Annotated in this window: 771 protein-coding genes, 3 tRNA genes, 1 other RNA gene and 2 pseudogenes (2 of these 777 cut by a window edge); 472 read left to right on the top strand and 305 right to left on the bottom strand. The window is 51.0% G+C overall.

Going from position 1 to position 922,746, the window contains the following annotated elements; all coding sequences use genetic code 11:
• The 7 genes from K7P01_RS06750 to K7P01_RS06725 form a co-directional block, all read left to right on the top strand.
• Nucleotides 1-1,124, top strand: partial view of an error-prone DNA polymerase gene (locus K7P01_RS06750; protein ID WP_267291160.1) — the end only. 2,110 nt of this gene lie to the left of the window's left edge; only the last 1,124 of its 3,234 coding nucleotides appear in the window; its start codon lies beyond the left edge, outside the window; its stop codon occupies nucleotides 1,122-1,124.
• Nucleotides 1,125-1,267: 143 nt separating this feature from the next.
• Nucleotides 1,268-2,374: an ABC-three component system protein gene (locus tag K7P01_RS06745; protein ID WP_267291158.1), complete on the top strand. Its 1,107-nt coding sequence runs from the start codon at nucleotides 1,268-1,270 to the stop codon at nucleotides 2,372-2,374.
• Nucleotides 2,359-2,844 carry an ABC-three component system middle component 2 gene (locus tag K7P01_RS32070; RefSeq protein WP_397310894.1) on the top strand — a complete coding sequence of 162 codons (486 nt, stop codon included), beginning with the start codon at nucleotides 2,359-2,361 and terminating at the stop codon, nucleotides 2,842-2,844. The genes K7P01_RS06745 and K7P01_RS32070 overlap by 16 nt, the downstream gene beginning before the upstream one ends.
• Before the next feature lie 3 nt (nucleotides 2,845-2,847).
• Nucleotides 2,848-4,686 (top strand): hypothetical protein, encoded by a 1,839-nt coding sequence (locus tag K7P01_RS06740; RefSeq protein ID WP_267291156.1) that lies wholly within the window; start codon nucleotides 2,848-2,850, stop codon nucleotides 4,684-4,686.
• A 61-nt stretch (nucleotides 4,687-4,747) separates the two neighbouring features.
• The gene (locus tag K7P01_RS06735; protein WP_267291154.1) at nucleotides 4,748-6,388 is read left to right on the top strand and encodes a hypothetical protein; all 1,641 of its coding nucleotides are present in this window, start codon (nucleotides 4,748-4,750) and stop codon (nucleotides 6,386-6,388) included.
• A 97-nt stretch (nucleotides 6,389-6,485) separates the two neighbouring features.
• Nucleotides 6,486-7,121, top strand: a complete 636-nt coding sequence (locus tag K7P01_RS06730) for a hypothetical protein (protein ID WP_267291152.1) — start codon at nucleotides 6,486-6,488, stop codon at nucleotides 7,119-7,121.
• Between the two features lie 153 nt (nucleotides 7,122-7,274).
• Nucleotides 7,275-8,168, top strand: a complete 894-nt coding sequence (locus K7P01_RS06725; protein WP_267291150.1) for a DUF4365 domain-containing protein — start codon at nucleotides 7,275-7,277, stop codon at nucleotides 8,166-8,168.
• Between the two features lie 538 nt (nucleotides 8,169-8,706).
• On the opposite strand, the gene K7P01_RS06720 is transcribed toward K7P01_RS06725, so the two are convergent.
• From K7P01_RS06720 to K7P01_RS06710, 3 genes are read right to left on the bottom strand one after another with little or no spacing between them, the layout of a single operon-like run.
• On the bottom strand, nucleotides 8,707-9,141 hold the full coding sequence (locus K7P01_RS06720) for a hypothetical protein (RefSeq protein WP_267291148.1): 435 nt from the start codon (nucleotides 9,139-9,141) through the stop codon (nucleotides 8,707-8,709).
• Nucleotides 9,098-9,523: a hypothetical protein gene (locus tag K7P01_RS06715; RefSeq protein ID WP_267291146.1), complete on the bottom strand. Its 426-nt coding sequence runs from the start codon at nucleotides 9,521-9,523 to the stop codon at nucleotides 9,098-9,100. Before K7P01_RS06715 ends, K7P01_RS06720 begins: the two co-directional genes overlap by 44 nt.
• Nucleotides 9,524-9,577: 54 nt before the next feature.
• A complete protein-coding gene (locus K7P01_RS06710; protein ID WP_267291145.1) occupies nucleotides 9,578-10,042 on the bottom strand; it encodes a thermonuclease family protein in 465 nt (154 codons plus the stop codon).
• Between the two features lie 902 nt (nucleotides 10,043-10,944).
• Here K7P01_RS06710 and K7P01_RS32065 point away from each other — a divergent pair.
• Together K7P01_RS32065 and K7P01_RS06705 are read left to right on the top strand one after the other, a co-directional pair.
• Nucleotides 10,945-11,388, top strand: a complete 444-nt coding sequence (locus K7P01_RS32065; protein ID WP_397310888.1) for a MauE/DoxX family redox-associated membrane protein — start codon at nucleotides 10,945-10,947, stop codon at nucleotides 11,386-11,388.
• Complete coding sequence (locus tag K7P01_RS06705) at nucleotides 11,385-12,461, top strand: hypothetical protein (RefSeq protein ID WP_267291143.1); 1,077 nt, start codon at nucleotides 11,385-11,387, stop codon at nucleotides 12,459-12,461. The genes K7P01_RS32065 and K7P01_RS06705 overlap by 4 nt, the downstream gene beginning before the upstream one ends.
• Before the next feature lie 426 nt (nucleotides 12,462-12,887).
• Here the strand turns inward: K7P01_RS06705 and K7P01_RS06700 are convergent, their stop codons facing one another.
• Genes K7P01_RS06700 through K7P01_RS06690 form a run of 3 tightly spaced genes read right to left on the bottom strand, consistent with a single transcriptional unit; the run spans nucleotide 12,888 to nucleotide 18,759 of the window.
• Complete coding sequence (locus tag K7P01_RS06700) at nucleotides 12,888-14,234, bottom strand: TlpA family protein disulfide reductase (RefSeq protein WP_267291141.1); 1,347 nt, start codon at nucleotides 14,232-14,234, stop codon at nucleotides 12,888-12,890.
• Between the two features lie 23 nt (nucleotides 14,235-14,257).
• Nucleotides 14,258-15,613 carry a RagB/SusD family nutrient uptake outer membrane protein gene (locus tag K7P01_RS06695; RefSeq protein ID WP_267291139.1) on the bottom strand — a complete coding sequence of 452 codons (1,356 nt, stop codon included), beginning with the start codon at nucleotides 15,611-15,613 and terminating at the stop codon, nucleotides 14,258-14,260.
• Nucleotides 15,614-15,624: 11 nt separating this feature from the next.
• On the bottom strand, nucleotides 15,625-18,759 hold the full coding sequence (locus tag K7P01_RS06690) for a SusC/RagA family TonB-linked outer membrane protein (RefSeq protein WP_267291137.1): 3,135 nt from the start codon (nucleotides 18,757-18,759) through the stop codon (nucleotides 15,625-15,627).
• A 1,773-nt stretch (nucleotides 18,760-20,532) separates the two neighbouring features.
• Between K7P01_RS06690 and K7P01_RS06685 the strand changes: the two genes are divergently transcribed.
• Together K7P01_RS06685 and K7P01_RS06680 are read left to right on the top strand one after the other, a co-directional pair.
• On the top strand, nucleotides 20,533-24,411 hold the full coding sequence (locus K7P01_RS06685; RefSeq protein WP_267291135.1) for a PIN domain-containing protein: 3,879 nt from the start codon (nucleotides 20,533-20,535) through the stop codon (nucleotides 24,409-24,411).
• Nucleotides 24,412-24,635: 224 nt separating this feature from the next.
• Entirely contained in the window at nucleotides 24,636-24,767 is a 132-nt protein-coding gene (locus K7P01_RS06680; RefSeq protein ID WP_267291133.1) for a hypothetical protein, read from the top strand.
• A 680-nt stretch (nucleotides 24,768-25,447) separates the two neighbouring features.
• On the opposite strand, the gene K7P01_RS06675 is transcribed toward K7P01_RS06680, so the two are convergent.
• Both K7P01_RS06675 and K7P01_RS06670 read right to left on the bottom strand, forming a co-directional pair.
• Nucleotides 25,448-26,035, bottom strand: a complete 588-nt coding sequence (locus K7P01_RS06675; protein ID WP_267291131.1) for a hypothetical protein — start codon at nucleotides 26,033-26,035, stop codon at nucleotides 25,448-25,450.
• Nucleotides 26,036-26,116: 81 nt separating this feature from the next.
• Nucleotides 26,117-27,067, bottom strand: a complete 951-nt coding sequence (locus K7P01_RS06670; RefSeq protein WP_267291129.1) for a Cthe_2314 family HEPN domain-containing protein — start codon at nucleotides 27,065-27,067, stop codon at nucleotides 26,117-26,119.
• 1,076 nt (nucleotides 27,068-28,143) lie between these two features.
• Here K7P01_RS06670 and K7P01_RS06665 point away from each other — a divergent pair.
• The 3 genes from K7P01_RS06665 to K7P01_RS06655 are packed head-to-tail and all read left to right on the top strand — an operon-like array spanning nucleotide 28,144 to nucleotide 30,048.
• A complete protein-coding gene (locus tag K7P01_RS06665; protein WP_267291128.1) occupies nucleotides 28,144-29,403 on the top strand; it encodes a site-specific integrase in 1,260 nt (419 codons plus the stop codon).
• Nucleotides 29,404-29,413: 10 nt separating this feature from the next.
• Nucleotides 29,414-29,875, top strand: coding sequence for a DUF6934 family protein (locus tag K7P01_RS06660; RefSeq protein ID WP_267291126.1), 462 nt, complete (start codon nucleotides 29,414-29,416; stop codon nucleotides 29,873-29,875).
• Nucleotides 29,872-30,048: a hypothetical protein gene (locus K7P01_RS06655; RefSeq protein ID WP_267291124.1), complete on the top strand. Its 177-nt coding sequence runs from the start codon at nucleotides 29,872-29,874 to the stop codon at nucleotides 30,046-30,048. The genes K7P01_RS06660 and K7P01_RS06655 overlap by 4 nt, the downstream gene beginning before the upstream one ends.
• 73 nt (nucleotides 30,049-30,121) lie before the next feature.
• Here the strand turns inward: K7P01_RS06655 and K7P01_RS06650 are convergent, their stop codons facing one another.
• The 5 genes from K7P01_RS06650 to K7P01_RS06630 all read right to left on the bottom strand — a co-directional run bounded on the left by K7P01_RS06650 (nucleotide 30,122) and on the right by K7P01_RS06630 (nucleotide 32,102).
• A complete protein-coding gene (locus K7P01_RS06650) occupies nucleotides 30,122-30,511 on the bottom strand; it encodes a helix-turn-helix domain-containing protein (protein ID WP_267291123.1) in 390 nt (129 codons plus the stop codon).
• A gap of 2 nt (nucleotides 30,512-30,513) precedes the next feature.
• Complete coding sequence (locus K7P01_RS06645; RefSeq protein ID WP_267291121.1) at nucleotides 30,514-30,807, bottom strand: type II toxin-antitoxin system HigB family toxin; 294 nt, start codon at nucleotides 30,805-30,807, stop codon at nucleotides 30,514-30,516.
• 139 nt (nucleotides 30,808-30,946) lie between these two features.
• Nucleotides 30,947-31,204 (bottom strand): type I toxin-antitoxin system SymE family toxin, encoded by a 258-nt coding sequence (locus K7P01_RS06640; RefSeq protein ID WP_267291120.1) that lies wholly within the window; start codon nucleotides 31,202-31,204, stop codon nucleotides 30,947-30,949.
• The gene (locus K7P01_RS06635; RefSeq protein WP_267291118.1) at nucleotides 31,194-31,649 is read right to left on the bottom strand and encodes a hypothetical protein; all 456 of its coding nucleotides are present in this window, start codon (nucleotides 31,647-31,649) and stop codon (nucleotides 31,194-31,196) included. The genes K7P01_RS06640 and K7P01_RS06635 overlap by 11 nt, the downstream gene beginning before the upstream one ends.
• A gap of 27 nt (nucleotides 31,650-31,676) precedes the next feature.
• Nucleotides 31,677-32,102, bottom strand: coding sequence for a hypothetical protein (locus K7P01_RS06630; protein ID WP_267291116.1), 426 nt, complete (start codon nucleotides 32,100-32,102; stop codon nucleotides 31,677-31,679).
• Nucleotides 32,103-32,331: 229 nt separating this feature from the next.
• Between K7P01_RS06630 and K7P01_RS06625 the strand changes: the two genes are divergently transcribed.
• From K7P01_RS06625 to K7P01_RS06595, 7 genes are all read left to right on the top strand, one after another.
• On the top strand, nucleotides 32,332-32,760 hold the full coding sequence (locus tag K7P01_RS06625) for a helix-turn-helix domain-containing protein (RefSeq protein WP_267291115.1): 429 nt from the start codon (nucleotides 32,332-32,334) through the stop codon (nucleotides 32,758-32,760).
• Nucleotides 32,761-33,013: 253 nt separating this feature from the next.
• Nucleotides 33,014-33,400: a hypothetical protein gene (locus K7P01_RS06620; protein ID WP_267291113.1), complete on the top strand. Its 387-nt coding sequence runs from the start codon at nucleotides 33,014-33,016 to the stop codon at nucleotides 33,398-33,400.
• A gap of 101 nt (nucleotides 33,401-33,501) precedes the next feature.
• Nucleotides 33,502-34,728, top strand: a complete 1,227-nt coding sequence (locus K7P01_RS06615) for a hypothetical protein (protein ID WP_267291111.1) — start codon at nucleotides 33,502-33,504, stop codon at nucleotides 34,726-34,728.
• 555 nt (nucleotides 34,729-35,283) lie between these two features.
• Nucleotides 35,284-35,619, top strand: a complete 336-nt coding sequence (locus tag K7P01_RS06610) for a helix-turn-helix domain-containing protein (protein WP_267291109.1) — start codon at nucleotides 35,284-35,286, stop codon at nucleotides 35,617-35,619.
• A complete protein-coding gene (locus tag K7P01_RS06605) occupies nucleotides 35,616-36,509 on the top strand; it encodes a hypothetical protein (RefSeq protein ID WP_267291107.1) in 894 nt (297 codons plus the stop codon). The genes K7P01_RS06610 and K7P01_RS06605 overlap by 4 nt, the downstream gene beginning before the upstream one ends.
• 7 nt (nucleotides 36,510-36,516) lie before the next feature.
• On the top strand, nucleotides 36,517-37,230 hold the full coding sequence (locus K7P01_RS06600; protein WP_267291105.1) for a P-loop NTPase family protein: 714 nt from the start codon (nucleotides 36,517-36,519) through the stop codon (nucleotides 37,228-37,230).
• 92 nt (nucleotides 37,231-37,322) lie between these two features.
• Nucleotides 37,323-37,511 carry an AlbA family DNA-binding domain-containing protein gene (locus K7P01_RS06595; RefSeq protein WP_267291103.1) on the top strand — a complete coding sequence of 63 codons (189 nt, stop codon included), beginning with the start codon at nucleotides 37,323-37,325 and terminating at the stop codon, nucleotides 37,509-37,511.
• 180 nt (nucleotides 37,512-37,691) lie between these two features.
• Here K7P01_RS06595 and K7P01_RS06590 read toward each other — a convergent pair whose 3' ends face one another.
• The gene (locus K7P01_RS06590; RefSeq protein ID WP_267291101.1) at nucleotides 37,692-38,513 is read right to left on the bottom strand and encodes a class I SAM-dependent methyltransferase; all 822 of its coding nucleotides are present in this window, start codon (nucleotides 38,511-38,513) and stop codon (nucleotides 37,692-37,694) included.
• Nucleotides 38,514-38,796: 283 nt separating this feature from the next.
• On the opposite strand from K7P01_RS06590, the gene K7P01_RS06585 reads away from it, so the two are divergent.
• The 4 genes from K7P01_RS06585 to K7P01_RS06570 all read left to right on the top strand — a co-directional run bounded on the left by K7P01_RS06585 (nucleotide 38,797) and on the right by K7P01_RS06570 (nucleotide 42,353).
• The gene (locus tag K7P01_RS06585; RefSeq protein WP_267291099.1) at nucleotides 38,797-39,663 is read left to right on the top strand and encodes a sigma-70 family RNA polymerase sigma factor; all 867 of its coding nucleotides are present in this window, start codon (nucleotides 38,797-38,799) and stop codon (nucleotides 39,661-39,663) included.
• Between the two features lie 75 nt (nucleotides 39,664-39,738).
• Complete coding sequence (locus tag K7P01_RS06580; RefSeq protein WP_267291097.1) at nucleotides 39,739-39,933, top strand: cold-shock protein; 195 nt, start codon at nucleotides 39,739-39,741, stop codon at nucleotides 39,931-39,933.
• A gap of 809 nt (nucleotides 39,934-40,742) precedes the next feature.
• On the top strand, nucleotides 40,743-41,000 hold the full coding sequence (locus tag K7P01_RS06575; protein WP_267291095.1) for a hypothetical protein: 258 nt from the start codon (nucleotides 40,743-40,745) through the stop codon (nucleotides 40,998-41,000).
• Nucleotides 41,001-41,213: 213 nt separating this feature from the next.
• The gene (locus tag K7P01_RS06570; RefSeq protein ID WP_267291093.1) at nucleotides 41,214-42,353 is read left to right on the top strand and encodes a fatty acid desaturase family protein; all 1,140 of its coding nucleotides are present in this window, start codon (nucleotides 41,214-41,216) and stop codon (nucleotides 42,351-42,353) included.
• A 554-nt stretch (nucleotides 42,354-42,907) separates the two neighbouring features.
• Here K7P01_RS06570 and K7P01_RS06565 read toward each other — a convergent pair.
• The 3 genes from K7P01_RS06565 to K7P01_RS06555 form a co-directional block, all read right to left on the bottom strand.
• Nucleotides 42,908-43,975, bottom strand: a complete 1,068-nt coding sequence (locus tag K7P01_RS06565; protein WP_267291091.1) for a 3-oxoacyl-ACP synthase III family protein — start codon at nucleotides 43,973-43,975, stop codon at nucleotides 42,908-42,910.
• Between the two features lie 245 nt (nucleotides 43,976-44,220).
• Nucleotides 44,221-44,628 (bottom strand): response regulator, encoded by a 408-nt coding sequence (locus K7P01_RS06560; RefSeq protein WP_267291089.1) that lies wholly within the window; start codon nucleotides 44,626-44,628, stop codon nucleotides 44,221-44,223.
• Between the two features lie 614 nt (nucleotides 44,629-45,242).
• On the bottom strand, nucleotides 45,243-45,542 hold the full coding sequence (locus K7P01_RS06555; RefSeq protein WP_267291087.1) for a hypothetical protein: 300 nt from the start codon (nucleotides 45,540-45,542) through the stop codon (nucleotides 45,243-45,245).
• A 140-nt stretch (nucleotides 45,543-45,682) separates the two neighbouring features.
• Here K7P01_RS06555 and K7P01_RS06550 point away from each other — a divergent pair, with 140 nt between their 5' ends.
• Nucleotides 45,683-46,138, top strand: a complete 456-nt coding sequence (locus K7P01_RS06550) for a response regulator (RefSeq protein WP_267291085.1) — start codon at nucleotides 45,683-45,685, stop codon at nucleotides 46,136-46,138.
• Between the two features lie 128 nt (nucleotides 46,139-46,266).
• Here K7P01_RS06550 and K7P01_RS06545 read toward each other — a convergent pair whose 3' ends face one another.
• The 3 genes from K7P01_RS06545 to K7P01_RS06535 all read right to left on the bottom strand — a co-directional run bounded on the left by K7P01_RS06545 (nucleotide 46,267) and on the right by K7P01_RS06535 (nucleotide 48,745).
• Nucleotides 46,267-46,752, bottom strand: a complete 486-nt coding sequence (locus K7P01_RS06545; protein WP_267291083.1) for a response regulator — start codon at nucleotides 46,750-46,752, stop codon at nucleotides 46,267-46,269.
• 787 nt (nucleotides 46,753-47,539) lie between these two features.
• Nucleotides 47,540-47,974, bottom strand: coding sequence for a response regulator (locus tag K7P01_RS06540; RefSeq protein ID WP_267291081.1), 435 nt, complete (start codon nucleotides 47,972-47,974; stop codon nucleotides 47,540-47,542).
• A 282-nt stretch (nucleotides 47,975-48,256) separates the two neighbouring features.
• Nucleotides 48,257-48,745 (bottom strand): response regulator, encoded by a 489-nt coding sequence (locus tag K7P01_RS06535; protein WP_267291078.1) that lies wholly within the window; start codon nucleotides 48,743-48,745, stop codon nucleotides 48,257-48,259.
• A gap of 721 nt (nucleotides 48,746-49,466) precedes the next feature.
• On the opposite strand from K7P01_RS06535, the gene K7P01_RS06530 reads away from it, so the two are divergent.
• Nucleotides 49,467-50,324, top strand: a complete 858-nt coding sequence (locus K7P01_RS06530) for a hypothetical protein (protein ID WP_267291076.1) — start codon at nucleotides 49,467-49,469, stop codon at nucleotides 50,322-50,324.
• 682 nt (nucleotides 50,325-51,006) lie between these two features.
• Nucleotides 51,007-51,417: a DUF6943 family protein gene (locus K7P01_RS06525; protein ID WP_267291074.1), complete on the top strand. Its 411-nt coding sequence runs from the start codon at nucleotides 51,007-51,009 to the stop codon at nucleotides 51,415-51,417.
• A 31-nt stretch (nucleotides 51,418-51,448) separates the two neighbouring features.
• Here K7P01_RS06525 and K7P01_RS06520 read toward each other — a convergent pair whose 3' ends face one another.
• From K7P01_RS06520 to K7P01_RS06505, 4 genes are read right to left on the bottom strand one after another with little or no spacing between them, the layout of a single operon-like run.
• Complete coding sequence (locus tag K7P01_RS06520; protein ID WP_267291072.1) at nucleotides 51,449-51,643, bottom strand: hypothetical protein; 195 nt, start codon at nucleotides 51,641-51,643, stop codon at nucleotides 51,449-51,451.
• On the bottom strand, nucleotides 51,618-51,860 hold the full coding sequence (locus K7P01_RS06515; RefSeq protein WP_267291070.1) for a hypothetical protein: 243 nt from the start codon (nucleotides 51,858-51,860) through the stop codon (nucleotides 51,618-51,620). Before K7P01_RS06515 ends, K7P01_RS06520 begins: the two co-directional genes overlap by 26 nt.
• Complete coding sequence (locus K7P01_RS06510; RefSeq protein WP_267291069.1) at nucleotides 51,857-52,261, bottom strand: DUF5675 family protein; 405 nt, start codon at nucleotides 52,259-52,261, stop codon at nucleotides 51,857-51,859. Before K7P01_RS06510 ends, K7P01_RS06515 begins: the two co-directional genes overlap by 4 nt.
• Nucleotides 52,261-53,025: a hypothetical protein gene (locus K7P01_RS06505; RefSeq protein ID WP_267291068.1), complete on the bottom strand. Its 765-nt coding sequence runs from the start codon at nucleotides 53,023-53,025 to the stop codon at nucleotides 52,261-52,263. Before K7P01_RS06505 ends, K7P01_RS06510 begins: the two co-directional genes overlap by 1 nt.
• 1,126 nt (nucleotides 53,026-54,151) lie before the next feature.
• Here K7P01_RS06505 and K7P01_RS06500 point away from each other — a divergent pair.
• The 8 genes from K7P01_RS06500 to K7P01_RS06465 all read left to right on the top strand — a co-directional run bounded on the left by K7P01_RS06500 (nucleotide 54,152) and on the right by K7P01_RS06465 (nucleotide 63,336).
• Nucleotides 54,152-54,997, top strand: coding sequence for a helix-turn-helix domain-containing protein (locus K7P01_RS06500; RefSeq protein ID WP_267291067.1), 846 nt, complete (start codon nucleotides 54,152-54,154; stop codon nucleotides 54,995-54,997).
• Nucleotides 54,998-55,199: 202 nt separating this feature from the next.
• Complete coding sequence (locus K7P01_RS06495; protein ID WP_267291066.1) at nucleotides 55,200-55,562, top strand: VOC family protein; 363 nt, start codon at nucleotides 55,200-55,202, stop codon at nucleotides 55,560-55,562.
• Between the two features lie 150 nt (nucleotides 55,563-55,712).
• Complete coding sequence (locus K7P01_RS06490) at nucleotides 55,713-56,135, top strand: DoxX family protein (RefSeq protein WP_267291065.1); 423 nt, start codon at nucleotides 55,713-55,715, stop codon at nucleotides 56,133-56,135.
• Between the two features lie 237 nt (nucleotides 56,136-56,372).
• Nucleotides 56,373-57,722: a TolC family protein gene (locus K7P01_RS06485; RefSeq protein WP_267291064.1), complete on the top strand. Its 1,350-nt coding sequence runs from the start codon at nucleotides 56,373-56,375 to the stop codon at nucleotides 57,720-57,722.
• Nucleotides 57,723-57,732: 10 nt separating this feature from the next.
• Entirely contained in the window at nucleotides 57,733-60,858 is a 3,126-nt protein-coding gene (locus tag K7P01_RS06480) for an efflux RND transporter permease subunit (protein ID WP_267291063.1), read from the top strand.
• Between the two features lie 8 nt (nucleotides 60,859-60,866).
• On the top strand, nucleotides 60,867-61,946 hold the full coding sequence (locus K7P01_RS06475) for an efflux RND transporter periplasmic adaptor subunit (protein ID WP_267291062.1): 1,080 nt from the start codon (nucleotides 60,867-60,869) through the stop codon (nucleotides 61,944-61,946).
• A 51-nt stretch (nucleotides 61,947-61,997) separates the two neighbouring features.
• The gene (locus K7P01_RS06470) at nucleotides 61,998-62,828 is read left to right on the top strand and encodes a helix-turn-helix transcriptional regulator (RefSeq protein WP_267291061.1); all 831 of its coding nucleotides are present in this window, start codon (nucleotides 61,998-62,000) and stop codon (nucleotides 62,826-62,828) included.
• A 64-nt stretch (nucleotides 62,829-62,892) separates the two neighbouring features.
• The gene (locus K7P01_RS06465) at nucleotides 62,893-63,336 is read left to right on the top strand and encodes a DUF6223 family protein (protein ID WP_267291060.1); all 444 of its coding nucleotides are present in this window, start codon (nucleotides 62,893-62,895) and stop codon (nucleotides 63,334-63,336) included.
• Between the two features lie 155 nt (nucleotides 63,337-63,491).
• Here the strand turns inward: K7P01_RS06465 and K7P01_RS06460 are convergent, their stop codons facing one another.
• On the bottom strand, nucleotides 63,492-64,154 hold the full coding sequence (locus tag K7P01_RS06460; RefSeq protein WP_267291059.1) for a YoaK family protein: 663 nt from the start codon (nucleotides 64,152-64,154) through the stop codon (nucleotides 63,492-63,494).
• Between the two features lie 354 nt (nucleotides 64,155-64,508).
• Here K7P01_RS06460 and K7P01_RS06455 point away from each other — a divergent pair, with 354 nt between their 5' ends.
• The 5 genes from K7P01_RS06455 (at nucleotide 64,509) to K7P01_RS06435 (ending at nucleotide 70,037) form a co-directional block, all read left to right on the top strand.
• Nucleotides 64,509-64,964, top strand: coding sequence for a hypothetical protein (locus K7P01_RS06455; RefSeq protein ID WP_267291058.1), 456 nt, complete (start codon nucleotides 64,509-64,511; stop codon nucleotides 64,962-64,964).
• Nucleotides 64,965-64,976: 12 nt separating this feature from the next.
• Nucleotides 64,977-65,798 (top strand): universal stress protein, encoded by an 822-nt coding sequence (locus tag K7P01_RS06450; protein ID WP_267291057.1) that lies wholly within the window; start codon nucleotides 64,977-64,979, stop codon nucleotides 65,796-65,798.
• Nucleotides 65,799-66,145: 347 nt separating this feature from the next.
• Nucleotides 66,146-68,530: a phosphoenolpyruvate synthase gene (gene ppsA, locus K7P01_RS06445; protein WP_267291056.1), complete on the top strand. Its 2,385-nt coding sequence runs from the start codon at nucleotides 66,146-66,148 to the stop codon at nucleotides 68,528-68,530.
• An 11-nt stretch (nucleotides 68,531-68,541) separates the two neighbouring features.
• Nucleotides 68,542-68,970 (top strand): hypothetical protein, encoded by a 429-nt coding sequence (locus tag K7P01_RS06440; protein ID WP_267291055.1) that lies wholly within the window; start codon nucleotides 68,542-68,544, stop codon nucleotides 68,968-68,970.
• Nucleotides 68,967-70,037, top strand: a complete 1,071-nt coding sequence (locus K7P01_RS06435; protein ID WP_267291054.1) for an AI-2E family transporter — start codon at nucleotides 68,967-68,969, stop codon at nucleotides 70,035-70,037. The genes K7P01_RS06440 and K7P01_RS06435 overlap by 4 nt, the downstream gene beginning before the upstream one ends.
• Nucleotides 70,038-70,048: 11 nt before the next feature.
• Here K7P01_RS06435 and K7P01_RS06430 read toward each other — a convergent pair whose 3' ends face one another.
• Complete coding sequence (locus tag K7P01_RS06430) at nucleotides 70,049-70,501, bottom strand: OsmC family protein (protein WP_267291053.1); 453 nt, start codon at nucleotides 70,499-70,501, stop codon at nucleotides 70,049-70,051.
• 208 nt (nucleotides 70,502-70,709) lie between these two features.
• Here K7P01_RS06430 and K7P01_RS06425 point away from each other — a divergent pair, with 208 nt between their 5' ends.
• From K7P01_RS06425 to K7P01_RS06390, 8 genes are all read left to right on the top strand, one after another.
• Nucleotides 70,710-72,032, top strand: a complete 1,323-nt coding sequence (locus K7P01_RS06425; protein ID WP_267291052.1) for a TolC family protein — start codon at nucleotides 70,710-70,712, stop codon at nucleotides 72,030-72,032.
• Nucleotides 72,019-73,242, top strand: a complete 1,224-nt coding sequence (locus K7P01_RS06420; protein WP_267291051.1) for an efflux RND transporter periplasmic adaptor subunit — start codon at nucleotides 72,019-72,021, stop codon at nucleotides 73,240-73,242. The genes K7P01_RS06425 and K7P01_RS06420 overlap by 14 nt, the downstream gene beginning before the upstream one ends.
• A 2-nt stretch (nucleotides 73,243-73,244) precedes the next feature.
• Complete coding sequence (locus K7P01_RS06415) at nucleotides 73,245-73,982, top strand: ABC transporter ATP-binding protein (RefSeq protein WP_267291050.1); 738 nt, start codon at nucleotides 73,245-73,247, stop codon at nucleotides 73,980-73,982.
• Complete coding sequence (locus K7P01_RS06410) at nucleotides 73,979-75,220, top strand: ABC transporter permease (protein ID WP_267291049.1); 1,242 nt, start codon at nucleotides 73,979-73,981, stop codon at nucleotides 75,218-75,220. Before K7P01_RS06415 ends, K7P01_RS06410 begins: the two co-directional genes overlap by 4 nt.
• A gap of 82 nt (nucleotides 75,221-75,302) precedes the next feature.
• The gene (locus K7P01_RS06405; RefSeq protein WP_267291048.1) at nucleotides 75,303-76,802 is read left to right on the top strand and encodes a L,D-transpeptidase family protein; all 1,500 of its coding nucleotides are present in this window, start codon (nucleotides 75,303-75,305) and stop codon (nucleotides 76,800-76,802) included.
• An 870-nt stretch (nucleotides 76,803-77,672) separates the two neighbouring features.
• A complete protein-coding gene (locus K7P01_RS06400) occupies nucleotides 77,673-78,035 on the top strand; it encodes a response regulator (RefSeq protein ID WP_267291047.1) in 363 nt (120 codons plus the stop codon).
• Between the two features lie 276 nt (nucleotides 78,036-78,311).
• Nucleotides 78,312-79,499: a hypothetical protein gene (locus tag K7P01_RS06395; protein WP_267291046.1), complete on the top strand. Its 1,188-nt coding sequence runs from the start codon at nucleotides 78,312-78,314 to the stop codon at nucleotides 79,497-79,499.
• A gap of 174 nt (nucleotides 79,500-79,673) precedes the next feature.
• Entirely contained in the window at nucleotides 79,674-80,039 is a 366-nt protein-coding gene (locus tag K7P01_RS06390) for a hypothetical protein (RefSeq protein ID WP_267291045.1), read from the top strand.
• Nucleotides 80,040-80,111: 72 nt separating this feature from the next.
• Here the strand turns inward: K7P01_RS06390 and K7P01_RS06385 are convergent, their stop codons facing one another.
• From K7P01_RS06385 to K7P01_RS06375, 3 genes are all read right to left on the bottom strand, one after another.
• Nucleotides 80,112-80,591 (bottom strand): pyridoxamine 5'-phosphate oxidase family protein, encoded by a 480-nt coding sequence (locus tag K7P01_RS06385; protein ID WP_267291043.1) that lies wholly within the window; start codon nucleotides 80,589-80,591, stop codon nucleotides 80,112-80,114.
• 12 nt (nucleotides 80,592-80,603) lie between these two features.
• On the bottom strand, nucleotides 80,604-81,185 hold the full coding sequence (locus K7P01_RS06380; protein WP_267291041.1) for a DUF4136 domain-containing protein: 582 nt from the start codon (nucleotides 81,183-81,185) through the stop codon (nucleotides 80,604-80,606).
• An 83-nt stretch (nucleotides 81,186-81,268) separates the two neighbouring features.
• The gene (locus K7P01_RS06375; protein WP_267291039.1) at nucleotides 81,269-81,943 is read right to left on the bottom strand and encodes a BON domain-containing protein; all 675 of its coding nucleotides are present in this window, start codon (nucleotides 81,941-81,943) and stop codon (nucleotides 81,269-81,271) included.
• A gap of 228 nt (nucleotides 81,944-82,171) precedes the next feature.
• Between K7P01_RS06375 and K7P01_RS06370 the strand changes: the two genes are divergently transcribed.
• Nucleotides 82,172-82,426 (top strand): YtxH domain-containing protein, encoded by a 255-nt coding sequence (locus K7P01_RS06370; RefSeq protein ID WP_267291037.1) that lies wholly within the window; start codon nucleotides 82,172-82,174, stop codon nucleotides 82,424-82,426.
• Between the two features lie 105 nt (nucleotides 82,427-82,531).
• Here the strand turns inward: K7P01_RS06370 and K7P01_RS06365 are convergent, their stop codons facing one another.
• The 3 genes from K7P01_RS06365 to K7P01_RS06355 all read right to left on the bottom strand — a co-directional run bounded on the left by K7P01_RS06365 (nucleotide 82,532) and on the right by K7P01_RS06355 (nucleotide 85,708).
• Entirely contained in the window at nucleotides 82,532-83,635 is a 1,104-nt protein-coding gene (locus K7P01_RS06365; RefSeq protein WP_267291035.1) for a baeRF3 domain-containing protein, read from the bottom strand.
• Nucleotides 83,636-83,750: 115 nt separating this feature from the next.
• Nucleotides 83,751-84,191: a DUF302 domain-containing protein gene (locus K7P01_RS06360; RefSeq protein ID WP_267291033.1), complete on the bottom strand. Its 441-nt coding sequence runs from the start codon at nucleotides 84,189-84,191 to the stop codon at nucleotides 83,751-83,753.
• 119 nt (nucleotides 84,192-84,310) lie between these two features.
• The gene (locus K7P01_RS06355) at nucleotides 84,311-85,708 is read right to left on the bottom strand and encodes an MBL fold metallo-hydrolase (protein WP_267291031.1); all 1,398 of its coding nucleotides are present in this window, start codon (nucleotides 85,706-85,708) and stop codon (nucleotides 84,311-84,313) included.
• Nucleotides 85,709-85,830: 122 nt separating this feature from the next.
• Here K7P01_RS06355 and K7P01_RS06350 point away from each other — a divergent pair, with 122 nt between their 5' ends.
• The 3 genes from K7P01_RS06350 (at nucleotide 85,831) to K7P01_RS06340 (ending at nucleotide 89,562) form a co-directional block, all read left to right on the top strand.
• Nucleotides 85,831-86,682 (top strand): universal stress protein, encoded by an 852-nt coding sequence (locus K7P01_RS06350; RefSeq protein WP_267291029.1) that lies wholly within the window; start codon nucleotides 85,831-85,833, stop codon nucleotides 86,680-86,682.
• Nucleotides 86,683-86,853: 171 nt separating this feature from the next.
• Complete coding sequence (locus K7P01_RS06345; protein ID WP_267291027.1) at nucleotides 86,854-88,095, top strand: PAS domain-containing sensor histidine kinase; 1,242 nt, start codon at nucleotides 86,854-86,856, stop codon at nucleotides 88,093-88,095.
• A gap of 429 nt (nucleotides 88,096-88,524) precedes the next feature.
• Nucleotides 88,525-89,562, top strand: coding sequence for a hypothetical protein (locus K7P01_RS06340; RefSeq protein ID WP_267291025.1), 1,038 nt, complete (start codon nucleotides 88,525-88,527; stop codon nucleotides 89,560-89,562).
• A 335-nt stretch (nucleotides 89,563-89,897) separates the two neighbouring features.
• On the opposite strand, the gene K7P01_RS06335 is transcribed toward K7P01_RS06340, so the two are convergent.
• Nucleotides 89,898-91,181: an acetyl-CoA hydrolase/transferase family protein gene (locus K7P01_RS06335; protein ID WP_267291023.1), complete on the bottom strand. Its 1,284-nt coding sequence runs from the start codon at nucleotides 91,179-91,181 to the stop codon at nucleotides 89,898-89,900.
• Nucleotides 91,182-91,833: 652 nt separating this feature from the next.
• On the opposite strand from K7P01_RS06335, the gene K7P01_RS06330 reads away from it, so the two are divergent.
• Nucleotides 91,834-92,289: an Hsp20/alpha crystallin family protein gene (locus K7P01_RS06330; RefSeq protein ID WP_267291021.1), complete on the top strand. Its 456-nt coding sequence runs from the start codon at nucleotides 91,834-91,836 to the stop codon at nucleotides 92,287-92,289.
• Between the two features lie 75 nt (nucleotides 92,290-92,364).
• Here K7P01_RS06330 and K7P01_RS06325 read toward each other — a convergent pair whose 3' ends face one another.
• Nucleotides 92,365-93,210: a universal stress protein gene (locus K7P01_RS06325; protein WP_267291019.1), complete on the bottom strand. Its 846-nt coding sequence runs from the start codon at nucleotides 93,208-93,210 to the stop codon at nucleotides 92,365-92,367.
• A 206-nt stretch (nucleotides 93,211-93,416) separates the two neighbouring features.
• Between K7P01_RS06325 and K7P01_RS06320 the strand changes: the two genes are divergently transcribed.
• The 5 genes from K7P01_RS06320 to K7P01_RS06300 all read left to right on the top strand — a co-directional run bounded on the left by K7P01_RS06320 (nucleotide 93,417) and on the right by K7P01_RS06300 (nucleotide 97,425).
• Nucleotides 93,417-94,478, top strand: a complete 1,062-nt coding sequence (locus K7P01_RS06320; protein ID WP_267291017.1) for a response regulator — start codon at nucleotides 93,417-93,419, stop codon at nucleotides 94,476-94,478.
• Between the two features lie 104 nt (nucleotides 94,479-94,582).
• Nucleotides 94,583-94,765 (top strand): hypothetical protein, encoded by a 183-nt coding sequence (locus K7P01_RS06315; protein WP_267291015.1) that lies wholly within the window; start codon nucleotides 94,583-94,585, stop codon nucleotides 94,763-94,765.
• 38 nt (nucleotides 94,766-94,803) lie between these two features.
• On the top strand, nucleotides 94,804-95,490 hold the full coding sequence (locus K7P01_RS06310; RefSeq protein ID WP_267291013.1) for a glycosyltransferase: 687 nt from the start codon (nucleotides 94,804-94,806) through the stop codon (nucleotides 95,488-95,490).
• The gene (locus K7P01_RS06305; protein ID WP_267291011.1) at nucleotides 95,465-96,715 is read left to right on the top strand and encodes a glycoside hydrolase family 57 protein; all 1,251 of its coding nucleotides are present in this window, start codon (nucleotides 95,465-95,467) and stop codon (nucleotides 96,713-96,715) included. Before K7P01_RS06310 ends, K7P01_RS06305 begins: the two co-directional genes overlap by 26 nt.
• An 83-nt stretch (nucleotides 96,716-96,798) precedes the next feature.
• On the top strand, nucleotides 96,799-97,425 hold the full coding sequence (locus K7P01_RS06300) for a CHASE3 domain-containing protein (RefSeq protein ID WP_267291009.1): 627 nt from the start codon (nucleotides 96,799-96,801) through the stop codon (nucleotides 97,423-97,425).
• Nucleotides 97,426-97,789: 364 nt separating this feature from the next.
• Here K7P01_RS06300 and K7P01_RS06295 read toward each other — a convergent pair whose 3' ends face one another.
• Nucleotides 97,790-98,311: a DUF892 family protein gene (locus K7P01_RS06295; protein WP_267291006.1), complete on the bottom strand. Its 522-nt coding sequence runs from the start codon at nucleotides 98,309-98,311 to the stop codon at nucleotides 97,790-97,792.
• Nucleotides 98,312-98,421: 110 nt separating this feature from the next.
• On the bottom strand, nucleotides 98,422-98,892 hold the full coding sequence (locus K7P01_RS06290; RefSeq protein ID WP_267291004.1) for a DUF302 domain-containing protein: 471 nt from the start codon (nucleotides 98,890-98,892) through the stop codon (nucleotides 98,422-98,424).
• Between the two features lie 455 nt (nucleotides 98,893-99,347).
• Between K7P01_RS06290 and K7P01_RS06285 the strand changes: the two genes are divergently transcribed.
• The 9 genes from K7P01_RS06285 (at nucleotide 99,348) to K7P01_RS06250 (ending at nucleotide 105,703) form a co-directional block, all read left to right on the top strand.
• Nucleotides 99,348-99,743, top strand: a complete 396-nt coding sequence (locus tag K7P01_RS06285; RefSeq protein ID WP_267291002.1) for a hypothetical protein — start codon at nucleotides 99,348-99,350, stop codon at nucleotides 99,741-99,743.
• 84 nt (nucleotides 99,744-99,827) lie between these two features.
• Complete coding sequence (locus K7P01_RS06280) at nucleotides 99,828-100,262, top strand: thioredoxin family protein (RefSeq protein ID WP_267291000.1); 435 nt, start codon at nucleotides 99,828-99,830, stop codon at nucleotides 100,260-100,262.
• Between the two features lies 1 nt (nucleotide 100,263).
• Nucleotides 100,264-101,202, top strand: coding sequence for an FAD:protein FMN transferase (locus K7P01_RS06275; protein WP_397310852.1), 939 nt, complete (start codon nucleotides 100,264-100,266; stop codon nucleotides 101,200-101,202).
• 6 nt (nucleotides 101,203-101,208) lie between these two features.
• A complete protein-coding gene (locus tag K7P01_RS06270; protein WP_267290998.1) occupies nucleotides 101,209-101,424 on the top strand; it encodes a DUF4266 domain-containing protein in 216 nt (71 codons plus the stop codon).
• An 11-nt stretch (nucleotides 101,425-101,435) separates the two neighbouring features.
• Nucleotides 101,436-102,611: a DUF3570 domain-containing protein gene (locus K7P01_RS06265; protein WP_267290996.1), complete on the top strand. Its 1,176-nt coding sequence runs from the start codon at nucleotides 101,436-101,438 to the stop codon at nucleotides 102,609-102,611.
• A gap of 423 nt (nucleotides 102,612-103,034) precedes the next feature.
• A complete protein-coding gene (locus K7P01_RS06260; protein WP_267290994.1) occupies nucleotides 103,035-103,637 on the top strand; it encodes a YceI family protein in 603 nt (200 codons plus the stop codon).
• 38 nt (nucleotides 103,638-103,675) lie between these two features.
• On the top strand, nucleotides 103,676-105,055 hold the full coding sequence (locus K7P01_RS06255; RefSeq protein ID WP_267290992.1) for a hypothetical protein: 1,380 nt from the start codon (nucleotides 103,676-103,678) through the stop codon (nucleotides 105,053-105,055).
• 196 nt (nucleotides 105,056-105,251) lie between these two features.
• Nucleotides 105,252-105,440, top strand: a complete 189-nt coding sequence (locus tag K7P01_RS32060; RefSeq protein WP_397311096.1) for a hypothetical protein — start codon at nucleotides 105,252-105,254, stop codon at nucleotides 105,438-105,440.
• Nucleotides 105,441-105,523: 83 nt separating this feature from the next.
• Nucleotides 105,524-105,703 carry a hypothetical protein gene (locus K7P01_RS06250; protein WP_267290990.1) on the top strand — a complete coding sequence of 60 codons (180 nt, stop codon included), beginning with the start codon at nucleotides 105,524-105,526 and terminating at the stop codon, nucleotides 105,701-105,703.
• 4 nt (nucleotides 105,704-105,707) lie between these two features.
• Here K7P01_RS06250 and K7P01_RS06245 read toward each other — a convergent pair whose 3' ends face one another.
• From K7P01_RS06245 to K7P01_RS06225, 5 genes are all read right to left on the bottom strand, one after another.
• The gene (locus K7P01_RS06245; RefSeq protein ID WP_267290988.1) at nucleotides 105,708-107,222 is read right to left on the bottom strand and encodes a phytoene desaturase family protein; all 1,515 of its coding nucleotides are present in this window, start codon (nucleotides 107,220-107,222) and stop codon (nucleotides 105,708-105,710) included.
• Nucleotides 107,223-107,734: 512 nt separating this feature from the next.
• Nucleotides 107,735-108,736: an MlaD family protein gene (locus tag K7P01_RS06240; RefSeq protein ID WP_267290986.1), complete on the bottom strand. Its 1,002-nt coding sequence runs from the start codon at nucleotides 108,734-108,736 to the stop codon at nucleotides 107,735-107,737.
• A gap of 3 nt (nucleotides 108,737-108,739) precedes the next feature.
• A complete protein-coding gene (locus K7P01_RS06235; protein WP_267290984.1) occupies nucleotides 108,740-109,477 on the bottom strand; it encodes an ABC transporter ATP-binding protein in 738 nt (245 codons plus the stop codon).
• A 4-nt stretch (nucleotides 109,478-109,481) separates the two neighbouring features.
• Nucleotides 109,482-110,252 (bottom strand): MlaE family ABC transporter permease, encoded by a 771-nt coding sequence (locus K7P01_RS06230; protein ID WP_267290981.1) that lies wholly within the window; start codon nucleotides 110,250-110,252, stop codon nucleotides 109,482-109,484.
• Between the two features lie 87 nt (nucleotides 110,253-110,339).
• Nucleotides 110,340-111,158 (bottom strand): universal stress protein, encoded by an 819-nt coding sequence (locus K7P01_RS06225; protein WP_267290979.1) that lies wholly within the window; start codon nucleotides 111,156-111,158, stop codon nucleotides 110,340-110,342.
• Between the two features lie 168 nt (nucleotides 111,159-111,326).
• Between K7P01_RS06225 and K7P01_RS06220 the strand changes: the two genes are divergently transcribed.
• Nucleotides 111,327-111,866, top strand: a complete 540-nt coding sequence (locus K7P01_RS06220) for a flavodoxin family protein (protein WP_267290977.1) — start codon at nucleotides 111,327-111,329, stop codon at nucleotides 111,864-111,866.
• Between the two features lie 35 nt (nucleotides 111,867-111,901).
• Nucleotides 111,902-112,072: a GrpB family protein gene (locus K7P01_RS32055; RefSeq protein ID WP_397311095.1), complete on the top strand. Its 171-nt coding sequence runs from the start codon at nucleotides 111,902-111,904 to the stop codon at nucleotides 112,070-112,072.
• Nucleotides 112,073-112,196: 124 nt separating this feature from the next.
• Here K7P01_RS32055 and K7P01_RS06215 read toward each other — a convergent pair whose 3' ends face one another.
• Both K7P01_RS06215 and K7P01_RS06210 read right to left on the bottom strand, forming a co-directional pair.
• Nucleotides 112,197-112,880 carry a response regulator transcription factor gene (locus K7P01_RS06215; protein WP_267290975.1) on the bottom strand — a complete coding sequence of 228 codons (684 nt, stop codon included), beginning with the start codon at nucleotides 112,878-112,880 and terminating at the stop codon, nucleotides 112,197-112,199.
• Nucleotides 112,877-114,424, bottom strand: a complete 1,548-nt coding sequence (locus tag K7P01_RS06210; RefSeq protein WP_267290973.1) for a sensor histidine kinase — start codon at nucleotides 114,422-114,424, stop codon at nucleotides 112,877-112,879. The genes K7P01_RS06215 and K7P01_RS06210 overlap by 4 nt, the downstream gene beginning before the upstream one ends.
• 283 nt (nucleotides 114,425-114,707) lie before the next feature.
• Here K7P01_RS06210 and K7P01_RS06205 point away from each other — a divergent pair, with 283 nt between their 5' ends.
• From K7P01_RS06205 to K7P01_RS06195, 3 genes are all read left to right on the top strand, one after another.
• The gene (locus K7P01_RS06205) at nucleotides 114,708-115,436 is read left to right on the top strand and encodes a GLPGLI family protein (protein WP_267290971.1); all 729 of its coding nucleotides are present in this window, start codon (nucleotides 114,708-114,710) and stop codon (nucleotides 115,434-115,436) included.
• A 105-nt stretch (nucleotides 115,437-115,541) separates the two neighbouring features.
• On the top strand, nucleotides 115,542-118,337 hold the full coding sequence (locus tag K7P01_RS06200; protein WP_267290969.1) for an outer membrane beta-barrel protein: 2,796 nt from the start codon (nucleotides 115,542-115,544) through the stop codon (nucleotides 118,335-118,337).
• Nucleotides 118,338-118,713: 376 nt separating this feature from the next.
• Nucleotides 118,714-119,262, top strand: coding sequence for a dihydrofolate reductase family protein (locus tag K7P01_RS06195; RefSeq protein ID WP_267290967.1), 549 nt, complete (start codon nucleotides 118,714-118,716; stop codon nucleotides 119,260-119,262).
• A 449-nt stretch (nucleotides 119,263-119,711) separates the two neighbouring features.
• Here K7P01_RS06195 and K7P01_RS06190 read toward each other — a convergent pair whose 3' ends face one another.
• Both K7P01_RS06190 and K7P01_RS06185 read right to left on the bottom strand, forming a co-directional pair.
• The gene (locus K7P01_RS06190; RefSeq protein ID WP_267290965.1) at nucleotides 119,712-121,301 is read right to left on the bottom strand and encodes a tetratricopeptide repeat-containing sensor histidine kinase; all 1,590 of its coding nucleotides are present in this window, start codon (nucleotides 121,299-121,301) and stop codon (nucleotides 119,712-119,714) included.
• A 323-nt stretch (nucleotides 121,302-121,624) separates the two neighbouring features.
• Complete coding sequence (locus K7P01_RS06185) at nucleotides 121,625-121,957, bottom strand: hypothetical protein (RefSeq protein ID WP_267290963.1); 333 nt, start codon at nucleotides 121,955-121,957, stop codon at nucleotides 121,625-121,627.
• Between the two features lie 497 nt (nucleotides 121,958-122,454).
• On the opposite strand from K7P01_RS06185, the gene K7P01_RS06180 reads away from it, so the two are divergent.
• Nucleotides 122,455-123,315 carry a hypothetical protein gene (locus tag K7P01_RS06180; protein ID WP_267290961.1) on the top strand — a complete coding sequence of 287 codons (861 nt, stop codon included), beginning with the start codon at nucleotides 122,455-122,457 and terminating at the stop codon, nucleotides 123,313-123,315.
• A 20-nt stretch (nucleotides 123,316-123,335) separates the two neighbouring features.
• On the opposite strand, the gene K7P01_RS06175 is transcribed toward K7P01_RS06180, so the two are convergent.
• From K7P01_RS06175 to K7P01_RS06160, 4 genes are all read right to left on the bottom strand, one after another.
• A complete protein-coding gene (locus tag K7P01_RS06175) occupies nucleotides 123,336-123,872 on the bottom strand; it encodes a Crp/Fnr family transcriptional regulator (RefSeq protein ID WP_267290959.1) in 537 nt (178 codons plus the stop codon).
• Nucleotides 123,873-124,131: 259 nt separating this feature from the next.
• Nucleotides 124,132-124,617 carry a hypothetical protein gene (locus K7P01_RS06170; RefSeq protein WP_267290957.1) on the bottom strand — a complete coding sequence of 162 codons (486 nt, stop codon included), beginning with the start codon at nucleotides 124,615-124,617 and terminating at the stop codon, nucleotides 124,132-124,134.
• 137 nt (nucleotides 124,618-124,754) lie between these two features.
• A complete protein-coding gene (locus K7P01_RS06165) occupies nucleotides 124,755-125,669 on the bottom strand; it encodes a helix-turn-helix domain-containing protein (protein WP_267290955.1) in 915 nt (304 codons plus the stop codon).
• Between the two features lie 20 nt (nucleotides 125,670-125,689).
• The gene (locus K7P01_RS06160; RefSeq protein ID WP_267290953.1) at nucleotides 125,690-126,583 is read right to left on the bottom strand and encodes an SDR family oxidoreductase; all 894 of its coding nucleotides are present in this window, start codon (nucleotides 126,581-126,583) and stop codon (nucleotides 125,690-125,692) included.
• A 193-nt stretch (nucleotides 126,584-126,776) separates the two neighbouring features.
• On the opposite strand from K7P01_RS06160, the gene K7P01_RS06155 reads away from it, so the two are divergent.
• The 6 genes from K7P01_RS06155 to K7P01_RS06130 all read left to right on the top strand — a co-directional run bounded on the left by K7P01_RS06155 (nucleotide 126,777) and on the right by K7P01_RS06130 (nucleotide 136,830).
• Nucleotides 126,777-127,457, top strand: coding sequence for a hypothetical protein (locus tag K7P01_RS06155; protein ID WP_267290951.1), 681 nt, complete (start codon nucleotides 126,777-126,779; stop codon nucleotides 127,455-127,457).
• Between the two features lie 404 nt (nucleotides 127,458-127,861).
• On the top strand, nucleotides 127,862-131,086 hold the full coding sequence (locus K7P01_RS06150) for a SusC/RagA family TonB-linked outer membrane protein (protein WP_267290949.1): 3,225 nt from the start codon (nucleotides 127,862-127,864) through the stop codon (nucleotides 131,084-131,086).
• A 3-nt stretch (nucleotides 131,087-131,089) separates the two neighbouring features.
• Nucleotides 131,090-132,877 carry a RagB/SusD family nutrient uptake outer membrane protein gene (locus tag K7P01_RS06145; protein WP_267290947.1) on the top strand — a complete coding sequence of 596 codons (1,788 nt, stop codon included), beginning with the start codon at nucleotides 131,090-131,092 and terminating at the stop codon, nucleotides 132,875-132,877.
• Between the two features lie 16 nt (nucleotides 132,878-132,893).
• A complete protein-coding gene (locus tag K7P01_RS06140; protein WP_267290945.1) occupies nucleotides 132,894-134,465 on the top strand; it encodes a fibronectin type III domain-containing protein in 1,572 nt (523 codons plus the stop codon).
• A 63-nt stretch (nucleotides 134,466-134,528) separates the two neighbouring features.
• Complete coding sequence (locus K7P01_RS06135; RefSeq protein ID WP_267290943.1) at nucleotides 134,529-135,866, top strand: pectate lyase; 1,338 nt, start codon at nucleotides 134,529-134,531, stop codon at nucleotides 135,864-135,866.
• Entirely contained in the window at nucleotides 135,853-136,830 is a 978-nt protein-coding gene (locus tag K7P01_RS06130; RefSeq protein WP_267290941.1) for a pectinesterase family protein, read from the top strand. Before K7P01_RS06135 ends, K7P01_RS06130 begins: the two co-directional genes overlap by 14 nt.
• 7 nt (nucleotides 136,831-136,837) lie before the next feature.
• Here the strand turns inward: K7P01_RS06130 and K7P01_RS32050 are convergent, their stop codons facing one another.
• Nucleotides 136,838-137,047, bottom strand: a complete 210-nt coding sequence (locus tag K7P01_RS32050) for a PLD nuclease N-terminal domain-containing protein (RefSeq protein WP_397310840.1) — start codon at nucleotides 137,045-137,047, stop codon at nucleotides 136,838-136,840.
• Nucleotides 137,048-137,231: 184 nt separating this feature from the next.
• Nucleotides 137,232-138,056, bottom strand: coding sequence for a zinc-dependent metalloprotease (locus K7P01_RS06125; protein WP_267290939.1), 825 nt, complete (start codon nucleotides 138,054-138,056; stop codon nucleotides 137,232-137,234).
• A gap of 225 nt (nucleotides 138,057-138,281) precedes the next feature.
• On the opposite strand from K7P01_RS06125, the gene K7P01_RS06120 reads away from it, so the two are divergent.
• Nucleotides 138,282-140,849 (top strand): S8 family peptidase, encoded by a 2,568-nt coding sequence (locus K7P01_RS06120; RefSeq protein ID WP_267290937.1) that lies wholly within the window; start codon nucleotides 138,282-138,284, stop codon nucleotides 140,847-140,849.
• 21 nt (nucleotides 140,850-140,870) lie between these two features.
• On the opposite strand, the gene K7P01_RS06115 is transcribed toward K7P01_RS06120, so the two are convergent.
• The 5 genes from K7P01_RS06115 to K7P01_RS06095 all read right to left on the bottom strand — a co-directional run bounded on the left by K7P01_RS06115 (nucleotide 140,871) and on the right by K7P01_RS06095 (nucleotide 144,979).
• Nucleotides 140,871-141,362: a hypothetical protein gene (locus K7P01_RS06115; RefSeq protein WP_267290935.1), complete on the bottom strand. Its 492-nt coding sequence runs from the start codon at nucleotides 141,360-141,362 to the stop codon at nucleotides 140,871-140,873.
• A 99-nt stretch (nucleotides 141,363-141,461) separates the two neighbouring features.
• On the bottom strand, nucleotides 141,462-142,199 hold the full coding sequence (locus K7P01_RS06110) for an SDR family oxidoreductase (protein WP_267290933.1): 738 nt from the start codon (nucleotides 142,197-142,199) through the stop codon (nucleotides 141,462-141,464).
• A 67-nt stretch (nucleotides 142,200-142,266) separates the two neighbouring features.
• Nucleotides 142,267-143,157 (bottom strand): AraC family transcriptional regulator, encoded by an 891-nt coding sequence (locus tag K7P01_RS06105; RefSeq protein ID WP_267290931.1) that lies wholly within the window; start codon nucleotides 143,155-143,157, stop codon nucleotides 142,267-142,269.
• A 26-nt stretch (nucleotides 143,158-143,183) separates the two neighbouring features.
• Nucleotides 143,184-143,897: a LytR/AlgR family response regulator transcription factor gene (locus tag K7P01_RS06100; RefSeq protein WP_267290929.1), complete on the bottom strand. Its 714-nt coding sequence runs from the start codon at nucleotides 143,895-143,897 to the stop codon at nucleotides 143,184-143,186.
• Between the two features lie 11 nt (nucleotides 143,898-143,908).
• Nucleotides 143,909-144,979, bottom strand: coding sequence for a sensor histidine kinase (locus K7P01_RS06095; protein ID WP_267290927.1), 1,071 nt, complete (start codon nucleotides 144,977-144,979; stop codon nucleotides 143,909-143,911).
• Between the two features lie 243 nt (nucleotides 144,980-145,222).
• Here K7P01_RS06095 and K7P01_RS06090 point away from each other — a divergent pair, with 243 nt between their 5' ends.
• The 9 genes from K7P01_RS06090 (at nucleotide 145,223) to K7P01_RS06050 (ending at nucleotide 168,164) form a co-directional block, all read left to right on the top strand.
• Nucleotides 145,223-147,628 carry an ABC transporter permease gene (locus tag K7P01_RS06090; RefSeq protein ID WP_267290925.1) on the top strand — a complete coding sequence of 802 codons (2,406 nt, stop codon included), beginning with the start codon at nucleotides 145,223-145,225 and terminating at the stop codon, nucleotides 147,626-147,628.
• Between the two features lie 175 nt (nucleotides 147,629-147,803).
• Entirely contained in the window at nucleotides 147,804-152,453 is a 4,650-nt protein-coding gene (locus K7P01_RS06085; RefSeq protein ID WP_267290923.1) for a hypothetical protein, read from the top strand.
• Nucleotides 152,454-152,457: 4 nt separating this feature from the next.
• The gene (locus K7P01_RS06080; protein WP_267290921.1) at nucleotides 152,458-154,524 is read left to right on the top strand and encodes a fibronectin type III domain-containing protein; all 2,067 of its coding nucleotides are present in this window, start codon (nucleotides 152,458-152,460) and stop codon (nucleotides 154,522-154,524) included.
• Between the two features lie 15 nt (nucleotides 154,525-154,539).
• Entirely contained in the window at nucleotides 154,540-158,214 is a 3,675-nt protein-coding gene (locus K7P01_RS06075; protein WP_267290919.1) for a SprB repeat-containing protein, read from the top strand.
• A gap of 73 nt (nucleotides 158,215-158,287) precedes the next feature.
• Nucleotides 158,288-163,192 (top strand): fibronectin type III domain-containing protein, encoded by a 4,905-nt coding sequence (locus K7P01_RS06070; protein ID WP_267290917.1) that lies wholly within the window; start codon nucleotides 158,288-158,290, stop codon nucleotides 163,190-163,192.
• Entirely contained in the window at nucleotides 163,189-164,169 is a 981-nt protein-coding gene (locus K7P01_RS06065) for a hypothetical protein (RefSeq protein ID WP_267290915.1), read from the top strand. Before K7P01_RS06070 ends, K7P01_RS06065 begins: the two co-directional genes overlap by 4 nt.
• Nucleotides 164,166-165,104, top strand: coding sequence for a hypothetical protein (locus tag K7P01_RS06060; protein WP_267290913.1), 939 nt, complete (start codon nucleotides 164,166-164,168; stop codon nucleotides 165,102-165,104). Before K7P01_RS06065 ends, K7P01_RS06060 begins: the two co-directional genes overlap by 4 nt.
• Complete coding sequence (locus K7P01_RS06055; RefSeq protein WP_267290911.1) at nucleotides 165,079-166,437, top strand: PKD domain-containing protein; 1,359 nt, start codon at nucleotides 165,079-165,081, stop codon at nucleotides 166,435-166,437. The genes K7P01_RS06060 and K7P01_RS06055 overlap by 26 nt, the downstream gene beginning before the upstream one ends.
• Complete coding sequence (locus K7P01_RS06050; protein ID WP_267290909.1) at nucleotides 166,434-168,164, top strand: hypothetical protein; 1,731 nt, start codon at nucleotides 166,434-166,436, stop codon at nucleotides 168,162-168,164. Before K7P01_RS06055 ends, K7P01_RS06050 begins: the two co-directional genes overlap by 4 nt.
• 47 nt (nucleotides 168,165-168,211) lie before the next feature.
• Here K7P01_RS06050 and K7P01_RS06045 read toward each other — a convergent pair whose 3' ends face one another.
• Together K7P01_RS06045 and K7P01_RS06040 are read right to left on the bottom strand one after the other, a co-directional pair.
• The gene (locus K7P01_RS06045) at nucleotides 168,212-169,084 is read right to left on the bottom strand and encodes an energy transducer TonB (RefSeq protein WP_267290907.1); all 873 of its coding nucleotides are present in this window, start codon (nucleotides 169,082-169,084) and stop codon (nucleotides 168,212-168,214) included.
• 157 nt (nucleotides 169,085-169,241) lie between these two features.
• The gene (locus tag K7P01_RS06040; protein WP_267290905.1) at nucleotides 169,242-169,499 is read right to left on the bottom strand and encodes a VOC family protein; all 258 of its coding nucleotides are present in this window, start codon (nucleotides 169,497-169,499) and stop codon (nucleotides 169,242-169,244) included.
• Nucleotides 169,500-169,665: 166 nt separating this feature from the next.
• Here K7P01_RS06040 and K7P01_RS06035 point away from each other — a divergent pair, with 166 nt between their 5' ends.
• From K7P01_RS06035 to K7P01_RS06025, 3 genes are all read left to right on the top strand, one after another.
• Complete coding sequence (locus K7P01_RS06035) at nucleotides 169,666-170,340, top strand: succinate dehydrogenase cytochrome b subunit (protein ID WP_267290903.1); 675 nt, start codon at nucleotides 169,666-169,668, stop codon at nucleotides 170,338-170,340.
• Nucleotides 170,341-170,843: 503 nt separating this feature from the next.
• On the top strand, nucleotides 170,844-172,244 hold the full coding sequence (locus K7P01_RS06030) for a hypothetical protein (RefSeq protein ID WP_267290901.1): 1,401 nt from the start codon (nucleotides 170,844-170,846) through the stop codon (nucleotides 172,242-172,244).
• 9 nt (nucleotides 172,245-172,253) lie between these two features.
• Nucleotides 172,254-172,829 carry a cadmium resistance transporter gene (locus tag K7P01_RS06025; RefSeq protein WP_267290899.1) on the top strand — a complete coding sequence of 192 codons (576 nt, stop codon included), beginning with the start codon at nucleotides 172,254-172,256 and terminating at the stop codon, nucleotides 172,827-172,829.
• Nucleotides 172,830-172,871: 42 nt separating this feature from the next.
• On the opposite strand, the gene K7P01_RS06020 is transcribed toward K7P01_RS06025, so the two are convergent.
• The 4 genes from K7P01_RS06020 to K7P01_RS06005 form a co-directional block, all read right to left on the bottom strand.
• Nucleotides 172,872-173,858 carry a helix-turn-helix domain-containing protein gene (locus tag K7P01_RS06020; RefSeq protein WP_267290897.1) on the bottom strand — a complete coding sequence of 329 codons (987 nt, stop codon included), beginning with the start codon at nucleotides 173,856-173,858 and terminating at the stop codon, nucleotides 172,872-172,874.
• Between the two features lie 18 nt (nucleotides 173,859-173,876).
• Nucleotides 173,877-174,278 carry a TIGR03067 domain-containing protein gene (locus tag K7P01_RS06015; RefSeq protein ID WP_267290895.1) on the bottom strand — a complete coding sequence of 134 codons (402 nt, stop codon included), beginning with the start codon at nucleotides 174,276-174,278 and terminating at the stop codon, nucleotides 173,877-173,879.
• 25 nt (nucleotides 174,279-174,303) lie between these two features.
• Entirely contained in the window at nucleotides 174,304-175,164 is an 861-nt protein-coding gene (locus K7P01_RS06010; RefSeq protein WP_267290893.1) for a helix-turn-helix domain-containing protein, read from the bottom strand.
• 120 nt (nucleotides 175,165-175,284) lie between these two features.
• Nucleotides 175,285-177,669 (bottom strand): ABC transporter permease, encoded by a 2,385-nt coding sequence (locus tag K7P01_RS06005; protein ID WP_267290891.1) that lies wholly within the window; start codon nucleotides 177,667-177,669, stop codon nucleotides 175,285-175,287.
• Nucleotides 177,670-178,077: 408 nt separating this feature from the next.
• Here K7P01_RS06005 and K7P01_RS06000 point away from each other — a divergent pair, with 408 nt between their 5' ends.
• Entirely contained in the window at nucleotides 178,078-178,914 is an 837-nt protein-coding gene (locus tag K7P01_RS06000; RefSeq protein ID WP_267290889.1) for an energy transducer TonB, read from the top strand.
• 9 nt (nucleotides 178,915-178,923) lie between these two features.
• Here K7P01_RS06000 and K7P01_RS05995 read toward each other — a convergent pair whose 3' ends face one another.
• Together K7P01_RS05995 and K7P01_RS05990 are read right to left on the bottom strand one after the other, a co-directional pair.
• The gene (locus K7P01_RS05995) at nucleotides 178,924-179,262 is read right to left on the bottom strand and encodes a PadR family transcriptional regulator (protein ID WP_267290887.1); all 339 of its coding nucleotides are present in this window, start codon (nucleotides 179,260-179,262) and stop codon (nucleotides 178,924-178,926) included.
• A 20-nt stretch (nucleotides 179,263-179,282) separates the two neighbouring features.
• Nucleotides 179,283-181,919, bottom strand: coding sequence for an ABC transporter permease (locus tag K7P01_RS05990; protein WP_267290885.1), 2,637 nt, complete (start codon nucleotides 181,917-181,919; stop codon nucleotides 179,283-179,285).
• A 187-nt stretch (nucleotides 181,920-182,106) separates the two neighbouring features.
• Between K7P01_RS05990 and K7P01_RS05985 the strand changes: the two genes are divergently transcribed.
• The 3 genes from K7P01_RS05985 to adhP all read left to right on the top strand — a co-directional run bounded on the left by K7P01_RS05985 (nucleotide 182,107) and on the right by adhP (nucleotide 184,812).
• The gene (locus K7P01_RS05985) at nucleotides 182,107-182,970 is read left to right on the top strand and encodes a helix-turn-helix domain-containing protein (protein ID WP_267290883.1); all 864 of its coding nucleotides are present in this window, start codon (nucleotides 182,107-182,109) and stop codon (nucleotides 182,968-182,970) included.
• Between the two features lie 55 nt (nucleotides 182,971-183,025).
• Nucleotides 183,026-183,631 (top strand): short chain dehydrogenase, encoded by a 606-nt coding sequence (locus tag K7P01_RS05980; protein WP_267290881.1) that lies wholly within the window; start codon nucleotides 183,026-183,028, stop codon nucleotides 183,629-183,631.
• A 143-nt stretch (nucleotides 183,632-183,774) separates the two neighbouring features.
• Entirely contained in the window at nucleotides 183,775-184,812 is a 1,038-nt protein-coding gene (adhP, locus tag K7P01_RS05975) for an alcohol dehydrogenase AdhP (protein WP_267290879.1), read from the top strand.
• Nucleotides 184,813-184,889: 77 nt separating this feature from the next.
• Here the strand turns inward: adhP and K7P01_RS05970 are convergent, their stop codons facing one another.
• From K7P01_RS05970 to K7P01_RS05955, 4 genes are all read right to left on the bottom strand, one after another.
• Nucleotides 184,890-185,354, bottom strand: a complete 465-nt coding sequence (locus tag K7P01_RS05970) for a hypothetical protein (protein WP_267290877.1) — start codon at nucleotides 185,352-185,354, stop codon at nucleotides 184,890-184,892.
• A gap of 12 nt (nucleotides 185,355-185,366) precedes the next feature.
• Nucleotides 185,367-186,308: a heme-binding domain-containing protein gene (locus K7P01_RS05965; protein WP_267290875.1), complete on the bottom strand. Its 942-nt coding sequence runs from the start codon at nucleotides 186,306-186,308 to the stop codon at nucleotides 185,367-185,369.
• Nucleotides 186,309-186,318: 10 nt separating this feature from the next.
• The gene (locus tag K7P01_RS05960; protein WP_267290873.1) at nucleotides 186,319-187,500 is read right to left on the bottom strand and encodes a peroxiredoxin family protein; all 1,182 of its coding nucleotides are present in this window, start codon (nucleotides 187,498-187,500) and stop codon (nucleotides 186,319-186,321) included.
• Nucleotides 187,501-187,586: 86 nt separating this feature from the next.
• Entirely contained in the window at nucleotides 187,587-188,039 is a 453-nt protein-coding gene (locus K7P01_RS05955; protein WP_267290871.1) for an organic hydroperoxide resistance protein, read from the bottom strand.
• Nucleotides 188,040-188,355: 316 nt separating this feature from the next.
• Here K7P01_RS05955 and K7P01_RS05950 point away from each other — a divergent pair, with 316 nt between their 5' ends.
• The 4 genes from K7P01_RS05950 to K7P01_RS05935 all read left to right on the top strand — a co-directional run bounded on the left by K7P01_RS05950 (nucleotide 188,356) and on the right by K7P01_RS05935 (nucleotide 196,675).
• Nucleotides 188,356-189,375, top strand: coding sequence for a sensor histidine kinase (locus K7P01_RS05950; protein WP_267290869.1), 1,020 nt, complete (start codon nucleotides 188,356-188,358; stop codon nucleotides 189,373-189,375).
• Entirely contained in the window at nucleotides 189,356-190,117 is a 762-nt protein-coding gene (locus tag K7P01_RS05945) for a LytR/AlgR family response regulator transcription factor (protein WP_267290867.1), read from the top strand. The genes K7P01_RS05950 and K7P01_RS05945 overlap by 20 nt, the downstream gene beginning before the upstream one ends.
• A gap of 141 nt (nucleotides 190,118-190,258) precedes the next feature.
• Nucleotides 190,259-194,320 carry a two-component regulator propeller domain-containing protein gene (locus tag K7P01_RS05940; protein ID WP_267290865.1) on the top strand — a complete coding sequence of 1,354 codons (4,062 nt, stop codon included), beginning with the start codon at nucleotides 190,259-190,261 and terminating at the stop codon, nucleotides 194,318-194,320.
• A 153-nt stretch (nucleotides 194,321-194,473) separates the two neighbouring features.
• Nucleotides 194,474-196,675: a cellulase family glycosylhydrolase gene (locus K7P01_RS05935; RefSeq protein ID WP_267290863.1), complete on the top strand. Its 2,202-nt coding sequence runs from the start codon at nucleotides 194,474-194,476 to the stop codon at nucleotides 196,673-196,675.
• Nucleotides 196,676-196,747: 72 nt separating this feature from the next.
• On the opposite strand, the gene K7P01_RS05930 is transcribed toward K7P01_RS05935, so the two are convergent.
• From K7P01_RS05930 to K7P01_RS05890, 9 genes are all read right to left on the bottom strand, one after another.
• A complete protein-coding gene (locus K7P01_RS05930) occupies nucleotides 196,748-198,049 on the bottom strand; it encodes an alpha/beta fold hydrolase (RefSeq protein ID WP_267290861.1) in 1,302 nt (433 codons plus the stop codon).
• 85 nt (nucleotides 198,050-198,134) lie between these two features.
• Nucleotides 198,135-198,464, bottom strand: a complete 330-nt coding sequence (locus K7P01_RS05925; protein WP_267290859.1) for a hypothetical protein — start codon at nucleotides 198,462-198,464, stop codon at nucleotides 198,135-198,137.
• A 191-nt stretch (nucleotides 198,465-198,655) separates the two neighbouring features.
• Nucleotides 198,656-199,429 carry a helix-turn-helix transcriptional regulator gene (locus K7P01_RS05920; RefSeq protein WP_267290857.1) on the bottom strand — a complete coding sequence of 258 codons (774 nt, stop codon included), beginning with the start codon at nucleotides 199,427-199,429 and terminating at the stop codon, nucleotides 198,656-198,658.
• Nucleotides 199,430-199,496: 67 nt separating this feature from the next.
• Entirely contained in the window at nucleotides 199,497-199,808 is a 312-nt protein-coding gene (locus K7P01_RS05915; RefSeq protein WP_267290855.1) for a DUF3817 domain-containing protein, read from the bottom strand.
• A 9-nt stretch (nucleotides 199,809-199,817) separates the two neighbouring features.
• Nucleotides 199,818-200,282: a hypothetical protein gene (locus K7P01_RS05910; RefSeq protein WP_267290853.1), complete on the bottom strand. Its 465-nt coding sequence runs from the start codon at nucleotides 200,280-200,282 to the stop codon at nucleotides 199,818-199,820.
• Between the two features lie 56 nt (nucleotides 200,283-200,338).
• Entirely contained in the window at nucleotides 200,339-201,253 is a 915-nt protein-coding gene (locus K7P01_RS05905) for a helix-turn-helix domain-containing protein (RefSeq protein WP_267290851.1), read from the bottom strand.
• Nucleotides 201,254-201,290: 37 nt separating this feature from the next.
• Nucleotides 201,291-203,882: an ABC transporter permease gene (locus K7P01_RS05900; RefSeq protein WP_267290849.1), complete on the bottom strand. Its 2,592-nt coding sequence runs from the start codon at nucleotides 203,880-203,882 to the stop codon at nucleotides 201,291-201,293.
• On the bottom strand, nucleotides 203,882-204,208 hold the full coding sequence (locus K7P01_RS05895) for a PadR family transcriptional regulator (RefSeq protein WP_254085550.1): 327 nt from the start codon (nucleotides 204,206-204,208) through the stop codon (nucleotides 203,882-203,884). Before K7P01_RS05895 ends, K7P01_RS05900 begins: the two co-directional genes overlap by 1 nt.
• Nucleotides 204,209-204,364: 156 nt before the next feature.
• Nucleotides 204,365-204,730 (bottom strand): DUF1987 domain-containing protein, encoded by a 366-nt coding sequence (locus tag K7P01_RS05890; protein WP_267290846.1) that lies wholly within the window; start codon nucleotides 204,728-204,730, stop codon nucleotides 204,365-204,367.
• Between the two features lie 495 nt (nucleotides 204,731-205,225).
• On the opposite strand from K7P01_RS05890, the gene K7P01_RS05885 reads away from it, so the two are divergent.
• The 7 genes from K7P01_RS05885 (at nucleotide 205,226) to fucP (ending at nucleotide 212,533) form a co-directional block, all read left to right on the top strand.
• Nucleotides 205,226-206,503, top strand: coding sequence for a hypothetical protein (locus K7P01_RS05885; protein WP_267290844.1), 1,278 nt, complete (start codon nucleotides 205,226-205,228; stop codon nucleotides 206,501-206,503).
• 56 nt (nucleotides 206,504-206,559) lie between these two features.
• Nucleotides 206,560-206,898 (top strand): hypothetical protein, encoded by a 339-nt coding sequence (locus K7P01_RS05880; protein WP_267290842.1) that lies wholly within the window; start codon nucleotides 206,560-206,562, stop codon nucleotides 206,896-206,898.
• A gap of 86 nt (nucleotides 206,899-206,984) precedes the next feature.
• Entirely contained in the window at nucleotides 206,985-208,199 is a 1,215-nt protein-coding gene (locus tag K7P01_RS05875) for a DUF1624 domain-containing protein (protein WP_267290840.1), read from the top strand.
• A gap of 396 nt (nucleotides 208,200-208,595) precedes the next feature.
• On the top strand, nucleotides 208,596-208,808 hold the full coding sequence (locus K7P01_RS05870; RefSeq protein WP_254085545.1) for a helix-turn-helix domain-containing protein: 213 nt from the start codon (nucleotides 208,596-208,598) through the stop codon (nucleotides 208,806-208,808).
• Nucleotides 208,809-209,147: 339 nt separating this feature from the next.
• Complete coding sequence (locus K7P01_RS05865) at nucleotides 209,148-210,128, top strand: helix-turn-helix transcriptional regulator (RefSeq protein ID WP_267290835.1); 981 nt, start codon at nucleotides 209,148-209,150, stop codon at nucleotides 210,126-210,128.
• 488 nt (nucleotides 210,129-210,616) lie between these two features.
• Nucleotides 210,617-211,054, top strand: a complete 438-nt coding sequence (locus K7P01_RS05860; RefSeq protein WP_267290833.1) for a helix-turn-helix domain-containing protein — start codon at nucleotides 210,617-210,619, stop codon at nucleotides 211,052-211,054.
• Nucleotides 211,055-211,258: 204 nt separating this feature from the next.
• A complete protein-coding gene (gene fucP / locus K7P01_RS05855) occupies nucleotides 211,259-212,533 on the top strand; it encodes an L-fucose:H+ symporter permease (protein ID WP_267290831.1) in 1,275 nt (424 codons plus the stop codon).
• Here fucP and K7P01_RS05850 read toward each other — a convergent pair.
• Complete coding sequence (locus K7P01_RS05850; RefSeq protein WP_267290829.1) at nucleotides 212,520-212,921, bottom strand: DoxX family protein; 402 nt, start codon at nucleotides 212,919-212,921, stop codon at nucleotides 212,520-212,522. The two genes, fucP and K7P01_RS05850, sit on opposite strands and share 14 nt — an antisense overlap.
• Before the next feature lie 85 nt (nucleotides 212,922-213,006).
• Here K7P01_RS05850 and K7P01_RS05845 point away from each other — a divergent pair, with 85 nt between their 5' ends.
• From K7P01_RS05845 to K7P01_RS05835, 3 genes are all read left to right on the top strand, one after another.
• A complete protein-coding gene (locus K7P01_RS05845) occupies nucleotides 213,007-213,552 on the top strand; it encodes a hypothetical protein (protein ID WP_267290827.1) in 546 nt (181 codons plus the stop codon).
• A gap of 63 nt (nucleotides 213,553-213,615) precedes the next feature.
• Nucleotides 213,616-215,901 (top strand): GH92 family glycosyl hydrolase, encoded by a 2,286-nt coding sequence (locus K7P01_RS05840; RefSeq protein ID WP_267290825.1) that lies wholly within the window; start codon nucleotides 213,616-213,618, stop codon nucleotides 215,899-215,901.
• Nucleotides 215,902-215,945: 44 nt separating this feature from the next.
• Nucleotides 215,946-218,285, top strand: a complete 2,340-nt coding sequence (locus tag K7P01_RS05835) for a glycoside hydrolase family 3 N-terminal domain-containing protein (protein WP_267290824.1) — start codon at nucleotides 215,946-215,948, stop codon at nucleotides 218,283-218,285.
• Between the two features lie 70 nt (nucleotides 218,286-218,355).
• On the opposite strand, the gene K7P01_RS05830 is transcribed toward K7P01_RS05835, so the two are convergent.
• Nucleotides 218,356-219,543, bottom strand: coding sequence for a hypothetical protein (locus K7P01_RS05830; protein WP_267290822.1), 1,188 nt, complete (start codon nucleotides 219,541-219,543; stop codon nucleotides 218,356-218,358).
• Between the two features lie 730 nt (nucleotides 219,544-220,273).
• Between K7P01_RS05830 and K7P01_RS05825 the strand changes: the two genes are divergently transcribed.
• Together K7P01_RS05825 and K7P01_RS05820 are read left to right on the top strand one after the other, a co-directional pair.
• The gene (locus K7P01_RS05825; protein WP_267290820.1) at nucleotides 220,274-222,658 is read left to right on the top strand and encodes a cellulase family glycosylhydrolase; all 2,385 of its coding nucleotides are present in this window, start codon (nucleotides 220,274-220,276) and stop codon (nucleotides 222,656-222,658) included.
• 494 nt (nucleotides 222,659-223,152) lie between these two features.
• On the top strand, nucleotides 223,153-224,745 hold the full coding sequence (locus K7P01_RS05820; protein ID WP_267290818.1) for a hypothetical protein: 1,593 nt from the start codon (nucleotides 223,153-223,155) through the stop codon (nucleotides 224,743-224,745).
• 75 nt (nucleotides 224,746-224,820) lie between these two features.
• Here the strand turns inward: K7P01_RS05820 and K7P01_RS05815 are convergent, their stop codons facing one another.
• The 3 genes from K7P01_RS05815 to prfB form a co-directional block, all read right to left on the bottom strand.
• Nucleotides 224,821-225,474 (bottom strand): HAD family hydrolase, encoded by a 654-nt coding sequence (locus K7P01_RS05815; RefSeq protein ID WP_267290816.1) that lies wholly within the window; start codon nucleotides 225,472-225,474, stop codon nucleotides 224,821-224,823.
• 6 nt (nucleotides 225,475-225,480) lie between these two features.
• Nucleotides 225,481-226,749, bottom strand: a complete 1,269-nt coding sequence (locus K7P01_RS05810; protein ID WP_267290814.1) for an MFS transporter — start codon at nucleotides 226,747-226,749, stop codon at nucleotides 225,481-225,483.
• Nucleotides 226,721-227,819, bottom strand: a protein-coding gene (prfB, locus tag K7P01_RS05805; protein ID WP_267290812.1) for a peptide chain release factor 2 whose coding sequence is annotated in 2 segments (ribosomal slippage) — nucleotides 226,721-227,758 and nucleotides 227,760-227,819 — 1,098 coding nt in all. Because the reading frame shifts where the segments join, the coding sequence is not laid out codon by codon here. Before prfB ends, K7P01_RS05810 begins: the two co-directional genes overlap by 29 nt.
• 448 nt (nucleotides 227,820-228,267) lie before the next feature.
• Between prfB and K7P01_RS05800 the strand changes: the two genes are divergently transcribed.
• The 27 genes from K7P01_RS05800 to K7P01_RS05670 all read left to right on the top strand — a co-directional run bounded on the left by K7P01_RS05800 (nucleotide 228,268) and on the right by K7P01_RS05670 (nucleotide 251,384).
• A complete protein-coding gene (locus K7P01_RS05800) occupies nucleotides 228,268-228,615 on the top strand; it encodes a hypothetical protein (protein WP_267290810.1) in 348 nt (115 codons plus the stop codon).
• 130 nt (nucleotides 228,616-228,745) lie between these two features.
• On the top strand, nucleotides 228,746-229,393 hold the full coding sequence (locus K7P01_RS05795) for a DedA family protein (RefSeq protein WP_267290808.1): 648 nt from the start codon (nucleotides 228,746-228,748) through the stop codon (nucleotides 229,391-229,393).
• A 101-nt stretch (nucleotides 229,394-229,494) separates the two neighbouring features.
• Entirely contained in the window at nucleotides 229,495-230,325 is an 831-nt protein-coding gene (locus tag K7P01_RS05790) for a MotA/TolQ/ExbB proton channel family protein (RefSeq protein ID WP_267290806.1), read from the top strand.
• A gap of 31 nt (nucleotides 230,326-230,356) precedes the next feature.
• Nucleotides 230,357-230,962 (top strand): ExbD/TolR family protein, encoded by a 606-nt coding sequence (locus K7P01_RS05785; RefSeq protein ID WP_267290804.1) that lies wholly within the window; start codon nucleotides 230,357-230,359, stop codon nucleotides 230,960-230,962.
• A 22-nt stretch (nucleotides 230,963-230,984) separates the two neighbouring features.
• Complete coding sequence (locus K7P01_RS05780) at nucleotides 230,985-231,497, top strand: ExbD/TolR family protein (RefSeq protein WP_267290802.1); 513 nt, start codon at nucleotides 230,985-230,987, stop codon at nucleotides 231,495-231,497.
• Nucleotides 231,494-232,300 (top strand): energy transducer TonB, encoded by an 807-nt coding sequence (locus K7P01_RS05775; protein WP_267290800.1) that lies wholly within the window; start codon nucleotides 231,494-231,496, stop codon nucleotides 232,298-232,300. Before K7P01_RS05780 ends, K7P01_RS05775 begins: the two co-directional genes overlap by 4 nt.
• Before the next feature lie 2 nt (nucleotides 232,301-232,302).
• Nucleotides 232,303-232,530: a hypothetical protein gene (locus K7P01_RS05770; RefSeq protein WP_267290798.1), complete on the top strand. Its 228-nt coding sequence runs from the start codon at nucleotides 232,303-232,305 to the stop codon at nucleotides 232,528-232,530.
• A 3-nt stretch (nucleotides 232,531-232,533) separates the two neighbouring features.
• Nucleotides 232,534-233,472, top strand: a complete 939-nt coding sequence (locus K7P01_RS05765) for a PstS family phosphate ABC transporter substrate-binding protein (RefSeq protein ID WP_267290796.1) — start codon at nucleotides 232,534-232,536, stop codon at nucleotides 233,470-233,472.
• Between the two features lie 96 nt (nucleotides 233,473-233,568).
• Nucleotides 233,569-235,194: a tetratricopeptide repeat protein gene (locus K7P01_RS05760; protein WP_267290794.1), complete on the top strand. Its 1,626-nt coding sequence runs from the start codon at nucleotides 233,569-233,571 to the stop codon at nucleotides 235,192-235,194.
• 146 nt (nucleotides 235,195-235,340) lie between these two features.
• On the top strand, nucleotides 235,341-236,054 hold the full coding sequence (locus K7P01_RS05755; RefSeq protein ID WP_267290792.1) for a MotA/TolQ/ExbB proton channel family protein: 714 nt from the start codon (nucleotides 235,341-235,343) through the stop codon (nucleotides 236,052-236,054).
• Complete coding sequence (locus tag K7P01_RS05750; RefSeq protein ID WP_254085830.1) at nucleotides 236,051-236,449, top strand: ExbD/TolR family protein; 399 nt, start codon at nucleotides 236,051-236,053, stop codon at nucleotides 236,447-236,449. Before K7P01_RS05755 ends, K7P01_RS05750 begins: the two co-directional genes overlap by 4 nt.
• A 271-nt stretch (nucleotides 236,450-236,720) precedes the next feature.
• Entirely contained in the window at nucleotides 236,721-237,092 is a 372-nt protein-coding gene (locus K7P01_RS05745; RefSeq protein ID WP_267290789.1) for an NADH-quinone oxidoreductase subunit A, read from the top strand.
• Between the two features lie 12 nt (nucleotides 237,093-237,104).
• Nucleotides 237,105-237,662 carry an NADH-quinone oxidoreductase subunit B gene (locus K7P01_RS05740; RefSeq protein WP_254085828.1) on the top strand — a complete coding sequence of 186 codons (558 nt, stop codon included), beginning with the start codon at nucleotides 237,105-237,107 and terminating at the stop codon, nucleotides 237,660-237,662.
• Between the two features lie 54 nt (nucleotides 237,663-237,716).
• Complete coding sequence (locus tag K7P01_RS05735; RefSeq protein ID WP_267290785.1) at nucleotides 237,717-238,220, top strand: NADH-quinone oxidoreductase subunit C; 504 nt, start codon at nucleotides 237,717-237,719, stop codon at nucleotides 238,218-238,220.
• 14 nt (nucleotides 238,221-238,234) lie between these two features.
• Nucleotides 238,235-239,455 carry an NADH-quinone oxidoreductase subunit D gene (locus K7P01_RS05730; RefSeq protein WP_267290782.1) on the top strand — a complete coding sequence of 407 codons (1,221 nt, stop codon included), beginning with the start codon at nucleotides 238,235-238,237 and terminating at the stop codon, nucleotides 239,453-239,455.
• A gap of 47 nt (nucleotides 239,456-239,502) precedes the next feature.
• Nucleotides 239,503-240,036 (top strand): NADH-quinone oxidoreductase subunit NuoE, encoded by a 534-nt coding sequence (nuoE, locus tag K7P01_RS05725; protein WP_267290780.1) that lies wholly within the window; start codon nucleotides 239,503-239,505, stop codon nucleotides 240,034-240,036.
• 2 nt (nucleotides 240,037-240,038) lie between these two features.
• Nucleotides 240,039-241,397, top strand: a complete 1,359-nt coding sequence (gene nuoF / locus K7P01_RS05720; RefSeq protein WP_267290778.1) for an NADH-quinone oxidoreductase subunit NuoF — start codon at nucleotides 240,039-240,041, stop codon at nucleotides 241,395-241,397.
• A 28-nt stretch (nucleotides 241,398-241,425) separates the two neighbouring features.
• Nucleotides 241,426-242,424 carry a 2Fe-2S iron-sulfur cluster-binding protein gene (locus tag K7P01_RS05715; protein ID WP_267290776.1) on the top strand — a complete coding sequence of 333 codons (999 nt, stop codon included), beginning with the start codon at nucleotides 241,426-241,428 and terminating at the stop codon, nucleotides 242,422-242,424.
• A 4-nt stretch (nucleotides 242,425-242,428) separates the two neighbouring features.
• Nucleotides 242,429-243,481, top strand: a complete 1,053-nt coding sequence (gene nuoH / locus K7P01_RS05710) for an NADH-quinone oxidoreductase subunit NuoH (protein WP_267290774.1) — start codon at nucleotides 242,429-242,431, stop codon at nucleotides 243,479-243,481.
• Between the two features lie 40 nt (nucleotides 243,482-243,521).
• Nucleotides 243,522-244,088, top strand: coding sequence for a NuoI/complex I 23 kDa subunit family protein (locus K7P01_RS05705; RefSeq protein ID WP_267292368.1), 567 nt, complete (start codon nucleotides 243,522-243,524; stop codon nucleotides 244,086-244,088).
• 12 nt (nucleotides 244,089-244,100) lie between these two features.
• Nucleotides 244,101-244,607, top strand: coding sequence for an NADH-quinone oxidoreductase subunit J family protein (locus K7P01_RS05700; protein ID WP_267290772.1), 507 nt, complete (start codon nucleotides 244,101-244,103; stop codon nucleotides 244,605-244,607).
• A 33-nt stretch (nucleotides 244,608-244,640) separates the two neighbouring features.
• Nucleotides 244,641-244,949, top strand: coding sequence for an NADH-quinone oxidoreductase subunit NuoK (gene nuoK / locus K7P01_RS05695; RefSeq protein ID WP_267290770.1), 309 nt, complete (start codon nucleotides 244,641-244,643; stop codon nucleotides 244,947-244,949).
• A 2-nt stretch (nucleotides 244,950-244,951) separates the two neighbouring features.
• Nucleotides 244,952-246,856 (top strand): NADH-quinone oxidoreductase subunit L, encoded by a 1,905-nt coding sequence (nuoL, locus tag K7P01_RS05690; RefSeq protein ID WP_267290768.1) that lies wholly within the window; start codon nucleotides 244,952-244,954, stop codon nucleotides 246,854-246,856.
• An 18-nt stretch (nucleotides 246,857-246,874) separates the two neighbouring features.
• Nucleotides 246,875-248,350: a complex I subunit 4 family protein gene (locus K7P01_RS05685; protein ID WP_267290766.1), complete on the top strand. Its 1,476-nt coding sequence runs from the start codon at nucleotides 246,875-246,877 to the stop codon at nucleotides 248,348-248,350.
• Between the two features lies 1 nt (nucleotide 248,351).
• Complete coding sequence (locus K7P01_RS05680; RefSeq protein WP_267290764.1) at nucleotides 248,352-249,737, top strand: NADH-quinone oxidoreductase subunit N; 1,386 nt, start codon at nucleotides 248,352-248,354, stop codon at nucleotides 249,735-249,737.
• Between the two features lie 116 nt (nucleotides 249,738-249,853).
• Nucleotides 249,854-250,291, top strand: a complete 438-nt coding sequence (locus K7P01_RS05675; RefSeq protein ID WP_267290762.1) for a CBS domain-containing protein — start codon at nucleotides 249,854-249,856, stop codon at nucleotides 250,289-250,291.
• Nucleotides 250,292-250,691: 400 nt separating this feature from the next.
• Nucleotides 250,692-251,384 (top strand): NUDIX hydrolase, encoded by a 693-nt coding sequence (locus K7P01_RS05670; RefSeq protein WP_254085815.1) that lies wholly within the window; start codon nucleotides 250,692-250,694, stop codon nucleotides 251,382-251,384.
• Nucleotides 251,385-251,465: 81 nt separating this feature from the next.
• On the opposite strand, the gene K7P01_RS05665 is transcribed toward K7P01_RS05670, so the two are convergent.
• Both K7P01_RS05665 and K7P01_RS05660 read right to left on the bottom strand, forming a co-directional pair.
• The gene (locus K7P01_RS05665; RefSeq protein WP_267290758.1) at nucleotides 251,466-252,107 is read right to left on the bottom strand and encodes an MgtC/SapB family protein; all 642 of its coding nucleotides are present in this window, start codon (nucleotides 252,105-252,107) and stop codon (nucleotides 251,466-251,468) included.
• A 91-nt stretch (nucleotides 252,108-252,198) separates the two neighbouring features.
• The gene (locus K7P01_RS05660) at nucleotides 252,199-253,017 is read right to left on the bottom strand and encodes a head GIN domain-containing protein (protein ID WP_267290756.1); all 819 of its coding nucleotides are present in this window, start codon (nucleotides 253,015-253,017) and stop codon (nucleotides 252,199-252,201) included.
• Between the two features lie 132 nt (nucleotides 253,018-253,149).
• On the opposite strand from K7P01_RS05660, the gene K7P01_RS05655 reads away from it, so the two are divergent.
• The 3 genes from K7P01_RS05655 to K7P01_RS05645 all read left to right on the top strand — a co-directional run bounded on the left by K7P01_RS05655 (nucleotide 253,150) and on the right by K7P01_RS05645 (nucleotide 255,530).
• Nucleotides 253,150-253,779, top strand: a complete 630-nt coding sequence (locus tag K7P01_RS05655) for an IMPACT family protein (RefSeq protein WP_267290754.1) — start codon at nucleotides 253,150-253,152, stop codon at nucleotides 253,777-253,779.
• Nucleotides 253,780-253,832: 53 nt separating this feature from the next.
• The gene (locus tag K7P01_RS05650; protein ID WP_267290752.1) at nucleotides 253,833-254,204 is read left to right on the top strand and encodes a hypothetical protein; all 372 of its coding nucleotides are present in this window, start codon (nucleotides 253,833-253,835) and stop codon (nucleotides 254,202-254,204) included.
• Between the two features lie 69 nt (nucleotides 254,205-254,273).
• Entirely contained in the window at nucleotides 254,274-255,530 is a 1,257-nt protein-coding gene (locus tag K7P01_RS05645) for a TCR/Tet family MFS transporter (protein WP_267290750.1), read from the top strand.
• A gap of 22 nt (nucleotides 255,531-255,552) precedes the next feature.
• On the opposite strand, the gene K7P01_RS05640 is transcribed toward K7P01_RS05645, so the two are convergent.
• From K7P01_RS05640 to K7P01_RS05620, 5 genes are all read right to left on the bottom strand, one after another.
• Nucleotides 255,553-256,296 (bottom strand): LytR/AlgR family response regulator transcription factor, encoded by a 744-nt coding sequence (locus tag K7P01_RS05640; RefSeq protein WP_267290748.1) that lies wholly within the window; start codon nucleotides 256,294-256,296, stop codon nucleotides 255,553-255,555.
• Entirely contained in the window at nucleotides 256,293-257,348 is a 1,056-nt protein-coding gene (locus tag K7P01_RS05635; RefSeq protein ID WP_267290746.1) for a sensor histidine kinase, read from the bottom strand. Before K7P01_RS05635 ends, K7P01_RS05640 begins: the two co-directional genes overlap by 4 nt.
• A gap of 15 nt (nucleotides 257,349-257,363) precedes the next feature.
• On the bottom strand, nucleotides 257,364-257,708 hold the full coding sequence (locus K7P01_RS05630) for a DUF4288 domain-containing protein (RefSeq protein ID WP_267290744.1): 345 nt from the start codon (nucleotides 257,706-257,708) through the stop codon (nucleotides 257,364-257,366).
• A gap of 38 nt (nucleotides 257,709-257,746) precedes the next feature.
• Nucleotides 257,747-258,568, bottom strand: coding sequence for a cell wall-active antibiotics response protein (locus tag K7P01_RS05625; RefSeq protein WP_267290742.1), 822 nt, complete (start codon nucleotides 258,566-258,568; stop codon nucleotides 257,747-257,749).
• 146 nt (nucleotides 258,569-258,714) lie between these two features.
• The gene (locus tag K7P01_RS05620) at nucleotides 258,715-259,095 is read right to left on the bottom strand and encodes a LiaF transmembrane domain-containing protein (RefSeq protein WP_267290740.1); all 381 of its coding nucleotides are present in this window, start codon (nucleotides 259,093-259,095) and stop codon (nucleotides 258,715-258,717) included.
• Between the two features lie 540 nt (nucleotides 259,096-259,635).
• Between K7P01_RS05620 and K7P01_RS05615 the strand changes: the two genes are divergently transcribed.
• Complete coding sequence (locus K7P01_RS05615; protein WP_267290738.1) at nucleotides 259,636-260,181, top strand: hypothetical protein; 546 nt, start codon at nucleotides 259,636-259,638, stop codon at nucleotides 260,179-260,181.
• 49 nt (nucleotides 260,182-260,230) lie between these two features.
• On the opposite strand, the gene nudK is transcribed toward K7P01_RS05615, so the two are convergent.
• From nudK to K7P01_RS05600, 3 genes are all read right to left on the bottom strand, one after another.
• Nucleotides 260,231-260,821: a GDP-mannose pyrophosphatase NudK gene (nudK, locus tag K7P01_RS05610; RefSeq protein ID WP_267290736.1), complete on the bottom strand. Its 591-nt coding sequence runs from the start codon at nucleotides 260,819-260,821 to the stop codon at nucleotides 260,231-260,233.
• A 63-nt stretch (nucleotides 260,822-260,884) separates the two neighbouring features.
• Entirely contained in the window at nucleotides 260,885-263,578 is a 2,694-nt protein-coding gene (locus K7P01_RS05605) for a glycoside hydrolase family 78 protein (protein ID WP_267290734.1), read from the bottom strand.
• Between the two features lie 210 nt (nucleotides 263,579-263,788).
• The gene (locus K7P01_RS05600; RefSeq protein ID WP_267290732.1) at nucleotides 263,789-264,433 is read right to left on the bottom strand and encodes a 3'-5' exonuclease; all 645 of its coding nucleotides are present in this window, start codon (nucleotides 264,431-264,433) and stop codon (nucleotides 263,789-263,791) included.
• Between the two features lie 189 nt (nucleotides 264,434-264,622).
• On the opposite strand from K7P01_RS05600, the gene K7P01_RS05595 reads away from it, so the two are divergent.
• Both K7P01_RS05595 and K7P01_RS05590 read left to right on the top strand, forming a co-directional pair.
• On the top strand, nucleotides 264,623-266,314 hold the full coding sequence (locus K7P01_RS05595) for an amino acid permease (RefSeq protein WP_267290730.1): 1,692 nt from the start codon (nucleotides 264,623-264,625) through the stop codon (nucleotides 266,312-266,314).
• A 50-nt stretch (nucleotides 266,315-266,364) separates the two neighbouring features.
• On the top strand, nucleotides 266,365-268,671 hold the full coding sequence (locus K7P01_RS05590) for a DUF7619 domain-containing protein (protein ID WP_267290728.1): 2,307 nt from the start codon (nucleotides 266,365-266,367) through the stop codon (nucleotides 268,669-268,671).
• Nucleotides 268,672-268,725: 54 nt separating this feature from the next.
• Here K7P01_RS05590 and K7P01_RS05585 read toward each other — a convergent pair whose 3' ends face one another.
• On the bottom strand, nucleotides 268,726-269,856 hold the full coding sequence (locus tag K7P01_RS05585; RefSeq protein ID WP_267290726.1) for a saccharopine dehydrogenase family protein: 1,131 nt from the start codon (nucleotides 269,854-269,856) through the stop codon (nucleotides 268,726-268,728).
• A 56-nt stretch (nucleotides 269,857-269,912) separates the two neighbouring features.
• On the opposite strand from K7P01_RS05585, the gene K7P01_RS05580 reads away from it, so the two are divergent.
• The 4 genes from K7P01_RS05580 to K7P01_RS05565 all read left to right on the top strand — a co-directional run bounded on the left by K7P01_RS05580 (nucleotide 269,913) and on the right by K7P01_RS05565 (nucleotide 272,771).
• A complete protein-coding gene (locus K7P01_RS05580) occupies nucleotides 269,913-270,428 on the top strand; it encodes a DUF4442 domain-containing protein (protein ID WP_267290724.1) in 516 nt (171 codons plus the stop codon).
• Nucleotides 270,429-270,490: 62 nt separating this feature from the next.
• Nucleotides 270,491-270,970 carry an Mpo1 family 2-hydroxy fatty acid dioxygenase gene (locus K7P01_RS05575; protein ID WP_267290722.1) on the top strand — a complete coding sequence of 160 codons (480 nt, stop codon included), beginning with the start codon at nucleotides 270,491-270,493 and terminating at the stop codon, nucleotides 270,968-270,970.
• On the top strand, nucleotides 270,967-271,905 hold the full coding sequence (locus K7P01_RS05570) for a GNAT family N-acetyltransferase (protein ID WP_267290720.1): 939 nt from the start codon (nucleotides 270,967-270,969) through the stop codon (nucleotides 271,903-271,905). Before K7P01_RS05575 ends, K7P01_RS05570 begins: the two co-directional genes overlap by 4 nt.
• Nucleotides 271,905-272,771, top strand: coding sequence for a glycosyltransferase (locus tag K7P01_RS05565; protein ID WP_267292366.1), 867 nt, complete (start codon nucleotides 271,905-271,907; stop codon nucleotides 272,769-272,771). The genes K7P01_RS05570 and K7P01_RS05565 overlap by 1 nt, the downstream gene beginning before the upstream one ends.
• Here the strand turns inward: K7P01_RS05565 and rsgA are convergent, their stop codons facing one another.
• Both rsgA and K7P01_RS05555 read right to left on the bottom strand, forming a co-directional pair.
• Nucleotides 272,772-273,701, bottom strand: a complete 930-nt coding sequence (rsgA, locus tag K7P01_RS05560) for a ribosome small subunit-dependent GTPase A (protein ID WP_267290718.1) — start codon at nucleotides 273,699-273,701, stop codon at nucleotides 272,772-272,774. It lies immediately after the preceding gene.
• Nucleotides 273,698-274,948 carry a 3-deoxy-D-manno-octulosonic acid transferase gene (locus K7P01_RS05555; protein ID WP_267290716.1) on the bottom strand — a complete coding sequence of 417 codons (1,251 nt, stop codon included), beginning with the start codon at nucleotides 274,946-274,948 and terminating at the stop codon, nucleotides 273,698-273,700. The genes rsgA and K7P01_RS05555 overlap by 4 nt, the downstream gene beginning before the upstream one ends.
• Nucleotides 274,949-275,136: 188 nt before the next feature.
• On the opposite strand from K7P01_RS05555, the gene K7P01_RS05550 reads away from it, so the two are divergent.
• The 3 genes from K7P01_RS05550 (at nucleotide 275,137) to K7P01_RS05540 (ending at nucleotide 278,335) form a co-directional block, all read left to right on the top strand.
• Nucleotides 275,137-276,165, top strand: coding sequence for a DUF6588 family protein (locus K7P01_RS05550; protein WP_267290714.1), 1,029 nt, complete (start codon nucleotides 275,137-275,139; stop codon nucleotides 276,163-276,165).
• Nucleotides 276,166-276,293: 128 nt separating this feature from the next.
• Nucleotides 276,294-277,382, top strand: a complete 1,089-nt coding sequence (locus K7P01_RS05545) for an MBL fold metallo-hydrolase (RefSeq protein WP_267290712.1) — start codon at nucleotides 276,294-276,296, stop codon at nucleotides 277,380-277,382.
• A 113-nt stretch (nucleotides 277,383-277,495) separates the two neighbouring features.
• Nucleotides 277,496-278,335 carry a TerC family protein gene (locus tag K7P01_RS05540; protein WP_267290710.1) on the top strand — a complete coding sequence of 280 codons (840 nt, stop codon included), beginning with the start codon at nucleotides 277,496-277,498 and terminating at the stop codon, nucleotides 278,333-278,335.
• 75 nt (nucleotides 278,336-278,410) lie between these two features.
• Here the strand turns inward: K7P01_RS05540 and K7P01_RS05535 are convergent, their stop codons facing one another.
• Together K7P01_RS05535 and K7P01_RS05530 are read right to left on the bottom strand one after the other, a co-directional pair.
• Nucleotides 278,411-280,816, bottom strand: coding sequence for a TonB-dependent receptor (locus tag K7P01_RS05535; protein ID WP_267290708.1), 2,406 nt, complete (start codon nucleotides 280,814-280,816; stop codon nucleotides 278,411-278,413).
• A gap of 145 nt (nucleotides 280,817-280,961) precedes the next feature.
• On the bottom strand, nucleotides 280,962-281,870 hold the full coding sequence (locus K7P01_RS05530) for a LytR/AlgR family response regulator transcription factor (protein ID WP_267290706.1): 909 nt from the start codon (nucleotides 281,868-281,870) through the stop codon (nucleotides 280,962-280,964).
• A gap of 167 nt (nucleotides 281,871-282,037) precedes the next feature.
• Here K7P01_RS05530 and K7P01_RS05525 point away from each other — a divergent pair, with 167 nt between their 5' ends.
• Nucleotides 282,038-283,051 (top strand): DUF4421 domain-containing protein, encoded by a 1,014-nt coding sequence (locus K7P01_RS05525; protein ID WP_267290704.1) that lies wholly within the window; start codon nucleotides 282,038-282,040, stop codon nucleotides 283,049-283,051.
• Nucleotides 283,052-283,056: 5 nt separating this feature from the next.
• On the opposite strand, the gene K7P01_RS05520 is transcribed toward K7P01_RS05525, so the two are convergent.
• Nucleotides 283,057-283,830 carry an enoyl-CoA hydratase-related protein gene (locus K7P01_RS05520; protein ID WP_267290702.1) on the bottom strand — a complete coding sequence of 258 codons (774 nt, stop codon included), beginning with the start codon at nucleotides 283,828-283,830 and terminating at the stop codon, nucleotides 283,057-283,059.
• Between the two features lie 236 nt (nucleotides 283,831-284,066).
• Here K7P01_RS05520 and K7P01_RS05515 point away from each other — a divergent pair, with 236 nt between their 5' ends.
• Entirely contained in the window at nucleotides 284,067-284,549 is a 483-nt protein-coding gene (locus K7P01_RS05515) for a low molecular weight protein-tyrosine-phosphatase (RefSeq protein ID WP_267290700.1), read from the top strand.
• 214 nt (nucleotides 284,550-284,763) lie between these two features.
• Here the strand turns inward: K7P01_RS05515 and K7P01_RS05510 are convergent, their stop codons facing one another.
• Nucleotides 284,764-286,005, bottom strand: coding sequence for an aspartate kinase (locus tag K7P01_RS05510; protein WP_267290698.1), 1,242 nt, complete (start codon nucleotides 286,003-286,005; stop codon nucleotides 284,764-284,766).
• A 50-nt stretch (nucleotides 286,006-286,055) separates the two neighbouring features.
• On the opposite strand from K7P01_RS05510, the gene fbp reads away from it, so the two are divergent.
• On the top strand, nucleotides 286,056-287,087 hold the full coding sequence (gene fbp / locus K7P01_RS05505) for a class 1 fructose-bisphosphatase (protein ID WP_267290696.1): 1,032 nt from the start codon (nucleotides 286,056-286,058) through the stop codon (nucleotides 287,085-287,087).
• On the opposite strand, the gene K7P01_RS05500 is transcribed toward fbp, so the two are convergent.
• Nucleotides 287,084-287,515 (bottom strand): DUF5606 family protein, encoded by a 432-nt coding sequence (locus tag K7P01_RS05500; RefSeq protein ID WP_267290694.1) that lies wholly within the window; start codon nucleotides 287,513-287,515, stop codon nucleotides 287,084-287,086. The genes fbp and K7P01_RS05500 overlap by 4 nt on opposite strands.
• A gap of 78 nt (nucleotides 287,516-287,593) precedes the next feature.
• Entirely contained in the window at nucleotides 287,594-288,211 is a 618-nt protein-coding gene (yihA, locus tag K7P01_RS05495; RefSeq protein WP_267290692.1) for a ribosome biogenesis GTP-binding protein YihA/YsxC, read from the bottom strand.
• A gap of 247 nt (nucleotides 288,212-288,458) precedes the next feature.
• On the opposite strand from yihA, the gene K7P01_RS05490 reads away from it, so the two are divergent.
• From K7P01_RS05490 to K7P01_RS05475, 4 genes are all read left to right on the top strand, one after another.
• A complete protein-coding gene (locus K7P01_RS05490) occupies nucleotides 288,459-290,570 on the top strand; it encodes an OmpA family protein (RefSeq protein ID WP_267290690.1) in 2,112 nt (703 codons plus the stop codon).
• A 64-nt stretch (nucleotides 290,571-290,634) separates the two neighbouring features.
• The gene (ubiE, locus tag K7P01_RS05485) at nucleotides 290,635-291,357 is read left to right on the top strand and encodes a bifunctional demethylmenaquinone methyltransferase/2-methoxy-6-polyprenyl-1,4-benzoquinol methylase UbiE (protein ID WP_267290688.1); all 723 of its coding nucleotides are present in this window, start codon (nucleotides 290,635-290,637) and stop codon (nucleotides 291,355-291,357) included.
• Nucleotides 291,306-292,058: a type IX secretion/gliding motility protein PorT/SprT gene (porT, locus tag K7P01_RS05480; protein ID WP_267290686.1), complete on the top strand. Its 753-nt coding sequence runs from the start codon at nucleotides 291,306-291,308 to the stop codon at nucleotides 292,056-292,058. Before ubiE ends, porT begins: the two co-directional genes overlap by 52 nt.
• A gap of 14 nt (nucleotides 292,059-292,072) precedes the next feature.
• Nucleotides 292,073-292,828 (top strand): SDR family NAD(P)-dependent oxidoreductase, encoded by a 756-nt coding sequence (locus K7P01_RS05475; RefSeq protein WP_267290684.1) that lies wholly within the window; start codon nucleotides 292,073-292,075, stop codon nucleotides 292,826-292,828.
• Here K7P01_RS05475 and K7P01_RS05470 read toward each other — a convergent pair.
• The 12 genes from K7P01_RS05470 to cdd form a co-directional block, all read right to left on the bottom strand.
• On the bottom strand, nucleotides 292,825-293,478 hold the full coding sequence (locus K7P01_RS05470; RefSeq protein WP_267290682.1) for an alpha/beta hydrolase: 654 nt from the start codon (nucleotides 293,476-293,478) through the stop codon (nucleotides 292,825-292,827). The two genes, K7P01_RS05475 and K7P01_RS05470, sit on opposite strands and share 4 nt — an antisense overlap.
• Nucleotides 293,479-293,558: 80 nt before the next feature.
• Nucleotides 293,559-293,978 (bottom strand): hypothetical protein, encoded by a 420-nt coding sequence (locus K7P01_RS05465; RefSeq protein ID WP_254085774.1) that lies wholly within the window; start codon nucleotides 293,976-293,978, stop codon nucleotides 293,559-293,561.
• 27 nt (nucleotides 293,979-294,005) lie between these two features.
• Complete coding sequence (locus K7P01_RS05460) at nucleotides 294,006-294,908, bottom strand: hypothetical protein (protein ID WP_267290680.1); 903 nt, start codon at nucleotides 294,906-294,908, stop codon at nucleotides 294,006-294,008.
• Nucleotides 294,909-294,990: 82 nt separating this feature from the next.
• A complete protein-coding gene (locus K7P01_RS05455) occupies nucleotides 294,991-298,077 on the bottom strand; it encodes an ATP-binding cassette domain-containing protein (protein ID WP_267290678.1) in 3,087 nt (1,028 codons plus the stop codon).
• A gap of 130 nt (nucleotides 298,078-298,207) precedes the next feature.
• A complete protein-coding gene (locus tag K7P01_RS05450; RefSeq protein WP_254085771.1) occupies nucleotides 298,208-298,570 on the bottom strand; it encodes a DUF1987 domain-containing protein in 363 nt (120 codons plus the stop codon).
• Between the two features lie 38 nt (nucleotides 298,571-298,608).
• Entirely contained in the window at nucleotides 298,609-299,157 is a 549-nt protein-coding gene (locus K7P01_RS05445; protein WP_254085770.1) for a SiaB family protein kinase, read from the bottom strand.
• 102 nt (nucleotides 299,158-299,259) lie between these two features.
• Nucleotides 299,260-302,751 (bottom strand): PAS domain S-box protein, encoded by a 3,492-nt coding sequence (locus tag K7P01_RS05440; RefSeq protein ID WP_267290674.1) that lies wholly within the window; start codon nucleotides 302,749-302,751, stop codon nucleotides 299,260-299,262.
• A gap of 19 nt (nucleotides 302,752-302,770) precedes the next feature.
• On the bottom strand, nucleotides 302,771-303,538 hold the full coding sequence (locus K7P01_RS05435) for a GAF domain-containing protein (RefSeq protein WP_267290673.1): 768 nt from the start codon (nucleotides 303,536-303,538) through the stop codon (nucleotides 302,771-302,773).
• On the bottom strand, nucleotides 303,535-304,128 hold the full coding sequence (locus tag K7P01_RS05430) for a chemotaxis protein CheB (RefSeq protein WP_254085767.1): 594 nt from the start codon (nucleotides 304,126-304,128) through the stop codon (nucleotides 303,535-303,537). The genes K7P01_RS05435 and K7P01_RS05430 overlap by 4 nt, the downstream gene beginning before the upstream one ends.
• Before the next feature lie 19 nt (nucleotides 304,129-304,147).
• Nucleotides 304,148-304,969: a CheR family methyltransferase gene (locus tag K7P01_RS05425; RefSeq protein ID WP_254085766.1), complete on the bottom strand. Its 822-nt coding sequence runs from the start codon at nucleotides 304,967-304,969 to the stop codon at nucleotides 304,148-304,150.
• A gap of 261 nt (nucleotides 304,970-305,230) precedes the next feature.
• Entirely contained in the window at nucleotides 305,231-307,156 is a 1,926-nt protein-coding gene (locus tag K7P01_RS05420; RefSeq protein WP_267290672.1) for a GAF domain-containing protein, read from the bottom strand.
• Nucleotides 307,157-307,232: 76 nt separating this feature from the next.
• Complete coding sequence (cdd, locus tag K7P01_RS05415) at nucleotides 307,233-307,697, bottom strand: cytidine deaminase (RefSeq protein WP_267290671.1); 465 nt, start codon at nucleotides 307,695-307,697, stop codon at nucleotides 307,233-307,235.
• 261 nt (nucleotides 307,698-307,958) lie between these two features.
• Between cdd and K7P01_RS05410 the strand changes: the two genes are divergently transcribed.
• Nucleotides 307,959-309,290: a saccharopine dehydrogenase C-terminal domain-containing protein gene (locus K7P01_RS05410; RefSeq protein WP_267290670.1), complete on the top strand. Its 1,332-nt coding sequence runs from the start codon at nucleotides 307,959-307,961 to the stop codon at nucleotides 309,288-309,290.
• Here the strand turns inward: K7P01_RS05410 and rnhA are convergent.
• From rnhA to aroQ, 9 genes are all read right to left on the bottom strand, one after another.
• Nucleotides 309,287-309,748, bottom strand: coding sequence for a ribonuclease HI (gene rnhA / locus K7P01_RS05405; protein WP_267290669.1), 462 nt, complete (start codon nucleotides 309,746-309,748; stop codon nucleotides 309,287-309,289). The genes K7P01_RS05410 and rnhA overlap by 4 nt on opposite strands.
• Nucleotides 309,745-310,317, bottom strand: coding sequence for a MarC family protein (locus tag K7P01_RS05400; protein ID WP_267290668.1), 573 nt, complete (start codon nucleotides 310,315-310,317; stop codon nucleotides 309,745-309,747). The genes rnhA and K7P01_RS05400 overlap by 4 nt, the downstream gene beginning before the upstream one ends.
• Nucleotides 310,318-310,428: 111 nt before the next feature.
• The gene (locus tag K7P01_RS05395) at nucleotides 310,429-311,172 is read right to left on the bottom strand and encodes a porin family protein (RefSeq protein ID WP_267290667.1); all 744 of its coding nucleotides are present in this window, start codon (nucleotides 311,170-311,172) and stop codon (nucleotides 310,429-310,431) included.
• 87 nt (nucleotides 311,173-311,259) lie between these two features.
• Nucleotides 311,260-311,883 carry a porin family protein gene (locus K7P01_RS05390; protein WP_267290666.1) on the bottom strand — a complete coding sequence of 208 codons (624 nt, stop codon included), beginning with the start codon at nucleotides 311,881-311,883 and terminating at the stop codon, nucleotides 311,260-311,262.
• A 321-nt stretch (nucleotides 311,884-312,204) separates the two neighbouring features.
• The gene (locus K7P01_RS05385; RefSeq protein WP_267290664.1) at nucleotides 312,205-313,596 is read right to left on the bottom strand and encodes a hypothetical protein; all 1,392 of its coding nucleotides are present in this window, start codon (nucleotides 313,594-313,596) and stop codon (nucleotides 312,205-312,207) included.
• A gap of 52 nt (nucleotides 313,597-313,648) precedes the next feature.
• Nucleotides 313,649-314,188: a carbonic anhydrase gene (locus tag K7P01_RS05380; protein WP_267290662.1), complete on the bottom strand. Its 540-nt coding sequence runs from the start codon at nucleotides 314,186-314,188 to the stop codon at nucleotides 313,649-313,651.
• Between the two features lie 141 nt (nucleotides 314,189-314,329).
• Complete coding sequence (locus K7P01_RS05375; protein ID WP_267290660.1) at nucleotides 314,330-314,689, bottom strand: hypothetical protein; 360 nt, start codon at nucleotides 314,687-314,689, stop codon at nucleotides 314,330-314,332.
• Between the two features lie 142 nt (nucleotides 314,690-314,831).
• The gene (locus K7P01_RS05370; RefSeq protein ID WP_267290658.1) at nucleotides 314,832-315,887 is read right to left on the bottom strand and encodes an aminotransferase class V-fold PLP-dependent enzyme; all 1,056 of its coding nucleotides are present in this window, start codon (nucleotides 315,885-315,887) and stop codon (nucleotides 314,832-314,834) included.
• Nucleotides 315,884-316,315, bottom strand: a complete 432-nt coding sequence (aroQ, locus tag K7P01_RS05365) for a type II 3-dehydroquinate dehydratase (protein WP_254085755.1) — start codon at nucleotides 316,313-316,315, stop codon at nucleotides 315,884-315,886. Before aroQ ends, K7P01_RS05370 begins: the two co-directional genes overlap by 4 nt.
• 84 nt (nucleotides 316,316-316,399) lie before the next feature.
• On the opposite strand from aroQ, the gene xerD reads away from it, so the two are divergent.
• Nucleotides 316,400-317,308, top strand: coding sequence for a site-specific tyrosine recombinase XerD (gene xerD / locus K7P01_RS05360; RefSeq protein WP_267290655.1), 909 nt, complete (start codon nucleotides 316,400-316,402; stop codon nucleotides 317,306-317,308).
• A gap of 96 nt (nucleotides 317,309-317,404) precedes the next feature.
• A complete protein-coding gene (locus tag K7P01_RS05355; RefSeq protein ID WP_267290653.1) occupies nucleotides 317,405-317,944 on the top strand; it encodes a DUF4136 domain-containing protein in 540 nt (179 codons plus the stop codon).
• A 56-nt stretch (nucleotides 317,945-318,000) separates the two neighbouring features.
• Here the strand turns inward: K7P01_RS05355 and K7P01_RS05350 are convergent, their stop codons facing one another.
• Nucleotides 318,001-318,522 (bottom strand): porin family protein, encoded by a 522-nt coding sequence (locus K7P01_RS05350; protein WP_267290651.1) that lies wholly within the window; start codon nucleotides 318,520-318,522, stop codon nucleotides 318,001-318,003.
• A gap of 96 nt (nucleotides 318,523-318,618) precedes the next feature.
• On the opposite strand from K7P01_RS05350, the gene K7P01_RS05345 reads away from it, so the two are divergent.
• The 13 genes from K7P01_RS05345 to K7P01_RS05285 all read left to right on the top strand — a co-directional run bounded on the left by K7P01_RS05345 (nucleotide 318,619) and on the right by K7P01_RS05285 (nucleotide 335,218).
• Entirely contained in the window at nucleotides 318,619-319,659 is a 1,041-nt protein-coding gene (locus tag K7P01_RS05345) for a quinone-dependent dihydroorotate dehydrogenase (protein WP_267290649.1), read from the top strand.
• A gap of 67 nt (nucleotides 319,660-319,726) precedes the next feature.
• Nucleotides 319,727-322,204: an FtsK/SpoIIIE family DNA translocase gene (locus K7P01_RS05340; protein ID WP_267290647.1), complete on the top strand. Its 2,478-nt coding sequence runs from the start codon at nucleotides 319,727-319,729 to the stop codon at nucleotides 322,202-322,204.
• 30 nt (nucleotides 322,205-322,234) lie between these two features.
• The gene (locus K7P01_RS05335; protein ID WP_267290645.1) at nucleotides 322,235-322,876 is read left to right on the top strand and encodes a LolA family protein; all 642 of its coding nucleotides are present in this window, start codon (nucleotides 322,235-322,237) and stop codon (nucleotides 322,874-322,876) included.
• A 9-nt stretch (nucleotides 322,877-322,885) separates the two neighbouring features.
• Nucleotides 322,886-323,707 carry an orotidine-5'-phosphate decarboxylase gene (gene pyrF / locus K7P01_RS05330; protein ID WP_267290643.1) on the top strand — a complete coding sequence of 274 codons (822 nt, stop codon included), beginning with the start codon at nucleotides 322,886-322,888 and terminating at the stop codon, nucleotides 323,705-323,707.
• Nucleotides 323,708-323,939: 232 nt separating this feature from the next.
• On the top strand, nucleotides 323,940-325,535 hold the full coding sequence (locus K7P01_RS05325) for a hybrid sensor histidine kinase/response regulator (RefSeq protein WP_267290641.1): 1,596 nt from the start codon (nucleotides 323,940-323,942) through the stop codon (nucleotides 325,533-325,535).
• Between the two features lie 56 nt (nucleotides 325,536-325,591).
• On the top strand, nucleotides 325,592-329,197 hold the full coding sequence (locus tag K7P01_RS05320) for a response regulator (RefSeq protein WP_267290639.1): 3,606 nt from the start codon (nucleotides 325,592-325,594) through the stop codon (nucleotides 329,195-329,197).
• A gap of 6 nt (nucleotides 329,198-329,203) precedes the next feature.
• The gene (locus K7P01_RS05315) at nucleotides 329,204-329,581 is read left to right on the top strand and encodes a response regulator (RefSeq protein WP_267290637.1); all 378 of its coding nucleotides are present in this window, start codon (nucleotides 329,204-329,206) and stop codon (nucleotides 329,579-329,581) included.
• Nucleotides 329,582-329,588: 7 nt separating this feature from the next.
• Nucleotides 329,589-330,422, top strand: a complete 834-nt coding sequence (locus tag K7P01_RS05310; protein WP_267290635.1) for a CheR family methyltransferase — start codon at nucleotides 329,589-329,591, stop codon at nucleotides 330,420-330,422.
• Nucleotides 330,423-330,429: 7 nt separating this feature from the next.
• Nucleotides 330,430-331,008 (top strand): chemotaxis protein CheB, encoded by a 579-nt coding sequence (locus K7P01_RS05305; RefSeq protein WP_267290633.1) that lies wholly within the window; start codon nucleotides 330,430-330,432, stop codon nucleotides 331,006-331,008.
• 75 nt (nucleotides 331,009-331,083) lie between these two features.
• Nucleotides 331,084-332,379 carry a DUF2851 family protein gene (locus K7P01_RS05300; RefSeq protein WP_267290631.1) on the top strand — a complete coding sequence of 432 codons (1,296 nt, stop codon included), beginning with the start codon at nucleotides 331,084-331,086 and terminating at the stop codon, nucleotides 332,377-332,379.
• Nucleotides 332,376-333,647: a hypothetical protein gene (locus K7P01_RS05295; RefSeq protein ID WP_267290629.1), complete on the top strand. Its 1,272-nt coding sequence runs from the start codon at nucleotides 332,376-332,378 to the stop codon at nucleotides 333,645-333,647. The genes K7P01_RS05300 and K7P01_RS05295 overlap by 4 nt, the downstream gene beginning before the upstream one ends.
• Before the next feature lie 51 nt (nucleotides 333,648-333,698).
• Nucleotides 333,699-334,337, top strand: coding sequence for a NeuD/PglB/VioB family sugar acetyltransferase (locus tag K7P01_RS05290; RefSeq protein ID WP_267290627.1), 639 nt, complete (start codon nucleotides 333,699-333,701; stop codon nucleotides 334,335-334,337).
• Between the two features lie 17 nt (nucleotides 334,338-334,354).
• A complete protein-coding gene (locus tag K7P01_RS05285; RefSeq protein WP_267290625.1) occupies nucleotides 334,355-335,218 on the top strand; it encodes a nucleoside phosphorylase in 864 nt (287 codons plus the stop codon).
• 4 nt (nucleotides 335,219-335,222) lie between these two features.
• On the opposite strand, the gene K7P01_RS05280 is transcribed toward K7P01_RS05285, so the two are convergent.
• The gene (locus K7P01_RS05280) at nucleotides 335,223-335,477 is read right to left on the bottom strand and encodes a hypothetical protein (RefSeq protein WP_254085738.1); all 255 of its coding nucleotides are present in this window, start codon (nucleotides 335,475-335,477) and stop codon (nucleotides 335,223-335,225) included.
• A gap of 184 nt (nucleotides 335,478-335,661) precedes the next feature.
• Between K7P01_RS05280 and K7P01_RS05275 the strand changes: the two genes are divergently transcribed.
• The 8 genes from K7P01_RS05275 (at nucleotide 335,662) to K7P01_RS05240 (ending at nucleotide 344,692) form a co-directional block, all read left to right on the top strand.
• Nucleotides 335,662-336,894, top strand: coding sequence for a M16 family metallopeptidase (locus tag K7P01_RS05275; RefSeq protein ID WP_267290623.1), 1,233 nt, complete (start codon nucleotides 335,662-335,664; stop codon nucleotides 336,892-336,894).
• 24 nt (nucleotides 336,895-336,918) lie between these two features.
• Nucleotides 336,919-337,560: an O-methyltransferase gene (locus tag K7P01_RS05270; RefSeq protein WP_267290621.1), complete on the top strand. Its 642-nt coding sequence runs from the start codon at nucleotides 336,919-336,921 to the stop codon at nucleotides 337,558-337,560.
• Between the two features lie 23 nt (nucleotides 337,561-337,583).
• Nucleotides 337,584-339,536 (top strand): LysM peptidoglycan-binding domain-containing protein, encoded by a 1,953-nt coding sequence (locus K7P01_RS05265; protein WP_267290619.1) that lies wholly within the window; start codon nucleotides 337,584-337,586, stop codon nucleotides 339,534-339,536.
• Nucleotides 339,537-339,678: 142 nt separating this feature from the next.
• A complete protein-coding gene (locus K7P01_RS05260; protein WP_254085734.1) occupies nucleotides 339,679-340,092 on the top strand; it encodes a response regulator in 414 nt (137 codons plus the stop codon).
• A 51-nt stretch (nucleotides 340,093-340,143) separates the two neighbouring features.
• The gene (locus K7P01_RS05255; protein WP_267290614.1) at nucleotides 340,144-341,076 is read left to right on the top strand and encodes a DUF3078 domain-containing protein; all 933 of its coding nucleotides are present in this window, start codon (nucleotides 340,144-340,146) and stop codon (nucleotides 341,074-341,076) included.
• A gap of 99 nt (nucleotides 341,077-341,175) precedes the next feature.
• On the top strand, nucleotides 341,176-342,741 hold the full coding sequence (locus K7P01_RS05250; protein ID WP_267290612.1) for a DUF853 domain-containing protein: 1,566 nt from the start codon (nucleotides 341,176-341,178) through the stop codon (nucleotides 342,739-342,741).
• Between the two features lie 20 nt (nucleotides 342,742-342,761).
• Complete coding sequence (locus K7P01_RS05245) at nucleotides 342,762-343,223, top strand: hypothetical protein (protein WP_267290610.1); 462 nt, start codon at nucleotides 342,762-342,764, stop codon at nucleotides 343,221-343,223.
• A 224-nt stretch (nucleotides 343,224-343,447) separates the two neighbouring features.
• Entirely contained in the window at nucleotides 343,448-344,692 is a 1,245-nt protein-coding gene (locus K7P01_RS05240; RefSeq protein ID WP_267290608.1) for a 7TM-DISM domain-containing protein, read from the top strand.
• A 32-nt stretch (nucleotides 344,693-344,724) separates the two neighbouring features.
• Here K7P01_RS05240 and K7P01_RS05235 read toward each other — a convergent pair whose 3' ends face one another.
• A complete protein-coding gene (locus K7P01_RS05235) occupies nucleotides 344,725-345,159 on the bottom strand; it encodes a hypothetical protein (protein WP_267290606.1) in 435 nt (144 codons plus the stop codon).
• A 239-nt stretch (nucleotides 345,160-345,398) separates the two neighbouring features.
• Complete coding sequence (dnaX, locus tag K7P01_RS05230) at nucleotides 345,399-346,520, bottom strand: DNA polymerase III subunit gamma/tau (protein ID WP_267290604.1); 1,122 nt, start codon at nucleotides 346,518-346,520, stop codon at nucleotides 345,399-345,401.
• Between the two features lie 162 nt (nucleotides 346,521-346,682).
• Between dnaX and ssrA the strand changes: the two genes are divergently transcribed.
• From ssrA to K7P01_RS05190, 8 genes are all read left to right on the top strand, one after another.
• Nucleotides 346,683-347,074: a transfer-messenger RNA gene (gene ssrA, locus K7P01_RS05225) on the top strand.
• Nucleotides 347,075-348,136: 1,062 nt separating this feature from the next.
• Complete coding sequence (locus K7P01_RS05220; protein ID WP_267290602.1) at nucleotides 348,137-348,823, top strand: sensor histidine kinase; 687 nt, start codon at nucleotides 348,137-348,139, stop codon at nucleotides 348,821-348,823.
• Entirely contained in the window at nucleotides 348,820-349,575 is a 756-nt protein-coding gene (locus K7P01_RS05215) for a LytR/AlgR family response regulator transcription factor (protein WP_267290600.1), read from the top strand. The genes K7P01_RS05220 and K7P01_RS05215 overlap by 4 nt, the downstream gene beginning before the upstream one ends.
• Before the next feature lie 280 nt (nucleotides 349,576-349,855).
• Nucleotides 349,856-350,782: a DUF6268 family outer membrane beta-barrel protein gene (locus K7P01_RS05210; RefSeq protein WP_267290598.1), complete on the top strand. Its 927-nt coding sequence runs from the start codon at nucleotides 349,856-349,858 to the stop codon at nucleotides 350,780-350,782.
• The gene (locus K7P01_RS05205) at nucleotides 350,779-351,654 is read left to right on the top strand and encodes a lysophospholipid acyltransferase family protein (RefSeq protein WP_267290596.1); all 876 of its coding nucleotides are present in this window, start codon (nucleotides 350,779-350,781) and stop codon (nucleotides 351,652-351,654) included. The genes K7P01_RS05210 and K7P01_RS05205 overlap by 4 nt, the downstream gene beginning before the upstream one ends.
• A gap of 580 nt (nucleotides 351,655-352,234) precedes the next feature.
• Nucleotides 352,235-353,290 carry a fatty acid desaturase gene (locus K7P01_RS05200; protein WP_267290594.1) on the top strand — a complete coding sequence of 352 codons (1,056 nt, stop codon included), beginning with the start codon at nucleotides 352,235-352,237 and terminating at the stop codon, nucleotides 353,288-353,290.
• Nucleotides 353,291-353,510: 220 nt separating this feature from the next.
• Complete coding sequence (locus K7P01_RS05195; protein WP_267290592.1) at nucleotides 353,511-354,659, top strand: helix-turn-helix domain-containing protein; 1,149 nt, start codon at nucleotides 353,511-353,513, stop codon at nucleotides 354,657-354,659.
• 152 nt (nucleotides 354,660-354,811) lie between these two features.
• On the top strand, nucleotides 354,812-355,537 hold the full coding sequence (locus K7P01_RS05190; protein WP_267290590.1) for a DUF2306 domain-containing protein: 726 nt from the start codon (nucleotides 354,812-354,814) through the stop codon (nucleotides 355,535-355,537).
• Here the strand turns inward: K7P01_RS05190 and K7P01_RS05185 are convergent.
• Entirely contained in the window at nucleotides 355,444-358,134 is a 2,691-nt protein-coding gene (locus K7P01_RS05185; protein WP_267290588.1) for a tetratricopeptide repeat protein, read from the bottom strand. The two genes, K7P01_RS05190 and K7P01_RS05185, sit on opposite strands and share 94 nt — an antisense overlap.
• A 313-nt stretch (nucleotides 358,135-358,447) precedes the next feature.
• On the opposite strand from K7P01_RS05185, the gene K7P01_RS05180 reads away from it, so the two are divergent.
• Nucleotides 358,448-358,930, top strand: a complete 483-nt coding sequence (locus K7P01_RS05180; RefSeq protein WP_267290586.1) for a hypothetical protein — start codon at nucleotides 358,448-358,450, stop codon at nucleotides 358,928-358,930.
• A gap of 220 nt (nucleotides 358,931-359,150) precedes the next feature.
• On the opposite strand, the gene K7P01_RS05175 is transcribed toward K7P01_RS05180, so the two are convergent.
• The gene (locus tag K7P01_RS05175) at nucleotides 359,151-359,864 is read right to left on the bottom strand and encodes a LytR/AlgR family response regulator transcription factor (protein WP_267290584.1); all 714 of its coding nucleotides are present in this window, start codon (nucleotides 359,862-359,864) and stop codon (nucleotides 359,151-359,153) included.
• Entirely contained in the window at nucleotides 359,861-360,877 is a 1,017-nt protein-coding gene (locus K7P01_RS05170) for a sensor histidine kinase (RefSeq protein WP_267290582.1), read from the bottom strand. The genes K7P01_RS05175 and K7P01_RS05170 overlap by 4 nt, the downstream gene beginning before the upstream one ends.
• A 267-nt stretch (nucleotides 360,878-361,144) precedes the next feature.
• Here K7P01_RS05170 and K7P01_RS05165 point away from each other — a divergent pair, with 267 nt between their 5' ends.
• Nucleotides 361,145-361,891, top strand: coding sequence for a DUF3108 domain-containing protein (locus K7P01_RS05165; RefSeq protein ID WP_267290580.1), 747 nt, complete (start codon nucleotides 361,145-361,147; stop codon nucleotides 361,889-361,891).
• 79 nt (nucleotides 361,892-361,970) lie between these two features.
• Here K7P01_RS05165 and K7P01_RS05160 read toward each other — a convergent pair whose 3' ends face one another.
• The 4 genes from K7P01_RS05160 to K7P01_RS05145 form a co-directional block, all read right to left on the bottom strand.
• Nucleotides 361,971-362,444 (bottom strand): DUF6644 family protein, encoded by a 474-nt coding sequence (locus K7P01_RS05160; protein WP_267290578.1) that lies wholly within the window; start codon nucleotides 362,442-362,444, stop codon nucleotides 361,971-361,973.
• 3 nt (nucleotides 362,445-362,447) lie between these two features.
• On the bottom strand, nucleotides 362,448-362,822 hold the full coding sequence (locus K7P01_RS05155) for a DUF6152 family protein (protein ID WP_267290576.1): 375 nt from the start codon (nucleotides 362,820-362,822) through the stop codon (nucleotides 362,448-362,450).
• A gap of 20 nt (nucleotides 362,823-362,842) precedes the next feature.
• Nucleotides 362,843-363,355: a thioredoxin-dependent thiol peroxidase gene (bcp, locus tag K7P01_RS05150; RefSeq protein ID WP_267290574.1), complete on the bottom strand. Its 513-nt coding sequence runs from the start codon at nucleotides 363,353-363,355 to the stop codon at nucleotides 362,843-362,845.
• A gap of 199 nt (nucleotides 363,356-363,554) precedes the next feature.
• Nucleotides 363,555-364,634 (bottom strand): hypothetical protein, encoded by a 1,080-nt coding sequence (locus tag K7P01_RS05145; RefSeq protein ID WP_267290572.1) that lies wholly within the window; start codon nucleotides 364,632-364,634, stop codon nucleotides 363,555-363,557.
• A 284-nt stretch (nucleotides 364,635-364,918) separates the two neighbouring features.
• Here K7P01_RS05145 and K7P01_RS05140 point away from each other — a divergent pair, with 284 nt between their 5' ends.
• The 3 genes from K7P01_RS05140 to K7P01_RS05130 all read left to right on the top strand — a co-directional run bounded on the left by K7P01_RS05140 (nucleotide 364,919) and on the right by K7P01_RS05130 (nucleotide 368,517).
• Entirely contained in the window at nucleotides 364,919-366,361 is a 1,443-nt protein-coding gene (locus tag K7P01_RS05140) for a hypothetical protein (protein ID WP_267290570.1), read from the top strand.
• Nucleotides 366,362-366,614: 253 nt separating this feature from the next.
• A complete protein-coding gene (locus K7P01_RS05135; protein WP_267290568.1) occupies nucleotides 366,615-366,935 on the top strand; it encodes a Bor family protein in 321 nt (106 codons plus the stop codon).
• Nucleotides 366,936-366,957: 22 nt separating this feature from the next.
• Nucleotides 366,958-368,517 carry an FAD-binding protein gene (locus tag K7P01_RS05130; protein ID WP_267290566.1) on the top strand — a complete coding sequence of 520 codons (1,560 nt, stop codon included), beginning with the start codon at nucleotides 366,958-366,960 and terminating at the stop codon, nucleotides 368,515-368,517.
• A 71-nt stretch (nucleotides 368,518-368,588) separates the two neighbouring features.
• Here K7P01_RS05130 and K7P01_RS05125 read toward each other — a convergent pair whose 3' ends face one another.
• The gene (locus K7P01_RS05125) at nucleotides 368,589-370,970 is read right to left on the bottom strand and encodes an ABC transporter permease (RefSeq protein WP_267290564.1); all 2,382 of its coding nucleotides are present in this window, start codon (nucleotides 370,968-370,970) and stop codon (nucleotides 368,589-368,591) included.
• Between the two features lie 380 nt (nucleotides 370,971-371,350).
• Between K7P01_RS05125 and K7P01_RS05120 the strand changes: the two genes are divergently transcribed.
• The 6 genes from K7P01_RS05120 (at nucleotide 371,351) to K7P01_RS05095 (ending at nucleotide 377,826) form a co-directional block, all read left to right on the top strand.
• Nucleotides 371,351-371,893 carry a YceI family protein gene (locus tag K7P01_RS05120; RefSeq protein WP_267290562.1) on the top strand — a complete coding sequence of 181 codons (543 nt, stop codon included), beginning with the start codon at nucleotides 371,351-371,353 and terminating at the stop codon, nucleotides 371,891-371,893.
• Nucleotides 371,894-371,904: 11 nt separating this feature from the next.
• The gene (locus K7P01_RS05115; RefSeq protein WP_267290560.1) at nucleotides 371,905-372,123 is read left to right on the top strand and encodes a tautomerase family protein; all 219 of its coding nucleotides are present in this window, start codon (nucleotides 371,905-371,907) and stop codon (nucleotides 372,121-372,123) included.
• Nucleotides 372,124-372,209: 86 nt separating this feature from the next.
• A complete protein-coding gene (locus tag K7P01_RS05110) occupies nucleotides 372,210-372,590 on the top strand; it encodes a nuclear transport factor 2 family protein (protein WP_267290558.1) in 381 nt (126 codons plus the stop codon).
• Between the two features lie 102 nt (nucleotides 372,591-372,692).
• Nucleotides 372,693-375,074 (top strand): alpha-L-rhamnosidase-related protein, encoded by a 2,382-nt coding sequence (locus K7P01_RS05105; RefSeq protein WP_267290556.1) that lies wholly within the window; start codon nucleotides 372,693-372,695, stop codon nucleotides 375,072-375,074.
• A gap of 245 nt (nucleotides 375,075-375,319) precedes the next feature.
• Nucleotides 375,320-376,813, top strand: a complete 1,494-nt coding sequence (locus tag K7P01_RS05100) for a LamG-like jellyroll fold domain-containing protein (RefSeq protein ID WP_267290554.1) — start codon at nucleotides 375,320-375,322, stop codon at nucleotides 376,811-376,813.
• Between the two features lie 77 nt (nucleotides 376,814-376,890).
• Nucleotides 376,891-377,826 carry an alpha/beta hydrolase gene (locus K7P01_RS05095; RefSeq protein ID WP_267290552.1) on the top strand — a complete coding sequence of 312 codons (936 nt, stop codon included), beginning with the start codon at nucleotides 376,891-376,893 and terminating at the stop codon, nucleotides 377,824-377,826.
• A 9-nt stretch (nucleotides 377,827-377,835) separates the two neighbouring features.
• Here the strand turns inward: K7P01_RS05095 and K7P01_RS05090 are convergent, their stop codons facing one another.
• Entirely contained in the window at nucleotides 377,836-378,900 is a 1,065-nt protein-coding gene (locus K7P01_RS05090) for an NADH:flavin oxidoreductase/NADH oxidase (protein WP_267290550.1), read from the bottom strand.
• 75 nt (nucleotides 378,901-378,975) lie between these two features.
• Here K7P01_RS05090 and K7P01_RS05085 point away from each other — a divergent pair, with 75 nt between their 5' ends.
• Nucleotides 378,976-379,347, top strand: coding sequence for an SMI1/KNR4 family protein (locus K7P01_RS05085; RefSeq protein WP_267290548.1), 372 nt, complete (start codon nucleotides 378,976-378,978; stop codon nucleotides 379,345-379,347).
• Here the strand turns inward: K7P01_RS05085 and K7P01_RS05080 are convergent, their stop codons facing one another.
• The gene (locus K7P01_RS05080) at nucleotides 379,348-380,232 is read right to left on the bottom strand and encodes a helix-turn-helix domain-containing protein (RefSeq protein WP_267290546.1); all 885 of its coding nucleotides are present in this window, start codon (nucleotides 380,230-380,232) and stop codon (nucleotides 379,348-379,350) included.
• Between the two features lie 84 nt (nucleotides 380,233-380,316).
• On the opposite strand from K7P01_RS05080, the gene K7P01_RS05075 reads away from it, so the two are divergent.
• The 3 genes from K7P01_RS05075 to K7P01_RS05065 all read left to right on the top strand — a co-directional run bounded on the left by K7P01_RS05075 (nucleotide 380,317) and on the right by K7P01_RS05065 (nucleotide 382,206).
• On the top strand, nucleotides 380,317-381,003 hold the full coding sequence (locus K7P01_RS05075; protein WP_267290544.1) for a hypothetical protein: 687 nt from the start codon (nucleotides 380,317-380,319) through the stop codon (nucleotides 381,001-381,003).
• Nucleotides 381,004-381,046: 43 nt separating this feature from the next.
• Complete coding sequence (locus K7P01_RS05070) at nucleotides 381,047-381,730, top strand: DUF4386 domain-containing protein (RefSeq protein WP_267290542.1); 684 nt, start codon at nucleotides 381,047-381,049, stop codon at nucleotides 381,728-381,730.
• Nucleotides 381,731-381,801: 71 nt separating this feature from the next.
• On the top strand, nucleotides 381,802-382,206 hold the full coding sequence (locus K7P01_RS05065; RefSeq protein WP_267290540.1) for a GlcG/HbpS family heme-binding protein: 405 nt from the start codon (nucleotides 381,802-381,804) through the stop codon (nucleotides 382,204-382,206).
• A gap of 63 nt (nucleotides 382,207-382,269) precedes the next feature.
• On the opposite strand, the gene K7P01_RS05060 is transcribed toward K7P01_RS05065, so the two are convergent.
• Nucleotides 382,270-383,316, bottom strand: coding sequence for an Ig-like domain-containing protein (locus K7P01_RS05060; RefSeq protein ID WP_267290538.1), 1,047 nt, complete (start codon nucleotides 383,314-383,316; stop codon nucleotides 382,270-382,272).
• A gap of 277 nt (nucleotides 383,317-383,593) precedes the next feature.
• Here K7P01_RS05060 and K7P01_RS05055 point away from each other — a divergent pair, with 277 nt between their 5' ends.
• Together K7P01_RS05055 and K7P01_RS05050 are read left to right on the top strand one after the other, a co-directional pair.
• Nucleotides 383,594-384,247 carry a DUF1349 domain-containing protein gene (locus K7P01_RS05055; RefSeq protein WP_267290536.1) on the top strand — a complete coding sequence of 218 codons (654 nt, stop codon included), beginning with the start codon at nucleotides 383,594-383,596 and terminating at the stop codon, nucleotides 384,245-384,247.
• A gap of 168 nt (nucleotides 384,248-384,415) precedes the next feature.
• Nucleotides 384,416-384,778 (top strand): DUF1987 domain-containing protein, encoded by a 363-nt coding sequence (locus tag K7P01_RS05050; RefSeq protein WP_267290534.1) that lies wholly within the window; start codon nucleotides 384,416-384,418, stop codon nucleotides 384,776-384,778.
• A gap of 69 nt (nucleotides 384,779-384,847) precedes the next feature.
• Here the strand turns inward: K7P01_RS05050 and K7P01_RS05045 are convergent, their stop codons facing one another.
• Nucleotides 384,848-386,770, bottom strand: a complete 1,923-nt coding sequence (locus K7P01_RS05045; RefSeq protein WP_267290532.1) for a vWA domain-containing protein — start codon at nucleotides 386,768-386,770, stop codon at nucleotides 384,848-384,850.
• A gap of 110 nt (nucleotides 386,771-386,880) precedes the next feature.
• Here K7P01_RS05045 and K7P01_RS05040 point away from each other — a divergent pair, with 110 nt between their 5' ends.
• The gene (locus tag K7P01_RS05040; protein WP_267290530.1) at nucleotides 386,881-389,322 is read left to right on the top strand and encodes an ABC transporter permease; all 2,442 of its coding nucleotides are present in this window, start codon (nucleotides 386,881-386,883) and stop codon (nucleotides 389,320-389,322) included.
• Nucleotides 389,323-389,330: 8 nt separating this feature from the next.
• Here the strand turns inward: K7P01_RS05040 and K7P01_RS05035 are convergent, their stop codons facing one another.
• Nucleotides 389,331-390,143, bottom strand: coding sequence for a hypothetical protein (locus tag K7P01_RS05035; protein WP_267290528.1), 813 nt, complete (start codon nucleotides 390,141-390,143; stop codon nucleotides 389,331-389,333).
• Between the two features lie 229 nt (nucleotides 390,144-390,372).
• On the opposite strand from K7P01_RS05035, the gene K7P01_RS05030 reads away from it, so the two are divergent.
• Nucleotides 390,373-392,793, top strand: a complete 2,421-nt coding sequence (locus tag K7P01_RS05030; RefSeq protein WP_267290526.1) for an ABC transporter permease — start codon at nucleotides 390,373-390,375, stop codon at nucleotides 392,791-392,793.
• Between the two features lie 237 nt (nucleotides 392,794-393,030).
• Here K7P01_RS05030 and K7P01_RS05025 read toward each other — a convergent pair whose 3' ends face one another.
• Nucleotides 393,031-393,900, bottom strand: a complete 870-nt coding sequence (locus K7P01_RS05025) for a helix-turn-helix domain-containing protein (RefSeq protein WP_267290524.1) — start codon at nucleotides 393,898-393,900, stop codon at nucleotides 393,031-393,033.
• A 122-nt stretch (nucleotides 393,901-394,022) separates the two neighbouring features.
• Between K7P01_RS05025 and K7P01_RS05020 the strand changes: the two genes are divergently transcribed.
• Nucleotides 394,023-396,509, top strand: coding sequence for a glycosyl hydrolase family 95 catalytic domain-containing protein (locus K7P01_RS05020; protein ID WP_267290522.1), 2,487 nt, complete (start codon nucleotides 394,023-394,025; stop codon nucleotides 396,507-396,509).
• Nucleotides 396,510-396,528: 19 nt separating this feature from the next.
• On the opposite strand, the gene K7P01_RS05015 is transcribed toward K7P01_RS05020, so the two are convergent.
• Nucleotides 396,529-397,695: a hypothetical protein gene (locus tag K7P01_RS05015; protein ID WP_267290520.1), complete on the bottom strand. Its 1,167-nt coding sequence runs from the start codon at nucleotides 397,693-397,695 to the stop codon at nucleotides 396,529-396,531.
• Nucleotides 397,696-398,375: 680 nt separating this feature from the next.
• Here K7P01_RS05015 and K7P01_RS05010 point away from each other — a divergent pair.
• From K7P01_RS05010 to K7P01_RS04990, 5 genes are all read left to right on the top strand, one after another.
• Nucleotides 398,376-400,814: a tetratricopeptide repeat protein gene (locus K7P01_RS05010; protein WP_267290518.1), complete on the top strand. Its 2,439-nt coding sequence runs from the start codon at nucleotides 398,376-398,378 to the stop codon at nucleotides 400,812-400,814.
• A gap of 342 nt (nucleotides 400,815-401,156) precedes the next feature.
• Entirely contained in the window at nucleotides 401,157-403,463 is a 2,307-nt protein-coding gene (locus K7P01_RS05005; protein ID WP_267290516.1) for a sensor histidine kinase, read from the top strand.
• 30 nt (nucleotides 403,464-403,493) lie between these two features.
• Nucleotides 403,494-405,431, top strand: a complete 1,938-nt coding sequence (locus tag K7P01_RS05000; protein ID WP_267290514.1) for a sigma 54-interacting transcriptional regulator — start codon at nucleotides 403,494-403,496, stop codon at nucleotides 405,429-405,431.
• A gap of 237 nt (nucleotides 405,432-405,668) precedes the next feature.
• Nucleotides 405,669-406,700, top strand: coding sequence for a GntR family transcriptional regulator (locus tag K7P01_RS04995; protein WP_267290512.1), 1,032 nt, complete (start codon nucleotides 405,669-405,671; stop codon nucleotides 406,698-406,700).
• 106 nt (nucleotides 406,701-406,806) lie between these two features.
• The gene (locus K7P01_RS04990) at nucleotides 406,807-407,409 is read left to right on the top strand and encodes a Crp/Fnr family transcriptional regulator (RefSeq protein WP_267290483.1); all 603 of its coding nucleotides are present in this window, start codon (nucleotides 406,807-406,809) and stop codon (nucleotides 407,407-407,409) included.
• Between the two features lie 14 nt (nucleotides 407,410-407,423).
• Here the strand turns inward: K7P01_RS04990 and K7P01_RS04985 are convergent, their stop codons facing one another.
• Complete coding sequence (locus K7P01_RS04985; RefSeq protein ID WP_267290481.1) at nucleotides 407,424-408,215, bottom strand: SDR family NAD(P)-dependent oxidoreductase; 792 nt, start codon at nucleotides 408,213-408,215, stop codon at nucleotides 407,424-407,426.
• Nucleotides 408,216-408,384: 169 nt separating this feature from the next.
• On the opposite strand from K7P01_RS04985, the gene K7P01_RS04980 reads away from it, so the two are divergent.
• The 14 genes from K7P01_RS04980 (at nucleotide 408,385) to K7P01_RS04915 (ending at nucleotide 433,431) form a co-directional block, all read left to right on the top strand.
• Complete coding sequence (locus K7P01_RS04980; RefSeq protein ID WP_267290479.1) at nucleotides 408,385-409,059, top strand: hydrolase; 675 nt, start codon at nucleotides 408,385-408,387, stop codon at nucleotides 409,057-409,059.
• Nucleotides 409,060-409,232: 173 nt separating this feature from the next.
• Nucleotides 409,233-409,835: an NADPH-dependent F420 reductase gene (locus K7P01_RS04975; RefSeq protein WP_267290455.1), complete on the top strand. Its 603-nt coding sequence runs from the start codon at nucleotides 409,233-409,235 to the stop codon at nucleotides 409,833-409,835.
• Nucleotides 409,836-410,433: 598 nt separating this feature from the next.
• Nucleotides 410,434-413,565: a SusC/RagA family TonB-linked outer membrane protein gene (locus K7P01_RS04970; protein WP_267290453.1), complete on the top strand. Its 3,132-nt coding sequence runs from the start codon at nucleotides 410,434-410,436 to the stop codon at nucleotides 413,563-413,565.
• Between the two features lie 11 nt (nucleotides 413,566-413,576).
• Complete coding sequence (locus tag K7P01_RS04965) at nucleotides 413,577-415,487, top strand: RagB/SusD family nutrient uptake outer membrane protein (protein ID WP_267290451.1); 1,911 nt, start codon at nucleotides 413,577-413,579, stop codon at nucleotides 415,485-415,487.
• 33 nt (nucleotides 415,488-415,520) lie between these two features.
• A complete protein-coding gene (locus tag K7P01_RS04960) occupies nucleotides 415,521-416,690 on the top strand; it encodes a DUF5000 domain-containing lipoprotein (protein ID WP_267290449.1) in 1,170 nt (389 codons plus the stop codon).
• 23 nt (nucleotides 416,691-416,713) lie between these two features.
• A complete protein-coding gene (locus tag K7P01_RS04955) occupies nucleotides 416,714-417,844 on the top strand; it encodes a DUF4998 domain-containing protein (RefSeq protein WP_267290447.1) in 1,131 nt (376 codons plus the stop codon).
• A 320-nt stretch (nucleotides 417,845-418,164) separates the two neighbouring features.
• The gene (locus K7P01_RS04950) at nucleotides 418,165-418,773 is read left to right on the top strand and encodes a sigma-70 family RNA polymerase sigma factor (protein ID WP_267290445.1); all 609 of its coding nucleotides are present in this window, start codon (nucleotides 418,165-418,167) and stop codon (nucleotides 418,771-418,773) included.
• 75 nt (nucleotides 418,774-418,848) lie between these two features.
• Complete coding sequence (locus tag K7P01_RS04945; RefSeq protein ID WP_267290443.1) at nucleotides 418,849-419,970, top strand: FecR family protein; 1,122 nt, start codon at nucleotides 418,849-418,851, stop codon at nucleotides 419,968-419,970.
• Nucleotides 419,971-420,188: 218 nt separating this feature from the next.
• Complete coding sequence (locus tag K7P01_RS04940) at nucleotides 420,189-423,629, top strand: TonB-dependent receptor (protein ID WP_267290441.1); 3,441 nt, start codon at nucleotides 420,189-420,191, stop codon at nucleotides 423,627-423,629.
• Between the two features lie 11 nt (nucleotides 423,630-423,640).
• Nucleotides 423,641-425,554: a RagB/SusD family nutrient uptake outer membrane protein gene (locus tag K7P01_RS04935; protein ID WP_267290439.1), complete on the top strand. Its 1,914-nt coding sequence runs from the start codon at nucleotides 423,641-423,643 to the stop codon at nucleotides 425,552-425,554.
• A 31-nt stretch (nucleotides 425,555-425,585) separates the two neighbouring features.
• Entirely contained in the window at nucleotides 425,586-426,776 is a 1,191-nt protein-coding gene (locus tag K7P01_RS04930) for a DUF4959 domain-containing protein (RefSeq protein ID WP_267290437.1), read from the top strand.
• 7 nt (nucleotides 426,777-426,783) lie between these two features.
• A complete protein-coding gene (locus K7P01_RS04925) occupies nucleotides 426,784-428,007 on the top strand; it encodes a DUF4998 domain-containing protein (protein WP_267290435.1) in 1,224 nt (407 codons plus the stop codon).
• A 109-nt stretch (nucleotides 428,008-428,116) separates the two neighbouring features.
• Nucleotides 428,117-430,390, top strand: coding sequence for a glycoside hydrolase family 3 N-terminal domain-containing protein (locus tag K7P01_RS04920; RefSeq protein WP_267290433.1), 2,274 nt, complete (start codon nucleotides 428,117-428,119; stop codon nucleotides 430,388-430,390).
• Between the two features lie 83 nt (nucleotides 430,391-430,473).
• Nucleotides 430,474-433,431, top strand: a complete 2,958-nt coding sequence (locus tag K7P01_RS04915; RefSeq protein ID WP_267290431.1) for a discoidin domain-containing protein — start codon at nucleotides 430,474-430,476, stop codon at nucleotides 433,429-433,431.
• Nucleotides 433,432-433,836: 405 nt separating this feature from the next.
• Here the strand turns inward: K7P01_RS04915 and K7P01_RS04910 are convergent, their stop codons facing one another.
• Nucleotides 433,837-436,446, bottom strand: a complete 2,610-nt coding sequence (locus tag K7P01_RS04910; protein WP_267290429.1) for a Kelch repeat-containing protein — start codon at nucleotides 436,444-436,446, stop codon at nucleotides 433,837-433,839.
• Nucleotides 436,447-436,588: 142 nt separating this feature from the next.
• Between K7P01_RS04910 and K7P01_RS04905 the strand changes: the two genes are divergently transcribed.
• The 3 genes from K7P01_RS04905 to K7P01_RS04895 all read left to right on the top strand — a co-directional run bounded on the left by K7P01_RS04905 (nucleotide 436,589) and on the right by K7P01_RS04895 (nucleotide 441,967).
• The gene (locus K7P01_RS04905) at nucleotides 436,589-438,871 is read left to right on the top strand and encodes a GH92 family glycosyl hydrolase (protein ID WP_267290427.1); all 2,283 of its coding nucleotides are present in this window, start codon (nucleotides 436,589-436,591) and stop codon (nucleotides 438,869-438,871) included.
• 108 nt (nucleotides 438,872-438,979) lie between these two features.
• Nucleotides 438,980-440,284: a glycoside hydrolase family 71/99-like protein gene (locus K7P01_RS04900; RefSeq protein ID WP_267290425.1), complete on the top strand. Its 1,305-nt coding sequence runs from the start codon at nucleotides 438,980-438,982 to the stop codon at nucleotides 440,282-440,284.
• Nucleotides 440,285-440,290: 6 nt separating this feature from the next.
• Nucleotides 440,291-441,967, top strand: coding sequence for a family 43 glycosylhydrolase (locus K7P01_RS04895; RefSeq protein WP_267290423.1), 1,677 nt, complete (start codon nucleotides 440,291-440,293; stop codon nucleotides 441,965-441,967).
• Between the two features lie 104 nt (nucleotides 441,968-442,071).
• On the opposite strand, the gene K7P01_RS04890 is transcribed toward K7P01_RS04895, so the two are convergent.
• From K7P01_RS04890 to K7P01_RS04880, 3 genes are all read right to left on the bottom strand, one after another.
• Nucleotides 442,072-445,329: an AsmA family protein gene (locus K7P01_RS04890; RefSeq protein WP_267290421.1), complete on the bottom strand. Its 3,258-nt coding sequence runs from the start codon at nucleotides 445,327-445,329 to the stop codon at nucleotides 442,072-442,074.
• A 274-nt stretch (nucleotides 445,330-445,603) separates the two neighbouring features.
• Nucleotides 445,604-446,701 (bottom strand): Gfo/Idh/MocA family protein, encoded by a 1,098-nt coding sequence (locus tag K7P01_RS04885; protein ID WP_267290419.1) that lies wholly within the window; start codon nucleotides 446,699-446,701, stop codon nucleotides 445,604-445,606.
• 204 nt (nucleotides 446,702-446,905) lie between these two features.
• Complete coding sequence (locus tag K7P01_RS04880) at nucleotides 446,906-447,949, bottom strand: NAD(P)-dependent alcohol dehydrogenase (RefSeq protein WP_267290417.1); 1,044 nt, start codon at nucleotides 447,947-447,949, stop codon at nucleotides 446,906-446,908.
• 281 nt (nucleotides 447,950-448,230) lie between these two features.
• On the opposite strand from K7P01_RS04880, the gene K7P01_RS04875 reads away from it, so the two are divergent.
• The 16 genes from K7P01_RS04875 (at nucleotide 448,231) to K7P01_RS04800 (ending at nucleotide 475,335) form a co-directional block, all read left to right on the top strand.
• Entirely contained in the window at nucleotides 448,231-448,584 is a 354-nt protein-coding gene (locus K7P01_RS04875) for a winged helix-turn-helix transcriptional regulator (RefSeq protein WP_267290415.1), read from the top strand.
• 441 nt (nucleotides 448,585-449,025) lie between these two features.
• A complete protein-coding gene (lgt, locus tag K7P01_RS04870) occupies nucleotides 449,026-449,838 on the top strand; it encodes a prolipoprotein diacylglyceryl transferase (protein WP_267290413.1) in 813 nt (270 codons plus the stop codon).
• Nucleotides 449,839-449,940: 102 nt separating this feature from the next.
• Nucleotides 449,941-451,695, top strand: a complete 1,755-nt coding sequence (locus K7P01_RS04865) for a RagB/SusD family nutrient uptake outer membrane protein (RefSeq protein WP_267290411.1) — start codon at nucleotides 449,941-449,943, stop codon at nucleotides 451,693-451,695.
• Nucleotides 451,696-451,712: 17 nt separating this feature from the next.
• Nucleotides 451,713-452,150: a DUF5004 domain-containing protein gene (locus K7P01_RS04860; RefSeq protein ID WP_267290409.1), complete on the top strand. Its 438-nt coding sequence runs from the start codon at nucleotides 451,713-451,715 to the stop codon at nucleotides 452,148-452,150.
• Between the two features lie 12 nt (nucleotides 452,151-452,162).
• Nucleotides 452,163-453,185 carry a DUF4961 domain-containing protein gene (locus K7P01_RS04855; RefSeq protein ID WP_267290407.1) on the top strand — a complete coding sequence of 341 codons (1,023 nt, stop codon included), beginning with the start codon at nucleotides 452,163-452,165 and terminating at the stop codon, nucleotides 453,183-453,185.
• Nucleotides 453,186-453,221: 36 nt separating this feature from the next.
• Nucleotides 453,222-456,356: a SusC/RagA family TonB-linked outer membrane protein gene (locus K7P01_RS04850; RefSeq protein WP_267290405.1), complete on the top strand. Its 3,135-nt coding sequence runs from the start codon at nucleotides 453,222-453,224 to the stop codon at nucleotides 456,354-456,356.
• Nucleotides 456,357-456,369: 13 nt separating this feature from the next.
• A complete protein-coding gene (locus K7P01_RS04845; RefSeq protein WP_267290403.1) occupies nucleotides 456,370-458,082 on the top strand; it encodes a RagB/SusD family nutrient uptake outer membrane protein in 1,713 nt (570 codons plus the stop codon).
• Between the two features lie 33 nt (nucleotides 458,083-458,115).
• Nucleotides 458,116-461,211, top strand: coding sequence for a SusC/RagA family TonB-linked outer membrane protein (locus K7P01_RS04840; RefSeq protein ID WP_267290401.1), 3,096 nt, complete (start codon nucleotides 458,116-458,118; stop codon nucleotides 461,209-461,211).
• 17 nt (nucleotides 461,212-461,228) lie between these two features.
• Nucleotides 461,229-462,665 carry a DUF5005 domain-containing protein gene (locus tag K7P01_RS04835; protein WP_267290399.1) on the top strand — a complete coding sequence of 479 codons (1,437 nt, stop codon included), beginning with the start codon at nucleotides 461,229-461,231 and terminating at the stop codon, nucleotides 462,663-462,665.
• Between the two features lie 15 nt (nucleotides 462,666-462,680).
• The gene (locus K7P01_RS04830) at nucleotides 462,681-464,975 is read left to right on the top strand and encodes a GH92 family glycosyl hydrolase (protein ID WP_267290397.1); all 2,295 of its coding nucleotides are present in this window, start codon (nucleotides 462,681-462,683) and stop codon (nucleotides 464,973-464,975) included.
• 48 nt (nucleotides 464,976-465,023) lie between these two features.
• Nucleotides 465,024-466,562 carry a sialate O-acetylesterase gene (locus K7P01_RS04825; RefSeq protein ID WP_267290395.1) on the top strand — a complete coding sequence of 513 codons (1,539 nt, stop codon included), beginning with the start codon at nucleotides 465,024-465,026 and terminating at the stop codon, nucleotides 466,560-466,562.
• A gap of 1 nt (nucleotide 466,563) precedes the next feature.
• Nucleotides 466,564-469,119 carry a glycoside hydrolase family 38 C-terminal domain-containing protein gene (locus tag K7P01_RS04820; protein ID WP_267290393.1) on the top strand — a complete coding sequence of 852 codons (2,556 nt, stop codon included), beginning with the start codon at nucleotides 466,564-466,566 and terminating at the stop codon, nucleotides 469,117-469,119.
• A gap of 4 nt (nucleotides 469,120-469,123) precedes the next feature.
• The gene (locus tag K7P01_RS04815; protein ID WP_267290391.1) at nucleotides 469,124-470,524 is read left to right on the top strand and encodes an SGNH/GDSL hydrolase family protein; all 1,401 of its coding nucleotides are present in this window, start codon (nucleotides 469,124-469,126) and stop codon (nucleotides 470,522-470,524) included.
• Between the two features lie 8 nt (nucleotides 470,525-470,532).
• Nucleotides 470,533-472,869, top strand: a complete 2,337-nt coding sequence (locus K7P01_RS04810) for a GH92 family glycosyl hydrolase (RefSeq protein WP_267290389.1) — start codon at nucleotides 470,533-470,535, stop codon at nucleotides 472,867-472,869.
• Between the two features lie 76 nt (nucleotides 472,870-472,945).
• Nucleotides 472,946-473,956 carry a LacI family DNA-binding transcriptional regulator gene (locus K7P01_RS04805; RefSeq protein WP_267290387.1) on the top strand — a complete coding sequence of 337 codons (1,011 nt, stop codon included), beginning with the start codon at nucleotides 472,946-472,948 and terminating at the stop codon, nucleotides 473,954-473,956.
• A 53-nt stretch (nucleotides 473,957-474,009) separates the two neighbouring features.
• Entirely contained in the window at nucleotides 474,010-475,335 is a 1,326-nt protein-coding gene (locus tag K7P01_RS04800; protein ID WP_267290385.1) for a sugar porter family MFS transporter, read from the top strand.
• A gap of 3 nt (nucleotides 475,336-475,338) precedes the next feature.
• Here K7P01_RS04800 and K7P01_RS04795 read toward each other — a convergent pair whose 3' ends face one another.
• From K7P01_RS04795 to K7P01_RS04775, 5 genes are all read right to left on the bottom strand, one after another.
• Complete coding sequence (locus K7P01_RS04795; RefSeq protein ID WP_267290383.1) at nucleotides 475,339-476,370, bottom strand: LacI family DNA-binding transcriptional regulator; 1,032 nt, start codon at nucleotides 476,368-476,370, stop codon at nucleotides 475,339-475,341.
• Between the two features lie 160 nt (nucleotides 476,371-476,530).
• The gene (locus tag K7P01_RS04790; protein WP_267290381.1) at nucleotides 476,531-477,148 is read right to left on the bottom strand and encodes a hypothetical protein; all 618 of its coding nucleotides are present in this window, start codon (nucleotides 477,146-477,148) and stop codon (nucleotides 476,531-476,533) included.
• 256 nt (nucleotides 477,149-477,404) lie between these two features.
• Entirely contained in the window at nucleotides 477,405-477,767 is a 363-nt protein-coding gene (locus tag K7P01_RS04785; protein ID WP_267290379.1) for a VOC family protein, read from the bottom strand.
• Between the two features lie 17 nt (nucleotides 477,768-477,784).
• Nucleotides 477,785-479,584: a response regulator gene (locus K7P01_RS04780; RefSeq protein ID WP_267290377.1), complete on the bottom strand. Its 1,800-nt coding sequence runs from the start codon at nucleotides 479,582-479,584 to the stop codon at nucleotides 477,785-477,787.
• Nucleotide 479,585: 1 nt separating this feature from the next.
• A complete protein-coding gene (locus K7P01_RS04775; RefSeq protein ID WP_267290375.1) occupies nucleotides 479,586-480,728 on the bottom strand; it encodes an FIST signal transduction protein in 1,143 nt (380 codons plus the stop codon).
• 725 nt (nucleotides 480,729-481,453) lie between these two features.
• Between K7P01_RS04775 and K7P01_RS04770 the strand changes: the two genes are divergently transcribed.
• Nucleotides 481,454-484,669: a VCBS repeat-containing protein gene (locus K7P01_RS04770; RefSeq protein WP_267290373.1), complete on the top strand. Its 3,216-nt coding sequence runs from the start codon at nucleotides 481,454-481,456 to the stop codon at nucleotides 484,667-484,669.
• Between the two features lie 13 nt (nucleotides 484,670-484,682).
• Here K7P01_RS04770 and K7P01_RS04765 read toward each other — a convergent pair whose 3' ends face one another.
• The 5 genes from K7P01_RS04765 to K7P01_RS04745 all read right to left on the bottom strand — a co-directional run bounded on the left by K7P01_RS04765 (nucleotide 484,683) and on the right by K7P01_RS04745 (nucleotide 491,869).
• Nucleotides 484,683-485,078 carry a hypothetical protein gene (locus tag K7P01_RS04765; RefSeq protein WP_267290371.1) on the bottom strand — a complete coding sequence of 132 codons (396 nt, stop codon included), beginning with the start codon at nucleotides 485,076-485,078 and terminating at the stop codon, nucleotides 484,683-484,685.
• A gap of 87 nt (nucleotides 485,079-485,165) precedes the next feature.
• On the bottom strand, nucleotides 485,166-486,635 hold the full coding sequence (locus K7P01_RS04760; protein WP_267290369.1) for a RagB/SusD family nutrient uptake outer membrane protein: 1,470 nt from the start codon (nucleotides 486,633-486,635) through the stop codon (nucleotides 485,166-485,168).
• Between the two features lie 18 nt (nucleotides 486,636-486,653).
• Nucleotides 486,654-490,103, bottom strand: a complete 3,450-nt coding sequence (locus K7P01_RS04755; protein ID WP_267290367.1) for a TonB-dependent receptor — start codon at nucleotides 490,101-490,103, stop codon at nucleotides 486,654-486,656.
• 26 nt (nucleotides 490,104-490,129) lie between these two features.
• Nucleotides 490,130-491,146 carry a FecR family protein gene (locus tag K7P01_RS04750; protein ID WP_267290365.1) on the bottom strand — a complete coding sequence of 339 codons (1,017 nt, stop codon included), beginning with the start codon at nucleotides 491,144-491,146 and terminating at the stop codon, nucleotides 490,130-490,132.
• A gap of 135 nt (nucleotides 491,147-491,281) precedes the next feature.
• A complete protein-coding gene (locus K7P01_RS04745; RefSeq protein ID WP_267290363.1) occupies nucleotides 491,282-491,869 on the bottom strand; it encodes an RNA polymerase sigma-70 factor in 588 nt (195 codons plus the stop codon).
• Between the two features lie 247 nt (nucleotides 491,870-492,116).
• On the opposite strand from K7P01_RS04745, the gene K7P01_RS04740 reads away from it, so the two are divergent.
• Nucleotides 492,117-493,019, top strand: a complete 903-nt coding sequence (locus tag K7P01_RS04740) for an archaemetzincin (protein WP_267290361.1) — start codon at nucleotides 492,117-492,119, stop codon at nucleotides 493,017-493,019.
• 51 nt (nucleotides 493,020-493,070) lie between these two features.
• Here K7P01_RS04740 and K7P01_RS04735 read toward each other — a convergent pair.
• The 3 genes from K7P01_RS04735 to K7P01_RS04725 all read right to left on the bottom strand — a co-directional run bounded on the left by K7P01_RS04735 (nucleotide 493,071) and on the right by K7P01_RS04725 (nucleotide 494,313).
• A tRNA-Leu gene (locus K7P01_RS04735) sits at nucleotides 493,071-493,152 on the bottom strand.
• 76 nt (nucleotides 493,153-493,228) lie between these two features.
• Nucleotides 493,229-493,522: a putative quinol monooxygenase gene (locus tag K7P01_RS04730; RefSeq protein ID WP_267290359.1), complete on the bottom strand. Its 294-nt coding sequence runs from the start codon at nucleotides 493,520-493,522 to the stop codon at nucleotides 493,229-493,231.
• A gap of 17 nt (nucleotides 493,523-493,539) precedes the next feature.
• Nucleotides 493,540-494,313, bottom strand: coding sequence for an SAM hydrolase/SAM-dependent halogenase family protein (locus K7P01_RS04725; RefSeq protein ID WP_267290357.1), 774 nt, complete (start codon nucleotides 494,311-494,313; stop codon nucleotides 493,540-493,542).
• Nucleotides 494,314-494,439: 126 nt separating this feature from the next.
• Between K7P01_RS04725 and K7P01_RS04720 the strand changes: the two genes are divergently transcribed.
• The 5 genes from K7P01_RS04720 to K7P01_RS04700 are packed head-to-tail and all read left to right on the top strand — an operon-like array spanning nucleotide 494,440 to nucleotide 500,952.
• The gene (locus K7P01_RS04720; protein ID WP_267290355.1) at nucleotides 494,440-495,399 is read left to right on the top strand and encodes a PhoH family protein; all 960 of its coding nucleotides are present in this window, start codon (nucleotides 494,440-494,442) and stop codon (nucleotides 495,397-495,399) included.
• 24 nt (nucleotides 495,400-495,423) lie between these two features.
• On the top strand, nucleotides 495,424-497,505 hold the full coding sequence (locus K7P01_RS04715) for a ComEC/Rec2 family competence protein (protein ID WP_267290353.1): 2,082 nt from the start codon (nucleotides 495,424-495,426) through the stop codon (nucleotides 497,503-497,505).
• A gap of 21 nt (nucleotides 497,506-497,526) precedes the next feature.
• Nucleotides 497,527-498,303, top strand: a complete 777-nt coding sequence (locus K7P01_RS04710; RefSeq protein WP_267290351.1) for an enoyl-CoA hydratase/isomerase family protein — start codon at nucleotides 497,527-497,529, stop codon at nucleotides 498,301-498,303.
• A gap of 33 nt (nucleotides 498,304-498,336) precedes the next feature.
• On the top strand, nucleotides 498,337-500,247 hold the full coding sequence (locus K7P01_RS04705) for a RecQ family ATP-dependent DNA helicase (protein ID WP_267290349.1): 1,911 nt from the start codon (nucleotides 498,337-498,339) through the stop codon (nucleotides 500,245-500,247).
• An 18-nt stretch (nucleotides 500,248-500,265) separates the two neighbouring features.
• Nucleotides 500,266-500,952 carry a YdcF family protein gene (locus K7P01_RS04700; protein WP_267290347.1) on the top strand — a complete coding sequence of 229 codons (687 nt, stop codon included), beginning with the start codon at nucleotides 500,266-500,268 and terminating at the stop codon, nucleotides 500,950-500,952.
• Nucleotides 500,953-500,963: 11 nt separating this feature from the next.
• Here K7P01_RS04700 and recN read toward each other — a convergent pair whose 3' ends face one another.
• From recN to K7P01_RS04660, 8 genes are all read right to left on the bottom strand, one after another.
• Nucleotides 500,964-502,619: a DNA repair protein RecN gene (gene recN, locus K7P01_RS04695; RefSeq protein WP_267290345.1), complete on the bottom strand. Its 1,656-nt coding sequence runs from the start codon at nucleotides 502,617-502,619 to the stop codon at nucleotides 500,964-500,966.
• Nucleotides 502,619-502,843: a hypothetical protein gene (locus tag K7P01_RS04690; RefSeq protein WP_267290343.1), complete on the bottom strand. Its 225-nt coding sequence runs from the start codon at nucleotides 502,841-502,843 to the stop codon at nucleotides 502,619-502,621. Before K7P01_RS04690 ends, recN begins: the two co-directional genes overlap by 1 nt.
• 19 nt (nucleotides 502,844-502,862) lie before the next feature.
• The gene (gene porD, locus K7P01_RS04685) at nucleotides 502,863-503,756 is read right to left on the bottom strand and encodes a type IX secretion system protein PorD (RefSeq protein ID WP_267290341.1); all 894 of its coding nucleotides are present in this window, start codon (nucleotides 503,754-503,756) and stop codon (nucleotides 502,863-502,865) included.
• Entirely contained in the window at nucleotides 503,749-504,948 is a 1,200-nt protein-coding gene (gene coaBC, locus K7P01_RS04680; RefSeq protein ID WP_267290339.1) for a bifunctional phosphopantothenoylcysteine decarboxylase/phosphopantothenate--cysteine ligase CoaBC, read from the bottom strand. The genes porD and coaBC overlap by 8 nt, the downstream gene beginning before the upstream one ends.
• 86 nt (nucleotides 504,949-505,034) lie before the next feature.
• Nucleotides 505,035-505,358, bottom strand: a complete 324-nt coding sequence (locus tag K7P01_RS04675; RefSeq protein WP_267290337.1) for a DNA-directed RNA polymerase subunit omega — start codon at nucleotides 505,356-505,358, stop codon at nucleotides 505,035-505,037.
• 4 nt (nucleotides 505,359-505,362) lie between these two features.
• A complete protein-coding gene (locus K7P01_RS04670) occupies nucleotides 505,363-506,175 on the bottom strand; it encodes an outer membrane protein assembly factor BamD (protein ID WP_267290335.1) in 813 nt (270 codons plus the stop codon).
• A 244-nt stretch (nucleotides 506,176-506,419) separates the two neighbouring features.
• Nucleotides 506,420-507,127, bottom strand: coding sequence for a T9SS type A sorting domain-containing protein (locus tag K7P01_RS04665; RefSeq protein WP_267290333.1), 708 nt, complete (start codon nucleotides 507,125-507,127; stop codon nucleotides 506,420-506,422).
• A gap of 90 nt (nucleotides 507,128-507,217) precedes the next feature.
• A complete protein-coding gene (locus K7P01_RS04660) occupies nucleotides 507,218-508,972 on the bottom strand; it encodes an OstA-like protein (RefSeq protein WP_267290331.1) in 1,755 nt (584 codons plus the stop codon).
• A 63-nt stretch (nucleotides 508,973-509,035) separates the two neighbouring features.
• Here K7P01_RS04660 and tilS point away from each other — a divergent pair, with 63 nt between their 5' ends.
• Both tilS and mdh read left to right on the top strand, forming a co-directional pair.
• Nucleotides 509,036-510,361 carry a tRNA lysidine(34) synthetase TilS gene (tilS, locus tag K7P01_RS04655; RefSeq protein ID WP_267290329.1) on the top strand — a complete coding sequence of 442 codons (1,326 nt, stop codon included), beginning with the start codon at nucleotides 509,036-509,038 and terminating at the stop codon, nucleotides 510,359-510,361.
• 182 nt (nucleotides 510,362-510,543) lie between these two features.
• On the top strand, nucleotides 510,544-511,473 hold the full coding sequence (mdh, locus tag K7P01_RS04650; protein ID WP_267290327.1) for a malate dehydrogenase: 930 nt from the start codon (nucleotides 510,544-510,546) through the stop codon (nucleotides 511,471-511,473).
• 70 nt (nucleotides 511,474-511,543) lie between these two features.
• Here mdh and K7P01_RS04645 read toward each other — a convergent pair whose 3' ends face one another.
• Complete coding sequence (locus tag K7P01_RS04645; protein WP_267290325.1) at nucleotides 511,544-512,023, bottom strand: hypothetical protein; 480 nt, start codon at nucleotides 512,021-512,023, stop codon at nucleotides 511,544-511,546.
• Between the two features lie 152 nt (nucleotides 512,024-512,175).
• A complete protein-coding gene (locus K7P01_RS04640; protein ID WP_267290323.1) occupies nucleotides 512,176-514,617 on the bottom strand; it encodes a YfhO family protein in 2,442 nt (813 codons plus the stop codon).
• 140 nt (nucleotides 514,618-514,757) lie between these two features.
• Here K7P01_RS04640 and K7P01_RS04635 point away from each other — a divergent pair, with 140 nt between their 5' ends.
• Genes K7P01_RS04635 through K7P01_RS04625 form a run of 3 tightly spaced genes read left to right on the top strand, consistent with a single transcriptional unit; the run spans nucleotide 514,758 to nucleotide 516,739 of the window.
• The gene (locus tag K7P01_RS04635; RefSeq protein ID WP_267290321.1) at nucleotides 514,758-515,090 is read left to right on the top strand and encodes a hypothetical protein; all 333 of its coding nucleotides are present in this window, start codon (nucleotides 514,758-514,760) and stop codon (nucleotides 515,088-515,090) included.
• 12 nt (nucleotides 515,091-515,102) lie between these two features.
• Nucleotides 515,103-515,420: a hypothetical protein gene (locus K7P01_RS04630; protein WP_267290319.1), complete on the top strand. Its 318-nt coding sequence runs from the start codon at nucleotides 515,103-515,105 to the stop codon at nucleotides 515,418-515,420.
• An 8-nt stretch (nucleotides 515,421-515,428) separates the two neighbouring features.
• On the top strand, nucleotides 515,429-516,739 hold the full coding sequence (locus tag K7P01_RS04625) for a 2OG-Fe(II) oxygenase family protein (protein ID WP_267290318.1): 1,311 nt from the start codon (nucleotides 515,429-515,431) through the stop codon (nucleotides 516,737-516,739).
• A gap of 15 nt (nucleotides 516,740-516,754) precedes the next feature.
• Here K7P01_RS04625 and K7P01_RS04620 read toward each other — a convergent pair whose 3' ends face one another.
• Together K7P01_RS04620 and moaA are read right to left on the bottom strand one after the other, a co-directional pair.
• On the bottom strand, nucleotides 516,755-517,507 hold the full coding sequence (locus K7P01_RS04620) for a sulfite exporter TauE/SafE family protein (RefSeq protein WP_267290316.1): 753 nt from the start codon (nucleotides 517,505-517,507) through the stop codon (nucleotides 516,755-516,757).
• Between the two features lie 8 nt (nucleotides 517,508-517,515).
• Nucleotides 517,516-518,508 carry a GTP 3',8-cyclase MoaA gene (moaA, locus tag K7P01_RS04615; protein WP_267292364.1) on the bottom strand — a complete coding sequence of 331 codons (993 nt, stop codon included), beginning with the start codon at nucleotides 518,506-518,508 and terminating at the stop codon, nucleotides 517,516-517,518.
• Nucleotides 518,509-518,623: 115 nt separating this feature from the next.
• Between moaA and K7P01_RS04610 the strand changes: the two genes are divergently transcribed.
• On the top strand, nucleotides 518,624-518,866 hold the full coding sequence (locus K7P01_RS04610; RefSeq protein WP_267290314.1) for a MoaD/ThiS family protein: 243 nt from the start codon (nucleotides 518,624-518,626) through the stop codon (nucleotides 518,864-518,866).
• Between the two features lie 24 nt (nucleotides 518,867-518,890).
• A complete protein-coding gene (locus tag K7P01_RS04605; RefSeq protein ID WP_267290312.1) occupies nucleotides 518,891-519,301 on the top strand; it encodes a molybdenum cofactor biosynthesis protein MoaE in 411 nt (136 codons plus the stop codon).
• Between the two features lie 596 nt (nucleotides 519,302-519,897).
• Here the strand turns inward: K7P01_RS04605 and moaC are convergent.
• Nucleotides 519,898-520,374 (bottom strand): cyclic pyranopterin monophosphate synthase MoaC, encoded by a 477-nt coding sequence (gene moaC / locus K7P01_RS04600; protein ID WP_267290310.1) that lies wholly within the window; start codon nucleotides 520,372-520,374, stop codon nucleotides 519,898-519,900.
• 39 nt (nucleotides 520,375-520,413) lie between these two features.
• On the opposite strand from moaC, the gene K7P01_RS04595 reads away from it, so the two are divergent.
• From K7P01_RS04595 to K7P01_RS04565, 7 genes are all read left to right on the top strand, one after another.
• Nucleotides 520,414-521,607: a molybdopterin molybdotransferase MoeA gene (locus K7P01_RS04595; protein WP_267290308.1), complete on the top strand. Its 1,194-nt coding sequence runs from the start codon at nucleotides 520,414-520,416 to the stop codon at nucleotides 521,605-521,607.
• An 82-nt stretch (nucleotides 521,608-521,689) separates the two neighbouring features.
• Nucleotides 521,690-523,021 (top strand): signal recognition particle protein, encoded by a 1,332-nt coding sequence (ffh, locus tag K7P01_RS04590; protein WP_267290306.1) that lies wholly within the window; start codon nucleotides 521,690-521,692, stop codon nucleotides 523,019-523,021.
• Nucleotides 523,022-523,214: 193 nt separating this feature from the next.
• On the top strand, nucleotides 523,215-523,718 hold the full coding sequence (locus tag K7P01_RS04585) for a DUF2911 domain-containing protein (RefSeq protein WP_267290304.1): 504 nt from the start codon (nucleotides 523,215-523,217) through the stop codon (nucleotides 523,716-523,718).
• Nucleotides 523,719-523,822: 104 nt separating this feature from the next.
• Complete coding sequence (locus K7P01_RS04580; RefSeq protein WP_267290302.1) at nucleotides 523,823-524,272, top strand: ATP-dependent zinc protease family protein; 450 nt, start codon at nucleotides 523,823-523,825, stop codon at nucleotides 524,270-524,272.
• Between the two features lie 24 nt (nucleotides 524,273-524,296).
• Entirely contained in the window at nucleotides 524,297-525,208 is a 912-nt protein-coding gene (gene rimK, locus K7P01_RS04575) for a 30S ribosomal protein S6--L-glutamate ligase (protein ID WP_267290300.1), read from the top strand.
• Nucleotides 525,209-525,317: 109 nt separating this feature from the next.
• Nucleotides 525,318-526,292, top strand: coding sequence for a succinylglutamate desuccinylase/aspartoacylase family protein (locus tag K7P01_RS04570; RefSeq protein WP_267290298.1), 975 nt, complete (start codon nucleotides 525,318-525,320; stop codon nucleotides 526,290-526,292).
• 1 nt (nucleotide 526,293) lies between these two features.
• On the top strand, nucleotides 526,294-526,857 hold the full coding sequence (locus tag K7P01_RS04565) for a DedA family protein (protein ID WP_267290296.1): 564 nt from the start codon (nucleotides 526,294-526,296) through the stop codon (nucleotides 526,855-526,857).
• Between the two features lies 1 nt (nucleotide 526,858).
• Here the strand turns inward: K7P01_RS04565 and K7P01_RS04560 are convergent, their stop codons facing one another.
• Nucleotides 526,859-527,800 (bottom strand): Ppx/GppA phosphatase family protein, encoded by a 942-nt coding sequence (locus K7P01_RS04560; RefSeq protein ID WP_267290294.1) that lies wholly within the window; start codon nucleotides 527,798-527,800, stop codon nucleotides 526,859-526,861.
• Nucleotides 527,801-527,890: 90 nt separating this feature from the next.
• Between K7P01_RS04560 and K7P01_RS04555 the strand changes: the two genes are divergently transcribed.
• The 3 genes from K7P01_RS04555 to K7P01_RS04545 all read left to right on the top strand — a co-directional run bounded on the left by K7P01_RS04555 (nucleotide 527,891) and on the right by K7P01_RS04545 (nucleotide 531,465).
• Nucleotides 527,891-529,462, top strand: coding sequence for an acyl-CoA carboxylase subunit beta (locus K7P01_RS04555; protein WP_267290293.1), 1,572 nt, complete (start codon nucleotides 527,891-527,893; stop codon nucleotides 529,460-529,462).
• Nucleotides 529,463-529,525: 63 nt separating this feature from the next.
• Nucleotides 529,526-530,494 carry an isoaspartyl peptidase/L-asparaginase family protein gene (locus K7P01_RS04550; protein WP_267290291.1) on the top strand — a complete coding sequence of 323 codons (969 nt, stop codon included), beginning with the start codon at nucleotides 529,526-529,528 and terminating at the stop codon, nucleotides 530,492-530,494.
• Nucleotides 530,495-530,724: 230 nt separating this feature from the next.
• Nucleotides 530,725-531,465: a copper homeostasis protein CutC gene (locus tag K7P01_RS04545; protein ID WP_267290289.1), complete on the top strand. Its 741-nt coding sequence runs from the start codon at nucleotides 530,725-530,727 to the stop codon at nucleotides 531,463-531,465.
• 71 nt (nucleotides 531,466-531,536) lie between these two features.
• Here the strand turns inward: K7P01_RS04545 and K7P01_RS04540 are convergent, their stop codons facing one another.
• On the bottom strand, nucleotides 531,537-534,461 hold the full coding sequence (locus K7P01_RS04540) for a TonB-dependent receptor domain-containing protein (RefSeq protein ID WP_267290287.1): 2,925 nt from the start codon (nucleotides 534,459-534,461) through the stop codon (nucleotides 531,537-531,539).
• Nucleotides 534,462-534,731: 270 nt separating this feature from the next.
• Here K7P01_RS04540 and K7P01_RS04535 point away from each other — a divergent pair, with 270 nt between their 5' ends.
• The 4 genes from K7P01_RS04535 (at nucleotide 534,732) to K7P01_RS04520 (ending at nucleotide 538,792) form a co-directional block, all read left to right on the top strand.
• Nucleotides 534,732-535,775, top strand: coding sequence for a sensor histidine kinase (locus tag K7P01_RS04535; protein ID WP_267290285.1), 1,044 nt, complete (start codon nucleotides 534,732-534,734; stop codon nucleotides 535,773-535,775).
• The gene (locus K7P01_RS04530) at nucleotides 535,772-536,500 is read left to right on the top strand and encodes a LytR/AlgR family response regulator transcription factor (protein WP_267290283.1); all 729 of its coding nucleotides are present in this window, start codon (nucleotides 535,772-535,774) and stop codon (nucleotides 536,498-536,500) included. The genes K7P01_RS04535 and K7P01_RS04530 overlap by 4 nt, the downstream gene beginning before the upstream one ends.
• A gap of 318 nt (nucleotides 536,501-536,818) precedes the next feature.
• Nucleotides 536,819-536,892: transfer RNA gene (locus K7P01_RS04525), tRNA-Ala, on the top strand.
• A gap of 172 nt (nucleotides 536,893-537,064) precedes the next feature.
• Entirely contained in the window at nucleotides 537,065-538,792 is a 1,728-nt protein-coding gene (locus K7P01_RS04520) for a DEAD/DEAH box helicase (protein WP_267290281.1), read from the top strand.
• A gap of 59 nt (nucleotides 538,793-538,851) precedes the next feature.
• On the opposite strand, the gene K7P01_RS04515 is transcribed toward K7P01_RS04520, so the two are convergent.
• Nucleotides 538,852-539,781 carry a S1C family serine protease gene (locus K7P01_RS04515; RefSeq protein ID WP_267290279.1) on the bottom strand — a complete coding sequence of 310 codons (930 nt, stop codon included), beginning with the start codon at nucleotides 539,779-539,781 and terminating at the stop codon, nucleotides 538,852-538,854.
• Between the two features lie 652 nt (nucleotides 539,782-540,433).
• On the opposite strand from K7P01_RS04515, the gene pafA reads away from it, so the two are divergent.
• From pafA to K7P01_RS04485, 6 genes are all read left to right on the top strand, one after another.
• Nucleotides 540,434-542,077, top strand: a complete 1,644-nt coding sequence (pafA, locus tag K7P01_RS04510; RefSeq protein ID WP_267290277.1) for an alkaline phosphatase PafA — start codon at nucleotides 540,434-540,436, stop codon at nucleotides 542,075-542,077.
• A gap of 112 nt (nucleotides 542,078-542,189) precedes the next feature.
• On the top strand, nucleotides 542,190-543,260 hold the full coding sequence (locus K7P01_RS04505) for a M42 family metallopeptidase (protein ID WP_267290275.1): 1,071 nt from the start codon (nucleotides 542,190-542,192) through the stop codon (nucleotides 543,258-543,260).
• A gap of 105 nt (nucleotides 543,261-543,365) precedes the next feature.
• Nucleotides 543,366-543,881: a YfiR family protein gene (locus K7P01_RS04500; RefSeq protein WP_267290273.1), complete on the top strand. Its 516-nt coding sequence runs from the start codon at nucleotides 543,366-543,368 to the stop codon at nucleotides 543,879-543,881.
• Nucleotides 543,882-543,968: 87 nt separating this feature from the next.
• Nucleotides 543,969-544,481 (top strand): YfiR family protein, encoded by a 513-nt coding sequence (locus K7P01_RS04495; RefSeq protein ID WP_267290271.1) that lies wholly within the window; start codon nucleotides 543,969-543,971, stop codon nucleotides 544,479-544,481.
• Between the two features lie 42 nt (nucleotides 544,482-544,523).
• Nucleotides 544,524-545,588, top strand: coding sequence for a PAS domain-containing sensor histidine kinase (locus tag K7P01_RS04490; RefSeq protein WP_267290269.1), 1,065 nt, complete (start codon nucleotides 544,524-544,526; stop codon nucleotides 545,586-545,588).
• A 251-nt stretch (nucleotides 545,589-545,839) separates the two neighbouring features.
• Nucleotides 545,840-546,613: an ABC transporter substrate-binding protein gene (locus K7P01_RS04485; RefSeq protein WP_267290267.1), complete on the top strand. Its 774-nt coding sequence runs from the start codon at nucleotides 545,840-545,842 to the stop codon at nucleotides 546,611-546,613.
• Here K7P01_RS04485 and K7P01_RS04480 read toward each other — a convergent pair.
• Together K7P01_RS04480 and aroB are read right to left on the bottom strand one after the other, a co-directional pair.
• Nucleotides 546,600-547,820 (bottom strand): 3-phosphoshikimate 1-carboxyvinyltransferase, encoded by a 1,221-nt coding sequence (locus K7P01_RS04480; RefSeq protein ID WP_267290265.1) that lies wholly within the window; start codon nucleotides 547,818-547,820, stop codon nucleotides 546,600-546,602. The genes K7P01_RS04485 and K7P01_RS04480 overlap by 14 nt on opposite strands.
• Before the next feature lie 274 nt (nucleotides 547,821-548,094).
• Nucleotides 548,095-549,138, bottom strand: a complete 1,044-nt coding sequence (gene aroB, locus K7P01_RS04475; protein WP_267290263.1) for a 3-dehydroquinate synthase — start codon at nucleotides 549,136-549,138, stop codon at nucleotides 548,095-548,097.
• Nucleotides 549,139-549,249: 111 nt separating this feature from the next.
• Between aroB and K7P01_RS04470 the strand changes: the two genes are divergently transcribed.
• A complete protein-coding gene (locus K7P01_RS04470) occupies nucleotides 549,250-550,437 on the top strand; it encodes a proline dehydrogenase family protein (protein WP_267290261.1) in 1,188 nt (395 codons plus the stop codon).
• Between the two features lie 51 nt (nucleotides 550,438-550,488).
• Nucleotides 550,489-552,216 carry a lysine--tRNA ligase gene (gene lysS / locus K7P01_RS04465; protein WP_267290258.1) on the top strand — a complete coding sequence of 576 codons (1,728 nt, stop codon included), beginning with the start codon at nucleotides 550,489-550,491 and terminating at the stop codon, nucleotides 552,214-552,216.
• Nucleotides 552,217-552,268: 52 nt separating this feature from the next.
• Here the strand turns inward: lysS and K7P01_RS04460 are convergent, their stop codons facing one another.
• A complete protein-coding gene (locus tag K7P01_RS04460; RefSeq protein WP_267290256.1) occupies nucleotides 552,269-555,049 on the bottom strand; it encodes a putative LPS assembly protein LptD in 2,781 nt (926 codons plus the stop codon).
• An 88-nt stretch (nucleotides 555,050-555,137) separates the two neighbouring features.
• On the opposite strand from K7P01_RS04460, the gene K7P01_RS04455 reads away from it, so the two are divergent.
• Nucleotides 555,138-555,887 carry an N-acetylmuramoyl-L-alanine amidase family protein gene (locus K7P01_RS04455; RefSeq protein ID WP_267290254.1) on the top strand — a complete coding sequence of 250 codons (750 nt, stop codon included), beginning with the start codon at nucleotides 555,138-555,140 and terminating at the stop codon, nucleotides 555,885-555,887.
• Nucleotides 555,888-555,953: 66 nt separating this feature from the next.
• Nucleotides 555,954-556,925 carry an MlaD family protein gene (locus K7P01_RS04450; RefSeq protein WP_267290252.1) on the top strand — a complete coding sequence of 324 codons (972 nt, stop codon included), beginning with the start codon at nucleotides 555,954-555,956 and terminating at the stop codon, nucleotides 556,923-556,925.
• Nucleotides 556,926-557,007: 82 nt separating this feature from the next.
• Here the strand turns inward: K7P01_RS04450 and K7P01_RS04445 are convergent, their stop codons facing one another.
• Nucleotides 557,008-557,352 carry a hypothetical protein gene (locus tag K7P01_RS04445; RefSeq protein WP_267290250.1) on the bottom strand — a complete coding sequence of 115 codons (345 nt, stop codon included), beginning with the start codon at nucleotides 557,350-557,352 and terminating at the stop codon, nucleotides 557,008-557,010.
• Between the two features lie 214 nt (nucleotides 557,353-557,566).
• On the opposite strand from K7P01_RS04445, the gene K7P01_RS04440 reads away from it, so the two are divergent.
• From K7P01_RS04440 to K7P01_RS04425, 4 genes are all read left to right on the top strand, one after another.
• Nucleotides 557,567-559,198 carry an acyl-CoA carboxylase subunit beta gene (locus tag K7P01_RS04440; protein WP_267290248.1) on the top strand — a complete coding sequence of 544 codons (1,632 nt, stop codon included), beginning with the start codon at nucleotides 557,567-557,569 and terminating at the stop codon, nucleotides 559,196-559,198.
• Between the two features lie 339 nt (nucleotides 559,199-559,537).
• Nucleotides 559,538-560,578: a FecR family protein gene (locus tag K7P01_RS04435; protein WP_267290246.1), complete on the top strand. Its 1,041-nt coding sequence runs from the start codon at nucleotides 559,538-559,540 to the stop codon at nucleotides 560,576-560,578.
• Between the two features lie 27 nt (nucleotides 560,579-560,605).
• The gene (locus K7P01_RS04430) at nucleotides 560,606-560,863 is read left to right on the top strand and encodes a hypothetical protein (protein WP_267290244.1); all 258 of its coding nucleotides are present in this window, start codon (nucleotides 560,606-560,608) and stop codon (nucleotides 560,861-560,863) included.
• Between the two features lie 112 nt (nucleotides 560,864-560,975).
• The gene (locus tag K7P01_RS04425; protein ID WP_267292362.1) at nucleotides 560,976-562,196 is read left to right on the top strand and encodes an alkaline phosphatase family protein; all 1,221 of its coding nucleotides are present in this window, start codon (nucleotides 560,976-560,978) and stop codon (nucleotides 562,194-562,196) included.
• A 70-nt stretch (nucleotides 562,197-562,266) separates the two neighbouring features.
• Here K7P01_RS04425 and K7P01_RS04420 read toward each other — a convergent pair whose 3' ends face one another.
• Nucleotides 562,267-564,483 carry a T9SS type A sorting domain-containing protein gene (locus K7P01_RS04420; protein ID WP_267290242.1) on the bottom strand — a complete coding sequence of 739 codons (2,217 nt, stop codon included), beginning with the start codon at nucleotides 564,481-564,483 and terminating at the stop codon, nucleotides 562,267-562,269.
• Nucleotides 564,484-564,500: 17 nt separating this feature from the next.
• Nucleotides 564,501-565,481 carry a tail fiber protein gene (locus tag K7P01_RS04415; protein ID WP_267290240.1) on the bottom strand — a complete coding sequence of 327 codons (981 nt, stop codon included), beginning with the start codon at nucleotides 565,479-565,481 and terminating at the stop codon, nucleotides 564,501-564,503.
• 653 nt (nucleotides 565,482-566,134) lie between these two features.
• On the opposite strand from K7P01_RS04415, the gene K7P01_RS04410 reads away from it, so the two are divergent.
• The gene (locus K7P01_RS04410) at nucleotides 566,135-566,569 is read left to right on the top strand and encodes a MauE/DoxX family redox-associated membrane protein (protein ID WP_267290238.1); all 435 of its coding nucleotides are present in this window, start codon (nucleotides 566,135-566,137) and stop codon (nucleotides 566,567-566,569) included.
• A gap of 1 nt (nucleotide 566,570) precedes the next feature.
• Nucleotides 566,571-567,677, top strand: coding sequence for a hypothetical protein (locus K7P01_RS04405; protein WP_267290236.1), 1,107 nt, complete (start codon nucleotides 566,571-566,573; stop codon nucleotides 567,675-567,677).
• Nucleotides 567,678-568,304: 627 nt separating this feature from the next.
• Here the strand turns inward: K7P01_RS04405 and K7P01_RS04400 are convergent.
• Nucleotides 568,305-568,378: transfer RNA gene (locus K7P01_RS04400), tRNA-Arg, on the bottom strand.
• A gap of 130 nt (nucleotides 568,379-568,508) precedes the next feature.
• Here K7P01_RS04400 and K7P01_RS04395 point away from each other — a divergent pair.
• Nucleotides 568,509-569,234, top strand: a complete 726-nt coding sequence (locus K7P01_RS04395) for a PorT family protein (protein WP_267290234.1) — start codon at nucleotides 568,509-568,511, stop codon at nucleotides 569,232-569,234.
• Between the two features lie 77 nt (nucleotides 569,235-569,311).
• Here the strand turns inward: K7P01_RS04395 and K7P01_RS04390 are convergent, their stop codons facing one another.
• From K7P01_RS04390 to K7P01_RS04370, 5 genes are all read right to left on the bottom strand, one after another.
• Nucleotides 569,312-570,106 carry a hypothetical protein gene (locus K7P01_RS04390; RefSeq protein ID WP_267290232.1) on the bottom strand — a complete coding sequence of 265 codons (795 nt, stop codon included), beginning with the start codon at nucleotides 570,104-570,106 and terminating at the stop codon, nucleotides 569,312-569,314.
• A 6-nt stretch (nucleotides 570,107-570,112) separates the two neighbouring features.
• On the bottom strand, nucleotides 570,113-571,354 hold the full coding sequence (locus K7P01_RS04385; RefSeq protein WP_267290230.1) for a vanadium-dependent haloperoxidase: 1,242 nt from the start codon (nucleotides 571,352-571,354) through the stop codon (nucleotides 570,113-570,115).
• Between the two features lie 197 nt (nucleotides 571,355-571,551).
• Nucleotides 571,552-572,004 carry a hypothetical protein gene (locus K7P01_RS04380; RefSeq protein ID WP_267290228.1) on the bottom strand — a complete coding sequence of 151 codons (453 nt, stop codon included), beginning with the start codon at nucleotides 572,002-572,004 and terminating at the stop codon, nucleotides 571,552-571,554.
• Nucleotides 572,005-572,224: 220 nt separating this feature from the next.
• Nucleotides 572,225-573,493 carry a serine hydrolase domain-containing protein gene (locus tag K7P01_RS04375; protein WP_267290226.1) on the bottom strand — a complete coding sequence of 423 codons (1,269 nt, stop codon included), beginning with the start codon at nucleotides 573,491-573,493 and terminating at the stop codon, nucleotides 572,225-572,227.
• A gap of 12 nt (nucleotides 573,494-573,505) precedes the next feature.
• Nucleotides 573,506-574,333 (bottom strand): helix-turn-helix domain-containing protein, encoded by an 828-nt coding sequence (locus tag K7P01_RS04370; RefSeq protein ID WP_267290224.1) that lies wholly within the window; start codon nucleotides 574,331-574,333, stop codon nucleotides 573,506-573,508.
• A gap of 563 nt (nucleotides 574,334-574,896) precedes the next feature.
• On the opposite strand from K7P01_RS04370, the gene K7P01_RS04365 reads away from it, so the two are divergent.
• The gene (locus K7P01_RS04365) at nucleotides 574,897-575,937 is read left to right on the top strand and encodes an NAD(P)-dependent alcohol dehydrogenase (RefSeq protein ID WP_267290221.1); all 1,041 of its coding nucleotides are present in this window, start codon (nucleotides 574,897-574,899) and stop codon (nucleotides 575,935-575,937) included.
• Nucleotides 575,938-576,160: 223 nt separating this feature from the next.
• On the top strand, nucleotides 576,161-577,090 hold the full coding sequence (locus K7P01_RS04360) for a TerC family protein (RefSeq protein WP_267290219.1): 930 nt from the start codon (nucleotides 576,161-576,163) through the stop codon (nucleotides 577,088-577,090).
• A gap of 4 nt (nucleotides 577,091-577,094) precedes the next feature.
• On the opposite strand, the gene K7P01_RS04355 is transcribed toward K7P01_RS04360, so the two are convergent.
• Together K7P01_RS04355 and K7P01_RS04350 are read right to left on the bottom strand one after the other, a co-directional pair.
• Nucleotides 577,095-577,733: a DUF4136 domain-containing protein gene (locus K7P01_RS04355; protein ID WP_267290217.1), complete on the bottom strand. Its 639-nt coding sequence runs from the start codon at nucleotides 577,731-577,733 to the stop codon at nucleotides 577,095-577,097.
• An 873-nt stretch (nucleotides 577,734-578,606) separates the two neighbouring features.
• A complete protein-coding gene (locus K7P01_RS04350) occupies nucleotides 578,607-581,057 on the bottom strand; it encodes a TonB dependent receptor (protein WP_267290215.1) in 2,451 nt (816 codons plus the stop codon).
• A 137-nt stretch (nucleotides 581,058-581,194) separates the two neighbouring features.
• On the opposite strand from K7P01_RS04350, the gene K7P01_RS04345 reads away from it, so the two are divergent.
• On the top strand, nucleotides 581,195-582,328 hold the full coding sequence (locus tag K7P01_RS04345; protein ID WP_267290213.1) for a helix-turn-helix domain-containing protein: 1,134 nt from the start codon (nucleotides 581,195-581,197) through the stop codon (nucleotides 582,326-582,328).
• 3 nt (nucleotides 582,329-582,331) lie between these two features.
• Here the strand turns inward: K7P01_RS04345 and K7P01_RS04340 are convergent, their stop codons facing one another.
• Both K7P01_RS04340 and K7P01_RS04335 read right to left on the bottom strand, forming a co-directional pair.
• Nucleotides 582,332-582,991: an RluA family pseudouridine synthase gene (locus K7P01_RS04340; RefSeq protein WP_267290211.1), complete on the bottom strand. Its 660-nt coding sequence runs from the start codon at nucleotides 582,989-582,991 to the stop codon at nucleotides 582,332-582,334.
• A gap of 30 nt (nucleotides 582,992-583,021) precedes the next feature.
• Nucleotides 583,022-584,062 carry a carboxylesterase family protein gene (locus K7P01_RS04335; RefSeq protein ID WP_267290209.1) on the bottom strand — a complete coding sequence of 347 codons (1,041 nt, stop codon included), beginning with the start codon at nucleotides 584,060-584,062 and terminating at the stop codon, nucleotides 583,022-583,024.
• 200 nt (nucleotides 584,063-584,262) lie between these two features.
• Here K7P01_RS04335 and K7P01_RS04330 point away from each other — a divergent pair, with 200 nt between their 5' ends.
• The 5 genes from K7P01_RS04330 to K7P01_RS04310 all read left to right on the top strand — a co-directional run bounded on the left by K7P01_RS04330 (nucleotide 584,263) and on the right by K7P01_RS04310 (nucleotide 591,846).
• Nucleotides 584,263-586,815: a TonB-dependent receptor gene (locus tag K7P01_RS04330; RefSeq protein WP_267290207.1), complete on the top strand. Its 2,553-nt coding sequence runs from the start codon at nucleotides 584,263-584,265 to the stop codon at nucleotides 586,813-586,815.
• A gap of 209 nt (nucleotides 586,816-587,024) precedes the next feature.
• Nucleotides 587,025-589,376: an ABC transporter permease gene (locus K7P01_RS04325; protein WP_267290205.1), complete on the top strand. Its 2,352-nt coding sequence runs from the start codon at nucleotides 587,025-587,027 to the stop codon at nucleotides 589,374-589,376.
• A 92-nt stretch (nucleotides 589,377-589,468) separates the two neighbouring features.
• Nucleotides 589,469-590,638, top strand: coding sequence for a site-specific DNA-methyltransferase (locus tag K7P01_RS04320; RefSeq protein WP_267290203.1), 1,170 nt, complete (start codon nucleotides 589,469-589,471; stop codon nucleotides 590,636-590,638).
• A gap of 11 nt (nucleotides 590,639-590,649) precedes the next feature.
• A complete protein-coding gene (locus K7P01_RS04315; RefSeq protein ID WP_267290201.1) occupies nucleotides 590,650-591,363 on the top strand; it encodes a hypothetical protein in 714 nt (237 codons plus the stop codon).
• Between the two features lie 87 nt (nucleotides 591,364-591,450).
• Nucleotides 591,451-591,846 (top strand): iron chaperone, encoded by a 396-nt coding sequence (locus tag K7P01_RS04310; RefSeq protein WP_267290199.1) that lies wholly within the window; start codon nucleotides 591,451-591,453, stop codon nucleotides 591,844-591,846.
• Here K7P01_RS04310 and K7P01_RS04305 read toward each other — a convergent pair whose 3' ends face one another.
• Nucleotides 591,847-593,091: an RNA polymerase sigma factor gene (locus K7P01_RS04305; RefSeq protein ID WP_267290197.1), complete on the bottom strand. Its 1,245-nt coding sequence runs from the start codon at nucleotides 593,089-593,091 to the stop codon at nucleotides 591,847-591,849.
• Nucleotides 593,092-593,147: 56 nt separating this feature from the next.
• Nucleotides 593,148-593,483: a YciI family protein gene (locus K7P01_RS04300; RefSeq protein ID WP_267290195.1), complete on the bottom strand. Its 336-nt coding sequence runs from the start codon at nucleotides 593,481-593,483 to the stop codon at nucleotides 593,148-593,150.
• 164 nt (nucleotides 593,484-593,647) lie between these two features.
• On the opposite strand from K7P01_RS04300, the gene K7P01_RS04295 reads away from it, so the two are divergent.
• Complete coding sequence (locus tag K7P01_RS04295; protein WP_267290193.1) at nucleotides 593,648-594,133, top strand: GyrI-like domain-containing protein; 486 nt, start codon at nucleotides 593,648-593,650, stop codon at nucleotides 594,131-594,133.
• Nucleotides 594,134-594,139: 6 nt separating this feature from the next.
• Here the strand turns inward: K7P01_RS04295 and K7P01_RS31995 are convergent, their stop codons facing one another.
• From K7P01_RS31995 to K7P01_RS04280, 4 genes and pseudogenes are all read right to left on the bottom strand, one after another.
• On the bottom strand, nucleotides 594,140-594,814 hold the full coding sequence (locus K7P01_RS31995) for a DUF6596 domain-containing protein (protein WP_317987611.1): 675 nt from the start codon (nucleotides 594,812-594,814) through the stop codon (nucleotides 594,140-594,142).
• Nucleotides 594,815-594,883: 69 nt separating this feature from the next.
• Nucleotides 594,884-595,378 (bottom strand): annotated as a pseudogene (locus K7P01_RS31990) (sigma factor); the annotation flags it as partial.
• A gap of 42 nt (nucleotides 595,379-595,420) precedes the next feature.
• On the bottom strand, nucleotides 595,421-595,774 hold the full coding sequence (locus K7P01_RS04285) for a YciI family protein (RefSeq protein ID WP_267290189.1): 354 nt from the start codon (nucleotides 595,772-595,774) through the stop codon (nucleotides 595,421-595,423).
• 98 nt (nucleotides 595,775-595,872) lie between these two features.
• On the bottom strand, nucleotides 595,873-598,470 hold the full coding sequence (locus tag K7P01_RS04280) for an ABC transporter permease (protein ID WP_267290187.1): 2,598 nt from the start codon (nucleotides 598,468-598,470) through the stop codon (nucleotides 595,873-595,875).
• A gap of 206 nt (nucleotides 598,471-598,676) precedes the next feature.
• Here K7P01_RS04280 and K7P01_RS04275 point away from each other — a divergent pair, with 206 nt between their 5' ends.
• Nucleotides 598,677-599,225, top strand: coding sequence for a GNAT family N-acetyltransferase (locus tag K7P01_RS04275; RefSeq protein ID WP_267290185.1), 549 nt, complete (start codon nucleotides 598,677-598,679; stop codon nucleotides 599,223-599,225).
• Nucleotides 599,226-599,232: 7 nt separating this feature from the next.
• Here K7P01_RS04275 and K7P01_RS04270 read toward each other — a convergent pair whose 3' ends face one another.
• Nucleotides 599,233-601,365, bottom strand: coding sequence for a response regulator (locus K7P01_RS04270; RefSeq protein WP_267290183.1), 2,133 nt, complete (start codon nucleotides 601,363-601,365; stop codon nucleotides 599,233-599,235).
• A 196-nt stretch (nucleotides 601,366-601,561) separates the two neighbouring features.
• Nucleotides 601,562-602,284 (bottom strand): DUF5020 family protein, encoded by a 723-nt coding sequence (locus K7P01_RS04265; protein ID WP_267290181.1) that lies wholly within the window; start codon nucleotides 602,282-602,284, stop codon nucleotides 601,562-601,564.
• Between the two features lie 117 nt (nucleotides 602,285-602,401).
• On the opposite strand from K7P01_RS04265, the gene K7P01_RS04260 reads away from it, so the two are divergent.
• The 7 genes from K7P01_RS04260 (at nucleotide 602,402) to K7P01_RS04230 (ending at nucleotide 607,502) form a co-directional block, all read left to right on the top strand.
• Nucleotides 602,402-603,613 (top strand): hypothetical protein, encoded by a 1,212-nt coding sequence (locus K7P01_RS04260; RefSeq protein WP_267290180.1) that lies wholly within the window; start codon nucleotides 602,402-602,404, stop codon nucleotides 603,611-603,613.
• Nucleotides 603,614-603,677: 64 nt separating this feature from the next.
• Complete coding sequence (locus K7P01_RS04255) at nucleotides 603,678-604,427, top strand: arylamine N-acetyltransferase family protein (RefSeq protein ID WP_267290178.1); 750 nt, start codon at nucleotides 603,678-603,680, stop codon at nucleotides 604,425-604,427.
• A 113-nt stretch (nucleotides 604,428-604,540) separates the two neighbouring features.
• Entirely contained in the window at nucleotides 604,541-605,074 is a 534-nt protein-coding gene (locus K7P01_RS04250) for an SRPBCC family protein (RefSeq protein ID WP_267290176.1), read from the top strand.
• A gap of 128 nt (nucleotides 605,075-605,202) precedes the next feature.
• A complete protein-coding gene (locus K7P01_RS04245; RefSeq protein WP_267290174.1) occupies nucleotides 605,203-605,832 on the top strand; it encodes a peptidase E in 630 nt (209 codons plus the stop codon).
• 29 nt (nucleotides 605,833-605,861) lie between these two features.
• Nucleotides 605,862-606,146: a hypothetical protein gene (locus K7P01_RS04240; RefSeq protein WP_267290172.1), complete on the top strand. Its 285-nt coding sequence runs from the start codon at nucleotides 605,862-605,864 to the stop codon at nucleotides 606,144-606,146.
• 53 nt (nucleotides 606,147-606,199) lie between these two features.
• Complete coding sequence (locus tag K7P01_RS04235; RefSeq protein WP_267290170.1) at nucleotides 606,200-607,063, top strand: AraC family transcriptional regulator; 864 nt, start codon at nucleotides 606,200-606,202, stop codon at nucleotides 607,061-607,063.
• A gap of 187 nt (nucleotides 607,064-607,250) precedes the next feature.
• On the top strand, nucleotides 607,251-607,502 hold the full coding sequence (locus tag K7P01_RS04230; RefSeq protein ID WP_267290168.1) for a helix-turn-helix transcriptional regulator: 252 nt from the start codon (nucleotides 607,251-607,253) through the stop codon (nucleotides 607,500-607,502).
• A 776-nt stretch (nucleotides 607,503-608,278) separates the two neighbouring features.
• Here K7P01_RS04230 and K7P01_RS04225 read toward each other — a convergent pair.
• The 5 genes from K7P01_RS04225 to K7P01_RS04205 all read right to left on the bottom strand — a co-directional run bounded on the left by K7P01_RS04225 (nucleotide 608,279) and on the right by K7P01_RS04205 (nucleotide 615,412).
• Nucleotides 608,279-609,712 carry a RagB/SusD family nutrient uptake outer membrane protein gene (locus K7P01_RS04225; protein ID WP_267290166.1) on the bottom strand — a complete coding sequence of 478 codons (1,434 nt, stop codon included), beginning with the start codon at nucleotides 609,710-609,712 and terminating at the stop codon, nucleotides 608,279-608,281.
• Between the two features lie 19 nt (nucleotides 609,713-609,731).
• A complete protein-coding gene (locus K7P01_RS04220) occupies nucleotides 609,732-612,977 on the bottom strand; it encodes a SusC/RagA family TonB-linked outer membrane protein (RefSeq protein ID WP_267290164.1) in 3,246 nt (1,081 codons plus the stop codon).
• 480 nt (nucleotides 612,978-613,457) lie between these two features.
• On the bottom strand, nucleotides 613,458-613,844 hold the full coding sequence (locus K7P01_RS04215; RefSeq protein WP_267290162.1) for a hypothetical protein: 387 nt from the start codon (nucleotides 613,842-613,844) through the stop codon (nucleotides 613,458-613,460).
• A 51-nt stretch (nucleotides 613,845-613,895) separates the two neighbouring features.
• Nucleotides 613,896-614,681, bottom strand: coding sequence for a ferritin-like domain-containing protein (locus K7P01_RS04210; protein WP_267290160.1), 786 nt, complete (start codon nucleotides 614,679-614,681; stop codon nucleotides 613,896-613,898).
• Between the two features lie 11 nt (nucleotides 614,682-614,692).
• The gene (locus K7P01_RS04205) at nucleotides 614,693-615,412 is read right to left on the bottom strand and encodes a ferritin-like domain-containing protein (protein ID WP_267290158.1); all 720 of its coding nucleotides are present in this window, start codon (nucleotides 615,410-615,412) and stop codon (nucleotides 614,693-614,695) included.
• A gap of 309 nt (nucleotides 615,413-615,721) precedes the next feature.
• On the opposite strand from K7P01_RS04205, the gene K7P01_RS04200 reads away from it, so the two are divergent.
• Entirely contained in the window at nucleotides 615,722-616,222 is a 501-nt protein-coding gene (locus K7P01_RS04200; RefSeq protein ID WP_267290156.1) for a YdeI/OmpD-associated family protein, read from the top strand.
• Nucleotides 616,223-616,258: 36 nt separating this feature from the next.
• A complete protein-coding gene (locus K7P01_RS04195; RefSeq protein ID WP_267290154.1) occupies nucleotides 616,259-616,879 on the top strand; it encodes an FMN-binding negative transcriptional regulator in 621 nt (206 codons plus the stop codon).
• Between the two features lie 4 nt (nucleotides 616,880-616,883).
• Here K7P01_RS04195 and K7P01_RS04190 read toward each other — a convergent pair whose 3' ends face one another.
• Entirely contained in the window at nucleotides 616,884-618,719 is a 1,836-nt protein-coding gene (locus K7P01_RS04190; RefSeq protein WP_267290152.1) for an alkaline phosphatase, read from the bottom strand.
• 309 nt (nucleotides 618,720-619,028) lie between these two features.
• Between K7P01_RS04190 and K7P01_RS04185 the strand changes: the two genes are divergently transcribed.
• From K7P01_RS04185 to K7P01_RS04170, 4 genes are all read left to right on the top strand, one after another.
• Nucleotides 619,029-622,088 (top strand): SusC/RagA family TonB-linked outer membrane protein, encoded by a 3,060-nt coding sequence (locus K7P01_RS04185; RefSeq protein ID WP_267290150.1) that lies wholly within the window; start codon nucleotides 619,029-619,031, stop codon nucleotides 622,086-622,088.
• A 13-nt stretch (nucleotides 622,089-622,101) separates the two neighbouring features.
• A complete protein-coding gene (locus K7P01_RS04180; RefSeq protein WP_267290148.1) occupies nucleotides 622,102-623,787 on the top strand; it encodes a RagB/SusD family nutrient uptake outer membrane protein in 1,686 nt (561 codons plus the stop codon).
• Nucleotides 623,788-624,255: 468 nt separating this feature from the next.
• Nucleotides 624,256-627,309 (top strand): SusC/RagA family TonB-linked outer membrane protein, encoded by a 3,054-nt coding sequence (locus K7P01_RS04175; RefSeq protein WP_267290146.1) that lies wholly within the window; start codon nucleotides 624,256-624,258, stop codon nucleotides 627,307-627,309.
• A gap of 20 nt (nucleotides 627,310-627,329) precedes the next feature.
• Nucleotides 627,330-629,135: a RagB/SusD family nutrient uptake outer membrane protein gene (locus tag K7P01_RS04170; RefSeq protein ID WP_267290144.1), complete on the top strand. Its 1,806-nt coding sequence runs from the start codon at nucleotides 627,330-627,332 to the stop codon at nucleotides 629,133-629,135.
• A gap of 51 nt (nucleotides 629,136-629,186) precedes the next feature.
• On the opposite strand, the gene K7P01_RS04165 is transcribed toward K7P01_RS04170, so the two are convergent.
• The 6 genes from K7P01_RS04165 to K7P01_RS04140 form a co-directional block, all read right to left on the bottom strand.
• Entirely contained in the window at nucleotides 629,187-631,028 is a 1,842-nt protein-coding gene (locus K7P01_RS04165; protein ID WP_267290142.1) for a glycoside hydrolase family 15 protein, read from the bottom strand.
• Between the two features lie 120 nt (nucleotides 631,029-631,148).
• The gene (locus tag K7P01_RS04160) at nucleotides 631,149-631,292 is read right to left on the bottom strand and encodes a hypothetical protein (protein ID WP_254083349.1); all 144 of its coding nucleotides are present in this window, start codon (nucleotides 631,290-631,292) and stop codon (nucleotides 631,149-631,151) included.
• 49 nt (nucleotides 631,293-631,341) lie between these two features.
• Nucleotides 631,342-631,716 carry a sensory rhodopsin transducer gene (locus K7P01_RS04155; protein WP_267290138.1) on the bottom strand — a complete coding sequence of 125 codons (375 nt, stop codon included), beginning with the start codon at nucleotides 631,714-631,716 and terminating at the stop codon, nucleotides 631,342-631,344.
• A gap of 47 nt (nucleotides 631,717-631,763) precedes the next feature.
• Nucleotides 631,764-634,379: an MGH1-like glycoside hydrolase domain-containing protein gene (locus tag K7P01_RS04150; protein ID WP_267290136.1), complete on the bottom strand. Its 2,616-nt coding sequence runs from the start codon at nucleotides 634,377-634,379 to the stop codon at nucleotides 631,764-631,766.
• Nucleotides 634,380-634,405: 26 nt separating this feature from the next.
• Nucleotides 634,406-635,212 carry an SDR family oxidoreductase gene (locus K7P01_RS04145; protein ID WP_267290135.1) on the bottom strand — a complete coding sequence of 269 codons (807 nt, stop codon included), beginning with the start codon at nucleotides 635,210-635,212 and terminating at the stop codon, nucleotides 634,406-634,408.
• Nucleotides 635,213-635,480: 268 nt separating this feature from the next.
• Nucleotides 635,481-638,825: a DUF5107 domain-containing protein gene (locus tag K7P01_RS04140; protein ID WP_267290133.1), complete on the bottom strand. Its 3,345-nt coding sequence runs from the start codon at nucleotides 638,823-638,825 to the stop codon at nucleotides 635,481-635,483.
• A 96-nt stretch (nucleotides 638,826-638,921) separates the two neighbouring features.
• Here K7P01_RS04140 and K7P01_RS04135 point away from each other — a divergent pair, with 96 nt between their 5' ends.
• From K7P01_RS04135 to K7P01_RS04100, 8 genes are all read left to right on the top strand, one after another.
• Nucleotides 638,922-639,806, top strand: a complete 885-nt coding sequence (locus K7P01_RS04135; RefSeq protein ID WP_267290131.1) for an AraC family transcriptional regulator — start codon at nucleotides 638,922-638,924, stop codon at nucleotides 639,804-639,806.
• A gap of 102 nt (nucleotides 639,807-639,908) precedes the next feature.
• Nucleotides 639,909-641,240 carry a sugar porter family MFS transporter gene (locus tag K7P01_RS04130; RefSeq protein WP_267290129.1) on the top strand — a complete coding sequence of 444 codons (1,332 nt, stop codon included), beginning with the start codon at nucleotides 639,909-639,911 and terminating at the stop codon, nucleotides 641,238-641,240.
• Between the two features lie 175 nt (nucleotides 641,241-641,415).
• The gene (locus K7P01_RS04125; protein WP_267290127.1) at nucleotides 641,416-644,487 is read left to right on the top strand and encodes a SusC/RagA family TonB-linked outer membrane protein; all 3,072 of its coding nucleotides are present in this window, start codon (nucleotides 641,416-641,418) and stop codon (nucleotides 644,485-644,487) included.
• 37 nt (nucleotides 644,488-644,524) lie between these two features.
• Nucleotides 644,525-646,069, top strand: a complete 1,545-nt coding sequence (locus K7P01_RS04120) for a RagB/SusD family nutrient uptake outer membrane protein (protein ID WP_267290125.1) — start codon at nucleotides 644,525-644,527, stop codon at nucleotides 646,067-646,069.
• 91 nt (nucleotides 646,070-646,160) lie between these two features.
• Nucleotides 646,161-648,350 (top strand): alpha-galactosidase, encoded by a 2,190-nt coding sequence (locus K7P01_RS04115; protein ID WP_267290123.1) that lies wholly within the window; start codon nucleotides 646,161-646,163, stop codon nucleotides 648,348-648,350.
• 9 nt (nucleotides 648,351-648,359) lie between these two features.
• Nucleotides 648,360-650,330, top strand: a complete 1,971-nt coding sequence (locus tag K7P01_RS04110; RefSeq protein ID WP_267290121.1) for a glycoside hydrolase family 97 protein — start codon at nucleotides 648,360-648,362, stop codon at nucleotides 650,328-650,330.
• A 9-nt stretch (nucleotides 650,331-650,339) separates the two neighbouring features.
• On the top strand, nucleotides 650,340-651,380 hold the full coding sequence (locus K7P01_RS04105; protein ID WP_267290119.1) for an aldose epimerase family protein: 1,041 nt from the start codon (nucleotides 650,340-650,342) through the stop codon (nucleotides 651,378-651,380).
• Nucleotides 651,381-651,404: 24 nt separating this feature from the next.
• Nucleotides 651,405-653,621, top strand: coding sequence for a glycoside hydrolase family 97 catalytic domain-containing protein (locus K7P01_RS04100; protein WP_267290117.1), 2,217 nt, complete (start codon nucleotides 651,405-651,407; stop codon nucleotides 653,619-653,621).
• 153 nt (nucleotides 653,622-653,774) lie between these two features.
• Here the strand turns inward: K7P01_RS04100 and K7P01_RS04095 are convergent, their stop codons facing one another.
• The 8 genes from K7P01_RS04095 to K7P01_RS04060 all read right to left on the bottom strand — a co-directional run bounded on the left by K7P01_RS04095 (nucleotide 653,775) and on the right by K7P01_RS04060 (nucleotide 665,856).
• Nucleotides 653,775-654,341, bottom strand: coding sequence for a TetR/AcrR family transcriptional regulator (locus K7P01_RS04095; protein WP_267290115.1), 567 nt, complete (start codon nucleotides 654,339-654,341; stop codon nucleotides 653,775-653,777).
• 144 nt (nucleotides 654,342-654,485) lie between these two features.
• On the bottom strand, nucleotides 654,486-655,100 hold the full coding sequence (locus K7P01_RS04090) for a helix-turn-helix domain-containing protein (protein WP_267290113.1): 615 nt from the start codon (nucleotides 655,098-655,100) through the stop codon (nucleotides 654,486-654,488).
• 21 nt (nucleotides 655,101-655,121) lie between these two features.
• Nucleotides 655,122-656,447 carry a TolC family protein gene (locus K7P01_RS04085; RefSeq protein WP_267290111.1) on the bottom strand — a complete coding sequence of 442 codons (1,326 nt, stop codon included), beginning with the start codon at nucleotides 656,445-656,447 and terminating at the stop codon, nucleotides 655,122-655,124.
• A complete protein-coding gene (locus K7P01_RS04080) occupies nucleotides 656,428-659,556 on the bottom strand; it encodes an efflux RND transporter permease subunit (RefSeq protein ID WP_267290109.1) in 3,129 nt (1,042 codons plus the stop codon). Before K7P01_RS04080 ends, K7P01_RS04085 begins: the two co-directional genes overlap by 20 nt.
• A 40-nt stretch (nucleotides 659,557-659,596) precedes the next feature.
• Complete coding sequence (locus K7P01_RS04075) at nucleotides 659,597-660,613, bottom strand: efflux RND transporter periplasmic adaptor subunit (RefSeq protein ID WP_267290107.1); 1,017 nt, start codon at nucleotides 660,611-660,613, stop codon at nucleotides 659,597-659,599.
• 103 nt (nucleotides 660,614-660,716) lie between these two features.
• A complete protein-coding gene (locus K7P01_RS04070; RefSeq protein WP_267290105.1) occupies nucleotides 660,717-661,637 on the bottom strand; it encodes a helix-turn-helix domain-containing protein in 921 nt (306 codons plus the stop codon).
• A gap of 1,598 nt (nucleotides 661,638-663,235) precedes the next feature.
• A complete protein-coding gene (locus K7P01_RS04065) occupies nucleotides 663,236-664,666 on the bottom strand; it encodes a hypothetical protein (protein ID WP_267290103.1) in 1,431 nt (476 codons plus the stop codon).
• A 329-nt stretch (nucleotides 664,667-664,995) separates the two neighbouring features.
• A complete protein-coding gene (locus K7P01_RS04060; RefSeq protein ID WP_267290101.1) occupies nucleotides 664,996-665,856 on the bottom strand; it encodes an alpha/beta fold hydrolase in 861 nt (286 codons plus the stop codon).
• A gap of 173 nt (nucleotides 665,857-666,029) precedes the next feature.
• On the opposite strand from K7P01_RS04060, the gene K7P01_RS04055 reads away from it, so the two are divergent.
• From K7P01_RS04055 to K7P01_RS04030, 6 genes are all read left to right on the top strand, one after another.
• On the top strand, nucleotides 666,030-666,308 hold the full coding sequence (locus K7P01_RS04055) for an ArsR/SmtB family transcription factor (protein ID WP_267290099.1): 279 nt from the start codon (nucleotides 666,030-666,032) through the stop codon (nucleotides 666,306-666,308).
• A gap of 133 nt (nucleotides 666,309-666,441) precedes the next feature.
• The gene (locus K7P01_RS04050; RefSeq protein WP_267290097.1) at nucleotides 666,442-667,521 is read left to right on the top strand and encodes an efflux RND transporter periplasmic adaptor subunit; all 1,080 of its coding nucleotides are present in this window, start codon (nucleotides 666,442-666,444) and stop codon (nucleotides 667,519-667,521) included.
• A gap of 40 nt (nucleotides 667,522-667,561) precedes the next feature.
• Complete coding sequence (locus K7P01_RS04045) at nucleotides 667,562-670,684, top strand: efflux RND transporter permease subunit (RefSeq protein ID WP_267290095.1); 3,123 nt, start codon at nucleotides 667,562-667,564, stop codon at nucleotides 670,682-670,684.
• An 18-nt stretch (nucleotides 670,685-670,702) separates the two neighbouring features.
• Nucleotides 670,703-672,040, top strand: a complete 1,338-nt coding sequence (locus K7P01_RS04040) for a TolC family protein (protein ID WP_267290093.1) — start codon at nucleotides 670,703-670,705, stop codon at nucleotides 672,038-672,040.
• Between the two features lie 54 nt (nucleotides 672,041-672,094).
• Nucleotides 672,095-673,024, top strand: a complete 930-nt coding sequence (locus K7P01_RS04035; RefSeq protein ID WP_267290091.1) for a cation diffusion facilitator family transporter — start codon at nucleotides 672,095-672,097, stop codon at nucleotides 673,022-673,024.
• Between the two features lie 445 nt (nucleotides 673,025-673,469).
• Complete coding sequence (locus tag K7P01_RS04030) at nucleotides 673,470-674,309, top strand: hypothetical protein (protein ID WP_267290089.1); 840 nt, start codon at nucleotides 673,470-673,472, stop codon at nucleotides 674,307-674,309.
• Here the strand turns inward: K7P01_RS04030 and K7P01_RS04025 are convergent.
• Nucleotides 674,301-674,660, bottom strand: coding sequence for a response regulator (locus K7P01_RS04025; protein ID WP_267290087.1), 360 nt, complete (start codon nucleotides 674,658-674,660; stop codon nucleotides 674,301-674,303). The two genes, K7P01_RS04030 and K7P01_RS04025, sit on opposite strands and share 9 nt — an antisense overlap.
• 121 nt (nucleotides 674,661-674,781) lie before the next feature.
• Here K7P01_RS04025 and K7P01_RS04020 point away from each other — a divergent pair, with 121 nt between their 5' ends.
• The 4 genes from K7P01_RS04020 (at nucleotide 674,782) to K7P01_RS04005 (ending at nucleotide 681,078) form a co-directional block, all read left to right on the top strand.
• Nucleotides 674,782-676,743, top strand: coding sequence for a sialate O-acetylesterase (locus tag K7P01_RS04020; protein WP_267290085.1), 1,962 nt, complete (start codon nucleotides 674,782-674,784; stop codon nucleotides 676,741-676,743).
• 159 nt (nucleotides 676,744-676,902) lie between these two features.
• Complete coding sequence (locus tag K7P01_RS04015; protein WP_267290083.1) at nucleotides 676,903-677,616, top strand: DUF4197 domain-containing protein; 714 nt, start codon at nucleotides 676,903-676,905, stop codon at nucleotides 677,614-677,616.
• Nucleotides 677,617-677,941: 325 nt separating this feature from the next.
• Nucleotides 677,942-678,691: a DUF4382 domain-containing protein gene (locus K7P01_RS04010; RefSeq protein ID WP_267290081.1), complete on the top strand. Its 750-nt coding sequence runs from the start codon at nucleotides 677,942-677,944 to the stop codon at nucleotides 678,689-678,691.
• Between the two features lie 140 nt (nucleotides 678,692-678,831).
• A complete protein-coding gene (locus K7P01_RS04005) occupies nucleotides 678,832-681,078 on the top strand; it encodes a GH92 family glycosyl hydrolase (protein ID WP_267290079.1) in 2,247 nt (748 codons plus the stop codon).
• 72 nt (nucleotides 681,079-681,150) lie between these two features.
• Here the strand turns inward: K7P01_RS04005 and K7P01_RS04000 are convergent, their stop codons facing one another.
• Nucleotides 681,151-682,572, bottom strand: coding sequence for a S41 family peptidase (locus tag K7P01_RS04000; RefSeq protein WP_267290077.1), 1,422 nt, complete (start codon nucleotides 682,570-682,572; stop codon nucleotides 681,151-681,153).
• A 187-nt stretch (nucleotides 682,573-682,759) separates the two neighbouring features.
• On the opposite strand from K7P01_RS04000, the gene K7P01_RS03995 reads away from it, so the two are divergent.
• The gene (locus tag K7P01_RS03995; RefSeq protein WP_267290075.1) at nucleotides 682,760-683,404 is read left to right on the top strand and encodes an START domain-containing protein; all 645 of its coding nucleotides are present in this window, start codon (nucleotides 682,760-682,762) and stop codon (nucleotides 683,402-683,404) included.
• Nucleotides 683,405-683,413: 9 nt separating this feature from the next.
• Here the strand turns inward: K7P01_RS03995 and K7P01_RS03990 are convergent, their stop codons facing one another.
• A complete protein-coding gene (locus K7P01_RS03990) occupies nucleotides 683,414-683,863 on the bottom strand; it encodes a response regulator (protein WP_267290073.1) in 450 nt (149 codons plus the stop codon).
• 227 nt (nucleotides 683,864-684,090) lie between these two features.
• On the opposite strand from K7P01_RS03990, the gene K7P01_RS03985 reads away from it, so the two are divergent.
• The 16 genes from K7P01_RS03985 to K7P01_RS03910 all read left to right on the top strand — a co-directional run bounded on the left by K7P01_RS03985 (nucleotide 684,091) and on the right by K7P01_RS03910 (nucleotide 704,614).
• Complete coding sequence (locus K7P01_RS03985) at nucleotides 684,091-684,405, top strand: hypothetical protein (RefSeq protein WP_267290071.1); 315 nt, start codon at nucleotides 684,091-684,093, stop codon at nucleotides 684,403-684,405.
• 125 nt (nucleotides 684,406-684,530) lie between these two features.
• On the top strand, nucleotides 684,531-684,878 hold the full coding sequence (locus K7P01_RS03980; RefSeq protein WP_267290069.1) for a hypothetical protein: 348 nt from the start codon (nucleotides 684,531-684,533) through the stop codon (nucleotides 684,876-684,878).
• Nucleotides 684,878-685,903, top strand: a complete 1,026-nt coding sequence (locus K7P01_RS03975) for a CBS domain-containing protein (protein ID WP_267290067.1) — start codon at nucleotides 684,878-684,880, stop codon at nucleotides 685,901-685,903. Before K7P01_RS03980 ends, K7P01_RS03975 begins: the two co-directional genes overlap by 1 nt.
• A gap of 153 nt (nucleotides 685,904-686,056) precedes the next feature.
• Entirely contained in the window at nucleotides 686,057-686,449 is a 393-nt protein-coding gene (locus K7P01_RS03970; protein WP_267290065.1) for an alpha-amylase family protein, read from the top strand.
• Nucleotides 686,450-686,483: 34 nt separating this feature from the next.
• Entirely contained in the window at nucleotides 686,484-686,831 is a 348-nt protein-coding gene (locus K7P01_RS03965; protein ID WP_267290063.1) for a hypothetical protein, read from the top strand.
• A gap of 208 nt (nucleotides 686,832-687,039) precedes the next feature.
• The gene (locus tag K7P01_RS03960; RefSeq protein ID WP_267290059.1) at nucleotides 687,040-687,342 is read left to right on the top strand and encodes a DUF1801 domain-containing protein; all 303 of its coding nucleotides are present in this window, start codon (nucleotides 687,040-687,042) and stop codon (nucleotides 687,340-687,342) included.
• 26 nt (nucleotides 687,343-687,368) lie between these two features.
• Complete coding sequence (locus tag K7P01_RS03955) at nucleotides 687,369-687,809, top strand: NUDIX domain-containing protein (RefSeq protein ID WP_267290057.1); 441 nt, start codon at nucleotides 687,369-687,371, stop codon at nucleotides 687,807-687,809.
• A 13-nt stretch (nucleotides 687,810-687,822) separates the two neighbouring features.
• Nucleotides 687,823-688,278 (top strand): GNAT family N-acetyltransferase, encoded by a 456-nt coding sequence (locus tag K7P01_RS03950; protein ID WP_267290055.1) that lies wholly within the window; start codon nucleotides 687,823-687,825, stop codon nucleotides 688,276-688,278.
• Between the two features lie 15 nt (nucleotides 688,279-688,293).
• Complete coding sequence (locus K7P01_RS03945) at nucleotides 688,294-690,618, top strand: glycoside hydrolase family 95 protein (RefSeq protein ID WP_267290053.1); 2,325 nt, start codon at nucleotides 688,294-688,296, stop codon at nucleotides 690,616-690,618.
• Between the two features lie 186 nt (nucleotides 690,619-690,804).
• On the top strand, nucleotides 690,805-692,181 hold the full coding sequence (locus K7P01_RS03940; RefSeq protein WP_267290051.1) for a glucoamylase family protein: 1,377 nt from the start codon (nucleotides 690,805-690,807) through the stop codon (nucleotides 692,179-692,181).
• A gap of 11 nt (nucleotides 692,182-692,192) precedes the next feature.
• Nucleotides 692,193-694,094 carry a 7TM diverse intracellular signaling domain-containing protein gene (locus K7P01_RS03935; RefSeq protein ID WP_267290049.1) on the top strand — a complete coding sequence of 634 codons (1,902 nt, stop codon included), beginning with the start codon at nucleotides 692,193-692,195 and terminating at the stop codon, nucleotides 694,092-694,094.
• A gap of 318 nt (nucleotides 694,095-694,412) precedes the next feature.
• A complete protein-coding gene (locus tag K7P01_RS03930) occupies nucleotides 694,413-697,394 on the top strand; it encodes a SusC/RagA family TonB-linked outer membrane protein (RefSeq protein WP_267290047.1) in 2,982 nt (993 codons plus the stop codon).
• A gap of 13 nt (nucleotides 697,395-697,407) precedes the next feature.
• Nucleotides 697,408-698,922 carry a RagB/SusD family nutrient uptake outer membrane protein gene (locus tag K7P01_RS03925; protein WP_267290045.1) on the top strand — a complete coding sequence of 505 codons (1,515 nt, stop codon included), beginning with the start codon at nucleotides 697,408-697,410 and terminating at the stop codon, nucleotides 698,920-698,922.
• Between the two features lie 48 nt (nucleotides 698,923-698,970).
• Complete coding sequence (locus tag K7P01_RS03920) at nucleotides 698,971-700,194, top strand: LamG-like jellyroll fold domain-containing protein (protein WP_267290043.1); 1,224 nt, start codon at nucleotides 698,971-698,973, stop codon at nucleotides 700,192-700,194.
• Nucleotides 700,195-700,283: 89 nt separating this feature from the next.
• Nucleotides 700,284-702,293: a glucoamylase family protein gene (locus K7P01_RS03915; protein WP_267290041.1), complete on the top strand. Its 2,010-nt coding sequence runs from the start codon at nucleotides 700,284-700,286 to the stop codon at nucleotides 702,291-702,293.
• A gap of 101 nt (nucleotides 702,294-702,394) precedes the next feature.
• Entirely contained in the window at nucleotides 702,395-704,614 is a 2,220-nt protein-coding gene (locus K7P01_RS03910) for a glycoside hydrolase family 3 N-terminal domain-containing protein (protein ID WP_267290039.1), read from the top strand.
• Here the strand turns inward: K7P01_RS03910 and K7P01_RS03905 are convergent, their stop codons facing one another.
• Genes K7P01_RS03905 through kduI form a run of 5 tightly spaced genes read right to left on the bottom strand, consistent with a single transcriptional unit; the run spans nucleotide 704,615 to nucleotide 710,161 of the window.
• Nucleotides 704,615-706,036, bottom strand: a complete 1,422-nt coding sequence (locus tag K7P01_RS03905; protein WP_267290037.1) for a tagaturonate reductase — start codon at nucleotides 706,034-706,036, stop codon at nucleotides 704,615-704,617.
• Between the two features lie 19 nt (nucleotides 706,037-706,055).
• Complete coding sequence (gene uxaC / locus K7P01_RS03900; RefSeq protein ID WP_267290035.1) at nucleotides 706,056-707,459, bottom strand: glucuronate isomerase; 1,404 nt, start codon at nucleotides 707,457-707,459, stop codon at nucleotides 706,056-706,058.
• Nucleotides 707,460-707,492: 33 nt separating this feature from the next.
• Complete coding sequence (locus K7P01_RS03895; protein ID WP_267290033.1) at nucleotides 707,493-708,518, bottom strand: LacI family DNA-binding transcriptional regulator; 1,026 nt, start codon at nucleotides 708,516-708,518, stop codon at nucleotides 707,493-707,495.
• A gap of 27 nt (nucleotides 708,519-708,545) precedes the next feature.
• On the bottom strand, nucleotides 708,546-709,334 hold the full coding sequence (locus tag K7P01_RS03890; RefSeq protein WP_267290031.1) for a gluconate 5-dehydrogenase: 789 nt from the start codon (nucleotides 709,332-709,334) through the stop codon (nucleotides 708,546-708,548).
• Nucleotides 709,331-710,161, bottom strand: coding sequence for a 5-dehydro-4-deoxy-D-glucuronate isomerase (gene kduI, locus K7P01_RS03885; RefSeq protein WP_267290029.1), 831 nt, complete (start codon nucleotides 710,159-710,161; stop codon nucleotides 709,331-709,333). Before kduI ends, K7P01_RS03890 begins: the two co-directional genes overlap by 4 nt.
• Nucleotides 710,162-710,471: 310 nt before the next feature.
• Between kduI and K7P01_RS03880 the strand changes: the two genes are divergently transcribed.
• The 8 genes from K7P01_RS03880 to K7P01_RS03845 all read left to right on the top strand — a co-directional run bounded on the left by K7P01_RS03880 (nucleotide 710,472) and on the right by K7P01_RS03845 (nucleotide 723,197).
• A complete protein-coding gene (locus tag K7P01_RS03880) occupies nucleotides 710,472-713,588 on the top strand; it encodes a SusC/RagA family TonB-linked outer membrane protein (RefSeq protein ID WP_267290027.1) in 3,117 nt (1,038 codons plus the stop codon).
• Between the two features lie 5 nt (nucleotides 713,589-713,593).
• Nucleotides 713,594-715,264: a RagB/SusD family nutrient uptake outer membrane protein gene (locus K7P01_RS03875; RefSeq protein ID WP_267290025.1), complete on the top strand. Its 1,671-nt coding sequence runs from the start codon at nucleotides 713,594-713,596 to the stop codon at nucleotides 715,262-715,264.
• A 104-nt stretch (nucleotides 715,265-715,368) separates the two neighbouring features.
• A complete protein-coding gene (locus K7P01_RS03870) occupies nucleotides 715,369-717,699 on the top strand; it encodes a glycosyl hydrolase family 28 protein (protein WP_267290023.1) in 2,331 nt (776 codons plus the stop codon).
• Nucleotides 717,700-717,814: 115 nt separating this feature from the next.
• Complete coding sequence (locus K7P01_RS03865; RefSeq protein WP_267290021.1) at nucleotides 717,815-718,942, top strand: glycoside hydrolase family 88/105 protein; 1,128 nt, start codon at nucleotides 717,815-717,817, stop codon at nucleotides 718,940-718,942.
• 19 nt (nucleotides 718,943-718,961) lie between these two features.
• Complete coding sequence (locus K7P01_RS03860) at nucleotides 718,962-720,209, top strand: DUF4861 domain-containing protein (protein WP_267290019.1); 1,248 nt, start codon at nucleotides 718,962-718,964, stop codon at nucleotides 720,207-720,209.
• Between the two features lie 54 nt (nucleotides 720,210-720,263).
• Nucleotides 720,264-721,847, top strand: coding sequence for a glycoside hydrolase family 43 protein (locus K7P01_RS03855; RefSeq protein WP_267290017.1), 1,584 nt, complete (start codon nucleotides 720,264-720,266; stop codon nucleotides 721,845-721,847).
• A 3-nt stretch (nucleotides 721,848-721,850) separates the two neighbouring features.
• A complete protein-coding gene (locus K7P01_RS03850) occupies nucleotides 721,851-722,837 on the top strand; it encodes a pectinesterase family protein (protein ID WP_267290015.1) in 987 nt (328 codons plus the stop codon).
• A 24-nt stretch (nucleotides 722,838-722,861) separates the two neighbouring features.
• Nucleotides 722,862-723,197 carry a cupin domain-containing protein gene (locus K7P01_RS03845; RefSeq protein ID WP_267290013.1) on the top strand — a complete coding sequence of 112 codons (336 nt, stop codon included), beginning with the start codon at nucleotides 722,862-722,864 and terminating at the stop codon, nucleotides 723,195-723,197.
• Between the two features lie 28 nt (nucleotides 723,198-723,225).
• Here the strand turns inward: K7P01_RS03845 and K7P01_RS03840 are convergent, their stop codons facing one another.
• The 5 genes from K7P01_RS03840 to K7P01_RS03820 form a co-directional block, all read right to left on the bottom strand.
• The gene (locus tag K7P01_RS03840) at nucleotides 723,226-724,002 is read right to left on the bottom strand and encodes a LytR/AlgR family response regulator transcription factor (protein ID WP_267290011.1); all 777 of its coding nucleotides are present in this window, start codon (nucleotides 724,000-724,002) and stop codon (nucleotides 723,226-723,228) included.
• Entirely contained in the window at nucleotides 723,999-725,054 is a 1,056-nt protein-coding gene (locus tag K7P01_RS03835) for a histidine kinase (RefSeq protein ID WP_267290009.1), read from the bottom strand. Before K7P01_RS03835 ends, K7P01_RS03840 begins: the two co-directional genes overlap by 4 nt.
• The gene (locus K7P01_RS03830; protein ID WP_267290007.1) at nucleotides 725,051-726,133 is read right to left on the bottom strand and encodes a sensor histidine kinase; all 1,083 of its coding nucleotides are present in this window, start codon (nucleotides 726,131-726,133) and stop codon (nucleotides 725,051-725,053) included. Before K7P01_RS03830 ends, K7P01_RS03835 begins: the two co-directional genes overlap by 4 nt.
• A 30-nt stretch (nucleotides 726,134-726,163) precedes the next feature.
• On the bottom strand, nucleotides 726,164-727,618 hold the full coding sequence (locus tag K7P01_RS03825) for a hypothetical protein (RefSeq protein ID WP_267290005.1): 1,455 nt from the start codon (nucleotides 727,616-727,618) through the stop codon (nucleotides 726,164-726,166).
• A 179-nt stretch (nucleotides 727,619-727,797) separates the two neighbouring features.
• Nucleotides 727,798-729,447: a UxaA family hydrolase gene (locus K7P01_RS03820; RefSeq protein WP_267290003.1), complete on the bottom strand. Its 1,650-nt coding sequence runs from the start codon at nucleotides 729,445-729,447 to the stop codon at nucleotides 727,798-727,800.
• 220 nt (nucleotides 729,448-729,667) lie between these two features.
• On the opposite strand from K7P01_RS03820, the gene K7P01_RS03815 reads away from it, so the two are divergent.
• From K7P01_RS03815 to K7P01_RS03795, 5 genes are all read left to right on the top strand, one after another.
• The gene (locus K7P01_RS03815; protein WP_267290001.1) at nucleotides 729,668-730,723 is read left to right on the top strand and encodes a Gfo/Idh/MocA family oxidoreductase; all 1,056 of its coding nucleotides are present in this window, start codon (nucleotides 729,668-729,670) and stop codon (nucleotides 730,721-730,723) included.
• A 25-nt stretch (nucleotides 730,724-730,748) separates the two neighbouring features.
• Nucleotides 730,749-731,747, top strand: coding sequence for a sugar kinase (locus K7P01_RS03810; RefSeq protein ID WP_267289999.1), 999 nt, complete (start codon nucleotides 730,749-730,751; stop codon nucleotides 731,745-731,747).
• Nucleotides 731,748-731,751: 4 nt separating this feature from the next.
• Nucleotides 731,752-732,420, top strand: a complete 669-nt coding sequence (locus K7P01_RS03805) for a bifunctional 4-hydroxy-2-oxoglutarate aldolase/2-dehydro-3-deoxy-phosphogluconate aldolase (RefSeq protein WP_267289997.1) — start codon at nucleotides 731,752-731,754, stop codon at nucleotides 732,418-732,420.
• Between the two features lie 62 nt (nucleotides 732,421-732,482).
• Nucleotides 732,483-733,793 carry an MFS transporter gene (locus tag K7P01_RS03800; protein ID WP_267289995.1) on the top strand — a complete coding sequence of 437 codons (1,311 nt, stop codon included), beginning with the start codon at nucleotides 732,483-732,485 and terminating at the stop codon, nucleotides 733,791-733,793.
• Nucleotides 733,794-733,893: 100 nt separating this feature from the next.
• Complete coding sequence (locus K7P01_RS03795; protein WP_267289993.1) at nucleotides 733,894-735,693, top strand: glycoside hydrolase family 9 protein; 1,800 nt, start codon at nucleotides 733,894-733,896, stop codon at nucleotides 735,691-735,693.
• 51 nt (nucleotides 735,694-735,744) lie between these two features.
• Here the strand turns inward: K7P01_RS03795 and K7P01_RS03790 are convergent, their stop codons facing one another.
• Nucleotides 735,745-736,188: a peptidylprolyl isomerase gene (locus tag K7P01_RS03790; RefSeq protein WP_267289991.1), complete on the bottom strand. Its 444-nt coding sequence runs from the start codon at nucleotides 736,186-736,188 to the stop codon at nucleotides 735,745-735,747.
• Between the two features lie 50 nt (nucleotides 736,189-736,238).
• On the opposite strand from K7P01_RS03790, the gene K7P01_RS03785 reads away from it, so the two are divergent.
• Both K7P01_RS03785 and K7P01_RS03780 read left to right on the top strand, forming a co-directional pair.
• Nucleotides 736,239-736,496 (top strand): hypothetical protein, encoded by a 258-nt coding sequence (locus tag K7P01_RS03785; protein WP_267289989.1) that lies wholly within the window; start codon nucleotides 736,239-736,241, stop codon nucleotides 736,494-736,496.
• On the top strand, nucleotides 736,493-737,497 hold the full coding sequence (locus K7P01_RS03780) for a bile acid:sodium symporter family protein (RefSeq protein ID WP_267289987.1): 1,005 nt from the start codon (nucleotides 736,493-736,495) through the stop codon (nucleotides 737,495-737,497). Before K7P01_RS03785 ends, K7P01_RS03780 begins: the two co-directional genes overlap by 4 nt.
• On the opposite strand, the gene K7P01_RS03775 is transcribed toward K7P01_RS03780, so the two are convergent.
• Nucleotides 737,484-738,086, bottom strand: coding sequence for a DUF4202 domain-containing protein (locus tag K7P01_RS03775; protein WP_267289985.1), 603 nt, complete (start codon nucleotides 738,084-738,086; stop codon nucleotides 737,484-737,486). The two genes, K7P01_RS03780 and K7P01_RS03775, sit on opposite strands and share 14 nt — an antisense overlap.
• A 118-nt stretch (nucleotides 738,087-738,204) precedes the next feature.
• Between K7P01_RS03775 and K7P01_RS03770 the strand changes: the two genes are divergently transcribed.
• Nucleotides 738,205-738,840 carry a hypothetical protein gene (locus K7P01_RS03770; protein ID WP_267289983.1) on the top strand — a complete coding sequence of 212 codons (636 nt, stop codon included), beginning with the start codon at nucleotides 738,205-738,207 and terminating at the stop codon, nucleotides 738,838-738,840.
• Here the strand turns inward: K7P01_RS03770 and K7P01_RS03765 are convergent.
• The 3 genes from K7P01_RS03765 to K7P01_RS03755 all read right to left on the bottom strand — a co-directional run bounded on the left by K7P01_RS03765 (nucleotide 738,805) and on the right by K7P01_RS03755 (nucleotide 742,168).
• Complete coding sequence (locus tag K7P01_RS03765) at nucleotides 738,805-739,131, bottom strand: flagellar basal body-associated FliL family protein (RefSeq protein ID WP_267289981.1); 327 nt, start codon at nucleotides 739,129-739,131, stop codon at nucleotides 738,805-738,807. The two genes, K7P01_RS03770 and K7P01_RS03765, sit on opposite strands and share 36 nt — an antisense overlap.
• On the bottom strand, nucleotides 739,124-739,684 hold the full coding sequence (locus K7P01_RS03760) for an RNA polymerase sigma factor (RefSeq protein WP_267289979.1): 561 nt from the start codon (nucleotides 739,682-739,684) through the stop codon (nucleotides 739,124-739,126). The genes K7P01_RS03765 and K7P01_RS03760 overlap by 8 nt, the downstream gene beginning before the upstream one ends.
• A gap of 99 nt (nucleotides 739,685-739,783) precedes the next feature.
• Entirely contained in the window at nucleotides 739,784-742,168 is a 2,385-nt protein-coding gene (locus K7P01_RS03755; RefSeq protein ID WP_267289977.1) for an ABC transporter permease, read from the bottom strand.
• Nucleotides 742,169-742,303: 135 nt separating this feature from the next.
• Here K7P01_RS03755 and K7P01_RS03750 point away from each other — a divergent pair, with 135 nt between their 5' ends.
• From K7P01_RS03750 to K7P01_RS03710, 9 genes are all read left to right on the top strand, one after another.
• A complete protein-coding gene (locus tag K7P01_RS03750) occupies nucleotides 742,304-745,300 on the top strand; it encodes a ligand-binding sensor domain-containing protein (protein ID WP_267289975.1) in 2,997 nt (998 codons plus the stop codon).
• The gene (locus tag K7P01_RS03745; protein WP_254086646.1) at nucleotides 745,284-745,916 is read left to right on the top strand and encodes a response regulator transcription factor; all 633 of its coding nucleotides are present in this window, start codon (nucleotides 745,284-745,286) and stop codon (nucleotides 745,914-745,916) included. Before K7P01_RS03750 ends, K7P01_RS03745 begins: the two co-directional genes overlap by 17 nt.
• A gap of 437 nt (nucleotides 745,917-746,353) precedes the next feature.
• The gene (locus tag K7P01_RS03740; RefSeq protein ID WP_267289972.1) at nucleotides 746,354-749,530 is read left to right on the top strand and encodes a SusC/RagA family TonB-linked outer membrane protein; all 3,177 of its coding nucleotides are present in this window, start codon (nucleotides 746,354-746,356) and stop codon (nucleotides 749,528-749,530) included.
• A 21-nt stretch (nucleotides 749,531-749,551) separates the two neighbouring features.
• Nucleotides 749,552-751,030: a SusD/RagB family nutrient-binding outer membrane lipoprotein gene (locus tag K7P01_RS03735; protein ID WP_267289970.1), complete on the top strand. Its 1,479-nt coding sequence runs from the start codon at nucleotides 749,552-749,554 to the stop codon at nucleotides 751,028-751,030.
• A gap of 26 nt (nucleotides 751,031-751,056) precedes the next feature.
• Complete coding sequence (locus tag K7P01_RS03730; RefSeq protein ID WP_267289968.1) at nucleotides 751,057-751,710, top strand: DUF5011 domain-containing protein; 654 nt, start codon at nucleotides 751,057-751,059, stop codon at nucleotides 751,708-751,710.
• A gap of 20 nt (nucleotides 751,711-751,730) precedes the next feature.
• Nucleotides 751,731-752,264 (top strand): lipid-binding protein, encoded by a 534-nt coding sequence (locus tag K7P01_RS03725; RefSeq protein ID WP_267289966.1) that lies wholly within the window; start codon nucleotides 751,731-751,733, stop codon nucleotides 752,262-752,264.
• A gap of 75 nt (nucleotides 752,265-752,339) precedes the next feature.
• Nucleotides 752,340-753,023: a hypothetical protein gene (locus K7P01_RS03720; protein ID WP_267289964.1), complete on the top strand. Its 684-nt coding sequence runs from the start codon at nucleotides 752,340-752,342 to the stop codon at nucleotides 753,021-753,023.
• 169 nt (nucleotides 753,024-753,192) lie between these two features.
• Complete coding sequence (locus K7P01_RS03715; RefSeq protein WP_267289962.1) at nucleotides 753,193-753,336, top strand: hypothetical protein; 144 nt, start codon at nucleotides 753,193-753,195, stop codon at nucleotides 753,334-753,336.
• Nucleotides 753,317-753,718 carry a hypothetical protein gene (locus K7P01_RS03710; protein WP_267289960.1) on the top strand — a complete coding sequence of 134 codons (402 nt, stop codon included), beginning with the start codon at nucleotides 753,317-753,319 and terminating at the stop codon, nucleotides 753,716-753,718. The genes K7P01_RS03715 and K7P01_RS03710 overlap by 20 nt, the downstream gene beginning before the upstream one ends.
• 8 nt (nucleotides 753,719-753,726) lie before the next feature.
• Here the strand turns inward: K7P01_RS03710 and K7P01_RS03705 are convergent, their stop codons facing one another.
• The 7 genes from K7P01_RS03705 to K7P01_RS03675 form a co-directional block, all read right to left on the bottom strand.
• Nucleotides 753,727-754,194: a hypothetical protein gene (locus tag K7P01_RS03705; RefSeq protein ID WP_267289958.1), complete on the bottom strand. Its 468-nt coding sequence runs from the start codon at nucleotides 754,192-754,194 to the stop codon at nucleotides 753,727-753,729.
• A gap of 4 nt (nucleotides 754,195-754,198) precedes the next feature.
• Nucleotides 754,199-755,143, bottom strand: coding sequence for a diacylglycerol/lipid kinase family protein (locus K7P01_RS03700; protein ID WP_267289956.1), 945 nt, complete (start codon nucleotides 755,141-755,143; stop codon nucleotides 754,199-754,201).
• 18 nt (nucleotides 755,144-755,161) lie between these two features.
• The gene (locus tag K7P01_RS03695) at nucleotides 755,162-755,404 is read right to left on the bottom strand and encodes an acyl carrier protein (RefSeq protein WP_267289954.1); all 243 of its coding nucleotides are present in this window, start codon (nucleotides 755,402-755,404) and stop codon (nucleotides 755,162-755,164) included.
• A gap of 89 nt (nucleotides 755,405-755,493) precedes the next feature.
• On the bottom strand, nucleotides 755,494-756,855 hold the full coding sequence (locus K7P01_RS03690; RefSeq protein WP_267289952.1) for a sensor histidine kinase: 1,362 nt from the start codon (nucleotides 756,853-756,855) through the stop codon (nucleotides 755,494-755,496).
• Nucleotides 756,845-758,188 (bottom strand): sigma-54-dependent transcriptional regulator, encoded by a 1,344-nt coding sequence (locus tag K7P01_RS03685; RefSeq protein ID WP_267289950.1) that lies wholly within the window; start codon nucleotides 758,186-758,188, stop codon nucleotides 756,845-756,847. Before K7P01_RS03685 ends, K7P01_RS03690 begins: the two co-directional genes overlap by 11 nt.
• Before the next feature lie 271 nt (nucleotides 758,189-758,459).
• The gene (locus K7P01_RS03680) at nucleotides 758,460-759,851 is read right to left on the bottom strand and encodes an NHL repeat-containing protein (protein WP_267289948.1); all 1,392 of its coding nucleotides are present in this window, start codon (nucleotides 759,849-759,851) and stop codon (nucleotides 758,460-758,462) included.
• Nucleotides 759,852-759,974: 123 nt separating this feature from the next.
• A complete protein-coding gene (locus K7P01_RS03675; protein WP_267289946.1) occupies nucleotides 759,975-760,772 on the bottom strand; it encodes a hypothetical protein in 798 nt (265 codons plus the stop codon).
• Between the two features lie 231 nt (nucleotides 760,773-761,003).
• Between K7P01_RS03675 and K7P01_RS03670 the strand changes: the two genes are divergently transcribed.
• A complete protein-coding gene (locus K7P01_RS03670; RefSeq protein WP_267289944.1) occupies nucleotides 761,004-761,873 on the top strand; it encodes a hypothetical protein in 870 nt (289 codons plus the stop codon).
• Nucleotides 761,874-761,912: 39 nt separating this feature from the next.
• Here the strand turns inward: K7P01_RS03670 and K7P01_RS03665 are convergent, their stop codons facing one another.
• The 3 genes from K7P01_RS03665 to rsfS all read right to left on the bottom strand — a co-directional run bounded on the left by K7P01_RS03665 (nucleotide 761,913) and on the right by rsfS (nucleotide 765,292).
• Complete coding sequence (locus K7P01_RS03665; protein WP_267289942.1) at nucleotides 761,913-762,689, bottom strand: UDP-2,3-diacylglucosamine diphosphatase; 777 nt, start codon at nucleotides 762,687-762,689, stop codon at nucleotides 761,913-761,915.
• 101 nt (nucleotides 762,690-762,790) lie between these two features.
• Entirely contained in the window at nucleotides 762,791-764,857 is a 2,067-nt protein-coding gene (gene ftsH / locus K7P01_RS03660; RefSeq protein WP_267289940.1) for an ATP-dependent zinc metalloprotease FtsH, read from the bottom strand.
• 63 nt (nucleotides 764,858-764,920) lie between these two features.
• The gene (gene rsfS, locus K7P01_RS03655) at nucleotides 764,921-765,292 is read right to left on the bottom strand and encodes a ribosome silencing factor (protein WP_267289938.1); all 372 of its coding nucleotides are present in this window, start codon (nucleotides 765,290-765,292) and stop codon (nucleotides 764,921-764,923) included.
• 48 nt (nucleotides 765,293-765,340) lie between these two features.
• Here rsfS and K7P01_RS03650 point away from each other — a divergent pair, with 48 nt between their 5' ends.
• The 7 genes from K7P01_RS03650 (at nucleotide 765,341) to K7P01_RS32045 (ending at nucleotide 771,067) form a co-directional block, all read left to right on the top strand.
• Nucleotides 765,341-766,099, top strand: coding sequence for a biotin--[acetyl-CoA-carboxylase] ligase (locus tag K7P01_RS03650; RefSeq protein WP_267289936.1), 759 nt, complete (start codon nucleotides 765,341-765,343; stop codon nucleotides 766,097-766,099).
• Between the two features lie 153 nt (nucleotides 766,100-766,252).
• Nucleotides 766,253-767,455, top strand: coding sequence for a THUMP domain-containing class I SAM-dependent RNA methyltransferase (locus K7P01_RS03645; protein WP_267289934.1), 1,203 nt, complete (start codon nucleotides 766,253-766,255; stop codon nucleotides 767,453-767,455).
• Nucleotides 767,456-767,544: 89 nt separating this feature from the next.
• Nucleotides 767,545-768,186, top strand: a complete 642-nt coding sequence (locus K7P01_RS03640; RefSeq protein WP_267289932.1) for an ABC transporter ATP-binding protein — start codon at nucleotides 767,545-767,547, stop codon at nucleotides 768,184-768,186.
• Nucleotides 768,187-768,203: 17 nt separating this feature from the next.
• Entirely contained in the window at nucleotides 768,204-769,469 is a 1,266-nt protein-coding gene (locus tag K7P01_RS03635; protein ID WP_267289930.1) for an ABC transporter permease, read from the top strand.
• Nucleotides 769,470-769,506: 37 nt separating this feature from the next.
• The gene (locus tag K7P01_RS03630) at nucleotides 769,507-769,950 is read left to right on the top strand and encodes a hypothetical protein (RefSeq protein WP_267289928.1); all 444 of its coding nucleotides are present in this window, start codon (nucleotides 769,507-769,509) and stop codon (nucleotides 769,948-769,950) included.
• A 37-nt stretch (nucleotides 769,951-769,987) separates the two neighbouring features.
• Entirely contained in the window at nucleotides 769,988-770,398 is a 411-nt protein-coding gene (locus K7P01_RS03625) for an OsmC family protein (RefSeq protein WP_254086667.1), read from the top strand.
• Between the two features lie 3 nt (nucleotides 770,399-770,401).
• Nucleotides 770,402-771,067, top strand: coding sequence for an alpha/beta hydrolase family protein (locus K7P01_RS32045; RefSeq protein WP_397310664.1), 666 nt, complete (start codon nucleotides 770,402-770,404; stop codon nucleotides 771,065-771,067).
• Nucleotides 771,068-772,111: 1,044 nt separating this feature from the next.
• On the opposite strand, the gene K7P01_RS03615 is transcribed toward K7P01_RS32045, so the two are convergent.
• The 7 genes from K7P01_RS03615 to K7P01_RS03585 form a co-directional block, all read right to left on the bottom strand.
• Nucleotides 772,112-772,435 (bottom strand): HPP family protein, encoded by a 324-nt coding sequence (locus K7P01_RS03615; RefSeq protein ID WP_267289921.1) that lies wholly within the window; start codon nucleotides 772,433-772,435, stop codon nucleotides 772,112-772,114.
• The gene (locus K7P01_RS03610; protein ID WP_267289919.1) at nucleotides 772,432-772,620 is read right to left on the bottom strand and encodes a hypothetical protein; all 189 of its coding nucleotides are present in this window, start codon (nucleotides 772,618-772,620) and stop codon (nucleotides 772,432-772,434) included. The genes K7P01_RS03615 and K7P01_RS03610 overlap by 4 nt, the downstream gene beginning before the upstream one ends.
• A 41-nt stretch (nucleotides 772,621-772,661) precedes the next feature.
• A complete protein-coding gene (locus K7P01_RS03605; RefSeq protein ID WP_267289917.1) occupies nucleotides 772,662-773,216 on the bottom strand; it encodes a TetR/AcrR family transcriptional regulator in 555 nt (184 codons plus the stop codon).
• Between the two features lie 118 nt (nucleotides 773,217-773,334).
• Entirely contained in the window at nucleotides 773,335-773,622 is a 288-nt protein-coding gene (locus K7P01_RS03600; RefSeq protein ID WP_267289915.1) for a hypothetical protein, read from the bottom strand.
• Complete coding sequence (locus tag K7P01_RS03595; RefSeq protein ID WP_267289913.1) at nucleotides 773,619-777,179, bottom strand: NACHT domain-containing protein; 3,561 nt, start codon at nucleotides 777,177-777,179, stop codon at nucleotides 773,619-773,621. Before K7P01_RS03595 ends, K7P01_RS03600 begins: the two co-directional genes overlap by 4 nt.
• 138 nt (nucleotides 777,180-777,317) lie before the next feature.
• Nucleotides 777,318-777,698, bottom strand: a complete 381-nt coding sequence (locus tag K7P01_RS03590) for a hypothetical protein (RefSeq protein ID WP_267289911.1) — start codon at nucleotides 777,696-777,698, stop codon at nucleotides 777,318-777,320.
• A gap of 45 nt (nucleotides 777,699-777,743) precedes the next feature.
• On the bottom strand, nucleotides 777,744-779,975 hold the full coding sequence (locus K7P01_RS03585; RefSeq protein ID WP_267289909.1) for a patatin-like phospholipase family protein: 2,232 nt from the start codon (nucleotides 779,973-779,975) through the stop codon (nucleotides 777,744-777,746).
• 205 nt (nucleotides 779,976-780,180) lie between these two features.
• Between K7P01_RS03585 and K7P01_RS03580 the strand changes: the two genes are divergently transcribed.
• From K7P01_RS03580 to K7P01_RS03455, 26 genes and pseudogenes are all read left to right on the top strand, one after another.
• The gene (locus tag K7P01_RS03580; protein ID WP_267289907.1) at nucleotides 780,181-781,722 is read left to right on the top strand and encodes an HAL/PAL/TAL family ammonia-lyase; all 1,542 of its coding nucleotides are present in this window, start codon (nucleotides 780,181-780,183) and stop codon (nucleotides 781,720-781,722) included.
• Between the two features lie 11 nt (nucleotides 781,723-781,733).
• Nucleotides 781,734-782,483 (top strand): 3-oxoacyl-ACP reductase FabG, encoded by a 750-nt coding sequence (fabG, locus tag K7P01_RS03575; RefSeq protein WP_267289905.1) that lies wholly within the window; start codon nucleotides 781,734-781,736, stop codon nucleotides 782,481-782,483.
• A 154-nt stretch (nucleotides 782,484-782,637) separates the two neighbouring features.
• Nucleotides 782,638-783,858, top strand: coding sequence for a beta-ketoacyl-[acyl-carrier-protein] synthase family protein (locus tag K7P01_RS03570; RefSeq protein WP_267289903.1), 1,221 nt, complete (start codon nucleotides 782,638-782,640; stop codon nucleotides 783,856-783,858).
• 5 nt (nucleotides 783,859-783,863) lie between these two features.
• Nucleotides 783,864-784,121 (top strand): acyl carrier protein, encoded by a 258-nt coding sequence (locus K7P01_RS03565; RefSeq protein ID WP_267289901.1) that lies wholly within the window; start codon nucleotides 783,864-783,866, stop codon nucleotides 784,119-784,121.
• A gap of 3 nt (nucleotides 784,122-784,124) precedes the next feature.
• Complete coding sequence (locus K7P01_RS03560) at nucleotides 784,125-785,006, top strand: LpxL/LpxP family acyltransferase (protein WP_267289899.1); 882 nt, start codon at nucleotides 784,125-784,127, stop codon at nucleotides 785,004-785,006.
• Nucleotide 785,007: 1 nt separating this feature from the next.
• The gene (locus K7P01_RS03555; protein ID WP_267289897.1) at nucleotides 785,008-785,439 is read left to right on the top strand and encodes a 3-hydroxyacyl-ACP dehydratase; all 432 of its coding nucleotides are present in this window, start codon (nucleotides 785,008-785,010) and stop codon (nucleotides 785,437-785,439) included.
• Nucleotides 785,436-786,080, top strand: coding sequence for a hypothetical protein (locus K7P01_RS03550; protein WP_267289895.1), 645 nt, complete (start codon nucleotides 785,436-785,438; stop codon nucleotides 786,078-786,080). The genes K7P01_RS03555 and K7P01_RS03550 overlap by 4 nt, the downstream gene beginning before the upstream one ends.
• A 9-nt stretch (nucleotides 786,081-786,089) precedes the next feature.
• Entirely contained in the window at nucleotides 786,090-786,500 is a 411-nt protein-coding gene (locus K7P01_RS03545; RefSeq protein WP_267289893.1) for an acyl-CoA thioesterase, read from the top strand.
• Nucleotides 786,488-787,612, top strand: a complete 1,125-nt coding sequence (locus tag K7P01_RS03540) for a beta-ketoacyl synthase N-terminal-like domain-containing protein (protein WP_267289891.1) — start codon at nucleotides 786,488-786,490, stop codon at nucleotides 787,610-787,612. Before K7P01_RS03545 ends, K7P01_RS03540 begins: the two co-directional genes overlap by 13 nt.
• Entirely contained in the window at nucleotides 787,609-788,673 is a 1,065-nt protein-coding gene (locus tag K7P01_RS03535; protein ID WP_267289889.1) for a methyltransferase, read from the top strand. Before K7P01_RS03540 ends, K7P01_RS03535 begins: the two co-directional genes overlap by 4 nt.
• Before the next feature lie 18 nt (nucleotides 788,674-788,691).
• The gene (locus tag K7P01_RS03530; protein WP_267289887.1) at nucleotides 788,692-789,942 is read left to right on the top strand and encodes an NAD(P)/FAD-dependent oxidoreductase; all 1,251 of its coding nucleotides are present in this window, start codon (nucleotides 788,692-788,694) and stop codon (nucleotides 789,940-789,942) included.
• Between the two features lie 4 nt (nucleotides 789,943-789,946).
• Nucleotides 789,947-790,564, top strand: coding sequence for a beta-ketoacyl-[acyl-carrier-protein] synthase family protein (locus K7P01_RS03525; protein WP_267289885.1), 618 nt, complete (start codon nucleotides 789,947-789,949; stop codon nucleotides 790,562-790,564).
• Nucleotides 790,552-790,809: a phosphopantetheine-binding protein gene (locus tag K7P01_RS03520; protein WP_267289883.1), complete on the top strand. Its 258-nt coding sequence runs from the start codon at nucleotides 790,552-790,554 to the stop codon at nucleotides 790,807-790,809. The genes K7P01_RS03525 and K7P01_RS03520 overlap by 13 nt, the downstream gene beginning before the upstream one ends.
• Before the next feature lie 2 nt (nucleotides 790,810-790,811).
• Nucleotides 790,812-792,053, top strand: a complete 1,242-nt coding sequence (locus K7P01_RS03515; protein ID WP_267289881.1) for a beta-ketoacyl-[acyl-carrier-protein] synthase family protein — start codon at nucleotides 790,812-790,814, stop codon at nucleotides 792,051-792,053.
• On the top strand, nucleotides 792,050-793,126 hold the full coding sequence (locus tag K7P01_RS03510; protein WP_267289879.1) for a beta-ketoacyl synthase N-terminal-like domain-containing protein: 1,077 nt from the start codon (nucleotides 792,050-792,052) through the stop codon (nucleotides 793,124-793,126). Before K7P01_RS03515 ends, K7P01_RS03510 begins: the two co-directional genes overlap by 4 nt.
• Nucleotides 793,108-793,878 carry a polysaccharide deacetylase family protein gene (locus K7P01_RS03505; RefSeq protein WP_267289877.1) on the top strand — a complete coding sequence of 257 codons (771 nt, stop codon included), beginning with the start codon at nucleotides 793,108-793,110 and terminating at the stop codon, nucleotides 793,876-793,878. The genes K7P01_RS03510 and K7P01_RS03505 overlap by 19 nt, the downstream gene beginning before the upstream one ends.
• The gene (locus K7P01_RS03500; RefSeq protein WP_267289875.1) at nucleotides 793,871-794,521 is read left to right on the top strand and encodes an outer membrane lipoprotein carrier protein LolA; all 651 of its coding nucleotides are present in this window, start codon (nucleotides 793,871-793,873) and stop codon (nucleotides 794,519-794,521) included. The genes K7P01_RS03505 and K7P01_RS03500 overlap by 8 nt, the downstream gene beginning before the upstream one ends.
• A complete protein-coding gene (locus K7P01_RS03495) occupies nucleotides 794,502-795,122 on the top strand; it encodes a hypothetical protein (protein WP_267289873.1) in 621 nt (206 codons plus the stop codon). The genes K7P01_RS03500 and K7P01_RS03495 overlap by 20 nt, the downstream gene beginning before the upstream one ends.
• Nucleotides 795,123-795,491 carry a hypothetical protein gene (locus K7P01_RS03490; protein ID WP_267289871.1) on the top strand — a complete coding sequence of 123 codons (369 nt, stop codon included), beginning with the start codon at nucleotides 795,123-795,125 and terminating at the stop codon, nucleotides 795,489-795,491.
• Nucleotides 795,488-796,306 carry a glycosyltransferase family 2 protein gene (locus K7P01_RS03485; RefSeq protein ID WP_267289869.1) on the top strand — a complete coding sequence of 273 codons (819 nt, stop codon included), beginning with the start codon at nucleotides 795,488-795,490 and terminating at the stop codon, nucleotides 796,304-796,306. The genes K7P01_RS03490 and K7P01_RS03485 overlap by 4 nt, the downstream gene beginning before the upstream one ends.
• 2 nt (nucleotides 796,307-796,308) lie before the next feature.
• Nucleotides 796,309-796,677, top strand: a pseudogene (locus tag K7P01_RS03480) (DUF2062 domain-containing protein); the annotation flags it as partial.
• Between the two features lie 19 nt (nucleotides 796,678-796,696).
• A complete protein-coding gene (locus K7P01_RS03475) occupies nucleotides 796,697-800,548 on the top strand; it encodes a trifunctional MMPL family transporter/lysophospholipid acyltransferase/class I SAM-dependent methyltransferase (protein WP_267289865.1) in 3,852 nt (1,283 codons plus the stop codon).
• A 25-nt stretch (nucleotides 800,549-800,573) separates the two neighbouring features.
• Entirely contained in the window at nucleotides 800,574-802,073 is a 1,500-nt protein-coding gene (locus K7P01_RS03470) for a phytoene desaturase family protein (RefSeq protein WP_267289863.1), read from the top strand.
• Nucleotides 802,066-803,730: a C45 family autoproteolytic acyltransferase/hydolase gene (locus tag K7P01_RS03465; protein WP_267289861.1), complete on the top strand. Its 1,665-nt coding sequence runs from the start codon at nucleotides 802,066-802,068 to the stop codon at nucleotides 803,728-803,730. Before K7P01_RS03470 ends, K7P01_RS03465 begins: the two co-directional genes overlap by 8 nt.
• Entirely contained in the window at nucleotides 803,727-804,101 is a 375-nt protein-coding gene (locus K7P01_RS03460) for a holo-ACP synthase (protein WP_267289859.1), read from the top strand. The genes K7P01_RS03465 and K7P01_RS03460 overlap by 4 nt, the downstream gene beginning before the upstream one ends.
• Nucleotides 804,098-805,405: a phenylacetate--CoA ligase family protein gene (locus K7P01_RS03455; RefSeq protein WP_267289857.1), complete on the top strand. Its 1,308-nt coding sequence runs from the start codon at nucleotides 804,098-804,100 to the stop codon at nucleotides 805,403-805,405. Before K7P01_RS03460 ends, K7P01_RS03455 begins: the two co-directional genes overlap by 4 nt.
• 71 nt (nucleotides 805,406-805,476) lie before the next feature.
• Here K7P01_RS03455 and K7P01_RS03450 read toward each other — a convergent pair whose 3' ends face one another.
• Both K7P01_RS03450 and K7P01_RS03445 read right to left on the bottom strand, forming a co-directional pair.
• Nucleotides 805,477-806,214, bottom strand: a complete 738-nt coding sequence (locus tag K7P01_RS03450; RefSeq protein WP_267289855.1) for a coiled-coil domain-containing protein — start codon at nucleotides 806,212-806,214, stop codon at nucleotides 805,477-805,479.
• Between the two features lie 267 nt (nucleotides 806,215-806,481).
• On the bottom strand, nucleotides 806,482-807,078 hold the full coding sequence (locus tag K7P01_RS03445; protein ID WP_267289853.1) for a hypothetical protein: 597 nt from the start codon (nucleotides 807,076-807,078) through the stop codon (nucleotides 806,482-806,484).
• 128 nt (nucleotides 807,079-807,206) lie between these two features.
• Between K7P01_RS03445 and K7P01_RS03440 the strand changes: the two genes are divergently transcribed.
• Entirely contained in the window at nucleotides 807,207-808,451 is a 1,245-nt protein-coding gene (locus K7P01_RS03440; RefSeq protein WP_267289851.1) for a sialidase family protein, read from the top strand.
• Here K7P01_RS03440 and K7P01_RS03435 read toward each other — a convergent pair whose 3' ends face one another.
• The gene (locus K7P01_RS03435; protein WP_267289849.1) at nucleotides 808,452-809,153 is read right to left on the bottom strand and encodes a DsbA family oxidoreductase; all 702 of its coding nucleotides are present in this window, start codon (nucleotides 809,151-809,153) and stop codon (nucleotides 808,452-808,454) included. It lies immediately after the preceding gene.
• 146 nt (nucleotides 809,154-809,299) lie between these two features.
• Between K7P01_RS03435 and ahcY the strand changes: the two genes are divergently transcribed.
• Both ahcY and K7P01_RS03425 read left to right on the top strand, forming a co-directional pair.
• Nucleotides 809,300-810,607: an adenosylhomocysteinase gene (gene ahcY / locus K7P01_RS03430; RefSeq protein ID WP_397310651.1), complete on the top strand. Its 1,308-nt coding sequence runs from the start codon at nucleotides 809,300-809,302 to the stop codon at nucleotides 810,605-810,607.
• Between the two features lie 109 nt (nucleotides 810,608-810,716).
• Entirely contained in the window at nucleotides 810,717-811,004 is a 288-nt protein-coding gene (locus K7P01_RS03425; protein ID WP_267289847.1) for a hypothetical protein, read from the top strand.
• A 7-nt stretch (nucleotides 811,005-811,011) separates the two neighbouring features.
• On the opposite strand, the gene K7P01_RS03420 is transcribed toward K7P01_RS03425, so the two are convergent.
• Complete coding sequence (locus K7P01_RS03420; RefSeq protein ID WP_267289845.1) at nucleotides 811,012-811,548, bottom strand: anti-sigma factor family protein; 537 nt, start codon at nucleotides 811,546-811,548, stop codon at nucleotides 811,012-811,014.
• 4 nt (nucleotides 811,549-811,552) lie between these two features.
• Nucleotides 811,553-812,107 carry a sigma-70 family RNA polymerase sigma factor gene (locus tag K7P01_RS03415; protein WP_267289843.1) on the bottom strand — a complete coding sequence of 185 codons (555 nt, stop codon included), beginning with the start codon at nucleotides 812,105-812,107 and terminating at the stop codon, nucleotides 811,553-811,555.
• 192 nt (nucleotides 812,108-812,299) lie between these two features.
• Between K7P01_RS03415 and K7P01_RS03410 the strand changes: the two genes are divergently transcribed.
• The 4 genes from K7P01_RS03410 to K7P01_RS03395 all read left to right on the top strand — a co-directional run bounded on the left by K7P01_RS03410 (nucleotide 812,300) and on the right by K7P01_RS03395 (nucleotide 816,951).
• Nucleotides 812,300-812,665 carry a DUF6249 domain-containing protein gene (locus K7P01_RS03410; protein ID WP_267289841.1) on the top strand — a complete coding sequence of 122 codons (366 nt, stop codon included), beginning with the start codon at nucleotides 812,300-812,302 and terminating at the stop codon, nucleotides 812,663-812,665.
• A 191-nt stretch (nucleotides 812,666-812,856) separates the two neighbouring features.
• Nucleotides 812,857-813,165 carry a hypothetical protein gene (locus K7P01_RS03405; RefSeq protein WP_267289839.1) on the top strand — a complete coding sequence of 103 codons (309 nt, stop codon included), beginning with the start codon at nucleotides 812,857-812,859 and terminating at the stop codon, nucleotides 813,163-813,165.
• A gap of 82 nt (nucleotides 813,166-813,247) precedes the next feature.
• Nucleotides 813,248-814,606 carry a sigma-54-dependent transcriptional regulator gene (locus K7P01_RS03400; protein ID WP_267289837.1) on the top strand — a complete coding sequence of 453 codons (1,359 nt, stop codon included), beginning with the start codon at nucleotides 813,248-813,250 and terminating at the stop codon, nucleotides 814,604-814,606.
• Between the two features lie 32 nt (nucleotides 814,607-814,638).
• A complete protein-coding gene (locus K7P01_RS03395) occupies nucleotides 814,639-816,951 on the top strand; it encodes a histidine kinase dimerization/phosphoacceptor domain -containing protein (protein ID WP_267289835.1) in 2,313 nt (770 codons plus the stop codon).
• A gap of 9 nt (nucleotides 816,952-816,960) precedes the next feature.
• Here the strand turns inward: K7P01_RS03395 and K7P01_RS03390 are convergent, their stop codons facing one another.
• The 3 genes from K7P01_RS03390 to K7P01_RS03380 form a co-directional block, all read right to left on the bottom strand.
• On the bottom strand, nucleotides 816,961-819,486 hold the full coding sequence (locus K7P01_RS03390) for an ATP-binding protein (protein WP_267289833.1): 2,526 nt from the start codon (nucleotides 819,484-819,486) through the stop codon (nucleotides 816,961-816,963).
• Nucleotides 819,487-819,617: 131 nt separating this feature from the next.
• Nucleotides 819,618-819,881 carry an RNA recognition motif domain-containing protein gene (locus K7P01_RS03385; RefSeq protein ID WP_254086714.1) on the bottom strand — a complete coding sequence of 88 codons (264 nt, stop codon included), beginning with the start codon at nucleotides 819,879-819,881 and terminating at the stop codon, nucleotides 819,618-819,620.
• A 176-nt stretch (nucleotides 819,882-820,057) separates the two neighbouring features.
• Nucleotides 820,058-820,210: a lmo0937 family membrane protein gene (locus K7P01_RS03380; protein ID WP_267289829.1), complete on the bottom strand. Its 153-nt coding sequence runs from the start codon at nucleotides 820,208-820,210 to the stop codon at nucleotides 820,058-820,060.
• A gap of 254 nt (nucleotides 820,211-820,464) precedes the next feature.
• Here K7P01_RS03380 and K7P01_RS03375 point away from each other — a divergent pair, with 254 nt between their 5' ends.
• Nucleotides 820,465-820,677 carry a hypothetical protein gene (locus tag K7P01_RS03375; protein ID WP_267289827.1) on the top strand — a complete coding sequence of 71 codons (213 nt, stop codon included), beginning with the start codon at nucleotides 820,465-820,467 and terminating at the stop codon, nucleotides 820,675-820,677.
• A gap of 1,455 nt (nucleotides 820,678-822,132) precedes the next feature.
• On the opposite strand, the gene K7P01_RS03370 is transcribed toward K7P01_RS03375, so the two are convergent.
• Both K7P01_RS03370 and K7P01_RS03365 read right to left on the bottom strand, forming a co-directional pair.
• Nucleotides 822,133-822,576 (bottom strand): hypothetical protein, encoded by a 444-nt coding sequence (locus K7P01_RS03370; protein WP_267289825.1) that lies wholly within the window; start codon nucleotides 822,574-822,576, stop codon nucleotides 822,133-822,135.
• 14 nt (nucleotides 822,577-822,590) lie between these two features.
• Complete coding sequence (locus tag K7P01_RS03365) at nucleotides 822,591-823,058, bottom strand: hypothetical protein (RefSeq protein ID WP_267289823.1); 468 nt, start codon at nucleotides 823,056-823,058, stop codon at nucleotides 822,591-822,593.
• A gap of 422 nt (nucleotides 823,059-823,480) precedes the next feature.
• On the opposite strand from K7P01_RS03365, the gene K7P01_RS03360 reads away from it, so the two are divergent.
• A complete protein-coding gene (locus K7P01_RS03360; protein WP_267289821.1) occupies nucleotides 823,481-823,933 on the top strand; it encodes a hypothetical protein in 453 nt (150 codons plus the stop codon).
• 64 nt (nucleotides 823,934-823,997) lie between these two features.
• Here K7P01_RS03360 and K7P01_RS03355 read toward each other — a convergent pair whose 3' ends face one another.
• The 4 genes from K7P01_RS03355 to K7P01_RS03340 all read right to left on the bottom strand — a co-directional run bounded on the left by K7P01_RS03355 (nucleotide 823,998) and on the right by K7P01_RS03340 (nucleotide 828,335).
• A complete protein-coding gene (locus tag K7P01_RS03355) occupies nucleotides 823,998-825,182 on the bottom strand; it encodes a phosphoglycerate kinase (RefSeq protein ID WP_267289819.1) in 1,185 nt (394 codons plus the stop codon).
• A 275-nt stretch (nucleotides 825,183-825,457) separates the two neighbouring features.
• Nucleotides 825,458-826,231, bottom strand: coding sequence for a type I methionyl aminopeptidase (gene map, locus K7P01_RS03350; RefSeq protein ID WP_267289817.1), 774 nt, complete (start codon nucleotides 826,229-826,231; stop codon nucleotides 825,458-825,460).
• Between the two features lie 17 nt (nucleotides 826,232-826,248).
• Nucleotides 826,249-827,349 carry a 6-phosphofructokinase gene (locus K7P01_RS03345; RefSeq protein WP_267289815.1) on the bottom strand — a complete coding sequence of 367 codons (1,101 nt, stop codon included), beginning with the start codon at nucleotides 827,347-827,349 and terminating at the stop codon, nucleotides 826,249-826,251.
• Between the two features lie 35 nt (nucleotides 827,350-827,384).
• Nucleotides 827,385-828,335 carry an L-threonylcarbamoyladenylate synthase gene (locus tag K7P01_RS03340; protein WP_267289813.1) on the bottom strand — a complete coding sequence of 317 codons (951 nt, stop codon included), beginning with the start codon at nucleotides 828,333-828,335 and terminating at the stop codon, nucleotides 827,385-827,387.
• An 81-nt stretch (nucleotides 828,336-828,416) separates the two neighbouring features.
• Here K7P01_RS03340 and K7P01_RS03335 point away from each other — a divergent pair, with 81 nt between their 5' ends.
• Complete coding sequence (locus K7P01_RS03335; RefSeq protein WP_267289811.1) at nucleotides 828,417-828,578, top strand: hypothetical protein; 162 nt, start codon at nucleotides 828,417-828,419, stop codon at nucleotides 828,576-828,578.
• 2 nt (nucleotides 828,579-828,580) lie between these two features.
• Here K7P01_RS03335 and K7P01_RS03330 read toward each other — a convergent pair whose 3' ends face one another.
• From K7P01_RS03330 to K7P01_RS03315, 4 genes are all read right to left on the bottom strand, one after another.
• Nucleotides 828,581-829,120 (bottom strand): NUDIX hydrolase, encoded by a 540-nt coding sequence (locus tag K7P01_RS03330; protein ID WP_267289809.1) that lies wholly within the window; start codon nucleotides 829,118-829,120, stop codon nucleotides 828,581-828,583.
• Nucleotides 829,121-829,200: 80 nt separating this feature from the next.
• On the bottom strand, nucleotides 829,201-829,548 hold the full coding sequence (locus tag K7P01_RS03325; protein ID WP_254086822.1) for a hypothetical protein: 348 nt from the start codon (nucleotides 829,546-829,548) through the stop codon (nucleotides 829,201-829,203).
• 138 nt (nucleotides 829,549-829,686) lie between these two features.
• A complete protein-coding gene (locus K7P01_RS03320) occupies nucleotides 829,687-831,330 on the bottom strand; it encodes a beta-N-acetylhexosaminidase (RefSeq protein ID WP_267289806.1) in 1,644 nt (547 codons plus the stop codon).
• Nucleotides 831,331-831,507: 177 nt separating this feature from the next.
• Nucleotides 831,508-836,817, bottom strand: coding sequence for a PKD domain-containing protein (locus tag K7P01_RS03315; protein WP_267289803.1), 5,310 nt, complete (start codon nucleotides 836,815-836,817; stop codon nucleotides 831,508-831,510).
• Between the two features lie 312 nt (nucleotides 836,818-837,129).
• Between K7P01_RS03315 and K7P01_RS03310 the strand changes: the two genes are divergently transcribed.
• The 13 genes from K7P01_RS03310 to K7P01_RS03250 all read left to right on the top strand — a co-directional run bounded on the left by K7P01_RS03310 (nucleotide 837,130) and on the right by K7P01_RS03250 (nucleotide 852,248).
• A complete protein-coding gene (locus K7P01_RS03310) occupies nucleotides 837,130-838,173 on the top strand; it encodes a PorP/SprF family type IX secretion system membrane protein (RefSeq protein ID WP_267289801.1) in 1,044 nt (347 codons plus the stop codon).
• Between the two features lie 501 nt (nucleotides 838,174-838,674).
• On the top strand, nucleotides 838,675-839,487 hold the full coding sequence (locus K7P01_RS03305; protein WP_267289799.1) for a GNAT family N-acetyltransferase: 813 nt from the start codon (nucleotides 838,675-838,677) through the stop codon (nucleotides 839,485-839,487).
• An 83-nt stretch (nucleotides 839,488-839,570) separates the two neighbouring features.
• Nucleotides 839,571-840,776, top strand: coding sequence for an argininosuccinate synthase (locus K7P01_RS03300; protein ID WP_267289797.1), 1,206 nt, complete (start codon nucleotides 839,571-839,573; stop codon nucleotides 840,774-840,776).
• Nucleotides 840,766-841,743, top strand: coding sequence for an N-acetyl-gamma-glutamyl-phosphate reductase (gene argC / locus K7P01_RS03295; protein WP_267289795.1), 978 nt, complete (start codon nucleotides 840,766-840,768; stop codon nucleotides 841,741-841,743). The genes K7P01_RS03300 and argC overlap by 11 nt, the downstream gene beginning before the upstream one ends.
• Before the next feature lie 39 nt (nucleotides 841,744-841,782).
• On the top strand, nucleotides 841,783-842,904 hold the full coding sequence (locus tag K7P01_RS03290) for an aspartate aminotransferase family protein (protein ID WP_267289793.1): 1,122 nt from the start codon (nucleotides 841,783-841,785) through the stop codon (nucleotides 842,902-842,904).
• Nucleotides 842,901-843,854, top strand: a complete 954-nt coding sequence (locus K7P01_RS03285; RefSeq protein ID WP_267289791.1) for a Rossmann-fold NAD(P)-binding domain-containing protein — start codon at nucleotides 842,901-842,903, stop codon at nucleotides 843,852-843,854. The genes K7P01_RS03290 and K7P01_RS03285 overlap by 4 nt, the downstream gene beginning before the upstream one ends.
• Nucleotides 843,851-844,639 (top strand): acetylglutamate kinase, encoded by a 789-nt coding sequence (gene argB, locus K7P01_RS03280; RefSeq protein WP_267289789.1) that lies wholly within the window; start codon nucleotides 843,851-843,853, stop codon nucleotides 844,637-844,639. The genes K7P01_RS03285 and argB overlap by 4 nt, the downstream gene beginning before the upstream one ends.
• A gap of 43 nt (nucleotides 844,640-844,682) precedes the next feature.
• Entirely contained in the window at nucleotides 844,683-845,741 is a 1,059-nt protein-coding gene (locus tag K7P01_RS03275) for a M20 family metallo-hydrolase (protein WP_267289787.1), read from the top strand.
• Nucleotides 845,742-845,744: 3 nt separating this feature from the next.
• Nucleotides 845,745-847,079 (top strand): argininosuccinate lyase, encoded by a 1,335-nt coding sequence (gene argH / locus K7P01_RS03270; protein WP_267289785.1) that lies wholly within the window; start codon nucleotides 845,745-845,747, stop codon nucleotides 847,077-847,079.
• A gap of 126 nt (nucleotides 847,080-847,205) precedes the next feature.
• Nucleotides 847,206-848,369: a Gfo/Idh/MocA family protein gene (locus K7P01_RS03265; protein WP_267289783.1), complete on the top strand. Its 1,164-nt coding sequence runs from the start codon at nucleotides 847,206-847,208 to the stop codon at nucleotides 848,367-848,369.
• An 11-nt stretch (nucleotides 848,370-848,380) separates the two neighbouring features.
• A complete protein-coding gene (locus tag K7P01_RS03260; protein ID WP_267289781.1) occupies nucleotides 848,381-848,881 on the top strand; it encodes a hypothetical protein in 501 nt (166 codons plus the stop codon).
• A gap of 208 nt (nucleotides 848,882-849,089) precedes the next feature.
• Nucleotides 849,090-850,322, top strand: a complete 1,233-nt coding sequence (locus K7P01_RS03255) for a M48 family metallopeptidase (protein ID WP_267289779.1) — start codon at nucleotides 849,090-849,092, stop codon at nucleotides 850,320-850,322.
• Nucleotides 850,323-852,248, top strand: a complete 1,926-nt coding sequence (locus K7P01_RS03250) for a rhomboid family intramembrane serine protease (protein WP_267289777.1) — start codon at nucleotides 850,323-850,325, stop codon at nucleotides 852,246-852,248.
• 90 nt (nucleotides 852,249-852,338) lie between these two features.
• Here K7P01_RS03250 and K7P01_RS03245 read toward each other — a convergent pair whose 3' ends face one another.
• Nucleotides 852,339-853,319: a pyruvate dehydrogenase complex E1 component subunit beta gene (locus tag K7P01_RS03245; RefSeq protein ID WP_267289775.1), complete on the bottom strand. Its 981-nt coding sequence runs from the start codon at nucleotides 853,317-853,319 to the stop codon at nucleotides 852,339-852,341.
• 111 nt (nucleotides 853,320-853,430) lie between these two features.
• On the bottom strand, nucleotides 853,431-855,203 hold the full coding sequence (locus K7P01_RS03240; protein ID WP_267289773.1) for a tetratricopeptide repeat protein: 1,773 nt from the start codon (nucleotides 855,201-855,203) through the stop codon (nucleotides 853,431-853,433).
• Between the two features lie 191 nt (nucleotides 855,204-855,394).
• Here K7P01_RS03240 and K7P01_RS03235 point away from each other — a divergent pair, with 191 nt between their 5' ends.
• Complete coding sequence (locus K7P01_RS03235; protein WP_254086840.1) at nucleotides 855,395-855,622, top strand: PspC domain-containing protein; 228 nt, start codon at nucleotides 855,395-855,397, stop codon at nucleotides 855,620-855,622.
• 64 nt (nucleotides 855,623-855,686) lie between these two features.
• On the opposite strand, the gene K7P01_RS03230 is transcribed toward K7P01_RS03235, so the two are convergent.
• From K7P01_RS03230 to hisS, 5 genes are read right to left on the bottom strand one after another with little or no spacing between them, the layout of a single operon-like run.
• Nucleotides 855,687-856,694, bottom strand: a complete 1,008-nt coding sequence (locus tag K7P01_RS03230; RefSeq protein WP_267289771.1) for a glycosyltransferase family 2 protein — start codon at nucleotides 856,692-856,694, stop codon at nucleotides 855,687-855,689.
• Entirely contained in the window at nucleotides 856,691-857,026 is a 336-nt protein-coding gene (locus K7P01_RS03225; RefSeq protein WP_267289769.1) for a YbaB/EbfC family nucleoid-associated protein, read from the bottom strand. The genes K7P01_RS03230 and K7P01_RS03225 overlap by 4 nt, the downstream gene beginning before the upstream one ends.
• 59 nt (nucleotides 857,027-857,085) lie before the next feature.
• Nucleotides 857,086-859,056: a gliding motility-associated C-terminal domain-containing protein gene (locus K7P01_RS03220; protein ID WP_267289767.1), complete on the bottom strand. Its 1,971-nt coding sequence runs from the start codon at nucleotides 859,054-859,056 to the stop codon at nucleotides 857,086-857,088.
• Complete coding sequence (gene hutH / locus K7P01_RS03215) at nucleotides 859,053-860,552, bottom strand: histidine ammonia-lyase (RefSeq protein WP_267289765.1); 1,500 nt, start codon at nucleotides 860,550-860,552, stop codon at nucleotides 859,053-859,055. The genes K7P01_RS03220 and hutH overlap by 4 nt, the downstream gene beginning before the upstream one ends.
• 35 nt (nucleotides 860,553-860,587) lie before the next feature.
• Nucleotides 860,588-861,982 (bottom strand): histidine--tRNA ligase, encoded by a 1,395-nt coding sequence (gene hisS, locus K7P01_RS03210; RefSeq protein WP_267289763.1) that lies wholly within the window; start codon nucleotides 861,980-861,982, stop codon nucleotides 860,588-860,590.
• A gap of 148 nt (nucleotides 861,983-862,130) precedes the next feature.
• On the opposite strand from hisS, the gene K7P01_RS03205 reads away from it, so the two are divergent.
• Nucleotides 862,131-862,289 (top strand): hypothetical protein, encoded by a 159-nt coding sequence (locus tag K7P01_RS03205; RefSeq protein WP_254086846.1) that lies wholly within the window; start codon nucleotides 862,131-862,133, stop codon nucleotides 862,287-862,289.
• Between the two features lie 114 nt (nucleotides 862,290-862,403).
• Here K7P01_RS03205 and K7P01_RS03200 read toward each other — a convergent pair whose 3' ends face one another.
• The gene (locus tag K7P01_RS03200; RefSeq protein WP_267289759.1) at nucleotides 862,404-862,730 is read right to left on the bottom strand and encodes a DUF6169 family protein; all 327 of its coding nucleotides are present in this window, start codon (nucleotides 862,728-862,730) and stop codon (nucleotides 862,404-862,406) included.
• A gap of 117 nt (nucleotides 862,731-862,847) precedes the next feature.
• Nucleotides 862,848-863,009: a hypothetical protein gene (locus K7P01_RS03195; protein ID WP_267289757.1), complete on the bottom strand. Its 162-nt coding sequence runs from the start codon at nucleotides 863,007-863,009 to the stop codon at nucleotides 862,848-862,850.
• 267 nt (nucleotides 863,010-863,276) lie between these two features.
• Here K7P01_RS03195 and K7P01_RS03190 point away from each other — a divergent pair, with 267 nt between their 5' ends.
• On the top strand, nucleotides 863,277-864,047 hold the full coding sequence (locus K7P01_RS03190) for an exodeoxyribonuclease III (RefSeq protein WP_267289755.1): 771 nt from the start codon (nucleotides 863,277-863,279) through the stop codon (nucleotides 864,045-864,047).
• Nucleotides 864,048-864,069: 22 nt separating this feature from the next.
• On the opposite strand, the gene murA is transcribed toward K7P01_RS03190, so the two are convergent.
• From murA to K7P01_RS03175, 3 genes are all read right to left on the bottom strand, one after another.
• Nucleotides 864,070-865,383, bottom strand: coding sequence for a UDP-N-acetylglucosamine 1-carboxyvinyltransferase (murA, locus tag K7P01_RS03185; protein WP_267289753.1), 1,314 nt, complete (start codon nucleotides 865,381-865,383; stop codon nucleotides 864,070-864,072).
• A 22-nt stretch (nucleotides 865,384-865,405) separates the two neighbouring features.
• Nucleotides 865,406-866,134, bottom strand: a complete 729-nt coding sequence (locus tag K7P01_RS03180; protein ID WP_267289751.1) for a DUF4290 domain-containing protein — start codon at nucleotides 866,132-866,134, stop codon at nucleotides 865,406-865,408.
• Nucleotides 866,135-866,337: 203 nt separating this feature from the next.
• The gene (locus K7P01_RS03175) at nucleotides 866,338-868,599 is read right to left on the bottom strand and encodes an ATP-dependent helicase (RefSeq protein WP_267289749.1); all 2,262 of its coding nucleotides are present in this window, start codon (nucleotides 868,597-868,599) and stop codon (nucleotides 866,338-866,340) included.
• Between the two features lie 43 nt (nucleotides 868,600-868,642).
• On the opposite strand from K7P01_RS03175, the gene tcmP reads away from it, so the two are divergent.
• A complete protein-coding gene (gene tcmP / locus K7P01_RS03170) occupies nucleotides 868,643-869,494 on the top strand; it encodes a three-Cys-motif partner protein TcmP (protein WP_267289747.1) in 852 nt (283 codons plus the stop codon).
• A gap of 61 nt (nucleotides 869,495-869,555) precedes the next feature.
• Complete coding sequence (locus K7P01_RS03165; protein WP_267289745.1) at nucleotides 869,556-870,149, top strand: DUF3109 family protein; 594 nt, start codon at nucleotides 869,556-869,558, stop codon at nucleotides 870,147-870,149.
• 42 nt (nucleotides 870,150-870,191) lie between these two features.
• Here K7P01_RS03165 and K7P01_RS03160 read toward each other — a convergent pair whose 3' ends face one another.
• The 9 genes from K7P01_RS03160 to pdxA all read right to left on the bottom strand — a co-directional run bounded on the left by K7P01_RS03160 (nucleotide 870,192) and on the right by pdxA (nucleotide 877,999).
• The gene (locus K7P01_RS03160) at nucleotides 870,192-871,556 is read right to left on the bottom strand and encodes an FAD-binding oxidoreductase (protein ID WP_267289743.1); all 1,365 of its coding nucleotides are present in this window, start codon (nucleotides 871,554-871,556) and stop codon (nucleotides 870,192-870,194) included.
• 174 nt (nucleotides 871,557-871,730) lie between these two features.
• Nucleotides 871,731-873,080 (bottom strand): acetyl-CoA carboxylase biotin carboxylase subunit, encoded by a 1,350-nt coding sequence (gene accC / locus K7P01_RS03155; protein WP_267289741.1) that lies wholly within the window; start codon nucleotides 873,078-873,080, stop codon nucleotides 871,731-871,733.
• Nucleotides 873,081-873,181: 101 nt separating this feature from the next.
• Nucleotides 873,182-873,673 (bottom strand): acetyl-CoA carboxylase biotin carboxyl carrier protein, encoded by a 492-nt coding sequence (gene accB / locus K7P01_RS03150; protein ID WP_267289739.1) that lies wholly within the window; start codon nucleotides 873,671-873,673, stop codon nucleotides 873,182-873,184.
• Nucleotides 873,674-873,772: 99 nt separating this feature from the next.
• Nucleotides 873,773-874,336 carry an elongation factor P gene (gene efp, locus K7P01_RS03145; protein WP_267289737.1) on the bottom strand — a complete coding sequence of 188 codons (564 nt, stop codon included), beginning with the start codon at nucleotides 874,334-874,336 and terminating at the stop codon, nucleotides 873,773-873,775.
• Between the two features lie 107 nt (nucleotides 874,337-874,443).
• Nucleotides 874,444-875,439: a beta-ketoacyl-ACP synthase III gene (locus K7P01_RS03140; RefSeq protein ID WP_267289735.1), complete on the bottom strand. Its 996-nt coding sequence runs from the start codon at nucleotides 875,437-875,439 to the stop codon at nucleotides 874,444-874,446.
• A 171-nt stretch (nucleotides 875,440-875,610) separates the two neighbouring features.
• Complete coding sequence (gene rpmF / locus K7P01_RS03135; protein WP_254086858.1) at nucleotides 875,611-875,802, bottom strand: 50S ribosomal protein L32; 192 nt, start codon at nucleotides 875,800-875,802, stop codon at nucleotides 875,611-875,613.
• Between the two features lie 13 nt (nucleotides 875,803-875,815).
• Nucleotides 875,816-876,364, bottom strand: a complete 549-nt coding sequence (locus K7P01_RS03130) for a YceD family protein (protein WP_267289732.1) — start codon at nucleotides 876,362-876,364, stop codon at nucleotides 875,816-875,818.
• A gap of 134 nt (nucleotides 876,365-876,498) precedes the next feature.
• Nucleotides 876,499-876,888 carry a TerB family tellurite resistance protein gene (locus K7P01_RS03125; RefSeq protein ID WP_267289730.1) on the bottom strand — a complete coding sequence of 130 codons (390 nt, stop codon included), beginning with the start codon at nucleotides 876,886-876,888 and terminating at the stop codon, nucleotides 876,499-876,501.
• Nucleotides 876,889-876,979: 91 nt separating this feature from the next.
• Nucleotides 876,980-877,999, bottom strand: coding sequence for a 4-hydroxythreonine-4-phosphate dehydrogenase PdxA (pdxA, locus tag K7P01_RS03120; protein ID WP_267289728.1), 1,020 nt, complete (start codon nucleotides 877,997-877,999; stop codon nucleotides 876,980-876,982).
• A gap of 93 nt (nucleotides 878,000-878,092) precedes the next feature.
• Here pdxA and rsmA point away from each other — a divergent pair, with 93 nt between their 5' ends.
• The 6 genes from rsmA to K7P01_RS03090 all read left to right on the top strand — a co-directional run bounded on the left by rsmA (nucleotide 878,093) and on the right by K7P01_RS03090 (nucleotide 883,085).
• Nucleotides 878,093-878,905 (top strand): 16S rRNA (adenine(1518)-N(6)/adenine(1519)-N(6))-dimethyltransferase RsmA, encoded by an 813-nt coding sequence (rsmA, locus tag K7P01_RS03115; protein WP_267289726.1) that lies wholly within the window; start codon nucleotides 878,093-878,095, stop codon nucleotides 878,903-878,905.
• A complete protein-coding gene (gene mgtE / locus K7P01_RS03110) occupies nucleotides 878,880-880,238 on the top strand; it encodes a magnesium transporter (RefSeq protein WP_267289724.1) in 1,359 nt (452 codons plus the stop codon). The genes rsmA and mgtE overlap by 26 nt, the downstream gene beginning before the upstream one ends.
• Nucleotides 880,238-881,182 (top strand): NAD(P)-dependent oxidoreductase, encoded by a 945-nt coding sequence (locus K7P01_RS03105; protein ID WP_267289722.1) that lies wholly within the window; start codon nucleotides 880,238-880,240, stop codon nucleotides 881,180-881,182. Before mgtE ends, K7P01_RS03105 begins: the two co-directional genes overlap by 1 nt.
• 43 nt (nucleotides 881,183-881,225) lie before the next feature.
• Nucleotides 881,226-882,071: a pentapeptide repeat-containing protein gene (locus tag K7P01_RS03100; RefSeq protein ID WP_267289720.1), complete on the top strand. Its 846-nt coding sequence runs from the start codon at nucleotides 881,226-881,228 to the stop codon at nucleotides 882,069-882,071.
• A 114-nt stretch (nucleotides 882,072-882,185) separates the two neighbouring features.
• On the top strand, nucleotides 882,186-882,662 hold the full coding sequence (gene greA, locus K7P01_RS03095; RefSeq protein ID WP_254086866.1) for a transcription elongation factor GreA: 477 nt from the start codon (nucleotides 882,186-882,188) through the stop codon (nucleotides 882,660-882,662).
• 12 nt (nucleotides 882,663-882,674) lie between these two features.
• On the top strand, nucleotides 882,675-883,085 hold the full coding sequence (locus tag K7P01_RS03090) for an HIT family protein (protein ID WP_267289717.1): 411 nt from the start codon (nucleotides 882,675-882,677) through the stop codon (nucleotides 883,083-883,085).
• A 4-nt stretch (nucleotides 883,086-883,089) separates the two neighbouring features.
• On the opposite strand, the gene K7P01_RS03085 is transcribed toward K7P01_RS03090, so the two are convergent.
• On the bottom strand, nucleotides 883,090-883,326 hold the full coding sequence (locus K7P01_RS03085; RefSeq protein ID WP_267289715.1) for a hypothetical protein: 237 nt from the start codon (nucleotides 883,324-883,326) through the stop codon (nucleotides 883,090-883,092).
• Nucleotides 883,327-883,344: 18 nt separating this feature from the next.
• On the opposite strand from K7P01_RS03085, the gene K7P01_RS03080 reads away from it, so the two are divergent.
• The gene (locus K7P01_RS03080) at nucleotides 883,345-883,941 is read left to right on the top strand and encodes a GNAT family N-acetyltransferase (RefSeq protein ID WP_267289713.1); all 597 of its coding nucleotides are present in this window, start codon (nucleotides 883,345-883,347) and stop codon (nucleotides 883,939-883,941) included.
• Here K7P01_RS03080 and K7P01_RS03075 read toward each other — a convergent pair.
• Nucleotides 883,883-885,145 carry a Pycsar system effector family protein gene (locus tag K7P01_RS03075; protein WP_267289711.1) on the bottom strand — a complete coding sequence of 421 codons (1,263 nt, stop codon included), beginning with the start codon at nucleotides 885,143-885,145 and terminating at the stop codon, nucleotides 883,883-883,885. The genes K7P01_RS03080 and K7P01_RS03075 overlap by 59 nt on opposite strands.
• 172 nt (nucleotides 885,146-885,317) lie before the next feature.
• On the opposite strand from K7P01_RS03075, the gene K7P01_RS03070 reads away from it, so the two are divergent.
• From K7P01_RS03070 to K7P01_RS03020, 11 genes are all read left to right on the top strand, one after another.
• Nucleotides 885,318-889,031, top strand: a complete 3,714-nt coding sequence (locus tag K7P01_RS03070) for a BamA/TamA family outer membrane protein (RefSeq protein WP_267289709.1) — start codon at nucleotides 885,318-885,320, stop codon at nucleotides 889,029-889,031.
• 254 nt (nucleotides 889,032-889,285) lie between these two features.
• A complete protein-coding gene (locus tag K7P01_RS03065) occupies nucleotides 889,286-889,669 on the top strand; it encodes a hypothetical protein (protein ID WP_267289707.1) in 384 nt (127 codons plus the stop codon).
• 74 nt (nucleotides 889,670-889,743) lie between these two features.
• Nucleotides 889,744-889,935 carry a 30S ribosomal protein THX gene (locus tag K7P01_RS03060; protein WP_254086873.1) on the top strand — a complete coding sequence of 64 codons (192 nt, stop codon included), beginning with the start codon at nucleotides 889,744-889,746 and terminating at the stop codon, nucleotides 889,933-889,935.
• A gap of 140 nt (nucleotides 889,936-890,075) precedes the next feature.
• Nucleotides 890,076-891,473: an anthranilate synthase component I family protein gene (locus tag K7P01_RS03055; protein ID WP_267289701.1), complete on the top strand. Its 1,398-nt coding sequence runs from the start codon at nucleotides 890,076-890,078 to the stop codon at nucleotides 891,471-891,473.
• 35 nt (nucleotides 891,474-891,508) lie between these two features.
• Entirely contained in the window at nucleotides 891,509-892,075 is a 567-nt protein-coding gene (locus K7P01_RS03050) for an anthranilate synthase component II (protein ID WP_267289699.1), read from the top strand.
• A 12-nt stretch (nucleotides 892,076-892,087) separates the two neighbouring features.
• Nucleotides 892,088-893,074, top strand: coding sequence for an anthranilate phosphoribosyltransferase (trpD, locus tag K7P01_RS03045; RefSeq protein WP_267289697.1), 987 nt, complete (start codon nucleotides 892,088-892,090; stop codon nucleotides 893,072-893,074).
• A gap of 12 nt (nucleotides 893,075-893,086) precedes the next feature.
• Nucleotides 893,087-893,893 carry an indole-3-glycerol phosphate synthase TrpC gene (gene trpC, locus K7P01_RS03040; protein WP_267289695.1) on the top strand — a complete coding sequence of 269 codons (807 nt, stop codon included), beginning with the start codon at nucleotides 893,087-893,089 and terminating at the stop codon, nucleotides 893,891-893,893.
• A gap of 1 nt (nucleotide 893,894) precedes the next feature.
• Complete coding sequence (locus K7P01_RS03035; protein WP_267289693.1) at nucleotides 893,895-894,518, top strand: phosphoribosylanthranilate isomerase; 624 nt, start codon at nucleotides 893,895-893,897, stop codon at nucleotides 894,516-894,518.
• Entirely contained in the window at nucleotides 894,515-895,696 is a 1,182-nt protein-coding gene (trpB, locus tag K7P01_RS03030; protein WP_267289691.1) for a tryptophan synthase subunit beta, read from the top strand. The genes K7P01_RS03035 and trpB overlap by 4 nt, the downstream gene beginning before the upstream one ends.
• Before the next feature lie 56 nt (nucleotides 895,697-895,752).
• Nucleotides 895,753-896,541 (top strand): tryptophan synthase subunit alpha, encoded by a 789-nt coding sequence (trpA, locus tag K7P01_RS03025; protein ID WP_267289689.1) that lies wholly within the window; start codon nucleotides 895,753-895,755, stop codon nucleotides 896,539-896,541.
• A complete protein-coding gene (locus tag K7P01_RS03020) occupies nucleotides 896,538-897,548 on the top strand; it encodes a bifunctional 3-deoxy-7-phosphoheptulonate synthase/chorismate mutase (protein ID WP_267289687.1) in 1,011 nt (336 codons plus the stop codon). Before trpA ends, K7P01_RS03020 begins: the two co-directional genes overlap by 4 nt.
• A 25-nt stretch (nucleotides 897,549-897,573) precedes the next feature.
• On the opposite strand, the gene K7P01_RS03015 is transcribed toward K7P01_RS03020, so the two are convergent.
• Complete coding sequence (locus tag K7P01_RS03015; RefSeq protein ID WP_267289685.1) at nucleotides 897,574-898,230, bottom strand: hypothetical protein; 657 nt, start codon at nucleotides 898,228-898,230, stop codon at nucleotides 897,574-897,576.
• A gap of 35 nt (nucleotides 898,231-898,265) precedes the next feature.
• The gene (locus K7P01_RS03010; protein ID WP_267289683.1) at nucleotides 898,266-900,173 is read right to left on the bottom strand and encodes a M1 family metallopeptidase; all 1,908 of its coding nucleotides are present in this window, start codon (nucleotides 900,171-900,173) and stop codon (nucleotides 898,266-898,268) included.
• A 46-nt stretch (nucleotides 900,174-900,219) separates the two neighbouring features.
• On the opposite strand from K7P01_RS03010, the gene K7P01_RS03005 reads away from it, so the two are divergent.
• From K7P01_RS03005 to K7P01_RS02980, 6 genes are all read left to right on the top strand, one after another.
• Nucleotides 900,220-900,567 (top strand): ArsC family reductase, encoded by a 348-nt coding sequence (locus K7P01_RS03005; RefSeq protein ID WP_267289681.1) that lies wholly within the window; start codon nucleotides 900,220-900,222, stop codon nucleotides 900,565-900,567.
• A gap of 423 nt (nucleotides 900,568-900,990) precedes the next feature.
• Nucleotides 900,991-901,617: a DUF4047 domain-containing protein gene (locus tag K7P01_RS03000; RefSeq protein WP_267289679.1), complete on the top strand. Its 627-nt coding sequence runs from the start codon at nucleotides 900,991-900,993 to the stop codon at nucleotides 901,615-901,617.
• Between the two features lie 3 nt (nucleotides 901,618-901,620).
• Complete coding sequence (locus K7P01_RS02995) at nucleotides 901,621-902,604, top strand: coiled-coil domain-containing protein (protein ID WP_267289677.1); 984 nt, start codon at nucleotides 901,621-901,623, stop codon at nucleotides 902,602-902,604.
• 53 nt (nucleotides 902,605-902,657) lie between these two features.
• Entirely contained in the window at nucleotides 902,658-904,424 is a 1,767-nt protein-coding gene (locus K7P01_RS02990; protein ID WP_267289675.1) for an OmpA family protein, read from the top strand.
• Between the two features lie 13 nt (nucleotides 904,425-904,437).
• Nucleotides 904,438-905,226, top strand: a complete 789-nt coding sequence (locus K7P01_RS02985; RefSeq protein ID WP_267289673.1) for an ABC transporter permease — start codon at nucleotides 904,438-904,440, stop codon at nucleotides 905,224-905,226.
• Nucleotides 905,223-906,023: an ATP-binding cassette domain-containing protein gene (locus tag K7P01_RS02980; RefSeq protein ID WP_267289671.1), complete on the top strand. Its 801-nt coding sequence runs from the start codon at nucleotides 905,223-905,225 to the stop codon at nucleotides 906,021-906,023. Before K7P01_RS02985 ends, K7P01_RS02980 begins: the two co-directional genes overlap by 4 nt.
• 120 nt (nucleotides 906,024-906,143) lie before the next feature.
• Here the strand turns inward: K7P01_RS02980 and K7P01_RS02975 are convergent, their stop codons facing one another.
• Nucleotides 906,144-906,866 (bottom strand): tetratricopeptide repeat protein, encoded by a 723-nt coding sequence (locus K7P01_RS02975; RefSeq protein WP_267289669.1) that lies wholly within the window; start codon nucleotides 906,864-906,866, stop codon nucleotides 906,144-906,146.
• 348 nt (nucleotides 906,867-907,214) lie between these two features.
• Between K7P01_RS02975 and K7P01_RS02970 the strand changes: the two genes are divergently transcribed.
• Both K7P01_RS02970 and K7P01_RS02965 read left to right on the top strand, forming a co-directional pair.
• Nucleotides 907,215-907,826, top strand: a complete 612-nt coding sequence (locus K7P01_RS02970; RefSeq protein WP_267289667.1) for an RNA polymerase sigma factor — start codon at nucleotides 907,215-907,217, stop codon at nucleotides 907,824-907,826.
• Nucleotides 907,827-907,985: 159 nt separating this feature from the next.
• Nucleotides 907,986-909,071 (top strand): hypothetical protein, encoded by a 1,086-nt coding sequence (locus K7P01_RS02965; RefSeq protein ID WP_267289665.1) that lies wholly within the window; start codon nucleotides 907,986-907,988, stop codon nucleotides 909,069-909,071.
• Between the two features lie 26 nt (nucleotides 909,072-909,097).
• Here K7P01_RS02965 and K7P01_RS02960 read toward each other — a convergent pair whose 3' ends face one another.
• From K7P01_RS02960 to K7P01_RS02940, 5 genes are all read right to left on the bottom strand, one after another.
• Nucleotides 909,098-909,376, bottom strand: a complete 279-nt coding sequence (locus K7P01_RS02960; protein ID WP_267289663.1) for a helix-turn-helix domain-containing protein — start codon at nucleotides 909,374-909,376, stop codon at nucleotides 909,098-909,100.
• Nucleotides 909,377-909,458: 82 nt separating this feature from the next.
• Nucleotides 909,459-912,899, bottom strand: coding sequence for a tetratricopeptide repeat protein (locus K7P01_RS02955; RefSeq protein ID WP_267289661.1), 3,441 nt, complete (start codon nucleotides 912,897-912,899; stop codon nucleotides 909,459-909,461).
• A gap of 78 nt (nucleotides 912,900-912,977) precedes the next feature.
• Complete coding sequence (locus K7P01_RS02950) at nucleotides 912,978-913,496, bottom strand: hypothetical protein (RefSeq protein ID WP_267289659.1); 519 nt, start codon at nucleotides 913,494-913,496, stop codon at nucleotides 912,978-912,980.
• 614 nt (nucleotides 913,497-914,110) lie between these two features.
• Nucleotides 914,111-914,611, bottom strand: a complete 501-nt coding sequence (locus K7P01_RS02945; protein WP_267289657.1) for a hypothetical protein — start codon at nucleotides 914,609-914,611, stop codon at nucleotides 914,111-914,113.
• A 289-nt stretch (nucleotides 914,612-914,900) separates the two neighbouring features.
• Nucleotides 914,901-915,257, bottom strand: a complete 357-nt coding sequence (locus tag K7P01_RS02940) for a hypothetical protein (protein WP_267289655.1) — start codon at nucleotides 915,255-915,257, stop codon at nucleotides 914,901-914,903.
• Here K7P01_RS02940 and K7P01_RS32040 point away from each other — a divergent pair.
• The 6 genes from K7P01_RS32040 (at nucleotide 915,217) to K7P01_RS02915 (ending at nucleotide 919,258) form a co-directional block, all read left to right on the top strand.
• Entirely contained in the window at nucleotides 915,217-915,540 is a 324-nt protein-coding gene (locus K7P01_RS32040) for a thermonuclease family protein (RefSeq protein ID WP_397310616.1), read from the top strand. The two genes, K7P01_RS02940 and K7P01_RS32040, sit on opposite strands and share 41 nt — an antisense overlap.
• 201 nt (nucleotides 915,541-915,741) lie before the next feature.
• The gene (locus tag K7P01_RS02935) at nucleotides 915,742-916,629 is read left to right on the top strand and encodes a helix-turn-helix transcriptional regulator (protein ID WP_267289653.1); all 888 of its coding nucleotides are present in this window, start codon (nucleotides 915,742-915,744) and stop codon (nucleotides 916,627-916,629) included.
• A gap of 234 nt (nucleotides 916,630-916,863) precedes the next feature.
• A complete protein-coding gene (locus K7P01_RS02930) occupies nucleotides 916,864-917,343 on the top strand; it encodes a MauE/DoxX family redox-associated membrane protein (protein WP_267289651.1) in 480 nt (159 codons plus the stop codon).
• A 371-nt stretch (nucleotides 917,344-917,714) separates the two neighbouring features.
• The gene (locus tag K7P01_RS02925) at nucleotides 917,715-918,392 is read left to right on the top strand and encodes a hypothetical protein (RefSeq protein WP_267289649.1); all 678 of its coding nucleotides are present in this window, start codon (nucleotides 917,715-917,717) and stop codon (nucleotides 918,390-918,392) included.
• 88 nt (nucleotides 918,393-918,480) lie between these two features.
• A complete protein-coding gene (locus K7P01_RS02920) occupies nucleotides 918,481-918,822 on the top strand; it encodes a hypothetical protein (protein WP_267289647.1) in 342 nt (113 codons plus the stop codon).
• An 88-nt stretch (nucleotides 918,823-918,910) separates the two neighbouring features.
• Complete coding sequence (locus K7P01_RS02915) at nucleotides 918,911-919,258, top strand: DUF6520 family protein (RefSeq protein ID WP_267289645.1); 348 nt, start codon at nucleotides 918,911-918,913, stop codon at nucleotides 919,256-919,258.
• A gap of 38 nt (nucleotides 919,259-919,296) precedes the next feature.
• Here K7P01_RS02915 and K7P01_RS02910 read toward each other — a convergent pair whose 3' ends face one another.
• Both K7P01_RS02910 and K7P01_RS02905 read right to left on the bottom strand, forming a co-directional pair.
• Complete coding sequence (locus K7P01_RS02910; RefSeq protein WP_267289643.1) at nucleotides 919,297-922,128, bottom strand: M16 family metallopeptidase; 2,832 nt, start codon at nucleotides 922,126-922,128, stop codon at nucleotides 919,297-919,299.
• A 66-nt stretch (nucleotides 922,129-922,194) separates the two neighbouring features.
• Nucleotides 922,195-922,746 carry the end of a RagB/SusD family nutrient uptake outer membrane protein gene (locus K7P01_RS02905; RefSeq protein ID WP_267289641.1) on the bottom strand. It continues 867 nt past the right edge of the window, so the window shows 552 of its 1,419 coding nt (coding positions 868-1,419); its start codon lies off the right edge, out of view; the stop codon is at nucleotides 922,195-922,197.

The raw sequence follows: 922,746 nt of genomic DNA, 5'->3' as shown, positions 1-922,746 counted from the left end.
CCAAGGGCTACACGAAGGAATATGCCCAGCGTGTATTTAAACAACTCGAAGGCTTCGGTTCCTACGGTTTCCCGGAAAGCCACGCTGCATCATTCGCACTGTTGGTGTACGTTTCTGCCTGGATCAAATGCCATCTTCCTGATGTCTTTGCCACAGCACTGCTCAATAGCATGCCCATGGGCTTCTATCAACCCGCCGAAATCGTCATCGACGCGCGTCAGCATGGCGTCGAAGTCCGCCCTGTGGATGTTAATTATTCTCAATGGGATAATGTGATGGAGGAACGGGATGAAAAGTATCACGCCGTACGCCTGGGCTTCCGGCAAGTCACGGGCATGCGGCAGGAAGATGCTGAGGCGCTCATAAAGGCCCGTAAAATATCTTTTGCCACGGTAGATGATCTTCGCATCGCTGGCATCCCCGCGGCCTGCCTGGAGCGGCTGGCGGACGCCGATGCGTTTAACTCGTTGGGCTTGGACCGTCGGCAAGCATTGTGGGCACTTACCGTAAAGGACCAGCCACAGGAAATGTTCCATGGCAGGTCTTCCCATAACGTAGAGAGCAATGATGTCAAGCTTCCAAAGATGACGGTCTCCGAGCATGTCGTACACGACTATGTGTCAATGTCCCTGTCTTTAAAGGCTCACCCGCTAAGTTTTATTCGCAAAGAGCTGGACCTATTACGAATCACACCCGTCTCAGTACTTCCCAGCCTAGCCAATGGCGATAAAGTAACGGTGGCTGGGCTTGTCCTGGTTCGGCAGCGCCCGGGTACAGCAAGCGGTGTTTGCTTTATTACCATACAGGACGAGACAGGGATCGCAAACTTGGTTGTCTGGCAGAGCCTTTTTGATAAGTACCGGAAGGAAATCCTTCTGTCGAGGTTGCTTATGATCGAGGGCACCCTGCAACGCGAGGGCCAAGTCATCCACGTCATCGCTAAAAAGTGCAGTAACCTCAATCGGCTGCTCGGAGAGCTCGTGCCAAAGACTGAGTCATCAGTTAATCTCGGCCCACTGTCAAGGGCTGACAAGGGGGAGTCTGTAAAAGACGTCAAGCCCGGCAGTGCGCAGCGAGACGTTATACAGGGTAAAATATTTCCAGACGGAAGAAATTTTAGGTAATCCGGAAAATATCATTTTGGTAATGTGTTAATTTTCAGGCAGATGTAAAATATCCGAAGGGTTAATCAAACTGACGTAGTAAAAAAGTACTATAGATATGACGCGTTTTTTCCCCAAATTAGCTTTGATAAGCTCTATCGAAAATGATACCGGACATAGAAATTTCGGATGTAACTGAGCCCGTATTTCCTGAAAAGCGACTTTCAACGCTACAAATGCTTACGGGAGCGCCGATCAATAAGTTAGACCGAGTGAGAGTGATGTCTCCTGACGAATTCGAAGATTTTGTGAGGCAATGGGTTTGGGGGCATTTAACGAGAAAATATCGCAAGGTGCGCAATATTGGCGGCGCCGGCGATAAAGGTCGTGATGTCATCGGGTACATTAATGATACGGAATTTGAAATGTATCAGTGTAAGCACTACGTTTCAACACTTGCTCCTTCCCACATTCTAGTAGAGCTTGGTAAGCTCTGTTACCATACGTTCCAAAGTGCGTATAGCATTCCGAAAAAATATTTTATTGTCTCACCACATGGTCCAGGTCCATCGCTAACCAATTTACTGGAGAACCCTCAAGAAATAAACGACGAGCTTATTAAGAATTGGGAGAAACAATGTAAGGGGAAAATCACAAATGTGCCGGTGGAATTGACAGGTGACTTTCTGGAGTATGTTAAGAAGTTCGACTTTTCAATTATAGAAGACGTTGATATACTGACCGTAATTGCCGAACATTCTAATACAATATACCATGCCGCTACTTTCGGTGGCGGTCTTAAACGTTTCCGGGAAGTTGTCCCAGAACCAGCGGAAACAATCGAACCCCGCGAACTTGTTTATGTTGGTGAATTATACAAAGTGTACTCCGAAACGCTAAATACTGAAATAAAAGACGCAGAAAGTCTAAAAAATCTAAACGAAGATTTACATAGTCACTTTTACGACCAACGTAAAAGTTTTTATTGTGCCGAATCACTCGAAGTCTTTAGCCGGGAGAATTTTTCTCAATACGAAGTATCACCATTTGACGAATTGAAGTCTGATGCATTCTTTATCATCAAAAATGAGTTGACATTCATGACCAGCCATCCGGGGTCAGAAAGGCTAACAAAGTCGATCCAGGCTGTTAGTAAAGCTGATTTCTCAAGCAATCCGCTAACAATGTGTTTAGAGTTAAGAATGCCAGACCGTGCAGGAATGTGCCATCACATGGCAAATGAAAATAAAGTACGATGGACAATCAAATAACGAAGCCACGACTATACAACACCGCAATGGAGGTGGGATTGCGATCACTTGTAATCTTAAATAAAAGTAAAAAATCCCTTGATGTGGAGAGGTTGATGTATTACGACTTTATAGCGTTAAACACTAAAGATTTTCAAGGCCCTCCAAGCCTACATGCGCCGATAAGTAATCGTGGTATTCAGATATATTCACGTAGAGAACTCATAAAAAAAGGCTTGACGTTTCTACTATCTAAACAACTGATTGAATTTCGAAATGATTCTTCTGGCTTCACCTATTCTATTAGTGATGCTGGTACATATTTTCTGAAATATTTTGCGTCGAAGTACTTTACCGACTTAACTGAACGCGTGTCCTGGACGATGTCCACATTCGGTGACATGTCGACCCAGGAAATATCTCGCACATTAAATACTTCTTTACTAACCTGGGGTGGCGAGTTCGCATCAGACGATAATCTTACAAATTAACCCATGGCCGGATTCTATATTTCAAAAATTAGTGTTGGTGGACCAAATAAGAAGCCAGCGGAAATAGTCTTTAAGCCCGGCTGTAATGTTGTGACCGGCGCATCCGATACAGGCAAATCTTACATCTTCGCGCTCATCCACTACCTCTTCGGTAAATCTGAACTTCCGAAGAATATACCTGAAAGTGCGGGATACGAGTTTGCTATGGTAGAGATTAGAGCATTCGATGACGATTTTGTTACAACCCTTTACAGAGCGTTTGGCAAAAATATTGTCTACGCAAAGTATTGTGGTTTAGATGTGTTCTTTAAATCGGATGCAGTAAGCAAAGAATTTAAAACAAAGGGCGATGTCTCAGGCGCCTCACACATATCCTCATTCCTGATGCATTTATCGGGATTGGAAAACAAAAAGGTTCTTCGAAGCAAAAGTAAAGGCAAAACCGAGAATTTATCATTTGCAAGCCTCAGAAATCTACTGTGGATCGACGAGGAAGAGATCATACGACAATCCTCTCCATTCTATTTTTCCGGAGATTACAGCAGCTATACCCGTGATCAATCCACACTTAAAGTGCTTCTTAGTGGAGAAGACTTCAACAACGTAAAGCCTAAAGAAGACAAGGTTATAAAAGAGAAGAAAATAACCAGCAAGATTGAGTTTGCATTGAGTCGAATAAATGCGTATACAGTGGAGAGGAAACTTGCTGTCGATACATTAAATAGCGCCACTGGCGGTAATCCGGATTCACTGACGAGCCTTAATTCGAAACTCGAAATTGATCTCGTTGAGCTTGACCGAATAACAAATGAGATCTATTTATTTCAAAGCAAAAAAACAGGGACATTAACGGAACTTGCCTATACCAACGAACTTTCCCGACGATTTAAGGTATTGAGTCAGCAATACAAGAGTGATTTTGAGCGATTGGAATTTATTCTCGAAGCTGACATATTATCGTCTCAACTTGGCGACACCGCTTGCCCAGTTTGTAGCTCTAAAATCAATGAAGCGGCATTCACTCACATGCGGGAAGTGGATGATTTTCGCCAAGCTGGTAAAACTGAAATTCAGAAATTAAGCGATAAACGCCACGGATTAGAATCAACCATTATTGATGTTATTCGCAAACAGCTGGATTTGGAGGATGAACTCTTGGGCATCGATGAAACCATTACTTACCTGACGAATTTGTCCGATCAAATGCAACCGAGGATCGAGGATACGAAAGGAATACTCACCGAGTTGCTAGCACAACAAAAAATCGCCAATAAAATTGAATTTATTGATGATGAAGTTCAAGGATACTACAAGGAACTTGATCGTCTGCAAAGACATCTTCAAGCGAAGGAAAAAGAAGAGGAACTAACCGTAATAGATTACTTTTATTTAATCGACTTATCCAAATTTATCGAAGAACGGTTGCGGTTGTGGAACTACGATACAAATCTTTCAGTGGTTTTCAATCCACACTACACCACTTTTGACATCGTTATATCGGGTAAAGAGCGTCGAAGCTTTGGAAAAGGTAAAAGGTCGATTTCATTTGCGGCGTGCGTTCTAGGTCTACTTGATTATTGTATGGCAAAGGAACGCCCTCTTCATAAATTAGTTATCCTCGACTCTCCTTTGACAACTTTCGAAGAAAAAACATCTGAGACGAAAAGTGAACTCGCTAACGCAATTCAGTCTGCGTTCTTCAAAGACCTTTCTCGTACACCCAAAGACTGTCAAATTATCATCTTTGACAACAAAAGACCTGCGCCTGAGTTGCATAGAAAATTGAACGTGCAAGAATTTACAGGAAATCCGAGCATTGGACGGAACGGATTTTTCCCCTAGTAGGGTTGCTTTATAAACAACCAAACCCGATCTGTATTGTGATTTAAAAATTAAAGGTACCGTGTCATCATTTGAGATTTATCGTCGCATAGTTTCAGGCGATCTTAGACCCAATCTTAAAATATATAATGCTAGGAAGGGTCTTAATCAGCTAGAAGCGTCCTTTTTTTCAAAACCTGTAAAAGTAGGCGACCGAAACGAGGTTATTAAAGAGGTGGAAGATTTTCTTAAAACGAGCCCACGTTATAAAGAGGGTGATACAGTTAAAATTCGGATAGACAACAAAAATAGGAAAATAACGGTCGAAGTTTCAAATGCTCCAGGCGAAGAGGATCTTATCAACATCGACATTTGTCCACCTTGGGATTTCAGAGGCGAACTATTTAGCCGTATTATCGAAGACGTGCATCTAAGATTTAAAAATACAATAAAGGAAAAACTTAGAAACTCGGATAATTCCGACGACCTTGAATTCTTTGCAAATCATAGCATATCAATACTTAAACAAATTGCTATCGACGCACATTTGTTCGAAAAGAGATTAAGTGCGTCAAATACAAAAGATTCGAGAAGTTCGCGATACGTTCTCATGGTTTTAAAGAAGCATCTCCTGTACGCAATCATTGAAATTGAAATTTCCTTAAAGGCTCTTATCAAGATTCCTCTACAGACCGAATTTGAACTGGAAGACGAGCTTTACGAATTTTCGGCATCGAAAATGGAGGAAAGGGTAAAGAAAAACATTAAAGAAATGGATACTAAATATATCCAGAGGTTTTACGGCGAACTTGGAATCAAGGCTACTGAAGAAGCGAAGATGACTTTCTTTCGGAACAAAGTCGTTGACATGGAGAATTACATTCAGACAGCCGAACAAGTTTATCCTTTTAATATCCACCATCGGGACCTGCTTCTCAACGAATATGGCAGGTTGTTGTCAAAAGAATTCATCTCTAAAATATTCAGCGTTCTTACTGGTACTACTGAGGACCTTCCGTTTCTTATTCAGGAGAGAACTAGATTACTTGAAGACAAGAACTCTATAGAATGTAGAGCATTGTCAACCACTGATTTCTTTCATCGGATTGAACTCCGGATAAATGCTATCAAAGAATTAACAACTACCGTGACAGCCGATCCCGATCAACTTTTAAAAGACATTATCTCCTTCTGTATTAACCTTCAGGGACGAAAGGGAAGGAATTACAAAGAAAATGACCTGAATACAGATCTTGCTGACCTATTGCGGGCAAAGGGATACAATATTTCGGATCAGACTCTTCACGGCCGATCTGGTGGCGGCAATAACAGCAGTATCCCGGGAGAACTCGACATTGCGATCAGAGACCCAAATAATAATGGAATCATCATGTCCATCGTGGAGTGTTTCATCATCGACTCCTGTGGACCGGAAAATAAAATCATTGAAGAGCACATCCATAAGCTACTAAATCGTTACGATACAGCCGGAAATAGACACAACTTTGCCGTCATATTTGCAAAGGCCAAAGATTTCCACGGCCTGTGGAGGAACTATCAAGAGTACATTAATCACCAGGTTTTCAAATCAAGGCTAGACACCACGGAATTAAATATTAACGATTTAACTTACGAGTATGCCAAAGTATGCGTAACGGACTTGCAACGGCGCGACTCTCAAAGACGACTGTTTCATATTTTTATCAATATGTACAATTCGTAAACAATTCTAATTTAAATTGATATCGTTCATCAATTTTAGGTGAATAATAAATCCAGCAGATTGAAGTTACATTTGTTGACAGAAAATGGCGTTTTCTGTGGAATGGACAAAGGACATAAAAACTCTTAGTGAGATTTACGAAGATTGTTGCAGGGTCGGCGGTATTAAACCGCACTTTAGTAAGAATGATTTTGTACGTCGTTTGACAGACGAAAACGAAGAGCTTCGGGCGCGACTCGGCCGAGCTGTACACGTCTTTGATACAGGTATCGGAAATTACGGAAGTGAGCATTTTTTGAAACTATGTTTCGAGCGAAATTATCTTGATCGTAAGTTATTTTCAGGTTTGTATTTGACAGTACACACTAATGCGAGACCCTACAGATATTTGACAAAACAAATGATCACAGATATGCTTAAAACTATAGAAACTCCTCTACTTTGTGACGAAGCAAAAACGAAATATCCCGAACTGCCTTCGGAATTCAGAGTCTACAGAGGTATGCGGGAAAGACCAGTTGACCTCGACGGATGCGGATATTGCTGGAGTTTGGACGAGAGAATTACCCATAACTTTGCAACTGGGGATGACAAAATTCATGGCTTCTTGATTACCGGTCAAGTGATCAAAGTTGACATCTTCGGTTACATTCTATGTCGCCGCGAAAACGAAATTGTTATCGACCCACGTAAGGTTTCTAAGAAGACTATTGCTGAGGTGAAGCCACTGTGACTCGACTAGCTGAATGAAATGTCACGAACAATATTTGAATTACTTCAAATATCTAACAATCAAACAATAAAAATAGACCTGATAGATTTAATAAGTATTGGTATTTTAATATATCTTGGTAAATTAGTATAAGTCCATATAGCAGCATCCGTTATGAAAATGCCACAGCGTGTACCTCAACATGTATCGGAGACAGAATCTTTTGTGATTTTCTCCGAGAAGTTGCCGAAAAATTGGATTATAAGACAGGTAACAGAACGCGACTATGGAATTGATTGTTACTTAGAATTAGTCAGCGATAATAATGAATTAACAGGTGAACTCGCGCTAATCCAGCTTAAATCACGGCAAGAGATTATATGGACAAAAGCGGATTACTATACAATTTCTGATGTTGATATTGCGACTTCAAACTATTGGTTCAGGTTCCAGGTTCCAGTATTTCTTTTCATAGCCGACATAACAAATAAAGAACTCTATTTTGTGGGTGCAAGAAATTGCATAAAACGTAATTTTCAGGAGTATCTCGCACAAGGCCAGTTCAGTTATCGAATATTGAAAACTGCTAAGTTTGAAGGGCAAAGGGGCGCCGATCTCTTTAAGTATGCCTTTTATTACGACTATTTTGGAAGGCGCTTTGACGATGAGCTGGTATTCTTCTTTTCGAATGTTCAACAGCAAAAAGATTTTTTTGAAGATCATTGGGGCAGGGATATTTTTTTAGGGGTTGAATCGGATCAACTGGTTGTAGCGGAATCTATCTACAGAAACTATAAATTCTTATGCGGTTATCTGGGGATCGATTGGGAGATAATACAGATCAATGATTTTAAAAGTTCCAGGAGAAAGAGATTCGGGAACGATTATGATATGTACGAAGGTGATTTGGCTGAACTTGTAAAGCAACTTCATCCATTACAAAGAGTCATTATAAAAACCGTAAAGGGATATCTCAATGAAGAACAGTACTATTGGTACGTTGTAAACAAATCGCTTTCAGAATTTCTAAGCAACCTTCACGAAGACGGAAGTTATTCAGAATTTTAGCAATACGACATCATCAGCCTGACGTTTGTCAACTCCGATACGGATTTTACGTTTTAGCTTACACTCTCGCAAAGCTGTTTAACGGGTTATTGGCAGCAATCCAAAACGATGACGCTGCCATTGGTAATTGCGTAGGAATTACTTCACCTCATTTTCTGGCGTCGGAAATCCCCTGATCTTGCTTTGACCAAAAGCATCCGACAATTGGCCCATCAGGAGTTTCACGGATGACATAAATGGAAAGGCGTGCGGTATAGAAATGTACTTAGGTGTCGATGTACTTACAAAAAATGGTTCTTTAATCCCTATTCGTTGGACCAATTTCAATGAAAAGGAGAGCAGATATCAGGGATATATTTCCGATAAGCAGTTGGTTCATGAGTCCTTTAGGAAAAAGCTATTGGCTGATAGTCCAGGAGACTTCGCTAGTTTAGAATTGATATTCGATACAATTTTTGGTGCGTTTCGGTGATTCGCTGACTGTACCGGTATCATCTGACCCACCCTACCGGGAATCATCTGATTCGCTGAAAGCTGGTTACCCGGCTAATTCCGCGGCAAGCTTTACAAGCAGTTCCAGTTGCGGAACACCCGGTGTTAGGTGAGCACTTATATCATGTATCACGATCGTCGATAAAAAAAGAAGCATTAGAGACAGGACTGGATTGAATGGGACATAGTCTGGATTTTTGTAAAAATTGTAGGCTCTACCTGAGAAGTGCTGAAATTGCGAAAGGTATTTGTACGATATTTGAATCCGTTCTGTGTGTTGATCCTTTACAAAATGCATCTTACCAGCCTCAGTATTATAATTTAGCGTTGGATCGATGCCGTTTTTTTCAAGATACTCACGCACCGCACTCGAAGTTGAGGCTCTCCGAAAGTCAGCCTCCCTTTTTAGCTCCGTTCCTTTATAAAAATCAGCAAAGTTAGCTTGTACCGCTTTGCTCAATCCTTTTATTAACTTCATCATCGCCTTTAGCCATTTCTATTTCGCTTCTTACCATGGCTTTATACTCCTTAATAAACGACAGATCCAAAATATTAGTCTCATCTTGCACTGCGTCTGGACCGGCAATTTCATTAATTTTCACAAGGTATCGATAGTTAATAATATCGGACACCATTCCCCTGAGGATCAATCCAAGCGACAAGAAGTTTAATTCACTTTTTTCAGTTTGAGGATAAAAGAAAATGCAATTCTCTATGTTGATTCTGAATTTTTCCAATATGTGCAAACCCATGTTCTGAAGGCTAGTTTCGGGTTTAGCGGATTTAAGACCATCCTTTTCATACTCTATTAAAATCGACAACGCAGTATGGTATCCGTCAATACATTTCTTCCAGGTAGTCATGATAATATTTCCCTTTTAGTTATTGAAAATGCAGAGCTAATATTTTTTTTCTATTTATTGTCTTTTTTTTGCAGTTCTATACTCCCACGGGGCGATGGAACTCGGTTGCGACCACAATCCCCTTTTTGCTTGACTGGCCTCTTCGTCGAGTCGCGCCCATGTTGGATTCTGGTCATACTTTTTGTAGTGCCAAGCTAATCCCGCCTTCAAGAGCGCTTCGTTTACATTGATTCCATCGATCGTTACCATTCCGATCGTTCGGCCATAACGGTCGACATCCATCTCCCTCACATTGACAGATTTCTGAAAAATCATGTCAGAGAGGAACTGCTTTGCTTTTGCTCCAAAGTCTTGCTTCTTTTCTGGGCAGTCAATGCCATGTAGACGAATGCGTATCTGTTCATTCTCAGAGGTTAAAAGCGTGAAAGTGTCGCCGTCTGCTATGGACACGACGTTCCCAGTAAGCTGCGCAAAAGCGGCATTCGTGAATAGTATTGCAATGATGAATAGCGACTTCATTAATGCTAGGGCTTAAATTGTGGACTGACTGAAAAATATTCTGCAAATATGAACGGTATGTCACTAAAAGTTGTGATAAATATGCAGAAAGTTGATTAGAATTTATAATACGAGAGTTTCGTTTTTATAACCGGATATCGCGAGACGACAAAGTGCTGAATGTTTTAATGCACGTCTTTTGTTTGATTAAATGCTCTCTCTTCTCTTCCTTCACCAAAGCCTTTCCATCGTAATTACATAACCTACGGTTCAAACTGTAAGTTATAGACTTTACTATTTTTTGTATTTATTAAATCAAATTTCTTGTGATTTATTCGGGTAATTCCGGTTGGGAAAAATCCATTCGTTTTAAAGATATCTTCAATTTTATCTTCAAATATAAACCCGGAATTTATATGAAAGGATTTGTTTTTCGAAAGTGATAGCGATCGATAAATAAAACAACTTAACAAAAATACTGTCGAATAGTACTTTCTTTTAAACTTTTGTAATGCTACATAGGAATTCTATTATCGAAGTAGCCTGAGTACGCTTGACTTAGAATAATTGAGCATCATATTTTGGCTCGTCCTTATCAAAATTATAATCTTCAATCATGTCATTCTGAAAACATATTAAGGCGTCGTAAATCTGCGGACTAATTTTCCTAAGTTGGATGATTTGGAATAGATCATTTCTTTTGCAACTTCAAACGACACGATTTCTTTTAAATATTTGATTATAGCAATCCAGAGTCATATTAGGATTTCCCCAAATTGAATAAAATTTACGTTTACCGGATTATTTTTTCCCAAGACCGAAATATAACTTCAAGCCTTTTGTTTTTTGAATTGATTTTCATTTGGAGATATCAATTCCTATGAGTGATATTTATATCGTTAATACGACGTACCACCAACGTTATGAAAAGAAGAGCCTTATTTATCGAAATAGTCATTTTCCTGTTCGTATTACTTTTTTTATATGCGGCTGGTAGCAAGCTAATACAATATAAAGAGTTCGTAGGGCAAATGGGAAAATCGTTCTTGGTGTCCGCCTATGCGCCTATATTGGCATGGCTTGTGCCTGTCATTGAGATCGCAATTTCTATTTTGCTACTCATCCCTCGATTTAGGCTATACGGTTTGTATGGTTCATTTTTTATTATGTTTCTGTTCACGTTATATATATTGGTTATACTGAACTTTGCTCCGGAGGTACCATGTTCATGCGGAGGAATACTATCAAATATGGGTTGGAAACCGCATCTTCTGTTCAATGTGGTTTTCACCATTCTGGCTGTAATCTCCATATTCATACATAATAAGGAGTTTGTATCATTCAGAAACAATCCCTCAGTCACATGAATCGAATTATCATCACGATATTAAGCCTTGCAGGAGTCGGATGTCTGATTATGGCGGTGTTATTTTATGCATCTGCAAAAGATATCAGGTATACTCAGGAATTTGTTAGACTAACTCCAGGGATATCGATCAGTAAAGAGGCGGAAAGCGAACTCAGCTTTAACGACTATTATCTCGCCGGGATACTATCTGATAAAATATATCTAGCCAGAAAGGGCCAGGTAGATCGGATATTTGAATATGATAGTTCACTGATCTTTCTCTCAGAGATCGCGCTTGATATTGATACGGGAGCGACTAGATTTACTAAAAATGCGATTATAAAAATTGATTCACTGAATTTCATAATTCAAGATGGTGCTGTTCCATGTATTATGAAAGGCCGGATCGGCTATTGGAAGGCAGAGCCGTTAAAGTTGGGCAGCGACTATTTTGATTTCGCTGTTCCGATATCTAATAATACCTTCGTGGTTCAAATCACGGCCGGTGAGATAGGACGAAACTCGCCAAAGAAAATGCTTGGCATTATAAAGACGGATTCTTCAATCTTACGTCTTGCGCCGTCTGTTCTCGAAGGTCAGATCGACGAATATTTTAGCAATGTGGGGTTTCTTAGATATAGCAAAGATCTTAAGTGTTCTGTATTTACTTATGCTTATAGAAATCAATATATTCTTTTAGATTCGATGCTTTCTGTTATTGGTTCCGGGCGCACTATCGACTCGATTAGTAAGGTTAAAATAAATCCAATAGAGATATCAGAGGGGAAATATACGCTGGCCTCTACAGCCGCGATTGTAAACATTAATACACAGGTCTGGAATAAACTACTAATGGTTCACTCGAATCTGATGGGCAATCTGGAGTTCAGGGACATTTTCGACAATGGATCGCCTGTCGATCTCTACGACCTGGAAACAAAGAGATATATGGCTAGTTTCTACGTGCCGCATCTTGACAACGAAAAAATGCAGAGCTTTATGGTTGGTGAAAACAACAATCTATTGGTTATTTATGGCAATAAAGTTGTTAAGTATAGGATTGGGTTTACAAAACATTATGGGCGAATATAGACGCCGCATAAAATGGGGATGCCGAAAACCATTAAAAGAGTAGGCGGAATAAAAATCAACAAGTTATGAAAAAGGTTAGAATTATGTTGGCCACATGTGCCATCACTTTGGCAGGTGCTGCAGTCTATGCAAGTTCACTTGTCGTTCCTGTTTTTTACTATTCAGCTTCCAGTACTACAAACGCATGTGTAGTTGCTGTAACGCAGACTTGTCCTCTTACCGGATCAGTTCGTTGCACCGTAACTCATCCAAATACAGGTGCTCCTGGATTTATGACTTACAAAAACACAGATGTGTCGACCCAATGTCTCCCCGCATTCAGAACGAACTAGGGAGTAGTGAACATTGTTGAGGGGGTATCTTAGAAATTGAGAGATGCCTCCTCTCTTTTTTTGCGTGTTGACTCTGGGGTCGCGACCGAGTTGTTCAATTATTATGATCGTCTACATGCCGATCGGTGATCACAAGCACCTTGAATTTTCTTTCTTCTTTATCCATAGTAATCCCATTTTCTTGAAGTGCTTTTTTTACTTCTTGCGCGTTTTTCATGAATGCATTGACAGTTATGTCTATGTTGTCGGTAATTCCGGTGTCATCAAAGTACGGGGTACCTTGGTTGTCTACAAATCGCGTTATGTACGATAATACCTCGTGGATAGAGTGATTAACAGCCTTAAACCCTGCAATTGGACTTGCTCCATCCAGGTGTCGCTTGGTGCCTTTCGTTTTCAGACGTTTTTTAGCCTGGTCGTTTGCTCTGAACACCCACGCTGGCATTGATCGCGTTTCAAGATGCACCTCATATCCAAACGCGTCACGAAGGTCCCGCTGCATGATTTCCATTACTTTAGCCGTGTTCGCCTGGGAAGCGGGAATCAATAGCCCATAGTTGTATGTTCCTTTTCCGACGTCGATCGAATAGTCGTATTGAAATTGGCTTGTATCCCGCAGGTTTATGATCGGTTTGGGATAAATAAGACCGTAGATGGAATCGTCCGGGCTTGTTGGTGCAAGGCGTCCCAAGTAGGCATAGAAATACAACCATTCCAACGGAATCATTGATACGTTAAGGCTTTCCAGCTGCGAGCGTGCTACCAAATTAACAGGTTCCTCTAATAGCTGATATACCTGTTGAGCTTCACCATCCCATCTGGTTATTACTGATCGATAAACTACCTTCTCCGGCTTTATGCCTTCACCTGTGAAACGTTTAATGGGTAATCCGGTAGAGTATAAATGAATATCTTTGCCGTCAATCAAATCTTTTACTTTATCAACGGAAAGATCCCTTCCATCGGTTATGAATTTCAGTACACCCTGTGGATTGATAACAAAGATATGAGGCATTGACGTGATTTTCCATCTGGAGGCTATCACAGAGTCATAGGCCGAGATCAGTTGTAGGTCGTAATGTGTTCGTAGTTTCTCATAAAGGGTTTCGATTCCCCGATTATATTTTTTGTCATTTGCGCCCACCATCACGTAGTTAATCTTGTCTCTAAATCGGGTTTGAATCTCGTTTACCTTTGGAAGGTCGTTGATGCACACAGTGCATTTGGTAAACCAGAAATCAAGGAATAGCCATTTCCCTCGGAAGTCCGACAGCGTCGCGGTACTTGATGAAAAATGAGTCACCTTTGCTAATTTAAAATTCGGCATCTCATGTCCTATCGTCGGCAGATGTTCGCGATCTGTTAAATTTTGGCTTAATCCGAAATGGCACACTGCTACAATATTCATTGTAATCAGCGTGCGTAAGATAAGTTTTCTCATTACTGTCAATGCTGTCTTTATATTTAGTTAAGATTCGGATTAAGAAGTACCTCGGCTCTAGGTATCGGATATATTTCGTCGGTTTCGTTCCATCCAGGCTTGACTGCTGAAAGAATTTCGTCGACCGTTTTCGTTCGCTTCAGGTCAAGCCAACGATGTCCCCATTCGGTGAATAATTCCCGGCGTCTTTCCTGTCCTATTTCGGCCAGGAATTCCCCAACTGTACTAATTTCAATTCCTTCCAGTCCGGCTCTCAAACGTATCGGATTTATGTCTTCTTCCGCTCCGCCGGCTCCGAGAATTTTATTCTGATGTGCTCTGGCCTCCGCTCTGATCAGGTATAGCTCAGCTAGTCTTAGGACCATGGAATACTCGTTTACGGTGCCTGTATTTGTCGGCGTGTCCTTGTATTTGTAAGGCGAGTACTGTTCTAGTCCACCGATGTTACGTTGAATCGTCCATTTCGTCAGTCTTTGGTCGGTGGGATCAAAAGAATCCATTAATTCCTCTGAGAGGTAAGAAAATGGCGTGTTTAAAAACATATTGGCGTCGTTCGTGTATTTTGCGCGTCCGGAAGGCGGCAATTGAAGAATGGCTTCACTGCTATTTCTTTTGAATACGTTATCCAATTCAGTTTCTAGGCTATATAATGAAGTTTCGTTAATGACTTCAGTTGACTGAGCTTCAGCATTAACCCAATCCTCATTAAATAGGTATACTCGTGATAATAGGGCAGCTGATACAAATTTATTTACTCGTGTTTTTTCGCTATTTGATACGCTTAAATCTCCTGCCAGTAGTGATTTCGAATCTGATAGGTCAGCTATCATTTGTGAGTATATTTCTGTTCTTGTGTTTTTTGACGGCATGGCGGTAACACTAATATCCGTGGTTTTAATATATGGAATGTCACCAAAGAGATTTGCGAGGTAGAAATGACAGAAAGCTCTTATAAAAAGGGCTTCACCTCTTAGTTGATTCTTGAGAGACGTTGATAGGCGGCGTGAGGTTTCAATTCCTTGCAGTATGGAATTTGTATAATAGATTGTTATGTAGTTGAAGTCCCATAGTTCTTGTAGTCGGGCATTCGTATCTTGCAGTGAATTGTTATAATATTGTGACATATCGCTATCTGTTCCTATGGACGTACAAACTGTTTCGTCCGAACTAAACGCTGATAAAAATGTCACACTCGAAACGTTTCCAGAGTTGTTTGCAAGTCGGGCGTAGACTGCGGCAATCGCTGATTGTGCCGTTGTTTCGTCTTCGAATACAGTCGAGCTGATAAGTTGATTTTCCGGTACACCAACTTCTACAAATTCCTGGCAAGATAAAATAGCTTGTAATGCAAGAAGTAGGGATAATATTTTTACCTTCATAAGATTTTACTTTATAGTGTAATATTTATACCGAAAACTATCGTTCTTAATGGAGGAAGAATGCTCGACGTTGCGGTTTCTGGATCAAGTCCTTTGTATTTGGTGAAGGTGATCAGGTTTTGTCCCTGTATATAAACCCTGCAGCCTATACCATTGATCCATTTAGGTGATAAGGTGTATGAAATTGAAACGTTTTTTATTCTGACGAAGGATGCATCGACAATTGTTTGATCGCTTGATAGAAAGTTATTATATGCGTTGTTAGCATCGCTGTTTATTACGGTATATCGTTGAGTGGTTGCTGTTGGATTCTCCGGGGTCCATGCGCCAAGGATGTCCGACGGCTGGTTAGCAGGATTTCCTGGTGCAAAGAATGATGACAGATGACTGGATGCATTTTTTTTAACGAACTGTAAGAAAATATCCAGGTTGAATCCTTTATATGAGATCGAATTGTTAAGTCCGCCGTAGTATTTAGGATATATTTCGACTGCTTTCTCCATGTCGGCGGCGGTAATATCACCGTCGCTGTTTTTGTCTTCAAACTGATAAATTCCTGTGGTGGCATCAATACCTTGATAGGCGAATCGCTTGATTAGCGAAAGGGATTTACCTACGACATATATATTTGCGTAACTTGATGATTCGAGATTAGTGAATTCAATTAGCTTGTTTCTGGTAAACGAAATATTGAATGAAGTTGTCCATCTGATTTTTTTGTTCACGTTAACTGTGTTAAGATCAAACTCAAACCCCGAGTTTTCTATTTTAGCAGGAAAATTCCTAATGATGGAGTGAAATCCTGTTGTTATAGGGACCTTGTAATCAACAAGCTGATTTGATGATCTATTGCTATAATATGAAGCTATCAGGAATATTCTGTCGTTTAAAAATCCTGTCTCTAATGCTATTTCGAATTTGTTTGTTGTTTCCCATGCATAGTCCGGATTAAAGAGGCGTGTAGGAATCAGTGCGGATATATCTTGATATGCAGATCCACCTAGTGACGAGTAGGTGTTTAGGAATTTGTAGTCTCCTATCTGATCATTCCCTGTTACTCCAAAACTCGATCTAATCTTTCCGAAACTCATGAAATTCCATTTCATGAAATTTTCAGATGAAAAAATCCATGCGAATCCGGCCGCGCCGAAATTGGTAAATTGTTTTCCAGGACCAAATCGGCTTGACCCATCTCTTCTTCCGGTTAGGTTAAGTATGTATTTTTCTTTGTAGTTGTAATTGACCCTTCCAAATATTGCCGCATATCTATATTCAGATGGATTATACGCAGATACTTCTACTGATGCAGCTGAATTAAAATCACCTAACAGGTTATTCGATGGATATCCGGTGTACGTGGTTGTTTGACTTGTCTTGTCTTGGCTTTGGAATGATCCACCTAGCAGTAACTGAATTTTGTCTCTTCCAGAGAATATTTGCCGGTCGTATATGGCTTGTGGTTCTACGATCCATGATTTATTTTCTGAGCTTGTTAAAATGACCTGAGATTCAGCGGATGTGACCATGTAGGCTGGATCATATATTGTTGATGGAAGAGTTCTCTTATCGGTGTTTTGCAATTGATTGAGACCGCCTGAAACTTTAATTTTCAATCCGTTTAGGATATCATACGATACTATTCCGTTGGCAAGAAAATTAGTCACTCTTGAATCAAATCCTGCTTCGAGGGCCGAAAGGGGATTCTCCCATGTTGAGTTCTCCCAATTCAAAGTTCCGTCTTCGTTGTACAGCCTGGGCGCATTGGGGGCCAGCGTCATTGCTGTTGCCGTAAAATCACTTCCTACATAATCTGATCTACTATTAATATAGTCGGTTGTGAAATGCATGTTTAGTTTGCTGTCTTTTGACCGGTTGTTGACGGACAAATGTATTGCGCCACGTCCCGTGGTATTCTCACCTGGAAATACTGTTGTTTGCCGCTGAAATGATCCGCTGACATTGTATTGAGTCATCTCCGTTCCTCCTGATGCGGCCACCTGTAGATTCGTCATTTTTGCATTTCCCCCAATGAATTTTTTTTGCCAGTTAGTATTCCTAGTGGTGTCCCATTGACCATTAACATCAAAATTGTACGGTTCAATGGTGAGTTCGTCATTTTTAAAGGCCTTTCTCCTGACAGCTAGGTATTGTTGGGTATTCAACAGGTCTTCGTAATGTGCCACGTTGCTTATACCAGAGTTGAAATTGATATCAATTTTTGTATTTCCTGGTTTTCCTTTTTTCGTCGTTATCAGGATTACTCCATTTGCACCCCTTGAGCCGTAAATGGCGGTTGCGTCTGCATCTTTAAGTATTTCGATGCTTAAGATGTCCGCAGGATTGATGTTGTTTAGCGGACTTGCTCCAACAGTTGCGTAGAATGATGAACTTGAACGTATGTCTGACATCGTTTCGGAGGTGAATGGAACTCCGTCGATTACTATCAGTGGAGTTGTTCCATTCTGGAGACTATTTTTCCCTCTGATTTGAAGACTTACATTTGATCCCGGTATACCATTAGCTTGTTCTACATATAGCCCTGAAACTTGACCTTGCAGAGCTAGAAGAGGATTTGCAATTGGCTGTCTCGAAATGGTTTTTTCAGATATCCTGACTATGCTTCCGGTTTTTTCTTTTTCAGTCACATCGTAGTATCCTGCGTTTATCACAACTTCTTTTAATTCACGTACATCAGATTCCAACGAGACGTCAATACGAATTCGTCCATTAACGGCTATTTCGTATGTCTTAAAACCTATGAATGAAAAAATCAATATTTCATTGTCATTGTCTACCGTCAAGGAGTAGACTCCGTTTGCATCCGTAGTGACTCCAGTCTGTGATCCCTTCACAATTACATTTACCGCGGGTAGCGGTTCGCCTGAGTGAGAGTCGGTTACCTTCCCGCTAATGGACAGTTTATCAGTTGTGTCGATTGTTGGCTTATCGGTGTTATTGACACTCAGCGCGGTGGTGATCTCAACGGTGTTCCTTTCGTCGCTATTAAAGGCAAAAAGGCTAGAGCCTGTCGCTGTCGCAATGCAGACGAGGAAAGGTGTTTTTAAAAAAAAAAAGTTCTGACGGATGAACAGGGAATAGAACCACTCCCTTATTTTTAGGGACGCCGGAAGTAGAGATTGTTTCATGGTATGATGCTTTTCATGTATGTTAGTTGTATTGTGCTTTTGAAGCAATTGGAATTATGCTCGTTAGATTTGGTGTTTGTCTTGATTCCAGGTTTCAATATTTTTTGACTTGTAACCGCGATTCGTGAGTTCGTTCGGTTTTTAGAGTGGCTGGATTCTTTTGGAGATCTATATGCTTGTAATTTGTTTTTTGATTTCGTTTTCAGCCGACATTCTTCCTGGTTTGAGGATTTTTGTTCTTCTAGTTTATGGTTTTAAAGATTGAGCAGTGTTTCCGGTCGTTGTGGCGTTATCCTGAAAGCATGATGTATATTCTAAATGATCAGTTTGGATAATTTTTGTTGACTTAACTCAGATTTAACATAGGCTTTATAGTTAAGACCCGTAATATGGATTTGGTATAAGGTTGAAATCCGAATTTAATTTCGTGCAATGTCTATCGCCAAACATTCTATTTGATAAATGACCGTCGCTTCAATATTTTTACACTGTCAGGAGGATTCTTGCGTGGATGACTAGGTCTTCGATGTAACCACTCGGCTACTTGACGTAGAGATTTGGGATGCAGGGAAAATTTTGTAGAGTAAACTGGCCGCGATATTTTACTTAATGTATTGCTTATCAGTTTTTTTACCCGTCTTCATATTCTGCGACTTATTCCGAACACGGCACTCATTGGAGCTGGGTCTACGTCGAGGAGATTGCGTTCATCTACGATACTGAGTCATCTGAGTCCAAACATCTTAGTTATGGAGCGTGGGGCGGTATTTTTTTACAACTTCTATTATACCTACTGGCAATCTAGATGTCTTATTTAAATGAGGCTCGCTGTTTCTTATACCGTATTGGACCTATGTTGTCTTATGAGATTTTCAGTCGCCCTAGCATAATAAAGCCTCGCCGACCGGTGAACTTTGTTGACGGTTCGAAAATCGCTCTTGCAGATTTTCAATGAATTTCGAAGTTTAACCCCGCAAGGCACTTCAAGCCTGTGATCCTGCCCCTCCGACAATTCAGGACAAGTAAGATTTGCTCGGGTTCGTCTTTATTTTTAGCTCGTAATTCGTTGTTAATATGATAGATATGAAACGTGAGGTGGTTAAGCCGAGTGGCTCGAACTTCACCAATCTAAATTACACTACCACAGACTGATCTGACACGATATGGAAGAACCTAACAGCACGGAGAAAGGGCGAAATCGGTGAAAAATTCGTGAATCAATTCGCTTTTGCATCCTTTCTTAATTATTGGTGTTTTCCTGGTCCGTTGGATATTCTCAAAGACAACAAGGAAATATGTGATTTGCTCATTGTCTTTGACACCGCTTGCATTATTGTGTCTGTAAAGAATTATTCCCTCGGAGGCAACTACGATCGTTATTTTAATGGCACTACGGAGAAAGCAAAACGTCAAATTCTTGGAGCGGAAAGACGTCTGTTTAGAGGCGGCCGCCGTGGATGTCGCTCACGAAGTTGCTGGGTTCAGAAAAATGTTCGTAAAAGCGCTGACAAATTTACAGTTTGTTGATTCTACGACTGTATTCCAGTTCTAGATTTCATGCTTCAAAAAGCAAAAATGTCATTTAGTGACATAGGCGCTGGCATTTATAAGCCCCTTTAAAAAGGGAATTGCGGGAAAGATTTCAACAGCTATACCGATGATGTTGCGGAATTTTTGAGATTCATTCGCGATCAAATAGGGGATCTGTAGAAACCTTCCGCGCCTGCATCTTTGGTCTTCAAGTTTTAAGTAATAAATTAACGTTTTTTGATCATGCTATACCTTTCCCTTGACTCCGACATCTGGCTGAACTCGCTTAATGAGGTTCGTGATGGAGATAGTTACTTTGATTCCCTGGAATATTGGATCGAGGGCGGCCACGTGACGATCCTGTTGCCCAATATTATCATTGAAGAATGGGAGCGAAACAGGGCAAATAAAATACAGATCATGGAGAAAGAATGGAAGTCTTTTTTTAACCGCGCCAAAAAGTATCTTCCACCTGAATCGTTCCGAATGCTTATGACGCCCGAGAAATTGGCCGAGCGCGCTGAGGAATCGATTAAACGGGTGGAAACCATCTTCGAACATTATGCCATTAAGATCCCGATCACAACCGATCACAAACTGCGAGCGGTAGAAATGGCAGAAAAAAAGCTCGCGCCGTTCGGCCAGAGGAACAGCATTGGTGACGCATATATTTTTCTAAGCTTGACTGACTATATTTCATTCAATGGCCTTACGAACTGCGTCTTTATCACGAATAATCACACGGATTTTAGCCGTCAGGGCGAGAACGGTAGGATCCATCCCGACTTGGAATCCGTCTTCACAAATTTAGCCATAGGCTATTATGTAGAACTTGGAAAATTTTTCCGTGAATATGGCAGCCGGCTCCCGGCTGTACCGGATCATGAGAAACGTATACTGCTGAAGGACGAAGATAAAAAGCTGGCACAAGCGGTCCGGAATCCGCAAACGGTGGCAAGCCTGACCGGGCTTAGAGATTCTTACATAGACAACACCAACCATTTAGACTTAATATGTAAGTCTAAGAATCCCACACAGCATCAAGTTGCATTTGCTTTAGACCTCGTTCGATCTGATACCAGCTACGAGCAGTATTTTTATCAACGACTCGAAAGCCCAGTCTGGTTCAAGATTCTCGCCATACAGGGCGCGTTTGATCCGAATCGCAACCCCGCTCCAGTAACCGTTGCGCAGGGCGTTCAGTTTCCATTGTGGACGCCCTTGTTATACCTGCAGAAACTCTCTCAGCAAATCAGAGACGGGAATGGCATGGAGCTCGCCAATGATCTCATCGCCATCGTAAACGCTGTGTCCGTAAAACCGGTGGATAATTTTCGTACATGGTCTTTCCTTATTCGGATTCTTGTTAATCTTCCGAATGAGAGTATTCCGGCGTCTACGTTGGAATACGTTCCAGCGTGGCTTAGCGGCAAGTTCGACACGATGATGCAGAGCCAGGCAATCACAGAAAACTTGCTCCCCAAATTTCTACCGGAACAACCCACCGCCCAGGATGCCGGCAAAGCTGAGATAATCCTAATGCATCTCTTTTCGCTCCAGCGCAGGAATTCGGAGAAAGATGATTCTGAAGACGTCGGCAGCTACGGTTCTCGCGTCTACATGCATTATCTGGCGGACGCACTGGTAAAGCGCAAGCTCACGTCAAAAATTGCAGCGCATTGTTCAGACCGGGTTATTATTACGCTGGCTGACAGTATTAAGAAGCTACGTGTGGATTTTCCGAACGGTATTCCTGCTAGGGTGCGGGTGGGCGCTTTAGAATATACGTTGCGAATCGATCTGGACAATTTGGATTTATTACTATCCATATCGATCGAAGATGCTCCGGATAACACCTTCCCGCAACAACGTATTACGGGATTCGGGGAGTTAAATGACGGAGAATTGCGCGACGCCGTGATCGCGCTGCTAAAAGATGTTGGCATTTCCTACGAAGACAGCGAGGCGAACGATTCCGAGCTAAAGCAACTTGCAAGGTGGCTTGAGATTGGTACTTACCGTGTCACCTTTGACGAAGCAATAAGCAAGGCACAGAATCGGTCATATACAGGGGAGAAAGTTACGGAGACATTTTCTTTCATTTTTAAGGACTTGGTCACCGAGAAAGTTATATACGACCCAGTTGCCGGACTATCGTTGTTAAAGACATTTGCGTTTGATGCTAAGTACCGGTTGCCTTACTTCCGTCGAGTAGTTCTTTTTGTAGTGGGCGAGAAATGGGCTGACTGTAAAGCCTTGTTTTGGGATATGGTCGGAGACAACGATCCGATGTTTCTTTTCTCACGGTATGAATATGAAAAAGACCTGTACGAACTATTGCATAAGGTGCAGCATGCGTTGACCGCCGGTGAGATTGAAAAGCTCCGGGCAATCATTGAGCGTGGCCGCCAGGACGAAGGCAAGGAGCACACGGAAAATTATCGCAACTACTGGAAAATGCGCTGGTATGCTGCATTGCGAAATACACCTCCGTTTTCGGAGTATTACAGGGAACTGTCGCAATCAGCGAATATCACATACGAACATTTTGAGAACGAGGGCAAAATCGTTATGCGGGGTGGCTCCGAGTCGCCGCTCACCCGGGAAGATCTGCTACGGCAAAGCAACGCTGACATTGCGAGTTTCATCCAGAATTTCAAGCCTACAGACCGATGGGACGGCCCGTCAATCGACGGACTCGCTAGCGTGCTGGGTTCTGCCATCAAGGAAGCACCCGAAAAGTTTGCCGATGAAATCGACCATTACCTGGGTACATACTATCTCTATGCGTATCACATCGCGCTTGGGTTTCGTGATGCCTGGCAAGCCGGTCGTTCGTTTAACTGGGAGAACGTGCTGGCTTTTTTCACGAAATATCTGATCGATCGACAGTTTTTGTCAGGGGATTTACGGCTGGAAAACGATGGGTGGGGGGCTTCGGCGGATTGGGTGACAGGCGCCGTCGGAAATCTATTAACAGCTGGTATGCAATCTGATGAGCGCGCCTTCGATGTGTCGTTGCTTCCCGAGGCAAACGCGATTGTAAAAACATTGGCATCGAACCTGGGCAAGAGCGAAGAATTGAAGGGCCCCAATGTAGATTATCCCACCTATTCGCTTAACTCTACCGGAGGAAAAGTCTTGCGCGCCGCGCTTGACTATTCGTTGCGCCGGGCAAGAACACTACCGGCGGAAAGTGATCAGCCGCGGTGGGAGCCGGCGATGATAGAAATTTTTGAGCACGCCCTTCAGGTGGGTGTGATTGATGCCAGCATATTGACGGGTTGGTATTTCAGCTTGTTTTATTATCTCGACAAGCATTGGATAACGGATAAAGTAAAGGCTTATTATAATGCGGATGAATATACGTGGCTTGCCTTTATGGGCGGTTATACTTATAGCAATCCGCTTTCGGATTTGACGGTATATGAGCTATTTCGACCGCACTATCAGCGTGCCATTGATACGAACGCCCACGTCAACGGCCGTTACGAACATGGCACCATTCGGCACATCGTCGCATACTATTTTTGGGGCATAGAGGACCTCGGCGAGAACGGAATGCTTGCCCGACTCATTAATGCGAACGACCACGAAAACACCTTGGACCTTGTAAATTTTGTATCTCGGCAGAAAGATTACCTCGTCGGATTGAGCGAAGAAGATGCGGGCAAGGTCGAGCGCGCTATTTTTGAATTATGGCGCTTATTGGCAGCGAAATACGCTCGCCCCGCAACCGAATCGGAGCGAAGGGTGTTGGCTGGTCTTATCGTTTTGCTAGTCTTCGTCCCTGAGCTGAATGATGCCAATACGGATCTGGCGGTGCAGTCCTGCAAGATGGAAGGAGAGCTTTATCTCAGTCATTATCTGATCGAAAACCTACTCACGCTTATAGGCAGGGGGAATACAAGCGCCACAGCGAAACACATGGGAGTTATCCTACTGGCTACAAGCCTGGCGCATCTTGTCACATCCGCCGAGGAAAACGACGTCATCGAATTGATTCAGTTCCTGTATGACCATGGCCAGCACATGGCCGCAAACGAATTATGTAACCGCATGGTGAAAGCAGGCCATGAGTTTTTGAGGCCCCTTCATAGGAAATACTCCCAGGAAAATTAATTCGCATGATTTAGCATTCGCCCATTTTTTTACCGCAATACTCGGTCCTTTGGCTTGCGTCCACCAATACGCGCAGTGCATGAACCGTTTACGCCTTCGTCCAGGCGCCACTATTAACGTACCACGCGTTTTGGTGCATCCGCTATAGCTTCCCGCGTGCCGCGCACGCCAAATGACCGGTTAGATCGAGCATTCAAAAGATGTTCAATCTAAATCATCAAAACATGGAAGCGAAAGCAAGCAAATCGAAGTACTTCACTTCACTGGACTATTACAGCAAACGCGAGGCAAAGGTAAACCTGTGCGAAGCCCTACGGGCCGCCGGGTGGAAAATCTACGGCTACCACGAAAATTAAAGCGATTCAATGACCGACTACTACTCCCCGGAATATTGGAATGGCGTCGCCTTGAAAGATGGATACGTACTTTGTGTTGACATCAGCTCACCATCCGACAGCGGCAGGGCCATTACCCAAACTCGTGAAAGCTGGACGCGTGCTTAATCTGTAATAATACCGGCCAGGAGCAGAACGGTTGGGCGTTACAGGATGCCCGAGAACGGCCTCATGAATATCATCTATACCGGATGTTAGAGCAATACACCCGTTGTATAGCCATTTCGAACAATGAGATCGTCACCACTGATGGACATCGGGTAACGGCTGGGCTGAATCGAGTAGTCAGTCCGATACCGTTCAAAAATGGTTATGAGAAATGAGGTACATGTAAGGGTAGGGGAGAGGTGCTGTAAAAAAAAACCACCAGAGTGCCAGTTTTAGCTGGCGCTTTGATGGGCTCATAGGTAAATATAGTATGATTTTCTTTTTTGGAAGTGGATGTCTGACCTTATTTTAAAATATCGGCGGCTCTTGCGCTTCCGATTCGGCCGCGTTTGCACCAATCTTTTGGAAGCAGTTGTCTTGGTACGACGCGTTTACCTTTCCGCGTGTGAAATGGGTGATGGAGTCACTGATTTATGCGCACTATAAAGTCAGGCCAGTCGCTGCGCTTAGCAAAATTTACACGGTCCGGGCCCCTATGCGCTTAGACTTTTATAATAGTAAGCACTGTTCGCTGTTAGGAAAGAATTCTGCGGTTCAAGCGAGTAAGTAGTATATTGAATATTCACTTTCTTTTTTTCGGATAGGCTGAATACTTGTGTATAGTAGTACAAGGTGGTTAGCAATAGCGCGCCGACTGCATTGATCGTGTTCTGGAGATTTGCTTTGTTAAAATGAATGTTACGTTGATGCTTAACCTTGTTGTAACTGCGCCACCAGTCCGGGTTAACGTCGTTGCTCCAAATTTCCCACGGCTTAAATTCTAACCCGTATCGGCTGATGTACACTGGCTCAGCAATCAAATTGGCCAGTTGTGCTCTGATTGTTGGACGATAATGGTCTATCGTCTCAGCTGGTCGTTCAGGGGCGACCAATTCACAAAGTTGTTTCATCACTACGTCCACTTCGGACGATGCTGAAAGCAGGATGTGCGCCAATTCAATTGAATACGTTCCCAGGTTGTCCTGTGTGAACTCGATGTAGCGTGATACTTGTTCGAGGTCACGTTCGATTGCTAGGAAGTAGTTCCAATGATGCTTTGGAACGTTAATGATATTAATCATAGCATTTATCTTGGCGTAGTTTGTCGATAATGGATAGCGGGCCAGCTGCGGCGAACCCGACGCAGCACGGTCGCTTACCTATCATTGTGGTTCATCATAGACGATAATTAGCCTTTTGCTGACAGGCTTAACATGGTCTGCGACCACGTCAATGATATCCTCTTCCGAGTAGGTTGCATTCATGTCAAAGGCCGTTATTAAATTGGCTCCCTCAAAAACTCTAGCGGACTCCACCCGGTATTTTCCGTTAGCTTCCAATACTTTGCTAGAGAATACTAGGACCCGATCCGGGAGTTGATCGATCAGTTTTAGGGCTAATTCGAACCCTTGGAAGAATAGCTCCAGGTGCTTTTTAAAAAAATCCGGGTATCGTTGTTTTGTTGTGTTAAGGTCCACATTTCTAGGGTCATTCCGGTACTCCAAATTTCCCCAATAGTGCTGCGCCTCAAGCTGAAAGTGGTGAACGGCGTTGTTTCGCTCCTTTAAGATTGCCTTTAAATCAGTGTCATACAAATCCTTTAGCTGTTTATAGATGGGGTCATTGAGAATATGGCTAGGATCGCTGTTGTACGGGTCTTTGATCTGTGACAAAATCTTTCCAAAAATAACGTTGGTTATTGGGAAACTCGTGTCGAAGTAAAGATGTAATAGGTCCCCTATCCGATCCCAGAAATTGTAGATGATTTGAAGACCGAAGTTTGCGTATTCGAGATACCTCCTGTCCTCTAATGTCTGATGGTATGTACCACCACTTGCCTGTGTGTTTACGATAAATGGTCGTAAAATGTAGAGGATGCCTGTGACGTATTTAAGATCATTTGAGATAAAGTTAAACTCGTCGTGGATCTTAAAATAAGAGTAAGGGATGGCATGGAGCGGTCGTTTTCGTCTGAGTATATCGGAAAGAAAAACCGCCGTGTCCTGTCCGTCGAATTTGTTGTCGATTAGGCTTTGAAGCGCGAATTCCTTGTAGGTCGCGAAAATTTGCTCGTTGAATTCTCTGAAATGATAAAGGGGGTGTTGTGTATCCATAGACGTCATTGCTTAAAATATAAACTTCGTCAACGACTACGCAGTCTTTTTGCGCAGTTGGTCCCCTACTGAATATTATGTGATTTTTTTTTAACCCCGTATTTACACTTTCCCGTCGCAAACGTTGGCGCTGTTATCTCAGAAAACCGTTTGGTGAGTAGTTCATTTTTCTCTCGTTCGAGCGCGTTTTTATCCCGTTCTGACTGCAGGAGAATCGGCAGCAGGAGGACGAGAGATAATGGTTTAAAATTCATGGTAAGGTTTGGCAAGGGGGGAAAAAAGCCCATCTATGCCTCACTTTGCAGCGAGGCCATAGATGGGCTCTCACGAATATACAGAAAGAATTATGTAGCACAAACGAGCTGGTGACATGATTCCCTTAGATGGTCGGCTTGTGACGATGCTTGCGATAGGTAGGGACTCTACTCGCCAAGTCCGGCCTGCTGCCGGCCGCGCGCTTCGGGCTTTCTGTTTCGATCCCTATCGCGGCTGGATACCGATGCCGTTGAGGATACCCGATTTTGACATGCAAGGTTAGATGGTAAGGTTGTATGGGGCTCTGGCCCATTTAAATCTCTGGCACCGCCGCTTTTAGCCGTATTGCCCGAGTGGAGGCCTGCAAAATACTACGGGTAGTCGTTTTATAGCATTTCCAACCGGCAGCACAGAAGTCCGTCCGCATAAGAGACCTTACCCGATTTCGAGTTCCCGATGGTTCGAAAATTGTACTGCCTGGTTGCATCGCACTTGACGCTTAATACCATGAATATCATGCCTATTCATACGTAATTTAGCATGTAACAATTTGGTATTCAGTTTTTTAAGTTCGCTATTAGCTTTAAGTCATGTAGGAAGTGGTTCGAAAATTGTACTGTAGGGTCGACTAGTACAGCATCAAACAAAGTCAAGGCCCCTTAAATGCTATAATTTAAGGGTTTTTTCATTTTTAATCCCTCAAACAAGCACTTATAAACTCAATGGTTCTGTGCCCTATTTGTGCCCTGGCTGCCTTGCGGTAGCTTGGGGCACAGAAGGACGGCAAATGATCAACGCGCATCATTTCAAACCAAAAATCCATGAGTTCTTCAAATCTCCTGCGCATCCGTTTTATCATCAAAAAAGACAAAGCAAAAAACGACTCCGCTCCGGTCTATGCGCGCCTCACCGTCGGTGCAGAATCAGTTGACATCTCACTCCGTCGCGACTTCGACATTCAAAAATGGGATCCTCAAACAGGCCGGGCTAAGACTACCCGCGACGAAGGTCGTGCCTTCAACAACTTTCTCGACCAGGTGCGCGCCGAGCTCACCAACCACTACAACGAGTTAAAATATCAGAAAAAGGAAATTAGCGCCAAGGCGGTCCGTGATGCCTTCTATGGTGTGGTCCAAAAAGAGCGGACATTGCGCGAACTCGTCGACTACCACAACAATCACCTCAAACACACACTCGAATGGGGCACCATGAAGAATTACATGACCACCCAGAAGTACCTGGAGATGTTCGTAGCGCAAAACTTTAAGGCAACAGACGTGCCGTTGTCTCGTCTTTCATACACCTTCCTGGTCGACTTCGAAATATTCCTGCTCGCGCATCGTCCGAAAGATCATCACAAGCCCTGCAAGCACAACACTGTCCTCAAACATATCGAGCGCCTCCGCAAAATGGTCAATGTTGCCATTAAGAACGAATGGCTGGAACGAGACCCATTCGCGAAATTCCAGGGAAAGTTCATCCGAAAAGACCGGCAATTCTTGAATGAGGAGGAGATCGACGCGCTTGAACAGAAGGAGTTTCCCATCGAGCGTTTAGCCTGGGCGCGCGATCTCTTCGTCTTTAGCATATACACCGGTCTCGCTTACTGTGATGTCATGAGCCTTACCTCGCAAAACATCACCAGGGGCATAGACGGAGAGTATTGGATCATCACCGAACGCAAGAAAACGCACCAGTCAGTCCGTTTCCCCATCTTGCCCAAGGCCCTGGAGATTATACAGAAATACAAAGACGATCCACGCGCCGCTACCACGGGTACAATTTTCGCACGTCTATCCAACCAGAAACTAAATGCCTATCTAAAAGAAATCGCTACCATCTGCGGCATAGACAAGCACTTAACCTTTCACCTCGCGCGCCATACATTCGCCACGACCATAGCCCTGTGCAATGGCGTGCCCATAGAAACAGTGTCGAAGATCCTCGGCCACACATCCATCCGCACCACGCAGATTTATGCCAAGGTTGTCGAAAAGAAAGTGAGCCAGGATATGAGCGCACTGCGTACTAAACTTGCTTCCAGCAAAGGGGTGAAGGAGTTTAGAACGGCAGCAAATTAACCCGCTGCCTATGAACGCCAACAGATATACCGACTTAATTGTCGGTAAAGATCTCGCGCTCTTTGATTTCGTAAGCACGGGGCCTCGCGGGGCAATAAGAAAACGTATCGCCTTTATGTCGACGAACGACACGCGTGTTGTTCAACTCGCATTCGGCGATCTGATCGATGGAAGCCTATTGAATGATCGTGTTATCAGCAACAACGGCGATCGCGACAAAGTCCTGGCGACCATCATCGGCGTCGTAGATATTTACACTAACGCATACCCGCAGCGGTGGGTATATTTCGAAGGGAGCACCGACGCACGAACGCGGTTATATAGAATAGTTGTTTCTCAAAATATACATGATCTATCTACGCTGTTCGAAATACAAGGCTTACTCGGTCATTGGTCGATGGAACCCTTCCAGAAAAACCAGCCCTACCGCGCATTTTTGATTAGAAGAAAAAACACTAACTTTAAAGTATGAAAGAGCAGAATACACAACCGCCCAAAATGAAGCTGCGGTATGATCGTAGCCTGGATAATGTCGACCTGTCCAAACTTGCGCCCGAAAAGCAAGCAAAAGCGAACGAAGCCTTAAGACACATAAAATTGCCGGGTAGAGAGTTGCCAGAAGTACCACAATCCCAGGAATCGTAAGTAAACATTGCCACATCAATAATAAAAAAGGGATCGCAACGCGCGATCCCTTTTTGTTAGCGAAAAAATTATCTTAAACGTGCGTTAGCAAAAACTCGGCATCAATGTTAAGTTTCTTATGCACAGCCTTCAAGAAAACTACATCGGGGGCACGTTTGCCTGTTAATATCTGCGATAGCTTAGGTGCCCCGATTCCCAACTTCTTAGCGAGCTTCTCTTGGGTAAGCTTCTTTTCTGCCATCTTAAACTCCACCGCCTCTTTTAGCGACTTTGGTTTAATAGGCATAAGTTGTAAGATCCCATCTTCATACGTTTCAGCCAGTTTGGAAAGATCGCCCAACATGGTTGCCTCTTCAGTCGTCAAATGATGAAATCCGCCCGCCTTCGTCGCCTTACTCAAAAGCGACTCAATGGTTTTCATCACCAACTTGTATTCGCGTTCATTTCGGATTTTAGCAAGCATAGTTATACAGTTTTGCAGTCGATTCTATTGTACTCGGCATGGGTGCCAATAAAGCGGATAAACAGGGTGCGTTTATCCAAGAAAATCATGGCAACAATTCGATACTTTTTCCCTTTAATATTAAAAACGTAACGCTCATTTCCCACATAATCAACAGAGTTGAATGTCTGTTTAATGTCCTGTAGGCTCGTCCAGTTGGCCGCTTTTGTCTTGTCGTACCACTCATTCACCGCATCTACCGCGTCTGCATGGTCACCGACAAAACCGGTAAGTATTGTCTTAGAGATAACTACCATCGGGTTCTAAAGGTTTCAAATTTAAAAATAAAATTTCATTATTCGAAATCAAAGAAAAGGGGGACTTTTAATCCCCCATTCACTCCAAAACCATCGTGGGCGGGCAACAACCAAAGCCGCTCCGATGGCACCAGCCAGTCTACCCCGCTTCCTTCAAACACACCGGCTGTCCTGGTGAAAGTGAAATCACCAGCTTATCATCAACATAATCCACCACTACCCGGGCACCGGCTTCAAAGCCTGCCCGCTTAAGCCATAACCCTTGCAAGCGCAGCTCTGGCACCCACACACCCCGCGTCATTTCACGCTCCTGGTGTCTCTCACTTACCGTCAATGTTCGCTGTTTGAAAGCCCTCACTTCATTACCTACAACTTGTTCCATACTTTCAATAAGCATAATTATCAACGTTGTCGTCCCACGATTCTACACTACTGTCCACGCCCATCGCCTTGTCCAAAACTCCGGAAGTAGCCGCCGCCCGCCACTGGCCTCGCCGTACCTCAATCTCCTGATGGACCTCTTTAGCCACCTCGCGGTAATTACTCAAATCCGCCTCCACCCGCACAACGTACTCCTGCAATAGTTCCAAATACTGTTGCCATACATTAGGCCGCAGCTTTAACACTGCGAATCCGGTGTAAAGAGCATAGCCCAATTGGTAGTCCAGCACTTTCATTTTATCATCATGCTCGCGCCTTGCCTCCTCACAGCCTAAACCGTACGGCCGATGCCCCCGTCGTATGATATTTTTCTTATAGGCTTTCAAAACTTCACCAAGCGCGTGCAGGGGCGATCCCTTCTCGGGTTCGAGCACAACATCCTTCCATTCTTCAAATTGCATGTCTTTAAGGGGTTAATATCACATAACTTATTGCCGCTTTGCCTTCAACTCTTTGCGGAACTCCTTTCGTTTGCCGGCATAGGTATTATCCCCTGGCTTATCACGTCCACCGGTCTCTTCAAGCCTCATGCGAGCATCCGTCGCCGATTCATTGCGAATAAAATATTCCTCCTTCCGCAACCCCATATAGACGTTAAACGCCGCCCGAGTGAGTTCCTCCGGGCTGTCGCCTCCTCTAAGCGCATACTCGTCCACCAGGGTGAGATAAGCCTGCACCGTCGAGCGGTCAAACTCTCCCGGCCTCAAACCGCACGGTCCCATACTTTCATCGCGCTCTATACTTCGCTTACGCCTCGTGTCCTGTTGTGTGATCCTGATATCCTCCCGAACCACACAAAGCCCCGCTTCTATGTCAGCCGGTAGCCTGATGCCTCCAAAATCTGATTTGTTCACTGTCATGTTTTTACTGGTTACTTGTGATTAACTAACATCCAACGGTTACGTGCGCACATTTCCTTGTTGGTGATATTAAATTACGGAGTGGCTATTGTATATTTCTTCCCGTCAACGTTCTCTTTTAACCAACCTTCGTGTGTATTTAACAACGCATTGGATATACTTTTCCTAAAAATTGATTTGAAGAAACCTATTGCAGAATCGTTTAAAAGTATATATTTGTGATATGACCGATGCACAAAAACCGAGCAGGGCCGTCCACCACGGCAAGAACCTAAAGCGCTTCCGCGAAATGTTGGGTTATAAACAAGAAGCCTTTGCAGACAAGTTAGGAGGAGACTGGACCGTCAGAAAAATTTCCTACTATGAGAACAAGGAAGTGATCGAGGCTGAGCTGATCGAGGAGCTGGCCAAAGCACTAAGTGTACCGGCAGATGCGATCTTAAATTTTGACGAAGAGAAGGCCGTGTACAACATCCAGCATAACTACGATAATACCAGTGGTTCACAACAGAATTATCAGCCGACATTTATTCCGCTCGACAAGTACGATCAACTGATGGATGAAATCAGAAAACTCTACGAAGCACTGCTGCAGTCAGAGCGAGAGAAGAACGCCTTACTCGAAAGGCTTCTTTCCGAGAAATCAAAATAGCCCATCCGCCACCGAAAGGTGGCTTTTTTATCATCAATACCGTGCCCGCACACGGAAATACCCAGCTGCATTTTAGTATATACATCTGGCTGTTTCCCAAATAGCTATACTTTTTGGGGAAATATGGTTGCCCCACCCACGCCCCAAACTCGCCTCCCAACTCGGCACATTTAGAATACATTTCCCAATTTGGTATAACATTTGGGGAAACTTCCCGTTTGTACAATATACTATACTAATCTACCCCGAGACGATGAAAACGTTGCACGAAGCGAGTAACCTTGAGATCATCCATTTACTCCAACCAAACATTCTTTACTGTAACTGGACCGGCCCACAAACAACCGAAGGCATCATGCAGTCAGGCGCCATTATACTCGACCTCCAGGCACGCCATGCCTTCCGAGACATCCTGAACGACAATAGTCAGGTCGTTGGACCCTGGCACCTAGCCGCCCGTTGGACTGCCGACGAATGGTTTCCCGCCATGGTCGACGTCGGCCTATCGCAATTTGCTTGGGTATTATCTCCAAACATATTCGCCGAAGCCTCCGCGAAGCGCGCACTACCAGCCGGCGACCTTGTCACGACATTTAAATCCTACGAAGAAGCCTTCGCTTGGCTGACGCACAAGCCGTAGGACCAGACCATTTTTTTATTTCGCTAATCCTGCCAGTGGTCACACACCACCGGCCTGGGCTCGCTATGAATTTTTTTATCTCCCCGATACTGATACTGTTAATGAAAACGATAGTCAAACAAAAATCCCGATACGAGCTGCAACGACTCGAAAATATAATCCTCGAAGACCTCGCCGACTTCTTCAAACGCACTCCGGACCTGGAGTATGAATTTCTCCCCGACGTCTTCGCTATTGTCAACGAGGAGGTTCAGAACATCAAAGAAAACCTTTCATTAAGCCCTCTTGCCTTTGACGATCCGGGCGACCTCCGGCGCCATGTCCAGAGCCATCAACATGCCCTCTTAACCTTAGCCGGTTACTTGCGCAAATACGCCGCGCCCAGCCATCTGGATTATACTCGACTCGAGGCCGCTCCTGAAACGTTCAGCCAGATTCTCTACCAGGCTATTGAAGATCTTCTCGACTTCCTTCACACACGCTTTCCTCAACACTTCGACCACGATGCGTGGATCCCACCTTCTTACCAACAAATCGTCCGCCACCACCTTTGCGGTGACCTCTCTGCACTACGCACCGAGTTGCTACAGCGCGGCATAAACCTGTACCTGGTCGCCATCGCCATGGTTCCCCTTACACAATTCGCCGTCGACAAGCCTTCTAACCGTGTCAGCTACCGCACCATAGCCTACCTCCAGCAGCTAAGGGCACGCCTATCCCATCTGGCCACTACGTTGGTACCTAACCCGACCAAGCAGTTACTACAACTGCTCTGCGAGCTGAATTTCAATTCCCCCGATTTTGTCACCTATTGTATTTCCTACATGAAATACGATCTGCACAACACTGCGCTTATTACCGATGGAGGCCCCATGATACTATACCGGTTTCGGAAACTTTTACTGCAAATGCGACCGGCCGCCAACATGGCACTCAATCCCTCGCTGCCGCCGCTACAGGACACACTTTGTACCTGGATCGACACTGAACTTTGGTACTGCGAGTCAATCCAGCGATCGCACAGCACTCCACCGACGCCTGCTGCCTCCAGCGTTATTTCGAAGATCTTCACTTCACTCACCGGTGCCGAACTCAGCTACCTTTTCAGCATTATGCTTAGTGTGGGCATTGTGATCGCTAAAAACAAACGTGCTCTCGGCAACATCCTGGCCGCCGTCTTCCAAACCGCGAATGCCGGCGACCAGGGCGACAGCTATCGCCAGCAGCTCTACCGCGTAGACATGCGAGTCAAGAAAGCCATCGAGTCGTTTTTAACCAAAATGCTCAAGTATGTCCAGAATGATATCGCCACCAATACTTTGAAATGATTTATCAGAATGACCTCTCATAACCCGCCCGGTTCTTCATTTGCCTACGTGACCTAAACGGTCTACATACTTGCATGTTCAACACTAAAATACCCCCTAAGGGACACGCACCAACAGAACCTGGCGTCGATAGGAGGGGCGGTATGAATTTAGAATAGATAGTTACGGGATCAGGATTTTTTCCTAATCCTACCGGACAGCGGGGGCCGACCTTCGCTGTTTTTTTATTTTCATAGTTGCGCCATTCGACCAAATTCATACCCATCAGCCCGACCGTGTTGGCCCCAATTCCAGTAAAACCAAGGAGTCCATTCTCGCTAAAATGCCCGGGCACTTTCAGAATTACATCGCCGCCGACCGTCTGGTGTAAAATATTTTCAAAAAAAGTTACTACTCATTTTCGCGCAAAGAGGTATAAACTCTCTCCGTCTGTCATTTGCTTTAATCATTTATACCTGTTTTTGAGCAATACACACTCTATACACACTTTTGTGTGTATGGATTTCCATTGCGCTATCGCTTTCATTTGCCACTGTCAAACCCTAAAAGTTACGTATGGCAACAGCAAACATTGTTACTCTGGAAGACCTCGAAGTCTTCAAAAAAAGTCTCCTCCACGACCTGGTCGACATTATCAGCGAGCGCAAAAACAACCCTTACCGGGAGTGGCTAAAATCCCGCGACGTGCGGCGCATACTCATGATCTCTCCCAACACCCTGCAGCAGCTGCGTGAGCGCGGCAAACTATCGTTCACCAAGATCGGCAGCATCTACTATTACGCGTACGCCGACATCGCCAGGATGCTTGAAGAAAACAAAGCACCTACACGTGATGAATACGCAACCCAATTCGACGATGAGGTGCCAGTAAAACCACGCAGGAAGTCATGAACTTCATCCTGCACTTCAAGGCATCTATAAGACGCATCGCAGACGACGACAGGCCTAAAACACAACACCTGGCGCTATACATGGTGCTATTCAACGAGTGGAACTCAAACCTCTTTCGCAACCCAGTCATCCTTACCCGCTCGGACATCATGCGCATGTCCAAGATTGGCTCCGCCCACACCTACACACGTTGCCTAAAGGATCTATCCGAATGGGGCTACTTTGAGTACCACCCATCCTACGATCCGCAACGCAGCAGCACGGTGGTCATGTACAGATTTGACACCGGCACCTATGCCAAAAGTGGCAAAGGTACCTATGCTAAAACTGGCAAAGGTACCTATGCTAAAACTGGCAAAGGTACCTATGCTAAAACTGGCAAGGGTGGTGGCAAAGGTAGTGGCAAGGGTACTGGCAAAGGTACTGGCAAAGGTGATGGCACCATATATAAAAACAGTACAAACCTTCAAAACACTATAAACGATATAAACGGACATGGCACAAGCAATGAAGATTCAAATTTTGTTAACGATCGGGGGACGGACGCGAACCCGCAAGCAACTGATACCGGTAATCATCGTCGGAAAAAACAAACTTCCGGGGGGCGGGGGGGCGGCCGCGCCGACGCCATCCCGGCCACGGTCCAGGAAGCGCAAGAATACTTCCTCGCCCAGCAGTCCACTGCCGACGAAGCCGAAAAATTCTGCAACCACTACCAAGCCAACGGCTGGCTAATCGGCGGCCGCTCGCCTATGCAAGACTGGCGCGCCTCCGCCCGTAACTGGATTAAAAACTCTAAAAAATTCGCCCATGAAAACCGACAAGCCCACTCCAAACCCAAACCAGGTCCCCTCGATACCGGCCCCAAAAATTACGGAGAGCCATACTGACCCACCCATGCCGCCCAGCAGCTCATCCCGACCCGTCACGGTTCCCCCCTCCGGGGGAACCGCTCCCGGTGCGGCTCTGCCACCCGCCGGCGCCGCGGAACTACTGGATACTATCGGCGGCTACAGCTTCTCGTGGCTCATCGTAAACCTAGAGCACCATGGACGCAAACAGTTCGGTCGCCACTTCACCATCCGCCGTGCCGACTATGACCTGGTGCGACGCCTCCTGGTATACTTCCTTGCCGACGCCTCTCAGGCCGCGCAGCTGGGCATAGACCTGTGCAAAGGCATTGCCCTAACTGGCCCCATCGGTTGCGGCAAAACCAGCCTCATGAGCCTCATGCGTCTGATTCCTGGCCCCGACCGAAACTTCACTATGAAACCCACGCGTGACGTCAGCTTCGAGTTCATCCAGGACGGCTATGAAGTCATACACCGCTACAGCCGCCTCTCGTTCCACGCCAATGGTCCACGCACCTATTGCTTCGACGACCTCGGCGCCGAACAAGCCCTAAAATACTATGGCAATGAGTGCAATGTCATGGCGGAGGTAATACTCTCTCGGTACGAATTTTACACTGCGTTCAAAATGCGAACCCATCTCACCACAAACCTCAAGGCCAGCGAGGTCGACGATATGTATGGCCCGCGTATACGCAGTCGCATGCGCGAAATGTTTAATCTCATAGCTTTCACCACTACATCCGACAAACGAATTTAATATACAAATCGTATCTTGAAAAGGTAATCATCGCAACTACCACGAGGTAACACTTGAATGTTCTAACTTAAAGGAAATTCCACCAGCGGAATATGAATAACTTTTTCGACAAAACGGATTTCTCATTCGACGATATCAGATCTTTAATTAACAATGAAGTCGAAGAGTCGATTCATCTTGACTTCAAAGATGCTGCGGCTCTCGACAAAAGCGACAGGAAGAAGGACGAGATATCAAAAGACATATCCGCTTTTGCTAACTCCGACGGTGGCATTATTTGAAAGAATATGATTTACTATGTACGAGAGCAACTCTTTAAGCCAGATGGTTAAGCGAAACAGAGATGTAATTTATAATCGTGCTATAAATGACAATTCTTATCGAACCAAGTCATTTAGCGCTCCGCGGCGTCGCCGTATTCCACATCGCACCGGGCCGGCATTTGTTATTATTCCATGTCTTTAGAATCCCTTCCTCAACACAAACCGATAGTAGGGCCTGGAACCATTTTTCAGGGTTAGGTAAAACCTTGATCCTACAACGCCTGCAAAATCACAAAATAATTTTTGGTACTTCCGGGGGACGAGCGATGCAATTTTCTTTCTCTTGGACTCATCCTCAGATTCAATGGCTTTAACCACGTTCGCGCTGATGTCCTCTTTGCTGACGATAACCATACCTGAATCAATTAATTCCTGCCAGAATAGTTCCATATTCTCTACCGAGTTCCGGAAGTCGACCAGCAAAAGGTACCCGCCAGGCCTGAGTACACGGGCAACTTCGCGCAGGAATTTTTTCACGTCGCCGTACCCATGACATGACTCAACATTGATCACAACATCAATGGAGTTATCTTCCATCGTTAGTGACTCGCCACTACCCTGCACGAACGATAAGCCGGGGTAAGGGTGAAGTTTACGTGCCAGTTCAATCGCATTTTTTGCTATATCGAGGCCAATATATTGCGCCGGACTGAAGGTGCGCACGATATAGGCCGCGCCACCCCCACGTCCACTTCCTACCTCGAGGACTTTTTTTTCTACCAATGGTACTTTGCAAGCCAGGTAATGATACATGTTGGCGGAATGCCACTGATCCTTTACCCCAGATGGTGGCGGACTGCTCTCAACTTCGGCGGCACCCGGGATGTACCCGTAATTCATAAAATGCCAGTCGGCAGCAGGAATATATTTCGCTAAGACCTCATATGTGACTCTGGCATTGAACCTTTTGAACCAGGCGAATTTCTTAAATACAGAGATAACCTTGTTGACAACAAGCATAATCGATGTAGTTTTTGATAAAAATTTGGGATGCAAAAGTCGAATGAAGGAAGTAATTGGACAATAGATTTGCTCAATTTCTCAGTAAATCCATTTAGTATGACTACTCGGCCAGAAGTTAGTTTGAAAATAATCACAGATATGTCGTTGAAAATGACTATCTTGTGCCCACATCAAGAGTTTTCTTATCAATTACCCACCATAAAATTTTATTTTTTCATTAATGCTTCAGCCACTTTCATGCTGAGACGGCATACTATTATTATTCACCAACCCATTTTACATGCGTCAACTTAAGATCAGTAAGCAGATTACAAATCGGGAGAGTCAATCCCTGGATAAATATTTACAGGAAATAGGGAAGGTAGATCTGATTACCGCTGAAGTTGAAGTAGAACTTGCCCGGAGAATACGTGAAGGCGACCAAGGAGCACTGGAAAAACTCACCAAAGCTAACCTTCGCTTTGTCGTATCGGTAGCAAAACAATACCAGAATAACGGTCTCACCCTTGGGGATCTGATCAATGAAGGCAACCTGGGACTGATCAAAGCAGCAGGGAGGTTTGATGAGAAACGGGGATTTAAATTTATTTCCTATGCCGTATGGTGGATTCGCCAATCCATTATGCAGGCCTTGGCGGAACAATCACGAATTGTACGATTGCCATTAAACCGCATTGGCTCACTCACGAAGGTTTCTAAAACATTTGCTGAGCTTGAACAGAAGTTCCAGCGCGAACCCTCTACCGAAGAAGTGGCTGAAGTTATCGGCGTTACTACGGAGGAGATCCTGGATAGTTTAAGAATAGGAGGTCGCCATGTTTCCGTCGATGCACCGTTTTCCCAAGGAGAAGATGGTAGTTTACTCGATGTTCTTTCTGATGCCAATGAATCCAATCCGGAATCTGCAATGATAGCCGAATCGCTTGTCCAGGAAGTACAGCGATCGCTGGCAACATTAACAACGCGGGAAGCAGAAGTAATAAGTTTGTATTTCGGCCTGAACCGGAAACAATCGATGACCCTGGAAGAGATCGGTGATAAATTTGATCTGACGCGTGAGCGTGTACGACAAATTAAGGAAAAAGCAACTCGGCGCTTAAGACATACATCCAGGAGTAGGACGTTGAAATCCTACCTTGGCCAGTAGGGCACACTGGAATTACTACACACACAGCATAGTCCCGTCTGTAAAACGAATTTTTTTTAATTTTTAATTTATACAATGCAAGGAATCGTAAAGTTTTTCAATGAAGCCAAAGGATTTGGTTTTATTACCCCGTCAAATTCAAAAACTGACATTTTTGTTCACATGTCAGGTCTTGTCGATGAAATCCGTGAGAACGATGAAGTTACTTATGATGAACAAGTCGGAAAAAAGGGCATGAATGCCGTGAATGTTACAAGAATCATGGATTGAGAATTTCTTTTTTATAACATAGAAAAGCCGACTTGATCAAGGTCGGTTTTTTTGTTTTATAGCCGCATTAAAATTGATAAACGATCGCATTGATATTCATTCCCGCGCCGACAGAGGCTATAAATATTCTATCTCCTTTGCGGAGGCGATGGCCTTCCAGTTTCCCCCTTCAACAGCAGATCTAACAAGGTAGGTATCGTAGCCACGGAACTGTTGCCGATTTTGCCATCGTCATTGGCATAATACCCGTGGGAATCGTGTCGATGTTATACGCTTTAAAAAGGCACACCAAAATGGCGTTGTCCATTTTTTCGTTTGCTTGGTGAATAAGAACTTTCTTGATATATGTGATCGGCACCCGTGCTTTATCTAGTGCAAACTGGATCACCTGGGAACATGGTTCCGTGCGAATTCATATACCTCCCGGCCATTCATTTTCAAATACCGGTCAGGGGGTGTGGCTCCATCCCGTGGATCATGGAATCCCGTAAAGCGTTTCCGTACCAATCACCAGGCAGCGCCTCGCATGGCCCGATAGAATATAAAAATTGGCTTGGATCAATCCTTCCAGCCCCATCCGGGGCAACCAAAGACAATATCCTAGGCAACGCAATCGGGATTCTGAATTTGAAGAGATGCTTTAATCTGGGGAGCAATAGGGGGAACCATATTTACCCGGTTGGTCTCGTATTCAACGTCACCAAAATTGTGAGCAACAATGATGTAATCATTTGTCTCCCGGTCGGCGGATAAATTTTCAATGGCTTTATGTGCCGCCGATACTCCGATCCGAAGCCAGTCGATCTGCTATGCGTAGCATGCTCCTGTATGCCAGTGATCTCGGCAAACTTGTCGATGATCTCCCGGCTGCTTTTAAAAATCCGGCTACCATCGACCTCAAAGAACTCCCGAGTTCCGAAAGCCTTGTTCATGACCTGCATTTCTGGAATGCAACTTCCGGGTCCCGTAACCACCAGGGAAAAATTTACGCCGATGCCGATGCCAGTGTCAATGCCGGTGCCGCTTCACATTGTACTCGCCGTGCAACAGAATCTCTCATCGAATGAAGGATAATGTGTACGTTATCCATTCCTAAGTCCTCAATCATAAGGTTAACGGTGGCTTCTTTTCCAGTCCTTTTATTTTGATTGTCAATTAAATGCATTAGCATACTAAACTGCATCCACAAATTTTGAGTCCACATCGTAGATTTTTTGGCACAAATTATTGACTTGTAGAAATCGGGAAAATAATTTTGCGCGAAACCGATTAGGAATTCGATGGCGACCACCAGAAGTTTAACGTTTGCAGCGACCTCTCGTGATTTTGTAACGACGCTCAATAAACGGGTGAACGACTATTTTAAAACCCATGACATTAGCCGTCATGCAAACATTGAAATGGCAATCAAGACCATCTTTATGTTCGGACTTTATTTTGGCCCTTATTTCCTCGTCATTACCGGGGTGGTAACCGACATGGCGTGGCAGATCGGGCTTGTTATTATTATGGGACTCGGCCTGGCCGGTATTGGTCTGTCGGTAATGCACGATGCCAATCATGGGGCGTATTCAAAACGGCAATGGGTAAATACCACCATCGGCTACTCCTTGAACCTGATTGGCGCAAATGCCTTCAACTGGAAAATCCAGCATAACATGCTGCACCATTCCTATACCAACGTCCATGAGGAGGACGAAGACATAAGCCCAAGGGGTGTCCTTCGCTTATCCCCGCATTCCGAGTGGAGGTACATGCACCAGTTCCAGTTTATCTATGCCTGGTTTCTATATGGATTAATGACCCTTGTATGGATGGTGGCAAAGGACTTCGTGCGCATTATTCGTTATCATAAAAACGGTTTGGCCAGGAAGAGCAATGCCGATATAAAGGAAGAATGGATGATCCTGTTGGGAACAAAAATACTTTATGTAGGATACATTTTTGCGCTTCCAGTATGGCTGACGGATTTATACTGGTGGCAGGTTCTGATCGGTATTTTTATCATGCAATACATAGCAGGGTTCATCCTGGCGATTATCTTTCAGCCAGCCCACGTCATTGAAGGAACGGAATATCCGCTTCCGGATGAAAACAGAATGCTTGAAAATAACTGGGCTGTGCACCAACTTCTTACTACTACTAACTTCGCCACCACCAGCCGCTGGTTTTCTTGGTATGTTGGAGGACTCAATTTTCAGATTGAACACCATTTGTTCCCCAACATCTGCCATGTCCACTACCGAAACATTGCACAAATCGTGAAGGACACTGCATTGGATTTTGGATTACCGTACCATTGTAAGAAAACATTTTGGGAGGCTATCGCAAGCCATGCAAGACTGTTAAAACAACTCGGCAAGAGACCCGCTCCGTTCACCACACCATTGACCTCTGACAATCCGGTGAAACTCTATTGATAATTTGGAAGGCATGATTGGAGTTCTGAAATTTTTTTCTTCCGTTAGCTCACGCTCCGCATGCCCGGATCATGATAATGTATTACCCTCCTTTGAAGTCACTATTTAAAATAACTACAAAGCCAGTATCTAACCTGGACAACGACCGTCATTAAAGCCCTCAACGCAGAGCAGGGGGTCATTGTTCCTGACGATAACTGGCCGAAAACGACCGTTGATGTCAACTTCTTTAGTCGTAGGCTGCAGATGCCTAACATTGATCCGCCGCCGTTTGGCAGAGGGTTTCCATCCCCTTGCGCAGTCGGTCAATCGGACGGAATCCCGGCATGATCAAACCTTTGCCGTCGGGCTTCACCAGCGTCAGCGTAGGAAATCTTTCGATCTTATGGAATGCAACTTTTTGCAAGTCCTGGTGCGCTCTCGCGTATCGCGGCCTTTGCGTTCATTGACTACAAAAATATGCTAATGGCATTAGTATTGTTAACAGCCCCATCCGTGTTGTTTCAAAACACGTAACCCTGTTTTCGCCAGATCATTTTTTTACCAGCACATTGTCAGAACTGATATACCAGTGCATTGATATTCATGCCAGCTCCAACGGACGCAAATACCACTCTGTCGCCGTCAGTGATCCTATGGTTTTGCAGTTTGCCCTTCAGAATCAAGTCCAGCAATGTGGGTACCGTTGCGACAGAGCTGTTCCCAAGAAAATCAATTGTCATCGGGACTACACCTTCCGGTATTGAGCTCAAATCATAAAGTTTAAAGAGCCTTTCCGTAATAGCAATATCCATTTTTTCATTTGCCTGATGGATAAGTATTTTGTTGATGTCTTTCAGGTGTAAGCCTGCTTTGTCCAGGGCAGTTTTGATTAACAAGGGCACATAACTCAGCGCAAACTCGTAAACCCTTCTTCCGTTCATTTTTAGGAACAGATCGGACCTAATTTCATATTCTAAGTTGTTTGAGGGCCCCATACTTAGCAGGTTAGCGTGTTCGACGGCGTAGGTCTGAGTCTTGTGCGATAGCACTCCTCGAAAGTCGTCTTGAGAAACTTCAAGTATTATGGCGCCGGCGCCATCGCTGAAAATCATTGAATCCCTGTCGTGCTGATCGACCACCCGCGAAAGTGTTTCGGTCCCTATGACGAGGCAGCGCCGTGCATCACCTGACTTTATGAAATAGTTTGCCTGAATAAAACCTTCGATCCACCCAGGGCACCCGAACGGAAGGTCATAAGCGATACAATCCGGGTTTTGAATCCCGAGTAACGCCTTCACTTTTGATCCAAGGGAGGGAACCATAGTTACCCGATTGCTTTTTGATGCCACATCGCCAAAATTGTGAGCGACAATGATGTAATCAAGCGTTTCTTTATCAATAGATGCGGTCTCAATAGCTTGCTGGGCAGAAAGATACGCAAGATCGGAGGCGAGTTGATCTTCTCGCGCGTAACGTCTCGCGTTAATACCGGTAATCTCCGAGAACTTTTCAACGATGGTTTCATTTCGCTTCCCAACTCTGGTACCGTTGCTTTCGAAAAAGACCGCGTTTAAAAAATCAGAGTTCTGTATCTGAATGTCCGGAATATAACTTCCAGTGCCAATTATGATTGAAGTCATTATGTCCAAGATAAAATGTCACGATGTACTGATTCGTGAGGCAAAACTACAATCGCGGCTAATTTGTTTATCAACACGCAAATAAAAAAATTCGTGTAGTTGAATTAACATTTGTTAGGGGAGCAGGCAACGCGTATGATTTTGGAAATCCGATTGTGAAGCATGCAAAGTAAAAACCAAACTCCGAAAAGTTTGTTCTTAAATCGAGAATGGTCTTTACGGAAATCGATTCTTACACGGTGTAGCTAGATGCAAGGAATGGCCGCCTCTACAAGTCTCTTTAGCATGTCAAAAGTTGCAGTGTAGGTATTTGCTTTTTTAAGGAAATTGTCGGCGCCGGCTTTCATCCCTTTGTAAGACTCTAGTTCGCTTGACGTGGTGGAATATAAAATCATCGTTGCCTTCTTGAAGCGATCCAGTCGCCTTAGCGTTGCCACGCATTCGATCCCTGACATCGCAGGCATGTTAACATCAAGGAAAATCATATCAGGGACGGCTGGTAACTCGTGGAGTCTCTGGATCGCTTCCATGCCATCCGAAGCAAGGAAAACCTCAATGTCCGGATTGATCTCAGTTATTACATCTGCAAAAATTTCGCGGTCTTCCGGATCATCGTCAGCGTATAGTATTGTCATAACGTCATCACCCATCATGTGAGTAATGTCCTGCCTTTTTAGCCGACACCACCACACAACTATTTAGGAAAGGGGTGAAATCAAATATCCACAAAATAAACGGCTTTCGTCAGGACTTGGTCTAAGAATAATCCCGGATTATTCCACAACAAAATCGTTATCAAACACGACTGGCTCGGACAGATTAGCTGTCGATATCCTGGTGACGATTTCTCGGAGGCGGCTAAAGCTGTCTGGCTTTTGCACGGCTAACTTAGCGCCTAGTTTGAAAATGCCTCTTCCCTACGACTTTCAGTTAAGCCAGTGGACCAAATAATCGCAGCCAAAGAACTGAACTTCGGGTTGCTCCTAATTTCGGACAGACAATCCACCTACGATCCATCAAGCCGTCCGATGTAGCTGATGCTTGCGCATTCGCGGCCCGCGCACAGTCTACCCCGTTTGACCTCCTGTTGATGCCAAATAGTCTCCACATGGAAACATTTGTGCCTTTAATAACGCCAACGCCATCCGCCGTACATCCCACCCGCCCAGGGCGGGCGTAGCGCCCATCGCACATCATGCCGCCCAAAGCCAGTAACCATTCGTCTCTCAAGTTTATATGGATCACCGGTCAGCCTCGATCTTCTTTCTCAAATGCTCCCAAGAAAACCTGTCAGCGCATCGATATCAGGTATCTCCTTATAGACTATGACCGGAAGGTTACTGTATACAGGTTCACTCCGCAAACGCTGTAAAAGCAGCATGTAACCTTGGTCGACTGAGCCCAGGTAGATAACCATGGCCGAAAAATTGGTCAATCTGAGCTTTCTCAAAACCTGGCCTACGTCGGAGCAAAAATCAAACTCAAGCTCGGGAAGGCGCCGAGCAGCGGCCGTTACAGTTGGAAGTAATTGAGGCAAATCATCTGAAAACAAAAGGACCGGTTTCATACATGCAGTATAACGAGGCGATCAATGTAGAGAAAATTGCCCATCCGGCCTAATAAGTGCGTTTTTTTACCTGAAAACCCTGATTTTTTCAACCCCTGAATGGCATGGTTTATTATATTACAGCGCTATCCGACGTACTTATGCCAAGAGACAAGGCCACCCCTACTGAGACAAACGTCCTTCTTGCTGACGACGATGATGATGATTTTCTGTTTTTTACCCTGGCTGTCGCCGACACTCAAATTGCAGTGGCACTGACAAGAGTGGAGGATGGGGAAATGCTTATGAAAGCATTGGAGGAGAACATACCCGATGTGCTCTTTTTAGACCTGCACATGCCCTGTAAAAATGGATGGCAGTGCCTTCGGGAAATAAGATCGAACAGGCGATACGACAATCTCCCAATCATTACCTACACGTCATTCGATGACTTGAAAAACATAGACTATTGCTTTAGGGAAGGGGCAAATTTGTATTCGGTCAAGGCAACCAATCTCGCCTCGCTAACGGAAATCCTGAAACGCGTTTTGTCAATCGAGTGGAAAAGAACCATGTATTTTCCACCTCGCCAGGAGTTCGTGCTCCAGCCCAGCTAAATAAGCATCCGTCCACTTGTATTTTGGCGATTCGGCCGAAGCGCGCGCATTTTAATCGCATGCGGTTGATACCTGATATACCGCTGCAGCTTTCGAATAGATTTAGGCCTTACGATTGGTGAATTTGCCTACACAATGGGGCGCGCCCTTCGATATTCATTTCCGACAATCCTCACCCAGTCGGGCCTTCTGTACAGGCGAAAATATTCTCTTTCGACACTTTTAGCTAAATCCATGATTAGCACCTTTTGTATGATTTCTCTGAACTTTGTAAAAGAAGAAGGTTTCTGAATGAAGAGCCGTGCGCCTAACCTAAAAGCTTCCGTTACATCGTCGTCGACGCCTGAGGTCGACCAGATGACGACCGGCAGATGGTTTAGCTGGGGGGCGCTCTTAATCTCTCGAAGGCAGCTCAGACCATTTTTTAGAGGCATATTAATGTCAATAAAAAGCAAATCGGGAAGGGAGAAGCCTGTCATTAGACGATTTATCAAATCGACGCCGTTAGAAATGCAAGTAACCTTTGTTTGGTCGGTTAATTCGTTTACAGCCTCATTGAATACTATGCAATCATCATCATCATCGTCGGCTAACCAGATTGTTCGTATTGGCATAGACATAAATTTACAGAACCCCATTTAGAAATTCATGCCAATATAGTTAGGGGATATGGCCTTATAAGGAACTTACCCCTTGTTCGAACCTGTTGTGATAAAACTTAAAGTAAGTTATAGACCCATGAAAGGGTAATTTATACACGTAGTGTCAATTTGTTACTTTGATGTCATTTTGTTGCCGTTGAGCATACGGTTCGGACCATACCTGGCTATCATTATAGGTTATCCAACATTTATAGCTTATTCATACCGAAACGCTTCGCGAATAAAGAACTCGAGAAATCATTTGCAAAAATTTATAAACTGGCATCCTTACAGTTTGCACCGACCGAAGCTTGGTGTGACTAGGGCGGCAGCGTATAAGTCAATGATGGGCATAAACGCCATTCCGATTGCCAACTGTAAAAGTTAGTATGAAAAATCCGCGTTCGACCATATCGCGTAATCTGGATTTAGTGCGTTAGACCCGGCGAAGCGCTAGAGACGAAAAACAGCAGCAGTAACTCGTATTTAATGAAAGCGCAGAGCGCTATCAGTAACGCGACGTTGTGGCTCTTACGCGGGGTCGATACGCAACTTACTAAATTAATAGGGGAGAAGACTTCCTTTGTCAAACACCGATCTATCATGACAGCGGTCAAACACTGTCTCGGGCAAGGAGCGCTGATTGATGTGACCAAGATGTAAGACTGTTGAAGGGAATTTCAGAAGTTCGTGACCTTCACGCGTAGCGCTCTAATTTGTGCCAGGTACTCTTGCAGACTTCGGTGTTGGATACCTTGGGCTATTCAATCAAGAATTCGTTATCATAGGTATACGGATCGGACAAATTAGCTGTTAGTATCTCTCGGGTAATTGCTGTTAACCTGGTAAAAGTATCAGGTTTTTTCACGAATAATCTGGCCCCAAGTTGAAATGCCTGTTCGGCATGATTGGGATTTGCGGCAGTGGACCACATAATTGTCGCCAGGGAACTGAGCTTTGGATCTCCTTTAATCTCGGACAGACAGTCGAAACCGTTTTTCTTAGGCATGTTGATGTCGAGCAAGACGACGTCAGGCAGTGTCGGCGATGAACGTAGTTGATTGATGATTTCTGATCCATTCACGAATGAAACAAGTTCGACATCGGGAGCAACATCCAACAACGCTTCCTTGAAAAGCCCCAGATCATCCTCGTCATCATCCGCTAGCCAGATCGTGTGTATAGACCCAAGCATTGATTCCTGTTTACAAATTTCGCTTTAGAAAGTCAAAAATAATGATTCATGTGAACGCGCCCATCATTTGGCTTAATTACCAACGTGTGGAACATTTGCTTCTCTAATAATCATTGAGCGCTTTGTTACGATCAAACCTCGAAAATTGACTGCGGCTTGTCGGGTAGCACGTTCATGGTGATTTGAGGCGAGGAATCCATCATCGGCCTCGGTAACAGGAGGTACTTGCTGAATCCGGCTTCGAACCGGAATTTATGGTAACATTTTGAATACCAGTGGGTTTCACTGTCCATTGGTGACTGTCGTGTTTGAATATCTTTGCATCGCTCCAGGACTTATCGCTGGTATGCGATGCAAAACCTTTATGTCCAACACGGTATTGAGAGAGCTATTTGAGACGAGGTCAAGCGCCTCCCTGAGCTGGTCTATCATTTCGTGGAGGAAATTCGCCTTCACAAAAAGCTTGTCCGCGCCCGCACTAAGTGCCATTTCAACCTCTGTCTTTTCTGACGTTGTCGAATAAAGGAAGATGGGCGTACGTTTATACGGGTCCATGGCGCGCAATTCCCTTAGGCACTCCAGGCCGTTCATCAGCGGCATGTTCAGGTCAAGGAATATTGCATCAAAACGCTCGGTCGTATTCGATAATATCGCTATTGCCTCGTTACCATCCCGTGCTGTCACGAGTTTTACATCTGGATGGAGGCTACTAATCAACATGGCAAATACTTCGTGATCGTCTGGATCATCATCCGCATAAAAGATCGTCATCACTCCAGGGTTTACGTTACAGAATCGAGGATAAAATTCTGTGCCCATAAACCGGGGTAAGACGCACTGCTGCTTCCCTTAAGGACCGACCGAAAGTTAAGAGTGTCGAGTGTTTGGGTAATGCCCCATTGAACCTCCTGTTGATCGCCAAAATAGTCTCCACATGGACCATTTGTGCCTCTAATACCGCCAACGCCACTCCGCCGCACATCCCCGCCCGCCCAGGGCCGCCTTCGGCCGGCCTCAAGGTTGATAAGGAGCGCTTGCGCGCGGTTGGTTGTGGGGCCGGCACAAAAGGCCCGCCAGGCGCTCCACTTCGTTCCGCCCCTGTCATGCCTTTTGTCCGTCCCCGCTGATTGTATTTATATGGCGCCGCTTCGCTCCGCCTAACGCCAAGGCCAGCTTTGACACAACCACCCGTGCTCGCGCGGTATTGGCCCGCCTTTATTTTTTGCGGGGGGATAGCGGAGGCGGGCCAATACCTGTTGTTGGTGCGCGCCTTGAACCTCGCCGGCTCCCCCCGCGCCCCCCACACGCCGGCTCGGGCGCGCGAGAGACCAACCGCGGCGTACCTAAAGTCCCGACGCCGCTAAGTAACCATGTCATTCATAAAGAATGGCAGGTGGAGTTTTACTTGGTGCAGGCAAGGGTTGGTTTAGCAACGAGATGTTCACCTGTCTTATGCAAACTGCTATATTGCATACGCACGAATATTCCAAGCATGATTTCTATCCGCGACGCCGTTTCTGACTTTTTTACCCGCTACCCTTACGCAGTCGAAATGGGGCGATTTACAACTGCCACCGAGCTGGATTCGATCTCCAGTTCCGTGCGTAAAGTTATACCCCGCTGGTATCAAGAATTATTGCGGGAGTTTCCGCTGGTAGATATGGAAGTGGGTATACCCTACCACTTTGGGCAGGAGCAATTACAAGCGAAGAAGTCTCAAGCCAGGCCGCTGTTCCCGCTCCGAATTCTGTCGGTCGGTGAACTGGCACAGCATGCGCTAGAGACGCATCCTGGTATGTTGCTGTTAAAGCGGCATATACCCTTTCAGTCAAAGTATATACCATTTGCCAATGATGATTTCTCCACGGGAGAAACAATTTTTATCGATGCTGGTCATCCCAATCCAGCACCCATGCTGATTATGCACGACATGGGTCATAGTGCCAGGCAGTTATTGAAACAAGCCGAAGTTCTTACGCCGTCATTCTCCGACTTCTTCTTGCATGGTCGCCTGACTAACTCGCTCATTCGGCTGAACGATGGCAACCGCGCTGAAGCCGTCGCGCGTATCAGGGAGTTATTTACATTTACGGATGCCGGTATTGCGGCTACCCCGGTCAGCAAATTCGACAAAGAGATGCTGACGGATCGTATCATACAGCGCGACAATGCATGGACTGCAGGCGAATACCTCAAATCTTTAAGTCTTCTGGAAAACGCATTGTACGATTCTAATTTTCCCATCACTACCCAACACCTGGAAAGACTACGTGAGATTTATGGGGTCTGCGGCCTCCATCTGCCCGAGCTTTCTTTCCTTGAAGACCGCCTGCCATCCGAACAAGCCTGAAAGAACTTTTCTAAACCAATGAGTTAGAATTACATTAAACACAGACCAAAGTTACGGGCATGCGGATCAGAAAGCTACAAGGGTCCGCTGGCGCCCGCTCAAAAGAAAATCTCCACCTTCCGCCCGACCCACATACTCGCCCTTCCTCCAGGTAGTATTTTCTTTTGGCGGCCCTTGCACCTTTCTGCCCGGTCCCGTGGTCTGGGCCTATGTTTAAATACTTCTTTCGTGTACCGATTGGCTCCCGGTGGTTGCTGGTCGGCGTTGCCCCTCGTCGTTGGGCTTCATTCAGTTTTCACTTTGGGCCTTCGCGTCGTTACCGCAAGGAGGTGTTCATCCTCCGCGTGTTTCGTCTCGAGTTTTGCCTTTCAGAGCTCCCTTTCTAAAGGGGGCTCTGCCCTTCTATTTACCTGATCCCACGGAAAGAAATCAAAGAGCCGCCAAAGGTGTGCCTGCGGGAGGGCGGAAGTCAAGGTCAGGCCCTCCGGGTTTTGATAAAAAATAGTTTTCGGAGCCCGGCTGCTTCGAACGACAACCATCCTGTTTCAAAAACTATTTTTTATCAAAAACCTTGACTTCCGCCCTCCCGCAGGCAGTGAATCGGCTTCTCTTTTCTTTTTTTCCTTTTTCTTTTCTCTGGAATTATGTGCGGGCCCGCGGCAAAATTTAAATGCCGCAATCCGTGAAAATTAAAACACACCGAATGACGAGGGAATATTCTGGAGAGTATTTCTTCATCCTGTCCAAAGGAAACAATGCTGGTAAACCACTTGTGAAACCCTGTCCTAATTGCTTCGTACTCTTGGCGAGCGATGCAGTTGAAAAGGAACAATGTTACTGGCTTTGTTACGGCCTTTGGGAGGGAGGTTTCTTCCGCCAATTTTTAACTGGCTCCGTAATTTCGTTTATCCATGTCGATGATCTTCGACAGGTGATTACAGCAGCCGCTGAGAAAGTAGCCGGTGAGGCTGAAAGCCTCAATAAGATTGTGAATATGTTGACGCTACTCACAAAGCACCACGACGCGCTACACGAGCAGTTGAATTTGATTAAGCGAGCCAAGCGCAGTTTGATGTATAAGATTCTGAAATAAAAAAAGCCTCCCGTTTGGGAGGCCTTTTCATTTAACGCGAGCGGGTCTTTTTTCTGATCCACTCCAACGCTAGCGACACCATGAAACTTACGATAGCTCCTATGGCCGAGAGCACGATCGTTTCAACGGCGTTCACCAGGTGAAGCGTGGACAGGATGGAGGAGAGGGTTCCACCGATCACGCCCGCCACGGCACTTTCGCTAAGGCCCGTCATCGTCGTGCTCACTCTCTTCGTCACATTCTTTGCTGACGGCCGTCTGGCTTACGGCGGTCACCACCGTTCCCGCCACTGCCAGGTAACCCGCAAGGGTGACAACAGCCGCCGGTAGCGCTACGGGTGCAGCCAGCAGCGCGCCGCTTGCTGCAGCCAGAGCCAGGCCAATGTTCCGCAGTACTTTGAAAAACTTCGGCGTCGGTGCCTGCATTCTTTGAATTACATTCATTGTTCTTTCGATTTAATCGTGATAAAAACTTTTTCTTTCCGGTCCAGGGCTGACGTTACCAGCGCTTTCAACTTCTCGTTTGCCGCCCGCGATTGGATGCCACGTCCTGGGCCGGTGATGGTCGTCACCGGCGCGATGCAGCCGAGCAGGTCCCTTTGTGCGTCGTTTGCCGGGTGGATAAGTATTCCGCTCCGGCCAGGTACGTCTACTACCAGGAGATGCTGACCACGCTTTTGCGTATACCGTTTTCGCAATTCGTACCGGCCTTCCGGTATACATGAAATGCTCCGCCGGTTTTCCCGCCAGGGTAGCTCAATAGAGGGGCAGACCAGCTGCCCCTCATGTTGAATATGGCCGTTCGTTCCTTCCGGATGATATACCCGGTTCAGCTCAAGCTCCATTATACACCTCCGTCTACTGCCACCAGGGTCAGGGCGTTGTACGCACCGTTTTTCAGGGTGTACATCGCGCCGTTAACGTTCTGATAGAACTCCACGCCAAACGCCAGGAAGAGCGGTCGCCCGTCTGTTTCGCCAAACGACATTTCCAGCGAAAGTGCAGGCAGTGGCGCGATGCTACTCAATGACTGCTCCGCGCTTGTTGCGTTGTCTGTCGCGTAGTCTTCGCCCTGGAAGTCTATCGAGGCGCAAGCAGCGACCAGCCGCACGTGCGTAGCGCCCTGCGGTGCTGCGATCATGTTGGCCGGAATGAACGCCGGTATTTCTATCGTCGCTCCGCCGCCAGTACGGTCGATGTTTGCCGTATAAGGCGCAAAAAATGTCCGGTTCAGCTTCGCGTTCTCGTTAAACTCAAACCCACGCAACAGCTCTGCCTCCCCGTCGATCACATTGCGCTCACCGCGCAAGTTGGTCGCATCTGCCTTAATAACCTTCATCATCGAAGCCGTCAGGCGGCTCGCCATCCGGCTATCCGATGTGTTGATTGTAAGTGCTCGGAACGCGGTGCGAAGCAGCTTGCCGGCTGTGCCGGCCCTGCCGAACTCGGCGCCGTTTTCGCGTGTACGCTCAAAGGCCGCATCGGTCTTGATGCGCTCTCCGTCCACGCCACCTTTTGTCCGCGCCAGGAACCCGTCCTGGGCGGTCTTGTAGAAGCTCACGCCTCCCATTTGGCCTGTTAGTTTAATCAGGCCTTCTTGTCTTGCCATTCATTATTATTTCGTTGTCCGTCCTGTTTACATGCCCAGGTCGGTTTGGCCGTAGTTGCAACCACCGGAACAAAAGAATAATGAAAGGAGCGGTCCTCAAAAGAGCAGGTTCCGGATCAGGTCATGTTGTGCCAATTCTTCCTAAATCTTCCACGTGCTATATTTACCGACACAACGCCCAGGATGGCGTATACCAACAGTATAGATAAAGTATCATGGAACTCAAGCGCGCAGTTATATACTCAAAAGATATAGAGCTTATCACCGGCAAAAGCGGCCGATATGCCCGTAAGATCATGTCCAGAATGCGTAAGAAGCTAGGGAAGGAGAAACATCAATTAATATCGCTTGGCGAATTTTGCGCGTATATGGGCCTGCCAGAACATGAAATCCAGGAGTACCTATGTACTTATACGCGTTGATATTTTCTAGTCATGTTTGATACAATTTTCCAGAAAAATGCTATATAAATAGGGTTCAAATCGTATCAATTTCGTATATTTATACCGTCATATTTCGGGAAGGTAATAGGGTGAAAAAGCGTGTGCCCTATTTGTGCCCCAAGACCAGACGTTCTTATAAGTATTTGATATATAGCATAATATGGGTAGGGTTAACATCCTGTCGCCCCGACACTAGGGTTTCCAACCCCTTTCAAAAGCCACTGAATCACAAGATTTTGTGGCTTTTTTACTTCCAAAGCTTGTAATCAATTACAACGAATTTCAAGGGTGTCCGTGACCTATTCCGTGACCTCAGTTTGTGATCTAATTTAGGTCACGGAATTGGCTCGAAAGCCATTTCAAACCCTTGTATATATGCGTTCAAAACAAACGTTGTGGCATCTATTCTTATAGCTCACTACCACTCACGCTTCGTGATGCAACTCTACTTTTTCAAACAACCGTTGTTTAACTACGACAAGCATTGATCCGGCTAATTCCACGCCCTATATTCAGTGTCAAAAATTTAATAATTAAGAACGTTAAAAAAATGCGCACAAAAAAAGTATGGCTGGTAACAGGAACTCCAAAAGGACTGGGATTATTCTTAGTAAAAAAACGCCACCGCCGCCTAGGTTTATCAGCTTTGTTGCGTTGCCTTTTTCAACTAAATTGACACAAATGTGCTTCATCTGGAAAACAAGACTGACAACATAGCGATTAAGAACAAGCTTGAGCAGCAACTATTTAAAATTTCGCCTTTCAAAGAGGTCATTAAAAGAACAAAGCCGCACAAGCATGACGCTTACTTCGAGATCATATATCTTTCTGAAGGAGCTGGCTTTCACTGGATCGATACGCAGAAATTTCAGATCAATCCTCCGGTAGTTTATTTCTTGTCGGGTCAGCTTCACTACTGGGAGATGACGGCCATTCCAAAAGGCTTCGTGCTTCTTTTTAAAGAAGACTTCTTTGACTTTTTCAAACAGGGAGAACTTTTAAACCTCATCCGGAATTTTGCAGGAACCGTGACAATCAATCTATCGGATACGGCGAATCTTGACTTTATATTCTCTGAAATGGTGAAGGAATATAAAGAGCCTTCTATCAATTCAGCTGAACTCATACATGGCTATCTGCAGGTGGCCCTGGTTAAACTACTTAGGAATAAACAACTCCATGAATCGCCTATAGTCGTCGGAAATGATTCTGTTTACAGGAGGTTTCTACACGTGATCCAAAATACCCAGCCAGTATCCAATCTGAAAGTGAATGAAGTAGCCTCTGCGCTGAATATAAGTCCCCAGCACCTGAATGCTATCTTAAAAAAATCCAGCGGTAAGTCGGCCAGTGAATTAATTAACGAGCAGGTGCTTCTAGAGGCTAAGCGATATCTTCTCCATACCGATAAAACTGTGAGCGAAATTGCCTTTGTGCTGAGCTTTACGGACCCATCCCATTTTGTAAAGCATTTCAAGAAATCAACTGGCGAAACGCCGCAAGCCTTCCGAACCAGATATTTTCAATGATACCATACTCCGCGCAAATTATACCATAGTTGGCACAAGCCACACGCTACCTTTGTTGCATCGATCAACGCACAACCGTTGATGGGGCTGTTTTGGGTAAGCAATCGAGTTTATGAAAGACCACTCGGCATTGCTTTTATAGTATTGATTCTGGCGACTATTTCAGATGGATAATTAATAAAGGAAGAGCATGGGCATTAATGTGAGATACATAGTAACCAACGTAAAGGACGCTATTGCTTTCTATACGGAAAAGCTTGGGTTTAAAGTTGACATGCACCCTGCGCCCGGATTTGCAGCGCTTTCGAAAGACAATATAAAGCTGTTTCTTAACCAGCCAGGCGCTGGCGGAGCCGGACAGGCGATGAACGATGGCGCTATGCCCACACCAGGAGGATGGAATCGTTTTCAGCTTGAAACCGACAATTTGGAAAGCCTTGTTACGGAGCTCAAGGGGAAGGGCGCTTCCTTTCGAAGTGAAGTAATGGTCGGCCAGGGTGGTAAACAAGCACTCCTGCAAGACCCCTCAGGGAACCTGATTGAACTGTTTGAACCTAAAAAGTAGACAATTTGCTGAGACGATAAGGTTAAAGTGCAGGTATTCGCTGGTACATTCCATTTATACCATACTTCCAGCGAATTATACCATATTTAAAGACGTCAAGAGCATAGATTTGAAAGTCATCTACCACCAGGGTGATTTTCCAGATCATCCATGAATTTTAAGAAGATCGTATCGACCGATAACGCATCAAGCACCTTTTTAATACGGCTAATGGTGGGTGCAGTTTTCCTCAGCGAGGGAATTCAGAAGTTTTTATTTCCGGATAAGCTTGGTTCCGGTCGTTTTGAAAAAATCGGGCTTCCTGATCCAGAATTTCTTGGGCCATTCGTTGGGATGTTTGAGGTCTTTTGTGGCGCATTCATCCTGATAGGCCTGGCTACACGTCTGACGTCCATACCGCTGATCGTCATTATGCTCGTAGCAATAGCGACCACCAAGGGGAAAGTGCTCGCCAATGATGGCTTCTGGGAAATGATGCACGGCAGCCGTACCGACTGGGCGATGCTCCTCGGAAGCATTTTCCTTCTGATCAAGGGCGGAGGACGATGGTCTATTGACGGAACTTTATCGTAAGTCGATGGAACTCATTATCCTTTGTCTGACAGCACTGATAGCCTCATTGTTTACTTTTTTTTCCAGCTTTGGATTAGGGACGGTTCTGCCCCAGCATTTGCTATCTTTTTTTCGATTGAGATTTCCATCGCGCTTACCGGTGTGGTTCGCCCTCTCAATAACATTTGAAGCTGGCGCTGGTGGAAGTCGTTCCCCTTATGTTGATCATTTTACAATTTCACTTGGGCTTGTTTAAAAATGAAAAGAATCATAGTCACAACGATCGGTATTTTGCTATTATTCGTCGGTGCTTCTCAGGCACAGGCATTGAAAGATTTATTGGAGAAAGCGAAAAGCGACTATCCGCTACTCAAAGCAAAACGGTTTGAGTCCGCTGCCAGGGAAGATCAGGTGCGTTATGCAAAAAGTACGGCTATACCTTCGATTGACGCAGGATATCAGGTGAACTATGCTACGTACAACAACATTACGGGGATGGCGACGGCGCAACACTTTGTTCCCATCAGTGGACCTCCTTCAGTATCCAATAGCAGCGAGGCTGTTTTGGGATCAGCCGGCGGATTATTGTTGAATTGGGATCTGTTCACGTTTGGACACCGTAAATCGAAAGTAGGTTCAGCGAAAGCCTCGCTCGATTATCAGCGGGCCGATGAACAGAATGAAGTCTTCCAACACCAGATAAGGACGGCGAATGTATACCTCGACCTATTGGTCACTCATGAACTGGTAAGGGTGTATCGGCGAAATCTTTCGCGGTCGCAAAATAATGTAAGGATCGTTCGATCGCTTTCGGGAAGTGGTCTGCGTCCAGGCGTAGACACTGCCCTGTTTCAAGCCGAGTTAGCCAGGGCAAAAGTCGAACTTTTGAACTACGAAAGACTTTGGCAGGCACAACAACTTCAACTTTCTGAGCTATTAGGTGACAATGATGTGACACAATTCCCGGTGGACAGCAGCTACTTTTCACGACTTCCCGTATTGCCTGATTCCCTGGGGTCAATCTCGCATCCATTGGTCAATCTCTCCGCCGGTAAACTCAAAATTTCTGAGTATGAACGAACTTCTTTGCAACGCTCACTATACCCCAAGCTTTCGCTCTGGGGCACCGCTTACGGACGGGGCTCGGGCATTCGTTACGATGGTTACGTTAATTCCGAAGATGGTCTGTCGTTTAGCCGATACAACTATGGAGCTGGGCTTGTGCTGAGCATACCGTTGTTGCAATTCACGAGAACCCAATACCAGATTCGTTCGCAAAAGGCACAGATCCAAGCTGACCAGGAGCGACTGAATGCGACGACCCTACAGCTCAACAAACAAAAACAGCTTGCCGAAATAACGCTCGTCAATTCACTAAAGATCGCTCGCGAGACCCCTGCATTCTTTACGGCATCGAACTATGCCTACAAGGGTTTGCTCAGCCGCTATAATTCGGGTCTGCTAAACTACACGGAGTTAATCCAGGCGCAATACGCACTGGTGCAATCCGAGGCTGACCTAAAAAGAGCGTATGTGGAAACCTGGAAAGCGTTGTTGTATATGGCAGCCGTCAGCGGAGACCTTTACGTATTTATCAACCAATTATAATTTGTAAGACATGAATTTGCTGCAAGGAGCGTTGAGAAACCCCTTCACGGTTGTCGTGGCTGTGCTGGCGATTGTTTTCTTTTCAGGGCTCACGATCCGGAACATGAAGGTTGATATCTTCCCGACATTAGGTCTTCCCACGATATACGTTGCTCAACCTTATGGCGGTCTTTCTCCTGATCAGATGGAGGGATTGATCACATCGTATTATGAGTATCACTTCCTTTATGTAACCGGTGTAAAGTTCGTTGAATCCAGGTCGATACAAGGTGCTTCTCTCATCAAGATCCAGTTTCAGGAAGGGACTGATATGAGCCAGGCGCTAGCCGAGATCGTGGGATATGTAAACCGGTCGAGAGCCTTCATGCCCCCTGGAACAGTGCCTCCCTTCATTACGCGGTTTGATGCAGGCAGCGTGCCTGTCGGCCAACTCGTATTCACATCCGAAACCCATTCTCTGGGAGAAATATCAGATCTTGCGTTGTTCAAGGTGCGACCGATGTTTTCGACTCTTCCAGGGGTTTCGGCACCACCGCCCTTTGGAGGGAACCAAAAAACAGTGGTGATCAAAGTTGATCCGGAGCGGATAAAGAATTACAGGTTGTCACCCGACGAGGTAGTTCAGGCGATCGCAAGCGCCAACACGATCAGCCCGGCGGGTAATGTTAGGGTGGGCGATCAAACACTATTAACTCCTCAGAATACACTAGTTGAAAATATCAAGGAGCTGGAAAGCGTTCCGATCACGCTCGGCGCTGGCCCTGCGGTATATGTTCGGGACATTGCCAGTGTGCAGCTTGGCTCCGATGTAACAACAAGCTATGCACTGGTGAATGGCAAAAGATCGGTATATATCCCAGTGACCAAACGCGCTACGGCCTCGACCTGGGAAGTCGTCAATAATGTAAAAGCGGCGTTGCCGGATATGCAAGCTGCGATCCCGGAAGACATCAAGGTGACCTACGAATTTGATCAGTCGGGGTATGTTATCAACTCCCTGAAGAACTTGCTCTTCGAAGGCGGATTGGGTGCGATCTTAACGGGCTTGATGGTACTACTCTTCCTGGGCGACAGGAGAAGCGCATTGATCATTGTTCTGACCATCCCGCTGGCGCTGTTGAGCGGCCTTGTTCTGCTATTCCTTTTTAACCAGACCATCAATATTATGACGTTGGGTGGTCTCGCCCTGGCCGTGGGCATTCTTGTCGATGAAGGCACAGTGACCATTGAGAACATTCACCGTCACCAGGAAATGGGAAAGAAAAAATCCAGGGCGATCCTCGATGCCTGTAAGGAGATTGTCTGGCCCAAGCTATTGATATTATTATGCATCCTGGCGGTATTCGTTCCTTCCATCTTTATGAGCGGGGTGCCGCGTGCGATGTTTCTCCCACTTTCGCTGGCGGTTGGATCTGCCATGATTGCCTCCTTTATTCTGTCCAATACATTTGTCCCTGTTTTCGCGAACTGGATATTGAAAGAAAAGATCGATCACGGTGCTTCTCGAAGATTTGTTAGGTTCCGGGATCAGTATTTAAAAACGCTTGACCGGGTTCAACATCGATCGGCATTTTACCTCGTGATTTTCGGAATCGTAAGTATTGTTCTCATCGTGGTGATCTCTTCGTTCATTGGAAAAGAGATATTCCCCAAAGTTGATGCTGGACAGGCTGTTGTAAGAGTAAGGCTGCCGGTGGGTACAAGGCTTGAGCGTACCGAAGAAGTAACACAAAAAGTTCTTGCGCTTGCAGATAGTATTTCAGACAACGCGGTTGACATTACTTCCGCCTTTGTGGGAACACAGCCACCGAGTTTTCCCGTTAACCTGATCCACCTGTGGACCTCCGGTCCGCATGAAGCTGTTATCCGCATCAACCTGAAAAGAGGAACGTCGGTAGGCATCGAGACGTTTAAGGAACGCTTGCGAAAGGCCGTTAAAGACCAACTGCCGAAGGTCAGCATTTCGTTCGAGCCGGGTGACCTGGTGGAGCAGGTCATCAACCTGGGCTCTTCAAACCCGGTAGAGATCGCCATCACCGGCAGGGACCTGAAGCAGACGCGGCAGCTTTCGGAGAAGTTAGTATCAAAGCTCAAGGGCCTTGATTATCTGAGAGACGTTCAGATTGCCACACCGCTCGACTACCCAGGTGTTAAGATCGACATTGATCGCGTAAAGGCAGGCCAGCTTGGACTCTCCGTAGACGACATCGCCAAATCCCTGGTAACAGCAACTTCATCCAGCCGCTTCACACAACCTAACTACTGGCTGGATAAGACCACGGGAACCGCCTACCAGGTCCAGGTAGAGTATCCACAGTCCCGTATGAACTCAACCGATGAGATTGAAATGATTCCGGTTTCCGGAAAATCAGGAGTGTTTTTGCGAGACGTCGCTCAATGGAAACCACTGCTCAGTCCCGGCGAATACGACCGGCTTAACCAGCAACGGTTCATCACACTCACGGCGAATATATACCGGCAAGATCTTGGCACGGCGATCAACGATGTAGAGAAAGCCATTAAATCCCTGGGGGCGTTACCAAAGGGAGTTAAGATAATCGTGAAAGGACAAGCTGATCTTTTAAAGGCCACGATGTCCGAATTGCAAACTGGTCTGCTTATCGCTGTGGTTGTTATCTTTCTTTTGATCGCAACCAATTTTCAATCCTTTCGATTGTCGCTGATAACACTCTCAATCGTTCCTGCGGTGATTGCAGGTTCTTTTCTTCTGCTGATCCTTACAGGCAAAACGTTGAATATCCAATCCTATATGGGAACGATCATGGCCGTTGGCGTGGCGATAGCAAATGCCATTCTCTTTATTACCAATGCAGAGCAGCTACGGAAAGAGGGAAATCGGAACGCATACCGCGAAGGAGCGTTTAACCGTTTGCGTCCAATTATCATGACCAGCCTGTCCATGATCGCTGGTATGATTCCCATGTCATTGGGGTTGGGAGAAGGTGGAGACCAGGTAGCACCTTTGGGAATTGCTGTAATTGGCGGGCTTCTTTTCTCCCTGATCAGCACATTGCTTTTTCTTCCCCTGGTGTATAACCATTTTGAAGGCAAACGAATCTATACAAATGCTTCGCTTGACCCTGATGACGAGAACAGTAAACACTTTAATGAATAATTTCAACTATGAATAGATTCGCGTCATTTTTTCTCCTGGCCGCCATCGCGCTGTCGTGCTCGGAAAAAAAAGAAACCTCCCGTAAATCCGCAGGTGTGGAACAGGCAGATTCCATTAAGGTTTTCGCTTTGAAAAAAGATTCAGTTTCAAAAGTCCTGAAACTTCCCGCAGAGCTCCATCCATGGGAAAGAGCAGAAATCTATGCGAAGGTGGAAGGCTATGTAAAAGAGCTTAAAGTCGATATTGGCGATAAGGTCAAAAAAAATGATGTGCTGCTCATCCTGGACGCTCCCGAAGTAACGGCAAATTATGCAAAGGCGTCGGCAGACCTGCAAGCAGCGCGCGCTAAATACCACACTAGCCGCGATACGTACAAACGCTATGTGATTGCCTCAAAAGAGAAAGGTGCAATCTCTGATAACGAAATGGAGCGGACCCATAACCAAATGTTAACCGACAGCGCTAACTACATGGGCGCCCAATCCAGCGCCGGTGCCTACAACCAGTTAAAGAATTATCTGGTGATACGCTCCGCGTTTGACGGAATTGTAACACAAAGAAACGTTGATCCGGGTACACTCGTGGGGAAGGGCCAGAAACCACTTATCGTCGTGGAGAACCTTAGCAAGTTAAGATTGCGCGTATCGGTGCCGGAAGCCTATACCACAGCCATACTCGCAACAGAATCTGTGCAGTTTACGGTCGACGCGCAGCCGTCAAAAAAATATCATGGTAAGTTGTCGCGAAAGTCAAATCAAATTGATCAAAATACCCGTACAGAGCTTTGGGAGTTTGAAGTGCCCAATATCAACCTGGAACTGAAATCTGGTATGTATGGCAGTGTCAACTTCACGGTGCTTAGGAGTGAAGAATCTTTTGTTGCTCCTTATTCGGCGATAGTAACCAACCTTGAAAGAACTTTTGTGATACGGGTGACAAATAATCAGACGGAATGGGTAGATGTCCGTACTGGCATTAATATGAAGGACAATGTCGAGATTTTTGGTCATTTGAACGAAGGTGATCAACTTACGCTTAAGGCTAATGATGAGATAAAACCAAAAAAGAATGTTGTTTCTTTTCAATAGTGTAATTCGAAAACGTCAGATTTCTTTCGCAAGAATTAAGCTAAGGACGAAATGATAAATTATCGAACGCATAAACCACAGGGAGTTCTCGCTGAATATGTGAGGTTCTTCTGGAGTTTGGAAGCACAAGTCGAATTAATGAATGAACCTTTCGCTCACCGTGCGTTGCCCGACAACTGTATAGAACTAATTTTTTATTGCAAAGGGAGTTTGTCGATTAGCGCTTCAGGAGGGGAAGAGGGAAATACATTCGCATCAGGAGTTTTTGGACAGACTCAAAAATTCAGACAATTCAGGACCAGGAGTAACTTTACTCTTTTTGGTGTTTACCTGTATCCCTACATATTCAAAGCTCTTTTCAATCTACCAGCACATTATCTGTGCAATGAAAAGGTAGACAGTGAGACACTTTGGGGAATCGAGGGTAGGACCCTTGAGGAACAAATAATATCGGCTCATACGAATGAACAACGCATTCAACTCGTTTCAATCTTTCTACTTGAAAGGGTCAAAACGATTAGAAATCAAGATAGGGCATTTGTGCGACACATTAAATCTGTGGTTGACAACAACAGCCTTTTCTCCATTTCGTCATTTGCCCATGACTGCAATCTATCCCGAAGACAGTTTGAGCGGAAGTTTAAAGAATTTTCAGGCTTTAGCCCCAAGGATTTTTTCGATGTTATCCGCTTTAAGAAAGTTTTGTATGAAATAGAACAAAGGCATAAGTCACTCGCGCAGATTGCCATTGATACCGGTTATTACGATCAATCCCATCTTACGAACGAATTCAAGAAACTTTCAGGATACACTCCTAAAGAACTCTACATAAATTATCAAAACGAAATCGATACGCGGGCTACTGTCGATTTTAAGTTGTAGTATGTCGCAATTTTCCAAGACTACGTTTTTCATATTTTGCTTTTTGCCAGCAAAAACATATTGAATGAAAAATTCCATTTCTCAACTTATAGTGATCTGGGTAACTATTGCATTTTCTGTTTCAGCCTTGCAGAATGCCTTTGCACAAGCCGATCATGAAAATAGCGTCGAAGCTACAAGCGACAATAGTGACGTGAAACCCACCTATGTTACTGGCCTCACTTCCGCACGGGCCCAATCCCTTGTTGGCGGAGTAGTAGGGCTGATAAGCCTGGTTATTGGCTGGCGGGTCAAAAATCGACAATCTGTCCGAACAGGAAGTGGCCGGTCATGCGCCGTCATGGCGCTGGCGCTTGGGGCCATTGCAATTATTCTAAGTTTGGTGCATCTGGCGAGTATTACCGGAGGTTTCGGAACTGGCGGAGGCAAAGCCGGGGCGATCGTATCGTTGACCTTGGGACTTATCGGGACAGTCGTGAATAGCCTTGTTCTTCGAAGGAAAAGATAATACGCTTGCTGCATGATCCAGTCGATCCGTCAATTCGCGGGAATACACCGATACCAGGATTTACAACAATGGCACGTCCCGGCAGATGCCTCGGTATCGATGTTGTCAGTACGGAGCAGCCTCTCCTTTCGTGGGCAATGTGAATCAACCTTGGCTTATAGTTTGGATTTAATTTTCCGAATGGAATAATGAAACCCCAAACGAAGACTGTCATACGCCAGCGCTGTTAATAGGCCCGCTGCTGCCAGGAGGAGAGTATAGAGTCGTATTTTCGTATACAGAAATCCACCGATCACCCCGCCCAAAAAGAAGAATGCTATAATGGCAAATCGCAGGTAGATGCTTCTGTATAACTTTTGGGTGGAGGGTGTATTCCAGTAAAAGAACAGCTGAGATAGTTCGATGCCAAGGTCTGTAAACAGGCCTGTCAGGTGCGTGGTACGTACTGTCGCCTGTGAAACTTTCGTGACAAGGGCGTTCTGCAAGCCCATCGAAAACAGTAATAAACGGGCGAGCCATTCGGTGGGGATTGATGCATGCGCAAAGGCTGTGATAGTCAGGATCCCTGTCTCCAACAGCATCGGAATGGTGTGCGATATAGCCGGCTTCTTTTGCAAGAGTATTTCTACTAAAAATCCGCAACTAAACGCTCCTAAAAGGAAAGCGGCAATGTAGCTTACATACTCCAATGCAATCTGATACTCGCCTTGTACAAAGTATTCTGAAAAGAAGGCAAAATGTCCCGTGATGTTGGTTGTCAATGTGTGAATTGACAATACACCTGCGATATTCACAACACCGGCAACAAACGAAAGCATCGATGCCAATCTAAGGTTATGAATAAATGCCCTTGGTTTTCCCTGACGAAACATTTTAGAATAATATGGTTGCCAATTTAGCCATTCCTTGGGAAACAGCGGTTCCTTTTATAAAGGGGTTCAAAAACTACTCCATTCGCCCTTTTCGATTACGACCTCGGCTCTTTTGCCGTTCATTTCTCTGTGCCGTTGCCGAGGGATACAACGTAATCATGTCTGATCGAATAACGGTCTCTACCGCATTCATCATTGTCTTTTTTGCTACCATTGACAGAAATCATGATTTAAGGCGACATTGGTCATCGCAGTACCCATAAAGAAATGCCATTTTGCAAGAGGTAAAAAATAAACGCTATGGTCTCAGTAACATCTGTAACCGACAAATACATTCTGCAACCTTCTCTGCTGACAAAACACAGACGGACGTTGGATGCTATTTCTGCCGCTGTTTTATGGAAACTTGAGCTTACATTCTTTCAACGATTGCTGGATCGGTATGCTCCCGAATTCTCTGCGGAGGAGGATAAGAAACTTATAGATCACTTTCAAAGTATATTTTTATACTATCGGAGTGAGTTGATAGATTCCTTTATCACAAAACTTCGCCTGCTTGAAGCAAGCCTGGCGGTTGCGCTGGAGACTCACAACGAAACAAAACTCGAGTATTTCCGCGTACACGACAGCTTGTTGCAAGAGATTGATGCATTGCGTGATCAATATGCAGTGTATAAGGAAGAGTTTTTCAAGTTTATACAGAGGGGAATGTCGTCGGATGTCACGACGCTCGCCGCAGGTGAAGAATTGAAATAAAACAAACCTGATATGAAAAGAATATTAGTTCCATGCGACTTTTCGAAGCCGGCAGAAGAGGCCTTCAAGTTTGCTGTGATGATCGCCGAACGCAGCGGCGGAGAGATTCATGTACTTAATGTCGTCGACATTACCGCCGTGGGTAGCGTTCCGTCTATAGCGGATAGCTATGTGTTCAATCTCGACTTTCTGAAAGAACGAGAGCTAGAGGTGGAGGCGAAGTTTAAAGATATGCTGTCCCGAAATGCGGCCTGGTTTCCAAGGGTTGTATTCAAACACGTCGTAAGCTCGCTGGAGGCGGAAATAAAAGACTACATCAAACGCCAAGAGGTCGACCTTATCGTCATGGGCACACGCGGAAACGCCGGTGCGTTCTTTGGTTCTAATACCCAACGGGTCGTGCGACATGCAACCGTACCGGTCATTGGCATTCATACTGCTCCTGAGAAGATAGAGCAAATTGTTTTTCCCATCGGTTCCGACGTCATTGATGACGCATTGGTTGCCGAAGTAAAAAAACTGCAGGAGCTGTTTGACGCCACACTGCATCTGCTGCATATCAATACGCCGATGCTTCTGCGGCCCGATCACCTGGTGTTGAAAGATCTGCAGCAGCTGGCAACACGCCATCATCTTCATTACTACCGGCTGAGCGTTCGCGCGGATTTTAACGTCGAAAGTGGCATTGCCCGATATGCCAGGGATGTCGATGCTCAGCTTATTGCCATGGGTACCCACGCGTGGAAGGGCCTTCTGCGGCTGGTATTAGGCAGCGTAACCGAAGATGTTGTAAACGACCTTTCGCTGCCGGTGTGGTCTTATGCTATGAAGTAACACATCAGGATGGTTGTTTGCCGCTACATACGAATCCTATTCTCGCGCTGAGATATGACAGAAGATAGGAAACGGTGGATATTCTTGATACATGGACTGGCTATATTATTACTTGTACTTACTGTTGTGGTTTCTTCGCCATGACCTTTGCTTAAGTTTACAAATCCGTTATTGCCTGTCTATATCTTATGGATAAGCAAATCTGCTGTAAAGCCTTTGGCGTTTTTTGTCATGCTGTTGTTGCGTGATTTCTATCCCACCAAGCGGTGATGTTCATCATCGATAGCGGTGCTGCCACCACGTAAGTTTGTTTACCTGCCAGTTAATCCCCAAAAACGCAGCCAATCATGAAACAGCTCATTCGACCCCTCAATCAGGTAGCGATGGCCGATGTGGCCATTGTAGGTGGTAAAAATGCTTCACTCGGTGAGATGATGGCCGCACTGAAGCCTTTGGGAGTCGCGGTGCCGAATGGCTTTGCTGTAACAGTGGACGCTTATACCTCCTTTTTGACTGTCAACGATTTGGAGCCGGCGCTGCGTGCGACGCTAAAGACGTTGGATCGTGAGTCACTGGGAAACTTATGTGATGTCGGTGATGCTTGCCGGGCACTTGTTCGAAAGGCTTCATTGCCATTGGCCGTAGAGGAGGCCATACGCAAGGAATATCAGGCACTGATGATGTCCGATATTATTCATTCGGTTGCTGTACGAAGCAGCGCCACGGCCGAGGATTCGCCGAGCGCCAGTTTTGCCGGGCAGCATGAGTCTTATTTGCATGTGCAAGGTATTGACAGTGTATTGGTGGCGGTGAAAAAATGCTATGAGTCGCTTTTTAATGATCGTGCGATCAAATATCGCATTGACAATGGTTTTTCGGACTTCCAGGTGTTGCTCTCCGTTGGCATCCAGCATATGGTCCGCTCAGACCTGGGAAGTGCGGGAGTCGCCTTCACGATCGAGCCTGAAAACGGGAACCAAAATCTGATCTACCTAACAGGTGCGTGGGGTCTGGGCGAGAGTGTGGTGCAGGGAGCTGTCAACACGGATGAGTTTTATCTCTTTAAGCCGGCGCTTGAAGGTCATGGCATGGCGATCGTACACCGGGTGCTGGGCAGTAAGGAACAGAAGCTGGTATATTCGGAGATGCCCGACAAAACGATCGAATGGAAAACCACGACCCCCGCCGAGCGCGATCAGTATATTCTTTCTGATGATGAGCTTGCGGTATTGGGACGTTGGTCAATGGCGATCGAAAAGCACTATAAAATGCCGATGGATATTGAATGGGCGAAAGATGGGACGACCAACAAGCTCTACATCGTGCAGGCACGTCCGGAAACAGTACTGGCCCGCGCCAGGAAAGTCTCCGTAAAGGAATATGAATTAAAGACTACGCAAACACCAATACTTCTGGGAAAGGCGGTCGGACGGTCCATTGTCAGTGGACGAGTTTGCCTCGTTCGTTCGCTGGTAGATTCAGATAAGGTACGACCCGGCGATATCATTGTAGCAGACATTACCAACCCGGATTGGAATGCGCTATTAAAGAAGGCGGTTTGTATCGTGACAAATAAGGGCGGTAGGACCAGCCATGCATCGATCATCGCCCGGGAGCTCGGTATTCCGGCGGTCGTCGGGACAACATCCGCCACGGAGTTTCTGGCAGATGGCCAGGAGATTACCGTATGTTGTGCCCATGGCGACGTAGGGGAGGTATATATCGGAAAGCTCCTTTGGGAAGAGAAGGAGACGAAGCTCGACCAGCTACCGCCTACAAAAACGCAGCCCATGCTCATCCTGGCCGATCCCGAAAAGGCATTGCTATACGCATCGTACCCCAATCAGGGTGTTGGATTATTGCGCATGGAGTTTATGATCAGTAATACGTTGCAAATCCATCCCATGGCGCTGGTGCGCTATGATGTGTTGCCGGAAGGGGCTGAGAAAAAGCAGATCGCCGCGCTCACCCGTCATTATGCAGACCGGAAGCAATTTTTCGTGGATAAGCTAGCCGAATCAATTGGTCTGGTGGCAGCGGCATTCTATCCCCGGGACGTGATCGTGCGTATGAGTGATTTCAAAACAAATGAATACGCAAAGTTGTTAGGTGGAAAGATGTTCGAGCCCGAAGAAGAAAACCCGATGTTAGGCTTTCGGGGCGCGAGTCGGTACTATCACGAACGGTACACTGAAGGTTTTGGGCTGGAATGCGCGGCGATCCTGAAAGTACGGCAGGATATGATGCTTTCGAATGTCAAGGTTATGATACCCTTTTGTCGCACGCTGGCGGAAGCCGAACAAGTACTGGTCGTGATGCAACGGCACGGCCTCACCCGCCATGAGCATGGACTGGAGGTATATATGATGGCTGAGATTCCAAGCAACGTTTTGCTGGCAAAGCAATTTTCGCATCTCTTCGATGGATTCTCAATCGGTTCGAACGATCTGACGCAGCTTACGCTAGGCCTGGACCGCGACTCAGCGATTGTCAGTGACCTGTTCGATGAAAATAATGAGGCGGTAAAAATGTTGATCGCCAGTCTGGTGGAGACAGCGCACGATAACGGTGTCAAAGTCGGGCTGTGCGGACAGGCGCCCAGTGATTACCCTGCGTTTGCCCGTTTCCTGGTATCGCTGGGTATCGACTCAGTTTCCTTTAATCCGGACGCGCTGATTCGTGGCATACAGAACATTCACCAGGCGGAAGAAAAAGAATTGCTTACTATCTAACAAACAACAATATGAAAATCGAGAATCGAGACATCTTCGAACAAATCGGCACCATCTTCTACGCCATTGCGGCTGAACAGCATGTGAAGCCGCTGGAGGTGGCTGAGTTAAAAATGCTCATCAGCCGCGACTGGCTACCCCGTAACCATGAAAAAACCAAATCCGTTGTCTCGGATGAAACGCATTTTATCCTGACCACCCTGGATGCGCTGCAGGGCGCGGAGACGACGGCACGCTACGCCTTTGATCAGTTTGTACATTTTTACAAGCTTCATTCAGAATTGTTCTCTGTGGACCTTGCGCAACGTATCGTTGCCACGGCAACCGATATTACACGTATCTTCCAGGCGGATAGTCCACTTGAAAATAAATCTCTGGTCGCGCTGAAGGCGCTCATTCTGCCGGAGAACGTTCGAATGCACCAGGATCAGGTCGGATGAGAACTATCGTGCCCCATCGACCGCTGGCTGTAAGTGTATTGCAATACATTGTTTACGGTAGTGTCATTCTTTTTTTCGGAAAGAGTATTTTTATACCTGTCAGTTTTGCGCTGCTGATTAGTTTTGTATTATACCCCCTATGCCGCTGGCTCGAGGACCGAGGTCTTCATACGATGACGGCAATCATTCTTTGCCTGACGGGACTTATGCTGGTTGGCTTGCTCCTGGTTGGCTTGCTGGTGTATCAATTTGTTGAATTTCTCGACGAGTGGCCAGTCATTCACGCAAAGGTCACTGCGTCAATAACCGAACTGATGGTTTGGCTGGAAACACTGGGGCTGTCCCGCCAGGAACAGCAAGCATGGTTGTCCGGCTTGTCGGATCAATCGCGTGGTAGTGTCGTCGGCGTTATCGGTCGCATGCTATCGGCGTCTGCTTCGTCCGTTGTGTTGTTGATTCTGGTTCCAGTGTACGCTGCGCTAATTCTGTACTACCGACGATACTGGATGAAAATTTTAGTACGCATATTCCCGCATACACGCGTGGAAGATCTTCGCCATATGATAACGCTCACAATCGAGACATATTATCGCTTTATAAAAGGTATGGCGATCGTATACCTGGTTGTAGGTGTACTGAACAGTGTCGGTCTTCTGTTGCTTGGCGTGCCCCATGCCGTGCTATTTGGATTTATAGCCTCCATTCTTACTTTTATACCGTACGTTGGTATCCTGGTCGGCTCGCTGTTGCCCATGGCGATGGCCTGGATTACCTATGACTCCGTCTGGTATCCATTGGGCGTCGTAGGAGTTTTTGCATTCGTACAATACCTGGAAGCCAATATTATTTTTCCGGTAGCGGTCAGCAGCCGGCTTAATGTTAACACGTTGGTTATGCTGGTGGCTATTTTTGTGGGTGGCGTCCTGTGGGGCGTGGCGGGCATGATTCTCTTTGTCCCGTTTGTAGGGATTGCGAAGCTGCTCGCTGATCACAACGTGCGCTGGAAAACGTTTTCAATGATCCTGGGCACTGATCCAACAGGAGGAAAGCGTATCAACCCTGACTAGGGAAGATTTACTTACGGTGTCTCTACTACCATCTTAACATTTACCGTTGCTTTAAGCGAATGCGTGATGGGACAAGCCCGCTCGGTCTTTTCCAGTACGCGTACCGCCTTGTCGCGATCGTCGGCCGAATCCAGGCAAATGGATGGAACTAGTAGCACCTCCGTAATCTGCAGTTTCCCGTCGACTGTATCAAGTGTTCCTTCTGCGTGGCAGGAAAAGGATATAAATTCGAGTTTTGATTTTTCGGCGATTGCCAGAAACGTTGTCATAAAACAACTGGCGACAGCCCCCGTCAGCAGGTGCTCGGGTGACCATACCCCGGCAACGCCCCCGGGAAATTCAGGTGGCGTGGCCACTTCAATACGATTTCCATTGCCGCCATGAGATTCAAAATCCGGCGACCACATCATCCCGCGGCGGTCTCTGTTCCAGGCGACCTTGACTGTGTAATTGTGTGCATCCATGCTACGAAAGTGCAACGTTCTGTGCCGGGCATGAATGATATTGGTCAGCTTACACATTGATCATAGTCATGTATTACAAGCCAACGCGCGTAGCCCGTGATGCAGTACGGGAGAAGTAACGACGAAGGTCCTTATTGCGGAGGATGGTTATCATTTCAGTATCCCTTCTATAAGTTCAATTTCGATCCATATTCTGATGACCAGCTTTATGCAACAATTCGTTTTTCTTTTGGCAGCATTTTGTTTGATGGCTTCGGGTTTGCAAGCACAAACCTCGCCATTGGCGCTTTCGTTATCAGAGAACGACGCCGTGGTATTGGCGTTGCGGAATAATGCTGACATATCGGTGGCGTCAGATCAGGTTCGGCGTGCCGATTTACAGGTACGGGAAGCAAAGGGTAATTTTATGCCGCGTCTTACGCTAACCGGAAACTACACGCGCAACATCGACAGGCCGGTTATTTTCTTCCCAGAAAGCTTCGGCCTTGGTGGAGCTACCAAGATCGGTGCGGACAATAATTTTAATGCGTATTTAGATCTAACGGTACCCCTGTATTCTCGTTACAATATCTTTGCGCGGAGTTACGCGCAGCAGAACTTCCCCTGGCAACGGGAGCAACTCAGGCAAATCCGCCAGACCGTTACCGCCGATGTAAAGAAAGCATATTATGTCTGTTTGCTGGCAACGGAGACTGTGCGGGTCCGCGAAAAGGCACTACACCATGCCGAAAATAATCACCTTCTGATCGTTGAAAAAACTGCAAGAGGTGTGGCGACCGAGTTTGATGAAACGTCGGCGCGCGTGCGTGTGGCGGTGTTTCGGAATGACTTATTGGATGCCCGCGATCATGTAGTGCCGGCGCAGAATGCGTTAAAGCTGTTATTGGGGGTTCCTCCTGAAACAACAATAAGCCTGATCGATTCGCTTTACCTGCAGGATTACGAGCTCATGCTCATTCCCGACGCCAGTGAACTAACGAACAATAGCGTTTTACGACAAAGGGAACAACAGGTACTGCTAGCACAGTGGCAGACCGGTATGGCGCGTGCTGCTTATTACCCGGTGTTGAGCGGCACGGGCACGTATCAATATCAAAGCCAGCAAAACGACTTTCGCTTTTCGCAATATCAGTGGGTGCTGACAAGTGCGGTAGGGCTGCGGTTACAGGTGCCTCTCTTTAACGGGATGATCACACGAAGTCGTGTGCAACAGTCTCTTCTTGCAGAAGGAATTGCACGCATTGAACTCAATCACGCCTGCGGTTACAACGAGGCGAGGTTTGCAGAACTGGTGTCGCGATTAAATTATTCAAAAGAGCGTATTGCCGTGCAAAGGGACAATATCCAATTGGCCGAAAAAGCTGTAAAGCTGGTCAAAGAGCGGTATCACTACGGCAGGGCAAGCTTGCTGGAAGTAAATAGTGCGGAGCTTGATTACGTCAGCGCGCGCCTGAGTTATTTTCAGTCTATTGCAGACTATAAATCGAAGTATTGTGATATACAATTATTAGTTGGACATGAAAACCCGTAATTTTTTTTGGTTTGTCATCGGCATAGTAATCCTGGCTGCTGGATATTTTTGGTATGTAAAGCCGACTATTGATGCTAAAAAGCGCAGCTACACGTTCGTCTCACTTGAACATGGTGATATCGAATCTTCTGTCACAAGTACCGGTAAATTAGAAGCCATTAATACGCTGCAGGTTGGCACCCAAATCTCGGGCACGATCCGGAAAATCTATGCAGATTACAACGACACCGTGCGAGCAGGGCAGTTGCTGGCCGAAATTGATGTGCGGCTCCTTGATGCTGCGCTGGCGAACGCACGTGCCAGTTTCTCCATAGCGGATACCAGGCTGGCACAGGCGGATGAAGAATATACCCGAAACCGGGCGTTGTTCGAAGGCAAAGTAATAACGGAGAAGGAACTAAACGATTCTAAGTTTACCTACCAGCAGGCTCTCGGTAGCAAAAAGGCTGCAGAAGCGGGCGTTCGAACGGCGGGCGTTAACCTGGCCTATGCGCGGATAACTTCACCTATCGCCGGTGTTGTCACGGGCCGGTCCATTGAAGAAGGGCAGACCGTAGCCGCCAGCTTTGCCACGCCCACGTTATTTATCATCGCGGAAGACCTCGCCAAAATGCAAATCCTGGCGGATGTCGACGAGAGCGATATCGGATACATTCAGAAGGGCATGCCCGTTCGATTCGTTGTACAAACCTATCCCGACAAAAAATTTTATGGCACGGTGAGTCAAATCCGTCTGGAGCCCGTTGCGATCAACAATGTCGTGAATTATAAAGTGGTGGTCGATGTAGACAACGCCAAGGGTTTTTTATTGCCGGGTATGACCGCCAACCTGGAATTCATAACTGAAGTAGCCCGTGACGTCATGATTTTAAACAACGCTGCGTTGCGCTTTCGTCCGGATGTTACGATGAGCAAGGAAATCCGTCCGATCGTGCGCAAGAAGGCCGAAGCACTTCCTGATTCGGTACGACGCGCGTTTGTTGCATCGCTTGAAAACGAGGGTGCGTTGAGCACTGGCGGATTTCGTAAAGCACTTCCTGCAAAGCTAGGGGCTATATTTTTTCAGGTGCGCGGTAAGCAAGTGGATTTCGCCTTTGTGAACTTGGGTATCACCACCGGTTTACGGTCGCAAATCGTGTCGGTTGTTGGAGGAAACGCATTGCCCGAAGGAGCTACGATCATCGGAGGGGTTAATGAAGAAAAGAAATAGATATGGCTGCCCCCAATGTAATTGAAGTGAAGAAATTGTCTCGAATATTTCGAAACGGGGACATTGAAGTCCATGCGCTGAAGGACGTCGACTTAGTTATTGGGCCGGGCGAGTTCGTGGCCATTATGGGCGCTTCAGGCTCGGGGAAATCAACGCTGCTCAGTATTCTCGGATGTCTGGATAAACCCACTACCGGAGAATACTTTTTAGACGGTGTTCACGTGACCGGATTGGATAAGAATGAGCTCGCCGATGTGCGGAATCAAAAGATCGGTTTTATTTTTCAAAGCTATAATCTTCTGCCGCGAACCACTGCGCTTGAAAATGTCGGGTTGCCGCTGGTTTACAATCGCTCGTCGCTTTTCGGTAACCCACGGGAAATTGCTACCAAAGCACTACAGCAGGTTGGGTTGGGCGATCGACTGCATCATAAACCCAACCAGATGTCGGGTGGTCAACAGCAGCGCGTAGCCATCGCACGTGCGCTGGTCAACGATCCCGCCATCATCCTCGCCGATGAGGCAACCGGAAATCTGGATAGCAAGGCGAGCATTGAGATTGCCGAGCTTTTCGTACGACTTAACGACGCAGGGAAGACCATCATCATGATTACGCATGAGCCCGATATTGCGCAATATGCCAAACGGATTGTCACGTTCCGGGATGGAATCATTGCCGCCGACCAGACGGTTGCGCAAAGAACCCCCGTACACCTACCTACATCCAACAAGACGATATGAATACTTTGAAGGGCACAAAAACCTCGCTTGCCTTTGTCGCGAAGATCGTTCACATCGCATTGGAGGCCATCGTTAAAAATCGCAACCGAAGTTTTCTTACGACACTCGGGATTATTATCGGGGTCGCTGCGGTGATCATGACAATCTCTGCCGGGGAAGGTGCACGGCTCGAGATCGAAAAGCAGATTGAAGGCCTTGGCGTAAACATGGTCATGATTCGCGCCAAACAGGAACCAAGAGGAGGGATCGTCGTTCGCGTGGGCAAGCCCATCACGGTGAAGGATTATGAGATGTTGCAGCAAAATGCCGTTTGGATAAATAGAGTATCACCGGTTGTAGGCCTGGGCGTCCGGGTGATCAGCCCGTGGGGGAATAAAAATTCGTTTGTCTACGGTGTATCCGATCAGCATTTTGATATTATGGCCTTACAAGTAATTTCAGGCGAAGGGTTTACACTGGCCGACGTAAAGGCGGCGAAGAAAGTATGCCTGATCGGCGAAACGATCCGTGAGGAGCTCTTTCCGAACCTGGATCCAATCGGACAGGAGGTCCGGATCAATACAGTGCCCTTTACGATCATAGGGTTACTGGAAGAGCAGGGTCAGTTTATGGGGCAGGACCAGGACGATATGGTGGTCGCACCTTATACCACCGTGGTGAACAGACTTTATGGCGATGTAAATTTTAACAGTATGCTGGCCAGCGCAATCGCGGAAGATCATGTCGAAGATGCCAAACAAGAGACAATAGCCTTGCTGCGGGAGTCGCATAAGCTTCTGCCGGACGAACCGGATGACTTTGAGGTTATGACACAGTTGGAGCTTATGGAGATTACCGGTCAGATCACCGGCATTCTGACAATTCTGTTGGCGGCGATCGCCAGTATATCCCTGCTGGTAGGTGGGATCGGAATTATGAATATTATGCTGGTGTCTGTGACGGAGAGAACGCGCGAAATCGGCATTCGCCTGGCGTTGGGGGCGCGGGAAAGTGATATTCTAACCCAGTTCCTGATCGAGGCGGTGGCCCTCAGCGCTGCCGGCGGCGTGGTCGGTATTGGCCTGGGGGTGCTGGGTAATTTTTTAATCTATAAGTTTACGGGTTTTTTCATTCCTACCTCCTATACTTCCATTGTGATCGGCTTTGGTTTTTCTGCCATGATCGGCGTCGGCTTTGGATATTTTCCAGCCCGTAAGGCAGCCAGGTTGAACCCAATCGATGCGCTGCACTACGAGTGACAATCTGCGCGGCCATTGCATGACGATATATTGCCTGAACGATGATCCGGAGTGCAGTCACGGCCGCCCTTTGATATTTCCTATGCTTCTGATGGAAGTCACTTGTCATCCTGACGGGCATCATAAGGTAAAAAAGAAAAACTGCGGATATTTCTGGCGCAAGATCACCCGCAAAATGTGGATCAACAGACCTATACATCTGGCTTTTTTATTGGCGATATTTTCGTTCCTCAGCTTAAAAACAATGGCGCAGGGTACGCTCCGCATGGAATCGGACACGCTTCATCCAACGTATCACGGCGTAACGGCACGCACCATTCGACAGTTTTACGGACAGCGAGAAGATCATTTGTTTTGGACTGTCAGTCAACTCGGGACTGAATCCGCGGACTCACTGTTGCAATTTATCCGGAATGTTCGGTACTATGGTTTGCAGCCAGCGTGGTATCATTATTCTGAAATTGCATCGCTGAAACAGCAGGGCGTACGATCGGAAAATGTATGTCGTTTCGAAGCGTTACTCACGGATGCTTTTGTGTTATTGGTTGGCGATTTACGATACGGTACCACAGGCGGCATGCGATCCAAGGCCGATTCGCTCGCCCTTTTGCTGTTGGGGGACATTGCCGCGCATGGCGCGCTGAACACCTCCCTTGCTACCGTTGAGCCGTCCTATGCTGGATATAGGGCGCTGAAGGTTGGATTAAAAATGCTAATTGATTCGATGCCTGGAGATAAATCGTTGCTTTTGACGAATTCTGTTCTGGTGCCACCTGAAATTGTTCAACAAGTCAACAGTATTGAAGTCAATTTAGAGCGGTGGCGATTGCAGCGGTCGCCCTTTGCGGATCGCTACATCCTTGTCAATATTCCCGAGTTTGTGGCCTATGTCTTTGAACATGATTCCGTTATTATGACATCCAGGGTGATCGTTGGTAAGCGTGATAAACCGACTCCAGAGCTTTCGAGTACGATCGAGTGCTTTGTAACGTATCCGTATTGGCATGTACCTCGGAAAATTGCTATCGAAGAATATTTGCCACTGATACAGCAGGATGTCAGTTTTCTAAATAAGAACCGTTTTGACGTGATGGACGCCGATGGGAATATTGTTGTGCTGGATAGTCTGGCCTGGTCAAAATTTAACAAACAAAATTTTCCCGTCCGGCTGCGCCAGCGTGAGGGAAATGATAATGCGCTGGGGATTGTAAAATTTGAATTTGATAATCCGTATGGGATTTATCTGCACGATACTAATGCACGGGGCCTATTCCGAAAAAGCAAGCGGGCTTTCAGCCACGGATGTATTCGCATGGAAAAGGCTGTGGATTTTTCACACTACCTGGTTACGGGGAACTGTTCCGATCGGTCTGCTCAGCTGGATTGGTACTACAGTGAGGCAACGAAGCACGTGGTGCAGTTGAAACAGCCCATTCCAATTTACGTTCGATATTTTACCTGTACCGCCCGGGACGGTAGGGTAGCTTATTATCCAGACCTCTACCGTAAAGACCTGAAGTTGCATCGTAAGTTCTATAAAGCGCATCTCGCGGTCGATCTGGAAAGTAGCGCTGCCGAGTAGCCAGCTTGTACGTGGGCGTCAAAAATAATAGCGTAGCCCGCCACGAAAGAACACGCCGCCTCCATACGTTGGCTGCCCTTCAAGTTTACCAGCCCGCGCTCGTGAAGATGCATACCCGGCGGACATGATAAATCCAAAGTGACTTTGTTTAACATCGAGGGAATACAACTCGACCCCGCAGGCCGCATAGTATCCGGACCACAGATGCCTTTTTGAAAATTTTGCGTTTCCAGCCACCACAAATGAACCAGTCTCTACGGTGCCCCGGACCTGGTTCGACAGCCGCATAGTAAATATCAGTCCAGTGGACGCTGTGGAATATGCCGCCGAATGATCGCAGGCTGCTTTATAGGCTTCCAGCCACGTCCGGCTCAATCGGATATGTGCACGTAGATTTTTTGTCAGCAGGGTAGGGGTGAGTAGCTCCAGACTGATTGAAGGATCATCCCCGACTTGCCCTATGGATATGCCGGCGGCCAGCTTTTTTTCATCCGACCTGCCGGCCGGAGCTTGGGCTGCAGCTTGCGGGCCAACACTCAGCAGCAAGAGTATAGTCAATCCAGAGATGAGGCATCGGACGAAAGGCATGGCGTGTATAGCAATATGTACTGTATTTTATATGAACCAGGGGGTAAGATAGTACCATGCTTTCCAGCATGACATGAGGCGGATTGACTTGCAAGGCGATTGTCGTCATCAATAGTGTAATCTTTTTCGTTTGTTGGCAGCGTTTCTCTTAAAAAAAAATGTAGATTTCATTACTCATACGCCCTAGTCAAAATATGCACACGGACCGTCATCGGCTCGCTGGACGATGAAACGGTGAATCGTAGCCGGCCCAGATGGATAACTCTCTTAAAATGAAGATGTATGAAAACTATCCTGGTTATTGAAGACAATCCCGAAATACGTGAGAATACCGCGGAAATTCTTGAGTTGTCAGGATTTAAGGTAGTAACCGCCAGCAGCGGACAGGAAGGGCTTGCGATGACATATGATCCCATGCCGGATATTATATTGTGCGATATTATGATGTCACAAATTGATGGATATGAGGTAATACGGCAGTTAAAAAGAAACCCACTGACGGCTTCAATACCCTTTGTATATCTTACGGCAAAGGTCGAAAAGGATGAGCTGAAACTCGCGATGGATCTCGGCGCCTGTGCGTATATCCGTAAGCCGTTTGATGCGGACGACCTGGTGCGGACCGTTAACCACTGTCTTCTGTAAACGCATCGTGTTACTTACAATCCTTTCTTATTATCACATCACGTGTCCCACTGTGCGATCGCTGAGCGCTCATCTAACACGCAAACGATGACAATCCTGGATCTTGCTGATGGCAGTCATCGTCGTATCATGAGGTTCGTTTTACTTTTAAGCATGCTTCACGCGAATTGCTAGCGAGTACTGAGGACGCACATAGGCGTCTGTAGTTGGCGGAAAGGCGGATTGTATCCGCCTTTCTTTTAGACTTATTTCCCTCGAACTATAACCCCATATACGATGACAAACACGGATGTATTGTCCCTGAGAGACCTGCAGCAGCAGATCAGATTACAATTGCTGTACCCGCTGGAGAGAAAAGTATTTGTTGGATTCGATGGATTTATCGACAAGATTAAGAAGGCCGTAAAGGAGCGACAGAATACACGAACAGAGTATTTTGAAACGATTCGCGACTTTACAGACCGGCTGTTGATGGCATGCGGAAAGAGTGGTCAGGTGCAGATGGATACGCAACGTATTAAAATCGGCGGCAATGCCCCAATACTGGCGCAGGAACTGGGGCAGTTGGGCGTGAAAAGCTACTGCCTGGGAGCCATGGGCTATCCACAACAACACGAATTATTTTCAATAATGACTCCTTTGTGTGAGGTGATCAGCGTGTTGGACCCTGGCATCAGTGATGCCATCGAGTTTTCCGATGGCAAATTGATTTTTTCAGAACTGGAAGTGTTTGACGGGTATACCTGGTCCTACATTAAAGATCATGCCGGTCTGGATCGTATTGTAAAAGCAGTCACAGATAGTTCACTTATTGCCTTCGTGGACTGGGCGAACCTGCCGCATGCCAGCGACATCTGGCAAGGTGTGTTGGATGATGTTATTAAGCCCCTGAAGCGCAAAGACTTTTTGTTTCTCTTTGATCTTTCCGATCCCTCCAAAAAGACAACACAACAAATCGACGAAGTACTGGATATCATGAGCTGCTTCTCGTCGTATGGCCGGGTCACTGTGGGATTGAATGAGAATGAAACCCTAAGAATTTGGGCGGCGCTACGCGGGATGGATTTCGTGAAGGATCGGGCGAAGCTTCCGCCCGTGTTAGAAGCCGGTAAAGATGTATACCAGTCGATGAAGGTTGATACCTTGCTAGTGCACCCCGCCGATCGGAGTATAGTTTACCATCAAGACCAAGTTATAGAATTATCCGGGCATTATGTAGCTAATCCAACGGTTTTGACGGGTGGTGGAGATAACCTGAATGCTGGATATTGTTTTGGACTACTGGGCGGACTCCCACTGGAACAGTGCATGCTCCTCGGAATGGCAGCGTCCGGCGCGTATGTTGAGCATGGCGTAAACGCGGGTCTGGCCACCATCCTGGAATATCTTGATAGATGGATACACGAGATGGAGCAGCTGCAGGTATTACCCGGCCAGCCCATGTTCGCGCATCGGCACGAATGAAGTATAGCAACAATGGCGACTATGAAATGCTTGTTTTTTTTGGCGGTTACGAATTCGGAAAGACGCATATTGGTCTACTGGGGGGAGGGATGGCTGAAACAAATCGTAGACGAATAGTGATGGGAATCTTTCAGGAATTCTCATTTTGCTGAACGTTATGTTTCTAATGAATTTATGGAAAATTCAAGAGCACTTGCAAAAGTAATTGGACCTACACTGTGTGTCATGGCAACATCTGAAATGGTGAACCTGCACATCTGGTCTGAAGTAGTTGCTTCGTTGATTTATCTAAATGGTATCATACTGTTTACAACCGGACTTTATATTATCCGCATTCACAATTCATGGAAAATTGACTGGACTATTTTTATAACCCTCACGGCTTGGTTAGGTATGACTATAGGCCTGTTCAGGGTATTTTTTCCTGAAACAAAACAACTAGCCGCCAATCCTTTCACCTACGCGATTTTACTAGGACTAATTATTGTTGGAATGATATTGACGTGGAAAGCGTACACCTCAGCAAAGCACACTGGTTAACACTGGCAGTCGGCGGGACTGGCTTTTCAAGACAAATCACTCTGGGTAGTTGTTACTCGGAATTACTTCAGATTAATAATTACGCTGATCGATGTCAGCCGCAGCCGCTTTTTCAAAGCGGCCGGAGGTCTTTTGTATCTTGATACGATAGACAACGGCCTTACGTTCTTTTTCAATGATCTCCGGTGGATGTTGGAGACTGTGTGGCCGAACAGTTTCACCGGTAGCGAATGGTGTCAGGCGTTCTCGCAGGATCTTCATTCCGGCGTCGCGCTCCGTCTCGGAGGCCAGTTCCTCATATTCACCCCAGACAATTACGCTCCGCCAGTTGCACATATTTTCGATAGCGTCGACCTGGAAGCAAACGGCCCTATTCTTTCGCATCAGCTGCACTTTTTGCCCTTCCCGCGAGTGTGCATAGATATAGTTGTCGTGGTAGGCGTACGTTACGGGAACAACATATATTTGGCCGTCAGCACAGCAGCCAATGCGTCCGATCAGCTGCGCGTAAAGCAGGTGTCGTATTTGATCTTCAGTGAGTGTGCCAGTCATATGAGTGCGTGTTTAGTCACGGTCTTGTGGATCTTTTGATGCGTCTACGACCGCTGGTATCGATTGGCTCGAGTGCGGAAATTCTTTGAACATTTTTGCTACCGCCCGATAGATGATCGGTTCTACTTCGTTTTCAGTGATCATGTCCAAGGCAGCCGTCGCCCAACTCCGCCAAACGAGATTCTTTGTTTGTGGATCCAGCATGTCGATGATCAATGTTCCTTCTCGATACGTGTGAACATGGAGTCGTGCACGCATCCAGTACGGTCCGTAGAAGTACCCGTAAGGCTCGGGTGCCAACACCGATTCTTCTTCAACGACAATGTGGTAATGAATCACCCGGTCGGGATTTTTTGTCGTGCGTGTGTATCCGCGGGAAAAAAGTTCTTTTTCTACAGCCGCCTTGATTCGCCTGTCATTCAGGTCACTGTAGTAGAGTGGGTTTTTGCCGTTTTCAACATCAGTTTTTTCGGCCCAGTCAAAGGTGCCAAAATTGGACAGGTCGTACGCGGGGTCGCGATCTGAATAGACCATGATGTCGGCCGCACAGGCCGAAAGCAGTATGGAAGAGAAGATGATCGATAGGAATTTCATAACGCTGTGACAGGGTTGTTTGAATTGTTCACGCGGGAATGAATGGGCGGAAGTTGTTCCGCCCATTTCTCCCAAGCATTGAATTAGGCATACACGGGCAGGTCGATTTCTATTTTGTTGTCCACGGTGAGTACGCCCGGGGCAGACCATGCGACCGTTTCGGCTTCTTTTTTTTCTGCCCACGACCGCACGCTACCAGTCAGGGTTACCTTGCTGCCGGACGTTTGCACGTGTATCGTGTGTGCGTCAATATTCGCACTCCTGTGGTAAGCTGCGGTGATCTTACGCTGAATATCTTTTGTATCGATGGGTTGATGTTTGATCGTAATGTTGTTTGTCACGCCGGCTACTCCCACCAGATCTTCGATGTAAGATTGTGCATATCGTTTCTGGAACGCATAATCGACCGCGCCGTCGAGTGTGACCCAACCGTTGTCGACCATTATTTCAATTTGGTCTTCATTGATCGCACTGTTCCAGCGTAAAGCATTGCGAATAGCATCCGCCACTTCACTGTCACTGTGTTTACCCCAGTTGCTAAGTTTAACTTCGATGTCGCTCGCCACGACTTTGACGCCCGCTACGCGCTTCGCGGCATCTTCGGCAGCGCGCTTTTTCCAGTAGCTGTCGACTTCCCCCGTCAATGTAATAACACCATCTTTCGATGCCACGCCAATCTCGGTGGCGATATTTGTCAACTGAGGGTCCCATTTGATCTCATCCATAACATCTGTCCGAAGTTGTTCATTCGTTTTCATACATATAGATATTTTGTTGTAAATAGATTTTCACGCTTTCAGGCGCTCAGCTAAAATACCCTATACTGATGGGGCGCACGATGATATTGATCGTGGTGTGGCCGGATTTTAGTCGCTTTCAAATGCTCGATAAGGATCACAGCTGGTTGATGATCCGGGTCATTTGCGCGGCGAAGGACTCCCGGTAGATTTGTAACATAAGGAGTATTTATTGATAACCCGACAAAGATGAAAAAGGAAAAGGCAATTTTAGCGGTGCTTGCGGGCGTCGCTGCGGGCGCTGTGCTGGGCGTATTGTTTGCACCCGATGAGGGACGGTATACCCGTAAAAGGATCATTCGGAAAGGTGGAGACCTTGCTGACGCGCTGAATGACACAATCGATGAGAAGTTTTCGGACCTCTGCACTGCGGTGACGGCCCAGGTGAAAAATGCGTTGGCACATAACGACAGCCCGATGCGTGAGAAGCAATTCACCGAGTGAGATATCGATGCTGTAGCGTTAACGGATGATCGTATGATGGTATGAAGAAAAAAGAGGGCAGCTCTCGGCTGCCTTTTTACCTGATGGATTCCCCGAAAAAACGGATCAGGTGATACCTCCATCATCTACCAATACAATATGATTAAAAAGTTCAAGCAGCCCATTTTCTGTGAGAATTACTTCCCCATTTTTTACGCGAATCGAAGCAATCAGTTCGTCTTCAACGTCATCTATTGTGAAATATGGTTTTTTCGGTGGTTGTAGATAGAGTGTATTTTTTCCTGGGGTTTGGTAACCTCGGTGGTGTACGTCTTTTTCAACAAGCAATACAGAACCCTTTCCTTTGTTGACGGCAGACCAAGCCTCTGTAATGCCTGTCGCCAAAAAATTACCTTTTTTGAGCTCTAGGTTGGCTATTTCTGCTTCTATGTCTTTTTTTCTCGTACGGTCAAATGCCAGCCAGGCTCTGTCACATAATGATCCAACGTTGGTATCATGGAAAGTGCCTGTGATTTTTCCGGCGATAGGTATGTGTTCGCCCATTTCCTGGAAGGTTTGAATCATGTCTTGTGTACCGGCCAAAAATACTTTGTCGTCCAGCCCGGTACGCGCCGCTAACTGACCGGATGCGTCGCGGAAAATGGCCTGAAGCCGTGACTTGAGAATACCGCTCTTATCGGCGTTGGCTTTGTTCTGAGTACGGGCGCGAAGATCGGGTGAAACGGACTGGTATTCGAAACAGTCACTATACGGCATGGGGAAGTGATCGTCCATGATTTCCTGAAGTATGTTGAGATGCCCCACAAATAGATGTACCCCTTGCTTTGCGAGGTGAAGGACATAATAGGGAATCGCGTGCTGGCGTAGGTATAATAGATCACGCGACGCGAAAGTCTTTCCTGCGACGACCTTACCGATAACCTCGAATGGAAAGGTGACAGTCTGGTACTGGCCCGGGGAGATAAAAGCGCCCCATCCGACGAAAGGGCCTGCCGGTATTTTGGTGAACGAGTCTTCCAGTTTAAATAGTAAGGCCTTCTTTACTGCGTCGGGTATTGCATAGGACCTTATCATGGCCTCCGCTCGTTTTATTTCTTTCTTGCAGGTGTCGTACGTCTTTCGAATGTCGCTCTTATTGCCAGGAATCAGTATCGAGACACACGGGGGTTGATTCTGACCTATCAGGGCGTCGATATCATTTGTGATCATGGTGCACTGCGTTGGATGTATTTCTTTTTTACCGGCGCGATAGATAGAAGCTTCCTCACGTCTCAAACCGAATCACTGAATAGAACAATGGCGCGCACAACGTTTTATACAAAGCTTAGGTTGTTGTCGGGCGTTTCGGTATAGGAAAACTAGGTGCTTCTGGCGTGCGCGCAATGAAGTCGACAGATGCACGTAACCGAATGCCGATCTCCTGCGCTACCGCATGAAGCGCTGGCGATTGTTGGTCCGGGGCGATAGCCTCCAGGGGGTTGAGAGCCGATACTTCTACCTGACCCTCTGGGAGGTCCTGGATTACAACATTGCATGGAAGCATAATGCCTGCATGGGATTCCAGGTAGATCGCTTTTAAGGCCAGGGTTGCATTATATACACCTAATATGCGGTATTTTCGGAAGTTGCGGTCGAGATTCTGCCGAAATATATCTTGCATATCGAGAGTAGTAATGACACTGAAACCCTGCCGGGTGAGGTTTTCTGTCACCTTATTTAGCACGTCTTCAAAAGGCATGGTAAGTTTGCGTGAGTAGAATGTCATTTTTTTTATAAAGATAGTGCTGTCGACGTGGCTTTGTGAAGGGCAAACGTCAGTGTTGAGCGGTGATGATTATCATTATACAGGGAAATCGCGGTCTGTGTTTTATTTTTGATTTAATGTTATATTCCTTTAAAAAGCTGGATGGATTCCAGATATACCGGCTGTATTACATTCCAGTTGAATCGACGGGTAATCTCGCTGGCGTATAGCTTTATATTATCTTTTTCACCGTGTACGGCGAAGACGAATTTAGGCGATTGTTTGAAGTGGCTCATCCAGTTAAATAGCTCCTGCCTGTCGGCATGACCAGAAAGCGAGGTCATGTTTTCGATCGTGCACTTTACCGGTACTTCTTCGCCGAAGATGCGAATGGTCGGCCGTTGTTCGATCAGATCACGGCCACGCGTACCTTCTGCCTGATAGCCACTAACTACGATGGTATCCTGCTCGTTCGGTAGTCGATGGTATAAGTGATGCAGTATTCGCCCACCTGTCATCATACCGCTGGAGGAGATGATAATGGCGTTGCTTTTAATTTTATTCAGACTTTTAGAGTGTTCGGAAGTTTTTACAAACATCAACATATTTGTTTCCAGTTTCTGCGCGAATTCCGTTTGATTGAATTCAACCTTATGATATTTCGGATAGCGATAGTACAGATAGGTAGCGGAGATGGCCATGGGGCTGTCGATATATACCGGTATGTCGGGGATTCTACCAGACTCCATCAACTGGTGGAGATGGTATAATAATAGCTGTGTTCGTCCGACGGCAAATGCCGGTATGAGCACTACGCCTCTTTTGGCTAGTGCGCCCTTGACAATCCGCTCCAGATCAGCCTCTGGATCGGCCGCAGGATTATCTTTGTTTCCATAGGTTGATTCGACAAGTAAAACATCTGCCGTCTCGACGGTAGTGGGCGGATGGAGTAGCGCGTCATTGTTTCGGCCGAGGTCGCCCGAGAACACGATTTTTTTGGTCTGGGTATCGCCCTGAATGATAAGTTCGGTAATGGCCGAACCGAGGAGATGCCCGGCGTCTTTGAAGGCGAAGTAGATGTTGTTTGTAACGTTCACTTTCTCACAATACCCGTATTCGTGGATCAGGGGGAAGACGGCGGCTGCGTCTTCGGTTGTATAGAGCGGTTTGGGTGGATTATGTTTCGAATATCCCTTTTTAAGCGCAAACAGCGCTTCTTCCTCTTGCAGCTTTGCCGCGTCGAGCAACATGATCTCTAACAGGCTGGCGGTGGGAGGTGTGCAGTATATGGGGCCTTTGAACCCTTCCTTTACGAGCCGCGGCAAATACCCACTATGATCAATATGGGCGTGACTTATAATTATAGCGTCGATGGATTCGGGCTTTACGGGAAACGGCTCCCAGTTTCGCAAGCGGAGCTCCTTTAGCCCCTGAAAAAGGCCACAATCAAACAGTAATCTGAAATTGCCAATGTCGAGCAGGTAGCGCGAACCGGTTACCGTACCAGTGGCGCCTAAAAATTTTATTTGTACGTCCATTTATAAAGGTCACCTTTGCCCGCCGCTCGGCGGATGATAAGAATCACGTCGTTCAATGACCTTGCTCAATCGAACCCAGGGTATGACGCGGTACATTCGAATTGCCAACAAACATTATGTTTATGAAGAAAATACTGGTTCCATACGATTTTTCAAAGACGGCTGAGCATGCACTCCGGTTTGCCGTGGATGTAGCAGGCAAGGCAAAAGGCACGCTATACCTGGTGACCGTCATCGAGCTTCCTGTGCTGCATGATTCGGTGCTGATGCCCGTACTTGATTTTGAGTCGCAGTTGCTGAAGGACCTACAGGAAAAGGCTGAAAAGCGATTAGGTGCGGTGGCTGAAAAGCATCAGGAGGGCGGGGTAAAGATCGTAAAACAGGTTTTGTTTGGGGCGATGGTGCACACTATCCGTGACTATGCCCGGGATGGAGGAATCGATTTAATTATTATGGGATCGCACGGGGCCTCAGGGGTTCGCGAATTTTTTATCGGCTCGAATGCTGAAAAAGTTGTTCGCCTGTCATCTGTGCCCGTGCTGATTGTAAAGGATTTCATTAAAGGGTCTATCAAAAATATCGTGTTTCCGAACACGCTCGATGACAAGGGACAAGAGGAGCTCGTAGCGAAAGTGAAGGCGTTACAACACTTCTTTCATGCACATCTTTATCTTGTCTGGATTAATACGCCCTTCAACTTTTCTTCAGATACGGAGACCCTGGCGAAGCTTCATGCCTTTGCCAAACGCCACATGCTGCGGGATTATTCTGTTCACGTCTTTAATCATAGTGACGAGGAGCAGGGAATCCTCGAATTTTCAGTAACGGTCGGAGGAAATCTGATTGCGATGGGTACCCATGGTAGGAGAGGCATCGCGCGCCTCTTTAACGGCAGTCTAGCCGAGGACGTTGTCAATCATAGTCACCAGGCAGTATGGACCTATAGTCGGCAGCCGGAACCGGAAAAAGCGTAAAACGAAGATCAATTTTCGCGAGTGCTGTTGCGGGTAAAGATAAAAAGGTCCTAAATACTGCGATAAGCGGCATTCCGGACAAGATTACCCCGTTGACATCGCTATGGATTTCGTTGTATCTTGGCAGGCTGGCCTCATCGGCCACGGAGAATTTGAAACCTGCTGATTGTTATGGATTTTTCACTTGTGACTAGCGAGGCTTACCGGGAAATATTTCAGAGTATGTCTGAGGGCATTATCATGGTAAATGAATCTGGTGAGATCGCGCTTGCTAACCCGGTAGCGGAGCAGCTCTTTGGGTTTGGCCGGGGCGAGTTGACGGGCGTGACCCTGGAGTCACTGTTGCCCGAGCGGTACAGAAAGGGGCATGTTAAGTTTCGGCAAGCATTTAACGGCGATCCCCATCCGCGGCGTATGGGCTTCGGCCGCGACCTAATGGCATTACGTCGCGACGGAACTGAGTTTCCGGTAGAAATCAGCTTGAGTTATACGCAAGTGCAGGGAGATATCCTGGTCATGGCGTTCATCAGCGATATTTCGCAACGCAAGTTAGTGGAGGACGCACTCCGTAAGAGCGAGGAGCAATTAATAGTGTATGCCGCGGAACTCGAGAAGAAAGTGGAGTTGCGCACGGATGCGTTGAATCAGACCATCGTGAAGCTGGAACAAGAGGTTAGTGAGCGAAAGAAGGCGGAGGAAGAGGTCCGGCGTTCCTTCGAGCGCGAACGCGAACTCAATGAATTGAAATCTAAATTCGTATCCATCGCATCACATGAATTCCGTACGCCGCTTAGTACTGTCATGAGTTCTGTGTCACTGATCAAGCAATACAAAGATCGGCAAGAGTATGATAAGCAGGATAAACACATTAATCGTGTGAAGTCATCGGTTAATCAACTCACACAAATTCTGAATGACTTCTTATCGCTAGGCAAATTGGAAGAGGGGAAGGTGGAAATCCAGTCTGATCCCATTATCCTACAGTCGTTCCTGGATGAGATCAAAGAAGAAGTTCAGTCTTTTTTGAAGGACGGTCAAACCGTCACGACCGCTTGCCCGCCGGACCTGGATGAGATCTGGACCGATACCCGTACTCTACGGAACATCTTGTATAACCTGATTTCGAATGCCAGCAAATACTCTGATGCCGGCAAGCAGGTTCATGTCTCGGCAGAGAGTAAAAACAGCCGCGTGTTTTTTTATGTAACCGACGAGGGAATAGGAATACCAGCGGATGACCAGAAACATCTATTTGATCGCTTTTTTCGTGCGAGCAATGCTGGGAACATCCAGGGAACAGGCTTGGGGCTACATATTGTTAAACGGTATGTGGATTTGATTTCTGGTGAGGTGTCGTTTACAAGCACGTATGGTAAAGGAAGTACATTTTACTTCAGTATACCACAAGGATAACGGGTAATACGCGTTACGTGACGCGGTGATCAAACCCGCCCAGTGGGCGGTTGATTTTGCAGCACGTATTTCTCGTATCTCGAAGAGCAAAATTATATTGTTGCATATCGTTGATCGGCCTGCCGGTACCACGTTTGGAGGACAGGCTCTTTGGGTGTAAGTTGATTGAGAAGAGTAAACAGCAGCTGCAGCACGCGGTTAAATCGTTGGAGGGTTACAATGACCGAAGCGAGGAAGAAGGAATTATCAACTCTGCGGCAACCATCGGTGTAGATCTCATTGTCATGTGTCGTGCCCGACGCTTCCCTGTAGGGGTAGCGCGCAGATAGTATACTTTTTATTTGTTTTACGCTCCACGCAACTGGTCGTTCGACCGGGATTCATTGTACGTTCCGTTTCATTTTTTCTATAAATTAAAAACTAATTCGGATGAAAAGAATCGCCTTTATTATTGGTATTGGCCTGATGGCCGTATTGTTTGAACAGTGTATACAGGAAGACGTCGAATCGACCTCTCTCCAAACCGTCCAGTTTGTGCTGGCTTCTGTTGACGAGTCTGTCAAGTCGCCCGTGTCTATGTTATCGCCAGGCATGACAGCGATCGTGACATTGGAAACTGCAAGTGGTGAACCATTCGTAGCCGATCATTCCCTGAAGCTTGTTCCGACTGGCTCGGGATATCTGACAGAACCGCTCAGGCTTCCGCCTGGAAGGTACGTCGTTTCGCGCTTTGTTGTTTTTGGCAATGATTCTGAAGCATTGTTTGAGGCTCCTGATATGGTAGAAGGAACTATCAGCGACGCCGGGGTGAAATCATCGGCACAGATTGTTATACATCTCCTGCCATGTCATGGCGGTCCTGCTGGGAAAGGACGGCTGAAGGAGTTTGTTTTTGGCGAGAGGCATTATAATCTGTTCTATAACTGGCGCGGGACGGTGGATTCAGTTGTTGCGACCGATGTGTATAATAACTATGTATATCGCGTGGCGTATACCCGTGGTCGTATTGATTCTGTCGGTATTTACGATCATGGTCAATACGTGTCCGTGAACAGAGATTTTAAGTTTAATCGTCGTGGTCAGATTGTATCTTATAATTACGTTTTCTTTACTCCGGTCGGACCCTATGTACAGCCGGTGAATCTCAACTACGATCATCGCGGGCGTATAGTTGCGGTTCGTGGCGCGTCCGTTCGTTATAATCGATTTGATAACGTTATCTGGTTTCAAAATGGGGTTAGTTCCTATTTCACCTACACCTATCACTGGGGAAAAAATCCACTAAGGGAGGTCGATAACCTCGGGGCGATGATGGTCGAGGAAAGTTGGATTTGGCAATACGTATTAAGCAAGAGTAGCACGTTATCCAGAACGAACGAAAATGGTGATACCTTTACTTTTACGAATGTGTATGATTCTAAAGGCCGCTTAATATCGAATGGTGAAATGTTATTTTCTTACTACTAATGCATTATCGAAATATGATGAACAGTAATAGATTATAGACAAGATAATCACAACTGCCATGAGTTGAATATTATTGTGCCGGCGACATTTCCGTTCTTTGTGCGAGCGAAAGACCGGTGTTTCCGGCACAAATGGTCTCTTTGCTCTGGGCCTGGTGTACACAGTGTTAGTGGATGGTTACTGTTGAAAAATAATCACCGGATAACTGCTGATAGCCGTAATATTCCGAATGATGCTTTTATGGAAGATCCAGCCAGGAGACGGTCGGCGGCCATGGGTATGGCCTGGATTCGTAGTTGAGGATTACTGTGGTCACGGAGCTCACACTGGCCATTCTAATATGATCGTTCGAATTGGTAGCTATGGAATCTTTCAAAGGCGTTTCGTTCGAGCTCTTCCCGATGGTTAGGATGAGCGATTTCAATAAGCGCCTTTGCACGCTGCCGCATATTTTTGCCGTAGAGGTAAGCCACGCCATACTCGGTAACAATATAGTGTGCATGTGCTCGCGTAGTGACCACACCCGCGCCAGCCTTGAGAACGGAGACGATTTTTGATTCATTTTTAAGGGTCGTCGATGCGAGCGCTATAATCGGCTTTCCACCTTCCGACAGTGCCGCGCCACGCATAAAGTCCATTTGGCCGCCGACACCAGAATAATGATAGGCGCCGATGGAGTCAGAGCATACCTGTCCGGTAATATCAACCTCAATGGCGCTATTGATAGCGGTCACCTTCGGGTTTGTGCGGATGACGGACGTGTCGTTAACGTAGTCGATGCCGAGCAGGATGACCGACGGATTGTCATCGATGAATTCGTACAGCTTTCTACTGCCGAGAACAAACGAAGCCACGGTTTTTCCACGATGCTTTTTTTTGTATTCGTTCGTCACGATACCGTTTTCGATCAGTGGTATAAGACCGTCCGAGAACATTTCGGTATGAATTCCAAGCCCTTTGTGCGTATAGAGGCTTGCCAGGACAGCATCGGGAATAGCGCCAATACCGATCTGCAGGGTTGCGCCGTTCTCTACCAAGGCAGCGCAATGGCTGGCAACACGGGCCGCAATTTCCGTAGCCGTAGTTACGACCTCCGGAAGTTCATCACACACGTCAATCATGGCGTGGAATGCGCTTTTGTGAACCAATCCGTCGCCGTGGCAGCGCGGCATATTGGGATTGACCTGGGCAATGATAGTCCTGGCCGTCCTCACTGCCGCCAGCGCGATGTCAACAGACGTTCCGAGCGAGCAGTAACCATGCTTATCGGGGGGAGAGACGTGGACGAGCGCCACATCGAGCGGAAGAACATTATTCCGGAATAAGAGTGGTATCTCACTCAGGAATATCGGTACATAATCCGCTCGGCCGTCATTTACGGCGGTCCGGATATTTTCGGATACAAAAAGAGAGTTTATCCGGAAGTTGCTTTTATACCGCTTGTCGGCAATAACGGCGTCACCTTGGAGGCTGATGCTGACCAATTCAACATCCCACAAGCGACTCGATTGATTAGCCAGCTCCTGTAACAGGGAATGCGGGGTTGCGGCGCCTCCCTGAATAAACACCCTGTCGCCAGGTTGTATCTGTGCCACGGCGGCTTTTATGTCTGTGATCATCGTTTTTTTGTTATAAAGTAACCTTCATGCCGTGTCAATTTCGATGAGCAAGGTCATGAAGGCACATGACTTCTATCCTCTATCATTTGAATAGCTTATAGGCTTCAATCCACACTACCGAATAAACGCAGCCGGGAAGCAGACGGAAAATTGCTGCCGACTCAAAAATACAAGGTGAAAGAAGTTGCGGGCTACAGGTATTGTGAAAATCATATGTACCAGCAGGAGGGATGCCATGATGACGCGTAGTGTGAGAAAAACCATTGATGTGGTTAATTCCTGGGACGCGTCATCGTTGATATTCCTTCGGCGTAAGACCCCGTGGTAAAGTATAACGCGGATGCGATCGTGAGCAACGCCAGCATCGGCTCTTTTCGTAAACGCCTGAGGAGGGAGATGCCTGGGTTGCTTTCGGGTTTAGTCCACCCATAGCGCGCCCGCGCCGATTGTGCCCGGTCTGCGTCAGTCCCGAAAAATGTTGGATGGTAGTATACATAGGTACAATATATTCTTACTGCTGCTGGCTATGAATGATGGCGGTCACGTTCGCCCGCTGGTCCCGGCGACGAGAATCCAGCGAATTGCTGATGGTTGTCATCGTGCTACCTTCTGGCCACGGGTACTTTTGGTTATTACTAAAACATAAACACATATGAACTTAACACTTAGAAAAAATGGAGGACTTCCTTCATTACTTTCCGATTTCTTTGGTTCGTCACTGGTTGATCGGGATTTTTTTGATCTCGACAGTGATATGTTCGCATCGCGTTTGGGTATAAATGTTCCCACAGCAAACATTGTTGAAACACCTAAAGAATTTACGCTGGAGCTTGCTGCTCCTGGACTCGAGCGAAAAGATTTTAATGTTGTGATCGAGAATCATATGCTTAAAATCAGCGCCGACAAGAAAGAAGAAAAAAGTGAAAAGCACGGTGGCTACTCGAGACAGGAGTATTCCTTCAACTCCTTCATTCGGACATTCGCATTACCGGAAAATGTCAAGGAGGGTAACGTAGATGCCAAGTACGAAAATGGCGTGCTGCGGGTGTCGATCCCGAAGTCTAAAGAATCAAATGGCGCACCGGTACACAAAGTAGCTGTCTCCTAGCAGAAATAATAGGGATACGACTGGTTTTCATGGTTTTGAGAAGGGCGGATAATCTCCGCCTTTTTTCTTGTTATATCATTCCAGTTTTTTCAGGCAATATGTCCAGATAGGGCTTTCTATGTGGTTTACAATATTTTCTGTCACGCTGGAGTTGAACAAATGTGCGAAGCCCTTTCGGGCGTGGGTCGGCATGGAGATCAGGTCCATCTTCTCGGTATGGGCAAAAGTCATGATGCCTTCTTCTTCCTGGTAAAAACTTTTGAAATGTAATTTATAGTTGGTCAGCTGATAATGATGGGCGAACTCCGTCAGCGTCTGGTTGGCATCCCTGTTCTGTCTAAAATGTACGGGTGTGTTGACCAGTAGCACATGGATGGTAGCGTTGAAGAATTGTTGTAGTTTTTTGAGTTCGCGCATGAAGTCGTGTTGATTCAGACCTAGCGTCGAGGGAAGAAGAATATTCTGAATTGACGTCGAATCGAAGGCTGTGCGAACCGATAGCACAGGAACAGGGGAGAATCGAACTACTTTTTCGACATTCGAGCCGATCAGGATTTCCGCGATGCCGGAACTTCCGGAAGTCCCCATCATAATGAGGTCTATGTTCTCCTCTTTTACGGTTTTGGTTATGCAGGATACCAGCCCGCCCACCTGCACGTCCGTCGTCACGGAAACGTGGTGTTGCTCTCCCTTTGTCTTTAATTTAGCAAGCTCTCGGCTGATGTCTGTTTCCATGCGCGAATAGTAGGCAGTGTCATATATGGCTGGTTCACCCGCGAATCCAGCCGCGTAGAAGGTCGGTAATGTAACGACATGAAGAAGGACTATTTCGCCTTGAGAGCGGCCGGCAATGTTCAGGGCAACTGTATACGCCTCTGTAGCGGGCGGCGAAAAGTCGCAGGGTACCAGTATTTTTTTCATGCGAATATTGTTTGTACCAAGTTATCGGCTGCCCGATTTGAATGGGATGACACGCATTTACGCAATAAATGATTTGCATCATCAAGGACCGAATCCTGAGAAAAGTCACTCTTCTTATATGACTTGGCTCAGGGTCATCCGGGGCATTCCGGAGTACTTTAGTGTAGTCTATTGTTGGTCACGAATGTCCCAAACCTTATCCTCCTATGCATTACAAAATTCTTTTGATTGAAGACAATGCGGAAATGGCCGAGAACATTTCATGCATTTTACAGCTGGCGAAGTACGACGTTACTCACGCGGCAGACGGCAAGATTGGTGTCGACCTTGCCCAGCGGCTACAGCCGGACCTGATTCTGTGCGACATTATGATGCCGGAACTTGACGGATACGGCGTGTTGCATATCCTGAACAAAGATGTTGAGACAGCCAGTATACCGTTTATTTTTCTGACGGCAAAAGCCGACAAGAGTGATTTTCGGGCAGGTATGAATCTGGGTGCAGACGACTACATCACCAAACCTTTTGATGGCGTAGATTTGTTGAAGGTTATTGAGATGCGGCTCAAGAAAAGCGAGTTGATGAAAACAGCCTTCGGTAACAATTCTTCCGAAGTTAGCGCATTTTTCAGCAAAACGCGTGAGCTGAGGGATTTCCAGAAACTGTCCGAGAACAGACCCGTAAGGTCTTTCAAACGGAAGGACCTGATTTTTATGGAAGGGCAGACGCCCAACGATCTATACTTTATCGAAAAAGGACAGGTGAAAACCTACAAGGTGAACTACGACGGAAAAGAATTGATCACGGGCATTCTTAAGGAGGGCGACTTCTTTGGATTTGTGCCGCTTCTGGAGGATAAAATTTATAGCGAGAGCGCCGAAGTGATCGAAGATGCTCGTGTGACGATCATCCCGAAAATGGACTTCATCACCCTAATCTATTCAAGCAAGGATGTCGCCCGGAAGTTTATTAAAATGCTATCCAACAATCTGGAGGAAATCGAGGAGCGGTTGCTGGATATCGCGTATCAGTCTGTTCGACAACGCGTGGCAAATGCGCTGCTAAAGATGGGCGAGCGATTTGCCTGCGATCGAAAGGACGGCCTGATTACAATCGCCCGAAAAGATATTTCGAACATTGTGGGAACGGCGACGGAATCGCTGAATCGCACGTTGGCAGACTTTAAAGATGAAGGACTTATCGAAATCTCGGGTGACGGACTGAAAGTCATTAACAAAGCAAAATTGGAAAAGTTAGTTCACATCTAAGGATCAGATGAAGAACCGCGCTGAATGTATTCGAAAGCAATGACGTTCGTCACTGCTTCTTAGGCTGCTGCGGTATTCCTTTGGATTACAAAACGCTGAGGATTATGACTAAAAATCTGGAAACAGCGGATACGGTAGTGAAACTCACACTCGCCGTATCGGTTGTCGTATTTTATTCCTGTCGGGTGATTACCGGACCCATCGCCAGAGGATTAGTAATCCTGGCTGTTCTGGTACTCATGCTGTTCGCGATGAAGGTCGTTCTGGCGTTTTTTACGCGTGACTAACGCGCAATACATAGTGAGTCGTACTAAACTGACGATGCATGGGAGGTTTGATGTTCGGATGGGAGTTTCCATCACATATATCCGGTGGACTTGGTACGGCGTGTTTATGCCTGGCGACAGCCTTGAAAGACCAGCGGGTTGAACTTCTTTTTGTCGTGCCTCAAGCACGAGGTGATGAGTCGATCCCATTGATCAATGCTTCGGTCGTTGTGGTTGATGCATCTCAAAACACGGCACGGGTCACCGAAGAAAGGTGGAATCCGGCGGTAAAGATCACTGCTGTTCCCGCGGAAATAAAGCCATACAGCATCGGTGAAAACACGGTGTGTTTTCCTGATGCACACTTTATTGTTGCCGGGTCAGGTGACCTGCTGCCGCAGATGATGGAGCGTGCAGCGTATCGGAAGATATCGTCCCGGATGCATTTCACGGGCCTCCTCAAAGCAGAACAAATGCGTCAGGTGTTGTCCGTTACCCAGGTATATGTGATGCCGTCAGTGTCAGACCCCTTTGGCATCACGCCACTGGACGCGGTTCAGGCAGGCGTGCCCGTAATTGGGGATATCGATGCGTTGCCGGATGCGATCATTAATCTTTTTAGGCACAATGTGCTGACGAACGCATCACGCGGCAACAGCAAGCGGGAAACTAAATCACTCATCTGGAAACGTGCAGCAACGTCCATAAACCAGCTCTATCATGAACTCGGATCAACGCTATCTTAATTTGTATTTTCAGGTGCATCAACCGCGTCGACTGCAGAAATTCCAGTTTTTTGACGTAGGTTCCGGGCAGAGGTATTTTGATGATGATCTCAACCGGGACATTGTCTGCCAGGTGGCGAAAGATTGTTACCTGCCTGCAAACACTTTGCTGTTGAACCTCATTGCCAGGCACCCTGATATCCGCGTTACGTTCTCCATATCCGGTACAGCGTTGGAGCAGTTTGCGCTGTATGCACCGGAGGTATTGCTGAGCTTTCGGCAACTGGCCGATACCGGGGCGGTAGAATTCCTCGGAGAAACCTATTATCATTCACTAGCCTATTTTAAGAGCCAGGAGGAGTTTATTCATCAGGTCGGTCTACATAAACAATTACTCCGGGATGTAATCGGTTTTGATCCCACGTTTTTTCGCCATACCGAACTGATCTATTCCGACGCAATCGGAAAGCTGGTATCGGAACTTGGTTTTTCCGGAATGTATGTCGAAGGTGCGCCCGCTTTCCTTCAAGGAAGAACGCCGAATGGATTGTACACGCACCCGGAGGCGTCGTTTGCGCTTATTCCAAGAAATCATCGGATGAGCGATGATATCGCGTTTCGTTACGCTGACGAAGCCTGGGCCGAATGGCCGCTCACCGGCAAAAAGTTTGCATCTTGGATCGATCGTCTTCCGGCACATGAAAAGCTGGTTTGTTTGGCGCTGGACTATGAGACGTTCGGTGAGCATCAGAAGCACAGTTCGGGTATTTTTACATTCCTGCAGGAATTTATTTTAGCGCTGCAACGATCTGGCCGGTTCATGTTTGCTACTCCCTCGGCTTTGTGTGATTTGATGCCCGCCGGGCCGGTGGTACAGTGTGTCGGGGCGTCATCGTGGGCAGACCAGGCCCGCGACCTGTCGGCCTGGTTAGGCAATGACATGCAACGCGACGCCTTCGAAACACTGTATAGGTTTCAGGATTTGGTTATGGAAAAGGACGACATGGCCTTGACTAAAGACTATCGACACTTACAGACAAGTGATCATTTTTATTACATGTCAACAAAAGGCGGCCCGGACGGTGGTGTTCATCAATACTTCAGCCCATACAGGTCGCCATATGAAGCGTTCATGAATTATATGAATGTGCTCGCTGACCTGGAGTTCCGTCTCCGGGGTAAGAGACGTGGGCTATGGCCGTCAATAGAAAAATCTGCCGTAGCCGTTGCGGCGGAGCCCCGCTAACCATGCATGTCTTCCAGGAGGTGACAAACGTCGTGGGGTGCGAGCGCGCCCGATGGTATCTTGCTATTTAAGTATCGCTACTTATGATTTCTTTCAAAGCCGTTTTAGGCTTGTTATTTATATCGTTGATTACTGCCATTGCTATTCTTGGATCCGTGTGTTACCGGGACAACCTGGAAATCCGGGAGGCTGTAGATTGGGTTGACCACACCCACCGCGTAATAGGAAAAGTTGATGCAATTTCGGCCGCGTATAAAGATGTCCAGCTACTGAAACACGGCCGGGCAGAACCGCAGCATGGCCAATATAAAGGTGATGATCAGGCGGAGCGAATCTTGTTTACGCGATTGAACGATCTAAAAGATTTTACGCGGGATAACATTGAGCAACAGGCGAGCATCGATTCGCTGGAACGGGTGATACGGGATTGGATCAACGTTGATTCCGTCCTGATGGGATCCAACAACAAAGAAAATTTGCGGGATGCCGTGTCACATCGTATCGAGAGGATCAAAAACACCGAGGAAGTTCTTTTAGGAAGACAAGATTATGACAGCGAAAAATGGGCGGCTTCTTTTCGAAGTACCCTTATACTGTTGTTTATTTGCATTGGAGCCCTACTCGTGTCAACTTTCTTTGCGATCTGGTATAATTTCAACAAACGGGTGCGCGTACAAGAGAAGCTCAGACGAAGCAACGTCTTTGTTTGAGAAAGTATTTTATGAAAGTCCCATTGCCATTGTGATCAGTGAATTCGAAACGGGCAAGATTTTAAATTGCAATAGTGTCTTTGCATCCGCTGTAAATTACAGCATCGAGGAGCTCATACGCAAGACCGCGGCAGATCTTGGTATTTTCCGTAATGCCGAGCAACGTAGGGATATTGTGGCAGGGAGGAGCGTTCTATACGACATACTGAGGTATACATACAACCGCGTGGACGTGAGCCGATTTATATATCCATCCATGCGCACATGGTTCCTTTATACGATCGCAATTGTCTGCTGACGGCTATCATGGATCTATCCAGTCACAAACGCGCGGAAGAGGAAAGCGGCACCACCGTAAAGGGGACTACTGCAAATCGCCCTTGACGTTAACAGAGTCGTTTAGTTTGTTGAATTCATGTATGGAAAGATCAGTGAGCTGCTTGCTCGTCACAAGTTCCCAACTCAGAATTTGCTGTAGTAAATCCGCCACGGTGTCGAGTTCCAGTTCTATCGCCATGAGGTAGGCCGTTTGAAGCGCACTGGCTTTATAAGCATTAATATTTTCCAGGCACCCGATCATGACGATATCCTTTAGGTAGGATGGAGCCGTGTATGTCAGCAGATACTCGGTTTCATCAATCATCTTATCGACAATTTCATTCTTCCGGAAGACGGGCTCAGTCATGAGGTAGTTAAAGGCCCGGTCAAGCTTGCACGTGACATTGTCGGTATTCCTGACATATGCCCCTGTTAATTCCTTCACCTCGGCGGAGCTGATGTACGGACTGAACGTCTTAAAAGCTTCGCCAACTTTGCGCTCTGCCTGTAAAAGACCTTGAATTTGGTAGGTCAGTGCATCTTGCAGGGTTTTTATTGGTTTGTCCATGGTATTTTCTTTGTATAAGAAATATAGGGCTGAAAATGAAACGTGAGATATGATAGGTCCAGTTCTTTAATTGATCGTGCCGCCATGTACGACCTGTATTTTTGTTTACGTCAGCCGTGTACGGGTGCAGCCATTTCTGACTGTCGCTCGGTGGGCAAGGCATCGGGTTGGTCGGGTTGAGTTTTTGTGCGATGCAGGTTGTCGACTGCGGCGCGCAAGCTATTGCTTACTTCCTCGGCGATTGCCGTTAGCTGCGGAGTAATGGTGGTTTTATCAATGGTTTCGAGCGGGTTAATCGCGGACACTTCAATTTCTCCGTTTTCATGTTCCTGGACTACGACGTTGCAGGGGAGCATAAGCCCAATATGCGATTCAAGGCTTATCGCTTTGTACGCAAAGTGGGGATTGCATGCTACGAGAATACGGTATTGTCTGAAGTCGATGTTTAACTTTTGCTTCAGTGTCTCTTTGAGATCGATGGTTGTTATGACCCCAAAGCCTTGTTGTTGCAAACTTTGTATCGCCTTTTGAACTGCTTCGTCAAAAGGTATTTTTAGGTTTCTCGAATAGAAGTAAGTCATAGTGGTAAGTCGTTGCTTGATAAGCGTAAGTACGCACATTACGGGGGCCTGTGCCGATGATGAGAATCACAATGTCAATAGATTTTCGGCAGCGACGACAAGGGGTTATTTTGAGCATATTTTTTAGCTTGAAGGATCGAGTTCAGGCCAGTTCAAAAAAGCATGTTCTCGATGTTCCGGTAGTTTCAACTTGATCCGATAGTAAAGAGAACTAAAAAGGTGTCACTCCGATATGTTTGTTTATGTTTCTGTAGATGGATTAAGATTCTCCGGCGTGCGAGGTCACCAGTGGAAATTTATTCGTATTATGGTTATGGACTGGGATGAACCTTTCGTCCTGGATTACCGTTCGGGTAGACGACGACGTTTAAAAAAAAATATCCCGTCTTTTGATACAAATAGAAAATAAAAGACGATTTTTTCTGTTAAATAGTTCTGAGAATATAGCGCGAAAGATGGTGAGACGCCTGGTAATCATATTACTTTCCTTCGTTTTCGTAGTGGAAACCATTTCGCCGTCGACGAACCTGTCGGAACTTTCCCATGCTGCTGATATTTGGACTCATTTTAAAGAACACCGCCACGACCATCCCAAAATTACGCTTCTTGAATTTCTTAGTCTCCACTATTTAGACTCAGACCACATAAAGAAAAAAAGCCTGGCGCATCAAAAGTTACCGTTTTCCAAGCGCGTGCATCACTTCAATGCTTCTTTACAGAGCGTGCCGGACGCAACACGCGTATATACAATACCGTCGCGTGCATTGGTCATGACCATTACCGGGGTTATCTATAGCGGTGGTTGGACCCCCGCCGTTGCAAAGGCCGTCTGGCAGCCACCAAAGATCTAACAAGAAGCCCATTTTACTTTCCGTATCCCCGTATTCGGGAGCCGATATCCTTTTTTAAATTTTACATCTTAAACTTTATTCGCTATGAAAGCAATTGTTTTCGTTGTGGCATTTGTGCTAGGTACGTCACCCATCTGGATGAACGACTTCGAACAGGCTAAGACCCTGGCGCGTGAGCGCGATAAATTGATCTTACTGAATTTTTCCGGATCGGATTGGTGCGGTCCGTGTATCAAGATGAAGCGCGAGGTATTTGAAACTCCAGAATTTCAATCCTATGCCGACGAAAATCTGGTTCTTGTGCGGGCGGACTTTCCGCGGCAAAAAAAGAATCAGCTGGATGCCAAACAACGTGAGCATAATGAGAAGCTCGCCGAACGGTACAATCCTACCGGTAAATTTCCTTTGACACTTTTAATGACTGTCGACGGTAAGGTAATTCAGGAATGGAATGGCTACAGCAACGGATCGGGTACAGAATTTGTCGGACAACTGCGCGCACATGCTCATGGGAAATAACGTGCTTTTAACAGCTCAGGAGACCTTGCACCGCAGGACGTGTAAGCTCATGGGCAATATGTTTAACCTGGCGGTCGTGGCCGAGGATGCTGCCTGGGCCGAGCATTGCCTGGATCGCGCAATCCAGGAAATTAGGCGCATTGAATCCCTGCTCACCACCTTTCGTGACGACAGCCAGACACAAGCCATCAATCAGCAGGCAGGTGTTCGGCCAGTTAAGGTTGAACGCGAGGTGTATGACCTGGTCGCCCGCTCAATACGGATTTCCGAACTCACGCAGGGCGCGTTCGATATTACCTATGGGTCCGTGGATAAGCGCCTGTGGAATTTTGATCAGTCCATGACCAGTCTCCCCGATCCGGCAGTTGCGCGCCAGTCTGTCCGGCTTATTGACTATAAAAACATCGTCCTCGACGAGGCAAATAGCTCGGTGTTCCTGAAACACGCAGGCATGCGGATAGGCTTTGGTGGCATCGGAAAAGGCTACGCTGCGGATCGTGCCAAACAACTTCTCGTTAGCCTTGGTGTAGGTAGTGGCGTGGTGAACGCAGCAGGGGACCTCGCCGTGTGGGGAACGCAAGCGGATGGTAAACCCTGGACGGTTGGCATTGCTGATCCCGATTCAAGAGTTCCTTTTTCATCTCTTACACTAACCGACAGTTCTATTGCTACTTCCGGCAACTACGAAAAATTTGTAGTGATCGGAGGGAAGCGATACTCGCACACCATCGATCCCAAAACCGGATTACCGGTGGCAGGTATAAAAAGCGTCTCGATCATAAGCCCCATGGCGGAGTTATCGGATGCGCTTGCTACCCCCGTCACGGTCATGGGAGTGCGTGCCGGTTTAGCGATGATCAATCAGATGAAAGGCGTTGCCTGCATCATCATCGACGACGACAATCAATTATTCACGTCGAAAAATATCTCACTTCATTAACCATCTATGAAACGAAAAGTTCTCTGGGTCGCAACGGTGTGCCTGATACTGGCTACATCCTGCAAGCCCGTCAAAGAATACCAAAAAATGTACCTCAACGACGCCGATATGGAATTGTCGATGCGCAAGGGACAAAAGTTTGAAAATAATTTTGGGCTATACCGCGAAGGATCCGCCGGGGCGAACGGTGGAAAACCGGGAGGTGGATGCGGCTGTAACTAAATCTTACGAATATGCTTCGAATACCTTTAACAATATTGGCGCTATACGCGTCAATCCTCAGTGCATTTTCGCAAGGAAGTGATACTACCCGCTATGAAGACCGAAAACTCAAAGTCGACGAGGTAAATTTTGTCTCCAGCTATTATCGCCAGGACGGCAACAATGCTGCGGTGACCGGAGGCGTCGGCTCTGAAAAGCTTACTGATTTTGCGACCACGATTGATGTCCACCTCCTTAAGACGGATCGGAAACATCGCGTCAACACCTATACTTTTGAATTGGGAATCGATACCTACACGTCCGCATCATCCGATAAGATTGATCCTGCTACCGTTTCGTCGGCATCCTCAGGTGACCAACGGATTTATCCCAGTATCGTCTGGTCGCGGTTAAACGAGACCAAAGGCAGCACCATCGGTGCTAATTTTTCGGTGTCCTCTGAGTATGACTATTTCTCCCTGGGCGGCGGCATAAATGCATTCAAAGACTCGAAAGATAAGAGCCGGCAGCTGGGTGTTCGTTTGCAAACATTCCAGGATGTTGTTACCCTAATCTACCCGATCGAGCAACGTGCAGGGAAGAAGGGTGGAACGGAAGCACGTAATACATATAGTGCTACTCTGTCCTGGTCGCAAATTGTTAACACCAGACTACAGCTGTTGTTTTTGCTCGACTTTGCCTATCAAAAGGGCTTCCTGAGCCTGCCATTCAACCGAGTCTACTTTAATGATAATACAGTCAGTATAGAGAACCTCCCGGGGAGCCGGTTCAAGATTCCTGCGAGCGTCCGCCTGAGCTATTTTCTGGGCGACCGCGTCGTGGTCAGGGCTTTTTACCGCTACTATCAGGATGACTGGGGCTTGAAGAGCAATACAGCGGAAATTGAAACACCCATCAAGATCACGCCCTTCTTTTCCATCAGTCCGTTCTATCGTTACTATAACCAGTCAGCCGTGGACTACTTTGCCGCGTATAAACAACACGCGGTGACGGAGACGCATTATACGAGTGACTATGATCTGTCGAAGTTTGATAGTCATTTCATAGGAACTGGACTTCGCTTTAATTCCGCGGACGGGATTTTAGGAATTGGCAGGTTCAATACGATCGAGATTCGGTATGGCCACTATACACGCCAGACGGGATTAGTTTCTAATATAGTCTCCTTGCAGGCGAAGTTTAAATAGAACGGTCCTTTCCTGAGCACTTCGTTTTTGCTGGCGCATTCAGCTCAATCGTTGGGCCAGGTCCGGAATACAACACGGTGAAGCGCGACCGCTGCGTCAACCGCTTAGCATGAAGAGCCTTCGAGGATAACCTTGAGGGCTCTTTTATTCTATATAGTAAACCGGCACCGGCCGGCCTTTCTGCTTGTTGATCGGGTGTCCTCAAAATGCCGGCTGCTGCAGGGATGCCGTACGTATCCATCTGCCCAGCCTGTAGTTTGTCGCATATTGTGGCATAAGTAGCCCGTTGAAGGGAAAAAATACAGCCTGCCCTGATTATTGTCAGTGGACACTAGTGTTGAAAATCATTACAGTAGCCGACGTCCGTCAGATACGTTGTTAGTCATCCGCTATACTTTAGCATCACATTTAACGCATATCGCTATGAACTCAAAACATTCGATTATCACCCTCGTGGTGCTGTTGGCGATCTTCCTGTATTATCCTCTACATGCACAGAATACACTCTCTGTCAAGTCCGTAAAGGCCTCTATTCAAGGTACCTCGACCTTGCATGAATGGGAGTCGGAGATTACAAAGATCAACTGTCTGGGCAACTTCCAGTCGGAAGGTAGCCGGCTAAAGAACCTGGACGATATAAACGTCAGGATTCCGGTGGCGGGTATCAAAAGCTCCGAGGGACGGATGATGGACAACAAAACCTACGAGGCATTTAAGTCTGATGATCATCCCTATATTCTCTACACAGCGTCGCACGCCCAGATTACCGTAGACGCAGCCAACCTTACGACGATTAAGGTCTCGGGTAACCTTACCATGGCGGGCACAACAAAACCCATCACTGTGGAAGCCAGGGGTAAATTACTGGCAAACGGAGATATGGAAATATCGCTCTCCCGCAAACTGAAAATGACTGAATTCAATATGAAACCCCCAACGGCGATGATGGGCACCATCAAGGTCGGTGACGAAGTGACCGTCACCGTGAACCTGGTGCTTTCCCAAAGCCCGACGGCTTCCCGCTAATACAATAGTACCTCTATCACCTTTAAACAATAACTAGTATGAAAAATTTCAGCCCCACAGACCTTTTGAGAAGATTCTCCGGTCTGTTCCTGCTCATCACGATGGTGCAGGTGGCCGTTGCACAGGCCCCCATTCAATACTTCCGCCACTACGACCAACGTGGCGTAAACGTATTCGAAACATCAAAGACCGATACGATCGGCTACGACGGACTAAAGTTGCGTGTAGGTGGAAACTTTACGCAAAGCTTCCAGTCGCTTAGCCATAGCAACGAAAGCGGCGTGCCGCTTTATGACCTGGGCAATGGTTTTCCTCTTGCTCAAGCGAACCTGAACCTTGACTTTCAATTAGCCGATGGTGTACGTGTAAACCTGATCTCCTATATGTCCTCTCACCACCACAACGAAATGTGGGTGAAGGCAGGATACTTCCAAATAGACAAAGTAGGGTTTCTCAACAGTGAATTGCTGAATAACCTCTGGAAAAATCTTACGCTGAAAATCGGTCATATGGAGATCAACTACGGCGACGCGCACTTCCGTCGCAGTGATGGCGGTAATGCCTTCTGGAATCCCTTCATAGAAAACAACACGATGGATGCCTTTGCTACGGAAATTGGCGCGGAGCTATACTGGCAAAAGAACGGCATCTTGCTGATGGGTGGTATGACCAATGGTGAGATTCAGGGCAGTGTTACGGCACAGGAAAAAAGAAGCCCTTCCGTATATGGTAAAATTGGCTTCGATAAGGTGTTGGCGGAAAGAACGCGTGTACGTCTTACCGGCTCATACCTGCAAAAGTCTAGCTCGATAAACAGCACCCTGTTCCGCGGTGACCGCACGGGGTCAAACTACCAGTTTGTCATGGAACCGGCTGCGGCCACGGTAACAGGCAACGCTTTCTCCGGGCGCCTTAGTCCGAATTTCACAGACAATGTATCGAGCTTTGTGGTGAACCCCTTTGTTCAATTTCATGGACTGGAATTGTTCGGAACGGTTGAGTTTGCTGAAGGAAATAGTGCAGTCGAAAATGGAGAAATACAGTATGCAAATTCTGTGAGCGACGCACCGAAGTTTAACAAGCTTGAAAAACGCAAATTCGACCAAATGGCGGTGGACCTGCTTTACCGCTTTGGCAAAGAAGAAAAGTTCTACGTCGGCGCACGCTATAATAAAGTGAGCGGCACACAGGTCTTCGGTACTGCGACCAACGCTACCGTTGCTGGTGGTATATCACAAGGCACTCGCGCAGATGTATCACAGGAACGCACGGCATTTGGCGGCGGTTGGTTTATCACCCGCAACATCCTACTGAAAGGTGAGTATGTGACACAGAAATACAAAGATTACCCTGCAGGCGATATCCTGCAAGGTGGTAAGTTTGATGGATTTGTGTTCCAGGGAACCATCGCCTTCTAAAACAACACCGGTCGTCCCTCCGACAGGACCGGTTGCCAGCCGACTTCTTAACGACAAGAAGCGGCTGGCTTCTTATTTGCAGGCTGATTTTTCCTTGTTAATAGCCACATGCAAGATGTGTAAATACCCGACACGGTCAGGGGGTACTGGAGTTTATGGATGAACTGGTTGTCATGCCGGATATCATTTTTTTGATATAAATATGCCGACGATAGATGGAAAGTCTTGCATCAAATGCATTAAGAACGACAGTCGCTTTGCCGGTATTCCTGTTATTGTTTACACAACATCAGCAAATGAAAAGGACAAAGAACAATGTTTGCAACTGGTGTTGAACAATATCTCATCAAGCCTTTTTGCCGATCGTCGAATGAGGAATAGATGATCACGAGCCTTTCGTCATATTGATTATAAGCCCTAATGTCTGTGAAACACTGGAGGCCATCTTTACAGAGCATATGAATGTCCATGAAAAAGATGTCCGGTATCTTCTCACTTAGCTTCTTCGTGAGAATTTTCCCGTCCTCTACCCTGTCACGGGCGACGGCCATCTCTTCTCGTTTACCGCAAAAGAAAAATAAAAAAATCTCGTCGTCGAAAGGCCAGGAGAGCGAGTTTCTCGTCATGCCGCCTACCTGGCAGGCCTAATGGGTCAGGCAATAACTAAAGTTTTGTCAGCTTCAAATCTCAGTCCATCTTTATGGCAAATGATTTGCGCTGTATCGCGGCCGGAAAGTAACACACCGGGAAGTCCACCACCGACAGCGACCCATTGACCGCACATGTAGAAATTTTGGAGTCCGGGAAGCGTATGAGAGAGATGTTTGAGCCCTGTTTCCGGGGTCATGAGCCAACCTTCAAAACTTCCGTTCCAGTTACCGGAGAAATTCCGAAAAGAAACCGGGGTGGCTACGTCGGTCATTTCAACGTACCGGGCAACGTCGCCCACCCTTTTTTCCAATACCTGTATAACTTCGGCCAGGATTCTTGCTTTTTCATTATCGTAACGGCGCTTATCATGCCGGTGCAGGTCGTTCCAGTAATCATAGTTGTATGTCTCCAGCATAAACGTTAGCAATGTGCTGCCTGCAGGGGCGAGTGTAGGGTCATAATTATGCGTATGGATAATCAGATCATTGACGGATGTCTCCGGATCCACGATAATGGGTTCCGGTAGCGGGATTAAGGTCATATTCGGTAACCTGGACAGTTTTCTTCTGACGCCAATCGATATAAAGATCAGGGAGGGGAAGCGTTTGGCTGTTCGGTAAAACTTTAGGAGCTCTGCATCAGTATACCTTCCTTCCAGCATCTCAAAAATGGTGGCATGACCGTCCGCTGCAGAAATGGTGTAGTCCGCGGTGTGTCGCTGGCCGTTTACCAACTCAATCCCCAGGGCCGTGTTGTTTGCTGTCAATATCTTGTGGACGTCGGCGTTGAAAACAATCTTGCCTCCGAGCTGTACATAAGCTTCCAGAATTCTTTCCGAAAAGGCCAACGATCCGCCAATCGGATACCCCGCTGTTTTGTTATGGAACCAGGTAAGCGTGATCATGCCGAAAATGATGCCCATGTCTGGTCCAGGCAGATTTTGCATAACCTTTTTTAGCAATGGATTCTTGAAACGCTCACTATACTGCCGGCAGGTCAAATTCATGTATTTTTGAAATGTTCCCAAGTACGGTATCAGTCGTATAAACGACTTTAGCCTGTCCCAAAGGTTGGCCAATTCGGGTGCCTTTTCTGTTTGCATGTCGAATGTTGCCAGGCACCGGAGGCCATGCGTGAACATACGAATCTCGTCTTCGTCTTCCGGCGCACGTAATAGAAATTCATGCTCGAGCCGCTCAATGTGGGAGAATACACGGATGTAGTTGCCGTGCTCGTCTTCTACCCGGAAATACTCGTCGCGATTGACGAATTTAACTTCATTCAAATCGATCAGCTCCGACCAGCGCTCATAAAAACTGCTGGCGGGACCGCTACCGACCAGCCAGTGAATACAAAGATCGATGGTGTAGTTTCCTTTTTTCCAGGAGGTGCAAACACCTCCCGCCGTGCTGTTCTTCTCAAAGATAGTAACGTCGTAGCCGTTCATTTGCAAGTACGCGCCGGCACACAATCCCGCCATGCCGCCACCGATGATGATAATTCTCTTCCGATCCATAGCTGTTGGGGTTATTAAGCATGCAAAGATTTTAGCGCCTCATATACCAGAAATGCCGGCCATACGAGTGCTTTCAAAAGACCGAGTGCTCCCAGCCAAAAGCTGGTGGCATGAGAGACGTAATAGATTGCCGCACCCACAACACCGAGTCCATACAGTGCGCTGTGCGGAGCATGTGGAGGAAATTCTGTTTTCATTGTTTTTAATCGAATATCAGGGTATTACCCCTGTATGTGCCGTGACGGGGATCATGCATGCCGTAGATTGTCATTATCTACTGTTGTTAGCTTCGCGTTAACGCTATTTTGAGGCTTCAGGTGTAAGCTCCGGGCATCTCTTCAGTCGTCAGGGGTGGCCAATTCACGGACCACCGCAGCTTTTATTTTCTTGGGTGGCATACTAGTGCAAGTATGCTGTTGATAGGGCTTTAGTTATCTGTGAACAACGTAGAGCCTCCAGCCCCGGGGCGACATGTATTTGTCATGGGTGTGGCAGGCAGACTAATTTCATTATTAGGGATTGCGTTGCGCCACGCCGGATGTGTCTTTGATGTCTCGGTGTTTTTTTTGCTGCCTCCGGAAATAGCCTCGAAAAAGGAAGTTGGATTTTAACGCCTCCATGTTTTCGTTGAAGCGCCCTGCGCCCTGCTCGATGCTCTGCAAGCTGTGCAGCAGGCTCTGGCGGGCCAGTGTGTCCGCCAGGACGAGTCCTGCGGCGCCGTCGCCCTGCTTTAGCCCCCCCACGATCTGATGGAGGTTTGCCATCATCGCCGATGTCTCCAGGCTTGCTTGCTGGATCTGACGCAGCGAATTATCAAGCTTGTTGGACAGGCTGGTGTCGGCGAACAGTCGGTATGAGATCCCCCGACCGGCGTGTAGTTCCTCGACGATATTTTTGGCAGTCTGCGTCATTTGGGCCGTGTTTGCCCCTGCGGTTTTAAAGTCGCCGACGGCGCCTTTCAGATTTTGCGCGAGTACGCTGTCGGAGAGCAAACTCCATAGTGTTTCGCTCGTTTTGAGCCGTGTCGTGATCTCATACAGGTCGGCCGATATTCGCACAACGTTATTATTGGTTGCGTTTAACGTACGAAGCATTTCTTCGGTCTCAACCGGCGTCAACGAAGAGATGGTGTCGTTTTCTTCGATCGGTCCGGCGGGCCCGGCAATTGGGTTCAGGTTAATGAGCTTGTCGCCCATTAGACCGTCCGTGCCGACCGACGCCATCACGTTTTCTTTAATATAGGGCTTCATCGCCTGGTCAATATTCAGTATTACTACAATGCCCGTGTCGCTGTTTAGCCGAATGCTGCTGACCGTTCCGACGTTAATTCCTTTGAACCTAACATTGTTTCCGGGCACGAGTCCATTGACATTGGTTAACACAGCGTTAATGGTGAACGTGGCGCCGAATAAATTTCGGTTTCTTCCGATCATGTACAGGGTAAACACCAGGAATACCAGACCGGCCATAACCAGCGTTCCAACTTTTGTATTATCAAGTGTTTTATTTCTCATAGTTTAATCAAAAAAATCTTTTATCCTGGGATCATTGGAATTCCTGAGATTTGCGTACGTGTCGTTCGCATAGCCGGTGCCGTCGATGAGTATAACCACCCGGTTGGAAGTAATGTTGATACAATTGATGTCGTGCGAGATAATCACCGACGCAGTGTTATACTTTTGCTGCACGTTGACGATCAGGTGACTGATCTCCCGTGAGGTAATGGGATCAAGTCCGGTTGTAGGCTCGTCGTATAAGATAATGGATGGACGGAGGATGAGCGTGCGCGCCAGTGCGATGCGTTTGCGCATACCGCCCGAGAGTTCAACAGGCATCATGTTCACCGTATGCGGCAGGCCCACATCAGTCAGGGCCTCCAATACCACCGCCTCCGCACCTTTTTTGCGTTGGTCAGCGTTCCAGTGGCGCCGCAGTGAGAACTCGAGGTTTTCCCGTACGGTCATCGAATCATACAATGCATTGCTTTGAAAAAGAAACCCAACACGCGCGCGCAGCACATCGAGTGCATCCAGGTCGAGGACATTGACATCTTCACCCAACACCTCGATGGTGCCATGGTCGAAAGGAATAAGTCTGACGATACATTTAATGAGCACAGATTTTCCAGATCCCGATTTACCCAGGATCGCTAAGTTTTCTCCTGGTGCAAGCGTCATGGAGAAATCCCGGAGTACATGGTTTTCTCCAAAAGACTTATGCACGTTGTGCACATCGATGACCGGCCCGTTTTTCATAGCATCAGGTTAGCCCAAGTAAATCCGTCACCTGCACGGCAATAAGGTCGATGATAAATACCAGCAAGGAGGCCACCACCACGGCGGAATTAGCAGATCGACCGACTCCTTCGGTGCCTTTGCTCGAATGATATCCCTTATAACAGCCGATGATACCGATCGCAAAACCGAAGAAGAATGTTTTGATCAGCGACGGGATGACATCCCCGAAACTCAGGGCATTGAAAACCTGTGTCCAATACAAATGCCAACTGACAGTCCCCCGGATATTCACGCCCAGGTAGGCACCATACAACCCGATGGCGTTCGAAAGGTTTGATAGTACCGGTAGCATGATGGTCGTCGCGAGCACACGGGTCACGACAAGGTATTTGAAAGGATTTGTGCCAGAGACATCCATGGCGTCGATCTGCTCGGTAACGCGCATGGAACCAAGCTCTGCTCCAATACCAGAACCGATCTTGCCCGCACAAATCAGGGCCGTGATTACCGGTGAGATTTCGCGCACTAACGAGACGGATACCATCGCAGGCAATAGGGACTGCGCGCCAAATTCGACCAGCGTTGGGCGCGACTGAATAGTCAGTACCAGGCCCATGATAAGCGCGGTGATACCTACCAACGGCAACGATTTATACCCGATCCAGTAGCATTGGCGGAAAAACTCTTCCAGCTCCTGGTTGCGTTTAAAAAGCTCACGAAAGAATCGAAGCGTAAAACGCGTTGTATCGCCTAGTTCGTTCAGGAATTTAGTATATGTTCTATCCTGTGCCATATGCTGATGTTGTATGCCAAAGATGACGGCTATTGAAAATGTAAAGGCTGATGTTTGTCAAGCGTTGGAGTGATCCGTATCAGTAACTTATTTCACGTGAAGCGTCCATACCGGTGTTTTGAGGAGATTTATAAGGTCTTCCGCCACGCTGCCGACAACAAGGTGTAGAAGGCCCTTCCAACCATGTGTACCCATGGCAATCAGGTCCGCTTCTATTTCCGTTGTGAAATTTGCTATTCCTGTCTCTACCGTGTAGTCGGATCGTATATGCAGCGTATAATTCGAAAACACACCACTGGCGAACTTTTCCAGGTCCCGCATGGCCTCTGGATCATTTCTGAAGTATAGCGGCGTGTTGATAGAGACGATATACAAGTGCGCGTCAAAGAATTCTTGTAGGTTCTTTACCACATCGACAAACTTGCCGTCCGGTTTGACCTGCATTACCGGAAGTATGATCTTTTGGATTTGTTTAGGATAGGATCGAATCGAAAAAACGGGAACCGGAGAGCGTCGAACCACTTTGTCGGCATTCGATCCTACTATGGCGTTGCCTTTGCCGTGCGTGCCCATGATGACGAGGTCGATATTGTATTCTTTAATGTATTTATCGACTTCCGGAACCAGGGAGCTGATCACATGCCGGAAACCTACTTTCATTGTAAAAGGTGCATAGCGTGACCAAATCACGCGAAATTTTTCATCGGATTCTCGCTCGATGTCTTTCAGAAAGTTCACGTTGAAGGCATAGGCGTTTGAAAGGGTAGGATGTCCGTTTAAGAATGTCATATCAATTACATACAACACGTGCACTTCACCGCCACTCTGTTTTGCTATGTCGATGGCAAACCGGAACGCATCTTCGGCGGGCTTTGAGAAATCGCAGGGGACGAGAATATTTTTCATATGCTTTTTGAACAATTTCGTGACTGGAGGCCTGGTTTGATATGATGGTGCTCGGGACAGGTGATGATTTCGCTCACGGCGAACAAGCGTCATAGTTCTCTCTGACCGCGGTCATAGGAAGTAGCGTTCTCCAAACCTACTTTAGCCGGCACAACCATACTCACTCTTATGAAAAACGTGATCGTGTACTACTCCTTTACGCATAACAATGAAAAGCTGGCGCGATTCTTAAGTGAAAAGCTTCAGTGCGAAAAGCTCGGGATTGAAACGGTGAAACCCAGGAACGGATTTTCTGTTTTTCTCGATATTTTCTTTAAGCGCACGCCAACGGTAAAAGACCTGGGAAAGTCGCTGGCGGCATACGACCATGTCACATTCGTTTCGCCCATCTGGGCTGGTAAGATTGCAACTCCGATGAAGTCATTGCTGCAAAAGGAACGTGGGATGGTAAGTCATTACTCATTCATCAGTTTGTGTGGCGGTGCACCAGGTCAAGAAGAAAAAATTGAGCGCGAACTCGTGTCACTGCTTGGCAAGCAACCAGACGCACATGTGGAATTGACCGTTCGCGATGCGATCGCTGTACATGAGAATGGTAAGATTCGGGCGACCGCCAGCCAGTACCGGGTGGAATCAGACGAATTGGAGCTTTATGAACCCCAGCTCAGGCAGTTTATTCTTGATCACAGTGTGGTGGAGGTGGAGTAAGGGAATCGAAAGATTGCGTCTCACTCGCCTGAGACATCGGCTCTACCAGTGTGTTAGAACTGGCCTCAAAAAATGTAATAGATATACAAGTAACTGTTTCCTATCTGCAGGCACCTGTTCGACAACAGATGGAAGAGGCTGGATTTATTTTTCATACCGGTATCGCCAGAGATCGGAACCTATTATCATCGCCAGTGCAGCAATAATTGGATTGTCACCAAAACTCATTCTATGAACAGATCAGAATTTTTAAAAACATCGATGATTTGGAGGCAGGATGGTGTATACCAACAGTTAGATAAAGTACCAGGGAACTCAAACGCGTCGTCGCTACGCGGCAAAATGATAACCGATGCCCTTGATAGTGATAATCTGGACCGATGGATCTTCCTTTAGGTAATCGCGCAGCTTGGTAATGTATACATCCAGGTTGCGCGAGTTGAAAAACGAATCGTCTCCCCACAATTTCATGAGAATATCTTTGCGGAGCACGGTGGCGTTCTTGTTGTCGATCAGGGTTTGCAGAAGGGTAGACTCGCGATGCGAGAGTTTTTTTACCGTCGTCTCATACCGCAGCTCATACCGCAGTGGCAGGAACTCGTAGCGGCCAATGGTAATGTTCTCGTGTGTCGTGGTCTTTTGTGATTGTGTAAGTTGTAGCAGGTTTGTAACACGAATAATAAGCTCCTCCATGCTGAACGGCTTGCGTATATAATCATTGCCGCCGGCTTCAAAACCTTTCAGCAGATCTTCTGTCTGTATCTTGGCCGTAACGAAAATGATCGGTAGTGATGGCGCCAGCCGGCGCATTTCCCTGGCCAGCGTATAACCGTCTCTGCTGGGCAGCATAACGTCGAGTACACAGATGTCGGGCTTCAGCGACAGGAACCGGGGTATGGCATCTTTGCCGTCGTCCACCATCGTTACTTCAAAATCGCGGCTTTCCAGGCTTTCTTTTACGATGCGCGCCAGGAAAGGCTCGTCTTCCACGTAGAGTATTTTGATCTTGCTCATGATGTCACGGCTGTTGTGCCTTGCCGCGGAAGGGTAATGGTAAAACAACTGCCTTTGCCAAGCTCGCTCTGCACGTCGATACGACCCCCGTGGGTGCGGACTACGCTCGCCACATAATTGAGCCCCAGTCCATAGCCCTTTGTATTGTGAACATCGCCTGTAGGTACGCGGAAAAATTTCTCGAAGATCTTTTTCTGGTATTCCGCCGCGATACCCAGTCCCTCGTCCTTTACAGACAGGCTTACGGAATCTGCCGCATTTTTTAATGACACCGTAATCATCGGACTTTTAGGGCTGTATTTCAACGCATTGTCAATGAGGTTGTAGATGACATTCGTGATGTGTATGACGCCTCCGCGCAGCACGAAGTTGTTTCCCTCTTTGATATAATGTATTGTAGCCCCGCGTGTTTCAAACCCCATCTTCATCGAGGCAATGATCTGTTGTGTGGCAGTGTCCAGGTCTATGTTCTCGGGGCGGTAGTTTACACCGTTGCTTTCAAACACCGAGGTTTCCAGGATCTTATCCGTCATCATCGCCAGCCGGCTCAGTTCGTGCTGCGCAATGTCCAGGTATGCCTGCGTGAGCGTGGGGTTGTCGATGGCATGAAAGTTCCGTAAAGCCTCGAGCGCCACACTTACTGTGGCTACCGGCGTTTTGAGTTCGTGCGTAACGTTGCTGATAAAGTTGTTCTTGGCTTCCATGAGGCGTTGCTGTGCCCGGAGGTTCCGGAACATTACCAGAAATGCGGTAGCCGTGAGTAGTGTCAGGAAAAGAACGAATAGAATTTGTGGTGTTATCTGTGCCAGGACAACGCCACGGACACTTGCCAGCGACGCCGTGTAACGGCTCACCGGGCTGATGCGAACGGCATCCAGCGTGAGCGAATCGCCGTACAGGGTGTTTTCACTCCGTTGCCCGGCTTCCTGCGTCAGCTCGAACTCCTTGGCAAATACGAAAGGGCCCGGTTGCCGGCCATGTTCCGTGGGGGGCACAACAGCATAGCGTATATTGAAAGGGACGTGTATGTTGGCGTTGGCAAGTGCCTGGCGATATTGCATACGCAGTGTGTCCATATTCAGGGTGTCGGCAGCCAGACGCACGATGAAACTCTTGCCCTGCCCGGCCATCATTTCACCACGGATCGTCTGGAGGCGCCCGGCAATCGGCCGAAGCATGTCCGGGCTGATAGAGTCGTTGGGTGAAATGGCCGTATAGACTTCTACCGAGCCGCGCTCATCATTGTCGCGAAGATGCTTTAGATGATTCGTCCGGAACGCGAATGCCGGCCGCGCTGAGTCAGTCGTTAAAACAGTTCCCACCGAATGTGGCAGCGAATCTGTCGGAAGAATCTCTACGCTGCGCATAAAGGTAGTGTCCCGAAGTGTCATGACGGTGGTCCGGAAGATCATACCGCTTTCGCGCCGCAGGCTATGAAATGCTTTTTCATACGAGCTCTGCAACCATAAAAATTGCAGCACGACCAGCAGCGCAAGACTGCAGATCATCAGCGTTACGGTTACGATGTTGTTGTTTCGCTTCATGTTTTTTGCGCTCCCTGTTCCATGACCAAAGTTTTTTTCCTGCACTCGGCACACCGCACGTGAACGTTGTTTTGTATCTGATACCAACCGTTGCATCGTGCCGTCGTAATACCTTAAAGCGGCGACGCACCGGTTATACAAAGGTAATGCGATCCGCCGGCGCAACGAGCCGCTTTAACCTTAATTAACAATCCTTTCAGATCTATTAACCGTGCAGAACCCTTTCGCGCGGTAGTTTTATCATTGAATTAACGAATCAGCCAACGCAAACACATTGGACGGTATGAAAAAAATAATCATTATCGGTAGTATCCTGGTATCGCTTGCCGTAGCGCACGTCGTTTCCGGCCAGATTCCTGCCGGTGTAATACGATATGAAGTAAAAATAAACCTGCATCGCCGCCTGCCGCCCGATCGTGAAGCCGTGAAAGATGCAATTCCAGAATTCGACGTACACCAGGAAGAACTCTTCTTCAACGAAACCACTTCGCTCTATAAACCTGTGGAAGAGGATGAAGACGAGTTTGAAGCCGACGGTGGCGGCATGCGCATGCGTTTCAGAAGACCACAAGGTGAATATTATACCGACCAGGCATTGGCCGTTTCCATCGTTCAGCAGGATGTTATGGGGAAGAAGTACCTGGTACAGGATTCGTTGTCCGTACTGCCTTGGAAATTAGGCGCCGAAACGAAAACAATCCTTGGTTATACATGCCGGCAGGCGGGCTATTATAGTGAAGAACGCAAACAGGAAATTGTAGCCTGGTATACAGACGCACTACGGCCGTTTCTCGGTCCGGAGCGCTTCAATTCATTACCTGGTGGCGTGTTGCAAGTAGATATGAATGCCGGCGAAATAGTCATCACTGCGCAGCAGGTGGCGCCGCGCCCGTTGAAGAAGCATGAGCTGAAAGCACCCACCGGTGGCGAACGCATTACGGAAGCGGAATTTCGGAAAATATCCCGGGAGCAAATGCAGCGTATGGGCAGAGGTCCCGGTCCCAGACCCTGATAGTATAACGATAAAAGACCGGCAATAAGCATGTCTACGCGCCGCGGCGCGTGCCGGCAATACTACTCCTTTTCACAAGCCATTGCTTAATGAAAAACCTATACAATGAAATGGTTTCTATACCTGCTTTTTTTTATTAGTCACATCGGTATCGCCCAGAAGCTCACGGTAACCGGGCACCTGAAAGATACCACAGGCACAGCCCTGCCATCGGCAACAGTTATGATACTGAGTGCAAAAGATTCTTCGCTCGTAAACTTCGGCATGACCGTTGCTGACGGCGCTTTCGAAATACGGAATCTAGCCCGCCAGGAATATATACTCAAGATCACCTACCTGAGCTATGCAACACTCATGCAGAGGATATCGCTCCCCGCCGACGACCAGGTGGATGTCGGTGATCTGCGTATGCAGCCACAGGCGCGACAGCTAGGGGAAGTAACGGTGGAAGACGATGCGCCTGTGCGTGTAAAGCGCGATACGATAGAATTCAACGCCAAAGTCTTTAAAACGAACGAGAATGCTGTTGTAGAAGATTTGCTTAAAAAGCTGCCAGGCCTGGAGCTTGACAACGATGGAACCATACGCGCACAGGGCGAGCAGGTAAAACGCATTACGGTTGACGGCAAGGAATTCTTCGGCACGGACCCCAAGCTCGCCACACGAAATCTGCCTGCCGATGCCATCAGCAAAGTGCAGGTGTTCGATAAAAAATCCGACCAGGCCGTATTCTCCGGCGTGGACGACGGTCAGCGTGAAAAAACCATAAACCTCGAGCTCAAAGAAGAAAAACGGAATGGCGCCTTCGGTACCCTCATGGGCGGTGTCGGAACAAACGACTGCTACCAGGCGAGGGCAAGCCTCAACCGCTTCCGAAAGCAGGAGCAACTGTCGTTTCTGGGCATGGCCAACAATATAAACGAACAGGGCTTCGGCATAGACGACTATATGAGCTTTACCGGCGGTTCACAGCAAATGGCAGCAGGTGGCGGGGGCATTGTGCGCATGACCATCGGCTCCAATAATCAGTCCGGCGTATCGCTCAACCAGGGAGGACGCAACAGCGGCATCATGACGAACTATGCCGGTGGAATAAACTACAATAAGAACCTTACCAAAAAGACCGAGCTAAGCACCAGCTACTTCTATAATCACCTGAATCACAACCTCCGGCAGACTACCGAACGTATCAACTTCGCACCCAGCGGCGACCTCACCTTCAACCAGAACAGCCGCCAGAACAATACGAACACCAACCACCGGCTGAACGCTATTATTGACCATAAGATCGACTCCCTGAATTCGCTCAAGTTCACAACGAATGTGACATACAACGAAACCGATACGGACGAAACCAGTGCGAGCGAGAACCTGGCCACGGGAGGAAGCCTTTTGAATGACAACGAAAAACGAACCATTGCCGACGGCGCGTCACTGACGGCAAACAACTCACTGTTATGGCGACATCGTTTTGCAAAGAAAGGACGTACCTTGTCGGTAAACGCGCAGCTGAACGTAACAGAAACGGATCGCAAGGGGAGCATCGATGCCCTTACCAACTATTATACACAGTCGGAGGGCGGTGTGCAGACGTTGCAAACCAACGACCAGGCCACCAACACCCTTACCTACAGCGGTACATTGTCGTACACGGAACCGTTGGGCGGTCGTAAATACCTGGAAGCGAACTACAGCTACCGCGCCAACGAGAACGACGTAGAGAAAAACGTATACGACATAAACAGTGGTGAGCCCGTATTCAACGATAGTTTGAGTAACTTGTATAAGAGTAATTACCAATATCACCGCGGCGGACTCAACTTTCGTATCAACCGGTCTAACTATACAGTAACCGTAGGGGCGGGCGTGCAGCAAACATTTCTCGATGGCGAGCTGATGCTGTCCGACGCTACGATATCCAAGTCGTACCGCAACGTGCTACCCGTAGTGCGGTTTAATTACGACTTCACATCTACACGGCACTTGCGCTTCGACTATGAAACGTCGGTAACGGAGCCGACCATACAGCAGCTTCAGCCCGTGGTGGATAATAGCGATCCGCTGAACCTTTCCGTGGGTAACCCCGGCCTGCGACCGGCCTATGCGCATAACGCACGCATCAACTACATAATGTTCAACCCGGCATCGTTCGTAAACTTCTTCGGCTTCGCGGATATTACGTATACAAAAAATGCCATCACTAACTCGCAATCGTATACAGAAGAGAGTGTTCGTATATCAAAACCCGTAAACGTAAACAACACACTGCATCTGAGCGGAAATGCAACCTTCGGCTTCCCCATCCAAAAGCTCAACAGCCGCTTCAGCATAACGGCCATGGCTTCGCAGCAGAAGGGCGTGAATGTCATCGACGATCTTCAAAGCACCATCGCCCAAAACACGCTCGGCGGACGCTTTCGCTACGATTACCGCTTTAAGGAAATGTTCGATATAAGTCTCAGCGCAAACATCAGCCGTCAGTCCACAATCTATGAGTTCGACGCCGCATCCAACCAGCTGTATTATAACAATACCTACACCACCGAAGGAAACCTTCACCTGCTCGATAACATGTATTTGCTGAGCTCGTCCCTCGAGTATCTTACCTACGAAAGCAAAACCAGCGATTACAGCCAGACAATACCCTTTCTCAATATATCCATATCCCGCTATATCCTTAAAGCCAAAAGCGGCGAGCTCAAACTATCCGTCAACAACGTGCTCGACCAGAGCACCAGCGTATCCCAGACAGCCGACGCGAACTACTTCCAAAGACAGGTCACCAATTCTCTCGGTCGCTACTATATGCTAACGCTCATCTATTCCCTCAATAAACAGTTCAACCCGATGGGAGGCATGCGTCCGCCCCCAGGCGGCGGTATGAGAATCATCAGACCTTAAATGTCTGAGGGCTTTTGTTTGCTATCAGTAATCCAATTGATGTCAAATGGCTTCGATTGGTTAAAATGAATATAGAAACATGCGTTAAGACTTCCATGGTAAGTATCCATGCGTGAAAGTATCCGTCATTCCTCCGTAGCATGTCTTTTGCTTATAAACAGATCTTGTCACAATTCATCCCCTAAGTTGTCGCTTTTACACCGCGTCAAATGCTGAAGTGAATTCTAATTTTGTATTGTCAAACGGGCAACAAATCAAATCTTTCAAGAGTGATTATGTACCTGGTAATGGCATTAAAGTTTAGGGTCACAAATTTCAATTAAAAAAAGTATATGAGAAGAATAATTGTTTTATCGATGATTGCAATAGATGTGTAATGCAAGCACCCGGCGGTCCCGGAGAAGATACATCAGGAGGCTTCAACTATGGCGGCTGGACTGCATCTTATGGTGACGAGGTTTTTACCAATATCTTGGCAGAAGAGTTGAAACCTGCAGATTATATTTTGGGTAGAAAAACATTTGAGATTTTTGCGTCCTACTGGCCTCAACATGCTGACTTTTGGCCAGGTATCAATGATGGCGCCAAATACGTCCTGTCGGAGACTATAGAAAAATCAGATTGGAAAAATACCAATTTCCTCAAAAGCCTGGATGACATCAAAAAGCTTAAGAATTCGGAGGGTTCTGACCTTCAAGTTTGGGGTAGTGGTAAGCTCGTTCAACTGCTGCTTAAGCATGACATGGTGGACGATCTCCGGCTCAAAATTTATCCCTTGATTCTTGGTGGAGGAAAAAAGCTGTTCGAAAGCGGCGCGATCCCGGCAGCATTTACATTAACAGAAAGTCATGTTACATCAAAAGCGGTTATTATAGCCAATTACAAGAGAGCCGGAGAAGTCCGCACAGGCAATGTTGGATCTTAAGGGAACAGGGACGGCGACACTGGAGTTTCCAATCCTCTTTAAAAGGCCGCTAAATCATAAGATTTGCGTTTTTTTGTTTCCAGAGTTACTATTACAGTGAATTTCAAGAGTGTCCGTGACCTCAGGTATCGATTATAACACGGTCGTCCAATTGATCGCCCGATTCAGGTAGTTCACATGTACATTCAACTGGTCAGCAAATCCAGAGGCCGAACGTAGATGGACACGCCGGAACGGTATAGCTTTTAGGATTTTAAGGATCGTGAAGCAGAACCTTCACTTTTGATTTTCTTCCAGTGTTGCATTCCCCATTCCGTTGGAGAGGCGACAACCGTAACTTGTTAGCCACTAACCTTTATGTAACAACTGATAAAATGTCAACAAACATAACCTAATTTCGGCTTATCTATTGGCATCCAATTGTTCAATGGCGAGTTAATGGGCAAGAATCACTGACGGGGATAGGTGAGGAGCCTGACAAAAAAACTTGCGCCGTCTCCTGGCTCGCTTTCACACCAAATCTCCCCGCCCATTGCATCGACAAATTTCTTTACGATCGATAGCCCCAGGCCGGTGGACGATTCGTTACTCGTTGGCGTAGCACTCAATTTCTGATACTTTTTGAATAACTTCTTCTTATCACTTTCACTTATGCCAGGCCCTTCGTCCCGAATCTCGCACAATGCCGTCGTGTCGTGATGGGTAATTGTAATATAGATATTCTTTCCCGGTGGCGAAAATTTGATGGCATTCGAAAGTAGATTATCAATAACCTGGTCGGTATAGCGCAGGTCGGAATTTACTATGATATTTTCCGGGAGGGAGGTCTGGATCTGTATTTGTTTTCGGCTTACTTCCACAATGGATCGATTCACGTTCGCCCTTACGACGTCTGAAAAATTAACCGGCTCGAGGATTACATTCAGCTGTGTTGCCTCGATCGCTTCAACATTCAGAATTTTGTTGATCATATCGCTAAGACGTACGCTACTTTGCTCCATCATATCAAAGTAAGTAGCAGATTCTTCATCGACCTTGCAGGTCATCTTGACCAATGAAATCATGCCTTTGATCTGGTTGACGGGACTTTTTAAATCATGCGCCACAATGCTAATCAAGTTGTTCTTTTCTTCGTTTAGCGAGATTAAGTCTTTGTTTTTACGTTCGATCTCTTCTTTTTGCTCGGTAACTTTTTGATTCGTTCGTTGTTGATTTTTGAAATTCCGATACGTTAGCGCCGCTAAAAAAATCATAACGAAAAATGCAGCGATGAGCGCATTCCGAATCCATTTTTCTCTGGCCAGCATTTCTTCTTTCTCAAATAACTCCAGTTGCTTTTGAGAAATTTCATATTCCGTGCGCAGATCCGCCATGTTCTGTACGGCTTCCAGATTATTGACGCTGTCCCGGTAAACAATGTGATTTTTGTAGTGCCTGAAAGACTCGTCGGCGTTGCCGGCGTGCATATACAATTCTGAAAGCTTTAGACTGGATTCACTGATTTGTTCTTTCAGCCCGTATTGCTTGGCAAGTAGCAGGCTTCTCGTAGCGTAATGCAACGCTGCTGGTTGATCACCTTTTTGGTGATGTATATCCGACATCGAAAGGAGATAGACACAAACGGGATAATAGTCTCCTAATTCCTCCAATATATGGGTTGCCTCTTTTATTTTCTGTTCGGCCAGGTTGTCTTCTCCCATACTGGCGAGCACCATACCAATATTGCCCGAACTATAGGCCTTTCCGATTAAGTAGTCGGTCTTTTGGAAAATGATCTCTGCTTCCCTGAAGTACAGTAATGCAGAGTCATAAATCTTGATGGTGAGGAATTCATCGCCGGCATTTAAGATGGCAGATGCCAACGAAACAGAATCATCCGATTGCCGTAGTATCGAAATAGCCTTGTTGAAATAAATCATCGCGTTACGATGATTACTGGCGCTACTGTAAATGCCGGCGATTGCCCCATAGGCATTTGCTTCACCCTGAAAATTCTGAGCTTTACGGGCGGCATCTATACTTCTGAGATAGGCCTCCAACGATTCTTCCAGATCGCCCAGTAGCTTCTTGGTATTGCCCTTCAGAAAAAAACCTCTGAACAGGTACAGGTGGTTGCCTGTTGCAGCGGATTGGCTGATGAGCTCTTCAGCATAGTGTAGCGCCAGTTTGAGGTCTTTGACCTCGTTAAACGCGAGGTGCCTCAGTAATTCTAACTTTGCAGTGTCTTGCAGGGTACCTTTTTTGTAAATCTTCGCCAGACTGTCCGCTATTTTTGACTCTGACCGGAAACGTCATAACAAACGAGACAAGAGAGAAAAAACAAAAAAGAGTACGCAATCCTTCTGCTGGGCATGGCAGTTGGCTATGGATTTACCCTGATTTTTGGGTCGGAGGTGTAAATGGTAGCGTCGCCTACTTTCAGGTAATTGATGGTATAGGTTTCGGTCACTTCGCTGGCAGGTGGAACGGGATTAATGCTTCCCTCCCAGCAAGTGGAATTCAGGGGGGTGGGGTTAGGGGTGAATACATCAACTCCATCAATTTCGGTGATGGCGGTAATCGAGGCTACGCCGGAATTGCCGTTGATCAGCCATGTTACGGTATCGCCGGCCTCTGTCGTGGTTAATCCGTCGTCCGACAGTATCAGATCATTGTTGCTCTCAATTCCTGTAATGGTAATGATGTGGTTTGCCATTTCTCTTATTTGTTGCTGGTAAAAAAAATATTTCCAACAAGTTATCCATCCCCTGGCAATTTCCAATTTCGAGTGGCAGGAATATACTGTATATTTTCCGTGACGTTGCTGAAATCAGAGACTTCCCAAAAAGCCATCGACATCCCTCAATGGCAAGGGTTTGTGTTGGAAATCAAATACTTACCTCCTGCCGCTTCGGTCACTTGTTAAGGTGATAGAGGGCATAGAGCTTGTCGATTGGAAAATCGGCGAGTACTTTCCATCTGGAGAGTCTTGAGCGCCCAGTATTTTACCACGCTCCAGATAGGCGACAGTGTACCTTCCATCTGCCTTAGGAATGACATGATCGTCGCCGACGATTCGTCGCTGGTCGTCATAAGAGGGGAGGCCGTTACACCACAAAATACTGAAATCAGGCTTGTATACCCAAATAGGGCATTGCGTAAGGTAGGCACATGCCCGTGCTTTAGGGTTTTGTACCCCAAGACAAAGACCCTATGAAAATCCCTCAATCTTGCGTATTATTTTTTACACTACTGGCCCTTTTTTCGGCCGCTTGTAAGGACGATAAAGATTCTACCCCCACACCGGCGGGTGCCGTGTGCGCGCTTACCGGCGAAGCAACGACGTTATCCGGCAACGAGAAATCGTGGACATATGAATACAATGTCCAGGGCCAGATCACGCGCATCAATCGATTCAATGTCTACGGAACCTTAAGCCACGTTGGCGATATTTCTGACAACATCGTAAAATATGCCACCGTTCCTTCGTCGGCCACGCAAGACGTCACGCAGGGGTACGAATATGGCGGCGGCAAGCTGATCGACGCGAAACCTACAACCGTCTCGGTATCCATTAGCATCGACAATGAAATAAGTCAGGACTATATGACACTCTTTTTCTTCTATGATGCCCATGGCCGTCTGGAACGGGTAAGGGAGCAAACCGGCCATGTCAATGGCGACCTGGAATGGGACCTGCATATTTATTACAACGATCAGGACAATGTCACCGGCTTGTACTACGAAATTACAACCAGTCCGGCAGGTACCGGCTCGACAGTGAGCGTAGAGGCATACGACAATAAACCCACCCCGTATGCCGGCATCGTAAACTGGAAGTTCCTGATGAATAATTTCGCGTGGAACAACTACGATCCCGAGCCAATTCTGACGGCCCTAAGCAAGAATAATCCCCTGGACTATGTCCTCAACGAAGGCAATCCCGCGCAATACGCCCGAACCATGACGTATGAGTACAATGAAAATGGCTACCCGACAAAGCGGACGAATACTAACAAAAATGCGTCGGGAGAATACACATTTACACAAACCTTTATATACGAGTGTCCCTAAAACGCAATAGCGGCGTAACTCTAACGCTGTATACGCTTCCTGATCCGGCTCAGTGAAGGATTAGTGATGCCCAGGTAAGATGAAATATGATAGGCCGGAATGCGCTCTACGATATTCGGATGTTCTTCTAATAACCGGATGTAACGCTGTTCATGCGAAAAGAAAACAAATTCTTCGGTACGTGTTTGCGCGTAGGAAAAGAATAACTCGGCTAGCAACCTACCAAATTTACTCCAGTTGGGATTGGAGTCGTAAAGGCCATTCAGATCGTTATACGAAATGGATACGATTTCAGAATCTTCCATGGCTTCTATAAAGTACCAGCAAGGATTGCGTGAAATGAAACTCCGGAAGGACACAACAAATTGATTTTCTGAAAAGAAGAAGAGGTTTTTATCCTCTTGCTTATCCTGGTCATGATAATAAATACGGAATATTCCCTTCACCACCAGTCCCAGGTCGCTGCAAACCATGCTTTGCATGTTGAAGAAGTCGCCTTTGTTGATTTTCCGGGATTTCCAGAATGGCAGACCCTTGTTGATGTCCTCCTCTGCCATTGCTGCGAAATTTCTCAGATACTGGGATAAGGTTTCATTTTTGTTATCCATTTGATTGTCGTATCAGTTTGTAAATAGCGGGCAAAACAGAACGAATTTCGTCAATCACCCGCGGCCTGATTTTAACTTAAGTTAAAATTCTGAAATATTTTTTAATACAGCAGGCTCACGGATGTGCTATTGTCAATGAGCCCTGTAAAAATTTTTGGTATACGACGTAATCTTACGTTTGCCTTCCATAGGCAGAGCGGAGTGCGCGTCAGCCTTTGTTGATTTTTCTTTGTTGTATTAGCTGGTAAACAGCCCCAGCCACAAATAGAACGAGAAGGACAAGCAAGGTCTTACCAATCAATGGGTCGCTTGCATCTTTGGCTAACGGGTTGCCGACTGGAACCCGGGTGAATGTTTCGTTTACAGTGGGAACCAAAGAAAGGAAAAAGCTGAACGAGAGGCAAAAGGTCTCAAAATAGCGTGCTTTAGTGTTTCCTTTCTTTTGTGCGTAAAGAAACAAAGCTACCAGTACGAGCACAAGTACCAGCAACGAAAACAGATGTCCTGGGTTAAAGCCTCTATGTTTGCTCAAACCCAGCGCCGTTACAGACGTGATGACCGTTCCGACGAAATAAATAATCCCACTTTTACCTGCGAGATTTATTTTTCGATACTTAACATACGATACTAACGCTGCACCAATGGCAATGATACCGATTGCGGTATGGAAAATGCCTAAATTTGATAATCCCATTTCAGTTTATTTTCTGCAAAGTTTCACAGAAATCGCGTAATGCTTTTTCACTTAAGTTAATTCCATAGCGTCGGAACCGTGACTAATAAATTTAGTTGCGTGGCTAGAGGAGAATCAGGGAGCAAAATGAAGTTAGCTCAGTTAAACGATCTTCGAAACTCCAACGGTGAGAGGTTGGTCTTTGTCTTGAAAAGTTTGCTGAAGGAAGCCAGGTGTTCGAAGCCCAGCTGATAGGCAATTTCACTGATCGATAAGTCAGTGGTAGATAGTTTTTCTTTGGCCAATTCAATCAGTTTATTGTGCAAATGCTGTTGTGTACTTTGCCCGGTCAGTGATTTTAGCAGGCTGCTCAAATAGTCGGGCGTAATGTGTAGCGATTCGGCAATGTCGACAACGGTCGGTAACCCTTTTTCTATCAGTGCACCGCTATTAAAATGGTGGTCGAGCAATTCCTCCAGTCGGTTGAGTATATCGTGGCCGGACATCTTGCGCGTAATGAATTGGCGCTGATAAAATCGATCTCCATAGGTTAGCAGTAACTCCAGCTGTGCAATGATCACGCTTTGGCTAAACTTGTCGATCGCACTGTGATACTCTTGTTGCATACTTTTGGCAATGGCAGTGATCATCGTCTCTTCTTTGTCGGAAAGATGCAAGGCCTCGTTTGCTGCATAGCCGAAATATTCATATTGTTTGATCGTTTTGGCCAACGGTGTATTCCACAACAGATCCGGATGGAATAAGATCATCCATCCGGAAGGGCTGTGTACGTAATCTTTTTCAACCTGTATTGTTAGCACCTGACCCGGTGCCATAAAATGCAGCACACCCTCGTCAAAGTCATGCGGCTGTTGTCCATACAACATTTTTAGGTAAAAGTTCTTCTTTAAGGAGATTGAATAAAAATCGAACACCCTACTATAGGAACCCTCCACCGGCGGCCCCAGCGCCTCCAGGTCGATGATCGTGATAAGCGGATGCTCAGGTTTTTGCAGCCTGAAAAGTTCATGGAATTCGCTGATGGACCTGACGCGTATGACCTGTTTGTTCATGCTACCACAAGGTAACGCAATTATTTGACGTAAATTTTCCCAGTCAGGTCGTCGGCAAGCGACGCGTGCGATGGCTGCCATCCTAATTGCTGCTGCGTAATCTTGCTCGAGGCGGGACAGTCTATGCCGACAAAATGAGCAAACGTTCCAAAGTGAGCAGATGCTTGCTCCGGAGCGATAGACGCCACTGGCATGTTGAGTTTTGCGCCTATTGCCTCCGTGATGGCTTTGAGCGTAATCGCTTCGTCGCCGACAGCATGATACCGCGCACCTGCCTCGCCGCGCTCCAGTGCTAACCGGTAGAGTCGGACAGCATCCAGACGGTGGACGGCATTCCAGCAGTTTAGGCCTTCGCCAATATAGGCAGCCACACCCTTTGCACGTGCCGTGTTGATGAACATCGGCACGAAACCATGGACGTCGCCTTCACCATGGACGGAAGGAGAGAGCCTCATGACCATAGCACGTACACCCTGCGCTACGAAGGCCAGCCCTGTATCTTCGGAAACACGCGGGAACTTTTCCCGATCGTGTGCGCTGACCATATTTTCGGTGGCCAGGCGGCCTGGGCTGACCAGCGCTGTGCCAGAAGTAACAATGAATGGCCGGTTCGAGCCAACGAGCACCGAGCCGATGGCTTCAATCGCGCGGCGATCTATCTCGCACACCTCTTTGAATCGAGAAAAATCATGAACGAAACCAGCATGGATCACGCCATCTGCGGTGGCGGCTCCTCTTTTTAAACTTTCCAGATTTTCAAGATCGCCCCGGTGAACCTGGGCGCCTGCCGCGAGAAGCGCCTGAGCAGAAGCCTCTGACCGCGCCAGTCCCAATACCTGATGGCCGGCATCTGTTAATTCCCTAACAAGGGCAGAACCAATGAAGCCTGTAGCTCCTGTGACAAATACTTTCATGTTTGTGTTTTTTTACAACACAAAGATCGCGCAGTGTACCAACGCAGATTTAGCCAAATCTTGGATTGATTTAGCTAAATCTTGGATAAGGAGGTAATGGATTAACGAGAATAAAACTGAACCTAAAATCACGGACCGGCTGTGGCTAAGTCGACAGAATTGAAGTAGATTTGGATAGCTACGATTGACTATTATGAACTACGAAGAACACTTTGATCGCTCGGTAAAGTTACGGAATGAATTTTGGGCCGGGATTGGCAAGGTGCATGAAGACGTAGTGGCGCATTTCATTAACCCTGCCTTTATGGGCGGACCTGCCTGGCCTTCCATCCGGCAGGCTTTTATAAAAATAGATACACCACAAGGCACCATCGTCGCCAGCGACGGATTGAGTGATCCCTACAGCGACTTCGATGCTAATCCAAACAACCAGGCATACAACGGGATAGGCTGTGAATTTTACCTGGAGTGCGACGAGGTGATCGAAGATTTCCAGGCGTTCCAAAGTTCCTGGCAGTTCCAGGTGTTATATCAGATGGCGCAACAAGCCGCCAGCAATCCAAACATTGTAGGCATCATCGAAGAGTATACCTATATTTCGACTGAGCTCTACGACTGTAACGGCGTACCCGAAGAACTTGTCAACGAGGAGGGGCGCATAGGCGTACTCATCGGACTGCCATCAGCCACCATTCCTTCCAGGGTTCAGTTAAGCATAGAAAATATACGCATGGTCAACGTAAAGCTCTTGACGCTTCCAGAATTGAGCTACATCGTACAAAACGGCCCCGAAGGAAGAATCAAATTAGGGGAGCTATTGCTCCAGCAGGAGAAATCCAGCAAGTCGTTTCTGGAACGACAGTCAGTAATTTGATCCGTAGCCGGCTATTATATCATACTAATCCCAAGATTGCCAGCACAGGTTGTCGTTGTAACCCGCCCGAAGGGGCAGACCCGTGTCGAAACCCTGTCATATTGCGCGCCCATACGCAGGGAATTCCTCCATCCAGGGCCCGCTGCCGCGCGAGCGTTAAGCCGGGAATACATATTTGGCAGACTGCGTAATCGGTTGCGCATAAATACCCGTGGTTCCGCACACACACTATTACAAAGAGGTATCAGGATCAAAAGAGCGACTGAATAGGCCAAATATACGTTTATCGATCGTTTGCATAAATAGTAATTGTTTGTTTGAAATGTCTGATCGGAATCGTAAATATGCAATCGATTGCGCATAATGATGCGTATTTCACCCAATTTTCAACCAATCTAACCTATATGAATCCATATCCACATGTTAAGCGATGGGTGTCGAGGGGTTCCGGTCTTATCCTGTTGTGCCTTGTCGTAACCTTGCACGGCAACGCACAGAACAAGGTCGTGACGGGAACGGTCAAAGACACCGACGGCGTGCAAATGCCCGGCGTTTCGATCTTTGAAAAAGGCACCAGCAACGGCACGACTTCCGACGTCGACGGCAAGTTTTCCCTCTCCGTGTCACCCGGCGCAGTGCTGACATTTACCTTCATCGGCATGGCCGTAAAAGACGTAGAGGTCGGCAATCAAACCTTCCTGGACGTTGTGCTGGACCACGACGTTAGTCAGTTAGACGAAGTAGTCGTTATCGGTTACGGTACCGCCAAGAAATCCGATCTGACAGGCTCTATTGTTTCCGTCACCGGCGATGCCCTGCGTAAAGTTCCTGTTTCAAATGTAGCCGAGACGTTAACGGGGCGCCTGGCAGGTGTGCAAGTGTCCTCCGCAGAAGGCTCTCCTGATGCTAACATTCGAATCAGGGTGCGCGGAGGGGGTTCCATTACACAGGATAATAGTCCGCTTTATATTGTCGATGGGTTTCAGGTTAATGCTATCTCAGACATTTCTCCTTCCGACATCCAATCGATTGATGTGTTGAAAGACGCCTCTTCCACCGCCATCTACGGATCACGTGGGGCCAACGGCGTAATCATTATAACTACTAAGAGCGGCAAGCCCGGTAAAGTCTCCGTGAGCTACAATACCTTTTACGGCGCCAAGCGCATCGCCAAAACGTTGGACGTACTGCCCGTAGAAGACTATGTTAAATGGCAATACGAATATGCGGTACTGAAAAATGATCCGAAAGGCCTGGCGTCGTACGAAGATTACTTCGGCACGTGGGCCGACCGCGACTTGTTTAACGGCATGAAAGGTAACAATTGGCAAGAGCAGGTGTACGGTCGTACCGGTCACGTCTTTAGCCACGATCTCAGCGTACGCGGCGGCGGCGATAAATTCTCTTACTCCGCCAACTATGCGTTATACGACGAAAAGGCGATCATGATCGGCTCCGACTTCCAGCGGAATAACCTCACCATGAAGTTTAATAGCAAGCCCGTAGAGCCTGTCGAAATCATGTTTTCCCTGCGCTATTCAGATACAAAAATTAATGGCGGCGGTACGAACGAACAAAACGAAGCTTCTGCGTCTGACTCCCGCCTGAAGCATGCCGTAACCTATGCGCCTATTCCGTTAGGTGGTATCACAACCGACGACACCAACGAAGAAATAGCCAGTTATATGATCAATCCCATCGTCGCTACCAACGACAACGATCGTGAGCAAAACCGCAAAAACTATAATATGGTGGGCAGCGTATCGTGGAATATAATTGATAACCTGCAGTTCCGGTCAGAAATTGGCTTGGATAATGTACGCACCCGCGACAACAGGTTTTATGGGTTGACGACGTATTACGTGCAAAATACGCCCACCAGCGAAAACCAAAATCATCCGGCTGTTATTATGACGCAGACCGAGCAGCAACGGTTTAGAAATGCCAACACCCTGAACTATAACTTCAAAGGCCTGCTCGGGCAGGATCATAACCTGAATCTGTTAGTAGGCCAGGAAATGATCCATACAAAGAACTCAGCCTTTGCCTCCGTCGTACATGGCTTCCCGACATTGTTCAACGCCAGCCAGGCATTTAAGCTCACCACACAAGGAAAGTCGCAGAGTACGAACAACTTTTTAAGTCCCGATGACAACCTGTTTTCGCTCTTCGGTCGTGCCAACTATGAATTTAAAGGCAAGTATCTGCTCTCGGCCACATACCGTGCTGACGGATCCAGCCGCTTTCTCGGTGACAACAGTTGGGGATACTTTCCTTCTGCCGCCGCCGCCTGGAAAATCTCAAGCGAAGAGTTTATGGCGGGTACCAGTGGCTGGCTCGATCAGTTGAAGCTCCGGGTGAGCTATGGAATAGCCGGTAATAATAATATTCCGGTTGGGCAGACGGCGCAAACTTTCGAATCAAGCGTCAATACATGGATGAGCGGTTTCACGAGTTATTGGGCTCCGTCAAAAATACTGGCCAATCCTGATCTGCGTTGGGAAGAGACAAATACCCGCAACATCGGGTTGGACTTCAGCACCCTGCAGGGGCGTGTCACGGGTACATTCGATGTATACCTGAACAACACGACAGGCCTGCTGGTAGAGTTTCCCGTGCCGGGAACGGGCTACACCAGCCAGTACCGAAACCTGGGCGAAACCGAAAATAAAGGACTTGAGGCCTCGATGAAATACATCGTAGTAGAGAAACAAAATTATGGGTTCGATGTAAGCGTCAACGTAAGCTTCAACCGGAACAAGGTCAAGTCACTGGAAATGATGAATAACTTTGGCCGGAATACAAACTGGGCCTCGACCGAGATCGGCGACGACTATATGGTGGAGACAGGACAGCCCGTGGGCATGATGTACGGCTACCTGTCCGACGGTCGGTACGAAGTGTCTGATTTTGAAGGTTACGATGTCACCAAAAAAGCCTGGATTCCCAAAGAGGGCGTGGTAACGGCAACCGACGTTGTCGGCGCGGCTGCCCCGGGCATGATGAAATTGAAAGACAACACCGGCGATGGCGCCGTGAAAGCCGAAGATCGCGTAATTATCGGTAACGCTAACCCCAAGCACACCGGCGGTATCATCCTGAACGGTTATGCCTACGGATTTGATTTGTCGGCCGCCGTCAGCTGGAGCTATGGCAATGACATTTACAACGCCAATAAGATTGAATATACATCGTCCACACCACGCTATCAGTACAGAAATCTCAGCGCGATCATGGCCGATGGCAAGCGCTGGACGAACATCGACCCGAATACCGGCAGTCGTGTAACAGATCCAACGGCGCTGGCAGCCCTCAATGCCAATACCACGATGTGGTCACCCTACATGGCCCGCTATGTGTTCAGCGACTGGGCGGTAGAAGATGGCTCGTTTCTGCGACTGAATACGCTGACACTGGGCTATACCGTTCCCTCGTCGTTCACCAGTCGCGTGCACATTCAAAGCTTGCGCCTTTTCGCCACGGCCTACAATGTGTTTATACTCACCAACTACAGCGGATTTGATCCCGAAGTGTCGACACGAAGGAATTACGCGGTTACACCCGGCGTTGACTACTCCGCGTATCCCCGCAGCAGACAGCTCGTTTTTGGTTTGAACCTTAACTTCTAAGCCATGAAATCAATGATACAAAAAACACTCTATACCATTTCCGTGGCGATCGTCGGGCTCGTGGGCACATCGTGTAGCGATTACCTGGAAACACCCACGAAATCATCTCTTGGAGAGTCGGTCATCTTTTCAGATCCTGACCTGGCCAGGGGGGCCGTGGATGGCATCAAGGTTCCCTTAGGCGAAACGAACTCCTACCGCGGCCGTTTCCTGCCCTGGTATGGCATGAACACCGATGTGGAGTGGTATAACTCGTCCCAGACAGCGGGTGAGAATGCCGACCTGGCGGTATATAATGCCAAACCTAATAATACCAACATGAACACAGAGAACAATGCATGGGCCATGATGTACGCCGGCATCGAACGGGCAAATCTATGTATTCGCGGTCTTCGTTTATATGGCGATCCGCTGCCCGGTACCGAATTGGGCTATCTATTGGGTGAGTCATTAACATTGCGGGCGATTATATACGCAGACCTGGTCAAAACATGGGGCGACGTGGTAGCACGCTTTGAGCCGATCACCACGGAAACCATATACCTGCCGAAGTCAAGCCGCGACGTGATCTATAAGCAGCTTCTCGCCGACCTGGAAGAAGCCGCAACGCTGGTGCCCTGGCCCAATGAAACTACTGCTACATCCAGTGTCGAGCGCATCAACAAAGCCTTTGTGAAAGGACTCCGCGCCCGCCTTTGTCTGGCGGCCAGTGGCTATTCGCAATATCCGGATGGTATTCACAGAAGCACCGACCCGGCACTTTCCGTCTCCACGTTATACCCCATCGCGCGCCAGGAGTGCGAGGACGTGATCAACAGCGGTACGGCCATGTTGGAGCCGCTGTTTGAGACAGTGTTCAAGAAAAACAACCAGGACAACGTAACCGCTGGCGGCGAAACACTGTGGGAGCTGCCGTTTGCAGATGGCCGGGGACGGATGCTGTTTACCTTTGCTGTACGCCACCTGAGCGCAGATCAGCATACCGACCAGGCGCGTGGTGGGCAGGCTGGTCCCGTGCCCTCGCTGTTTTACGATTATGACCTCAAAGACACACGACGTGACATTACCTGTGTCCCGTATCAATACGGAACGGCAGACAAAGACACCAAATTTGCCAGGCAGGAATTGGTAAACCTCAATACATGGTTCTTTGGCAAATACCGTTACGAATGGATGGGCCGCCACGTTACATCCACGAACGACGACGGCGTGAACAAGCTCTACATGCGCTATGCTGAGATATTGTTCATGGCTGCTGAAACAGCCAATGAATTGGATGGTCCCGCTGCCGCCGCGCCCTACCTGAAGCAGATTCGTCAACGCGCCTTTGTTGCAAGTGACTGGCCAACAAAGGTAGATGCCTACATCAACGCGCTGAATACAAAAGAGGATATGTTTAAAGCCCTGGTAGAAGAGCATAAGTTTGAGTTCGCCGGCGAAATGGAGCGCAAGCAGGCCCTGATTCGTTGGAACCTGCTGAAAACGAAGCTCGACGAAGCAAAAGCCGACATGCATGCACTCCAGGATAAAACAGGTGACTATGCAGATGTACCTGGCGCGTTGTATTTCACATACGCAGCAGATAAGGAAACGCTGGTGGTGTATGGATTAAATCGCGGCGAGTCAGGCAGTGCCCCGTCGGGCTATACGCTGAAGGACTGGACCGAACTGGCAGATACCAAGATTGAGTCGCTCTACACCGGCGATCCGAATACCCGACAGTACTGGCCCATCTGGCAGATTTTTCTCGATGGGAGCAATGGTAAACTGGTAAATGATTACAATTATTAATCCAATCACGCAGTATATGAAAAACAGATATATACAGAAGGCTCTTTTTTCGAGTCTCTTTGCCTGCGCGTGTATGGCATGCGGTGACCTCGCAGACCCGGTCATGGAGGAGCTGGACTTAGATAGGGCCTATACGCCCACCGAGCTGACTGCCAAAATACGAAATTTAACCTCTATCGAGCTGGCGTGGAAAACGCGTTCGGACGTTGATCATTATGTCGTGGAATTCAGTCAGGACAGCCTGTCCTTTGGATCTATTATCCGCACAGTAACAGTGGAACCGAACGAACTGCCTTTACTGGAAACATTCGACAGCGAGACGCGCTACTCTGCCCGTGTTAAGGCGGTAAGTGCCATCGGCGCGTCAGATTCAAAATGGGCGGGAATTTCCATAGCGACAGCCATGGAAAATATCTTTCTGCCAATTGAAAATGGTGCGATCGATCAAAATAGCGCCAGATTGCGATGGCCCGCCAACAGTATGGCAACGCACATCCTGGTCAAACCTGGCGACATACGGCACGATATAACCGAAGCCGAAGTGGCGGCCGGAGCGGTCACGGTAACCGGGTTGTCGGAGGCGACCCGCTATACTGCTACACTCTATAATGCCACCAAACAACGTGGGCAGATAACATTTGAAACATTAGTGGATGGCACGCCGGTGCACCCGGAAGATGATTTGAGCGCAGTCGTCGCGGCCGCGGCCTCCGGCGATGTGCTGGTGCTATATCCGGGTGAGTACAAAGCGTATACAGGCGTAATCAATATCGACAAGGCCATCGCTATCCGGGGGCTTTATCCATACGACAAGCCTGTGGTGCATACGCAGTTTGCATTGCAGCCGGGTAGTGGTAACGTAATCGTGACCGACCTGAGTATGGATGGAAAGTATCTCACGACAGAAGGCAGCCCCGAAACATCACTGGACTATGCATTCGTTTACAGTGCTTCGGGCACCTATGGTACACTGACAGTAAAGGGATGTGAAATACATGACTATACTAAATCGCTTGCCTCGGGTTCCTCGTCGGTAGTGACTGAAATTCCGGGTATTACTTTTGATAATTGCATCGTGAGTGACATCCTAACGGTGTCGGCAGATTTCATTGACTTCCGTGCGGCGTATGTAGCTAACCTGACGCTAACCAACAGCACATTCAACTACTGTGCGCCAGGCAGGGACTTTGTTCGGCTCGATGCTGCGGCCGGACTTTCCGGCACCGGAAAAACGTCTGCGGTATTGATTGATCACTGCACGCTCTACGGCGTATCCAATACACAGGACCGGATCGTGTACGTACGCTTCGCGACCAATACACTGGAGATTCGCAATACGCTAATCGCCGCGACAGACGGATACTATACGAACCAATCCGGTTCATCACAACCTACTTGTAGCAATAATAATTATTTTAATGCCGCAGGTTTTTATACAGAGGCATATGTTGCCGGCGCGAAGACTGATATATCTGGAACCCACACCACGTTGGATCCAGGCTTTGCCAATGCCGCTACGGGAGACTTCACCATTAGCAATCAGGCGTTGATCGATAGAGAGGTGGGAGATCCACGCTGGAGGGACTAAATCATGGAAAAGAGGTGTGTTTGTAAAACACACCTCTTTCCTGTACTATTGAAGAGAGAATATATGAAGGTTCTAAAAATGGTCATCGTAGCCTTGGTCGTGCTAACGTATAGTGCCGCTTTGGCGCAGCAAAAGACACTGGCGTTTCCTGGGGCAGACGGTTTTGGAAAGTTTACCAGCGGCGGGCGTGGTGGGAAGATCTATATCGTTACAACATTGCAAGATGACGGGCCTGGCAGCTTTCGCGAAGCCGTCAAGGCAAAAGAAAAGCGGATCATTGTATTTGCCGTCTCAGGCAATATCGAATTGAAGTCACCCATCACCATTCATCATGGTGAGGTGACCATCGCTGGTCAGTCGGCGCCCGGCGATGGCATTTGCATTCAAAATCAGTCTGTATCCATCCAGGCCAACAACGTCATCATTCGTTTCCTTCGCTTCCGGCTGGGCGATCTGGCGGGTCAGGAAACCGATGCTTTTGGAGGTGCAAAGTATTCGGAGCATATTATCATCGATCACTGCTCTGTTAGCTGGGCGACCGACGAATGTGCTTCGTTCTATCGAAATCGTAACTTTACGCTGCAATGGTGCATTATATCCGAAAGCCTCAATAAGTCGGTGCATACGAAAGGCGAGCATGGCTACGGCGGCATTTGGGGCGGAATGGGTGCATCGTTTCATCACAATTTGCTGGCACACCATACCAGCCGTCTGCCGCGGTTCAGCGGATCGTCTACAACGCCTAATCCCCCCGACGAGCTTGTTGATTTTCGAAACAACGTTATTTACAACTGGGGCGGCAACAACACCTACGGGGGCGAGCGTGGTAAATACAACGTAGTAAATAACTACTATAAAGCAGGACCCGCCACCAAACCAAAGAGCAACTGGATGCTCAATCCCAGTGCGCCCTATGGTCGCTTTTATGTTGAGGGCAACGTCTATCACGGAAACGAAACGGTATCGGCCGACAATTGGAAGGGCGGTGTAAAAGCCGAGCATCCCGACTCAACACGCGTCGGGACTCCATTTGAGGTGGAGGCTATCAAAGTACAATCCGCACAGGCGGCGTTCGCCGATGTGATAAAATACGCCGGCGCCAGCCTGAAGCGTGATGCGGTGGATAAACGCATTGTACAAGAAGTGAAAACCGGTACAGCCACCTTCGGCCAGGCCCACGACGGTATTATTGACTCGCAACGTGATGTAGACGGATGGCCGGTGTTGCAATCAGCGCCCGCATGTAAAGATACCGACGCCGACGGACTGCCCGATGCGTGGGAGAAAAAACATCGCCTCAATGCCACCGATCCTTTGGACGCAATAACGACAGCTGCGGACTCGACGTATACGTATATAGAATGCTATCTTAACGAGCTGGTGAAAGATGTTATTCCGTAACACGATGCTGACGGCTGGCATGCGAAAGCTCGTGCTGGTATTCGGAATGCTGATTGCGGTTCTATTGCTGCATGCGCAACAACAAGTGGTGAGCGTAGCACAGGACGGCACCGGCAATTTTCGTACCATCCAGGAGGCCGTCAACGCCTCGGCCAATCATTCGCAAACCCGCATCGTAATCCTGGTAAAGAAAGGTACCTATAACGAAAAGCTGGTGATACCTTCCTGGAAGACAAACATCATGTTAAAGGGCGAGGATAAAGAGCATACCATCATTATCTGGAATGACTATTCCGGCAAAGGTGAGATCAATACCTTCACCTCGTACACGGTGTTGGTGCAAGGAAACGATTTCCGGGCGGAGAACATCACGTTCGAGAACTCGGCGGGTACCGGGGTAGGGCAGGCCGTCGCGTTACACGTGGAGGCAGACCGCTGTGTGTTCGTAAACTGCAAGATAGTCGCCAACCAGGACACGCTATATGCCGGTGTCGACAACAGTCGTCAATACTATCAAAACTGTTACATAGAAGGTACCACCGATTTTATCTTCGGCTCAGCCACCGTAGTATTTGATGGATGCCATATTCATGGAAAGAAAAACTCGTACATCACGGCAGCCTCTACGCCACAGCGACAGCGTTTTGGCTTTGTGTTCAGAAATTGCACCATCACGACATCGCCTGAAACAACAAAGCTTTACCTCGGCCGGCCCTGGCGCCCCTATGCAAAAACTGTTTTTATCGAGTGTAACCTGAGCGCGAGCATTTTGCCGGAAGGCTGGCATAACTGGAGTAAGCCAGATGCGGAGGGCACATCATTTTATGCCGAATATAAGTCTACTGGTGCCGGCGCCAGCCCGACGACGCGCGCTCCCTGGTCGCACCAGCTTACAGCAGCAGAGGTCAACGTCTATACGCTGGAAAATATCTTTGGCGATTGGAAGGCCGCCGCGCTGGATTGAAGTACCGTTATCTCGGTACTTTCGTCGTGCGCCCCCAGGCCCAGTAGAGAAGTACACCCAACCCGGGAATAAACAGGACGAAGAGAAGCCACAGGATCCGGTTAGACTGCTCTCTGAAGGATCCGCTAAATATGTCGATAATCGTCAAGATAAAGAAGGCCACCCAGGCTAGTGCCAAGGTGTACGCAAAATAGTTGTTTCCGATGTATGCTATCATATTTTGACTTATTCAGGATAATCAGCCGGCCGGCGCAACAGCAATCACAATTCACACAAGTGCAGCCAATACAATAATAGTAAATGAAACTCGCGGATACCCTAAATCCCCATAAAAAAATAGGAAAGCACCACGAATTACTCGTGGCGCTTTCCATAGGCTCTGAAAAGTCGGCAATGTTTAATTAATAGAGATACTGCAGCGCGATTTTATCGGCCGGGTTGAATGGTCTGTCGCTGCCATCGGTACAGGCCAGCATGTATGATCTGGCTGCCGCCGTCGCGCCTGTCGGCGTATTGGGGATGTGGTTAGCACCCACACCGGCAGTGCCTTCATTAGAAGCCGAGCCGCCGCAGCTGATCGCACGGTTGAAATAATCTGTGTGACGTAAACCAATGCAGTGGCCCATCTCATGCGCAAGGATGGTGGCGATGCCATTGGCAGACAGTCCATAGGTGCTTTGCAGAATACCACTCATTTGAATGGCGCTGTACGGATTTCCCGAAGACGTCGGGAAACCAGCCGAGCCCAGCACACCACTGTTTTCCTGTGACGACGACAAACGTGTGATGCGGATCGTAGCACCATTGCTGCTGGTTGTCCTGGAGAAGGTAAGTCTCAAACCTTCTGCATTATAGCGCGCAATGGCTGTATTCAACGCCGTTACATAGGTAGAACTAAAGTTTGTACCGATATAAACCGATATGTTACGGCTGCCGCTTACCAGGTTGTTGGTACTGTATTGCTCTGCGGTGGGCAGCGACTGGCCGGGTTTCATCTCGGCCAGGTCTGCCTGGGTCAGGTAAATATCACCCTCGACCAGGTAACCGTCTTCAAACTTAAAAGGAGCTTTATCGGTAACATCAAAGCCGAGCTCGACAAGCTTAGCCAGCACCTCTTTGGATACTTCGCTTTTTTTTAGCGGAGCTTCGTTTTCAGACTCCTGGCAGGAGTCAACGGTGATTAGCAGGGCCAGTAATAATGGGGTAATTGAAAGATACTTTTTCATTGGTTTAAAATTTAGGTTAACGAATAATGCGCCGACTCTAGAGCGCAATTGAAAGTATCATTAATCTGTCACTTATGAAAATAATCACCATGACTCTTTGTCGAATTATCGAAAGTATATAATTTTTGATCTGTTATATATATTGGATACCGGATATATGAGGTATTTATGATTTGCTAATACCGGATATGTAAGGTTGGTAGTTATGTATTATATTTATTCACTATGAGTCGCTGCAATATTTGTCTGTATTTGATTTTTTTAGCGTTAAATATCAATTCATTATATGCTCAGCCTAAGCTGTCGCCAAAATTCATCAACCAGAGTACGCGTATTGGTAATCAGGAAATCATCTTTTCGGTCACGTGTAAAGACAGCGCGGTCTTTAAACAGAAATATGCTGCCAATGCCAGGCTGCTGTATCATTATCCGGCAACAAACACATTTCGAATAAAGACTCGCTATGCAGTGGCGAAAGCGATGGAGGCAGATGCAAACGTTGTCTTTGTGGATATTCAGCAAATGCCGAAGACTGAAGCAGGAACCGACTACGCCGATCAAGCTTATAATAGAATAGAGAAAGCGCATAGAGTTTTCCCGGACTTGCGTGGAGAAAGTATCTCTGTCTCGATCAAAGAACAACGCTTTGATACGGCCGATATCGACCTTGCAGACCGCTCGTTCGAAACACCATTGACATCATCCTCCATGTCGCAGCATGCCACAACCATGGCAACGCTCATCGCAGGTGGTGAAAACACCGGCCCAACCGGGAAGGGAGTAGCACCGGCGGCGCGCATTACATCCGCGAACTTTGAAAATCTACTTCCGGATCCCGATGCGATCTTTACCGAATACAACATCCGCCTGCAGAATCACTCCTATGGCGTGGACATTGAAAACTACTACGGAAACGAAGCCGCCGCATACGATCAGCAAATGATGGTAAATCCGGAGCTTATGCATTTGTTCTCCGTGGGAAATCTGGGTGCACAGTCGCCCGACCACGGAATCTACAGCGGCATGAACCTGGCTAACCTTTCCGGAAATTTTAAACAAGCCAAGAACCCGCTCACCCTAAACGCCGTGGATACGACCCTTACCGTAAACGTATTAAACTCGCGCGGCCCGGCATACGACGGCCGCCTCAAACCCGAGCTCACTGCCTTCGGTCAGGACGGAACGTCCGATGCCTGCGCACTCGCCACGGGCATAACGGCCTTGTTACAGCAAGCATATTACGACGTCTACAACACCCACCCATCAGCCGCCGCCCTCAAAGCGATTCTCCTTGCCAGCGCCGACGACACAGGCCCGAGAGGAATCGACTTCACCTATGGCTACGGAAGTATTAACACCTACCAGGCATTGCAAACTATTTATGCGAAACAAACCCACACGATAACACTCGATAGCCGGCAACAACATACCATATCCATTACCGTTCCACCAAATACCACGACACTGCAAATCGCAGTCACGTGGAGTGATCCCGCCGCAAAACCCGGCAGCCCCCAGGCCCTCCTAAACAACATAGATGCTTACCTGTCGCGCGCGGATAATATATGGTATCCCTGGGTACTAAATTCATATCCTCACGCCGACTCACTGGCGGCTCCCGCCAAAAGGAAAAAGGATTCTCTCAACACGGTGGAGTACATCACGCTCGCCGCCCCCCCCGAAGGGTCATACGACCTAGTCATTACCGCGCCGCTACTCACGGCCGGCCAGCCGGTCGCCATAGCATACTGGTGGGAAAAAGAAAAGACATTTGAATGGGATTATCCTGTGGCAGAGGAAATCCTGCAGTCGGATAAGAATATAAAAATTTTCTGGAAAGGGAATAGCACACTCGCGGGCACCCTATCGTTACAGATAAATCACGGCGACTGGAATGTTATACAACAAAATGTTATTCTCCAGGGTGACTTCTCATGGCATGTGCCCGATACGTTGGGCACCGCGCGGTTAAAGATGACCGTGGGCGCCGAAGACTTTATATCCGATGAATTTACAATATCTCCCCAGCCGCGAATGAAGGTAGCCTTCCATTGCAATAACGACTTTGCCCTGACGTGGAACCCAATTCGTGGCGCGCAGCAATACGAACTCTATACCATGGGCGAACGATATCTTGAAAAGCTCCTCATTACAACCGACACCCTTGTCATACTTACCAAAACATCTGCGGGGAAGTTCTTTGCCGTGGCTCCTGTGTTGGGCAACACGACATCTCTGAAAAGTCAAACGATAGACTACACCCTACAGGGTGTACAATGCTACATCAATCTCTTTGAAGCGACCCGATACGATGCCGAGCACGTAAAGATTCGGCTCGACCTCGGCACAGTTGTCAACATCGATCACATTACGATCTATAAGACGACAGATCAGGAGCAGGTATTAGCCACCCAGGTGCCGGGTAGTTCCCTGGACTTTCAATGGTTTGACGATCAGCTCATCGCGGGCACCATGCAGTATCAAGCAGAGGTTGTATTACAAGACGGTACTGCGATCTTGTCCGATCCGTCGACTCTAAACATCGAGACAAAAGGAAAGGCGATTCTTTTTCCCAACCCCGTTTCTGCGGGCGAGCCACTTACTATACTCTCCGAGGGTGCTGGATTTACAATCACAATATTCGATAACATGGGCAGCGCTGTGCATAGCCAGAGACTGCTGGATGTCCTCGATGTTATTAATCTTCCCGCGCTTCGTCCGGGTTTATACCTCTACCAGTTTCAGGACCCGGCGGGTAAGATTGTATACGGGGGAAAGTTTATTAAACGCTGATACGCAGCGGGGCGCAAAAAATTAGACTATGTCAAATGCCCGCAACAACCGATAAACAATATATCCCAATGCCAACCCCCTTACAATCCAACTAAAAGTGGAGACCTTCAATTTTGCTTCTTCGATCGCCAGAGGAAGAACATCCTGGTTTATCCACTCCGGATTAAATTGCATACCGAATTGATAATACTGACTGTCGTTAGTCTGGATCTTTAGTATTTGCCCTTGTCCGAATAGAGAACCGATTTTTAAAAGATTCGCAGTCTTGATCGTATCCAACAAAATATTCCAGTCTCCGCATTTTATTCTTTGGTCCGTGAGCATCACCACGGCTCTTTTGGCCCCAATCCATTGTGCGCCGGTCTCGATCTCTTTATCGCCTTGCGTTTTAATTCCTTTTGCGCCGTCGGCAGCAAGTACTTTCTCCGAAGGATTTAGTCGTTGATAATTTTTCTTTGCTCGGTTAACGCCATAGAATAGGTCAACGACGGCTTTTTGTAGGTTGCTTATCATAAGATGCTGCTGTAATCACGTACTCGTGAGCGCTGTGAAAATCAGCAGCAAATATATTCCGTGCCTGGGTATTGTCAAAATAAATAGGCCAAACCGATATTACCAGGGGCTGATACCCGTTTCCGGCGAATTGTCATCACTAAAGAACTGCCCCGTTGGGCCGTCTGGCTCAAGCGTAGCGGCTTTCACCACGCGGATAGCTGCATCCGGCACAGTGCCCGTCCCGGAGTGATGGTTAAAGTCCGTCGCTGTATAACCCGGGTCTACCACGTTTACCTTAAAGGCGGTATCGCGCAAGTCATAAGCCAATACAATAGTATACGCATTGAGCGCGGCTTTGGAAGACGTATAAGCAGCGCCCTTCACGTGGTAATATTTCCAGGTTGGATCGTTGTGAAGTGTCAGAGAGCCCAAACCCGAGGTAACGTTCACAATACGAGGCTCCGGTGACTGCCGTAGCAGGTCAATGAAAGCCTGGGTGGTATTAATCACACCAAAGAAGTTAGTCTCAAAAACTTGTCTAAAGACCTTGGGATCGGTATTCAGCGACGTTTGCGGAAAGCTGCCGCTAATGCCCGCGTTGTTGATCAGTACATCCAATGACTTCGTTTTGGTTCCCAATATTTTGCGTGCTTCCTGGATAGAGTCCAGGGTATCGACGTCAATGATGATCGGTTCTGTGTGCTGCAGCCCTTCGGATTTTAGCTGGTCAACTGCTTGTTGGCCTTTCTGCAGATCGCGGCAGCCCAGGTATACATAATATCCTTGCTGCAGCAGTTGTCTGGCGGTTTCGAGGCCAATGCTTTTGTTTGCCCCTGTTATCAGTACTGTTTTCATAATTTGAGTTTGTAACAGTACAAAAGTACAAGGCTCTGCCAACCCGGCAGTGACACATTCGTCGGTGTTAATGGTACATTTTCCGGATGTTGGTCCGGTAGCCCGCGGGTGTCACACCGGTTTCCCGCTTAAAAAATCGATTGAAGTAAGATGCGTCTGAAAAGCCCAGGTCGAAGGCAATCTCTTTCAGCGGGTGGTTGGTGTGCACCAGCATGCGCCGCGCCTCCATTACCAGGCGGTCGTGGATGTGTTTGATCGCCGGCTTACCACTCTGGTTCTTTACTACCTCGCTCAGGTGTCCGGCGGAAATATTCAGGAGCGACGCATAATCGCTCACTTCGTGCAGCTGTTGAAAACGCTCATTGATCTTTGCCTGGAACTGCGCAAATAGTTGTTTGTCGATTGTCACGGTATCGTCTTCCTGAAATTGCTCGGTATACAGACGACTTAAATAGGTAAGCAGTACCGTAAGGTGTGCGGCCAGCATTCGCTGTTGCCACTCACCGGGGTGCAGATATTCTGTGTGGATCTTTTGCAATGTATCCTCTACTATAAGCGCATCGGCAGGAGCGAGCTGCAGCGCATGCCTGTTATGATAATCCTGAATGAGCGGCAGCGTGCTTATAGAAGCGTTTTGCAACGACAAGAATTCGGGAGTAAAAGCTACGCCCGTACTCCATACTTGTTTTGCTTCCTCTTTGACAATGATCTGGCCCGGGCGTAAAAAGTACACAGCATTCTTTTTGAGCACATACGGCGTCATGTCTACCCAATGACGGCCCGTGCCACGCTTGACAAAGACAAGCAGGTAGTGATCCTTGCGATGAGGAATCAGAAACTCCGCCGGATTGGGAAAGTTACCCTCGTAATTATACACCCTGAACTGTTTGTTGCCGGTGATCTCGTCCGGTTCCAGCGGAAGTACCGGTATCGCCAGATTGGCCTGGATTACTTGCATACCCAAAGCTATGACATTTTTTACCGTTATTCTTTAATGTTTAAAGCCGCCGCAATAACCTTCTTATAATTCGTCCCAATCGGCAATTCCACCGCATTAATCTCAATATCACTGGCAGTAAAAGCCGTGATCTTATCAACGTTCACCAGATAAGAACGATGTATCCGAAGAAACCTTTTTTCATCGAGCATACCTTCCACTTCCGAAATAGGCTGCTTCACAACCAGCTCCCGCCCCGTCATGTGCACCGTGATATAATCCTTATTACTTTCGATATACAAGATCTCCGCTACATCCACCTTATGGTGCTTTTTGTTCGATCGCAAGTAGACAAAATCCAGCGCCGGTTTTTCGGGCACCCGCTCAATGACCTTCACCGGACGTGCCAATTGCAGATACTTTTCAATAGCCTTGAGAAATCGTTCAAATGTAATGGGTTTTAGTAAGTAGTCAACCACGTCAAGATCAAACCCATCAATGGCGTAGTGACGAAAGGCAGAAGTGATGATGACTTTCGGCGGGCTTTTTAAATTCCGGATAAAGTCGAGGCCCGTGATCATAGGCATTTGGATGTCGAGGAACATCAGGTCGATGTCCTGGCTATTGAGAATGCTAAAGGCTGCCAGCGCGTTGTTACATGACGCCGTATGCTCGAACTGATCGAGCTTGGCCAGATGACTCTCTACCAACTCGCGGGCAAGGGGCTCGTCATCCACTACCAGGCATTTTACTGTATCCATCCGTCTCGGTTTTAGTGTAGTATGATCTGTAACTCGACCTTGTACTGATTTGTGTTATCGTCGATCGATAAGGTGTGTTTCCCGGAATACATAAGCTCCAGCTGCCGGCGGATATTTTTTAAGCCAATACCGGGTGGAGTGTTGTCGCCCAGGGCAGCAGCCTTGGTATTGCTCACCGAAAAGGTCAGTTTCGATTCAATCACTTGCAGGTCGATATCGATAGTAGCCTTTCCGATGCCTCTGCTCACACCGTGCTTAAAAGCATTTTCGACAAGTGAAAGCATAATCAAAGGGGCTACTGTAGCAGTACCGGAGTTAGCAGGCGCGTTGAATTTTATGCTTACATCATCGTTTATCCGTAGCCTTTCGAGGGCCAGGTAGTTCTCGATCAGTTGTACTTCACCCTGTACCGGCACAGCATGGTCGCTACACCGGTATAGCATGTAATCGAGCGTTTCGGATAGCCTCGCGACGACCTCGGGCGCCTGCGGCGATGCCTTTAGCGTGAGCATATACAGGTTGTTCAACGTGTTGAAGAGGAAGTGCGGATTCAACTGGTTTTTCAGGAATGTCATTTCGGCTAACAACATCTGCTTTTCGATCGCCTCGCGTTGTCGTTCTTTTTTGTGTTGTATCCGCACGAGCTTGATCAGGCCCATGATGACAGCCGGTGTGTAGAAGGACGTGATGTACATCAGGAATTTCGAAAAGGAAAGATACATGGTCGCCGAGTGCACCGTATGACTTCTATAATAGGTGGGATATTTCGGTTCGGCGTAGAACGCCCTGTAATACGAATTCCCGATCGATACGATGTAAGCAGAGACGAGTAGGATGACAATAAACGGAATGTATTTCCCCCGCATCAAAAATCGTGGCAGCAGGAAGTAGGTGACGAAATAGGCAATGAGGATTTGTACGGGTAGCTTGGTGAGGTACACCTCCAGGATCGCATCTTTGTTTTCTGAACCGGTCCAGTTTTCCACAAGACCATATACCAGGACGGCGACCCAAAAAAGGCTGTGCCATACAATCCGGGGGACCACGATACGGCCTGTGATGGAAGGAATTTTGTCAAGCATAGATCTGATTCAAAGATAGTATTTACGATCGGTTTGTGGCACCCGGCGCACCACCGGCCATCAAAGCGTGACAACGAAGGACGAATTGAATGCAACGGTCGACGAATGATAGGAACAGGCAGGCCAACCCATTCGTCGATGGTTGGCATCCAATACCAGGCCGTTACCGGGTAAACGTCGCCTGAAGGCAATAGCAGTAGGGTACACCCCGTATACTTGAATAGTATACCATTCTGACAGAAGATGCTAAAAAACTACCTAACCGCCGCCTGGCGCAATTTCAGTAAACGGCAATTTTATTCCCTCATCAATATGGCGGGGTTGGCCGTCGGTCTTGCCTGTGGCGCACTCATCTATTTGTACGTGCGCTACGAAGTGAGCTACGATCGGTTTCATCAAAAGGCAAAACGCATTTATCGTGTAAACGAGTTTTTTGCAACAGGAGGTGTGGTGAGTGAACGCTCCGCCAGCATTCCCTTTCCCATGGCCGATGCATTAAGGCTCGACTATGATAACCTGGTAGAGGAAGTCGTGCGGTTGTATAATTTTCAATCGCCGATACTCACCGTAGCCCACGAGCCGACCGATCGGGTCTTCAATGAGCGTAATTTTTTCTTTGCCGATTCAACCTATAGCCGTGTTTTCGACCTGATCATGCTCGCAGGAAATAGCAGCACAGCCCTGAACAACTCCCATGCGGTTATGCTGTCGGCATCCACCGCCCGCAGGTATTTTGGAGAGGAGGCACCGCTGGGAAAGCTGCTGCTGTTTCAGAACCGCGAGAGCCTGATCGTGACTGGAGTATACCAGGATGCGCCCTATAATGCCCACATGCACCCCGATTTTATAGCATCGTTTTCAACACTCAAGAGCTTTTATGAAGGAGACTATCCGCAGAGCTGGCACTGGAATCCATGCTGGACGTACGTGTTAGTAAACGATAACGTTCAACCGAAAGTCCTCGAAGCACACCTGCCGGCATTCGTAAAGAAACACCTTCCCGAAAGTTTTCGCGACGAAGTAAGCTTACGCTTGCAGGCGCTAACAGACATTCACCTGAAATCACACCTCGAATTTGAAATAGAAGCCAATGGAAACGCAGACGATATTTATATTCTCGCCGGCATCGCCTTATTCGTGTTGCTGATAGCGTGTATCAATTTCATGAACCTTTCCACCGCGCAGTCGGTACGGCGTGCCAAAGAAGTAAGCCTGCGCAAAACCATCGGCGCATCACGAGCCCAGCTCATCGGGCAGTTCATGATTGAATCGGCCATGATCGGTATACTGTCCGTTGCCATGGCTGTGGCCCTGATCGTATTCGCTTTACCATACTTCAACCATTTCACCGGAAAGAAGCTGACGTTCAACATACTGGATCCGCTGCTGCTGGGAGGATTGTTTATAACAGGAGCGATGGTGGCCTGGTTGTCGTCCATACATCCCGCGTGGATCCTCAGCTCCTTTCAGCCGGCAAAAGCCATGAAAGCCGGTAAGACACTTGGGAAGGGAATATCGCTTCGCGAAGTACTGGTAACGTTTCAGTTCGTCATCTCCATTGTATTGATTATTGTTACCGGCGTGGCTGTGAAGCAAGTCAACTTTTTGAGGGGTGGATCACTCGGGTTTGCAAAAGACAATGTCGTGATGATTCCGGTCATTCGCACACCCATCGCGCAACACTATCAAACTATGGTAGAAGAGGCTCTGCGGCAGTCGTCTATCGAGTCCGTTACGGCCGTAGAGGAAATAGTGGGAGCCAAGCACCAGGGGGGAAGTTATAGGTTTGAAGGCATGGAGAAATCACAGCTCTTTCCGCGTCTCAAGGTGCGGCACGACTTTACAAAAACCTTCCAAATTCCGCTGCTGGCCGGGCGGGATTACATCCTCGACAATCGCGCTGACGATACCGTGTCCGTTGTAGTGAATGAAACACTCGTAAAAAGATTTAAATGGACGCCCGAAGAAGCCATCGGCCGGTTCTGCCAGGTAGGCCGTTTTCGTGCGCAGATCATTGGCGTCGTACAGGATTTTAACTTCACCTCAAAACAACAACCGATTGCGCCGCTCGTACTTCAGTTAAACAATGCCCCCACGGCCTTTGACCTTAGCCTGAAATACCTTGCCGTGCGCATCAAGCCCGGTACACAGCAGCAGTCGCTTGCCGCGCTAGAGGCGCTGTGGCAAAAATTTCTACCCGGCCGTCCATTCGAATATTTCTTTTTGGACCATACCCTCAACAATAGCTATGCCTCAGAAGCCAATCTTATTAAAGTATCCACAGCCTTTTCACTGTTGGCCGTAGCCGTGGCGTGTTTGGGGCTGTTCGGGCTGGCGTCTTTTCACACCGATCAGCGCAAGCGCGAAGTATCGATTCGCAAAGTGCTCGGGAGTTCGACCGGCCAGGTCGTTGCCTTAATGCTTTCCTATTACCTGAAATTACTGGGCGCGGCGGTGCTGGTAGCCCTTCCGTTTGCGTGGTTTACGATGACGCGGTGGTTGTCGGGCTATGCGTATCGCATTAACCTGCCCTGCGGAATCTTTTTGCTGGCCTCGTTACTGGTTACGGCGGTGGCGGTGGTTGCCGTGGGCTACAAATCCTACGCAGTGTCAAGAATTAACCCCGTGCAGTCTCTCCGCTCAGAATGACGTTCGGCGACAGGGTGTCTACAAAACCCTCAATTCAATTCAAAAATGCATCTACAATTTTAAGCAACGGCGTTTCAGACACTTCTGTAGACCATTTGTAGTACCGCCGCGCCACAAACCGTACCGTCCATATCCCATCTTTGTGACGTAGAAAAGCAGGTCTTTACCTCTCATTATGTGTTTAACTTCTCCCGCGAAACGCAGGATCTTGTATCTGTTAGGGCTTTGCCTTGCGTTGGTTGTTTGTTCTCTTCCCGCGTATAGCGTTGCATCCACCGATCCTACGGATTCCACCGCCGCCGATGCGCCCGTCCCGTCCGTTGGCGATATCAGAAATTTTCCACAACTCAATCAGTTGTTGTCACAAGAATTTCTGTTCGACAACCATACCAGCGAGCTGACACAGGAATATCTTCAGCACTATGTAGGCCAGCAAACCGCAGCCGAGTCGTTGAAGCAGCGCGCACAGGACGTGATCGAAAAGCTGATCGACATCAACAACTTTGTCGGTGAGCTTCGCCCCGATGGATTGTTTCAGCTTCCGCTGGGAATGAAAAAGGAGGTCAATGGCCGGAACATTATTATCGCGATCAGCCAGGTAAAGTTTCAGGCGACATATGCCGAGCTCACCGCCTTTGCCCGCATCGAAATACCACAAGAACCGAAAGAGCTCTTTTTTGGCCTGGAAGGTATCAAGCTCTCGTATGATGGGGGAATCGTAGGCGATGCGAAATTGGTGTTGCTGGGCGATATACCCGTGCGCATCAACGGTGGCAGCAGTGCACTCTTATTAAAAGGAGAGAATAACCTGGCCGGGTCCGCTTCCACGGGCTCGCGCACATACCTGACCTTTGATTGCAATGGTTTTAAAGAGTTGGGCATTGCCGCGGATGTGGAGTTTCCCCGAAGCCTTCTGATTCCCGTAAACGCAACAGGCGAGCGTATTGAAGATCCCAACAAACGCGTAAAAGGGTCGTTTGCCACGGTGGTAGCCGACTGGAGCGATATGCTCATCGAGTTGAACCTTCCCGATTTTCAAATACCGTACTTAAACGACATCGTCTTTCAGCTTCGCGGCGCAGTGCTCGACCTGAGCGATATACGCAACAGTCCCAATATAATTTACCCGCGCAACTACGAGACGAATTACATGACGCCGGGCAGTCCCGAGCTTTGGCGTGGTGTATACGCAAAAACGGTAGGCATCACGTTGCCGAAGCAGTTTGAAGATAGCGCAGATCCTGGCAAACGCATTTCGTTTACAGGCATGAACATGCTGATCGACAACAACGGATTGTCGGGTTATTTCGCGGAGAAAAGTGTACTGCCCATTGAGAATGGAACGGCATCGGGATGGAAATTCTCCGTGGATGAAATCGGCATTGCCCTGGAGGCAAACAACCTTACCGGTGCATCCTTTAAAGGATTGATCGGCCTGCCCGTAGCCGAAGACGATCTGTTTGCCTACACGGCTGTCATGATGCCCGACGACTACATGCTGCGGGTAGAAACACGCAACAAACTCGACTTCACGTTATGGAAAGCCAAAGTCGAGATAGATCCCAACTCGTGGGTACAGCTTCACCTCAAAGACGATCACTTCCGCCCGGAAGCCATGCTGCACGGGCGGATGAGCATGGGCATCAGCAGCAGCGACGGTGGTGGCAGCTCCCTCGGAAAATTTGATGGCCTTGAATTTCGCTCCCTGCACATCATGACCGAAGCGCCCTACCTCGAAGTAGAATACTTTGGCTATGCCGGCGAAGTAAAGTTTGCCAGCTTTCCCGTGTCGCTGGAAAATATTGCTGTTACCGCGCAGAACGGCAAGGCAGCACTGGGCTTTACCATCAAACTGAACCTCATGGAGTCGCAGTTTGGCGCCACCACCCGGCTACAGGTAAAGAGCGCGTTGCGGCGCGATGAGCACGGCAACCAGTCGTGGAAGTACGATGGTATCGGCATTAGCGCCATTACTATACACGCCACGATCAGCGGCACGCTGAAAATCGACGGCTCGATCGTCATCATGGAAGACGATCCGATATACGGCAATGGCGTGGCTGGTCAGTTGCAGGCAACCTTTATTCCGATTAATGTAGAAGTAAAGGCTCGGGCCATGTTCGGCTCGAAAGAATTCCGCTATTGGTTTGTAGACGGCTCGGTGTCGTATGGCGACGGTATACCCGTGGTGGGCCCGTTGCGCATCCACGGCTTTGGTGGCGGTGCGTCGTACCACATGAAGCGAAGCATAGCCAATAACATGAGCTACGTGCCCGATGCCAAGACCTACTTCGGCATTAAAGCCGCTGTATTGTTTAACATCGCCACCCGCAGCCTGATCGATGGCGAAGCCTCATTCGAAATAGGCTTCAATAAAAATTTTGGTATCAACTACATCGGCATCTTTGGCGACGCCAAGTTCATGGGTAAGATACCCGGTACGGAAAATATAGAAGAGTTTGTCAACGAACAAAAAGAGACGCTGGCAAAATATGAAGAAGCGTATCTGAAAGACAACCCGTTGCTAGCCAAACAGCTGGACCGCATGAAGATGGAAGAGCCCTCGCGTGCTGCCCAGGCAATCATGGGCGATTTGAACAAGATCGGTTCCAGCGGCATGATATCGGCACACGTCGGCATGCTCATGGATTTTTCGGAAAAAACATTCCACTCTACGTTTGATGTATATGTAAACGTAGCCGGCGGTTTGTTACGCGGCACCGGTGCCAACAACCGCGCCGGCTGGTCGGTTATGCACATCGGTCAGGGCGAGTGGTACGTACACATGGGTACGCCCGTCGACCGCATGGGCATACAATTTGGCCTTGGCAGCATGAGCATGAAGACCGGTGCCTACTTCATGGCGGGCAGCAAAGTGCTGGACGCACCCCCGCCACCCAGCATGGTGGCCGACATCCTCGGCATCGAACTTAAAAAGCTCGACTACATGCGTGACCTCAACGCACTGGCCGATGGCCGCGGCTTTGCATTCGGTACAGACTTTAGCGTCTCCACCGGCGACATCAACTTCCTGATACTCTACGCAAACTTTGAAGCAGGAGCCGGTTTCGATATCATGCTGCGCGACTATGGCTCCGCTCATTGCGAAGGGTCAAACGACCCCATCGGTATCAGCGGCTGGTATGCCAACGGGCAGGCTTATGCGTATTTACAGGGTGAAGTGGGCGTATCGATTCGCCTGTTTGGTATCAAGAAAAAGTTCTCGGTCATGAGTGGCGGCGCCGCCGTGCTGCTGCAAGCCAAGTTGCCCAATCCCACCGCCTTTAAAGGCTACCTGGCCGTGCGTGTGGATGTGCTGGGAGGATTGGTCAGCGGTAGCTTCCGCCTGAAGATATCACTGGGTGACGATTGCCATATTGTAAACGATTCGGGCAGCCCGCTGGTACTGAACGTAATCTCCGACCTCAAACCGGTGGATCAATCTAAAGCAGTAGACGTATTCGCCGCGCCACAGGCAGCTTTTAACATGCGCATGGAGCAACCATTCTACATCGACGACGACGAGGGCACGAAGACCTATCGCATCCGCCTGGAAGAATTTACCGTAACCGAAAACGGTCAGGCTGTGCCCGGCAAGCTGGTGTGGAATAACAACCAGGACATTGCCACCTTCTATTCTACCGAAGTACTGCCGCCGCAGAAAGAGCTGAAAGCACGTGTGCGGGTAAGCTTTGAAATACAACGCGGTGAAACGTGGCAACAAGTAATGGACCAGGGCCAGAAAGCCGTCGAGTCAAAAGAGGTAACCTTTGTGACCGGTACAGCACCCGACAACATTCCGTTGTCCAACGTCGAGTATGCCTACCCGGTGGTGGACCAACGTAACTATTACCGCGATGAAAGCCCGGCGGGGTATATCCAGCTGAAACGTGGTCAGTCCTATCTGTTCCCGACCGATTGGAACTACGAAATCCGCATGGGCCAAACCGGCAAAGTATATGGTAAACAGACGGTAGTCTATAACGTTGCTGAGAAGCGCATTGACTTTACCATCCCCACACTGGAATTGTCGAATACCTATTTCATGGGCCTTGTCGCCGTGCCGACCGACCCGGGCAAGGCACAGCAGCCTGGTGCAACACCCGAGCAACGCATTCAAACAGAAGACGGCGACCTGACCGTTAAAAACAACCAGGCGGCCGACGTGTTGCAGGTAGGCTTAGGCAAAAGCCTGATCGACTACTCGTTCCACACCAGCAAGCACACGCGCTTTGCCGACAAGGTAAAAGGCCTGTCGATTCGCGAGCCGTATGTAGGCAAGGTTTCGTCGGATGTCATCAACCTGCAGCCCCTCATGGCCAGCTACGAGCCGTTCGATGTGCATGAGATTACCGGTACAAGTTATACGCATGAGTCGCCGCTGGTAATTGTCAACGCCATTCCCGACGACGAGCATTACCGTCAGGATATTTACCCGCTGTTGTACAGATACTATCCGGTGGCGCAAAACATTGTGCTGACCAACCGCGATACAACCGAGCTGGGCTTATACCCGCGCCGTGCTCTGCCGGTGCAGCAGTTCTATGTAAACGCACTGAGCGATGAGTCGAGTCCACACCCGGCCACGCGTATGCCGTATACCTACGACCTCACGCGCACCTACCAGCGCGACTTCATCGACCTGCAGGCACAGATCGTGAACAGATTCCTGGGCACATCGCAGCAAAGCCAATACGCCTATATCATTATGGGCACCTATCCCATGATGCGCTATGGGCCCTACAAGGTACACTTCCAGTATATGCTGCCCGACGGTAGCAAAGGTTCATCGGGAGTGTTCTCGTACTTTAATCCGATCAAGTAACAACATGCGTCCCCTCTCTAAGATAATAGTTCTTCTCTTGCTGGCCCTGCTGTGTACACCTTCGTTTGCACAGCGGGTGGCCGCCGTGCGTGCAGTCGGCCGGGCACAACCGCGACAAATCCTGATCCGCTGGGGCGTGACGAACGCACAAGCATGGAAACTGTCAAACCGCTACGGGTTTGAAGTAACACGCTTTACGGTAATTCGGGACAAGGCCATGCTGAAAACCCCCGAACCGAAAAAGCTCGGTGTGTTTAAACCGGCGCCGCAGGCGTCGTGGGAAGCCGCCGTAAACCGCGACGAATACGCCGCCATCATTGCCCAGGCCCTCTATGGTGAAAGCTTCGAGGTGTCGGGTACAGATCAGAAGGGTATACTGTCTGCCGTCAACCAGTCCCAAGAGTCAGAGCAGCGCTTTACGTTGTCCCTATACGCCGCCGACCGCAGCTTCGACGCCGCGCTGCTGGCGGGGTGGGGGCTTGTCGACACCGACGTAAAGACCAACGAAAAATACCTGTATCGCATTACCTCGGCTGCCCCCAACGGACAAATGCCGATCGACTCGACGGGTGTATTTATAGGCCTGGAAAATCATCGGCCGCTGCCGGCTGTGTCAGACCTAAACGTGGCCTTTACCGACAAGAACGCCATGTTAAGTTGGGACTACGACGGACTGAAAGATTATTACAACGCTTATTTCATCGAACGTTCTTCTGACGGACGAAACTTTTATCGTGTTACCGAGCGTCCCGTGGCGCAAATCGGCGAGCCGCCTACAAAGAATATGCCCTCGCGCGTGCACTACATCGACACCGTGGGTATGCGAAACGTTACATACTATTATCGTGTAGTGGGTGTTACACCCTTTGGAGAGACAGGTCCCCCTTCGGCAGAAGTCTCCGGCGTCGGTAAGAAATTGCTGGCATACGTTCCGCACATCAGTCGGGCTTTGATGACCGAGGCTGGTAGTGTAGAACTGAGCTGGGAGTTTGAAGGCGCCGGCAACGCATTGATTAAAGGGTTCACAATAAATCAGTCGCAGACGGAGCGGGGGCCCTTCTTTCCAGTGATAAAAGCCATTGCCCCGGGCCAGCGCTCGGTGCGCTATGATAAATTATTCGAAACAAACTACTTCACCATTACCGCCGATGCGCGCGAAGGTGAATCACGCACGTCTATGCCCGTGTTGGTACAACCGGTGGACAGCATCGCACCCGCGCCGCCCACAGGCCTGAAGGTGATGATCGACTCGGCCGGCGTGGTGAAAGTGTCGTGGACGCCAAACGCTGAAAAAGACCTGCTGGGCTACAAGGTGTTTCGCGCCTATGTAAAAAATGCGGAGCTTACGTCCCTCACGGACTCCGTGTTCTTCGGTACATCCTATACCGACACCGTTAGCATGCGCATGAGCAACCGCAAGATTTTCTATGCAGTTACCGCCCTGGACAAACGCTATAACCAGTCGGCATTCTCACCGCGTCTGGCGGCCCTGAAGCCCGATGTCGTGCCCCCGACGTCGCCGCTCATTACGCGCTACGAGCTGGTGGACTATAAAATAAAACTTACGTGGGCCGATGCACGCGATGCCGACGTTGCCGCCCACACGCTTTACCGCAAAACCGATAACGAACAAAACTGGCAGGCCGTGCAGCAATACAAAGCCACAACGCCGGGGCAGTACACAGACAGCGATGTGCTGCGCGGACATGCCTATACCTACACGTTGATTAGCCAGGACTCCAGCCGCCTGGAATCAAAACCGGCCCACCCGGTTACACTGAAGATACCCGGCAATCCTGACGATCTGACGGTAAACATTTTCAACGCCTACGTCGATCGGGAAAAACACATCATCGACCTGTTCTGGACGGACAACCTCAAGAACGTAGAAGAATATCAGCTCTACAAAAAGAAAGCCGGCGAGCCTGCCACCCTGTGGAAGATCGTTAAAAACGAAAAACATCTTATAGACAACGCACCCACCATCAACACGGAATACACATATGGTATTCGCGTTGTAACGCGCACCGGCGAAATGAGCCGGGTAAAATGGGTCGTCGTAAATTATTAATGGTTGAATACTATCATGATGAAAAAACTGGTTGGAGCATTTCTGCTGGTAGCATTGATTACCACGCAGGCTGTATCACAGAGTGATTTTTCGAGTCAATACCTGATCAGACTTCGGGGGTTCGCCCTGTATAACGGCGACCTTAGCGAGGGCTGCGGAAGTCGCATTGATATCTATGTAAATTATCAGGGCGGCCAGCGCAGGCAAGTCTATGGAGGTCAGCACGGGGGCGGTCAGCACAACTTTGCCATCGACCTCCCGTTCGATAGTAAAAACAAGATCAAAAGCGTCGAGTGCTTCGCGCGGGCACACCGGCAAGGCAACTGGACGCAGTCTTGCCGTCGTCGAAAGATTGGAGAGGGCACGGCGTTTATCCAACTGGATACCACCGCCAGCTATCCGTGTCACAAGCAAAAATACCTGGGGAAGTTTCCGTACCTGGATGGCCGTTCGGAAGTCAACGTCGAGATCATCCCCTTCAGCAAAAGCAGTGTGCGGCTGGTGGTCGATTCCGATCTGCGGAATAACAGCAACGAGAACCTGGCTAACGATCCGGCGATCGATCTGAACGATCCGCAGGGCCTGCGCCTGAGTCCTGCCAAAACAGACTTTCGGTATACCATTACAGCCGTAGGCCCGCAAGGTAATTCGCAGCTGCTGGCGGAAGCCTACGATGGCTATACAGAAATTGGCCCCGACCCGATCGTAAGGCAAACGATTATATACGACGGCGCGTGGAAAAAACCAACGTCGATCAACGTTAGCGCCAGTGGCAATGCCTGGCTGGGCCAGAACTGGACCGACGAAAATGGCAACAGTTACTTCATACCGATTGCTGCACGACCCCAGGCGGCTTCGATCGATATACCACTACCCGATATTCTGGTGCCCGGCACCGTCTCCGTTCCGTATGTGTTGTTCCCCGGTGCCACGACCAGTCAACTTAGGATCACTACTACAGGATATTCATTTCCCATTAAATATGGCCCGGACAATACAAACATTCTACCGTACGATTCGCGCGTGACGGTGCTGGCGCCCGCCTGGAACCCGGCCTCTTTTTACCATTGGGTATATAGTTTGGATGGCATCAACTGGAAAGATTTTCCCGCGCAGTTTCAGGGCAAACACCGGTTACAAATTTCGGGCTATGACCTGGAAGGTGAGGAGTTCATGAAAAACCCTGTAGCCAATCGCTTCATTAAACTGATCATCGACTGTAACGGCGGCGAGTCAAGCGTGCTGACGCTTTCGGGTAGAATCTCTGCGCCGCAGATCGTAGGCGTAGCACCGCTGCACGATCGTTGTTTTGACAGACCGCGCGACGGCGCCTTTACCATTACATTCCGTCGCCCGTTGTTGGTGGATGAGAATGGCAACCGTGAGCAGCTCACCATTCTTGTACGCGACTTGAGCAATACCAACCCGCCCGACCAGGTTATCGACGTAACACTCGATGCGCAAAACAGCTTCACCTGGCCACGCCGTCTGCAATCGGACAAGGAATATGAAATCACCCTGCTCGATACCTACCTCGGTACATTTGGTTATACCGGCAACCGCCAGTTTCACTATGCCAACGTAGCGCTTGTCCGACCCCAGCCGGTTTCTTCGGTCGTTGCGGCAGAGGATGTGCATTGTTATGGTGGCAGCGATGGTAAGATCAACCTCCAGGCACGTGGGGGAGTGGGGAACTTTGTTTTTGATTATGTCGTGGCGGGAACGGAAGACTCCCTTCACCTCTCACTGGGAGTTGAAACGGAAGCAGTACTGTCGCTGCTTCCACCCGCTACATACTATGTCATGCTGCGCGATGCCAATCGGTGTAAAGACCAGAACGGTGTCAAGACCATGGTCGTTCACCAACCCAACGCGGCCCTGCGCATAGGCTACTCGGCCATAACCCATCCGCTGGGCTATGGCTATGAAGACGGCTACATCGAAACGATTCTGACCGGCGGCACGCCGTATCCGGATAAGCACTATACCACCGAGTGGTACAACCCGACAGACCTCGTGTCGGATGTCCTGTATAACAATGCGCCATTGTCCGAAGGATATAAAGCCAACCTGGATAGCATTGGCGATGGATCATATATCCTCAGGGCCTTCGACAGCCAATACACCCTGGCACATCCTGATCATCGCGCGGGCTGTTATGTGGCGAGTGAAATCTTTCACGTTATCCAACCGCCGCCGATTGTGGTAACCCTCTCGGAATATCACTACGTAACCTGTAACGGCTTTGACGACGGCGAAGTACTGGCAAGTGCGCAGGGCGGCGTTCAGATGACCGGCCCCCTGCCGTACCAGTATGAATGGTTGATTGTCGAAGATGCCGGCACACGCCCCATTAACCAGGACGATAGTATCGCCATAAGGTTGCGTTCGGGCACATACCGCATCCGGATCACAGACAAGAACCGCGTACAAAAACTTTCGAGTCCCTTCTTCCTCGTGCAACCCGATGTACTCGCAGCACAGATAACCGGAACACCCGTGAGCTGCGACTCTGGCGCGGATGGTACCGCCCTGGCTACCGTGCAAGGTGGAACTCTGCCTTACGTGTATGAGTGGTCGGACGGAACAACCCTGCAGCAAACCGGCAACCTGGCGGCAGGTACCTACTTTGTGTTTGTGGCCGACGTCCGTGGTTGTACTACCACCGCCTCCGGCAAAGTGGAATCACCGTTCCCGATACAGGTAGACAGCGTGCTGCGCGCTCCCCAATGCTTTGGCTATAACAATGGCGCCATCGACCTGACCGTTGCCAACGGCACAGCGCCATATCAGTATGCCTGGAGCACCGGGGCCACAACCGAAGATATGGCAGGACTGACGGAAGGAACCTACGAAGTCGTAATTACCGACGGCAATAACTGCAAGAGCGTACACACCTATACACTCGTCGATCCCGCGCCGGTCTTAGTTGATCTGGGGCAAACGCGCTTCCTCTGTAACAGCCAGCACTACGAAGCAGACGCTTCGTTGAATGACGAAGGAGCACAGTATCAGTGGACCGGCCCTGCCGGATTTACCGCGACCACGGGCATCATCACGATCACACAAGCCGGCACCTACCACGTATTGGTCACCGATGCGAACGGCTGTGACGGAGAAGATGAACTGGTTGTACAGCGTCAGACATTGGATATTAACGCCGAGTTTGTCGTTAGTACACAAGGCTTTTCCGCCACCGACGTTACGCTGCTGAACATCAGCAGTACGCCTTCCGACAGTGTACAGTGGTGGACCTCCGATCCCCTCGCCGAACAATTCTCGCTGCGGGAAGATAATAAAGCAGTAGTAGCATTCTCCGAAGAAGGTGTTTACACACTCTATATGAAGGCGTACCGCCAGGGTTGTGAAGCGGTGTTTTCCAAGACCATTACCGTGCTGGGAACTTCCTTTGTGGTCAACCCGCCAACGGCAACATCGTTCATCGAAACGTTCACGGCATCGCCGGTTCCTTCGAACGGACCCTTTACGGTAACGGTGAAGATGAAGGAGTCGTCGCGGATCCAGTTGCGGCTAATTGCCCTGGGCGACAATAGACTGGTGGACGAACGTACGGCGCAGGGCAGCAATGAATATGTGTTGCCTTATATGGTGAACCTCGCAGCCGGTACGTACCTGTTATTGTTGGAATCGACAAACGGAGATGCACTGTTGAAAGTGGTAATCCAGTAAATGTTAGCAGCCGCGAGCGGTACTGCCCTGGTAAAAGGGCTGATCTAGTAAGAAACGTGTGAATAGAATTTTCATGAAGAAGAATCTCTTGTTGTGTGTCTTTTGCCTGGCGGGCCTTGCGGCCTTCGCCCAGCAACCCGTGCAGGTTACAACATTATTGCGACCGCCCTATACACTGCAACTGAGCGACTACTATGCTTCGACGCAAGAGAAGCTTGTCGTGGTGTTGACCAACCGCGACCTGAACAAGCCCGTGTTGCAGGTGCGTCTGCGCATGAGCATCGAGAGCCAGACCGTACAGCTGCGCACGCGTGACTATGCGGCGTTTCCCATCCTATCGCTGGAAGCAGGGGTGCCGTTGCGCCTGTCGTTAAGCGACCTGGCGCCGTATTTCAACCTGGAGAACCTCGACTTCGCCGGCATCTCGCGCGCAGAATACATGATGCAGGCAAAACTGCCGGAGGGCTTTTATCAATTCTGCTTTGAAGCCATCGAAGTTTCGACCAGCCAGGTAGCCAGTGCGCGCAGCTGCGGCATGGCCTGGATGAGCCTGAGTGACCCGCCGCTGTTGAATGTTCCGCGCAAGGGCGAAGCCATCGCGCAGAAGGAACCGCAGAATATCATCTTCCAGTGGACACCCCGGCACCTCAACTCGCCCAACGCTGCTTTCGTTACCGAATATGACTTTCAACTGGTGGAGTTCTGGGATAACACCCTGGCGCCGGAAGTAGCCTTTCAGTCCGCGCAGCCTTTGTATGAAACGACGACACGTACCACTACGCTGCTATACGGTCCGTCACAGCCATTGCTGTTGCCCGGCCATCGGTATGGCTGGCGGGTGCGCGCCCGCGTGCAGAATGGCGTCGATGCTTCAGATGTATTTCGAAACCAGGGCTATAGCGAAATTTACTGGTTGACCTTCCAGGATGTCTGTCCGGCACCCACGGGTGTTTCGGCCAGAAACGGTACGTTTGGTAACCTGGAGTTTTCGTGGGTACCTAACAGCCGCCACACCGGCTATATGGTTACGTACCGCGAGAAAGATAAAGACGGCGCCGTGTGGTTTGACCAGCAATCGGCAACAACCTCGGCCCTGGTGTACGACGTACAAGCCGGCAAGACCTATGAGTATCGCGTCGGCGGATTTTGTAAAACAGATCAGCCTGTACTCGGCGAAATACACACCGTTACCCTCCCGGCACGCGAGTCAGACAACTTCGTGAATTGCCGCATCGTGCCCGACCCGCAGATTACCAATCGCACAGCGCTCACCGTGTTGCAACAGAGCGACGTCATTACGGCTGGTAGCTTCCCTGTGAAGCTTTCGAACGTAAGTGGCTCAGGCTCCTTCAGCGGTCGCGGCTATGTAACCGTACCGTTTTTAGGCAGAGCGAAGGTGCAGGTAACCTTTGAAAATATTCAGGTGAATACCGACAAACAGCTCATCGCCGGCGCGGTCATCACGTCATACAACACAGGCGAGGGCAGTGTCATCGACATCGACGAAGGGCTCGACATCTTCAAGGGGTATCAGGGCATCGTATCGCGCTTGCAGGGAATGACGGCCGATACAGATCGCGACGATCTTGACAAAGTACTGGACAGAGTAGTGGAAAATGCTGAGAAGGAATTGCCACGCGAGGAGGCGGACAAAGTTAAAAATGACGCGAAAGATCTGTTAAATGCCAAAGACACATACGATAAAGCCAAAGATGCCTACAACGTGCTGCCGGAAGGTGATCCGAAGAAAGAGGAACTGAAAAAAGAAGTAGAAGAGGCGAAGAAGAATTTTGACGAAATAAAGAGCCGTTTTGATGGCGCCGATAAGGATGCTGTGATGAACGACCTGTACATACTTCGGTTCGACAAGCTGGCCAATCAAACACAGTACGGGTTGGATGCGTACACCACGCCCCTGGATCCTTCCGACTATGAAAAAGTAAAGCAATCGATAGACGATTATTATATACCCTGGAAATCAGTACCACTTGGAGAGTCCGATCGGGTACGGGCGGTGCCGATAAACCCGGCAGACCCGCTGCCGGATAGCATGTTCGTGCGTTCGGATACGGGGCCGCTCACGACCCAGAAAGTGCCCCCGACACACTATGAGGTAAAGGTATATGGCTATGCGGAAGGAGAAATCAATCCGGTTATTGCCTATGAGAAACGGAAAATGAATGGTAAAGACGTGCCCGTCGCCCGCGGCAAATTGAATGTAGTAAGCTACCCGCGTGTATACCGTAAGTTGATTATCGTACCGGTCAACGGCGAAACCATGCCTTGCACGGTCGCAGATGTTCAGAAACGCATGAATGAGATTTACCGTCAGGCCGTTGTGGAATGGAGTGTGGAAATGCAACCATCGCTCACAAGCCACTATGACCTGGATAAAAACGGCATGCAGGATAATTTTGATCAGGTTAATTATCTCTATACAACGGAAATGACCCTGGTGCTGCAAGACTATGCCGCCCGGCAGCCGTTCGACCCCGAGGCACACTATGCTTTCCTCGTGTCGAAGGCGGAGACCGACAAGGCGTCGGGTTACAATCCCTATAAGCGTCAGGCTGCATTTATCTTTATGCATGATGACGCCAAAAAGAATGCTGGTGATTTTACCCACACCATCGCCCACGAGATCGGCCACGGTGCTTTCCGGTTGCTGCATACATTCGAGGAAGGGCTGCCCATGAACGGAACCGATAATTTAATGGATTATGCTGGTGGAGAGACACTCAGTAAAGCCCAGTGGGACCTCATTCACAACCCACCGTTTATGCTGACACTGTTCCCGAAGACCAATGTGGAAACAGATGGCGACCAGCCGACCGGGGTTGACGCCCCACCTGAGGTGAAGCCCGAAGATCTAATTGCAGCGAAAGTGCTTATGCTTTTAAAAGGATATCAGGTCAATATTCAGGACTTTGTCTCCGGTAAAGGCGTTTTGAAAGACTGTTTCGAATCGCAGGAAAAACAGGCGGCCGGTATCGAGCGTGTCATTGACAATATTCTGGCAGACAACGATACCCTGGAGGCATTTGTACAAACTGTTAAAGATGAAGTATTCGACCTGACGGACGAATCGATACTGGAAGGTGTTGTCTGTCTGAAAGTAATAGAAAGATTTGCATCGTTCGACCTACTGGTTGTCTACAACAATGTTCAATATAAAGACGGCGAATGCATTTATGTAACCGACGCGGAAGACGAGCTGGCGTTGCGCGTGGTCTGTGATGTGCCTTCTGTAGCACTGGATGCGGAAAATGTTACCTGGCAGGGTGCGGAAGGTACCGGTACGAATGCCGTCGTGGATATGGATGATACAAGGCCGGACGAAAGAGTTGTGACAGTGGCGGCGGGTCCAGCCAAAGCCAAAGTGACAATCAAAACCGCATATATTAAACTGACGACCGACAAATTCTTTGCCCCGTCGGAAGAAAACCTGGATATCACCTACGATGTTACCCCCGGCAAGTCCGGCGAGTGGAAGTATGCCAAGCTGGAAGTATTTGCTAAGGGAGGCTCGGTACCGGTATACGTGGATACGAAGATTGCTGCGAAAGGAAAGAACGTGAAGATTTCCTGGGATGGCAAGACGAATGGCAGCAGCTATAGTTCTTATATTGATATCGTTGACTCACCCTATAAAGTGAAACTGACCGTGGGCATGGATGAAAAATTCAGTACGAGCTATTCGGATGAAAAGGAAGTTGGTGTAGAGGTCGAGTCGGTTACGCTAACGCCGGGTGGTGCGCTGAGCATCGTCAAGCCGGACCGTAATGCCAAAGAGATTCTGACAGATGTCCAGGCATTGGTTAGGATCCGGAATAAAAAAGGGCAGGGGGTAGCCACAGCGTTGCCACTTACAGTGCAGTGGCGTTTTGAAGATCCTGACGATGTTGCCAACGACGCAAAACGAATCATTGACCGCAACGGTCCGGAAGGTAATGACAATACGAGTATATCGGATGGTGGTATTGCCGCGGGCTGGAAGCTACCGCAGGGTTCAGGATATGGCCTGCTAACAACCCAGGAAAAGCAGTGGGCGACCACAGCCGGTGATGGTGAGAACAAAGGCAAAAGTCTCAAGAAGTTTGTTTCGTCTGCCATTGCCGGCGATAACTATATCGTCGTGGCGGAAGTAGTGGGTAAAAATGCTAGCGTGTTGAAGAGCGGCCGAACGGGTATCTGGACCGTGCGGAAGAACGTAACAAACGATTATGTTTACGAGATGCCCGGTTCGCTGAATATGACGCAGGTCATGAGCAAGGCAAGCATTGACCCGGCGTTCTCGAAAGATGGATGCACCGATTACACTGCGGCAAAGAGTGTCGTCAAACTAGCGGCTACCAGCGCGAAAGAATTTGTAGCCACGCTGTTGGATCCGACGCCCGAACAGCTTCCCTCCAAAGCGGACCTGGATGCTTTCACAACGTATAACAAACCGGCGCAGGACGCTGCCGAGAGCCGCATGAAAGTGAAGGCGCAGGCATGGTATGATGCCAACCAACGCCATATTGACGTGCAACTGGAAAAATTTGCAAAGGACAATGGTATCCAGCGGCCATCCAGCGTTAGCGTCCGGTACTTGCATCCCAAACATGATGGTGATGAGACCACGGGGAAAACGAACTATTATCCTCCCTTTATTCTGATTAATGTTGGCACGTCTACACAACCCATCAGCATCAGTGCCGATGGAGATTGGGGCGCGATCGACGGATCGGAACAGTTCAATATCGCATGGTTTTTCAAGAATACGGCGAAGAAAGGTGAAAAGCGACTTCAAATCGCGGGAAGGCATGAGATCGGCCACCGTAGTGATCACACTAATTTTGGTGTTTTCAAAGCCGGTGAGGATCATGCCGAAGAAGGACTCATGAGTCCCTCCGGGGGGATGACATTTTTTAACCAGATAGGAAATCCCGAGTTCAGCGCAGAAAGTATCAATAAGCTTCGGGGAAGAGAACGATGAAAAGAGTAGTGTGTATTTTTTCGGCTGTTATACTGTCGGGTGTAACAGCCCTGGCGCAGGAACTGAAGTCAGCACTGACATTGACGGGCGGAGACCTGCATCTGGAGGTCAAACTGTCCAATACCCGTGCTGCCTTTGGTGATGCCATTCCGCTCACGGTCACGCTGGAAGCAAAACGCAATGTGGAAACATTCGACCTGGAAACTGGCTGGCTCTTTTTTCAACTGAAGAAGTATGAAAAGGGTCGGTACGTGGCGATTGAAGAGCAAGGCTGGTACCGTGCACTGGGCGGTACCTATCGCTATAGCATGAGTGCGTCGGGCCAGCTTCGGTTGGACCAGTTCACCCAAACAAAAACCACCCTGCATACCGGCGATACGCGTACCCGTAAATTCGAACTCAACGACCTGCTGGAAGAATTTACCTATCCCGGTAAATACATGCTGTGTGTAGCCTACGAATGGCAAATCAAAGACTCGGTAAAGTTCGATGTAGTGCTGAACTATGAAAGCGTCGTTCCGCGCATGCTCGACTATATGCAGAACAGCAATACCCAGCATGGACATATCTCGCCCTTTCAGATCATTACCTACCTCACGGGAGATCGCGTAAAGGATCGGTTGGTGCGGCCGGCAGACGAACCGCAGCTGGCGCCCTCGATCCGCAACTGGTGGAATGGCAACAAAGACGTCATTCTAAAAGTGGAGGCAACCTTACAACGGCCGGAATACCGTAACCTAGACTACAGCCGGCGCATCGCCGCCATCCTGAAGGCGCTGGACGGTAGCGACATCACCCGCCGCACGCAGGCCGGCGAAGAGTTTCAGCGGATTACGGGCATGATCCTCACCAAACCGCCCGCGACGGAAGACGAAGCCATCAAGAAAAAGAACGTACAAATCGTTCGCCAATGGTGGGAGCAAAACCGGGAGCTGGTCCTGTGGGTGAACCGTGTTGTTATCGAAAATTACCTATGATAAAAATATCCTCTCTGTCGTTGCTACACACGACGACCATATTACTACTTGTCCTCGGCTTGCAGGCTTCCGCACAAAAGCGTGAAGTCGATGCCCACTTTACGGCCATGCGCGACAAGCAGGCGGTAACGTCACTTTCCTTTGAAGCAAAAAAAGAAGATCAGTATATCGCGCCACTGACCGCCTACTTGCAGGACACGGTTTCATCGCTGCGTGCAGAGGCCTATTATCTATTGTGCCAACTGGGAACGAAGACAAAGCAAAAGAGCACCCGCAAGCGCGTTGTGAGTGTTTTAATCCGCGGCTGGCAGGATAAGGACAAAGGCATTCAGCGTCTGGTCGACAACGGACTGGCACGTTTTCAATCCCAGGACTTTGACCGCGCTGCGCTCGATTCTGTCCGCAGCCGGGTGCGAAGACTTCCTTCCAGCCCCGGCGCCTTGTTTAGGCTCGTGGGCTATTTGCAACTACAAGATCTTGCACTGAAAATCAAATCCTATGTGGAAGAAGAAGCGCCGGCGCTGCGCGCTCAGGACCGCTGGGCAGGCTATATCGCCCTGGCACGCCTGGGCGATCAGCAAGCTGTTGACGTGATTCTGAACCGCGTCCGCATGTTTGGCGTAAACGACGATGCTGTCTATGAGCTCTTTCCCGACCTGGTCTATACCCGCAGCTACCGCGCCATACACTACCTGGAAGAAGTTCTGTTCAGTGATGAACGGAAGTGCGGCGCGCCGAGCGCCGAGTCACGTCAGAAAATGACGTGTGCCTACCGCGTCATGGAGTTGCTGGCACCGGTCATCAAAGATTACCCGGTAGCAGCCACCGCCGGTGGTGGTGTAGCTACGAACAATTATCCCCAAGCCCTGGAAACCACGCGGGCCTGGTTTAAACAGCAGAATGGAAAGTATGAAATCATACGCGATGCATTCTAAGATCCTATCATACTATATCTTCGCGGCATTGCTGCCGCTGGCCTCCTGTTTTCACGAAGAAGCCATACCGGCTGCGGTGAGCTTTGCCTACCAGGTGGTAAACGAAGACTATTCCATACCCGTGGAAGTAACCTTCGAGAACAAAACCACCGGCGCTGAGCACTACCTGTGGACTTTTGAAGGCGGCGACCCCGAGACGTCCGACAAGTACAATCCGGGCGCTGTGCGCTATACCGCCAGCGGTACCTACACCGTACGCCTGGAAGCCTGGAACGGCGATGACCGCCAAACGAAGGAAATTTCCCTGCGCATTCTGGGTACGTTCTCGCCCGACTTTGAAACAAGTATTGCCACCAATAGCATTTCACCTGTGCAGGTAACGCTCACCAACACCACGATCGGTGGCACCGCCTATCACTGGACGTTTCCGGAAGGTATGCCTGCGTCGTTTACCGGCCACGATCCACCGGTAGTAGAATATACTATACCCGGCGAACACACCATCACGCTGGTAGTAGAGAACGGCGATGAAATAGATTCCATCGCCAAGACCATTACCGTATTGCCCGCGTTGGCCATGGACTTTGCCATCGAGCCGTCGTTCCAGGACGAAGACTACGAAGCGCCGCTCACCGCATCGCTGATAAACAGCACCATCGGCGGCCTTACCTGGAAGTGGACCAGTACCGGCGGCGACATTCAGCAATCAACGGCAGAGCAGACGTCCGTTCATTTTGCACAGCCCGGTACATACACCATAACACTCACCGCCGACAACGGCAAAGTGACGCAAAGCATTAACCGGGAGATTGTCGTGAAGCCCAACACCGGCTTGCGCACGCACCACGACATCATGCTGGGCGTCAACACCGCGCACAGTACCGTGGGCAGCTTCTATTCTACATTTCTGAGACGTGTTATGCACAAGGATGATCCCGATTCGATCGACCAGTATGTGGACATCGCCTTCTTCGGCTTGAATGCAACCTTTGCATTCAATCGCTTTGTCTCACCCGACTCAGTACAGCAGTATACGTTCGAGGCACTCACACAGGCACAGACCACACATTTCATCAATACACAAGAAACGTGCGGCTGTGGTATAACCTTTACCGAAGCCGACTTCGACCAGATGGAGACCGATGTACCGTTGCGCAATTTGAACATCACATCGCGGGCTACCGGGCTCAAGCCTTTTACCGACAGCCAGCTTCCGCGCATCGTGCTCTTCCGAACGAAAGACGACCGCAAGGGCGCCATCAAAATCAAAGAGTTCCACCGCGACGCGCTCCAATCGTATATCGTCGTTGATATCAAAATACAAAAACCTTGAGACCACTTCTACGCATCCTCTCTGCGCTACTGTTGATCCTTTTGCCCGGCATTGTGTTTCAGGCAACAGCTCAATCGGTCCGGCTAGACAACCTCAAAGAACAATTCGGCAACGGCAAGCCCATTCGCTTCAGTGGAGGCCTGGCCGCCAACGGCATATTCTATGATGGTAACGGAGGGTATGGACGAAGCCCGTTTTCCTATTTTGTAAACGGAAGCATCAACATGAACCTGTACAATGTCGTCAATCTGCCGTTCACGTTTACCCTGTCGGACTTTGGTGGAAACTACACCTACCCCATTCCATCTAACCGGTTCAGCATACACCCATCCTATAAATCCGTAACCGGCCACATCGGCGACATCGCTATGACCTTCTCTCCCTATACACTCAACGGTTATCTGTTCCGCGGAGCAGGAGTGGATGTCGAGCCCGAAGGGCCCTTTAAAGGCAGCGTAATCCACGGACGGTTGCAGAAGGCAAATGAATATGATACGGCCAATCACACTGTGCCTGCGGCGTATGAACGCAAGGGATTTGGAGCGCGCCTGCAATTTCAGCAAGGGAAATACCGCGCCGGCCTGATCGTCTTCCGGGCGTGGGACGACCCACACTCCCTCCGGAATGCCCCGGATAGCCTCGGTATCTATCCCATGGAAAATACGGTAGTCAGCGTAAACGGAGGCCTGGAGGTCGTGAAGAACCTCGACCTGTCGGTGGAGTATGCTACCAGCGCCCTCACGCGCGACATTCGCGCGGAAGATGCTACGGGCAGAGGAATCCTCGGTCCGCTTGTTGATAGTAAGGCTTCGACAGGATTTTACAATGCATTCAAAACAGCGCTGCAATACACCTTGCAGAACACTGTCCTCGGCGTGGGGTACGAACGTGTTGATCCCGGGTACCAGACCCTGGGCGCCTATTATATCAACAATGATCTGGAGAATATCACCGTCAATGCAGCCCAGCCGTTGTTCAACGGAAAAGTACAGATCGCCATGAATGCAGGCTTTCAGCGTGACAACCTGGATGGTAATAAGTCCGGTTCTTCGACCCGGGCCATCGGCGCCCTGAATGTTTCATATATACCGACGACTAAAATATCGGCTGTGCTGAACTACTCCAACTTTCAGACCTTCATGCGTATCCGGCCGCAGTTCCAGACCATCAATCAACTCGACAACTTCCAGCAGCTGGATACACTGGACTACACACAGACATCGCAAAATGCCAGCGGCACACTGAGCTACACCCTGAAACAAACCGATGCAGTCATGCGCATGTTGACGTTTGACGTCAGCTTCCAGGAGACCGGCGACAAACAGGGCGGTGTTGTACGCAACGGCAACGGCTCACGGTTTTACAATGGCTCCGTACAATATAACTTTATGCAGCTTGCCCAGGGATTTAATGTTTTAGCTGCCTTTAACGTTACCTATAACACCATCGGTAGAAACGACTTTATTACACTGGGGCCTACCGTGGGAGCAAACGCGAAGCTATTCAAGAAAAAGCTTACGACCGGCACCAGCATATCGTACAATGCGAGCAAGACCGATAATGCGTGGGATACCCGAGTACTAAACATCCGGTGTAACGCCGTGTACAATGTGCTCAAGCGGCATGCGCTTATGCTGAATGTATTGAATCAGCTGAGAAACAGTTCGGAGCGTGCGTCTACGCACGATCTTACCGTGACTGTGGGATATAATTTTAACTTCGGTTAGCGATAGAGCGCCCGTATTCGCCCTCGCTCCCACACGCACACTGTCTTCTAGCGTCTGCTGCCGGTCGAGAGCTTGAATTTAATCGGCAGGACAAAACGGCTTTTTACAGCTTTGCCCCGTACGCGGGCGGGTTGCCATGGGGGCATGGCGGTGATGACGCGGAAGGCTTCGGCATCAATATCCGGACTTACACCTTTTACCGTTGTCAAGTCAGAAATCTTGCCTTTTTTGTCGACGTCAAACGAGGTAAAGACGCTCCCTTGTATGCCGCTCTGCCGGGCATCGGCAGGATATCTGACCGTGCTTTGAAGATATTGCATCATCGCTTTCATACCGCCCGGATACTCGGCAGGCTTTTCTACTACCGTATATACGGTATCACCCGCTTTTACACGGTAGCTGTTCACCAATATATAATCCTTGATCTCCGAGTTAGAAGTCTCGCCGGTTTCAACGACGGTACTGATAAGTCCGTTGCCATTTGATAATTGCTCCTGACCGTCAGGGGTATAATATTGAAGAATGAGCTCTTTGTCACCGGACTGATACTCCTTACGTTGGCGTATGCCCCCTGTTTCATAATACTCCACAAAGACGCCGGTAGCATAATCGTCGTCGTATTGCCCTTCTTTCTGTAGCGTACCGCTTTCGTAGTAGTGTTTTACCTTTCCGTGATAGATGATATCGGGTTCATATTCGAGGCATTCGGCAATCAGCCGCACCTTGCCGGAAGGCATGTAATACTCGCGCAAGATAAAGCCTTCGCCAGCTTCTTGTATCGTGCGATAAAAGGCAGCGCCGTTCGAACCATAAACCACCTTGCGGTCTTTTGATAGATAGGCAATCCTCTTTTCCTGCAACTGAGCGTGTGTAAAGTGGATGCTTAGTATGATAAACAGGAGCAAGACAGATGTTTTCATGGGCGGCAATTCAAACAAAATTAGCAATAAATTATGCTCTGGCAATGGTAGGAAAAACGAGGCTGCCCCAACACGACAGTCTCGTTTCTATATAGAAATGGTAGAACGGTTAGTTCAACACAATAAAGTCGTCATCGCTGTGTTTGCGGCAGCGGAACTACACCTCCGCATGAAGCCCAACCTTATTCCCCTCCGAATCCAATATCATCGCAATAAACCCCGCCGGTATAGCAATCTTCCCCGTTAAAATCTTTCCACCTGCCTTCTCCACCCTATCGAGTACCGTTTGAAGCGATAGGCTCGTATTAATATATACTACCGTTCCATTCCCCGAAGGACTATTCTTATCCGACTTCGACAACACCCCCGTCACACGCCCCGAAGTAGCCTGCACCACGTTGGGAATGTCTGGCAATGCAGCCCATTTTTTGCAAACGCGTGGAATTTTTTGTCAAATACCCCATCGCTTGCCGCAGGTACCCCATTGCCCTTGCGCCGGGTGAAGTAGATCGGCGTAAAAATAGTTGCCCCGGAACGTCCAATATAGGAAATTCGATTGTTCTCTTTAAAACGTATGAATTATGAACTGGTTTTCCCGCGCTTTAACAAGCTCTATTGGCAAGAAAATCGTGATGGCGCTGACGGGGCTATTCCTGATCAGCTTTTTAGTGGTGCATGCCGCTATTAATGCCATGATCTTTATCGATGACCGCGGCGCCACCTTCACGCACTGGGCGCATTTTATGGCGACCAATCCCATTATCCGGACACTGGAGATTGTACTGGTGCTCGGCTTTTTGTTCCATATTGCACAAGGCTTATTGTTGTGGAAGCAAAACCGGACGGCACGGGGCGCGGTGCGATATCACGTTGTGACACCGCCCCAGCAAAGCCGTTGGTATAGCCGAAGTATGACCTTGCTCGGGACGCTGATCCTGCTTTTTTTAGTGATCCATACATCTAACTTTTGGATTCCGAACCGAAAGCATCAATTTATGACAGGCGAGGAGTTGCCATTGTACCAGATGATTTTGGTCACGTTTCAAAATCCAGTCGAGGTGATAATTTATTTGCTCGGATGCTTTTCGCTCTTTTGGCATTTGTTGCATGGGTTTCAAAGCTCCTTTCAGTCACTGGGGTTAAAGCATGCAAAGTATGACAAGCTGATTGTGGTGAGTGGGGTCGTGTTCTCCGTTGTGATATCACTGCTTTTCGCGATGATGCCGGTCTCGGTTTATTTTCATTGGCTAGGATAGGTTGCTTCCGGCCTGTCGGTTGCATTGCGAAAGGCGCAATACAACATCGGACCAGAGGGGCTTCCGGTATGAAATTAAAAAATAGAGAAGGCCTTTTAAGGAAACAGTGTTTAGCCTACGGTTCGGGTCGTGTGAACAACAGCAGGTGAACTGGAGGGAGTCCTTTGGGTAAAAAAATTGGTTCGGTCTTCATAAATACTACAATGGTTATGGGTATAACGTTTATACTGACACACGATAACTGTTACGGCAATTCGAACAATGTTATAGCATACACAATTTACAACACCGCGGGAATATGCAAAGTATATTGTACGAAAAAATGTTGTTTTTGCGGATAAATGGTAGCACACTACGGTGGGGCTCGTGGTACAGGCGAGGAAATTAACGGACCGGTCTTTTTGGTTAATTGCACCAGGTTGCATTGTTTGGGGACAGAGTTTGACAAGTATCATGATTGTCCGGATATTGAGGCCCCATAATAAAAGATTGAACAGTATTTTATGTCAACATACGAGATCCGGCAAGAAGCCGTTAAGCCCACAGTACCAACTCTATTTATTGATTTGATGACCTTTATTGGCACACAGCCTCACGGAAGCCTGGGCTGGTTCGATACCTTCGGCCCGCGCGAAATTCCGCCGCAGTGGGAGCCTGCCGCAGCTGAGCGTCTGAATACCCATGGATTTTCATTCTTGGAATTGGCGGATGGCTCGATGGTAGTGTTATTAAACACGGATGTAACGGGCGCGCCACCGGCCGTGGTGTTTCTGGGCTCGGAAGGTGAGCATCATACAATTGGCAACAGCCTGGAAGAATTTCTGGTATTGTGGTCGAAAGGCGAAACAGATGTCTACGACCTCGATGACGAAGAGATTGAAGGGCGTGCTAGCCTGGCTGCCTGGATCAAAAGCCGCAAGATAAAGACTCCCAAAGCGGCAGACTTCGATTTTGGAGCCTGGCTTGCCGGTGACACAGCTAGCGCTGCGCCCGCGGCTGAAGCCGCCCACCGTCAGCCTACTGCTGACTACGAAAAACTTGGGCCTCATGTGCGCAAGCTCGTCGACATGATGGGGCGCCGGGCCGATGACGAGGCGCTGATCGACTGGGTAACCAACACGCTTGGTAAAAAAGCGCCCAAGCATACTTCTTCCGATAGCGTGAACGTTTCGGCGCCGAAGGTCGGTATTGAACTGGTTTTCTCGCACAACGTACGCAATGAAAAATATCCGCCCATCAGCAAGAGCGCACGCTCGTTTATACCGTATCTGTCGTACGCGTGGATCCGCGAGAAGATCGGCGAGCCGGTGTTTGGTATCGACGTCAAGAAAGGTACAGAAGCCGATGTTATTAAATTGCTCGGCGATCCGGATGGCTATGAGCCTGCCTTTATGAGCGACAACGATCCTACGGTGGCGTATTGGCACCGCGTGGTAGACGCTGCTGCGGATGTTGTCGTAGAAATAGAATCTGATGATGGACTGGGCTTCGTAGTCAGGGTGATGTCGTCGCTGGCACTGCAAGAATATCCCGTGGTCAGCACACATCTCTTCCTCGGCTGGGCGGCCACCCGCGGCCTGCTGGACGAAATACGCTTCGCGCAACACGCAGACCTGCTGGCGAAAGTAAAAAGCCGTCAGGCACTGGGTTCGGACCTACTGAAGGCTGCACTGCCGCGCGGCCTGTGGGATAGCCACCTCATAGATAAACCCGGTTTGCGCCGTACGGCCTATCAGTGGTCTCACAACATGGCGGGCCTCTGGATTACCGCCGACCTGATCAAGATATTTGGTTCACATCGTGGGCCTTTCGGTCACGACGATCCCACGGTGGACAACGACAGCTGGGAGAATGTTGACAAGGCGGCGCCGGCGTTTGAAAAGGTGTTTGCCCAATGGTTGTAACGGCCATTCATGCTCGAAAACATCATAACATCTCTATTGGCTTTTGTTTCGACGAACATCGATGACATCTTTATCCTGATGTTGTTCTATGGTCGGCGCAAACAAAAGCCTATCGATATCGTGCTGGGGCAATACCTGGGCATTGGCACCCTGGTGCTGGTGTCTTTTGTCGGCGCGGCGATTGGAAGTTTAATTGATCAGAAGTATATCGGACTGCTGGGGTTATTTCCAATATACCTGGCCCTGAAGAATGTGCAGCAGCAGGGGAATTGGAACGATGAAGTCCCCCTGCGGACCGGCGCGGGTATCATCGCCATCGCCGGCGTAACCATCGCCAACGGAGGTGACAATATCGGCGTATATGTACCCTTGCTCACAACCATGACGGTAGTAGCGAAGGTGTATATGGTTGTTGTCTTTGCTATGATGACCTATGTATGGTGTATGGCGGCGCGTTATCTGGCCCGCCATCCCGTGGTTGCCAGCTACCTGGATCGGTTTGGGAATATTATTACGCCGCTCGTACTGTTTGGGCTCGGTATTTTTATTCTGTGGGAAAGCGGGTCATTTTTATTGTTTTTTTAAATAGTATCTTAGTAAGCGCCCCAATAACTTTCAGTCTTGTGATCAAACTGACTTGCGATACTGCGACGGCGTCATTTGCGTAGTCGATTTGAAGGCTATGTTGAAGGCGGTCACCGTGCCAAAGCCGCAGTCGTAGGCAATGGTCTCAATCTTTTCTTGCCCATACTGCGGGTCCGTGAGGAGTGCTTTCGCTTTTGCAATCCGGTAGTGATTTACAAATTCTGAGAAGTTCATCTGTGCTCCCTCGTTGATAACCTGCGACAGCTCGCGGGGACTCGTTGACAAACTGTTGGCGATGCTCTTCAGCGTAATGGTGCTCTCGAGGTATACTTGCTGCGTTTCAAATAGATCTTTCACTTGTTGCAGCAGTTGCCTTGCCGTGCCTTGGCTTATCGGCGAACTGCTGTATTTCTCTAATGCAAAGACGTGTCGCTTTAACAGGAGAAACGAAAAAATATAGATCAGGAAGGAGAAGAATACTGCACCCAGGATATAGACCGGAATAATGCCCGTAAAGATTCCCGCATAGACTGCCCAGATGCAGGTGACGCCGATCGTGATGTTCCGGTACCATGGCTTTAACCGGGCGTCTTGCAGACGTGTGGCGATGTAGTGCCAGCAGAGGGTGAGGTATAGGGCCAGGTGCAGAAAGATCAACGTTGCGATGGCGTAGGAGAACAGGTCGGCGCCGTTTGGGATGATCCAACATAATAATGCGACTAGCGCGAAGGGAATGACGTGTAGATGCGCGCGACGGTCGAAATCTTTCTTCTCGAATAATGCCTGGCCGTATAGCCAGAGGAATGGGCCTGCCAGTAGTTTGCCGGAAATACCCAGTACGCGTAGCCATGACGGTAGCCAGGCGTAGTTATCGATCACGGACTTGCTGGTTAGAAGGATCAGTGCCACCAGTAGCCATGCCAGGAAGATATTGCCTCTTTTGTCGCGCAGGGAAAAGAGGTAGGCACACAGGAAGAGCGCTTGTACGATACCCAGGCAACTGAGAACAAATACAACATTTTCGAGCATGTGGCAAAATAGCGAATTTTACTGTTGTCGCTGAAACACGCACAAGAAAAACAGCGCATTGCCTTGTGTTTCAAAGTTTTCGGGGTAACGGTCGCCGGCAAGGTTGTAGCAAACGGTTAACTGGTTTTCCTCCAACGTATAGATGGCTTTAAAATGTTTTCCTTTGTTCGCGCCTTCGCGGCTATAAATGTCCATTTTTCCATCGCCGTAGGTTGCTTCGCCCTGGTCGGTGGCATGTGCGGTTTCAAAGGTATACGTGCCACCCTGTATCGTGAGTTTGCTCTGGGGATCCGCCGGCAAGGGTTGTCCGTTCAGCTCTTGTTTGACGGGAATCCAGACGCCTTCGAAACTTTGTGCGGTGGAGGAGATGGCTGTGCTCATAGTATAAAGAAAAAAGAAGGTTAAGAGTAATTTTTGCATGACAGTGTTTTTTGTTCAGGCAAAGCTAAAGCACCCCCGTATAGTAAAATTGTAAAAATGTTTCCTTGTTAATTGGAATAAAATTCGGGTGACGGCGGATTTGGGTATAGTGGTTACACAGTAGCCGATATTGGTTAGGCGTTAGCCGTGTGCGGCTTTTGAAGTCATGAATGAAATGTGCCTGGTCGTAGAAAGTATGCAGTGCGCTGAAGTTTTTTTGGGTATTTTCTGATATGGCCTTTAGATGATTGTCAAACCGGATAATGCCTTGCATTTCCTTTATCGACGAGCCAAAGTGTTTTAATACTTCCTGCCAAAGGCGTTTTCGGGTATAGCCGGTGACATGGCATAGTTGTGTTACTGTATGGGTCGGCAGCGCGTCTGCCAGAAAGGCTATTTTTTTTAGCACCCCGGCGGAGGGCTCTGGGACTTCATGTGTAAAATGGCGTTCGATGGCGGCAAAGTTGGAGGCCACGTCATTAGACATTTGCAGTTCTTGCTGCAACGCGATGATTGATGTCGGGCCCCACACTTCTGCCGGTAGTGCCGTTTCGTTTGTGTCACGGACGGGCACGGAGGTGAAAAATGGAAGCATGCCCTGTTTTACCGCCAGAATATAAAACTCTGGTGTGCCGTTGTGGCCGAGATAGAATGGCGTCTCATGCTTTCCGTTGATCCAAACCGTTGCCTTGTTCTCTGTCGGTGTGTCGTCTTCAAAGGGACTGGAGGTGTGGAAATTGCCGCCTACGTTAATAATAATATTTTGATACACCCGCTGCAACGCCAATCCGGTGCCCAGCCCGCGCACGTATAGGATAGCATATACAAGCTCCTTCAGCGGCCCGGTGGGCACATACGATTGAATGACCGGCAGCGTAGGATCCATATGTTGGGGAATCCGGGAATATATTTCCGGAATTCTGGAAATATACTACTATTCGGACTTTTTGAAAAAAGGATGCCGCACCGGTCTTCAACGTAACACGGCACCCTCTGGCCCACAGATCTACTCCTGTCGCAACGCGTCGCTGGGATTAGCGGTGGCTGCGCGGAAGGAGAGAAAGCTTACCGTACACCAAGCTAACGCCAATACCGATACGCCGGCGATAATAAAGCTCATGGGACCTATATCGATGCGCTCGGTGAAGTTGATGAGCCAACGTGATACCAGATAATACGTGATCGGGATGGAGACTGCAAAGGCAATCGCAATCAGTGCAATAAATTCGCGCGAGAGGATCAGGATGATTTGGCTCACAGAGGCGCCCAACACTTTGCGGATGCTCATTTCTTTCACACGGCGGGCGACGGCAAATGATGTCAGGCCAAACAAGCCCAGGCAGCCTACAAAGATAGCCAGGCCACTAAATACGCCGGCTACTTTTCCCAGCTGTGCATCTGCCTGGTATAAGTTATTATAGTCTTCCTCCAGGAAGGAGTAAGTGAATGGATAGGCGGGTGCGATCTGCTTCCACAATTTCTCGACGTCCGATACCAGCGCCGGGGTATTTTCCGACTGGACCTTCAGGGAGATCGTGTTATATGCCTGGCGTCGCAGGGTGAGCAGCAATGGCTCGATGGTTTGGTGTAAGGAGCGGTAGTGAAAGTCTTTGCATACGCCGATGACCGTGCCCTTCTTGCCACTGTGCTCGATCCGTTTGCCAAGGGCAGTCTGCAAGGTCCAGCCAAAATCTTTCATGGCTGTTTCGTTGACGATAAACGCGATAGTGTCGTCGGCCGGGAAGTCGCGCGAGAAGTTACGACCGGTTACCATCGGTATACCATACGCCGGCAGGAAGTCGTGGTCGATAAAGTTGGTGTTGATGTTGGTAGGGGATAGGTTCCCTTCTTTGGTTTCCAATTGTCCGAACAGGTTGGTCGTGGCTTCACCTGGAACGCGGTTGGACGCGGTAACCGAAACAACGCCGGGAAGTTTCGAAAACTGATCTTTTACGACGTCTATGCGTTCGCGTACGTCATTGTTGCCATTCAGGCGCACCAGCAACGTGGCATCCTTGTGAAAGCCCAGGCTGCGGGTACGGACCAGCTCGAGCTGACTAAACACCAGCAACGTACCCGCGATCAGCGTAATTGAAATGACAAACTGTACCGATACCAGCACGCGGCGGAAAAACTGGTGGCTGAAGAAACCGCGCAGCGAAGGGCGAAAGATTTCCAGCGGCGAGAACCCCGAAATGATCAACGCCGGATATATGCCCGAAACAATACCCAGCAATACGGTCAACGCAGCGAGACCTCCAACAATATAATACGTCGGTACCATGGACAGGCTCAGTGTGGTATCCAGCAGGGTATTGAATAACGGCAGCGCTGCCCAACCGATGCCCACGCCCAGGACGGTGGCAAGCAAGCTCACAATCAGGGACTCGCTGAGAAATTGTGCGATCAGTGAGCGGCGATGAGCTCCCAAGACTTTGCGTAGTCCTACTTCTTTCAACCGCCTTGACGCACGCGCCGTGGCCAGGTTTACATAATTGAAGCAGGCAATCAGCAGAATAAACAGCCCGATGAACGAGAGGATATACAGGTTGCTTAGGCTGCCGCGTTTGCCTCTTTCCCACGAGCGAGGGGTTTCTTTCATATAGATGTCGGTTAGCGCCTGCAACGGGAGGTCTTCATAATACATGGCGCCCTTTTCGACGTTGCGGTCGATGAAGTCTTTCATCTTGGCGCGCAGGCCGGTGACGTCGGCACCTTCGCGCAATAAAAGATAGGTGTTAAAACTGTTCCAGAACCAGGCAGTGCGTTCGGCGCCTTTATTATCGATACTCCACGTGCTAAACGACATCAGCAAGGTGAATGGAAAATGCGAGTTTTCCGGTACATCTTCCATCACACCCGTGACTTTACACATGTCGCCGTCTACGTCCAATGTTTGGCCGATGGGATCATCGTTCCCGAAGTAACGTATAGCAGTCTCACGGGTTAATACTACACTCTTTGGTTCCGTGAGCGCGGTGCGTGCATCGCCGGCAATCAATGGCCAGCTAAATACCTGAAAGACCGTAGAGTCAGCAAGGAGGCATGTAGATTCTATAAAAACCACATCGCCGCGTCGTACCACCATGTCACCGCCCACAAATCGCACATAGGACTCTACTTCCGGAAAATCACGTTGCATGGCCGGTCCCATCGGCGGCGAGCTCGCGGCCTGGAATAACAGTTCATTTTCGGTCTTTAAGTTCTCAACGATGCGGTAAATGCGGTTTGCATTCTTGTGATAGCGGTCAAAGCTGCTCTCGTGGTATACATAGAGCGCGATCACCATAAACGAGGCCAGGCCAATGGAGAGTCCCAGAATATTGATAATGGAAAACCCCTTGTTTTTGTACAGGTTGCGGATAGCGGCAACGAAGTAGTTTTTGAGCATAGGTGTAATGGGTAGGGTATGGTAACAATATACTCCGGATTTTTCTGTTGGTCACAGGGATGGAAATATATTTTTTTTGCGATCTTAGCGGCTATGAGACGTTGTTTTCTGCTCTTTCTAAGCGTGTTGTCAATGGTATCGGTCTATGGACAGAAAAAATCGGAAGATTCCGCGGCATTGGCACCCGGGGACTTGTTCCCCTTGGGCGGGATGAGCAAGGAAATCCCAATATATATAGAGGATACCTTTACCGATACCGACTTTAAAACAATGGCCAGACTTACGGGTGGACGCTATTATCATGCGAACAATGCGGAAGAGGTGTATAGCATCTCGCAAAAGATATTCAGTCGACCATAGCGCCACTACCGATGTTTTAGTAAAGTTCTATCTTTGAAAAATTACTCTATGATGATGTATAAAAAAATCTTCTTTTTGGCGTTGATGCCGTGGTCTTGTGCTGTTTCTGCACAGCAAACGATCTATTATGATAAATTTTTTCAGGCAGTTTCGGAAAAGCCGACAACGTATTCCCGGACGCTGGAGAAGGATGGGGCAGCGGTGGTTTTCATCGACATGCGCCGTGATACAGTCCTTGCAAAGGGACGTGTCAATGTGGGTGAGCATCCGGATCTGGCCCTCAAAATGGTCGAGTTTGTGAAGGGTGATTGTAATCCGTACAAGTTCAAAGAGGAATTTAAAAGTATGCGGTGCGACATTGACGTTTATAACGGTGGCAAGCTGTATAGGAGGATCATTTCGCATGACGCGAAAATGTTTTATGGGCAAATTTGGGATGATGCGGGTACACCCGTGTTAACGAATGGCAATGGTATCTATACCCAGCAATTGGCCGAATGCAACGTGTACGAATACTATGCTGACAGCGTGTTGTCTGAGCAATATACTGTGAGGCTTGCCGAGAAAGACACGATCTATGGCACCTATGATAAGGCAGCGATGCCGGAGGGCGGTTACCAGAGGTTTGTACAAGAGCTGACAAAATATATCAAATATCCGGGCGCAGCGCAGATTAACCGAAGGGAAGCGCGTATATACATACAATTCGTGGTCGACAAAACCGGAAAGCTGACAGAGTTTAAGCCGCTGAACAATACCGGCTATAATTTTGAAGAAAAGACGGTCAAGCGGATGGAGAAGTTAAGCGCCTGGGAGCCTGCCGTGTTTCGGGGGAAGCCGGTAAAAACTAAGTTTGTGCTGCCGATTCATTTTAAGTTGAGTTAATCCTTGACGCTACGCCAGTTTAAACTGCAGCGCTACTTTCGGAATCTGATTAAACAACTGGTTTCGCAGTGCATTCGCTTCTTCCAGTTCCCTTTTGCCGGTGGCGGTCAGAAAGAAGATGCGTTTCCTCCGGCCACCGCGTTCCTGGGTGGGGTCGCTCATTTGGGAAGTGACGAGACCTTTTTCTTCAAGGCGTTTGAGGACGGCATGGACGGCGCTGATGTTGAGGCTGCGGCCGGTTTGGCGTTCGATCTCGTCCATGACGGCTACGCCGTAGGCTTGCTTGTAGAGGATGCCGACGGTTAGGAGGATCAGTTCTTCGAGTTCGCCGATGTAGGTTCCTTTCATGATCGTATAAACTTCAGGGCTTATTCATTCTTTAATACTTCGGCCGGGTTGCTGTGCGCGGCACGCCAGGCCTGGTAGCCGATGGTGACAAAGGCAATCGCTGCCGCCGCGCCTCCGGCCAATACAAATAGACTAAAATCAATGTTTACCTGGTAGGCAAATCCTGCCAGCCATTGCTTCAGCAGGAACCACGCCAGGGGAAATGCCAGGACGTTGGCCAGCAAGATGAGACTGAAGAACCGCTTTGAGAACAGCAGGAAAATCTGTGTGTTGGAGCTGCCCATGACCTTGCGGATGCTCATTTCTTTTTTACGCTGCTCGGCGGTAAAGGTGGACAAGCCAAACAAACCCAGGCACGCTACGAGCATCGAGAGGCCTGAAAAGATCAGCGTAATCGTGCTCATTTTGCTTTCGGCGTGGTATAATTTTTCCAGGTTGTTGTCGAGAAAGAAATACTCGAACGGCCAGCCGGGTATTTGGGCTTTCCATTGTTGTTCCAGGGAGGCAATGGTCCCTGGGACATCGTTGCCGGTGATGCGTACGGCCATGTATTTCATAAAGATCTCAAACGCCTTGCTGTTGAGATTCAGGTCCATGACCAGGGGGCGGATGGACTGATGCCGCGAAGCAAAGTTGAAATCTTTTACCACGCCAATGATGGTACGGTTGGGGCGGGTTCCGAATTTCTTGCCGACAGCTGCTTCGTTGGAGCCCCATCCCATTTGTTTCACCAGCGTCTCGTTGACCAGCAATGAGAGCGTGTCGTCGGTGCCGACCTCTTCCGAATAGTCGCGGCCTGCGACGATGGGTATATCGAATGTTTTAAGAAAGTCGTGCCGCACATTCATCCGGGGAAACGGTTTAGACTCGGGCATCCCCTCGAATATAAAATTACCCACCTGATGTTTAGAGCCGAGTATTTCTTCCATCGCAGTAACACTGATGACATTCGCGTTTCGACGGAACTCGGTGCGCAGGGCTTCATACTTTTCGGCGACAGGCGTGAGCATGACGGGTACCATGATCACATTCTCGCGTGCAAAGCCGGTGTCACTTTTTTGCAGCATGTTGAGTTGATCAATCGCTACACCGGTGCCGATCAGCAGCATGATCGACAATGTAAATTGTAAAGTTACCAGTGCCTTGCGAAATATAGCACCCTTCTCCCGGCTTACGTTGGCCTTCAGCGCGGTGATCGGTAAAAACGATGATAATACCACGGCCGGGTACAGGCCGGCCAGTATGCCGACGCCCAGCGGCAGACCCAAGAACAACGCCAGATAGAAGGACTCCAGCAGCGTGTGCGTGGGAATTGCTTTTTCGGCAAAGGCATTAAAGAAGGGCAGCGCAATAACGACCAGTACCACGGCGAACATAGCTCCCAACAAACACAACAAGATCGATTCCATCAGGAACTGCGTGACCAATTGGCCGCGTGGACTGCCCAGCGTTTTACGCATGCCCACTTCTTTGGCGCGCTTCGCTGCGCGTGCCGTACTGAGGTTAATGAAGTTGATACAGGCGATTAGCAATACAAACACGGCAATGGAACCGAAGATATAGATGGTAGACTCGCGGCTATTGGGCTGGATCTCATAGTCCATGTGCGAGTGCAGGTGAATGTCTGGCAGCGCCATGAATTCCATCGTAACGTCGTTACGCACCATGTCGGGGAAATATTTTTGTACAAAGGCCGGCATCGCAGCATGCAGCGTGTGTACGGAACCGGGGTCTTTTAAGAGCAGGTACGTCCAGCACGGATTCCAATACCAGCTCTGGGGCAAGTGTCCCTCGTAAAATGACTTGAGCGTTTCAAAGGATACGAGGAAATCGAATTGGAAGTGCGTGTTGGGTGGGATATCTTTTAGTACGCCGGTGATTAGCAGGTTGGTGTTGCCCTGGAATTTCAGATACTTTCCAACGGGGTCTTCATCTCCGAAATATTTGCGCGCCGCGCTTTCGGTCAGCACCATGGTGTGCGTATCGTCTAGGGCCGTATTACGATTACCTTTGACCAATGGAAAGTCGAAGACATCAAAGAAGGAAGGTTCCGTAAAAAATAATCGCGTTTCGTTAAATTCTTTTTTGTTTTTGTCGTCGATCGTCGCCACGGCTAGTGTGGGGGCTTGAAAGTTGTAGAAACGCACGGCTTGCTCGATCTGTGCACCGTAGTCGTTCAACAACGCTTCGCCCACAGGAAATGGCTGACTCGCTGAGCGCTCCCCAATGCCGTCCGACTCGAAAATCTCATGTATGCGATAGATGCGATCCGCCTTGCTGTGCATCCGATCAAAACTATACTCGTCGCGGATATAGAGGCTGATCAGGATAAAGCAAGCAATCCCAATCCCCAATCCGAAAATGTTGAGGAAGGAATATCCTTTTTGTTTAATGAAGCCCCGTTTAAATACCGAGAAGTAATTGTGTAGCATCATAAGCGAGGAGGGGGAAGAGGTTCGTGAACGTTTAATATTAGACCAGCGGAAGAAGCGGAGGACGTTCCAGGTAAACTGGAGGTTCGCCAGCGTACGGCTGTGCATCTTCCGCGTGCGGAAATACATTTCATAGGCATCGCCCTGGATTTCTTCCAGCAGGGCGGGATTGCAGTACCACTCCAGGAAGCGGTTGGGCCATTTGGGCGGAGATGTTTGTGCCATGCTTGTTCTACAAACGTGAAAGTAATTGATATGTTTCATGTTTGTAGAATGTGATGGGTCGGATAACTGGTTATTGTTGTAAAGTATTGGTTATCAGGTGCTAGATTGGTAGATTCCACGAACGATCTCCCCGCTTTCTGTAGGCAATGGTCGGTAACTTGGCCAAAATATTCCGACCTTTGCCCCGATGCTGTATCGCTTTCCACCGACGCCGGCCGAAGCTGCCCAGGATAATTCCTTCCTGACGGGAAAGCACGAGGTGTTTGCCAAGCTGAAGCGTGAACGCAAGCCCGGCCAGCGCACGGTGCTCATGACGGAGCATACGCTGATCTTTGTGCTTAAAGGTATGAAGCTGCTGCACTTGCCGGATCAAACCGTTACCGCCTCGCCGGGCGATGTGGTGCTGCTGCGAAAAGGCATTTATGTCATGGCAGAGTATATTGAAGAAGGCGTGGACTTTGAAGCCATGATGTTATTCCTCTCTACTAAATTACTGCAAGGCTTCACCCATCACGGACGCAAAGGTTATACGCCTACCAACGATCATTGCGTCGTCTTTCCGGCCACAGGCTGGATCGACGGCTTTAAGGAAGGCTTCTATAAATTCTTCCAACAACGTCCAGCTCACGCGGACCAGCTGTTGCCACTCAAACAACAGGAAATCTTACTGCTGTTGTTGTCCGGTCCCCATGGCACTAAAGTGCAGGAGTTTATTTATACCGCCGCCAGCCAGGAGCCGGGCGATATCGACTTCATCGTCCAGCAATACTTACTCCAGCCCGTTACCATTGCTGAGCTGGCCGCGCTTTCCAACTGCAGCCTCGCCAAGTTTAAGCGCGACTTCCAGCAACGTCACCAGTGTGCGCCGCGTACATGGATCAATCAGCAGCGCCTGAAACATGCCCGCATGCTGCTGGAAAACACTGACCAGCCCATTGCCACGGTCGCCGACGCCTGTGGCTTTGACAACACCTCGTACTTCATCCGCCTCTTTAAAACCGAATACGGCGCCACCCCCGCTTCCTGGCGAGCCAAAATTGTTATCGAATGAGCCATTACGGCTAACCCTGCTGCTACCGCTACCGCGACCTTTGTATAAAAAACACATGAAGATCTTAGTGATCGGTGGTAGTGGCACCATCGGAAAAAAAGTCGTCACCACTTTTGGGGCACGTGGACACGAGGTTGTTGTTGCCGGCAGAAACAGTGGTGCGATATCCGTGGATATCGCACAGCATGCCTCTATCGTCGCGATGTTCGAGCGCGTGGGCGTAATCGATGCTTGTATCTGTACCGCGGGCACCGGCTATTACGGTCCCTTTGCTACGATGACAACGGAGATGATGATGCCGGGCATTCAAGGGAAGTTGTTGGGACAGGTAGACCTGGTGTTGACAGGTATGCAATATCTAAATAGAGGAGGTTCGTTTACACTCACGTCAGGCATTGCTGCCCAACACCCGGCGCGCAATGGCACATGTGTGGCGATGATCAATGGGGCGGTGAATAGTTTTGTATTGGGTGCTGCGCAGGAAATGACAGAGGAGCGACGGGTGAATGTCGTGAGCCCCGGGTTGGTGGAGGATAGCCGCGAGCGGTATGGGGCATTCTTTCCTGGGTATAATTTGGTGCCGATGGACAAGTTGGTGAATGCTTATGTTTTGAGTGTGGAGGGCGCAGTGAACGGGAGGATCTTGAAGGTGTATTCGTGAGGATTTGGTGTAGTGATGAGGGGATATCCTGATTAAAGTCATTCCGCGTACTGACGATTCGCAAGCCTGTTGTTTTCAACAGGCGTTACTTTAGCATCACGCGCTCGACGTACGAGCTACGAGTAATTTAACTGCTATTGTCTATGCTACCAAACAAAATGAAGGCCGCCGTCGTACGGGAATTCGGCCAACCCCTTACCATCGAAGAAATGCCGGTGAAACGTCCCGGTAGAAATGAGATCCTGGTAAAGATCATCACCAGCGGCGTGTGTCATACGGATCTGCATGCCGCCAGTGGCGACTGGCCGGTTAAGCCCAAGCTGCCGCTTATACCGGGTCACGAAGGATTAGGGTACGTCGCCGCGGTAGGAGAGGGCGTCGACTATATAAAGGAAGGAGACATTGTCGGCGTGCCCTGGCTCTACAGCGCCTGCGGTCACTGTGAACATTGTATTACCGGCTGGGAAACGTTATGTGAAAGTCAGCAGAATGGAGGTTATAGTGTTGACGGAAGCTATGCCGAATACGTGGTGGCAGATGCCCGGTATGTGGGGCACCTGCCTGCGGGGATTAATTTTACCGAGATGGCGCCCATCCTGTGTGCGGGAGTAACAGTATACAAAGGACTAAAAGAGACTGAAGTTAAACCCGGACAATGGGTGGCTATTTCGGGCATCGGAGGACTGGGCCACGTCGCCGTACAGTACGCCAAGGCTATGGGCATGCACGTTGCTGCGATCGATATAGCAGATGACAAGCTGTCGCTGGCGAAAAAGCTAGGTGCGGACATCGTTGTCAATGCGCGTCAGCAGGACCCTGGCGAATATATCAAAAAGGAAACGCAAGGCGGCGTACATGGCGTGCTGGTAACCGCGGTGTCAACCATAGCTTTCAAGCAAGGGCTGTCTGTTATGCGCCGCAAGGGCACGCTGGCGCTCAACGGCCTGCCGCCAGGCAGCTTCGAGCTTCCTATCTTCCAAACCGTCCTGAACCGTCATACCATTCGGGGCTCCATTGTAGGTACGCGTAAGGACTTGCAGGAGGCGCTTGAGTTCGCGATCGAAGGAAAAGTTAAAGCTACGGTGGATGCGTCGCGATTGGAGGATATCAATACGATCTTTGACGATATGAAGAAAGGCGAGATTGAGGGGCGTCGTGTGTTAGAGATTGCTGCACCATAGGCAAGGGTGATCGCGCCAGTCCAAGGCTGTAATGGTTGCAGTCTTGGACGGCCGCCTCACGCCGCAAGCGTGCTATGTCAGTTTTGTTCTACTGACGGAAATTCTAGTCCCCTCAATGTCAGAATGAATTGTACCCGTTTCTCGAAAGCTTCGGTCATATTCCCCATTACCACATCATACCGCATATCCACCGCGCTGCCGAGAGCTACCGCACGTACGCGTTCCACCACTTGAATACTATCATTGATATTTCCACCAAACCACAGCGGGTTTCCTTTTTGTCGCCAGGTCACTAACCGGTACTCTTCCCCTGGCTGATGTACTCCTACAGCATCGTGTGCAGCAGCCACCGCCAGCGCATTGCCATACAGCACTGACGTTGTCTGTGCCTCTGTATTAAATAATGTGGTAATAATCGCCATACCGGGTTCCGCATAAATAGCTTCGGGGGCCAACACCGGCCTGTCCGAAGAGTTGCATGCCTGTAACAAAAGGAAGGGAAAAAGAAAAAGTATAGTTCTCATCTTTAGTAAATATCGCATACTATATCCGGATTATTCTTTCGTAGGAATGTCGAACACAAAACCATTCGAAGACGCCAGCTTGTGGCACTCGTAACACTCGACCGCGAACGTCATCGCCCTGCCATACGGAATCAGTTGCGGTGTGTTGAACCGTGCAAAGCCCCAGCCGCCGGTTTCCCGGAATTTCTTGCTGTCGTGAATCATTAGCTGCACGTTGTTAAACTTGCCCGCATGTACATTTCCAACGCTGTCCACCGGCTGCTTATCCCATACGACCTTCACAATCTTCGCACCGTCCGGCCACGGATTAATGGCATTCTTTTCGAGGGCCTTGACGGCAATGTCGTTGCCATAGATCAATCGCATGGTGCCGTTGTCGAACCGGTTAGTAGACGCAATCACTTTCCAGCTTTTGTAGTCGTCAAAGTAGGCAATGCCATTGATTGATGTTGGCGCGGCTGACTTCGCGGAGCGTGTGGCAGTAGTATGCGCTACCGGCTTTATCACGGCCGGTTTCGGCTGACTGGTCAATGCAGTCACATAGCGTTTAAGCGTATTGATCTCCTCATCGGTTACGCGGGCCGAGGGGTGTACCGCTGTATAGCTTGGCAGCGGCATGCGGCCCTGGTCGACCATGTTGACGATATACCACAGTTTACTGAGCTGCTCGCCGTGGGAGAGACTGTCCCACTGCGAAAAGTTGAGGTGTGCGCGGGCTTCGGCAACATCGGCGGCCACCTTCCAGGATATCGGGGCGATCTTGTCGTACCAGCGGACGTTGCTTTCGTTGGAATGACAATCGTAGCAGGCATGTTGAAAGATAGTCGTGACAGAATCGGGGCCGGCGAACGGGCCGGTAACCGGTGGGTTGACAATCTCCGGCGTGGTGAATTGCAGCAGGAGGATTGTAACCGCTATCAACGGACCTGCCAGGAGCAGGGTTTTAGAACGTGAGCGGGTGATGCGTTTCATGGGAACGGAATTACAGCGTCTCGTTTAGCAACGCGTTGATGGCGGCTTCAAAGGTTGCTTTATACCGGGTGTGGTATTCGCCCGCGCCGGGACCGTAGAAAGAAGTTTGAATGTCGCGCACCACGCCGTTTTTGTCGAGCATGATGGTGGTGGGAAATGTCTTCAGGTCGGTTAATTGGGGTAATGTTTTTTGTGTGCGTTGCGGGTCGTTCGCAGTAGCGCCGGTGATCAGCAGCGGGTATTGTACATCAAACTTTGTTTGGAACTTACGCAGGCTCTTTTGTGAGCGGACCGGGTCGGTGCTTAGCTCATACGCAAGGGCTACGATCTCGACACCGCGATCGCGGTTGCGTTTGTAGTAGTCGCTTAAGAACGCCATCTCGTCCATACAGTTCGGGCACCACGAGCCTATGATCTGGACGATCACTACTTTACCTTTGAAGCGGTTGCTGGGCAGCGATACCGTGTTACCGTCCAGGTCCCGGAAGCTGAAGGCCAGCTTGCCGTCATTGCCTTTCTTGACAGTGGTCACGTGTGGCGTAAGCGCTACGTTGGCATCTTTTACCGCCAGCCAGGTTTCGGCAACAGCGTCACCGTTGTAAAACACACCGGCCATGTGGTCAGAGTTGATCTTGGCGCGCAGCAGTAACGCGTGACTGCCGTCGAAGGTCGAGAGGAACAGCGAGTCGCCGGAGACAACACCGTCGAGGTAGCGATAGTCGGCTGAAGGTGTTAGCACCGAACCAGCCAGGGCATTGCCCTGTTGCGTGAAGTCGCCGATAGCGTGACGTTTTGTTTGGTTGGCACGGGTGAACTCGATCTTCCATTTCCCCTGGGCTGGACGCAGTGCTGCCGTGGCTACGGGAAAGCGACTGCCGCCGGCTGATGCCGTAAACGGCATCGTCGTTTCTCCCGTCGCACTCCCTGACACCCAAACGCCGCGTAGGCTCTCGCGTTGTGTTACACGGGCTTTGAAGTACGACTCAAACACCGGCATTCGGATGACCACCGAGTCTTGCGTGAATACCGGGTCTTCGGTTTTGATGCGCTCGGTGCCGTTTACAATGTAGAGGCTGGTTTTGTTTGATTGGCGAACGACTTCGAATAGGAACGGTATGGTGCGGCCGTCTTTGCGTTGCAGTGTGGCGCGCCAGTGGCCGGGTTTGAGGTCGGTTTGGGCGAGCGTGGTCAAAGATAGGCTTAACAAAAGTCCAAGGAATATTGCGTGACGGATCATGGTAGCAGGTTTGTGATGGTTAATATACTTTTCGGCGTCCGTTATACTAATTCGATGGTTACGGCGATGTTGCCGCGTGTAGCTTTAGAGTAAGGACATGTTTGGTGAGCAGCTTCGATCAGTTGTACGGCAGTTTCTGTTTCCAGGCCGGGCAGGCTTACGTATAATCGTGCTTGCAGGAAGAATGCATTGTTGGCGGTGCCGAGGTCTACTTCTGCGTCGACGGCAACGTCTTTTGGTAAGGCGATGTGCAGGGTACGGGCGGCGTGGCCGATGGCACCGATAAAACAAGCGGACCAGCCGGCGGCGAATAACTGCTCGGGGTTTGTGCCCAGGCCTTTGCTGCCGGGAGGTGACAGTTTAATGTCCAGGTGACCGTCGTCGCTGTGTGCTGCACCGTCACGGCCGCCAGTGGTGTGGGTCTTGCCGGTATAGAGTACGTTTTCAATGGGGGTGATACCCGAAGAGAGTGAATAATGTTTAATGGTTTCCATAAAGTGTATAAGTTAAATTGTATTTTTTTGGTTCTGTTACCGTCGCTTATTGCGTTGGTGCTGCAAAGAGAACGCGCCGGCGCTGCCCAGGTTGATAGAATTCCCGTGGGGTAGGCAAATCGGGGGGTGAGTTAGACAACGACCTGCGGCAAGCTGGCCTGCTCCAGACCTGTCCGGTTGGCGGTAATCCACGCCGGATTCGCCGTTGATATTGCCGGATCCGGCCCCGCGCATGTTGAATAATGGTGCTCTGTACGGTATTTTTAGCAAATATTTGCAGGTCCGGGCCTACGGCACCGCAGGTACAACCATCCGAATGAATACAAAGTCTTTTAAGATATCGCACAAAGTTATCTGGCTCAGCTCCATCTGCCTGGGTATACTGACGTCGGTGCCCAAGTTTGCCGAGCATCATTTTAATCCCTACGAGGCGCTGATCAACGCCGTCATCACGGCCCTGTTTGCCATCTTTATATGGTATTACAACATCGCGACCATGCCGGCGTACACGTCGAGCGACGTGGCCCACGGCTTCTCTGCTATGCGGTTGATCAAAAGCCTGGGAGTGGGCATGGTGGTGATGTTCCTGCTCGCATGTGCACAGCAATATTTATTGTCGCACCTGCACTTTGGCTCCATGATGCTGATGATCGAAATCCGTGGCATCCTGGTCAACCTGACCTTCTATATGTTCCTGCACATGGTGCAGCAAAGTTACCAGAACCAGCAAGTAGGTACCGAGTTGGAGCGCATTAAAATGGACAACCTTGGTGCTCAGTACGAGTTGTTGCGCCAGCAGGTAAACCCGCACTTCCTGTTCAACAGCCTGAATACATTAAAGTATATGGTCGAAACCGGCGACCAGCATGCCGGCGACTTTATCCTGAAGCTGTCGGATTTCTATCGCTTTACCTTAGAGAACCGGAAACTGGATCTCATTCGCCTGTCCGAAGAATTGGAAATATTGCAGGCCTATATGTTCCTGCTCAAAGCCCGCTTTGAAGAAGGAATAGACCTGGAGATGCGTATTGCCGATGAGCACCGGGCCTCGCTCGTGCCGCCGTTCACACTCCAATTGCTGGTGGAGAACTGTATCAAACACAACGTCGTGTCACTGGACAAGCCCTTGCAGATTAGCGTCTACTCGGAGGGGGATTGGCTGGTCGTCGAAAACGGCTTGCAGCGCAAGCGTGCACCCGAGTCGTCTACGGGCGTAGGCCTGGAAAATATCAATCAGCGGTATATGCACCTGTTAAATCAAAAGATAGAGATCCAGGCTACCGATACTACTTTCCGAATCAAACTTCCTGTCGTGCATGAAAATCCTCATCGTTGAAGACGAGCTCAAAGCGGCCAAGTCGCTGGCAGCGCTCATCACTGCACTGCGGCCCAACGCTGTTGTTGTGGGGCAGCTGCAGAGCGTCGAGCGCGCTATCGACTACCTCACACACAATTCCCAACCTGAATTGATCTTCATGGACATTCAGCTGGCCGATGGGTTGTGCTTCGAGATCTTCAAAGCCGTGCGCGTACAATGCCCCGTCGTCTTTTGTACTGCCTTCGGCGAATATACCATGGACGCCATCAAAGCCAACGGCATCGACTACCTTCTGAAACCCTTCTCCCGTCAGGACCTCCAACTGGCCTTCGAGAAGGTAGAAAGCTTCCGCAACTTCTTTCAACAACACGGCCAGCTCGACCTCGAAGGCCTGCTGAAAAAGATCGGCGTAGACGAAGGAAAGAAAAGTTTCCTGGTATTTAAGAGTAACAAATATACCACGGTCCAGACGGATCAGATCGCCTTCCTTTACATCCGCAACGAGCTGTCGACCATCGTTACCTTTCAAGGTCAAGAGTTTACAATTGATCAGTCGTTGGATCAGCTGCAGGCGTCGCTTTCGGCGAATCAGTTTTATCGGCTTAACCGGCAGTACTTGGTGAACTTTAGCGCTATTAAAGAAGTGGAGCACTACTTTGCGCGGAAGCTGTTTGTGAAACTGGCTGTGCCTACGCCGGATAAGCTGTTGATTGGGAAAGAGAAGACCAGTGGATTTTTGGCGTGGTTGGAAAATCGTTAATCGGGCTTTTTATTCCAATCGCGTAGGCGCCACCTGAGCCGCTGGTATCGGTTAGCGGCATTTCAAACGATTGAAACTGGTATTTCTCCTGTAAATTCCCGTAATTCCACGGACCGCGATTCCAGTTAAACCGATCTTGCCGTGCTGTGTTACCGTAAACCGATTTCCAGGCTCCTGGCCTTGTTTTACCTGCTGTTACCGGCGTGGGGTTGGGCGCAGCAATCGTATCACTTCCGTCACATCGGGCGCAGCGAAGGGCTTTCGCAAAGCAACGTCACCTGCATCTTACAAGACCACAAGGGGTTTATGTGGTTCGGTACGCGCGACGGCCTCAATCATTACGATGGCCATACGATCACTGTCTACCGCCACGATCCCGCCAACCCGCGCAGCCTTTCGCACAATTATATTCGCGCGCTGTATGAGGACAATCAGCATCGTCTGTGGATCGGCACCGACGAAGGACTGAATCTATATAACCGTACTACCGACGACTTCACCCGGTTCTTACCCGATCCGCAAAACCCCGCGGGCATCAGTTCGAGTAATATACGGGCCATTACGCAAGACAGGCACCAACGGCTCTGGATCGGTACCGGTGGTGGCGGGCTCAACCGCTTTGATCCCGAACAAAATACTTTCTATACGTACCGCCATGATCCGCGCAACGGCCGCTCCATTAGTAGTGACCAGATCGAAGATATATTGGAAGACCCAGGTGGTTCACTGTGGGTTGCGACGTGGAATGCCGGCCTGAATAAACTTGACCCCGCGACAGGCATCTTCGAACGGTATGTGCACATCCTCACCTCCGATAAGCTCAAGAAACTCTACTTAGACCGGCGGCAAGACCTTTGGATCGGCACCACCGAAGGTGGACTTAACCGCTATGACCGTCGCACGAATACCTTCGTCGCCATTCGCGCTACCACGTCGACAGCAGGCCTCAACAACAATGATGTCTTATCTATCGTGGAAGACACGCGCGGCAACTTATGGGTAGGCACGCAGAACGGAGGTATTAATATACTCGATACAAATCGTCATAACCTGCATTATATCCACGAAGGCCCTAACCCCGAAGACCTCAATAACGGCTCCATCTATACGCTCTACCGCGACCGTCAGGGCGACATTTGGGTAGGTACTTTTAGTGGTGGTGTAAATTACTACAACAGCACGCCACCACGCTTTCACCATTTGCCCGCCGGTAATATCCTTTCGGTGTACGAAGACCCACGTGAAACGCTATACCTCGGTACCGACGGCGACGGCCTGACCGTCTACGATCGGCATCAACAGGTCACCCACCTGCGCCACCGCCCGGATGACAAACAAAGCATCGGCAGCAACTACCCCTTGTGCTTGTTTGAAGATCATGCCGGTCAACTGTGGGCTGGGTGCTTTTACGGAAAGGCTTCTGTGCTCCGCACGGACTCACGCACTTTCTACACGCCGCCCTTTACCGTCGATGTCAAACACGTTGCTGTAATCGGCGAGGACGCTATCACGGGTAAGATTTGGATGGGCACCTGGGGCGAGGGCCTGGTAGTATATGATCCGCGCATAAACGCGTGGAAACAATATCTGCCCGAAGCGGGCAACGACAAAAGCATCAGCCACACGCTGATCTTTGCGATCTACCAGGATCGTCGCGGCGATCTTTGGATTGGCACCGAAGGAGGTGGCCTTAACCGCTACAACCGCGTGACCGATGACTTCACACACTTTGCTGATAGTCGCCCGCACCATGGCAGCATGGGCAACAACATTGTCAATGTGATCTATGAGGATGCGCGTGGTAACTTGTGGGTGGGTACGCAAGGTGGGCTTAACCGCCTGGATCGTGATACCGGTCAGTTTGAAAATTATACTACCCGCGACGGATTGGCCAACGATGTGGTGCAGTCGATCGAGGAGGATCACCACGGCCGTCTGTGGCTAGGCACCAACAAGGGCATCTCCCGGTTTGATCCTGACACTAAAACCTTTCGCAATTATGAAATAGCCGAGGGTACACAACACAATGCTTTCAATCGGCAGTCGTCGTGGAAGAACCCCGCCGGCAGGCTGTACTTCGGTGGTATCAATGGACTCAGTTATTTTCACCCCGATAGCCTGACCGATAGTCCTGTGCATCCCCCGGTGTATTTCACCGAGTTGCAGGTCTTTAACAAACCCGTCAGCTTTCGTGAGAAGGATGCCCCCCTGGCACAACCCTTGCCGGAAGCTCAGGTGGTGACGCTGTCGTACGATCAGTCCGTCTTCTCGTTTGAATTTGTTGCCCTCGACTATACCGCACCGGGTAAAAATCAATACGCCTATACGCTGGAAGGCTTTGATAAAGTCTGGAATGAGACCGGCACGCAACGCAAGGCTACCTATACCAACCTGGATCCGGGCGAGTATACCCTGCATATAAAAGCCACCAACAGCGATGGCGTCTGGAATACGGAGGGCAGCTCCCTGCGCATCATCATTACGCCACCGTTTTGGCAAACGTGGTGGGCGCGTGCGGTATATGTATTGCTCCTGGCAGGAGCGATCTTCGCGCTGCGCCTGATCGTGATCCAGCGCCTGCGTGTCCGTAATCAGTTGGAGATGGATCAGATCAAGTTGCGCTTTTATGCCAACATCTCGCACGAGTTTCGTACGCCGCTCACACTCATGCTGGGACCGCTCAGCCAGGTGATGGCGTCGACAGAAGAAGGCTCGCGTAATCACCAGATGTTGCAGTTGGTGCAGAAGAATAGTCAGCGCCTGCTCAAGCTGATTAATCAGTTGATGCACATCTATAAGCTCGACGCGGGTTTTATGAAGCTGGCGGTCACAAAGGGCGATCTCGGGGCATTTGTCCGCAGCCTTTGCGAGACATTTCAATTCGATTCGGAGAAACGCAACATCCAATTTACCGTGACGGCGCCGGCGCACGAAGAATATTACTTCGATGCCGACAAACTGGAGAAGATCTTGCTCAACGTACTCTCCAACGCTTTCAAACATACACCCGATCAGGGACATATTACGCTGACGTTACGGTTACATGATACCGACCCCCGAGGCACCCGGAAACGCCAGTCCTACGCGCACATCGCTATAACCAATAGCGGCCGCGCGATACCCGAAAGTTATCGTGAAAAGATCTTCGACCCCTTCTTCCGCATCGAGCATGACGAGCATAGTACACCGGGTACCGGCCTCGGGCTTTCCCTGGCGCGCCAGTTGGCGCGCTTGCACAAGGGCGATATCGTACTCGCCAACACGGGTGACAATTGTACAACCTTCGCGGTATGGCTACCGGTCGACGCGGCAGCGTTTGACCGGCACGAATATGCCCCGCAAGATCGTCTCGTGGAGCCGTCCGAGGCAACGATCACCCCGGAAGGCCTATTGACTGCCATACCGGGTGCTCCTGCCGGAACGCTTCCCGTGCTACTGGTCGTAGAAGACAATCCAGACATTCGTCGGTTTATCCGCCTGCATTTTGAAAATGCCTTCCAGGTGGAGGAGGCTCACCATGGCGAGGAAGGTCTGGTGCAGGCGCGTAACCTGCTACCCGACATCATCCTTACCGACGTCATGATGCCGGTCATGGACGGTGTCACGTTGTGTACGCGCATCAAGCACGATATACTGACGAGCCATATCCCCGTCGTGCTGCTCACAGCCCGTGGCGACGAAGCCCTGCAGCTCAGGGCCTTCCGCGAGGCCCTGGCGGACGACTACATTGTCAAACCCTTTCAACCGCACGTACTGCTGGCGAAGCTCGTCAACATTCTCACGTTGCGCGAGAATCAAAAGCGCAGATATTACCGCGACTTCATCACCAACCCGACAGCACCCGCTACGCTCGACGACGACTTCCTGCAAAGAGCGGTGGCGGTTGTCGAGCGACACATCGACAACCCCGACTTCGATATTGAGAAATTCTGCCGCGAGCTCGCCCTCAGCCAGACCAATTTGTACCGCAAATTGCAAAGCCTGTTGGGGGTGTCGGGCAACCAGTTCATTCGTGACATCCGCATGAAGCGTGCGGTGCAATTACTGGCAACAGAACAGTATGCCGTGCACGAGGTCGCCACGCAGGTGGGTTTTGCGGATGCGAAGTATTTCAGCAAAGCCTTTAAGAAACAGTTTGGTGTGTTGCCCTCTGCGTACCGCAACATAGGTCAGTCTGTCCCTACTTCCCTGGAAATGCAATAGCGAGGTAAATTGGAAGGTTTTTCCACCTTTAATACCGGTTTTTCTCCCCGCCGCGGTCGCGCCCTGCCTTACTTTTAATGAGTCGCCGCGGCCGCTTATAGACGCGTTGCCCGGCGCTACCAACACTCTTTGTTTCACTAAATATTCAGTACGATGACCAGACGACTGTACACACTTCATGCATGCCTGTTTGCGCTTGCCCTGATGGCAAGCGTAGTAAGCGCCCAGGCGCAAAAGCCCTGGCTGCACGTCGACGGCAACCAGATCAAAGACCCGGCCGGAAACCCCGTCACGTTGCGGGGCGTATCCGTATTACCGAGCGAGCACCACAACGAGTGCACCACCTGCAACAACAAACCCCTGAGCGAAATGATCGCCTGGCAGGCCGATGGCAGCCGGGGTTGGTATTCGCGTGTGTTGCGACTGCCCGTCACCACGGCCAAGGTAAAAGACCCCGCTACCAGCTTTGCCACGCACATCGACCCGTATGTGCAGCAAGCGATCGCCCTCAACCAATATGTTATTGTCGACCTGCACCTGGTCAGCAATTACGATGTCAACGGTTCGGGTGGTGTGAAGCAACAATTTGTGATGGACTTCTGGAAGTACGTGGCGCCGCGCTATGCCAATACCCCAAACGTGATCTTCGAGATCTTCAACGAGCCGGTCAACCCCGACAACTGGACGTCGTGGAAAAACTATATCCAGCCCGTGATCGACAGCATTCGCGCAGTGGCCCCGAACAACCTCATCCTGGTAGGCAGTCCGCAGTGGAGCACACGTGTAAACAGCGCCGTGACCAATCCACTCACCGGTGGCAACCTGGTCTATGTATACCACATTTATCCCAATCAGGGTGCGGCCACGGCGACGAACCTGAACACCAAGTTTGGCAATGCGGCCAATACCATCCCCGTGATGCTGACGGAGTTTGGCTGGAACCAGGATCCCAACTATTCCGACGGCGTGACGTTTGGTACGACCGGCGGCTGGGGTACACCCTTTCGGAATTATATCGACGCTCACCCCTGGATCAGCTGGCAAGGATGGATCTTCGACAACTTCTGGAAGCCTCAATACTTTGACTGGAACTGGAACCTGATGTCGGGTGAGAATCAGGGACGCTTTATGCAGAACTGGCTTTTTGAATTACAAAACCACAACCAACCCGGCGGTGCGGGCGGCATCGGCACACAAACGCCGTACGCTACGCACACCATACCTGGCCGCATTCAAACCGAAGATTTTGACATCGGCGCCCAGGACGTAGCCTACCACGACTCCGACCTTGGCAACAATGGGAATAGCTACCGCAGCACCGACGTAGACCTCGGTACCACGACCGATATCGGCGGCGGCTATGTCGTAGGCTATACTATAAACGGAGAGTGGCTGGAATATACCATTGGCTCGGTCGCTGCCGGCAGCTACAATATCGGTATACGTTCAGCCAGCGCCAGCAGCAATGCCGGCAAAAACATTACGGTAAAGCTGGATGGCGTAACGCTGGGCACCGTCACGCCGAACAACACCGGTGCCTGGGAAACGTGGGAGACGCTTGCGTTGAACAACATCAGTATAGCCGGCGGCAGCAATAAAGTATTGCGATTGGAAATTGCCGGTGGTAGTTTTAATCTCAATTATATCGAATTTACGCCGGTGGGTCAGGTGTCGACGCGCTACGAAGCGGAGACGACAAGCCGTTGGTCCAGTGGTGCTTCGAACACGGTCGTCGCCCAGGCGCAAGCCAGTGGTGGCAACCTGGTACGTGTATCGGCCGATGGTGTGGGCGACTTTGTAGAGTATACATACGCCCATACTGGCATGAAAAACTATGATGTATACCTGGGCTTCCGCGCGGGGCCTGATCAGGGGACTTGCCAGGTTTACAAGGATGGTGCTGCGTATGGAACCGTCTTCGATCTCTACAGCGCCACCACAGTGTATAAGGAAGTCCTGGTTGCTAATCTCACGTTTTATACCGGGCAGCAGAAGATACGTTTTACAGTGGCCGGGAAGAATGCCAGCAGTACGGGGTATCAGCTCACGCATGACTACGTCAAGCTGGTGGATCATGCTACGACGTTAAATGCCGGTAGCGCTTTGCGTCAGGAAGCGGCGGGGCAGTCGTTGATTCAGGTGTTTCCGAATCCGGCAACGACGGTGCTGAAGGTAAAGGGCGTGCCGGAAGATGCGGCGATTACAATTCGGGATGCCACGGGGATTTTGAGGTTGTCGCAGCAAGCAGCGGGAAGTGAGACGTCGATCGATGTTCAGCGCTTACGGCCGGGGCTGCATATACTCCGGGTTGTGTATGGGGGTGAGACGTTTACGTATACCTTCTTGAAAGAATGACGTGACCCTTATTTAAAAAAGGGGCCCGTCTTTACGTGAAGATGGGCCCCTTTTTTTAAATAATTTTAGTATTTAAAACCAACTCTTCGTATCCGGCATTGTAAATGGCTCCAGGAAGAATGTGTTCAATAAATCCAAGAACAGCTCACGCTTCTCCCACGACCCGCCATGCGTGCTGCCCGGTAGAATACAAAGTTGTGATTTCGGAATAGACTGAAATATCTTCAGCGTATGCTCGGGTCGGATTATATCCCGATCGCCGGCCATCACCAGCACGGGCGCCTGGATCGTCTTCAACCGCGCATATGGAATATGCGGATAATCAATCATCAGCTTGTTCAGTTTCTTTTCGTGGCCTGTTCCTTCGCGAAGGCTTTTTTCGATCGCCTGAATACCCCAATAAAATATAGCGGAACTATCAGGTTGCACGTTGGAGCCGTATGCCAGCACGCGTTTTACTTTGCGCGGATAGTCCATTGCCAGGATGAGGCCCAGAATGGCGCCGTCGCTTTGCCCCCAAATAAAGGTCGAGTCGATCTGGAGTTGGTCCAGGAGCGCGTTGACATCGGCTGCCATCTGTTCATAGGTAAGGGGGGCGTCGGTGTCGGTGGATTTGCCGTGTGCCCGGCTGTCGACGGCGATGACTTTGTATTTTTTGATCAGCTCCGGATAATGCGTCGCAGCATTGGCAATAGAGCCGCCGTTGCCGTGTAGCACGACAAGCGGAGCGCCGGTTCCGTACACTTCGTAGTATAGTTTAATGCCATTGACATCGGCGTATTTGCCAGCCGTGGGACTGGATCCATAGTTTGGAACATCTTTGCCTGTGACAACAATTGCCTGGTGGCCTTTGCGTCCCTGCGTGGGAGTCACCGCCTGGCTGTACAGGGTGTTGATACCCTGCTTGGCTTCACCGATACCGGGTTTTAAGAGGGGGGCTTTTCCTTCGAAGTCGTTTTGATAAATGGTGCGCCACTTGTTACGGCCGGACTCTACCGATATCTGGAAATCGTCGAAGTAAAAGGTGCCATTGTATTGTACGATCAGGCCGGCCATCAGTGTGTCGGCGTCGGGATCGAAGGTGCCTTCGAGGAAATACGATTTCCATTCGCGGGAACGCATGGGGTTATCGTTGTCAATCTTAAAGAAGCCGTATTCATCGTTGGTGCGGTATACCCGGGCCCACAGGGCGGCGCTGGCGTCATCCTCTACGCCTTCAATCAGCGCTGAAACCTGTACACGGAACTTCTTGCCGGCATAGGCCTTTACGGGCACGGCGTGTACATACGAGCCCCAGTTCTCCTGCGCCTGTGCGGTCGGCGGGAGTACGATTACGAAGCTCAACAGTAAAATGCATAATCCTGGATATTTCATACAATAGGTTTTCCGCAAAGTACGGAAAAAACCAGTGTGAGTGTGGGCGCGGGAGCGAACAACCAAACCCGCGCCCGGTACTTCGTTAATTCAGTTTTTCCCGTATCTCTACGGTGCCACCGTACTCAAGTAAGGGAACTATCCTGGCAAGCGCCGCGGCTTCCTCCAGCGAGGCGGCGCGGATGTTGATGGTGCTGACAATGCGCAGACCATCGCTGGCAACAGAGCCCGGACGCGCTGTACCTTCACGACCGCTCACCACGACACCCTCTTGTACGATCTGGTTGCTGGTAACAAAAATTTCGCGGGCTGTCCAGTCGTCGACAATTTTTTTCCACTTTGCACGCACGTCGGTCAGGTCGTCAGGAGCGAGGGGTGCGGGGTTGATCCGCATGATCAATACATATTCTTTCATCGTGTTAGTTGGTTTTGTTGTGGACGAAGGGGAAGTTTTTTGGGCGAACAGTGAAAAATGCGCAAGGCATATCACGCCCCACAAAGTCGCTGTGCGGATGATCGTTTTCATATACCGGAATTGTTTTTGTTTATGGCATCAAAACTACCGTCGGGGAGACGGCGGCCATTGTAAAAAATCAGTGATGTTCGTTACCAGAATTTTTTGGTGGCGAAGAATGCGCCGGGAGTCTGTCCGGTAAAGGCGGTAAAGTCTTTGATGAAGTGTGCCTGATCGAAATACCCGGCGCGATAGGCTGCGTCGGTCAGACTGTCGTGGTCAACGTATGTATCGATCACATGGCGTAGGCGGACGACAATGGAGAATTGTTTTGGCGAGGTGCCCACCAAACGCCGAAAGCGTTTTTCAAAGGCATCGCGACTCAGGGGAAGCTCTTTTATTATATCGCCGATGCGCGCAGTGCCCTGGGCGGCGCGGATCTGTCGCAACGCCTCGCGTACGATGTCATCTTGTTCAGGCTTTTGCAACAAGGAGAGTAAGAATTGCTCAGTGAGGGCGACGCGCTCCGCATGCGAGGCCGCCGCACAGAGTTGATCCTCCAACGCTGTTACGGCGTCGGGGGGCAGGAGGTCGCTTAAGGCTACACTTTGATCGGACAACACATGCAGCGGCTGCCGGAAGAATGCTGCTGCACCACCGTCGTGAAATTGCACCAGCAGCATTGCCGTCTGCTGCGCATAGTGCACCATGCGCGCAGCATGGCGTAATCCCGTCAACGCCGTGGCCGGCATATTCTCGCGCTGGATACGATCGGTAAAGGCAATAGTACCCTGAAAGCGTAATGCCATGACCAGGGCCGTGTCCGGCAAAATGCGATTGTCCATGCCGTGCTCGCTGGCGATGACCAGGTAAGCCTTTACAAAAGGCTTCAAACGGTCGGTAGGAATGAAACGCTCGAGGTTCACATGCCAGTATACGCAAACGTAACGGCAGAGGTTATAGGGTTATATTCGCTCTCAGGCTCACACTGTTTCATCGGGGTGTTATCTTCGACAGAATGCGTCGGTCGATGTAAAACGTTCCGAAGGGTATCAGGCACGCTACCAGCACTTTCCATGTTGTTGTTGAAAACTTCCACCGGTAATCGATTCCCACACTCAAGGTGTTGATCACGAACATCAAAAAAAGCAGCCCATGTACGGGTCCCATGATCCTGACGAGCAACGGCTCATCCAAAGCATGTTTTAACGGCACGGCGATGCCGATCAGAACAAGCAACGAAATGCCTTCCAGTATACCGATCAGGCGCAGCCGGCCAATCTTGGTGGTCAATAATGAAAACATACAAAGGAGTTAGAAATGACGTATATAGGGACGGTTGGCCAACGGCGAAAAAGGCCACGGCACGGCCACGAGGATCACGATCAACCCCAGCAAGAACCAGATGGCCATGGTTTTAAATTTACCATGATCTGTCTGCTGCCGCTTGGCCATCGCGGATCCGATGGTGATCAGCACGACGGCGACCGTCATCAGGAGGATATGAATTAATCCAAAGAACCGGAACTCATAAGGCAAGTCGGTTTCGTTTGCATGATCACGGAAGTATTGAATCACCGGGCTGTTAAAATATAGCGTATAGCCGATCATCAATTGTATGTGTGCGATCGTAGCGGTGCTGTGGCGCAATGTATTGTCCCAGCCGTCGAATGGTATGGGCTGTTGCCAGCCGCGCAGGCCGCGGTATAGGGCATAGAGCAAGCTGGCCAAAACAAACCAGCGTGTGAGCGAGTGCAGAAAAAGTAGCGATGTGTACATAACGTCGCAAATCTCCGGATCAAAGCCTCGCGCCGCTAGGACAGACAGCGGAAACGTCAGGACTTTTCAATCCTCTTACGGAATGCCGTCGGCGTGGTGCCGGTGTGCTTGCGGAATAAGCGTGCGAAATAGGAGGCATCGTCCAATCCTACGGCGAGCGCTACTTCGCTGACCGAGAGCGGGCTTTGGCTGAGCAGCACTTTGGCTTCGAGTACGATGGCCTCGTCGATCCACTTGGTAGGCGACTTTTGGGTGGCGGCCTTGACAGACTTGTTGAGATGGTTGGGGGAGACGTGCAGCGCGGCGGCATAGTCAGACACGCGGTGCAGGGTACATACATTGGCGAAGAGCAACGCGCGGAACTTGTTGGCCAGCGTTACCGCCGCCGTCTGTTCCTGGACCACGGCCGGTATATACACCCGGTTAACTTCACAGAGTAGTGTGATGAGATAGGGTTGCAGCACATTGACGTGCTGCAGCGCGTGCTCGGTATATTCCTGGTGCAGGCGTTTGAACAGGTGAAGGACAAAACGTGCCGTTTGGTTGTCCAGCTGCAGCCTGGGATTGCCCCATACCTGCAGAAACTCAAATTCTTTCAACAGGGAGAGCTTACCGTATTTGCCGACCAGCATGTCGCCGTGAAAGAAACAGATATAGCCTTTGTTGACATCCTTCTCGCCAAACGAAAATACCTGCCCGGCGGGTACCACCAGCATTTCGTGCCGGTGTATGGTATACTGCTCGCTGCCGATCTTCATGGTGGCCTCTCCTTCGGTCAGGTAAAGGCAGATGTGGATGGTAGCGCGTGTAGCCGGCACGGCGCGGGTCACGTGCCGGTACATTTCTTCCACCCGTACGATCAGGAATTTGTTGAAGTCGCCCTTGAGCAGCGCCTGCAGCGCGCGGGAGGGCATAAAGCGCGCTGTAAAGGCAGCTGGGTTGTATACCTGGATGTTGTCCTTTCCGGCCATGCGGCAAGATACACATCACGCCGGTTTGAAGACACATTTACTCGCGCTTCAACGCCTGCACCGGGTTGAGCCTGGCCGCGCGAAGCGCCTGGAGGCCCACCGTGATCCACGTAATGGCCAACGCCACTACGCCGGAGAGAATGAAGTATGCTGCGTTCAGGTCGACGCGGAACGCAAAGGAGCTAAGCCAGGAATTTGTGAGATAGTAGCTTAGCGGCAGCGCCAGCACAATGGCCAGCAAGACCATTTTTGTAATGTCGCGCGAGAGCAGCAGCACGATCCGCAGCTCGCCAGAGCCCAGTACCTTGCGAATGCCAATCTCTTTTTCGCGGCGCTCTAACGTGAACGCTGTCAGACCAAACAGCCCCAGGCAGGAGATCAGGATGGCCAGACCGGCAAAGTAGCGCGAGAGGACGGCCACCCGCTGCTCGGCGCGGTATTGGCCTTGATAGTCGGCATCCAGAAAACGGAAGTCGAAGGTGAAGCCCGGGTTATAGGTTTCATAGAATTGCTGCAGGCGCTGAACCGTTGCCTGCTCCTGACCGGGCTCGATCCTGGCCATGATGCGTGATGTGTTTTCCGGGCTCAACCGGAAGAATAGCGGACGCACATTTTCGTGCAGCGACTCGAAGTGGAAGTTTTTTGCTACTCCCACAATTTCCATGTCCTCGCCCCAAAGCTTGATCACTTTACCAATCGGATCTTTTAATCCCATAAAAGCAATAGCGGCCTCGTTGAAGATGATGCGGGCGGTATCCGACGGGAAGTCGCGAGAGAACGAACGTCCTTCTGATAGTTCGAAGCCCAGCGTTTCCAACATGTCGTAGGCTACCGTCACATTCTCAAACTCGGTCCGGTCGTTGGGGTCTTTGCCCTCCCATGCTACACCAGATGTGCCACTGACGTGGCCGGTCAGCGTGGCGGAGGTGGCGGATGCATTCATTATGCCCGGCACCTCGCGCAGGGCGGCCAGGAACGATTCCAGGTTTTCGCTCTCTACGATCTTCCCCTCGCGCTCAAAAACAATCATATTGTTCTTTGAATACCCCAGGCTGCGCGACTGGATATACTGGGTCTGCCGGTACACCACGATCACAGCAACAATAAACACCACCGAGCAGGTGAACTGGAAAACCACTAGCCCCTGTCGTACCCACAGCTCGCCCGTGGCACTGGTGAGCTTGCCCTTCAGGATTGCCGCCGGATTGAAGCCCGATAAATACAGTGCCGGGTAACTGCCGGCCAGCAGACCGGTGAAGACAATAACACCCAGCATTCGTCCGACAAAGACGAGGTTGAAGGGCAGTGTCAGCTGTTTTTCGGTAGTGACGTTAAAGTAAGGCAGCAGCAACACAACCAACCCAATGGCTATTAGCATAGACACGAGGCTCAGCAACATGGACTCGCCCAGATGCTGCCACACGAGCGTATTCCGACGGGCGCCAATCGCTTTTTTAATGCCGATCTCTTTCAGCCGGCGCGCAGCCCGTGCGGTGGATAAATTCATGAAGTTGATACACGCGATAACGAGTATAAAGATTGCAATGGCCGAGAAGAGCCTGACATACGTAATACGCCCACCGGCCTCGACGCCGTTCTCATAGCGGCCATACAGGTATTTTTCGGTATAAAGTTTCAGAAACATGGTGCGGTGTTTAACCTCACCGTTGGTCTTTTTCTGCACATATGTGGCGATCTTGGCATTAAAGGCATTGACATCGACGCCTTCTTTCAACATCACATACGTGTTCGCGCCTGTACTAAACCAGGTAGAGACCCAGTCAGGATGGTCGGCGCGAAACTCTTCAAACGATCGTACAAAGTCTGGTTTTTCTGTAGCCTGATGGGGCTGATCTTCATATATACCCGAAATGGTATATTGTCTGGCGTGGTCGATCTCGACGATCTTTCCTAACACTGTCTCGTCCGCGCGGTTAAACAACTTCCGCGCAAGCGACTCCGACAACACGATGTTATTTTTTTCTTTCAGTAGGTCGCTTTTTCGTCCGTGCAACAGGTGGAAAGTAAAGATCTTAAAATAATCCTTCCCCGCATAGAGGCCGGCGGCTTTGAAAGGGCGCTCGTCAACGGACATCGTATGCGCATCGATGTGCGTGGTGGTTATTGCGTACTCTACCTCGGGCATATCCGCTGCCAGGGCATCGGCAGTAGGGCCTGACGAGCTTTCGGCCGTCCAGATGCGGTCAGCTTGCACACGGTTTTCGAGTACTTTATAGAGGCGTGTTTTGTTTTCGTGGAACTGGTTTACGTGCAGCTCGTCATTTACCCAGAGATAGATTAAAAGTACGCATGCCAGTCCCGTGGAAAGGCCCGTGAGATTGATCAGAAAAGAGCTTTTGTGCCGACTGAAACTGCGGAGTGTGATCAGGAGGTTGTGCCGTAGGATAGACATGACGTTGGTAGAATAAAGTGGTCGGAAATTTTTAATAAACCGGGGTCGGAAATACCGCAATACACTCCAGGTAAAGATGCGTCGCGCCTGGCGGAGCGAAACTGCGGCCTGTTTCTCGAATACTTCAATAAGATCACCCTCGACCTCTTCCAGATAATCTTCGCGGCAAAACCAGCGTAGAAATTTCAAAGGTCGTTGTGGCGGGGGCAGCTTCATCAGCTAAAGGATATTTTCGGAATCTGTTGATAAATAGCCGTGCGCAGGGCATACTGATCATCGAGCATCCGTTTGCCCAAGGCGGTGATCACGTAAAACTTCTTGCGCCGGCCGCCGCGGTCGTTGGTGATACCGCCAAAACGCGACTTGACAAATCCTTTGTCTTCGATTCGCTTCAAGGCTACGTGCACTGCGCTGATGTTGAGCTTCTTTGAGAGCTTGCCCTCCAGATTTTCCAGGATCGAAACACCGTATGCTTCGTCGTGAAGCGCCGCTACCATCAGCAACACCAATTCCTCAAATTCGCCGAGTGATTGATTACTCATATTCCGGTCTTAATTACCTTAACGAACGTAAAAGTAATGGATTAGTTTTAGTTTTGTTAAGTAAATAACAAATTTCCTCTGAAATACCTGAATTATAAGTGTTTAGAAATGAAAAAAGGCCGCGGGCGGCCTCCTGTGGTATGTCGGAACTGTCCGTTATTGCAGCACCTTAAATTCAAACGGTATTTCTACCTGCTCGGCATATTCGTGGCCTGCTTCGTCCATGGACTCGTCCTCCTGGTGATAATGCCAGAATACGGTAATATTTTTGATGTGTTTTAGCTCGTGCAGCAGGTCCAGGATGAGCTTGGATGAAGAGGTGTTGAAATACTCGAGTTTAAAATGAAAGGCTGTGGCCGGGTTAGGAGCCTTGGCGTATTCGCGGATCCATTGTAAAACGGGGGCATAAAATTCAACCGAATCTTCCGGCAGTGAACGGCCCACCAGTTCAAAAACGCCGTCATTTTTGTTTAAGGTCACCTGGGGTGTATCCTGTGTCTCAGTCAGGTATAGTGTGTTCATAATGCTGTACGGTATGTCTTTCGTATATACTCTTCCCACTAAATCCCATCGCAATACTGTACTCTGGAAAAGGACGAATCGTGATGGATAACGTCTTAGCCGACCCGTCTGGTATCCTCGGCGTCGTCTTTAATTCAGGGGGTAATATGCAAAATGTTTCGAACCTTCGCGCGCTAATTCTCGGTGAAAAGTTCTGCCGTACAATGTACCGGGAGCGATCCCCGTTCTTCGCAAACTTGCGGTGTGCCATTGACAGCTTTTTTTCTGCGTCATACCTCAAAATCCGACCGTTTGGCACATTGCGACAAGGAGTTCTCAAAGATTTGTGCTGTTGCCGATAGAAGGAAATGTTCGACGAACCCGAAGTTTTTCAAAAACGGTTATGATATATCGCCTTGCCGGTTCAGTATATATACTTATTTATGAGTAATACGGGAGTATTCCGGGCATTAGACGTGGAACGGGCACGGAATTTGCCACCTTTTGCAATGATCTATGAAAGCTTTTATCTGCGTACACCGCATCCGTCGACGCATGGTTGGTATCATACCGTGTATTCTACTCTATCTGTTGCTTGCTTGTAGCGATGACGAAGGTTCCCGCCAGCTACTGGTTACTTGGAAGGTTCCTACCGATTATCAGTTATTGAACTCCAATTATGATCGGGGGTTCTTACTTGCTTCCGACGCCGAAGGGAATGTGCTGGCAACGACTGAGCTGTACGCTGGTAAGTCTGTGGCATTATTTTCCGACGATGTCGACGCGATCGAAACCTGCACGTTTACGGAAATATACATCCAGGCATATCCTTCCGCGGGGATAAGGGTCCAGGCGTTTTCGTACACGGACATACCCCGCGGCGCTTCGTGGCCCGCGCGAGAATTTGTCGATACGCACGACCAGGAAAAACCCTCGCAGGGTAATGTAACGCTTAACTTGCTAAATCCGACGGGGGAACAGTTCGTTATGTCCGCCAATGCAGGCACAGCGGAAAGATCGTGGTCTACGCCGGCAGTGGTGACGGTTCCCCTGGGGCACCTACCGGGATTGGTATACGTCCTGAAACAGTATCCGAATCCCATGCAGTTTGCGGTATTCGAAAACCTACAGCCCGGACAGACGCTCGATGTCGATGTTCACGCGTTGGAGGGCCGTCTGTCTGCTGAAGCGGCCACTATTCCAGAAGGCATTGACGATTACAACGTAGAGCTTTGGGGATTCCCTGTGCGCGATAACTATGCTCAGTACTGTTGGTTGGGGTATGGGGGTAAAGAAACGGCCCCCTGGATTTATTATCCCGATGTTCCGGCCTTTGCAAGATTTGGATCCCATACGTCTATTAGCCACAACAACATTCACTATCAGAATTACAATAAGTCGGCGAAGTATGACTTTACCATGATTGACCCAGAATTTGTTGTGATGTCCGAAAAGGCGTCCGACATCAGCTTCTCTTCATCCGATAAAGAATATGATCGGGCGATAGTGGCGTTAGGGTGGGCCGACGAGAATTTCTCCACCAGCTGGCTTGTACACACGGCCCCTGGCGCCGATCGTCATATAGTGTTGCCGACGTTGCCAACGTCGGTGAAAGAGGTGATTCCTGTGGACTTTCCCATGGAAAACCTTCTGGTTGTGGCGGGGATGCTGGAGGCATTTGAAGGTGTGGAGGGCTACTCGCAATGGGTTCGTGCATTTAGCGAATCGGAGACGGGTGAACAGAGCTTTCGCGGATTCGATCGAAACTGGAATGCTGCCGTGGTGGATCTATAGTGAGTTCCAACCTTTCCGGCCGGTAGGGTGTCTAAGGGCCAACTAACAACAAACGCATGACCTTTATACGCACCGCCGTAGTAATACTTTTTGTAACTGCCCTCACTTTTACCGCTTGTAAACAACAAACTTCTGCTCCTGCCTGTGAAGGCGGTGTGGACGCTACCGTTGTAGACCTGGAGGGACTGGACGGATGCAAGTATGTCTTTGAACTGAGCGACGGCGCGCGCCTGCTGCCGCAGATCCCCGCGGAAGGTACTACGGGCGACCCGCTGAGCAACTTCATCTTTGGCGCCGGTAAAAAAGTGACCATTACCTACGAAGCTGTGGACGGTATGACCACGTGCATGGCCGGTAAGTTGGTGAAGATCAACTGCCTGGTCGAGCATCCATAAATTTTCTCAAAAAAGCAGGAACCGGGTTGGCCTGAAGCCGTTTGAACGGGTAGTTTCGCCCCTTATTTCTTAACGACCTGACTCCTGTGATTACCCGTTCCGCTTCTGTCGCCGCCGTTCCGTTGACCGGTCGCGCCTCCCGTATTGAATCGATCGACCTGTTGCGTGGCCTTGTCATGATCCTCATGGCCCTGGACCACGTGCGTGACTACTTTCATGCCGACGCGTTTCTATATAACCCCGTCGACATCAGCAAAACCGACGGCGTGGTGTTTTTCACACGCTGGATCACGCACTTCTGTGCGCCCGTCTTCGTTTTTCTCGCCGGCACCTCCGCGTTTCTGGTTGGCAGCCGTCGCGGTAAACGCGAGCTCTCGGCCTTCCTGCTCAAGCGCGGGCTGTGGCTGATCGTGCTGGAAGTCACCGTCATCAATTTTGCGTGGCTCTTTAATATACATTTCCAGCTGATCCTGTGCACGGTCATCTGGGCGCTGGCGATCGGCATGATTTCGCTGGCTGCGTTTATTCACCTGCCCTTGCGGGCTATAATTGCTGCCGGTATTCTCCTGATCGTCGGCCACAACGCGCTCGACGCAGTACACGTGGCCGGTGAAGGTGCCGACGCCGTGGGGTGGGCGTTGTTACACGAAGCGCGCGGCTTTGCGTTCCCGGCTTTCTTCCTGTACATCGGTTATCCCGTTATCCCGTGGATCGGCATCATGCTGCTGGGCTATGCCCTCGGCACACAATTCCAGGCTGGCGCAGATGCCGACAAGCGCCATCGCTTACTGGCAACGGCCGGCATCGCCGCCATTGTATTGTTTGTCGTATTGCGGTGGACCAATGTCTATGGCGACCCAGTGCCCTGGACGACCCAAGCCGACGGTCTGCACACGTTCCTGTCGTTTATGAACGTAGCCAAGTATCCGCCGTCATTGTTATATATACTGGCAACCCTCGGGCCGGCCATGCTCTTTTTAGCATTTGCCGAAAAGTATAAAGGCCGCATAGCACAGTATATGATCGCACTGGGCCGGGTGCCGATGTTTTATTATATCCTGCACTTGTATCTCATTCACCTGCTGGCCGTTGCCGCCGCGCTGGCCACAGGCTATGACTTCTCCGATATGACCTTTACTACTTGGGTAACCGACTCGCCAAACCTGAAAGGTTATGGCTTCTCGCTGGGTGTTACCTACCTGGTATGGATCGGTGTTGTGCTGGCGCTATTCCCGTTATGCCTGTGGTACGACCGGTATAAGTCAACGCACAAAGACCAGTGGTGGCTTAGCTACCTGTAGCAACCAGTAAGCCCGCAAAAGGTACATACCGATAACCTTGTTTCGTTGACAAAGCAAGATAGCATGCCCTGATGGCATGCTATCTTCGTTTATGGGTATTCGTGATGGCACGTCGTCATGATGGCAGGCAGGGCGATTTCCGGAAGTAAGAATGGTCGGTGCGTAGAGATATTTTATACTGCATGAGTCGCTATAGATGGTATAAATGGTTAAATACGGGTATAGGCGTGTCATAATAAACGTGACTGGGGTGTAAGTTTTTACCGGCCTTTGTCATTATTTTTAGCCAGAGGGTATTAATCCTTTTAGCAGAAATATTAATCCGTTTGGCAGCCAGCGGAGAGACCTGCAACATATAAAATCGCCGTGTTTTCCCAATTGTATCTATAGGAGCTTATGAATTTTACAGAACAACTAAAAAGATTGAAGCGCGTCGACTATTATATTCATAGCGGTAGCGGCACAGCCGACTTCATCGCTTCGAAAATGGGTATATCCCGCCGCACATTCTTTAATGACCTGCAAAAGCTGCGCGACATGGGCGCGGAGATCGGCTTTGATAAAAGCCGTAAATGTTACCGGTACGACAACAATTTTACCTTGCGATAGGGCAAGGGTAATGGGTATGCGCGCGGTTCTTTAGAAGAGCCGCGTGATGCCCCAGATGACTGTAGCCAGCAAACCGACGACGGCTAGTATCAGCGTGATTAGAACCGCCGCAGTCATTGCCACACTCCGTATTTCGTCCTGAGTTGCTTCCTGCTCTTTTTCGTGGGGGGAGTATTTACCCATATACTGGCGTGAATAGTAAAGTATATTAACCAGGGCAAAAGTATCGGTTTACCATGCAATAAGTATGCACGCGATATTTTTTAACAACGCCATCGTGCGGGAGCCGTTTCGCACAACGCATCGTGTATACTCATTAATTACGTTGAATCATTTTCTGTGAATGCATTGCGTATACAACTTTCCGGACACCCGCACCGAGATGTTATCTGGGAGCAGCAATACGCTGGGGATCCCACGCTCGAGCGTATCGTGGAAGAAAGCGAACTGGTGATCCGGCATCCGTTCCTGGAAGTGAATGCTGTACACACGCGGTTTCGCGGCGTGCACATCGTAAGTGGTGAGGTATTCTTTCCTCACCCCGTACATCTGCGTGCCTATACGACGCCGGCCATGTATGAGCTCACTTTTTTTCCGGAGCATGACATCTGTTATTTCTACCGATCGTATACCGAACGGCCTATCCAGATCACGCGCCACCAGGCTGCGTACTCCATCGTCACCATCCTGTTGTCGGAGTCTTTTATGCAACAGGTCATTGCGCCCTTTGCGGGCACACTCGCAGACTGGCTCATCACACAAGGTGCTGCTGCAAGACAGGTATATACCATGCCCCTGACGCCGTCCATGAAGATCGTGCTGTATAAGATCCGTACCTGCCGGTACAATGGGCTGCTCAAACGCATGTTACTGGAGAGTAAGGTGCTCGATCTGCTCGTACTGTTGCTCAAACAGATCACCCCCGAAAAACCGTTCAAGAGCCTGACCGTGCGGCTCGACGACGTCGACAAGCTCTACGAAGTCAAACGCGTCGTGGAACAACACCTCACGCATCAACATTCGCTGCGTGAGCTGGCCCGCCAGGTAGGGCTCAATGAATTTAAGCTCAAGAAAGGTTTTCGTGAATTGTTTGGTACCACGATCTTTTCCTATCTACTCGACCTGCGCATGGAGCATGCACGCCAATTATTGATACAAGGCACCATGACGATAGAAGAAGTAGCCGAAGAGGTGGGCTATAGATACGCCAAGAACTTTATGACCGCGTTTAAAAAGAAGTTCAATATGCTCCCCGTAGAAATCGGTCCGGGAAATGATAAAACCAGGGAGGGCCCGTTTAGGAAGCGCGGTCGTCTCTAACGCATAGAACCAAAAAAGGATTTATAATTGATGGGGTAAATTTTCCTCTACTCGCATTATCTACCTTTTTCAGGGTAGTAAGCACGCTGTGCCGGGGCGTTGTGTGTAGGATTGGGGAAATGTTGGATACCTTATTTTTCAGGTATACATGCTGTTGTTCACCGACGTTAATGATACGTTGAACGGAATTTCCCCTCTGAAAAATCAGGTTCACAGCAAATTTTTCGATTTATAATGGTTTGTTAACAGACTTGCTAACGTCTATATCCGTATATTTGAGAATCTCGTCTGGAGGTCATCACAAGTATACCTTCATCACGAATCTCAAACGACACAAACATTGCTCTTATTCTCAAGCACGGGCTCGATGCCTGGTCGTTGTCGGTAAAAGTGCATTTCGACGGGCTCCAATTAAATAAACCGGGCATCGTCTCCTGTGCTGAGGATTAGAGTTGTATAAATCAGTAGTATAGAAGCAGCTATAGTGTATGCAGGCAGCGCCAACCACAACCTTCTATCATCAGCAAATACTGAAGATTCGCGCCGAGGTCTATCCGGATGACACGGTGATCCGGCAGATCGTGCAAGCGAAGGCGTTTATTGATCGTCACTTTTCGGCTGCCATCGACTTGAATGATATCGCCGGCAAGACATTCAACTCCAGACTTCATTTCATCCGACTGTTCAAAGCTTTCTATGGGCGCACGCCGCATCAATATCTGGTGGCGGTGCGCATCATTGCCGCCAGGAAGTTGTTGGGGAAGGGGTTGTCTGTTAAGCAGGCTTGTGTGGCGGTCGGGTTTGCCAGTGCGTATGCGGTTTCGGGGCTTTTGAGGAAGATGGCAGGCAAGGCTCCTGCGAACCGCGCCACCGGAGAGACTGCTGTGCGGCGGATGAGTCGACGTTCGCCGGGTGGCAATAAATAATATACTTTTCGCCTTCCCCTCGTTTCTAACCCTCATTGTTTAACCTTTTAGCATCGAAAACCCAATTTTCGTGTAAACGATTGCGTTATTTCGGTAGAAAATGCGGTTGAAACCGATATAAACAATAATTTAGGCGTTTCAAACGATTGCCACCGCTGCCGTTTGCACGGAAGTGCGGTCTTTTGCCAAACCTTAAACAACAACATGGAGACAGTGGACGTAGCATCCCAACGCCCGAACAACGCGGGTACGACTTCGGCGAAGCCGGCTTTTACCAGGAAGGAATATCTGGTCGTTTTTATTTTCGTCACGTCTCTCTTTATGTTGTGGGGCATTGCGATCACCATGGGCGATGTATTGAATCGCCACTTCCAAAAGGTATTGCATATTTCCAAGGCCGAGTCGGGCCTGGTACAGTTCTCGATCTTTGGCGCATACGCCGTCATGGGTATCCCCGCCGGCCTGTTCATGAAACGCTTTGGTTATAAGAACGGCGTGTTGTTGGGCCTGGCACTGTACGCCATCGGAGCATTCCTCTTTATACCGTCTGCCAATGCCGAGTCGTTTGCAGCCTTCCGCGGCGCATTGTTTGTGCTGGCCTGTGGTCTGGCAACACTCGAAACAGTCGCCCACCCGTTCATGGCTGCCCTTGGCGACCAGCGGACAAGTGATCAGCGTATCAACTTTGCACAGGCGTTTAACGGCGTCGGCGCCATCATCGGTCCCTTTATCGGAGGATACTTCATTCTGCGTGTAGGCCACGGGGAACTAAACGACCTGACATCGGTCAAAGTGCTCTATGCCATCATCGGCGCGTTCATTCTATTAGTAGCGTTCTCGTTCTCCCTCGTAAAAGTTCCACCCCTGGCGGATCCGCACGCCGAAGCAGACGGTGCGGAAGACCTGCGTCATATTCAGCGCTCGAGCAAGACGCTCTTTCAACACAAACACTTTGTATGGGCGGTCATCGCACAGTTCTTCAACGTGGCAGCGCAAGGAGGTACCTGGGCATTCTTTATAGTATACGGCGCAGAGAAGATGCCCGGTATGACAGACGAGCGTGCCTCGTACTTCTTTGGTATGAGTATGTTTTTGATGATGATCGGTCGTTTCATCGGCGTATTCCTGATGCGGTATATCACTCCGAACATATTGTTGGCCGCCGCAGCGGTCGGTAATATTATCATGGCGGTGATTGTAGCGCAGAGCGCAGGCTGGATTTCCTTTGGCGCACTGATGATGATGAATTTCTTTATGAGCATCATGTTCCCGACCATCTTTAGCCTGGGGCTCAAGAACCTGGGCAAACATACCGAGCGCGGTGCATCGTTTATCGTGATGGGTGTAGTAGGCGGTGCGTTGTTTCCTCCGCTGATGGGGTTGATTGCCGACCACGACGTGGCGGTGTCCTATTATCTACCGATCATCTGCTATATCGTGATCTTCTTCTTCGGTGCGCGCTTCTCTAAAGTGGAGTAGCGTGACGCCGCGGGACGCTGGTGGAAGCATGCCATAACCGCCCATAGGCGATGATGACGCTGGCAAGCAGGATAAAGATATTTACCCAGATGGCCCCGAACTCATAGCGGTCGATGTGTAACACCATGGCCGCAATCATGAGCACGGCTATGCCGATGGCGGTATACCCTGTGATGCGGGGGTAGATGGCCAGCAGGCCCGGAAGGATCAGGCCAAGGCCGCCCAGGATGTCGATCATGCCGATGTAGCGCACAAACACTTCCGTGTAGGCACCCGTCCACTCGGCGGCTTCCGCCACCTGTTCGTGCGGCAGGAAAAGTTTCGTGTAGCCCGATACTAATAAAATAACGGCTACGGTGATCTGTAAGGTCCACAGTAAAGCTTTCATACCCGTTGGATGCATAAATTACTGTGCCCGCTGACGGCGGCGGGGTGGCAGGTTGCGGTATTTCATTACATTTGGACCGCAAAAAATGAAACAGATCATGACGCTTACCAAATTATTTCCCGGTGCCCTGGTGGCATTGATGCTGGCCGCCTGTGGCGGCGGTACCAAAAACGAAGCGGCTTCGGCCGATACGACGGCTACTGTGCCGGCCGATGCTACCGCACCCGAGGCTGTGCCCGATGCCAAAGCTGACACCACTGCGGTGACAGCCCTCGCGTATGTGACCACCTTCAAGGTCGCCGTCCCCGAGAAAATTGTATTGGAACAATATGCTTCCATCTCGGCAGAAGGTGCCAACGAAGCACCGCAGAAGACGGTGGAGATTACCGACGCGGCAGCCCTGACGGAGATTGTTACGCTGGTCAACAAACTGCCGGACTCCGGTCAAATCATGGTGAAGTGGGCGGAGGTACCCGTGCTTCGTGTGAAGCTGGTATACCCGGAAGGTCCCCAGTATTTTTCCTTCTTCCAGCAGTCGGTGAAAACACCGGCAACGAACTTCTACGCGGGGAAGAAGCCCGTGGAAGAAAAACAGCTGTACGACCTGCTAGCCGCCAAGCTGGCACACTAATCACAACAGCCGGCCCCTCTCTGTGGCCGGCTGTTTTTTTTAATTCTATAAATTACAATAGCCATGTATAGAAGAATCGTAGCAATGTTTGCGTGCGCCGCGGTCTTGTCTGCTTGCAGTACAAAGGACACACCGCCGTCACCTTCCGCCGTGCAAAAGACCGACCTGGTCAACCCGTTCATTGGCACGGGCGGTCATGGACATACTTTTCCCGGGGCCACGGTGCCGTATGGCATGGTGCAGCTCAGCCCCGACACGCGTCTGCAAGGGTGGGATGCCTGCTCCGGCTATCATGCTTCGGACAGTGTGATCCTGGGTTTCTCGCATACGCACCTGAGCGGCACGGGCATTGGCGACTACGGCGATATACTCTTCCAACCTGTTACGGGAGACTACGACTATCTGCTGGAGCAAGGCGATGCGACGAAGCCGGGCTACCGGTCATTTAAGACCGCCGGCTCCGAAAGCGCGACCCCCGGGTACTATACGGTGCAACTGGCTGACTATGGGGTGAAAGCCGAATTGACAGCCACCGCCCATGCCGGCATGCACCGCTATACTTTTCCCGCCGACAGCATACCGGGCGTAATGCTTGACCTCAGCCATCACCTGCAAACACAACAAAATCTTATGAACCGCCTCATCAAGGTCAACGACCACGAGCTGCGCGGCGTCAAGATCACCCGCGGCTGGGCGAAAGAGCAGCGTGTATATTTTCATGCTGTCTTTTCGGAGCCCTTCGAGATAGAAATCATTACGGAGCCGCTGCCGCCCGGTGGGATAGATGACCTTCCCACGAAGGCTATCAAAGCTCTGCTGCACTTTAATAAGCTTGCCGGCAAGCCGCTGCTCGTCAAGGTGGGAATCTCCGCCGTGGACTACGAGGGTGCGAAGAACAACGTGATGAAAGAAATTGCCGACTGGAACTTCGACGCGGTGAAAGACAACGCCCGTCAGCAATGGGAGGAGTGGCTCAACCGCATTGACATAAAAGGCGGCACCAACGATCAACGCAAGATCTTTTATACGGCACTGTACCACACCGCCATTAGCCCCAACCTATACACCGACGTCGACGGCCGTTACCGCGGCATGGACCGGAAGCTTCACCAGGCCCCTGCGGGCCAGGAAGACCACACTGTCTTTTCACTGTGGGATACCTTCCGTGCATTCCATCCGTTGATGACCCTCGTGAATGGTCCACGCAACGAGGCCTGGGTTCGCGCCCTGTTACAGAAGTACGACGAGAGCGGTACGCTGGCCATGTGGGAACTGTCGTCGAACGAGACAGGTACGATGATCGGCTACCACGCGGTGCCGGTAATCGTCGATGCCTACATGAAAGGCTATCGCAACTTCGACGCCGAGAAGGCCTATGCGGCCATTGTACAAGCCTCGACGTATGACACCACGGGTGTCTTCTTCCCCGGCAAGGACGTGCAACGGGCGGTCATGCCGCTGGCAAAATATTACAACGAGACACTCGGCTTTATACCGTGTGACAAAGAGAACGAGTCGGTGGCCAAGGCGTTGGAGTATGCGTACAACGACTGGTGTATTGCTCAAATGGCCAAAGCGCTGGGCAAAACAGCCGATTATGAAAAATATACGGAGCGCGGTAAACGCTATGCGAAATATTTCGACAAAAGCACCGGCTTCATGCGCGGTGTGAATTCCGACAAGTCCTGGAAGAAACCGTTTAGCCCGCGGTTCTCCCACCACGGCAAGAGTGAATATGTAGAAGGCAATGCGTGGCAGTGGTCGTGGTTTGTACCCCACGATGTCGAGGGACTGGTTGCGCTGCAGGGCGGCAAGGAGCTTTTTATTAAAAAACTGGACAGCCTGTTCTCGATCACGTCGGAGATTGAAGGTGAACATAAGTCGGATGATATTTCCGGCCTTATCGGCCAGTATGCGCACGGCAATGAGCCAAGCCACCACATTACCTACTTCTATAATTACGTAGGCCAACCGTGGAAGACGCAGGAGCTGGTGGACAAAATCCTCACCACGCTATATTTCAATAACGAAAACGGCCTGTCGGGCAACGAAGACTGCGGGGCGATGTCGGCCTGGTATGTCATGAGCGCCATGGGCATTTACCAGGTTGCGCCGGGTGACCCGCGCTATACCCTGGGGCGTCCGTTATTCGATGAAGTAACGCTGCGCCCCGAAGGTGGCAAGCCCTTTACCATCCGTGCTGTGAACAACGGCCCGGCCAACAAATACGCCAGCCGGATTACCCTCAATGGCCAGGCACTCACCACACCGTTTATAACCCATGAAGATATTGTCAAAGGCGGCACGCTGGAGTTTACCATGACAGCGACGCGGCCTGCGGCAGAGTAAGTAGTTTTTTTAATTAACCGATCAATCCCCAATCAACACCCAACATGTATTTGTACAGTAAGCGAAAAATGCTCAGCATCACCGGCCTTTCGGTGATGCTTTTGTTTGTGTTCCAGGCACAAGCCCCCGTTCGACCGCGCACCATCCAGGACACGGTAGAAGCACTCCTGGCGAAGATGACGTTAGAGGAAAAAGTCGGCCAGATGGCACAAGTCACCCTGGACGTGATTACCAAAGGTCCGAATGAATACGTCAGCGACGAGCCGCTACAGCTCGACCCCGCCCTGGTGAAAAAGGCGCTGGTGCAGTATCACGTAGGCTCTGTATTAAACACCGCCAACAACCGGGCGCGTACGCCGGAGAAGTGGTATGAAATCATCAGCCAGCTGCAAAATGTAGCCACGAAGGAAACACGGTTGAAGATCCCCCTGCTGTATGGCATCGATGCTGTGCACGGCGCGACCTATACCGCGGGTGCCACGTTCTTCCCGCAGCAGATCGGCCAGGCCGCGATGTGGAACCGTGCGCTGGTGCGCCGGGGTGCAGAGATCTGTGCCTATGAAACCCGGGCATCGTCCATTCCGTGGGCGTTTGCACCCGTGCTGGACATGGGCCGCGACGCGCGCTTTCCCCGTCTGTGGGAGACCTTCGGCGAGGATGTATACCTGGTGTCGGCCCTCGGCAAAGAGATGGTCGACGGCCTGGAAGGCGAAGACAACAACGTTGCGGGTAGCCGCCGCGTCGCCTCTTGCCTGAAACACTTCCTGGGCTACCAGGTGCCGCAGTCGGGTAAAGACCGCACGCCGGCCTTTATTCCTGAAACAGAGCTGCGCGAACGCCACCTGCCGTCGTTTAAAGCGGCTATCGATGCCGGCGCCAAATCGATCATGATCAACTCCGGTATCATCAACGGTATTTCCGTGCACGCTAACCACGACATCCTCACGAAGCTGCTCAAGGAAGAGCTTGGCTTTAAAGGTGTGGTGGTGACCGACTGGAAAGATATCGACAACCTGCACGAACGCGATAAAGTGGCGGCTACTCCCAAAGAGGCTGTAAAGCTGGCCATAAACGCCGGCATCGATATGTCGATGATTCCCTATAACTTCCGTTTCTGCGACTACCTGGTTGAGCTCGTCAAGGAAGGACAAGTGCCCATGACGCGTATAGACGATGCGGTACGCCGCATCCTGACGCTGAAATTTGAGCTCGACTTGTTTAAGACGCCTGTCACATCGTTCAAAAATTACCCGGAGTTCGGTAGCAAGGCCTTTGAGCAAAGTGCATATGACGCCGCGGGCGAATCAATTACCTTGTTAAAGAACACCAACAACATCCTGCCCTTGAAGAAGGGCGCAAAGCTCCTGGTGACCGGCCCCAACGCCAATTCGATGCGGTCACTGAACGGCGGCTGGTCGTACTCCTGGCAAGGCGAAAAGGTAAGTGAGTTCGCCGACCGGTATAACACCATCCTCGAAGCGCTGCAGAAAAAAGCCGGCTCTGATGCCGTGAAGTTTGTTCCAGGTGTTTCCTATAAAGATGACGGCAAATATTGGCAAGAGAAAGATGTTAACATCGACGCCGCGGTACAAGCGGCGGCGGGTGTCGACTACGTGATCTTGTGCGCGGGGGAAAACTCCTATACCGAAAAGCCCGGCGACCTGCACGACCTGTCGCTTTCCGCCAACCAGGTGGCGCTGGCCCAAGCCCTGGTGAAGACGGGCAAGCCGGTGATCCTGGTATTGAACGAAGGTCGCCCGCGGCTGATCAGCGCCTTTGAGAAGGATGTTCAGGCCGTGGTGCAAACCTACCTGCCCGGCAACTTTGGCGGAGACGCATTGGCCGCCATTCTCTTCGGAGAAATAAACCCCAGCGGCAAGCTGCCCTATACCTACCCCATGTACGCCAACACGCTGGTGACGTACGACCACAAACCGTCGGAAGAGCAGAACAAGATGCAAGGCATGTATGACTACGAGTCGGACTTCGCGATTCAATACCCGTTTGGCTTTGGCTTGAGCTATACCACCTTTGAGTATAGCGACCTGCAAGTAGACAAAGCTGTTTTGAATCCGGAGGAGTCGTTTACGGTTTCTGTTACGGTGAAGAATACAGGCGCCCGCGCGGGTAAAGAAGTTATTCAACTGTTTACTTCCGATCTCTATGCGTCGATGACGCCCGATGTAAAACGCCTGCGTGGTTTTGACAAGATCCTGCTGACCCCGGGCCAAAGCCAGAAGGTAACATTTACCGTAAAGGCCCGCGACCTGGCATTTGTCAATAAAGACCTGCGCTGGACCGTAGAGGCCGGCGATTACGAAGTATCAATCGGTACGCTGAAAACAAAAATCCAGCTGAGCAAAACGCATGCGTTTGCTAACTAGTTTCTATTGATTGTCGGGGCCGAAGTCCTTTGTGCAAAACCACTGTATGCCATAGCGTACAGTGGTTTTTTTATACAGAGGTTACGGCCCCCGGCGTCACAAGCACTTTTGCCGCGTTGACGGAGTACAATGGGTATTCTCCAACGTCAGACGTTATCGTGTACGAATACGTAATGCCCGCGTTCAAATTTGTGGACGTAACACCCGTCACCGCATAGTGATACATATAGGATTGTACCGCAGGAAGTTGCGTCTCTTCGCGTAACGGATGTATTGGCCCCGGATCGCTCGTTAGCGGAGGAGTAACCCGGAGATGACGCAGGGTTGGGCGTTGCGAGGTCGTGGCTCGTTGGGGTGCGGTCTCAACAGGGTCGGGGCGTATGTCTGCCGACGTAACATCCTGAGCATTATCATTTATTGTGTCATCCATGGCAAGATCAGCGTCCTGTGCTTTGCCGGTGACAATCCCCAAAATCTTCGCCGCCCCGGCGCGTTTGATCTGTTTCACCTCGCCATCATCCAGCGAATCCCCAAAACAAATCCCAATTCCCAACATCAGGCTATACCCGCCTTCCGGCGGCAGCTGGTCCAGCGACAGCTCCAGCGTAGTGGCCGGTGAGCCCTTTAAAGCCGAATGCCACTCCGATGAGGTATAATCACATCCATACATTGTATCATACCACTTCGGCGCTGTAAATTTGCCGGTCGCCTGATTGAACTTAAAATCCGGTACAACGCCCAGGGAGATCGTGATGTTAAACTTCGAATGGCGGTTATTGGGAAAGAAATTGATATCGCGTACCAGGGCCGGGATCTCGACTTTCGCAGAACCTTTTTCCACATCGATCGACCAGTTCAGTGTGCTACGCACCATGGAGTCGAATGTAGTATATTTGTTAAGTTGAAAACCTTCCAGTAATTTGGGGTGTTTCGAAAGCTCGATCGCACGTTGGCCTAATTTGCTGGTGGAGTCTTGTTTTTGAATAAGTTTGAGCGATTTGTTGATGAACCCACTGAAATTATAGTCCGCCAGGGCGCGCATCGGGTGCATCATAAAACGGACTTCTTTGCCCATGGTGGAGCAGCCGCCAAATTCGCTCATGTACAGTCGTGGAAGGGCAAATTTTGGTGATTTTTTGATCGTCTCTTTTGAGGCGCCGCCTTTACGCCGCACCACGATCTTGTCTGTACCGCGCATGCGGTAAAAAGAGAGGTCACCGAGACTACCGGTGAATTGCAGTTCTTCTAAGAATGCCATATTGTTTGGGTATGTTGGTTAACGAAATAACTAGCTAACGTCGTCAGGGTCGCAACGACTTTGGGCCATACTTCTACGAACAAGATAGCTACTTCCTATATACTGCCAATAATAAGAAGACACAATTTACGCACAATGTATTCACAAGCAAAAGATGACCCAGACCTCTATAAGTCTGGGTATAGAGTGGGTGATTTGTACTATATCAGTAGGTTATCTCTTGAATATAAAGGAAGTTGCCGTGCAGTTACTATACTGTTGCCGTACAGTTAAGAGCGGCCTGATGAACCGAATGGATATCGAGTAAGCGATTGAAAGTGACGCCGGATGCGGGTTCCTCTGCAGGGACAGCTTAAAGCCTTTTCAACCGCGGCGATACCCTGAAAATTCCGGATCGCCTTTTTTGCCCGTGTATACCGGATTAATCCGGTATAAATAACCGACTACTCGGTCTTTTTTTACCACTGCTATAGATTCTCCGGAAGGCTTCTTCCGTTTAACGGATTTATTGAAAAAGCGTACACCAGGTATAGCGTTATAACGGCAAATATAACGATTAGTCCAAAAGATTGATCATCACCCGGTGCGATGGTCGGTATATACTATATCAATATTGACACTTTTCTTTCTCGCACAGGAGCACCGTTCGGTCGCGGCGGCTAAAAGATTAGCGGGACGGTTTCTTGCCACGATGCGTCATATTCGCCTCGTAAATTAAAATAAACATTCTATGATGGCCATGTTTTTACAAAAACGCGTGTGGGTGCTACTACTACTGGTACTCACGAGCCTGGCGCAGGCAAATGCGCAGCTAAGCCGCCTACGGGCGGATGGTACCCGCATCGTCAACGAAGCGGGACAAGAAGTAATCCTGAAAGGTGTCGGCCTGGGCGGCTGGCTTTTACAAGAAGGGTACATGATGAACCCCGAAGGCGGCGGCACCCAAGGGTCCTTTAAAAAACGTCTGTACGACCAGGGACAGAGTGAAGCGCAAGTGGAAGCGTTCTACCAGGCGTGGCGCGACAACTTCATCACGCCGGCCGATATCAACTGGATTGCTGACCAGGGTTTCAACTGCGTGCGGTTGCCGATGCACTATGATCTATTCCTGACACCGGCACAGCGTACGGTACGCCACAACGTAATCCGCAATCCCGGCAACTACCAGACGTATGTGAACTCTCTCACGACCTGGTATAACAACAACGAGCTGTTTGTCGATCCGAACCTGGAAGGCTTCCGCACGTTGGAGAACACGCTCAACTGGTGCGCCGCCCGTGGTATGTATGTAATTGTCGACCTGCACGCCGCGCCGGGTGGCCAGGGTAAAGACGCAAACATCGCCGACTTGTTGGTGGAGAACGACCTGTGGAACCGTGCGATCTTTCAAAACATGACCGTGCGTCTGTGGGAGAAGATCGTAAGCCGCTACATCAACAACAACACGGTAGCATTCTGGGATCTGATCAACGAGCCGAACGCCGTGCCGCAGAACCAAATGATCCACGCGCTTAAAAACCGTCTTGTCAACTCGATCCGTGGCCTGGGTGATACCCATTTGATCATGATCGAAGGCAATGGTTTTGGTAACAACTACGACTACCTCGAGCCGTTTACGTTCACCAATCGCTCGAACCTGGTGTACAATGCGCACCGGTACTGGATTCCGCCTGGCGACGACAATATTCGCGATGGCAATCCCAACCAGATCAATCGCCTCATCAACCTGGTCGAGTTTCGCACGCGTCACAACGTGCCGGTGTGGGTGGGAGAGACCGGTGAGGACAGCGACGAGTGGCTGCGTCAGAACGTAGACAAGCTGAATGCCAACGGCATTGGCTATGCGCACTGGACGTATAAACGCACGAGCTCCGGCCCCAACGCCGCGCTGCGTCGCATCGTCGGCCCACCGTACCTGACGTCGGGTGTATCGGCCATGAGCGGCGTTTTGAACAACATCAAGTTTGCCAATACGGTTATCAACAATGGTCCGCTGGCCGCGGTCGATCCGCGTCGCACGCCGTTGTCGACGGTGTGTAGCGGTGCTTATACAACGGTGCCCGCGACGCTTCAGGCAGAAGGCTTCTGCGCCGCCCAGGGTATTCAGGTGGATGTTACAACCGACACCGGCGGTGGCCAATATGTAGGCTGGACCGAAGTAGGGGACTGGCTGGGGTACCGCATCAACGTACCGGCTGCTGGTACGTATACCATCGAATACCGCGTGGCCAGCCTGAATGGCGGCGGCGCACTGCGCCTGGAGCGTTTTGGTGGTAGTGCTACCTATGGTACGTTGTCGATTCCGGCAACGGGCGGCTGGCAAACCTGGCAGACACTGTCGCACACCGTGCAGCTGCCGGCGGGTCAACAAGAGCTTGGACTCGCAATAACTGGTGCGGGCTTTAACCTGAACTGGATCCGCGTGGTAGGTGACACCAACAACCCGACGCCTACAGCACCGATTGGGCAGACCATCTGGCTGCGTGGCTTTAACGGTCAATACGTGAGCGGTGAAAACGGCACACAAGCCATGCAGTGTACACGGCCTGTAGCCGATGCGTGGGAGAACTTCACTGTCGAGGACGCCGGCAATGGCAAAGTTGCCCTGCGGAGCATGAGCAAATATGTATCGTCTGAAAATGGCGTGCAGGCCATGACGTGCAGCCGTCTGACCATCAGCGACTGGGAGCGTTTTGACTGGATTGTCAATGCCGACAACACCATCTCGTTGCGTGGCAACAATGGTTTGTATGTATCGTCTGAGAACGGCGAGCAGGCAATGACCTGTACCCGTCCGACCATTCAGGGTTGGGAGTCTTTCAACTGGGGCGTTGTGGGCGTGGCCCGTCTGGCGGCCGCGGCGCACGTACCGGGAGAGATACAGGCTACCGAGCAAGAGCTTTCGGTATACCCGAATCCTTCGGTGGGTCAGATCACCCTGAAGGTGGGTAAGCCGTCGCACGTGGAGATTCGCAGTGTGGCCGATGGCAGCACGGTGTTTAGCAGCGAAGTAAAAGAAACTACGCTGGTGAAAAATCTTCCGGCGGGTATCTATACGGTAACCCTGAAAGAGGGCAACCGCACGCGGGTACGACGCATTGTTGTTGCACCGTAAACTATTGATAGAGGTTAGATTACGGGCGCAGGTCTTCGTCCCGCCTGCTTGCCTGCCGGCAAGCTTCGGGGCAAGACCTGTGCTTTTTACAACTCTTTACTTATCCCACCGATTTATACAACGCGTGGTTTTCCAAGCCGGCGTCGTTTTTAGCATCTGCTTTGTTTCCTGTAAGATCACAGGCAACAATTCTTGAATTTCTGCTTTCTCCGCGGTGCAGCATGCGCCAGTATCTTCCGATCCGGCTTTTAGTAGGACGGCATTGACATCGACGCCGTTACATCGATGTAAGAAAACAGACTGAATCGCTGTATCGACAACGGTTTCGATTATTTTTCGGGTTCTCTCTACGAGTGGACATTAGGTGTCGGGAGCGGCGTTAGGCGGCGCTGTGAGGCTTTTTTATACTTTTGTCCGCCATCCGTTTTTGGCGGGCGTGTATACTATATTTTTTTAAATCACTGCTTATCTAACCCTTTTACCAACTATCCCTCATGTTACGATTACGCGTATTCGTTTTTCTACTTAGCATTTGGTCTTTTACGGCCTTTTCGCAAGCGAAGATCACCGTCGGCGATCCCTACGACGTGGTTGATGCACAAAGCAAATATTACTTTACTGAGAACGGTGAGATCATGACCGTGAAGGTCGACAAGAAAGAGATCATTATTCAGAAAATGAGCGCCAAGACGCTGAAGTTTCTGAAGGTACGCGCGTACGATGACCTCCCGAAGGACTTCATGCTGGAGTCGGTTCTGCAGTTTAAGGATCGTTACTATGTGTTCTATTCGTTGTGGGAAGACAAGACAGAACAACTGTTTGCCCGCGAGATCGACTTTGCGGCGGGTTCTTTTAAAGGTGAGGCGAAGAAAATTATTACTGTGGCGGACAAGATCGCCGGCACGATGGTAAAGACCGGCTTTATGAGCGTGGGCACTGCCGACAAGTTCAGCTTCTTCTTTTCGTATGACAACAGCGCGCTGATCATTCAGTACCGCCTGGTGCCTGAAAAGAAACGCGACAGCAAGAGCTACGACATCATTGGTATGCACGTGTTCGACCCCTCGTTGAAAGAGAAGTGGGGCAACAAGGTGACGATGCCGTATACCGAAAAGAAAATGGACAATCTTGACTACTCGGTGGATGCCGCAGGCAACGTATACATGGTCGCCCGGGTTTACAATGACGACTCCACCGATAAGAAAGACAATGAGGACAATCCTAACTACAAGATCGAGATCATGAAGATCGCTGCCGGTACCGGCAAGATCACCTCGAGCAAAGTAGACCTGGCCGACAAGTTCATCCAGCGCTTCTGGTTGTATGAGACGGCGCAAGGCCCGATGATCGGTGCCGGGTATTATAATAAAGGCAATGCGGCCAGCAGCGTAGACGGCATGATCCTGTTTAAGTTCAACACGGACGGCCGCGTGACGGATATGAAAACGATCGAGATCCCGGTAGAGATTCTGAACGAATATGTCAGCAACAAGACCCGTCGTAAGAACGAGAAGAAGGAAGACGACGACGAGGCCGAAGCTACCAACATGGTGTTGAAAGAGGTGAACGTACAGGACGACGGCAGCGTGCTGATGGTAGGTGAACAAGACTATTACACAGTACACTACTCACGCTCGGGCAACATGACCACGACGTACTATGTTTATCACTACAACGATGTGCTGGTATCCAAGGTGGATGCTTCGGGCAAATTGGCCTGGATGAAAAAGATTCCGAAGCGTCAGCAAGGAACTGCCGGTCAGGGAGGTATGTCGTACCGCTACCTGTCGGGTGCGGGTAGTCACTACTTCCTGTTCCTGGACAACGAGAAGAACCTTAATTTGCCGAAAGACGAATTGCCGGCTCGCCACATGGACGGTGCAGGTGGCTTCCTGATGTGCTACAAGCTGAACGACAAGACCGGCGAGGTAAAGAAGACACAGATTCTGGACACCCGCGACGTAGAAGGCATGGCGCTGCACCAATTCAGGCCGAGCCGCATGCTGGGCACTGCGCTGAACACACTGGTGTTCGAAGCCTATAAAAAGAAGAAAGAAGACGTGATGGTAAAAGTAGTATTGGATTAATCCAGCACCGATACTATTAAAAAGGCGTGGAGGCAATTGCTTCCACGCCTTTTTAATAATCTACGGGCTGCGTTATTACACCACGAGCCGTATGACGTTCTGGTCTTTATAATCTTTTGCGAAGGTGATGATGTTGCCGAGGTCTGCGAACTCCTCCTGGCTGTGCATCGTCGTGAGGACGACGCTTTTCATGCCGGCACGCAACGCGGCCTCTACACCTTTGGGGGCATCTTCAAAGACGATGCACGACAGCGGCTCGACGCCGAGGAGCGACGCCGCTTTTTCAAATACTTCGGGGTGGGGTTTGCTTTCGAACACGTCATGTGCGCTGACCACCGCTTTAAAGTATTTACGGATGTCCAGGTTGTCGAGTACAAAGTCGATGTTGAAGGGAATGGCCGCCGAGGCGATGGCCATGGGGATATTGGCGCGGTGAGCGCTTTCGAGAAAGTCGTGGAGGCCGGGCAGCAGGGTGAGGTGTGGTTTATAGATGGCCTGGTATTTTTCTTCTTTGCGTTGGGAAATGGCGGCAACTTCGTCGGCGGTAAAACGGCCTACGCCGAATACACGTGCCAGCAGCTCATCGTTCTTGCCATACATGTGGCTGCGTACTTCCTCGCGGGTCAGCCCCGCGCCCAGGTCGTTTGTCAGCACATCGTACCAGATGTCGAGGTGAAAGTGCATGTCGTCAATCATGGTACCGTTCATGTCAAACAGGAATGCTTTCATAGTTCTTTACGGTTTTTTTCGAGTACGATTAAAGTTTATAAATATCCATGCCATGGCGGCTATGGCACTGCATACGCAAAAGGTGAGCGTCGTGTTGGCTGGTTCGTTGCCGTATAGCCACCCGGATGCCAACGCTCCGAGCAAAATGCCCAGCTCCATCGATATATACAGGGAGGCCATGCCCCGGCCGCGGTGGGTAGGATGCGCCAGGTCGGATGTCCACGCCAGCAGGGTAGGCGAAGTGATGCCCTGGGCTAAACCATAGACCACAACACCGACCACCAACATGTAGCGTGTGTCGGCGAAGGCGATGATAAGCATAGCAATAGCGATAAAAGTTGCTGATACACGCAACACGGGCCGGCGGCCAAAACGGTCGGAGGCTTTGCCCCCCAGCAACCGAACCAGCAGCGATGCTACTGTTAAATACGAAAATAGCAGCCCTTTGTTCCGTATTTCAAACTGCGCGGCTAAGTCTGGGAGTAATGTAATGACAGCTCCATAGGCATATGCCACCAGCGTCATAATAATCGCGGGCATAATCACACGCGGCTCAAACAGATCAACACGGCGCACCTTTAGCAGGCGTGGGTGGAAGCGATGCTTTTTAGCCACGGTGTCGCGAATGCCCATCAGGATTATAATCGAGAGGATGGCAAACAGGGACGAGCAATAGAACATCACGTTCAACCCGAAGTGATTGGCGAGTGTGCCGCCCAGTGCAGGGCCTGCGGCCGAGCCGACAGAACCTGCCGTGCCCAGTAAACCCATGGCTTCGCCACGCCGGTGCGCGGGAATAATATCGGAGAGATAGGCCGTCTGCCCTGTAGGCGTGAAGCCTGTGGAAAAGCCGTGCACGAGGCGCAGCAACATAAAGCCCGCGATGGAAGTAAGTACGGGATATACCAGACTGCACAGACAACAGACCACCGAGCCGACGACCATGACCGGAACACGTCCGAGGGTGTCGGCCAGGCGACCGCTGAACGGGCGCGAGATCATGGCGGTGAGTGCGAAAAGCGAGATGATCAATCCTTTGTAATCGGCGCCGCCCAGCTCCGTGAGGTAGGCGGGGAGCTCGGGGATGATCATGTTGAAGCTGGAGAAAAATAGCAGTGAGCTAAGGCAGACCAGCCAGAACTGGCGCGTGTAGACCCGGGGTGTGCCCAGGCCTGCCGCCGACTCCGGCGTGGAGACGGCGGCGGGAGGCTCAATAATAGAAGAGCGGTCGGGGACCGCGGAAGAACTATTGTTCAACGCTGGTTTCTTGTGCACCGAGAAGGAATGCTTTTATAAAATCATCGAGGTCGCCGTCGAGTACATTCTGTGCGTCGTGACGCTCCATGCCGGTGCGGGCATCTTTCACAAGTTTATAGGGATGGAGCACGTAGTTCCGGATCTGCGAGCCGAAGTCGATCTTCATCTTGCCGGCTTCGATCTTGTCGCGTTCAGCGTGGCGCTTCTCCATCTCCACCTGGTATAACTTTGACTTCAGCATCTGCATGGCGCGTTCGCGGTTGGCATGCTGTGAGCGTTCTACCTGGCATACGATCACGATGCCCGAGGGTTTGTGCGTGAGCTGTACTTTGGTCTCTACCTTGTTAACGTTCTGACCGCCGGCACCACCCGAGCGTGATGTCTGGATCTCGACGTCGGCCGGGTTAACTTCTATCTGGATCGAGTCGTCTACCTTGGGGTAAACAAAAACCGAAGCAAACGAGGTGTGACGTCGCTGGTTGGAGTCGTAAGGTGAGATGCGCACCAGGCGGTGTACGCCGATCTCGGCCTTGAGCTTGCCATAGGCAAAGGGGCCTTCAATCTCGAGCGTGGCAGATTTGATACCGGCCACTTCGCCGCTTTGGTAGTCGATCTGCGATACGGTATAGCCGGCCTTTTCGCCCCACATGATATACATACGGTTGAGCATGTCGGCCCAATCGTTACTTTCGGTACCACCGGCGCCGGGATTGATCTCGACGACGGCACTGAGCTGGTCTTCTTCCTTACTCAGCATTTTTTTGAATTCCAGCTCTTCGACGGCACGGGCGGCTTTGTCGTACTCGCGATCGAGTTCTTCTTCGCCCACGTCGCCGGCCAGGTGGAATTCCTGCAGCACTTCCAGGTCGTCCATGAGCTTCGACACGTTTTCGAAGGCATCGGTCCAGACCTTTTTGATGCGGATATTTTTTAACATCACTTCCGCCTGCTTGGGATTGTTCCAGAAGTCGGCCTGTTGCGTGATGAGTTCTTCGTCTTTTACTTCGAGCGCCTTACGATCGTAGTCAAAGATACCTCCTCAAGGCGCTAACACGAGCCTTCAAATCTTTCAACTGTTCAGTTGTCATAAGATTCTAGTTTGTTTTTAATAATTAAGGGGGCAAATATAACGGTTAGTTCGGGATGTGGCCTACGCGGAGTGTTTTGTGTGTTGCGCAGGGTCTCGGCCCCGACAAGTCGGCCCGGGGCGGGCCTCGGACTAGCGCCAGCAGCCCGCGCTCGCTCTCACACTCACGCTGATTCTCGTGTTGGCGGCCACAAAAGCATCTTCTGTGTAAAAACGTGCGTATGTAATTTTCTCCTATCGGCCGATAGAGTTTTAGTGGGTTACATTTTTTAGTAAAATATTGAAAACCAGGGGATCCGGGTGTTTTGGAAGGTTATATAAGATTACCGCATACGTTTTCGGAAAGTACCTGTAAACAGCGAAAAACGTTCAAAAAGGCAACCGTTCGTAACATTTAATTGGGTTAACGACCGTTTCCTGGAAAATTTTCGATTACATTTGCCCGAACCATGAAAAGTGATCTGGCAAAATTTAAACCTGTAGCGGGGCTCTTTTTAGAGGCTCTGATGCTCGTTTTTATCTTTGTTTATTCGCAAGGCGCCTTGTCTCAGCAGCCCACCGACACCGGGGATATGCCGCTGAAAAGTGTTCTTTCGTTTCATGAGATCACCCTTCGCAACCATTTCTCGTCGCACCCCTGCGACCAGGTGTTGTCGAAGTTCCCGCTCACTTCCGGTTTGTTCCCACCCTTTGCATGCGACTTATCGAACGCAGCCCTTGCGCTAAGCAAGGCCCTGACCGTAAGTCATTTTGAACGGAGTATATTTTACGTGACGGCTACGGACAATGCTCCGTAATGCTGTACGTTTACCGTATCATGATCATGACCTATTGCCGGGGAGATCTTTCGGTTTGACAGATCCCCGTCCCAGCTCAATAATCTTACGCTTTAAACGATTAGGCTAAGCGAGTTTTAGCCCGGCCGCTATGATTTCAGCTATTTTGCCTTTTGTAGACTTGTTTAATCCGGAGGCCATTATTCGGTTTGGAGGAGTCGCCTTGTTGCTCTTCATCATCTTCGCCGAGACAGGATTGTTCTTTGGTTTTTTTTTGCCGGGAGATTCATTGCTGTTTATCGCGGGAATATTGTGCGAGTCGCAATTTGAGATGTCCATATGGCTGTTAATCGTTATGTTGGTCGTCGTGGCGACGGCTGGCACAACGGTAGGGTATGGGTTCGGGCGGTGGTCCCAGCAGTACTTAAAAAACAGGCGAGAAAATTTCTTCTATAAGAAGAGATATTTAGACATGGCTCAGGAGTTCTATCAGAAGTATGGTATGATGGCCTTTGTACTGGGTCGCTTCCTGCCGGTAGTGCGAACGTTTGTTCCGATCTTGGCGGGCATGGTGCGTATAGCCTTTGGAAAATTCTTTTTTTTCAACTTTGTAGGGGCTGCGGTATGGATAGTTGTCATGGTGCTGGCGGGACACTTGCTTGGAAAACGGTTTCCGGCGATCATCGATCACCTGGAGCTTATTGTGGCAGGCATGATTTTAATAACGACCATTCCCCTTGTAGTATCGTGGCTGAGACAGCGGAATATGGCCGAAAAACGCAATTCAGATCAAAATTGAAGAATATTTAATATGATCAGTGACTATTTAAACGCTCAAGAATTAATATAATAGCGCAAATTTTTCCTAAACTTTAAACTATCAACAATTTACTTTAAACTATGAAAACTCAACAATCATCTTCTTCATCCTTATCTGAGAGCCTGAAGTCTGGATTTGCGGCGGCTGTGATCTTTATCGAGATTATCATTGGGATTCTCATCTGGCACTTTGTACTTGGAAATCCTGACAACTTCGTAGGTGGAGATCCGACCAATCACCCGGTAGAAGGAAACTTCCTGGGCATTTTCTATAAAGGTGGCTATCTGGTGCCGCTCGCTATCGCGCTTTTGTTGATGGTTTTCACATTTGCTATCGAGCGTGCTTTTACACTCAGCCGCGCTAAGGGCAAGGGTAACGTAAAGGCTTTCATTCAGCGCATTCGTCTGTTGGTAGCCGGTGGCAGCATCACGCAGGCTGTTGCTGAGTGCGACAAACAAAAAGGTTCTGTAGCCAACGTGGTGAAAGCCGGCTTGTTGAAATACAATGAGCTGTCAAACAACAACAACATCGAACTGGAGAAGAAGGTTACGATGATCCAGAAGGATATCGAAGAAACAACGCAGCTTGAAATGCCGATGCTGGAAAAGAACCTGGTGATTTTCGCCACGGTGGCTTCGGTTGCCACACTGTTGGGTCTGCTGGGTACTGTATTGGGTATGATCAAGGCCTTCTCGTCGATGGCGCAGGCAGGTGCTCCTGACTCGGTAGGTCTGGCCACGGGTATCTCTGAGGCCCTCATTAACACGGCCCTTGGTGTAGGAACCTCCGCCCTTGCGATCATTTTCTATAACCTGTTCACCAGCAAGATCGACGCCCTGACTCACGGTATCGACGAAGCTGGTTTCAGCATCGTGCAGAACTTCACTGCCACGCAACAAGGAAAGCACTAATCCTTTAAACATTAACTAAATACTTCAAGGTATGCCTAAATCAAAAGTACATAGAGTACCACCTTCGATGGACATGACTCCATTGGTGGATTTGGGGTTCCTGTTGGTAACATTCTTCATGCTGACAGCGACGGCCCGTCCCGACGAGCCTGTGACTGTCGATATGCCTTCGTCTGTTTCGGAAATTAAAATGCCGGAGACCGACATCATGTTGATCACCGTATCGAAAGACGGCAAGGTATATTTCACCCTGGACGGCAAGTACACACGCCAGGAGCTGTTGAGAAGCATGGGTGAGCGTTATGGCGTTAGCTTCTCCGATCAGGAGATATCCCGCTTTGCTGTAATGTCTACGTTTGGGCTGCCGATCGGCAACCTGAAGGAGTTTATCAATATGGGGCCAGAGGAGCGTAAAAATGTGACGCAGCCGGGAATACCGGTGGACTCGGCGAACAACCAGTTGAAAGATTGGATCATATTTTCGCGGATGGCCAACCAAAAGGTGCGCATTGCGATCAAGGGTGACTCGGACTCGAGCTATCCGATCGTGGAGAAAGTGGTCAATACACTGATTGACAATAAAGTCAACCGGTTCAACCTGATCACGAACATGGAAATGAATAAAAAACCTTCGTAACCATTAAATTCAAAAAGAAGCAATGGCAGAAATACAACAAGGTGGTGGTGGAGGTAAGAAAGGCGGTAAGGTCCGGGCCAAGAAAATGTCGACGAAAATCGACATGACACCAATGGTGGATCTTGCCTTCTTGTTGCTTACTTTCTTCATGCTGACCACAACGTTCAGTAAGCCTCAGACGATGGAGATTACCATGCCTGAGAAACCAAAAGAGGAGGACAAACTCCCCGAAGTAAACGAGAAGAAAGTCGTGACGTTGATCCTGGGCGCCAATGATAAAATTTATTGGTATCACGGTATCACAGATCCAAAAGTGGAAGTCACCGACTTCTCAGCGAATGGCATCCGCAAAATATTGTTGAAGCAAGCCGCCGAAATTCCCGGTATGATCCTGTTGATCAAGCCCGGTGATGACTCACGCTACAAAAACATGGTGGACATTCTCGACGAGATGAACATCACGAACATGCAGCGTTACGCGTTGGTGAAGATCACAGATACGGATAAAGAGTTGGTAAAAGAATCGAATTTATGAAAGCAGAACAATTGACCCCGCAGCGGTGGGAAGACATCGTCTTCGAATACCGCAACAAGGATTACGGAGCGTACGAGAACCGCCGTTCGTATTCCAAGCATGTCCTGCTGGCAGCGATTATTACACTGATTACGGCTGCGCTGGTATTGGCGTACCCGAAAATTGTAGAACTGTTCGAATCACAAAGCGAGGAGGTTATACCCGTGTTGAAGACGGTAAAATACACCGATCTGGCACCGCCGCCGCCGATTCAGAACACACCGCCGCCGCCGCAGGTGAACATACCGCCCCCGGTAAAGACCATTATTAAATATCTCCCGCCCAAGGTGACCGATAAGGAAATCGTGGAAGAGGAGGAGATGCCTACGATCGAAGAAATTAAAGTAAACGAAGTAGGTTCGGAGAACATTGAAGGCGACGCAACAGACGTCGTGTTTGATGAGCCCGTGAAAGAGGTGGTAGCCGATGCGGGCAACGACGACGATAAGATCTTTACCGTCGTAGAGCAGCAAGCGGAGTACCCCGGGGGTATGGCAGAGATGATGAAGTTCCTGCAGAAGAACGTGAAGTATCCTGCGGCAGCGCGCCGGATGGGTATTGAAGGTTCGGTATTCGTGAGCTTTGTGGTCGACAAAGAAGGAAAAATTAGCGATCCACAGATCGTAAAAGGTATCAGCGCCGACTGTGACAGGGAAGCGATGCGCGTGGTGCAGCTGATGCCGCCCTGGAAGCCTGGTAAGCAAAATGGTAGATCGGTTAAATCCCGCTTCGTATTGCCGATCAAGTTTAAGCTGGCAACCTAGTTATGAAGATGGAATCTGACGAGTACAAAACAACCGGCCTTGAGGCAGTTGTGAAGTATTTGGGAGCAATCATGGCACTGGCCTATATCGGGATCGGTGCCATGTTCATCGCCCGGTCTGAGACGGTGTTCCACGTTCCCGGGGAATACGCTATGCCCTTAGGTATCCTGCTGATAGCGTATGGCCTATTCCGGGGGTATAAGGTGTACCAACGGTTTTTTCAGAAATAAAACATGAAGATCTTATTTCATAGTTTATTAATCACCTTGTGTTTATTGGCAGCCTGTACGGGGCGTGACAAGAAGGGACGACCTCTTGACACGCCCACGTCCGGCTCCATTCGCATTGCCGTGGACGAGTCACTCAAGCCTCTGCTCGACACGGAAGTCGATACTTTTACGGGGCTTTATCAACGGGCGCACATCGAGGTGACGTACGCCTCGGAACAAGAGGCGATCCGCCAGTTATTATTGGACAGTGTGCGGTTGGTTGTTATTACCCGCAAGCTGCTTCCTGAAGAAATTGAAACCCTGGCCCAGCAGGCGCTCAAGCCGCACCAGGTAACGGTCGCGCGCGAGGGCATTGCCCTGGTGATGAACCGGACACGTACCGATAGTGTTCTGTCGGTAGAACAACTTGGCAAAATGTTGAAAGGCGACATTGCCAATTGGAGTCAGCTAAGTCCAAAAGGCCCTGCTGGTCCACTCGAAATTGTCTTTGACCAACCGACCTCGGGCATCTTGCGATACCTGAAGGATTCGTTGAAAATCGATACACTACCGAAGAACTGTTTTGCAGTGAACGACAATCCGTCGGTTATTCAGCATGTAGCGTCGCGGCCGAATGCGATTGGATTAATAGGTGGTACGTGGATTAGCGACAGCGACGATTCTACCGCCAATGCCTTTTTGAATACGGTGCGCATTGCGGCGCTGTCGCGGCAAACGGGGGGGGAGAGCTTCCAGCCCTTCCAGGCCTATATTGCGCAAAACAAATATCCGCTGATCCGTGAGATTACAGTCGTTAGCAGGGAGGGCCGTACCGGGCTGGGAAGTGGCCTCCTGGCATTTATTGCTGGGGAAAAAGGTCAACGGATTGTGTTAAAATCGGGCTTAGTTCCGGTGACCATGCCGATCCGGATTGTGGAAATCAATCGCCAACCGTTAAATTAGCAGTTTGCAGGGGCTTTTCCGCAATTGACCGGCGCGTTGCTAGAGTATGGCACCGTGTTTGTTTTACAATAAACCTAAACTTTATACTTATAACACATGAAAGAAGTCAGTAAAGGAGCATGGAACGTAGGGAAAATGCTCATGTTCTTCCTTTCTTGTGCGGCCTCGGTAGCGGTAGCACAGGAAAACCCCGCGATCAAGCAAGCTGCTTATTTGATTGAGACCGATCAGCCCACGAAAGCCGTGGCGACACTCCAGGCTGCTGTAACAGCCAGCCCCCAGGACGCAGCCTTGCTGTATTACTTAGGACACGCCCAGATTAAAAATAACGAGAAGGCTAAAGCTGAGATCAACTTTCAAAAAGGTACTGAGCTTGACCCGAAGAACGGTTTGAACTTTGCCGGCAAAGGCCAGCTGCGCATGCTGGACAACCAGGCAGCAGAAGCCAAGCTGGCATTTGACGAAGCGCTGAAGGTATCGAAATCGAAGGATGATGCGGTATTGAAGGCCGTAGCCGAAGGCTACCTGCTGGGTGACAAGATGGCGAAAGACGCTCTCCTCATCCTGGAGAAAGTAAAAGGTAAGGACGTTGACGCTGCCGTGCTGAAAGGTGACGCCTACCTGAAGCTGAATGACGGTGGTAAATCGGTGAGTAGCTACGAAGACGGTGCTACGTATGACCCGAAGCGCGCGCTGCCCCACTATAAAGTAGGTCTTGTGTACCTGCGTTCAAAAAACTACGACGTGGCCGAGCAGAACTTTAAGAAGGCGTTGGAAGTAGATCCTAAATATACGTTGGCATATAAGGAGCTGGGTGAGCTGTATTATCAGTCACGCCGTGCGCCGGAAGCTGTAAAGGCTTACGAAGGTTACCTGGGCCTGACCGAGAAACCGGAAGCTGCCAAACTGCGCTATGCGTTCTACCTGTTCATGGCGAAGGATTACAAGCGTGCTAACCCGATCTTCGAAGAGCTGTCGAAGCGTTCTGATGCAACGTCGACGGTATTTAAGTACAAAGCCTATTCCCTGGTAGAATCCGGTGAGCTGGCGGCTAGCCACGCTGCATTCGATGCGTACTTTGCAAAGGCTACAAAAGAAGAGATCCAGGCGGGCGACTATGAATATATCGCAAAGGCCCTGCAGAAAGAAGGTAACGACTCTGTTGCCGTAGAAAACTACCAAAAGGCTTTCGAGCTGGAGAAGAAAGAAGAGTATGCGTCGCAAATCGCAGATATCCAGTTCAAGCGCAAGAAATATGCGGAGGCTGCAGCAGCCTACAAACAGCTGGAAGCGATCAAGCCAAAGCTGTCGTCGCCCGAGCTTTATAACTTCGGCCGTTCGTATTACTTCACCGATCAGTTTCAACAAGCCGACTCGGTTTTCCAGAAGCTAATTACGTTGCAACCGGCCATGACGTTAGGCTACCTGTGGCAGGCACGTTCGATCGCGGCGCAAGACCCCGAGACGAACGGCAAGATTCAGGGCACTGCGAAGCCGTATTTCGAGAAAGTGATTGAAGTAGGTCTGACACGTGCTGACAAAAGCAAGAACGACCTGATCGAAGCATACTCGTACCTGGGGTACTATCACTTCCTGCGCAATGAGATCTCGACCTCGAAAGGCTTCTGGGAGAAGGTGTTGGCGATCGACCCGAACGATGCCCGTGCGAAGGAGATCCTCAAGGCCATGAATGCCCCGGCTCCGAAGCCCAGACAAGGTTAATCGACACGAATACACATACAGGCAGAAGGCTTCAGGCCTTCTGCCTTCTTTTTTAATCCGGGCGCGTATAAAGCGCCATTAATGGTAGTCGTTCACAATATTATTGCTACTATTACCATTAAGTAATAAACCATTTACAGGACGGCATGCTGACAACGATCTTTTCGATCCTTCTGCAGATCACAACCCCGACAACGACTCCGACCGACACGCCGGTCGAAACACTTCCCGCACCAGCTGAGTCCCTCTCTCTTTTTGACATGGTCACGAAGGGCGGGGTGATTATGATCCCGATTGCCCTGCTGGGATTTATCGCCACCTATTTCTTTATTGAACGGTGGCTGTACCTGCGCCAGGTGACGCGTGAGAAGAAGGAGTTCCTGTCGTCGATAAAACAATATTTGAAGGCCGGCGACATCAAGGGGGCACGGATGTATGCCTCGCAAGACGGTTCGGCTACGGGCAAGATCATCCAGGTAGGGGTGGAGCACATCGGCAAGCCGATGAAAGAGATCGAGAGCCTCATGGAGTCGGCCGCCAACATCGAGGTGGCGGAAATGGAGCGTAACATGGGCTACCTGGGCATTATTGCCGGTGTGGCGCCGATGCTGGGCTTTATCGGAACCATCGGCGGCATCATCCGCATCTTCTACGACATTTCACAGACCGACAATATCACGATCGGCATCATTGCCGGCGGTCTGTATGAAAAGATGATCACCAGCGGCGCGGGTCTGTTCGTGGGCGTAATTTCCTACTGCGCATACCATATTTTACAGCAGCGTGTGAATGTGTTTACGCTGAAGATGCAGAAAGACGTATTTGAGTTTATGCGTTCCATCTTAACACCCCAGCAATGAAAATCCGCCACCGGAAACAGTTTGCTGCCGAGGTATCAACCTCCTCCCTGAACGACATCATGTTCTTTCTGTTGTTGTTCTTTTTGATTATTTCAACCGTTACCAACCCCGCTGTGATCAAGGTAGCGTTGCCTAAATCAGACACCAAGCAGAGTGTAAACCGGAATCCGATCACGCTCACGGTGACGGAGGACAAACGTTATTTCATCAACCGTAACCAGGTTCCATTCAGCCAGCTGGAGTCAGCTTTGTTGAAGGAGGCTGGCGGTGAGGAGGACCCTACCGTTGTGGTGCATATCCCTGCGGGCTCGTCGGTGCAAGACCTCGTGGATGTTGTGCAGATTGGCGCACGCAATAAAATCCGCATGGTATTGGCGACAAAAAAGCCTGACTAGCACCATGCGCTATACTCGTACACGTCTTTACGTACGTAATCTTCGCGATATTTTTTCCTGACTTCGTGTGCATCGCATAGAATGATTCTAAACTAATCATTGTTCTATAGCTACATGCGCGTTGTTTTGACGCGCTTCTCTAATTTGCGCGCAGTTGAACGAATCCCTGTAAGATTTGTTCTCAGAATGCTCCCAAAACGCTCAAATTATTGCGCAACGCATGATGGGATTTGCGGGATAAAAACGAACTTTGCACCCGTCAAACACGCTTATGGAGAACGTAGCAATCGAACAATATCTGCCCATCGGGTTGATGTTTCTTTTTGCCCTGGGCTTTGTGGTAGTCACGATGGCCGCCACGCACCTGTTGGGTCCTAAACGCAAGTCGAAGGTGAAGCTCGAAGCATTCGAGTGTGGTATCGAGTCAAAGGGCAACGCCCGGATACCGTTTAACATCAAGTACTTTTTGATTGCGATTCTCTTTGTTTTGTTTGACGTGGAGGTAATCTTCATGTACCCATGGGCTGTGAACTTCAAACATCTCGGTCTGATGGGCTTCGTTGAAATGGTCACCTTCATGGCGCTTTTGCTAGTAGGTTTCTTCTATCTCCTGAAGAAGGGTGCTTTGAAGTGGGAAGAATAAAAACAGTGAGTGATGGAAACAGCAACAGGATCAACGATTGCCGTAGCGCCCAAGCCGGAAGGCATTGAGGGTGCTGGTTTTTTTGCCACCAGCCTGGATAAAGTCGTAGGACTTGCCCGCAAGAACTCGATCTGGCCCTTGCCGTTCGCGACGTCTTGCTGCGGTATTGAATTCATGGCCACGATGGCGTCACATTACGATCTGGCTCGCTTTGGGTCGGAGCGTTTGAGCTTCTCGCCCCGCCAGGCGGATTTGTTGATGGTGATGGGCACGATTGCCAAAAAGATGGGCCCCATCTTACGGCAGGTGTACGAGCAGATGGCCGAGCCCCGCTGGGTAATTTCTGTGGGTGCGTGTGCCTCGAGCGGTGGTATATTCGATACCTACAGCGTGCTGCAGGGTATCGACCGCATCATACCGGTTGACGTGTATGTACCCGGTTGCCCCCCGCGTCCGGAGCAAATCATCGACGGCATTCTGAAGATTCAGCACCTGGTGGAAACCGAGTCGACGCGCCGCCGCGATTCGCCTGAATACAAGGCGATGCTGAACAAATACGGAATAGAATAATCAGTCCTGGGTCTGTGACCCGAGATGTACGTCTTATACAACTGAATTTTATTAATGGAAGGTTCTGCCCAGGAAAAAACCATCGGTATCCTGAAGGAAAAATATGAAGACCAGATTCTTCATATTGACACACCGTACGATTTTCTAACGGTCTCCCTAAAGGCCGAAAAGATCATTGAGATCATTCAGCACCTCTACCACCACCCGGAGGGCAAATTCCAATACCTCACGACGCTCTGCGGCATTCACTATCCCGATCTACAGCAGATCGCGGTGATGTATCAGGTGCATAGCCTGACGACCAACAACCGTGTACGCCTGAAAGTATTTCTGCCGGAAGCGAACCCGGTGGTGCCGACGCTGACCACGGTCTTCTCGGCGGCCAACTGGCTGGAGCGCGAAACCTACGATTACTTCGGGGTGATCTTCCAGGGGCATCCCAACCTGAAGCGCATCCTGAACGTGGACGATATGATCATATTCCCCATGCGCAAGGAGTATCCGCTGGAAGACCAGACGCGCGAAGACAAGAACGATTCAATGTTTGGAAGAGAATAGCAGACGCCTGAATTATGCAAGACAATCAACCGGCCACCGACGCACTTATTAAGCCAGAAGAGAAACAATATTCTTATCTGAACCTGGGGCCGGCGCACCCGGCCACACACGGTATTTTCCAGAACGTTTTGAAGATGGACGGCGAGATCATTATCGACTCCGAGCCGACCGTAGGCTACATCCACCGCGCGTTCGAAAAGCTGGCAGAACGCCGTCCGTTCTATCAGATCACGCCCATCACCGACCGTCTCAACTATTGCTCGTCGCCCATCAACAACATGGGCTGGCACATGACGGTGGAGAAGCTGCTGGGCATCGAGATTCCCAAGCGTGTGCAGTACATGCGCGTGATCATTATGGAGCTGGCCCGTTTGGCCGACCACATCATTTGTAATACCATCATCGGTCAGGACACCGGCGCGACGACAGGTTTTCTGTACCTGTTCCAGATGCGCGAGCGCATTTACGAGATTTATGAAGAGATCTGCGGTGCGCGTCTGACGACCAACATTGGTCGCATCGGCGGGTTGGAGCGCGACTTCTCCCCCAAGTGCTGGGACAAAATCAACAAGTTTGTTGCGGACTTCCCGGCGAAGTTCACGGAGTTTTCAAACCTGCTGGAACGCAACCGGATCTTTATGGACCGCACGATCAACTGCGGCCCGATTACGGCAGAGCGTGCGTTGAACTATAGCTTCTCCGGTCCCAACCTTCGGGCTGCGGGCGTGGACTACGACGTGCGTGCCATGAACCCATATTCGTCGTACGAAGAATTTGACTTTATCATTCCGGTAGGTACCAACGGCGATACGTATGATCGCTTCATGGTGCGCCAGGAGGAAATGTGGCAGAGCTTGAGCATCATTAAGCAGGCGATCGAAAAGATCAAGAAAGAACCTGCTGGCGTATACAGCGCCAAAGTGCCGGAGTACTGCCTGCCGCCGAAGGAAGAAGTATATAACGACATGGAAGCGCTGATCTACCACTTCAAGATCGTGATGGGCGAGACCGAGGTTCCGAAAGGAGAGGTGTACCATTGCGTGGAAGGTGGCAACGGCGAACTGGGCTTTTACCTGATCAGCGACGGTGGACGTACGCCGTTCCGGTTACAGTTCCGTCGCCCGTGCTTCATTTATTATCAGGCATACCCGGAGATGATCAGAGGTTCGATGCTGTCGGATGCGGTTATTACGATGAGTAGTATGAACGTCATTGCCGGCGAGCTGGATGCGTAAGCGGCCCAGATAGAATTTATACCGAGAGAGAAACGATTTAACGGATCATGAGCAAAGTAGAATTTTCACCCGATACGCTGGCCCTTGCACAGCGCATCATCAAGCGATATCCGGAGGGCAGGCAGAAGTCGGCGTTGTTGCCGCTGCTGCACGTGGCGCAGGCGGAGTTCGACGGCTGGCTCAGCCCGGAGACGATGGACTACGTTGCGTCTTTGCTGAACATCAAGCCGATTGAAGTATACGAAGTGGCTTCGTTCTACACCATGTATAACCTGAAGCCGGTGGGTAAATGCCTGATCGAAGTTTGCCGTACGGGCCCTTGCTGGCTGCGCGGCGCCGACGACATCGTCGAGCACTTTGAGAAGAAGCTGGGCATTAAAGAAGGCGAAACAACCGCCGACGGTGTGTTTACACTGAAGACGGTGGAGTGCCTCGGCTCATGTGGTACGGCCCCGATGCTGCAATGCGGCTCGGATTATTATGAGAACCTGACGACCGAGAAGGTCGATACGCTGATAGAGAAACTGCGCGCTTCGGGCAACCGCAGCACGTATATGAAATCGAACATGCAGGAGCTATAGCCATGGGAAGACAAATACTTTTAGAACACATCAATGTTCCGGGCATCAATACCTTTGACGTGTACCGGAAGCACGGCGGCTATGCTTCCGTGGAGAAGGCGCTGAAGACCATGACGCCCGACGAGGTGACGGAGGAAGTGAAGAAGTCTGGCCTGCGCGGCCGGGGTGGCGCCGGTTTCCCGGCAGGTATGAAGTGGAGCTTCCTGGACCGCAAGTCTGAAAAGCCCCGCTACCTGGTGTGCAATGCCGACGAGTCTGAGCCGGGCACCTTTAAGGACCGCTACCTGATGGAGCGGATTCCGCACGTGCTGATCGAAGGCATGATCACATCCAGCTATGCGCTGGGCGCGAAGACCTCGTACATCTATGTGCGCGGTGAATATATGTATGTAATCCGTATCCTGGAGCAAGCCATTCAAGAGGCCTATGCAAAAGGATTTCTCGGTAAAAATATCCTGGGCACCGACTATTCGCTGGACCTGTACGTACAGCCCGGTGGTGGTGCCTATATCTGTGGTGAAGAAACAGCGCTGTTGGAGTCGCTGGAAGGCAAGCGCGGCAATCCGCGTCTGAAACCGCCGTTCCCGGCGGTGGCGGGTCTGTACGCTTCGCCTACGGTAGTAAACAACGTCGAAACCATTGCTGCGGTCTGCTCGATCGTCAACCTGGGTGGCGACGAATATGCGAAGATCGGGATCGGCAAGAGCACGGGAACCAAGTTGATCTCGGCCAGCGGGCACATCAACAAGCCCGGTGTATATGAGATCGAGCTCGGCCTGCCGGTAGAAGAATTTATATACTCCGATCAATACTGCGGTGGTATTTGGAAAGGCCGTAAGATGAAGGCTGTCGTGGCGGGTGGATCATCCGTACCGATCCTGCCGACGGAGCTGATCCTGAAGACCGCCAAAGGCGAGCCGCGCCTGATGACGTATGAGTCGTTGTCAGACGGTGGATTTGTGTCGGGTACCATGTTGGGCTCGGGTGGCTTTATCGTGATGGATGAGACATCCTGCATCGTGCGCAACCTGTGGACGTTCACGCGCTTTTATCACCACGAGTCGTGCGGGCAGTGCAGCCCGTGCCGTGAGGGTACCGGTTGGATGGAGAAGGTGCTGCACCGCATTGAGCACGGTCATGGCCACGAAGGCGACATCGACCTGCTGGTGGACGTAGCCAAGAAGATTGAAGGAAACACCATTTGCCCGTTGGGCGATGCGGCTGCCTGGCCGGTAGCCAGCGCGATACGCCACTTCCGCGAGGAGTTCGAGTATCACGTGCGGTACCCGGAGAAGGTGAAGAACCCGAAACACTTCGAGCTGGAGCCGTTTGTACCGGCATCGGCATTGGCGACGGTATAATTTAACAGGATTAAAAAAGTTTAGCGACATGGCTAAAGTAACAATAGATGGCATTGAAGTAGAAGTGGCAGATGGTACCACGATTTTGAACGCCGCCCGTCAGATCGGTGGCGAAGTGGTTCCTCCGGCCATGTGTTACTATTCGACGTTGAAAGATACCGGCGGCAAGTGCCGCGTGTGCCTGGTGAAGGTAACACAGGGCTCTGCGAAAGATCCGCGCCCTATGCCGAAGCTGGTGGCCTCGTGCCGCACGCCGGTCATGGATGGCATGGTGGTACAAAACATCACTTCGCCGGAAGTACTGGAAGCACGCAAAGGTGTAGTAGAGTTTCTGCTGTTGAACCACCCGCTGGATTGCCCCGTGTGTGATCAGGCCGGCGAGTGCGACCTGCAGAACTTGTCGTACGAGCACGGCGTGGGCAAGACCCGCTATGAAGAAGACCGTCGCACGTTCGAGAAGATCGACATCGGCGATAAGATCAAGCTGCACATGACGCGCTGCATTCTGTGCTACCGCTGTACGTTCGTAGCCGACCAGCTGACCAATGAGCGTGTGCACGGTGTATTGAACCGCGGCGATGCTTCGGAGATCAGCACGTATATTGAGAAAGCTGTCGACAACGACTTCTCGGGCAACATGATCGACGTGTGCCCGGTAGGCGCGCTGACGGATAAGACCTTCCGCTTTAAGAGCCGTGTATGGTTTACCAAGCCCCTGGATGCGCACCGCAATTGCGACAAGTGCTGTGGCAAGGTAGTGTTATGGACGAAAGGTGACGACGTGCTGCGTGTGTCGGCCCGCAAGGATCAATTCAATGAAGTAAAAGAGTATATCTGCAACGAGTGCCGCTACGATCACAAGGACATGAAGGACTGGACGGTCGAAGGGCCGCGTCACATTGACCGTCACTCGGTTATTTCGCAGAACCACTACGAGAAGATCGATATGCAAAAGCTGAAGCTGGACATCGACCGTCAGCTGACGTTCCAGAAAGGAAAGCAATTACCCGAAACTACTAACTCATAAGGATATGGATTTTATCATGTATAAGCTGATCCTCGTGGGAGTTGTATTTGGTGTAACCCTATTCGTGGCGGCGTACTCTACGTACGCCGAGCGCAAGGTTGCGGCCTTTTTGCAAGATCGCATTGGTCCGGATCGTGCGGGTCCGTTCGGGATTCTGCAGCCACTGGCGGATGGATTGAAGTTTATTTATAAAGAAGAGATTATCCCGGTGGTATCCAACCGGTTCCTGTTCGTACTTGGACCGTGTATTGCCATGATGACGGCCATGATGGCGGGGGTGTTGATTCCGTGGGGCGATACGCTGGTGTTTGGTGACAACGTATACGCGCTGCAGATCGCTGACCTGAACGTCGGGATTCTGTATGTGTTTGGCGTGGTGTCGATCGGTGTATATGGTATAATGATCGGGGGCTGGGCCTCTAACAATAAGTTCTCGTTGCTGGGTGCGATCCGTGCTTCGGCGCAGATGATCAGCTATGAGATTGCCATGGGGCTTTCGATCATCGCGTTGGTGCTGGTGACCGGGACGTTGAGCCTGGGCGAGATCTCGGCGCAGCAAACGGGTGGTGTAGGCGGCGAGTGGCATTTCTGGAATGTGGTATACCAGCCGCTCGGATTTTTGATCTTTATCATCTGTGCGTTTGCCGAGTGTAACCGCACGCCCTTTGACTTGCCGGAGTGTGAAACGGAATTGATCGGGGGTTATCACACGGAATATAGCTCGATGAAACTGGGCTTCTACCTCTTTGCCGAATACATCAACATGTTTGTATCGGCGGCGGTGATCTCTACGCTGTACTTCGGCGGTTACAACTTCCCGTTCATGAATGATCTGGGGCTGGACCACAATACGATCTCTATTATCGGCGTGCTGGTGCTGATATCAAAAGTGTGTTTCTTCATTTTCTTCTTTATGTGGATTCGCTGGACGATCCCGCGCTTCCGCTACGACCAGCTGATGAACCTGGGCTGGAAAGTGCTGATCCCGTTGTCGATCTTTAACATCTTTATTACCGGCCTCGTGATATTGATTAAGAACAACAACTGGACCTGGTAGGCAGATACTACAAAACGAAAAAAAACGGACACAAGGTATAATCATGTTAACGAACCGATCCAAGCTTGTTTCAAATAAGAAGATGACCTTCGCGGAGAAGATCTATCTGCCGGCGCTGTTGAGCGGTGTGGTGATCACTATTCGCCACTTGTTCAAAAAGGGTGCGACGGTGCGCTATCCGGAGACGAAGCGCCCCATCGCTGAGATATGGCGTGGGCAGCACGTGTTAAAGCGTGACGACAAGGGGGCCGAGCGTTGTACGGCGTGCGGTCTATGCGCGGTAGCGTGTCCGGCAGAAGCCATTACCATGACGGCGGCAGAACGCAAGAAGGGTGAGGAAAACTTGTATCGCGAGGAGAAATACGCCGCCACGTACGAGATCAATATGCTGCGCTGCATCTTCTGCGGCTTGTGCGAAGAGGCTTGTCCGAAAGAGGCGATCTTTTTGACAGACCGCATTGTGTCGACGGACTATGGCCGGGGTGAGTTTATTTATGGAAAAGACAAGCTGGTGGAAAAGGTCGATGAGCGCATCGACGTGTCGGTACGCCAAACGCAGAACGTACTGGAGTTTAAACAACAGAAACGACTGAGTCATAACAAATAAATCAACTTCGCAGTGCTGAACGTTTTTTACTTTCTTTCATTTTTGGCGGTGCTCTCGGCCATCATGGTGGTTGTTTCCAAGAGCCCGGTACACAGTGTACTTTACCTGATTATTACCTTCTTTACGATCGCGGGGCATTATGTGCTGTTGAATGCCGAGTTCCTGTTTATTGTACACATCATTGTGTACGCCGGCGCGATCATGGTGTTATTCCTGTATGTGATCATGATGCTCAACCTCAACATCGAGATGGAGCCACACAAGAGCACGATGCTGAAATTTGCGGCCACGATTTGCGCAGGGCTGCTGTTGATCGTGCTGGTGGGTTCGCTGAAGGGTACGGAGGCGCTGCCGGCCAGTGCGGTAGCCGACCCGGACCTGGGGTCTGTGCAGCGACTGGGCAAAGTCATGTTTGATGAGTTCCTGTTGCCCTTTGAGATTTCGTCGGTGTTGCTGCTCGCCGCGATGGTGGGTGCCGTGATGCTGGGCAAATCCGAAAAGGCTAACGATATACTGTAACATCGATCGAAATTTTAGACTACTACAACAACGATGAATGCTCTTCCGATAGATTATTATGTCTGGCTTTCTGCCACGCTGTTCACCATTGGGGTGCTCGGCGTGCTGTACCGCAGAAACGCGATCATCATTTTTATGTGTATCGAGTTGATGCTTAACGCCGTCAATCTTTTGCTGGTGGCATTCTCCGCCCGGCTCAACGACCCATCGGGTCAGGTATTTGTGTTTTTTATCATGGCGGTTGCCGCGGCGGAAGTAGCCGTGGGCCTTGCCATCCTGGTGACGATGTATCGTGCCACCCGCAGTACAGATATTAATATTTTGAATCGCTTAAAATGGTAAGTATGAAGACGCTGGTGAGCCTGGTACCGTTGTTCCCGCTGCTGGGCTTTCTGATCGTAGCGCTGAACGTCCGCAAGCTAACACATGGCGTGACTGCCTTTATCGCCTGCGGCGCGGTGCTGATTTCGTTTATTCTTTCGATTGTATTGTTTACCCATTTGCTGGGATTGCCGGTGGATCAACGTGTACTGGAAGTTACGTTGTTCGATTGGATCAAGGCCGGCAACTTCTCGACGTCGATCAGTTTCCTGGTGGATCCGCTGTCGTCGTTGTTTCTGTTGATCATTACCGGCGTGGGTTTCCTGATTCACGTATATTCTATCGGGTACATGCACGATGATGCCGGCTTTAACCGCTTCTTCTCGTACCTGAACCTGTTCGTATTCTTTATGTTGCTGCTCGTGATGGGCGCCAACTACCTGCTGATGTTTGTCGGCTGGGAAGGGGTGGGGCTTTGCTCGTACCTGCTGATCGGCTTCTGGTTTAAGAACCAGGCGTATAACAATGCCGCCAATAAAGCCTTTATCATGAACCGGATTGGTGACCTGGGCATGCTGCTCGGGGTCATCCTGATCTTTGTATACTTTGGCAGTATTCAATACACGGACGTATTCGCGAAAGCGACCACGATCGACACGGGCACACTGACGTTGATCACGATGCTGCTGTTTGTCGGTGCCATGGGTAAGAGCGCGCAGTTGCCGCTGTACACCTGGCTGCCCGACGCGATGGCGGGTCCGACACCGGTGTCGGCGTTGATTCACGCGGCGACCATGGTGACGGCCGGTATCTATATGATCGCCCGTAACAATCTGCTTTATTCGCTGTCGCCGGCTACCCTGGAGGTTGTGATGATCGTTGGTGTTTTAACGGCCATCTTTGCCGCGACCATTGCGGTGAAGCAAAACGATATTAAGAAAGTACTGGCATACTCGACCGTCAGCCAGTTGGGGCTGATGTTCCTGGCGTTGGGCCTGGGCTCGTTCACGAGCGGGATTTTCCACATGGCGACACACGCATTCTTTAAGGCGTTGTTGTTCCTCGGCGCAGGTAGCGTGATTCACGCCCTCGGGGGTGAACAGGATATTCGCAAGATGGGCGGCTTGAAGAAATACCTGCCGGTTACATTCCTGACTTTCCTGGTCGGCGTATTGGCGATCTCGGGTATCCCGCCGTTTGCCGGCTTCTTCTCGAAAGATGAAATTTTGGCCGCAGCGTATCTGCATAATCCGGTCGTTTACGGGCTGGCCTTATTTGCTTCGCTGCTTACCGTGTTCTATATGTTCCGCATGTTCTTCCTGACCTTCTTTGGTAAGGAGCGTGCCGGGCACGACGTGATGCACCACATTCACGAGTCACCGATGAGCATCACCATTCCGCTGATGCTACTGGCGGTGCTGTCACTGGTGGGTGGTTTTATGGGCGTGCCGGAAGCACTGGGGGGCTCACATTGGCTGGCCTCGTACCTGGCACCGGTGTTTGCGCCGTCAGTTGCGGTAACCAGCGGGCATCATCACCTGAGCCACAGCACCGAATATGCGCTGATGGGTACCGTGGTAGCCTTGACGGTGGTACTGATCGTCTTCGCGTACATACGCTATGTAAAGGGCAACCGTGTGCCGGCGGCCGATACGCAGGTTGGCGGCGTGCAGAAGGTACTGGCGAACAAGTATTATGTGGATGAGATTTATCACGCGATTGTCGTGAAGCCTTTGTATTGGATCTCGGCTACGTTCGCCGATATCGTCGAGCGCCCGGGTGTCGATAAGATTGTAAACCTGATCGGTGGTAGTGTTGTGCCGGCCAGCCGCGGTGCGCGGTTGCTGCAGAACGGTAGCATTGGTTATTACATATTTGTGATGGTGATCGGCATTGTGCTGATCCTGGCCATGGGGATAATTCGCTAAATGATAATTTAAGAAGACATGTTTATAACGATATTCCTCGTATTCTTCCCGCTGCTCGTCGCCCTGTTACTGTTTGCGTTTAAGCCGGCACAGGCGAAGATGTTGGCGTTGGTGGCTTCCATCGTCGAGCTGGCGGTGTCGTTGTACCTGGCAGTGGTTTTTCCGAAGACGGATCTTGCGCAGTATGTAGTCGATATACCCTGGGTCCGCGCATTCGGGCTGCACTTTGCGGTAGGGATCGATGGGATCAGCTTGCTGCTGGTGCTGCTCACTACGTTGCTGGTGCCGTTTATCATTCTGTCGTCGTTTAATCGTACGATTGAAAAAGCCTCTACGTTCTATGGATTGATTCTGGTGATGCAGATGGCGCTGATCGGTGTGTTCTGCGCACTGGACGGTTTGCTGTTCTATCTCTTCTGGGAAGTCGCGCTGATTCCGATCTATTTCATCTGCCTGATCTGGGGTGGTGAAGACCGCGGCCGCATTACGTTTAAGTTCTTCGTTTATACGCTTGCGGGCTCGCTGTTTATGCTGGTGGCCCTGGTATATGTATACTTCCAAACACCGGGTACACACACTTTCGCGATCCAGGCGTTGTACGACGCCGGCCGTGCGCTGCCGGTGTATGAGCAAGGCCTGATCTTCTGGGCAATGTTTGTGGCCTTTGCGATTAAGATGCCGGTGTTCCCGTTCCACACGTGGCAGCCCGATACCTATACCGTAGCCCCCACACAGGGTACGATGCTGCTGTCGGGTATCATGCTGAAGATGGGGATTTACGGTGTGATCCGCTGGTTGTTGCCGCTGGTGCCGGCCGGTGTGGAGGCCTGGGGCTTTACGGCCGTGGTATTGTCGGTGATCGGCATTATCTACGCGTCGTGTATCGCCATTGTTCAAAAAGACTTTAAGCGCCTGATTGCGTATTCGTCGGTAGCCCACGTTGGGTTGATCTCGGCGGGTGCCTTTACGCTGAGCACGATTGGTGTGCAGGGCGCGATGATCCAGATGTTGAGCCACGGCATCGTGGTGTTCGCACTGTTCTATATTGTTGACATCATTTCACAGCGTACGCAGACACGCACGTTGTCGGCGCTGGGTGGTATTCGCACTGTTGCGCCGGTGCTGACTACCGTATTTGTGATCGTGATGCTGGGGAGTGTGGCACTGCCGTTTACCAGCGGGTTTGTGGGCGAGTTCCTGCTGATCAACTCGGTGTTCCAGTACCATGGCGTATTGGGCGCTGTTGCGGGCCTGACCATCATCCTGGGTGCGGTATATATGTTGCGTACGTTCCAGCAGAGCATGTCGGGCGAGACCAACACGGTGACGGCGGGCTTTGCCGACCTGACAGGCCAGGAGAAGCTGGTGCTGTATCCCATCGTATTGCTGATCCTGGTGATCGGTATTTATCCGGCGCCGTTGCTGGAGATCTCGGAACCGGCGGTGGCCAGCTTACTGAAAATTTATTCGAACCTTTCTGCATCCGTAAAGTAATATGAACGCATTGCTTGTTATCTGTGGCCTGAGTATCGTTTCGCTCCTTGCCGAAATCGCCAACTTCAAAAAGTGGCTGACGGCTATTGCCATCATCGGCCTGCTGGTGGCGACGGCTACACTCGCGCTGGAGTGGAATGGCGAAGTCGAGACATATTTCAGTCACATGCTGGTGTTTGACAATGTCGCACTGGCCTTTACGGGGCTGATTGCGGTGGTGTCCATCCTCTGGTTCTGGATGGCAAGCGACTACTTTCAAGCGCAGCCCCAGCACCGTACGGAACGCACGTCGCTGGTGATCTTCGCGATCGTCGGTGCCATCCTGATGGCTTCGTATAATAACATGGCGATGCTCTTCCTGGGCATCGAGATCTTGTCGCTGTCGCTGTATGTTTTGGCGGGCAGCAATAAAGAAAGTCTCTTATCGATCGAGGCGGCTTTCAAGTATTTCCTGATGGGTTCGTTCGCGACAGGCTTCCTCCTCATGGGCATTGCCCTGCTGTACGGCGCTACCGGATCGTTTGATATTGGTACGATTGCACTGTTTATCACCGAGCATAACCACGCATTACCGTCCTTCTTTTATGCGGGTGTGCTGTTGTTGCTGGTGGGGTTGGCGTTTAAGATCTCAGCGGTGCCCTTCCACTTCTGGGCTCCTGATGTTTACGGGGGCGCGCCCACGACGGTCACGGCGTTTATGTCTACCGTTGTGAAGATCGGCGCGTTGGCCGCGTTTTACCGCATGTTTTCGATTGGCCTGGTGGGGACCTACAGCACGTGGTCTACTATCTTGATGGTTATTACCGTGTTGACGCTGGTGCTGCCGAACATCACGGCGGTCTACCAATCACACGTGAAGCGGATTCTGGCATACTCCAGTGTGGGGCATGTAGGCTATATTTTGCTGGCCTTTACGGCCGATCCGACTGCGTCGTCGGGGGTGATCTTCTACTATCTGGCGTCGTATGCTGTATCGTCTATTGCTGCCTTTAGCGTGCTGCACCTGGTGGAAGGTAACAGCGAGTCGATCACGATTGAATATTTTAATGGCCTCTTCAAGCGCAATCCGCTGCTGGCCGTGGGACTGACGATTGCGTTGTTGTCGCTGGCGGGTATACCGCCCTTCCCTGGATTTTTTGGGAAGTACATGGTCTTCGCGCTGGCTATTGCGAAGGGCTACACACCGCTGGTGATCGTGGCGGTGGTGACCTCCCTGATAGGCGTGTATTATTATTTCCGCGTCATCATTGCGATGTACTTCCAGGCGCCGCAGCAGGCTACGCCGCTGCCGGTATCGGGCTCACAGCGTGCGCTCACCTTTGTATTAATCGTATTAAGTTTTGTATTGGGCATCTTCCCGGATGCGGTTCTTTCGCTGATCCAATAAGAAATCGCGGCTTTTCGCCGATTGTTGCGGTTCCGGTGCGTCATAGACGAGGCCGGAACCGCTTGTTTTTTTTAGCCAAAACGGTTATCTTCAATCGATTGCTAAACTTTTATAACATGGCGAAAGTACGAGACATTCTAGAAGTCAAAGGCTATGCTGTCTATTCAGTAGAGCCCACAGTTACTGTTTATCATGCCATTGAACGCATGTGTGAGAAGAATATCGGGGGGTTGGTCATTGTGGAAAACGGCAAAATGGTGGGGATCTTCACCGAGCGAGATTATGCCCGCAAGCTTATTTTGAAAGGCAAATCTTCGAAGGACACGCTGATCAACGAGCTCATGACCCAAAACGTCATCACGGTTACGCCGGAGACGACGATCGAGGAATGTATGTGGTTGATGAGCGACAAGAAGTTTCGCCATTTACCCGTCGTGAATGAGTACGACGACTTAGTCGGTGTGATCTCGATCAGCGACGTTGTGCGCAACATCATTAACGAGCAGAAGTCCATCATCCAACATCTGGAGCATTATATCACCGGCGCGCAATAGGCGGCCGGTTCGATGCGAAGTATACCTCGCCTTGCGTTACGTAGGTAGGTGTACGTAGGTAAAAGCAGTAGTTATATTTTTTCTGTGTATGCATGGTATAACAAGTTTATCATGCATTTTTTTATTTTACAGGTTGATGTGGAGGCGGTTGAACATTTTGTGAAAACATCCCGGTGCGTTTTATTGTTTTGAAGTCATCATGGTGTGCGGGTATCGCAGGGGTTTGCGCAAACTATATATATCGAAATGCGCACGCGGTGTTGCGGTAGTGATACGTAGATATACTGATACCGGGGGCGCCAACGGAAAATTTTAACAATTAAAATGACAATGCTTTGCCGATACCGTTGGTAAGTTTCTCCTAATTCAGCATATTTATATAGTAAAGACCCTCTACGTTATGGATATCATCACAAAGTACAACACACAAGACAGGCTACTCGTGGCAGTAGACTGCATCATTTTTGGATTTGACGGCCATCAGCTTAAGGCGTTGCTCGTCAAAAGGAACATCGATCCTGATCGAGGCAAATGGTCACTGATGGGTGGCTTTGTCAATCAGGACGAGAGTACCGATGAGGCGGCGCAGCGCGTGCTGCATGACCTCACCGGGTTGCAAACGACCTACATGGAGCAACTGTATTGCTTCAGCGGTGTAGACCGAGATCCGGCCAGCCGCGTCGTATCGATCGCGTATTTTGCGCTCATTAACATCAAAGATTATCAAGAGCGCTTGCACGACGACCACGAGGCACGTTGGTTCCCGCTAGACCAGATTCCAGACCTGGTGTTTGATCACACTGAAATGTTGCGCAAAGCAAAAGAGCGCTTGCAGCAGAAGGTGGCGAATCAGCCGATCGGGTTTGAGCTGCTTCCGGGTAAGTTTACACTGCCGCAGCTGCAGAACCTCTACGAGGCGATCTATGAGACACCGCTCGACAAGCGGAATTTCACGCGCAAGATCCTGTCGCTGGACATTCTCAACAAGCTCGAAGAAAAGGAAAAGGAATCGTCTCGCAAGGGCGCCTTTTACTATGTATTCGATCGCGACAAATTCTCCCGACTACACCAGGAAGGTGTAAAGTTCATTTAAGTTCGCGTGGGTTGTAAACCCACGTGACTTGTAACCAGTCCCGGCTTTGGTCGGGACTGGCTTCGTATTGCCTGTTCGTTATTAGTAGTCGTATGACTTCACGCGGGTGTCTTGCCGCAGGTGATCGTTTAGCGCATTGAGCTTTTCTTCGCGACCATTGATGCCGTAGGTAATAACGACAACAGTCTCGTCTTTGCTTTCGCGTTCCAGCTCGAAGTCAAGCTTGAGCTGCTTCAGCATGTCGTGTAGTGCGGGGCGAAAGCTGCCGTCGTCGTAATAGGCGATGCGATACGATCGTGACTGGTGGCGACGGGAAATGAAGATTTTTACCTTTTCGAATAAGGTCAATACGACGAGTGCAATGAGCGAACCGGCGATGGCGATGCCATACTCGCCGGCCCCTACGGCCATGCCCAGCGCGGCGGCGATCCAGATAGTGGTGGCGGTAGTGATACCGTTGATCGAGAGCCCGTCTTTAAAGATGACCCCTGCGCCCAGGAAGCCAACACCCGTGACGATGTTTGAAGCGATGCGGTCGGGTGAGCCCGCGCCGATGCGGATAGAGATTTCTGTAAAGATCGTCGAGCCGAGGCAGATGACGATCATCGTGCGGAGGCCGGCGGCCTTGCTGCGGTATTCCCGTTCCATACCAATGGCAGCACCTACCAGGAAGGACAGAAACAGGCGCAAGGCCATTTCGTCGCGAAAGTTGAATATATCCATAGGCTTGTATAGCGATAAAATAACATGCCTATAGCAATAAAAAAGGCGACCGTGCGGTCGCCTCTGGCGTATGCGGAAGGTGTAACTCAACCTACATCTTCCGAACTTTTCCGCTGCCAGCCGAGTGACTGTTCAGCTGCTTGGGATCGCCTTTGTAGAGTACGCTGCCGCTGCCGCTGATGCTGGCGTTGAGCGCTTCCTTTACATTGATCTCTGCGTCGCCCGAGCCTGATATTCTCACATCGCACGTGTTGGTTTCCAGGTTGGCTGCCAGTACGCGACCCGAGCCGCTGATGCTGGCCTTCACCGCATTGGCCGTGCCCGATGCCGAGATTCTGCCGGAGCCAGACACGCTGAAGTCAGCGAGACTCGCAACCTGTATGTCGGCATCTACCTGGCCTGATCCGCTCACGCGGCTTTCAAAGTTTTTGGCTTTACCCTTTACCACGATTCCACCCGAGCCTGATACGCTGGCTTCGGTGTTGCCGGTTGCTTCGATCTCGATCTTCATGGAGCCGGAGCCGCTGACCGACAGTTCGAGGCTCTCGCTGTGAATGCGGGTTTCGGCAATAAGATCGCCCGAGCCACCGACGTTCAATCCTTCTACCGTGGGCATGGTGATGTATACATTAATGCGGTCATCGTTCTTCCAGGTCCAGTTGTTCCATTTGCCGCGTTTGCCGATCACGAGGCGCGTGCCTTCTACGCTGGTCTCAATTTCCGCAAGCAGTTCCTGCTTGCCTTCCACTTCTACCTTGGGTGTGTTGCCCTGACGGAGGTATAATTTACCGGGCACACGAAACGCCACTTTGGTGAACGAGCCGGTGTTGCGGGTTTCGCGCGTCTGTGCGAAAACGGACGTTACGCTTACAAAAGCGATCAGCAGGAGCGAAGGGATTATATGTTTCATAGATGCTAAAGGTTGTGTTTCGATGTTTGCGTATAAGACTACACGGGGCGGTACAAGGTTGCATGGAATGGGAAAAACCTGCTTTGCGGCGTGTATACGGCGTCGGCGCGCGTAAAACATGTACCTTGCGGTGTGCAGGCATTTTCATACCGTACCATTCAACAGCCCACCCAGGGGCTCTATAAGGAGAAAGGAAGCAAATTCCTTGCCTTTGCGTATCCGGTGTCATCAGAGGCTGCCATCAAAGAACACCTGGACGCGCTTCGCAAGGAATATTTTGATGCACGCCATCATTGCTATGCGTGGATGCTGGGCCCCGACAAACAACGCTTTCGCGCCGCGGACGATGGTGAGCCCAACCATTCGGCCGGCGATCCGATCCTGGGCCAGATACGCTCACGCGACCTGACGGACGTGATGGTGGTGGTGGTGCGGTATTTCGGTGGTATAAAACTGGGCGTAGGCGGATTGATCAGCGCGTATAGACTGGCGGCCGAAGACGCGTTGCAGCAGGCCGTTGTGGACACGCGGGAAGTGCGCGCAGCGGTAACGCTGCAGTACGACTACGGTGCTACACCCGAGGTGATGCGTGTCGTAAAAGAATTTGACGTAGCGATTACCGCACAGGAATATACCGACGGTTGCGTGCTGCGCGGCACGGTGGCCCTTCAGACGCATCCGGCGTTAGTCGCGAAGATCGACCTGCTGCGTGCGTTGGGAGTAGGCGTTGCGCTGCTGGAGACCGGGGCGCCTGCTTCGTGAAACGGTTACAACTTTTCGCAGGCAACACGTGTCTATGGTGAAAATACCCTCCCATGCACCGCTACCTGATTCTGCTCCTGCTGGCCTGCCTGGCCGGTTGTGCGCCCGACGACCACACCACTGACGGTCTTACGCATGCCATGACGCGGGCCGCTGCCAGCTGCGAGACTTCACGCGAGAATATGCAGTGGCTGGAAACACTGCTGGTGCAAGCAGGCTCGGAAGGATCGGCGTATGGCAATGTATATATCATTCCGACCAGTCAGGGTACGGTGTTTGTGCACCAGCCGGTCATGATGAGCTGCCTGGCGTGCCGTACGTTTGCCTGCGATGGTACGGAGATCACGCTGGACAATCCGTTGGTGTACGACGAAGTCGTTCCGGGCATCAGCCCGTCTCACCTGCTGTATAAAGCCCCCCTGTAATTGTCCCGTTTGCGTACGTAGATACTGGCCTATAATGGCTTTATTTGCGGACTGAATTTCGTGCTCCCTATGGTCTCCAAGAAAAACGCTGCTCTCGGATTTATTTTTGTGACATTGTTGATCGATGTGATTGGTTTTGGAATCATCATTCCGGTGATGCCGAAGCTGATTACCAATATGACCGGGGTGAGCAATGCCGAAGCTTCGGAGCTCGGGGGGTGGCTATTGGCGGCGTTTGCCATTCCACAATTCTTTTTTTCACCGCTCATGGGAAATCTGAGCGACCGCTACGGACGCCGGCCGATCCTGCTGGCTTCGTTGTTCGGTTTTGGCGTGGATTATACCTTTCTGGTATTCGCGCCGACCGTTGAGTGGCTGTTCGTCGGGCGCATCATCGCCGGCATCATGGGCGCGAGCTTCACGACTGCGTCGGCCTACATTGCCGATATCAGCGAGCCTGAAAAGCGGGCACAGAACTTCGGTATGATCGGCGCGGCCTTCGGACTGGGTTTTATCATTGGGCCCGCGCTGGGCGGCTTACTGGCCAAATACGGTGGTCTGAAGGCGCCCTTTATCGGCGCGGCCGTGCTGACTTTTGTGAACTGGCTATATGGGTTCTTTATACTGCCGGAATCCCTGAAGCCGGAGAACCGGCGGAAGTTTGAAATAGCCCGGGCGAACCCGATTGGGTCGCTGCTATTTCTGATGCGGTATAAAGTCATCCTCGGACTGGTAGCGTCTCTTGTATTGATCTACATTGCGGGCCATGCTGTGCAGAGCACATGGTCGTTTTATACCATCGAAAAGTTCGGTTGGGGAGAGGACCTGATTGGTTATTCATTAGCATTCGTCGGCCTGTTGGTGGGCATTGTGCAAGGGGGGCTGATACGCTTCATCCTTCCGAAACTTGGGCAGGAGCGCAGCATCTATGTCGGATTGGGGCTTTACGCCGTGGGATTCTTTTTGTTTGGTATGGCGACGCACGGATGGATGATGTTTGTGTTTCTGATACCGTATTGCCTGGGAGGGATTTGTGGCCCAGCCTTGCAGGGTGTTATGTCGGCGCAAGTGCCGGCGACTGAGCAAGGGGAGCTGCAGGGCGCTCTCACGAGCCTCATGAGCCTGACTTCGATAGTCGGCCCCGTATTGATGACATGGATTTTTGCGCATTCGTCCGGCCCGGAAGGAATCGTGAACTTTCCCGGGGCGTGTATGATGACTGCGTCGGTGATGACCCTGGTCAGTGCAGTGCTGGCGCGGATAAGCTTGAAGCGTCCGCATAAGAAGGTGGACGCAGCGGTAGAACAGCAGCCGGTCACGCACTGACCGGGCTGCTGCCGGTTATTCCTTAGATTCCCAAAACGGATTTCAGTTTGCTATAGCCCGCTTTGCTGAGCGGTATACGGACGCCGCTTTTCAGCAGCGCGACGTGTGTATCTTTTTCCAGCGGCTCGATACGGGTGATCTGCGTGAGCTGAATCATGTAGGATCGGTGTACGCGGACAAATTGTGCCTGGTCCAGCGACTGCTCGTAAAAGCTCATCGTCTTTTTCTTCAGGAACATTTCCTTCGCGGTATAGATCTTGACGTAGTCGTCGTATGCTTCGAGGTACTGAATGTCTTGTACCGGGATGATGCGGATGTTACCGCCTTCGCGCACCACCACGCGTGTGCGTTCTTCCGGCTGGCGAATCTCTTCGCGCAAGATGGCGGCCTGTTGCGTGCTTTTGTCGGCGTGGCCGCGTTGCAGGATCCACTTCTCCAACGCCTTATCAAAACGCTCGCGGCTGTACGGCTTGAGCAGGTAGTCGATGGCGTGTGCTTCGAACGCCTTCATGGCGTATTCGTCAAAGGCGGTAGTAAAGATCACGGCCGGTGGCTGTTCGAGTAGCTCGAGCATTTCGAAACCGTTGATCTTGGGCATTTGTATATCGAGAAAGATCAGATCGGGTTTATGGTGGGCGATGGCTTTGATACCCTCAAAGCCGTCGTTGCATTCCGCTACTACGGCAATGTCAGCATGTGCCTGCAGGTACTCGAGGGTGATGCTGCGCGCCAGGGGCTCGTCGTCGATGAGTATGGTTTTGATCATGAGGTCTGCGGTATTTTTACGTGGGTGATGAAGCGCGGGTTTTCTTCGGTTTCGTGTTGTTCGGTGGTCAGGAGGTCGTTGCGCGCGTAGAGCAGATAAAGTCTGCGTTGGACAGAGTTCAGGCCGAAACCTGTACCGCGGCGTGGTTGTGCCGTGGTGGGATCGAACGGATTCTCTACCGACAGCAACATCTGGCCGTCGCGTGCAGTGGCGCTGATGCGGATGGTGATCTCGCCGGTTGTGTCGTAGAGGCCAAACTTAATGGCATTTTCGACAATGGGCTGGAGCAGAAGTGATGGCAGGCGCAAGGCAAGCGACGCAGCATCGTGCTGAACGTCTGTGCGCAGGCGGTGGCCAAAGCGCACTTTTTCTATATCCAGGTATAATTGTAAATGGTTGAGCTCTTCTTCGAGGGTTACGATTTGTTGATCGTCGCGGCGTATGGTGCCGCGTAGAAAGTCAGAAAGCTGTTGGATCATCTTGCGTGCTTCTTCAGGGCGTGAGCCCGCCAGGGCGCTGATGGAGTTCAGGCTGTTGAACAAGAAGTGCGGCTGCAGCTGTTGCCGCAGGGAAGCAAGCTCGGCTTCGCGCGCCATCTTCTGCGCATCTTGCTCGCGCGTCTCACTGGCGCGTTGGTCCTGCATATAGTACCACATCCAGCTCATGAGCGACATCAGGGCGATCATGAGCCAGCTGAACAGACCGCGGATGATATACGAGCCGTTCATATAGTCAAGGTAAATGATATCGTCAGCAAAGGCATAGCGCATAAAGCACCGATGTACAAAAACACAAAGTGCGGCAAGTCCGATGCTCCAGACGGTCATCGACAGGGAATTTTTGGCGCCGGGCTGATAATATTTCAAGGCGTTGTGCATGGCGTGCCCGGCGGCGGCCAGCAACAGGTTAATGGTTACGGCATCTGCTAATGCGGCTTGCCATCGCAGGTCAAAGGTGGTAATCAGTGCATACGTCTCGATGGTGATCAGCAGCACCCACCAACTGGCATACGCCAGGGCAAGTTTATAGGTCGCTATTTTTACAGTACTCACAGGGCGTGGTCAGGATCAGAAAAGAGGAAGCGCGTTCAGACGCAGGGCCATGGCCTTCTGGTGGATGAAGCTAACGTAAGAGTTAGCCTCTTCTATTTCGTGTATGCGGGAGTATACCTCCATACCGTCTTCCAGTTTTTTGAGCGGCAGCAACTCGGCCACGTTGATGAACTCCCACTTAATAAGCTTGTTTTTATCATTGACGAATGAGTCTTCTTCGCCCAGGCCGATCATGCGTGATTTCAGAAAGGCCTCTTCTTGTGACTCGGCTTCGATCAGCCGCAACTGTTCGTCAAACTGTTGTTTCTCTTGGTTTTCGGCCGTGATGCCAAATACGATTTTAGCGATGTACCAGTTCATAAGGATTACTTGAAGGGTGAGAAGAATGGAATACATGGTTAATAGCTTTTGATATCGATGCCACCGAATATGCTGGTGCCTTTCAATATCAGAACTTTGTCGTCGTTGGGATGCAGCGCCGCGGGGTTACGCTTGTCATCCAGGCCACCGAAGATGCTGACCATCTCATCGGCCTGGATCTTCCAGTCCGAAGGCACGACCAGTTTGGCGCCACCGAAGATTTGTACTAATTCGAGTACGGCGCGGCCCTGAATATCGGCTTGCGTCAGATTGATCTCGACACCGCCGAATACGGTCACCGCGTCGCCGCCTTTGAAGTCTTTGGAGATGACTACCTTTTTGGTGCCGCCAAAGATGGTGACGGAGTCGATCATGCCTTCGGCTGTCTCTTCGACAAAGTCAGCACCGAATTGTTGCTGGTAGCGTTGGTGGCGGCGTTCATGCCAGCGTTTCCAGGTTTCGCGGTCACGACCGCGGAAGCGTCCGTGGCGTCTGGGCCGGATGATCATGAACAGGCCGATGGCGATGATGATGACGGGCCAGAAGAATTGACTGCTGTCGACATCTTCGGAAAACATGTTGATGGTCAGAAAGACTGCGCCGACAGCGATGGGGATCAGCCAACCGGGATGGCGAAAGCGGTGCTTGGCGCCGATGAACAGGCCGATGGCAATAGGAATCATGGGCCAGGTAAAAAGCCAGCCGGGCAGGTCGGCGCCCACGGAGCGGGCCAGCAGCAGGCCGCCGATAATGACGATGACAACGCCGCCCAATACCCGACCCATCTGGTCGGGGGTTGTAATGTCCTGGTAAGGTCTTACCGGCTCAGGGGTGTTGCTTCTAGTGTCTTGCGTTTCCATATACTGGGATGATGATATTTTTTTCTCGTTTGGAGGCCTTCCGGCCGGATGTTAAATAAAGATACGGTATGGGTGTGGTTGTAGCGAGTGGTGATAGGCCGACGCCGGGCACCAGTAGGTGAACGTCCGGTTGGGGGCGGTGGCCCTTACCACCCGTCGCAGCCGCCGCGGCGTTTTCTGCGGAACATCATGCCCAGACCAATAATAATCAGGATGACGGGCCACAGGTACGGCCAGGGCGAAAACCCTTCAATTTCGTTTTGTGCCAGGAACACCAGCCCCACGGCGATCGGGAAAAGCCATCCCATATCACTAAACCCTTTTTTAAAGGCGGCGAATACACCGATGGCAATCAGGATCATGGGCCAGGTAAAGAGCCAGGCGGGCATGACGACCCCGGCTACCTTGGCGAACAGCAGGCCACCGATGATCAGCAGGATGATGCCTCCACCGATGCGGCGACGGCGGTCGCGTTGTTGCCATTTTTCGGTTTCCGGAAAGTGGGGGGTTGGGTTGGGATTTTCCATGATGGTTTTTGTTGTTGTCTGTACGAATATACGGTACGAATTGGCGCCCGGGCAGAGGCATTAGGCAAAACCGGGAAGCGCGTAGGTGAACAGCGGAAGGGGGGCGGTGGAAGCAGCGTGCGTGTGGGAGCGAGCGCGAAGAAAATACGGATTGAGAGGCGGGGGCACTGAAACGACGAATCGGTCTTTAAACGCACCGATCGGCCCGACGGACCGTGTCGGATTTGGGAAAGATCGCTGTACTTTTGTAATACGAAATCAACTAAAAGACATCTATTTGAATTGATTTTTAGCGCTCGTCTCACGCAAATCTAACCAGAGGCGAATTATTCCTGTAGCTCTACGCGCCCCACTTTTTCCCTGGGCACGTCTCTATCGTAGATAAGGTCTGAAACATACACGCATGTGCCCCGTGCCGGGTTCGTTGTATCCGTACAACGGCCAACACGTTTGTGCCATACTTCTTTTCGTGTCTGCACCGCAGGGATTGCTATTCAACATTAGAGTTTTTAATTATTAACCATAACCAATTATCTGACGATGAAGAAGAGACCGATGATTATGCGTTCGTTCGCTGTGGCCCTGGTATGTGCAGGCTCCGTTGCTTTGACAAATTGTGCTAATGAAGCCAATGATTTCAAATCCACCACCGCTGCTAACAACAGCGAGGTAGCCGGTAATTTTGTAAAAGGTACGATTGGTGGTACCGCATTTCAATTTGCGCAGTCGCCCAGTGCAGCTGTAGGCAATTCCGACTCCTACTATATCGTGCGTGACAACGGCGATATCGATGTAAATATTTTCCGTAACGACGGCGAAAACGGTGCGGCGATGTTGTACTTCGTGTTGAAAAACGGTGACGTTCAAAACCCGTCAGAGCCGTATATGCAGGTGACCAATGCTGATGGCTTTACGATGGACAGTAACGCCAGCAACAACAAACTGACTGTAACGAGCTTCTCGTTCGACCGCTCTACGGGTCGCGTTACCGGCAAACTGCAACTGTCAGGCGCCGGCAACAACATCGACACGAACACCGCTGTATCGAGCGATTTCGACGTCGTGGTGAAAGAGATTGCCATCTAGTTTACAGTGGTTTTATATTTTTCGAAAGGGCACCGCGTGGTGCCCTTTCTTATTTGGTGCGATAGGTCAACAGATTTTCAATGCGGGCGTGCTGCAACAGCATAATGGTCTTCGCATCCTTGATTTCGCCGCGGCCAATCATGTCGTATGCTTCTGAAAAGTCCAGTTCCATCACGTCGATGTTCTCATGCTCGTCCACGCCACCCCCGTCATTCACTTTCTGATCAAGTGAGTACTCGCCCACAAAGAAGTAGAGTATCTCGGTCACAGACCCGGGCGACATGTATACTTCAAACACCTTCCGTACATCGCTGATACGATAGCCGGTCTCTTCTTCTGTCTCGCGGCGAATGCAGTCCTCCGGGTTATCCAGATCGAGCAAGCCTGCGCAGGTCTCCACCATCATGCCCGTTGCATTTCCATTCACAAACGTCGGTAAGCGAAACTGCCGGGTGAGGATCACGGTATTCGCTGTTTTGTTATACAGCAGAATAGTCGCGCCGTTACCGCGGTCGTAGGCTTCGCGGCTTTGTGTAAGCGGCTGGCCGTCGCGGCCGGTGATGCTGTAGGTGTATTTGTAAAGCGTGTACCAGTTGTTGGACAGTGTTTCTTTCTGAAGAATCTGGACGGTAGGGTTCATGCGGGATGTTCAGCCCTTACCAACGGAAACCACTCCGGAATGTTACTCAGAATAATCAATGTATTATTCATATTGAAAGTGGTAGGTGCCCGAGCCCAGCGTGACGGTAATATCGCTGCCGGCAGTTTTCTGCGCGAAGCCGGTTTGCTCAAGCGCCGTCCTGGTCTCGATCACTTTCTTGCCCGCGGCGCCTGGCAGCACGACTTCGGCCGTGGTGTTTGCGGGTATGGTAACGTCCAGTGTAAACGCGGCACCGGCTTTTTTCCAGGCGGAGCTGACGATACCATGCGGTGTCACCAGCTCGGCGGCGGCTTGTTGTACGTTGCCGCCCGGCTCGGGCGCGATGGTGATGTGTTTGTAGCCCGGTGCGGCATTGCGTATACCGGTGATGCGACGATACATCCAGTCGCCGATGGCGCCATAGGCGTAGTGGTTAAACGAGTTCATGCCGGGTGTTTGAAAGGTGCCATCCGGACGCTGGCCGTCCCAACGTTCCCAAATGGTTGTGGCACCCATTTTCACCGGATACAACCACGAAGGGTATGTCTCCTGCAGGAGCAAGTCGTACGCTACATCGGTGTGGCCGGTCTGTGATAAAACATGACAAAGGTAGGGCGTGCCGAGGAAGCCAGTAGTGAGGTGGTTGCCGTATTGCCGGACGTTGGCCACCAGGCGGTCTGCGGCCTGTGCGCGCAGGTTTTCGGGCAGCATATCGAATTGTAATGCCAGTACATACGCGGTCTGCGTGCCGGAGACCAATCGTCCCGAGGGCGTTGCATATTCACGCAGGAAAGCGTCCTTAATTTTCTTCAGCTGACTGCTATAGGCTTGTGCGTCGTCTTGTCGTCCGAGTATGGTCGCGGCGTTGATCATCAGCTGCACGGAGTTGGCGCGGAAGCATTGTGCGATGAGGTATTTGTCGGTGACGGCGGAGGTGCCGTCGTTGTCATCGAACGGGCGATAGAACAGCCAGTCGCCGAAATGGAAACCGGTATTCCACAGGTCGTGTTGACTGTTGCGTTCCATATAGTCTACCCACGCTTTCATGGATGGGTATTGTTGCCGGAGGAAGGTTGTGTCGCCATAAGCCTGGTACATTGTCCAGGGAATGATGGTGACAACATCGGCCCAGCCTGTGGAGGCAGCGTCGTTCGGACCCAATACGTTGGGGATCACAAAGGGAATGCGTCCGTCGGCTTGCTGGTCGGCGGCTACGTCGTGCATCCACTTGTTAAAGAAACCGGCTACCTGCCGGTTGAAGGCGGCGGTGCGGGCGAATACCTGGGCATCGCCGGTCCAACCCAACCGCTCGTCGCGTTGCGGGCAGTCGGTGGGGACGTCCACGAAGTTGCCGTTCTGGCCCCAGCGGATGTTGTGCTGGAGTTGGTTGATGAGCGGATGGGAAGTAGAAAAGCTGCCGGTGGAGGGCATGTCGGAATACAACGCGGTGGCGGAGATATTCTCGGTTGTCAGTGTGCCGGGATAGCCTTCCACCTTTATATAGCGGAAACCGAAGAAACTGAACCGTGGCTCATATACTTCCTGGCCGCCGCCTTTCAGCGTATACACCACTTCGGCTTGTGCGGCGCGGAGGTTGTCGGTATAGAAGTTGCCTTCGCGATCGAGCACTTCGGCGTGGCGGATGGTGATGCGGTCGCCGGCTTTGCCCGATACTTTCAGGGTGATCCATCCGACGAGGTTCTGGCCGAAGTCCACGACCGTTTCGCCCTTTGGTGTGTGGAGGATCTTTTGTGCGCGGAAGGTTTCGTGCTTGCGTACGGGCGGACCGCAGGTGGCCACCAGGTTGTCTTTCCCACCCTCGGCAACTTTTACACCCTGCCAACCCGCGTCGGTGTAGCCGGTCTGGGTCCATCCGGTCTTTTCGAGGCGGGCGTCGTAGGCTTCACCATAGTAGATTCCCGCCCGCACGATCGGGCCGGTGTTGCTTTTCCATTGTTTGTCGGATGTAATGACCTGGCGTGTGCCGTCGGTGTAGGTCACGCGGAGCTCATAGAGCAATCCGAGTGTGGAGCCGTAGATGTTTTTTGTGTCGGCCCAAGCCAGGTTTCCCCGGTACCAGCCATCGCCGAGTAGTACCCCCGTGGCATTGACGCCGGTCTTGAGTAGCGGGGTGACGTCGTATACCTGGTATTGAAGCCGCTTGTTATAGCTTGTCCAGCCGGGCGTGAGATACGCATCGCCTACACGCTGACCATTGATATGCGCTTCGTACAGGCCGTGGGCCGTGATGTAGAGCCGGGCGGTAGCCACGGGCTTGCCCAGGGTGAACTCGCGCCGCATCATGGGCGCAGGTTTGTTGACGGCGTCGCCGGGCAGGTCGGGCTCGATCCAGGCGGCCGTCCAGTCACCGGGTTGTAAGAGGCCCATTTCGAACGACTGGGTGGTACTCCACGCGCTGGCGTTGCCACCGTTGTCCCATACGCGCACGCGCCAATGGTATTTCTCGCCGGCGGTGAGGGCGGGGCCGCGGTAAGATACGAGCACCGATTGGTCGCTCTTTACCCGGCCGGTTTTCCAGATTACGTCGCGAAAACCGGCGTCGCGGCTCACGACGAGCTCATAGCCTGTTTGTAGTACGTTGCGGCGGGTGGTGGTGAGCACCCAGCTGAAGCGGGGCGTTGGTGCGTCCAGGCCCAGGGGGTTGTGCTGGTATTCGCAGGTCGGTGTTGTAATGGCGAGCTTTTGCGCCTGGGTGGCGGTGGCCAGCAGGCAGAGGAAAAAGATCAGACGTGTCATAGGCGGTTCCAGGTTACGCCGCAAGATACGGCGGATTGCGGCAGGACTTTCCTGCACCCTCCTGTATGAAACAGAGCGAGTGTGAGAGCGGGAGCGAACATGCTCGCGCTGTTTCCTTCGCTCTCACACTCACCCTCACTCTTATAATAGGGAGTCCGCCCGACTTTGAAAGCCGAAGTTTTAATGGATTCGTATTATTGACCTTCTGGTCTATTGTACGACGGGGCCTTTGCCGCTGGCTTCGACCAATTTGCGGTAAATCTCCAGACAGACCCAGGCGTCGGTGGCGGCGTACTCGATCTGTTTTTCGGTGAGGGTAGGGGCCTCCCAGTTGGAGGTCTGGGCGCTTTTAGAAATGCGGAAGCCCAAGAGGAGGCCGGTGAGTTTTTTTACACTTTCTACCTGGTAGCCGGCTTTGCGGGCTACGATCGATAGGTCTACAAACGACTGGGGGGTAAAAGGGGCAAATTTTTGCAGACCTTTAATGTCGTCATGTATGGCTACGCCGGCTTTGATGATGCCGGGGTTTTCAAAGATGGCAGCAATTTCGGGTGTGACGCCAGCATGATGCGTGCGGATGAGAAATACTTTGCCGGGAATGGCCAGCTGAATGAGGGCTACCTTAAATACCTGCCCGCGCTTAAAACTGGGGCGGGTTTCGGTATCGAAGCCCACTACGGTGTGTTTTTGAATTTCTTTCGCTACCGCGGGCAGCGCGGCCGGGTCGGTAACGACCTGTACCTTTTCGTGAAAGGCTTTGAGCTGTAGCTGGTTGAGTTCTTCGTTCGAAATAGTGGTCTTAAAACCTGAGGGGTCTGCGGGTGTGTCTTTTACATGTTCGGAGGACGACTGCATTAAAAAATACGATTAAAGCTTAAAAAAATTATCACGCCTTAAAATAAAGTAAAAATACTGACACCTATCCTACCGCCGGTAACTTTCGGATTTAATGGGCAGCGTTGCAAAATGTTCGGAAACGGGCAAACCTGTAATGCTGATCAATTTTTGCTATTTTGAGCCCTACTTAACCCTAAACTGAACTGAATGTCAAAATCTTTATTCCGCAAAAAGTCGCTGACGACTATTGCGCAGGACGCCGAACGGGGTGTCGACGACGGCCATGGCGGCAAAGGTCTGCGTAGAGTGTTGTCGGTGCGCGATCTGACTTTTATGGGCATTGCTGCCGTAGTCGGAGCGGGTATATTTTCAACGATCGGCACGGCGGCCTCCAACGGGGGGCCGGGTATATCGTTGTTATTTGTCTTTACCGCCATCACCTGTGGATTTTCTGCCCTCTGTTATGCTGAGTTTGCGAGCCGTGTGCCGATTTCCGGCAGCGCCTATACCTATGCGTATGTTTCCTTCGGCGAGATCATCGCCTGGATTATCGGCTGGGCTCTGATTCTGGAATACGCCATTGGCAATATTGTGGTGTCTATTTCGTGGAGCAGCTATTTCAACCACCTGCTTGAAGCTGCCGGCATCCACCTGCCAGGTTGGTTGACTATCGACCCCACCACGGCCAAGCTCGCCTACGAAACCACGAAGCAGCAGCTGAGCAGCGGTGTCGCCATGACGCCTGCTATGCAGTCGGTCATCACCGCGTACGAGACCGCGCCAGTCATTGCCGGCAAAACGATCTTTGTGAACCTGCCGGCCGGTATCATCATCGTTCTCATCACCTGGCTCACTTATATAGGGATCAAGGAAAGTAAGAAGAGCGCCAATTATATGGTGATCTTTAAGATTGCCGTCGTGCTGTTTGTCATCGTCTTTGGATTCATTTATGCCAAGCCATCGTATTGGTCGCCGTTCCTGCCGAACGGTTTTGCGGGGGTATTGAAGGGGGTGTCGGCTGTGTTTTATGCGTATATCGGCTTCGATGCGATCTCCACCACCGCCGAAGAATGTAAGGATCCCAAACGGGATCTGCCGCGGGGGATGATCTACTCGCTGGTGATCTGCACCGTATTGTACATTTTAGTGGCGCTGGCCCTGACGGGCATGGTGCATTATTCTGAATTGAACGTAAACGATCCGCTGGCCTTTGTGTTTGAGCGCGTAGGGCAGGAGTGGATCAGCTATATCATCGCCATTAGCGCAGTCGTGGCGACCACCAGTGTGTTGCTGGTCTTCGCATTGGGCCAGCCCCGTATCTGGATGAGCATGAGCCGCGACGGCTTGCTGCCGAAAGCCTTTGCCAGAGTGCATCCACGCTACCAAACACCGCACTTTTCGACGATCGTGACCGGTTTCCTGGTAGCCATCCCGTCGCTTTTTATGCAAAGCTCGCTTATGACCGACCTGACCAGTATTGGTACCCTGTTTGCCTTTGTGCTGGTATCGGGCGGCGTGCTGATGCTGCCGCGCCTGGACAGTGCGACGCGGTCGGGCTTTAAACTGCCCTATGTCAACGGTCGGTTTATTGTGCCGGTGCTGTTCGTGGCGTTTATATACTTGTTCCTCGAACGCATCCAGACGGACCTGGCGGACCCAACGGCCAGCCTGCAAGAGGCGCTTTTCCTGACATATGTGCTTGTGGCAACTGTCATCACAGTGCTGACGGTCGTAAAAAGCTATTCACTTATACCGGTGCTGGGCATGCTGTGCTGCGCGTACCTATTAATTGAAATCCCGGCGGTTTCCTGGGAATGGTTTTTTGTATGGATGGCGATCGGTTTGGTGATCTACTTTAGCTATGGCTATAGGAAGAGCCGGCTGGCGCCAAAGGCGTAGTGTCGAGACCCTCGTTGAAAGAGACTCATTCGTTATAACTGTCTATATCTATGCGTAAATTCTACCTGTTGTTGGCAGGCGTGCTCCTGTGTGGGCTGGCCGGTGCCCAGGAACTGACGTTTCGGTCGTATCCGCTGCCGGACGAAAAGATTGGAAATGGGAAACTGTTTTTGGATGGCAACGATGTTTGGGTTGCCACCGGCGAAGGTGCTTGCAAGTTTTCGGGTGGCGTCTGGGAAGTGATTCAGAAAAGCAACGGCCTCCCGGCAGATTCTGTCAAGCAGATTTCGAAGGATACCCAGGGAAACGTGTGGTTTCTGACCAAAGATGCGGTGGGCGTACGTCATCCCGACCAATCGTGGACATATTCTTACGAGAACCGGTTCGACTGGGGCGGTATGGTACAGCGTGTTGGAGACGATCTCTGGCTGAGCGCCAATAATGCTGAGCTTAAAAAGATCGACCCTACCGGGACGACCACTACGTATGGCTGGGACGACGGCCTTCGGTCAACGACAGAAGATATTGTGCGGGATGCTCGCGGCGTATATTATATCCTGAACTACAATTACATCGTCAAGAGCAAAAATAACACATGGGAGATTGATACTTCCCTTTGGAACAGTATCTTATATGACATTGTGGTGACCCGAAATAATGCGATATACATAACGCATGAGCGGGGTGTCGTGTTCGATGCCAATGAGGATGATTATAGCTGGTTTGGTTATTTGCACTCTCCTTACCTCGATGAGATTCCAGTATATGCCATGGCGGAAGGGCTCGATGGCACCTTGTATTTTGGTACAAGACAAGGACTGGTGACCCGTAAGAAAGGATTTTTCCGTCGTTACACTACGGCAGACGGGCTGACGGGAAATTGCGTGCGCGATGTACAGGTAGACGCGTTGGGCAACGTTTGGTGTACGGTTGAGACATTAGACGCGAACAATTACAATGGTCCGTTGACGTTGGTGAAGATACCGTACTCCATCACTACTGATCCGACGTACGTGCACGGAATCGTTTATCACGATGAAAACGGCGATGGTGTGCAAGGTGGGAATGAAGCGGGTGTACCCAATCAATTTATTCACCTTATGCCGCGCGACGCCTATGCGGTGACAAATGAAGACGGTACGTTTTTGTTCCCTTCCGAGGCGGGCGAAAACACGATGAACTGGGTGCAACCTGACTGGTGGATGAGCGCCGGTACGCCGACGTCTCATACTTTTACCTCGCCGGCTGACGATGGTCGTATCTTTGATATTGGCATTATGGTAAAACCCATTCGCGAGGTGTCTGCCTTTGTCAGCAGCGGCAACGCCCGGCCCGGTTTTGAGCTGCGTTACAATCTTTATATTTCGAACCGTAGTAATGTCGCGATCCAACAGCGGGTCACATTTGAATATGATCCCAGCCTGGAATACCTGAGCAGTGACTTGGAGCCTGCACAGCATGACGGTAATACGCTGTATTGGGACGTGGAGGTTGAGAAGACCTATTACAAGGCTGTGACACTCGTTTTCCGGGTGCCGGCCAATACGCCGCTGGGCAAGGTGCTTCATACCACCGTGAGCGTACCCACGCTGCCGGGAGAGACAGAAACCCGTGATAACAGCTACACACTCGAACAGATTGTGCGAGGTTCCTTCGATCCCAACGACAAGCTCGTGGGCGAGGGCATCCTGGAGCAACGGTATGTCGAAATGGGAACGCCGCTGAACTATACTATTCGTTTTCAGAACACCGGCACGGACACAGCTTTTACCGTACGGATAACAGACGAGCTCGATCCAAAGCTCAACCTCACCAGTCTGGAGATTATACGTACCAGCCATCCGGCAACATACGTACTCGATAGTCGCACGTTGACTTTTCACTTTGAGAACATTCTGCTGCCTGACAGTACCACAGACGAGCCTAACAGCCATGGCTATATTCAATACCGCATTAAGCCCGTGAGCTCTATGGCAGATGGTACCCAGGTGCGTAATAAAGCCGCTATATACTTTGACTTTAATGAGCCTGTGGTGACGAATGAAACGGTGAATACCTATGTGAATGAGTTGCCGTCTAACAGCCCGACAAGTACGGAGAAGAATCTGCAGGCTGGTGTAATGACGTATCCTAATCCGGTGCGCGATGGGAACCTGGTGATTGTGTCGAAGAATGCGGAAGTGATGAAGGGTTCTGTGACGCTTACTTCATTGGCGGGTAGCACTATGCGTGCGGCGTCGCTGCAAGGTGTGCGTACGCTGGTAGATGTGAAGGGGGTTGCGCCAGGGATGTATGTGTTGAAGGTCGAGAATCGTGGAGTGAAGAGTACAAGGAAGATTGTGATTGTACAGGAGTAAAACCTGTCTGTAAATAGTAAAGGCCGGCTCTGTATATAACAGAACCGGCTTTTTTTATTCCTTCACCGTAAGCGCATAATGCACCCCTCGCGCTGCTAAATGGTCACGTATATATTTAAAGTTGTATTCCTCTTCCCCTAAATACTCCGGCGGGGAAATGCCGCGACGGGTAAACTTGCCATCTAATACTAATTGCACTGCGGCCGTACAGGTATACCCCGTAGTGCGCGCCATGGACAATGTGCCGGTAGCCCGGTCGGTGCGGTCCAATAAGTTATATTCATACGTCACGGAGAGCCCGTCCTCGATGCCCTTCACGCGAATGCGCATGACGGTAAACTCCTCTTCGCCGGGTTTGAGCTTCCACAGGGGGAACAGCAGCTGGGCCGTTACATCGAGGGGGCGTACGCGCATGCCGTTTACGTCGATCTCTTCCTTGGAGAAAAATCCGCTGTCGCGGAGCATACGCAGGTACTCAATGCAGCCGGGATAACGCAAGGTCTTTTCGATCATGTCGGGGATGCCCTGCATGGTATGGATGAGTGTGCGCAGGCCGTCGCTGTTCCAGGACTCGAGGGTGCCGACGCCGGGGAAGTGAATAAGCTCGGCATCGGACAGGGCCTCGCGCACGACGATGGCGCCGTTTTGTACATAGCGCGCCGGGCGGGTATATTCTTCGATGACGTCGATGGGGGAGAATACGGCCTTATATTCATAGGGCCACTCGCGCACGATGGGCAGGCCGCCGACGAGGCATTCGTAAGATTGTACCTGCATGCGCGGGCGGTGATAACCCAGGATGATATTGCCCATGCCGGGGGCGACGCCGCAGTCGGTGACGATGGTAACGTTTTGATGGCGGGCGAGGTCGTCGAGGAGGAAGGGATCTTCGGGAAAGAATGAGATGTCGACCATGTTCCTGCCGGCTTCGATCACGGTGCGTGCGGTTTGAAAACCCATGAAGCCGGGTACGGCGCCGACCACCAGGTCGAATGGTTGTACCAGCGCGTGGAGCAGGTCGAGGTCGCTCAGGTCGGCCTGGCAGGTTTTTATGCCGTGTTGTGCCAGTGCGCCGAGGGCTTCGGGCCGGACGTCGGCCGAGGTGACATTATAGGTCTTGGCCAGGTCGATGGCAATGGCATTGCCGACCAAGCCCGCGCCCAGTACGAGGACTTTCTTTTTCATAGAAGTAAGGTAAGGAGAAATTACATACCTTGGCTAACCACAGAAACGCTACTGCTATGTTTGACCCGAATAAGATTGTCGCCAAAGCCCAGCACTCCGGCTTTTACCGCTGGCTGCTGAACAAGTCGTTGGACCGGATGATACCCTTTAACAGACCTCACGGTTTTCAGGTCATTGACATTGGTGATTACCATCTCAAAACACGGCTGCCATACCGGCGCCGTAACCAGAACCACATTCGCGGATTGCATGCCTGTGCGTTGGCGACTGTTTCTGAATTTACGACGGGGTTTCTGCTGGTAAGCCGCCTCGACAGCCGCAAGTACCGCATCATTATGCAACGCCTGGAAATGGACTATCATTATCAAGGCAAGATGGACGCTACGGCGGTGTTTGAAATTTCGGAAGCCTGGTTGCAAGAGCAGGTCTATGAACCGTTACGCACGCAGGAGTCGGTGGTGATACCCTGCGAAGTAAAGATCCACGACCAGGCGGGCAATCACCTGACGACGGGTAAAGTGTTTTGGCAAATCAAAGACTGGCAGCGTGTACGTACCAAGGTTAGCGCCTGAAAGACCGGTATGTTTTACGTTCGTTTTTGAGTAAATTACCTCTGCTCTAAACCCCTTTGTGTATGCGCAAGATCGATTATCTATTTACCGAATATGGCGAGAGTCATCAGGACGCCACCAACAAAACGATTCACTGGATTTGTGTGCCGTTAATTTTTTTTAGTATTGTAGGGCTGATCGCCTCCATTCCCGCGGCGCCCGTGCAGCAATTCCTCGGCGAAGGCAACGTCTACGCACATTGGGGGACTGTGCTGCTTATTCCCGTGATTGTTTATTACGTGACGCTGTCGATTCCCCTGAGTATCGGCATGATGTTGTTCAGTGCTGCCTGCCTGGCGCTGGTAAACGTAATCATACGACTAAACGTAGGGCCGCTGTGGGCGGTGTGTATAGGTATATTTGTGCTGGCCTGGATCGGGCAGTTTTACGGTCATAAGATCGAAGGCAAAAAACCGTCGTTCCTAAAAGATATACAGTTTCTGCTAATCGGTCCGGCATGGCTGATGCACTTTATTTATAAAAAGATCGGTATTCCGTATTGAGCCCTGTCATATTTTCAGCGGGTGCATGGCCTGTAGGCTATCATCCTGACTTTACGATATCCCTTTATAATCAACCGGGACATGTGGCCCTGCAAGGTGGTCAGGTGTGGTGTAGCTTTTTTATGCTGCACGAGAAGCGCCGCCAACTGCTGGCGGTGTTTCAGGTGTGTATTGACAAGGGTGTAGGCAAGAGCCCGTTGCGGGCGCCGTACGGTGGCATCGAATGTTCCTCGCGGGTATCGCCGACACAGCTGTTTGATTTTATTTCTTTTATTGAGTCCAGCCTGCGTGCCGAAGGCGTTACACAACTAACGCTGAAGTGCGCACCGCAAGAATATTGGCTGCACACTTCGGCGTTACTGCACACATTCCTCATCAACCAGGGATACCGGGTTATGCACGCCGAAGTGACGGCGCTGATCGATGTGCGGACGTCCGCAGAGCGGTCGTTGCATGCGTGGGAGCGGCGTAAGCTACGGCAGGCGGCGGCGGCCGGGTTGAAGGTTAAAGCGTTACCTGCGGAACAATTGCCGGAGCTCTATGCCTTCATCGCTGCCTGTCGTCATAAGAAAGGGTATACGCTTTCGCTCTCCCGGGAAGATGTATTGAAAGCCGCAACACGTTTCCCGGAGGCCTATGTATTGTTTGGTGTGTACCAGGATAAGAAACTCATCGCGGGCGCACTGTCTGTGCGGGTACGGGAGAACGTACTCTATAATTTTTATTCCGACCACGACCCGGCATACGATGTGCTTAGCCCCGTGGTGATGCTTATCGACGGCATGTATGAGTACTGCGTTCGGCAGGGTATTGCGTTGCTGGACCTGGGCACTTCAGCCGTAGGTGATGCGCCCAACTTTGGGCTATTGGAATTTAAGCTCCGGTTGGGAGGAATGCCTTCGTCTAAGTTTACATTTACCAAATTGTTGTCGTGATGCAGTCCGCGCGTGTTTCCATCATCTGTTTGTGCTACAACCACGCCCGGTTTGTAGAAGAGGCGATCGACTCGGTCCTGCAACAAACCTATGACAATATCGAGCTGATCGTGGTGGACGATGCGAGTCGGGACAACAGCGTTGCCATTATCCGCGAGAAGCTGCGGTCCATGCCCGAAGCAGTCTTTATACCACTGCCGGAAAATATAGGCAACTGCCGAGCTTTTAACCGGGGTTTGGCGCATGCTACCGGTGATTACATCATTGACCTGGCCGCGGACGACGTGCTGTTACCCGGGCGTGTGGCCGAAGGGGTAAAAGCGCTGCAAGCGCAGGGCGTGACCTATGGCCTGAACTTTACCGATGCCGAGTGGATCGACGACGCTGGCAGGCTGCTGCATTTGCATTCTCAGCGCTTTCCGCATGCCAAGGTGCCACAGGGCGACGTATACTTACCATTGATTACACGGTATTTCATTTGTTCGCCGTCCATGATGTTCACCCGACTGCTGATCGACAGCCTCGGCGGGTATGACGAGTCATTGTCCTATGAAGATTTTGATCTGTGGATGCGTGGGGCCCGGGCCTTTCGATTTTGTTATATACCCCACGTGCTTGTGCGCAAGCGGGTGGTGATGGGCTCGTTGGCTAAAAAGCAATTTACACGCGATGATCGCCAGCGGTATACGACCTATCGTGTCTGTGAGAAAATACTGGAGATGAATCGCACGCGTGCGGAGCAGCGGGCACTGCACCAGCGTATTGGCTATGAAATGAAGCAGTGTTTGAAAGTGCTGGACGTAGGGCTGGTGTTTCGGTACATGCGCTTGCGCAGCAGGAATCGCGCGCAGCATCATCCCGGCTGATTATTTTCGATTGTCCTCGCCCAGTAACATGCCAAGATAATTCTGATAGCGGCTCGGTGCGATGGCGCCGCTTTGTACGGCGTCGAGCACGGCACACTTAGGCTCGCTTACGTGGATGCAGCGCGCGCCGAATTTACAGCCCAGCCGACGGTCGCGCATTTCGGGGAAATAATCCGAAAGCTCCTGTCGTTGAATATCCACGAGGCCCCATTCCTTTACACCCGGAGTGTCGATCACAAAGGTGCGCTCGTCGAGTTGAAACATTTCGGCGAAGGTGGTGGTGTGTGTACCCTTTTCGGAAGAGGACGATATGTCGCCTACGGTTTGCTCGATGTGTGGCGCGAGCTTGTTCAGCAACGTAGACTTGCCGACGCCGGAGTGACCGGCAATCAAGGTGATCTTATCTAGTAGCATGTGTCGTACGGCATCGGTTGACTCCTCGCGTGCCGATACAGAGAAACACGTTACACCCAATGAAGTATATAAGGCAATCAGCTGTTGTGTCAATTCCGACTCCTCTGGCAGGAGCAGGTCTTTCTTGTTAAAGACAATCACCTGTGGGATGCGATACGCTTCGGCGCTGACCAGAAAGCGGTCGATAAATCCCAGCGATGTGCGTGGCATGGCCAGCGTGACCACCAGCAACGCCTGGTCTACATTGGCTGCCAGTATGTGCGAGTGTCCGGTCTTTTTAACAGACGTTCGCAGAATGTGGTTGGTGCGGGGAAGTATTTCGGTAATGGAGCCGATTTCGTGCTCGGGGTCGAAAGCCACGTGGTCGCCCACCGCAACGGGGTTTGTTTCTTTGATGCCTTCCAGGCGGATCTTACCGCGCACGCGACAGTTATAGTGCCGGCCGTCGGGTGCGAGCACGTCGTAGAACGAGCCTGTGGAGCGCATGACGGTACCCGTGAGCCGCTGGGTACTCATGCGGGACGAAGCTTGGAAGTGGTGACGACGTAATCGATGATCATGCGCGTAGCGCCCAGGTTTTCTTCTACATATTGCCGCGTCACTTCGCAGGCCAGCAGAAAATTCTCGGGTATGTTGAGCATTTCGTATTTGGCTTTGAAGTCGGGGTAGTCGGACACCTCAAAGGCGCCGCCGCGGTTTATGAGGTCGACGGCCTCCTGAAACTTTTCATAGTTACGATTGCCAAAGAAGATCGGCACACCATAACACGCGGCTTCCAGTATGTTGTGAAGGCCTTTGCCAAACGCGCCTCCCACATACGCAAACTCGCCATAGCGATACAAACGAGACAGCATGCCGACATTGTCGATGATTAACACCCGGGCTTCGTCCAGGTCGGGCGTCTGGGCTGCCCGTGAGTACCGCACGGAGCGCACCTGCAGTGACCGCTCCAGGATTATGAGGGAAGATTCGCTGATCTCGTGTGGCGCAATGATAAACTTTAGCCGGTCTTCATTGATGAAGGGAATCAGTACGTCCAGGTCTTCCGTCCAGGAGCTGCCGACGACCAACACTTTTTGATCGGCTTTAAAGCTTTTGGCAATGGCGATCTCTTCTGCCTGTTGCACGACCTGGTACACGCGGTCGAACCGGGTGTCGCCGGCGCGCCGGACATTATGAATGCCGATGCTTTGCAGCAGTCGAACAGACTCGTCGTTTTGTACAAAAAAGGAGGAGAATTGTTTCAGGATATTGCGATAGAACCCGCCGTATGATTGAAAAAACAGTTGATCCTGGCGGAAGATAGCCGACACCGACAGCAACGGGATGTTGTTTTTGTGTAGGGTGCGTGCGAAATGATGCCAGAATTCATACTTGACAAAGATGGCCAGGTCGGGTTTTACCAGGGATATAAAACGACGTGCATTGGCTGCTGTATCGAGGGGCATGTAGCACACGTAGTCGGCCTTGTCATAGTTTTTGCGCACCTCATAGCCCGAGGGTGAGAAAAATGTCAACAGTACGCGTACATCGGGAAAGCGTTCTTTCAATGCTTCAATGAGGGGCCGGCCCTGCTCAAACTCACCGAGGGACGCACAGTGGATCCAAACCACGAATCCCGGCTGGTGTTGAAAGCGTGCCGCCAGTTCGCGAAAGCCCCGTTTACGCCCCTGGGCAAAGGCTTTGGCTTTGGGATGAAAGAGCGCCGCCACGCGTACCCCTACGCCTAACAGGAAAATCGCCAGATTATACAGTACAATCATGTCTGCGCAAAATTAACACGATGCCTGATACCATAAGTGTTGTTGAGTACGATTTGCGTTAAAACCTTACATGCAGCGCTATATTCATCATTTTTTTACATGCTGGTTGTCAGGGAGTTTACCTAAATGGGTAATTTCGAATGAATGTGCATTGTTTAAGCTTCCTAATTTAAAACTCCCTAACCATCATGAAATTTTTACGATTGGCGGCATTGGCAGGTATGTTGGCGTTCACCGCGACAACGGCTACCTATGCTCAGGACGACATTGACAAACTGATCCGTGAAAACGCGGAAGACGGCGAGAAGCTTGTCGGTGGCTACATCGGGCCCTTTATGAAGAGCTTTGCGCTGGGCCTGAACTCCGGCTGGTACAATACGGCCAAGCCCCATAAGCTGATCGGTATCGACCTGACGATCACTGTCAGTGCGATGCGCATTCCTGACAAAGAATTGTTTTACAGTGTGTCGGGTATGAACAATGTAGAGCTGGAGCAAGGCGTAACCGGCCATCCCAACGAGGCGCCTACCCTTGTTGGTCCCGATGAGACACCTGTTTATAGGGTGACACAAGACGACGGTAGTACATACACATTTGACGGCCCGGAGGGCCTTGACCTGAAAGGTGAGATCGGCAAAAACTGGGTACCCACTCCCATGGTACACCTGGGCATCGGTCTGCCGAAGAACACCGATCTGAAGATTCGTTTTATGCCCGAGGTTGATCTGGGTGACGACGGCAGCGCCAACATGTTTGGTATCGGCGTGATGCACGACATCAAACAATACCTGCCGGGCTTTAAAGTAATTCCGTTCGATCTGTCGGCCTTCGTAGGCTATACACACCTCAAGTTGAAGTATGCCTACACACCGGACGACATTATGACGGAAGACCCGAATGCTGAAATGGTGATGAACGCGACCACGATCCAAGGCGTTATCTCCAAGAAATTTTCGGTGGTGACGCTGTACGGTGGTATTGGCTACAACATCGTAAAGTCTAACATTGGCGTGAAAGGTAAGTGGGACCTGGACGACAATGGTGTTTACGAAACTGCCAGACGTGAGATCAACCCGGTCAACATCGACTTCAAAACTTCCGGCCCTCGTGCCACGGCCGGTTTTCGTCTGAAGCTGGCGGTGATCACCCTGCATGCGGACTACACCCTGCAAAAATACAATGCCCTCACGGTAGGGTTTGGTATCAACGTGCGGTAATCGTTACCGACACCGTTTTGGAAAGGCAATGTTCATTATGAGCATTGCCTTTTCTTTTTATACCGGCCCGGGGTACAATAAACCGTTGTTACGACCGACTTAAGGGTATGAAACTTTTTCGGAAGATTATGATGATAACGTTCTTTGTCGTGGTGGCCCTGGTGGTGGTAGTATTTCTGTTTATGCAGCAACCGTCGTTTGGCAAGTTGCCGTCGGGTGAGCGACTGGCCCGGATCGAACGCTCGCCGCAATACAAGAAAGATCACTTTGAAAACATCCTGCCCACAGCCATGATGGCCGACGACGTTTCGTATGTCGACATGATCCGTAAGTTCTTCTTCGCGACTGACTCGCTGCGCGAGCCGGATCACGTCCTGCCCGTCGTCAAGACGGATTTGCGTGCGCTCAACGGACAGGAGCCAGTCCTCGTTTGGTTCGGGCACTCATCGTACTTCCTGCGCATCGACGGAAAGAACATCCTGGTCGATCCGGTCTTCAGCAAACGCGCATCGCCGGTGCAGTATGCAGGTTCCGAACAATTTCCCGGCACCGAAATCTATAGTGCCGACGATTTCCCCGACATCGACCTCATGATCATTACACACGATCACTACGATCACCTGGATTACGGCACGATTAAAAAAATACACATGCGTACCAAAGCCATTTACACTTCCCTGGGTGTTGGCAGCCATCTGGCCTATTGGGGTGTGCCGGAAAGCAAGATCCACGAATTGGATTGGTGGGAGCAGGCAACCGCGTTGCCGGGTATTGAGTTGACGGCTACGCCTGCGCGCCACTTCTCCGGAAGAGGCTTTATACGGAACAAGACGTTGTGGTCTTCGTTTGTGTTGAAGACGTCCACACACAAGATCTTTCTGGGAGGCGACTCGGGGTATGACGCTTCGTTTAAGAATATCGGTGATAAGTTTGGCCCCTTTGACCTGGCGTTGCTGGAGTCGGGACAATATGATAAACAATGGCCCTTTATACACATGATGCCGGAGGAGACCGTGCTGGCGGCGAAGGATCTGCAAGCGAAGGTGCTGATGCCGGTGCATTGGAGTAAGTTCAGACTGGCGTTGCACCCCTGGAATGAGCCGATCGAGCGCGTGACAGCGAAGGCAGCAGCAGACGGATTGCCGATTGCGACGCCGCGCATTGGCGAGCCGATTGCGATCGGTGGACCGTACCCGAAGGTAAAATGGTGGGAGTAGTTGTTGTGGAGGATCTTGCTCAAAAATATGGGCGCTTCTTTTTCGTTGTTATGTCATAGCCGGCGGTGGCGTCGGCTTGATCTTTTACGTGGAGGAGATAACACTTTTTGCCCATGGAACATCTTTTCACTGCCGAAGGACTTGTCAGCCTGTTAACGCTTACATTCCTGGAAATCATACTGGGAATCGACAACGTCGTTTTCATTTCCATTCTCACCGGTAAGCTACCTCCTGAGCTACAAAACAAGGCCCGCCTTACGGGCATCGGCCTGGCATTGGGCGCGCGCATCGTGTTGCTACTGGGCGTGAGCTGGCTTATCGGGCTACAGGAACCTGTGTTAACGCTCGGTACATTAAACTTCAGTTACCGCGATCTCATTCTTATAGCCGGTGGGTTATTTCTCATCGGTAAAAGTGTTTCCGAGCTGCATGGCAAGCTGGAGGGGACAAATTCTTCCGCCCGAAAAAACAAGATCATGACCTTTCGCGGCGCCATTGTACAAATCATACTCATCGACCTCATCTTTTCTTTTGACTCGATCCTCACGGCCATTGGCCTGGTGGAGAATATTGTGATCATTATCATTGCCGTCGTGATAGCGCTCGGTATCATGTTATTTTTTGCGCGCGTTATTAGCGACTTTATCAATAAACATCCCACGATGAAGCTGCTGGCATTGGCTTTTTTGCTCATGATCGGTACGTTGCTTGTTGTAGAAGGACTGCATGTGCATGTGCCGCGCGGGTATATATACTTCTCCATGACGTTTGCGTTAGGGATCGAGCTGTTGAATATGAGGATCCGGAAGAAAGCCGGCACGCCGGCGGTACCCTTGCATGAAGAAGTAAGCTTGCCCAAGAAGGTATCGGCCCGTAATACCATTCGTAAAGGCTGGGGTGAAAAGTTTCCGAAGGAAGATGTGGAGGCAGAGGATCAACCGCAAATGCCATAAAACAGTGTGAGTGTGGAGGGCGAGAGCGAAGAAAAGACAAAATACCATCGCTCTCACATTCCACACTCACACTGGTTAAAATGTGTACCGTAGAAAGGGTACCGGGAAAAATGCTTGTTGATACTGCGTCACGACAGTGTTCGTACGCGGATTATAGCTCTGATCGAATATGTTTTTGTTGTTCGTCAGGTTTTGGAGGTCCATCGATATTTCCAGCGTGCTCCTTGTATATTCTTTGCGGTAGGAGAGGCGCAGGTCGGTACGGAAGTACGGATCTTGTTGCTCGCTGTAGGCCAATTCGGGGCGGTATATCGTGCGACCCATCTGCTGTGATTTTTCGAAATTAATCGGTACCAGGTATTTGCCGCCGATGGCTGTCAGCTTGAGGTTGAGCGAGAAGAAATTTTTGTTTTTACCTACGCGCCATTCTTTGCCTGCCAGGGCATTTATTACATACCGTGTGTTAAAGGCTGTGTTACGTTCGACGCCGTCGCTACCTTCATATTTGGAATCAAACAACGACGTGGTGAACAGGAAATAATAGTTACGGTGAAAGAATCGCTCTACAGTAAGCTCTATGCCATAGTTGTGTCCTTTGCCGTTATTGACTAGACTGTCTTCTTCCTCTGCTGCGAAGCTCATGCCGGCGTTGATCGCCGAGTAGGAGCTTGACTTGCTTTCGACGGGTACGTTACGCAGGGATTGATAGTAGCCTTCGGCTTTAACGCGCAGGTGCTCTGTCACATTCCAATCGTATGTCAGTACCAGATGCTGGCTGGTTGTGAAGTCCAGGTCTTTGTTTGTTAGACGTATTTCGCCCGCTGTTGTACGTGTCTGTGTAAAGCTGGTGGTGATGTTCTGTGCCTGGTTGTGCAGGCCATAACCCAGGCTGACGGTGTGCCGTGGGTTGATGATGTATTGTACGCTGGCGCGAGGCTCTACGGCGGCTTGCTCGTTGAGCGAATAATATTGGGCGTGTATGCCGAGGTTCATTGACAGGTTGGTGCCGAAGCGGTGCTTCCAGTTGCTAAAGGCCTGGTATAATGTGGTGTTGTCCTGTGCGTTCATGCGTACCGTGTCGCGGCCTATGTTGGCGTATGCGTTGCGCAAGAAGAGATCAACGTGTTGGGCGTCGATGTAGAAGCCTGATACAATGCTGTTGCGGGCATTGATCTTGGTCCGGGCGAGCACATTAAAAGAGTACTTCTGTGTGTTCATGTCGGCCTGCGCACGGAGGTACCGTTCGCTGACTTCATTTTCTGCGTTTCGCACCAGCGAGTCTGCGTGAAATTTTTCCTGTGTGGCACTGGCACCGGCGGTAAAGCGAATAAAGGTGCGCTCGGTCAGACTCTTCTCGTAGCTGATGCCGGCGATACCGGTACGGTACCGCGGGTATGAGTCGATGTTCTCGCTACCGTATAGATCGGCATCGCCGTCGAGGTCGGCTTCACTGCCAAGCAGATCGATTTCGCTTACGCCACCCAGACCAAAGACGGACCATTTACCGCCATGGCGTGTGGGCAGGGTAACTTTAAAGTTCAGATCCTGGTAGAGTGGTGTGCTGGAGCCTGTGCCGAATTCGATGCCTAACGACTGGAATACACCGAGCGTTGAATAGCGATAGTTCGCTATATAGGATGCGCCGTTCTTGCCGATCGGTCCTTCGGCACCTAATTCAAAACCGTTGAAGCCTATCTGCCCCAGGAGCTCGCGTTTTTCATTGTTGCCATCGCGTAAGCGCAGGTCGAATACACCGGCTGTGGCGTTGCCATACTGGGCCGTAAAGGCACCCGTCATGAAATCAGATTTATCGAGGTTGTTGTTGTTCAACATGCTCACCGGGCCACCCGTAGCGACCAACGCACCAAAGTGATTGGGATTGGGAATGTTTAAGCCTTCGAGTTGCCACAGCATGCCGGAGGGAGAGTTGCCGCGTACGACGATATCGTTGCGCGAGTCGTTACCACCGACTACGCCGGCGAAGTTGGCTGCCATGCGTGAGGGGTCGCCGATGGCGCCGGCATAGCGTTTGGTGTCGTCGACATCAAAGGATCGGGCGCTTACCACGGCCATGTCGTTGTTGGTGGCGGTCTTGTCTTCGCGGGTGGTGCCGGTAATAACAATCTCGTTCAGTTGGTTTACGCTTTCGGTGAGGGCTATGTTCAGGATTACTTCCTTGCCGGCAGTGACAATGGTGTTGGGAATGGATTGTTCTTCATAACCGATGTATGTAATGCGCACTGTGTGTCGGCCGACGGGAACTTTGTCTATGCGGAACTGGCCGTTGGCATCCGTCACGGCGCCAAAGGTTTTCTGATCGGCAGTGAGAACGGTTATGCTTACGCCGATCAACACCGTGTTGCTCACGCCGTCGGAGATTTTGCCCCGAATCGTTTGCGTAGACTGTGCTGCCAATGGGAAGGTGAGGCACGTACAGGCCACGGCTAACAAAATAAGGAAGGATAGCTTGGTTGGTTTCATAGAAGCGCTTAAGGGATTTAGTTATCGTGCTTTTTTAGACGAAAATGGTGCACGATAATGTATGTCTGAGCGCGTGAATGGCGTGAACGGAGCGGAATACGTTGCGGGTAACAACGCGTGGGGTGAACGGTAAAGCGTCCGGGGGCTAATACAACTCGATCATGTCGCGCAGCTGCTTGAGCTTGCCGATCACTTCCTTGCCTTTGGACCGTGACACCGGCACCGAGAAGTCTGTGTCGCGGATGCTGAGCTTATACCCATTGGTGTTGCCACTGATATGATCGATGGCGTAGATGTTTACAATGAAAGAGCGGTGGCAACGCAATGCAAACGAGTTATTGAGCTGCGTTTCCATATTCTTCAGGTTGATCCGTAAGATCTTCTTCTCTACGCCGTTGCCGTTCTTCCAAACAACAGTGGAGTAATTGTCATCCGCCTCTACATATAAAAGATCGGGCAGGTTTAGTGTAAGTGTCTCGCGTGTATCAGAAGAAAGGGTGACGTGGTGAGATTCCGTAGCCAGGTTCGTTTCTTCTTTTCGCTCTTCTTTCAACGTGCGGATGCGTTCCAGCTCTTGATTGGCGCGGATGGCGCAGCGTAGATTTTCTTTTAAGACATATGTTCGGAGGATCATCGTGCCGACACCGACGGGGATGATGCCAAACGTAACAATGCGCGGATACGTGGCGAGAATTGCATCACCCAGACCGATGGGCTCATGGTGCAGATGCAATACATGTTTGACGATGGCAATGGCGGGGCCGCAGAGGACGAGCTGCCAGACTGTAAACACGAGGTACTTGCCGAGTGTCCACTGCATGGCGTCAAAGGGGGCTGGTAAAAGCTTGGGCAATAATACAATGTGACTGAAGAGCACCAGGAATACCACCGTGCCGACGATCAATACCTTGTTTCCCGCTTGCCGGCATGCGGGATCGAAGGCGATCATGGTTGCGACCAGTACGAGTGAAATGCCCAAGGTGAGGAGCGTGTTCTTCCGATCGTCGTTGAGGTAGTAGGGGCAGGGGGCGTTGAGTTGCTGCAGCAGTACCATAAGCCGGGAATTGTTGGGTTGAAGGTAAAAGATTTAATCGTCAATGCCCCCGCAAAGGTTGGGGTGAACGACGAATTGTTGTGAAAAACGCCGTTTTGGGGTGAATGACTACTGTTGGGGTATGGTTTTTTTACCGGTATAGCCGGCCCCGATAACATGCCTGATACTTGAAAAAAAGACTACTCCTGCTGTTCTACCTGTGCGGTTCGCTGTGGGCGGATGCTCAGACCCAACCTCAGACCGAGAATGACCCGACGTACTACGTGTCGTATGCACAGTATATCACGGGGCGCTTCTACTTTTCGCGTAAATACACCTCATTCGACCTCCGTTCGCTGGACGAGGGACTAAGTGTGCGATACCGCCCCAATACCACCCTTAACATGGGCGTTGGGGCCACGTACAAGTGGGCAACGCTCAACCTGGCCTATGGCTTCCCCTTCCTGAATCCCACCGGCAATCGCGGGAAGACACGCTACCTGGACCTGCAGGTGCACAATTACGGCCGAAAAATCGTTGTCGACCTCTTCGGACAATTTTATCGCGGCTTTTACCTGAACGATGAATCGCTCCGCAAGGATGATGGTACCTATTACCAACGTCCCGATATGCTTGTACAGATGGTAGGTGCGTCGGCATTATATCTGTTTAATCATCGCCGCTTTTCGTACCGCGCGTCGTTTTTACAAAACGAATGGCAAAAACGGTCCGCCGGTTCACTACTAGTAGGATGGGAAATCTACGTCGGCCGCGGCAAAGCTGATAGTAGTTTCATACCGTCGGCGATGAACGACGTGGCAAATATTTATGTAGATCGTGTCAGCTTTGTCGAAACGGGACCAAGCATTGGGTATGCGTACACCTTTGTTTTTAAAAAACACTTCTTTATTACTGGCTCGACCAACGTAAGCCTGGACTATGGTAAGAACCTGATCTATACCGATCATGGTACCGAGCATTCCGAATCGTTTAGTCCCAACTCGCTGGCGCGGCTCTTTGCCGGGTATAATTCTGCGAAGTGGGCGTTAAGCTTTACGTTTGTGCACCAGGTAGCGCGCGTGTCGTCTAATCGCGATGCGTTAGCCACTTCGTTGAATACGGGCAACCTTCGTTTCAATACCGTCTACCGCTTTGTACCCAATCGCAGGACCCGGAAGATGCTCAAGGAAGTGATTAAATAACAGCCTTATTTTCCCCGATAAGAGGGCGCCCGCTTTTCTATAAAAGCCTGCATACCTTCCTTCTGATCTTCAGAGGCAAACGTGAGATAAAAGTTTTTGCGTTCGAAATGCAGACCTTCATCGAGATGTGTTTCAAACGAACGATTGACGGCCTCTTTTGCCAGTCGCGCGGCCACAGGGGCCATTGCGGCTATCTCGCCGGCCAGCTTCACGGCCTCGTGCAAATACATTTCCACAGGCACTATCTTATTTATCAATCTATAGAACAATGCTTCTTCTGCCGATAAGAATCGGCCCGTGAGCACGAGCTCCATGGCTTTGGCTTTGCCGATGGCTTTGGTGAGACGTTGTGTTCCGCCGGCGCCGGGCATGACACCGATCTTGATTTCGGGTTGACCGAAGCGCGCGGTCTCTGACGCAATGATCATATCACAGGTCATGGCCAGCTCACAGCCGCCACCCAATGCAAAGCCGGACACGGCGGCGATAAGGGGCTTGTGTGTTTTGCGGATCTGGTCCCACGTACTGAACTGGTCGGTGATGAGCATATCAACAGCAGTCTTGTCGGCCATTTGACGAATGTCGGCGCCAGCGGCGAAGGCCTGGTCGTTGCCGGTGAGTACAATCGCGCGCACAGCATCGTCGCGATCCAATTGCTGGAAGCTGTCGCGCAATTCTTGCATGAGTTGTAAATTGAGCGCATTGAGCTCTTTGGGACGCTGCAGGCGGATAAGGGCAACGGCGGGAGCATATTGGGCGTGGACCTCGATAAATTCCATACGGTTTTGGGGTTTTGCGGAGTTTGCGGTGCTAAACTGGGTTACAGACGAACCAGGAAGGAAATTAATACAAAAAGAGAAAAGCCCGCTTTTGAGGGCGGGCTTTTCAAACCAAAAGGCAGTACTAAAAGTGTGCTATGCGTATATAAATACCACGTGTGAGCCTTTTGTAACCGGAGGTGCATTATTTTTACATAGATCGGCCCTGCCAGTCGACGTGGCCGCTAAATAGCACGATGAAACGTAAAAAAGTATTGTTTGTTTGCTTGGGCAATATTTGCCGCTCGCCCCTGGCCGAGGCCATTTTTAAACATAAGATCAAAGGGACAGCCTTGGAACAACACGTGGAGGCCGATTCGTGCGGCACCGCCAATTACCACATTGGCAGCTCGCCGGATCATCGCACGATTGCCAATGCTGTAAAAAACGGCGTTGCGATCAGCCACGTGGGACGGCAGTTGTGCAACGCCGACTTTTCGGACTACGATTATATCCTGGCGATGGACAACAGCAATCATCAAAACATTTTGCGGGTGGAAGGCTCCAGGGGCTATGAAGCCAAGGTGCAGTTGATGCGCAATTTTGATCCGCATGGAAAGGGGCATGAGGTGCCGGATCCTTATTACGGCGGGGAAGCAGGGTTTCAGGAGGTTTTTGATATCCTGGATAGGTCGATGGATGTATTTATAGAGGAGTTGAAGAAGGATCTGGAGGGGTAGTTTCGTGGGGCCGTTGATTTGGGGCTGAAAGAAGGGATGTCTCAGAGTTGAGTCAGTGTATAGTCAGAGTATAGCCAGAGATAAGTCAGTGCTAAAAGGGCTGGGATATGATGCGGTCGATTCCTGTTTATTTTTAACCGGTATCACAACCACGCCACCTGTTGGCCGCGCCAGTCTGGAGACGGCACCCTGCGGGGTCGCAAACGTCGGGTTATTAACGTATTAATACCTGCAGGGTAGAACGGGATGATTGTTCCAATAGCACGTTTGGTTTATTGCGATAGGTATCGAATGTTTGCTTGTCGTAGTTTTTTACGGTGATCAGGGTCAAGCCAGTATTGTAGTATACTTCGAAGTGTTCTTGCAGCTTGCGGATCAGGCTAAGAATCTTGCTTTCGCGGAAGTCGAGGCAGAAGGAGAATGAGATCGCGGAGTTTTGTATGACGTTTACGCGCAGGTCGAGTTCTGAGAGCGCGTTAAAGATCAGGCTTAGCTGCTGCTCGTTGATGAAGGTATAGTCCGTTACACGGCACGATACCAGGCACTGGTTGTCTTTGAATACAATCAGTGGGGGCAGGTTCTCGATCTTGCAGGCGTGAATGCGTGTGCCGGGCAGTGATGGGTCGGTGAAGTTTTTTACCAGCAGGGGGATGTTGGCATTCGCCAGGGGCTTAATGGTCTTCGGGTGAATGACGTTGGCGCCGTAGTAGGTCATTTCGGCGGCTTCCTGAAAGGGTAATTCTTCAAACACCACTGCGGCGGGCAGGCGCTTCGGGTCGGCGTTCATCACGCCGGGTACGTCTTTCCAAATGGTGACGGCGGCGGCATGCAGGCACGAGGCGAAGATGGCAGCAGAGAAGTCAGAGCCTTCGCGGCCCAGTGTGAGGGTTAGGCCGTCGGAAGAGCGGCCGATGAAGCCCTGGGTGATGATGACGTGGTCGGCCAGGATCGGGGGCAGGTTGGCAATGTTGCCTTCGGTCCGGGTCCAATCGATCTTGCCTTCGCGGAAGGTGCGGTCGGTGGCAATGCACGTGCGCGCGTCGAGCCAATGCGACGGGCATGACTGGCTGAGGAGGAAGTGGTGTACGATGACGGAGGAGATCACTTCGCCACCGGATACCACCTGGTCGTAGACTTGGTCATATTCGCCGGGGCTGTTCAGCTCTTTGCGAAGCGTGGTGAAAAGCGCGTCGACGGCGGCAAATACAGGGTGGTTTTCGGGGAAAAGCTCACGCATTACCTGAAGGTGGTAGTCGTGCAGGGGGCCAAGCTCGGATGACGGATCCTGGTTCTTTTGCGCCAGCGCCACGGCCCGCTCCAGGGCGTTGGTGGTTTTACCCATGGCCGAGACTACGACAACCAGGTTGCTGGCTGCCTTTGAAGCGATGATGTTAGCGACGTTGCGAATCCCGGCGGCATCTTTTAAGGATGCCCCACCAAATTTAAAAACCTCCATTCTGATCAACTAAATCGTTTGCGTAATTACCTTTACGTAAAAAATAAGGCATGCAAAGATCACCTAATAATGCTAACACACCAAGCATTGAATCTTCAAGAATTGCAGTTTCAATCGGCACGACCCTTGACCGGTTCATCAAAAATAACCAGGACCAGTTTGCCTACGCCAGCGGCGAGCTTTCGCAACTGTTGCGCGACATCGCGCTGGCCTCTAAAGTTGTGAACCGCGAGGTAAACAAAGCGGGCCTGATCGACATTATGGGCGCGGTGGGTTCGCAAAACACCGCCGGCGACGACCAGCAGAAGCTCGACGTGCTGGCCAACATTCGCTTTACGCGGGCACTGACAAAAGGAGGAGAGGCCGGCGCGCTGGTGTCGGAAGAAATGGATACTTTTATCGATCTAAGTAACGACGGCAAGTATGTCATTGCCATTGATCCCCTCGATGGTTCTTCTAATATTGATGTAAATGTTTCGATCGGTACGATCTTCTCCATCTACCGTCGGAAGACCCCGGTGGGAACACCCATACAGGAAGAAGACGTTTTGCAGACGGGTGATGAGCAAGTGGCGGCCGGCTATGTGCTTTATGGCTCTTCCACCATGCTGGTTTATACGACCGGCCATGGTGTGAATGGCTTTACATATGAGCCTACGCTGGGTGAATATTTTCTGTCACATCCCGACATGCGCATGCCCATGGACGGAAAGATATATTCGGTTAACGAAGGCTCCGCCAATTCTTTTTCGGAGCCTATGAAAGCCTATTTACAATATTGCAAAGACCAACGCTACACCGCACGGTACATTGGTTCGCTGGTGGCAGACTTTCATCGCAACATGTTAAAAGGAGGTATTTATATCTATCCCGCGACGGCCAAAGATCCGAAGGGCAAGCTGCGCCTGATCTATGAGTGTAATGCGCTGGCGTTTGTAGCCGAGCAAGCCGGTGGCGCCGCCACGAATGGGCGTGAACGTATACTCAGCCTTACGCCGGAGACATTGCACCAGCGTACGGCCTTCTACGTAGGGTCGCAAAAGATGGTCGAGAAAGCGGGCGAGATGGAAGAAGCGTCTTAAGAAGCCGCTTTTTCTTCGGTGCTTGTTTCGGTGGCGGTCAGGATCTCCGGTGCGAATTTCTGAATCAGCTCATACCACTTGATGAGCTTCTTGATGTCCGAAACATATACACGGCTTTCGTCGAACTCGGGCAGCACTGATTTTAGGAAGGCCTTGAGCTCCGTTCCGTCGGCATTGTTGTCTACGCCGGGGTCAGCGCCGTATTCCGTATGGATCTTTTTCAGCACGCCTTCCAGCGCTACGGTGCCTTCTTTGGTGGTAGTATAGATCGAGATCTCATTGAGCAAGGACAGACGGTGGTTGGCGTTTGCGACCAACTTGGTCTTTGTTTCGTCCAATGATTCGAGGATGACACCAGATTTGGTTGGGGCCAGTACTTTGTACAGTCCTCCTTTTCCGGAGATGGTCGCTAATTCGGCTAAAGTCATACGGGAGTTTTCAGAGTCTAGGCGGCAAAGCTAACGAAAGGATTGAAAAGTCCACACGTCGAGCCGGCGCTTTGCACACTACTCCTCCGGAGTTGCTTCCGGTATGCGGTCAATGGCTTCCTGAATAAAGTTGAGCACCTCTTCGCGGCCCAATTTGGTTTCAGCAGAGGTCACCAGTAGGGGAGGCGTTTCGTCCCACTCTTCCAACAACGCCTTTTCAAACTTCCGAATGTTTTTATTGAGGTCGTTTTTATTCAATTTATCGGACTTCGTGAAAATAATGGCGAGCGGTATGCCCTTTCCGCCTGCCCAATTGATAAAGCTCAGGTCGTTTTTTTGGGGCTCCAACCGGGAATCTATCAGCACAAACAGACACGAAATGTTTTCGCGCTTGGCGACGTAGTCTTCGATCATGCGGCCAAAACCCTCGCGGGTACTTTTGCTTACACTGGCGTATCCATAGCCGGGTAAGTCGACCAGGTACCAGGATTCGTTAATCAGGAAGTGATTGATTGTTTGTGTTTTACCAGGTTTAACGGAGGTCTTTGCCAGCTTTTTCTGATTCGTGAGTGCGTTGATAAGGGAAGATTTTCCTACGTTCGAGCGGCCGATGAAGGCAAATTCCGGTTTGTCAGGAGCAGGGCATTTGCGGATATCGGCATAACTGGAAATAAACGTGGCGGAATTAATCTTCATCTGTTAAAGTAATAATTGAAGGGCAAATTACTAATAATGTAAGAACCGTGTAGTTTATGATTTATGTTTTCTGTTTATAATCCCCATTTTTTAGTATCTTGGGGTACATTTTTATCATACCTTTAAGGTCAAAAATTTTTTAGCGATGTCCAGTATCCGAAGTGTACTGATTTTTTTAGCTTTTTTATTGGTGCTTTTTATCCCCGGTTTTAGTCAGCAAGATCCTAAGGAAACGGCACGGGAGTATATGGAAGTTGCAGAGGGCATGATTGCTGAAACGAAAGCGATCGACGATGCTCGTGGCCTGATGGTCACCGCAGCCGACCTGGATACCACCTTTATCAAAGCCAACTTTGAAGCCGGCCGTTTACAGCTGTTGACTATCGGCAAAAATCTGGCTGTGAAATACTTCAAGCGCGTTATGCGCCAGGACCCAGCGTACCGATTTGACATCGAATACCTTATCGGCAAAAGCTACCAGTATGGTGAGAACTTCGACATGGCGATTTATTATTACAATCTCTATAAGGACAAACTCGGCAAAAAATCCAACTACCAGGGCAAAGACAAAGTAGACATGGCGACCGTAGACCGGGCCCTCTATGAATGTCAGAACGGTAAAGAGTTTGTCTCCAACCCGCAGAACTTTTCGATTGTCAACATCGGCCGTGAGATCAACTCTGAATATGAAGACTATGCTCCGGTTTTTAGTGAAACAGAGGACGAAATAGTTTTCACCACCCGTCGCCGTGAAGACAACTTGAATCAGAACGTGTTTGACGATAACAAACCCTGGGAGGATATTTTCTTTTCTACAAAGAAAGACGGTAAGTGGGCGTTTGCAAAAAACATTGGCGAGCCGGTGAACACGCCGTACCATGACTCCAACCTTTCGCTTTCCGCGAATGGTAACACACTGTTCATTTTTAAAGACGACGGTGGTGGCGACATCTATTTCAGTGAGCGCGCCAACGGCGTATGGAGCCCACCTGCGCCGCTACCGGGTATCATCAACTCGAGCTTCGAAGAAAAATCTATCTCCATGTCTGCCGATGAGAAGACGCTATATTTCTCCAGTAACCGCCCCGGTGGCTATGGCGGACTGGATATATACCGTGCGACCAAAGACAGCAAGGGTGCCTGGTCAAATGTAAAGAACCTCGGTCCGAAGATCAACACCGAGCTTGATGATGACGGTCCGTTCATCGACTACGACGGAGTCACTCTATATTTCAGTAGCCGTGGCCGCAAGGGCATGGGCGGATTTGATGTATTCCGGGCGACGTTTGATCCTGCTGCGAACGAATGGAGCGAACCTGAAAACCTTGGCTATCCCATCAACACGCCGGACGACGATGTGTTCTTTGTGGCGTCGAAAGACGGTAAGCGGGCGTACTACTCTTCAATACGGGAAGACGGTATGGGCTACCTCGATATTTATGTGATCACCATCCCCGATGGCTTGAAGAACCTGGCATCGAAGACTTCGCCGACCACGGTTAAGGAACCCGATGCGATTAAAGATCCGACGATCGATCCAACCACTATCGCAAACAATACCCCGACGACTACCCCAATACCTGATCCGACGAAGACTCCTCCGGTAACAACCAACGATCCTACGAAGACGGATCCGAGCAAAACTCCGCCGACGAAGGAGCCGGTAAAAACAGAGCCGACGAAAGAGCCTGTTAAGACCGAGCCGAAAGTAGCACCGGTGAAGAAAGAAACGATTCCGCTGAAATACGAGGTGACGGTAGTCGATTCAGAAAACAAGACGCCGCTGAATGCCAAAGTAAAATTGGTGGGAGCGAAAGACAACGTCATTGTTCCTTTGACGGACAATGGTAACGGTGTGTATACCTTTTCTGTGAAAAGCCAGCAACCGAAAGATTATCGCCTGTCGGTGGATGCTGATGGTTACATCTTCGTGAACGAGAAGGTTCGCATTGCCGGTGCATCGACCGATGAAAAGACTGTGGGGCGGACCATTCAGCTGCGCAAGATCAGCGTTGGTGCGACATCCATTCTGCGTAATCTGTACTTTGATTTTGACAAAGCCACATTCGAAACGGAATCATACACCGAGCTGAACAAGCTTGAAGCGATGATGCGCTCGAACCCGGATATGCAGGTAGAGATTGGCGGCCATACCGACGCTGTCGGCACCAAGGCTTACAACCTGTTCCTGTCGCGCAAGCGCGCCGAGGCTGTTAAAGACTACCTGACCAAAAAGGGCGTTGATGCACGCCGTATCAAAGCGACGGGTTATGGCAAGTCTAAGCCGCTGGCCAGCAACGACGACGAGGAGGAGGGCCGTGAGTTGAACCGCCGCGTGGAGTTTACGGTGCTGAAATAAGCGCCCGGCGGCCTGCTGTGATTCCCGTAAAAACCCCCTACCTTCGCGGCGAGGGATCACCGCTATGACAGTCGTTCCATACAAAGAACAAAACACCGGCAAAAAGGAGCAGGTGGCCAGGATGTTTGACAACATCAGCCACCGGTACGACTTTTTGAATCATTTTCTCAGCATGGGCATCGACCGTGCATGGCGCCGCAAGGCCGTGAACCTGCTTAAGGCCCAAAAGCCCCGCCACATCCTCGACGTGGCCACCGGTACCGGCGATTTTGCTATTCAGGCGCTGGACCTCAACCCCGAAAAGATCACAGGGGTCGACATTTCCGAAGGTATGCTGGAAGTAGGTCGCAAAAAGCTGCGCGATCGTAAACTAGATCAGAAGATCACGTTGCTGAAGGGCGATTCTGAAAACCTGCCTTTTGAAGACGCATCGTTCGATGCTGTCACCGTGGCGTTTGGTGTGCGCAATTTTGAAAACCTGGAACGGGGATTACAGGAGATCCACCGCGTATTACGGCCAAACGGCCAGATCGTGGTGCTGGAGTTCTCGCGTCCCCGTAAATTTCCCTTCAAGCAGGTATACCATTTTTACTTTCAGTTCGTTTTGCCTAAAATAGGGAGCGTGGTTTCGAGTGATAAGTCCGCCTATACTTACCTGCCTGAGTCTGTAGCGGCTTTTCCGGATGGAGGAGACTTTGTTCGTATCTTAACCACCCTCGGATTTAAACAGACACAATGCAGATCTCTCACATTTGGAATAAGCTCTATATACACAGGCACAAAGTAGGCGTTGTCCTTGTCCTACTGTTATTGTGGGGCGGTGCTGCAGCACAAACAACCATGGGCAAGCGGTCGCGTTGGGCGTCGCGCAACAATCCTAATTACGACAACCGTAAGCTTACCTATGGCTTCCTCATCGGGATTCATAGCTCTACATTCAAGGTAAAATATTCCGACCGGTTTGTTTCCCAGCAGTTTGACTCGGTGCATTCGGTTATACCCGGATGGTCGGGTGGTTTTTCGCTGGGCTTTATTGTTAACTACCGCCTCGACGACCAGGTAGACATACGGCTCACGCCCAAAGTAGGGTTTTATGAAAATAAGGTGAGCTACCTCTATACCGATAAGACCCCACGGGAAGATTTATTGCTCGAAAGTACCATGGTTGAGTTTCCGATATTGTTGAAGTATAAATCGCAACGTCGGGGCAACATCCGGATGTATATGATTGGCGGCGTTACGCCGGCGATCGAAGCGTCGGGTAAGAAGAATGGTAAAAACGGAGAATCGCTGGAGATTGCCAACAGCAACCTGAGCCTGGAGGGTGGTTTTGGTTTCGATCTATACTACCCGTTATTCAAGTTCTCGCCGGAGATCCGTTTTTCACACGGCCTGTTCAACATCCTCGACAACAAGGATAATATGTACGGGCAACCGTTGAAAAGCGTAACCACCAATTCCGTTACGGTATATTTCCTGTTCCAATAGTTTAGTCTTTGCATATGCAGAAAAGAATAGCCCTCATCACGGGTGCGACATCCGGCATTGGCGAGGCCACGGCCCGGTTGCTGGCCGCCCACCACTTCGATATCATTCTCTGTGGCCGCCGCCGCGAGCGGTTGGAAACGTTACAACAGGAGCTGGCCGTGCAAACAAAAGTAACGACGTTGTCCTTTGATGTGCGCGAGCATGCCGAGGTACAGCGCGCGATTGCATCGCTGCCGGCCGAATGGAAGAATATCGATGTGCTGGTGAACAATGCCGGCAATGCACACGGCCTTGATCCGATACAAACCGGTAGCCTGGCCGACTGGGATGCCATGATCGACATCAATGTAAAGGGCTTGCTGTATGTATCGAAAGAAGTGATTCCCGTGATGACGAGCCGTCAGTCGGGGCACATTATCAACCTGGGGTCTATTGCCGGGAAAGAAGTCTATCCGAACGGTAATGTATACTGCGCAAGCAAGTTTGCGGTCGATGCGTTGACCCGCGGCATGCGGATGGACTTAAATGCTTACGGTATTAAAGTGACGTCTATTAACCCAGGCCTGGTGGAAACAGAGTTCTCGCTTGTGCGCTTTAAAGGCGATGAATCGAAAGCGTCGGCGCCCTATCAAGGGATGACGCCGCTGCAGGGTGCTGATATTGCCGATATTATTCTTTATGTATTGCAGGCGCCGGCACACGTGGTACTGGCAGATATTACCGTGTTCCCTACGGCACAGGCCAGCAGTACGCAAGTGAAGCGTGGTTAAAAAAGTTGAGGCAGAGTGCCTTCGTGTATATCGTGCCCACCGTCGAAGGTTAGCCTGCGAGGCGTAACGTGTAGCCGGGCCGAGAGTGTTTCCATTTCGGCAAAGCGGGCGTCGGTAAGAAATGGGTCGGATGTGCCGTGCACCGATACAACCTCCTTGTCTTTTAATACTTCTCTTCCTGTTTCCAGGTCCATATCGGGAGGGAAGATTCCCGCCCAGAGAATGAGCCGGTGAAACGGTACCTGGCCATTTATTGCCCAGCGCGTAGCCGTCGCGGCGCCTTGTGAAAATCCGAGAATGGTTATTTGTAACGAATGATCAGGGGGGATCTCTTGTTGGTAGACAGCGTTCAGGTACTGTATATAATTATCGATGTCCATGAGGCGATTCTCGCGCGTCATCCACGAGGCGCCTACGCGGTTGTTGCCGCTTTGCATGCGCGCGGTAACATCTTCCAGGTAAAAGCGGGAGAGGGCTTCTGGAGCGATGACACAGATGCCGGCCGCTTCTGCCGGGCGAAACTTACGGACGAAGTATTGGGCTAGCTGGCCGTAGCCGTGCAGGACAAACCACACGTGTTGGGTCTGTTCGGTAATGGTCCCGAGCTTGTGGTAACGGGCGCGGGTGGTGAAGGAGACTTCGTGCTGCATGGCTCACGAAAAATACGGAAATAAAAAAAGCCTTCCTCATCGGAAGACTTTTTCGTGTTATCGTTTCGGAGGGAAAGCGATCAGCGTTTGAAGCCGAGCGCGCTGCCACCGCAGTAGGATGCTGAACCGTCGAAGGTATACTGGATGTAGTAGATACCGGTGGTGTTACAAGGATATGCAATCGCCGATACGAACTGGCCGTTGATCTTGCTGGTCGCTACTTTGTTCCGGTTGGAGTCGAAAAGGCTTACCACAATGCCATCCGTAGGCTGGGTCGCGGCGCAGATGTTGATCATATATTGTGTGCCTTTGGTGAACACATATGAATACTCCACGAAGTCCTTTCCTCCTTTTTCGATTTTATAGCTTTTCAGAAAGTTAAATCCTTCGGCCAGTTTGGGAATACACTGGTTGCTCAGGGCTTCCGAGTTGCACTGTCCGATAACTTCCAAGGTACTCAGAACGAAAACGGATAGAACAATAAACATTAACTTTTTCATAGGACGCCTGTATTTCTTATTCTTAGCTTATGATATAATCTTAGATCTGATGGAAGAGGTAACCGCGCTGATGCTGGCGATATCTTCAGGTGTGATTTCAATCGTGCTCGTGCTATTATCTTTGATAATCGCTACACCATTTACGACTTCCATAGTAGACTCCTTGTACGTGTACGTGATCTTGACTTTGTCGTACACTTTTTTCAGCTCTTCCATGTCAGTCAACAATGATGCCATATTTTGATCCGACTCCTTGTAGAAGGAGAGGAGGAGCATGATGCTTTCCAGGATGATTTTCTGCTCACCGATGGTCTCTTTCAGTTGCTGGTTGTCAGGGTTTGCTGAAGCAGTAGCGCAGGTAATGTGAAGCGCTTCCAGCCAGCCACCTGTCAGGAACAGTACGCTGAGGTTCGCACGGCCCTGCGATTGTAAATAATGGTTGATCGTGTTGAAGTTCTGGGTGGTGATCAGCAGCAGAGAATCGAGGTTCTTGCTGTTGGTAGCCAGACGACCGATAGTCTCAACGTCGAAGAATTGACCAATGCTCAGACCATCCGCCAGTGTTTTGATAGAAGCCATGTACTTTACACCGTCCTGGTTCTGCTCGTAGATGTTGGTGTAACCCAGGTCAGTACCGTACAGGCCGAGGTTGAGGGCCTTCTTGTAGTTGGTGTTGTACTTCGATGTGTTGTCCGGCGAGTTCAGGTAAGAAGCATTATACTTCTTGCCAGACTCTTTCAGAAGCACAGAGATTTCCAACGGACTGGGAATCTGCTGGAGGATGTCGCCAATGACTTCTTCAGATATTGTAGGCCCTTCGGTTTTAGCCGAGTCAAGACCTTCCAGGAAGGCTTGTTCATCGGTCTTCTTACCGGATCCGCAAGCCGAAAGTAGGATTGCCAGACAGAGCCCGATAGGTAGTAGTCTCATACAGAGTTATTAAATGATATAAATTTATCAGTTTACAAATTTAAAAATTAAGCATTCCCAGCCAAAATGTTACCTGCATGCTTTATTTCTTTTTTGCCTTCAGCAGTGCCAGTTTACCCTCGATCTTGTCGAAGGATTCGATGAACTTACGCAGCAGCTCAAAGTACAGGGTGACATACAGCATAGCAGCCATGACCCAAATAATCAGCAAGTCGAACCAATAGGTGCTGAACGAAATACCCAGGAACTCCTTCTCCGGTGCGAAAAACTGTGCCCGGTAGTCTAAAGGGCTCTTTGGTGCCGGCGGCAGGAACACCGGGTTGATCTGCTGGATAAGCTCACCGTTGAACTCGATGATCCGGTTCTTTTCGTTGACATTCTTCACCAGGTCAGCCAGGCTTTCGTTGTAGTAGTCGTTCTTGTAGTCGTTCAGCTTGTAGCTGGGATCTTTCTCCAAATTGAGGATCACATTCTCACGGGCTGCCACGGCTTTGTTATACGCCTCCTGGTAGAACTTCTTGTAGGCGATAAAGAAGTCTTCCAGCTTCTTATTAAATGCCGGTGTGAAGTCTTTTAACGTCCAGTCGGTAGCGAGCTCTTTCTCCAATCCTTTCTTGAAGTAGTCCTTGCGCAGCGTGGTCTCGATAATGGTCAGGTCGCTTTGCAGCTTCTGACGGATCGAGTCGGCCTTCTCATCGAGGTTGCCGGCAATGTCGCGACGCTTCTTGTCAAGCTCGTCTACGAGGAACGAGGAACGGAAGTCTGCCTGGGATTCGATTTTCTCGAAGGCATAATATGGCTTCTCGTACGAGTTATCTTTGAACTGGTACACGGCGAGGGCCTCGTAGGCCCACCGCGAGGCCATCATATCGGCCACGATGGGTACTTTGCCTTTGGTGCTGATCAGGTCGTTGAGCTTGTCAAAACTGAACAGCAGGCCGCTTAGGATCATTTGGGGAATGAGCAGCAGCGGAATCATGACATACACGGTAACGGCCGAGTTAAAGGCCGACGAGATGTTAAGGCCCAGCACGCTGGCAAAGCAGGAGGTCGTGAACAACACAAACCAGAAGGGAAGGAGCATACGCCACTCGATCTCCAGGATGAGGTTTCCGATAAGTACAAACAGGAAAGTTTGAATAGCCGACAGGGTAAAGAGGATCCACACTTTCGACATGAGATAGCTGTTCCAGCTCAAGTTCAGGAATGACTCGCGGCGCAGGATCTTCCGGTCGCGGATGATCTCTTCGGCACTGACCGTAAGCCCCATAAACAACGCCACAATAATGCTCATGAGCATGAAGGCAGGGAAGTTGTCGTTGAAGCGGAAGATGTATTCTTTGCCACCCGGTGCGCTGCGGTACTTGATGATGAAGGCCAGAATGATGGCCAGCAGCGGCGCCTCGAGGAGGTTGATTAACAAATATTGTTTGTTGCTGAGCTTCGACAACGTATCACGTGTGGCGAAGACAAACGTCTGGCGTAGCTTGTTGGGAAGTGTCAGCGAGTGCGGTGGCTCTTCGCGGACGTCTTCGACCTTGTTGATCTTAAAGCGTTCTTTGTAGAGGTCATACCATTGCGGCGGGGTGATCTTGCGTTTGTTGGTAGGCTGTCCGTATTCGTCGACCACTTTGGCCTCGATGATGTTGAAAATCTGCTCGGGATTTACGTTACCGCAGGTCTCGCATTGGCCCCGGTTGCTGTCTACCTGGTGCGTTGACTTCTTGAAGTAGGTTACGGCTTCCACCGGCGTGCCATAGTACGCCGGGTAGCCACCGGTGTCCATGATGATCATCTTGTCGAACATCTTATAGATGTCGGATGAAGGCTGGTGAATTACGACAAAGATCAGCTTGCCTTTCAGTGACAATTCTTTGAGCAAGTCGATGACGTTTTCCGAGTCGCGCGAGGAGAGGCCCGAGGTGGGCTCGTCGAGGAAAAGGATGGCCGGCTCGCGGATCAGTTCCAGGGCGATATTCAGACGTTTCCGTTGACCACCGCTGATGGTCTTGTCCAACGGATTTCCCACGCGCAGATCTTTGCGCTGGTCGAGGCCGAGGTTTTCCAACACTTCCATTACGCGCTTGTGGAGTTGCTCTTCGGTGAAGTCGGCAAAGCACAGCTTGGCGTTGTAGTACAAGTTCTGGTATACGGTCAGCTCCTCGATGAGCAAGTCGTCCTGCGACACGTACCCGATGACCCCATGGATTCGGTCTTTTTGGGTATTGATGTCGAAGCCGTTGATGAGGATCTGCCCCGTGGTAGGCTGCACGAGGCCAGCCATGACGTTGAGCAGGGTTGTTTTACCGGCACCGGAGGCGCCCATGATACCGATGAGCTTACCGGGGCCTTCGGAGATGCGCACGTTGCGCAGACCAATGCCACCGTTGGCGAACTTCAGCTCGTCGATGGTGACATTAAAAGATAATTTGGTGGTCTTCAGCTCTTCGTTGTAGTTGGCTACGAGGTCGCTGTAGTACAACGCGTCGCCGCCCTGGGTCTTGATGGTACTGCCGTGGGAGAACAGGTATACACGGTTGGGCTGCATCATGAAACCGTTCAATACGTTCGACTCTTCGCCCAGGTATTTGGTGAAGTACATTTCCACGCCGCGCACGCGCATAAAGATGAGCGAACCGCCGATGTGGCCGTGTACGTGTTTATAGATTTTGCCTTCTTCGCCGCGGGCGGCGGAGTTCAGCAATAGTATATCTGCAAAGTTGAGTGTAGTGGGGTCTTCCGTGCGCACGAAGCTTTCGATAAGGTCGTATTCTTCCTGCACGATATTAAATACGGTGGAGACGGTATTGATGATCTCCATCCGTTGGTCGGTAAAGTTCTTGTCGGTGCTGACCAGCTCCAACAACTTGATCAGTACAACGACCTTCTGCTTTTGCGTCAGCGTCTTGTTGATCTTCTTACAGATTCCCAGGGTCTTTACGGAATCTTTTACAGAGGTCAGCTTCTTCTTTCCGTCCTCGTCATCTGCTTTACCACCGTAGCCAGAGAATTGATCGTAGAGGTCCAGGTACTCTTTTACAGAATCCTGGTCAAGTTCAGTCTGGAAGAAGTTTATAACGTATTGCCGCTCGCCTTCAGTAGCGCCGCCATCCTGTTTTGTGATAATCGCAAAAAGTTGGGTGAGAGCTTTGAGTATTTCTTCACTCATGGTTGGAAAGCAATTTTATAAAGTATAAAAAAATATCGGTTATCAGCCTCCCGCAACCCGGTTAAAGGGGCTCTTTCACGACTGATAACCGATTACCATACAGTGGGTTTTTGTACCCCCACGGTAGCCATTAATAAGTCTTAAACTCGAACGGAATCTCTACCAGCTCGGAGAACTCCTGGCCAGCTTCCTCCATGTCTTCGTCGTCTTCATGGAAGTACCATACGATGCGCATCCCCTTGATGTCTTCGAGGGCAGAGAGCACATCCAGGATCAGCTTCGAAGAAGCCGTGTTGAAGTATTCCAGCTTGAATACGAACTCAGTCGTTGCGTGTGGCTCAGCGCCATACTTGGCGATCCACTCCAGCACAGGGCGATAGAATTCAGCAGAATCTTCAGGGAGCGAACGGCCGGAAATCTCAAAGATTCCGTTTTTCTTATCGAGGATTATTTTTGGAGTGTCTTCTGTTCCTTCCAGATTCAAAATTTCCATGGTATAAGTCTATTTAGATTGTTCTATAATTCAATAAATTATTCGCTGTCACGCGGCACGTTTACTTTCAGACAGAAAAAGCAGTATTCGGCAGACATTTCCGGAAATTCGAATTCCAGTTTCTCTCCTGACTTTCTGGCCATATCGACGAACCCCAATCCTGCACCACCTTTTTCAGAGATGGTCGTATTCTTAATAATCTCTTTGTACAAATCTTTCAAGCCTTCTTTTTCCAGGCCGTTGATACGCTCGAGCGCAGCCTGCAGCTTGGAAACATTTTCCTTGCGAATCGGGTTGCCCGACATGATCGAATACTGGTTTGCCTCTTTGCCGATCAGGAAGATCGCTGCATGGCTGCGTATTTGTCCGTCGACCAGTTCGTCGCTGTGTTTAACAATATTCTGGAGAGCTTCGACCATTACATTAAATACCTTGCGCTTGATGCTAGACTCTTCCCCGGAAGAATCGAGATTTCGCTCGGCCATCGATAGTATGGACTTGGTGCTCTCCTGGGTAAAGTCACCCTGATAGACCAGAATGAGTTTCTGTGACATCATGGTGCGGTGCAGGTCATAAATGAATTTCATGCGTCAGAAGATTTGATTAAAATTGAGGTTCACTAAGTTAAAATTTATTTCTTACCAGACCTTCAGGGGCCTTATAAAACCCCGGAATTCCGATGTCAAACATTAGAATTTAATACCGATCAGTAACACGTCGTCCGTTTGTTTATGATCGCCACGCCAGTTCTCCCACTCCTCGTCAAATATACCGACGGCGTCGTTCATAGACCCGGTGTGGACGCGTTCAACAATCTCGCGGGTACGCTTCGGTCCGAACTTGCGTCCTTCGGCACCACCGAACTGATCGGGGAATCCATCGGAGCTGAAGTAAATCGAATCGCCTGCGCTAAGCTCGATCTTTGTATTGGTAAAGTTAGTCTGGTTCTTATAGATACCGCCGCCGATCGGGAACTTATTGCCTTTTACCTCCTCCATCGCGCCATTTTTCATGACGTATAGGGGGCGGTGAGCACCGGCATATTCCACTTCGCGGGTCTCCATGTTAATCTTACAAAGCGCGATATCCATACCGTCTTTTGTCGTGGAGTCTTCGTCCTGGCGGAGGGTTGTCGTAACCCCTTCGTCCAATAGGTCGAGGATCTTACCCGGCTCGGTAATTTTACGGCTGCGTACGATGTCGTTCAGCAAGAAGTAGCCGATCAACGACAACAACGCGCCCGGTACGCCGTGACCGGTACAGTCTACGGCCGCGATAAAGAGCTCGTCTTTAATCTGTACGAACCATGGGAAGTCACCCGATACCACATCGCGGGGTTTATACAAGATGAACGAGTCGGGTAACGCCTTACTGATCACTTTGCTGTTGGGCAGGATCGCCGTCTGAATACGCTTTGCGTAGTTGATACTTTCGGTGATCTTCTTGTTTTTGTTCTGGATCTCGAGCTCGATCATTTTCCGCTCGGTAATATCGTGGGATACTACCAGTACGGATTCGAGCTTGTTCGACTCGTCGAATTCCGGAATGGCGTTCACCTGCATAATGCGCTTGCCCATTTCTGACGGGAAGTCCATTTCGGTGTCGGCCTTTTCGTTGGTTGCATTTACCTGCTCAACTACCTTGAGCCAGCCTTCCAGTACGGCGCTGTCCAGCTCGGTTTCCTGCACTTTGCGGTTGAGGAAGAATGATGGCTGTTTGCCAGTATACTCCTGGATAACCGGGTTGATATACGATATCAAGTCGCCTTCGAGACGGGTGATAAGGTCGAGTGAGTTTTCCGAGAGGGCCTGCATTTTAGAACGCATACGCTGCTCTTGCTCTGCACGGCGGCGTTCAGTAATGTCACGCGAGTTGAGGATGAAGCCGTGAATGGCCGGGTTCGACATACAGTTGGTCCCAGCAGACTCCAGCCAGATAAAGCTGCCGTCTTTCGCGCGGTATTCGTACTGAATGGTGACCCGCTCATCGGGCTGCTCTTTCATCTTGCGGAAGAGGTCGCGGAATGTATCGCGGTAGTCCGGGTGTACTTTGTCGATGTCGCTCTTGCTGATCATCTCTTTCTGGCCGTAGCCCAGGATGGTCTCTACCGACGGTGAGATATAGCGGATGCTTTCGTCCTCTTCATAGATGGTGATAACCTCGGAAGCGTTTTCCAGCAACAGCTGCATGCGGCTCTGTGTGCGGTTTACTTCTTCGATCTGTTCTTCCAGTTTCTGGTTGGAGCGTTGCAGCTCTTCCTGCGTAGCCTGCATTTCTTCAGCGTTCTGGCGCAGTACTTCCTGCTTTTCTTTGAGCTCGTTACTCATCTCCTGCGACTCGGCCAGCAGCCTGCGCGTACGCTCGTTCACCTTGATGTTAAAGATGGTACGGGCCAGGATGAGCGAAAGCTCTTGTACGAATTTCACCTGCGAAGGGTCGAAGCGGCGAAAGCCGGCAAATTCGAGTACACCGTACACTTCTTCGTTGGTGATCAACGGTACAATGAGAATACAGTGCGGGCGTTGGTCGCCGAGGATGCCCGAGGTGATAGTCACATATTCGTCCGGTATTTCGGTACGCAATACGGTATCTTTTTCGGCGGCGGACTGGCCTACCAGGCCTTCGGCGAACTTGAATTTCGATTTGAGATATTTCTTGCGGTTATACGCATAACTCGCACGCATTTCGATCAGGGCGGGCGTTGTCTCGTCGTTTACGACATAGAAGGCGCCTTGTATCGCACCGATCTTTTCGAGAATGAACTTGATCACGTCGTCACCGAGCTCGTCGATCGAGTCGTGCATACGCAGGATCTCACTGATTTCGGCGACACCGCGCACGATCCAGTTACGCTCTTTATCCTGACGCTCGTTCTCAATCAGGTTGTCGCGCATTTCGATGAGCGACTTACCCAGAATGTCGTTTTCGCTGGCGGGTGTAAACTCCGTGTCGTATTTGCCTTCACCAATGCGTCTGGCAAAGTCAGCATTACCACGCAGGGTCTGTACAAGCTCGTCTACCTTGTTACCCATCTGGCCAAACTCGTCGCTATTGCGTTGTTCGGTTGTCTCCGGCAGTACACCCTGCGCCACCAGGCCGATCGTAGTACGCATAGAGTGCAGCGGGCGCATGAGCGAGCGTGAGAACATCATCGACAGGAATACTGCCAGTGCCACGATACACAGACCGGCATAGAAGAATAAGCTGGTAAGCTTGCCGTCGTGGCTGTGTACTTCCTGTACGTCGATTTTGCCAATCAGTGCGAAGCCGCCGTGTGACAGCTTGCGACCTACCTGGAGTACAGATTTGCCGTTTTGGTCGTCGCTTTCATTGGGAATAGACTTACCGTCTACCAGCTGGGCAAAGCCCTTCATAAACTGGATGGTAGTGTCTAGCGGGATGATGGCTGACGATGTGTCGTTGCGTTGGGGGCTGACGATGGCCACTTTGCCCGTGCCAGGGTAGAGACGACCCAACAGCAGCTCGCCGCTGGTGCCCAGACCGTGGTAGTTTTTCAGTACGCGATAGGGGTGTGTCAGATCGATAGTAACGATGATGAGCTGCTGTGCGCCGCTGGCGTCTGTTACTGGTCCGGCTACGTAAGAATAAAATTTCTTGGTACGCTTGTCACGCGTAACTTCCGAGAAATAAATGTCGCTTTTAGCTTTTTCAAAGATGTGGCCATCCTGGTCGATAAAGTTTCCTTTGACGGTCGGGTCGGTAGAAGCTACGACGGCACCTTTTTCAGATGTGATGGTGATCTGGGCTACATCGAGAATCGACTTCTGGTCGTTGAGGTAGTCGGTCAGGGTACCACCACTGGGAGCAGGCTCTTCCAGTGCACCGGTAGTATCGGGTTCAGCAGAAGGGCTCGGGGGGGCGGAGGCCATCATGGCCGCAAACGGATCGTCGGCCGGTGCTGCACTTGCTCCGCCACTGCCGCCACTCTTCAGGCGATCGGAGCTTTGTAAGATGCGAACGGCCAAAGCAGCCTTGTCGAAGAAGGAGTTGAGGTACGCTGAGCGGTTATCCACCAGGGAAGCAAGTGTAGCCGAGTATTTTTCCTCGTTCGCCTTCTGGTGGTAATCATAGCTGAAAAAACTGATCGAGGCGACGGCCACGAGCGACACCATGAGAATAAGAATGGTAATTCTGGTGGTGATGTTTATGCTTTTCATCATATCGTGTTCGGCGCTGGTACTATGCTTTTGTTGAAATTTTATCGGCCACCAACTGCGCGGCTTCTTCCACGAACTTACGCTGGTCTTCCGTGACATTCGTAAAGGAGGCAATCTCCATGATTCCGAGTACTTGCGCTTGTTGTTTTATAGGAACGATCAATAAATAGCGGGGAGAGGCGCTGCCAAGACCAGAAATGATCTTGATATAGCCGGTCGGTACATCGTCCACGTAGAGTGTACGGGCGCTGGCGGCGGCCTGGCCTACAAGGCCTTCGCCAAATTCAAACTTGATCACGGTGCTTTCTCCTACGGAGAGCGCATAGCCGTTTTGCAGCTCGACGGTGCGTTTACCGTCTTCTTCGCGTGTGAGGTATAATGCGCCCTGGCCGGCTTCCAGCTGTTTGCAGATGGCTTGCAGACCGCTGTTGAGTATATCCTTTTGGTTACGTGCTTGCTGCAGGCTGCTTTTTACGGCGTCGAGGCTGATCGACGTTTTACCGGATTGGTCGGCTTCGTCGCGTTTGGCCTGGGCGGCATCGATCACACGGTCACGCATGACGATCAGCTCTTTCTTATAGCGTAGCGATCCGCTAAGCGTAAGGGCTCCCAGCAGAAACGTTGCGCCGATGGTCAGGTAGATGCCCGTGAAAGCGGACTGATAACCGTCGGTCAGGCGCAAGTCGGCAGGAAGCGAGTAGATCAGGTACAGAGAAATGACAATCCCAGCCATAAAGAACATTGCCAGGATGACATTGAGGTAATATCGATCGTTAAATAAGCCTGTCATCGGTATTGTTTATCTAGTTCCTTTAAAAACTCTACAATCTGGTCCACTTTCAATGTGTGGTCAATCTTGGTCACCGCCAGGGCGGCTTTCGGCATGGTATCGATCATACACTCTGTCGGCTCCTGTACGATGGTCAGGCCGCCGCGATCGTGTATGTGTTTCATGCCCAGCGCGCCGTCTTTATTGGCGCCCGAAAGCAGGATACCGACCAGCTTGTCTTTGTAAACAAAGGCGCTGGTGCCGAGCGTGATGTCAATCGCTGGCCGGGAGTTGTTGATCATCTCTTCGGTAGAGAGAGCAAAATGAAGTCCCAGTTCGACGGACATATGGTAATTGGCCGGGGCCAGGTACACGCTTCCTTTCTTTATATTTTCTTTATCGTGCGGCTCGGTCACCTGTACCACGCTCTTGATAGAGAGCGCTTCCACGAAACCGTTACGCACGTGTTTGAGCCGGTGTAGACACATAATGATGGGCAATGGGAATCCCTTCGGTAACTGCGACAGGATCTTGACCACGCCCTGGAAGCTGCCTGCTGACCCACCGATAACAACGGCCTTATAGCTGTTATTTAGGTTGAACTTACTCATTCGTCAAAGTGCAGCTCGCTTAATCTTTTATTTTCTTATATATCTTCTCCTCATTGTTTACGACAATGAATCGGCTGGCGTAATCACACCAGATCAATGACTCTTTCGAACCAATTGCCAGGTAGCCGTACTTGAACAAGCTCTCGTGGAACTTCTTCAGTACTTCGTTCTGCAAGTTCTGGTTGAAATAGATCATGACGTTCCGGCATAATACCAGATCGAATTTATTGAAGATCTCTCCCAGCACCAGATCGTGGCGGCGGAAGGAGACGTTCATGAAAAGGTCTTTGTTGAAGATGGCGTTGCCATTCTCTTCGCGGTAATAATCCTTGAAGCTTTTGGTGCCCTGGAACCGGATGTAGTTTTTCTCATTCAGCTCCATGTTCTTGGCAGGGTAGGTGGCTTGCTTGGCGCGCTCCAGAATGTTTACATCCAGGTCGGTAGCAATCAGCGTCACATCTTGCAGAATGCCCATCTCTTTGAGCATAATGCACATGGAAACGACTTCTTCGCCCGACGAACAGCCTGCGTGCCAGATCTTGAATTGCTTGTGATTGAGCTGGATGGCGGGAATGATCTCCTCCCGCATAATGCGCCAGAAGCTCGGGTCACGAAACATTTCAGTAACATTTACCGTGAGCTCGTCGAGGAACTCGTTGATAAAGGCTGGTTGTTCGGTTATTTTTTTCAGAAGTGCGTCTACCGAAAGTTTCTTCAATTCCATGATCCGGAGCACACGTCGTTTGAACGACGACATGGCATAATTCCGGAAGTCATAGTTGTACTTCTGGTAAATAAGCTCTGAAATCTTTTTTAGGTCGGCAATGTCGATATCGAGCATGTACAGGTCTTTATAAAGGAACCCAAAATTAAGTGCTATTACGTACCGGGGGGTGAATTTGACAGTGAAATCTTACACGCGTTCAAAAGCACCCGAAGGCCGCGTTTTTCTTACAGTAATGAAATTAAGTAATTCAATCTAATTAGTTGAAAAAAAGGCATTTAAAAACTTTAAAAAGCTCCCCTGGAAGTGTGTATCTACAAGCTATATCCGACGGCAAAGACAGGCCGGTGGGCCGTCTGACACACGGCATACACGTGTTTATTTTACTTTCCGGTTAAGTTCTTCTTGCGTGATTTGCAGGGCTTCCAGGTTTACCCGGAAGGTCTTTTCAACCTCTTCGGCTACCTGCCAATCGTCGCTGCGCACGGGCTTCCTGGCAACTGTTGTTTTGAGCGACTCAATGGTCTGCACGTAGTCGGCCTCCCGTGTGCGGAACGTGCGGGCTGCCTCTTCCAACGCTTCGGCTGGCGAAACAAGGCCTTTCCGTTCTTCTTCGAGCGATTGAATGCGGGCGATATACCCTTGCTCCTTGCGTGCTATCTCTTCCTGGGTGGCTTGCAGCTCCTCCATATTCTGGCGCATCTCCTCTTCCTGTGCGCGCATCTCTTCTGTCTGCTGCTGGAACTGCTCAATAAGGTGTTTATTCTTTTGTGCCGACTGTACCGAGGCGATCGTTGAAGCGATGGTCTCGCCCAGGCGCTCGACGAAGGCAATCTCGTGCGGCTGGTATTCGTGGAAGGATGCGAGCTCGACAACACCGTATACTTTCGTGTCTATCTTCAGCGGCACGATCAAAATAGCCCGGGGGTTGGCATCGCCTAACCCGGAGGTGATACGCACGTATTCGTCAGGGAAGCTCGTGTAATAATTTGTGTCTTTTTCAAGAAAGGTCTGCCCCAGCAGACCTTCACCCGGTTTGATACGCCGGGTCTCGTGTTTCTTGATGTCAAAGGCGAAGAGCGACACCAGTTCGAGGTACACATTGTTCTCTTCTTCGTCGTTGAGAATGTACAGGCCGCCCTGGTTCGAGCGCGTGTATTGCACCAGTGATGCGATGATCTGATCACCCAGCACGCGGATGTTATCACTCGACGAACGCAGAATGTCTACAAACTTGGTTAGCCCTTCATTGGCCCACTGACGCTTGCGCTCTTCTTCGTTCAGGTTCTTGAGCTTTACCTGCATGTCGATCAGCGAGTCGGCTAGCTTGTTCTTGCCGCGGTTGTAGCCAGTGTCAAGCGACTCGCGATAGTCCATCGACAGGTCGCCCTGGCCAATGGCCGTGACGAAGTTGGTGGCGTCTTTAAGGCTCTCGAGCGTTTCGTTGATCTGGCTTGCCATTTTGCCGATCTCGTTGGGTGGTAAGTTGTACACTTGTTCGTGCCGTGCGGAAGTCTCGGTCAACTGGCGAATCGTGCGCAACACAAAGCGGTCGAAGCAATAGTACAGCGCGATCAACAGTGCGATGTTGAATAGAATGATGATCGTTACCCAGTTCTCCACGGCGCGTTTATCGCGGGCCACTTCGTCTTCGAGGTCGTTGAAGAGATTGTCATACCAATGGCCCAACGTAATGGCCAGGCTTTCTTGCCGTAGGCGCGCCTCGGCGGCCACGGCAGGATCCGGTAGTACAAAAACAGGCCCGGCGACGGCTACTGCCACAGGTTCGGGGACGATGGTCTCGGCTTGTGTGCTGTCACTGAATTGTGTTGTATCGTCCGTAACGATCGGCGCGGGCACAGCAGCGGGTGTGATTGTTGTTGCTGCCGAAGCAGCCTTTCGCACGGGAAGTAAGGTCGTGACAGTTTCTTTGTATTGATTCCAATACCGTATCAGGTTGTCATACGAGATGCGGGGCAGGCGTGCCAGTGGCTTCAGGATGACGTCGGTGCGGCTGATGCGGCCACCGTTGCCCAATATTTCCAACTGCGCGTCTTGTTGTACGAGGCGTGCCTGGATGTCGATGGCTGTTGTTGTGTCTTGTGCGCGGAAGCGTTGTATGAGCAGTGAGATCTGCTGACTGGATAGTTGGGTGCTGCGGGTAAAGTCAAGCTTTTGTTCGACTTCATCCAGTGTATTGATCTTCTGCCGGAGAATGAAGTACTCGGCGATAAAAAGCGCAGTGATCAGCAGAAGCAGATAGAGACCGATCTGGCGGAGAGATTTATCACGCAGAAACTTCATGGCGAGCAAGTAAACTAAAATACGCTAAACCCCAAAATTTACCAATTTATGGCGATGTAGGATCACAGGCAGATTTTTAGAGATTATCCTTCGAAAAGGCAAAGGGCAGGAGCGAGGCTGCCGTGGAGGTCTTCACCCACCGGTTGTCGGGCGCCTGGAACACAACCTCCATTGGTGTGTTTTGCCGGTGCTCGAACTCCAGCATGACCTGCCGGCAGGGTCCGCAGGACGACGCTGACACTAATGGTGCGACCCCGCCGCGCAATGCTATTACCGCCAGCTTGCGGATAGACATGCCCGGATACTGCGCCGCAGCGGCATAAATTGCCACCCGTTCTGCACACATACAAGAGGGGTATGCGGCGTTTTCATGGTTTGCGCCTGTCACTATGACACCATTGTCGAGCAGTAAAGCAGCACCTACATGGAATTGCGAATATGGTGCATAGGCCTGTGCCGACGCTTTGACGGCAGCTTGTACGAGCTGCTGGTCGCCGGGTTCGAGGTCTTCAAGAGTGTCCAGAATGGTGAAATTACCCATGTTATATTTTATGGCATTACTGTAATCAAAGCTAGGGAAAGCTGTGGGAATGACAATATCTGGCTTGTTCGTGATAGCTTGCCGGCGCCAGCGTTGGAATAGCTTTGTCGCGGCCCCTTGCTTTGCTATGGCTTTGGTATGGCGAAAGGTCACTATATGGTCGCTGTAAGGTTGTTAAAACGCGGCTTCTTTTTTTGGTGGGAGTCACGGTGTCCGACAGTTCTTGTAATTTACTATAATTGAGATCTCAAACAACCTCTCATGAAAACAGTCTTGATTCTGGGTGCGGGCCGGTCTTCTTCTGCGCTGATTTCTTATTTATTGAATGAAGCCAGTCGGCGGGAGTGGAGTGTGCTGGTAGGCGACCTGTCTGTCCAGGCTGCCGCCGAACGTCTCGAAGGTTCTCCGGTAGGACGGGCGTTACGGTTTGATGCGGGCGAAGAGCGGGCCAGTCGCGAAGCCATCGCGCAGGCAGATGTGGTGATCTCACTGCTGCCCGCTATGCTGCATCCGGTGGTTGCCCGCTATTGTTTACAAGAAGGCAAACACCTGCTTACCGCCAGCTATATATCTCCCGAGATGAAGGCCTTACATCCGGAAACGTTGGGCAAGGGCCTGCTCTTTCTGAACGAATGCGGGCTTGATCCGGGGATTGATCACATGAGCGCGATGCAGGTCATTGACCGTATTAAAGCCAACGGTGGCGAGCTCACTTCCTTTGAGTCGTTTACTGGGGGGCTGATCGCACCCGACACCGATATTGATAATCCCTGGCGGTATAAATTTACCTGGAACCCACGCAACGTCGTGATGGCGGGCCAGACCACAGCGCGTTACCTGCACGATGGTCAGTATAAGTATATTCCCTACCAGCAGCTCTTCAAGCGGATCACGGCAGTGCACGTGCCCGGGTATGGCGCGTATGAAGGATATGCCAACCGTGATTCGCTGAGCTACCGCGATACGTATGGACTGGAAGGTGTAAGCACCTTACTACGCGGCACGTTACGCAAGGAAGGATTTTGTTCAGCGTGGGATGTGTTGGTGCAATTAGGATGTTGTGATGACACGTATGCTATGCACGGCGTAGAGAAGTTAACGCACCGTGCTTTTATCGATGCCTTTTTGGAGAGTGATGCCGGTGTTTCGGTCGAGGATAAGTTGATGCGACGTTTTGCCTTGGTGCCGCATGGAGCAGCGTTGACGCGACTGCAGTGGTCGGGATTACTGGAGGAGCAGCCCGTGGGGCTGGCGACCGGTACACCCGCCCAAATTCTGGAGCATATTCTGAGTAAGAAGTGGACGTTGCAGCCTGCGGATAAAGATTTCATTGTGATGTGGCATCGCTTTGGGTATACGCAGGGGGGCGTGAAAAAAACAATTCAGGCATCGCTTGTGGCGACGGGTGAAGACTCGGTGCGCACGGCCATGGCCCAAACGGTAGGCCTGCCGTTAGCCATTGCGGCCCGGCTGCTGTTGCAAGGCAAGATCGCCGCGCGCGGGGTGTTGATACCGATCACACCGGAGTTTTATAATCCTATTTTGGCGGAGCTGAGTACACTCGGCATCACCTTAGTGGAAGAGGAAGCTTAGCGGGCGCCGCTGGTGCGCTCGTATACGTCGTCGATCAATAGCGGACCTTTGCTGGCGGCTTGTACGGCCAGGAAGTCGCATCGCTCGTTTTCGGGATGGCCGGCATGGCCTCGGATCCAGACAAACTTCGGTTTGAATTTCATGTGCAAGGGGATGTATCGTTGCCACAGGTCGGGATTGGCTTTCTTGTCAAAGTTCTTTTTTTGCCAGGTCCAAATCCAGCCTTTCTCGACGGAGTCTACAACATACTTGGAGTCTGAGTAGATGGTTACGGCAATGCCGTCTTTTTTGATGGCTTCGAGACCTTTGATAACCGCCAACAGCTCCATACGGTTGTTAGTGGTCAGGCGAAAGCCTTCGGCAAGTTCTTTGACGGCGTCTTTAAATTTCATGACGACACCATAACCTCCCGGGCCCGGATTGCCTTGGGCTGCGCCGTCAGTATAAATACGAATCATAATGACAGCGCGTGGGTTTTAAAGATTTTCACGGCAATAGCCAACAGAATGACACCAAATACCCGGCGTAACACGGCAAAGCCCGACTTACCAATAACACGCTCCAGCCACACGGATGAACGGAGCACGAGGTATATAAAGCCCAGGTTGAGGACGATCCCTATGAGGATGTTCCACTCCTGATAGACCGCGCGTAGCGAAAGGATGGTTGTAAGTGTACCGGCGCCGGCGATCAGCGGAAAGGCCAGCGGCACAATAGAGCCAGAGCCTTTGGCGTCGGGATCGTCTTTGATAAGCGTGATGCCCAGGATCATTTCAAGTGCCACAATAAAGATGATGATGGCACCGGCTACAGCAAACGATGCAACATCCAAGCCAAACAGTCTCAGGATGGACTGCCCAACGAAAAGAAAACTGATCATCAATACAGCCGAGATGATGGTAGCTTTTTCGGCGTGGATCCTCCCTTCGCGTTTGCGAATGGTAATGATGAAGGGGATAGACCCCAAAATGTCGATGACAGAGAAGAGGATGAGGGTCACCGAGAAGATTTCTTTCAAGTTGAGCATGAACGCTGTCGTTTTCGTGCAAAACTAATCAAAAAACGGTTTGGGGATATAAAAAAGGCTCATCGTCCTGCGATGAGCCCTTCGTAAGGAAAAGGTCGTACGAATACGTTGTTATTTTTTCAGCGTGAATGGCACGCCCACAGTGAATTGGAGTACCCGGTTCTTGGTACTGATGTCGATATCTTCAAAATCCCAGAGCTTTGTCATACCAAAGGTATAACGAACGTCAATCATGATCTTTTTAAAAAGGAGAGCGCCCAGGCCGGTTTGAAGGCCAATGTCGCCTCGTCTTTCGACTCCGTACTCGTCGGTGGAGAATGTTTTAGAGCCGAACTTTACGTTGGCCTCGTTCGATGTTGTTGTTATAACTCCACGATCACTGTACGTAGTCTCTTGTTTAAGCTTTCCTCCTACACCGAGGGCGAATGATGGTCCCGCTACGACAAAGAGCTGTGTAGCGCCTTTCGCAAGGCTAACAGTATACTTTGCCAACACTGGGATTTCCAGGTAGTTCAGTGTAAGCTTCGACTCAGCGTCATAGTGTCCGATGACGATGTCGCCCACCGTAACGGCGTCTACATGTACGACGGCTGAACGGCCTTTTTGAATAAAGCTTACCTCCGGCTGGAACGAGAGTGCTTTTGTAATCGGAATGTTGATGCCGACACCTACGGTAAAGCCGAGCTTGGTTTGGGCATCGCTGGCGCTAAAGCCAACGTCACTACCACCTCGCGGTTCATCAATTTTAGTCTTAATGTCGGAGGAAGTCAGTCCGGCCTTCGGGATCAGGGTGACCTGTGCATACGTAGTCTGGAATGCAACGACAAGTGCGCCGATTAGTAAAATTTTCTTCATGTGTATAGCTAAAAGTTAAAGCCAACGGCAAATAAACAAAACGCCCCAGCAAGCTGAGGCGTTTTAATATAAATGTTTTAGCAGGAATTATTTGCCGCCGATAGACAGCGGAATGCCTACAGTAAACTGAAGCACATTGTTCTTTACGCTAGAGTCATCATACAGATCCGTGAGACCCAGGCCGTAGCGAACGTCGATCATTACTTTTTCAGCAATGATCACACCCGCACCAAGTTGAAGACCGATGTCTGTGCCTTTCTCGATGTAGAAGTCATCGCTGTTTTCGTCTTCGTCGCCGAATTTGATGTCGGATTCGCCTTCCTCATCACCTTCTTCCCACTTGTTTTTGCCACCCAAGCCAAATGCTACTGAGGGACCTGCGTTGACATAGAATTTCGTACCCTCACCAAAAGTAGCTTTAACCAGCACTGGTACTTCCAGGTAGTTCACGGTGTACTTGTCAGAAAAGTCGCCTTCTTCAAATTTTCCACCTTTTTGAATGTAGTTGATCTCCGGTTGGAGAGAGATCATACCAGAACCGAGGGGCATGTTTAAGCCGGCGCCGATCGTAAAGCCGGGTTTAAATTTTGCATCTTCTACATCATCACCCGACCATTTAGAAAGGGTAAGACCTACTTTGGGAATGATGGTTTGGCCATACGAAAAACCAGCGGCGAAGGCCATAGCGCCAATCAGTAAAAATTTTTTCATACGTGTTTTTGTTAAAAGGTTTTTATGCTGCAATGATAGCCGAAATTGTTTGCGGCCCGTGGCCGGTGTAAGAATTTCAGCAGTTTAGCATGATTATTATATAGTATTGCTTTTACTGGCTTCGGTGGTGATTGTCCAGGTTACTGTAAGATTAGTGTAATATTATGTATATGAAAGGTATATAAATCGAAACGCCGGGGAAACCCGGCGTTTTCGTCTGCAAACCTAACTCTAACCTGGCGCCCCGGCGAAGTGCAGCCTGGCCGGTGCAACGTTGTCATGACAAGACGGGCTCCTCGCAAGACATATCGTTATGATCTTTTAAAAGAAGATCTGGTATTGTAGAAGTATCTGTCCGCGCGTGCTGCTCTTTACATATTCGTTACCAGCCTCGATGCGATAAGTGGGTCGACTCTGGTAATCGAGCGTGATCTTGCTCGTGTGACCTTTGATGAGCCAGTTCACGCCGATATCCCATACGTCCATGCGGTCGCTCAGGCGGTCGTAGTCTGCGCTCATCAACGATGCGTATGGCATCAGTGTACCGTTGCCTTCGCCCAGCAGGTCTTTCTTTAGCAGGTATCCGATCTGTGTATAGATTACCTGGCCAGTGCCAAACATCGGGAACGCATTGCCCTGGCTGGCGCCCGGTACATTCGCAGTAACCAGTCCGTTGGCAGGGTTCATGCTGCCGTTATACCGCAGGTAGTTGGTGCCGTAGTCCATGTCGAAGTATCCGGCGTAAGCCGATAGGGCTGTTCCCTTTTCCGTGTTAAGCGGTGCGTCGTAAAACACCGCTGCGGACAACAGAGTCATGTCTTCGTAGTTTGTCGTGATACCGCCGTCGGCACTGGTCCACAGGGCATTCTTCTGCGTAATGAAGCCGGCCTCGAGGTTGAGCACTTTCTTTTTACCGAGGTAGGTGCCCGTCATATAGGGTGTGGTGTGTGCTTCTTTATCAAAGAAGTTCCACATAAAGAAACCCTGATATTGTTTGTGGTGACCGACTTGTGCGAAAGTGGCTGCAGGCCCTATCGCCGGCGCCGGCGAACCGTTGCTGGTGATGGGGAAGGGATCGCTCAATACCACGCGGTAGTCAAACTTGCCGAGTTGACCGCGCGCATAGATACTCAGCTTACGCGCGAACTCGTCGGTCTGATCTACGGTGGCTTGTGCAAAAATCGGCACATCAAGTGTCATGATCGTGCCGATGCTGGGTTGACTAAAGCGTGACAAACCGTTGGCGATGGTCAGACCACCGCCGAGCTTCAGGTGGTCATTGTCTTTCCAAATTTTATACTCCCCCAGGAAGTCGTGAAAGAATACCTGGAATTTGCGGTTGCCACTGTTGGTGGCGTTTTGACCTGCCAGGTAGTTGAAATTGTTCTGACCGAATTGTGAATAGAACGACACGTGGTCTGTCAGTTGCCCATAGAACTGAATGCGCGTCCTGCGCAGACCGATGTCGAAGGTCTCGGGAGAAGCGTCACCCAGTACTGCCGTGCCGGGGTTGCTGTCGTTGTAACGAAGCCACAGCTGGTTGAGGAACGTGAGCTTCAGGTAATGACGACCGTCATCATTCAGTTTAAGCCGAAGCTCTTCCAGCGGGGGCCTGGCGGGTTCTTGCGGTGTTGTAGCCTGTTGTACCTGGCCCCACACTGCAATAGCCGGTAACGCTGCCCATGCAACGGCAGCGAAGAGAAATTTCTTCATGTCAGAACGTTAAGTTATTTAGTTACGGGCAATATCATTTACCCGCCTAAAGTTAATTTAACGAAATAAGATTGTTGTAAGAAATTCCATTGTGGAATACCTGGGCCGGTTCACCGTGCGCCCCACCCGTTACTACTCCGATGATAGTCAGGCGTCTGGCTTTGATCAGGGCCTGGATGAAATGATACTCCATCAACAAGTTGCATTGCTGAATGGTGTTGAGCTCCACCAGTGCCTGCTCATATACGGCGGCATCCATACAATCTTCGGCCGGCACTCCCAGGGGCGTGTTGCCGTTAAAGACCAATGCCGCATAGGGCGAGTTGTCTGACAAATCTTGCAGAATGTGCTGCACCGCCACGTCGTGGAGGTGACCCACCACTACGATCTGGCGGCAGCCTTCATCTTCAACAAAGTACCGCAGCTCTTCCTGCTGCCGGTAGTTATGACGTCTCACCACGTTGCCGGGTGAGCTGAGGATAAATACATTTTCGTGAAATTCGTGCGCGGTCTCTTCCTGGCTATCATGACAGGCGATGATCAACGTCTTTTCTTCCCGCATCCGGGCACTAAAGGGCACCTGGTTCTTCATATCGCAGCGTTAGCGTGTTGTGTAGGTTGTTTTTTAGACGATGCGGATAGAGTCTCCGCAAAGGTGCGTTCAGGTACGCGCCCCGCGCCACAAGGCAACAGGGTTAACCACGGGCCGTGAAGCCCGTCAACGAGATGAAGCTCAGATTATATAGACGCCAAAAAGCGTATAGAGCGGGGGATGAAGATCGATGTGTTCGGAGAACGAGCAAGGCACAAACCTGCTTTCATGTGATTGTGTCAGGATCCGTGTATGATCGCTGAAGTCAATGATCGTAATATAGTCCGTAACCCAGATGTCGTGGCTAAACCCGGTCTCGTCATCTTCTTTTTCTTTCAGCAGTTGCGGAATAACGATCGGGCTGTGATGCGCATGCAGGACGACATGGTCATTTTGAATATCGGCGGCCAGGGTAACAATGGGCAGGAATACAGGCGCCAGAATCTGAATTAGCAAGGCCATCAGCACTACCCGCATAAGACTTCTGGATGTTCTTGCCATGTTACCGCGTTACTAAACAAAGGTCCAAAGATTTTCGAAGAATTATAACCCCCCGGAGGATAATTTTCCTGCGTCTATTACCCATGTCATAAATCGTCATTTAGAAAACGATTGCAACTGGGGGAGGCCCCTGTCTTTATAACTAGTAATCCTGCAAGAACGTCATTAATGTGCGGACCTCTTTTTGGTTCAGTGCCGGGAAATTGGCAATGCGGAACGAGGAGGCCTTAAATTCGCCATATCCTTCGCCCAGCAGCAACCCCGCCTTGCGGGCCGAGCGTTTAATAGTGTCCATCACTTTAGGGTCCGCCTGCACTGGCACGACTGTATGCGAGTGCACGGATTCGGCCTCCACAAAGTGCTGTATGGTTTTGCGCTTTTTTAGAAAATCACGCCACTGCTCGTAGCGTGCCAGGGTAGTCTCATGCACCGCTTTGATCGGCGGGGCCTTTTCCATCACGCGCATAAGCAGGTAAATTCCCAACACATTGGGGGTATACGACGTTTGCCATTTCTCCATCATGTCCATCATAAAGAGCAGGCTGTTATAATGCGCGCGCTCACCAATGGTTCGGGCGCGCTCTAATGCTTGCGGGGAACACACCATGACACCCAACCCGGCCGGCAGACCAAAACACTTTTGTACCGAGGCGTACCAAATGTCGGCCGATTTAAAATCCAATTGCACTCCCGCCATCGAGGAAGTGGCATCAACTGCCACGAGGTAGGAGGGATTGTTGCGTTTGATGGCTTTGATGATGTGGTTGTGTACTTGCGTACCGTTGGATGTCTCGTTGTGGGTTAGACAGAGCAGGCCGTCCTTCAGGTCGAAGATCAGGCGTGTGGGATCGAGCGGCTCGTTTACATGGAAGGGTATCGGCTCGGCCAGCGGACGGATGCGTTTAGTGTAGTCAAACCACTTTTGTCCGAAGGAACCGTTGTAAAGGTGGTAGCTTTTGTCTGTTACGATCGACTGTGCCAGGATCTCCCAACACTCTGTGGCCGACGACGTAAAGAAGATGGTATAATTCTTCGGGATCCCAAGCTTCTGTTTGAGCAACCCGATGGTGCGTTTCGACATGTCCACAAACGCATCGCTGCGGTGGTTGATGCTCATGATACCTTGCGCATAGGCGTCGCGCACATACGTCGGTAGTTCGCGGTGCACGCGCGAGGGGCCGGGATAGAAGGAGATCATAATGCCGGTGATTTGTGTTTAAAATATTCGAGCGCGAGGGCATATCCTTCCATGCCGAAGCCGGTCAGCATGCCCGCGCACTTTGACGTAATCAGGCTTTTATGCCGGAATTCTTCGCGGGCATAGACATTGGAGATATGCACCTCCACGACCGGCGTGCGAATGGCGCCGATAGCATCGTGCAAGGCAACGGAGGTGTGGGTATAGGCTCCCGCGTTGATAATGATACCGTCAAAGTCAAAGCCCCGCTCGTGCAGTTTGTTGACAAGCTCACCTTCTACATTGGATTGATAGTAGTGCAACTCAAATGCCGGGTAGCGTTGGCGGAGTGTCGCGAAGAAATCTTCGAACGACTGGTTGCCGTAGACGCCAGGCTCACGTTTACCTAACAAATTTAGATTGGGGCCGTTTATGATCTGTATCTTCATGTTCCTGTCTTGCGTTTCAGGGTGAGAAGCGAAAGTTAAAGGCGTGTGTGATAATAAAAAACTTCTTTCCATTAATATTGAAGCATGAATTGGGATCTCCATATAAAGCACTTCGGCCACTACCTCAAGATTGAGCGTTCGCTGTCGGAGAACTCCCTGGCCGCTTACCTGCACGACATCAACATGCTGCGTCAGTTTGTGACGCTGCGCGACCCGCAGTGCTCGCCCCTGAAAGTAACCCCGGCGCTGCTTCGCGACTTCCTCGAATATGTACACGACCTGGGCATGAGCGCGCACAGCCAGGCCCGTATTCTTTCCGGTATCAAAGCCTTCTACCGCTACATGCTGCACGAAGGCCTGATGGAGGATGACCCCACGGCCCTCATCGAGGGCCCTCGCCTGGGTCGCAAGCTGCCCGACACGCTGGCCTATCACGAGATTGAAAAGTTGTTGGGGGCCATTGACTTGTCTACCCCGGAAGGCGGCCGTAACCGCGCCATGCTCGAAGTGTTATACAGCTCAGGGCTTCGCGTAAGCGAGCTGGTGGGCCTGAAAATAAATAACCTGTATTTCGACACGGGGTTCATTCGTGTGGTGGGTAAAGGCAACAAGGAGCGCCTGGTGCCGATTGGCCGGGACGCCATGAAGCACACAACGCTCTATCTGGAGAAAATCCGCGGCTTCCCGCCCCACAAAGAGCCCAAAGCGGCTGACAGTGTCTATGTGTTCTTAAATCGCCACGGCCGTAAGCTTTCGCGGGTGATGATGTTTACGATCATTAAAAACCTCGCCAAAGCGATTGGCCTGGGCAAGGCGATCAGTCCCCACACTTTTAGGCACTCGTTCGCCACCCACCTGCTCGAGGGTGGCGCCGACCTGCGGGCCGTCCAGGAAATGCTTGGACATGAATCTATTACCACCACCGAGATTTACACGCACCTGGACCGCGATTACCTCCGCCAGGTTATCCAGGAATTCCACCCCAGGTCTTGAGGCCCGAAACTGCGGCCAACCTGCGCTAAAGCTCCGGTAGACAGGCATGAATATTTTGTAACTTCCCCTAAGTGATAGTTCTTATTAATAATGTATATGAAAAAGTGTATCCTGCCTGCGTTCTTATTGCTCACGGCCCTGTCCGCTGCTGCACAATCCTTTAAAATTGTCACACCGCCCAACGTCAATTTTGCTCCTTACGAAAGTTTTGTTGTCATGAAGGGAGAGATCATGACGCCCAAAGACGAACGCCGCGTGAGCGAAGACACGCTGCTGGCGCAAATGAAGCGCGCCATTGTGGCCGAGCTTGAAGCAAAGGGTTATAAGCACCTGGACGATTCCCTGGCGGCACGCTTCCGGGTAGATTATGTAGCCGGCACGTTTCAGGTAACGCAATCCGGCAACGTAGGTCCGCTGGGAGAAACGCCAGCCTCTACGGGCGCCGATGTAGACCAGTCGCGCAGTTGGTCGCGTGACATGAAGGAAGGCATTCTCGAGATCACCATGAACGACACCCGCACGGGCAAAGAGTTTTGGAAAAGCTCCGGCACGGTCATGATGCAAATGAGTGACAACAAGACACTCGATGCGGCAGTGTACAAGGCCTTGAAAAAATTTCCGAAGCGAAAGCGATGAATAAAAAAAGTCCCGGCCAACTGACCGGGACTTTTTTATATCGATCCGATAATGGCTTACAGGTTGAATTTCAGACCACCCGAAATTACGAACTGGTTGAATTCGCCTACCGTTACACGAAGCTCAGAGAAAGGAACGACATTCTTTCCGATCTCGAAGTTGATACCACCCCCCAGGTTAAGGCCTACTTCCATGTCGCTGTCGCCATCGTCATCGTTGCGACCCGCACCGTCCCACTCCCAGTGGAAACGAGTGAAGTTCAAGCCACCCAACCCGTAGAATTCAAAAATGTCTTTGTTGTAGAAATAGTAGTTGGCGTTGAAGTTTATTTCCATAAAGCTATGACGCCAGTTGCCATGATCTTCCGGAAAATAGAAAAGCAGCTGAGGAGAAATTGTTACCTTCTTTGATACTTTGAACTCTCCGATGCCACCAATGCCAACCTGATCGATATCACCCGATGCCAGCCCCAGGAGGAAACCCAGGCGGTTCTTAGTACTCTGCTGTGCATAGCTCGAGGTGTTCGCCAGCAGCATAGCAAGGCATGCAAACAAAGCTGTGATAAAAACTTTTTTCATAGATAGAGTTTGATTATTTAAGCTGCGAACATACTACATTTAAGAATATCGGTATACTATTTTCGCCCGTATCCATTATCCCTTTATCTTTGCGGCATGTATAAAACCCTGGTCCGCCCGCTACTTTTTCTCATTGATCCAGAACGCATTCATCACATGGTATTTTCTGTTTTGCAGATGAAAGGTAGGATTCCCGGGTTCAACCGCCTGCTGCGGGCTCTTTTTACAATAGAGGATCCAACACTGGAACGTGTACTTTTTGGATTGAGATTTAAAAATCCTGTTGGCCTCGCCGCGGGGTTAGATAAAGATGCCCGCCTGACGGATACAATGGCCAGCCTGGGCTTTGGCTTTGTAGAGATCGGCACCCTTACGCCCAAACCGCAAGCCGGCAACGATGCCCCCAGGCTGTTTCGCCTACCCCAGGACCAGGCATTGATCAACCGTATGGGCTTTAACAACGAGGGGGTTGCTGCTGCAGCGCAACGCCTCCGGACGCGTAAATCCGAGGTGCTCATCGGCGGTAACATCGGCAAGAACAAAGTCACCCCCAACGAAGAAGCTTTGAACGATTACGGGTACTGCTTTGAAGCATTGTACCCGTACGTCGATTACTTCGTGATCAACGTAAGCTCGCCCAATACGCCCGGCCTGCGTGAGCTGCAAGAGAAGGAGCCCCTGCGCAAGCTGCTGCAATATGTTATCGGCCTGAGCCGCAGCAAGCCAACGTATAAACCCGTGTTGCTCAAGATTGCCCCTGACCTGACGCAAAGCCAGTTAGACGACATCATCGCCATTTTACAAGAAACTAACACCGACGGTGTCATTGCCACGAACACCACCATCTCGCGCGAAGGCCTGCGCACTGCGTCCACGGAAGTGACCGCCATCGGCAACGGGGGTTTGAGCGGCAAACCGCTGGCCAAACGCTCGACGGAAGTGATCGCATACTTGCGCAATCAACTGGGTAAATCCTTTCCGATCATAGGTGTGGGCGGGATCATGTCGCCGGAAGACGCCGCCGAAAAGCTCCACGCAGGTGCGGACCTTGTGCAGGTGTATACTGGCTTTATCTATGAGGGACCGTCATTTGCGAAGAGCATTAACAAGCACCTTCGGAAAAAGGCCCTGCACTGAGCTTCGGTAAAATTGAACGGGCGCACATCCATACATTTTTGTTAGTTTTGACCTATTTTTAAAGCGGATGGCACAAAACACCTATAAGTCAAATAACTTTAAGAAACCGGAAAAGGAGAAGAAGGGAAAAGCTGCGAAGTCCCGCTTTTCGTTTGCGTTTTTGAAAGATCCGCGGTTTAAGCTCGCCATCGGCTTTTTCCTCATGATCGTGGGTATCTTTTTGTTCCTGTCCATGTTCTCCTATCTCTTCACGGGCAAGGCCGATCAGAGCGTAGTCGAAGCGACGCAGGATTCGGCGCTGGTAGAGTCCGGTCGTGAAGTGGCCAACTGGCTGGGGCTGTGGGGCGCCATAGCATCACATTATTTTATCTTCCGCTGGTTTGGCGTTGCAGGTTTCTTTATCCCGCCACTGGCATTTCTGGTGGGCTTCAAGATCATCTTCAACCGCGAGTTGGTCCGCATATTTTCGTTCACGATCTTCTCCATCTTCTCGGGCCTGTGGCTTTGCCTGTTGCTTGGCTACATGACGATGATCAACGATGGCGTAAGTGAGTGGAGCTTTCTGGGTGGCGGCTTTGGATATCAAATGGCCGTGTTGAGTGACAGCATGTTTGGCTGGGGCACCTTCCTGCTGCTGATCCTTTCATTGTTTGTCTTTATTATATTCTATTTTAATGTAACGGCCATTCCGCTCTTCCAACTCAAAGATCCTAAGCCGATCGGCAATGATGCCATCTTGCCTGACGATGGCGAAAAAGAGGAGGTGGTAGCCGAGGGGCCGTTGGCGCCTGAGTACACCGATGACAAGGACAACTGGCCGGAGCGTAAGAAAGAAGAGAAGGCTGAACCGATTGTCCTGGTGAAACCGCCCCCGGTAGCACCGGCGATGAATAAACCCAAAGAGCTGACGCTCGAAATAGAGCGCCCCGAACCCCCGCCGGTAAAGAAAAACGAGCCGGAATTTATCATTGAAGAGACCCTCGAAACAGACGAGCTGGCCGAGCGGCTGGTGGAAGAGCAAGGCGAATATGATCCGACCCTCGACCTGAGCAACTATAAATTCCCGACGCTCGAGCTGCTGAACGAATACGACACTGGTAAAGCCGGCGTAAGCCAGGAAGAGCTCAATCAGAACAAAGACAGGATTGTCGCCACGCTGGTAAACTTCAAGATCGGCATTCAAAGCATCAAAGCTACCATCGGTCCGACCGTAACACTCTACGAGATCGTACCCGATGCAGGTATCAAGATCTCACGAATCAAAAACCTGGAAGACGACATTGCGCTCAGCTTGTCGGCGCTGGGTATTCGGATCATTGCGCCCATCCCTGGCAAGGGAACGATCGGTATCGAGGTGCCGAATAAGAATCGCGAGATGGTTAGCGTTCGCTCGGTATTTGCCTCTGCGGCATTTGCCAAAACCGATAAGGAGCTGCCTGTGGTCATGGGCAAAACCATTTCCAACGAGGTACTGGTGATCGACCTGGCCAAAATGCCGCACTTGCTGGTAGCGGGTGCCACGGGCCAGGGTAAGTCGGTCGGTCTGAATATCATCCTGGCATCTCTGCTGTACAAGCGGCACCCGTCGCAGCTCAAGTTTGTGCTGGTCGATCCTAAAAAGGTGGAGATGTCGCTGTTCAGCAAGATTGAACGACACTACCTGGCCAAACTGCCTAACAGCGAGGAAGCCATCATTACCGATACCAAGAAGGTAGTGCATACACTCAACTCGCTGTGTATAGAAATGGAGAACCGGTACGAGATTCTCAAAGATGCCGGCACGCGCAACCTGAAGGAATACAACGCCAAGTTCATTGCGCGGAAACTCAACCCCAAAGAAGGACACCGCTTCTTGCCCTATATCGTACTCGTCATTGACGAGCTGGCCGACTTGATGATGACAGCGGGTAAAGAGGTAGAAACTCCGATTGCCCGCCTGGCCCAACTGGCGCGTGCCATTGGCATCCACCTGGTGGTGGCAACGCAGCGCCCGTCGGTAAACGTTATTACCGGTGTGATCAAGGCCAACTTCCCGGCACGCTTGTCATTCCGCGTAACATCCAAGGTAGACTCACGCACCATTCTTGATGCAGGTGGCGCTGACCAACTTGTGGGACAAGGCGACATGCTGTTGTCGACAGGTTCGGATGTGATCCGTCTGCAGTGCCCATTTGTCGATACGCCCGAGATCGAACGGGTTGTAGAATTTATTGGTTCTCAGCGGGGTTATGACTCCGCGTACATGTTACCCGAATACGAGGGCGACGACGAAGGTGGTGTGGCGGATGTGGACCTGTCTGACCGCGATGCGCTCTTTGAAGACGCAGCTCGTCTGATTGTCATGCACCAGCAGGGCAGTACATCGCTTATCCAGCGCAAGCTCAAACTGGGGTACAACCGGGCTGGGCGCCTTATCGACCAGCTTGAGGCGGCCGGTATTGTTGGACCCTTTGAGGGCAGCAAGGCCCGGGAGGTGTTGATTGTAGACGAGGGAAGTTTGGAACAATTATTGACATCGTTAAAAGAAAGACACCGTCAATCTTAACTTTGCAGCATTATTTAAGCGAATAACCGAATGAAAAACACGATTTTAGCCTTCTTGGCGATGATTTTGGCAGTAACCGTATCCGCCCAGTACGATCCGAAGGCGTTGGAGACACTCGACGCCATGAGCAAAAAGTACAAGACCATCCCGTCCTTTGAGGCCAATATTTCCTACACACTCACCAACGACGTTGAAAGGATCAGCGAAGAGTTTAAAGGCAAAATCACGGTAAAAGGCAACAAATTCCGCCTGGCGCTGCCTGAACAGGAAGTCATTAACAATGGCGCGACCATCTGGACGTACCTGCCGGAAGCTAAAGAGGTCAACATTGACAACTATGATCCTAATTCGGAAGACGTGAATCCTTCCAAAATGCACGAGATCTACAAAAAAGGCTTCAAATACCTCTATCTGCAAGACAAGGTAGAAAACGGTGTGATGTGCGAAGAGATCGACCTTGTTCCTGAGAAGAAAGACGCTCAATATTTCAAGGTGAAGATGTTCATCAACAAAAAGGATAAGATCATTCAAAGCTTTACGCTGTTTGACAAAGGTGGCAACCGCTACAAATACACGATCACCAAGTTTACACCCAATGTCAAAGTAGAAGACTCCTTCTTTACTTTCGATGCGAAAAAGCATCCGGACGTAAGCGTTGTTGATCTTCGCTAATCCTTCTTCATGAACAGGCAACAGCTCTTTGAGCAGATCCGGAAGAAAAGCTCCTACCTGTGTGTAGGCCTCGACACCGACCTCAAAAAAATACCCCGTCACTTGCTGGCGGAGAAAGACCCTGTCTTTGAGTTCAATCGCCAGATCATTGACGCCACGCACGACTTCGCGGTAGCGTATAAACCCAATATTGCCTTTTACGAGGCGCTGGGACTGAAAGGGTGGGAGAGTCTGCAGAAAACTTTGGAGTATATTCCGAAAGACGTCTTTACGATTGCCGATGCCAAACGTGGTGACATCGGCAATACTTCTTCGCTATACGCACAGGCGTTCTTTAGTCAGATGAACTTCGACTCTATTACGGTAGCGCCGTACATGGGCGAGGATTCTGTAAAGCCGTTCCTGGAATTTGCGGGCAAGTGGGTTATTCTGCTGGCGCACACATCCAATACCGGTGCCAATGACTTTCAAATGATTGAGTCGGCCAATGGCCGTAAGTTATACGAGGAGGTGTTGCTGCGGTCGCAGCAGTGGGGCTCGCCCGACCAGCTGATGTATGTAGTAGGCGCCACGCAAGCGGACAAGATCCAGGGCATCCGTGCGTTGGCACCCGATCATTTCTTCCTGGTGCCTGGCATTGGCGCCCAAGGAGGGGACCTCGAAATGACCTCACGCCACGGTATGAATAAGCAATGCGGGCTGTTGGTGAACTCTTCGCGGGCCATTATCTATGCTTCGGGCGACAAGGACTTTACAACCCGCGCCCGTGCGGAAGCGCAGCAAGTACAGCAGGATATGCACCGCCTGCTCGACAGCATCCTCGGGAAATAGCACCGGATACTTACAAAAAACATTCATCAAAATTCATGTACCATTAACCACAAAACGTTTTGTGTGAGGAAAGAGTGAGCGTGAGTGTGTTCGCTTTCGCGCTCACACTCGCTCTGTTTTTAGGTGGGAATGATTTTTGTATTCGCGCAGGATTGTGATGAACCTGAAGAAGGGGACTGCAGCCAGTTGAAAAGCTGTAGGCAGATCCGGACTTCGTGCTATTTTTGATACTATGGTGCTCATTGTCGATGACAATCAGGAAAATGTATTTTCGTTAAAGACGCTGCTGAATCTTCATAAGTTTGATGTCGATACAGCCAACTCTGGCGAGGAAGCTCTTAAAAAAATCCTGAAGAATACATATTCCCTCATCATCCTCGACGTGCAAATGCCCGACATGGATGGCTTTGAGGTGGCCGAGGCGGTTTCCGGCTATAGCAAATCGAAAGATATCCCTATCATCTTTCTCTCAGCCGTCAATATTCACAAAAAGTTTATTACGAAAGGCTACGCCTCGGGCGGTATTGATTACGTTACCAAGCCTTTCGATCCGGATATTCTGCTGCTCAAGATCAAGACTTTCTACAGGCTTGCCGAACAAACCCGCCGTCTGCAAGAGATGGACCGGGAGCTTCGCGACGAGATTGAATTCCGAAAGCGGGCCGAAAGCCGCCTGAAAGACAACGTAGCCGAGTTAGAGTCGATTTTAGAGTCGATTCCGCAAGTTGCTTTTACTACGGATTTCGATGGTAATGTGGAATTTGTTAACCAAAACTGGTATCAATTCTCGGCAGATAGGGATAAATTTCCCCAATGCGAGGAGGGAGACATGTGCCAATACGTTAAATCGGCCATTCGAACTCAGCACCAGCAAGTGCACGAAGTAAAGGTAAAAAAGCTAGGCCTTGAGGCCTTTCGGTTTTACGTGCTGTATTTAACCCCTGTCCAGCACCACGGCATCGCTTCTAAATGGGTTGGTATCCTGACGGACATCCACGAGCAAAAGATTGCTGCCCAACTTTTAGAAAAACGGGTGCAGGAGCGTACGACCGAGCTTGTGCGCACGAATCAGAAACTGGAGGAGAGCAATTACGAACTGCAACAGTTTGCTTTTATTGCCTCGCACGACCTGCAGGAGCCGCTGCGTAAAATCCAGGTCTTTAGCAACCTGCTGAATGAAAAGTATACTCCGCCATCACCCCAGGCCCAAGGCTATCTGGAAAAGATCAACCTCTCTGCTGAGCGCCTGCGCAAACTTATTGCCGACGTGCTCGATTACTCCAACATCAAGGGAGAAACTTCCTTTAGCATCGTAGACCTGAACGGGGTAGTCGAACGCTTGTTGACTGACCTGGAGGTTGTCATTAAGGCAAAAGGTGCATCGATTACAGCGGGGCCGCTGCCTACGCTGGAAGTAATTCCGGTGCAGATCCGGCAAGTGTTTCAAAACCTGATCAGCAATGCGCTGAAGTTTGCGCGCAAGGATGTGCCCTGCCAGATCGAGATCACGGCCGAGTATATTGCTGACAAAGCGATCGATGCGCCGGCCGTGCCCGATGGTGATTATTGTCGCATCGCAGTACAAGACAATGGCATCGGCTTTAGCGAAGACTACGCCGAAAAGATCTTTGAGATCTTCCAGCGTCTGAACACCTCCGAGCGGTATGAAGGCACCGGCATCGGACTGGCCATTGTCAAGAAGGTGGTCGACCGGCATCACGGCTTAATTGCAGCACGCAGCATTGAGTCTCTGGGTACTTGTTTTATCATGGTTTTTCCGGTGCGGCAAACGAAGCCGGTAGAAGCCTTGCAGCAGTTTACTACATAGCATCTTAGTAAGAATACGCTCAACGCAACCTATACTTATCTGAACTCGACGTTTCCATGAGAGATAATTACAAAAGAAACCTGCTGATCGGATTTGGCGCTTCGCTCGTCATCCTGATCGTTTCTTCGACGGCTTCCTTCATTAGTATTCAAAATCTCCTGACCAGCACGGAGTGGGTGAATCACACCCACCAGATTATCATCGAAATGGATGGCATTCGCTCGGCCATGGTTGATGCAGAAACAGGCCAACGTGGCTACTTGCTTGCCGGAGACGATCGTTTTCTTGAACCCTACCGCGACTCCGAAGTACGTGCGAAGAGCGCTTTCAGCCGTGTCAAGATGCTGACGGCTGACAACCCTGAACAACAGCAAAACCTGGAAGAACTTGACGCGCTTATTACTGAACGCTTTCGCTTGCTTGAACTGAGTGTATCGGCTAAACGCAACGACGAACCCATAAAAAAGGAAAACCTCCAATCGGGGCGAGAATCTATGGACAAGATCCGGGCGCTGATAGAGCGGATGGAAGAGCTGGAACGCGACCTACTGAAAACGCGTACCTCCGAAATGGATCGCTTCTCGTCTTTCACGCCATGGCTGATTGTGGCCGCCGCCATTATAGCCTTGCTGATCACCGTGATGTTTTACACACGCGTAAATGGCGATTTCGAGCAACGCATTGCGCTACAGCAGGAACTGGTGGAGAAAGATGGGGATATTTCCCGTCGTATTCAGATCATTCAGGGTATTGCTGATAAGGTCGCACAAGGTAACTACGACATTCGTGTCACTGACCAACAGAGTGATTCGCTGGGCAGCGTAGCAGTTTCCCTTAATAAAATGGCTGGCGCGCTGGCGACATCCTTCAATCAATTGTCGGACAACGAATGGAAGCAAACGGGACTAGCCGGCTTGAACGACACAATGCTGGGCGACAAAACGTTGGAAGCGCTTACACGTCAGGTGATCGAATACCTGGCTACCTATACACAGAGCCATGCAGGCGTGCTTTACCTGCGCGAGCGCGATGAGCTGGAGGCCAGTGCCAGCTTCGCTTACCTGCCCGATAAGCTGCGGCAACGCCTGAAAGTGGGCGAGGGATTGGTGGGGCAGTCCATTATGAATGGGAAAGTGCTCGAACTGAAAGATATACCGGAAGGCAATATCAGCATAAGCTTTGTGGCCGGTGAGGCCAGGCCCAGCCATATCATTTCCATACCGCTGTTAGATGGTTACAATATTAAGGGTGCCGTCGAGCTGGCTACTTTGCGGTCGTTCTCCGAGCGCGATATTGAGTTCCTGAAAGCCAGCGCGCATAACATAGGCGTTGCCATCAGCAGTGCACAGAACAGAAAGCGTCTGCAGGAGCTGCTGGAAGAAACCCAGGCACAGTCGGAAGAGTTGCGTACACAACATTCCGAGCTTGAAAACCTGAACAGTGAGCTGGAAGTGCAAGCTGAAAAACTGCAAGCGTCAGAGGAAGAGTTGAAAGTACAACAAGAAGAGTTGCGCCAGGCCAACCAGGAGCTGGAAGAGCGCAGCCGCTTACTGGAAGAACGAAACCAGTTGATCACCGAGCGCAACGTCGAGATTCAGACAAAAGCCGAACAACTCACGCAAAGTGCCCGCTATAAATCGGAGTTTCTGGCCAACATGTCGCACGAGCTGCGTACGCCGCTCAACTCCATCCTTCTGCTATCGCGGTTATTGTCAGAGAATCAGGACCGAAACCTTTCCACAGACCAGGTGGAGTATGCACGGGTTATTCAAAGCTCGGGCAACGGATTGCTGTCGCTGATCGACGAGATCCTCGACCTCTCCAAGATCGAGTCCGGCAAGATGCAGCTGGAATACGAGCCTCTCTCGATCAACGAGGTAGTGAGTGATATGAACGCACTGTTTACCGCGGTAGCACAAGACAAGAAGATTGAGTTTATTACACACCTGCAGCCGGTGTTGCCCGAGGTGCTCGAAAGTGACAAACTGCGCCTGGAGCAAATCCTGCGCAATCTCATTTCCAATGCTATCAAATTTACCGCACAGGGTTCGGTAACACTCGAAATCGGTGCCACGGCGGAAGATCCTGCGTGGTGGAAGTTTGTCGTACGTGACACGGGCATTGGCATTGCCGCCGACAAACAGCAAATGGTCTTTGAAGCCTTTCAGCAAGCAGACGGTTCTACCCGCCGCAAATATGGTGGAACAGGTCTGGGCCTTTCTATCAGCCGGGAGCTGGCCAAGTTACTGGGTGGTGAGATTCAACTGCGCAGCGAAGAGGGAAAGGGCAGTGAGTTTACGGTGGTCATACCGTCCACCCGCGCGGCGGCCATTAAACGCACCAAACAAGAAAGCTACCGCGACGAGCCCGTGCCAGCACTGGTAAGAGAGGGGGCGGCGCCGCCGAAGAAACTATACATCAGCGAAAGTATACCCGAGAGCATCCCGGACGACCGTGACAGCCTGCGTCAGGGTGAAAAATCTATCCTCATTGTGGAAGACGATGTGAACTTCGCCAAAGCCCTGTTGGACTATACGCGCACTCGTGGGTACAAAGGTGTAGTAGCTGTACGCGGCGACGAAGGCCTGTCTCTCGCGAAGGAGTTGCTGCCTGTTGGCATCCTGTTGGACATCCAACTGCCCATCAAGAGCGGCTGGGAGGTTATGAGCGAGCTAAAGGAAGACACCCGTACGCGGCACATACCCGTGCATATCATGTCGTCGCACGAAGTGAAACGCGAAAGCCTCATGAAAGGTGCCGTCGACTTTATAAACAAGCCGGTGGCCTTTGAAAAGATGGGAGACGTGTTCCAGAAGATCGAATACGTATTGACACACCATCCGAAGAAAGTGCTCATTGTGGAGGAGAATCCCAAGCATGCCAAGGCGCTTGCCTACTTCCTCGAAACGTTCGACCTCAATCTGGAAATCAAGAACGATGTTCACGACGCCGTGCAGTCTCTGCGCGACCAGCGCACCGACTGCGTTATCCTCGACATGGGCATACCAGATCAGAAAGCTTATGAAACACTCGAGGAGGTGAAGAAAACTCCCGGCCTGGAAAACCTGCCGATCATCATCTTTACCGGTAAGAGCTTGTCTCAACCCGAACAGCTGCGCATTAAACAATATGCGGACTCGATCGTCGTGAAGACCGCGAATTCTTATAAACGCATCCTTGACGAAGTGTCGCTCTTCCTCCACCTGATGGAGAAAGAGGACAAGGAGAAGGCGGCGCCATCCAGGTATCACAAGTTGGGCGCGCTTGATGAAGTACTGCGCAATAAGACCGTACTTGTTGCTGACGACGACATGCGCAATATCTTCTCGCTCACCAAAGCGCTGGAGCAATACCAAATGAACGTTATCACCGCTGTAGATGGTAAGGATGCCCTGCGCCAGCTACACGCTCATCCCGATACCGACATTGTGTTGATGGATATGATGATGCCGGAGATGGATGGCTACGAGTCGATCAGTGCCATTCGGAGAGATCCGCTGTTAAAGGATATACCGGTGCTTGCCGTGACGGCTAAAGCTATGACTGGCGACCGTATTAAATGTATCAATGCCGGTGCATCGGACTATATTAGTAAGCCTGTCGATATTGATCAGCTGCTATCACTGCTGCGGGTATGGCTGTATGAAAAAGGACGTAAATAATCCTGGATGACAACGACCACACCTCCGAAGATAATCCTGATCGATGACGACAGCCGCAACATCTTTGCACTAACGGCAGTATTGAAATCGCGTGGCTTCACCTGTGTGACGACCACCCGCGCCACGGAAGGAGTAAGCTTGCTGGAAGCCCAGCCGGGTATTGGCATCGTGCTGCTGGATATGATGATGCCCGAAATGGATGGTTACGAGACGCTGTCGCGCATCCGGAAGGGTACGCGCAGTGACATCCCTGTCATCGCCGTCACGGCACAAGCCATGGCCGGCGACCGTGAGAAGTGTATACAGGCGGGTGCGAACGCATACATTTCCAAACCCATCAATGTCGATGAGCTACTTACCTTGTTACAACGTTATCTACCATAACGCAGACATGAACCAAGAAACTTCGCTAGATTTATCCGACAACGAAATTGAGATCGTACTACACGACCTGGTAGAGGTGCATGGGTACGACTTTGTGAATTACTCCCGCGCGTCGCTCAAGCGTCGTATCAACAGGCTTGTCGCCAACGACAAGTTCTTGAGCTTTGCCGAGTTTCGTTACCGCTTGCGCAGCGACGATGTATACTTTAAACACTTCGTGGAGGAGATCACGGTAAACGTTACCGAAATGTTTCGCGACACGCAGTTCTACCGCACGCTGCGGGAAGAGATACTCCCGGTATTGGCAACCAGTCCGCTGATTCGTATCTGGCATGCCGGCTGCTCGACGGGGGAAGAGGTATACTCGATGGCTATCTTGTTGCAAGAGGCCCGGTTGCTGCAAAAGTCGTTGCTGTACGCCACCGATATCAACCCCGCCGTGTTGGAAAAAGTACGTGCCGGTGTTTTCCCCATGAATCAGATGAAGCAATACTCCGAGAATTATATACTCTCGGGCGGCAAGAATGATTTCTCGTCGTACTATACCGCGCAATACAACGCGGCCAAATTTGACGAGCAACTGGGAAAGAAGATTATTCTAGCGAACCACAACCTGGTTTCTGATAGCTCCTTTAACGAATTTCAACTTATCTTGTGTCGCAATGTGATGATCTATTTCGACAAGGAGCTACAGGAGCGGGCATTAAAATTATTTGACGATAGTCTCGAGCCGTTGGGTTTTCTCGCCCTGGGTTCAAAAGAGACCTTGAAGTTTTCTTCTATCAGTCACAAGTACAGGCAGGTGGCGAACAAAGAAAAAATCTGGCGTAAAATTAGGTGAATAATATATGGCAGGTCCGTTTGATATTGTCGTCATTGGCGGCTCCGCAGGAAGCCTGTCCATGGTGTTGCAGATTCTGCCATACCTAAAAATGGACATACCAATAGCCGTAGTAGTGGTATTTCACCGGAAGTCTTCTGAAGACACAACGTTGATCGAGCTGTTGTCGCATCGCACGGAATTTGAGGTGAAGGAAGTAGATGAGAAAGATCTTATACGGCCCAACGTGGTATATGTCGCCCCTGCCGATTATCACGTGCTGATCGAAAAGGACCATACGCTGTCGCTTGACGTGTCGGAAAAGGTAAACTTCTGCCGCCCCAGCATTGACGTTACCTTCGAGTCGGCGGCGGACGTATATGGTAAATCGTTGATGTGTATTTTGTTGTCAGGTGCTAATGCCGATGGTGTACAGGGGCTTAAAGCGGCACGGGACAAAGGTGGATTTGTTGTTGTACAAGACCCTGCTTCCGCTGAAGTATCCTATATGCCACAGCAAGCCACCGAGCAGCTTCCTGTCGATTTGCTGCTGCATGATGATAACATCGATGTGTTGATAGATTGCTTGCGACTGCCGAAGAGATAAATTTTGGGGAAACGGTTGAAAAACCGAAAGTAAAATTGCAACTTGGTGTTGTAAGTTGTCTTAACCTATAACACGATGTCGGAATCTTTTATCCACTACCTGTGGCAGTATCAGTATTTTAATAAACAGGAACTTTATACCACGCAGGGCGAAGCAATCCAGGTGATACACCCGGGTTATCTAAATCATCATGCAGGGCCGGACTTTCAGCAGGCGCGTGTACGCATCGGACCGATTGACTGGGTGGGAGCGGTCGAGATACATATACATGCATCGGGCTGGCGTAGCCATCGGCACGACGAAGATGCTGCCTATAACAATGTTGTGCTGCACGTTGTGTGGCGGGAGGATAAACCTGTGCAGCGTCATGATGGTACACACCTGCCCACGCTCGAGTTGGGCAGGCGAGTGGAAGACGATGTTGTTTGGCGATATCGCAAGCTAATCAATAGTCAGGAACCCATTCCGTGTGCTCCCGCATTGCCGCGTGTGCCTTCCCTTACCGTGCTGAATATGTTAGACAGAACGGTAGTCGATCGCCTGGAGCTCAAAGCAAAGGATGTAGTACAACGCCTCGAGCGGAACAACGGCGATTGGGACGAGACCTGCTACCAACTGTTGGCGCGAAACTTCGGTTTTAAAGTTAATCATGAGCCGTTTGAGCAGCTGGCCCAAGGGTTGCCCTACAAAGTCATTCTTAAACAGAGCCACTCGCTGGAGCAGATTGAAGCGCTATTGCTCGGGCAAGCTGGTTTCTTAACCGACCGTCAGCCCAACGACGAATATTTGGCGTGCCTCCGGCGCGAGTACAACGTATTGGCGGCAAAGTACAGCCTGGCGCCACGACAACTGGCCCGCGCGCAGTGGAGGTTCTTACGCCTGCGGCCGGCCAACTTTCCTACCGTGCGGATTGCGCAGTTCGCAGCGCTGTTGTTTACCCATAAACATTTGTTCTCGCAAATGCTCGAGCGTGAGGACGTCCGCGCGCTCAAGAAGCTTTTTAGTGTACAACAATCTGTATACTGGCAACATCATTACTTGCCGGGCAAGCCCGCGGGCGATGCGCCCGTGCCAGCCGTTGGACTGGCCAGCGTCGAGAACATCATCATCAATACCGTGGCGCCCCTGGTGGCCGCCTACAGACGTCTGCACGACGAGGATGATGCCGTCGACAGGGCAATGGGGCTTTTACAGGCAGTTAATCCCGAAGAAAATCACATCGTGTCACGCTGGACGGCCGTTGGCATGCGATGTGGATCGGCCTTTGACTCTCAAGCGTTGCTGGCGCTGCATAATAATTTCTGTTTAAAGCGAAGATGCTTAGATTGCAACATCGGATTTTCGCTGTTAAACCCAACGCGTAGAGAATGATCATAACCGCCGCCCACGCCGTGGTGCTTCTGGCACTCGCCTTTTTGCTGTGGAAGCGCGCGGACCTTACGATCAAAAAATACTTCTGGCCGGCCTGGATGTTAAAGATGGCAGCCGGCGCAACGCTTGGATGGATCTATACTTACTACTATCGGGGTGGCGATACGTGGGAATATTTTCAGGATGGTGTCACACTGGCGCATACCGCGCGTGCGGATTTCTTCACGTACCTACGTTTTTTGTGGGGCGGCGATGAATCGTTTGACGTCTGGTCGCAGTTGCAGTATCAACAGCCGCGCGCTTTGTTCTTCGGCAAGGTGGCCAGTCTGTTTTGTCTGTTGACACACGATCAATATTTGGCTGTAGCGTGGTACTTTTCCATGATCTCGTTCTGGAGCGCCTGGCACCTCACCACCCTTGTCAGCCGCCATTGGCCTACCGCGCGCGCCGCTGTCGTGCTGGCCTTGTTGTATTGGCCCACCGTCGTACTCTGGACCTCTGGCCTGATTAAGGAGAGCCTGGCCATGGCTGCCTTGTATTTTCTGGTGGCAACAAGCCTGCAGGTATGGTTGCGGCAAAGGCTGTCTGTGCTAACGATGGGCCTAGCGGTGTTGTCGCTTTGGATTTTGTGGAGCCTGAAATATTATTATCTGGCCGTTTTTCTGCCCGTCGCCTGCGCGGCGCTAATCATGCGCTGCTTCTTGCTGCCACGGATGTCGTGGGCAGGTGCAATAAGCAAAGTATTGGTGTGGGCTGCGCTGTTTATTATTCCTGCCATCGTGCTGAGCCAACTGCACCCCAATTTTTATCCCGAGCGGTTCCTATCGGTCATTACCGAAAACTACAAAGCCTTTCAGCTGTTGTCGGCTACAAACGACGTGGCACACTTCCCGGCCTTAAAACCTACGCCCGGCAGTGTGTTGCGTTACAGTCCGGCGGCGCTACTCACCGGTTTATTCCGGCCCTGGTTATGGGAGGCCCATACATTCTTTCAGGTTTTGGTCGCGATCGAAAATATGCTTCTCGCCGTATTGATATTCATGTCCTTACGGCATCTGCGAACGTTGCCTGTATCACCACATCGCTTACTGGTGCTTTCAATCGTTGTATATACCGTGCTGTTATGTGTTTTTCTGACCTTATCAACACCCAACTTTGGCACACTGTCACGCTACCGCGTGGGTTTTCTACCATTCCTGGTGCTACTGGTATGTGCCGGCAACGTAGGGATCGCAAGAATCTTTCGCTTCACACAAAGTTCAAAGTAACCGTTTGGTAAGTATAGCGATCCGCCTACCTTTGCTATCTGATCTGTTATTATGGAAAATCCGGTTATTATTTTTGGTGCAACCCAACTGGGGCGTGCGGCCCGTGAGATATTTGATGGAAATGGAAATGTCGTGTATTGTTTCCTGGATGACAATAAGAAATTACACAACACCGAGATTGACAATGTTACTGTGCTGGGCGCCACCGACGATGATGGGTATTTGAAACTTATCGGCAAAAAATGTGATGCCTTTGTCGCGCTCGACGACAACAAGCTCCGTAAGAACGTCGTCAAGATGTTGCAAGAGGTACGCCACGTGCAGCCCGTCAACGGTATACACAATACAAGCATCATCGCGACCTCCGCTGACATGGGCCACGGTAACTTCATTGACCAGGGTGCGAAGATTGGTGCGGGCAGCAGCATCGGCAACCATTGCCTTATACACGCGGGCTCTATTATTGGTCCCGAGGTAAAGGTGGGTGACTTCGTACAGATAGGGGCAGGTACCGTGTTGGGTGCTGGAACCGAGGTAGAAGAAGAAGCCTTCATCGGTGCCGGTGTAACCGTTGCAGGAGGTGTCACTATCGGCAAAGGTGCGCGTGTAGGCGCCGGTTCGGTGGTGGTAGCGCCAGTCAAAGCAGGCGAAACTGTATTTGGAAACCCCGCGCAAAAAATAGGAGGCTGACGCTAGCACGTATAGGTATGGCCAGGATTTCAGAGACTGATTTGATTCTTAATGACGATGGTAGCGTATACCATCTTAACCTGCTGCCTAAACACCTGTCCGAGACCATCATTACGGTAGGAGATCCCGGCCGCGTATACCGTGTCAGTGAACATTTCGACGAGGTCGAATTCGAAATGAACAAACGCGAGTTCATCACGCACGTCGGCACCTATAAGGGAAAGAAAGTGACGGTCATCAGCACGGGCATGGGCACCGACAACATTGAGATATTATTCACAGAGCTCGATGCACTCGTCAACATAGACCTTAAAACGCGCGAGCCCAAAAGCCGGCGAAAAAAACTGCGTATCATTCGCATCGGCACCTCGGGGGCATTACAAGAAGATATCCCTGTGGGCTCGCACCTGGTGACCAGTTATGCTGTAGGCTTCGACAGCCTCATGCATTTTTATAACCTCGCCATGGATGAGCAGGAGCAGGTTTATGCCCGTGACATTCAGGAAAAGATAGGTCTGCCGTTCCAGCCCTACGTTGTCCGGGGGTCAGAAACACTACAACAACAGTTTGGAGGCGACATGATTATCGGCAATACGGTAACGACCCCGGGCTTTTACGCGCCTCAGGGACGTATTTTACGTGCCCCCATTAAATACCCGCGTCTGCTGGAGGACTTGTATTACTACCACCACAAGGCCAGCGACTTTTGGCTCACCAACTTTGAAATGGAGACCGCCGGCTACTATGCCATGGCCCGGTTGCTTGGGCACGAGACCCTTAGCGTAAACGCCATCATCGCAAACCGCGTCAAAAACAAGTTCGCCAAAGACCCCAACAAGGTCATTGATCCCCTCATTAAGAAGGTGCTGGACAGCCTCTGACAGGCTATTTCAGCTGTACAGAGCTATCCATACGCATAATGTGCCTGGCGGCCGCCATGGGGTCGTCGTGGTAAAAGCCCGACAGAATGCGGTGGGCGATCTGCTCGATAATCAATTCGTCGTCGCTCTTGCCCTCTTTGCCCCGCCAGAACATGCGGTTGGGGTGGCGTTTCATGTCATCCACATAATATTTGGCGCGGGTGTACTGCTCGTCCGTAAACGTAATGGTAAAGCAGGTCTTTACTTTATAGGTTTCCATAACAGCCAGGGATTCAAAGGATATGCCAGTAATTTCCCGCAAATCAGGGCGGAAACGGGGTAGTAATACCCCTGCGTCGCCCGTAGCCGGGCGGAACTGTCCGCGACTGGGACGGGTTATAAGCCATTGCGGCCATTTCTGTGGAAGGCTGCATAAAACGATTAAATTCGCACCGAATAGCATTATGAGAGATTGCAACGTATTTACCCTGTCGAACGGAATCCGCGTAGTACACCAGCAGATTGTGTCGACAGCCATCGTTCATTGTGGACTGATCCTGGACATCGGAAGCCGCGATGAAAACATAGACAACCAGGGTATCGCCCATTTCTGGGAGCATATGGCCTTTAAGGGCACTAAGAAGCGAAACACCCTTGACATCATCACCAGCCTCGATGCCGTCGGCGGCGAGCTCAATGCCTATACTGACAAAGAGAAAATTGCCTTCTACGCTTCTGCACGCCGCGAGTATTTCGAGCGTGCCGTAGATGTACTAAGCGACATCGCCTTCCGCTCCGTGTTTCCTGAGAAGGAGCTCGAAAAAGAGAAAGGCGTCATTCTTGAAGAAATGGCCATGTATCACGACAGTCCCGAAGACTCCTTGCAAGACGAGTTCGAAGCGGTGATCTATAAGAATCACCCCATGGGCATGAACATCCTGGGCCGCGAAGAGACCATTCGTAAGTTCCGGAAGAAAGACTTTGTGTCGTTTTTTCGTGAGCACCTGCATACCAAGCGCGTGGTTTTCTCATGTGTGGGTAACATCACGCTGGAGGAGGTCGAGCGTCTGGCGCACAAATACATCGCAGGCTTTAAGTCAACGGGAGGCACTGGCCGTCGTAAAAAGTTTACCAATTACAAGCCCGCGCAGCAGGAGCTGCGACGTATCGTAAAGCAAGCGAAGTGCGCCATCGGCAGCGACGCGTATCCGATTCATCACGACAACCGCATACCGCTCTACGTGTTGACAAACATTCTGGGCGGCCCCGGCATGAACTCACGACTCAACCTGTCGTTGCGCGAGCGCTACGGCCTGGTGTATGGCGTCGATGCGCACTATACTGCCTACTCTGACACCGGCATGTTTGCCATCTTCTTTGGCACCGAGCCCCGCCAGTTGGACAAATGTATATCGTTAGTAAAAAAAGAACTGGAAAAATTCCGCGAAAAGCCGCTGTCGAAGGCACAGTTGGTTTCAGCCAAAGAACAAATCAAAGGCCAGCTGGCCATGTCGGAAGAGAACAACCTCAACCTCATGCTGATGATGGGCCGCAGCGTACTGCTCTACAACCGCGTGCCCAAATTAGAAGAGGTGTTTGATATGATTGACCGCACCACGTCGTTAAAACTGCAGGAGGTAGCGCAACATGTATTTAACGAGAAGCGGCTCAGCTACCTGACAATGCTTCCTGCATAGGCCGCCACCACGAAAGCCAGACACATGAATATCCTGAACGAAGCCATCCAGCGGTACGCCGAGCAACACACCAGCGAAGAAAGCCCGTTGTTGAGTCGCATCAACCGCGACACCCATGCGCAGGTCATGATGCCCCGCATGCTGTCCGGACACTTGCAGGGACGGCTGCTGGCGATGATCAGCGCCATGATCCACCCCAGACGCATACTCGAGATCGGAACCTATACCGGCTACTCGGCGCTCTGCCTGGCAGAGGGCCTTGCTCCCCAGGGCAAGCTTATAACGCTCGACATTAACGAAGAGCTGGAAGGCCGCGTACGCAAATACATCGCCGATGCAGGCTTACAAGAAGCCATTGATTACAGAATCGGCGATGCCGGCACGCTCATTCCTGGCATAGATGAAGTCTTCGACCTGGTGTTTATCGATGCTGACAAAGAGCGTTACAGCAAGTACTACGACCTTGTAATCGACAAGATACGCCCCGGCGGGTTTATTCTGGCGGACAATGTACTGCGCGATGGCAAGGTGCTGGATGAAAAAACGGACAAGGATACCCGCGCCATACAGGAGTTTAATCGAAAGATTCACGCCGATCCACGGGTAGAGAACGTACTTCTTCCGGTTCGGGATGGTATTATGTTGTTGAGAAAAGTATCTTTGTAAAACTTTTTAATCTCTTCTTGACTATGATGCGATTACTCTTCGCGCTATTTTTTGCGGTATCGTATACCGTAGCGGCGCAGACGACACCGACACCTCAGGTCCCGCACAAGATGGCGTTCGCCGGCATCACGCTGACCATTCGCGACGATGCCCGCCGTGAAATACAAAAAGATGTAGATGCGCTTACCCAATCGCCCCGGCATCACAACATCAAGGTGGAACGTGCTAAGACATACTTCCCGATCATCGAGAAGATCTTTGCTGAAGAAAATGTCCCCGACGATTTTAAATACCTGGCGTTGCAAGAGAGCGCACTGATCGCAGATGCTGTGTCGGTATCCAATGCCGTTGGTTTCTGGCAGTTCAAGGACTTCACCGCCATGGAGATGGGCTTACGTGTAGACAAGCAGATCGATGAACGCATGAACATTGCGTCGTCCAGTCGTGCCGCTGCACGCTATTTCAAAAAGAACAACGCTTATTTCAACAATTGGATTTATGCGCTGCAAGCATACCAAATGGGTGCCGGCGCGGTGATGCGCAGCGAGAAAGATAGCCAGCCCGGAGCCCGGAGTATGGAGATCACCAGCAAGACGTATTGGTACGTCAAGAAATACCTGGCCCACAAAGTAGCGTTTGAAGACATGGTCAAAGGCGATGGACAGATCAAAGCCATGACCTACGAGAGTCAGAACAAAAAGTCGTTGAGCGACTTTGCCAGGGAAGTATCGATCGACGAGGAAGAACTGAAACTATATAATAAATGGACGAAATCTGGCGACATTCCGAGTGATCGTACCTACGTCATCGTCATTCCAGTGAAGGGAAATACCGGAGAAATCCGGTTACCGGATAATACCATTACCTCAAAAGCTGGTGAGACAGCCAAAAACAGTACATCGGTTTCTGCCCAAAAAGAGAGTCGCAGGAAGGTCAATGGAATCCCTGTTATCGAGGCCCGGCAAGGTGAGGGCGCGACCCAACTGGCTGCGCGTGCAGGCGTAGCGGTAGGTACATTTGTGAAGTGGAACGACCTGGAAAACTCGGGTACACTCACGGCCGGTCAGACATACCTGCTGGGTAAGAAACGCGCTCGCGCGGACAAGGCGTATCATACCGTGGTGGCCGGTGATAATCTGTGGAGTGTCAGCCAGCAGTATGGTGTACAGATAAAAAAGCTTAAACGCTATAATCGCATTGAGTCCGACCGCGACGTCAAGCCTGGCATGACCCTTTGGCTATCGGCCCGCAAGCCTAAAGACGGCGATAAGGTGCCTGCCGATACAAGACCTATTGAAATAGATAAATCGCAAACATTTGCATGGGGTGTAGACCCCAACGAAGGTAAGACACAGGTGCCGATCGTAACTACGACTACTCCTGTAACGGTGGTAACAATGCCTACACCGGCTACTACACCAGCATCAGTAACCGCTGTGCCACCGCCGGCAGACAGCGTGTCGGAAACGCTTGCGGATACAGTTGAAACGGCTGCAGAGGCTATCGATTCAGCCAAAGTCCTATTGCCTGAACGTATCGAAGTATCGGCACCGGTTGATAGTGCGGCAGTGAAACCGGTTGTGACCGAACCGATAATGGTTATAACTGTGCCCGATACACACATAGTACAACCCAAAGAGACCTTGTATGCCATTGCGCGTCAATACAACATCGGTGTGATGGACCTGGTGAACCTTAATAACCTTAACTTACAGGAAAGCATCAAGCCTGGTATGGTATTACGCCTGAAAGAGACGGCGCCCGCGGTTGAAAATACACCTGCACCCGCCATACCGGAGCGTGTTGAAACAACCAATAAGCCGGTGACGGAGGTGATCCATGAGGTAAAAGCAACCGATACTTTATACGGGATAGCCCGTAAGTATGGTGTGACCATTAAGGAGCTGACGGAGTGGAACAACAAGAAAGACTTCTCCCTTTCGGTGGGAGAGAAGCTGCGAATCCAGCAAAAATGATAAACCTTTTTTTAACTTTTTGCCGCTATTTATTACGTCTTTTCTGGAAATTGTGTCGCGGGTTCTCAAATATTGCAAAAAAGGATATTTTTGTGATTCGTGTTATATTAAAGGATGTGTAGACAGATTTACCTGACCATTGATGCAAACAGATATTAAAGCCATAGACCTGGTAATGCTTGTGGATGATAACGACACTGATAACTTTATCAGTAAACGTATCATTGAGATCACCAAGTTTGCCAAGCGTGTTGAAGTGAAAGGATCCGGAAAGGCAGCATTAGACTACTTGCGTGAAAATCAAAACGTTCCCGATAACCTGCCAAGCCTGATCTTTCTCGACATTAACATGCCGATCGTAGATGGCTTTGTATTCCTGTACGAGTTCGAAAAATTCAACGAGCTGGTACGCAACAAATGCAAGGTTATCATCCTGTCGAGCTCTGACAACAAGCGTGACATTGATAAGATCGTAAACAACAACCACGTCATAAAGTTTATCACAAAACCGCTGACAGAAGTTGCGCTGGACGAGATCAAACTAAACAACATCTGAGTTTTTCCGATACGGTTTTAATTGATATTTTTCGATCAAAACCCATGCAGTATGAAAAAGGACGATGTTGCACGCCTATTCCTGACCCTTGTTATTTTTTGTTTCCTTTTGGCCGGGCCGGTGGTCGGTCAGATCGTAAAGCCTGACAGCCTTTCGCCCTGGAAAAAGAAGCTTGTCTTCAACGCGAACTTAAATCAGGCCTCCTTCTCTTCCAACTGGAAAGCCGGCGGCGTAAACTCCATCGGGCTAAACACCGCATTCAATTATAAAGCCGGCTACAGAGACGGGCGTAATACGTGGGACAACGAGATCGACCTGCTGCACGGCTTCGTTAAAAACGCCGGCCAGGGCTATCGTAAGACCGTAGACCGCATCTTCGTTGATACCAAGTACGGCTATAGTATCAGCAAGTACTGGGACATCTTCACCTCTCTTAACTTCCAGTCGCAATTCGCGCCCGGCTATAAATACGACAAAGATGCGGCCGGACTCGAGCAGGCATCCCTTATTTCTGACTTCCTTGCCCCGGCGTTTGCCACCTCAGCCTGGGGTGTTGAATATCATCCCGTGCCTTACTTCAAGGTGCGTATCTCGCCTTTCGCACCGCGTGTTACCATCGTACGACACAACGACGGCCGATTTGTTGCGGTGGACTCCGTGGCGCCCTATGGCGTCGAAGTTGGAGAGACCACCCGCTTTGAATGGCTGGCATTCCAACTGCAGGCCGAGTTTGACAAAGAAATTGCCACCAACATCAATTTCAAATGGCGCTACCTCATGTATGCCAACTACGAAACCCTTAAAATGAAGACCATTGACCACCGCCTTGACCTCATGTTCAACGCCAAAGTAAATCGCTTCATCACGGTAGGTTTGGGCGGAATTCTGCTCTATGACTTCGACCAGGACAGCGGGGCGCAGGTCAGTCAGCTGTTCAACTTCGGGTTCGCTTACACGTTCCAGAACTACATGGATCCTAAATAGCGTATCCCCTCCATAACCATGGGAAAGGCCTGAAAACTCCAGGCCTTTTTCTTTTTGCCTGATCCGATAGTTTTAAATTGCGTAAAACTTGTCCGTCCCATGTCTCAGGAGAAATTCATTGAAACGATCACCAAAGCGTACGCCACCAATTTGCCGTCTATTTGCCTCGGCGCGGGTGTCTATCAAAGCGAGGTCGTAGCAGCCGCCAAAGTAAACCTGCCGTTGCGTATGATGAACCGTCACGGCCTGGTAACAGGTGCCACTGGTTCTGGTAAGACCCGCACGCTCCAGCTCATGGCCGAGCAGCTCTCTGCCGCCGGGGTGTCGGTGTTTATGCCCGATATGAAAGGGGACCTTTCCGGCATGGCCAAGGAAGGCATCGTAACCGATAAGATCACCGAGCGCACACAGGCCATCGGCATCCACTATACACCCACAGGTTTCCCCGTAGAAATATATTCGCTTAGCGGCAAGCTAGGCGCGCAGATGCGTGCCACGGTGACGGAGTTCGGCCCGGCCTTGCTCAGCAAGATCCTCGAGCTGAACGAAACACAGTCAGGGGTATTGAACATCCTCTTTAAGTATGCCGATGATAAATCATTGCCCATCGTCGATTTCAAAGACCTGAAGAAGGTACTCAACCACCTGACAGAAGGCCCTGGCGCAGCGGAGATCAAAAGTGACTACGGCAAGATCTCTTCGGCTACCGCGAGCACCATCTTGCGTAAGATTGTTGCGCTCGAGCAGCAAGGCATCGACCAGCTCTTTGGTGAAACGTCGTTCGATATCGAGGACCTTTTCGAAAAGGTAGACGGCCAGGGCGTTATTAGCTTACTGAACGTATCGGATGTACAACATCAGCCTGCTATATTCTCTACCTTTCTGCTGGCGTTACTGGTAGAAATATACCAGCGCATGCCCGAGGCCGGCGATCTCGACAAGCCCAAGCTGGTATTTTTCCTCGACGAAGCGCACTTGCTGTTTAAAGACGCTCCTAAAGTGTTCCTGGACCAGATCGACCAGATCATCCGCCTCATTCGTTCCAAAGGGGTTGGTGTATTCTTCTGCACGCAGGTAACACAAGATATACCACCTTCCGTACTGGCGCAGCTTGGCAACCGCGTACAACACGTCATCCGTGCGTTTACCCCCAACGATGCCAAGGCCTTACGAGAAACGATCAAGACCTTTCCAAAATCGGCTTTCTACGATATGGAACAACAGTTCACGCAGTTGGGCATTGGCCAGGCTTTCATTACCGTACTGAACGAAAAAGGCATACCGACAGAGACTGTCGTGGCACACTTGTCACCGCCGGCATCCTTCATGGGGCCGCTGACGACAGATGAATACAATCAGGTACTGACCCAGTCTGATCTGTATAAAAAGTATAAAGACTCCGTCGATCCACAGAGTGCATTCGAGATGCTAAACGAACGCATGCAGGAGTTACAGGACGACGCCGAAGAAAAGAAAGCTGCCGGGCGCGCGGAGGCACCGGTACGCCGCACAACATCCCAGCGACGCGAGAAATCAACGTTTGAAGAAGTTATTTCATCGCCCGTGGCCAAACAAGTAGGTCGCGAGGTGGTGCGCGGTATCTTTGGCATGCTGTTCGGGTCAGCTCCCCGTACGTCGCGGTCGCGTCGTAAGAGTATATTTTGATAACCGCGATCAACGAGCCTATGTGGGAAGACGATGATACCGAAGACGGCGACGCTGAGTTCGACCCCGAGAAAGAACGGAGGCGCATGGAGGCATTGCCCATCTTCCAAAAAGCGGAAGAGATACGCGACATGACGCGCCGCATCATAGATTCCATTGACGACGAAGAGGTAAAGATGATCCACAGCAACATTATGCTCGAAGACTCCATTGTTATACCCGCCAAGATCGCCAGCGCCGAAGCGGTCGACGACTTCATCCTCAAGATGGAGAACGCGACCATCGTCAAGATTCACGCCCGTAGCCTGCAAGCACAGGCAGCCTCGTTAATCTTCGAGGAAGTCCTTCCCGAAGAGTACCTGGTGTTACTTCGCAAAGAGATTGAGACGTTTCGTTTGTTGTTTCGCGCCTGGATCAAAACCTTTCACCAGGCCAAAAAAGAAGGCGATGGCTGGGGCCTTTTCGTTGACGAAGACCAGTAGTTATCACCGCAACTAATATAGTAAAGATGATTCGCAACAGATATTACCCATTGCACCCGGATAATTCCGGTATTAGCGGGAAAGGTGACATCTTTTTAAAGTGTTCACCGTGCTAGAACACTTTTCTTTTCTACCTTTGTCTCGATTAAAACCTGTTTTGCTGAAGAATTCCCAATGCTTCAGCTTTCCCTCATTACATGTTTAATTAATTTATACCTGTCTGTATGAGGGATCGTATCATTTGCTTAGTCATAGCATGCATGGCCATGGTGTATAGTGCCCAGGCACAATTTACCGTCCGGGCAGAGGGCGGCGTGCTTGATGCCCGTCATTGGAATTTCCAGGAGCATAACCTTGCGCTGACAGGCTATTGGACGCACTATCCCAATGAGCTAGTAACGCCCCGGGAAACCCGCGCCAGGAAAGGCCAGATACACTTTCTGCCCGAACTTTGGAACGAAACCACACCCACCGGAAAAGGCCAGGGCTATGCCACCTATCAGCTCAAAGTCCTGTTGCCGGACACCATTCACCAACTTGCCGTAGAAGTGCCGCAGCTCTACAGCTGCTATACCCTCTGGGCCAACGGCCTCGAGATAGCGTCGGCGGGTGTTGTGTCTGACAAAGGGGAAACGGCGGTACCCCAATGGATACACCAGGCCGGCGTCATCTCCATGGATCCTGCCGATACGCTGGTCCTTGTGTTACAGATTGCCAACTTTCATCACTATAAAGGTGGTATAAAAGACCCCATCATGCTGGGCTTGTCTACAAATATCCGCGATCATGCCTTCTATGCCATTACCGCTTCGGTCATTGAGTCGGCGGTATTGTTTACGCTTGCTCTTAGCTTTTTGATATTGTTCATGGTCCGTCGGCAACGCGTCGTACTATACTTTGCTTTCCTATGTCTTAGCTGGGGCGCACGTGCATGGTTCTCGAATGTATATCCGGTAACAGCCTTCTTCCCGTCTATACCGTGGGCGTGGGTCGTGCGTATGGAATACCTCACGCTCTATTCAGGCATTGCCTGGGCGGCCCTGTTCCTGCATGCACTGCTGGAAAAGCTCAGTCACCAGCTCATACCGTATATTGTGGTGATATTAAACGTATCGTTTGCCATGTTCACACTCTTTACACCTGCGCTGGTATACTCGCGTTGGGTTGGCCTCTATTTGGCGGTAGCAGCCTGCGTACTGCTATATGCAGCTGTATTGGCCATTCGCGCATTGCTGTTTGAGCAGGCCGGCGCATGGTATATGGTGGGGAGCATTATTACAGGTGTGGCCATGTTTGGATACGACATCGTAGCCTACAACAAAGGCGGCGTGTATGATTTTATCTTCCTCAGCATCGGCTACCTGCTCATCTTCTTACTGACGACAGTCGTGCTGTTATACCACCTGAACGTGTTCAAAAGCCACGGCGAAAAGCAAGTGCTTACCTACGAGGACTTCTTCAAAAAATAAGGCATACGTGGAGGTCGAATAGAAACCCCGGCTTAGAAGTCGGTGTCCAGCCCCAGGCGATCTTTCATCTCGCGCAAGACAGGATTTTTCTCCAGCAAGTGATCGAACTTCTCCCGCGGCGTATAGAATACGCGCTTGGACTCGTCAATTTCCACGATCTTGGTTACGATCTGAATGGAATTGTTTTTAAGCCGTTCGCGAATAAACGCCGACAGCTGCAGTCGGATGTTATTCAGCATTGTCTCCTGCACCAGGTGATGAAGGTGTACGGTGATTACGGGATGCGTAAAGTCGTAAGGTTGCGTCAGCAGCTGATACTCGGCGGGTAGATTTTTGCGTTGCTCGGCAAATTCATTCCAAGCGGCCTGGAGTTGCTCCGGGGTAAAAGGCTGATCGGCTTCCACCGGCACATCGTTCGCAGCGGCGTCTTTCTTCGGCTCCACCTTCAGCAAGCTAGTTAGCTTCACCGTGGTTTTCGGACCCGACTGAAAGCGCGACTTCTCGGCATAGTTTGGCTTGAGCGTAGGGATGTTAATGCCGCCGGCGTCCTCAGTGCTTTCCGTCGCGGGCGGTGCCGTATTGACAGGCGCTGCAGGCTGTGCAGCAGGAGTAGAAATAGCAGGAGCGATGGTCGGAGCGGCCGTCGAAGTAGCCGTAAGAACTGCGGGAGCTGCGTTTGCAATGCCCGGAGAGCCTTCTTCAGACTCTACACTAATTTTTTTTTTAAGCCTACCGCATCGGTAAGTCCATTCCCAGAGAGCTGATCAGCCTTCAATACAGCACCCACATGTGCCATCTTCATCAGGGCCAGTTCCACTGTCAAGCGCTGGCTCTTGCTGCCTTTATAGTGAATGTCGCACTGGTTGGCCAGGTTCAACCACGTCAGCAACAGCGACGGCGGAGAAATCTGCGCCTGTTGGGCGTATTTCTTTTTCACGCTGTCGGGTACCTCCATGAGGTTCACCGTGCGGGCATCTTGCGACACCAGCAGGTTGCGCAGGTGCTCGCTCAGGCCCACGATAAAATTATGGCCGTCAAAACCCTTTCTCAGGATCTCGTCCAGCAGCATAAGGGGCTGTGTATGATTCTGTGTCAGCAACGCATCTACTACCTGGAAGTAATAGTCGTAGTCCAGGATGTGGAGGTTCGCCAGCGTGCTCTTGAAGGTCACCCCTTTGCCCGCTGCGTAGGTCACCATCAAGTCGAAGATGGAGAGCGCGTCGCGCAGGGCGCCGTCGGCTTTCTGGCTGATCAGGTGCAGCGCCTCATCCTCTGCCGGAATGCCCTCGTGTGTGGCAATCTTCTTGAGGTGATTGGCAATATCGCTGATTTGAATACGATTGAAATCGAAGATCTGGCATCGCGACAGAATCGTCGGGATAACCTTGTGTTTTTCCGTTGTGGCCAGGATAAAGATGGCATACGACGGCGGCTCCTCCAGCGTCTTCAGGAACGCGTTAAAGGCCGCGTTCGAAAGCATGTGCACCTCATCGATGATGTACACCTTAAATTTGCCGAATTGAGGAGGGTAGCGAACCTGGTCGATCAGGTTCCGGATGTCTTCCACAGAGTTGTTGGACGCGGCATCCAGCTCGAAGATATTCAGGGAGTTGTTCTCCGTGCGCTCTTCAAAGCCGTTGATGAGGCGGGCCACAATCCGCGCGCAGGTGGTTTTACCCACCCCCCGGGGACCGCAAAACAGCAGTGCCTGAGCGAGCTTGTTATTATCAATGGCATTCTTGAGCGTTGTGGTAATGTGCTCTTGGCCAACCACTTCGTCAAACCCCGTGGGGCGGTATTTCCGTGCCGAAACAACAAAATTCTCCATGCGGTCCGCAAGATAGAATGAGAAGTCTGAACTTGAAAACACAAGCCTTAAACTTTTGGAAAATGCCTTCGCGCAGCACTTCCTTCTCCGCCGGAACCGCAGAGTGAATACTTTTGTTATCTTTGCACCCCCCGTTTTCCGTTCTTTGAATACAACACAAATGGGGCCGACCGGTTTTGACAGGATGCTTGAGACCGTGTATAAGCATGCAGGCTCATAGGATGAGAGCCTTGAAAGATGGTCCTAAATCATACTTGGCGAGTCTAACTACGCCATGGCTGCCTAATTTAGCTAAGCTAAATTACGCCTCGTCCCGATAAGATCGGGAAAGCCATCATCGCCCAGCGCTACCGTTTTGCAGGTGCTGATCCGCGGTGTCGTTATGCAAATCCGCTCCGTGCCACGTTACTAAGCACGGCTAAGACACAGTGACTAAGGGGTGTTTTAGGCTGTTGCCTGCCTTGACGCTCCCGACAATAAAAAGCAAATAAGCATGTAGAAGACCCGGGATTCATCTTCTCTGGACGAGGGTTCGACTCCCTCCGGTTCCACCCAAAGGGAAAACTGAAAAGTTTTCCCTTTTTTTATGTCTAAAAAACGAGGATGCGATATTGGCAATATATCACACCATGGAACTCGCAATTCTGTGACAGTCGAGTTGGATGAAATAGGCCAAATTGTTCTTCCAGTGCATTCGGCGGGCCGCCTATGCGGCAAAGATGATCTTGTCGGAGCCTTTCATTTTGTAAGCAGTCAGATCGCCCGGTAAACGTGATGTCTCTGAGAAATGCCATACGTGTTGTTTTAAAGGTTTTGAAAAAAAATCTTAAAAATGCCGCATAGTGCCCGTCAGCGTCACGCTCACAACGACCGGGATGTTCCCTTGATCCAGGGATGTTCTACCCTGAAAAGTGGTAGATCATCCGTGGTTCATCCGTGGAACATCTATAGAAGAACCCTGTGGCAGACTCGAAGGAAGGTCGTCTTTGAAGGCGTTTGCAGAGACACTGTTTCGATCCGCCACGAACATCCGTCCCCTGTGGTCGTCGCTATAAAACAACGCAAAACGTTTCTTTTCATCGTGTCAGATCTGATCCAACATGTGGTTAACATGTGATATGTATGTGCTATAGACGTGATCGGAAGATGATCCGAAGAACAATACTAAAAATTAGTGACGGCGTCTTCTCGATTAAATTCATCATCGAAAAAATGAACTTCATCAGAAAGCGCAAGACATTCAGCTTTATCTCTTTGCGAAGCCTTATTTTTGAGACATGGGGCAAATTAAAAAAATAAGCGCAAAAAACCTGCTAATATTCTTCGCTTCAACAGTGATTTATGCTTTGTGCCAGATGCTATTCAGCGTTATTCTGATGAAAGAAGACATACGGAATAACTTCCATATTCAATTGTCTGCCCATTATGTAGTAATCTTTACGATGTGTATAGCAGACTACGGTCTATTGATATTCTTGAATAGGTATTTACCCTACTCAAAAAATATATTCTATCGAATCCTGGCCAGCACGACAGGGATAATTCTGATCACCTTGATGCTCCTGTGGATGTTTAATTACATCATATACGACATAGTCAATATTTCCAGAGAAGGCATGCCTTCAGTCCTTATCAAGTTTGCCCTTGGATTGGCTGCAAACATCCCTATTCTGTTAGTGTTTGAGCTGATCTACTACTTTCAGTCAGAACAAAAGGCCATAGCCGATTCCGAAAAAGCGAAACGCGAAGTTTTGCTATTTCAGCACGAAACGTTAAGAGCACAAATAAACCCGCATTTTCTGTTTAATTCACTGAATGTATTGTCTTCTTTAATATATGTAAATTCGGATAATGCCAATAAGTTTACAAAAGCGCTCTCAAAGACTTATCGATATGTGCTTTCGCTTACCCGGCAGCCAGTGGTTTCTGTTGCGGAAGAATTAGATGCCCTGGATGCTTATATGTTCCTGATGAGGATGAGGTTTGAAAACTCCTTCACTTTCACAATAAACAAAATAGCCGGTTGCGAAAGGAACAAGATTATTCCTCTTACCCTGCAATTGCTACTGGAGAATGCCTTTAAACACAATATCGCTACCGAAGAATCACGATTGAATATAAAAATCACCATCGATAACGACTATGTTACGACTGAAAACAACATTCAGCCATCAAACGACGCAGATAAAGGGGGAATCGGACTGAAATACATCCGTAAGCAATATAAGCTGTATGCAAAAGATGTTATTGTTGAGCATGCAGGAAATATGTTTATTGTAAAAATCCCCTACATACAGCCATGAAATACCTTATAGTGGAAGATGAGCGGTTTGCATACCAGGAGCTGAAAAGGATGATAACAAATTTACGGCCCGATTATCTATTGGAAAAGCAAACCAAGACAGTCATAGATACGATCGGTTTCCTGAAAGCATTTTCTGTTGACCTGATTCTAATGGACATTCGTCTCGCAGATGGCAGCTGCTTTGAGATATTCAATCATGTAGACGTAAAAACGCCAGTTATATTTACTACCGCTTACGACGAACATGCCATCAAAGCGTTTAAACTGAATAGCGTCGATTACCTGTTAAAACCTTTTGACGAAAAGGAATTAGAGGCCGCGCTAACTAAGTTTGAAAAGATATTTCATAATCACGCTGACAAAATCAGCCGGCAGAATTTTGAACAGATATTATCTACCAAAGCCAAAAATCGTTTTCTGATATCAAAAGGAGAAAACTATCATTATATAGAAACGGCAGATATCGGCCATTTTTATAGCGAAGACGGGGTCGTTTTTCTCCATACATTCAACGATAAGCGATATATCATTAACTATACGTTAGACCAATTAGAGCAACAGCTTGATAGCCGTTTGTTTTTTCGTGTATCGCGTAACTGTATCGGAAATGTGAAGGCTATTGAAAATGTTACCAAATACTTTAATAGTCGCCTGAAACTTTCATTTTCACCTCAATGTCCGCATGAGGTTCTGGTAAGCCGCGTACGTGTCCCGGACTTCCTGAAATGGATGGACGGGATTGTAGACTGACGCTGAACTTGATATACTCCTCCCAATCCTTCGTCGTTCCTTTTCTGACTTTAAGACAGGTAATACAATGCCATGAATCGTGCGTTTTATGCAATCGATTCTTTCCGCTATTTCTCAGGCGGCTACCTCAGTAGCCAAATTTAAGACCATTTCATTTTAGCCAATTTACACTTCAGCCAGCCGATTCTGAAGTCTACCATCTATTGCTTTCTGTTCAGCCCGATTCATTATTCCTTTACTCAAAAGTAATCTGCACGCTTAAATAAAAACTTAAAATCACATGAAGTTAACATCATTATTATTAGCCACGTTGGCAACACTCTTTTGTCTGGAAGGAAAGACGCAGACAGTGTCCTTCAGGACAGAGTACATGGGAAGTTCTGGCTACTATTACCTGCCGCCGGGCGACAAACCAAAAGAAAAAATCGGTGATTCAAAAGGCTCCGCCGTTGTCTACCAGGGATCGGTTAATATACCACTGTCTATGAAGTTAGATAGCAACAAACGTCCGACTGCCTGGGGCATTGGCTTCGGCGGGGCATACGTTTCTTTGAAAAATAAAAACTTCACGGAACCCATGGTTTCCGAAATCATGAATATCCAGGTAGGCGTTTATCATTTGCGTCCGTTGAACGAAAAATGGTCCATGAGAGCAAGTCTTGGGATGGGCATATTTACTCCATCAACTGATTTCTCCAAAATCAGTTTCAAAAATGTGCTCGGAAGCGGAGGTGTTGTCTTCATCCGACACCTGAAACCGAACCTGGATATTGGTGGAGGTGTGTCTGTAAATAGCTCTCTGGGATATCCCATGATATTTCCCGCAATTTACCTTAACTGGAGGCTTAAAGGAAAACTTGATGTAAACGTTGAGCTGGTCGAAGGCTTGGAGGTGTCGGCAGGGTATGGCTTCAATGACATGTTTAAACTATCGTATGCTATTGAAATGAACGGGCAGGTCGCCTTGTTAAAAAGGAATGGAAAAGATGTAATATTCTCGCATCAATACATCGTTACGGGTTTCCGTCCGGAAGTAAAATTTGGAAAATCAGGGCTATCAATGACCGGTATGGTAGGGCTGAACCTATACCGTCCCGCCTCTTTTATAGATAGGACCTTAAAGGGAGTATTCGCATCAAATAATGATTATTATTTCTCCGTTTCTCCGTACGTGTCACTTGGTTTGAAAATTAAATTAAAACAATGAAAGTAAAAAAAGCCTTGGGGATTGTTGCACATCGAAGTGTTTACGCTGCAATGTATGCGCTAAGCCTACTTCCAATGACATTCTTGTACGCAATGGCCTCTTTTACTTTTTTTCTTGCTTACTACATTATTGGCTACAGAAAGGGAGTAGTTATTCAAAACGTAGCACGGTCCTTTCCAGATAAACGATATGGTGAAATTCATGCTATTGTAAAAAAGTTCTATGCTTGCTTGGCGGCGCATTTTGCCGAGATCATTAAAAGCGTTTCCGTTCCTGCGGAGGTGCTCGATAAGAAACTGGTGTTTGAGAATTTGGAATTAATAAATCGATACACAGACGCTGGAAGAAACGTCATTGCCTGCCTCGGGCATTGTGGAAATTGGGAGATGCTCAATTTTATCCCACATAAAACTCATCAGGAGGTATATGCTGTTTACACGCCTTTTGGATCGGCAACAATGAATACAGTGATGAGCCAACTCCGGACTCGTTTTGGCCTGAAGTTAATACGTGATACAAAAGTTATACGTCATATTCTATCGAAGACATCGCCTCCTTCCGTCTATCTGTTTCTAACAGACCAGTGCCCTCCTTTTAAGGAAGAAAAATACAAGTTTACTTTATTGAACCAGGAAGCGTACGTCTTTTCCGGCATGGAGAAATCGGCACGTGCAAGTCGATCGGCAGTCATTTACCTTAATATTACGCAACTTTCTAAAGGAAGTTATAAGATAGCCTGCGTACCAATATGTTCCAGCGCAGAGTCCACAAATGATGGCGAAATAACACAAAAGTATGTTGACTTGTTGTCAGAGAATATCAAAGAAGAACCTTACGGCTGGTTGTGGACGCATAGACGATGGAAATTGTAAACAATGGCCTAATGGATATGTATTAGGAGTTGCCAGGGCTGATGTCATTGGCGGTTTATCGCTATACTTGGCTTGTGTTGAAAGCCCCGACTTTTGGGAGACTGTGGAAAACATTAATCATTCTGTACTTTATTTACGGCAGGCATCAGTTCCAACTTTCAATCGGAATCAGCCGAGTCTGTTAAACCGACCGTTGTCTAAAACCAGGAGGAAAGTAGATGCTGGCGGTCCCATGCTAAAGAAAGCTATCCTGGATATTCGCGTTTTGGCCTCCCCTGGCTGCTGGAGAGGCAAGATGTTTTCATGCCAGTGATGGAGAAAAACGTTAAACTGAGTCGACTGTGTAAAAAACACATCGAGCCTTAATACGTTGTTGGAAGCGTCGGAGGAATGAAAATACCTGCCGTTAGGAGTTGGCTCGATATTTTTATAATATCTACAGATGCAGTTTGGATGAAAATACGGTTAAACGCAATATGTGTGGTAGCGATGGCGTTATTAACAAACATAGTTTAAATTGCCTGGTCAGGAACGGTTACAGTGCACCGTAAAATTGGTAAGGAGAAGGAGGATATTCAGCATGGCATTTATTGATAGGGTATTACAGGTTCCATCCTATAAGTGGGCAGATGACGACGGCAATCTTGTGGAGCCTTCAACCAGGCAGCTCTGGACTGAAGCATTTAAACGGACGAACGTATTCAGATCGAAAAAGAATTGGATTCCATTTATTAATTGGGCTACTGCTGTGGCCATGCTTCCCTTTGTTTATTTTTTCCTGGTGGATTACTTTTCATGGCTTCTTGTCGCCGCCTCGGTTATTTATGCCATGATTGTCATGAGCACGCACGGAACTATCTGGTATCACCGGTATAGCACACATCGTGCCTACACCTTTACAAGTCCTGTATGGCGATTCATTACCCAGAACTTGGTGGTGAGAACATTCCCCGAGGAGGTTTATGTAATCTCTCATCACGTTCATCATGTAAAGTCGGATAATCCCGGCGATCCTTACAATTCGCACGCAGGCATAATGTACTGCATGCTGTCAGATGTTAATCACCAGGCTATTGCTAAGGACTTGAATGAAAGCGAATACAAAAAGGTTTCCAACTTCATCAGCCATACTGGAATCGTGATCAATGGTTATAAAAAATACCTCAAATGGGGATCTGTTGCCAATCCACACTACACCGTCCTGCTGTTGTTAGTGAACTGGGCATTCTGGTTTACAACATTCTCACTTATCGGTGGTCCGGGTCTCGCATGTGCGTTGTTTACAGGGGCGTTCTTCTGGTATGTGCTCGTACGTGCATTTAATTATACGGGCCATGGTAGCGGACAGGTCAAGCATGTTGATGGAGTTGACTTTGATAGGAGTAATTTGTCAATCAATCAGACCCGCCCCGGAATTTTTTCTGGCGAATGGCATAATAACCATCATATGTATCCTGACAGCGCCCGGGCCGGTTTTTTGAGGTATCAGCTTGACCTGGCCTGGATTTATATTTATTGCATGCATAAGATAGGTGTGGTTGGCAGGTACAATGACTCAAAGAAAGAATTTCTTAAACGCTTCTCTCATGAGATCGGTCGTGGTAACCACAATGCTATCAAGTCCCGCGATGTTTGATAGTCTCTTCCAGGCTATTTTCCACAAACATAATCCATGCATTGATATGGATTTTTTTATGTCAAGGTGTTTGATTTTTTATATACTCTCATAATCAGCCAGAGTGAAAATGGTTTTGGATCTGTTTTCCCACCATGTCGGTAACGTGATGCTTTCAAGGGAGGATTTTGAGGCGTCGCCGGAATTATCGAGATTTGAGAAGTAAAAATACCTTAGGACAGTGTTCTACGTAGCCGCAATATCACTTGCATTCTTTCTGACGCTCATACTCTTTACAAAGCGTGGCAAAACCCAAGCTGATCAGTTACTGGCGTACTGGCTGCTGATCATCGGAATTCACTTAATACTTTTCTACATAGCATTAACGGTTGATCCATATTACCAGCCTTACTTAATCATCTATCTTCCGTTTCCGTTAGCACATGGTCCAATGCTATTTCTTTATACAGCATCGATCACCGGTTTACAGTCCGGACTCACCCGAAAGTGGGGATGGCATTTTCTTCCTTTTCTTTTGTTCTGCATTCTGTTGATTCCGTTTTTTCTTTTGCCGCATGCAGAAAGACTTGTTGTATTTTTCAACAAAGGACGCGGCTATGAGTGGATGCTCGGCCTCCATAAGATAATGATTGTGATCTCTGGTGTTGTTTATGTTTCACTGTCCCTTTGGATATTAAGAAAACACAAGCAGACTTTGCGCGATCGTTTTTCGAAAGTTGAAAAGATCAATCTAGTATGGCTTCGTTATCTGATCTATGGGATTGGACTGATCTGGGTTGCTGTCTTTTATGGCGATGATGTAATCATCTTTTCGATGGTTGCGCTGTTTGTTATGGTGTTGGGTTACTTTGGCGTGAAGCAGGTAGGCGTATTTACGGAAGGATTTTTTCCACTTTCAGCCGATGGAAGCGTGGTGACTGAACCGGATAGCTCAAATGAAATGCAAAGTGTTTCTTTCACACCGATTGAAGAGAAGGGAAAATACCTGAGGTCCGCATTGTCGCAGCAGTTGGTGACTGAGATACACCTGAAACTCAAGCAGGTGATGACCGAGCACAAGCTGTTTCTTAACCCGGAACTCACGTTAGCTGAACTTGCCGGTAAACTGGAAGTACATTCAAACCATTTATCGCAGGTGATCAATTCGGCTGAGGGCAAAACATTCTATGACTTTATCAACACTTTACGCGTCGACGAATTTAAAAGGCAAGTAGCCTTGCCCGAAAATCGAAAATACACCCTTCTGGCGTTGGCCTTTGAATGCGGGTTTAACTCCAAGACGGCCTTTTACAGGAATTTCAGGAACGCTACAGGTCAATCACCTACAGACTATCTCCGGAAGCAGCATATTGAGATAAAGGACATTTAACTTTGTCCCGAGGACGCGTTCCACTTTACAGGGAGTCTGAAAATCAGTGAGATACCTCGAAGCAAGTCCCTGCAATTCACTTGTTCCCACCTTATGGATCGGGACGTTTTAATGGAATAGTAGTATTCTATTTGTGTCATAACAAATTGCAAATGAATACTGCTTCCGTCAGATCAATCGCAAAAGTGGCACTCAGTTTACCGCTCATATTGCTCATCCTGCTGATTGGCTTGTACCCGCTCAAGTTTTTGGATGGCCAAAGGGTTGGGATTCTGACTGTGAAAACGGATGCGCTTCTGAACAACCAAATCTGGAATATCTTCTTCTACTTACATATCATGTTCGGTGGACTTGCATTGCTGATTGGGTGGCTACAGTTCATTGAAGCGCTGCGGCGAAAATACAGTACTATTCACCGTGCCATTGGGAAGGTATATGTGCTCGCGGTATGGCTCAGTGGTTTCGGGGCAACCTACATTGTTTTCTTTGCCGAGGGAGGTGTTATCGCGTTTTTTGGGTTTGCATTCGGAATCGCAGCCTGGATCTTTTTCACGATCAAAGGGTATACGGACATTCGTTCAGGCAACGTTAGCCAACATAAAAAATTGATGCTCTACAGCTACGCCACCTGCCTTGCCGCCGTTACACTTCGCATAGAGCTTCCGCTATTGGTTATGCTCACCGATGACTTCGTGCTTTCATATCGGATAGTTTCATGGATATCCTGGGGAGCGAATTTGATGGTGGCTTTTGGGATTGTGAAAGGGAGTGTCTCAAATCAACTTCAGCTTTTCACCTCCCGATCATCCGGTATGGGCAGTACAACGCGAAATACCGAGCCTTTATCCGGCTCCGACGTTACTTCGATGGAGCCGTGAAGCACGTCGACTTGTGATTTGATGAGGTAAAGACCTATGCCCCGGCCCTCCACGTGGGTGTGAAAACGTTTATAAAGCTTGAACAGGTTTTCATTGTGCCGCGCGACGTTAAAGCCCAGCCCGTTGTCGGCGATCTCGAAGACAGCATTTCCATTCTCGCGCCAGCTCGAGGCAATGACGCGCAACGCCCGTTGGGGTGAACGGTATTTGATCGCGTTGCTCAACAAATTGTAAAAAATACTTTGCAGCATCGCTCGCACGGTACGGATCTCCGGCAATGCACCGAAGTTGGCGATGATCTCTTCCTGGCCGGTAAGGCTATCTTGTAACAGGCTTTTGCTCTGGCTCCATTCCTTTTCTAACGGCACCGTTTCCAGAAACTGATGTGGCTCGTTGCGCAGTTCGAGTATCTTGCTTAGGTCGTTGATGATCAGATCGAGATCGGAAGCCGTTCGCCCGATAAACTCGACCAGTTGTGTTGTTTCGATCAACTGCTTATCGATCCTTGCCAGTTCTGCAAGCCCCAGCAACCTCGCCACCGGACCGCGTAAGTTATGCGATACGGTGTATGAGAACTGGAGTAGTTCGTTGTTGTGTTTGATCAGCTCGCTGTTGGTGCGCTTAAGCTGTGCCGTTTTTTCTTCGACAACTTTTTCCAGGTTCCGGTTGACGTCGGAGATCGCGCGGTTGGACTCGGCCAGTCTATCGGCCTGCACCTGAATCTCTTCTTTCTGTTCGGAAACTTCCTGGTACAACTTTTTCAATTCCCGATGTGTGTCATGCAGCTTATCGGCCTGCGCAACGATGCTGGCATTTTTTGCGGTGATAGAAACGTTGAAGCGATAATACATCAACACCAATCCGCCAAGCAGAGCCATGCCGGCGAGACCGCCGATGATGAGCGTGGACTGTTGTTTGAGCTGAGCCTCCTGGAGCGATAATTTGTTTTCAGCAAGCTCCTTGTCTTTTTGCAAGACCTGGATGTTGCGTTCGTGTTGCTCGATTTCTTCGATCTTCTCCAGGTTTACAAATCTTCGGGCCACGTCGACTTTGTGAATGGAATCGCGGAGCTGCGAGGCCAGCAGCGAATATTGCAGTGCCTCCTGATACCGTTTTTGTGCCATCAGCAGGTCTCTGCGTGTGGTATAGTTGAGCACGAGAATCTCAGGAGCACCGTCGGCATACATCTGCGACTGCTCCAACGACGCGATCGCGTTATCGAAGTTGCGTAGCCGGTAGTAGGCATCGCCTAATCGCCAGTACGACCAGGCAAGCCCGTAGTTATACTCCACCTGCGTCGCCAGTGCCACCGCTTCCTGATAATAACGGATAGCAGCGGGGTAATTTTTCTGTTTGCTTTCCAATGAGCCAAGCCGGCTCAGGGTTTCACTTTTCCCCCGGATGCTTCCCACACCGGAATAAATTCTTAGAACAGAATCGAGACATTTGCGCGCTTCGTCGAACTTGTTCATGTCTGTGAGCAGGACGCCTTTCAGCGTAAGCACATTGGCACGCTCGGCCAGCAATAATTTTCTCGGATAGAGCACGATGGCATCGTCGGCCATGTGTAATGCCTGCGATGTGTTGCCTAACTGCTGATAGATCCAGCCGATCTGGATGCGAATGATCACGGATTCCGCATCGAAGTGACGAACCTGGCTTAACCTCAACGCATCATACAGGTTGCTAAGCGCCAACTCGTATTCGCCGCGAGCCGTAAAGACTTTGCCCAGATCGATCAGCAGGGTGACATACTTTCGTAGCAACGATTTTTTTAGAAAGTAATTCCGCGCCGAATCGAAGAGGATATCGGCCTGGGTATATTTCCCTCGTTGAAAAAGCGTAAGCGCCCTGATGTGACGCAGGTCGTTCAGGTTCTCCTCATCTTCAGGGCGGTTGCTCACAAAACCGTCGGCTTCGCGCAACAGGTTTTGCGCGTCGGAAAATTCGTTCAGGTCTATTTTCGCTTTGATCTTGGCGACCAGCGCTTCTACGAGCAGCGTCTTGTTCGGGAGCATCCGGCGTATGCGGATAGCACGGTCGAAGTAGTAGAGCTGCGAGTCCGTCTGGTACCGTTGACCATACAATGCACCGAGGTTTCGATAAATCTTCGAGAGCGTGCGCGGATCGGTGCTGTCCTGGAAGATCGCCCGGCTTTGGTTAAAGAAACGAAGCGCCGAATCCATCTCCACCTCTTCGAGGCTGCAGTTGCCGAGCTGCAGCAACGTATAACCATAAAGCGCTTTGTCGCCTGCTCGTTTGGCCAAAAGCAGCCCGGTATTCAGATCGCGATGGCCTTCAGGAAGCTGGCCTGACAGATATTCGTGGACACCCAGGTATGTACGTGCGCGTGCTTCACCTTTCAGGTAGCCGATTTTTTTACTCAGGCCCAGCGCCTCGGTGTTGTAGGCGAGTACTTTTTCCGTGTCAATGGTGATGAATTCGTAGGTAAGCAGGTTGAGAATATCAACCCGTGATTCCCCTGTAACGTTTGCGAGCTTTTGTTCTAAGCTGTCCGTGAAGTTGGATTGTCCGGCAAGCAAGCCGGGCAACAGGGTTAGAAAACACGCTAAGAGGTAAACTTTTCCGCTTCTCATCGGGCCCTCGTGGTCAATATAAAAGTAAAGGTACGACTAAAACAAAGAGCAGAAGCAGGAAGTGCGGGGGAGTGTTTTTTTCGCTTAAAACAGCAAAAAATGGCGTTTAAACATGGTCTTTCCTTCACGGCGCAGCATCCGCGACGGTCACGCGTCAGCGGGCTTTTTTTATGTCAGAATATATAGCGATTTTGTCGGATAGATTATGTCAGGTAGACCTTTATTATCCGTTTTAACGGATCTGCGATGCAGAAATTTTAACGTATGGATTTTGTTTGCAATCTGTTCTGGCTGTGTGCCCCTCCAACAACAGATGTCTGAAAACGAGGACCAGGAAATAGACGGCTTTGTGTGTCCGCTCGTAATCGATGAGCAGAAAATCAATCAGGTTGCGCCGTTGAAATTTTCTGATAAGCTGATTCTGAAGGATCCCTTTCAATCCTATAATAACATCACGTATGCGAGCACATTCGATGGGAAAACCGTATTTATCCGCAGTTGTGATTGTCTGAGCGATGTCAAGGTCATTCAAAATAAGCTTTCGCTCATTCATTCCTACGGTGGAGGTGAGAGTAATCGGACGAGCACGAAGTTACTATGGAATGGCAGGCATTATAAAAATGCAAAAGGTGAACATGTCGTAGATCTCATGTTGTTTGTAGATACAAACGATACACGGAGAGCCCTTTTTCGCGAACGAAAAATGCTGGAAATTGCGCCTGTGCAAATCAAAGAAGCGAAGTTTGTCTGGATTAACCTGGTGGGGTATGATCAGCAAATCAAGTATGCCTACTAATTGCCAGTTATCGATAAGATCATGAACAGCTATACATCGGCCATAAACGGGCAAAACTGGCGGGCGTAGACCAGGAAAGTATTGTCACGCTTCCGATTGGCGCCAAAGAGCATGAACATTTGCGCCCCTGTCTTGAGTTAGCCAAGAGCTCGGAAATAGTGATAGTAGGTCGCAAAAAGGCACGTGTGCTTTTTATGATCGCTACATCCGGAAAATAGAGTTAGAATATCCTCTTCTTTACAATCTCCATAAACCGATCCCTAAACTTATCGCTAATCGGGATTTGTTTATTGCCGATGTAAATGTGGTTGTCCTGCACTTTGTTGATCAGCTCTGTATTCACAATGTAGGAGTTATGCACCCGTACAAAGGGAGACGCCAGTTGCTCGTCGATATCTTTCAGACGGCGGTAGATCAGCAAGTCTTCCGTGGAGGTTACCAGTCTGACGTATTCTTTTTCACCCTCGAAATAAAGTACCTCTTTCAGGAGTATCTTTTGCAGTGTCTTGCCCGACTTGACAAAGAAATAGTCGGCATCGGCTTTGTGAGCACTTATTGCCGCGGGCGACGTTGTTTTAGTAAAGGCAGCCTCAATTTTTTGCGTGGCCGCTAGAAAACGTTTCAGGGTAATTGGTTTGAGCAGGTAATCTATGGTAGCATAGCCATAACTCTCCGCGGCATACTCGGCATAGGCCGTTGTAAACACTATCTTCGTTTCGGGAGGCAATAGACCGGCAAGCTCCATGCCGGATAGATGAGGCATGGTAATGTCCAGAAAAATAAAGTCTACTGCGTTATTCTTTAAAAAGGCCATGGCCTCTAGCGCATTGTAACATTTAGCCAACAATGTCCATTGTGTTGTTTGCGCTATTAAGACTTCTAATAGATTGACGGCGTTTGGCTCGTCGTCGACAATGATACACTTTAGGGTCATAGTAACGGAATGTTTAAGGACGCTTTGAAAAGCATGCCCACGGTCGACGTCTGTAATTGAAAATTGTTGCCGTAAAGCAGCTCCAGGCGTTGACGCAGGTTGGAAATGCCAAAGCCGGTAGAGGGTGAGTTTTGTGGCTGCTCGGGTAACGAATTAATCGTCGTGAACGTGAGCCGTTGGTCCTCCTGGATCAGCGAAATTTCCATTTTATTGTGGCTGCTGCTCTTGTCAATGCCGTGTTTGAAAATATTCTCGACAAACGTCATCAGTAACATGGGCGGCACGGTAACGTCTGCATCGTACCGGGTGATGAAGCTGATGTCGATCTCGTGGCGAATCCGTATTTTCTCAAGGGCTATGTAATTTTCCAAAAACTGAGCTTCGGTCACCAGCCTGACTTTTTGCTTGGGGCTTTCATCCACAAAGTACCGCATAATGTCGCTTAGCCTTTCAATGAGCCTGGCCGTGCGCGGTGCTTCGAGGTACGCCTCGTAATAGATATTATTGAGCGTGTTGAACAGAAAGTGCGGCTGCACCTGCGACTTTAACAGGTTCAATTCTGCTTGCTTACGCTGGGCTATCATTTCTTCCGACTGCTGTTTCAGGGTGAAGTAAGCAATCGCTATCCTGAAAACGAAGCTTAGCATAAATACCATTAAGCCGCCAAATACAGAATTGTAAAAGATCTTCAGACTCAGGTGCTCGGGCTGTTGAGCAAACCATAGATTGTAAACGTGCACGCTAATCACGATTCGTAATGCGCCCGTCGCCAGCAGTAGTCCGATAACGGCGACTATGTATAAAAACACACGCCCTTTTTGATACAGCGGATATAACAAGGAAATATTGCCATAAACAATGGCTGCATAGAAGCAAGTATTTAAGGCGGCATAGATAACAGCCTGTGCAAAAGGGTCCATTTGCATGAGTGATATGGCGATCACCAGGAAAACAAATATCCAGACGATCCATTGCAGCTGCACCAGTGTAGGCTTGTTCTTAAAGAGTTGCATGCGCTAAAAATACAAAGCTTTTTGCAAGGCCATTGTTTTTTTAAACCCGTCGCCAGTTTTATTCAACGGTTTGGCGGATGTAGCGCTTTTGAGACATTGGGACAAACTGTTAAAAATAATATCCAATGTATTGAAACAACATACACAAATCGCCCGGATACAAGAGTTTTGCTATCGACACACTAAATCAACTAAAGTATGAAAATAGCGAAATTGAAATTTGCGTGCACGACAGCCTTACTGACCATTTTATTGATATCCGTGCGAATGGAAAGTGCGGTGGCACAGGTTGATACCATCAGGTTAAAAGATAAGCGACTGAATACGTCAGCCCTTAAACCGGGTATGCGCCAATATTTGGTTTACTTCCAAATGCCGCAGTCACCCAAAACATTGCGTTACTGGTTTTGGCTGCGCAATACGCAGGTACAAAAAAGCAATGGTGAAAGCGTTTTTGTAACCACTCAAAATTGGTATGGCAGCGATACCGCAAGCTATCGATCGGTTTATTCTGTTAACAGAGTTAGTGATTTTTCACCCGTTTACCACTCAGAAACAGTCGGCGGGAAAAACAAATCATTTAATTGGAGTGCTGACAAAGTTACCGGTGCGGATACAGTGGCTGCGAACACACAAAAGAACTTTGTGATGAGCTATACAGACCCCTGTTTTAATTGGAACCTGGATATAGAGACATTTGAGATGCTACCGTTGGCGGCTGGAAAAATCTTTGTTATTAATTTTTATGATGCGGGCTTGGGTAACCCCAACTACGTCAAATACACCGTAATAGGGAGTGAAGAGATCAGGACGTACGACAACCAAAAGATAGACTGCTGGAAACTGTATACTGAAAGTGATTTTAAAGGACAGCGGGCCACGCAAACCTTTTGGATCAGCAAAAAAGGACACGAGTTTCTGAAGGAAGAGGATGTTTTTCCTGGCGGATATCGGTACAAAATAAAGATGCCGGCGATGGCTGTAGATTTATTGCCGAGGTTTACGGGAAAGTGATTTGATAGTCGCGTCCGGAGCAGCTCAGTAGGGGCAGGGATTTGAGCATTACGGCCTTCATTTGAAAGACGCGAGGCGCTCAAAAATAGGCAATTAGTCGTCCACAGGTAATCACGGATGTCCAGAGCAGGAGGGAGATTACAGCGGCGGCTTTCGCGGCGGGTGGCGTTGACGCGGCCTGTTCGCAACGTGCAAGCGTATAACGATGGAAGATAGCGGCATTGACAATCGCTGCCGCAATGAGAATGAGCTTATACCCGAATATGTTGTTGGCGCTCAGCGCTGTTGCCTGAGTGATGAATAAGAGCAGGCCTGACGGAACCACAAGCAGCATGCTGCGACGCGACCATGGAAGCACATAACCGGCAACGTCCTTTACGGCGAGCCGTCTGGATAGATCGAGTAAACGCATGTCGAATATAAATGCACTGCCCACCAGGAAAACGAATCCGAAGATGTGGACAATCTCAATGATCGGAAACAACAGCGGCGACTGACGGATAAAAACAGCGAGCTGCGAAGCTTCCAGCCATTCAAACACATCGGTCTGCATTCCTTATCGTAATTCCGTGGTCTTGTCGGATATAGTGATCCGTTCGGCCCGCATTTCATCTTTCACTTTTTTGTGTGGATAGCCGACAACTGTCGCCATCGTACCCTTGTTGAGCATATCGCTCTTCAGGCCGCGGGCTTCCATGCGGCTGGGCGGCGCCAGGACCACGTTCCAAACCTTGTCGTCAACCTTCAACTTCAGCATTCCGTGCGGATTCTCATAACTTGACTCGAGAATCTCCCCCTTAAAATTCAGTGTTTTTGTCTGGTCGTAGTTGGCCCATCCATGATGCAGCACAACCGTAAACGATACACAAGCCAGTAGAGCAAACAGAAGTACAGAGCCTTTGATTGTTTGAATTAAAATGTGGCGTATCATACGTTTCAAGGTTAATGGTTTCAGAGTTTCAGTATCTGCGATGCATGATCTTTTGTTTCTACTTTATCGATCACTTCGTTGATCGTACCTTTCTCGTCAATGATAAAAGTTGTGCGCGCTGTGCCCCACACCTTTTTTCCATCCCGCTCCTTTTCAACCCACACACCGTACTTCTGGTTGATGGACTTGTCGGTGTCGGCAATCAAGGGAAAGGGAAGCGAATATTTCGCCTTAAAATCCTTGTGCGATGTTTGATCATCCGTGCTCACACCGATCACTTCATACCCTTCCTTTGCCAGCAGGTCTTTGTTGTCTCGCAGGTTACAGGCTTCCGCCGTGCAACCGGGGGTATTGTCTTTGGGGTAGAAGTAGAGAATTACCTTTTTGCCCGTGTATTGTTTGAGAGTCACTTGGTTTCCGTCCTGGTCCTGGCCGGAAAAGTCAGGAGCTTTGTCTCCCGCTTTCAGTTTTACCTGTGCGGAAACGGAAAAAGCGGAAATCGCAAGGCAGTAAAGAATGATGATCGTTTTCATTGGCATGGGAGGTTGATATCACCAAGTTACTGGACTGGCGTTAAAAAATAATGCCTGTTTCACTTTTAGTGACTATTCCCTGGACGAATTTCTAAGGAGCAGCCAGTATGGCCCGTTCTTTAAATGCTCATCGCCGCTGTTCTTAAATCAAAACACCCGCGATGAGCCTTTTTATTTTCCCACCCTTGTCGATAATATGCTACGGTGTCGGATCAAGCGTCCAACCATACGTATTCTGCAAATCAGTGAGCTTGACAGTGGTGGCTGGCGACGGTGGACCTATAGGAGGTCCTGTCGGGGACGACCAGTTATCCAGGTAGGTAAAATAGCCACCGGTAATGTTTTTGGCTACAGTGTTTGCGTAGATATTGTCCGTGATAGCGTCTATGTCAGCGGTGTTTAAAGCATTAGGTCCGCTTATGCTGATGAAGCGGATCTGGTGTGACGTCGGCAACAGCAACGTCGCCAGTTGAGGGATGCCCGGCATATTCACAACTTCCAGGTTCGGACAATTTGAGAGATTGACACGAGTCGGTCCGGCCGTAAGACCCAGCCGTACATCGCGCAGGGCGGTCGCATGGGAAAAGTTAATGGCCGAAATCGGCCCATTGCCATAAAATGAATAGAAGTCTGTGATTTGATCGACGTCACCGACAACGGTAATAATGTATATACCGGCTACGGCATAACCGTGTGTCGGGTAGTTAGCGGTCGAAGCGAGATCATATTGCTCAATAATCCCGTCGCCCCAGGAGACATAGATAAGCCCTGTGCCGGTCAGTGAGAAATCAAAGAAGTCCACCAGCCGGGTGCGCATGGTGAGCGCGAAGAAAGGCAACTTAAAAGCTGTATAGCCAAAATCGGCTACGTTTTGGGATGCAGCCTGTAAGACATCGATCGTCAGTGCGGCACTGGCTCCCGGCTTTACATCAAATTCATAACCCAGGGCACGGCCCACGGATCGGGCAAGGCGCGATCCCCGCTTTGGGGCAGCCATTAAAACCTGGTCGTCATTCATAACAGTGAAATCACTGATAGTGTAATGGCCTGCCGGGAGGTTCAAGGGGGTTTCTGCCGTCATCACGTGATCGGTAAGCACGGGATTGCCTGTATCGTCGTTAACGGTGATTAGGAAATAGGATTCCTCCGGTAAGGTGGCCTCGCCGGCGTTGATAGAAACCTGAACTGTTTCAGGTCTGCTAACGGTGCTTTCTTGTTCGGTACAAGATGAAAGGAGAGCAAAGACGAATAGAGAGAAGAAGACTGAAATGTTTCTCATAACGAAATGAAATTAAGGTTGATTAAATAACTAATAAACAGTGTCTCCAGAATTGGATGGGAGGAATTCTGGATGGCTATGGTTAAATATAGCGCCATTCGCTTTAAATATCGGCCTGCACGCGCGCCTTATTTCGCGGTCGTGCCTATACATGAAGATGTTGGATGTCTTAAATACCCCTGGGATTTTTTTTTGGGAACGTTTTATGAAACTGTCACGGTTTTTGCATCATAAGTTCAGTTACTTTTTTGAAGCACCCTTATTATAACCCCAAACACAGCCCAATGAAGAAGTACATACTGCTATTGCTCGCATCGTTTCTGCTGCTGGCTTACACCTACGGTCAGGGAAGTGAATTCCAGACCTATCAAAATGGCCTCATTTACAACGAAGCTACGATGCATCGCCTGGGTGCAATTGTAGACTCCCTTCATGTTAAATTCCGCTCCTGTGACCTCGCACACCCGTATTACTCATTTCCCCAAGGTTTTGCCTACTTTGTGAGTGTCGATTCGAAGGAAGCACAGTCGCAGATTAAACAGGGTATAACCCTGGAAGCCTATCGCAAAAAATATAAAAAGGCGATATCGGAAAAAGTCTGGATTATGAAATACATGTACGCCGATGACGGGAAAAGGATAATCAAATACTCGGCGTTGCCATATGGTTGGGATAACCAGTCCTATATTACTGTAGATTATAGCAAGGTTAATAACGTGGCCTCTGGTTGGGTATTGGAGGATGGCGGTAAGAAGGCAGTTTTTATTGAGAAGCTTCAGCACTACACGCTGCCGCATGAGTACGCACGGCTGGTGCAATATGTTGATTGCATGATCGACACTTCCGCGCAGATATTTATAGACGGATCGGACCGTGATCAGGCGCGCGAAGAGGGGCCGAAAACACAGAAATATGTAAAATGGGCATTAGACTTTCCCAACAGACCAACGTACCCTGATCGGAATGCGCTAGCAGCGGAAGAATATGCTCAAGCGGCCGATAGATTTTGGAATGACCATGCGGAGTGGGATAGCCTGCGGATACTCGACCTGGATAAGCGGATGCAACAGGATCCGTACGGTCAGCGGTTATTGAGCGATGCCACGGAGGAAGTGATGAAATCAGGCGCCTCCAATGAAAATATAGAATTCTATATCAGCCGGTACGGTTCGAAGAGCGTGGCCCTTCAGTTGAAGCGCTCCCGGCAGGTGGTGGGTACGTGCAGCATGGACTCGAGCCCCAGAAGGCACGCTATGACCATCTGTACATTGGCCGCGGAGACCGCCAGCTGGGATATATTTCTTCGCTCACACCTGGACATCATGAACGACCGGTTTGTGCGTGCGTCTGATGGCAGCTATGCCTGGGCTGGCCGCAAAACGTATTTGAAAGAATTGGAATTGCTGGATATCGATGCTATCGACCTTTTGGTGGGCACGTCGCTGCGAGTCGAGAATGTGAGCGATAATCATTATTGGGGCTCCATCGGGCGTATCGGACGTGCCTTGGCAGACACCGGCGACAAAGATCAATTAGAGCAAAGACTTTTGGCGATGATCGGAAACAATAACCTTGATCCGTACAACCGGTTATTAACGGCCTATTTGCTTCATAACTATGCTCATAGTCTGGAAGATGAAGCCCGCAAAAAGCAATGCATGCAAAAGCTGGAAGATTCAATCCGCGAGCTTCCTACTTATATCGCAGAAGTATGGAACAAGGAATAAAGCGGATTGCCAAGACAGGCTTAAACGGCTTTGAGATATAGTAGTTGCTACTACCGACAATTAAAATAGGGGATTAATCCTCCCGGCCAAAGATTGTAAATAAGCGCAAGCCGGATTACATTTGATTTAGAAGCCCATCGTGCTGCCCCAGCGGTAGAATGATGGGCTTTTTTATTGCCTTCACTTAATCGTTTATACCATGCTAACAAACACCCCTCATCCTAAGTCCACGTGCAGAAATGTCTGCGGGATAATGTTATTCCTCGTAATAGCATCGACCCTTCAGTCGTGTTATCACTACACGATTACCTCCAAGAATAGCGCGTCGACTGAAACGAAGTCGGCCACGATGCATAACCTCTTTTGGGGACTGGCGGTCAAACCCAGAAACGGCCTAAACCCGCCTAACTGCGCCGCACCCGATCCTCCCGTGGGCTTCCACCGAGTAAGAGTCACCTCTAATTTTGGTTATTCCGTCATTACCGTGGCCACGCTGGGAATATGGAGCCCGATGAAAGTAGAATGGCAATGCGCCAAACCGTGCCAACCTGGCGGTGATACTGTGATCGAGTAATGAATTACTAATCCACAATACTATGCCGAAAATAGTAGAAACCGGAAGCAAGATCTGGGAGAACCGTCACCTCACGTTCACGGAAGAGATCGACAACCTCTATGATATGTGGAATAGCGCGGACGATGATGTCCTCACCAGCTATACCAGAATGTCGGAAGCGATACAGGGGCAGATCGGTGAAGTGATCGGTCAGGGAATAACATTACGCGCGCTGGGCGGTGGCTGGACATGGTCGCGTATTGCGACGTGCCATAAAGGAAGGATGTACAACACCAAGGGACTTAACTTGCGGTTTTCCCTGGGATCGTCCCTCGTGGACGACGCCTACACCGACACGAACCAGGACCTTATTTTCGTACAATGCGGTGTATCTATTCATGAGCTTAACCTGTACCTGAAACGGAAAGGGCGCTCGTTGAAAACTTCCGGTGCAAGTAACGGTCAGACGATCGTCGGTGCGATGTCTACCGGAACACACGGATCGGCCTTCGGGTTCGGCGCAATTCAGGAGTTTGTGGTGGGCTTGCACATCATTACCGGTCCGGATCCCCAGGTACCGGAGCATAATGTGTATATCGAGCGCGCCAGCCATCGCGTAACGAAACCGGTTTTTGCGGAGAAACTTAAAGCGAAGTACATTCTTAACGACGACCTGTTCAATGCCGCGGTGGTAAGCTTTGGCAGCTTTGGCTTCATCCACGGTGTATTGCTTGAAACAGAACCATTGTACCTATTGGAATGCTACCGGCAGCGCGAAACAAGCCCGGCGTTACGCCCCATGTTGGAGACGCTCGATTTCGCGAACGCGAGCTTCTTGCCCCATGGAAGCGAGATTCCCCATCATTTTCAGATCACGTTTAATCCGCACGACATGGCCAATGGGGCATACGTCACAACGATGTACAAAAGAGCGTATACGGATCAATACTCGCCCCCCGACACAACTTCGGGCTTCGGACCAGGCGATGATGCCCCAGCCTTCATTGGACTGGTGTCGGACGCCATACCGGCCTCGGTCCCGATGATCGTCAACAACGTGGTAAAAGCGTCCTATAAAACCTTTCACAACGTTGTCGGAACACGTGGGGAGATCTTCGGCGACACCGAGCTTCGCGGCAAGCTTATCAGCACGGCCATGGGCATGCCCATGGAAGAAGTCAACCGTGTACTGAACCTTATGCTCGAGCTCAACGGGGACAATCGGTTTGGTCCCTTTGCCGGCGTCTACGCCCTGCGTTTTGTGAAGTCTACAGCGGCCACACTGGGCTTCACGCATTTTGCGCCCCAAACCTGTGTGCTGGAGCTCGACTGTGTATGGTCGCAACGCATGCTGAAATTTATTGAAGAAGCCTGGCGCAGACTGGACGAGGCAGGCATACCCTATACATTCCACTGGGGCAAACAATGCGGTCTGAACAACGACCGTATGATCAAAGGCTATGGACAGGAACGTATCGATGGCTGGAAAAAAGCGCGGCGGGAATTATTGCAACCCGCGGTACGAAACGCTTTTAATAACCAGCAGATCGACGCCTGGGGCCTGTGCCATGACGGACTGCCAGAAACACTCCTGACATAGCGCCTTAAAAAGACAGCCCCTGATCTTTCATGAACCAGGGGCTGTCATAAAGCATCTATATTATTGAAAAGCTATTGTGCTTTCAACGCATTTACCGGATTCGTTCGCGCGGTTTTGAACGAGTGATAGCTCACCGTCGCAAAGGCAACAAACATGGCTACGAAGGCGGCGTATACATATACGATCCAGGTGAAGCCTACATTGTAGGCAAAGCCTTGTAACCATTTCATAGCAGCAAAATAAGCCAGCGGAGCGGCCAGTAACATGCCCAACAACACCAGCTTCAAAAAGCTCTTTGACATCATCACGACAATATTCAGTACCGAGGCACCCAATACTTTACGCACGGCAACGGCTTTGCGGCTTTGTTCCATCGTAAAGGAGGCCAATCCGAACAGGCCGAGGCAGGATATAAAGATGGCCAGTGCAGAAAATATTCCGAATAGCTGTCCGAGTCGTTTTTCCTGGTCAAAGAGCTTATCGAAACTCTCATCCAGGAATTGGTACTCGAATTCATATTGCGGAAGAAGGTTTTTCCATTTCTGTTCGATCGCCGTCACCATGGCCTGCATGTCGTTGGTGTTGACTTTTAACGCCATGTATCGGCCTTCATAATGTGGATTGAGATATAATACGAGCGGATCGATAACGTCATGGAGGTGCTTGAAATGGAAATCCTCGATCACACCAATGACCTTTCCCGGTTCACTTCCGCGTTCACCAAACTCCATGAGCTTGCCAATGGCTTCCTCCGGCTTCCAGCCAAAGTGTTCCAGGGCAGTCTCGTTGATCACGAATTCCTTGCCGAATTGCTGGGTGTCGTCACCAAAATAACTTCCGGCTTTTAGTTTTATGCCCAGGGTCTTTAACAGGTCAGCATCGCCGCTAAAAAGATATAGGTTTTCCGCCTGATTATCTTTTACGCCTTCATACCAGAGATTGGTCGTATTGACCATTTTACCGGGTATTTCGTTAAACCGCGTGACGCTGGTAACACCGGCCAGACGGGCCATTTCATTTTTGATACTACGATCGCCCACGCTGTCCCGGGGCATTGTGAGCACCAGGGTCTGTTCGCGATCAAAGCCCATGTTTTTAGTAAGCATGTAGTTCAGCTGGGAGTATACAACATACGTTCCTACCATGATCAAAAACGCGATGGCAAACTGAAATACCACCAATCCTTTTCGTAGCACCTGGCCACTGATATTACCGATGAAGTTACCTTTTAATACCGATGACGGCTTGAAGCTGGAGAGGAAAAACGCGGGGTATGTTCCGGCAAAGAGGCCGACAAATAGCGTGATGCCCGTAAAGATGAAGACAATGAGCGAATTTTTTAGCGGGTTGATGACAATCTCCTTTCCGGAGATGAAGTTAAATTGAGGAACAACCAGCGTCAACAACACAATGGCCACTGCCAACGACAGGAAACTGATGACGACGGATTCGCTCAGAAACTGAAAGATCAGTTGACGCTTCTGGCTACCTACTACTTTTCGGATTCCCACTTCACGTGCTCGTTTTAGCGATTGTGCCGTGGTCAGGTTCATGAAATTGATGCAGGCAATAATGAGGATAAAGAATGCGATCGCCGACAAAGTATAGACCGTATTCATATTTCCATTGGCTTCAATTTCCAGTCCCCGGTTGGAGTGCAGGTGAATGGACGTCAAAGGCTGAAGGCGAATCACATTTGGATCATCTCCCGCTTGTATATTCTGGTATTTATCGAGAAAAGACGATATCGTCTTTTCGAAAGCAAGATGATCGATGCCTTCCGGAAGAACCACGTAGGTATAGTGATTGGTCAGCGAGTTGAAGCCTACCTTGGAATCGGCACGCATGGATTCGAAACTTTCCGAAGACGCCATCATATTCATATGCACGTGGGAATTGGAGGGCAGCGGTTCGAATATGCCGGTAATAACAAACTCCTTTTTGTTCCCCAGCATCGTGAGTGTTTTGCCGATCGGATCCTGGTCGCCAAAGTAGGCCTTTGCTGCGTCCGGTGTAATCACGATCGAGTTGACTTCTGCCAGCGCTGTAGCCGGATTCCCTTTGATGAGGCGAATATCCATCACATCAAACACCGTGGAATCGGCGTAGAAGACTTTTTCTTTATTCTTGAACAACGTACCGGAAGAATTTTGCATGAATACATCCACCGGTTTAATGCGTGTATAATTCTCGACCTCGGGATAGTTCTCTTTCAGGAGCGCACCCAACGGAAAGGCAGAAATGGCCCAATTGTTAGCCTCCAGGTCTACCGCCAGCCGGTATATCCGGTTTGCATTTTTATTCTGACGGTCATAACCGAGCTCGAACTGAACAAATAGCGCGATCAGCATACAGCAGGCCATGCCGATAGCCAGCCCGATGATATTGATGGAAGCATGGAGCTTGTTGCGCTTCAGGGCGCGGAAGGCTACCAGAAAATAGCTTTTAATCATGGAAAACAGGTTAAGGTAATGGAGACGTGTGGTCAATAAAGGTGCCAGGAGTGAAAAAGCCCAATTCCAGGATATTTGAAGAACAACGATGTCCGCTCCCGGGTCATTGTTGACCGTGAGCGGACAGTGGAATCTGCAAGCTTCGCGTATATCCTTCGCGTGGCTCAGCGCCGGCAAGCCGCTGTTAGGATAACACCATGAGGAGCATAGCCCCTGTAAAGTCTTTCGAAGATCGGATATAAAAACCATAGCAACACTGACATTCATCCCAAAAGTGATCTACATCACATAACGCATCACTCCCGCCGGATTGTGACATAGGTCACGCGACTTCCCACGGAAACCCGCGTTAATTCGTATATAAATTAAAACACAACGAAATGAAAAACGAGATTTTTAAGATTGTACCGGAGCAAAGCAAAATCGAATGGATCGGTAAAAAGGTTACAGGCGCACATGACGGTACCATCGACGTAAAGGAAGGTGAGATAGTATTGAATGGCGGCAAAGTCGTAGGTGGCACCGTGGTTGTGAACACGGCAAGCATCAAAATTCTGGATATACTGGATCCGGCCACCAACACGCAAATGTTAACGCACCTGGCATCAGACGACTTCTTCTCCATAGAGGAATTCCCGGAAGCTGTATTGAACATTATTTCCGTGAATGGCGATCGCGTAGAAGCAGACCTGACCATCAAAGGGATCAAACATCCTGTTAGTTTCGGGATATCAGCAAACGCCAGCAACACCCTCCTGACGGCATCGGCTCGGGTGATCGTCGACCGCACAAAATATGAAATGAAATTTCGCTCCGGCAATTTCTTCCAGAACCTGGGCGATACACTGATCTACAACGATTTTGAGCTGAATGTAACGCTCACCGCAAAAGCCGTTAAAAAAGATGTTTCTGTCACCGTATAAAAACCACTACTATGCCATACATTAAAATAGAGCTGACACGCGAAGGTGTAACCCGCAAACAAAAACAGCAACTGATCAAAGGTGTGACCGACCTGGTTACCGACGTATTGAACAAAGACCCACATTTAACGCACGTCGTGATCCAGGAAATCAACCTGGATGACTGGGGATATGCCGGTGAGCAGGTTTCGGTACTGCGTGAAAAGGGCATCACCGCCGACAAAAAGTAGTCACGTCATGAATCATGAAAATATTCTTTCTAATCGCTTTACTATCCTGGACACCCGGGATAGTAAAAGCGCAAACCTCTAAAACCATGAAAAACAATCAACAGGATTCACTCGCAATTTCACAAGCCCTTGAAAATTATTATTTCAGGGGCATCTACGAAGGTGATCTGGACGCATTGAAAAAAGTGCTGCATCCCGGTACACTGTTGTTCGGAGATGTAAAGGGCCAGCCCTATGCAAAGACCTTCGATGTTTATCTCGAAGGTGTAAAGAACCGGGTGAGCCCCAAAGATGCCGGCGCACCCTTTAAAGGGACCATCGTCTCCATTGAAACGGTCAACTCCATTGCGATGGCGAAGGTGCATGTAAAAATGTATGATTTTAACTACGATGAGTTTCTATCCTTTCATAAGATCGATGGGCGTTGGGTGATCGTCAACAAAATGATGTCCGACGTAGCGCAATAGCGGCACAGGAGAACGATCAGGACACTACGGGACGCCTGGGTAAAGACATATGTTATATCTTTGACTGGTTCATATTCCAGGAAGATATAACATAGGCTGACAATGGCACCAGAAAAAGCAATCGGTAGGGTTCTTTCCCGCAGTATCGTCTTAATCGCATTTATTTCTCTCGGTACAAAAGCGGGCTACTGTCAATCGGCAAAAGCACCGCTCACCGTGCGACCCTGGACCGCCGAGTGGATCGCTCCACCGAATATCACTGGTAACGAATATGGCGTCTACTACTTTCGCAAGAGCGTCGTGCTGGCGGCTAAGCCCGCGACGTTCGTAGTGTACGTATCCGCAGACAATCGGTATAAGCTATATGTCAACGACGTGCTCGTGTCGCTCGGTCCGGCGCGTGGTGACACGTATTATTGGAATTACGAAACAGTCGATTTGGCACCCTACCTCGTGTCCGGAAAGAATACCGTCGCCGCGCTCGTGTGGAATGAAGCCGAATACCGTCCCGAAGCCCAGATCAGCGTGCGCACCGGCTTTATTGTGCAAGGCAGCTCGCAGGCGGAAGACGTGCTCAATACCAACAATACCTGGAGAGGCATTCGGGACGCCGGCCATCAACCCATCCCGGGCTATTTCTTTGCTGCGAGCAAAGGAGAAATGGTAGATATGCGTCAGACGGTTAAAGGTCCGTGGACGGCCGGAAATTTTGATGACGCCAACTGGCCGATGGCTGTCAAAGTATTGGAAGGAAAGCTCAAAGGCATGGCCTGGGGCATAGACTGGGCGTTGGTACCATCGTTGTTGCCGCCACGGGAAATGACATACCAGCGCATTCTTAAACTGCGCAGTGCACAAGGCATCAACGTTCCCGCAACCTTTCCGGAAAAGAAGACACCGCTGACCATTCCCGCCAATACATCGGTTTCGCTACTCCTGGACCAGACGTTCGAAACAAACGCCTACGTAACGCTAAACTTTAGCGGCGGCACAGACGCCGGGATCTCACTGGGCTATGCGGAAACGCTTTACGACAAAGGCAGCAACGGAACACGTAAAAGCAACCGGAATGAAGTCGAGGGCAAAGATTTTATTGGCCGGAAGGATAGTATCATTTCCAACGGTAGCAAAGATCAGACGTTCACGACGTTGAATTTTCGCACGTATCGTTACATAAAGGTCTTCGTAAAAACGAAACACGATCCGTTGGTGATCGACGATCTATACGGTACGTTTACCGGCTATCCGTTTAAACAGACAGCCGTATTTAAAACAGACAATACCGAGATAAAGCAAATAATAGACATTGGCTGGCGCACCGCAAGACTCAATGCGTGGGAAACCTACATGGACTGCCCGTACTACGAGCAGTTGCAATACATTGGTGACACCCGCATCCAGGCCATGATCTCATACTACAACACCGACGACGACCGGCTGGCCCGCAATGCCCTCACCCAGATCGACCATTCGCGTATAGCAGAAGGCATTACTCGCAGCTGTTATCCCACCAAAGGCACCCAGATCATATCGCCATTTTCGTTGTGGTACATCGGCATGCTGCACGATTACTGGATGTACCGAAACGACAGCGACTTTGTGAAAGATAAATTGGTGGGCGCCCGGGCGGTACTGGATTTTTTTAGCAAATACCAGCAGGCAGATGGCTCTCTAAAAGACACGCCGTACTGGACGTTTGTCGACTGGGCGGGCAACATGTGGGGGCGTATTGAAGGGACGGACGGAAGCGCGGCTATTTATGACCTGCAATTGCTCCTGGCATACCAGTGGGCGAGAGACATGGAACAAACCATGGGACTGAAAGACCTGGCGGCGATATATGATCAAAAGGCCCTGCAACTAAAGGCTACCATCCGGCGAAAATATTGGGACCCGACCAGGAAGCTATATGCCGACACAAAGGAAAAAGATGCTTTCTCACAACATGTCAACGCGCTGGCTATACTGGCGGGCATCGTCAGCAGTCAGGAACTGCCCGCCGTGGCAAACGGTCTGCTGAACGACAAAAGCTTAAACCAGTGCACGATTTATTTCAAATACTACCTGCATCAGGCCCTGGCAAAAGCGGGCCGGGGTGATGACTACATGCGCTGGCTGGGCATCTGGCGCGAAAACATCGCCATGGGCCTCACCACCTGGGCCGAAGACTCCAGCCTCCCCACCGTACGTTCTGAGTGCCATGCCTGGGGCGCCAGCCCGAACATCGAATTTTTCCGCACCGTATTAGGCGTCGACAGCGACGCCCCTGGCTTTACCACTGTTAAGATCGAGCCGCATCTTGGCACGTTAACAAATGTTGCCGGCGAGGTCCCACACCCGAATGGAAAGATTTCCGTCGAATATGTCGTGGCGGGAGGAAAATGGAAAGTCAATATTCACCTTCCCATAAAGACAACCGGAACCTTGCATTGGAAAGCGAAGACCTATGTTCTTAAACCCGGCGCCAATGCATTCGTGATCTAAACACTGTAGTCGGCCTCGTCGCATGATTTAGGGTCCTGACCTTCCTGGTGCCCACAACGTATAGCACACTGCTTTCCGACAGCTCCAAGCTACCCTCGGCACATCCAATCAAGTAGTTTTTGCTGAACAAGGTGCCACCACCTCGGTGGACGGATACGATCATCTAACGAGGTGCGAACATATCCGTGTTCTTGAAAGTATCTGGAAATTATTAACTTTGGAAAATCTGACCTAACCCTGTTTTTGTGCGCTATTGGATAGCCGCTATATTTTTTGGCATAGTATCACCGGCAGTTTGCCAGGTAGACCTACAGGGCGGTCTTGTAGCCTGTTACGCGTTTTCCGGAAATGCTAACGATGGAACCGGGCACAATCACCACGGTACCGTAACGGGGGCGGCACTCACCACGGATCGTTTTGGAGTGGCCAACAGCGCGTATCAGTTCGACGGCGTCAGTGATTATATTAGTATTCCCGCGGCGCCATTCGTAAATTCCAACTATAGTTATTCCCTTTGGGCCAGGGCGGCGTCCCTTCCGGGAATCGGCAATTCCGCTGTTATATTTTCCATTGGCGACGCTACGAGCAGGCATCAGACCATCAACATCGCCAACGTCTACTCTACGGAGGGATTCGTGGGCATTACCGGGGGCGGGTATAATAACACAACGCCACCAACAACAACCTCTGTCCCGTCGGGCATTTTGCCGGCGACAGATACGTGGTATCATATTGTTTCCGTACGGGTTAACGCGGAAATGCGATTGTATATAAACGGAGTGCTGATAGCCACAACATCAACTAGCTTGACCACGCCATATTATGGAACAGATCCTAACGCCATCCTGGGAGCCCGTTGCAATTTAGCACAGCCTTTTAACGGTGTGATAGACGACGTCGTTATTTACAACCGGGCGTTGAACCTGGCGGAGATAGAGGAGCTTTATCAACATGGAATTCCTTGTACTACACCGGTCCCGATTGTCGTGAACGTAACCGATCAGACGCAGTGTGGCAATGGCTATTTTACCCTGACAGCATCGGGCAATGCACAGTACAAATGGTATGATGCGGAAACCGGCGGCAACTTGCTGCAGGATGGAGATACGTATACAACGCCATGGCTGACGAAAACCACGTCGTATTACGTTGCAGGCACGTTAGACGGAGTAACCAGCGCCCCCAAAAAGGTGACGGCCACTGTATTGCCCCAGCCCGACCTGGCGTGTTTGTTTTTTGAGTCAGCACTCGTGGGAGTGAATACTGTTTATACCGTTACAGTAAGTTCCGGATTGCCGCCTTTTTTGTACACATTTGATTTTGGCGATGGAACGATCGTTCAAACACCAAAGAGCAGTGCCAACTATATCTATACAGACGTTGGAAACTACCGGGTCAAAGTATTTGTGGAAGATGCAAATCATTGCACGGCATTCTGCGAAGCATCCGTGGAGGTCGTAGAGGAAGTTATTTTTATTCCCAATGTTATTACGCCAGACAACGACGACCATCTCAATGATGTCTTTACACTTTACATCGTAACAAATGATACCTATGCTCACTATACGGGCATCAAGACATTCTCGATGATCATCAAAAATCGCTGGGGAAGGGAAGTCTTTTCAACCACGGATGCGAGCGCAGGTTGGAGAGGTCAAAACGTTGCCAGTGGAACCTACTATTATCTCATAAAGTTTGGCGACAAACAATATAAAGGCTGGGTACATGTGTTGAAATAATCAACTCGCCCAAAAAATGGCAGGCATCCCTTGCTCCAGGCCTTTTCTTCCATACATTTAGTATAAAACTAAGTTGTATGACGGCCCCGCTTAAAGTCTTCCTGTTTATACTATTAGTCCTCCCGGCCTGCACCGCCTTCCCGCAGGTCAAAAAGAAGAGTTACACCGAGATAGACCGCATAGCTTACTACACCGGTCCGGACGCCGATACATCCAAACAGCGCATCAACCTGGTAATACCCAAAAAAGTAAACAAACCACCGCTGTTGATTTGGGTAGGAGGTGGTGCCTGGTCCTACGTCAATCCGGACATGGAAATGGATTTGGTCCGCAAAATAGCCGAGTCAGGCATTGCTGTGGCATCCGTCGGGCACAGACTCAGCCCCGCTACCTGGAAGGACTCTACCTTGAACGTGGGCATAAAACATCCGGAGCATGTCAAAGACCTGGCGCGAGCGATTGCCTTTCTGTACGCAAACGCGGACCGTTACGGGGTTGACAAGGGCAATATATTTGTCGGCGGTTATTCTTCCGGCGCGCACCTGGCCGCACTGGTGGTGATGGACAACCGGTACCTCAAGCAACACGGTCTATCCAAAGAACTAATCCGGGGCGTCATTCCCATCGCCGGAATGTACAATGTGCAGCACTACTACCAGGTGCTGGCCGAGGGCAATGGAAACGCCTTCGCAGATAACCATATTGGAAGTGTTTTCGGGCTTACCCCGGAAGAGTTTCAGCATGCATCGCCCGCTACCTATCTCGACAGTTTAGCAACGCCCATGCTGTTGATCTCGGAAACCAACACCTTCAAATATACCCGACTGTTCGAAGATCAGTTACGCGCGAAAGAGTATAAGAAATTTGAAGTGCTCCACGTTCACCGACGCAACCATGGAGGGCTTTGGAAAGAGCTATCATACGCGAATAAAAGCATCTACCGGGAGTTGATCATCGATTTTGTAAAAAGACAAAATACGCGCGACACTGACTATACTCGTAAAAGAGGTTAGAGGCAATAATTATTCCTTTGCCCTTTCATATTGTACCGGCCACGGAATTTCTGCCTTTAGCGCATGCGCTGCATGCAATGGAAAATACGGGTCTCGCAGAAACTCCCGGGCCATCATAATGAGGTCCGCGTCGCCGTTCTCTAAAATTGCCTCAGCCTGCGTAGCGCTTGTGATCATGCCAACCGTGGAGGTTAGCACACCTGTCTCCTTCTTCACCTTAGCGGCAAAGGGCAACTGGTACGCGGGGCCCACCGTGATCTTTTGATGCTCCACCAGTCCGCCCGATGTCACGTCCATGACGTCGACGCCGTTATCTTTTAGAATAGCGGCAAGCGCTACCGCGTCCTCTGGCGTCCATCCTCCTTCGGCCCAGTCGGTACCGGGTATCCGTACAAACAAGGGAACATCTTGTGGCAGCACGCCCTTCACACCCTCGATCACTTCCAACAACAACCGTATGCGATTCTCAAAGCTCCCGCCGTAAGCATCCTGACGATGATTACTTAATGGTGACAAGAATTGGTGCAGCAAGTAACCGTGCGACGCATGAACTTCGATCACCTGAAACCCTGCCCGTAATGCCCGCTCCGTAGCCGAGGCAAAGTCAGCGACAATCTTTCGCAAACCACGATCATCCAGCCCTGCCGGCATCGGATACTTCGCGGAGAATGCCATGGGGGAGGGCGCAACGGGCACCCAGCCGCCATCTTTAACGTCTACTGCGCCGCGTCCCAGCCAGGGTGTCTGCGTGCTTCCCTTTCTACCCGCGTGCGCCAGCTGAATGCCGGCAACGCCTCCCTGTTGTTGGATGAACGACGTGATTTGCGTTAGCTTCCCGATGTGCTCATCCTTCCAGAGACCCAGATCCTGCGGAGATATACGACCTTCCGGAGAGACTCCCGTGGCTTCAGCAAAGAGTAACGCAGCACCACCCACCGCCCGGCTCCCCAGGTTAACCAAATGCCAGTCGTTGGCGAAGCCGTCAACAGCAGAATATTGGCACATGGGTGAAACAACAATACGATTCTTTAGCATCACGCCCTTGATCCTTAAGGGACTAAATAGTCTTGTCATAATCTTTTATATTTTACCGGGTAATGATTGACAAAGATACGAAGCCAAAAGAGTAAATTACGTTGCTATTTGATTATGATCGATATTCAGAAGATTGAAAAAGAGCTCGGCATCACCCTGCCGCCACACTACATATCCTTTATGCAGCAGTTTAATGGTTTTGCCTCCGATCAGGGCGACCTCGTAGACCTTGTTTATACCGATGCGGATCGCTTCATCGAAATGAACCAGGCCATACTACCGCAACTGCCCGAAGGGACAGCAAAGGAAAAAGTTATTATCATTGGTAACAGCCCCTGGGAAGTCCTCCACCTGATCAACGTTCAGGATGCAACGGATGAGCGCGTCTATTGCTTCAACGATGATGACGAATCACTGGAGACCAGTACATTGGAATTTTATGATAGCCTCACGGACTTCAAAGAGGCAATGGACAGTCTGCTCTGATCAAGCACCGGTAAATAGATAATACTCCCCACCGTTATCCGGCCCGTCGTGCAGCAGAAAGAAGTCATAGAAGTCGCGGAGTATAAACACCTTCTTATACCACACCAGGCTCTCGCGAAAGCGCGTGATGTGATGTTTAATATCATCGCGGTGCCCAGCCGGTACGTCAAACACGAGATAGGTACCCCGACGAATGGGAAGCGCCAGGCCGTCAAAATGAGGTGCCAACATGCTCGTGTCTTCCGCGAAGATCCCATAAAACAACCGATAGTCGCGCAGGGCTGTAAAATTCACGGAGTCGAATATTTTGATACAGCGTCTTGCCCTGCCGGCAACGGTCATGGATAAAAGATCGTTCAGGTAAGGCATGGATGCTTCATAACCGGGCGAGGCATTTCCAAAGTGCCAGGTATAGCCGGCCAATACACCCCCCGCCAGCGTACATTGTTTAAACGTAAACGGAAAGTCAGACTGTACGATGTGTCGATATTGTGCCTCAGACGTAATGCCATCCATAACCGCATTGATCGAGTCTGTTCGGATGACGGAGGCTTTTGCCTTTCCAGGCGAAAAGCCGAAATGATTTGCAAAAGCTTTTGACAGCGAGTGCTTTGTGGCGAACCCGGTAGCGTCGGCAATCTCACTCAGGTTGAGTGGGGTATAGGCACTTAACATAGCAGCCCGCTCCAGCTTGATCCGCGTGATGTAATGCCCCAGGGACTCGGTATGTGCGCTCCGAAAGACATCGGCCAGGTGATGGTATGACACATGCGTATAATCGGCTAGTTCACGGATGCCAAACGAGGCAGTAAGATTGTTCTCGACATATTCCGCCACCCTATTTTGAAGTCGTTGATAGTACGCGGCCGTTTCAGTCCGTTGCATGGGTGTTGGTGTTATCTATTTTGGGGATTCCCCCAAACGGTTGTTGAAGTTGGTAATAGGTACGATATCTTCGTACAAAAAGTTATGATCACAGCAAAAATGAAGGTGGGAGCGGGGATTGTGTGCGTCTTATATATCCTGGTGCAAACCTATCAATGGTGGGTTTTCGCCCAGGCGCCGTCCGCTACGCCCACCCCACTGGAAGATTTTCTGTTTAGCGCCCAGCCCCTGAGCATCCTGCGCTCCTGGCTGATGCTGTTCTCGATGTTTGGACTCTTCTATATCTTTTTTGTTCTCTGCTTATCGATTTACGAGACATACAAAGCCTCCAGCTTGCTGGCATTGACAGGTTTCTTTGTATTCTTCCTGCTGGAGATTATCCTCCGGTCCGTCGAGCTGTTCTACACCCAGGTCCACCTGCCGGCGGAATATGCAGCCGCCACGGACCCTGCACGGCGCGAAGCGATATTGTCCTTCGTAACACAATTCCAGCAGATACAGCGGGCCTTGTATTTCCCCCTCGGCCTCTCGCAAACCCTTGGCAGTTTCATCATCGCCGGGGTATATCCAGCCACCGCACGTTACAACTATGCTATAAAGGCGATTATGTTTATCAACGGGCTTCGGCTACTCCTGCGCCAGCTAACCGTATACGGCGGCATACCAGCGTTCCCGGGCGATCTATACGATACGCTTTACCTTCCGCTCGTATACGTCACCTTTGGTGTAATGGCCTGGTGGTTCGTCAGAAGCCGTGCTGACTACGTGTAACAAAATTACTGGGAAAGCGTCTGTTGTTATAGTATATTGAGCTATGGAACAAAAGAAGCTTTCCCGCATCGCCGGAGTCTTATACCTCGCCATCGTGGCGGGAGGTATTTTTGCCGAGGCCTTTGTGCGCGGCCGGTTGGTCGACCACAGTGATGCCGCGGCTACTGCCCGGAATATCCTGAGTCACGAGATGTTGTTCAGAGTCGGGTTTTCCATCGAGCTGCTGGTGTTTGTCTGCGACAGCGCCGTAACCGCTTTATTCTACATCCTGTTAACGCCCATTAACCGAACGCTGTCGACCGTCGCGACGGTGTTCCGTGGCATTACCGTCGCCATGTTGGGTATAAACTTACTGAACAACTTCTTGCCCATATTATTGCTCAAGGGCACCTATTTTCAATCGTTTGCTCCGGATCAGTTGCAATCACTTTCCTTGCTATTCATGAAAGTGCACGGCATGGGCTATGCGCTGGGCCTGGTATTCTTCGGTGTTCATTGTATCCTGCTGGGATACCTCCTGTGCAATTCCCGAAATGTACCCAACTACTTTGGCATCATGATGGCCCTGGCCGGTATATGCTATATCATCAACAGCTATACATCTTTTCTGTTCCCGGCGGTATCAGGGGTGCTCTTCCCGGTCATTCTGGCGCCTGCATTCATCGCCGAGCTTTCGCTGAGCCTCTGGCTGATCCTAAAAGGGATTACCACCGGTCCCCAACCATAACAACCCGCCGTACAAAATCCTGAAAATGTTGTCTGAATATCTTTATATTGCTTGAAGCAAATAGAACGCCCATGTATAACATTCAAAAAATAAGCTCGGAAGAAGCACTGTTATTGATTCAATACGTTGTAGCGCAAACAGGAGAAAGTAAACCGGTGGCCATTTCCATCTGTGGCCCCGAAGGGGAACTGATCGGTTTTCTCCGCATGGACGGCACCAGCCCCGCGGCAAGCCGGATTGCTCAGAATAAGGCGTATACCGCAGCCGTCGACCGTACCGACACCATGAAGATGGGCGCCCGCATGCGCGGCAGCGACAACCCTGCCTTTTGGGGCGACGAGCGCATTACGGGTTTCGGCGGTGGCGTCCCCGTTGTTCAGAACGGTGTAGTCGTCGGTGGCGTCGGCATCAGCGGCCTGCCTGAGGCAGACGACGAACGCCTGGCGAAAGAAGCTGTCAAACATGTATTTGGTTAGACGGTAAATGGGAATATTGAACCCCCGGATTCATCTTGAGACCGGGGGTGATGCTTTGATCTGTTATAAGCCGCCGTCTCGACCCGGTGCAGCGTTTCGGCCGCTCTTGCCGTAATAGTCGTTGTTCATGACAAGCCGACCCGCGTATGTACCTGTCAATCTTTTTCCATCCGTAAAGAGAATGTTGAATGTTACTTTGAAGGTATCTTCACCTGTCATTATTGCATACAGTGTGCCGCTTTCTACGTCGCCCATACCGTCTACATAACCACGGCCTTCATACGTTTGGTCGGTCGCGTCATTACGGTAAGCCACACGCCAGTCCCAGTCGTACAGGTTTTCCTCGGTAAGAGGAAAAGTAGCGCCCATCATTTCGCGTGGAATATCGATCCGGACGAACTCGTTTGCTCCGTCAAATATACCATCGTCCACGGCGGCAGGAAACAACCAGAACTGATAACCACCGCTGTAGTCCCCGTAAACAGCTGTCACAACCTCTTTCGAAGCACCATTGAAAGTGTACCTGGCAACGACGGCTACGGCACAGGTAGCGGTCTTTTCACCCTCTACAGTGGTGGCCGTGATCGTGGCGGCGCCCGCCGCGATCGCCATAACGTGCCCATCTTCATTTACGGTAGCAACAGCTTCATTGTCACTGCTCCATTCAATTTCTTTGTTATCGGCGTCGTTCGGAGTGACCACAGCAATCAACGTAGCGTCTTCATCGATATAGAGTTTCAGCGCCGTAGCGTTGAGGGTTACGCTCGTAACGCGCTTCGTCACGGTCACCGCGCAGGTGGCTGTTTTTCCACCGTCGTCCGTCGTGACTGTAATTGTGGCGACGCCCCTGGCAACCGCCACTACGTGCCCGTCGGAATCAACCGTAGCAACGTTGGTGTCGCTGCTGCTCCAATCCACGGCTTTGTTGACGGCGTTCGAAGGGGTGATCGTGGCTGCCAAATCAAACTCCTCTCCGGGAGAAAGCGTTTTGGTAGCAGCATCTAAAGAGATGGAAACGACAGCGATGGTATCATCGTCGCCGTCTTTACAGGAGGCCCAGGCCGTCACAGCTATCGTGACCAATAGCAGGCGTTGGATTTTTCTTTTCATATAGGGGGTCTTTGAGGGTGTTAATTTGTGATCGAAACTAAGCATTTTCCAGTAAAAATGGCCGGGTGATTTTCCCCATAGCCGCATTATAAGTGTACGTAAAACTCATTCATCCGCTGGTGTTGTATCCAACGGTATGGATACATACAGTGTAGTATATCCGGTGGCGATTAACGATACCGGGAAATATCGTGACGGCGGAAGGATTTCTATACAGGCGGTTAGCGCCGCGCCCGGAAAGAATGTAATTTGCCGGCCTAAACAATTGAACGCCCGCATGATAAAAAGAATGATAATAAGCGCCCTCACGGTCAGCGCCCTGCACACGGCAAATGCCCAGACACTCGAAAAAATGCAGTGGTTCAACGAGCCGGACAAATGGAAGATCGAGAACAATGCCCTGACCATGACCGTAACACCGCAAAGCGACTACTGGCGTATATCTCACTATGGATTTACCGTAGACGACGCGCCGTTTTATTATACCACCTATGGCGGCGAGTTTGAAGCCAAAGTAAAGCTCACGGGCGCTTACAAAGCGCGCTTCGACCAGATGGGCCTGATGCTTCGGACCGACCACGAGAACTATATAAAAACAGGCGTGGAATTCGTCGATGGCAAGTTTAACGTCAGTACCGTAGTCACACATCACACCAGCGACTGGAGCGTTACCACGCTCGACAAAGTGCCGCCCTTTATCTGGATCAAAGTGGTACGCCGACTGGATGCTGTCGAGATCTTCTATTCCCTCGATGATAAAACCTATATCATGACACGCAATGCACCGCTAAAAGACAATCATCCCGTCATGGTAGGCCTCATGGCCGCCAGCCCGGATGGCAAAGGCTTCGAAGCGAAGTTTGAGAATTTCAAAGTGACCCACCTGCCCGATCAGCGTCGCCTGGAATGGCTGAAGAAAAACGCCGAATAACACGTCTTGGTAAATCTGTAAATATCTGATAATCATTTATTTGTTAATAAAATCTTACAACCGGTCCTATACCGGTTGTAATTTTTCGCATCTTGCGTATAGCCCACCCGCCAAAGCTTTGTACTAACGGTACTCTAAAGTATCCGTGTCTTTAAACAAAACGCGCACATGAATGCACTGAACCTGAAGGAGGCACAGTATAGCCCCAAGGTTGTCCTAAACAAAAAAGATGGAATCTTTGAGATCTCAGGTCGTTCGTTGCCGGAAGACTCCGAAGAATTCTTTGCGCCGGTCTTAGGCTGGTTTAAAGAATACTTCCAGAGCCCGAATCCCACAACCGTCTTTTCTATTCAGTTACAATACTTTAATTCCGCTACAGCCAAAATCATCTTCGGTCTGATGCACACCATGCAAAGTGTACCCGGAGCCTCCATAGAATGGTGTTATCACCACGATGACGAAGACATGCTCGAAGCAGGACAGGAGTTTGAAAGTGAGCTCACCGTACCGTTCACATTCAAAGCGATCTAACGAAAGGGAGCGGCAATACCTGCACGTAGTACTGCCGCAAACCCTATGAACCGATAAACAATTACCACATCACCGGCGAGTCATTAGATTCTGGTTGCGGATCAGGCCAATGAACTCACCGCGGTAACCTTCCACATCCTTGCCACGCGCGCCCTGCGCCAGCCCCAGGACATCTTTAAAACCAAACTCTTTTACATACTGCGACTCGCGCAACAACATGCCGAACCCGGCGACGGCGGCTGACCATCGGAAGTCATCCGAAGTCTTTTCGAGCGCAACGTTCGTATCCATCAGTACTTGTTGCAGCAGCTTGCTGGTATTACCGTCAGGGTTTTTATACCGGAATTTCACCGTCATCAATTCATTTGAGTTACTCGCTACGGTCGTGCTGCCGGTGGGCTTCTGATACTTCAGCTTGTCGATGTCGTAGAACTCACTTTTCACACCGGCAGGAATGATCTCATACAAGGCCGTTACGGTGTGGCCGGAGCCCAGCTCGCCCGCGTCCTTCTTGTCGTTGTTAAAATCTTCCGCTTGCAACATCCGGTTCTCGTAACCGATCAGGCGGTAGGCTTGCACCTTGGCGGGATTGAACTCGATCTGCAGCTTCACGTCTTTCGCGATCGTAAACAGTGTGCCGCCGAACTCGTTCACCAGGGTCTTCTGGGCTTCCAGCATATTATCGATATAAGCATAGTTGCCGTTGCCCTTATCGGCCAGGATCTCCATCTTCTTGTCTTTATAGTTGCCCATGCCGTAGCCCAGCACCGTCAGGAAAATTCCGTCTCCGCGTTTCTGCTCGATCAGATGTTCCATGTCCTGGTCACTCGACGCGCCCACGTTAAAGTCGCCGTCGGTCGCCAGGATCACACGGTTGTTGCCGCCGTTCTGAAAATTCTCTTTGGCCGTGGCGTAGGCCAGCTGAATACCGGCACCACCTGCTGTAGAGCCACCGGCCTCGAGATTGTCCAGGGCATTGATGATCTTTTGTTTCTCTGCGCCCGACGTAGACGGTAACACCAGTCCGGCGGCACCGGCATATACTACGATTGCTACACGATCTTGTTTGCGCAGTTGCTCCACCAGTAATTTAAACGACGACTTCAGCAGCGGCAGTTTATTGGGGTCGCTCATCGAGCCCGACACGTCGATGAGGAACACCAGATTGGAAGCCGGCAGGTTGTCGACGGCTATCTTTTTACCTTGTAAACCGATGTGTACCAATTTATGCTGACCATTCCACGGCGCCGCCGACACTTCGGTATAAATTGAAAAGGGATCTTCCCCTGTAGGTTGCGTATAGTCGTAATCAAAGTAATTGATCATCTCTTCAATGCGTACAGCGTCTTTCGGAACCTGCTGGCCGTTCTGAATAAAACGCCGTACATTACTATACGAAGCAGCATCTACATCAATCGAGAATGTTGACAAAGGTTCTTGCAAGGCTCCACGAAATATGTTTTCGTTAATCGTGCCATACTCTTCTGTATTTGGTTCTACTGGCGCCACGGTGTTGTAGTAGACATCGTTTATTTGCACGCCGGCTACTCTGCCTTGCAACGCGGATGCCGGCGACTGCTGCTTATCTTTGCGCGACCGTCCACCGCGTTTTGTCTCCGATACAGAATAGGATAATTCATGTTTGGATGGCTGTACCCCATAGCCTACAACGACCACTTCGTCCAGCGCCGTAGCGTCCACTTCCAACGCTACATTGATCACATTACTGACTCCCATTGGCACTTCTTGCGTTTTATAGCCTATAAAACTGAATACCAGGATTGTTTTATTGTCTGGAACCGTAATGGAATAGGTTCCCGATCCATCGGATATGCTACCCGTCGTTGTCCCCTTACAGGCGACACTGACACCGGGTATCGGCAAGCTATTGGTCGCGTCCGTGACCTTTCCCGTAATAGTCCGACTCTGCGAAAATGCCATCACCGGCAGCAGGAGCAGCATGAGCCCTAAAAGATATATGCGCGTTTTCATAGTTGTAAAAGAATTAGTTACCCCCAGGATGCGCCGCCTCATGCGATTCCATAAAGCCCCGACAACTTTTTTTAATAATTGTGCATCTTAGACACGAAAGCCGTCTGAAAATGCTTAAAAACTACATTATCACCGCCCTGCGCAGCCTTCGGCGCAACACCGTCTTTTCCGTCATCCACGTGCTCGGCCTCGCCATCGGCCTGAGCGCCGCCCTGGTGATCTTTTTGATCGCCCGCCACGAGTTCAGCTATGATCGCTTCCTGCCGGCCGGAGACCGTGTGTACCGCATTGCGTTCGACAATCAGTTCAACGGGCATACAGGGCACACCACGGCAGTACCCGGGCCGCTCCCTGCCGCCGTACGGCAGCAGGTGCCCGGTGTCGAGCTCATCGTACCCGTGCTGGTGTGCGAAGGCAGCACCACGCTGCCGGTAGCCATCCCGTCGGAGCATGCCGGTACGGTGACCCCCGTCGGTACGCCAGCCGGCATTGTATATACTACTCCCGAATACTTTACATTGATACCCTTCGAGTGGGTGGCCGGCAATGCTGCCGTATTGCAACAGCCCTACACCACGGTGCTTACCGAAAGCCGCGCGCAGCAATATTTCCCCGGCGTACCGGCAGCCGATCTCGTCGGCAGGGAGATCCTCTACGGCGACAGCATACAGGCCACGGTCGCGGGCATTGTCAGGGACCTACGCGACCGTACCGACTTTACCGCGGTGGAATTTATATCGTACGCAACTTTGTTCGAAACGATCCAGCGGGAGGCCTGGTCAGTAGACTCCTGGAGTAACTGGAGCGAAAATTCAAAGGCCTACCTGCGCCTGCACGCGGCCATTTCACCGGAGACGGTGGCCCGGCAGGTTACAGACCTGCTCACGCAACACAGAGAAGGGGTTAACCGTACCGCCAGTTATACCAACACGGCCCGGCTCCAGCCGCTGGCCGACATTCACTTTAACCCGACGTATGCCGGCACCCAACGTACCGCCAGCCGATCGGCGCTCTATGCACTGCTGGGCGTCGCCGCCTTCCTCTTGCTGCTGGGCTGTGTCAACTTCATCAACCTGAGCACCGCCCAGGCGGCACGCCGCGCCAAAGAGATCGGCATTCGTAAAACGGTCGGCGGCCACCGCGCGCAGATCGTCAGGCAGTTTCTGGTGGAAACGCTCAGCATCACCACACTGGCCATGATCGTATCACTGGTGCTGGCGCCATTCCTGCTGCGCGTGTTTGCCGGCTTTATGCCCCTATCGGCCACGTTGTTTATCAACATTCCTACGGCAGTATATGCCGTATTACTCATGCTGGTAGTATCGATGCTGGCGGGCTTTTATCCCGCGCTTGTGTTGTCGGGTGTTCGTCCCGCACTGATCCTGCGTGGCCGCCCGGGCGCCGGTGGCATGATGCGTACGACGCGACTGCGCAAGATGCTGACCGTATCGCAGTTTATGATCGCCCAGTTCTTTATCATCGCTGCGCTGGTTGTCAGCCGGCAGGTGGACTTCTCGTTACACCAGGACCTGGGCTATCGCCAGGAGGCGATCTTAAACTTCGCATTACCGCCCGGTGTCAGAGCCGATCAGACCGGCTTTATCAACAGCCTGCAGGCGATGGCCGGTGTCGAGCGCGTGAGCAGTGGCTTTATACCTCCGGCCTTCGGCCGTTCGTTGCTGACCATGCTCTCACGCTCCGGGGCACGTGAGGACGACAAGTTGTCTGTACAATTACGTTTTGGCGATGCCAACTATATACCACTTTATGGCATACAGCTCGTCGCCGGGCGAAACATTCGTGAAGTGGAAGGCGTGGCGGAAGTGGCCATCAATGAAACGTGTGCCCGTGCGCTGGGCTATACTGAAGTCGAGGAGGCTATAGGAGAAGAGCTGACCATGGTCGGCGACACACATGTGGTGGTCGTAGGCATCATGAAAGACTTTTACCAACGCTCCACGCATACGCGCATCGACCCCGTGGTGTTGAAAGGGGAGCGAGGCGATTATATACACGTCGCCTTGCGTGCTCAACAGCCAGGCGGTACAGCGTGGCCGGAAACCATACGCCAAATAGAGGCAGCGTTCCATGCCTTATATCCCCAGGCAAGTTTTTCTTTTACTTTCTTTGATGAAAGCATCGCCTCTTTCTACCAGGAAGAGCTGCAAACTGCGACGATGTTAACGTGGGCCACCGGGCTTTCCATCCTCATCAGCTGCATGGGTCTGTTGGGCCTTGTCATCTATACCGCGGAAATACGACGTAAAGAGATCGGCATCCGCAAAATCCTGGGAGCGTCCATCACGTCGCTTATCGCCAACCTGTCGCGGGAGTTTGTGCTGCTCGTGCTGCTGGCATTTGCGCTGGCAGCGCCGATTGCCTGGTATGCCACCGACCGGTGGCTGGAATCTTTTCAATACAAGGCACCGGTACACGTGGGTATATTTCTGGCGAGTGGAGCATTCTTGTTGGTCGCTGCGCTGTTAACCTTGTCGTTCCAGACAATCCGCACGGCACAGAGCAATCCGGTTGACAGCCTGCGGTCAGAGTAATAAAGGCGCTAATCCGTCTCACCGTCAATCGGGTACCGGCCAATGGCTTGAATACCTTCGTCAGAGAAACGCCATACTTCGGTCGTGACCGGGTATCCGGAGTCCTGGTACTCGTCAACCACTGTAGGGCCCAACCGTGCCAGCAGGTATTCGGAATCTGCCTCGGAAAATAGATAACAGAAGTCGCGTACGGGAACGACCGCAAAGAAGGGAAATCCGAAGTCGGCGAGGATTCGATCGCGTAGGCTGGGTGCCAACAGCAACGAAGCTTTTAGGTCGGGACGGGATGTATTAAAACAACCCAGCTTATGTCCGTCGATCTCCTGAATCTCAATTTCCGTCTCAGACAGCAGGCGGTCGGCATTAGCGTTGGCTTGTTGGGTAAGGTTTTCTTCGGTTACATTCCAGTCTTCCAGATTTCTGGGAGCGATCCAGGTGTGCCGGTCATCGCCCGTATACAGATAGATCTTTTCTACCTCCTCGGTCAGCGGATGGTGTAGGACGTCGTGGAAGTCAAAATCATCTCTGGGACAAAGCGACGCGAAAATGTCCGGTCTGACCGTTTCCCAGTCGGAGGGCAACCCTTCGCCAACGCCATTATAGTCTACAATGGTTTCGACCAGCTCCTGGATATGTCGCTTGTCGTTGTCACGCGCATAGTTCTTGCGTACGTTGTCCAGGCTAACCTTTAAATCCGCTCCGCCGCGCTGAATGTGTACCAGGCCTTCATCATCAATCGAATCGATAGCAATACCGTGTTTTGCTAACTGTGCTGTAAATTCTTCCAACACCAAATCGTTTGTGTTCTTGTCGTCGGACATCGTATGGGGGTTAGCGTAACAAACGAAAAATAGAACATTGGTGTCATTATAACAACGCGATCTAAGGCACCGCATGAGAGCGTCCGCTATCGGGCGGTTTTGTTAGGTTCCGGACATCCGGGTGTAGTGCTGATAGAAGAAAAAGTGGCCTACGGCATCAAAAAGAGCCTTTGATACTATAGGTTACTTGGCACAATCCATGTAACAAACGGGCGTATACCGCAAGCCTATGATCCGCAATTACCTCGTCACAGCCTTCCGCAATTTCCTCCGGCACCGTTCATTCACCTTACTGAATGTAACCGGCCTGACCCTGGGCATGATTGCCAGTGTGCTTATTTTACAATATGTAAAATACGAACGCAGCTACGACACCTTCCACAGCCAGGCAAACGACATATACCGCGTACAATACAACCAATGGCATAATGGTAAGCTTCGGTTCGAATGTGCCGCGGCCGTCCCCGCAGTAGGCCCGGCGTTGAAAAACAACTTTCCTGAAGTAAAACACTTTACACGCCTCTTCCCGGTCAGCGGCGTAATGGCATACGACAGCCCCGGACGCGGACAAATCGCCTTCCAGGAAGAAAAGATGCAGCTGGCCGACTCATCCGTCTTCGCTATTTTCGACTTTAAGCTCCTGCAAGGAGATCCGGTGCATTCCCTGGAGGGCCCTAACAAAACAGTGATCTCACAACGCGCCGCCAAAAAATACTTTGGCTCCGAAGACCCCATTGGTAAAATCATCCGGATGGATGGTCAGGAGAATTACGAAGTCACCGGCATCTTTGAAGACGTCCCCGAAAATTCACACATCAAATTCGACTTCCTGTTGTCGTATCAAACGCTGGACAACAAATCGCGTAACGGTTCCCAAACCAGTTGGGGGTGGTATGACTTTAATACCTATGTATTGCTGGAGCCGGGTACTGACGTAGCCGCCCTGCAAGCCAAGTGGGATAATTACCTGGAGCGCGAACGCGGTGAAGAGTGGAAGAAGCACAACAACAAACAGGAATTCCTGCTACAGCCCCTGCTCGGCATACACCTGCACGCGAACCTGCTGCAAGAGTCGGAACCCGACGAGCGCGGCAATGGCGACTCCGTCTATGCCCTGACCTTCATCGCCCTGTTCATCCTCGTCATTGCGTGGATCAACTATATCAACCTGGCGACAGCACGCTCCCTGGATCGTGCCAACGAAGTGGGGGTACGCAAAGTCATGGGCGCCCAGAAACAACAGCTCATCTACCAGTTCCTGGCGGAGTCTTTGATGCTGAACCTGGTCGCGACAATCGTCGGCCTGGCCGTCGTGCGCGCCGTATGGCCATTCTTCGCATCGCTGTCGGGCCGCGATATTCCGCTGACGTTCATGGCAGAAAGCGGCTTCTGGTGGCTGGTCGGCGGCTTATTTATTGTCGGTACAGTTTTGTCAGGATTTTACCCGGCCATCATCCTTTCGTCCTTTAAACCGGTAGCCGTACTGAAGGGTAAGGTATCGCGTGCTGCCCACGGCAACATGCTGCGCAAGTCGCTTGTTGTATTTCAATTTGCCGCCTCGGTGGTGCTCATCAGCGGTTCGATCGTGGTATACCAGCAGTTGAGCTTTATGCGTCATCAGGACCTGGGCGTCGATATACACCGTACACTCGTGTTGCGGGCACCCCGTGCAACGGACTCGCTGTACCAGCAACACATGGAGAGCTTTAAGGCCGAGGCCTTGCGTCTTCCCGGCGTCAACAGCATGAGCGCATCGTCCAACATTCCGGGCGACGAGATCTTCTGGGCCAACAGCATCAGGCGCCTTGTCGGCGGCCCGGAGGCTAGCATTTCAGGTTACACCGTGGGCATCGACCACGACTATATACCGGCGTTCGGATTGAAATTGGTCGCTGGTCGCAACTTTGACCGCGAGCATACCAATGACAAGAAGAACATCATTCTGAACCGCGCCATGGTAGAAGCGTTGGACTTCGAGTCACCCGCCACCGCCATTGGCGAAACCGTCATTCAAGGCGACACCTTCCGGATCGTGGGCGTGTTGGAAGATTATCACCAGATGTCATTGAAGGAGGCAGTAACGCCATTAGTATTCCGGTTCATTCCCGACTTCGCAAATTTCTATTCCTTTAAAGTCGACGAAAGAAACTATAGCAGCGTGCTGGCCGGACTCGAAAAACCGTGGAAGGAATTCTTCCCCGGCAATCCCATCGACTACTTCTTCCTCGACCAGTACTTCAACCGTCAATATGAGAGCGACCGGCTGTTCAGTCAGACCTTTACGCTCTTCACGGTGCTCGCCATCTTCATTGCCTGCCTGGGCTTATTCGGCCTGGCATCGTTCATGACGGTGCAGCGCACCAAAGAGATCGGCGTACGCAAGGTACTGGGCTCCTCGGTTGCCGACGTTGTATTCCTGCTGTCGCGTGGGTTTGTACAGTTGGTGCTGGTAGCCAACCTGCTGGCATGGCCCCTCGCGTGGTATATCATGGACCAATGGCTGTCCGGCTTCCCCTATCACATCGACATCAATCCGCTGCTCTTCGTAGTCGCGGGCGGCGTAGTCGTGCTGATAGCCTTCCTATCTGTCAGCCTCCAAACCATCCGCGCTGCACGCGCGAATCCGGCAAAGTCCTTAAAATACGAGTGAGATACAGTGTGAATGTGAGAGCGAGAGAAGGTTCAAATCTAGTACCTCCCTGGCGACAACTGATATTATGTTGCAATTCTTCGTGATCGCCCATCGCGACGACCGGCGCAAGTCTTAGCCCCGTCTCGGGGCAGAGACTTGTGTCCAGTACGGGGGGCAGTCTCCGACTGCCCAGCGGTAACGTCGTAACCTGCGCAACCATACACATATAACGCCCTCGCCGTCACCTTCGATTTCCTACACCACAGCCTTTTTATACCCCCCAGCCGTAACCCCCGTATGCTGTTTAAAGATCCTCGCGAAATAAGGCAGACTCTCGAAACCACATTGCAACGCAATGTCCTGAAACGGCAGATCAGTCGTAGTCAACAGCAGTTGCGCTCGTTCCACCCTTCGGTTTTGAATATACCGCAACGGTCGTTCGCCGGTATGCTCATAAAACAGCCGTGAGAAATAATCAGCGCTCTGATGGGCACGCCTGGCGAGCAGGGCTACCGTGATGGAGGTATGCAAGTGTGTTTGGATGAAATGAACAGCGTCGGCAACCTTGGCGTGAATAGCGGCAGGTGTGCTCTCCCGAAAATGCGGAGAAGCCATGAATCGCGATACGAGCTGCATCAAGATCCCACACGTCTCCAAAAAGTCGCATACCCGTAGCGTGTTATTCGCCTCCCGGTAACTTTTAAGGATTGGCGCCTTCTCATATACCGCCGGGTTGTACGACAACAACAGACCCCGTGCCGGATTCAGGCATAATATCCGCCTGACGGCAGCAACCTCAGGCTCGCCCGCCGGGATTTTAAAGATTTTGCGATTGGCTGCAAACAGGGAGGAGCCGTCCGGCGTTTCTTCCGTAAATGTCACATAATACTGTTTTAAGAAACGATCGCAGGTATAGTTGCAGGTAGTGAACGACGGGACCAGGTACAGATAACCCTTTTCGAGCACGACCTGACCGTCGGCATTAAACAACATCCCCTGGCCGCCTTCAATGTAATACAGCCGGTAAAAAGAGCTGGTGACATGCTGATAATTCCAGCTTTTGTTCAAACTAACCTCGTCGGTGTTCAGAAGAACAAAGGTCGATCGTAAAAATCTAGCATTCATAGCGATAGATGTTTCTGAAGGTACGATTAAAAATGAATAAAAGGAGCGGCGTGTCGGATATGTGCAAGTTTTAACAGCCTTTGTAGAAACAGCCGCGCGCAGGCGCGATTACCTTTGCGGGGATGAAAAATACAGGGAGCCTGCTGGTGTTGATTTTCCTGATGGCAGTAGGAGGGACGTTCGCGCAGTCCGTCGATTCCATCAATGCCTATACGCGTGCCAAACGCCACGGCCTTATTATAAATAAACCCGCTCCCCGGTTTTTTGAAGGCGCACTGTTGGGCAACGGCGCCCTGGGGGCTGTTGTAACAACACGGCCCGACGCCATCGTGATCTATTTCGGTCATAACAACGTGTGGGATATCCGTATCGCCGAACATCATAAAGATGAGCTCAAAAGCTTCGACTATGTATTTAACAAAGTCAAAAACATTCCCGCAAGCAAGCAGCATCTCACCGACGATCCCTGGTATGCCGAATACGTCCGCATGGCCGGTGATAACTACAACAAACCCTACCCGCGACCATTCCCATGTGGTTCTGTACTACTCGGATTCGACAGGCGCAACATCCAGGTACTTGGCCATACACTCGATATCTCCAATGGCCTGTGTACTGTGCGACTACTAACAAAAGCGCAACAGGAGCTCCACCTTACACTAGGGGTTGATATGCATGCGGACAACCTCCGGATGCAGCTGACGGACATCCATGGCAATCCCCGTCCAAACGTCTTCGACCGTATACACGTCATGCCCGATCCTTCTACACCGACGGATATTCCGCCGTATACTATACACGAAGACATGGCCGCAGGGGTATTATCATTCCGGCAAGTGCTGCCGCACCGGGAGCCCGTGAACGGCCAGGCGGGCGCAGCGCATTCGAAAGACAGAGCGTTCCGGTTAACCGCAAGGATAGCCGGTCAGTTGCGTAAAAGTACCCGCATGAATTGGAGTGGCAACCGCGAAATCATGGCGCCTTTGGAAGCATCCCTTACATCCACCGCCGCTTTCACGGCCTCGATCTCCCTGGAAGAAGGACTACAACACACGGTCAGCAGCACCGTACCATCCTCTCCGCCTGCGAGTGCCGGTGACCTGGCCGCCATACTGGCCCGCAATGAAGCGACGTGGAAAGACTACTGGTCAAAGTCCGCCGTAGCGTTAAACGATACCTTGCTGGAAGAGCTGTGGTATCGCAATCTATACTTCCTGAACTGTGCAACAAAACCCGGCGCCACTTGTCCGGGGTTGTTTGCCAACTGGAGCTACAACCACATCGGTACTGCCTGGCACGGCGACTACCATCTGAACTATAACACACAGCAGCCATTCTGGGTAACGTTCTCGAGCAATCACCTCGAAAAGAACCTGGCGTATGTAGACCTGGTTGAAAGACTACTGCCCGTCAGCAAACAATGGGCCCGCGACTACTATGGGCTGCCGGGGGCATACTTTCCGCACTCCGCCTTCCCCGTCGACATGACCCTGAACCCGTATCCTTTGCCGGACTGGGGATGGGAGATCTGCGAAACGCCCTGGGCCGTACAAGGACTTTGGTGGCACTACCGCTATTCCGGCGATATCGACTTCCTGCGTACACGCGCCTACGAGCCGATCAAAGCCGCGGTACAATTTCTGGCCGCCTATATGAAGCGGGCGGACGCCCACGGTGGCCCGCGATGGCAGGATGGAAACTACCATGTATTCCCGAGTGTACCGCCTGAGCTCTATGGCCTTCGGCCGGGCTTCCAGTATAACTATGACTGCACCGCAGACCTGGCCTTGATCAAGTTTATATTCCGGGCATTCCAGCAAGCAACAGTTGTGCTAGGCACTGCGAAAGCCGAACGAACATTGCTGACCGAGGTAAACGAAATCCTGACGCATTTTCCCGACTATCCCACGACGCTGTCTAAACAATACGGCAACGTGCTGGTAGCCGTACCCGGAGAACACGATCAGGTTGTCTACAATGTTCCCAATCCGCTGTTCAGTGTATTTCCCGGCGAAGACCACGGCCTGCACTCCGAGGCCAAAACGCTGGCGCTCCTGGCAAACACGTACAACAACCAGCAAAACGAAGGCGGTAACGACCTGGTCTTTGTCAACCTGCAGGCCGCACGCATTGGCATGCTGGACCTCGAAGCATTTAAGCGCCACGTACGGTATTCTTTACTACCTAACGGCACCGCCACTGACATGGTTATGCAAGCGCACGGCCGCTACGGCGACCAAACCGACTTTGCCTACATGGCCGACATGGGCATATGGTTTGAAAACTTCGCACTCCCCGCCGTCGTCAACGAATGTCTGCTCCAAAGCTACAATGGCACCCTACGCCTGTTTCCCAACTGGCCCAAAACCTCGGACGCCACCTTCCAAACACTCCGTGCCGCCGGCGCCTTCCTCGTCACCGCCGCCCAGCACAACGGCCACGTTGAATACGTCCGTGTGCTCAGCGAGAAAGGAAACGACCTGCGTATGCTATCGCCGTGGGGTCCGAAAGGCTTTTTCCATAAAGACGGCAAGAAAATTGCCATCACGAAAGCAGAGCTTACCGTCAAGACACATGCCGGTGAGTTGATCGTTTTCACCGAGCATTAGCAAGTAACCGGTTCAGGTTTTAACGCCAGCGTAGTCCCGACTTGTCGGGAAGACCGGGGTACTGTATGGTTGCAGTCTCCCGATTGCTGTGGGACCAGGTATAGTCTAAACCAGTGTTTATCGCATAAGAGTATGATGCCTCCCTGACCGAGACTCCATGTTGCGCATTACTCACCGTATAGTGATACACAAAAGTCTTTGCATCCTCAACCGATTTCTTTCCACGCAAGGAAGCTCGTGGTCCGACATCGCTTGGCAGGGCAGGGGTAACGATCGGTGGCGCTACCATGGCAGTCTCGATAGGATCGTGACGGTTGTAATTATTCGAAACTTCTTCATCCTCAAGATTAACGTCACGCTCGCTCTCACGCTGTTTCTCCGTGCCCGCCACAATCGCCAAAATCTTCGCCGCCCCGGCACGCTTGATCTGCTTTACCTCTCCATCATCCAGCGAATCCCCAAAACAAATCCCAATCCCCAACATCAGGCTATACCCCGCCTCGGGCGGTAGCTGGTCAAGGGACAGCTCCAACGTAGTGGCCGGCGATCCCTTCAGTGCCGAATACCACTCCGAAGAAGTATAGCTACATCCATACATGGTATCGTACCACTTTGGCGCCTGATATTTACCCGTTCCTTGATTGAACTTGAAATCCGGTACAACGCCCAGGGAGATCGTGATGCTAAACTTCGAATGCCGGTTATTAGGAAAAAAATTAATGTCGCGCACCAACGCCGGTATCTCCACCTTCGCCGAGCCTTTTTCTGTATCGATCGACCAGCTCAACGTGCTGCGGAGCATCGAATCGAATGTAGTATATTTGTTAAGTTGAAAACCTTCCAGTAACTTGGGGTGTTTCGAAAGCTCGATCGCACGTTGGCCTAATTTGCTGGTGGAGTCTTGTTTTTGAATAAGTTTGAGCGATTTGTTGATGAACCCACTGAAATTATAGTCGGCGAGCGCACGCATCGGGTGCATCATAAAACGGACTTCTTTGCCCATGGTGGAGCAGCCGCCAAATTCGCTCATGTACAGTCGTGGGAGGGCAAATTTTGGTGATTTTTTGATCGTCTCTTTTGAGGCGCCGCCTTTACGCCGCACCACGATCTTGTCTGTACCGCGCATGCGGTAAAAAGAGAGGTCACCGAGACTACCGGTGAATTGCAGTTCTTCTAAGAATGCCATATTGTTAGGGTATGTTGGTTAACGAAATAACTAGCTAACGTCGTCAGGGTCGCAACGACTTTGGGCCATACTTCTACGAACAAGGTAGCTACTTCCTATATACTGCCAATAATAAGAAGACACAATTTACGCACAATGTATTCACAAGCAAAAGATGACCCAGACCTCTATAGGTCTGGGTATAGAGTGAGTCATGAGTGGAATTTCACTGGGTTATCTCTTGAATATAATGAAAGATGCGTTAAAGTTGAGATAGATTTTCTCCGGGTAATGTCTGATAATAAGCAGGGTGTAAAATAGTGCACCTGAAAAATCAGGGGGTAAATGGGGCGGAAGGATGGATCGGCGCGAAGCCCCGCGCGCTTGTGTGCTGCGCAACGCGCAGCATAGGCTGCAATTGCGCAAGAAAGCAGTTGTTCGAATTTAAGCATTTTTGCCCAAAAAAACTGCTTTCCTGCCAAGAATAAGATGTAACACTCTATTAGTATAGTATCTCTCTTCCATTATCGAAGATCGAATTGCCGTTTATATCCACTCTTTGCTCGCAGGCATAGAATACTTTGAAAAATTGGCTTAGCCCACGATTTTGACCCAATAATCGCTACCAAATCTGCTATGGCACCAAATATAATTGTATACCGCTTAACTTATTGATCGGTTCCCATATCTTGAAGTTACTTATGCTCATTCACTCCGCTATACAAGATGCCATTAAACGATCTAATCTTGTTTTTTTTGTCGGTGCAGGTTTTTCCAAGTCTCTTGGGCTGCCGGCCTGGATGGACCTTGTGAAGCTGGTCGTCGATGACCTCCGACGGGACTATGGAAATAGTATCGATGCGCTCATGGATGGAACCAATGGCAGCGCCATCGGCATGTTGGACGCCCTTAAAAAGAACGGGCATCATGCACGTATCGTGGAAGTAATGGAGCGTTATATTCATGTCTCCTTAGAAAGGACCGCTTTGAGACGCCATGAAAAAATCTGGCAGATCACCGACCAGGTCATTACCACTAACTATGACAAGGCGTTCGAGACGGTTGGACCTGCAAAAATGAAAAAAGTCGTTTATGAGGACGATTTTCATATTGCCCAGCTTTCCGGACTCGATCATTTTCTATTCAAGGTTCATGGCTGCATCGAACAACCTGGGAAATGTATCCTCTTCTCCGATCAATATAAAAAGCTATATCATGGTCGTCATGGCGCCAGCCTGGAGCTTTTTAAATTCCTTTCCGACACAACCATTATCTTTCTGGGCTTCAGCCTCAGTGATCCATTTGTCAATGACCTGCTGAAACTCCGTCAAAAAGCTTATCGGGGGTTAAAGCCGCCCAACTTCATTATTACCATGGGCGATAATGACTTCTCCGAGCTTGGCGTTGAAAAAATACAGGGTGTTACCAATTATGATGTTGACCTGGATGCTTTTCTCGATGCACTCATTGCTATTCGTGAAAAATATCCGCCTGGGCTTTCAATGCTCTTGCAGGGCCTAAAAAAGGAGGGTCGGGCCTTTGTGGAAGAGGAAGTCAGAGAGCAATACTTTGGATTCCTATCATCCATCGAAATGCAGCCTGCCCGGGCCGAAGTAGCTGAGGAGATTAAGACAGGTCACTTCCCTTTAGCCGAGGAAAAACTACGGGACACGCTGAAAGCAGAATTGAATGCTATTGAAATCAACAGGAAAAAGGCAGCACATACTTCCTTTGAACTAGGTAAGTTCAAGGAGCTTCAGGCCCGGCACAAGGAATCTTTGCCTTATTATGAACAGGCTGTAAAACTTCAACCCAACAACCCTGATTATCTCAACGGCCTTGGCTGTATTCATTACTACCTTGGAAATCCCCGCATGGCCCTGCAGTATCATCAGAAAGCATCCCGGATCAATCGCCGTCAATTTGGCGAGCGACACGCTACACATGCCAATGATCTTTATAGCGTAGCGTTGCCGCTTATTTCCCTGGGAGAATATAAAAAAGCGAGGATACATCTCACAAAAGCTATTCGTATCGGATCTCAAACACTGGGAGAACGTCATTCGGAAATAGGACTTTACTATATGTACTTGTCCAATGCTTTCAATCTTCTGAACGAATCCCAAAAGGGTCTGACATATGCCCAATTGGCCCTCGACATCGTTCGCGAGCACTTTGACTACAACCACAAGAAAACTGCAATGGCATACAGCTACTTGGGGCAATGCTACCATGGAATGCAGCAAATCGAAAAGGCTCATGATTGTTTCAAGAAAAGTCTGGAAATCGATAGCAAGATTTACAGCGACAAACATCCGGAGCTTGCTCAGGCTTATAACAATTTTGCCTGTACATTAACTGAAATGGGTAAAAACCGTGAAGCACTTTCATACTATAGAAAATGCTTAGCTATCGATGAGTATAACTTCGGCGCCGCGCATCCGAACATAGCTACACGCCATAGCAATATAGGATCGGTGTGGGCCAACTTGGGTAATTATCAAAAGGCTATAGCCAGTACAGAAAAGAGCCTGGCTATGAACATCAAATTCTTTGGCAAAAAGCATCTCGATGTTGCCGGTGACTATTACAGCCTGGGTCTCTTCAAAAGAGAAATCGGCGATCACAAAGGTGCAATAGAAAACTTTCATAACGCGGTTTCGATCTACGCAAAACATAGAGACGAGGCCTTTTCTCAGCTTTATAGTAGCATTGAGGCTCTCGGAGAATCTTACTACGCACGGAAAGAATTTAAGAAGGCGATTCCACAATTAGAAACAATGTGTGTCATTTACTTCGTTCAGAAAAGGGAAGGCCACGCAGCTTTTCTGGTTGCATTAGATAAGCTGGCGGTAGCCTATGGTAAAGAGGGTAAATTGAAAAGAGTCATAGAAAAAAGACAAATGGCATTAGGGATTTTGGCAAATCATTATAAATCTCGCGTGGAAGATATTTCTTTAGCCTATACCGCCCTTGGCAAGGCTTACGAAAATAACCGGCAATATAAACTTGCTATGATGCAATACGAGGCGGCGCTGGTGCGCTGTGAAGCGAAATTCAAAAAAACGGACGAACGAACCAAGATTGTCCTCACCAATATAAAGCGTTGCCGGCGAAAATTGGCCATGGGGCCGTCATAAGACATAGACAACGAAAAGTCCAGTAACATCGAATATTATCACAAAGGAGTTCTGGAAAGTAGTAACGAGATCCCCGAAGGAATGCTATCCAAAGAGTCAGCGTAAGTGAGTCAAAGCGTAGCGCGCCTTTCCGACGTGATCGTGTTGCGGTAATAAGAATCTGCCGATACAGTATCCTGTACTATCCGGCGATCGGAATGATCCTTAAAAAAGGACTTAAATCTATGAAAGTTCACGGGGTAGGGGCACAGGTTTGTCTGCAAACGTGTGTTCTTGTTGTTTTATAATTGGTATATTTCCGTTACAAGCGGATCTGTGTACAGCCCCTGGCGAGCCCATCGTATGAAGCGTCTTCACAAATCTAAACGGTATTTTCTGATTGGGGTGTTTTTAGTAACGACACTCGTGTTCTGCCGTGCACAGCAGCCTGTACGGGGTGATAAACCTGCAACACTCCTGGCGCTTATCCAGCAAAGCAAGCCCGACACCAGTCGCATCAAGTTACTGCTTACACTCAGCCGGTATTATTTTGATACTGAGTGGAACTATCGAAACAAGATCAAAGTGGATAGTGCGCTGGTGTTTTTGGTGCAGGCTAAAAATCTAAGTGATTCCCTCGATGCTTTCGAGCTTGGGCAGGAGACCCTCACGCAGATGGGGTATTACTACTTCAGGTGCGACAATGCACGACGGGCGGAAGAATGTTTCAGGCAGGTGATCGACCGTTATAAAAAGGCGGGAGACAAAGACAGGGAAGCACAGGCCTGGGTCAATTTTGGCATGCGGTCGCCTTTAATTGACAGTACGTTGCAAACGATCATCGGCCGATTTGAGCATGCACTTCGTATCTACCGGGAATCCCATAACAAAATAAGAGAGGGTTCAGTCATCACCCAGATCGCCTACAGACATGTACGTCAGGGTAAGCTGGCGCTCGCGGAAGACGAGGCGAGACAGGTATTAAACCTTCAAAATAGTAATGGCCCGAACGAGCTTCAGTACACATACGATCTGCTGGCGGAAATCAGTGCACTGAGGGGAAATTACAACATAGCAATCCTGTATGAGCTGGAAGCTATTAAAAGTATGGAACGGATCGGGGATTATCGTTTCGAAGATAGTTTTTATAATACGTTGGGTGGTTTTTATGGAGAGATTGGAGAGGTTGAAAAAAGCATTCAATGGTTTCACAAAAGCCTGGAGGTTATGAAAAGGAACAGCGCGCCGGAAGGCCAGTTCTATAAGCCGGGGGTGGTGACAGTGGACGACCGAAATGCGCTCTACTCCTTAGCGAGGCGGATTGTGCAGGGGCTGATAAAGCAAAATAGACAGCGGGAGGCATTTTCGTTTTTAACGCACACAACAAAAGAATATCCGCCCGATACCGATTTTGCCAGACAGCTGCAGACCGGTTCCATGGGCGATTGCTACCGGGCGATGTCGCACTATAGCATGGCAGAAAAATATTACCGGGAAGCCATCATGCTGGAGATTTCAACAGGACAGATTGATGAATTGCGTAAAGAGTATTACAATATTAGTAAGTTATACATCGCCTGGCGGCAATATTCCAACGCGGCAAATCATTTAGACAAATTAATGGCGATGCCCGAAGGCGTTATCAGTCTTTGCATGCTGGGGGATATTCATAATATGCTTTTCAAAATTGACTCAGCCTCGGGAAACTATGTAGATGCCATTAAACATTACCAGGCGCACAAAGCCATCAACGATTCCATTTTTACAGAAAAAAAGAGCAAGCAAATACAGGAATTGCAGATACAGTATGAAACCGGGCAGAAAGAAAAGGATATTCAGTTGTTGCGCAATCAAGCCAGGCTTCATCAGAACGAAATACAGCGGGCAATCCTGGCTAAAAACCTGACCTTTGGCGGCATCGCCCTGCTGTTAGTCATCGTGGGGTTGTTGTATCATAGCTATCGGGTGAAGCAGCGCAGTAATAAGCAATTGCAGGCGCAGCAGCGTGAGATCAATCATAAAAATTATTCTCTTCGCAACCTGGTGGATGAAAAGGAATGGCTGCTGAAAGAAGTTCATCACCGTGTAAAGAACAACCTGGCAACCATCATGAGCTTGCTGAATTCACAATCGGCATACCTGAACAATGCAGAAGCCTTAAGCGCTATTCGCGATTCCCAGCACCGGGTGCAGGCCATGTCGCTCATTCATCAAAAACTGTATCAATCGGAAAATGTCGCGGCGATCGATATGGCATTTTATATCCACGAGCTTGTGGAATATTTGAGAGATAGTTTCAATACCAGGCATCGTATTCGTTTTGAAATGAAGGTAGAGCCTGTTGAGTTGACAATAGCGCAAGCTGTTCCGCTTGGGTTGATCCTGAATGAGGCGATCACCAATGCGATCAAGTATGCCTTCCCGGAAAACAGGAACGGTGTGATCACGATCTCCATGAAGCAGGAGGCAAACGAGCATTTTTCGCTCACCATTGCTGATAACGGTATAGGCCTGCCGCCCGATTTCGATAGTGAGAACAAGAGCTCCCTGGGAATGAGCCTGATGCAAGGTCTGAGCGACGACATTGGTGCACGGTTTGAAATACAGAGTGATGGCGGTACAGCAATAGCCATACGATTCACTTCCGATCAGTTCCAGCATCAGCCGTAAGTTTTTCTGGTGTAATATTCGAAAATTGCCATGCGTGATAAAGTTCTTATAGTAGAGGATCAGTTCATAGAAGCGAACGATTTACGGTTGATGCTTGAAAAAGCGGGATACCAGGTAACGGGCATAGCCCGTTCGGTGCCGAAAGCGACCGAGCTGATAGAGCAGGACAAACCTTCGCTGGTCTTGCTGGATATCTACCTCAAGGGAAAATTGACCGGTATTGATCTGGCAAAAAGATTACGGGAGGAGAACATTGCTTTTGTGTATCTCTCCGCTAATTCCAGTCAGGATGTTTTAGCAGAGGCGAAGGCTACGCAGCCTTATGGTTTTCTGGTAAAACCTTTTCGTGAAAAGGATGTGCTGGTGGCGCTTGAAATTGCCCGCTACCGGCATGAGCATAGCCTGGAATCAGGTTTTCGGCGAGAAGCGGCATTACAAAAACAGCTCGCCGGATTGACTACCCGGTCTGGCAACTGGCAGCATACGATCATGAAGATCGGCATGGCTATTCAGCCGTATGTTTCCTTTGATCTTATGCGCGGCGAGTTCAAAGAAGCTGATCGCACACGTTATACCAGCGGCTTCCTGCGAATAGGATTCAATGAATATCAGCGTATCGGTGTCGCTGAATTTCGGATGATGACGGGCCTGACCGCGCAGATGTACAAGGTCTTGCAACGGTCGGATCACACGGATCCTATCGCGGCCTATTACGTGGGGGGAGCATTTACGGAACTTTGCTCCCGGGATCCATTGAAGAAGTTAGTAACCGAGTATTTTGGCATGGCCTCCTACCTCTCGCTGCCACTGCATCTTTCGGGCGGAGGGATTTTCTATCTTTCGTTTTATAGTCGAAGTGCGGATACATACACAGACGAACATCTTGCTTTATTCAACAGGCTGCAACGGTCATTGGCCGAGACGATAGACGGTGCGCTGGCGATCGAAAAGATACCGGAAGGCGCGGAGACTTTGAAGGAAGATCCATTGCCACCGGACGAGAATTCCAGCAGCATTTCAGGTTTCGAGGGTATTGTCGGCACAAGCCATCGTCTGCTGAATGTGTTCGACAGTATTACCCAGGTGGCGCCGCTGGATACTTCGGTACTGATATTGGGTGAAAGTGGTACGGGAAAGGAACGGGTCGCCGATTGTCTTCACAGGCTTTCTCCGAGAAAAATGAAACCTTTTATCAAGGTAAATTGCGCAGCCCTTCCAGCGTCCCTGATTGAATCAGAATTGTTTGGTCATGAGAAGGGGGCCTTTACCGGTGCTACTGACAGGAGGATCGGCAAGTTTGAGCAGGCTTCCGGCGGAACGATCTTGTTGGACGAAATAGGCGAAATGCCCATTGAGCTGCAGGTCAAATGGCTGAGAGTTTTACAAGAAAAGGAAATAGAACGCATCGGCGGTTCAGCTCCGATAAAAGTTGATGTCAGGGTGATCGCTGCCACCAACAAAGATTTGGAAAAGGAAGTTGCAGAAGGCCGTTTCCGGCTGGATCTGTACTACCGCCTCAATGTTTTTCCAATACAACTTCCTCCGCTCCGCGAACGCAAAGAAGATATACCGGCCCTGGCAAATCATTTTGTCAGTTATTTCGCCCGGAAGACGGGAAAAAAAATTACGGGCATTTCCACGAGAGTTTTGCAGGAGCTCCTGGTCTATCGATGGCCGGGCAATGTTCGGGAGTTGGAGCACTTGATAGAGAGAAGCGTACTGCTCACGAAAGGAGATACGATCAGGGACATCGTATTGCCAGATCAAAAGGAATTAAACCCTGCTGGCCATGCGCCTCGCGTAAAGACCATTCTGGAGAATGAGCGGGATCATATACTGGAGGTATTAAAAAAATGCGAGGGTAAGATCTGGGGCGCAGGGGGCGCAGCTGAGCTACTGAACGTTCCGCCCACAACGCTGCAATCCAAAATGAAAAAGCTCGGGATCAAAAAAGAGCATACCCTGTAGGTATTTGGAAACCCCCGCCTCTTTTTACAACGTCATTTCGTTGTCAGTTTTCGGTGTTCACCGAAATATCGGTGCTTTCTTTTTACGAGATTTACATAAATTGTTGAGAGTCAGTCATTTTTCAATCAGGCCGCATATTTGATTGCTGTGTCGGACCAGCTGCGATCAGGGCGGGCGGTGAAGGAACGACGGTGCAGAACCTTGCCTGGATTGAACTTCTGAATGAGGCTACTGAACATGCAAAAATCGCCCGTCTATAAATACATCTCTCTCGATGATCATTCGGCAACGCCGAAGTATCAGCAATTAGCAAACTCCATCATCAACGCTGTCCAGCAGGGCAATATTAAAAAGGACGAGATTCTGCCTTCGCTTAGTGAAATAAGTTTTGAATTTGAGATATCCAGGGATACGGCCGAGCGGGGGTACAAATACCTGAAAGATTGTGGTGTTATCGGCTCTGTTCCGGGGAAGGGATATTTCATTAAGAGCACGGATGTTAATCACCAATTAAAAGTATTTCTGCTTTTCAATAAACTCAGTGCACATAAAAAAATCATCTATGATTCAATTGCAGCATCGTTAGCGAAGCATGCTTCTATTGATCTGTATATTTACGATAACGATTTTTCTTTCTTTAAAAAATTACTTCAGTCGAAAAGAGAAGGTTATACACACTATGTCATCATACCGCACTTTCTGGAGGGTGGCGATAATGCGCACGAAATAATTAATTCGATCGATAAAGATAAGCTCATTTTATTGGACAAGTTGGTTCCGGGGGTCTCCGGACAGTTTGGCGCTGTCTACGAGAATTTTGAACTGGACATCCGGTCTGCGTTGGAACAGGCGCTCGAGCAATTATGTAAATATCATACCCTTAAAATCCTTTTTCCGCAGGACTCTTATTATCCGCAGGAGATTCTCAAGGGATTTTTTAGTTTTTGCGATGAGTTTGCCTTCACAGCCAAAGTCGTTCATCGAATTCAGGATGAGCCCATCAATGTTGGGGAAGCATTCATCAGTTTAATGGAGGAAGATCTGGTCAGGCTCATCGAAAAAATCCTGATCAGCAAACTTGACGTGGGTCGGGATGTCGGTGTGATCTCCTATAATGAAACACCGTTAAAGAAAATAATACTCAATGGCATAACGACCATCTCAACGGATTTCAAAATGATGGGCGAGAAAACGGCAGAGATGATCCTCAACAATTCAAGAGAGCATGTTGCAATACCGTTTCATCTTACATTAAGATCATCTGTATAAAAATTTCTTCCGGTAATTGGTTATTTTTGTATGCCTTAATGGCATCATCATGTCCAATCTTTTCTGGTAGGGTAAATTTTAATTACACCAACGTTTGAAGGGCCGTATGCATGCGATCTTACGAAGATTTATAGACGAAACTACTTCATGCACTATTTCGGATGAAGAGTTTTTGTATATCGAAAAAGGTTTTACTGAAAAATCAATAAAAAAGAAACAGTTCCTGCTGCATGAGGGCACTGTTTGTAAATACATGGCTTTCATAGTAAAGGGCGCCATGCGCCAATACTCAATCGATGGAAACGGGAATGAACATATTGTTCGCTTTGGCATGGAAGGCTGGTGGATGAGCGATCGTGAAAGCTTCCTGATGCTTACTCCGTCTAAATACAATATCGAAGCACTGGAGGATTGTGACCTGCTGGTGGCTACCAATGAACAATTGGCGATGGTAAAAGAGCAATCGCTTCTGTTCCTTAAAATGTCTCATATTTTAGACGCGCGGCATTCTATTGCTTCGCAAAATAGAATTCAAGCGTCGATCAGCTATACAGCGGAGCAAAAGGTGTTGGAGCTCATGAAAGTGTACCCCCTTTTTTTAAAGCGATTTTCACAAGCCATGCTGGCCTCTTATCTTGGCCTTAGCCCCGAAACCTTTAGCAGAATACGCAAACAAATAGCCGCGAACAACACCAATCGCCAGGTATAACCTGATCGGCATTGTTAGAAGGCCGTAAAGCCGCCATCCATTATTAATTCAGCGCCTGTCATAAAAGACGATTCTTTACTTGCCAGAAACAAAATGCCGCTCGCCAATTCTTCCGGGCTGGCTCCGCGGCCCATGGGCGTGCTTCCAATGGCCATTTCACGAAAGCTGGAAGCGTTCTGCATATTTTGTACCATGGGCGTTTCTACATACCCCGGATGAATGGAGTTAACGCGGATACCTGATTTTGAGAGCTCGATGGCGGCGCCTTTTGAAAGCATCCTGGATCCTCCTTTCGAAGCTGTGTAAGCGTTGCCGCCTGCATTGCCGGTAATGCCTGCTATCGAGGAAACATTTACGATAGCGGCACCTGGCTGCATGTAGGGAACAACTGTCTTGATTCCCAGAAAGGCACCAATAATATTGGTGGATAATACCTGCATGAACTCGTCCACGGTCCTGTCCGCTAAAGGTGCGTGCAGGTTTCCTGTAATACCTGCATTATTGACGAGGACATCGATCCTTCCAAATTGGTTGGCCAATGTGCTCACCACTTCTTTCCAATCTGTTTCACGGGAGACATCCTGAATGGCGTAAGCAGCAATTCCACCGTGAAGGTGAATGTCACTGACAACCTTTTTTAAGGGCGCTTCCGCCAGCCCGGTGATCATTACGGATGCACCTTCCTTTGCAAAAAGGAACGCCGTTGCAGCGCCTATGCCGGTGCCTCCGCCGGTGATCAGCGCGATCTTGTCTTTCAATCTGCCTTCTGCAAGCTGTGGGCTGCCTTCTCTCTCTCTATCGTTCATAGTAAGACTTCGTTGACGATGTGGTTTACGTTACAAGTTCAAAGTAACAATGCCGATGAGAAGTATTAATTGATCTATGTCAAGTCGTTTCGTTGATGTAGATCATTTACAAATCCTCCTGGGTCAGTCACTTTTGACTATCAAATTTTAATCACTTAAAAACGTACCAATGTCTGCAACACAAAACAATCCGAAAGCGGGTCTTGAAGCCTTGTTGACCCCCGACAATTGTGCTTTGATACTGATCGATCATCAACCTTTCCAGTTTGCTGGTCTCCGGAGTCACGACACACAAACCATCATTAACAACGTTGTTGGGTTAGCAAAGGCGGCAAAGATCTTTCATGTACCGACACTGTTTACAACAGTTGTTGAAAAAAATGGGGGCTATCTGATCAAACAGCTGCAGGAAGTTTTCCCTGACCAGAAACCTATCGACCGGACATTTATCAACACCTGGGAGGATGAACGGGTGGTTGCCTGGGTTAAGAAAACAGGAAGAAAAAAAATTGTTATCGCTGCATTGTGGACTGAGATCTGCCTGGCGATGCCTGCCATCCAGGCTGCCGGTGAAGGCTATGAGGTTTATATAGTCACAGACGCCTCTGGCGGGGTGAGCCTGGAAGCACATGAAATGGCAATCCAACGCATGATCCAGGCGGGATGTATTCCCATCACCTGGACGGTTTTTGGTTCCGAGCTTCAACGCGATTGGGCACGGACAGAAACAGTCCCCGCCCTGGCGGAAACCCTTATCGATCATTTTGGAAACGTAGGTACCAGCTTGCAATGGGAATGGCAACTTTTGGCGACACCTGTTCCTGAGAAGACTGTGGGTGTTTGAACTAATCGATAACGATCTCTATGAGCGCTACACACATCTGCTCAGCATTCGCTGATTCAAGAAGGTTCCGCAAGGCTGGGCGGTGTGTGGCGCTTATTGCCCTACTAGTAAAACTTTATGCAGGGCAGACTATTTAAGACAACCAGCTTTAGTGAAACAAGCGAACAAACTATATGAAAAAGTCATTTGGAATTATCGGCTCCGGTAATATCGGGCAAACCGTAGCACGGCATTTGGTAAAAGGCGGCTACGCTGTCATTATGAGTAACGGTCGCGGGCCGGATGCTGTCAAAGAGATCGTAAAATCAATAGGCGGAGGTGCCACGGCTGGATCGGTAAAAGATGCTGCTAACGCGGACGTCGTTCTTCTTTCCCTGCCATGGTCCCAAGTTTCATCCCTTACAGCGGTGGCTGACTGGAAAAACAAAATTGTCATCGATGCGACCAATCACTTTATTACCTATGCTCCCGATTTTCAAGTAGCGGATCTTCAGGGAAAGTCTTCTTCGCAGGTAGTGGCTGAACAACTTCCCGGTGCAAGGATCGTGAAAGCCTTTAACACGCTTTATTTTAAGACACTGGCACAAAATCCGAATCAGTCCGGTGGAAAAAGAGTATTGTTCATTTCCGGCGATGATGCTTCTGCAAAGTCAGAAGTGGGTGAGGTTATCAAGGCGCTTGGATTTGCTGTAGTTGATTTAGGCGACCTCTCCAACGGTAGTAAACTTCAGCAGGCCAAAGGTCCGTTAGCCACCCTCAACCTGATCCAGCTGTAGATTCCGGATTTGTATACCCTGTTGGTTAGGCTGTTTCGGTACAGAATTTCAGAAAATATCTCGTGGGACGAAATTTTGAATATCCCCTTTCTTCCCGCTTTTAAGCCGGTAAAAACCGTTTAAATCGTTTGCAATCAGTACGGTTCAGAACGGTTAAAACGGTTTTTGCTTTTAGTTTTATTTCTAAAAGCTTCCAAAAACCTCAAACACCTAAACCTTTTACCTATGGATCAAAACTACTTTAAAAGACCCTTATTGGTCATCACCAGCAAATTTCTGAAGAGGGTAAATCTATCCTTCATTGCGCAGCATAAGGACCATTGAACTTTGCTCAGTATTTCCTCCTGCCTTTCCAGGGATCGGGCTTATACCAATGCCAGAAAGCCGGGTAAGGGAAAAAACGTACAATAACTTTTAAGTATGAGCTGACAGGACTCACACGAGTCCTGGGAACTTGTCCAATCGAGGTCAGTAAGAATTTAGGGTGCGATCAACGCAGCCCTACAGCATCATCGTGCCCGTAAAAAACAGGCTTCCCTTGTTTCTTTAAATCTACTTGATTTTAACATACGACCTAATCACACTAAGCAGAATATGTATGCATAAATTTTACAGGATCCTTATAGGTTGCATTTTCATTGTTGCGGGTTTGCATCATTCTATTTTCGCGCAAGCCCTGCGAGTCTCCGGTACGGTTACGGACGAATCCGGAGGGCCCCTGCCCGGCGTAAGTATAATGATAAAAGGCACGAACAATGGAACTACCTCCGATGGCGATGGCAAGTACGTACTGGAAGTTGCAGACGGAAATGCAACACTGGTTTTCTCCTTCGTAGGCTTTAGCAGTCAGACGATTGAAGTAGCCAATAGAAGCTCCATTAATGTATCACTGGTGCCGGATATCGCAGCCCTGGGAGAAGTCGTGGTGGTGAGTTATGGAACACAGAAAAAAGAATCTGTCATTGGTTCTATTACCACCGTAGAGCCTGAAAGACTGAAAATACCCAGTAGCAATTTAACGACAGCCCTGGCCGGCAGGATGTCGGGCATCATCGCGTATCAGCGAAGTGGAGAACCCGGCGCCGACAACGCCAGTTTTTTTATTCGTGGCGTTACCACCTTCGGATACAAAAAAGATCCCCTGATCCTGTTGGACAACAATGAAATTACGACACGGGAACTGGCACGGTTGCAGCCAGACGATATTGCCAGTTTCTCTATTATGAAGGATGCGACCGCTACTTCGCTCTATGGTTCGCGCGGGGCGAATGGTGTTATCCTAGTGACAACCAAAAGAGGTCTTGAAGGTAAAGCGACCATCAACATTCGTATGGAGAACTCATTCTCCATGCCGACACAGAATATAGCGCTGGCGGATCCGGTTACCTACATGAAACTTCATAACGAAGCTGTACGGACGCGCAATCCGCTCGGCGTGACGCCGTATTCGCAAAATAAAATTGAGAATACGATGAACGGTGGTAATCCATATGCCTATCCCGCGAATGACTGGTATAAAATGGTCTTTAAAGATTACGCACAAAACAAGCGACTAAATTTCAACCTCACGGGGGGAGAGAAGGTTGCCAAGTATTATCTGGCAGGATCCATCAACAACGATAATGGACTCCTCAATGTAGATAAGCGAAACAATTTCAACAGCAACATTGATCTGAAGAGTTACATGTTGCGATCGAATATTACCCTGAATGTGACTAAAACAACCGAAGTGACGGTGCGCTTGCAGGGGCTTTTTGACGATTATACCGGCCCTATAGACGGAGGGGATGCGATTTACCGGCAGGTGATGCGAACAAATCCTGTATTGTTTCCCGCCTACTATTTGCCGGATTCAGCGAATGCACATACACAACATATTCTTTTTGGTAACTACGATAAAGGAGGATATAACAATCCGTATGCTTCCTTAGCCCGGGGCTATCGCGACTTCAGTACGTCCCATATCATGGCGCAAGGCGAGCTGCGGCAAAAACTTGATTTTATTTTGAAAGGGCTCTCGGTCCGTGGACTGTTCAATACAAACCGTTATGCTAACTATGAAGTAAGGCGTTTTTATACCCCATTTTATTATGCCATGTCCCGGTATGATAAAGCGACCGATACCTATCGCTTGAATCCGCTGAATCCGACTACCGGGACAGAGTATCTGGACTACCAGGAACCGTTGGACAGGAAGCTTATTACCTCGACAACGTATATGGAAGCTGCCATCAATTGGGACCACCTCTACAATGAAAAACACGCTGTCAGCGGGTTGGTGGTGATGACACGGCGGGAACAGTTGAATGCAAATGCGGGTGACCTTCAGAAGTCACTTCCTTATCGCAACATGAGCACGGCGGGGCGGTTTACGTATGCGTACGACTCCCGTTATTTTGCCGAGTTTAATTTCGGCTACAACGGCTCGGAACGGTTTTCTCAAAAAGAGCGGTTCGGATTTTTTCCTTCTGCCGGTGTGGCGTGGATCGCTTCCAACGAGACTTTCTGGGATGGTGGTCTTAAACAGATCTTTGACAAGCTGAAAGTAAAAGCAACGTATGGGCTGGTTGGAAACGACGCGATTGGTAGTGAGAATGACCGGTTCTTTTATCTGTCGAATGTGAATATGAATGATGACCGTAAAGGTGCTGCTTTTGGGACCTATGGAAACGGACAATCATTAACCGGGGTCTCCATATCACGATACGCCAATGACCAGATCACCTGGGAAACGGCTATTAAATGGAACCTGGGTGTTGAAATGAATTTATTGGGAAAACTGGAAATTCAGGCCGATGTCTTTTCCGAACACCGTAAAAACATTTTGATGGACAGGGCTTTCATTCCCGCTACCATGGGACTCCAGGCTGGAGTTCGCGCGAACGTGGGGGAAGCCAGCAGCAGTGGCTTTGACATGTCGGCCAGTTATGATCATTCATTCGCCCATGGCGCCTGGATAACCGGAATGGCTAATTTCACCTATGCCACGAGCAAGTTTAAGGTCTACGAAGAACCTGACTATTCCACCACACCCTGGCGCTCTCGTGTAGGCACCTCGTTAAATCAAATATGGGGGTTGGTAGCCGAGCGCCTTTTTGTTGATGAAGAGGAAGTCCGGAATTCACCCACGCAGTTTGGCGACTACATGGCGGGGGATATTAAATATAAGGATCTCAATAACGACGGTCAGATCAACGAGCAGGATATGGTGGCGATGGGGTATCCTACGGTTCCCGAGATCGTTTACGGCTTTGGTTTATCCGGTGGCTGGAGAAGATTCGATCTTTCCTGTTTCTTCCAGGGGCTTGCACGGGAATCTTTTCAAATTAATGCGTTTGATACGTCGCCGTTTGTTGACGGGCAGAATGCCTTGCTGAAGGACTATGCGGATGATCACTGGTCAGAGGAGAACCGGAATGTATATGCCTTGTGGCCCCGGCTTTCGCCCACGCGTGTTGAGAATAACATGATGGGCTCCAGCTGGGTCGTGAGAGACGGATCATTCCTGCGATTAAAATCTGTCGAGTTCGGGTATACGCTACCCATCAGCCTTATTTCACGGGTTAAACTGACAAACGTGCGCTTCTACTTTAGTGGAACCAACCTTTTAACGTTCAGTAAATTCAAGATGTGGGATCCGGAATTGGGAGGCAATCGTGATGCGAATGGCAATGGTATGGGGTACCCCATTCAAAAGGTGTTCAATATGGGGCTTCAACTTTCTTTCTAAAACTGAATACGATGAAAAAGATATTCATTACACTGATTATACTGTACACCTTGAGCGCATGCGGCGATTACCTGGACGTAGTGCCGGATAATATTGCGACCATTGATTATGCTTTCCGGAACAGAACGGTTGCTCAAAAGTATCTGTTCACCTGTTATAATTACCGTCCGCGCATTGGCGCGGTCGATAACGATCCGGCCATGAGCGGTGCCGACGAGACATGGCAACGTTATATTATCAACCAGGGCTTCCCAACCTGGGGTAATACCAACATTGCACGCGGTTTGCAAAATGCATCGAATCCGTATTTTAATTATTGGGGGGATGGTTTATGGACCGGGATCCGCGATTGCAATATTTTTCTTGAAAACATTCATAAAGTTCAGGACCTAGCAGATTACGAGAAGAAGAGATGGATTGGCGAAGTGAAATTTCTGAAGGCCTATTATCATTATTGTTTGTTTAAATGCTATGGTCCTATTCCCATCGTTGACGTCAACCTTCCCATCAATGCCAGTGCAGAAGAGGTAAAAGTATATCGTGAGCCGGTAGATTCGGTCGTTCAGTACATCGCGGACCTGATGCAAGAGGCGGTCGTTGATCTGCCGAATGCAAACGAAGTGATCGAAGGAACCGAAGCTGGCCGCGTTGACAAACTGACGGCGTTGAGTATGCGTGCTGAAGTGCTGCTCTTTGCCGCCAGCCCGCTGTTCAATGGAAATGCCGATTATGCAGGTATGATCGACAAGCGGGGGGTGCAGCTCTTTCCGCAGGCCTATGATCCTGAAAAGTGGCGGCTTGCCGCGGATGCCTGTAAAGAGGCTATTGATGTTTGCCAGGCGCAGGGTAAAGCGTTGTATGATCTGGTTGATCCCCTGACGTTAAATGCGCCTGATCCGTTCAAGGTACAGACAACGTACCGGCAGGCAATTTGCGATCGCTGGAACAAGGAATTAATATGGGGCAACACCAATAATGACGTTGCCTTTCTGGTACGGCACGCAACGCCAAGGCTGGTGCGATTAAGTCCGGAGAGACTTAATGATGCAACCAGTGAATGGGCGCCGACTTTAAAAATGGTTGGAAAATACTATTCATCGAACGGAGTTCCGATCGATGAGGATGTTCAGTGGCGGGATAACGGATGGTATCAAGACCGCTATAAGGTGAGACCGGAAGCTTCCGCCGGAGATGAAAAATATTATGTAAAGGAAGGCGAGAAAACAGTTTACCTGCATTACAATCGCGAACCGCGCTTCTATGCGAGCCTCGGTTTTGATAAGGGAGTTTACTTTGGAAATGGCTACTACGATTTTCCCGCAAATGTTAAGGTTTGCGATTTCTTCAATCTCGGTGTTTCCGGGTGGCAGGGAGGATCGGGATTTTCCTCTACAGGATATTCTGTTAAGAAGATGCACAGCTTCAAAGATGCGCAAACGAGAGACAACGTCTCGTTTGAATATTTTCCTTTTCCCATTATGCGCCTGGCCAACCTGTACCTGATGTATGCCGAAGCATTGAATGAAATCAACGGGCCGGTTGACGAAGTCTTCACGTATCTTGATCTTATCAGGGCTCGTGCCGGGCTAAAGGGAGTTCAGGAATCGTGGTCGACTTATTCAAACAGACCTGCTAAACCCACTACCAAAGAAGGCCTGCGTGAGATCATTCATGACGAACGAACTATTGAGCTGGCTTTTGAAGGCAAGCGCTTTTGGGACATCCGGCGCTGGAAGGAGATAGAGGTCTTAAACGAACAACCTCAGGGATGGAATATCATGGGCGAGACTGCCGCAGATTTTTACAGGGTAATAACGGTGGCGAAAGACCCGGTCGAGTTTACGGTAAAAGACTATTTCTGGCCTATCAGAGTATCAGACCTGGTAGTCAACAATAACCTGATTCAAAATTATGGCTGGTAGGCAGCTTCAAATCATGTGTTTAAAAATATGTATATGAACATGAGAAATACTTTTTTTAGCATAATCGTCGGTTTTGTGGCCCTGGCCTGTAAGGAAGAGTCCTTTTGGCAGGAACCAATAGATACCAGGCCTCCCGGCGGGATCGCAAACGTGGAGGTTGAAAATATTCCGGGAGGAGCCATCCTTCGTTATACGCTGCCGCATGATGAAGACCTTCTTTATGTAAAAGCAGTGTATTCCTTGAAAGATGGAATAACCAGCGAGGTACGTGCTTCGCTGTATAATGATACATTAAAGATCCAGGGATTTGGAGACACTGCCGAGCGACAGGTAAAGCTGATTGCCGTGGACCGGAGCAGGAACGAATCACAGGCGGTTGAAACAACCATCGCCCCGCTTGAGCCTCCTGTTGTTACGATTGGTGAAACATTGGAACTGATACCGGATTTTGGAGGGGTTCACGCATATTGGCAGAACCCATCCCGGGCAGAAATTTCAGTGGTCATACTGAAGGAGGATCATAATAAAGAGTACGTTCCGCTGGAAACTTTTTATAGTTCGGTAAAAGCAGGAGAGGGAGCAAAGAGAGAAATGGATACGATCCCTGTCAACATCGGGGCGTATGTTCAGGACCGTTGGGGAAACAGGAGTGAAACTAAGTATTATACCCTGACCCCGATTTTTGAAACGAAATTTGATCGCAACAAATTCAATGCTGTTGAGCTACCGGGTGATCAACCGAGTGCCTTTGGTTGGGTGAAACCAAGAATGTGGGATGATATTATGGGTGACCAGGGGTATAGCTCGCCGGGTGGTTCAGGCGTTTGGCCTCATTCTGTTACTATTGATCTTGGTGTCGTAGCTCGGATGAGTCGGTTGAGAGTATTTCAACGACAAGGGACGTACATTTTTTCGGAAGGAAATCCCAGAAAATTCGAAGTCTGGGGAGCTGAGCAGCTTGACGGATCCGGAGACTGGAATAGCTGGACGAAGCTGATGGATTGCACGTCCGTAAAACCTTCCGGATTACCGATGGGACAGAATACAGACGAAGATGTGTACAGGGCCAACAATGGAGAAGATTTTATTTGTCCTGTGCCAGCTCCGAAAGTTCGCTATATCCGGATCAAGGTTACACAAACGTGGTCGGGCGGTGACAACTTTCAAATATCGGAGTTGCAATTTTTTGGCGACAACCGGTAATGCTAACCCTTTAAAAAAATATCATGAAACAGCTATATTATTTACGCGAAGGATCACGCCATTTACCTGCAATAGGCATCGCATTGCTGGTGGTTATGCTGATAGCCTGTTCAGACATGAATGATCTGCACCAGGAGTATCTGGACCGGGGAGAGGTTATTTATGCCGCTAAAGCCGATAGCGTAGCGCCTCATTCGGGTAGAAATCGTGTCGAGTTTGAAGTATTTGTCAAGTCACAGCGGATCACAACAGCCCGGTTTTTCTGGAACGATTACAAGGATTCTTCAGACCTTATTATAGAAGGTCAGGGTGTTTTCAGAAAAATGCTGGATAACCTGGAAGAGAGAAGATACATTTTTCAACTTGTATGCCTGGATGAATTTGGCAACAGATCGCTGCCGGTGGAGCTAAGTGCCAATGTTTATGGCGAACAGTATCAGGCTCAATTAGTGAACAGATCGGTGGGATCGACGTCGATCGATGTGCAGGGAAAAGTAACGATAAATTGGGGGAGCGCTGTTGATGGAGCAGTTGCCATAGAAGTAAGCTATACGGATCTCGCCGGAAATAGTAAACTTCAAAGTTTCCCGGCAGATCTGCCAACCTCCGTCATAACAGACCTTAAGCCGGATATGGGGTATGAGTATAGAACCGTGTATAAGCCTGATTCTACCGGTATTGATAGTTTTTTTACGGACTATTCACAGAGCACATTGTTGACTTTTGATAAAAAAGACTGGAGTATTGTTGATTTCTCCTCGGAGCATGGCGGTGCGGATAATTCGGTGAAGAATTTTATTGATGGAACATTTAAAACCCGTTGGCATTCATTGGCCGGGAGCTCATCCTATCCCCATCATGCAACGATAGACTTGGGCATTGTAAGAACGATAACACAATTCGGAGCGTGGATAACAACCTTTGATTCTCCTCCGGATGGCGATCACAGGGCTCCTGATAAAATTAAGTTCTTAGTAAGCATGGACAATACCACCTGGACTGACCTGGGAGAAGTTAACTTTAATCGTTTCCTGCTGGGTGAGCAGACCTTTGTCGTGTCGCCTCCTATGCAGGGGAGATACTTTCGGTTTGTGGGCGTATCGGGACCTGAGAATAATATGGTGATGGGCGAAGTAAGTGCCTATGGTTTTTGATTGAATCTATGTGCTATAAACAAGAGGCCGTCCCCTCGTCCGTTATCAGATTTTTGGGACAGCCTTCTTGTTTATAATTATTGAAAGTCATGTACGCTGCCAATCGAAATTGGAGGATGGCATGTCTTCACATAAGACCCGGTTGCGGTAACGGCCATAGATCCGCGTTGCGAAGTTGCGGTGCGCTGTTATTTTGTATTCCCATTTGTACATCATTAAATAAATGAGGAACTTTCGTATAAGGTTGACTAGCCCACAACCTAAACCGAACACCCTTCCATCGATGCTCCTGTGCGCGCGGGGTGGTTCCGAAAAGTCTTATGTCCAACTACAGTGCTTATAACGATCATGAACTGTCGACCTTGTTGAAGGCCGATGACCATGGTGCGTTTAATGAGATCTATGGGCGGTACTGGAAGAAGATGTTGCTCATTGCGTGGAACCATAGTGAAGACAAAAGCTCGTCGAAGGACATTGTGCACGAAGTGTTTATTTCGTTGTGGGAGCGCCGCCACCAGGTGGTGATCGATAATCTGCCGGCCTTTCTGGCGACGGCGGTGAAATTCAGTATTTATAAGTATTACCAACGGGAGAGCAGGCGGTCTGAATTGCTTCGGCTGAACTATGAGTTCAGTGACTTGTCGCAGGATGAGGAGAAGCTGGATGCGCTCTTTTTGGAAGAATATATTAATGGAATAGTCGAGGAAATGCCTGCCAAGTGTCGGTTGGTGTTTCGCTGCCGGGAAAAGGGCATGAAAAACAGTGAGATTGCCGAACAGGCTCAAATCACCCAAAAGGCTGTGGAGCGGAACCTAACCCGCGCGTTGAATATCATCCGGGGAGAGCTCAAGAACTACGGGTGGCTGTTTGCCCTGGCTGCGCCCGTGTTGTACGCCATTTTGAAAGAGGTCGAAAAGACCGGATTCTAAGTTTTTGCGAAAATAAATCGTTTGCGCTGTGGGGTAAGGCCCAGGTTACGGTACATACCTGTACTAAACCGACTTATGCCTGTGGACCAGGAATACATCTACTCGTTACTGCGAAAATACAAGGATCGGACTGCCACGGAGGCGGAAAAGGAGGAATTGCGCTCCTGGTACCGGCAGCGTGCCGAACGCGACAGCGTCTTCCCCGAAGACGAACACGTTGTGGGCGAATCCATGCGCGTACGCCTGCATGATGAAATCACCCGACCGCAACGCGACCGCCGCCGCCAGTGGCTGGCTGCAGCATCTATACTCCTTATAATAGGTGTGGGCGTGGGGTTGTATTTGCGTCCCACCGTGGTCGACCCAGGCGACATTGTGCCCGGGAGCCACCAGGCAGTGCTCGTACTGGTGGATGGAACAAGGATCTCGCTTACCGAAGCCGCCAACGGAAATATTGCCAGTCAGGAAGATATTGAAATCACCAAGTCCGGTGACGGCCAGCTGATCTATACTCTTGCATCGAACCGCAAAGGTACTGCGCCCGCTTCAGGATATAATACTATCGAAACACCGAAGGGCGGACAGTATCAAGTGGTGCTGCCCGATGGATCGAAGATCTGGTTGAACGCCTACTCGTCGCTGCGGTTGCCACTGAATTTTTCGGAAGGTGCTGAACGTCGTGTAGAGCTGAAAGGGGAGGCGTACTTCGAAGTAAGCCATCAGCCGACACGTCCCTTTACCGTGGTGTCGGGGCAGCATGCTGTACAAGTATTAGGCACGCATTTCAATGTAAAGGCTTATGCGGATGAGCCGGATATTAAAACAAGCTTACTGGAAGGGAAAGTGCGCGTCACGGCGGGTACCCACAGCGTGACGCTGGCCCCGGGGCAACAATCGCGTCTGGTAGAAGAAAATATCACGGTAGCGGAAATAGACACGCGCGAAGCCGTGGCCTGGAAAGAAGGTTATTTTAGGTTTGATGACGAACGTCTTGAGGACATCATGCGCAGCGTCGCACGGTGGTATGATGTGGACGTGGTCTTTGAAAATGATGCCCTGAAAGAAGAAACGTTTGGTGCCGTGACGACGCGGTTTACCAGGATATCAACGCTGCTGGAGATTATGGAGCAAACCGGGGATGTGCAATTCCGGGTAGAGGGGAAGACGATTTACATCAGCAGCAAACCACCGGCATAATGTCGGTATACTTACGAAGCGCCCTGAAGGCAGGCTAACGAAATACTACTAAACACTAACCGCCATGAAAAAGACCAAATCTCCACCACCCGCTACATCCTGAGATTGAAGAGGCCTATATATGAGAACAGAGGCACTTACGATGCCCCTGCTCATAGCCTGCTTCATTCAGAATGTCACTATTGATAACGATTCCTTACTTAACGCAAGCCATTCAAATGTACACAAATTGTACGACTAATATTGGCATGCCTTCGGGCTACGTCAAGAAATTCCTGCTTATTATGAAGATCACCACTTTTGTCATCTTCCTGGCAATTATGCAGGCAAGCGGAGCGGTTTTTTCTCAGAAGATCACGTATGAGAAAAAAAATGCCACGCTCAAGGAGATATTCGGTGAGATCAACAAACAGACCGGATACAATATATTTTGGTCGCCTAAAAAGGTGAAAGATGCCCCCCGGCTGAATGTGAGCTTTCGCGAAACGCCTGTAGAGGATGTGCTGAAGGTTTGCCTTCGCAACCTGCCGCTGACGTATGCCATCGAGGGCAGCAATGTTATCATCAAAGAAATTACTGCCGCCAACGCCTATCGTGCCGACGCCGAGCCTGTCGACATTACCATCAAGGGCAACGTCAAGGACGAGACAGGCGAAGGTATACCGGGCGTGAGTGTCCTGTTAAAAGGCACTACGAGTGGTACTACGTCCGACCGCGACGGTAACTACCAGATCAACGTACCGTCGGCTGGGGAAGGGATATTGGTATATTCCTTCCTGGGATATAAAACGGTGGAAGAGACGATCAACGGGCGTACGGTGATCGACGTGCAACTGGAAGTAGACGTGGCCAGCCTGGAGGAGGTGGTGGTCGTCGCCTTCGGTACGCAAAAGAAAGCGAGTATGGTGAGCTCGATCGAGACAGTCAACCCGGCAGAGATGAAGGTACCTTCCAGTAACCTGACGACGGCGCTGGCCGGCCGCGTGTCGGGGGTGATTGCCTACCAACGCAGCGGCGAGCCGGGGGCTGATAACGCCGACTTCTTTATTCGGGGTGTGACGACCTTTGGGTATAAAAAAGACCCGTTGATCCTGATCGATGGTATCGAGACGACTACTACGGAACTGGCGCGTCTGCACGTAGACGACATCGCGGCGTTCTCAATCCTGAAGGATGCGACTGCCACGGCGTTGTATGGTGCGCGTGGCGCCAACGGGGTGATCCAGGTGACGACCAAACGCGGCAGCGATGGTCCGGCAACGATCTCCTTCCGTTTCGAGAATTCTTTTTCGTCTAATACACAGAATATCGAGCTGGCCGATCCCATTACGTATATGGAGCTGGCCAACGAGGCGGTGCTAACGCGCAACCCGCTGGCGCCTTCGTTATACTCGCGCGAAAAGATCGAAGGTACACGTGCCGGGTTGAATCCGTATTTATATCCGTCCACAGACTGGCGCGGCATGCTGGTGAAGAAGGTGGTGAGCAATCAACGCTATAACCTCAACGTGAGCGGGGGTGGCGCCATTGCCCGGTATTATGTGTCGGGTGTGTTCTATCAGGACAATGGTAACCTGAACGTCGATAAGAGGTCGAACTTCAATAACAATATCAATTTGAAATCGTACCAGATGCGGAGCAACATCAGCATCAACCTGACCAAGAAGACCGAGCTCATTACACGTTTGTCGGGTAGCTTCGATGACTACCGCGGTCCGCTGGACGGTGGAGCCGATGCGTATAAAAAGATCATGCGGTCCAACCCGGTAATGTTCCCGGCGTATTACCCCGCGTCGTTCCTGCCGAATACCAATCACGTGCTGTTCGGCAACGCTACCCGTGCCGGCGCCAACGAGGGCGCGAGCTATATCAACCCGTACGCTGAGCTGGTGAAAGGGTATAAGGATTACGCCAAGTCACTGATCGATGCGCAATTCGAATTAAAGCAGGACCTGTCGTTTGTGTTCCCGGGCCTGGCGGCGAGCGGAATCTTCAATACATCGCGGTATTCGTACTTCGACGTAAACCGCTATTACAACCCGTATTTCTACAACGTCGCCACGTACAACCCGGAGTCGGAAGAGTATAGTCTGGCGTTGCTGAATGCCAATGGCAACCCGACGGAATACCTGAATTACAACGAGCTGGGCAAAGACATCAACTCGACCACGTACCTGCAGGGTAACATTATCTATAATGCCAGGTTTGACGATCACGATGTCAGCGGCCTGCTGGTATTTCAGCGTCGGCAGCAACTGCTCGCGAACCAGGGCAGTCTGCAAAAGTCACTGCCCTATCGCAACCAGGGTGTATCGGGTCGCTTTACGTATGGCTACCAGGATCGCCTGCTGGCGGAGTTTACGTTTGGCTATAATGGCTCGGAGCGGTTTTACAAAGACCAGCGCTACGGGTTCTTTCCCGCGGTGGGGGCTGGCTGGGTGATCTCGAACGAGCAATTCTTTAAAGGCTTCGGGCACATCGTGCAAAATCTGAAGTTGAAGGCGACGTACGGACTGGTGGGTAATGACGCCATCGGCGACGCCAACGACCGCTTCTTTTACCTGTCGAATGTAAACCTGAACGATGGCGGCCGGTCCTATACCTTCGGCGAGAACCTGAATCAGACGAAGAATGGTGTGAGCATCAGCCGGTATGACAACCGCGATATTTCATGGGAGACGGCCCGCAAGCTGAACCTGGGGATCGAGCTGGGGATCTTCAACGACTTTGACATCTTCATCGATTACTTCACCGAGCACCGGTCTAACATTTTGATGGATCGCGCATCGATCCCTGCCAGCGTAGGTTTGGCAGCAACCGTTCGCGCGAATGTGGGTGAGGCGCGTGGCCGTGGTGTCGATATGTCACTCGACTACAACCGCTCCTTCTCGAGCGGTGCGTGGTTAAAAGCACGCGGCAATTTTACCTATGCGCACAGCGAGTTTTTGAAGTATGAAGAGCCGCAATACGACGAAGCCTATCGCTACCACAAGGGACAGCCAATCAACCAGATCTACGGACTGGTAGCCGAGCGGCTGTTTGTGGACGAGACCGAAGTGAACAATTCACCCAAGCAGAATTTTGGTGAGTACCACGCCGGCGACATCAAGTACCGCGACATGAACGGCGACGGCCAGATTACCGATGCCGACCAGGTGCCGATCGGGCACCCGTGGTTGCCGGAGGTTGTGTATGGTTTCGGGTTCTCGTTTGGGTTTAAGGGCATCGACTTCTCGGCATTCTTCCAGGGTTCGGCCCGCTCGTCCTTCTGGCTCGACGCATCGAACACCTCGCCGTTCCAGAACGATGTACCGCTGCTAAAGGAATATGCCGACAGCCACTGGTCGGAAGAAAACCGCAACCTGTATGCGGTGTGGCCGCGTCTGAGCACGAACTATAACGGTAATAACTTCTCGCGCTACAGCACCTGGTTTATGCGCAACGGCGCCTTCCTGCGCGTGAAGACCATCGAGATGGGCTATACGCTGACGCCGGCACAAAGCAAGAAGCTGGGGATGTCGTCGGCACGTATTTATGTGAGTGGCAACAACCTATTCTTGTTAAGCGGCTTTGACATGTGGGATATCGAGATGGGTGGCAACGGCCTGGGCTACCCCATTCAGAAAGTATTCAACCTGGGCGCGCAGATCAAATTCTAACACCTCTTAAGATGAAGAACATTTTACGCTATAGCATCCTGTTCATTTCGCTGACGGTGTCGTTGACCGCCTGCGATTACCTCGACCTGGTGCCCGACAATGTGGCGACACTGGACCACGCCTTTGCCAACCGGCTGGAGGCAGAGAAGTATTTATATACCTGCTACTCGTACCTGCCCGGTCAGAACAGCGGCTTTGGCAGCATCGGCCTGCTGGGCGCCGACGAGCTGTGGACGTACCACCCGCAGAACGGCTCGAACAATTACCCGGCGCTGGAGATCGCCAAAGGCAACCAGAATATAAACGATCCCTACATGAACTGCTGGGACGGCAACAACGGCGGTCAGTCAATCTACAGGGCCATTCGTGATTGTAACATTTTCCTGGAAAACGTCAGCAACCCGGCGAAGGTAAACGATCTGGACCCTGTGATGCGGCGGCGTTGGATCGGGGAGGCGCAGTTTCTGAAAGCCTATTACCACTTCTACCTTTTCCGCATGTACGGCCCGATCGTGCTGTTGCCGAAGAACCACCCGGTGACGAGCTCGACGGACGAGTTCCGCGACAAACGTGCGCCGGTAGACGAAGTGGTGACCTATATTTCTGCGCTGCTGGACACGGCAGCTACCAACCTGCCCGACGCGATCCTGAACCGCTCGACCGAGCTGGGCCGGGTAACGCGTCCTGCCGCGTTGATGCTGAAAGCTAAGCTGTGGGTGACTGCAGCCAGTCCGTTATTCAACGGAAACCCGGACTATGCCAACTTTGTGGATCATGACGGGGTGCACTTATTCAACCCCACGGTGGAGCAGGTGAAATGGGACTCTGCCGTAGCGGCCTGTGAAATAGCGATCGAAGCCGCGCATGAGACCGGCGTACGGTTGTATACCTTCTCTACGTTTGCCAGGCTGAGCGATACGACGATTATACAAATGGGCATTCGTGGTGCGGTAAGCGAACGGTGGAACTCCGAATTAATCTGGGGACTGTCGGGTCGCGCGGCGACCGATCTGCAAAAAGATTGTATGGCCCGGCTGGATCAACAGTTTCCGTTGAACATCTGGGGTGCCAAGGACCTGATCAACCCGACGCTCAATATCTCGCACCTTTTCTATTCGGATCACGGGGTGCCTATGGAAGAAGACAAGAATTTTAATTATTCCGGTCGCTATTCGTTACGTTCTGCAGGGGCCGACGAACGGTATAATTTGATCGAGGGTTATCAGACGGCGTCTATTCAGTTCAACCGCGAGCACCGCTACTATGCCGACCTGGCGTTCGACGGCTCGGTGTGGTATATGCAAAACAGTCAGAGCCAGTCGGACAGGAATACCTGGACGGTGCGGGCGAAGAAAGGTCAACCGCAGTCGCGCATCGGCGCGAACAACTACTCGTCTACCGGTTTGTGGACGAAAAAGCTGGTGAACTGGAAATTAGTGATCACCCAGACCGATGCCACGGTAGAAGGTTACCCCTGGCCCGAGATGCGTTTGGCCGATCTATACCTGCTGTATGCCGAGGCCCTGAATGAAGTGGGGCGTGGGATGGATGCGTTGCCGTGGGTCGATCAGATTCGCGCGCGCGCCGGTCTGGAAGGTGTACAGGATTCGTGGACGAACTATTCGATCCAGCCGGCGAAGTTTTCATCGCAGGTGGGGTTGCGCGAGATCATCCAGCGTGAACGCGCCATCGAGCTGATGTTCGAGGGGAGCCGGTTCTGGGACCTGAGACGATGGAAGACCGCCAGCGATGAGCTCAATACAGGCATCTTCGGGTGGAATATCGAGCAGGAAAGTGCCACGGCGTACTACCATCCACGCCTGTTATATAGCCAGCATTTTATTGCACCGCGCGACTACCTGTTCCCGCTGAAGCAAAACGACCTGGTCGTGAATCCCAAGCTGGTGCAAAATCCCGGCTGGTAATAAAATCAATGTTCCTTTAAATCTGATTAAAATGAACAGTATAAAATATATCGCTATATGCAGCCTGCTGGCGGCTGTCGCCGGAGGCTGTGACACCGATCAGCTCAGTTCCATTGAAACCGACAAGTCAGCACCGGGACCGATCAAGAACGTAGAAGCAGAGCCCCTGGCCGGCGCCGCGCGCCTCACATACTCGCTTCCGTCAGATCCCGACCTGCTTTATGTGCAGGCGATCTATAAAAATAAGGCCGGGCGCGATATGGAGTTTAAGAGCTCGTATTATACCAATACGTTGGTCATAAATGGTTTTGCCGATACGTTGGCGCACGCGGTAGACTTGTATGCCGTTGACCGCAGCGGTAACCGGTCGACGCCCGTTACGATCCAGGTAACGCCGAAGACACCACCCGTACTAACCACCTTTCATACACTGTTGGTAGAGCCTGATTTCGGTGGGGCGACGATATCGTTCATCAATGCAACCAGGGCTGACCTGGCGATCATTGTGACGACGCCCGACTCGACGGGTAATATGGCCGTGATACGTACCTTCTACACGGCGCGTGACACGGCAAGCTTCTCTGTGCGCGGGTTTGAATCTGTATCGCGCCAGTTCGGTGTCTTTGTACGCGACCGTTGGGGGAATGAGTCGGATGTATTGCTGCAAGAGCTGACTCCGATCTATGAGATTCAGCTTGATAAAACCAAGTTTCGTGAAATTTCCCTCCCAGGCGATGCCGCGTGTACGTCGTGGGGTGGTGCGATGCCCTATGTATGGGACGGTCGTGTCACGGGCGACGTAAGCGGCTTTGGATTGCATACCGGCAACGCCAGCACGGGGGTGCCGAAGGTCATTACGTTCGACCTGGGGGTAGAGGCGCAATTGAGTCGTTTCAGTCTGCAGACGGTACAAGATGACCGCCATTGGTATAACGACGTGTCGCCCAAGCGTTATGAAGTGTGGGGAACGACGAATTATAACCCTGACGGCTCGATGGACGGCTGGACAAAGCTTCTTTCTATCACAAACATCAAACCGTCAGGATTGCCCATTGGTCTGTTTACAGACGACGATCGCACGGCGGGCCGCATTGGCGACGAAGCGGATGTACCTACGGACATGCCGCGCGTTCGGTACATCCGCATCCGATGTCTGGAAAACTGGTCGGGTAACACGAATATGGTGTTTTCGGAAGTGACGTTCTGGGGTAGCGATAAATAAGCTCTATATGAAACCATTGAAGCGTAATAGCATGAAGAATCTGATAGGAGTATTTGTCGTTTTGTTGTTGGTCGCTGCTGCGGCATGTACTGACATGGACGACTATCTGAAATATACCGGCGGAAAGGAATTGATCTATACCGGAAAGGTCGACTCGGCCCACGCCCGTGCGGGCAGCAACCGTGTGGTGATTACGGGACTGTTGATTTCGGACCCGAAGATTGTAAACCTGAAGGTTTACTGGAACACGCGGCAGGATTCGCTGATCCTACCGATCGAGCGGAGTGCAGGCGTGGATAGTCTCGCGATTCCGATTGCGCTTCCCGAGGGGCGTTATAATTTTGAGCTGATTACGTATGATGCCGTGGGCAATGCGTCGGTAACCGTATTTGAATCGGGATCGTCGTATGGTATGACCTACCAGGAGTCGTTGATCAATCGGCCGATTAAGGCAGCAGAAGCGCGTGGACTTAATGAGGTACAAGTTGATATGTATAATAGCGACGAGACGGCGCTGTTTACGGAGATCATTTATACGAACGTAGCGGATGAAGTGAAAGTCTTACGGATTCCGTCGGATGTGGAAAGCGTAACATTGGCCGATATCAAGAACCAGACGAAGTTTTCGTATCAGACCTATTATCTGCCTGAGGAGACGGCTGTTGATACCTTTAAGGCAGTGCCGCAGATCATTGGTGTGTCGCAGGATATTACTACGACCTATCTCAAAAACTCGATTCGTCCGATCCAGCGGGGTGACGCCGGTACGGGGAAGTGGGGGACACCGAAGGATTGGCTGTTCAATTCGAATATTACGAATCAGGACGGCGGCACCGGTGGGGGCTGGTCGTGGGATGATAGCGGCGTATTTCATTTCGAAACAGAGCACTGGGACGGCGCGGGTGTAAGCAATGGCAAGGTATGGCAAACCTTTACATTGCCGGCAGGTACGTATACCATCTCGTACGAGACAGGTAACTATGGTGGCGGTCAGTACGATGTTTACGAGCTCGTGGTCGCGGGCACCGAGCTACCCGATATTGACAATATCGGTACAACGTTGGCCTCTTTCCACGGTACGCCGGGTGGCAGCCTGGGCGGTACACATAACCTGACGTTTACGTTGGACGAGCCGACAGAGATTGCTACGGGTTGGGTGGTTAATACCGGCCAGAATGTATACCTGCAATTCAGAAGTGTAAAGCTTGTCGTTGCTTCGAGTGGATTTTAAACCAAACCAATAACTCCTGCACCGGCGGTGTATGCCGCCGGTGTTTTTTGCCATTCCAATTAACCCAATACCCTTTTAATTAATTGCTCATCGACTTTTAACCAATGGAATGAAGACTGTTTTTTTTGCTGCGACCTGTATTTTTACAACACTAACCTTTTGCGGCCATGCCCAACTCAATCCGGGCAAGCCGTTGTATAAAGATAAAACGGCGCCAGTACCTGTGCGGGTAGAAGACCTGCTGGAGCGGATGACGCTGAAAGAAAAGATTCTGCAACTGCAAAACCGCGGCAGTGGCCGCGCCGACGAGATCGGCCGCATCTTCAACGGTGAGAGCTGGGGCTGTACCCACGAGATGGGTATGCGCGCCATTGACTGTGCGAAGATGTATCAGAAGCTACAGCAGTATATGGCCACGAAGACCCGGCTGGGTATTCCCATCATTACAGCAGCGGAGGGTATCGAGGGGATTCTGCAAAACGAGTGTACCATCTTCCCGCAGGCGCTGGCCCAGGGCAGTACGTTTAATCCCGCACTGGTACGCCGCATGACGGAAGCAGCGGGGGAAGAGGCCAAGGTGATTGGTATTCACCAGATCTTGTCGCCCGTGCTTGACATTGCGCGCGAGCTACGCTGGGGGCGCATCGAAGAGACTTACGGTGAAGACCCGTACCTGATCGGCGAGATGGCCACTGCGTTTATACGTGGTTATCAGAAACACAATATTACTTGTACGCCAAAGCACTTCCTGGCCCACGGTTCGCCGTCGGGTGGGTTGAATTGTGCTAACGTGAGTGGGGGCGAGCGCGAGCTGCGCAGCCTGTATATGTATCCGTTCAAACGCGTAATTGCTGCCACGCAGCCGTGGTCGGTGATGTCGTGCTATAGCGCCTACGATGGCCTGGCGGTGACGGGGTCGGCGTATTATATGACGGACATTCTGCGTGGAGAGCTGGGCTTTAAGGGTTACGTATATTCCGACTGGGGCTCGGTAGACAGGTTGCAGACGTTCCACCACCAGGCGGCTACGCAGGAAGAGGCGGCGAAAATTGCCCTGACGGCGGGAGTTGACCTAAACATTGATGGTGCGTACACTAAGCTGGAGGCGCTGGTGCAAAGCGGCCAGTTGGAAATGCGGTATATCGACCAGGCTGTGCGCCGGGTGTTGACGACCAAGTTTTCGCTCGGCTTGTTTGATGCGCCGTATGGCGATTCGACTAAGGTGGCCAAGGTCGTGCGCAGTGCCGACAAGGTGGCGCTGTCGAAAGAGGTGGCTGACGAAAGCGCCGTACTGTTGAAGAATAGCAATAATATCTTGCCGTTGGACCTGGCGAAGTATAAAACCATTGCCGTGCTTGGTCCAAATAGTAACCAGACTGTGTTTGGTGATTATTCTTGGACGGGGCCTGATACCAAAGAAGGTGTTACGTTGCTGAAAGGGCTGCAAGACATAGTGGGCAATAAAGCTGCGTTGCGCCATGCAGAGGGCTGCGATTGGTGGAGCCAGGATCGCTCGCGTATTCCCGATGCAGTGAAGGCTGCGCAAGGCAGTGATCTGGTGATCGTGGCCATTGGTACACGCAGCACATACCTGGGGCGTGGTGCGAAGAACTCGACGGCGGGTGAGGGTTTTGATATTTCTTCGTTGGAGTTGCCCGGTGTACAGGAGGAGCTGCTGAAGGCGGTGAAGGCTACGGGCAAGCCAATGGTTGTGGTGGTTATTTCGGGTAAGCCTTTGGCCATGCCGTGGGTGAAAGACAATGCAGACGCGGTGGTGGCGCAGTGGTATGGTGGTGAGATGCAGGGACGGTCGATGGCCGACATTTTGATAGGGCGTGTAAATCCCTCGGGTAAGCTGAATGTGTCGTTCCCGCGCAGCACGGGGAATACGCCTTGCTTCTATAATCACTATGTGACAGATCGGGAGAGCCCGTTCGATCAGCCGGGTTCGCCGAACGAGGCGCACGGACATTATATATTCGATACGCCTGAGCCGCTATGGAACTTTGGGTATGGTTTAAGCTATTCATACTTTACCTATCGACGTTGTGTATCGCGCGACTCGTTGCTGGCGCAGACGGACACCATTAAGATCGATGTCGAGTTGGAAAATACCAGCACGCGCGATGGTAAGGAAGTGGTGCAGTTGTATGTGCGCGACAAGGTCAGCTCGGTGGCGACACCGGTACAACAATTAAAAGCCTTTCAAAAAGTATTGGTCAAAGCCGGTAAGCGTGTAACGGTTACGCTGCAGGTTCCGGTGTCTGAGCTGGGGCTGTATAATGACCGTATGCGCTACGTAGTGGAGCCGGGTGAGTTCGATATTCAGATCGGCAGTGCCTCTGACCAAATTCATTTTCACAAAACGATTCTAGTTCATTAAAAGTAGTGTTTCGGGAGTGGCTGCCGGGTGCTTTCGGGTAATTGTTATCTGGCGCCGCTCCTCTTTTTAATCTTATCACAAACATGTATATACAACGGTTTCTTTATAAGGTCGTGTTCCTTGGGGTTTTGTGTGTTGGCGTGGCAGGTATCGCGTTTGGCCAAAATACCACAGTGGATCTGAAGAGCTCGGCGCAACAGGTGTGGCGGGTGAAGTCGCAACGCGAGGTGGGAGTGGATATTCGCGGACTCTTTGAGAGTTTTAAAGCCGATGGATGGGTGACGGCCGTGGTGCCGGGCACCGTGTATACGGCGTATGTCGCCGCGGGTCTGGAGAAAGATCCCAACTATGCCGACAACATCTGGAAGGCAGACAAAGCGAAGTTCGATCAGCCGTATTGGTATGTGACGCAGTTCGCAGTACCGGTATCGTTGAAAGGCGAGATTCTGTGGTTGAATTTTGAAGGCATCAACCGCCAGGGCGAGATTTATCTCAACGGCGAGAAGCTGGGTGTACTGGATGGCTTTATGCAGCGCGGTAAATATGACATTACCAGGATCGTTCGGGCTTCCGGTGCTAATACCCTGGCGGTGTTGGTGTCGCCGCCGCGGCACCCCATGGCGAATGCGGCGTCGCCCACCTATGTTTCCAGCGGAGGCTGGGACTGGATGCCCTATATACCCGGTTTGAACGCAGGCATTACCGACGATGTGTTTCTGAGCGCCTCGGGTGCGCTGACGATTCAGGATCCCTGGATCCGCACGCAGTTGCCGACGAATGCTACGGCGTTCCTATCGGTAACACTGGATGTGAAGAACAACACTGATATGCAGCGTACGGCTGTCGTGAAGGGGGTGATCAATCCGGGTAATATTGTCTTTGAAGAAAAGATCAACGTAGGGGCCAATGGCACGACACAGGTAAAGCTCGACAAGCGACACTTCTCCCAACTGGTCGTGCACAATCCCAAGCTGTGGTGGCCTAACGGTTATGGCGATCCGAATCTGTATACGTGCGATTTTAACGTAGCAGAGAATAATAAGATCTCGGATACAAAACGCTTGAAGTTTGGTATTAAGCAGTACAGCTATGATACACTCGGGCAGGTACTGCATATTTCCATCAATGGTACCCGTGTGTTTGTGAAGGGGGGGAACTGGAGTATGTCGGAGTATATGCTGCGGTGCCGTGGCGAGGAGTATGACACGAAGGTGCGCCTGCACCGGGAGATGAATTTTAACATGATCCGTAACTGGATCGGGTCGACGACCGACGAAGAGTTTTATGAAGCGTGCGACAAGTACGGCATTATGGTGTGGGATGACTTTTGGTTGAACTCCAATCCCAGTTTGCCGCGTGACGTCAGCAACTTTAATGCGAATGCGATTGAGAAGATCGTACGGTTTCGGAATCATCCCTCTATTGCGGTGTGGTGTGCCGACAATGAAGGTTGGCCGGAGGCGCCGCTGAATAAGTGGCTGGAGGAAGATGTACGGGCGTTTGATGGCGGTGACCGGTATTACCAGGCAAACTCGCATGCGGACAACCTGTCGGGTAGCGGCCCGTGGGCGAACCGTGATCCACGTTATTATTTTACAGAAAATCCTACCGGCCTGGGTGGCAACGATGGTTGGGGATTCCGTACTGAGCTGGGGAGCGCTGTATTTACAAATGTGGAAAGCTTTAAGAGGTTTATACCCCAAGAGCATTGGTGGCCACGCAACGCTATGTGGGAGAAGCATTTCTTTGGCAACTGGGCGTTTAACGCCGACGCCGATGGTTACGACCGCAGTATCGAGACGCGCTATGGGAAACCGTCGAATATAGAAGAGTATTGCCGCCGGGCACAGCTGGTGAATATCGAGACCAATAAGGCGATGTACGAAGGGTGGCAGGATCGAATCTGGAACGATGCCTCCGGCCTGATGACGTGGACCAGCAACGCAGGCTTGCCGACGTTTATCTGGCAGACGTATGATTATTATTATGACCTCACGGGCGCTTACTGGGGCATTAAGAGTGCATGCGAGCCGATACACATTCAGTGGAATCCGGTGAGTGATGCGGTGAAGGTGGTGAACACTACGCGGAAGGACGTGGAAGGGTTGACGGCTGAGGCGATGATTTATAACCTGGATGGTAAGGTCGTTGATAAGTATACCGTATCACAGAAGGTCGATGCTTTGTCAAATGCTGCTGTGTATTGCTTTGCACTACCTTTTGGCGGTGAACGGGGTGATTTGGCAAAGGGCAGGCCGGTGGTGGCTTCTTCAACGGAGACCGGACGCGGTGAGTCAATTACCGATGGGGATGAGAATACACGCTGGGCGAGCGCGGCGCGGGACCATGAGTGGGTATATGTTGACCTTGGTAATAAAGAGCCGATCAGCGGTGTGCGGGTGAAGTGGGAGACGGCCTATGCGAAGGTGTATAAGATTCAGGTGTCAGATGATGCTTCTAGCTGGAAAGATGTCGCTATAGTAAATTATGGTAAGGAGGGTGTGCAAGATGTGGCTTTTGCGGATGATGCGGAGGCGCGCTATGTGCGGGTGTATGGTGTGGAGCGGGGTTCCGGTTGGGGGTATTCGCTGTATGACTTGAAAGTATATGGTGGTGCACCGAAGAACAGCGGATTGACGCCGGTGCACTTTATCAAGCTGCGCTTGAAAGATAAGGCGGGCAAGGTTGTGTCGGAGAACTTCTACTGGCGCGGGAATAAGCGCAAGGACTTTACGGCGTTGAATTCGCTGAAGCCTGCTGAAGTGAAAGTTGTTTCCAGTTCGGAGAAGGTGAATGGTAAGCAGGTAGTGAAGGCTCATGTTATCAACGGTAAGGCGGGTGTAGCGTTTGCTGTGCGCGTGCAGGTGTTGAATGCGCGGACGGGCGAGCAGGTGCTGCCGGCGTTTATTAATGATGGGTATTTTACGTTGATGCCAGGGGAGAGCAGGAGTGTGGAAGTGGAGTTTGATGCTTCGCTGGTGGGGAATGATGGGTTTAAGGTGGTGGCGGAGCCGTATAATGGTGCCGTTGCTGGAAAATAAATGGGACGGCTATACGGCTTGCTGGCGCAAGTCTTAGCCCGTCTCGGGCGGAGACTTATGCCTGTCTAGTGGCAGTCTTCAGACTGCCGTGGCATATACAATGGTTGATAGTATGACTGCAGATTACTTTTTGTAGTTGGAACAGTAAATGCAGCCCCGACTTTGTCGGGGCACACGGCAGTCTGAAGACTGCCGACAGTCGCGGTCACAAGTCTCGCGCTTCGCGCTAAGACTTGCGCCAGCAATGTAAACCCGGGCGTTAGTGACTATACCTTTACGTCCGTTATCAACATTTTCCACGGCAGTCGGAGACTGCCACCATACTGGGCACAGGTGCGCACCTACGCTTCGCTTGGTGCTAACACCTGCGCCAGACGTTCATTTTCCTTTCCGATTATATAGCCGTTAAGAAATTACCTCATCGAAAGTCTTAGGATAGCTTTCGGCATAGAGGTTCTTGTACTCCTTGACGAAGTGGTCGTACCACGTTTTGGCCAGGGAGTACTTTCCTTTTTTATTCAGCACTGAGCATTTGATGACCAGGGCTTCCTGGTTGATGCTGTCGTAGTTGAAGATGGTGTCGGCTATTTCTAATAATACCCGGTCGTCTTTGGAGACGTCGAGGGTTTGGGAGTACTCGAGGAGCACGTCGATGACGCGGTTGGAGATGTCCGATTTGAAACTGTCGAGCCAGTCGGTTTGGATGTTGGGGAGGAGGTTGCCGCGTTTTACGAAGCGTAGTAGGGTTTCGGCGGTTGTGGCCGTGAGGGGGGCTTCGGTTGAGAGTATGCGCGATACGAGGTGGTAGTCGCAGAGGACGTTTTCGCCGAGGGCAAGCTGGAGGTAGGAGTGGTTGTTTTCGATGGTGATGTCGCCGATCTCTTCCAGCAAGCCGCGGAGCTTTTTAATGTTTACGTTACGGTTGTTGCGGGCACTCATGTCGCCTTTGTCGGGCCAGAGATACTCTTGTAATGTCGTGGTGGAGATGCCTTTCTCGAATTTTACGGAGTGGATCAGGATGAGCACGAACAGTTCTTTGATGGTCATCGTGAACTTTCCGGTGATGTCGTGGCCCTGTTTGTCGAATACCTGGAAGCCGCCGAAAAGGTAAATGACGGCGACGTTTTTTTCGGATTCGTGGGCGTGGCGTGTTATGTCGTGGAGTATGGCGGCGGCTTCGGTGTGGGGAGCGGCGCCGTTGGCCGTGGGTGCGACGGCCAGGTCTTTCTTTTTTCGGCGGGCGAAGATGATGACGCCCAGCGTGATGAGCGTGCCGGTGATGAGTATAAAGCTAATAATGCTGTAGTAGGATGCGCGCGTAATACCTGGAGTTGTATCCTGGAATACGTCGGTGGTGCTGAGGGGCGGGTAGTTGATGGTGTAGAGGTTGATTTTATACTGGTCGATCTCTTTGTGCGACGTCACGGCGACCAGCTGGCGTGTAGCCTTGGAGAGGAACAGGTCGCAGAAGGAGTGTTCGTCGTGGAATTGGAAGGGAATCGAGTCGGCTAGTACCTGCCACTCGGGATTGGATAACGAGTACTTCCGCAGTTTGATATAGTTTTCGTATTTGTTTTTGGGGAAGCTGAGGACGTAGAAGCAGCTGTCTTCTTCGTTTACCACCAGGGAATTCGAAAAGACAATGTCTTCTTCGCCCGGGGCCGACTTCTGTTCCCAGAGCTTGCGGATGGCGTGGGTTTTCAGATCGAATGTGTAGAGGTCATAAAAGCTTTGGGGAGACAGCTCTTGTTTGCCGCTTTCGCTGCCGTAGCCGCCAAAGATCAGGGCTTTGTCTTTTGATGGCATGCGACCGAGGGCACCCAGGTAACGGGGCGGAATGGTGCCTTGTGTTTTTACTTCGGTCCATGCGTGTGACATGGAGTCGTAGCGCATGAACTTGTTTTTATAGTTGAAGTGGCCGTAGCCGCCGAAGGTATAGACGGAACGATCAACAGGGTTGTAGAATTTATTGTTGTGCCAGTAGTTGGGCAGGTTGTAGGTCGTGTCGCTGTTTTGCCAGCGTTGGTGTTCAAAGTCGTAAGCGGAGAGGACGTTAGTGTAGAGATCGTAGTTGACAAGGGCGTGAGTCTCGTCGATGTATAATAACTGGTTAGCATCGGTGTAGACCGGCTTGCCCTGGTGGATGCGGGTGTGGTGCATCTTACCGTCGGACAGGTGGTAGGTATATACATGGTTTTTGTCCGTGGCGTATACCGTGCCGGTGGCGCTGTTGAAGGCGACGGAAGGGTAGCGCGCGATGACGAACTGCTGGGCGTGTACCCAGGTAGTATGTTTGTCAATGAGCCACGTTGGATTTTTGGCCACGGCGACGTAGGTGTTGGTGTTGTCGTAGACTTCGCCGATGCCATGGCGACGTAAGTCCCATTGGATGGTTTTGTCGTTGATACGCTGGATGGCAACGTGACGAATGATCATCGGTGGTACGTCGGATGTAGTAAAGCGGCCAAAGTCGTTGGCGCCAAAGAAGAAACGGAAGGTGCGTAGACTGGAGAAGGGGAGCTCCTGTGTTTGGGTTTTGCCTGCCCACGACACGATCAGTTTTTTAGTACGCGTTTCGAACTTAATGGTGACGGGTGTCCATTGAAGTGGACGCAAGCCGATGTCCTGGTGGTCGTAGTGTATTTGAGGTGGATTGTTGTTGATGATGAGGTTGAGGTCGTGGAAGTCGTCGTGTTCGGGGCTCGACACGAGGTCTATATTAATGGAGTCGTTGGCGATGATGCGCAGCACATAGCCGTAGGCGTCGATCAGGCGTTTGAAGGAAAGGTCGAAACGAATTTCGAAGTCTTCTTTGATGGTGAAGGGATCTTCCGGCGTGAGGGAGAGTGAGGTGCGTTGGTCTTTGGTGACTTCGTGTGAGGCGAACGACAGGCCATAATCCGGAGTCGGCGTGTTGGTTTGTGTCCAGCCTTGCAGGGCTATGAACAAGGTCAGCACGCCAATGATCAGAATTCGTACGGATGCCCGTGTCGCAACTAAGTTTCTCCCACACATAAGATTTACAATAGGGACAATTTACTCAAAAAACGTCATAATTAGAATTAAAAAACGTTTGCACTGCTTGTTTAAGTAGATATTAATCCATTTTTAAGCGTACGCAGATATTTTCGAGGCATTGCTTATTTGCAACCAGCCTATGAAGATGTTTTCGGTTTTAGGGCTCCTTATTATAGTAGCGAGCGGTGCACACGCACAACCACCGCGGGAGTCACGCGGTCCTGCTTCTCACAAAGTCGATTTGGTAGACCCCTTTATCGGTACGGGTGGCCACGGCCATACGTTCCCGGGGGCGACGGTGCCGTACGGCATGGTTCAGCTCAGTCCCGACACCCGTTTGAATGGGTGGGATGCTTGCTCGGGCTATCACAGTTCCGACCAGGCCATTCTCGGTTTTTCGCATACGCACCTGAGCGGTACGGGCATCGGCGACTATGGCGATATTTTGTTTATGCCGACCACGGGTGTGCAGCTGCTGACGCAAGGCACCGCCGAGACGCCCGACGCGGGGTACTGTTCGGCTAAGGTACCGGGCACCGAGCACGCCTCGCCGGGATATTACACCGTGACACTCAGAGATTACAATGTAAAAGCCGAGCTGACGGCCACGCCCCGTGCGGGTATGCATCGCTATACTTTTCCCGCGGACAGCGATGCGGGCCTGATCGTCGACGTAGGCCATACGTTGCAAAGCCACCAGAACGTGGTTAATGAAATCGAAATTATAAACGATCACGAGCTGCGCGGGCGCAAGGTGACGAAGGGCTGGGCGCGTGATCAGCATGTATATTTCCATGCGGTATTTTCGGAGCCGTTTACGTACACGCTGGCGATCAACCAGGAGTTGCTGGATGCGTCCGCACGCACTACCAATAAGACCGGAGCGAAGGCGCTGTTGAAGTTTAAGAACGGCACCGGCAACGCGGTGTTGGCGAAGGTGGGCATTTCCGCGGTAGACTATGACGGCGCGCGCAACAACGTGACGCGCGAGATTGCCGGCTGGGATTTCGCGGCGGTACAAGCCACGGCAGCGGCGGCCTGGGAGGAGTGGCTCGGCAAGATCGAGATCAAGGGCGGCACCTCCGACCAGCAAAAGATCTTTTACACGGCGATGTATCATACGGCGATTAGCCCTAATGTTTATACAGACATCGATGGCCGTTACCGTGGTATGGACAAGCGTACACACGCTGCGAACGGTTCGGATAACTATACCGTGTTTTCATTGTGGGATACATTCCGCGCATTTCACCCGCTGATGACGATCATCAACCCGGGGCGCAACGAAGCGTGGATTCGCGCGATGGTGCGCAAGTACGAAGAACGGGGTGTGTTGCCGATGTGGGAGCTCTCATCGAATGAGACGGGTACCATGATCGGCTATCATTCGGTGCCGGTGATTGTCGACTCTTATTTTAAGGGCTATCGCAATTTTGATGTGGAGAAGGCTTACCAGGCGATTGTACATTCTTCGACCTATGACACTGTCAATGTGTCGTTCCCCGACGAGGAGATCAAACGGAACCTGATGCCAAAAGCGAAGTATTATAACCAGATGCTGGGCTTTATACCGTGCGACAAGGAAAACGAATCGGTCTCGAAGGCGTTGGAATATGCTTACAACGACTGGTGTATTGCACAAATGGCGAAGGCGCTGGGCAAGACAGCTGACTATGAAAAGTTTAGTGCGCGGTCGAAGCGGTATCAGCTTTACTTTGATAAGGGCACGGGTTTTATGCGTGGTAAAAAGGCAGATGGCACGTGGAAGACGCCGTTTGATCCGCGATTCTCGAATCATCGCGAAGATGAATATGTAGAAGGCAATGCGTACCAATGGTCGTGGTTTGTGCCGCACGATGTCGACGGGTTGGTTGCGCTGCACGGCGGTAAGGCTTCCTTTGCCGCGCGACTGGATAGTTTGTTTGCTGCCAAATCGGATCTCGCGGGTAAAAATGTGTCGGCCGATATTTCGGGGTTGATCGGTCAGTATGCGCACGGCAATGAACCGAGTCATCATATTGCGTATTTATACAACTATGTAGGCCAACCGTGGAAGACGCAGGCGTTGGTGGATCAGATTTTGACCACACTTTATTTTAATGATCAGAATGGGTTGTCGGGTAATGAAGATTGTGGGCAGATGTCGGCCTGGTATATTTTGAGCAGCCTGGGTTTTTACCAGGTGAGCCCGGGCAATCCGACGTATACGTTGGGGCGGCCTTTGTTTGAAGAAGTGACGATACACCTGGATGGCGGGAAGAATTTTGTGATCAAGGCTCCGCACAATACGGCGCAGACGAGGTATGTACAGCAGGCGAAGTTGAATGGGAAGGTTTTGAAAACGCCGTTTTTTGCTCATGCCGATTTGGCGAAAGGGGGAACACTGGAATTTTCGATGTCGGCGCAACCGGGCGGAAAATAACCCCTACCTGAAAACAGCGTGAGTGTGAGCGCGAGAGCGGCGTGAGATTGTGCGTGTGAGCGTGAGGGCGGATGGTTTTGTATGATTTGAATTATTAAATGTATTGAGATGAAATTACTGAAGGTTTTAGCCTTACTGATTTTTCCGTTGATGGTGCTGGCTTGTAGCTCGAACGATGATCCCGGGCCTGCCGACCCGGAAGACTCTACCGATATAGACCCGAATGTGTTGTACCCGTCGTATTCGAAGCTGGTGATGGCTGGGTATCAGGGGTGGTTTGCGGCAGAGGGCGACGAGTCGAACCGCGGTTGGTATCATTACCAGAAGAATGGGTGCGGGTTTTTTCCCGGGTGTACGAATGTAGACTTGTGGCCGGATGTGCGCGAGTATGCCAAGACGTATGAAACTGATTTTAACTATCCTGACGGCTCCAGCGCGTATGTGTATAGCCCATACGATGAGTCTACGGTAGACCTGCACTTTAAGTGGATGAAGGAGTATGGTCTGGACGGTGTGCACATGCAGCGCTTTGTAGGCGAGATCAAGCCGTCTAATGCGAGCGGTAAGCGCCACTTTAACAAGGTGCTGGGAAATGCGCTGAAGGCTGCAAAGAAATATGAGCGTGCGATCAGTGTGATGTACGACCTGAGTGGTAGCTCGCCGGCGGACGTGGCGTACCTGTATGACGACTGGGAGGAGCTACAGGCGCTATTCAAGCTACAAGATAGCCAGGAGAATCCGACGTATTTGCACCACCGTGGGAAGCCGCTGGTGGTGATCTGGGGTGTGGGCTTCAACGACAACCGCGCTTACACTACCGCTGATGTTACGGCCTTGGTGGACAAGCTCAAGGCGACGGGCAAAGTATCCATCATGCTGGGGGTGCCGTATTACTGGCGTACCAACGGTAATGATACCGAAAAAGACGCGGCGCTGCATGCGCTGATCAAGAAGGCGGACATTATTATGCCATGGGCTGTAGGCCGCTACGACATCGGTGGCTATAATCCGAACAACGTGGGCGAAGATGTTAAGTGGTGCAGAGCAAACGGCGTGGACTATGTGCCGTTGGTATTCCCGGGCTTTAGTTGGGGAAACATGCACAACGATGCGAGCCTGTATAATTCTATCCCTCGTTTACAGGGTGACTTCCTGTGGCGCCAGATCTGGGGCGCCAAGCTCCAGGGAGCGACGTCGCTGTATGTCGCCATGTTTGACGAGGTCGACGAAGGTACGGCGATCTTCAAGGTGAACAACGAAGGCCACGTGCCACTGAACGGTGATACGGGGTTGAAATTTGTGGGCATCGAAGACAACCTCGGCACCGACTATTACTTATGGCTGGTAGGCGAGGGTGCACGGTGGTTCCACGGAGAGAATGGCTATACTATTGCAAAACCCACCCGAAAATAACCGTTTATGAAAGCAAGCCTGGTTCAAGCAATTGTGTTTGGAGTGCTGCTCCTGCCAGCCGGTATGCATGCGCAGGATATGCCCGGCAACCCCTTTATTAAGCAGATGTTTACCGCAGACCCGTCGGCCCACGTGTGGAGCGATGGCCGTTTATACGTATACCCCTCCCGTGACATCGCGCCCCCGCGCGGCGCCGATCTGATGGACCAGTACCATGTTTTTTCGACCGACAACATGGTGGATTGGGTTGACCACGGCGAGATTCTGCGCGCGAGCCAGGTGCCGTGGGGCCGCCCGGAAGGTGGCTTTATGTGGGCGCCGGACTGTGCCTATAAGAACGGCACCTATTACCTGTACTTTCCGCATCCGAGTGGCACGGAATGGAACTCAACCTGGAAGATCGGTATCGCGACGAGTAGCCAGCCGGCCAGCGGCTTTACCGTGCAAGGGTATATCGCAGGACTGCAATCGCATATCGACCCGTGCGTCTTTATCGACGATGATGGCCAGGTATATTTTTATTATGGCGGTGGCGGCATATGTCAGGGTGGTAAGCTAAAGTCCAACATGACAGAGCTTGACGGTGCCATGCAGCCTATGCAAGGCCTGGAGGATTTCCACGAGGCTACGTGGGTACACAAACGAAACGGTGTGTACTACCTGTCGTATGCGGATAACAACGACGACGGAACGAGACACAACCGCATGCGGTATGCGACGAGCAACAGCCCGCTGGGCCCGTGGACGTATCGCGGCGTCTATATCGATCCGACCGACAGTTATACGAACCACGGTTCTATTGTGGAGTATAAGGGACAGTGGTATGCATTCTATCACAATAGCGCGTTGTCGGGCAATGACTGGCTGCGTTCGATTTGTGTCGATAAGTTGTTTTACAATGCCGACGGTACCATTCAGAAAGTGATCCAGACCAAGGGGCATGGTACACCGTACCACGGCACGCCCTGGCCGATACCGGGCAAGATCGAAGCCGAGGACTTTGACAACGGCGGACCGGCAGTTGCGTATAGCGACAGTGATACGGCTAACAACGGTGGGCAATACCGCCTGGACGAGTTTGTTGATATCGAGAACTGCGGCGAGGGCGGTTACAATGTAGGGTGGCTGGGCGGCAGTGAGTGGCTGGAGTATACCGTGAACGTGGCGGAGGCCGGTACATACACTGTTGAGCTGCGCGTGGCTTCGCAGAATGCGACCGGTAGCTCTATTCGTGTGGAGTTTGATGGTGAAGACAAGACCGGCAAGATTACGGTGCCTAATACGAGTAATTGGCAACAGTATGCTACGGTGAGCAAGGACGTTGTGTTGACGGCGGGCAAACACATAATGCGGGTGCTGATGGGCGACGGTGCCTTTAATTTCAACTATACAAATATTAAGAAGAAAGAGACGAGCACGGTCATGGGAACAGGTCCCGGAGAGGGTACGTCATTGGCGGTGTATCCCAACCCGGCCAAAGGTATATTGACGTTGGAGTATTCAGGGGTGCCTGGTAAAAAATCCACGCTGAAGGTTTATGATCCAACAGGTAAGTTGGTAAAGGAACAAGCTATTACCACGCCGCGAACCGAAGTGAATATAGAGGGCTATAAGCCGGGTATATACCAGCTCAAGGTGCAGTCGCGGGCTGGAACTACTACCCGCAAGGTTGTCATTCACTAAACAACAAGCCTAAATAAGGCTATTCTGATAACGGGAGGCCTGTACGGAAATTTGCTATGCATTGCTAGTTATGCGGCTGCCAGGTTGAGTGGCAGCCGTTTTTTTTAGCTTCGACGTTTGTCTTTGCCAAGACCTATCTTAAAGTCGCCAGGTGTGCCAGTGACGCGCAGGTTCATGAAGCGCGTTTTTTTGTCTTTGTCGGCGTATTCAATCGCGTCGACCTGGTCGAGGTCTACATCTTCTTGCTTTTTACCAAACAGGGAGCTGAAGCCTACCTTGGTGACCATCTTGAGCGGTACGCGGATGTAGTACTCCATTTTCAGGTCCAGGGATTGCTTACCAGAGATTTCCACGAAGCCCAGGGACGAGTTGATGTTCATGGAGGGGATGTTCAACACGCCGTCGGCGAATGTCAGTACGTTGTGCAGGGTGTCGAAGCTGATCATGCGCAGGTTCTTGTCTTTGAAGTAGCCAGCCATGGCCTGCATGGGCGCAAAGTCTACGAGGCTGCCTTTGTAGATAGAGACGTTTACCTCAGCCTTGGAGTTGTCGAGGATCGGCACGAAGTCAGGGTGTATGCGCACATAGCTTTTGATCTGGCCACTGACGCGGCCTTTGATGTTTTTGTTGATGACGACATCCTGGCCGAAGTGGTCGAGCTTGAGCAGCATCTTTTCGAGGTCGACCTGGTCTACCTTGATGCGGCTGCGCAGGTAGATCTTGTTGGGATCATTGCCGTTGAAGTGTCCGCGCATGGCCAGGGTACCGCCGGCGACCCGCGTAGACAGCGTGTCGATATAGATGTGGTGGTCTTCCTGCATGCGGATGCGGGCCTGGGCGTCGCGTAGCCAAAGTTTGTTGTATTTGAGCTTGCCGATGTTTACCTGTACGTCGAATGTGGAGAAGGGGATCATGAAGACGTTAAAGGCGGTGGCGTGCTGGCTGGTGTCTTTGCTGGTCGCGGCGGTTGTGGTAGCTGGCGTTGTAACGGCTGCGGTGGGGGCAATGATCTCGGCGCTATCGGTGCCGGCCGACAGATCGTATTGCGTGATCTGGTCGAGGTCGAGGAAGGTCGAGTTGAAGTAAAGGTAATTGTGTTTCCCCTTGTATTTGGGATTGTCGCCGGTGTAATAACGGAAGTTGATGTCGAAGTCGCTACGGCCGATGGTGCCGCGCAGCGTGTCGGCCTTCATGATCTTCGATGCGTAGACCAGTTTGCCTTTGATATCTTTGAGCTGCAGGCCGTGTTGTTTGAGGTTGGCCGAGATGTTGGCAATCTTGATGCGTGCGATCTTAAAGACGGTGTCGTACTTCAGGTCGATCTTGGAGCGCAGCCACACGTCATTGGCTTCTTCGTGGCGATAGCCGGGCGGCACCAGCTTGCGGCTGATGGGACCAAGCAGGTCGTCCATGGCAAAGCGGTTAGACTTGAAGTCGAAGGCGATTTGGGTCTTGCCTTTTTTATAGTCGGCAAACCACAGCTGGTAGTTAACGACGCGGCCGCTGAAGCGTATATCGGACTTGTCGATCATGCCGGTGAAATTGCGCAGCAGCAGGGCGGTGTCATTGATGGTGAGCGTGGCACCCAGGTCGTGGAATGCGTGCGGGTATTTTTTGAAGGAGGCGCTCAGGTTTTTAAGCTCGAACTTTCCTTTGGGAAGTGGGGCCGGGTGTTTCAACTGGTTGGCTGAAGTTTGTAAGGCTACGCCAATGTTGAAGCCGTGAATCTCTTCCTGCATTTTGCGGGACATGGCTGTGTCGTGCGCGAATAGTTCTTTGAGAATGAGGTTTTGGCTGCGGGCGTTCATTGTTACCGTTACGGGCTTTTCGGGATGGTGCAGCAGCGCGGGCAGGTCGCTGAGGCTGCCGTCGATACGCAGGTCGGAGTTGCCGATGCGCAGGAAGACGGAGTCGAGGGTGATGCGGCCGTCTTTCATTTTGGCATGCACGTTCATGTCGCGTACCTGGTGTGGGTAGCCGGGGATGCGGAAGGCGAGGTTCTCGACGCTGAGCTCGCTTTGCAGTCCGTCTTTCAATTTATTCAGGGCTTGCTCGGGCAGCTCGATGTCGGTAATTTCTTTGAAGTTCATGTCGAGCTTGATCTTGCCGGTGATTTGTTGCAGACCGGGGATGCCGAGGAACTGTCCGAGGAACTTTAATTCCAGTTCAGACTTGATCTGCATGAGCACATGTGGGTCGGTAAAGTCGCGCATGACAAAGTTACCTTTGAAGATTCCTTTCTCCGGGCGGGCGTTGACGTTGGTGATGTGCAGCTCGGATGTCTTCAGGGAGTTTTCGCGACCGTTGGTATAGTATCCTTTAAATCCTAGTTGGTCTACTTTCTTCTCTGACGTTGTGTTGAGGAACCAGGCTTCTTCGCAGCCAAAGGTTACGTCGATGTGGGGTTGTTGATTTTCGGCGATTATACCTTTCACTTTGCCATCGAAGTATATGCGGCCATCGTATTGAAACGGTTTGAGTGCTGTCTTGGCGTCGGGCGGCAGGAAGGCATTGATGAGATTGAAGTCGGGCTTGTCGCCCTGAATGTGAAAGTCCACTTCAGTCTGTTGTGCCAGGCTGGCGGTGCCTGTTACGTTGAACGATGCTTGTTCGAGCAAGAGTCCGCCGGTGGTGATAGTGAGGTATTGGCGGGCGGTGTTGTAGTCGCCTTTGAGGTTTACCTGCAGGTGTTTATGACGGAAGAAGCTGGTGTCGGTCGGGGTGGCCAGGTCGAGGTTCATGCCGCCTTCCAGCGTAGCGGCGATGTTGGCGCTGTCGATGCGGAAGGAGGATACAATCTTTTCAATAGATGAGCTGATCTGTTGGCCGGAGGCCTTGTCAGTGTACGAAAAGGTAAGGTCTTTTAACACGATCTGTTGGAGGTCCACTTCGAAAGCGGTGGCTTCGCCGGTCGAAGGCGCCACCGCAGTGGTGTCGGCTTGCAGGGTGGTAGCTTCGACGATGTCAAGCTGGCCGTTTTCTTTGCGGGTCAGGTCGACGTAGCCGCCTTGTATAAAGAGCCGGCGCACGTTGTATTGTTGTTGGAGGATGTCCGGCAGACTGAAGCCGACGTAGAGGCGGCCGATCTCCGCCAGGGGCTTGCCGGTAGTGGCTTTGGTTGGGAAGAAACGCACTTCGTGCAGGGCTACCGACACGTAGGGAAAGTTTTTGAAGGGCGATATGCTGCTCGTTTCAATGGCCAGCTCGCCTTTGAATTGTTTGTTGACCGCAGCTACGGCCAGGTTGACGAGGCGTTGCTGCTGGGTGAGGAGAACGATCAGGCCGACGCCGGCCAGGACAAAAACGGTGATCAGGAGTATGAGCAGTGGCCTGACAATCCACTTCTTTATCTTGGGGTTCATCGATGCGAAGAATGTGCTATGCTAAAACGCGGGATTTGCCCGCAGGTTGTTTTCATCGGGGGAATAATCAAAAACAGGGCCACAATTGCGGAAGGCGATACCGGCTTTGAAAACGTGTGCGGTGATGCAATAAAGGGGAGAAGGCAACGTTGTATTCGGTTTCGAATTTTACTGTGCTATAAGGCCTGCTATAGATTCGAAAAATACGGAATAATTATAATAAAAAAAGCACTGGACGTGCCAGTGCTTTTGTACTTCAAAATGCTACTTGTTTTTATTTCTTTTTCAGAAAAATAGTTTTCCCTTCTTTTGCGGAGCGTCGTGCTGCATCCAGGATTTCGACTGCGGTAACGTTGAGCGGGAGAGATGAGAGGTCAGTGTCTTTTACCACGATGCTGCCGTTTACCACGGCGGCGAAATACGCAAACGGATTATCCATCGGTGCGGGCATTGTCGCCATGGGCGTTTGCTGTGGAGCGTCGTCGCCGTTGCGGAAGGTGAGGGAGGTTTTGTCGGCCCAGATGTATGCGGTCTGGCCGTAGATCTCGATGTCTTTGCGGTTGTAGGGCCAGTTCCACGAGGCCTGGATGACGCCGGTGGTGCCGGGGTAGGTGAGGAGGATGGTGGCGTCGTCGTCTACCTTGGGGTATACGTCGGGTTTGATTTGCTGCGTGACGGCGGTAACGCTGGTGGGCTTTTCGCCTTTCAGTAGCCAGGTGATCAGGTCAGCGCCGTAGCAGCCGAAATCCATGAGTGCGCCGCCACCGTTTTCTACGGGGTCAGTGAGCCATGCGAGAAACTCGGGGTTAACATTGATCTCTTTCGGACCGCGGTGGCCGTCGTGTACCACGACTTTGCGGATCTTGCCGATGCGGTTATCGCGGTAGATCATGTTATAGGCTTCGTAGTGGCCGGCGTACCAGGTAGTTTCGTAGTTGGTGAGCAGGTGTATGTTATACTGTTTGGCGAGTGCTGCCATTTGTTGTGCGTGGTCGTTGCTGACGGCCAGCGGCTTTTCCACCATGACATGTATATGGCGTGGGGCGCAGGCTTTGACGACGGCCAGGTGGTTATAGATGCTGTGGAAAGCGGTAACGGCTTCGGGCCTGGCTTTGTCCAGCATCTCTTCGAGTGTGGGGTATAGGAGTGTGAGGGGGAGGTTGTATTGTTTGAGGAGGCGTGTGGCCAGGTCGCGGTTGGGTTCGGAAATGCCGACGATCTCGAACTCCGGGCGATTGGCGCTGTTGAGAATCCAGTGTACGTGGGAGTGCGTGAGACCGGCGATGCCGATGCGGAGCTTCTTTTGTTGGGCGTGTGTGGGGAAGACGAATAGTGTTAGAAGCAGCACCAGTATGGATAGCGGTGTTTTCATGGTGATGTTGGTGTTTAGTATGGGGTGAAGGTCGGGGAATGTGAATAGGTTGGCTAATGGTTTTATATAGACCCTATGTTGACGGGGTTGGAAGGAACCAGCGTGAGTGTGAGCGTGAGAGCGAAGAAAAGACCGCATTTGTTACGCAGGTATAAAAAAAGCACTGGTTGGGGCCAGTGCTTTTTACGTGTAGCGAGTAGCGGTTTAAAGTGTCGCCATATCGATGACAAAGCGGTAGCGGACGTCGCCTTTGACCATGCGGTCGAAAGCTTTTTGAATGTCCTTCATGTCGATTAGCTCGATGTCGGAGACGATGTTGTGCTGGGCACAGAAGTCGAGCATTTCCTGGGTTTCGGGCAGGCCGCCGATCATGGAGCCGGCGAGTGTTTTGCGGCCCGGGATGAGGCTGAAGGCGTGTAACTGCGCGGGATCCGGAGGGGCTCCCACCAGGATGTGGGCACCGTCGGTTTTTAGTAACGACAGGTATAGGCCCAAGTCGTGGGCGGCGGACACGGTGTCGATAATAAAGTCGAAGTAGCCGGCAACGGCTTTTGTTTGCGCGCGATCGGAAGTGACGACGAACTTGTGTGCTCCGAGTTTTTTTGCGTCGGCTTCTTTAGAAGCAGAGGTGCTAAGTACCGTTACTTCGGCGCCAAAGGCGACGCCAAATTTTACGGCCATGTGGCCGAGGCCGCCCAGACCGAGTACGGCGAGCTTATGGCCTTTGCCTACTTTCCAGTGCCGCAGTGGCGAGTACGTTGTAATGCCGGCGCAGAGCAGCGGTGCAACGGCTGCCAGGTCGAGCTTGTCAGAGATGCTCAGGACGAAATCTTCGTGTACGACGATGGTGTTGGAGTAGCCGCCGTAGGTAGGAGTCTTTTTATCTTGCTCTACGCCGTTGTAGGTTTGGGAGTGGCCGTTGGTGCAATACTGCTCGAGGCCGTGCTTGCAGTTGTCGCAGGTGCGGCAGGAGTCTACGAGACAGCCGGTGCCGGCCAGGTCGCCTACTTTAAACTTCTTTACTTCAGCGCCCACTTTAACGACGCGGCCGACGATTTCGTGGCCGGGTACCATGGGGAAGATGCTGCCACCCCACTCGTCTTTAATCTGGTGCAGGTCGGAGTGACACACACCGCAGAAGAGAATATCGAACTGAACGTCGCGTGGGCCGACGTCACGACGCTGAAAATTCCACGGTGCGAGGTTAGAATCTTTGGTTTGCGCTGCATACGCTTTTGTAGCGATCATAGGGCTGTGATTTTTAATTTTTTTGTTTTAACTACGTGTTACAGACGGGTGTGTTGACGACGCTTTTTGCATCCCGGTGGCACCCTGTGTTTTTGTTTGCTCTGAGCGGTTGGATTGGAACCTTTTGCTGCGTAAGAGCCGTTGTGGGTGCCTGCGGAGCCGGAGAAGTGTTTGGATAGCCGGGGAAACCTCGCTGCAATACGCCGTAAAGGAACGGGAAGCTGCTTTGGAGATCAATACATTTCCCGGGAATGAGGCACTCATTAAAAGATTAGTAAGTCATGACAGAGCGAAAACTGACGTCCACCAATTATCAGAACCAGGCATTTCTGGAAGAGCGTTGTGCATTGAATGAGTTGTTGTATTTTTTGAGCAAGCGATGGATGACCGATGTTTTGTTTAGCATTGAAGAGGGTAACACGCGGTTTACGTTATTGAAAGAAAACCTGGAACACATCAGCGATCACATTCTGGCCGACCGTCTGCGCGCACTGGAGCAACACCACCTTATTCAAAAGAGCTATCTGCCAGGTAACCCGCCGCGCACGGAATATGCGCTCACACCGAAAGGCAACAAGTTGAGCGAGATGCTCGAGGGGTTGTGCGGCTTTGCCAGCCTGGAGTTGGAGCTGTAGTCTTATTCTCAATCGCAGAAGTTGTAGGAAAGTTTTGCGCGGCATCCTGGCCGTTGTTGTCGGCTATGCGATTTGTGTTGTCGGTGCTTTAGTAATTTCCGATTGTTTAGTCTGGACCCGCATGGCTGAGCCCGGCGTCAAGTACTGGGGGCAGTCGTTGCTGCGTTGACGCACACGCGGGGTTAATTCTACGTATTTTCTTTTATAGACCTTCTTTATAGCCTGGTTGCACGCGCTGTTGCGAGGGCGTGAGAAAACTGCGTTTTGGGCTTTTAAAGTACATATTGCTAAAACGGTTAACTAAAACGTTTGCATTTCAGGTGAATATTATTAAGTTTGCTAAAACGATTAACTAATTTAACGCCGTACAGTAACGAGAACACTTTAACCTGCCTAAAAGATGAGAAACTGCGGAATGGCTCTGCATAGCGGTCAAAGACTATGAGTCTTATCGACAGCTTTATTTACTGGAATGTTTCCCCTGTTATGTTCCACCTTCCGGGGACGTCTGTTTCTCTGACGTGGTACGGAATGATGTGGGCGCTGGGTCTCATTATCAGCAGGCAGGTCGGTCTTTATATTTTTCTGAAAGAGGATCGCTATACGGTGAACCTCCCTGGTCTTTTTTTGATGATCGTCGTTCCGGCGATCGTGGGTGCGCGGCTTGGACATTTTTTGTTCTATGATCTTCATGCGCTGATCAGCAACCCGCTTGTGATGGTCAAGCCCCCCTTTCACGGCCTTTCTAGCCATGGCGGTGTATTCGGTATTCTCATTGGTGTATATATATGGTGTCGAAGAAACCATGCCGAATATCTTTTTGTGATCGACAGGCTGGCCCTGGTGGCCATTAGCGCCGGCGCGTGTATACGATTCGGCAACCTCATGAACTCTGAGATTGTCGGTGTGCCTACCGATAAACCCTGGGCATTTATTTTCGCCCGCGTAGATCAGCTACCAAGACATCCCGCACAGCTGTATGAGGGTGTTTTTTATACGGTGTTCTTTTTGTTTATGCTATACGTTTGGTATAGACATGCCCGCCACTTGCGTTCAGGCGTACTGTTGGGTATGATATTGACAATTCTTTGGACATTTCGATTTGTTGTGGAGTCGGTCAAAGAATACCAATCGGCGTTCGAGCGTGATCTTTCTCTCAATATGGGACAGATTCTAAGCATTCCCTATATTATGGTAGGCGTTGCGTTGATTTTTGTACGTAAATCAGAAACTGGTATAGATGTAAGTAGATAGATGCAACCGTTATTTTGGAATGGTTGCATTTGGAGCGTAGGCTTGTAATTTTTGCTAAAACGATTAACTAAAAATGATCTGTTCATTTAATAATAGAGGCAAATGAGAAGAATAATTCTTTTGGCCGTAGTTCTTGGCAGCATGATGCTCGCCTGTCAGGAAGCAAGCTTCCTGGACGACACACAAACTACAAATCTTAATGAAGGGACTGTTTTCGCCGACAGTACGTACGCAACCCAATTTTTCTTCGGGATATTCGAAGACATTGGGTTCGATTCAGATCCCGGAAGATTCAGTGATGGGAACACCATCTTTCCGGCCCGCTCGGGCGGATTGGATGGTGCATCGGATGAAGCAGAGCCGCGTGCCATTCCTTTTATCACGACCAATGTTCAGTTCGCTACCGGCACAGTCAATTCTGTGATCGTATCGAAGGATGCGTGGGATGTGTGTTACAGGAATATCCGGAGGACGAACCTGTTTCTGAAACATCTTGATATTACACCGTTTCAACCGTCACTGAAGACGCAGTTGGCTTCGGAGACGAGGTTTTTACGCGCCTGGTATTACGCTATTCTGCTGAAACACTACGGCGGAATTCCGCTGATCGGCGACACAGTATATGGTGCGACAGATAAGATTATTGCGATCAGGAACACCTATCAGGAATGCGTGGACTACATCGTTTCGGAGTGTGACCAGGCTGCCGTGAATTTGATTACCCGGCCAGTGGCCCGGGATCATGGACGGATCGGGGCAGGTGCCTGCAAAGCATTGAAGGCGCGCGTTTTGCTTTATGCCGCGAGTCCGCTGTTTAATGGAAGCGGTTTTGCACCCGCCCCACTTACTGAGATCTTAGGATATCCTGCTGCCGATCCTAACCGATGGAAAATCGCAGCGGAAGCCGCTCAGGCTGTTATCAGTCTAAATGCATACCAATTGCATGTCAACAATTCACCTACTCCCGGTGAAGGATTTTACGAGGAGTTTGTAGCGAAAGATTTTCAGTCGGTCAATGCTCACTCCGGCCTTATCCTGGAACGTGTGGCGACGGATGGCAATTACGAAGAGCGACTGTGGCAGCCACCTTCCCGTGGCGGTGGACAAGGTGGAGCATATCCCTATCATGATCTGGTCAACGCATTTGGTATGGCGAATGGAAAAGCGATTACCGACGCTACGTCCGGTTACGATCCGCAAAACCCCTATGCAAACCGTGATCCACGTCTTGACAACAGCATTAATCATGACCAAAGTATAATGCCCGCGGTACTCCTGGGGCCGCGTGTTGCGATCGATATTTTTCTTGGAAATTACCAGGGCAGACTGTCAGGGCAAGACGCTGTACGTGCAGGAACGCCTACAGGATATTATGTGAATAAAATGGTGCACCGGGTTGTTGTCGCGAACGGTTTCATAGAAGGACCTGCCTCACGTCCATTGATACGATACGCGGAGGTCTTACTTAATTATGCCGAAGCAAAGAATGAATTTGATGGCCCCACCTCGGAAGTATACGCGGCTATAGAGGCTATTCGTGAGCGTGCGGGTTTATCTCCGTTCACGCTGCCTGCCGGCCTTTCAAAGGATGCGATGCGGGAGATTATCCGAAATGAAAGAAGGGTCGAGCTGGCATTTGAGGGACACCGCTTCTTCGACGTACGCCGCTGGATGATTGCGGATCAGACCGAAAACCAGACTATGACCGGAATGGAAGTAGTGAGAAATGGTTCGTCCGCCAGCTTCAATGTGTTCAACGTTCGCAAGCACAATTTCCGGGAGGCGATGTATTTCTGGCCCATTCCTTACTCGGAGACGGCAAAATCTCCTGAGCTATTACAAAATCCATACTACTAGACCTTAACCCTGTTGATATGAGAACTATTTACATGCAGGCATTGGCCATCGTGATGCTGGTATCCTGTCTTTCATGCGAGAATAATGATGACAACGCGCCGGCTGAAGCTGTGAAGAACATCGATGGAAGCTGGAAGGTTGTGAATGTAACACGCAACGACCTGGATATTACAGGCGCGTTTGATTTCACCCGGTTCAGGGTAAACTTCAGCGAGGACGGTACCTACAGTTTTGAGAACTACCTGCCCTTCATCGTAAAGGAGGAGGGCGACTGGGCTCTTGACGATCCACAATATCCCTTCAAGATTATTTTCAGGGAAGGCAGCAGTGCCGAAACGCTGGCGGCGGATCTGACTTATCCGGTTGTGCAGGGGAATCGACAGATCCAGTTAACATTCAGCCCTGGATGTCAGCTGAACAGGTATAAATATGTTCTGGAGAGGATCAACGAATAAAGACCGAGGTATATGAAGCTTACTACTCAAAAAATGACAGCCAATACAATACTCAGTCGCAAGTGGCTTGTTGGTAATATCATCGTGATTGTGCTCGGTATTTTTGCCATCACCTGCGTATACATCAACGAGGTAGAGTACCCACCATCAGTAGACGCCGGACAGATTGCGGAATTTAAGGTAACTGTTTTTCTCGATGTTGCGGAAGCAAGAAACGATGCCAGACTGGTAGTCGCTTTTCTCGCGCCCAAAAGCTGGAATGCTGCGCAGAACATGACGGCGTCCTACACGGATACTGAAGAGTCCGGGGTCCAAACGATGAGTATCATTCCCGCGGGAACGAGTCCATCGCAGGCTCCCGGCCAATCCTGGTCTGCCGCCATCCGGGGGCGCGTCGGTATCGGCGAGAACGTGCTGGATGATATGGAGTGGATTACGTTTTGGACGGATAAGACCTATTCGGTAAGCAACGGACAGGATATATACGTCTACGTCACCATCAAGGCCAAGACCGGGCCGGAAAGTCTAAGTTTCAAGCCTACGATTTTCGTGAACGAGACTGCCGATGGGATGACCACGAGTCAGGATTTCTATAAGGTCTATAAAGGCGATTGCTTCGCCGTTATCAACGGTACCGGGGACGGTATAGACTTCTGCGAATTGCACTTCAACTCGGTACAGCCGCTTACGGCCACGAAAGATGATTTTATTACAATCGGTTTTCAGGGCGATGTCGATTCCAACGATCTGGTCGATGCCGGAGTTGATAAGATCTTCCTGTCGTCCACGGCGTACGTCCGCGGTAGCGGCCGGCAGATTGAGGTGCGGGATAACGCCGCGGCACAGCAAATGACAAAGCAGTTCCAGTATGGAAATTCATATGCCATTACGCTATGGCCTGCCAGCTATTATAACCTGGCTGAAGGAGAGGAGCTTGAGAAGATCGAATATTCTTTCACCAATGAAGACGGTTCCATCGAGGTCGTGGACGAAGCCGTAGGTGCAGACTTCGTTTATACATTCAAGTGTCAGTAACAGATCTATAGTTTACTCAAATCCAATATTAAGATTATGATTTGTCTCTATATAACACGGCTTAGAAGAAGTGCACTGGCGTTATTGATGCTGATGTTCTTCATCTCAAAGTCTATGCTGGCACAGTCCGTCGTTCAGGAATCTGTGCGGGGAGGTACGGTGCTCGACAGCTATGGCAATCCCATTGAAGGTGTCACCATCCAGGTGAAGGGCGATTCCGTCGCCGGCTCTGACAGCGAGGGGAACTTTGTTTTACTCGCTTCGGTGAAAAATGGCGACGTGCTTGCCTTTGAACATCCGGACTTTTATGTGCAAACGCTGATCCTGGGTACCGAAACATCGGTTAGAATCAAAGACGACTCACAAACATCGGAACGTTTTAACGTGACGCTTTTCAGCCGTTACCTGCATAGCCCCGAAGAGCTCTATGTGTTGTATGGCAAGGCAGACCGCCGCAGTCAGATCGGTTCCATCAGCACGATCCACACCGAGCAACTGAACACAACGCCCGCGCCCACTGTTGCTTATGCACTGGCTGGCCGCCTTCCGGGGCTCTACCTGTCTCAGAGCAACGGATTCCGCGTTCCGGCAACAGGCAACAATTATACCGTCGACCTTGGTGGGAACGTCCCCAGGTATTTTCTTGGCGCACCAAGCGACAACACGGAGTTCGGAATAAGCCTGAGAGGCCAGGCACCCGTGGTAGTCATTGACGGTGTTCAACGTGATATCTATTCCATCGATCCGGATAACATCGAATCGGTATCTGTATTGAAAGATGCGTTCTCTTCTTTACTGCTTGGCATGCGCAGCTCGCGCGGCGTACTGTTGATTACCACCAAAAGACCCGATAAGCAGGAATTCAAACTTTCGTTTACCGGTCAGGTCGGTGTTCAGAGCGCGCTCAACATGCCGAAGCCGCTCCCTGCGTTTCAGTATGCCTATCTGCTGAACGAGGCCCTTCAGAACGACAACAAAGCGGCAGTCTACACGAACGCTGATTTTGAAGCTTTCAAGAATGGTACGGACCCGATCCGCAGACCGAACGTAGACTGGTACGACCAGGCACTGCGGTCCAGCGCTCCCATGTCATCGTACAACCTCAATATAAGCGGTGGTGGCCGGGTGGCTCGGTACTCGATCAGCGGAAGCTACATGAACCAGCAGGGACTGTTCATTACGTCATCACAGAATTCATATCAGACCAATGCCGAACAGAAGCGGTACACCATCAGCTCGAATGTGGCGGTAGATGTTACCGACGACTTTCTCGTAGACGTATCCCTGTTTGCCAGGGTGCAGGACGGCTCTCAACCCGGAGCGGGTACGGGTGCGCTGCTTTCGCAAATCCTGGAAACTCCGAACAGCGCGTATCCCATTTATAATCCCAACGGATCGTATGGCGGCAACGTTTCATATCAGACCAACCTGATGGCGCGCCTTATCAACTCGGGCTATATTGAGGACAATAGCCGTGATGTGCTTGCCAATATCGGTCTGCACTATAACCTGAACGATGTTGTTCAGGGGCTCACGGCAAACGCGGTGACCAATATTTCTACTCAAAATATCACGGCACTGACGCGAAGCCAGCAGAATACTGTTTTTCAGTATGTGCCGAGCGAGTCTGGCGAAGGTGGAAAGTATACACAGTATGGTAGCGCCATTGCACAGTCCAATAACTTTGCGCCGGTGTCTACCTCCAGATTGTGGTATGCTCAACTCTCCCTTGACTATGACAGGATGTTTGGCAAGCATCACGTGGTCGGCAAACTCTTTGGAGATCGCCGTGTGGTAACGATAAACTATGACCTTCCCCAAACCCCGTCCAATCTTGCCGCCCGTGTTCAGTACGATTATGAAGGCAAGTACTTTGCAGAAGGGGCGTTTACCCGCAGCCACGTCAATGTATATGCACCCGGCATGCAGTGGGGTTCATTTTACGCGGCTGGATTGGGATGGGATCTGAGCAAGGAGGTATTCCTGCAGGATGTTGCGTGGCTGGATCAGTTCAAGCTCCACGGTGTTTATGGAAAAACCGGCAATGGTATAGATAACTCCGGATATTACATTTTCCGTCAGACCTACTCGCGAACGTTTACCGACGGTACGTACCAGCAGGGATTCGGACGCACGAATGGAACCGGTCTGTGGGAAAACTCACCGCTGGCCAATCCCAACATCACCTGGGAAAAGGCACATAAGCTGGATGTGGGCGTAGATGTCTCCGTACTGGACAATCATCTGCAGCTCACCGCCGACTACTATTACGACAGATACTATGACCTGCTACAAAATAGGGGAAAGAACATTGCCCTGATCGGATTTGCCTATCCCCAGGAGAATATCGGCGAGAACCTGTACAAAGGGCTTGAGTTGTCGGCCACCTATCAGAACAACCTCGGAGACTTCAACTACTTCCTCACCGGTAACTGGTCGAGGATGGCAACGGAGGTGGTCTTCCTGGATGAACAGAAGCGCGTGTACGACTATAATCGTGTAACCGGCGAATCCGTTGGCGCTTATTACGGATATATAGCGGACGGATTCTTCTCGTCCACAGCAGATGTGGCTTCCAGCGCGAAGCTGGAGAACATCACCGTTCAGCCTGGCGATATCAAGTATCGCGACCTTAACGGTGACGATGTCATCAATCAGTATGACCAGACCATTATCGGCAGAAACAAACCGCTTTCGTATTATGGTGTAACGGCCGGATTCAACTTCAAGGGATTTGATGTAAGTGTGTTACTCCAGGGCGCGTATAACCGCGATCAATATATCAGAGACGCCGTGGTGGACGCAGGCTTCCAGGTAACAGGCCAGTCGTATGGCCAGGCGTATGAGCAGATTCTGGGACGGTGGACACCGGAGACCGCGGAGACCGCTACGTATCCACGACTTTCCACCAGCAACAATTTTAACAACACACAGACATCGTCGTTCTGGGTGCGCTCGGGCGATTATATGAGACTCAAAAATGTGAGCATAGGCTATACGCTTCCATTCCGGATCTCAAACCGCTATGGTATTTCTCAGCTGAAGTTCTTTGTGAACGGGCAGAACCTGTTCACTGCGGCCTCTTATGATGCGGTAGATCCTGAGGTGACCAGTTTCAGAAATTATCCGATCATGCGGGTGATCAGCGGCGGTATTAACATTAAACTTTAAGCTTAGGGAAGTTATGAAGCATAGAATATTAAAATTCTCTTTCTTTATCGGTGCGCTGGCGCTGGCTTCTTCATGTAACGATGATTTTGAAGCGCTCCCTGTCGAGCAGTATACCATCGATTTTATTTTCAGCAAGACGGACTCGCTGGGTGTAAACGCCAGGCAATACCTGACGACGGTGTATTCCCAGTTGCAGAACGGGCATAACCGGGTAGGAGACGACTACCTCGATGCCGCTTCAGACGACGCGGTGTCGTCTGCCACGGTTGTGGTGGACATTACCAAGTTGGGTACCGGGCAATACAACGCAGTGTCGCAAGTGCCAAGCGATATGCGCTGGGCAAACTATTATGCGGGCATCAGAAGCGCCACTACGTTTATCACCAATATTGAAGTAGTGCCGTTGAGAGACAAGCTTCCGAATGGTATTCCGATGGCGAAAGTATGGAAGAGCGAGGCGAGGTTTATCCGGGCCATGCATTACTTCGAGTTGCTGAAGCGCTACGGCGGAGTGCCGTTGATGGGAAATCGCGTTCTGGTACTTGGCGAAGATGTAGAGTTGCCGCGAAATACGTTCGAGGAATGTGTGAACTATATCGTAGGCGAGTGCGACGCTATTAAGGACAGCCTTCGTACATACCCGATTGCCGACCCGAATGCCAACAGCCACGTAGCCACGAAGGAGGCCGCGCTTGCGCTGAAAGCAAGGGTATTGCTATATGCCGCCAGCCCGCTTTACAACGGCGGTAATGTCGATCCCGACAATGCGTTGACGGGTTACACAAACTATGACGTCAACCGCTGGAAGCTTGCAGTTGATGCAGCGGCGGACTTTATGGACCAAAACACGTATTTCTCTCTTGCACCGAGCTTTGCAAAGCTTTTTATTACCGACGGCAACAGGGAAACCATCTTTTTCCGTTCAGGAGGTGCTGGTACCGGTATAGAGAAGAACAACGGTCCCGTGGGTTTTTCCGGCGCCAACCAGGGGCTTGGCCGCACCAGTCCATCACAAAATCTGGTGGATGCGTTCCTTACGGCAGATGGAAAATTTATTACGGATGCCGGATCAGGTTACGACCCTGCCAACCCCTATGCTAACCGTGATCCACGGCTTGACGCAACGGTGTTCCACAACGGTTCGCTGTGGCTCAATGCAACACTGGAGACATTTCAGGGCGGCCGTCACAGACCCGGCGGACAAATTCAGCAGACCAAGACCGGCTATTATATGAGAAAGTTCATGGGAGAGTTCGAGACTGCCCAGAACTATGGCGATACGCCGCACGATTGGCCTGTGTTCCGGTACGCGGAAATCCTGTTGAATTATGCTGAAGCACAGAACGAGTTCGCGGGTCCGACCACAGAAGTTTATGAGGCTATACGGGCTATTCGTCAACGTGCCGGCATCCAGTCTGGGGGAGGTACATATGGTCTGGAGGCAGGTCTCACCAAAGAGCAAATGCGCACCGTTATCAGAAATGAGCGCAGGATCGAGTTGGCATTCGAGGAGCACCGCTATTGGGACATTCGCCGCTGGAAGATCGCGGAGGAAATATTCTCCACGCCTGTCAACGGGGTGATCATCGTGAAGGCCGGAACGCAATTGAATTATAATGTCGTGCCTGTGCAAGATGCCTCCTTTGACGAAAAAAGGTATTTCTATCCCATATCGTACGACGAGGTGATCAAGAACGGTAACATGGTTCAGAACCCGCAGTGGTAATAAAGGAAATCATCAAAGAAAAAATCTATAGACATGAAAAACATTTTACTGATTTTTATTTTTTCTCTATTGGTGACGTTCTCCTTTGCGCAGAGAAATAACACCATCGAGGGAAAAGTTGCTTCAGTGGAAGGCGAGACGCTTCCGGGTGTAGGTATTCTTATCAAGGGTACTTCGGTCGGAACGACTACGGACAGCGACGGGAAATTCACGCTCAAGGCAGACGACAATGATGTCCTGGTGATATCGTTTATCGGTTTTGCCACGGAGGAGATATCCGTGAAAGGGAAAACATTTTTGGATGTGAAGCTGACGAGCAGCCTGACCACGCTGGAGGAAGTTATGGTGATCGGCTATGGTGAGACGAAGCGGATTACCAACACGGGTGCCGTAAGCTCGGTGCAGGCGGCGGAGATTCGCACGGTACCGAACTCTAACGTTCAGAACTCGCTTGTTGGAAGAATGCCGGGGTTTTTCGCGGTACAGCGTTCCGGCCAGCCTGGGCGGGATGCGTCTGACTTCTTCATCCGCGGTGTAAGCTCCCTGAACCCGGATGGCAACCAGCCGCTGATTATCGTTGATGATGTGCAGTATTCGTACGAGCAGCTGCAACAGATCAACGTCAATGAAATTGAAAGTATCTCGATCCTGAAGGATGCGTCTACCACGGCTGTTTACGGTATTAAAGGTGCCAACGGCGTATTGGTGGTGAAAACACGCCGCGGTAAATCGGGGCGGCCTCAGGTAAATATGCGCGTGGAAACAGGTGTTCAGACACCTGTACGCAAACCTAAATTCCTGGATTCCTATAACTCCGCGCTACTGATGAACGAGGCCTATGAGAACGACGGCCTTCAGCCGCGGTTCACACAAGCCGATCTCGATGCCTTCCGGACCGGCAACGATCCCTATGGACACCCCAATGTGAACTGGTACAAGGAGATTTTCAAAACACACGCGTGGCAACACAACGCCAACGTGGATGTATCGGGAGGTATAGACAGGCTGAAGTACTTTATATCGGGTGGCGCGTTTTCGCAGGATGGTCTGGTAAAAGATTTTTCCGGGCCGCAAAGCGATGTGAACAACAATTACTTTTACCGGAGGTTCAATTACCGCACCAACCTGGATTTTGCGGTAACCAAGACACTGGATGTTCGACTGGACATGACGGCCCGTTTTTCGAACATCAACGAGCCCCACAATCAAAACGCAGTTTCGGAGATCTATAATTTTCAGAAGATCAGACCTTTTTCAGCCCCCGTGCTGAATCCGAACGGCACGTACGCTTATGCGTTCGATACACAGGATAACCTCCCCACGCTCAACGCGCGCCTGGCTAACGGCGGCTATACACGTACACGCCGTACGGATTCGAACATCCTCCTGGATGCGACGCAACGCCTGGATTTTATTACACAAGGACTTGCCGTGAAGGCCACATTTGCTTATTCGGGCATAGAAGAAAACAGCAGGCAAGTGACGCGTGGTGATGCCCCAGGGTATGGCATACCCACGTATCACTACAACTCCATAGACGGTTCATACGCTATCGACCCGCGCGGTAACTACGACTACGCCGGCTATGCCGTCTATGGAAACACCAGCATATACTCCAAGAACACGAACTTGCAAACGTTCATCACCTATGACAAAGTGTTTAACAATGTACACACCTTCAAAGTCATGGCGTTATACAACCGTCAAAGTACCCTGGTTTTAGCACAGCCCTTTTCAGACCCTTCGAAAGTACCGTTCAACTACCGTGGCTACACCGCCCGGGTCAGCTACAATTACAAGAATAAATACCTGGTGGATTTCAACGGCGCCTATAACGGTACAGACCGTTTTGGGAAGGATAAAAGAAATGGATTCTTTCCTGCTATTGCAGTGGGATGGAGTCTCTCTGAAGAGGACTTTTTCCGAAATGCTATTCCTTATTTTACTTTGTTCAAACTGCGAGCCTCGTACGGTCAGGTTGGCTCAGATAATGCCTATGGAGGTCACTATATATTCCGGCAGACATATGCGCAAGGGGGAGGCTATGCATTCGGTCAAATTCCACAGCGTGTTTCCACCATTCGTGAGGGCGATCTTGGTAATCCCGATGCTGAATGGGAACGGGCGAGAAAGTTTGACGTAGGACTTGACGCCAACCTCGTCGGTGACAAGCTCTCGCTTACGATCGACTACTTCTACGACTTCCGCTTTAAGCAGCTGGTAAGTCGGGGCAGCGTTCCTTCGATGATCGGTATAGGCACACCTCCTACAAACATTGCGGAGACCAGCAATCAGGGTATCGACGGTTCTGTGAACTATAATACCAAAGTGGGGCAGGTGACGGTGACATCGTCCTTTGTGTTCTCTGTCGCCAAAAACAAGGTGTTGTACAATGATGAGGCACGCCCGGCATACCCGTGGCTGGCTGCAACAGGCCGCCCGATTAACCAGCCGTTCGGGTATACGTATATCGGCTTCTATTCCGAAGAAGATATTGCGAGGAACAACGACGGTGATGCCACCAATAATGTCGCCATGCCACTCACCAGCATTCCCATTCAGGCAGGCGATCTGAAGTATAGAGATCTGAACAACGATGGCGTGATCGACAACTTCGATCAGGGTCCTATCGGCAAACCGAACCTGCCCAACACCACGCTTGGCTTAAATCTCGGCGCCAACTACAAAGGATTTAGCCTGTCGGTGTTATTTCAGGGATCGTTCAACTACAGCTTCAGCGTAGTAGGTACCGGCATTGAGCCGTTCAAAAGCCAGTTCCAGCCTGCACATCTTAAACGGTGGACGCCAGACAATGCGGACAACGCAGAGTTCCCCCGGTTGACAAGCAACCCTACAACGGTGAACAGCGGAAGCGCTTACCCGTCTGACTTCTGGTTAATCGATGCGCGTTTTGTGCGTTTGAAAACAGTGAACCTCGGTTATCAGCTACCGGACAGGTTGGTGCCCAAAAATGTCAACAACGTACGATTGTATCTTACTGCTTACAACCTGTTGACCTGGACCAACTTTTCAAAATATCAGCAGGATCCTGAGATTTCGACGAACACCGCGGGGGATGCATATCTCAATCAGCGTGTGGTTAACGTGGGTGTGCAGGTAGGGTTCTAATAAAAACAAAAATCCACATGAAAAGAAGTCATAACTCTATATTCTTCCTGGTTGTTCTTGCAGCCGTCATCCTGGGATGCAAGAATGACGACGCCGAGACGGTCGTGTTTCCCTATAGTAACATCGTTTCCTACAGCGTTCCCGGGCAGGTCGGCAGTGCTGTGATCGATAAAACGAAGCGAACGGTGACCATCACCTTGCCATTTAATACTGACCTGGAACACGTGGTTCCCACGGTTGGTATTTCTTCTAATGCTACGGTCGTTCCGGCGTCGGGTGCTACGGTGAACTTCAAAGCCAATAACAAAGTCAGTTATGTTGTAACTTCTGAGTCGGGTAACAAAAGCGAATGGACTGTTGAAGTGGGGCTTACCGGTGATCCGGAAGCGATCCTGCTGGAGCTCATTCCGAATACAGGTGGCTGGGAATCGGAGTTTACGGTATATCATGACCTGAGCTATAATAAATACCTCACGCGCTCTTCCGGATGGAACGGCGGAGACGGATGTGTCACCACGGAGCTTCCCGATGGATCATTGTTATGGTCTTTTCAGGATAGTTTCTTCGGTCTAATTGACAATAGCCGTTCACGTACCAATAATACCTTTGCGCGTAACGCAGGATTCATTCAGAAAAATAAGTCGCTGTACAGCTACGTTCAGCTCAACCCCGGAACGAACGAGAACACCGACACATGGGTACGATACCCGGGGGCCAATGCCAACGATGACGATAAATGGTACTGGGGTGGTCCTTCTCAGGTAATCAATAACGAAGTACAGATGCTCATGGGGCAGATCCAACCCGCGGAATTTGCCGGCGTTCACGTCTCCACGGATATAGCCATCTTCGATACGGAAATGAACTTCAAGGAGCTGATCCAGGATAAATATGTGGGTGCGCTGGCCTGGGATGGTAGCATCTTCAAAGCGGACGATGGATATACCTACATGTATACGCAGGAGAACTACGGCATTTGTGCCGCTAAGATCTACGTGGCTCGTGTTCCGGGCCAGGACCTGCGTGGCACCTGGGAGTATTATACCACCGATGGCTGGGTATCGCCCGCGCCGGTTGATCACAGTAAGTACATCGCCGTCCTCGATGGCACTGCCACACAGGCGAATGTGTTCAAAAAAGGTGACAAGTATTATTTCGTGACGCAGGGAACCTGTTTCGGATTGGAGATTCTTATCTATGAAAGCACAAGTCCTACCGGCCCGTTCACGAACAAGCGTAAATTGTATACGATTCCTGATAAGTATACGCAAGATGCGGATCCGAAGTTTATAACGTACAATGCGGTGGTTCACCATGCGTTGTCTAAGGAGGGTGAGCTGGTCATATCCTACAACATCAATCCGGTTGATTTTGGCGATAACTTCAATACGCCGGGAAGCGCCGACAACTACAGGCCCTATTTTGTAAGAGTGTATAACTGGGAAAGTAATTAAAAGATTTTTTGAGTGATGCGTGTAAACTGTGATCTGTTTCGCCGTGCGGGTTTTGCCCTGGTCTTTGTTGGACTGTGTGTGCGTGTAGCGGGGCAGGAAGTTGACCTGGTGAAATATGTCAATACACTTCAAGGAACGAACTCAACGTGGGACCTGTCGTATGGGAATACTTACCCGACGACAGGTCTTCCTTTTGGAATGCACTTCTGGTCTGCCCAGACCGGCAAGAACGGTGATGGGTGGAAATATCAATACACAGCAAAAACGATCCGTGGATTTCAGCAGGTCCATCAATGCAGCCCGTGGATGAACGACTACGCGGTATTTTCCCTTATGCCCGGCACAGGCAAGCTGGTGGTTAAGGAAGAAGAACGCGCACTGGTTTTTTCTCACGCGAATGAAACGGCCAAGCCTCATTACTACAGTGTAAAATTTGATAACGGCATTCGCACGGAGATGTCGCCCACCGAGCGCGGTGCGCACTTCCGGTTTAGCTTTCCGAAGGGTGATGCTTTCCTGATCCTGGATGGTTATGTGAAGAACAGCCATGTTAAAATAATTCCCGGAGAACGGAAGATCATTGGCTGGGTAGACAACGGCCGTTTTGTGCCGCAGAATTTCAGGAACTACTTTGTCATGATCTTCGATCAGCCTTTTCAGGCCCACGGCACGTGGGAGAACAAGGATGGCAAGATCAATAGCGGAAGCACGTCGGACGAAGGCCTGGGTAAAGGAGCGTACCTGCAGTTTAAACCCGGTGCGGTGGTACAGGTGCGCGTAGCTTCATCGTACATCAGTCCGGAACAGGCGGCGCTTACACTTCAGCAGGAGCTGGGGCCTCACAAGAAATTCGAACAGACAAAAGACGCAGCGTTCAAGCGCTGGAACATGCTTCTTAACCGGGTGCTGGTAGAAGGAGACAATGAGAAAAACAAAGAGACCTTTTATTCATGTCTGTTCCGGGCCAATCTGTTCTCGCGCCAGTTCTTTGAATTAAAAGCGGATGGTAAGCCGTATTACTTCAGTCCGTATGATGGGAAGGTGCACGACGGCTATATGTATACCGACAATGGATTCTGGGATACGTTCCGCTCGCAGTTTCCGCTGAGTAATATTTTGCATCCTGCCCAGCAAGGCAGGTATATGCAAGCTCTTTTAAGCGCGCAACAGGAATGCGGGTGGCTTCCATCGTGGTCTAATCCGGGTGAGACCGGTGGCATGGTGGGCAACCATTCTATCTCGCTGCTGGCAGACGCCTGGGCGAAGGGCATTCGCACGTTCGACCCCGCCAAAGCGCTGTCTGCCTATCTTCATGAAGTTACCAACAAGGGTCCCTGGGGCGGGGCCAATGGAAGAGAGGGTTTCAAACCTTATTTCGATCTTGGATTTGTTCCGTATCCGGACTATCACGAGTCTACTGCCAAAACGCTGGAGTATGCATACGACGATTTCTGCGCTTATCAACTGGCAAAGACTACAGGAAATACTTTTTATCAGAAGGTCTTTGAAAGACAGATGATGAACTATCGGTTCGTATTCGACCCTTCTACCGGCTTCATGCGTGGGAAAAAGAACGATGGCACATGGCTGCCTGACTTTGACCCGATCGAGTGGGGCGGGCCTTTTACGGAAGGAAACGCATGGCACTACACCTGGTCTGTCTTCCAGGATGTGCAAGGCCTTATCGATATAATGGGAGGAGAGAAGCCCTTCGCCGCGAAGTTGGATTCATTGTTTACTATGCACTCCAGGTTCAAAGTAGGCACTTATGGTCAGACCATTCACGAGATGAAGGAGATGGTGCTGGCGGAAATGGGACAATATGCTCATGGCAATCAACCCGTTCAGCACGCACCTTATTTGTATAACTACGCCAGGCAGCCGTGGAAAGCGCAGAAACAGGTACGTGAGATCATGACACGCCTGTACAATGCCACGGAAAATGGATTTCCCGGCGATGAAGACCAGGGCGGCATGTCGTCCTGGTATGTGCTGAGCGCATTGGGCATCTACAGTGTTTGCCCGGGCACCGATCAATATGTTATCGGTAGTCCGTTGTTCAAGAAGGCTACTATTACCCTGGAGAATGGAAAGAAGTTTGTGGTCGACGCCCGGAACAACAGCGACGACGGTGTTTATATTCGTTCGGCGCTGCTGAACGGAAAGGAGTATACGCATAACTGGATTCCCTATAGTACGATCGTGGAGGGTGGTGTATTGCAATTTGAGATGAGCGATAAGCCGGCGCTGGAGCGTGGTACGCAGGATGGTGATAAGCCTTTTTCCATATCGAAAGCGGAGAAGAGGTGAGCCGTTGATGGTGATGAAATTCTAAAGCCAGTAGATTAATAGTATAACGTGAAAGTAAGATCGATTATTAATAATGTCACGCGGGGACACTTCGCGACATGCAGGGGCTGGATGTTTGGGTTTTTCGTGCTGGGGAGTGCGCTGACGGTGCGCGCGCAGCAAGCCGTGCAGCCCGTGCTGCGGTTTGCCGATGTGCTAACCGATAACATGGTGATCCAGCAAAACAAACCTTTTACAGTTTGGGGTAAGGCCGGCCGATTTGAACCTGTTAAGATCGAAGCAGATTGGTTAAAAACCTCGGTCGTTGTACAAGCCGATGACTATGGCGATTTTATAGGTATTATACCGGTGCCGAAGATACGGCCGGGAGATTTCGGCGAGCATACACTGCAGATCTCCAGTGGTACTGTGTCTCGCGTAACTCTTCAGCACATTTTAATTGGTGAAGTGTGGTTTTGTGGTGGGCAGTCTAACATGCAGTCGCCGGTGGGCGATATATTGGATGGCAAGGTGGAAGCAGCCCAGGCTGACTATAAGAACATTCGTCTTTTTAATGCGGCACTGAACTTTAGCAACACACCGCTGGACAACGTGAAGGGGCAATGGGTGGCATGTACACCACAGACGGTGGAGAAGTTTAGTGCGGTGGCGTATTTCTTTGCGCGGCAGTTACATACGACACTCGACGTGCCGGTGGGTGTTATCTTCTCGGGTATTGGTGCGTCGGCGGCACAGGCGTATGTGCCGCGGGAGGTGCTGGCGGCCGATCCGTTGCTGGACTCGGCTTATCTGCAGCCCTATTTGAAAAGCGAAAAATCCCGGGAGGTCATCGACGGCGGGTTTTCGTTTGAGAAAGTCACGCGACCGTTTCTGTTGTATAATGCAATGATCCATCCGTTTGTAAAACTTTCTATTCGTGGCTTTTGCTGGTACCAGGGAGAATCTAACCGGAATGAGCGTGATGGCTATACGCACTTGATGCATACACTCATTCAACGCTGGCGGTCTGATTTTGGGCAGGGTGAGCTGCCATTTTACTTTGTACAGGTGGCGCCGTTTTTCTGGGACCGGGAGAATCCCGACCTGACGGACTACGCTTTCTTTCGTGAGGCACAAGCAAACATTCTGAGACTCAATAATACGGGTATGGTGCTGACGATGGATGTGGGTGAAGCAAAGGATTTGCATCCGAAGGATAAGAAACCGGTGGGCATACGCCTTGCGCTTACGGCGTTGCACCAAACGTATAACCAATTGTCGGTGGTATATCAAGGTCCACAGATGAAGACGGTAGAATTTGAGAACACAACGGCAATTGTGACGTATATACCGGAGACCATCGCCGGGGGATTAAAAACAAAAGATGGCGCTTCGCCTAAGTTCTTTTCGCTCGCGGGGGAAGATGGTAAGTTTTATCCGGCGGAAGCCGTTATTGTTGGAGATCAGGTGAAGGTAAGCTCTTCCAAGGTCAAGCGACCTGTGGCGCTGCGGTATGCTTTTACTAACTATGCGGTGACGAATTTTGAGAATGGTAACGGCCTGCCGGCGGTACCTTTTAGGACAGATTCGTGGCGTGAACAGAAGTGATATGATGACACGTGGTATAAAACAGTTGGTTGTCGTCGGACTTTGCCTGGTATTTGGCGTGGGGGTGAGTCGTGCGCAGACAGCCTACTTTGTTGACGGCTATCACGGGGGCGTGTATGGGCATTACCCCCGGTGGCAGACGCGGTTTATGGTTGAGCAACTGAAGAAGCATCCGGAATGGAGCGTTAACCTGGAGATTGAACCAGAGACATGGGACTCGGTAAAGGTGTATGACCCCGCGGCGTACGCACTATTTAAAGATGCGTTGCAAGGTCCGGCGATTCGTGAGCGGGTTGAATTTGTGAACCCAGCGTATGGCCAGGCCTATTTGTTCAATATTACGGGTGAGAGTGTGATCCGGCAGTTCTCCTATGGCATTGACAAGATGAAAGAACATTTTCCGTCTGTTGACTTTCGTACTTATAGCTCGGAGGAGCCATGTTTCACGAGCGCCCTGCCGCAGATCCTGAAGTCGTTTGGGTTTAGGTATGCCTCGTTAAAAAATCCCAATACTTGCTGGGGTGGCTATACGCGGGCGCATGGCGCCGGCATTGTGAGCTGGATTGGGCCGGATGGTACAGGTATTCCGACAGTCCCGCGCTATCGATGTGAGCAGTTGCTGCCGGGTTCGACCTGGCAGACGATGGCGTGGGGGAATTCACAAGAATATATTGAGGCGTGTCTTCGGAACAATATTGCCTCGCCGGTGGGCATGTGCCTGCAAGACGCGGGCTGGCGTGGTGGTCCCTGGTTGGGAGTGGCGAAGCCCACCTATCAGCCTTCGCTGTATACTACCTGGCGGAATTATTTTACAATGGTTGGGGCTTCTACGCTCAACGACTCGTGGCGCGTGAGCCAAGAGGATATGCTGGTGTGCCTGGTGTGGGGTTCGCAGGTGTTGCAGCGACTGGCACAACAGGTGCGGGTTGCTGAGAACAAGATTGTGATGGCAGAGAAAATCGCTACGCTGCGTGCGCTGGAGGGTGGCACGTCGTATCCGAAGAAAGCACTTGATGGTGCCTGGCGAACCTTGCTGTTGGCACAGCATCATGATTGCTGGATTGTTCCGTACAATGGGAAGCCTGGACATACATGGGCGGATATGACGCGGGATTGGACGGCATTTACTGTACAGACCAGTGACTCTATTGTAGGTACCTCTGCATTGAAAGGAGTACGTGGAGCGGGACAGTATATTCGGGTGTTCAATACAACGGCTTCCGATCGATATGAGCTTATTTCTGTTCCACTTGCTTCGGGTGTCGATGTGCGCTCATGGGGTATTCAGGATGAACATGGCGACTGGGTAGATTCGCAGCCTATTGAGAACGGGCAGGGAAAATTATTGTTCCTGGCGCGTGTTCCTGCCGTTGGCTATGCCACGTATCGAATTAATGCAAAGAAGCCGGGTGCGTCTAAAGGGCATGTTTCCGTTGGCAAGGATAAGACGTATGTTGTCGATACTCATTTTTATCATCTTGTTATGGACCCTGCTCGCGGTGGTGTTATAAAAAGCCTGAAGGCAAAGACCTTAAAGAATAAAGAGTTTGTAGACGCCAAACATAATAGAAGCTTTAACGAGCTGCGTGGCTTTTTTTATGAGGAGAATGCTTTCCTGTCGAGCGCAGACAAACCTGCCGTGGTAAGTATATTAGAAGACGGGCCTTTGCAAACGCGAGTGCAAATTGTTGGGCAGATTGGCGCGCATCCGTTTCGTCAAGTGGTGACAGTATATCAGCATGATCCGAGAATAGATTTCGACTTGACGATCGACTGGAAGGGGAATCCTGGGATTGGTAAGTATTCACAAGCCCGGGGGTATAAAGCAGAGAATCCGGAGAAGGCGTTTTACGATGATCGGTATAAGTTATTGGCGCTGTTTCCGACATCGCTTGGGAAAGCCAGGATCTATAAGGATGCGCCGTTTGATGTGACTGAAAGCAGATTGGAGAATACGTACTTTGATCGTTGGGATAGTATTAAAAACAATGTGGTGCTTCGCTGGGTGGATGCGGAGGACGCTTCCGGAGACTACGGCATGACCTTGCTGACGGATCACACGACCAGCTATGTGTCGGGTGAGGATCATTCCCTGGCGTTGACGTTGCAGTATTCAGGCACGGCGTTGTGGGGAATGAATTATAAGATTGAAGGACCTTCGCAGATTCATTACGCTTTGGTGCCGCATGCCCGGAAGTGGGATGCTGCCGGAGTTAGTGAGACGGCTGCACGTTGGAATGAACCGTTAATTGCCGTGGTGTCGGATGAGAAGCCTGCAACCTGGAGTAAGTCGTGGTTAACACTCAGTAAAGGGTGGGAGGTGACATCGCTACAGATGGATGGTGACGATGTGCTTCTGAGAATCTTTAATGCTTCGTCTAAAGAGGCGTCGGGGTCAGCTGTTGTTCATGCCGTCATCCGGGAGGCCAGTCAGGTTGAACTCGATGGTGATGTGCGGAAGGTGCTGCCAGTTATTGTTACGAGTGGCAAAAGCACCGTGGCACTGTCGGTGCCACAGTTTGGGATTTGTACTATTAAAATGAAATTAGCTAAGTAAGTATATGCAGCATTTGAAAGATATTTTACTCGCCGGTCTCCTCCTGGGCAGTGTACTGATAACCGACGCGCAGTCCCTTCAAAAGTTCCCCGCCGGTAGTAAGGTGGCATTTGTGGGAAATAGTATTACCGAAGCCGGGTATTATGAATCGTATATATGGTTGTATTATATGACGCGGTTTCCAGGCGAGCGGATCGAGGTGATGAACGTGGGTATTGGTGGTAATACTATAAAGGACATTGCTGCGCGCTTTGATGAGGACGTGGTGAAGCGAAATCCATCGGCCATCGTGCTGACATTTGGTATGAATGACTCGGGGTACTTTGAATATAATGGTGCCGAGCCCGAGAAGGAGGCAGACAAGAAAGTTGCCGCTTCACGCGAGAGCTTTCTGCCATTGGTAGAGAAGCTGAAGGCGCTTCCGGCTCAAAAGATCATGATGTCGTCGTCGCCGTATGACGAGACGATGAAAAACAAAGACAACTATTTTCCGGGTAAGAGCAAGGCGATGGAACGTATCATTGCTTTTCAAAAGGAAGCTGCCGCGGCCAATCAGTGGTCCTTTGTTGATCTGTTCTATCCCATGCAGCAGATCAACCTGGAAGGACAGAAAAGCAACCCGGAGTTTACGATCATTGGTAAAGACCGGATCCATCCAGGTAACGGTGGGCACCTGGTGATGGCTTACCTGTTCCTGAAAGCGCAGGGGCTAGCGGGTGCGCCCCTGGCGGAAGTAGAGGTGGATGCCAAGAAGAAGGTTATTAAGAAAAGCGCGGGTGCCGATGTTAGTGGCCTTGCCGTGACGAACGGTGTGTCGTTTGATTACCTGGCGAAGGCGTTGCCTTTTCCGGTTGATTCGGCTTCTCGTATGTGGGGAAGTGATCAAAAGCAATCGGACGCGCTGGCGGTAGTTCCGTTTATACAGGACTTTAACCAGGAACTGTTACGTGTAACCGGGCTTGCGGCGGCACAATATGAATTGAAGATTGACGGTAACGTGATGGGGACGTGGAAGAAGGAAGAGCTTGCGACAGGGATCAATCTTGCCCTGGTCGTAAAAACGCCGCAGTATAAGCAAGCGGTGCAGGTAGCAAACCTGAATCAGGCGCGTAAAGAATTTGAAAGCAAATTGCGCGACTACTATGGCCTGGAGTTTATTTTCTTCCAGCCTCGCGGCATGCTGTTTCAAGATGACCAGGCTGCCTACGATCTTGCCAGCAAACAAGCGAAGAAGGATTGGGTTGTTGGCGGGAAGATTGGTGCGTATGAAAGTCTTCGCTTCCCGGAGGTACGCCAATCGTATGTAAACCAAATGAAATTGCTGGTGGATATGATTTATGATGTGAATAAACCCAAGAGCCACCGGATCGAAGTTGTAGCGGTGGGTACAGGAAAAACAAAATAGTGATAGTTATGGGACGGATAGCGCAATGGTGTTTTTTGATCACACTGCTGGTTGGTTGTAAGTCAGCTTCAACACCGGACCCAGCCGGCGACTTACCGGCTGGATATGTACGGCCTTTTATCGGGGCCAGTACCAGTACGGGTAAGGCAGGTACCTACCATGGACTCGGAAAGACCTTTCCGGGGGCTACGACGCCGTATGGGTTGGTGCAGGTGAGCCCCAATACCATCACGGGCGGTGACAATGGGTCTGGCTATAGTTACGAGCATACTACGATCGAGGGCTTTGCGTTCACACAGATGAGCGGAATTGGTTGGTACGGTGACCTGGGTAACTTTTTAGTTATGCCTACCACGGGAGTGCTCAAGACCAGCCGTGGTAAAGAAGGTGGTCCTAATACCGGGTACCGCTCGCACTATGCGAAGGATCGGGAACAGGCCTCGGCCGGGTATTACTCTACTTTATTAAGTGACTATAACGTTCGGGCCGAGGCGACGGCGGCGCCGCACAGCGGCATGCTGCGGTTTACTTTCCCGCAGCACGGTCAGGCACGTATTCAGATCGACCTGGCACGGCGGGTAGGCGGTACGTCGGTTCGGCAGTATATAAAGGTAGTGGATGATCATACCATTAAAGGTTGGATGCAGTGCACGCCGGATGGTGGTGGTTGGGGGAATGGCGATGGACACGCAAACTATACGGTTTATTTCTATGCCCAGTTCAGTAAGCCTTTTCAGAAATTTGGTGTATGGAGCGCTGATATCCCGGATTCCTGGACGCGCAAGCGCGAAGATGTTGAAAGCGACCGGTATCAGCAACGGGTAGCAGAAGCGGCGGTGTTAGATTCAGCCACCGAGGCAGAGGGTAAGCACCTGGGTTTTTTTAGCGAGTTTCCGAGCACGGCGAACGAGCAGGTTATGTTCCGGTCCGGTATTTCGTTTGTGAGCATGGAAGGCGCGCAGAAGAATCTGGAGTCTGAGATTACGGATTGGGATTTTGACGCAGTGCACCAGCGTGCGGTGGATGAGTGGAATGTCGCCTTGAGCAAAGTGACTGTAAGTGGTGGTAGCGATGATGAGAAGTCTATCTTTTATACCGCCCTTTATCACACCATGATCGACCCACGGGCATTTTCCGATGTTGACGGAAGCTTTACCGGAGGGGATGGTAAAGTACACCAGGCATCGGGGTATAACCGCCGGACGATTTTTAGTGGCTGGGATGTGTTTCGCAGCCAGTTTCCGTTGCAAACCATCATCAACCCATCGCTGGTGAATGATATGTCTAATTCGCTCATCGCGCTGGCGCATGAGTCCAATCATGACTACCTGGAACGTTGGGAACTGCTAAATGCTTATAGTGGCTGTATGATCGGCAACCCAGCCATCTCGGTTATGGCAGATGCTTATAACAAAGGTATTCTGAAGGTGGATGACAAAGCGTTGCTCGACCTGGCGGTGAAGACAAGCGAACGGTTCGGGAATGGTGATAAAGGTTATTTCCACCAGTCGTTGGGAATTTCCAACACGCTGGAGTATGCGTATACCGAATGGTGTACAGGTGTGCTGGCCTCTAAGATGGGCAAGGACAGCCTGGCTAAAGTTTACCTGGCCAAAGGGCAAAATTATCGTAACATTTTTGACGACTCGGTAAAGTGGTTCCGACCGCGGAAGGAGGATGGCACGTGGGAAACGTGGCCTAAAGAAGGACGTTTAAAAGAATGGTTGGGTTCGATTGAAAGCAATCCGTATCAGCAGGGCTGGTTTGTGCCGCAGGATATACCTGGTATGGTAGCGCTCATGGGAGGCGATGCCAGGGTTAAAGACGATCTTGTTCAGTTTTTTGAGCAGGCGCCCAAGGACTTTCTCTGGAACCTGTATTACAACCACGCCAACGAGCCGGTGCACCATGTGCCTTTTCTGTTCAACTACGTGCATGCGCCGTGGCTTACGCAAAAGTGGACCCGGGAGATTTGTGCCCGGGCGTATAACAATTCGGTGGAAGGACTGGTGGGCAATGAGGATGTAGGGCAGATGTCGGCCTGGTATGTGCTGGCGGCGTCGGGATTGTACCAGGTATGTCCGGGAAAGAGTCAGTATGATATTACCAGCCCGGTTTTCGACAAAGTGTCGATTGCGTTGGACCCAAAATATTATCCCGGAAAGCAGTTTACCATTGTGTCTGAGAACAATAGCCCGACCAACGTCTATATTCAGCGCGCTACGTTAAACGGGGCTGACTATAATAAGACTTTTATTGATTTCGCTGATATTGTGAAAGGTGGCGAGCTGCGCCTGGTGATGGGAGATAAGCCCAACGAACATTTTGGGGCTGATACACGCTAGGGAATGCGTGATGTCAACTTAATTTATATTTTTGACGGGTAAAGGCCCTTGACTATGTATCAGGGGAATAAATGTCATGAAAAAAGTTAGGCCGTCTATTGGAGATTTAGCGAAGAAGCTGAGCGTTTCAAAAACGGCGGTCTCGATCATTTTGAACGGTGAGGCGCAGGCCAGCCGGTTTAGCGACAAGTTAATCAAGCGGGTGCGGAGCGCGGCGGAGAAGTCTGGTTATCACCCTAATCTGTTTGCGCAGGGCCTGCGCACCGGCAAGATCAATATTGTCGGCCTGATGGTGGAAGATATTTCCAACCCTTTTTACGCCAGTATCGCCAAACGGATCGAAGAGAAGGTCTATCAAAACGGCTATAAGATTGCTTATTGCAGTACGGAGAACGACAAACAGCGTGGCAAGGAGTTTCTGTCGATGTTTACCACGATGGGGGTCGATGGCTGTATTATCGCCCCTACGCGTGGGATGGAGAAAGAGATCAAGGAGATGGTGGACAACGGCATGAACGTTGTGCTCTTTGACCGGAAGTTTGGCAATAAGGCTACGGACTCCGTTATGGTGGACAACCGGGGCGGTATGTACGAAGCGGTGAAACATTTAATTGACCGTGGGTTTACCAATATTGGCCTGGTGGCGCTGGCACTGGATAAGCCGGAGAAGGAGGACCGCGTTATTGGATATAACGAGGCCATTGCCGATCATGGTCTGACGCCCCATGTTTTTCCGTTACCCTTTCGCGAACAATACCTGAGCTATGTGGAGGAAATCGAGGCTTTCCTGGTCAGGAATCGCCAGTTGGATGCGGTGGTGTTTGGTACGAACTATTTAGGCATCAGCGGCCTGCAGGCCATCAGCCGTTTGGAGTTGAAGATTCCGGATGATATTGCCGTGGTGTCGTTCGATGATCACGATCTTTTTCGGGTTTATAAGCCCAATATTACTGTTGTTGCACAGCCTATTGAAGAGATTGCTCAGACAGCGATCGATACGTTGCTGGCGCGTATGCAAAATAGCGAGCAGTCGCCTATCAAGAATATCATTCTGCCCACGCTTCTTATTGCCAGAAATTCCTCCTGACGCAGGCCGCAACCGTTGAATTACCCCCGAAAGGCCCGTATCTTGTATGTACTATGAAACGTAAGGGTTTTCTGTGTGTTTTAGTCGTATCCATCACGGGTTTCCTTTTTGGATTTGATTCGGTTATTGTCTCGGGAATCAATGTTCCGTTGAAACAATTGTGGCATACATCAGACTGGTTTCACGGAACGTTTATTATTTCGATGGTGCTCTGGGGGAGTGTTACCGGCTCGTTGTTGGGAGGTTATCCTACGGAAAAGCTGGGACGGAAAAAGACACTGATCCTGGTGGGGTGTATGTTTGTTGTGTCATCCCTCGGCACGGCGCTTTCGGTTAGCCCCCATATGTTTTCCCTCTTTCGATTTGTTGGCGGACTTGGTGCGGGTATCGGCTCTATCGTTGCGCCCACCTATATATCAGAGGTTGCGGATGCCCGGCATCGGGGACGGTTGGGTATGTTGTTTCAGCTAAATCTTGTACTCGGTCTTTTGCTTGCATTCCTTTCTAACTATTTCTTTGCGGTATCCTTTGGTGAAGATAACTGGCGGTGGATGTTAGGTATCATGGTTCTACCGTATAGTGTCTTTACATTACTGCTTTTCGGTATCAGCGAAAGTCCGCGGTGGTTAATTTTACGAAAGGGTGATACAGCATCGGCGCTTCGGGTGTTAGACAGGATCAGTACAAAGGAGGAGGCAGACCGATTGCTGCAGGCGATTCACGCCGAAGATACTTCGAGCGTTCACAGAGAACGTCTTTTCTCCCGGAAGTATGCGCGTGTATTGGTGTTGTCTTTTTTGATGTCCTTCTTTAACCAGTTTTCAGGTATTAGTTTTATTTTGTTTTATGCACCTGAAGTTCTGGCAAAAGCCGGCTCGGGTACGGCGCAGTCGCTGTTGAGCTCGGTTGCCATCGGATTGGTAAACGTGGTGTTTACGTTGGTCGGTGTTTATTTGATCGATCGAATTGGGCGGCGGCGGCTTATGTATGTGGGTTCAATCGGGTATATTATAAGCCTGGCGATGATTGCCTATGGTTTTTATGTCGGTGCGTCGGCGGTCTTTATACTGGTTTTTATGTTGTTGTTTATTACTTCTCATGCCGTGGGACAGGGAGCGGTGATCTTTGTGTATATGTCTGAGATTTTCCCGACTCCGGTACGGGCGTACGGACAGGCATGGGGTATGGGGGTGCTCAACGGGTTTGCTGCCTTGATTACCTTGTCAGGAGCAATTTTGATTCATGCCTTTCAGTCCTGGATGATCTTCGGTGGCTTTGCTCTCCTGATGATATTGCAACTGTTGTTCACGGCGTTTATCATGCCGGAGACGAAAGGGATTTCGCTGGAGGAACTGGAGGAAAGATTGTCGGTGAAGTAATGCTCAGGCTTTTTTGCGGGAGGATTCGCGCGGTATCAATGTGGCGGGTATAATGATCTCCTGTTTGTCTTTCATGGCTTTTTTGGAAGGCCCGGCTATTTTGTCCAGCAGCCGGTTGATCAACGCCTGGGCCAGTTGTTCAATGGGTTGGGCGATGGCCGTAATGGCAGGACGGTTGATACGAAAAAGATCGGGGTCGTCGTACGAGACCACGCCGATCTGGTCGGGTATGTTGATGTCAAGGTGTGTAAGCGCTTCGACACCGCTCAAGCCCAACGAGCCCGTGCTAAAAAGTATAGCGTCGATGGATGGATCTTGTTTGACGATGTCAGTTATGTTCGCGATGTAGTCCGCCCGGCTGGTGGAATACGATAACTTGTGTACCATGGCGGGCAGCTGAAATTTGCGCATAGCGCGCTCGTAGCCGGCCAGGCGGCCGGTCATTTGGGGCTGCCGTGACGAGAGTGTTACGAAGGCGATATTTTTATACCCCTGTTGTATGAGGTGGTCGACGCCAGCGTAGGCGCTTTCCGCGTTGTCGGTGATGACATAGTCGGCAGCTACTTTCTTGAAGTACCGGTCGAATAGTATTATTTGTTTGCCATTATCAATGAGCGCGCTGAGGTCGTCTTCTATCCCGGCCGGGGGTGTGACGATGTAGCCGTCGACGCCGAGTTGGTCGAACATGCGAAGGAACTCCTGGGCCCGTTTCTTTCCGTTCTCGGTGCTACAGTATAAGATCTTGTAACCGCGCTGCAGGGCGACGTCTTCGATATGTTTGGCCAGGCTGGCGAAGAAGGGATCGGAGATATCTTCTACCATGAGCCCGATGATGTTGGTCTTGCCGGTGCGCAGCGTTTGAGCAAAGTGATTGGGTCTGTAGCCAACCTTTTCTACCAGTTTCAATACCTTTTCCGTCAGCTCGTCACTGATCCTTTTTTCCTTGGCTTTTCCATTTAAAATAAAGGAGACCGTGGTCGTGGAAATCTTGAGCTGGGAGGCAATATCGGTTATCGAAACTTTGCTCTTTTTCATGTCTGGGCGTAAACGTGTGTCTGGCGGGGTCAATTTAAGACAACCGGCGCGGCAAATGTACGTGCTGATGGTGAAAATAAATGATTAGAGTCACAATTCTGAAATTTTGAGGTGGTAAAATGCTTTATGGGGCCAATTATGCAGAGCTCCTTCGTGCGCTTCAAAGTTGCACGTGAACATGGTCGTCGTGGCGTACAGAGTAGCACGCGTGTAGCCTGATCTTTTTGCTGGTGAGGTGAAGCCGCTTTTTTAGGTGTGGTTCGAGGTAGAGAGTTTTGATACCTTTTTGTTTGATGAAAGCGTTGATCATGTCTTGAGTCCGGACCTGATCAAACGCTAACTTGTCGGATAACGGCATCCACCCGTACATAAAACTGTATTGCCAATTCGAGGTACAGCGTGAAGGTCTGTCGGGTTCGCCTTTGCGTGGAGGTTCTGAGCCTCCGTAGCCGATGGGCGATGGGTTTCCGTTGCTATGTTTTCCGGTAGTCTTGTCGATGTAGTGAAAGGCAACGTCCAGCTTTCTGCCGTCGTTGTGACTGATGTGGGGCAAGAGTGGGAAGCCGTCGCGGAAGGGAAAATTGGCATCCATATAGTTGATCACGGTGCCAGGGTATTTTCGGTTCATTTCATCACCTACTGCATACGTGATGGCTCGCAGCTCGGGGTGTACGTAGTTTCGGTTGAGCAGGGCGGTCCAAATGGATAGTGGCCTGACGTGGTTGGTCTCTATAAATGGCAAGGGGACTCTTCCATATTTTTTGGCGATGGGAGGCATGATGAGGAGGATAGTAATCAAGTATAGCCCAATGAATAGGGCATACCGGGTGGCGATTCTCCAATATCTTTTTGTGATCCGTTTTCGAATCAGGAGATAGATTACCCAGGATGCCAGATAGATGGCGCCGCCGACTTGAGTGAGAACGGTTAGGAATGCAGCCGCTATGAGGACGGCTATAAAAATGAAATACTTCAAAAGGTAGCGTGACGGTATAAAAGCCTAAACGGGTTGTTTTGAGATAGGGTTACAGGGGTTACCATTGTTGAACAACGATACCGATTTGGCCATCCAACAGAGCGAATTCTTTGGCGCCCCACGGCCTCAACGTTACCTGGCGAAGGTTCGGATGCAACAGTTCAGGATGTTTTGTTACTACCTTTTTGTAAACGTCTTCAATGTTGGTTGTCACGAGTCGCAACAGCGGTGTGAATTTTTCGGCGTATGTCGCGTTCTCAAAAAGCATGACGCGCAGATCATCCTTTTCTACCACGCAGAAGGGATTATCGGAATTTAGCTCACTGTGTCCGACACTAAACTCCAGGCAGCCGACGAACGTTTTGAGGCCTTCCTGGATGTCACGGTAATATAGTTCAGGGACGAGTTTGGTGAATTGCATAGCTGCTTGATTTTAGGTTACCCCGGTTTGATATTGGGATGGAGTTCCTCCCGTTTTGCCTGGATTTTCAGCGCCCACTTTTCAATCACATTCACGACTATCTCCAGCTTGACAGGCTTGGTTACATAATCGTCCATGCCGGCGTGCAAACAAATCTCACGGTCGCCCTGCATCGCGTTGGCGGTCATGGCGATAATGACCGGCCGTCTGCCAGTCATGGCCCGTATGCGCCGGGTCGCTTCCAGGCCGTCCATTTCAGGCATCTGTACATCCATCAGGATCACGTCGTAAAACTCGCTGGAAAATTTCTGAACAGTCTCCAGGCCATTTTGCGCTACCTCGACGTTGTGATAACCCAGCTTATCAAGTACGCGCAGGGCGAGCTTTTGGTTTACCACATTGTCTTCGGCAATCAGGATCCTAAGCGGATATTTTCGGGCGAACTCTTCGGACAGTACCTGCGCCGGCTTTGTGGCGGCCATGGGCACTTTGACTACGCCCGGTCTGAGCGATGACTGTATGGCCCGGCAGAGCTGTTGTTGTTTTACCGGTTTATTCAACACCTCGCTGAACAGGTCGGGGTATTTCTTTTTGCTTTCATCGCCGATCGAGCTCAATAAAATGATCGGGAGGCGCGAATGCCTCGCTTTGATGCGTTGAGACAGCTGGGTGCCGTCCATATCCGGCATTTGCATATCGGTAATCACCAGGTCAAATTCGTCATGATTGGAGAGTATCTCCAACGCCTGGCGTGCAGAGATCGCCAGGGTCGGTGCGAGCTTCCATTGTTCCAGCTGCGTTTTCAAGATGGTCAGGTTGGTCGCGTTGTCATCGATCACCAGCACCGTTTTACCTTCGTTGCCCACGGTATTACAGTGCACATATTGTCGCACGGATTCCTGGCTGATCTTGCCCTTGATTGTAAAGCTGAAGGTAGTGCCTACGCCGGCCTGGCTCTCTACCTCTATAGAGCCGCCCATCAGCACCACCAGGCGCTGGCTGATCACCAGGCCCAGGCCGGTGCCGCCATACTGGCGGGTGTTGGAGGAGTCCACCTGTGAAAAAGGCTTGAATAATTTCGAAACCTTGTCTTGGGGTATGCCGATGCCCGTATCCTTGACGCTGAACGCCAGCTCAATTTCGCCGCCGACTGTGCTTATCAGATCTATCCGCACGAAAATCTCGCCCTTGTGTGTAAACTTCATCGCGTTGCCGATCAGGTTGAGCAATACCTGGCGCAGGCGGTGCCGGTCGGATATGATTTGTGCAGATACCTGGTAATCGATCTGATAGACAAGGTCCAGTCCCTTTTGCGCGGCTTTCATCGAGAATACATCCATCACTTCCTCTATGCATTGCCGCAAGTCGAAAGTCTGGTAGTCCAGCTCCAGGTTGCCCGATTCGATCTTTGAAAAATCCAGGATGTCGTTGATCACCGTCAGCAGTGCGTCGCCGCTGGTGATGATCGTGTCGGTGTATTCGCGCTGCTCTGCCGTAAGCGGGGTTCCGGCCAGTAGCGAGGCCATGCCCAGCATGCCGTTCATCGGGGTGCGTATTTCGTGGCTCATCGTGGCCAGGAATACCGTTTTTGCTTTATTGGCCCTGTCTGCTTCCTCTTTGGCGTGAAGCAGCGCCTCGCTCAACTCCCGGTATTCTTTTTCGCTTACGTTGAAGGCGTGCTCCGATAGTTTTTTGTCGCGTTCGAAGGCCTGGTAGGTATTGCTGATCACGCTCAGCAATTGACGTAACGACTCATCCTGCAGTTGTTGTTCCGTCAGTAATTTCTTGATCTGTTTCTCGAGCAGGCTATGGTACATTTTATGATTCGGAGAATGTAGTGATGGTCATGGTTTGATTATGCAGCTCGCAGCGTGTCAACGGCGCAAAGGGCGAGATCTCGCCATAAGAATAAAAACCGGTCACAGGAGTGTTTTCGCCAAATATGCCTTTGGCGGCGGCTACTTCTTCGTTTGTGCGCGCCTGCAGAATGAGCTTGCGGCCCACGCAGCTGATGAACAATGCCAGTTCGGAGTTGCTTCCCGCCAGGTTTGTAAGAGCACTTTGGGCGGCGAGCGATGATCCATCGATCAATTTGTCGAAATTGGCTTTCATGAGCCGTACTGTGCTGCCCTGGGGCAGGTTGCCGGCAAAAACCATCGATTTGTCTTCTTCATTGATGCTCAATATCGTGCGCACCACAGGCTCATTCGAACCTTCTTCCTGCATCGAAAGTGGAAACAGCAGGGCCGAGCCAGGCAGCTCGTCCTGATAAGGCCCCAGGTATTCCTTGTACAGGTCCAGGGCATTTTTTCCATCTATTTCATAGAGCACATTTTTTTCTGCGCGGGTAATCTTCTTATGAGGCCCGAACTCATCCCAGCCACCAAAATAGCCGTGGCCGATGTGGAGGTTGCTGCCATAAAAACCGACGGCAATGACTGTGCCTTCTTCCGGTACCTGGTCGAGGCCTACAAATGTTCTGATGAACCGATCACCGTCGGCCGCCAGCCCGCCGGTAACGGGAATGTTCTCCGGATTATTCTCGTTGAGGCCGCTCACCAGCTCGCTTCCGTTGACGTACGTGCCATCGGAAATAACGAGCACCGTGTTCAGATTGTCGGCCAGCAATTCCTGCATCAGGTATTTGCCCGTTTCATAGCTGTTGTCATGCTGCTGGATGTGGGTAGCGCAGCATTTGATGACCGTCTTTTCGAATTGAATGGCCGTGACCGCAATGCTGTTGTCATACACATCCTCGCCCATGATCTCTCCCGCTGTAGAGCAGGAAACGATGTTTCCCTTCGGGAAAAAATCTCGGATTTCATCGAATAGTGCCGGCTGGGTGATCAATCCTGGCTCGCCGAAAACAAGGATTAGTTGTGCTTGTTGCGCATGGAAGCCGGCAGTGGTAAAATTATTTTTCCACTGCCCACCTATATATTGGTACTGCTTGATTTTCATAAAGAATATTTTTATGGTTAAGTGAATATTCAAAAACGATTCTCAGGCTAAACGGACTTCACAAGCGTACCGGCTGGTACAATATTTAAGATAATGTTTTTTAATAATTTCAGAAAACAAAAACCGAAAACTCTCCACCTGTACCGTTCCGCGCCGGCCAAAGGATTAGCGAGTAGCGTTTTTCCCAAAAACAAATCGTTGAGGTACGCTCTGCAGAATGAAGTGTATAAATGATTTTTGTTTTTTGTATATGAGCAACTTGTGGGGTACAGGCTGCGACCCTTTGTCACTTCCGATGTATAATTTGAAAAGATCCGTAGGAATTTTTCGGATCTGAAACTAGACTTTAGAGGTATAGATTGATTCTGCGATCTCAAAAGTCGAAAATGGGTACTACGCCAAGGCTGTCTTGACGAGTTTTCTCGGAATATATTCTGGATGAAGGCTTCCTTTGTGATCAGTTCTTAAATGGTACCATCAGCCCAAAACAACTTTGCGGAACGAGCCGATTTCCCGATACCGTAAAGTGACGATCTACCCTGACAAGTGCCAAGAAAAAATTTTCTCAGTTGATAATAATTGATCAAGTCGTTACGGGTTTGAATTCGGGTAATTAACTTGGCGGAGTGCGCACCTACTTTGTTTCCGGTCTTATTTTGAAGGGGTTACTCCCGTTTTTTCTTGCGGGTGTATTTCTGACCTGTACCTCCAGAAAACCAGTTCCCTTGCTGGAGCTGCTTCCTCCGTCACGCACCGGCATCGATTTTCAAAATACCCTCTACGAAGATGAAAATCTCAACATCATCACCTTCGAATATTTCTACAACGGAGCCGGCGTCGGAATAGGGGATATCGACAACGACGGTCTGGAAGACATCTTCTTCGCCGCAAACATGACTGGCAATCGCCTCTATCGCAATAAGGGGCACTTCGAGTTTGAGGACATCACGCAACGCGCCGGCTTCGGGAAACTAGGTAAGTGGGCCACTGGCGTCTCTATGGTAGACATCAACCAGGACGGCCATCTCGACATATATGTATGCTATGCAGGTCCGAATAGCAAGCCTGCCCGTCGAGCCAATGAGCTTTATATCAACAATGGCGATGGTATCTTCACCGAGCAAGCCGCCCAATACGGCCTGGCCGATACGGGGCATTCGGTTCAGGCGGCCTTCTTTGACTATGATCTGGACGGTGACCTGGACGTCTATATCCTCACCAATACCACAGACCAAACGGGTCCCAATGTAATCCGGCCCAAGAGGCTGCATGGGGAAATGGTCAATACCGACCGCCTGTATCGCAACAATGGCAATGCGACCTTTACCGATGTATCGGCCCCGGCTGGCATCACCATCGAAGGCTATGGTCTGGGTGTATCCATTGTGGATATCAATGCGGACGGCTGGCCGGATGTCTATGTCACCAACGACTATCTTTCCAACGACCTCCTGTGGATCAATCAACATGACGGTACGTTCATAGATCGGGCGGGCGATTGCTTTCAGCATACAAGCTACTCTGCCATGGGCAATGATGTAGCGGACGTGAACAATGACGGTCTGGCGGACATCATGGCGGTGGATATGCTGCCGCCTGATAACCAACGCCAGAAGCTTATGTTCGGCGCCACAAACTATGACCGGTACCGCTCCGAGATAAAGTATGGCTATACACCGCAGTTTATGCGCAACACGCTGCAGCTGAACAGGGGCAAAGATGCCAAAGGCGAAGTATGCTTCAGCGAGATCGGCCAGCTGGCAGGTGTGCAGGCTACAGACTGGAGTTGGAGCCCGCTATTTGCTGACATAAATCTGGACGGGCGGTGCGACCTGCTGGTGACGAACGGATACCCCCGCGACATCACCAACCGCGACTTTGCCGCCTACAAAGCGCAGGAGTTTGTGCATGGAGCTTATAACGGCACGGTCAGGAAGAAGCTCTTCGATGCCATCCGCAGCCTGGACGGCGCACATCTGCCGCCATATGTGTTTCAGAACAATGGCGACCTGACCTTTTCCGATCGCTCGGCGGTGTGGGGTTTTACGGAGCCTGCGTATTCAACCGGCGCCGCTTATGCGGACCTGGACGGCGATGGAGACCTGGACTATGTGACGAACAATATCAACGGCCCGGCTGGAGTTTTTGAAAACCATGCAGAACGGTTGAATCATCATTATCTGAATGCCCGGTTTGAAGGCCCGCCTCAGAACCGCGATGGTTATGGCGTAAAGGTCACGCTTTTTGAAGCTCAGGATACGCTGCAATATCGGGAACATACTCCTTATCGCGGATATCAGTCTACGGTAGCGCGCGGCGTATACCTGGGCCTGGGTACCAGAAAGCAAGTCGACTCGCTGCGTGTGGTCTGGCCCGATGGACGCTGGCAGGTATTGAAGGGGCCTGCAATCGATACGATGCTTATACTCCGCTGGAAAGATGCGGCCGGTCGAGCCGAAGCGGCAATCAGCGCAAAATCTTCGCTCTTCACCGATATGCCTGAGGACGTCATTGACTTCGTGCATCGCGAAACGGAGTATGTCGATTTCAAGATCGAGCCCCTGCTGCCGCACAAGTTCTCTGAAGGCGGGCCGGGTATGGCGACAGGCGATGTGAACGGAGACGGCCTGGAAGATCTTTTTATCGGCGGCGCCTACAAACAATCGGGTATGATCTTTCTTCAGCAGCGCAACGGAAGTTTTCGGCCACAGCCATTGGATGTGGGGGAGAAGTTTGAAGAAGACATGGGCGCATTGTTTTTCGACGCGGATGGCGATCACGATCTTGACTTGTATGTGGTAAGTGGCGGCAATGAGTTTGAGGCGCAGTCGCCCTACTACCAGGACCGTCTGTATGTCAATGATGGTCGGGGGTATTTCAGCCGTCAGCCAGATGCTTTGCCCGGTACTACGGGCAGCGGCTCGTGCGTGGAGGGCGCCGATTATGATGGCGATGGTGACACGGATTTGTTTGTCGGCGGGCGCTTGACTCCTCACCGGTATCCTCAGCCGGGACAGAGCTACCTGCTGCGCAATGACGGCGGCCGATTTACCGATGTGACAGATTCTCTGGCGGCGGGCCTGCGCGACGTGGGGATGGTAACGGCGGCGGTATGGGCTGATGTGGACAAAGACCTCTTGCCCGACCTGGTCATGGTAGGAGAGTGGATGCCGGTGACAGTGTTTAGAAATTCAGGAGGTACGCTCGTGCCCTCCCAGGTGCCGGGATCCACGGGCTGGTGGAACAGCATGGATGCAGGTGATTTTGACGGCGACGGCGACACAGACTTCGTATTGGGTAACCTGGGTTTGAACACGCGTTACAAGACCTCGCCGATGCAGCCGGTAGGCATTTATGTAAACGACCTGAACAAAGACGGCGTGTCCGAGGCGATGCTGGGCTACTACCTGGAGGGTGTGAACCGCCCAGCCTATCCGCGCGACGACCTCTTGCTGCAGGCTCCCCAGCTTAAAAAGAAATATGGCAGCTACCAGGCATACGCGGCAGCCACGATCGACAGCCTGTATGCCCATGAAGGGACAGAGGCGCATCATGCGGAAATGCTTCAGACCTGTTACCTGGAAAACCGGAACAAGGGACCGTGGACGCTGAAGCCCTTGTGCAAAGACGCTCAATTTGCCCCGGTATATGCCATCCATCACGGCGATTATAATGGCGACGGCCACCTGGACGTATTGCTGGGCGGCAACGCATATGACCCCGATGTATTGACGGGACGATACGATGCTTTTAAAGGTCTGGTTCTTGCCGGCAACGGCAAGGGGATATTCGCCCCCGTATCAATGCAGCGGAGTGGTGTACACGTGAATGGCGCCGTAAAGAGCATTGTTTCTGTCAAGGCCGCCGATGGCAGCACCCTGGTGGTGATGGCGCAGAACAACGGCCGCGTGCGCGTGCTGAAGGGGGCTGCGGGTTTTTAAAGCCTGCTCATGCTCATTCCACTCTCGAAAAAAACCTCGTCTCATACCGGCGCTGGTTTTTTTCTTTAAAGAGCGGTTTCTTTTCCATTTGCAGCACCAGGCGGTTCTGATCGAGCTCGACGATGGTGAATGTTTCGATTCGATTGTGTTCTGTGGTGAGATGGGTGAGCGTATCGCTGCGGAGCTCGTAGAGAAAATATCTAAACTCAGTTCCCTTTGTCATGCGCAGCCTGCCTTCCGGCTCATAGTGTTGTATGGGCTCGTCGCCGGCAGCGGCGGTCGTCATGGTGAAGCCGTTGTAGAAGGTGGTGATGGAGTCGATCTTCCAGGTACCCTGGAGGTCAGTAGGGTTTGGCCGGCAGGCGGCCAGTGATAGCATGGCTATAATGATGGACAGGCTGTTATTCATGGACATAAGCAGGAACAAACTACAAAAAAGCCGGCCCCGAAAACCGGGGCCGGCCTTGTTCAGTGGAATTTTATTTCTGAAGGTGCATCAGTAGTTCTCGTTTTGTTTCAGCACGTCATTGCTCAGGTCAATCTCGCGCTGCGGTATCGGGAAATAATAATGCTTGGGTCGTACAAAGGTCCTTGCATCTTTGTGCTCGCGTTCAATGTTGTAGAGCGCTACAATGTCTATAAGCCCGGCTTTGTCCCACCGCATCAGGTCCTGGTGTCTTTCATTTTCACCGGCAAGCTCCACGCGGCGTTCGTGCATGAGGTCGGCCATGGTGGCGTTGTCTTTTGCATCAAGGCCATTCCTGGTTCTTACCGCATTGAGCTCGGCGTCGCCATCCTGGCCCAGGCGGATCTTAGCTTCGGCCACCAGCAGGTAAACGTCTGCCGCCCGCAGGATCGGGGCGTTCTGACCGGGATCCAACCCACCCTCTGCCTTCCAGGAGGCGAATTTCCGGAAATGATAGCCCGTTGATGACAAGTCGGCGGTATATTCCGTAGGACCGTCCTCGCCACCGAGGTCTACTATATCACCGGGTTTAAATACCGTATACCCCAGGCGCGGGTCGCCGTCTTCAAACTCGTCGATCAGGTCCTGGATGGGTTCGCGAAAATCCCAGCCGCCCCAGGGACGGGGTGTGGTATATATCTCAGGCGTGTCGTCGCCCGTCCAGCCGTCTGTAAACTGCTGGGAGAAGAGCATCTCAGAGTTATTTTCCGTGGCAATCTTGAAATTGTCTTCAAAGCTGGGTGCCAGCGCATAGGTTGCATCTTCGGTGATGTGTACCCCTGCATCGATCGCCTTTTCGAGCTCGTTGGTATACATGTAGAACTTACAGAGAAAACCATAAGCCGTTCCCTGGGTTACCCGGCCTATATTGTTTGCGTCGTATGTTTTGGGCAGCAGCTCGGCGGCTTTTTTGAAGTCCGACTCGATCTGCGCGGCCACTTGTTCCAGTGTAGCTTTCGGCTTGTTGATCTTTAGAGCAGAGGGTGCCGCCTTGACGTCTTCGTCCAGGATGAGGGGTACCTCGCCATGGACCAGATAGTGCCGCCAGTAGCTGAATCCCCTCAGGAAATACGCTTCACCCAGACAACGGTTCTTGAGATTCGTTTCTATGGTGATATCGGGTTCATGGATCAGCACGGCGTTGGCGCGGCTGATCATTTCGTAGCGCCATTTCCAGGTGTCGATCAGCTTGGGGTTGCTGGCATCATAGCTGAATTCCTCGATGGATTGGTCCTCGCCATGGTCGCCCGCCCGCCACATGTCGTCTGACTGAATGTCCCACGTGCGCTCGAAGTGGCCGAAGTAGTTCTCCTGCAGCAGCGGCTCGTAGATGGCGTTGACGGCTGAGACCACGTTGTCGGCAGTAGTCCAGTATACATCCGGTGTCACCTTCGCATAGGCCTCGGTCTCCAGTATATCGTTGCACCGCGTCAGGAGAAGCGCCGCCGAAAGCGCCAGTATAGTTCCTGTTGTTGTCTTGATGATACGTTTCAGTTTCATGTTCTGATCCTTTTTTAATTAGAAAGAGAGTTGCGCGCCTATGGTCCAGGTTCTGGCCTGCGGATACTGGGCGTAATCCACGTTGATCTGTTGGTTTCCCTGAACGTTACCCAGCTCGGGATCCATACCGCTGTAGTCCGTGATTACAAACACGTTTTGTCCGGTCACGTAAACGCGGGCCTTGGACAAGCGCAGGGTCTGCGTGAGCGCCGTTGGCAGCGTGTAGCCGAGTGTGACGTTCTTGAGGCGGAAGAACGCGCCGGATTCGATAAACATGTCGGAAGTTCGGTAGTTACGATTGTCCGTCTTTTCCGTCATGCGCGGAATGCTGTTGCTGGTGCCTTCACCGCGCCATCGGTTGATGGTCTCCGCATACATGTTGAAGTGATAGGTAGGATCCAGGCCCTGCATGCGATCGGCATTGTAGATGTCGACCCCGGCCACGCCCAGGAAGAACAACGTGAGGTCTATGCCTTTATAACCCAGGCCGGCGTTGATGCCGTAGGTGGCTTTCGGGAACGGGCTGCCCAGGATAGTGCGGTCTTTGTCGTCTACATCATGGTCGCCATTCAGGTCGAGGAACTTCACATCGCCGGGCCTGATCTTGGCCTTGTCGACGGGAGCTTTTTCAGTGATGTTCGGATCATTGTCGATCTCGGCCTGGTTCTGATACAGACCATTCGTGCGCCAGCCATAGAAGGTGGCAATGGGATTTCCGGCGTAGGTTCTTGAAATTTCCTGGCTGGTCCGCCCGTAGGTTTGCGAGCCCAGGAAGGAACCTTCCACCAGCTCCAGCACCTTATTCTGGATGAAGCTTACGTTACCACTGATCGAATAGGTTAGCGCATCCAGGTTGCCGCGGTAACCTAGCTCGATCTCGAAGCCTTTGTTCTCCAGTCTCCCGACGTTTTGATACGGGGCCTGGGCAGAACCGGCGGAGCCCGATACCGGCGGACGAACCAGCATCTGGTCGGTTTGCTTGTTGAAGTAATTGACGGTGACCGTCATCTTGTTCTGGAAAAGTCCGGCTTCCAATCCGAAGTTGCTCATCTTAGCACGCTCCCATTTGACACTGGCATTGGGTAAGATGCTTTGGGCCGACCCCACGGTGTTCAACCCTCCGAAAGAGTAGCGATAGCCGGACGATACCAGTGGGATGTACTGAAAGTCATCGATCTTCTGGTTGCCCAGCTCGCCGTAACCGCCGGTCAGCTTAAGGCTGGGTATGATGCCCGTAAGCCCTGCAAAGAACGGCTCTTCAGAGACACGCCAACCCAATGAAAAAGCGGGGAATAAAGCCCGCCTGTTGGCCGGGGCAAACTTGGAGGATGCATCGTTGCGGAGTGTGACGGTGGCGAGATATCTGTCTTTTAAACTATATGTTACCCGTCCGAAGACTGATTGCAGTGCGTTGTAAGTACGTGTGCCTTCTACGTTCATATCACCCTGGCCGGCGTCCAGGTAGCGTTGCGAGGGGGCTTCGCTGGGAAAGTCTTGGCGCTGGGCCATAGACGTGAGCTTGTCGAATGTCTGCTGCGAATATCCCGCCAGGAAAGTGAAGCTATGATCGCCGAATTTTTTGTCGTACGAAAGGAAATACTCCTGAAGGATGTTCCAATACTTGGCGTGTCTCTCCGTAAGTCTGTTCCGGCTGGTGGTGCGGGTCTGGTCCAGCACCCTGATCTCGAACTGACGTGAATCGTCGAAGTTTGCATCCACTGCAATGTTGGCCCTGGCCTTCAATCCTTTGACGATCTCATACGTGCCGTTCACGCCAGCGAGAATGCGGGTATGGGTCATGCCGCGGTCCTGCGTGTCCACGGTAAAGATAGGGTTGTTGATGTCACCGAATTCCGTGCTGACTTGCGAGGTGCTGTAGGTGCCATCCGGGTTTTTAATGGGTAAGCCGGGATGGAAGCGCCGCGCGCTCCAGATCAATCCGTCTTGTGCCGACGCGTTATAGATGGATTGAGCATCGAGGGTGTTGGAGCCCTGTTGGTTGGTGAGCTGCAGGTTTTGCCCGATCGATAGTCGCTTGGTGAGCTTGTGATCCGAGTTCAGGCGCAGGCTGTAGCGTTTGAAATAATACCCTTTGATCATCCCCTTTTCGTTATAATAACCGGTTGACAGCGCGTAGTTGGATTTGTCGTTTCCGCCGGTGATCGATACGTCGATATTATTGATCGTCCCCTGCTGAAGCAGTTCTTTCTGCCAGTCGGTCTTCTGGGTTAGATATTGAGGGTCTTCCCAAACGGGATCGATCGCATTCTCGTCGTTGGTATACCGCTCCCGTTTCAGCATGGCCAGGGTAGGGGCATCGAGCATATCAATGGTCTTGATACGGTTCGATACACCGGAATAGCCGCTCACGGTCACCTTGAGGCCCTGGCCGAACTTGCCATGCTTTGTCGTGACGATGATCACACCATTGGCTGCCTGCGTTCCATAGATGGCCGAGGCAGAGGCATCTTTCAGGATTTCCATGGATTCGATGTCGTTCGGATTTACATCGCTCAGGCTACCGGCCGGTACGCCGTCGATTACCACCAGCGGACTGGCATCATTCACGGTGCCCACGCCCCGTATGCGGATGTCGCCGGCTGCGCCCGGGGCGCCGCCATTGCGAACAATATGAACACCCGCGGTGCGACCCTGCAGCGATTGTTGTGCTGTGGCTACTGGCAGGTTCTCGATGTCGGCCCCCTTAATTGACGACACGGCGCCGGTCACATCCTTTCGCTCTTGTGTGCCATACCCTACCACCACCACTTCATTGAGTGTCTGTGAGTCAGGCAGCAATATGACAGTAACGGTCGACTGCCCGCTGATATTGATTTCCTGTGAGGTGTAGCCTATAAATGAAAAAACCAACACCGATTGCCCCGTAGGCACGTTTAGGGTAAACTTTCCATTGCTGTCCGTTACAGTTCCCTCCGTCGTGCCTTTTACCACCACGTTCACACCCGGCAGTGGTGCGCCGGTTTCATCGTTTACCGTACCGCTTATTGTCATGTCAGGTATGATGTCATAGATGAACCTGCCACTAGCCTGGGTGACCATGGAGGAAGATGTGCCATCGATGGACAGCAGGCCGGGGTGCGATTCGCCCGCCGGGGGGATGAGCGTAATCTGTTTCTTTTGGATCTTGTAGCGGATGTTCGTGCCGACCAGCAGCTGGTCGAGCACGTCTTCGATCCGCTCGGTGCGGATGTTGAGTGATACCGTCTTATTTACGGTGTGCAGACGGCTTTCGTTCACGACAAAGTGGTAGGGGGTCTGGCGCTCGATCTCGCGCAGGGCCATTTTCAGGGACACTTCCTTGAGGTTGAGCTCGATCACACCCGGCAATTGGGTGGAGGCCAGTACGCATTCAGGCCTGGCGATAAGCGCCGCCAGCACGCCGCACAGCAGCCATATGCGCAGCGGGCGATTGAGCAGGCGAAGGTGGCTACGATAGAGATGCATCATAGAGTTAGGTGGGTTTTAGTTCGTTGTTATTCGAAAAGAATGATCTGGTTGTGTTCTTTCCTGACCCGCAGGTGCGACGACAGTTGGATCAGCTCCAGCACTTCGTCCAGGGTTTCATGCTCGACGGTCATGCTGATGCGCTCGCGGTTGGCGCCAATGCTCTCCACCCGGATGTTCACCTTGTAGCGGTTTTCGAGCTTGGCCAAGATGCCGTCCAGCGGCACATTGTCGAACACCAGCTTTTCTTCTTTCCAGGCAGAGAAGTCGGCCGGATCTACCTGGGTGCGGGTTACCTGCGTGTCTGTCTTGTGAACCGCAATCTGGTCCCCTGGTTTCATGACATAAATTTCACCGTGATCGGCTACATGAAGCTCTACCTTTCCTTCTTCCAGTGTGGTTTTTAGTACGGGAGAGTCAGCATAGGCCTCTACATTGAAACGTGTACCCTTCACCTGCACCTGTAGCTTTTCGGCATGAACAATAAAAGGCTTGCTGCCTTTGCGCACGTCGAAGAATCCTTCGCCTTTCAGCGTGACCTCGCGGGAAGCTTCGCCGAATTTTGCAGGATACTCCAGCGTGCTGTTGGCGTTGAGCCACACCACGGAGCCATCGGGCAGAAGCACGCGGGTGTTGCTGCCCCGCGCCGTTTGCACAATGGAGGCCGTTTGTGTTTCATTGATGGCGGGAATCAGCCGGTAAGCCAGGTAGGAAGATACGGCAAGGAGCGCCACGGCAGCGGCGGCTTTCCAGGCGGTAAAGAGTCGCACAGTTTTCGCGGGTGCGGCGCTATGTTCTTTTTCAGCGGCGATCTTCTGAGCCAGCGTGCTCCATGCGTCATTCACCCTACGGTGATTGAAACGGTTCACGGTCACCGTGGCCTGAAACGTGGTGTTGACTTCGTCGAAATAGCGGCGGTTAGCTTCACTTTGCCCAAGCCAGGATCGAAGAGAGACTGTTTCCTGCTCAGTAGCATCGCCCTCAAGGAACCGGAGGATCATCTCTCGGGTTGTCTCGTCGTCGGGCGTAAGGTCCTGTGTTGTCATCGCTTCTTATACCGACTCGTGGCCGGCTACCCTGACAACAACGCAAGATTTTTTGCATTTACGCGTTGAAAGGCCGAACACAATAGCCCAGGGCTGAAAGGGGCAGGCGCAACAATTTGCGGACGTCCAATGCTGTTATGGAAGCAGACCGAGCAGGATCAGCAGAGTAATATGCTCACGCAGCTCGAGCCGCAACCGGCCCAGGGCGCGCGACATCTGCGTCTCCACCGTCTTGATGGAGATGTTGAGCCGCTGGGCAATTTCCCGATACTTCAGCCCTTCGAATCGGCTCAGCTCAAACACCTTTTTGCATTCTTTGGGTAGCTGTTCCAGGGCCGCATTCAGGTCTCGCTCCAGGTCCTGCGTCAGCAGCGTGTGATATGCATTCGGGGCCGTACCGGTGTCTTGTTTGTAAAGGAACCAGAGTAGCTCAGCCTGGCGCGATTGCGACCGCCTGGTTTCCAGCAGGTTCAAACAACGGTTTCGCACTGCGGTAAATAAATAGGCCTTGAAGGACTGCTGCTCATCCAGCCGCTCGCGGTTTTTCCACACAGCATAGAAGATATCCTGCACGACCTCCTCTGCATCGTCGATATTTTGCAGGAATTTCTGGGCGTAACCGCACAGGCGCGGATATAACCGCGTGAAGATCAATTCCAGGCTTCGTGCATCTCCATTTTTAATGGAGCGCACCAGGTCGCTGTATTCGGACGCTGGGCTCATACGGTTGGGGCGCCAGGATGGGCTTATGGCGCTGTCCTTCTACAATTTAAGAGTTTTCTATCAGAACCTAGAATAAAGCCCGATTTAGATTCCAAGAATAACATCAAACCGTCCGTAAAGGCTATTTCCAACAGTGATGGGTGAAAATGAGGGGACGATGAAGGTCTTAAGAGCCGTTTTGTTAACATGCCTGCGGTTTATTGGCTGTTAGCGGCAAGAATCTTAAATTACGGAGTATCGAAGACTCATGCGTTTCATTTGGTTGGGATTGTCGCTGCTTATTGCAATTTTCATCCTCGGATGTTCATCTGGAGATCAACACGACCAAAATTTAAAGATGATCCAGTATTTGGAGCCATTAGACGCCGTTCTCGAAAAGCCCCGACCCGGTGAATGGCTTTTTGAGCACCCTGAACAGGGGCAGACATTTGAGGCTTACAAGCAATCTAAGCCGGTGTCGCCGGATGAAATCCGCAGATATATTTATCTCCAGCCCATTGGCGCGCTGACACCTATACAGGGCGAGGTGCTACGATACACCGCGGAATATCTGCAAATCTTCTTTGGACTGAATACGATCATCGCCGAACCGATAAGCGACAGCGTCATCCCCGCACGTGCACGCCGCCAGAGTCGGGAAACAGGCGAGCAGTTGCTCACCAGTTATATTCTATACGATATATTGGAGAAAAACATACCGCCAGACGCCATCGTGGTGATGGCTGTGACAGCAAAAGACCTTTACCCATCCGATTCCTGGAATTTTGTATTTGGTCAGGCTTCAACGAAGAAACGGGTAGGGGTGTCATCGATTTATCGGTTTACGGATATAGCGATGGATTCAACGACGTATCCTATATGTCTCGAGCGTTTGATCAAGACCGCCTCGCACGAGATCGGCCATATGTTTTCCTGTCAGCATTGTACTCATGCCGTTTGCGTGATGAACGGAACGAATAGTCTGCCGGAGTCCGATCAGCGCCCGAACCGCCTTTGCTCGGAATGTCATATGAAGTTATGCTGGAACCTGGGCTTCAAAGTGCCTGACAGACTCCTGGCGTTGGATCAATTCTTTATGAGGCATACGCTACTCCAGGATCATCGTGCCATTTCTAAAGACTGCGCCCGGATCAAACAGAAAACTCAATGATTTTTAGGGGCAAGGCAAAAAAAAAGCTCTCAACATCTGAGAGCTTTTTTGTACCTAAGGCCGGAGTCGAACCGGCACGCCCGAAGGCACATGATTTTGAGTCAAGCGCGTCTACCAATTCCGCCACTCAGGCATTTGATGAAAGGACTTCAGCCCTTTTTGGCAAATGGGTTGCAAATATGTGGAATCTTTCTTTGGTATGCAACCGGTTACACGGTGATAAATTTTTCGAGCGAAAATGCCTCCGTACGGCCTGAAAAAAGTGGTTTTACGCGTTTCCACACGTTGCCGAAGAGTTCAGACGTGCGGTAGCGCTCCAGATCGGCGGCTTCGTGCCAATGGCTCAAGGTTGTGAAGATGTGCGGATTCGTGGCGTCTTTGAGCAATTCGAGGTGATGGCAGCCTGGGAAATTGCGGATAGCTTCCTTATTCTGATTAAAGATATCCAAAAACTCGGCGACGCCGGCTTCTGTAAAGTGCATGCGAACGATGCGTATAGTCATGGGAGAGGGATTGGGGGTTATTCCTCGAAGATGATGTTGACGGCGCTATCGTAGTCCAGGCCGAGCAGCTCGGATGCGTTGCCTTTGTAGATGCCAATCTCCAGCAAGCCTATGCTGTTGAAGACCAGGAAACATTCGCCATCGTCAGCCTGGTTGTACTGGGTATGGATGCGGCGGAATTTTTCACCGCCGAACTGAATGGTATATACCTTGTCGCGGCTCAGAATCTCGAATGCGTCGCGTGGGATGTTGGTGATGAGGTTGCCCATGCCGTCGACGCGGATCACGGTGCCGGAGATTTGCTTTTTAGTGGCCTTCACCTGACGGTCGATCATTTTTTTGAACGCCACCATGGGCTTGCCCAGGTTGGTGATCGACACCCCGCTGGCCAGCTTGGCGGCAGTAGGGGCGAAGATGTCGCGCTCGGGAAAGGTGGTGCTGATGGTATTGATGGCGTTCAACTCGACCAGTTGCTGATGCGACTTGTCGGTGATGAGGCCAAAAAAACCATTATCACACCCTACAAAAAAGTGATCTTCGAGTTGGACGGCAATGGGTACGTCGCCGCGGTTGCCAGTAGCGTCGACACCGACGAGGTGGACGGTGCCTTTGGGGAAGTCGCGGAAGACGGCGCGCAGTACAAAGGCGGCATGGCCTATGTCGGCCGGCTTGATTTTATGGCTGATGTCCTCGATGCGTACGCCAGGATTGACGCTGATGATGCGTGCTTTGATGGCCGCCACGTAATGGTCACTTTCGCCGGAATCTGTAAGAAGGGTGACGATGGCCATGGTTGATGCTGCGGCGGATATTCGTTAAATTTGATGAGGCAAAGTAAGCATTTTTACCGCATATCGCGGAAATGAACTTTGTCAAGTCGATTCCTGTATATGGTATTACTTAAACACCAAATTTAGTTGATAGAAAAAACAGTAACTCTTGATAATATTTCCCTGATCGATTTCCTCGGGGTAGAGAACAAAACTATTGATTCGCTGGCGGCCGCTTTTCCGAAGAGCCGCATTGTGTCGCGTGGAAATCAGCTCTATATCAAAGGCACGACCGCTGAGATCGTGCAGATTGACGATATCCTGAATTCCCTGATCGAGCATTACCATAAATATGGCAAGGTGACCGAAGAGAACGTACAAAATTATATCGACCACGAACAGGAGCGTATGCTCCCGGAGCATAATGCCAACGGCAACAGCGACGACGTGATCATTTACGGCACCAAAGGAGCGCCGATCAAGCCAAAGACCGTCAACCAGCAAAAACTGGTCGACATGGTAAAGGAGAACGACCTGGTCTTTGCGCTGGGTCCAGCGGGTACCGGTAAGACCTATATCTCCGTGGCCATGGCGGTGCGGGCGCTGAAGAATAAGCAGGTGAAGAAGCTGATTATCACGCGGCCGGCCGTAGAGGCGGGGGAGAACCTGGGCTTTTTGCCGGGAGACCTGAAGGAGAAGATCGACCCATACCTGCGGCCGATCTATGATGCCTTGCACGACATGATCCCGTTTGAGAAGCTGCAATATTATATGGAACGGGAGATCGTCGAGATCGCACCCCTGGCCTATATGCGCGGGCGGACCCTGAACAATGCCTTCATTTTGCTGGACGAAGCCCAGAACACGACGCCTATGCAGATGAAGATGTTCCTGACGCGTATGGGCCCGGAGTCGAAGATGATTGTTACCGGTGACGCTTCGCAGATCGACCTGCCCACGCGCCAGCAGTCAGGTTTAAAGGAGGCTGTTCGTATTTTAGGAGATGTCAAGGGTATCGGTATCCTGGAGCTGAATGAAAAAGATGTAGTGCGTCACCGCCTGGTGCGCGACATCATCGAAGCCTACCGTCGCGACGAGCCGCAGTAACGCATTTTTTGCGTACCTTCCAGCATGTACCGTTGGATTCCGTATGCATTCGTACGAATGGTTGTGTTTTTGTCGGGGGGCATTTTGTTGGCCATCCACGCGCCCGATTGTATTCCTGCCGGTACCGCTTTGGCAGCCCTGGCAGGGGTCATCATTGTCTATTTACTTTTTCTTTACTGGCCCGGCGTCACCTTTCGTCCTGTATGGCAGGGTGTGCTGGCTATGCTGGCGCTTTTCCTGACGGGCTATTTGCAAGTAGGGTATAAAACGGAGTGCCGCCGGCCGGACCATTTGGTGCAGGCGGGCGACTCCGTACAGTATTACCAGTGCCGGGTGATAGATCAGCCCGTGGCGCGGGAGCGGTCGTGGAAAGTAACGGTGGCGGTCGATCGGGTCTATACCGGCGTATGGCGCCCCCGTTCGGGTAAAGTGTTGTTATACGTGCGACCGGATGCACTGCCGGCGATGCCTGCGTATGGCGATGTGTTGCTGGTAAAAGGCCCGCCCGCCACGGTACTACCACCGGCAAACCCAGGGGAGTTTGACTTCCGGCAGTACCTGCAGTTTCAGAATATCTACCATCAACAATTTTTACAAAAGGGGCAGGTCGTTCGCATGGGGCACGCTCCACCGTCGCGGATATGGGCGCATGCATTGCAGGTGCGTCGCTGGGCTGCGCATGTACTGGCGACTCATGTCGATGGTAAGGAGCAGCAGGCGGTTGCCTCGGCATTGGTACTGGGTATGACGGACGACCTGGACCAGGGGCTGTTGGATGCCTATTCCGCTACGGGCGTTGTGCATGTACTGGCGGTTTCGGGATTGCACGTTTCTATTCTATATGTCATTCTCGGCTGGATATTGCGACCGGTGCAGCGGCTTCGCTATGGGCGGGTGTTGCTGGCGGGGGTGAGCCTGGTGGTATTGTGGGGGTATGCGTTTGTGACAGGGTTGTCGCCATCGGTGTTGCGTGCGGTGGCGATGTTTTCGTTTGTTGTTGTCGGGCAGGCTTTTCACCGGCAGGGGAATGTATATAATATGCTGGCGGCCTCGGCCTTCTTTCTGTTGTTATATAATCCTTATCTCATCATGTCGGTAGGGTTTCAGCTTTCGTACCTGGCCGTGCTGGGCATTGTATACCTGCAACCGTGGTTATATAAACTGTGGGAACCCAATGCCAGGGTTTGGGATGAGGTCTGGAAGATGACCTGTGTTACGCTGGCGGCGCAGCTGGCGACCACCGTAGTGGTTTTGTTTTATTTTCATCAGTTTCCGAATTACTTTTTGCTGGTGAATTTATTGTTGGTGCCGGGTTCGTCGATCGTGCTGGTGGGTGGTCTGGTGTTGCTGGCGTGTAGCGGGTTGCCCTGGGCGGCGGGCGTGTTGGGGAGTATTTTGACAGGGTGTATTCATTTTCTCAATAGTATCGTCACCGTCGTTGCGGCATTTCCATTTAGTGTGTGGGGTAATATTTACCTCACGCCGCTGCAATGCTGGTTGCTGCTGGCCATGGGGATTGCCGGTGCGGCATTGTTGCAACACCGTCACTATGCTTATATCGTGACGATGCTTTGCCTGGCGATACTTTTTTCAGCAAGCCGTTGGCACTATATCTTTGATGAAGTTCGCCCTGCTCGCATGACGGTTTACAAAGTACCGGGTCATAGTGCGTGGGATCTCGTGGCCGAAGGCCGTGTTAGCCTGTATGCAGATACCGCGTTAATGAAGGATGTACGGAAGCAGCGGTTTCATATACACCCTAACCATCAACGTTGCGGTGCTGCCGGTGGTGTACCCAATGTGGTAGAGCGAAGTCATGCTGTGCCCGGGGCGCGGCTGATAGTGTGGCGTAAAAAAATTATCTTGCAGATTACCGGGCCGGAGTTCCCGATGCCGGAGCGCCTGGCGGTTGATTACCTGATCATTTCCAACAATTCTTTAAAAGACCTAAAATTGCTGGCGGCGCACATAGATGCCAAACAAATCTTGCTGGACAGCAGCAATACATATTATTTTGCCACGAAGCTCCTGAACGATGCGGTGCCGCTGGGGTTGCGGGTACATTCTGTCTGGCATCGTGGCGCGTTTCAAGAAATTACCGGATAAACCATCGACCCATCCATACTTATGCAGTACGTAGACTACACGGTTGCCGATCGCATCGCGACGATCACCCTGAATCGGCCCGACAAACGCAATGCGCTAAGCCATGAGCTGATCGCTGAATTGAAAGATTCGTTTCGGCTGGCAGAGGGTGATGACGCCGTAAAGGTCATCATCCTCCGGGCTGCCGGCGAGGCATTCTGTGCAGGGGCCGACCTGGCCTACTTGCAGCAATTACGGAATTTCACCCATGCGGAGAACGTGGCGGACTCCACACACCTGAAAGAGCTATACCTGCAGATGTACACTTTGTCGAAGATTATTATTGCCCAGGTGCAGGGCCACGCGCTGGCCGGTGGCTGCGGACTGGCAGGGGTGTGCGACTTCGTCTATGCGGTGCCGGAAGCCAAGTTCGGATATACAGAAGTGAAGATTGGATTTATACCGGCCATTGTAATGGTGTTCTTGCTTCGCAAGCTGGGGGAGGCGCCGGCCCGGCAGCTGTTGCTTCGGGGGGATTTGATCAGTGCCGAGGAGGCGCGGCGGATCGGGCTGGTGACAACGGTGGTGCCATCGGCCGACCAGCTGGCGGGCGAGGTTATGGCGCTGGCCCAGCACCTGTGCCGGACGAACTCGGCCAGTGCGATGGCGATGACTAAACAGATGATGGCCCGGGTGCCCGAGATGCCGTTGGAAGCGGCCCTGGCTTTTGCCGCGGAACGCAATGCCGATGCGCGGGCATCCGCCGACTGCCGGCGCGGCATCGACGCCTTTCTGAACAAGGAGAAGATACTCTGGTAGGGTGTACGCGCCTCTTTTGTTATATTTCCTGCCGTGGAACAAGCTCTTTCCATCTTAAAACAATACTGGCAGTACCCGAGCTTTCGCCCGGGACAGGAGGAGATCATTGCATCGGTGCTGGAGGGACGGGACACACTGGCCCTCTTGCCGACGGGTGGGGGTAAGTCTATTTGCTTTCAGGTGCCTGCTATGGTACTGGACGGTATCTGTATTGTAATCACGCCGCTTATTGCCTTGATGAAAGACCAGGTAGAGCAGCTGCACAAACGCGAGATTCAGGCCGTGGCCATTCACTCGGGGCTGCGGCGCGCAGAGATCGATGTGTTGTTGGATAATTGTATTTACGGACAGGTTAAGTTTTTATATGTTTCGCCAGAGCGGCTGCATACCGAGCTTTTTGTAGCACGGGTGAAGCAGATGAAGGTGTCCCTGATCGCAGTGGATGAGGCCCACTGTATTTCGCAGTGGGGGTATGATTTTCGTCCGTCGTACATGCGCATTGCAGCCTTACGGGAGCTCCTACCCCAGGTACCGATCATAGGGCTGACGGCTACGGCTACGCCGATTGTACGGCAGGATATTGTGGAGAAGCTTGCCTTCCGGCAGCCGATGGGTGTTTTTCAACAGTCGTTTGCTCGGGCCAACCTATCGCTGGTCGTGCGGAAGGCGGAGAACAAAGAGCAGAAGCTATTGGAGATTTTGCAGAAGGTGCCGGGTGCGGCCATCTTGTATGTGCGTTCGCGCAAGGCCACACAGGAGATTAGCGAGTGGCTGGTGCGTCGGCGCATCGCTGCGTCGTATTATCATGCGGGGCTGGACTTTGACGAACGCGGTCGCCGGCAGGATGATTGGCTCAAGAATCGTACACGCGTGATGGTGGCTACCAACGCCTTTGGTATGGGCATTGACAAACCCGATGTGCGACTGGTAGTGCATTTGGACCTGCCAGAGAATATCGAGTCGTATTACCAGGAGGCCGGCCGCGCCGGTCGCGATGGAGAGCGCTCGTTTGCCACAATTCTTTATCAGGATGGCGATGTAACGAGTTTACAGTTTAAGGCTGCGCAGAACCATCCGCCGCCGGAAGTGCTTCGCCGTACGTACCAGGCGTTGGCCAATTACTACCAGCTGGCTATCGGGAGTGGTGAAGCACAGAGTTATGACTTTGACTTACATGACTTCGCCGACCGCTTTCAATTCCAGCAGGCTGAAGTATATGTGGCGTTAAAGAAGCTGGAAGAGGAGGGATTGATTCAGTTTACGGAGAGCTTTTACAACCCGTCGCATTTGCATTTTCTGATGGACAAGGCGCGGTTGTACGAATTTCAGATTGCCAATGCGCGGTTTGATCCGATTATTAAGATGCTATTGCGCCTGTATGGTGGCGAGCTGCTGGCGGGCTTTGTACGTATATCGGAAGCGTTCATCGCGCGGGCCATGAGTGCCCGCGAGGGAGATATTCGGGCGGTGTTGCAACACCTCGATTCGTTGAAGGTAGTGCTATACCAGCCCTTAAAAGACAAGCCGCAGGTGACCTTCATTCTGCCACGGCAGGATGCGGACCGCCTGCCGCTTGATCTGGGGCGGTTGGAGGCACGCAAGAAGTTGGCGTTTGATAAAGTGCAGGCTATTACGCACTACGCCCAGCAGACGGAGCGTTGCCGAATGGTGGTGATGCAGGAATACTTTGGGGAAGAAGCCATTGGCGTTTGTGGACTATGCGACGTCTGTCTGGCCCAACGGAAGGAGCAAGATGCCTCCGCGATGGAAGAGCTGCATGCTGAGATTCTAACACTGCTGCGGACAACGCCGATGAGCATGGAGGAACTGGAAGAACGTATTGCACCCCGCGATCGCGAGCTGTTTGTAGACATCGTACGCGAATTGGTAGACGGAGGCACGCTGGTATATGATGAGACCTGGAAGCTGCGACATGCGCGATAACGATTATCTACGGAGCCTATGAAAAGATTTCTCAAGATCACACTATCTATACCGTTATTTCTCGGTATTGCCTTGTTGTTGACGCATTGCTCCTTTCAACGCCAGGCGCGGAAGCTCTATGTCGAAGCGGCGAAAGAGAAACCCTTTGATGTGGTGATTGTGCCCGGTGTACCGTATGAGAAGGAGCATACCACACGGGTGATGAACATGCGCATCTTCTGGGCCAAGCATTTATACGACAGTGGCTATACCCGCAATATTATCTTTTCGGGATCGGCTGTATACAGCCATTTTGTGGAAGGTAAAGCGATGAAGATGATTGCCGACTCATTGGGTATACCGCCCGAGCATACATTTGCCGAAACCAGGGCTGAGCACAGCACGGAAAATATTTACTACTCGTGGAAGCTGGCGAAGGGGATGGGCTTTCAGAAGATCGCATTGGCTACCGACCCCTTTCAGTCAGCCATGCTGAAAAGTTTTATTCGCAAGTACTGTCCCGGGGTGAAGTCGGTGCCAGTAGTGACCGACATACTCGAACTGGAAGGTAAAACACTGCCCATCGTCGATACAGCAACGTTATATGTACCCGACTTTGTCTCTATCACCGAACGTGAGTCTTTCTGGAAACGCTTCCGGGGCACGATGGGTAACCGGATCAAAGAGGAAGTCCGTCAGGAAGAAGAGGCAAAGAAAGCGAAATAATATACCTTTCGTTATTGGGTCAACAGCTCCTGGGCGTTTTCGAGCGCAATCTTTGAAGGTTTCTCGCCACCAATCATTTTGGCAATCTCTTGTACACGATCCTGCGCTTTGAGCTCGCGGATGTTACTCATGGTCTTGGCTGCCGAGTGATCTTTATATACGAAGTAATGTGCATCGCCTTTGGCGGCTATTTGTGGTAAGTGGCTGATAGTGATGAGCTGGTGTTTCTTCGACATGCTCTTCATGAGGTTGCCCAACTTGATGGCTACTTCGCCGGAGATACCGGTGTCGATCTCGTCGAGTACAAGTGTCGGCATCGCTGTCTTTTCGGCCATGACGTATTTGATGCAGAACATGAGGCGGGAGAATTCACCACCCGATGCTACCTGTGCCAGCGGGCGCGGTGCAATGCCTTTGTTGGCGCTGAAAAGTAATTCGATTTTATCGATGCCGGACGACGAGGGCTCCGCGGGTTGGCGGTCTACAGTCAGCGTGGCATTCAAAATGCCGACCTCTTGTAGCAGCTTGACAAGCTGTGTTGTAAGCGGAGTAAATACTTTCTGGCGTGACTCACTCAGTTTGGCACCGGTAGCCCGTACGTTCTTTTCGGCAGTTTCAAAGGCAGCTTTCACCTTGGCCAGTGCTTCGTCGAGGTTGCCGGTAATGCTGTTCTTTTCTTCCAGACCGTTGCGCAGGACGATAAGCGCCGATACATCGGCGACGCCATGTTTTTTGATCAGGCGGTAGAACAGGCTCAAGCGCTCTTTGATCAGCTCGGAACGCCCGGGATCAAATTCGATAGTCTCTTCTTCACGTTCTGCTTCGTTTAAGATGTCATCCAGTTCAATGATGACGCTGTCAAGGCGTTGCAGCAGTGTAGTATACTGCTCGGAGTAGGAGGCGATGTGTTGCAGGTGGCCGCGGGCTTCGCTTAGGCCGTTGCGCGAGGCATACTCTGATGTCGAGAGCACAGCCAGGAAGCCCTGGAAGCGACTTTTGATCTCTTCGGCATGCTCCATGATCTTAAGCTCCGATTCGAGCTTTTCTTGCTCATTGCCTTCTTCCAGCGCCGCTTTGTTCAGCTCCTCGAGTTGGAAACGGATATAGTCGGCTTCCTGGCGAAGGGTGTCAGCCTCGTCGCGCAGGTTTTCGTATGCTTTTTTGGCTTTGGTATAGGCGGACCAGTCTTCGGCGTACTTGTCGGTAAGCGTGTTGTTCTCGGCATAGGCATCGATCAGCCGCAGTTGAAAGGCCTGGTTGCCCAGCGCCAGGGTTTCGTGCTGCGAGTGTACGTCCATGAGCAGGCCGCCGAGCTTTTTCATTACCTCGAGGGTAACGGGGGTGTCGTTGATGAACGCGCGGGATTTGCCGCCGGGGCTGATCTCGCGTCGGATCACCGTGGTGTCGTCGTAGTCGAGGTCTTCGGTTTTGAAGAACGATTTCAGCCGGTAGTGGCGGATGTCGAAGACGCCTTCGGTGACGCATTTTTCCTGTTCATCCCACAGCACTTTGCTTTCTGCGCGGTTGCCCATGAGCAGGCCCAGGGCGCCCAGCATAATGGATTTACCGGCACCAGTCTCGCCGGTGATAACGTTGAGGTGCGCAGACGGCTCGAGCTCCAGGTGGCGGATGAGAGCGTAATTTTTAATGGTCAGGTGCTTCAGCATCAGGCGTTCGTATCGAAGTAGAGTTCTGTCAGGGTAACAAACGGGTAAGTCGTTTTCTTCAGGCGCATGTTTTGGAGGGTGATGCCTGTGGCGTTTACACGCTCCAACGTGCCGAATACAACCGTGCTATCCATAAGCACAATATTAATTTGTTTGCCCACAAATTCATCGATTCTTTTTCGGATTTGCTCCGGATCGCTCAGGCGAAGCTGTTTGGTACCCATGGAATTGTAGTGCGGAGAACTAGTTCTGAATAATCTTGTCGTAGTTGGTACCCGAGGGGTCGAGCGTTTTGATGACGTCGTACGCCTCGCGACGCACGGGTAGATTACCCGATGAGAATATGTTTACCAGCTCTTTGTTTTTGGCGTCCAGGAAGCTCACCAGCAGCACGGCCGTAGGGTTTATATCGCGCACCTTCTTGATGTCTTTCAGGCCTTTGAGTATAACCTCGCGGCTTTTGTCAGGATCTTTGTCAAAGATGTCGAGCGCAAGGCGGTGGTATGCATAGTAAGCCTTGCGCAGGTCGTTCATCTGCGGGTTATTGAGGTTTTCGACGATCCAGTAACGGTTACGGTTGCTGCCCAGTGAATTCCACCCCTCGCGGTTTGACTGCTGCGCGTTGTTTACGACCTGGCGCGCTTGCTGGAAGAACGGTGTGCCACCCATCTCGCTAAAGGTGTCGTAGTCAATGCCGATGATGAGATACGCGTACATCGCCAGCATGGAGGTGAGGTTGTTGGTAAACGTGTTGTCGTTGTATTCCAGCGGCTGCGACTCGATATAGTCAAACTGCCAGTCGCGGTCGGCGAAATTGAATACCAGGGTCGAGTAATTGGAATTATATACCGGTCGTGCCGACTGTACCTGCACCGAGGCCTCAAAGCTGGTCGGTGAGTTCATTTTCGTGATCGTAATGAGGATATTGCAGGCGATCTTCTCGTAGTTCTTGTACGTATCGTTCGTCCACTTGCGCGTGTTCATGAACTGTTCGATCGCTTTTTTCATGTCGGCGAAGACCGTGCGGTCATTGCTCTGTGCACCGGTGGCGTTAATGGAGACGGTGCAGGCCAGTTCCTGGCCTTGTGCGACAACGGCCCAAAGAATACAACCTGCCAGGAGTGCTTTCTTAATCATGCAGCTTTTCAATAATGGCGTTGACAATATCCAGCGCTACATCCTTCTTATCTTTAAGTTCGAACGTCCGCACGCCGTGTTTATGATCGAGAATGGTGACTTTGTTCGTGTCGTGCCCGAAGCCGGCGCCTTTGTCGTTGAGTGAATTTAACACAATGAGGTCAAAATTCTTGGCGTTGAGCTTTTTCAATGCATTTTGCTGCTCGTTTTCTGTTTCGAGTGCAAAACCCGCCATGATTTGCCCGGGGCGTTTCACCTGTCCCAGCGACGCTGCAATATCGCGTGTTTTGGTCAGGGCCAGGGTGAGGTTTCCGTCGGCCTTCTTGATTTTCTGTTCAGCCTTCTCTACGGGCCGGTAGTCTGCCACGGCGGCAGCCAGTACGGCGATGTCGCTTTCGGCGAAAAGCGCAGCGCTGGCGTTGTACATGTCTTCGGCCGACACGACGGGAATTACCTTGATGTTGGGATGTTGCGAGCGTTGCTGCGTCGGACCACTCACCAGGTTTACGCGGGCGCCTTCGCGTGCAAAAACTTCAGCCAGTGAGAAGCCCATTTTCCCCGTGGAATGGTTGCTGATAAATCGCACCGGGTCAAGCGCCTCTTGCGTAGGACCTGCTGTGATCAGCACGGATTTCCCGTGGAGGCGGCCTGAGGCCTGAAAGAACTTTTGCAGCGCATCGAGAATCTCTTCAGGCTCGGCCATGCGTCCGTGGCCGGTAAGACCGCTGGCCAGTTCGCCATAACCGGGTGCGAGTATGGTGTTGCCGTAGGTATGAAGCATTGAGAGATTGCCCTGTGTAGCGGGGTGTTGCAGCATGTCGAGGTCCATGGCGGGGGCCAGGAAGACTGGACAGCGTGCGGAGAGGTATACAGCCAGCAGCAGGTTGTCGCAGAGGCCGTGGGCCATTTTGGCTACGGTGTTGGCGCTGGCGGGAGCGATGACAAGGGCGTCGGCCCACAGACCGAGGTCGACGTGGTTGTTCCACTGACCAGTCTCGTCACGAACAAAGTCCGTGAGAACGGGATTTTTTGAGAGGGTTGAGAGCGTCAGGGGCGTGATGAAATCGCCGGCTGCGGGGGTCATGACGACCTTTACCGTCGCGCCGGCCTTCACCAGCAGGCGTGTGAGCATCGCCGACTTATAGGCGGCGATGCTCCCGCTGACGCCGAGTACGATTTTTTTGCCTTGCATGCGCCGGATCTCGTTACAGGTTGACCGTTATTCGTTAACGGCTGCTATTGTATTACAATCAACAGATAACGATTAACGGCTCGCGCTTAGTCTTGTTTGAAATCAGTTTCAATGCCACGACGACGGAAGGTCAGGTCGCCATCGAGGAACTCGTCGGTAGCGATATTGGTCGGCTTCGGCATGCGCTCGTAGAACTTCGAGATCTCGATCTGCTCGCGATTTTCGAATACTTCTTCGAGGTTGTCTACTGTTGTCGCGAACTCAGCAAGTTTGTTGTTGAGCTCTTCTTTCATGTTTATGGCGATCTGACGGGCGCGTTTCGAGATCACTACGACAGACTCGTACAGGTTGCCGGTTGCAGCTGCGATCTTTTCTACGTCGCGGGTAATGATGGATGATTGAACTGCCATAGTATTATGTATTTGTATTTTTGAATTTACTAAGTTTTTCCAGGCTGTCGGTGTAGAACTTTTCAGCATCGCGCAGGTATTTGCCCTCCGGATACTTGTCGATATAATCCTTGTAGTGATCGACTACAGCCTTGTACCGTTCCGCCTGCTTGGAGTAAATGCTTTGCTGGGCCAGCTTATACTCGGCCGAAACGACCAGAAATGAAGCCTGCTCCAGGTAGTGCGAATCGGGAAAGTTATTTTTAAAGTTATTTAATGCCACAATCGCTGCTTTATAGCTGCGCATGCGGTAGTACTGGTACGCGTTGTTGAAGCCTTTGGTTTCCAGCTTGGCTTGCGTCGTGAAAATTACCTCTACGGCCTTTTCGCGAAAGGTGCTGTTAGGATACCGGTTCAAAAACTCCTGCATGGCGGCCATGGCATTGATCGAGTTGGTCTGATCCAGGTTTGCGTCGGGCGAGGAGGCGTATTGCGAATATGCATACATGTAGCGCGCTTCTTCGGCCAGGGTGCTTCGTCCGTAGGTTTCATAGAAGGTTTTAAACTGCTCCGAAGCCAGGAGGTACAGCTTGTCGTAGAACTGGCAGTACGCCAGGTAAAACTGCACTTTCTCGCCTTCGGGTAAGCCCCGTACTACGGGCAGAATCTGTTCGTACAGCACGGAGGCCCTGTAATACTCCTTCTTATCGTAATAAACCATGGCGGCCTCGTACTTTACCCGCCAATCCGGGCTTTTTTCAATTTTCCGGAACTTGCTGCATGCCGCAACGGCCAGAAGAATGACGAGAAAGTATGAAGCTACTGATAGTTTTCGCATAAGCCCGCAAATATAATACAAGTGAAGAGAACAGAAAAACGCCTTTCTGCCCGTTTTAAGATGTCGGAAATGATAAAAAAGTTCTTTTTAAAGCGCTTTTGGCGGCTTCGGACAGTCCGGCGATCATTATAATAGCTTCGATATAAGGTTACTATAAGTCAGCCATAGCTTTGGTATAGGTATGGCATAGGTATGGTGGTAGCTTTGGTATGGGTATGGCCCTCGTTGAGGTGGGGGAATCCGATTACTTCTTCACAATCAGCTTGCGGGTCATAACGCTCTCATTTTCAAGGTATAGCGTGATGAAGTAGATGCCGGCGCTCAGCTCATCGGTGCGCAACCGCACACGATTTTCTGCGCTGGAGAGTGGATAGAGGCCAACAGGGTTGCCCAGCAGGTTGTGCATGATGATCTTGGCTTTTACCTGCTCGCTAAGCATGCTGTAGTCGATGTAGGCGTTGTTGTCGGTAACAGGGTTGGGATAAACGTCGTGGATGGTGATAAAACGGGATGAATACAGGTCTTGTTTCTCGGGTTTTTCGTCTACGGCGAAGTTGACGCGGAATTCGACAGTATGGCTGGGGTTGGAACGGCTGAAGGCCAGGTAATGCACCGAGCTAATGCCGGGCACGAGTCCTGCTTCTAACGCAACCTGCAGGCTACTAAGCGTTTGTCCAGGCTCAACTTTGATGATGTAGTCTTCGACTTTTTGTTCCAGGCAGTTTTCGCCTACGCAGAAGAAGTTTTTCTGGGTGCTCCCGATCTGGCTATCGATCTTTCTGATGATCAGCGTAATAGGCTTGTCGGAAGTGTTCTTAAAACGGATGGGGGCTTTGATCGTTTCGCCGATGAGGCCGCGATACGTGTCTTGCAGGGCGACGACCTCGAAGCTCTGACCGGAGGCAAACCGGGAAAGCAGCGCACAGATCGTCAGCAGTAGAAATTTTCTCATAGGCCCCGCATCGTCTACAAAAGTTAAACATTATACGGGAATCTCATACTAGCTGGACAACTTTTTCGTTGGGCTTTGCGAAATTTTAAATTACAAACGTTTTCGATCTTCGGTTATCGCAATAGTATCGCTTTTGGCGCGAGGCCTGACCACTTCTTTTTTGTCGATGCTTGACCCGGGTAACGGTTTGACCAGGCCTTCACCTACAACCTTTTTGTCTGTTATGGTGGCGGTGTCGCGTTCTACGCGGGGGGGGGGCAATTCTTTTTTGTTAACACTTGTCGCCTTTTTGGTACTGATTGATGGGACTTGCGGTTTTACAACGTCTTCACGGGCAGGCTTCTCCTTGCCGCGCCACTCAAAGCCTTTGAGCTTCGTGTCTTCAATCTTGAGCTCGTGCGGTGGAATAACACTGGCCTCGGGCTTTTTGTAAAAAGTAAGATTATTCACTTTGCCTTGCTTGAAGCGGATCATGATGTTACTGCAAATGATCTTGTTCATGCCCGATGAGACGTTGGTCTTCTCGTCCAGCAAGAAATAAAGGCTCTCGCCGTTACCTTCTACATACACATGACTGATCTTCTGGTCACGGAAGTAAGTGGTCATGAGCCGCCCTTTGATCTGGTTGTAATTTATCAACGTATCGCGCGAGATCACAAAGGAGTTCGCCACCATATGGATGCGGTCGATGGTATTATTCTTCATCACCGCGCGAATGGAGTCCGCGGTCATTTGATTGCCTTCTGACCAGAGTACAGGCTTTTCATAAAAGTAGATGGTGGAGTCGATGGCGCGATATTCAACAGAATCGGCCAGGCCCTGCATGTCGCGTTTATAGATCTTGACGTTGTTGTATGCCAGCAATCTTTTCCTGGCGGGGTCGGGACTATCGATCGATACCAACGTATCGGCTGACATGAAGAGGGTGTCGCCGTTGTCGGCCACCTTGGCGAGGTAGGCGTTGTTGTAGACTTTGGCAATGCCTTTGGTTCGGTAATAATCGGCGGCCTGTCCGTAGATGATAAGACTTTCTTTTTTATAGGTCATCACCACATTGCGCCGGAAAAGGTAGCGTTTATGAAAGTCGTCCAGCTTGTAGTCTTCGGCGTCGAGCGTGTAGTCTTGTGTTTCCGCTTGACCGAGCTTAAGGTCTGAGCGTTTGGTGGTGGTTTCGTAAAAGCCACTTTCGTACACAATGGTGCTGCTGTCACTGCGTACTACGTTGGTGGGGCTTACGAAATAAATGGTCTTGCTTCGCGAATTATATTGAAGGCTGTCGGCCGTCATGGTATAATCCGGGTTCTTTACGTCTACGTTCTTTTTGAAAGATGCGAGGTTGTTGGATACGTTGTAATATCCGCGTACGCTGGTGAGGGTGTTGACACTATCGACCAGGCGGCCACCGGTTTTATAGTAGGCGAGATTCCGGTTGCGGTCGAAGTCGAGGTATTCGGTGTATAGCGTGGCGGTTGCAAGCTTGGTAAAGACAACGTTGTTGCGCAGGCGTGCGAGCTTGGTGTTGCCATCGTATTCCAGCTTGCGGCCGGTGATGGTCACGGAGTCACCTTCCAGGATGCGCACGCGGCCGAAGGCCTCTACATAGTTTCTTTTTTTGAAGAAATAGGCGGAGTCGCAATAGATAGTGGTTTTGTTCTGGGTCATGATAACATTGCCCAGCAGGCGGTCAAAACGTTCGTCGCCCAGGCGGCCGCCGCGTAGTTTGTCGGCCTGTTTGAGATGGACGCGCTTTTGGGCCAGCAGCGGGCTGCCCATCAGCAGAAATCCTGCTAACAGCAACCAGACGATCCGGGATCCCCGGCGGGCGATGCTTTCCGAGTTTTTCATGATGCAAGCTACAAATGATCTGTCATATGGGCACGAATAACTATAATCGTACCTTTGAAGCCCATGCTAGAGCAATTTCTGAACCACATTCGTGAACATCGCCTGTGCGGCCCGGCCGATCGCATTTTACTGGCGGTAAGCGGGGGAATTGATTCCGTTGTTATGCTGCGGCTTTTCCATGAAACGGGGCAGCCTGTCGCCGTCGCGCACTGTAATTTTCAGCTGCGGGGTGAGGCCTCCGACGGCGACCAGCAATTTGTAGCGACACTCTGCCACGACCTGGACGTACCTTGTTTTGTAAAGCGTATGGATACGGCTGCCTATGCCGAAACCGAGGGGCTGTCGACACAGCTCGCCGCGCGGGCATTGCGGTATGCCTGGTTTGAAGAGGTAAGGGTGCGCGAGGGCTTTGATCGCATCGCTACGGCACATCATCTGAACGATGCCCTCGAAACAGTTTTGCTGAATTGGACACGCAGTGCGAATCCCGATGGCCTGGCGGGTATACCTGTGCAGCAGGGTGTCATTATTCGGCCCCTGTTATTTGCTACCCGCGCCGCAGTAGAAGCATACGCGGCATCCAAAGATTTCGCCTGGCGCGAAGATGCCAGCAACCAGACCGATGACTATGCGCGCAATTTTATACGACACCAGGTCGTGCCGCGTTTGAAGGAATTAAATCCGTCGCTGGAGCAAACCGTGTCGCGCGGCCTGGCGAGTATGGAAGGGGTATTGTCGCTAGCAGCCGCAGGCCTCGAACACTGGAAAACCATATACACTACTGCGGCGGGGAACCGTATCGCTATACGCAAAGCTTTTGCGGCAGCGCCACACGCGGTGGCCATCCTGGCGCGTTACCTGCGTCCTTTTGGATTTCATTATAGTCAGTGTGAAGATATGGTATACGCCTTAGCGGGGCAGCCTGGCAAGCAGTTCCTGGCAGAAGCCTATACCGTCATGATCGATCGCGAAGCCCTGATCCTGACACCGCACAGGGCCGCGTGGGACGTGGTAACGTTGGCTACGGAGCACCAGCATGTGGTGTTGGGCGATTGGACGCTCGCGGTGGAAAGGAGTGAGGCCGGCCGGCCGCTGATGGGTGGTGCGTGGCACGCCACGGTGGACGCCGATCGCATCACCTTTCCCATTACCTGGCGCCGGTGGCGTGCCGGCGATGTATTTTACCCGTTGGGCATGAATCATGGTAAAAAGATCAGCGACTTTCTGATTGACAGCAAGGTGGCACGTGCGGACAAGGCTGCTGTGACCGTGTTGGAAGCCGGGGAACGGATTTTTTGGGTGGTGGGGCATCGTCTGGACGACCGGTTTAAAGTTACCGCGGCGACCAAACAGGTGCTGACGTTTACAATCCGCCCGCACATTTTATAGAATAACCTTTTTCTTTTGGCGCGTGGAGTGATAAATTCGCCCCGGTTTATTTGGAGCGTAATTCCTGCCTTTACCCTAAAATTGCTGATTATCAAAGCGATATTGGTTCATCTGTCCCCGTTTAGCACCCGGATCAGCGGCGTATTTTTCATCGATTTTCCAACACTAAAAATTATATCCATATGAAAGTAACAGTAGTAGGCGCTGGCAATGTGGGCGCTACGTGTGCCGATGTGCTGGCCTACCGCGAGGTGGCTAACGAGATCGTGCTGATAGATATCAAAGAAGGTTTTGCCGAAGGCAAGGCCCTGGATATCTGGCAGAAAGCTCCGATCGACCTGTATGACAGCCGCACGGTCGGCGCCACCAACGATTATTCGAAATCGGCCAACTCGGATGTGGTCGTGATCACTTCCGGTCTGCCGCGCAAACCGGGCATGAGCCGCGACGACCTTATCGGAACCAACGCCGGCATCGTGAAGTCGGTGACAGAAAATGTTGTGAAGCATTCACCGAATGCCATCATTATCGTCGTCAGCAATCCGCTGGACGTAATGACCTACCAGGCACACATCACTTCCAAATTTCCACGTAACCGCGTAATCGGCATGGCTGGTATCCTGGATACAGCGCGTTACCGCGCATTCCTGGCAGAAGCCCTGAACGTATCGCCGAAAGATATCCAGGCTATCCTGATGGGTGGCCACGGCGACACGATGGTGCCGCTGCCGCGCTACACGACAGTGGCGGGTATTCCTGTTACAGAGCTGATCGACAAAGACAAGCTGAACGCTATCCTTGAGCGTACGAAAGTGGGCGGTGGCGAGCTGGTAAAACTAATGGGCACATCGGCGTGGTATGCGCCGGGCTCTGCAGCTGCGCAAATGGTAGAAGCGATCGTAAAAGATCAGCGTCGCGTATTCCCGGTTTGTATCAAACTGGAAGGCGAGTATGGCATTAAAGATTGCTACCTGGGCGTACCGGTTATCCTCGGTAAGAACGGTGTTGAGAAAGTTATCGAGCTCGATCTGAACAGCGAAGAAAAAGCACTGCTCGAAGCCAGCCGCAAGGCGGTGAAAGAAGTGATGGATGTGCTGGAGAAGCTCGGCTAATCACTTACTAAGCTTTTTAAACAATAAGAAGGCCGTTTCTTTCCGGAAACGGCCTTTTGTTTGTGCAGCACTATTTGCCGGTATACGTTACGATTACGGTGTAATAGTAGGTTGTACCACCCACCTCTACGGAAATGTCTTTGTCTTCGCTTTTCAGTTTCAACTGTGAAGCCGACATGCTCTCCACGATATAATCTTCAGTATCACCAAATGTTGTAGTTGTTAAGATCTTCTCGCCGTCTTTCCACGCCCATGTACCTGTATATCCAGTTGCATCACCGTCACAATTATCTTCGCCGGGTGACTTTGTGTAAATGTTGTCTGTGCTATAGGTTTCGATGTCGTCTCTCTCACACTCATACAGTTGAGCATCTGTTATGTCTTCATATTCATTGGCCATTCCTGCCTCGATTTTTAATATGGTCCATTTTTTTGAGGTTAATACCTCCGTACGGTTGATGTCTTCACCGTCGTCATCGCTACACGACGTAACAAGGGCAAGCATAGAGAATGCCACTGCGATAGAGAGGATTGAATAGATTTTTTTCATGAAGGATAAAGTGTTTATTTGGTTATAGGGCAAAAATATAGCCCTTCACGGGCTGTATTTCTGTCTTAACAAACCTCACCTGCCGCATGTAATGAAAACCTCAATTGTACATACTTGGGTCCAGTTGTACAAAACGGCGGTCCGGTTACCGGTTATATATCCTCACGGCGCAAGCTCCAGCCAAGGCTGCCCAGCAGTATCAATACGGTGAGCCACGTGGAGGCCATCATCACTTTGTTGCCTACTGTATACGGAGCAGGCTCGTAGCGGAATTCAATGGTGTGATCACCCGCCGGCACAGCCAACGCGCGCAGTACATAGTTTACTTGTAGGATAGGCACTTCCTTGCCATCGATAAAAGCCCGCCAGCCTTTGGGATAATATATTTCCGAAAATACCGCCAGGCCGCTTTGCGCCGAGTGACTTTGATACTTCAGGTAGGGTGGCTTGTGTGTCACGATTGAAATGGTGGCCGCACTGTCGTATCCAAATTCGGGCACTGTCACGGCAGCGGTGTTGACTACGGCCGTCGTTTTTGTGTCGGTGTCGCACAGTGTCGCCAGCTCTTCGGCAGGTGAGTTGGTCTTCTTTACATCCCGTACAAACCATGCAGGACCATTGGTCTGTTCGTTGGGAATGATCTGGTTGGCCTGCTGTCCATACACCATGTATTTTACGTTCAACATGTTGATGACTCCGTACGGCCGAAAGTTTAAATCGCCAGCCCGGATGCCTTGTATCAACGCGACGGTTTGCTGCGATAAGCAGGAATCGTACAGGTCCTGGTAGCGGCGAAGCTTGGCGCCGTGGTAGCCGCCCACAGAGTAGTGATAAAGCGCTGTACGGGCTTCGCTGGTAAATGCACCGGGCTGAATGTTGTACACGCGGTAGTACGACGTATCACGCCGGATGGCCTGGTCGGCGGGCGTCATTTCGGGTGCAGTAGTTTCACGCTTGCGCACGTAGTTGTCTTTCGTAAAGTAACGGCGGTCTACGAGGCTTACGTCGAACACAATCATGATGGCTACAAAAGCATAGAATCCGGCCGGTACTTTTTTCCATACGGCAAAGTATAGCATGATAAAGAGTGCGGCAATAAACGCGAATGACCGGAACGCATCGCTGCGGAACAGGCTCTTGCGGTCATCGATCAACGCGCCGGTAAACCACGACGGCAGCTGTTCTTCACCTGCGCGGGTAAAGCTGAACGCACCGGCAAAGAGCAGCAACAGCAGGCACAGCCCCCCCGTGGCGCCAAAGGCGATGAGCAATTTCTTTTTCGCGACTTTGTCCAGCCCTGTTTCCAGCAGCTTTTCAACGCCCAGCACGCCCAACAGGGGCAGTGTAAAGAGTGTGATGGTCAGCGCAAAAGTGACGGACCGGAATTTGTTAAAGCCCGGTACGTGGTCGAATAAGAAATAGTTGAATGCGCCAAAGCTGCTGCCCCAACTGAGCATGATGCCGAGGATGGCGGTGGGCACAAGCCACCAGATGTATCTACGATCGGCAAAGGCCAGGCCGACGGCAAACAAAAAGATGATGGTAGCCCCGGCGTAATAAGGAACAGTATAAGATTGCGGTCCCCAGTAGCCGGACGTAAAGTTGGCCAGTTGGTTGGCGGCTTGCTCATCGCCCGAGCGAGCCAGGGCCTGGTATACTTCGCTTTTGCGATCACTCACTAAATAATTGGCAGCACTACCGCCGTAAAAGTTGGGCATTAGCATCATAAACGGTTCCCAGATGCCATTGCTGGCGTCGAAGGCGTATTCACGCGTAAGACCGGAAGCACCTTGCGTCGAAGGCGTTGCCAGGTCGGACTTACCACGGATGGAGTATGTGCTTTGTTCGGTCACACCCCACAGTTGCCCGATAAAAGTACCGGCGGCAATAATGGCAGCAAGGATCAACAGTGCCGTAGCAGTCAGAAAACCGGCGATTTTTTTTTCACGCAACGCGAAGATGAGCTGTACGACCCCGTAGAGCAGTACAATGAGCATGAGGTAAAATGTTACCTGCAAGTGATTCTCCTTCAATTCCAGGGCTATTGCAGTGGTGGAAAGGCCAAAGCCCAGTAGCCGTCGGCCGGAGTAGGCCAGGTGTATACCCGCGATGACCAGCGGCATAAACGCGATGGCGCCGATACGGCCGTTGTGGCCGGCGGCAAGCCCGACGATCATATACGATGAAAGTCCGAACGCAATGGCCGCCCCGATGGCGAGGTAAGGCCGTACGCGGAAGGCCAGCAGCATGATGTAATAGGAAATGAACGCGATGAAGATGTTGGCGTAGGGGTGGGCCAGCCCAAGTGACAATGCCTTCTTCAGAAAGGTAATGGGGTAGTTGCTCCAATGTACGTTGACGAGGTATGCGGGCATGCCGCTAAACATATTGTCGGCCCAAAGCCCCTCCTGGCCGGTGGCTTCGCGGTAGTCGCGCAAGGTCTTGGATGAGCCCTCCCATTGCTGGATATCGTATTGCGACAGAACCTTGTTGTCGAAGAAAAAGGGGCTAAAGAATACGACGGTAACCAATAGGAACGCGGCGATGGCAACGATGTGGGGAAGAACGTGCCGGGCGAAGTTGATTTTTTTCATGCAGGCGGATTATCGGTGCAAAATAGGAAGGATTAGCTAAAAACCCGCGCCCGGCTTACAGGTTCGTCCGGCAGGTTTGTCCATCGGTCGTAGGTACATTAGCGGTTTTCATTATATTCGCCCGAACGTCACTTATCGATATGGAAGAAACTACTTCGGATCTACTGAGAGCACTGCCGGCTCTTTTTGGAATATTGTTTCACGTAGCGCTGCTGGCCGTGCCGCTTTATTGTGTCATCAAACGTCCAACGGCGCCGGCGTACGTGATGCTGGTGGGTGAAGCGGTGGGCATACCCAGCGCATTTTTCTCAGCGTGGTTCGGCGTGTGGGGTATACATGCAAATCTGCCGATGGAAGAAATCTCCCGGTATTTTGGTGTCATGGGTGTTATCTCGAACATTGGTGCGCTGATGTTTGCCTGTGGCTTTTTACTCTTCCTGCACGATGCATTAAGAAAGCGAGTGTCTATATAATACCTGTTACCTATGGATGAATATCAACTCTTTGCCCTTCTTCCCCAGTCTATTGGCGTGATTGCCAACCTGCTGATAGTGGGCGCTACGGTGTACGCCATTGCTACACGACCATCGATCGCTACGGGCCTGATGCTATTCGGTGCATTTGCACGATTGGTGTGTGGCCTATTCTTCTCTGTTGGAATCTATTTTTTTGACAACGACTATGAGCGGTACGCCATGGTGGGGATGCCTTTTCAGATCCTGGCCTACTTGGGTGTCGTCGCCTTTTTTGTGGGCTTTTTTGTGTTTGCGTACCAGTTGTTCTCTACTCCGGCAGAAGTGTAATACACCGTATGATCACGACAGAGAAAGTCTTCATCCTCACATTTCCCGGTAACGGAGCCAATAAGGAAAAGCTCTTCGCAGAACGCCTGCGATTATTGCCGCTGCCGGAAAATACACCACTCGAAGTGGTAGAGGTGCCGCGCGAGATCGATGCCCTGACCGCATTGAAAGCTGCCGGTATGAAACTGATGGAGGGGTACCATCCCGACGAAAAGAGAGATGTGAGTCTGGCCATCGGTCACTGGCGTGTGTGGCAACAGGCGCTACAGGAGGGAAGACAATCCGTTGTGGTGTTGGAAGAAGACTTCCTGCCCACGGGTACACACTACCACATTCTGAATGCCGCGGAGACATCGAACTTGTTATACCTCGGCCGGTATGCCAGTGATGGGGACCGCCCAACCGACACCGGAGGACTAGTACGACCAGGATATAGTCAGGGGGCCTATGCTTACCGCCTCGACCAGCGCGCGCTCGAAACGTTGACAGCGTCGGGTTTTGCACAAAAAGTTATACCCGCTGGCGAATTGTTCAGCGCTCTCAGCGGCCAGCATCCCGACCGTGAGGTAAAGGAGGCGTATACCGGCCGGCTCGAAGTACTGGCGCCGATGAAGAACTTTATTTCGCCCGATGGCAACTGGCACGCTTCGCTGCAAGCCGCCGGAGGTTATATACCCCTGCACCCACAATTATACCAGGCCTTTGGCGAACACGAGGCCGCCTGGGTAAAGCGGTATGTCAACCCGCAACTGGTGCACCGCGAGTTTGATTTGATCTGCGATGAGCCGATTGACAACGTATATACCTTTCCATTTTTTACGCCCACGTTCTGCCAGGAAATCATCGAGGAAGCCGAACACTTTGGTGAATGGACTAACTATCGCGAAAAAGACGGTGATCCGATCGATATTAAACTGAGCTCGTTCGGGCTGGATGAGGTGTTCAACCACGCGCTGCGCAAATACCTGCATCCATTGCTGTTTCATAAATATCAGCTACATGGACAAGGCTGGGAGAGCCTGACGTCGCAGAATTTCATTGTACGGTACCTGGCCGAACGGCAGGGGCACCTTGGTCTTCATAACGATGGTAGCTATGTGTCGCTGATCGTGACGCTAAATCTCGACTATGATGGCGGCGGAACATTCTTTCCGAAGTATAAAAAACTGATCAAGCCCGAACAGGTGGGTTATGCGTCGGTACATCCAGGCTTATTGGGATATTTACATGGCGCCCGTCCGATAACACGTGGACGCCGGTATATCCTGGCGTCTTTCTTCTTTTTAGGTTCACGCCCTTTTGCCGACGGCACATACTAGGCAAACACATGCGGACTACACATGGTCGCGCAAAATGTTGATGCTGGCGAGCAGAATGAGTAGTGCTGTAATGCGTTTGATGTAAATCGGATTAAATCGCTGCGCACCCAGACGGGAGCCGATCTGGCCCCCCACGCCAACCGCTAACAACAAGGGCAAGAGGAAACCCATGCGAATATCGGGTATACCTTTTGAAAATTGACCTGCCAGACCACTGATCGAGTTGACAAGTATAAACAAACTGGCGAGCGCCGAAATACGTCTCGCATCGCCCCATCGCAGTAGATGTAGAATGGGAGAGAGGAAAATCCCACCACCAATGCTCACCAGTCCGGAGAGAAAGCCTATGCCTCCTCCGAGTAGTATATTCGAACGGGTAGTGTTATACTTCCGTTTGGTGGTCGGTATTTCTTCGGGTTGTATCCATAATAATACCGAGGCAACAAATAGTGTAACGCCCAGGATGATAAAGAAAGTATCGTCTTGTAATTTCCACAGGCCGCCGATGAATGCCATAGGAATACTGACGACAAGAAAGGGCCAGATTTCTTTCCATACAATTTGTTTTTCGCGGTAAAAGATCAGCGCGCCCCCGGTGACGACAATGACATTACATAGCAATGCTGTGGGACGTATAACCTCGGGTGTCAGCATGAAGAGTGGTTGCGCCAGCAGCGCCAGGTAGCTGGAGCCACCGCCGAAGCCGACGGAAGCATAGATGAGCGCAATGAGAAAAAAGGAAGCGGCAAGAAGAACGTTGCTGTCCATGGTGTTATCTATCCCCCGATGGTCGACATCGATTCGTGCGCGGGCAGGTGATTGCTGCGCGAAGCCTCGGCTTCAAACCCATCTTTAGGCCGCTGGCGAAATGCTTGCAGGAGTTTTTCGGTAATAACATCGTCACTATCGCCTGACCGCAGCAACTGCCGGATGTCGAGCACGCCCTCGTCATAGAGACAGGTTTTTAACGTGCCTTGTGCGGTAATGCGGATGCGGTTGCAGGTGCCGCAGAAGGTGCGGCTAAAGGCTGCGATGATGCCTACACTGCCTTTGTAGCCCGGGATGGCGTATTGCGTAGCCGTGGCGTTGGCAGGGTCAGGTATCTTGTGCAGGTCGGGGAAATGCTCTTTCAGGTATGAATGGATGCGCGCATAGTTCCAATGCAGCGTCGGGTAATGGCTGCCCTCGCCGTTAAACGGCATCTCTTCAATAAATCGTACTTCCACGGCTTGTTGCCGCGTAAGCTCGACAAGGGGAAGGATGTCTTCAATGTTTTTTCCTTCCATGACCACGGCATTGATCTTGGTGGGAATGTCGTGCTTCAGCAGAAGCTCGAGCGTACGCATGACCGGGCCGAACTCGGCGCGCCGGGTGATCAGCTTAAAGCGGTCCGCATTCAGTGTATCCAGGCTAAGATTGACCGAGGCAATGCCGAGCCGTTTAAGCTCAGCAACATGGGGCGCCGTTAGCACACCGTTGGTGGTGATGTGCAGGTCATTGACACCGGGGATCTCTACCAGGTTGCGAATCAGGCGCATAAGGTCCATGCGCACGAAAGGCTCGCCGCCGGTCAGGCGCACCTTGCTGATACCAAGTCTTGCCAGCAGGGCGATGGTGCGTTCGATCTCTTCAAACGTTAGCAGCTCCCGTTTAGGCAGGTACTGGATACCCTCCGCCGGCATGCAGTAAAAGCAGCGCAGGTTGCACCGGTCGGTTACAGCGAGCCGTACGTAGGTCAGGGGCCTGTTATGGTTGTCGTAGAGTGTCAGATGTCAAAAGAAAAGCTCAAATTACGAACAAATTTGCTGATACGATCGGTTCCACCAGGGATACGGGCTGGAAAACGACCTGGAGCGGTCTAACGGCATAAAAATGAATACAAACATGAAAAAATACACCGTACTGGCCTTTGGCATCGCCAAGGACATTCTGGGGGGGCGGCAGTGCGAGATCGAGCTTCCCGGTAATACTGTGTCGGCGCTTCGTACAGCCCTCGTGGGGCAGTATCCCGCACTGGCAGGATTGCGGTCATTGTTGATTGCTGTAAATAGTGAATATGCGGAGGATGGGGTGTTGTTGGAGGAGCGGGATGAGATTGCGTTGATACCGCCGGTAAGTGGCGGGTGAAGAATACTTTTGCATTTTTGAACTATGATTACCCTATCCGAAACACCACTCGATGTACAACAAATAATACAAGCAGCCACCCGCCTGCAAGCCGGCGCTATAAACGCCTTTATAGGAACCGTACGCGACAACGCCAAAGGCAAACAGGTACTGCGCCTGGAGTATGAAGCATACGAGTCCATGGCTGTAGCCGAGATACAAAAGATAGTGGATGCAGCGGCAGCGAAGTGGCCGTTACAAGCATATGCGATAAGCCATCGGGTGGGAGTATTGGAGCCGGGAGACGTCGCCGTGGTCGTAGCGGTGTCGACGCCGCACCGGGCCGATTCTTTTGCTGCCTGTCAGTATATCATCGATACCCTGAAAGAGACGGTTCCTATCTGGAAAAAGGAAGTGCTGGAAGACGGCGAGGAATGGATCTCGGCACATCCCTGATCGGCATGCTGATATAGGGTATTATCCAAAGATCAGTATAGCCATCGATACCATCAGGACGGCGACGAGCAAACTCGCCAGCAGAACAATGACCAGGTCGCGATGAATCGGATTGATGCTAAGCTTGATAAGCGGTTTCATGACACAGTAGAATTATAGCCCCAAGGTAATGTAGACATAGCGATAAAAGTTGGGTAAAAAGTTGTCCCGACAAGGCGCGTAATAATTACCCATAAATATTTCTTTTCATAATCGGTAGCTTCTGAAATGTTTCACCCGGGTTTTATAAAATGTCGACGCCGCCTATAGCGTGTTTCGATCAACGGTCGCCAGAAAGCGGGGTATCAACGTATCGGGTGGGGGATCACTGGCTGATTTATAGTTGTTTAGCGAAGACCAGGAAAAGTATTTCAGAATGATGTTTTTCTCGTTTGCCGGCGCGGCATTTTGCAAACCTGAATTTTGAGGGGCGTTGTACGGTCGCGGCATACATCCGGGTAAGAAGACGTAAGGTCACCGCCAGCGCGGGCATTTTTTACTATAAAATGACAGAAAGGACTTGCCAGTCTTCTCAGGCAACGATCAACACTTCTGCGTTAACGGCGGAAGTCCTTCTTTCCGCCTGTTTTTTCAAGCAATTGTATTTCGCCAATGACCATGTCGTGTGAAAGTGCTTTGCACATATCGTATACGGTAAGCGCCGCTACTGACGCCGCCGTGAGTGCTTCCATCTCTACACCGGTCTTGGCGGTAACGGTTGCTTCCGTGGTGATTACGATCTTATTCTTCGCGGTGGTGATCTTCACCTGGCAGTCTTCCAACCCCAGCGGATGGCAGAAGGGGATGAGCTCCGAGGTTTTCTTGGCACCCATCACACCGGCAATGATTGCCGTCTGGAACACCGGGCCTTTTTTGGTAATCAGCTCGTTGTTTTTGATTTGTTTGAGAATGGCGCTGCCCACCGTGATCACAGCCTGGGCCCGGGCGGTACGGCGCGTAACGGCTTTGGCACTGACGTCAACCATTTGTGGGTTGCCGGCATCATCGATATGTGTAAATTGTTTTTTAGGCATGTAACTTTCGGATCGTAAACAAAGGTAACGATAATTGCTATGGTAACTGTTCAGGAGGCCACCGCCCGCATTTTGCAGGCACTGTATACACCGCGCACCGAAAGCATTCCCCTGGCGCAGGCCAATGGCCGTGTGCTGGCTGAAAAGATTACCGCCGACCGCGACCTGCCCCCGTTTGATCGGGCCACAATGGACGGCATTGCCATCGCCTACCAGGCGTGGCACGAAGGCCAACGCAGATTTTCCCTGGAAGGTACGCAGGCCGCCGGCATGCCGGCGCAGACGCTCAGCAATCCCGCGCATGCGTTCGAAGTAATGACCGGCGCTGTGCTGCCGAGGGGTACCGATACCGTGGTGCGTTATGAAGATATATCGATCCAGGACAACGTAGCGACCATCACCATGGCCACCGTGGAGCGTGGACAGAGCATCCACTATCAAGGGAGCGATGCCCGTCAGGAAGCATCACTGTTAGAGCCCGGCCTTGTTTTGTCGCCGGCAGAAGTTGCCTTGCTCGCTTCAGTGGGGAAATCTTTTGTAGCGGTATTTGCCCCACCACGTACGGCGGTGGTGTCAACAGGCGACGAATTGGTAGATGTTGACGAAACGCCACTGCTGCACCAGGTGCGACGCTCCAATGGCTATGCGTTGGTGGCCGCGCTGGGGGCACTGTATGTTAACGCTTCGCTCTCACACCTGCCGGATGACAAGGATGTGTTGCAGGCTAACCTTCGCGACCTGGTGGAGGCAAATGATGTCATTATTTTATCGGGTGGCGTGTCAAAAGGCAAGTTCGACTTTGTGCCGGAGGTGCTCGAGTCGCTGGGTGTGGTCAAGCATTTCCACCAGGTGAGTCAGCGGCCGGGCAAGCCTTTCTGGTTTGGGGCGTCGGCCGGCGGTAAGACGGTCTTTGCATTGCCCGGCAATCCGGTCTCGACGTTTCTGTGCTTTCAGCGGTATGTCAAACCCTGGCTGCTACAAAGCCTCGGCGTGCAGGCGGCGCCGGCGTTTGCGGTGCTGGCCCAGCCATTTTCGTTTTCGCCCAGGGTGACCTACTTCCTGCAGGTGAGTGTGCGGAACGAACAGGGTCGGCTCATGGCCTATCCCGACGCCGGCGGCGGCTCGGGCGACTTTGCCAACCTTAAAAAGGTGACGGGCTTTCTGGAGCTGCCGTTGGAACGGACCCAGTTTCAGGCCGGCGAAGTATTTCCATATTGGCCTTTTCGCGGCTGATGCGGACTCCCCAACATTTTGCTTACCTTAGCCCCCCGAATAATTGTAAAACGAAGCTCATCACTCAAATACCGATACATCCATGTTTGATAATTTAAGTTTCAAACTCGATAAAGCCTTTCAGACCCTGAAAGGTCAGGGGCAGATCACCGAAATCAACGTGGCGTCCACCGTGAAAGAGATCCGCAAGGCTCTGATCGATGCCGACGTTAACTATAAAGTAGCCAAGGAGGTAACAGACGACATCAAGGAAAAGGCCATGGGCCAGGACGTACTGACCTCGCTCTCGCCGGGGCAGCTGTTGGTGAAGATTACGAACGACGAGCTGACCGGCCTCATGGGCGGCCAGAGCGAAGACATCAAGATCGACGGTTCGCCGGCCATTATCCTGATTGCCGGTCTGCAGGGTTCAGGTAAAACGACATTTTCCGGCAAGCTGGCAAGTTACCTCAAGCGTCAGGGCCGCTCCGTTATGCTGACGGCCTGCGATATTTACCGTCCCGCCGCGATTGACCAGCTGAAAGTGCTGGGCGAGCAAGTAGGAGTCGAAGTGTACGCCGAGCCCAAGAATAAAGACGCTGTTAAAATTGCGAAGGCGGCGATCGAGCACGCCAGGAAAAATAACCACCGCATCGTCATTGTCGATACCGCCGGCCGTCTGGCCGTAGACGAGCAGATGATGGATGAGATCGCGCGATTGAAGGAAGCCCTGAACCCTTCCGAGACACTGTTCGTGGTTGACTCCATGACTGGTCAGGATGCGGTGAATACCGCCAAGGCTTTCAACGAGCGCCTGAACTTTAACGGCGTGGTGCTTACCAAGCTCGACGGTGACACCCGCGGTGGTGCCGCCCTCTCGATTCGCCGTGTGGTAGACAAGCCAATCAAGTTCATCAGCACCGGTGAAAAGATGGATGCGATTGACCGCTTCTACCCCGACCGTATGGCCAGCCGTATCCTCGGCATGGGTGACGTGGTGACCCTCGTAGAAAAAGCGCAGCAGGCTTTCGACCAGGAAGAAGCCGCACGCCTCAATAAGAAGATCCGCAAAAACCAGTTCGATTTTAACGACTTCCTGTCGCAGCTCGAGCAGGTTAAGAAAATGGGTAATATGAAAGACCTGCTGGGCATGATCCCCGGTATGGGAAAGGCTATTAAGGATATCGACATTGACGACAATTCTTTCAAGCCCATCGAGGCCATTATTCGCTCTATGACGTTAAGCGAGCGCGAGAATCCAGACATCATCAACGCGAGCCGCAAGAACCGCATCGCAGTGGGTAGCGGCACGTCAGTGCAGCAGGTCAACCAGTTGCTGAAGCAATTCAGTGACATGCGCAAAATGATGAAAACCATGAATAAAATGGGTGGCGGAAAACGGGCACTTTCAGCCTTGAATCCGTTCGGGCGCTAAGAGCAGAGATTTAACACAAATTAACATATTAAATTAACCGCTTAGGGAAACTTTTACGCGTACATAGCGTTCTCTAAAATAGTTTACAGGTAATATTTCTATAATAGTTAAGAAAATGCCTCCGCGCAGCGGGGGCATTTTTACATATTGAAACCCAGTTTTAAACCCTTTACACACCAAAAACTACAGCTTTATGAAACGTGCAGCATTTTTAATGATCACTTTCCTTTCCGTCGTATCGCTTGCGTGCGCCCAGGATAAACCTGCCAGCCCCAAGTCAGAAACTTCTGGTAAGGTAGGTGCCGCCACCGTAAAAATTACATACTGCCAACCCTCTGCCCGGAGTCGCAAGATTATGGGTGGTCTTGTTCCGTATGGTGAAGTTTGGAGAACCGGTGCCAACGAGGCGACCACGCTGGAATTTGACAAGCCGGTAAAAATAGAGGGCAAAGATTTACCAGCAGGTAAATATGCGCTGTTCACCATCCCTGGCGAAAATGAGTGGACCATCATCTTGAACAAAGATGCCAAGCAGTGGGGTGCGTATAAGTATAATGACAAGGACGACGTGCTTCGTGTGACCGTGAAGCCCACCAAGACTCCTGCCTTTGTGGAAACTTTCAACATCAGCACCGGCAAAGACGAGATTGTATTGAAGTGGGAAAACACAGCCGTTCCCGTAAAAATAAAAGGCTAACACTGGCCCTTTCGGCAACCAGACAAATGAACGGCCCGGAGCACACGCTCCGGGCTTTTTTTTTATCCGGCCGGCCCGCTATATTTAAGCCACTACAATGATTCATGAAGATTCTCGGCCGTTACGATCGCGTCGACCTACCCATGTTAGGCCTGACCAACATTCATGCGAAGATCGACACCGGGGCGTATACCAGTAGCCTGCACTGTCGCCAGGCGCGGGTGGTAGACGGCCGTCTGGAATTTATTCTCCTCGACGAAGAACATCCTGAATTTACAGGCATGAAATTTTCAGTGACCGAGTTCGAAGAACGTGATGTCAAAAATTCTTTTGGTGATCTGGAGCGACGTTTTGTGATTGTTTCAACGCTTAAAATTTTTAACGAAGAAATAACGACCGAGTTCTCGCTGAGCAACCGGGGTTCCCTTAAATTTCCGATCTTGATAGGAAGAAAGATCCTGCGTGATCGCTTCCTGATAGACGTTAAACAAAAGAATGTTTCGTACCGTGAAAAGCGGCGATTGCAACGTGCCCTGAAACAGAAAAAAAGCTAGTTTCTCTTTAGACCGATTTCCCCTATGAATATTGCCATATTGTCGCGCAATCCGAAGTTGTATTCTACCATACGCCTCAAGCAGGCCGGGGAAGCACGCGGACATAAAGTTGAGATCATCGACCACATGAAATGCGTGCTCTTTATTGAAAAGAAAAAGCCGGTAGTATTATACCAGGGGCGTCGTCTGGATTATTTCGACGCCATCATTCCCCGCATCGGTGCATCCGTGACGTTCTATGGTGCAGCCGTTGTGCGGCAGTTTGAAATGATGAAAGTTTTTACAGCGATAGAGTCGCAAGCGCTCATACGCTCGCGCGATAAACTTCGCAGCTTGCAGATTCTTTCGCGTGCCGGGCTCGACCTGCCCAAGACCATCTTCATGGACTACTCACGCGACACCGAAGGTATCGTGGAAGCCGTAGGCGGTGCGCCGGTGGTCATTAAGTTGCTCGAAGGCACGCAGGGCCTGGGCGTTGTGCTGGCCGAAAATGAAAAGGCCGCGCAATCGGTAATCGAAGCGTTTCACGGGTTACATGCGCGCATCATCGTACAAGAATTTATCAAAGAAGCCCGCGGCATCGATATACGCGCGTTTATTGTCGATGGTGAAGTGGTCGGTGCCATGCGCCGCCAGGCAACCCGTGACGGCGAGTTTCGTTCCAACCTCCACCGTGGTGGTGTGGCCACCGTGGTAAAGCTCACGCGCGCAGAGAAGTCGGCGGCCCTGAAGGCTGCTAAAAAGATGGGACTGGGAGTAGCGGGTGTAGACTTGTTGCCCTCCAACCGGGGGCCGCTCATTATCGAAGTAAACTCCTCACCAGGATTGGAAGGGATCGAAGGCGCTACCAAAGTAGACATCGCGGGCAAAATCTTTCACTATCTGGAGAAGAACGCGCTTAAGAAAAAGATCCAGAAAGATCGCATCAACGCTTAACGGCTCCCCCTGTAACGGCGGCGCGAGTCGCTAATATTTGCTATCTTAGGGCTGTTCTTAACCTAAGCCAGCATAAATCCCGACTTTTGGTCGGGTAGGAAAACTCCTTATGAAAGACATCACGATAGCGGACCATACCATCCAGGCAGGCGAATCAAAGACCATCAACATCAACATCGCCCGGCTTCCGTCGCACACCGTTATTAACACGCCCATCTATGTATCGCGAGCACTCGAAGAAGGCCCCGTGCTGGCGCTGATGGCAGGTATGCATGGCGATGAGATTAACGGTATGGAGATTGTCCGTCGGATGCTGGAAAGCGGTTTACATCAGCCCAAACGTGGTACCGTGGTGTGTATGCCGATCATCAACATGTACGGCTTCCTGAACTACTCGCGCGAAGTGCCCGATGGTAAGGATATAAACCGCTCGTTCCCCGGTAACCGAAACGGCTCGCTGGCGAGTCGGGTGGCGTATCACATGATGCACGAGGTAGTACCTATTATCGACTTCGGCGTCGACTTTCATACCGGTGGTGCCATGCGCGCAAACTATCCGCAGGTACGCGCCGAGCTCAAAGACAAGATTAACTTCGAATTGGCCCAGGCCTTCGCGGCGCCCTTCACGATCGATGCGCCGTTCCGACCTAACTCACTGCGCAAGGAAGCTTCCCGCAAGGGTAAAAATATTATTGTATATGAGGGTGGCGAGTCCCTCCGGTTTGACCAGCATGCTATCAAAGAAGGCATTGCCGGCACTCTGCGGTTGATGAAGTACCTCAACATGATCGACGACGCGCCACATCCCGAGGTAGAAAACAAAGTGATTTGGAGTACGGGATGGATTCGGGCAAAAACGCCTGGCCTCTTTCAGCCCAACGTCATCTGCGGACAGCACGTACAAAAGGGTGACTGGGTGGGAACGGTGACAGATCCTTTTGGAGAGTTTCAGGAAAAAATCCTGGCCATAGAGACCGGCTACGTAATCGGTCTGAACAATATACCTGTCATCAATGCCGGCGATGCCCTGATGCACATCGGCACCGATACATTCTGTAAGCTGGAGAGCATAGGCGACGATTAACGTGGAGGCATTCTTAGACAAATACGGATACCTGGCCTTGACTATCGGAACGTTTTTCGAAGGTGAGACCGCTATCCTGGTGGCCTCGTCCCTCATTCACAAGGGGCTTTTTGAAGGCCCCTACACCATGCTCTTCGGTTTCGCCGGTTCTTTTATCAGCGATTGGGTGTACTACATGGTCGGTCGGCTGAACGGTAAATATTTCATTGCTCACCGTCCAAAACTGCAGGCACGTTTTAGTCCCGTACAGAAGTTCTTTGCCCGTCACCAGTTCCAGATCTTATTAACCTATCGGTTTCTTTATGGGTTTCGGGTGTTGATCCCTGTCGTCATTGGCATGAGTCATATTCGTCCGGCGCAATTCTTAGTATATAGTGTCGTAAGTGGATTGCTGTGGGCTACGACCGTCAGCACGGCAGGCTATCTCGTGGGGCGTTTTCTAAATCTAACGACTGCCGCGTTTGAGGAAAATATACTCTATATCGTGCTGGGCTTTGCGTGCTTTGGACTATTGGTGGGGTATATTGTAAAACGGCTTGCGATGCGCGAGATGCATACGCCGTAACTCAGGCCAGCAACTTCATCTCCTGAATAAGTGCCGCCAGCACACCCTCCTTCAGGGAATACGTTGATACACGAATGCGATTAAAGTCGTGACGTTCCAACAAATACCGAATTAAGCAACAAGCCACAACAATCATGTCGACGCGCATGTCAATCATGCCGGGCATTTGCATGCGTGCGGCGCGGTCCTTGTGAATTAGCTCGTCGTAGATTTCCCAGAACCCTCCCAATGACAACGGCGTTTCAATCTCTTCGGCAGTTTTGTGAATATCGTGACGGATGCAGAAAATGTCGCTTAACGTGTCAAAGGTGCCGGAAGACCCGACGAGTACACGGGTGGGGTATTGCTCCAATGCTTCAAACAACGGCACCAACATCGTGTCGAAATAAACATCGAGCGCTTGTATATCGGCCGGCGTGATCGGGTCGTGCTGGTGAAATTTTTCCAGTAGCCGCTGCGCGCCGATCTCCAGGCTCTTTTTCCAGTAGATAGTATCGTTGTCGCCAATAATAAATTCCACACTGCCGCCGCCGATATCGACTATGAGCGATCGGTCGCTTTCCAGGTGTAGTGCCGACTTCACACCATAGTAGATAAACTCTGCTTCGCGGTCGCCGGAAATAATGTCGACGTCCAGGTCTGTCAGGGCTTTGATGCGTGCCACCACCTCGTGGTTGTTGCGGGCATTGCGCAACGCGCTGGTGCCAAAGGCATACACTTTTTGCACGCCGGCTTCGTAGATGATGTTCTTGAAGCTTTGCATGGCCAGCAGCGCGCGGTGAATGCCGGCTTCGGTAATATAGCCCTCGTTAATGCCGCCCATGCCAATCTTCACGGCCAGCCGGTCGCGCGAGAGAATGTGGTAGCCGCGTTCGTCCGCCCCTGCCATAAGCAGGTGGAACGTGTTCGTTCCCATATCGATAATGGCGATTTTTGCGTACATGGGTGGTTAGAAAGGGCGTGAAGATACGAATTTCCGGTTATAGGTTTGGACTCTCTACTTTTTCTATCTTTAGGGAATTAACCCAAGCACATGCCCAAACAAGTAGTTGAAGAACCCTCCCTCCAGCAGAAGTTTGCCGAGCTCGAACGTAAAAATCAGGAAGCCCTCGTCGGTGGAGGCGAAAAACGCATCGAGCAACAACACGCCAAAGGGAAGCTCAGCGCACGCGAGCGCATCCTCTTATTGGTAGACGAAGGCTCTTTTGAGGAACTGGGAAAATTCGTCATGCACCGCAGCAAAGACTTTGGTCTCGATAAAGAATATTACCTCGGCGACGGTGTCGTAACAGGTTACGGTACAGTAAACGGCCGGCTGATCTATGTGTTCTCCCAGGACTTTACCGTCTTCGGTGGATCGCTTTCCGAAACACATGCCGAAAAGATCGTGAAGATCATGGAGCTGGCCATGAAGAACGGCGCCCCCGTCATTGGCTTGAACGACTCCGGCGGCGCGCGCATTCAGGAAGGTGTCGTATCACTCGGTGGCTATGCCGATATATTTTACCGCAACACGTTGGCCTCGGGTGTAATTCCGCAAATCTCCGCCGTCATGGGCCCCTGCGCAGGCGGCGCAGTATATTCACCCGCCATTACCGACTTTATCCTGATGGTCGAAAAGACGTCGTTCATGTTTGTGACCGGCCCCAACGTGGTAAAGACGGTGACCCACGAAAACGTTACGTCGGAAGAGCTCGGCGGCGCCTTTACCCACAGCTCTAAAAGCGGCGTGACACACTTTGCCTGTGCAAACGAAGTAGAGTGTATCACCTATATCAAAACGCTGCTGAGCTATATTCCACAGAACTGCGAGGACGACGCACCGCGGCTTCCCTACACGGCTGGAAATGAAAAACGTTCGGTGCTGAATAACATCATACCGGCTAATCCCAACCAGCCGTACGACATGCGCGAGGTAATTGCCGGCGTGGTAGACGATGGAACGTTTTTCGAAGTGCATAAGAACTTTGCGGAAAACATCGTGGTGGGCTTTGCCCGCATCGCCGGCCGCAGCATCGGCATCGTCGGTAACCAGCCGGCGTCACTTGCCGGCGTACTGGACATTGATGCCAGTGTAAAAGGCGCGCGCTTTGTAAGGTTCTGCGACTGCTTTAATATACCGCTGCTGGTGTTTGAAGACGTGCCTGGCTTCCTGCCCGGTACCGACCAGGAATGGAACGCGATTATCACCAACGGAGCCAAGCTGCTGTACGCCTTCTCCGAGGCCACTGTACCCCGCGTGACGGTCATCACCCGCAAGGCGTATGGCGGTGCATACGACGTCATGAATTCCAAACATATTGGTGCCGATCTGAACTACGCCTGGCCTACCGCCGAGATCGCTGTCATGGGGGCCAAAGGTGCTGCCGAGATCATCTTCAAAAAAGAGATTGCCGAGGCAGAGGACCCTGCGGCAAAATTGGACGAAAAAGTGGCCGAGTACACGCAAAAATTTGCGAACCCTTACCGCGCCGCGCACCGCGGATATATCGACGAGGTGATCTACCCCGACCAGACCCGCGAGAAACTTATCCGCGCGTTTGCCATGCTGGAAAACAAGGTCGTAACACGGCCAAAAAAGAAACACGGAAATATACCGCTGTAGGGTTATAACGGCAGGGTGTCAGTCGTTTTGATGATACGAATCCTATACCGATAACACGAGTCTATGACTTCACGTAGAAAATTTATTAAACTGACGGCCCTGGGTGCTGCTGCCCTGCCGTTTGCGAAATCAGCCCTGGCCCAATCGTCGGCCGGTAACGGCGCCAAGCCCATTGTACTATCGACCTGGAACTTTGGCCTGGGGGCCAACGTGGAGGCCTGGAAAGTTCTGTCCACCGGCGGTCGCGCGCTCGACGCCGTAGAGGCCGGCGCCCGCGTGCCGGAGGCTGATCCCAAAGAAACCTCCGTCGGCCTGGGAGGCTTACCCGACCGTGATGGCCACGTGACGCTCGATGCCTGTATCATGGATGAACATGGCAGCTGCGGTTCCGTAGCCGGTCTTGAACACATTGTCCATCCTATTTCCGTAGCCCGTAAAGTGATGGAGACAACGCCCCACGTCATGCTGGTTGGTGATGGTGCTTTACAGTTTGCATTGGCTAATGGCTTTAAGAAAGAAAAGCTATTGACGAAAGAATCCGAAAAGGCGTGGAAAGAGTGGCTGAAAAAGGCAGAATATAAACCAGTAGCCAACATCGAGAACCATGATACCATCGGTATCATTGCCATGGACGCCGCCGGCAACCTGTCTGGCGCCTGTACCACCAGCGGCATGGCCTATAAATTACATGGTCGCGTAGGCGACTCGCCCATCATTGGTGCCGGTCTGTACGTCGACAACGAGGTGGGTGCTGCTACGGCTACGGGAGTAGGCGAGGAGGTGATCCGCATTGTGGGTTGCCACCTGGTGGTAGAGCTCATGCGTCAGGGCAACTCACCGCAGGATGCGTGCCGCCTGGCCGTGGAGCGGATACTCAAAAAGAATCCCGAAAAAGCGAAGCAAGTGCAGGTAGGATTTCTGGCGCTGAACAAACAAGGTGAATATGGAGCCTATTGTTTGCAAAAAGGCTTTACCTACGCTGTTCACACTGCCGAAGGAAACCAACTTTTTGACGGCAAGAGCCACTTTTAATCCATGCCCCTGAAAAATCCGGTGTAGGAGTTTGAAGGTAATGGTAAAAGAAATATCTTTGGTAAAGTTCGTTATAAACCAAACGAATGCTGGCTCATCGAAAGTAACGCCAGTTAAAAATTTCGTCTTACCTAAACCTAGTTCTATAGAGAGTCTCCGTAACCGGGGACTCTTCTTTTTTGCCCTTCCCGGTCGTTTTTACCTATTTTCGGCCCCAACAAATGACATATATGAAAATCGAGATAGTAGCGTACAACATTGATTCTGCCCTCAAGGCGCAGGAAGGCGGCGCAGACCGCATTGAGTTGTGTGATAGCCCGGGCGACGGAGGAACCACACCGTCGCATGGAACCATCGAAGTAATCCGCCAGCATCTGAACATCGATGTGTTTGTGATGATTCGCCCGCGCGGCGGCGACTTCCACTATAACAGCTATGAGTACCACGCCATGAAGCGTGATATCTTCCAATGTCAAAAACTCAGTGTCGATGGCGTTGTCTTTGGCATATTAAACCCCGACGGCACAATCGATAAGAAACGTTGCCGCGAACTCATTGAAAAAGCGCGGCCGCTCAAAGTAACATGCCATCGCGCGTTTGATATGACCCGCGATCCGTTCGAAGCGCTGGAAGATTGTATTGAAGTAGGTTTCGATCGCATTCTTACTTCAGGCCAGCAACCCAAGGCGTTGCAGGGCGCCGACCTTATTGGCGAACTGATAAAACGTGCCGCGGGCCGCATCGCTATCATGCCCGGCTCAGGTGTAAATGAAGAAACCGTACAAGATATTGTCCGCAAGTCAGGCGCCCGGGAAATACATTCGGCTGCCGTGGCATACACCGCCAGCGCCATGGAGTACAAGAACCTGGCCATCGCCGGCATGGGCTCTGAAGAAGGCTCTGAATTTAAACTACGCACTGTCGATCCGCAGATCGTTCGCAACCTCCGTACGTTGGCGGAGAAAGCATAATATACCGGCATATAAAAAAAGCGGTGCCGATTTAATCGACACCGCTTTTTTATTCCTGTTAGCCGAATGCGCTAGTTCTTCTTTGCTTGAATCGGGAAGGTTCCAAACTGCCCCACGGCCATGTTTCCACTAAAGGTATCACCCGTAATGATGGCCTTCACGAGAATCATCATGGTGTTACCACCAAATGACACTTCGTATTCCAGCGACAGCTCATTGCCATTGACTTTTACCGACGACAATGGCAGCTCCTTGCTAAAGCGTTTATTGTTGATCGTACCGCTATAGACGGCGCCTTCTTTCTTGATTACCAGTGTGCCTTCGCCGCCTTGCGGGGAATCAACCGTATAGTTCCATGAACCGGTAGCATCTATTTGCGCTGCGGTATCCACGGGAGCAAGCGGTTTAACAGGAACAGTCGGAGCGGTGCCACTGCCGCGTTGTGTGCCGCCGCCCTGGCCACCACCGCCTCCACCCTGCATACCACCGCCCATGTCACCGCCACCGCCTTCTTTCAGGTCGTCGTTGTTGATGGAACGACGGCGCTTCGGTTTCGAATCAACACTCATTTTGCCGATGCGGTAGCTGAAGTTAACGCGGAAGCTCATATTACGCATGCTGGTCATGCTGTTGCGGTCGATCGTCGGTGTGTTCACCTCGCTGCGGATCTTGAACTCCGGCGTAAAGAAGTTCTCTGCGCCAAAACCTACACTGCCTTTCTTATTGTTGAAGTCCTTCTTCAGGCCCAGGCTATAGATACCGAAGCCGCCCTGTGTGCCCTGCAGCTGCACCTGGCGTCCGCGGTAGAAACCAAAGAATTGGAAGCCCCAGCCTTTGGAGAGGTTATAGCTGCCAAATAAACGATAGCCCATTACCCAACCCGAGTTGGTAGCGTTCGACTGCGCGTCGTTCGTACGATTCTTCAGCATAGAGTAGAACAAATCTGTACCACCATTCAGCGACAGCTTGCCTACGTTTACGTTCGCGAAGAAGTTCAGACCCACTGCATCTTCCTGCCCTATATTACGATACGTAGTGCGTACCGTGTCAGGGTCGGCTGGATTATTGCCGATGACGTTGCGTACGTCCTGAATGGCGTTGTTCGTGTTACGCCAGAAGGTAGAGAAGTTTAACGTAGTACCGCCGATAAACGTGCTGTACGACAGCTCATAGTTGTTTGTATACTCCGGATCCAATGTCGGGTTACCCTCGGTAATATCATACGGGTTGGACGCCTGGATGTTGGGGTTCAGGAACCGGATGGACGGCCGCTGGATACGACGGTTGTAGGCGGCCTTCACCGTTTTGCCGTTTGCAAACTTCTTTGATATGTTCAGGCTGGGTACCAATGAGCCATAGGCCGGAATGTCGATATTGTCTTCGGTTTGGGTATACGCATCGATAGTCGTATACTCATACCGTGCACCGCCCTTGAAGCTATAATTGCTGGGTGTCGTATAGGTGTATGACAGATAGCCTGCTACAACATTCTGGTCGTAGTTCAGGTTATTGGATAAAGAAGAGCTTGCCGACGGTATATACGTGCCGTCGCCCTCGCTGTCGATCAGGTAGGTATAATTGCTGTATACTTTACGCACAATATCCTTTCCGCCAAATTCCAGCATTTGATTGGTGCTGATCGGAGTTTGGTAGTCTACCTGAAAGGTTATTTCTTCGTTATAGCTGTCGTTGTCATTTTTAAAGCCCGACCGCGCCACCGCGCCATCCTGCTCGCGGAGAATGTTTTCAAAGAAGTTTGTGCGATTGTTGATGCCGTAGCTCCCCATGATGCTCAGCTCGCGCTGAGGTTTTTCATACAAGTGCGTAAACGTAACGTTTGCGTCTACGGAATTGGAGAGATCTTCAGACGTAGCGTCCCGCAAGCTGCTGGTGACACCCTGGCTGTTGGTGATCTGGCTGAAAAGATTGTCTTGAAAGTTTGTACCGTTGCGGGCGCCAAAGCGCACCGACGCTGTCATGTAGTTTTTGTCATTGATGTCGTAATCCCAGCCCAGGTTGTAGTTGCCAAACAGTCCGCGGTTGCGGGTATCGGCACTTTGTATATTGGTAACGTCGCCATCGCCTGATTGGGTGATCTGGTCGCTTCGAAAACTTCCTTTCACATTGTAGTTGGAACGGCCCCAGCCGCCCAGGGAAAAGCCCATCTTGCCGCGACGGTAGTTTCCGTTCAGGCCCAGGTTAGAACCGCGTGTACCCACACCGGCGTCTACCCCTAACGTCAGGCCTTCCAGTGTATTCTTTTTCGTAATGATGTTGATGATACCGGCAGAACCTTCTGCATCGTATTTAGCAGAAGGGGAGGTGATCACTTCGACGGATTTAATCTGGTCGGCGGGAATTTGCTTGAGCGCGTCGCCCACGCTGGAGGCCATGATCGTAGAAGGTTTGTTGTTGATCAACACCCGTACATTCGAGCTGCCCCGCATCGTGACGTTGCCGTCCAGGTCTACCGACAGCATCGGCACACGCTTCAACACATCGGTGCCATCGCCACCACGGGCAGTCTGGTCGTTTTCAGCATTGTATACAGTGCGGTCTACACGCTCCTCGATCAATGCCTTCTGTCCTTCTACGACCACTTCTTTCAGCACCTTGGTGCCGGTACTGAGCTTGATCACGCCCAGGTTAACTTCATCTTTTTTCTCCGGTACATTGATCTGCTTGACCGTTTGGGTTTCATAGCCAATAAAAGAAACGATCACATCGTAGGTGCCCGGGTTCACTTTGCTGATCGTAAACTTTCCTTTGTCATCGCAGACGGTGCCGTCAAGCGGTTTTTCTGTGCCGACTGCTGCCAGCGCTACCGTCGCGAACTCGACAGGCTGTTGGGTCTCGGCGTCGAGCACTGTACCGGTAATCTTGCTACCCGCAATAGGTTTGCTGGCCCCAACCGCTACACTGCCTCCACCTTGGCCCTGCGCAAACACACCGGCATGGAGCATAGTGATCACCAGGAAAAAAAGTGCTTTTTTCATATTAAATCTCTCAGGTAAATTGTTAAAAGGGATGTGGGAAATCCGTTATTTCATAGGTCAACGGCAAAGGAAATCTTTTGTTAATGGCTGCCGGTACGTATTATACCAATGGGCTGATTGCTTCGACATTTCGGGTAAAAACTCGACTTTCCCGAAAAGTACGGACAACCCGGCGCACCGGTCGATGAATTTCCGCCAACGGTAGAAAAATGTGAAAAAGACCATACCCGCGCCGTACGATGCCGTAAATTTATTGCGTTAACCCGCAGCATGCAATCCTTCTTTCAACGTCACCGTGTTTTCCTGCTGCACCTTTCCTTCTGGTGCGCGTATCTATCGTTTTTCGTCTACCAGTTCTCGTCGTTCCGCCACCGCGAACGCGAAGTCGAAATGTTGGAAGTTTTTACCCAGGCAGGCTTCCACGTGGCGTTTAATATGGCCGTCGCTTACTTCAACTATTTCATTGTTCTACCACGCTTTCTCAAACACAAAAACACCGGCCGTTACCTGCTTGAGTTTTTTATTCCCTTTGCAATCCTCATGTTCGGACGCGTGCACATGCAGCGCTACCTGGTCGACGGCTACACGCACAAAGCCGGTTATTTATACAGTACAACGTTTGTGGTGCAAGTTGCAGCCACGAGCCTCTTCGTCGTCATCTTTGTGGCCATGCTGCGCTTTGTACAGGAATGGTTTGAATTCGAATCCCGTAAAAAGGCCATCGAAAATGAAAAGCTCATTTCCGAGCTCAACTTCCTGAAAGAGCAGATCAATCCCCACTTTTTGTTCAATACGCTTAATAACCTCTATTACCTGGCCTATTCACAATCTCCCAATACCACCGAGGTCATTGCCAAGCTTTCGCAAATGATGCGCTACATGATCTACGAAACCAACCACGCAGACGTGCCGCTGATGAAGGAGATCGAATACATGGAAAATTACATCAGCCTCGAACGCCTGCGCCTGAACGGACAGATTCCCATCGGCTTTGAAGTACACGGCGATGTGCAGAATGTACGCATCACGCCCCTCATCTTTATCACATTCCTGGAAAACGCCTTTAAACATGGCATCGGCGCAAGTCCCGGCGATGCATGGATCAAGGTTAGCATCCGCGTAAGCGACAACGAATGTATCTACACGGTAGAAAATAGCAACCACGCCGTCACCGCCAGCGAGCAAGGCAAGTCCGGCATTGGATTACAGAATGTTCAGCGTAGATTAGCCTTAAGCTACCCCGGTCGCCATACCCTCACCACAGAGAAAAATGCCGACCGTTATACGCTCACACTAAAAATCACTTTGGCATGAGCATCACCTGCCTGATCGTCGACGACGAGCCCCTGGCACGCAACCTGCTGACCGACTATGTAAGCAAGGTGCCCTCGCTGCAGTTGCTGCAAGCATGTGCCAGCCCCCTGGCGGCGATCGAAGTGCTACGCTCTAACCCGGTGGACCTGTTGTTCCTTGACATTCAGATGCCCGAGATCACCGGCATTTCGCTGCTGCGAACATTACAGAAACGCCCCCTGGTCGTACTCACAACAGCGTACTCTGAGTATGCCCTGGAAGGATATGACCTCGACGTGGTGGACTACCTGCTTAAGCCCGTCACATTTGAACGTTTTCTACGCGCAGTCGAGAAAGCCGGCCAGCGCTTAACACCCACTACGCCGCCATCCGTGCAAGCGCCTCGCACAGAACCAACCGAGCAGCAACCCTTTGTATTTGTGAAGGACGGCACCAAGCTCGTCAAGGTACGTTGGGCTGATATATTGTATGTGGAGGGACTGAAAGACTACGTCACCATCCACACCCGCCAGCAAAAGATTGTTACGCTGCAGCGCCTGAAAACTTTGGAGGAACAATTACCGACGGATAAATTTATTCGGATCCATCATTCTTATATTGTAGCAGTAGATGCCATCGACGTCGTACATAAAGGCGAAGTGCAGATTGGCAACGTAACCCTGCCCGTAAGCGATTCGTATCGAAAGCAGTTTAAGGATTTCACAGACCGGAATCAGATGATGTAAATACCTGCCTGGGTTCTTCTCGTGTAGTTTTGGAGACGTTTTCCAACGGCTTGGATAAAGGGGGGATGAGCTAGATTCAAGCTAGTATTAACCTAGACTTATGCTAGTGATAAGCTAGTCCTAAAAGTACTAGGACGGATGGTGATTAAATTACGCCGATGGTGCAGAAGAGTCTACCTTGATTGACGCCAGTCGATTCGGGCGGATATAAAAATCCAGTTTTTAAACTTCCTCGCATTTTTAAACTCTCCCCGCATTTTGGTTGATAGCCAAATTAAAATATATTTGCGCTCGCTTTTTCCGGAAAGCATCGTTTTCGGGGGATTAGCTCAGCTGGCTAGAGCGCTTCCATGGCATGGAAGAGGTCATCGGTTCGACTCCGATATTCTCCACTAAAAAGAGGTCCCAGGGCCTCTTTTTTTTGTTTTGCCCCGAACAAAACACCTGTTCCGAGCTATTCTGTCCTGCATTTATTTTGACAAAGCCGGTGTCGCCGGCACAATGCAGCTTTTCCCCAAATTGTCAATTAATAGCCGTACCTTTGCCGCTTACTGAAAAAAATTAATGAAATCTTTTGAATCCCTGGGCCTGTCCAGGGGACTGGTGGAGTCGGTGCAATTAATCGGCTTCGAAACACCTACTCCCATACAGGAACAAGCCATTCCCGTCCTGTTGAATGGAAATCGTGATTTTGTGGGTCTCGCCCAGACGGGAACCGGTAAGACTGCCGCTTTCGGCCTGCCGCTGCTCGACCTTGTAGACGACAAGAGCCGCGACACACAAGCCCTGGTGCTTGCCCCCACACGTGAACTTGGTCTGCAAATCGCCAACGACCTCGAGAACTTCTCCGAAAAAGTAAAGCGTTTTAATATCGTCGCCGTCTATGGTGGCTCCAGCATTAGCGAGCAGATTCGTAAAGTGAAAAAGGGGGCACAGATCATCGTCGCGACTCCCGGTCGCCTCATTGACCTGATCGACCGCAAGGCCATCAACCTGAGCACTATACGCTTTGTCGTACTCGACGAGGCCGACGAAATGCTAAACATGGGTTTTAAAGACGACCTGGACAAAATCCTGTCGTTTACGCCGAAAACTAAATTCACCTGGTTGTTCTCCGCCACGATGCCACGTGAAGTGCGGGCCATCATGAAAAACTACATGACCGACCCGTTCGAACTGACGGTCGGCGAGAAGAACACTGGCAACGTAAATATCGAGCACCAGTACGTCCTTATTCAAGAAAAAGATCGGTACGCAGCGCTCAAGCGCATCCTGGACTACACGCCCGAGATATTCGGCCTCATCTTTTGTCGCACGCGCATTGACACCCAGAAGATCGCCGAAGGTTTGATGAAAGATGGCTATAACGCCGACTCACTCCACGGCGATTTGACCCAGCAGCAGCGTGATCGCGTGATGATTAAATTCCGTCAGCGTAGTTTACAGATCCTGGTGGCGACCGACGTAGCCGCCCGCGGTATCGACGTGGATGACATCACACACGTTATCCACCTCAACATCCCGGACGAAATGGAATTCTATACCCACCGCAGCGGTCGTACGGCGCGCGCCGGTAAAAAGGGTATATCAATTGCCATGATCTCCAAGCGTGAGCTCGGCAAGGTAAAGCATATCGAAAAGACGCTAAAGTCCCCGTTCAAGCGTATGATGATTCCCACAGGACAGGAAGTCTGCCAAAAGCAGTTGCTGGCCCTGATGAACCGCGTACACGAAGTTAAGGTGAACGATGCGGAGATCGCCGAGTTCTTGCCCGCCATCGAAGAACAGCTCGCCGACCTCACCAAGCAGGAGCTTATAAAGCGGTTCGCGTCAATCGAGTTTAATCGATTCCTCGACTACTACCGCAATGCGCCCGACCTGAACGCTAAAGGCGAGCGTAGTGAAGGAGGGGCTGCAGACGAGAAGTATGTATCCTCCGGTTCGCGTCTCTTTATCAACCTGGGTAAGATGGATGGCCTCGATGTGCCCGGCCTGCTGGAGCTGGTGGACGAACAAACAGGTCTTGGCAAGAAAGATATCGGTCGGATAGACTTGAAAGGCGCGTATTCGTTCTTCGAAGTGGAGAAAGATCAAGCTGCCCGCGTGGTCGAAGCCCTGAATGGTGGTACTTACAAAGGACGTCCCGTACGCGTGGAGGTGACCGATGGTAAGGAATCTTCCGGCGGCGGCGATGGCGACAGGCCGTATAGGAAAAGCAAAGGTAGCTATGGAAAAGGTGGCGGTAGCTATAGCAAAGGACCCGCCCGCACGGGTCAAAAGAAACGGTGGTAGTTCCACCAGCCTGTGACATAATAAAGCGCGCTGTCCTATTGGGCAGCGCGCTTTGCTTTTTACCCTTTCCGGTCCGCGGGAAAAATACTGAAGTGCAGCAGCTCGGTGTGCCGGATCACCGATACGTTTGTGGTGGTTAAGATGGCGCGGTGGCTTAGCTCCTTGAAGAGCTCATGCGAGCTGTTGATTACCTTATCGTTAAAGGCTACCAGTATATCGCCTTCCTGTAATTGCGAGCGCGATGCCGGTGAGTCAGGCTCCATGCGTGTAATGAACAATCCGCGTTTATTCCGTAGGTCGTGGTGCTGTTTCACCTTGGGATTCAAGGTTACTTCTTGCAGCATCACACCCAGGTATGCTTTAAACACCTTACCATCGCGCAGCAGTTGTTGCGCGATCTCCTTTGCCGTGTTGATGTCAACGGAAAAGCTCAGTCCCTGCGCTCCTTGTATCACCGCCGTGTTGACTCCGATCACATCACCCTCCGTCGTGATCATGGGCCCGCCGGAGTTGCCGGGGTTCAAGGCCGCGTCGGACTGAATTACATTATCGATCAGCCGCCCCGACTGCGTTTGCAATGTGCGCCCCAAAGCACTGACGACACCGGTGGTGACGGTGTGCTGGTATCCATAGGGATTGCCAATGGCGATTACCAGCTGGCCGATTTGTAAGTGCTGCGCATCACCCAAACGCGCCACCGAATATCCTTCACTATAGATCTTGAGAATGGCCAGATCCGTATCAGGATCTTTACCTACTAAAAAGCCCTCGATCTCGTTTTCGTTCAGCAAGCTCACCATGATCTTTTCGGCGCCGTCTACGACATGGCTGTTGGTAAACACCAGTCCGTCCGACGAAAAGATAAAGCCTGATCCCGACCCTGCGGCCCGCAGTATACCTTGCGCGTCGCGCTTAAACACATCGATCTTTACCACGGCATTCTTGGTCTTCTCCACGGCGTCGATGATCATTGTCGAAAAAGCATCCATATTGTATTCCCTAAATATGGGAGAGGGGCGTCAAATTCGCCGCCAGCAATATTTTTCGGAAAGAATGGCTCGCTGAAAAGGCCTTTTACGACACTTTGGCCGACCGCGTTGGGCGACGCTATCGACAGATTGACCTGGATTTTTTATGCCAGGGGCAAAACGGGGCTCTTTTTCCTCAATTTTTTTTCGCGAAATAATGTGTCAAATTGATTTTTTTATATATTGCAACGGTTTGCGAACAATGCTGCAAACGATAGTGTTTTAAATCTGTGTGTGACCTTACGGCTTTAACAAGGCATGACGCAGAAAAAATGCTGCAGCACCAAATCGTAATCTCTGTTCATGTCTTTAGTCTGCTTTGGTCATACGCTTACGCGTAGTATTTATTTTTTGGACCTAACCTTTTTTATCTACTATGAAGCAGATCAATGTATATCACTTTCTGGGCCTGGCGCTCATGTTTGCAAGCTCTGTGATTTCTATGGCGCTGCTCGCCATCGTGATTTTTTAAACAGTCTTGCGCGCGTTCTAATCAAGCTATAGTCGGTGTTGATTGTACACCGTATCTTTATCAGGACGCAACAATCCGTTCATAAAAGTTTAATGCCAGTATTAGGGTGATTCTCTATCTTGCTGCATGAATTTAACATGCATGCGAAGAATCATTGTACTAGTATTGGTGGCCCTGGCTAACACTGCCTGGGCTCAGCCGGGCGCAACGACAAAACCCAAGCTTGTTGTGGGTATTGTAGTCGACCAAATGCGCCAGGAATACCTCTCTCGTTATTACTCAAAATTTGGTGACGGCGGCTTTAAGCGCCTGATGGGCGATGGCTTCATGCTGCGCAACGCACACTATAATTATGCGCCTACCGTGACTGGCCCCGGTCACGCTTCAGTATATAGCGGCTCGACGCCTGCCATACACGGCATCATCGGCAACGACTTCTACGATAAAGATACCCGCAAGACTGTTAACTGCGTGGAGGATTCAACATGCAAAGCGGTTGGTGCAGACGGCAACGGCGATGTATCGCCCTGGCGCATGCTGTCATCCACCGTCACAGACGAGTTAAAGCTCTTCACCCAGAAGCGTGCAAAAGTAATCGGCATCTCTTTCAAAGACCGCGGTGCCGTATTACCGGCCGGCCACATGGCCGACGGCGCTTATTGGTTTGATGGCAAGACCGGCACCTTTATGACCAGTAGCTACTACATGACCCAACTGCCAGCATGGGTAACAAAATTCAACTCGCTCAACCTGCCCGCGCAGTACCTCAACCAAACGTGGAATACGCTTCTGCCTATTGCGCAGTATACCGAAAGCGGTCCCGACGATTCGCCATATGAAAAGAAGATCGGCGGCAAAGCCAAACCTGTGTTTCCCTACGACTTGCCTGCCCTTAGAGGTAAGAGTACGAGCTATGATCTGCTCTACGTAACGCCCTTTGCGAACGACTTCCTCACGGAAATGTCGAAGGCCAGCCTGGCGGGCGAGAGTCTCGGTAAGGACGACATCACCGACTTCCTTTGCATCTCGTACTCAACTACCGATGCCGTCGGTCATGCCGTTGGCCCGCAAGCTGTGGAGCTCGAAGATATATACCTCCGCCTCGACCGCAACCTGGCTGACCTGCTCAAGACACTCGACAAAGAAGTGGGCGCTGGCAAGTATACCGTTTTCTTAACGGCGGATCACGCCGTCGCCGACGTACCCCAATACCTGAAAGACAGCAAAATGCCGGCTGGCTACTTCAGCAACGAATTTGCGCAGGCAAAGCTGGAAGGATATTTAGAGAGTTACTTCCCCGGTCGTAAAATCATTGCCGGCATCGGCAACGAACAAGTGTTCCTCAACCACGACGCCTTTCAGAAAGACCCGAAGTCGTCGGGCATCGAAATGATGATCGCGAGCGAGCTCATCGGCAAATACCTGATGACGATGGACGGCGTAGCCAATTATTACACGCAGGCCGAGCTTCGGCAGGGCAGCTATGATGAGAAGGGCATCAAGGGCATGATGATCCGCGGGTATAACCCCCGTCGGTCGGGTGATATTGCCATCGTGTTGCAACCCGGTTGGTTTGAGTCGGGTTCGATTCAAGGTACTACCCACGGTTCACCCTATACGTATGACACCAACGTGCCGATCCTCTTCTACGGTGCCGGCATTCGCAAAGGCGCGTCCGCGCGCTACCACACCATAACTGATGTAGCCCCGACCGTATCGCTTTTGCTCAACATCAAGTTCCCGAGTGGCTGCACGGGTCAGCCCATCGAGGAGCTGTTTGAATAACCGGTTCGTGCGATAAGACACTTGCGGCAAAGCCCGCCCGCCTCCGGCAGGGCAGGCGGGCTTTCTTTTTGGCCGAATTTATTACCTTGTGGCCCGAAACAGCATATTCACTATGGATAAAAAAAGCAAAGAATTCCTGTACGAGTACCTGAACAATGCATCCCCGACGGGTTTTGAAAGCTCGGGCCAACAGATCTGGCTGGACTATCTCAAACCCTATATCAGTGATCAGATCGTGGATGTATATGGCACAGCCGTAGGAGTTATCAACCCCAAGGCAACATACAAGGTGGTTATCGAGGCACACGCCGACGAGATCTCCTGGTTCGTAAACTACATCACAGACGACGGCTATATCTACGTACGCCGCAACGGTGGCTCCGACCACCAGATAGCGCCCTCCAAGCGTGTAAATATTCATACTGAGCGGGGTATGGTAAAAGGCGTATTTGGGTGGCCTGCCATTCACGTACGGGATGCAGCGCGCGAAGAGGCGCCGTCGCTGAAGAACATTTTTATAGACATCGGTGCCGCCAATAAAAAAGAAGTAGATGACCTCGGCATACACGTGGGCTGCGTTATCACCTTTGAAGACGAGCTGATGGAAATGAACAAACACTGGCTGGTAGGTCGCGCGCTGGACAACCGCATGGGTGGCTTCATGATTGCGGAGGTAGCCCGTCGCCTGCACGAAAACAAGAAGAAATTGCCCTACGGCCTGTACGTGGTAAATGCTGTACAAGAGGAAATCGGCTTGCGGGGTGCGGAAATGATTTCCCGCCGCCTAAAGCCTGATTTGGCCATCTGTACCGACGTGACGCACGACACCCAATCACCCATGTATAACAAGCGTGAAAGTGGCAACCTGAAGGCTGGAAGCGGCCCCGTCGTGTGCTATGGCCCCGCCGTGCAGAATAACGTGTTGAAGATGGTAATTGAGACCGCCCAGAAGCGTAAGATTCCCTTCCAGCGCCAGGCTGTTTCACGCTCCACCGGCACAGATACCGACTCTTTTGCATATTCTGCCGAAGGAGTGGCCTCTGCGCTCATTTCCTTACCTTTGAAATACATGCACACTACCGTAGAAATGGTGCATAAAGACGATGTCGAAAACGTTATCAACCTGATTTACGAATTCCTGCTCCAGCTCAAGCCGGGCCACGATTTCCGGTATATTAAGTAATCCTGGGCGAAAAACTTACATCGCTAAGGTAAGCTTCTGAATAGGCTCTTCCAGGCAGCTGGGGGAGCCTATTTTTGTGTTGTAGAAATCAAACAACCTATCAGAATGATTAAAAAAATTCAGGTCCTGGCACTCGCTTCCTTCCTGGCTTGTGGAAGCGTCTTTGCTCAAGATAGGCCCATGCACGAGGTATACTCCATGATGGTCTTTAATTTCACCCGGTACGTACAATGGCCCGATCAGGCGGCTTCAGGTGAATTTGTGATTGGTGTAGTCGGCAGTAACGAGATTTACAAAACGCTGACAGATTGGTACGGCGGCAAACCCCGCGGATCAAAAACGTATGTGATCAAAAAATTCAGCTCTGCTGCAGAAATTACGGATTGCCATGTTCTTTATATAGACAAGGCAAAGAGCGGTGAGTTTGACGCTGCCAACGCAAAAGTAAAAGGCAAAGGCACGCTGGTGATCACCGACAAAAACGGTTTAGGAGAGAAAGGAAGTGGTATCAACTTCAAAACCGTAGATAACAAACTTAAATTCGAACTTAATCAGAAAGCAATAGAAGCGTCAAACTTGAAAGTTTCCGGTTCGCTTTCTTCCATGGCGATATTGATTTAATGGGTTGTTTGGAAAGCCTCGGGGGTTACTCCCCGGGGTTTTTTCTCATTAATTCGTAGATTGGTAGTATTCCCTAAACTTTAGTCTATGAAACGCCTTGTTTTAATTGCCATCGCAACAATAATTGTTGCGATCAGTGCCAAAGCTCAGGAACGCCCGCCGCACGAAATCCACTCTGCGATGCTGTACAACTTTATTAAGTATGTACAGTGGCCGAACGAAGGGGAGGCCGGAGAGTTTGTTGTAGGAGTTATCGGTGACGATAACGTCTTCAATACACTCAAACAGTGGTACGACGGGAAGCCTAAAGGGAGTAAAAAATACGTGATCAAAAAACTCAGCAGCCCTGCTGAAGCCGCCGACTGCCAAGTCGTGTACGTCGGAAAATCAAAGAACAGAGATTTTGATACTATTAAAAGTAGCGTTACCGGGAAATCTATCCTCACCATTACGGATGGGAACGGTCTCGGTCAAAAAGGAAGCTGCATCAACTTCAAGGTCATAGATGGAAAGCTCAAATTTGAGCTCAATCAGGCCACGGTCGGTGCCGCAAACCTCAAAGTATCAACACAGCTCAGCAGTATGGCCATACTTATCTAACGTCAGGGGAACAGAGCAGCGATAAAATTCGTTGCTAGGGTGATGGACTGGAGAGATGGATTTTTTAGAGAGTTGGTAGAGCATTCCGAGGATATTCATATCGTCGCAGATAAGGGATTAATCATTCGTTACGTTTCTTCGTCCGTAGCCAAAATCCTGGGCATAGAACCCGTTTCTTTAATGGGCCGCAACATCCGCGAGTTCATTCAGCGCGAAAAGTTTGAAAACCTTACAACACACCTCCGCGAGGGGACGGGCAAATTCACCCATGAATTTATGCTGCCCGGCGCCGACGCGCAGATGGTATACTTCGACGTTTCGGCTTCCCAGCTGCTCGACCGGCAGGAGTTCACGGGCGTCATTTTTAAGCTCAACGACATTACCGAAAAAAAATTGCGTGAAGACCAGCTGATCCGCTCCAATCGCCAGCTGGACCAGGTCATCTATAAAACCACCCACGACCTGAAGGCCCCCGTAATGTCGGCGCTGGGATTGGTTAAAATCGCTGAGATGGTGCCGGATGGGGAAAAGGACCAGTACATCGGCATGATCAAAAAAAGCCTGCTCCGCCTAGACTCCTTTATCGAGGAAATGAATGACTTTTATCGCAACGAGAAGCTGGCCGTACAACGCGAAAAAGTAAGTATCGAGCAACTTTTGCTGGAAGAGTGGGATAATCTTAAAAACCTCTACCCCGACAATGCCGTTGATGTTTTTTGGGACATCCACGAAGACTGCGAATGGCATTCCGACCGTTTAAGAGTAAAAACAGTCGTTACAAATATACTTTCGAACGCTATAAAGTACATGGACTTGCAAAAGCAAAACCGATTTATCAAAATTGCAGCGCGAGTTACGGAAGAGTTTTGCGACATAAGCTTCGAGGATAACGGGATCGGCATCGACCCTTTATACCAGGAGAAAATCTTCGATCTGTTCTTTAGAGCAACAGACCGATCGCAAGGAACTGGCCTCGGCCTGTTTATTGTTAAAGACACACTGGAGCGATTGGGGGGAGAGGTTAAAGTAGTTTCAAATCAAGGACAGGGAACGACGTTCCATGTCAGAATACCAAATCAAATACACCAGTCCGTAGAGATTGGATGAAGATACACGCACGGGGTCACAGAGTTTTTATAGAGAGGGTCTTTTCTTTGTGTGCTCTGTGCGTTTTTAAGGTCTTATGGATGGCAAACGAGCCTTCCACGCGAAGAAACACGCACGGGGTCGCAGAGTTTTTATAGAGAGGGTCTTTTCTCTGCGCGCTCTGTGCGTTCCTTTTTACCCCCTCGTGCAACTTTTTTACACTATACATTTCCCCAAAAATTTACAGTTGTTTTGTTAGTAACTTTATCGCCATGACCTACACCGATCAGGTAGGAAACAATGTTACTACATACAACGGCACCCCTGAAAGGATTGTATCCCTGGTGCCATCGCAAACCGAGCTGCTGGCCGACCTCGGCCTTGAACAGCAAGTGGTGGGCATTACAAAGTTTTGTATATATCCGCCGTCCTGGCGCAAAACCAAAACGATCGTTGGCGGTACAAAGAACTTTCACTTCGATACCATTCATAGCCTGAAGCCCGACCTGATCATCGGCAATAAAGAAGAGAATTATCAGGAGGGAATTGTAACCTTACAGGAGACATATCCGGTATGGCTAAGCGACATTGTGACATTGGAAGACGCCCGGCAGATGATCTTAGCCATCGGCACGCTTACAGCCCGCCAACAAGTTGCCACTACCATCGTAGACCGCATCAACAAAGCGTTTGCGACACTTAGGCCCCTACCGCCAAAGCGCGTAGTATACCTCATCTGGCGCGACCCCTGGATGGCTGCCGGCCCCGGTACTTTCATTGATACTATGCTAACCGGCCTCGCATTGATCAACGCTGTACAGCAATCGCGCTATCCCACGCTAACGCCGGTCGCACTCGCTGCCTTAGCGGCTGACTATATTTTATTGTCATCAGAACCGTACCCGTTCCAGGAAAAGCATATGGAAGAATTACGGCAACTATGCCCCACCTCCCAGCGCATATTGGTCGATGGCGAAATGTTCTCGTGGTATGGCAGCCGACTCATACAAGCGCCGGCCTACTTCAACAGCCTTACGCTGATGTAATGCCAAACGCGTGCAGATCGTTCCAATAATTGGGGTATGATTTCCGCACTACGTCGGGTTGCTCGATCGCTACGTCCATGACGGTGACGAGAGGAGCGAACGCCATCGCCATACGGTGATCTTTGTACGTAGCAAACGACGCCGACGCCGGCAGTTGTCGAGAAGGCACTAATGTCCAGTGTTCAGTGGAGTCCTCTACCAAATCAGCTCCGATCTTCCGCAGCTCATGTTGCAACGCCGCGATGCGGTCAGTCTCTTTGATGCGCAGGCTTTCCAAACCCGTAAAAGAACCGCGAATGCCTTTCGCGGCGCACACCACCGCTACGGTTTGGGCCAGGTCGGGACAGTGTGTAAAATCCCACGACAGGGTAGCTGCACTTTCTTTTTTAGTAAGCGTCAGCAGACCACCTTCATATACCGCGCGGACGCCAAGTATATCCATGATTTGTACAACCACGGAATCGCCTTGCAGCGATGACTGGAAAAGACGCGGCAGCGATACCGTTGCATCTTGCGCCAATGCGGTAAAGGCAAACCAATAGCTGGCGGCAGACCAATCCGACTCTACAGTAAAAGGAGCTGGCGTATAATGCTGTGCAGGAATAATGACTTTATCGTCGAGTAGGGTGGAGGAGGCCCCGAAGTGTTTCATCAGCGCAGCCGTCATTTCAATGTATGGACGGCTGCCCACCTTGCCTTCCAGTTCCAGTGTCAGGCCTTGCGGCAGCATCGGTGCAACCATCATCAGCGCAGAAATAAACTGGCTGCTCACATCACCGCGAATGCGAATGGAGTTGCGTTGCTGGCCGGCGAAACCTTGTGTACGAAGTGGCGGATAACCCTCGCGACCGATATATACAATGTCGGCGCCCAGGCTGCGAAGGGCATCTACCAGAATGCCAATGGGGCGCTCCTGCATACGGTCGGTGCCGGTGAGCGTTTTCTGCTGTTTGGTAACGGTAAAATATGCTGTAAGGAAACGCATGGTAGTACCGGCATCTTCCACATCGATGACCGCGTCAGGCGACCCCACGCGCCGCAGCATGAGCTGCGTATCGTTGGCGTCTGATAAATTGTGCAGCTCGGCTGTGCCGCCTGCCAGCGCGTTGATAATAAGCGCCCGGTTGCTAATGCTTTTCGAGGCCGGAAGAAGTGAAGCAGTGCCCTTCAAAACATTCGTTCGCTTCAGGTGAATGGTCGTGCTCAATGGACTATAAAATTTGGATGGGCAAATTACAGTTTGTTCCAAGATATTTTCTCATCCTTTGAAACATTTGCAAATGAATTCAAGTTATGCAAAGTATGAGAACATCTTCAAAAATAGCAGTCTTAAGCCTGGCTTCCGGGGCCTTGTTAGCGGCATGGCTACTTACAGGCGATCGTAAGGTCAGAACCAGACATTTCGTTGCCCGTAATTCGGTCAATCTGCGCAAGGTTCAGAAAACAGAAGACGAAAAAAACTTCGACGATTCAGAGATTTATTATATCTGAAGTGAACGGTAAAAACGCAGTGCTTCTTTTACCGCCTCAGGGCTGATCTCACAATCCCATCGCGCGTTTCCGATACCTTCCTGGAGAACGCACAGTACTTTGTTGCCTTTATTTTTCTTGTCTTGCACCGTCAACGTCGTAGCCGCTTCAATATCCTCTTCCGTCAGCGCTACTTTTCCATATACAGAAAGAATATACCGGTATAGTTGTTGAAAATCCGTCGGGGACAACATGCCCCGTACCTCGGCAATATATCCCTCGGCAATAAGCCCCAACGCCACAGCCTCGCCATGTAAAATGCGTCGGTTGCTACCCAATAAATAACTCTCCACGGCGTGACCAATGGTGTGGCCGGCGTTGAGGATTTTACGCAGACCTTTTTCAGTCGGATCTTCGGTGGTGACACGCGCCTTGAATGCCACCGAGTGACGTACCAGTGTGTTCCAATCCTGATCGGTAAATGAATTGCGCACAATCACATCCCACATGGCGCGGTCGGAGATCAGCGTATGCTTGATCACTTCGGCATACCCCGAACGAAGCTCAGCGGTGGGTAAAGTCTTCAGAAAGCCGCTATAAAGTAACGTCATCACCGGTACCTGAAAAACGCCGATATGATTTTTCAGGTGTTGAAAGTCTACCCCCAGCTTGCCCCCGATGCTGGCATCGACCTGCGCCAGCAACGTAGTGGGTACAAGAATGAAATCAATACCGCGCTTGTACGTTGCGGCACAAAATCCGCCCATGTCGCCCAGCACGCCCCCCCCCAATACAATCAGCACCGCGTGGCGATCCAGCGCCTGTTCCGTCATGGCTTGCCAGATATATGTGCAGGTGTCGAGGTTCTTCTGCTCCTCACCGCTTTTCACTTCAATGACCTGGTGCGGCGGCAACGCCCGCTCCAACAGCGGGTAGCAATGCCGCCGGCAGTTCTCGTCCGTGAGAACGGCCACCTGGCTGTAATTTTTTTTCTGAAGGATTGCCAATAAATCATTGGTAGGATCGGCGGAAAACAAAATGTTATCGGGCAGCATCAGTCTTTGCGTAAACTTTTTTTCGAAAGTTATTAAAAACCTGACAACTCCGGGCCCCTCGTTTTTGCTAACGTCTGTAAGCGGGTATATTTGCGCCACTTTTAACAGCGTATGCAGGCACATCCCAGGATTTCATTTGAAGACACCTCGGTGGCATTTTCTTACAAGTCCAATGCCGCCCTTCGAAAAGCCAACTTTATATTCTCGCTCGTCAACCATCCATGGATCTCGTCCATGGCTATCGGGTCGACAAAGCTGGCGTTGAAGCTACACTTGCCGGTAGAGGGGCTGATCAAAAAAACAGCGTTCGACCATTTCTGTGGCGGCGTAAGCATTGACAACTGTGACGATGAAGTCCATACGCTGTCGCGTTACGGTGTCGGCACCATTCTCGACTATTCGGTAGAAGGAGAAGCCTCCGAAACGGGCTTTGACCAGACGCTGGAAGAAACGCTGCGCACCATTCGCAAAGCAAAAAGCAATCCACAAGGCATTCCGTTCTCGGTGTTTAAAGTAACCGGCCTGGCCAGCATGGAACTGCTGGAAAAGATTCAACGCCAGGAAGCGCTTAGCCCTGCCGAGAACGAGGCCTACCAACGCATACAAAAACGCGTGGATGCGATCTGCAGCCTGGCCCACGCCAGCGGCATTCCTGTGCTGATCGATGCTGAAGAAACCTGGATCCAGGAGCCCGTCGATGCGTTGGCATATGAAATGATGGCCCGCTATAACCGTGAAAAAGCCATTGTCTTCAACACCTTCCAGCTGTACCGCAAGGCCACGTTGCAAAACCTGAAAGATGCTTTTCGCGAGGCATCGGAAAAAGGCTACCACCTTGGCGCCAAACTGGTGCGGGGCGCGTACATGGAGAAAGAGCGGGCGCGGGCCGCAGAAATGGGCTACGAAGACCCGATTCAGCCCGACAAGGTCGCATCCGACAAAGCCTTTACCGAAGCCCTGGAATTTTGTGTCGTCAACCTGCGACAGATGGCCTTTATGTGCGGTTCGCACAACGAGCAGAGCAACTTGTATCTCACGCAGCTCATGGAGCAACACGGCATTTCCAGCAACGACGAACGCGTATGGTTTGCGCAACTGTACGGCATGAGCGACAATATTTCTTTTAATCTGGCGAAGGCAGGCTACAAAGTGGCCAAATACATGCCCTACGGGCCTGTGCGGTCGGTTATGCCCTATCTGTTTCGCCGGGCGCAGGAAAACACATCGGTGGCGGGCCAGAGCAGCCGCGAGCTGACTTTAATCCGGAAAGAGCTGCAACGGCGAAGATCGGCAAAATAGCCATCTTCCTTTTCTCCCTATTTCGCGTATTTTTGCGGAAAATTCTAATTGATGCAACTCAGCGAACAGGAGATCATCCGCCGGCAAAAGATGGATGAGCTCAGGAAACTAGGGATTGATCCCTATCCGGCCGATCTTTTTGAAATCAGCACCTCTGCCAAAGAGATCCTGGAAAAATATAAACAGGACGAAAACAATTTCAAGGACGTCTCCCTCGCTGGCCGTATCATGAATACGCGTGTCATGGGCAATGCTTCGTTTGTGGAGCTGCAAGACGAGACCGGTCGCATTCAACTTTACCTGCGCCGCGACGATTTGTGCCCCACCGAAGACAAAACCCTTTACAATACTGTCTTTAAAAAACTGCTCGACATCGGCGACATTATCGGTGTGAAGGGCTACGCCTTCGTTACCCAAACCGGCGAAACGTCTATACATGTCACTGCGCTTACAGTATTGACCAAATCGCTGCGCCCGTTGCCGATCACGAAAGAGACTGTCGACGAGCAAGGCGTCACGCACCGCCACGACGCTTTCACAGATTCCGAGCAACGGTACCGCATGCGGTATGTCGACATGATCGTAAACCCAGGGGTACGCGATACCTTCATCAAGCGCACGCAGCTGGTGAACTCGATGCGTCAATACCTCAACGCCAAAGAATACCTGGAAGTAGAAACGCCTATTCTGCAGCCGTTGTACGGCGGTGCCGCGGCGCGTCCTTTCAAGACACACCACAATACGCTGGACATGACGCTGTACCTGCGTATTGCCAATGAGCTATACCTCAAGCGTCTCATTGTCGGTGGCTTCAAGGGCGTCTACGAATTCTCGAAAGACTTCCGCAACGAAGGTATGTCGCGGTTCCACAACCCCGAATTCACCCAGATCGAGCTGTACGTAGCCTACAAAGACTACAACTGGATGATGGACCTCGTGGAAGAAATGGTCGAGCGCGTAGCGCTGGACCTGCACGGCACCACCCAGGTGAACGTAGGCGAGAACATCATCGACTTCAAACGGCCGTGGACACGCTTCACGATGTTTGACGCCATCAGGCACTTTACAGGCATTGACATATCCGCCATGGACGAAGTACAGCTACGCGACACCTGCCGCCAGCTGAACGTGCCGATGGACGAGACGATGGGCAAAGGCAAGCTGATCGACCAGATCTTTGGAGAGAAGTGCGAGCCTAACCTGATTCAACCGACCTTTATTACCGACTATCCGGTAGAGATGTCGCCGCTGGCAAAGAAACATCGCAGCAAGCCCGGCCTGGTGGAACGCTTTGAAGCCATCTGTAATCGCAAGGAGATTGCTAACTCGTTCTCCGAGCTGAACGACCCCATCGACCAACGCCAACGCTTTGAAGAGCAGCTGGAACTGGGCAAACGTGGCGACGAGGAAGCCATGACACTGGACGAAGACTTCCTCCGCGCATTGGAATACGGCATGCCGCCGACGGCTGGCCTGGGCATCGGTATCGACCGCCTGTCCATGATCATGACCAACTCGGCATCGATCCAGGACGTGCTGTTCTTCCCGCAAATGAAACCCGAAAAGCCTGCGGCAGGCTTTAATGAGAAAGAATTTGAAGATGCAGGCGTGCGCCCCGAGTTGATTCCGGTGCTGCAAAAGCTGGGCATTCAGTCGCTGGCACAGATGAAAGAGATGAAAGCCTCCAAGCTCTTCAACGACGTATGCGGTACACGCAAAAAGATGAAGCTTGAGATCATCAACCCTACCATGGAAGAAGTGGAAGGTTGGTTGAAATAATACCGTATTGACCATCATGAAAAAGGCGGCCTCGAATAGAGACCGCCTTTTTTTATAGGTTGTCAAAGAAAGGCTTGCGCCGCTCCAGCTTCAGGTCTTGAAGCAAACTGGACTTCACATTAATGACAAAGTAGAACTGCTGGAACTGACCGAAGGGCGTCCAGTTTACGCTCATGGTCCAGCAGTGCAGGTCGCGGTTAATGCCCAGCTGTGTAATCGAAAACTCGCCGTCTTCAAAGTGGTAGCCCGTGCTATAGGTAAACTTCCATTGCTTCGAGAGCGAAAAGTCACCATTGGCGGTAACGGTCTGCGTAATCCTGGCGGCGGCGTTGACCGGGTGAGAGTACGCGGCGTTATAGCTCAGGTTCAAGCTCCACGGTATGTCAAAATCGACGTAAGCATCGGGGTTTTCAATGAGAAAATCTTTCTCTTGCTGTGGCAAATCGGATTTAGAAATTTTATCGCGGGTGCTATTATTCTTATCGCGGGCCTTGGGGTTCAGGTTAGTACTAATCGCTACGGTGGCACTGGTGATCCGGCCGGCTTTTCCTTTGTTCCAGGCATACTGTTTCATACGACGCTCGATGGTGCGGCCCGTTTCAACATTCGCGATAGTGTCTTCATACACATACGGATCCAATGTAGCAGACGCGTTCAGGTTAAACATGTTATCGAGAATGTTGGTGTTCGCGGCAATACCTATCGGCGCCAGCTTGAACGAGTCAGCCATCAGGTTATAGCTGGTGTTAAACGAAAGGTTGTTCAGCAGCATCACCTTGCGGGCAACAGAATCTTGCGCCCCTTGTACCTTCATTTCAACGTTGTTACCCAGGCTGAAACCAATCGAGCCGCTCCGGCCTGTGGTAGAGCCGCCGTAAACGGAGCCCTCGTGCCTTGATTTATAATAGGGCCGGCTTTTGTCGGGTACTAATATAGGGTTGCCATCGCTGTCTAACACAACGTTACCATCTTCGTCTTTTTGCTCTATTTGCGGGAAAAGTATGGCAAAATAATTCCTGTTTCCCGTGAAGTCGGGAGTATAACCGAAGGACACAGACGGATTGACCACGTGACGGATAGCCTTGACCTTTCCTTTCTTAAAGAAGTAGGTGCCATACATGCGGGTGGTAAGGCTCGTACTGACAGAATAGTTCACGATGGTATTAAATCCATTCGTGGTATCCCTGACATATACCTGGCCCCGGCTGTTATAGTCATAGTCCAGCTTTTCCCAATACGATTTCGCTTCTACCGAAATCGACGGCGACATCGTAAAATACTTGAACGCCTTAAAAGAGTACGATATCGGTACCGATTGACGAATACCTTTTCGTCCATCGGCAAAGAATCGGGTAAAATTAGCGGCGGTAAACGGCGCGATGCTATCCTGTGTGGCGGTAATGGTGCGCCGCCCCAAATTGTTGGTTACACGGTTCTGCGCGGTCAGCGAATACGAAAGTGAAAAGTTGTCCAGCGGACCTGTCTCGCCCGATTTCTTTTGGAACGGATAAATATTGGTCATGTTGGCCGTCAGGGTCGGCAGCGCGAGGTCCACATTTTTTGTAACAATGTCCTGGTTGTGGCTGGCATTAAGGGCCATGGTAAAAGGAGTGCCGGCAAAGCGATGGCTATACGACACGTTGGAGCTCAGCTTCGTAGAGATGTTGCTCAGTGATGCTGTATACTGGGCGTTGGGACTACCATACGACAAGAAGTTGTTCCGGTTGAAGGTAGATGTGGCAGCGTTAACGGAGGCCGAGAAACGACCATTGCCCTTTGACTGGGGCGAGTGGCTCCACGTCAGTCGGAAGTCTTCCGTATAATTGTTGGTCTCGATCTTATCGTCGGTATCCGAGTTACGTGAATAGGCAAAGTTCACTGTGCCGCTGTAGGCGTACCGCTTCAGATAACTGGAGTTAGCGTACACGGCGTGGCCTCCCTTCGAGTAAATATCGCCCGTTAGGGCCAGCTTGACATACTCGCTGATGTCGAAGAAATATCCACCGTTGCGCAGGTTAAAGCCGCGGCGGCGCTCTTCGCCGTAGGACGGGAAGATAATACCCGACGAGCTCTTGCGTGGCGAGGGGAACATACCGAACAGGAAACCTATTGGGAGAGGGATCTCGTTAAACTCAAAATAAAAAGGCCCCGAAACGATCTTGTCATGGGGTATGGCTTTGGCCTTACTGGAAATAATGCGGAAGTGCGGATGCTCGAGATTACAGGTGGTGTAGGAGTTGTGAAGGCTGAGAACCTCATTCTTTTCATTTTTGAACGCGGCGCGCGAGCTGACATAGCCCTCGCCCTGCGTGGTTACAACCTCGCTGATACGTGCCCGTCGGGTCTTGAAGTTATAGACAATGTCTTTGGTCTCATACAGCTCGGCACCATTTTTAAAGATCGGATATCCCACACGGTGGCCAAGCGAGTCGCGGCGGCCGTGGGCCGTCAGTGTGTTGTTGGCGTAGTCAATAATAATCTCTTCGGCCTCCAGCTCAATCTCGCCGTATTTGATCTTGGCGTCACCATACAGCCAGACCATCTGGTTGTCGAGGGTGGCCCGGATCGAGTCCTTGGCCGAATAATTGATAGTAGTCTCGATGTCACCCTTGGGTGGTGGAGTTTTGACCGTATCGGATTTGAGCGTATCCTTGGCTACCGCTAGCGGCGGAATGGAATCGTTCGGAACACTAATAACCTCCTGTGGGGTTTTAACACGGGGTTCCACTTGCGCGGCGGCGACGGTGCTGATGAGGAAAAAAAGAAGAATACTAAAATGCCGCACAAATACCGGGTTAAAGGTCAGGTTTTTAGCTTTTAGTGAAAAATTCACATTTTTGCGTAAAGTTATTGCAAATACATTGAACATTGTAAGGCCTGTGAGGAATATTGGACTAACCCTGCTTCTGATAGCAATAACCTTGCTAAATTATTTACCCGTCTCTGCTCAGCACGATTCGAAGGTCGATGTGATCGTTATCGACGCCGGTCATGGAGGAAAAGACAACGGTACCCGGGGCAAGAAAGTAAAAGAAAAGGACCTGGCCCTCAAGATCGCCCTGATGGTAGGGGAGTATATTGAAAAAAATGTCCCTGACGTAAAGGTGATCTATACGCGTAAGGACGATCGGTACCTGCCCCTGGACGAACGGGCGGCCATTGCCAACAAGGCCAAAGCCGATCTCTTTATATGTATCCACGCCAATGCCAACCCCAACGCGAAGGCCTATGGTACCGAGACCTTTGTCATGGGAATGCACGTGGACGAAAAAAATCTCGATGTCGCCAAGCGCGAGAACTCCGTGATCCTCATGGATAAAGATTATAAGGAACGTTATGAGGGTTTTGAGCCTAACAGCCCCGAATCGTATATACTTTTTACACTCATTCAAAGCGCCTACCAGGAAAGCAGTCTCAAGTTTGCCCAAAAGGTGGAGGGACAATTTAAAAATAAAGTGGGCCGAGTAAGCCGTGGTGTGAAGCAGGCTGGATTTGTCGTGCTCTGGCGCACCACCATGCCCAGCGTGCTGATCGAGACAGGCTTCCTCTCCAACACGGCAGAAGAGGATTTTTTGGCCACCGAACAGGGCCAGGACCTGGTAGCTTCGGGCATCTACCGCGCTTTCAAAGAATACAAAAACGAAGTGGAATCCATAAAATCCCTAAATTGACCACCGGAAACGGTACACGGCCTGGGCGGGAATCCATGGACTTTACAGCAACCGCATTTTAGACGCATGAAATTATCGAAGGAATTTAAGGTAGGCCTCTTTATGGTAGTGGCCTTCACATTGCTGTACTTTGGCTTCAACTTTCTCAAAGGCTCCGACTTCTTGTCGTCCAGCAATAAATACTACGCCGTTTACCAAAACGTCGACAAGCTGACGGAGTCCAACCAAATCTTCCTCAACGGCTACGCCGTGGGCCGCGTCAGCGACATCCAAATCCAGCAACACCTCGACCGCGTGGTTGTGGAGTTGGATATTGATTCGGACATTGTGCTGACAGACTCGTCTGTCGCCATGCTGAACGGCGAGCTCCTGGGCGGCCGGTTCATTCAACTCGATATGCACGGCACCGGTGGCCGCGCGCTGGAGGCTGACGACACCATCCGGTCAGAGGTAGCCAAAGGCATTATGGACTTCCTCGCGCAAAATGCCGAGCCGGTAGCCACCAGCCTGACTACGACACTGAAAAATGTAAACCGCCTGTTGGATGGTCTTAACAACAACAGCGCGCGTCTCGACACGATGATGAAGGGACTGCAAACGACCCCCGGCCTGCTGAACCAGACACTGCGGTCGGCCAACAGTAACATCAATGATCTGGGCACAAACTTCAAGACCGTAGCGACCAACCTCAACGGCACCCTCGAAGAGCTGAAGCCGACGATCGCTAACTTCCACACATTGTCGGACTCCCTTAAGGTAATGGAGCTTAACCACACAGTCAAGAAGGCACAACAAAGCCTGACGAAGCTAAATGAGACCCTGGCACTCCTTCACAAAGGCGACAACACTGCCAGCAAACTGTTGACAGAAGACACCCTATACGTGAATCTCAACAAACTGCTGGTATCGTTCGACTCGCTGGCCAAGCACTTCAATAAAAACCCCCGGCATTTCCTATCCCCCTTGGGCAAAAGCAGCAAGACAATCGCGCGTGACCAGGAGCGTCAGCGTAAAGAAGAAGAAAAGAAGAAAAAGTAACGTCTTACCTACACGGTGCATGCCAATATGAAACCCTCTTGTGGAGGGCTTTATATTATACATCCGTAGAGGGTGATACTCATCAGGCGTTTGCCACTATGGGCTGAGTGACGTTGCCATTTATTGACATCAGCACTTCCTGGGTTACGTTTTTTCCACCCGCGAGGTTGGTGTACAGACTGCTGATACTGTAAATCGGGCCCCAGGGAATACCCCACCAGCCCAGAAGTGCTGTCAGGAATGTAAAGCCAAGTCCTTTTATAGCACGGCTTTCGCCGGGGCGGATGAAGTAGATATCCGACGAGCGACGGAATGTCATCACGAGAACCGAAATGGTGTACTGATACATTGCAAACCTACCGCCTTGATCAATGAACGTGTTTAGCTGGCCGACGGTCAACCCTTCGATGTTTTTGATAGATGCCATGGTTTTGACAAGTTAAGTGTAAGATAAAACTACCAAATGCAGACCACTGGATCCCTGGGGAAATGGCCGGCCGGGTACCTATGTAATAAAAACGAATGAATGCGTGCGGGTCTTCCAGGCGGTGTGGCGAAATCTTTTCATGCTCCGTCAGACCTATAGTTGCAATTCACGATCTTTAGCGATAACATGTACCTGTTAACCCATCATATTCCCCATGGCCCAGGATTTGGAATTCAACCGCAACGAAGACCAGCTCAAGCAGCTCGTAACGCAGCTTCACGCCCGCAGTAAAAAAATACAGTTAGGCGGTGGCGAGAAAAAAATCGAAGAACAACATCAGAAAGGAAAGCTCACCGCACGCGAGCGCGTCGCTTACCTCATCGACGAGGGATCGGAGTTTATAGAAGTGGGCTTGTTTGCTGGCGACGGCATGTATAAAGAATATGGCGGTTGTCCCTCTGGCGGAGTCGTGACCGGGTTAGGCCACATCAAAGGCCGCCTCGCCGTCATCGTCGCCAATGACGCCACCGTAAAAGCGGGAGCCTGGTTTCCCATCACCGCCAAGAAAAACCTGCGGGCACAAGAAATCGCCATGGAAAACCGTCTGCCGATTGTATACCTGGTAGACAGTGCCGGCGTATTCCTGCCCATGCAGGATGAAATATTTCCAGACAAAGAACACTTCGGTCGCCAGTTCCGAAACAACGCGCGGATGTCCTCCATGGGCATTGTACAGATTGCCGCCATCATGGGCAGCTGCGTAGCCGGCGGCGCCTACTTGCCCATCATGTCCGACGAAGCCATGATCGTCGACAAGACCGGCTCCATCTTCCTGGCCGGCTCATACCTGGTAAGGGCCGCCATCGGCGAAGACATCGACAATGAAACCCTCGGTGGCGCGACCACGCACTGCGAGATTTCCGGCGTAACCGACAACAAGTTCCCCGACGACAAGAGCTGTCTTAATTATATACGCAACATCTTCGACAAGCTGGGCGCATCTGACAAAGCTGGTTTCGATCGTGTTGCTCCCCAGGCTCCCAAGCTCGAACCCCGCGAAATATATGGAATAGTCCCCAGCGACCGCGTCAAACCTTATGACATGCTGGAAGTGATTAAACGCCTGGTAGACAACTCTGAGTTTGACGAGTACAAAGCCTTGTACGGCAAGTCGCTGTTATGCGGCACCGCCCGTATAGACGGCTGGGCAGTGGGCATTGTAGCGAATCAACGCAAAGTAGTCAAGAACAAAAAAGGCGAAATGCAGATGGGCGGCGTGATCTATTCCGACTCTGCGGATAAGGCAGCTCGTTTTATCATGAACTGCAACCAACGCAAAATACCCCTATTGTTTTTGCAAGATGTGAGCGGCTTCATGGTTGGCAGCAAAGCAGAGCATGGCGGCATTATCAAAGACGGCGCCAAGATGGTGAACGCCATGGCGAACTCCACCGTGCCGAAGTTTACGGTTATCGTCGGCAACTCTTACGGCGCCGGCAACTACGCTATGTGTGGGAAAGCCTACGACCCCCGGTTGATCGTAGCCTGGCCCACGGCACAGATTGCTGTGATGAGCGGTGCCTCTGCCGCCAAGACGCTACTGCAGATTCGCGTCAGCTCGATGAAAGCACAAGGGCAGGCGTTGTCGAAAGAAGAGGAGGACAAATTATTGAAAGAGATCACCGATCGTTACAATGATCAGTTAAGTCCATATTACGCGGCCGCACGCATTTGGGTAGACAACGTGATCGATCCGCTGGAGACTCGCAACGTGATCTCGGCCGGCATCGAGGCCGCAAATCATGCAACGGTAGAGCGGTTTAATGCCGGGGTGATCCAGACCTAGACATAGATGAAATCTATAACACAAATGGTGTTTATGGGAGTTGGAATGAAGTGTCATTATCTTACTAAATCTCTTATACCTTTCCTGTAGTATTGACTCTTTTATTATACAGAGGTTGACGGATGTTATTGTCCGTTGCCGGGAGCCCACCCCAACTTTAGCTAATTAATTCGTCGACATATGCGAGGAGATAGTGATGACCTGCAGTTTGATTTTACTGCTGGCAGGTCAAAGAGCATTCGTCAAGTACGGGTGCTGAGGGAGTTTCATGCCTATAGACTTTCACCTGAGGAGAGTGTCGCTATTGTCCTGGCAGTCCTGCGTGTCCGGCTGGGCTCTATGCAGCAAGAGATCACCAACATGGTTGCCATCATCGATGGCATCCTCGACGCTCTGCGTGAGGGGGGTGCTACAGAACTGCAATTGGAGATCTGGAAGGAATGCCTCTATGAGCTCCAGCGCGATACCCGACTGTCCGTGATGAGCCAATCGAAAATTGAAGAGGCACTTATTCGGGAGGCCATAAGAATTCACCAGCGTCTGTCGAATAACGACCTTCCCGGGCCCCCGGGAGACAACGAAACTCGTTCCGCGTATAGAAAGGCTGGAAAGATCGTTGCGCTGGTAGGTGCTGCCATCTTCGTTGCGTTCATGATCTCGATTTCTTCAAAACATATTCAGTTTAAACCCAAAAGTTGCTCTGATGAATCTGTCCTGCTGCCTGCGCAGTACGTACAATTTCCGGATCGATCCTGGGCCATAATCCGCGAAGGGACCAGCTATTGCACACCGACACCTTTCTTTACCGATAATCGTCGGGAACTCAGTGTTACAGAAGGCAGCTTCTACCTGGACGTTGCCAAAAATGCTCAGCTGCCATTCGTCGTGAAGACTGCTCAGCATGTAGAGATCGAGGTACTCGGTACAGGGTTCCAGGTGGACGCCAATCCGAAAGATGGTTTCCTAACGGTCTCCGTGGCACATGGGCGTGTGGCTGTACGCTACAAAGGAGAAAAGCTTGGAGAGCTTGTGCGGGGACAGCGATTGACGGTCTACACCGAAAGCGGCCGTTATAATCCCGAGCTCTTTAATCCGGCAAATGTAGATTGGTATTACTCCATGATCGTTCTTCCGCGCGTGAGTCTGGAAGACGCCGCAGCGATCCTGGGAGAGAAATTCAATGTTCACTTGAAAATTGCAAACGAGGAAATGAAAAACTGCGTGATTGAAGCAGCCTATCCAAAAGACACCTCGTTGAATTTTATTTTGAATTCATTCTGCACTATGTCCCGCGTCGGTAAAGAGCCTACCATGCAATTCAAGGTTGAAAAGGATACGGTAATACTCAGTGGCAGCTTGCCGAACTGTTTGACGGAGTAGTGGCGATAACACAGAAGAGGCATAGGAATGCGAAAAGACAATAAACATAATGACAGGGAGCGCGCCCAGAAGCTTCTTATCCATTATTATGATCTGATCACACCCCCCCCATACGCCAAGTGCCAGCATGCCGGCAGCGGGATCACAGGATTTTTTTCAACGCGTAATGCCGCGAAGCATGAAGAGATCGGCACAAAGCTGGCTGTGAGCTTTTTTGAAGGGATCTTTAAAAGCCTGGGTTCTGCCATCGGCGGCCTGGCCAACCGTTTTTTTGACGCATTATGAAAGGCCCGACGACCGGCCATAAAAAATGATCTTCAAATAACATAGCCCGCTGCGAATTCCACAGAAAGACAATTACATTTAGCCGCAGAGAATCTAAATGTATTAGGTGAGAATGTTGAAAAGCGTGGTGCTCTTCGTTGCCGGTTATCTTATCAGTATAGCCGCCTACGCGCAACCCAAAGAAAGACCGTATGTAGTATTGGTTTCCTTCGATGGCTTCCGACATGATTATGTGTCACGATTCAAGCCGCCCTTTTTCCAGGAGTTTATCCGCAAAGGTGCCGCTGCCGAAGGACTTATACCATCTTTCCCCAGCAAAACCTTTCCTAACCACTATACACTCGTTACCGGGCTTTACCCCGGCCACCACGGACTGGTCGACAATGCCTTTTACGATCCGGCCCTGCATCAGTACTACGCCATACGAGACCGCGCGGCCGTGCGCAACCCTGCCTACTATGGTGGCACACCCTTGTGGCAACTGGCCCAGCAACAAGGCCTGAAGACCGCCTCGTTCTTCTGGGTGGGGTCAGAAGCCGCCATCCAGGGCAAATACCCAGACTACTATTTTGACTACGATGAATCGGTGCCCAATAAAAAGCGCGTTGACCAAACCATCGCGTGGCTCAAACTACCGCCAGCGGAGCGTCCACACTTTATCTCGCTATACTTCTCGCTCGTGGATACCGAAGGCCACCATAGCGGCCCCAATTCACAGGCCCTGCGTGAAACCGTATTACAGGCAGACAGCCTCCTGGGACATCTCATGCGCGGGCTGAAAACAGTAGCCCTGCCGGTAAACGTGATTCTGGTATCCGACCACGGCATGATGGAGCTTAACAACACGCCCAAAACGTTTGTGTCCATTCCCAATCTCTTCGACACACGCGACAGTTCGATCGTATTTGTCAACGGGGGCACCCAAACACACATCTACACGCATAAAGCCGACTCGCTCTACGACGTCCTGAAGAAAAAAGAAGACCACTTTAAAGTATACAAACCAAAAGAGATGCCCACCCGGTGGCATTACAATCATGAACGCGCCGGCGACCTGCTACTGGTCATAGAGCCCGGCTACTACTTCCAGGATCAACCCCGGCGCGCCGGGCCACAGCCAGCGATATTTGGGGCGCATGGGTTTGACCCGGGTGTTGAAAAAAGCATGCGCGGCATATTCTATGCCGCGGGCCCGAACATAAAACAAGGAGCATCCCTACCGCCATTCGAAAACATCCACGTATATCCCTTCATTGCGACCTTATTGGGGCTGACAGTGCCACCCATTGACGGCAACCCTGACGTCCTGAAGAAAATCTACAAAAAAAGGTAGGGGGCTACCCAAACTTCTTACAAAATTCTGATAGCCCCCTATCCGGGCCAGCACTAATAATCCTACGCTGTTATTTGTCTTTTTTAACCAAACGCTTTACGCAATTGATGTCAGTGCTTTTAATTTCAACGCTCAGGATGGAGGGCTGAAGATCGCTGATGTCGAAGCTTAGCATGTTCACGCCCGAATTTAAATGGCCATCGAACAATGTTCTGCGTTTGCCGCCGTATGCATCTGAAAGGATGATTTGAACCTGTTGATCGGTTTTTAGATTTAATGAAACGAAAAAGGCATCGCTCGTCGGATTGGGGTAGACGGCAAGTTTATCGGCCAGGTTATTTTCTTTCATGTACTCCGAAGCCAATGTAGCTGAATCGAGGGCATAGTGGCTGTACGCTGCTGTTACAGCGTCGAGTCCTTCCCGGGCCTTTGCGGCAAAACTGGACATGGCCTGCTGCTGCATTTGCTCTTTTGTTTCTTCCACTGTCGTTGTGGCAGCCTCTCTCAAACTGGCGTTGTTGCCGATACTCGTATTACATGCGGTATAATTGCCTATGTAGATCCTAGCCTTTGCGCCTGACTCTATTTTGAAGCCGGGCTTCAAGATGATGCTGTTGTTTGCCGTGATCTCAACCGGATTGGTGGTAGTCGAAGCATTGTTCTTAACGATTCCCGACAGTTCGAGCGTTTCGTAACTCCAGTACTTTCCGGCGGTGGTAAGATCATTGCTGCTGACTACGTTCAACATATTCTTGTAGGGACTATCGCCGACGCCTCGCGTAAGCCGGTAGATATTGTAAAGCAGTAAATAGTCAAGTCCATTGAACCGTCCGACGGAGGGCGCATCATTTTCGGCATCAATATATCCATCATTACTCAGTGGTCGTTCCCACCGGCTATATCCCCTCCATCCATTGACACCAGAAGCAAGTGGAGCATCTGACGGGTTATTAAAAGGCCCTTCACAAGGGGCACCTTGAACGAAATTAGCAAAAAGGTTACTGGTCAGGTCGCATCCATCGTCGTTGAGGTACTCGTGCAACAAGGCAAAAAACTCTTGATTGTACCTCAGACCATAATAGCTCAGCATCTCGGCGGTTACGTTCAAAGTGACGGTTGGAGGCGGTGGATCCCAGGTGTGAAGATCAATGGGAGGTATAGGGTAGTGAATTGGCATGCCAGGCAATGACATTTGGTAAATATATCGGTAGCCAATCAGTATTTCACCTATGCCAAAAGGACCGGGAATAGTAATGTCGCTCCTGATAGGCGTAAGTCCGAACTCCCATGAACTTGCTATAGCCGCTGCCGTCTGCTCAAACCCTGTTTGATAATCTTTGTGCTCTCCAAAATATTGTACATCCATCACATTTGCGCCGCCTCCTGGGTCTGCAAAAATATCCCATTCGGCTTTCGCAAGGGCATGAAGCCTGGTTAAATGGTTCTGTTCAGTTATCCACCCACCGGCCCTGGCTACGCCGTACGACGTAAGTTCCGCATTCAGGTTTCCATTTTTAAAATGCGAGCCGTCAATTAGCCTGGCATTCCAAAAATTTTGATCAAACAGGTTCACCATGGCGTAGCTGTAGTCTATGGCCTTTTGCCGGAAACTATAGCCCTGGTAAGTGTCATTGCCGAGACATTTTTTAACTAGTGCAAACCCCATAAAAAGATCAATGACCTGGTCTTGAGCGGGATAAATATTAGTTTGTGGATCACTTAGTTGTTTCCCTCCGTAACTGTACTTATCATAATCTGAAGCCATCGAGAAAGAACCATCGGCGCTGTATCGTGCTATCAGTCTTGGATGTTGCTGTAAAAGATCTCTATTCACATCGTCACGTACGAAAATTCCGTTCAGGTACTGTTCGGAACAATCTGCCGATTGCAAGTAGGGATGGTATAATCGTTCTTCCTTCCGGTCGAGCCTTTCGTAAGCCTTCATCGCATAATACAATTCCTGCTTGGTTGTTTCAGTAGGCTGGTTGTTGTCCGCCAGGAGCCTATACTCGGTTGCCAATGTGCCAATATACCATCCCAAGTAGCTTGTGGCATCACTCCACTCGATATCGAGACCAGTAGACGTGAATGTATTTCCCGCAGGCAAACTATAGCCTGTAGCGGTACCGCAATCGATAGGACTTTCCTCTCCCCGTATCAAAAAGTCATTTACGAGACGGTAACGGTAATACCAATACCTATTCTGATCGTTCCAATTAGTAGCTTGTGAAAAGGCGCCGATACCCCAAAGAAGGATCACGCCGGTGAGTAGTAATCTCATTTTCATAACGTGCGCGATTGGCGTTACTTGCTTTCCGAATTGTTCACTTTGCTCGTCAGCGTATCGATCGCTTTCTGTTGTTCAATGGCGTGCAGCGTCAGCTCCTCCACTTTCTTCAACAGTAGCAGGTTCATCTCCATCAGCTTCAGCCCGTTGGCTTCCATTTCCGCGGCAGAGAGAATTTCCGGAAGATGCTTGTTCTGCTGTATATAGCGCTCGAGCTCCTGCAGCGAAAGCAGGGCGTAGTCTTGTTCGAAAACGTAATCAGGGCCTATGGATCCGCCGAGATCCACGCGAACCTCTCGAGCATGAACATCACCTTTCACGGTAAGTTTCGCATCTGCTGTTGTGGTGCCGATGGCAACATCGCCTCCGGGCGTGATGCGCAACCGTTCGATATTGTTGTAGGTATTAAAAGTAAGGTATCCGCCGGTTACAGCATTACCACGGTGGAAGTTGATGGAGCTGTTAACGGAGCCATAGAATCCGTGTTCAAGCGAAAAACTCTTTCCATTATATTCAGTTTCCTGCGTTGCAAATCCTCTCACGCCCAGGTATGTGCCATCTCCGCTGCCATCACCTTCACTCAATCTTCCCAGAACAGTGCCCAATACGCCACCATTAAGCAAGCCAGCTACATCCAACTTGGCTCTGGGGACCGCTGTTCCCAGGCCGATCGTTCCGGTATAGGTTAATACAAAATTATTGGTGGTCCCAAGTTCTCCACCGCGATTTAACAGAAAGCTGCCGTTGTTTGAACGGTCAATGCCCATGGAATAAAAAAAGTTATCCGGATCAAGAAACGTAAGCCACGAGTCGCCATTATCCTTTTCGATAACAAGCGCTCGGCCATTGGGATTTATCAGCTTTGTCTGGCCAGTGACAAAAACCTGGTCTGTAGTGGTATTACTTCCGACAACACCACCCGGTGTAGTCAGAACTTGTGCACGGGATGCACTGGTAACGGCAATCGCTACCAGCATGAAAAACAGTTTGGTGTTCATTATGTATGAGGTTAAGTTTCGCATAACTCGTGGAGGTAACTTATCAGGACTCTAATAACAAACAACCGACACTCCACCCCTGACTGTCCGATACCTGAAATAAATATAGACTATTTCCGAACACGCAAAACTTTTTCCAGTTTATCAAATAGAAACTATTTTGTTACCAGAGGGAGTCCGTCACGTAATTATATTCTATGCTTTCATTGTCCTCGATTGTGTGTAAAAGAGGATGCCTCTTGGATCTTTCTGAAAACCAAATAGTTGATTCTAGAAGGCGCTCATGTTACGGCAAGCCATGAAGGCTGTTTCATTGGCATTTCCCTTTTTTGACTTCTTTACTGTGGATATAAGCTCTTTCCCTGATTTTTCAGGTACTTTGATTACTAACGAGATACCGCGATCCAAGAACTTGCCTCGCTCACTAAAAAAAATGAAAATAGGTTTCAATGAGTATAGATATTATATATATATATATATTGTTAATACAATACTTGATGTTTTAAATAAATAGGGAAATTATCTCCACCATGTTAAGAGCGACGTCATAGAAATGTGCGGGTGGAATTTCTTTTCGAATCGGAATATAGCAGGTCACCAAATTCCTGGTGCTTTCTATAAATAATGAATTTTAAGAAGGTATGAAAAGGAACATGATCATTGAAATCATCTGCGTGTTATTCATAATCCTATTTGTGTACGCTGCTCTAACGAAGCTCCTGGATTATGAAAAATTTCGGGTTCAGATAGGGCAATCTCCGTTATTGACAGCCTTTGCAGGTTGGATTGCCTGGATGGTGCCGGTAGCAGAGATTTTAATCGCCATTATGCTTGTTTTTATCCGATTACGGCTGGTTGGTTTGTATGCAGCCTTTAGCTTGATGGTGATGTTCACAACATACATCACTTGTATTCTAACCCTTAGCCTCTACATTCCTTGTTCATGCGGGGGTGTGTTGGAAAAGCTTGGATGGAAGGAGCATTTAGTCTTTAATATAGCGTTCATCATACTGGCTGCCGCTGCTGTTCTGATTTCATACAGAAAGGAAAAACCAATTGCGCAGATTGTTACGGCTAAAGTTAATTGAAATGAAAAGACCTATTACCCTCCTGTTGAGTTGTGCCATACTAAGTGCGCTGCTGGTGTTGGCACTATATAGTTTTTCTAATCAGCACATTCGGAAAAATAACAGTTTTTTGAGGATTGTTCTGAAAGATGCATTTAGCAGTATCAGTGGGGCGGAGCTGAAGTATAATTCCTATTACATAGCCGGGGCCACCAGGGACCATGTTTATCTGGCAAATGTTACGGCCTATCTGCATCTTCTTGTTTTGAAAACGAAAGAGAAAGACAGTACCGGAATAGCGCTAACCGATAGTACAGAAATAACATTGAAGATAAAAAACGTAGAGAGATTAAAATTTAAAAGACCCCGGACTAGCGTCATGGATCCATATTTTTATATCATGGACGGGGTGATGCCAGGTCTTTATCGTGGTAAGTTGAACGAATGGAAAGCAGACAGCTTCATGTTCGACAAAGCTGCTTATTTCATCGATGGCATTCCGTTTAGTTCTAAATCATTTGCAATCAAGTCAATAAGCAGTCTAACAGATGAACAGGTTTTGGGAAGGATTAAGGCAGATAGCCCCTATGTCAAATTTGCGCCTGGAATATTGCAAAAACAAATAGATGGCAAATTCTGCACAGATGGGATGTTGCACTATGATCGATCGACAGGAAAACTTGTTTACTTGTACTACTACAGGAATCAATATATGGTGATGGATACCAGCATGAACGTATTGTATCGTGGAAATACGATCGATACCATCAGCCATGCAAAAGTGTCAGGGGCAGCGATCTCGTCTGAAAGAGCGTACACTATGGATACCCCTCCGGTAACTGTAAATGAAACGAGCTGTGTGTCTAACGGCTTGTTATTTGTAAAGTCGCCGCTGCTCTCAAAAAATGAGTATGAAGACGCTTTCAAATTGCAGTCTGCTGTTGATGTATACGACCTGAAAGACGGGACGTATAAGTTCAGCTTTTACATACCCAAGTTCAATGGTAAGAGCTTTAGAGAATTTAGAGTAGTTGAAAATACGCTCATCGTATTGTATGACCAATACCTTGAAATTAACGAATTAAACGCGAAGTACTTTTCGAAATCCGAGTCAGTCGTTTTTAAATAATTTTTCCACTAATCCCACAATTGTATGAAACTACGAATAACCCTATGCTGCGCGGCCTTTGTGTTTGCCGTGCTCGGAACGTTCGCTTCCACGTTGCTGAAGAGCGAAAGCGTCATTGATCCAAACTTCTACTATGATGGAACCATCTGTAGAGAAATTCCATTGCTGGAATGTGATGATCTTTGTACGAAGATCTGTAGGTACAACCCCCCGGGTCCAGGGGGATATGTCGTGGGGCAATTAGCACCCCTCCCCGATGCATCAACATGCATGGCACCTCGGTGCCATTCTGCTGGAGCATTGAACTAATCTTGACCAAAGGGGGGCAATGGAGCGTTGGATCCTTTAAACAATTGCTCCCCTTCATACACCCTGAAATAAAAGGGACAAATATTGATGGCCTTGCCAGCCTGGTATTTCCTGATAGCTTAACGCAAACCTGGCAGAAATCTTCTCAAGTGGTGCCGTGAGAGCCGCCATGTGCACTTCTCCCACTACCAACGCACAACTATTAGGACATTTCAAACCTCTGTTTTCAACTTTTCTGCCATCCAACCCATCCTTTGGGCATGCAGATACTTTCTTCCATAAAAAAAGACCGAAGTATCGATACCTCGGTCTTTTCAGTGGGCGCGCAGGGATTCAAACCCCGAACCTTCTCATCCGTAGTGAGATGCTCTATTCAGTTGAGCTACGCACCCTTGGTTTTATGTGCCCCAGTGTGATTTGGGAGTGCAAATGTAAAGAAATAATTCACTTTACAAAATATCTGGTTTGGCCCGGACCACAATTAAGGGTATTTTTGAACGTATTTATTGAATAAAAAAGTACATGATCAGAAGAATTGCGGTAGTTATTGCGTTCGTCGCACTTGTGGCTCAGGCTTTTGGGCAGGAAACCTCCACCACCACCACGAAAAGAAAAGGCCATCCGGATATCCCTGGAAATTTCACCCTGGAGCTAGGGGTTAACCGCGCCTCTGGTGCTCCCGACAACTTCTCCCTGGGACTGTGGGGCTCCCGAACCGTCAATATCTATTATCAATACGACATCCGCATCCTCAAATCCGGATTCAGCTTCATCCCTGGCATCGGCCTCAGTATGGAGCGTTTTAAATTCAAAAACGAGTATACCCTGGCCTACAACGCCGACTCCGTTTTTATGGTGTCCCCAGCCACTGCCGGGTACTCAAACCTGAAAAAATCGATGCTCATCACCAACTACGTGGAAGTACCGCTCGAGCTTTGCTTCCGTACAAATCCGGAAGACCCTGCCCGCAGTTTCCGTATCTCTATTGGTGGACGGGTAGGCTACATGTTTGACTCCTTCGCCAAGATCAAATACAAGGAAGATGGTGAAGTGAAAAAGCTTAAAGACAAACAAGACTTTGGGCTCAACAAATTCCGTTATGGCGTATTTGGTAAGATTGGGGTAGGAAACTTCAGCGTCTTCGGTTACGCAAACATGACCGACCTGTTTAAAGACGGCCTGTCACAGAATCGCCAGCCTGTTGATTTCAGTACTTTCACTGTCGGAATCTCCCTGTCGAGTTTCTAGTACAAAATATTTTCAAAGCCCTGGTTTAGGTACTGAACAGACCTGAACCAGGGCTTTTTTATTTAAACCCGGCATCACTATCCCAGGGCAGCCCTGGGTACCAGCCTTCCGACATGAGATCTATAGTGAAGAACCAGAAACAATCCCAGAAGGGCAGCATAACTTCCGCCGCGTTCCACCCACTCAAACAATTCCCACGCTGGATAGAATAGCTCACTCGCCATCTTCCAGACAAAGAATACCAGCACCACATGTTTCACGGGCCGGATCAAGAATGAAAGCCCGCCAGCTACCTCTAGAACTCCAACAATGTGTGCCATTAAAACCGGCGCATGAAATCCCAAAGAAGTATATTGATTAATCAACCCTTTCTTCTCGATCAGGTTCAGCCAGCCATGTCCTACCAGCAACGTGCAGGCGATAATTTTGAGCCACAGCTCAGTGGAACGTAGTTGTTTTTCTGATAAGGTCGTACCAGGCTCCATTTTCTTAAACCAGGAACGAATACCCGGGCCAATAGGCCCCGACAACATCAGTAGGATCAGTGGTGCACCCCAGTTGCCTGCACGTTCCAGAAACTCGGCGAAGGGCTCGCCCGAAAGCGGCCGCAGCGAAGCCGTAAACAGTCCCCAGAACACCAGCCAGGCCGCCGCGGCGCGGATAGGGTAGACGATAAGGATCAAGCCCAGGAGGATGTCGATACTCCCCACGACGGGCATCAGCTGGTAAGCAAGTGCCTCTCCAATGCCAAAAACACCAAAGTAATTACACCAAATCTGCTTGGTGATGATGCCGAAGGCGCCATGGCCGATAAAGCACATGGCGCATGCTATACGAAAGAGATAATGAAGGCGGTTTGACAATAACCCCATAGCGGCTTAGGCTTTTGCTTCTTTTTTGCTCCGGGTGCGCAGTCGTTCGTTGATAAATGCACCCACCGCCAGACCCATAATCTTTCCATTTTCATTCGCAGGACGGTAATGAATGCCGCCATACAGTCTGCTCAGGGCTGCTTCGTTAGAGGCTGCAAAGAATGAGGGGAAGCTTCTGACGGCAAGGCCAAACTCGATCTCTGTCGAATCGGTAAAAGCAAAGTTATCACCGAAAACTTCCGTGAGTGCGCTGGCCGCGGCACTGGAGATTACGCTATGACCACTGATATATTCCGGAAACGGGGGCGTTTGTAGTAAAGGCGCCCAGTTCTCGTCAATATACTGGTTGATATAAGACTCTGGCCGGATCAAGAGGCTTCGGTATTTTTCATCCCAACAGGCAATGAAGCCGTCTGCCAGGGATAGGGCTACTCGCAGATATGCTTCGGCCGATCGGGAAGCATTGGCATGCGCTTTCTCACAAGCAACGTGGACGATGTTCATCCAGTGGCCGCCCGGCGAGATTTTCTTTGTAGCAAACATCACGTGCCCTCGCACGTTCATCACGAAAGGATTACAGTCCCAGAAGCGCGCAATTTCCTCTTCCTCCTTGCTGAGGGTTTTACCCGTTTCATAAACTTCGTAGGCCAGCTTGTAAAAGTCGCTGTTCTTATCAATAGAGAATGCTGGCGGCGGCTGGCCACGGAATTGAGAAGCCGAGTCAATCACAAAGGTCCGGATCTTATTCCAATGCGGCTCAACGGCATCCATATAGGCCGGCGGAGTAGGCTTCCATGTCGACGGGCTATCCTGAATCGAATACTTTGGAAAGGACCGGGTTTGTTTATAGTTGTCTTTAGACGACCAGGCAATGATATGTTCAGCAACAGCTTTGCCGTAAGCCACTGACCGATCAAAAACTTCTTCCGGCATGCCAGACCTGCGATACTCTTCCATCACCTGGCTGTAAAACTCATCCAGTTTATCTTCCGAAAAGATGTACGCGCGGCCTGTTTGCAGAATAGCCTGGGTGGAGGCCAGCGGAAAACTATACTCTACGCCGGGCTCTGGCGTGGGAACCGGCGCAAGACCATGAAGTTGCCCGGCGAGCGATACCAGGGTAGAGTCTTCATGGCGGGCCGCTTCGTATGCGGCCACCGTAGTATATGCGTAAATGCGACTTGCAACGGGAGGAGAGAAAATGTCGTGAACGATAATATCCGTTATTTTTTTTACAGAACGATGCAAAGCATCTGGATTATTGGACTGCGTTCGATACTCGACGGATGTTGCGCATGAGCATACAAGAATGCACACACTAATAGATAGAATGAACCTTTTCATTATTGGGCTGGAATGATTAGATAAGACTGAATGATAATTCCGTGAACAGAAGCCCATCGGCTTCCACGCAACGAAAGATGACAAAGAAATGCCAAGACGTACTAAGCGCTCGTTTCGGGGGGATGAAAGATGATCTCCGCCCAGCGGCAGAAATAATGATGGGAGGGCTCCGGCAGAGTATGCCCGAGCGACCATCCGGCACTTACAGACAGTATAGTATGCCGGGTAAAACAGTAATATTTCGATAAAGAGTCAATCAATTTTAAACCGGTTCCGTGGCTACCTTCTCCGGCGAAGGCATGGGAAAGGTCTTTGATCTGATTGGCGACCTGGGTAGCCTTATAGTCATGGATACAAACAACATATAAAGTATCGTTGTAGTGTTTTTGTTTCAAGATCCGGTACACCGAGCCTTCGTAGGTAAATTCGCCTTTTGAGGATTCATATTCCTCAGAACCTGTAGTGTAAGGAACAGCCAGGGGAATTTTTAAGATCATATCTCCGCCTGGTTCTGGAACGCCGGAAGCAATTTTTCGAGAGAGACGGTCGGCCATTTGTTCCTTTACCAGTACTAGAAAGGAGTAATATCCAATGGTATTGAACACCATCAGAATCAAAAAAAGTGCACAGGCAGATCTCCTAATTAACATCCTATCTTGCAGGCCATCACGGCAAGCTACGATATTAATAAAATAGACGCAGAAATGCCAGCGTACCGTCTATAATGGTTGCAGAGTTTTTAATCTCTAAGCCGTCACCCCTTCGTTCTGGGTGCTATTTCCTTCGGCGCATAATGCCCGCCACGATCGTACCGACAATGATAATACCCCACCCAGCGCCTATAATCTGAATAGTTTTCGGAAGCAGCATGGGAAAAAGAAAAGTATCCACCTGTCCTGTTTTCCAAAACACCCATTCGCTGGCTAGTTTTGTGGCTAACAGAGGACTGCCGGTTTCCAGAATAATTATTCCGTCGCCGGTTTCGGGGTTCAAGCGAACCGCCGTATTTACCGGCGGGGTGCTTTTACCGTCATGACCGATAATGAAGTCGTAGTTGTCTGTCAGTGCATAAAGTACCGTCCCCAATCCCCAGATGTCCACACCCATCTGTTGCGCATGTGGCTTCCGCATCATTTGAACATTCTCAGGGGTAATAATATTCCGGCCGATCGGTTCGCTATTCTTACCGTGCAGATGGGCCTGAAAGAATAATTCTAAGTCAGCCAGCGATGTATACAAAGAAGTTGCCGCCAGTGCCGTATAACGATAGTGTTTAGCACGCGTGCCGTCGCGATTATAAAATTCAGCCAGGACGCCGGCAGAGGTTTCATCCCAGCGATAGGTTGAAAGCGTCATACCCAAAGGCTCAAATACGGAGCCTTTCATATACGTCGCAAAAGGCTGACCGCTCACTTCCTCTACCAATAATTGCAGCAATGTATACCCACCGCCGGAATATCTAAATGTACTGCCAGGAGCTAGGCCCACGTGCACGGAACCGTTAACGCCCTCATCCGCATCCGCTGCATGCGTAAGCGATTGCTCCAGCGACTGTACTGGTGTGCCGGGCTCAAAGCCTGAATAACCCAGCCCGTCGGTAAGCCCTGCTGTGTGACTCAAAAGCCGCCGCACCGTCACCTGCTCATTGTCGAATGTGCCTGGTGGAAGCTGCCAACGGCGCAGATATTGGCCGACAGGAGCGTCCAGGTCAAGTTTACCATCCTCCACCAGTTTCACAATACCAAAGGCTGAGACCCATTTGCTCAAAGAAGCCACTTGAAAGACGGTGTTTCGATCAACCGGCTTACCCGCCGAATGAAATGTCTCGTATTCCACGGTACCGTCGTGTAAAACCGCCAGCGCAAAGTTGCCGACAAATTGATTGTTCAATTCCTCCTCCGTTGCTTCCCGAAAGGACTGTGCCGTCGGTTGCTCTGCCAGGGGTGCATGAAAACAGCCATTTAGCGTGGCAAAAAAGACAAGGCTGGCCCAGGCGGCCATGGCAACCAGGACGCCGAAAATGTATAACAATATTTTTTTCATAGACTTCTGCCGTTAATCACTGGCAAGCTGCGGGGACTCGGAACGGGACAGGTATTCGTATCCCCGGTATAGCACCAGGATTTCGAGCACCGTAGCCGGTATCAAAATGATATAGGTAACAAAGAATAACACGACCGTCACGAGTGTACAGCCAATGATAATCTCCAAAATCCCGGCAACACGGCAGATCTCACCCATGCCATCCTGGAGGCGGATCAGCGATATGCCAAACACGATACTCAACGCACCAAAAAGCACAGCAATGACAGTATACGATAGCCACAGTGTGTCCGCAAGCTCGACCGACAAGGACGCTACATCAAAAATGCCTTTAAGGCCAGTTGCGATAATGAGAACATAACTTACAACTTTCAGCAACGGATGTTCGAAAACAGTGCCCAGCGCGATAAACCCTCGCGCGAACAACGTATACGAAATAACCATAACGACGGTCAGGCCGGTGTAGATTGTATTCTCCCGGAGCTCCCAACCGGTGTGATTGATAATCCATGCAATATCCATCGCCCCGAGAATGCTCTGGGCCACCAGATAGACTGCGCCCGCCAGGGCAGCGATCAGCAAAATGTTTCGGTTTACAATTGGTAAAGTACTTTTGGGTGTTTCCATAGCCTGGGCAGGTTTTGCCAGAAAAGAATCATAGCTCACTCCAAGTGCTCCCAACAAAATTTTCACGGTCGACATCCGGGGCAGGACCTCGCCAGCCTCGATGCGCTGAATGGTGCGCACGCTTACATGGCTTTTCTCCACCAATTCTTCCTGCGTCAGGTTCTTTTCCTTGCGCAAAGCAGTCAGTCGTCTTCCTAATTCCGGTTGTTGCATGGCGATTTTGTTGTCGGCACAATGTTACGTGTTTAACGGCGCCGGGCAGATCGCCTGGGGCGATTTTCACCCGTCGTTTGCCCGTCACTCGGCCGCCATTCCATAAAGTGGGCTTCAGGTCATATTTTTTTAGCATCTCTGTCTCTTTTTGTGCTACAAAGTCTGCCGGAAACTGTTATTTTCGCGCCACATTAATCCTGATCGAGTCAATTGCCGAACGTAGCATTGACTCTTTCGGGAGCGAGTTCCACCCGCAGGATCGCCACAGAAGTTTATGCAACTGGTTGATGGCGAGCAAGAAGAGTGAATTTTTAGCGAGGAGGGTGGAAATCGGTCATGAACAAGCAATGTTTAAACTGTTAAAAATCCTGACGGCGAACACTGTCGGGATTTTTTTTGTCCGCCCGGATCATTGACCCGATCAATCTCAGATGACACTTATATTCCCGGGCGGCAAATTGAGATTTAAAATCACAGCGCATTTTGGCTACAACGTCCAGCAAATTGGCTAACGACTGACTTGGCGCCATATACGAGCTTTGTCAGACTAAAATGCAAAGCATATGATTCAAGCCAAAGCCTATGCGGCACAAGCCGCCGATACCCCGCTGGCGCCGTGGAATTTTGAAAGACGAGACGTTGGACCACAAGATGTGCTGATCGAAATCGCCTATTGCGGCGTATGCCATACCGACGTGCACCAGGCCCGCAACGAATGGTTCCCCGGTATTTTTCCAATGGTGCCCGGACACGAGATCGTGGGCAAGATCGTCCAGGTAGGAACCCATGCCAAAAAACACAAGCCGGGCGACCTGGCCGGGGTGGGAGTAATGGTTGATTCCTGCCGCACCTGCGAAGACTGCAGAAACGGTCAGGAACAATTCTGCAGTGTAAGTCCTGTGTTGACCTACAACAACCGGGACAAAAATGGTCAGCCCGTATATGGCGGCTACTCCAACTACATCGTCGTACACGAGGACTTCGTGCTGCGCGTCTCCGGGAAGCTCGACCTGGCAGGCGTGGCACCACTGCTCTGCGCCGGTATTACAACATATTCGCCACTGCGTAGATGGAACGTTGGCAAGGGTCACAAGCTGGCCGTGGTGGGACTGGGAGGCCTGGGACACATGGCCGTAAAATTCGGGGCAGCCTTTGGCGCCGATGTCACAGTGCTAAGCACGTCGCCCAACAAAGCCGAAGCCGCTCGTCGTTTGGGCGCAAACCGCCTTGTGGTGACAAAAGACGAAGATCAAATGAAGGCCGCACAACGCTCGTTTGATTTTATCATCGATACGGTCGCTGCCGATCATGACATCAATCCCTATCTGGCAACCCTTCGTACCAATGGTGTATATGTAAACGTCGGGATGCCCGTGCAACCGTTCCAGGTGCCTTCTTTCACCCTCGCCATGGGTAACAAGGTAGTAGCCGGCTCCGGTGCGGGTGGGCTGCCCGAGACCCAGGAAATGCTGGACTTCTGCGCCGAAAAAAATATCGCAGCCGACGTGGAGCTGGTCAACATGAAAGACATCAATGCCGCCTTCGAGCGGATGCTTCGCGGCGATGTCCTCTATCGGTTTGTGATCGACATGAAAACCCTGTAGCCACCCGCCCATACCCCTGGCGATAACCCACGCCAGGGGTATGCTGTCGAAGGCGTTCTTAAATTTTAATCCCTTTCTAACACCCCTCAAAAACCTGCGAATCTATATCCACTGTGAAGGGGGCAGGGTGTTTTTACACGATCGAAGCGACGTCCGGTGGGTGATGCTTGTCGGTGGTCGGCGTTAAAGTTGTATCTTCGCTCAAACCCCCGATCGTCATCATATGAGCGAGTCAACACTCCTTTGGCTTCTTTTTCATGTATTCGTCCTGGCTATGCTCGCGCTCGACCTGGGTGTCTTCCACCGCAAGTCACATGAGGTAAATGTGCGCGAGGCCCTTCTATGGACAGCCGTATGGATCACGCTCGCCATGCTATTCAACCTCTTTATTTATCTTCACTTTGACCGTGAACTTGCCGTAGAATTCTTTACCGGCTACGTACTGGAAAAGTCATTGAGCGTTGACAACATCTTTGTCATGGTCATGATCTTCAGTGTATTTGATGTTCCGAAAGCATACCAGCATAAAGTGCTTTTCTACGGCATCGTTGGAGCGCTGATCATGCGGGCTGGCTTTATATTCGCGGGTATCGAGCTCATACACCGCTTCCATTGGCTTATGTATGTATTCGGCGGATTTTTGATCTTCACCGGCATTCGTATGCTGACAGCAAAGGAGGCCAAAGTCGATCCCGAAAACAATACGTTTATAAAAGTCGTCAGCAGTATCTTCCCCGTCACCACGTCATTCGTCGGCGACCGCTTTTTCGTGCGCATCGAGGGCCGCCGTTGGGTCACGCCGCTGTTCCTGGTCGTTATACTCATTGAAGCAACCGACCTTATCTTCGCGGTGGACTCGATTCCCGCCATCCTGGCGATCTCAGAAGATCCCTTCATTGTTTATACATCTAATGTCTTTGCGATCCTCGGCTTGCGTTCGTTGTACTTTGCGCTGGCCGGCATTGAGCAATATTTCGCCTACCTGAAGTATGGCCTGTCCGTGATACTCGTATTTGTCGGTGCCAAAATGGCCTTTGTCGACCTCGTCAAGATTCCGATTGAGCTCTCGCTAGGCGTCATCATCGGCGTACTGGCCATCTCCATGCTGGCATCGACCTTTGTCACTCGTCGACACGAACGACATCAGGAATAATGCGCTATTTCAGAGCGCCGTCCTTTTCCATCTTCGCCAGAACGACTGACGAAAACTCCTTCGAAAACTCGGTCAGGCTGCCCGGATTATAAGTCTCCGACTGTCCCGACCACAATAGCTCTTCAGTCTTGGCGTCGTAAAGGTTGGTTTCGAGAAAGTATATTTTATCTTCAGTGTAATAGCCCGGTGAATAAAGCGTCGGGTACCAGGTATTATAATATCCCCAAAAACGGCCGTAATAACCAAAGCGTGTCATAGGAGCATATCCGTAGCTACCGGGTACATACCGGTTCTCTGTCTCCTGGTCAATAAGCGCGACCGTCAGGATCGCATCAACATCCGTGCCTTTGATCTTCTCCAGTAAAGCCTCCTTGTCAGGAGACTTCCCCTGTGTGAAAGTGGGAGGGATCACGTCGAAACTTTTCACAGCTTTATAACCGTCTTTTTCCAGGGCTCGGGCCAGATCATTTTCCACAGTCTGCCGGGCATTAGCGCGCCCGGTAAGGGCTGTGACCATAATACTTTGAATCTTTGCGCCCGATGCCTTGTCGTTTTTCCACGAACCGGTCACCTGTGTCGCGGGGCCGCAGGATTGAAAGATGATCGTCAATATCAATAAGTTGACTACCAGAATCTTTTTCATAGTGTTGGTATTGATCGTACTTCGGCCTATTTGTAAAAAATCAGGCCTATGCAACGTGAATCGTTGGTCAGGTATATAAACAAAAAAAGGCGGGTGATACCCGCCGATTAGCTTCTCCTTATAGCCTTCTCGGTTTTACCGGGTAATTCTCGACCCACCGAGTCCGCAGGTCCAACGGGTTTAAAAAACGGACCTTGCCAGATCGGTTGATACTTACGCCGGAAAAGCGCGGGATAACGCAGGGAGTCTTCGAATAGTGCAGAGCGTCGTGAATCCTTCAATGAGAGCGGTCCCGGCATTGCGAGCGAGGGGGTGAAATGAAGTGGTATACTATCCGCATGCGTCGTGTCAAACGACACAAGCCTTTCGGTCCCACCATCGTGTTTTCTAATTCCCTGTCTTATTAAAGTGGATGGAGACTGCCACGTATCGGTTGCAACAGCGGTTAGGTTCTGTTGGCTTCTTTTTTCATGGCATGCAGCGCCAATAATTGATGCAGCAAGTATCAATCCCAGGTAAATTCCCGGCGACGCTTGGTTTTGGACGCATTTCGCAATGCGATGGAGTCGTGCAATGATCCTCCGCCTGGCGGAAAGACCATTTCGGTTTATGATTTGTTTCATGGCCTTTGTTTTTTTTTGTAAGAATCAATTTTGCGTTAGCAACTATTGTGCAAAAAATAATTCAGGAGAATCCCAGGTATCTCCGACAGAATAACATGTGACATTTTTTCGGCGACGGATGTCAAGCTGACAGATGAAGAACGATATATGCTGATTCGCTATGCATCTTTATATCTGTCGAAAGCTGAAGAATACGTGGAGGAAAAGCGTCGGCACAAATTTTGTTAGCTGCTTTTTTGAGGTAATGATACTACTCTTTCCGGATCCGCTCCCGCTCATCCTTTGAGACTGCGGTCCGCGACCGTTGCCCCGATTTCTCATTGCCAAACACCCGCGTATACGAGATCTTCACGATCCTGGCCCGTGCCGACTCGGCACGATACACATAATTGGCCTGTAGCGAGAAAGCTTCTTCCGTCAGCGTACCAAAAGCGCCGCGTACCTTCATCGATTGGAATAGGTCATTCATCGTCAGCTGAAAACTCCCACCATTTCCCTTCAATTCCTTTTTAATTCCCGTATTCACAACGCCAAAACCCTGGATCTTTTTAGACCCTTCATACTGCAAAGAGTTATACCATCCCGAAACTTCCAATGAAAGATTCCACGGCAACGAGAAAGTCTGGTTGCCATTAAGCGAATAAGCGAAGTAAGTCTTATGAAGTTTCTCGCGGGTATGATCAAGCTTAAACTGTCGCAAGCCGCCGTTCAGACTATAGCTCATCGTCCAGAAGGATGTAATCGTGAAAGGCAGCGTAGCCTGCAACATCAGACTATTTTGATAAACCATGTTCTGCGGTGCGAGATACATCAGGTCCCGTGCGGGACTTTCTTTTTGTTGATTATAAACAATAGGATGGTCATCACGGCTGGCCGTCAGGGAGAAAGAATAATCACTCAGCATCAAGCCTGCTTTTAAATTATGCGTAACCGTGGGCTTCAGCGACGGATTGCCGGTAGATACCGACATTGGGTCACCATACTGCAGGTAAGAAGTAAGGTCATTGTAGGACGGCCGTCCAATGCGTTTCGTATACGAGAATTGTAGTGTTGCATCTTCCGTAAGCTTCCGCGATACAAATACACTTGGGAAGAGCTTACCCAACGTGCGGCGTATAGTGTTTTCATCTTTGTCGGCGTTAGCATGCGCATACGAATATTCATAGCGCAAGCCGGCAACCAGGTTCAGACCAGAAGTGGCCTGCCAGTTTAAAGAGGAATAGACAGCCCCGATTCGCTCTACCATATCCACGTCGTTTCGATACCGGGCGCTGGTGGTCCAGACACCGTCAACTAGTGTCTCGATACGTGCGAGACTTGTCGTGCGTGTCAGTGTTCCCTTTATACCAGTCTCCAGCCGTGCATCTTTACCCAACGCCCGTGTATAATCAGCCTTAACTACGCCCACATGGATCGGTGTTTGAGATGTACCCCGTTGCTGACCAGAGAAGATACTGCCCGGTGGCACCGCCTCGTTGCCGGCGCGACCATAGTACGTAGTGCGTCCGTGCGTGGGGCTATTTTGGTCATAGTAAAGGTAGTCGAGGTCTATATTCACTTGTTCACCGTCGCGTAGCGTTCGCTCCACATAAAGATTCGCGATGGTATTATTCCAATGACTTTTTCCGTCGATGTGGGAGTCCAGTCCTAACAAAGAGTCCGATTCAAGCAATGTATATATACCGGGATTGGCAACGTGGCGCGAGATGCGACTGCTGTTATATGTAACACTTCCGCCCACCTTGCCGCGGGTAAGATTAATATCTACTCCCGCAATAGCCGTATGGTTATTCGCGGTGGCTTGCTCCGTACTGGAAACATACGACGAAAGCTTCCCGCCGAAAGCCGGCATATTTTGGGTACTCACCGCGGCCCAGCCATCCTGGCGGTGGTCGTGTGCAAAGGCATAAGAACCATAGGCGGTGATGCGCGCCGTGCGGTGAGAGAGGCTCGCGCTGATATTTCCCTTTTCGCCCCAGCCATAACCCGCTGCCGCAGATACTGATCCGGTCGTGCCGGTCTCTTCTCGTTTTTTCAAAACAATGTTGATCATTCCGCCGCTGCCATCGGCATCGTATTGCGCCGGGGGAGTGGTGAGCAACTCAATCTTTTCAATATCCCCGCCGTTCATGCCATTCAGCAACGCCATCACTTGTGCTCCGGGCAGTCGCACCGGTTTGCCATTTAACATGACCAACACGTTGCTTTTTCCGTTTAGCGATAGACTTTGATTTCGCCCATCCACGTAGACCCCGGGCGACCGTTCCAGCACCTGCAACGCCGTGCTGCCTTGCGTCAGTACACTGCTTTGTACGTTCACAATCGTCCGGTCAAAGGTTTGCTCAAACAGTGGTCGCTCACCTTGCACGACCACCTCGCCCAGCGTTTGAGCATCCTCAATCAACACCTGGGTGCCCAGTTCATAGGCCGACCCCGTCAGCGTAAAGGACGGCGAGTCGAAAGATTGGTAGCCGATGGCGCTATACCTTACAAAATAGCGCCCTTCGGCCACCCCGGAAATCCCAAACGTGCCCGATTCCGTCGTCATGGCACCTTTTGCCATCGTGCTATCGGTGGCGTGCAGTATTAGAACGGTAGCAAAGGCCACAGGCTCGCCCGCAGGCGTGGTAAGGGTACCGGAAATCTGTGCCAGGGCGCCGTGCGCCACCAGGCATAAAAAGAATACAATAGAGATTTTCATGTCGATGTCTTACGCTAAAAACACCGGCAAAGTAGCCGCGCCTCCGGCCAAAAGCGTCCATTAATACCCTTATGGACGCGTTTTACACGTCGCTGGACTATTTTTGTTCGTATATTCTGGGCGTAAGCACTTGACAGATGTGGGAAGAATTTAAACACCAGCTTTCAGTAATTCTTGTGTACGGCGGCATGGCCCAGGGCCTGTTCGTTGTGTTGTTGCTAAATCATAAAAGTGTACAGAAAAGCCGCGCCAATCTTTTTTTGTCCATCCTTCTGGTCGCCATGACACTCAGCATTGCCCAGATTCTCTACCTGGGTCGGTTCACCGGCTACCTGGCCGACAGCGTGTATGCCCTTGGCGACCCCGCCTTTTTTCTCATTGCCCCCTTACTTCGGTTTTACGCCATCGAGCTCACGGGCCGTCGTGTATGGTTCACGTCCGCCAGCCTTTTGCATTTTGCTCCATTTGTCGCGCTGGTCGTGCTCTCCATCGCCATCGGCGTGCTTCAGCCTGAAGGTTGGAAGACCATCGTCACGGAATACCACAACCTGTTGCACACCGCATTCTGGCTGCTGGTGGTAATACAGTTTTCGGGCTACCTCTATGCCACCCATGCGTACTGGCTTGCGCACCAGAAGCTCATGCGACAGGAGCTGTCCAACACAGAAGATGTAAACATCGCCTGGGTCAGATTCTTCCTTATTGTATTCATGCTCATCAACTTGTTTTTCCTCTTTAGCCTGTTTGCCGTCGTCCAGTTCGATATGTGCCGCGGCTGGCTGCAAAGCGCAACGGCCGGGGTATTCTCACTTTCCATCTTTGCGCTAAGCTTTAAAGGAATTTTGCAACGTGACATCTTTAACACGCTGCCACTCGGTAAACCCCTCGCAGTCATCGGCGTGACACCGCCTGTCAAAACCGATCCCCTGCTCATCACCCGCCTGCGTACACACATGCATGAACAGAAGCCTTACCTCGACGCCGATCTCACCCTCAGTACCCTCTCCAAAAACATCGGGATGAGCCGCAGTCAATTATCGCAGCTCATCAACGACGGCACGGGCGAAAATTTCTATGATTTCGTAAATCAATATCGTGTAGAAGAAGTCAAGCGGCTCATGACCGACCCGGATGTGCAGAACCTCAATCTTCTGGGCCTGGCGTTAGAAGCAGGTTTCAAATCAAAGTCAACGTTTAATCTCATCTTCAAACGTTTTACAGGACAGACGCCTACCGAGTACCGTAAGAATCTTATACCAGAGAAGGTATAGCCATCAAAACGGATGTGGCTGCTCGATCATCAAGGCCTTGCCGGTAACGGGATGTATAAAACCCAATCCGCAAGCATGCAATGCAATAGCATCGGGTTTGTATGCAGTGCCGGAACCGTACAGACTGTCGCCAATGACCGGACAGCCGACATGCGCCAGCTGCGCGCGAATCTGATGATATTTGCCAGTGTGTAACGTGACATCCCACAAAAAGCGATTATCTCCTTGCGGCTTCACGGTATAGTCAAGTCGTATGTGTTCCAGGCCAGGAGCTTCAACGTCCTCGACTACAGCTTTTTTCTTCTCCTTTCGGTGCCAATGCTCGAGAATACCCGCAGGCTGTGAAGGGGCATGCATGGTCAAAGCTTGATAATATTTTTTCACCGTGCGCTGCGCAAATTGATCGCTGAGCGTATGTAAAACTTCCCGCCGTCGGGCGAAAAGTATTAGACCACTAACGGGGCGATCCAGCCGATGAAGATGTTGGGCGTAAACCTCTTCCCCCGCAGGGACAAGACTTTTTAGGTAACGACGTACCTGGTGTAGCAGGTTGGGATGGCCATTCCGGTCAGGCTCCACCATCAGGCCAGCCGGTTTATATAAAACCAGGATATGTTCATCTTCATAAAGAAGATGTTTTCGTACGTCGATCTGAAAGGACATAATGTTAATACAGCCGCTAGTTTACGGAAATCATTTGGACCCCCCAACCGCCACGGGCAATGAGGCAGCTGACGGTTGAAAAAAATAATTTACGGCAACGAGATGATATGTATGCTTCTGGCCACTTGTTGCCTTCGCGTCCAGGTAATGCGCTATGTCGCCGGCCACTTCATCGATCAGCGTACCGTCGCGAAACACACGATAGAACCATACTTCCTGATCCACCGGCACCGAGCCTGCGTGAGCGGCCCAATGCAATTGAATACCTTCAGACACAGAAGTACCGGCCAGCCTTTGCACAGCTTCAGGAGCACCGTGTGCGCGGCCCTTCTCCTGTAGAAAAAGCCACTTCACCAAACTTTTCTCTCGCGCTACGTTTTCCCAGCTGTTGTGTTTAACCCCCGGGTATTCGGTATAGCGTACATGTTTACCTCCGAGCTTGATCATCTCGTGGTATACATCGCGTGAATATTGCACCAGTACAATGTCGTCATCCGTACCATGGAAGATCCAAAGCGGTGTTTGTAAAAGGCGCGGAGCCGCATCCACACTCGCGCCACCACAGACAGCATAGCCCGCTGCAAATTTACCCGGCTCTTTAGACAGTACAGAGAAGGTTCCAAAGCCACCCATCGAAATGCCATAGAGATAAAGCCTGTTGGTGTTGATCGGATAAACACGCACAAGAGAGTCGACAGTTGCCAATACCTTCACCATATCCGGGCTGTGGGCACTATGCCAGGCATCACCCCACCCGAGATTAGGATTTACGCTCTTGGGTGTCAAAATAAAACACGGATGCTCGCGCTGAACAGCCTCCCGATACAATGTTAATTCACGTGAAAGGGTGTCGTTTGCGCCATGCAGATATACGACCAGCGGGTAAGACTTTGAAGCATTATAGCCAGCCGGTTTGAAAAAGCCGTAGTGCAGGCCATCGTGTCGATGCTCGCTATAACCAGCATACGGTCGGCGAAGTCCCTGCGCTTGCGTGACAGCGACCATCAGCACAGAGGCATTAAAAAAGAGAAATAAGGCCAATCGGAAAGCGTAGGGCAACATAGCAGTCATGGGAACGGGGGATTAAGGTATGTGTTCTAAAGTACGCCAATCTTGTCAGAGTGTTTTGTCCGGCCCACCGACAGCAAATAAGACCCTCTGGACGGAGGGCGTTACATAATTTATTTGTCTACTAATTTAATGGATATTATATTGTCTACATAAAAATTCCACCATTATGAAACAAATGAAGTTAACCAACCAAAACAGTCATGAAAAAAACGTTACAGTTGATCATCGCCTTTACGCTGCTGCTGGAACTGACGGCCCGCGCACAGCAAACCGTAACAGGCGTCGTTAAAGATGCAAAGAGCACGCCGGTAGAAGGCGCCACGGTACTCATTAAAGGTACCGGCAATCACACCACCACCGACGTTAGCGGCCAATTTACCATTCCCGCCCCTGAAAAACTTCCATTCTCCCTTCGCATCAGCGCTGTAGGGTATAAAACGCAGGAAGTGCAGGTATACGAGCTTGACGGCGAGCCGTTTGAAATAACCTTGACAGAGGATGGCTTGCTATCAGAAATCGTCGTCACCGCACGCCGCCGCAGTGAAACGGCACAAGAAGTTCCAATCCCCATCTCGGTAATAGGAGGCCCCGTCGTCGAAGATGCGGGAGCCTTCAATGTAAACCGCGTAAAAGAGCTTGTCCCCTCTGTGCAGCTGTATTCTTCCAACCCGCGAAACACAACCCTCAACATTCGCGGCGTAGGCTCTACCTTTGGCCTGACTAACGATGGTATCGATCCGGGCGTAGGTTTCTATGTCGACGGTGTGTACTATGCTCGCCCCGCCGCAACAACATTAGACTTCATTGACATCGAACAGATCGAAATTCTTCGCGGACCACAAGGAACGCTGTTTGGAAAGAACACCACCGCGGGTGCATTTCATATTACCACCCGCGGCCCCAGCTTCACACCCGGCGCCAGTTTCGAAGTAAGCTATGGTAACTACGGCTATATTCAGGCGAAGAGCTCCATCACAGGCGCCTTGGGTAAAAGGTTTGCGGCTCGTGTTTCGTTCTCCGGCACACAACGCGATGGTGTATTAGAAAATGTGGTGACCGACAAACCTGTAAACGATTTGAACAACCTCGGCTTTCGGGCTCAGCTATTGTTCCAACCTTCCGAAAGACTTAAGATCACCCTCGCAGGGGATGCCAGCCGCCAGCGTCCTGACGGCTATGCACAAGTAGTGGCGGGTGTTGCACCGACATTGCGCCCTGCATACCGCCAGTTCGAACAAATCATTGCGGACCTGAACTATCAGCTTCCCAGCCGCGATCCGTTTGATCGTAAAATAGATCACAACACCACGTGGCGCTCCGGCAACGACCTCAGCGGCGTATCGTTGAACATCGACGCCACCATCGGCTCAGGCATACTTACCTCGACAACCGCATGGCGCTATTGGTATTGGGATCCCTCTAACGACCGCGACTTTACAGGCTTGTCCGTGCTACAACGATCACAAGCAACATCGCTTCACCAACAATGGACACAAGAAGTGCGCTATGCGGGTGATCTCTCGTCCAGGCTGAGCGGTGTCATCGGCGTCTTCGCTATCGGTCAGGACTTGAAAACAGAGCCCTTCCATATAGAAGAGTCCGGCAACGCGCAGTGGCGCTTTTCGCAAAGCACTACCAGCGAGCTATGGCAAACACCGGGATTGTTTGACGGTTACGGTATAAGCACTAAGTCGAGGCTAAAGAGCTTTGGTGGGGCTATCTTCGGTCAGCTTGACTGGGCCGTCACCGATAGGCTACACTTCCTGCCCGGCATTCGTTTTAACTACGACGAGAAAGAAGTGGACTTCGACCGTCGCACCTACGGAGGCCTGCAGACCGACGATCCAGATCTCATTGCTCTCAAGCGCCTGGTATATACCGACCAGGCCTTCAAAGCAGACGTAGACGAGTCGAATTTCTCTGGCCAGGTGACTGTTGCCTATCGGTTTCTCGAGAAAATCAACTCCTTTGCCACCTATTCCACAAGCTATAAACCCGTTGGCGTAAACCTGGGTGGTCTTCCGACAGCCAACGGCGAAATATTGCTTGACCTGGCACGCATCAAGCCCGAGTCCGTTAATCACGTAGAAGTGGGGGTAAAGACTTCACCAGCCGCCAATGCCACGCTCAACGTGGTGTTCCATCACACCGAGATCGAAGACTATCAAACACAAGTGCAAACCGCCGAAGTTGGCGTGAACCGTGGCTACCTGGCTAATGCTGAAAAAGTACGTGTACAAGGCATCGAACTGGACGGCAATATTCGCATCAGTAGCAACCTCTCGTTCTACGGCGCGCTGACGTATACGGAAGGCAAGTATGTGTCTTTTACAAATGCACCGGTGCCGTTAGAAGAAACAGGTGGCCCTTCGGCCTTTAAAGATATCTCCGGTCAGAAAATGCCTGGTATTTCTAAATGGGCGGGGTCGTTCGGCGGCGAGATAACGTCCAATCAACGCGACTTCTTCGGTCGCCGTGCCCGGTTCTTCGTCGCATTTGACACATATTTCCGTTCTTCATTTTCATCGAGTTCATCACCTTCCCAATACCTGAATGTCGACGGCTACACCCTTGTCAATGCACGTCTGGGTTTCCGCGCCACCGATGGCCTGTCGGCCTTCATTTGGGCGCGCAACCTGTTTGATAAAGACTACTTCGAGCAGTTGCTTGTAGCTGCCGGCAACGCCGGGCACTACGCCGGTGTACTCGGCGACCCCCGTACGTATGGCATCACGCTGCGGTATACATATTAACGACATCGTATACAAGAGAATCAACACCGGTGCGCAGACCTGCGCACCGGCTCGGTTCCGTCCACCGACGAACAACCTCGTTCGCAACCGAACAAGCGGCATTCGCAAAAGCAGACAAATCCGGCTAAATTAGCCGTTGACCCGCTGGCATATTTGTTGTCATGGTAATATGCATGATAAAAACCTACCTACTCATAACCTTCCGCAGCATGATGAAGAATAGAATCTTCATCATGATCAACATCGGCGGCATGAGCATTGCCCTGGCCTGTTGCATCATATCATTTCTGGCCTTTGAGTACGACGCTACCTTTGATACAATACATAAAAACAGCGAAAGCATCTACCGTGTCAGCGCTGTTCAAACCTTTGAGAACGAGCTCACACGTGTGGGATATGCACCGCTGCCATTGGGCGAGGTAATCGATAAAACAATTCCCGACGTCCGTCACACCACACACTATTTATATTCGGGCTCCAACTTCAAACGCGACAACGACCTCTTCGCCGCCAACCTCACATATGTTGATCCCGCTTTTTTTGAAATGTTCTCATTCGATTTTATGGCAGGCAACCCCGTCGACTTGCATGACAAAACGAGTGTCTTTGTTAGCGAGTCCATGGCCGTACGTTTGTTTCGTACTCCTTCAGAAGCTTTCGGTAAGACAATCACACAAGTCTATGGCGGCGAGCTTAAAGAAGTAAAGATCGCTGGCATCTTCCGCGAGCCCGTGGCCAACTCCAGCTTCTACCGGCGCGAGGGCTCGGCCTATATGAACATCGGGGGTTTCCGCGACGAGTACAAAGACATCCGCGTCGACGACTGGCGCCACGAGACGACGCTATATATACAAATCGAAGACGAAACGCGCGTTGCCGGCGTACAAAAACAATTACAAGCCTACACCGAAAACAACAACCGGGTACGCGAAGACTTTCGCATACATGAATTTGTGCTCGACCCATTTACAACACTGGCATATCGCGATCGCGACGATCAGGTACGTGCCGCAACCTGGGCCGCGCCGCCCCTCGCAGCCATTATTGGTTCCGTGATCATGTCAATGTTGATTCTGCTCATCGCCTGCTTTAACCTGACCAATACCGCCATTGCTATTTCCACCCGTCGCCTGAAAGAGATTGGATTGCGAAAAGTGATGGGCAGCTTACGCATCCAGTTGATCGTACAATTTATTGGCGAGACTACCTGCATATGTCTGCTCGCGCTCATATTGTCGCTGGGCATCACAGACCTGTTGATCGATGGATGGAATATCATGACTGACAACAACATTCACCTCACGAATCACTATCTGCAAAATCCGGCGTTTGTTATTTTCCTGGTCTCTATTCTGCTGATAACGGGCATTGTTGCCGGAAGCTATCCCGCATTTTACATCAGCCGGTTTGAGCCGGTTACCATTCTCAAGGGGAAATTGCGCTTTGCCGGAACCAACTACTTCACGCGCACCTTGCTAGGCTTACAATTCACCATTTCACTTATCGCCGTGATCAGCGCAGTAGCCTTTATGCAAAACGCCCGGTATCAGCGTGCATACGATCTGGGCTTTGACGTACGGGGTGCGGTAGTCGTTCCGGTAAATGACAGGTCGGAGTTTGAAACCTATCGCAATGCACTGCAAGCAAATTCCAACATCCTGGCTATCGCGGGTGCAAAAACCGGCATCTTCTCCGAGCATACACACGAGCCGATTCGATACGCGACGCTCCCCATGGAAGCGGATATCATCGAAGTAGGGGACAACTACCTGCAAGCCATGGAAGTGAAACTGCTGGAGGGACGCGACTTCCGCAAGGACTCCCAAACAGACCAGCAAGAATCTGTCATCATTACGCGTAAGCTTGCCGACCGATTCGGATGGGCCGAATCCGTTGGCAAGGAAATTCTTTGGCGTGACACCACTCGGTTGACAGTGATCGGCGTCGTAAAAGATGTATATACCCGGGGTCTGTGGCATGAAATGGAACCGATGATGATCCGCTACATAAAGCCCGATGAGTACAAACACCTTGTTGTCAGTGCCGATGCCGGCAACGTGTCGTCCGTCAATACTTACCTGGCCAACCAATGGAATGAAGTATTCCCCAATCGGCTATATCCAGGCCGCATGCTGGTCTCCACCCTGCAGCAGGTTGACAAACTGAATGTCAGCATCATGTATTCATACGCATTCCTGGGGACTGTCGCGATGCTCCTTTCTGCCACGGGACTGTTTACGTTATTGTCCCTGAATATCATCAAACGCACCAAAGAGCTCGGCATCCGCAAGATTCTGGGCGCGTCGACGGTGTCGATCAGTCGTATCGTAAACACCGAATTCGTCATCATCTTGCTCGTCGCCTCTTTGTTGGGGGCCTGGGCAAGCGCCATGTGGACCAGTGTCATCATGAGCGCAATTTGGAAATATTACCAGGCGACAAACATATTTACCTACAGCATGGGCATTGGTTTATTACTCATTATCGCATCGCTGACCATTGGTTACAAGTCCTGGCACCTGGCCCGTATAAACCCGGTCGACACACTGCGTGACGAATAGCACGACGGCCATTCCACGGACAGGCTGAGCAAAAACTTGTCGGTAACAAATAAACTGTTAATTTCGTCAATCACCCAAACCGAAGAGCAGTTGTGATTGACAACGTTATACAGGAGCAACAACAGGCAGTCCAGACTCCGCCGCCGGCGGAAGGAAATAACTATAAGCTTTTCCAGCAAGAGGCAGCCACCCTGACACGCACCCTAATAACGGGTTATCAGGAAGCATTTCAGCTTATTTATCTCGATCCGCCCTATAATACCAAGCGGGCACGCGGCTCGCGAAAGCACTACCGCGACAGATCCGCCCATTGGTCTGAGCAGTTGCACGAGGTGGTAAGCAATACCTATAAATTGCTTCGCAGGCAGGGATTCCTTGTACTGTCGATCAACCAGATGGAGCTGTTTAACCTCAAGCACATCTGCGATACTGTATTTGGATCCGAGTGTTTTATCGGCCTGTTTCCCGTCAAGATCCGGCACAGCGAACGGCAGCTGATGATTAATGCCACGTATCACGATGTGTACGAATACCTGCTGTTCTACCGTAAGGACAAACAGACCCGGTTCTATACCGAACAAAAACACCCCCGCCTGGAGAAGTTTGACCACCGCATCGAAACGTTAACCGATCAACCTGAACGGCGAACCATTCAAGGCAAAGAGGTAGAGATATACCATCCAGGACAATACAAGATACACCGCGAAGAACCCGCCGTGCACAATCTGCGCCGGTACATCATCGCCGGAAAGCTCGCGACGGCAAACTGGTCGGGCGAATTTTTCGAAAGCTACCTGCGCCCGCTGGGCGACAATCTGCTGGTACGTGTGCCGGGTTTGGAAAACGAAGGGCTGGGATACCGCTGGTTCCAAACACAAACCGCTAAACGTAGCAGCGGCGTATACTTTCAGTCAACCCTTACCGCCGGCCGCCCCGTGCTACCCACCAATGACCTCGACTTTACGGAGATCGTTCCGAACGTCTATAAAGAAGGAGGAGAGGGCATCGACTTCAAAGACTCTAAGAAACCTGAACAACTACTCGAATACATTCTTTCGATTACCACGCGGGAGAACGACCTCGTGGGCGACTTCTACGGCGGCAGCGGCACCACCCTGGCCCGGTGCATTAAAATGAAGCGCTCGTGTATCACAAGTGACAATGGCGCCGAAGCCATTGGTATCATCACGCGTCGCCTCGCCAACCTACGCGAAGGCAAAGACATCGATGGCATATCATACGACTTCACGCTCGAATCCTAACGCCACCCGTCATGTCACCTGACCTACCACCACTTCCAGCTTACATTCCTTGGGTATTCGCCTTTACAACTGTTCTCACGATCTACCTGTTCTGCCGTAGCATCCACTATCCCGGTAGCCAAAAAGATAGACACTACGTCATTATTATCTGCCTGGTAGCATGGCTGGCCTTGCAAACCGTCCTGACACTAAAAGGTATCTATAATACCGACACTACTGCAATGCCGCCGCGTATCTTTGCTTTGGGGTTGTTTCCCCCATTGCTCACGATTATTCTCTTATTCGCCACCAAAGCCGGACGCCAGTTTGTCGACGACTTGTCATTGCCTGCCCTAACGTGGCTGCACGTCATACGTATTCCCGTCGAGATCATTCTGTTTTTGTTATACATACATCAGGCTATCCCGCAGCTCATGACCTTTGAAGGCCGTAACTTCGACATCCTTGCGGGCATTACCGCCCCGGTTGTTGCGTATGTCGGAGTAACACGAGGCAAGCTAAATAAATCGGTGCTGCTGATCTGGAACATTTTATGCCTGGGCCTTTTGCTCAATATTGTCATAAACGCTGCATTGTCAGCGCCCTCGCCATTCCAGCAATTTGCCTTCGATCAACCCAACGTCGCGATCCTTAACTTTCCCTACAGCTGGTTGCCCACATGCGTTGTGCCAATCGTGCTTTTCGCACACCTGGCCGCCATTCGGCAACTAACGCGAAAAGCATAATGCCCCTTTTTCCCCCTTAAAAAGGCACGATCACCCTCCGTCGAACACGACAAATGCCTGTAAATTTGAGTATAAACTCCCCCGATTATGCAAAACGTACAGGCAAACACCATCGACGAGTATATTGCTGCGTTCCCACCGGCAATTCAGAAGCTCCTCAAACAAGTGCGCGAAACAATCCACAAGGCGGCGCCAAAAGCTGAAGAAAAGATCAGCTATGCAATGCCCACCTTTTACCTCCATGGCAATCTGGTGCACTTCGCAGCCTATAAAAACCACATCGGTTTTTATCCGGCCCCCCAGGGCATTGAAGAATTTAAGAAAGAGCTCGCCAAATACGAAGGAGGCAAAGGCTCCGTGCAGTTTCCGCTGGACGAGCCGTTGCCGCTGACACTCGTGAGCCGTATCGTAAAATACCGCGCGTTGCAAAACGAAGCCAGGGCAAAGGAGAAAGAACAATCAAAAGCCAAAAAGAAAAAGTAATCAAGCACTACCGAGCGCATCAATTCTCTCCTGGATACCACGCTTCTCCGCTTGCGTTCTGGCCAATGTATGTGCCCGGCGGAAATGAGCCAGTGCTTGTAGCGCGTCGGTGTGCCGGTATAGCTCGCCCAACAAGAGAAAGTAGAAATGATTGTTCTCAAGCCTGAGCTTCTCGGCTTCTGCAAGTGCCGGTTGCCAGCCACGTGCTTTATATAACGCAAAGGTGCGGTTAAGGGCCACACTGGGAGAATAATTAATAAATAGCAAATCGTTATATAACTGCAGAATCTCCTCCCATTTTTCTGCCGTATCTTCTTTAATGCAATGCCAGGAAGCGATTCGTGCCTCTAAATGATATGAGCTAAGATCGTCACCTTCGACAGATAGATTTAAGTAATGGCGACCCTGATTGATTAACGCCTGGTCCCACAGTTGCTCATCCTGTTCTTCGTACAGCACAGGCAGATCGCTGTAGGAAGCCTGGCGGGCGTTAAACCGCGATGCGTGAAAACACATCAATGCCAACAGTGCATGTGTCTTCGGGGTACGGGTAGGGGGGTAATCAGTTAACAACAGGCACAGCCGCATGGCCTCGATACACATGTCCTTTTGCAGAACCCTATCCTGGGTGGTAGAATAATACCCCTCGTTAAATAGCAGATAGAGTATATGCAGTACGTTGTCCAGTCGGGCCGCGAGCGTATGTTCCGGTGGAAACTCCATCGCAACACGTTCCGTACGCAACTTCTCCCGTGCACGGAACAAGCGTTTATTGATAGTCTCTTTATTAGATAGAAACGCCTCGGCAATCTCGTCTATACCAAAGCCGCATAAAATGCGCAGCGCCAGACCGATCTGGGCTTCACTGGCAATTGCCGGCGTGCAAATCGCAAACATCATTTGCAACTGACTGTCACGAATTCCCTGTTGTGAAAAGTCGGGCTCGACAGCATCTGCTTTTGTTGATGCGTTAGAGGCAACGGATGGCAGTACTTTGTCTTGCAGGATCTTTGTGCGACGAAAGTGATACAACGTCTTTTGCTTCGCCACGGCATATAGCCAGGCGGTGGCATGTTCGGGCATACCACGCTTTTCCCAGCTCTCCATGGCCTGCAGAAATGTCTCGCTCACGATGTCTTCTGCGAGGGCGATATGCTCCAGCCCGTACAAACGGGCGATAACGGCCACCATTTTGGAAAATTCCCGTTGGAAAAGCTGTTTAAGTGCGTCGTGTTTTTGTATCATGGAAAAAAGGAAAACGACCCCGCCCACAGCAGGCAGGGTTCTCACGGGCGATAAGATTACATGATAGGGCGTATTTCTACGCTGCCTTGCGCATCCAGTGCCGGGCATCCGTGTGCCAGCGTAGTGGCTTCCTCCAGGCTTTCTGCCTTCACAACGATAAAGCTGCCCAGCCGCTCGCGGATCTCTACAAACGGACCGTCAGTAACGACGCCGCCCGCTTTGAGCACCTTGCCGGCATCACCCAACCGCGGGCCATTGGATACCAGCCGGCCTTGCGCAGCAATACCTCCGGCCCAGTCTTTCCATTTTTTTGAAAGCGCCGTCATCTCCTCCGACGAAATTTGGCTGTAGTCATAGCTGGGTTGGCGAAATAACAATGCGAATTCCTGCATACATGTCTTGTTTAGCGTTGAAAGATAAATTTAAACCGACAATGACCGACTTTGCCGAAATTGGACATCCATCCAGGAAAAAAATATTTCCAGCTCCCTGAGCAACGCAAATTACATGTACTTTTAATGGAAATCCGCAAGACACAACCGATCTTCCAACCCGCATGAGCACCGAGCCGCGCATCGAACAGCTACCCAGCAAAAAAATAATCGGCATATACTTTCGCACGACGCTAGCCGAAAACCGCACAACAGATCTTTGGCGTACTTTTATGCCGCGACGCCACGAGATTCCCAGCACCGTAGGCACCGACCTGTACTCCATTCAGGTCTACGATCATGGATGGAGCCCACAGGCATTCACACCCCACATAACCTTCAACCGGTGGGCTGCCGTCGAGGTATCCGATATAACAACCATTCCCGCCGGTATGGAGCCCTTGAACCTTGAAGGAAGCTACGCCGTCTTTATACACCACGGTCCCCCCAGTGCTTTCATACCCACCTTCCAGCGTATTTTCCAGGAGTGGCTCCCGGCATCAGACTACGTCCTCGATGATCGCCCACATTTTGAAATACTGGGAGCGAAATACAAAAACGAGCATCCCGACTCTGAAGAGGAGATATGGATCCCGGTCCGCCCCCGGTAAAATTATTCAGCCATCTCGTAGTCGGTCAATCTTCTTGCGAATCGTTTGCTGATCGCCGGCAGTACGGGCTACCGATAGCGCTTGTTCAAAGTATTGCAATGCGCGGGCGCTATTGACATCGGTATACAATTCTCCCAACAGCGCGAAATAAAACGGATTCCTCTCCAGCTTCAACTGTTCCGCCGCCGGAATAGCGACGGCCTTGCCCCGCGCCTTTGATAACGCATACGTACGGTTGAGTGCCGCCACCGGCGAATATGCAATTGACAGTAGCTGATTATATAGTTGAAGAATGGCCTCCCACTTTTCAGGTGTGTCGGCCTTTTGCGTATTCCAATAGGCAATAGTAGCTTCCAAATGATATTTTGTGAGGCAACCACCGGTCGCAGCTCCATACAGAAAATAAGCCCCTTGCACGATCAGGTTCTGATTCCACAGTGTCTCATCCTGCTCGTCATAGAGAATGGGCTCACCGTGTCGGCCCCGACGTGCTTCAAACCGCGACGCGTGAAAACACATCAATGAGAGCAAAGCCTTTACGGGAGGTAGATTGGTGGGCTCGTATGCTACTAGCAAATGCGTAAGCTGCATCGCCTCCAGGCAAAGATCCTCGCGCAACATCGTGTCCTGGCTCTCGGAATAATATCCTTCGCTGAATAACAGATAAAGCGTCGTCATCACGGCATCTAGCCTGGCAGGAATCTCTGCCGGACCAGGAAAGGCCAGTACAATACCGGCAGTACGCAATTTCTCGCGAGCACGAAATAGTCGTTTGTTGATCGTGTCTTTGCTGGCAAGAAAAGCGGTGGCAATCTCGTCGATCCCCAACCCGCACAGCATGCGCAGCGCAAGCGCGACCTGTGATTCTACCGGTAGTGACGGATGACAGATAGCAAACAACAATTGCAATTGGCTATCCGTGATATTGCCTGGTGATAAGTCGATTGAGAAAGCCTCCTGTGTCGCCTCGGCTTCCTGTAGCAGGGGAGTGATCTTATCGGCAAAAACCTGCGTACGCAATATATAATTTCGAGTCTTGTTTTTAGCAACCGTATATAGCCAAGCGGTAGGGTTTGGCGGCACGCCTTTATAAGACCAGGTTTCCAGCGCCGCCAGAAAGGTCTCGCTGGCCAAATCCTCGGCCACGGCCATATGCTCCAACCCAAAGGCCTTGCAGAGCACCGCCGTGATCTTCCGGAACTCCGTCCGGAACAAGTGGGGAATCAGTTCATGGTGTGACATAAAAAAATGCCCGCATGCTTAACAAGAAGCAAACGGGCAAAAATGTTAATGCAATCCGTCACCACGGGCGATCTTACGTACCTCTACACTGTTACCGTCTCCCTGCAGCACAGGGCAACCTTTTGCAAAGGCAACAGCTTCGTCTACGGAATCGGCTTTGACGATAATATAGCCGCCGATGGTTTCTTTGATCTCGCCAAAAGGGCCGTTCGTAACAACATCGTTTGGCCAAACAACGCGTGCATCGTCAAAGGGTAATCCGTTGCCGCCGCTAAATTTATTCTGAGCCGCAATACCTCCGATCCAGTCCATAGTTTGTTTCATCCATATCTGGATCTGCTCGGGCGACGCTACGGCTTTGCCGTCCTGGTGTCTGAAAATCAACATAAATTCATTCATTGTGTGTAAGCTTTAATGTTATGAAATGCGTTAAACACATCCATAACAAACGGCCCTCCACCAATAGGACACCGTTGGCGGCGTAAAATAAGAAAATGTTATTCCGACCGCAAGCTCTTCACCGGGCTGGTCACCGCCGCCCGCAAAGCCTGATAGCTTACAACCAGCAGCGACAATACCAACGCCCCACCGCCCACAAAGACAAACACAGGCCATGCCAGCGTGGTGTGATATTCATAATGCTCTAACCAACGCTGCATCACCAGGAATGACAACGGCAAAGCCACACAACAGGCAACCACTACCAGCCGCACAAAGTCACGCGACTGCATCTGCCACAAGGAAGTCACAGACGCGCCCAGCACTTTGCGAATACCAATCTCCTTCGTGCGTTGCTCGGCAACATACGACGCCAGCCCGAAAAGCCCCAGGCAGCTGATTACAATCGTCAGGATGCTAAAGAGGGTAGCCAGTTGGCCGATGCGCTCCTCGGCAGCGAACTTAGCGGCATAGATGTCGTCCACAAATGTATAATCGAAGGGAGCCGACGGAATCAACGTAGCAAAGACATGTTGTATGGCAGGTATGGCTTCGTGTGGGCTGACCGTTGGCTTCAACCGCATATAAAGCCACTTCAAATCATTCTCAGACAGGAAGATGATCGAAGGGTCAGTCTTCTCGAACGGTGATCCTTTAATCATATCCTTCACCACGCCCAAAATTTTGTACGTGCCCCGTTCACCCCATACCAGGTTTTCTCCCACAGGGTGCTCCATGCCCAGCAAACGCAACGCAGACTCGTTTATAACAATACCTTGTAAATCACTGACGTAGTCACGCGAGAAATCGCGTCCCTCTGTAAACTCCCAGCCTACAGTTTTGCCATACTCGTGCGTGACAAAGATCGTGTTAAAGCTGGGCTCGATGGCCTGCCCCTTCCACGAAAAGCCACCGTTCCAGCCTTTCGTGCTGTTCACTGGGTAGTTAGCCTCTGCCATCTCTTCCACCATACCGGTATTCTTCAACTCCTGGCGCAGCACCTGGTAACGCCCTGCATATTCAGGAGTCGCAGCCCGCAGCGAAAGCAGCCCTTCGCGGGTATATCCCGAGGCCCGGTTCTTACCAAACTGAATTTGCTGGTGTACCACCATCGTGGCGATGATTAGCATCAACGAAATACTAAATTGAACCACAACCAATACCTTCCGTGGTACGGAAGCTGCCCGTCCCGCCTTAAAAGTACCCTTTAGTACTTTTACAGGATTGAAGGAAGAGAGGTATAGGGCAGGATAGCTGCCGGCGAGAAACGCAGTAAAGATTGTAAAGCCTACACAGGCAAGCCAAAAGATACTGCTGCCCCAGGGCAGTGTAAGAGCCTTATCGGAAATGGCATTAAACCACGGCAACGTCAGTCCCACCAATGCCAGTGACAAAATAAAGCTCAATCCCGCCATCAAAAATGACTCGCCGTAGAACTGTTGAATAAGCTGCAGTCGGTACGAACCAATCGACTTTCGGATGCCCACCTCTTTTGCCCGCTTTTCCGAACGTGCTGTGCTCAGATTCATAAAATTGATACACGCCAGCAACAAGATAAAGCCGCCGATAATGCCGTAATACCAAACCGTACGCAACCGCTCGCTCGTCACGTTCATGCCATTCTCAAATTGTGAATATAAGTGCCATCGCTGCATTGGATGCAGAAACACGGCCGGCTTGTGCTGCAGGTGTTCGGCATCGAGGTGTGGCAACATGATGTCGCGAATCACTGCCGATGCCTGCGCTACATCGGTACCCGGGCGCAACTGGGCATAGATATACATGTGGTAATTGTCCCAGGTGTCAAGTCCCTGGCCTCCCAGATATTGATCGAGTGGAGCAAAATAGCTCGCTTCATGCAACGTGGTATTGCGCGGGAGGTCTTCATACACACCCGTCACCTTTAGCTCGGTCTGCGCATCCATTGTCACTATCTGGTTCACGGGATCGATATCGCCAAAGAGCTTTTGCGCTAAAGACGCCGATAGTAAAATCGACTTCATATCCTTTAGCCCGTCACGCGATCCATATTTCATACGCAGGCTGAAGAGCTCACCGCCCTCGGGCTGCATAAAATATCCTTGTTGGGTAAACTTCCGCTCGCCCACAGCGACAACACGCTCTTCTAAATTGGCCCGCACCATCGCGACGCGTTCAAACAACGCGTCGTACGCATCGCTACGTAATAAAGAACCTAATCCCGTGGTGTGGATCGCATTCACTTCAACGGCGCCATCCCATGTCTCCGAGCGTTCTACCTGTACAATGGTCTCATAGTGGTCATGATAGTTGTTAAACGAAAGCTCGTCATAGATCCACAGGGTAATCAATAGCGCCGTAGCCATACCGGCCCCCAGGCCGCCGATATTAATGAGAGAATACCCTTTGTGGCGAAGCAAGTTTCGCCAGCCAATTTTAAAATAGCTAGTATACATACCATAGGGGGTTTGTGTTGTACGTTCAAAGGCAGGCCGGATAATGCCCGGCCGGAATAGGAGAATAACATCACCGATAAAACGAAGATCGGCCTGGCGCTTTCCCCGCGTCCGCAACCGTTCATGATATAGCTCCAGCAAGTCGCCCTCGATGTGAGACAGCAACTTCGGCTGGCAAAACCAACGGAAGAAGCGCATAAATAAACCGGGAGGACCATGCATAGTCGTTCTGCGATAAGATTATTTCCTAAATGTAGGAATAACGATAACTGTGCCAGAACCGGAATCGACGAAATTGAACAGGTAAGCAATTATGCAGGAACGATATTGTTCAGATCTGAACAATATCTGGGCGGAAATGAGCAGCCCAAAACAACCCGGCAGGAGCATTTTGCGTATGCTCTCAATCCGTATATTCACCTGCACGAATGACCTATAGCTATCAGATTTTACCACCGACGGAATTGTCAGATTCTACTATTCAAACAATATTGCGCCTCTGGCAAGTTGCCGAATGGAAGGGCATGGACACAGAAACATTCCGGAAATTTTTTTCTATGTCGGAGTTTCACTTGCTCATGGATGCTGGTGAGGATAACCTTCAATGTATAGCACGAATTAACCGGGCGTTTACCCTAAAGATTGAAGAGGAGCGGTACACCTTTGCTGAATTGGTGGGGTTGGTAGCGGCTGAACGCGGGAAGGGGCACGGAAAGACGTTGATGCGGCAGATTTGTCATAACCTGCGGGAACGCGACATCGAAGCGATCGGCTTTTGCAGCAACGCACTTCGCCCGTTCTACGAAGAATGTGGAGTAACGATTCTACGCGATCGCGCCCACTATATCTACGAGCAGGCGGATGCTAGGTGGATACCATCTGAAGACGATGATATTCTGGATCTCAACCTGGCGCCAGAAAATGCAACACGGCTACGCGCGTTGAATGAGCACAACGTCGCATACTTCGTGGCATGATCCAATCTTAGGTGATCTGAATACCTTTGTCTTCCGCCAAAAATTGCTTAGCCCGCGTCAATCGGAAGTCGTGCAGAAATGTAGCAGTCGACTTGCCCGTCAACGCCTTTAACTTCCGGTGCAGCTGCATCCGGCTCAGTCCCACGGCGGTAATAAACTCCTCTTCACCAAAAGCTGCATCCGTAGCGTGTGCGTCGAGCAGCTGGGTTACATGGTCGATAAAGTCTGACTCCGGATCTGATAGAAAGATATCGTGCGTTTGCAACGTAACCTGCTCGCGTAGTAATTGACGCAGTTCCTCGCGTTGCTCGAGGATCTGCTGTACGCGCGTATGTAGCTCCTTTGGCTCAAAGGACTTGAGTATATAAGCATCAGCGCCCGCCTGCAGACCCTGTACCCGTATCTCTTCGTCCGCATGAGGCGTCAGCATAATAACGGGTATATGGCTCGTCGCCGTGGCATCGCGCAGACGCTCGCAGAGCGCATTACCGCTCAATTGGGGCATAACCGTTTCACAGAGCACAAGATCGGGCACCTGGGTATAAGCCTTTTCCAAACCCGCCAGTCCATCCGTAGCGGTAAGGACACGGAAGTGATCTTGCAGCGTGTTGGTAATCCTTGCACGAGTATCGGCATCATCCGTAACAACCAACACCGATGCCTGACGGCTGGCTTCGTCATCTTGAACGGCCAACATGGCTTCAAGGGTAGCCACCGAAGGTGCTTCAGTATCGGCTTCTGCCAGCAGCGGCCGCAGGCTGGGGGAGGCGGTATGAGGCAGGTTTGCAGGGAATGACGGCGGCTTGGGTATATCGACCACGTGTAATGCATCCTCAGCGTAACGCTTCCGCACACGGGTATGGTAAACAGCACCGGCGACCAACAGCACGAAGAACAAACTGCTTAGGCCGATAAATAAATTGCGTTGATTGGAGAGTTCATCCAGTTGCAGTTGCAGGGCTTGCGCATAATTTTCAGCCGTCAGCTGGCGGCGCTCGAACGCCTGCTGCGCCCCGGCATAGTGCGCTTCCAGACGTTGCAGAACCTGCCGTGCTTCCTGACCGTGCACAGTATCGTTTAGTTGCAGATAGGCGCGCAGTTGCGTATAGGCTTTGTCAAATTGACGCCGCTGCGCATACCACTGCGCCAGGCGGTAATAGGCTTCCGGAAAGGCATGCGTATCTGCGGTTTGTGTGGTCGCCAGCAGATCGTTCAGAAGGAAACGTTCGTCTGCGCTGCCACGGCGCCGGGAATTCAGGGTAGCGATCGCCGCGCGAATGTGCGCCGTGGTAGTAGTGTCGCCGGCCGTATAGGCTAAGGGTAATGCCTGTAATAAATAATTCTTGGCATTCTCGGCATTGTGGTGTTCGGCGTAGTAAGTGCCCAATTCCGTCATCAGCTCCAACGTCTCGGCAGAACGTCGGTGTGTCTGCGCCAGTGCCAGGGCCTGTGTGTAATGCGTGATGGCTTTGCTCGAACGGTTCATGCCGGCGTACGCGCGGGCAAGCCCGGTGTGTGTAGCCATTAGCGCCAGAGCGTCTTGTTTGGAACCTTGCAGCTTAAGGGCAGAACGAAAGTGCTTTTCAGCCTGGCGATATTGCTCCTGCGCCAGCAGATCACTGCCAAGACCATGCTGCGCTTGCGCAAGCCCTCGCATGTTATCGAGTGCTTCGAATAGTCGCAGGGCGCGGCGATGATAGTCTTCTGCACTGCTGGGGTCGCCGAGGGCCTGGTAGGTGTCGCCCAGGACGAGTAATTGTGTGGCATAAGTAGAATCAGGTGTGCCGGATTCTAGGTAGTCCAAAGCGGAGGTCATGAACGGAAGCGCCGCCTTGGGTTGACCCTGATGGCGGAAGTATAGCCCGGCGGTGATGAAATAATGCGCCGCCACGACATTGTCACGACGGTGGACGTCGTACAGATTTCCAAGAAGCCCAAGGTAATAACGCCCACTGTCGGCGCTGGTCAGCGTCAGCTGGCGAAGCTCGCCGGCCAGGGTATGCAGATCGTCACCGGTCCGTGGCGAGCGGCGTTGCTCGGCTATGAGATGCTCAAGACGACGGGCGCGTGCAGGCGCGGTGTCTTGCCCCTGCACAATAAATACAATAAAAAACACCGGAAAGCAGAGGAGCCACCGCATAGAGAGTTGGGTTTTATAGACCGAAGGTACAAAATCCGGCCATATCCCACGTCGAAAATTCCATCCCTGGGTAAAGAAACATCTGCCAGCAACGGCGATGCTTCCCAACAGACAAGCATCAGCTCAGTCATCGGCCGCAGTTGCGTAGATATTTACTCAACTTGTCCGGCTATAAACCCAACTCCGTGCGCATAGATTAAAACTGCACCTTCGTCCCTAACGTAGGGTATATTTGTATGCTATTGTCGTCGCGCAGCACATGGTAAAAGATGTTGAGCCGGGTGCCGACGGAAAAGCTCCTCCAGACCTTGATCCAGATTTGCGGGTCACCGAACAGCGCCAGCTTCTTACCCCGCAGTAGTGCTGTATAGACCTCGCCTCGGTCGCGGTTCTCCGTCCAACAGACAAAGCTACCCGCGACAAACACCTTATAATGAAAGAAGCCACGGCCGAAATAAAACGTCACTTGAGGGTCGTAGCTGGGCTGGACAAATGCGTTGTGGCGCACAAGGGCGTTGATGACTAACCATGCGCCCTTCCACTGGAAAGGATAGGAGATTCCGGCCCCATAAGAACTGGGCAGGTAGAAGCCGTGACCATCATCAGTAGTACCCAGTCCGCCACTGTAATGCAGCGCGAGATAAACCTTCGGTTTCCAGAAACGCAATGACTGCGACAGTTGGGTAAAAACCTGGCCTACGTTGTGGTTTCGACCGTTTAGGTCGGCCTGTATCTTCAGCAGGAAGGAGCCCGTGCCTACTGTGTCAAGCTGTTTAAAGTATTCAAAGCTGAACGTGGGAAAATTTCGCCGATGCAGGTCCGGATCCAGCGAATGACGGAAATCGTAGTGCAGCTGCAAGTTTTGTGAAAGCGTTGGCAGACATATCGCCACGAGCATGGAAAAAAGCAGGAATTTCATAAAATTGACAGTTGGTGATTATGTCAGGCAAAGGTCCGGTGCGGGAATTCCGACCCCTGGAATTCCGCAGGAAACCTCTGGAATTGCGCTGGAAATCTGAAGAAAGTCACACGGCATATGAGAGAACAACAGGAAGTCATATTCAAAACCTTGTTCCGGGAAGCCTGCGCCAAATGCCTGGGCCAGACGCCGCATGCGCCACTCACCGAGACCGACGCCCGCCTGTTGTCTACCAGCATCCACGAACAGACGGGCCTCACAATTGGCGTGAAAAGTATTCGGAACTACTCATTGTATATCCTGGGAAGTAAGGAACGCAGAAAAGAGAACCCCTCCGCAGCGACACTCGACACGCTGGCGCGCTATGTGCTCGGTGCACCCTATACCGACGAGGTGCAACGCAAGAACCATGAAAGCCACCACCCATACTGGTTCCGCTATAAAAGCCGCTTCACGGGTAGGTCGGCCGCCGACCCCGAGACAGCACTTCCACGTCCCACACCACAGAAACGCCGGCATCTGGAGATTCGTTGGGTTGCCGGCATCATCATGCTGCTAATATTGATTGTCGCGATATGGGCCTTGCGACCCTGGCTAACACCAGAACCGGGAAGGGCAATAACAGATCATTTTACGTTTATTCAAATGGACTCACTCAACGACAGGGGCTGGGTCCTGGCAAAACAAGACACCACGTGGTGGTCACAGCGAGCCACCAGGTCCGGCCACCTGGCACTATATACCCTTCCCGGCGATAATTGGTCTACAGGTAATAGTGTCGCCGGCATCACCAATTTGCTATATAGGCCCATCCCCACCGGTTGCTTTACAACCGAGATCCACCTGACTGAATTTTTTCCTGCTCACAATTGGCAACAGGTTGGGATCCTGTTAGCGGAGGACGAAACCTTTACCGGCAAAGTGCTACGCCTGTCACTTAGCTACAATAATTTTTTCGGCGGCTATGACAAACCGGCCGAAATCATCCTGCAAGCCATGAGCTCTTCCGGCAGTGGCGCGCTTAGCAAACCGGAAGAAATAGCACATGTTACGCTCTTTACGCTGGAGCCTGGAAAAGAGGCGATCGTTGAGCACAACCTGGCGCGTACCGCCCTGAAAATCGAGCGACACGATAATCATTACCGATTTCTATTTGCGATTGGATCCATGGAAAGCTTTGCATTTAAAGAAGCTACGCACGGTGACTTTACCATCAACCCCCGGTATATGGGTTTATTTGCCATTCAGGGCGTGGCGCCGCCAGTCCCACCGGTACCCGCCTATATCGACTCATTTTATTTTGCAGGTATACCCTGCGATAATCCATAGCCGATGGTGTAACAACATGGAATGAAATTTTAGCCGGAAGACAGTCACAGAAAACCTTGTTCCCATGAACGTCACACGATACCTGAAGCGAATCGCTTTCGAGCATACCCCCACCGTCGACACAGGCACCCTGACGCAACTTCACCGTCACCACGTTTTTCAGGTGCCCTTTGAAAACCTCGATGTGCACTACAAAAAAAGGTTTAGCCTCGATACAGAAACCGTATACAACAAGATTGTTTCTCAGCGCCGTGGCGGCTTTTGTTATGAGCTCAACAGCCTCTTTCTCAAATTGCTGCAACATGTCGGCTTTCGCGGACGCGTGGTATCGGCCAGCATCTTCGACGACACCGGCACACCCGGTCCGCGGTTTGATCACATGGCCATTGTGGTAGAGGCAGACGGCGACTATCTACTCGATGTCGGCTTTGGCGACCTCTTCGTCACGCCATTAGAAATTGAACCCGGCAGGGTGCAGCACGACGGCCGAAACTATTTCCGCATCGACTCGCATAACGACGGTTATGTCTTAGCCATGTCGCCCGACGGTAATATCTTTCAGCCCAAATACATCTTTACCCTTGACGCCCACGACGTCAGCGACTTCGAGCCCAGCTGTTACGATAAACAAATAAACCCGGGCTCATACTTTGTCAAGAATATTGTTTGTACCCGTCCTACCGATGCCGGCCGCATCACGCTGTTCAACGACCGGCTTATTGAGAGGCGCCATGAGCAGCGAATCATCTCCGAGATTACCGACGAAGACCACCGGAAGGAAGTCCTACGGACCGAATTCGGTCTGGCGTTGTAGCCACACAGGCACACAACAATTGTCTCGCCGCACCCCGCCGATTGTCACATTCACCCCTCCTGATACGGTCGGAGAGCATAGTATCTTTGATCCAGGATAAAACATCAACCCCTATGACCGCCATTATTATTAGCATCCTTCTTGCCGTTATCGCACTTCCCCTTATCGTTGCCTTATTTGTTCGGAAGAAATACGCGCTACAGCGGTCCATTACGATTAACCGCCCGCGTGCTGAGGTATACGACTACGTAAGCCGGATCCGGAACCAGGATGCTTATAATAAATGGGTGATGGCAGACCCACATTCCCGTAAAACTTTTCGCGGCACCGACGGCACGGTGGGCTTTGTATATGCATGGGACAGCGACGTGAAACAAGTAGGGCAGGGCGAACAGGAAATCAAGAACCTGATTGCAGATGAACGTGTAGAGCTTGAAGTACGTTTCGTCAAACCATTCGAAGGACGAGCCGACTCGATCATAACGTTCCAAAGCGTTTCCCCAGATCAAACAAACGTTACCTGGGGCTTTCAGAGTGGTATGAAATACCCCATGAACATCATGCTGTTGTTCATAAACTTTGAAAAAATTCTGGGCAAGGACCTGGAGATAACCTTACAAAACCTAAAAGACGTACAGGAAAAATAAAAAAGACAGCATCTTTATAGGAAACTGTACAGTTACATATATTTATCGGCACAAAACCAGGCTACCGGAGCGTGATATATCCTTGCAGGATAACCCGGGCGGGTATAATTTTGGAGTAAATCGATATTATGCCTAAAATACCGAAGCTCTTCTTATACTCGTTGGGCTTGCCCGACGAACAGTATGCTACCCTGGCGCGGCTTGCCGGCAAATTGCCGAAGGAAATTAAAGTGGCCGCCATCGAAAACGCCGCCGATGTGATCCCTGATTCCGCCGGCTGGGTCAAGGCCACCCGCGATGCCTTTACCTACCATGGCTTTGACGTGGAGGCCATCGACCTGCGTCACTGCCAGGGACAGGCCTTACGCGAAAAACTGATCCACAAAGACGTGATCTGGGTCGGCGGCGGCAACACATTTTACTTGCGTTGGATCATGAAAGAAAGTGGCGCCGATGAGATCATACCCGCGCTGGTGCGGCTGGGCAAAGTATATGCCGGATGGAGCGCCGGCGCGATCGTGGCCGGACCCACCCTCCGGGCCTTCGACGCCATGGACGACCCCGCAGAGGCGCCGGAGATTATTTGGGAAGGACTCGGCATGACACAAGCCGTCATTGTTCCCCACATGGACAATGACGACTTCGCCGCCAGCGCTGCCAGGACCAACCAGCAGTTGCTGGCCGAAGGATGCAACGCCCTTGCCCTGGACGACATGCAGGTAGTGGTCATTCAGGGCGACGAACAGCAGATCTACTAACCAAGGCATCAACCTTAAACATACCACGTATGACGGTAGAAGTTTTTAAAACCAACGTGACCGACGCCGCCGACGCGACCTGGCTGCTGGTGTGCATCCACACCCGCTTTCCGGAATACAAGGCCAACTTCGCCCTGGACGACTGCGACCGCATCCTGCGGGTCCAGTGTAACACAGGCTTTGTTCATACGCAGGCCATCATCCGGCTGATGAGCGACTCAGGCTTCTATGCCATCGTGCTTAGTGACGATGATAGCGATAGTGGCAACGATCCGTCCCGCTGGCCACACACACTACTGGAACTGTTTGAGTAGCGATCCAGTAAGGGCCACAACTTTTTGACGGTAAAGCCGTATTTTTAAACTATATGCACTTTCAGCAGATACCGCCCCCGGAATACCTCAAGCCCTACGTCCGTTATTACTGGACGCTTGAGAATCCGGATCGTGGTGACGAGCTGAAAACCTTTAGTGCCATTGCGGATGGCTGTCCCGGTCTGATCTTCCAGCAACTGAGTGGCACCAACTTCTATGACCAGGACGAAAAAAAGCTTCCCGCCTGCTTTTTGTATGGGCAGGCTACCGGCTACCGCGAACTATATACGCCCCAGCAGTTCCGGCAAATTGGTATATACTTTCAGCCACACGCGCTGCGTACAGTCTTTGGCCTTGACGCCGACGCGCTAACGAACAACTGCACAGACCTCGGCGGGCTGTCACGCCGGGAGCTTTTCAACCTGCCCGAGCGCCTGCTCGATACACGGACCTTACAAGAACAAATTGACGTACTATCACAATACCTCTTCTACCTCATTCAGCAAAACACCCAGCGTATTGACGCTCGTACCCAACAGATAGCATCGTACATTGCTGGTGCCCGTGGTGATGTATCCTTGCCGTTATTGCAACGCGACCTGGGCATTTCCGAACGTAGCCTCGAACGGCGCTTCCGCGAACATATCGGTATTTCCCCAAAACTATTTGCACGTATCGGACGCTTTCAAGCGGCACTGGATCGTCTTCGTGAAGGGCAGTACGATAAGCTCTCTGACATTGCCTTCGAATACGGCTATGCTGACCAATCCCACTTCATTCGTACCTTCCGCGAATTTGCCGGCTGCTCTCCCCAACAATTTCACCAACAATCCAACGAGCTCATCGAAAACTTTCCCGAACGCATGGCAGTAAAGGATGCCAAAAAGGAGAAAGGAAAAATACCCGGTCTGGCATAACCCCTAGACGACACAACTGTGTATCGAAAACAATCGTCCGGTATAAGATTTTCCAATTAAGATAAATTATCGTCAGCTACAGCTGTTACCACATATATGATGGTGACACGAGTAAGGTCATCTTCGTTATTTGTCGCACAGAACCGGTTATTGTACCGTTGACATAAACGATTAGACCCCGCACACCATGGAAAATAGCGACGAGGAATTTGAAGAAGCCTTGGGTAAGAGTTTAAAGACGATCGGAAGGAATCTACAGCGATTAAGAACGATAGCAGAGAAGGATTTGACAGAGGTTGCCAAAGCCGTTCACATGAAGGCTGAGGTATTAGAGACGATTGAGAAAGGAACGCATGAAATGCGGGTTTCGCAGTTAGCGCGATTGTGCGCGTATTATAATGTAACACCTGTCGATTTATTCAAATATTCAGAAGCTTAAAGCCACCCAGGTAACGGATGATCTTTTGCCCCACAGAAGCCAGGGTTTTGGAAATATCGCTTGAATTTATACAACGTAATGTTTTATACCTGAACTAAGTCTTTTAGTTAGGGTTTTTTATAGGAATATTATATTGTTTTGTAATAGCAACATTCTTACGCACAGGTACCCACCCCGTGTCCCAACGGTAAATTCCTCTCCATACAGCGTTATATGGCCTATAGATAAAGGCAACTATACGAATAAGCCTATTTATAGTTATCCTACTATAATGACTCGTTTTCCCCAGAAAGGTATAAGATAATACAAGTACCGAAATCGTTGCCAGGTAATATTTTACCCGAAAAATGACAATGTATAGTACATATATAGTAAATGCATAGGGTATTTCCTTAATTATATATTTAAAGTATAAGTTTTGGGGAAACTATTAAATGTTGTCAGTATATTCGGTTAAGTAGGGAATAGGAGCCCCTACGAAATGCAATTTTTTCAATTAAACATTTAAACCCTATGAACATTTCAAATCTACTGACAGCGTCAGCCGCTGTCACCATTGCCGTTGCGGGCACAATCTATGGCCACAAGAGTGATCCGGTTATTAATTATTATGCGGTCACGCCGAATGGTTGCGTATTGAATTCGAATCCGGGATGTGTTACGAGTGGATCCTTACAGTGCACGGTATTTATTGACGGAGCTCCCTGCCTTATTAAAAGACAGGCGGAGGCGGGAACTCCGTGTGCCGTGACGATGTATAGAAATTAGCGGGGAGATCAGTATCCGTGATTTTGAGGACCAAGATTGGGGTTACTGACAATTTCAGATTGTGGGACAGGATACAGTTCATCTGTATCCTCCCATTTTTTATAATCACTTGATGATAACGTTATGGAGGCGTTACCTGTACGCTTAAGATCCAACCAACGGTGGCCCCCTTCGGCAAACAATTCAATACGTCGTTCCTGGGCGATTTTTTGAAGTAGGGCGTCGCGGGTAAAGGAATGATCTTTTAATAAAGAGAGGTTCGCACGACTCCTGAGCATGTCGACGTCGTCAATTGCCAGGAGGAGATTATCTTGGTGTGCACGTGCCTCTGCACGTATCAGGTGAAGTTCCGCTAGTCGTAACTCAATATGAAACTGGTCTTGTCCATCGGGTTGTTGGTATTTATTGGAATATAGATACGCGGTATCGTGAACAACGGCCGTTTCGATCCAATGACTGAAGCGCCGGTCATTGGGCTCGATGGCTTCCAGAAACGATTTCGTAAAGTGAATGACAGGTTTCCCATCGACCTTTTCGAGAAAGAGTTGCGCGTCGTATGGCCCGCTTTGCCTTCCTTCTTTCACGACGGGCAGCAGCTGCCAGATAACTTCCCGGCTGTTTGCCAGAAATACACTGTCGAGGTCGGCACACAGGGCAAAGAGTGAAGTTTGGTCAAGCACCGCCGTTGCCTGTTGTTCGGCTTCTGTCCATTTTTCGAGATATAAGTAGACCCGCGCCAGTAAGGCTGTGGCTGCCCAATAGCTTGCCCGACTGCGGGGAAAGTCATCTTTTGTAAAGGAAAAGTCTTTATCGTTCGAAAACAGCAGTTGTGCCTCCAATAGATCGTTTAGGATGGCATCATATGCTTCGACAGGCGATGTACGGCCTATGTGTAAATTTTTATCAAAATCGGTACTGGTCGGTAAAGCAATAGCACCAAAGAGATTGGTTAAGTAGAAGTTAGAAAAAGCCCGGATAAACAGCGCTTCTGCCCGCAGTTGATTTTTCATAGTGTCAGATACCCCTGTAGATGTCGCAAGACCTTCGAGGATGGCATTGGCGATGTAAATAGAGCGGTACCCAGGCTGCCAGCAATATTCTTTTACCAGGGCGTTGGAAGGATCGATGGTGTTGGTCTCGAAGGGTCGGCGATCTTTTGAAATCCCCATGCCTGGTGGCAGCAGTCGCATATCGTCTGCCGATAGACTCGACAAAAGGCCGATGCCGGCGTTATTGAAGTAGGGCTCGGAAGACATTTCACTGTACATTCCGCGCACAGCCGATACCGCTGTTAAGTCATCCTGAAAGATCAACTCTGGTGGTGGCCGTGTGCCAGGAGGGTCGACTTCTACGAGCGAATTACAGCCAACCACTGCACCGCTTAACAAGAGTAGCGCGAGGAAACGTAAATATCTATATCGGTAGAGCGGCGAGATCTTCATGATTCATCACAGCATAAATTTAAAAAGTTAATTGCACACCTCCTACAATGGTTCGCAAAGGAGGGAGGTTAGTCGTTGAGATAGTTTCCGGATCAACGCCCACGTAATTGGTAATTGTTAATAGATTCTGGGCCTGTATGTAAATTTTGACACTTTTTACGGCCGGCTGTTCGATGAACGAAGTATTGAGGGTATAAGCAAGAGAAACGTTCTTAAACCGGATGTACGATGCATCGCCATAGGCAATGTCACTGTAGGCCATAGCGTTCGCAAATGCGTTATATCCTTCTTCACCAGCAGCAAACCGTTGGATAGTGCTGTTATCATTCTGCTGCCGCCAGCGACCCAATACTCCTGCCGTATGATTATATGCCATTAGTCCTGGGGCGGCGGTATTAGCTTCATAGGTAAGCCCTGTCTGTTTTACAAATTGAAGCAATATGTCTAATTGGAAATTGTGGAAGCGGATAGTGTTGTCAATGCCACCATAATATTGAATACCACGGTCTATGACATAGCGGTCGTCACGGCCTACAACATTACCCTTATCTCCATTCAAATTCTTGAAAGCGTATAGACCGGTCTCCGGGTTTACATACGCCGAGTAAACTCTTCTGCTGTTAAGCGATTCTCCAACAATGTAACGCGCAGAATCCGCAGAGTAAGCAAGACGGTCAAATCGCACCAATTTATTGTAGGGCAATGTAAAGTTCAGGCTGGTGGTCCAGGAAAAATAACGCCCGTCAAGTTGGGTGGTGCTCAATAAAAGTTCAAAACCCGAGTTTTGTACAACCGCAGGGAGATTGAGGTAGCCTTGCGCAAACCCTGTTACAGTAGATACTTGCGAAGTTACGAGCTGGTTAGAAGACCGGTTCCGATAATAAGAGAGATCAGCCTGTATCCGGTTTCGCAAAAAGCCTAACGCAAGTCCAATCTCTGCCTTGTGTGTGGTTTCCCATGAGTATAAAGCATTACCCGGTAGCATTGGTACCGCCGCACTGGGTGGTTTGGGTGTCACGGCGCTGTTACGTCCATAAGGGAGTGTTTCCTCATATCCGCTGTAGTAGTCATAGTTACCGATTTGATCATTACCTGTAACGCCGTACGTGGCACGAACCTTGCCAAAACTTAAAAAGGTTAGCTTATCCGAAAAAGGCTCTTGGGTAAAGATCCATGCACTACCTAAAGAACCGAAATTGGAGAATTTATTTCCAAAGCCAAAACGACTCGAGCCGTCACGCCGCACAGTGACGTTCAGAATGTATTTCTCTCGCCAATTATAGTTCATACGACCAAAGGCAGCAGCGTATCGATATACGTACTCAATAGGGTCAGCCGCTGTCAATGTTGGGGCCGCACCTAAATCTCCAATAAATGCATCGTTCGTATAGCCGCTCCCGTTGGTGCTTTGTGCATCTTGCACCATGTGTTGAATGGTAGAGCCCACCAGAATTTTAAATTTACCCTGCCAGAGATCACGACCGTACTCCAAGATAGGTTCCGCGATCATAGTTCGGAGGGTATTGTTAGATTCGGCGTGTTCGCCAGTTTGAGATTCACGGAACAGAGGGGAATAATATCTTCTTGGCGTGATAGATATTTCTTTCCTGGTGAGCACCGTTTGTCCCAGGCTGGCTTTGAGTAACAGACCAGGGAGCAACTCATAGTCCAGCATCGCGTGTGCAGACCAATTGGTGGTTTTTGCTTGGTAGGTTTGCTCTAAATACGCCAGCGGGTTACGCCAGCTATTATCTTCCCAGTTAAGTTGACCAGCAGCATTGTACAATGCAGGCGCGTTGGGGGGAAGATAGAAGGCCTGTTGCGTAATGTCAGTAACGGGCAGGTTATTATCATCGGCCGCATAGTTAAAGATCATGTTAGCGTGAAAACGTTTATTTTTAGACTGGTGCGTCATGTTAAAGAGACCCGAACCACGTGTGTAATCAAAGCGTTTCGGAAAGACGCTGCCCTCTTTATAGAAATTTCCGGTAAAAAAGAACTTTGTGTTTTCTTTGCCATCATAGAAGCTTACTATCGCGTTTGTAACAGGTGCGACCCCACCAATTAATTCCTTCTGCCAGTTAGTGTAACGTGTTTTATCCCAAAGGAAGATGTCCGGCGGGTTGCTTTTTTCTATATTAACGTTATCATTTTTAAATGCTTCAATCCGCATCTCTCGCCACTGTTGGCTATTCATCAGATTGACATAGTGTCCCACCTGGCTAAACCCGGTATTGATATTGACTTCAGCTCCCGAACCATTTTCCTTGGGACGCTTAGTGCTGATTAAAATTACCCCATTCGCACCTCGCGACCCGTAGATAGCCGTAGCATCGGCATCTTTAAGCACGTCAATGCGATCAATGGTAGATAACGGTACTAAGCTCAGCGAGTTGGATAAAGGCATCATGTAACCGCTAGCAGGATATACCATGGATGCGGAAGGATACGGCACGCCATCAATAATATACAACGGCTCGTTCCCTTCATCACGCAAACTATTCTGTCCGCGTATCCGAATCTTATATCCACTTCCATGCAATCCCGATATTTGCTCTACAAAGACCCCCGCTAATCTCCCCTGTATAGACTGCAGCGAGTTAACAACCGGACTCCGCTCGAGTTCCTTATGCGTCACCGTCGAGATATTCCCAATCCGCTCCGCCTCCGTCACAGGATAATATCCTGTATTGATCATCACCTCTGGCAGCGTCATCGGCTGCAGCACAATCTTCTTCGGCGTATGCTCATTCACCGTCACCTGCTTGGTGATCCGCCCCACATACGAGAACACCAGGATTTCATCTTTCGTCGCGGTAATAGCAAAGGTTCCATCGGGCTCCGAATGCGTGCCCTTGTTTGAATCCTTGATGTAGATCGTCACGCCGGGCAGGCCTTCCTCGGTCTCGGGGTCAAGCACGCGGCCGCGGATGTTGAACGTGACCGGGCGACGGAAGATAATGATGTTGCGACCGTTCTCTTCGAACCCTACAGGGGTGTCGCGTAATACGATCTCGAGAAATTCTTGTACGGAGTGAGTGCCTCCAGGCACCGCCAGGTTGTCAAATTGATCGACTAGGGTAGGCTGAAAGACGAACATGAAGCCGGCCTGCATTTGGACCTCACGGAAGATGTCCATCAGGGACATACGTCCCTCCGGAACCGAAATATTCTTTCGTGACAAGCTACCTTGCCCGTGTGCCAGGGAAATGTTAAGCAGTAGGCCTGCGCTAACGAGCATAAAAGCAACAGTACATTTACGCATAATGGTAAGTTTGAGACCAACCCGGAGCAACCAAACTTTCGTACGAGTAAGGTACTAATTATTGCCAGGACTTCATTTAGTAATGAGCCTTAAAACATACACTGGTATAAGATATTTACCGCGAAAACACCTGGTTTTGAGCGATTTCCCCAAAATATACACGTACTCGACCACGTAGTTCGAAAAAGAGATCGATTGCATAAAAAATACACCGAAAAGGAGACAAATTAACCATAACGACATCGGCTGATACATGACCCTTTTGTGGTGTAAAAACAGCCGATTGCTGAGCCGATAGGGGCGATAATTTTATGTCCAGAAAAAGACACCTTCCCCGGTCAATTACCGCAACAAAATATCCTTTGGAATGCGTCGGATACCCCGCACAAAAAACGGAAGGGCTATTCAGATCTGACAGCCCTTCCAAAACTAAACTTAAACCTAAGAACTAACGGTTCGATTAAAGCCACTAACGAAAATCTATCCCTTCACCCAAAGACTCCAGTCTTTGTCGAATTTATACCATTTGCCATTCGGGCTGGCCCACGACCACTCCGGCACATCGGCCCACGTCTTGCCGTCTGTTGACCACACGAGTTTTTTATCGTGTACCTTCAGCCATTTCCCGTCTTTGTCCTGCCAGGTCTGGTCTTTGGAAGCTTCCCATTTCTTACCGTCTTTCGACCACCAGAGCTTGGCTTGCTTGTCGAGTTTATACCATACCATGTCTTTGCCTTCCCAGGTGCCTTCCGACGACTTTTTCCAATCATCGGACACGGTTGTTTTTTTATATAGCGGAAAGCGGTGTGCTTGTGCTACGTTAAAAACCACAAGGGCAACGACCATCAATGCGAGGATCTTTTTCATATGAGTTTTGATTTTAAATAATTGGTCTGCAGTTGAGTTAAAAAGTGTTGACTATGGAGCCACGATAAACGGCCCGGCAATGGCCAACACCTGGTCGGGGGTAAGCGGCTCGTCAAATGCCTGCGTCGCGGCTGCGGTAGTATAGCCGAGCCCGGTAACATTAACAGTCCCTTGCATGGTTACGTCTTCTCCGGCATAGACGGCAGGGGGCGCGCCATTAGTCTGGGCGCCGGTGATCCAGCCCTTCTCCGCGCGCAGGCGGCGAATCATCGACGCGTGGCGCGCCTCTACAGAATGTATCTGCAGCGCCGCGGTTAACGCCGCTTGACCGACAAGCTCCTGAGCGCGGCCTTTGTAGGCGCGTACTCCTGTGTCTTCAAAGGCCTGCGACAGGGTCAGGAACACAGCATAGTTGCTCCATACCGTTTCATACATGCCGTTCGCCGTGAAATCAAATTCGGGCTTCGATACAGGTGTAACATCCATCGAGTCGAGCACGCCAAGCAGGAATTCAACGTGCGCGCTTTCGTGCTTGCTGATCTGCTGGAAGATGGCACGACGGTTTTCGGGTATTAACCCCTCGGCCATAAGTCCTTGTTTGTAAAAGGCATCCTCGAGATACTCTAGTGTCAGTGCATAATTAAGGACATCGCCCACCGAGGCGCTGCCTTTACCATAAGCGCTCTTCAGTGAGCTCCCCACGATCAGGGGTATCGTCGCTGCTGCTTTGACGCCAGCGGAGGTGAGGTTGTTGAATAGGGAGCGACGGTTGCTCGTACGCTCATATACTTCGGGGTCGATCGATTCGATCGCGTGGAATATACGTGATAAGTTCATGCTACAAGGGGTTAAGAAGGGAGATTGTCAAAAACGACCATCGTTTTAACATAGGTACCGGCAATGGCAAGCACGTCCGCCGGAAGTCTGGCCTGATCCAGCCCGTTGGACGGAGTCACAACGTCGTCGCCAGAGAAAGCAGCTGTAAAAGGATTCAGCAGGTCGCGTATAGCCGAAGCATGACGTGCTTCCACCGACACGATCTTACCAGCGATCAGGAGAAAGTCAGGGCTCTCCAGCAAAACACCGGCGCCATTATAGGCCGATACGCCCAGGTCTTCATACGCACGCGCAGTAGTCAGTACGCTGGAGCGGCTGCTGAAATCAATCGTACTGAAGTCAAATTCCACATTGCCGGCAATTGCTGCGCTACCCAGTGCGGCCTTGAAGAAATCACGATGTGCAAGCTCATGGTCGCGTATTTCCATAAGCAACGTTTTTTCCTCGGCAGGCATGTTGGCATAAGGTGAGTCGATCACTTTTACATAGAAGGCCGCTTCCAGTTGCTCCAGCAAATAGGCATAGTTGAGAATACCGGTGTCGCCACTGCCCAGGTCTACGCTGGAGGGCGCTTTGTCACCATCATCGTCACTGCATCCTGCCAGCAGCATGCCTGTGGCGGCAGCGGAGACGCCGAGGTACCGCAGAAACGCGCCGCGCTTCAATGGTGTCATGAAACCCTGCGGACGTGGGATGCCCGGCACGATTTTCGGAATCGTTAATTTGTTCATTGTGTAGAGAGGTTTTAATTAAAAAAATATACTCGCGGAAGTCGTTACTATCAGCATACAACTGCTGCCAGTCTCGAGTTTGTGTAAGTAACTACGAGGTTGTGAAGCGAATTGGATTTCGAAGAAGAGAAAGATTTCAGAAGAATCGTATACACAACGGAATTTCTACACTATAATGAATAGCGCTACACTATTAGGTACACTTTATCCTGAGCATGAGGTAAAATATCTACATAAAAACATCTTTTACCATCGGGCTGTCACAACAAACATTTATCTTGGCAACAGTATCAGCACGGTCGAACCGACATGAAACCGAAGCCCCTCGTTAATCAAAAGTTTACACTGGAACGTTTCCCCGGCAAAGGTGGCTGGACATTTGTTTGCCTGCCCGGCATCACCCCCGACGTCAAGCGCCGCTTCGGTATGGTAAAAGTACACGGCACCATCGATGACTACGAGATCAGCCAATACAACCTGATGCCCATGCGCGACGGTCGACTATTCCTGCCGGTAAGAGCGGAGATTCGCAAACGGATTAAGAAGGAAGCCGGCGATACAGTACACATCACGCTGTATCCTGATGAAACACCGGTGAAAGCTCCACGGGAAATGATTCAATGCCTGCGCGACGAGCCCGCCGCCTGGAAATTCTATCAGTCGCTCACTGAAGCCGAACAAAAGGCTTACATCGATTGGATCTACACTGCCAAAAAAGAGGAGACGAAGATTGAAAGATTGGCCAGGACCGTGAACAGGTTGCAGGCTGGATTAAAACGTTTCGATGCGGATGACCCAAAACTTTTGTAGCCATGCTCCGTTTAAAACACTGCATCAAAACCATATATGTATATACCGAACCAATTTGCTGCTACCGATACCGCCGATCTGCTCGCCTTCATGAAACACTATAGCTTCGCTACCATTGTGACGGCGAAAGACAACGTGCCGCTGGCAACGCACCTGCCGTTTGCCGTGTCAACCCGCGAGGATAAAGTCGTTCTCACGTCACACTTCGCCAAAGCCAACACACAATGGCGCCAGATCGTCGACCGGGTCAACCTGGTGATCTTTAGCGAGCCACACGCCTACATCTCGCCGACGCACTACGACAACGAGCAGAGCGTGCCCACCTGGAACTATGTGGCCGTGCATGCCTATGGCGCCGCCACGATCATCAACGACCGGGAGCAGGCCTTCGAGGCATTGGAGAAAATGATTGATACCTACGAAGAAGGATATCGTAAGCAATGGGCTGGTCTGTCGCAAGACTACAAGCTGCGGATGCTCAACGGCATTGTACCCTTCGATATCGTCGTCACCGACCTGCAAGGCAGCAGGAAGCTCAGCCAAAATAAAACGGAACAAGAGCAGCAACGCATTATCAACACGCTGTCGGCCAGCACCGACGGTGCGGCCCGTCAGATTGCCGACTACATGCGCGGTAATCCGCATCCCGGTAAATAACAGCCTAGGGCTGAATGCCCAGTACCTTCAGCATTTTTTTATACAGCTCGGTATTTTGGTAGACACCGGCAAAATTGGAAGCTCCTGCGCCATAAGCAAACACTATGACGGGCGTGGCAGTATGGTCGTCCGTGCTGAAGTGGCCGCGAACGTCGCCTGTCTTTAGATTACCGTCCAGCAGCGTAAGCCCACCTGTTTCGTGGTCAGCCGTAACGACCAGCAGCGTCTCCGGATGTTTCGCGACGTACTGCATCGCGCGGCCCACCACCTCGTCAAAATTCAACATCTCCCGCACCACGTACTCCATATCGTTCGAGTGGCCGCCCCAATCGATCTGAGCACCTTCGGCCATAATAAAAAATGGTGACGGCCCCGTGCTAAAGGTCTGGAGGGTTTTATCCAATGTGGTGGCCAGCAGGTGACCGCGACCTTGTTTCATCGACAACCCCATAGTATTATCCAGCAAGACAAACTTCGACGACCGGAGCGTGTCGAGCGTGCGAACATCAGTAGCGACTGTATAGCCCTTCTGTTGCAGCTCGCCGCGCAGGTCGCGGCCGTCCTTGCGTTGTAAAAAATGGCCGCTGCCGGCACCGATCAACACATCGATGTCGCTGCTCAGGAAGTCAGCGGCAATCACCTCGCTGGAGGCACGGTCAGCCGAATGCCCATAAAAGGCCGCAGGGGTAGCGTCGGTAATGTCGCCCGTGGAGATAACCCCCGTACGGAAACCGTGTTGCCGTAGTGGTGCGATGATAGACGGAATGGGACGACTCAGCGAGTCAACACCCACCGCGCGGTTGTTAGTTTTTTTGCCCGACGCCATGGCCGTTGCGCCGGCAGCCGAGTCCGTAATATAACGGTCGGCCGATGTTGTAATCGAAAGCCCCACCACCGGCATGGTGAACAGGTTAAGCGCGCCGTGGTTGGCGGTGTAGCCGGCATACTGTTGCGCCAGGCCCATACCGTCACCGATCAGGAAGATGATGTTACGGGCCACTGCCGTGCTGGCCGGCAATACAGGCGCAGGAGCCACACGGTGCACATCGGCATTCGTGAAGGTCACATGCGGCGTCTCTTTCATAAACTTGTTCAGATCGACCACCTTATCCGTGCCGATATAATCCACACCCAGTTTGCCCAGCGTGATCCAGGCATTGACCACGTCGGGTGTTGCCCAGAAACGGAATTTCTTGCCACGGGCATGCACAGACTGGATGACATCCTCAATCTTTTTACGATCTTGTGAGAGGATCACACCCTTGCCGTTCCAGATCGTGTAACGCGAAAAGTCGTCACTCATCATGCTGATGCGGGCAAGCTGCTCCGGCGTGTAGGTCGCCGCGGGGCGGCCATCAAAGTGAATAAAGGCGGGATATGACGACCAGGTAGCCGGTTCGGGTACACTACCGCTCAGGGTAATGGTCAGCGACGGGCACGAGGTCAGCGTGGGATATTTCTGTAATACCTTGACTAACGCCGGGACCGTGGTGGCACCGGGCGTTTTCAAATCGATCATCAGGGTCAGTGGCTTGTCTTTGGCATACACCTTCCCACCGTGAAAGCGAACCTTCTCTTGCAAAGGCAGGAGGTACAGGGCCTCCAATGTTTTTTTGGGATCGATCTCTTTGTCGGTGTGTGCCACACACAGCTGGCCGTTATGCAGGAATATATCCACTTCGATCGAAGCTGCTTCCTGGTAGTACGCATTCAGAAACGGAATGGGATGCACGTAGTCGTTGTGTGCATGAATGAGCCCGGTGCCGGAATATTGTTGCGCACGGCACACGGTTGCTATAAAAAGAAGGCAGCTGAAGCGTGCGATACGAAGGTATTTCATGGGGCAGGAATAGTTAAAAGCTGGCAATATAGTAGGTACGGTAGGATGTTCATGTTAACAATATATTAATTAACTTTATAAAGGATGGCGTGATCCGGTGGTGTGAACGAGTGCTGTGATTTATTGAATGAACATTCAATAAACATGTGAAGGTGCGGTAAAGGTTTGTTCATAAAACGATAACACACGTGTTTTTTTCTCTCCCGTAGCAAATGATCTTCTTTGCGCACCAAAATATAGGTACCACAGATTTACGCATCAAAGTAAAGCTTCCATAACTTCCAATCACAATAACCAAACTATCAGCCTATGGCAAACATCTATGAACGCATCCAAAAATGCGGCAGTCTACTACGTCGCTGCGATAAATATATCGTAGCGGTTGCGCTGGCCGTTTTTGCAGGGCCGGGCCCGCGACCGTTGTTCGCTGCTGTTTTACAGCAGCAGGTGCAATCGCTGACTGTGACAGGTAAACTTACAGATGAAACCGGCGCGGTCCTGCCCGGTGTAAACGTAATGGAGAAAGGTACCACAAATGGTACCGTAACAGACACCAACGGTGACTATCGCCTGACGGTGGGATCTTCCAACGCGGTGTTGGTATTCACCTTTGTCGGCACGGTCAGTCAATCGGTCGTGGTGGGTACGCAGAGCACCATCGACATTCAGCTGGTGTCCGATGCATCGACGCTCGGCGAAGTGGTCGTGGTGGGCTACGGTACGCAAACCAAGCGCGACATAACGGGCGCCGTAAGCTCGGTCAAAGCCGACGATTTCAACAAAGGTATCATCAACTCGGCAGAGCAGCTGCTGCAAGGTAAAGTAGCAGGTGTCAATATCACGTCTGCCAGCGGCGAGCCAGGGGCAGCGCAAAACATCACGGTTCGGGGGCCCGGCACCGTACGCAGCGGCAGCACGCCATTGTATGTTGTCGATGGCATACCGCTGGACAACAGCAACACCGCCGGCATGGGGGTTGACAACGGCGGTACGACCAATCCGCTGAACTTCCTCAACCCGCAGGACATCGCGTCCATCGACGTGCTGAAAGACGCTTCCGCGACAGCTATTTATGGTGCTCGTGGCGCGAACGGCGTTGTGCTGATCACGACCAAGCGCGGCAAAAAAGGGCAGTCCGGTGTGACGTACACGGCGAGCTATGGTGTGTCAAAACTTGCCCGTAAGATCGATGTTTTTTCCGCTGACGAATTTCGCCAGGCGGTGCCGCAGACAGGCGCAGAGGTAATCGATCTCGGCGGCAATACCGATTGGCAGGACCAGATCACGCGTACAGGTACTACACAAGATCACAACGTGGCATTTTTCGGCGGTGCCGAAAACATGAACTATTACGCATCGGTTGGGATGCAAGACCAGGAAGGTATTCTGAAGAACAGCAACCTGAAGCGTTACACGGGCCGCATCAATGTCAGTCAAAAGGGATTGAACGATCGTCTTTCCGTTGACCTGAACCTGAACGCGTCGCACACCCGCAACGATCGCCCCGAGGTTTCGAGTCTGATCAACACAGCGCTTACCGCGAATCCGACCATGCCGGCCTACGACAGCGTCGGCGGAATTTACCAACGGCAAGACCCGATAAATCCGCTGGCGATGCTCAATACCTATAAGGACATCACCGAGACGAACCGTGTCATCGGTAATATCTCGCCTTCGTTCCGCATCATCGAAGGCCTGGTGTACAAGCTTAATGTCGGTATCGACATGACCAGCGCGATTCAGGACGTACAACGCATGCCGAGCGTGTATCCCGCCCAGGAAGGTCGGCTGGACTCGTATTTCACAAATAATACGAACAGCCTGATCGAGCATTATCTGACCTATAATTTTTCGAAGGGGGACCATGCCTTCACATTGCTGGCAGGTCATTCATACCAGAAGGTCACGCTAAAGACGCGCTACTGGAGTATTTCCACCTTCCCGATCTCCGGCATCGAGCCCCGCTATAACGCCGGCCTTGGCTCTGAGATCGATATGACGGGATCTACAGATAACAACCGCCCGTGGGGAAAAGCGGTCAAGAACGAACTGCAGTCTTTCTTCGGCCGTCTTAACTATACCTTTAAAGAGCGCTATCTGCTGACGGCCACTGTACGTACGGATGGGTCGTCGAAGTTCGGGGACAACAACAAGTATGGTACCTTCCCTTCGTTTGCGGCGGGCTGGATCATCTCCGAGGAACCGTTCATGACGACCGTCCCGGTCAGCACACTGAAGCTGCGCGCGGGCTGGGGCCAAACGGGCAACCAGGAGATCGAGCCGAAAGCTTCGTTTGCACGCTACGTTACTGCTACCGGCGCGGGCTACAGCTACCCGTTCTTCCCCGACGGTACCGCACCACAAGGCACGATCGTTCAGAACTACGCGAACCCGAATCTCCAATGGGAAGTTTCCAAGCAGACCGATATCGGACTCGACTTTGGCTTTTTGGATGGCGCACTCACAGGCTCGGTAGACTATTTCCGGAAGGTAACAAGCAACGTGTTGCTGAAAGTTACGGTGCCCGACCCGATTCAGCCGGCCTTGTTCTACTGGCGCAACGTAAAAGACATGGAAATCGTCAACGAAGGTACGGAACTGGCGCTCGACTATCGGTATGACACCGGAGCTGACTTCACCTTCAACGTCGGCGGTAACATCACATTCATTAACAACGAAGTGCGCAACTCGCCGGCTACGTTGATTCCTTCGGGCAGTATTTCCGGTAGCGGCCTGACCTCGGCTTCCGTAAACGGCTACATGAATGGCGAGCCCATTGGAACGTTCTTCCTGCAGCAATTTACCGGGATCGGCGAAGACGGCTTTAGTACATACCTTGAACCCCAGGAAGATGGTGAAAGCCGCTATGTTTCCGGAACAGCGCTTCCCGACAAGCTTTACAACTTCTATCTGCGCGCTGCCTACAAAGGGTTCGATCTGTCCGTGAACTTCAACGGTCTGAGCGGCAACAAAATCTACAACGGTACGGCGAACCTGAACTTCTCGCGCGCCCAGCTGTACAAGAGCCGAAATGCAACCGATGTGGCCAGCAGATATCCGAACGAGGACGTTACCAATGCCAACAGCGTATCGACACGCTATCTGGAAAACGGTGCTTTTCTGCGTCTGAATAACGCCTCCCTGGGCTATAACTTTAGTCCCGAGGCATTGGGAATCGGTAACTGGATCAAGTCGCTACGTCTGTCGGTTACCGGTCAAAACCTCTTTGTAATAACCGATTACTCGGGCTATGATCCGGAAGCAAACGCAGAAGGTCGCCGGATCGAAGATGCAAATTCGTTTGGCATCGACTTCGCCAGCTATCCGAAAGCACGTTCAATCGTGTTCGGTTTAAATGTTTCATTTTAATTGTACACAGCGTATGAGAAAGAATATATATGTATTGATGTTGTTTTTGGGCGTCGTGCTTGTAGAAGGTTGTACAGACCTGCAGGAAGAAGTGTTGGACGAGTCGCTCACCGGCAATGTGACGAACGGTGATGTTATCGCGGGTACCCTGGCACCGGCCTATGCGTCGCTATCGGAAGTGTTTCTGCATACCCGCTACTTTGCCCTGCAGGAAATCTCCACAGACGAAGCAATCCTGCCTTACCGCGGCGGTACCGATTGGGGTGATAACAATATATACATCGATTTGCACCGGCATACATACACGCCGATGAACGGCCCTATAACCAATACCTGGAATTACATTTCGCAAGGTATCACGCGTTCCGTAATTGCCGTTTCGACCGTTCGCGCCCTGCAAAGCGAAGGTCAGCAGGTAGACGCATACCTGGCCGAGGCGCGCGGTCTGCGCGGTTATTATTCTATGTTAAGCCTGGATCTTTTCGGTATCGTGATGTCCAAAGACACACTCAATGTACGGTCGCGTGTGCTTCGCGGCGCTGAGGCCGTCAACTATATCGAGCAGGATCTGCTGGCCGCGGAAGCGATGCTGGACGATACAAACGGCCCCGGCCGGATCACGAAATCCGCGGCGCGGGGATTGCTGGCGCGTCTGTACCTGAATGCCCCGGTATATCGGAATCCGAATGCGGAGACGTATGACTTCCGCCGGGAGGATATGGAGAAGGTCGTCGAGTATTGCGACAAAGTGATCGCAACCGGTAAGTATGCACTCTCGGCCGAGTTCTTTGAAATCTTCGACGACGAAAATCATACCAACAAAGAGCTCGTCTTCGCGATCGACCAGCGTGCCCTCTTGAATGGAAACAACCGTATGGCTTATTTCTCATTATCGGGTGACCAATTTCCATTGCCACAATTCGTAAAAGCTAACGGTACCGATGGACCGGGCATTACGCCGGAGTTCTACCATTCATGGTTGGACGCATATGAAGGCGAAGACCCTGCCACCAAAGACATGCGCTTTTACAAGAGAAACCTCGATCCTACCGTCACGTGTATAGCAGCAGCCGATTTTGAGATCGACCGCGGCATTCTTCGCGGCCAGCAGTACGGCCTGCAAACCCCCCGTAAGGGCGACCCGTTCGTACGTTGCGCAGGCGGCGTAAACTACGTTGTGGGGCCGCTGTTTAACAACACCCGGGGCAACACGACACAGCCAGTAATCTTCACAGAAGAAATTGACTACACAACCTATAGCGGCTACAGCTCGGGCTACCGCGTATTGAAATACGAGTTCAGCAAGACGTCCGACGACGGGCGCGCAAAGGGTGAATTTGATATCGTACTGCTGCGTTTAGCGGACATCTATATGATGCGTGCCGAAGCGAAGCTTCGCATGGACGACGCTGCCGGCGCGCTGCAGGATGTCAACACTGTACGGGCTGCACGTACTGCCCGGATCGGCATTCCGCCACTCGAGTCGATCGATCTCGATATCATGTTCCGCGAACGCGGCTTCGAGTTTTATTTTGAAATGCAGCGCCGTACCGATATGATTCGCTTCGGCAAATATGAAGATGCATGGACCGAGAAAACCGACAGCGATCCCCTCAGGCGTCTCTTCCCGATTCCGCAGACTGCCATCGACGGCGCTTCGGAGTTCGAAGGCTTCCTGGAGCAGAATGATGGCTACTAGGTTGCACGGTAAAGGAGAACGAGAGATTGTAAGGAGAGGCTGCCCCGAAAAGGGCAGCCTCTTCGGTTTTGACACCACCGCGAAAAACCAGGGCGGGTATGCCCACAGGTACATGAAGCACATGTTAATAAAGTTGTCGAACGACCCTGGCGATATACAGATTGAATGATCATTCAATAATATATTTATTACATCTCCCACGCAGCGTGACCTGTCACAATATGCGTTACAGCGTAGGGAATTGCACCCTTTTTACGTCTTCACAATTAGGTAATGTAAGGTTATAGTGCCTCTGCAATGGTTTACAATGCGTGTACGACGGTATGCTGATGGCGGAAAAGTATAGCACCGTGTTTCGTGAATTGATCTAAACGTAATGTTGCTTTAAAGCAGGCGACACATTGTGTGACTTTATTGCGCAGCTTTTCCCCCGAAGCAAGAATTCCGGACCAACCATCAATTTTATATATGCAGTATACATCTACTTTCCCTTCGCTAAGAAGCATCGTCTTGTTAGCCGCTGCCGGCTTTTGCAGTGTGGCGGCGCGAGCCGAAGCGATCGCGACCCATACCAGTTCTGTGCTGTCGACGCGTGCCGTCGTAGCCCGTATCACCGGTAAGGTCGTTGACGAGAACGGCGACCCGCTTCCGGGCGCTACCATTATCGTAAAAGGTACTTCCGACGGCGTCGTGACCAATGCGGAAGGTGTATTCGTAATAGAGGCCGACATGGGCAGCACCCTGGTAATCTCTTACCTGGGCTTTACCACCCAGGAGGTCGCCGTAACAAGCGCAACCCTGGACGTAAAAATGGCAGCCGACGCCTCAACACTCGGAGAGCTCGTCGTAGTGGGGTATGGTGACCAGACCAAAGCCGACGTGACCGGTTCCGTCGCGCAAATCAAAGAAGAGAATTTCCGTCAGGGTATCAACACCTCGCCTGACAACCTCATTCAAGGTAAAGTAGCCGGTGTGCGCGTGGTGAACTCGAGTGGCGAGCCCGGCGCGGGCATGGACGTCGTGATCCGTGGTGTCGGTTCCATCCGCAGCGGTAGCACACCGCTGTTCGTAGTAGACGGTGTACCGCTCAGCAACGACAACGTAAGCCCGACCGGTACCAACCTCGGCTTTGGAACATCGCAAGCCAAGAACCCGCTGAATTTCCTGAACGCAAGCGACATCGAGTCTATCAACATCCTGAAAGATGCCTCCGCTGCCGCCATCTATGGCGCACGGGGTGCCAACGGTGTGGTGATCATCACCACCAAGAAAGGCGCCAAAGGCAAAGGAACATTGACGGTCGACAGCTACGTAGGCTTCTCCAAGGTTATGAAGAAGCTTGACCTGCTGGACGCCGGCGAGTACCGCAACGCGATTACCGATGCCAAGTACGATCACGGTGGCAACACCGATTGGCAAGATGAGATTTTCCGCACCGCAGTAACAAACAACCAATCTCTGTCGTTCGGCAAACGCACCAACTCCGGCGACTACTTTGTATCCCTCGGCCGCATGGAGCAACCCGGTATCGTCGGCAACAGCAACTTCCAGCGTCTGACTGCCCGTATCAACGCCGCTGAATCGTTCCTCGACGAAGAGCGCCTGAAACTATCTATGCACCTGACGGCCAGCGAAACCCGCGACCGCGCAGTACCCGTCAGCGACGACGGTGGTGCAGATGGTCAGTTGATGACACAAGTACTGATGGCGAACCCTACATTCCCGGTGTATGACACCGCCACCGGCGACTACACCAACTTCAACTCACCAGCATACTACAATCCTGCTTACCTGGTTAAGATCTATGATGATATCACCAACACCACCCGTGTGCTGGGTAACGTCGAGACGTCTTTCCGTATCATCGACGGACTGGAGTATAAAATGAACATCGGCATCGACCGTTCACTCAGTAAACGCGATGCAACGATCTATCCGAACGTAACAGACCGTAACCCCAACGGACGTTACTTCTACAATAGCATCGAAGCTACCAACACGTTGATTGAGCATTACCTGACCTACAGTAAACAGCTTGGGCTTTCGAAGCTCGACCTGCTGGCAGGTTTCTCATATCAGAAATTTCTACGCGAAGGCGAAAGCTTCCAACTGGACGGTATCGCCAAGCAGGGAGAAGGTGTGCCGCCGAAATACAACCCGGCGTACGCAGGCAAAATAACTGTACTACCTGGCTATAGCCAGGAGAACGAGCTGCAATCATACTTCGGCCGCGTGAACTATTCTTTTAACGAAAAGTATATGGTAACAGCGTCAATGCGTGCGGACGGTTCCACACGCTTCGGTGAGAACAACAAGTACGGCTATTTCCCTTCATTCGCCGCAGGCTGGATCCTATCGAAAGAAGGCTTCCTGGCAAATTCAACGTCATGGCTTGAGAGTCTGAAAATGCGTGCCAGCTGGGGACAAACCGGCAACCAGGATGTCCAAAACAAAGTTACACAAGCTAGCTACTCCGTGGCAGGCGCTGACGGCTACTACCTGTACGACGACCTGAACCTCGTAAACGGTCTCTCCATCACCCGTACCGTAAACCCCAACCTGAAATGGGAAGTGTCGACACAATACGATCTCGGTTTTGACTTTAGTCTGATCGGTGGCCGCATGTACGGTACGATCGACTACTTCAACAAAAAGACAACGGATGCGATCCTCTATAGCAAAGCGCAGCCCCTGGAGCCTACCGAAAACGTATGGATCAACATGGATGGCGAAATCGTCAACAGCGGTTTTGAATTCATGCTCGGGTATCAGATCCTGAACACCGAGAAACTGAAGTGGTCCGTAGACGTAAACGGTGCAACACTGCGCAACGAGATCACAGGTCTTCCCGTATCCGGGATCTACACCGGTGCTATCTCCGGTACAGGTCTTAGCGGTGTAACGGCGAACATCTACAAAAACGGCTACGCTGCAGGCGCGTTCTACATGTACGAATTCCAGGGCTTCGACGAAAACGGAAAAGAAGTGTATAAGGATCAAACTGGCGACGGTAAGATCACACCCGACGACCGTATCGTGGTGGAAGGTGCGCTGCCGACATTCTCCTACGCGCTGAATTCTCAAATGAACTATAAGAACTTCGACTTGTCGTTGTCCTTTCTCGGTCAGAGCGGGGGCAAGTTGATCAACAACACGAACCTCGGTTCGCTTAACATCGGCAACCTGAACGCAAACCGGAATACATCGAAAGACATTTTCGAGTCTGGCGCGGCGGCCGGCAACACACCTACACTGTCTACACAGTTCCTGGAAAGCTCGAACTTCTTCCGCCTGAACAGTGCTCGCCTGGGCTACACGTTCCGCGTGAACAAATTCAACTGGCTGGACAATGCTACGCTGTATGTAACAGGTCAGAACCTGTTTACCATCACAGATTACTCGGGTTTCGATCCGCTGATCAACAGCCCTAAGTCTACCAATGGTAACCAGTCGCTGGGTGTTGACTACCCACGCTACCCGACGGCCCGTACGTTTACTGTAGGTGTTACTGTTAAATTATAAGCCAAAAGAGTATTAAGCATATGAAGAAGATCATCAAATCTAAATATATAGTAGCGGCAACGCTCGGGCTGTTTCTCTCAGCCTGTACCAACCTGGACGAGCAAGTTCGCGATGAAGTATTGGGCGCCGGCTCGATTAGCGGCGAAGCTACGCTGGCTTCTGTGTACGACCGCATGGGTGACGGTACTTTCGTAGACAATGGTGGTATGATCGCCATGCAGGACTATGCTTCCGACATGGCCATGCTGCCCACACGGGGTGCCGACTGGGGTGACGGTGGTAAATGGCGTGAAATGCACGAGTTTACCTGGACACCTGCCAGCCCGGTGATTAACGACAACTGGTTGAAGTTAACCAACGGCATCTCGCGTTCCATTAACGCCATCGGCGTACTGAACGCCGGCGAAGACGACAACAAGCAGCTGTTCCTGGCGGAGGCCAAAGCCATGCTGGCATTCTACACTTTCCATTGCTTCGACTTATTTGGTCAGGCGCCCTACCGCGACCCCTTCCTGGATCCGGTGAGCAATACCAACCCGACCGTTATGCGTAAAGCATCGGAATACATCGACCAGCTTATTCTCGATCTGGAAGAGCAAATTCCTAACCTGGCTACCCTGGGTGAGTCGAGGACACACACCGGCCGTTTCACCAAAGAAGCCGCCTATGCGCTGTTGGCCGATATGTACCTGAACCGCGCCGTGTTCAAAGACCGCTACAACGCCACGTCCGACTTTGACTATACCGAAGCAGCGGTAAGCGGCACCGGCAACGATATGGATCGCGTGATCTATTACACATCACTGTTGATCAACAACGGCAGATTCAAACTGGCAGAGAACTACTTCGCAAACTTCAGCCTCGGCAACGACGCTGGTTCCGAGCATATTTTCGCCATCGCGCAGAAAGTAGACGGAATCCGCTCGGGCGACAACGACCTGGCCTATATGTCACAAGAACGTAACCAGCGTCAGTCACCGAAGAACCGCGGTACGAATGGCTCATGCATCACGCCCGAGTTCTTCGCCAGCTGGGAAGGCAACCATGAAGACCCGCGCTTTACGCGTAAATATCGTTATGCCGACGGCACATGGTTTAAGAACGACGGTTCTGACACCAGCGTACCGGCAACCGACCGCGTAGCAGGTACATCTGAAATCTGGTTCCACTTTAACCGCGGCATTCAGTACGGCCAGCAATATGGTCCGAACCTGCTGACCACCGGCAAATTTGAAATGGATGGTGATCGCGTGAAAGTGGTTGCGCTGAACATTGAGAAGAACACCAAAACGCCGATGGACTTCACACCGGAAATGAAATTTGACAACCCACTGGAATCGGTATTGTCAACGAGTCAGTTGAATCAGGGCGCCCGTTGCTTCAAATGGGAGTTTGACCCCGCTTCATTCTCGGGTGCCGGCAATGGCGAAAGCCGCGTAGACGTACCATTATACCGCTTGGGCCACATGTATATCATGCGCGCAGAAGCTTACTTCCGCAACGGAGTAGTAGCGTCTGCCCTGGACGACGTAAACATACTGCGTACCTCCAGAAAGCGTGAGGCAGAACTGTATGATGAAGCCGACAGAGCAGGCAAAGCCCTCGTATCCCTGGATGAAGCCCAACTCTACAAGGAGATTGGCTTTGAGACATACTGGGAAATGAAGCGTCGTCCGCAAATGATTCGCTTCGGTAAGGCTGAAAATGCAGGTACGGCAAAGTCGGAGACACAGCCTTTTCGCCGCATATTCCCCATTCCGCAATCGACTATCGACGTGTCGAAGTATATCAAACAAAACTCTGGCTATGCCGGAGCGGAAGATTAATCGTTACGAATATAGTATACAGGCTGCCTTCCCCCGGAGGGCAGCCTTTTTTTATGTCGTTCCGTCCCGTGGCTGAAAGCCGAGGCGGTCCAGTTGTTTGTCGAGCTCCAGGGCCGCGCTGATAAGCGCCAGGTGCGTAAAGGCCTGCGGGAAATTGCCAAGGTGAGCCGCGTTCTTACTGATCTGCTCGGCGAACAAACCAAGGTGATTGGCATACCCCAGCATCTTTTCAAAGCTATCGAGCGCGCGGGTAACCTCGCCGCTTTTGGCCAGTGCTTCGATATACCAAAAAGAGCATAGTGTGAACGTGCCTTCTTCACCGGCCAGGCCGTCTACGGCCGGCGAATCTTTATACCGGTACAACAGCACGTCCATGCCAAGGGTCTTTTCTACGACCTTGAGCGTGGCCAGCCAGCGAGGCTCGTCCGGCGAGACGAAGTGGGTGAGGGGCATCAACAGCACACTGGCATCGACCTGGTTTGCTCCCTTGTATTGTACCCAGGCGCCGACCTGTGGATTCCAGAAGCCGTCGAACACATCGTAGTATATCTCGTCGCGTACCGCATGCCAGAGCGCCTGAGGATAAGGAAACGAACGATGATCAGCAATCTTGATGGCACGGTCCATTGCCACCCAGCACATCAGGCGGCTGTGTAGGAATTCGCGTTTGTCGCTACGCACCTCCCAAATGCTGTGATCGGGCTTGCGCCAGTCGGCTATCACACACTCGACTTGCTTGACGATACAGCGCCAGAATTCAAACGTAATGGCATGATGCTGGTTGTTGTAGATATAGATCGTGTCAATCAGCTCTCCGTAGATATCGAGCTGTAATTGCTCTTGTGCGCCGTTGCCAATGCGTACAGGCCGCGAGCCCTTGTAACCTTCCAGGTGCGGTAATTCGCGTTCGGCAAGCTCGTGTCGCCCGTCGATGGTATACATCAGGTACAGCTTGTCTTCTTCGGTGCGTGCATGGATCCAGTGTAGAAAAGCAGTAGCCTCTTCCGTAAAGCCGAGGCGCAGAAAGGCGTACATGGTAAAGGCTGCGTCGCGTATCCAGGTATAACGGTAATCCCAGTTACGCACCCCGCCGATCGTCTCCGGCAATCCAAATGTGGCGGCAGCGACCATCGACCCGTGTTCGTACGACGTCAGCAATTTTAGCGTAATGGCCGATCGGTGTACGATCTCCGTCCAGCGACCGCGGTAAGTGGACTGCGAGATCCAGTGCCGCCAGAAATTGACGGTTTCGTCGTAGAGGGTATTAATATAATATCCGATTGGGTGAAGCGAAGGGGTCTCATCTTCGGAAACAGATTCCAGCACAATGTGGACCGTCTCTGATTCCCGGACGACAAATTCGGTATAGCCAGTGCCTTCGCGTAATTGTAGCGGTACGTCTGCCAGTAGTCGCAACACGACACCGCCGTCGTGCTCAGCCCGAAAGAAGACTCCCGTGTCCGTAAAGCTATAGTTGGCAGTGGCCTGCCCGTAATGAAAGGCGGGATTACATACCATCCGAAAGGTGAGATCGCCGCGCACGGCAGTAACCTGGCGGACAATGGCACACAGATTCTCGCCTTTGTGGTGCACGATCGGCATAAAGTCCGTCAGCTCGGCAATACCTTCGTCAGAAAAAAAGCGTGTCAGTAACACGGCCGTTCCCGGCAGGTATAGCTGCTTGCTGTGGAAATCTTGCATGACAGGGGTGATCGAAAATGATCCTCCCTTTTGGGCGTCAAGCAAACGAGCAAACACCGTAGGCGAATCAAACGTCGGGAAAGACATAAAGTCGATCGATCCCGTCAGTGACACCAGCGCAACGGTCTTTAAATTGCCGATAACGCCGTAATGCTCAATCGGGAGATAAGAATCTGTGTGAAGGTCTTCCATGGGACGTGTGGGACGAAGCGCCTGCTGGCGCAAGTTTAAGTCGCGCCTACCGGCAGGCAGGCCCGAAAGGACGGAACTTGTGACTGCAACTGTTGCCAGTCTCCAGACTGGCGTATCCAACTAACGCTTCGTCTTTTTATAGTTGGACTCGTATAACTGCGGCTCGTTATCCGGACTCTTGGCCGGATGGCCCGAGATATCGGTCACTTTCTTCGGAGTCGGTTTTTTAGGCTCTTCTTTCTGGGGCGCAATTTTTTTAGCCATACAGGTATGGGTTTATGTTCCGTACCAGCGTGTAAAAACCGTACCCGGCCTACACCGGGTAAGCCATCGTGCTCAGCAAGGCATTTTCGGCTTGCCGGCTGTCCAGGCGTGTATGCTGCACAACCACGGGCACGTTGGATTCAATAATACATGCATAGTCGGTATCCAGGGGAATCGGAGCGGGGTCGCTCAGGTCGTTAAAGCGCACGTGTTTCGTGCGGCGGGCGGGCACTGTAACGCGGTATGGCCCCACGGGATCGCGGTCACTGAAAAAGATCGTAAACTGTACCAGCGCGTCTTCATCGCCGGCATTGAGAATACAAGCTGTCTCGTGACTCGTCATAGCCGGCGCCGGGCCCGTGCTGCCCGACGGTATATAGCCCTCGGGGATGGCCCACAGGGTATTTCCAATACTCTTTTTCATACCGGCATCTGATAAAATAGAGTGCCAGCCATGCCGCCGGGGACAAACTACGTCTTGGGCTGAATCAGTTTGGCAACGAGTCCCGTCCACCCTGTTTGATGGGTAGCGCCGATGCCACGACCATTGTCGCCGTGGAAATACTCATAGAAATAAATGTAATCGCGGAAATTCGGATCGCTTTGAAGCTTCGGATGGTGACCGTAAACCGGACGCTTCCCGGACGCATCTTTGCGAAAGATTCGCACGAGCCGTTCACTTAAATCATCCGCAATTTCTTGCAAGGTGCGCATCTGTCCCGAGCCCGTAGGGTGCTCAATCTTGAATTCATCACCATAATATTGATAAAAACGTTGCAGCGATTCGATTAGCAAGTAGTTGACCGGAAACCAGATAGGTCCCCGCCAGTTCGAATTCCCGCCAAACATGGTGGAGTCGCTCTCGCCCGGTATATATTTTACCTTTAAATCCATACCATCGGTATGAAATGTATAGGGTTTCGCATCGTATACTTTTGACAGCGCGCGTATACCGTACGGTGAGAGGAACTCTGCCTCATCCAACATACGCCGCAGAATACGTTTCATGCGATGGCCACGCAGCAGCGACAACAAGTGGCGCTCCTTCTTTCCTTTTTCTACCCACCGCGAAATAAGCCCCGCCAGGTCCGCACGATGTTGTAAAAACCATTGCAGCCGCTCGCGGAACTGCGGATTAGATTCAAAGATCTCCTCGTCGAGAATTTCAACGGCAAAGAGCGGGATCAACCCGACCATTGAACGCACCTTGAGGCGTTTGTACTGGTTGTCGGAGGTATTGAGCACATCGTAGAAGAACTCGTCTTCATCGTCCCACAAGTTAATGCCCTCGCCGCCGATGTTGGCCATGGCGCCGGCAATGTAGAGAAAGTGCTCGAAGAACTTCGTAGCCAGGCTTTGATATACCGGGTTCTCCTTGGAAAGCTCCAGGGAGAGACGAAGCATATTCAGCGTATACATCGCCATCCAGCTTGTACCGTCCGACTGTTCGAGATATTCCCCACTGGGCAGTTTCGTGTTCCGGTCAAAAACACCAATGTTATCCATTCCCAGGAAGCCGCCCTGGAAAATGTTATTACCCTCATTATCCTTCTTATTCACCCACCAGGTGAAGTTGAGCAATAACTTGTGAAAGACCTCTTCCAAAAAAACACGATCACCTTTACCGTTTCGCTTTTCGTCAATCTTGTATACCCGGTACGTTGCCCATGCATGCACCGGTGGATTCACATCGCTTAGCGCCCACTCGTATGCCGGTAGCTGCCCGTTGGGATGCATGTACCACTCCTTAGTGAAAAGCAATAGCTGGCTCTTGGCAAACTCGGCATCTACTACCGCCAGCGGAATGGTATGAAAAGCAAGATCCCACGCCGCATACCACGGGTACTCCCACTTGTCCGGCATGGAGATAATGTCGGAGTTCCGCAGGTGCATCCACTCGCGGTTACGGCCCAGCTTGCGGCTGGCAGGGGCAGGTTGACCATCGTCACCGCGTATCCACTTGCCCACGTCATAGTAATAATATTGTTTGCTCCACAGCATGCCTGCAAAGGCCTGCCGTTGAATATTGCGGTCGTCTTCGTCCTCGATCTTCTCCTGCAGCTCGTGATAAAAATCGTCGGCGTCTTGCATACGCTGCGAGAAGATTTCGTCGAACTTCTGGAATGGATTGAACAGATACCGATAGGCCAGCCGCAGCCGCAGCGTTCGTTTCTCGCCGGGGGCAAGCGTAAGGGTATAACGCACGGCAGCTTTGGTGCCGTGGCGCGTGGTGTTTACGGCGCTAGTCTTTTTATTAACGACATACTCGTGAACACCGTCCTTAAAGGTACCCGGCGATGGATAGTTATACAGACGTTGTGTATTGGTCTCGTTCTCGCAGAACAGTGTCTCATCGGGCTCCTCGGCATAAAAGTAATATTTGCCAAGCCGTTGATGATTAAGCTGAATCACGCCCTCTTCATCCTGAAAAAGGTCGGGCTTTTGAGTACCGCTCTTCCACGACCAGATATTGCGAAACCATACCTGCGGCAACACGTCCAGCGTAGCCGGCTCGCTGCCCAGGTTGTGCACCGTCACGCGAATGAGCATGTCCCGGTCGTCAGCCTTGGCGTATTCCATCGAGATGTCGAAGTAGCGGTTGTTGTCAAACACGCCGGTATCGATCAGCTCATACTCGGGGTCTGTCTTGGTCCGCTTGCGGTTTTCTTCCACCAGCTGCGCATAGGGAAAGGCTGCCTGCGGATACTTGTACAGCATCTTCATGTACGAATGCGTCGGCGTGCTGTCGAGGTAATAATAATGCTCCTTACAGTCTTCGCCGTGGTTGCCCTCGAAACCGGTCAACCCAAACATGCGCTCTTTGAGAATAGGATCTTTGCCGTTCCAGAAACCGAAGGCAAAACACAGGTATTGTTTGTCGTCGCTAATGCCGCCGATGCCTTCCTCACCCCACCGGTAGGCCTTGCTGCGGGCCATGTCGTGTGTGAGATATTGCCAGGCGTTACCGTTTTCGCTGTAGTCCTCCCGTACTGTGGCCCATTGCCGTTCCGTTAGATAGGGACCCCACTTGCGCCAGTTTTTGTCCTTCGCGACGTCTTCCTGCAGACGTGTCTTTTCTGCGTTCATGTGCTAAAGATAACCAAAAGGATGTATCACCCATTGTCTTCAAACCCCGGGTATAGCAACATACCCCCGTCGACAAACAACGTGATGCCGTTGACGTATTCCGAGTCGTCGGACGCCAGCCACACCGCTGCGCCGTTAACGTCTTCGGTCTCGCCGATGCGTTTGGCAGGGATGAGCTTGAGCAGTTGATTATAAGCCTGTGGTGTTTGCCAGGCAGCATAGTTAATCGGCGTGCGGATCGCCCCCGGGCCAATGCTATTAATGCGGATCTTCTGCGGCGCATACTCCTGCGCGATCGTTTTCATCAGCATCATCACGCCCCCCTTGGAGGCCGCGTAATTGGCATGGCCCGCCCAGGGAATAACTTCGTGCACCGAGCTGATGCAAATGATCTTGCCCATCGATTTGGAACGCTCGGGCACCATGCCGCGGCGCATAAATTCTTTAATAGCCTCGCGTGCACACAGAAACTGCCCTGTCAGATTGATGCCGATCACCTGGTTCCACTCCTCTAACGTCATCTCATGGAACCTGGCATCTTTCTGTAGGCCCGCGTTGTTGATCAGGATATCAACGGTACCATAACGCTTAATAGTCTCGGCAAACATAGCCTTCACGTCTTCCTCTTTGCTGACGTTGGCCTTGACCGTAAACCCCTCGCCGCCGCCGTCGTGTATTTCTTTCAACACTTCCGCCGCCTTATCGGGGCTGCTCGAATAGTTCACTACCACGCGCGCACCTTCCCGCGCCAACGCCCTGGCAATGCCGGCCCCAATACCCGAGCTGGCACCCGTAACGATTGCAACCTGATCCTGCAGTTTCTTTTTGTCCATGGGTTATCTGTGACTTATTAGTAGATGTACAATTTATTGTTTAGTCCAGGCTATTCAAAATCGTACCCGAGCTCTTCCGATGTTAAAGACAAGGCAATCCGGATCTTCCCGATGCTAAAAGACAAGGCAATCCGGAACCTTCCGATGCTAAAATACAAGGCAATCCGAGCCCGTCTACTGCTATTTTACAAGGCAATGGCGCCCAAAAAAGAAAAAAGGCCAGCGTAAACTGACCTCTTTTCCGTTCTCAAACCAATATGTAACTCACTTATACTACAGTCGGCTGAAGGATCAGACGATTCATCTTCCGATGGAAGAACGCCCCCAAATGATTGGCATTTGCCGCCAGCACGGCCTGGAAGTGTTCTTCTGCCTGTGTGGCCTGACCCAGGCCCAGGTGCCCTAACCCCATGAGGTAGTGGCAATGAATACGGTTGCGCAGATCAAGATCCTGATCGAAGACCAGCAGATCGGGCAGCGACACCGCGAAGTAATCGATGCGAATCTTATCGTTCAGGTGCGCTGCGCCGAAGTCGATCAGACGCTGGAAGATTGTAGTAGCCTGATCAGGCGTGCCAAGCTTCTTCCAACCAAGACCCTGGTAAAAGATCTTGTCAGGCTGCTGGTCGTTATAATAGACTGCCTGTGCCGGCTCGCTTAGCCCCTGCGTAGCCTTCCGAAACAAAGCTTCCGCTTGAGCCGGCTGGTCGAGCGCCTCGTAGCAACAGCCCTTCAGATAGAAGATATCATTTTCCTGGGCGCCATACAGTTTGCCTTCGCCCAGGTTGTGTGGATAGGTTTCGGCAGCTTCCAGCAGTTCCAGGGCTTCGATATAGGCACCTTGCAAAATCGCCTCTTTGGCCTGCTCAAGGTGGCATAGCAGGTATTGACCCACCACCTTGCCCTCGCCGCCTTCCCACGGATGGAAGATACGTGCTGCCAGTAGTTGACGCGCCCGTTGGAACTGACCCAACAGATTATACAGCGTGACACGCTCCAGGTATAGATCGTCGCGGTCCACCGTCAGGTCGAGATATTTCTCCAGCAGCGCCAGGCGCTCGGCGTGGGGCTTGTTCAGTTGCTTGTAAAGCTGATCCAGCTCCATCAGCACCCGCGCATCGGTAGGGTTAAGCGTAAAGGCCCGCTCCAGGGATGTCAGCGCTTTCTGAGCATCTTGTTGTTTGTTATAATACGCCAGCGCCAGGTTGCGATGTGCCGTCGGGAACGAGGCATCGTACTGCACCGACTTCTCCCAGCACGCAATAGCCTCTGTGTACTGACGGTTAGCATACCAATAATTGCCAAGATAATAATGTGCCTTGGCATCATGCACATGGGCTGCCAACGCGGCTTGCAGCACAGGTACATCCTCCAAACGATTCGGAAAACAATAATCAGGTGCGGCGGTTGCTGCTTGTGCGTACCACCGACTGGCAGTAGCCGTGTCGTGCATCAGCCCGGCAAAGTAACCCAGGTAGTAAAGCACCATGGGGTACGTGGGCTCGCCCGCTTTCAGGGAAAGCTTCAGGAAGCTGGAGGCCTCAGTATACAGTCCCGCATGGGCGTAGTCAAACGCATACTCGATATAGTTGTGCACATAACCACGTATCAGGTGTTGCAGCTGACGGGTTTTGTCGGCGACAGCCGCAGCGTTTGTCGCCAACAGCAAGACTTCTTCGTACAGGCAACCATAGTTAAAGTTGTCAATCGCCAGCGAAGCCGCAATCCACGCATGCGCATCGGCCGTGCGGCCCAGCGTACGCAGCAGTACTGCCTTCAGATGACGTGCGGTATGGCTATGATAGTTGCGTACCAGCGACTTCTCCACCAGGTCGAGCGCCTCCTCGTAAGCGCCTCTGCGTGTAGCCAGGCGTGCCAGCTGCAGATAAGCACTGTCCTGCCAGGCTGCATTCCAGCACGCCTTATAGAATACGTCAAACGCTTCGTCAAACTGACCCAGGTAGGAGAGGCAGAGACCGAGATTAAAATACGGCTCGCCGTCATACGGGTTAGGATTGCGTTGGGTCAGCGTAGCGATGGCCGTGCGGAAGTACGGCGCCGCCTGTACAAACTGACCACGCTTGAGAAACCACAAGCCGAGCGCGTTGTTGTTGCGAACATCGCCAGGCTCGCGGCGCAAGGCCTCCTGGTAATAATCGGTGGCGCGATACGTAGCGTGACGGTATTGCTCAATATGTAAGCCTGTAAGGAAGAGCTGCTCGACGCTTGTGATCACAGCGGGGGCCAACGCCGGACTGGCCGGATTGGGTATAGGTTTCACTTCGGGCTTATCCGGTTGATACTCCACCAATACTTTGCCGGTAGCGCTACGCAACACCAAACGAACTTGTTCCGCCTGTGGTACGCTGTCAAGCTTCACGGTGGCAGTATAAATGTGCTCGGGCGATACGGTAATCACTTCTTTGTGCACACCACGGCCGTTATGAAATACCTCCAGCACGGCCCCTTCGTACAGCGCCGTGGCGTATAACTTTATAGCAACCGACGAACCTTGTAGCTCCAGACTCACCATCGCGTCGCGGGTAGCGTTCTTCACAACTCCCAACTCGCCGTACGGCATGAAGTATTGCGTAAACGTACGTTCTTCAAAAGGCTGAATCCACGAGAAGTCGGGCTGGTTGTCGGTAAAGACACCCGTCATCAACTCGATATAGGGGCCGTCTTCGTCCGTCAGATTGCGGTCCCACGCGTAACCGAACTCGCCGTTGCCCCACGTCCATTGTTTTTTACCCGGCGACACATGGTGGTTGGCCACGTGCAACAACCCGCCACGCGAGTCGTGCTCGTATCCACCCATAAAATCATACCGGGACGTGATCGCCATATACGACGTCGGTACCGGTATATTTTTATAGCGCGAAATATCCACGCCGGCCGAATAATCTACTTTATAGTACGTGCCCTTCGCGATCGGAAACTCCGACACATCACGCTTACCGTGATCAAACACCGCGTGCACGTCCGGCGGGAAGACCGATTGATAATCGTCGTTTACTTTTACTGCCGGGTTAGCCCACCACAAAAATGTCTGCGGAAAAGGTGTGCGGTTATAGAGCTTTGCGTTGATCTCCAGATATGCCTTGTCGGGATATAGGCGAAAACCCGCCATACCCTTCGTGCGGAACATACGCTCCACTTCGTTTACCCATACCGTCTTGCTGCCGTCGGCATGCTCTTCAATTGTATAATCGATCGCGTCGAACGTGCTGGGGCGGTGGTGCTGCGGCCAGTTAAACTCGATGCCGCCCGAGATCCAGGGCCCCGTCAAACCTACCAGTGCCGGTTTGATGACCTGGTTGTAATATACAAAGTGCCGCTGCCGGATCTTGTCAAACGCCATTTGTACACGGCCGCCAAGCTCGGGCAGGATCATGATCTTGAGATAGTGGTTCTCCAGAAACAACGCCCGGTAAGACTGATCGTGTTTTTCGTCCAGTATCTTTTCGATGACCGGGTGCGGATAGACCACGCCACTGCTGCCCTGGTAAACACGATTCTCAAGAAAGATTGGATTTTTTTCTGGTTTACCCACTCCGTATGTAGGAATGACTACGTTTTCCTCCCAGACGGACACTTGGCTATTGATTTTCATCTAAAACGATTGTTTTTTGCAAAAATATCGGTCCTTTGCCCCTTGTTGAATGGACTAAGTTTCTCTTTTGATGGACAATCTTATTGCGCTAAATACATGCAGACAATTCGTAAACGGGAGGGATTCGAAGGACAGCGGGCCATTGTGCTGCCCAAAAAAATACTGGAAGTGTGCGGCTATACGCCCCCGGTCAACGCATTATATATAACAGACATCGGCTTTTACCCGCGGGCAGCCTATCACTACCGCGAGCGCCCCAACGGCATCTCCCAAAACATTCTCATTTATTGCACCGAAGGAAAAGGGTGGCTTGAGGTACCCTCAGGTACATATAAAGTAAACCCCAATGAATTCCTGATCATTCCGGCAGACATGCCGCACAAATATGGCGCCGACGAAAAAAGCCCCTGGACCATTCATTGGGTACATTTCAAAGGCATTCAAGCACCCTACTTTGCCTCCCTGTTATCGCGTCAGTACAAGGAGTATGTAAGCTATTCGCCCTTTCTCGATGAGCGCATCCGTATATTCGATTCCATCGTCCGGGCACTGGAAAGTGGCTATAGCCTTGATAACTTAACGTATTCCAACATCAGCTTTGCCTACCTGCTGGCGTCATTCTCCTTTCCCGAGAAATTTGCGTTAGCACACCACACCATTCAGAAAGATGCTGTGGACCTGTCGATCGAATACATGCAGCAGCACCTCGATGTGTCGCTTACGCTGGAACAGATGGCATCAGCAATTAATCTATCTGTGTCCCATTACTCCAGTATCTTCCGCAAAAAGACCGGCTACTCACCGGTCGTATATTTCAACCACCTCAAGATCCAGCATGCCTGTCAGTATCTGCAATTTACAACATTGAGGATCAATGAGATATCCTCCAAAGTAGGCATCGAAGATCCCTATTATTTCTCCCGTATGTTTACCAAGATCATGGGTATTTCGCCCCAGGAATACCGCAACAAAAAAGGATGAGCAGAATTTGAGGACCATAAGAAAGTCCATGAATTAAGTTTAATTCTCCATTCAAACGTTTGCGTTCTTGCCCCAATTTTGTAGGAAACGATTTCGGTCTTTATGGGGAAGAGCTCTTATGTATTTTTAATCAGTCTGATTGCTGCGTTCGGAGGACTTTTATTCGGCTTCGACATAGCCATCTTTTCGGGCACGATACCCTTTCTGCAGCCTTACTATCAGCTGACCGACGCACAACTGGGCTGGACGGGTAGCTCCCTCTATGTAGGATGTATCGTCGGGACACTGGTGACCGGCTACCTCACCGATCGTTATGGTCGCAAGCTGCCGCTGACATTTGCTGCAGGCATTTTTATGGTGTCGTCTTTACTGATGGGTTGGTCGTCTACCTACACCTGGTTGATAGTATGGCGCATCATCGCCGGCATCGGCGTGGGCGCAGCGTCTATGCTGTCGCCACTCTATATAGCGGAAGTAAGCCCCGCCGCCATTCGCGGTCGCATGGTATCGGTCAACCAACTGACCGTCGTGATCGGCATTCTGTTAGCATACTTCTCAAACTACCTGCTCGCCGACCTGGAGAACAACTGGCGTTGGATGTTTGCGTCGGGAGCCATCCCCGCCGTGCTGTTCTTTGTCTGTGTATTTCTGGTGCCCGAAAGCCCGCGCTGGCTATTAAGCAAAGGCCGCGTCGAGGAAGCCCGTCACGTGTTGCTGCGCCTGGCCGGTAGTGCAACAGTGGTAGAAGCCGATATTCAAACGATTCAAACCGGCATGACCCGCGAGGTAAAAGGCAAGCTGCGCGATTTGATTCAACCTGGCATCGCCTTCATCGTCATGCTCGGCATCACGATGGCCATCTTCCAACAGATTTCCGGCGCGAACGCCATCTTCTTTTATGCGCCCATCATTTTTGAAAAGGCGGGAATGAATGTAAAAGACCAGCTCTTCCAACAGATCATGATCGGTGCCATCAACTTGCTCTTTACACTGCTGGCCATGCAGCTTGTCGACAGGCTGGGCCGCAAGAAACTGATGCTGGTTGGGTCAGCGCTCATGGCGCTGTGGCTTTTCCTCGTAGGATTATGCTACGCACTGGGATTATTCCAGGGATACTGGCTTACTGTTTTTGTACTTGCTTTTATTGCCACCTATGCTACCACGCTGGCACCCGTCACGTGGGTGCTCATCTCCGAAATCTTTCCGACCAGGGTGCGTGGCATCGCCGTGTCGGTAGCAACGTGTGCGCTGTGGACGGCGTGTTTTGCGCTGGCTTATGGCTTCCCGGTCATGATCGCATCACTCGATGCGCCCCAGACCTTCTTTATATTCTCTGGCGTATGCCTGCTCTACTTCTTCATTCTGCTAAAATATATACCCGAGACCAAGGGCAAGACCCTGGAGCAGTTTGAGACCGAGATCATACGACATTAAAAGATCCTGTGAAATAATACCCGAAACACCGAAACACTTACCGAAACACTATTCAAAACAATTACCCTATGAAAAGGAAAATTCTACTTCCTATGGCCGCGCCATACCCAATTGCGAGCGCAACCACCGTGTGCGCACCGGTTCGACCCGATGAACGACCTAACGCCACGATCCTATGAAAAGTCCGCTATACTATATTCTAAGCTTTGTGCTGGCCGTGCTCGTGCCGGCAAGCTTACTGGCGACCGAAGCAGCGGCACAATCAGCACGTGTGTCCGGTCGTGTGATTTCGCAAAGTGATGGCAACACCGAAGAAACACTACCCGGTGTAAGCGTGTCCATCAAAGGTACCTCGATGGGTACAGTGACCGATGCCGACGGCAGCTATGCTCTTGATATACCGTCGCAGGACGCCGTACTGGTATTCACCTTCATCGGCTATACCACGGAAGAAATACGCGTAGGTGAACAGACTACGATCAATGTGACACTGACACCCGATATCACCACATTGGAAGAGGTCGTCGTAGTAGGAGCTGTCGTACGCCGGCAGGATCTGACCGGTTCCGTAGCCCACGCCACCGAAGAACAACTGCGGCAGCAACCTGTGTCGACCTTTAGCCAGGCCATGCAGGGACGTATGGCCGGGGTGTTGGTACAGAACGATCCGCGTCCCGGTTCGAATGGAACAACAATACAAATTCGCGGTAACAACTCGTTACAGTTCGGCACCAGTCCGATTGTGGTTGTAGACGGCCTCATCATGGACGGTGGCCTCAACCTCGTTAACCCGAATGACATTGCCTCCATCGATGTGCTGAAAGACGCGTCCGCAACATCGCTCTACGGTGCACGTGCGTCTAATGGCGTGGTGGTGATCACCACAAAAAAAGGCAAGAAAGGCGAAGGCCGCATTACCTACGACGGCTGGGTAGGGGTACAGGATTTAACCCGCCTCATGCCGCGGCTCGGTACCAAAGATTTGTTCGACCTGCGGGTAGACGCTTTTGCGAATGCCTATATGGATAACAATCCGGGAGCAGATCGCCAGCAGTATATAAACGACCAGATCTTGAACGAGAACAACTCCGTGGCCTTTGCCGACTACGAGTTCGACGCGCATCGTAACAATCAGTCATACGACTGGCTGGATCGGGTTATCCGCACGGGCCGGCAGCAGAACCACACGCTCGGCTTCAGCCGCGGCAACGACGACGGTTCAATCTATGTCAGCTTCAACTACGTAGACCAAAAAGGCGTTGTACAAAATGCCGGCTACCAGCGTTATACCGGCCGGTTTAACGGCGAGCAAAACATCAAGCGGTGGTTGAAGATCGGTACGACAACCTCGTACTCGCGCAGCGCAGATCAATTTGTGGAAGGTGGCGTATTCTCGACCGCCAACGGCGCGAACCCTATGCTGGCTATTAATGACACCTCCAACTACCTCAAGTGGGCTGGCATCGTAGACCAGAACCTGTACAACCCGCTGCGCAGCCTGCGCATCAAAGGCGATAGCTACCAGACGCGACTGATGTCCGGCAACTACGTTGCCATCAACCCGCTGGAAGGACTAAACATACGTTCAACGTTCTCGGCAGACATCATGGACAAGCGCGACTTTTGGTATACCCCCAACGACATCGGCCAATCGCTGCGCAATTCTACCGACGGTACCGCCAGCCAACGCAATGACCACTGGCTGAACTGGCAGTGGGACAACTCTGTCACGTACGACAAGATCATCAACGAAAGACATGTTATTTCGGGCCTGGCGACCTTTAGTTTGCAAAAGAACAATTGGGACTATAACCAGATCGATGCCAAAGGATTTGCCGCCAATGACTTCGGTTATAAATTCATCAGCGAAGCATTTAACAAAGATCAGTTCCAGGTAGCTTCCGACTTCGTCACGACGACCATCGTGTCGTACCTGGGCCGTGTGAACTATACCTATAACGACCGCTATTTTGCAACGGTCACTGTACGCCGCGACGGCTCCTCACGCTTTGGTGAAGGACACAAATGGGGCACCTTCCCTTCTGTGGTATTGGCGTGGAACATTGCCAAAGAGCCCTTCATGGAAAATGTCAACATCGATCAGCTGAAGCTGCGTGCCGGGTACGGCCGTGTCGGCAACCAGAACATCCCGAACTACGCTTACCTGACGCTGTACCGGGCGCAAGTGACCGGCACCAACGTAGACTACAAACCCGAAGGTACACTGGGCAATAGCAGTGTAGGATGGGAGAGCCAAAAGCAGGTAAACGTAGGGTTGGACGTGGCCGTGCTCAACAACCGCCTGACCTTCACAGCAGACTACTTCAATACCGACAACACCAACCTGCTCATGCGCCGCACGTTGCCGCTGACCAGTGGATTTTCCAGCACCATCTCCAACGTCGGCGTGCTGAACAACCATGGCATAGAGCTGGCGGCGAATGCAACCATCGTCAGCACGCAAGATCTGCGTTGGTCGGTGGCGGCAAACTTTACCGCTACCCGCAACAAGATCGAAGCACTGTACGGCGATGTAAACGCGATTTACAACCGTGGCGGGTATACAGGTGTTGAAATGCAGCGCGAAGGAAACTTCTTCGTAGGAGAGTCTGTCAACTCCATTTACGTCTATAAATTCGACAAGATCGCACAAGAGTCTGATATGGACCGTGTGGCCGAAATGCAGCTGGGCCGCAAAGTGCGCCCGGGTGACATTCTGCCCCTGGACCGCGACAATGACGGTGACATCGACGACGACGACCGCTACGCGGTGGGTCGTAAAGATCCCAAGTTCTTCGGCGGTTTTTCAACCGACCTGACATTTAAGAACTTTTCCCTGAACGCCGTCTTCAACTATAACTACGGCTCTAAACGGATCAGTGGTCTGTACGAAGGCTATATGAACGGCACCGGTATGTATGCCGCCCACGAAGACATGCTCGGCCGCTGGACCCCCACCAATACAAATACCAACGTTCCGCGGGCCTACAACGGCGGCGACCGCTATGGCTATGGTGATGTAGATCTGGGCGTACAAAATGCGTCGTTCCTGCGCCTGTCTGCATTGACATTGGCCTACAACCTGCCGGTCAGCGTGATACAGAAACTGAAGATGAACAACTTCCGCCTGTACGTAACCGGCAGTAACGTCTTCCTGGTAACCAAATACAAAGGATACGATCCCGAAACAGGTGACGACTTTCCCAACTCGCGGATGCTGGTCACCGGTGTAAACATTGGCTTCTGATACTGTGAACAGTGGATGCGTTAAAAAACTTGATACTATGAACACAAAAAATATTATACTGGGTCTGATGGCCATCCTGCTGATGGTGTCATCATGTGCCGACTTTCTGGACCAGGGGCCGCAGACAGCGTTGTCGCGCGAGCAGGCCTTTCAGGACGTAGAAAAACTGGACAAGGTAATTACCGGACTTTATAACCGGTGGCGCGAAACCCGCAAAGACCGCGGGGGATTTATTTTCTCGCTGGGGACGGACGAAACGCAACAAGGTGCCTATCAGGTGCGCACGGAAGCCCAACAGGCATCCCTCGACAAATACGATGCGACGCTGACAGCCGGCAACAACGCCCTGACGGGACAATGGAACAGCCGCTGGCCGGTGATTGTAGATGCCGCGACCGCCATCATCTCGCTGGAAGGCAATACCCTGGGCGATGCGCAACGCGAAATGTTATTAGGAGAAGCCTGCTTTATTCGGGCAGCCGTAACATTTGAGATCTCACAATACTGGGGCGAGATTCCCGTGCTGGACCTTGAGAAAACAGCGGAGTACGGTACCACGCGCCAGCCCCTGCCGGTGGTATACGACTTCATCATCCATGACCTCGAACGCGCTATTCAATATCTTCCGGAGGACCAGTCGGATAAACGCCGTGCAACAAAAAGCGTCGCGCAAGCCCTGCTCGGAAAAGTATACCTGTATGCGCCCGAAGCATCTGGTTTGCGCGACTATGCCAAAGCCCGCGACCAGTTTGCCACTGTCATCAACAGCGGCAAATATCAGCTCGTGCCCAACGTAGCGAGCTTATGGGATCCCAACAACCCGAATCCGGTAGAGTCAATTTTCTCGTTCCAGTTTAGCAATGTATGGCCTGACAACAACCAGTGCCAATGGCAAACCGGCTCACGGTCCCTGGCCAATCTCAATCAGTATGCCTACACCGGTGGCTACGACCTGCTGTTACCCACAGCCTACTGCTATAGAGATGCAGCCGACGGCGGCCTGTGGGAAGAAGGTGATGCCCGCAAGGATGCCAGCATTCGGTACGACTTTATCTACAACGGCCAGACACCCGAGATCTCGGCAGGTTTTGGTGGCGATGAGCTTGATCCACACATCAAGAAATACGAAGACATCCGTCTCGACGGCACGCAGAGCTTCTGGTATTCAGGTAAAAACATCTACTACCTGCGGTATGCCGACATTCTGCTGTGCTATGCCGAATGTCTCAACGAACTGGGAAGCACCGGCGAAGCCGTCACCACCGTCAACACCGTACGCGCACGCGCATGGGGTGGATCGCTGCCCGCGGATAAGCAATGGAATGCAGGCATGGGCCAGGAAGAATTCCGCACTAAAATCATGGACGAGCGCATGCGTGAGCTTTGCTTCGAAGGCTGGCGCCGCATGGACCTGATCCGCTCAGGCAAATTTCGCGAGCTGATTCTCGCCCGCAACAAATGGGCATCCGAAGCCAACGCGATTCAGGATTATCACCGTCGTTATCCCATTCCGCTCGACGAGATCAAGCAAAACGATGAGATCGACGAAGAAGATCAGAACGAAGGATACTCCAATCAATAATAACCGATTGCAGTAAAAGAATACTATCAGCACTAAAAGAGGCTCTCACCCGGCCTCTTTTAGTGCATATATCTACCGGGAGAGGGAAAATATGATGAGGAGAATAAGAACTATATATTCAGTACTTTTTTGGGTTGCCACGGTACACCTGGCCATCGCCCAAAACGCAAACAACAAAGCCGTCGTCATTCGTACCGCCAACACCAGCCTGGTGTATAAGGTCGACAACGACCAGGTCATACGGCAGTGCTACTACGGTAAGGCTATAAATGAAAATGACGTAGCCGGCATACAGCTTACCAGCCTGGACGCCTACCCGGCCTACGGTAAAGCTTACGTAAACGAGCCCGCATTCCGCGCCGTGCATGCCGACGGAAACCTGACCACCGAGCTGGCCTACGTATCGGCCGAGACCCAGGTACAGGACAAAAACATTACACTCACCCGCATCCGCCTGCGCGATCGCCACTACAACCTGTCGGTAACGCTTTGCTTCAAAGCCTATCAGCAACAAGATATTATCGAACAATGGACCGAGGTAGTCCACGAAGAGAAGAAAGACATTACCCTCTTCAACTTTACGTCGTCACAGCTCGCTTTGCGTGCCTCGTCGTATTGGCTCACCAGCTTTTATGGCAACTGGGCGTCGGAGATGAACATGAAAGAAGAGCAGCTCACCGAAGGCATTAAAACCATCGACTCCAAATTGGGCGTGCGCACCAACCAGTTTGCCCATGCATGCTTCTTGTTGGGTGTAGAAGGCCCTGCCGAAGAAAATAGCGGCACCGTGATCGGCGGTACGCTGGCCTGGCCCGGCAGCTGGAGCATGGAATTTGAAGTAGATCCGCTTAAGAACCTGCACATCCTGGCAGGAATAAACCCATACGCCTCGCACTATGTGCTCAAGCCGAAAGAAATATTTAAAACTCCGGCGCTGCTATACACCATCAGCCACGAAGGTAAAGGCGGCATCACACGCAAGTTCCATACCTGGTCACGAACATACGGCATCCACAAAGGCGATCAGCCGCGCATGACACTGCTCAACAACTGGGAGGCTACCTACTTTGACTTCGACGAGAAAGTACTCAAACAAATCATTGGCGACGCCGCTGGCATGGGCTTTGACCTCTTCCTGCTCGACGATGGTTGGTTTGGTAACAAATACCCCCGCAATGACGACCGCGCCGGCCTCGGCGACTGGGATGTAAACAAAAAGAAATTACCCAATGGCCTCGACTCACTACTCCGCGAAGCCGACCGGAAAAAAATCAAGTTTGGTATTTGGGTGGAGCCCGAAATGATCAACCCCAAAAGCGAACTGTATGAAAAACATCCCGACTGGGCCATCACCGCGCCTAACCGCGCCATCGACGTGAGCCGCAACCAGCTCATCCTCGACCTCTCTAATCCGCAGGTACAAGACTATGTTTACAACGTCATGGATAACCTGCTGACACGCAATCCCGGCATAGCCTACCTCAAGTGGGACTGCAACCGCTACGTCACAAATCCCGGCTCGTCCTACTTGCCGGCCGATCGTCAGTCACATCTGTGGATCAAATACACCGAAGGCCTGTTTGCCGTGTTGAAACGCATGCGCCAGAAATATACCGACGTCCGCATCATGCTCTGCTCGGGCGGTGGTGGCCGCATCGACTACGGCACCCTGCCGTACTTCGATGAATACTGGATCAGCGATAATACCGATGCACTCGACCGCATCTTCATCCAATGGGGCACAACACACTTCTTTCCGGCGATGGGACTGGCCAGTCACGTATCCGTGGTACCCAACCACATTACACAACGCTCGACACCGCTCAAGTTTCGGTTTGACGTCGCCATGTCGGCGAAGTTAGGCATGGACCTGCAGCCGAAAGACATGAGTCCCGACGAGAAGGAGTTTTCGCGGAAAGCCATACAAGAGTATAAAGCCATACGCCACATCGTCCAGTTCGGCGACTTGTACCGTCTGCTATCGCCGTATGAGCATAAACGCGCGGCCATGATGTACGTCCTGCCCGACCGTCAGGAAGCCCTGGTCTTTTCGTATCTGTTAAAGAAAGAAATCTACGGCAATGACCAGGTACTATACCTGCATGGCTTAGAGCCGACGAAGACGTATACGCTAAAGGAAGTGAACAAGAGCCCGCAATATTCAAGAATCTCGTCGCTGGAAGGACAGAAGTTCACTGGCGCATTCCTGATGACCTACGGCGTTCGTTTCCAAATGTACAATGAATTTGAAAGCGTGGTATTCCGCGCAGTAGCAGAATAAGAACATGTCATGAAGAAGATTGTAATCCTGTATATACTCACCCTGGCAGTGGTTAACACATTGTCAGCCTTTTCACCCAGGCCGAAGCCACTGACCGTAACATCACCCGACGGCCGGTTAACCTTGCACGTGCATACCGGCGACACATTAGCCTACTCGGTAACGTTTAAAAATCAAGCGATCGTCCTGACGTCACCCATTGCCCTGGTGTTACCCGATCGGGTACTGGGTGCCAAACCGAAGGTGGCGAAGACAACCACACGCAAGAACAAGAGTAACCTTACATTGCCGTATGGTAGTACAAAGACACTGGACGACCAATACAACGAGCTGGAGGTAACGTTCGAAGGAAACTACGCATTGACCTTTCGTGCGTATAACGAAGGCGTTGCCTATCGTTTCTCTACCACGTTGGCGTCGACCATTCGAATCGTCAACGAGCGGGCAAGCTTTAACCTGACGGGTGATCCGGCCGCCATCTTTCCCGAAAGCGATGTATGGACTTCCTGGGAAGTGCCCTATGTACCCTACACCTCCGTGTCGGCCATTGCCGAAAACAAAAAGGCGCTGACACCCGTACTCTTTTCGTACGATCCGATACGCGTGGTCATCGCCGAGGCCGACGTGACCGACTACCCCGGCATGTATGTAGGCAAGCACAACGGCAAGCTGCAAGGTACCTGGGCTGGCTTCCCGGCGCGTACCGAGATGGGCAGCTGGGGCAACTTTGTATCGGTGGTGAAAGAACGCGCACCCTATATTGCCGACACGCGCGGCACACGCACATTCCCCTGGCGCATCATCATCGCTACGGACGACGATCGCACCCTGGTCTCGAACAAACTGGTATACAAGCTGGCGCGACCTTCCGTACTGGGCAACGACCTAAGCTGGATCAAACCCGGCAAAGCCGCGTGGGAATGGTGGCATGACGCCATCGTAAAAGACGCCGGCATCCCCACGGGCATGGAGAACCGTAACACCGCCTTGTATAAACACTACATCGACTTTGCGGCTGCCAACCACCTGGAATATGTAATGATCGACGCCGGTTGGTCCAACATCTTCGACCTGAGCAAAGTCAATCCCAAAGTAGACGTACAGGAAGTGATTCGCTATGGAAAGTCAAAGAACGTAGGTGTATTCCTCTGGTGTGTAGCGACAACGTTGATGAACGACCCTGACAAAAACATGGACTTGATTTCGAAATGGGGCGCCGTAGGCCTCAAGGTAGACTTTATCGATCGCGACGACCAGTTGGCCATCCGTTGGTTTGAAGACATCGCCGGCGCCGCCGCCAAAAAGAAGCTCATGATCAACTTTCACGGATGCAGCAAACCCACCGGCCTGGAACGCACTTATCCCAACATTGTGAACTACGAGGCCGTACGCGGCGCCGAGTGCTCGAAGTGGGACCTGACGGCAAACCCCGGGCACCACGTGCTGATACCTTTTATCCGTATGCTGGCCGGTCCGTTAGACTATACCCCCGGTGGCATGCGCAACAAAACACAAGCCGCGTTTAAACCGATCGACCCGGGCCTGCCGTCGACACAGGGAACCCGTTGCCACGAGCTTGCCATGTATGTACTCTTCGACCAGCCCTTCGCCATGCTGTGCGACTCACCCGAAGAATACCGCAAATACCCCGATATCATGAAATACCTGTCGGCTGTGCCCACCAGCTTCGACGAGACACGGGTGTTGAACGCAAAGCTGGGCCAATATGCCACGGTCGCCAAACGCAAGGATAACCGTTGGTTTGTCGGCGCCATGACAGACTGGGATGGTCGCACGTTGCCCCTGGATTTTTCTTTCTTACCTTCCGGCAAAACCTTTAAAGCCGAAGTATATACCGACGGAACCGACAACCAGGACGCCGCACAATACACGTGCAGGACCTTGGATGTAACAAACCGCTCGAAAACCGACCTGGTGCTCGCACCGGGCGGCGGCGCGGTGGTATACATACATGAATAACGAAAGACGATGAACGAAGCAACCGACATCACGATCACAAAAACACCCTGGGGCACACACCACGGAGAAACCGTAGTCCTTTTCCGCCTGACAAATGCCCACGGCGCCTATGTGGAGGTAACGAGCTACGGTGCCGCATTGGTCTCCGTAGTCGTGCCGGATCGTGCGGGGAAGAAAGAGCACGTGGTGCTGGGCTTCCCGTCACTGGACGGATACCTGCAGGATCATTGTTACATGGGCTCCACCGTAGGCCGCTATGCCAATCGCATAGCCCAGGCCCGCTTCACCCTCGACGGAAAGGAATATACCTTGGACGCTAACGACGGCGTGAACACCAACCACGGTGGCCACGCCGGCTTTCACGCACGCGTGTTTTCGTATGAGCAACGCAACAACAGCGTATTGTTTTCATACACCAGCCCCGCAGGCGACGGTGGATATCCCGGCACGCTCACACTCCGGGTAGAGTACAGTTGGAGCGAAGGGCAGGCGCTCACCATTACCTATACGGCAGTGACCGATCAGAAGACTGTCGCCAATTTTACCAACCACGCATACTTTAACCTGGCGGGGGAGGGCACGATGTTGGATCATGCGTTGAGCGTTCGGTCATCACACATCCTGGCCGCGACGCCGGCGTATATTCCTACCGGTGAAATCATCGAGACAGGCAACAAACAACTACAGCTGAGCACTGTCCGGCACAAAGTCATGCCCAAAGGCGATCGCCTGGAAGGTCTGAACGAATATTATATACTGGACAAAGCCACGAAAGAAAACGAACCTGCCGCCGTGTTATACGATCCGGCCTCCGGCCGTCAAATGGAAGTTTTCACATCGTACCCGGGCTTAATGGTCTATACGGCCGACTACCTGGTCAGCGAGGTGCCGGGGTATACCGCCGCCCCGTATAAACCCTTTGACGGCATATGTCTCGAATGCCAATATTTTCCCGATAGTCCCAATCACGCACACTTTCCCGACACCACCCTGGCAGCAGGGGAGGAGTACCGCGAGTGGATCGTATTAAAATTCAGCACACAAGAGTGATAGAGCATTAAAGAATAAACCTGTATGAAAATTAGAATCCGTTTTAAAATTCTTTGCCTGTGTTTGCTCACCGGCCTTTGGTCTGCCGCGCACGCACAGGAGTATAACGTTACCTCACCCGATGGCTCGCTAACGATCCACCTCGACGTAGCAACCGACATCCGGTATGCCGTAACGAAAAATGGAACGTCGGTCATCACGTCGTCACCCATCGGCCTGACATTGAGCACCGGCTTGATCGTAGGCAGCAACGCTACGGTGAAATCCACGGAAACGGTCGGTGTCGACGAGCCCATCGAACGCCTCTACGGTAAAAATGATGACCTGCGCGATCACTACAACCAGCTGCGCATCGACTTCGAAGAGAACTATTCGCTCATCGTTCGTGCGTATGACGAAGGTGTGGCATACCGCTTCGAGACCACGCTCGCCGGCAATGTCGACGTCATGTCGGAAGAAGCCAACTTTAACTTCGCCGGCCAGACGCAGGTAATTTTCCCGGAGGCCGATAGCGAGATGCGGTCGTGGGAGCGATCATACAATACGTACGCCTCCATCGCAGCGATCGACAACAAAAAATTCTCCATCACGCCCGCCATGTTTTCATACGCCGGGTCGGGCATCCGCGTAGTGGTGGCCGAGTCGGATCTGTTGGATTATCCAGGCCTGTATTTGCAGCCCAGCGGCACCACCAGTGTAAAAGGAAAGTGGGCGTACTATCCCAAGACTGTATCCTTCCCCGACAACATCTACGAATACCATCGTGTAGCCGAGCGCGAAGCATTCCTGGCACGCACCGCCGGCACGCGCAAATACCCATGGCGCGTCGTGATCGTATCAACGGATGACAAAACACTCCTCACCAACGAGCTCGTCTATAAACTGGCAACTCCCTCCGTACTCACCAACACCGACTGGATCAAACCGGGCAAGTCGGCGTGGGAGTGGTGGCACGATGCCATTTTGGAAACAGCCCAAATTCCGTCCGGCACAAAGAACCTCAACCTGGCTTTATATAAGTTCTACGTAGACTTCGCCGCCCAAAACAAACTGGAATACGTCACGCTCGACGCGGGCTGGAGCACCAGCTATATCAAAGAGTTGTGTCAATACGCGGCTTCGAAGAATGTCAAAATCTTCACGTGGGACTTCATCAACATACCGGTAGAAAACCCCGGACGCCTTGCCGAGCTGAAGAGCTACGGAATCGTCGGTATAAAAGTTGACCTTATCGAGCGTGACGACCAGGTAGCCATCAACTGGTTCGAGCAACTGGCAAAGGCCTGCGCGCAACAGCAGCTCATGATCATCTTCCACGGCTGCGCCAAGCCCACCGGGCTGCAACGCAAATATCCCAACATTGTCAACTTCGAAGCCGTACGCGGCGCCGAGTGTACCAAATGGGACGACACCCCCAACCCCGACTACCATTTGCAGTTCCCCTTCATCCGCATGCTCGCCGGCCCGCTCGACTACACTCCCGGTTCCATGCGCAACGTACGCCGCTCCGAGTTCCAGCCCATCGGCACCGGCGTACCCATGACGATCGGCACCCGCACCCACGAAGTAGCCATGTACGTCATGTTCGACCAACCCCTGGCCTACCTCTGCGACGCCCCCACGGAATATAGAAAGTATGCCGATATCCTCAGCTTCCTCTCCAAGGTACCTACTGTGTGGGACCAAACACTCCCCCTGGCCGCCGAAGTCGGTAAGTATGCCGTCGTCGCCCGCAAACACGCCGAAGAGTGGTACATCGGCGCCATGACCAACTACGAAGCCCGCGACATAGAAGTAGACTTCTCGTTTCTCCCCGCGGGCGTCGACCGCGTAGCGGACGTATACCGTGACACCCCGGATTCCGAAACAAACGCCAAAGCTTACCAGCATGAGATCATCAACGTCACGAACCAAAGCAAGCTCACCTTCCACCTGGCTTCAGGCGGCGGGTTAGCCATACGGGTGCGCGATGTAAATGAAGTGACAAGTATCGGAAGGAGTGAAGAGGGCCAGAAAGTCTCGATCTTTCAAAACGCCGACCGCACGCGACTGACGGTACGCTCCAAAGCACCGGTGCACGAGGTAAGCATAGCCGATATATCGGGTAAAGTAATACAGCACGAGATCGTAGAACGCCAGCAAGAAACCCACGAGATCAACACCGCCCGACTGGGCGCAGGCACCTACATCGTCTATGTTTCCACAAACGAGCGTATCTATTCATCGAAGATCATTCGATAACCTGGCATCTGGCGCCGGTCTTAGCCCTTGGGCGAGACCGGTGCCCGTATGGCGCGGTCCCCGACTGCCTTCGCCCTAAAGCGCCGCCAGCCCAATTCCTACCGACGACGGGAGATTCCGCTTACCAGTGCACTGTGCCCAGATCAGGTTGCGCTAATGCCGTAGCAGGCCACTTAAGTAAAAAGCAAAAATTTGGTATTGTCTATGCATTGAATAACGTGTTTCCCGCATCGCCAGGGTCAGATCACGCATACGGATTTCGGTCAGCAGTCTGGCATCTATGTCCATTCGGAAAACGCCCTTATGCTGACCATCTGCTATTATCCTGCTCATGGATTCCGAGATGCTGTCCGTAGCCTGCCTGACCAGCAGATTTGCCAACGGATGATACTTCTCAATATCATGAAGCATACTTTGGTTGATCCCCGAGATCAACTTTATCAGGAAAACATTTAGTAACCGTATTTTGTCTTTCGGATTTTGTTCGTTGCAAATCCAGTCCTGAAAAGAATGAAAGATAGTCTCGACGTTGTGACTGACATAATCGATGACAACGGCATCCTTATTTGAATATAGCTGATAAAGCGTTTTTTTTGATATACCCTTATACCGGCTGATATCGTCCATCGAGATTCCACGAATTCCGTATCGCTGGAATAGATAGTCGACAGCCTCTCTGATGTGCCGTCTCTCCATTCGTTCCGGTAATGCATGTCTCATTTTTTTCGCGGTTAAAGGCTATTCCTCCTATTGCCTGACGCCAATAAGCAGCGCATTACAGCCAGGGCGGGAAGCAGCATTTACGCTGCCGCCCGAACAAACCCCTAAAACCTCTAACCCCTGGCTGAATACACATTATGCCACCTAATTTTCTTTACTCGCCGTTCGCCCGGCGTGTCCGTAGTGTCTGATACCGGATTGCGTCAGGATGCTCCGTACATACAGCACGTTCATCTCGTGAATCGCTTGCTCCAGTGTTGTCTTCTCTGTGTCATGCTGTACCAGTACTCCGCTCAGCGTCGAAAAGTATAAGTAGGTATACTTACACCGATCGAAGTCAGCCCGGTAATATCCTTCTTTGCGGCCACGGGTGATGTTCCGATCCATTGCCGGAATAACAATGGAATTTCGAAACGCAACGAATTTGTTGATCACACCGCAGTGATCCCGCCGTATCTCTGTCAATGTCTCCGCCGTAACACTGACAAGCCTGCTCTGCACCATTGTCAGGATGTTTTCAAGTTCCTCGATCGCGTGCGCAGAGCGTATACGATTCTTTTCAAGATACTCACCGCACTCATTCATGAGTCTCATCGCCAGGGCATGCACCAGGCTGTCCTTATTGGCGAAGTATCCATAGATCGTATTGCGTGAGGTGCCTGTCTGCCGGGCGATCTCCTGGACACGCGTGGCGCGTATTCCACGCGTTGAAAAAAGCATTTGAGCGCTTTCCAGGATCTTGTATTCGTTGGTGTTCATATAGACAGTGCCGCGATGATGTTACTTTAACTCACCCGTTGCTTTCTTATATGCCGCAGCATGGATCTTCCATTCCACATGAGCATCTACCATGCTGTTTCGGGCCTGTTCCCAGATCAATACAGCTTCCTGCACGTCCTTGCCGGTGATTGTACCCGCTTCAAACCGATCATTTGCAAGACGCAGGTTCTCTTCCGCTTGTTGAACAGAAAGTGCCGAAGTCTGCAATTTACGGGCAGACTGAGTCCACTGCAGATACGCGCTCTGGATTTCCAGCGATACAAGCTCCTTCGTTTCCGCCAGTCGCTGTTGCTGCGCCGATACCCGAAGCGTGTGCTCCTTTACTTTATTGCTTTTCCGTCCCCAATCATATATAGGGAAACTGATACTCGCCACGCCATAGTACGTCGTCATGAAATCGTCCCCATTTGAAATGTTGACGTTGGGACCCACGGCCGCCACACCACTGGCACTAACGCCAAGGGTGGGCCGCCTGTCCCCACGCAGTATTTCACCTTGAATGGTTTCGATCTCGAGCGCCCTTTGCAACATCCGTATCTCGGGTCTGTTTTCGACGCTCGTCATAGCAGCAATCGGATCAGGCAATGCAGCGAACGTTGTATCCGTCAGCGTAAAATACACGCTGTCAGCCGACCCTATGATTTGCGCAAGCCGTAGCTTCGCCAGCACCTGGGCATCCTGCGCGCGTACGCTATTCAGCTCGGCTTCATTGAGACTTACCTCCACCCGAAGCAGATCATTTTTATAGATTAATCCCGCATCATACGAATTCTTCAAGTCATGATGGAGTGCCTGCAGCATCGCCGAAAAGCGATTGGCAAGCACAATCTTCTCGGCCGCCTGCACGACCTGCCAGTAGGATTGCTCCACCTCGAAAAGCACTTCCGCCGTTGCCGCGGCTTGCTGGGCTTCGCTCAGCTCGACTCCCTTGGCCGCGGCGCGGCGTCCGTTCTTGATTTTTCCACCAGCATAAATGGGCTGGGTTACACTGACCGATCCGTTCGCTGTATATTCAGGTATCAAACCGTTCATCGCGCCGCCCAGGGGCTCGCCCAGGTAGAGCCCAAGCACGGAGCCATCCACGCTCGGGTATGCATTGGCATTTACGGATTGTTTCAATGATTGCGCCGCCTCGACTTCCAACCGGGCAGCCTGTAGTTTTCGATTTTGTGCCAGTGCCATCTTTCTGCAATCCTCCAACGAAAGCGACTGAGCCGACGCCATAAGTCCCGCCACCAGCAGTGTAAGCGTCGCCAGCACTGTATGCGTATATTGATTGTTCATCTCTGCAAAAATTATAGTAGGATTAATGGTGCGCGTGGCCATGCGATGGTTTATATTGAATTTCAGTGGTGGAGTCCGGAGCATCGACCTCCTGTGGCGCAACCCGCACGAACAGATAATACAGTACGGGCACGATGAAGAGCGTCAACACCATCGACACCAACAGGCCGGAAGCCAGCACACTGCCCAGCGGCGCCCATAGCGGCGACTTTCCAAGGATCATGGGTATAACTCCCACCGCGGCCGCCGCCGAGGTCAGGAAAATCGGTCGCATCCGCCGCTTCGCTGCACCCAATGCCGCTGCCTTGATCGTATAGCCGTGATCGCGCACCAGTTCATCGGCATAGTCCACCAGGATAATCCCGTTGCGCACCACGATACCGATCAGGCTGATGATGCCCAGGAATGCCGTGAAGCCCATGGGATTTCCGGTTATATACAATCCGAGGAAGGCCCCTAATAAACTGAGCGGAAACGTCGCCAGAATAATCAGCGTCTTCCCAAACGTCTTGAACTGGAACAACAACGTTAATAAGATCAGGATCAGACTGGTGCCCAACGCACGGCCCATACCGGGGGCGTTATCTTCCGTAGATTCCGCATCGCCGCCGTAGGCTATCCGGATGCCATCCGGCAGCTCCAGCTTTTCGATACGAGGCTGCGCCTCCTTCATAATGTCAAACGCTTTCCGGCCATACTGTGTCTCTGCCAGGACCGTGAGCGTGCGAAGCCCATTCCGATGAGCGATGACGCCCGTGTGCCAGGCAGGTACGAGCTCGGCCACTTCCTGCAGCTCTACCTTGCTACCTTGCAGGGTACTCAGGTGCAGATTGCGCAGGTTGCCCAGGCCACTCCGGTTGCTCGCATCCAGGCGCAGCAAAATGTCGATTGGTTTATCACCCTCCCACAACTGCGATACCGCATAGCCTTTTAGACCCGCTCCCAATGTCTGCGTAATTGCCTGGTGGGTCACACCCAGTCGTGCCGCCACATCTTCCCGAATTTTCAGTTTTACGCCGAAGTAATCGTCTTCGTAATCACTTCTCACCCAGTTCGTACCGGTGATACTGTCGAGAATTGCCTTCACCTTGTTGGCGACCAGCTTTTGTTCATTTATATCCTCGCCGATAATGCGGATACCGATCGGTGACCCTTCCTGTAAACTGAGCTGCCGCAACCGTACATAACCGTCAGGCAACATGTTCTCAACCTTTGGCAGATAGTCTTTCACGAGTTCACTTGTCGCGTCGGCGCTTGTGGTACGAATGAAGATCTGCGCAAAGTTCCGCCGGGGTGGTTCCGGCGCGTAGGTGACGTGAAACCGCGGCGAGCTCGTTCCAACAAAGCTGGCAATACTCACCACGCGCTCATCCTTTCGCAACAGGTCCTCTACGCGCCGCACTACTTTTTCCGTCTCATCCAGCGATGTGCCGTTTGGCATCCAGATCTCTGCATTAAACTGCTTACTTTCGCTTAGTGGGAAAAACTCCTGCGGCACCTTGCCTGCAATGAAGATCGCTACCACCACGGCCAGGATAGCTGCAGCAATCGTCACCTTCGGCCAGCGAAAGGCTGCCTCTACACCTTTATTAAATCCGTGCTGCAAATGATCCAGAAGGCTTTTGCGCGTCGGCTCGCCGACGTGGTGCTTCAGCCCCCTTTTGATATATACATAGCATGTAAACGGAGTAACGAAAAGTGCAACAAGCATCGATATAAACAAGGCCACGGCCACCGTCACCGGAAGGGCGGCAATAAAGTCCCCGCCAATGCCTTCCAGGAAGAACGCCAACGGGGCAAAAGCAAAGACGATCGCCAGTGTTGCCGTAAAGATCGGCAGCGAGAGTTGCCGCGCAGCTTGCCAGGCAGCCGTCCAGGGCGTAATACCCTCGTCAAGTTTTTCAATATAGTTGTCTACCACGACGATGGCATTGTCTACCACCATGCCCAGCACGATAATCAGCGCAGCCAGCGTCACCTGGTGTAACTCAATGCCCATGATATTGATCACTCCGAACGTAATCAGGATCGAGACCGGCGCAGCCACGGAAGCTACCAGGGCGACCCGCATTGGCAACAGCAAGATCACCACCAGGATCACGGCTCCGATCGCAATACCGAACTCCTTCATAAAATGCACGATACTCTCGCCCACAACCTCCGGCTGGTTCACGATGATATCCACGTTGATATCTTCGGGAAAACCCGAGCGTATCGCTTCCAGTTTCGCTTCTATCGTATGCCCGAACTGCACAATATTGTTTCCCGGCTGCATTTCAATCGCCAGCATCATCACCTTGTCGTTACCGATGCGGATAAAAGAAGAAGGTTCCTCATATCGCCGCTCGATCTGTGCAACGTCGCGCAGCCGAACGACAACGCCCGCAGGTGTGGTGTACACGATCTGGTCGGCAACCTCCGTCTCAGTCTTGTATTGGCTTTCCGTAAATAACGGCACCGTATTCGACGTCACCGTCACTTCTCCGGAATACCCGGTGACATTCTGCATCTGCAGCACCTGGACAATACGCGAGAAGTCGAAGCCGTATTGCTGCAGCTTTCGGTCGTCCACCGTAACATACAACTGCTGCTTCTGTCCACCCGATCGGTTTATCTTCGACACCTCCGGAATTACCTTCAACCCATCCTCCAACTTGTCCAGATAAGTCTCTATTTCCGAGTAGCTACGCCGCGCTGACGAAACGGTAATGATTTGTGCGGTCACATCCCCGAAGCTACTGTTCACGATCGGTCCAATCACTCCCGCCGGCAATGCGCTGCGCAGCGACGAGTTCAGTCCGTGCTGCAACGTGCTCCAAAACTTCTTCCGGTCTTTAACCTCCGTGTGCAACTGCACAGTAATAAACACCTGGCCGTCCTTGGTCTGCGATGTTGTTTTCTTTTTATCTACTTCCTCAAACGAAAACAGAAACTTCTCTACCTGTTTCGTTACCTGTTGTTCCATCTGCACTTCGTCCGCACCCGGGTAAAAGGCATAGACCATCGCCACGGGCATGTCGATCTTCGGGTTTTCCGATCGTGGCATATTAAACAGGGCATATAATCCCAGTAAGACGAGCAGCACCATGGAGACAAGCGTTACCTGCTTGTACTTCATAGCCGCTTCTATCATCGTAATTTCTCTTTTCATGATTTGTCGGCTGAATAAAAATGAAGAATGATAACCGGGATCAGAGAGCAATAGCGCTTCCGTCCTTCAGGCGGGACATACCCGCCGTAATAACCTGGTCGCCGTTTTCCAGGCCAGTCACGACTACCTCGTTGTCGCCCGCTATACCCGTTACCGTCACGCGCTTCCGAAGAGCGGTATTGCTCTCGCTACGCAAAAAAAGATACGTTACGTCGTTGGCATCCCGTACAACGGCCGTGGCGGGCACTGTCATCAGCGGCACAGGACGGTCTGTGTGAATAATAACCGTCGCAATCATTCCGGGCAACAGCCGCCCGGTTAAATTTGCTATTCTTATCTTCACCGAGTATGTATTAGACGTTGCATCCGCTACAGGGTTGATGATCGTGATCTTTCCCGCTACGGTATCGCGCAATGTGGCGATATATACGCGTGCCGTCATATCTTTTTTCAACGCGCCTATTTCGCTTTCCGGAACGGAGATCCGTGCATACACCTGGTCTGTTTTCACAATCGTAAAAGCAGGGGCGCCAGGCGCCGCCATACTGCCCCGTTCGATAAGCCGGGCAGTCACAATGCCTGTCATCGGCGCGTAGAGACGACTGTCGGCAATGTGCTTGGCGTTAATGTGTTTGTTGGCTTGGGCCTGGGCCAACCGTGTTTTTATTTCTATATAGTCTTTTGCCGGGAGGCTTCCTTTCTCATACAACGCACTCAGACGTTTGTGCAGATCTTGCGCCTGGTCCAGGCTGGCGGTGGCAATGGCCAGCGCCTCGCTATATTCTGTGGCATCAATACCGGCCAGGAACTGGCCCTGTTTTACCGGCTGTCCCTCCTGCACAGCGATTGTATTTATAACGCCCGACACGGCAAATCCGATCTGCGCGGTATTGTCAGGCTCAATCGTGCCGGAATATGACAACTGCTCATGTGCATCACGTTGTTTGATCTCGAGGACTGAAACTTTTACCGGCGCGGGCGCTGTTTTTTGCTCGGATGCCGAACAACGCATCATCAGAATAGCGACAACAGCAAATCCAACTGTAGTACGAAGCATAGTAGGTTTTTAAAATGATGCAGCAAAGATGACGCATCACGACTTCGTCAAAAAGGTTGGAAACCCGACAATATTGGTCTAAAACTCGGTTGGCCAGAAACCGTTACAATAAGGAGGGCAGGCTGCTTTGCTTATATTGCTTCGGCGACATCCCGACGTGTCGTTTAAAAAATTTTCCAAAAAACGACTGGTCGCTGAAGTTCAACTCCTCGGCTACTTGCGCGATTGTCAGCGTCGAGTCAAGAAGCATTGTTTTCGCCTCCAGCACCACAAAATAATCTATAAATTCACCTGCCGTTTTACCGGTAATTTCCTTTACAGTTTCCGTCAGATAATTAGGTGTAACATGTAATTGGCGACCGTACTCCTGCACGTTACGTTGTGTCCGAACTTGTTTCGATGCCAAATCGATAAAGCGCAACGCCAGATCCTCTTTTCGCGACACATGTGAAGCGATCAGGTACGCGTATTTTTTTGCCATGGCAGCAAGCTCGTACAGCGCTATAAAGAAGGAATGCACCAGCAGCTCTTTCCCGAAAGCGGTCTGGTCCATTACCTGCATCCGTCGCCGCAGCTCATTCGCCACGTGTTTAAACAATTCTATATCCTCTGCCTCAAGCGGCCAATGAGGCGTGAACTTGCCGGAAAAATACTCCAGCAGCGCCGAAGAATTCTTTCCCTGGTTTCCTCCCATCCAGGTGAGGGTGTTAGGTGTAAACCCAATCACCAAACACCGCATGTTGCGGCTGGAAGAGACGAGCTGTTTCAAACTGCTCGGTGACATGATGAACAAATCGCCTTTGCGCAGTGAGTAATCCCGAAGGTTGATACGGATATGCGAAACGCCGGTCAACACCAGCATAAAGGCAAACGAATCGGTACGGAAATTAATCTCCATACCGGCCGTGTCTATGGGCATTGTTGTGTTGGCAACAACCAGGCCCTGCAGCTGGACTACATCCTTAGAATTGGTTTTCGACAGCAGTTCGTCTGTCGTTAAGATCGGATTATGGCCTTTTTTCATCGTCAGATCGCCACAAAACTAAAAATTGGTTACTAAAAAACCGCTTTCTTTCAGGCAGGCGCTAAATTCTAGGAAAATTAAGGACTCGTTGCTCTGCTTGCCTGCACGTCGAAGCACGGCCCGGTTTTTTTTTACATTAATTATGTCGGGAAGATTGAACGTTATTTCTTCTTAATGCCCGTGGATTAAATTTTTCCCGATAGTCGCCGCAATTACCCCGGAAAATTCCGGTGTAATTTCATTTTACTCATAAGATATAGAATAGATATCCAATAGTCTAACAAGTTTAATCCAATAGATACTCAAATATTATATAGGTATTAAGTATCATATGCTAAAAATCTTTTCCTAAAAAATTATTCTATTCAATATTCTGGCATTTATCAACCTTTCCGTACATTCGACGTAGACACCGTTACAACATTGAATGTTGTCGAAAGCCCCTCTCGTTACCCAAAAAACAATCGACTATGCCCTTTCTCGAAGGACCATTCGCTTTTACCGGTAAGTTAGATATGCTCAGCGCCTACCGCATGCGCGGCGTTGACAAAATTGTCGTTCGTCGCAAGGGCGGGCCCAGTCGCGAAAAAGTAAAAACCAGTCCCAGCTTTGAAAATACACGCCGTACCATGTCTGAGTTCGGCGGTTGCTCCCGCCACGGCAGCTACGTGCGAATGGCCATGCTGCAGCTCCGGCGTCTGTCAGACTATAATTTCGGCAGCGATATCAACAGTATCATGCGCCAGGTGCAATTGCGTGATGGTTCCAGCGAATGGGGCCGCCGCAGTATCATGCTCTCTGAACATACGCGGCTGCTCGAAGGATTTTCAACCATGTATAAAGCGCCCAGCTTCGACTCCATTGTGCGTACGCCGGTGTATTATACGATGGATCGATCCAATCGTTCGGCCCGCATCGAAATTCCCGAGCTGATGCGCGACATCAACTATTTTCCACAGAATAACCACGCGATGTTTCGCCTGACGGCTACGTTGGGTATTGTGCCGGATGTGGCGTTTGACGTGGCCGCTAAAGAGTATCTGGCGCCCAAATGGTATAATAAGTCATATTATTCGATTGGCATTTCGACAGATTGGAACGCTTCATTGGAGGGAATGGAGGGAACCGTGCTGGAGTTGGCTATGGACGTGCTTCCACCGGATAACCGGTGGACGTTGATGTTATCAATTGGTATTGAATATGGCGCCTTTCGGGAGGGTGGAAAGATTGGTGAAGTGAAGCGGTTCGGAGCAGCGAAAATCCTGGCGTTGCGTGGGAAAGAGGATGCGGCTGATGGTGGCGTTGGGGATGATGGGGTGGAAGAGGAAGAAGTGCATGTGGTGGATGAAGCGGTGACAGAAAATGCGCCCGTAGTGGAAGTTGAGAGGGAGTCGGAACGGTATCGGGTCCCGGACGTACAGTATGTATATACTATGAAGGAAACGAAGACGGATGCACGGGCGGTGAAGGTTTATACGTACGCGATGCCGGCCCCACCCATGCCACCACCGGCACGGGCGTTAGTCCAGGGAAACCATGGCGGGACCAGGTTCAAAAATAAAAAAGGCCAGTCTTACCACTGGCCTTTTCGAGACGTCTTAGTCGACAGGGTTGGGAAAGATTTCCCAGCCATAGGTATCGCGCAGGGCTACAAGTTTTTCCCAGTCGTCAAGCGTCAGCAGCTGCAGATAGGCTGTGCCGGCAACATCACGGGAGATGAAGAGACGGCCCACGCGGGGATGTTCCAATACAGAGTTGTAGATATCGTCAATCATTTTGCGAAATGACGCTACATCGAAATGCGTGTTACCAGGATTGAATCCCAGGTATACAAGCTCGTGGTTGTCGGAAACATCGAGGAAGCGGACAGTGGTTGTTTGAACTTCAACCGACTGCAAATGTTTGTTGTGTGACAGGTCGACGCGCTCGGGGCCGTCCGTGATGCTCAGGAATCGGAGCTCGCCCAGGTGTTCGAGGTTGAGGCTGGTGCCACCGCTCAGGTTGAATGCGCCACCAAACGATATGATAATGTCTGTGTCGCCGGTAACGCTCACAAAATGCTCGCCGGGAGTAGCGTACTCATGGTAAAAGCCGAAATCATATTGGTATTCGACCACTACACTGTCGGTCGCACCATCGCCCCAGTCGACTCGTACTGTTTTAGGTGTGAGGATATCTCCGGTTGCAAAGCCGAAGGTGAAGTTTGCATGATCGACCGTAGTCACAGCTGTCATGGTGAGGGCCGGGTCGAGCACCACGGCCAGCGGATCGCCTTGTAGCTCGTCCTGTAATTCCTCCAATACAAAGGTGTGGCGATACGGCGCGAAGCCGGGGCGGTGGATGATCAGTTTATAGGTCTCTGTTGCGACGCCATCGAAGTGTACGGTGTTGACTTTGGCGCCGAGCATATCATCATAGACGGTGTCTGTGCCGTGCAGTACATAGGCGTGTGCCGTGGCGGCTTTGAGCCCGCCTTCGTAGTTGGTGACAAATGTCGTCAATAACAAGTCGGGTGAGATCAGCTCGGGGTCGAAGGTGGCATAACCAAAGGCTTGGGGCATATGAAAGTCGGTGCTGATGGTTTGTACCCCGGTGTGCGTCACGCGGTCTGCCTGGATGGCGAAGTAGAATGGTACGGGATGATCGATCAGGCTTGCGAGGGGTGAACCGGATAATGGCGTAGCGAAGATGATATTGTTTTCGTCGTCGGCTATCAGGAACTCCGTGACATAATAGCCACCCCAGGGTAGGGCGAGTGGCGCGGTGATATAACCGTTACCGAAAGAAAGTATCTCTACGGGCTTACGGGTATAGACAATTTGGCCATTGTGTTTTTTAATACTGATCAACGCGTTACTGCCCGGTGGAATGACCAGGGCTTCGGCCGTGCGGCCATTTTCTGTAGCACCGTCGACCTGGAATGCAAACTGGATGTTACCGGGGGCGGAGTTTTCGGCTTCGTCGTGCGAACACGTCTGGAATAGGAGGGAGAAGGGGACAAGCGCCAACCATAGCAGGATTTTTTTCATAACACGGGGGATTTTTTGGAGTTTTATACGTAACACAACCGCATCGTGCACGGGAAGGGTAAGAACAAACCCGGCATTCGCGGCGATAGACAGCAAGCACACGATGGCACTCGCAAGTACCACGATCCTACATGAAACTCGTTGCAACACGAAACCCTACCGCACAGAAAAAGACGAAAGAAAAGGACGACTATAGTATAAGAGATCGATCAGGACTATAAGGGCCAGGGGGCCGGGGACAGGCGATATAGTCATTATAAATGGTGATCGAAGATACACAATTGATGGTGCCTTCGCTGACACGTACGGGATTATATTTTCAGCCCATGCTACTTAAAAAAATCATGGATAAGGCTTAACACCTCATCAAAATTTGTTTCAAGCACCCAATGACTGCCATCGATAATATGAACCCGGGCATCGGGTAAGTCCCTCTTGTAACAGGCAGCCTCCTCTACATTAAAAAACGGATCATGTTTTCCCCATATGACGAGGGCACGAGGTTGATGAACACGGAAATACTCCTGAAAGACAGGGAACATTTTTATGTGATTCTGATAGTCGCAATTCAGCTCATATTGCATATCGATATTACCAGGCCTTTTCATAGAGTCCCAATCAAGTACCCACCATTCAGGACTTATTGTTGATTGCAATTCTTCCGGCAATCCTGCGGTATACTGCCACTTCACACCTTCCTCGCTTAGGAATGCGTACAGTTTTTTCTTTTTTTCGGGAGTGGGGTTTTTCCAATATTCTCTCATTTCATCCCAGATCCGATAAACACCCTCTTCGTATGCATTACCGTTTTGCACAATTATTCCCTCGATCTTTTCAGGATGGTTTACGCATAGTTGAAGACCGACGGGGGATCCATAGTCGTGAAGATAGATGGTGAATGATTTTAGGTTTACCGCATCCGTAAACTTGCTGATATAAGCCGCTATATTTCTAAAGGAATATTCAAATTGATCTTTCGGTGGAAAAGCGCTGAATCCAAATCCGGGATAATCCGGCGCAACCAAATGAAGCTTGCCTGATAAAGCTATCATCAGATTTTTATACATGACGGACGAGGTTGGAAAACCGGGTAGAAGTAATATGGAAGGGTTTTTCCTGTCTCCGGCCTCACGATAGAAAATATCGATTCCGTCAACTTTAATGGTTCTGTTATAAATTTGACTGCTCATGGTTGTAAACCTGTCAAAGATTGTGCCTCCAGGCTGTGGAAACTAACACCCGCTAGCACGCCGCGTCAAAAAAAAGTTGCCAGACCCCAGAACTTATTGGCCCTGGACCCCGTTGGTGGATATATTGAATTATTTCGATGAATTCGGTACCTTTGCCGGTAAAACAGACGAGCGTGAATATCAAGAAGGCTGAGAAGATCTCGAAGGCGTTGGCAGACCCCAATCGGTTGCAGATTTTAAAAGAGATCAAAAAGAAGGAAGAGTGCCTGTATTGTTCGGACCTGCAGGATATGATCGACCTGGCTCAGCCCTCCATCAGTCACCACCTGAAACAACTGACGGACACCGAAATAGTCGTAGCAGAAAAAGAAGGACGCAACGTGAAGTACAGACTCAACAATAAGGTGCTCGATGAATACATCGACTTCCTGGAGTCACTGAAGAAAGCGTAAATTTTTTTGCTCCAATACATCGAATAACTTAAATAAATCAATAAGTACTAGGATATGACATTTGAACAAATTTACTTCGCATCCCTTTTTCTAAACATATCGAATAATTTAAATAAATCAATCAATTAAAGTTATGAACAAGTCGTACAGACATCGGTTGTATGCTCCCCTGTTGGGAGTCGTCACGTTTGCATTTCTCGCAGCCGGTATCGCTGCGTGTACAACAAAAGCAGAGAATATTGAACAGCCTGCGGTGGCTGCATCCGCTCCGGCAGGTGTACCCGTAGACGTCGTCGTGCTGCAGCCGCACGCCATTCACGAAGAATTGGAGGTGACGGGCACACTCGTCGCGTATCAGGAAGTAGATATCGTCAGCGAGCTTACGCGTCGGATCGTGCAGGTAAATGCGCGTGAAGGGAGCCACGTGAAAAAAGGCACATTGTTGTTCCGCCTGGACGATGCCGACCTGCAGGCGCAGCTCGAGCGTTTCCGTCAGCAAGAGAAGCTTGCCGTACTAAATGAAAGACGTCTGAAAGATCTGCTGGAGAAAGAAGCCATCTCTCAACAGGATTATGATGAAGCCATTACCAACCTGAAGGTATTGCAAGCACAAATCAACGAAGTACTGGTCATGGTCGACAAGACCCGCATCGTGGCGCCGTTCGATGGCCAGCTCGGTATGATCAATACACACCCCGGTGCCATTGTTTCGGTGAATACGATCCTGACGGACATTGAAGACAACAGCCAGATCAAAGTGGAGTTTTCCATTCCTGAAAAATATACCAACGTCATCCAACTGGGCAGTGAGCAACACTTTACGCTGGCATCGGACGACAAACCCTATACCGCGCGTGTATTTGCCAAAGGTGCGAGCCTGAGCCAGGACACACGTACGTTGTTGGTACGCGCGTTGGTAAAAAACACCGACGGTAAACTTCTGGCGGGTCAGAGTGCACGCATCTCTCTGGGGTTGAGCACTTCGGAGCATGCGCTGTCCATACCGTCACAAGCGCTGCTACCTTCTACCGGTGGGTACACGGTGTTCGTGAGTCGTCACAATAAAGTGGTTCCGGTGCCGATTAAGATCGGTCAACGCAGTACGGGCCAGGTGGAGATCGTGGAAGGCCTCACCGCCGGTGACACTGTAATCGTCAGCAATTTACTGCGGCTTGGCCCTGGCGCCCCGGTAGCGTTTGCTTCTATAAAATAAGCCTGGCCATACTCTCTCCTAAAATCAAGTAAAAATCGTCATGAGTGCGATATCACAAGTAAGTATATCCCGGCCCGTATTGGCCGGTGTTATGTCGGTCCTGCTGGTACTATTCGGTATCGTCGGGTACACATTCCTCGGAACACGGGAATATCCCGTCACTGATTCACCCATCGTTATGGTTACCACGGTATATCCGGGCGCAAGCGCCGATATCATTGCCGCCCAGGTGACCAAGCCCCTGGAAGAAGCGATTGCCGAAGCGAACGGCATCCGCGCCCTGTCGTCTGTTTCGCGTGAGCAGGTCAGTATTATCACGGTTGAGTTTAACCTGGACGCCGACCTGGAAGCTGCCGCCAACGACGTGCGCGACAAGGTGTCGAAGTCGCGGCAACAGTTGCCAGCGGATATCGAACCAACCATTGTAGAAAAGTCCGGCCCTGCCGAGTTTCTGGTGTTCCTTACGGTTCAAAGTGATACCCGGAGCCTGGAAGACATCACCGACTTCGTCAACATCAATATTAAAGAGCGGTTGCAATCTATCCCCGGTGTTCGCCTGGTAGACACCTATGCCGGCCGCAAGCGCTCGATGCGCCTGCGCATGGACCCGCTCAAGCTTGCATCCTACGGTTTAACGCCCGCCGATGTTCAGGCTGCCTTGCAACGCGAGAATGTCGACTTGCCCAGCGGCCGGATTGAAGGTGAGAATACCGAAGTCACGCTGCGTACGCAAGGGCGATTGGTAACAGAAGAAGACTTTAACAACATGATCGTCCGTCAAAGCGAAGGCGCCATTGTGCGGTTCCGCGATATCGGTACGGCGATCATGTCTTCGCAGAATGAACGCACGGCGATGATTGTCGGCGACGGTGCGACCGCACGTTACGGTGTCGGTACGGGTGTGCAGCCGCAACGGGGTGCCAACTCGCTGGCTATTGTAGATGAGTTCAAGACCCGCTTTGACGAGATCGTTCGTACGGCTCCCAAAGACTATATCATCAGCCTTGGAAAAGACTTTACCGTACCCGTACGCAACTCGCTGTCGGAAGTAGAAGAAACACTCTTCCTGGCATTCGGCCTGGTGGCGCTGATCATCTTTATCTTTTTGCGCGACTGGCGCAGTACGATCATTCCCCTGGTGGCTATTCCCGTATCGATCATCTCAGCCTTCTTTATCATGTATATCGGCGACTTCTCGATCAACGTGCTGACGTTACTGGGCCTGGTACTGGCCATCGGGCTGGTGGTGGATGACGCGATTGTGGTGCTGGAGAATATTTATAGTAAGATCGAACAGGGTATGTCGCCGATCGAGGCGGCGCGTAAAGGCTCTGACGAAATATACTTCGCCGTAATCTCGACTACGGTTACGCTCGCTGCGGTGTTCCTCCCGATCTTGTTCCTGGGCGGTATCACGGGCAGGTTGTTTAAAGAGTTCGCGATTGTGGTGGCCGGCTCGGTGCTGGTGTCAGCTTTCGTGGCGCTGACGTTGTCACCGATGATGAGCGCGTATTTGCTCAAGGCCAATGCTTCGCACGGTTGGTTGTATCGTAAAACCGAGCCGTGGTTTGAAGGGCTGAACCGTGCCTATGAACGGTCGCTGCACGCCTTCTTTAAAGTGCGCTGGTTTGGGTTTGTGTTGCTGTTGGTATCGTTTGGGATTGCCTGGTGGCTGGCGCCTTCACTGCCGTCGGAGCTTGCACCGCTGGAAGATCGTTCCATGGTGGGCCTGGCTGTAATTGCGCCGGAGGGTACATCCTACGAAAGAATGGAGCAGACGATGAAGGAGATCAATAATTATGTCTCCGACTCCATCCCTGACCTGAATGGCAACCGAACCTATGCCGGTATAGCAGCCTCTGTTGGTACACTCGTGCAGCCTGTCAACGGCGGTTTCCAGTGGGTGTTCTTAAAAGATCCGAAAGACCGTGTCAGCGGCTTGTCGCAGCAGCAGATCTATGAAAAACTAATCGCGGCTTCCGGCCGGTTCCGGAATGTGATCGTCATTCCCATTCAAATACCGACCATCGGTGGTTTCTCCAGCTCACAGCCCTTACAATATATTGTGCAGGCGCCTGACCTCAACAGTCTGATCGGTGTTATGCCGAAGCTGATGGGCCAGGTAGTGCAAAGCCCGAAGCTGAGCTTCCAGGATCCTGACTTTAAAGTGAACCGTCCCGAGATCGGCATCGAGATCGACCGTCAGCGGGCCGCCCAGTTGGGCATCTCCACGCAGGAGATAGGCCGCACGTTGCAGCTGGCGTTGAGTGGTCGTCGCTATGGATACTTTATCTACAACGACCGTCAATACGAAGTAATCGGGCAGCTGGATCGCAAAGAACGTTCTGCACCGGCCGATTTGAACTCGTTATTCCTGCGCGCCGAGAATGGCGAGATGGTGTCGCTCGACAACCTGGTGAGCATGAAAGAAAGTGTAAGCCCGCCGGCGATCTATCGCTACAACCAATCGTATAGTGTTACGATCTCCGCTACGCCGGCCGCCGGTGTAAGCCTGGGCGAGGCGATCGCGGAGATGGATCAGATTGCCAAGAGCACATTGCCGCCGGGCTTTAACACGGCCCTTGCCGGTCAGAGCCGCGACTATGCGGAAAGTAGCTCGAGCCTGATCTTTGCCTTCATCTTTGCCATTCTGCTCATTTACCTGGTACTGGCGGCACAGTTCGAAAGCCTGATCGATCCGTTTATCATTCTGCTGACGGTGCCGATGGCCCTGACTGGTGCGCTGCTGAGCCTCTGGATCACGAGCCAATCGATCAACGTCTTTAGCGAGATCGGTATCATTATGCTGATCGGTCTGATCACCAAAAACGGGATCCTCATCGTGGAGTTTGCCAACCAACGCAAGGAAGAAGGCATGTCGGTAAAAGACGCTGTGTTGGCCGCCTCGGCTTCGCGCTTCCGTCCGATCCTGATGACGACGCTCGCGATGATCTTTGGTACACTGCCCATTGCGTTATCGCTCGGTACGTCGTCCGGCAGCCGCACGTCGCTCGGTATTGCCGTCGTCGGCGGGTTGATCTTCGCCGGTATCCTGACGCTTTACGTGATCCCTTCGGTATATTCTTACTTCTCCAGGCCGTACGCGCATGCCGCGAAGCCCGCACCCCTTCCGGTGGCTGGTAACCCGGCGGCTATTGCCTGATCTTACTCTATAAAAATTATGAAACCACTTCGGTATATCTATCGCACGCTGTTGTTCGCCCTCATCGTAGGCGCGACACGGCCGGCAGCCGCGCAACAGCCGCTGTCGTTGCAGGAGGCAGTAAGGCTTGCCGACCTGCACAACCGCGAGATCCTCGAAAGCCAACTCGGCGTCGAGCAAGCCGCTCAACAACGCATCATCGCCCGCGCGCTTTACCTTCCCTCGGTAAACGCGCAGGCGGGTGTGAATCATTACTTCGACCTGCCGCCGTTCTTCGGCTTTGGTGAAACCAGTGCTGAAGGCAAAGTGCCTTACGGCCGCTTTGGCGGCAAGGACCAACTGAATGCTTCGGTATCGGCGGTGCAGCCTATCTATAACCCGCTGGCGATTCCTTCGCTGCACCACGCCCGGTTACAGGAACGTGAAAGTCAAACGGTATTACAGGGCCGACGTCAGGAAGTACTGGCATCGCTGCGCGAAACCTATCTCAAGGTCCTCGTGCTGAACGAGCGCATCAAGCTACAGCAAGAGAGCATTCGTCGGAACAACCGCGTACTGCAAGATGCCCGCTCATTGCTGCTGCAAGGTAAAGGGTTGCGTGTCGATACGTTGCGTGCCTACACGGCCGTGCGGAACCTGGAGCCTGAGCTCGTGCGGTTGTCGTTCGCGGTGGAGACCAGTACACTACAGCTCAAGACGCTCATCGGTGTAGACTCCCTGCAAGACATCGTACTAACCGATTCGCTTGTAGTACCCGGACCGGAAGCAGTGCCTTCGGAGGAGGACGTGTACGCTGCGGCCAAGCGTAACAATCCCTACTTTCAATCGCTGGCGCTGCGGGAGCAACTGGAAAATCAGCAAGTGCGCATGACGTCATCGCTGCGCAAGCCACAGCTTTCGGCCGTGGCGCAGTACCAGGTGCAATCGCATACCAACAGCTTTGAGTATGGCAACGCCTATTATCCTTCGGCCTCGTTTGTGGGACTGCAGCTTTCGGTGCCACTGTTTGCCGGTTTTTCATCTCAAGCGAAAGTGAAGCGGGCTGCCCTGGGACGGCAACAGGCTGTGCTGCGCCAACAACATGCGCACGAGCAGTTGCGCGCGTCCGTGCACCAGGCGCTTGCCGCGCGCCAGGAGTCGTTCGCGCGACTCGAAACGGCATCGGTAACGCGCGAGACCGCGCGCCTTAGCTACACTATCATTCAGTATCGTTATAAGAGTGGTATTTCCGCACGCCTTGAGCTGACAGACGCCGAACTGGCCCTGTCGACGGCGCAATCCAATTACCTCGAAGCGGTGTACGACTACCTCTCGGCAGGCATCGCTTTAAACAAATTGCAGGGGATTGCCGATTAAAAACGGTACGTAGCGTATAGGGAAGACACCCGGTAGCATAAAAGCATGCACCGGGTGTTTTTTTTTATAATATTGCGACCCAATAATTACGGCGTGCTGCACCAAACTCCCAACTCGCATAAGGGTCTTCGCTCAACGGTGATCGGCATCATCGTCAGCACCGCCCTGGCACTTATTAAAGGCGTCGGCGGCATACTCGGGAATTCCTATGCCCTCATTGCCGATGCGATTGAATCCAGCACTGATATTTTAACGTCGACCATGCTGTGGCTGGGATTAAAATGGTCGTCGCGTCCGGCGGACGAAGACCACCCTTACGGGCATGGTAAAATGGAAGCGCTTGTGGCGTTGGGCGTCTCCATAGCGATGGCGGTTGCGGCGGTGGTGATCGCCGTGAAGAGCATTCAGAACATGATTACGCCGCATAAAACACCTGCACCGTATACACTGGCCATCCTCGTGGTTGTGATTGCGACGAAAGAGCTGTTGTACCGGTTTGTGTTAAAAACCGGTACCGAAATGAAAAGCGATGCTGTGAAGGCCGATGCGTTTCATCACCGCAGTGATGCCATTACCTCGGCAGCAGCCTTTATTGGTATCTTGATCGGCATTGTAGGGGGCGAGGGGTATGAAGTAGCGGATGACTATGCAGCGCTGTTTGCGTCGGCTATTATTATGATCAATGCGTATCTCATTCTGCGGCCGGCCATCGGCGAGCTATTGGATGAAGCCTTAGATCCCGCCGTGAATACGGAAGTGATGCGTCTGGCCGGTAGTGTGCCGCAGGTGGTACTGGTGGAGAAGTGTCATATCCGGAAGATGGGGGTTTTTAAGCATGCTGACTTGCACATCTGGGTGGATAAGGCCCTGACGGTAGAGGAGGGACATGCGATTTCACATCGTGTAAAAGATCATATTCAACTGACGCTGCCGGAATTTACCGATGTTATGATCCATATTGAGCCAGCAGGACACCACGATTAAGCAGTGTGGGTGTGAGCGTGAGAGCGGGGAGAGGAAAGCACTTTTTTCCGCTCGGGCTCTCACGGGCTTCGTTAGCTGCCTAATACAAATGCTGAGAGCAGCATCAAAATGAATATCAACAGGATATAATTCTTGATCGGGTCTGCGGTGCTGTGTGGGCGGCGGTACACTACCCGCGGCATTTTGAAGTTTTTTATCGAAGGTCTCATGATTTCTCAAAATTGGTATTGTACCAATCCTACCATAAGGATGCCAGCCACAAAATGGCGCTGCCGGCTGTATAAGGCCCCGTGAATCAGCCGCTTTTAGCTACAACCTGGGGGAGAGTAGACTTATTTCTACACTATCCGTAGCATGTTGTACCTATGAATGATGCTGCACGTAGTGCCAGATTCCCCGGCATGAATTTTTCAATTTGTCATCCGTACAGTAATACTGTCTATATATGAAAGATCACTACACACGTTCCTGGCGTTGGCTGGTTTTACCGGCGCTTTTGCTGAGCATCGGGCTTACGGTTGTCTATACTTTCCTGCCCGGAGATGCGATCCCCGTAAGCGCGATCTTCGGTCGGCATGAGCATCTGTTTATTCCTGCTGGGTATACGTTCTCTGTGGTGGCGATTATTGCCGCATCGCTGCTGGTATATGCCGGCTATCAATTACTCCCGGCGCAACGCCATATTCCCATTTACGACAAGATCGCCCCCTCTATAGTATTTTCATCTCTGCTGACCCTGGTGTGGCTTTATACGTTCACGCAAGAGTATTTGTTTGTTGCCTGGCTGGTGCAGGTGGGACAGCTGGTTTTATCGTTGATCATTTTTATGCGTATTCGCAACGAAATGAATACAACGCTGTACCGTCAATATAAATGGATTCAATTGCCTTTTACAACGGCTGCAGCCTGGCTGACCTTTAGTACTATTGTGTATGCCGGTGTCTGGCTAAAGTCGATTGGATACGAGGGCGTACCGTTTGGTGAAAATGTCGTCGCAGTTCTCGCGGTGCTGGCCGTGGCCATGCTGGCAAATGCCGTACACAACCGGTATCATGATTTTATTTTCCCAATGACAATCGCCTGGTGCTGTATCGGTATATATGCGGAGCAACGAAATGCTGAGAAACTGGTAGCCCTCGTGGCGTTATCCACCGGCCTATACCTGGTGGCGCGTGTCGTCATTGTGGCGGTAAGACAAAGCGTGGTTGAAGTTGCCCGGGTGTATGCCCCGGTTCGCTCGAGTGACGCCGGTCCGGTCCCGAATCATCGCTCGCAATCAGCCTAGCAGTTTGTTTATTTTTTTGAGCAGGTCGCGGGTATTGACCGGCTTTACGAGAAATTCATTAACACCTTGTTTGAGGGCTAAGGCAATCACTTCTTCTTCGCCGTCTGATGATAGCATGATGATCGGTGTGGGTTGCCGTTGTTCCTCGCGCACGCGCTTGAGGATATCGTCGCCGTTAAAGTACGGCATGTGAATGTCGGTAATGATCAGGTCGAAGTGCTCGCCCCGATCAAGCGCCGACATGGCTTCCTGGCCGTCGCGGGTCAGGATCGCCTCGTAGCCTTGCTCGCGCAGGGTTACTTCTACTACTTTCAGCACGACTTCGTCATCGTCACATACCAGAACACGCATATTTTTACATTCAGAATGCGGCGAATATAGTAAATCAGGGCTCGACTATCATCTTTGGGGACCGTTGTTGTATACTTTCTGTTGCTTTTTCCTGGCAAAATTTTCAATTTCATCTTTACGTATGAGAAAATTACTTCTATCCCTGGCGGTGCTTTGCACAATGGCACACGCTTACGGAAACGTCAAGCTTCCGAAGATCTTCACCGACAACATGGTATTGCAGCGCAATAAGCCCATTCAGGTATGGGGGTGGGCTGATGCCGGCGAGAGTGTAACGGTACAGTTTAACAAACAATCCAAAAAAGTTAAGACCGACAAAACGGGTAAGTGGACGATCACGCTTGCTGCCGAAGCAGCCGGTGGCCCCTATGAAATGACCGTAAAAGGAAAAAACAGCCTTGCCGTAAAGAATATTTTAATAGGCGAGGTATGGGTATGTTCCGGTCAGTCAAACATGGAGTGGCCGTTGTCGGCAGCCAAAAATGCAACGCTCGAAATACAGGCCGCCAATTTCCCGGAGATCCGTCAGTTCCTGGTGCAGAAGGCGATTGCTTCTACGCCGCAGGCAGATGTGGCGGGTGGCGACTGGAAGTCTTGTACGCCCGAGACCGCTGCTAATTTTACGGCCGTCGGCTATTTCTTTGCCCGCGACCTGTATAACAAGCTGCACGTGCCCATCGGCCTGATCCACACGTCGTGGGGTGGTACGCACAGCGAGACATGGACCAGCCGCGAGGCCTTCGAGAAGAGTGACGAGTTTAAATCCATGATGGCGTCACTGCCCCGGATCGATCTCGAGTCGTATGCTGCCCAGCGCAAAGAGCGTGCTACAGCAAAGCTGAAAGAGATGAACATCGTCGTTCCGGCGACAGCTGTAGCGACCTGGAAGGATGCAGCTTTTGACGACCAATCCTGGCCCACCATGTCTATACCGGGTGCGTGGGAAAACCAACGCCTCGACGGTCTCGATGGCGTGGTATGGTTCCGTAAATCTTTTAACGTGAGCGATGCCGACGCCGGTAAAGATGCTGTGCTGAGCCTGGGCGCCATCGACGATATAGACGAGACGTTCGTCAACGGTACATCGGTCGGTAAGACCGCGGGCTATGACCAGAAGAGAACATACCGCATTCCGGCAGGTTTGTTAAAAGCCGGTAAGAACGTCATTGCCGTACGCGTGGAAGATACCGGCGGCGGTGGTGGTCTGTGGGACGAACCCGCGGCAGTATCTGTAAAAACTGCTTCGGATCTACGCACGCCGCTGGCCGGTCCGTGGAAATTTTATGTCGAGCGCGTGGCCGCTGGTGGCGGCTCGGTGGGGCCTAACAGCTTCCCGACGTTGCTGTTCAATGCTATGTTGAATCCGCTGATCCCCTATACCATCGCGGGTGCGATCTGGTATCAGGGCGAGTCCAACGCCGGCCGGGCGTATCAATACCGCACAGCCTTCCCGTTGATGATTCAGGACTGGCGCAACCGCTGGGGACAAGGTGACTTCCCGTTCTACTTTGTGCAACTGGCTTCCTACGAGGCGTCCCGCGGTGCTAACCCCCAGGGTACCAGCGCCTGGGCTGAGCTGCGCGAAGCCCAACGCATGACCCTGGCGTTGCCCAATACGGGCATGGCGGTGACGACGGATGTAGGCGAAGCCTTTGACATTCACCCCCGCAACAAACAAGATGTTGGCAAGCGCCTGGCGGCCATCGCGCTGAACAAGGTATATGCACAGGGCAATGTATACTCCGGGCCGTCGTATCAGGCGGTACGCTTTGAGGGTAATAAAGCTTTTGTGTCGTTTACCGAAATGGGCGGTGGCCTGGTGATCCAGGATAAGTATGGTTATTTGCGTGGGTTTGAAGTAGCGGGTGAGGATAAGAAGTTTCATTATGCCAAGGCCTGGTTGCAGGGCAACGAGGTGGTGGTTGCTTCGGATGAAGTAGCGAAGCCGGTGGCGGTGCGCTTTGGGTGGTCTGATAACCCGTGGGATGACAATCTTTATAATAAGGAAGGTTTTCCGGCGTCGCCGTTCCGGACGGATACGTGGCGCGGTGTGACAGAGGGTCAGACATTTACGTTTGAATGACAGGAACAAACTCCAAAGCAGCGGCCCTTTTTGTCTACAAAAAGGGCCGTGCTGTTGGAACACTTTCCAGCTGTGGCAAGGTTTGTGATAGACGGTACTTACTGCCAGGTTACAAGGTTCCTGGCGGTTACATTAATGCTGCCAACTAAACTTTACCACATGAGACATGCTGTTTTATTGCTGTTGTTTGCCAGTATCGGGAGCTTCGCGCACGCGCAGTTGAACCTGGACAAGCTGAAGAAGACCCTGAAAGGGGGCGGGATGCCGACAACCGAAGAGGTTGCTGCCGGCCTCAAAGAAGCCCTTACCAATGGTGCCTCGAAAGGATCCGACCTGGTGTCGCAAGCCGACGGCTATTTTAAAAATGCCGAAATCAAAATTCCCTTTCCGCCGGAAGTAAAACAAGTCGAGACCAAGCTGCGCCAGGTAGGCATGGGCGCTCAGGTCGATAAATTCGTCCTCGCCCTCAACCGCGGGGCTGAAGAAGCTGCCAAAGAGGCCAAGCCCATCTTTGTGTCGGCGATCAAGCAGATGACCGTTCAGGACGCCTGGAGTATCCTGAAAGGCGAAGATAACGCTGCGACGCAGTACCTCGACAAAACAACCTCGCCCGAACTTACTACCAAGTTCAAGCCCATTATCCAGGCGGCGCTGCAGAAGGTTAGTGCAACGAAGTATTATGCAGACCTGGTCAATGCGTATAACAAACTGCCGATGGTGCAGAAGGTGAATCCGAATTTGGATGACTATGCTACTGAGAAAGCTATCGATGGGTTGTTTGTGATGGTGGCGAAGGAGGAGAAGTTAATTCGTGACGATCCTGGCGCGCGTACCACTGACCTGTTGAAGAAGGTTTTCGGCGCACAGAAATAAAAGGCGCATCTTCTGCATGCGCATAAAAGGTTGAGGGTGTCTTTTTTAGACACCCTTTTTTTGTGTTGCGGATGATACTATCGAAGTTTTTCGCCTCTGTTCAATAAACGGACCCGAGACCCACTTCAGGAAAGAGTTTCTATAAAAGAAAACGGAGAATATAGAAGGATCCATTTCTGTTTGCTGCAAACGCTGCGATTGTCTGTCTGCGGCTCATAACTCCGTTTGGTCGGTTCCTCAGGTTCCCTTCCAGGCTTTATGAGGAATTTAGCCGAACAAACAACTCTCTAACAGTATGAAGCATGTAAGGCTAGTTTTAATTGTCATGGGAATCGCTGCGTTCATCGCTACTTCCTGTGATTCGGATGAGAAGAAGAACGCGCGCGTCCAGGTGTGGCTGACGGATGCGCCCGGCGACTTTCAGGAGGTGAACATTGATCTGAAAGGAGTGGAGGTACACGTGGGGGATGGCGATGATGATGCGGGGTGGAGGAGTCTGCCTGTTCACACGGGTGTTTACAACCTGCTGAAGTTAACGAATGGGCTGGATACATTGTTGGGCGAGATCACGATCCCTCCCGGAGCGATTTCGCAGATCCGGCTGAAGCTTGGTAGCGAAAATACGTTGAAGGTCGGTGGTGAGATGTTTGACCTGGATGTGCCCAGCGGCCAGCAATCGGGTTTGAAGTTGCAAGTGCACCAGACACTTGTCGAAGACATCACCTATAAGATCCTGCTGGATTTTGATGTGGCCCGGTCGGTATTACTCACTGGCAGCGGGCAGTACAAACTGAAGCCTGTGATCCGCACGATTCCCGAAGCGCAGGACGGCGCAATAAAAGGTGTCGTATCTCCCGTAGCATCGACCCCGGCGGTGTATGCTATAAAAGAAACCGATACCCTGGCTACAGCGTACACCGATGCCACCGGACATTTCCTGCTGCGTGGGCTTGCTGCGGGAAGCTACACGGTTTCGTTTGTGCCCAACAGCAGTTTTGAAAGCACGCAAAAAGAAAATGTCAGCGTTGTGATCGGCCAGGTTACCGATCTCGGCACAGTAGAAATTCCTCAATAGAGAAAAGAAAAGAATGATGCAAAAAGAGGCTGCCTTTCGAGACGGCCTCTTTTTGCATGTTATCCCACCAGCGGTATTTTGTCTTCAGAAGAAGGTGTCTATCTTTAACCGTTGCTGAATCGATTAACTAGCCACTGTCTATGCTATCAAACCTCATTACACGCCGCACGGCCGCAGGCATAAGCGCTGCTTTACTTCTCGCCCTTACATCGTATGGCCAGGCGCCATTGTCCTGGGTTGACCCGCGCGTCGGAAACGTCGGCCATTTGCTGGAGCCCACGCGCCCTACGGCGCAACTGCCTAACCAGGCAATACGCTCGTACCCCGGGAGAAAAGATCACCTTGATCCGCAGATCAGCACGTTCCCCTTGTCGTTGGTCTCACACCGGCAGGGACACCTGTTTGGCGTCATGCCTTATACCGGCGCGGCGATGGCTACTGCCACACCGCCGCGTGCCACGTGGGATCCCGAGAACGAAGTGTTGACGCCATACTATTATTCGGAGTGGCTGGACCAGGAAGAGATTGAGATCGCTTTTGTACCCGGTGCCAAAACCGGACATTTTCGTATAGTCTTCCCCGCGGGCTCCACCAAGAATGTATTCCTGCAGATCAGTCAGGGGGGTGCCTGGCAACGGGTATCAGATCGTGCCGTTTCAGGTACCGAGCAAGTGAAAGGTATGACGGCGTGGGTATACGGTGAATTCAGCAAGCCCGGTGTATATGCCGCGTGTCGCGAGACCACCGGCAAAGGCCAGGCGTGTATGTCGTGGGCAGAGACCGGCGCGAGCGTGATCGAGTTTAAATATGCGATATCGTTTATCAGCGCAGAGCAGGCCCGCAAGAACCTCGTAAAAGAACAACCCGCATGGGACTTTGATGGCGATAAACAACGTGCGCAGAAGGCATGGGAGCGTGTATTAAACCAGATTGAAGTAAAGGGAGGCACCGACAGAATGAAGCGTACGTTCTATACCGCGCTCTACCGCTGCCAGGAGCGTATGGTCAATATTACTGAAGACGGTAAATATTATAGCCATTACGACAAACGGATCCACGACGATAGCCGTCCGTTTTATGTGGACGATTGGGTATGGGATACGTATCTTGCGCACCACCCGCTGCGCACGATCCTGAACCCAGCCCAGGAAGCAGACATGATCGCGTCGTATCTGAAAATGTACCAACAGAGCGGCTGGCTGCCAACGTTCCCGCTGTTGTGGGGCGACAACCCGTGCATGAATGGATTCCACTCTACCATCACGCTGCTCGATGCCTACCGCAAAGGCATTCAGCCATTTGATTTGCCGCTCGCGTATGAAGCAGCGAAAAAGAATGCCACACAGGCTACCATGTTGCCGTGGCGCAACGGGCCGGCATGCTCACTGGATTCGTTCTATCACCAGAAAGGATATTACCCCGCCCTGCATCCCGATGAAAAGGAAACGGTAGGAGAGGTGCATTCGTTCGAGCGCAGGCAGGCCGTGGCTATTACGTTGGGCCACAGCTACGACGATTGGGCGCTCTCACAGCTTGCCGTGGCGGCGAAACATAAGGACGACTATGCACTCTTTCTGAAACGATCGGCAAACTACCAGAATCTGTACCAGGCCGAGAAAGGATTCTTCATGCCGAAAGATGCCAACGGCAAATGGATCGACATCGACCCGACCTTCGACGGTGGCATGGGTGGCCGCGACTATTACGATGAGAACAACGGCTGGACTTATCTGTGGCAAGTGCAGCAGGACATTCCCGGCCTGATGACCCTGATGGGCGGCAAGCAAGCCTTTGAAGCACGCCTGGATCAACTGTTCCAGGAAAGCCTGGGCCGGAGCAAATACGAGCTCTGGGCGAAATTCCCCGACTTCACCGGCATCGTTGGTCAGTACTCCATGGGGAATGAGCCAAGCTTCCATATCCCCTATCTATACAATTTTACCGGCGCGCCGTGGAAGACGCAGAAACGTATACGCATGCTGCTCAACACGTGGTACCCCGATAATATCTTCGGTATACCCGGTGACGAAGACGGTGGTGGCATGTCGGCCTTCGTGGTATTCTCCTGCATGGGCTTTTATCCCATCGTACCAGGCCTTCCGTTGTATACCATTGGCAGCCCGGTATTTGAAAAGACGACGATTCACTTGCCCAATGGAAAAGACTTCCAGGTGGATGCCCTTGGCTGCAGCGAGCAAAACAAGTTTATCCAGGAAGCATACCTGAATGGTAAACGTCTGGACGGACCGTGGATGACGCACACCGATATTGTACAAGGCGGTGTATTAAAGCTGGTCATGGGACCTCGCGCGAATAAGACATGGGGTGCAAACGTAGATGTCAATCGAATCTTACAGCAAGCAACGCTGCAAGAGTCGGCGCGATAAGAGAAATATTTATTGATAATAAAAAACGGGTGCTCTTAAAAGGCACCCGTTTTTTGCTATTACGCTGCTCGATTACGGTCGTTTCAATGTCCGTACCGCGCGATCATCCACGGTTAGCTGGAAGCTTCGTTTCTTGCGATCAAGTGAGTGTGCTATCAGCGGACGGTCTACCAGGCTGGTACGGCCGATCGTACCGCTGCCCGTGATTTGACCAATCGCTTTGGCCAGCAGGGGTTCACGTGTGTCGCCGAACGGGTATAGTATGAAGTTGTTGTCGGGGTCTATAATATTGGGGTAGAAACCACCGTCGTAGTCAGATTGGTTCAGTGAATTATATACTTTTACGACGATGGGCTGCATGCCCCACTTGTTTGTGGCATCTTTGTCGTCGTAAATGGAAATGGAGCCAACGTTCTTGCCATAGGTAGTGTCACCCACCAGGAACACGTCCATATAGGGACGCAGACCGTTGATGATCAGCTCGCTGGCAGAGGCGGTGCGTGAGCCGGTCAGAATAAAGAGTCGTTTGTTTTGCAGCAGATTGCCCACGTTGGCCGCTTTGTTTGTGAAGTTGACGGTGAGTACGTCTTCGCCAAGATCCGGATCGTTGAGGATCTGCTGTTCTACATCGTCGTTGTATTCTTTTGTCATGAAGACCTTTGTGTTATTGACGTCTGCACCCAGCAAGCTGGCCAGGTTAAGAGCCGATACTTCAGAGCCACCGCTGTTAAACCGCAAGTCGAGTACAAGGTCCGTTACACCGGCTGTTTTGAAGCCGTTGATGATCGATTCCATTTCGGTATCGTACTCGTTACCATCGCTCTGGCCCGCGGCAAAGAAATTATAGACGTAGTAGCCGATCTTGTGCTCGCCGGTTTCAATGACGGTGTGTAGGTAGTTCGGGTTTTCGTGGTACTCCTGAGGGGTGAGTGAAACAGTGGCGGGATCGCTCAGGCTTTCACTTTCCACATCCATGGCGCGATACGTCAGGGTATGATTTTCACTCAGGGCCGATAGCAAGGTTTGGTAATTTGAAATGGTGATCTGTGTATTGTTAATGTGCGTGATGACATCGCCGCGTTTCAGCCCGGCGTTTTTAGCAGGTGAGTTCGGTTTGATATACAGTATCTGCGCAATTACATTGTTGTTCGTGTTGCTTTCGCGGTAGAGGGCGTATTCATAGCCGGCTTCTTTGCTAATGCCTTGCAGCGAGTTCAACAGGTCCTGGTAATTGTCCTGGATCCACGAGAAGCGGTCGCCATCGTATAACAACGAGTTGAAATACTCATCGGGGGCGAGGTTCTTGTTTGTGTTCGTGGGCAGCTGGTCATTCCACAGATACCAGTCTTGCATGTTCGTCAGGATCCAGTCGTTGACGTGCTGGTTGCTGGCGGAGGCGTTGCTGTCATCATCGTCTTTACAGGCTACGGCCAAAAGCAACAGCGCACAGCAGGCCAGCAGGGCTCCGGGGCGCAGAAATTGAAATGTTTGCATGGAAGTTCTCTTGAAATATTGAAACAATAACGTCGTAATGATACGGTTTTATACGTTATGGGGTCTGTTCTTGTCTACGGAAAATGCAAGTTTGTCGCCTGAAATACAGCAACATGCAAAAAACATCCTCCGGCGACCGCAATATTTTAGAAACTACGAACGTCTAAAATGCGTTATCCCTGTGCTTATGCCGAAATCTCTACTATCAGCGCTCTTTTTTATCTATCCCCTGCACTTTGTTGTCGCCCAGGAAGACTGGAAATTACGTGACGAAAAGGAGGGTATTAAGATTTACATGCGCTCGGTGGCGGGCTCTGACATTAAAGCGTTGAAGGTATCGTTTTCGATACAGGCGACAATGTCCCAGATGGCGGCGGTCATCCTGGATGTAGCCACTACCGATCAATGGGTATATAGCACCAGGAGCTGCACGTTGCTCAAACAAATCTCGCCACAAGAGGTCGTATACCATTCGGAGATCAATGTGCCCTGGCCGGCCAGTAACCGCGACTTTATCGCGCGCATTCGGGTCACGCAAGATCCTGTGACGCGTATCATGACCGTTGAGTCGTTTAACGAACCCAGCTATGTCCCCGAGAAGGATGGCGTTGTACGGGTGCCACATGCTGATGGGAAGTGGACCATTAAGCCGGCGGCACCATCGCAGTTACACGTAGAATATATGCTACATATTGATCCGGGAGGCGCCATTCCGGCATGGCTTATCAATCTATTTGCTACAAAGGGACCGTTTGAGAGCTTTCGCAATATGCGGGAACACATTCGTAAGCCTGCATACCAGCGTGTACACATCCCGTTTGTAGCCGATTGACCCTACAGCTCAGTGGGGGTTGAGCACAAAGTCCGAAAAGGTGGGGAAGTACATCACCTTCCTCCAGTCGATGGTCAGAATGCGCTCGAGAATAGTTTTAAGCTCATCAAACGACGAGGGCTTGATGGCGTATAGATTCGAACCTTCGCGGTAACAAAACTCGATCGTTCGAAGGTCGTCGAGTGACGAGTAAACAATAATCGGAAGTGCGTCGTATTTTTTGTTTGCGCGTATTTCCCGCAGACACTGCTGCCCATCTTTACACGGCATGAGCATATCCAGAAAGAGTATATCGGGCACTTTCTCGTCGAGGAGCTGCATCAACAGCTCGCCGTTTTCCGCCCGTGTCAGGAGTACCGTCAGGGGCACCTGTTGAATCGCCACCGAAAATATATAATAATCCTCGTTGTCGTCTTCTGCCAGTAGAACGTGGGTCGTATTGGCGCCGGAAAGGTTCATATTCTTCTGTTTACAGGCTAGATATTGATTGTCAACGTATTAACAACAAACAAACCATACTTGGTCACAAAAAAGGGGTATTTAACCCGAAAGTCAAACTATTATTTTGAATAATCGGGCAATTTATATCTGACGGGTTGCCTGGCATCGATTCCTGGACTTGACGGTTCGTTAATTTTCTAAAGATCCGTTAACTTTAGCCGCTTTTTTGTAGACCAGCTTACCCGATGGCGCCCCACAAGCATGTCTTTTTATTGTGTGATGATCCTGCCAGAGCACAAAGCGCGCAACATATATTGGAGGGCGAGCCGGTGTGTGCTACGGTAGAGGTTGCGGTCGATCTTTTTCATTTGCGGTGCCTGCTCGCCGTGCGCATGCCCGATGCCATCGTCCTATATCCTGACCCCCAGTCTTCTCATAGCATGCACTATATAAAGGACTTACGCAAGGATATTTATGTTGACGGTATCCCTGTCTTCCTATACACCGTACTGCCGGATGCACACGAGTTGACCCGGATACTTACTCGCCTCCAGCCATAGGTGCTCTTCCTAACGCCACCGATACGGCGCGGGCCATAATTTTTTTGACAGCCCATTTCCTAAATCCTATACATATGTCTATTATAACTGTATATTAGGCCCGCGCTAATGCAAAATGTCAGTCTATGGCTAAAGGGAATGGATTAAAATACTCCATCGATCTTTCATTCGAAGAAATCAAATTGCCACCCTTTCAGGAGATTCTCATCCTGGGTAAAAACTCTCAACACGGTAAGATCGGTATATCCAAGTCGTTTGATATGCTTGTTCCCAATGGTTTCGAGCTGGTAGAAGTCGGCCATCCGCTGGTAGAGGCAGTCTTTGTCAACAAACGCATTTTATCCAAGATGCCGAAGGAGAAGATCATCGATATACTCGACGACAAGGTCTTCCCCTTTGTATCCGAAGGTGAGCTGCTGAAGGTTGACTTTCGGGTCACGATCTCCTATTCCAACATCGAACAGGAGTTCTGATGACTATCACCCGTTTCATCCGGCATCAGTACGACGTGGTTCCCGCCTACAGTGGAACACGGTCGATCAAAGACCACCTGGTGCAACAGTCCGCGTTGGTTGTGCAGGATGAAAACGAACAACCCATCGGTGTCCTTACACCCCAGGACGTCGTACAGCACTCGCACACGCTAGTAATTGATTGCCTCACTGCACGCCCCACGGTGTCGCCGGAGTGTGCGATAGAAGAGGCGTTGCGGGTGATGCAGGAAACGCATACCGACGTGCTGGCCGTCATGGACGATGGCAACCTGACGGGCCTCATTTACAAGAACGATTTGCTGGCGTACGTCACGGATCAGAAAAAAAGCCTGGAAGGAGAAGTCAACAAGCAAGTGACCGAGCTCCAGGCCATTCATAAAGAGTTGGTATTGTCGCGGCAGATCCTGCAAGCCGTACTGGATAGTACACAGTCCACCGTCATCCTGGTGGCCCCCGACTATAGCATCTTATTCTTCAACAAAAAGGCGGGCGATGAAAGCCAGGCCTTGTATGCACGTGAGCTGAAGACCGGGATGAATATACTCGACTATACGCTGCACGACACACGGGTAGCGGGCCGTTACCTGTTCGATGCTTTTAAAAGCGACTTTGATCGGGCGCTGGCAGGCGAGTCGGTGGTCACCGAACGCAAGGTGCAGTTCCCCGAAACATCGCGATGGCTACGCGCCGAATACGGCCCGGTATTTTATCAGGAGCAGATCATTGGTGCGACCATTACCGTTACGGACATAGACGAGCGCCAGCGCCACTTGCTGCAGATCGAGCGGCAGAACGAGCTATTGAAACATATTTCCTGGGTGCAATCGCACTATACGCGGCAGCCGGTGGCGACCATTCTTGGTCTGACCAGCATCATCGAAAAATCTACGTTAAGCGAAGAAAACATCCGCATCATTTCCATGCTGGAAGCCACCGCACAGAAGCTGGATGAGGTGATCCGTAATACCGTGCTGACGGCCAATTCCTTAGAAGAAGAACGTTAAAACAACCGTAATTTTTAACACCCTGTGTTGTCCTTCGCAACGGACAATACCTTCGTTTTTACGCTAAAAAGCGCTATTATCAAATTTAGTTAGATTTGTATTTACTAATAAATTTAGTTTTAGTACGTTTGTATCGGTCTAAACGATTGAGGTATGAAAATGGTAAAAACGGCAAACGGCATCAAAAAAATTGACGATTGGAATCCGGATCTGATCCCCGGACTATTAAAGCCAATCCTGCAACAGCACCGCGCAACGCTGGTGAATAAACTGATTCAGGGCGAACTGAATACGTACATTGATTATAAATTTTCTTCCCGGGCCAGCGTAGGCCAACTGGAAAAGATTCGAAACAGCCTGGATTTATTGAAAGACGACGGCATCGATCCCGTGCTCTACAGTCCGATCTTCCAGTCCGTGCTGCACAACGATTTTACAAACCTGGACAACGCGTTGTTCTACCGCGAGATCGATGCTACGATCAGCACGCGACTGTTGCGTCCGCATACTTTTGAAAAGGGCCAGCACATGTTCTCTCAACAATAGTCTTTTGCGATAACCATTTTTTAACCCCTACACGATGAAACAACAAACAACTATGGAGGATACCACGCTACGCCACGACGCTGTCGACATTATCGATGTCATTCGCAAGTTGCGTAACGATCTGATCAAAGATTTTCTGGATGAGCGAAATATGATTGTATACCTCTCCCAGCAATTCCGGATCATGGAGCTGTCGCACGTAAAGCTTGAATTTATAAAAAGTGAGTTGAAGCAACTACTGATCGCTCCTGTAGACACGACCTGGTATAAACCCATTATTGACGACTTTCATCGTACGGGCAGCGCGGCCCTGACAGAAGGAAACGAGAAGCTATTCTATAAGGAGATCGAAGAGGTCTTGAAAAGATATTTATTCAGTTAGGTCTTAGTTTAGGTTTAGGATTTGCCTTAGGGGTAAGGCAAGGCAGCGCGTGGTAGTCCCGGACAAAATGTTGTGTGACAGACTCCGGCAACGCCACGTTGCTGCTCTTTTTTAAGACGTTGGTCGTTAGCACTTTTTTCAGCATATTGTATCGATGCGCCCAATCGATCTTTACTTTGCCGAGCAGCCGGAACCCGTAAAAAGCTGTATGATTTTTTTGCGTGAGCATATTTTGCAGCTCGATGCCGGTATTACGGAAGCCTGGAAATACCGCATGCCATTTTATTGTTACCGCGATAAGATGTTCTGTTACCTGTGGGTACATAAAAAATACAAACAACCGTACGTCGGTTTTGTCGATGGACATCTGCTGGAGCATCCTGATCTACTGCCGGAGAAACGGGCGCGTATGAAGATTCTGTTAATTGACCCTACACGCGATGTGCCCGTGGCGAAGGTCAGTAAACTTTTACGTGCCGCGCTCAAGGCCCGCCAGCGCTTGGATTCCTGAAGATTTGGCTCCAACTTCGCGCAGCCATGACGCCACGTGAACAGAAGATACTTCCCGCCGTATCCGCGGCCATATTTAACGACCAGGGGCATGTGTTGCTGCAGCAGCGACGAGACACCGGCAAGTGGTGTATCATTTCGGGCCATGTAGAGTTTGGCGAAACAGTGGAGGATGCGATGCTGCGCGAGATCCGGGAGGAGATCAACACGGCGGCCGAAATCATACGACTCATCGGAGTATATTCCATGCCGGCCTTTGCCACCTACGATCATACCGACCACCGTGTGCAGTATATCACCTCGTATTTTGAAGTAAAGCTGCTCGAAGCGCCCGACATTTCTTTTACCAACGCCGAAACGCGGGCGTGGCGTTTCTTTTCCCCCGACGCATTGCCCGCCGACCTCGACCAGGTCAATCCCTACTGGCTGGCAGATGCGTTGAACAAACAATCTGTCTTTATCCGTTAATAATTTTCTTTCTATGATCCAGCATGCCATCGAACTTGTCTCGCCCGACGACTACGCGGCGATTACCGATGTCTGGGAGGCGTCCGTCCGTGCCACACACCACTTTCTGACCGAAGCACATATTCAGTTCTTCCGCCCCCTGGTACAGCACAGCTATTTAAAAGATGTTGACCTGCGTTGTATACGCAGTGAGGCCGGCGCTATTCTCGGGTTTGCAGGTGTAGCCGGTACGCGGCTGGAAATGCTTTTTATACATCCCGCCGCGCGCGGTCAGGGTACAGGCCGGCAGCTGCTGCGGTATGCCATCGAAACATTGGGCATCTATGAAGTAGACGTCAACGAGCAGAATCAGCAAGCTGTGGGCTTTTATGAGCACATGGGCTTTCGTACCTTTCACCGGGCGTCGGTCGACTCGTTGGGAAATCCGTTTCCTGTACTAACGATGCGGCTGCTGCGCAAAACAGCTTAGCAAGTTCTTTCAAACATGATGATACGATCTTATATACGCATGAGTTTAGTGCTGGCCACGTTGTGGCTGGGCGTTGTGGTACACGCCGCCGGGCAGTCGCCTGCGCCGGTGGCCAACTGGAGGCTCTGGTTCAACAGACCTGCTGCAAATTGGAACGAGGCGCTGCCGGTCGGCAACGGCCGGGTAGGCGCGATGGTCTTCGGTGGTGTACAATCGGAGCGCTTGCAGCTGAATGAAGAAAGCGTGTGGACGGGTAAGCCGGAAGACTTCATCAATCCCGGCGCACGTGCCGCGCTGCCCGTCATCCGCAAGCTGTTGTTTGCCGGCAAGTACGTCGACGCACAGCAACTGGCCATCGATAAGATGATGGGCAACAAAACGGTCAACAGCAGTTACCAGACCGCCGGTGACTTGTGGTTGACATTTCCCGCGCAAGGGGCAGAACCCGAAGGCTACGAACGCGCACTCGACCTCGAGACAGCGGTCGCTACCGTACAATACCGACAAGAGGGGGTAGCCTATACGCGTGAAGTATTTTCCAGCGCGCCCGACCAGGTGGTGGTATTGCGACTGACGGCTGACCGGCCGGGGGCCCTGTCGTTACAGTTCGCGCTTACCCGTCCTGGTAGCAACGCGGCGGTATCTGTTTCGGGAAATGATATATTATTACAGGAGCACACCGGTGGCGGGGTAGGTGTGAAGCTGGTAACACAGTTGCGTGTTATACCAGAAGGAGGCTCTCTGTCCGCCGGGGGTACACACCTGTCTATAGAAAAGGCTAATGCCGTCACGGTGCTGATCGCGATCGCCACCGACTATACCGGCGGTGACCCGCGCACGACCACGCAACAGCAGTTGACCGCCGCCACGGCGAAGCGATATGAAGATTTGAAACGCGCGCATATACAGGACTATCAATCCTACTTTAACCGTGTAGCGCTCGATTTGGGCGTGACCAATGCGGTATACTTTCCTACCGACGCGCGCGTGTCGGCGTTGCAGCATGGAAATGAAGATCCGCACCTGGCAGCATTATATTTCCAGTTCGGTCGCTATTTGTTGATCAGCAGCTCGCGCCCGGGAGGTTTGCCGGCAAACCTGCAAGGCATCTGGGCCGACGGCCTGACGCCACCGTGGAGCGCAGACTATCATATCAACATTAACATTCAGATGAATTACTGGCTGGCGGAGGTGGCAAACCTGTCGGAGCTGCATTTGCCTTTCATTACCTTCCTCGATAAACTACGTCCCGATGCGCGCAAGACAGCAAAGACTATGTATGGCATCGATGGTACCGTAGCACATTTTACAACAGACCCGTGGCTGTTCACGGCGCCGTATGGGTATCCCAGCTGGGCGATGTGGCCCATGGGCATGGCGTGGTGTGCGCAGCACGTGTGGGAGCACTATGCTTTCACGGGTGACAAAGCGTTCCTGCAACAATATTACCCGATCTTGAAAGAGTCCGCAGCGTTCTGTGCGCAGTGGCTGGTAGAGAATCCCGCCACGGGCAAGTTGGTGTCAGGCCCTTCTATTTCTCCGGAGAATTCATTTCAGACTGCCGATGGACGGAAAGCAACGATGGTGATGGGACCGACGATGGACCACATGATCATCCGCGACCTGTTAACGAGCACGCTATTGGCCCAGCGCGTATTGCACCAGGACGAGGCTTTTGGTAAAAAGCTCGAGAAGATCCTGGCAAAGTTATCACCGACACAGATTGGCGCCGACGGACGTATACTTGAGTGGACGGAATCTTTTCAGGAGCCGGAGCCTGGGCATCGGCATATATCGCATCTATATGGCTTGCATCCCGGGAAGGAGATTACCCGCAAGCAACCTGATCTTTTTGCTGCCGCTCGTAAGACAATCGATTATCGGCTGGCGCATGGTGGAGGCCATACGGGTTGGAGCAGGGCGTGGATTGTTAACTTCTTCGCTCGCCTGGGCGATGGCGAAGCGGCGCATGAAAACCTCGTAGCACTATTTAAGAAGTCGACGTTGCCTAACTTGTTTGATAATCATCCGCCGTTCCAGATCGATGGTAACTTTGGTGCTCCGGCGGGTATGGCGGAAATGCTGTTGCAGAGCCATGATGGCTCGCTGACGTTGTTGCCGGCGTTGCCGAAGGCTTGGGCTACGGGGTATGTTCGTGGGCTTTGTGCGCGCGGCGGGTTTGAAGTCTCCATGACATGGGCCAACGGTGTACTGCAGGAAGTGACGTTGCTGTCACGATTGGGGGGAGCTTGCCAGGTGCGGTACGGTAATAAAGCGGTGACGCTGCAAACCGAGACTGGGAAGGTATATACTTTGAATGAAGACTTGAAAGTACATTAGTATCAAGTAAACGGGCGCTTGGTACCCCGGGCCAACTTTCTGGTGAGCATGACTGTACGATTTTAATATATAGATAGTAACGTTTGGGAGAAGCCTCGTCGTACTTGTACGGCGAGGCTTTTTTGTGGTTTGGCAATATCCGCTTTTAGTCCGATCTTTCCTTGACTACAACAACCCTGTCGTGTTATGACCTTATTTCGAAGAACGGCCGCCGTATGGCTATTCCTGGCGCTATGCTGGGCATGTGTGCCGAAACAGCCGGGCGGTGACACTACCGCAACACCTTTTCTCGATTCGTTGTCGCAGCAGACCTTCTCCTTTTTCTGGGAGACCGCGAATGCGGAGAATGGTCAGTTGCCGGACCGGTGGCCCAGCGAAAGCTTTTCGAGCATCGCTGCGACCGGCTTTGGCTTGTCAACGTACCTCGTAGGTGTCGAGCGTGGGTATATCACGCGGGTGCAGGCAGCGGAGCGCACGTTGCGCACGTTGAGATTCTTGCAGCATCTTCCCAAAGGTGAGGCCGCACAAGGTGTGGCCGGTCACAAAGGGTTCTTTTATCACTTCCTCGATATGAAGACGGGCCTGCGGTTTCAACAGGTTGAACTATCGACCATTGATACCGGGCTACTGATGGCGGGCGTCCTTTCTGCGCAGGCGTACTTTGATGGCAGCGATACGACGGAGGTGCATATACGGGCACTGGCCGATACGCTGTACCGGGCCGTAGAGTGGGACTGGGCGATGCAAGACAAGAAGGTCATGAGCATGGGCTGGCATCCTGAACGTGGTTTTATCGATGCCACCTGGCGCGGATACAATGAAGGTATGATCCTGTACATCCTTGCGCTGGGATCGCCTACGCATACCATATCTTCCGAAAGCTGGAAGGCGTGGACCGACACCTACCAATGGACAAAATACCAGGGCCAGGAGTTTGTAAACTTCGGTCCGCTGTTCGGCCACCAATATTCACATCTTTATATTGACTTTCGCGGCATACAAGATGCTTATATGCGAGAGAAGGGCATCGATTACTTTGAAAACTCCAGGCGTGCGACGTATGCAAACCGTGCTTATTGCGTTAACAACGCCGCGGCGTTTGTGGGGTATGATAAAAACATCTGGGGCCTGACGGCATGCGACGGACCGGGTAACGAGGGCAAACAAAATCCCAACGTAGCGTTTCAAGGTTATCATGCGCGCGGCGCGTCCCAGTTTTACCTGCAGGATGATGGCACGATCGCGCCGACGGCAGCCGGTGGCTCACTGGCGTTCGCCCCCGAGATCTGTATACCGGCATTGAAGCACATGAAGCGACGTTTTGGTGTCAAGGTATATGATCGATATGGCTTTAAAGACGCTTTTAACCTGAGCATTGTTTATGAGAACGGCACTACCGGGTGGTTTGATAAAGACTATCTTGGCATTGACCAGGGGCCGATCGTATTGCAGTTGGAAAACTATCGCTCGGAGCTTTTGTGGAAAGTCATGAAAAAGAGTCCCTATATCCGGGCAGGCCTGAAGAAGGCCGGGTTTGCCGGTGGCTGGTTAGACGAAAAATAAACAACAACAGAATGCGGTGGGTGCTGGGATTACTACTGGTATTGGCTGCCGGGCGACTGGCGGCGCAAGAGGTCTTTGTGCTGAATGACAGCGTACCCGAGCGAAACTTCATGCCGTATGAGCTGACGTTTTACCGCGACGCCACCAACTCGATCTCATTCTGGCAAATCTCCGCGCACAATTTCTCCAATCGCTTTCAACAACACGCGGCCTATCAAAACAAGGACTTCGTGCCCGATGCTTCGTATTGGATCAGGTTGCCGATCCGGCATTATGCCCATAGCCGGAAGGTATGGATGCTGGAATTCTACGATCAGACTATCGACTACATCGAAGCCTATGTGCCGCAGATGGACGGGTCGTATCAAAACGTGGTGATGGGTGACAAACAACCCTTCCGGCAGCGACCGCTGCGTCACAAGAACTTTGAGATCGTGCTGGATATAAAGGCCGACACGATGATGTATTATTATTTCCGGGTGCAGTCGCATGCCTTTGCCGACCTGCGCATCGGTGTTCGTTCGGCGGATCGATTTATATACTACGCGCTGAACGAATACTTCTTGTTTGGCATGTTTTATGGCATGATCCTCATTATCAGCTTGTATAACTTCCTGGTATACCTGGCCATCAAAGAGATCAAGAACATCTACTATATTCTCTACATTCTTAGCGTAGCCGCCTACGCCATGAGCTACGACGGCGTCGGGTTTCAGTACCTGTGGCCCTCGCATCCCGAATGGAATGATTATGCGGTGGGCGTTACATTGTGTTCCGTGATATTGTGGAGTCTGGTCTTTACGCGGCGTTTTTTGAGCACGCGTGCTAATGCGCCCCGGCTTGACCGCTGGCTGATGTGGATGATCGGGTTACGCTCGGCTTGGTTTGTGGTGGAAATCGTGTTTCTGCCGCACCTGCTTACCTATCGTGATATCGAGATCATACCGTTGTCGCTGATCTTTTATACGGGTATAGCGGTCTGGAACAAAGGTTATCGCCCCGCCCGGTTTTTTGTCATGGCGTATGGCATTTTATTCTTTGGCTTTTTTATCCGGGCGCTGGTCTACTTTAACATATTGCCTTTTACGACGCCCCTGCATTACAGTTTGCACTTCAGTTTCGTGGTAGAGATGCTGCTGTTGACTTTTGCCATGGGCGACCGCATTCATATATTAAAAGATATGCGGGACCGTGCGCTGCGACGGATCATTCACCAGCACGAAGTCAACATGCAGTTGAAAGACAAGGTTACGCGCGAGCTGGAGGAGAAGGTGCGCGAGCGTACCCTGGAGTTGCACGAAAAGAATCGACTGCTGGAGGAGACCAACATCAAGGTCGAACGCCAGTCGTACGAGATCAACCAGATCAACTCACTGTTGGACCTTGACAACTGGAAGCTCAAGAACAGTTTAAAAGAGGTGTTGAACGAGCGCCTCCTGGAGAAGACCATGGATTACCGGCAGTTCCAGACGTTATATCCCGATACCCTGGCGTGTTACCGTTTCCTGGAAAGCCTCAAGTGGCAGGAGGGATTTCATTGCCGTAAGTGTGGTAATGAAAAGTATTTTGATGGTAGTCAAAAGTTTGCCCGGCGCTGCACCCGTTGTGGTTATAATGAATCCATTACGGCTTATACCATTTTCCACAGCATCAAGTTCCCGGTAGAAAAAGCCTTTTACATCGCCTATCTGGCCGTTGTTGGTAACAAAGATTATACGTTAGAAGCGCTTGCGGCCCAACTTGACTTGCGCGTGAATACGCTTTGGGGCTTTAAACACAAAGTAATTGAGCGGCTGCTGGAGCTTGAGGCCCGGGGCCGTCGGCCGCATGCCTCGCGGTGGGAGGAGGTTATAATAGACCAGGGGCCCGCGGATAAGCGCCTCCATCTTTCTACTACCAAAACTGTCGGGTGACTTCGTCACAGTCCCATTTCACTTCCTCCCATTTCCATTTCATTCGTCACACGTTAAACTGACGTTTCGGGGTGTTTTCACCAGTACTTTATTATGATGTTTTTAATCCGGTAAAACTCCCATGACAGTTGTGCGAAAGCCTTCTGGAATCGTTTGAAATAATGTTTTTCTTCTGGAAAAAAGGCCCTCTATAAACCGATTGCGAAAACGTTGTTTTAGGCGCATTTCGGCGAAATAATGCCTGGTTTCTCTTGCCAAATGCAAACTTCACTAGCGCGAACAGCCCCCAAGACCAACATCTGTTTTGCGAAATGAAGTATGCAAAGAATTCTTACGCTGTTGATTATCTGTGTGTTAGCAGCGCCAGCCTGGGCGCAAAACCGAACCGTTACCGGCCAGGTGACGGATGCCACCGATGGCAGTCCACTGCCCGGTGTGAATGTTCTTGTTCAGGGAACCAGCCGGGGTACGGCGACAGACGTATCCGGCAATTATTCTCTGGAGGTAGGATCCGAAGAAACGACATTGACATTCACTTTTGTGGGCTACAAGACCCAGTCTATTGTGCTGGACGCCCAGACGGTGGTGAATGTGGCGCTTGAAGTCGACTTTACGACGCTGAGCGATGTGGTTGTGATCGGGTATGGCGTGGTGAAGAAATCTGATCTCACGGGTTCGGTGTCGTCGATACGGGGAGCCGACCTGACCAAGGTACCCGCCGTGTCGCCTATGCAAGCGCTGCAGGGTAAGGTGGCCGGTGTGCAGGTGTCGAGCTCAACAGGCGCACCGGGAGCAGCTCCGGTGGTGCGGATTCGTGGTCAGGGTACGTTTAACGACTCGTCGCCGATCTACGTGGTGGATGGTGTTATTGTTCAGGACATCGACTTTCTCAATGCGGCCGACATCGAGTCAATGGAAGTGTTGAAAGATGCTTCTTCCACGGCTATCTATGGTGCACGCGGTGCTAATGGGGTAATCCTCATCACGACCAAGCGCGGTATCCAAGGTCAGGAATATCCCACCATAAGTCTATCCGCTGAATACAGCGTGCAGCAATTGCAGAGCAAGATCGACATGCTAAATGGCCGTGACTTTGCTACGTATGTGAATCAGTTTGCGCCGGGATCTTATAACAACGTCGATGCCGTACCGAATACCGACTGGCAGGATCTTATTTTTGATACTGCACCGATTCAGAACTATCAATTTTCCGCCGCCGGCGCATCGCCTAAAATCCAATATTATATCGGCCTCGGATATTTTAAGCAAGAAGGTATTGTTGAGAAATCTGCTTATGAACGCGTCACACTCAAACTGAACAACACTTTCCATCTGAGTAAGAACGTTCGTTTTGGCAATAACTTTACCATCACCCCCTATAAACAAACCAATACCGGTGGCAATGCCGTCTTTGCGACCTACCGCGCGCTGCCGGTCGTGACACCGCGTGATGCTGACGGAAATTTTAATGCCGTGCCGAACGTCGGTAACCCACTGGCGGACATCGAATATACCAACAACGCGGACCGCGGTATCCGGGGCGTCGGTAACTTGTTTGGTGAGGTAAACTTCCTAGACAATGCCTTTACCTTCCGCACCAGCCTGGGTGTAGATGCCAAGTATTTTAAGAACCGTTCGTTTACCCCTGTGTTCTTTGTATCGCCGCAACAACAACGGTCACAAAACCTGTTGATAAAGAAATTCGAAGATCAGGCCACGGTGCTGTGGGAGAACACGCTGAACTTTCAGAGAAACTTCGGTGACCATCACGTCGACGCCCTGGTGGGCTTTACGATGCAAAACACAACATCGGAGTTTTTACGCTTGCAGTCGCAGAACATCTTGCGTGATGATGAGGACTTCTGGTATTTCAACCAGGGCAGCTCCATTACGATCATCGATAGCGAAAAGGATGTGAACGGTGCAGATCCGAAGTATAACTATTCTATGCTATCGTACCTGGCCCGCGCTAACTATACCTATAAAGGTAAATACCTCTTTACCGCTACCTTCCGCCGCGACGGTTCTTCCAAGTTTACCACGGCCAATCGCTATGCTGATTTTCCGTCGGTGGCCGTCGGTTGGAATATTATCGAAGAGTCTTTTTTACAAGACGTTACGTTCCTCGACAACCTGAAGCTGCGTGCCAGCTGGGGTAAGACAGGCAACGAAAAGATCGAATACCTGAAAATATACTCGTTGGTGGACAACGGGGTGAATACCGTGTTTGGTCAGGGCGATCGCCTGTTTTCCGGCGCCACGTATGGCATCACGGGTAACCCTGAATTAAAATGGGAAACGACAACGCAGACGGATGCGGGTATTGAAGCTGGTTTTTTTAATAACCGCTTGAAAGTTGAGATCGATTATTACCGCCGTGTGACGTCCGACATTCTTATTCCCCTTGAAGTGCCGGGCTATCTGGGCAACGGCTCCGGGGCGCAGATCACGTTTAACGCCGGCGAGATTCTCAATCGTGGCTTTGAATTTAACCTCGGTTGGGAAAGCAAGCTTGACAACGGGCTTGGCTACCGTATCGGGGCCGTCGGCACAACTATTCACAATGAAGTGCTCAAGATTCAGGGGGGCGGGAGCGTGTCCGGACAACTGCTCGGGCCCAACTCCATTACCCGGAGTGTGGTCGGCGAGCCCATTGGCAGCTTTTATGGTTACCAGGTAGACGGCGTGTTTCAAAACCAAGGTGAGCTCGATGCCTATCCACACATGGATAACGCCGGTGTAGGCGATGTACGCTTTGTTAATACCAATGGCGACAATGAGATCGACGATAGCGATCGTACATCCATCGGCTCGCCGATCCCGACAATGCTCTACGGCATCAGCCTTGGCTTAGACTTCAAAGGCTTCGATTTCGCGCTTGATTTTCAAGGCGAGTCGGGGGCCGAGATCATGAACTATAAAGAAACGGTGCGTCCCGATCTTTATAATTTTGAAGCGCACGTCATGGATTACTGGCGTGGCGAAGGGACTAGCAACAGTGAGCCGCGCCCTTCCGAAGGTGGCGTAAATTTCCTGCCGTCTTCACGCTTTGTACAAAGTGCTAACTTCTTCCGACTGCGTAACGTCACGCTGGGCTATACCGTGCCGCGGTCTATCACGGACCGTCTGGCAGTAAAAGCCGCGCGTGTGTATATACGGGGTACCAACGTCTTTACGGCAAAAAGCTTTACGGGCTTCTCACCGGAGATCGCCAATGAAAACCCGCTCGACAGCAAAGTCGATCGCGGCACGTACCCCGTCGTGAGCATTTATTCCTGTGGTTTGAACCTGACATTTTAAGAAGCAATAGGTTATGAAAAAGAATACAATAACCCTGTGCTACCGCGTAATGGTCCTGTTGCTGGTAGCCATCCCGTTTAGCTGCAGCGATTTTTTAGACAAGCCACCGCAAGGCAAACTGGTGTCCTCGAATTTTCCGACCAGTGCATCGGATGCCGAGCAGGCTGTCAATGCCATTTACAACACGCTGCGTGTTCCCGAATATAGTTTCGGATTATATCCCATTCTCGACATCATGTCGGATGACGCTCATAAAGGCAGCAACCTGACCGATCAGCGTGCCGTAGTCGGTCCCTATGACAACTTTACCCATGTTGGCACCGAGGCGTCCATTAAGAATTGGTACTCGACGTTGTATCAAGGCGTCAAACGCGCCAACGTCGTGATCGAGAACGTGCCCAACATTGTGATGGATGAGACGTTGCGTACACGCTACCTGGCAGAGGCGCGTTTGTTACGCGGGTTCTTTTACCTGGACCTGGTGCGTGCCTGGGGCGACGTGCCTAAGATCACAACGGTCGTGGCGCCGTTAGGATTGCCCCGTTCGCCGGCATCGGAGATCTATACACTGATTGAAGAAGATCTTACGTTCGCCCGCGACAACCTGTGGGAGCGACATGATGAGCGCTGGTCTGCCAACGATCTTGGGCGCGTGACCGTCGGTACCGCCAACGCATTGCTCGCGCGGTACTATCTGTGGCGTGGTAATTTTCCGCAGGCAGAAGTGGCTGCCCTGGCGGTGATCAACTCGCATCAATATGACCTGGCAGCGTCTTTCGGTGAAGCTCATAGCGAGGCCGGTGAGCAGGGAGTAGAGTCTGTCTTTGAAATAGGCTCAATACGGCAGGAGGGTTTGCCCATTGGTGGCAATCAATATGGCAACGTACAGGGCGTACGTGGGATTCCCAACCGTGGTTGGGGCTTCAACCGTCCTTCGTTCGACCTGATCAATTCGTTCGAGCCCGGCGACCCCCGACTGGATTCTACCGTTCTCGACGTCGGTGAGTGGCAAGATGGTATAAAGATCGTGGGTGACACCGATACACCGGATGCCTATACCAACAGCCTGGTATACCCGGGCTTCCCGAATGGCATTGGAGAAAAGGAATGTTATAACCAAAAGGTATGGACGCCGGGGACAAACGTGCCCGCGCAGTTTGGCTATAACCGTCGCCTGGTACGCTATGCCGATGTGTTGCTGATGGCTGCCGAAGCACTAAATAAAAACGGTAAGCCTGATGACGCGCTCGACTATCTCAACGAGGTACGCGCCCGTGCCCGCGGCACAAATCCCGCGATACTACCCGATATCACCGAAACCAACACAGACGCGCTGAACGAGATCATTCTGCACGAGCGTCGCGTTGAACTGGCGCTGGAAGGCTTGCGCTTTTGGGATCTGATCCGCACCAATAAAGCCACCACCGTGCTGGCACCCTATGGCTATCGTGCCGACAAACATAACCTGTTGGCGATACCCCAAACGGAAGCCGACCTCAACGGCTGGCTGAACAACCCCAACTGGTAATACACACAAACTATCCTAAAATATAGAATAACCAAAAACGAATGAACTATGAAACACACGATTAAATTTTATGCGATGCTCGCCTGCCTGGCGGGTTTAGCAGTATTTTACAGCTGCAGTGATGACGATGATTCCCCCAGCACATTCACCATCGCATCAGCCATGGCGGGCTCCAAAGATTTGAATGGAGCAACGGCGGCTACAGAGGTACCGCTAGATGCAGACCTGGTAGTAACGTTTAATACCGATGTAGACGAGAGCACAGCAACTTCGTCTAACATTACACTCAAGCGTATATTTGACGATGTAGCAGTTCCCCTGAGCTTCGACGTGTCGGGTAAAACACTGACCATTGCGCCCTCTTCTGAATTGAGCGGCGGAGTTCAGTATCTCCTGAGTGTAGGGGCGGGATTGAAGTCTGCAAGTGGTGTAGCATTCGGTGCGGTAGAGCGAACTTTTACAACTACGGGTACCTTTGCTCCTGATGGTGCATTGGCACACTGGCGTTTTGAAAATAACGGTAACGACGAAATGGGTGACCACAACGCCGATGCGTCTGTCGAAGTTACCTATGTTGACGGCCGGAATGCCAATGCCGGTAAGGCAGCCAGCTTTAACGGTACAACGAGTATTATGGAAGTGCCGGATGGTACTGACTTCACCAACACTGCCAACTTCTCGATCAGCCTCTGGATTAAACCTGACACAACCGCGCGTGCGGGAGGAGGAAACTTTGTGCTGGGCCTTGGTGCTTCCAACGGATTCCAGATCGAACTGCATTCCAAAGATGCTAAGATGGCTGCACAATATGATCTCGGCGGTGGCATGACGGGAGGCGAAGATACCTGGATCGACGGCAAAGGGAATCTGGGCTGGCAAGGATGGACGTTCTCTAAAAACTATGGTGCACAAGGTCTGGCAGCCGTATTGCATGGCAAATGGGTAAACCTGGTCTTCACCTACACGGCCGCTACAAAAGTTGGTGCGGCCTATGTAAACGGCGAGCTGGCAAAGACCTTTGACTTTAACAAGTGGCCCGACGGCGACGCAAAACGCAATGTTACCGGTATGAAGTTTAAGACGCAAGATGGCGTGGGGCAAAAACTTGCCTTTGGCTTTATCAATGACAGATCTTCTACTGCATTCGACTATGGAAATTACGAAAACGTCGATGCGCAACACTATAAAGGGTTGCTGGACGATGTACGGATCTACAACAAAGCCATCACGCTGAAGGAAATTGAGGTGATGTATAACTCGGAAAAACCGTAGGTTATAGTTCATACACGTTTAGTTTGGTTTGGTAAAGGTCTTCCGGCTTGCCGGAGACCTTTCCTTCCTTTTTTAATCCAAGCATCATCATGATTGATTTAAAACGTAATACCCGGTTGTGGGCAGTATTTTTAATAATAATAGGATGGGGGCTCTCATCCTGCGGTGATGACGACAAGGATCCGGGCGAACCCGGCACCCTGCAGCTCACCGCCGCGCAGGTGGGCAGTTACGTATTGAGTTTAACCGATGCCTCTAAAAACACGGCGGCGCCGGTCAGCGAGCCCGTGCTGGCGACCTTTGGCGTCGCGCTCGACGAGTCGACCGTCGATGACGCTGTTGTCCTGGCAATAAAGTCTTCGGGTGAGGTTGTGCCTGTAGCCTATGCGTATTCCAATGGAGGCAAGACGGTAGCCCTTACACCAGAATCTGCTTTGGCCAATAACACTATCTATCAGCTCAAGATCTCCGATGAATTGCGAGGCACAAGCGGTGACGTTTTTCCCGGTCACCTGGTCGAGTTCACAACGGTGGGAGCAACTATTACCATTACGTCCTTAAAGATCGGCGGAACAGACGTCCTGGCCATTCCGCGTGTTACAGAGGTCCCGTTGACCGGGACCACGATCGAAGTAGCCTTCTCCCAACCGGTAGATGGTGCTACTGTCGTATCGCAAAATATTTTTGTGACTACCCCTGCGGGTAGCACTGCGCCGACAAGCCTGGTGCTGTCGGACGACAAGCGGAAAGTCACTATTACCCTTACTGGCGAGTTGGGTGACCTACGGCGCTATGGAGTAACGCTTAACTCCAATGTGAAGGGTGTCGCGGGAGAAGTTTTGCAGAATTTCACCAAGAGTTTTTATACAGCGCGTAATGAGACGCCCGATCATTCGGTTATCACGGATGATGCGCTGCTGACACTTGTACAACAACAAACCTTTAAATACTTCTGGGACTTTGGCCATCCTGTCAGTGGCCTGGCGCGAGAGCGTAATACCTCGGGGGATGTCGTAACAAGCGGTGGTTCAGGTTTTGGCATCATGGCGCTGATCGTCGGCGTCGAACGGAATTTTATTACCCGCAGCGAAGGTGTCGAGCGGATGGACAAGATCGTAACCTTCCTGGAAGACGCCGATCGTTTTCATGGTGCCTGGTCGCATTGGATCAATGGCAGCACGGGCGCTGTCGTGCCGTTCAGTCAGAAGGACGATGGCGGCGACCTGGTGGAAACTTCGTTTTTGGTGCAGGGTCTGCTTACGTTCCGGCAATATTTACAGGCGTCGGATACCGCGGGTAACAATCTCATTAACCGCATCACTACGCTGTGGCAAGGCGTTGAGTGGGATTGGTACCGCAAGAACAATGAGCAGGTGCTCTACTGGCATTGGTCGCCGGCTTATGATTGGCAAATGAACTTTGCTATGTACGGCTACTTCGAAGAACAGATCACCTACTTCCTGGCGGCAGCATCGCCCACACACGGCATTCCCAAGTCTGTTTATAGCAATGGTTATGGACGTAATGGTGCGATTCGTACCGCCACGACACACTACGGCTATCTGCTTCCGCTGGGACCACCGAGTCCGTTGTTTTGGGTGCACTATTCCTATCTCGGTCTTGATCCGAAATTCTCGGACGATTACGCCGATTACTGGCAGCAGAATCTGAACGCTACCAAAATCAACTACGCCTATTGCGTGGCAAACCCGAACGGCTACGTAGGCTATAGTGATGAATGCTGGGGGCTTACGTCGAGTGATGATGGCCAGCGTGGGTACGATGCGCATTCGCCGTCCAACGATAACGGAACGATCAGCCCTACGGCGGCCTTGTCGTCATTCCCCTATACACCGGAGGAATCGATGCGGGCGTTAAAATTCTTTTATTATACTGTCGGCGATCGCCTGTGGGGTGACTACGGTTTCTACGATGCTTTTAACCTGACACAAGGATGGACCGCAGACTCGTACCTGGCCATCGACCAGGGGCCGATCATTGTCATGATTGAAAATTACCGCACCGGGTTGCTGTGGGATTTGTTTATGTCGGCGCCTGAGGTGCAGGACGGTTTTACCACATTGGGTTTCAGTAATTAATAAACGATACTTCCGGTTGGAGCCCCGCCTTGCGCAATGTCTTCCTGTTATCAGGGAGACTTGCGGGGGTGACCGGGTGCAAACCGCTAATTTTTATAGCTATGAACAAACTGTGTTCACTGACCTTGGCCGCGGCGCTGTTGTGCGCGGCCTGTCACTCCTCCGAAAAAACATCGACCGGTATCGGTACACGTGTCGACTCCGTACTGGCACTCATGACGCTGGACGAAAAGATCGGCCAGCTCACTCTGTTCACCAGTGATATCGATGTTACAGGGCCAACGATGCGCGAAAATTATAAAGAAGACATTAAAGCCGGTCGGGTAGGGGCTATCTTCAATGCCTATGGCGCAGCGTATACACGTAAGCTGCAGGAGATCGCCGTGAAAGAAACGCGTCTGCACATACCGTTGTTGTTTGGATACGACGTGGTGCACGGCCATCGCACCATCTTCCCCATGCCACTGGGAGAGGCTGCAAGCTGGGATCTCGCGGCCATTGAAAAGTCAGCACGGATAGCGGCCGATGAAGCTTCGGCAGAAGGCCTGCATTGGACCTTCGCCCCGATGTGCGACATTGCGCGCGACCCACGCTGGGGCCGCATTACAGAGGGCGCCGGTGAGGATGTCTACCTGGGATCTAAGATCGCAGCCGCCCGCGTAAAAGGAATTCAAGGTGACGGCGTGGGCAGTCTGAATAGCGTGATGGCCTGCGTCAAACACTTCGCCGCCTATGGCGCTGCCCAGGCCGGCCGTGATTATCACACAACCGATATGTCCGACCGCGTACTGCGCGAAACATACCTGCCGCCCTATAAAGCGGCACTCGACGCCGGGGCGGCCACGGTCATGACCTCCTTCAACGAGCTGGACGGCGTACCCGCCACCGGCAATAAGTACCTGATGACGGACATCCTTCGGAAGGAATGGAACTTTACCGGCTTTGTGGTAACCGATTATACATCCATCATGGAAATGATCCCGCACGGCATTGCAGAAGACACGGCTTCAGCAGCAGCCCTCGCGTTGGAAGCTGGTGTAGACATGGATATGCAGGCCGGTTTTTATAACGATGCTCTGGCAGGGTTGGTAAAGGCTGGTAAACTGAAAGAAAGCCTGATTGACGGGGCCGTACGACGGATTCTGCGTAAGAAATTTGAGCTGGGCTTATTCGACGACCCATACCGGTATAGCAGTGAACAACGCGAAAAGGAAACCCTGATGAGTGCGGCGAACCTGGAAGCGGCGCGCGACGTGGCCCGTAAGTCGATCGTGTTGTTGAAGAACGATAAGCAGCTGTTGCCACTGAAGAAAGATATCAGGAAGCTGGCCGTCATCGGGCCGTTGGCGCATGCCCGCAAAGAAATGATCGGTTCGTGGTGTGCCGCCGGTGATTGGACTAAAGCTTCGACGTTGCTCGAAGGTGTGAAGCAAGCGGTATCGCCGGGCACACAAGTGCTCTATGCAAAAGGATGCGCCATCGACAATGACAGTACACAATCCATCGCGCAGGCTGTACGCACGGCGCAGCAGGCGGACGTAGTAATCCTCGCCGTAGGCGAGGGTGCCTGGATGACCGGTGAGGCCGCCAGCCGCGCATCACTCAACCTGCCCGGTGTACAGCAGCAGCTCGTGGAGGCCATCTATAAAACCGGTAAGCCTGTTGTCGCCGTGTTGCTAAATGGTCGGCCGTTGACAATTCCCTGGATGGATGCACAGATACCGGCAATCCTGGAAGCATGGTTTCCTGGCACGGTCGGTGGTCAGGCTATTGCTGACGTATTGTTTGGCGATTACAGTCCCTCGGGTAAGCTGCCTGTAACATTCCCGCGCGCTGTGGGCCAAATACCGTTGTACTATAGTATGAAGCATACCGGGCGCCCCATGGACCCGAATAACAAGTATACATCTAAGTATCTGGATGAGCGCAACGATCCGTTATATCCCTTTGGATATGGGCTGAGCTATACCACATTCTCGTACGGCCCGGTACAAGTCGATAAGCAGGAGATGACACAACAGGACGAGCTGACGGTGACATGCACTGTGACGAATACCGGGGCGCGAGCCGGAAAGGAGACTGTGCAGCTTTACCTGCACGATATCACCGGCAGTGTTACGCGGCCGGTGCGGGAACTAAAAGGATTTCAGCAAATTGTATTGGAGCCGGGCGCGTCTCAGAACGTAACGTTCAAACTTACCGTGCACGATCTTTCGTTTTACCGGCGGGATATGTCCTTCGGTACGGAGCCCGGTAAGTTTGAAGTATTTGTAGGAACGAATGCGCGTGATGCGCAGGGAACAACCTTTGCGTTACGCTGATCAGGCCACCGGGCTGCCCGTGGTGGCGTAGGTGTGTATATAATGCGATACGCGTGCCAGTAGCCCGGGTACCAGGGTCAGGTCCTGATCCCAGAAGGTTTTGTTGGCCAGCGTTTCGCGCACTGCGTAGTGGGCATCGCCCGTCTTCCAGACCCGGGCGAAGAACTCCAGAATTTCCGGTGTATCGTTCACCGGCAAGGCTTCACCTTGATACGTGCCTTTATAGAAGAGGATGAGTGCGGCCAGTGCATGCAAGAGCTTCTCGGGTAGCGTGCCCCGGCGTGTGTAATACTCCAATACCGACGGCAATACCCGTACCTTATATTTCGAGATGGAGTTCAGGGCAATGCTGCTCAGCTCGTGGCGGATAAAGGGGTTTTGAAAACGTTCCATGACGTCCGCCGCAAATTGCTCCAATTCGCTTGCTGGCAGGTCGAGTGTAGGAATGATCTCGTCGTAGATCGCTTCGCGTAGGAATGCGCCGGTATAGTTATCTTCCACGGCATCGCGTACTGTACGCAGGCCGCGCAGGTATGCCACCGGCACCAATGCCGTATGGGCGCCGTTGAGGATACGGACCTTGCGTGTGCGATAGGGCGTCAGGTCTTGTACAAACTTTACGTGTAAGCCCGCTTGATCGGCGGGGAAGGCTTGTTGGACGGACACCGGCGCCTCGATTACCCAGAGGTGAAAAGGCTCTGCGGTTACGACCAGGTTGTCGGTATAGCCCACCGCTTGTTGAATGTCGTGAATCGTATCTTTTGGAAAACCCGGCACAATACGGTCCACCAGACTATTGCAGAAGGTGTTGGCGGTTTGGATCCATTGCTTGAATGTGGCCGGCAGCTGCCAGTGGTCGGCGTATTGCAGCACGGTTTCGCGCAGCTTGTCGCCGTTCTTTTCGATCAGCTCACAGGGAATCAAAATCAAACCCTTCTCTGCCTCGCCTTGAAATATCTCGAAACGGTGGTATAACAACTGCGTTACTTTCCCTGGAAAACTATCGGCCAGCACGTGGGGATCGGCATCGGCTGCGTTAAATGTAATGCCTGCTTCTGTTGTATTGGAGAGAATAAACCAGAGATCCGGGTTACGCGCGCGTGCTAAAAAGCGTTCAAAGTCATCGTATGGATTAAACGCATCGGCCACACAAGTAATCAACCGTGTTTCCGAAACCGTACGTCCTTGTTGCAGACCGTTTAATACCACATGGTATAAACCGTCCTGCTCGCGGAGCTGGGCTGTCATGCCGCGGCTAATGGGTTGGACAATGTCGATGGCGCCGTAGAAGTCTGTCTTTTCATTCATAATGTCGACGATCCAGTCGACAAACGCGCGTAGGAAATTACCTTCTCCGAACTGAAGTATTTTTACAGGAAGGGTCTGCGGCTGGTTGGCCGTATGGCGATTGAGCTGGGGCATGGAACAACAGGTTAGAGCGTTAGAAGTTGAAGTAGTTTTTAGCGTTGTGGTAGCAGATATCCGAGACAATCTTACCCAACCATTTTTCATCGGCGGGTAGCTCACCGTTGGTTACATCGCGGCCGATCAGGTTGCAAAGGATGCGGCGGAAGTACTCGTGACGCGGAAACGAGAGGAAGCTACGCGAGTCGGTCAACATCCCGATGAAGCAGCTGAGCAAGCCCATATTGGAAAGGGCATTGATCTGTTTCTCCATCCCGTCTTTCTGGTCGAGGAACCACCACGCCGAACCGAACTGAATCTTACCCTTGATGGAGCCGTCGTTGAAGTTACCGATCATGGTACCCATCACTTCATTGTCACCCGGGTTAAGGTTATACAGGATGGTCTTCGCCAGCTGGTTGGTGCTGTCCAGCTCATTCAGGAACCGGGCCAGGGCCACGGCCTGCGTATAGTCGCCGATCGAGTCAAAGCCCGTGTCGGGTCCCAGGATGCGCAGCATGCGCTCATTGGTATTGCGCAGCGCACCTAGGTGGAATTGCTGGGCCCAACCTTTCTGATGATAACGACGGCCCAGCTCGACAAGTGTAGCATATTTAATATACTGTATCTCGGGTTTTGTCAGTACTTCTTTCTTCAAGAGCCTGGCAAAGATCGTTTCTGCCGAGAAGGCTTGCTTGTCTTCCGGGAAGTAAAGCTGCTCCAGGCCGTGGTCGGAAAGTTTGCAACCCAGGCTGTGAAAGAACTCGATACGATTTTCTAGCGCGGCGATCAGCGAGGTGAAGCTGCTGATGGTGACGCCGGAAGCAGCCGATAATTTTTCGAGGTAGGCATTATACGTGACCGGGTTTTCCACCGCGTAAGCTTTGTCGGGGCGAAACGTTGGGAGAATGGTCGTGGCAAAGCCGCTACGTTTGATCTGCTGATGATATTCCAGCGTATCGGCCGGGTCGTCGGTGGTACAAACAACCTCTACCTTCATGCGGGTCAACAGGCCACGGGTCGTATTGGCGGTTTGTCCAAGCTGCTCGGAGCACTGGTGGTAAATACTATCGGCCGAGTCGGGCGTGAGCACCTGGTCTATGCCAAAGTAGCGTTTCAGCTCCAGGTGCGTCCAGTGGTAAAGGGGGTTTCGCATCGTGTACGGCACGGTGGTAGCCCACTGTTTAAACTTATCTTCGTCCGAGCCGTTGCCTGTGATATACTTTTCATCAACGCCCAGCGTGCGCATGGCACGCCACTTATAGTGATCGCCCTCCAGCCATACCTTCGTCAGGTTCTCAAACCGGCGATCGCCGGCGATGTCCTGTGGAGACAGGTGGCAATGGTAGTCAATGATGGGGAGATCCTTGGCAAACTGGTGGTATAGTGTTTTGGCGAAATCGTTTGTGAGCAGAAAGTCTTCGGTCAGGAAATGCGTCATAAAGCGATAGGTTGTCCGGGTGATGTAATAAAGTTATTTCTTCCGTAGAGAGGACTGCCGGATGATGAGCTCCGGCTTGAGAACGATCTTTTGGGGGATGAATTTTTTCTGGTCTGCGTTGACCTCTTCGAGGAAGATCTCCGCGGCAGCATTGCCGATGCGCATACTGTGCTGCTCTACGGTGCTGAGCGAGGGATCGGTAAAGGAAGTATAGGTTTCATTACTGAATCCCACCAGGGCCACCTGGTCGGGCACAGCAATGTTATTTTCTTTTAACACCTGCAGCGCGCCGACAATGCTCAGGGCACTGGCAGAAAATATACCGTCGGGGCGTTCGCGCAACTTCAGTAGTTGCTCCGTGCTGCTGCGGCCGTCTTCCAGCTGCAGGTTGCTTTCGATTACCAGCGTTTCATCATACGGAAGCTTGTTATCGAGTAATGCTTCGCGATATCCGCGGAGGCGTTCTTTGAAGATGCTGATCTTGCGGGTGTTGGTGAAGTGTGCGATGCGGCGACAGCCTTGTTGGATCAGGTGCTCGGTCGCTTTATACGCACCGAGGAAGTCGTCGATCACAACACTGCTTACTTCCAGCTCGTCGTTTGAACGATCGAAGAGGATCAGTGGAATGCCACGCTCTTTTATTTTCAGGAAGTGATCGAAATTTTGCGTCTCTTTACCGTGTGACGCAATGACGCCGTCTACGCGTGCGTTGAGCAGGGCTTCTACCGTGGCGACTTCCTTCTCGTAATTGTCATATGTTTGGCAGATCATTACGTTGTATTGCGAGCCGTTGGCAATCTCTTCAATACCGCGCACCACCGATGAGAAAAAGCTCCGGTCGGCTGTCGGTACGATGATGCCGATGATCTTGCTTTTGCCATTGCGAAGGGCGGCGGCGATGTGGTTCGGCTGGTAGTTGAGCTTCTGGGCTGTTTTTTGAACTGCCTTCTTGGTTTCGGCACTGATGCGCGGATGATCTTTCAGGGCACGTGATACTGTGGAGGCTGTAATATTCAGTTTCCGGGCAATATCGTGTATGGTCGCTTTTTCCTTCTTCATGGTTGACGCTTCATGCTGTACACGTTGTTAGGCCTCGTTGGCCGGCTTGCCGATGGTCGCTAATATACCACCATCAACGTAAATAATCTGCCCGTTTATGAAGTCGCTCGCGGCAGATGCCAGAAATACTGCGGTGCCGCGGAGGTCGTCGGGGTCACCCCACCGTCCCGCCGGCGTGCGATTGAGAATAAACTCATTGAACGGATGGCCATCCACCCGAATGGGCGCTGTCTGCTCCGTAGCAAAATAGCCCGGACCAATACCGTTCACCTGTATATTATACCGGGCCCACTCCGTCGCCATATTTTTGGTCAGCATTTTCAGGCCGCCCTTGGCGGCGGCGTAGGCGGTCACTGTATTGCGGCCGAGCTCGCTCATCATGGAACAGATGTTGATGATCTTGCCGGCCTTGCGTTGCACCATGTATTTGCCTACATGTTTTGAAACGATAAAAGGCCCGACTAAGTCTACATCGATGACCTGTTTAAAATCTTCCACTTCCATTTCCAGGATGGGTGTACGCTTAATGATGCCGGCGTTGTTCACGAGGATGTCGATGCTGCCTACTTCGGCTTCGATGCCAGCGACCGCGGCGTTCACAGCTTTGTCGTCGGTAACGTCAAACAAATGGCCCGTAGCGGTAATGCCTTCGCCCCGGTACTCGGCAAGGGCTTGTTCCATCTTGGCGGGTGAATGACCGTTGATGAGCAGGTGTGCACCTGCTTGCCCCAGGCCCTTGGCCATGGCCATGCCGAGGCCATGCGTGCCACCGGTAATGAGCGCGCGCTTGCCAGAAAGATCGAAAAGTGCACTCATCGCAGCTCGTTGGGTTTAACGCCGTCCATATCGCTGTAGTCGAGATTCTCGCCAGCCATCCCCCAGATGAAGGTATAATTGCTGGTGCCCGCACCGCTGTGAATCGACCACGGCGGCGAGAATACAGCCTGATGATTCTGCATCCAGATGTGACGTGTCTCTTGTGGTTCGCCCATAAAATGACACACCGTTTGGCCATCCGGCACATCGAAGTAAAAATAAGCTTCCATGCGGCGGGCGTGGGTATGCGCTGGCATGGTGTTCCAAACGCTGCCCTTTTGGAGCTCGGTCAGCCCCATTTGCAGCTGACATGTTTCGAGCACACTGTTTACTAACAGCTTGCGGATGATACGATGGTTTGACGTTTCGATCGATCCGATCTCCACGGTGTCGGCATCGGCAAGAGATACTTTGCGTACCGGGTATGCCGCATGTGCGGGCGCGGAGTTGAGATAGAATAGCGGCTTGTCCGGGCCCGGCAGGAAGGAGACTTCCTTTACGCCGCGGCCTACATAGAGCGCTTCTTTATTTTGTAATGTATACGTTTGGCCGTCTACCTGTACATCGCCGGCACCGCCGACGTTGATGATACCCAGCTCGCGACGCTGCAGAAAATAGTCTGCTTTCAGGTCGTCGATCGGAGTAAGAGCGAGGGGCTGCTCGGTCGGTGCAGCGCCGCCGACAATGAGGCGGTCGTAGTGAGAATAGACCAAAGAGATCTCACCGGGTACAAATATTTGCTCTACCAAAAAAGCCTCGCGAAGCTGGGCTGTGGTAAAGGTCTTGTAGGCGGTGGGATGGTGGGCGTATCGAGACGTGTGCAACATAATGTGTAATCGGTTGCGCAATATAAAGGAAAAAAAAGCGATAAAGTGAAACGCCGGCCGGGCTACTTTTTGCTGGATTTTATTGGTATCGGTCCCAAGCCATACAAAATAAGGGTAATTCAATGAAATTTCCGGTTAAAAAAGTCTCGATGATAAAATAGTTGAAAGATTCTTTGGAGGATTTGAAAATCCTTTCTAAAATGCAATCGATTGCGCAATACGAACGATTGCACGATCGAGTTAAAGGTCTCAGAAATCTTTAAAAAAAACATGTTTTAGCCAGTGTATTCAATCAAACAACCCTAATCCTATGATGCACATTTTACAGTCTTTTCCCCCGCCTGCAAGGGACTTTGCCAGGAGCTTGTGTCGGGCTGTTCTCTGCTCTCTTACACTGGTGGGAATATTTTTCCTCCAGGTTCATGCACAGGACTTTACCGTCAACGGTGTTGTCACCGCCTCCGAAGACGGCGCACCATTACCCGGTGTATCGGTCATCGTCAAAGGTACAACGACCGGTACCACTACCGATGTAAACGGTAGCTATCGTCTACAAGTTCCTAACCAGGACGTCGTCCTGGTCTTCTCCTTTATTGGTTATGCACCGCAGGAGGTCGCTGTCGGCTCGCAGACAACGGTGTCTGTTAGTCTTCAATCGGACCTCACCCAACTGTCGGAAGTGGTCGTTGTCGGGTATGGTACGGTCAAGAAGACTGATTTGACAGGATCTGTAGCTGCTGTAGACCCCGAGCAGATCGTGCGGCGCGGGTCGCTGGGTACGGTGGAAGCCGTACAGGGCCAGGTGGCGGGTGTAGACATTTCAAACCCTTCCGGCCGGCCGGGTGCGAACTTCAAAGTACAGATCCGCGGCCAACAATCGCTCAGCGGCGGCCAACCGCTGTATGTAGTGGACGGCATGATCACCGAAAACATTGATTTCCTCAACCCCCAGGACATTGAGCGCATCGACATCCTGAAGGATGCCTCGTCCACGGCCATCTACGGATCACGGGGTGCCTATGGGGTGGTCATCGTCACCACCAAACGCGGTGCCTCCGTAAAACAGAAAGCCGTGATCTCTTATGACGGCTATTATGGTGTACGTGACGCCGTGCGCATGCCCGACTTTATGGACGGTGACAGGTTCTGGAATTTCCGCCAGGATTCGTATATCACCGGCGCCATCCAGGCTAAACAGGCATACGACACCAACATTGGCAATAATGCGACGAACAAAGACGAACTCAATCGTCGTGTGGCCGAGAAAGATTATACCGATTGGCCTAGTCTGTTGATCCGTACCGGCCGGCAGATGAACCACTGGATCGGCATATCCGGCATGGGTGAAAACAAGCTCGGTTATACCCTAGGTATGGGCTATCAGGAGGAGGAAGGCAACATTGTACACGACAATTACAAACGTTACAACCTGAAGGCGAATGTCAGCCAGACGCTGAACGATCGCTGGGCGGCGGGTGGCAGTGTAAACCTTTCTATTGCTGAGCGCGAAGCCGGTAGTAGCAACGCCATGGTAAATGCATTCCGGATGTCGCCGCTGCTGAAACCCTACTTCACAGACTACCCGGACTCGCTCATTGTGCAGCCCGGCAAAGATCTTCCATATTTAGACTTCACCAGCTCGGTAAACCCGCTGGTAGATATGGCCAATGCGTCAAACGATACGCGTACGTATTATGCGCTGGCGAATGCCTTTATAGAATATACACCCATTAACTGGTTGAGCGTACGGACGTCGTTCTCCCCCCGGTTCAAATATGAGAAGACGGGTAAATATTTTGGCACCAACTCTGAAGGCCGCGTGGCCACGTTGCCCGATGCCGAGATCAATACGCTGGAATCGTTCTCCTATATATGGGATAACCAGGTGACCTATAATAAGGTGATCGGCGACCATGCCATCAACGCGATGGGCCTGTATTCACTCAACATGTTCCGTGATGAAGCCGTGCTGGCGTCTGCCACGAAGTTGCCGTATAACTCGGGCTTTGAAAACCTTGCCACGGCCGACCCCACGAATCAACGTTCGGACTCGGACTTCAAGAAATGGTCGCTGATGTCCTATGCGTTGCGGTTAAACTATACCTGGCGCAATAAATATTTGCTGACAGTCTCCAACCGCTGGGATGGCGCTTCGGTATTGGCAAAAGGTCACAAATGGGCCTCGTTCCCCTCGGCAGCAGTAGCGTGGAAGATCAATGAAGAAGGCTTTATGTCGGGTGTTCGACAGGTTGATGCCTTGAAACTGCGCGTGAGCTATGGCATGACAGGCAATAACCAAAATGTAAATCCGTACGATACCTATATATCGGTTACGCCCATTTATTATGACTTCGGCGGAACGCCTTCGGCAGGGTATCCGCGCACCGGCATTGTGAGTTCTTCGCTGGGCTGGGAGCGGACGCAGGAAGTCGATGCGGGGGTAGATTTCTCGTTGTTCAGTGGACGCATTACGGGTACGGTGGACTACTATAACAAATTGACCAAAGACGTGATTCTCGCTAAGTCGATTCCCTTTGAAACCGGCGGATACTTCGACCCCGCAGATCCGGCAAAACCTACGGGCCCGCGCGTGCGTGACAACATCGGTCAGGTGCGCAATAAAGGTGTGGAAGTCGCCCTCACCACGGTAAACGTCAGCACCGACGCCGTGACCTGGACGACGACTTTCAACTTTGCAAAGAACACCAACGAAATTGTCGAGCTCGTTGGCGGCAAAGTAGACGACATCGCCAACAAGTGGTTTATCGGCCAGCCCATCAATGTCAATTATAACTACGTATTCGACGGCATCTGGCAGGCCGACCAGGCGGAAGAAGCCAAGAAGTATGCGCAGACGCCGGGCCAGGCGCGGGTGAAAGATTTTGGTGATGACAATAAGATCACACCGACCGATCGCCGCATTCTCGGTACTCCGATGCCGAGCTGGACAGGAGGTTTTTCGACGACGATTACTTACAAGGCATTTGATCTGTCGGCGTCGTTGTATAGCCGGCAAGGGGTACAAGTGCTCAGCCCTTTCCACCAGGAGTTTCTGAACTTCGAAGATCGCGGCCGCTCCAAGCTCAATGTAGACTGGTACATGCAGGAGAACAATGTCACGGCTACCCGCGTATCCAATGAATATCCACAGCCCAAGAATTCCGGTAAATACTGGAGCACCGAGAACGTCGGCTTTTACCGTGATGCGAGCTTTGTGAAAGTGAAGAACATCACGCTGGGCTACACGGTACCGGCGGCGATGCTGGAGCGCGCGCGTATTTCCAGCCTGCGTGTGTATGCCAACGTACTGAACCCGTTTGTGTTCACGGACTACGACGGATTTGATCCTGAGTGGGCTGATGCAACATACGCCAACGGCGGACTAAGCTCGGTAACCTATCAATTTGGTGTCAACCTCAAATTCTGATGACGATGAAAGCAACGATTAAAACTATAGGAATGGCAGCATTGCTGATCGCAGGACTTGCCAACTGTAACGATTATCTCGACGAAGAGAACCCCTCCAATATTTCAGATACAGAGTTCTACAAAACCGCCAACGGCTATGAAGCGCTGGTCAACAGTACGTACGCATCTTTACGGGAGGTGTATGAATTGCCCTGGGTGTTCCTGGCGGGGACCGACGAATTTGTCGAAGGCCGCAATGCCCAGCCCGAAGGCATTAGCGAATACCGAAACCTGTCGTCCAACGACGTGAATGTAGAGACCTTTTTCGGCGCTTGCTACAAAGCTATTGGTCGGTGTAATTCTGCTATATATTACTATGACAGAACGGAAAAGACGGCCACCCGCGATATTCGCCTGGGTGAAGTCAAGTTTCTGCGGGCCTACTATTATTTCTTGTTGGTGCAGCAGTTCGGTGGAGTAAGTATCGTCACCGAAATGTACGACGAGCCTGCGTATAACTTCGCCCGCAACTCCGCAGCGGAAGTATATGACTTTATTTTACAAGATTTGGCCGATGCCCTGGCGCGGGTGCCGGAAACCACAACTTCCTTTGGTCGTATTACGAAGCCGGCGGTGCTGCATTACCTGGCCAAAGTACACCTGACGCGCGGGTATGAGACCTTTGCCGCAGATGACGACTACACCAAGGCGGCCGCCTATGCGGATCAGGCTATTAACGGCAAAACATTGACAATCTCATTCGAGGATCTGTTCTGGCCTGGGAAGGAAAAAAATTCTGAAGTGCTCTTCTCCATCCAATTTGATAAGAGCTCGATCAAGGATGCCGCGAACGACGGCAGCAACCAGAACTACTGGTTTGGTCCATACATGGGTGGTGAGGGTGCGAAAAATGGCTATCCGTATCGTGCCTATCAGCTCATGCCGACGACTTATGTGTATAGCTTGTTTACCGAGAATGATGCGCGTTGGGAGGGTACGTTTATGAATGTAATTTACCCCCGTTATTATGATTTCTACGACAAGTCGAAAGCCGACCGGGCCAACATGAATATTTCCTATTACTATCCGCAGTCCTGGGAGGCAGACACGGCGGCCTGGCGTGCCGCTGATCCGGCGCGCCGTGCCAAGACGCGGATCATTCCTTTTGGCGATATTTGGATGGGTACACCGGGTGTCGGTATTGACAACAGTGCGCCCGCCGTACGCAAGTTCGACGACCCTACCGCTACCTTCTCGCTGGGCGGCAGCAGTACCCGTGATATATACCTGGCACGGTTGGGAGAAACCTACCTGATCGCGGCTGAAGCGTACTTGCAGGCCGAAGACGTAGCGACGGCTACGTTGCGCATCAATGAGGTCAGACGCCGGGCCGCGAAGCCAGGTAAAGTAGCAGAAATGCAGGTTAGTGAAGCAGTGGTCAACCTCGATTTCATTCTCGATGAGCGGGGCCGCGAATTGCTGGGCGAGTACGACCGCTGGATGGATCTGAAACGCACGGGGAAGCTGGTAGAGCGTGTGAGTGTTTACAATCGGGATATCAAGCGGAAATATTTTGATAATGGTATCAATGCTTTTGAAGGCGCCGACGGCCAGCTAAAACTGTTGCGTCCAATTCCGCAGAAGGCACTTGACCTGAATCAAAATGAAGATTATGGGCAGAACGCCGGGTATTAATACCAGTATGTAGTATAGTATTTGTTCTTTGTTTGGGTTACTTAAAGATACCCGCCAGGGCACGGCAGCCCGGCGGGATATCTTTTTTTCAAGATTAACGTGAGATGAGAAATACTTTTGTAATAAAGTCGTTGACGGTGCTTATCCTGTGCTGTTCGCTGACACCAGAGGATGCCCCGCGCATCTTCCTGATCGGCGATTCCACCATGGCCAACAAGCCAGAGTCTGTGGCACCCGAAACAGGGTGGGGCATGATCTTTCCCGATTATATCCGACTTCGCGTCGAAAACCATGCCGTGAATGGTCGCAGTACAAAAAGCTTTCGTACGCTGGGACACTGGCGCACCGTTTATGAAAAGCTGCGTCCCGGCGATTGGGTGTTTATACAGTTTGGGCATAATGATTCGAAAGAGTCTGATACCAGCCGCTATGCCCCGGCGCGCACCGATTACCGCAAGAACCTTGAGCGTTACATCGCCGAGATCCGGAGTAAGGGCGCAAACCCGCTGTTGATCACACCCGTGATGCGGCGCAAGTTTGACGAGAAAGGCAACTTTGTAGACCAACACGGCGATTACCCCGCAGTAGTAAAAGAAGTCGGTAAAGCTCAGCGCGTGCCGGTACTCGATCTGCATACCAGCAGCCGCGATATGATTGTACAACAGGGAGTAGCGGAATCCCGGCTGATGTTTCTGAACGTGCCACCGCGTGTATGGGAGCATTACCCGGAGGGCAAAGAAGACAATACACATTTTACTCGTTACGGCGCTACCTGCATGGCGTCGCTGGTGGCCGCGGGCCTACGCACGCTAAACCTCGATCTCGCAAAAGAATTGAAACAATTTCCTGCGGGAAACAAGTATATATACGAGCTGCCCAAGATCGTGGACGTGGCCTTCCGCAAGGATACATTCAATATTGAGAAGTATGGTGCCCGTGGCGACGGACTTACGTCTAACACAGACGCTATACGCGGTGCGGTGGAGGCCTGTGCTGCTGCCGGTGGTGGCACTGTATTAATTCCGCAGGGTCTGTGGTTAACGGGGCCGGTGGTACTAAAAAGTAATGTGAATTTGCACGTGTCAACTGGCGCTGTGCTGCAGTTTACGGATCGTACTGAAGAATATCCCATGGTAAAGACGAATTGGGAAGGATTGGAAGCTATCCGGGCACAGTCGCCGTTGTATGCAGCGGATGTCGAGAATATCGCCATCACCGGCGGCGGTGTGATCGACGGTGCCGGCGACGCCTGGCGTCCGGTAAAGAAAAGCAAATTGCCACCGCCTGAATGGGAACACCTGGTAAAATCGGGCGGCGTGTTGAACGAGGGTGCAAATACCTGGTATCCTACTGCGCGTGCGCTGAAAGGCTCGTTGGTAAAGCGCCCGGGCGTCGTCGCCGAAGGGTATGATCTAGCAAAGGCCGAAGAGATCCGGGAATTCCTGCGTCCTAACTTGCTTAGCATCGTACGGTGTAAGCGCGTGCTGCTGGAAGGGGTTACGTTTCAGAACTCACCGGCGTGGTGCCTGCATCCGTTGCTTACGCAACATCTTACGCTACGTGGCTTGACTGTGCGTAATCCGTGGAATGCCCAAAATGGCGACGGCGTGGATATCGAATCATGCCGGAATGTCCTGGTAGACCAGTGTACCTTTGATGTTGGCGACGATGGCATTTGTATTAAATCCGGCCGCGATGAAGAAGGCCGCAAACGCGGTGTGCCGACCGAAGATGTGATCGTACAACATTGCACGGTCTTTCACGGTCATGGTGGTTTTGTGATTGGTAGTGAAATGAGCGGCGGTGCCCGCAATATTTTTGTGTCCGACTGCAACTTCCTGGGCACCGATGTAGGCTTGCGCTTTAAAACAACCCGTGGACGGGGCGGAGTAGTAGAGAATATTTATGTTGACAACATACGTATGAGTGGGATTGGCGGGGCGGCCATCTTATTTGATATGTACTATATGGCGAAAGATCCGCTGGCCATGTTTGCCGGTGAAGACAAACCTTCCATTGCGTTTGAACCGGTCACGGAAGCTACGCCACAGTTTCGTGACTTTTACATTCGGAACGTGGTGTGCAAAGGTGCTGAAACAGCGATCTTCGTACGCGGCCTGCCCGAAATGAATATAAAATCCATATCGCTCACCGATATCGCCATTCAAAGCAAGATCGGGTTCGTCTGCACCGAAGGTAGTCATGTTACGTTGCGCAATGCCACGTTGCAGTGCACTAGTGAAAGCGTGGTAGAAGTACACGATAGCCAGGACCTGGTGCTGGAAAATGTACGCTCGGGTAACAACGACGTGTTTGTGCAGGTGAGCGGCAACCGCTCTAAAGACATACAACTCATCGGCGCCAATGGCGCCGGGACTAAAAAAGATATAGCATTAACTAACGGCGTATCGGCCAAATCCGTGCGACGTAAATAAGACAAAAGACAATATGATGAAGCGAGGGAATAACTTCATGCGGTCGGTTGGGATCGTATGTATTTGTTTAGTCAGTATTTGCTGTAAAGCACAGGAAAAAGGGTGGGGGCAGCGCATGGCGGCTACCATTATGGCTATCCATCCCGACACACTCACGGTGAAGCCCTACGTCACACACGGGAAAGAAACAACCGACACCAAGCCCCGCCGCCCCGCCAACTGGAACTATGAGCAAGGCGTTACCTTAAAAGGCTTTGACGACCTGTGGCGCTACACTGGGGATAAAGTGTATTTTGACTACATGAAAAAGATGATGGATGCCTTCATTCGTGCGGATGGCACTATCCGCACTTACGACCTGGTGGAATATAACATCGACCACGTCACTCCCGGGCGCATTCTATTGACACTATACCAGGAGACGCATGAAGAGAAATATAAAAAAGCGGCAGACCTGCTACGCGAGCAGTTGCAATGGCAACCCCGAACAAAGGAAGGTGGCTTTTGGCATAAACATCGTTACCCTTATCAGATGTGGCTCGACGGCCTTTATATGGGCGGGCCGTTCTATGCTGAATATACCAAGGTATTTAAACGAGACAAAGACTTCGACGACGTCGCTAATCAATTTATCTGGATGGAGGCTCACAGCCGCGATGCTAAGACCGGCCTGCTGTACCACGCCTGGGACGAAAGCAAAAAACAACGGTGGGCCAATTCCACCACTGGCCAGTCGCCCGAGTTCTGGGGCCGCGCTATGGGCTGGTACATGATGGCCCTCGTGGACGTGCTCGACTACCTTCCCGCTACCCATGCCAAACGAAAAGACATCATCGCTATTCTTCAGCGCTTGTCTACCGCATTAGAGAAATATCAGGATGACACCGGTGTGTGGTATCAAATCATTGATAAGCCCACGGTTGCCGGTAACTATCGTGAAGCTTCTGCCAGCTGTATGTTTGTCTATGCCATAGCGAAAGGAACACGTCTGGGCTACCTCGACAAACATTTCAAGGCGGTCGCCCGGAAAGGCTATGATGGACTGTTGAAGAATTTTGTTGAGAAGGATGCCGACGGGCTCGTTCATCTAACGAAGACCTGCAGTGGGGCTGGTCTCGGCGGTACGCCATATCGTGATGGGTCCTTTGCTTACTATATAGGGGAGCCTCTGCGGGTTGATGACCTGAAAGGCGTGGGGCCGTTTATGCAAGCTTCTATTGAGTTGGAGCGTATGACACAATAATGAAAGGATACAGAATTTTATGAAAAAGCTATTTATACTCGTATTGATGCTGCCCACGCCAGCGCTACTTGCCCAGGATATTAAAAAAGACTTTCCCCAATCATTCACCATCAAGGTGACGAACCCCAGTCACCTTGGCCGGGGGCAGGTTCTTGCCTTAATCTCCACAAGCCAGGTAAAGAAGGCCGCTCCAAAATTCAGTCACAAGGCGTTCGTAGTAACAGACGGCGTAAAGGAAATCCCCAGCCAATACAACCACACCGGTGCTGACGCTGGTATAGCCTTAGTCCTAGATACATTGGCTCCTTCTGCCAGTCGCACACTCACCATTCGTTTTCATCCCACTGCCACCATCGCGCATAATTACCCCAAGCGTACGCAAGCAGAATTATCGCACAAAATAGACGGGGCGTGGCAAGGCCGCGAGTATATGGGGGGAAAGTTTCAACCGGTTACGTCGCTGCGCGTGCCGCCCGAGCACAAGGACCACTCGTGGTTCATCCGCTATGAAGGACCTGGTTGGGAGTCTGACAAAGTCGGTTATCGTTTTTACCTTGACCAGCGTAATGCCATCGACGTATTCGGCAAAAAGACAACCGATATGGTACTCCAGCAGGTAGGCCTCGACGGGTTTGAGTCATATCACCACCTGCAGCCCTGGGGTATGGACGTCATGAAGGTTGGTAAGGCCGTGGGCCTCGGTTCGCCTGCCATACTTGCTAATGGTCAGGCCGTGCGAATTGAGAAGACGGACAGTGTTCGTTGCCGTATTTCAGAAAATGGTGTTGTGTACTCCGCCATTCAAACACACTATGCTGGCTGGCAAGTGGAGAGTAAGAAGTACGATGTGAATGCGGACCTATCGATTCATGCGGGTACACGGTTGAGCCATCTGCGGTTAACGTTTTCGCAGAAGCCTGAGCAGTTTTGTACGGGGATTGTAAAAGATAAGGCGGCGCCGTTAGTGACTAAAAAGGGTGACGACAAACGGTGGGCATACATGGCTACTTTTGGTAAGCAAAGTTTGAATGATGATAATCTCGGGCTTGCTGTGTTCTTTAGGCCGAAGGATGAGACAGGGTTTACGGCTGACCCCTATAGCCACCTTGTGCAACTTAAACCGGCTGATACGTTAGTTGAATATTATTTCCTGGCAGCCTGGTCGGGTGAGCCGGGGGGAATTCAAAGTGAACAGCAATTTTATGCTTACCTCGACGGTGTTGCGGCGCAGTTGGCTGAGCCGGTTAAGGTCGAGGTTGGGAAGTAGAAGGTATTTGACGAAATGAGAATTAATCAGTACATAGTAATATGCGCGCTGATCATGGCAAGCGGGGCAACAACAGCCCAGGTCTGGATTGCCGATCAAAACAACGGTACGTATCGCAACCCTGTACTTCACGCTGATTACTCCGATCCCGACGTCTGCCGGGTGCGCGACGATTATTACATGACAGCCTCCAGCTTTGATGCCGTTCCGGGTCTGCCGCTGTTGCATTCTAAAGACCTCGTCAACTGGTCGCTCGTGGGGCACGCGTTACCGCGTCAGCCGCCCTATGACCATTTTGCTAAAACACAACATGGTAATGGGGTTTGGGCGCCCGCCATTCGCCACCACGATGGCAAGTTTTATATCTACTATCCCGATCCTGACTTTGGGATATACATGACTACCGCCGCGCAGATTAGCGGTCCGTGGAGCGAACCTGTATTGGTGGAAGCGGGCAAAGGGCTAATCGACCCGTGCCCGCTCTGGGATGATGATGGGAAAGTATATTTGGCATACGCCTACGCCGGAAGCCGTGCTGGTATAAAAAGCATTCTTGCCATCAAGCGCCTTAGCCCCGATGGTGCCCATGCACTCGACGCTGGTACGTTGGTATACGATGGCCATGGTATAGATCCCACCATCGAAGGCCCCAAGTTATATAAGCGGAGTGGCTACTATTACATTTTCGCACCGGCTGGAGGGGTATCCACCGGCTGGCAGCTGGTATTGCGTGCGCGAAATATTTACGGCCCTTATGAGCGACGTGTGGTCATGGATCAAGGTACTACCCTCATCAATGGTCCGCATCAGGGCGCTTGGGTGGATACGCCAACGGGAGAGGATTGGTTCCTGCATTTTCAAGACAAAGGCCCTTATGGTCGCGTTGTACATCTACAGCCCATGCAGTGGCGTAACGACTGGCCGGTTATTGGCATAGATAAGGATGGCGACGGTAAGGGCGAACCGGTGTTGACGTATAGAAAGCCCAATATCGGAAAAGCTAAGGTATCTGTCACCGCACCGCCTGAAAGCGATGACTTCAATACTGTCACCAAAGGACTACAGTGGCAATGGCAAGCGAATCCCGAAGCTACGTGGTCATTCTTGTATCCTGCTAAGGGCGTGTTGCGCCTGTATGCTGCCTCTATACCCCGGGATGCCAGAAATTATTGGGACGTACCCAATATTCTGTTACAGAAATTCCCCGCAGAAGAATTTACGATCACGACTAAGCTCACCTTTTTGCCACACCCTACTTTACCGGGAGAAGCCACCGGGCTGATCATCTACGGGCAGGCTTACGCTGCGCTTGCGTTACGCAATACACCTGGGGGTATATATTTGGTGCAGATACATTGCGTCGATGCTCCCAGTGGCAAGCCGGAGACAGAAAAGTCGATTATGAAAATGAAAGACAACACGGTATACCTACGTGTCACCGTGGGCAAAGAAGCGCGTTGTCAGTTTAGCTATAGCACAGACGGTACAATCTTTACGCCGACCGGCGAGGTATTTCAGGCAGAGCCCGGCCGTTGGATTGGTGCCAAAGCCGGCATTTTCTGCACCCGTACTGGCTCAACAAACGACGCCGGATATGCTGACGTCGATTGGTTTACCGTAACATCTGTAAAGCCCTGACGCATGAGAAATCGTATAGCCTGGTCGGTTGTATTGGTCTGGTTGACCCTGCACAGTAACGCACAGCCAGCCACGCAAGCGCTCGAAAGGGTGTCTTACGATTTTGTTGTAACCCCGGACGGTTCCGGTGATTTCCGTACGCTACAAGAAGCCTTTAACGCTGTACCCGATTTTCGCAAGAAAGAGACCCGTATTCTGCTTCGACGGGGGACTTACAAAGAGAAGCTTACGCTGGCTACATCCAAAATCAACGTCCGGCTTATCGGTGAGGATGTAACCCGGACGATCGTAACTTACGACGACTATGCTTCCAAGAAGAATCGCTTCGGGGAGGAGATGGGCACGACCGGCTCTTCTTCTTTCTTTGTGTTTGCGGACGACTTCTATGCCGAAAACATCACCTTTGAAAACAGTGCCGGACCGGTAGGGCAGGCGGTAGCTGTACGAATTGCCGGTGATCGCGTCATGTTTCGTAATTGTCGTTTTCTAGGCAACCAGGATACACTTTATCCCTTTGGCGAGAAGAGCCGACAATATTATAGAGACTGCTATATAGAAGGTACCGTTGATTTTATCTTCGGCTGGTCTACCGCGATCTTTGATCATTGTACCATCTTTTGTAAAAAGCCGGGTGGTTATGTCACAGCGGCCTCTACGTTGGAGAACACACGCCATGGCTTTGTCTTCCTCGACTGTAATATTACCGGTGATGCTTCTGAAGGAACCTTTTACCTCGGCAGGCCATGGCGCCCCTGGGCGAAAACAGTATTTATACGTTGCTACCTCGGCAAACAGATAAAAAAGGAAGGCTGGCACAACTGGGACAAGCCCGATGCAGAGAAGACGGCCTATTATGCCGAGTACGCTTCGACTGGTCCCGGTGCTAGTGGCAACACCCGTGTATCCTGGGCGCATACGCTGACGGTCGGCGAAGCCGCCAACTACTCCGTCGAGGCGATTTTAGGAGATTGGAAGATAAGCGTACCTTGAAGCAGATTTTAACACACGACACGTATGCCCGTGATTCACGCTGACAAGGCTGCAGTAACGCAGGTAAAAGACGGGGTGACCCGGTACCTCATCCACGAACAACAATTGATGACGGTGGTTATCGACTTTAACAATGGTCCTTGGGAAGCTCCGGACCCGCCGCATAGTCATGTGCACGAACAAACAACCTATGTTGCTGCGGGTGAAATTATATTCTTTTGTGAGGGCGAGCCGGATGAACGTTTGAAGACAGGTGATATGTTTTGTGTTCCTTCTGGTAAACTACATACTATTCAGGTGCTGTCGCCGCATGTTCGGCTGATTGATAGTTTTACGCCGCTGCGGGTGGATTTTCTTTGAGTGTCTTTATGGCAGTACCTCGCGGTGTTTAGTGCGCGGCACCGTCGAACCAGGTCTTGAAGTCGCCGACTTTCTCGCGGCTCACGATGATCTCTTTATCGAAATCCTGGATCATTGTGATCTTGAGGCGGCTGTTGGAGTAGACCAGCACGTCTTTGATTGCGTTGATGTTGATGATATAGGTGCGGTTGATCCGGAAGAATATTTGTGGGTCGAGCATATCTTCCAGTGCCTCCAGTGTATAGTCGATGATAAACTTTTTGTTCTGACCGGTCACCAGGTATACATCGCGGCCTTCGGCGTACAGCAGGCTGATCTGGTCGGCGGTGATGGAGCGGATGTGTTCGCCGACTTTTACCATGAACCGACGCTTGTGTACAGTGGCGGGGGAAGTCGTGGCTATCTGGCTGATGCGTTGCGCCTGTACTGCCGGGAATTGCAGCTGCTGCCGCAGCGATTCCATCTTTTTTAGACTGGCGGCCAGGTCGGTAAATGTGACAGGCTTTAACAGGTAATCAATACTGTTTACTTTAAAAGCGTCGAGGGCGAATTCATTGTAGGCTGTTGTGAAGATCACTGGCTTTTGTACCTGCATCGCCTGAAAGATCTGGAAGCTCAACCCATCGATGAGCTGAATATCCATAAAGATCAGGTCCACTTCGTCCTGGTGCTGTTGCAGCCAGGGTACGGCCGCCGCGACCGAATCCAGCCGGGCTGCCACGACAATCGTGGGATCGTATTTTGTGAGATAACGTTCCAGCTTCTCCGCTGCCGGCAGCTCGTCTTCAATGATTGCGACTTTCATAGTGCCTCCAAAGGGGTAGTTTCCTCTACACGAAGCAGCGGTAATTTAATATAATTTTCCTGGTACGCCTTCACTTTGATTAGCGGTAGGTCGCTGTAGAGCGAGTATGAACGCTGTAACCGCGTGAAAGCCACTTCGCTGTCCGCATACGGTATCAGCCGGTCATTCAGCTTGCTTTGCAGCACCAGGTAATTGTCTTCGGTGTAGCAGGTGATGGACAGTGGCTCAAAACGTGTTACGATTGTGTTGCGCACAATATATTCCACTACGATCGGTAACGATCCGGGTATTAGCATGGCATCCACCAGGTCGTTGTCTTCGGTCACGTCCAGCGTGAGCTGACCGAAGTATCGCTCGTTTAGTAACAGTATCAGGTTTCTGGCCGCATCGATTTCAGCCTCTGCGGGGATCAGTTCCTGATGGCGGTTCGTCAGGACATACCGGTACCCGGTAGCCAGGGAGTCGATGTAGGCTTCCGCTTTTTCTACATCACGGTACATAATGCCGATCAGACTTTCGAGGCTTTCGTACAAAAGCTCCGGATTGATGTCGTGCTGGAACTCCAGCATCTCTACCTCCAGGATTGCCTTGTGTTGCATTTCGGCCTGCAGTTTGAGCGTGTTCTCCTGGTGCAGATAGTAGTCGCTGATGTAAAGAAGATTGTAGAGTGCCGCGGTGACTGCAAAAATAGAACAGAAGGTCGCGAACTGCTCATTGGTCATGCCGAAGCCGATCACGTACTGGAAGTACAAATGCAGCCCGGTCATGACAAGACCCGTTGATAAGATCAGCGTGGCCACTACCTGCGTTGTGAGCAGCCGCGATGTACGTTGGTCGCGTTGAAAGCGATGCTGAATGACGATTACCAGGCGGCACGATTCAAAGGCCAGGTAGGTGAGGCCGATGCACAGGTATAATTCCTGGCTGTTAAAAAGATCGTTGATCTGCGCTACGGTGTCGTTGATCATCAGGACCAACAAATAGACCAGCGCGCCATAAAAGGCTGGCGCCAGGATGCGGAACACGGGGTGATGGATAAAATACCGTTTCATACGTGTCCGTTTAGTTGAGGTTTCAGTTTGGGGGGAAAGAGGATGAGCGGAAGTGATACGGTGAATTTCTCGTCGTCACGAATCTCAATCTTCTTATCCGTAAAGAAACGGTAGCGCTTTTGAATATTGTCCAGGCCGATCTGGAACGACGTAACACCATGGGCCGTGCCGGTCTTTGTGTTGATCACCTTCAGCCGCGTGTTGTCTTGTGCCGTGATATAAATGAACAGCTTCTTATCCGTATGCATCGGGTTGTGCTTCACTGCGTTTTCGATGAGCATCTGCAACGTTAGCGGCGGAATCTTGCTGTTCATGACATTCGGTGGCAGGTTGATCTCGACGTGCAGTTGCTGTTGAAACCGGATGCGTAGTAGATAATAATATGACTCGACAAAGCTGATCTCTTCTTGCAGTGAAACATACGGCTTGCTGCGTGTCGTCAAGATAAACTGGTAGGTCTGCGCCAGGCGTCGGATAAATTGTTCGGCCGAAGGCAGGTCTTTGTACAATAGCGACGAGATCGTGTTCAGGCTGTTAAAAAGATAATGTGGACTGATCTGGCTTTTCAACGCTTCGAATTGCAGCTCCAACTGGCGACGTTCCCGTTGTAGCTTCTCGATCTGCGTGACTGTATAATGCTGGTACGAAAAGAGCAACGCATAAATGACGTTGTATATAAACAGCGCTGCCAGGTACAAGATCATTAACTTCCAGTACAGATCGGTGTCCCGTGCTGAGAAGCCAGGCCAGAGTACATTACCGCCGGCCACGGAAAGAAACGCGGCGCCGGTGGCAACCGTCACGCCCATCGCGAGCAGTACATTGGCACCATACCCCACCAGCAGCCTCGAGGTAAAGTAGGTGCGCCAGGGAATCCACCGGTCCAGCGCGGTGTTGGCAAAGTACAGGGTCACGGCCAGTATACTTCCCGTCAGGATGCTGAGAAGTATACCGGAGCCACTGTCTTGCAGGCTGGGGAAAGCTCCCGTCTCGCTCACGTGCAGGTACACGAAGAGCATGAAGAAAAACACAACGGCGAGCAGAATGATCCAGGTAAATCGGCGAAGCGGGTGACGCATAAGGTTAAATTACGAAATCGCGTGATGAAATCAATCGATAGCCCGTAAAGCCCGTCCGTAGTATGTTTCCGACGAGATCGAACGCGCTATTTCGCGATAGGTATCTTTCAGCGGTGTGCCAGCGGCTTTCACCCGATTGGCGGCGCGGGTCATTACCTCGGTTTTATAGTGATCCGAATCCATGCTGCGTACCACTTGCAAGACAGACGCCAGCTGACCATCAGTTTTGGTTTCGGCGATGGCCTGTTGCAACACTTGTGATTTGTAGTGGTCGCTGTCCATGCCTTTGCAGAGGTCTAGCGTAGTAGCGAGAATATTGTCATTCAGGGAAGGCTGTTTTAACAAGCGGCTCAACACTTCGGACCGGTAGTGATCAGACTCGATCGAACCCAGGATCTGTGAAGTGCTCGTGATGACCTCCGTGGTTAACGGCCTCGATAACAATTCGCGGATGATTTCGGTGAGATAGTGGTCTGACTCCACATGGCGGGTCGACTCGATCAGGTTATCGTACGAGCGCTTTGACAAGTTAGGTTTGTTTAAGGCTCGTTTTAATATCTCCGTTTTATAGTGATCGGACTCAATGGCCTGTGTTGTTTCGATCAGTTTTTCCATTGCGGCGTCCGTCAGGTTGGGCTTTTGTAAAAGTGCCGTCAACACTTCGGTAATATAGTGGTCCGATTCTATTTTGGAAGCCGCTTGCAGGGCCGTCGTAATATTGTCCTGCGTGACATTGTCACCGCGGAGTGCCTCTTTGATCACCCCCGCGCGGTAGTGGTCTGAGTCGATCTCCAGCGTCGCGCTGAATACTGCGGCCGATGCTTCTTTGTTCTGAATAAACTTGCCGATGTTGTTTCGTAAAAATTCGGCCTTGTAGTGATCCGAGTCGATCTTGCTGCTGACAGATCGGATGATGCCGGCATACTCTGATACTGGCACGGGCTGCTTCATGAGCAGGGCCGCATATTGAGCACGTACACCGTCGCCTTCCAATTGGCTGATTTCGTTTAGGACACCCGTTGTACCACCTTTCTTAAAAAACCGCTCCACACGGGCTTCTGCGGAAATTCCTGTCGAACGTACCACACTGGGCAGGATGTCTGCCAGCCAGGCTTTGCCGCCGTCCTCCCACGACGCCAGCGTACGGCCTTCGTAATACGCACGTTTCAGCTTGCCGCCGCCCTGGGATTCGATGACCACCGAGCGTTTGCTGCCAAAGACGGTCTTGCTGATTTCCAGGTAACCGCCGTCAGAAAGTGACTTGATATCACGGTCGTCATCGGTCACTTCCACGCGGCCTCGAAGCTCGATATTGAATTCGCTGCCGTTGGATTTCTGCGACCAGCGGTAGCGGTCGTTGTCTATGTGGATTGAGGTTTTAGTATTGTTATTACCGGAGGCAGTTACCGTCTGACCCGATACCGGGTGCAGCAGCGGAATAAGGACTGCCAGGATGAAGGATGACAACAGGATGCGCGTTTTCATATGCCTGAATAAGTTTATGCCGTATTAACGGTACAAGGATGGGAAGAAGATTCAGGGTATTAAAGAGATGTGTTGTGAAGTGTTGAACGGGTGTAGTGAGTTGCCAGAAACGTGCTGTCGCCGGAAAGCTAAAAAAAGCCTGTCCACAGACCTTTGGCGCCTGTGGACAGGGTAGGAGGTTATAGGGAAACGCCGCGTTTCCAGGGGATGAAGTCGTCCTGGCCGAGGGCTACCGACTTGGCGGTGACGCGGCCGCTAGCTACTTCGATGATGAAGTCGAGGATTTCTTCGCCGACCTTGTCAATGGTTTTTTCGCCTGAAATGATTGAGCCGGTGTTGAAGTCGATGATGTCTGGCATGCGTTCGGCCAGCTTGGTGTTGGTTGAAAGTTTTACCACTTGCGACACGGGGTTGCCTGTCGGTGTGCCCAGTCCGGTGGTAAACAAAATGATCTGTGCACCGGAGCCGGTTGTGCCTGTCGTACTCTCCACGTCGTTGCCCGGGGTACAGAGCAGGTTGAGGCCGGGTTTTTTGATATACTCGGCATATTGCAACACATCGGCTACGGGCGCTGTGCCACCTTTCTTTGCAGCACCGGCGGACTTGATGGCATCGGTGATCAAGCCGTCTTTGATGTTGCCCGGGGAAGGGTTCATGTCGAAACCCGAGCCTACCGCTTCGGCAGCGTTGGAGTACGTGCGCATCAGCTTGATAAACAACTCGCCTGCAGCGTCTTCTTCGCAGCGGTTGATAAGCTCTTGCTCAACACCACACAGCTCTGGGAATTCGGACAAAATCGTACTGCCGCCGAGTGTTACCAGCAGGTCGGATGTATGACCAATCGCCGGGTTAGCTGAGATGCCAGAGAAACCATCTGAGCCACCACATTTTAATCCGACCACCAGCTTACTGAGCGGTGCGGGTTTGCGCTCGATCTTGTTTGCTTCCACCAACGCGGCGAATGTCTGGCGAATCGCTTGCGTCAGCAATTCTTGTTCTGTGCCGCTTTGTTGTTGGTCGAGTATAAACACCGGCTTGCTGCCTTTCGGGTCCAACTCTTTCAAGCGCTCTTGCAATGTCGTGATTTCGGCATTCTGACAACCCAGGCTCAGCACCGTTGCACCCGCTACGTTGGGGTGGTGAATATAGCCGGCCAGAAGTTTGCACAGAGTTTGCGAATCCTGCCGTGTGCCACCACAGCCGCCCTGGTGCGTGAGGAATTTTACACCGTCAATATTTTTGAAGAGACGGTTATCGGCCGCGGCACCCGCTGGGTGGAAAGGTACTGTTTCCAGTTTGGTGGTACCACCGTTTCGGTATGCCTGCACCAGCTCGTGCACGTAGTCTTTATAGGCTTCGGGCTTGCCAAAGCCCAGCTCGGTCGTAAACGCTTCGGTGATCACTTCCACGTTCCGGTTTTCACAGAATACCAACGGAACGATAAGCCAGTAGTTGGCTGTGCCTACTTGTCCGTCGGCACGGTGGTAGCCCATAAAAGTTTTGTCTTTAAAGGCGGAAACGTCGGGCGGCGCCCAGGAATAAGCCTTTGTGCGGCCCGCGTAAGGAGCTGCTTTGTGCTTGAGGTTGTGTGTGCCGATGACACCGCCCTGGCGAATCGGCTGGACGGCTTTGCCCACCAGCGTGCCGTACATCAGCACTTCGTCATCGGGCTGTAAGGGCGCCTCGGTGAATTTGTGTTTGGCAGGAACATCGTCTACCAGTGTCAGCGGCTTGCCGCCATCCACGGTCAGTGTTTCGCCAGCCTTCAGGTCTGTCAATGCTACATAGACATTGTCAGCGGGATGAATTTTCAGAAATCTGTTTGACATATTAATTATTCACGTATCTTGCGCAATCGATTGCGCAATTTACATACTTTTCCATAACAACAAAACAAAATGTTGCGCATACAAATAACGACAATCCGATATGCTTTTCCGCCTACCCTGTCATACCTTTTTCGTACGTCGGTTCAGGATAAGAGCCTTTCTTTTTCGTCCTATTGGTACGGTACTGGAAAAATAATGGTAGGTTAGAAAGAAACGCCCTATGGCTTATACAACACCCATCGCAACAGCTATTCTTTCCTACGGTATGTCGGGCGAGGTGTTCCATGCACCGCTACTGGAAGCGCACCCGGGCTTTGCCTTACAGACGATCGTGCAACGTCGTGCACGCACGGCGCAGCTTCGCTACCCGCAGATAAGCATCGCCGGCAGTGTAGCCGAGGTGTTGCAAGACCCCGCGATCGAGCTGGTCGTCGTCAACACCCCGAACGCCACTCATGCCGAATTTGTGGCGGCAGCACTCGCCGCCGGTAAACACGTGGTCGTCGAAAAACCTTTCACCGTAACCTCGGCCGAAGCCAACCAACTGATCGCCCTGGCGCACGCGCACCAGCGCGTGCTCACGGTATTTCAGAACCGTCGCTGGGACGGCGATTTCCTGACGCTTCAGCAGATTGTCAACAGCCGGGCCGTTGGCACCATCGTCGAGCTCGAAGCTCACTACGATCGCTTCCGCAATTACATCGAAGCTGACACCTGGAAAGAAGAAAGCGGCCCCGGTACCGGTATACTCTACAACCTGGGCTCGCATATGCTCGACCAGATTATTACACTCTTTGGCATGCCGCATGCGGTCGATGCCCGGCTCGGCATACAACGTCCCGGCGGCAGGGTAGAAGACTTTTATGACATCCGCCTGCAATATGACGGCCACCAGGCTATTGTTAAGTCCAGTTATCTCGTGCGCGAAGGCGGGCCGCGTTATAGTGTGCACGGTACTGAAGGCTCGTATATAAAATATGGCCTTGACCCACAGGAGCAGGCTCTTAAAGAGGGCAAGACACCCGGCAGCGCCGGATGGGGCGTGGAGGATCCCAGCCAGTGGGGTAAACTGAACACGACGTTGCAAGGGCTGCACATCACCGGCCAGGTGGAAACACGGCCCGGCAACTACCCGCAGTTCTATCACGGTGTGTACGATGCAATTCGTGAAGGCAAGGAGCCGCCCGTGTTGCCGCAGGAATCGCTCGAAGGGATAAAATTGATCGAAGCGTGCTATGAGAGTAACAGGCTGCGCCAGTCCGTGCGCCTGTCGTAACACCACTTCGTAAAGCTATTGATAGATGAAGAACAAAGTCATTACACTCGGTGAAATCCTGCTTCGGCTCTCCACGCCAGGATTCGCACGTTTTACACAGGCCGGCAGTTTCCAGGCGCTCTATGCAGGTTCGGAAGCCAACGTCGCGGCGTCGCTTTGCCACTTTGGTATACCGGCGGCGCACGTCACCCGCTTCCCCGACAACGACCTGGGCAAGGCGGCCATCCAAACCCTGCGCCGGTACGGCGTCGACACGCAGCACATCGTCTTCGGTCCTGGCCGCATGGCGATATACTTTCTCGAGAACGGTTCGATGCAACGCGCGTCGCGCGTGATATACGACCGCTTCGACTCCGCCTTCGCGCACATCGAGCGGGGCATGATCGATTGGGACAAGGTCTTTGCTGACGCCGCCTGGTTCCATTGGACGGGGATCACCCCGGCACTGTCGCAAGGTGCGGCCGATGTTTGCTGGGATGCCATTGCCGCGGCACGCAGCAAAGGCCTGACGGTATCGGGCGATATCAACTACCGCCGCAATCTCTGGCAGTATGGTAAGACCGCGCAAGACATTATGCCCGCGCTCATTACGGGTACCGACATCGTGGTGGCAGGGATCACCGACATGGAGAACTGTGCCGGCATTACCGGCGCATCGTTCGAAGAAGCCTGTCGCGCATTTATGCAGACCTTTTCGCAGGTGAAAAAGATTACCACTACTATTCGCGACTCCATCAGCTCGTCGCACAACCGGCTTACTGGTATAGTGTGGAACGGCCAGTCGCTCGTGTCGTCGCAGCCGTATGAGCTTACACATATTGTAGACCGTGTAGGGGGAGGCGATGCCTATATGGCCGGTCTCATTTATGGTTTATTGACACAAAAGAGCGATGCCGATACCGTAGAGTTTGCCACAGCCGCCAGCACGCTCAAACATAGCATCGAAGGCGATGTAAACCTGGTAACAGTAGAAGAAGTAGAAGCCCTTGTCAAAGGCGAGAATGTAGGAAAATTATTACGCTAAGCGCATGACGAAATTCACCCAACAACAAATTATAGATACCATGGCCCAATCCGGCCTGGTGCCCTTGTTTACACACGCCGACGCCACCCTGGCGCAGGAAGTGATCGACGCTGCCTATAAAGGAGGCGTGCGTGTATTTGAATTTACAAATCGCCTTCCCAACTCATTTGAAGTATTTCAGTCTGTGCTGAAGTACTTCGAAAAGTATCCCGACCTCATGTTGGGTATCGGCACCGTCATGGATGCCGCTACCACGCGCAGGTTTATCGACGCCGGCGCGCATTTTATTATTTCTCCCATCCTCAAACCCGAGATGGCCGCCGTATGCCGCGAGCACAATATGTTGTGGATACCCGGCTGCGCGACCCTTACCGAGATCGTCACGGCGAAAGAGCTTGGCGCGGGCGTGATTAAAGTATTCCCGGGCTCGGTACTCGGTCCTGGCTTTGTGTCGGCTATTACGCCGGTGGTGCCTGGGCTGAAGCTCATGATCACGGGTGGGGTAGAGCCTACAGAAGCAAACATTTCGGCGTGGCTCAAGGCCGGTGCAACGTGTGTCGGGCTGGGCTCACAGCTCTTCACCAAAGAAATCATTGCCGAAAAGAACTGGGCACAGCTGGAGAAACAGGTAGCCGCTGCGCTGAAGATCATCCGAGACATTCGGAAGACATGACGGTACGCATACACCCTCTCGTTATCATAAACAACTACTGAACAACCAAATCCCTTAACCCCGTGGAAAACCTAAACCAAACCGTAGGGAAATACCGATGGACGATCTGTTCCCTGGTATTTTTCGCTACCACCATCAACTACCTTGACCGGTCGGTGATCAGCCTGCTGAAGATGGAATTAACCAGTGAGTTTAACTGGAACGATGGCGACTATGCCGATATCGAGATCGCCTTCAAGGTCGCCTATGCGTTAGGCATGTTGGGCGCGGGTCGTCTTATCGACAAGCTCGGCACTAAGCTCGGTTATCTTCTGGCCACGTTCCTGTGGAGCCTTGCCGCCGTCGGACATGCCATTGTACAAAGCACGTTTGGATTCATGGTGGCCCGCGCAGCGCTGGGCGTAACTGAGTCCGGTAACTTTCCCGCCGCCATTAAGACCGTAGCGGAATGGTTTCCCCGGAAAGAGCGTGCTCTCGCCACGGGCATTTTTAACTCGGGCGCGAACATCGGTGCTATTGTCGCACCGCTTACCGTGCCGTTCATCGCCGCCGCATGGGGGTGGAAGTGGGCTTTTGTCATAACGGGGTCATTCGGGTTTGTATGGGTTGTCGCATGGTTCTTGTTATATGAGGTCCCTGCCCGCAATAAGAAACTTACCGACGCCGAACGCCTCTATATTCTGACGGATGAAGAGGGTGTGGTGGAAGCTTCTGACGATAACGCGCCGCGTATATCATGGTTTACATTATTGAAATTCCGGCAGACATGGGCCTTCGTGCTTGGCAAATTTCTGACTGATCCAATCTGGTGGTTTTACCTTTTCTGGTTGCCCGATTTCCTGAATAGCGAATACAAACTCACGGGCACGCAAGTGGCCGTGCCGGTCGCTGTGGTATACATGATCTCTACCGTGGGCAGTGTGTGGGGTGGATGGCTGCCGTTACGTTTTATTCGCACCGGGATGCCAGTATTTAAAGCCCGTAAGACATCGATGTTGCTCTATGCATTCCTGGTAATGCCCATTGTCTTTGCGCAATTGTTGGGGTCGATGAATATGTGGTTTGCCGTTATTATTATCGGCATTGCCACTTCGGCGCACCAGGCATGGAGTGCTAATATTTTTACTACGGTATCTGATATGTTCCCGAAACGGGCGGTTGGCTCTGTTACCGGTATTGGTGGGATGTGTGGCGGTATTGGCGGGATTTTCCTGACGCTTTTTGTTCAGAAAAATATGTTTGTACACTATCGGTCTATTGGGCAGATTGAGACGGCTTACTACATCATGTTTGCTATTTGCGGCTCGATGTATTTGCTGGCATGGTTGATTATGCACGTATTGGTGCCGCGGATGGAGCGGATTAAGGTATAAAATGTCAAAAGAAAACACGGTAGAAGACTGCCGTGTTTTCTTTTTTACGCACAAATACTAACTTCATCCTCATACCCCGCTGCGTATGATCCGGATGAACATGATAGTTAATGTACTGCTGTTACTAGTTTGTACGCCAATCCTTGCCCAAACAACTGACGAGCCTGGGTACACCATCTCCCCAAACATCCCGATCACTGACAATGGAGACCACGCTATCCGGCTTAATCAAATAGGCTTTTATCCCACTGCTTCCAAAGTAGCCGTCATAGTCTCATCCAAACCCGCCCCGGCGTTTTATCTCATACGTCACCGCGACGAAACAAAGGTCTTCTCATCCAAGCTCGCTGAAACACGCCCAACCGAGCTTTCGAAAGAGCCAACCCAAACAGCAGACTTTACGACCTTCCAAACCCCCGGCACCTATCGCTTAGTCGTGCCCGGCATCGGCACATCCTATCCTTTTGTCATTGCTCCTGATGTGCACCGCGGCCTGACAAAAGCTGTTTGGAAAGGCTTTTACTTTCAGCGTGCATCCACTGCGTTGCCGGAGCGATATGCTGCTGTTTGGCACCGCGCCGCGGGTCACCCGGACGACAGCGTAGTGATACACCCCTCCGCGGCATCAGCCACCCGTCCCGTCGGCACTGTCATCAAATCTCCACGGGGCTGGTATGACGCCGGCGACTACAACAAGTATATCGTCAACAGTGGTATTACCATGGGCACCCTGCTTGCGGCGTATGAAGACTATTCTGCCTTGCTCGACACACTGGCCCTTAATATTCCTGAACGGACTAATACGCTGCCCGACGCTCTCGACGAAATACTGTGGAACCTCCGGTGGATGCTGACCATGCAAGACCCTGCCGATGGCGGTGTATACCATAAACTTACCAACGCACGGTTTGACGGTATGATCATGCCCGCCGCAGCACATACGCCCCGGTACGTTGTTCAAAAAGGTACGGCGGCCACACTCGATTTTGCGGCGGTCATGGCGCAGGCCAGTCGCGTGTTGCGTCCATTTAAACAACTACCGGGGTTGGCAGACTCGTGTTTTCAAGCCGCGGAGCTTGCCTGGCAGTGGGCGCAACAGCATCCACGGGAAGTATATGATCAGGCGGCACTCAACAATCGCTACGATCCTGATATTGTTACCGGCGGTTATGGCGACAGGGATTTTGCAGATGAGCTTATTTGGGCTGCGGCAGAGCTTTATACCACGACACAAAAGGTGGAGTATATACAGCTAATCAAATTGTTCCCCGATAGAAAGAACCCGTTGCCGAGTTGGGCGCAGGTGCGATTGCTCGGGTACTATACACTCGCGCGCCATGCACAAAGGCTACCGGACTACCCGGGTAAAGAAAATGTCACGATGCGCATCATCAAGGTGGCCGACGAGCTGTTGCGTAACTACGACCAACGATCTTATCACATGGTCATGGGCGCTACGGCTAAAGACTACCTATGGGGTAGCTCGTCCGTGGCGGCAAATCAAGGCATTGCGCTGATACAAGCTTACCGGCTTACGCAAGACCAAAAGTATATCGCAGCAGCATTATCGAACCTGGATTACCTGTTAGGGAGAAACAGCACAGGCTATTGTTTTGTCACGGGCTTCGGCTCATTCTCCACGCAGCACCCGCATCATCGTCCGTCGATCGCCGATGGCGTACGGGCGCCGGTACCGGGACTCCTGGCTGGCGGTCCCAATCCCGGGAAGCAAGACAAAGCGGAGGGCTGCACCTATGGCCCGGACACCCATGCGCCGGACAAAGCGTACCTGGATCACGACTGCTCTTACGCCTCCAACGAAATTGCCATCAATTGGAATGCCCCGCTGGCGTACCTGGCGGTAGCGCTCGAAGCGTACTACACGGGCGGGAAAAAATAACGGGCCACCGTAAGGGTGGCCCGTTGGAAAAAGATCGTATGGACGGAAGTCTTACGCGGCTTCTTCTTTGATGATCACTTGCTCCATTACATCGCCCGGGCTGATAGCATCGATCACATCGAGGCCTTCATACACTTTACCAAACACGGTGTGGTTGCGGTCCAGGTGCGACGTGTTTTGACGTGAGTGGCAAATAAAGAACTGAGAGCCACCGGTGTTGCGGCCGGCGTGGGCCATCGACAGCACACCGCGGTCATGGTATTGGTTGTCGCCTGTGAGCTCGCAATCGATTTTATAGCCCGGACCACCACGGCCCGTGCCATCCGGACAGCCGCCCTGGATGACGAAGTTGGGGATCACGCGGTGAAACGTCAGACCATTATAAAAGCCTTTCTCGGCCAGCGTAACAAAGTTTTTTACAGTATTCGGAGCGTCCTTCTCAAAGAACCGGATCTTCATAACGCCCTTTTTTGTGTGAATTTCTGCTACCTTCATGGTGAATTTTTTTATTGGCGCGCAAGTTAATAGAATAGCGGGAATTTAGCATGGCGCAGTGCGTAACCCATAAGAAGTGCTTCCCTACGCGGGAATTTGCAGAGGATGTGCTCATAGAGGCGCAAACCGCATATGAGTATGCCCCGGGCAGTGGTCCCATTGCCGTGTACCAGTGTGAGGATTGTGGTTATTTCCACCTCACATCCCGCGGACCCATGAGCGAGCGCCTGGCACAACACCTGGCTAATGGCTCCATTCGCCGCCAGCGAGAGGCCAACCAATGGCTGGATAAGCTAAAACGGAAATGAGCAGAGCATTCTTTGCTTTCCTGGAACGCATTGGACTCGACGGTTTTATCCTGGCATTAGGCAGCGCCATTCTCCTGGCGTATCTGTGGCCCGCGCCGGGCATCATGGAGCATCCCGTATCACTGGCTACGGTGGCCAACTATGGGGTTACACTTATTTTCTTTTTCTATGGACTGAAGCTTAGCCCAAAGACACTGAAAGCGAGCCTGGGCAACTGGCGACTTCATACCGTTGTACAGGCGTCTACCTTTATCCTCTTTCCCCTCATCGGATTCGCTTTATATTCCCTGGCAGGTACATGGGGAGAGCCCCTGTTGTGGCTGGGAATATTATACGTTACTGTGCTGCCCTCGACAGTATCATCCTCCGTCGTTATGGTGTCGATGGCGGGCGGCAACATACCTGCAGCCATCTTTAATGCCAGCATCTCCGGCTTACTCGGCGTAGTCATCACGCCCCTTTTAATGAGCCCGGTATTGGAAAACCAGGTGCACAGCTTTGACGCAGGTGACGTGATCATCAAATTAGGTATTCAGGTATTGGCTCCCGTAGCCCTGGGCCTTGTATTGCATTCTACGCGGTTGGGTGCCTGGGCTATGCGCAAGCGTGCGTCCTTGCGCATCATGGATCAAAGCGTAATTTTGTTAATTGTTTATATATCGTTCTGCGAGTCCTTTGCCGGCCACATGTTTAGCGCCTTGCACCCGTCAGCACTGCTATTGTTGCTTGCGGGCATGGCCCTGCTTTTTGCCGTCGTATTCCTGCTGACCGGAAGTATCAGCCGGTGGATGGGCTTTGCCGATCAGGACCGGATCACTGCCGTATTCTGCGGCACAAAAAAATCATTGGTGCACGGCACGGTCATGTCGAAGATTCTTTTTGCAGGTATACCCGCAGCGGGATTGGTGCTGTTACCGATCATGGTATACCATGCCATCCAACTGATTCTATCCAGTATGATCTCCAAACGCATCGCGTCGCAGGCCGCTACGAAGCCGTAAGGCGCACAACAGCCTGTTTGATCAATTCCTGCATGTGTGCTGATACCGGTATTTTACCTGCTTCCTGCAGGCCATGGGCGGACATCTTTTTCATCGTTTTGAAAAGAATGTCGACAACTTTCTCGTCTTCGTGGCGGGAAGCGAACTCCTCTAAATAATATTCAATAAAGACAAGACAGATAACGTCTTCCAGCAATTGCGTATCCGTATTGGTGCGCAGCTCTTTTTTTAACAATAGAAACTGTACCTGCCCGATCGTGGCTGCGTCAAAACCCTGGCGGGTCAGGATGTCGTCGGCGATCTTCGCGTGATGGCTCTTCTCTGCATTTCGCCACTGTAGATAGCCCTTCTTATCCATTGTGTACGTACTGCGCGGTATTTCCCACCGGCCGATGTGTTGGCTTCGTGCGGCCAGCTGCACGGCATCCGAGGCATTGGGTTGGAAGTCATTTAGGCGCGCTGTCATGCGTTGCGCATACAATAACTCTTTAGGATAGGGCGTGCCGTCAAAAACCTCCAGTGTCGGATCGTTGGCGTTATACGCATCAAAGGCTGCAAAGGCCTGGGAAAGCTTCTCGGAATTGGACATGGGCAAAAATGATAAATAATTTGATTTTTTCTCAACCCCATAGGGGTATCACGCACATGGGATGTCCTAAGGGCATAATGACATACACGAAACAACACAATATAATCTTCTATAGCGTATGAAAACGAAATTTACAGTTCTGGTAGTAGTGCTCTTGGTGTGGACCGGCAGTACGTATGCACAAGACATCGAAACCGTTTTTCACGGGAGTGGCAACGGCGTTAGCATCGGTGGGTATGGGGCCTTGTCAAACAAGTTTACAAAGATTCGCGGCGAGTATGCCAACTACGTGGAGGCTTACGGTGGTGTATACCTGAACCATCGCGTCTTACTGGGAATAGGCGGCGGCGCTACGACAAACAATTTGCCGGTGCCACTTCAATATAGCACCCTGCCTGACGCCAAGTTGAGCTATCAATATGGTCAATGCGGTTTGGTGACCGAGTATGTTCTTGCTTCTAACCGTGCTGTGCACCTGGTGGCGCATTTGTTTACCGGTGCAGGCTTTACGCTGCAATATGATCGTCACGATTGGTCTGACGAGCGCTTTGATGACCTGGATGATCACCGGGATGAGAATTGGTTTGTGGTGGCAGAGCCCGGTATACAGGTGGAGATAAACCTGTTCCGGTGGGCACGTTTCAGCCCGGGTATTTCTTATCGCAAGGCCTTTGGCAGCGAGGGCCGCGGCCTGGACGATAGCGACCTGAGCAGTATATCATATAACGCCACCTTGAAATTTGGTGTCTTCTAAATCAGGCCACTTAATCGTGGCGACACCTGTGCGCGAGGGGGGAGCACAGTGCACTGTTTGCACAGCCTTCTCTTCCGGTGCAGGTGTTGCCTTTTTCTGTTCCGCTCGTTTCGTCAACATGTAGACAAGGATCATCAAGATGATGATCAGAAAATAAACCAACGCGATGATCGACCGCTTCATTTTCAGGTAACGATCGTGACGGTGCATCAGCTTGCCATAGTTCCGGTGACGGGCAATGTCGCCGGGACTTATCCTATTCTTTCTGAGCCGTATTTCATTCCTAGACATCGTACTTGATCCGTAAGTTAAAGTTCTTTCTTAATCTGTCCAGCGCCCGGTAGGTACGCATCTTGGCGCCGCTCTCCGTAATGTCGAGGATAAAAGCGATCTCTTTAAAATCCTTGTCCTCGAAAAAACGCAGCTCTAATACTTGCAGCATGTCGGTGGGAAGGCTCTTGAGGTAAACCAGCAGCTTTTGCACGATTTCTTCGTCCCATGCTTCGTGCGCCTGCTCGATGAGCTCGCGCACACGCACCTCTTCCAAACTAAAGACGTTGTCGCGTTTTTTCTTGCGGTAGTACTTGTTTACCTCGTTGCTCGCAATGCGATACAGCCATGCCGAAAAGGGCACCCCCCGGAACTCATACCGGTTTACGTTGCGCAGCGCGCTAAGAAAGGTCTGGGAGCAAAGATCGGCAGTGACATCTTCATCGTCGATCTGTCGGTAGATGAAGTTGAAGATGCGGTCGAAATAGCGTTCGTAAAGCTCTCCAAAAGCCCGCGGATTACGCTTGGATCGTTCGAGGATCGCATACTCTTGTTGTATTTCGGCTTCTGACATACGGTGCAAATACATTACTATAATGCAAAGAAGGACTGGAAGTCACAAATAATCATGCTGACTTCCGGCCCTTGCGCACGAACGGATCGGCCGCAACAGCTACTCGTTGCGCAAAGTATTTACGGGGTTGGCCAGCGCCGCCTGCAGCGCCTGCACCCCTGCCGTAACAAACGCAATGAGCGTTACCGTAAAGAATGCCAGCACGATAGGGCCTGCGCCGACCGAAACACGATAGGCAAATCCTTGCAGCCAGGAATCCATCAGCCAGTAGGCCAGGGGTAACCCCACCACCACGGCAATGAGCACCAGGCGTGTAAAATCTTTTGTAATCAGCAACACAATACCTGGTACGCTAGCCCCCATTACCTTGCGGATGCCGATCTCCTTCGTCTTCTGTGCAGCCGAGAATGCCACCAACCCAAACAACCCCATACAGGCAATGACAATCGCGAGCACGGCAAACACCGTACTGACTGTGCCCATGCGTTGTTCGTTCTGGTACAAGGCATCGTATTCCTGATCCAGGAAGTGATAATCAAATGGCCGGTGGGGTGTAAGACGTTGACAGATGGCTTTCAGCGTAGCCAGCTCCTGTTGAATGTCGTGGCCTTTCAGTTTAACAAACACATTGCCGCGATAGATTTCTTCGGTGAACAATACCAGCGGTCCGATCTCGTGTTGCAGCGATGCGAAGTGAAAGTCGCGCACGATGCCCGTTACCGCCCCACGTCGGCCGTTCAGGTGTACCGGCGTGCCGATGGCTTTGTCAGGGTCGAGGCCTAATTGCTGCACAGCATTTTCATTTAAAATGAAAGCATAGGTGGTATCGTGTGCCAGTTGTTCATAGTCGCTTTCGGTAATGTTGCGACCGGCGACCAGTTCCATTCCCAGTGTCGGGATAAAACCCGTGTCGATGGCCATGGCTGTTACGTTCATGCCTTCCTGGTCGCTCCCGGTTTGTTTGTGAAGGGAATAGCCGCCACCGATCAGTGTGGGCGACTCCATCGCCCGGCCTATTTGCTGCGAAATGCCCTGTCGTTCTATTTCGGTCTTTAAGGCTGAGAAGACTTCCCGTGTTCGCGCGTCCGCCGTCAGTACAACAACACGCTCTCTGTCAAAGCCCAGCTTTTTATCGCGGATGTATGACAGTTGATGGAGTACCACCACCGTGCCTACGATCAATACAATCGAGGCGCAGAACTGAAATACGACCAGCCCCTGCCGCAGCCATAACCCCTTGCCGGAGGTCTTGAAATTACCCTTCAGCACTTTTACGGGCGTGAAGCCTGTAATGACCAGGGCCGGGTAGGCGCCGGCCAGGAAGGCCAGCAGTGTCGTGAAAACAACGGCCACCCCCAGCGCCGCAGGATTCAGGAACAACGATGAATCGAACGCTACTCCCGTCATGTAACTAAACAGGGGCAGCGCCAGCCGCGCCAGCATAAAGGCCGCGACAAGCGCAATCCAGGTAATGAGCAGTGACTCGCAGATGAACTGAAAAAACAACTGTGTGCGCAGGGCGCCGGCTACTTTGCGTACGCCCACCTCGCGGGCCCGGTCGGTGGCGCGGGCGGTCGCCAGGTTGACATAGTTGATGCAGGCAATGACCAGCACGAGCAATGCCACGAAGCCAAAAATATATACATACTGCAGGTTGCCGACCGGTACCTGTTCATTGTCCATGTCCGAGCGCAGGTGAATGTCGGGCAGCGGTAAGAAATTATACCGCACGTAGTTGCCTTCGCCCGGGATGTCGCCGGCTACTTCTTTTGCCACGAGCTTATTGAGCTTGTCTGTCAGTGCAGCCACGTCGGCCTGGTCGCGCAGCAGCACGTACGTGGTGTAGTTGGCGCTCCACCAGATCGGAGGCTCGTGGGCCTGCCGCAGCGTAGTAAAGGACGCGATAAAGTCGAAGGGCAACATGGTATAGTCGGGCTGGTCGCGAAGGAGACCCGTGACCTGATATTCTTTGCCACTGACCAGCAGCGTCTTTCCCACCACGTCTTCGCTGCCGAAATATTTTCTGGCCATCGACTGTGTAAATATCAGGGATTGCGGCTGTGTCAGCGCCTTGTCAGGATTGCCCGCGATAAGCTCCAGGCCAAAGACTTTAAAAAACGTGCTGTCGGCGTAGTAGACGTTTTGTTCTTCAAAAATCTTGTCGCCGTACTGCAGCACCGGGGCATTGCTGGAGAGACGCACGCCTGCTTCGACCTCGGGAAATTCACGCATCAGGGTCGGCAGCAGGGCGGTCGGCGATAGAGCGATCTTGGATACCTGTCCGCCCGAGGCATATTCCAGCGACACCCGATAGATTTCCGACGCACGTGGATAAAACCGATCGTAGCGCAGCTCGTGCCCGATCCATGTCACCAGCAGAATGCACGTGGCGAGCCCCAGGCTCAGGCCCAGGATGTTGATAGTGGCGTAGGAGAGGTGTTTGCGAATCGACCGCAGCGCGATGACGAAGTAATTCCTGATCATGATCTTCCGGGATTTAGGGCGAATAGGTTAAATTATCGTTCCGTAACTGGGCCAGAGACGCGCGTGGACCCCTGAAGGTTGCACGGAAGCGGCGCTGGGAGCAAATACCGTAATATAAGGGATAACGGAGAGCATATGAAATGCGTTATTTGTAGAGTGAAGGTCCGTGCAAAGGGATATCTGCCTGGTTTGTTGCTTTTCCTGGTTGTACTGGGGGCGCAGGCGCAGCATGCAAGGTATTCCACGCGCAATTACACCGCCGTCGACGGCTTGCCTCAGTCGCAGGTCATGGCGTTGCGCGAAGACCAATATGGCTACCTCTGGATCGCCACCCAGGGTGGTGGCCTGGCCCGCTTCGATGGCCGCGAATTTAAAGTCTACACCACCCGCGACGGCCTTTTATCCAACGACATCCTCGCCCTGCACATCGACCGCCGTCAGCATATCTGGATCGTTCATCCCAACGGCATGTCGAAATTAGAAGGCACGACCTTCAAACGCTTTTATAACCCCGACGGCCGCCAGCGCAATAAACACCACATGCGTTACCTCCTGGAACGCGGCGACACCGTCTTTGCCGTCAATGCCACGGGCACGCTCACCAAGATCTACCGCGATACGGTCGTGTATTGGGATAAGGCCATCGTGCCCGGCAAGACCATCTGGCAACACATCAAAACACCCGATGGCACCAGCTGTTTTTTCCTCGACGACAACTCGTTCCTGATTCAAACTGCGCAAAAATCATTTACCTTCTCTTCCGAAGAGCCTACCGGTAAAATCTATAATGTGTTTCTCTATAAAAATCAGGTGCTGTTTAAAAGCGAGCGAGGACTTTTTAAATTAAATTACGCTGACCACAACGTTGAAAAACTCACCTGGAATTTGGGAGATTACGTACTCCGGTACGACGAAAAAGAAGACATCTTCTGGACCTCCAATGGAATGAATCTCGTGCGTCAAAAGCTGACGCAGGGCAAGGCCCATGCCGATACCATTCTGCACGATATCACCATTCAGGAAGTCATTGTCGACTCCGAAGGAAACACGTGGCTGGCTTCCAACGGCAACGGGTTGTACCGCTATTCCATGCAGGACTTTCAGCGGACCAATGGAGAATTTGGCGGCGTCATGGCCATACTCAACGCCCGCGATGGGTCCCAGTGGTTTGGTTCTATGTATAAAGGCCTTTGTCATGTGCGCGGGGGCAACATTAAATATTTTGCTGATCCGAAGGAGCACTATCGTAATGATATACGCACGATCAAACAAGCGCCTGACGGTACCGTGTGGGTAGGCACAGGGTATGGCCTGGGGCGCTACAGCGAGGCCGATGACGACTTCACCTGGTATGGCCGGAAGGAGGGCCTGGCGGGCTACAGCGTCATGGCGATTGACTTTGATGAGCGTGGCGGTATGTGGATCGCGACGACCAACGGTTTGTCGTACTACGATGGGCATAAGTTTCGAAATTATACCACCGCGGATGGCCTGGCCTCCAACTCCGTTCGTTATGTGTACTACTCTCGCTATCATAAAACGGTTTTTGTCTCTAACGATATGAACGGACTCCAACGGTTGCGTGACAACGATCGTTTCGAGGTCGTGCCGGTGCCCGGCTTTCGCAATACCGCGGCCTTCGGCATACGGCCCTATCGTGACTCGTTACTGGTGATCGCTTCGGGTGGAGCCGGGGTTGTTATTGCCGATCCTGTTCACGGCCAGTCGCACTTTCTCACCATGGAAGAAGGGCTTGCATCCGACTTTATTTACTTTGTTACCGAAGACGAGCATCGGAATATTTGGATTGGCAGTGAGAAAGGGATCAATCGCGTCAAGCTGAATGCACAGTTCGAGATGGTGCAAAACCTGTATTACGGCTATGACAACGGACTGCTCGGCGTCGAGACAAACTCCAACGCCTTCGACCTGACGCCACACGGCAAATACTTTGGCCTTGTAGACGGTCTATATCAATACAACGACATGAGCGACAAACCCTGGCGCTCGTTCGACTTACACCTGACTTCGCTACAGGTTTTTTACGGTGAATACTCGCCATTACAATACGCGCAATCCAGCGAAGGTTTCTTTAACCTGCCTGTGAATCCGCAATTCCCGCCCGACCGTAATCACCTCACGTTTACCTTTAATCGTGTGGACAAACGTTACCCGAAGTCGGTGAAGTTTCAATACTATCTCGAGAACTTTGACAAGAAGTGGTCGCGCCCTTCGTCCATTGGTCAGGTAACATACAGCAACTTGCCCCCCGGCAACTACGTGCTGCACGTGATGAGCACTGACAAGCGTGGCAGCTGGGGCCAGGTGCGCGTCAATTATCCCTTCGCGGTGAAAGCACCGTTTTATCAGACGGCGGCCTTTATCGTCGGTGCATTCATCCTGCTGGCCGGGGTCGTTACGCTTGTATTATACCTGCGTGTAAAACAGCGCGTCAACAAAATGATCTTGCTCGAGCGCATTCGCATCCGTGAGCAGGAGAACCTGCGGAAAGAAATTGCCCGTGACTTTCACGACGAGATGGGCAATCAGCTGACGCGCATTATCAATTATATCAGTTTGCTGAAGCTCAATAGCAACGGCAATGGACACGATAAAAACAACGATCTATACACCAAGGTCGAGAATTCTGCCAAATATCTGTATACCGGCACCCGCGACTTCATTTGGTCCATTGACCCTGTAAATGACGAGCTGTCCAAGCTCTTCCTTCACATTCGCGACTTTGGCGAAAAGCTGTTTGAAGAAAAATCTATCCAGTTTCGGGCCTTCAACGACGTGCGCGAAAAGATCAAACTGCCCTACGGCTTTAGCCGCGACGCCAACCTCATTTTCAAAGAAGTGATGACCAACGCCTTCAAATATTCAGAGGCCAGGAACGTCAAGCTTTCGCTGACGCGTGCCGGTGAAGATGGGTTTGAGCTCAGTGTGGAGGATGACGGCGTCGGCTTTAAGGCCGCAGAAGCACAAAAAACCAATGGCCTGCAAAATATTCGCGACAGAGCCGATAAGCTCGGGTCTGTTTTGCGTATACACAGCGTACCGGAGCAAGGCACCCGCGTATCGCTAACCTTCAAAATCACCAAAAAACCGCATTATGGCATTACCCTTTAAAAAACGCGTTCTGCTGATCGAAGATGATCAGGAGATCCGGAACAGCTTCAACCTGATAGTCAACAGCTCGCAGAAGTTTATGGTCGTCAATGCCTATGGCAACTGCGAAGACGCCATCGACAACATCAATCGCGACAAACCCGAGATTGTCCTCATGGACATCGAGCTTCCGGGCATCAATGGTATACAGGGAGCCAAGATCATTAAAGAGAAATTCCCGCACATTGATATCGTGATGGTAACGGTGTACGAAGACAGCGAGCTGGTGTTTGAGGCGTTGAAGGCCGGTGCTTCCGGGTACATCACCAAAAGCGCTAATTACATGGAGTTGCTCGCGGCGCTGGAAGAAATTGTCAAGGGCGGTGCACCGATGAGCAGCCGCATTGCGCGGATGGTAATCGACAACTTTCACGTGAACCCCAACTCGCCGCTCACGCGTCGCGAGACTGAAATATTGCAACTGATCTCAGAAGGTAAGACGTATACACAGATCTCCGAAGAGCTGTTTATCTCGAAGGAAACAGCAAAGACACACATAAAAAATATCTACTCCAAACTGCAGGTCAACAGTAAGTCGGAGGCAATTGCCAAGGCAAACCTCGAAAAACTGATTTAGCAAATAATAATTTTTTTGATCGCTAACGTTTCCAAATGTCGGTGTCGTGAGAATAGTGACACCTACCGATTTATGTGGGAAGAAAGCGCGCTTTTTAAAATCAACCTATACGGGGGATGGAATTTAGTACGGCACATACCAATTTTGCTGCATGATCCTACCTCGTCACGAAAGAGAAATTTATTCATAAGTTTAGGTTAATGGAGAAAATTTCGGCAGGATCGGCCCCTCAGATGGAGGGGCTTTTTTTTTGCCCATAGGTAAAGGAGATTTATAATTACCCCAAATAGTGGTATAACAAGACATGTAATATACCCTCTCCTTCGTCATTCTTTTAGCCCGTGCTTTTGGGAGTTTTGAAAAAGTAACATACCGGTAATCCCTGCATAACGATTTACCGGCGTGGGGTCAATTTCAAAATCATTAACCTAACAAGTATGAGGAAATTTCTACAAATTGGATTCCTTTGCCTGCTGCATATAAGTGTAGCCTGGGCACAGGAACGAACCGTTACCGGCAAGGTAACAGCAGCAGAAGACGGTTCCGGCCTACCCGGCGTGAACGTCTTACTGAAGGGTACGACAAACGGTACCACGACTGACGTAAATGGAGGCTATACGCTGTCCATCCCCGCGACGGGGGGTACACTAACATTCTCGTTCATCGGCCTGGTTACACAAGAGATCGAAGTGGGGCAGCGTTCGGTTATCGACGTACCCATGCAACAAGACATGACGCAACTGAGCGAAGTGGTGGTTACTGCCCTCGGGGTGGAACGCAGCCAGGCAGCGCTCGGTTATTCTGCGTCTACTGTCAGCAGCAAAGAAGTATCGCAAGGACGTTCCTTCAGCCCCATCAATGCGCTGCAAGGTAAAGTTGCCGGTGTGATTGTTAACTCGTCTTCAGGTCAGCCCGGTGCAGCGACGTTCGTTACTATTCGTGGTGTAAACTCCATCGGTGGTAATAACAACCCGCTGTACGTAATAGACGGTGTGCCGATCAACAACGGCTTTAACAACTTTACGTCCGACAATAACAACGCCAACCGGCAGCAGGACTTTGGTAACCGCGCCAACGACATTAACCCCGACGATATCGAGTCGGTTACGGTGTTGAAGAGCGCGTCGGCTACCGCCCTTTATGGTTCACGTGCAGCCAACGGTGTCATTGTTATTACTACGAAGAAAGGCAAAACAGGTGACCGCCTGCGCGTAAGCCTAAGCAGCTCGGCTACTTTCAGCACGCCGCTGCGCTTGCCCGAAGTACAACAAGAGTTCGGTCAGGGCTGGAATGGTATCAACGATTACACACAGAACGGAAGCTGGGGACCTAAATTCGACGGTCGCACGCGCATTTGGGGTAACGTCGTAGACAACACTCAATTGATCAAACCATACGTGGCCCTCGAAGATAACGTCCGCGACTTCTATGATGTCGGCACAGCCTTTATGAACACCATCTCGGTGAGCGGTGGTACAGACAAGCTGACGTACTACTTTTCGTACGGTAATACTTCGGAAGACGGTATCATTCCCACAGATGCCGATTCGTACAAACGTAATACGTTTTCCTTCCGCGGTTCTTACACCGGAAAGAGGCTGAGCGTATCGTCTTCGATTAACTATTTCCTCAAAAATGCCAAAGCGGTAACGGTGGGGCAGGGCTCGAACGGTGCAACACTGTTCCAGGAGATGATCCAGATCCCCAACGACCTGAGCGTGGTGGATATGAAGGATTACAATAATAAGTTTTACAACCTGGACAATTTCTATACGCCGTACAACCAGAATCCCTGGTTTGTACTGAAAGAAAATGGCAACGACTTTATCGAAAACCGTATACAGGGTAACTTAAACTTTGACTATAAGCTGACCGACTGGTTGACTGCAAAATGGCGTATCGGTACGGATGTTGCTAACTCGCAGGTAAAGGACTGGATCGCGATTGCGAACTTCAACGATGCAGGATACAATGCGAGCGAGATCGATGTGCCGGGTACTGTGTTTAACCGTTCACGTTATTCACGCGAGGTGAACAGTGACCTCATTATTTCGTTCAATAAGAAGATTTCTTCCGATATAAACTTTGATGGTTTCATCGGGCATAACGTGAACCAACGCAGCCTGGATGAGTACGATGCTTATGCCAGTAACCTTAGCGTTCCACGCTTCTACTCCTTAGCTAACAGCGCCAATCCACCGACAGTAAACACATTCGAATCGCTGCGTAGACTTGTAGGTGTATATGCGCAAGCTTCTTTTTCCTATAAGGATTACCTGTATTTCAGTGCATCCGCGCGTAACGACTGGTCTTCGACACTGCCCAAAGGCAACAACTCATATTTCTACGGCGGGGCAAATGCCAGCCTCGTGTTCTCAGACATGTTCCCGTCCATCTCCGGTCCGCTCTCTTTTGGCAAGGTGCGTGTAGCCGTAGGACAGACAGGCCGTGACGCCGATCCGTACGGGGTATACAATGTATTTGTACCGGGGAATGTACAGCTGTCATTCGGTGAGCTGGACTTCCCGATCAAAGGTATCAATGCGTTCGAGGTAGCGAACCAGTTGGGTAACCCCAATCTGAAGCCAGAGATCACGACCGAAGTTGAAGTGGGGACTGAGCTGAAGTTTTTTCAGAACCGTCTCGGCATCGACCTGACCCTCTACAACAAAAACACCAAAGACCAGATTCTGCCGGTACAGTTGCCCAACTCGACCGGCTATACCACGTTCTTCAACAACCTGGGCAAAGTGCAGAACAAAGGCCTCGAGTTGTTAGTAACCGTGACGCCGATTGAAGTAGGTGATTTCAGTTGGACATTGTCAAGCAACTGGACATTCAACCGCAGCAAGGTAATCGCCCTGGCCGATGGTCTCGACGAGTTCCTCATCAACAGCATCTATGGTATCGACTTCGTCGCCGCCAAAGGCCACCCGGTAGGTGCTTACAAGGCTGTTGATTATGCACGCGATCCTGATGGACACATCATCGTAAACGCACAAGGTATTCCGACAGCATCTGCTGAGAAAGAGTTCATTGGAAACATGCAGCCCGACTTCGTGACCGGTCTGAGCAACCAGTTTACCTACAAAGGCCTAAGCCTGGCATTCACCTTTGACTACCGTCGTGGTGGTGACATGTATTCATACACCAAGCGCCTGATGGAATTCGTGGGTAACTCGACCAACACGCTGTACAATGATCGCAAACCGTTCATCGTACCGAACTCGGTGAAGCAAGTAGGTACCGATGATGCGCCGGTATATGTCGAAAACGACATTCCGGTAAACGTCAACAACTTCTCTGAATACATGAACTCGTCGACGAACCTGTACCAGGAGCGTGGCCACGTACTTGACAGAACCTTTGTTAAACTGCGCGAAGTGGTGTTGAGCTACAACCTTCCGTCGTCGCTGCTGCAGAGCACGCCGATCTCCAGCCTCAACGTGAGCCTGGTCGGTAGAAACTTGTTCTTGTGGACACCCTCGTCCAATAACATCGTCGATCCGGAGATCACCGGTTACAACGGTTCTCAGGTGAGCGCATTTTCAGGTGAGTTTGCCGTAGGTCCCACTGTAAGAAGCTATGGTATCAGCCTGAAAGCCGGATTCTAAACCATTAGAAAGATTAAGATCATGAAAAAGATAGCGATATTCTTAACGACATTTGCCGTCGTGTTTGCGTCCTGCAGCGATTTCCTGGACGTGAATAAAGATCCGAACAACGCACCGACCAACACCCCGGCGTTGGCATTGCCTGCTGGGATTGCGTCAGCTGGTGCCCGCCTGGTGACAAACTATAACATTATGGGTGGCATGTGGGTACAGTATTGGGCACAGAACAACGGTTCGAACCAATACAAGAACTTTGATGCCTACATCGTACAACAGTCCACGCTGAACCCTGATTTCAACGAACTTTATAGTGGTTCCCTGCAAGATCTGCAATTCGCCCGGAATGAATCTAAAAAGCAAGGCGATTGGAATCTGTACCTCATGAGCACGGTGATGCAGAGCTATGTGTATCAAATGCTGGTCGATATTTATGACGAAATTCCCTTCGATGAGGCCCTTCAGGGAAATCTTGTTCAGCATCCACATTTCCGGCCTGGCCAAGAGGTATACGATTCACTCATTGTGCGTATTGACGAGGCGTTGGGCAGGGACTTTGACGCAACTACCAATACGGATCCGGGCAAACAAGACTTGTTGTTCCATGGAGACGTAGATCGGTGGGTTCAATTTGCCAACACCTTGAAATTAAAAATATACCTGCGCCAGATCTATGCTCGCCCCGCGGTAGCGCAAAGTGGCATCGCAGCGCTGTATGCCGGTGGTGCTAATTTCCTGACAACAAGCGCGAACATGTCGCAATTTGATAACGTCGAGAACAAAAGCAACCCGCTGTACGAAGCGGATCGTCGCAAGTTGAATACGGGAGAAAATATCAAGGCAAGCAAAACGTTTATGGACTTCCTGGAAGCTAACGACGACACCCTGCGGCGCGCGAAGCTATTCACCGAGCCGAAAAAAGGCTTCAGAGGCATCGAGCAAGGTAACTTTGGCGCCTCTACGGTTGAAATTGTTCCGAATGATATTTCTACGGCTATTATTGGGGCTACCGATACACTGTACTTCATGTCCGTACCGGAGATACTCTTCTTACAGGCGGAAGTAGCTGCCCGTGGTATGGGTCCCGGCACCGGTGCCGCTCAGGGATTGTATGAGGCCGCTATTCAAGCAGCCTTTGCCCGGCTGGGCATTGCTACAGGGGCAGAAGATTACTATGAAGCGGGTGGCCCTTATGAATATCCCAACGGTACAGAGGAGGAGAATCTGAAAGCTATTGCCGTACAAAAGTGGATTGCACTGGCCGGTATCGAGGGTCTGGAAGCGTTCTTTGAACGTAATCGCCTCGGCTATCCGGAGTTCACCGATTTTAGCTATGACGACGCAGAGTATGTGCCTGGCGATCTGGTATACCCGATTGGTGGTGTAACCGGTTTAGGCAATCGCCCTAAACGCCTGTTGTTCCCGGAAACAGAACGGAACAGAAATCCCAACACACCGGACCAGGTGCCGATTACAACAAAAGTTTGGTGGGATAAGAAATAGTGGAATCACAATTAATGAGAATAACAATGAAACATAGATTCTATATAGTTTCGGCCTTATTTCTGGCGGTGGCGCTCCTGTATGGATGCGATGAAGCAGAAACAGAAGGCGTATCAAAGATTACGTATTATGCCGAAATCACTTTGACAGGAGAGCAATGGAATAGCATTCCTCAGGGAGGAACCTGGGCAGAACCCGGCGTGAAAGCAACAGAAGAAGGTGAAGAGATCGAAGTACAGACCGGCGGAGACGTAGTCAATCCGAATGTACCTGGTGTGTATACTATCGAATATACAGCTATCAATAGAGATGGTTTTCCAGCTACTGAATATCGTTATGTAGGCGTGATCTCTCCCGACGTGGTGGATGATGACTTGACGGGTGTATATCAGCGTCAGGGTGGTGTATTTGGTTTTGCGACTATCGCAAAGGTGCCTGGTAAAATGAATCTGTATACTTCCAACAACGTAGGTGGCGTAGCACCGGATGATGTTGGCCCTGGTACAATGGTTCGGTTCTACCACTATGCTCCTGGGCTCCTGGGATTTCCGTACCAACTCGTACAGGGAAGTCCCTTTTACGGTGTTGATGCTACGGTAGAAGAGGATGGCAGCGCATTTACCTGGACTGTGATCAATGGTGGATACGGCAATGCACCCAGATTATTTACTAAACAATAGACATTCAATTCATAAACGATATGAAAAAGATAATAACAGGAGCTTTCCTCGTCGCTTTCGGGGGCCTGGTTTTGCTAAGTTGTGACTCTGATGATCCGACGATTGGACATACCGCCGGGCAGGAAATAGCCGGAGAGTGGTGGGTGACGTATTCCGTTGATGGTGAAGATGTTGGGGGCGGCTACTCCGAAATCATTACATCTAATACGGCCGCTAACGTCAATACAGAAATGCTGATTTCTGATATTGTGACGGCGACGGCAGCATCCGGAAATTTTTGGACGTACAAGATTAAAGCTCAGCTTGATCCTACGGACAAGAAGTTTTCAGCAGATGAAGTGACCAGCACAGGTGCGGTTCGTGGTACGCCGTATGACATCAAAGTTAGCATACCGGAAGGCCAGATCTTCCTCAAGGGAGGAAAGTCGAAAACCGGTGTTGTGACGGACAGCATTTACTTTGAGATTCAGTTCGAAGACGATTCTACGCCGTTCGGTACAACGTATGTCGTACACGGCCACAGACGTACGGGCTTTACTGAAGACGATTTTTAGTTGATTTAAAATCACTCCATTATTATGTGGGAAAGGGGCTATTTCGGTAGCCCCTTTTTTTAATACATTTGAAGTATGCGTTTAGTAATAACTATTTTCTTAACCGTTCTCTCCCTCGCAACCGTTGCCCAAGGCGACATGCGCGTTGATCAAATAGTAGACCGTACCTCCGGTCGCTATAACGAGTTCCAACCCAAGCCCGAGAAAATTGAAAGCGTCTACCTGCACGACGATTGGGTCAATGGCACCCTTATGCTGCTATCCGGGGATACGCTCGCGGACCTGTCGTTAAAATACGATATCAAAAACAGCCTTCTCGAGATCAATACTCCCGCCGGTATCAAGGTAGCCAGCCTCTCTAAGATCAAAGGCTTCGAACTCGCTGTGATGCCGCGCAAACAACTCTTTTTAAACGCCAACCGCCAGCAGGTGCCAGGTCTCACAGGGCTGGTGGAAGTATTGGCCAAAGGTAATACTTCCCTTTATGCAAAACCGTCCGTAGAGATTATTGCGGGCAATTACAACGCTGCACTGGACGTCGGGAGCCGTGGTGATAAAGCCATAAAGAAAGAAGATTTATTCCTGGTAAAAGACGGAAAAGCCACCGACGTAACCCGGGCCGGGAAAAAGGTCGTTGGTCAATTCCAGGGACGTGAGGCGGACATTGAAAAGTATGTTAAAGACAATCACCTTTCGTATAAAAAGAAAGACGATCTCGCGAGGATTATCCGCTTTGCGAACGAAGGGTCGGCGAAGTAGTCATAGAATAGTATCATAAGTTATACTGAAGCCACGGATTTTTATCCGTGGCTTTTTGTTTTCGAAGATGGTAAAAGCTGAAATGGATAACATATATATCGATTGATGAATTACACTGGCACGTGAATTGTTGACAATTCACGACATCCCTCGTAACAATTCAACGTGTATGAATAAGATTTTAACCCTGTTCCTTCTGACGCTGGTCGGGTACTCGGCCTTCTCACAGTCCGACCGTGAAGACCTACTGAATGCCATTGAGGCGGCATTTCAAGAACCGGCGATAGCGTTACGTGTACGCCACACCAACTGATGGTGTACGCAAAGCAACTATTTACGCCAACGATCTTTTCTTGCGCTATTTTCTTGGCCGATATGATAGCGAAAAAACAAGTGAACTGTCGCTCGGCCCGCTTCGAAAAAAAGCCGGAATCTACGTTGTGTATGATGGCTTGATCTATGGTGAAGCTGATGTTATCACCACGCTTGAGCGCCTGGAGATTGGCGCGCAGGGCAATATTGTTGAGTTGGAGCTGCTGGCGTCGCCGATTATAAAAGGTGCTTATCCCTGTGCGCATGCTATCTGTATGCTGGAGAAAAAGGGAGGGATCTGGGAGACGACTACGTCAGATGCCCATGAGGTAAAATGTGATGAAGGCAATCGCCCGCTGGTGGGAGTTGTCGATTTACGCTGATCGATGTTTTATGTCGTCCGCTTTTTCTCGAAAGCAGCAATCATTTCATTGATCTTAACCACACCACTTTCTGTGATCAATCCTTCTTGTTGGTAGGGGACAAGAACATCGATCACAAAGTCATACTCGATCTGATCTTTAATCCTGCCGCGTTTTAGAATCTTGGCCATCTTGTTTTCTCTTTTGATTCCCAGGTTCTCAAGTTTTACCTGTTCCCAGAAATAGTTGACAGCTTCTCCAGCTCCCTCCTGAAAATATATGAGCATATCTTGTCTTGTGTAGCATAAGCTCTTCAGGTTTCGATACTGGAGCGGCCGGTTTAAGAGTCCCTCTCTCTCTTCGGTGTAAACATGTATGAATTGTTTTACATCCTTATCTGGCCAATCTTTGTGCGGGAATTTTTTAAAGGCGTCAATGGCGATTTCGGCCATTCTGATCAGGGCTTGCACTTCGGCTTCATACTTTGCACTCGCCATAACATCACCGTTTAGCTACTCGCTTTCCAACAGCCGGTGCCAGAATCTGAATCGCCCCCGGCAGTACTTCAATCTTAAACTCAGTATTGTGTCCACTCGGCTCGCCGTCCACGTGATATGCCACTGGCTTCGATGTACGAATCACCAATGAAGGAGCCTCCCGCACATCGCAGAACGATGTCTTACCAACGTCTCCCGCAAACATGTTATAGATAAAATCTAAACGGTATACCGGCACCTTCTTCATGGTATTAATATGCAGTAGTCCGTCCGTTACGGACGCACGCGGAGCGATGCGTGCATTGTTGCCGTATTGTGAAGAATTAGCAATCGCAATGATAAAGGCATTCACTGTATTTCGCTTACCTGCAATCTCAATCTCTGCTTCGAACTCGCGAAAGGCAAAGAACTCCTGCATGGTAAGCCTGGCATAGCCTGCCAGGCCGCGTTTACTGGTACCACCAAAGAGGTTCGCGATATGCCCGTCGAAGCCAATGCCGGATACATTGAGTGAGAGCTTGCCATTAACAGTAAAAGCATCCATCGGCACGATGGTGCTTTGAAAGAGTGACTGCGCGGCGTCGGCTACACCCAACGGTATGCCCAAATGGCGCGAGAGGCCGTTGCCGGAGCCGCGGGGGATCAACCCCATGGGGATGTTGGCTTTTAGTGCGCCGCGAGCTACTTCGTTGATGGTGCCATCGCCGCCGACGGCGACGACGAAGTCGAAACCTTGTTGGCGGGCTTGCTCGGCCAGCTCGACGGCGTGGCCGGGGGCGCGCGTGAACTCGATGGTGCACTCGGCATCGGCACGCTCGCAGGCGTCGATGATGCGTCCTTCCACCGCGGGCTGGTAGCCCGTGCCGGCGTACTTGTTGACGATGAAGAGTACCTTCTTACCTGGAGTGTTCACGCGCAGCAGGGTAGGACCGTTTGCTATATTCCCCAAGACGGGAATGAAGGGAGATTATTTTTTGCTGACCTTGTCCTGGATGTAGTTTACCGCCTGTCCATAGGTCTGGAGCTTTTCGGCGTCGTCGTCCGGGATGCGGATGTCGAACGTTTGCTCGAACTCCATCACGATCTCGGCATAGTCCAGGGAGTCGATGCCCAGGTCTTTTACAAAGTTTGCTTCGGGGGTAATTTCCGACGCTGCGATGCCGAGTTTTTCCGTCAATATCTTGGTGACTTTCTGGGGGATGTCTTGCATAGCGGATTCCAAATGTTTGGCAAATGTATTAAATACGGATTTTGCCTACAAATCTTTATGGGAGGCACCCTGGAACCCGGCTGAGGAGGTCAGAAACGCATAAAGAACTCGGTGCCCTGGCCGACAGTCGACTTTACGCTTAACGTTCCCTGGTGCTGGCGCATGATCTGGCGCGACAGGCTGAGCCCAATGCCCGAACCGGTCTTTTTCGTGGTAAAGAACGGTATGAAGATCTTCTCCAACGCCTCCGGATCAATGCCGGTGCCGTTGTCTTTGACGGCGATCACGGCCCGCGACTTGTCGTTCAGGTACGCGCGCAGGGCAATCGTCTTATGCTCCTGGTCTTCGAAGGATTGAATGGCATTCTTCAACAGGTTGATGGCAACCTGCTCGATCATGTTCTTGTCGGCGGTAATGGTGAGGTCCTCCGGGTAGACGGATATGCTCAGCTGGATGCCACGGTCGCTCAACTCCCTGCGGTGGAGCATCGTGAGCTCTTCCAGCATGGTGCGCACGTCGATCTGCGAAGGGCGCGGCTTCGGTATAGCCGTCAGGCTGCGGAATTCTTTTACGAAGTGTATGAGACCCTCGCTGCGCTTGCTGATGGTCTGGAGTGACAGGTGAATATCACTGAGCTGGTCTTTGGAGAGCGGTGGAGCAGTGTTCTCTTCACCCTCGAGGATGATGTATGGCTTCAGCTCTTCTTCCACCACGCCGGCCAGCGACGAAATGGGTGTTACCGAGTTCATGATCTCGTGCGTCAATACACGCACCAGGTTTTGCCACGCTTCCATTTCTTTCTCTTCCAATTCGTTCTGGATGTTCTGGAGAGAAATAAGCTTGACGTTCTCACCGCGCAATGTCAACTCGATGGCGTAGATAGAAAGCTGCACAATCTCTTCGCCGATCTTGAGGCGCGTCAGCTCACGGCCACCGGTCTTGAGGCGGGTGAAGACATTGACCAACACTTCACTGACGCTGTTGAGGTCGCGCAGGTGTGTGATGCGGTTGACGCGCAGTAGCTTGCGGGCCGCGCTGTTAAAGATCTCGACGGTGCCGTCTTCGCGAAACACCATGAGCCCGATCCCGACGTGCATGACGATGTTCTTGAAGAAGAGAAATTCGGAGTCCTTCTCGCGGCGCGCGCTGCGCATGCGCAGCATGGCCTGGTTCAGCTCCTGGTGCAGGCGCCGTACGTCAGGGTCTTCGCTGGAGGTTTTGAAAGAATAAGAGAGGTCGTCGAACTGGATGGAGTCGAAAAACGACGTCATGCTGGTTCGCGTACGATCGAGGTATTCTACCAGGAGCTTGATCTGCACCAGGCTGATTCCGACAAACACCACGGCGTACAGCCAGTTGGTGTCGTTGAGTATAAAAACACAGCTCAGGAATAGCGAGGCGGCCAGAAAGGCTACCCGGGGAATTACTGCCGATCGCCAGTTAAATTCCATACTTCTCCATTCTCCGGTATAGCGAGGCACGCGTCAGCCCAAGCTCGTCTGCTGCTTTGGATATATTTCCGTTGTGCATGTTGAGTGCTTTTACAATTGCTGTTTTCTCCACCTCGTCCAGGTTCAGGGTATTGTTGGCGGGGCCGGTAGACAGCGCACGGCTCAATAGGAAGTCGCTATCCTGTAAGCTGGTCAGGTCGGTCATGATCACGGCACGTTCGATGGCGTGCTGCAGCTCGCGGATGTTACCCGGCCACGCGTAGCGCTTGAGCTTGTCCAGGGCGTCGGGGGCGATGGTGTTCACGGGCTTGTGATATTTTTTGGCGTAGTAGTTCAAATAGTGTTGTGCCAGCATCGGGATGTCTTCCACGCGATCGGCCAGCGGTGGTACCTGGACTTCCACGGTGTTGATGCGGTACAGCAGGTCTTGCCGGAATGTGCCCTCCTGGACCATCTTGTGCAGCGGCATGTTGGTCGCACAGATCAACCGGATGTCTACCGGCAACGCCTGGTTGGCACCGACGCGCGTTACCTGACGTGATTGCAGCGCGCTGAGCAACTTGCTTTGCAGGGCCATGCTGAGGTTGCCGATCTCGTCCAGGAACAATGTACCCCCGTTGGCGAGCTCGAAGCGGCCGGGGCGGTCCTCGCGGGCGTCGGTGAAAGCACCTTTCTTATGACCGAACAGCTCGCTTTCGAAGAGCGTCTCGGTGATCGCACCCATGTCCACCGACACAAAGCTGTTGTCTTTGCGCAGGGAGCGCTGGTGGATCGCGCGGGCGATCAGTTCTTTTCCCGTACCGTTTTCACCCAGGATAAGCACGTTGGCGTCGGTCTTGGCAACTTTGTCAATCAGCTGGAATACATCCTGGATGGCCTTGCTCTGGCCGATGATCTCCGCGAAGGGGCGGCTGATCTGCTCTTCCAGCATCTCTTTTGCCTTCTTCAGCTTGTCTACTTCTTTATAGGATTGTTTCAGGCGGATGGCTGTCGAGATCGTAGCAATGAGCTTCTCGTTCTGCCACGGCTTGAGAATAAAGTCGGTGGCACCGGCTTTCAGCGCCCGCACGGCCATCTCTACATCGCCAAAGGCTGTGATCATGATCACTACCGACGAGGGGTCGTGCGCCAGGATCTGCTCGAGCCAATAAAAACCTTCCTTACCGCTGGTGATGTCCTTGCTGAAGTTCATGTCCAGCAGAATGACATCATACGTATCGTTGTTGAGTAGAAAAGGGATCTTCTTCGGGTTCTTTTCGATAATCACATGATGCCCCTGCTTTTTAAGCAACATCTTCGCCGCCAGGAGTACATCTTCATCGTCATCGATCATTAAAATTTTGCCGCCTTCATTCACGTGAGTAAGGATGATTTAGGTGTGGATAATGCTTGTAAGAAAATCTATGCCAGTAACAAAAACCGCCATTTGGGGTGTTTTAAGCCTGTACAGGTGTTCTGTGATGCACAAATATGTTCAAAAATGAACAGTTAAAAAAGCCATTCCGGGCACTGACGATCGGAATTGGACGTCGTACAATAAAACCGGCCTCTGCCACGCTCTAAAGCGCCGCAGAGGCCGGTAAAAGGAGGCGGGTGCCGTTCTGTTAGTCCTGCTCTTCTAGTGTAAATGCGTAAATGCCATTTTCCTGCGTCCGTTCGAACTGTGTCCGCAACATATTATTTTCGGGAACGGATACCGTCATTTCGTAGGTTTTGTTCGGCGATATGGTGTAGATATTGCCTTTGGTGTCTGCGAAGAGGTGAAACGTTTCTGCCGTCTCCTCCAGGAGCGCGGTTGTTCCACGCAGCGTTCTAACATTACCGGCGGTGTCGAGCACGCGGATCTTTCCGTTTCCGGTATCGGCGATATAAAGCTTGCCATCGGCGGCCATGAACAACCCTGTTACGTTGCTGAAACGGGCCTCCGACACCTTACCGTCGACGTTGCCGGCCTGGGCACTGCCGGCGAGCGTGGTCACGACACCGGCGGGCGTGATTTTCCGGATGTATGGGCCGTCTGCCACGTACAGGTTATCGGCTTTGTCGATCGCCAGTGCCGAGATCCTGGTGAATTGCGCGGCGGCGCCCGTGCCGTCTACGTGTCCGGTAGTGGTAGCGCCGGCAAATGTGCTGATGCTGCCGGTATCGTTCTTGCGGATAAAGGTCTTTCCGGATTCAATTGTATACATGATCCCTTTGCTGTCGATCTCTACATCGATGATGGTATTGAAGTCTGCTGTTCCATACCCTTCGACATACAGGGCATGCTCGAAGTCGCTTGCCGTTGAGATCAGTTCATTGCGGATGTCCTGGCTGCCGGCGATTGAATATCGCTGCGCAAAAAATACGTCCTGGTTAGGCGCCGTGGCCATGCCGATGTTAGGGATCATCTTATACATCCCCTCGCTTTTATCCGGAATGGTCAGCGGCCGGCTTTGCCGGAGAAGTCTTGCGGCCGGAACGCTGGGATTGTTCGGATCGTCGCCGACGCCGGCGAATTCGATGATGTTGAACCGGTCAAAAAACAGCGGATCCCAGGCGATTACCGTGCTGTCTGTGAAGCGGGTGAGTGATGCGCCGATACTTTGCGGAAAGGAGAACCGAACATACCGGGGTGTATACTCGAACATAGGGCCCTGGATCTTTTCCGTGCCTTCCTGGAGCTCGATCCGCCCGGAGCCTACGGCGAACGGTACCTGCAGGGTAACGTCTACCACCGTGCCCGATTGAGAGCCTGGCACCACCTTGGCGGGAACGTTCTTGCCATTGATATAGAGGGTGTGAAACAGGCGGTTGTCGACAATCACGTCCTGGTACCCATCAATGGTAACGGTAATGTAGTCGTTCGCACCGCCAGAGACCGTCTCGGTCGTTACAAACGAGACCTGGCCGGGAACCGGGTTATTATCCTCTTTGTCATTTTCATCTTCCGAGCAGGCGCTCCACACAAGGGCCAGGCATGCTGCATAGAAGGTAATCTTTAAATAGTGTTTCATAAGGATTTTAAATGATTACAAAACTACCGCATCAGCATTACGCTGCGCGGGCGAAATGGGGGGGTAACCTTACGTGAATGAGATACAGTCCGGATTCGGTCACAACGGATGTTATGACGGCGGTCAGGGTTTCTGCACGGGGTGAACTTCCAGGGTCTTGCCGTCAATGATGTACAGGCGCTCATCGCTCTGGAGTACAAAATTCTGGGATACCGGGCCTTCGGCATAATAGGATTTGGCGCCGAACAGGTTGAACAGCTGGCGCCGGCCGTTGGTGTCGAAATACACTTCTTCTCCCAGGAAGTTAAAATACCGAATGCCCGGTGCTGCCAGTGTGCGCAGATGCTTGCCCATGCTGCTGTACATGTGTAGTGCCTTGCCGTGTTCGAGTAAGAAAAGGAAGCCCTGGTATTCGCGCATATAGGTGATCGCTTCGTGTTTGTCCGCAGCGATTCCTGCCACGGGTGTTTCTACCAGTACTATGCCTTTCTGTGTATCGATCTTCTTCAGGCTCCAGTCGGCGACATCCAGTATCCATACGTTGTAATCGCCGGAGGCGCAGACCAGCCAGGGTTCGGCGGCAAAGGCGGCGTCGATGGGGTGGAGAATGCCTGCTTCAAACGAAGGATTGAGATATGTATACTGTTGGGTGGCGCGGTAATACGCAAACAGGCGCGCGCCGTCGCGTGGGTCGAAGAGTGTGGGCGGTGTAGTCACCTGCGCGGTTGCGCGCAGGTTGCCGTCTTTGTCGTAGCGTAGCAGCAGGCCACTGCGGAGCTGAAGGTAAAGCTCGCCGGGACGATCAATGAATGCTGCCGTGACACTATCCGGTAACGTGACAGCTATCGGCTTGGGCGTCTGGGCCAGAAGGGGCGTGCACGCCAGCAGCAGCATGGTTACATATAGGGTTAAAAGGCGCATTCTTTCAAGATCATCAGGTACACACAAACCTACGCAAAAATTATGCTGCGACTCGCGCCCGGGTATGTAGAATTGTACAAATCAGCGAAAATTTTATACTCTGTTTTATACAGAAAGAGCATATCATGTAATAACTTAAAGTTTCTTACATGGCGTTAATCTCCGTCCGCTTCTCACGGGACTATTAAACCAAAGTGCGTTACTTTAATGCACGATAAACTCCACACTATCATGCGAAAAATTCTTATCCTCTCATTCGTACTGGCAGCCAGTGTAAAAGGCTTTAGCCAATTCGACATCAAAAAAGACGTCCTGTTAAAGGACAAACAGCCCTATGCGCAGATCACGGGTACCTCCAAGTTTATGGAGCCCGCTAACCTGGCGGTAAGCTCTCTCAATGGTGACTCGCTGTTTACCATCAAGACCTGGAAATACACCAACGCCAATCCCAAGTTCAGAAACCTGTTTGGCTACACGGTTCGGTTCGTTGGCAGCGGTAAGTCAATGGTCCGTTTACACGACGAGGCCTATCCGCCGACGCGCAAAGACAAGATCTATAACCTGGTGGTAAAGGGCTTCACGCAAGACCTGGTAGTAAACAATGCCATTAACCCAGCGGCTGAAGCAGAGTTTCTCAAACTTGACGGTGCTCCCACCATTGCGAAAGCAGCGGAATACGAGAAAAGCATGGCTGATTATCTGAAGGCTTATTACCCAATTCCCCGCACAACTGAAGCGAAAGTGATGCTGAAGAATGTAAAGGAAGTTAAAGAGAAAGATGGCTCCATTACGCGTACGCAAGATGCTTATCAGGCTGATGTATACCTGGTAACCATTGTTACACGCCTGACAGGTGAGGCTATCTATACGCTGCAGCGTAAGAATGACAAACCATTTGTATACGGTGACGAGAAGCTGGAAGAGGCGCCGGTGGCGTTTGGTCTGGTGGCTTCGTCGGTATTTAGTTATCCTGTCGGAAATAGCTTCCCGGTAACAATTCACTCGAACGTGTCGGAGAAGGACTATGAGATTAAAGTAGCTGTTCCTAATAAGGCTGAGCAGGAGATCGCGCAGTACCTGGTCGACAATAAATTGTTGTAAGAAATAAAAACGCCAGTCGGGAGGCTGGCGTTTTTTTTATTAATCTCTTGGGAAAGTCTTCAGCACCATCGTCTCTCCGTCGTATACCCCATACGTATTAAAGTTCACCCACTCGCCGATGTTAATATACCGGGCGTGCTCACCGACCGGCAGATCCAATGGCAAATGCCGGTGGCCGAAGATGTAGAAATCGTGATGGGTCTTTTGCTCGACTTCGGTGCAGTATACCCAGAGGTATTCGTTCTCGGCTTTTTCGAATTTGTCTTCCTGCTTCTTGATGTTGCTGATGCGGCTCTTGCGCGACCAGTAGTTGGCGAGGCCGATGCCGAAGTTGGGGTGAATGCGCGCGAACAGCCACTGACACAAACGGCTGTTAAAGAACTTTTTGAGGAACTTATAGGTGTGGTCACCAGGCCCCAGGCCATCGCCGTGGCCGATCATCAGCCGTTGTGTGCCGACCGTTAATACTTGTGGATCGCGGTAAATCGGGATGCCCAGCTCTTCTGTGAAATAATCGAACATCCACATGTCATGGTTGCCGGTGAAGAAGATAATGGGGATGCCCGCGTCGCGCAGCTCGGCCAGTTTGCCTTGCAGGCGGATGAAGCCTCTGGGTATTGCGTGGCGGTACTCGAACCAGAAGTCGAAGATGTCGCCGAGCAGGTAAATGCTGTGGGCCTCGTCCTTGATGGAATCCAGCCAGCGGACGATGCGCCGCTCGCGCTGCAGGCTATCTTCCCGGGTAGGAGCGCCCAGGTGAAAGTCGGAGGCGAAGAAAATCTTCTTGTTGTGGAGCGAGGCAATCTTCTCGGGCATCTGCGGGGATCTGGGGGAATGCTTTCCGTTACAATAAATAAAAAACTCAGGACCTGCGGGGTCCTGAGTTCAAAAATAAGCGGATTATTTTAGTTTCTTATTTACGACAGTGGTGAAGCGCGCAACTCGTCGGGCTTGTCGCCTTCCAGCGTCGGTGTAGGGTCTACACCGGGCTGCTCGTTTTCCTGAGCATGTTTTTCATACTTGCCTGTGCCGTTGGTAAATTGCTGGTAGGTCGTCTGTTTTTCAAACGGACGTTTGCCGATCAGCCTTTCCAGGTCCGCCTGGAAGAGGATTTCTTTCTCCAGCAGCTCTTTCGCGATTACATCCAGGTAGATACGATGCTGGCTCAGCAGGGCCTTCGTGCGCTCATAGGCCTGGTCGATGATACCCTTCACTTCCACGTCGATCTTCTCCGAAGTAGCTTCCGAATACGGTTTTTGGAAGGAATAGTCATTGGCTTTTGAATCGTAGAACGACATGTTGCCGATCTGTTTATTCATGCCATAGACTGTCACAATGCTGTAAGCCAATTTGGTGATGCGTTCCAGGTCGCTTAGGGCACCTGTGGAGATCTTGCCGAATACGAGATCTTCTGCCGCACGGCCACCAAATGCCATGCACATTTCATCCAGCAGTTGCTCGGTCTGGTACAGGAACTGCTCCTTGGGCAGGTATTGCGCATATCCCAGTGCCGCGACTCCGCGCGGTACGATGCTGACCTTCACCAGCGGATCGGCGTGCTCCAGGAACCAGCCTGCTACTGCGTGACCCGCTTCGTGAAAGGCCACGATCTTTTTCTCTTCCGGCGAAATGATCTTGTTCTTTTTCTCGAGGCCACCGATCACACGGTCAATGGCGTCCTGGAAGTCTATCATTTCGACGGCTTTCTTATCGCGACGGGCGGCAATCAGCGCGGCTTCGTTACATACGTTGGCGATCTCCGCGCCCGCAAAGCCTGGCGTTTGCGCCGAAAGCTTTTTCGGATCTACGGTCGGATCCAGTTTGATAGGCTTGAGGTGTACTTTAAAGATTGCCTCACGGCCTACGATATCGGGTTTGTCAATGCTGATCTGGCGGTCGAAGCGGCCCGGACGCAGCAGCGCCGAGTCGAGCACGTCGGGGCGGTTGGTGGCAGCCAGGATGATCACACCCGAGTCGGTAGCAAAACCGTCCATTTCCACCAGCAGCGAGTTCAGCGTATTCTCACGCTCGTCGTTCGCACCGGGCAACTGACCGCGACCGCGTGAACGGCCGATGGCGTCGATCTCGTCGATGAATATGATACAAGGAGCTTTCTCTTTGGCTTGTTTGAACAGATCGCGTACGCGTGCAGCGCCCACACCCACAAACATTTCCACGAAGTCGGAACCCGACAGCGAGAAGAAGGGCACAGCGGCTTCACCGGCGACAGCTTTCGCGAGCAAGGTCTTACCGGTACCCGGAGGGCCTACCAGCAACGCACCTTTCGGAATCTTGCCACCGAGCTTGGTGAACTTGCTCGGTGTCTTCAGGAAGTCTACAATTTCTTTTACTTCTTCTTTGGCTTCGTCCAGGCCGGCGACGTCCGAGAACGTGATCTTTACTTTGTTCTCAGCATCGAACAGGGCAGCCTTCGATTTGCCGATGTTGAAGATCTGTCCACCGGGACCGGCACCACCGGTCATGCGGCGCATCAGCATCCAGAAACCGAAGAGCAGGAGGAACAACAAGCCCCACTGGAACAGTTGACCGACGTAGTCGCCACGGTCTTCCGACTTATATTCGGGCTTGGCGCTATCAGGCAGCTTGTCTTTAAAGACCCGGAACTCCTGATCGAAGTTGCCGGCATCTACCACGCGCACAATAAAGTGCGGGCCCGAGGCGCTGGAGCCACCGATCGGGTTGCTGTTAAGGTCTTGTTTATATTTCGCATTTTGCAATGCATCCGAAGTAAGTGTTACTTCTACGAATTTTTGATTCTGTACGAGGATGACTTTCCGTACATCCCCCGCTTTTACCATCTGCTTGAAGACGTCGTAGTCGACCTCCTTTAAACCATTCGTGGAGTTGAAATACATCACGCCGAAGATGACAGCGATGGTAGCCAGGATCACCCAGATCTGGTAATTACCACGCGGTGGTTTAGTAGGTAACAGCGGTTTATTCTCTTTTTGTTTGTCGGCCATTTCTATTTACGATCAGTGTTTTCAAATATCTACTCAATAACGTGGTGCAGGACATTTAGTTCTTTAGTCCTCGATTTCCGTAATATCGGCATCGCCCCATAAGCGCTCCAGCGCATAGAACTCACGCCGGTCCTTTTTAAAGACGTGTGCTACCACATCAATATAGTCGAGGAGCATCCACTCTTTATTGTTTTTTCCTTCGATGTGCCAGGGATTTTCTTTCAGCGTTTTGGAGACTTCTTCGTCAATAGAGTCAGCAATGGCATCTATCTGTTTATCGGAGTTACCGGAACAAACGATGAAGAAATCTGCGACGGCATTCTTTACTTTGCGGAGGTCCATCACAACGATGTCCACCCCCTTTTTTTCCTGCATGCCCTTCACGATCACCTCACTCAGCTTTTCCGAACTGGCCCCCTTCCGTTTTTTTACCATTAAACTATCTTCGTTTTTGGATTAACCCTCAAAACTAAACAAAATACCTTGTATAAAATCCCTACCAATACGCTTTTCATCGGCAAGAACCTTGTTTTTATGCCGGAATGTCACTCCACCAACACCCATGCCCTGCAACTTTGCCAGGAGCCGTCAACCCCGGAAGGTACACTGGTGATCACGGATAACCAAACCGCCGGCCGCGGCCAGATGGGCAATACCTGGGAAGCGCACGCCGGTCAGAACCTCACTTTTTCGTTCATCCTGAAGCCCACGTTCCTGCGCCCACACGAGCAATATTCACTCAATATGGCAATTTCGCTGGGTTTATACGATTTCCTATCCGCTTTTCTGCAACAACCGGTCCACATCAAGTGGCCCAACGATTTGCTGGCAGACAACCGGAAAGTGTGTGGGATTCTGATCGAGAACAGCATTCAAGGTTCGACATTAGCGCATGCTGTAGTGGGCATAGGTTTAAACGTAAACCAGGCTACTTTCAGTTCCCCCCGCGCGGGCTCGCTGCGGACGGTTAGCGGCCAATCGCATGGGCTTCAGGAGGTGCTCGACGTCCTTTTAGTGGCGCTTGAGCAACGCTATTTGTCGCTCCGGCAGGGCAAAACCGTACAACTGAAGCACGATTATGAACAAGTGCTTTTTGGGTTGAACGAGCCCAGGCCGTTTAAAACGGGGGGGGAGGAGTTTGAAGGGAGAGTGAAGGGAATTGATGAGGCGGGGAGGTTGTTGCTGGAGACGGTTGAGGGAGTAAGGGTGTTTGCCTTGAAAGAGATTGAGTTTGTTTATTAGTGAACGGAAGGCGGCCAATGTGTCTCGCCAGTCTGAAGACTGGCATTGGGGTAGGCACATTCCGATAGCTATCGGAACGCCCTCCCTTCGGTCGGAAGACTTGCGCCAGCCGGGCGTGCCTGGTGTCGATAAATCCTGTAATTTTGGCCCCTTATGAACGTATTTCAGGAATCCCGCCGCATCATTATTACCTGTAACAAGCGCTTGTCGCCGTATCTTGAAAAAGAGGTTCAAGAGCTGGGGTATGAACCGGAGCGGGTATTCCAGACAGGCGTGGAGCTGCTGGGTACTGTACGCGATTGCATTCGGTTGAACCTTAACCTGCGTTGCGCCAGTCAGATACTTTATTCCTTGCACGAGTTTCGTGTCAACAGCCCCCAGGAGCTGTACGATGTGGTGTTTAAATTTCCGTGGGAAGACATCATGGCAGGCGAAGGCTACTTCTCGGTCACCAGCAATGTCGACCACTTCACTATCAATACACCTCTCTTTGCTAACGTAAAGGTAAAAGACGCCATTGCCGATCGCTTCCGCCGCAATACGGCCCGTCGCCCGAACTCGGGTCCCGACCTCGACAAGACGGTGGTGCACTTATATTGGAAGGAAGATCGTGGCGAGCTGTTTGCCGATACGTCGGGCTACACGCTTGCCAAGCACGGCTATCGCAAGGTGCCCGGTAAGGCGCCCATGTTGGAGGCGCTGGCCGCCGCGACATTGCTGGCGGGCAAGTGGGACCGGCAGTCGCCGTTTGTTAATCCTATGTGTGGTTCCGGCACGCTGGCCATCGAGGCGGCTTTGTTGGCGACCGATCGTCGCCCGGGTTTGTACCGCGACAATTATGCTTTTATGCACTTGCTGGGGTATGACGAGAGCTTTTACCGCGACGAGCGCGAGCAGCTCGATGCCCGGGTACACGATGTGCCCGGCTTGCAGATTATTGCCAGCGACATCAGCGACGATGCCGTGAACGTTGCACAGTCCAATGCCGGCATGGCGGGTGTTGCTAACCTGATTCGTTTCGAGCGTGGCGACTTTGCGAAAACGACTGTGCCGCCGGCGCCGGGGGTGGTATATTTCAACCCCGAGTACGGCGAGCGTTTGGGTGACGTGCAGGCGCTGGAAGAAACATACGGCCGCATCGGCGATTTTCTCAAGCAGCAATGCAAGGGCTACACCGGCTACATCTTTACCGGCAACCTCGACCTGGCCAAAAAGATCGGCTTGCGCGCCAGCCGTCGCATCGAGTTTTACACGGCCAAGCTGGACTGTCGGTTGTTGGAATACGAGCTGTATGCAGGCACCCGGCAAAAAAAGAGTGAGAGTGAGAGCGAGAGTGAAGAAACGCCGGCTTCGTGAAAGCTTAACAAAATCTTTCCGCTTATCCCCGGTGGTTTTTTTAATTTGCGGGCTCCGTTTACCTTACGGATCTTAACAAATTCATCGGTATGATCTCCGTGCGCAACCTTTCTTATCAATATGACGGAACGTCCCGGGCCATACAATTCCAGGATTTTTCTATTCCCCAGGGCGAGCACGGCCTGCTGCTGGGTGAGTCGGGCAGTGGCAAGACCACGCTGCTGCACGTCATCGGCGGACTGTTGCGCAAGTATAGCGGCACGGTGTCCATTCAAGACACCGCGCTGAACGCTTTATCGGAAGCGGCCCTCGACGGTTTCCGTGGCCGCCACATCGGTTTCATCTTCCAGCGCAATCATCTTATCAGCGCCCTGACGGTGGAAAAGAACCTCGCGCTATCGCCTTACCTGGCAGGACTGCCCATAGACGCCGCGCGCATCGATCAGGTACTGGCCAGTCTGGGGCTGCAAGAGAAGAAGAAGAGCCGTATCAGCGAACTCAGTCACGGTCAGGCCCAGCGGGTAGCGATAGCACGGGCCGTGCTCAACAAGCCATCCATCATTCTGGCCGATGAGCCCACATCGGCACTCGACGATAAAAACTGTGAGCGTGTCATCACATTGCTGACCGACGTTGCCCGCCAGAACGGCGCCACACTCCTGGTCGCTACACACGACCAGCGTCTCAAAGACCGTATCAGCAACCGCATCGACCTTACTACAGCTCCGTAACCCGCGATACCACACCCATGAGCTTATTGACACTTGTCTGGAATTACCTCAAAGCCCGGCCGCTGAACACGGCCATCAATATTCTGTTGCTGTCGCTGGGCATTGCCGTTATTACCATCCTGCTGCTCTTCAGTCAGCAGCTTGAAAAGAAGATTACCGAGAATGCCAAAGGCATCGACCTGGTGGTAGGGGCGAAGGGCAGTCCGTTGCAAATCATCCTTTGCAATATCTTTCATATCGACTTCCCCACCGGCAACATCAAGCTTTTCGAAGCCGAGCGGATTGCCAAAAATCGTCTCGTTAAAAAAGCCATACCCCTTGCGTTGGGCGATAGCTACAGCACCTACCGCATCATCGGCACCAACCGGGCCTATGCCGATCTCTACCACGGCGAGCTCGCGACCGGCGCATGGTGGAAGGATGACTTACAGGTGACGTTGGGTGCGAAGGTTGCAGAACTCACCAAACTCAAGCCCGGTGATCACTTTGCCAGCGCGCACGGCTTATCGGATGGTGGTCATGCACATGAAGAACATCAATATGTAGTCGTGGGGATCCTTAAACCTTCCAACAGTGTATTGGATAACGTCATCCTGACCAATGTGGAAAGTGTTTGGAGAGTACACGAAGAACATGGCGAGGAAGAGGAGCACGATGAACACGCGGAGGAAGCGCCTGTGCGCGATTCCACCTTCGTACCGTCGCCGCTTATCCCCTCCGTGGCAAAGGGCGATTCTACGAAAGAGATTACGGCGATGCTGTTGCAATACCGCTCGCCAATGGGAGCGATCCAACTGCCCCGCATCGTCAATGCACAAAGCAGTCTGCAGGCTGCATCCCCCGCCTTTGAAACAGCCCGTCTGTTCTCAATCCTCGGGGTGGGGGTAGACATCCTGATGGGCTTCGCGTATGTATTGATTGTCATATCGGGCTTAAGCATCTTTATAGCCTTATATAACTCGCTGAAAGAACGTCGCTACGACCTGGCCATTATGCGGTCGATGGGTGCCACCCGCACCAAGGTGTTTATTTCGATTTTACTGGAGGGTGGCTTCCTGACGCTGGCGGGCAGTGTGCTGGGACTATTGGCCGGACATGGCGCGGTGATGTTGCTGGCCGGCATGGCCGAACAGGCGCAACGCACGGGTATTAGTGGACTGGTGTTTTATCCACAGGAGTGGATCATTCTGGTCGGAAGTTTGTTGTTGGGGCTGGTATGTGCGGTGATCCCGGCGGTGCAGGCCTATCGCACCGATATATCAAAGGTATTGGCCGGGCACTAGGCATGGATGTTTAATTGAAAACTGTAAATTCATAGACATGAAAAAGTGGAGTATGTTCGGTGTTTTGTTATTGCTGGCGGGCAACGTGTTGGCGCAGGCAAAATTTGATGCCTGGCATGAATTTGCCAAAACGAAATTCGAGCCTAAATACAACGAAAAGCTGGGAGAATACATTTTCTTCCCCAACTTTCCTGCCGAGCTTAAGGCCCTGGCTGGAAAGGAAATTACGGTAGAAGGATTTTATGTGCCCTTTGCTCCCGAGGACAGTCAGTACATCATTCTGTCGAAATATCCGCAGAGCCAGTGTTTCTTCTGCGGTGGTGGCGGACCCGAGTCGGTGATCGAGGTGAATTTTACCAAATCGCCGTCGCGGTTCAAGGTAGACGACGTGATTACGGTCAAGGGTAAGCTCGTGCTGAATCCCGACGATATGGATCACGTGAATTTTATTTTAAAAGAGGCTGCCGTGGTGAGTAAGTAAATGTGACGTTATTTTCAAATCAACCCCTATATATACTATGAAAAGAAGAGCAACAGCCGTTTGGAATGGCTCCGGAAAAGAAGGCAATGGCAACCTGTCCACGCAAAGCACAGTGTTGAACAAGACACAATATTCGTTTAACTCTCGTTTTGCGGAAGGCGTAGGTACCAATCCAGAAGAACTGGTGGCGGCGGCACATGCCGGCTGTTTCACTATGAAGCTGAGCTTTGTCCTGGGCGAAGCAGGCTTTACTCCCGAAGAGCTCACCACCGAGTGTGTTATCACCTTCGAGAACGGCTCCATTACCGAGTCGCACCTCGTGCTGAAAGCCAAAGTGCCCGGCATCAGCCAGGAGAAATTCGACGCCGCTACAGCGGATGCTAAAGCGAACTGTCCCATTTCGCAGCTGCTGAAGACCAACATCACGCTCGAGGCTTCACTGGTATAACCCATGGCCTCACGCGTGTATACGCCTGTTACCGGCACTGTGGTGATCTCACCCGGTGCCGGTGCTGTTTCGGTGCGGACCATTATCCCACCCGACATGGTTGCTCTCCTGGTCCTCGGTCACGGTGCCGGGGCCGGCATGCTCCATAGCTTTATGGAGTCGCTCGCACAGGCGCTTGCGGACCAGGGTATCGGTACGGTACGGTATAACTTTCCGTATATGGAGCAGGGGCGCAAGCTGCCGGACAAAGCGCCCGTGGCAACGGAAACTGTTGCTCGCGTGGTGGATTATGCGTATCAGCAGTATCCAGGTGTGCCGTTGTTGACCGGGGGCAAATCCTTTGGCGGGCGCATGACATCGCACTATGCTGCTGCAGAAGCGCCGACGTTTTTACGCGGTATTGTGTTCTATGGGTTTCCGTTGCATCCGCCCAAGAAGCCTGATACGAGCCGGGCTGACCATTTGCCTGCGATTACGTTGCCGATGTTGTTCCTGCAGGGTACGCGCGATGCGCTGGCGGAGTGGCCGTTGATCGAAGCAGTTTGCAAGACGTTGCCCACGGCCACGCTCGTGAAGATCGAGGGTGCAGATCATGCGTTTGCCGCGGGGAAGAAGGATGTTATCAGTATACTCGCTGCTGAGACGCGCCGGTGGCTCGACGGGTTGTAGTATCTTTTCTGCGTGTACTAACGTCATGGCGTTATACTGACTACTTTGTAGTGGATTGTATACTCCATTTACGAGTTGCAGGAGCTCGACTCCCAGTGTTATGAAAAGCCCTTCTTCATGCTTGGGTGTCAAGGGTGTTGTGAGCATCACCGGTGCTTCGGTGATTTTTTGTACCGGTATTTCTTCTGAGCGTATCGTGTCCAGTATATAGTTTCCTGTCTTAAAATCTATTGTGGCGATGCCGGTAATAAAGCGGAAGTGTGTGGCTCCCTTCGGGGCTTTTATCATTTTTTTGCCGGCCTGGGGTGTAATGGTAATCGTGCACGTCTCTTCTTCCTGGTCGAATCCTGTGTGATAATCGGCCTGCAAAACGTTTTTCAGGGTGGCGTCTTTGTTGAACTCAAATCCCCGAAGTAGCTGCGCATCGCCGTGCTCTGGTTTCCGCTGGCCTGCACTGCTGGTGAGGTCCGACCGCATCACCGCCATAGTGACTTTTGTCAATCGGGCGGTCATGCGGGTATCGGCTATACCGGCGAAGAGCGGTTTAAATGCTGCCCGGAGCAGTTTTACCATCCACGCGCAGTGGCCGAATTCGGCGTTATTCTCCCGCACCCGGGCGAACGCGGGGTCGGTACGGATACGTTCTGCATCTACTGATGTAACCTTTCGCACGAGGTATCCGCGGACCCTGTCGTAGTAATATACCCAGTCGCCGATCTTGCCGATCAGCTTGATAATGCCTTTTTGTTTTGCCATGCCCTACCGTTAGTGTAACACAAGATCGCTTTCCTTGCGCGGGAATGCTACTGGAATCCTGTGAGTTGCCATTAGGGAATTTGGCATTGCCTTCGGTTATCCATGAATGGAAGGGTGACACCATTAAATGGTGTGCAAGGGATGGCGTGTTTATACCTTTCGTACGGCTTTGGTACGCTTTAAGTAGGGCTTTGATACGGATAATGTGGGGAGTTGATACGGGTGATCTGGCGGGTGTTATTGGTTAAAGGTTTGCTGGCGCAGGTTGTGCGCCAGCAACTTTACGACTTACCTCCAATACCGTGGATATCTACGTGTTCTGAACATGTTATTAAACAGCAGCGCAATGATCACGATCACCAGCGAACCCGTGAGCACTGGGTAGAAGATGAAGGTCCAGTGCGGCTGCGCGAAAATTATTACCAATGGCGTGGCGCCCGCAGGGGGGTGCACCGTTTTGGTGATTTGCATGGCGGCGATGGAAGCGCTTACGCCAATGGCCAGCGAATACCAGGTGTTACCCAGGAGGTATGCGCAAAGTACAGCGATGATGGCGGCGACCATGTGCCCGCCAATAATGTTGCGGGGCTGGGCTAAGGGGCTATCGATCACACCGAAGGCCAATACGCAGGTGGCGCCGAAGGGGCCATCATAAAGGGAATGTCGGTGGTCTGCGTCAGCAGTGTCACGGCGGAGATGGCGATGAGCGCGCCAAGGGCCGAAGAAAGGATGTGTGATGGAGGCGGCGAGCCTGGGACTTGCTCCCGGGTTCTGAATTTAACGATATAGCGTTTCATGGTTGTATAGTATAGAAATTTGGCGTCTGTGAAATGAGCGATCAGGCAAAGAGCCGGTCTGCGATGGTGTTGGCGCGGTCTACCGGCCAGGGATCGCGAAAGACCTGGCTTTCGACCAGGGCGCTTTCAAATAAGAGGTATATATGGTCTGGTAACGCTGGATAGTCGGCGCGCAGGATGTCCTGAAAAAATAGGCGCAGGTCTTCCTTATGGCGTTGAATGACTTTCCGGATGGAAACGGCGTCTTCTGTGATTTCGGATACGATATTCAGAAAGGCGCAGCCGCGAAAGTTCTCGCGTGTGTTCATGTCGTGGAGGAACTTGAACGCGGCGGCTATTTTGGTCCTGGGCGTCTTGGCCTTGTCCGTAAAGCCGTGTAAAGCAGCAAACCAAAAGGCGTGACGCTGGTTTAAGAACTCCACGCAGAGCTCTTCCTTCGAGCGAAAGTGCTGGTAGAGGCTGGCTTTTGAGACATCGGCTTCTGCGATAATCTGGTTGATGCCGGTGGCATTGTACCCTTGCCCGTGAAATAAGCGAAAGGTGGTCTTTAAAATCCGGTCGCGCGGCGACAGCGCAGAAACATCGTACGGGGTCATAAAATAAGAATCGCCGGCAAAAGTAGGGCAGGGATTATGAACAGACAAGTCTGTTCATTCTTATTTTATAAAAACCTGCAACGATGTGCGTTACATCGTTTGCAGATCTTTGTTTCTTTTACCAAACCTGAAAGATTTCCCGCGAACCGCTCTGGTACATTTCTGTATACCCTTTCATTTTCTCCTGCATTTTCTGCGATTCCTCCTGGCTCATATTCTCCCAGCTTTTTTCATATGCTGTCAGGCTGTCGTGACGTGTAACGACAACCACACGGTTGAAGGGGCCTGTCATGTCACTCATGATGTTGACTACCTCGGGGCGGCCGTCCATGACTTCTTTAAATAGCTTTGCAAGCTTCGACGCGTTGCCCGGCTTGCAAACAAATGTGTCTTGTACGATAATCATAATGTTAATGGGTTGTTTCTGATCACGAACCTACTAACATTATTGCCACCTGGCGTGGGGAGAATACGCCAATGTTCAGGGGGAATTGAGACAATGGGCCGGTAGGTGTGGACATCGGCTGCGGGTTCTTCCTGGGGTATGGGTTGGATGTTCGTGGCCACATATCTTCGTTCGTGTCCGGATTTGTTGTTAGTGATTGGTAAGAACGAGACGGATTTGCCGATGGCAGGAGTAAAGCTGCATGCTGCGAAGGAAAAAAAATAGTCTCCGTTACCCTTTCGTACATCCGATCTGACAAAACCGAAATTGCCACTCATGCTGACGATCTTGCCCTGTATAAAATCCAGTTTTTCAATCAACGAGGGTGTTAATGGAATGGGGTAGACAGTTTTGTAGTTGACAACGACAATATTTCCGAAATGTACATTCTTTTTGTAGGAGGCTTCTACAACGGGCTCCTGCTCGTTAAAAAAGACTTTACAATATTCGTCTTTCCGGTACTCTATTACTATGCCATAGCGCAAATTGGATATAAGTAAGTGAAACTGCTGGATCATTCCATTCCTGCATAAGAATGAGACCAGGTTACGTGTAGGTCGGCTTTTGCAGGCTCTACTTAATTCCGTCGTGAAATTTTTGACGGAAAATAAATGCCCTTTATGAAATCTAACATTTGGATATTTTCCAGTTAGAATCTTATTAATAATGCTTTTCGCAGAAAGGTCTCTCTTAAAGGGCAAAAGTATATATTCTTGAAGTTTGACGGGTATTGTGCTCCATTCTACTTGTGATAGGATATCAATAACGATGTAATCACGTCTATCTAACAGTGATACCGTTGACTCCAGGATGTCGACTGTTCTTGTGGTTTGGCCCGCTTTCATCAGTGCAAAGGCAGCTTTTTTTATCAAGGGACGTTTGTATTGCAGCGATGCTAGCTGTTCATAAATTATCTCTGCTGCCAGTGGATTTTTTGCATGATAGGTATATAGTATGGATATTACTTTGCTGTTTAAGCTTAGATCGTCTCCAAATTCATGCAGTCGGATATCTTCAAAATTGTGACGGATCATATTTAGCAAAACGATCTTTTCTTTTTGATCCGTGTTTATGTATAACTCTTTTAATTTTTCGTAGGATAGATTTAGCAAGAGTAAGTTTTTGATCTTTGATATTTTATACCGAATGGATCGTAGGGTATAGAAATTTTCACAGCAGACATTAAGGACCGTGAGGAAGTCTTGAATATTTGATGTGTTGCTGACTAAGGTAGATGAGATGGAGTCGAAATCATTCGGATGTTTTTTGTTACTTTTGTCATCTTGCTCCGGGGCCTCTTCATCAAGCCAGATTTGGAGCCATTGTTCATTTTCAAAAATTGCTTTCAGGATCTTTCTGGATCCAAAGAGGGAAACAGATTTAATCAAATACTGTAAAGAGCAGGGCTCGCGTCCACTTGCCAAATACATCTTTTTCCAGAAATACAGGTGATTTTGCAGGGACCTTTCAAAGGTAGAATAGGCTATCGGGTACTCGCTCTCAAACGGAGCCAGGGCTTTGGCGATAATGTGAAGGTGCTCGCTAAAATCTTCGGCGGTGATCTCAAGTTTGTTTTTCGCCAGTTTCTTTGTCGACCTTTTGTCTGTTCCAGATAACATGAGTTGTGTCAGCGAAGCGCAATCCAGGTCGTTGTCCAGTAAGTCGATGCAAAATTTTAATGATTCGGCCCAAGCCTCGGCGTTTGAATTAAATTCAGCATGTTGTATGGTGTCAATGATTTTATTCGATTTGAACAGTGTCATTAATTGAAGTCCTGTGAAGTATTCAAAGTATGATTCGTGCGCAACGGATATTATGTCCTTTGATTCTGTCAAGATCGAATTATCATGTAATTCATAGATCAACTGGTCAATGTCTACTATTGACGCATGCTCGGAAATCGCTTCCCGGACGATGTCTTTAAAATGCAGCTTATGGGTACCTAACATCCCGAGACTCCTGAGCTTGAAACAGGTAATAGACAACAGGCTAAGTTTTGTCGTGGAATTGATCTGTTGTTTTTTTTGATCTTCACGTAAGAAGAACGTTTTGAGGAACAGATCATACAATTTGGCCTTGTTGTTGGGAATACAACCCGATGTTTTGCTGATGGCTGTGATCATTTTAAGCATCATGGGATTTTTGGCCAACTCATATAACTCGTCTTTTGATTTTAATTGTTCGAATAGCGTATTCCCACTTTGCCCTAAATGTTTTTGGATAAAATCATGTATTTGAACCTCTTTAAGCGGATTTATTTCATAGACCGGAATATTAAAATGGTTGATGAAATTGTATTTTCGATCGCTGAATATAAAGGAACAATCCGGATAGGACTCGATTAGGCCTTTAATTTGTCTTATCGTGGCGTTTTTTATAAACGTCGGTATTTCATTAACGCCATCAATAATGAATAGAATATTTTGCTCCTTTAGACCAGCGTTAAAAAGATCTGTTCCCAGTATTTTCTCTGCTGCCTGACAGATGTCATGACTGGGTGACAGTTCTTTGCCTTGAACAATAACCGGTATTTTGCCTTCACCGTTGCACAGAATTTCTTCGCATGCCATGCTTTGTATCCTCGCCAGCGATGTCGATTTGCCGGATCCCGGGGGGCCAATCAAATAAAATATTTTTTCATTACTCGTGAGATCCGTGATCCTATGCGCATCAGCCTGATTGGAGAGATCTTCATGGTATAGATCTTGTTCGGGCTCCTCGGATACTTCGATGTCGTTGAGATCGTAGGATTCCAGTTCTTTTAACAGATAGTACGGGTCTGGTATTTCCTTTCTGGATACATCGATGTCGATGTTTGCTTTTCCGAACAAGTCGACATATAATCGCTCCACCGATTCGTTGGAATGTTCTTTTAATATTTTGTCAGCATACTTGAATTCATCCAGCAATATCTCCGCGAGGGCAAGTTGATGCTCTTCGATAACCATTAGAAAGGAAACTATCAACAGATTGATCGAATTGATCAGGTCTTCGCGCGGATGCTCAATGGAATAATGTACTTTGTTTCTGATGTCGCGGACACAGTCGAAAATCTTTTGGTTCCGGCCTTTGTACGTGATGAGCTTGCGGGGGAGCTTCGTGGCGGGGGCTTGATTTTTTCTGCCTGCGTTAGTCGGGTCAAGCGTACCGGTATATAACCCGTTGAGGGTTGTTCCGATAATTCCCTTGCTGTTAACGTCGCCGCTGAAATAGGCGTTGTTTTGATAGAATACGAAGCCAATTATTTTTAGAAATGATTCAAACTTGGCTGCGAGATTTTCAATGGTCTGGTCAATTCGTTCGAAATCATCCAACTCTATGGCTTCCTGGAGATAGGTATGGAAGTCGGCCCGAAATCGCGATAGCTCGCGTGGGGTTTCTAATTCGGCGACTTTATAAAGTATGGTTACCGCCTGCGGAATTTTTGATAGTAAGTCGTGCGAAAAGTACGTAGTGGTATCAGGCAGTACAATTTTAATGCTGCTTACATAGCGTACCAGCTTTGACTCACTAAGCATGACTCGTCTATCTTAATGATTTCATTAAAATAGGATGTTTTGCGGATAAATGCGTTACAAGCGTCTAAAGTAGTGGTGTCATAAATTGTGGTGCTGGTATAAGGTTTTTCTTGTTTTATTTTTTGACAGGAGTTGATCTCAGCCAACCTTAACCTCCATTCCCGCCGCCCAAAACTCTATTGTTTGTCCTTCCAGGAAATCAATATAAAAATATCCGCGGCCATCCTCCGATAGTTCAATCAATTTTCCGCTTACCTCCACACGTCCGCGATAGAGCAGGTCGAGCGTCCATGTAAACTCATCCATCGTATTCATGAATGTAAAGCGTGTAGGTGTTGCCTGGTGAAAAATGAGGGATACGAGGTTTGTTGCCGAGTTGTCCTGAAACTTTAACGTCAGTGTATTGTTGTCGAGTGAAATACGCTCGAAGTGGAGCATGCCGTGCAGATCATATTGCTGCCCCTGGTGCTCGGGTCGTGTCAGGTCGGCCAGTATTTCAATAGCGGGAGCGGGAATCATATAGTGTATTGTTTTTTTTCTGAAGGGTATATGTGCAACCTGGTATCACCGGAATGGAAAGCCTATATTAACATACCCTGAGATATGGTCAGCTTCCCCACTGTACATAAACGTCATGCTGATCGGGCCGATGCCGGAGTCGTAGCCAAACGATAACCCGATACCCGAAAGGCGGTTAGTAAAGCTGAGCTCTTTGTCGCGGTTCAAATAATCGTATACGGCGCCGTTTACGCGGAGCGTGGTGTATAGTCTTCGCGTAAACTGGTATTGCAATCCCAGCATCAATACACTTACACTGTTTGTGTTGAGGGAGTATTCTTGCAATCCGGTGAACGGAACCTGGTTTCGGACGAAGTCGTTAATGCCACCGACGTTAAAATAGTTCAAATACGGTGCTACCGTGCTGAAGTTGATGGCTGTATTAAACTGTGTCAGCAAGGTCAGCCGCGAAGAGAGGGGTGTGAAATTTTCGGCCTTTAGCATGAAGCGGTTATAATGGCCCACTTCTGCCGTATCGCGTCGTACAGCCTGCCCGTTTGCGCGCAGGGTGACGGCCGAGGGGTTTTGTGCGTACACGATGCCCATGCGGGCGTCGATACGCCAGCCGCGGGTGGAGAAGCTGCGTTTGTTGAGGGTGTTGTATTTATAGTATAGATAGGTCTGGATAAACGAGTTGCCACCTTCGAACGATGTGTCCGCGGCGATCTTGGGCCGCAGGCCAAAGCTTTCGAAGGTCGTGCCCAGGCCGATGGCCGAAGCGAAGCCGAATGTACGCTGGAAGCGAACGTCTGTCTGGTACGTACGGCCCCGGTAGAGGTATACCTGCTCGAAGTTTTCGTAGAAGGGCAGCTGGAAGTTCTCATAGTAGAATGACAGGATGAGGTTGTTGTTGTCGGCGTTCGTGCCGAAGGCCTGGTTGTGCTCTGCCAGAAAACGAAAGTTTTCGCTGACGTTGAGCTTTACCATCGATTTGGACCGGTCGAAGAGCAGGTTGCGGCTCTCGGCGCCTAAGATCAGGGCGATGTTGCTGAAGGTATGATAATGCAGCCCGGCTTTGACATATGTCAGTGGGCTTTCCACTACGTTGAAGCGCAGGTTGGCGTGGCCGCGCTCGCGCGCGGGTTGCCAGGTGTAGGCAATGCGGCTGTAGTTGCGGGAGCCATACACACGGCGAATGGCTTCCGCCACGTGCGTGCCGTCGTAGGTCTTGCCCAACGTCAGATTTAGGCGGTTACGGAACGACGTGCGCGTGGTTTGGTGCAGGCCCTGGATATAAATGCTGTCGACGGTTACCGAGCGGGTCTGGGGCAGGCGATTCTGTATGGGAGCGTAGTTCGGATAGCGCTGCCGGAGTGAGTCCGCTAATTTTTTGAAAATTGGATAATATTCGTTGCCGGTGCGTTTGCCCACGGCGATGATGCTGTCCACGCTGGTAAAGCTGGCAGCCGTATACTTACGCACCGGTGGCTCGATCAGCACGTTGCAGAGCTTGCGCTCGGTCTGGAAGTCTTCGGCATCTTTGTAGAAGCCGATCTGGTAGAGGATATCGAGCGGGGAGGTCAGCTCGCTGGCGGCCAGTAGCCCCTGCGAGAGGTTCACGCCGATGATATAATCGGCGCCCATAGCCTTTACGTCGCTTACCGGAAAATTGCGTACTATACCGCCATCGACGAGCTTGGTGTTTTCGTAGTCGATGGGAGTGAAGACCGAGGGAATGGCCATGCTGGCGCGAATGGCGGTCACGAGCTCGCCCTGGTCCAGCACAACAGCTTTGCCTGTGCTGACGTCGGTGGCTATGCACTTGAAGGGGATGCTGAACTTCGAAAAGTCTTTGATGTCGTAGATCGGTAAAAACAATTCCTGGAACTTGAGCCACAGCTCCTGGCCTTCGATAATGCCCGCATTGATACGGAACTTTCCCTTGTCAAAGGGGACTTCCAGCGCATAATTGTCGAACTCCGTTTTCTCGTCGATGTTCACGTTGCGCATGGAGGGCTTGCCCGAGAAGAGCACGTTCCAATCGATGTCGCGCGCAATCTTTTCGATCTCCTTGCCGGAATAGCCTGCCGCATAGAGCGACCCGATGATGCTGCCCATGCTGGTGCCGGTAATGCAGTCGACGCGCAGGCCGGCGCTGTCGATCGCCTCGAGAATGCCGATGTGGGCCAACCCCTTTGCGCCGCCGCCACTCAGGGTCAGGCCGACCCTGGGGGGCTGGGCTGCCGTCGCGAAGGCCACGAGCAGCAGGGCGAACACAAATAACAACTGAGATCTCATTCCGGGCTCAAAATACGCAAAAACACTCGCTCGTCTTTGCCCGACTGAGCCTTTGCGAAAGGCGGGCGAAGTCCTGGAGCGGGCTGCGCCAAAAGTACAGACCGGCCCATGTATGATCCCGCCCAAAGATGTTGTCGTATTGTTAAGAAAAACGTTGTTAATTTGCGCGCTTGTTTAAGAGCCACACAGAAATAACAACGCTTGTATGATCAACGTCGGGAGCCGCAGATTGACCGTCACAGATTTTGAGAAAGTTCTCTACCACGGCGAGCAGGTAGGGCTGGAGGAGGGTGCGCAGCAGAACGTCAGCGCCAATTACACCTTCCTGCAGGCCTATGCGCAACACAAGGTGATCTATGGCATCAACACCGGTCTGGGCCCGATGGCACAGTATAAGATCAGCGAGGACGACCAGCGCCAGCTGCAATATAATCTCATCCGCAGCCACAGCGCCGGGGCGGGACAACCGTTTGCCGAAGAGCTGGCGCGGGCCACGATGCTGGCACGCCTCAACAGCCTGATGCAGGCCACGTCGGGTATCCACCCGTCGGTGGTGGAGCTGCTGCGCGATGTACTGAATTCAGGGGTAAGTCCCTACATCCCGGAGCGTGGGGGAGTGGGCGCCAGCGGCGACCTGGTGCAACTGGCGCACCTGGCGCTGAACCTCATCGGAGAGGGCGAAATGTATGCAGACCAGGCGTGGCGGCCGACCCGGGTGGTATTGGGCTCCCGTGGGATAACGCCCATTTCCATTCACTTGCGCGAGGGGTTGGCACTCATGAATGGAACCTCGGCCATGACAGGCGTCGGTATGGTCAACCTGGTTCAGGCCCGTCAGGTGCTGAGCTTGTCAATCATTTTATCGGCCATGACCAACGAGCTGATGAAGTCTTTTGACGACCACTTCTCGCTCGAGCTGAACCATGTCAAACACCACCCCGGCCAGGCGCATATTGCCGAACGTATGCGACACGTATTAAGTGACAGCAAGTTGATCCGTAAGCGCCCTGAGCATTTGTATCATCGCAAGATTGAAGAGGCGGTGTTCACCGACAAGGTGCAGGAATATTATTCGCTGCGCTGCGTGCCCCAGATTCTCGGACCGATATACGACACGTTCCTGGAAGTACAGCGCGTGCTGGAAGACGAAGTAAATTCCGCGAACGACAATCCGGTGGTGGACCACCACCGCGAGATGGTATACCACGGCGGCAATTTCCACGGCGACTACGTGTCGCTGGCCATGGACAAGCTCAAAATTGTTACGACCAAGCTGACGATGCTCGCCGAGCGGCAACTGAACTATTTGCTCAACGACAAGCTCAACCAAAAGCTCCCGCCGTTTATCAACCTGGGCACGCTGGGCCTGAATTTTGGTTTGCAGGGCATGCAGTTTATGGCTACTTCGAGCACGGCGGAGAATCAGACATTGTCGTTCCCAATGTATTTACATAGTATATCCAACAACAACGACAACCAGGACATCGTCAGCATGGGCTGCAATGCGGCGCTCATGACCCGGCGGGTGCTGGACAACAGCGCCGACGTGCTGGTGGTGCAAGCGCTGGCGTTGGCACAAGCGGTGGATTACCTGCAGTGCCAGCCGCGACTGTCGTCGTTTACCCTGAAACTATATACCGAGCTCCGGGCGCTGGTACCGGCGATCCTGGAAGATAAACCGCGCTACGAAGATATCCGCACGGTGCGTCGTTACCTGCTGGGACTCGGCGCTTCGTTTAACCTATAACCTCTCACAGTATGTCCACCCCCCCCTCTACATCCAAGTATGCTATGGTGACGGGCGGCTCGCGCGGCATTGGCCGGGCGATCTGCGTACGACTCGCCGAGCAAGGGTATAATATCCTGATCAATTATAAAAGCAACGACGCGGAGGCCGAGAATACGCGCGCGCTGGTCGAAGCTAAAAATGTACGCGCCGAGCTTATGAAGTTCGACGTGTCCGATAAAACTGCCGTCGAGCAGGTGTTTGGCGGCTGGGTGGAGAAGAACCCCGACAAGGCAGTCGAGGTGCTTGTCAACAATGCGGGTATCCGCCAGGATGCGATGATGATCTGGATGACACAGGAGCAGTGGGATGGTGTGTTGGGCTCAAGCCTGGGCGGCTTTTTTCAGGTGACGCGCCAGGTGCTCACCAGTATGCTCGCCAAGCGTTATGGACGGATTGTAAACGTTGTATCGCTGTCGGGCATCAAGGGCATGCCGGGACAAACCAATTACTCGGCGGCCAAGGCCGGCGTGATCGGCGCGACCAAGGCGCTGGCGCAGGAAACGGCGCGGCGCAATGTTACGGTGAATGCCGTGGCGCCCGGTTTTATCAAAACTGACATGACACAAGACCTGCCGGAGGCCGAGTTGAAAAAGCTCATTCCCATGCAGCGGTTTGGCGAGCCGGAAGAAGTGGCCCATGCAGTGGCTTTTCTGGCGTCGCCGGGGGCTTCGTACATCACGGGAACGGTGCTGTCCATCAACGGCGGGCTGTATTCCTGACAAGTGTATCCCAGCGAAAAGAAACTGTTCGTTTCGAAATCTTACGTGCCTGGGTTACAGGTCCGTGCTATTCAAGATTAAAACCTTATTTTTGCGGATTGATTGGTACGCGACGGCGACGAAAGGCGCCAAAACGCACGATTTTTAACATTACATGAGCAGAGTTGTTATAACCGGATTAGGTGTTTATTCCTGTATCGGCAAAAGCCTGGACGAAGTCCGGGATTCGCTGTTCCAGGGCAAATCGGGCATTGTGCTCGACCCCAAGCGCAAGGAGATGGGATACCGTTCGGGACTGACCGGATTTGTAGAACGTCCGGTGCTGAAGGGAGTGCTTGACCGACGCGCCCGCATTATGCTGCCCGAGCAGGGCGAATATGCCTATATGGCTACTGTGGAGGCGCTGCAGCACGCCGGCCTGGCACAGGACTATATCGATCGGCACGAAGTGGGTGTGATCTATGGCAACGATAGCTCGGCACAGGCGGTTGTTGAAGCGACCGACATCATCCGTGAGAAGAAAGACACCATGCTGGTGGGCTCGGGGTCGGTGTTTCAGTCGCTGAACTCGACGGTCAACATGAACCTGGCTACCATTTTTCGCCTGAAGGGCATCAACTTTACCGTGAGCGCGGCGTGTGCCAGCGGCTCGCATGCCATCGGGCTGGCGGCCATGTTTATTCGCAATGGCATGCAGGACTGCATTGTCTGCGGCGGTGCACAAGAGATGAATGTTTACTCCATGGGTAATTTTGATGCCCTGGGAGCTTTTTCGATACGTGAAGACAGTCCGGCGACAGCATCACGGCCTTTTGACCGCCACCGCGACGGCCTTGTACCGAGTGGTGGTGCGGCTACCGTGATACTTGAGAGCCTGGAGTCGGCGCAAAAGCGCGGCGCCAAGATCCTCGGCGAAGTCATTGGATATGGGTTCTCGTCTAACGGCGAGCATATTTCCAATCCTACAGTACAGGGCCCGGCCCGCTCGCTGACGATGGCCATGAAGAGTTCGGGGTTGCGTGCTGCTGAGATTGACTATATTAATGCTCACGCTACGTCCACACCCGCAGGCGATGCCAGCGAGGCGAAGGCGATCTTCGATGTATTTGGCGCCGAGCACACGCCGGTGAGCTCCACCAAGTCGATGACCGGCCATGAGTGCTGGATGGCGGGCGCCAGCGAGATTGTGTACTGCATGCAGATGATGGAAAACTCCTTTATCGCACCCAATATCAACTTTGAAACGCCAGATGAAGATTCTGCGCGTCTGAATATTATCGCGAAGACCATGGATAAAAATATTGACGTATTTTTGTCTAATTCTTTCGGCTTTGGAGGAACAAACTCGACTTTGATTGTTAAAAAGTGGAAGTAACCGCAATGAACACGGCAGCTATTATTGAGAAGATTAACGGTTTTCTGGTAGAGGAATTTGAGGTAGACCCTGTAAAGATCTCGCCGGAAGCAAACCTGCGCGAGACCCTGGAGCTGGACAGCCTTGATTACATCGACCTGGTAGTGGTGATAGAAAGTAACTTTGGCTTTAAAGTAAAACCAGAGGACTTTGTATCGATTGTTACCTTCCAGAACTTTTACGACTACGTGACCAACCGCGTAGCGCAGAAGGTAACATCGTAATCTATGCCGCAATGGCAGGGTAAGTCCCGCGGCACTACGCTGGGGTACAGAATCTTCGTTTTTGTTTGCCGCCACCTGGGCATCTATCCTGCATATTTCATTCTGCGGTTTGTGGCGGGTTATTACTTCTTGTTTTCCTGGACCTCTTCAGGGCATATATACCGCTATTTCCGTCGCCTGGGGATCGGGCGCGTGTCATCCTTTTTTCGCATTTATCGCAATTACTATGTGTTTGGCCAGACCTTGTTGGATAAGGTCATGGTTATGGCCGGTATAGACCGCGATACCTTTACCTACGATTTCGACGGCGAAGACAATCTGCGGGCCATCGTGGCCCAGGGCAGGGGTGGGATTTTGCTGAGCGCCCACGTCGGCAACTGGGAAGCTGCCGGTCATTTGCTGCGGCGCCTGCAAACACGTGTCAACGTGGTGATGTACGATGGCGAGCACCAGCAGATCAAACAATATTTGGAGTCTGTTACGGGTGGGCACAATTTTCGCGTAATCATTATTGGCGAAGACATGTCGCATGTGTACGCCATCGGCGAGGCCTTGCAAAAGAACGAGCTGGTGTGCCTACATGCCGACCGTTTTCTGGAAGGGAACAAAACCCTGGGATTGCCTTTCCTGGAGGGGGAGGCCTTGTTTCCACTGGGCCCGTTTCAGCTGGCAGCGGGCTTTCGCGTGCCCGTGTCGCTCGTGTTTGCTTTTAAAGAAAGCGCACGGCATTATCATTTCTTTGGCAGTCCGCTGTACCAACGCGGTGGGGAGCCGAAGGAAGAATTTACCGAGCGGCTCATGCGTGCTTTTGTCGGCGACGTGGAACAAAAGCTGCGGCAGTACCCTGAACAGTGGTTTAATTATTATAACTTTTGGTATAAATGACATGCTGGCCACCAAAGAAGATATAACCCGGTATATACCGCAGCGCGCGCCGATCGTGATGATCCACGACCTGGTGGAGGCTGATGCCGACCGGGTTGTAACACGCTTGCAGGTCGAGCCCGACAACATCTTTGTGTGGGGGGGACGACTGGAGGCGCCGGGGCTGGTGGAGAATATTGCCCAAACAGCGGCCGCGCAAATCGGCTATTACTGCGCACAAAACAACATTCCTGTGCCGGTGGGTTATATTGCAGCGGTCAAAGATTTGCAGATAACGGCGCTGCCGCTGCAAAACTCTCAGGTCACTACATCCGTTCGTATACTGCATAAAGTAATGGACTTTACCGTGGCCCGCGGCGAGATCACGCAAGGAGACCGGGTGTTATGCTCCTGCGAAATGAAAATACTGGCTAAACTAGAAACACGATTATGAAACAACGCAACCCCCTTTCATTCCTGTTTGTATTTCTGCTGGCAACGGGCACCCTGTGCGCCCAGGACCGCAGCGATGTTTTTCGTCCCGAGGTAAAGATTACCTGGCTGGGCTTTGATTTTTCACAAGCGAAATTTATCGGCGATCGCGAGAAGCTCGGGTCGGAGTCCGACATACGCCACCTGCTGGAAGCCTGGAACGACCTGGTCATTACGGAGAAGGATAAATATGATCTTCCTGGTATGATAGGCCGCGACGCCATAGAGACCGCATCCGATGTAACAAAAGATCATAATCAGGAGCTGGATGTGCTGGCGATGTACTCCAACGCCGAGAAAGATTACCTTCACCTTTCGCGCGAGCAGGTGGGTAGTATCGTCTCGAAGTACAACTATAAAAAGAACACCGGCATCGGCCTGATGTTTAACATCGAAAGCTTCAGCAAGCTGAACGGTGAGGCATCCATGTGGGTGACCTTTATTGACATGAAAAGCCGGCAGATCTTGTTTACCGAACGCATGACGGCCGCGCCGAAAGGCTTTGGTATGCGCAACTATTGGGCCGGCGCCATTTACGCTGTGATGGAGAAAATCAAGAAGAAGGAATTCGAGATGTGGCGTAAAAAATATTTCCGCGCCTGATATAAAAAAATGACCCACGAAACCGAAGTCACCGTACGGTTTAACGAGGCCGATCCGCTGGGCATTGTCTGGCATGGCCACTACCTGCGCTATTTTGAAGATGGCCGCGAGGCGTTTGGTAAGAAGTATGGTATATCGTACCTCGACTTCTTCCATCAGGGCCTGGCCGTGCCGGTAGTGTCCGTACAGTGTGACTATAAAAAGCCGCTGCGCTATGGCAACACGGTGATCGTAGAGACCACCTATGTACCGGGCGCTGCGGCCAAGCTTCATTTCTCCTATAAAATGTTTGAGACGATTAGCCGCGACGTGGTGGCGGTTGGCTCGACGGTACAAGTATTTGTGGATGTAAAGACGTTCGCTTTGCAGTACGTCATGCCATCGTTCTTCGAGTCGTGGCGTAACCGGTGGAATGTATAGGTATGCGCGCCGTGTGGTCGATCGCCGATAACATCGTATCGCCGCTGGGGGTCACCACGGCGGAGAACTATAGCCACCTGCGCCAGGGCGTATCTGGTGTGCGCTTACAGGAAGCGGGTGTGTGGTGGGACGAAGCGGTGTATGCTGCGGCTGTCAACTCGCTGCCGGCTGCCCCCGGCCAAAGTCGCTTCGAGCGCATGAGCTTGCTGGCCTTACGGCAGGCACTGGCGGATAAAACACTGCCATCGGAAAAAACAGTATTTATACTTTCGACTACCAAAGGCAACATCGACCAGCTGGGGCAGGATCTGCCGCGGCTGTCGTTGCATGAAACGGCCACGTACCTGGCGCATGCTGCCGGCCTGCACCACTCGCTGGTGGTATCGAATGCGTGTATCTCGGGTGTACTGGCACTGATTGTAGCGAAGCGGTATTTAGAAGCCGGCACGTACGACCATGCCGTTGTTTTGGGTGCGGATGTGCTGAGCCGTTTTGTGGTGTCAGGCTTTCGTAGCCTGCATGCCCTGAGTGCAGCGCCCTGCCGGCCGTTTGACGCGCACCGCACCGGCATTAACCTGGGCGAAGCCGCCGCGGTCATGGTATTGACAACAGACCCGGGCCTGGCGAAAGGGAAACGGATACGACTGCGCGGCGCCGGCGTCAGCAACGACGCCAACCACATCTCGGGACCGTCGCGTACGGGGCAGGAGTTGGCACAAGCCATCGGGCAGGCGCTGCAAGCGTCTACCCTGACGCCCGGCGACATCGACGCCGTCTATGCGCACGGTACGGCCACGGTCTACAACGACGAAATGGAAGCGAAGGCCTTTGACCTGGCGGGCCTTGCGGCTGTGCCGGTCAACAGTCTCAAAGGATATTACGGCCACACCCTCGGGGCGGCGGGTGTGCTGGAAACAATCGTGGCGGCGCAAAGCCTGCACCACGGCGAGATGCTACCCACGCGCGGCTTTGAAACGCTGGGTGTATCGCGGCCCCTCAACCTCAGCGCGAGGCTGCAGAACCTTTCAGGTAAGCGCATTCTCAAGACAGCCTCCGGCTTCGGTGGCTGCAATGCGGCCCTGGTATTAGAAAAAGAAACCAACCCATCATGAATTTTTTTGAGACCGACAAGCTCACGGCGTTGCAAGCCATCGAGAAGGCCCAGTGGATCGCTTTTGCGCCCGTTGTATTTCAGGCCACGCGCGTGCTGCGTGACACCGGAATACTTCAGGCCATTGAAGATAGCGCCGACGGCATGACGCAGGACGAGGTGGTGGCCCGCGTACAACTGCCTGTATATGGCGTGCGCGTGCTGCTGGAAGCTGGACTGGGCATCGGATTGGTAACGTTTCGCGACGGCCGCTATCGCACGACCAAAACAACGTCATTCATTCTGCACGATACGTTGACACGCGTGAATATGGATTTTACCCATGACGTGTGTTACAATGCCATGTTTTTTCTGGAAGAAAGCATTCGCGAGGAGCGGCCCGCGGGGTTACAGGTATTAGGGAATTGGTCAACGATCTATGAAGGCCTTTCCAAGCTGCCGCCCAAGGCGAAGAAGAGCTGGTTTGCCTTCGACCACTTTTACTCGGATTTTGCATTTCCCGAAGTACAGGCCACGGTATTCCAGCATCAGCCCAAAACGCTGCTCGACATCGGCGGTAATACGGGCAAGTGGGCCACGGCGTGTTTTGAATACGATCCCAACGTCACGGTCACGATCATGGACCTGCCCGGGCAGGTAGAGATGGCGCGTACAAACATCGCGGCCAAAGGTTTTGCCGACCGTGTACGGTTTCAGGAGGCGAATATCCTCGATGAACAACAGCAGATAGCAGGGCAGTTCGATGTGATCTGGATGAGCCAGTTCCTCGACTGTTTTTCGGAAGACCAGATCCGGTCCATCCTACGGCGCTGCCGACAGGCATTGTCGCCGACGGGCAAGGTGTTTATCCTCGAGCCGTTCTGGAACAACCAGCGCTTTCAGGCGTCGGCGTTCTCGCTGCAACAAACGTCGCTTTATTTTACGGCCATTGCCAACGGCAACAGCCAGATGTATCACTCCGGTATATTTACCCGCTGCATAGAAGATGCCGGCTTTCGTGTTACGACCCATGAGAACCTGATCGGCGTAAGCCATACGCTGCTCACCTGCGAGGCTGTATAAAAAGTATTTTTGATCGTCATGAATACAGAGCAAATTGATGTATTGGTCATTGGCGCCGGCCCGGCGGGGAGTATCGCTGCGGCCATGGTGCAGAAGGCGGGCCTTTCGGTGCGCGTAGTGGAACGAGAGAAGTTTCCACGGTTTGTGATCGGCGAAAGCCTGCTGCCGCGCTGCATGGAAGTATTGGAAGATGCCGGATTACTGGAAGCCGTCAAGGCAAAAAACTTCCAGGAGAAGTTTGGCGCCAAGTTTATGCGTGGTGAAGACATCTTCGACTTTAACTTTACCGAACAATTTACGCAAGGCTGGACCTGGACCTGGCAGGTACCGCGCGCAGACTTTGACCAAACTCTTATTCAGGAAGTACAACGCCGCGGTGTACCCGTTTCGTTTGAGACTACCGTCACGGGCATTACCTTCCGTGACGACGAAAGCAGCGTGACGACGGTGACCCATACCGACGGTTCCACCGAACAGCTCGACGCCCGCTTTGTGATTGACGCCAGCGGTTACGGCCGCGTCATTCCGCGGTTGTTTAACCTCGACAAACCCTCATCGCTCGATCCGCGCAAAGCGGTTTTCGCGCACGTACAAGATATACACCGCCACGAGTTCGACGAGCCCAACCGCATCGTCGTGGTAATGTATGCGCCGGGTGTATGGGTGTGGATCATACCCGTATCGCCCACGGTTACATCGATGGGCTTTGTCGGCAGTTTTGATTTCTTTGATTCCATTCCGGGTGATCTGGGTGCCCAATATAAAACGTTGATCCAGGCACATCCCTATTTGCAGAAACGCTTTGGCGATTCTCCCTGGGTGTTTGAGCCGCGTAAGCTCGAGGCCTGGTCGGGCACGACCACGTCGTTCTTTGGCAAGGGGTATGTACTGACCGGCAATGTCACGGAGTTCCTCGACCCTATCTTTTCGTCGGGCGTCATGTTCGCGACAGTGTCCAGCCATCGTGCGGCAACACTCGCCATTCGCAAGCTGAAAGGTGAGGCGGTAGACTGGGAGAAGGAGTATACGAGTGTATTGCAGCAAGGCGTCGATACCTTCCGCACATACGTCATGGCGTGGTACGACGGCACGCTCGAAAAGATCTTCTTTTCGAAGAACCCGGATCCTATGATCAAACGGCAGATCTGTTCCGTACTGGCCGGATACGTATGGGATGAAGAGAACCCCTTTGTACGCGACCACCGCGGTTCGCTGGAGCGGCTCGTGAAGCTGATCGATCTGCAACAAAAGCTTATGTCGCTTAACTAACCCAATGGCTTTCATCACCGCCACGGCCAGCATACGAGGGAAGACCCTGACACGCAACGGTACTATACAGTACCAGGATGCGTCGCTGGTGTTGCCGGAGTTTTTACTGCAAGCCTATGCGGCCTTAAAAAGCGACTACCCGAAGTTTTACAAAATGGATCCCTTGTCAAAGCTTGGATTCCTGGCGGCAGAAGTGTTGCTGGCGGACAGGCCACTGGCCGCATATCCGCCCGAAGCTGTGTCGCTGGTGTTGTCCAACGCGCATGCGAGCCTTGACACCGATACGCAGTACCTGGCGGCCAGCCGTACGGTGCCCAGTCCGGCGTTGTTTGTATACACGCTGCCTAACATTGTGGCGGGCGAGCTGTGCATCCGGCATGGACTGAAAGGCGAGAATGCCTTCTTTGTGACGCCTGCGTTTGACGCCGCGCAGGTGGCAAGCTATGTCGACCTGGTGCTGGCGCAACCCGGCGCACAGGGGTGTGTGGCCGGTTGGGTAGATGTCATGGGCGAGCACCACGATGTTTTCTTATATTTGGCGGAAAATTCGCATCGGGGTCTTGCCCGGGCGCATACAGCAGAGCAATTAAACACCCTTTATACAGGACTATGGAACAATTGATGGCCGATCTGAAGAGACAGATCATTGAAGCGTTGAACCTGAAGCATCTGACGCCGGCAGAGATTGGCGACGATCAGCCGCTGTTCGGCGAGGGCCTGGGGTTGGACTCTATTGACGCACTCGAGCTGATCGTGTTGCTGCAGCAGCAATACAAAGTAAAGATCGACAACCCGCAAGACGGTCCCAAAATCTTTCGCTCGGTGCGTACCATCGCCGAATTTATTACGGCCCACAAACCGGCGTAGCCATGGTACAGGGCCAGCAGGTGTACGTGGCGGGCGTAGGGGTGATCTCGGCAATCGGGCACGACACCGGCGAGACGCTGCGCGCGCTGCAGCAAGGCATTTCCGGCATTGGCCCCCTGACGTTATTCCCCTCTCTCTACCAGGATGTATTGCCCGTAGGCGAAGTGTCGCTTTCGAATGAAGCGCTCACAGAGCGCCTCAATCTTCGCTCTCGCTCTCACACCCGATGGCTATCGGGTCACGCTGTTTCTCGTACGGCCTTGTTGGGGATGGCTGCGGCACGGCAAGCGGTAGACCACGCGGGAATCGATCTGGCCGCCTGGCGGTGTGGGCTGATCTCGGCTACTACTGTCGGCGGCATGGACCGGACCGAGAACTTCTTTCCTGCTTTTTTAGAAAATCCTGCTGCCGGTCATTTGCGCGACGTTGTGCACCACGCTTGTGGTGACATCACGGAGCTGATGGCGGAGGATCTGCAGATCAGCAATTTTATCTCGACCATCAATACGGCGTGCTCGTCCTCCGTCAATGCCATCATGTATGGAGCGCGACTGTTGGCGCAGGGCATGCTGGATGTGGTGGTGGCGGGTGGCGCAGACGCGCTGACTAAATTTACCCTGAACGGTTTTAACAGTCTCAAGATATTAGACACGGCACCCTGTCGCCCCTTCGATGCGCACCGCAACGGCCTCAACCTGGGGGAAGGCGCAGGCTACGTCGTACTCGTCGGCGAGCGTGTACGCCAGCAGTTGCAGGGGCCTATGCTGGCTACGGTGGCGGGTTTTGGCAACACCAACGACGCGTATCACCAAACGGCATCTTCCCCCGAGGGACGCGGCTCGTACGCCGCCATGACGGAAGCGCTCTCCATGGCGGGGCTGTCGGTGGAAGCGATTGACTATATCAACCTGCACGGTACCGGTACGGTCAACAACGATCTTTCGGAAAGCACTGCCATTCAGCGTTTGTTCGGCGAGCATGTGCCGGCCGTAAGCTCGACCAAGGCTTTTACCGGCCACACGTTGGGTGCGAGTGGCGGCATCGAAGCCGTTTTCTCCGTCCTGGCGCTAACCGGGCAATGTATATTTCCCAACCTGCGCTTTGAGCAGGCCATGCCCGAAACGGGTATCACGCCACAGCGCACCTTTGCCCCGGCCGCGGTGCGCCACGTCATGAGCAACTCGTTTGGCTTTGGTGGCAACTGTTCTTCCATCATCTTTTCCATCTCCCCCGACCATCCATGACGACCACCGGAAACAACACCCCGCGCGTGTACATCCGCGGCATGGGCTCGATTGCCCCCTGGCGCTCTGCGGAGGACCTGGCGACGGCACCGGCCGGCGCGCGTCTGGTGTGCCAGGAGCCGGTATATGAGGAGTGGATCGACGCGCGGCAGTTGCGCCGCATGAGCCGCGTTATTCGCCTCGGTGTTACGGCGGGCATGATGGCTTTGCGCGAAGCGCAGGTACCTATGCCGGGCGGTATCGTGATGGGTACCGGCTATGGCTGTATGGAAGATACCGGCAGCTTTATGACGAAGATGGTTACACTTCGCGAAGAGGCACTGAACCCCACGCCGTTCATTCAATCGACCCACAACACGATTGGCTCGCAGCTCGCTCTGTTGCTCGGCTGCCAGGCCTACAACCAGACCTTTACTCAAGGCGCATTCTCGTTTGAGCATGCGCTGCTCGACGCTGTGCTGCACGTAAAGGAAGATCCATCGCGCACGCTGCTGGCCGGTGGTGTGGACGAGATCACCGACATCAGTCACGCCCTTTGGAAACGTTTTGGTGTATTCCGCGAAGACGGTGTGCGCAGCCTGGGTATGTTTAAAGAAGGGAGTGGTGTGTTACACGGCGAAGGCGCTGCGTGCTTCCTGTTGACCGGTGCACCTTCGGCCACGGATGTGGCCACCGTAGAAGGTATAGAAACATTATATAAACCGTCGCAGGGGGTATTGCAGCGTCGCGTAGAGCAATTTCTCGCGTCCGCCGGTATAACGGCGGCGGATGTGGATGTAGTGCTGGCCGGTGCTGGCGGCGCATCACAAGACGATGCTTTGCTGGTAGAGCTTTGCCGTACATCGTTTGGCGGTAGCTCGCGGGGGTTTTATAAACACCTGTGCGGTGAGTACCCTGTCGCCACAGCGTTCGCTTGTTGGCTCGGAGCCGACATACTCCGCGCAGGCCGTGTGCCGCAAGGTGTGTTACAGGTGGATGCCGGGCGCACCCCGCGGTACGTGCTGGTGTTTAACCAGTATTTTGGTACGCATTATAGCCTTGTACTACTCCGGTCATGCCACGCTACCGCATAGTTGATCTGCTCGCTGTTTTGACCCTGCTGGGACTGGCCCTGTTGAATATACAACAGCCGGTATCGATCTGGTGGTATGTGTTTGTCGTGGTAGTATATTTATCGGTCAGCGCCCTGGGCGCCACGGTGCTGTCGTTGCAATACTTCGTGCCGGCTCGTTCGCGCGGTGTCCGCACCGATGCTATTGCACTGACGTTTGACGATGGCCCCATTCCGGGGAAGACTGAAAAGATCCTGGCACTGTTAGAAGAACGAGGTATAGCGGCTGCGTTCTTTTGCATTGGGCATCGCGTGGCGGCTAGTCCCCAGGTGGTGACGGCCATCCACGCCGGCGGGCATTTGCTGGGCAATCACAGCTATTGGCACGGCAAGACCTTTGACTTGCAGACCGCGGGGGCAGTCACCACCGAGCTGCAACAGACAGACTCAGCATTGGCTTCCGTTCTCGGGCGCACCCCGCGGTTCTTCCGGCCGCCGTATGGCGTAACGAACCCGATGGTGGCCCGGGCTGTGCGGCGTGGCAATTATATCGTGGTAGGATGGAGTGTGCGGTCGTTTGATACGGTTATAAAAGACCGCGACAAGTTGCTCCAACGCGTCACGCGTTCGTTGAAAGGCGGCGACATTGTGTTGTTTCATGACTACAGCGACAGCATGCTGGACGTGCTGCCGGCGTTCCTGGATCATGTAGCCAAACTTGGTTTGAAAGTTGTACGGGTAGATGAATTACTGCAAGAAAAAGCCTATGAATAGCAATCGAAAACCTGGCGTACCCGTTTGGATGTTCCTCATCCTGATCGCGGGTGCCGCACGGGCACAACAATACACCGGTTACAAACCCGTGGCCGACCTGCCCGCGTTTAAACAGCGGTTTGCCACCGAGTCGCAAAAGGTGCAAACCATCACGGCGGATTTCACCCAGGAAAAAGTACTGACCGCGCTTACCGAGAAGATCACGTCGTACGGCAAGTTCTGGTTCAAACGCAGCAACCGCGTGCGCATTGATTATACCAAGCCGTTCACGTACCGCATGGTGATGAACGGCGACAAAATGCTGGTACGCGACGAACAAAAAGAGAACCGCATCAACGTGCGCTCGAACAAGCTCTTCCAGCAGGTAAACCGTATTATGATCGACTGTGTGCAGGGCACCATTCTCGATAGTAAAGATTTCACGTCACGCGTTTTTGAGAACGACAAACAATACCTGCTGGAAATGACGCCGGCCAGCAAGTCCCTCAAAGAGTTTTTTAAAACCATCGTGCTGGTGGTAGACAAGAAGGACTATTCGGTAAAGTCCATTGAAATGAATGAGCCTGCGGGCGATGTGACGACGATCCTGTTCTCAAACAAAACGCTTAACGCAGCGGTAGCCGATGAGGTATTTGCGTTATAGTCTGCTATTGCTACTGGGGGCCTGCGCATCGGCCTACAAGGGACTGCGCCCGGTTGCCGTCGACCCGTCGTGCGCGGCGCGTATGGCGCCGCAGGGGTTGGGTACGGCGTGGTACACCACCTCTGTCGATGTCATCGGCAAACACATCAGCGGGTTATTGTTGGTGAAGCAAATGCCGGATTCGTCTACGCGGGTGGTATTTACCAACGAGGCGGGTGTCACCTTTTTTGACTTTGCTTTTGCGGCCGACGGCAGCTTTAGTGCCCGGCAGGTCATCAAACAACTCAACAAAAAGCCGGTCATCGAAACGCTGCGCAAAGACTTCGCCCTGGTGCTGGGGCTGCCGTTCCGAAACGGGGCGTGGCAAGCCTGGCAGGAGGGAGACGAGGTTTATTACGGCGTGGCTCAAAAAAAGGAAACCGCATATTTTATAACCGGGCCGGATTGTGCTTCTTTGCGGAGGCTGGAAACCGGCTCGCGGCGTAAGCGCAAGGTGACGGTCGAGCAGACAGGAAACAATGCCTTGCTACCCGACACCATCATTGTTCGCCACCATACGTTTGCCATGACGATCAGCCTCCGGAAACTAGAACGCCCCTGAATGCTCCTGGATAACTTTTACCATATTGTAACAAAGGACCTGGCGCCGGCCTCGGCGCGTGCGGTGATTACCCTCGATGCCGGCCACCGCATTTTTAACGGGCACTTTCCCGGGCAGCCCGTCGTGCCGGGCGTATGTATGATGCAGATCGTGCGCGAGCTTGTCGAGCAAAGTGTCGGTGCGCCGCTGCAGATTACGACGGCCGATAACATGAAATTTCTCTCGATCCTGAATCCCACCGAGCATAGCGAAGTCGTGGTGACGGTATCCTATACCCTGGCCGGCGGTCGTTATACTGTTGACGGTAGCTTGTCGGCGGACGCAGTGATCTTCTTTAAATTCAAAGGCACTTTATCCCCGGCCGCATGACGATGGACGCCGCATTCGAGCAGCGCAACGTATGCGTGCTGATCCCCACCTATAACAACGCTGTACCGTTGGCAAGCGTGTTGCACGACGTGCTGCAGTATACGCGGCACGTGGTGGTGGTGAATGACGGCGCCACCGACGGCACGCGCGAGATGCTGGCCGAACGGTACCCACAGGTAGCCCTGGTGGATTATACACAGAACCGCGGCAAGGGTTATGCGCTGCGCCAGGGCTTTGCAAAGGCCGTGGCATTAGGGTACGACTATGCCATTACCATCGACTCCGACGGGCAGCACTATGCCGACGACCTGCCGGTGTTCCTGGAAAAACTGAAGACGTCACCCAACGCCATTATCATCGGCGCGCGTAACATGGACCAGGCCAGCGTGCCCGGCAAAAGCAGCTTTGGCAACAAGTTCTCTAACTTCTGGTATAAGTTTGAAACGGGCCTGACGATGCGTGACACGCAAAGCGGATACCGGCTGTACCCCGTAAAGGCGTTGCGCGACTTTACATTCTTTACCCGCAAATACGAATTTGAGATTGAAGTATTGGTACGGGCCGCCTGGGCGGGAATTGAAGTGACGGAGGTACCGGTAAAAGTGTTTTATCCGGAGAAGGAAAAACGCATTACGCATTTTCGACCCTTCCGCGATTTCTCGCGGATCAGTGTACTTAATACAGTCCTGGTGACCATCACCCTGCTGTATATCAAACCCCGCGATCTCTTCCGGGGACTTAAAAAAAAAACTTCAGGCAAGTCCTCCGGGAAGTCCGCACCCAGCTCTTTGACCCCCGGGAATCGGCCGGCGTAAAAGCCGTGTCGGTGGGGGTTGGGATTTTTATGGGCATTGTGCCACTATGGGGCTTTCAGCTTATCCTGGCCATCGCGCTGGCGTTTGCCTTGCGGCTGAATAAAGCGCTGGTGATCCTGACGGCCAACATCAGCATACCGCCCATGATCCCGCTGATTCTGTTTCTCAGTCACCTTACGGGGCGCATCTGGATGGGCGACCGCGCGCAGTACATTCGCTTTAGCCGCGACATCGATTTCGCGCAACTACAGGATAGCTTTCTGCAATACGTGTTGGGTGCGACCACGCTCGCCGTCGCAGCTGGCCTTGTTTCTGGATTATTAACGTTTGTGCTGGTTAAGGTACTTCGCATGCGCCGGTCTGAGAAATAAGGTATATTTGCCGGTTCAGATGGAGCAGCTTTTCTTATCGCTTTACCGGTTTTTCAAGCCTCGCCGTACGGCGTTCTGGTTAGTCTTCGCAGGCACCATTGCCCTGCTCGGCGCAGGCGCCCTGCGCCTGGAGCTGGAGGAGGACATCACGCAATTTCTGCCCGATGACCCCCGCGTGGAAAAGATCAACTACATCTTCCAACATTCGAAGTTTGTCGAACGCATCGTGGTGATGGTCTCGGTGCGCGACAGTGCCACCCAGGCCCAGCCCGACAGCCTCGTGGTCTTTGCCGACACGTTGGCGAGCCGCATTGAAACAACGCTTGCTCCGTTTGTGAAACACGTGTCGGCACGCGTGGACGACAGTCGCATCCTGGAGCTGTTCCATGCTATACCCCAAGCGTTGCCCATCTTCCTGGAAGATGCCGACTACCGTCATCTCGACTCGATCTCGCAACCTGACGTCGCGCGCCAGGTGTTACGAAATAACTACCGCCAGCTGATCTCGCCGTCGGGTATCGTGACGAAGCAAGTCATTCAGCAGGATCCGCTGGGTTTTTCGTTCCTGGTGCTGAAGAAACTGCAGCGCCTGCAGTACGACGAAAACTACGAGCTGTACGACAATTTTATCATGACACGCGACCACCGGCACATCCTGTTCTTTCTACAGCCGGTATACCCGCCGTCGGAGACCCGGCACAATGCCGAGTTTCTTGCCCAGCTGCAAGACCTGATGGACAAGACCGCGCAGGAGCATCCGGGGCTGATGGCCTCTTGCTTTGGCGCCCCCGTGGTGGCTGTCGGCAATGCGCGACAGCTGCGGGCCGACACGATGCTCACCGTCGGGCTGATGCTGGGGCTGCTCATCCTTGTCATCCTGGGTTTCTTTCGCAAGAAGCGCGTGCCGTTCCTGATGATGATACCGGTCGCCTTTGGCGCGCTCTTTTCACTTTCTTGTATTGCGTTACTACACGGCACGCTGTCGGTCTTGGCGCTGGCGGTGGGCGCCGTCATTCTGGGGATTGCCGTAAACTATTCGCTGCACTACATGGTGGCGCTCAAGCATACGCACAATGCCGAGGAAGTAATTCGCGAGCTCGCCCATCCGCTCACGATCGGCAGTACCACGACGGTGCTGGCGTTCTTCTGCCTCCAGTTCACCAACGCGGTCGTACTGCGCGACGTTGGATTGTTTGCAGGCTTTAGCCTGATCGGCGCTGCGTTGTGCTCCCTTATTTTCCTGCCACACCTGCTGCGCGAAGACTTGCTGGCATCGTCGCGTCCCAACGCTGTGCAGCGTATCATTTCCTTTGACTTTGAGTCCAACCGCTATGTCGTCTACGCCATCCTGTTGCTCACGCCGCTGTTCTTTTATTTTGCCGGTCAGGTAAAATTCAACAGCGACATGAGCGGGCTGAACTTTATGCGCCCCGAAACGCGGGAGGCGCAGCAGCGGCTGGAGTCGTTAAACCAGGCATCGCTCAGTTCGCTCTATGTCGTGGCCGAGGGCGACAACCTGGAAGCCGCCCTGCGACGCAATGAACAGGCTCTACCGCCGCTGGAAGCCTTGCGGCGTACGGGTCAGGTTGGCAAGGTTGCGTCGGTATCGCTGCTGATGGTGTCCGACTCGTTGCAGCGTATCCGGATCCAGCGTTGGCATTCATTCTGGAACGCCGGGCGCGTCGCAAGGGTACAGGAGGCAGTACATGCCGAGGCGGCGGCGCTGCGATTCTCGCCTCTGGTAGTGCAACGGTTTGACTCGCTGCTGACCCGTGCCTATACGCCCCTCACAGCCGACGCCTGGCAACCGTTTCGCGCCGCGTTCTTCGACGATTATATCATCGAGAAGGATGGCAAAGCCACCATCATCACACTGGCGCAGGTGGCGCCTGAAAAGAAACCTGAAGTATATCAGGCACTGGCCGGTACACCGGCGCACGCCGTGGACCGCCAGATGCTGACGAACCTGTTTGTCGAGTATATACACGCCGACTTTAATTTCATCATCACCTTTACGTCGGTGCTGGTGTTTGTAACATTGCTGATCCTGTATGGCCGCATCGAGCTTACGCTGATTACGTTTGTGCCGATGCTCGTCACCTGGATCTGGATTCTGGGCATCATGGCCCTGGCAGGCATCGAGTTTAACATCATCAACGTGATGGTGTCGACGTTCATTTTCGGTTTGGGCGACGACTATAGTATCTTTATCATGGACGGCTTGCAACAGGAGTATCGCACGGGGCGCAAGCTGATGCCCGTCGTGCGCACGTCTATTTTCCTGTCGGCAGTGACGACTATCTGCGGCCTGGGCGTCTTGATCTTCGCCAAACACCCTGCCTTGCGTTCCATTGCGGCGATCTCCATCATCGGCATTGTTTGTGTGTTTGTCATGGCACAGACACTGGAGCCCTTCTTGTTCCGTACATTGATTACCCGGCGCACGCAGCGCGGGCGCACGCCGATGACCTTCCTGGGCCTGGCCAAAACGCTCTTTACCTATAGCTTTTTTCTCTTTGGCGCGGTGTTCCTGACGGTAACGGGGGGATTACTGAAGCTGGTGCCTTTCGGGCGTAAACAGATTCGTGTGCTATACCATGCCATGCTGGGTTTCTTTACCGGCTCGCTGGTATCCCTGGCACCGCGCTTTCACCGCAAGGTGATCGGTCGTACACCGGCTACATTCTCCCGCGCCAGCATGATCGTGTGCAACCACAGCTCGATCCTCGATATACTCCTGACGACCATGCTGCACCCCAAACTGGTGCTGCTCACCAACAAGTGGGTGTGGAACTCGCCTGTCTTTGGCGCGGTGGTGCGCCTGGCAGATTATTACCCTGTTATGGACGGCGCAGGTGATAGCGTGGCGCGTTTACAAGATCGCATTAACGAAGGATACTCTGTCGTGGTGTTCCCCGAAGGGACACGCTCCGCGGATGGTACCCTCGGCCGTTTTCACAAAGGTGCGTTTTACATGGCCGAGGCGTTGCGTCTGCCGGTACAGCCCTTGCTGATGCACGGGGTAGGCGTGGCCATTCCGAAAGGCGAGCATTATCTCAACGACTGCCATGTGGCGCTGGAGTTCCTGCCGCCGATCGAGATCGACGACCCGCGCTTCGGCACGGGGTACGCCGAGCGTACCAAGAAGATCGGCCGCTATTTCAAGGAAGAATATAAACGTCTTGCGGCGGCCGAAGAGACACCCGATTATTACCGCTACAAGCTTATCCTGAACTACCTGTACAAGGGGCCGGTGTTGGAGTGGTATATGCGGATTAAGCTGCGCCTGGAAAAGAACTATGCGCCCTTTGAAGCGCTGGTGCCGCGCCAGGCCACGGTGCTCGACCTGGGTTGTGGCTATGGATTTTTGTGTTACATGCTGCAATTCATGTCGTCCGGTCGGACGATTACCGGTGTAGATTATGACGCGGAAAAGATCGCGGTGGCCCAGCATGGATTTTTGCGCACGGACCGGCTGCAGTTTTACCGGGCCGATGTGATGCAATACGATCTGGCGACCTACGATGTCATCATCATCAGCGATGTATTGCACTACCTGAGCGCCGAGGCGCAGGAGATCTTGCTGGTGCGGTGTTTTGCTGCGTTACAGCCCGGCGGAAGGTTGATCGTGCGCGATGGCAACGCCGACCTGGCCGAGCGCCACCGGGGCACGAAGCTCACGGAGTTCTTTTCCGTACGGTTGCTGAAATTCAATAAAGCCGAGCAAGCGCTTAACTTTGTATCCGGCAAAGCGCTGACGGCCCTGGCCGAGCGGTATGGACTGCGCGTGGTGGTACAGGACGAGACGCGGTTTACTTCGAATGTTATTTTTGTTTTCGAAAAGCCCGGCGTGGCCGTGGCAACAGTATAGTGCAACTTTTGACCCTCAAAGATAGATGTACGACGTAGTGATCATCGGAAGCGGATTGGGCGGACTTGCCTGCGGCGCCATCCTGGCCAAGGAAGGCTACAAGGTGTGCATCCTCGAAAAGAATAAACAGATCGGCGGCACGCTGCAGACCTTTGTGCGCGAGCGCGTGATCTTCGATTCGGGTGTGCATTACGTCGGCGGCCTTGACAAAGGCCAGAACCTATACCAGCTTTTTCAATACCTGGGCATTCTTGACAAGCTCAAGATGCGGAAGATGGACACGGAATTCGACAATGTGGTGTTTGGGGACGACCCCAAGGTATATAAATACGCGCAAGGGTATGAAAACTTTATTCAGACACTGGCAAAAGACTTTCCGGAAGAAGAGGAGGCCCTGCGAAAATACTGTGATGCGATCAAGGACATCTGCAGCAAGTTTCCGATGTATAACCTGCGCAACGGCGATTATTTCGAGAAAGTAAGTGTGCTGGAAATTGATACACAGACATTTTTACAATCCATCACAAAAAATATACGGTTGCAAAACGTGCTGGCGGGTACCAGCCTGCTCTACGCCGGCGAGCCTGATAAAACGCCGCTGTATGTGCACGCGCTTGTGCTGAACAGCTACATTGAAAGCTCCTGGCGGTTTGTGGATGGTGGCTCGCAAATTGGCAAACACCTGGCGCACGAGATCATCTCCCGCGGTGGCGTGATAAAAAAACGTCAACAGGTTATCAGGCTGAAGGAGGAAGGTGGGAGCTTGCGGTATGCCGAAACCAGCGAAGGCGAGAAGTACTACGGCAACCTGTTCATCTCCAACGTGCACCCGGTAAAAACCATCGAGATGACCGAAAGCGACATGATCAAGAAGGCGTATAAGACGCGTCTCAAAGGTCTGGAGAACTCCATCTCGGTGTTTTACCTGAACGTGGTGCTCAAGAAAAATACGTTTCCGTACATGAACCACAACTACTATTACTTCCATGAAAACGACACATGGGCGGTACAGGATTACAATGAAGATAACTGGCCTCGCGGCTATGCCATGTTCGTGGCCGCCTCTTCCAGAAGCGAAGAGTGGGCCGAGGGACTGAGCCTGATGACCTATATGCGCTTTGACGAAGTAAAGAAGTGGGAGCATACCTTCAATACGGTCGCGAACGAAGTAAGCCGGGGCGAAGACTACGAAGCCTTTAAGCGTGAGAAAGCCGAGAAGCTGTTTGAATGCGTGGAGCGCAAATTCCCAGGCTTCCGTGACTGCGTGCAGTCTTACTATGTCGCCACACCGTTGTCGGTGCGCGACTATATCGGCACGGACGATGGTTCACTGTACGGCATCGTAAAGGATTATCGTGAGCCTATGCGCACGTTTATCTCGCCGCGAACGAAAATTCCCAACCTGCTGTTGACGGGCCAGAACCTGAACCTGCATGGCGTGCTGGGCGTGACGGTCAGTGCGGTAGTAACGTGTTCGGAGGTGCTCGGAATGGATTACATGATAGACAAGATCAAACATGCTTAAACGCATTCTCAAGTTTCTGGCGTGGACGTTTGGCATCCTGCTGCTGCTGCTGGCCGGATTGCTGCTGTATGTGCGGCAGGTGGCGCGTACGGAGCCACCGGTAGTCGTGCCCACGCCGCTCTCCACAGCGCCCATCCAGCAACCCGACCCGGGGTTGTATACCCTGGGCAAGAACTGGTTCCGCCAAAGCGAGAGTGGGTTATACGAGCTGTATGTAGAAGGGACGCCGTATGAGCGCGGTGTCGCCAACGGCCGGCTCACACAAGCCCTGGTGCAATACCAGGAGGACGTCTTTACCGGGCAGATCAACAAGTTTGTGCCCAACGGTTTTTACCTCGGCATGTTAAAATACATGGTGGGCTGGTTTAACCGCGACCTCGAGCGCTTTGTGCCCGAAGAATATCAACAAGAAATTTATGGTGTATCGCAGGCAGCGTCTTCTGCGCACGACGCTATAGCACCGGCGTACCAACGTATTCTGAACTATCACGGGGCGCATGACATTGGCCACGCGTTGCAAAACATGTCGCTGGTAGGATGTACGGCGTTTGCTACCTGGGGGCGCCAGTCGGCCGATAGCACACTGATCGTCGGCCGCAATTTTGACTTTTATGTCGGCGATGAATTTGCGCGTGACAAGATCGTGGCGTTCTATGCCCCCGAGAAAGGCCACAAGTTTATGATGTTGACCTTCGGCGGTATGACGGGCGTTGTATCGGGCATGAACGATGCCGGCCTGACGGTGACGATCAACGCGGCAAAGTCCGACGTACCCGGCGCCGCCGCCACACCGGTATCGCTGGTGGCGCGCGAGATTTTGCAGTATGCATCTACGATAGCCGAGGCGTATTCACTGGCTGCGCGCCGCAAGATGTTTGTATCAGAGTCTTTCCTGATCGGTTCGGCACAAGATAATCGTGCAGCCCTCATTGAAAAGACGCCCGATGCCATGGACCTGTACGAGCCCGACCGCGAGTATATCATCAGCACCAACCATTTTCTCGGCGGGAAGCTCGGCCGTACCGAGCTGAACGAAGAACACATGCGCACCAGCGCGTCGCCCTACCGCTTCTCGCGTGTAGAGGAATTGTTAGTACAAAAGGCTTCCGGGCCTAATACTGTACAACGCACCGCGGCCATCCTGCGGGACCAACGCGGACTGGACAATAAATCCATCGGGATGGGCAATGAAAAACTCGTCAACCAACTGGTGGCGCACCACGCGGTTATCTTCGAACCCGCGCAGCAGCGCGTGTGGATCTCCACGGCGCCGTGGCAGCTTGGCAAGTTTGTGTGTTATGATCTGAAGAAGATCTTTGCGCAGCGCCCCACGCGTAATGAAGAGCTTTACGAGGAGGGGCTGACGATTCCCGCAGACTCCTTCCTGCTGACGCAGGACTACCGGGACTATGTAAAGTTTCATCGCTACCGTTTCCCCTTTGCACCCCGCACCGACTTAGATCCGGACAGCGTGGTACGCTGGAATCCGCTGTCGTATCATGCCTATATGCTGGCCGGCGATCAATGTCTCGAGCGGGAGCAATATGAGCAGGCGGCGCACTTTTATGAAAAGGGGCTGACGCTGGAAACCGCTACGGTACAGGAGCGGGAGCACATGGAAAAGAACCTGCAACGGTGTAAAGAAAAGATGCTATGATTCTCGGCACCGGCATCGACATCATCGAAGTAGCGCGGGTAGAAGAGAAGGTGGCGCGTAATAACGGCTTTACAGAAAAGGTATTCTCGCCGGCCGAACGTGCTTTCTGCGAAGCGCAACATCACAAATATCAGCACTATGCTGCGCGCTTTGCGGCCAAGGAGGCATTCCTGAAAGCCACCGGTCGCGGACTGCAGGCGGGGTTGGATTTGTGCGACATCGAGATTGTACAAGAGCCGTCGGGCAAGCCCGCCGTACAGCTGCAGGGTGACTTCCGGCGGCAGGCGGAGGAGTACGGCTGGAGTAAGATACATGTATCCCTTTCGCACGTCGGGGCAATGGCGTGCGCCATGGTTATACTCGAACAATGAGCCAGATACCGGAAATCGAATTTCGTTCCGCGCAGGAAATCCGCGCGGTACAAGAAATGCGGCTGCAACAGCTGCTGGCCTATGTGGCGCAGTATTCGCCGTTCTACCAGCGGCTGTTTGCCACGCACGGTATAGACGCCGGCAGCATTCAGCGGATAGAAGATTTGGTACGCCTGCCGCGCACATCGAAAGACGATCTGCAACAACACAACTGGGACTTTCTCTGCGTGCCCCGCAGTGCCATTGCCGAATATACCAGCACCTCCGGTACACTGGGAAAACCGGTCACACTGGCACTGACGGCGGCGGACCGCACACGCCTGGCGTACAACGAGTATATATCGTTTTGCTGTGCCGACGGCACAGCCGGGGATACCTATCAACTGATGCTGACACTCGACCGTCAGTTCATGGCGGGCATGGCCTACTACGAAGGCATTCGCCAGCTTGGCGCCGCCGTTGTGCGCGTCGGCCCCGGACTGCCCGCGATGCAATGGGAAACGATCGAACGCATACGCCCCACGGTATTGGTGGGCGTGCCGTCGTTCGTCGTTAAACTGTTGGAGTACGCGCAAGCCCATGGCATTGACCCGGCGAAGACATCCGTCAGGAAGGTTATCTGCATCGGCGAAAGCCTGCGTACTGCCTCTTTTGAATTGGGTGTGATCGGACAAAAGATCAGGAACGTGTGGGACGTAGCCCTGTACAGTACGTATGCCTCGACGGAAATGCAAACGGCCTTTACCGAGTGCGGTGCCGGGCAGGGAGGGCACCATCATCCGGAATTGCTCATGGTTGAAATCCTCGACGACGCCGGGCAGCCTGTTCCCCCAGGTACGCCGGGAGAAGTAACGATCACTACGTTGGGTGTGGAGGGTATGCCGCTGGTGCGTTATCGCACGGGTGATCTCGCAGCGGCCCATACAACGCCCTGTTCCTGTGGACGTACAACGTTGCGGCTGGGGCCCATTGTGGGCCGCCGACAACAGATGATCAAACTGAAGGGAACAACCATTTATCCTCCCGGAATCTTTGAATTACTGAATCAGGTCCCCGCGGTTCAAGACTATGTAGTGGAGGCCGTCACGGGTGCGCTTAATACCGATGAGCTGCGGCTGCATGTGCTGGTAAAAGAGGCGCAGCGAGAGGAGACGATGCAACGATTGCCGGCGATGTTTCAGGCAACGTTACGGGTAGTACCCGAGATCAGGTTTGTGACCGCCGGGGAATTGGAGCAACTGCAGTTTGGTAAGCTGGATCGCAAAGTGCGTCGCTTCCTGGATCACCGAAGCGGATCGGACTAAAAAAGGAAAAGGTGACACCCCGTCCGGGCATCACCTTAACTCTATCTAACCTACCTGAGTTGGTACTTTTATTAACCTACGGCTTTTTCAAGCTCGTCGATCTTATTTTGTGCTTCTACTTTGCCAAGCGATAAGGAGAGTTTGTACAACTCCAGTGCTTCGCGTTGTGTTTCTTTTTTCTTGCGAGGAGCGAACTTGGTACGTTGTGCTGCAGTCTCCAGAGCGGAGGCTTGTGCATAGTACATGTCGGCCTGCGTCTTGTTCGCCTGGGTGTTGATCTCTACGACCTTCGTTTCCAGGTTCGTGACATCCTGCTCACGCATCTTGATGGTTTCATCACGCGTTGCCAGGGTCGAGTCACGTTTGCTGACGGTCATTGCCAGATCCTGGTTTTCACCACGCATTCTTTCCACTTCTTGCTCAAGAGCAGCAATTTGCTGTGTGCTCTTTTCCAGATCAACTCTCAGACGCTTGATGGTTGCGGCTGACGCTTTGTTGGTCTTTACTGTTTTTTCCAACTCAGCAATCTTGTTCTGTGTTTCCTGAATGTGTTGGTTGATGCTTTGAAGGCGACCTTTATAGTCTTTGTACGATGTGCCTTCAATTACATCTGTACGGAGCAACTGCCGATTGGCATCGATGGAGTCGATCAGCACACCCACTTCTTCCAGTGTTTGTGCGGTTTGCTGGCTCATTTGAAGCTCAGTACGGAGCGAATCTACTTCTGAGCGTAAAGCCTGCTTCTCTTTTGTATCACAGCTCCAGAGCATGCCGATGATGGGCAGCGCGAAAATTAATCTTTTGATCATAGCCATAATTGTTTAAGTTCTGACTGGGTATATACAAACTCGTGCTGAGCTTTGGCGGGGAAGCGGCAAAGTGGGGTCTAGGTGCTAAAAAGGGCGTTATGGTGATGTTAATGGCTGTAAACGGATGGAAGTGTCAATTGCCAAATTTCTGATTCTTGGGGAAAAACTCCTCACGTTGGGGTAGGATGTGAAAAAAGAAGGCCAGGCTAACGGCCTGACCTTGTGTGTTGTTATCGAAGAATTGCGGGTTATAACACGGATGTGTCTCTACTTCGTCTGTTTGACCACCAGCTGGCCCAGTTCCTTGCCGGCTTTGGCGTAGGCTTCCTGTAAACGCGCACCGGTTTCAAAGTCAAAGCCCCAGGCATCGCGGCCGGGAGATTTCACTACGGTGACGCGCGCGAGCACCTTATCTTTATGCGCGGTTTCCACCAGGATGGCTTCGCCATCAATAAACGCCGGCACGCGCATGATGCCAACATTCCAGCCCGGCTCGGTACGGGTGGTGTGAAAGATCAGTGTATACGTGGCCTTCTCATCGATGCTGGTAGTAAGGGCGGCATGTTTGGTGAACAGCTCGCGGAACTGCGGTGCAAAACGTTCCTGGCGATCGTCCACCCACTTTTTGGCAAAGATGTCACCCTTTCCGGCCTCTTTTGCATTAATCTCGTTCTTGCGCTTGGTGACATAATCTTGCTCGGGCAGCCCGTCTTTGCCGATCGTCATGTTGTCGTAGGTAAACTCGGTCATAATCGATTTCTGACCTTTGAGGGGTGCTAAGCTGCCTTCTACTATTTTGATCTTTTGGGCATAGCCCGCAATGGATGCTGCCAGCAGCACTGCGGTGAGTGTTTTTTTAATCATGTTGGTTTTGGTGAATTAGAGGTTTCGAAGAAAGAACGGATTTAGAAAGACCAAGTTACTACATGTTTGTGTGTGTTTTGCGTCATTGTCGTATTTTAGCGCGTATTGCGTAACAGACCTGATAGACCATGCGCGCCCATTTCTTCGGTTTACTGCTGCTGGCCAGTGTAAGCCTTCCTGCTGCCGGTCAGCAAAAGCCTGCCGCCCTTCCCCTGACGACCGCCCCCGCGGCCTCCTGGCAAGCGTCGGTGGCCATTCACCCGAAGAACACACAAAACATCGTCGTGGCCACATCGCCAGGCTCTGTCTACTATACTATGGACGGCGGGAACACCTGGAAACAGACTGACGGCGTACCGGCGGTGGGTGAGCAAGGCGACACACAGTTGCTATCCGACGGTCACGGTACCTTTTATTACTTTCAAACCAACGGCCCCGGTATTACCAGCTGCTTCGCGTCCCGCGATGGTCAGATCTGGGAGCCGGGTACACCCGTACCCATGGGTGTAAACAAACGAAATGAGCGGATAGGTGTGACAGCGGATGCTAAAGGGTCACTATACCTGACGTATACACAATTTGATGCGTACCCGAGTGAAGATGACGCTTGTCGCTCCAGTATCTGGATGACAAAATCTTCCAACGGAAAAAAATGGAGTACGCCCAGGGAAATATCGCAGACTCCGGGCCGATGCAACGACGTGCGGCATGCTGCGAGCGGCTCGTTGGCAGCCATTGCCGCCGACGGCAAGTCCTATGTGGCGTGGCTTACCGGGCAAACCATTTTTATGGACCGGTCTTTTGATGGTTCGATGTGGCTCTCCAATGATATTTCGATCACCCGCCTGAAAGCCGAGCCAAGCTACAGCGAGCCAACGCTGTTGGTAGATCGCGCCAAAGGCCCCCGCACGGGCAGCCTGTACATGTCATGGGCCGACGCGCGCGGCGGGAAGGACGATGCGGACATCTGGTTTATACGGTCCACCAACTACGGTGACAACTGGACCTCACCGCAGCGCATCAACGACGACGCTGCCGGCCAGCAATACCAACCCGCCATGGCGGTAGATCCCACGACAGGTATCATCTACGTGCTTTATTTTGATCGGCGTGAATCGGAAGGAGAGGGGCTTGCGACAGCGGTATACCTGGCCTGGTCAGACGATGGGGGCAATAACTTCCATAATAAGAAAATCAGTACGGAATCTTTTATAGGCGAGGCAACCTTACCAGAGCGTGGTTACACAGGCCTGGCTGCATACAAAGGGATCGTTGCGGCCGTATGGGTACAAGACCTGGGCGGAAAGTCGGCTGTATTCACGGCCACCACGACCCAGGATTCCCTGGGCGTTAAACAAATCGCCACGAAATAACTAACAATTCTTACCGTCGACGTCGCAGGCTTCGCCGCCACTGGTAATGTCGGCCGCTTGTGACTGGACAACCTCGCGGAAGGCTTCGACAAAGGTTTCGGCAGCCTGGGCGCCGGACACGCCGTAGCGGTTGTTGATAATATAAAAGGGTACGCCCGTAATGCCGAGCTTATACATTTCCTGTTCGGCCAGCGACACCTGTACGGGTGCGCTTTCATCGGCCAGCGCCTCTTCTGCCAGGGCCTTGGGCAGCCCGGCCTGCACGGCTACGGAGACCAGGTTTTCGTCCTTCGACAGGTCCACACCCTCTACGAAATAGGCTTTAAAAAAGCCTTCGGTCACTTCCAGTTGTTTACCTGCGGTTCTGGCCTGCTGGATGAGAACATGGGCCTTGCGTGTGTTGGGCGAAACCTGTTGTTTATCAAAGGCGAAGGCCAGGCCTTCGGTAGCGGCGGTTTGCGTGGTTTGGCGGGTGATCTGCTCGTAGCGTTCGTCGCTGCCAAACTTGGCGGCGAGGTAGGCCCGCTGATTGGCACCGGTTTCGGGCATCTGCGGGTTGAGCTCAAACGGATGATATTCGAGTTCGAAATCGTATTCGGAGGCAAGCTTGCCGATGGCTTTTTCTAATCTGCGTTTGCCGATGTAACACCAGGGACATACCACATCCGACACGATATCAACTTTTATTTTTGGCTTATTCATCGTTTTCTCCGTTTTGCATGGTTAACAGCCAGCTATGCAGAATGGTTCAAGGCATAAGTTCTGACAGCTAATGCCTTTATGCACAATGACTTTTCAAACCTTTATAGTACTTTTGTGTTTCCCAGTTAAGACAAATCATCATAAAAATGACCGTAGACGAAAAACTCAAATTTAAGGTTAAAGACCTTTCCCTGGCAGCATGGGGACGTAAAGAAATTAAGTTGGCGGAAGCCGAAATGCCCGGCTTAATGGCCATCCGCGAGGAGTTCGGCAAGCAGAAGCCCCTGAGTGGCGCGCGCATAGCCGGTTGCCTTCACATGACGATCCAGACAGCCGTGCTCATCGAGACACTGATCGAGCTTGGCGCTGAGGTTTCCTGGTCATCCTGCAATATTTTTTCGACGCAAGACCATGCCGCAGCAGCCATTGCCGCAGCGGGTATTCCTGTCTATGCCTGGAAAGGCATGAACGAACAGGAATTCGACTGGTGTATCGAGCAAACGCTCTACGCCTTCAAAGATGGTAAGCCTCTGAACATGATTCTGGACGACGGCGGTGACCTGACCAACATGGTGCTGGACCGTTTCCCGGAACTGGTGGCCGGTATCAAAGGTATCTCGGAAGAAACTACTACCGGTGTACACCGCCTCATCGAGCGTATGCACAACGGCAAACTGCCGCTGCCGGCAATCAACATCAACGACTCGGTAACGAAGTCGAAGTTCGACAACAAATACGGCTGTAAAGAATCGCTGGTGGACGCTATCCGCCGTGCGACAGACGTAATGATGGCCGGTAAGGTAGCCGTTGTAGCGGGCTACGGCGACGTAGGAAAAGGCTCTGCTGCCTCCCTGCGCGGCGCCGGTGCACGCGTAATTGTAACGGAGATCGACCCCATCTGCGCACTGCAAGCCGCGATGGACGGTTATGCCGTGAAGAGAATGGACGACGCCGTGAAAGAAGCCGACATCGTAGTAACCGCTACCGGTAACTTCGGTATCGTGTTGGGCCGTCACTTCGAGTCGATGAAGGACAAGACCATCGTATGTAACATCGGTCACTTCGACAACGAGATCGACGTAGCCTGGTTGAACAAGAACGCGTCGAAAGACGAAGTGAAGCCACAAGTAGACCTGTACACGCTGAAAAACGGCCGTCAGGTAATCTTGTTAGCCGAAGGCCGCCTGGTAAACCTGGGTTGCGCAACCGGTCACCCTTCGTTTGTGATGTCGAACTCGTTCACGAACCAAACACTGGCCCAGCTCGAGTTGTGGACCAACACGAAGAATTACGAGAACAAAGTATACATGCTGCCGAAACACCTGGATGAGAAAGTAGCCAACCTGCACCTGAAGAAGATCGGTGTGGAGCTGGAGACACTTTCTGCCGACCAGGCCAAATATATCGGTGTAGAAGTAAAAGGCCCGTTCAAGCCCGATTACTACCGCTATTAATCTGGCGAAACGGGTGGCTAAACGCTGCCGGCTCACCTTCAAAGCGCCTTCCCGACTCGTTGGGAAGGCGCTTTCTTTTCCGGCGATCGTATTTGTATCTTTGACGGATATGAAATGGATTGCCTACACCCTTCTCTTTGTTTGCGTTCTGCAAGCAGGCTTTACATCGCGCCACCAGGAAAACGTCGAGTTTGTTTGCATGAAAACACACAAGGCGTCAAACACCTGCCACTTTAATTTTAAAATAGACGGCGCCAAGTTCCGCTATGTGGACATCGGCTGCAAATACAGCAAGAAGACAGAAGAGATCATTGAAAAAGCAAAGGCCGGCACGATCGCGCTTTCCAAAGACTGGAAGATTGAGTGTCCCGAGCCGAAGCCTGAGACCGGCCATTAATCAACACTCATCGCCACGCCTGGTGCACACGCCGGTGCTGAAAGAGCGGCTTGAGAATAGCCCGGTCTAACAAGATCCAGCCCAGCACCATGTTGATGGCAATGACGGGATATAACAACCATTTTTCTTTTACGGCAAACGACCAGTGTGGCAAGCCCCATTGATCGGCATAGGGCACAACGATCTGTTGCACTGTGACGCCGGCAAACATGTCTGACGACAACCACGTAATAATAATACCCGTAACGGCCAGCACGCCTGTTAGCAATGCGGCACTTCGCCACACACGGCGCACCGGCAGGAGGGAAACCTGAGGTACCGGTTCCAGGGCGGCCATGACGTGTTGGGTGAATTGCGGCGAAGGGCGCATAACACCTTCTGCCTGCAACATCTGGTGTATAGTGTCGAGGTCTTCCACGCGCTGTTTCACGGCGGCATCCTGCGCTTGCAAGTCTTCCAGCCAGGCTTTTTCAGCCTCGTTCTGCATTCCGTCGAGGTAGCGGTCCAGGGCGTCGTGAAGGGCAGATGTGTCTTTCTTTTTCATGGGTCTAAAGCGTTAACGCTTCTTGTTTTAAGAGAGTTCTGAGCTCTTCCGCCAGGCGGAGCCGCGCCCGGTGTATCCGCACCTTTATGGTGTTGGCGGGAAGATCGGTAATCACCGCGATTTCTTCCAGCGAAAACTCCTGCAGATAAAACAACGTCAGCGCGGTGCGGTCGGCTTCGTTAAGCCGCTCCATGGCCAGCGTGACGTATTTGTGTTTGTCCATCTTTTCCAACGTACCTTCTGCCGCCGCGGGCACAGCAGGATGACCGTCCATGCTATAGTACGTGGGTTGGTTCTTTCGCCGGTATCCCAGGGCGGTATTAAAAACGATGCGGTACAGCCACGTCGAAAACTTCGACTGCCGGTTAAACGAAGCCAGGTGGCGATACGCTTTCACAAACGAATCCTGCGCCGCTTCTTCCGCCTCGGCTGAGCGCTGCAGCACCTTCCAGGCAATCGTGTAGGCATACGCCTGATACTTGTCCACGAGCACAGCATACACCTGCTGGTCGCCCGCCAGGATGCGGTCAAGCAAAACGTGGTCCGGATCAGTGATCATATTTGGCGTCTTGGACGCGATGTTTGCAACCGAGGTTACAGGCAAATGGAAGTTACGACAAAAATAAATCAGGCACCTGGCGAGCCGGGATAACGACTGGCGGGCAACGTTGCTATTTCAAAAAAATAACATATTCCAGTAACCTGCATCAACACCCCGGTGTCATAGGGCCAAACTTAAAAGACAAAAGATATGGTAGAAGGCATTCTGGCACTTTCGATGGTGATCATCGCCGTCATTGGCGGCATCATCATCGTTCTATACCTCCGAAAGAACCTCAACATCGAGCGCATGGCGCTTATTGAGCGGGGCAAAGACCTGAAGGAATTGTGGGCTCCTGACCGTGCATCCTCCACAGCGCTCCACATCGCCCTGGTCATGATTGGTGGAGGCATCGGACTACTCGTGGGTGATTTTTTGGATCACGTAGCCGACATGGAAGAGGTCGGTTACTTCGCAGCACTCTTTATCTTTGGTGGCATAGGATTGGTGGTGGCCTATGTGATCGACGAGAAAAAGCGGGAGCGCAGAGAAGCTAAGAAGCGTAGCGAGTTGTGAGAAGTGTAGGAGAGTGGGCTGTTAACTCCCACACTGTAGACTTATTCAACAGAAAATCGTTTGCAGAATCTTGTTGGCTTGGAGGTAAGATTTTGATAATCAGATTTTTGGGGAAACTTTGATCGCCGTGGCACAACATTGTATATAGTGTAATCAGTTCGAAATTATTGTTTCACTATAAACTTAAGGTCATGAAAAAAGTAATGTTCGCCCTCGGCGGTTTAGTATTCGGTGTAGTAGCAGCCAACGCTCAAGCAGCACAGCCCAGTAATGCCGCTGTATCAACAGAACAAACTGCTCCGCAAGACGACAAAGTAAAGATTAAGGCTGAAGAGCTTCCCCAGACAGTGAAGACTGCCCTGGAAGGTGAGGAATACCGCGGCTGGCTGATCAACTCTGCATACCATCACAAGACAGCAGATACTTTTGAAGTAGAGCTGAAAAATGGTGCCGAAACCAAGACGATTAAATTCGACAAAGAAGGCAAGAAAATAAGCTAATTATCAACAAGCCAACAACCATCATTTAATTAGCAGAGAAAGCTGGAAGATATTCCGGCTTTCTTTTTTATTTTCGGCTCGTATGGCGGCAATATTAGTGATTGAAGATGATCTGACCTTTTCACGGATTCTGGAGGGTTTTCTGGTGAAGCATGGCTATTCGGTAGAGACCAGTCATCGTGGCAAAGACGGCTTAAAGGCGTTTGCAGCACGCACGTTCGATGTGGTGTTGCTCGACTATCGCTTGCCCGATAGCAATGGCCTGGACATTCTGTTTGAGATAAAAAAGGCATCACAACATACACCGGTCGTGATCATGACCGGCTTTTCAGACATTCGCACGGCGGTAAAAGCCATTAAAGATGGTGCGCACGAATACATCACCAAACCGGTTAACCCCGAAGAGTTGTTGATGATCGTTAAGCAGGCGCTCAAAAAGGAGAAGAAGCCTGCTGTTGCCGGCACGGCCGGTGCAGCCAGCGACACGAATGATTTTGTCGAAGGTAAGAGCCAGGCTTCGCGCCAGCTGCACGAATATATTCGCCTGGTGGCACCGACCGACATGTCTGTCATCATCGAAGGCGAGAGCGGCACAGGCAAAGAGAATGTAGCCCGGACCATCCACCGTAAGAGCCAGCGTGCAAAGCAACCCTTCGTAGCAGTAGACTGCGGCGCCCTCTCTAAGGAGCTGGCGGCGAGCGAGCTGTTCGGCCACGTAAAGGGTGCATTCACGAGCGCCGTCATGGACAAGACCGGACAATTTGAAGCCGCCCACGGTGGCACCTTGTTCCTCGATGAAGTGGGCAACCTGTCGTACGAAGTCCAGGTGAAATTGCTGCGCGCCATCCAGGAACGTATTGTCACGCCCGTCGGCAGCAACCGCGAGATCAGAGTAGATGTACGCATCATCACCGCGACGAACGACGACCTGACCGAGAGCGTACGTAACAGTCACTTCCGTGAAGATCTATACCATCGTCTCAATGAATTTAAGATGAAGGTACCGGCCCTGCGCGAGCGCAACGCCGACCTCGACGAATTCCTCGACTTCTTCCGTGGTGCGGCCAACCAGGAGCTAGGCCGCAACGTCACCGGCTTTGATGACGAAGTCCTTCGCATCTTCCACCTCTACGACTGGCCCGGCAACCTCCGCGAGCTCAAAAATGTGGTGAAGCGCGCAGTCTTACTAACCACCGGCAACACTGTCGATATCACGGCATTGCCAGTAGAAATGATGTCGGCGATTAAGAATCCGTCGACCAGCCCCGGTGCGCAGGCGGCGCCGGTATATGACCTCAAAGTATTACAAGAGGTGCAGGAGCGAGAGATGATTGTGAAGACGCTGCAAGAGGCGCGGTATAATAAGTCGAAGGCCGCGAGGATTTTGAATATCGATCGTAAGACGCTGTATTTGAAAATGGAGAAGTACGGGATTGAATAATCCATATTATTTGTCCCCAACCGAAACCGCCTATGTCGTCGTTCCTGTATCCTTATAACTCCGCCTTTCGTGGGAGCGGTTTGGTGTTGTTCGTTCTGTTACTCTCCGTGGGCGCGGTCGCTCAGTCGCTCACAAAAGACGAGCTACAAAAAGTCAATGTACAATTACATCGAAACGTTGCGGATACCACCCGCGTACGCCTGTTGCTCGAACTCAGTGCCCACGCCGCCAGCCATGCGAGCCGCACCACAGCGCGCGACAGTGCCCTGCGGTTTGTCAAAGACGCGTTGACCCTAAGCCAGAAAACAGGATACGATACAGGCATATACAGGACCCACCTGCACGAGATTGCCCTGTGGGTAAACTATCGCGACTGGCTGCTAACGCACGACGAGGACGCTACGGCAGCCCTGGAGAACAAACGTACCGCACAGGATAAGCTTATCGCCTTTGTACAAACGAACGGCTCGCCCACCCGGCTCGGGGAGGCTTACAGCGATGTGGTGGATCTTTACGGTAATCAGGTTTCGGACCTGGGAGAAATATTGCAGCTGTGCGATTCTGCGGCCGCGTGCTTTCGGCGCGGGGGTAATGTGCTGCGGGAGTCGATGGCCTTGTATCAGGTGGGTTTCAGTCTTAACCGAGTAGGCAAGCTAAAGGAGTCATTGCCGATATACCACCGCAGCCTCACGCTAGCGGAACCGACCGGGGGCGTGCACCGGTATCGGGTATGCGGCGTGCTGGGTATGGTTTATTCGTTTTTGGGTGGACACAACGTCGGATTGAAATACGAACTTCGGGCGTTGCAACTGGCGGAAGCTGCCGGCGACACGACGGGTGAGGCAGCCGTATTGCACCTTTTTATAGGGGAAATGTATGAACAACTCAAAAACTACGAGGTGGCGCGGGAGCACTACGACAAGTCCTACCGCATGTACCGCTACTACGCGGACCTGCATACGAACGATTTTTTTAGTGCCGCCAACAGTTTTGCCAGAGTTACGACCGCGGCCAATCATCCGCGGGAGGCAATCGAATTTCTGAACCGCTTCACAAAAGAATACCAGCGTCTGATGACCCCGAAGCAGGATAGGCGAATGACGTTGCGGTATATGCAAGCCTACGCCCAGTTGCGCGACTATGCCACGGCGCAACGGTACTGTGATAAACTGTTGACACTGGGCGACCCCGTACCCATTGTGAAACTGGGCCAATATCTGAGCATCGGTCAGTTTTTGGTGCAATCAAAACAATACCACGCCGCCGAAAAGTACCTGGCCGAAGCCGAACGGCTGGCCCGGGAAACACAACGGATGTATAGTTTTACCGATATATACGCCTCGTGGTATAAAATAGATTCGGCAAACGGAAACTATAGCGCGGCCCTGGAGAAATATAAACTTCACAAGCTTTATAGCGACTCGGCGCTGAATGATGTCAAAGCCAAAGAAATCTCGCTACTGGAAGTCGAGTATGAAACGCAAAAGAAACAACAATCCATCGCGCTGTTGACAAAAGATTCGGAGCTGGCTCGCCAGCAGCTGGCACAGTCCACGTTTCAGAAAAATGCTATCCTGGCCGGGTTGGTCGTATCGGTAGTCATTTTGGGACTGGTGTTTAATCAATACCGCCTAAAAAAGAAAAACAATGTTGAGCTTACCAGCCGGCAACGCGAAATAGAAACGAAAAACAGTGTGCTGCAGAAAGTGATCGTCGAAAAAGAATGGCTCTTGAAAGAAGTGCATCACCGGGTAAAAAACAATTTACAGACGGTGGTGAGCCTGCTCGAATCACAATCGCACGTGCTGCAAAACAGCGAAGCAGTATCGGCCATCCAGGACAGTCAGAACCGCGTATACGCGATGTCGTTGATTCACCAGAAGCTGTACCAGACGGAATACCGGGCCTCCGTGAACATGGCCGTGTACCTCCATGAACTGACCGAATACCTGCGCGACAGTTTTCCTGCCGCCCGGTTTATTCACATCCCGTTGGATATCCAGTCCGTTGAACTAGACGTGTCGCAGGCCATTCCCGTTGGCCTGATCGTGAACGAAGCCATCACCAACGCCATCAAGTATGCCTTCCCCGCGCCGGTACAAGAGCACTGCCGCGTGTCCATTTCCCTCCGGCAGGATACGGCTTACACCGTCACGCTCACCATTGCCGACAATGGTCGTGGCCTGCCCCCCGATTTCGACATCAAGCACAAGCAGCCCGGCCTCGGCCTCGCACTTATCCATGGCCTGGCCCGCGACCTCGACGGCAGCGCAAACATCTCCTCCAACGCCGCTGCCGGGGTATCGATCGAAATAACTTTCACCGCCGATCTTTTGTTGGATTAAAGCGGAGCATTACAAATCACTCAACACCCGCACACTCTTCATCATCTCTTCCACTTCCCCTTGCAGTAACGCCGCTTCATCGCCAAGGGCTGGTAAAATCTCACCTTCGTGAATCCGTTTCTCTAAAGCCCTTAACCGGACGCTCAGGGGCATAGCACCCATCTGGCCCGTGCGCCCGGCCAGTTTGTGTACAACCTCACGCAATATTCCTGTATCACTATGCTGCACACTCGCTTCCAACCGTTGCAAGTCATCTCCTGTCTCTTCCACAAACTGAGTCAACACCGACTGCAACAACGACTCGTCCCCAAACGTCATCTGCTTTAATACTGACAAATCCAGTGCTGCCGGCGGCGTGGCCGCGGCACTTGCCGCTTCCGACAAAGCCTGCGAGCCGGCAGAGAGCCCGAGCGTTTCCAGCAGTTCCTGTTCGTGAAACGGTTTAGCGAGCACGACATCGAAGCCGCCGTCCAACAACTTCTGGCGGTCTTGTGCAAAGACATGAGCCGTCAGGGCAATGAACCGCGTGCTGCGCGGATACTTCTTGCGTAACGCGGCACAGAGCTCGATGCCGTTGATGCGCGGCATGCGGATGTCCATCAGGATGTGTGTCACGGTAGGGTCGGGGGGATGGTTCAGCAATTTTTCGGCTTCCTCGAAAAGCTGGTGAGGAATATTGTTGTTGGTAAAGATCAGGCCGCACAGCCGTACGATCATCGGGTCGTCGTCGACCAGCAATACCTTGCCGTGGAAAATACTGAGCTGCCCCGGTGCGGGCGCGTGGGCAGCAGGTTGTACAGTTTGCGTCGTACGCGCAAAGGCCAACTGTACGAGAAAAGTCGAGCCAATGCCGGGTTCGCTGGATACTTCCACCGTACCGCGCTGGGCTTCTACCAGCGACTTCACGATGGTCAATCCCAAACCGGAGCCGCCACCGTATTGTTCGGCCACCAACGAGCTGGCCTGCTCGAATTGATTAAAGATCGTCTTCAGATCTTCCGGTCGAATGCCAATGCCTGTATCCGTGACTTCAAACGTACAGGCTATTGTGTCGCCCGGTTGTTCAACCGTCCGTACCGTGAGGCGTACGAAGCCTTTATTGGTAAACTTAATGGCATTGCCCAGTAAGTTGTATAGTATCTGCCGCAGGCGGAAGGGATCGCCGAGGAGGCGGTAGTCGAGCGCCTGCTCATAGTCGAGCAGAAAGGTGAGGCCTTTTTTCTCGGACTGCACACGCATTGCTTCTTCGACTTCGTTTACCAGCGTGCGCAGCGTAAACGCCTCTTCTGCCAGCGAGAAGTTACCGGAAGAAATGCGGCTATAGTCCAGCACTTCGTTGACGATATGCAGCAGGTGCTCGGACGAGCTGTGAATGGCGGCGGCCGCTTCGGGGCTGCCGGGGCGTTGGCGTAGTTGCTCGGCAAAGCCGATAATCGACTGCAGGGGCGTGCGAATCTCGTGGCTCATGTTGGCCAGGAAGCGTTGCTTGATCTGGCCGAGCTCTTCGGCTTCGTCACGCGAGCGCTCCAGCTGCTCTTTGTAGTAATTGCTTTTGCTGATGTCGATCCAAATGAGGTATACGAGCAATGCCGCCACCAGGAAGAATACCACCAGCAACATGCTGATGCGCGATATACTTTGGTTGAAGAGTGTGCCGGCCTGTTGATTGGTTTTGCGCATCTGCTGCAGCTCTTCGTTCTCTACCTCGTGCAGGATGCCCAGCAGCTGGTTGATGAAAAGACTGTTGGCGTGGATCAGTTCCAGCTCACGACGTTGCAATCGCCGGTTTTGACTGACGCGGTTATCGTCCAGCTCCCGCATGATCTTCTCCACTTCTTCCAGCGCGTTGCTCTGACGCGCCACAGCCAATGTGTCCACCTGCACGCTCAGCTCTTCTTCCACTTTCACATGCTGGGTCTCCGGTGTTGCAGCGGTGTTTTTCTTTTTGCCAAAGAGCCGGAAACGAGCGGGTTTCTTGTCTTTCTCAGATGCGACGGTAGAATCTTTCCAATACGTTGTGGTGGTTTTCTTTTGCGTGGTCACCACGCTGGTATCGCCGCCCTGGTCGAGGATTACGGCGAGCGTATCCAGGCGCTCGGTATACTGGCGGTTGGCAGCCAACCGTAATTTTAGACGCAAGTAAGAGAAAAACAGCTTGTCGCGTTGTTTGAGCACCTGCTTCATTTCGCTGATGCGACTATGCTGGGCGGTGTCCCACGGCATGGCCAAAATGGTGTCGATCTGCGCCGCAACTGTTTTGGACTGTGAAAGGAATGCACGATAAGGCTTGTAAGGATTGCGGATGGCCTCGGCCCGCTGTAATTGATCCAGCGTCGTGATTTCCTGGAAGACGGTATGGAGGGCAGTAAGCTTCTCGTTGGGCTCAGACAGCTCGTCCACGGTGCTCAGCATGGTGCGGAATGCAAAGTGCGTAATGCCCAGGGCCAGCATAATGGCAATCAGGGCAAAGAAGAAGCCTGCCAGGACCTTTCCTTTTACGGAGACGGGATTCGATTTGTCGCGCGAGTTCACCATGCTGCAGACTGGGGGTAGTTCCAATTACTGTTTGAACCAGATAATATGCCAAAAAAAGTCATAAAAATGAAAAAGTCCAGCAGCAGCAATGCCGTGGACTTTCCCGCCAAAGGCGTATAGGTTAATCGAAATTAATACGGTGCAGCTTCGGCCGTCTTTGGGTTGGCCGGTTTCACGACGATCTCGCGACCGTCGAGCTCTTTTTCATTCAGAGAAGCAATGGCCTGCAGGGCCTCATTGTCGTCCGGCATTTCAACGAAACCATAGCCTTTGGAGCGGCCGGTTTCTTTGTCGCGTACGATCTTCGCCGAGCTTACCGCGCCATAGGAAGAAAAGGCGGCTTCGAGCTCTTCTTTGCGCGTCTTGAAATTAAGCTTTGCAACAAAAATGTTCATGATACAGATGTTAAGTAAAACAAAGGGTCTTTGCACAGGGTGCTTACGGGCCATAGCGGTTAGCAAAATTCATGCACACGTCGCGCGCCTGCATGCTATTTGTTACTGGGAAAAGAAAAATGGCCCCACAAAAGTAAATGTGGGGCCTGCCCAATAAAAGATATTTATAATAACCGCTAAACGCTTCGTCCTCTGATAAGCCGTAACAAAACGGCAATGATAGCGATCACCAAAAGCAGATGTATAATACTGCCCACACTGAAAACAAATGCCCCTAAGAGCCACCCGATAATCAGGATAACCGCTACTACATATAACAAGTCGTTCATAATCTTAAAATATTAGAGATGGAACTTTGGTGTAGCCTTGAAAAATCAAGTGCCAGCACTGGCAGGCGTAAAATCTCCGGGCTGGTGAGAAGCATTTTCCAGCGATTGGGGAGGAGAAACATGAAGTGGGGAGTAACGTGTACAAAAGTGTGGATTTTTGCTACACATTGTCCGCGATAGCCCTGGAAACCGCACGCGTTGCACAATGGCATCAAATTTTCCAGTATTGACACGTATTAACTGTCTAATGGCTTATGGACGCATTTACTATTGTATTGATCTTTTTTGGCATGTATGGCACCTTTATGACGGCGGCCTACTTTCTTGCCAAAGTGTTCTTCCCGCTAGAGGATGAAGATGCTGCCGCCAAGGCTTCCTTGCGTGAGCGTCGTCAATTCGTACCCCGCAGAAGATTGTCTACCAAAGAGCTTCAAACATTGCGCGGTACCCTTCGCTACGCTAAGTAAGAACTAATCGAAAAGTATATACGTTACCCACGTATATACTTTATTATACGCGTGTGCGCGTATACAGGCTAGCGAATGCCCTTCACCCGGAAGGTATTGCGCTGTATTGGTTCGGCCGTGTAAGTCGTTTTGGCTTGCAACAATTGAGGTTCTACGCTAACGGTTTTTTTTGGCTCATCTTCTGCAGTAACATGCAGCGCGATGACAATCACACCTAGGCAAGTTCCGACTAACAAGCACCGTTTCCTGAATTGTTTTTTTATATTCATAACCTCTCCCGTCTGATGATTCACTCCGTAAACGTAGAAAAGTCTGTGCCATTGTGTGTGTTTCCCAAGAATTATAAAGCACTCGGTGAATGACCTATATCTGTGGAAATTAGCGGTCATAACTCGCTGATAATTGGGGAGATGGCCATTCGTCAAACAAATGTACTCTTTGGCATTATTATTTCTTTATACATTGACACAATGCCGGTATAGAGTTAGGTGTGGTTGGAAAATAATCCGGCGGGCAGGAGCGTTATGTCAGTGACGAGTGCTCCGGAATAAAGGAAGAACCAACGAAAACGGTTATATTATATGAAAACTTTATTGCGCATTGCTACAACCATTATGCTGACGTACGCGTTACTTAGCTTAACTTCCTGGTAAGCGATTTGCTTTACCAACAGAGAAATTGAAATAGTACCCGGTTGGCCGATGGATTTTTACACGATCCGGAGGCAAAGAAAATATTTGGAGTGACGTGTGGAAAGGTGCACGCATCATCTTTCATGAATTGTGAAGAAGAAGTATGCTTTTGTTTCCTGATCTGTTCCTGGTCGCGGAACACCCAAAAAGCAGAACAACCCAGCACTCCTTACCAGGAGCCGTCATTTTTAGCTTTATGACGGCTCCTTTTTTTATGCCTGCCTGTCAAAACTAAATCATCAGGATATCTAATTTGATCGTGCACAGGATCACCTGTTTAGTCACATGTTATATCACTTTTGATCGATTGTTTTGAAACAAATTACGTTAGCTTACAGCGTGGCATCAGAAATGAAAAAAAGTGGCCGAAGGGATGGCAGTCAATGCGAAAAAGGAGGGCCGATGGGGTGCCCGGGGGAGTTTCGGGAAGGCCCCAAAAAACCAGGTTTCCCCCGGGATACTTCGAGTGTCCCCCATAGATGTTCCACGGTTGTCCCACAGTTGAACCACGGATGATCTATGCTATAATAAGGGTAGAACATCCATGGATCAGGCGAAGATCCCGGTAAGGAAGAGGGAAGATCAAACGGGAAGCATGTCGGAATCGCGCGGACACCGTTCGGAAAGGCCGCCACTACAAATCACAAAAAACTCAAAATGCCGGATAGTTTTTGAAGCGAATCCCGGTGTTTGCGTTCGGGCATCTGTTCGAGAGATATTCCGTGGCTTTGTGTTCTTTTATCAAGATATCGCCCAGGACTTGCTACTTGCAAGCTGTCTTGACGGCAGCTTCGGTAAACTGTGCTGTGCGCTTGTTTTTGAGTACCCAGGTGCCGTTTTGATCGACAAGCTCGCCGTGCTGGATGAACAGTGAGTCGGGGGTGAGGCGGAGGATCTTTTCTTCGCGGGCGTCGGTGCCTTCGGCCTGATAGCTGTAGACGGCCGTGATGGTGTCGTTTTGCAGGGTGCCGTCTAAGGTGCCGACCATTTTGTCTTTTTCGGAAGGAAGCCAGCGCAGGGTGCCGCTAACGTCGTTGCCGATGATCGTCAGCTTCACGAGCAGGGAGTCGCTGCCGGTGATGTTTTGGAAGCAAAGGTCTTGTGCAGCGGAGGCTTCAATGGCATCCGAGACGGCGCTACGCTTTTCAGACGGGCCGCACGCCACGAGCAGCAACAGGCTGCCGCAAAAGTATACGGATTTTATCATGGACAATGTGAGGCTTACTCTTCGGAGGTTTGTACAGTCTCGGCAGTGTTGCGCGAGTTGAGTGTTGTGGCCGGATCCTGCCAATGAAGTTTGTACACGTCGGTCGTCTGGTTGGCGTACATGCGCACGATAATGACTTCGTCGCCGATCGTTTTGAATTTGTATTTGCCGTTGAGCACGTACGTCCAGTCGAACTCGTCCGTCCAGACACGCTGGTCGGTAAATTCGATCTCCGCGCCAGTCAGCTTGTACACGCCGGCGCCAATGGCCGGAGACTTGGTCACATCGCTGAAGCCGTTAAAACTATTGTTCTGGATCACAAGGGTCACGGGAGTGGGGGTGCAGCGGCCATCGGGATTGAAGCGGCTAAACTCGCCGGTATAGGTTCCGCTCTTCAGCGCGACCTGCGTATTTCCCTCATTCTTATCGCACGATACCAATCCTACACAAAGCAGCACGAGCAGCAGAAATCCATTTTTCATTGTCAGTCGTTGTTACAAATGTTTAGACCCTTCCAGAACTTCATTCGTTGGAATACTTAAAAATACGCGATCTCTCCCGACTTGCCAAGGGTTCTACAACAGACGTTCGCCAAATCACCGCGCAAACGCGACTATTGGCAGAGAATTAACAGGAATTTCATGTCACGCACCGTAGCGCCCACATACAGGGCGTCGCACGCTTCGCCCCGCAAGGCGGGTACTGCAAAGCACCCTGCCTGCCTTAGAAATCAGGGACATGAAATCTAAGGTTTTTTTCTACCTTGTTTGCGACTCGCAGGTTGCGGGCGGATAGCTTTCACGAGATGTTGTGTGCCATGTATAAATGCCCCATGGCCGAGTGAGTCAACAGCGTATGCCGAAAAGCTGAGACATGAGTAGGCACCCCCTTAAACGATGTTTAAATGAAAAAAACAATGAAGAGCCACCTGCTATTGCTGTGGGTGGCAATGAGCGCCCTGTTCCTGCTGGCAGCGACCAGCCCGGAAATGCCGGAAGCCAAAACCACCGTGCGTCGGCAAAAAGAAACAAGCCCATCGAGTCCGCGCATTGCCGCACCTGAACCGAAGGCTGTGATATTGGTATCGGTTGGCGGCCCTGCACGTGGAAACAACAGGGACTATTACACCTGGACAGCCTCTGCGAGTGGCGGCACGGCGCCGTATACTTATTACTGGGAATATACCATTGACGGAGTTCATTACAACACCTTTGTTACCGGTACGGGCACCAGTCAGACCGCGCAAATGCCGCTTGACCTCGATCTGCACCTGCGGGTGACAGCTACCGACGCTAACGGTGCGCAAGCTGTGGGAACGAAGACGACCATTAATACGGGCGACACTACGCATCCTTAGACGCAAAATAAAAAAGGTTCACGGTATATGCCGTGAACCTTTCCTATACATGTTATGTGTGATCTTATTCGAGTGCTTTTACACCCGGCAGTACTTTGCCTTCAAAGTACTCCAGCAGCGCGCCGCCGCCGGTCGATACATAGCTTACGTCGTCGTTGAAACCAAATTGGTTAACAGCAGCAGCCGAGTCGCCACCACCGATCAGCGAGAAGGCGCCTTTTTTGGTTGCGCTTACGACGGCTTCGGCAATAGTCCGCGTGCCAGTAGCAAATTTTTCCATTTCGAATACGCCCATCGGACCGTTCCAGAGAATGGTCTTCGAATCTTCAACGGCTTTCGCAAATACTTGTGTTGCCTGGGGACCGATGTCGAGGCCCATCCAGCCGTCTTTAATGTTATTGTTGTTGGCTACGTCGGTGTTCGCGTCGGCAGCAAACTTATCAGCAATGATCGAGTCGATAGGCAGGAGGAGGTCTACACCTTTCGCCTTGGCTTTCTGGATCAGCTCTTTTGCGAGGTCCAGCTTGTCGGCTTCTACTAACGAATTGCCGATGTTACCGCCCAGGGCTTTGAAGAAGGTATACGCCATACCGCCACCGATGATGAGGTTGTCTACCTTGTCGAGCAGGTTTTCGATAATGAGGATCTTGTCGGAGATCTTCGCCCCACCCATGATGGCTGTAAAGGGCTTCGCCGACTTCTCCATAACCTTCTTGGCGTTGTCCAGCTCAGCCGCCATGACAAGGCCTGCACATTTTTCTTTAAAGAATTGTGCTACGATGGTCGTAGAAGCGTGCGCGCGGTGCGCAGTACCGAAGGCGTCGTTCACATAAATATCGCCGTGCTTGGAGAGTTTCTCGGCAAAGGCAGTATCGCCTTTTTCTTCTTCTTTGTAGAAGCGCAGGTTTTCGAGGAGCAGCACTTCACCCGGCTTCAGGGCAGCCGACAGTTTATAGGCTTCGTCACCGATGCAGTCGCTGGCAAATTTTACCGGGCGGCCCAGCAGCTCTTCCGTTTTCTTGATAGCATGCTTCAATGAGTATTTTTCTTCCGGACCGTCTTTCGGGCGGCCCAGGTGCGACATCAGGATAACGCTCCCGCCGTCCTTCAGGATCTTATTCAGCGTCGGGATCGTGGCGCGGATGCGGTTGTCGTCCGTAACGTTAAAGCTCTTGTCCAGGGGTACGTTGAAGTCAACGCGAATGAGGGCGCGTTTGCCGTTAAAGTTGATGTCGTTGATCGTTTTCATGAGGCGGTATCTGTTGTTTAATGAAAATTTACGGACAGCAAAGCTAAGATTTTTGCGTTTTGAGGGGCTATGTGCAGGAATTAAAAATGGAGGGGATGGGCAAAACAATCGATTGCTTTCTTTCGGTAGAAGCATTTTTATTCTTTGTTCAAATGTAAAAAAGCCCACGACGCCGCCTCGTCGCCAGTCTGAAGACTGGCGACAGGGTAGGCACAAGTCTCCGCCCGAGACGGGCTAAGACTTGCGCCAGATGCCGTTACATTACGGGCATTGGCTTATAGGTTGTCCCAAACTTGATTAGCCTCTGTCAGAATGATAGGGGCTCCGTCGGTAATGACAATGGTATGTTCATGCTGGGCAACGAAGCTCTTGTCGCGCGTTGTAAGGGTCCACCCATCGTTGTTTTTCTGGTATGCCATCGTGGCCCGCGTGGAGATAAAGGTCTCGACGGCTACCACCGAGTTCTTGCGAAAGCGTTCGCGGTTGTGGCGGTCGTAGTAGCAGGGGATCTCGTGGGGTGCTTCGTGCAGGGCGCGGCCGATGCCGTGGCCTACCAGGTTGCGTAACACGGTGTAGCCGGCCTTGTGCGCTTCGGTTTCAATCAGGCGGCCAATGTCGGCGATGCGCACGCCGCCGCGGATGTTGTGGATGGCTTTGTGCAGTATCTTTTTAGAGGCGTCTACTAATGCGCCGCGTTGGTGCAGATCACGGCCTAACACAAACGAGCCGCCGTTGTCGGCCCAGTATCCGTTGAGCTCCGCAGAGACATCGATGTTTACCAGGTCGCCTTCGGCGAGTACGACCTTGTTCGAAGGTATGCCGTGGGCTACGTCGTGGTTTACACTGATGCAGGTATGTCCGGGAAAGCCGTACGTGAGGTACGGCGCGGATCGTGCACCGTAGGATTGTAAGCACGCAGCGCCATAGTCGTCGAGCTCTTTGGTGGTCATGCCGGGGCGGGCGTAGTCGCGCATCTGGCGCAACGTGAGGGCCACCGCTTCGCTGGCTTTGCGAATGTTGAGAAGGTCTGTTTGTGAGGTAATAGACATAGAAATATACCTGTTATCTAATCGCCAAAGCTGATGTTGAGGCCTTTGGCAGCCTGCACCAGGTACGAGTCTTTTTCGACCACATGGTGGCTACTCGTGGCTTCTTCCAGCGTTACGGCCGTGACGGTGTTGTTGCGGAAGGATACCATTTTGCCGAAGTCGTTCGCGAGCACTAATTCAAACGCTTTGACGCCAAATAAAGTTGCCAGTACGCGGTCAAAGGCCACCGGCGTGCCGCCGCGTTGCACGTGGCCCAATACGGTTTCGCGGATCTCCGCTTTGCAGCCGGCATCTTTCAACTGCTGTGAAAGCTGGTAGGCTACGCCGCCGAGGCGTACGTGCTCGGAGCCCTTCTCGCCGGCGCGCGAGGTGATGGTTCCTTCTTTGGGTTTGGCGCCTTCGGCAACGACGATGTTGGCAAAGCCTCTGCCTTTTTTATAGCGCAGGTTGAGGCGGCGTACCAGCTTGTGTATATCGTACGGTATTTCCGGTATGAGACAGATTTCAGCACCGCCGGCGATGGCGGTGTGCAGCGCGATCCAGCCGGCGTCGCGACCCATCACTTCCATGATCATGACGCGGTGGTGGCTTTCGGCGGTCGTTACCAGCTTATCAAAGCTGTCGGTGGCAATCTGTACGGCGGTTTGAAAACCAAATGTGACGTCGGTCGCGGCGAGGTCGTTGTCGATGGTCTTGGGTACGCCAATGATGGGCAGACCTTTGTCGTATAGAGCCTTCGATATTTTTTGCGAACCGTCACCGCCGATGTTGACGATGGCGTCGAACTTCAATTCTTTGAGGCGCCTCACCAGGTCGTCCGAGCGGTCGGACATCTGCACGGAGCCATCGGGTTGTACCACGGGGAAGTTCAGCGGGTTGCCCTTGTTGGTGGTCTTGAGGATGGTGCCACCTTTGACGTGAATGCCGGCCGTTACTTTGCTGGTGAGCCTAATAAGCTCCTGCGGCTCATTGAACACGCCGTTGAAGGCTTCCACACTGCCGTATACTTCCCAGCCCTTTTCTTTGCGGGCGCGCTTCGCCACACCGCGGATAACAGCGTTTAGTCCAGGGCAGTCGCCCCCTCCTGTGAGGACGAGTAGTTTCTTCGGTTTTTCCATAGCGTTGCGTCTTACGACGTTTAAAGTACGCAATTTTAATCAACCGCGGCGGCGCGGCGCAAGCGGTCGTTGATGGCGCGCCCCAGGCCCTCGTCGGGTACCAGCTCGGCCAGGATAAAGTCTACCGGCATTTTGTCAAAGGCACGCAACGCCGTGAATAGCTGCTGCGCCGCCTCGGTCAGGCTGCCGGTGGGAGAGAGAATGAATTGATAGGGGGAGTTGAAATCGGCTTGAAAGGTCAGCAGCGCCGCGCGGTGCGCGGGGTACTGCTGCAGTAATTCTTCGATCGTGCCCAGGATCAGTCGCTTGCCCGGTGCATAGTGGCTTTTGAGCTGGCCCGGCGCCTTGGGGTTGGATGATGAATGGGCCTGTACGTGTACCGGGCCGACTACCCGTTCGATGTCTTCGAGGCTCAGGCCGCCCATGCGGTATATAGTCGTCTGGCCGTTCTCGACACCGACGATTGTTGACTCAATGCCGACGCGGCAAGGACCGCCATCCAGAATATAGGGTATGCGGTCGCCGAGCTGATCGTTGACGTGCTGCGGCGTGACGGGACTTACATATCCGAAGGGATTGGCGCTGGGCGCCGCTAATGGAAAGGACAGGGTTTCGAGTAGTTGTCGGGTCAGGGCGTGGTCGGGGCAGCGAATGCCGACCGTGTCCAGTCCCGAGGTGACGAGGTCGGGAATGACGGCGCGTTTTTTCAGCAGCAGGGTGAGGGGCCCGGGCCAGAATTGTTCTGCCAGGGCGTGCAGCGTGTCGGGTACTTCTTCCGCATATTCGTGTACGCGTGCCAGGTTGGGTACATGTACAATGAGGGGATCGAACTGCGGGCGGTTTTTTACCGTAAAGATGCGGGTGACGGCAGGGATTGACAATGCATTGGCCGCCAGCCCGTAAACGGTTTCCGTCGGAATTGCCACCACCTGGGCTTCTTCGAGTAGGGCTTTGGCTATGCCGATGTCTGTTCCGATTTCCGCCATGGCCCCAAAACTACCTTTTTTTCTTTTCTACTAAAACCATCACCTTTACACCTGTAAAATTGTAACCTGTATATACCTGCCATGAGCAATAAAACGCGATCTGTTTTAAAAATTATAGCTATTATTCTGGCCGCGCTGGCCGTGCTGATGTACATGGGCTGGGTGGCCATCCCGTTTATTTCGGGGTATAAATTCTGGATGGTGACCGCAGGCTTCGTACTGCTGCTTATCAGCAGCAAGTAACGTTAGTCCCGTAGCTTTTCGCGCATGCGCTGCATCGAGCGCTGGGTGGTGTAGTCTGCCAGCCTGTCGAGTGCTACCCACTGCAGATCATTTGACTCGTGGGTAATGACCAGGGGTTCGTCGCGGTCGGCCTCCAGTAGAAACCGTACATCGAAATGCAGGTGTTCGGGAAAGTCTTTCCGTGCCGGTATGGTGTGAATGTCGATGTCGAAGATGAACGGTGTGCGCAGGCGCAGGCTTTTTAGACCGGTCTCTTCCCATGCTTCCCGCAGCGCTACCTGCTGTACGTCGGGGTCACCATCGGCATGGCCACCGGGTTGCAGCCATTTGTTGAGCTTGGCGTGGTGGGTGAGCAGTACAACCTTTGTCGTGCTATCGACGATCCAGGCGGAGCCCGTAATGTGGCCGGGCAGGTGGTCGCGGTGAAAGGCACGCGGATGGGTGAGCAAGGAAAGAAATTGCTCGCGAAACGCCTGTTCTTCTGCAAAGCGGCTGTTGTAGGCTTGCAAGGTTTCGTGCAGGAGGGGTACGGTGGAGGACATGGTGTTGCGTCGGTAAGAAAAAAATAAACCTCCCGCCGGTAGCCGACGGGAGGTGGAGCCTGCTTCGCAGTCTAAAGTTGTTACTGAATGACGACTGTTACTTTGTTAATGCGGTTGGCTTCCAGCTTGCCGGTTTGCTCGCCGCCGCCAAAGTTATCTTTGTCGTCTTTTTTGGCCAGAACATAATACGATACGGCCTTTAGCTCTTTCAGTTTTACCACGCCTTTCGCATCGGTCACACCTTGTGCGGCGACGTTGGTTTCGTTCTTATAGTCTTCTTCCGTTTCAAAAAGCTGTACGCTGACACCTTGCTCGGTGTTGCCCAGCTCGTTGCGGATGGTCACGGTGAGCTGTGTTTTGATAATTTGAAAGCTCATGGCCACCAGCACAATGGCAGCGGCTCCCAGGAGTTTGAATGATTGTTTCATAGTCGCAAAATATACGTTTAATCGATAAAGCCTATCAAAAATAGAGCCTGTCAACTTTTTTGGTTAACAGGCTCCAAGTTAAACGGAAACCGCATGGAAAGCACAAAAGGTTGCCGTATTCCGTCTGTAAGCGGCCAATTATTTCTTTGAGACCGTGCTGTCACCGGCGTGCTGCAGGTGTTTCGCATAGTGCACATCCCAGGCGTCAAGGTGTTTAAAGTGGGTATCGAGGCGGGTTAAAAAGTCCTCATAGTTGCGGTTCTCTTTCGCCGTCCATGCGACCTCGGCCATGGCGCAGGCGCGCGGGTACATCATATACTCTACGTGCTCGGGAGTGGGAATATATTCGGTCCACAGGTTGGCCTGAACACCCAGGATATGCTTGGCCTCGTCGGCGGTCAGCACGGCCGGGATGGGCTCGTAGGAATATACTTTGCTCACGGGCAGGTAGCCACCAATGGCCAGGGGCTCGTTCTCGCTGGTGGTGTCCTGGTAGTAGTCGAAATAACACCATCCTGTCGGTGTCATGATTACGTCGTGGTTTTGTTTGGCCGCCGCGATACCACCTTCTTCGCCACGCCAGCTCATGACGGTAGCGTTCGGTGCCAGGCCACCTTCCAGGATCTCATCCCAGCCAATGATCTGGCGGTTTTTGCTATTGATGTATTTTTCGATGCGCTGAATGAAGTAGCTCTGTAGCTCGTGTGTGTTCTTACGGTTCTCGGCCTTCATGCGTTTTTTGCAATGCGGGCAGACCTCCCATTTGTCTTTGGGACACTCGTCCCCACCGATGTGAATGTATTTGCCGGGGAAGAGCGTGATGACTTCGTCGAGTACACCTTCCAGGAACGTGAATGTCTCTTCCTTACCGGCGCAGAATACATCGTCGAATACCCCAAACGTGGTGGCGGCCTGGTAGGGGCCACCGGTACAACCCAGCTCGGGATAGGCAGACAAGGCTGCCAGCGCATGGCCGGGCATTTCTATTTCGGGGATAATGGTCACGTAACGGTCAGCCGCGTATTTGATAATGTCTTTTACTTCCTCTTGGGTATAGTAGCCTCCGTAGCGTTTGCCGTCGAAATCTTTCGGGTTCTTGGGATCGGCGTCTCGGGCGTGGCCAATCACGGTCTCTTTACGGTACGCTGCGATCTCCTGCAGCTTCGGATATTTTTTGATCTCGATGCGCCAACCCTGGTCTTCCGTCAGGTGCCAGTGAAAGCGGTTGAATTTGTGGTGCGCCAGCAGGTCGATATACTTTTTGATAAACTCGGGTGGGAACATGTGGCGGCTTACGTCGAGGTGAAGACCACGATAGGCAAAGCGCGGTTGATCGGTGATGGTCACATAGGGTACGGTCTTACCGTTTTCAGGAATGAGCTGCAATAGGGTTTGTATGCCATAAAACAACCCGGCGCCCGCGGCGGCAGTCAGGCTTACGCCTTTTTCATCTACTACCAGTTTATAGCCTTCGTTGCCCAGGGCTGGATCTTCGGCGGTATAGAGGGCGATCTTGTCGGCGTCGTCCGAGAACTCGGCTACTGTAGCGTTGAGATTTTTGGTTTTGAGAAATTCGGCCAGCAAGTTACCGACGTTCTTTTCGTCGGCGGTTTTAGCGATGATGGCAATTTTCTTATTGTCCCAGTCGAGTACTTCGGTGCCGGGGGTCAGGGAGGCAGGTTTGGGAATGATGTGGAAGTCGGCGGGGTCGACCGGCTTTTTTTCCTTGGCGCAGGCTGCCAGCAGCAGCCACGCCAGGGCGACATAGAGTAGTTTTTTCATAGGTATAGTGGATCCAGGATTGTGTTCCTTGCATAGTTAGAAAAACAATCCTCAATAACCAATGAAGCGCGCAAGTGTGTCTGTGTGCTTCTGACGAGGGGTAAAAAAGAACCGGGCTCCGGCATCAGAGATGCGCGGAGCCCGGCAGATACGTGTCAGCGATGACCGTGTCGTGTGTTATCGCAACAGCAATACGCCGCCGCGTTTTTCGCGGGTGGAGGCGTTTTCTTCTTTGCTTTTATACTTCAGCACATACGAGTATGTACCGGCGGGCATCAGCTGGCCGGCGTTGTTTTTATAGCCGCCGTTCCAGGCAAACGTGAGGTCGTTTGATTCATAGACCATTTCTCCCCAGCGGTTGAAGATATAGATCTGGAATCCTTCGTCCGATACATAGAACGTAAAGATCTGGAACATCTGGTTGGCGTTTAGCCCGCTCGTGGGACGGAAGGCGTTCGGCGCGTTGATGACCGGGTCGCAGTTCACTTCTACTACGGCATCGTCGGAGGTCTCGCAACCGAATTGGTTCTCCAGGCGCACGCGGTAGCGACCGGCTGCGCTGGCAATATAGGCCGTGTCGTAGAAGTTGAGCGACGACTCGTTGGTACCGACGAGCTCGTACCAATCGTAGCTGGCGAAGCCAGGCCCCGGATAAAGCGTGGCCGTTTGAACATTGACAGGTGCGCCCGGGTCAGGGCATATCACGAAGTTGTCTTGCATGAGGCCCGGTGAAGAAGGCGCCAGGAAGATCTGTAACGTAGCGGAGGCCTCACAGCGACCGTCGCTTACTTTCACTCCGTAGAGGCCTGCGGCGCGCTGGTCGACAAGCTGTGCGGTGGTTTGGCCGCTGATGTCAGTGCTGTTCAGCGCCCATTGATACGTTAACACGTTGCGGCTAGGTTGTGCCACGAGCGTGAATGGCGCGTTGTCGCATGGCGGGTCAGTTGGCGGTGCGATCACTACTGTCAGCGGGCCGAGCAGACGCACATCTTCTACGACTGCATCTGGGACGCCGAAACAACCCGACGTAGGGTTTTGTGCACGCAACGTATAGTCACCTTCCACTGTCGCTACGAGCTGCATGCCGGAAGCGGTAATGCCACTGCCGGGAGGGCCAGTCCAGGTATAGAAGTAACTGGCAGGCGGTTGTACACTGTTCACGGTGCCGGTCAGGATCACGGGGTTCGTACAAGGATCGTACGGGAGGATTTCAGGATGAAACGCAGGCTCAATCGAGATATTGACCGTAGCATTTGTCGGACAGTTGACGCCGTCGTTGATTAATACAGTCACCGCGTATTGTCCCGGGGCAACCGTTGCTACAGGGATCGTCTGGCCCGTGCCCGTTACGCCCGCAGGGACGCTACTCCAGGTATAGCTCACCGCTCCGGCCGGTAAAGCCGTGAGCTGTTGCGTTGTACAGAGCGCGCTAACGTCAATGCTTGCGTTCGGGATTTGCGGGCCTTGGTTGAGCGTGATGGACGCGCCTGTCGGACAGCCGGCAGGAGGTGCGCCACCGATGTATACGGTTATGTTATAGTTACCAGGAGGCAATGCCTGGGCGGTCTGGAAACTTAATCCAGCCGCAGGTACATTTTGCGGTGTTCCAATCGCTGTTCCGGTACCTGCATCCTGTATGATATATACATCGGCGGTGGAGAACGGCGAAGTTGTCGAGGTGATCGTTACTTGCTGCGGCTGCGTGAGACAGACTGCTGTATTCACATCCGTAATGGTAGGTGTACCCATGCCGTTGATCGTTTCCGTGGCCCCGGCCGGGCAGCCTGTGGCCTGATCGTTGACGGTGATGGTATACGTACCGGCCGTCAGGCCCGTAAACGGAGCCGCGATGGGCGAGGTACCGTTGGGGATCGCTGTGGGCCCGGTGAAACTATAGAAATAATTGGTGCTTTGTGTTACCACCGCTGTAAGCTGACCTGTGTTGGCCGCGCACGCAATGGGACCGCCGGAAGTGAGCGTGACTGTAGGCGATTGGTTCACCGTAAATGTAATGGTATCACGTGCAAAGCAGCCAGGAGGATTCGGGTCCGTATACGAAACGATGTACGTAAATGTGCCGGCTGTCGAGAAGTCTACCGGCTGTGTCGGGCCGGTGTTACCCAGGTTGGCGCCGTTCAGTGACCATTGGTGATTGTTAATGTTAATGCCCGTGTTCAACGTCTGGCCGGTGTTGGGTGCCGAGCAAACGACGGCGTCCGGACCGAGGTTGATTGTGACGAGGGCCGGGTTTACACGGATCGTGCCTTCTACGCTACAGCCGGTGACTGTGCTGGTAACGGTAACGAAGTACGTGCGCGCTTCGCTGATGGTAAGGGTTTCGGTTGTCTCCCCATCTTCCCACAGATATGTCAGACCCGGGGTGTCGGTGGGGTTCGCATCGATCACCATCGGCGGTTGACACAGTGATAACGTTGTAGACGGATCCGGCGGTAGCGGATTGATGATCACAGTATCACGCATGATGGCGACGGGGCCTATGCAACGGTTGCTGATGCTCAGCACCACGTAGTATGTCCCGGGGTTGGCGTAGGTATGTTCTACTTCGGTCAGGTTGATGCCTGACTCGCCACCACCGTCACCAAAGGACCACGTCAGGACGTCGATCGGGTCGGTGCCTGAGCCGGTAAAGTTTGTGGGAGAGCCTAAACACTCGCCCGTATGCGCAATGGACGGTCCCTGCGGTGCATCTGAAATGATCTGGATAAAGTTCGGCAGGCCCAGGCGGCTCACGGTGCCACCCACCAGCGGGAAAGCATCAATTTGGAAAGTCGATGCCCGCGCGGTGTCCGGTACGACGGTGATAACGCCCAGGGCGGGCTGGTCTTTGACAGCTACATAGATCTGTTGATCCGGGCCCATCACAATGGCGCCCAGTCCTTGCGGATAGTCGGCATCAGACATGCGCGGGGTGGCGCTCGGCTGACGTGGTATGCCCAGGGAGTCGAATGCGTATTCGTAGAGTTTGGACGGAGAGCCTAGTAACGAAACGTACAGTTTGTTCCCTCCGGCACCAAACTCGACACCATAGGCCTGCCCGGCCGTGGTGTTCATGTTGATGGTGCGCAGGTTTGTTACCGTACCCGCCGAGTCGATGAAGTCAAAGACTTCGACGACGTTGGAAACTCCCGGCGTAGAAATCGGCACGGCCAGGCGGTTCTGCGGGCCGAGACGCATGTAGCCTTCTGCGTTGGCAGGGAAGGCAATGTTATGATCCGAACCAATGCCCGAGAAGATCGGGTTGTCGATACCGGCAGTGGTAATGCGGTACGCGCGGAAGATGTTGTTACCGTACTCGTGCGCGATCAGCCAGTTCTCATTCCCGGTGATGCGTTCGGTGCTACGGGTAAAGAGTGTAACGTTCGACGCACGCAGACCGCCTGTCGGGAAGTTCAGCTTGATGTCGTAGAGCGAATAGGCCAGGCGGTACGTGCCTGTACCCGGGATCTCTTCGGTGGTGAAGATATAGTACAATGTCTCGTCGCCCGGTACCGGAATGATCAGCGCTGCTTGCGAAGAGTTGCCGTTTAAGCCGCCAATGTTGGTACCGACAACATCGAAGTCATGGTTCCAGACGGTATTGCCATCGGTAAAGAAGATTACCTGGCCGTTGCGGTCGGAGATGGTGGAGGTTCCTTCCAGGGCGTCCATCACCGGGTTACTAATGGCTTCGGGGGCTCCCGGCGGATTATCAAATACCGGGTTAAAGTCTATCCCTGCATTATTACCAAAGTACCAGATGTTAGCGCGTTGGTCTTGTACGTTGTATTCTTTGATGTTTACACCGGCCGATGTCTGGCAAGAGCCGACGGTGGCCACCAGGAAATAATATCCGGCGGAGTCGGGTTGCAGCGTGGCGGTGGTGCCTGAAGACGGCGAGCCGATTGGGCCCGCGGGGCCGTACCATTGCCAGCTCGGCGTTCCGCCGCTACCGGCATTGATCTGTGCCGTCAGTGTAAAGCGGTTACACGGGTTGACACTGGAAGGTGGATTGGGTGGCAGAGGATTAGCCTTCGGAAAAGGCAGCTCGCAGCTACACGCCGTGGTGTCTTGCACCAGGCTGATCTGCGCGTCGAACGGTTGGATCGTCAGCGGATGCTGAACGCTATCAACCTGACCGTTCAGATAAGCCTTCATGGTTACCGTATAAGCACCTTCGTCGGGGTAGTTATATACCGGGCTCCATTCGCTGGAAGTGCCGCCATCGCCAAAGGTCCACACGAGGCTGTCTGCCTGCGGCTTGACGGTGGGGAAGAACGAAATGTTGGAGTTGGCGCAGGTACCGTCGATCGTAAAGTCCAGCATCCAGTTGACGCTGTCAAACGGCGCGAACGATGGGAACTGTTGGGCGCCGAAGTTGCCGGCAAAGATGCTGGCGTCATAGTCCACTTCCGACGCAATGGTGTCGGTATTGGTAAAGCCGCCCAGCAGCACGTTGCCGCCGGAGCGATAGAGGTAATACAACACGCTGTCGGGGCCCATTTGCAAGCCAAAACTTGCGGTAGGGGCGGAGGCCGTGAGGACTGATGCCGGCGCCGGGGGCGGTGTGGCGTCGGGTTTTAAGTCGTATTGTACGACGTCACCGGTGCCACCGGTGGTGCGCGATGCGTAGAGGTAGCGGCCGCTGCTGCTGAACTCGGTATCGTAGATGCCGTTGACCGTTGGTGAGCTGGAGTTTGGCACCGACGTAACCGCGAGCGTTGGCACTGTTTGGGCCCCCGTAAATGTGATGGTGGCCAGCTCAATGCTGCGGCCTGCTTCGCGCGGCGAGACGCCCAGGGTTTGTGAGCCCGGATGATACGAGAAGTTGACGGCATCGTTGATGGTACCCGCCGTCACAGCACCGGTATAGTTCACGCCGAAGTTGTCGACTTTGACAAAATGGTAGGTTGCGGATGCGGAGGCATGCAGCACCAGCCAATAGCCGTTGGAGTTGGGATCGGGCAACATGATCATGCCCTCTGACAGCCCCGTCGGTAGTCCTGTGATGGTATTGTTCACGCTCTCCAGCTCGCCCAGCGGCGGTTGGCCAAAGGCCGTACCGTTGCCCATGGCGGTAGAGTCGAACAGGGCATATTGCACACCACCGCCGGCGGTGGCATAGAAGATGTAGTACTCGCCGGGGAACGAAGAATTCTTACAGACCGCCACCGACTGGTTGCGGGTGTTAATACCGTTCATCGGGCCGCCTGGCGCAACCTGGTGGGAGGCATCGATGACGTTCACGCCGTCGGTATAAAACAACAGCGTACCCGTGTACGGATCAGAGACGACCGCCGTACCACCGGCACCCGTGTCGAAAGGACCGGTGTAGCGGTTGGTGATGAGTGAAACGGAATTGTCGCCGCGGCTAAACCGTATGCCCCGGTTGCCAAAGTACCAGTTGTGCCCGGAAAAGTTCTGGGCATAGGTACCGGCGGGGATGACGGTGGCCAACAAGAAGATCAGTCGATAGAAATATTTGGTCACGTTCCTCAGATTTTGAAGGGTTCGAACTTACAAAGGGGTACAATAAATTGTCAAATGTAAAACGCTCAAGTTGTTTTAAAGTATACAATTTGGGTTAAATAATGCGTTAATGGAAATGCGCTTACCGGGATTACCGCCGGTTGGCTGTCGGGTCGGGAAGGTGAGTTTCCGGGTGGCGTTTTGGGTCTGATGAAACGTCCTGGTGTCGGCTTTTCCCGCCGGTAGTCAACAATTAACGGTTAACCTGTAAGGGATAACGGATAACTTTTCATTAATTTGCCTCAAGTGCTTACTCTAAAAAGAACGTTTTTAATGTACAGGATCATCCTGCTCTCGTGCGCGTTAATACTGGTGTTGGAAGGTGCGGTAACTGCTCAGGACCCCCAATTTTCTCAGTTTTATGCTGCCCCCCTTTACCTGAACCCGGCCCTGGCGGGAGGCACCAACCAGGCCCGTGCGGGCCTGAACTACCGCAACCAGTGGCCCTCCATCGATGCCAACTTCACCACCTTGTCGGCGTACTTCGACTACTTTATCGAAGACTACAACAGCGGGATCGGGGTGATCTTATCGCAGGACCGCGAAGGGCTTGCCGGCCTCCGGTCGCTGAGCCTGGGCCTGCAATATTCGTACGAGCTATCGATCACCAAAGAGCTGGGCTTCCGGCCGGGTGTGCAGATCGGTATTTTTAACCGCGACGTAAACTTCGATAAGCTCACCTTTGGCGACCAGTATGACCCCAACACCGGTCAGCTCATCAGCCAGCAAACCGCGGAGACCTTCAAGACACAATCTGCGAGGACGTTTGTAGACCTGTCGTTCGGCGGTGTATTCTTCACCAAGAGCGCCTGGCTGGGTGTGTCGGCATGGCACCTGACCCAACCGAATCAAAGCCTGATCGGTGAAGAAAGCAAGCTGCCCGTGAAGTTGTCGCTGCACGGTGGCTTCAAGTTCTTTATGAAGCCCGGCACAACCGGCTCGGGCGTATATGCCCGCAAGGCCGAGCGCAGTATTTCGCCGGCGTTTCAGTATCGCCACCAGGGCGAATGGGACCAAATGGACCTCGGCTTGTATTTCACCTTTGAGCCGCTGGTGCTCGGTACGTGGTACCGCGGCGTGCCCTTCAAGAAGGTGGGTGACGCGGTGAACAACGAATCGATCGTGTTGCTGATCGGCTTTACGCAGATTGGCGCGAAGGATGCGATCAACATTGGTTACAGTTATGACTATACGATTTCGAAGCTTGGCACCGGGAGTGGCGGAGCGCATGAATTTAGTCTTGTGTACACGTGGCCGATGCGGAACCCGCGGAAGCCGCCGAAGGACAAACTGATGATTCCGTGCCCGGATTTTTAAAGACTTTTGTGAAAGCCGTCTCAGTTAGCTGCAGACGGCTTTTTTTTCCTCAGAGTAAACAAGTTTTTGGGTAATTGGGGGCGATTCCAACCGATCCCTTGTTAGGTGTAAAAATAATTTTAAAGTTTGACCCGTAAAAGTTTGCCATAAACCAAACTTTTCCGTTTAATTTTGCATTTACGAATAACAAATAAATAAAAACTGAATGGGTTTCATCTAACGTTCACACTTAACGATTGATAAGAAATTGAAAACATTGTTCACCATAGTATCTGCGGCCAAGGCTGCTCTCCAATCTTCAAGAACATTCCGGTTCTTAAACACTGTCTGCATGGTGACCAGACGACCCCGACCCGTACGCTTCGCGCGGATCTGATACCTCCATCACACAACATTTAGTTGATAGACGTGATGTCCGGGATATCACGCCTTTCGTGCTTTTAGGCACGTGCTTTTAAGGCACTGGTGTTTTCATCATTCAAATTTTAATTCGCAATCACTTTGGAAAAGCATAATCTCATTGTCCGACTGGCAACAGCAGACGACAAACACTACGCAGAGACGATCGTTACGGAGATGGCCGAGTCTGCCAAGGCACGTGGCACGGGTATCGCCAAGCGCTCGCCGGACTACATCGCTAAGAAAATGGAGGAGGGCAAGGCCGTTATTGCCCTTGCGCCGGATGGTACATGGGCTGGTTTCTGTTACATTGAAGAATGGCAGCACGGGAAGTACGTGGCCAACTCGGGCCTGATCGTATCACCTCCGTTCCGGAAGACGGGTGTTGCCACCGACATCAAACGTGCGGTGTTTGCGCTGTCTCGCAAGAAATATCCCGATGCGAAGATCTTTGGTCTGACGACCGGCCTGGCCGTGATGAAGATCAACTCTGATCTTGGCTACGAGCCCGTAACCTATTCGGAGCTCACCACCGACGAGGAATTCTGGAAAGGCTGCCAAAGCTGTGTGAACTACGAGATCCTGATGAGCAAGGGTCGCAAAAACTGTATGTGTACAGCGATGCTGTTCGACCCGGCTGAGGCTGAGGCTAAACTGAAGGAGGCTGAAGCAAGACGTACTGCTGAGCAGGCGGCAGAAGCTCCCAAAGCGGCGGAGACCGTGGTTACGCCGGAAGGCGAGCTGGTGACCACACACCGCCACCGCGAGTTCAAGGGCAACGTGAAGCTGTTCGAGCGATGGATGCGCTTCAAGCAGTTTGTATTGCTGAAGTCGTTCCGTAAGAAGGATGAGAAGAAAGACGAAGGCAACAACAAGGACAGGAAGTCGCTGTTGAGCTTTTTCTTCTTCTGGTAAGCAAGAAGACTATTTCGTAGAAACCTTAAACTTTAACATAACCAGCCGAAAGCTTGTAAGCCCACGGCGCTTCAACCGGAGAGATGAGTAAAAAGAAAGTCGTATTAGCATTTAGCGGAGGATTGGATACCTCTTACTGTGTCAAGTACCTCGGCGAGGAAAAAGGATTTGAAGTACACACCATCACCGTGAACACGGGTGGTTTTAACGAGCAGGAAATCCAGGAGATCGAGACCCGCGCCCGTACGCTGGGTGTGGCTTCGCACAAGACCGTCGACGAGACCCGCAACTATTACGACAAGGTTATACGCTACCTGGTGTATGGCAACATTCTGAAGAACAACACCTATCCACTCAGCGTAAGCGCAGAGCGGATGTCGCAGGCGCTGGCAGTAGCCACCTACGCCCGCGAGGTAAAGGCCGATGCCGTAGCACACGGCAGCACCGGCGCCGGCAACGACCAGGTTCGTTTTGATATGATCCTCAATATTCTCGTGCCCGGCATCGAGATTATCACCCCCATACGCGAGCTGAAGCTTTCGCGCGAAGCGGAAATTGCTTACCTGCAGTCGAAAGGTGTGCAGATGAATTTTACCAAAGCTATGTACTCGGTCAACAAAGGCATCTGGGGTACATCGGTGGGTGGTAAAGAAACGTTGAAGTCGCTCGGTACGCTGCCCGAAGAGGCATGGCCTACGCAAGTGACCCAAACCGGTACAGAGACTGTTACACTTGCCTTTGAGAAGGGCGAGCTGAAGAAAATAAACGACAAGGCCTTCGCGCATCCTACGGAAGCCATTCAATACCTGCAAGGTATTGCCGGCCCGTACGGCATTGGCCGCGATATACACGTGGGCGATACCATCATTGGTATCAAAGGCCGCGTGGGTTTTGAAGCCGCAGCACCCATGCTGGTGCTGAAAGGCCACCACGCCCTCGAGAAACACGTGCTCACCAAATGGCAACTGAGCTGGAAAGACCAGCTGGCGCAGTTCTACGGCAACTGGCTGCATGAAGGCCAGTACCTCGACCCTATTATGCGTGACATCGAAGCCTTCCTGACCAACTCGCAACAGCATGTTACCGGCACGGTGCAGATCCAACTGCATCCCTACCGCTACCAGGTGCTGGGCATCGAGTCGGCATACGACCTGATGTCGGCGAAGTTCGGCAAGTACGGCGAGATGAACCTTGGCTGGACCGGCGACGACGTGATTGGCTTCACGAAGATTTTCGGTAACCAGACAGCCATTTATCATCAGGTAAAAGCAGACGTCGATGGCCACTAAGATCAAGGCGGGCATCGTCGGCGGTGCGGGCTATACCGGCGGCGAGACAATTCGCCTGCTGTTGAACCACCCGCAGGTAGAGTTGACTTTTGTACACAGTCGCAGTAACGCCGGCAACCCACTGTATTCGGCGCATGCCGATCTGCGGGGTGATACCGAGCTGACCTTTACCGACTCTCTGGCGCATACGGTAGACGTTGTCTTCCTGTGCCTGGGCCACGGGGAGAGCAAGAAGTTCTTACAAGAAAACCCTTTTCCGGTCAGTGTCAAAATTATCGACCTGAGCCAGGACTTCCGCCTGGGTGAGACGGTGGGAGATCGCACCTTTGTGTACGGTCTGCCCGAGCTGAACCGCGATGCCATTCGCCAGGCTTCCAATATTGCCAACCCCGGTTGTTTTGCAACGGCCATCCAGTTGGGCTTGCTGCCGCTCGCGAAGACGGGTGCGCTGGGCGAAGTATATGCCACGGGTATTACCGGTTCTACCGGCGCCGGGCAGAAGCTGCAAGACACCACACACTTCACGTGGCGCGCCAACAACATCTCGGCCTATAAAACGCTTACGCACCAGCACTTGCGCGAGATCAAACGCTCGGTCGCCCAGTTGCAGCCGGGCTTTGCCGCGGCCATCAACTTTGTGCCGTGGCGCGGCGACTTTGCACGTGGCATCTTTGTGAGCTCGGTGATCTCGACGGCGTTGTCGCTGGAAGAAGTGACGAAGGTATACCGCGACTTTTACCAGGACCATCCTTTTACCGTCGTGTACGACGACGTGGTGGACATGAAGCAGGTGGTGAATACCAACAAATGCCTCGTGGGCCTGGAGAAGGAGGGCGACAAGGTGGTGGTACATACCGCCATCGACAACCTGTTGAAAGGTGCTTCGGGACAAGCGGTGCAGAACATGAACCTGCTGTTTGGCCTTGAAGAAACGGCCGGGCTGAAGCTCAAGAGCATCGCCTTTTAATGACTACACTTCACTTACCTCCTTACTTCTTACTGTGTCATGAAATTATTTGATGTATACCCCTTGTTTAACATCACACCGGCCAAGGCTGAGGGTTCCTGGTTATGGGATGACAAAGGGCAGAAATATTTAGACCTGTACGGCGGCCACGCCGTGATCTCGATCGGCCACTCGCATCCGTATTATGTCAAAGCGCTGACGGATCAGCTCAGCAAGATTGCATTTTACTCCAACAGCGTGCGCAACCCGCAGCAGGAGCAGTTTGCCGAGAAGCTGGGTGTTGTTTCGGGCTATCCCGACTATCAGCTCTTCTTGTGTAACTCCGGTGCCGAGGCTAATGAGAATGCGCTGAAGCTGGCGTCGTTTGTGACCGGCCGCAAGAAAGTGATCGCTTTTAAGAAGGCGTTTCACGGTCGTACTTCCGGTGCTGTAGCCGCTACGGACAATCCGAAAATCGTCGCGCCATTCAACGCTAACCACGAGATTGTGTTTGTGCCGATGAATGATGAGGCTGCTTTCACCGCGGCGTTGGACAACACGGTGGCAGCAGTGATCATTGAAGGTATTCAGGGCGTGGGAGGCATTCAATTGCCGAACGATGCCTTTCTGCAATTCCTGGAGCGCAAGTGTCAGGAAAACGGTACGATCTTTATTCTGGATGAAATTCAAAGTGGCTACGGCCGCAGCGGTAAATTCTTTGCGCACCAGCACGCGGGTATACGGCCCCATGTCATCACAACAGCAAAGGGTATGGGCAACGGCTTCCCGATCGGGGGCGTGTTTATTCACCCGGACATCAAGCCCTGGAGCGGTATGCTCGGTACCACGTTCGGCGGCAACTACCTCGCGTCGATCGCCGGATTGGCTGTGCTGGAAGTGATCGAGCGGGAGAAGCTCATCGAAAACGCGGCGGTGCAAGGCAACTACTGGATTGAAAAGCTCAAGGCTATGCCGACGTTAAAAGACGTGCGTGGTCGCGGTCTGATGATCGGTTTCGACCTGCCCGATGACAAAGCCACGGTACGTACCGACCTGCTGCACAAACACAAGATCTTTACCGGCGAAGCCAAGCCCAACACCATCCGGTTGTTGCCGTCGCTGACGCTGAGCCGCACGGAAGCCGACCTATTTTTAACTGCCCTGACTGAAGAACTGAAATGAAGAACTTTATTTCCGTAGCCGATGTCGACAACATCGACGCCCTCGTAGCGAAGGCTCTGGCCTTTAAAAAGGAAGCGCTCAAAAGCCAGACGTTAGGCGCCGGCAAGCGCCTGGGCCTGCTGTTCCTCAACCCCAGCATGCGTACCCGGTTAAGCACACAGATTGCCGCCGAGAATCTCGGCATGAAGGTGATTGTGTTTAACGTAGGCCAGGACGGCTGGGCGCTGGAGTTCGAAGACGAAGCTATTATGAGCGGAAACACCGTGGAGCACGTAAAAGATGCGGCTCCGATCCTGGGCAAGTACTTCGATGTACTGGGGATCCGCACGTTTCCGTCGCTGCAAAACAAAGTGGACGATTACAGCGAGCTCTATATCCAGCAATTCATGAAGTACGCTGGCATACCGGTGTTGAGTCTGGAGAGCGCTACGCTGCACCCGTTGCAGAGTCTCACCGATATCATTACCATTCAGGAGACCTTCCGCGAGCAACGTCGTCCGCGCATTGTGCTGACCTGGGCGCCGCATGTAAAGGCGTTGCCGCAGTGTGTAGCCAACAGCTTTGCACAGTGGGTGAACGCGTGGGGCAAGGCGGACTTCGTCATTACCCATCCGGAAGACTACGAACTGGACGAGAAGTTTACCAACGGCGCAACCTACGAGCCGAACCAGGATAAAGCGTTGCACGGTGCAGACTTTGTCTATGTGAAGAACTGGAGTACCTATACCGATTATGGCCGCATTTATAACAACGACCCGGCCTGGATGCTGACGGCGAAGAAGCTGGAGTCTACCAACAACGCGCGGGTTATGCACTGTCTGCCGGTGCGCCGTAACGTGGAGTTAAGCGACGAGATTCTCGACAGTGCCAACAGCATCGTTACGCAACAGGCGTCGAACCGCGTATGGGCGGCGCAGGCGGTGATCGGCGAATTACTCGGCAACAAATGAGCAAACTTTTTATCATCAAGATCGGCGGCAACGTACTGGACAACCCTCCGGCACTGAGCGCATTTCTGCAAGACTTTGCCGCGATACGCGAGCCGAAGATCCTCATCCACGGTGGCGGTAAGATCGCCACCAAGATCGGCGACAGCCTGGGTATCGAGTCGAAGTATGTCAACGGCCGGCGCATTACGGACGCGGCGACACTCGACGTGGTGACGATGGTATACGGTGGTTTGGTCAACAAACACATCGTGGCGACGCTGCAGAAACTGGGTACGAATGGCATTGGTTTAACCGGTGCGGACGGCAACACAATCCGGGCTGTACGCCGTCCGGTGAAAGATGTAGACTACGGCTTCGTGGGTGACATCACGCCGGAGGGGGTAAATGTAAACTTCCTAAGTACGTTGCTGAACGCGGGCATTGTGCCGGTGTTTGCACCGCTGACGCACGCCGAGGGCGCTATACTCAACACCAATGCCGATACGATTGCATCGGTGCTGGCAGTGGCGTTGTGCAAGCAGTTTGATGTGCGGCTGATCTTCTGCTTTGAAAAGAAGGGTGTGCTGCGCAATGTAAACGATCCGAGCACCGTCATACGACATTTACCCAAAAGTAAATACGAAGAATTATTGCCGGCCGGCGTGTTTGCTGACGGGATATTGCCGAAATTGGAAAATGCTTATGCGGCGATTCAAACCGGCGTAAAAGAAGTGCTGATCGGTGAGGCATCAGACCTGCTCAAAAATACCGGCAGCGAAACAGAAGGAACTTTGATCACGATATAACAACGTTGGCGGGCTACCAGAGGCCTGACGGCTACCATCACTTATGGAATCATTACACGAAAAGGCTACCAACCTCCTGACGCGGCTCATTGCTGTGCCGTCGTTCAGTAAGGAGGAGGACGAAGTGGCTTCGGTATTGGAAGATTTTTTTGAGCGTGAACGGGTAAACTCGTTTCGCAAGGGTAACAACATCTGGGTAAAAAATCAGTATTTCGATCCGAACAAACCAACCGTACTCCTCAACTCGCACCACGACACCGTGCGCCCCAACCCCCAGTATACACGCGACCCGTTCAAACCCGAGGTCATCGACGGTAAACTGTTTGGTTTGGGCAGCAACGACGCCGGCGGACCGCTGGTATCACTCATGGCCACCTTTCTGCACTACTTCCCGCAGCAGAACCTGAAGTATAACGTCGTGCTGGCCGCCACGGCGGAGGAAGAAATATCCGGCACCGGCGGTGTCGAGAGCATTTGGTCATCACTGCCCACGATCGACTTTGCCATTGTCGGAGAGCCTACCCTGTGCCAGATGGCCACAGCGGAAAAAGGTTTGATGGTGTTGGATTGTATTGCCCAGGGCAAGGCGGGTCACGCTGCCCGTGAAGAAGGGATCAATGCGATTTACGAAGCGCTGCCGGACATTGAATGGTTTCGCACGTATCGGTATCCGGAGGTGTCGGAGACGTTGGGACCGATCAAGATGACGGTGTCGATCATTACCGCCGGTAAACAACACAACGTGGTGCCCGCCGAGTGTCATTATACAGTCGACGTACGCTGTACGGATAAATATACCCTGGAAGAATTGCTGGACATCATCCGGCAGCACGTGAAGAGTGAGGTAAAACCCCGCTCAATGCGTATGCGTCCGTCGGGTATTGCCGAGGAGCATCCGCTGGTGCAGGCGGCCGTCAAGCTGGGCATACACCGCTATGGCTCGCCGACCACGTCGGACCAGGCGTTGATCCCCACGCCTTCGGTGAAGATGGGCCCGGGTGACTCGGCACGTTCGCACTCGGCCAATGAATTTATTTATGTCGACGAGATCCGTCAGGGCATCGAAACCTATATCAAGGTTCTGAACGAAGTGATTTTATAAGCAATGAAACTCTGGCAAAAAGATAAGGCTTCCCTGAAAGAAGTAGAGCGCTTTACCGTAGGCCGCGACCAGGAAATGGATATGTTCCTGGCACCGTTTGACGTACAAGGCTCGCTGGCGCACATCACGATGCTGCAAACCATCGGCCTGCTGGAAAAGTCCGAGCTGGACTTGTTGACGGCAGCCTTAAAAGATATATACGGGAAGATCCTGACACGCGATTTTCGCGTGGAGGACGGGGTGGAGGATATTCACTCGCAAGTAGAGCTGGAGCTGACCCGTCGCCTGGGCGATGTTGGCAAGAAGATTCACAGTGGCCGGTCGCGCAACGACCAGGTATTGGTCGATATTAAATTATACCTGCGCCACGAGATCGAGCAGGTAACGGACGGCGTAAAAGTCCTCTTCGACCTGTTGCTGGCACAGAGCGAAGCTTTTAAAAATCATTTGCTGCCGGGCTATACACACTTGCAGCTCGCCATGCCCTCGTCTTTCGGCTTGTGGTTTGGCGCGTATGCGGAGAGCCTGGTGGACGATCTTATTACTTTGCAGGCAGCGTACCGTGTGGTGAATAAAAACCCGCTGGGGTCGGCCGCGGGATATGGTTCATCGTTTCCGCTCAATCGCACCCTGACGACTTCGCTGCTGGGTTTTGAAGACCTGAATTACAACGTAGTCTATGCGCAGATGGGGCGCGGCAAGACGGAACGCATCGTCGCCAGTGCCTTGTCGAATGTTGCCCTGACGCTGAGCAAGCTGTCGATGGATGCGTGTTTGTTCCTGAACCAGAACTTCGGTTTTATCACTTTCCCGGACGAGCTGACGACGGGATCGAGTATCATGCCGCACAAAAAGAACCCTGATGTATTTGAGCTTGTGCGGGGCCGCTGCAACCAGCTGGCCGCGTTGCCGAATGACATTGCCCTGGCCACGGCCAACCTGCCGTCGGGTTATCACCGCGACATGCAGTTGCTCAAGGAAATCCTGTTCCCGGCCATTCAGAGCTTAAAAGACTGCCTGCAAATGACGCACCTGATGCTGTCAAACATCAAGGTAAAGGAAAACATACTGCGTGATCCTAAGTATACCTTCTTATTCAGCGTGGAGGAAGTGAACAGGCTGGTACTGGCGGGTATGCCGTTCCGGGATGCGTACAAGAAAGTCGGCATGGACATCGAGCAGGGGCAATACAATCCTGCTACGACGGTGCAGCATACACACGAAGGGAGCATTGGCAATCTGAGCTTGCCGGCTATTCAGGGCATGATGGATCAAACCCTGAAAGGGTTTGCATTCGATCGCTACAAGGCGGCCATCGATGCGCTGCTGGCCCCCTAAACGGTCAGCTTCTAATCAACATTACGAGTACTGTAGAATTAACTCCTCATCAACCGGTGCGTTGGTGAGGTGCTTTCTTTTTGTCTGCGGGCATGTGTTTTTATTTCGTACCAGAAATAGGACAGCATGAAAGAATCCCACACACCTTCTTCCTCGCGACGGACTTTTCTCCGGCAGCTGTCCGGCACGGTGGGCGGCACGTTGCTCAGCTTCTCGCTACCGGCGTGGGCGGTGTCGCGCAGCCCGCAAGGGTGGGAGGACGCCGGTGATGCGGCCCCTGTTCAGGATACCGGGCGTAAACTAGGCATTGCGCTGGTGGGCCTTGGTAATTATAGCACGCATCAGCTGGCACCGGCATTGGAGCAGAGCAAGAACTGCCGTTTGGCGGGCATTGTTACCGGCACGCCCGCGAAAGCCGAAAAGTGGAAGCGTAAGTACAACATTCCCAACAGGAGTGTTTATAACTATCAGAATTTCGACGCTATTAAGGATAATCCGGACATCGACATTGTCTACGTGGTGTTGCCAAATTCGATGCACGCGGAGTTTACCATTCGCGCGGCCGCCGCCGGCAAGCATGTGATCTGCGAGAAGCCGATGGCAATATCTGTTAAAGAGTGTGAGCAGATGATTGCGGCGTGTCAGAAGGCCGACCGTTTGTTGTCGATTGGCTACCGGTTGCACTTCGAGCCGCACAATCTTACGATGATGGAGTTTGGTAAGAATAATGTATATGGCGCCGTTACGAAAGTGCAAGCCCGCGACGGCATGGACATCGAGCCGAACGTGTGGCGGTTGGATAAGAAACTGGCGGGTGGCGGCCCGTTGATGGACGTCGGCATTTATTGTGTGCAGGCCGCGATCTATACGGTGGGCAAGAATCCGATTGCCGTCACGGCACGCGAAGGAGAGAAGACGGACCTGAAACGTTTTTCGCAAGTCGAGCAGTCGCTTATGTGGCAACTGGAATTTCCGGGGGGGATCCTGGCCGACTGCGAAACCAGCTATGCCAAAGAAATGAATATGCTACGGGTTGATGCCGAACGCGGTTGGTACGCGCTTGAACCGGCTTATGCCTATAAAGGTATCACCGGCAGCAGCAGCCAGGGCAAGCTGGACCTGCCACAGGTAAACCAACAAGCGCTGCAAATGGATGACTTTGCGACCTGCGTGCGTCAGAATAAAAAGAGCAAAGTGTCGGGAGAGATGGGCCTGCGGGACGTGCGTATTCTCACGGCGATCTACGAAGCTGCCTCGACGGGTGTTCGGATCGAATTGAATAACCTTTAAATACAGATTATATGAAAACGACAAAAAATAGCAATACCCCCGCTGCGAAGAAAAACGCACCGGCCAAGAAGTCGGCCAAATCCAAGGCTACGCATACCAAGGCTCCGAAGAAGGACAAACTTCCCGGCGAGTATCCGCCGAGCGAAGATATTATGAACCCCAGTAATGGCATGGAGCGCGTGCACGTGGATCTGGAGGATATGAGCACTTCGCGCACAAGCGGAAAACAAATGACCGAAGACGCTGCACGTGAAGGTCGTGCTAACAAGGAAAGCGATTTGACCAAAGAAGACCGCCGTGCGCTGGGTACGGATGGGTTGAACAGCGACGAAGGCGATGACGACCAACTCCGTAACCGGGTAACGCCAGTAGATTTCGCCGGCAAGGACCTGGACATTCCGGGCTCGGAAATGGATGATGCATCGGAGGCAATTGGAGCGGAAGACGAAGAGAACAATTCTTATAGCCTCGGCGGCGACAACCATGAAGACCTGGAGGAGGACCGCGCTTAGCCGTTATCGCTACACATTGTTACGACACTATACAGAAACCGGGATGTTGTACCCGATACTCGTCCCGGTTTCGGTTATGGTACGTTTTTGGGTGAGCTATTACACGCGTATTCTGTACATTCTGTACATGTATTTCCGATAAACATCTTTATCACAAACACCTTCATAACCTTGCGACTTCTCCTTTTATTTGCGTAAAATGGAGTATATGCAGCCGCACACTATTTTGGTTATCATTTTAGCCATCACGACGATTTCGTACGTGTCCGGGCAACTATTGGACTATCTCAACCTGCGGGCCCAACGCGCGACGCTGCCCGACGAGATTGCCGCCTTTTATGACCGGGATAAATACGTGAACTCGTTGGCGTACCACCGGGCGCTCACCCGCTTTTCATTTTTAACCGAGGCGCTGGCATTTTTGGTGTCGGCAGGCATGCTGCTGACCGGTGGCTTTGGCTGGATAGACGCCCAATTGCGCCCGTTCTTTCCCAACGAGATCGTACTGGCATTGGTGTTCTTCAGCGTGATTGCGCTGGCGTCGGACATCCTGACGCTCCCGTTTCAATGGTATAGCACGTTTGTGATCGAGGCCCGGTATGGCTTTAATAAAACGACCGTGCGCACGTTTATTCTCGACAAGCTCAAAGGGTATCTGTTGGGTGGACTGTTGGGCGGCTTGCTGTTGACGGCGCTGATCTACCTGGTGCAGATCCTGGGGCCGTCGTTCTGGTTGTGGTTTGCCGTGCTCGCCACCGTATGTGTGTTGTTTATAAACTTGTTTTATACGTCGTTGATCCTGCCGCTGTACAACAAATTGACGCCCCTGCCGGAAGGGTCGCTCAAGACGGCGATTGAAACGTTTGCCCGCAAGGTAGACTTTCCGTTGGATAACATTTTTGTGATCGACGGCTCGAAGCGCAGCAGCAAGGCCAACGCCTTTTTTTCGGGTATTGGCAAAAAGAAAAAGATTGTGCTGTACGATACATTGCTGCAGCAGCACACGGAAGAGGAACTGGTGGCGGTGCTGGCACACGAAGTTGGGCACTTTAAGAAAAAGCATATTGTCTGGAGCCTGGTACTGGCCGTGGTGCAGATATTCTTTACGTTGTATGTGTTGTCGTGGATGATTTCCAGCGAAGCGCTGTCGCTGGCGTTGGGCGGAAGCCAACAGGCGATACATTTAAACCTGATTGCCTTTGCGACCCTGTTCTCGCCTGTGTCGGCGGTTACCGGCTTGCTGATGAGTATGTATAGCCGGAAGAACGAGTTCGAGGCCGATGCCTATGCGCGCGCGACCTACGACGGTCCGGCACTGATGGCGGCGCTCAAGAAGCTGTCGGTAGAAAACCTCAGCAACCTGTATCCTCATCCGCTGTATGTATTTTTTCACTATTCCCACCCCCCGTTGTTGCAACGGCTGGCGGCACTGGCTAAATAAATGGGAGAGATGTTCCGGAAATCGATCGCTACAACGGTGCTGATAGGCATCAACCTCGTGGTATTTTTCTGGCTGGCCTGGCAGCAGCAGAGCCTGATGATGAACACGGGCGCTGACGCGCTGGCCATTTTGCACGTGGGGGGTAACTTCAATCCCTATACGCTGGGCGACCAACCCTGGCGCCTGCTGACGTCCATGTTTCTACACTACGGCGTTATTCACCTGGCGGTAAATATGTACGGGCTCTATGTCCTGGGAGCAGGGCTTGAACCGGCGGTGGGCACGCCGCGATTTTTGCTGGTATACTTTTGCTGCGGCCTGGTATCGGGCATCGCGAGCTTGTTGTTTAATACGTATGTGATCAGTGCCGGTGCGTCGGGGGCGCTGTTCGGGTTGTACGGTTACCGGTTGGGTGCCGAAGTGATCGGCAGCTTTCACGACCGCCAGCAGCTGCGAACGGTATTTATCAACTTCGTGATCTTCGTCCTGATCAATGCCTTCATTACGGCACAGTTAAATGTTGATCTGGCCGGTCACATCGGCGGCTGTATAGCGGGTGTCGTGCTTTCGGTATTTCATTTTAAGCTGCGTTGGCTTATCCCCAATGGTCGACTGCTGGTAGTCATGCTGGCGATACCGCTGGTGTTATTTGTTTTGCCCCAGGGGCAGAAACGCTATTATGCCATTTATCAACAAGTGCTGCGCGCGGAAGATGACGGCGGGCGGGTATATGGCGCAGCGAAGACCGACGAGGCATTGAAGGACAGCCTGGCGCTGCTCGCCGGCCGGTGGGATACGATCGCATCCCAATTGCGCGCGTTGCCGGCCATACCCGCTGTACTGCAAGCCGACACGGCTATTATCGGCCTGTATAGTCGGTTGCGCCACGCGGAGACAACGTATAGGATTAAGATGATTGCCCGCGAGTCCTATGTATACCGCGACAGTATCGAGATCATACAGCAACAGCAGGCAGCGATTGGTAAGATTCGTTTCCCGCTAAACTATGACGCATCGCTGGCATTGACAGCGGACACGGTACAAGAGGTCTCCGCGGCGGCATCCCCTGCAGCGTTGGACTACACAAAAGTATACTACGACAAAGACTGGAAAGAAACGCTCAGTGTAACCGATTATCACTATTACCGCGAAGGCGCCCGCGACTCGGCAGGCCGTTGGCAGGGCCGGGTGACGGACTATTTCCGGAACGGCGACGTGCAAATGAAAGGAGAATATAAAGACGGTTTGAAAGACGGCATATTTCTCTATTACTCCGATCACGGTACCTATACTTCTGCCGGGCGCTATGTACGAGAGGAATCAACGGGGAAGTGGGAAACCTATTATCATAACGGCAGGCTACAGCGCGAAGTGGTTTACCAGGACGGTGCGTTTACCCGAAATGTGTGGGACTCGCTCGGTCGTGTACAGGTGAAGGACGGCAATGGCTACGAAACACAGTGGTATGAAAACGGAAAGGTAAAATCCGTCGGCAGTTACCTGGATGGCAAGCAGGAAGGCCTTTGGCGGGGGTATCACGCGGATGGCACGCCCTACTATCAGGAATTATACCACGAAGGCAAGCTCGAGCGGGGCATGGCCGTCACGCGCGATGGTAAACGGTATGTATACGATCAATGGAGTGACCTGGCACTGCCGGTCATGGGCCTGGAGAAGTATCGAAAATACCTGGATGCGCATACGCATGCCCCCGGAGCCTTGTGGCCGGGTAGCGGTACCGTGAAAGTTGTCTTTACGGTAGACCCTCGGGGAGGGCTTCGCGACTTTGTGATCTTGCAGAGCGTTTGCCCGGTATGCGACCAGGAGGCTATCCGCCTGCTTCGTGAGGGACCACCCTGGCGACCGGCATTGGTGCGTGGGCATGAAGCCGTCACCTCGCAGGGTTATATGGAAGTTTCCTTCTAAATCTTTTCCCGACGGGGCATAAAAAAACAGCCCTCCCGGTGGGGAAGGCTGCTGTATAAGGTTTATCCGTCACGTCGAAGACGCGGCGTATTAATCGCGGTACAGGGTGGCTTTTACTGCCTTAATAGTCTTTTCTACGTTGGGCAGGATGGCCTGAATCAGCGTAGGGGCGTAGGGCAGGGGCACGTCGAAGCTGTTGACACGCTGGATAGGAGCATCCAGGTAGTCGAAGGCGTGCTTTTGCACGTGATAGGTAATCTCCGTCGCGATAGACGACAGCGGCCAGGCTTCTTCTACGATCACGAGGCGGTTGGTCTTCTTCACAGAGGTTACAATGGCCGCGTAGTCGATCGGACGCACGGTGCGCAGGTCGATTACTTCCGCAGAGATGCCTTCCTTTTGGAGTTCTTCCGCTGCCGCGAGGGCTACCTTCATAATCTTGCCAAAAGACACGATGGTGATGTCCGTGCCGGCGCGTTTGGTATCTGCCAGACCAATGGGAATGATGTACTCTTCGGCAGGAACGTCCATTTTATCACCATACATGACCTCAGACTCCATGAAAATAACGGGGTCGTTATCACGAATAGAGGCTTTCAGGAGGCCTTTGGCGTCGTACGGGTTGGACGGAACGACTACTTTCAGACCGGGGGTATTGGCAAACCAGTTTTCAAAGTTTTGGGAGTGTTGGGCGCCTAGCTGGCCGGCATTGCCGGTAGGGCCACGGAACACGATAGGGGCGCTATACTGCCCGCCTGACATGGAAAGGATCTTGGCGGCCGAGTTAATGATCTGGTCGATGGCTACCAGCGAGAAGTTGAAGGTCATGAATTCGATGATGGGGCGGAGGCCGTTCATGGCAGCACCGACACCGATCCCGGCAAAGCCCAGCTCAGCGATTGGCGTATCGAGCACGCGCTCGGCTCCAAATTCTGCCAGCATACCCTGGCTGACTTTGTAGGCGCCGTTGTATTCGGCTACCTCTTCACCTAACAGCACGATGCTGGGGTCTTTACGCATTTCTTCGCTCATGGCCTCGCGCAGGGCCTCTCTAAACTGGATCTCTCTCATGACGTTACTTTTGAAAAGCGTGTAAAAATAGTATCCGGGGGTGGATTGGGCAAATAAAAAACCCTCCCGGGGACCGGAAGGGTTTTTATATCAAGATTCCAATGAGTTCTGTTATTTCAACGCATTTCTGAAAGGCTCAGTGGCGGCGAATTTCGTGAATTCGAGGTCGCTCAGAGCAGCTTCTTTCAGGGAAGGATCAACTTTTACAGCAGAAGTCAGGTTGCTGACCACGCCGTCAGCCTGGTTCAGGCGGGCAGAGGCAACGGCCGCGCCATAATACGCGATCGCCAGGTTGCTGTTTTTGTTGGTAGCTTCTTTGAAAGAAGTCAGGGCGTTTTGGTAGTCTTTGTTCAGCACTTGTGCCAGACCTTTGTTGAACAGGTTGTCAGCATTGTCTGTAGCGTTAGACTCAGAGCTTACCGCAGCAGCGTATTGTGCTTTTACGATCTCAGCATAGCCTTTCACACCGTTTACACCGGCAGCGTTGTCGCCAGTCAGGCCACCAGCAGCTTTCGCAGCGTGGCTGTAAGCAGCGTAAGCGTTGCCTTTCAGCGCAGCGACCGAAGCCAGGTTGGCTTGTACTTCCGGAGCGTCGTTGATCTTAGATGCCAGGTCAAGTTGAGCCTGTGCTTTGTCAGCCAGGGCAGCAGCGTTGCTGGAGTTTTCGATGGCTTGCGCGATGTATACAGCGCCGAGGTTGTTGTGGGCTACCCAGCTTGTACCTTTTTTGGTAGCAGCTTCGTAGATGGCAGCTTTCTCATCCAGGGAAGGAGTGAGTGTAGCAGCGTACAGCAGCTCTTCTTGTGACAGCGTATCTGCGCTGGTAGCGCCGGTTGTGATTTGTTTCGCCAGTACAGAGATTTCTGCGTCTGTTTTCTTCTCTTTTACAACCAGGATCTCAGTTTTTGCTGTTCTCAGTTTAGGATACACGTCTTTGAAAACTTTCTTGTACGTCTTCAGCGACTTGAATTGTTTCTCCTGGTCTTCGAAAGTACCGCCACCGTTGATGATGTTCAGGTATTCAGCTTTCTCTTCAGAAGTGATGCCAGTGTAGGCTTCGAGGGCGATTTTGAAGTTAGCCCAGTCTTGAATAACCGGCTTCAGGATGAACTGGATCGAGTCAGCTTTGCCTTTGTAGTCGTACTTCTTCATTTCTGTGCGATAGAATTTTTCGATCGCAGCAGCACGTTCCGGAGACAGTTTGCTGTTGATACGCTCAGCACCTTCAGGAGAGTGAGTACCGGTGATGGTTACGGTACGGGTAGCGTTTTTCGAAGCGATGAAGGCATCGAGTTGTTTACCTTTTGTGCTCTTGATCTCAGAAGTTCTGAGGACAGAACGGCCTTGCTCGAAGATGAAGTCAGGAATAACGATGGGAGTCAGTTCTTCCTGGTTGTTGTAACCATGGCCAGCGTAAGCGGCGAAGTATACAGGCTTAACCAATTTCGAAGTAGTGATCACACCGGTAGCGACAGGCATACGCGCAGTGGCTTTCGACTTAGAGCCTTTCGAAGCAACACCCTCTACTTCGAGAGTACCTACTTTCATAGCAGGCTGGTAAGGGAATGAAAAGCTCTTTGTTACGCGTGGTTGCTCTTTGGCGGCGTTCGGGTAGTCCTCGGCCTTGAACGGTATAGGATCCAGCGCAAGCTCTTGCTCACCGTACTTGTAGAAGCTGTTTACGGTGTAAGCCGTACCTTTCTTCAGCATTTTTACAGGCAGGTTTGCTGCCAGTTCGTAGGCAACTGTATCCTTATGAACTTCCAGCGGATTGGGGGTCACAGTCAGCTGTTGTTCTTTTGCCATTTTCACCATCTTGGGCAGCGTGCAGCCCGCGAGGCTAAAGGCACCGACGACCAGAAATGAGTAAACTACTTTTCTCATTGGATTTTAGTTTATTAGTTGATTTTAAACAGGTTGCAAAACTATACTTATGTGTATTTTTTTGCAATTATACTCAAAAAAATAAGATCGACAGGGATCATAAGAAGCGTTCGGCGCGTTATATTTGTAAGCCGGATTTTTGTTCGATAAATCAACTATTTCTACGTTGAAGTTCTAAAAGAAAAGGCAATATGAGGCAATTAACCGATAAAATCCAGCATTTCTTTGAGCGTCAGGCCTTTGGCGTGTGTACACACATTGGCGAGAAGATCGGTGTGGCTACCTCCAGCATACGTCTTTTCTTCATTTACACTTCCTTTATCACCTTCGGATCACCGCTAATTATTTACCTTTCCCTGGCCTTTATCATGAATATGCGCAAGCATTTGCGTAAGCGCAAGCCCGTGTGGGACTATTAAGTTAGGGAAGGGAAATAAACGTTATTAGCGGTAATACCCTCGATAGGTGTACCAATAGCAATAACTATACCCGGGGTGACTTTCTGCGGATATAATGGTCGAAGATAATAGATCCCCGGTATACCGCCGTACGCGGGTATGAGGGGTATGCGCGGTGTAGTGCCTTACGTTTGCGCCAGTCGCGCCGAAACCTTCTTAAGAAATGTACATGCGCCTGCAGCACGGCCCGGGCATTAGCAGGCTTGCGCTGGGCCAGAAACACAATTGCCGCCAGCCAGTCAAGGGCCAGACGCACAGGGAATTTATACACTAACTCGGTTGTGTCGAAGTGCTTCAGGATAAGCGACAGCCCATTTCGAAAGTTCAGGTAGGTTTTACGCGGATGATCATAGCCCAGCGTACCAGCGCCAACGTGGTAGATAGTGCTCAGCCCACAATAGTACACCTGATGATTGGATCGTTGCAGTTTCCAGCAGAGATCGATCTCCTCCATATGTGCAAAGAAGTCCTCATCCAGTCCGCCAAATTGGTGGTATAATTCCGCTCGTATCAGGAGGCATGCACCCGTCGCCCAGAAGACCGGACGTTGATCATTATACTGCCCGCTGTCTGTCTCGACGGCGCGAAACATGCGCCCGCGGCAGAAGGGATATCCCAGCGCGTCGATATACCCGCCGGCAGCGCCGGCATATTCGAATTGACTGGGTTGGTGATAGGAGAGTATCTTGGGATGGACGGCTGCTATACCGGCGTTATTGTCAAGCAGACGGATAAGCGGCGGCAACCAATCCGGGGTAACTTCAATGTCGGAGTTGAGAAGCACGTAGTAGTCGGCGTCGGTAACGTGTTGTAACGCCCGGTTATAGCCGCCGCAGAAGCCATAGTTCTGGTCAAACAGGATCAACCTGACGCCGGGAAACTCGCGCTTTAATACTTCGATGGAATTGTCGGTCGAGCCGTTGTCGGCTACAATGACCTCGGCTTCGGGCGAGCAGGCCACGACCGAGGGCAGGAACTTGCGCAGGTAGGCAGCTCCGTTATAGTTTAAAATGACAACGGCGGTCCGGCTCATCCCATCAGGCTGCTAAGGTCTACACCCGGTATATTCGGCAGCAGCCCTTCGGTGCTCTTCCGGAGCTCTTCTTTGGCCTTTATTTCGGCCTCGCCGGCAGCCTTGTTGACGGCGGCAATGATCAAATCCTGTAAAATGATGCGATCGTCAGCCTTCAGCAAGGAGGGGTCGATTTCGAGGGCCACGAGCTGTTTCTTGCCATTGACCGTGGCCTTTACCATGCCGGCGCCGGCATCGCCTTCGGCACGTACGTTGACGAGGCTGTCCTGGGCTTCTTTCATGCGGGCCTGAACTTCCTTCATCTTGCCCATCATTTTCATCATGTCAAACATAGCTATATGGATTACGGGTTGTTATCTGGCGGCAAAGGTATGAATTGATTGCCGATAGCCTACTTCTTTCGCAGCAGATAGAAGGCGCCGGATTTCTCAAAGGTGCGGCCCGCGCGGTCTACGACCGTAGCCCTAAAGACATACGTGCCTTCCGGCTGCAGGTTGCCCTTATAGGTGCCGTCCCAGCCGGCGTCTTCCTTGTCGTTTGTACTATACATCATCTCGCCCCAACGGTTAAAGATCTTCATGTCGAAGCTTACCACATACCGCTGGCCAAAGACGCGGAAGGTGTCGTTCGTGCCATCGCGGTTGGGAGTAAACCCGGTCGGGTAATAGAGGTTAGGCGCCTTGATGACGGTAATGGTATTGGAAACAGACGGGTCCAGCGTGCCGTCCGTGGCCCGGGCGGTAATGACGTAGGTGCTGACTTGATTGTCAGGGTTGTTGGTGCTTGGGTCGGTAAACGTGGTGACGTTGCCCGCGTCGGTGGTTTCGATCAGGTTGCCGCCATCGTCGTACAGGCTCACGACATAAGTGCTCAGGGGGGACGTCCAGCCGCTATAGGCGGACCACGTCAGGTCGACCGTGTTGTCGGGCCGCAGGCTGCCGCCGAGCTGTATGGGGCAGGCATCCGGGCTTGGCAGACTGGTGTTGCCACACCGGTCGGTATAGGTCACGCGGTAACACGTAGGGTCCGCGGTGGCGTACGCCGCATCTACAAAGGGCAACGTGGTAAACTCCTGGGCCGCACCGGGCACGCTGTTTACGGTCTTGACGATGGAGAATGTCGAGGCCGGTACCGCCACTTCAGGCCACGTGAGCGTGACGCTGGTGCCGTCTACCAAGGTGCTGATGTCGGCAATGGCCGGTGGAATGTTGTTGGAGAATGCGGTGACACTTTTGGGGAACGAAAGGCTTTGTGCGCCACCGGTATAATTGCCGGTGAGCCGGTACGTGTATTGTTCCTTGCAGGTGACATCGGTGTCGGTGTAGGCCGCGGGAGTAGGGGCTACGTTGGGCGACAATGCCGCTTCGTTTTTAGTAATGGTGATGTCGGTCAGCGGGTGCGTGGCGCTGGCCGCGGCGGTAGACCAGGTGAGGTCGTTTTCGTTGTTTTGCGCGGTAGCCGTCAGGTTGAGACTGCACACGATCGGGGAGCTGCCGGCCACCACGTTGTCGCACGGGTTGAAGGTATTGACGCGCATGCAGTAGTAGTTGGACAGTGCCGGTACGTTTGCTACCGTTTGGGTCATGTTGGTGGCCTGGTCGCTGTAAAGCGTTGCGTACTGCTGGAAGCCGGTGGCGTTGTTTGTCGCGACCATAAACCGATACTGAATGGAAGGATCGGTATCGAAATCTACTTTGATGGACGTGCCGGGGTCTAACACTTCCACCCGGCGGATGTCTGCCACGGGGAGTGTATTGGCCACGGTTACGGTAGCAGTTTTTGTCAGGCAACTGGCGTCGTTGGCACCGGTACCGTTGCTGCCGGTCACTTTCACCGTGCGCGGTGTAGGGGTAGCGGGCGCGGGTGTATAGGTGTGAATGTCGGTCGCGCTCACGGCAGGTTTCGTGACTGTCGGACCGTCGGAATAGTCGAATACATAAAATGGATAGCGCGTGTCTGTCACTTTCACAAAGACCTCTCCGCCGTCGCAGGAGTATGCTTCAAAGGAAGGAGGGGCATTGGGCGATACATCAATGCGGATGTCGTCGTTATTTACGCCATCGGTCCCCACGGCAATAAACAAATTATAAGTACCCGCCGGCATGAACCAAACGGAGTCGACGCCTGTGTTGGCATTGTCAAACTCACCGGTTTTTATGGTGGTGCCGTTCCGGGTTACCCGGTAGGAGCATGAGATCGTGGGGTCAGCACACGGCGTGTTGGTAATCCATACTTTCAGCGTCTCACAGCCTTTTATTGCGTCAGCAGTAAATTTACCGTTGTTACTGGGAAACTGCGCCACAGCCACATGCGTGACAATGAGTACCAGCCATACGGTAAAAATGAGCGGCAGTGCCTTCATGCGTTCGTTTTCAGCGGCAGGTTCTTTAAAAAATCTTCCGCCTTTTTAATATCGTCGTGCAATATGCGGTCATCTTCTATAAACGGCACTATGGCACGGAAAGTATGAACGAATTCTTCCAGCGCAGGCGAACTTTTCAGGGGTCTGCGGAAGGTAAGCGCCTGGGCGGCGGTGATGAGCTCGATGGCCAGGATGGAATACAGGTTGTCGACAATGCGATATGCCTTCGTGGCGGCATTTGCGCCCATGCTGACGTGGTCTTCCTGCCCGTTGGACGACACAATGGAGTCTACCGAGGCCGGCGTGCAAAGCTGTTTGTTCTGGCTGACCAGCGAGGCGGCGGTGTATTGAGGGATCATCAATCCCGAGTTGATACCGGGGTTGGCCACCAGGTAATTGGGCAGGTCGCGCAGTCCGGCGATCAACTGGTATGTACGTCGCTCGGAGATGTTGCCCAGCTCGGCCAGGGCAATGGCCAGGAAGTCGAGCGCCAGGGCCAGCGGCTGGCCGTGGAAGTTGCCCGCGGAGATGATGGCATCGTCGTCGGGGAAGACATTCGGATTATCCGTGACGCTGTTGACTTCCGTCAGCATCACGCGCGTGGCATAGTCGAGCGCATCGGCGCTGGCGCCGTGCACCTGCGGAATGCAGCGGAAGGAGTAGGGATCCTGTACGTGTTTTTTAGCTTGCGCTATGAGCTCGCTGCCGGCAAGGGAGGCCCGTATTGCAGCGGCCACCGATTGTTGCCCGGCATGCGGGCGGATGGCATGGACCGACGGCAGGAACGGCTCGATGCGTCCGTCGAAAGCGTCGAGTGACAATGCGCCGATCAGATTTGCCAGGTGTAATAAACGCTGACCATGCACCACACACCAGGTGCCGTACGCGCTCATGAATTGTGTGCCGTTGAGCAGTGCCAGGCCCTCTTTCGCCGCAAAGGCAATGGGCTTCCACTGGAATTGTTTATTGATGGCTTCGCCGGATAGACGGATATGGTTGTGTTGTACTTCTCCCAGCCCCAACAGCGGCAACGACAAGTGCGCCAGGGGAGCCAGGTCGCCGGAGGCGCCGAGCGATCCCATCTCGTAAATCACCGGGAGCACGCGCGCGTTATACATCGCCACGAGGCGCTCGACCGTAAGGACCTGTACGCCCGAGTAGCCATACGACAGGGACTGCGCCTTCAGAAAAAGCATGAGTGAGACAATCTCCGCCGGCACTTCCGGACCGGTGCCGCAGGCGTGCGACTTCACGAGATTCTCCTGCAGTTTTTCTAATTGGTCATGCGAGATGTTTTTATTGTACAGCGACCCAAAGCCGGTGTTGATACCATAGATCGCCTGCGTTGACCCGGCCAGTTTTTGATCGAGGTAGGTGCGGCAGCGGGTTATCTTGTCGCGGGTTTCCGCTGGCAGCTCGACGGTCACACCGCCGTGTAGTACGGCCGTGAGATCGTCGAGTGTGAGGGGTTTATCGGATAAGAAATGGACGGGCATGGGGTTGGTTGGGTTTGATTGGCGGGTGGGCGGGGTTATCGCAATTTGGCAATGACCTCGTCGACGGTGGCTTTCACTTGCTCGCCTTTCTCCATGTCTTTAAAGGCCAGCTGGCCGCTCTGCATCTCGTCCGAGCCGATCACCAACGTGAAGGGTATCATCTTTTTGTTGGCGTATTCCAACTGCTTGTTTAGCTTTTTCTGGTCGGGGTATATTTCCGCCGGTATACCCGCTGCGCGGAGCCTGGCGAGTACACCGAGTCCGTATTGCAGGGAGGCATCATCGAAGTGGCAGATTAGTACCTTCGAGGAGATCTGTGCATTTTTCGGGAACAGCTGCAGCTCTTCCATGGCATCGTAAATACGGTCTACACCAAACGAGAAGCCTACGCCGGAGAGATTCTCTTTGTCTCCAAAAGCCTTCGTGAGGTTGTCGTAACGGCCGCCGCCGCTCACGCTGCCGATGCCGACGTTGTTGATCTTCACTTCGAAGATGCAGCCGGTATAGTAGCTCAGGCCACGGGCCAGGGCGATGTCGAACTCGACGTGCGTATCGTCAGCGTTATAGCTTTTTAAGAAGTTTAATACTTCGCGCAGGTCGCGCAGGCCTTGCTGGCCGGTTTCGTTGGCCGTAAAACGGTCCACGAGAAAGGCGATCTTATTGGTCGTAGAGCCTTTCACCTCAAGTATATCGAACAGGATGTTGAGGCTTTCGTCCGAGTAGCCTTTGGGACGCAGCTCTTCCTTCACTTTTTCAACACCGATCTTGTCAAGCTTATCGATGGCCACAAAAAGCGAAGTTTCGCCTTGTATCGGGAGGGTCGCGTTTTCATTGCTTTTGGCATTCACGATCTCCGCGATAGCCGACAAAATGCCGCGGTGGTTGATCTTGATGCTGTAGTCGGGAATGCCAAGGCCTTTGAACACCTCTTTGATCATCAGAATGATCTCGGCTTCGCAGAGCAGCGAGTTGGTACCTATGACATCGGCGTCGCACTGGTAGAACTCGCAATAACGGCCTTTCTGGGGGCGGTCTCCGCGCCAGACAGGCTGCATCTGGTAGCGTTTGAAGGGAAAGCTTATTTCGTTGCGGTTCATGACCACATACCGGGCAAAGGGCACGGTCAGGTCGTAGCGCAGGCCTTTTTTAGAGATCTCACCGGTGATCTTTTTAGACTGGCGTTCGGCCAGCAGGGTGGGGTCCACGTCGCCCAGGAAATCGCCCGAATTCAGGATCTTAAACAGCAGCTGATCACCTTCCTCACCGTATTTCCCGGTCAGGGTCGACAGGTTTTCCATGGCAGGAGTTTCCAGGGGCATAAAGCCGTAGGTCTGAAATACCTGGCGGATGGTGTTGAAAATAAACTGCCGCTTGGCCATAACTGCCGGACCGAAATCGCGTGTTCCTTTGGGTAATGTGGGTTTTTCCATAAAATTCTACGCCGCAAAGCTAACCAGGATTTTCAGGAACGGAAGGCTCCTGGTGGCCAATGCGGGGTCTGTCAGGATAATTACGATTATTTCTTGGTTGGAATGGAAAAGCGGATTATTTTTGCGCTCCTTTTAAAGAATAAGTGCCATGGCAGTAACCAGACTTAAGAGAAAAAACCGCAAAGATAAAGCTAAATCGGCTGTTCGTCGCCAGTCGCTGAAGATCCAGAATGCTAAACCGGTGATCAAGAACGTTGACATCGAAGCCATCAAAGAAGAGTTCAAAGCTAAGGCTGCTAAGAAATAAGCAGTCCTGACCTTTTATGATATGGTAAAGCCTTGTACTGTCGTACAGGGCTTTCTGTTTTTACTTCGTTGTAAGCCATTCGTGACAAGCGTTTAGGGGGCAGTTAACGATCCCCTAATATCCCTCCTTCATCTTATCGAACTCCATCCTAAGCTCATCTGAAATCGACTTGTGAAGTCCAGTTTCCTTCCGGATAATCCCAGCTAAAAGATTTTCATAGGTGTAGTCATCAATCACTACGCCCGCTATAGGATAGTCCCGTAGCCATCTGTCAAATCGTTGACGACGTTTTTCATGTCTGCCATCCTTTGTGTCGGCTACATATATAACTACATCATCATTGCTTTTGAAAAACTCCGAAAGAATCCAGGTCACTGTTACTCCCACACGACTATCCAACGGTGGAAGGACATCTATGGATTTGTTTGTGAGATTAAACATAAGGATACGACAATTCTTAGTATCAAAGTCATCAAAATTCTCCGTTATGTCTGAAAAAGTGCATACTGGATTTCATTCTTTGCTACGAATTGATAGGTTCCTTGGAATGGAGAAACCTCATATCGGCTGGACAAGCTTGTGCTGCTTTTTTAAGCCAGAATAATCACCAGAAAGAATTTTTTTCTCAATGTCTTTCTTATCCTCAACCAATTTTACAAGAATTGAGCCTATCGACTTTTTACCGGAGGAGGATTTACTATGTGAGTTTCTTGCTTTCACGGTTTTACAACATTTTTTTGATTACTGCTGGTCTACAAATTTAACGAAAAACACTGAAAAGTGATCGAATGTTATCGCGAATAAATTACAATTTATTGATAATCAAATATTTGATTGTATTTTCTTGCGGGTATTGACGAACGCTATCGTTTACATCAAACCCATTCATCGTCTAATCTGTCTTCGCGGGCTACCCCGCCACTTTTTCTGTTTTCGTTGAGACTTCCCCGCGAACTTTCTTAACATTGAGGCCGCAAAATCAACCCTATGAAGCATTTCGTCAACTGGAACGTAAACGGCATCCGCTCGATCATCAAAAAGGACTTTCTGAAAGATGTCGCGCAGATGGACCCGGATATTCTCTGTTTCCAGGAGACCAAAGCGGCTGTGGAAGAAGTGCGCTCAGCGCTGGAGTTGCTGCCGGGGTACCATGTGTATGTCAATTCCTCCAAGGCCCGCAAGGGCTATTCCGGCACGGCCATCCTGAGCAAAGAAGAGCCGATGCAGGTGACCTACGACCTGGGCCTGGAAGAGCACGACCAGGAGGGACGCGTGATCACAGCCGAGTTTGCGACCTACTTTGTGGTAACGGTCTACACGCCTAACTCCGGCGAAGGACTGGCGCGCCTGGACTACCGCGAGCGTTGGGATAAGGAGTTTAGGGAGCATCTGCTATGGCTCAGTCGCCGCAAGCCGGTCATTGTCTGTGGTGACCTGAACGTAGCCCATCAGGCCATCGACATTGCCCGCGCAAAAGAGAACTACAACAAGTCTGCCGGCTATACCCAGCGCGAAATAGACGGCTTCACCCGCCTGCTGGAAGCCGGGTTCGTAGACACCTTCCGGCGGTTTTATCCGGAGCAGGTTAAATATTCCTATTGGGACTACGTGACGAAAGCCCGCGAGAAAAACGTTGGCTGGCGCATTGACTACTTCCTGGTCGCAGAGTCGTTGATGAACAAAGTTCAAGAGGCGGCCATCTACAACGAATACCACGGCTCGGACCACTGTCCGGTAGCCATCCGGATAGACTTATAATCCCACGAAAAAAGAAGATTTCCTAGTTGCCGCCGACACGCTCGATGTCCGCACCAATGGCGCGTAGACGGGCTTCGATGTTTTGGTAGCCGCGGTCGATCTGCTCGATGTTCGAGATCTCGCTGGTGCCCGGTGCTGACAGGGCCGCGATGAGCAGGGCCACACCGGCACGGATGTCGGGTGACGACATCTTGATGCCTTTGAGCGGCTGCTTGCGGTCCAGGCCAATGACGTTCGCGCGGTGCGGATCACACAGGATGATCTGCGCACCCATGTCGATCAGCTTATCGACAAAGAACAGGCGGCTTTCAAACATCTTCTGGTGAATGAGCACGGTGCCTTTGGCTTGCGTCGCCACGACCAGCACAATACTGATCAGGTCGGGCGTGAAGCCGGGCCAGGGGGAATCGGCTACGGTCAGGATAGAGCCGTCGATGAAGGTCTCGATCTCATAGCGTTCCTGAGAAGGGATAAAGATATCATCGCCGCGGAATTCGAGTTTGATACCCAGGCGTCGGAAGATGTCCGGGATAACGCCGAGCATGTCGATGCGGCAATTTTTGATCGTAATTTCCGATTGGGTCATGGCCGCCAGGCCGATGAAGCTGCCGATCTCGATCATGTCGGGCAGCATGGTATGTTCCGTGCCGCCGAGCTTGTCTACACCTTCAATGGTGAGCAGGTTGGAGCCTACACCGCTGATCTTTGCACCCATGCGGTTGAGCATGAGGCAGAGCTGTTGCAGGTAGGGTTCGCAGGCCGCGTTGTAAATGGTTGTCGTGCCTTTGGCCAGGACTGCCGCCATGACGACGTTGGCCGTGCCGGTGACAGACGCTTCGTCCAGCAACATGTAGCAGCCGCGGAGCTCGCTGGCGTCGATGTGGAAGAGGTGCTCGCTGGCGTCGAAGTTAAACCGGGCGCCAAGTTTCTGGAACCCGAGGAAGTGCGTATCCAAACGACGACGGCCGATCTTGTCTCCACCCGGTTTGGGCAGGGTGGCCTTGCCAAAGCGGGCCAGGATCGGACCGAGCAACATCACGGAGCCGCGCAGCGCGGCCGCTTTCTTGCGGTACTCGTCGGTCTCTAAAAAAGCTGTATTGATGTTGTTGGAGGTAAAGCGGCAAGAGCCATTGCCGAGGCGCTCGACCTTGCTGCCCAGGTCGCCAATGAGCTCGATGAGCTTGTTGACGTCAACGATGTCTGGAATGTTGTGGATCGTGATGGTCTCTGGCGACAGCAGCACGGCGCTCAGAATTTGCAGTGCTTCGTTTTTGGCACCCTGGGGAGTGATCTCACCTTTCAGTTTTTTTCCACCCCGTATCTTGAAAATGCTCATGGAATACGCTCTGTTCTAATGGCTATTGATCTCTTCTGCGCTTGAAATTGTTGTTGTTATTGCCACGGTTCTTGTTGAAGGGGCGGTTGTGACCACCGGTGCCACCTCCCTGACGGTTGTGGCTTTGATGCCCCGGGTGGGCCTGATTGCCACTGGGGCCCCCTTGCGGGCGGACCTTTTTACGTTCTTTGTATAACTTCTCGAAGAGGTTGTCTTCGCGTATTTTGTCGATGGTCATGTTCAGCGCACCGCCCGACATCATATTGATATCACGCAGGATGACCGAGTCATCCAGGGGCTCTTTGTTCCAGTTGGCGTAGAACGTTTTCATGAGCTTGCCCAGGTAGATGATGGCGTCTTCGCGCTCTTGCGGATCTTCTTTCTTCAGCGCTTCTTTTACCAGCTTCTCGATGTTCTTGCCGTAGTGCTTAAAGCGTACGTCGTTCTTCGGGTACTCTACCTTGAGGGGCTTCTTGAAGACGGTCTCGCGGTCGGGTATGGTATAGGGATTGTTTACATCGAGGTCGAAGTCGGCGATGATATACAAATCGTCCCACATGCGTTGTGGATCTTCGCCCTGCTCTTTGATGGAGGGCGTGAGCTGTTTGATCAGCTCGATCAGCGTATAGGCCAGCTCGGTACGTTTTTGCTTATCGGGTTGTTGGCGAATGTACTCGACAAGCTTTTGTACGTTGCGGCCGTATTCTTTCAAAATGATGTGGGGACGGGAAGTATTATATTCTCCTATCATACAGTTTTTTTTATTGGTACTTCCGCCGGCAAGGGCCGGTGGGTGTTGTCAAAAATTTAATGAGATCAGGCACCGATTGCTCAGGATGTCCGGTAAAAGTTCAATGGCAATGGATCCGGGTCCTTTCAGGTAAATTATATTTAACCGCAAGGTAACGGATATTTCATCAAAAGTAAAATACTGACCGGAAGCGCATTTCAGCCCTAATTCTCGACGATGCGCAGCTTGGCGAAGCTCAGCAGCAGGGTCTTTTCGCCGATGTCCTTAAAGCCGATCTTGGCCTTGCGGTCCGCGCCGGACGTATCCATTTGCAAAACCGTGCCAAAGCCGAATTTCGGATGCTCTACCCGCATGCCTACCTGCAGGGCCCCCGTGTCGCTCGGGATGAAGTCGGCCGGTGGTTTGTACGTCACCGGGCGTGTCGGCGGTGCGGAGGTAACGGTTTTCTTGATGCCGGCCACCAGCTTTTTGGCATACTGGCTGGGCGGCGGTGTAGACTCGATGGCGCTGCTAAACTTGCTGCTGACCTTAATGAAGGATGAATCGATATCGTCGAGGAAACGGCTGGGCTCGGAATTCTTGAGGCGTCCGAAGCGGTAGCGCGACAGCGCGTAGGAGAGGAACAGGCGTTTCTCTGCCCGTGTAATGGCCACGTAAAACAGGCGGCGCTCCTCTTCCAGGTCGGCGCGGCTGTTGATCATCATCTGCGACGGGAAGAGGTCTTCCTCCATGCCCACCATGTAGACATACTTAAACTCAAGCCCCTTGGCCATGTGAATGGTCATGAGCGTGACTTTGTCCGGGTCCTTATCCTTCTCTTCGTCCTGCCCTGTCAGCAGCGACACCTCTTGCAGAAAAGCCCCCAGGCTTTTATCCTGGCGCTCGGGGTCGTCGGTAAATTCCTTGATGGCGTTCAGTAGCTCCTGTACGTTTTCGTAGCGGCTCAGGCCCTCTACGGTCTTGTCTTCGTACAGCTCGCGCAGCAGGCCGGAGCTTTTGGCAATTTCGAAGGCGGCTTCGTAGGCATCTTTGCGCTCGATCTCCATCGAGAAGCGTTTGATCATGGCCACGAAGTCGTCAATCGGTCCGGCCACACGTCCACCCACAAAGGGCGTCACGTTCTGTACAATGTCCCACAGCGGGGCGCCGTGGTCGTTGGCGGCGACTACAATCTTGTCGACGGTAGCATCGCCGATGCCACGCTTGGGCAGGTTGATGATGCGGCGGAACGAGGCCTCGTCCTGCTGGTTCATGGTGAAACGCAGGTACGCCAGAATGTCTTTGATCTCTTTGCGCTGGTAGAACGACAGACCGCCCACCATGCGGTACGGAATGTTCATGCGTCGCAGCGATTCTTCCAGCGCACGCGACTGGCTGTTGGTGCGGTATAATATGGCAAAGTCGCTATACTTCATCTGGTGCTGCATGCGCTCCTGGAAGATGGAGGTTGCCACGAGGCGGCCTTCTTCATTGTCGGATACAGCTTTGATCAGCTCGATGAGCTTGCCCTCTTCGTTGGCCGTCCACACATTCTTGGGCAGCTGCGCGCGGTTGCGTTTGATGACCGAGTTGGCGGCTTGCACAATGTTGCTGGTGGAGCGATAGTTCTGCTCCAGCTTGATCACTTTCAGGTCGGCATAGTCACGCTCGAAGTTCAGGATGTTGGTAATGTCTGCTCCGCGGAAGGCATAAATACTTTGCGCATCGTCGCCTACCACGCAGACGTTCTCCCGCACCGCGGCCAGCTTGCGAATGATGTAATACTGGCAGAGGTTGGTATCCTGAAACTCGTCCACCATCAGGTATTGAATGCGCTGCTGGTATTTGTTCAGCACGTCGAGATGCTCTTTAAAGAGCTTGTCGGTGTTGAACAGCAGGTCGTCAAAGTCCATGGCGCCCGACTTGTACAGGCGGTTGGTATAAATTTTATAGATGTTGCCGATTTCGGGCCGCATGTTTGCCGCGTCATCACCCATCAGCTCCGCGTTCCGCAGGTATTCGTCGGCGCCGATCAGCTTGTTCTTGGCGGAAGAAATGCGGCTCAGCACGGTATTGACTTTATATACCGCATCGTCCAGGCCTTTCTCCTTGATAATGGTGCGCAGCAACTGCTTGACATCGTCGGTATCGTAGATCGTAAAGTTATTGGGATACCCTATGTGGTGTGCCTCCGCGCGGAGAATGCGCGAGAACACCGAGTGAAACGTACCCATCATCAGGCTGCGGGCGTCGCTGCCCACGACTTTTTCGATACGCTCGCGCATCTCCTTGGCCGCCTTGTTGGTAAAGGTCAGCGCCATGATGCTGAACGGATCAACATTCTTTTCCCGAATGAGGTAGGCAATGCGAAAGGTCAGCACCCGGGTCTTGCCCGAGCCGGCGCCGGCAATGAGCATGACGGGACCTTCGGTGGTGAGTACGCCTTCGCGTTGAGGTTCGTTGAGGGTATCTAAGTATTCAGTCATAATTGAGAGCGCAAATTAAACATTAAAGACGGACATCCTTTTAATGAAATTTGTCCTTTGTATTTTTGAGAAAAACGCGCCACGTGTGGAGTATAAAGACGGATTGAGTATTACCGCTGCTGAGCCCTGGTTTAAAGTAAAGGTTCAGGTCATTACACGTTACGTCCAATCATTCATTGGTCATGTTGCCGGCCGGGCCAGCGAGATTATTGTAGTCGACCTTTGTGCGGGCAGCGGGTTGTATTCGCATGGCCACCAACGCGACGTTTTTCCCGGCGCCGCTTTTACCCTGATGGGCGAAGAATGGCCTATTTCGCACTGGATTTTTTGCGAGCCCGATTTCACGCAGGCGCAGGCATTGCGCAGCCGGCTGGCGAGCCGCTTCCGCGATCGGAACGCCACCGTGCTCGACTGCAACCCCGTCGACGCCCCGGAGGCCTTGCAGGCTGTTCTTCCGAAAAATATCCGTGGGGGCAAAGTGGCCGTGGTGTGCCTGGTCGATCCGTTTTCCTTTACTGTGCCGTTTGCGACAATAGATAAACTCGCCGCGCTGAATTTTAGTTTCATCATGCCGTTCACCTGGCCGCTGAACGAGCGAATGAATTATTCCTATTACAACGAAGAGCACGCTGCCACGCTCAAACGATTTCTCGGCGTCGGCGACTTGCAGCGGCTGGCGGCGTCCACGAGCAATGCTCAGTTCTACAAGCATATGGTGCGGTTGTATCAGACCAATATGCTGATGCTGGGCTTGAATACTGCGTTGTCGGCGCACCCGCTCAATTCCCCGCTCATGCAGGTGCCGGCGTATTATGTAGGCTTCTTCTCCCGCAAGTATTCCACAAAGGTGATTCAGCACAGCGTGTACAGCAGCGACCAGACCGAGCTGTTTTAGTTTACCTGCCGTAGGCAGGGCCGCCGTATTGACCGTTCCTGATTTTCAGTATCTTTGTGTTATGATCAAGATTGGCGAAGTATTGGTTTCCGACGATGTCGTGGAAAAAGAATTTGTCTGCAACCTGGACAAATGCAAAGGTGCGTGCTGTGTGGAGGGCGACTTTGGCGCGCCGTTGAACGAGGACGAGCTTCCGATCCTGGAGGAAATCTATCCGATCGTAAAACCGTATTTGACGAAGGACGCTATTCGCGTGATCGAGAAGCTGGGGACGCATACGACGGATGATGATGGCGACCTGTGTACGCCGGTGATCGACGGACGCGAATGTGTGTATGCGATCTATGACAAGCAGGGGATTTTGAAGTGTGGGATTGAGCAGGCTTACCTGGATGGCAAGATTACGTGGAAGAAGCCGATCTCGTGTCATTTATATCCGATTCGCATTACTTCTAAAAAGAACTTTGAGGCGCTGAATTATAACAAGTGGCATATTTGCTCGCCGGCGTGTGTGTTGGGGAAAGAGCTGCAGGTGCCGGTGTATAAGTTTTTGAAGGAGCCGCTGATCCGGAAGTATGGGGAGCAGTGGTATGGTGAGCTGGAACAGGCGGTGGAGGAGCGGCCGAAGAAGGAGAAGAAAGCTCCGAAGAAATGATAATAAAAAGGCCCCGACTTGTCGGGGCCTTTGCTTTATACTTTATGCGAGGCCTATGCGACGGGATAGGTCGGAGCTGAATACGTCTCGTGGGTCGTATTTCTTTTTGATGTCCAGCCAGTCTTTGTGTTGGGGGTACATCGCCTTGAATGTAGGCTCATCTAAGTAGGCATCTTTCCCCAGGTAAATCCGTCCGCCCATATCCAGCACCATCTTATCAAGCTTTTGCGTAAACGGCTTCAGCTGCTCCGTTATCGGGAAGTCGATGGCGAAGGTGTAGCCCTCGAAGGGGAACGACAGCAGGCCACCCTGCCCTTTGCCGAATTTTTTCAGCACGTTCAGGAACGGTACGCAGTTGCTTTGCGTGATCTCGGTCAGGATCTTCCGGATGTTCTCCGGACCCTTTTCCATCGGCAGTACGAACTGGTATTGAATGAAGCCGCGCTTGCCATAGCCGCGGTTCCAGTTGTTGATCATATCAAGCGGGTAGAAGAATTTGTCGTAGTGCGCGATGGGCGCGCCGTTCTTCTGCATAATGTATAGTGCTGTGTTGAGGATCTTTACCGTCAACGTATTCAGCGTGAAGCTGGGCAGGTAGAACGGTACCGCTAGCTTGGCTTTTTTGCCGAGCTTCAGGGGGTTGGTGCGCAGCTTGGGCGGCAGGTCTTTCAACAGGGCGTGGTTGCCCATGGTCAATACGCCGCGGCCCAGGTTTTTGCCTTTGGCCATGGAGTCGATCCAGGCAACGGATGAACTATAGGTTTGCTCGCTTACGTCGATGGCCGCCAGCATCTCGTCGAGGTTGCGGGCGGCGACGGCTTTTTGTACGAAGTAGGTCGTCTCGATCTTGCGTAGCTGGATGGTGGCGGTCAGGATGGTGCCGAGCAGGCCCAGGCCGCCGAAGTTGGCCCAGAACAGGTCGGCGTTCTCGTCGCGGCTGGCGCGTACGATCTCTCCGTTGGCCAGCAAGATGGTAAAATCATAGACGCAGTTTACAAACGAGCCGTCGGCGTGGTGCGCTTTGCCGTGTACATCGTTGGCGATGGCGCCGCCGATGGTGATGAACTTGGTGCCGGGAGTAATGAGCGGAAACCAGCCCCGGGGTGCGAGGTGGTCGATGATCTCTTCCAGGCTTACGCCGGCTTCGCAGTGGAGGATGCCCTTCTCGGCATCGAAGGCCAGGAAGTGATTCATCTTCTCCATTTTCAGGATGTGATGTTCACGGTTGGTGGCCTGGTCGGCATAGCTGCGGCCGAGGCCTCGCGGCAGAATCTTGCCGGAGTCGAGGGCAGCGCGAATGTCGCGGGCGGTTTGAGGGTAAAATACCTGGCTGGCCGCGGCGGGAATATTGCCCCAGCCGGAGAGGGTTTCTTCTGATGATTGCATGGTAAAACGAACGATAGACATGTAAAAATACGGATTAATCCGATGCGCCACTGCTTCCGGACGTTAACGGAATGTGATTCTGTATGGATACAGGGATTGGTGGCTACTGAGAGGGTAGGAGCGGGGAGTAAAAAAATATGCCCGGAAAACAGCGCTGGGCTGTCTTCCGGGCATTATTCCCAGGGATGCTGACGATTACTTCAGCACCGAGAAGTCAAACGATGTCTCCAGGAACTTGGTGGTGAACTTACCCGACCGGAAGGTGGGGTTGTCCATCAGCGCCAGGTGGAACGGGATCGTGGTTTTAACGCCTTCGATCACGAACTCGCTCAGCGCGCGCTTCATGCGGGTAATGACATCTTCGCGCGACTGGCCGCTCACGATTAGCTTGGCGATCATCGAGTCGTAGTTTGGCGGGATGGTGTAGCCTGCGTATACGTGGCTGTCGATGCGTACGCCGTGGCCGCCCGGCAGGTGCAGGTTAATGATCTTGCCCGGTGAAGGACGGAAGCCGTTGGCCGGATCTTCGGCGTTGATACGACACTCCATCGCGAACAGGTTCGGGAAGTAGTTGGTACCCGAGATCGGCACACCCGCGGCGGACTTGATCTGTTCTTTGATCAGGTCGTAGTCGGTCACTTCTTCGGTGATGGGGTGCTCTACCTGGATCCGGGTGTTCATTTCCATGAAGTAGAAGTTGCCATGCTTGTCTAGCAGGAACTCGATGGTGCCGGCACCTTCGTAGTTGATCGCTTTGGCACCGCGGATGGCGGCTTCGCCCATGCGCTCGCGCAGTTCCTGGCTGACGACCGGCGAAGGGGTTTCTTCCACCAGCTTCTGGTGACGGCGTTGTATCGAGCAGTCGCGCTCGGACAAGTGGCATACTTTTCCGTATTGGTCGCCCATCACCTGGATTTCAATGTGGCGGGGCTCTTCTACAAATTTCTCGAGGTACAGACCGTCGTTGCCAAAGGAGGCTGCGGCTTCGCGCTTGGCGTCGTCCCAGGCCTTCTGAAACTCCGACTCGCTGTTGATGATCCGCATACCTTTGCCACCGCCACCGGCCGTAGCCTTGACGATCACGGGGTAGCCCATTTCATTCGACAGGCGAATTCCTTCTTCCACAGACTCCAGCAGGCCGTCCGAACCGGGAATGGTCGGTACGCCGGCGCGTTTCATGGTATCTTTTGCCGTGGCCTTATCGCCCATGGCATTGATCATGGCCGGTGTGGGGCCGATGAACTTGATACCGTACTCGTGGCAAATGGCCGAGAACTCGGCGCGCTCCGACAGGAAGCCGTATCCCGGGTGGATTGCGTCGGCGTTGGTGATCTCCGCTGCGGAGATGATCCGCGGTATGTTGAGGTAGGAGTCTTTGCTGGGAGCATCGCCTATACAAACCGCCTCGTCGGCAAAGCGAACGTGGAGGCTTTCACGGTCGGCCGTAGAGTATACCGCCACCGTTTTGATACCCATTTCCTTGCAGGTACGGATAACGCGCAGGGCGATCTCGCCGCGGTTTGCTATCAGAATTTTTTTAAACATAGTATTCTACTGCGTTCTAGGTTAAAAATGCAAGGTTCAAAGCGTCACGCACGGCACAATAGGTGTGGCGTTGGCTTTGAACCTTGATTCAGTCAACTGAATTAATCCGGCTCTACGACGAAGAGAACCTGGTCGTATTCTACCGGTGAGGAGTTTTCCACCATCACTTTTACAATCGTACCGGATACTTCGGACTCGATCTCGTTGAAAAGCTTCATCGCTTCGATGATGCAGACGGTCTGTCCTTTTGATACTTTGTCGCCGACCGAAACGAAGGAAGGAGATTCCGGGTTGGCCGAGCGGTAGAAGGTACCGATCATAGGCGACTTGATGTCGATGGTATTTTTACCGGTGGCAACAGGCGCAGCCTCAACGCGCGGGGCCGATACCGGTGCCACTGCAGCTTGTGCAACGGGGGCGGTAGCAGCAGGCGCTGCCGCTACGGTAGGAGCCATGACCGGCGTAGATTTAAAAACCTTCTGATCGGGCTCGCGTTTTACGTGAAGCTTCAGCTCTTTGGTTTCAATGTTTACTTCGTTGAGGCCTGTCGTAGAAATAAAGTCGATCAGGTCGCGGATTTCAGATGTCTTCATAGTTTGGTTCGATGAACCGGATTCTGCGCGTGCCGGCTGGGGTTTAGCCGCTGACTTCGCGGGGGTTTTGGTTGCACGGGTTTTGCTCATGGCTCCGAATTATTTTACACGTTCTACATAGGCACCAGTGGCGGTCTCGATCTTGATCTTATCACCGGTGTTGACAAAAAGCGGAACACGGATCTCTGCGCCGTTTTCCAGTTTGGCAGGTTTGAGTGTACGGGTAGCTGTGTCACCTTGCATGCCCGGCTCGGTATATTGAACTTCCATGATCACGTGCGCGGGAGGTTCCGCAGTAATGGCAGTCTCACCATTTTCAAACGCAATCAACAACGTTATTTCTTCTTTGATAAACCGGATAGCGTCACCCAACAAGGCTTTGTCCAGGTAAATCTGGTCGAAGGTCTCTTTGTCCATACACACCAGGCTGTCACCGTCGGCGTACAGGTATTGATATTCTTTGGTCTCGACCCGCAGGATCTCTACCTCTTCGCCTGGGCGGAAACGGTTTTCTGCCACTTTACCATTGCGTACGTTACGCATCTTGATTTGGTAAAATGCGCGCAAGTTACCGGGAGTGCGGTGTTGGAGCTCTTCCACCTGCACCACCTCGCCGTTATAGCGCATGAAATTTCCTTTGCTCAGGTCTGATACAGTTGCCATAAAAAAAATTTAGGTCGTTAAGTTACAAATACATTGAGTAAATGCAAGTTGCGGTACCTGCACGCCAGTCGGAGAGACGGCAGACACGTACTGCAGCCTGCAAGTGTCTAGCTGTTATAAGCCCATTTTACATACACCGCGCCCCACGTAAAGCCGCCGCCAAAAGCTGCCAACAATAAGTTGTCACCTTTCTTCAGTTGCTTCTCGTAGTCCCACAGCAACAGCGGAATGGTACCCGCCGTGGTGTTGCCGTAACGCTCGATGTTCATCATTACTTTGTCTTCCGTGATGCCTACACGGTGCGCGGTAGCGTCGATGATGCGTTTGTTGGCCTGGTGTGGCACCAGCCAGTTGATGTTGTCGGCAGTGAGGTTGTTGCGTGTGGCAAGCTGCGCAGATACTTCGGCCATGTTGGTGACGGCAAACTTAAATACAGCCGAACCTTCCTGGTATACAAAGTGCTGACGTTTGTCTACCGTCTCGCGTGAAGCAGGCATGCGACTGCCGCCGGCTTTCATGTGCAGGTATGTTTCACCCGCGCCGTCGCTTTTTAGTATAGCGTCGACTATACCTACGTCTTCTGTCGTAGGCTCCAGCAGCACACACCCTGCGCCATCGCCGAAGATGATGCAGGTGGTACGGTCGGTATAGTCCATGATGGCCGACATCTTGTCGCCGCCGATCACCACTACTTTTTTACACATGCCCGACTGGATATAGCTGGCACCTGCCGAAAGGCCGTAGAGAAAGCCCGAGCATGCCGCGCCCATGTCAAAGCTAAAGGCGTTGGTCGCACCGACGGCCGACGCGACGATGTTCGCCGTCGCCGGGAATGTCATGTCGGCTGTTACTGTCGCGAAGATGACGCAGTCGATTTCCTTGGGGTCTATTTTTGTTTTTGCCAGCATGTCTTTAACCGCGGCAATGCCGAGTACCGAAACGCCCTGGTTCTCGCCTTTTAAGATGCGTCGCTCTTTGATACCGGTGCGGGAGGTGATCCACTCATCCGTCGTGTCCACCATGGTCTCCAGTTCCTGGTTGGTAAGAATATATTCCGGAACATATCCGCCTACGCCGGTGATCGCTGCTCTTATGCTTGTCATAGAAATAGTTAAAAAAGAAAAAGCCCGGTGCCAGGGGCATCGAGCATTTGAGTGTATTCGTTAGTAATCTCGTGAGAGAGATGCATAGTACAGGTACCTTTACCCGGCATGACATATGTCGCCCGAAGATGGACGAACGGATGTTTCCCGAGTATCGGCCCGTTCATGCAGTTACGCCAGAACTTCTTTTTCCATCACCACTCTACCGTTGTAGTAAAGCTTGCCTTCGTGCCAGAAGGCACGGTGAGGAAGGTGATTTTCTCCCGTGGTAGGACACACAGCCAGTTGCTTCGCAGTGGCTTTGTAATGTGTTCTTCTCTTATCCCGGCGGGTTTTCGAGGTTTTTCGCTTCGGATTCGGCATAGTCTAAAACAGTTTATTTTAATTTCTTTAATATGTCCCAGCGGGGGTCGGTCGCATCGTCGTCGTCGGTGCCATCATCGCTTTTGGTCTCTGACGTGTAGACAAGCTTGCCTGCCGCATTTTCTTCCTCCTCGTCCCATGTTTCGTTTTGAAACTTCGGGTGAAGCTTTTTCATCGGCACCGCCAGGGCGATAAACTCGTACAGGTAGTGTCCCAGCTCGAGTGTTGCCGTATCCCGGTGGATCATGATGATCTCATCGCTCATCTCCTCGTCTTTGTCCCCGAACTTGAAAACAATCTCGCGACGGCTTTCAATCGGGTATTCAAACGGTTCGAGACTGCGGTCGCACACCAACGTGGCGACTCCCTTCAAAACAAACTCGGCGCCGATGAACGTCTCGTGTTTGTCCAGCGTAACCGCTGCACGGAAATGTCCCTGCGAAACCAGGTCCTCTGTTCCGTACTCCCTGAAGAACGCATCACCCAGCTCGTATTCAAACGGGTGCTTTTTGTTGCTCAGGCCAATGATATTGACGCTGTAAATTCCCAAAACAAGGCCCAAAAGGCGTTTTAAAAATTAGTCGGCAAATTTAGGATAATTAATTACAATCTGCACCGTAGGGGGGATACATTTTCAGAAAAGGTGCGGGAGGGCGGTTTAAAGGCCGCCAGGGCATTATTTGGGGGCAAAAAAGGTTAGCTCAGAAAATCACGAAGCACGATCTCGCGGAACTCCGCACGTGTTTTGGTCTCGTAATGCTCTATTATGTAATCAATGACGCCCTTCTTAAAACCGAGCTTGATGGCGATGTTTTTGCTGAAAATGATCTCGCTTTCGAACACGTTCTGGTCCACAAAAACCAGCTCGACACTCGACATCAGGTATTCAAATTTTTGGTCCAGGGACAATGCCCCCAGCGAATCAATGGGCTCGGGGTTACGGATCAGCTCCAGTACGATCTCTTCGGGAAACTTGCGCTCCCGGGCTATCTTAAAGATCAGTTCCCGTTCAATTTTGGCGAAATGCTTGTCGGCCTCGGCCAGTTGAATAAGTATGTTCAGTTGCTTTTTAGTGACTATATCCATTTCAACTAATACTTGAAGATCAAATATACTTAATATTCAAAATAATGGCGGGCCGGACGGTCAAATGTTAAAAACGCGGACTTAAGTAATCTTATTTTTCTGTGGACGGCTCATTTCGGTGTTTAAAAATATCATGGGCCTGGTAAATGGCATGCCGCAGCGAGCTTTCGTCCGCGTTATTCTTGCCGGCCAGGGTGTATGCCGTGCCATGATCGGGTGATGTACGGACCACCGATAACCCTGCGGTAAAGTTGACACCCTGCTCAAAGGCGAGGGTTTTGAAGGGTACCAAGCCCTGGTCGTGGTACATGGCCAGCACCGCGTCGTACTTGGTGTGGCTGCCGGCGGCAAAGAAACCGTCGGCGGCGTAGGGGCCGTAGACCAGCTTGCCTTTGTTCTTTTGCTCGGTCACTACGGGTTTGATGATCTTCTCGTCTTCTTCTCCCAGCAGGCCGCCGTCGCCGGCGTGCGGGTTCAGCCCCAGCACCGCGATGCGCGGTTTGTTGATGCCGAAGTCCTTGCGCAGGGACTGCTCCATCAGGCGCAGCTTGGCTTCGATCCGTTCTTTCGTAATGGCGGCGGCGATGTCTTTTACGGGGATATGCTCGGTCACCAGTCCGACACGCAGCGTGTCGCTGACCATAAACATGAGGCTTTCCTGGGCGCCAAAGAACTGCGTCAGGTATTCGGTATGGCCTTTAAACGGAAAGGCGTCGCTGTGTACGGAGTGTTTGTCAATGGGGGCTGTCACCAATGCGTCGATGAGGCCTTCCTTGAGGTCCTCGCAGGCCTGCTGCAAGGCCACGAGGGATGCTTTGCCCGTTTCGGGGGATGCTTTGCCGGGGTTGACTTCGAGCACGTCTTCCCAGCAGTTCACTACGTTTATGCTTTTGGGAGCATACTGCCCTTTGCCGCGCACCTGCGTATAGTTGAGCTCTTCGATGTTCAGCAGCTTCTTGTAAAAGGTGATGACCCGGGCCGAGCCGTATACCACGGGCGTGACCAGGTTCAGCAGCCGATTGTCAGTTAAAGCTTTGATCACTACCTCGGGACCGACGCCATTAACGTCACCCAGGGTAATTCCAATACGGGGTTTTTGCGCTGTACTCATGCAGTAGAAAAATCAATTCTTTGCGATTTAATGAAAAAAATCCGTTATCTGCTAACCGGGCAACCCGCCGTAACCCCGTACATTTACCCCTGCATGCAACGTAAACCGACGAATAAGGTCCGGCCGAAGAAGTTTCTGGGCCAGCATTTTTTACACGACGAGGGTATTGCCAAACGCATTGTTGACGCCCTGCAGCCCACGCCGGGCGAGTCCGTTTTGGAGATCGGTCCGGGCATGGGGGTATTGACCAAATACCTGCACACGAATACCGCCATCGACCTGAAGCTGATCGAGATCGACCGCGACTCGGTGCAATACCTGGGCGAGCACTATCCGTCGCTGGAAGGCCGCGTGGTGTCGGGCGATTTTCTGAAAGTGGATCTGAGCACCCTCTTTCCGGGGCCGTTCTCCATCATCGGTAACTTCCCCTATAACATTTCGTCGCAGATCTTCTTTCGTGTGCTGGAGGAACGCCATCGCGTGCGTGCGGTGGTGTGCATGCTGCAGAAGGAAGTGGCCGATCGTATTGCAGAGCCACCCGGCAGCAAGACCTATGGCATCCTGAGTGTGTTACTGCAAGCGTATTATACCATCACGTATCAGTTCAAAGTTCCGCCGGGTGTATTCACACCACCGCCGAAAGTGATGTCGGCCGTTATACGGCTGGAGCGCAACCAGACACACGCGTTGGCGTGTGACGAAAAGCTCTTTGTGCAGGTGGTCAAGCAGGGGTTCAATAACCGCCGCAAGACCTTGCGCAATGCCCTAAAACCTCTAAGTTTGCCTGCCGAAATTTCGGCCCTGGAGCTCCTCGACAAACGCGCCGAGCAACTCTCGGTCGATCAGTTTGTATACCTCACCCAATTAATCGGGCAAAGCCGTGGAGCAGCAAATACTGGAATTTGAGCTGACAAAAGAGTTTCGTGATCGCATCCAGCTGGCCCTGGAGGAACACGACGACCCTTTCATCCGCAAGGCGCTCGACGGTGTAAAGGCCGAAGACATCACCGCCCTGCTGTACGAATTCCTGCCGATCGATTCGAAGTATATCATCGACCTGATGTCGATCGACATGCAGGCCGAGATCATTCGCGGACTCGACCCCGACATCCGCAAGCAATACCTCAAAGTATACCAGCCCAAAGAGATTGCCGTCTTTCTCAACCAGCTGTTGTCGGATGATACGGCCGACATTCTGCACGAGCTTCCTATAAAGGAGCGCGAGGAGGTCATCTCTTTTCTCGACTCCGAGCTGCGCGTGCAGGTCACCGACCTGCTGCGCTATGAAGAGAACGTGGCCGGTGGCCTCATGGCGAAGGAGCTGATCCGGGCGTATGTTAACTGGACCGTTGTGCAGTGTGTGGAGGAGATCCGCAAGCAGGCTGAAAACGTATCGCGATTCTATGCCGTCTACGTGGTGGATGATCACGAAAAGCTGCTGGGCAAGGTAGCGTTGCAAGACCTGATTATCTCGGATGCGCGCAAGCTGGTGGCCGACATTTACGAAGAAGATATCATCTCGGTCGAAACCTATATGGAAGATTGGGAAGTCGCCGAGGTCATGAAGAAATACGACCTGGAATCCGTACCGGTCGTCAATGTGCAAGGCCACCTGGTGGGCCGGATCACCATCGACGACGTGGTAGACGTTATTACCGAGCAGGCGGAAGAAGAGCGGCAGCTCATGTCGGGTATCAGCGAGAACGTAGAAGAAGACGACAGCATCTGGCGCAACACGCGGGCGCGTCTGCCGTGGCTGCTGATCGGGATCTTTGGCGGGTTGATGAATGCCAAGTTCATGGGCCTGTTTGAAGCCGAGCTGTCGCGCATCACGGCCATTGCGTTCTTTACGCCGCTCATCCAGGCCACGGGTGGTAACGTGGGCATACAATCCTCGTCGCTTGTTGTGCAAAGTCTTGCCAACCCCGACTTTGTGGACGAGGGGTTGTGGAAGCGTCTTATTAAAATGTTTTTTGTCGCGCTGCTCAATGGGCTCGTGCTGGCGTTGCTGGTGCTCGGCGCCAACATCTTGCTCTTTGGTGAATATAGACTTTCTTCCGTGGTGTCGATCGCGCTGTTCAGCGTGGTGCTGTTTGCATCGTTTATCGGTACCATTACACCCCTTATATTAAATCGCTTTGGATTTAACCCGGCATTGGCGGCAGGGCCTTTTATTACCACCACCAACGATCTGCTGGGATTAACGGTTTATTTCTTTACAGTACACCTCATGCTCTAATGGCTGCTCTGAAATGCCTTGTCGTAGACTCTATGCATGAAAGCCTGTTTTCGCTGCTGGCGGAAATCGGCTGGGACATAGACTACCAACCCGCGATCACACGCGACGAGATTAAGCAAAAACATGTCGGTTACGACGGACTGATCGTACGCAGTAAAACGACGATCGACCGCGATCTTCTAGGGGAAAACCCGAGTGTCCGCTTCATCGGCCGCGCGGGCGCCGGTATCGATAACCTCGATGTCGACTACCTGCACGAAAAAGGTATACATATCCTGCACGCATCCGAAGGCAATCGCGATGCGGTGGGCGAATATACCGTCGGGGCGTTGCTGGCGTTGCTGCGCAACATTCCCCGGGCCGACCAGCAGGTGCGGCAGCAGGTGTGGGAGCGCGAGGGCAACCGCGGCGAAGAGATCATGGGAAAGACCATCGGCATTATTGGGTATGGTAACATGGGGCAGGCGTTCGCCCGCCGGCTGGCCGGCTTTGGATGTAATGTTTTAGCGTACGATAAGTATAAAACAGGATTTTCCGACGCTGTCTGCCGCGAAGTTACAGAACAGGAGATTGTGGAGCAGGCCGACATTCTGAGTCTGCACATACCACTGACACCCGAAACGAAAGGCATGGTGTCGCGCGCCTATCTCGACCGTTTTAAAAAGAGCATTATCCTGGTAAACGCAGCCCGTGGCGAAATTGTATCCCTCACTGACCTGGCGACCTGTGTAGAAACGGGGAAGGTACGCGGTGCGGTGCTCGATGTATTAGAAAATGAAAAACTGCCGACACTCACACCGGCACAGCGACGGGCATTCGATACACTTACAGGAAAAACGAATGTAATATTCACCCCCCACATTGCAGGCTGGACGTACGAGTCGCACGTGAAAATTAACGTAGCTTTGGTACAGAAAATAGATGCGTTGAAATTGGCGCATTAGTTTTTAATCGCTATTTTAATAAATCTTACTAGAGCCCCACTCGATGCGTTTTCTGGAGAAAAGAACGAAGAAGTTAAGCGAGTTTTTCAATTCCATTATTGAAAAGCCCTTGCTTACGTCTTCGCTTGTACTCGTCGCGGTAACGATCCTCGTGCTGGCGCTCAGTATGCAATACTATATCCGTGACTTCGATACCTTCATTCAACAGGTACTCGCAGAAGCGCACGGCATGATCTTCGATATTGCCGTCATCGGTATCCTGATCTTCTGGCTCAACCAGAACGGCGAGATCCGCCAGCGCATTCGCACCTACAAAGATGAGATCGACGACTTTCGTTTGTGGGAGTCGGAAGAAGCCGCGTTCCGTACCGTGGGTAATATAAAACGATTGAACCGCCACAAGATCCACGAGATCAACCTGGTGAATTGTTACCTGCCACGCACCAACCTGAACTATGTAAACCTCTCCTCGTCCAACATGAACTCGGCCAATATATCGCAGTCATCGTTGATCGAGTCCAACCTGGAGAATGCCCGGTTGAATCAAACGAACTTCGAGAACTCTAATCTGAACCAGGCCATTCTCAAGGGGGCGTATGCCAGCGGCGCAAATTTTAAAGATGCCTTTCTGATCAAGGCGCATTTTGAAAACGCGTTTTTAATCAAGGCCAATTTTAATAATGCCTTCTTAATGGAGGCCGACCTGAAGGGCTGCTATGTCATGGGCGCCGACTTTGAGAATGCCAGTCTTTACAAGGCCGACCTGCGTGGCGCCAAAGGCCTTACCCTCGATCAACTAGCCAAGGCCAAAACCCTGTACCTGGCCAAGTTCGACGACGATATTTTAGAGCAAATCAAGATAAACCTTCCGCAATTGGTCGGAGCCTGATCCGAACGGATAGTTGGATAGCAATCAGAAAGTATTAACTTTGCATAAGCAACGGTCTCGGAGACGAGGTCGTTGTTTCTTTTTTTGAATAGTGACAACGAATTATTTCATGCCATGAGCAAGAAAATTTCTTACTACACGAAAGAGGGCCTCGACAGGTTGCGGAGTGAGCTGAGCGAATTGAAGTCTAAAGGCCGGGCCGATATAGCCCGTCAGATTGCAGAAGCCCGTGACAAGGGGGACTTGAGTGAGAACGCCGAATATGACGCGGCAAAAGACGCGCAAGGTCACCTGGAAGCGAAGATCGCCCAGATGGAAGATCTTGTTGGTAACGCCCGTCTGCTCGATGAAAACAATATCGATACGTCGAAGGTATCTATCCTTTCAAAAGTGACCATTAAGAACCGCAAGAACGGTGCGATGGTAACCTATACCCTGGTGTCGGAAGAAGAAGCCGACCTGAAGGCCGGTAAGATCTCTACGATGTCGCCCATCGGCAAGGGCTTGCTGGGCAAGAAGAAAGGCGAAGCCGCGCAGATCAAAACGCCGGCCGGCGAAATCGAGTTTGAAGTAATCGATATTACTGCCTAACGGTTGTCGCGCATGGCATCCATCTTTACCCGCATTATTAACCGTGAGATACCCGGCCACATTGTGGCCGAGGACGACGCCTATATTGCGTTTCTCGACATCAGTCCGTTGGTCATCGGCCATACACTGGTAGTGCCGAAAAAAGAAGTGGACTATATCTTCGAGCTCGACGACAAGACATTCACGGGCCTGCACCTGTTCTCTAAAAAGGTCGCCAGCGCAATTGAGCGCGCGGTACCCTGCCTGCGCATCGGCACCGCCGTCGTGGGACTGGAAGTGCCGCATACCCATATACACCTCATTCCCATGAACACCATGGGCGATGTCAATTTCTCCCGCGAAAAGCTGAAGCCTACCCAGGAGCAGCTCGCCGAAGTGGCCGACCGCATCCGTACGGCCTATACTGGCCAGGGGGGCCGTTAGTGGATCACACCAGTCCGTTCAGGTATAGGTTAAACTCCAGCGCGCTGGACGCTGTAAAACCATCCACCTTCAGGTCCTCCAGAATCTCTTCGTCAAATTCCATTTCGCGCATCTCGGCGACGCCGTCCTGGAGGGTGATTTCCGTGCCCGTATAGTGGATCGGGTTTACCCGCACGAGGATCGTGAGCCCCTCGATTTCTTTCCGGAAATACTCGTGTACGATATTGCTGCCTTTGGCCATTCTGTTTTTCTTTGAGCTATGATTCGACTGGACTTGCCCGAACGTATCGTTACCAGCCGGCTTATTTTGTGTAGGCTAAGGTACGAAGATGCCGAGGAAATTTTCTATACCTACGCCAGCAAACCCGATGTGACCAAATATATGTCCTGGCCCACACACCAGTCTGTCGAAGATACCCGCGCATTTTTACGGTATGCCGTGTCGGGCTGGTACGAAGGCATTGACTATTCTTTCTCCATTCGCCTGCGCGCGAGTAATAAATTGATAGGCAGCTTCGGTGTTGTGAACGAAGACGGCAGGCTGCAGTTTGGCTATATCTTCAGTCCGCAGTATTGGAACCAGGGCTATGCTACGGAAGTATGCCGGGAGATGATGCCGCGGCTCCGGGCACAACCGGGGGTATTTCGCATCGGCACGTATGTCGATACCGAAAACGGCGCATCGTTACAGGTACTGCGCAACGCCGGCCTGACAGAAGAGGGGATCCTGCGGCAATGGATGCGGTTTCCCAACCAGGGCAACCATCCGAAAGACTGTGTCGCCTTTGTGTTTGCCCCTACGGGGTCAGCAGATCGCGGAGCGAATACGGCTGATAGTATAGCATCGTCGCAATGAGGAACGTGATGTTCGAGGCGACAAATCCAAACATAAACACCGTATATGACAGGCGCAGGAATTTATACTTACGTGCCAATACCTTGCCCAGGAAATAAATGTCTTTGATCATGCTGCCGTAGAGGTAGTCATAGTCTTTCATCATTTCGCGCATGCCCCAATCATAGTCGGTCAGCGACATGCTGTGAAAGTTACCAAAGAACAGCAGGTTGGTTTTTTTGTTGTGTATGTCCTCGCGGGTAAACTCGCCTTTGGCAATGTTGGGGCGGGTGGAGATGATGGCGAGTACAATGGTGATGAGACAGGTAAAGACCAGCATGAGGGTGGGCACGAGCAGGTGGGGGAAGTCCTCCAGCTTGCGCAGCAGCACGCTCACCACGATCGACAGGATGATGGTGTTGATCGAGATCATGATGTTGGCCTTGGTGTCGGCCATGCCGCTCAGCGTTACGTGGTTTTCGGACGTGGTGCGAAACATGGTTTCTATACCACGGTCGGGCCGCTCGCGCTTCTCCAGCTTCTTGCGCAGCTTGGCTACTTCGCGTTCCAGGTCGCGATCTTTATCTTTATCCTTATCCTTACCGCTTTTGTGGTCCTCTTCGGTTTCGGGGTGCAATTGTTTCTTCAAGCGTTTTATATTCTTTTTCTTCAACGGCTGTAATACGGTTTTGCCGTATTCGGTAAAGTACTCGTGATTTTTTAGAAAGCTAAGATTATACTCCAGCCACTGCTTGTCCGAATTAAAGTGTATGTCCTTTACGATGGCAATCTCCTGGCGCAGGCACTGGCCGCGTTCGGCAATGTCTCCTTTGGCCAGGTGTTGCAGGTCGGCGTCGCAGAGTACCTGGCCCATCAGGTCTTGCGGATTTTGGGGCATGCGCGTGGCCAGGATGGTACGTTGTACGGCGATGGTTTTTTCGTCAGAGGCACCCCAGTCGCGCAGGAACTTGACGGCCGTGCTGGCCGAATCGCGCTCGTGATGCTCGCAGCCATAGAGGTAGCCGATGTCGTGCATCCAGGCTGCTACCAGTACGGTTTCTTGTTGATCGTCTGTCAGGTTGGAAGCCTGCCCGATCTCATACGCGGCGGCGGCTACCTCGCGGGTGTGCCGCAGGTCGTGGAACACGAAATGGGCCGGAAGTTTTTCACCCAGCACAGACTCCGCATATTCCCGGGCTTTGCGTACCAATTCTGTCTCAACCATGCGCTGTTCAATGCATTAAACCTACAACTAATTCGGTAGATTAAACTTAAAACTAAGAAAATTTGTGTTTAGTTTGATGCCTGAAAAATATCAGATTATCAGTACGATAAGTGCCATAATCAAAACCCGGCAGGTATACCACGTACATATCAACGCACGATTTGTATAGTTTATGATAAAACGTCTCCTTCTTTTTTCCATTCTCTCGTTTTCCCTGCTTCCGGACACGTTTGCCCAGCAGAAAAAGGTAAGTTTTTACTTTATCGGCGACGCCGGCGAGCCAACCCTTCCCACTAACGGCATGCGGGAGCTTTTACAAACGCACCATGACCCGGCCATACCCGCCACCGCCGTTTTCCTGGGCGACAATGTATATCCCAAAGGGATGCCCGATGTAAACGACGGCGCCCGGCCAAGAGCCGAAAAAATCCTGCGCGACCAGATCGCCCTGCTGGACGGACTTGATGCGACGCTGTATTTCATCCCCGGCAACCACGACTGGAAGCGCGGCCGCAGCGCCGGCTGGGAGCAGCTCATGCACCAGCAGGCCTGGATCGACTCCCTGCACAACCCGGCGGTGCATTTTGCCCCCCAGGACGGCTGCCCCGGCCCCGTGGAAATCGCCGTTAGTGACCAGGTAACGCTCGTCATCATAGACTCGCAGTGGTTTCTCCACCCCTGGGATAAGCCTGCCGGCGACGACAGCCCCTGCGCGGCCAAACGCCCGGAGGACGTGCTCATCAGCCTGGAGGACATATTTCTACGCAACCAGAACAAACGCGTCATTGTGGCAGCACACCACCCGTTGTACACCTACGGCGAGCACGGCGGTGTCTTTACCTGGAAGGATCACCTGTTTCCACTCTATGACCTGAACCACAGCCTCTATATTCCCATGCCGGTGGTCGGGTCGATATACCCGTTGTACCGCAAGGTGTTTGGCAATATCCAGGACACGGCGCACCCCGTCTACAAACGCTACATCCGCTTGTTGTCGGAGCTGATGGAAAAATATCCCAACACGCTGTACGTCAGTGGCCACGACCATAATTTACAGTATAGCCAGAAAGACAGCGTGCACTATATTGTCAGCGGTGCCGGCTCCAAGGCTACGAATGTCAAAAAGAAGGGCTATGCAAAGTTTGTATCCCGCCACCTGGGCTTTGTCAAGGTCGATGTACTCGACAATGGCGCCGCCACGGTAGACTATTACCAAACCGGCCAGCAGGCTTCGGTATACCATGTCGATGTGCCTGCGCCGCCCGTCGCGTTAAGCGCCGACGCTGGCAACCTGCCCGACTTCTCTAAAACGGTACGGGTGCATGCCAGCGACCAGTATGCCGCCGGTGGATTTAAACAAAAAATGCTCGGCAAGAACTATCGCGCGGAATGGAAGCAGGACCTGGACGTGCCGGTGTTTGACATTGGCACCAAAGCCGGTGGGCTGAAGATCGTGCAGAAGGGCGGCGGCATGCAGACCTTGTCGCTACGCCTGGAAAATTCACAGGGAGACCAGTATACCTTGCGCTCGATCGAGAAGTTCCCCGCGAAGGCCGTACCGGAAATGTTACAAAATACCTTTGCGCAGGACCTCGTACAAGACCAGATCTCCGCTTCGCACCCCTACGGCGCGCTGATCATTGCCCCGCTGGCCAAGGCTGCGGGCGTATACCACACCCATCCGGAACTGGTGTATATACCCGACGATCCGCGCCTGGGTATATACCGGAAGGAGTTTGCCAACACGCTCGCCTTGTTTGAAGAGCGTCCCGAAGGCGAGGCCAAAGACAAACCATACTTCGGCAATGCCGACAAGATCATCAGCTATGACAAGCTGCTGGGCCGCCTGGCCAAAGACAACGACAATGTGGTAGACCAGGAGTTTGTCATGCACTCGCGCCTGTTCGACCTCGTCATTGGCGACTGGGACCGTCACGACGACCAGTGGCGCTGGGCGCAGTTCAAAGAAAAGAAAGCCGAGATATACCGTCCCATTCCGCGCGACCGCGACCAGGCATTCTTTTATAGCGACGGTGCATTGGCCAAAGTATGGAGCCGCCGCTGGGCGCTGCCGAAGTTTGAAGGCTTCCGGGAAGACGTAAACTGGGTACCGGGCTTTATGTTCAACGGACGTTATTTCGATCGCAGCTTTTTGAATGCGACGACTTCAACGGAGTGGGTGGCAGAAGCGAAAAAACTGCAGCAACAACTGACCGATGTCGTGATTGATTCTGCCGTAAAACAATTTCCGCCGTCCATTTATAAACTTCATGGAGCCGAGATCGCGCGTAAGATGAAAGCCCGTCGGGACCGGCTGCCGGAGTACGCACTGGCGCACTATAAATTCCTGGCGAAGGAAGTGGATGTTGCCGGTTCTGACAAGCCCGAATATTTTGATGTCGAGCACCAGGCGAACGGCGACGTGCAGGTGAAGGTGTATAAGATCAATAAGGACCACGAACGCACCGATAAGATCTACGATCGTCTCTTTCTGCGGAGCGAGACGAAAGAGGTAAGACTCTATGGGCAAGGTGGCGAGGATGTCTTTGACCTGCGGGGTAAAGGCAAAGGCGGCATCCTGGTACGCATCATTGGTGGCGACGGCCGCGATTCTGTTACCAGCACGGCCTCGGTAGGCGGGTTGCTGAAAGCACACAAGGCGTATGACCTGGAGTCGGGTATGACCTTTGGCGGGCGTAAAGACCTGGACGATGCCCGGTCGGTTAACCCTGCGGTAAACCTGTACGATCGCAAGGCCTTCCGCTATCCGCTGCTGGCGCCGCTTGTCACGGGCAACTATAATTATGACGATGGTTTGTTTATCGGCGGTGGTTTTCTGTTTACCACGCACGGTTTCCGCAAGCAGCCGTATGCCAGCCAGCATTTGTTCCTGGCGAGCTATGCGCCGGTGACGGGGTCGTATAACTTCCGGTACGACGGACGGTTTCAGCAAGTCTTTGGCAAGTGGGGTATCATGCTCGACTTTGATGTGAAGGCGCCGAACTTTGTGAATAATTTCTTTGGCTGGGGGAACGAGACAATCTACGATGACGAGATTGACGACAAGCCCATTGTGGCGGATCAGGACCTGAACAACCCCATCGATTTTTATCGTCTCCGCTTGCAGCAAGTAGAGCTTCAGGCCATGCTGACGCGGCCGTTGGGATCGATCGGCTATTTCCGCATTGGCCCCATGTATCAACGCACGGAGATCGAAGCACCGAAGCATACACCGCGGTTTATCAGCGAATATGCCAATACGCTGGACGAGCCGTTGTTTGAAGTGGATAAACAATTTGTCGGTGGCCGTGTGCAGTGGGGTATTGACAAACGCGATCACCCCGTGGTCACCACGCGCGGGATATTGCTGACCGAGTCGTCGGTGTTTATGAAAGGTATCGAGGCGAACGCGCACAACTTCACGTCGCACAATGCTACCCTGTCGTTTTATCAGTCCTTCCGTATTCCGGCGCGTGTTACGTTCGCGTTGCGCGTAGGCGGGGGAGTCAATACCGGCAGGTATGAAATATACCAGGCGCAGATCCTGGATGGCCGCACGGAGCTGCGAGGGTATCGCAAGACCCGGTTCTATGGTGATCGCGACTTTTACAGCAACAACGAAGTGCGGATGAAGCTGTTGAGCTTCCGGTCGTATTTGTTCCCGGCGTCGTTGGGCATCAACGGGTTTTATGACGTCGGGCGGGTTTGGTACAAGGACGCTTCGGGCAAGGATCCGAGCACGGCGGATGGAACGTCGTCGGCCTGGCACAAAGGTGCCGGGGGCGGGATTTGGTTTACGCCGTTCAACCTGGCGGTGCTGTCTACGGAGATGGCGTTCAGTAAGGACGGGAATATGGTGTATTTGCGGCTGGGGTTCTTGTTTTAGGCGCTGCACACCAGGGCCAAATAGGCTTGTACCTGAATGACAGTTAATCTCTAATTGGGCTCAGCGGCTCCTTTTGGTACTTCACTCGTCTGTTCCAAGCCGTTGGCGGCCACATAAGCTTAAAGAATGCTTAAAGATCTCACGGTTCAACAATCGTTTTTTTGGCGTTAACGGGCTTTTACAAAAAAATCGGGAGTTTTCAAATCTCCAGGCATATCGTTTGCCGTATATGGTGACAAGACAACGAAAAAAACATGGAAACGGTAACTAAAACAGTTTGGTTAGTCGGCAAGAAACTTCAGAACCAGGATATTCAAGAAAACCTGGAAATGGAGGGGTATGTGGTGCGCGGCTTTCACGATGACAAGTTTTCGCTCACCGACGACCAGCCCGACCTGGTCATCTTTTCAGAAGCTGAGATTAAAGGGTTTGAAATCCTGGTAAAGCTTCGCAACTTTTATCCGGCTACTACGATCATGTCCGTGCCGGAAGCACAGATCGAAAAGATGATTCAGAAAGCACCGGAAAGAGGCCAGGCTACGAACAAGGTACCGGAGTCTGGTCCGGATGATTTTCAGGAGTCGGTCAACCGGTTGATTGATTCGATCCTTAAAATCGAGGACGACAACGAAGAATAACGTCAAAAATTCTTCTTCCATTTTGGAATCGTGTCGGACTTTATTATCATTGCCGACCAAACAAGTCCAAACTAATGGGAAGAGGAGATAAAAAAACTGCAAAAGGTAAACGCACAAAAGGTTCTTTTGGTGTTTCCAGAAATAAGGAAGCCATCAAAGCACGCATCAAAAGAGCTGCTTCAAAAAAGACAACCACGGCGGTAGCGTCTGAGTCCGAGGTTGCTGCAAAACCAAAAAGAACTGCCGCAAAGAAAAAAGCGGAATAGTCATACATGAAGAATTTCAACAACATAGCTTGGTGGTGGCATATATCTAAACACGATATGTGAGCAGCCAAACTATGTAGATACCATAACGCCGAAGGCCTGCTGTTCACACAGCAGGCCTTTCTTTTTTTCTGCCGATTATGAAATACAAACTCACTACGTACGCAAAGAAACTACTGGCCGACACCCTGACGCCCGTAAACATTTACCTCAAGCTGCGCGATGTGTTCGCCGGCAGCATTCTGCTCGAAAGCTCCGACTACCACGGGCATGAGAACAGTCTGTCGTTCATCTGCTGCGACTCCATCGCCTCTTTCCAGGTACACCAGGGCCGCATCCAGGTGCAATACCCCGACGGCTCCGTCCAGGACCACGCGGCCACGCGGGACAATGTCATTCCGCAGCTGGAGGAATTCCGGCACGCGTTCGACGTGGACCAGTCCGTCAGCACCAAGTATCCCAACGCCGGCCTCTTTGGGTATATGGCGTACGATGCGGTGCGGTTCTACGAAGACATTCACGTGGGCCGCGAGGAGGAACGCACCATTCCGGATATCCTGTATAAGTTCTACCGCTATATCATTGTGGTCGACCACTTCTCCAACGAGCTGAGCCTCTTCGAGCATGGCTACCAGCAAGCAGCGTCCTCGCTCGACCGCATCGAGCAGATCATCTTCAGCAATCGCTTTTCTACGTATAAGTTCTCGCTCGTCAATGGCGAGGAATCAAATTTTACCGACGAGGAGTTTCTGAAAGTAATCGAGAAAGGTAAAGAGCACTGCTACCGCGGCGATGTATTTCAGATTGTGCTGTCGCGCCGGTTCCAGTGCGGATTTAAGGGCGATGAGTTTAATGTTTACCGCGCGTTGCGGTCTATCAATCCTTCGCCGTACCTGTTCTACTTTGACTATGGCAACTTCAAGCTGATGGGCTCTTCGCCGGAGGCACAGCTGCAAGTGAAGTCGGGCAAGGCCCATATATACCCCATTGCCGGCACCTTCCGCCGCTCGGGCAACGATCAGGAGGATGCGGCCATTGCCGCACGCCTGGCGGCCGATGAAAAAGAAAATGCCGAGCACGTCATGCTCGTGGACCTCGCCCGCAACGACATGAGCCGCAATGCGTCGCAGGTAACGGTGGAGGTCTTCAAGGAAATTCAATATTACTCGCACGTCATTCACCTGGTGTCGAAGGTCACCGGCACGCTGGCGCCGGAGGCATCGATCATTCGCATCGCCGCCGATACATTTCCGGCGGGCACGCTGTCGGGTGCGCCGAAGCACATGGCCATGTCGTTGATCAATCAATACGAGCACGGCAACCGCGGCTATTACGGTGGTGCGATCGGCTTTATGGGTTTCGACGGTTCGTTTAACCACGCCATCATGATCCGCACGTTCCTGAGCCAGGACAACAACCTGATCTACCAGGCCGGCGCCGGTGTGGTGTCGAAGTCGCTGGCGGAAAGCGAATTACAAGAGGTAAACAACAAACTGACGGCCCTGCGCAAAGCAGTGCTGCTGGCAGAGAAGATATGATGTAACACGCTAAGAAATTATAAGAAATTACAGAGATGAAATTACTGGTAATTGATAACTACGACTCGTTCACGTACAACCTCGTACACATTATTCGCGAGCTGAAGTACGCGGTCGACATCGTGCGCAACGACAAGATTTCGGTGGAGGCGGTCAAACAATACGATAAGATCTTGTTGTCGCCCGGTCCGGGTATACCGGACGAAGCCGGCATTATGAAAGCCGTCATTCGCGAATACGGCCCCTCCAAAAGTATACTCGGCGTGTGCCTCGGCCACCAGGGCATCGGCGAAGTGTATGGGGCGATGCTGTATAACATTCCGCGCGTGCTGCACGGGGTGACGTCGCAGGTGGAGATAAAAGATACCGACGAGTATATGTTTCGCGGCGTGTCGCCGGTGTTCCAGGCCACCCACTATCACTCGTGGGCGGTGATGCCGCAGAGCTTCACCCCGGAGCTGAAGATCACCGCGGTGAACAACGAAGGCCTGGTGATGGGCTTGCGCCACACCCGGTACGATGTACGCGGTGTACAATTTCACCCGGAGTCGATCATGACGCCGGAAGGACCGAAGATGATTGAAAACTGGTTGAAACATTAATCCCGCACCGCGATGAAACAAGTTCTTACTGATTTGATCGAGCACCGTTCGCTCTCCCGGGAAACCGCCCACCAGGTGCTGGTCGACCTGACCTCTGGTAAAGTGAACCTCAGCCAGATCGCCGCCTTTATGACCGTGTATATGATGCGCAGCATCACCGTGGACGAGCTGCAAGGCTTTCGCGATGCCATGCTGGAGCTTTGCCTGCCGGTCAAGTTTGATCAGCCCGTGATCGATGTCTGCGGCACCGGGGGGGATAGCAAAAATACGTTTAACATCTCCACGCTCTCTTCGTTTGTGGTCGCCGCCGCGGGGCAACCTGTCGCGAAACACGGCAACTACGGCGTGTCGTCGGTCAGTGGCTCCTCGAACTTGCTGGAGTACTTCGGTTATAAGTTTACCAACGATATCGATACGCTCAAGCAAAGCCTGGACCGCGCCAACATCTGCTTTATGCACGCGCCGCTGTTCCACCCCGCCATGAAAAACGTGGCGCCTATCCGCAAGGAGCTTGGCGTGAAGACGTTCTTTAACATGCTGGGCCCGATGGTAAACCCGGCGTTCCCGGAACGCCAGCTGGTGGGTGTGTTCAGCCTGGAGCTGGCCCGGCAGTATGGTTATCTGTATCAGAACACCAACAAGCAGTTTGTTATTCTGCACGCGCTGGATGGGTATGATGAGATCTCGCTCACCGGTGATTTCAAATACTTCTCGAACCGCGGCGAGCGCATGGCCGCACCGGCCGATCTCGGGTTGCCGCGATTGACGTATGCTGACCTGAAAGGCGGTGACACCGTAGAAGAAGCGGCCCAGGTGTTTATGCGTGTACTGGAAGGTAACGGCACGGCGGCGCAAAATGCCGTCGTTACGGCCAATGCCGGCATGGCCCTCTACGCCGCGAATCAGGCCGCCGGTCTGCCGGCGGCGCTCGCGCGCGCATCCGAAGCGCTGAAGTCCGGCAAGGCCCTGGCCGCTTTTAAAAAATTAGTAAACCCGTAACCGCTGCCCTGTATGAGCACTACGCCTAATATTCTGGATAAGATCATTGCCCAAAAGCGGCTGGAGGTAGCAGAACGCCAGGAGCTATATCCCGTGCGACTGCTCGAGAAGAGCTTGTACTTCAACTCTACCCCCGTGTCGATGCGCAAGTATATCCAGCGCCCCGACCTGTCGGGTATCATTGCGGAGTTCAAGCGCAAGTCGCCGTCGAAGGGCATCATCAACGCGCACGCGCCGGTGGAGCGCACCACGATCGGTTATATGCAGGCCGGCGCCTCGGCGCTGTCGGTGCTGACGGACAAACCGTTCTTCGGCGGCAGTAACGAAGACCTCACGCTGGCCCGTCGGTTTAACTTTTGTCCCATCATTCGCAAAGATTTCACGATCGACGAATACCAGGTGCTGGAAGCCAAGTCGATCGGCGCCGATGCCATTCTGCTCATCGCCGCCGTATTGACACCGGCCGAATCGAAAACACTGGCAGCCTTAGCCCACTCGTTAGGCATGGAGGTATTGCTGGAAGTGCACGACGAAGCGGAGCTGCAACAAAACCTCGACGTGGGCGCGGACATGATCGGCGTCAACAACCGTAACCTCAAGACGTTTGAGGTAAGCATTGAAATCTCGAAGCGTCTGGCACCGCTTATTCCGGCGTCGGTCGTGAAGGTGTCGGAGAGTGGGATCTCTTCGCCGGAGACGATTCGCATCCTGCGTGAAGTGGGGTATGAAGGTTTCCTGATGGGGGAGAACTTTATGAAACACAGCCGTCCGGAGAAAGCGGCGTTGGAATTTATTGAACAATTAACCGCCCGGGTGTAACATGAGCTTACAGCTCAAAGTATGTGGCATGCGTGATGCCGATAATATCCTCGCCGTGGCGGCACTACGCCCGGCCTACATGGGATTTATCTTTTACGAGAAGTCGCCGCGCTTTGTCGGGCAGTCGTTTGTGTTGCCGGCGGGTTTTCCAGCGGAGATCAAAAAAGTGGGCGTGTTTGTCAATGCGTCGGCGGAGACGATGCTGGCTACGGCTGCCCGTGTGGGACTGGATGCGCTGCAACTGCATGGCCATGAGTCCGTGGAGGTATGCCGGCAGGTAAAGGCCGCGGGCCTGGAAGTGATCAAAGTATTTTCCGTCGACGACGATTTTGATTTCGCCGGCACCCAGCCTTACCGGGAGGTGGCCGACTATTTTCTCTTTGACACCAGGGGGAAATACTACGGTGGCAACGCCCAGACCTTTGACTGGTCGGTGCTGCGCCGCTACGATCAACAGGTACCGTTCTTTCTCAGCGGCGGCCTCACACCGGCGAATGTCGCCGGGGCGCTTGCGCTGGAGGATGTGAACCTGTATGCACTGGATGTAAACAGCGGGGTGGAGACAGCGCCCGGCAAAAAAGATATAGGATTACTACAAGAACTGAAAAACAACAGCAGACTATGAACTATTCGGTAGACGATCGTGGCTATTATGGCCAGTTTGGCGGGGCCTATATTCCGGAGATGCTCTATCCCAATGTGGAGGAGCTTCGCAGCCGGTACCTGGACATTCTGCAGCAGGAGGACTTCCGCCGCGAGTTCGACGACTTGCTGCGCCACTATGTGGGCCGGCCCACGCCGCTCTATTTTGCGAAGCGGTTGTCGGAAGCCTGTAACGCGCAGGTGTTCCTGAAGCGCGAAGACCTGTGCCACACGGGCGCGCACAAGGTAAACAATACCATCGGTCAGATCCTGGTGGCCAAGCGCCTCGGCAAGCAAAAGATCATTGCCGAGACGGGTGCCGGACAGCACGGCGTGGCCACGGCCACGGTATGCGCGCTGATGGGCATGGAGTGTATTGTATACATGGGTCAGGTGGACATGGAGCGGCAGCGCCCGAACGTGGAGCGCATGCGCATTCTGGGTGCCACCGTGGTGCCCGCCGTCAGCGGCAGCATGACGTTGAAAGATGCTACGAACGAGGCCATGCGCCACTGGATCAATAACCCGACCGATACCCATTATATCATTGGCTCGGTAGTCGGCCCGCACCCGTATCCCGACATGGTCGCGCGGTTCCAGTCCGTCATCAGCGAAGAGATGCGAAGCCAATTGCAAGAGGCCATTGGTAATCCCTTTCCGGATTATGTCTTTGCTTGCGTCGGCGGTGGCTCGAATGCCGCGGGGGCGTTCTATCATTACCTGAATGACGAGCATGTAAACCTGGTCGCGGTGGAAGCCGCCGGGCACGGTATCAACTCGGGTGAGTCGGCCGCGACGACGGCGTTGGGCAAGCCCGGTGTGCTGCACGGCAGCAAAACGTTGCTGATGCAGACGGAAGACGGACAGGTGATCGAGCCCTATTCTATTTCTGCGGGTCTGGATTATCCGGGCATCGGTCCCATGCACGCGCACTTGTTCGACGTGGGGCGGGTGAAGTTTGTCAGCGCCACCGACGACGAGGCGATGACGGCCGGTATCATGCTGGGCCGCCTGGAGGGTATCATTCCAGCCATCGAGTCGGCGCATGCGCTGGCGGCGCTCAAGCAGTTTGAGTTTGCCCCGGATGATGTCGTGGTGGTGAACCTGTCCGGACGTGGTGACAAGGATCTGGAGACTTATATACGATGGGGTAAATATTGATATCTGCCGGTACACGCGATGTTCACTTCAATTTACCTCAATCCAACACAATCATCATGAAAAACCGAATCACCTCCCTGTTCGCCACGACTAAAAAAGATATACTCTCGGTATTTTATACCGCGGGCTTTCCGAACCTGCACGACACCGTGCCGATTGCCGAGGCGCTGGCTGCCTCCGGTGCCGACATCATCGAGATCGGCATACCGTTTTCCGATCCGGTAGCCGACGGCCCGACCATTCAGCAAAGCAATAAAGTAGCGCTGGACAATGGCATGAACGTAAAGCTGCTGTTAGCGCAGGTGGCGACCATTCGCCAAACGGTAAACATCCCTATCATCCTGATGGGCTACCTGAACCCCGTCATACAATATGGCGTCGAGCGGTTTATCGTGGATGCCGCCAAGGCCGGTGTCGACGGTCTCATTCTGCCCGACATGCCGCTGTATGAATACGAAGAGCAGTATCAGGCGCTGTTCGAGCAGCATAATCTCTGCAACACATTCCTCATCTCGCCAACGACCTCCGAGGAACGCATTCGCCGGATCGACGCGGCCACACAAGGCTTTATCTATGCCGTATCGGCGTCCAGCACCACCGGTGCAAAAGGCGACTTTACCGGCGAGCAGCTGGCGTACTTCGACAAGCTCAATAAAATGAAGCTGAGCAACCCGTTCCTCATCGGCTTTGGCATCTCCAACCGCGATACCTTTGACCGGGCAGCGGCGCACGGTGCGGGCGCGATCATCGGCAGCGCTTTTATCAACTTGCTCCGGTCATCGACCAACCTGCCGGCAGATATTCGCCAGTTCATCGAAGGCATCAAACAACCCTCACGCGTATGATCATCCAACTGACTTCCTCCGTCACCTCGCCCGAAAAGGATATTATTTTACAACAGGTAAAAGACCTGGGCTATAAACACAACGAAGTAACGACCCAACGGGGTCACTACATCATTGGCATCGGCAAGGCCGAGTTCGACATTCGCCGGCTGGGCCATCTGAAAGGCATCGCCGACATCCACCGCGTGTCCGATGACTATAAGCTGGTGTCGCGCAAGTGGAAGGTGGGCAAGACCCAGGTCGACCTGGGCGATGGTGTTGTCATCGGCGATGGCTCGCTTTCGCTTATGGCGGGTCCGTGCTCTATTGAAAATGAAGCGCAGGTGCAGGCTACGATTGAGCACCTGGTCAGTAATGGCCTCCGGATCATGCGGGGTGGCGTGTTTAAGCCGCGCAGCTCGCCGTATGCGTTTCGGGGACTGGGTATCGACGGACTCAAGATGTGGTACAAGCAGGCTCGTCAGGCGGGAATCAAAATCATCAGCGAGGTGATGCAGGTCAGCCAGATTGCCGAGATGCACGACTACGTCGATGTATTCCAGGTAGGCGCGCGTAACACGCAAAACTTCAACCTGCTCGATGAGCTGGGCAAGGTAGACAAGGCGGTCATGATCAAGCGCGGCATCTCGGGCACCATCGAAGAGCTGTTGTATTCGGCGGAGTATGTATTTGCCGCCGGCAATGAGAAGCTGATCCTGTGCGAGCGTGGCATTCGTACCTACGAGAAGGCCAGCCGTAATACCATGGACATCAATGCCATTCCGATCCTCAAGGAGAAAACACATTTGCCGGTGGTGGCCGATCCGTCACACGGCATCGGTATACGCGAGTTCGTCGCGCCCGTAGCCCTGGCCACGGTCATGGCCGGCGCCGACGGTGTGATCTATGAAACGCATCAGGAGCCGGAAAAGGCTGCCTCGGACGGTCAGCAAACACTCGACTTCGAAGAGTCCGCACGGTTAATCAGCCAGCTGCGCAAAGCGCACGCGCTGCTCCGGGAGTTCTAGCCGTTCACCCGCTAGAACTCCTATTTTACGCATGACCAGTCATTAGTTTTGAGATTTGTTCGGCATGGGCTATTCCCATCCTGTCGAGTGTTTTTCGGATCCTAAACTCAAAATCGTTTTGTTGTTCTACTATTTTTTTAAACTCGGTTTGTAGCTCCGATTGAGAAACGCGAACGAGTATTTCATTCTCGTTAAAGTCCTTCGGGTTTGATTCCGTATAATTAGAAAATTCAATGAATTGGTTATCTTTTCTATAAAAGATCCAGGGGTGTCCGATCCATAATTCATTCCATTGATTGGATGCATGTTGTGAGATTTTTTCCCATTCCTTCATGTTTCCAATATCTCCACAACACGTCGGCTCTATGTAGATCTCGTTATTGTCCATCAGCACTATTCCTCCATTTATTTTGCCGACTTGTTCTTCGAAATCTAATAGCTCTACTTCTTTCAGTTCATTCTTTAAAATTTCTACCAGGTCATCATCACGGAGTGTTCGGATGTCAACTAAATAAGAACCTTTTCGAATAGACTCTAAATGTCCTAAGTTCTTATCGGATATACATTTTTTCCAAAACTGGTTCCATTCCTCCGGGAGTTCAAGGGAACTACCATTCGGAAAGTCATATGCTTCCCGAGAGAAAGCATAAGGACTTATCTCAATTGTATTGATTAGCTGCATTTCTTTCCAATAGCATAATGTGCTTATCGGGCGTTCTAGTTGCTCGCCACCGCCGGTGTTAGCAGCTTATCCAGGCTGTTGACCGCCACGAAGTGGTAGTTCGGGCGCGCCTTCGCATAGATGGCCAGCGCTTGCTTCTTACCTGCTTCGGTTTTGATAAACTCCGAGTATAACGGCATCAGGAACTTGCGCCGTCCGGTGTGGATCAGGAAATCTTCGATCTTCGGATACGCCGGGGTATACTGGTCGCGGATGGCGATCACCCCCCAGGCGGAAAGAATCTCCGCATTGCCGGACGCTGTAAAGTGACCGAGCGCGTCAACATCTTTTAGTTGTGCCGGGGTGAGCGAGTCGGGCAGGTGGTTGATGAAGTGTAACCACTCGTGGGTGGTCCACGACTTCACGAGGGGCTCGATCTTTTGTCCGGCTTTCCACTGCGTCATCGCCGCGTCAACCGCGTCAAAGCGTGTAGACTTGGGTTGGGCGCACGAGATCGGCAAGCCTTCGGTAAAGATCCATTCTTCGAACAGGCTATCGTTCAGCGTGATGTTGTAGTGCTTCTGGTAGTAGTCGCGGATGAACGGAATGAACGCTTCCGTGGTCATCACTTTAAATGCGTTCTGCGTAAAGTAATCTTTTACAAACTGGTCAAACTTGTCGCGGCCGTTCTGCTCTTCGATGGTTCTTAAAAAGAAATATCCTTTGTTGTAGGCAATAGCCGTTACGCCGTCGTCGGGGTTGCGGCTGGCCAGGTTCAGCTTCAGCTTGGTGTCGGCGGGGTGGCCATCGTCCGACAGCGACTTGATCTCCTCTTTTAATTCCTGCAGGCTGAGGGACGCCAGCATCTCGGCATAGTCGCGGCCGTAGAGCTTTTCCATGATGCGGGTCTCGAAGTATACCGTAAATCCTTCGTTGAGCCAGAAGTCGTTCCAGGTGGCATTGGTCACCAGGTTACCGGACCAGCTATGCGCCAGCTCGTGGGCGATGAGCGAGGTGAGCGAGCGGTCACCCGACAGGATCGTGGGCGTGGCAAAGGTCAGGCGCGGGTTCTCCATGCCGCCGAACGGAAAGCTCGGGGGCAGTACCAGCACATCGTAGCGTTCCCATTGATAGGGACCGTACAGGTCTTCCGCGCCGGCGATCATTTTTTCCAGGTCGGCAAATTCCCAGGCAGCCTTGCCTACGATAGAAGACTCCGCATAGATGCCGCTGCGCGGGCTGATGGATTTAAAGGACAGGTCGCCTACCGCCAGGGCTAACAGGTAGGAGGGGATGGGCTGCTTCATTTCAAACGTGTATATACCCGTCTTGTTGCGTGTCTCCGGGTTGGAGGCGCTCATCAGGGCCAGGAGCGCCGGCGGTACCGTTACTTCGGCGTCGTAGGTAAACCGGATGCCCGGGGAGTCCTGGCAGGGCACCCAGCTGCGCGCCAGGATGGCCTGGGACTGCGTGAAGAGGAAGGGCTGCTTCTTGCCGGCGGTTTGCTGCGCGCTGAGCCATTGCAGGGCTTCCGCGCCGGGGTTTGTATGATACTGGATCGTGACGGTCTTGGTCGTGGGTTGTATGAGTACGGCCAGTGCCTGACCCAGGATGGCGTCGGGCTCGCCCAGGCGGTATTCGGCTGTGGTGTCGGTGTCGGTTTGTACTTTTTCAATCGTCAGGCCCTTGGTGTCGAAGGTAATCAGGTCGGCGTCGGCTGCGGCTTCGATCTCCCAGGTGGCCGTGGCGCGGATGACCTGTTTGTCAAAGTCGACGGTGGCCTTCCAGTGCAGGTGCGTGACGTGGGCTTCTTTCGGCTCGGCGTTGGAATGGATATCGGTGGCTTTTGCAGGTGCGGATGTCATAGGGGCTTCGGGTGCAGTTTCTTTCTTGGATTGGCAGGCGATCGAGAGTACCCCCGCTGCCAAAAACAGGGGAAGTTTTGAGATCAGGCTAATCTTCATACCTTCGTTTTAAAGCATAAAAACTACAAACATTTTTGCTCCTGCCATGACCGTCTACGGAATTAAAAATTGCAATACCGTTAAAAATGCCCTTGACTGGCTGAAAAAGCATAAGGTCGAATACGATTTCCATGACTATAAAACCCAGGGCGTCACGGCCGCCAAGCTCAAGGCCTGGAGCCAGCAGGTAGGGTGGGAGAGCCTGGTGAACAAGCGCGGCATGACCTGGCGCCAGCTGGACCCTGCCACGCAGGCCGGCGTGACCAGCGAGAAGGCCGCCATTGCCCTGATGATGGAAAAAACAAGTGTCATCAAGCGCCCGTTGATTGAAGTGGATGGGCAGGTCGTTGCCCTTGGCTTTGATGAAGCTACTTATCAGGAGAAGCTCGGGTAGCGCGTCGTGGCGCGCCGGCTGTCGGGAGTATATATAGCAGCGGCAGTGGCGTGTAGCCCCTACGCGGCTATTCCAGCCCGGTTTATATGTAAGTTTTTCAGCCAACGTGTGCATTTCGGCCCGCTATATATTTTTTCGGGATTTTGCATCCATTTTGGGAAGCTTCCGTTTAATCTCTCAATCCCATGCAATCGCAAAAATGAGCAGCAATCCCCCGGCCCAGTCCTACTGAAATCCTTCAAAAGGGCCAGAAATACCGTATTTTCGGAACAAACCCAGTCGCGTGCCCCCCGGTGCGGGAAGTGCCCCGTTTTGACTCTTATATTCGCTATATTTGGCAGCTTAAAAACCCAATTAGCGCAAACTTTACCTCTTCATCCTTAAACCATTAGAAAAGCTATGGCCGGCATTTTCAAAAAAGCTATGAGCCTCTTCGTTGAATTCGAAGAAGAGCCGCAGAAATCCTCACCCCAGTCTTCGTCTTCTACGCCACCGCCGATTCCGAACCGGGTAGCCCCGAGCCAGGTACTCAACGGCGAGGAGCTGGACAAGTTCGAAAAGCACTTCGAGAAGTTATTCGACCAGGCCAACCTGCCCGGACCGGACTACTATGAGTTCATGAAAATGACCGAGACGCTCGAGGCGCACATCAAGGACGAGAACGCGCGCTTTGCCGCAACGTATGCGTCACTGGCCATCCAGGGGTTGACGAAAGACAAGCTCGTGGAAACCGCCAACGCGTACAAAAAAATGGTGGGACAGGACAAGGTACAGTTTGAGAAAACGGTCAACGATAAAAGCGAGCGCGAGATCGGTCAGAAGCGGAAAGATCTGCAGAAGCTGGAGGAGACCGTGAAGCAACATGCCGAGACCATCCAGCGACTGACCAAAGAGATCTCCGAAGCGCAGGTGTCGATGGGCAGCCTGAAGGCTGTCATTACGGAAGAGGAGCATAAGCTGGCCCGGAACAAGCAAGGCTATGTGCTGGCGTGCGACGCCATGATTCAAAAGATTACAGAAGATATAACGAAAATACAGACAACGCTATAAGCTATGGAGACACAGATTTTCCCGACCGATACGCAACAGCAATTAAAATCCTACTGGCAAAGACCCGGCGGTAAATTCGGCACCCTTGCCGGACTCGGTATACTGGCTGCGATCGGCTACTATGTGTTGCCTATCCTGACCAGCATTGTCTGGAATACGCTGAACTTCGGCATCGCCCTGGCATGTCTCGGCGTTTTCCTGTATTGCGTTACGCACCGGAAATTCCGCCTGAGCCTTTTTTATTTCTATGAGATCCTCATGAAGAAACTCGTGGGCGTTGTGATCGAGCTCGATCCGTTCATCATTGCCGAAGACTATATCAACGACATGCAGGAGGAGCGCGAGAAGCTCTACAAGCAGGCGACCGACGTCGACGCGCAGAAGGAAAAGATCCACGCCAAGATTCGTGAGAAAGAGGCCGAGATCAGCAAGCTGATGAGCAAGGCGCAGGTGGCCAAAGAGCGCGACATGATGCCCGAGCTCGGCAACGCCACGCGGCAGATCGGACGGTTGAATGAGTATATCAAACAACTTTCACCGATTCACGACAACCTGTCGCGCATTGGCGACTACCTCACCAAGATCCACAAGAACAGCGCCTACCTCATCGAGGATGCGAAGAACGAGCTGGAGCTGAAGAAGGACTTGTATAAGTCCGTTACCTCGGGTAACAAAGCCCTCACGTCGGCGCTGAAGATCTTCAAGGGCGACCCCGAGAAGAAGCTCATGGTGGAGCAGTCGATGGAGTACCTGAAAGAAGACATTGCCAGCAAGCTGGCCAACATGAAGAAGGCCATCAGCTACTCGTCGGACTTTATGAAATCGATCGACCTGGACAATGCCACGTACGAAAAGGAAGGCCTGAAAATGCTGGACAGCTTCAATCCCGACAGCGGAATGAAGCTCGTGAGCTCTTCGGCCCATCCCACACGCTCGTCGGGTACAGGTTCGTCCTCGTCCACCGACTATGGTGATCTTTTACGATAAGTACGCCAACCCCTATATCTCTAACTCTACATCTCTAACCTTTTAATACTTATATGGCCGTTAAAGTAAAAACCTCGGGTAAAATTGTGATGATCCTCCTGGTCCTGGGGGCGATCTTTGCCGCAAAAATATACTGGTGGGACAAGCGCCCGCAGGAAGCGAAGCAATCACAGGAAATTGGAAAAGTAGCGCTGCCGGATGCGCCGGAAGCGTCGCTGGTCGGTAACGCGGCCATGAAGCCACTGCCGTCGGAAGAGCAGTCCGTCAACGGCGGTACCAAGATCGTGTGGAAGATCATGGCGTGGAACTCGCAGTTTCCGCTGATGTATGCCAACGGTGGCGCACAGACCACCAAAGGCTCTTTGCTGGACAAAGCGAAGCTGCAGGTGGACGTTCAACGCCAGGACGACTGTTTCAAGTCGCTGGCGGACATCGTGAAGTTCGCGCAGGATTATAAAAACAATCCCGAGACTCCCGGTGTGTTTGCATCGTTCATGGGCGACGGTATGCCCGCGTTCTTTGCCTCGCTGGCGAAGGAGCTGGAGCCGCTCGGTCCGGAGTACCAGCCGATCGCGTTTTATGCCATGGGTAAGTCGTATGGTGAAGACCAGCTGATGGGCCCGGTAGACTGGAAGAAAGACCCGAAGAACGCGTTGGGCAAGACGGTGTCGTGCGTGCTGCGCGACGGCGACATGAACATCCTGCTGAAGTGGGCCGGCGACAACAACCTGCGCGTGAACCCCGATGAGACGACATACGACAAAGATGCCATCAACATCATTGCGGCGAACGACTTCCTCGACGCGTGTAACAAATACATCACCGGCTACCAGGAGAAGCGCAAGCTGATCAAAGACGGTAAGAAAGTAAGCGAAGAGATAACGGTCGGCGTAGACGCCGTATCGACCTGGACGCCCGGCGACGTAAACATCGCCAGGCAAAAGGGTGGCCTGGTGACCATCGCCAACACCAAACAATATTCGTCGCAAATGCCGAACATCACGATCACCATCAAGAAGTTCGCATACGACCACCGCACCGACATCGAGAACCTGATCATGTCGTTGAGCGAGGCGGGCGACCAGGTGCGTTCGTTTACCGAAGCAAAAACATTTGCTGCGAAAATCTCGGCCAAAGTATATAACGAGCAGGATGCCGCGTACTGGCTGAAGTATTACAACGGCGTGACCGAAAAAGACGTGCAAGGTCTGAACGTGGCCCTCGGCGGCTCGATGGCTTTCAACCTGCGCGATGCCGCGAATATGTTCGGTCTGGGCAAGGACGGTATAGACCGCTATAAAATTGTATACACAACGTTCGGCGACATCCTGTCGAAGATGTACCCGGAATACATGGCAACCTATCCGCCCTACGCGCAGGTAGTGGACAAGTCGTTCCTGATGTCGGTCATCGCCAATCACAGCGAGCTGATGGAAGGCAAGGCCCTGGCCGTGACGTATTCCGACGAGATCACCAGCGAGGTGTCGTCTAAATCCTACCAGATCCAGTTCGAGACCGGCAGTGCCGTGATCAAGCCGGCATCGTACAAGCTGCTGGATGAAATCCTGGAGAGCTCGGTCGTTGCCGAAGGTTTGAAGGTGGGTGTATATGGTCACACGGACAACGTGGGCGACCCGCAGTCAAACCAGCGCCTGTCGGAAGACCGCGCAAACTCGGTGAAAAGCTACCTGATCAGCAAAGGGCTCGTGACGGAACGGATCGAGTCGAAAGGTCTGGGGCAGAACACCCCGATCGCTCCCAATACCACGGCCGCGGGCCGCGCGCAAAACCGCCGCGTACAGATTGTACTGGGTGAATAACGCATAACCATTCATGGAGCTACTCAAAACGATATTCAGTCCATTAACACAAATAAAAGGCCGGACCTCCATCATCTTAATTGTGGTGGAGGCCTTCCTGGCCCTGTTGCTGTGGGAGATCGTGGGGCAGAACGGGCTGATCCCGGTGCCCTCGAAAATCCTGACGTCGGTTGTCGCGATTGTGACGTCTTCGTACTTTGTCGATAACCTGTTCAGCAGCCTGACCCTGACCTTTACCGGCATGGGCATCTCGATCGTGCTGGCGCTGCTCGTCAGCTATCTGTCGCTGATACCGGTGTTTGCGCCGATCGCCAAGTTTATTGTCAAGTGCCGGTATTTAACCCTGACGGGGTTGATCTTCCTGTTCACGCTGCTCACGCAGGACGGTCACCAGCTGAAGCTCAGCCTGCTGATCTTCGGCATCGTGCCGTTCTTTGTCACGTCGCTGCTGGCCATCATCGAGGCCATCAATGTGCAGGAATATGAGCTGTGCAAAACGCTGCGCATGAACAACTGGCAGACGCTGTGGGAGGTGGTCATCATTGGCCGGCTGGACCAGGTGTTTGAAGTGATGCGCCAGAACTTTGCCATCGCGTGGATGATGATCACGATGGTGGAAGGTTTGAGCATGTCGGAAGGCGGCCTGGGTACCATGCTGATCAAGTCGAATAAATATATAGACCTCGGCACGGTGTTCGGCATCCTGGTGATCATTTTCGCGCTCGGTATTTTCTTTGACTTCCTGTTGCGCAACCTGCGCCACTGGCTGTTCCCGTATACTAAAATCCAGGTGAAGAAATGACGTCATACTCCAAAAATGAAGTGCTCATCCAGGTAAAGGATGTCAATCTTTCCTATGACAAGCAGATCTTACGGGATATCAACTTTGCGATCCACAACATTGTTCGCCCCGGACTGAGCCAGGGCCAGGTGGTTTCGCTCATCGGCCGCAGCGGCATCGGCAAGACCCAGCTGTTCAAGATCCTGGCGGGCCTGATCCAACCCAATACCGGCACCGTGCTGGTGGGACTGGAGCAACAGCCGGTGAAAGCCGGACAGGTCGGCATTGTGGCGCAGAACTATATACTCTTCAACCACCGCACGGTGTTCGACAACCTGCGGCTGGCGATGCAGCACAGCAGCATTACGCTGAATGATAAAGAGAAGGATGCGTTGATCAACGATTACGCTACGAAGTTCGACCTGGCGGAGCACCTGAAGAAATATCCCCTGCAGCTTTCCGGCGGACAACGCCAGCGGGCAAGCATTATCCAGCAGGTGCTAACCGGCAACAAATTTATCTTGCTGGACGAGCCGTTTTCCGGACTGGATGCGTTGATGATCGACCGGGTAATCGAGCTGCTGCTAAAGATCTCGACACTCGACGAGCTGAATACGCTGGTGATCGTCAGCCACGATGTGGAGAACTCGCTGGCTATTTCGGATACGGCGTTTATCCTGGCCCGGCAAAAGGACAAGGAAGGCGCGACCATTACGGAGACCCTGGATCTTATTGAGATGGGGTTTGCGTGGAATCCGGCGATTCGCGAGAATGAGAAGTTCCAGCACCTGGTTGCGCAGATCAAGCATAAGATCTGATGTAGTAAACAACCTGGTATAACATCAAAACGCCGCTTCAGCTGAAGCGGCGTTTTTTGTAAGCGCGGAAATTGCGGGTATTTTTTATTCTTTCGATTTGGAGCCAGCACACTCTGTGGCTTACTTATTTGGCGGACACTGCAGTTGTAGCGCATCCGTGAATTCCTGCGTAATAGGTTTTCCACCGAGCGTCTTGCAGGTATCGTAATATTTCCGTGCCGATGAGCAGTCGCCTTTCAGAAAATGGCATACGGAAAGCTTGAAAAGAGTGTTCTGGTCCTTGCTGTCGGCAGCATAGGATTTTTCCAAATTGATTATGGCGCTCTTCATGGCCGACGCAGCCTCCTGCGTTTTGCCTTCGCTGGTTAAACGCTGGTATTCGGCGAGATAGGTAGTAGCATAGTCCGTTAAGAGGTGGGAACTGTTTGGGGCGCGTTTAAGGCCGGCCTCATACTGTTGACGGGCCGCCGTGAGGTTGTTGTCGGTCATGTAAAAGGCACCGTAACCCCAATAGATGTCTGTGTTGGTGGAGTCCAGCAGGTAAGCCTGGTTGAAGCGGTACATTGCTGTTTTGGCGTCCCGCTTATAGATATAGTCAAAGCCACGGCCGATAAAATAATTAGATGCCATTCGGCGGTCGCCCTTAAACTCTGGCGATGCAAGGGTCGATTCTATGAAACTTTTGTCTGCTTCCAGCTCCTGCGATGTTTTTGGCTGGTTGCCGTACTTAGGCAGCAGACGTTTGTTGGTTTTCGCTTGCTCGCTTAACGAGGATTGTTGAGCGGAAGCTGCGATTGCAAAAAAGGTCAGGAAAATGCTGATGAAGGTTCGGTAGAATAACATATTTATTAATTCGTAGTAATGATCGAAACGGATTCTCCATCATCCGGAAGGGCCGTTTTAATTTCCAAAATTAACATATTTTAACTGTTTCTTCCCTGGTTTGGACATATCGCATGGGATGCGCTGATGATCGACCGGGTGATGGCGCGGAGATTCGCGAGCACATGAAGCGGTTTTTTTTTGAAATGGTTGTATCACGAACGAAACATCTTTTACCAGGTAATCTCCTGCGCTACGGTATTCTACATTTATAGCATCGTAGGAAAGCCGGTTCCCGCACGCCGGTGATGTATGTATAGCCTATACCGGGCTAGCCCTACGTGGGTTGAATGTATAACCGATGTTATTATGAAGATTTCAGAACAAGCAGTCAAACGCATGTCGCAGGGCGATCACGACGCCTTTCGACAGATCTATGAACAATGCTGGGACACGCTGTATCATTTTCTCCGGAAAGAGACGGGGTCGCGGTACTACGCCGAGTGTGTTGCGCAGCAGGTTTTTGCGTCGGTGTGGTCTAACCGCGCGCGGCTCACCCGCTATGCCTTGTTACGCGACTTTATGGCCGCCAGCTCCCGCGACTACGCGCTGGTCGCGCTCAAGTATTTTGCCAGCCAGACCTTTGTGGGGGCCTTTCCGGACGATGAAGCCGGGCGCCGTGCAACCGTCGTCCGCCAGCTCGCCCACAGGCTCGACAGCGGGCACTACAAAGGTGTCTTCCGAAAGATCCTGGGCAACCTGTCACCCGGCCAGGCCATGATCTTCCACTTCGGCCTCACGGGCTGTACCAGCGAAGAAATGAGCCGGTCGATGGACATGCCTGATGATGTTATCCGGAACCACTTTTGCGAGGCCATTGTACGCGTGAATGAATCCCTGAAACGTGAAATGACCGCGCCTGTGCAGCGCGCACGGCATGACATTCCTGAGCAGCAGCTGGGGAGGTCATTTTTTGGGTGAGCGCTTGGTCATGACAGGGCGCTTGTAGTTCCCCGGGCGCTGATAGATCCTATTGGGATACGAAGGCTGAGTAAACAGAGATTTTCGATCGCTTCAAGATAATAAATCGTCAAAGTTGCGTTCTTTCAGGACCATATCGGTTCATGGACTGAAAGTAAAATGAGGAACTCACTTTATATAGGCGCGCTTATAATCTTACTGGGTTGCGGTCATCCGGAGAAAGCAGACAACGCTACACCACAGGTGTCGCCGGCAGTCACGCGCTCGCCGGAAAACCCGCAGCGTACCCCGACTTCTGCACCGGAAGAAAATCGGAAACGATCATATAACGATCGCCTGTTGGAGACCTATCTCGACAGCATTGGAGATCTTTCTCCCGTTCGTTGGATGAAGAATGCGGCATTCACGACCGACTCGGTATTCAGAAACCGGACGCCATGGGATAAAACGATTCGCGCGAAAGACTTTGCGCTGTTGAAGAACGGTTGCAAAACCGGCATGCTGGACATAGCCTTAGCCAAAAGAATATTCGGCGACATCGCGGGCGATAGTGCCTACCTGGAACAGGGCGCATTACCCTTACAATTTATCCCTTTTGATACGCGGGAATCTAACTTTCACGAGTTTGCCATTTGTCCGCTGGGAGATGGCGGTTGGGATTGCGACGTATTCTTTTTCTCCGGTAACAGAATAGTCGCCAAACATCATATTTACCACCGCTACGGTCTTCAAGTCGATCACTATAAAGACCGGGACGGAAAAACAGTAATCTATTACAAGGAAAATTACCGAAGCGGGTCTGGCATATGGTGGTTTAACTATTGCTTTTACAAATACGATGGCGGTAAGCTCATTCCCGTATTGAATGAGCTTGCCGAAGCTAACCAGCAGTTTCCCTGGGGCGCGCGCATCTTTACGTTGAAATCGACGGTACAGAAGACCAATCCGCTGACCTTGAAGATGGTCTATAGCCAGGCATTCTCCGATGGACCCGAAAGTCCCGTTTTTATACACGACTCCACCCTCGTTAGATATACCTGGCATGAGGAATCCAAAACGTTCCGCGGCGTGTACGAAAAATCGAAAATCACGAAGCCGCAAATTCTGACATACTACCTGGAGGATACCGAGCATTTGTTCATCCATACACACCACGATATGCTAAAGCGTTTTTTACAAACCGATACGATGCGAACCCGGACGCTGGATTACCTGGACCTGATAAAGATACACTCGGACGAATGAAATCGCACTGGAACGGGCTGCCGCGCTTAGGGGCATTCTTTGGTTGAGCGTGCTGTCTTACGGGATTCTTTCGGCAGGGAGGCGAAGAACTGCTCGATGGTCAGTCCATGGATAAGCAGTATTTTGGTAAGGGTGCGTAGGGTCAGGTTGGTCTTACCTTTCTCAATCCGCCAGTATTGCATGCGCGGGATGTCGTGCTCGTGAGCAAAGTCCTCGTGGCTGGTGTATCCCTTTTCTTTACGAAGGGTGGTGATCTTTAATCCAATGCGCGTTTGGAGGGCCGCCAGGAGTTCATCTTCTTTCACGGCCTCCAAGTAGGGGATGTTTTTTTAAATTTGTTACTCATTAAAAGATTACATCTTTTATGATTGATCTTATTCTATACAGTTAATTATTCCGCTGGCGCCTGGCATGTTGTTTGGCCCACTGGACCTTTTTTCGCACTGTTTTCGCGCCGGCATGATCCCCTGTTTTTTTTAATAGATCCGCTAATTGTGCATAATGTTGAATGGTTTCAGTGGTATGCTCCTTGTGGGAGATAATCATTTTCTCAAAGAGATCCATAGCCTCGTGATAATCACCGGTCATGAACAATACGAGCGACAACAGATTATAGGCAACTACAATTCGGTTGTCTTGGGTGAGGCATTGTTTTTCATAGAGCGCGATAACTCTTTTGAGGACCTCTTTTGCACACTCAAAGTTTTGAGCGTTAAAAAGGTCTTCGGCGAGATTAGTGTAATGCCACACGATAGCTTTTTCGTCCGTACCAAATTTCCGCTCGATAAACTTCATTGTCTTCTTCAGCGTGGCTTTTGTGGTCGTCTGTTCGCCGAGTAGCGATAATGCGCCCGATTCTTTATTCAGCCAGGAAAGAGCCGTTTTATCGATCATGTCCAGCCCTTCCCAATCCTCTTCCATCCGTGTGACGTTTGGTGCTGAAATCCCGTCGTGCTTTTTCATGGGTTGCGGCGCCGGCGGAAGTACAGTATTGGAACGATTTGGGTTCGCCCGACCTGTTTTGGCAATGTTAAGCCCGGCGAATATGGCGTTAAGATCTTGTTCATCAATGACCGCAAGCATTGCAAGGATGGCATCACGCTGTTGATCGTCAAGTGCCAGGCCCGAAAGATTCTTAGGGCCGTGTTTAAAATAGATGCGTGTGGCCTTCTCGATGAAGGATCTGGCGCCGGCGGAATCATTCATGGCCAGGAGCGTGCGGGCATAGATGAGATAATCCTCAACGATCGTAAGATGGTTTTCACCTAAATGTTTCGTCTTTATGCGGATAGCTTTCTCCTGCAAATGACTTGCACCGGCACGATCGCCCAGCCTATCGAGCACCATGCTTAATCTGGAATACTTCTCCGCCGTAATAGGATGATCTTCCCCCAGACTTTGTTCATCGGATGCCACCGCCTTTTCAAGCAACGCCTTTGCGCCGGTATAGTCCTCACGGTGAAGAAGAAATAATCCCAGGTTGGAATAATGTATCGCAACATTCGGATGAGCCTCCCCAAAGATTTTTTCACTGGATCTTACTACTCTTTCCAGTAACGGCTGGGCTGTTTCATAGTCGCCGATTTCATGAAGCAACGTGGCCAAATTGGCATACTTCAGCGTTGTAATGATATGATCTGTGCCAAAGTTTTTTTCGTCAGAACGAATAGCTTTTTCAAGTAATTCCTTTGCCTGTATAAAATCAAATACTTCTGCCAGTGCGGAACTTAAGTTGGAGTATAGTATGGCGGTGTGAGGATGATCGATACCCAACTTTTTTTCACTCAATTGTATTGCCTTTTTATATAGTTTTTGTGCCTTGGCATACTCGCCCTGTGTTTGTAGTAGCGATGCCAGGTTGGCGATGCTATTGGCCAGGGAAGGATGATCGCGTCCCTGAATACGTTCTCCTATAAATACAGCTTTCTCAAGCAATTTTTTAGCGTTGGCGTAGTCGCCCATGGCATGCAGTAATGTGCCCAGGTTGGAGTAGTATGGTGCGGTATCCGGATGATCAATACCGCGACAGCGCTCGGCTACCCCGAGAGCCCTTTCGTATAATGTCTTGGCCTCGCTGTAATTCCCGGTATCCCGGCGTGCCGAGGCCAGGTTAGAAAGATGGCGCGCCATCGTGGGGTGATCGGAACCAAAATTCATTTCGGTAGACACAACTATCTTTTCGAATAACTCGATTGCACCGGAATAGTCGCCACGATTCTGAAGTGTTACAGCGATATCTGAATATTGTGTCGCTAAGTCGGGGTGATCAGGCCCAAGGTGTTTTTCTCCTGCATGGAGGGCCTTTTCAAATAATGCCTGGGCACCGGAATGATCACCCATTTCCAAGAGCACGCCGCCCAGCTTGGAATACCGATTGGCCGTAACGGTATGCTCTTCTCCAAACTCCCTTTCTGCCGAGCGCACACACTTTTCGAGCAATCGTTTGGCAGTTGAATATTTTCCAAGGTCGTAGAATATCATGGCCAGGCTTGAATATTCTTTTGAGAGAAGGGGGTCGTTCATTCCTACATATTGCTCTTCCAGAACGATGGCCTTTTCGAGCCAACGGATCGCTCCGGTATAATCACCCAATGATCGAAGTATGTTTCCTAGGCATGCGTAGCTCTGCGTGCGATAGAAGTCGACGTCCTCGCCCAGGCATTCAAAGGTGGCAACGGCCTGTCCTGCCACGGTCTTTGCCCCGACATAATCTCCATACTCATGAAGGACCATCGCGAGATAGAGCTGCAAATGAGCTGTTTTCGCAGACATGTCATCCGAAAAAGTATCTGTCAGAATCTTTCCAAAAGGAATCCAGGGAAACTTCTCGACGGGGCTCTCCTCAAATTGATTGAATTGTAACCGGACAGAGACGCTGTCCACAAGCGATTCGACATCGGCTAAGGTAATGGGTAACTTTTTAACGGCTACTTCGGTAATGATGCGATGCATCTTGTAGCTGTCGGTCTCCGCATTATACAACAACCAGCCCTGATCAGACAGGCCCTTCAGTGTCTCTGAGAAAAAAGCCTCCTGCCGGCTTTTCTCCGGGGCTATCAATTCACACAATGTTGCATACGAATGATACTCCGCCGGCAGGCAGGCGAAATATTTAATAAGCCATACCTCCTTTTCGGTTAACTGGCTGAGCGTGAAAAGGGAAGACAGATACGACCGAACATGATCCACTGTATCGCCTTTGTGCGCCACATAGACGTTTGCGCGCAGGTCTTGCCCGATCGCCGACTTCAACGTTTCGATGTCGACGCGCTGGAGCTGCGCCGTCTTCGCCAGTATCTCCAAGGTTAATGTGTGGTAGTCTACGGCTTCCAGCAGCCCGCAGATCTTGGCATCTTCGTTTATACGGCTACAATGTTTCTTAAACAACGTTAGTGCTGCATCCGGCGACAGGAACCCAATCTCTTGTACCATAAACCCTTCGATCCGTTCGCGCGACGTCACCAACAGATGCCAATCGGGTTGTCCGGGAAGCATATCTCTCAGATTTGCCAGGGTGCCGTCGGCATTGTCCAATACCAGCAGATTGGGTTTGCCGGGTACCGTTTTGAACTTGTACAGAATCTCTTGAAATAGTTGCAGGGTATCCTTTCCGCCCCGCGAAACAGCCAGGCTGCGGAGAAGCCCCTCATCCTGGACAATGTTCTGAGTAATGTCCGTGCCGACCTGTGTGATCCAGGCAACATGCTGATAGTCCTGGTAGTACGTACTGAGATATCCTTGCGCCAGTGTCGTTTTGCCAATACCTCCCAGGCCATTGACCAGAACAACCTGCTTATTTTGAAACAAGGCCCGGTGTAAGGCATGCAATTCGTCGGTACGGCCAACGATATCGTCTGTATGAATCTTGGGAATTTTTAGGGTCAGGTCTTTCGGGAAGGCAGTGCCCTAGAGAAAGTCATCTCGCTCTCGCAGCATGCCGCGAATAACCCATTGCAACTTCTGCTTTATCTTCTCGGGATCGACATCGGGTGGTGCTTCGGAATAGATTTCCTGGAAGAGTGTTTTATCGAGCGATAGATATTCTTTTACCTGCGCATCGGGTGTCCAGAAACGTACCGGGAATTTCACCAGCTTGGGAAGCGTATGCTGTACGTTGGCATTGATATTACTCAGGTTGCGGCGCGGGGAGATACCGATGAACCCGTCGGCGGGATGGCCAGAGGCATAAAGCTCGTGGATTTTTCGGAGCAGCTCGTTCCAGGGGAGGGGAGTGGTGTAATCTTTACATTCAACATAAAACTCCCGCTTTTTCCCGGAGGCATCTAAGAAGGTGATCCGGATGTCAAACCCATTTTGTGTGCCCGACGTCTGTTGCCGGGCCTCCAACACGGGAAATCCGAGGTCTTCAAACAGGGACTGGAGAAAATCTTTGAGCTTTACTTCGAGGTAGATTCCTTTTGTCATATGGTTCGTCAGCGTGCCACTGCGCTTTCAGTCGCAATTAATTTTAGTCTGTATAGTATACTATACTTTTGTAGTATAAATAGAATGTGGCTAAGGTATATTTATTTTATTTTAAAATCGATGTTCATTCTGTATGAAAGAAACAAATAGACGGGCCGCCCGGCAGACAGGGCTGATACCTTGCGCCAGACCCGCCAGTAAGCAATACTAATACCGTGTCCGCGGGGTGGCCTTATAATGCCAATGTAACCTGGGCTCTTGACTTCCTGATTTCAGGCTTGACCCAGCCATGTCCTACTCCTATAAAGCGTAGATCATCCGTGGTTCATCTGTGGAACATCTATGGAGGAACCCTGTGGCAGACTCGAAGGATCCCCGGCGAAGCATGCCTTTTTTTCGTCCTGGCTCCGACCCGTCTCGCAACTCCTCACCCCTCCCTGGGACCCCAAAATTCCATTTTTTCAAAATAACGAAATTTGATTCAAAACCATCTGTCAAAAGTGATTCAACAAGTGACTAACATGTGATCATAAAATGTGCCATGCCAGCCTGGAGATTGGCCTCATGATAGGCAGGTGTCCACATGATGTGCCCCGCTAGTGCCTCGATCTGCCCTAGTTATCCGACAATCGATAAATGTCTTTCGCTAATTTTTTAAGTTTTCTTTTTGTGTGTCTACCGTTGACCGAAATGATTATCGCCTTACAAATTCCTCGTGAACCCCAAAGGGCGAAAGCGTCGTCGCCTTTCAATACGTCTATTCTCTCAACTGTTTTTGGAGTCAAAATCGATGTCAGGCGCCGAACGTCTTTCGGCTTGGTTCTATTCTCAATTGATATTCTGACTCCTCCTGCCACGATGATTGGTTTGCAAAATCCGACTTGTCTGCCGTTCAATGGATCAGTTTTATGCCTATCAAAAGTGGCCTTCACAAAAATGTTTGTGTCTGCCAGGAGTCTGTTGTTCAGAAACTCTACCTGATTCTGTAGGGTGAGCTGGTCAAATGCCTCAAACCACCTGTCGTTTTGTTCCTGTGTTAGAATTAAGTCCTCCTTACTTTGTCCGTAAAGGCTTACTGTCAGAAGAGCAAATATCGTAAGTATCAGAATTTTCATTTGGCATTTTTACAAGGCGTTCAAGCGACCGAATTTTTTGGCATCAAAAGTAATATTTATTATAGATTCAATGAATTTGATAAGCCTATCATACCGATTTCTAGTGGCCTCTTCATTTTTCATTGCGAGATTTTTATCTAAATTTAAAAATAAAGCTGCGGACCATTCATTTTGTTAAAATAAATAACCGCTAGCTTTATACCTGTGTGTCAAAAGGGGTACACCATAGTTTGAACTTTGATCAGTCCTTGAGGCGGAGTAAATTGTTCATGTTGAAATATAGGAGGCTCTAAGTATGCCCCATCTCCACGAGATACCGATCAAACATCCGCAGCAAATGCGTCTCCACCACCACGATATGTAGCTTATTATAAGCAAGCTCCAACAAATCCTCCGACACTTCGAGTTCATCGCTGACCAAACGCAGCTGGCAACTTTTGTCGCCTACAACTTCGACTCTTCCCATAATCGATTCACGCTGCCCTGGCAGAAACACCATCACCAGCATCCCTTGCTCACGCAGCCACTCAAACAGCTGCTGATCGCTATCCAACTCCGGTGACGCCTTTGGCACATCCGGCATTTCGCCAAGGGATAATAAAAAATTGACCTTGTCATACCGGTCCGCATTTAACTCAGATGGCAAGATTTTAAACCAAGAACTTATTCGCAACGGCCTCGCCTGGCATTATAAAAAATATTCGTCCAGTAAGACGATGTCCGAATTAGAGGCAACAGCAATGGCGGGCCGAAATGGTTTATGGAGTGAAAATAATCCAACACCGCCTTGGGAATATCGAAAATCAAAACGAAAAACTTCTCAAACTATTGAGAGGTGCGTCAAGGTGTTTTTTATTGGACAACCGCAAAATGGGCGTTTTCGGGTTATCGCCTCTGACTTATCAACTTCGGTGGTGAATTTCATTTGACATCGTTAATTTGGTAGATATCAAATCCATAATTGATCTTAGTGGCGGGCAAGAATATTTAACAAGCTCACACGATTTGGATTTTTAGTCTCATGGCTCGGACGGAAAACAAGTGTTTCGTTAAAGATTAGGGAAATTTTACTCCCGAATACGTAAGCCCCAATTCATGTTGTTTTGCAAATTCCGCAAACACCTACCGTTATGACCTCATTAAATCAAATTACATACGATGCTAGACCGGGCGTAAAGTTTCCATTTAGTCTATCAAATTTTCGCAGGCATCCACAGAAGACGGAGACCATTGACTTTATCTTATCCCGCGAGTTTTTGGGACTCGTCCTTAACTTGGGCGAACCGATCGAATATTCCGGCAGCTCTCTGCTTCCCTCGACTATCGAAAAGTCACATTATAATTTAGTGTACTTGCCGCAAACCGAGTACAGAGTATGCATACCGCGCGGTTTGCATCATTCTATCGCTATGCGCCTGGAGCCGAGCACGCTCACTCGCGCTGCGCTCGATTTTGCCTTTTTAAATTCTTTCCTGGATAATGTAAGTCGTCAGACGGCATCGTTGATACGGGATCACCATTTGCCTATACCGCTGCGGATGCAAGAAGAAGTTGACGCCCTTCTCTATAATATTTCAAAGGATGAGGCAATGCGTCATTTGTTTATGGAGATTAAGGCATACGAGATATTTTTTGGTGCAATGATCGATATGGCTGATCTATTCCTTGGACAAAAGCCTGCGTACGTGGTTAGTGATCCAACCATAAGGTACGCGATAGAATATCTCGCAAATACCTTCAAACAGAAAATCACGATCGACGCTGTTGCAAGCGAGTTAGGAATCAACAAACGTAAGCTCCAAGAAGGCTTTAAACTGCACACCGGTAAGAATGTCCACGAATATGTAGTCCAGCTGAAGATGGAGGAAGCAAAACGGCTATTGCGAGACCCATCGCGATCTGTTAAGAGCATTGCCATTGAGCTTGGCTACGCAGAAACGGGATTTTTCAACGCGTACAAAAACTTTTACGGGCAACCACCGGCGGCTGCACGTGGTACAGAATTGGATAAAGACTAACGTTTGAAAAAGTGCCTTTTTGATAGCAAGTTGATCCAAAAGTGTATTATCCATTGCGTTACTTTGAGACATCAACCACACACTAGACAGTCACACCACATAGCTAATAATAGTTGACTTAAGATATAATCCCTTAACCTAAACTTGATTTGTGGGTTCTCTATTATATCCATGAGGTCCCTGCTCATGCTATAATAGAACCCTACAAGTCAGGTGAACTTAACATTTGCGACCATGAAGAGGATAGTTCCATCCCGTGCGCTTTCAGCAGATATCATTTGTATGCTTTTGATACTGTTGTTTGTTTACGCAGCGATAAATAAAGTAATGGAATTTGCAGAGTTCCAGGCACAGATTGGAAAATCGCCATTAATAATGCACCATTCCTCTTGGGTTTCCTGGCTTGTTCCGAGCGCTGAACTTACTATTTCAGCAATGCTTCTTCTGCCGAAATTTAGGATCGTCGGCACTCTGCTTGCATTCATGCTCATGTTAATCTTCACTTTGTACATTGCGTTTATACTAACGCTAAGTCCCTACGTTCCATGCTCATGCGGCGGCATTCTCAACACTTTGGGATGGACTGAACACCTGATATTTAATCTGATTTTCACGTTAGTTGCTCTTCTTGGTGTTTTTGTTATTGACACTGAGTCTCAAAATATCCCATTAATAGATAATACACAGCCCACCAGATATAAAGTGCAGTTATGAACATTAAAAAAAGAGTATACGCCGTGTTAATATGCACTATTGCTAGTGTTAGCATAATAGTAACGCTATATGCTACCTCACCGATTAGTAAGGGAATCTATCGCGGCACGTTCATACGGACATTCGTAAAAGGGAAGTTGCAAAGGGAAAACGCACTTGATGTTGGAGTCAATTCATTCTATTTGTCAGGATTCGATCACGACCGAGTCTATCTAGGCAACCTCACTGCGCCATTTCATTTACTTTCGGTGAGCAATACACTAAATGATTCAACGCATAACAAACTTGAGGTACATTTGGACAGTGTAGAATCGTTTCAAAGGTTCCGATTGACAATTGACTCACCATACTTCTATTTAACCCACGGCGGTATGCCAGAATATCTTCGGGGAGTAATTGGCGAATGGAAGGCAACGAGGTACATAGGTATTGAACGCGACTATTCAGCAGAAGCGTTTCCTGTCGGTCCAAATTCGCTTATTTTGCGATCCCTAAACACGGCTACAAAAAGCTATGAACTGGCGAAAAAGTCATCCAGCGGCTTAATGTTCAATCTCAATTTAATAAATAAGCAGATTGACGGAATATTCTGCTCGGATGGCAAGCTTGTGATCGATAAAGCTACTCATCAAGTCATCTATATACATTATTACAGAAACGAACTTATTGTCTGTGATACCCTGCTTAACTTAAAGTTCCGTGGCCATACAATTGACACATTCTCACGAGCACAATTAAAGATCGCAAAATTGGGGGGAGATGGGAAGAGCATGATTTCAGAGCCCCCGCGGCAAATAAATATAAACGCTGCAGCTTTTAATAACGTGCTATACATACATTCAAATATATTGTCATTTGAGGAAGATATGCACGATTTCATCACAAAATCAGTAGTCGATATGTACGATCTGCGGGATGGACAATACCTCGAGTCGTTTTACATTCCAGATTACGAAGACATAAAGGTCAGTTCATTTATAGTGTCAGAAGACAAGATATTTGCAATTCACGGGAAGTATATCGTTAGCTATCTGCTGCCGATGAATTAAATAAAGCGCATAAATAGAATACGAAAATATTTTGTAAAATATTCGATGTTGAATTTCGCATAATCTAACCTATTTAACCCAATTGCATATGAAGAATCGTGGTTTCTTTCTTGCGGTGGTCGCGGTTGTGATTGCATCCACAACCGGCTTTACATTATCGCTACTTCCACTGGCAACAACCGTTTACATTAAAATACGAAGCTCAAGTAATCCAATGTGGCACTGTGTTAATACGGAGCTACAATGTTCCGAATCAGGTTCAGCAAACTGCTATGTTAATGTGGCAGTTGATCTACCGCCAACCCCGGCCGTCAACACCGATGGGCGTAAATGGAATGGCACGGATTGCATTAAAATAATGAATACTACCAATGTTAATCCATCTTATAATCCGGTAGAAACTGTTACAGCAGTTGCACCTATCGAATAGTTAAAAAAATCTCGCGAGGATATCAGGAGATGCCGAATCCTGAATAAATATAAGTAGGCAATATTTAAACACCTTAAAATCAAATTTTATGAAAAACAGAAGTTTAATTCTTGGCGCTTGCGCCGTAGTATTTGCGTCAGCTAGTGCATTTACCTTTACTGGTAACTTGGCCACACCGGTGTATATTAAAATCAAAAGTCAGCAAAACCCGGCATGGCATTGTGTAAATACCGGACTGGAATGTTCAAACTCCGGTTCAGCAAACTGCTATGTCTCGGTGGCGCAAGACAGCCCTAGCTTGCCAGCTACAAACACTAACGGTAGAATCATATCCAGTGGGACATGCGATGTGTTCATGAAGAACACTACCGCCGTTAATCCCGCTTTTGATCCTGCGGAAACAGTTACGGATGTAGCAGATCTAGGAGTAAATTAAATTGAAGTTGGAGCCGCTTTAATAGGCGGCTCCAATTTTCACTGCTCAAAATTATTTGGTAGCTGAATGTAGGTGCTCATGTTTGCAATGGACAGTACCTTGTTTGCGAACAACATAACATCAATGTGATTTATCGAACCAAGTGCGTCCGATTCATCAAGAAAAGAGGTAAACGGCGATTGTTCTCTATAGTGCTTTATTATGTAGTTGGCCCAATATCTGCCAAGCCGCATCTGAGACTTTAAATCACTCGTCTGTAAGTATTTCAGTCTTGAAAATTGGTCTTGCTCGATGCCGTTATTTCTCAAATCAAGGATCTCCTCCTTCACACTGTTTATTAATCTTTGGACTGACGTTGGTGCGCATGCAAATGAAATGCCAATGCTATACTGGGCGTGCTCTGTTTTGTTGATATTCTTGTATACGGTTATATTGTAAATTCCATTTTCCGTTCTCCTTAGGCGATCAAAGAGTTGGACGTCCAGGTACTTTGCAATGAGTTCGAATGCAATGTGATTGCGTTCACTGTACTCGTCAACGATATCAAAGAATATTTGTATCCGCGCCTCATCTCGTTCGCCGGAACGAATTACAACGGGCTGAGCGAGCTGTTTTGCTTTTAAATTTACTTGGCGTTGTCTACACTCATCGCTGGCCTTCTTGGGGATATTGCCCAAATATTTCAATATTAAAGCCTTGAAATGAGCCAGGTTAAAGTTACCTGAAAATGCGTACGCAGCGCCAACAGTCGAAGAGAATTGTCTTTTAAAATAATTGTTAACTTCTATGATGCTGCTACTTTCCAATTCGTGCAACATGCGAACTGAACTATTTTTGCGCTCACTTCGGAAATATTGAATAGTATCAGAAAACTGATCAGGAAGCCGCTTTTTTGACAGCTCAATTTCTGCCTTTTCGGTACTTATAATTGATTCGAACGTAGCGGTGTCCAGTTTAGGTTCAGTTATAAATAAAAATATCAACTGTAGGATTTCTTCTAAGCGACTATTATTAAAGGTGCTTTCGAAACCATTACCCGATTCCCCATTGTATAGTGCAAGATGATCTATGTTATGTTCGTCGAAGAAAGCTTTCAGTTGTGAGCCTTTCAGATGTCCAATTCCACTACTTGCTATTATGTAGTGGGCATATTTTTTCAACGCTAACGTTGTATCACAGAGTAGATTGCCGCTTTGACTTGAAACGGATTTCAATGTCACACTTGAATCTTGGGTTGAATCAATTGGCTTGAGGAAAATTCTCATGCCATTTTCTAGTATTATTGACGTTATTCCTGTTTTTTTATCGAAATTTTCAATATAGTTGGCAACTGGCTTTAGTTGATTGGCTTTTTGCGGTGTCATTAAGCTTCTATTAATTGGCGGTTGTTCATCTGTCACGGGGCTTACATAGGGCTGCATATTAACCAGCGCCATATCCTTAAATATTCTATCTACACTGAATTCATTTATAACCTTATTTGGTTCAGTTGCAGGCGATACGTAGAAAATATCCATGTTGTTATTAGCAGTTAGCCATCCAGCAGCATACGCATGCATATCTTCGACTTTAATGGATCTTAAAATAGTTTCAACTATTTTTTGATTTGAATATGCAAAGGGCATTATCTCTCCAGTCACGAAATGGTTAGTGAGCTTTCCTGCGTATTGATAGTTGCTAATTCTAGAATTTATTCGTTGAACTTCAAATACTTCCAGCTTTGCTTGGCCAAGCTCTGTTGCAGTGAAGCCATAACGTTTAATCCTTTCCAATTGCGTCAGAACTTCAGTCAACGCTTGCAGACCTTTCCCAGAGGGAAAGGTAAAGCCAGTCCTTAGCACTTCTATTTGAGGACCACGCACAGGGAGTGATTCGAAACGCGAACTGACAGCTTCAGCGTACTTGAATTCTTGTGTTAGTATTGAGAGACGCGCGGTTGTCATAGCATTGTACAATTGTTTTTTTAAATTGAAGGCAAGGCTCGCCGAATCTGTTATTCTATTTTGAATGCTTTTTAGATATATGTTGATGCTCTCGTTACCATTTTTATTTCCAGTGATTGTAACATACCTGTTTTTCCAGCCAAAGAAGCTAGTATCTGCAACCTCCACTCCGACGGTTTTGATTTTCGATTTGTGTAGATCGGAAAATAGCCGGCGGATCAGTTTTTCAAGTCTTTTACAATCGATATCCCCGACTATTACAATGGCTTGGAAATTAGATCGATACCAAAGGTTGTAATAATTCAAGAGCGACTCATGCTTGAAAGTTGCAACACTTTGCGACTCACTGAAGTCCGGCTTATCTGTATATTTTGTATTTCCCATTATAGTTCTGCGAACAATGGCACTCTCGTCCTTATCTTGCTCGCTTATCCTACATTCTTCGATTACCACCAGGCGTTCGTTATCAACATTGTCAGACGACAAATTGATATCATGTGCGCATTCTCGATAGAACTCTAGCAATTTTTCTAATAGTTCGTAATTCTGAGCTGGCAAATTTGCATAATAAACAGTGCGATCATTAGTCGTAACTGCGTTGAAATCTGATCCTCTAGCAATGCCGCGTTCCTCAAAATACCGCATAGGATTAGAAAAACTTTTTGTACCCCTGAACGCCATGTGTTCAAGTATGTGAGCTAAGTATCGTTGATCCGCGGTTTCTTGGTTGTATCCAGCTTTCACTACGAATTGAACTGCCGTTTTATCGCCCGGTGACTTTCTTAAATAGTATGTAAAGCCGTTTGTAAGTTTGCCGATAATAACGTTGGGATCGATATCTAGTTTTGTATTTCGTTCTGACCTTTGCGAAAAACCGATTGTAGAGAATAACATGAGTAGTACTCCTACTAGTGAGGGCTTGATCATAAAATGAATTTTTAGTGAAAAGAAGGAGCGTTGAACCGCTCCCTCATTGATTGAAGATACTGAACCCTAGTATCCTTCGTTTTGATCTTTTAGATTTGGATTTCTTGTAAACTCCAAATCGGGTAGCGGGTACAGAACATCAGTAGGTTGCCAATCAGCCTTTGACGCTGATAGCACCTCGGTTGAACGGTCAGTCCGCTTTAAGTCAAACCATCTATGTCCCCATTCGGTAAAAAGCTCTGACCGTCTTTCGTTTTCGATTAAAAGAAGTAAATCGCTTTTTCCCGTGGTCGGATTTGTGTCCGCGATAAGAGGAAGGTCGGCACGGCCGCGTATAGCGTCGAGGTCACTGATAGCTCCAGCATAATTTTCTAAATGTGCTCTTGCCTCTGCGCGAATGAGATACTGTTCTGCCAACCTGAATACCATCGAATACTCGGTTACACTCATCGGGGGGGTAGACGCAGTTCCTCCATACTTAACTTTATATTTGAACGGATAATAGAATGTGTCACTTCCATTTTCAAAGCTTCCAGTCCAACTCTCTAGCCTCTTATCCCCAACCTCAAAAAAATCCACCAGGTCTTTGTTCAGATAATAGAATGCTGGCTCACTGTC

This window comes from Parachryseolinea silvisoli, from assembly GCF_021190955.1.
Classification (GTDB): domain Bacteria; phylum Bacteroidota; class Bacteroidia; order Cytophagales; family Cyclobacteriaceae; genus Ohtaekwangia; species Ohtaekwangia silvisoli.
This window is presented reverse-complemented; position numbering and strand designations above follow the sequence as displayed.

Bases quoted from the DNA above. Each gene is read 5' to 3' on its own strand.
- K7P01_RS06745 (WP_267291158.1), top strand. From the start codon at position 1,268: ATGATACCGGACATAGAAATTTCGGATGTAACTGAGCCCGTATTTCCT.
- K7P01_RS32070 (WP_397310894.1), top strand. From the start codon at position 2,359: ATGGACAATCAAATAACGAAGCCACGACTATACAACACCGCAATGGAG.
- K7P01_RS06740 (WP_267291156.1), top strand. From the start codon at position 2,848: ATGGCCGGATTCTATATTTCAAAAATTAGTGTTGGTGGACCAAATAAG.
- K7P01_RS06725 (WP_267291150.1), top strand. From the start codon at position 7,275: ATGAAAATGCCACAGCGTGTACCTCAACATGTATCGGAGACAGAATCT.
- K7P01_RS06720 (WP_267291148.1), bottom strand. From the start codon at position 9,141: ATGATGAAGTTAATAAAAGGATTGAGCAAAGCGGTACAAGCTAACTTT.
- K7P01_RS06715 (WP_267291146.1), bottom strand. From the start codon at position 9,523: ATGACTACCTGGAAGAAATGTATTGACGGATACCATACTGCGTTGTCG.
- K7P01_RS06710 (WP_267291145.1), bottom strand. From the start codon at position 10,042: ATGAAGTCGCTATTCATCATTGCAATACTATTCACGAATGCCGCTTTT.
- K7P01_RS32065 (WP_397310888.1), top strand. From the start codon at position 10,945: ATGAAAAGAAGAGCCTTATTTATCGAAATAGTCATTTTCCTGTTCGTA.
- K7P01_RS06705 (WP_267291143.1), top strand. From the start codon at position 11,385: ATGAATCGAATTATCATCACGATATTAAGCCTTGCAGGAGTCGGATGT.
- K7P01_RS06700 (WP_267291141.1), bottom strand. From the start codon at position 14,234: ATGAGAAAACTTATCTTACGCACGCTGATTACAATGAATATTGTAGCA.
- K7P01_RS06695 (WP_267291139.1), bottom strand. From the start codon at position 15,613: ATGAAGGTAAAAATATTATCCCTACTTCTTGCATTACAAGCTATTTTA.
- K7P01_RS06690 (WP_267291137.1), bottom strand. From the start codon at position 18,759: ATGAAACAATCTCTACTTCCGGCGTCCCTAAAAATAAGGGAGTGGTTC.
- K7P01_RS06685 (WP_267291135.1), top strand. From the start codon at position 20,533: ATGCTATACCTTTCCCTTGACTCCGACATCTGGCTGAACTCGCTTAAT.
- K7P01_RS06680 (WP_267291133.1), top strand. From the start codon at position 24,636: ATGGAAGCGAAAGCAAGCAAATCGAAGTACTTCACTTCACTGGACTAT.
- K7P01_RS06675 (WP_267291131.1), bottom strand. From the start codon at position 26,035: ATGATTAATATCATTAACGTTCCAAAGCATCATTGGAACTACTTCCTA.
- K7P01_RS06670 (WP_267291129.1), bottom strand. From the start codon at position 27,067: ATGGATACACAACACCCCCTTTATCATTTCAGAGAATTCAACGAGCAA.
- K7P01_RS06665 (WP_267291128.1), top strand. From the start codon at position 28,144: ATGAGTTCTTCAAATCTCCTGCGCATCCGTTTTATCATCAAAAAAGAC.
- K7P01_RS06660 (WP_267291126.1), top strand. From the start codon at position 29,414: ATGAACGCCAACAGATATACCGACTTAATTGTCGGTAAAGATCTCGCG.
- K7P01_RS06655 (WP_267291124.1), top strand. From the start codon at position 29,872: ATGAAAGAGCAGAATACACAACCGCCCAAAATGAAGCTGCGGTATGAT.
- K7P01_RS06650 (WP_267291123.1), bottom strand. From the start codon at position 30,511: ATGCTTGCTAAAATCCGAAATGAACGCGAATACAAGTTGGTGATGAAA.
- K7P01_RS06645 (WP_267291121.1), bottom strand. From the start codon at position 30,807: ATGGTAGTTATCTCTAAGACAATACTTACCGGTTTTGTCGGTGACCAT.
- K7P01_RS06640 (WP_267291120.1), bottom strand. From the start codon at position 31,204: ATGCTTATTGAAAGTATGGAACAAGTTGTAGGTAATGAAGTGAGGGCT.
- K7P01_RS06635 (WP_267291118.1), bottom strand. From the start codon at position 31,649: ATGCAATTTGAAGAATGGAAGGATGTTGTGCTCGAACCCGAGAAGGGA.
- K7P01_RS06625 (WP_267291115.1), top strand. From the start codon at position 32,332: ATGACCGATGCACAAAAACCGAGCAGGGCCGTCCACCACGGCAAGAAC.
- K7P01_RS06620 (WP_267291113.1), top strand. From the start codon at position 33,014: ATGAAAACGTTGCACGAAGCGAGTAACCTTGAGATCATCCATTTACTC.
- K7P01_RS06615 (WP_267291111.1), top strand. From the start codon at position 33,502: ATGAAAACGATAGTCAAACAAAAATCCCGATACGAGCTGCAACGACTC.
- K7P01_RS06610 (WP_267291109.1), top strand. From the start codon at position 35,284: ATGGCAACAGCAAACATTGTTACTCTGGAAGACCTCGAAGTCTTCAAA.
- K7P01_RS06605 (WP_267291107.1), top strand. From the start codon at position 35,616: ATGAACTTCATCCTGCACTTCAAGGCATCTATAAGACGCATCGCAGAC.
- K7P01_RS06600 (WP_267291105.1), top strand. From the start codon at position 36,517: ATGCCGCCCAGCAGCTCATCCCGACCCGTCACGGTTCCCCCCTCCGGG.
- K7P01_RS06595 (WP_267291103.1), top strand. From the start codon at position 37,323: ATGAATAACTTTTTCGACAAAACGGATTTCTCATTCGACGATATCAGA.
- K7P01_RS06590 (WP_267291101.1), bottom strand. From the start codon at position 38,513: ATGCTTGTTGTCAACAAGGTTATCTCTGTATTTAAGAAATTCGCCTGG.
- K7P01_RS06585 (WP_267291099.1), top strand. From the start codon at position 38,797: ATGCGTCAACTTAAGATCAGTAAGCAGATTACAAATCGGGAGAGTCAA.
- K7P01_RS06580 (WP_267291097.1), top strand. From the start codon at position 39,739: ATGCAAGGAATCGTAAAGTTTTTCAATGAAGCCAAAGGATTTGGTTTT.
- K7P01_RS06575 (WP_267291095.1), top strand. From the start codon at position 40,743: ATGCGTAGCATGCTCCTGTATGCCAGTGATCTCGGCAAACTTGTCGAT.
- K7P01_RS06570 (WP_267291093.1), top strand. From the start codon at position 41,214: ATGGCGACCACCAGAAGTTTAACGTTTGCAGCGACCTCTCGTGATTTT.
- K7P01_RS06565 (WP_267291091.1), bottom strand. From the start codon at position 43,975: ATGACTTCAATCATAATTGGCACTGGAAGTTATATTCCGGACATTCAG.
- K7P01_RS06560 (WP_267291089.1), bottom strand. From the start codon at position 44,628: ATGATGGGTGATGACGTTATGACAATACTATACGCTGACGATGATCCG.
- K7P01_RS06555 (WP_267291087.1), bottom strand. From the start codon at position 45,542: ATGAAACCGGTCCTTTTGTTTTCAGATGATTTGCCTCAATTACTTCCA.
- K7P01_RS06550 (WP_267291085.1), top strand. From the start codon at position 45,683: ATGCCAAGAGACAAGGCCACCCCTACTGAGACAAACGTCCTTCTTGCT.
- K7P01_RS06545 (WP_267291083.1), bottom strand. From the start codon at position 46,752: ATGCCAATACGAACAATCTGGTTAGCCGACGATGATGATGATGATTGC.
- K7P01_RS06540 (WP_267291081.1), bottom strand. From the start codon at position 47,974: ATGCTTGGGTCTATACACACGATCTGGCTAGCGGATGATGACGAGGAT.
- K7P01_RS06535 (WP_267291078.1), bottom strand. From the start codon at position 48,745: ATGACGATCTTTTATGCGGATGATGATCCAGACGATCACGAAGTATTT.
- K7P01_RS06530 (WP_267291076.1), top strand. From the start codon at position 49,467: ATGATTTCTATCCGCGACGCCGTTTCTGACTTTTTTACCCGCTACCCT.
- K7P01_RS06515 (WP_267291070.1), bottom strand. From the start codon at position 51,860: ATGAATGTAATTCAAAGAATGCAGGCACCGACGCCGAAGTTTTTCAAA.
- K7P01_RS06510 (WP_267291069.1), bottom strand. From the start codon at position 52,261: ATGGAGCTTGAGCTGAACCGGGTATATCATCCGGAAGGAACGAACGGC.
- K7P01_RS06505 (WP_267291068.1), bottom strand. From the start codon at position 53,025: ATGGCAAGACAAGAAGGCCTGATTAAACTAACAGGCCAAATGGGAGGC.
- K7P01_RS06490 (WP_267291065.1), top strand. From the start codon at position 55,713: ATGAATTTTAAGAAGATCGTATCGACCGATAACGCATCAAGCACCTTT.
- K7P01_RS06485 (WP_267291064.1), top strand. From the start codon at position 56,373: ATGAAAAGAATCATAGTCACAACGATCGGTATTTTGCTATTATTCGTC.
- K7P01_RS06480 (WP_267291063.1), top strand. From the start codon at position 57,733: ATGAATTTGCTGCAAGGAGCGTTGAGAAACCCCTTCACGGTTGTCGTG.
- K7P01_RS06475 (WP_267291062.1), top strand. From the start codon at position 60,867: ATGAATAGATTCGCGTCATTTTTTCTCCTGGCCGCCATCGCGCTGTCG.
- K7P01_RS06470 (WP_267291061.1), top strand. From the start codon at position 61,998: ATGATAAATTATCGAACGCATAAACCACAGGGAGTTCTCGCTGAATAT.
- K7P01_RS06465 (WP_267291060.1), top strand. From the start codon at position 62,893: ATGAAAAATTCCATTTCTCAACTTATAGTGATCTGGGTAACTATTGCA.
- K7P01_RS06460 (WP_267291059.1), bottom strand. From the start codon at position 64,154: ATGCTTTCGTTTGTTGCCGGTGTTGTGAATATCGCAGGTGTATTGTCA.
- K7P01_RS06455 (WP_267291058.1), top strand. From the start codon at position 64,509: ATGGTCTCAGTAACATCTGTAACCGACAAATACATTCTGCAACCTTCT.
- K7P01_RS06450 (WP_267291057.1), top strand. From the start codon at position 64,977: ATGAAAAGAATATTAGTTCCATGCGACTTTTCGAAGCCGGCAGAAGAG.
- ppsA (WP_267291056.1), top strand. From the start codon at position 66,146: ATGAAACAGCTCATTCGACCCCTCAATCAGGTAGCGATGGCCGATGTG.
- K7P01_RS06440 (WP_267291055.1), top strand. From the start codon at position 68,542: ATGAAAATCGAGAATCGAGACATCTTCGAACAAATCGGCACCATCTTC.
- K7P01_RS06435 (WP_267291054.1), top strand. From the start codon at position 68,967: ATGAGAACTATCGTGCCCCATCGACCGCTGGCTGTAAGTGTATTGCAA.
- K7P01_RS06430 (WP_267291053.1), bottom strand. From the start codon at position 70,501: ATGGATGCACACAATTACACAGTCAAGGTCGCCTGGAACAGAGACCGC.
- K7P01_RS06425 (WP_267291052.1), top strand. From the start codon at position 70,710: ATGCAACAATTCGTTTTTCTTTTGGCAGCATTTTGTTTGATGGCTTCG.
- K7P01_RS06420 (WP_267291051.1), top strand. From the start codon at position 72,019: ATGAAAACCCGTAATTTTTTTTGGTTTGTCATCGGCATAGTAATCCTG.
- K7P01_RS06415 (WP_267291050.1), top strand. From the start codon at position 73,245: ATGGCTGCCCCCAATGTAATTGAAGTGAAGAAATTGTCTCGAATATTT.
- K7P01_RS06410 (WP_267291049.1), top strand. From the start codon at position 73,979: ATGAATACTTTGAAGGGCACAAAAACCTCGCTTGCCTTTGTCGCGAAG.
- K7P01_RS06405 (WP_267291048.1), top strand. From the start codon at position 75,303: ATGCTTCTGATGGAAGTCACTTGTCATCCTGACGGGCATCATAAGGTA.
- K7P01_RS06400 (WP_267291047.1), top strand. From the start codon at position 77,673: ATGAAAACTATCCTGGTTATTGAAGACAATCCCGAAATACGTGAGAAT.
- K7P01_RS06395 (WP_267291046.1), top strand. From the start codon at position 78,312: ATGACAAACACGGATGTATTGTCCCTGAGAGACCTGCAGCAGCAGATC.
- K7P01_RS06390 (WP_267291045.1), top strand. From the start codon at position 79,674: ATGGAAAATTCAAGAGCACTTGCAAAAGTAATTGGACCTACACTGTGT.
- K7P01_RS06385 (WP_267291043.1), bottom strand. From the start codon at position 80,591: ATGACTGGCACACTCACTGAAGATCAAATACGACACCTGCTTTACGCG.
- K7P01_RS06380 (WP_267291041.1), bottom strand. From the start codon at position 81,185: ATGAAATTCCTATCGATCATCTTCTCTTCCATACTGCTTTCGGCCTGT.
- K7P01_RS06375 (WP_267291039.1), bottom strand. From the start codon at position 81,943: ATGAAAACGAATGAACAACTTCGGACAGATGTTATGGATGAGATCAAA.
- K7P01_RS06370 (WP_267291037.1), top strand. From the start codon at position 82,172: ATGAAAAAGGAAAAGGCAATTTTAGCGGTGCTTGCGGGCGTCGCTGCG.
- K7P01_RS06365 (WP_267291035.1), bottom strand. From the start codon at position 83,635: ATGATCACAAATGATATCGACGCCCTGATAGGTCAGAATCAACCCCCG.
- K7P01_RS06360 (WP_267291033.1), bottom strand. From the start codon at position 84,191: ATGACATTCTACTCACGCAAACTTACCATGCCTTTTGAAGACGTGCTA.
- K7P01_RS06355 (WP_267291031.1), bottom strand. From the start codon at position 85,708: ATGGACGTACAAATAAAATTTTTAGGCGCCACTGGTACGGTAACCGGT.
- K7P01_RS06350 (WP_267291029.1), top strand. From the start codon at position 85,831: ATGAAGAAAATACTGGTTCCATACGATTTTTCAAAGACGGCTGAGCAT.
- K7P01_RS06345 (WP_267291027.1), top strand. From the start codon at position 86,854: ATGGATTTTTCACTTGTGACTAGCGAGGCTTACCGGGAAATATTTCAG.
- K7P01_RS06340 (WP_267291025.1), top strand. From the start codon at position 88,525: ATGAAAAGAATCGCCTTTATTATTGGTATTGGCCTGATGGCCGTATTG.
- K7P01_RS06335 (WP_267291023.1), bottom strand. From the start codon at position 91,181: ATGATCACAGACATAAAAGCCGCCGTGGCACAGATACAACCTGGCGAC.
- K7P01_RS06330 (WP_267291021.1), top strand. From the start codon at position 91,834: ATGAACTTAACACTTAGAAAAAATGGAGGACTTCCTTCATTACTTTCC.
- K7P01_RS06325 (WP_267291019.1), bottom strand. From the start codon at position 93,210: ATGAAAAAAATACTGGTACCCTGCGACTTTTCGCCGCCCGCTACAGAG.
- K7P01_RS06320 (WP_267291017.1), top strand. From the start codon at position 93,417: ATGCATTACAAAATTCTTTTGATTGAAGACAATGCGGAAATGGCCGAG.
- K7P01_RS06315 (WP_267291015.1), top strand. From the start codon at position 94,583: ATGACTAAAAATCTGGAAACAGCGGATACGGTAGTGAAACTCACACTC.
- K7P01_RS06310 (WP_267291013.1), top strand. From the start codon at position 94,804: ATGGGAGGTTTGATGTTCGGATGGGAGTTTCCATCACATATATCCGGT.
- K7P01_RS06305 (WP_267291011.1), top strand. From the start codon at position 95,465: ATGAACTCGGATCAACGCTATCTTAATTTGTATTTTCAGGTGCATCAA.
- K7P01_RS06300 (WP_267291009.1), top strand. From the start codon at position 96,799: ATGATTTCTTTCAAAGCCGTTTTAGGCTTGTTATTTATATCGTTGATT.
- K7P01_RS06295 (WP_267291006.1), bottom strand. From the start codon at position 98,311: ATGGACAAACCAATAAAAACCCTGCAAGATGCACTGACCTACCAAATT.
- K7P01_RS06290 (WP_267291004.1), bottom strand. From the start codon at position 98,892: ATGACTTACTTCTATTCGAGAAACCTAAAAATACCTTTTGACGAAGCA.
- K7P01_RS06285 (WP_267291002.1), top strand. From the start codon at position 99,348: ATGGTGAGACGCCTGGTAATCATATTACTTTCCTTCGTTTTCGTAGTG.
- K7P01_RS06280 (WP_267291000.1), top strand. From the start codon at position 99,828: ATGAAAGCAATTGTTTTCGTTGTGGCATTTGTGCTAGGTACGTCACCC.
- K7P01_RS06270 (WP_267290998.1), top strand. From the start codon at position 101,209: ATGAAACGAAAAGTTCTCTGGGTCGCAACGGTGTGCCTGATACTGGCT.
- K7P01_RS06265 (WP_267290996.1), top strand. From the start codon at position 101,436: ATGCTTCGAATACCTTTAACAATATTGGCGCTATACGCGTCAATCCTC.
- K7P01_RS06260 (WP_267290994.1), top strand. From the start codon at position 103,035: ATGAACTCAAAACATTCGATTATCACCCTCGTGGTGCTGTTGGCGATC.
- K7P01_RS06255 (WP_267290992.1), top strand. From the start codon at position 103,676: ATGAAAAATTTCAGCCCCACAGACCTTTTGAGAAGATTCTCCGGTCTG.
- K7P01_RS06250 (WP_267290990.1), top strand. From the start codon at position 105,524: ATGAAAAAGATGTCCGGTATCTTCTCACTTAGCTTCTTCGTGAGAATT.
- K7P01_RS06245 (WP_267290988.1), bottom strand. From the start codon at position 107,222: ATGGATCGGAAGAGAATTATCATCATCGGTGGCGGCATGGCGGGATTG.
- K7P01_RS06240 (WP_267290986.1), bottom strand. From the start codon at position 108,736: ATGAGAAATAAAACACTTGATAATACAAAAGTTGGAACGCTGGTTATG.
- K7P01_RS06235 (WP_267290984.1), bottom strand. From the start codon at position 109,477: ATGAAAAACGGGCCGGTCATCGATGTGCACAACGTGCATAAGTCTTTT.
- K7P01_RS06230 (WP_267290981.1), bottom strand. From the start codon at position 110,252: ATGGCACAGGATAGAACATATACTAAATTCCTGAACGAACTAGGCGAT.
- K7P01_RS06225 (WP_267290979.1), bottom strand. From the start codon at position 111,158: ATGAAAAATATTCTCGTCCCCTGCGATTTCTCAAAGCCCGCCGAAGAT.
- K7P01_RS06220 (WP_267290977.1), top strand. From the start codon at position 111,327: ATGAAAAACGTGATCGTGTACTACTCCTTTACGCATAACAATGAAAAG.
- K7P01_RS06215 (WP_267290975.1), bottom strand. From the start codon at position 112,880: ATGAGCAAGATCAAAATACTCTACGTGGAAGACGAGCCTTTCCTGGCG.
- K7P01_RS06210 (WP_267290973.1), bottom strand. From the start codon at position 114,424: ATGAAGCGAAACAACAACATCGTAACCGTAACGCTGATGATCTGCAGT.
- K7P01_RS06205 (WP_267290971.1), top strand. From the start codon at position 114,708: ATGAAAAAAATAATCATTATCGGTAGTATCCTGGTATCGCTTGCCGTA.
- K7P01_RS06200 (WP_267290969.1), top strand. From the start codon at position 115,542: ATGAAATGGTTTCTATACCTGCTTTTTTTTATTAGTCACATCGGTATC.
- K7P01_RS06195 (WP_267290967.1), top strand. From the start codon at position 118,714: ATGCAAGCACCCGGCGGTCCCGGAGAAGATACATCAGGAGGCTTCAAC.
- K7P01_RS06185 (WP_267290963.1), bottom strand. From the start codon at position 121,957: ATGGCAAACCACATCATTACCATTACAGGAATTGAGAGCAACAATGAT.
- K7P01_RS06180 (WP_267290961.1), top strand. From the start codon at position 122,455: ATGAAAATCCCTCAATCTTGCGTATTATTTTTTACACTACTGGCCCTT.
- K7P01_RS06175 (WP_267290959.1), bottom strand. From the start codon at position 123,872: ATGGCAGAGGAGGACATCAACAAGGGTCTGCCATTCTGGAAATCCCGG.
- K7P01_RS06170 (WP_267290957.1), bottom strand. From the start codon at position 124,617: ATGGGATTATCAAATTTAGGCATTTTCCATACCGCAATCGGTATCATT.
- K7P01_RS06165 (WP_267290955.1), bottom strand. From the start codon at position 125,669: ATGAACAAACAGGTCATACGCGTCAGGTCCATCAGCGAATTCCATGAA.
- K7P01_RS06160 (WP_267290953.1), bottom strand. From the start codon at position 126,583: ATGAAAGTATTTGTCACAGGAGCTACAGGCTTCATTGGTTCTGCCCTT.
- K7P01_RS06155 (WP_267290951.1), top strand. From the start codon at position 126,777: ATGAACTACGAAGAACACTTTGATCGCTCGGTAAAGTTACGGAATGAA.
- K7P01_RS06150 (WP_267290949.1), top strand. From the start codon at position 127,862: ATGAATCCATATCCACATGTTAAGCGATGGGTGTCGAGGGGTTCCGGT.
- K7P01_RS06145 (WP_267290947.1), top strand. From the start codon at position 131,090: ATGAAATCAATGATACAAAAAACACTCTATACCATTTCCGTGGCGATC.
- K7P01_RS06140 (WP_267290945.1), top strand. From the start codon at position 132,894: ATGAAAAACAGATATATACAGAAGGCTCTTTTTTCGAGTCTCTTTGCC.
- K7P01_RS06135 (WP_267290943.1), top strand. From the start codon at position 134,529: ATGAAGGTTCTAAAAATGGTCATCGTAGCCTTGGTCGTGCTAACGTAT.
- K7P01_RS06130 (WP_267290941.1), top strand. From the start codon at position 135,853: ATGTTATTCCGTAACACGATGCTGACGGCTGGCATGCGAAAGCTCGTG.
- K7P01_RS32050 (WP_397310840.1), bottom strand. From the start codon at position 137,047: ATGATAGCATACATCGGAAACAACTATTTTGCGTACACCTTGGCACTA.
- K7P01_RS06125 (WP_267290939.1), bottom strand. From the start codon at position 138,056: ATGAAAAAGTATCTTTCAATTACCCCATTATTACTGGCCCTGCTAATC.
- K7P01_RS06120 (WP_267290937.1), top strand. From the start codon at position 138,282: ATGAGTCGCTGCAATATTTGTCTGTATTTGATTTTTTTAGCGTTAAAT.
- K7P01_RS06115 (WP_267290935.1), bottom strand. From the start codon at position 141,362: ATGATAAGCAACCTACAAAAAGCCGTCGTTGACCTATTCTATGGCGTT.
- K7P01_RS06110 (WP_267290933.1), bottom strand. From the start codon at position 142,199: ATGAAAACAGTACTGATAACAGGGGCAAACAAAAGCATTGGCCTCGAA.
- K7P01_RS06105 (WP_267290931.1), bottom strand. From the start codon at position 143,157: ATGCAAGTAATCCAGGCCAATCTGGCGATACCGGTACTTCCGCTGGAA.
- K7P01_RS06100 (WP_267290929.1), bottom strand. From the start codon at position 143,897: ATGGATACAGTAAAATGCCTGGTAGTGGATGACGAGCCCCTTGCCCGC.
- K7P01_RS06095 (WP_267290927.1), bottom strand. From the start codon at position 144,979: ATGCTTGACAAAATTCCTTCCATCACAGGCCGTATCGTGGTCCCCCGG.
- K7P01_RS06090 (WP_267290925.1), top strand. From the start codon at position 145,223: ATGCTAAAAAACTACCTAACCGCCGCCTGGCGCAATTTCAGTAAACGG.
- K7P01_RS06085 (WP_267290923.1), top strand. From the start codon at position 147,804: ATGTGTTTAACTTCTCCCGCGAAACGCAGGATCTTGTATCTGTTAGGG.
- K7P01_RS06080 (WP_267290921.1), top strand. From the start codon at position 152,458: ATGCGTCCCCTCTCTAAGATAATAGTTCTTCTCTTGCTGGCCCTGCTG.
- K7P01_RS06075 (WP_267290919.1), top strand. From the start codon at position 154,540: ATGATGAAAAAACTGGTTGGAGCATTTCTGCTGGTAGCATTGATTACC.
- K7P01_RS06070 (WP_267290917.1), top strand. From the start codon at position 158,288: ATGAAGAAGAATCTCTTGTTGTGTGTCTTTTGCCTGGCGGGCCTTGCG.
- K7P01_RS06065 (WP_267290915.1), top strand. From the start codon at position 163,189: ATGAAAAGAGTAGTGTGTATTTTTTCGGCTGTTATACTGTCGGGTGTA.
- K7P01_RS06060 (WP_267290913.1), top strand. From the start codon at position 164,166: ATGATAAAAATATCCTCTCTGTCGTTGCTACACACGACGACCATATTA.
- K7P01_RS06055 (WP_267290911.1), top strand. From the start codon at position 165,079: ATGAAATCATACGCGATGCATTCTAAGATCCTATCATACTATATCTTC.
- K7P01_RS06045 (WP_267290907.1), bottom strand. From the start codon at position 169,084: ATGAAAACATCTGTCTTGCTCCTGTTTATCATACTAAGCATCCACTTT.
- K7P01_RS06035 (WP_267290903.1), top strand. From the start codon at position 169,666: ATGAACTGGTTTTCCCGCGCTTTAACAAGCTCTATTGGCAAGAAAATC.
- K7P01_RS06030 (WP_267290901.1), top strand. From the start codon at position 170,844: ATGTCAACATACGAGATCCGGCAAGAAGCCGTTAAGCCCACAGTACCA.
- K7P01_RS06025 (WP_267290899.1), top strand. From the start codon at position 172,254: ATGCTCGAAAACATCATAACATCTCTATTGGCTTTTGTTTCGACGAAC.
- K7P01_RS06020 (WP_267290897.1), bottom strand. From the start codon at position 173,858: ATGCTCGAAAATGTTGTATTTGTTCTCAGTTGCCTGGGTATCGTACAA.
- K7P01_RS06015 (WP_267290895.1), bottom strand. From the start codon at position 174,278: ATGCAAAAATTACTCTTAACCTTCTTTTTTCTTTATACTATGAGCACA.
- K7P01_RS06010 (WP_267290893.1), bottom strand. From the start codon at position 175,164: ATGGATCCTACGCTGCCGGTCATTCAATCGTATGTGCCCACCGGGCCG.
- K7P01_RS06005 (WP_267290891.1), bottom strand. From the start codon at position 177,669: ATGCTCAAAAACTACTTCGTTGCCGCTATCCGCAACCTGTACAAAAAC.
- K7P01_RS06000 (WP_267290889.1), top strand. From the start codon at position 178,078: ATGATGATGTATAAAAAAATCTTCTTTTTGGCGTTGATGCCGTGGTCT.
- K7P01_RS05995 (WP_267290887.1), bottom strand. From the start codon at position 179,262: ATGAAAGGAACCTACATCGGCGAACTCGAAGAACTGATCCTCCTAACC.
- K7P01_RS05990 (WP_267290885.1), bottom strand. From the start codon at position 181,919: ATGGCACAAACATCTCCGCCCAAATGGCCCAACCGCTTCCTGGAGTGG.
- K7P01_RS05985 (WP_267290883.1), top strand. From the start codon at position 182,107: ATGCTGTATCGCTTTCCACCGACGCCGGCCGAAGCTGCCCAGGATAAT.
- K7P01_RS05980 (WP_267290881.1), top strand. From the start codon at position 183,026: ATGAAGATCTTAGTGATCGGTGGTAGTGGCACCATCGGAAAAAAAGTC.
- adhP (WP_267290879.1), top strand. From the start codon at position 183,775: ATGCTACCAAACAAAATGAAGGCCGCCGTCGTACGGGAATTCGGCCAA.
- K7P01_RS05970 (WP_267290877.1), bottom strand. From the start codon at position 185,354: ATGCGATATTTACTAAAGATGAGAACTATACTTTTTCTTTTTCCCTTC.
- K7P01_RS05965 (WP_267290875.1), bottom strand. From the start codon at position 186,308: ATGAAACGCATCACCCGCTCACGTTCTAAAACCCTGCTCCTGGCAGGT.
- K7P01_RS05955 (WP_267290871.1), bottom strand. From the start codon at position 188,039: ATGGAAACCATTAAACATTATTCACTCTCTTCGGGTATCACCCCCATT.
- K7P01_RS05950 (WP_267290869.1), top strand. From the start codon at position 188,356: ATGAATACAAAGTCTTTTAAGATATCGCACAAAGTTATCTGGCTCAGC.
- K7P01_RS05945 (WP_267290867.1), top strand. From the start codon at position 189,356: ATGAAAATCCTCATCGTTGAAGACGAGCTCAAAGCGGCCAAGTCGCTG.
- K7P01_RS05935 (WP_267290863.1), top strand. From the start codon at position 194,474: ATGACCAGACGACTGTACACACTTCATGCATGCCTGTTTGCGCTTGCC.
- K7P01_RS05930 (WP_267290861.1), bottom strand. From the start codon at position 198,049: ATGAAATATCCAGGATTATGCATTTTACTGTTGAGCTTCGTAATCGTA.
- K7P01_RS05925 (WP_267290859.1), bottom strand. From the start codon at position 198,464: ATGAAAGAATATGTATTGATCATGCGGATCAACCCCGCACCCCTCGCT.
- K7P01_RS05915 (WP_267290855.1), bottom strand. From the start codon at position 199,808: ATGTTTTCATTATTGACCACCAAGATTGGCCGGCTGCGCCTGATCGGT.
- K7P01_RS05910 (WP_267290853.1), bottom strand. From the start codon at position 200,282: ATGTACACATCGCTACTTTTTCTGCACTCGCTCACACGCTGGTTTGTT.
- K7P01_RS05905 (WP_267290851.1), bottom strand. From the start codon at position 201,253: ATGGCCGGAAAGGACAACATCCAGGTATACAACCCAGCTGCCTTTACA.
- K7P01_RS05900 (WP_267290849.1), bottom strand. From the start codon at position 203,882: ATGAAGCTGCCCCCGCCACAACGACCTTTGAAATTTCTACGCTGGTTT.
- K7P01_RS05895 (WP_254085550.1), bottom strand. From the start codon at position 204,208: ATGAGTAATCAATCACTCGGCGAATTTGAGGAATTGGTGTTGCTGATG.
- K7P01_RS05890 (WP_267290846.1), bottom strand. From the start codon at position 204,730: ATGAACACACTATACCTGACTGAGACACAGGATACACCCCAGGTGACC.
- K7P01_RS05885 (WP_267290844.1), top strand. From the start codon at position 205,226: ATGAAAGCTTTTATCTGCGTACACCGCATCCGTCGACGCATGGTTGGT.
- K7P01_RS05880 (WP_267290842.1), top strand. From the start codon at position 206,560: ATGACCTTTATACGCACCGCCGTAGTAATACTTTTTGTAACTGCCCTC.
- K7P01_RS05870 (WP_254085545.1), top strand. From the start codon at position 208,596: ATGAATTTTACAGAACAACTAAAAAGATTGAAGCGCGTCGACTATTAT.
- K7P01_RS05860 (WP_267290833.1), top strand. From the start codon at position 210,617: ATGCAGGCAGCGCCAACCACAACCTTCTATCATCAGCAAATACTGAAG.
- fucP (WP_267290831.1), top strand. From the start codon at position 211,259: ATGGAGACAGTGGACGTAGCATCCCAACGCCCGAACAACGCGGGTACG.
- K7P01_RS05850 (WP_267290829.1), bottom strand. From the start codon at position 212,921: ATGAAAGCTTTACTGTGGACCTTACAGATCACCGTAGCCGTTATTTTA.
- K7P01_RS05845 (WP_267290827.1), top strand. From the start codon at position 213,007: ATGAAACAGATCATGACGCTTACCAAATTATTTCCCGGTGCCCTGGTG.
- K7P01_RS05840 (WP_267290825.1), top strand. From the start codon at position 213,616: ATGTATAGAAGAATCGTAGCAATGTTTGCGTGCGCCGCGGTCTTGTCT.
- K7P01_RS05835 (WP_267290824.1), top strand. From the start codon at position 215,946: ATGTATTTGTACAGTAAGCGAAAAATGCTCAGCATCACCGGCCTTTCG.
- K7P01_RS05830 (WP_267290822.1), bottom strand. From the start codon at position 219,543: ATGGCATTCTTAGAAGAACTGCAATTCACCGGTAGTCTCGGTGACCTC.
- K7P01_RS05825 (WP_267290820.1), top strand. From the start codon at position 220,274: ATGATGGCCATGTTTTTACAAAAACGCGTGTGGGTGCTACTACTACTG.
- K7P01_RS05820 (WP_267290818.1), top strand. From the start codon at position 223,153: ATGTTACGATTACGCGTATTCGTTTTTCTACTTAGCATTTGGTCTTTT.
- K7P01_RS05815 (WP_267290816.1), bottom strand. From the start codon at position 225,474: ATGAAAGCATTCCTGTTTGACATGAACGGTACCATGATTGACGACATG.
- K7P01_RS05800 (WP_267290810.1), top strand. From the start codon at position 228,268: ATGAAAAGTGATCTGGCAAAATTTAAACCTGTAGCGGGGCTCTTTTTA.
- K7P01_RS05795 (WP_267290808.1), top strand. From the start codon at position 228,746: ATGATTTCAGCTATTTTGCCTTTTGTAGACTTGTTTAATCCGGAGGCC.
- K7P01_RS05790 (WP_267290806.1), top strand. From the start codon at position 229,495: ATGAAAACTCAACAATCATCTTCTTCATCCTTATCTGAGAGCCTGAAG.
- K7P01_RS05785 (WP_267290804.1), top strand. From the start codon at position 230,357: ATGCCTAAATCAAAAGTACATAGAGTACCACCTTCGATGGACATGACT.
- K7P01_RS05780 (WP_267290802.1), top strand. From the start codon at position 230,985: ATGGCAGAAATACAACAAGGTGGTGGTGGAGGTAAGAAAGGCGGTAAG.
- K7P01_RS05775 (WP_267290800.1), top strand. From the start codon at position 231,494: ATGAAAGCAGAACAATTGACCCCGCAGCGGTGGGAAGACATCGTCTTC.
- K7P01_RS05770 (WP_267290798.1), top strand. From the start codon at position 232,303: ATGAAGATGGAATCTGACGAGTACAAAACAACCGGCCTTGAGGCAGTT.
- K7P01_RS05765 (WP_267290796.1), top strand. From the start codon at position 232,534: ATGAAGATCTTATTTCATAGTTTATTAATCACCTTGTGTTTATTGGCA.
- K7P01_RS05760 (WP_267290794.1), top strand. From the start codon at position 233,569: ATGAAAGAAGTCAGTAAAGGAGCATGGAACGTAGGGAAAATGCTCATG.
- K7P01_RS05755 (WP_267290792.1), top strand. From the start codon at position 235,341: ATGCTGACAACGATCTTTTCGATCCTTCTGCAGATCACAACCCCGACA.
- K7P01_RS05750 (WP_254085830.1), top strand. From the start codon at position 236,051: ATGAAAATCCGCCACCGGAAACAGTTTGCTGCCGAGGTATCAACCTCC.
- K7P01_RS05745 (WP_267290789.1), top strand. From the start codon at position 236,721: ATGGAGAACGTAGCAATCGAACAATATCTGCCCATCGGGTTGATGTTT.
- K7P01_RS05740 (WP_254085828.1), top strand. From the start codon at position 237,105: ATGGAAACAGCAACAGGATCAACGATTGCCGTAGCGCCCAAGCCGGAA.
- K7P01_RS05735 (WP_267290785.1), top strand. From the start codon at position 237,717: ATGGAAGGTTCTGCCCAGGAAAAAACCATCGGTATCCTGAAGGAAAAA.
- K7P01_RS05730 (WP_267290782.1), top strand. From the start codon at position 238,235: ATGCAAGACAATCAACCGGCCACCGACGCACTTATTAAGCCAGAAGAG.
- nuoE (WP_267290780.1), top strand. From the start codon at position 239,503: ATGAGCAAAGTAGAATTTTCACCCGATACGCTGGCCCTTGCACAGCGC.
- nuoF (WP_267290778.1), top strand. From the start codon at position 240,039: ATGGGAAGACAAATACTTTTAGAACACATCAATGTTCCGGGCATCAAT.
- K7P01_RS05715 (WP_267290776.1), top strand. From the start codon at position 241,426: ATGGCTAAAGTAACAATAGATGGCATTGAAGTAGAAGTGGCAGATGGT.
- nuoH (WP_267290774.1), top strand. From the start codon at position 242,429: ATGGATTTTATCATGTATAAGCTGATCCTCGTGGGAGTTGTATTTGGT.
- nuoK (WP_267290770.1), top strand. From the start codon at position 244,641: ATGAATGCTCTTCCGATAGATTATTATGTCTGGCTTTCTGCCACGCTG.
- nuoL (WP_267290768.1), top strand. From the start codon at position 244,952: ATGAAGACGCTGGTGAGCCTGGTACCGTTGTTCCCGCTGCTGGGCTTT.
- K7P01_RS05685 (WP_267290766.1), top strand. From the start codon at position 246,875: ATGTTTATAACGATATTCCTCGTATTCTTCCCGCTGCTCGTCGCCCTG.
- K7P01_RS05680 (WP_267290764.1), top strand. From the start codon at position 248,352: ATGAACGCATTGCTTGTTATCTGTGGCCTGAGTATCGTTTCGCTCCTT.
- K7P01_RS05675 (WP_267290762.1), top strand. From the start codon at position 249,854: ATGGCGAAAGTACGAGACATTCTAGAAGTCAAAGGCTATGCTGTCTAT.
- K7P01_RS05670 (WP_254085815.1), top strand. From the start codon at position 250,692: ATGGATATCATCACAAAGTACAACACACAAGACAGGCTACTCGTGGCA.
- K7P01_RS05665 (WP_267290758.1), bottom strand. From the start codon at position 252,107: ATGGATATATTCAACTTTCGCGACGAAATGGCCTTGCGCCTGTTTCTG.
- K7P01_RS05660 (WP_267290756.1), bottom strand. From the start codon at position 253,017: ATGAAACATATAATCCCTTCGCTCCTGCTGATCGCTTTTGTAAGCGTA.
- K7P01_RS05650 (WP_267290752.1), top strand. From the start codon at position 253,833: ATGCACCGCTACCTGATTCTGCTCCTGCTGGCCTGCCTGGCCGGTTGT.
- K7P01_RS05645 (WP_267290750.1), top strand. From the start codon at position 254,274: ATGGTCTCCAAGAAAAACGCTGCTCTCGGATTTATTTTTGTGACATTG.
- K7P01_RS05640 (WP_267290748.1), bottom strand. From the start codon at position 256,296: ATGATCAAAACCATACTCATCGACGACGAGCCCCTGGCGCGCAGCATC.
- K7P01_RS05630 (WP_267290744.1), bottom strand. From the start codon at position 257,708: ATGAACTGGTACATCGCTAAAATCGTATTTGGCATCACGGCCGAAAAC.
- K7P01_RS05625 (WP_267290742.1), bottom strand. From the start codon at position 258,568: ATGGAAACGCAAGACACTAGAAGCAACACCCCTGAGCCGGTAAGACCT.
- K7P01_RS05620 (WP_267290740.1), bottom strand. From the start codon at position 259,095: ATGGAAAATCCCAACCCAACCCCCCACTTTCCGGAAACCGAAAAATGG.
- K7P01_RS05615 (WP_267290738.1), top strand. From the start codon at position 259,636: ATGAAGAAGAGACCGATGATTATGCGTTCGTTCGCTGTGGCCCTGGTA.
- nudK (WP_267290736.1), bottom strand. From the start codon at position 260,821: ATGAACCCTACCGTCCAGATTCTTCAGAAAGAAACACTGTCCAACAAC.
- K7P01_RS05605 (WP_267290734.1), bottom strand. From the start codon at position 263,578: ATGACACGTCTGATCTTTTTCCTCTGCCTGCTGGCCACCGCCACCCAG.
- K7P01_RS05600 (WP_267290732.1), bottom strand. From the start codon at position 264,433: ATGCAGTCGTCCTCCGAACATGTAAAAGACACACCCGCAGACCCCTCA.
- K7P01_RS05595 (WP_267290730.1), top strand. From the start codon at position 264,623: ATGTCAAAATCTTTATTCCGCAAAAAGTCGCTGACGACTATTGCGCAG.
- K7P01_RS05590 (WP_267290728.1), top strand. From the start codon at position 266,365: ATGCGTAAATTCTACCTGTTGTTGGCAGGCGTGCTCCTGTGTGGGCTG.
- K7P01_RS05585 (WP_267290726.1), bottom strand. From the start codon at position 269,856: ATGAAAAAGAAAGTCCTCGTACTGGGCGCGGGCTTGGTCGGCAATGCC.
- K7P01_RS05580 (WP_267290724.1), top strand. From the start codon at position 269,913: ATGTTTGACCCGAATAAGATTGTCGCCAAAGCCCAGCACTCCGGCTTT.
- K7P01_RS05575 (WP_267290722.1), top strand. From the start codon at position 270,491: ATGCGCAAGATCGATTATCTATTTACCGAATATGGCGAGAGTCATCAG.
- K7P01_RS05565 (WP_267292366.1), top strand. From the start codon at position 271,905: ATGCAGTCCGCGCGTGTTTCCATCATCTGTTTGTGCTACAACCACGCC.
- rsgA (WP_267290718.1), bottom strand. From the start codon at position 273,701: ATGAGTACCCAGCGGCTCACGGGTACCGTCATGCGCTCCACAGGCTCG.
- K7P01_RS05555 (WP_267290716.1), bottom strand. From the start codon at position 274,948: ATGATTGTACTGTATAATCTGGCGATTTTCCTGTTAGGCGTAGGGGTA.
- K7P01_RS05550 (WP_267290714.1), top strand. From the start codon at position 275,137: ATGAAATTTTTACGATTGGCGGCATTGGCAGGTATGTTGGCGTTCACC.
- K7P01_RS05545 (WP_267290712.1), top strand. From the start codon at position 276,294: ATGATGATAACGTTCTTTGTCGTGGTGGCCCTGGTGGTGGTAGTATTT.
- K7P01_RS05540 (WP_267290710.1), top strand. From the start codon at position 277,496: ATGGAACATCTTTTCACTGCCGAAGGACTTGTCAGCCTGTTAACGCTT.
- K7P01_RS05535 (WP_267290708.1), bottom strand. From the start codon at position 280,816: ATGAAACCAACCAAGCTATCCTTCCTTATTTTGTTAGCCGTGGCCTGT.
- K7P01_RS05530 (WP_267290706.1), bottom strand. From the start codon at position 281,870: ATGGTACTGCTGCAGCAACTCAACGCCCCCTGCCCCTACTACCTCAAC.
- K7P01_RS05520 (WP_267290702.1), bottom strand. From the start codon at position 283,830: ATGGAATTTATCGAGGTCCACGCCCAATATGCTCCCGCCGTTGCCCTT.
- K7P01_RS05515 (WP_267290700.1), top strand. From the start codon at position 284,067: ATGAAACGTAAAAAAGTATTGTTTGTTTGCTTGGGCAATATTTGCCGC.
- K7P01_RS05510 (WP_267290698.1), bottom strand. From the start codon at position 286,005: ATGGAGGTTTTTAAATTTGGTGGGGCATCCTTAAAAGATGCCGCCGGG.
- fbp (WP_267290696.1), top strand. From the start codon at position 286,056: ATGCAAAGATCACCTAATAATGCTAACACACCAAGCATTGAATCTTCA.
- K7P01_RS05500 (WP_267290694.1), bottom strand. From the start codon at position 287,515: ATGACTTTAGCCGAATTAGCGACCATCTCCGGAAAAGGAGGACTGTAC.
- yihA (WP_267290692.1), bottom strand. From the start codon at position 288,211: ATGAAGATTAATTCCGCCACGTTTATTTCCAGTTATGCCGATATCCGC.
- K7P01_RS05490 (WP_267290690.1), top strand. From the start codon at position 288,459: ATGGAAGTTGCAGAGGGCATGATTGCTGAAACGAAAGCGATCGACGAT.
- ubiE (WP_267290688.1), top strand. From the start codon at position 290,635: ATGACAGTCGTTCCATACAAAGAACAAAACACCGGCAAAAAGGAGCAG.
- porT (WP_267290686.1), top strand. From the start codon at position 291,306: ATGCAGATCTCTCACATTTGGAATAAGCTCTATATACACAGGCACAAA.
- K7P01_RS05475 (WP_267290684.1), top strand. From the start codon at position 292,073: ATGCAGAAAAGAATAGCCCTCATCACGGGTGCGACATCCGGCATTGGC.
- K7P01_RS05470 (WP_267290682.1), bottom strand. From the start codon at position 293,478: ATGCAGCACGAAGTCTCCTTCACCACCCGCGCCCGTTACCACAAGCTC.
- K7P01_RS05465 (WP_254085774.1), bottom strand. From the start codon at position 293,978: ATGAAAAAGTTAATGTTTATTGTTCTATCCGTTTTCGTTCTGAGTACC.
- K7P01_RS05460 (WP_267290680.1), bottom strand. From the start codon at position 294,908: ATGAGACTACTACCTATCGGGCTCTGTCTGGCAATCCTACTTTCGGCT.
- K7P01_RS05455 (WP_267290678.1), bottom strand. From the start codon at position 298,077: ATGAGTGAAGAAATACTCAAAGCTCTCACCCAACTTTTTGCGATTATC.
- K7P01_RS05450 (WP_254085771.1), bottom strand. From the start codon at position 298,570: ATGGAAATTTTGAATCTGGAAGGAACAGAAGACACTCCAAAAATAATC.
- K7P01_RS05445 (WP_254085770.1), bottom strand. From the start codon at position 299,157: ATGAAATTCATTTATGACCTGCACCGCACCATGATGTCACAGAAACTC.
- K7P01_RS05440 (WP_267290674.1), bottom strand. From the start codon at position 302,751: ATGATGAAAAGCATAAACATCACCACCAGAATTACCATTCTTATTCTC.
- K7P01_RS05435 (WP_267290673.1), bottom strand. From the start codon at position 303,538: ATGACAGGCTTATTTAACGATCGATATTACCTCAATGTCATCCTGGCA.
- K7P01_RS05430 (WP_254085767.1), bottom strand. From the start codon at position 304,128: ATGAGTAAGTTCAACCTAAATAACAGCTATAAGGCCGTTGTTATCGGT.
- K7P01_RS05425 (WP_254085766.1), bottom strand. From the start codon at position 304,969: ATGCTCGATATCGACATTGCCGACCTAAAAAAGATTTCAGAGCTTATT.
- K7P01_RS05420 (WP_267290672.1), bottom strand. From the start codon at position 307,156: ATGAAGTTTCTGCGTGATAAATCTCTCCGCCAGATCGGTCTCTATCTG.
- cdd (WP_267290671.1), bottom strand. From the start codon at position 307,697: ATGGGTAATTTCACCATTCTGGACACTCTTGAAGACCTCGAACCCGGC.
- K7P01_RS05410 (WP_267290670.1), top strand. From the start codon at position 307,959: ATGAAAACAGTCTTGATTCTGGGTGCGGGCCGGTCTTCTTCTGCGCTG.
- rnhA (WP_267290669.1), bottom strand. From the start codon at position 309,748: ATGATTCGTATTTATACTGACGGCGCAGCCCAAGGCAATCCGGGCCCG.
- K7P01_RS05400 (WP_267290668.1), bottom strand. From the start codon at position 310,317: ATGCTCAACTTGAAAGAAATCTTCTCGGTGACCCTCATCCTCTTCTCT.
- K7P01_RS05395 (WP_267290667.1), bottom strand. From the start codon at position 311,172: ATGAAGAAAATTTTACTAATCGGCGCACTTGTCGTTGCATTCCAGACT.
- K7P01_RS05390 (WP_267290666.1), bottom strand. From the start codon at position 311,883: ATGAAAAAATTTTTACTGATTGGCGCTATGGCCTTCGCCGCTGGTTTT.
- K7P01_RS05385 (WP_267290664.1), bottom strand. From the start codon at position 313,596: ATGAAGAAATTTCTCTTCGCTGCCGTTGCATGGGCAGCGTTACCGGCT.
- K7P01_RS05380 (WP_267290662.1), bottom strand. From the start codon at position 314,188: ATGAAGAACCAGGTGCCCTTTAGTGCCCGGATGCGGGAAGAAAAGACG.
- K7P01_RS05375 (WP_267290660.1), bottom strand. From the start codon at position 314,689: ATGGCAAGAACATCCAGAAGTCTTATGCGGGTAGTGCTGATGGCCTTG.
- K7P01_RS05370 (WP_267290658.1), bottom strand. From the start codon at position 315,887: ATGATCTCCTTCTATCCCGGCCCCTCGCGCGTGCACCGCGAACTACCG.
- aroQ (WP_254085755.1), bottom strand. From the start codon at position 316,315: ATGAAGATACAGATCATAAACGGCCCCAATCTAAATTTGTTAGGTAAA.
- xerD (WP_267290655.1), top strand. From the start codon at position 316,400: ATGAATTGGGATCTCCATATAAAGCACTTCGGCCACTACCTCAAGATT.
- K7P01_RS05355 (WP_267290653.1), top strand. From the start codon at position 317,405: ATGAAAAAGTGTATCCTGCCTGCGTTCTTATTGCTCACGGCCCTGTCC.
- K7P01_RS05350 (WP_267290651.1), bottom strand. From the start codon at position 318,522: ATGAAAAAAGTTTTTATCACAGCTTTGTTTGCATGCCTTGCTATGCTG.
- K7P01_RS05345 (WP_267290649.1), top strand. From the start codon at position 318,619: ATGTATAAAACCCTGGTCCGCCCGCTACTTTTTCTCATTGATCCAGAA.
- K7P01_RS05340 (WP_267290647.1), top strand. From the start codon at position 319,727: ATGGCACAAAACACCTATAAGTCAAATAACTTTAAGAAACCGGAAAAG.
- K7P01_RS05335 (WP_267290645.1), top strand. From the start codon at position 322,235: ATGAAAAACACGATTTTAGCCTTCTTGGCGATGATTTTGGCAGTAACC.
- pyrF (WP_267290643.1), top strand. From the start codon at position 322,886: ATGAACAGGCAACAGCTCTTTGAGCAGATCCGGAAGAAAAGCTCCTAC.
- K7P01_RS05325 (WP_267290641.1), top strand. From the start codon at position 323,940: ATGGTGCTCATTGTCGATGACAATCAGGAAAATGTATTTTCGTTAAAG.
- K7P01_RS05320 (WP_267290639.1), top strand. From the start codon at position 325,592: ATGAGAGATAATTACAAAAGAAACCTGCTGATCGGATTTGGCGCTTCG.
- K7P01_RS05315 (WP_267290637.1), top strand. From the start codon at position 329,204: ATGACAACGACCACACCTCCGAAGATAATCCTGATCGATGACGACAGC.
- K7P01_RS05310 (WP_267290635.1), top strand. From the start codon at position 329,589: ATGAACCAAGAAACTTCGCTAGATTTATCCGACAACGAAATTGAGATC.
- K7P01_RS05305 (WP_267290633.1), top strand. From the start codon at position 330,430: ATGGCAGGTCCGTTTGATATTGTCGTCATTGGCGGCTCCGCAGGAAGC.
- K7P01_RS05300 (WP_267290631.1), top strand. From the start codon at position 331,084: ATGTCGGAATCTTTTATCCACTACCTGTGGCAGTATCAGTATTTTAAT.
- K7P01_RS05295 (WP_267290629.1), top strand. From the start codon at position 332,376: ATGATCATAACCGCCGCCCACGCCGTGGTGCTTCTGGCACTCGCCTTT.
- K7P01_RS05290 (WP_267290627.1), top strand. From the start codon at position 333,699: ATGGAAAATCCGGTTATTATTTTTGGTGCAACCCAACTGGGGCGTGCG.
- K7P01_RS05285 (WP_267290625.1), top strand. From the start codon at position 334,355: ATGGCCAGGATTTCAGAGACTGATTTGATTCTTAATGACGATGGTAGC.
- K7P01_RS05280 (WP_254085738.1), bottom strand. From the start codon at position 335,477: ATGGAAACCTATAAAGTAAAGACCTGCTTTACCATTACGTTTACGGAC.
- K7P01_RS05275 (WP_267290623.1), top strand. From the start codon at position 335,662: ATGAGAGATTGCAACGTATTTACCCTGTCGAACGGAATCCGCGTAGTA.
- K7P01_RS05270 (WP_267290621.1), top strand. From the start codon at position 336,919: ATGAATATCCTGAACGAAGCCATCCAGCGGTACGCCGAGCAACACACC.
- K7P01_RS05265 (WP_267290619.1), top strand. From the start codon at position 337,584: ATGATGCGATTACTCTTCGCGCTATTTTTTGCGGTATCGTATACCGTA.
- K7P01_RS05260 (WP_254085734.1), top strand. From the start codon at position 339,679: ATGCAAACAGATATTAAAGCCATAGACCTGGTAATGCTTGTGGATGAT.
- K7P01_RS05255 (WP_267290614.1), top strand. From the start codon at position 340,144: ATGAAAAAGGACGATGTTGCACGCCTATTCCTGACCCTTGTTATTTTT.
- K7P01_RS05250 (WP_267290612.1), top strand. From the start codon at position 341,176: ATGTCTCAGGAGAAATTCATTGAAACGATCACCAAAGCGTACGCCACC.
- K7P01_RS05245 (WP_267290610.1), top strand. From the start codon at position 342,762: ATGTGGGAAGACGATGATACCGAAGACGGCGACGCTGAGTTCGACCCC.
- K7P01_RS05240 (WP_267290608.1), top strand. From the start codon at position 343,448: ATGAGGGATCGTATCATTTGCTTAGTCATAGCATGCATGGCCATGGTG.
- dnaX (WP_267290604.1), bottom strand. From the start codon at position 346,520: ATGGAGAATTTTGTTGTTTCGGCACGGAAATACCGCCCCACGGGGTTT.
- K7P01_RS05220 (WP_267290602.1), top strand. From the start codon at position 348,137: ATGCCTTCAGTCCTTATCAAGTTTGCCCTTGGATTGGCTGCAAACATC.
- K7P01_RS05215 (WP_267290600.1), top strand. From the start codon at position 348,820: ATGAAATACCTTATAGTGGAAGATGAGCGGTTTGCATACCAGGAGCTG.
- K7P01_RS05210 (WP_267290598.1), top strand. From the start codon at position 349,856: ATGAAGTTAACATCATTATTATTAGCCACGTTGGCAACACTCTTTTGT.
- K7P01_RS05205 (WP_267290596.1), top strand. From the start codon at position 350,779: ATGAAAGTAAAAAAAGCCTTGGGGATTGTTGCACATCGAAGTGTTTAC.
- K7P01_RS05200 (WP_267290594.1), top strand. From the start codon at position 352,235: ATGGCATTTATTGATAGGGTATTACAGGTTCCATCCTATAAGTGGGCA.
- K7P01_RS05190 (WP_267290590.1), top strand. From the start codon at position 354,812: ATGAATACTGCTTCCGTCAGATCAATCGCAAAAGTGGCACTCAGTTTA.
- K7P01_RS05185 (WP_267290588.1), bottom strand. From the start codon at position 358,134: ATGAGAAGCGGAAAAGTTTACCTCTTAGCGTGTTTTCTAACCCTGTTG.
- K7P01_RS05180 (WP_267290586.1), top strand. From the start codon at position 358,448: ATGTCTGAAAACGAGGACCAGGAAATAGACGGCTTTGTGTGTCCGCTC.
- K7P01_RS05175 (WP_267290584.1), bottom strand. From the start codon at position 359,864: ATGACCCTAAAGTGTATCATTGTCGACGACGAGCCAAACGCCGTCAAT.
- K7P01_RS05170 (WP_267290582.1), bottom strand. From the start codon at position 360,877: ATGCAACTCTTTAAGAACAAGCCTACACTGGTGCAGCTGCAATGGATC.
- K7P01_RS05165 (WP_267290580.1), top strand. From the start codon at position 361,145: ATGGAAAGTGCGGTGGCACAGGTTGATACCATCAGGTTAAAAGATAAG.
- K7P01_RS05160 (WP_267290578.1), bottom strand. From the start codon at position 362,444: ATGCAGACCGATGTGTTTGAATGGCTGGAAGCTTCGCAGCTCGCTGTT.
- K7P01_RS05155 (WP_267290576.1), bottom strand. From the start codon at position 362,822: ATGATACGCCACATTTTAATTCAAACAATCAAAGGCTCTGTACTTCTG.
- bcp (WP_267290574.1), bottom strand. From the start codon at position 363,355: ATGAAAACGATCATCATTCTTTACTGCCTTGCGATTTCCGCTTTTTCC.
- K7P01_RS05145 (WP_267290572.1), bottom strand. From the start codon at position 364,634: ATGAGAAACATTTCAGTCTTCTTCTCTCTATTCGTCTTTGCTCTCCTT.
- K7P01_RS05140 (WP_267290570.1), top strand. From the start codon at position 364,919: ATGAAGAAGTACATACTGCTATTGCTCGCATCGTTTCTGCTGCTGGCT.
- K7P01_RS05135 (WP_267290568.1), top strand. From the start codon at position 366,615: ATGTTATTCCTCGTAATAGCATCGACCCTTCAGTCGTGTTATCACTAC.
- K7P01_RS05130 (WP_267290566.1), top strand. From the start codon at position 366,958: ATGCCGAAAATAGTAGAAACCGGAAGCAAGATCTGGGAGAACCGTCAC.
- K7P01_RS05125 (WP_267290564.1), bottom strand. From the start codon at position 370,970: ATGATTAAAAGCTATTTTCTGGTAGCCTTCCGCGCCCTGAAGCGCAAC.
- K7P01_RS05120 (WP_267290562.1), top strand. From the start codon at position 371,351: ATGAAAAACGAGATTTTTAAGATTGTACCGGAGCAAAGCAAAATCGAA.
- K7P01_RS05115 (WP_267290560.1), top strand. From the start codon at position 371,905: ATGCCATACATTAAAATAGAGCTGACACGCGAAGGTGTAACCCGCAAA.
- K7P01_RS05110 (WP_267290558.1), top strand. From the start codon at position 372,210: ATGAAAAACAATCAACAGGATTCACTCGCAATTTCACAAGCCCTTGAA.
- K7P01_RS05105 (WP_267290556.1), top strand. From the start codon at position 372,693: ATGGCACCAGAAAAAGCAATCGGTAGGGTTCTTTCCCGCAGTATCGTC.
- K7P01_RS05095 (WP_267290552.1), top strand. From the start codon at position 376,891: ATGACGGCCCCGCTTAAAGTCTTCCTGTTTATACTATTAGTCCTCCCG.
- K7P01_RS05090 (WP_267290550.1), bottom strand. From the start codon at position 378,900: ATGACAAGACTATTTAGTCCCTTAAGGATCAAGGGCGTGATGCTAAAG.
- K7P01_RS05085 (WP_267290548.1), top strand. From the start codon at position 378,976: ATGATCGATATTCAGAAGATTGAAAAAGAGCTCGGCATCACCCTGCCG.
- K7P01_RS05080 (WP_267290546.1), bottom strand. From the start codon at position 380,232: ATGCAACGGACTGAAACGGCCGCGTACTATCAACGACTTCAAAATAGG.
- K7P01_RS05075 (WP_267290544.1), top strand. From the start codon at position 380,317: ATGATCACAGCAAAAATGAAGGTGGGAGCGGGGATTGTGTGCGTCTTA.
- K7P01_RS05070 (WP_267290542.1), top strand. From the start codon at position 381,047: ATGGAACAAAAGAAGCTTTCCCGCATCGCCGGAGTCTTATACCTCGCC.
- K7P01_RS05065 (WP_267290540.1), top strand. From the start codon at position 381,802: ATGTATAACATTCAAAAAATAAGCTCGGAAGAAGCACTGTTATTGATT.
- K7P01_RS05060 (WP_267290538.1), bottom strand. From the start codon at position 383,316: ATGAAAAGAAAAATCCAACGCCTGCTATTGGTCACGATAGCTGTGACG.
- K7P01_RS05055 (WP_267290536.1), top strand. From the start codon at position 383,594: ATGATAAAAAGAATGATAATAAGCGCCCTCACGGTCAGCGCCCTGCAC.
- K7P01_RS05050 (WP_267290534.1), top strand. From the start codon at position 384,416: ATGAATGCACTGAACCTGAAGGAGGCACAGTATAGCCCCAAGGTTGTC.
- K7P01_RS05045 (WP_267290532.1), bottom strand. From the start codon at position 386,770: ATGAAAACGCGCATATATCTTTTAGGGCTCATGCTGCTCCTGCTGCCG.
- K7P01_RS05040 (WP_267290530.1), top strand. From the start codon at position 386,881: ATGCTTAAAAACTACATTATCACCGCCCTGCGCAGCCTTCGGCGCAAC.
- K7P01_RS05035 (WP_267290528.1), bottom strand. From the start codon at position 390,143: ATGTCCGACGACAAGAACACAAACGATTTGGTGTTGGAAGAATTTACA.
- K7P01_RS05030 (WP_267290526.1), top strand. From the start codon at position 390,373: ATGATCCGCAATTACCTCGTCACAGCCTTCCGCAATTTCCTCCGGCAC.
- K7P01_RS05025 (WP_267290524.1), bottom strand. From the start codon at position 393,900: ATGAATGCTAGATTTTTACGATCGACCTTTGTTCTTCTGAACACCGAC.
- K7P01_RS05020 (WP_267290522.1), top strand. From the start codon at position 394,023: ATGAAAAATACAGGGAGCCTGCTGGTGTTGATTTTCCTGATGGCAGTA.
- K7P01_RS05015 (WP_267290520.1), bottom strand. From the start codon at position 397,695: ATGGCATTCTTAGAAGAACTGCAATTCACCGGTAGTCTCGGTGACCTC.
- K7P01_RS05010 (WP_267290518.1), top strand. From the start codon at position 398,376: ATGCTCATTCACTCCGCTATACAAGATGCCATTAAACGATCTAATCTT.
- K7P01_RS05005 (WP_267290516.1), top strand. From the start codon at position 401,157: ATGAAGCGTCTTCACAAATCTAAACGGTATTTTCTGATTGGGGTGTTT.
- K7P01_RS05000 (WP_267290514.1), top strand. From the start codon at position 403,494: ATGCGTGATAAAGTTCTTATAGTAGAGGATCAGTTCATAGAAGCGAAC.
- K7P01_RS04995 (WP_267290512.1), top strand. From the start codon at position 405,669: ATGCAAAAATCGCCCGTCTATAAATACATCTCTCTCGATGATCATTCG.
- K7P01_RS04990 (WP_267290483.1), top strand. From the start codon at position 406,807: ATGCATGCGATCTTACGAAGATTTATAGACGAAACTACTTCATGCACT.
- K7P01_RS04985 (WP_267290481.1), bottom strand. From the start codon at position 408,215: ATGAACGATAGAGAGAGAGAAGGCAGCCCACAGCTTGCAGAAGGCAGA.
- K7P01_RS04980 (WP_267290479.1), top strand. From the start codon at position 408,385: ATGTCTGCAACACAAAACAATCCGAAAGCGGGTCTTGAAGCCTTGTTG.
- K7P01_RS04975 (WP_267290455.1), top strand. From the start codon at position 409,233: ATGAAAAAGTCATTTGGAATTATCGGCTCCGGTAATATCGGGCAAACC.
- K7P01_RS04970 (WP_267290453.1), top strand. From the start codon at position 410,434: ATGCATAAATTTTACAGGATCCTTATAGGTTGCATTTTCATTGTTGCG.
- K7P01_RS04965 (WP_267290451.1), top strand. From the start codon at position 413,577: ATGAAAAAGATATTCATTACACTGATTATACTGTACACCTTGAGCGCA.
- K7P01_RS04960 (WP_267290449.1), top strand. From the start codon at position 415,521: ATGAACATGAGAAATACTTTTTTTAGCATAATCGTCGGTTTTGTGGCC.
- K7P01_RS04955 (WP_267290447.1), top strand. From the start codon at position 416,714: ATGAAACAGCTATATTATTTACGCGAAGGATCACGCCATTTACCTGCA.
- K7P01_RS04950 (WP_267290445.1), top strand. From the start codon at position 418,165: ATGTCCAACTACAGTGCTTATAACGATCATGAACTGTCGACCTTGTTG.
- K7P01_RS04945 (WP_267290443.1), top strand. From the start codon at position 418,849: ATGCCTGTGGACCAGGAATACATCTACTCGTTACTGCGAAAATACAAG.
- K7P01_RS04940 (WP_267290441.1), top strand. From the start codon at position 420,189: ATGTACACAAATTGTACGACTAATATTGGCATGCCTTCGGGCTACGTC.
- K7P01_RS04935 (WP_267290439.1), top strand. From the start codon at position 423,641: ATGAAGAACATTTTACGCTATAGCATCCTGTTCATTTCGCTGACGGTG.
- K7P01_RS04930 (WP_267290437.1), top strand. From the start codon at position 425,586: ATGAACAGTATAAAATATATCGCTATATGCAGCCTGCTGGCGGCTGTC.
- K7P01_RS04925 (WP_267290435.1), top strand. From the start codon at position 426,784: ATGAAACCATTGAAGCGTAATAGCATGAAGAATCTGATAGGAGTATTT.
- K7P01_RS04920 (WP_267290433.1), top strand. From the start codon at position 428,117: ATGAAGACTGTTTTTTTTGCTGCGACCTGTATTTTTACAACACTAACC.
- K7P01_RS04915 (WP_267290431.1), top strand. From the start codon at position 430,474: ATGTATATACAACGGTTTCTTTATAAGGTCGTGTTCCTTGGGGTTTTG.
- K7P01_RS04910 (WP_267290429.1), bottom strand. From the start codon at position 436,446: ATGTGTGGGAGAAACTTAGTTGCGACACGGGCATCCGTACGAATTCTG.
- K7P01_RS04905 (WP_267290427.1), top strand. From the start codon at position 436,589: ATGAAGATGTTTTCGGTTTTAGGGCTCCTTATTATAGTAGCGAGCGGT.
- K7P01_RS04900 (WP_267290425.1), top strand. From the start codon at position 438,980: ATGAAATTACTGAAGGTTTTAGCCTTACTGATTTTTCCGTTGATGGTG.
- K7P01_RS04895 (WP_267290423.1), top strand. From the start codon at position 440,291: ATGAAAGCAAGCCTGGTTCAAGCAATTGTGTTTGGAGTGCTGCTCCTG.
- K7P01_RS04890 (WP_267290421.1), bottom strand. From the start codon at position 445,329: ATGAACCCCAAGATAAAGAAGTGGATTGTCAGGCCACTGCTCATACTC.
- K7P01_RS04885 (WP_267290419.1), bottom strand. From the start codon at position 446,701: ATGAAAACACCGCTATCCATACTGGTGCTGCTTCTAACACTATTCGTC.
- K7P01_RS04880 (WP_267290417.1), bottom strand. From the start codon at position 447,949: ATGATCGCTACAAAAGCGTATGCAGCGCAAACCAAAGATTCTAACCTC.
- K7P01_RS04875 (WP_267290415.1), top strand. From the start codon at position 448,231: ATGACAGAGCGAAAACTGACGTCCACCAATTATCAGAACCAGGCATTT.
- lgt (WP_267290413.1), top strand. From the start codon at position 449,026: ATGAGTCTTATCGACAGCTTTATTTACTGGAATGTTTCCCCTGTTATG.
- K7P01_RS04865 (WP_267290411.1), top strand. From the start codon at position 449,941: ATGAGAAGAATAATTCTTTTGGCCGTAGTTCTTGGCAGCATGATGCTC.
- K7P01_RS04860 (WP_267290409.1), top strand. From the start codon at position 451,713: ATGAGAACTATTTACATGCAGGCATTGGCCATCGTGATGCTGGTATCC.
- K7P01_RS04855 (WP_267290407.1), top strand. From the start codon at position 452,163: ATGAAGCTTACTACTCAAAAAATGACAGCCAATACAATACTCAGTCGC.
- K7P01_RS04850 (WP_267290405.1), top strand. From the start codon at position 453,222: ATGATTTGTCTCTATATAACACGGCTTAGAAGAAGTGCACTGGCGTTA.
- K7P01_RS04845 (WP_267290403.1), top strand. From the start codon at position 456,370: ATGAAGCATAGAATATTAAAATTCTCTTTCTTTATCGGTGCGCTGGCG.
- K7P01_RS04840 (WP_267290401.1), top strand. From the start codon at position 458,116: ATGAAAAACATTTTACTGATTTTTATTTTTTCTCTATTGGTGACGTTC.
- K7P01_RS04835 (WP_267290399.1), top strand. From the start codon at position 461,229: ATGAAAAGAAGTCATAACTCTATATTCTTCCTGGTTGTTCTTGCAGCC.
- K7P01_RS04830 (WP_267290397.1), top strand. From the start codon at position 462,681: ATGCGTGTAAACTGTGATCTGTTTCGCCGTGCGGGTTTTGCCCTGGTC.
- K7P01_RS04820 (WP_267290393.1), top strand. From the start codon at position 466,564: ATGATGACACGTGGTATAAAACAGTTGGTTGTCGTCGGACTTTGCCTG.
- K7P01_RS04815 (WP_267290391.1), top strand. From the start codon at position 469,124: ATGCAGCATTTGAAAGATATTTTACTCGCCGGTCTCCTCCTGGGCAGT.
- K7P01_RS04810 (WP_267290389.1), top strand. From the start codon at position 470,533: ATGGGACGGATAGCGCAATGGTGTTTTTTGATCACACTGCTGGTTGGT.
- K7P01_RS04805 (WP_267290387.1), top strand. From the start codon at position 472,946: ATGAAAAAAGTTAGGCCGTCTATTGGAGATTTAGCGAAGAAGCTGAGC.
- K7P01_RS04800 (WP_267290385.1), top strand. From the start codon at position 474,010: ATGAAACGTAAGGGTTTTCTGTGTGTTTTAGTCGTATCCATCACGGGT.
- K7P01_RS04795 (WP_267290383.1), bottom strand. From the start codon at position 476,370: ATGAAAAAGAGCAAAGTTTCGATAACCGATATTGCCTCCCAGCTCAAG.
- K7P01_RS04790 (WP_267290381.1), bottom strand. From the start codon at position 477,148: ATGCCTCCCATCGCCAAAAAATATGGAAGAGTCCCCTTGCCATTTATA.
- K7P01_RS04785 (WP_267290379.1), bottom strand. From the start codon at position 477,767: ATGCAATTCACCAAACTCGTCCCTGAACTATATTACCGTGACATCCAG.
- K7P01_RS04780 (WP_267290377.1), bottom strand. From the start codon at position 479,584: ATGTACCATAGCCTGCTCGAGAAACAGATCAAGAAATTACTGACGGAA.
- K7P01_RS04775 (WP_267290375.1), bottom strand. From the start codon at position 480,728: ATGAAAATCAAGCAGTACCAATATATAGGTGGGCAGTGGAAAAATAAT.
- K7P01_RS04765 (WP_267290371.1), bottom strand. From the start codon at position 485,078: ATGAATAACAGCCTGTCCATCATTATAGCCATGCTATCACTGGCCGCC.
- K7P01_RS04760 (WP_267290369.1), bottom strand. From the start codon at position 486,635: ATGAAACTGAAACGTATCATCAAGACAACAACAGGAACTATACTGGCG.
- K7P01_RS04755 (WP_267290367.1), bottom strand. From the start codon at position 490,103: ATGATGCATCTCTATCGTAGCCACCTTCGCCTGCTCAATCGCCCGCTG.
- K7P01_RS04750 (WP_267290365.1), bottom strand. From the start codon at position 491,146: ATGACAACACAGGACCTTACGCCCGACGACGAGACAACCCGAGAGATG.
- K7P01_RS04745 (WP_267290363.1), bottom strand. From the start codon at position 491,869: ATGAGCCCAGCGTCCGAATACAGCGACCTGGTGCGCTCCATTAAAAAT.
- K7P01_RS04740 (WP_267290361.1), top strand. From the start codon at position 492,117: ATGCGTTTCATTTGGTTGGGATTGTCGCTGCTTATTGCAATTTTCATC.
- K7P01_RS04730 (WP_267290359.1), bottom strand. From the start codon at position 493,522: ATGACTATACGCATCGTTCGCATGCACTTTACAGAAGCCGGCGTCGCC.
- K7P01_RS04725 (WP_267290357.1), bottom strand. From the start codon at position 494,313: ATGGCCATCGTCACCCTTCTTACAGATTCCGGCGAAAGTGACCATTAC.
- K7P01_RS04715 (WP_267290353.1), top strand. From the start codon at position 495,424: ATGTACCGTTGGATTCCGTATGCATTCGTACGAATGGTTGTGTTTTTG.
- K7P01_RS04710 (WP_267290351.1), top strand. From the start codon at position 497,527: ATGCAGTACGTAGACTACACGGTTGCCGATCGCATCGCGACGATCACC.
- K7P01_RS04700 (WP_267290347.1), top strand. From the start codon at position 500,266: ATGAAAAGATTTCTCAAGATCACACTATCTATACCGTTATTTCTCGGT.
- recN (WP_267290345.1), bottom strand. From the start codon at position 502,619: ATGCTGAAGCACCTGACCATTAAAAATTACGCTCTCATCCGCCACCTG.
- K7P01_RS04690 (WP_267290343.1), bottom strand. From the start codon at position 502,843: ATGGGTACCAAACAGCTTCGCCTGAGCGATCCGGAGCAAATCCGAAAA.
- porD (WP_267290341.1), bottom strand. From the start codon at position 503,756: ATGATTAAGAAAGCACTCCTGGCAGGTTGTATTCTTTGGGCCGTTGTC.
- coaBC (WP_267290339.1), bottom strand. From the start codon at position 504,948: ATGCAAGGCAAAAAAATCGTACTCGGCGTCAGCGGGAGCATCGCCGCC.
- K7P01_RS04675 (WP_267290337.1), bottom strand. From the start codon at position 505,358: ATGGCAGTTCAATCATCCATCATTACCCGCGACGTAGAAAAGATCGCA.
- K7P01_RS04670 (WP_267290335.1), bottom strand. From the start codon at position 506,175: ATGCGAAAACTATCAGTAGCTTCATACTTTCTCGTCATTCTTCTGGCC.
- K7P01_RS04665 (WP_267290333.1), bottom strand. From the start codon at position 507,127: ATGAGAAAATTTCTACTGCTGACGATCTGTGCGCTGCTTTCCCGGTTT.
- K7P01_RS04660 (WP_267290331.1), bottom strand. From the start codon at position 508,972: ATGAAAAACTCGGAAAGCATCGCCCGCCGGGGATCCCGGATCGTCTGG.
- tilS (WP_267290329.1), top strand. From the start codon at position 509,036: ATGCTAGAGCAATTTCTGAACCACATTCGTGAACATCGCCTGTGCGGC.
- mdh (WP_267290327.1), top strand. From the start codon at position 510,544: ATGAAAGTAACAGTAGTAGGCGCTGGCAATGTGGGCGCTACGTGTGCC.
- K7P01_RS04645 (WP_267290325.1), bottom strand. From the start codon at position 512,023: ATGAAAAAAATCTATTCAATCCTCTCTATCGCAGTGGCATTCTCTATG.
- K7P01_RS04640 (WP_267290323.1), bottom strand. From the start codon at position 514,617: ATGAAAAAAATCAACTTCGCCCGGCACGTTCTTCCCCACATCGTTGCC.
- K7P01_RS04635 (WP_267290321.1), top strand. From the start codon at position 514,758: ATGGAAGAAACTACTTCGGATCTACTGAGAGCACTGCCGGCTCTTTTT.
- K7P01_RS04630 (WP_267290319.1), top strand. From the start codon at position 515,103: ATGGATGAATATCAACTCTTTGCCCTTCTTCCCCAGTCTATTGGCGTG.
- K7P01_RS04625 (WP_267290318.1), top strand. From the start codon at position 515,429: ATGATCACGACAGAGAAAGTCTTCATCCTCACATTTCCCGGTAACGGA.
- K7P01_RS04620 (WP_267290316.1), bottom strand. From the start codon at position 517,507: ATGGACAGCAACGTTCTTCTTGCCGCTTCCTTTTTTCTCATTGCGCTC.
- K7P01_RS04610 (WP_267290314.1), top strand. From the start codon at position 518,624: ATGAAAAAATACACCGTACTGGCCTTTGGCATCGCCAAGGACATTCTG.
- K7P01_RS04605 (WP_267290312.1), top strand. From the start codon at position 518,891: ATGATTACCCTATCCGAAACACCACTCGATGTACAACAAATAATACAA.
- moaC (WP_267290310.1), bottom strand. From the start codon at position 520,374: ATGCCTAAAAAACAATTTACACATATCGATGATGCCGGCAACCCACAA.
- K7P01_RS04595 (WP_267290308.1), top strand. From the start codon at position 520,414: ATGGTAACTGTTCAGGAGGCCACCGCCCGCATTTTGCAGGCACTGTAT.
- ffh (WP_267290306.1), top strand. From the start codon at position 521,690: ATGTTTGATAATTTAAGTTTCAAACTCGATAAAGCCTTTCAGACCCTG.
- K7P01_RS04585 (WP_267290304.1), top strand. From the start codon at position 523,215: ATGAAACGTGCAGCATTTTTAATGATCACTTTCCTTTCCGTCGTATCG.
- K7P01_RS04580 (WP_267290302.1), top strand. From the start codon at position 523,823: ATGAAGATTCTCGGCCGTTACGATCGCGTCGACCTACCCATGTTAGGC.
- rimK (WP_267290300.1), top strand. From the start codon at position 524,297: ATGAATATTGCCATATTGTCGCGCAATCCGAAGTTGTATTCTACCATA.
- K7P01_RS04570 (WP_267290298.1), top strand. From the start codon at position 525,318: ATGAAAGACATCACGATAGCGGACCATACCATCCAGGCAGGCGAATCA.
- K7P01_RS04560 (WP_267290294.1), bottom strand. From the start codon at position 527,800: ATGTACGCAAAAATCGCCATTATCGATATGGGAACGAACACGTTCCAC.
- K7P01_RS04555 (WP_267290293.1), top strand. From the start codon at position 527,891: ATGCCCAAACAAGTAGTTGAAGAACCCTCCCTCCAGCAGAAGTTTGCC.
- K7P01_RS04550 (WP_267290291.1), top strand. From the start codon at position 529,526: ATGACTTCACGTAGAAAATTTATTAAACTGACGGCCCTGGGTGCTGCT.
- K7P01_RS04545 (WP_267290289.1), top strand. From the start codon at position 530,725: ATGAAAATCGAGATAGTAGCGTACAACATTGATTCTGCCCTCAAGGCG.
- K7P01_RS04540 (WP_267290287.1), bottom strand. From the start codon at position 534,461: ATGAAAAAAGCACTTTTTTTCCTGGTGATCACTATGCTCCATGCCGGT.
- K7P01_RS04535 (WP_267290285.1), top strand. From the start codon at position 534,732: ATGCAATCCTTCTTTCAACGTCACCGTGTTTTCCTGCTGCACCTTTCC.
- K7P01_RS04530 (WP_267290283.1), top strand. From the start codon at position 535,772: ATGAGCATCACCTGCCTGATCGTCGACGACGAGCCCCTGGCACGCAAC.
- K7P01_RS04520 (WP_267290281.1), top strand. From the start codon at position 537,065: ATGAAATCTTTTGAATCCCTGGGCCTGTCCAGGGGACTGGTGGAGTCG.
- K7P01_RS04515 (WP_267290279.1), bottom strand. From the start codon at position 539,781: ATGGATGCTTTTTCGACAATGATCATCGACGCCGTGGAGAAGACCAAG.
- pafA (WP_267290277.1), top strand. From the start codon at position 540,434: ATGCGAAGAATCATTGTACTAGTATTGGTGGCCCTGGCTAACACTGCC.
- K7P01_RS04505 (WP_267290275.1), top strand. From the start codon at position 542,190: ATGGATAAAAAAAGCAAAGAATTCCTGTACGAGTACCTGAACAATGCA.
- K7P01_RS04500 (WP_267290273.1), top strand. From the start codon at position 543,366: ATGATTAAAAAAATTCAGGTCCTGGCACTCGCTTCCTTCCTGGCTTGT.
- K7P01_RS04495 (WP_267290271.1), top strand. From the start codon at position 543,969: ATGAAACGCCTTGTTTTAATTGCCATCGCAACAATAATTGTTGCGATC.
- K7P01_RS04490 (WP_267290269.1), top strand. From the start codon at position 544,524: ATGGACTGGAGAGATGGATTTTTTAGAGAGTTGGTAGAGCATTCCGAG.
- K7P01_RS04485 (WP_267290267.1), top strand. From the start codon at position 545,840: ATGACCTACACCGATCAGGTAGGAAACAATGTTACTACATACAACGGC.
- aroB (WP_267290263.1), bottom strand. From the start codon at position 549,138: ATGCTGCCCGATAACATTTTGTTTTCCGCCGATCCTACCAATGATTTA.
- K7P01_RS04470 (WP_267290261.1), top strand. From the start codon at position 549,250: ATGCAGGCACATCCCAGGATTTCATTTGAAGACACCTCGGTGGCATTT.
- lysS (WP_267290258.1), top strand. From the start codon at position 550,489: ATGCAACTCAGCGAACAGGAGATCATCCGCCGGCAAAAGATGGATGAG.
- K7P01_RS04450 (WP_267290252.1), top strand. From the start codon at position 555,954: ATGAAATTATCGAAGGAATTTAAGGTAGGCCTCTTTATGGTAGTGGCC.
- K7P01_RS04445 (WP_267290250.1), bottom strand. From the start codon at position 557,352: ATGGCATCTATCAAAAACATCGAAGGGTTGACCGTCGGCCAGCTAAAC.
- K7P01_RS04440 (WP_267290248.1), top strand. From the start codon at position 557,567: ATGGCCCAGGATTTGGAATTCAACCGCAACGAAGACCAGCTCAAGCAG.
- K7P01_RS04435 (WP_267290246.1), top strand. From the start codon at position 559,538: ATGCAGCAAGAGATCACCAACATGGTTGCCATCATCGATGGCATCCTC.
- K7P01_RS04430 (WP_267290244.1), top strand. From the start codon at position 560,606: ATGCGAAAAGACAATAAACATAATGACAGGGAGCGCGCCCAGAAGCTT.
- K7P01_RS04425 (WP_267292362.1), top strand. From the start codon at position 560,976: ATGTTGAAAAGCGTGGTGCTCTTCGTTGCCGGTTATCTTATCAGTATA.
- K7P01_RS04420 (WP_267290242.1), bottom strand. From the start codon at position 564,483: ATGAAAATGAGATTACTACTCACCGGCGTGATCCTTCTTTGGGGTATC.
- K7P01_RS04415 (WP_267290240.1), bottom strand. From the start codon at position 565,481: ATGAACACCAAACTGTTTTTCATGCTGGTAGCGATTGCCGTTACCAGT.
- K7P01_RS04410 (WP_267290238.1), top strand. From the start codon at position 566,135: ATGATCATTGAAATCATCTGCGTGTTATTCATAATCCTATTTGTGTAC.
- K7P01_RS04405 (WP_267290236.1), top strand. From the start codon at position 566,571: ATGAAAAGACCTATTACCCTCCTGTTGAGTTGTGCCATACTAAGTGCG.
- K7P01_RS04395 (WP_267290234.1), top strand. From the start codon at position 568,509: ATGATCAGAAGAATTGCGGTAGTTATTGCGTTCGTCGCACTTGTGGCT.
- K7P01_RS04390 (WP_267290232.1), bottom strand. From the start codon at position 570,106: ATGGGGTTATTGTCAAACCGCCTTCATTATCTCTTTCGTATAGCATGC.
- K7P01_RS04380 (WP_267290228.1), bottom strand. From the start codon at position 572,004: ATGGCCGACCGTCTCTCTCGAAAAATTGCTTCCGGCGTTCCAGAACCA.
- K7P01_RS04375 (WP_267290226.1), bottom strand. From the start codon at position 573,493: ATGAAAAAAATATTGTTATACATTTTCGGCGTCCTGGTTGCCATGGCC.
- K7P01_RS04370 (WP_267290224.1), bottom strand. From the start codon at position 574,333: ATGCAACAACCGGAATTAGGAAGACGACTGACTGCTTTGCGCAAGGAA.
- K7P01_RS04365 (WP_267290221.1), top strand. From the start codon at position 574,897: ATGATTCAAGCCAAAGCCTATGCGGCACAAGCCGCCGATACCCCGCTG.
- K7P01_RS04360 (WP_267290219.1), top strand. From the start codon at position 576,161: ATGAGCGAGTCAACACTCCTTTGGCTTCTTTTTCATGTATTCGTCCTG.
- K7P01_RS04355 (WP_267290217.1), bottom strand. From the start codon at position 577,733: ATGAAAAAGATTCTGGTAGTCAACTTATTGATATTGACGATCATCTTT.
- K7P01_RS04350 (WP_267290215.1), bottom strand. From the start codon at position 581,057: ATGAAAATCTCTATTGTATTCTTTTTATGCCTGGTGGCGCACGGCGCC.
- K7P01_RS04345 (WP_267290213.1), top strand. From the start codon at position 581,195: ATGTGGGAAGAATTTAAACACCAGCTTTCAGTAATTCTTGTGTACGGC.
- K7P01_RS04340 (WP_267290211.1), bottom strand. From the start codon at position 582,991: ATGTCCTTTCAGATCGACGTACGAAAACATCTTCTTTATGAAGATGAA.
- K7P01_RS04335 (WP_267290209.1), bottom strand. From the start codon at position 584,062: ATGACTGCTATGTTGCCCTACGCTTTCCGATTGGCCTTATTTCTCTTT.
- K7P01_RS04330 (WP_267290207.1), top strand. From the start codon at position 584,263: ATGAAAAAAACGTTACAGTTGATCATCGCCTTTACGCTGCTGCTGGAA.
- K7P01_RS04325 (WP_267290205.1), top strand. From the start codon at position 587,025: ATGATGAAGAATAGAATCTTCATCATGATCAACATCGGCGGCATGAGC.
- K7P01_RS04315 (WP_267290201.1), top strand. From the start codon at position 590,650: ATGTCACCTGACCTACCACCACTTCCAGCTTACATTCCTTGGGTATTC.
- K7P01_RS04310 (WP_267290199.1), top strand. From the start codon at position 591,451: ATGCAAAACGTACAGGCAAACACCATCGACGAGTATATTGCTGCGTTC.
- K7P01_RS04305 (WP_267290197.1), bottom strand. From the start codon at position 593,091: ATGATACAAAAACACGACGCACTTAAACAGCTTTTCCAACGGGAATTT.
- K7P01_RS04300 (WP_267290195.1), bottom strand. From the start codon at position 593,483: ATGCAGGAATTCGCATTGTTATTTCGCCAACCCAGCTATGACTACAGC.
- K7P01_RS04295 (WP_267290193.1), top strand. From the start codon at position 593,648: ATGAGCACCGAGCCGCGCATCGAACAGCTACCCAGCAAAAAAATAATC.
- K7P01_RS04285 (WP_267290189.1), bottom strand. From the start codon at position 595,774: ATGAATGAATTTATGTTGATTTTCAGACACCAGGACGGCAAAGCCGTA.
- K7P01_RS04280 (WP_267290187.1), bottom strand. From the start codon at position 598,470: ATGCATGGTCCTCCCGGTTTATTTATGCGCTTCTTCCGTTGGTTTTGC.
- K7P01_RS04275 (WP_267290185.1), top strand. From the start codon at position 598,677: ATGACCTATAGCTATCAGATTTTACCACCGACGGAATTGTCAGATTCT.
- K7P01_RS04270 (WP_267290183.1), bottom strand. From the start codon at position 601,365: ATGCGGTGGCTCCTCTGCTTTCCGGTGTTTTTTATTGTATTTATTGTG.
- K7P01_RS04265 (WP_267290181.1), bottom strand. From the start codon at position 602,284: ATGAAATTCCTGCTTTTTTCCATGCTCGTGGCGATATGTCTGCCAACG.
- K7P01_RS04260 (WP_267290180.1), top strand. From the start codon at position 602,402: ATGAGAGAACAACAGGAAGTCATATTCAAAACCTTGTTCCGGGAAGCC.
- K7P01_RS04255 (WP_267290178.1), top strand. From the start codon at position 603,678: ATGAACGTCACACGATACCTGAAGCGAATCGCTTTCGAGCATACCCCC.
- K7P01_RS04250 (WP_267290176.1), top strand. From the start codon at position 604,541: ATGACCGCCATTATTATTAGCATCCTTCTTGCCGTTATCGCACTTCCC.
- K7P01_RS04245 (WP_267290174.1), top strand. From the start codon at position 605,203: ATGCCTAAAATACCGAAGCTCTTCTTATACTCGTTGGGCTTGCCCGAC.
- K7P01_RS04240 (WP_267290172.1), top strand. From the start codon at position 605,862: ATGACGGTAGAAGTTTTTAAAACCAACGTGACCGACGCCGCCGACGCG.
- K7P01_RS04235 (WP_267290170.1), top strand. From the start codon at position 606,200: ATGCACTTTCAGCAGATACCGCCCCCGGAATACCTCAAGCCCTACGTC.
- K7P01_RS04230 (WP_267290168.1), top strand. From the start codon at position 607,251: ATGGAAAATAGCGACGAGGAATTTGAAGAAGCCTTGGGTAAGAGTTTA.
- K7P01_RS04225 (WP_267290166.1), bottom strand. From the start codon at position 609,712: ATGAAGATCTCGCCGCTCTACCGATATAGATATTTACGTTTCCTCGCG.
- K7P01_RS04220 (WP_267290164.1), bottom strand. From the start codon at position 612,977: ATGCGTAAATGTACTGTTGCTTTTATGCTCGTTAGCGCAGGCCTACTG.
- K7P01_RS04215 (WP_267290162.1), bottom strand. From the start codon at position 613,844: ATGAAAAAGATCCTCGCATTGATGGTCGTTGCCCTTGTGGTTTTTAAC.
- K7P01_RS04210 (WP_267290160.1), bottom strand. From the start codon at position 614,681: ATGAACTTATCACGTATATTCCACGCGATCGAATCGATCGACCCCGAA.
- K7P01_RS04205 (WP_267290158.1), bottom strand. From the start codon at position 615,412: ATGAACAAATTAACGATTCCGAAAATCGTGCCGGGCATCCCACGTCCG.
- K7P01_RS04200 (WP_267290156.1), top strand. From the start codon at position 615,722: ATGAAACCGAAGCCCCTCGTTAATCAAAAGTTTACACTGGAACGTTTC.
- K7P01_RS04195 (WP_267290154.1), top strand. From the start codon at position 616,259: ATGTATATACCGAACCAATTTGCTGCTACCGATACCGCCGATCTGCTC.
- K7P01_RS04190 (WP_267290152.1), bottom strand. From the start codon at position 618,719: ATGAAATACCTTCGTATCGCACGCTTCAGCTGCCTTCTTTTTATAGCA.
- K7P01_RS04185 (WP_267290150.1), top strand. From the start codon at position 619,029: ATGGCAAACATCTATGAACGCATCCAAAAATGCGGCAGTCTACTACGT.
- K7P01_RS04180 (WP_267290148.1), top strand. From the start codon at position 622,102: ATGAGAAAGAATATATATGTATTGATGTTGTTTTTGGGCGTCGTGCTT.
- K7P01_RS04175 (WP_267290146.1), top strand. From the start codon at position 624,256: ATGCAGTATACATCTACTTTCCCTTCGCTAAGAAGCATCGTCTTGTTA.
- K7P01_RS04170 (WP_267290144.1), top strand. From the start codon at position 627,330: ATGAAGAAGATCATCAAATCTAAATATATAGTAGCGGCAACGCTCGGG.
- K7P01_RS04165 (WP_267290142.1), bottom strand. From the start codon at position 631,028: ATGGAAGACCTTCACACAGATTCTTATCTCCCGATTGAGCATTACGGC.
- K7P01_RS04160 (WP_254083349.1), bottom strand. From the start codon at position 631,292: ATGGCTAAAAAAATTGCGCCCCAGAAAGAAGAGCCTAAAAAACCGACT.
- K7P01_RS04155 (WP_267290138.1), bottom strand. From the start codon at position 631,716: ATGAAAAAGAGTATTGGAAATACCCTGTGGGCCATCCCCGAGGGCTAT.
- K7P01_RS04150 (WP_267290136.1), bottom strand. From the start codon at position 634,379: ATGAACGCAGAAAAGACACGTCTGCAGGAAGACGTCGCGAAGGACAAA.
- K7P01_RS04145 (WP_267290135.1), bottom strand. From the start codon at position 635,212: ATGGACAAAAAGAAACTGCAGGATCAGGTTGCAATCGTTACGGGTGCC.
- K7P01_RS04140 (WP_267290133.1), bottom strand. From the start codon at position 638,825: ATGAAAATCAATAGCCAAGTGTCCGTCTGGGAGGAAAACGTAGTCATT.
- K7P01_RS04135 (WP_267290131.1), top strand. From the start codon at position 638,922: ATGCAGACAATTCGTAAACGGGAGGGATTCGAAGGACAGCGGGCCATT.
- K7P01_RS04130 (WP_267290129.1), top strand. From the start codon at position 639,909: ATGGGGAAGAGCTCTTATGTATTTTTAATCAGTCTGATTGCTGCGTTC.
- K7P01_RS04125 (WP_267290127.1), top strand. From the start codon at position 641,416: ATGAAAAGTCCGCTATACTATATTCTAAGCTTTGTGCTGGCCGTGCTC.
- K7P01_RS04120 (WP_267290125.1), top strand. From the start codon at position 644,525: ATGAACACAAAAAATATTATACTGGGTCTGATGGCCATCCTGCTGATG.
- K7P01_RS04115 (WP_267290123.1), top strand. From the start codon at position 646,161: ATGATGAGGAGAATAAGAACTATATATTCAGTACTTTTTTGGGTTGCC.
- K7P01_RS04110 (WP_267290121.1), top strand. From the start codon at position 648,360: ATGAAGAAGATTGTAATCCTGTATATACTCACCCTGGCAGTGGTTAAC.
- K7P01_RS04105 (WP_267290119.1), top strand. From the start codon at position 650,340: ATGAACGAAGCAACCGACATCACGATCACAAAAACACCCTGGGGCACA.
- K7P01_RS04100 (WP_267290117.1), top strand. From the start codon at position 651,405: ATGAAAATTAGAATCCGTTTTAAAATTCTTTGCCTGTGTTTGCTCACC.
- K7P01_RS04095 (WP_267290115.1), bottom strand. From the start codon at position 654,341: ATGAGACATGCATTACCGGAACGAATGGAGAGACGGCACATCAGAGAG.
- K7P01_RS04090 (WP_267290113.1), bottom strand. From the start codon at position 655,100: ATGAACACCAACGAATACAAGATCCTGGAAAGCGCTCAAATGCTTTTT.
- K7P01_RS04085 (WP_267290111.1), bottom strand. From the start codon at position 656,447: ATGGCCACGCGCACCATTAATCCTACTATAATTTTTGCAGAGATGAAC.
- K7P01_RS04080 (WP_267290109.1), bottom strand. From the start codon at position 659,556: ATGAAAAGAGAAATTACGATGATAGAAGCGGCTATGAAGTACAAGCAG.
- K7P01_RS04075 (WP_267290107.1), bottom strand. From the start codon at position 660,613: ATGCTTCGTACTACAGTTGGATTTGCTGTTGTCGCTATTCTGATGATG.
- K7P01_RS04070 (WP_267290105.1), bottom strand. From the start codon at position 661,637: ATGAAAAAAGGCCATAATCCGATCTTAACGACAGACGAACTGCTGTCG.
- K7P01_RS04065 (WP_267290103.1), bottom strand. From the start codon at position 664,666: ATGAAAAAAATCCTGCTATGGTTGGCGCTTGTCCCCTTCTCCCTCCTA.
- K7P01_RS04060 (WP_267290101.1), bottom strand. From the start codon at position 665,856: ATGAGCAGTCAAATTTATAACAGAACCATTAAAGTTGACGGAATCGAT.
- K7P01_RS04050 (WP_267290097.1), top strand. From the start codon at position 666,442: ATGAACAAGTCGTACAGACATCGGTTGTATGCTCCCCTGTTGGGAGTC.
- K7P01_RS04045 (WP_267290095.1), top strand. From the start codon at position 667,562: ATGAGTGCGATATCACAAGTAAGTATATCCCGGCCCGTATTGGCCGGT.
- K7P01_RS04040 (WP_267290093.1), top strand. From the start codon at position 670,703: ATGAAACCACTTCGGTATATCTATCGCACGCTGTTGTTCGCCCTCATC.
- K7P01_RS04030 (WP_267290089.1), top strand. From the start codon at position 673,470: ATGAAAGATCACTACACACGTTCCTGGCGTTGGCTGGTTTTACCGGCG.
- K7P01_RS04025 (WP_267290087.1), bottom strand. From the start codon at position 674,660: ATGCGTGTTCTGGTATGTGACGATGACGAAGTCGTGCTGAAAGTAGTA.
- K7P01_RS04020 (WP_267290085.1), top strand. From the start codon at position 674,782: ATGAGAAAATTACTTCTATCCCTGGCGGTGCTTTGCACAATGGCACAC.
- K7P01_RS04015 (WP_267290083.1), top strand. From the start codon at position 676,903: ATGAGACATGCTGTTTTATTGCTGTTGTTTGCCAGTATCGGGAGCTTC.
- K7P01_RS04010 (WP_267290081.1), top strand. From the start codon at position 677,942: ATGGGAATCGCTGCGTTCATCGCTACTTCCTGTGATTCGGATGAGAAG.
- K7P01_RS04005 (WP_267290079.1), top strand. From the start codon at position 678,832: ATGCTATCAAACCTCATTACACGCCGCACGGCCGCAGGCATAAGCGCT.
- K7P01_RS04000 (WP_267290077.1), bottom strand. From the start codon at position 682,572: ATGCAAACATTTCAATTTCTGCGCCCCGGAGCCCTGCTGGCCTGCTGT.
- K7P01_RS03995 (WP_267290075.1), top strand. From the start codon at position 682,760: ATGCCGAAATCTCTACTATCAGCGCTCTTTTTTATCTATCCCCTGCAC.
- K7P01_RS03990 (WP_267290073.1), bottom strand. From the start codon at position 683,863: ATGAACCTTTCCGGCGCCAATACGACCCACGTTCTACTGGCAGAAGAC.
- K7P01_RS03985 (WP_267290071.1), top strand. From the start codon at position 684,091: ATGGCGCCCCACAAGCATGTCTTTTTATTGTGTGATGATCCTGCCAGA.
- K7P01_RS03980 (WP_267290069.1), top strand. From the start codon at position 684,531: ATGGCTAAAGGGAATGGATTAAAATACTCCATCGATCTTTCATTCGAA.
- K7P01_RS03975 (WP_267290067.1), top strand. From the start codon at position 684,878: ATGACTATCACCCGTTTCATCCGGCATCAGTACGACGTGGTTCCCGCC.
- K7P01_RS03970 (WP_267290065.1), top strand. From the start codon at position 686,057: ATGAAAATGGTAAAAACGGCAAACGGCATCAAAAAAATTGACGATTGG.
- K7P01_RS03965 (WP_267290063.1), top strand. From the start codon at position 686,484: ATGAAACAACAAACAACTATGGAGGATACCACGCTACGCCACGACGCT.
- K7P01_RS03960 (WP_267290059.1), top strand. From the start codon at position 687,040: ATGATTTTTTTGCGTGAGCATATTTTGCAGCTCGATGCCGGTATTACG.
- K7P01_RS03955 (WP_267290057.1), top strand. From the start codon at position 687,369: ATGACGCCACGTGAACAGAAGATACTTCCCGCCGTATCCGCGGCCATA.
- K7P01_RS03950 (WP_267290055.1), top strand. From the start codon at position 687,823: ATGATCCAGCATGCCATCGAACTTGTCTCGCCCGACGACTACGCGGCG.
- K7P01_RS03945 (WP_267290053.1), top strand. From the start codon at position 688,294: ATGATGATACGATCTTATATACGCATGAGTTTAGTGCTGGCCACGTTG.
- K7P01_RS03940 (WP_267290051.1), top strand. From the start codon at position 690,805: ATGACCTTATTTCGAAGAACGGCCGCCGTATGGCTATTCCTGGCGCTA.
- K7P01_RS03935 (WP_267290049.1), top strand. From the start codon at position 692,193: ATGCGGTGGGTGCTGGGATTACTACTGGTATTGGCTGCCGGGCGACTG.
- K7P01_RS03930 (WP_267290047.1), top strand. From the start codon at position 694,413: ATGCAAAGAATTCTTACGCTGTTGATTATCTGTGTGTTAGCAGCGCCA.
- K7P01_RS03925 (WP_267290045.1), top strand. From the start codon at position 697,408: ATGAAAAAGAATACAATAACCCTGTGCTACCGCGTAATGGTCCTGTTG.
- K7P01_RS03920 (WP_267290043.1), top strand. From the start codon at position 698,971: ATGAAACACACGATTAAATTTTATGCGATGCTCGCCTGCCTGGCGGGT.
- K7P01_RS03915 (WP_267290041.1), top strand. From the start codon at position 700,284: ATGATTGATTTAAAACGTAATACCCGGTTGTGGGCAGTATTTTTAATA.
- K7P01_RS03910 (WP_267290039.1), top strand. From the start codon at position 702,395: ATGAACAAACTGTGTTCACTGACCTTGGCCGCGGCGCTGTTGTGCGCG.
- K7P01_RS03905 (WP_267290037.1), bottom strand. From the start codon at position 706,036: ATGCCCCAGCTCAATCGCCATACGGCCAACCAGCCGCAGACCCTTCCT.
- uxaC (WP_267290035.1), bottom strand. From the start codon at position 707,459: ATGACGCATTTCCTGACCGAAGACTTTCTGCTCACAAACGATTTCGCC.
- K7P01_RS03895 (WP_267290033.1), bottom strand. From the start codon at position 708,518: ATGAAGAAGGAAAAAGCGACCATACACGATATTGCCCGGAAACTGAAT.
- K7P01_RS03890 (WP_267290031.1), bottom strand. From the start codon at position 709,334: ATGAGTGCACTTTTCGATCTTTCTGGCAAGCGCGCGCTCATTACCGGT.
- kduI (WP_267290029.1), bottom strand. From the start codon at position 710,161: ATGTTGCACACGTCTCGATACGCCCACCATCCCACCGCCTACAAGACC.
- K7P01_RS03880 (WP_267290027.1), top strand. From the start codon at position 710,472: ATGATGCACATTTTACAGTCTTTTCCCCCGCCTGCAAGGGACTTTGCC.
- K7P01_RS03875 (WP_267290025.1), top strand. From the start codon at position 713,594: ATGAAAGCAACGATTAAAACTATAGGAATGGCAGCATTGCTGATCGCA.
- K7P01_RS03870 (WP_267290023.1), top strand. From the start codon at position 715,369: ATGAGAAATACTTTTGTAATAAAGTCGTTGACGGTGCTTATCCTGTGC.
- K7P01_RS03865 (WP_267290021.1), top strand. From the start codon at position 717,815: ATGGCGGCTACCATTATGGCTATCCATCCCGACACACTCACGGTGAAG.
- K7P01_RS03860 (WP_267290019.1), top strand. From the start codon at position 718,962: ATGAAAAAGCTATTTATACTCGTATTGATGCTGCCCACGCCAGCGCTA.
- K7P01_RS03855 (WP_267290017.1), top strand. From the start codon at position 720,264: ATGGCAAGCGGGGCAACAACAGCCCAGGTCTGGATTGCCGATCAAAAC.
- K7P01_RS03850 (WP_267290015.1), top strand. From the start codon at position 721,851: ATGAGAAATCGTATAGCCTGGTCGGTTGTATTGGTCTGGTTGACCCTG.
- K7P01_RS03845 (WP_267290013.1), top strand. From the start codon at position 722,862: ATGCCCGTGATTCACGCTGACAAGGCTGCAGTAACGCAGGTAAAAGAC.
- K7P01_RS03840 (WP_267290011.1), bottom strand. From the start codon at position 724,002: ATGAAAGTCGCAATCATTGAAGACGAGCTGCCGGCAGCGGAGAAGCTG.
- K7P01_RS03835 (WP_267290009.1), bottom strand. From the start codon at position 725,054: ATGAAACGGTATTTTATCCATCACCCCGTGTTCCGCATCCTGGCGCCA.
- K7P01_RS03830 (WP_267290007.1), bottom strand. From the start codon at position 726,133: ATGCGTCACCCGCTTCGCCGATTTACCTGGATCATTCTGCTCGCCGTT.
- K7P01_RS03825 (WP_267290005.1), bottom strand. From the start codon at position 727,618: ATGAAAACGCGCATCCTGTTGTCATCCTTCATCCTGGCAGTCCTTATT.
- K7P01_RS03820 (WP_267290003.1), bottom strand. From the start codon at position 729,447: ATGTCAAACAGATTTCTGAAAATTCATCCCGCTGACAATGTCTATGTA.
- K7P01_RS03815 (WP_267290001.1), top strand. From the start codon at position 729,668: ATGGCTTATACAACACCCATCGCAACAGCTATTCTTTCCTACGGTATG.
- K7P01_RS03810 (WP_267289999.1), top strand. From the start codon at position 730,749: ATGAAGAACAAAGTCATTACACTCGGTGAAATCCTGCTTCGGCTCTCC.
- K7P01_RS03805 (WP_267289997.1), top strand. From the start codon at position 731,752: ATGACGAAATTCACCCAACAACAAATTATAGATACCATGGCCCAATCC.
- K7P01_RS03795 (WP_267289993.1), top strand. From the start codon at position 733,894: ATGATAGTTAATGTACTGCTGTTACTAGTTTGTACGCCAATCCTTGCC.
- K7P01_RS03790 (WP_267289991.1), bottom strand. From the start codon at position 736,188: ATGAAGGTAGCAGAAATTCACACAAAAAAGGGCGTTATGAAGATCCGG.
- K7P01_RS03785 (WP_267289989.1), top strand. From the start codon at position 736,239: ATGGCGCAGTGCGTAACCCATAAGAAGTGCTTCCCTACGCGGGAATTT.
- K7P01_RS03780 (WP_267289987.1), top strand. From the start codon at position 736,493: ATGAGCAGAGCATTCTTTGCTTTCCTGGAACGCATTGGACTCGACGGT.
- K7P01_RS03775 (WP_267289985.1), bottom strand. From the start codon at position 738,086: ATGTCCAATTCCGAGAAGCTTTCCCAGGCCTTTGCAGCCTTTGATGCG.
- K7P01_RS03770 (WP_267289983.1), top strand. From the start codon at position 738,205: ATGAAAACGAAATTTACAGTTCTGGTAGTAGTGCTCTTGGTGTGGACC.
- K7P01_RS03765 (WP_267289981.1), bottom strand. From the start codon at position 739,131: ATGTCTAGGAATGAAATACGGCTCAGAAAGAATAGGATAAGTCCCGGC.
- K7P01_RS03760 (WP_267289979.1), bottom strand. From the start codon at position 739,684: ATGTCAGAAGCCGAAATACAACAAGAGTATGCGATCCTCGAACGATCC.
- K7P01_RS03755 (WP_267289977.1), bottom strand. From the start codon at position 742,168: ATGATCAGGAATTACTTCGTCATCGCGCTGCGGTCGATTCGCAAACAC.
- K7P01_RS03750 (WP_267289975.1), top strand. From the start codon at position 742,304: ATGAAATGCGTTATTTGTAGAGTGAAGGTCCGTGCAAAGGGATATCTG.
- K7P01_RS03745 (WP_254086646.1), top strand. From the start codon at position 745,284: ATGGCATTACCCTTTAAAAAACGCGTTCTGCTGATCGAAGATGATCAG.
- K7P01_RS03740 (WP_267289972.1), top strand. From the start codon at position 746,354: ATGAGGAAATTTCTACAAATTGGATTCCTTTGCCTGCTGCATATAAGT.
- K7P01_RS03735 (WP_267289970.1), top strand. From the start codon at position 749,552: ATGAAAAAGATAGCGATATTCTTAACGACATTTGCCGTCGTGTTTGCG.
- K7P01_RS03730 (WP_267289968.1), top strand. From the start codon at position 751,057: ATGAAACATAGATTCTATATAGTTTCGGCCTTATTTCTGGCGGTGGCG.
- K7P01_RS03725 (WP_267289966.1), top strand. From the start codon at position 751,731: ATGAAAAAGATAATAACAGGAGCTTTCCTCGTCGCTTTCGGGGGCCTG.
- K7P01_RS03720 (WP_267289964.1), top strand. From the start codon at position 752,340: ATGCGTTTAGTAATAACTATTTTCTTAACCGTTCTCTCCCTCGCAACC.
- K7P01_RS03715 (WP_267289962.1), top strand. From the start codon at position 753,193: ATGAATAAGATTTTAACCCTGTTCCTTCTGACGCTGGTCGGGTACTCG.
- K7P01_RS03705 (WP_267289958.1), bottom strand. From the start codon at position 754,194: ATGGCGAGTGCAAAGTATGAAGCCGAAGTGCAAGCCCTGATCAGAATG.
- K7P01_RS03695 (WP_267289954.1), bottom strand. From the start codon at position 755,404: ATGCAAGACATCCCCCAGAAAGTCACCAAGATATTGACGGAAAAACTC.
- K7P01_RS03690 (WP_267289952.1), bottom strand. From the start codon at position 756,855: ATGGAATTTAACTGGCGATCGGCAGTAATTCCCCGGGTAGCCTTTCTG.
- K7P01_RS03685 (WP_267289950.1), bottom strand. From the start codon at position 758,188: ATGATCGATGACGATGAAGATGTACTCCTGGCGGCGAAGATGTTGCTT.
- K7P01_RS03680 (WP_267289948.1), bottom strand. From the start codon at position 759,851: ATGAAACACTATTTAAAGATTACCTTCTATGCAGCATGCCTGGCCCTT.
- K7P01_RS03675 (WP_267289946.1), bottom strand. From the start codon at position 760,772: ATGCGCCTTTTAACCCTATATGTAACCATGCTGCTGCTGGCGTGCACG.
- K7P01_RS03670 (WP_267289944.1), top strand. From the start codon at position 761,004: ATGCGAAAAATTCTTATCCTCTCATTCGTACTGGCAGCCAGTGTAAAA.
- K7P01_RS03665 (WP_267289942.1), bottom strand. From the start codon at position 762,689: ATGCCCGAGAAGATTGCCTCGCTCCACAACAAGAAGATTTTCTTCGCC.
- ftsH (WP_267289940.1), bottom strand. From the start codon at position 764,857: ATGGCCGACAAACAAAAAGAGAATAAACCGCTGTTACCTACTAAACCA.
- rsfS (WP_267289938.1), bottom strand. From the start codon at position 765,292: ATGGTAAAAAAACGGAAGGGGGCCAGTTCGGAAAAGCTGAGTGAGGTG.
- K7P01_RS03645 (WP_267289934.1), top strand. From the start codon at position 766,253: ATGAACGTATTTCAGGAATCCCGCCGCATCATTATTACCTGTAACAAG.
- K7P01_RS03640 (WP_267289932.1), top strand. From the start codon at position 767,545: ATGATCTCCGTGCGCAACCTTTCTTATCAATATGACGGAACGTCCCGG.
- K7P01_RS03635 (WP_267289930.1), top strand. From the start codon at position 768,204: ATGAGCTTATTGACACTTGTCTGGAATTACCTCAAAGCCCGGCCGCTG.
- K7P01_RS03630 (WP_267289928.1), top strand. From the start codon at position 769,507: ATGAAAAAGTGGAGTATGTTCGGTGTTTTGTTATTGCTGGCGGGCAAC.
- K7P01_RS03625 (WP_254086667.1), top strand. From the start codon at position 769,988: ATGAAAAGAAGAGCAACAGCCGTTTGGAATGGCTCCGGAAAAGAAGGC.
- K7P01_RS32045 (WP_397310664.1), top strand. From the start codon at position 770,402: ATGGCCTCACGCGTGTATACGCCTGTTACCGGCACTGTGGTGATCTCA.
- K7P01_RS03610 (WP_267289919.1), bottom strand. From the start codon at position 772,620: ATGAAACGCTATATCGTTAAATTCAGAACCCGGGAGCAAGTCCCAGGC.
- K7P01_RS03605 (WP_267289917.1), bottom strand. From the start codon at position 773,216: ATGACCCCGTACGATGTTTCTGCGCTGTCGCCGCGCGACCGGATTTTA.
- K7P01_RS03600 (WP_267289915.1), bottom strand. From the start codon at position 773,622: ATGATTATCGTACAAGACACATTTGTTTGCAAGCCGGGCAACGCGTCG.
- K7P01_RS03595 (WP_267289913.1), bottom strand. From the start codon at position 777,179: ATGCTTAGTGAGTCAAAGCTGGTACGCTATGTAAGCAGCATTAAAATT.
- K7P01_RS03590 (WP_267289911.1), bottom strand. From the start codon at position 777,698: ATGATTCCCGCTCCCGCTATTGAAATACTGGCCGACCTGACACGACCC.
- K7P01_RS03585 (WP_267289909.1), bottom strand. From the start codon at position 779,975: ATGAGATCTCAGTTGTTATTTGTGTTCGCCCTGCTGCTCGTGGCCTTC.
- K7P01_RS03580 (WP_267289907.1), top strand. From the start codon at position 780,181: ATGATCAACGTCGGGAGCCGCAGATTGACCGTCACAGATTTTGAGAAA.
- fabG (WP_267289905.1), top strand. From the start codon at position 781,734: ATGTCCACCCCCCCCTCTACATCCAAGTATGCTATGGTGACGGGCGGC.
- K7P01_RS03570 (WP_267289903.1), top strand. From the start codon at position 782,638: ATGAGCAGAGTTGTTATAACCGGATTAGGTGTTTATTCCTGTATCGGC.
- K7P01_RS03565 (WP_267289901.1), top strand. From the start codon at position 783,864: ATGAACACGGCAGCTATTATTGAGAAGATTAACGGTTTTCTGGTAGAG.
- K7P01_RS03560 (WP_267289899.1), top strand. From the start codon at position 784,125: ATGCCGCAATGGCAGGGTAAGTCCCGCGGCACTACGCTGGGGTACAGA.
- K7P01_RS03555 (WP_267289897.1), top strand. From the start codon at position 785,008: ATGCTGGCCACCAAAGAAGATATAACCCGGTATATACCGCAGCGCGCG.
- K7P01_RS03550 (WP_267289895.1), top strand. From the start codon at position 785,436: ATGAAACAACGCAACCCCCTTTCATTCCTGTTTGTATTTCTGCTGGCA.
- K7P01_RS03545 (WP_267289893.1), top strand. From the start codon at position 786,090: ATGACCCACGAAACCGAAGTCACCGTACGGTTTAACGAGGCCGATCCG.
- K7P01_RS03535 (WP_267289889.1), top strand. From the start codon at position 787,609: ATGAATTTTTTTGAGACCGACAAGCTCACGGCGTTGCAAGCCATCGAG.
- K7P01_RS03530 (WP_267289887.1), top strand. From the start codon at position 788,692: ATGAATACAGAGCAAATTGATGTATTGGTCATTGGCGCCGGCCCGGCG.
- K7P01_RS03525 (WP_267289885.1), top strand. From the start codon at position 789,947: ATGGCTTTCATCACCGCCACGGCCAGCATACGAGGGAAGACCCTGACA.
- K7P01_RS03520 (WP_267289883.1), top strand. From the start codon at position 790,552: ATGGAACAATTGATGGCCGATCTGAAGAGACAGATCATTGAAGCGTTG.
- K7P01_RS03515 (WP_267289881.1), top strand. From the start codon at position 790,812: ATGGTACAGGGCCAGCAGGTGTACGTGGCGGGCGTAGGGGTGATCTCG.
- K7P01_RS03510 (WP_267289879.1), top strand. From the start codon at position 792,050: ATGACGACCACCGGAAACAACACCCCGCGCGTGTACATCCGCGGCATG.
- K7P01_RS03505 (WP_267289877.1), top strand. From the start codon at position 793,108: ATGCCACGCTACCGCATAGTTGATCTGCTCGCTGTTTTGACCCTGCTG.
- K7P01_RS03500 (WP_267289875.1), top strand. From the start codon at position 793,871: ATGAATAGCAATCGAAAACCTGGCGTACCCGTTTGGATGTTCCTCATC.
- K7P01_RS03495 (WP_267289873.1), top strand. From the start codon at position 794,502: ATGAGGTATTTGCGTTATAGTCTGCTATTGCTACTGGGGGCCTGCGCA.
- K7P01_RS03490 (WP_267289871.1), top strand. From the start codon at position 795,123: ATGCTCCTGGATAACTTTTACCATATTGTAACAAAGGACCTGGCGCCG.
- K7P01_RS03485 (WP_267289869.1), top strand. From the start codon at position 795,488: ATGACGATGGACGCCGCATTCGAGCAGCGCAACGTATGCGTGCTGATC.
- K7P01_RS03475 (WP_267289865.1), top strand. From the start codon at position 796,697: ATGGAGCAGCTTTTCTTATCGCTTTACCGGTTTTTCAAGCCTCGCCGT.
- K7P01_RS03470 (WP_267289863.1), top strand. From the start codon at position 800,574: ATGTACGACGTAGTGATCATCGGAAGCGGATTGGGCGGACTTGCCTGC.
- K7P01_RS03465 (WP_267289861.1), top strand. From the start codon at position 802,066: ATGCTTAAACGCATTCTCAAGTTTCTGGCGTGGACGTTTGGCATCCTG.
- K7P01_RS03460 (WP_267289859.1), top strand. From the start codon at position 803,727: ATGATTCTCGGCACCGGCATCGACATCATCGAAGTAGCGCGGGTAGAA.
- K7P01_RS03455 (WP_267289857.1), top strand. From the start codon at position 804,098: ATGAGCCAGATACCGGAAATCGAATTTCGTTCCGCGCAGGAAATCCGC.
- K7P01_RS03450 (WP_267289855.1), bottom strand. From the start codon at position 806,214: ATGATCAAAAGATTAATTTTCGCGCTGCCCATCATCGGCATGCTCTGG.
- K7P01_RS03445 (WP_267289853.1), bottom strand. From the start codon at position 807,078: ATGATTAAAAAAACACTCACCGCAGTGCTGCTGGCAGCATCCATTGCG.
- K7P01_RS03440 (WP_267289851.1), top strand. From the start codon at position 807,207: ATGCGCGCCCATTTCTTCGGTTTACTGCTGCTGGCCAGTGTAAGCCTT.
- K7P01_RS03435 (WP_267289849.1), bottom strand. From the start codon at position 809,153: ATGAATAAGCCAAAAATAAAAGTTGATATCGTGTCGGATGTGGTATGT.
- ahcY (WP_397310651.1), top strand. From the start codon at position 809,300: ATGACCGTAGACGAAAAACTCAAATTTAAGGTTAAAGACCTTTCCCTG.
- K7P01_RS03425 (WP_267289847.1), top strand. From the start codon at position 810,717: ATGAAATGGATTGCCTACACCCTTCTCTTTGTTTGCGTTCTGCAAGCA.
- K7P01_RS03420 (WP_267289845.1), bottom strand. From the start codon at position 811,548: ATGAAAAAGAAAGACACATCTGCCCTTCACGACGCCCTGGACCGCTAC.
- K7P01_RS03415 (WP_267289843.1), bottom strand. From the start codon at position 812,107: ATGATCACTGATCCGGACCACGTTTTGCTTGACCGCATCCTGGCGGGC.
- K7P01_RS03410 (WP_267289841.1), top strand. From the start codon at position 812,300: ATGGTAGAAGGCATTCTGGCACTTTCGATGGTGATCATCGCCGTCATT.
- K7P01_RS03405 (WP_267289839.1), top strand. From the start codon at position 812,857: ATGAAAAAAGTAATGTTCGCCCTCGGCGGTTTAGTATTCGGTGTAGTA.
- K7P01_RS03400 (WP_267289837.1), top strand. From the start codon at position 813,248: ATGGCGGCAATATTAGTGATTGAAGATGATCTGACCTTTTCACGGATT.
- K7P01_RS03395 (WP_267289835.1), top strand. From the start codon at position 814,639: ATGTCGTCGTTCCTGTATCCTTATAACTCCGCCTTTCGTGGGAGCGGT.
- K7P01_RS03390 (WP_267289833.1), bottom strand. From the start codon at position 819,486: ATGGTGAACTCGCGCGACAAATCGAATCCCGTCTCCGTAAAAGGAAAG.
- K7P01_RS03385 (WP_254086714.1), bottom strand. From the start codon at position 819,881: ATGAACATTTTTGTTGCAAAGCTTAATTTCAAGACGCGCAAAGAAGAG.
- K7P01_RS03380 (WP_267289829.1), bottom strand. From the start codon at position 820,210: ATGAACGACTTGTTATATGTAGTAGCGGTTATCCTGATTATCGGGTGG.
- K7P01_RS03375 (WP_267289827.1), top strand. From the start codon at position 820,465: ATGGACGCATTTACTATTGTATTGATCTTTTTTGGCATGTATGGCACC.
- K7P01_RS03370 (WP_267289825.1), bottom strand. From the start codon at position 822,576: ATGATAAAATCCGTATACTTTTGCGGCAGCCTGTTGCTGCTCGTGGCG.
- K7P01_RS03365 (WP_267289823.1), bottom strand. From the start codon at position 823,058: ATGAAAAATGGATTTCTGCTGCTCGTGCTGCTTTGTGTAGGATTGGTA.
- K7P01_RS03360 (WP_267289821.1), top strand. From the start codon at position 823,481: ATGAAAAAAACAATGAAGAGCCACCTGCTATTGCTGTGGGTGGCAATG.
- K7P01_RS03355 (WP_267289819.1), bottom strand. From the start codon at position 825,182: ATGAAAACGATCAACGACATCAACTTTAACGGCAAACGCGCCCTCATT.
- map (WP_267289817.1), bottom strand. From the start codon at position 826,231: ATGTCTATTACCTCACAAACAGACCTTCTCAACATTCGCAAAGCCAGC.
- K7P01_RS03345 (WP_267289815.1), bottom strand. From the start codon at position 827,349: ATGGAAAAACCGAAGAAACTACTCGTCCTCACAGGAGGGGGCGACTGC.
- K7P01_RS03340 (WP_267289813.1), bottom strand. From the start codon at position 828,335: ATGGCGGAAATCGGAACAGACATCGGCATAGCCAAAGCCCTACTCGAA.
- K7P01_RS03335 (WP_267289811.1), top strand. From the start codon at position 828,417: ATGAGCAATAAAACGCGATCTGTTTTAAAAATTATAGCTATTATTCTG.
- K7P01_RS03330 (WP_267289809.1), bottom strand. From the start codon at position 829,120: ATGTCCTCCACCGTACCCCTCCTGCACGAAACCTTGCAAGCCTACAAC.
- K7P01_RS03325 (WP_254086822.1), bottom strand. From the start codon at position 829,548: ATGAAACAATCATTCAAACTCCTGGGAGCCGCTGCCATTGTGCTGGTG.
- K7P01_RS03320 (WP_267289806.1), bottom strand. From the start codon at position 831,330: ATGAAAAAACTACTCTATGTCGCCCTGGCGTGGCTGCTGCTGGCAGCC.
- K7P01_RS03310 (WP_267289801.1), top strand. From the start codon at position 837,130: ATGTACAGGATCATCCTGCTCTCGTGCGCGTTAATACTGGTGTTGGAA.
- K7P01_RS03300 (WP_267289797.1), top strand. From the start codon at position 839,571: ATGAGTAAAAAGAAAGTCGTATTAGCATTTAGCGGAGGATTGGATACC.
- argC (WP_267289795.1), top strand. From the start codon at position 840,766: ATGGCCACTAAGATCAAGGCGGGCATCGTCGGCGGTGCGGGCTATACC.
- K7P01_RS03290 (WP_267289793.1), top strand. From the start codon at position 841,783: ATGAAATTATTTGATGTATACCCCTTGTTTAACATCACACCGGCCAAG.
- K7P01_RS03285 (WP_267289791.1), top strand. From the start codon at position 842,901: ATGAAGAACTTTATTTCCGTAGCCGATGTCGACAACATCGACGCCCTC.
- argB (WP_267289789.1), top strand. From the start codon at position 843,851: ATGAGCAAACTTTTTATCATCAAGATCGGCGGCAACGTACTGGACAAC.
- K7P01_RS03275 (WP_267289787.1), top strand. From the start codon at position 844,683: ATGGAATCATTACACGAAAAGGCTACCAACCTCCTGACGCGGCTCATT.
- argH (WP_267289785.1), top strand. From the start codon at position 845,745: ATGAAACTCTGGCAAAAAGATAAGGCTTCCCTGAAAGAAGTAGAGCGC.
- K7P01_RS03265 (WP_267289783.1), top strand. From the start codon at position 847,206: ATGAAAGAATCCCACACACCTTCTTCCTCGCGACGGACTTTTCTCCGG.
- K7P01_RS03260 (WP_267289781.1), top strand. From the start codon at position 848,381: ATGAAAACGACAAAAAATAGCAATACCCCCGCTGCGAAGAAAAACGCA.
- K7P01_RS03255 (WP_267289779.1), top strand. From the start codon at position 849,090: ATGCAGCCGCACACTATTTTGGTTATCATTTTAGCCATCACGACGATT.
- K7P01_RS03250 (WP_267289777.1), top strand. From the start codon at position 850,323: ATGGGAGAGATGTTCCGGAAATCGATCGCTACAACGGTGCTGATAGGC.
- K7P01_RS03245 (WP_267289775.1), bottom strand. From the start codon at position 853,319: ATGAGAGAGATCCAGTTTAGAGAGGCCCTGCGCGAGGCCATGAGCGAA.
- K7P01_RS03240 (WP_267289773.1), bottom strand. From the start codon at position 855,203: ATGAGAAAAGTAGTTTACTCATTTCTGGTCGTCGGTGCCTTTAGCCTC.
- K7P01_RS03235 (WP_254086840.1), top strand. From the start codon at position 855,395: ATGAGGCAATTAACCGATAAAATCCAGCATTTCTTTGAGCGTCAGGCC.
- K7P01_RS03230 (WP_267289771.1), bottom strand. From the start codon at position 856,694: ATGAGCCGGACCGCCGTTGTCATTTTAAACTATAACGGAGCTGCCTAC.
- K7P01_RS03225 (WP_267289769.1), bottom strand. From the start codon at position 857,026: ATGTTTGACATGATGAAAATGATGGGCAAGATGAAGGAAGTTCAGGCC.
- K7P01_RS03220 (WP_267289767.1), bottom strand. From the start codon at position 859,056: ATGAAGGCACTGCCGCTCATTTTTACCGTATGGCTGGTACTCATTGTC.
- hutH (WP_267289765.1), bottom strand. From the start codon at position 860,552: ATGCCCGTCCATTTCTTATCCGATAAACCCCTCACACTCGACGATCTC.
- hisS (WP_267289763.1), bottom strand. From the start codon at position 861,982: ATGGAAAAACCCACATTACCCAAAGGAACACGCGATTTCGGTCCGGCA.
- K7P01_RS03205 (WP_254086846.1), top strand. From the start codon at position 862,131: ATGGCAGTAACCAGACTTAAGAGAAAAAACCGCAAAGATAAAGCTAAA.
- K7P01_RS03200 (WP_267289759.1), bottom strand. From the start codon at position 862,730: ATGTTTAATCTCACAAACAAATCCATAGATGTCCTTCCACCGTTGGAT.
- K7P01_RS03190 (WP_267289755.1), top strand. From the start codon at position 863,277: ATGAAGCATTTCGTCAACTGGAACGTAAACGGCATCCGCTCGATCATC.
- murA (WP_267289753.1), bottom strand. From the start codon at position 865,383: ATGAGCATTTTCAAGATACGGGGTGGAAAAAAACTGAAAGGTGAGATC.
- K7P01_RS03180 (WP_267289751.1), bottom strand. From the start codon at position 866,134: ATGATAGGAGAATATAATACTTCCCGTCCCCACATCATTTTGAAAGAA.
- K7P01_RS03175 (WP_267289749.1), bottom strand. From the start codon at position 868,599: ATGACTGAATACTTAGATACCCTCAACGAACCTCAACGCGAAGGCGTA.
- tcmP (WP_267289747.1), top strand. From the start codon at position 868,643: ATGAAATTTGTCCTTTGTATTTTTGAGAAAAACGCGCCACGTGTGGAG.
- K7P01_RS03165 (WP_267289745.1), top strand. From the start codon at position 869,556: ATGATCAAGATTGGCGAAGTATTGGTTTCCGACGATGTCGTGGAAAAA.
- K7P01_RS03160 (WP_267289743.1), bottom strand. From the start codon at position 871,556: ATGTCTATCGTTCGTTTTACCATGCAATCATCAGAAGAAACCCTCTCC.
- accC (WP_267289741.1), bottom strand. From the start codon at position 873,080: ATGTTTAAAAAAATTCTGATAGCAAACCGCGGCGAGATCGCCCTGCGC.
- accB (WP_267289739.1), bottom strand. From the start codon at position 873,673: ATGAAGACATCTGAAATCCGCGACCTGATCGACTTTATTTCTACGACA.
- efp (WP_267289737.1), bottom strand. From the start codon at position 874,336: ATGGCAACTGTATCAGACCTGAGCAAAGGAAATTTCATGCGCTATAAC.
- K7P01_RS03140 (WP_267289735.1), bottom strand. From the start codon at position 875,439: ATGACAAGCATAAGAGCAGCGATCACCGGCGTAGGCGGATATGTTCCG.
- rpmF (WP_254086858.1), bottom strand. From the start codon at position 875,802: ATGCCGAATCCGAAGCGAAAAACCTCGAAAACCCGCCGGGATAAGAGA.
- K7P01_RS03125 (WP_267289730.1), bottom strand. From the start codon at position 876,888: ATGGATATAGTCACTAAAAAGCAACTGAACATACTTATTCAACTGGCC.
- pdxA (WP_267289728.1), bottom strand. From the start codon at position 877,999: ATGAGTACAGCGCAAAAACCCCGTATTGGAATTACCCTGGGTGACGTT.
- rsmA (WP_267289726.1), top strand. From the start codon at position 878,093: ATGCAACGTAAACCGACGAATAAGGTCCGGCCGAAGAAGTTTCTGGGC.
- K7P01_RS03105 (WP_267289722.1), top strand. From the start codon at position 880,238: ATGGCTGCTCTGAAATGCCTTGTCGTAGACTCTATGCATGAAAGCCTG.
- K7P01_RS03100 (WP_267289720.1), top strand. From the start codon at position 881,226: ATGCGTTTTCTGGAGAAAAGAACGAAGAAGTTAAGCGAGTTTTTCAAT.
- greA (WP_254086866.1), top strand. From the start codon at position 882,186: ATGAGCAAGAAAATTTCTTACTACACGAAAGAGGGCCTCGACAGGTTG.
- K7P01_RS03090 (WP_267289717.1), top strand. From the start codon at position 882,675: ATGGCATCCATCTTTACCCGCATTATTAACCGTGAGATACCCGGCCAC.
- K7P01_RS03085 (WP_267289715.1), bottom strand. From the start codon at position 883,326: ATGGCCAAAGGCAGCAATATCGTACACGAGTATTTCCGGAAAGAAATC.
- K7P01_RS03080 (WP_267289713.1), top strand. From the start codon at position 883,345: ATGATTCGACTGGACTTGCCCGAACGTATCGTTACCAGCCGGCTTATT.
- K7P01_RS03075 (WP_267289711.1), bottom strand. From the start codon at position 885,145: ATGGTTGAGACAGAATTGGTACGCAAAGCCCGGGAATATGCGGAGTCT.
- K7P01_RS03070 (WP_267289709.1), top strand. From the start codon at position 885,318: ATGATAAAACGTCTCCTTCTTTTTTCCATTCTCTCGTTTTCCCTGCTT.
- K7P01_RS03065 (WP_267289707.1), top strand. From the start codon at position 889,286: ATGGAAACGGTAACTAAAACAGTTTGGTTAGTCGGCAAGAAACTTCAG.
- K7P01_RS03060 (WP_254086873.1), top strand. From the start codon at position 889,744: ATGGGAAGAGGAGATAAAAAAACTGCAAAAGGTAAACGCACAAAAGGT.
- K7P01_RS03055 (WP_267289701.1), top strand. From the start codon at position 890,076: ATGAAATACAAACTCACTACGTACGCAAAGAAACTACTGGCCGACACC.
- K7P01_RS03050 (WP_267289699.1), top strand. From the start codon at position 891,509: ATGAAATTACTGGTAATTGATAACTACGACTCGTTCACGTACAACCTC.
- trpD (WP_267289697.1), top strand. From the start codon at position 892,088: ATGAAACAAGTTCTTACTGATTTGATCGAGCACCGTTCGCTCTCCCGG.
- trpC (WP_267289695.1), top strand. From the start codon at position 893,087: ATGAGCACTACGCCTAATATTCTGGATAAGATCATTGCCCAAAAGCGG.
- K7P01_RS03035 (WP_267289693.1), top strand. From the start codon at position 893,895: ATGAGCTTACAGCTCAAAGTATGTGGCATGCGTGATGCCGATAATATC.
- trpB (WP_267289691.1), top strand. From the start codon at position 894,515: ATGAACTATTCGGTAGACGATCGTGGCTATTATGGCCAGTTTGGCGGG.
- trpA (WP_267289689.1), top strand. From the start codon at position 895,753: ATGAAAAACCGAATCACCTCCCTGTTCGCCACGACTAAAAAAGATATA.
- K7P01_RS03020 (WP_267289687.1), top strand. From the start codon at position 896,538: ATGATCATCCAACTGACTTCCTCCGTCACCTCGCCCGAAAAGGATATT.
- K7P01_RS03015 (WP_267289685.1), bottom strand. From the start codon at position 898,230: ATGCAGCTAATCAATACAATTGAGATAAGTCCTTATGCTTTCTCTCGG.
- K7P01_RS03010 (WP_267289683.1), bottom strand. From the start codon at position 900,173: ATGAAGATTAGCCTGATCTCAAAACTTCCCCTGTTTTTGGCAGCGGGG.
- K7P01_RS03005 (WP_267289681.1), top strand. From the start codon at position 900,220: ATGACCGTCTACGGAATTAAAAATTGCAATACCGTTAAAAATGCCCTT.
- K7P01_RS03000 (WP_267289679.1), top strand. From the start codon at position 900,991: ATGAGCCTCTTCGTTGAATTCGAAGAAGAGCCGCAGAAATCCTCACCC.
- K7P01_RS02995 (WP_267289677.1), top strand. From the start codon at position 901,621: ATGGAGACACAGATTTTCCCGACCGATACGCAACAGCAATTAAAATCC.
- K7P01_RS02990 (WP_267289675.1), top strand. From the start codon at position 902,658: ATGGCCGTTAAAGTAAAAACCTCGGGTAAAATTGTGATGATCCTCCTG.
- K7P01_RS02985 (WP_267289673.1), top strand. From the start codon at position 904,438: ATGGAGCTACTCAAAACGATATTCAGTCCATTAACACAAATAAAAGGC.
- K7P01_RS02980 (WP_267289671.1), top strand. From the start codon at position 905,223: ATGACGTCATACTCCAAAAATGAAGTGCTCATCCAGGTAAAGGATGTC.
- K7P01_RS02975 (WP_267289669.1), bottom strand. From the start codon at position 906,866: ATGTTATTCTACCGAACCTTCATCAGCATTTTCCTGACCTTTTTTGCA.
- K7P01_RS02970 (WP_267289667.1), top strand. From the start codon at position 907,215: ATGAAGATTTCAGAACAAGCAGTCAAACGCATGTCGCAGGGCGATCAC.
- K7P01_RS02965 (WP_267289665.1), top strand. From the start codon at position 907,986: ATGAGGAACTCACTTTATATAGGCGCGCTTATAATCTTACTGGGTTGC.
- K7P01_RS02950 (WP_267289659.1), bottom strand. From the start codon at position 913,496: ATGACAAAAGGAATCTACCTCGAAGTAAAGCTCAAAGATTTTCTCCAG.
- K7P01_RS02945 (WP_267289657.1), bottom strand. From the start codon at position 914,611: ATGAAAATTCTGATACTTACGATATTTGCTCTTCTGACAGTAAGCCTT.
- K7P01_RS02935 (WP_267289653.1), top strand. From the start codon at position 915,742: ATGACCTCATTAAATCAAATTACATACGATGCTAGACCGGGCGTAAAG.
- K7P01_RS02930 (WP_267289651.1), top strand. From the start codon at position 916,864: ATGAAGAGGATAGTTCCATCCCGTGCGCTTTCAGCAGATATCATTTGT.
- K7P01_RS02925 (WP_267289649.1), top strand. From the start codon at position 917,715: ATGCCAGAATATCTTCGGGGAGTAATTGGCGAATGGAAGGCAACGAGG.
- K7P01_RS02920 (WP_267289647.1), top strand. From the start codon at position 918,481: ATGAAGAATCGTGGTTTCTTTCTTGCGGTGGTCGCGGTTGTGATTGCA.
- K7P01_RS02915 (WP_267289645.1), top strand. From the start codon at position 918,911: ATGAAAAACAGAAGTTTAATTCTTGGCGCTTGCGCCGTAGTATTTGCG.
- K7P01_RS02910 (WP_267289643.1), bottom strand. From the start codon at position 922,128: ATGATCAAGCCCTCACTAGTAGGAGTACTACTCATGTTATTCTCTACA.